Origin of the sequence: Rhizobium sp. Leaf384, from assembly GCF_001424065.1 — a bacterium.
Classification (GTDB): Bacteria; Pseudomonadota; Alphaproteobacteria; order Rhizobiales; family Rhizobiaceae; genus Ferranicluibacter.
On record NZ_LMQE01000001.1, the window covers coordinates 877,228 to 1,791,272 of the forward strand.

Below are 914,045 nucleotides of genomic sequence, written 5' to 3' on the forward strand. Positions count from 1 at the left end.
GCGGTTTTTGCGCCGTTGCCAGCGCGCGCAGGAAGCCCAGGACCTCCGCGCCCAGGGTGTTGCTCATGGCCATCTGCGCGAAATCGGCCATGTCGTTGCCGGCGGAGAAACAGCCGGGCGTCCCGAGGAACACGATCACGCGCACCTCGTCCTCCGCCTCGGCCGCCGCCAGCGCATCGGTCATCGCCAGATACATGGCGCGCGTGATCGCGTTCTTCTTTTCCGGACGATGAAGACGGATGACGCGGACGGCGGTATCCGGTCGCTCAATGAGGATGGTCTCGTCGGTCATGGCGGGATCTCAGTTCAGCGCGATGCGCGCAGCCGCGAGGCTGTCGGCGCCGTGAAGAATGGCATCGGCCAGAAAGGCGGTTTCACCGAGCAGGTTTTCGGCAAAGAACCGCGCCAGCGCGACACGCTGCGCCTGGCGACCGTCCTCGGCGTCGCTGGCCGCGCCCTTGGCGAGAAGCAGGCCGGAGAGAACCAGCCCGAACAGGCGCTGATAGGCCGTGGCGCCGGCGAGCGCCGCTGCCGGGCGCCCGGCCGCCAGTTCGGACAAGAGCCATGTCGTCGCCTCGGACAGGGTGCCGACGGCCGCGCCGAGACGCGACGCCGTCGTGCCCCAGGGGCCGTCGACGTCCGTTGGCAGGGCGTCTATCGTGGCCTGGAGTTCGGCAATGAGACCGCGCACATGGGCACCGTCGCCGAGCGGCAGCTTGCGTGTGACGAGATCGATGGCCTGGATGCCGTTGGTGCCTTCGTAGATCGGGGCGATGCGCGCATCGCGCAGCAGGCGCGCGGCTCCGGTCTCCTCGACGAAGCCCATGCCGCCATGGACCTGGATCCCGAGCGAGGCAACCTCGACGCCCACATCGGTCGGAAAGGATTTGGCGATCGGGGTCAGAAGCGCCGCGCGATCCTGCCAGTGGCGTTTTCCGGCTTGGTCGTGCCCACCCTGGCTGACACCGCTCGTACTGGCACCGGTCTCACTGGCACGGGTCTCACTGGCACCAGTCTCACTCGCACGGGTCTCATCCGCATGGGCACCGGCCTGATGGGCGCGGTCGACCGCTTCGGCGCAGAGATAGGTGATCGCCCGTGCCCCCTGGGTCAGCGCCTTCATCGTCAACAGCGTGCGGGCGATATCGGGATGGTCGATGATCGGGCTTGCCGTGGCCGAACCCGGAGCCTTGCCCTGCCGACGTTCACGCGCGTAGGCGAGCGCGGCCTGCGTGGCGGCTTCGGCCATGGCGACGCCCTGGGCGCCCACCGCGAGCCGGGCATTGTTCATCATGGTGAACATGCAGGCGAGCCCGCGGTTTTCCTCGCCGATCAGATAGCCGATGGCCCCGGCTTCCGCGCCGAAACGGCCGTCGCCATAGATCATCGTGCAGGTCGGCGAGGCGTGAATGCCGAGCTTCTCCTCGATCGAGTGGCAGAAGAGGTCGTTGCGCGCACCGAGGCTGCCATCTTCGTTCAGGAGGAATTTCGGAACGAGGAACAGCGAGATGCCGCGCGTTCCCTCGGGCGCATCGGCAAGGCGGGCGAGGACGAGATGAACGATGTTGTCGGTGAAGTCGTGCTCGCCCCAGGTGATGTAGATCTTCTGCCCGAAAATCCGGTAGGTGCCATCGTCGCGGCGTTCGGCGCGCGTGCGCAGCGTGGCCAGATCCGAGCCGGCATGGGGTTCGGTGAGGTTCATCGTGCCGGTCCATTCGCCGGAGACCATCTTCGGCAGGAAGCGGGCCTTCAGGCTGTCCGATCCGTGGGTGGCCAGCGCCTCGGCCGCGCCGGCCGTGAGCATCGGCGCGAGCGCGAACGCCATCGAGCCGCCGTTCCAGATTTCCATGGCGGCGATCTGCAGACGGTGTGGCAGGCCCTGCCCGCCGATCTCCACCGGTGCAGCAAGCCCGTTCCAGCCGGCGGCGGCCCAGGCGCGGTAGATCTCCGGCCAGCCGGTCGGCGAGCGGACCTCGCCGTTTGAAAGCCGCGAGCCTTCCTTGTCGCCGCGTGCCGCAGCCGGCGCGATCGTCGCATCGCAGAAGCGCCCTGCCTCCGTTATCACGGCATCGGCGATGTCGGCATCGACGGATGCATCGCCCTCGAGACCGGCGATGTGCTTGAGGGTGAACAGAATGTCGTCCACGGGCGATGTGTACATGAAAGCCTCCTGCCGTTGCCGGCGCCTGCTCGTCGTCTCCCGCGCCGGTCGTCAAATTATTGATTTTTACGTAAACGTCAACTGTTGACATGCCCCGACGCGTGCCGGGAGGTCGGCGGCGTGCACGACCTCCCGCACCGATCTCCGGACGTCCTTGCCCTGCAGCCGCCCCGCCCCGATGGTCCCGTGCAACAAAACTGTCACAGAAGCGCGATACAGCACGGTCCCGGCTGCCGGATACTCTGTCATGAACCTCGTATCGCCTGAAATTCCCGGCCTCGTCTGGGCCTATCGCTTCCGCCCGGGACAAAGCCGGGGCGAGCGCATTTCCGCCGATGCGCCCCTTGCGGCGTTGACGGACGGCGACGGCTGGCTCTGGCTGCACCTTGCCCTCAGCGACGCGCGCACGCCGGCGCTTATCGCGAAGATCTGCGACCTGCCGCCGGATGCCGTGGCCACCCTGTCGAGCCATGACACGCAGGCCGCGATCACCACCGACGAAGCGATGGTGCATGGCACGCTGGTGGATTTTGAGCGCACCTTCGACCAGATGACGAAGACGATCGGCTGGCTGCACTTCGCCGTAACGGACAGGGTGATCGTCACCACGCGGCTGCACCCGCTGCGCAGCATCGACCGCGTCAAGGCGGCCATCGAGAAGAACCCACGCTGCCTGCGCCCGATCGACCTGTTCGAGATGATGGTCATCGAATTCCAGCGGACGCTGATCGGCCTCGTTCTCGAGTTGACCGAGGAACTGAACGTTATCGAGGACGAGGTCTATGGCGAGGCGGGGCACAACGACCAGCCGCGACTGGCCCCTCTGCGCCGCACCGCCGTGCGGCTGCACCGCCATCTGCGAACGTTGCTCGCGCTCCTGCGCCGGGCGGCGGCCTCCGACGACGACGAGGTTCCCACAGGCTTCATCGACGTTGCCGAACGCCTGACCGATAGGCTGGAGACGGTGGATCGCGATGTCTTCGCGCTTCAGGAACGCGCCCGGCTGCTGCACGAGGAGATCGACAGCAAGCTCTCGTCGGAGACCAATCGCCACCTCTACATTCTCTCGCTGATGACGGCCTTCCTGCTGCCGCCGACGCTCGTGACCGGCTTTTTCGGCATGAACACCAGCGATCTGCCGCTGGCCGGCGGGGTTCACGGCACGCTGTTTGCCGGCGTCTTCATCATCATGTCCATGGCGTTCGCCTGGACGATCCTCAAGCGGATCGGCATTCTCTGAGCGATGACCCTTGCGACATGAAAAAGGCACCGGTCAACCGGTGCCTTTCCCTGCTCGGATCGAGATCCGGCAAATTAATCGAACGACCAGATCAATAGGGCGAATTGCACTGGCGGCGCGGACCACTGTTGGGCTGATAGGTGTTGTCGTAGGCGCGATACGACCGGTAGCGGTTCTGGCACCAGGCAACATGGCTGCCGCCGACGCGGGCGGGGCGATCGTTTGCTACGGCACCGCCGATGATGGCGCCTGTCGCGAAGGCTGCCAGCGGGAACCAGACGCCGTTGTACTCGCGGTAGCCACGGCGACGTTCGCGGTAGCCGCGATGGCCGTTGTAATAATAGGCGTTGTTCCGGCGGTGGAAGCCACGGCGGCGCCAGTCGTCGCGATCACGGTTGCGATACTGCACCGGCTCTGCGGCATTGGCCGTCTGTACGGGCTTCTGGACCGGGATCGGCACCATGGCCTGAACGGGCACGAACGAGGTGATGAAAAGCGCTGCGGAAAGGCCGGCGGCCGACAGGAGCTTGGCGTTGAAGAGACCCATTGTTTCCTCCTTGATGGTTTTATCGAACGACCGGGCGGGCCACGGTATCCGCTGGCCAGTTAACGGGCGATGCCGCTCTTGGTTCCGCGCCAGCGCCACGGAAGCACCACGCAAGCGCCACGGAAACACTGGGGAAGCACTGGGGAAGCACTCGGGAAGCACTCGGGAAGCACTGGGGAAGCACCGGGGAAGCGGCAGGGCGTTGGGCGCGGTTAACGGCCCGTTAACCATGTAGGCGCAGCATTGCGTCCATGCCGATCACCGCCAAACCCCTTGCCGGCGCGCTTCAGCCGTCCCATGCCGGGCCCGTCGTCACCTTCATGGCCGGCCTCGCGCTCGCGTTCGGCAGCCTCTTTCTTCCGCAATCGGCGCTTGCGGTCGATCTGGAGCCGTGGAAGACGCCGGAGCCGGCGCTCGTCATCGACGCCTACGAACTCAACATCATCGACTGGCAGGACATGCTGAAGGACAAGCGGATCGCCGGTTTCGTGTCCAAGGCGTCCGACGGCTTGCCGGAAAGTTTTTCCTGCACAGGCGATCACAAGGGCGACAGCGTCGCGCACTGCAAGACGATGTGGCGGAAATATGCGGTGAGCCGCGAACTCTACCAGACCCGTCGCATGGTGGCGCGGGCGAGCGGCCTTCTCTGGGGCGCCTATCATCTGGCCCGACCGGGCAATCCGATCGAGCAGGCCAACCATTTTCTCGACTATGCCGAACCCGCCGCCGACGAGCTGATGGTGCTCGACATCGAGGGCATCGATCCGGAAAACTTCATGTCGCTCGAGGACGGAGAGATCTTCGCACGGCACATCAAGACCCGCACCGGGCGCTATCCGATGCTCTACACCAACCATACGACGGCGCGCCACATCGCCGACAATCGCGCGCAGTACCCGATCCTTTCGCGTCTGCCGCTCTGGTATGCCCGCTACAAGCCCGGCATCCGCGATGTGTTTCCCATGGGCAACTGGGACAACTACGCGCTCTGGCAGTTCTCCTCCGGCGCCAACTGCAACAAGCGCCGCTGTCCCTATCGCGTGGAAGGAACCCTGCCGGACATCGACGTCAATGTCGCGCCGATGAATGCGGAACGGCTGAAGGCGGAATGGGCCAAGGGCGACCTGTTGCCGGAGAAGCCCCTGCCGGCGCAGCCGGATCCCGCCATTCCCGTCCTCGATCCGCCTGTCGTGACGCTGGTTGCCGCCAACGGCGCACGTCCCGTCTGCATCGGCACGCAGGCCGCCCTCGGCGTGGACACGATGACGACCTCCGCGATCGCGGCGCGCGGCGCGCGCATCGCTTCGCGATAGCGCTTCCGAGCGTGGCCGGTTCTGGCTGGCTTGTCCTCGCCAACACCGTCAGCGGTCTATTGCCCGGCCGGTTGCCCGACCGGTTCAATGAATCGGCTGCCCGCAGGCCCGGATCGGCGGTTCACGCCTCGATCTGCACGTCCGTCAGCGGGCGGGAGCAGCAGGCGAGGATGTAGCCCTCCTCGACTTCCTCGTCGAGAATGCCGCCATTGTGGTTCATCTCGACCTCGCCGGAAATCTTCATGACGCGGCAGGTGCCGCAGAGCCCGCCCTCGCAGGCGGCGCCGATGCGCACGCCGGCGGCACGGGCGGTCTGGAGCACGGTCTGGCCGGGCACGCATTTGGCTTCCTTGCCGGCCATGGTGAAGGTCACCGTGGGCGCGACGATCGGCTGGTCGCCGCCGATCTCGCCGGTCCCCTCGCCTGCCCCGGCGCGGACCGCAAGCTCGTCGACATTCGGCGCCGCGGCGGGCTGAAAGCTTTCCTCGTGATAGCGCGCCATGTCGAAGCCTGCGGCCTGCAACATGTCGCGCACGCCGCGCATGAACGGCTCGGGCCCGCAGCAGAACACCGTGCGCGTCAGGAAGTCGGGCGCGAGCAGCGCCACCTTGGCGGCATCGATGCGACCGCGCAGGCCATGCCAGCCATGGCGGGGCTCGTGGCCTTCCACGACGAAGCCGAGCGACAGGTTCGGCATGCCGGCGGCCATGGTCTCCAGCTCGCGCCGGAAGAGAAGATCATCGGGGCGGCGGGCGCAGGAGACGAAGGCCACGTCGGTCTGCGGCGCGCAATCGGAAAACCAGCGCGTCATCGACATCATCGGCGTGATGCCGGAGCCGGCCGACACGAACAGGTATTTCTCGCCGGGATAGCGCACGAAGGAGAAATCGCCGAGCGGACCGAACGCCCGCAGCGTCATGCCGGGACGCAGATTGTCGAACATCCAGCGCGTGCCGATGGATGACGCCTGGGCCTTGACCGTGACGGCCACGGAGAACGGGCGCGACGGCGTCGAGGACAGCGTGTAGGTCCGCATCACCGGATCATCCGGCGTGACCGGAATTTCGAGCGTGACGAACTGGCCCGGCAGATAACGGAACCAGCCGTCGCGATCCGACTTGAACACGAAGGTCATGACGTCGGGGGCCTCGAGCGTCACCGACATGCACTGCAGCAGGTGCTGCCGGTCGTTCCAGGGCTGGAGTTCGTCGAAATGACGGAACGGCGAGACGATCCCCGTTCCCTGAACCATGCCGTCGCTCATGTCAGGCCACGCGCACGAGCGGCGCGTGAACGCCGGTCAGGCGGTTCTGCATGAACTGCGTGTACCACTCGACGAACTGCATGACGCCGCCTTCGTGCTCGGGCGAATAGGGACCGGGCTCATAGGCCGGCGAGCGGATGCCGAAGGCGTTTTCCTCGACGATGCGCCGGTCCTGGTCGTTCGTCTCGGTCCAGACATGCGTCAGTTCGTCGAGCGTGTAATCGACGCCCTCGACCGCATCCTTGTGCACCAGCCACTTGGTGGTGACCTGGGTCAGTTCGGGGCCGAGCGGCAGCACGCGGAAGGTGATGGCATGGTCGGCCAGCACGTGGTTCCAGGTGCTCGGGTAATGGAACAGGAGCAGCGTCCCGATATGGCTCTGGGTGACCGTGTCGGACAGGCGGCGCTTGACGGCGCGGGCACCGGACATGGTGTAGCTTTCGGCATCCTGGATCAACGGCATGCGGGCGACGCGGAACTGGCCGGTCGGATCGATGCGGAATTCGCTCGGCAGGCCGGCGGCCTCACAGCGGCTCCAGTGCTCGGAGATCACCGGATCGTCCTTGGCGCCCTGCACGCCGGTCGCCGACGGGGCTTCGGGATAGGTCCGGCAGAGCTCCGGGTGGTTGCTGGCGCAGTGATAGCACTCGCGGTTGTTTTCCCAGACGAGCTTCCAGTTGCCCTTCTCCACGATGGTGCTCTCGAAGGCGACCTTCGTGTCCTTCAGATTGTGCGGCGTGAGGTATGCGGCGACCATGTCGCGCACGGGCTGAAAGTCCATCGGCTCGGCCGCCAGGCTGATGAAGATGTAACCGCCGATGCTTTCGCAGGCGACCGGCTTCAGCCCATGGGCGGACTTGTCGAAATCCTCGCCCATCTGGCGGGCGAACATCAGCTTGCCGTCCAGCTCGTAGGTCCACTGGTGATAGGGACAGACGAGCTTGGCCGAAGCGCCCTTGGCCTGGGTGCAGACGCGCGAGCCGCGGTGGCGGCAGGCATTGTGGAGCGCATGGATCGCGCCCTGCCGGTCGCGGGTGACGACCACGGGATAATCGCCGACCTGCACCGTGAAATAATTGCCGGCCTTGGGGATCTCGCAGTCATGGCCGATGAACAGCCAGTCCTTGTACCAGATCTCTTCCAGATCCAGCCGGTAGAGATCGGGATCCGTGTAGAACGCCTGCTCGAGGCTGTGGGTCTCGCGCCGGTTCCGGAGCGTGCGGAGCACTTCGCTGCGAAAATCCATCTTCCCGTTCCTTTAAACGACGGACCCCGCTGCGGGGCCGTATTCAGAGCCGGTCCGGAGACAAGGCGATCGCGCCTGCATTCCCGGATCCCCGCCACACCAGACATTCCACATCACACGCAGTCACATCGGCGCAAGACAGGTGTCCGGGCTCAGGAGCCTTGGCCATGCCGACCGCGGAAGGTGCGCCCTCCGCAGGATCTGCCGGCCTGTGCTCCACCACCGTTGCGGGCGCAGCGCCGGGTTTCGACCGGCTTCCCAATTTGTCCGGATCCTTGTGAACCAGCGCCTTGAGCCTCTCTATCTAACGCCGCGTCGCGCGATTTCAGAGGCCAAGAAGCGACACGCGATTTGAGAATGACGACACGCCTTGCCGGCGCCATTTTTCGGCATCTTCAAGCCGATCCTCTAACAACTCGCCAATCCTTTAACACCTCCGGGACGATGCGAAGGCACCCTTCCGAGGGCGCCTTGTCCGAAGGGCGAAGGCCTGCAGCCGCAAGCCTGTTTGCGACATCGCCAAGAAACGGCGCTTGGCCCTCAGCCGCCGGGCGCTTGGCCCTCGGCCGCCGGGCGCTTCGCGCTTCTCACCGGCCGATCACGCAAGCCTCGCGCCATGGCGGAACCGTAGAAGCGGTGAAAAGGAAGATCACCGATGCTGGACCAGACCATGGCCAACCTGCGCTACTTCGATGATGCGATAAAGCCGCCCCCGGAAAACCGCGGCGGCATCTATACCGACTATCTCCGCACCGGACGCATCAACCGCGGGACGACGGACGCGCGCACGGCCAAGCGCTACCTGACACACCAGCATGTGGCGGAACGCACCGGACGCAGGCTGGAGGCCGCCGGCACGCTGGCCTATGACCGCATCAACGGCTTCCATGCGTCCATCCGCTTTCCCAAGATGATCTTTCACCGCACGCTCGATGGCAGCCCGCATCTCGGCTACTGCCACGTGACGGCGGCGCGCTCCAAGTTCGCGGAGTACGACGAGGTCCGATGGTCCTTCTACATGGCCAACTTCTTCTGCGAGATCGGCAAGGACGACCATTTCTTCGATGACGTGCGCCGTGGCTATTCGCGCATGTACTTCGCCGTCGCAACCGATCTCGATCGCGAGCAGGGCAAGCTCGTGATCAACCGGACCGTCCGCGATGGCGGCCTTCTCTTTCGCACCCAGGACCCGAAGACGGCCCTGAAGAACGTGCTGATGCTGGGAGCCCGCAACGACGCCCTGCGGGCGATCATCCGCGCACTCTGAACCCTTTTTCGCCGGCCGGTCGCGCAAAAACTGCTGCACAGTCCCGCGCGACATGGTTTAAGACTGCCGTCTGATCGGACGGAAGCGCGAAGCGGCATGGCAGACATCATCGAGACGACACGGGACCGGGAACGGGCGCTGGAACGCGCGATCGCGGTGCTTTGCGCCGGCCGGCCGATCGCCCTGCCGACCGAGACCGTCTACGGGCTTGCAGCCGACGCCACCCGGGGCGATGCGATCGCCTCGATCTACGAGGTCAAAGGCCGCCCGCGCTTCAACCCCCTGATTTCCCACGTCTGCGACATGGAGATGGCCGAGCGTCATGGCGCGTTCGATCCCGTCTCGCTGCGCCTTGCGGAGGCCTTCTGGCCGGGGCCCTTGACGCTGGTCGTTGCGCGGGCGCCCGGCAGTGCGGTGCATGCGCTGGCAACGGCCGGGCTCGACACGCTGGGCCTGCGCATGCCGGCGGGCTTTGCGCGCGAGGTCATCGCAGCCTTCGGACAGCCGCTGGCCGCACCGAGCGCCAATACGTCCGGGCGTATCAGCCCGACGACGGCCGCGCATGTGGCCGACGATCTCGGCGCGGCCATCGACCTCATCCTCGACGCCGGACCGGCGGGCATCGGGCTCGAATCGACCATCGTCAAGGTGGAGGCCGGCCGGTTGCGCCTGCTGCGGCCGGGCGGGCTGGAGGCCGGAGAGATCGAGGCTGTGGCCGGGCAGCCGCTGCTGCGCCCGGACGCGGCCGGTGCCGCCGTCGAAGCCCCGGGCATGCTCGCCTCGCATTATGCCCCCGGCGCGGCCGTGCGGCTGGATGCGACCGACGTGCGTCCGGGCGAAGCCCTGATCCGTTTCGGCGGTACGGCGCTTCCCGGTGAAGACAAGGCCGCCATCGTGCTCGACCTCAGCCCGTCGGGCAACCTCAGGGAGGCAGCGGCCCGTCTCTTTTCCTATATGAAGCAGGCAGACGCCACCGGCGCCCGGACCATCGCCTTTTCCCCCATGCCCACAGAGGGCCTGGGCGAGGCCATTCGCGACCGGCTGGAACGGGCGGCCGCACCCCGCTGAGACGCAACCCCATTTTGAAAGTGCCGCCATGCCGAACGCCGTTCCATCGCCCGACCTCATCCAGCGCTTCGTCGCTCTCGCCGGCGGCCATGCCGAGGTGGGGGCCGATGTCGAGGACCGCTATCTCGTCGAGACGCGCGGGCTCTATCGCGGGACAACGCCGGCCGTGCTGAAGCCCGGCAGCGTTGCGGAGGTTTCGGCGATCCTGAAGCTCGCCAGCGAAACCGGCGTCGCGATCGTGCCGCAGGCCGGCAATACCGGCCATGTCGCAGGGCAGATCCCGCGCACGGGCGCCGCCGACATGCTCCTGTCGCTCGAACGGATGAACCGCATCCGCGACGTCGATCCCGTCGGCAACGTCATCGTGGCGGATGCGGGCTGCATTCTGGCCGATATCCAGGCGGCGGCCGACGGGGTGGGCCGGCTGTTCCCGCTGTCGCTCGGCTCGGAAGGCTCCTGCCGGATCGGCGGCAACCTTTCAACCAATGCCGGGGGAACGGCCGTTTTGGCCTATGGCAACATGCGCCAGCTCTGCCTCGGGCTGGAGGTGGTGCTGCCGACCGGCGAGATCTGGGACGGGCTGCGGCGGCTGAAGAAGGACAATACCGGCTACGACCTGCGCGACCTCTTCATCGGGGCCGAGGGCACGCTCGGCGTCATCACCGGAGCGGTGCTGCGGCTGTTTCCCAAACCGCTCGGGCACGAGGTGGCCCTGGTCGGGCTGCGCACCGTCGAGGATGCCCTTGCGCTGTTCGAGCGGGCGTCCACGCTCTGCGGGCAGACGCTGACCGGGTTCGAGCTGATGCCGCGCATCGGCATCACGTTTTCGATGCGCAACATTCCCGGCGTGACGGATCCGATGGCGACGGTTCATCCCTGGTACGTGCTGATCGACATCTCGAGTTCCGACAGCGCGGAGAGCGCGCAGCGGACGATGGAAACGCTCCTCTCGGCGGCGATCGAGGACGGCTTAGCGGACGACGCCGTCGTCGCCTCCAGCGAGGCGCAGCGCAAGGCGCTCTGGTACATGCGCGAAAGCCTGTCGCTCGCCCAGCGGCCCGAAGGCGGCTCGATCAAGCACGACGTGTCGGTGCCCATCGCCAGCATTCCCGCCTTCATGGCAGAGGCCGACGCCGCGGTGATGGCGGCCGTGCCCGGCGCGCGGATCTGTTCCTTCGGCCATATGGGCGACGGCAATATCCACTACAACATCTCGCAGCCCGTGGGCGCGGACAAGCAGGCCTTTCTCGATCGCTGGCGGGAGATGAACGCCATCGTGCACGGCATCGTGCTTTCGCATTCCGGTTCGATTTCCGCCGAGCATGGCATCGGCCAGCTGAAACGCGACGAACTGGCGGAGGTGCGGCACGGCATCGAGATCGAGCTGATGCAGCGGATCAAGCATGCCTTCGACCCCGCCGGCATCATGAATCCCGGCAAGGTGCTGCAGATCAGGCCCTGAAGCGGTGGGGCCTGAAGCGAAAGCCCCTCAACAACCGGTCCTGAACAACGGGATCTGGGGCAAGACTTCCGCCGTCAGGCCGCTGGTCAGCCGCCCCTGCGCAACTGCGCGATGGCAAGGAGCGAGTCGCCGCTGATGCCGCCGCTGCCGGCCGACGAATTGAAGATCGCAAGCGCCGGGGACGTGTTCGTGTCGTTCTGCAGGTCATAGAGCGCGGTAAACCGCTTCATGAGCTTTTCGAGCTTCTCCGGATCGTGGAGGTCCTTCACATCGAGGACGCGCTTGATGTAGTCGGCCTGGACGTCGACGTCGGCGCTGCTCATCTCTTCCGGGATGCTGAAGGTCGTGCGCACCACCTGCATCAGCGGCGTATCCGCCAGGATGTCGTAGACGGAGCCGATGCCCGACGCCATGCGGCGGAAATAGAGCGCAAGGCGGACGCCTTCGTTGTCCTCGCCCGTCTGCTGCTCCAGCGTCTGGTTGAGGTAGAGGTCCTGCGTTTCCAGAAGGCCGCGGCGGGTCTGGATCTGGTTGTCCTGCGGACGCACCGTCTTGCCGGTCTTGTCGAAATTGAAGGAGGCGACCAGCTCGCGGTAGCGCGGGTCGGCCTCGGTGTTGATCAGGCTCTTCGGATCGGCAAGATCCGACGTGAAGACCTTCTTCAGATAGTCCTTCGGCACGGTCTTCGGATCGATGCCGGTGGCGACCAAGATGAAATCCGTCATGCGTTTGTTGCCCAGGAGATCGTCGAGCGTGCCGACCTTCTCCATTTCGGACGCATAGTATTTCGCCTCGGCCGTCGCGTCCGTCTTGTCCTTCGCCGTGCCGAACTGGCTCTTGGCCACCACATAGGCCTTGGAGATCTGCAGGATTTCGGACTGCGACTGGGCCAGCTTCGGCGCGCCGATCTTGCCGTCGGTCTTGAAGTTGAAGGCATTGGTCAGCTTGACGTAGCGGTCGTCCTTCAGCGTGTTCACGTAGCTCTTCGGATCGTTCACGTCGCTGGTGAGGATCAGGCGCAGCTCGCGCACGGTTTTGCCCTCGTTTTCGACGCCGAAGGCCGAGAGCGCAAGCTGCAGGGCCTGCGGATTGGCAAGCAGGGTGTCGACCTTGTCGACCTTGCCGATCACGGCCTTGTAGGACGAGATCAGTTTTTCGTCGGCCGCATCCGCCACGTCGTTGTAACGGTTCATGTAGTTGGCCGAGGCCGCCTCCTTCTGCGCGTCGGTCTGCGGCTTTTCGCCAGCGTTCAGCGTTCCGTCCGGCTTGAAGTTGAAACCCGCCGCCAGTTGCTTGTAGGCGGCATTGTATTCGGCACCGGTCGTATTGGCATAGCTCGTGGGATCGTCGAGATCGCTCGTGATGATGGCCTTCAGCACCGTGGAGGCGGTCGCGCGCGGAATGCCGTAGGCGGTGATGATGAAGGCGCGCATGCGGCTGTCGGCCAGAAGGTCGGTCGCGGTGGCGAAATCGTTGACGTGCGCCTCGAAGTAATCCTTGTTGATCACGGCCCCGGTTCCGGTCAGCCGCGGCGCGGAGGCGAAATAGAGCTCGCGCATCGATGCCTTGTCGCTGTCGCCCACCAGCGGCCCCGAGGCCGGCGCCGTCCCATCGGGATTGAACTTGAAGGCCGTTGCCATCGCTTTGAGATTGGTGGCGAGCGCGCCCGCATATTCCAGCTGTGCATACTCGTTGGAGAGCAGCGAAACATTGGTGGCGGTCTGGGACATCGGCGGAAGCTGCGCATCGAGCGCGTTGAAGATGGCCTCCTGCTCGGCGATCTTCGCCTGAATGGCCGTCTGGTCCGCGCCCGGCTGGGAGAGGCTGTTCGTCAGGGTCGCGATCTGCGCGGCGGCGTTGGAACGCGCATCGTATTTCGCGATCGTGTCCTGGATCTCGGCCCCCCGGCCCGACAGGCTGGCGCTTGCGGTCTCTTGCAGCGTGTTGATGTAGCTTGCGGGATCGTTGACGTCGCTTGTCAGCGCCTGACGCACGCTTGCAAAGTCGTAACTGTCCGGATTGAGGCCGAACAGCGGGAAGGCATAGTCGCGCAGGCGGTCGTTCTGGAGGAACTGGTCGACCGTCTTGACGTTGCCGTCCATCGTCATTGCATTGAAATAGTTCACCTCGACATTCATCGCGCTGTCGGCGTTGGCGATGTTGGCGTTGTAGAGGCCGATCACCGCGTCTTCCTGCGCGCTGGTCTGCGCCACGGTGGCGGACTTGTCGAAGCTGAAGGCCATCGCGAAATTGCGGTAGCGATCGTCGGTCAGCTGGTTGGCGTAGCTCTTGTCGTCATTGAGGTCGCTTTCCAGCACCTTCTTCATGAAGGCCTTGGCATAGGTCATGTCCTCGAGGCCATGCGCCTTCATGGCGTATGCGTACAGCCGGTAGTCGCTGAGGAAGGCGTCGACCGTCGTGACCTTGCCGATATTGTCCTTGTAGTACTGGGTGTCGCGCTCGACGACCTTCTGCTGGGAGACGCGGTTGATGCTCTCCTTCATGTCGCGAACAATGAGATTGTAGTCGAGATAGGTCGATGACATCTGCCGCCCTGTCGCTTGCCCAACCCGCAGGCTTCGCGCGCGCGGAAAGCGCGCGGCGGCAGGCTGCGGCCATGTCGCTCCACCATGCCGGCGGCTGCTTGCGCGAGGCTTTTATTGTCGAAAATGCACGGACAGACGTTGACGTCTTTTAAACCGTAAAGGCTCGACTTTTGCTAACCATCGGGGAATGCAAAGTTTTTTAACCGCGAATTTTAAGCGCTCTCAAACAGCCGGCGCCTATGTTGGCATCATAGAAGACGAAAACGTCTCGATGAGAAAAGACCGGAAACCGGCTCTCACAGGTGAAACAAGGGCGAAAAGACCATGCTGAAAACCGTTTCTCAACCCGCTTGGGTCGACACTGCACTGCGGCTCGATCCGAAGCGTTTCCCGCAACATGCAAGCTATGCACTGCCGGGCACACGGAGCAATGTGACGATCAGCCTCGACGAACGCGGCGCCGTCATGCGCAAGGTTCTCCCGTCGAGCGGCCTGCCGCTTTCCATCGCGCTGCCGGCGCGGGCCTTCAAGGGCGTCGCCGCCCGCGCCATCGACCATGGCGACGGCGAAGTGACGGTGACGCTGGAACTGCATCATGACGATCCGGAACTCTGCGTCCCGCTGCTCGTCGCCCACGATCTCTCCGACATCGCGGCCGACTGGCGCGCCTGGTCGGAAGCCTATCGCATTCCCATGCTGATGGTGGAAGCCGACGGGGTCGCCCGGCCGCTCGACAATCATCTCGGCGAGGTGAAGACCCATGCGATCGTCCCGCGCCGCCGCCATTCGCTCCATGCCAAGCGCCGTCCGCGTTTCCTGATGCGCCGCACGACCGGCAGCCTCGGCGTGGTCATGAAGATCGACGGATCCGAAATCATCGCGCGGCGCTGATCGCCCGGCTCCATACCGTTCTCTCCTCCAGTGCAAAAAGTCGGCCGTTCCCTGCGGCCGGCTTTTTGTTTGTGGAGAGCCCCGAGGCCCTTGTCGGAACAATCCGGGCCGCGACCTGTTGCCCGAGATCGATTGCTCGAGACCCATTGCTCGGGAACGCCAACGAGGACAGGCCCATGACACGCGACACGACATCATCCGAGACCGCAGCGACGACGCCGAAGACCGAGGCGGAGCGCGAAAACCTCCTGAAGGAAGCCGACCAGAATCGCGTCGACAGCGACGACGGCGAAGACCAGGTCATTCCGGATCCGGCCAACGACTGGCCGGCGGCTTGATCCGGCTTAAGGAGAGAGAATCCATCGCAGCAGGAAGGCCGAGGCCAGACCTGCGAAGATGATCAGCCCGACCGCGCCGTTGAAGCGGAACAGGATCATGCATTGCCCGGCATCGTGGATGTCGAGCACGAGGATCTGGTAGAACAGCAGGACGGCGGCGGCGGCGAGCGCGAGATAGGCGAGCGCGCCGGCGCCGGCGAGTGCGAAGGACAGCACCAAAAGGACGAGGGTCAGGCCGTAAAGCGCCACGAGCCAAGGCTTCGGACGTTCGCCGAAGCGCCGCGCCGTCGAGCGGACGCCCACGAGTTCGTCATCCTCCCGATCCTGATAGGCATAGATCGTATCGTAGCCGACCGTCCAGGCGATGGCGGCGAGATAGAGAAGGACGGGGGCCGCCGACAGACGGCCGAACTCCGCCGCCCACCCCATGACCGCACCCCAGGAAAAGGCCATGCCGAGGAAGAATTGCGGCCAATCGGTAAAGCGCTTGGCAAAGGGGTAGATGGCGACGAAGCCGAGCGAGAGAAGGCCGAGAACGATCGTAAACAGATTGAACTGCAGCAGGACGACAAGCCCCACCAGCCCCTGCAGCGCCATGAAGAGCTTTGCATCGCGGCGCGACACCCGGCCGGAGGGCAGCGGGCGCGACCGGGTGCGGGCGACGGCCCTGTCGATCGTCTCGTCGACAATGTCGTTATAGGTGCAGCCGGCACCGCGCATGGCGACCGCACCGACGAAAAACAGCGCGAGATGGATGCAGAGGCGACCGACGGACGCCGTTCCCTCGAGGGCGGCCGTGTTGGCGGCGAGCGCCGCCGACCAGAAGCATGGCCACATCAGGAGCTGCCAGCCGATCGGCCTGTCCCACCGCGCAAGCTGCGCATAGGGCCAGAGCGCGCGCGGCAGGACGCGATAGACCCAGTTGGTCGACGGCGCATCGAAGACGCGCCCGCTGTCGGAAGGCAGTGTGTTCATGCGCTCCTGTTTGCCGTCTCCCCCCGGTCCGGTCAAGGCGCATCGACCTTACGCCGGGCCGGCACGCGATCGGTCAGGCGACATGGAGTTTAGGATCGGGACCGTCGGTTCAGAACGGCTTGACGATCACGAGAAGCACGATGACCAGCATGATCACGAGCACGATTGCGCCGGAATAGCGGGCATAGGCCGGCGGGCGGCGGTTGGGATCGGCGGCGGTGCGGCGCAAAGCCCCGGACAGCATGCCGTGCAGCGCGGAGAGAACGACGACCAGCAGCAGCTTTGCGTGGAGCCAGGGCGCCGTGAACCAGTCGCCCTGCCAGGCCGCGAGGATCCCGAGCAGCCAGGTCAGGCCCATCGCCGGCGAGGTCACGCGCCCATCCCAGCGCTTGACCGACGCGATGACCGCGGTCTCGCGGTCGGTGCGCGGACATTGCGCCCGTGCCAGCCAGAGATGGATCGCCGAGAGAAGAACCATGCCGCCCATCCAGGCGACCATGCTGGCCACATGGAAGGATTTGATCAATAGATAGGTCAAGGCGATGTCTCCTCGCTGGCGCCGTCGAAACCCGGATCGGTTCGACGGTCATGATTGATGCATTCGCAACGTTCCGGCAAGTGTCGGGCCGTCGCCATTGCCACGGGTCTACAGGAAACGTGGCGTCTGGCGAACAGGCTTTCGCCGGAGCCGCGCCAAAGCCGGGCCAAAGCCGCGCCAAGGGCGGCACGCGGCGGGCTGCGACTGCCCGTGACCGACGGCCGACGCCCTCCGCAAGCATCTGACCTTGCTTGGACTTCCCTGTCTGACGGGGAAAACGGCGTAAAGTTTCAGCAAGTTTTTTCGTTTATCCTTCTTGACGACCATGGAAGGGAAGCCGGATGCGAGAGGGACTTGCTGCGACAGCGCTTCTGCTGTGTCTCTTCGGCGGCACGGCGCCGGCACGCGCGGAGACCCTGAACCTCCTGATCTGGGAAGCCTATATCGATCCGGCCATCCTTTCCGACTGGACGGCCGCGACGGGCATCGCGGTGCGGCAGATCTACTTCGATAGCGGCGACGCCCGCGACGAGATCCTTGCCGACCCCAACAGCAATATCGACCTCAGCGTCGTCGGCGAGAACGGCAGCGCCCTCTTCGGCAAGCGCGGCATTCTCGCGCCGATCGACGTGGACGGCGTGCCGTCGCTGAAGGATTACGCGACGCAGTGGACCTCGCGCTGCGGCGGTTACGGGGCGCCCTACCTCTGGGGAACCATGGGGATCGTCTATCGCTCCGACAAGATCGGCGTGGCTCCGTCCTCCTGGAAGGACCTCATGCAGCCGGCGCCGGCGCTGAAGAAGCATATCGCGATGTATGACGACCACAACGAGGCCTTCGTCGCGCCGCTCGTCCTTCTCGGGAAGTCGATCAACGCCAACGACCCGGAAACGCTGAAGGAAGCCTTCGAGCTGATGAAGGGCCAGGCGCCGTCGGTGCTGACCTACGACTATGTCATCACCTCCATCGACAATCCCGACTACGGGCACGACATCTACATGGCGCTCGCCTATAGCGGCGACCAGAAGGTTCTGAACGAGAAAACGGGGACGCCCGGCATCTGGCGCTATGTCGTGCCGCACGAGGGAACGCTCTCGTGGCTCGATTGCCTGGCGGTCACGGCCGCATCGCCGCGCAAGGCGGAGGCGATGAAGCTGCTCGACTTCATCCTTTCCGCAAAAAGCGCGGCCAGGAACGCGCAGACCCTCGGCATGCCCGCATCCAGCACCGCAGCGCTCGCGCTCCTTCCGGACGCGGTCAAGAACGACCCGGCGATCTACACCCCGGACGACATCCTCAAGAGGAGCCAGTACCAGACGGAGCTTTCGGTTTCCTCGATCCAGACCCGACGCCGGATCATCAGCGCCATGGCGAACTTCCAGTGACCCTCGGCAAGCGCGCGGTCTATCTGATCTTTCCGATCGTTCTTGCCGGGTATCTGCTGGCGGCGAGCCTTGTCTACGTGGTCGAGAGCAAGGCGCTCCTGTCGCTGGAGAAGGCCCGCATCTCCCAGCAGCTCGACCATGCCGAGGCCCTGTTCCGCACGGACGCCAACCAGAGCCGCAGCTTCCTCTACTCGCTGCTCGAGGGAAATGCCGTCCGCCTGTTCGTGTCCGAGCCGGACGACAGTTACCGCAACAATGCCTTGTCCCTGCGCATCCAGGCGTCGATCCGCTCGCTGTCGGACGATCCGCGCGCCTATGTCTCCTTCTCGATCCTGCAGCCGGACCTCTCGATCGGCTACTATTTCGAAAACAGCGACGACCCCTTCGCCGAGGTCAGCCCGGCCCAGATGACGCTGGCGCAGACGCTGTCCCGCAGCGAGGTCCTGCGCAACTGGACGTTCCTCGACGGACGCTCGGGGGGAAGCGCGCACGACCGCCGGCCGCTCCTCGTCTATTCCGAATATATCGATCCCACGACGTTCAGCCGGGCGCTGCCGAGCAATCGCAGCCGGGCGCTTCTCGTGCAGGTCGCCATCCAGCCGGACCAGTTTCTGGCCATGCTGCAGTCACTGGAAACGGAATACGGCACCGAGCCGCTGTTCACGCGCGACGCACCGACGCCGGCGCAGGGCGGCGAACTCGCGGCTTCCGTCGAACTGATCCCGCAACTGCACCTGACGCTGCGCGTTCCCGACGCCTATGTCTCGACGGCGCTGTGGCAGCTGAAACTGGTGCTGGGACTGGGCACCGTCGGCATGAGCCTGCTCTCCATCGGCCTGATGATCGCGCTCATCCGCCGCTTCATCACCGATCCCATCGCGGCCCTCGACCAGCAGGTCACCGCCGTGATGGACGAGAGGTCCGAGCAGATCGTCGATGTCGGCGGAGACGGCGAGATCGGCCGGCTGACCGGCAACATCAAGAAGCTGCACGACCAGTCGTCGAGCGCGCTTCGTCGCGTCCAGGAGGCCTCCTGGACCGATGCGCTGACGGGCATGCTGAACCGCAACCGCTTCAACGTGCTGGCCGGGCGCATCGTGCAGCGGGCGGTCGAGGGCCATGCCAGCGCCGCGCTCCTCTTCATCGACATCGACCACTTCAAGTTCGTCAACGACAAGCACGGACACGACGTCGGCGACGAACTGCTGCGCGTCTTTGCCGATCGCGTGCGCGATACCATCGCCCCGATCATGACGCGGCGGGGGCTGCCGAGCGCCGTGCTCGCACGCCTGTCGGGCGACGAATTCGCCGTGCTCCTCCAGGCGGAACCGGGCACCGGCGCGATCCGCGAGGCGTGCGACGCGATCCTTGCGCTGTTCACGCACGGGTTCGAGGTTCGGGACAAGGTGCATCCCGTCACCGCCAGCATCGGCGTCGCCATCTGCCCCTGCGACGCCACGAGCGTTGCCGCGCTGGTCTCCAATGCCGATGCGGCCATGTACCAGGCGAAGACAAGCGGCAAGAACCGGTCGTCGCGTTTTTCCCGCGCGCTGCAGGACAAGCGCGACCGCGTGCGGCAGATTCAAGAAGAGCTGCGTCTGCTCGACCCGGACGAGCAGTTCCACCTCGTCTACATGCCGATCGTGGATGCGGGAGGTCGCGTCACCGGCTGCGAGGCCCTTCTGCGCTGGACGTCGCCGACGCTCGGCCGCGTCACGCCCGACGAATTCGTACCGATCGCGGAAAGCTCCGGGCAGTTCACCAAGATCGACTGGTGGGTGGTGTCCCGCGCGATGGGTGACTATGGCACGATCCGCGACATGTTCGGGCCGCAGGCCGTGCTGGCCATCAACATCTCCTCGGCGGAACTGCATTCGCGCAGCATCGGCGATCATTTCAGCCGCGAGGCGGCCCGTCACGACATCCCGCCGGACCGGATCGAGATCGAGCTGACCGAAACCTTCGCTGTCAAGCTCGGGGACCAGCTGCATCGCAATCTCGAGGCGCTGCGCAGCCGCGGCTTCCGGATTTCGATCGACGACTTCGGCGCGGGCTATACCTCCGTGCAGCAGATCATCGAATACACCGCCGACACGATCAAGCTCGACCGGGCGATCGTCGAAACCATGGCGACGCCCGACCTCTCCCCGGCCCTGACGGCGCTGATCGCGCTCTGCCATGCGCGCGGCATGTCGGTCATCGGCGAAGGGATCGACAGTGCCGAGAAGGTCGACTTCCTCACCCGCGCCGGCTGCGACTTCTTTCAGGGCTACCTCATCTCCAAGCCGCTCGCTCTGGACGAGCTCGGCATCTGGGCGCTGCAGCGGGTGAGCGAGACGGCGACGATGCGGCCGAGCGAGCGCCCGGCCAGCGCCGTCGCGCGCGCCCGCGGGACGCTGCGGCTCCTCTAGACGGCGCGGGCTTGCGGGTTTCGTCCGGTCTCGGACACGGGATCCCGGGCGTTTTTCCTTGACCCCGGGGGAGTGCCGCCTTAACCGCAACAGCAAGGTTTGCTGGCCGGTCGACGCCCGGTCGTTCCCTCGGCTTGCCCGGTTGCTTGAAGGACGAGACACGATGAAGGTATTGCTGATCGGTTCGGGCGGGCGTGAACATGCCCTGGCTTGGAAGCTTGCCCAGTCGCCCCGCCTCACCCAGCTTTTCGCGGCACCGGGCAATCCCGGCATCGCGGACGTGGCCACGCTGATCGAGATCGACGTCGAGAACCATGAGGCGGTCCTCTCCTTCTGCCTGAGCGCCGGCATCGAGTTCGTCGTGGTCGGCCCCGAGGCACCGCTGGTGGCCGGCCTGGCCGACATGCTGCGGGCGGAGAACATCCTCGTGTTCGGCCCCTCCCAGGCGGCGGCCCAGCTCGAGGGCTCCAAGGGCTTCACCAAGGACATCTGCGCCCGCTACAACATCCCGACCGGTGCCTATCGCCGATTCGGCGACGCCGGTCCCGCGATCGACTATGTCCACGAGCAGGGTGCCCCGATCGTCATCAAGGCGGACGGGCTTGCGGCCGGCAAGGGCGTCACGGTCGCCATGACGGTCGAGGAGGCCGTCGCCGCGATCGAAGCCTGCTTCTCCGGCTCGTTCGGCGCGGCCGGTGCCGAGGTCGTGGTCGAGGCCTTCCTCGATGGCGAGGAGGCGAGCTTCTTCTGCCTCTGCGACGGAAAGAACGCGCTGCCGCTCGGCTCCGCGCAGGACCACAAACGCGTCGGCGACGGCGATACGGGCCCGAACACCGGCGGCATGGGTGCCTATTCCCCGGCTCCGGTGATGACCGACGAGATGGTGGCGCGCACGATGCGCGAGATCATCGAGCCGACGCTCTCCGGCATGGCCGACAGCGGACACCCGTTCGAAGGCGTGCTCTTTGCCGGGCTGATGATCACGGACAAGGGTCCGGAACTCATCGAGTACAATGTGCGCTTCGGCGACCCGGAATGTCAGGTCCTGATGATGCGCTTGAAGAGCGATCTTCTGCCGCTGCTGCTCGCAGCCGCAAGCGGCGGGCTGGCCGGGCTTGAGGCCGAATGGCGCGACGAGACGGCGCTGACCGTGGTGATGGCGTCGAAGGGCTATCCCGGCTCGTATGACAAGGGCACGCCCATCGCCGCGCTGCCGCCGGAGGCCCCGTCCATGAAGGTGTTCCATGCGGGCACCGCGCTGAAGGACGGTGCGCTGGTGGCGACCGGCGGCCGCGTGCTCAACGTGACCGCCGTCGGGGAGACCGTGGAGGCGGCACGGGATCTCGCCTATGCGGCGGTCGACACGGTATCCTGGGACAATGGCTTCTGCCGGCGCGACATCGGCTGGCGCGCGGTCAACCGGACCGCCTGAGCGCGCGTTTGTCTTGACGACACATCGCGCGCTTTCGCGCCGTTCATTCAAACTTTACCAATTCTCCTGACGGGACCGTAACCGCGGGATCGTATTCTGCTCCCAGATATGTGGGAGACACTGATGCGCGGATTTCTGCCGGCGGGCTTCGCCGTTGCCTCGGCCATCTCGGCCATTGCGGGCCTCGCCCCTCTTGCGGCCCGGGCGTCCTCGCTCGACTATGTGCACACGCCGCCGGACGCAGCGCCGAGCGTCACGATCATGCACTGCACGGATTGCCCGGCCCTGAAGCCCGACCCCCGCGCGGTGACCTATGTCGTGCCCGAACTCGTGCCCGGCACGGACCGGAGCGAGATCAAGGAAATCAACGGCGAAATGAAGATTGTCCGGGAGGAAGCCTGGCTTGGCGGCTCGCCCGTGACCTTCATCAGCAAGGCATCCGACGAGGATGTGCGCCTTGCGCGCGGCGAGCCGGCGCACCCGGCCGGCCCTGCAACGGTGATCGGCGAGGCTGGCCGCCCGGCGCCGCCCGAGGGGGGCACGACGGTGACGGTTGACAAGGCGATGACCACGGCCTCGCTCGGCGGGACAACGGCGGCCTCGATCGCCGCGGTCTCTGTCGCGCCTTCGGACCCCGCGTCCGCGTCCTCCTCCTCTCAGGCCCCGTCTCTGGCCCTCTCTCCAGCTACGTCTCTGGCCGCGTCCACGGCGTCTGCGACCCCGTCGCCGACCGCGGCCGACACGGCCTCGTCGTCTTCACACGATTTTGATGGGCAAAGCCTTCAGCTTCGGCTAAACTGATTGCGACTTCCAGTCCCTGCCCTCGCCGGCCTCCAGGCCTCACGGGCAAGCGCCTTCAACAAAGGCGGAAAATTGCGTCCCTGAGAGAAGCAGGGGCGCAATTTTTTTGACGTGCGCTTGTTGCCCGGGACCGCGCTTCGCCGGGTCTCGCCCCCTCGCAGAAACCCTCCGGCCATCAGCCGTTATCGATCTCGGCCGCCAGGGCGTCGATTTCGTGATCGGCAAAGACCCGTATGCCGTTGCGGCGCAGAAGTGCTGCGGCAACCCCCTCGCCGTCCTGCTGCCGTCCGGAAAACGCGCCGTCATAGATCCTGCGCGATCCGCAGGATGGGCTGCCGTCAATCAGCAGCGCATGGGTGCAGCCGGTCGCACGTGCAAGCGCCAAGGCATTTTCGGCCGCCTGCCGGAAGCCGTCGGTGATATCGCCGCCGGTCGCCTCGAACACGCGGGCCCGACCGGCAAGCACGTCCGCGCCGCTTGCGCCCCCCGCGATTTCCGCAGGGGCACGCGGCACGGGCATGCCGGCCGACATTTCCGGACAGATCGTCACCAGGCGGCCCTCGGCCTGCCAGCGCTCGAGTGCGGGGTGCCGCAAGGGTTTTGCCCGGCCGTCATAGCGCACGGCATGGCCCATGAGGCAGGCGCTGACGAGGATCCTCGCGTCCGCGCCCACCGTCCCGCTCATCCTGCGATGCGCGAGAAATCCGCGACCGTGCCCGTGGCGGCGCGGATCCGGCCGAGCAGCGCGAGACGGTTGGCGCGAATGGCCGGATCGTCATCATTGACGAGGACGTCGGCGAAGAACCGGTCGATCGGCGCCCGCAGGGTCGAGAGCGCCTCCATGGCAGCGCGGAAATCCTCTCCTGCAACCGCCTCGGCGGCGGCAGACGTTGCCGTGCTGACGGCGGCGTAAAGCTCGCCTTCCGCCGGCAGGGCGAACAGGGCAGGATTGACCGTGTCGGTGACGACGGTGCCCTTCTTTTCCTCGGCCGCCAGAAGCTGTGTTGCGCGCTTGGTCCCGGCGAGCAGGTTCAGCCCCTCCTCCGACGTCACGAACGCCGTCAGCGCCTCGACCCGGCGGGCAACCGCCAGAAGATCGTCGTTGCCGGCGGCATGCCCCTCATCCGCCCCTTCGGGCCACCTTCTCCCCGCCTGCGGGGAGAAGGACGCGGCACCCTCGGCGCTCTCCTCTCCTTCTCCCCGCAAGTGGGGAGAAGGTGCCCGGAGGGCGGATGAGGGGCCGGCCGCAAGGACGGCATCGATCAGGTCGTGCCGCGCGCCGAGATCACGAAGATAGACCTTCAGGCGATCATGGAAGAACGAGAGGAGGTCGGCCGTGTGTTCGGTCTCGAAGGCCCGGGCGTCGCCCGCCTTGATATCGGCAACGACGCGCGGTCCGTGCGTCCTGAAGAGGGAGACGAGCCCGGCGCGGATCTTGCGCTCCAGAAGCATTCGCACCACACCCAGTGCCGCACGGCGCAGCGCAAACGGATCCTTGGAGCCGGTGGGCTTTTCGTCGATCGCCCAGAAGCCCACCAGCGTATCCAGCTTGTCGGCGAGCGCCACGGTCAGCGAGACCGGGTCCGTCGGCACGACATCCGTCGGGCCCTGGGGCTTGCGGTGTTCGGCGATCGCGGTCGCCACGGTTTCGGTCTCACCCTGCAACAGCGCATATTTGCGGCCCATGATGCCCTGGAGCTCGGGGAACTCGCCAACGGCTTCGGTGCGCAGGTCGGCTTTCGAAAGCACCACGGCGCGATCGACCAGCTTCGGGTCGGCACCGGTGACGGTGCAGAGATCGGCCGCGAGCGCGCGGATGCGGCGGACGCGGGCACCCTCGGTGCCGAGCTTGGCATGGAAGGTGACGTTCAGCGCATCGAGCTTGGCCATCCGCTGGTCGAGCGGTTTGGCGAGATCGAGATCGAAGGCTTCGGCCGAACGGCGCAGGGTTTCGAGGTCCGGCAGGTCGCTCTGGTCGCGGGTCCAGAAGTGGCGGGCGTCCGACAGGCGGGCGCGCACGACCTTGCCGTTGCCGTGCACGATCTCCTTGCCGCCGTCCTTCGCCTCGATGTTGGAGACGAGGATGAAGTGATGGGACAGGGTGTCCTCGCCGGGACGACGGGTGACGAAGCACTTCTGGTTGGTCTTGATGGTCAGCCGGATGATCTCGGAGGGGATCGAGAGATCGCCTTCATCGAAGGTGCCCATGAGCACGACCGGCCATTCGACCAGGCCCGAGACTTCTTCGAGAAGAGCCGGATCCTCGACCAGTTCCAGGCCGCTCGCAAAGGCGAGATTGCCGGCATCCGCCGCGATGATCTCCTTGCGCCGCTCGGCATCGAGGACGACCTTGGCCCTTTCGAGCTTCTCGACGTAATCGGAGAAGCGACGAACGGTGATCGCGTCCGGCGCGTGGAAGCGGTGGCCATAGGTGACATTGCCGGCGACCAGGCCGTCGACCTCGAAGGCGATGACCTGCGTTTCCTCGTTCTCGGGCCCGAAGGTGCAGACGATCGACTGCAACGGGCGCACCCAGCGCAGGGCGCCGGGACGGGCCGAGGCGACGCCCGAACGCATGGAGCGCGGCCAGGGGAAGTTGCGGATGATGCCGGGCATCACGTCGGCGACGATCGCCTCGGCGGCCCGGCCGGGCTTCACCAGATGCGCGACGTAGAAATCGCCCTTCTTCGGATCGGAATGGACGTGCGCCTGCGAGATCGAGGTCAGGCCCGCCGCACGCAGGAATCCGTCGATCGCCTTTTCGTTCGCATCGGTGCGCGGCCCCTTCTTCTCCTCGCGCACATCGGCCGAGCGGGCGGTGACGCCGCGAATGTCGAGCGTCAGGCGGCGCGGCGTCCAGTATTCGCGGGCGCCCTCATAGGTCAGGCCCGCCTCGACCATGGCATCCGTCAGGAGCTTCTTCAGGTCGCCCGCAGCCTTGCGCTGCATGCCGGCGGGAATTTCCTCGGAGCGGAGTTCAAGCAGAAGATCGGGCATGGCACTCAGACTTTTCGGTGAAGCGAACGGATGCCCGTCGCCTTAGCAATCCCGTCGGCAAAAGTCACCATGATAGGTGCGCTTCGGCGGGCTTGTTTGCGGCTACCAGCCGCCGCCGCCGCCCCCACCGCCGCCACCGCCGGAAAAGCCGCCGCCGGAGGAAAAGCCGGAACTGGAGCTCTTGGGCGGCGGCGGCAGGGAGGACTGCATCGCCCCGGCCATGGAGCCGGCAAAGCCGCCCATGCGGTCCCCGAAGCCGCCATACCCGCCCGGGCCGGAATACCAGGCCGGCGCATAGGCGGCGGCACCGGCCGCCGCGGTCGCCAGCCAGGCGTCGAAGGTCTTCGACCAGGGTTTTTCCACACCCAGCGCCACCGCATAGGGCAGCAGGGTTTCATAATGTTTCGGCGACATGGTCGGGGCGCCCGCCATGTTCATGCGCTCCTGCTCGGCCAGCGTCAGATATTGCCGGAGACCCGCAATATGGGCCGACAGGCGCGCACCGACCGGCGTCGGCGCACCCATGAGGAACAGGAAGACGAGATTGACCAGCACGATGCCGCCGATGCCGGCCAGCAGCGGGAGCTGGTGCGTTTCTACGGCATCGAACGCGATGGAGGCGACGAGGCCGCCGAACACCGTGACACCGACGAAACCGAAGAACGACAGCATGACGATGCCGGCGATGCGCCCCGCGAGGCTCGACCTTCGCCGGACGGACCGGCCGATGACGGCAATGAAGATGGCGGTGAACACCGCGATGACCACGGGCACGATGACGATGGCCGCCCCCGCATCGTCAAGCGTGCCGAACCCGAGGATGGCGAGGATGAAAACGATGGACAGGGCGATGCCTGCGATGATCGCACCGATATTCGCCTTGTAGTATTTGCCGCGATGCTCGGTTTCCATCGCCTTGCGGAAGCTGTCGCCGGCCTTCTGGACCGCAGGGCCGTTTTGCCGGTCGATCACCAGCCGCCCGCCGGCGCCGTCGACGGCACGCAGAAGGGCGGCCTCCCCCGTCGGCAGCTTTTCGGTGGCGGGCGCCTTGCCGGTGGCGGAGATGACGAGCGCCTTTTCCAGATCCTCCAGCACGACGCGGCCGGTGACGGCGAGGTTGAGGGCTGCCGCCGCGATCGCGGTCCATCCTCCGTCGGCAAAACCGCGATTGTCGATGTAGTTCACGAGAGCGGGCGAGGCGTTTTCGGGCGGATCCCAGCGCGGCACGACAACGCCCCCATCCGGATCCCGTCCCGCGCGTCGCCAGATCCAGCCGTAATAGGCGGCGACGATTGCAAGACCGACGCCGGCCAGGATCGCGGCCATGTTTTCCTGCCACCAGGCGGCACGCAGCTGCGCCTCGCTCGGCGGCGCGATCACGCCTTTCTTCAGGCGCATGACGATGGTCAGGCCCTCGTTGGGGCCGAGCGGCTGCGTCGTGCGAAACGTTGCGCCATTGCCGGCCGGGGCCCCGCGTGCGTTCTTCTCCTTGGAGCCGTAAGCGCCGGTAAAGACGTTCAGCGCCTGCGGCCGCGCGCCGCCGGGCAGAAGCACCGTGGCGCTCGCCTCGTCGATCGGGAAGGCCCAGCCGGTTCCCGTGACATTCCAGTACAGCTCGTCATGATCCTCGAAATACCGGATCTGGCGGTCGGTGGTGTAGGTCAGCGCGAAGGTGTGGACGCCCTGCGGCAGGATCACATCCTTGTCACCGGTGTAGATCCGGATGCCGTTGTCGATGGTTTCGGTGCGCGACGGCTCGGCCTGACCATCGCGCTCGACCGAGACGAGATGGAAGCCGACGCGGTGGGTGCGGCCGTCCTCGCCCGTGAAGGTGAGCGGAAAATCCCGGTAGATGCCGCGCTTGATCAGGGCGCCTTCCGCAATCGCCCGGATCGTTTCCGTCACCGTCAGGGTGCCGTCGCGGGCAACCTCGATCTGCGCGTCGTAGGAAAGGATGCGCTCGTCGGCCGCTGCCATCCCGGCGGTCGCACCGGCAAGGAGAAGCAGCGCCATGCCGAGACCCGCAAGCAGGCGCACCAGGCGCAGGGTCGTGTCCCGCGCCACTCTTGCCGGAAAGCCCTTGCGGACGCTGTCTCCCCCACGCCGCATCGGATCAGGCCGACCGCAGGGTCATGTCGACGCCGAGAGAGGCGAGCGCATCCCAGTAGTCCGGGTAGGTCTTGCCGACGCAATCGGGATCGAGGATGGCGATGCCGCCGATTTTCAGGCCCGCCAGCGCAAAGCTCATGGCGATACGGTGATCGGCGAAGGTGTCGATGTCGGCCGGCAGGGTCTGCCCTGCCAGGCCCGGATCGGACGCCACAAGCAGATCGTCGCCCTCTTCGGTCGCGAGCCCCGCACGGATGGCGGACAGGCCGAGCGACAGGGCGCGCACGCGGTCGCACTCCTTGACGCGCAGGTTGGCGATGCCGGTGAAGCGAACCGGCGTCGCGTTGAAGGCGGCGAGCACGGCCAGCGTCGGCACCGCATCCTGCATCTGCGATCCGTCGATGACGGCCGGGAGATGCGGAAACTGCGCGATGACGTCATGGGCGCGCGCGTCCGGCTGCGAGAAATCCGCCGTGGGCACGCCGAGATCGATGCGACCGCCGGTGAGCTTTTCCATCGCCCAGAGATAGGTGGCGGCCGAGGCGTCGGGCTCGATGCGGAAATCGGTCGCGGTATAGCCGGTCGGCCAGACGCGCCAGACGGAGGACGAGGCCTGCTCGACGCGCGCACCGAAGGCCCGCATGGCGGCGAGCGTCAGGTCGATGTAGCCGCGCGCGCCGATCTCATCGCCGGCGAGGACGATTTCGAGCGGTTCCGCCATAGCCGGATCTGCCCCCGACGGCAGGTTTCCGGCCGCGGCCATCAGCAGTGCGGAGACGTACTGGCTGGAAAGACCGGCGTCGATCTCGACGCGGCGGCCGGGGATGCGCCCGGTTCCCGCCACGGTGACCGGCGGGCAGCCCGTTTCGGCCGAAATCTCGACGCCGAGGGACCGGAGCGCCTCGACCAGCGGCGCGATCGGACGTTTGCGCATGTGCTGGTCGCCATCGACGACGACGGTGCCGTCGACCAGGGCGGCGGCGGCGGTGAGGAAGCGGGTGGCCGTGCCGGCATTGCCGAGGAAGAGCGGTGCGGCGGGGGCCACGAGGCGGCCGGTGCCGGTGACGACGAAGGTGGTCGGGTCGGGCTCGCGGACCTCGACGCCCATGGCGCGCAGGGCCTCGGCCATGTAGCGGGTGTCGTCGCTGCGCAGGGCGCCCGTCAGCCGGCTCGTGCCCCGGGCAAGGCCCGCCAGGAGCAGCGCGCGGTTGGTGATCGACTTCGATCCGGGCGGGCTGACGGCGCCGGTCAGCGGATGGCCCGGCGGGGTGATGATCAGGGCTTTCTGCATCGCGGTCTTCTGGGCGGACGGGTTGGGGGCGTGGGTCATGGGAGCGTGGGTCATGCGGGCGGTCTCTTGTGATCTGTCAGCGCTCCGTGCCCCTCAAGGCACCGTGCGGCATCGGTGAAACTCCGGAGGCGGCGGGCCTAGAACTTGATCGTCGGCACCGCGCGGTCGGCCTCGTTGGTGATCTCGAAATAGGGCGCCTTGGAAAAGCCGAGCGGGCCCGCCACGAGATTGGACGGAAAGCTTTCGACCTTCACGTTGAGGTCGCGCGCGGCGCCGTTGTAGTAGCGGCGCGACATCTGGATCTCGTCTTCGGTGCCTTCGATCGACGCCTGCAGCTCGGAGAAATTCTGGTTGGCCTTGAGATCGGGATAGGCTTCGGCAAGGGCAAACAGCTTGCCGAGCGCCTGCCCAAGCAGGCCTTCCGCCTGTGCCCGTCCCGCGACGTCGCCGGCCGGCACGGCCTGGGCGCGATTGCGCAGGTTGACGATCTCTTCCAGCGTACCGCGCTCGTGCGCTGCATAACCCTTGACCGTTTCCAGCAGATTGGGGATCAGGTCGGCGCGGCGCTTCAGCTGCACATCGATGCCGGACCAGGCCTCTTCCTTCACGTTCCGCGCCTTGACGAGGCCGTTATAGACCAGGACGAGATAGCCCGCGACGACGGCCAGAATGACGAGACCTGCAATCATTAACTCTCTCCCCAGATGCCCCTGCGGGCTGCCCGCATCTCCATAGCGTGCTTTTACACCGCTGCCCACTGTCTTGCAGAGACGAGGCGGGCCGCAACGGCGTCCTTTCACCGGAAATGAGTCACGATTTGTCGGGATTGGCGTCAGCCTCGATCCGGCTTACGCTGCCAAGATCGCAGTCACGATGACGACGCACCCATGGCGCGCGCCATTGCCTGATTTCCGATGAGGGACATGCCGGATCACGCTCCCGAGAGCTGCCGCCTGTTCCGGATTACGTCCGACGTCGCAGCGGTGTTCGCGCTGCCGGGTGTCATGGATGCGCCACAGGTGCATCGGCACTGTCCAGTCGGCAATGACGGCCTGACAAACCTCATGGGAAGCTGCGGCTTCCCGCAGATAGGAGACCGTGAACATGACGCTTCTTGCCGTAATCGCCCTGTCCGCCGTGATGCTGACCGGCATCAGCCACCTCGTCGCCCTGCGCGGCGAGCGCCATCGCTTCACCCCGCCCATGCTCGACAGCGCGCCGCTCAACATTCACCGTCCGATCCCGCGTCCCTGGCACGGCTGAGCCGCCGGGCCGCCAGCAGAGGTCAGGTCGCGCGAAGACCAGCGCGGCCGTCATGCGTCTGCCGTCATGCGTCTGCCGTCATGCGTCTGCCGTCGGGCGTCTGCCGTCGGGCCTCTCGGATCAGGTTTCGATCTCAGGCCGCTGCCGCCGGAAGGTTGACGCCGCCGGCGTCCGTCATCAGGAAGGCTTCGCCGCAGGCCTTGGCCAGGGTGCGCACCCGCAGAATGTAGCTCTGGCGCTCCGTGACGGAGATGACGCCGCGGGCATCGAGCAGGTTGAAGACGTGGCTTGCCTTGATGCACTGGTCGTAGGCCGGGAACACGCATTTGTGCAGCGCGCGATGGGCCGTGTCGCCCGGCGCGCCGGCCTTCAACAAGGCGAGGCATTCCCCCTCGGCGTCGATGAAGTGCTGGTGCAGCATCGCCGTGTTGGCATATTCGAAATTGTGCCGCGAATATTCCTGCTCCGCCTGCAGGAAGACGTCGCCATAGCTGATCTTTTCCGCACCCTCGCGGCCGTTGAAGTTGAGGTCGTAGACATTGTCGACGCCCTGGACATACATGGCAAGCCGCTCGAGACCATAGGTCAGTTCGCCGGAGACCGGCGAGCACTCGATGCCGCAGACCTGCTGGAAATAGGTGAACTGCGACACCTCCATGCCGTCGCACCAGCACTCCCAGCCGAGACCCCAGGCGCCGAGCGTCGGGCTTTCCCAATCGTCCTCGACGAAGCGGATATCGTGCAGCAGCGGATCGAGACCGATGGCGGCGAGCGAACCGAGATAGAGTTCCTGCAGGTTCGACGGGTTCGGCTTCAGGATGACCTGGTACTGGTAGTAATGCTGCAGCCGGTTCGGATTCTCCCCGTAGCGACCGTCGGTCGGGCGACGCGAAGGCTGCACATAGGCGGCCCGCCAGGGCCGGGGCCCCAGCGCCCGCAAGGTGGTCGCGGGATGGAACGTGCCGGCGCCGACTTCCATGTCGTAAGGCTGCAGCACCGCGCAGCCCTTGTCGGCCCAATAGGCGTGCAGCGTGAGGATCAGCGCCTGAAACGAACGCTTCGGGTTCATATGGTCGGGCAAGGCGGTGAAATCGGTCAAGGCAGACATGGAAGATCAATCGCTGGTGACGGAAAGATGAGACCGGACGAGTGCCACGGGCGGCGGCAGGGGTCAATGTTTAAGCGCTTCGGGGCGCAGATTTGCGATGGCGACGCCGATGACCAGCAAGGCGACCGTCACCTGGCCGGGCTACACTCTGCACGGCTTTCCGTTGATGCGGACGATCCGCCGGTCAGCTTCGCTGCCATCCGCAGCGCCGGATCGGACGCGATGTCGAGGGTGAGACTCCGGCTGTCGTCGACGGCCCCGGAGATGGCCTTTCCGAAACGCCAACAGACAAGAGACGCGACCGGGCGGCAGCGCGCCCTCAGTCCTTCTTCACCCGATATTCCCCCGTAGCGGGATCCTGCACCAGCGTGCCCTGCGATCCCGTCTGCTGCTGCTTGCGGACGCGTTCGCGCTGGCGGGCAAGGCGTTCGGCGTCGAGAACGAACTTGCGGTAACCGAACCAGGCAATGGCGGCGACGATCAGGAGAAGAAGGAGTTGCGGCATCTTGGGTTCCAGAGGGGGACGGGTACGGCCTTGTTGCGAGAGAGCCTGTGAGAGGGGACGCCGCGCCAGCGCTCAACCGTTGCCGGTTGCCGTCGCGCGGCCTGATCCTGATGCATGTCGCCCGAAAATGTGCAGCGGTTTCGGGAAACGACCCGCATCAAGACAAGAACCTAAAGTGCGGTGCGTGAATCCTTTTTCGCGCACCGCGCTTTAGAGGCCGAACCGGCCCCATAATGCCTTTTCCTCGGCGGCTTCGGCAAGACCCGCGACGGCAGAAAGCGCAAGCCCGCTCGCGATGGCGACACCCGGCTGCCGTCGGCCGAACAGGCCGCGCGAGGCGCTCATAAGCCGGAGCTGCGTCTTCTCGCCGTAGCGGCGCTTGAGTTCGCCGCGCATGTCGCCGAGGCCATCGACCAGACCGAGCGCGCGGGCGCGTTCGCCGGTCCAGAACAGGCCTGAGAAGATCTCGCTGTCCTCGCTGAGCAGATGCCCGCGCCGCGCCTTCACCATGCCGGTGAACACGCCGTGGATCTCCTGCTGCAGGCTCTTGAGGTAGGCGACATCCTTCTCCTTTTCCGGCTGGAAGGGATCGAGCATGACCTTGTTTTCGCCGGCCGTGTAGACACGCCGTTCGATGCCGACCTTGTCGAGCAGTTCGGTAAAGCCGAACCCACCGGACACGACGCCGATGGAACCGACGATGGAGGTAGGATCGGCGATGATCTCGTCGCCTGCGAGCGCGATCATGTAGCCGCCAGATGCCGCGACATCCTCCACGAAGACGAGGACGCGCTTGTTCTTCTCCGCGGCGAGATCGCGGATGCGCTGGTAGATCAGCCGGGACTGCACCGGCGAGCCACCCGGCGAATTGATCGCGATGGCCACGGCCGGGGCTTCCTTGTCGGCAAAGGCGCGCTCGAGAAGCGGCGCGACGGCGGCAATGTTGAGCATCGGCCGGAAGGCGCTGCCGCCCGCCATGATCGCCCCGTGCAGGCGAACGACCGGGATGGTCACACCCTGCTTGCGAAAGCGCTTCGGCAGCAACCGTTTGATGAAACCGGCCAAATCTGTCTCCTCTTTATAGACGATGCCGGATGGATGTAGGGATTGGCCCGGCAGGCGCAATGGCCTGCAGGCGGGATCACGGGAAATTCAGCGGCGGGCGTAGAAGGCACGGCCATTGTTGAGATCGTCGACCTCGGGCAGGAAGGCATGCGAGCCCGCGCCGTGCATGACCAGCGGCGCCCGCAGGGAAAGGCGCGCGCGGGACTGCTTGATGCCGGTGACGAGGATGCGCACGGCATTTTCGCCGGCACGCGGCAGCAGCGGCGTGATCTCCAGTCCGCCCAGCCGCCGGCCGCAGGCCGAGACGATCTCGCCGATCGATTCCGGCCGCGCGATCAGCGACACCTGCCCGCCGGGCCGCAGGATCGCGCCCGCGGTGCGGATCCAGGCGTCGAACAGCCCCTCGTTCATCGCATGCGCCGCCGCCTTCAGCGCATCCGGCGTCCGGCGGTCGGCCCCATTGTTGAAGGGCGGGTTCATGACGACATGGTCGAAGAGGTCGCTCGGCAGCCCGGCCTCGACACGCGCCCTCCCCGTCAGCGCGACGTCGGCCTCCAGCACGTCGAGCCGGCCTGCGAAGGCGGCATTTTCGGAAAGGGCAAGGCTGCGGCGGGCAAAGGCCGCCATCTCGGCCGCCCGCTCCACGAGGAGCACCTGCGCCGAGGGCACGCGCACGGCCACCGCCATGCCGGCCGCGCCGGCCCCGGCACCGAGATCGGCCACCTTGATCGGCGCCGGGCCCGGATCGGGCACGAGGGCGGCGAGCAGCATCGCGTCCATGCCGGCGCGATGGCCGCGTCCCAGCGGCTGGACGAGGTGGAAGCGTCCCCGGTGGAAGCTGTCCACCGTCTCGCCGGCTGCAGCAGCGGGGTGGGGATCCGACGTCCTGTCAAGCGTCATGCGCGGCTCCGGACGTCACGCGTCCCTCAACTCTGCGGCCAGACCGGCGTCCGACAGAATGCGCCGCGCCTCGTCGGCGCGCTCGCCCTGAACCATCAGCCGGCGCGGCAAAAGGCCGAGCGAACCGTCGAGAATGCTCATGCCCTGGTCGGCGATGAAGCAGATGATGCCCGCGTCGCGCATCAGGCTTTCGGCAAAGGAGAGGACGACGGCGTCGTTGGTACGGATCAATTCTTTCATCTGGCTCGCTTTTTTGCCTTTCGTCGGGGCCCTGGGGCAAATCGCCACTTGCCGCGAATGCCACCCCTTTCTATTCTCAGAAGAATAGCTTGAACAGGAGTGCTTCGCCTTGGGCGTCGTGATACCGCTGGAAGACGGCAAGAACAAACAGGCCTCGGTGCAGCCGCTGGTCGATCTGACCAAGGCCGACATGGAGCGCGTCAACCAGCTGATCCTGGCCAAGGCGGGCTCGGACGTCGAGATGATTCCCGAGGTTGCCAACCACCTGATCTCGTCGGGCGGCAAGCGGCTTCGCCCCATGCTGACGCTGGCCTCCGCCGCCATGTTCGACTTCAAGGGCGATGCGCATGTCAAGCTCGCGACCAGTGTCGAGTTCATGCACACGGCAACGCTGCTCCACGACGACGTGGTGGACGAGAGCGATCTGCGGCGCGGCAAATCCACCGCGCGGATGATCTGGGGCAACCAGGCCAGCGTGCTGGTCGGCGACTTCCTGCTCGGCCAGGCCTTCCGGATGATGGTCGAGGTCGGCTCGCTGGATGCGCTCGACGTTCTCTCGACGGCCGCCTCGGTGATCGCCGAGGGCGAAGTGCTGCAGCTCTCCGTCGCCAAGAACATGGAAACGACGGAGGACGACTACCTCGCCGTCATCCGCGCGAAGACGGCGGCCCTGTTCGCCGCGGCCGCGGAAGTCGGCCCGATCGTCGCAAAGACCGATCGTTCCGCCCGCAACGCGCTGAAATCCTACGGCATGAACCTCGGCCTCGCCTTCCAGCTGGTCGACGATGTTCTCGACTACGGCGGCAAGTCCGTCGATCTCGGCAAGAATGTCGGCGACGACTTTCGCGAGGGCAAGATCACCCTGCCGGTCATTCTTTCCTATCGCCGCGGAACGGCCGAGGAGCGTGCGTTCTGGAAGGATGCGATCGAGGGCGGCAATGCAAGCGATGCGAACCTCGAGCATGCCATGGGGCTCATCACGCGCTATGGCGGGCTGACGGACACCATCGCCCGGGCGAAGCACTACGGCATGATCGCGCGCGATGCGCTTGCGCCCCTGCCCGCCTCGCCCTGGAAGAATGCGCTGCTCGAGGTCATCGACTTCTGCATCGACCGGGTGAACTGACGCCGGTTGTCGGCTTCGGGCAGGATCCCGGCGATTTTCTGGCGGCCTGCGCCAAAAAAGCCATTCTGTCTTGCCAAGCCTGCCGCAACCATGGGTGACCCTCCCGAAGGGGAGCGGACCCCGTCCGGTCGCAACGGCACGCATCGGGATGCAATTCCGGTTCCGCGCAGTATGCGGTATCACTACAGAACTGATTCCGGTTAGGCGCTTGCGCGGCGCATCCGAAACGAAAGGCTTGTCATGCGGCAAAAACATATTCTTCGGATGCTTACCGGCGTCGCGTTTCTGACGCTTGCCGGCGTCGTTTCTGGCCCTGTTCTGGCGGAAGAGGCCAAGGCGCCGGCGACGGAGACCGCGGCCAAGCCGTTCGATGTGAATTCCGTCAACAGCTTCTCGGGTTCGTTCCTTGCGGCCCGCACCGCCGACGTGGACCACGACCTGGACACCGCGACCAAGCTTTACCGGACGGCGCTGGAATTCGAGCCGGACAATGTCGAGGTCAAGCAGCGCCTGATGATCACGTCGCTGATGAACGGCAATTTCGCCGACGGCGTGAAGATCGCGAACGAGCTGAAGAGCGATGCCTCGGTCGAGCGGATCACCACCGTCGTGCGCGGTGTCGATGCGATCGGCAAGAAGGAATTCCGCAACGCCGAGAAGATCCTGAAATATTCCGGGCCGAACGATCTCGACCGGATGATGAACGGCCTCCTCCTGGCCTGGGCGAAGGCCGGCCAGGGCAAGCCCAAGGACGCCATCGCCATGATCGAGGAGATGAAGGGACCGGATTGGTTCGCCATCTTCAAGAACTACCAGCAGGGCGCGATCGCGCTTGCCGCCGGCGACAAGCGGACCGCCCGCACCAAGTTCAACGAGGCCGTGGCCGACCGCAACGGCGGCGGCGCGGCTCCGGACACGTTCATCCGCTCCGTCATCGCGCTGGCACGGCTGGAGGCGACCGACGGCAACAAGCAGAAGGCGCTCGACACGATCTCGCTCGGGCAGAACTTCATCAACAATTACGCGCCGCTCGACGCGCTGCGCAAAAGCATCGAGGACGGCAAGCCGCAGGAACAGCAGGTCCGCAATGCCAGCCAGGGTGCCGCTGCCGTGCTGTTCTCCGTCGGTGCCGCGCTCAATCGCGAGGGGGCGGAAGACATCGTCTCGCTCTACCTGCAGACGGCGCGCGCGCTCGATCCCGACAGTGCCGACATCCTCGTGATGCTCGGCGGCATCGCCGAAACGCTGAAGAAGCCGGAACGCGCGATCGCGCTCTATCAGCAGATACCGCAGGGCTCGCCCATGCGCCGCCTGTCGGAGATGCAGCTGGGGCTGGCGCTGGCCGAAGTCGGCAAGGTGGACGATGCGAAGAAGCATCTGCGCGAACTGATCGACCTCGATCCGACGGACGTGCGCAGCTATGTGGCCTATGGCAGCGTGCTGTCGGACGCCAAGGACTACAAGGAGATGGCGGTCACCTACGACAAGGCGATCGAGATCGTCGGCGCCGTGCCCAAGCGCAGCGACTGGTCGCTCTTCTTCCAGCGCGGCATCGCCTATGAGCGGCTGAAGGAATGGGAAAAGGCCGAGCCGAGCTTCAAGAAGGCGCTGGAGCTGAACCCGGACCAGCCGCAGGTGCTGAACTATCTCGGCTATTCCTGGGTGGACAAGAACATGAACCTTGAAGAGGGGTTGAACATGATCCGCCGCGCCGTCGACCTGAAGCCGGATGACGGCTACATCGTCGATTCGCTCGGCTGGGCCTATTTCCGCCTTGGCCAGTTCGACGAGGCCGTGGCCGAACTCGAGCGCGCGGCCGAACTGATGGCCGGCGATCCGACGATCAACGACCATCTGGGCGATGCCTACTGGCGCGTCGGCCGCAAGCTCGAAGCCGTGTTCCAGTGGAACCAGACGCTGGAGCTGAAGCCGGAGGCGGAGGAGATCCCGAAGATCAAGGCGAAGATCGAAAAGGGTCTGCCACCGCTGGATACCAAGGTCCCTGCGGCCGCCGAAGCCGAGGGCAAGCCGAAGCCGCCGGAAGCGGTCGTGCCCGGCAAGAAGTCCTGACGCCGGGCCGTGCCTGACATGCCTGTCCTGCCGGCCGCGCTCGACGCGCCGGCAAGGGCCACCTCCCCGGCCGCCGTCGCCCCGGACCATAAGGGCGCCGGCATGCCGCTGATGCTGGTGGCGCCGGCAAAGATCAATCTCGCCCTGCATGTCGTCGGCCAGCGCGCCGACGGCCATCACCTGCTCGAAAGTCTCGTGACCTTTGCCGACGCCGGCGACCGCCTGTCGCTGGCGCCGGCAGACGAGGACAGCTTCACCGTTTCCGGCCCCTTTGCCGGGGATGTGCCGACCGGCGCCGAGGGTGGAGACGGCAATCTGGTGCTGAAGGCGCGCAACCGCCTGCGCACGCAGCTGACCCTGCGCGGGCTGGCCTGCGGGCCGGTCGCCCTTCACCTCGAAAAGAACCTGCCCGTCGCCTCGGGCATCGGCGGCGGCTCCGCAGATGCGGCCGCAGCGCTGATCGGCCTTCGGCGTTTCTGGGGGCACGCGTCGGCAACCGATGAGGATCCGGACCTTGCCACTCTCGGTCTGTCGCTCGGGGCGGATCTTCCGATGTGCCTGACCGGACGGCCGCTCGTCGCCCGCGGGATCGGCGAGGCGATCTCTCTCGTATCCGGCCTGCCCGACTTTCCGGCCCTGCTGGTCAATCCGGGCGTTGCGGTCTCCACGCCGGCGGTGTTCCGCGCCCTGACCGAGAAGACGCATCCGCCGCTGACACTGCCCGATGGGCTTGTCGGGCCGCAGGCGTGGATGGCGGCGATCGCGGCGCTGCGCAACGACCTCGAACCGCCGGCCCTCAGTCTCGCGCCGGCGATCGGCCTTGCCCGGGCAGCTCTTTGCGACGCCGGCGCTGCGCTCTGCCGCATGTCCGGCTCCGGCGCCACCTGTTTCGGGCTGTTTTCCGATGTGCAAGCACGCGATCGTGCCGCGACGCGCATCCGCGAGGCCTATCCGGCCTGGTATCTCCTGCCCTGCACCACGCTGGGCTCCCGCCCGGCAGCCGAGAGGACGACGACCCTATGACGATCGACACCACCCGCAGCTTCGTGCCCGTTTCCATTGCGGTTCTCACCGTATCCGATACGCGGACGCCGGAGACCGACACATCCGGCGATACGCTCGTCGCGCGCCTGACGGAGGCCGGCCACGCGCTCGCTGCCCGCGCCATCGTTCCCGACGAGCGCGAGGCGATCGCCCGCCAGGTGACCGCCTGGAGCCTCGACCCCGGCATCGATGTCGTCATTACCACCGGCGGAACCGGCTTTACCGGGCGCGACGTGACGCCCGAGGCACTGGAACCGCTGTTCGAGAAGACGATGGACGGCTTTTCCGCCATCTTTCACCAGATCTCCTACGGCAAAATCGGGACGTCGACCATCCAGTCGCGCGCAACCGGCGGCGTCTTGAACGCGACCTTCGTCTTCGTGCTGCCGGGCTCCCCCGGCGCGTGCCGGGACGCCTGGGACGGGATCCTCAGCCAGCAACTCGACCTGCGCCATCGCCCCTGCAATTTCGTGGAGATCATGCCGCGGCTGGACGAACATCTGAAGCGGTAGGCGCGCCTCGAGCGCGTTGCGTTCTTGTTGTGATGCATGTCGTTTCCCCAAACCGCTGCACGCTTTCGGGCGACAGGCCCTAGCGGCTGGCGGCCCAGGCCGGCATGAGCTCGCTCGACAGGCGGTGCACACCCCGGCGGGTGACGAAATCGGCGATGGTCATGCCGGATCTCACCATGCCGGCTGCCTGCGGGCGGCTGACGAGAAAGCCCTGCTCGAGCGCCGGGCGGCGCGATGCGAGCCGCGCGAGAAGCGGCCGGCGATGCCGCCGGGACGCTGAAAAGCGGGCGGGACCGCGGCCGATCGCCATATGTTCGGCGACCTCCTCCACCCAGCGGCCGAGCGGGCGGGCACCGGGCTCGAGCAACAGCAGCCAGGTGCCGCGGGCCGAGCGAACCACATCGGTCATCGCCCACTCGGTCAAAAACCGCGCACCGGCGGCATCGGCAACGCGTTGCGACGCATCGCGCGACCCGTGATCGAGGATGATGACATCGCTGATCAGACCTTCCACGGCACCCGACACCAGCGCGGCCAGGGACTGGGCCAACCGCGTCTCGCTATCGTGCGTTTCCATCAGGATCGTGAGCATCGCCGTTCCTACCGCATTGCAACCGCGAATGCCATGAAGGCCGGGGGTGGAACCCACGTTTCCCTGTATTCATCATGAATCCGCACTCGCCTGACCGCCAAGGCATGGCGCATGGCTCCGTAAGCCCGGGATTTGTTCTTGCATTGTTCTCATTTTGCCGGTAGCAGTGGAGGCAGAGAGAACGACATGGTGATTTGGCAAGCGCTCGATCGCCCATGTTCCCCGGAGTGTCCCATGAACGATCTGTCCCATGTAAGGCAGGGCGCTTTTGCGCCCGGCAATCGGGCCGATGTGGCCGACGCACTGATGGTGGAGAGCGGCCTCCGCATCGACGTGGACCGTCGCCGCGGACGGGGTGCAAGCGTGAATGCATCCGGCCGGTTCGAACCGGTGACGCGCAGCGTGGAGGATGACGGCTGGAGCTCGCTCGAGGATCTGCCACCGTTCAAGACCGAAGTGCAGGTGGAAAAGCCGCGTACGATCATCTCGCGAAACGACTCGCCGGATATCCCCTTCGACCGCTCGGTCAATCCCTATCGTGGCTGCGAGCATGGCTGCATCTACTGCTTTGCCAGGCCGACCCATGCCTATATGGGCCTGTCCGCCGGCATCGATTTCGAAGCACGCCTGTTTGCCAAGCCGGATGCGGCCAAGCTCCTGGAGCGCGAGCTGGCCAAGCCCGGCTACAAGGTGAAGCCGATCGCCATCGGCACGAACACCGATCCCTATCAGCCGATCGAGAAGAAGTGGCGGATCATGCGCCAGATCCTCGAGGTGCTGAAGGCTGCGGATCATCCTGTCATGATCGTCACGAAATCGGCCATGGTCCTGCGCGACATCGACATTCTCGCCCCGATGGCCGAGAAGGGCCTTGCCCGCGTCGGCCTGTCGGTGACGACGCTCGACCGCAAGCTCGCCCGGCTCCTGGAGCCCCGCGCCTCGACGCCGGAGAAGCGGCTGGAGGCAATCCGCCGCCTGTCGGAGGCCGGCATTCCGACCAGCGTGCTGATGGCGCCCGTCATTCCCGCGCTCAACGATCACGAGATCGAGCGGGTGCTGGACAGCGCCAAGGCGGCCGGCGCAACGGAGGCGAGCTATGTTCTCCTGCGGCTGCCGCTGGAGGTAAGCCCGCTCTTTCGCGATTGGCTGCTGCAGCATTACCCCGATCGCTACCGGCATGTCATGTCGCTCGTCCGCTCCATGCGCGACGGCAAGGATTACGACGCGGATTTCACCAAGCGGATGAAGGGGGCAGGCCCCTATGCCTGGCAGATCGGCCGCCGATTCGACCTTGCGGCCAAGCGGCTGGAACTGAACACCAACCGGCGGGCGCTGAACTGCGACATCTTCGTGCCGCCGCTCGGAACCGGCGTGCAGCTCTCGCTGCTTTGACGCCGGCCCTCTCCTCGTCCGGCATGCTCCGGATCGCGAATGGGGCCGCATGTCCCTCGTAACATGCGGTCACCCGAGGCCGGCAGCGTCCGCACCGCTGCCGGCCTCCTGCCCCCAGGCGCCGCCGCATCTCCTGGGGGCCTTGCGGGGAATCGGCCTCTCGTGCAACGCTGCCGCCATGGCACCCCGCACCGCGACCGATTCCCCGCTTCTCATCGACATCCGCCTGAGCCCGGATTTCCGCATGGAAAAAGCGGCACGACGGGAGGGTCTCTGGCCGGTCGCCGGCACGGACGAGGCCGGACGGGGCCCGCTGGCCGGCCCTGTCGTCGCGGCGGCCGTCATTCTCGACCCGAAGCGCATTCCCGAAGGGCTCAACGACAGCAAGCAACTGACCGCGCAGCGACGCGAGGCCCTGTTTGCCGAGATCCTTTCCACCTCCACCGTCTCGATCGCATCCTCGGGCGCAGGCCGGATCGACGGGACGGACATTCGCAAAGCCAGCCTCGACGCCATGCGCCGCGCCGTCGGCGGGCTTCACCGACGACCGGCTTTGGTTCTTGTCGATGGGCGCGACGTGCCGCCGGGGCTCGCCTGCGAAGGTCGCGCCGTCATCAAGGGCGACGCCCGCTCGCTCTCCATCGCCGCGGCCTCGATCGTTGCGAAAGTCGCCCGCGACCGCATGATGACCCGGGCCGACGGCGTCTTTCCCGGTTACGGCTTTGCCATGCATGCCGGCTATGCCACCGCGCATCACCGCAGCGCGATCACGCTGCATGGCCCCTGCCGGCTGCACCGCATGACCTTCCGACCGCTGCGACCCGACGACGTAACTGTAGAGATCTCGAGCGCCGACCTGCTGTAGCGGCCCCCGCAGCGTGCCGCGGCCGTCAGACCGGAAGCGCCGGCGTGGCAAACCGTCCCGGTCCCCGGGAACCCCGCCACCAGACTTGGCCCTGCGCCTCCCACACTCCCCTCGAGCTTTCCCGACCTCGCGTCCCGCCCCGCCCCTTCGCCTTCGGCAGGACCGCGAGGCACTGCAGCGCCGGATGGCCGCAAACGCGCTTCAAGGTCGTATTTTGATGCATCTCGTTTCCCGAAACCGCTGCACATTTTCGGGCGACATGCATTAGGCTCGAACGCGCGGTACATTCGCCGCGAGAAGATCGACCCCAAGGAGATCGACATGGATGCCGTCACGCTTCTTGCCTTCGCCCTGACCTTCTTCGTCTTTGCCGCCAGTCCCGGACCGGACAACATGACGATCGTGCTGCGCACTCTCTCGCACGGTCCCGCCTCCGGCCTGGCCTATGGTGCGGGGACCGTTGCGGGTATCCTCGTTTTCCTGACCCTCGCCGCCTTCGGGCTTTCGGTGCTGGCGACCGAAATGGGCGCCGTCATGACCGTGCTCCGGTTCGCCGGGGCCGCCTATCTCATCTGGATGGGTCTCCGGCTCTGGACCGCGCCGCCGGAGCTTCCGCAGATGCAGGCCGTCTCCGAACGCGGCAGCCTTGCCGCCGTCTTCTGCACGGGCGTCGCGCTCAACCTCGGAAACCCGAAGATGCCGCTGTTCTACCTCGCGCTGCTGCCGAACGTGGTGGGGACGACGTTCACGGCAACGACGCTGCTCGAGCTCGCGGCAGTCATCCTCGCGGTCGAAGCGGTCGTCATCGGCGGCCACGTGCTTCTCGCCACGCGGGCGCGCCGTCTGTTGCGCACGCCGACGATCCTCCGCCGGGTCAACCGCGCCGCCGGCGGGCTGATGATCGGCATGGGCCTTGGGATCGTCGCCGCGCGGTGAGGATGAGAACTGGGCGTTGCGGATGGGAGTTGGCCGCCGAGAGCCGGCGCGTTAGTGCGCGGCCCCTTGTCCGAAGACCGCTAAAGCGCGTTGCGTAAAAAGAGATTCACGCAACGCGCTTTACGCTCTTGTTTTAACGCATGTCGTTTCCCGAAACCGCTGCACGCTTTCGGGCGACATGCATGAGCGTCTCCTGCCCGTGGTGCGAAAGCCCACCCGTGGTGCGCGAGAACACGCCGCATCGCTTCCGTCCTATGCGGATCGGCCAAGCGGCCCGCGCCCCCACTGTGTGGAGAGGGTACAGATGTCCAACGACGGAGATGCGGCTGCCTCGACCGACCGGATCCAAAAGAAAAAAGGCCGGCACATGGCCAGCCTTTCGTTCAGGTCGCGGGATGTCTGAAACCGTGTGGCTCGGACCGTCGGGCTTCGACGCCGGTCCGGCGTCGGAGACGCTTAGTTCAGCCGTGCCTTGACGTCGCCGATCGCGTTGGCGAAGAGGGCCTGCTGGGTCGGGGCATCGGCTTTCGCCACGATGACGCGCTCGGCGGCGGCGATCGCGATATCGACGGCCGTGGCGCGCACGGCGTTGATGGCGTCCGTCTCGGCCTGGCGGATCTTCTGCTCGGACAGAGCGGTGCGGCGGGTGACGAACTCTTCCGTCTTCACCTTGGCATCGGCCGTCAGGGCTTCGGCTTCGCGCGTTGCGGCGGCAACGATGTTGGCGGCCTCCGCTTCGGCTTCCTTGCGCTTCTTCTGGTATTCCACCAGCAGAGCCTGGGCTTCCTCACGGAGGCGCTTGGCTTCGTCGAGTTCGTTGCGAATGCGGACCGCACGTTCGTCGAGCTGCTTGCCCATCTTGCCGGGTACCTTCAGGTACACGATGAGAGCGAGGAAGAGCACGAGGCCGACGGTGGCCCAGAATGTGGCCAGAGAGGTCAAATCCATCTGTCGTCTCCCTTATTCTGCCGCAGCCTTGACGGCGGATGCGATTTCGTTGCGCGGGACGTCGCGCCCGAGCAGCTGCTCGACGACGGCAGCGGCGGTCTCTTCGGCGATCGCACCGACATCGGCAAGCGCGCTCGCCTTGATGTCCGCGATGCGGCTTTCGGCAGCAGCGATCTTGTCGTTGAGGGCGACTTCGACGGCCGCGCGGTCGGCGGCGGCCTTGACCTTTGCGGCCTCGCGGGCGCTGGCGGCAATGGCGTTGCCCTTGGCGCGGGCGGCGGCCAGTTCCTGCTCGTAGGACGCGATGGCGGCATCGGCTTCGGCCTTGGAGCGCGAGGCGGCGTCGAGATCGCGGGCGATGGCATCATGGCGTGTCGCGAGGATAGTGGCGATCCGCGGCATGATCACCTTCTGCATCAGCAGATAGAACAGGCCGAACGTGATCGCCAGCCACACGAGCTGCGATGCGAATGTGGATTGGTCGAAAGGCGGGAACACGCCGGAGCCGTGGCCGCCTTCTGATGCGACACCGGTTTCGGTGTGCACCTCGCCAGGCGCGGCGTGGGGTGTCTCGCCCTCGGGAGGTGTGGTTGACTGGGCATAGGCCGCGGTCACGAACATGCTCATCTCCAGGGGCAACTCAAAAGGCCACGCGCATGTCCCCCTCGATATCGACGGAGACTGGCGGCACTGTAAAAGGATGACGGGCCGCGAGCGTTCGCGGCACCGTCAAGATGTGTTGGGCCGCAACATGTCGCGACCCGCCGTGCTCGACTGTCTTAGACGGCGAACAGGAGGAGCAGGGCTACGAGCAGCGAGAAGATGCCCAGAGCTTCCGTAACGGCGAAGCCGAATACGAGGCGGCCGAACTGGCTGTCGGCTGCCGACGGGTTGCGAAGTGCGCCCGAGAGGTAGCTGCCGAAGATGTTGCCGAGGCCGAGAGCCGTGCCGGCCATGCCGAGGCATGCCAGACCCGCGCCGATGTACTTTGCTGCTTCCGCTTCCATGTTGATCTCCTTGAGAAGGGTTGTTGCGGCTTTTCTTGGCAGGCGCGGCGATGGGCTGCCGGCCTGCGTGACTTATTCCTCAGTGACCGCCCGGATGGACCGCGTCGTTCAGGTACATGCAGGTGAGTACCGCGAAGACATAGGCCTGAAGGAAGGCGACGAGGAATTCGAGACCCGTGAGCGCCACGGTCATGATGAGAGGCAGGATGGCGCCGCCGATGCCGAGTGCACCCATGGTGCCGAGCGATGCGACGAAGCCTGCAAAGACCTTCAGCGTGATGTGGCCGGCCAGCATGTTGGCGAAGAGACGGACCGAAAGGCTGATGGGGCGCGACAGGAACGAGATGATTTCGATGGCGACGACGAGCGGCAGCAGGATGCCGGGCACGCCGGAGGGCACGAAGACCTTCAGGAAGCCGAAGCCGTGCTTGTAGAAGCCGTAGACCAGGACCGTGCCGATGACGAACAGCGCCAGGGCGAAGGTGACGATGATCTGGCTGGTGATGGTGAAGAAGTAGGGCACCATGCCGAGGAGGTTCGCCGTCAGGATGAACATGAACAGCGAGAAGACCATCGGGAAGAAGTGCATGCCGTGGCTGCCGGCGCCTTCGCGCAGCATCGAGGCGATGAATTCGTAGGAGAGTTCCGACACCGACTGCATGCGGCCCGGGACGACCGAGCGCGAGGTCGTGGTGAGGTAGAGGAAGCCGATGGCGAGGACCAGGGTCGCGACCATGAACAGGGAGGCGTTGGTGAAAGAGAGATTCAAGCCGCCGATGTGAATCGGGACGATCTCGTTGATCATAAACTGGTGGGTCGGATCTACCTTATCGCCTGCCACTGTCGTTCTCTTTCGCTCTCAGCCGCGCGAAGCGGTTGTTTCCCGTTGCCGCGCCTTATCGGGCGCCGCCATCCTTGTTGTCGTCGCCCTGCCGCTCGCCGACACGATCGGCCGGATGGGGCGAAGCCACCATGCCTGCAGACCGCATGACGTTCAGCACGCCAGCGCAAAAGCCGAGGAGGAGAAGGACGATCATCCCCCAGGGCCCTGTACCCGCAAAAGTATCCAGAAGATAGCCCAGAAGCGCCCCGACAATGACGGCCGCCACGAATTCGCTCGAAAGCTTGATCGCGACCTGGTAGCCCTTGCGGTTGCCCGCCGCCCGCGCCTCGTCCGCCGCGTCGCGGCTGTCGTTGCCGCGCCGTTCCGACAGCTCGGCATCAAGGCGCCTGCGCCGTTCCTCCAGACCTTCGTTCCCGTTCGTCATGTGGCCCCTCCCCCGCATCTCCGTCTCCGTGATAAACCACGGAAGCGGCCACACAAAGGCCCGAATTGAAGCCACTCTCGGCCCGTTTGAAGTCGGCCGCACCATAGTTTTGGCGTCGCGCATAGTCAAGGCGAAGCCATGCCTTGGTAAGCGACAATATTCGACTGACAAATCAACGTGTTGCGATCGGAAAGTTGCGGCCCGGCGGAATCTGTCCCCAGCTGTTGCGGGCAAAGCGCCCCCGGCCTGCGCCGATGCATGTGCGAGCGCCGTCACGGAAACGCCCGCAGGGCCGGTGGCCGCCTGCGGGCGTTTCCACGCGATTCTCGTCTGCGGGCGCGATCAGCTCCAGCCGCCGCCATAGGTGCGGTAGAAGATGTGTTTCCCGATCTGCGTGAGGCGTTTCATGGTCGGACCCCAGTCCGGGCGGACATAGGTCGCGTGGTAATGCGTGGCGGAGCCGACTTCGGGCAGCCAGATCTTGCCGGCAGTCACGGCGAGCGCGATTTCCTTGGCCGTCTGCCAATGCGCCAGCGACCAGACGATGTCGGGGATGCGGTCGCAGGCAAACGAGAACTGGCAGCGATTATAGAGGTTCTTGTTCTGGTAGACGACGCCGCAGATCGTGCCGGGATAGGTCGGATTGCGCACGCGGTTGAGGATGACCTGCGCGACGGCCGCCTGCCCCTTCACCGATTCTCCGCGGGATTCAAAGTAGATGCCCGCCGTCAGGCACTTCTGCTCCGGCTCGCTGAAGGCGTCGGCCGGCAGCGGATTGGCAGCCCAGGCGTGATCCTCGGGCGAGATGTCCGGGATGAAGCGACCGCCGGCGGCATCGTCCTTCAGGATCGAATCGAACGGCGATTCGCGGGCATAGTCCGGGGCGGCAGGGGCGTAGGCGGTCGCCAGGATATCGGCATGCTGGTTCGTGACGAGGCTCGCGATCATCGGCGACATCGTGTCGTCGCGCTTCGGCGGCGCTTTCTTGTAGAACGCGGTGGCGATCTCGATTTCCTGGCCGCGAATCTTCGGGCGGGCAAAGACCATGCGGTCCTGCGTATCGAACAGCGGCGTCGTCAGCGCGCTGGTGCGCTGGAGGATGGAGCCGGCAGAAAAGTCCTTGGGCGGCGTAACCGGGACGACGGTGACGATCCGGCCCTTCTTGTCCCGGCGGTTGACGCGGTCCTCGTCGGTGCGCGGATCCGACTGCTTGTCGGCGGAGGCGAGCGAGACCTTGCCGCCGTCCGGCAGCGTCATGCCGGCGCCGTCGCCGAGCGCGGCCGTGGTGATCGGATCGTTGAACACCATCTCGGCTTCGTGCAGGGAGCCGGCCGGAGACGCGGTCATGTGCATCCGCCACCGCTCGCCGCCCCGGTTAATGCCGGAGAGGAAGGTGGCAAGATCGGCATGGGCGGACACGCTGGGAAAGGCGACGAAAAGGCCGAGCGCGATGAGGAGCGGCGCGGACCAGCGCCGTGCCGGCCTCGACGACGCCTGTTCCGGAGACGCCGACAGCGGAAACTGGTCCTGGGACCGAACTCTCTGACGCATATTCTGACGCACAGGCAACTCCACGCCCACTCGGGTAAGGCACACGCGCAAGAGCCCTCGCCCGGCCGAGGCTATCGGCCGGAACGCGTTTTCCGCGAACATCCATCGAAATTGCAGGTCCGGCTTGGTCATCCGAAGCGCCGCCAGGGGCCTGCTCTGCGGATGACAATGAAGCATTAACCTTAATGGCGGGTAAACGACGCACCCGGGGCCAAAGTGACGGACATGCCTCATTTGGGGGATGCCGACTTTGTAATGATCGGCTAAGGTTAGGGTATTGCGACATCCAACAACCGCCGCGTGCCCTGACGTAAAGAGGGAGCCGGCATTGTTCTTTCGAAACAACGGCCGCTTCGCGGCACCCATTTTTATAGAGCCGTTATGAACAATCGATTTTCAACGCGCCTCCGCGTCGTCACGCCTGCCGTCCGTCTGCTGCCCCAAGCACCGCGTGCGAAGGGTTAGGTCCGATGACGCGACATCCAGCGGCCCCGCAGCCGCCCCGTTTGCAGCCACCTCATTTGCAGCCACCCCGTTCAGGCGTTTTCGCCCGCTTCGGAGACCGGCCAAGAGCCATGCGGCGATCGGCCATCTGCGCCGCCTGCCTCTGGATTGCGACGGCGGGATGCGCCGTTGTGGAAACGGGACGAGTGCGGGATCTGGCCCTTCGATCCCTGCTGTGGCTCGCTATCGCCGCAACGGCCCTCTGGATCGTGCACATCCTCGCCTTCGCCGTCCGGAGCATGCGGACGGCCGACACGGTCGATGGAAGTGCCGGTCAGGCGGCGCCGGTCCTCTTTGCGGAACTCGTCCTCAGCGGCATCGTCATTTCGCTCTTCCCCAACCTGTCTCCGACCCAGGCCGATGACGGCGCCGATGACGGCGACTGTCCCGATCACGGCGCCTGATCCGAGGCGTCGGCGTGCGATCACTGGCCTCGGACAGCAAGCCGCAGGTCAGATGATGACGTGCGATCCCAGTTCCACCACGCGGTTCGTGGGCAGGCGGAAATAATCGGACGGATCGATCGCGGCATTGGCCATGGCGATGAACAGCCGATCCTGCCATTCGGGCATGCCGGACTGCGCGTCGGGCACCAGCTTGCGCCGGCCGAGATAGAAGGAGGTCGACATGATGTCGAACTTCAATCCGGTCTTGCGGAACAGGCCGAGCGTCTGCGACACATTCTGCGTTTCCATGAAGCCGAAGCGCATTTCGAGCAGGCTGAACCGGTCCGACAGTTTCGTCGCGCTGACGCGGTGCTGCTTGGAGACCACCGGGGTGTTCGTCGTGCGGATGGTCAGGATGAAGTTCTGCGCATGCAGGACGTGATTGTGCTTGATGTTGTGCAGCAGGGCGGCCGGTGCGGAATCCGGATCGCTGGTCAGGAAGATCGCGGTGCCCGGAACCTCGACGGGCGCATGCTCGCTCTTGCGCTCGATGGACTTGATGAAGGCGGCGAGCGGAATGTTGGTGTGGCGCGTCTTGTCCTGCAGGATCTTGGTGCCGCGGCGCCAGGTCCACATGACGAGCACGAAGCTGGCGGCGATCATGACGGGCACGTAGCCGCCGTCGTGGATCTTGAGGAGGTTGGCCCCCAGGAAGATTGATTCGAGCAGCAGCAGCGGCGTCAGCAGGATGATGGCGAGCGCCAGCGGCCAGCGCCAGCGCATGCGCACGAACTGGAACGCGAGCAACGTATCCACCACCATGGCGCCGGTAACCGAAATTCCGTAGGCCGTGGCGAGCGATTCGGACGAGCCGAAGATGAAGACGAGCGCCATGACGCCGAACATCAGGATGATGTTGACGTTGGGCACGTAGATCTGCCCGGTGTTGGTTTCCGACGTGTGGAGGATGGCCATGCGCGGCAGAAAGCCGAGATTGATGGCCTGCCGGGTCAGCGAGAAGGCACCCGTGATGACCGCCTGGGCGGCGATGATGGTGGCCGCGGTGGCCAGGATCACGATGGGCAGCAGCGCCCATTCCGGGAACATCAGGTAGAAGGGATCCGACATCGCCTCCGGGTGCTTCAGCACCATGGCGCCCTGCCCCAGATAGTTCAGCGCCAGAGCCGGGAAGACCAGGCAGATCCAGGCGCCCTGAATCGGTCGTCGGCCGAAGTGGCCGAGATCGGCGTAGAGCGCCTCGGCGCCGGTCACCGTGAGGAACACGGCGCCGAGCACGACGATGCCGACGAAGCCCGCGTGAATGAGAAAGCGCACCGCGTGATAGGGATTGAACGCGGCGAGGATGCCGTAATCATCGTGGATATGGCTGAAGCCGATGACGGCCAGCACGACGAACCAGACGAGCATGATCGGCCCGAAGAACTTGGAGACCGCCTCCGTGCCGCGCGACTGGACCGCAAACAGCGCGAGGAGGATGACGACCGAGATCGGCACGACATAGTCGCTGAAGGAGGGCGCGACGAGCTTCAGCCCCTCGACGGCCGAGAGCACGGACAGTGCCGGCGCGATGATCGCGTCGCCCATGAACAGGGCGGCCCCCGCGATGCCCATGAAGAAGAGATAGGCCGAATGTCCGCGCGTGAACTTCATCAACAGCGCCAGCAGCGAGAGCGTCCCGCCCTCGCCGTTGTTGTCGGCGCGCAGGAGGAAGATGACATATTTCAGCGTGACGATGATGGTCAGCGTCCAGAGCATCAGCGATACGAGGCCGATGATCTCCCCGCGCGTCACGCCATCCGCCGCCACCGGACGCAGCGCCTCGCGGAAGGCATAGAGCGGGCTCGTGCCGATATCGCCGTAGACGACGCCGATCGAACCGATGGCGAGCCCGATATAGCCGTGCTTTCCGCCATGCGCATCGTGATCGGCGTGGCCCTGCGCCGCCCCGTGGGCCCCGTGGGCCTCGCCATGCGCCTGCTGCTGGGCATGCTGCTGGGCATGCTGTTGCGCCTGCTCATGGGCCAGGCTGGCATCCGCCGCCGTTCCCAAGCTCTCGGGAGCCTTGATATCCTTGTGCGCCATGCGAGATGATCCGGCTCTTCAGAGCCAGCCTTTCCAGCGGAAGATATAGAACGGGACGATGGCCGAGACTACCATGGCGAGAAGCGCCATCGGATAGCCATAGGTCCAGTGAAGTTCGGGCATGACATCGAAGTTCATGCCGTAGAGCGAGGCAACGAGCGTCGGCGGCAGGAAGACCACCGACGCGATGGAGAAGATCTTGATGATCGCGTTCTGCTCGACGCTGATGAGGCCGAGCGAAGCATCGAGAAGAAAGGTGATGTTGCCGAAGATGAAGGAGGCGTGCTCCGACAGCGATTGCACGTCGCGGGTTACGGTCCGGCAGAGTTCCTTGGCTTCGCGCGTCTCCTGCAGGGCCGGCACCGTATAGAGGAAGGTGAGCACGCGCGCCAGAGAGGCAAGGCTGTCGCGGGTCTTTGCCACGAGGCGGTGATGCGCGGCGACGTCGAGCAGGCGCGCCTCGAGATAATGCGGCGGCCGGCGCTTGTTCTGGGTGCGGTCTCCGAAGACCTGCTGCGACAGCTTGTCGAGGCTGGCGACGGCCTGTTCCAGGATTTCGGCGGTGCGATCGGAGATCGTCTCGAACAGCCGGGCGAGCATCAGGGCGCCATTGGGGCAGCCGCCGACGATCCGCGGCAGCCCGCTGCGAAAGAGATCGAACGCCTTGGGCTTGTCGTAGCGCACGGTGATGAGCTTGCCGCGCGCGAGCACGAAGGCGACGTCGGTGATGTCGGGATGACCGCTGTCGGCACGACAGACGAGCGACGCCGTCATGAACACGGCATCGCTGGTCGTGTACATGCGGCTGGAGGGTTCGATATCTTTCAGGTCTTCACGGGTGGGAATCTCGATCTCGAGATAGCGCTCGATCATGTGATCCTCCGCGCGGTCCGGACACAGCATGTCGATCCAGACGATATCGTCGGGAATGCTCGTCGGTGCCGACGCAGCATCGATGATCATCGCCTCGCCGCGGGCGTCATAGACAGTGATCATGGCGTAAACCTCGTACCGCGGCTGTGACGGCGAGGGTCACGCGGGCGTGCGGAAATATCTCTGGGCGTGAACGGCGAAAGGCAGTGCTGGACGTTGGACCCTGACGAACGGACTTTTCGAGACGTGGACGGCAAACCGGACCTGAGACCACCGGCGAAACGGAAACGACAGGCACGAGACCCCCGGCGTTGCGGCCAGCAGGCGCGTCCCGAAGGCGGTCCGTCCGCTCGGGGGTCGCGACCGACCGGCGTGCGGAGAGGCATATGACGCATGGTCCTTCGAAAATCAACCGCCATCCGGTCCCGCGCCACCCTTTCGCCACAGGACTTAACGGCGGCGGGGACAGCCATGTCAATCGGCGATGTCGATTGCGCACCGCAATCAGCGATCTCGACCGGCGCTCTCGACCAGCGATTTCAAGCGGTGATGGACCGCGTGCCTTCGATGCCCGGCGGATACCCGGGGGACGCCCCGGGCCGTCCGGCGCCGCCCTATTCGAATACGATCGACGGCATCTCGCGCGACGTGTCGGCCTTGGCCGCCGAGACCTGGTCCCAGACCCGGGTGGCGATCTCGCGGTAGACGGCGGCGACGGGCCCGTCCGGCTCCAGCGCCACCAGCGGCGTGCCGGCATCCGACGTCTCCCGGATGGCAATGGTCAGCGGCACTTCGCCGAGGAAGGGAACGCCGATCCGCTCCGCTTCCGAGCGGGCGCCGCCATGGCCGAAGATGTCGTAGCGGGCGCCGGTATCCGGTGCGATGAAATAGCTCATGTTCTCGACGATCCCGAGCACCGGCACCTCGACCTTGCGGAACATGGCCAGTCCCTTCCGCGCATCGATCAGGGCGAGATCCTGCGGCGTGGAGACGATGACGGCGCCGGCCAACGGCACCTGCTGCGCCATCGTCAGCTGGGCATCGCCGGTGCCTGGCGGCATGTCGACCACGAGGACGTCGAGCTCGCCCCAGGCGACTTCCCGCAGCATCTGCAGCAAAGCCGACTGGATCATCGGGCCGCGCCAGATCATCGCGACCTCCTCGTCGACAAGAAAGCCCATCGACATGACCTTGAGGCCGTAATTCTCCATCGGCTTGATCATCTTGCCGCCGATCTGCTCCGGCCGGCCGGAGATCTTCAAAAGACGCGGCATGGAGGGGCCGTAGATATCGGCGTCGAGAATGCCGACCCGCAGACCGTTGGCGTGCAGGGCCAGGGCCAGATTGGCCGACGTGGTGGACTTGCCGACGCCCCCCTTGCCCGATGCGACCGCGATAATGGCGCCGACGCCGGGAATGCCGGCCTTGACGGGGCCCCGCGGCGCGGCGGGAGACGGCGCGCCGCCGCCCTGCGAATGGGAACGGGCGGGGGCATGGGAATGCGCATGGGCGGGCCCTGCTGCTGGACGCGGGCCCGGGGCAGCGGCCGGACGCGGGCTTGCCGTCCCGGCCTTGCGGTCGGCGGTGAGCGCGACCATGGCACCCTTGACGCCGGGGATGTCCTTGACGACGCGTTCGGCCGCAGCGCGCAACGGGTCGAGCTCGCGGGCGCGCTCTGCCGGCACCGTGATGGAGAAATAGACCTTACCATCCGAGATGAAGACGTCGGAGACGAGGCCGAGATCGACGATATTGCCTTCAAGCTCCGGGCCGCGCACGGCTCTCAGGGCTTCGAGGACAATCTCCTTGCTTATCCCGGCATGATCAGCGGCCATTCTCATTTTCCTTGCGCGACGAGACGCGAGACGCGCATCTCCTTGCGGTTAGATAATCGAGCCGGGCCGCTTCGCCAATGACCAATGGCAAAAGACAGGAACCAAAGGCAGGGGCCAAAGGCAGGGATGGGCAGAAAATTGCACCGCAGAGCGCGATGGGCCGAACGACATGACAAAGGCCGCCTTCCGCGTCCGTGTCCGTTCATCCGGGATCACGTCAGCAAAAGACGGCCTTGTTCGCGACCTTCTGGGGCGCAGTTCTTTTTGTAGGGTCCCCTCTGGACCTAACAGAATCGATGCAGGAAGCGTGCCAGTCTGAAACGAACGGGATTTTGGGAGGTTGGCGTCGGCGTGACCTTACATTTGCTCGTTTTGAGAGCAAATCTTCATGCGCCTGCATCTTATTCAGACGCCGGCGCCGTCAACTGATCAGACCGAGGCGCATGGCCTTGACCACCGCCTGGATCCGGTTCACCGCGTCGAGCTTCTTGGCGACATGGTTGAGGTAGTGATTGACCGTGTGTTCGGAAAGGCCGAGAATCTCGGCAATCTCGGAACTGGTCTTGCCGGCCGCCGTCCAGTTCAGACACTGGATCTCGCGCTCAGAGAGGTCGACCTTCTTCTGGTGTCCGTCCATCCCGCCGGAATTGACGAGACGATTGTAGACGCAGAGGCAGATCATGTGCAGATCCGTCATATCCTCGACGGCAAGATCGGCGCTGGGGCTGAGCAGGACGAACACGGCCCGCCCGCCCGCGGCATCGTGCACCGGAAAGAAGAAGGCACCGCGGATTCCGAGATCCCGGGCAAGCGGCGCGTGATCTTCCGTCAGCACCTTGTTCGGGTCCGAGGCGTTTTCCTGCACGACCATGCGGAAGGGTGTCGTGGTGGTTCGCAGAAGGATGAAGGCGGCATCGTCCCGCGGAGAGGCGCCCTCCTCGTACAGCTGCGTGATGTCTTCGGGGACGTTGGAGAGGACGACGATCTGCGAATATCGTGTCTGATCGGCCGTCGGCAGGGTGAAGAGGCTGAAATAGGGAAAGCCGCGGTCGCGCGTGATGCGCGCCATGAAGGCAATGATGTCCTCGCGGCTGCTCAGCCGGGCGATCTCGGCAATGTCGCTTGCCGCATCGCTCGGCGCCGAACCGAAGGATACGATCGGGCTGGTGATGATCCCCGCCGCGTCAGACATCAGACATCCCTGCCCCCGATCCACGCATGACGCGCGCGCGCATCGTGGGCTTTTCCGCCGCGCACGTCATTCCATCACCCCGCACGTCCGCTGCCTTCACGCGATCAACCCGGCCCGGAGAGCCTTGGCGATGGTCTGAACACGGTTGACGCTGTCCAGCTTGCGGGTGGCCCGATCGAGATAGTGATTGACCGTGTATTCGGACAGGCTCAGCAGGCGCGCCATCTCCACGGTGGTCTTTCCGCCCGCCGCGAGGCGCAGGCATTCGATTTCGCGCCGCGACAGGGAGCCGGGGGCGCGCCGCGAGGCCGACCAGATCTCGCTGAGGCGATTGAAGGCATGCCCGGCCACGAAGGTGACGGCGTTCAGCTCCTGCCGGCTGAGTTCCGGCCGGTCGCCCCCGAAGGCCACGGCGCTGCGGCGACCGTCGGCATCATGGACCGGGATGAACACCATGCGCCCGAAACCCGAGCGCGCGAAGAGGCCCTTGGCGCCGGCCCGGGCCGCCATCCGGGCGAAGGCCAGCGGCGAGGTGTTGTCGATGGTGAAGGGAACGGTGCTGATCCGCAGCTGCTCGAAAACCGGGCTGGTCTTCAGCAGCGCCATATCGTCATACTGCTTGACGATCTCCATCGACCAGTTGGTCATCAGAAGGACCTTGCGCAGCGACGGGACCGAACGGGACGGCAGCGACACCACCGCGAAACCCTGAAAGCCGTAATGCGCGCAAATGCTGTCGAACACGCTGCGAACGTCGTTCTCATCATTCAGATCGCCGATGGTCCAGCTCATGCCGGAGACGACGATTTGGGGCGCGACTGACCTCCTACCCATGAAACTTCCTCCGAATCCCCTTGATGGCGCCCGCAGCCAACTCCGTGGCCGACCCCCGAGTTCCATCATCTGAAACGATACCGGTGCCTGTTTTTTCACTCCCGGCGGTCTTCCACATTATATGAAGTCTGTGTGACGTCTACCATCACTTTCTAATTGGTCTGATTTAAACATGATGTTTGTCCTCTAAAAATTCCCTCAGTCCTTGCCTGCCGCGACAGGGGCCAGACCGATCGCCGCGTCGTGGGCCACGGCCGCCGCAACCTCCCGGACAAGCCCGGACCAGGCCTCCAACTGCCCGATGGTGACACGATAGGCCGGTCCTGTGACAGAGATGCCACCGACGACCCCGCCGCCCGCGCCGTCGCCCGTGGCAACGGGCGCCGCGACGCAGCGGATCTCGACCTCGTGTTCTTCCGCGTCGATCGCGTAGCCCTTCTTGCGGATTTCGTCCAGATCCGCAACCAGCGAGCAGCGAGACCGATGGGTGTTCACCGTAAAGGGGTGAAAGGCAATGCCGGCAAGACTGGCGTCGAGCCGCGCCGGCGACAATGCCGACAAGGCGGCCTTGCCCAGTCCCGTACAATAGGCCGGCGAGACGCGCCCGATCTGGCTCTCCATCCGCACGGTCTGGCGGCTCTCTACCTTGTCCAGATAGACGATCTCCGTCTTGCGCAGCACGCCGAGATGGACCGTTTCACCGGTTTCGGCGTGAAGCCGATCGAGATGCGGCCGGGCAATGCGCCTGAGATCGTTGCGCGACCAGGCACGATGGGCGAATGCCAGCAGGCGCAGGCCCGGCTCATAGGCCAGATCGGCACGCTGGACGAGCAAGCCCTCCTCCACCAGATGCGAGAGGTGGCGGTGCAGCGTGCCGCGCGGCTGACGCAAGAGCGCATGAATGTCGGTAAAGCGGAGCGGCGCGTCGGCCGTCGCGACCACCTCGAGCACGGCGAGAGCCTTGCCAAGGGTTCCCGTGTCGCACACGGCCCCGGCGACGCGCCCGGCGTTGCAATCCGCCGCCGCACCATCGCCCAGCGGCTGGTTTTCGCCAAGCGCGTCGATGTCGCCGAGCGCCTGGATGTCGCCGCGCACTGCCATTCGCACTCCCGTCTCTCCGGCACGGGCCAGACCCTGCACCTGGTATCGATGCCTGGGTGCGTTGCCGCTTTCCGCCTTGACACCCCAGCGCGATGTGACCGATATTCCACATAGTAAACGCTTGTTCCGAATATTGGAACAGCTATTTGGAATGACTGCCTGGAGGGAGGGCGTCGTCAGCATGCCCGGGCCTTCTGCAACCTTCTCGGATCTGGTCGATCGCGGCATTCTCATCACCGGTGGCGCCTCAGGTATCGGTGCGGCCCTTGTCGAAGCTTTCACGCGACAGGGCGCGAGGGTCGCATATATCGACAATGACGCATATATGGGCGCGGACGTTTCGCGGCGGCTCGCCGGGATCGGCCCGCATGCACCGCTCTTCATCGCGGCGGACCTTCGGGACGTCGCCGCCCTTCCGGCGCTGGTCGGTCGCGCGGCGGAGGCGCTCGGTGGGCTGAAGGTGCTGGTCAACAATGCGGCCCGCGACGACCGCCAAGATTTCGGCACGGTCACCGAGGCCGACTGGGACGGCAATCTCGCCATCAACCTCAAGCCGTTCTTCTTCATGAGCCAGGCGGCCGCCCCCTATCTCGCGGCCGGCGACGGCGGAGCGATCGTCAACTTTTCCTCGATTGCCTATCTTCTCAACATGGGCGAGGTTCCGGCCTATGCGACCGCCAAGGCCGGAATCATCGGCCTGACCAAGTCGCTCGCCGGCGCGCTCGGCCCCTCGGGCGTGCGGGTCAACGCGCTGCTGCCGGGCATGGTGGTGACCGAGCGGCAGAAGGCGCTGTGGCTGACGGACGAGACCATCGAGGCGATGCGCCGGCGACAGTGCATTCCCCAAACGCTTTTTGCCGACGACCTCGTCGGCCCCTGCCTGTTCCTGGCGTCCGACTGTTCGGCGCGAATGACGGCCCAGGCAATGATCATCGACGGAGGTGTCTTGTGACGACGACGACAAGCGATGCGGGCGTGGCCCGCTCCGCGGCAGGGGCCCGCTACGCGGCCGTGGATTGGGGAACCTCGAGTTTCCGGATCTGGCTGATCGGCGATACCGGCGAGATCCTGTCGGAACGCCGCAGCGCCGAGGGCATGACGACGGCGGCACAGACGGGCTTCTCCACGGTTCTGGAAGCGCATCTGGACGCGATGGGCGCCGACGCCACCTTGCCGGTCGTGATCTGCGGCATGGCCGGGGCGCGGCAGGGCTGGGTCGAGGCGGGCTATCTCGACACGCCGGCCGCCCTGTCGGAGATCGTTCGCCATGCCGTCGCGGTTCCCGATGCGGCGCGCGACATCCGCATCCTGCCGGGCCTTGCCCAGCGCGATGCCGCGATGCCCGACGTGATGCGCGGCGAGGAGACACAACTGCTCGGCAGCGTCGGCGCTCTGCCTGGAACGCGGCTCGTCTGCATGCCGGGCACGCACAGCAAGTGGGTGCGGGTGGCCGACGGCAAGGTCGAGCGGTTTTCGACCTTCATGAGCGGCGAACTGTTCGACGTCGTGTCGCGGCATTCGATCCTCAGCCATGCCGTCGCCGACGCGCAGGCTTTCGACGGCGCGCATCCGGCCTTCGGTGCGGCCGTCGCCGAGGCCATGGCCCATCCGGGCATGGCGACGAACCTCCTGTTCACCGTCCGCTCCGGCCAGTTGCTGCACGGACATGGCCCGACCGATGCCAAAGCCCGCCTCTCGGGCCTGATGATCGGCCTCGAAATCGCCGGTGCGACCACATTGACGGACGATGCCAAGGCGCCGATCAGCCTTGTCGCGTCCGGTCCCCTGGCCGGGCTCTACGCGCAGGCACTGGCGGCTGCCGGCCTGACGAGCGCGCGCATCGACGCCGACGAGGCCGTTCGCGGCGGACTGGCGGCGGCGGCACGTGCGCTCTGGCCCGCATAAGCGCCTTCATGTCACACGCCTCACGCCGTCCCCGGCCCCTCTCGCCGGCCATTTGCGCCAGCGCCTCCAGAAAGACGACACCATGACACGCGTTCCTTTTCCCACCATGAAATATCCGCTGATCGCCATCCTGCGCGGGCTGAAGCCCGAGGAAACCGAAGCGGCGATTGCGGCACTCGTCGAGGCCGAGTTCACGGCGATCGAAATTCCGCTGAACTCGCCGGATCCGTTCCGCTCGATCGAAATCGCCGTGAAGACGGCGCCTGCCCATTGCCTCATCGGGGCCGGCACCGTGCTGACGAAAGATCAGGTCGAGCGTCTGGAACAGGCGGGCGGGCGGCTGTTCGTCAGCCCGAACGTCGATGTGGACGTGATTGCGCATGCGGCGTCCAAGGGCATGGTGACCATGCCCGGCGTCTTCACGCCGACGGAAGCGCTGGCGGCGGCCGGGGCCGGTGCGACGGGACTGAAGTTCTTCCCGGCCAGCGTGCTCGGCGCGTCCGGCATTTCGGCCATTCGGGCCGTTCTGCCGACCGATCTGGAGATCGCGGCCGTCGGCGGCGTGTCGGAAAAGAATTTCGAGGAATATGCCAAGATCGGCATCAAGAGCTTCGGGCTGGGCTCCAGCATCTACAAGGTTGGCATGAGCGCCGCCGAAATCGGGGCCCGGGCCCGCATCACCACCAAGGCCTATGACGCCGTCTATGAAACAACGGGCTATGAAACAACGGGCCATGAAACAACGGGCTATGGAGCATCCGCATGACCGCCCCTGCAAAGATCGTCAGCGACAACCCCTCGGAACTCGGCGAAGGCCCGGTCTTCGACCCCTCCACCGGCACCGTCTGGTGGTTCAACATCGTCGGGCGCGAGCTTCATGGGCTTCACCTCGACAGCCAGGCCAAGAGCGTCCAGCCGCTGAATTTTCTCGCCAGCGTCATGGCGCTGGTGGACGGCGAGCGCCAGCTGATCGCCAGCGATCAGGGCCTCTTTTTGCGCGACGCCGAGACGGGTGCCTTCGAGAAGTATGGCGACCTCGAGGACAAGCCCGGCAACCGCACCAATGACGGCCGGGTGCACGCCTCGGGCGCGCTCTGGATCAGCACGATGGGCCGGAGCGCCGAGCAGAAGGCCGGCGCGATCTATCACGTCGCCAAGGGCAAGGTGACGCGCATCGTCGGCGACATCACGATCCCGAACGGGATCTGCTTCTCGCCGGACGGCCGCACCGGCTATTACTCGGACACGGGCCTCAACCGTTTCATGCGGGTGGCGCTCGATCCGGCGACGGGCCTGCCCACCGGCGAGCCCGTGCTGATGGTCGAGGAGCCCGAGGCCGAAGGCGGGTTCGACGGCGCGGTGTGCGATGCAGAAGGCCTGATCTGGGTCGCCCGCTGGGGTGCCTCCGCCATCGACGTCTATTCGCCCGACGGCAAGCGGGTGGCGCGGCACGCCGTGCCGGTGACGCAGCCGAGCTGCCCGGCCTTTGTCGGCCGCAGCGCCGATCGCCTGCTCTTCACCTCGGCGTGGCAGGGACTGGATGCTGCAGCCCGCTCGGCGGATGCGGATGCCGGCAAGACCTTCCTGCTCGACGTAGTGGTCAAGGGCCGCTTCGAACCGGTCTACGTGCTCTGATCGACGAAGGACGATCGCGCCCGGCGGGCGCCCTGCCGGGCATCGCGTGCAATCGTCGATTTACAGTCGGGACGACAAAAAGTAGGACAATTGGTCAGCGGCCGAAGCGCCGAGCCGAAGGGAGGCTTCCATGAGCGACGAGAAGAAACGGGAACTGAGAAGCCGCCACTGGTATGGCGGCACCGACAAGGACGGGTTCATCCACAGGTCGTGGATGAAGAACCAGGGCTTTCCGGACCATGCCTTCGACGGTCGTCCGATCATCGGCATCTGCAACACCTGGTCGGAACTGACGCCCTGCAACAGCCACCTGCGGATCCTGGCCGAGGGCGTGAAGCGCGGCGTCTGGGAGGCCGGCGGCTTCCCGGTCGAATTCCCGGTTTCCTCGCTCGGCGAGACCCAGATGCGGCCGACGGCCATGCTGTTCCGCAACCTTCTGGCCATGGACGTCGAGGAGGCGATCCGCGCCTACGGCATCGACGGCGTCGTGTTGCTCGGCGGCTGCGACAAGACCACGCCGGGCCAGCTGATGGGCGCGGCGTCTGTCGACCTGCCGACCATCGTCGTGTCCTCGGGCCCCATGCTGAACGGCAAGTGGCGCGGCAAGGATATCGGCTCCGGCACCGATGTGTGGAAATTCTCCGAAGACGTCCGCGCCGGCAAGATGAGCCTTGCGGAGTTCATGGCGGCGGAAAGCGGCATGTCACGCTCACCCGGCGTCTGCATGACGATGGGCACGGCCACCACCATGGCCTCGGTCGTGGAGGCCATGGGCCTGTCGCTGCCATTGAACGCCGCCCTGCCCGCCGTCGATGCGCGGCGCATGGCGCTCAGCCACATGACGGGCAAGCGGATCGTCGACATGGTGCATGAAGACCTGCGCCTGTCGAAGATCCTGACCAAGAAGAACTTCGAGAACGGCATCGTCGCGAACGCGGCCGTCGGTGGCTCGACCAATGCGGTCGTGCACCTCCTCGCCATTGCCGGACGCGCCGGCGTCGACCTGACGCTCGACGATTTCGACCGCGTCGGCGCGCAGGTCCCCTGCATTGTCAACTGCATGCCGTCGGGCAAGTACCTGATTGAGGACCTTGCCTATGCCGGCGGCCTGCCCGCCGTCATGAACCGCATCCAGGACATGCTGCACGCGGATGCGCCGACCGTCTACGGCTGTCCGATCTCGGACTATTACAAGGATGCCGAAGTCTTCAACGACGACGTCATCCGGCCGCTCGACAATCCGCTCCGCCAGGCCGGCGGCATCCGCATCCTGCGCGGCAACCTGTCGCCCAACGGGGCGGTGATCAAGCCCTCGGCCGCCAGCGAGCACCTGCTCGTGCACGAGGGTCCGGCCCACGTGTTCGAGACGATCGAGGACATGAAGGCGCAGATCGACGATCCCGATCTCGACGTTACGGAAGACACCATCCTCGTGCTGAAGGGCTGCGGTCCGAAGGGCTATCCCGGCATGGCAGAGGTCGGCAACATGCCGATCCCGCGGCGTCTGGTGGAAAAGGGCGTGCGCGACATGGTGCGCATCTCCGACGCGCGCATGTCCGGCACGGCGTTCGGCACCGTGGTGCTGCATGTCAGCCCCGAGGCCAATGCCGGCGGGCCGCTCGCCATCGTGAAGACGGGTGACCGGATCCGCCTCGACACGCTGAAGGGCGAGCTGAACCTGATGATCCCCGAGGCGGAATTTGCCGCGCGCATGGCCGCCTGGGTGGCGCCGGAGCCGCGGTGGACGCGCGGTTACTACAAGCTCTATCAGGACACGGTGCTGCAGGCGGACAAGGGCGCGGACCTCGACTTTCTGGTCGGCGGAAGCGGCAGCGAGGTCTTCCGCGAAAGCCACTGACGACTCGCTAAAGGGTCCGCACGCGGTCTTCAGACCGTCTGACACGACGTCCCGGCCTGCCGAAAGTTCCGCTTTCGGCAGGCCATTTTTTTTCGGAACCACTTTCCGGGACGGGCCGTTCTCTCAGCATCACCGGTGCGGCGTGATTGAACCCCGCGCCACGATCCGAGAAGAAACTGAATAGGAAGGTTACATCATGACCAACAAGCTCGTTACTTCCGTCGCCGCCGGCGCCCTCTTTGCCGGCATCGTTGCTTTCGCCCCGTTCGCCTCCGCCCAGGATGCCGCACAGCCGGCACCGGCCGCGCCGATGGCAACCGATCAGGCACCGGCCGCCAAGACCGCACCGATGGGCACGCAGGCCTCGTCGGGCGACTACATCACCGAGCAGGGCGCGGACCAGATTGCCGCCAGCACCTATCTCGGCCAGTCGGTCTACAATTCCTCGGATGAAAGCATCGGCGAAATCAACGATGTGATCTTCTCCAAGGACGGCTCCGTCGAAGCAGCCGTCATCGGCGTCGGTGGCTTCCTCGGCATCGGCGAAAAGAACGTTGCCGTGCCGCTCGACAAGGTCACGGTCGCCGAAGTCCCGAATTCCGACGACATCAAGCTGACCACGACGGAAACCGCCGACACGCTGAAGTCTGCGCCGGAGTTCAAGACGAAGGCCGCTCAGGTTGCCGAGCAGAACGCCGCAACGCCGGTTGACGGTTCGACCACCTCGTCGACCACCCCGGCCGGCAACAGCATGGCGCCCGCCGGCAACAACACGATGGCTCCGGCCGGTGGTGCTGCTCCGGCTGGCCAGCCGGCCACGACGAACAACTGATCCGCGCAGAACGGACGAGAAGCGGCGGTGCGAAAGCACCGCCGTTTTCGTTTGTAAGGTGGTTATCGTTCGTGATCTCGAGCTTCCGGCCACGACAGCATGTCCGGCCTTAGACCGCCGCGCTCAGATCGCGACCGGCCGCTTGGTTTCCGTATCGCGATAGCGCTCGCGCAAATAGCGCAGCGTGGCCGTGGCATCCGCCGGTTTTCCGTAGAAATAGCCTTGCCCCATGCCGCAGCCGAGTGCCTTGAGCTTCAACGCCTCGGCGAAATCCTCGATGCCTTCCGCCACGACCTCGAGCCCCAGGCCGTCGCACATCGTGACGATCGCCTTGATGATGTGCTCGGAAGCGCGATCGCTGACAATGCGGCAGACGAAGGACCGGTCGATCTTGACCTTGTCGAAGGTGAAATCCCGCAGGCGCCCGAGGCTGGATTGGCCCGTTCCGAAATCGTCCAGCGAGATGCGCACGCCTGCATCGCGCAGCTCCTTCACGATCTTCTGCGCCATATCGGCGTCGCTCATCATCGCCGTCTCGGTGATCTCGAGCTCCAGGCGACGCGGATCGAGGCCGACGCGATGGATGATGGCGAGCACGGTGCTGCTGGTCGCCAGGTCCATCAGCTGGGCGGACGACAGGTTGAACGAGAGGAACAGCTCCTTCGGCCAGAGCAATGCGGCCTCCGCCGCCTTGCGCAGCAGGGTCTCCGACAGGGCGTCGATGAATCCGCGTTCTTCGGCGAGCGGCACGAAGACGGCCGGCGAGACATAGCCAAGATCCCGGTCGCACCAGCGGGCCAAGGCTTCGAAGCCGACCACCATGTCGGTATCAAGGCTGACGATCGGCTGGAAATGCACGTCGATCTCGTCGGCAATGATGGCGTTGCGCAACGCCTGCTCCAGCTGCGTGGCGCGACGCATTTCCTGGGCGATTTCCAGGGAATAGACCGTGATCTGTCCGCGTCCGCGCCGTTTCGAGCGGTAAAGGGCGGTGTCGGCGCTTTTCAGTAGGTCGTCATAGGCCTCGCCGGCAAAGGGATAGACCGCGAAGCCGAACGAGGCGGAGAGACGCACGGTGCGCTCGGCCAGATCGAACGGGGCCTGCAGCACCTCCTTCAGCATATAACCGATACGCTCGGCGCCCTTGCGCTCGAAGATCAGCGGCAGAACGAAGGCGAATTCGTCATTGCCCATGCGGATGACCGTCGAGCCGTCGGGCATGCAGGCTTCCAGGCGGCGAGCGACCTGGCAGAGGATCTCGTTGCCCGCATCGTGCCCAAAGAGATCGTTGAGCGGCTTGAAGCCGTCGAGATTGGCAAGGCCGATGGTGAACGGCGCCGGGTCGGCGGCGCGTTCCGTCGCGATCGCCCGCACCGTTTCGCGCAGGCGGTTCGCATTGCCGAGCCCCGTCAGCGGGTCGATGAAGGCGAGCGCATGCAGATCGACCGGGTGTCGCGGATCGGCGGAATCATGGGGGACGACAGGGCTGTACTCCGCAGGCACATCGCCGGCGCGCGGAGACATGGCGGCATAAGGCCCCGGCCGGTTCTGCGGCGAAACCCGTGGCTGCCCCTTGCGGCGCGAAGCATTGTCGTCCTGATCCATCGCGGAGGTCCTGAACATTCCAGTCGGTACGCTGACCGCATGGACCATGGTGGCAGACCGTTAAAAAATTGCAACAGCCGGTATCCCTAATTCTCGTGAGACTTGCAGAGACGCAAATAAATCCGGAGATTAGGGACCTACGGATGCAGTATATCCGCGACTATCGTGTAAGGCGTATCAGCGATGCTGCCGATAGTCGGCACCGTCGGTCAGGTAGCGATTGCGCACGCGCTCGATCATGTCCGGACTGATCGGCTTGACGATGTGATCGTCCATGCCTGCGGCGCGCGCCTGCTCGAGATCGATGTCGAGAGCCTGCGTCGTGACCGCAACGATCGGCGTCCGGACAGACAGGCGCGCTTCGTGCGCCCGGATTGCGCGGGCAGCGTCGAAGCCGTTCATGACCGGCATCGACACGTCCATGAAGACGAGATGCGGGCGATACTGCTGCCAGAACCGCACCGCCTCTTCCCCATTCGCCGCTATCCGATAGGACAGGCCGAGACCGTCGAGGATCTGGGAGAAGACGATCTGGTTGATGTCGTTGTCCTCGGCGACGAGAACGTCGATGTCGGAGGTCGAGCGGCCGGCATCGGGCAGCACGATCTCCCAATCGGCCGGCGACTGCAGCAGCGCGGCCGGCGCCGCTGCCGCAAGCGTGGGGGCCGACTGCGCCGGGCCTGCCGCGAGCGCCTGCGAAACAGCCTCGACCAGGGTCGCGTCCGCCCAGGCCGGATCGAGAACGAGCGTCGAGGGGGAAGCGCCGCCAGATGTCGGGCCAGATGCCAGCATGGCCTCGATCTCCTGGAAGTCCGGGTGGAGGAGCACGAGGTCCAGCTCGAGCTTTGCCGCACGGATCGCGTCGAGGAAGGCCATGACCTCCGCCGTCGAGCGAAGGGCGCAGACCTCGTGGCCGCGGTCGGAGAGAAGCACGACGAGACGGGCCTCGCGGAAGATGTCGGGCGTGACCACGAGAATGCGGCCGGACACACCGGCAGTTTCGGCTTTCGCGGGCTCGGCCGGACGCACGCGATCGACCGGGGTCGCCTGCGCCGTCTGCGCAAGGACGTGCAGGTCCAGTGCGCGATAGGGATCATGGCAGTTCTGTGCCGGCTCGAACGCGCCATAATACTTCACGGCCAGGCTCCGCGACATCTCCGGGGAAACCTCGCCGTCTCCGAAACCGACGACCACATCGGTCACGTCGTTCATGCAGGTGACGAGAATGCCGCGCTGCGCATTGCCGACACGATACTTGCGCGTGACAACCCAGCAGTCCTCGCCGTTCGCCCGGACGATCTGTTCCGGCAGGCTGAACTCGCTGCCGGTTTCAAACACCATGCGATCGGATTTCTCGAATTTCTCGGCAAGATCCGGCTCGATGAAATCCCAGGCGGAGCGGCCGAGAATCTGGTCGGCCGTCATGCCGTGCAGGTCGCAGAAAGCCTTGTTGACGCCGATGTATTTCAGGCTGCGGTCTTTCACGCAGATCGGGTTGGGAAGGCCGTCGAGAATGCCTTCCGTCATCTCCGCCCGCTCCAGATCGAGCGCGAGCTGTTCTTCCTTCTTCTTGACCTCGGACACTTCGGTCAGCGAGACGACACAGAGGCCATTGGCAAGCCTACGCTTGCGCACGCTGATCCAGCGTTGCCGTGCAATGCGTTCGACCGCATCGTAGCGTTCGCGCCAGTGGAGAGAGACGCGCTCCGAAATCCATTCGTCGCGATTGATGCGGCGGTTGTTGCCGTCCGTCGTCGTCCCCGAGCGGACGCTAAGATCGAAGACCGCGCCCAGGAAATCGCGCAGCCGGGTGCCGCGCGCGAGAAACCTGTCCTCGATGGGATAGAACTGCTGAATGGGCCTGCTGGCAAAGATCAGTTCATCGTTGCGATCACAGACGAAAACCGCCAGACCGAGCGCATCCGTGACCGCTTCCAGCATGGCGTGCTGGACAGGTGCGCCAGATGACGCGACATCATTCATTCACGGCCTCACAGTCCTTGACGAGCATTTCGGGAACATGCCGACGTCACGGCCCTGACCGGGCGTGGCGTTTGTTCCGGATGCGCGCGGTCAGCATCGCGATCGCACCGGCGCAGCGATGGCCGACAAGCGGGCATGGCTGCGACATCTTTCGTCCAGGCATCAGGGCCGTGTTTGCCGGCAGCGCCGGTGCGGCAAGTCCCTTTGGCGTCGGCAACCGGCGTCGGATCGACGGCGCGTCTGCCTTGGTCCGGCACAGGATGCCACAGCCGGCTTAATGCACCCTTAACCCTGCGGAAAGGCGGGCCATGCCGCAAGGACGGCAAGCCCCGCTCGCCCGTGCGGCGTCGCTGTCCGCCGCATCCGCCGCATCTGCCGACAAAAGCCGACCTGGCTTGGCCCTTTCGAAGGGCAGTCCGGCGCCGGCGATCGAACGCGCGGGGGATATCCTGGCGATATCGGTGCAAGTCGGGCTCCCGGTCCTTGGCGGGACGGCTGGAATAACGGAGAATGCACCATGCCCATTGCTCTTCTTTCTGAAACGCTCATCAACCAGATCGCGGCCGGCGAGGTCATCGAGCGTCCTGCGAGCGCCGCCAAGGAACTGATCGAGAATGCGCTCGACGCCGGTGCGACCCGGATCGAGATCGCGACGGCCGGCGGCGGCAAGACGCTGCTGCGCGTCGTCGACAACGGCTGCGGCATGGGGCCGGACGATCTTACACTGGCCGTGCGCCGCCACTGCACCTCCAAGCTCGCCGGCGGCCTGTTCGACATCCGGACGCTCGGGTTTCGCGGCGAGGCGCTGCCCTCGATCGGCTCCGTCGCGCGGCTGACGATCGCAAGCCGCCCGAGCGGCAGCGACCATGGCGCCGAAATCGCCGTCCACGGCGGCGCGGTGCAGGCCGTGCGGCCGACGCCCGCCAATCACGGCACGGTGGTTGAGGTGCGCGACCTGTTCTTCGCCACCCCTGCCCGGCTGAAATTCATGAAGACCGAGCGGGCCGAAGCAGCCGCGATTTCCGAGGTGGTGCGGCGCATGGCGATCGCCTTTCCGGGCGTCCGCTTCCTGCTGTCGGGCCCGGACCGCACGACGCTCGAATTCGCCTCGACCGGCGACGACCGGCTGGAACGCATCGCCCAGGTGCTCGGCCGGGACTTCCGGGACAACGCCATCGAAATCGATGCCGAGCGCGACGGGGTGCGGCTGACCGGATTTGCCGGCGTTCCCACGTTCAACCGCGGCAATTCCCTGCAGCAATACGTGTTCGTCAACGGGCGGCCGGTCCAGGACAAGCTGATCTTCTCGGCTCTGCGCGGCGCTTATGCCGAAACCATTCCGCAGGGCCGTTTTCCCGTTGCCGTCCTGTCGATCTCCATCGACCCGGCGCTGGTGGACGTCAACGTGCATCCTGCGAAATCCGACGTGCGCTTCCGGGATCCCGGTCTCGTGCGCGGCCTGATCGTCGGGGCCATCCGGCAGGCCCTGGCGTCGGAAGGCGACCGCGCCTCGACTCTCGGGGCGCGCGGCTTCATGAACGCGTTCCGTCCGGAGCCCGGCCGCACGGGCCCGGCCTTCGGCTTCGGACCGCGATCTTCCGGGCACAGCGTCTCTGGCCAAGGTGGATCTGGGGGCCAAGCCGGATCGGGTGGATCGGGCGGGGGGTATGGATGGGGCGGCACCGCTGCACAGGCTCCCGCCGCACCCTGGGCCGCGGAGCGCTCACCCTATAGGCCTCTGGAGACAAGCGGGCGCGGCTTCGGAGAGGCGGCCCAGGCCGCGTTCACCGCATTCGCGCCGTCCGCACGGGTGGTCTCGGAGCCGGTGGACCTGGCGACGGGCGGCGCGGAGACCGCATCGGCGCACCATCCGCTCGGTGCGGCCCGAGCGCAACTCCACGAAAACTACATCGTTGCGCAGACGGGCGACGGGCTTGTCATCGTCGACCAGCATGCCGCGCATGAACGGCTCGTCTACGAGAACCTGCGCAAGGGTCTTTCGACAAAGGCGCTTCCGGCGCAGGCGCTGCTGATCCCCGATATCGTCGATCTCGCGGAAGACGACTGCGACCGGCTGATGACGCATGCGGAGGAACTGTCGCGGCTGGGGCTGACCATCGAGCGCTTCGGTCCGGGTGCCGTCGCCGTACGGGAGACGCCGGCCATGCTGGGCGAGATCGATGCGGCGGGCCTCATCCGGCAGCTGGCCGACGAGCTGGCGGAATGGGACACGGCCAACGGCCTTGCCGGCCGGCTGGAAGCGCTCGCGGCCACCATGGCCTGCCACGGCTCCGTGCGCTCCGGCCGCCGCCTCCGCCCCGAGGAGATGAACGCGCTCCTGCGCCAGATGGAGGCGACGCCCGGCTCCGGCCAGTGCAATCACGGGCGTCCGACCTATATCGAGATCAAGCTTTCCGATATCGAGCGCCTGTTCGGACGCAGCGGCTGACGGCACCGGCAGCCCGCTGGCGCATGACCGCTGGAAAAAGACGCAGCGAAGGTTTAGAGCGGCGCGACACGGGTGGCGGCACGGGGACGGGTCCGATCGGCTTGGCGCTATAGGGACCGAACGACTCGGGGCCAAATGACCCGGGGACCGAACGACCCAAGACCGAACGACCTACGGACCGAACAAGAGGGACACGACGATGAACCGGTATGAAGGCAGCGGCAACAGGCTTGCAAAGATCCGATATCTGGATGGCGATTTCAACGTCATCCTGCCGGGATCCTTCGTCATCTGTGCCGTGACCGGGCGCGAGATCCCGGTCGAGGAACTGCGCTACTGGAGCGTGGCGCGACAGGAGCCCTATATCGACGCGCAGGCGGCCTTCGATGCGGACAAGCGCGCGGGGATCCTGCCCGGACAGACGTCCGGCGTCGACAGCTTCGTCCTGCCGGATGGCGGTGCGGACGCCGTCTGACCGGGCGGGACGGCATTTACCAGACAGAATCAACGTACTTGGTCAGGCTCCGCTGCGGCGGAGCAGCCGACGCCGGGCGGCCGCCAGGGCGGCGTCGATCATCTTGTCGGGAGCTGCGGGATCGTCGAAGACGATGTCGACGTCGATGACGCGGACCTCGCGCGCGAGGTCGCCGACCCGGCTTCCCGGGTGGCCGGTGCCGTGGGATGTGTCCAGACGAACCCGATCCTTGGCCGTCGTCACCAGAAGCAGGCCGGAAGCGTCGGCATCGTCGAGAAGGCTGGCGATCTCGTCTTCGTCGAGGTGATGATGGTCCGGGAAATCCCGGCTAACGACGATCTCCGCCCCGGTCGCGCGGACCGTGCGGTAGAATTTCTCGGGATCGGCGATGCCGGCGAAGGCGAGCACGCGCCGGCCGCGCAGCGATCCGTCGTCCTCGTGCACGATGTCGGCCACGAACACGCCCTTGCCGGCCCGCGCGGCGGTTCGGACCACCGGGTCGGCGGCGCCATCCCGGCCGATCTTCAGGAGGGCGGAGGCATGACGCAGCTGCTGGGCCAGCGGCGCGCGCACGGGACCGGCCGGCACGAGATGGCCGTTGCCGATGCCGCGACGGCTGTCGATGACGAGGAGGGCGTAATCGAACACGAGGCGCGCGCTCTGAAAGCCGTCATCCATGATGATGAGATCGACCCCTTCCGCCACCAGCCGCTGCGCACCCTCGACACGCTTGCGGGAGATCACGGTGGCTGCGGCGCGGGCCAGCAGGAGCGGCTCGTCTCCCACCTCCAGCGCCCGGTGACGCTGGGGATCGACCAGCGTCGTCACGTCGAGCGAGCCGCCATAGCCACGGCTGAGAAAGCCGGGTTTGAGACCGCGGCCGCACGCGGCCCGTGCGATCGCGATGGCGGTCGGCGTCTTGCCGGCCCCGCCCACGGTAAAGTTTCCGACGCAAAGGACCGGCACGGGTGCGGCCCAGCGGCGCGCGCGGTCCATGCGGCGGCCCGCGATGCGGCCGTAGATCCAGCCGAGCGGGCTCAGCGCCCGGGCGGCCCAGCCGGACTTTTCCCACCAGAAGGGCGGCGCCTCGGAGACCATCAGGACGCCACATCCGGCAGGGCCACATCCTGGCCCGCCTCTGCCGAGCCGAGCCGGTCGAGAAGGGCGGCCAGTTCGGTGATATCGGCCAGGCAATGATCGCTGGCGGAGGCCAGCGACTGGCGCGAGCCGGTGCCCGTGAGCACCGCGACCGTCAGGCCAACGCCTGCGTTGCGTCCCATGTGCATGTCGTGATTGTTGTCGCCGACGACGACGACCTCATCGGGGATCAGGCCGGTTGCGGCGCAGAAGCCGTGCACCATGCCGGGTTCCGGCTTGACGCCGTAACCGCTGTCATAGCCCGCGACGTAATCGAGACAGTCGTCGAAGCCGAAACGCTCGGCCGTGCGGCGGATGGAAGCTTCGTTGTCGCTCGAGGCGACGCCGAGCTTGTATCCACGCGCGCGCAGCGCCGAAAACAGCGCGGACAGATCGGTCACCGGCACGGCAAAGGCTGCGGACCGGGAAAACAGATCGTCGAGAGCGACCGTCAGCGCCGCGGGCGTCCAGGGTGCGCCCGCGCCGACCATGCCCTCGGCGATCTCGGCCGTATTTCCGGCGGCCAGCAGGCTGTCGGGGGTCACCACGCCGGTGTCCGGATCCATGCCGGCGGCGCGCAGCAGCGCCGCCCCCAGATCCGCATCGTCGCGCGCGGCGATGCGGGCGATCTCGTAATTGACCGGAACCCAGCTCCGCGCATAGTCGAGCAGCGTCCCATCCTTGTCGAAGAGGATGCCGGCGATCTGTATCGGATGCGGTGCCTTGACCATCTCAGCGGTCTCTCCGGTGATTTCGAACGGGCCAGGGGGGGCCTGCGGATGTTCGGTCATGCTGCGATCCGGACGCGCGAGACCGGCATGGTTCAGGCGTCGTCGCGCGGCAACAGACGGGCTTTCACCGTCAGCGGATTGATGTAGGGCTCCAGCCCGCGGATGGTTGCCGACAGGGCTCCGCGCATGTCGTGCACGGCCTCCTGGCCGGCCTCGATCATCTTGCGGCGGACCTCGTCATTGGTCAGGAGATAGTGCACGCCCTTGGCCAGCATCTCGGGATCGCGCACGATCTTGGCGCTGCCGTTCTTGGCCAGTGCCTGATAGGTCTCGCGGAAATTCTGGACATTACCACCCGAAAGGATGGCGCAGCCGAGCATGGCCGGCTCGATCGGGTTCTGCCCGCCCTCGCCGAAGAGCGACCGGCCGACGAAGGCGACATCGGTGAGGCGGAGATAAAGGCCCATTTCGCCGACGGTATCGCCGAGCAGGATATCGGTCTCCGGCGTCACCGGATCATTGCGGGTGCGGCGCGCGACCGTGAGCCCCTTGCCGACCAGCATCGCCTCGATTGCATCGCAGCGCTCGGGATGCCGGGGCACGATGATCGTCAGGAGCGCGTTGCGTTCCTTGAGCGCCAGATGCACCGAGCCGGCCGCCGCCTCCTCCCCTTCGAAGGTGGAGATCGCCGCCCAGGTCTTCCGGTCCTCGATCTGATGGCGATACTGGCGCAGCACCCCGCCGTCGACCGGCGGCGCATCGGTATCGACCTTGAGATTGCCGGAGACCATGACCGGCAGAGCACCGAGCGTGCTGAATCGCTCCGCATCGGCCTCGGACTGGGCGATCACGAGCGCGAGATTTTCGAAGATGGCGTCAGCGAGGTTCGGTCGCTTCTTCCAGCGCGCGAAGCTGCGGTCGGACAGGCGGCCATTGACGAGGATCTGCGGAATGTGACGCTTGCCGAGCTCCATGATGGTCATCGGCCAGATCTCGCTCTCGGCGATGATGGCGAGGTCCGGCTCCCAGTAGTCGAGGAAGCGGGAGACGGCCGGCTTGAAATCGAGCGGCACATACTGGTGGATGGCGATATCGCCCAGCCGCTCGGCGACGACGCGGGCCGACGTGGTGGTGCCGCTCGTCAGCACGACGGCGATGCCGCGGCGATGGATTTCCTTGATGAGCGGCACGACGGAAACAGTCTCGCCGACGCTTGCCGCATGAAACCAGACGAGCGGTCCCTGGGGACGGGCGGCACTGGGAAAGCCGTAGCGTTCCTGCCGGCGTGCACGGTCTTCCTTGCCGCGCGCGGCGCGGAGGGCAAGATACGACCAGACAAGCGGATAGACCGCCGTTCCGACCCAGCGATACCCCGACAGTGCCATGCGCGCGAAGAGGCGCGTCATCGGGCGCAGCCCCGGAAACCGTGATCGTCTGCGGACAGCATGAGATGAAGATCGGCGGGCGGCGCGTCAGCCAGGTCCGCAGCGCCGGCGCCACGCCGGCCGGCCGGGGCCGGACGGGCGGAACGCGACGGCCCGGACATGCGCATGCCGCATCCGCCTCCAAGCATCAGAGCTGGCCTGGGTCGAGCAGGCGGTGCAGGTGCACGATGAAATAGCGCATATGCGCATTGTCGACCGTTGCCTGGGCCTTGCCGCGCCACGCCAGCAGCGCGCTCTCGTAGTTCGGGAAGATGCCGACCACGTCGAGCTTGTCGAGATCGCGAAATTCGACGCCTGTGAGCGTCTTCAGTTCGCCACCGAAGACCATGTGCAGCAGCTGCTTGTTTTCCGTCATTTTTGCCTCTTTTCGTCTGACGTCTTTGTCTTGTCGCGCGCCTATCGCCTGGTGATGTGCGGCATCCCGCCGCAAAGGTCAATGCCCGTGCAGGCCGGCCGCCGCGTCCAGAAGCGCCGGCAGAGCCGGCCGTGCGGCGGCGCATAGAACCTCGTGGCGCACGCTTGGCCGGTTGTAGATGAGGGGCCGGCCGTCCAACCCCGCAAGCACGCCGCCGGCCTGCTGCAGGATCAGATCCGCCGCGGCGAGATCCCAGTCATGCGCATTGCGCTTGACCACGGTTCCGTCGATCCGGCCGTCGGCGATCATCGCGATGCGGTAGGCAAGCGAGGGAACGTGGGAGACGCGCCCGACATCATGGCCATAGCCGGCCTTGAGCTTCGGCAGCAGGTCCTCGGCGATGGCGAACCGCGGGGGCTGGCCGGCGACCGGCTGGGCGACGCGGATGGTCACGCCGTTGCGCCGGGCCTCGACGCCCTCCTTGGCCTGATAGAGCTCGATGAGGGCCGGCGCATAGAGGACGCCCGCGACCGGACGGCCCTTGTGGACCACGGCGACGCTGACGCACCAGACGTCCTTGCCGGCGATGAACCCCCGCGTCCCGTCGATCGGATCGACCACGAACACGGTGTCGCAGCCGAGCCGCGCCTCGTCATCATCCGTCTCCTCCGACAGCCAGCCATAATTGGGCCGGCCCGACAGCAGACGTTCCTTCAGGATGTCGTTGGCCGCATAGTCCGCCTCGCTGACAGGCGAGCGGTCCTCATGCTTGTAGCGGACGTCCGGGTTCTTGCGGAAATAGGTCAGGGCCTTCTCGCCGGCGGCCATCGCTGCCGTTGTGATCAGCTCCAGGTCCCTGGTCCACTGATCCGGCGGATGATGGTCGGCGTTCATGGTGGTCCTTTCCGAATGGTCGTACCGCGCGGCATCCTGCGCTCCGGACCGCATCCGCGGTCTGACAGGCGAAGTGCGGCCAAAACATGGTGGCGGCTAGGCAATCCCCGCGTTTTCCGGGACGCGCCGGCCGTCATCGACAATGTGGGGCCAAAACCGGACAGGAGGAGACCGGACCGGCGCGTGGCGTTACTTCCCCGCCAGCGTCATGCCCTCGATGGCGATCGTCGGCGCAGCGACGGAATAGCTGCGGTCGATGTCGTTCGCCAATGTCAGGGCCATGAACATCTGCTTGAGGTTCGAGGCGATCGTCACCTCGGACACGGGAAACGCGATCTCGCCGTTCTCGATCCAGTAGCCCGAGGCGCCGCGGGAATATTCCCCCGTCAACATGTTGACGCCGTGGCCGATGAGTTCGGTGACGTAGAAGCCGGTGCCGACGCTGCGGATGAGATCCTCGCGCGAGATGTCGCCCGGTTCCAGCGCGAAATTGGTCGATGACGGATTGACCGCCGTGCCGCTGCGCGCACCGCGACCATTGGTCTGGAGGCCGAGCTCGCGGGCCGTGGCGGTGGAGAGGAACCAGTTTTTCAGAACCCCGTCCTCGATCATCGTCATCTTCTGCCCCGTCACGCCCTCGCCGTCGAAGGGGCGCGAGCCGGAGCCGCGCGGGATCAGCGGATCGTCGGTCAGGTTGATGCCGGCCTTCAGGATGCGCTCGCCCATCTTGTCGCGCAGGAAAGTGGTCTTGCGGGCGACGGCTGCGCCGTTGATGGCACCGGCGATGTGGCCGGCAAAACCGCGCGACACCCGCGGATCGAAGACGACCGTGACGTTCTTCTGCGTCTCGACCTGACGCGGATTGACACGGGCGGCAGCCCGCTCGCCGGCATGCCGGCCGATGTCGGCCGCGCCGCGCAGATCGGCAAGGAACAGGGCGCTGTCAAAGTCGTAGTCGCGCTCCATCCGCGTGCCCTCGCCTGCGATGGCGCTGACGGACAGGCTGAAGCGGGTGCCCATATAGGCGCCGGAGAAGCCGCCGGAGGTGACGAGCACGAGGCCGCCCATGCCGGTCGAACCGCCGGCACCACTGGTCTTGGTGACGCCCGGCACGGCCAGGGCCGCAGCTTCTGCCGCGAGCGCGCGTTCGGTCAGCTCCTCCGTGGAGATCTCGCTCGGGTCGAACAGGTCGAGATCCGGGACGTCGCGGGCGATGTGCGCCTCGTCGGCAAGCGTGGCATAGGGATCTTCGGGCGAGGCCTTGGCCATGGCGACGGCCCGTTCGGCCAGCACCTTGAGGTCGAAGCCCGGATTGGCGGAGACGCTGGCGACCCGGCGGCCGACGAAGACGCGCAACGAAAAGTCGTCGCTTTCGGAACTGTCGGTGGCCTCCACCTTGCCCAGGCGCACCGACACGGAGCGCGAACGCCCCCGCAGCACGACGGCGTCGGCCTGATCGGCTCCCGCCTTTCTCGCAAGGTCCACGAGCTCGGCGGCCCGCTTTTCGAGTGCGGCGGAATCAATCGTCTGGGGCATGAACTGGCCTTTCCTTCGCGTCCCATTTATTGTGCACTGGCCCGGGCATCAAGGGCGCGGCGCGATTCTCCCCGTGAAGCGCGCCTTATTTCCGTCTTGCCGGCCGGGAAGAACGCCATCCTGCAGATAGCCTTCGATCGAAGGTGGGCCTGATCCGTTGCGCCCGCGCGGAAAACGGCCAAGGTTGAGGATACCGTCCACATGTCGACAACACCCGTCCTGACCTCCCAGGCGCTTCTGCTGCTCGGTGGCGCCGTGGTGGCCGCTCCCCTTTTCAAGAAGCTCGGACTGGGGACCGTGCTCGGCTATCTCGCCGCCGGCGTTATCATCGGCCCGGTGTTTCACCAGATCAGCGACGGGGAAGCCATTCTCGGCTTTGCCGAACTCGGCGTCGTCTTCCTCCTGTTCGTGATCGGGCTGGAGCTGAAGATGTCGCGGCTGTGGGCCATGCGCCGGGATATCTTCGGGCTCGGTTCGGCGCAGGTGCTGGTGACCGGCGGACTGCTCTCCCTGACCATCTTTGCATTCGGCCTGCTCGACGCCGGCGGCAGTCTCATCGCCGGCTTCGGTCTCGCGCTTTCCTCGACCGCCTTCGCGCTGCAGATCCTCGACGAGAAGGGCGACACGAATACGCGCTACGGCCAGCGGGCCTTCTCGATACTCCTCTTGCAGGATCTCGCGATCGTGCCCCTGCTGGCCCTGATCCCGCTGCTGGCGCTACAGGCGCCGGAGGACACCACGCCGCCGATCGAGGATTTTTCGGTCGCGCTCGGCGCGATCCTCGTGATGGTGCTGGCCGGGCGTTACCTGATCAACCCGCTGTTCCGCATTCTCGCCCGCACCGGCGCGCGCGAGATCATGATCGCCGCAGCGCTGCTGATCGTCCTCGGCGCGGCGACGCTGATGCAGATGGCGCAGCTTTCCATGGCGATGGGCGCCTTTCTCGCTGGCGTGCTCCTTGCGGAATCGAGCTACCGGCATGAGCTGGAAGCCGATATCGAGCCGTTTCGCGGCCTGCTTCTGGCCCTGTTTTTCATGGCGGTCGGCCTGTCGCTGCAGATCGACGTGATCTTTTCCAACTGGCACGTGGTGCTGATCGCGGTGCCCCTGCTGGTGATTATCAAGGCCGTCAGTCTGTACGCCGTCAGCCGGCTGTTCGGCTCCCCCCACAACGAGGCGGTGCGCATCGCGCTTCTCCTGCCGCAGGGCGGCGAGTTCGGCTTCGTGCTTTTCAGCGCCGCCGCCGCGGCCGGCGTGTTTCCGGCCGCAACCGGTTCTCTCCTCGTGGTCATCGTCACGCTGTCCATGGCGCTGACGCCCGCCGCCTCCGCCCTGTCGCGCTTTCTGGTGCGGGACGACGAGGAAGAAGCAGAAGACGAGATGGAGGAGGATTTCGAGGGCGCCGGCGCCGACGTGCTGATGATCGGCTTTTCCCGCTTCGGGCAGATCGCCGCGCAGATCCTGCTGGCCGGCGGACGCGACGTCACGATCATCGACCATTCCGCCGCCCGCGTGGAGCAGGCGTCGACCTTCGGCTTCCGGATCTACTTCGGTGACGGCACGCGCCTCGACGTGTTGCGGGCCGCCGGCATCGAGCGAGCAAAGATCGTGGCGATCTGCACGCACCGGAAGGAGATCACGGACCGGATCGTCGATCTCGTCCAGTCGGAATTTCCCAATGCCCGCATCTTCGCGCGCTCCTACGACCGGCAGCATACGCTGCAGTTGCGCGCGCGCGGCGTTGATTACGAACTGCGGGAAACGCTGGAATCCGGCCTGCTGTTCGGCCAGCGCACGCTGGAAAACCTGGGCGTGCCGGATGCGCAAGCGATCGCGATCACCACGGACATTCGCCGGCGCGACGAGGCGCGGCTCGAGGTGCAGGCCGTCGAGGGGCCGTCGGCCGGCCGGGACATGCTGCATTTCCGCCCGGTCAAGCCCGAGCCGCTGATGAAGCCGAAGCGCGAACCGTCCGCGCCGCTCGGGCCGGACGAGGAAATCGCCGCGGACGAACGGGCGCACGTGGCGAAATAGCCGCGACCGACCGGACGCATGACCGGCTCATGCCGAGAGAAGTCGGTCGAGCTGTCTCTTGACCTCATCCTTGACGCCGGCGCTCATGGCCAACACCTCCTGCGCGCGCAGAAAATCCATGACGCGGATGCGACCGACCGTCGGCCGCACGAGAAGATCGGGCGGGCGAGCGGTCATCTTCATCGCGATGATCGTCTGCATCATCAGCTGGCTGGCGCCGAACATGGCATCCATCCGCGACGGCAGTGTCGTGCCGTCGCCCTCGGGCCCGCCGACGACATCGACGGCGAGGACGATGTCGGCCAGACCGTGGAGATGGTCGAAGGGGACCGGATTGACGAAGCCGCCGTCGATCATGACCCGTCCGCCGAGGCGAACCGGCTGGAACATGCCGGGAAGAGCGGCAGACGCCGCGATGGCGGTGCGCAGGTCGCCCGTTTCCAGCACCCTCTCCCCCTGTGCGTAGTAATCCGTGGCAATCACCTTGAGCGGAATGGACAGCGCCTCGAAGCTCTCTGGAATGGCCTCCGGCAGGAAGGCGGACAGCACGCGTTCGAGATTGAACGGGCCGAAGCGCAGGCTGCCGCCGATCGCCTGCAGGGTCGAGGGCCGCAGGCGCCAGAGGCGGTTGGCGATCTCCGTGCGCCGGCCGACCGTGGACAGCGCAAACTCACGGATCTCATGTCCGCGCATGCCCGCCGCCATGCCGGCGCCCATAATCGCGCCGATGGAGGTGCCGGCAATGACGCACGGGCGGATTCCGAGTTCGTCCAGCGCCTCGATGACAGGGATATGGGCCAGGCCCCGTGCACCACCGCCGCCGAGCGCGAGAGCGACCGTAGGACAGCGCGATCCGGGCGAAACGGGTGGCGTCGCCGACATGGCCGGGTCAGCCGCGCGTGCGGTAGCGGTAGAAATGCATGCGGGTATCGCCGAACTGCCGGATATCGAGCGGCTCGAAATCGGGGCCGGGCATCGGCGTCACGTCGGCGCGCTCCTCGAGGATGACGAGGGCATCGGGCAGGATCCAGCCGCCAGCCGCGGCCGCGGCCATTGCCCGCTCGCCGAGCCCCTTGCCATAGGGCGGATCGGCAAAGACCAGCTGGAACGGTTCGACGGTGCCCACCGTGCCGAGGTCGGTCGCGTCGCGTCGATAGATCTTGGCGCGACCCGTCAGGCCGAGCGTCTCGATATTGGTGCGCAGCAAGCCCCTGCCCTCCGCGCTGTTTTCGACGAACAGCGCCTGCCGGCAGCCGCGCGACAGGGCTTCGAGCCCGACCGCGCCCGTCCCGGCAAAGAGATCGAGGATCCGGGTCTCCGCGAGCTTTTCCGGATAGGCATGGCTGAGAATGTTGAACAGGCTTTCCCGCGTCCGGTCGGATGTCGGCCGGATCTCCGCCGTTGCCGGGCTCGCCAGAGCCCGGCCGCGAAACGCGCCACCCACGATGCGCACCGGCGACTACTTCCCGCCGCGCGGCTTGTTGCCGCCAGTCTTGCCACCAAAGGACGGCTTGCCACCAAAGGACGGCTTGCCACCGAAGGAGGGCTTGCCGAAGGATTTTCCGGCTGGACGATCGCCGAAGCTCTTCTTGTCGCCAAAGCTCTTCTTGGCGCCGAAGGAGCGCTCGCCATCGGGGCGGTCGTCCCGCGGCTTGCGGTCGCCGAAGCTCTTGCCGTCACGCGGGGCGCGATCACCGCGATCGCCGCCGTCGCGCGACTTGAAGCCGCCGCGTTCCTCGCGGACCGGAGGCTCGCTGGCCTTGATCCAGTCGCGATCGTCCTTGTCGCGCTCGACGATGACGCGCGGACCCGTGTCGGGCCGGGCAAAACCGGACCCGGCGCCCTTGCGGTCGGGGTCGAAGCGATGCTTGCCGGCGATCGCCTGACCATCCTTGGTCCGGCCGTAGCGCTTGACCTTGGGCGCGCCTTCCGGACGCTCGCGACGCACCGGCTTTTCGGCCTGAGCAGCCTCGGAGCCGGCCTTCTTTTCGGCGATGGGACGGGCGCCGGGCGCCATCCAGACATTGGCCTTGCGGGGACGGCCGACCTGCTCGCGCTTCGGACGATCGTCACCCCGCGCCGCAGGCGCGCTGTCGCGACCGCCACGCTTGTTGTTGTCGGCCGGGCGCGTGTCGAGGCGTCCGCGCAGGCGCTCATTGCGGTCTGCAGCCTTTTCGCGGAAGGCCGGCTTCTCGTAGCCGCCCTGCCCCCGGTCGCCGGACCGGTCGTGATCCCGATCGCCGCTCCGGTCGGTCGCAACCAGCGGCCCCTCGTCGTCGGCATCCGGATTGTTGAACAGCGGCGCGTCGAAATTGGCCTTGGCATCCTCGATGAGGCGCGGGCCGAGCTGGTCGCGCAGCGTGCGGCCCCGAATCTCCTGGGCCGCGCCCTCCGGCAGTTCGCCGAGCTGGAACGGGCCGTAGGAGATGCGGATCAGGCGGTTGACGTCGAGGCCGAGCGCGCCGAGCACGTTCTTGATCTCGCGGTTCTTGCCTTCGCGCAGACCCATGGTGATCCAGACATTGGCGCCCTGAACCTTGTCGAGCGTCGCATCGATCGCCCCGTAGAGCACGCCGTCGACGGCAATGCCGTCCTTCAACTTGTCGAGATCAGCCTGTTCGATCTTGCCATGGGCGCGGACACGGTAGCGCCGCAGCCAGCCGGTGGCCGGCAATTCCAGCACGCGGGCGAGACCGCCGTCATTGGTCAGCAGAAGCAGACCCTCGGTGTTGATATCCAGACGGCCGATGGAGAGCACGCGGGGCAGCTCTTCCGGCAAGCGGTCGAACACCGTCGGCCGACCTTCCGGATCCGAATTCGTGGTCACCAGGCCGGTCGGCTTGTGGTAGAGCCAGAGGCGCGTGCGCTCGATGCCACGGATCGGCTGGCCGTCGACCTCGATCTTGTCGGACAGCGTGACGTTGACAACCGGCGTTTCCAGCTTGGTTCCGTTGACGCTGACCCGGCCTTCCATGATCATCCGCTCGATATCGCGGCGCGAGGCGATGCCGGCGCGCGCGAGGATCTTGGAGATGCGCTGCGGAGCCTCGTCGGACACGGCGGTCGCGGCGACAGCGCGTGCGCGGGCCGGACGATCATCACCGGCCCGATCGGCCGTGCGGTCACCGCGCGGCTTGTCGAACTTAGGTTTGTCGAATTTCGGCTTGTCGAATTTCGGCTTTTCCCCGCGGGCCTTATCGAAGCTGGGCCTGTCGGCACGCGGTTTGTCGGCACGCGGTTTGTCGGTTCGTGGCTGTTCACCCCATGGCTTATCGGAAAGGGGCTTGTCGAAACGGGGCCTTTCGGAGCGGGCCTCGGCGCCGCGGAAACCCTCGGACGACGGGCGGTCTGCGGTGCGGGTCTCGTCCGTCGCCGCGGCATCGCGCTTGGCGAAGGCAGGCTTGCCGCGCTGGGGACCGCCGGTCTTGCCGAAAGCAGGCTTGCCAAACGCGGGCTTACCACCCTTGTCGAAAGGCTTCTTATCGCCGGCCTTCTGGTCGAACGGCTTCTTGCCGAATTTCGGCTTGCCGTCGGCTGCCGCTCCGCGCGGCGCCCGGTCGGTCGTCTTGCCGCCGCTTGCGGGCTTGCCGCGCGGCCGCTGGGGCTTGTCATTGGATGTCATTTGTGTTGCCTGCCTTTTCAGGCTCTCCTATCAGGTCGGAGCCGATGGGTTAAGAGAAATAATGACGCGAATGGCCGCATCACCGGGCTTCATGGATCTGGCGCTGGCAGAGGCGCGGGCGGCAGAGGCCCGCGGCGAGGTGCCGATCGGCGCGGTGGTCGTGCTGGACGGCACCGTGATCGGGGCGGGCGGCAACCGGACGCGGGAGCGCCGCGACGTGACCGCCCATGCGGAGATCGAGGCGATCCGCGCGGCCTGCCGGTCCGTCGAGGCGGAACGTCTGACCGGTGCGGACCTCTATGTGACGCTCGAACCCTGTGCCATGTGCGCCGCCGCGATCTCCTTCGCCCGCATTCGCCGGCTCTATTACGGCGCGCCGGACCCGAAGGGCGGCGGCGTGGAGCATGGCGGGCGCTTCTATGCGCAACCGACCTGCCATCATGCGCCCGACGTCTATTCGGGCCTGGGCGAGACGGAGGCGGCGGCCCTGCTGCGCGCCTTCTTCACGGCGCGGCGGTAGGCTTCAGCCGGCGGCGAATGCCTGCAGGGCATCGCCCGCCAGACGGTAACGGGTCCAGCCGTCCATCGGCTCGGCCCCGATGGCGCGATAGGCGCGGATGGCCGGTTCGTTCCAGTCGAGCACGCTCCATTCGAAGCGGCCGCAGTTCTTTTCAACGGCAATGCGTGCCAGGTGCCGCAACAGGCTGCGGCCGGCGCCGGTGCCGCGGGCCTCCGGCGTGACGTAGAGATCTTCGAGGTAGAGCCCGTTGCGGGCCTGCCAGGTGGAGTAGCTCAAGAACCAGACGGCAAAACCGATGGGGGCACCGTCCCGCTCGCAGATGACGGCGCGGGAAACGCTGTCCGGGCCGAACAGCGCCTGCGCGGTGCTGTCCACCGTCGCTTCCACCTCATGTTCCAGTTTTTCGTAGGCCGCCAGTTCGCGCACGAAGCGTAGGATGATGGCGGCGTCCTCGACGGTCGCCTCGCGGATCGTGACGCTCATGACCGACTCAGAAAATCTGCCACCATTTCTTGCCGCTGCCCTGCACCTGGGCTTCCTTCTTGCGACGACGCTCCTTGACACTTTCCTCCTCGCCAAGGTCGGTCAGCGACGCCTCGGGTGCGCGACGATAATCGAGCGGGGGATCGCTGAGGAAACGACGCTTGTCGGAATAGGCGCCCATCTGCACCTTGCGGGCCTCGCGATAGGCGTCCTGCTGTTCCTGCGCGGTGAGCTTGCGGCCATTGGCGGACGCCTTGGCGAGCGGCGAGACGTAACCCGGCCGATCGGAATTCTCGTCGGCCTCCTCGCGCAGGCGCTGGCGTGTTTCCTCGGGGCTTTCCACCCAGGCCGGATTGTCCTTGTTGGCCAGGGACGCCTGGGGCTGGACGAGCGCGGTCCGCTCGCCGGACGGCGGCAGGACGAGGCCGGGGCGCGGCTGATACTTGACGCTGGCGGCCTTGTCGCTGCCCATGCTGACCGCGCTGCCGAGGTCATCCATCAGGTGCTCGCCAGCCGTTTTGTCCGTCCCGTAGGTCGGGCCGCCGATGCAACCGGTGAGCACAAGGCTTGCGGCCATGATCGAGAGCACGCCGGCGCTCGCACCATACTGTCGCGACATTGTCATTCAAACCCTTCCAGCGCGTGCGGCCTGCCCCGCGGCTCCTGCGCGCTTCCGGACCCCCCGGAGGCGCTTTGGCCGATCTGCCCGCCAATTCCTGCCCCATGACGGATGAATCCGCCCATTTTCAGGCAGGGTTCTACCGGATGAACCGCTTGAGCGCAATTCACCCGGTCGTCATGACGTCACGGCCCTCAGACCGAAACACCCAGCTCCCGCAGGGCCGCCGCATCCCGCGCCGTGACGTCGGGGTAATCCGGGTCGGAACCGACGTCGGTCGTCACCTTCCACGAGCGGGCACACTTGCGGCCCTCGGCCAGGCGCGGCTCGACGGCGATCCGGTTTTCGCCTTCCAGACGGAAGGCCTGCTCCGGCGCCTTGCCAACGACGATCTCGATCGCCGAGGTGATGCAGATCTCGGCGAAATCCTCGTCGCTCAGCGCTTCCGCCGTTGCGGCATCGGCGATGTAGACGACGGGGGCGGCCTCGAGCGAGGCGCCGATGCGCTTTTCCCGGCGCTCGACCTCGAGCGCGCCGGTGACGACGCGGCGGATGTCGCGGATCAGGCGCCACTTTTCGGCAATGGCTTCATCGCGCCATTCGGCCGGCAGCTCCGGGAACTGCTCCAGGTGGATCGAGACGGCATCGGGCTTCAGCGACAGCCAGGCCTCTTCGGTCGTAAACGGCAGCATGGGGGCAAGCCAGGTGACGAGGCACTCGAAGATTCGGCGGATCACGCAGAGGCTGGCGCGGCGGCGCAGGCTCGACGGCGCGTCGCAATAGAGCGCGTCCTTGCGGATGTCGAAATAGAAGGCCGACAGCTCGACGTTGGAAAAGTCGATCAACGCGCGTGTCACCCGCTTGAAGTCGAACGCGTCGTAGCCGCTGCGCACGACGTCGTCGAGTTCCGCCAGCCGGTGCAGCATCAGCCGTTCCAGCGACGGCATGTCGGCGAGCGCGACGTCTTCGCCCGTGTCGTGCGCCAGCGTGCCGAGCATCCAGCGGATGGTGTTGCGCAGCTTGCGATAGGCATCGATGTTGGTCTGGATGATCGCCTTGCCGACGCGCAGGTCGTCGGCATAATCCGACGTCATGACCCAGAGGCGCAGGATATCGGCGCCTGCATCCTTCATCACTTCCTGGGGCGCGGTGACGTTGCCCTTCGACTTCGACATCTTCTCCCCCTTCTCATCCATGATGAAGCCGTGGGTGACGACCGTGTCGTACGGCGCGCGGCCGCGCGTCGCAGCGCTTTCGAGCAGCGAGGAGTGGAACCAGCCGCGGTGCTGGTCGGAGCCTTCGAGATACACGTCGGCCGGCCATTTGAGATCCGGGCGATCCTCCAGCGTGAAGACGTGGGTGGAGCCACTGTCGAACCAGACGTCGAGGATATCCGTGACCTGTGTCCATTGGGCCGGGTCATGATCATTGCCGAGGAAGCGTTCCTTGGCGCCCGGCGCAAACCAGGCATCCGCGCCTTCGGCCTCGAAGGCTTCGAGGATGCGGGCATCGACGGCATCGTCGGAAAGCACCGTGCCGTCCTCGCGGGCGAAGACGCAGATGGGCACGCCCCAGGCGCGCTGGCGGGAGAGCACCCAGTCCGGACGGCCCTCGATCATCGCGCGGAGGCGATTCTGGCCGCCTGCCGGCACGAAGCGCGTATCGTCGATCGCGCTCAAAGCGCGGTTGCGCAGCGTCGTGCCGTCGGCCAGGTCCTTGTCCATGTAGACGAACCATTGCGGCGTGTTGCGGAAGATGACCGGCTTCTTGGAGCGCCAGGAATGCGGATAGGAATGCTTGAGCCGGCCGCGGGCAAAGAGCGTGCCGGTGGCGATCAGCGCCTTGATGACCCGCTCGTTGGCATCGCCCTTCTTGCCGTTGTCGTCCATGACGCGCGCGGCGCCGCCTTCGGCCTCGGGGCCGAAGCCCGGCGCATCCTTGGTGTAATAGCCGGCATCGTCCACGGGGAACGGGATGGCCGTGTCGATCCCGCGCGCCTGCAGGTCGCGGGCATTGTCCATCCACACGTCGAAGTCCTCGCGCCCGTGGCTCGGGGCGGTATGGACAAAGCCGGTGCCCGCCTCGTCGGTGACGTGGTCGCCGGCGATGAGGGGGACGTCGAAGGTATAGCCGAGCGATGCCAGCGGATGGGCGCAGGTGATGGCGGCAAGTTCGTCGGCACCAACGTCGCCCAGACGCGTTGCCTGGAGCTTGGCCTTGGCAAACGACTCAGGCGCCAGCTTGTCGGCGAAGATCAGCTTTTCGCCCGGACGGGGTCCGAAGTCGTTGACAGCTTCGGTGACCTCGTAGAGCCCATAGGCGACACGGTTCGAGAAGGCGATGGCGCGGTTGCCGGGGATCGTCCAGGGCGTCGTGGTCCAGATGACGACGAAGGCGTCCTGCACCGTCCCGGAACCCGTCCGCACCGGGAACTTCACCCAGATCATGTCGCTGTCGACGTCGTGATATTCCACCTCGGCCTCGGCGAGCGCCGTGCGCTCCACCACCGACCACATGATCGGCTTGGAGCCGCGATAGAGCTGGCCGGACCTGGCGATCTTCAGGAGCTCGCCGGCGATGCGGGCTTCGGCGTGAAAATTCATCGTGAGGTAGGGATTGTCGAAATCGCCGGTGATGCCGAGACGCTTGAACTCGTCCGCCTGAACCTTGATCCACTTTTCGGCATAGGCGCGGCATTCGCGGCGAAACTCGATCATGGCGGCAGGTTCGGAGAGATCGGGCTTGCCCTTGCCCTTGGCGCGATAGTTCTCCTCCTCGATCTTCCACTCGATCGGCAGGCCGTGGCAATCCCATCCGGGCACATAGTTGCTGTCGAAGCCGCGCATCTGGAACGAGCGGGTGATGACGTCCTTCAGGATCTTGTTCAGCGCATGGCCGATATGGATGTTGCCGTTGGCATAGGGCGGACCGTCATGCAGCACGAACTTCTCGCGGCCGGCAGCAGAGGCGCGCAGCTGCTTGTAGAGGTCCATCTGCTGCCAGCGGGCGACCATCTCCGGCTCCTTCTGCGGCAGGCCGGCGCGCATGGGAAATTCGGTTTCGGGCAGATAGAGGGTCTTAGAGTAGTCGAACGCTTCGTTCGTCTTGGAGGGCTGAACGGTGTCGGTCATATCGGCAATCATTCTCTGGCGCTGTCGAAGCGCGATGTCGGGGCAGGAAACAGACGCGCGGAGCTTTTCAGCCCGTCGGCGGCGCAAATGCTGGAACCCGGACCTTCCGGCCGCTTAGCGCGCGCGAAAGGCCGGGCCGGTAATTCGCAGGGAAGGCGCTGGCCGCAGATGTGTCATGATGGCGGTTGTCTAAGGGTTTTCGCGGCGGAATGGAAGGGGGCGCACGCACGCGGCGTTCGCCTGATGAGGCGCCCCTGTCAGGGATGCCGGAAGAAACGGCGCCGCGGTCCTGATGCTTGGAACGGTGACGTCGCGCGATGTCCTTCTCACAGCCGCCAAGGCTGGATCAGAAACACAGCCCCAGATCGATCGGCCCGAGCGGCGTGACGCCGGCGAGAAGGGCGCGGGCTTCGGCGTCGTCCTTCTTCATCTGGACGATCAGCGGGTCGAGGCCGTCGAACTTCAATTCGTCGCGCAGATGGCCGAAGAAGGAGACCGAGGCGATTTCGCCGTAGAGATCGCCCGAAAAGTCGAACAGGAAGGTCTCGAGCAGGGCTTCGCCGTCGCTGGTGACCGTCGGCCGCCGGCCAAAGCTTGCGACCGCATCGTGCAGCGAACCGTCGGCGCGGCGGAAGCGGACGGCATAGATGCCGTTCTTCAGGCAGACGCCGGGATCAAGACGCATGTTGGCCGTGGGATAGCCGAGCGTGCGGCCGAGGCGCTTGCCGCCGATGACCTCCGCCTCGACCGTGTAGTGGTAGCCGAGCAGGCCTGCTGCCTGCGCGACGTTACCATCGACGAGAAGGCTGCGCACGCGGCTCGACGAGATGACGTCGGCGTTCTCGTCGCGAAAGGCGTCGACCAGCGTGACGCCGAAGCCGTTGTCGGCGCCGGCCTTCATCAGGAAGGCGGGACCGCCTTCGCGCCCCCTGCCGAAATGAAAGTCGAACCCGGTGACGACATGCCCGGCCTTCAGCCAGTCCATCAGCACGTCGCGGATGAAATCATGGGCCGACATCTGCGAAAACCCGCGATCGAACGGATATTCGATGACGGCGGCAAAGCCCATGCCCTCGAGGATGCGCGCCTTGAGCGGCGCCGGCGTCAGGCGGAAGACAGGCTCGTCGGGCCGGAACACGGCGCGGGGATGAGGCTCGAAGGTGAGAACAAGCGCGGGGACACCCAGGGCCTCGGCCTCGGCCAGCGCGCGATTGAGCACCGACTGGTGTCCGCGATGCACGCCATCGAAGTTGCCGATGGCGATGACGCCGGCATGGAGATGGGCCGGGAGGGGAGTCCTGGTCTCGTTGCGGTGAAAGACTGTCATGTCAGGCGAGCCGCGGCATCCACCACTTCGGCGTCGCGCCCTCCTTCTTCAGAAACGCGGCCAGCTTGGCCTCGTCGGTCTTCTCGCCGGTCATGTATTCAGCCCCGTGGATGCCGGCGCCGATGTAGAGCACATCGATCCCGCTGTCCTGCGCGCCGCGAACATCGGTCGGCATGCCATCGCCGATGGCGACCACGCGGGCGCCGTCCAGCGCACCGCGCACGCTACGCGCTTCGGTGAGCGCCGCGCGATAGATCGGCTTGTGCGGCTTGCCGGCGATGCGCGCCTCGCCGCCCAGTTCCTCATAGAGCTTGGCGATGGCGCCGGCGCAGGGCACCAGCCGATCGCCGCGCTCGACCACGAGATCCGGATTGGCGCAGATGAAGGGCAGGTTGCGCTTGACGAGCGTCGAGAGCGTCGCCCGGTAATCGTCCGGCGTCTCGGTTTCATCGTCGAAAAATCCGGCACAGACGATGATCTCGGCATCCTCGGACGAGACGATATCGACGCCGAGACCGGCCAGCAGCGGAAAGTCGCGGTCGGAGCCGATGAAGTAGACCTTCTTCGGGCCTGCCGCGATCAGCGCACGCGTGACGTCGCCGGAGGTGACGATCCTGTCATAGGCGGTGTCGGGTACGCCGAGGCCGCGGATCTGGACGATGACGCCGGGATGCGGGCGCGGCGAATTGGTGACGAGCACCACGGTCAGGCCGCGATTACGCGCGTCCGTCAGGGCTTCGCAGGCCGAGCGAAAGGCCGCGACGCCATTGTGGAGCACGCCCCAGACGTCGCAAAGCACCACGTCATAACGGTTTGCGATGTCGCGAAAGCTGTTGATGCGAACGGCCATGCAGGCTTCCCATTGAGACTTCTGTCGGCTGACATCGCAAGGACGTCGCCAAAAGACAAGCCTAAACGCGGCATTCGCCCTGCTTATCCGCCGCATTCCTGCGGAATTGCGCCGTTCGGGGGCTTCACAACAGCGAGAGAAGAAGGCCGCCGGCGGCGCAGACCGTCAGCGTGCCGACCACGCCGAGGCGGATCACGAACAGGAGGCCGCCTGCCAGAAGCGCGAGAAGCGCGGCCCAGGGGTTGAAAAAGGCAAGGTCGGGCACCGCCACGACCAGCGGACCGACGCGGATCTGCTGCACGCGCTCGAACAGCACGTGCAGGGAGAACCAGACGGCGAGATTGAGGATGACGCCGACGACGGCTGCCGAGATCGCTGCCATCGCGGCAACCGCCATCCGGTTTCCGCGCAGCCGCTCGACGGAGGGCGCTCCGAGAAAGATCAGGGCGAAGCAGGGCACGAAGGTGACCCAGGTGGCCACCAGCCCGCCGATGAGACCGGAGAGGACGGGATCGAGCCCGGCCGGCGGCATGCGGAACGCGGCCATGTAGGCGACGAAGGTCAAGACCAGCACCAGCGGCCCCGGCGTGGTCTCCGCGAGCGCCAGGCCGTCCAGCATTTCGCCCGGGCGCAGCCAGTGATGCGTTTCCACCGCCTGCTGGGCGACATAGGACAGCACCGCATAGGCCCCGCCGAAGGTGACCACGGCCATCTTGGAGAAGAAGACATGAAGGGCGGAGAAAACCGTTCCGCCGCCCCAGAGAAGGACGACGAGGCCGAGCGGCGCCACCCAGAGACAGGCCCAGACGGCGACAAGCACGAGCGTCTGCGACCATGTCCGCGCGGGCCCCGCGGTGTCCGGCGCGGGCGGGACGACACTCCGGCGGTCGGCGCGCAGCAGCCCGAACAGGCCGGCGGCCAGGATGACCAGCGGGAACGGAACGGAGAAGAAGAACAGGGACGCGAAGGCGACGGCGGCGATCGTTCGCGCCGTGGTCGTCGTCAGCGCCCGTCGCGCAAGGCGCAGCAGCGCCTCCACCACGATGGCGAGAACCGCAGCCTTCAAGCCAAAGAAGGCGGCCGACAGCGTGCCTGTCTGGTGATAGAGCGCATAGAGCGTCGACAGGCCGAGCAAGATGCAGAGGCCCGGCAGCACGAAGAGGATGCCGGCCACCAGCCCGCCGCGCGTGCCGTGCAGCAGCCAGCCGATATAGACGGCGAGCTGCTGTGCCTCCGGCCCCGGCAGCAGCATGCAGTAGTTCAGCGCATGCAGGAACCGATCCTCCGCCACCCAGCGCCGGGTCTCCACGACCTCGCGGTGCATCAGCGCGATCTGGCCTGCGGGGCCGCCGAAGCTCAAGAACCCGATGCGTGCCCAGACCTGCGCTGCCTCCGCAAACGTCGGCCGGGCGGCCATGCGCCCATCATGAGGATCATCGTCCGCCAGGCTCCCTTGGGCGGCTGTCGCATTCGTGCCGTGTTGCTCGTTCATACTCTTCCCGTGGCCACGCCGGCCGGCCGATCGTTCCGCGTGTCGTTTGCGCCGTGCGAAGGGCCGGCGCCGCTTGCGGATCCCGCTCCTTACGACGCCCGCGTGACAGGGCGGCGACAGAAAAACCCACGCCGATCTTGACTCCCGTCCGCAGCGCTCTTATCTCAGCAGTGCTAGCACTCGACCTACAGGAGTGCTAACAGATCGATGGATCCCAAGAGATCCCAGCGTCATTTGATCGAGGGAAAAGACAATGACAAGCACTACATTCCGCCCCCTGCACGATCGCGTCGTCGTCCGTCGCGTTGAGTCCGAAGCCAAGACCAAGGGCGGCATCATCATTCCCGACACCGCCAAGGAAAAGCCGCAGGAAGGCGAAATCGTCGCCGTCGGCTCCGGCGCGCGTGACGACAGCGGCAAGGTCGTCCCCCTGGACGTCAAGGCCGGCGACCGCATCCTGTTCGGCAAGTGGTCGGGCACCGAAGTCAAGCTCAACGGCGAAGACCTGCTGATCATGAAGGAATCCGACATCATGGGCGTTATCGCCTGATTTCGGCTCTGCCTCCGGCAGTTTCTTCGTACAATCCGACGAATTTAAAATTTGGGCTTATGCCCGGGAGTTTTCAAAATGGCAGCTAAAGAAGTAAAATTCGGCCGCACCGCGCGCGAAAAGATGCTGCGCGGCGTCGATGTCCTCGCTGATGCCGTCAAGGTCACGCTGGGCCCCAAGGGCCGCAACGTCGTCATCGACAAGTCCTTCGGCGCACCGCGCATCACCAAGGACGGCGTTTCCGTCGCCAAGGAAATCGAACTGGAAGACAAGTTCGAGAACATGGGCGCACAGATGGTCCGGGAAGTTGCTTCCAAGACCAACGACATCGCCGGTGACGGCACCACGACGGCAACCGTTCTGGCCCAGGCGATCGTTCGCGAAGGCAACAAGGCCGTTGCCGCCGGCATGAACCCGATGGACCTGAAGCGCGGTATCGACCTCGCTGTCACGGCCGTCGTCAAGGACCTGCAGGCCAAGGCAAAGCCGATCTCCACATCGGAAGAAGTCGCCCAGGTCGGCACGATCTCGGCAAACGGCGACAAGCAGGTCGGCGCTGATATCGCTGAAGCCATGCAGAAGGTCGGCAACGAGGGTGTCATCACCGTCGAAGAAGCCAAGACCGCCGAAACCGAACTCGAAGTCGTCGAAGGCATGCAGTTCGACCGCGGCTACCTCAGCCCCTACTTCGTGACCAACCCGGAAAAGATGGTCGCAGACCTCGACGACGCTTACATTCTCCTTCACGAGAAGAAGCTGTCGAACCTGCAGGCAATGCTTCCGGTTCTCGAAGCCGTCGTTCAGACCGGCAAGCCGCTCCTCATCATCGCTGAAGACGTCGAAGGCGAAGCTCTTGCAACGCTCGTCGTCAACAAGCTGCGTGGCGGCCTCAAGATCGCTGCCGTCAAGGCTCCGGGCTTCGGCGACCGCCGCAAGGCCATGCTGGAAGACATCGCCATCCTGACGGGCGGCACGGTGATCTCCGAAGACCTCGGCATCAAGCTCGAAAACGTCACGCTCGAAATGCTCGGCCGTTCCAAGAAGATCTCGATCTCCAAGGAAAACACGACCATCGTCGACGGCGCCGGCGCCAAGAACGAGATCGAAGGCCGCGTGGCCCAGATCAAGGCGCAGATCGAAGAAACCTCTTCGGACTACGACCGCGAAAAGCTGCAGGAACGCCTGGCCAAGCTCGCTGGTGGCGTTGCCGTCATCCGCGTCGGCGGCTCGACGGAAATCGAAGTCAAGGAACGCAAGGACCGCATCGATGACGCGCTGAACGCAACGCGTGCAGCCGTTCAGGAAGGCATCGTCCCCGGCGGCGGCGTCGCCCTGCTGCGTTGCTCGGCCGTTCTCAACGTCACGGGCGAAAACCCGGACCAGCAGGCCGGCGTTGCCATCGTTCGTCGCGCCCTTCAGTCGCTCGTTCGCCAGATCGCCGACAATGCCGGTGACGAAGCTTCGATCGTGGTCGGCAAGATCCTCGAAAAGAACGACGACAACTACGGCTACAACGCCCAGACGTCGGAATATGGCGACATGATCGCCATGGGCATCGTCGACCCGGTCAAGGTCGTGCGCACCGCGCTGCAGAACGCAGCTTCGGTCGCCTCGCTCCTGATCACCACCGAAGCCATGATCGCCGAGCTGCCGAAGAAGGACGCTCCGATGGGCGGCGGCATGCCCGACATGGGCGGCATGGGCGGCATGATGTAATCAATCCGATCCGGATTGACGGAAAGGGGGCGGTCCGCAAGGGCCGCCCTTTTTCGTGGGTTGGGGATTGACCGCGGTGCTCTCACCATGCGGTGTCGGGTGCGCCATGTCACAATGCGGCGGCTTGCCGACCACCTGGGTTGAGCTGTCATGCGTGCACGACAGCGACGTGAGGACCGCCATAAGGTCGATGTGGAACGTCACGATCGGGGCAACCCCGACCCGCGCGAGCGTCAACCTCATGAAAGAAAAAGGCACGGCTCCGGATCATACCGTCGTGTCTGATCTATCCTACCCGACGCTCGACCGGGTCCGGCTTCTTCTCGATGACGACGGGGACCGTGTTTCCGAAACGGCCTGCAGCGCCTGCTGAACGGGATCGCAACTCGGCATTGACTGACGCAGGCCGACATTGCTCAGGGCCAGCGACATGCAGAATTCCGAGCACCCTTCACCGAACAACGGAACCTCCTCCGTGCGTGAACGTTTAGCGAACATAGACACCACAGGAGCCTTCCATGTCCGACAAAGCGAGTGCCAACGACACGTCTTCCAACACTGAAAAGAACCCGGACGATTGGGTCAGCGGCGATGAGCCGATGACGGGGGCGCAGCGGTCCTATCTTCAGACGCTTTCCGAACAGGCGCATGCGCCGGACCAGTTTGCCGAGGATATCACCAAGGCGGAGGCGTCCAAGCGGATCGACGCGCTTCGGGGCAAGCTTGATCTCGGCGAATAGCCCGGATCACGAGGCGAGAAGCGCCTTCAGGTCGGTGGCGGGATCTTCGATGGCGGACTTGTCCGGCGTCGTTCCCGTCTCGATCAGTTTCTTCCCCACGACATAGGCCTTGGCATCGTTGATCGCGTCGACCGCGACCAGCCTGCCCTGGCGAAAATACCAGACGGAGGCACTGCCTTCCCTCTGGCCGGCGCGGGTGACCGTTTCATCGTGCCCTAGGCCGAAACCGGCGATCTGCAGCTTGACGTCGTATTGATCCGACCAGAACCATGGCTTCGGATGATAGGGCGTCGGCATGCCGGCGATCGTCGCGGCGACGGCTTCGGCCTGGTCGACCGCGTTCTGCACCGATTCCAGACGGATCAGCATGTCGGCGAACGGCAGCACGGCGCAATCCCCCATCGCGAAGACAGAGGGGTCGCTGGAGCGGCCGTGGAGATCGACGATGATCCCGTTTGCCGTCTCGATGCCGGCCTCGTGGGCGAGGCGGTCGTTGGCGGTCACGCCGATGCCGACAATGACGAGATCGGCCGGGATCGTCGTTCCGTCCGAGAGGTGTGCGCCCGTCACGTGTCCGCTTTGGTCCGTGAGATGGGTCAGGCCGGTGCCCTCCCTGAGGTCGACGCCGCGCGACACGTGCAGGGACCGCAGGATGTCCGAGGTGGCTGCGGCCGCCACGCGCTGGACGATACGGTCGGCCATTTCGATCAGCGTGACCTCGAGCCCGAGCGTGCGCGCAACGGCTGCCGCTTCGAGCCCGATATAGCCGCCGCCGATGATCAGGGCGCGCCGTCCGGGCCGCATCGCCTCGGCCAGCCTGTCGGCATCCTCGAAATCGCGCAGGGTGAAGACGCCGTCGAGCCTGCCGCCGACACTGTCGGCCAGATGGCGGGGCGCAGCCCCGGTCGCAAGCGCCAGCGTGTGATAGCCGAGCCGCGTGCCGTCCGACAGAAGCACGCTTCGTGCCGCACGATCGATGGCCGTCGCGCGGGTGCCCAGCCGGAGGTCGATCGCATGGTCGGCGTACCAGGCCTCCGGCCGGTACTGCAGGCGGTCGAGCGTCATTTCGCGCAGGAGGTATTTCTTGGACAGCGGCGGGCGCTGGTAGGGCAGGCTTTTCTCGTCCGAGATCAGCGTGATCGGCCTGTCGTCCTTCAGGGCGCGCAGCTTGGCGATGAGCGCAAAGGCCGCCTGCCCGCCGCCGATCACGACGAGCCTGTCGGCCGGCCCGTTCCCCATGTCACCCAGCTCTTGCGCCATGCCGTCTTCCCTTCGCATCGGTCCGCCCGATGACTTAAAGCGCATTGCGTGAAAAAGGATTCACGCAACGCGCTTTAAGGTCTTGTTTTGATGCATGTCGTTTCCCGAAACCGCTGCGCACTTTCGGGCGAGATGCATTATCCCGTCCCGAGCGGAACCGTCAATGCGTCGCGGTGGGGGGCGATCAGTTCCGCTTGGGAATGTCCATGCCCGTTTTCACAGCCGGGCGTTCCAGCGCGCGGTCGACCCAGGCGAGCACGTTCGGGAAGCTCGCATAATCAAGCACCTGATCGCCGCCATAGAACTTGCGGGCACCGTCGATCCAGGGGAACGTCGCGATGTCGGCGATGGTGTAGTCGTCGCCCATCAGCCACTGGCGACCTTCAAGGCGCGTCTCGAGCACCGACAGCAGCCGCTTGGATTCGTCGCGATACCGCTCCATCGGATAGGAATTGTTGGCTACCTTGTCGGCGGCGAACTTATAGAAATGGCCGAACTGGCCGAACATCGGGCCGACGCCGCCCATCTGGAACATCACCCAGGCCAGCGTCTCGTAGCGCCCGGCGGCCGACGCCGGCAGCAGCTTGCCGGTCTTTTCGGCGAGATAGACGAGGATGGCGCCCGACTCGAACAGGCCGATCGGCTTCCCGTCCGGACCGTTCGGATCGATGATGGCGGGGATACGGCCGTTCGGATTGAGCGACAGGAATTCCGACGACTTCTGATCGTTGGTGCCGAAGGAAATGAGGTGCGGCTCGTAATCGAGCCCGAGCTCTTCGAGTGCGATCGAGATCTTCACGCCATTCGGCGTCGGCAGCGAATAGAGCTGGAGCGCATCCGGACGGGTGGCGGGCCAGCGGGTGGTAATGGGGAAGGAAGAGAGATCGGCCATGGGAGACGGGTTCCTTGGAAAGGGTTGCGGTTTCACATAGGTGCGATGGGGCGGGATGTCAGCGGGCGGCGCTGCGATTTTCCGCCGGAGCCGGGCGCAGGACATCCTCTGACCACGATCGCGCCCGGCATTATCCCCGCAGAGCCTCCTGGACCCGGCCCACGATCTCCCGCACCCTGGCATCGCCATCGTGTTCCGGCTTGCGGGCGCGGACGAGGCAGGCCTCGGAGCGCAGGATGATGCCGTCGGAGAGGATCTTGAGATGGTTGGCGTTCAGGGTGGAGCCGGTGGAGGTGATATCGACGATGATATCGGCGGAGCCGGACGCCGGTGCGCCTTCGGTGGCACCGAGGCTCTCGACGATGCGGTAGAGCTGGATGCCATGGCTGCCGGAAAAATGCTGCTGGGTCAGCCGCCAGTATTTGGTGGCGATGGCGAGACGGCGGCCGTGGCGGGCGCGGAAATCGGCCGCGACATCGCCGAGATCGGCCATGGTGTCGACATCGAGCCAGATATCCGGCACGGCGACGACGACATCGGCATGGCCGAAGCCGAGGCGGGCGCAGAATTCGACCCGCTCGTCGGCATTGGCAAGTCCCTCGCGCACGAGGTCTTCTCCCGTGACGCCGAAATCGACGGCACCGGCGCCGATCTCGCGGGAAATTTCGGACGCGGAGAGAAAGGCGATCTCGACATCGTCCATGGCGTCGACCCGTCCGCGATAGGAGCGGTCGTTGCCGACGGTGGAGATCTTCAGGCCCGCGCGCTCGAAGATGGCGGAAGCCTCGTCCTTCATGCGGCCCTTGGAGGGGAGCGCGATGGTGATGGTCATGCCGGCTCTCCCGTTGTGCGCAAGCGCTGCGTCTCGATGCGGTCGAGCCACAGCGAGAAGCCGACGGCCGGGATGTGGCTTTCGGCCCCCAGCAACGTCATCAGCCGGTCGAAGCGACCGCCGCCGGCGAGCACGTCGCCGCGCGTGGCCGTGATCTCGAAGACCATGCCGGTGTAATAGTCGAGCGGCCGGCCGAAGGCGGCGCGATAGGTCATGGCCGAGAGGTCGGCGCCGGCATTGGAGAGCGCGGCAAGACGCGCGTCGAAAGCGGCCATTGCCGGGCCGAGCTTCAGGTCGGCGGCATCGGCAAAGCCCGCAAGTGCTGCCGAGGCTTCCGCGAGCGGCAGGCGCAATGTCAGGAATTCGCGCAGGAGCAGCAGCGCCGATCCGTCGAGACGGGTTGCGGCCAGCGCGCGCTTTTCCTTGAGGCGCCGGGCGATTTCGGCCGGCGAGCGGCTGGCATTGGTGGAATAGCCGGTCTGTTCCATCCGCTGTTCCAGCCAGGCGATCAGATCATCGTCCCGGTCGGCCGCCAGCAGGGCTTCGATCTCGGGATCGAGGCCGGCCACGGGCTGCGGGCGCGCCAGCCGTTCGAGCAGGGCTTCGAGATGGCCGGCGTCGCCAAAGGCGTGGATCAGCCGCTTCTGCCAGCCGACAGGCAGGCCGAGGGCCGCGACCACTGCCTCGAACACCGCCTGATCGCCAAGCGTCAGGCGAAGATGTCGGCCGGGACCATCGCCCGGCAGGACGAGGCGCACCATGTCCATCGCGTCGACGATGGCGCGCGCATCGGCGCCGGCGACATCCCGCTCGCCGAGATCCTCGATGCCGGCCTGATAGAACTCCTCGGCCCCGCCGCGGCGCTGGCGGAAGACTTCGCCGAGATAGGCGTAGCGCCTTGGCGTGCCGGTCGCCGTCGCGATGTGGCGCAGGCAGACGGGAATGGTGAATTCCGGCCGCAGGCAGAGGCTCGTTCCGGTCTCGCTCGTGGTGAGAAAGATGCGCCGGCGCAGGTCTTCGCCCGCCATGTCGAGAAACGGATCGGCCGGCTGGATGACCGGGGTATGCACCCGTACGGCGCCGCGGGCCGTAAAGGCTGCGAGAAGATCCGGGGCGAAATCGGGCATGTCGGAGAGGGTCATGGATGTGCGGTTCCCGGAGGCGTGCGGGCGGGGTTGAACGATGGCAAGCTCGGCGGCGTCACGGGGAGAGGCTGCGCAGTCGAGGCGAACGGGAACACGCGGGTCAGCCTGCCGCCCGGTCGCGGTCCTGCTTCTGGGCCTCCAGCATCTCGCGAACCTTGTCGACAAGCTCGGCTTCCGGCACCGAGACCTGCGCGACGCGGGCCTCGCGCCAGGTGGCGTTGTCCTCGATCTCGCCGGACAGGCGCTTGCCCTCGATCAGATCCTTGATCTGGACGACGCCCTGTTCGCGCTCGTCGCCGCCCTGGATGATGGCAAGCGGCGCGCCGCGGCGGTCGGCATACTTCAGCTGGTCGCCGAAGTTCTTCTTGTTGCCCTGGTACATTTCGGCCCGGATGCCGGCGTGGCGCAGCGCCTGGGTGAAGCGCTGGTAACGGCCGAGGCTGTCGATGTCGCGATCCATCACGCAGACGACAACCGGGGCGAGAACCTCCTCCTGACCGAGCTTGCCGAGGTTCTTCAGCGCCGTCATCAGGCGGGAGACACCGATGGAGAAGCCGGTGGCCGGCACGGGCTGGCCCATGAAGCGGGAGACGAGCCCATCATAGCGACCGCCGCCGCCGACCGAGCCGAAGACGACGCTCTCGCCCTTTTCGTTGGTGACGGGGAAGGTCAGTTCCGCTTCGAAGACGGGGCCGGTGTAGTATTCGAGGCCGCGGATGACGGAAGGATCGATCTTGATGCGATCGTCGCCATACCCGGCGGCACGCACCAGCGTCTCGATCTGGTCCAGCTCGCTCATGCCCTGGGCGTAGAGGTCGCTTGTCGGCTGGTAGCCGTCCTGCGCGAGGTAGGCGAGCACGCTGGCGATCTGATCGGGGCCGAGACCGGCACCCTTGGTGAAGTCGCCGCTTTCATCCTTGCGGCCTTCGCCGAGCAGGAGCTTCACGCCCTCGAGTCCAAACTTGTCCAGCTTGTCGATGGCGCGCAGCACCGTCAGACGGCGGCCGGCATTGTCGTCGCCGGCCAGGCCGATCCCGTCGAGAACGCCATCGAAGACCTTGCGGTTGTTCACCCTGACGACGAACTGGCCGGCAAGACCCAGTGCCTCCATCGTATCCGCCATCATCATGCACATCTCGGCATCCGCCTGGACGCCGGCAGCGCCCACCGTGTCGGCGTCGAACTGCATGAACTGGCGGAAACGGCCGGGGCCCGGCTTTTCGTTGCGAAAGACCCAGCCGGCACGGAAGGTGCGGTAGGGAAGCTGGATCTCGTTGAAATTCTCGGCGACATGGCGGGCGAGCGGCGCGGTCAGGTCGTAGCGCAGCGACATCCATTGCTCGTCGTCGTCTTTGAGCGAGAACACACCTTCGTTGGGGCGGTCGCTGTCGGGCAGGAACTTGCCGAGCGCATCGGTGTATTCGAACAGCGGCGTTTCCACGGGATCGAAGCCGTAGCGCTCGTAGACCTCGCGGATTTTGACGACCATGCCATCGACGGCGCGGATGTCGGCGGCAGAGCGATCGACGAAGCCGCGCGGCAGGCGGGCCTTGAGCTTCTGAGGCTTCTTCTTCTTGTCGTTCATGGCGTTTCGACCGTCTCGCTTGCGGTTGGAAAGTCCGTTCAAGGGTTTGGCGCCTTCCCTAGCCGATCATGGCCATGGCAGCAAGGCGGCGCGGCACCGCCGGGCCGGAGCCGGGGGCAAGACGAACAGGGTCTTCCCTTGGTGCAGATCCTGCTTATGTTGGGAGAATGCGCGCGCTCCTGCTAGCCCTGTCCCTGCTTTGCGCCATCCTGTCGGGATGGACGTCGGCCGTTGCGCAGGCGCAGGGGCTCGCGCATGGCGTGCACGGGCATGTCCAAGGCACGACCCTCATCGCGCAGGGCGCCGGTGTCGCCGCCCCTGCCGTCTCTTTGGGTGACGACGACCGGCATTCGGGACCGTGCGATTGCGCACACGGCTGTCACACCTCCGGCAAGGGTGCCCATCCCATGCTCTGCTCGGCCTGCTTTGCGCTGGAGATCGAGGCCGACCATGGCAAGCGCCCGGCCCTTCCCGCGCAGGGCATCCGGCCGGCCCTGGACCGTCCGCTGATCGCCTTTTTCCAGACGCCGACGCCGCCGCCGCCCCGATCGCTTCTTTCGACCTGACAGGCATTCCCCTCATCTCGAAAGGACGGACAGATCATGTCTCGAAACCTCATCCTCGGCGCCGCGACGGCCGCGCTTCTTTCTCTCTCTGCCGCATCCGCCTTCGCACAGGATCCGGCAAAGCCCGGAGATCCCCACGCCATGGACCATGGCAGCATGTCGGGCGACATGGCAGCGCCGAAGGGCGAGATGGCAGCGCCGAAGGGCGGCATGGCAGCGCCAAAGGGCGATCAGGGCCCATCGAGCCAGGCCTTTGCCAAGGCGAACGCCCGCATGCACGCGGGCATGGCCATCACCTATACCGGCAAGGCCGACGTGGACTTCGCCAAGGGCATGATCGCGCATCATCAGGGCGCGATCGACATGGCAAAGGTGGAGCTGGAATTCGGCACCGATCCCGAGCTTCGCGCGCTGGCGCAGGAGGTGATCGCGGCTCAGGAAGCCGAAATCGCCAGAATGAAAGCCTGGCTTGCCAAGAACGGCGGCTAGAGCCTGAAGGACAATGGCGCGGGGCGCAGGCGAAAGCCGGTCCCCGCGCCACACGGCGGACCATCCGGGTCGCCGACAGGGAGGAGAATGGGATGACGCGTTTCAAGACGATTGCCGGGGTGCTCTGTCTCCTGGTGGGGCTGATCTGGATCCTTCAGGGCGCCAATCTGATGGGCGGAAGTTTCATGACGGGACAGACGCAGTGGCTGGTCATCGGCCTCGTCGTCGCCGTCATCGGCATCGCGCTGCTGGCGAGCGGGCGCCGGGGCGGGGGTCGGGGCCGGCGGCTCTAAAGCGCGTTTCCCGAAACTGCGGCACAGGTTCGGGCGACATGCAGGAGCGTCCGTCAGGGTCGAACCAGGCGCGCGCGCAAATCCTCGACCGGCTGGCGGCAGATGCAGCCCTCGATATGGTCGTTGACGAGGCCCATGGCCTGCATGAAGGCGTAGACCGTGGTCGGGCCGACGAAGGTCCAGCCACGCTTCTTCAGGTCCTTGGACATCCGCACCGACACCGGCGTCGTCGGATTGGCGGCGATTTCGGCGAAGGTGACGCTTTCCGGTCGCTCGTGCAGGGCCGGCTCATAGCGCCAGAAGTAGTGGGCCAGCGTGCCGAATTCCGCGCGAAGCGCCTGTGCGCGGCGCGCATTGTTGATCGTCGAGACGATCTTGCCGCGATGGCGCACGATGCCGGCGTCTGTGACGCAGCGCTCGATGTCCGCATCGTCGAACGCCGCCACCGCGTCGATGTCGAAGCCGGCAAAGGCGGCGCGAAAGGCTTCACGCTTGCGCAGGATCGTCAGCCAGGACAGTCCCGACTGAAAGCCTTCGAGGCAGATCTTTTCAAACAGACGCCGATCGTCCGTCACCGGACGGCCCCACTCCTCGTCATGATAGCGCAGGTAGTCCGGCAGGTTGCCGTGCCAGAAGCAGCGCGTCAGCCCGTCGGGACCGGTGATCAACCCTTTCGGTGCCGCCTCGGTTTCGCTCATCCCATCACCTCCCTGAAGGCCGCAGCCCGCGCCTTCATGCTTCGTCAACCATTTCTCGAAAGCACGCAATAACCCTACCGAAGACTTTCCGCGTGCGACCACCCGTTCCGCAATGTCTGTTTACGCTTCCTACCGCGCTCGGGTGTCAGGCTCTTGCGATAGGCCGGACGCACCACCGGCCGCGCCCTCGCCGACAGCCAGATCGAGAACGAGCCCGTCATGAAGACATTGTTGATCCTTTCCACCCTCCTGTCCTTCGTCGTCAGCGATGTCGGCGCCGGCATCGCGCAGGCTGCCGAGCGCTATGGCAACCGTCCGCCGGTCATCGTCAGCCCCGATCTCACGGCCCCCTGGCTGATGCAGCTGGGCGCGGGACCCAGGACGGGCGGTGGAGCAAGCGTCGGGGCAGGACGGATCGAAGAGCGCCGCATCCTGCGCCCGCGCGTGGCCGGCGATCCGCCGCGCGTCATCTACCGCGAACGTTCGGGGATCTTCGCCCCGCGCCAGCAGGTCATCTACCAGCGTCCGGCCCTGCAGCGGGCCGCGCCGCTCGTCCGCTCCGCCGGCATGGTGGCGCCGCAGCGGCCCGTTCGTCCGATCGATCCGCAATTCCTGCCGCAGACCGTCGCCTACGAGACGCGCGAACGGCCCGGGACGATCGTCATCGATACCACCAGCCGCTTTCTCTATCTCGTTACCGGAAACGGCGAAGCCCGGCGCTATGGCGTGGGTGTCGGCAAGCCCGGCTTCGAGTGGGCCGGGGCGCACAAGGTGACGCGCAAGGCGGAATGGCCGACCTGGCACCCGCCATCCGAAATGATCGCCCGCGAAGCCGCCAAGGGCCACTATCTGCCCACCAGCATGGAGGGCGGTCCGGCGAACCCGCTCGGCGCCCGCGCCATGTATCTCGGGTCCACGCTCTACCGCATTCACGGCACCAACGCGCCCTGGACCATCGGCTATGCCGTGTCGTCCGGCTGCATCCGCATGCGCAACGAGGATGTGACCGATCTCTACGAACGGGTCAGCGTGGGCACACGGGTCATCGTCCAGTAAGCGCGAGCCATCTGGATCGCCGCGACACCGGTCGATGCGAGGCCGCGGCGTAAGCGGGTTTTGACGCTGTATCGTGCCTTTTCAGCAACAATCGCCCTCGACGTGTTATCGGGGACGATCACATTCCGTCGATGTCGCACCGGATGATCTTGCGGGATACGTGCGATCGAATAGCGTTTCCCCGATGCGTTGCGCTTCTGCCGGACCTTTACGGGGGCCGGCGGCGCGACCGGCGGGCTTGAGAGGGAGATTACCATGACGACGAAACTGGGACGCGCGGCAGGTGCCGCGCTAGCGGCAGCGCTGCTGATCGGCGGCGCGAGCACGGCATCGGCAACGATGATGGAACGGCCGGCCGCCACCATCGGTCAGAGCGACGTAACGACGGTCGCCGCATCGCAGCGCAAGCCGGCGCGCGAATTCTGGCGCACGAAGGTGCGGCTGCGGACCGACGAGGCGCCCGGCACCATCATCGTCGATACCAATCACAAATATCTCTACTACGTCGAGGGCAACAACAAGGCGACGCGCTACGGCATCGGCGTCGGGCGCGAAGGCTTCGGCTGGTCGGGCGTGGTGAAGGTCCAGCGCAAGGCCGAATGGCCGGGATGGACGCCGCCGGCGGAAATGATCGCCCGCGAGCGCAAGAACGGCCACATCCTGCCGGCCTATATGGAGGGCGGCGTCAACAATCCGCTCGGCGCCCGCGCGCTTTATCTCTACAAGGGCAAAAGCGACAGCGGCTTCCGCATCCACGGCACGAACCAGCCCTGGACGATCGGGCAGAACATGTCGTCCGGTTGCATCCGCATGATGAACCAGGACGTCGAGCATCTCTACGACCGCGCCTCGATCGGCGCCAAGGTGATCGTGGTCGGCCCCGGCAACAAGCAGGGCGAAGTGTCCTACGATGATCGGGGCGTCGACCTGCTGCGCACCATTTTCGGCGGCTGATCGCGAAGGCCTATCATCGGGACCGGCCGGCAGGACGCTGGTCGGTCCCTTTTTTGTCTCTGTTTCCGTGTTCGGTTATGCGGCATTCTTACCCGCCGAGGCACATGGCTGGGGCTGGAAACACGGAGGGGAAACGCGTGGCGGACGAGCCGGTCGAAATGTTCTCCGCCATTCCCCCGAACCGCGCGGCCGACGAGATCGTGCAGCGCATCGAGACGCTGATCCTCGACGGCGTCCTGCGCGACGGCGACCGGCTGCCGGGCGAGCGCGATCTTGCCGCCCGCTTCGACGTGTCGCGGCCGATCCTTCGGGAAGCCCTTAAGGAACTCGAGACGCGCGGCCTGCTCGTCAGCCGGCACGGCGGCGGCACCTTCGTTGCCGACATCATCGGCGAGATCTTTTCGCAGCCCATGCGCGCCCTGATCGTGCGGCACGAAAAGGCGGCACGCGACTATCTCGATTACCGTCGCGAGATCGAAGGCCTGACGGCCGAGCGGGCCGCACGCCATGCGACGGAGGCCGATCGCAAGAGCCTGACGCGGATCGTGGCGCGCATGCGGGCGGCACACGATGCCGATGACCGCGACAGCGGCCTCACCGCCGATATCGACTTCCACATGGCCGTCGGCGAAAGCGCGCACAACATCATCCTCCTGCACACGCTCAGGTCGTGCTACCGTCTTCTGGAACAGGATATCTTTTTTAGCCGGACAACGGTTTTCCAGGCACCGGGAGCCGCCGAGAGGCTGCTTGCGCAGCACGAGGCCATCCATGCGGCGATCCTGGCGGCAGACCCTCCGGAGGCCCGCCGTGCTGCCGAGCGCCACATCGATTTCGTGATGGAAGCCAGCCGGGATGCCCATCGCGCCGAAGATCGGGCGCGGATTTCGCGGCTGCGGCTGCTCGAAAGGTCTCAGGATTGAAATGCGCCATTTGATGTCGCATATGTGATAGCGGATGGCGGTGCGCGACCACGCCTGCGCAAGATTGCAGGCATAGTAAGAATCAACGATCGATGTCGTTTGCGATAGACTGTGACAACGTCCACGTTCATTCTGTTTTTCTGACGGCCCGGTCAAAGCGCGAGTCGTCGATGTATTCCCGACGTCCCGATCGCCGCGCTCCGTCCGTGTGGACCGCTCGCAGCAAGCCTGATGAGCCGTTCGCGGCAAGCATATCCGGCCGTTCGCGGCCAGCGCAATTCCTGACGAGCCTGGCCGTGACGAGATGGCCTGACGAGACTGCCCATTGAAAGGCCCTGAAATCATTGACCATCCTCGATAGCATCGTTTCCGAAGTCCGCCTGATGTTCCGCCGGCCCGAACGCATGCAGTTTGCTGCCCTGTGCTACCGGTTCCGAAAGAAGGGCGACGTACCGGAAATGCTGCTGATCACGAGCCGCGACACGGGTCGCTGGGTCATTCCGAAGGGCTGGCCGATGGAAGGCAAGGCGTCGCACGAGGTGGCGGCGCGCGAGGCCTGGGAAGAAGCCGGCGTCAAAGGCGAAGCTTCGGCGGACACCATCGGCAGCTTCACCTATGAAAAGGGCATGAACAAGGGTCTGAAGATTCCGTGCCGTGTCCACGTCTTTCCGGTCGTGGTGTCCGAGATGGCGAAGCGCTTTCCCGAAAAAGGGTCCCGCACTCTGGAATGGGTGACCTTCACGGAGGCCGCCGGCCGCGTCGCGGAACCGGGCCTGCGCAGGCTCATCCTCGATTTCCAGACACAGCTTCTGGCGACCGCGCAGCCGCCCGTCGAAGCGGCCCGCAGCGCGGCTCGTTAGCTTTCCGGCGTCAGCTTTTCCCGTGCGCTTCGCTCGCGGCTCATGCATGTCGCCCGAAAGTGTGCAGCGTCGCTTGGTTTCCCCCATCATCACGAGGATGCCCGGTTCCCGGCGTAGCGCTCGGCACGACAGGGTTTGCCGCAGTCCCGCGTCGGCCTGCCGATCGTCGGCAAGCCTCGCGTGAGCCTTGTAAGGTAAGCTTTTTTTAACAATATCGACGCTGTCGATGCAGGCGCGCCCCGGGCGGTCGCACTCGGCCGCAAGCGCTCCTGCCCCGGCGGGCATATGGCGCGATTGCGACCGGAATGTTTCGGGCTTCAGGCCCGAGGCTTCGGGGAGCGCGGCAGCGGCAGGCGACGCGCGACGAGGAATGATCATGGGGAAGACGGCACCGTCGCTTGAAAAATCGACACTCGACAAGGATCTCGACAAGCTGACGCTGAACGAAGAGGCGTCGCATTTCGTCCTCAAGAGTTCCGCGGGCCTCGGGCTCGGCTTTCTCTTCCTCGTCTTCGTCATGATCGTCGCGGCCAGTGCAGTGTCCGAGGCGCCCGGCGCGATCGTCGTCGTCGCGGCCGCCGCCATCGCCGGCTACATGGCGATGAACATCGGCGCAAACGACGTGACGAACAATGTCGGTGCGGCCGTCGGCGCGCGGGCCATGACGATGACCGGTGCTCTGGCGATCGCTGCGGTCTTCGAAATCGCCGGGGCTCTCTTCGCCGGCGGGCGGGTGGTTTCGACCATCGAGGGCGGGCTCGTCGACGCCGCGGCCTTCACCGACAGCCCGACGCTGGTCTGGGTCATGATGTCGGCGCTGATTTCCGCCGCGGCCTGGATCAACATCGCGACATGGTGCAGCGCACCGATTTCCACCACCCATGCGATCGTCGGCAGCATTCTCGGCGCCGGGGTGGCGGCCGTCGGGTTTTCCTCGGTGCAATGGCTCTCGCTCGGCGGCATCACGCTCAGCTGGATGCTGTCGCCCTTCATCGGCGGTGGTGTGGCGGCCGGCCTACTGCTCTTCATCAAGACGTTCATCATCTACCGGGAAGACAAGATCGCCGGGGCCGTGTTCTGGATCCCGATCCTGCTGGCCGCCATGGGGGGCATCTTCACCCTCTATTTTGCGCTGATCGGCCTCGAGCGGGTCTACGAGATCCCGCCTCTTGAAGGGGTGGGTGCCGGGCTCGTCGTCGGTCTCGTCGTCTATGTCGCGACGCGGCGCTCGGTCGCGCGGCAGGCGGTGGGGCTGGAAAACCGCAACCAGTCCCTTCGGCCGCTCTTCCATCTGCCGCTCGTGGTATCGGCGGCCCTCCTCTCCTTCGCGCATGGGTCCAACGACGTTTCGAACGCGGTCGGTCCGCTCTCGGCCATCGTTGCCAATGTCGGCACGGCCGTGCCGGGCGAAACGGCCGCGGTTGCCTTCTGGGTCCTGCTGATCGGCGCGCTCGGCATTTCGGCCGGACTGCTGCTCTACGGACCGAAACTGATCCGCGTGGTCGGGGAGGAAATCACCAAGCTCAATCCGGTGCGCGCGTTCTGCGTGGCGCTGGCCACCGCCATGACCGTCATCCTCGCCTCGACCTTCGGGCTGCCGGTCAGCACCACGCACATCGCCGTCGGCGCCGTGTTCGGCATCGGCTTCTTCCGCGAGTGGTACACCCGCAATTCCAAGCTGCGGCTGGACTATGTCCGACGCAAGACGGGGCAGTCGGATTTCCAGTTGCGCACCGAGCACGGCGCAGACGAGACGCGGCGGCGGCAGCTCGTGCGGCGTTCGCATTTCATGACGATCGTCGGCGCCTGGATCATCACCGTTCCCGCCTCCGCTTTGCTCTCGGCGCTCCTCTACATTCTCTTCTCGGCCATTTTTCTGTAGAAGCGTGTCATGAGAGCCAATTTTCGCATGCAGCGTCTGTTCGTAGAGCCGGATCTCGCCTCCGGCATCGCGGTGGAAACGACGAAGGACCAGTTCAATTACCTCGCCAACGTCCTGCGCATGGAGGAAGGCCGCGACCTCCTCGTCTTCAACGGGCGCGACGGGGAATGGCGGGCGGAGATCGCCATGCCGACCCGCAAGCGCGTGGCGCTGATCCCCAGGGAGCAGACCCGGCCGCAGTCTCCCCTGCCCGACCTCCACTACCTCTTTGCCCCGCTGAAGGTGGGCAGGCTCGATTATCTCGTCCAGAAAGCGGTGGAGATGGGCGCAGGGCTGCTGCAGCCGGTGATGACGCAGCACGTGCAGGGGCGCATCACCAGCCTTGAGCGGCTGCAGGCGAATGCCGTCGAAGCCGCCGAGCAATGCGGCGTGCTGGCGATTCCCGAGGTTCGGGAGCCGACGCGGCTGGACGCGCTCCTCGACACCTGGCCGACCGACCGGCGCATTCTCTTCTGCGACGAGGGCGATGCCGGCGACAATCCGCTGCCTGTCCTGCGCGGACTGTCGGACGCCCGCTATGCGCTGCTCGTCGGTCCCGAGGGCGGTTTTTCGGATGCGGAGCGGAGCCGGCTGCGCGGGCTCGACTTCGTGACGGCCATCCCGCTCGGGCCGCGCATCCTGCGGGCCGACACGGCCGCCGTCGCCGCCATGGCGATCATCCAGGCGACGCTCGGCGACTGGCGCTGAAAGGCCACAGCGCCGATGAAATTTTGGAACATAGGTTGAAATATTTTTGCTTGCACCGCATCTCAAAGCGGTTCAATCAGCCTGACATTAGCTGATCTCATGCCCTGCTGGACGGCCGGGTTTCTCCGTTTTCGAGACGATGCCCATGGCCCGCGATACCACCGACCAGACACCGGTGACCTCCGTTTCCGAGTTGACCGAATATCTGGCGGGCGGCAACAAGCCGAAAGAGGCCTTCCGCATCGGCACCGAGCACGAAAAGTTCGTGTTCTACACGGCCGACAACAGTCCCGTTCCCTATGCGGGCGACGCCGGAATCCTGAAACTCCTGGAAGGCATGCAGCAGAAGACCGGCTGGGATCCGATCATCGATGCCGGCCATCTGATCGGTCTCGTCGAACCGCAGGGTCGCGGCGCGATTTCCCTGGAGCCGGGCGGACAGTTCGAGCTGTCGGGTGCGCCGGTCGAGACGCTGCACGAGACCTGCAAGGAATCCAACACGCATCTGGCCGTGCTGCGCGAGATTGCCGAGCCGCTCGGCATCCGTTTCCTCGGCATCGGCGGCAGCCCGAAATGGACGCTTGCCGAAACCCCGCGCATGCCGAAGTCGCGTTACGACATCATGACCCGCTACATGCCGAAGGTCGGCACCCAGGGTCTCGACATGATGTACCGGACCTGCACGATCCAGGTGAACCTCGACTTCTCCTCGGAAGCCGACATGGCCGCGAAGATGCAGGTTTCGCTGAAGCTGCAGCCGCTGGCGACCGCGCTCTTTGCAAGCTCGCCCTTTACGGAGGGCAAGCCGAACGGGCTGCAGTCCTGGCGCGGCGAGATCTGGCGGGATACCGACAACCAGCGCGCCGGCGTGCTGCCCGCGGCTCTCAGCGGGACCTTCCGCTTCGAGGACTATGTCGCGTGGGCGCTGGATGCACCGATGTATTTCGTCGTGCGCGACGGGCGCTACCACGACTGCACGCACATGACCTTCCGCCAGTTCATGGGCGGCGCCCTGAAGGGCGAACTGGCCTACTGGGAGCCCAACATGGGCGACTGGACCAACCATCTCTCGACCCTGTTTCCCGATGTGCGGCTGAAGCGCTTTCTCGAAATGCGCGGCGCGGACGGCGGTCCGTGGCGGCGGATCTGTGCCCTTCCGGCCTTCTGGGTCGGCCTGCTCTATGACGACGCCGCCTTGGCGGGCGCTGCCGAACTGGTGAAGGACTGGACCTACGAGGACGTCATCGCGCTGCGCGACACGGTCCCGGCGCAGGGACTGGGCGCCACGGTGCGGGGCCGCAGGCTGAGCGACGTCGCCCGCGACGTTCTGGCGATCTCGCGCGCCGGGCTGAAGGCGCGCAACCGGCTGAACGGCGACGGCGTGGACGAAGCGCATTTCCTCAGCCCACTCGACGAGGTCGTGGCGCGCGGCACCACGCTGGCCGAGGACATGCTGGCGCTCTACAACGGTCGCTGGAACGGCTCCGTCGAGCCGGTCTTCAAGGATTATGCCTACTGAGCGCCTCTGCGCGCGCAGGTTCGGGATCGCCGGGAAGGCGGTTCAAAAAGCGATATGCCAACGTCTTTTTCCCGTTATAGTGCAGCCTGACGTGCTGTCTGCAACAAGGATGAGACGATGATCCCCCTATTCGACATGATGATGCAGGCACAGAACGGCCGCGCCATGGATGTGATGGCGCAGCAGTTCGGGCTCGCGCAGGAGCAGATGGCCAAGGCGACCGCCGCCCTCATGCCGGCGTTTTCGGCCGGTCTGAAGACCAATGCGGCCAACCCCTATGATTTCGGCACCTTCCTCGCAGCAATGAGCAGCGGCGGTTACGCCAAGTATTTCGAAGACATGACCAAGGCCTTCACCCCGCAGGGGCTGGCCGACGGACAGGCGGCGCTCGGACAGATCTTCGGATCGCGCGATATGTCGGGTGCGGTGGCGGCCCAGGCCGCGCAGCTGACGGGGATCGGGCAGGACATCTACCGGCAGATGCTGCCGGTGGTGGCCAGCGCCATCATGGGCGGCCTGTTCAAGCAGGCGACAGGCCAGATGAACGCGTCCCCGTCGTTGGCGCAAAATCCGTTCGGCCCGGCGATGCAGAGCTGGCTGGAGGCCGTCGGCCTTGCCCGCAAGAAGGAGCCGCCGACCATGCCGAACCCTTTCGACAATCCGTTCACGCAGACCATGCAGGCCTTCTTCACGCCGCCGAAATCGCCGGAAAAGCCGCCATCGGCCCCGGACATGTTTGCTGGCAACCCTTTCATGAAGGCCTTCCAGGACATGATGACCATGGGCTCGCCGCAGACCAAGCCGGCGGACGCCCCGCCCGCGCCGAAGGCTCCCTTCGTCGACATGTTCAACACCATGTTCGACAGCGGCATCGAGGCGCAGAAGGAATATCAGAAGGCGATCGACGGGCTTTTTGCGCAGTTTCAGTCCAAGGCCTGAGACGTTGCGCCGGCACGACGCGTCCGAACGCATAAAAAAGCCCGGCGCCGAACGGATCGGAGCGCCGGGCAAGCGGCAGGGTCGTTGGCTGTAACCCTGCGGGGAACGCGGATGATGCGAGCGGTCGCACCATCCGGGCGTCGCATGCCCGGGGAAGAGCATGGAGCGCCAAAGGGGTCGGACGGTCTGCGGTTTTCGTCGTCAGTCCGTCTTCGGCATCAGAGGCCGCGGGCATCCCGATAGTAGCGACCGGTACGCTCGCGCGCGGCCCGTGTCAGATGCCGGCTCGGATCCTCGAAGAAGGCCGACGTGGCGGCGGTGCGGAGATCGTGCCGGGTGAGACCGATATCGGCCAACCGATAGTCGTCGAGATCCTGGAGATGGCCGATGGCACGGCGATTCTTGAAGAGGCGCCAGACCGACACGAGACCCCGCTTGAGCGCGGACAGGCGCAGAGCGGCCGGCTCGCCGGCAAGGGTGATATCGAAAGCGGTCTCTTGCGTGCGCATGGGCTCAGCTCCTGAAAGGCACGGGTCGGCTATCCGGCGTCCGAGAGTGGACGCGGATGGGGTGGAGGTTTCCGAAGCATTGGCGCAGCGGGTCTTGGGAGGACGTTGTTTACGAGGGTACAGTCGCAAATCGATATTGATCAGTCCAACGAATGTTTCTAATGGTATTGATCAAACAATCTTATAGGCGCACCCATGGCCTCCCCTCTCGACCTCGACCAGCTTCAGACGTTCGTTGCCATTGCCGATACGGGCAGCTTTACCCGGGCGGCCGAACGGGTGTTCAAGACGCAGTCGGCCGTCTCCATGCAGATGCGGCGGCTGGAGGAGCGGATCGGCAAGGCGCTGTTTGCCAAGGACGGCCGGGGAAACCGGCTGACGACCGAAGGCGAGAAGCTGTTGAACTATGCGCGGCGCATGATTCGGCTGAACAACGAGGCCGTTGCCGCCTTCGACGACAACCGGCTGGAAGGAACGTTGCGCATCGGCACGCCCGACGACTATGCCGACCGCTACATGCCGGAGATCATCGTCCGCTTTGCCAAGACCCATCCGAACGTCGAGCTGTTCATCGTGTGCGAGCCCTCGGTGGACCTGGCGGAGAAGATGGCCCGCGGCGAGCTGGACATCGCGCTCGTCACGCATAATCCGCGGACGCGCGCGTCGGATGTCGTCCGGACGGAACCGCTCTGCTGGGTCAGTTCGGTCAACCACCCCCTGCCGGAGAACGCCCCGGTGCCGCTCGCGGTCGGCAAGCGCGATTGCCAGTGGCGGCAGGCGGCCTGCTCCGCGCTGGATGCGACGGGCAAGGAATACAACATCCTTTTCACGAGCTGGTCCTCGACCGTCGTCGCAGCCGCCGTGCTCGCGGGCATGGCGGTTTCCGTCCTGCCGGAATCCGCCCTGCGCAGCGGCATGAAGGTGCTGACCCAGGCGGACGGCTTTCCCGCCCTCGCCCCGGTCCAGATCGGCATCATGAAGCGGCCGGGCCTGTCCCCGTCGCTTTCCACGGCGATCAGCAATCACATCACCGCCTGCCTCGACAACATCACGCCCCAGGTGGCCGGCGACGACCTGGACGGTGACCTGAAGGGTCTCTCGCGCCTTCCGCGGCAGCGACAGGGCCACCTGCTGTCCGGCTGGTAGCAGTCACGAAAAAACCGGAAGCGTTTCCGCTCCCGGTTTCCTTATCCCAAAACCTTGACGCCGATTATTCGGCGGCGGCGGGCTGGTCGGCGCTGATCGTGTCGGCCTGGTAGCCGTGCGCCTTGTTGAGCGCGGCGCGCACGCCGGCTTCGTAGTCCGGGTGGACCTGCTTGAAGTGACCAAGCTGGCGCTCGACGATGTAGCCGGGAACGCCGCCCATCGCGGCTGCGATGTTGGAGTAGAGGCGCGCCTTCTGGTCGGCATCGAACAGGTTGAACAGGGCCGTCACCTGGACATAGTCGTTGTTGCCGTCGCGGTGGTTGAAGCGGGCCATGTCGCCATCGATCCGCAGCGGCGGCTCGAGGGCTGCAGGCTGCTCGACCGGGCCGTTGAACGAGTTGGGCTCGTAATAGGCATCCGGATTGCCCGTGCGAATGCCGCCGAACGTGTTCATCTGGCCATCGCGATGATAGTGATGGACCGGGTTCTTCGGCTGGTTGACCGGGATGTGCTCATAATGCGTGCCGAGACGATGACGATGGGCATCGGCATAGGAGAACACGCGGGCCTGCAGCATCTTGTCCGGCGAGAAGCCGATGCCGGGAACGATGTTGGACGGCGAGAACGCGGCGTTCTCGACTTCCGCAAAGTAGTTTTCCGGGTTGCGGTTCAGCTCCATCGTGCCGATCTCGATCGGCGGATATTCGCTGTGCGGCCAGACCTTCGTCAGGTCGAACGGATTGTACGAGGTCTTCTCGGCATCCAGTTCCGGCATGATCTGCACCTGGACGGTCCAGCGCGGATAGTTGCCTTCCTCGATCGAGCCGAACAGCGCCTCCTGGTAGGATTCGCGCGTCTTGCCGATGACCTGCTCGGATTCCTCGTTCGTGTAGAACTTGTGGCCGTGCTGGGTCTTGAAGTGGAACTTCACCCAGTAACGCTCGCCGGCATCGTTCCAGAACGAGAAGGTGTGCGAGCCGTAGCCGTTCATGTGCAACGGCGACGTCGGACAGCCGCGGTCGGACATCAGGATGGTGACCTGGTGCAGGCTTTCCGGCGAGAGCGACCAGAAGTCCCACATGGCCGTCGCCGAACGCAGGTTCGTCTTCGGATGGCGCTTCTGGGTGTGGATGAAGTCCGGGAACTTGTACGGGTCGCGGACGAAGAACACCGGCGTGTTGTTGCCGACCAGATCCCAGTTGCCTTCGGAGGTGTAGAACTTCAGCGCGAAGCCGCGCACGTCGCGCTCGGCATCGGCTGCACCCTGCTCACCGGCAACGGTGGAGAAGCGGGCGAGCATCGGCGTTTCCGCACCCGGCTGCAGAACGGCGGCCTTGGTGTACTTGGAGATGTCGCCGGTGATCTTCAGCGTGCCATAGGCACCCCAGCCCTTGGCGTGCACGGCGCGTTCCGGAATGCGCTCGCGGTTCTGATGGGCCAGCTTCTCGATCAGCTGGTAGTCCTGCAGCATGATGCCGCCCTTGGGGCCGGCCGTCAGCGAATTCTGGTTGTCCGGCACGGGTGCGCCGGCCGTTGTCGTCATTGTCGGGCGATCAGTCATTTCGTCCTCCTGTCTGGACATGTCGGGTCCGGTCGTGCCGATCCCGCTCGTTCATCGCCAAGCGCCGCAAAGCGCTCCGGCACGATCGGCGCGCAGGCCTCTCATCGAGAGCCTGCCCACCCCGTTTCGCTTGAAAAACCCTCGGCAGACCGCTCGGGATGCTCGGAGGCAATCCCGCGGTGTCTGTTGCCCGTCCGGCTTCAAGCTGTATCCTCGTCCTCCATCATGCCGAAAATGCGACATGTCCGAAAACCAAGGCTGCCCCCTTTCTCGCACTCTCCATCGATAATTTCCAATTGTATTTCTTGTGATGTTCGATAGGAAATTCCGATCATGCTCACCATTCGACAGATGCGCTACTTCGATGCCCTCGCCACCACGCGCCATTTCGGCCGGGCGGCGGAGCTGGTCAATGTCAGCCAACCCGCCCTCTCCGCGCAGATCGCCGAAATGGAAAAGGATCTCGGTGCTGCCCTGTTCGAGCGCAACCGGGCCGGGGCGCTCCTCACGCGGCAGGGCGAGGCGTTGCTGCCGGAGGTGCGCACGATCCTGCAGTCGGTCGATGCGCTTTACGACCGGGCCCGTCAGGTCACCGGCATTCTCGAGGGCCGGCTGCGGCTCGGGGTGATACCGACCGTCGCGCCCTACCTGGTTCCCGTGCTCATTCCCATGCTGCGTGCGCGGTTTCCCAAGCTCGAGATCGAGCTCCGCGAGCTTCTCACCTCGGGCTGCGTCGAGGATGTGAAGGCGGGTCGGCTCGACTGCGCGATCGTCGCGCTGCCGCAGGGCGAGGAGACGCTGGACGTTCTCCCGCTGTTTAAGGACCGTTTTCTCATCGCGATGGCCGAGGACGAGAGCACGCTTCTGATGTCGCCGATGACGGAAGCGCAGGTGGATGTCGACCGGCTGCTGCTGCTCGAGGAAGGTCACTGCCTGCGCGATCAGGCGCTTGCCGTCTGCGGCGCCTCGGCCGGACGGCGCGTGGCCAATTACGGCGCGACCTCCATGGCGACGCTGTTGCAGATGGTGAGCCACGGCATGGGCATCACGCTCATCCCGGAAATTGCGGTCAAGGAAGAGCGCGGGCGCAGCCGCATGCGCATCGTGCCCTTTGCCGAGCCGCAGCCCTCGCGGCAGATCGGACTCGTCTGGCGGGCACGGTCGCGCCGGACGGCCGATCACCAGGCGCTCGCCGAGGTCGTCATCGACGCCTCGGCAAAGCTGCTCGGCGAGACCGCAGGGGTCGCTACCGCATCGCCCAACCGTGGCTGACCATCAGCGACTGGCCGGTCAGGGCATTGGTCTCGAAGCCGGCCAGGAAGAGTGCGACATTCGCCACGTCCTCGATGGTGGTGAATTCCGTGTCCACGGTGCCGCCCAGCATGACGCGCTTGACCACCTCGTCTTCCGAAATGCCCAGCGCCTTCGCCTGTTCGGGGATCTGCTTCTCCACGAGCGGCGTCTTTACGAAGCCGGGGCAGATGACGTTGGACCGCACGCCATGCGGACCGCCTTCCTTGGCCGCCACGCGGGCGAGACCAAGAAGACCGTGCTTGGCCGTGACGTAGGCAGATTTAAGCGGCGAGGCTTCATGGGAATGCACCGAGCCCATGTAGATCAGCGCGCCGCCACCCTGGCGCTTCATGTGCGGCATGCAGGCCTTGGTGGTCAGGAACGCGCCGTCGAGGTGGATCGACAGCATCTTCTTCCAGTCCGCGAAGGGGAAATCCTCGATCCTGTGGACGATCTGGACACCGGCATTGGAAACGAGGACATCGACGCGACCCCATTTTTCGACCACGGCGGCCACGCCGTCATTGACCGCCTCTTCGGAGGTGACGTCCATCGCAAGGCCGATGGCCTGGCCGGGCCCTTTGGCGAGGTCCGCAGCGGCCCCTTCCGACGCTTCGAGCGAGAGATCGGCGATCGCGACGCGCGCGCCCTCGGCGGCATAGCGCACGGCAATGGCGCGGCCGATGCCGCTTGCAGCCCCGGTGACGATGCAGACCTTGTCTTTCAGTTTCATGAAGCGCTCCCTTGATGTCCGGTCGTGGCGGCGACCATCGCGACGATAGCGGCTTCGCGCACGCGGTAAAGTCGGCGGACGGCGGAATCTCGCCTTGCGGTCAGAGAATATGGACTGCGAGCAGCAGCCAGAGCAGCGCATTGAGAAGGAAACCGGCAACGAACAGCCTGTGGCGCAGCATCAGCCGGTTGGAGGTCAGATGCACGAACGCATGACCATAGCGGGAGAGAACGAACAGCCAGGCGGCGGACACGGTCAGGAAGGACACGCCGTTGGTCACGGCGAGCAGCGTGCAGACGACGTAGAAGAGGACCGGAAGCTCGAACTGGTTGGTCAGGTTGCGGGCAACCGTCGCGCTCGCGTCCGGCTCGACCGAGGGCACGAGAAAATCCTGCGCCCGGGCCTTCCCCTGCCGGACAGCGCCGAAGCGCCGTTGTCCCATCACGCCGTAGACGATGTAGACGAGCAGGACCTGTGCGATCACGGGCCAGAGGATGGCGGTTTGCGTCATGGGTCCTCGCTCGAGAAACAAGAGCCGCACGGGTGGCGTGCGGCTCCTGTTCGATGTCCGTTACGATCCGCGCTCATGCGCCGGGGTAGTTGGGGCTTTCGCGGGTGATCGTCACGTCGTGGGCATGGCTTTCGCGAAGGCCGGCACCCGAGATGCGCACGAAGGTGGCCCGGTCCTGAAAATCCTTCAGCGTCTTGCCGCCGACATAACCCATGGAGGCCTTCAGACCGCCGGCCAGCTGGTGGAGCACGCCCGAGACCGGGCCCTTGTAGGGCACCTGGCCCTCGATGCCCTCCGGCACGAGCTTCAGCGTGTCGCGCACCTCGGCCTGGAAATAGCGGTCTGCCGAGCCCCGGGCCATGGCGCCGACCGATCCCATACCGCGATAGGCCTTGAAGGAACGGCCCTGGTGCAGGAACACCTCGCCCGGGCTTTCGTCGGTACCGGCCAGGAGCGAGCCGATCATGACGGCGGACGCACCGGCCGCAATCGCCTTGGCAAGGTCGCCCGAGAACTTGATGCCGCCATCGGCGATGACGGGGATATCCGCGGCACGCGCCGCCTCGACGGCCGACATGATGGCGGCCAGCTGCGGCACGCCGACGCCGGCAACGATGCGCGTCGTGCAGATGGAGCCCGGACCGATGCCGACCTTGACGGCGTCGGCGCCCGCGTCGATCAGCGCCCGCGTGCCGTCGGACGTCGCGACGTTGCCGGCCATGATGCGGACCGAGTTCGACATGGTCTTGACGCGGGTGACGGCGTCGAGCACCCGCTGGGAATGACCATGCGCCGTGTCGATGACGATCAGGTCGATGCCGGCGTCGATCAGGCGTTCGGCGCGCTCGATGCCGTCGTCGCCGACCGAAATGGCGGCCGCGGCGCGCAGGCGACCCTGCGCATCCTTGGAGGCATTGGGGTTGAGCTGCGACTTCTCGATGTCCTTGACCGTGATCAGGCCGACGCAGCGGCCGTCGGCATCCACCACCAGCAGCTTCTCGATGCGGTGCGTGTGCAGCAGGCGCTTGGCCTCCTGCTGGTCGACGTTTTCCTTCACCGTGATGAGGTTCTCGCGCGTCATCAGCTCATAGATGCGCTGGCTGGGGTCGGAGGCAAAGCGGACGTCGCGGTTGGTGACAATGCCGACAAGGCGGCCGGGCGTCTTGCCGTTGCCGGCATTCTCGACCACCGGGATACCCGAGATGCCGTAGGTCTTCATGAGGCCGAGCGCGTCGGCGAGCGTTGCCTCCGGGCCGATCGTCACGGGATTGACGACCATGCCGCTCTCGAACTTCTTGACCTGGCGGACCTGCTCGGCCTGCTCGACCGGAGAGAGATTGCGATGGATGACGCCGATGCCGCCGGCCTGGGCCATGGCGATGGCAAGACGGCCTTCCGTGACCGTATCCATGGCCGAAGACAGGATCGGCAGGTTGAGTTCGATATCCTGGGCGATACGGGTGGCGATGTTCGTCTGGCCCGGCATGACCTCGGAGTGACCAGGCTGCAGGAGGACGTCGTCGAAGGTCAGAGCCTCCAGACCGGTAGCCGTTTCGATGATGCGCGCCATGGGCCAATTCCTTTAAAAATGTGCAAGACGCCCGGACGGACGGGGTTCCGGCGGGAGCGTCGCCTGCCGGGCATTCTGGGAGGGAATGACGGCAAGTGTTTCATGGAAGTTGGCGAGGGCACGTAACACGGATGTGACGGGATGGGAACAGAAAAAGCCGGCCGGCCGCAGCCGTCCCCTGCAAGTAAGTCCCCTCCAAGCGTAGCCCCCTGCAAGTGCGCCCTGCGGCAAGCGCCGGCCCCCTTGCGCGTGTGGACGAAGTCTCGCGGGCGCGCATTTTCAGTTTTTATTAGGCGTGCCTTTTTGACGGGCATTAAGCGCTGTCCGGTAGAACCATCCCCAACGCGGTGCCCGGAAAGGCAACCGGCGGAACACACAGACAGGAAGAGACGAGGAACCGAAACCATGACGCCCCTGCGCAAGATCGCCCAAGCCGAGGAAACGCGCTTCGTCCGCGGAGAGGAACTGACATTCCGTGCGGAAGCGCGGCGAAATGCCCTGATTGGCCTGTGGGCCGCGGCCATGCTCGACAGTCCGGATCGCGAAACCTATGCGCGCGACATCATGGCGGTCGGCGTCGAACATCCGAACGGCGTTATGGACCGGCTGAATGCCGATTTCGACGCCGCCGGGGTCATCTTCCTGGAAGACGACATTCGCGAGCGCATGGCGGCAATGCTGCGCTCGCTCAAGGACGAAATGTCCGCAGGCTGACGGTTGCGGCGTCATCCGACACCGGCAAGGCTGCCAACCTGCCCTTCCTGCCCTTCCTGCCCTTTCTGCCCTCAGAGGTAGAGCTGGTAGGACGCCGGGACAAAGCGGTAGCCTGCCTCCTGCTTCTCGACATAGCCGACAGCCGGAAAGGGCATGTGGTAGCCGATGAAGGGCAGCCGCTCGGCGGCGACCATGTCGAACACCTTGCGGCGCGATGCTGCGGCCTTTTCCTTGTCCATGTCGAACTTCACCTGCCAGTCGGGCTGCTGCAGCGACAGGACATAGTGGTTGGCGGTATCGGCCGTGAGCATCAGATCCTTGCCCTGCGAGGACACGCGGAACACCATATGCCCGGGTGAATGGCCAAAGGCCGCCATGGCGGTGATACCGGAAACGACATCGGCACCGTCCCCGATCAGCGTTGCCTTCTCGACCAGCGGCACGACATTCGTCAGCACGGCCTTGTGTCCACCCTCGGCGGGCGTTCCCACGCGGGCCGGATCCTTCCAGAAGGCAAGCTCCGTCTCGCCCATGACGTAGCGGGCATTGGGAAAGGCCGGCTTGCCGCCTTCCATCAGACCATTGATGTGATCGCCGTGCATGTGCGTGAGAACCACGAGCGTGATGCTCTCCGGCGGATAGCCCGCGGCCCGCAGCCCCTCAAGCAGATAGCCGGTTCCGGCCGGACGGCCCGCCTCGCCGTTGCCCGTATCGAACAGCACCACCTCCGACCCCGTGTCGACGACGACGGGCGAGAAGCCGTTGGCAAACCGGTCGGTCGGCAGGAAGTTCTTTTGCAAAAGCGCCGCCACGGCTTCCGGGGGCTGGTCGGTCCCGAAGGTCTCGTTCGGCTTGTCGGCAACGCGCAGGCCATCGCTGACAATGGTCACGATGAAATCGCCAAGCTTGACGGTCGCGCTCTTGCCGCCGGTCGAGGCCGTGGGCGTTTCCTTGCCCGCCGACCCTGCGGCACCTTGCGCAAAGGCGGCGCGCTTCAGGATGAAGGGTGCTGCGAGCGCGCCAAGAGCGGTGGCTGCAAAAAGGGTGCGTCTGCCGAGAGAAAATCCGTGCATCAATCGTTTCCTTTGTGTTTGAACCCAATAGCGAGGCGAACCCAAGGCCGAGCGAAGCCGATGGCGAGGTGAACCCAAGGCCGAGGCGAAGCCGTGCTGCGCAAACCCATGGCTGGCGCCCATCGGCCTGAGGCTGTCGAGACGGCATGCCGTTCCCGTGACGCGGATCGGACACGGGGTGCGCCACCCTCCCCGTCACGACGCGCAAGGTCCGCGAGAGGCTCTGAGGTAGAGCGAGGCGGACAGCTTGACAGCGCGGCCGCCCATTCTTCACAGGAAATTGACCATGGCGTGAGACGGGACACGGGACTTTCGGCGCAGCGTGTCTATGTCCCTTCCAGAAATCCTCCCCGACCGCATGCCCTGCGCACGGGCATCCACATCTCAACCAAGGTAATCATCCCGGATCCTGCCGGGAGCCGAAAGGCCGTCGCAAAGGTTTGCCTTCGCATGAACCGCATCGTTCCCCTGATCCTTGCCGTCGCGCTCTTCATGGAGCAGATGGATTCCACCGTCATCGCGACCTCCCTGCCGGCGATCGCCCGCGACCTCGGCGTCGGCCCGATCACGCTCAAGCTGGCGCTGACCTCCTATATGGTGTCGCTCGCCATCTTCATTCCGTTGAGCGGCTGGATGGCCGACCGGTTCGGCGCGAAACGCATCTTCCGCTCGGCAATCCTCGTCTTCATCGCCGGCTCCGTGCTTTGCGCCATTTCCGGAGATCTGGTCTCCTTCGTCGGCGCCCGCTTCCTTCAGGGAATGGGCGGCGCCATGATGACGCCCGTCGCGCGGCTGGTGCTGGTGCGCAGCACCCAGCGCAGCGAGCTCGTGAGCGCCATGGCGCTGCTGAGCATTCCCGCGCTCGTCGGACCCCTGGCAGGCCCTCCGCTCGGCGGTTTCATCACCACCTACTTCTCCTGGCACTGGATCTTCATCATCAACGTGCCCGTCGGAATTCTCGGCTATATCCTCTCCGGCGTCTATCTGCCGGAGGTCATCAGCGACCGGCCGCCACCGATCGACATCACCGGCTTCTTTCTCAGCGCCATTGCCGCCTCCGGCACCATGTTCGGCCTGTCCGTCATGAGCCTGCCTGCCCTGCCGCCGATCATCGGTGCGGTTGCAGCCGTTGTCGGGATCCTTTGCGGCATCCTCTATGTCCGCCATGCCCGGCACCATCCGGCGCCGCTGCTCGATCTCAACCTGTTCAAGGACAGCGCCTTCCGCGCCGCTGCCGTCGGCGGCACGCTGTTCCGCATCTCGATCGGCGCCATTCCCTTTCTCATGCCGCTGATGCTGCAGGTCGGATTCGGGCTTTCGCCCTTCCAGTCAGGCATGATCACCTTTGTCGGCGCCATCGGCGCGCTCACGACGAAATTCTTCGCCAAGCGGGTGCTGATCCGCGCCGGCTTCCGCACGACGCTCATCATCGCAGCGCTGATCGCGACGGTTCTCACCTTCGTCAACGGGCTCTTCACACCGGCAACGCCCTATCTCGTGATGTGCCTCGTGCTGCTTGTGGCCGGGCTTGCCCGCTCGTTCTTCTTCACCAGCATCAACGCCCTGTCGTTTGCCGACATTCCCGACGCGATGGCCAGCAAGGCGACGGCGATGAGCGCCGTGCTGCAGCAGATGAGCCTGGCGATGGGCGTGGCGGTGGCCGGCGCCATTCTGGAGGTGGAAAACCGCTGGACCGGCACGCAGCTGGAACTTGCCGACTTCCAGCTCGCCTTCATGCTGATCTCCGCGATCACCCTCGTCTCCGTCATCCCCTTCCTCGGCATGGCGAAGAATGCCGGTGCCGCCGTCTCGGGACACGGCGCCGCGTCCCGCGAGAAAGGTGAGGCGCAACTGGAGCAGCTGGCCGGAAAGTGATGTGACGGAGTGCTCGCGCAGGAAACGGACACGAGCGCCTTTGCAGGGACAGACACCCGTCGTCTTCGGCATTCCGGGCGTGACACAGATATCCCGCAGCTTGAGTCCTCGGGGAGAGCCCCGCCCTGACCCGAAAGACGTCGGCGCGTCCGATTTCGGGCCAAGCCCGGGAGCACGGCGTTTGGCGGGCGGACCTTTCGGGACATTCAGCCTCGATTGTGTCCGTCCCCTTGTTTACTTCGGGAAACACCGAGCCTCCGACCCCGATATCGACATGGGGCGTCAACAGGCGCCGCCGCAACGGATCATGCGCGTTCGCAGACGGCTGCAATCTTGTTGCCATCGGGGTCGCGCAAGAAGGCTGCGTAGAACGCGGCATGAAACGGCCGAAGGCCGGGTGCGCCTTCGCAAGTCCCTCCAAACCGAAGGCCCTCCGCGTGAAACGCGTCTACGGCGGCGCGGTTGGCAGCCTCCAGTGCGATCGTCACGCCGTTTCCGACGGTCGCAGGCCGCCCGTCATGGGGTGCGACGACCCAGACGCGGCAGCGGCTGTCATCGGGATGTCCATAGCCGATCTCCGAGCCGCTCTCCTGCCGGCGTACGAGGCCAAGCGGCGCCAGTGCGGCATCGTAGAACGTGCCTGCGCGCGCCGGGTCGTTCGTGCCGACAGTGACGTACAGCAGCACGGCTCAGTCCTCGTCGTGCTCGCCCACATCCTCGCGCGCGTCGCGGAAATCCTCGCCTTCCGCCCGCAGGTCGGGATGGTCGGAAATGCCCTCGCGACGGCCCTTGAAGTCCTTGGCCAGCAGGAACATCTCGACCGATTCGGCCCGCGACGAGGCCGGCTTGATGTGGAGAACCTGACGGAAATTCTGCTTCAGCAGATTGAGAAGCTCGCGCTCCGTTCCGCCCTGGAACGTCTTGGCGAGGAAATGGCCGCCGGGTCCGAGAACGTCGATCGCGAAATGGGCCGCGACCTCGCAGAGATGCATGGTGCGGATATGGTCCGTCTGGCGGTGGCCCGTGGTGGGGGCCGCCATGTCGGACAGCACGAGATCCGGCGTGCCGCCGAGCGCATCCATCAGGGCGTCGGGAGCCGAGGGGTCGAGGAAGTCGAGCTTGAGGATGACGACACCGGGCAGCGGATCGACATCGAGAAAATCGATCGCCACGACCCGCGGGTCGGTGTCCGTCGAGCTCGTGACCTTGGCGGCGATCTGCGACCAGCTGCCGGGGGCGGCGCCCAGATCGATGATGCGCCGAGCGCCGGAGAGGATCTTGTGCTTCTCGTCGATCTCCAGAAGCTTGAAGGCCGCACGGGCGCGATAGCCTTCCAGCTGGGCGCGCTGCACATAGGGATCGTTGATATGGCGCTCGATCCAGCGTCGCGAGGACGCCTTCAGCTTGCCCTTCTTCACCTTCTGTCCGAGCTTGCGACCGGTCCGATTTCCACCGATGGGAGGCTTTGTCATACGTTTCGGCCCTCCTCGGAGCCGGTTTGCGGGCCGGTTCGCGACGGGCGGCGGCCGCGGCCGCGACGCCAGACGCCGTCATCGGCCATCATATCGGTCAAAAGTCCTTCGCGCAGCCCACGATCGGCAACCCGCATGCGGGTCGACGGCCAGCGTCGGCGGATCGCCTCCAGGATGGCGCAGCCGGCAAGAACGAGATCCGCCCGATCCGGCCCGATGCAGGGATTGGCCGCCCGCGCGGCAAAATCCCAGGACAGCAGCCGCGCCTGCATCGCAGACACCTCGTCATCGGACAGCCAGAGGCCATCCACCCGGCGGCGATCGTAGCGTGGCAGGTCCAGATGCACGCCGGCGAGCGTCGTGACGGTACCCGAGGTGCCGATGAGATGGAAATCCTCCGCCGCGTGAACCGCCTCGACATCGGGGCAATCGAAGCGATCAAGCATGCCGGAGACTTCGCGGATCATGCCCTCGAAGCTTTCCGGCGTGACGTCGCGGCCGCCATGGCGCTCCGACAGGGTGACGACGCCGACCGGCAGCGAGGTCCAGTGGGTAATGTGGTTGGCAAGCCGGCTCGACCGGGTGTCGCCGATGCGCAGCACGGCAATTTCCGACGAACCGCCGCCGATGTCGAACAGCACGACGGAGCGCGCCTCGCGCCCGACCAGCGACGCGCAGCCGGACACCGCAAGCCGCGCCTCGGTTTCCCGGTCGATGATCTCAAGTTCAAGGCCGGTTTCCGCGGACACGCGCTCCATGAAGACCACGCCGTTTTCGGCGGCGCGGGCGGCTTCGGTCGCGATCAGCCGGCTGCGCCGGATGTTGCGATGCCCGAGTTTCGCAGCGCAGATCTTCAGCGCCTCGACCGAACGGTTCATCGCATCCTCGGACAGGCGGCCGGTGGCCGCAAGGCCCTCGCCAAGCCGGACGATGCGCGAAAAGCCATCCACGACCCGGAACTGCCCTGGCCGCGTCGGCTGCGCGATCAGAAGCCGGCAGTTGTTGGTGCCGAGATCGAGCGCCGCATAGAGCGGCATCGGCGCCATATCGTCGCCCTCGAAGGCATCCACGCGTCGGCCGGCGCCCGAGCTGCCCGGGCCGCCAGTGCCACTGGCCAGGCTGCGCGCGCCGTAACCCGCCTGCGCACCGGCTTCACGCCCCTGCGGCAGATCCGCGGACGACCCCGCAGGGCCGGGCTTTCCAGACGCATGCCCCCTCAATGCATCCGTGCGGGCGCTGCCCTGCTCGAAACGCTGGTGTCCGGAATGGCCGCTTTGCGGCGAGGCCGCCCGCCCAGGGGTGCCCCCCAGGCTGTCGGCCGAAACGCCCGATGGCGCCCCCGCGGATGAGGAAGAAGCAGCGCCGCCATGCCCGCCGGCGCCACGCCCCGGCCGCTGGGCCGGTGTACGTCCACCGTTCGTCGGCCGCGCATCCGCCGGCCTGGCCGCGGCCGCACCCGGTACCCCTGCTGTCCTTGCTGGCCCTCCCCCGGCTGCGCCTGGGCTCGCTGTCGCTGCGCCCGGCAACTTCGCGACCGGCGTTGCTTGCATGCCCGATCCTGCGCGATCGCGCCCGGACCGCAGCACATCCGTGCCCTGGAGCGGACGTGCCTGCGCCGTGCGGCGATGACGGTGCCTGTGATGTCGGTGACCCTTGCCGGCACGGTCGCCCTGCGCTTCCGGCCCACGCCCCTGCTGGTCGGCGGCCTGGCTCTGGCCCATCTTCCGCCCGGCGCTATCGCCATCCCGTCCTGAGGCTTCCGACCGGCCATCGCCGCGATCTTGGCGCTGGTCGGGGCGCTGGTCGTGGCGCTGGTCAGGGCGATCATCAGGGCGGCCCGTGCCGCTCCCGGCCATCGCACCGGCAGTCTCGCTGCCCGTCCGGCCGGAGGACCCGCGTGCAGCCGCCGTGCCCGGCGCGCCGTTGCAGGCGCCGGGCTCCGAGCCCTCCTCGCGAGACGCGCCGCCTTTATCAAAACCCGCGTCGTTGAAAACCGGACCGGTCGGGCCACGGCTCTGCGAACCCGCAGATCCCCTCGTGGATCCCTCGCCGTTGCGGCTCCTCGTGTCCCGCGCGGTCGTATCCCGTCCTGTGCTATCCCGCCTCGGGGCGTCGCGACCCGCGTCGCTCGGGGAGAGGGACGCCGCGATGTCGCCATCCGGCGCAATGCCGGACCCAGTGCCGGAACCAGTGCCAGCCACGCGGGTCGGCTGTCCGCGGCCCGGTTGATGATCAAGAGATCCCGACGGCAGACGGCCGCCCGTTGCGACGGCCGGGCCCTGACGCGTACCCGCGCCGGCGGACTTCGTCCGACGCCGCCGCTTGCGTTTGCGCACGGGTTCGCCGTCCGGAAGTCCCGGACCGGAGGGACCGCCTCCGGAGACGGAGGGGTTTTGGGAGCTGGCATATGCGGCGCCGTTGCGCGCCGCCTTACGACGCCTGCGCTTGGCTTTGCCGGACCCGGGGCTCGCATGTCCCGGGTTTCCTGCCGCTGCCGACGCCCCGCTCTCGACCGGCGTATCGCCGTGCTCGGGGTCTTTCACTGATCTTACCACCGCGTCGCGCGAAGCCTTGTCGGTCGCTCAAGACGCTCTCTCGATTTTCGTTGTCCCGACTCTACCAGTGCGCCCGCCTTTCGCCAACTGCTTTTTCCCGAGCGCCGCCCCGCCTTCCCGAACCCGCCCTCCGGGACAGCCCCGCACCGGCCGTTTCAACAGGGAAAATCCGGCCCCGCAAAGTTTTTCAAAAACCCCCTTTGCATCCCCCCGTCTTTTGTCTATAAGCCCGGCACACCGACGGGCACAGCCCGCGCGTTGGGGAATAGGTTAACGGTAGACCCACGGACTCTGACTCCGTTAGTCCTGGTTCGAATCCAGGTTCCCCAGCCAGCTCTCTCGATTTTCCCTGAATTCCTTGTCTTTTGGGCCTTTTTGGATCCCGTTCTGGCATTAACTGCGACCTGATGCCCAGAACTGATGCCCAAAGGTGGTGTCCATTGCTTCGCGCGAGGGCAACACTGAGGGCCGTTCAAAGGGCTTGAGCCTCATGACGGTTCGTCACCACGTCGAGAACCTCATCCGCCGGGGAAATGTCTTTTATTGGCGGCCGCGGGTCCCGCGCAGTTTTCATCTCTGCCCAGCAGGCACCCGGCTTTCACTCTCTCTTCAGGCCTCCGATCATAGAAAGGCACAGATGATGGCGAGGCGGCTCAACACCCTTCTGGCAGACTTGAAGTTAGGAACAATGGCAGGGACGACGACGAAGGATCAGTTGGCAAGATTGTGTGCGGCCGAACGAGACCAGATGATGGATCACCTCGACGGTATCGCCTTTGCGGCCCGTCGTCGCGGAAGACCCCACGACATCACAGACGTAGAGATGGACCTGGAGAACGGTTGGGCATACCGGCTGCTTGAGAACTTCGGGCCCCATACCCTGCTTACTCTGGACGATGGCTGCCCAGGGCGAGCCCTGCTGGACAGGAACGGGATACCCGACGCACATATCGCCAACATCAAGGCAGACTACGCTTCGGCCAGATCTCAGTTTCTTCATAGGGGACACGAGAATCGCCTTCATACCGTCATGAAGGAGTTCGAGATCCCGGACAGCCCGCTCAACCGAGAGCGGACAGCTATGAATATTTTCCGTGGTCGAGCAGATGCATTGATGGCCACGGACGAGCGCTACCCGTTAGCCGACAAAAACCTCAGCGAACTCACGGGCGGATCACCGCCTCGAGAAACTGCAGACCAGTCATCGGAGCAACCCCATCAAACGCTGGCCTCTGCGTCGTCTGCAGACTCAGAGACAGTGCCTTTTCGACTGGCTCCTGCTGCCCCCGGCTTCACACCTCTCTCTGCGGCACCTGAGGAGGAGCTCAGGAGCGTAGATTTTAGAGAGGTCGAGAGTTCTACGCTTGTCGACCTGCCCATCTCAGATTTCTCCCAAGAGTGCGAGAACCTGATCAAGAACAAGAAGGACGAGTGGGAGCCGGCGACAGCAAATGACGCGCGCGCTCTTGTGCGCATATTCACCGGCGTCCTTCAGGAACACAACCTCGCGCATTCTGGGCAGATCACGCAATATCACATCGGCCGGTTGCGGCAGCACTTCAACGACATACCGACACGATGGGGGCAAAGCTCGCAGCTCCGAGCTCTGTCAACTGCCGATCTGCGTAAGCAAGGTCTACAGATGAGAGCGGACGCTGAAGCATCGGGAGCAAAATCCGCGGTAGGCTTGAGTGCCCAGACCATCCGGAAGCACTTTGCCAATCTTCAGACATTCCTCCAGCACCTTCGCGGTAACGGGTTCAATATTCTCGACTGGACGTTCGAAGGCGTTCGACCAAAGAAGCCAAAGCCCGGTTCAATCCGACACCAGCAGTACAAGCCTAAACCAGCGGATATCAAACCGATTTTCTCTGCCCCCATATTCACAGGATGCGCTGGCTGGGAGCAGCGGGGAAAATCTGGCGACGTTGTATATCACGACAGCCTTTTCTATATGCCGCTGCTCTTCGTTTACCTTGGTGCGCGCCGTAAGGAGCTCGCCGGCCTGGGCGTGAATGATGTGTATGAGACAGAAGACGGCTGGGTCGTCGATGTCCGGGCTAATGAGCTTCGTCGTATCAAGACCATCCAATCACACAGGCTGCTCCCGCTGCCGGATGAACTCATCCGATTGAATTTTCTCCAATACAGGACCGAGATCAAGAAGCTTGGATACGACGCGCTCTTCCCAGATCTATTCTCACATTTGACGGAGAATGATCCAGGCGATCGCTTTTACGATCAATTCATACCGGTGATGCAGCAGTCACTCGGTGAGGCTCTTTGGCAGCGCTCGCTTCACGCACTCCGGCACGGCCTTTCCAACACTTTGAAACAGAGGGGCGTTCCTCCCGCGATCATCGATGACCTTTCCGGACGACTGAGTGACGGTGAAACCAACAATCGATACACGGATGTCGCCGGTCTTTCGTTGATGCGCGATGCCTTAGCAAAGTTTCCGATCATTACGGACGATATCCAGCCTCGAGACATCAAACTGCTGCCTTGGGTTAAAGAGAAGCAACCGCCGCCGTGGGCACGACCTGGTCGTAAATAAGCGGCAAGCCGGCCGGAAATCATTTCCTCGGCAATCCTCAACACGCCCATCCGTACATCGTGCGCCGCAGCTCGTCCCATAGCTGCTCAATACCGTTGACGTCCTCATACTTCTGCTCCGTCGGCGGAAGCTCTCGGCGGGTTGCGCTACAGGCTGGTCAATCCGGTCGGAGGTAGCGTGTCGCCGAGCCGGTCAGCGATCTCTTGAAAAAACCGATTCAGAATCAAACGGCGTTTTAAGAAGTAACCGGGGGAAGACAGTCGTGTTACTTGAACGCCGTTTGCACTAGTCAGAGCGATTTGCGGGAGAAACAGGTGAGCTGAAGCGGCCTAGCAATCACTTATCCTGATTGACCTCTGGCGGATAGAGAAGATGCGGCTTCCTTCGAAAGCCCCAGGCATTGCCTCCGTACTTATCAACGAGGGCATCGAAGACGGCGTAGGACGCGGCCTCGTCGAACCCCTGTTCGACCAGTCTCTTGACGATGATCTCTCCGGTGCGGTCGAGTTCATGCTCGCGACCCTTCACGGTTGCACCGCGGATGAACCAGTGCAGAAGAACGCGCGCCACATCATCACGGCCCGGTCGCTTCTCTGCTTTCTGCTTCGCCCTCAGGGTGCGCTGTCGCTCCTTCTGCTCACGGTTACGCACCGCTTCCGATTTCCGGGTCATATGTCCTCCTGCGTTGTTGGCTCCTACCAATGGTGAGAGGACCCGCCCACCGGCGCAAGGCGTTTCAGCGTGAATCGGAATTCCGGAACTTAGAATCGATTCAGCTTAGTTTTGAATCGAATGAACGCAATTTGAGTCAACGTGCCTGCACGTCATCGAGAGTTATGCGGCTCTGAGCCGTTGCAAACGGCGTTTGCAGAATCGTTTGCGCAAAAGCTTGAATCGGAAATCCGCAGTTCAGAATCGGATGATCGCAATGTGTTTCAAGTTGCAGGCACATCAGCCTGAGTTTGCCAAAAGTCGACTCGCTTCAAGTCAGGTCGCCGCGAGAGCTGGCCTGCCCCAAAATCCAGCCTTCCCATGTTTCCACGGCATCGTCGGTCGGGGCGCCTTCAGGCCTTGCTGCAGTGACGACATCGATCATGCCCAAGAGTCCGACTGTCGCGTCGAATCTATCTTCGCCGGTCTTATCCGAACCGAATCCATCTTCGATGGATTCGAGGATGGCTGAGGCATCCACATGCGCTCGCCGCGTAATCCAGCGTTCGAGGTGGTTGCCGACAGCGCGACGGCCGAACTGCTGCCGCTTGCTCCACACCGGTCGGCGCGGGATGCCAAGCTGGCCGTAGACATCGCCTGGGTAGGTCTCAGCTAGGACCACGGGATGCACGGCGGTCAATTCCAGCAAGCTGCCATCGAACGGCCAGAGGCCAACGTTGTCCGGGCGCGGCAGGATGACTTCGCGCCAGCCGGCTAGAGCTGCCTTGCCGACCTGATTTCCGCCGAGTGTCCAGAACAGTGAACACGCCGCCTGGCGATCAGCCGTCGAACGCTCGCAGCGCCGCAACAGATCCGCGGTCTCGTTGACCCCAAGTCCTTCCAGCAAATGTGCGCGTTTCGTTCCGCCTGGACGCATCGGATAGAAAGGACGATGGACCGAAATCTCGCCGCGGTGTTCTGCGACCTTGTACCAATCGGACCAAGCTCCCTTGCCGAAGCCTGCCAACGCATCCCGGAAGGACTTGAACCCAGTTTTCTGCCCGTAGGAATGCGGCAAGCCGATTGGAAAGTCGAAGCCAACCAACAGTGAGCCTGTGATGACAGCACGACGTTGCAGGCGATCAATCAGTAACGCAGTGTCGCCGACAGGCTCGGGCACGCCGATGACCCAGCCGCGCTGCGGCGCCGCGATCGCGACCGCCATCCAACGTTTAGACCTGTCGATGCTCCAGTCACAGTGCGCGATCACTGATACGGTCATACCTCTGCGCCCCCAATGCTCCAAGACATCTGTATCAGAGCAATGAGCTTTTGAAGCTGTTGTCCTGATGCACCACTAGTCATAGCACCTCCGCAGGATCGCCATGACTGCCGGACCATCCAGCGCCTGGGCACCGAACAGGGCTCGCACCAGAGCGTCCATTGGTGGCCGATTGAGCTTGATCACCTCCATTGCCAGCTCCAGTCCTGTCTCGATACGCGCGTGAACGCGGTCGGCAAGATCTCGATCGGAGGTCAGCGCCTGTGCAGGCGAGGTGTGCGACAGATACAGCAGCGGATGAACGCCGCCAAAGCCAAGCTTTGCTTCCATCGCCAGTCCAAGATCGGTCGCCTTGGCGAGATCGGAGTGGTCAGCACCTGCCGATCCCGTGGAGGCTGACGTCAGCAAAAGCAACTCGGCCGCCCGACCAGCCATCAGCATAGCCATCATGTCTTCATGCCAAGCAAGCGTGCCCGCGCTGCCGCCGCTGAAGTTCAGCATGTTGTAGCCGCCGTCCTGCGCGTCGACCGTCAGTCCGGTCACGTCGCCAAGTCCCAGCGCGTGATGGACGACGGCATGTCCCGCTTCATGGATGGCGTAGCGCCATCTGGTATCGTACGGCAGGGTCGGTCGGTAATCGCGAAGGCCGGCCTCGAGATCCTCGTAGCGCAACGCTCGCTTCTCCCGACGCGCCGTCAGCCGGGCCTGCCGGACGATCCGCTCGATATCCGCACCGGTCATGCCCATTGCGCGGGTTGCAAGCTGCCGTAACAGCGGCGCAGTCTCCGGGGCCAAGGCATCCGTCGGTTGAAGGCCGGAAGCGTTCGACGTTGTCGTCATGATCGAGGAGATGGGTGTCATGCTGGGGCTCCCTCCTGGTCGGTATCAACGGGCGCACCGAACGTCTCTTCCTCAAGGGCATTTCCGACTACCTTGTCGATCCATTGCCGCTTCGATGGCTCGGCAGTCTGCAGCACGGCATCGATGTCCTTGCCGAGATGATGGGCGATGATTCCGGCAAGGGCCGAGATGTCCGGTTTCGGGATTTCGATATGCGTCTCCAGCCGTCCGGAGCGCTTGATGGCTTCGTCGATCTGCTCGGGCCGGTTGGTCGCACCGATCACAATGACACCGTCGCATCTGACCGCGCCATCCAGCAGCTCGAGCATCTTGTTCACGACAGCATTCCAATAGTCGGCATACTCCCGGTTGGGATCGACCCGTTTCCCGATGCCATCGATCTCGTCGATGAACAGAATGGATGGTGCGTAATCGCGTGCTTCTGCAAACGTCCGGCTCATACGGTCGATGACATCGTTGAGATGACCGCCTTGCAGCCAGGTCGAGACAGATGTGACGACTAGGGGGACTTGCAGCGTGTTGCAGAGGGCTTGTGCGAAGCTGGTCTTGCCGGTTCCGGGCGAGCCAGACAACAGCAGCTTGGTGCTCATCTCATCCCAGCCGAGGTCGCCCGTGCGGTAGTCGCCAAGATCGCTTTTGAGATCGAGCGCCCAGGATCGTGCCGCGCCGTAGCCCGACAGGGTCTCGACGGTCACCGGTGGCTTGATCCCGTCTGCGCGGTCGCCCGGCGAGGGTTGTGGCTGGATAATCTCAGTGCCTGACGGTTTGCCCTTCCTGGACGAGGGAGACCGCGACGCCTTGTTCCCTTCCGCCAATGCCCCCTGCCCTGTCGCGGGCTCGGTTGGGAACCTGTCTCGATTGTCCTGGGTATCCTCACCGCGTTCGCCTTGAACCTTGCACGCAGCAAGCTGCCGGAGGGCAACCAGGGCCTCATCCAAGGGTCGGCCCGGCCGCAGCGCAAGGACGAGATCGTCAAGCGTCAACACACTCGCATCGAACGCCCTGAGATGGGGGGCATCGTGGACCATGCCGCCGATATCGCCATAGACCGCTTCGAAGAGATCGACCACGAACGCCCGATCGACCGCGCCGGCATCGAGATGCAGGTCGGCCGCCGCCGAGATCTGATCAGGGATGTCGGCAAGCTGATGCGCGATGGCAAGGATCGGATCCTCTTTGCCAAGGACAGACGCGAGCCCGCGCCTCATGGCCCGGCTTTCGCGGCCTGTTTCTTTTCCCTGGAAGAACACGAAGCGGCGGCGAGGGATGATGTCCGTAAAGCCATCCATGTCGCGCTCATAGAAACTGTCGCCGGATGCCCCGGCATAAGGGCCTGACGGGACAAGGCCGGTCATCTCGATCAGCCGCAAGAAAGCGTCCTGTGCCCGGTCCACCTGTGATCTCAGGACGATGATCGGGGCGGGTCGCCGGATGATCTCGACCACGCGTCGCAGCGTCATGCGGGATGAGGTGATGGCGCGGGCGATGAGCAAGGCGGTAGCAAGATGTGCGACATGAACGGGAGGTGCTGCCAGGCCGACCAGCGTCGTGGCGTAGGCACGTCGGTCCGGAGTGGGTGCGGGGAGATCGAGGGCTGTGTCTGTTCGCAGGCTGACCGCCGTAGAACGCGTGCCGGACAGTCTGGCGGTCGGCTGGGCGACGACGGCGGCCGCTCCATCGGCCTCCGGCTTGACCGTCTCCAGTAACAGCGAGCCGAAGGTCCGGGTCAGCCAGGCAAGATCCGCGGACCGGTTGAATGTCAGCGAGCCGGTGTCAAAGGCCGGGGTGTAGCGCCGCACGAGATGGCCTTGCACGTCGATGCTCGACACGGCGAGCAAGCCATTCGCCAAGCCATGACGGCGGGTGTCGCGGCTTGCGAGATGACGCAGGCGACGGACAAACAAACGGGATAATCTGTTCATCGGGTACCCTCCCCGGTCGCGGCAATAATTGCCGTTTTGGGAAACCGCGAGCGCGCGCGGCCGCGGCTATAAGAGTGTCGAGACGCGGCGTTCGAGCGCGTCGCAAGCCAGTCGGAGACAAGGCGGCAGGTGACATCACCCTGGGCTGCAAGCTCCATCAACGGCAAGGCGATTGCTGCAGGCACCGCTGCTCGTCGCCGGGCGTAGGCAAGAGACAGGCCAATCAGCACGGCAGGATCAAGATGGCGCTCACAGACGGATGAAGTCTGTATTTCCGCCTCGGCGGCATCGCAGCGGATTGTGGACCGTCGGGATGAAGGCAGGGATGTGTCTGAAGATGACATGGGACAAAGCTCCGCACGCAGCGTCCGCAACACGGACGGCGGGATTAAAAGGGGATGAAGGAGGCGAGAGGCTGGCGGCGCGAAGACAAGCTCTCACGCCGCACTACCGATCATCGGTCGATCAGCTATCGAGCAATCGGCGGGCAAAGCCAACGCGGATGCGCTGCGGCTGGCGGATCAGCGGGAGATCGACCGCAGGTTCGTCCTGCTCGTCGGCTTCGAAGGGGAAGGCATCCTCATCGTCATCCATGCCGTCAGCGCCGAGAGCGTTGAGGTTGATCATCGGCCGATGGATGCTGGTGGGCCTGGCTTCAGCGGTGGCAGCCGGTGTGACCCCGACCAAACCCAGCGCCTTCCTGGCCTCGGCTTCGAGAAGCTGCTGCACCCGGATGCCAAACCGTCTGCGTAGCTCAGCCATGCAGGCCGCCGCACCATCGATCTCCAAGAGGTCGTCGATCTCCGACAGAGCCCAAATGCCGGTCTCGTGACTGCTTGGGCGGCTTGCACCATCGACAATGGCCACGCCAACCGTATCGACCATCACACGCTTCTGGTTCTTGTAGAGCCAATCGGGAAGGATCATGGCCGTCGCCATCATCTTGGCCTTCAACTCCTCCAGCCGGCTTGTGTCGCCGTAGGACGCGAGCGAACGCTTGAGATCCAAGATAGAAGCTGAGTGCCGGACGCGGTTTACGATAATCAGGTCCGGGGTGTAGCTCCCTTTGGCCGGTGCCTCGCTGTCGAACTTGATGCCATCGAGATCATGCCAGGCGTTTCCGGCAATCGCCTCGATCGCCGTCTTGACCAACGGCAGCTTGATCGACTGCGTCAGCACGATCAGATCCGGGTTTGCCTTCGACAGCCGTTCGACCGCCTGCTCGAGCAGCTTACCTTCCCGGAAGCTGATGGCGCGGACCAGCGATGCGACGTGGACGTAGTGTCCGAGGATCTCGTCGTCGGCAGGCTCGCCCTCGGCGATCGCGGCAATCGCCTTGTCGATCAGCATCTCGAGATCGGTCTCAACCTCGGCGAAGCGGACGCGGCACGGGAAGCGCCGCTGAGCGGGTGGCTCGCTGGTCGAGACTGCGGGGCGGTTCCCCAAGTGGCGGCGGATGGCAAGGGGAGCTTCCCCGGTGGAGACAGAGGCAGTAAGGGTGTTCATAGCCCGATTCCTTTTCATCGAAGGCATGAGGGTTAGGCCCTTGTCGGTGGTGCAAACACTGGCTTGGGCCGTTCGAAGTTCCCGTCTGGAACGCCTTCAGAGATGACAGGACCATACCCGGATCTCAAGCATCGCAGTGAGCCCGATGAGAACGGATCCAGAACACGGTTAACGGCGAGCTCACGAGGTTGATAGGCGCTTACGGGTAAGCGTTTCCGGGAGCCAACGATGTCAGCTCCCGATACTCGCTTCAAAGCGAATGGGCCGGCAAGAGGTCTGAGGCCGTTAGTTGGGGGAAATCGCGCGTCTCAATATCCGACCCGAGATCCTCCTTTGAGAAGAATGCTCCCAAAGTCTCGTCGTCGTCAGCGTTCGCCGATACGAGCGACGGCCGAGCCTCAGTCCTAACATCAGCTACCGCAGGACTGCGAGCAACCGCCCGGTGTGCGGAATTGAATGCACTGTTTAGCGCGAGCTCGGTCTGCCGGCGCTTGGATTCTGGGACCTGGGTATCGATCTTGCCACGTTCAGGCGCCACAGTGAGGCCGCTGACATCGGACGGATTGATAGCGGCTGGATCCATCCAGACCGGCATCTTGGTTTTCGCGGTTGCCCAGTCGAGAGCCGGAAGAACGTCCACCTCTAGCCAAGAACGAACGTTTGTCGCTTCTGGCCAGCTATCGATGCCGCCTAAGTCTTGGAGAACACTGAATACCCGAGCCCAGTGACTGCCATTTGCAAAGGTGGTGTCCCACACGACGCTGGGATCGAACCCGCCTGGCTGGACGAACAACGCCAAGCTCTTGAGTTCCGCCTTCGCAAGACGGGTAACGACCACAACCTCGTCGGCAAGCTTTGACTTGACCACGCGTTTGCCAGAAAGCGCTGCGGTGATCTTGGCTTGAATCTCTGCAACGTGCATGAGGAACAGCCGAAGCCCTTCCCGCACTTTCGCGACAATCAATGCTTTGAGGCCATCTATACCGCCGACATCCGCAGGGTCGATTGTCGGCGTCGGCTTGTCGTCGGTTTCCATGGCCAAGATGGCCTGCACGTCCTTGACTTTGATCGACCCGTTCTTTCTGCACAGATCGATGGCAGCCTCGATCTGATCATCCGTTGCCGCTGTCAGTCGAACGAGCACAGTGGAGTTGACGCCAAGATCGACCAGTCGAGGCCGGTACGGCGCGAGGACACGATGAATCGCGCGGAAATTTCGCGCATGACGCTCTGTCATCCCGCATCGCTTCCCAACCCACTTTCCAAATGAACCTTCTGGAAGAAGCTCACTGGCATACTCAAGATGCTCGCCAAGTTGAAAGGCCTGCTCTGTCGATTTCCGACCGAGCTGGTAGATATGGAATGCGCTATCTTCAAGTCTCCTTTTATCACCCTCGATGATATCGTATGCATCGTAGTCAAATCTGGTAGTCGTGATGGTGGCGTTCATATGATTATCCTTCAAACGCGTTTCAGATCGCCACAACGCTTTTGCACTGTGAATCCACTTATTATCGTAATAAAACATATGCTTGTCAAATTTCCCCAGTATGCACACCAAAGAAAAGCTTCTGAAGACACTTGTAACTAGTCTACATTACTGCCGAAATTAACCATATTTCTAACTTATAAAAATTATTTTGCTGTGAGAGATACTTCAGGTATCTAGGGCCACCTTTTGCCCCAAGTGAAACGTTGATGAAGGTGGTTTGCAGAGCGCCAGGGGCCGTGCCGTCTAAAAGGGTGAGGCTCAGGCGTAACAGGCGTTACCGCCCCTGCGATGCTGAGGATTGCTATTTCGCCACATCTTCGCGCCTGGTAGACCGCTTCAGGGCAGGAGACGGCGCGATGACGAAAGCGGTACTGACGACGAAAATCGATCCGACCTATGACGACCTGCCTGAGCAGCGCTATCATTTCCCAAGGACGTATCTCTCCGTCAGGTCGAGGCCGCTCTGTCGGACTGGATTGTCTATTACGAACCACGGCGTCCGAGCGGCGACCTGATGCGCACAGGAGGCAAACAGGCTTACTTCGCAACGGCACGCATAGCTTCCATCATCCCAGATCCGTCTAAAGCGGACCACTTCTACGCCCTCATCGAGGATTTTCTTCCGTTCGATCATGACGTGCCGTTCAAGGACGGCAGTCACTACTATGAAAGCGGGCTTCAAAAGGCCGATGGCTCGACGAACAAAGGTGCTTTCGGTCGCGCGGTGCGCACCATGTCCGAAACCGAATACGATCTGATCCTGGCTGCAGGCTTTGCCCATGTCCTCGGCGCCAAAGACCGGACTCGGCCGGTTCCTGATCCTGCCGAGCAGGCGAATGACGGGTTTCGCGAGCAGAACCAAGTCGCCTATGAGCCCGAATTCACGCAACGCCGGCTCATATCCCAAGTCGTGCAGAGGCCGTTCAGGGACCGTGCATTCTCCGCCGCGATCAAGACCGCGTACCGCGACACCTGCGCCGTCACTGGCCTCAAACTCATCAACGGCGGCGGTCGCTCCGAAGTCGAGGCTGCGCACATCCGTCCTGTTGCCGACAACGGCCCTGATAGTGTCCGCAACGGCATTGCTTTGTCCGCGACGGTGCACTGGATGTTCGATAGAGGGCTGATTTCAGTCGACGACGACTACAGCATTCTCATAGCCGACGGATCTGTCCCGGATACGGCGCGAAGGCTGATCAATCCTGATCTACGCTTGATCTTGCCAGATCGGTTTGAAGACCGGCCGCATTCACAGTTTCTGCGGCATCATCGTGACACCGTCTTCAAGGGATGATGGCGGAATTTATTTCCGCACTTCTCACCTTCATCGGAACCGCCAGTTTTCTGCCATTGATCAGAAGGACCTTCGAGAGAGCGCCTGACGTGGTCACGCGGCTGCTCAGGCACGTTCGGCATCGTGTACATGACCGTTGAACACCAAAAGATGATCCTCGCGAAGCTCCAGCTCTCCATCCCAGCGGTAGGCGCAGGGGGTGCTGGGGTAATCGAGGCAGGCCGCGTTGGGGGCGTCCAGCGTCGGCGTTCCGTGCATCTTGTAGTGGCCGAAGAAGACCGGCTTGACCGAACGGTCATAAAAGCGGATGGCGGTGCTTTCGGGCACGGGCAGGTCCGGGAGGTGCTGATCGGGCGGAATGGAGAGGGCTGCCCTCTTCCAGCTTCGCTCGCCCGCTTTCCACCACCGCAGCCGTGCCGATGTTCGGCGATGACCCTTGAGGTCGTGGAAGAATGCGCCTTCCGGCAGCTCTGCCTCAGGGCCCTTGAGGATCGACAGAACAGCGTCGGCAAAGGTCGTGGGCGCGTCCTCGAAGGCCAGCTCCTGCAGATCCTGTCTGCGCAGGCGCCCGTCCGGCAGGCGATCCGTGATGGTCGCGATACGAGCGTCGTCCCAATAGGCATGGACCAGCCGCAAGCCGGGCAGGTCGAGGAAGAGCGGCAGCGTCAAAAACCAGTCGAGAACGTCCTGCGTCTCACGGCTTCCGAGGGGAAACTCGGCCAGAAAGGTCGCGTGCTGAGCGGTGTTCTTCGCCGTATGCGCCCTCATGAACCCGCTTTGATCCGGGCCGGCGCAGCGGCCGGGCGTGTGGTAGAGCAAGGCATTGAGTTCATGATTGCCCATGATGGCGATGGCGGACCCGTCCCGCTCCATGCGCCTCACGGTGTCGATCACGGCCGCATTCGCCGTCCCGCCGTCGATGAAGTCACCGAGGAAGGCCGCCACGCGCCCTTCGGGGTGCCGCCAGCTTCCCGACCGGTCGGCATAGCCGAGCTGCGCCAGCGTCCGGCGGAGCCGGTCGATGTCCCCGTGGATATCTGGGATGATGTCGAGCCACGGCGTTGGTTCTGTCATTCTTGCCACATGACTCACAAAGAGAGGAGCATCCTAGTGCGTTTACTCGCCGTCGCGAAGCAGATCAACGATTTTGCCGGAGGGACCCTGCGCACGAACGAAGATAGACAGCCCCATGCCCGGTGCGTCCTCATCGTCGAGCCCGTAATTGTTTTCGGCGGGTGTGTTTATCAGCCCTCGGCAGGTTTCTTTTAGATAGGCAGCAACCTGTTTTGCAATCTGGCGGGGCCGGGCGTCCGGGTCATCGGTGATCGCCGTGAACCACCTGTTAAAGAACATGACGTCGAGGGCTGTGCCATCAATGAAGTCCGAAGGGTTCTGATAACCGGCCACCCAGCGAAGCTGCGGATCGCGATCGAGAAGATATGTTGCGAGCTCCTTCGTACCGAATTCGCAAGCACCCAGATAAATCCCGGTCAATGATCGTTTCGTGCTGCCCTCCAACAACATCTTGCTCAGCTTTCGCCGGTCAATGAAGGTCTCCTCGCCATGAAGTTTCAGACCGTCACGATTGCCATGACAGGCAAGATAGATGGTCGAAATATCTGTGTCCCATGCCATGCGCATGATCGCGTTCGTGAGAGCCGGCGTCGTTGCGACCATCTCGTAGACATATTCGTGAGTATTGCCGAAATGCAGATCGCATAGCATATCGAACATCGGCCTGACCGACGCGTTCTTGCGCATCAAGTGATCGTCACCATTCCACTTGCTTCAATGACGGCGATGCCGGTCTTGGTCGTTTCAATCATAGTTAAGTCCTCCCTCTTCGACTGGCTTCGTCATGCCCGCAAGGAGATGGTGTCACGCACGGGGGCGATCCTTGGAACGACGATGGGGCTCTGCCGGCTACCTCTCTGGTTGCTCGAAGCTTTGGAGGTGGCGGAGAAATCAGTTCGCGGCAGGAGCATTGAACAGGACTGGGAGGTTCTGGCGCGGTTTCGAAACGCAATCCAGCCTGGCATTCAGTCGTCAGGAAACGATAGTAGCGCAAAGCTCGAGCTCTCGAACTTCCTCCGTGATTTGAACGTGCAGTTGGCAGATGCTTTCTCGCTCTCTCCCGTGGGTGACGAGGCCAGCGCGGACTTCGAGATCGTCCCCTTTTCGCGCCAGATGATCGAGCAACAGACTGTTACCGACGGGACTGGAGACATTGGCGAAGGCGCAGGTCTTCTGTCTGGGGCGTCGTTGAAGGCTTTTCAGAGCCGCGTCAACGAGAAAGGCGCCATCCCCGCCTACAGGACGGGGGAGCGCAGCTATCTGGTCGTTAATCGCTCTGCGGCGCCGGCACCAGACGTGATGCAGAGAATGAAATCCGCACCAGATGAAGCCCGGCGCGCCTTCATTCAGAATCCAAGACTCCTGATCTCCCAAGCCATAGAAGAAGACCTGCGAAAGCGAGGTCAGCTTGAGGGGCTATCTCCTGCGCAGGAACAGGAACTGATCGATTCCCGTGCCGAGCCTGTGCTGATCGAAACTCGTGAGTATTCCGAACGCGTCACCGGCAAAACCGTCTACGTCAGGCCCAACCTTGACCTCATCGAGTCCAGCGGAACGACTTGGTTACCGGAAATCTTCGGCGAGGCGACCGCGCGCGTGATCCGCGGCTTGCCCGCCGAACAGCTTGCAGTGCTCGAGCGGGACATTCCCTCGGCCATCGAAACGGATCGGCCCGAAGTCCAGTTCGCCGGCGAGACGATCGCCGCGACACCCGCAACGGAACATGCCGTGCGGCGGCAGAGAGAACAACTAGAAGCTGAGACGCTCAGTGCCCCAACCGAGGAGCCAGTCGACACCGATAGTGCGGACGGGACCAATGAGGGACCTGTTATCCTGGAGACCGAAGACAATTATGAAAGCCTGAAGTGGACGCAGGCCATCAAACCCCGGACGGCGGTCTTGCCGCCCACTGTGCCGGCTGTCATCCGGACGCCATTGAAGGCGCATCAGGTCGAAGGCCTCAACTGGCAGATCGAAGCCTGGCAGACGGGGCTACCCGGAATTCTGAATGCTGACGAGCAGGGACTGGGCAAGACTCTCCAGACCATCGCATTTCTTTGCTGGCTTCGGGCCAATGCAGCCGCATCGAGACAACCTTCCGGCCCGGTTCTCGTTGTGGCGCCGACATCCCTGCTCGAGAATTGGGAGATGGAGGTTGAAAATCACATTGGGACGGGCGGCCTCGGCCACCTCGTGCGCCTCTATGGCAGTGCGACAGGCGCCTTGAAGAAAACCGGCGCGCGGGGAATGGATACAGATTCCGGCGAATCTCTTCTCGAACTCGGCTTTCTGGAAGATGCGATCCGCCAGGGCCGCGGACATGACTTCTGGGTGCTGACGACCTATACGACGCTCACGAACTACCAGCATTCACTGGGCGCCATCCCCTTCAGCGCGGTGGTGTTCGACGAAATTCAGGCCTTGAAGAACCCAGTCAGCCTGCGCGCGAAAGCCGGTGTCGCCGTGAACGCGGATTTCCACATCGGCCTGACCGGCACCCCGATCGAAAATACGACTATCGACCTCTGGGCCATCTTCGAGCAACTGTTTCCAGGACCACTCGGCACACTTCGCGATTTCCGGGCGCGATTCAAAAGCCCTGACGAAGGAAACACGAGCGAACTGAGCAAGCTCGTGTTCAGTGGAAAGAACGGTCATCCACCCATGGCGCGGCGCCGTCTCAAGGAAGACGTCGCTCGTGATCTGCCGATGAAGCGGAGGATTCTGCGGCCGCGACTTATGCCCGAACATCAATCGCGGACTTACGAAGATGCCCGTTTGAAACTCGCGACAGGCAGCCGAGGCGGCGCCCTAAAGATGCTACACCATATCCGTACGGTTTCGGTCCATCCCGCTATTACGGCCTCTGAGGAGGCCGAAGCCTTCATTGAGATGTCTGCCCGCCTTTCTTCCTGCTTCGCCGTGCTCGAAGCGATCCGGGGGAGAGGTGAGCGCGCGCTTGTCTTTATCGAACACGTCCAGATGCAGCACCGCTTCATTAGCCTGGTGAAACATGTCTTCGGACTGGAGCGGGTCGATCTGATTAACGGCTCCACTCCGATCCACAGGCGTCAGGAAATCGTCAACCGCTTTCAGCGACACCTAGGCGATGATCGGGGGTTTGATCTGCTCGTCCTCGGGCCGAAAGCAGCGGGGACCGGTCTGACTCTGACCGCTGCGACGCATGTCATTCATCTATCGCGCTGGTGGAACCCTGCCGTTGAGGAACAGTGCAATGATCGTGTGCATCGGATCGGCCAAACGAAACCAGTAACAGTGCATATGCCGATGGCCATTCACCCGGCCTTCCAAGAGCATTCCTTCGATTGCCTTTTGAACAGCCTGATGACGAAAAAGCGGAATCTGGCGAAAAGCGTTCTATGGCCCATGGGCGACACGGACGATGACGCCGATCAACTACAGGCCATGCTGAAAGACGATACACGCCGCTTAACCGTCAATCCGCTGGAAAATGCAATGGCCGCGATGTTCAAGCGAGAAGGGGCCGCTCTCCCGGAACTCTCAAGGGATGGCGGATACGAAATTGTATAGTATTCGATTTCTGAAGACCACTGTGTCCAAGCCAAACCTTATCCTGCAGATCGAAAAACTGGCCGTTGCGGCACCGCAACTGGGACGGGAAGCGGAATTCATTGCCGCGTGCCCATGCTGTCGACTGATGCCCAAAGCCAGGGCACAAAGATGACATCCAAAGGTCGCTCGCGATGGGAAAATAGATGAGATTTCAGTGCCTTTCCGTTAACACCCTGAAATCTTGCGAGAATCTCGGCCCCCTAGGCGAACTATCTTAGACCAGTTTGCGCTTCAAGTTAGAGACTAACTCCCTCACCAAAGAGCGGTGCTTTCGAAGAAACTTAGGCTGCATCATTGAGAATATGCGGGCTAAATGGCCACATTCAAAAGACGACGGAGAGGGTGCGGCGCTAGGGGCCCGCAGGAAATGACAGCAATGAGGCCGCCAGCAGACCGGCAGCTATCGGTACGGCGCAAGTCAGAACAGCCGTTAGACCTACCATTCTCTGAGCTCAGTGTATCCAAGATTTCGCGTTGTCCGCTCGAGGGCCAGCATCCCAACGCTCTATCAGCGTCGCCATAGGAATGGAGTGCAAATGGTGCTCGGAACTCGACATCAGCAACAGCCGATTGATGGTATTGTCTTGAAAGCCTCCCAGGCGAAACGCGGTCGTAAGGCGCGCCGCGACGGCGGGGGCCTTGGTGCTGGCGATTAAGGATTTCATCGAATCCCGCTGCCGCCGGAAGCGTGCGGCGAGTTGCGCCTCGAAGTTCGGTTTCAGGTTGTCAGCGGTACGGGAAGCCGTGTAGGCGAAGGCGGCACTAAAGAGCGACTCCATCTCACGAAACGACCGGTCGTCTAATACTCGGAATATTGCCTGGTGGCCTACCGGAAATTCGACTGGGCTCGATGCGATCTCGCGCTGCAACTGGATCAGGGCAGGCTTGGTTCCAAGATGCCGCCTGGCGAGCGCTGCCTGAAGTTCTCTCCAGCGGAAGATACTATCGGTCAGTATCTGCGCGCCGGTCGCCTGCGCCAGGTACATCGCGATCTCGAAGTTGGGGGCCATCTTCATCACTTCGAACTGGCCACCGTCCATGAGAGAGTCGCTCTGCAGGATGGCCAGCATATCGTCCACCTTCATCTGTTCAATGTGCTCAACGAGGGCATCTATCCCGATCGACTCGTTATCGCCGGGCGTCTCCAGAATTCGCTTGACAAGAGTTTCCTTCGGCATGTTGAGCATTATACGGCGCATGTCTTCTTGCATCACCGCCTCAAGCCTCGCGTCGTCGGACAGGCCGAATTCAAGAGTCCGGGAGCGAGTACTAGCCATGGCCATCATCTGGTCACGGAGGTGAAAATCGAAGTCGCACGGATCCGGGATCAGAGTTACCAGCCCGGCCTCAACGAGCGGCATGAGCTGCATGAAAGTCATCAGGGTCTTGAGGGCTTCGCCACGGTATTGGCGGGGTTGCTCCGTCGGCCGCTTATCCTTCCGTAGGGTTCGTGAGATCATGAATGGGTTCTGGATGATGACCTCACCAAAGTATAGTGGCGCCCCCAGCGCGAACTCCATGATCAATTTGGGATGGAGCGATCCTGTATAGACCGAACGCATTTTGCCATCCGGCTTGGGCATGAGGGATAGCAGGTCGGTCTCGAGAGGCCACAGGGCCTCGTACAGGCCATACATCTGCGCGATCTTGTCATCGGTCATCTCGCGACGGACCGTGTCCCAGTCCTTGCGTTCCAGGTCGAAGAGCCGGGTCAGGGCGCCCATGAACATCACGTTGCGCTCGCGGGTACTCTTCTGCGTCCACGACATGCGCAGATGTACCGGCTTGTCCCGGCAGCAATTTCCGAACGGCTGCCCGGATCCACACGGACAGTAATCGCGTGGCCGGGGCTGAGCCTTGGGCTCGACTTTCAGCAGCCATCCCCTGGGTTTTTCGGTTCGGCCGAACTCATCCTGATAGTGGAAATCGCCGTTTTCGAAACTGGCAAACATCTCGCCACCGAACCGGTAGAGCTCATCCGCCGGTGGCAGGAACGTTGCACGAAGGTCGGCCCAGGACTTAGACACCACTTTTTCGGGATAGAGGTCCTCCCGGCGCGACCCGGCGACATAGCGGTCTGCACGGGCCTTGATCACGAAGTTCACCTCGGCGACCTGATCGTCGGTGAGGTACCGCGTCTTGATGAACTCGATCGTCGATACCATAGTAGACTGATAGGTCCGCGCAAACGTCCTCTTCGCGTCGGGCCGCACCGCGGGGTCCTTTGCGTATTCAAGGTTGGTAAGGATCAGAAGGTGATCCGGCCCCAGCGGGAAGAGTGTCTGCGAGCCCTTCAGAGCTGTCGATGGATCTCGAGGGTATCGGCTGCGCGCGTCGGACGGAGGTATGGCATGGTTGTAGACCGTGACCGGATGGTCGCTGAGGATGAACTTGACACCGACCCGCTCTGCAGAGACGATTTCCCGAACCCCGGTCGTCCAAGCCGTAACGTTGAGCATGCGGATACTCTGCATCTCCGACATCAATTGGTTCTGGGCAACGCTCGGCAACATCTCGCCGAGCCGACCAATCTCTGGATACTGCTGGCGTAGCCATGCGAGACCCTTTGGCGTCCGCAATTTCTGGATGTCCAGAAATTCAAAAAGGTCTTCGAAATGTTCATGCCAGGCGCGCTGGTCATCACCGCAGAATGCACGGATCGCGTCGGCGCCCCGCCGGTCGATGTCACCGAAAAGCTTTCTCTCGATCTCGTCATCGACCTCGACTCCAAAGAATGTCGAGTAGAGGTCCTGCTCGACAAACGCCCGTGACGTGGGTGAATTGAACAGGCAGCGCCCGCTCGACACCGTTCCGTCCCGGTCCATGTAGCTAGGTGGCTTCAGGTCAAGCAGGCAGTGCGTCTTCCTGCCCGCAGTAAAGAACCTTTCCTGATGCCATTGGGGAATATAATGGTTCTTCCTTGTAACCGACATAAGTGCTCGCTGCGTATGTGCGGGATATCCAACTACCTTACTCTGTCGATCGGCCGACCGACAATGTTCGCTATCAACATTGGAGAGGAGCTTGCCGAACGACCGAAATGAGGGCGCAAAATTGCCGTGAGCCTTTTGGCCGCCTCGCCGCAAACATAAGGCCTGAAAGCGGAAATTATTGCCGTTAGACCGTCCAGTTGAGTGATGCCCAAAGCCAGGGCACAAAGGTGGCATCCGCGGTCGCTCGCGATTGGAAACCAGAGGGAACTTCAGGGCTCTTACACTAAGTCATTAAAATTATGTGAGAATCCAAAGCGCCCAGGCAAGTCATTTTGGACCGATTTTTCGATCTAAATTGGGGACCATCACCCCTTGGGAAAAGTGGCGTCTTCTCAATACGTTGGGCGATCGCGGCCGCACTTCCTTGGGCCATCCGTCGCGTTCGAAGGCGGATAGGAAATTGGCTGGGGACCCGCGATCAATGACCGCAACGGGGCGGCAGCCGACCGTAGGCTGCTAGGACACACAACACGGAAAGCTGACTTCTAAGTTCAAACCGCTGACGTCTGAAATAGGCCCAAAGCTGCCCTCGTAAACATGCGAAAACAAGCTAGGCAGGCGGGAGGGTGCTTATCAGCTCGTGCACTAATCGTTGCTGGCGAGGCCCCCCTAAGCTCAATCGCTTCTCGGGTGCATAGTTCTTCAGAGCATCAATCAGCGTGCGAATTCGGCGAGGCAGGTGCCGCCGTAACAAATAGTGACCGTCAGAGAGGACCACGAACGGATCTCGCCATCCGTCACAAGTAGCGGTAGAACTCTTTGGGGAGTTTTGGGAGGCGACGTGGACGACGCGCATAAACAAGCGATCATCATTCGGGGCGCGATTACTGCCGTGCTGGTCTTCGCGGGATTTGCATTTCCGCTAGTCTGGATCGCCGCCGCGTTTTTCGCCTACACCACTTTCCAGGCTTTCCCGGATCCCGAGCCTGAAACGCCCGAAAGCATGTACCGAACCCGGCAGTCGACAGTGACCGCCGATGATCCCGAATGGCGCGAATATTTCTTGGCGGCCTGTGAATCGCCTGCAGAGACAGCTTTCCTCGAAGCGATGATCAAGGGCTACGACCTGAAACCCGAGAAAGGCATTCTTGTCGGCGCGGGGATCGAGCTAGACATACAGACCGAATACAAGCCTTACCGGCTCGATTTCCTCGTGAACAAATGGCTTGTCGTCGAGGTCGATGGCGCAGAGTGGCATTCTTCTCCAGAGGCCATTGAGCGTGATGGAATCAGGGACGAGTTCTTCAGAGCCAAGGGCTTTGCCGTCCTGCGCATTCCGGCCAAGGTCGTCTTTCAGAGACCAACCGACGCCGTGAGCAGAGTAAGGGCGGCCATCGCCAATGGCAGGCCAGCACAGAAGGTGGCCGTGAAGGAAGCGCCGATATCGGTCGCCAAGACCTTTACCAACTCGATGAGCGCGTTCGGAAAGTTCATGGACGATGTCGATGCTCACGTTACCAGGGAAAAAGCCATTCAGGAGGCCTTGGGGCCATCAAGACAGACCTTCGATACCGAGAAGAAGGTGATCGACTCAGGATTGGAAATTGCCAAGAAGGCGGTAGCGCTTGAAGACCAGCTATCTGCGAATCCAAATCTTCGTAAGCATTTCGAAGAGTATCATGCCGAATTCGAAGCGCTCTTGAAAAGCAGGCGTTCTAAATATGACCGCGGTCAGAGCGCAACAATCATAATCCCACCGATATCGTGGCCGAAGGCGCATCCGGATCCTGACTTGAACGCGACGATCATGGATATGCACTTCAAGCTGCACTGCGACCGAACGCGCTACTTCAACGAGGTTCGACAGCAAATCTCGAAAGATCCACGCTTATCTCCTCACGTCCGAAGCCACCTGGAAAACCTTGGCTGCCATTCCTCGTGGAAGGAGATATCAACGAAAAAGGACGTGTTCTCGCTTGAAGCGTTTCTGAAAGAAATTGAAGCCGAGGGTGGGGGCGGCGCACAAAAGAATCCGCCGCCGAGCTGATGAGCCGGGCGGCAGTCCTGAGAGGCTGATGCGGAGGGGGCCGACAGCGGACTGTAAGCGTTACCTTCAGAGGAGGAAGTAGTCGCTTGTCAGAGCAACTGCGTCGTCTAGATGGATGGCAAAGTCCGCTCTCTTGTCTCCATTGGTATCAGCGTAGATATAGGTATCCGAAGATTTCAGCTCGAAGCGAAGCTCGCCTGCCTTGCCGGTGAAAGCACCACTGCCAACGAAGCTGAAAACCTGATCACCAAACGTTTTCGATGAAGCATCGACCGCCGACAGATCTATAAGATCACCCTCCTTGATGGAGAAGTCGAAGATCGTATCGCAACCGCCGACGCTAGTCAGTGTGTCACCCGGTGCTTTGAAGATAAATCTATCCGCACCTAGGCCGCCATAAAGATCGTCCGCTCCTTTGCCGCCGTAGAGTTTGTCGGCGCCATTTCCGCCGGACAGATAGTCGTTGCCGTCTCCGCCATTTAAGATGTCGCTTCCATCCAGGCCTAGGATCTTGTCAGCGCCTAGCTTGCCGGTAATGGTTTCCGATTTGTTGGTGCCGGTGATGGTTTCCATCTGGTCGAGTATATCGATAGCAAACGTCTTAGTGGTGACATTGCCGCCATCATCTTTAATTTCGATCTTGATTGTGTCCGTCTGAACAGACTCATAGTCCGCAGCCTTTGCGACGACCACCTTGTTGCCGGACATTTTGAACAGACCATCGGCTGTATCCAAAAGCTTGTAGTTCAGTGCCTTGCCTTCGGGGTCGATTGCCGAAAGCACACCGACAACTGTACCGACTTTCGCGTTCTCGGCGACCTCGCTGCCATCCAAAGCAATTGACAAAGGCGCCTCGTTCACGTCCGTCACGTCGATCGTGAACGTCTTGGTTGTCGTGTTGGTCCCGTCGGAAACYGCGATGGTGACCGTATCGGATTTCAGCACCTCGTAGTCCAGAGCCTTCGTCGTGACCAGCTTGTTGCCGGAGAGCTTGAAGATGCCACCAGCCGTATCCGTCAAGCTGTACGTCAGAGCCTTGCCTTCCGGATCGGTCGCCGAGAACGTGCCGACGGTGGTGTTCGCCGGCGCATTTTCAGAAATTGTGGCGTTCGAAAGGGCTATAGATACAGGCGCCTCGTTCACGTCCGTCACGTCGATCGTGAACGTCTTGGTTGTCGTGTTGGTCCCGTCGGAAACTGCGATGGTGACCGTATCGGATTTCAGCACCTCGTAGTCCAGAGCCTTCGTCGTGACCAGCTTGTTGCCGGAGAGCTTGAAGATGCCACCAGCCGTATCCGTCAAGCTGTACGTCAGAGCCTTGCCTTCCGGATCGGTCGCCGAGAACGTGCCGACGGTGGTGTTCGCCGGCGCATTTTCAGAAATTGATCGGATTTCAGCACCTCGTAGTCCAGAGCCTTCGTCGTGACCAGCTTGTTGCCGGAGAGCTTGAAGATGCCACCAGCCGTATCCGTCAAGCTGTACGTCAGAGCCTTGCCTTCCGGATCGGTAGCCGAGAACGTGCCGACGGTGGTGTTCGCCGGCGCATTTTCGGCAATTTTATTGTTCGACAGTGCTACTAAAACGGGCGCCAAATCCTGTACGACGTCATCAATCGCGACCGTCCCGTCTGCGAAGCGAAGAAGCTCGACACCGGAAACGATATCTATGCCCTCATTGACGTTCCCGGACCGTTGATCGACCACCTGATACGCACCGTTGTTCATCAGCGAAACAACGTAGGAAGCTTTGTCTCCTGCATAGACAGCTATATCGGTGCCAGCACCACCGATGAACTTGTCGTTGCCAGCGCCGCCCGTCAGTTCGTCCGCGCCATTCTCCGCATTCATTTCGTCGTTGCCCGCACCACCAATCAGCTTGTTCGCCGCGCCGTTGCCGGTGATTATGTTGTTCAAAGCGTTGCCGGTTCCGTTGACCGCAGAGGAGCCGCCAAGGATAAGATTTTCGACATTTTCGCCCAAGCTATAGGTCAGATTCGTTCTGACCGTGTCAGTTCCCTGATCCTCATATTCCGTAACAATGTCTCCGGCGACATCGACACGATAGGTGTCATCGCCGTCACCACCATACATTCGGTCGGCCTGCGACCCGCCGTCGAGCACGTCATTGCCGCTGTCGCCATAAAGCTGGTCGGCACCATCATTGCCGTTAAGGGTGTCGTCGTTGTTGCCGCCATAGAGGGTGTCGTTGTCGGCACCACCATTGAGCGTATCCTTGCCTTCGCTMCCGTGGAGTCGATCGTCGCCGGCCTCACCATTGAGGGTGTTGATGGAATCGACGTCGTCCGTGTCCCAGTAGGAAGCATAGAGCTCGTCTGCGTCGTTANNGTCGCCGGCCTCGCCATCCAGCGTGTCGTTGCCCGTGCCGCCATAAAGGCTGTCATTGCCATCGCCGCCTGACAGGGTGTCGTTGCCGTCAAGGCCGTAGATGGTATCGTCTTCGGAAGTGACCGGTCCGGAAAGTTCGGCATTGGTGTCGTCACCGGTGGTGCCGGTCAGGACCTTGAAGGTGCCGTCGACGAAGTCGGAGGCCTGCAAGTCGGTGAGGCCGTCGAGATAGACAACGGAGTCGGCACCTGACAGCTCAAAGTCATCATTGCTGTCGATGATCAGCGCAATGCCGGTTGCGGTGCGGGTCCACCAAACCTGGCGGAAGCCATGGCCAATGTCCTCGCTGCCGGTAAGCTCCGAGCCGGTCGCAAAGGAGAAACCTTGTGGCAGTTCGCCGCGGAAGACCAGCGGCTGGGAGCTGTAACCAAGTGAGATCTTGTCGCCTTCGCTGGAACTGAAGTCGGTAATGGTGTCCGGAACTGCAAAAGATGTGTCTTGATCATATACATGGAAGCGGTCGGCCCCACTACCGCCCGTCATCGTATCCTGGCCTATGCCGCCTTGGATGATATCGTCGCCAGCGCCACCATTCAGCACGTCATTGCCGCTGTCGCCATAAAGCTGGTCGGCACCATCATTGCCGTTAAGGGTGTCGTCGTTGTTGCCGCCATAGAGGGTGTCGTTGTCGGCACCACCATTGAGCGTATCCTTGCCTTCGCTACCGTGGAGTCGATCGTCGCCGGCCTCACCATTGAGGGTGTTATAGGTGTCATCGCCGTCACCACCATACATTCGGTCGGCCAGCGCCACCATTCAGCACGTCATTGCCGCTGTCGCCATAAAGCTGGTCGGCACCATCATTGCCGTTAAGGGTGTCGTCGTTGTTGCCGCCATAGAGGGTGTCGTTGTCGGCACCACCATTGAGCGTATCCTTGCCTTCGCTCCCGTGGAGTCGATCGTCGCCGGCCTCACCATTGAGGGTGTTGATGGAATCGACGTCGTCCGTGTCCCAGTAGGAAGCATAGAGCTCGTCTGCGTCGTTACCGCCGTTGAGGGTGTCATTGCCGCGTTCGCCGACGATGAAGTCCTGGCCATCGCCGCCGTTGAGGACGTCGTTGCCGTCGCCGCCAACTATCATGTCGTCGCCGGCCTCGCCATCCAGCGTGTCGTTGCCCGTGCCGCCATAAAGGCTGTCATTGCCATCGCCGCCTGACAGGGTGTCGTTGCCGTCAAGGCCGTAGATTATCAGTTCGACCTCAACCATGCCGTCGCCGCCAACTATCATGTCGTCGCCGGCCTCGCCATCCAGCGTGTCGTTGCCCGTGCCGCCATAAAGGCTGTCATTGCCATCGCCGCCTGACAGGGTGTCGTTGCCGTCAAGGCCGTAAGCGATATCATCGCGACCGTCAAACTGAGGCGAGTCGTCCCCGACCGTTCCACGCCAGGCGACAAAATTATCGACGAAATCTTCTCTACTGAGGGCAGATATGTTCTCCAACACGACGAACATGTCACCTTCGCTGAATTGACCATCGTCATTGGCGTCGAGCCACACCTGCACATCCGAGCCAAGTTGACGCCAGATGACGTCGATCATTCCATCTCCGACCCAATCTGGGTTCATTTGGACGCCACTATCGCCAGTGTTCGACCATTCGAAATCCCATTTACCCGCAAATACAAGCGGCAACCCGCCCCAGAAGGAAGGAAGGTCAATCAGATCGCCTCCAGCGGAACCGGCGCCCTGAAAATCGGTAATGTGGTCAAAGAGACTTTCCTCCGCCGCAGAGCTTTCCCCGCGAGGGAACCCGAAGCCGATGACAAAACGGTCGTCGCCAGCGCCTCCGGTGAGAATGTCGCCTCCAAGGCCGCCAGTCAGGAGATCATTGCCGTCACCGCCGTTGAGGATATCGGCACCATCGCCGCCCGACAGTGCATCCGCGTTATCACCGCCCGTTAAGATGTCCTGGCCGGAGCCTCCGATTAGACTGAGCGAGCCTCCCGTCACGTTACTGCCATCAATCTCAAGCGAATCTTGTTCTGACAGGGCTGATCCATCTACCGTGAGCAACCCTCCCAAAGCGCTCGTGACGGATTCATTTGCGAGCAAAAGAGAGACCGAACTATCGCGTTCAACGACTATCTTTTCGATACCGACAATGGTTGAAGAGGCAAGATTAAGCTGCTCGCCGTATACGCCATCGACGATGAGTTCATCCACACCGTTGCCGCCAACGATCATGTCGCCCGAGGAAAGGGCATTTCCCACGTAAATGACATCATCGCCATCACCTGCTGAAGCTGCAAGTTCTGCGTGCTGCCGCAGATCAAGATAGTCGCTGCCGGTGCCGCCTGATAAGGGTGAACCATCACCTTCAAATAGCGCAAGGCTTCCGTCGCTGAAGGAAAAATTGGCTGAGTTGAAATCGACAACGGTTGCTCCCAGCAATGTCAAGGACCCCCAACCGCTGCTGATTAAGACATTTCCATCTTCTTCATGAAAACGAAAATCACTTGCCGACCCCCCCAAGTCGAATTCGATGACGTCTCCTTGAGTAAAAATAACCGCGCCATTCATATAGTCAGTAAATTTATGGACTGTCATTTTGAGCTCCACAGAGAGAATTATGCTTGGGTATCCATTGATGTGTAATTCTTATAATATTGATAGAATTACTCTCGGACCATACCGCCAAAATCTCGTTCCGGATCGACCGAATACGTCGAGATGAAGCAGATATATTCGCTTTCACTAAAATTGAAACACTTAACTATTCGAGGAATCTGTTTCTTCACTTATTATGCGTGAAGTTTACAATCTTCCCCAGATGCCATTAGTGAGCGTCCCATCTCACTTTCAGAATACGCAGCTTCCACTTAGCCGTTCGTGGCAAGTTATTATCACGAAGTCTGCAGCGATCTCAACGATGCCCTGATGAAAAAAATGAAAAATACATGACCAATAAAAAGCGGAAGTTCCGGCTGCTTAAATTTGGCTATTAGAGAGGTCATTCTGATCACACTGCGCTGACACGACTTGCTGAATTGGCTGTTTTACAGCAAACAGTGCCGACCATGCCTGTGTCGATTTTGCTACTGTTTAGCACAGTTGAGCGAGACGCATGGGTGCTACCGGAGCTTAGTCGGCCGGGTGTGAACGTGATGGATAGGCATCAAGAACAGGTGCCGTCACCTCTCTAGTCAGTATTGCCAGATAACGCGTTGTCGCCGTGACCCTCACATCTAGCATCTGCTCCATAGTGCGTCCTCCCATTCACTCATAATATTGCACCATAGAAGTCTAGGATCAGACATAAAGGTCCAGTCTGAATGGCTAGACTGGGCGCGAGAAGCGGCCGGACGCCTATGGCCGCCTCGTCGTAAACGTGAGGTTTAACAGCGGAAATAATTTCCGTCAGCCCACCCCGTTGACTGATGCCCAAAGCCAGGACACAAAGGCGGTATCCAAGGTCGCTCGCGGTCGGAGAAACACATCGAATTCAGGGTCTCAGCTAAGCCCCTGAGAACTCAGTGAGAATCCAGGTCTCCCAGGCGAGCTATTTCAGACCTGCAAATCAGCGATTGTCTCCCTCACCAAAAAGCGACGTCTTCTCAGGAACTTGGGCGACCCCGGCCGCAATCTTTGAGGCCGCCCACCTGCTAAAATGACGCTAGAGAGATTGGCTGGGGACCCGCAGCAAGGCGAGTTTTGGGCCGACAAGTGACAGTAGATTTGACTTCGACCGACATGGCAGTAAACGACAATCTGGCGCAAACCCCACTTCAGATTTGGCCGCAAAACTGCTGCACGTTTCGCCGAAGCGATCGTCATAATATGAGATCGGGAACGGTAATTACTTTCACACACGCTGTTGATTGACGAGGTCCACTGTCATGGCATTTGGCTGCCTGGCCTCAGCAAGAAGCGCAGCGCCGCGAAGCTCGCTTAGTTGGCCGGGCTGCCGATCATCCGCAGGTGTCGGATCTCGACCGGTCGGGCCAGCAGTCTGTCGATCTCAGACAGAAGCGGCTGGAGATGCGGCGTCTTCATATGCTGGTCCAGATCGTCCTGGCTTCTCCAGTTCTCGTAAAAGACGAAAACACAGTCATCGCCCGCATCGACATGGAAATCGTAGTTGATGCAGCCGGCTTCCGCCCGTGTCGGGGCAACCTGCTGGGTGAGAATGGCCTCCAGTTCGGCGCGGCATTCGGGTCGAGCCGTGACGGTGCCAATGATGGTGACGGTCATGATGCGGTCCTTTTCTGGCTAAGGGCGACGGCAAGGATGATGATCCCGCCACGGGCGATGAGCTGCTGGCTGAATTCGAGGCCCATCAGGATGAGGCCATTGTTGATCAGGCCGATCATCAGCGCGCCGACGATGGTGCCGACCACGGTGCCCTTGCCGCCGAAGAGGCTGGTGCCGCCGAGGACGGCTGCCGCGATGACCGAGAGCTCATCCCCTTCGCCAAGCTGGAAGCGGCCCGACTGCAGACGTCCCGCATAAAGCATGCCGGCCAGCGCGGCGGCAGAAGAGGACATGACCAGAACCTTGAACTTGATGTTGCGCGTGTCGATGCCGGAATAGCGCGCTGCCGTCTCACCACCGCCTGTCGCCAGCACCCGGCGGCCGAAGCCGGTGCGGCGCAGCACGATATGGCCGATCACGCCAAGCACCACCATCCAGATCAGCAGCACGGGCACGCGGCCGAGATTGCCGCCGCCGAAGAGCCAGGAATAGCCGGGCGACAGGATCGGAACGGCGGCGGTTGCCGAAATCCACATGGCAACGCCCTTGGCGATTCCCATCATCGCCAGCGTGGTGAGGAAGGAGGGGATGCCGATCCGCGTGGTCAGCCAGCCATTGAAGGCACCCACCGCGATACCCGTGGCAATCCCGGCCAGCACGCCTGCAAAAGGGCCACCGACGGCAATGGCCATGGCAACCGTGACGGTCGTGAGACCAGCCACCGCGCCGACCGAGAGGTCGATCTCGCCGGCTGACAGCACGAAGGTGATGGCGATGGCCATGACCGCGATCATCGCCGTCTGTCGGACGATGTTCAGCAGATTGTTGGGTGTGAGGAAGCCCTTGTCGTTCAACGCCACCGCAAAGACGACGAAGATGACGATGAAGCCGATATAGATGATGTTCTGGCGCCAGTCGGCCGCGAAACGCTTAAGCATTGATTGTCTCCTGGGCTGCGAGCGCCCGCTGTATCTCGGTCTGGAGTTTTTGCTCCGCTGCCTGCAGGCGATGCGCCAGGTCGTCTTCCGGCACTGTGGGGTCATCGAGGGCTTCGCGCGGCACATCCGCGTGCACCCGGCCATCCGCCATCACCAGTATGCGGTCGCAGGCGGTGAGCAATTCCGACAGTTCGGACGAAATCATGATGATCGCCTTGCCGGATGCGGCAAGCTCCCGCACGAGGCGGATGATTTCTGACTTCGAGCCGATATCGATCCCGGCGGTCGGTTCATCGAGGATAAGAATGTCGGGGTTGGTGGCGAGCCACTTGCCGATGACTACCTTCTGCTGGTTGCCGCCCGACAGGGTGGAAACGGCATGGTCGCGGCTGGCGGTCTTGATCGAGAGGCGGCTGATCTGCGTGTCGGTCAGATCGGCTGCGGCCTTCTGGTCAACGAAGCCCGCCTTTGACAGGCGACCGATGACGGACAGCACCATGTTGGAGGCCACCGAATGGGCCGGGATGATGCCCTGCGTGGCGCGGGCTTCTGGCACCAGCGCCACGCCACAGGCGATGGCATCACCGGGGTTGCGAATGGTGACCGCCCTGCCCTTCATGCGCATCGACCCCTTGGCTGCGGGATCAATCCCGGCAATCAACCGGGCCAGCGAGGAGCGGCCGGAACCGAGCAAGCCGGCGAGGCCCAGCACTTCGCCGGCATGCAGCGAGAAGGACACGTTTTCGGGCTTGTGGACACCACTGAGGTTCGACACGTCGAGGAGCACCTCGCCCCGCACCGTCGAGCCGCGGACGACATCCGACAGGCCTTTCGAGCGTTTGCCGACGATGTGCTCGATCATCGTGTCGATCGGCAGGTCGCTGAGCGGTGCGGTGATGACGTGCCGGCCATCGCGCAGGATGGTGGCGCGGTCCGCGATGCGGGCGATTTCATCCATGCGGTGGCTGACATAGATAATTGCCACGCCCCTGGATTTGAGCTTGCGGAGAAAGACGAAGAGCCGCTCGACATCCGACACCGCGAGTGCGGTGGAGGGTTCGTCGAGGACCAGCACCTTCGCATCCTGCGAGATGGCTTTGGCGATTTCCGTCAACTGCTTCTGGCCCGCGCCGAGATCGCCGACGATGGCGCGGGGATCGACGGAGACTTCGAGCCGGGCGAACAGTTCGGCGGCGCGGCGTTCGGCGTCGGCGTCGTCAATCAGTCCCACACCCGTACGGCCCTCGCGGGTCAGGAAGACGTTCTGCGCCACGGTCAGCGTCGGGATCAGGCTCATTTCCTGATAATTCATGGCAATGCCGGCGCTGCGCGATTCTTCCGGCGTATGGGCCGTCAGCGCCTGCCCGCCGACCTCGATCGTTCCCTGGTCCGGCTTGTGAACGCCGTTCAGGATCTTGAGGATTGTGGATTTGCCAGCGCCGTTTCCGCCCAGAAGCGCGTGAACTTCACCCGGCATTATTTCCAGATCGACCCCTTCAAGGGCGCGGACGCCCCCGAAGGATTTCGAAATGCCGGTCATCCGGACGGCTGCGACGCTGGCACTCATCCCACTCTCTCCCATATGCCGCTCTCACCCGAGCGAATGAAGGCGTCCGCCACCAGTTCGGTCAACAGGCCGTCATCGAAATTCGGGCTAGCCTGCTTGCCCTTCGCGATCGCCTGGAAGAAGTCATAGCACTCGACGATCTTGGTTTCCGAATAACCGATGCCGAGGCCGGGGATTGGCCAGAGACCGCCGCCATAGGGATGGGCCGGTCCGGTATAGACCGTGCGGAAGCCACGGGCGTCTGCCGGGTCATCGGCAAACATCACCTGAAGTTCGTCGCGGCGCTCGTAGTTGAAGTGGATCGAGCCCTTGGTGCCATGGATCTCGAGCGTGATGAAATTGTTGCGGCCATAGGCATTGCGGGTGGCCTCCAGGCTGCCGATCGCTCCATTGGCGAATTTCAGCATCGAGACGACTTCGTCATCCACATCCACATCGCCCCGCTCCGCGTCAGCCGCCTTTTCCGCCGCACCCAGCTTGTCGACGCCGCCCTGCTGCAGCGGGCGGGTCTTGTTGTAGGTGGTGGTGAGGGCGATGACTTCGGCAATGGGGCCGACGAGGTAATGCGCGAGATCGACCACATGGGTGCCGATGTCGCCAACGGCGCCGGAACCGGCGATCTTCTTCTGGAAGCGCCAGGAGAGCGGCGAGTCCGGATCGGCGGACCAATCCTGCAGATAGGTGCCGCGGAAATTGAGGATACGGCCGATGCGGCCTTCCTCGATGTATTTCTTGGCCAGCGCAACCGCCGGCGTGCGGCGGTAATTGAAGGCCACCATGTTAATGACGCCGGCCTTGTCGACGGCTTCAGCCATGGCGCGGGCTTCCTCGACGGTGCGGGCCAGCGGCTTTTCGCAGATGATATGCTTGCCGGCCCGTGCCGCCTCGATGGCGATTTCGGCATGGACATTGTTCGGGGTGCAGATATCGACCACATCGATATCCGGCCGGTTGACGGTGGCGCGCCAGTCGGAGGAGGCTTCTTCAAAGCCGAACCGCTGGCGGGCTTCGTCGGCCATGCCATCGGTCACATCCACCACGACCTTGCGGTGGGGAATGGCCGGGGCCGGCCAGAAGAACATGGGCATGGCAGCATAGGCCATGGCATGCGCCTTGCCCATGAAGCCGCCACCAATCATGGCGACGTTCATCACTTTCGTCATTGCGGTTTCTCCTGATTGTCGCAGCCATATGCTGCTTCTTGTTGCCGGCGGGATCCGTGATCACCTTCAACCGGCCTGCGGGGACGCGGCGCGATGAGCCGCGACGCGTCCCGGCTGCTGTCAGTTGCCGAGGCTGGACTTGACGTTGTCGGTCGCTTCGGTCGAATAGACCGTCTTCCAGGAGTCCAGCAGGTTTTCACGCGTCACCGGCAAAGCCGGCAGGGCGACGAAGGCAGGAGCCTCTTTGCCGAGAAGCGCATAACCGGCGAGCTTGGCTTCGACAACACCCGCATCATAGGGACGCTGGGCGCCAAGGCCCTTGACGAAACCGTTTTGCGCCATCGAGATCGCCACGTTTTCTCCGAGGTCGATCGTGGTGATGATGAGGTCGTCCCGTCCGGCATTGCGCGCGGCGGCGATGACGCCTTCCGCGGGCACATCCCAGACCGCCCAGATGCCCTTGACGTTCGGGTTGGACGTCAGAATGGCACCGGCGGCCTTTTCGGCATCACCGGAGAAATCCGGGCCGCCGATGCCCTGCTCGGCAACGATCTTGATGTCTGGATAGTCCGACGTGATGGTCTTCTTGAAGGCGTCATAGCGCTGCTTGGTCACGAAAAAGTCGGCAGCGTGGAAGACGAGGCCGATTTCGCCCTTGCCACCCAGTGCCTTGGCCATCAGATGCGCCGAGGCAACGCCATTTCCATAATTGTCGGCGGAGACGACCGAGACATAGTCCTTGCCTGCCTTGAAGCCAGCCGGAACATTGTCCATGAACACCAGCTTGGTGCCGGCATCGGCGGCGGCCTTGTAGGCTGCTGCGGTTGCAGTCGGGTCGGTCGGAATGGACACGATGATGCTCGGCTTCTGCGCCATGATGGTCTCGAGGTCGGCCACCTGCTTTTCCGGCTTGAAGCCGGCATCGGTGACCGCGATGACCTTGATGCCCATGGCCGCAAACTGCGTCTGCAGACCGTTGATCTGGGCACGCGACCAGTCGTTGCCGCCATAATGCATGACTATGGCGGCCGTGGCACTCATGCCCTTGACCTTGGCGAGTTCCTCATCGCTCAGCTTGACGCCGGAGGCCGGCGACGGGTCTTCGCCCGACGGACCCTTCGACAGAACCGAATCCTGCAGCTTGGCGAGCGCAGCATCGGGATCGGCGGCCCATGTAGGGGCGGCGATGGACAGGGCTGCCGCGATGGCCGCGGAGCACAACAGAATGCGTCTGGTAATCATGATTTCCTCCCGTGGATGGGGCCCTGCCCCGGTGGCCTTCAATCCTTCTCGGGACTGGCCGATTTCAGATAGGTCATGCTGGCACGAGCGCCCTCCAGCGGGTCGGGCCAGGCATCAAGTTCCGCGCAGATCCAGCCGGCAAAGCCGATATCGCGCAATGCGGCGATGATGCCGTCCGTCGGCACGTCACCACGATCGAGGGGCGTGAAGGCGAAGGGTTCGCGCTGCAGGCCCTTGAGATGGACATAAGAAATGCGCGAAGCGTGATCCCGGATAAGCGTTGCGGGATCGCCGCCGGCTGCGGCGAGATGCGCCGTGTCCGGGCAGAAATCGATACCCGTGAGGCTGAAGATCTTGGCAACCTCCTCCGGTCCTTCCACGATCGTGGAGAGATGGGGATGGTAATGGGCGCGCAGGCCGCGTGCGCTGGCAATCTCCCCCACCCGATCCAGCGCTGCGGCAAGCTTGTGAAAATCTGCCTCCCGCGTTCCATCGAAACGCTTTGCGCCGCCACCGACGACCAGATGCGGAGCGCCGAGTTCGGCGGCCCGATCCGCCGCACGGGTCACCCGTGCCAGCTCCTCGGGCAGGATGTCGTCGAAGATGAAGTTTCCACCGGCATAGGCCGCGACCAGGCTCAGGCCATGGTCGGAAAGCAGGGCACGCATGTCGCCCGCAGAGAAGTCGAGCAGGTTGCCGTCGAACAGCTCCACGCCCTCATAGCCCGCCGCTGCGATATCGGCGAAGGCGCGGCGCATGTCGCCGAAGGTTCGGTAGGAAAGCTGCGTGATCGAGGTGACGCCGACGGCGCTTCCACCCAACTCCCCCCAGCAATTGGCATGATAGGCCAGTTTGCAGCCATCCATGGTCCTCTCCTCCTCAAGATATTTCCACCAGATGCCGACTTTAATGCGTCCGTATAAAACGTATGTCAACATTTAAAATGCATTTACTACCTAACTTATGTTGATTTAATGCAAAAGTTTGTAGTTGCGCGTCTCAAGATGAGGATTTATCAAGGTTTATCCGCTTTGTTCGGGCGAAAGGAACAGACATGCCTGCCACGGCGAATATGGATGCCGATCTACAGCCCCGCCGAAAGGGCCGTCCGCGCACGGCGGAGACGGCTGCGCCCAGCCTGGTGGAAATTCTCAACCTGGTGCGCACGGAAAAGGCCACGACCCGGCAGGAGCTGGAGCGCGAGAGCGAACTCGGCCGCGCCGTGGTGGCGGATCGTCTTGGCACGCTGACCGAGCTCGGGCTGGTCGATGAAAGCGAACTGGGGACGGCCACAGGCGGACGGGCGCCGCGGCTGGTGCAGTTTTCTGCCCATCGCGGCAGCCTTCTCGTCGCGACCCTCGATCAGACGGCGCTTGGCGTCGGCCTTGCCGATCTCGGTGGCAAGCTGAAGATGGAGCATCACGAGGCGGCGGATCTGACCCAGCCTGTCTCTGCACTGCTCGACCGGCTCATCACGCTGTTTCGCTGGATTGTCGAGATGCAGCCGGATGCCGGCGAGCTCTGGGGCATCTCCATTTCGGTGCCGGGCGTGGTGACCGACAGTGGCGAGAGCTTTTTTCAAAACGCCACGCCGCCGGTCCTGCCCGGCTGGGAAAGCTTCCCCCTGGTCGAGAAACTGGTCGAGTCCTTCGACGTTCCTGTCTGGCTGCGCTCCAGTGTCGAAACCATGACCATGGGTGAATTTCATTCCGGCGCCGGCGTCGGCCATCGCGCCATGCTGTTTGTCAAGGTGGGCAAGCGGATCGGCGCGGGTCTCGTCAGCGACGGCCACCTGTTTCGCGGGGCACAGGGGGCGGTTGGCCTGATCGGCTCCGTACCCGTTAGTGCCGGCGAGCGGCACGGCACGCTGGAAACCATGGCGGGCTCCGAGGCGATCATCCGCGAAGGCCGCCAGCAGGCGGAAAGGGGATTGAGCCCGATCCTCGCCGAGCATCTGCGGCGCGGCGGAGAGATCACCGCCGTCGAGGTGGCGCAGGCAGCCCATATGGGCGATGCCGGCGCGATCGACATCCTCTCCCAAAGCGGTCGCATGATCGGCCAGGTGGTGGCAACACTCGCCAACATGCTGAACCCGGAACTGATCGTGCTGTCCGGATCGATCGCCCAGAGCAACGACATTCTTCTCGCGGCGGCCCGCGAGGCCATCTATGGCGCCTCTCATCCGCTCGTCAGCCGCGACCTGCAGATCATCCGCTCGCAGATGGGAAGTTCGTCCGGACTTGTCGGCGCGGCCATCGTGGCGACGGAAAGCCTGTTTTCTCCTGCGGTCCTGCGCGACTGGATCATGGCCGGGCGGCCGCAGGCGCATCCACAATTCGAGGCCCTTCGCGGCCGCCTGGAGACGCAGACCGCTGCCGTTGCAGCGGTCATGCCGCCTCCGAAAGCTTGAGGTGCGTCGATGGTGATTGAAGGACTGGGTCCCCATGGGGAACGGGCATCGGCCCCGGAACGGGTGCTGCTGCTGCCGGAGGACAAGGCACGCGCGCGGGCTGCGGGCCTGCGCGTGGCGATCGTGCTGCATACGCTGGCGAGCGACTGGGCCAAGCAGCAACTGGCCGGCATCGTCGGAACGCTGGGCGATTGCGGTGTGGCGGTCATCGATGTCGTCGATTGCGGTTTCACGCCGGAGGTACAGATCGAGGCGCTGGACCGGCTGATCCGCGAGGCACCGGACGCCATCATTTCGCTGCCCGTCGCCAATGCGAAAGTTGCTGCCGCCCATGCCCGCGTTTCCGCCGCCGGGATCAAGCTGGTGCTGCTCGACAATGTGCCGACCGGCTTGCTGCCCGGCAAGGATTACGTCGCGCTGATCTCCGCCGACAATTTTGGCCTCGGCAAGATGGCGGCCGAGGGTCTGGCGCCGCATCTCGGCGAAGATGGGGAAGTCGGCGTGCTCGGCTACGACTCCGATTTCTTCGCAACCAACGAGCGCGAGATCGCCTTCGTCAAATGGATGCGGATCAACCGGCCGCGCCACCGCCTGCATGTCGCCCGTTTTCCTTCCCTTGCGGAGGCAGGCGCCACGGCTGCGGCAATGGCGAAAAAGCAACCAGACCTCAAGGGCCTCTTCGTGGTCTGGGATACGCCTGCGATCGCGGCAGCCGCCGCCCTCGCCTCTGCCGGACTGTCCGTCCCGATCGGCACCGTCGATCTCGGCAAGGAAGCCGCCATTAGCCTGTCCGGCGGTGGCCCAATCGTGACGATCGCGGCACAGCAGCCATTCCGGCAGGGGCAGACCGCCGCCTCGACGACCGTCACCGCCCTCCTCAATCGTCTGACCCCTGCCTGGGTTGCCCTGCCCGGCGTCTCGGTCACGGCTTCCAATGTGGTGGAATCTTTCCAGACAATCTGGCGATCTCCTGCACCCCGAGAAGTCTTGAGGCAGCAGAACCTTCTCCGCTGAGCTTGGCCTGTCTGAAGATTTAGCGGTGAGACAATCCCTTTTGTCGGTCCAAAATTTGGACTGATAAGACCATAACCCGGATTGGTCTCATGCGATCGGGCGCAGCGCCTCCACTCGTACAACTTCATTGTACTGCGCGATATCCCGCATTTTCGCGCGCAAAAATTAGCTCATTAACCCGGAAATAATTGCCCCTCGCCCGCCCTGTTGACTGATGTCCAAAGCCAGGGCACAAAGGCGGCATCCAAGGTCGTTTGCGGCCGGAGAGACACAGAGAATTCAGGGCCTCAGCTAAGCCTTTGAGAAGTCAGTGAGAATCCAGGTTCCCCAGCCAATTGATTTCCTTATATTTTCCGCCGAACACGTCTGGAACGATTTCGGGCATTTGGGCGCTTATTTGGCCGAGGTGATCGACGAGGTCATCCCCTATGGCTGCATCATGGCGGACGACTGGCAGAAGGATGCGCCCTGGCGGAAAACGAAGAGCCGGGCGTAAGCGCACGATCCGCGGCGGGACGACAACCCATCGCGGTTCAAAGCTGTCTTTGGTCACCCTTGGGTTGTTGCGCTTGCCGGACGATCATGCAAGATATTGTCCATTAGCAAAAACATGCATGCGCATGGGAGGTTAGGGGTGAGCTTGAGTCTGTCGAAGATTGAAGCGCTGGCTCCCGACCAAGGCTCGCTTGACGCCGCGCGCAAGCTTCTCAAGCCAGCGCTCTGGCCAACTTTGGCGGAGGACGGCGCGGGACTCATTTGGGGCGAGTGCCACGGATCGGGCGCGACACCCTACCGGATTTCAGTGACCGAGCTCGATGCGGGCTACAAATGCACATGCCCCAGCCGTAAATTTCCCTGCAAGCACTCGCTGGCGCTAATGTGGATGCGCGCAGAGCAGAAAGCGCCATTTGCGACCAGCGCTCCGCCAGATTGGGTGAGCGACTGGCTCTCACGTCGGCGCGGACCGAATGCGGCGGCACCAGCCGCCGCGGACAAACCCAAGGCCGCCATCGCTTCAACAACCGAGGTCGAAGACAATGCTGACCCGAAGGCTGAAGCGCGCGCGTCGGCTGCACGCGCGCGCAATCGGGTTGAGCGTGAGGCGTCAATCGCCAACGGCCTTGATGAGCTCGACATCTGGATATCAGACCAGATCGATGCCGGCCTTGCGGCGTTCCCGTCGAAAGCCTCTGGCGTATGCCGCCTGATGGCGCAGCGTCTGGTCGACGCCAAGGCATCAGGGCTGGCGCTGAGGGTCGACACCCTTCCAGCCCGGCTGTTTGCTTTGCCGGAAGCCGCCCGGCCGGAAGCAGCGGTGAAGGAACTTGGCATGCTGCACCTGATTGCAGACGCCTATCGGCGACAGGACGATTTGCCCGATCTTCTTCAAAGCGATGTGCGCCAGATGGTGGGCTGGAACATTACGCGCGAGAGCCTGCTCGCCGACGCCGAGGCCCTGCGTGTCAATGATACCTGGCGCGTCTGGGCGAGCCGTAGCGAGGTGCAACCCGACAAGCTCAGGCGCAGCGAGACATGGCTTAAGGGAAGGGAGCAGATTGCTGTCCTGATTGAATTCACCCCGGTTGCGACAGGCGGAGCCTCCGGGTTTTCCCCTGGCGACAGCTTTGAGGCGGAGCTCGTCTTCTATCCTTCTCCGGTGCCTATGCGTGCAGTGATCGCGCGGCAATTCACTGGCTCGAAACAGTCCATCGCGCCGCTTTCTCTGCCAGATCATGATCTCGCCGACGCTGTGAACCAGTATGATGACGCGATGGCGGAAAAGCCGTGGCTCGAGGATTATGCGTTAATGTTCCTGGGCGCCGAGCTCCGGCGTTCGGGCGAGGCGCTCTGGCTACGCCAAGGCGAGATCGCGCTGCCACTCGATCAATCCCAGACGGCGGAGGCATGGCCGCTATTGCAATTCAAGGCCTTCGATGGCGCTGGCCTTTGGGATGGCGCGAGCTTTCGGCTTTGTTGGGCAGAGACGCCGCTTGGCAGGTGGACGGCATGACGGCGCAGAACCTCAGGGCCCTTATCTTGCCGAGACTTCTGTCCGGCGCGCGCGACGGGCTTGCGCTGGACAAGATCAAAGCGAGCTCTCCGCTTCAGGCGCTCAGCCTTGCCGGGCAAGCGCTTCGTTTTGACCGCCCCGCGCACCCTGCCCAGTTTCTGGTCGAAGCGCCAGTCGAAGACGAACGGCGCATCGTGCCCGATCCAGCGCGCAAGTTGATGGTTCGCCTTCTTGCCGGCAAGTCTCCGGTCTCCACGATGATGGCTGTGGAAATCGCCCGCACGTTGGATCTGCGTGCGCTTCGGCTTCATCCATTTGACCTGCCGAAACTGGAAAGCTTTGTGAAAGCGCATGCGGAAGCGCTCGGCGCCGAGGCCATGGCGTTTTCCCAGCGTGAGGCGCCGACCGAGCAGAAGCAGAGCTACTTTGCCTCCGACATGCTCACCGATGAAACGTGGATGGTTGCAACGCCTGCGCTGAAGGCGCGCTTCATCGCATCACGCCGGGAGATTGATCCTGCAGGGGCTTTGGCGCTGCTCAAAATCAGCTGGGGTTCGGAGAATGCGGACAATCGCTTCCGGTTGCTCAACGCTCTGCGCGCCAAGCTCTCGCCGGCCGACGCGGAATTCCTGGAGAGCCTCGCCCAGGACCGCGCGCCGCGCGTCCGTGAATTGGGGCGGCAGTTTCTCGCGCGGCTTCCTGGATTTGTAGGCGACAATCCAGCCCTGAACGCCGCACTGGAACGAATAAAGAGGGCGAAAATCGGCCTTATCTTCAGAAAGACGGTGCTGACTCTGCAAACTCCAGCCACTGTTCAACAGAACGCCATCTCTGTCTGGGTGCGGCAAACATTTGCCGATATCGGTTTCTCCGCGCTGGCAGGCAGTCTGAAGATGTCTCCCGAGGAGATCATCGAAGCGGCGCAGAAAGACGCGCCATTGCTGTTGGCATGTCTGATCATGGCCACCGATGAGAAACGGCTGGACCTGGTCGGCAAGATTGTTTCGCGTCTCGACACGGCCTGGTCCGATGTCGTCCAGGGCGGCTTTGGCGCTCTTGCGGGATATACACCGGAAGAGCGGAGCCGATGGGCGGATCTGGTCGTGCAGCCGAAACATTGGAATGAAACAGCCACGCTCTGGACGCTGACATCCTTGATCGATCTGCTCGACGGTCCAGCGTCCGAACAGTTGATGCGCGATTTCCTGGCAAGCCGGGCGTGGCTGGCTTTTCGCCAGGATCCGACACGCCTTTCTACCGAGCTGATCGAGTGCCTCGCCGTGCTCTGCCCGCCATCGATGCGCCCGGCGTTGCGGTCGGCGTTTGCATCTCTCGACGCCAACCTAACCCATTCCGCCGCGCTTTTTGTTGATCTCATGGATATTCTGGAGGCCCATAATGCCTGAAGCACAACTCCGTCGCCCAGCCGAGCAGATCTATGCCGCCGAGCTTGCCGCGCTCGCCAAGGGCGATGATCACGCTCGACCGGCAAACTGGAAGCTGTCGCCGCAGGCTGTCGCGACCTATGTTCTCGGCGGCAAGGCCGCAGATGGCACGCCAATCTCTGCAAAATATGTCGGCAATCGCCGCTTGATCGAAACGGCCGTGGCGACGCTTGCAACCGATCGGGCTCTCTTGCTGCTGGGTCTGCCGGGCACTGCGAAATCCTGGGTGTCCGAACATCTGGCGGCCGGCGTTTCCGGCTCGTCGCAGCGCCTCATCCAATGCACCGCCGGCACGGACGAAAACCAGATCCGCTACGGCTGGAACTATGCTCTCCTGCTCGCAAAAGGCCCTTCGCGCGAGGCTTTGGTCAAGACGCCGCTCGTCCGCGCCATGGAAGAGGGCACAATTCTGAGGCTCGAAGAGCTGACCCGCATGGGTTCGGATGTGCAGGATACGTTGATCACCGTTCTTTCGGAAAAGACGCTGCCGGTGCCGGAACTCGATACGGCCATTGATGCTGAACGCGGCTTTAACATCATCGCCACCGCCAACAATCGCGACAAGGGCGTCAACGAATTGTCGTCGGCGCTCAAGCGTCGCTTTAATGTCGTGGTGCTGCCGTCGCCAGCGACGCTTGAGGAAGAGACGCAGATCGTCATCAAGCGGGTTGGCGAGATCGGCGGCAATCTCAGCCTGCCGCCGATCCAACCGGCGGACAAGGAGTTGGCGCGCGTGGTCACGCTGTTTCGCGAAATCCGCGATGGCAAGACGCTGAATGGCAAGACCAAGCTCAAGAGTTCCACCGGCACGCTGTCGACTGCCGAAGCCATCTCGGTCGGCGTATCAGCCTGGGCCGAAGCGGCGCATTTCGGCGATGGCCGGATCGATGCGCGGGCCTTGGCCACAAATATTGTCGGCGCTGTCGTCAAAGATCCCGCGCAGGACGGCGTGGCGCTGTCGGAATATCTCGAAACCGTGGTGCGCACCCGCGATGGCTGGAGCGATCTTTATGGCGCGATCCGTGAGGTAATCTAGCCAATGAAGCGCAAGGCGCATCTTTTCGGCATTCGCCATCACGGACCGGGATCGGCGGCGCTGCTGAAGGGCGCGCTCGATGCGCTGGATCCGGCTTGCGTGCTGATCGAGGGGTCGCCAGAGGGCGACGCGCTGATTGATTTTGCCGCGCTGCCGGGCATGAAGCCGCCGCTCGCCATGCTGTTTTACGCGGCCGACGAGGCGTCGAACGCCATATTTGCGCCTTTCGCTGAATTTTCGCCCGAATGGGTCGCCATGCGCTGGGCTCTTGCGCGGGGCAGGCCGGTGCGCTTCATCGACTGGCCGGCCGCGGTCTCGCTTGCAACACGCAAAGAGGAACGCGATGCAGAGCTTGCTCCCCCTGAGATGGAACAGGGAGGACCGGAGAATGACGAAGAAAAGCCAGAGGGTGGAGCCCATCAGCTCAACGCCTTGACGCTTGATCCGCTTGATATGCTTGCGGAAGCGGCCGGCTATAGCGATGGCGAAGCATTCTGGAACGGTTTGATCGAGCAGCACGGTGGCAGCCAGTCGCCACTGGATGTCTTTGCAGCGATCGAAGTCGCCATGACCGAGGCGCGCAGACACCCATATGCGCAAGAAGGCGTCGAGGCGGCTGAACAGTTGCGCCAAACGCGGCGCGAAGCCTTTATGCGCGGCCATATGCGCGATGCGCTCAGGGAGCACGCCGGCGACGTGGCGGCTGTGGTTGGGGCATGGCATGTCGGCGGCCTGCGGGCCGAGACGACGGTCGCCGAGGATCGAGCGATCATCAAAGATCTGCCGAAAATCAAGGTCGAAGCGACGTGGGCGCCATGGAGCGATGGACGGCTAAGCTATGCCTCGGGCTATGGCGCGGGCGTGATTTCGCCGGGCTGGTATCGCCACCTGTGGAACCTCTACTCCAACCCGGAACACCGCAGCCCCGAGGCTTTTGCAGCGCTGTGGCAGGCGCAGACCGCTGCGCTGCTCCGCGCCGAAGGTCATGCCGCCTCGACTGCGTCAGCCATCGAGGCAGCGCGTCTTGCGCTGGGGCTCGCCTCGATCCGTGGGCTCTCCATGCCAGGACTTAGCGAGATGCGCGATGCGTCGCTTTCGGCGCTTTGCCATGGTGACGATGGTCAGCTGTCGTTGATTGAACGCAAGCTCTACATCGGCAGCCGCATCGGCGAAATCGATGACGTCGTTCCGCAGATGCCGCTCGCCAGGGATTTCGAGCTTTGGCGCCGCAAGACACGCCTCAAGACCGAAGAGGCGCCCTCCGAGGCGACGCTTGATCTGCGAAGTGATGCCGGCCTCTTGAAATCCATCTTCCTGCACCGGCTCAACCTGATTGACATCGGCTGGGGCCGCCTCATCGACGCCGAGGCGGGGCGTGGGACGTTTAGGGAAATCTGGCGGCTCGCCTGGACGCCGGACATGACAGTGGGACTTGCCGAAGCGCTGGTTTGGGGTGTGACGATTGAGCAGGCCGCAGCCGTCGCGACGGTGGAGCGCGCCCGTAAAGCGGAGGGCATCGCCCGTCTTTCGGACCTTGTGCGGGGCGCGCTGGTCGCCGATCTGCCGGAAGCGGCAGGCGTGTGCATCAGTCTCCTCCAAGCCGCCGCCGTGCAGACCAGCGACATCACCGAGCTGATGAACGCTGTGGCTCCCTTGACGCGCATTGTGCGCTACGGCACGGCGCGCAAACTGCCCCAAGAAGAAATGCGCGCGCTGATCGTTGCTCTGAGCGCCGAAATCAATGCGGGAGTCCGGATTGGCTCTCACCAACTCGACGAGCAGGCCACGGCGGCGCGGACAACGGCGATGCGCGCCTATGACGAGGCGCTGGGACTGTTTGGCGATGCCGCTCTTCTTGAAGACTGGCGCCGGCAATTGGCGATCATGGTCGATGACGCGCAAGTCGTCGCTGCCGTGGCGGGCGTCAGCCTGCGACGCCTACATGACCTTGCGCTGTGGGATGAAGCATCGGTGACCGCGGCTTTCTCACGCCATATCTTGGGTGAAACGGCAGCCCGAGCAGGCGCGTTCGTCGAGGCCTTCCTGACCGGCTCGGTGGAAGTGCTGATCCAGGATCAAACGCTGTTGTTTCTTATCGACGAATGGCTTTGCGGGCTTGATGAAACGGACTTCGTTGAAAGTCTGCCATTGCTCCGCCGCGCCTTGTCGAATTTTGATATGGTGGGCCGCAAACGCGTGTTCGAGCGCATTGCCGGCGGCAGGCGTGAGCAGCTGACCAGCGTCATCGCAGCGGCCGACAATCCAGCCTTTGAGCGCGCCTTGCCGTTGCTCCGCCAGATTCTGGGGATGAATCCATGAGCGATCACGAACGTTTGCGTCGCTGGAAACTCGCTCTCGGCGATGATGACATGAGCGATCTCGATGATCGCGACCAACGGCTGAACCGGGCGCTATCCGCGCTCTATCAGGCCGGTGGCCAAAAGGGGGGTGGCGGCTTGGGTGCTTCAGCGCCCAAGGTCTCGCGCTGGCTGGGCGATATCCGTGAATTCTTTCCGACGCCAGTCGTGCAGGTCATCCAGAAGGACGCCTTCGAGCGGCTGAACCTCAAGGCGCTGATGCTGGAGCCCGAATTCCTCTCGACGCTCGAAGCCGACGTCCATCTGGTCGCCGACCTGATATCGCTGCGCGGCGCAATCCCCGCCAAGACCATGGATACTGCGCGCATGGTGGTGAATACGGTGGTCGAGAACCTGATGAAGCGCCTGCAGTCAAAGACCATCGAGACGATCAGCGGCGCGCTCAATCGCTCTCGGCGAACGCGACGCCCGAGGCATGCGGATATCGATTGGCCGCGCACCATCAGCGCCAATCTACGCCACTACCAGAAGGATCTGGGCACGATTGTGCCGGAGACGCTCATTGGTTTTGCCCGCAAGACCCGCACCCGCGCCGACCTAGACCATGTCATCCTATGCGTCGATCAATCAGGCTCGATGGCGTCTTCGGTGGTCTATGCCTCGATCTTTGCCGCAGTCATGGCCTCACTGCCGGTGCTTTCAACGCAACTTGTCTGTTTCGACACGGCGATTGTCGACATGAGCGAGGATCTCGCCGATCCGGTCAAGGTGCTGTTTGGCATCCAGCTTGGCGGCGGCACCGATATCAATGCTGCGCTCGCCTATTGCGAAACCAAGATCGAACATCCCGGCAAGACGCATCTCGTGCTGATCAGCGATCTCTATGAGGGCGGCGACGCCGCCGCAATGCTGGCGCGCGTGGCCGCCTTTAAACAATCTGGCGTGAATGTGATTGTTCTCCTGGCGCTCTCAGATGATGGCCGGCCGAGCTATGATGCGCGCCATGCCGGCGCAATCGCCGCGATGAATTGCCCGGTCTTCGCCTGCACGCCCGACCAGTTCCCCGACCTTATGGCGACGGCGCTGACCAAGCAGGACATTTCGCAATGGGCAAGCGCAAACGGCATTGAGCTCATTCGCGCAACAGCAATGTAGCCTGTGCTGCGCCTGCGTCGGATGCGGCGCACGCTGCGATCTTCCTTTGGCGACGGGTGCGAGGGATTTCAGATTCGGTGGTGGCTGCATCCTGCTCCAAACGCGCGACGTCGTCGCAAGCGGTCTTCGGAAAGACGAATGCGGTTCCTGTCAGACACGGCGCCCGTGGCGTCTGTCGAGCCAGCGCATGGCAGGTGTCACCGTCAGGCCGTGGATCAAAATCGAGAAGAGAACGACAAGGCAGAGGATGGCCCAGAGCCTGTTTCCGTCCGAAAAGTCCCCGTGATTGATGGCATAGCTTACGTAGTAGACGGATCCGACACCTCGGATGCCGAAGAAGGCGATCGAGACCTTCTCGCCCCACGTCGCAGCGCTGCCATGCATGCCGAGGAGCCCGGCAAGCGGACGAATGGCCAGCAGGATCACGGCAGCCGCAAGGACATCCCGCCAGCCAATACCCGCCAGCAGTCCTCCGGCAATTGCGCCGCCGAAGGCCAGAAGCAGGACCATCATGGTGATCCGTTCGATTTGCTCCGTGATGTCGTGCATGTCTCGCTGGAAGTCATGGTTGCGGTGCGCGGCACGCAGCGTCAGCGCCGTGACGAAGACGGCAAAGAAGCCATAGCAGTGAAGCATCTCGGATACGCCGTAGGAGACGAAGGTCGCGGCGATGGCGACCAAGCCGTCGCCAGTCTTGGCGAGCGTATCTCCTGGCATCCGGAATGTCAGCCACCCAAAGAGGCGGCCGACCAGCCAGCCGCACACCACGCCGGCGGCTGTTTCCCACAAGACGTTATAGGTGATCCACTCGGCGAGCCACGGCTCGCCTGTGCGGGCCGATAGGCTCAACGCGATCGCGAGATGCACGAACGGGAACGCCAAGCCGTCGTTCAAGCCGGCCTCAGACGTCAGGGCGAAGCGGACGGTGTCCTCGCCGCCGTCCAGCGGACCACCCACCTGGATGTCCGCGGCGAGAACAGGATCGGTCGGCGCAAGGCTGGCTGCGAGAAGGAGCGCGGAAACGACGCTCAGGCCCAGGACGCTGACACCCACGACCATGATCGCGGCGATGCTGAGCGGCATGGTGATGAGGAGCAGCCGCCAGGTCAGTCGCCATTCCTTGAACGAGAAGACGCGATCGATCTTGAGGCCCGCCCCCATCAATGCCACGATGACCACGAATTCCGAAAGCCGCTCGGTGATATAGGGGTGTGCCTGCGGTGATAGGTCTATGGCGACGTAGCCGGTGGCGGAGATCAACCCACCGATGATGAGACAAACGATTGGCAGCGAGATGGGGCGGCGGCTGAGGGCAAGCGGGAGCCATACGACGAGAGCGATCAGGATGCCCGCTGCGGTCAGGGCGACAATGTAGGCGTCCGGTTCCCATCCCTGGCTCACGTCGCGAAACCACCCAAGGGCTGGTTCATCCTGCTTCTCCTTCAGAACGCTTTTCAACAGAGGTAGGTCAGTATTCTGAGAATTCTCGTGTCCGCCCGGTTTATCGAGCGGACAGGGTGCTTCGATTTGCGCGACGTCCCTTGCCGGGCAGCAGGTCACGAGGTTGGACGCGTACCACAGGGCAGCAGCCGACGAAGACGACACCCCCGCGCCCTTGAGCGTGATGGGCGTGATCGAGGTCAGGCGCAGGGGAGCCTATCACTCCCATGGTCTTGGCTGTGTGGGAAAGGTCGGTACAGGACGACGCTTCGTTGTCCCAGCCAATTGGTACTGTCAGATGGCTTGTCTGTTGCGCCGGCCGAAGACGCCGAGGAACAAGGCGCCGAGGGCTCCTGCCGTGAATGACCCTATGAGGATGCCGATCTTCAGGTGATCCTGGACTGTCGGATCGTTAAAGGCCAGCAAACCGATGAACAGGGACATCGTAAACCCGATCCCGCAGAGAAGAGCCACACCGGTCATCTGACCCCAGCTTGCCTGAGCCGGTAGATCTGCGATGTTCAGCTTGACGAGAGCCGCGGCCGTTCCAAGCACGCCGATCAGCTTACCGAGCACGAGGCCTGCCGCCACACCCATTGTCAGCGGTTCTGCAAAAACAGCCATGGTGACTCCGGTGAAGGATACGCCTGCATTCGCGAAGCCGAAGATCGGAACGATGACGAACGCGACCGGCTTGTGCAGCGCATGCTCGAGCTTGTGCAGCGGTGACTCCGAATGGTGGGCTTCCGGCGTTCCGGGTGTGCGTTTCAGCGGAATGGTCAGAGCGAGCACGACACCTGCCAGTGTTGCATGCACGCCGGAGGCAAACACCAGCACCCACAGGACGGCACCGAGAGCCAGATACGGAACGAGCGATTTTACCCCTGTCCGATTGAGAAACACCAGCAGACCAACCACGACCGCAGAAGCCGCAAGGGCCAGAAGATTGAGACCTGCCGTGTAAAACAAGGCGATGACGATAACGGCCCCGAGGTCATCGATGATGGCAAGGGCCGCAAGGAAAATCTTCAGGGATGTCGGGACGCGCCGTCCGAAGAGCGAGATCACACCGAGCGCAAAGGCAATGTCTGTGGCTGTCGGGATAGCCCATCCGCGCAGGGTCGAAGGATCATCCCAGTTGAAATAGACATAGATCAGTGCTGGGACGATCATCCCGCCCGCAGCCGCGGCTCCCGGAAGGATGCGCCGGCTCCATGTCGATAGCTGGCCATCAAGCATCTCGCGCTTGATCTCGAGACCCACGAGCAGGAAAAAGATCGCCATCAGCGCGTCGTTGATCCAGTGCTGAAGGCTCAAAGGTCCTACGTATGCATGCAGAAGATGAAAATACGTCTCGGCCAAAGGTGAGTTTGCGGTTGCGATGGCGAGGACGGCAACCGCCATGAGAATGATGCCGCCGGCAGCCTCGTTATGGAGGAAGTGGCGGAGAGTGGATTGAATGCGGCCTGTCAGCAATAGAGACATGGGTTCGCGCTCCCTGTGTGAGAGGTTGATCGAAGTCTCCGTCGATTTCGGGATTTCCCGCGGCGCACGCAGCACACGCCAAGGTCAATTTAGACTGTTAACGTCTCGAATTCCATTGAAAAAAGATGTGTTCATGATCACACCGAACACGTCCGCGTTATCGGTACATCAGGAATGCAACAAGGCTCAGCAGCAGTTGCGCAACAGCCAAAGTAACAATTACCAACATCGCGATCGCCTGCTAGGTGGCTTTGGGTCGAAGCGAATGGGAGCGCTCCCGTCTCGATTGGACCGCGCACCATTCAGCCTGAGCTCTCGAAGCGGTTGCGTCTTTTCAAGCAAGTCCTCTTGCTCCTTCCTGATCATCGCCTCCGCCACCAATTTTGTTGCATTGACGTCACCTACAGCCAGCGGACCCTTTATGTCGCCTTTTCTTTATTGTTGCTGCGTCGCTGCCGCCCTTAAACGGTTGCGTATTCTAAGCAGCCAAAGCGAGTGTCAACCCGTGTCAGACCCCAGTGTGCCGGCAGATGCCGGTGCGAACTGACATCTGCACTTGTTGTACCTTGGAGCTCGTTCTGTAGCGCTGACGCGAAAAATTCATCCGCGCTTCACTTACGGTCTTGCACACCCCTTGGCATAAGTATCATGAAGCCTGAAGGTGCTTGGAAACCTCACGCAGACAGGCTGTAGATCAACGTGACCGATGACGAACTCAAAGCAACGGAGCGGTACAGCCGCCAGATCCTGGACAGTGCGATCGACTATGCCATCCTCGCCATGGACCTCGAGGGAAAGATAACGCACTGGAATGAAGGCGCGCGCCGCATGTTCGGGTGGAGTGATGCTGAGGTCACGGGCCATCGCTGGGACCTGATCCTCACCCACCAAGACCAAGCGGCAGGTGCGGCGCGTGAAGCGATGCGTGCGGCTCTTGTTTCCGGTACAGCTCACCATGAGCGCTGGCACAGACGCAAGTCAGGCGAATTGTTTTGGGCGAACGGCGAGATCAGTAGGATCGTCGATGAGGGTGGAGCCACCGTAGGCTTCGTGAAGGTCCTGCGGGACCGGACCAAGGAACATCACACCGCCCAGGCGCTTCGCGACGCGGAAGCGCGGCTGCGCCGTGCCCAGGAGGCCGGCGGCGTTGGTGTGTTCTCGCTTGACCTGATCACCAACGTGCTCAGCCCGACCCCCGAATTTTGCAAGATCTACGGCCTTCCGGAGGTAGGGGATGTGTCGATCGAACAGATCGAAGCCCTTGTCGTGCCCGACGACAGGAACACAGCGTCCAATCGGGAAAGCAGAAAGTTAGGCGCATCGCCACTCGACGTAGAGTACCGGATCAGACGCGCCGATACGGGGCAGAAACGATACATCGCGCGCAAGGGCGAATTCGAGACCGATCCGAATGGTATTCCGATCCGTTTCGTCGGCGTCGTACAGGATGTCACGGACCGTCGCCGCGCGCAGAAGGAACTGCGCGACAGCCACGCGCGGTTTCAGGCGCTGACACAAGCACTCCCGAACCATGTCTGGACAGCGGGCTCCGATGGGCAGCTCGACTGGTTCAACGATCGTGTCTACGCGTTCTCGGGCCTGAAGCAGGACGACCTCATGGGAAGCGGGTGGACGCAGATGGTCCATCCAGACGACTTGCCGACCGCCGCGGCAAAGTGGCTGAAGGCTGTCGCTGCCGGCACAACGTACGAGGCGGAGTTTCGTCTGATAGCAGCCGACGGAACACCCCGCTGGCACATTGCCAGGGCAGTACCGACCAAGGACGAGGATGGTGCCGTTGTCCGATGGATTGGCACAAATACCGACATTGAAGAGCAGCGCGAAACGCAGGCAAAATTGGAGGCTCTCAACAAGACCCTGGAAGAACGGGTTGCGGAGCGCACCGCCGATCGGGACCGGATGTGGCGGTTGTCTACCGACATCATGCTCGTCGCGGACTTCGAGGCAACGATCACAGCCGTCAATCCCGCTTGGCGGACCGTCTTTCGATGGGATGAAGAGGAACTTGTCGGTCGGTCCTTCATGGACCTCATCCATCCGGACGATCTTGCAGCCACTCTGGCAGAGGTCGGAAAACTCAGCGACGGTGTGACCACCTTTTCCTTCGAGAACAGATATCGCACGAAGAGCGGAACGTACCGGACCATCTCCTGGACGGCGGTACCTGACGACGCCTTCATCCATGCCGTCGGGCGTGATGTGACGCAGGAACGTGAAGCTTCCCTGGCCCTTCGCAAGACGGAACTTGCCCTTCAGCAGGCGCAGAAGATGGAAGCCATCGGTAACCTGACAGGCGGGGTTGCTCATGACTTTAACAACCTGCTGCAAGTGGTTGCAGGCAATCTCCAGCTCCTGGCGCGGGACATCGCCGGAAACGAGAAGGCGGAGAAGAGGGTCACGAATGCGCTCGCCGGAGTGGAGCGCGGCGCAAAGCTCGCTGCACAGCTTCTCGCCTTCGGTCGACGACAGGCACTGGACCCGAAAGTCGTCAATGCAGGGCGCCTCGTGCGCAACATGGACGAGATGCTCCGCCGAACGATCGGAGAAGGCATCGAGGTCGAGACGGTCGTGGCCGCAGGTTTGTGGAATACGCTCATCGACCCGATGCAGACGGAGAACGCGCTTCTGAACCTCGCTATCAATGCCCGCGACGCCATGGATGGCTTCGGCAAGCTGACGATCGAAGTTGGCAACGCTGTTCTGGACGACGTTTACGCACGCAGGAATACCGATGTCGTGGCAGGAGACTATGTTGTGCTGTCTGTCACGGACACGGGTGCCGGCATGACGCCCGACATCATCGAGAAGGTGTTCGAGCCCTTCTTTACGACCAAACCCGAAGGCAAGGGCACGGGCCTGGGGCTCTCCATGGTCTATGGGTTTGTCAAGCAGACGGGAGGCCACGTCAGGATCTACAGCGAGATCGGACTGGGCACGACGATCCGGATCTACCTTCCGCGCTCGCAGGACGATGAAGAAGTGACGTCCATCCAAAACGACGGCCCGGCTGAGGGCGGCTACGAGACGATTTTGGTGGCGGAAGATGACGAAGGCGTGCGCGCTACGGTCGTGGAGACACTCCAGGGACTAGGCTACCGCGTCTTGACGGCTCCCGACGCCGGCGCGGCAATGTCGATTATCGAAAGTGGTGTCCCGATCGATCTGTTGTTCACGGATGTCGTCATGCCAGGCCAGCTCAAGAGCACGGATCTTGCACGGAGAGCCAAGGAGCGTCTGCCGAATATCGGCGTGCTCTTTACCTCAGGCTACACGGAGAATTCGATTGTGCACGGGGGTCGGCTGGACGCTGGTGTTCAGCTCCTGTCAAAGCCGTATGCTCGCGAGGCACTCGCACGCAAGGTCAGGCAAGTGCTCGACCGCAACAAGAACAGCATAGCAGACCAGGACGTGCCGCCCTCTCCTGCCCCCTCAAGGGGGAATGGTGCGGCCGGACACGATACCAGTGATGAGAGCGCGAAACTCTCAATACTTGTGGTCGAAGATGAGGCCCTCATCAGGGCTGCGACTGCAGATATGATAGAGGACCTCGGTCACGAAGCCTTGGAAGCGGGTTCAGGAGAGAAGGCGATCCTGATGCTTGAGAGACAGGGTGTGGATGTCATCCTCACGGACCTGGGGCTGCCTGGCATGACGGGTGAGGAACTCTGCAGAACTGTTCGGGAAAGGTGGCCAGCCCTCGCCATTGTGTTCGCCACCGGTCAAGACTCCGCACCCGATCTTGCCGATCACAGTCGAACAGCCATGCTCAACAAACCCTTCGGCATTGAAGACCTCAATGCTGCGATCAGGAAAGCAATCCGCGATGCCTGAAGCTGCGGCTATGCCAAACAGCCGATAATAGCCACGCCAACTCCCCGCTCCACAGTGCGCTCGATATCGTGATCTCGGCGCTTGGCACCGGTCCGGATCATCCGTGTTTCGGAGGTCACAGGCTCAAGAATTCGATGTCGATGCAGGTGAATCAAGAGGTCTAACTTGGGAACCGCCAATGCCATCGAGGCTGGAAAAGGCGGTTTCAAGCTCTGATCGTCCAAACGGTTTTAAGAGAACGGCGCAAGGCAGTGCATGACCTTGGTCGAGCTTCTCGCTGTAACCCGTCATGAGGACCATCCGGAGAGACGGGAACTCCCTGCGCGCCTGCTCTGCGAGCTCGATGCCGGATATGCCGGGCATCATGACGTCGCTGAGAAGCGCATCGATCCCTGCCGTCGACCGGAGTATACGAAGCGCCTCCTCTGCGCCGCCCGCGGTTACCGTCGTCAGCCCCGCCTCCTCCGCCAGAGCCCTTGCGGCCTGGAGCGTGTCTGGATTGTCATCGACCACGAGGACCCGCTTTGGGAGCGACGCCTTCGAAATGGGTTGCACGTCCCGTGAAATGACATCGGCACGAGGCAGGGAAAGGAGAACACGAGCACCCTTTCCCGACGAAGCCTCGATCCGGACGCCGCCGCCGCTCCTCTCGGCAAAACCGTAGACCTGCGTGAGGCCGAGACCAACCGCGGATCCGGACTTGGTGGTGAAGAAGGGTTCGAAAGCACGCTTCGCAGCCTCTCTGTCGAAGCCAGACCCCGTATCAGCCACCTCGATCTCCATATGCTCGACGATGCCACCATTCCCCGCCCGACGAGGCCTACCAGCGCCTCGCACGGTTAGCGTCAAGGTCCCACCGTCGGGCATGGCGTCGCTGGCGTTGCTGCAGAGGTTAACAAGGGCGGTCTGCAAGTCCTTTGCGTCGACCATGACAGAACAGCTCTCCGCCGGCAGGTGCAGGACCAGGACGACATTGCTCCGGACAGTCTGCTCGATCAGCAATCTCGACGCTTGTACGAAGTCGACCAGGTCGATTCTTTCGGTAGTCCCCTTGGACTTCGTCGAATAGGATCTCAGGCGCTGAGTCAGCTCCGCGCCCTTGACGATCCCGTCCTTCATCAAGCTCAACAGCCGCGACCTTCTTTCGAGGTCGTCTTGTCTCCGTTCGATTCCGCTGATTCCAGCCTGGAAGACCATCAGGAGATTGTTGAAGTCGTGAGCGACCTGTCCGGTTAGACGTCCCAAGGCATCCATTCGCTGCCATCGCGACATCGCTTCCTCGCGCTGTCTTTGAATGCGATGCTCCCGTGCGAACAGGAAGTACGCCACCAGCGCAAGGGCTGCGGTAAGAAGCAGGGTGGCGCCCATTTCTAGCCACGCCATCGTCCGGATCCTGGCATAGGCCGACATCGGTGCGGCGACATGCACCGTCCATCCGACTTGCTTCAAAGCGCCGTGCGCTGCCCGTATGGCCTCTCCGGTCGCGAGCTTACCGCCGCTGATGGAGGCCGGACCATCGGAGCTGACGGTTGCGAACCCGGCGCTGGGATGACCCGTCAAACGCGCGGGACCCGTGGAGGTCACGATGTTCCCGCTCTGATCGACGAGCCATGCATGCCAACTCGGCGGAAGGTCATCGAGATACAGGGCTTCCGCTAGTCCTTTGGGACGTATGACCGCCGTCAGAACGTAGATGGAAGCCCCGCCCCGAAGCACCGGTACGCGGACCGCAAAACCGCCTCGCCCTTCCCGACCGTTCACCATTCCGCCGATCGAAGGACGGGAGGTTGCGACCACCTGCTGGAATGTCTCGGGATCAACGATCCGATTGTCCTGCGCCGCCGGGCGTGGCGGCTCGGACAGCAGAATCTGTCCGTCGGTTGAGATTACCCTGACCAGCGCCCAATTGGGTATTCTGGCTTGAAGCCTGCGCGCGACCTCGGCGAACGACGCAATGCTCGCGGGCGAATCGAGCCTTGGCGATTCCGCCAGCACCGCGAGAAGCTGCACCTGCGTGGCAAGTTCCCGGTCAAGCGCCGCCGCGAGCGCGTGCGCGCGATCCTCCAAAGATCGGTCGATACCCTGTCTCTGTTCTGACAGGTAGAGCTGCCCGAATGCGCCTGCTGTCAGAACGAGCGGAGCAATCGCCACAAGCACAAGGATCCAGGCTATCCTGACCCGATTAAACATTGCGCCCCCCTGGATACCCTGCACATCGTACGCTTGCGCTGTAGATTTGAAAGAGGCCGGCCGCAAGTGACGGATGGACTCCGCAGCCGCGAATGTGATCAAAGCTCGCCCTCACACAGCGTGGTACCCTTCAACAAGATCGACAGTATTCTTGTGGGAAAAGAATTGCGCGCCGGAGCTGCTCGAGCCCTTCGCCAGCGTTGGCATCCGAATAACCCGCGCGGGCGGTGAAGAGCGACGGCAAGGAATAGCGGGTTTCTGCAAAAGCGCTTTGGAGGCACTCAGGAGACTTTTAATGCGCTGCCGGTCAGCTGGGATTACCCTCGTTACGGTGAACGTGGGGACTTGCGACGAGTACCGACACCACCTTAGACGTCGCCTGCCCTAGTGCGGTTACCCGCATAGTCCTATGTAAAATGCGACCTGGTTAACCGGATACGGGCTAGGCAATTTTTCGACAAGTTTCTCCAGGAGGAGGCATGGCATTGTGGGTGGAAGCAGCTCTGTGGGGGCTGCTTGGAGGTTCGGCCCTTGTTCTAGGCGCTGCCATTGCATTCCTTGCCAACCTGCCACAGCGCGCAATCGCGTCGGTGATGGCGCTTGGGTCGGGTGTCCTGATTTCCGCTGTCGCCTTCGAACTCATGGACGAGGCCTTTGCGCGCGGAGGCTTCGATTCCACCGCCCTCGGTTTCGTGGTTGGTGCAGCCATCTACACAGGCGCCAACATCTTCATTTCACGACGCGGCGCGCGGCACCGCAAAAGGTCGGGATCGAACGAGCACCAGAAACAGCAGGATGCTTCGGAGGGATCCGGCGCTGCCATCGCCGTTGGGGCTCTGCTTGACGGCATTCCAGAGTCAATCGTCATCGGCGTCAGCCTTCTGGGTGGAACGGGAGTGAGCCTGGTGACGGTGTTCGCGATATTCCTGTCGAACGTTCCTGAAGGACTGGCCAGCGCTGCCGGCATGCGCAAGGCAGGGCGCTCGCCGGTCTACATCTTCAGCGTCTGGGGAGGGATAGCCGCTGCCTCAGGCCTCGCTGCACTCTTTGGCAACGTTGCCCTGGCGGGAGCTGACCCTGACCTGATCGCCGCGACGACGGCACTCGCTGCAGGAGCGATTCTGGCCATGCTGGCGGACACCATGATCCCGGAAGCTTTTGAGGAGACCCATGAATATGCAGGCCTCATTACGGTCTTCGGGTTCCTGCTTGCCTTCGTCCTTTCAAAGGTGGGTGGCTAGCATGGATGGCCTGCCCGCGGGCCGTCCGCATAACAAAGGCAGGCTCCTATCGTGCTGGTGGGCTGAGCTATGAGGTTGTCTCCGACACGTTCGGATGGCGGCAAGAAGTCGTAGCTGAGAATGTTGCGTGATGTCCGCTGTGCGGTATAGCTCGAATGCCGTGGGAAATTCGGCGTAGGGTAAAGACGCCGATGAGACTTCTCGCAATATCCGGCAGTGGACGACGAGCCTCGACCAATACAGCGATGCTGCGCGCATTGTCTTTTGCCGCGCAACCCGACCACCAAGTGATCGTCTATGACGGGATCGGCGATCTGCCAATCTTTTCGCCGGACCTCGAAGCCAAGCCATTACCGCAAGCCGTCCAGGACTTGGCAGATCTTATCGAACGAAGCGACGGACTGATCATAGCGAGCCCGGAATATGTCAGAGGGATCCCCGGCGGTCTGAAGAATGCGATCGACTGGTTTGTGTCGCGCAAGGAGATCGTGGACAAACCGATCGTCCTTATGCATGCCTCGCACAGAGGTGACGACATGCTGGCACAGTTGAGGATAATCCTTTCAACGGTCAGCTCGCGTTTCAGCGAAGCCGTGTTCCTGCGATACGGGCTTATGAAGATGTCTCCGGAGGAGATCGCGGTCTTCTTCGAAACGGGCAATCCTCGTGCCGAACTTGCTCGGTTCATCTGCCGTCTTGCCGCGCATTGCAGCCACTGCGAACCCGAAGCAGATTTTCCCTAATCGCTTAGGCATATCCGCAAAGACGTCGGAAGCGGTCATTCCATCACAAACGCCGAACCAGCCTCCTAATGCCTTTGCTCCGAAATCGTATCCATGCGCCAGAAGCTGACGCATGCCTTCCGAAAGGAGACGCTCGCGCGTCGCAGAATGACCGTCCATAGCTAGACCGATCGTCTACATGATTGAATATGCACGGGTCTCACTTCGGAGCGCGTCGGATATGAACGTAGCAGGCGATCGTCTCGTCGGCATCTACCTCGTGATTGCTTCCGCGGTATTGTGGAGCACGGCCGGCCTTTTCGTCCGCATGGCCGACATGGACGTCTGGTCCCTGGTCGCCTGGCGCTCGGCTTTTTCGGTCATCACGCTTGGTGCCTTCATGCTTGTTCGAACGACAACCGTCAGACCTCGTCCGGCCAAGACCTTTGGGCTGCCCGGCGTCGTGGCATGCTTGGTTTCCGCCGTCACGGCGATCAGCTATATCGTGTCGCTGCAATGGACGACGGTTGCCAATGTGATGACGGTCTATGCCGCTCTGCCCTTCGTCGCGACAGGCATCGCCTTCGTATGGTTGCGAGACCAGGTTACGTGCCGATTTGTCATCGCAGGGTGCGCGGCTTTTATCGGCGTAGCGATTTCGGTCGGTGCTGCGGTGTCTGCAACGGATATCCTCGGAGTCCTTGCAGCTCTGGTCATGACTGTGGGTTGCGCCACCCAGATCGTCATCACCAAGCGGTTTCCCAGCATGGATTCGACAATGATGACGGTCTATGCGGCGCTCGTCTGCTTATGTGTCTCTCTTCCCCTGATGCAAGTCTCGCTTCCGTCTCCAACCCAGCTTTTCGCATGCGCCTTTTATGGCGTCTTGACGACAGGCGTCGGCTATATCCTCCTGCTTTTAGGGTCTCGCCGGATTGGCTCCGGGGAAGCCGGGCTCCTCTCCATGCTCGATGTCGTGCTTGGCCCGCTTTGGGTCCTGCTGTTCTACAACGAGCATATCTCGCTTCCCGTCCTGGCAGGCGGTACCATCGTTTTGGCTGCCGTAATCTGGTACTTGATCGGAGATCCCAAGACGATGGGTGCAGCCGTTTCAACGTCCGCTTAGGGCGAGTAGCGGAAATGACTTCCTCTGTGCGCCTTGTTTCTGGTCATTGGAGCAGTGGTGGCGCCTCCCTGAAAGCAGTCATTCCGTCGGCGGTACCACGTCGCCTCTGTGCCGCCACAGCGGCCATGTCGCCCTGAGTAGAGATCCGACATCAGGGAAGAATGCTGGTCCCATAAGGCTGATAGCGCAGCAGTGGCGTCAACGGCTTTTGCATCGCGGGATACTCCTGGAATCACAAAATCACTAATGATGATGATGATGATGATCATACCGCCAACCGGATCGCGATGATTGACAACATCCATGTATCCGGTAATCTAGATACATGGAATCAGAAAGCGCTATTGCGGCACTTGCCGCCCTTGCCCAATCCACCCGCCTGGACACGTTTCGACTACTGGTCCGCCACGAACCGGATGGCGTGCCCGCCGGTGAGCTCGCTCGCCTTATCGGCGTGCCGCAGAACACCATGTCGGCTCACCTCGCGATCCTTTCGCGCGCCGGGCTGATCAAAGGCGAGCGCTTCAGCCGCTCGATCATCTACCGTGCCGAGATTGACGCCCTTCGTGACCTGACCCTCTACTTGGTCAAGGACTGCTGCGGTGGCAGCGCTGAACTGTGCGCGCCGCTGATCACCGCACTCACCCCCTGCTGCCCCGCGCCGGCCACAGAGAACCGGCAATGACGATCTTTGAACGCTATCTCACGCTTTGGGTCGCCCTCTGCATTCTCGTCGGCATCGGCCTTGGGCACATGATGCCCAGCGTGTTCCAGACCATCGGCGCGGCCGAAGTCGCCAAGGTCAACCTGCCGGTGGCGGTGCTGATCTGGCTGATGATCATACCCATGCTGCTGAAGATCGATTTTGCCGCTTTGGCGCAGGTCGGCCGGCACTGGCGCGGCATCGGCGTGACCCTGTTCATCAACTGGGCGGTGAAGCCGTTCTCGATGGCGCTGCTCGGCTGGCTGTTCATTGGCTGGCTGTTTCGGCCGTATCTGCCGGAAACCCAGATCGACAGCTATATCGCCGGCCTGATCATCCTTGCGGCGGCACCCTGCACGGCCATGGTGTTCGTCTGGTCGAACCTGACCAGGGGCGAACCGCACTTCACGCTGAGCCAGGTGGCGCTGAACGACGCGATCATGGTGGTGGCGTTCGCGCCGATCGTCGCCTTGCTGCTGGGACTTTCCGCCATCACCGTGCCATGGGATACGCTGATCCTCTCGGTGGTGCTCTACATCGTCCTGCCCGTGATCGTGGCCCAAGCCCTTCGCCGCAGCACGGATATCGAACGCATGGCGGGACGCCTTCAACCGGTCTCGCTGGTCGCTCTCCTCACCACCCTCGTGCTGCTGTTCGGCTTCCAGGGCGAGCAGCTCATCGCACAGCCGACCGTCATCGCGCTCCTCGCCGTGCCGATCCTCATTCAGGTCTATTTCAACTCGGGTCTCGCCTATCTCCTGAACCGCGTCAGCGGTGAGGAGCACTGCGTGGCCGGTCCTTCAGCCCTCATCGGCGCCTCGAACTTCTTCGAACTGGCCGTGGCCGCCGCCATCAGCCTGTTCGGCTTCACCTCCGGCGCGGCGCTCGCCACCGTCGTCGGCGTGCTGGTCGAGGTGCCGGTGATGCTGTCGGTGGTCTGGATCGTCAACCGCAGCAAGGGCTGGTACGAGCGCGGCGCCGCCGTCCGGACCAAAGCCGCCACATTCAGAAAGGCCTGAGACCATGGACGTCACAATCTATCATAACCCCGCCTGCGGCACGTCGCGCAACACGCTGGAGCTGATCCGCGATGCGGGCATCGAACCGACTGTCATCGAGTATGTGAAACATCCACCGTCGAAAGCGACGCTCGTCACCATGATTGCGGAAGCGGGCCTCACTGTGCGTGAAGCCATCCGCGACAAGGGCACGCCCTATGCCGAGCTTGGCCTCGACAATCCGGACCTTTCCGACAACCAGCTCCTCGACGCCATGCTGCAGGATCCCATCCTGATCAACCGCCCGTTCGTGGTCTCCCCGCTCGGCACGCGCCTGTCGCGGCCGTCCGAGGTCGTGCTCGACATCCTGCCGGAGACGCACAAGGGTGCGTTCAGGAAGGAAGACGGCGAGCAGGTCCTCGATGCGGAGGGCAAGCGCATTGGCTGATCTGCCTGCCCTCGACCGCGACCATCTGCGCCAGCCGGACCTCGACGCGCTTCGCCCCGCGTTCTCGACCCACAAGCCGCGCATCCTGATCCTCTACGGCTCGCTCCGCACGGTGTCTTATAGTCGCCTACTGGCGTTCGAGGCGGGCAGGCTGCTGGAGGCGTTGGGCTGCGAGGTGCGGATCTTCGATCCCACAGACCTGCCTTTGCCCGATGCCGCACCGGTGACCCATCCCAAGGTGCAGGAGCTACGCGACCTGACCCAGTGGTCGGAAGGCCATGTCTGGGTCTCGCCGGAGCGCCATGGGGCGATGACCGGCATCATGAAGGCCCAAATTGACTGGATCCCGCTGGCGGTCGGCTCGATCCGGCCGACGCAGGGCAAGACCCTTGCGGTGATGCAGGTGTCTGGCGGTTCCCAATCGTTCAACACGGTCAACCACCTGCGCATCCTCGGCCGCTGGATGCGGATGATCACCATCCCCAACCAGTCCTCGGTCGCCAAGGCCTTCCAGGAGTTCGACGCAGACGGCCGTATGAAACCCTCGGCCTATTACGACCGTGTCGTCGACGTCTGCGAGGAGCTGGTCAAGTTCACGCTGCTCACACGGGACGCGTCCGGCTACCTGACCGATCGCTACAGCGAGCGGAAGGAGGACGCTGAGAAGCTGGAGCAGCGTGTGAGCCTCACGTCCATATGAGCGCAAGGCTGCCGATCGCGGCCATCCTGGCGCTCGGTCTTACCCAGATCATCGGCTACGGCACCCTCTATTACAGCTTCAGCATCCTCGCGCCGGACATGGGTAAAAGCCTCGGCTGGTCGCAGGAATGGATCTTCGGCGCACTTTCGGTCGCGCTTCTGATTGGCGGATTCACCGCGCCCTGGCTCGGTAGCCTGATCGACCGCGTCGGCGCAGGTGTGGTCATGACCATTGGCTCTGCCGTGGCCGCCACAGCCCTCGTCGCCTGCGCCTATGCGCCTGGCAGAACCACCTATGTCGCCGCCCTGATCGGCATCGAGGTTGCCGCCAATCTCGTACAGTACGGGGCCGCCTTTGCGCTCTTGGTTCAGCTTCAGCCGACGGTGGCCCAGCGCAGTATCACCTACCTGACCCTGATCGCGGGCTTCGCCTCGACGTTGTTCTGGCCGCTCACGTCGAGCCTTCACACGCATCTCTCCTGGCAGAACGTCTATCTGGTCTTTGCAGGCCTCAACCTGCTGGTCTGCCTGCCGCTGCATGCGTGGCTGGCAACGAGGGTGACCCACAGCCGCAAGCAGGCCGCATCATCCTCGACCCAGCCGGTGCTCGGCACACAGCCGCCGGAACGCCGGCGCTCGGGGTTCCGTCTCATGACCACGGCCTTCGCCCTGCAATATCTCGCAGGCTCGGCGGTGCTGGTGCACATGGTGCCGCTGCTGGTCGGACTGGGGCTTGGCACCAGCGCTGCCATTGTCGGCTCTCTCTTCGGTCCGTCGCAGGTGGTGAGCCGCCTGATCAACATGGTGTTCGGCAAACGTCTGAACGCGCTGCATCTGGCTCTGATCTCCGCCGCGCTGATCCCAGGGAGTGGGACAATCCTGATCCTGAGTGCTCCCTCAATCCCCGGCGCCATGGTCTTCGCCGTGATCTTCGGCATGGGCAATGGCCTGCTGAGCATCGTGTCGGGCACTCTGCCCCTAACGCTGTTTGGCAGTGAAGGCTACGGCAAGCTTCAGGGCAGGATGATGGCAGCCCGCTTGGTCGCTTCGGCACTCGCGCCCTTCGCACTTGCCCTCACGATGGAGTGGTTCGGCATCCGTGTTTCGATGGGCGGGATCATTGTATTGGCGCTACTGGCCGTCGCCGCCTTTACAACTCTGTTCCGCTTCCAACGGCAAGGCTGATCGAACCGAAGCGAAATCCGGATTGCGGACAGTTCCAGACGCGTTCGCTGTGTACGCTGCCTGTGGACTGACAGCGGATAGGGCCGCTTTGCGCCTTCATGGCGGTCATTCGCGCCCGTTTTTCACCTGCCTGAAAGCGGACACGCTCGGGAAGGGGAGACGCAATGTGTCAAACTGGCGTAGAGGACCGAAAGCAAGAGAACGGCATCAGGTGATGGGAGACTAAAAGGTGGCAGGTTCCGTTATGGACGGTCAAAACAGCAAACGGAAACGGACAACCACCGAACCTTGGACGATGGATGAACTTCAAGATGATTTTGAGAAGAGCATTCGGCAGGCCTTTGAAGAAGGGAAAAGCTTAACCGAGAGGCAGATTGAACGCATAGCATTGGGAACGGTGAAGTCGGCGGGTAGGCTCTTCTACCGATCGCTTATCGACAGCGCGCCTCCGATGCTGGCGGAACGACGCAAGCAGCAAGAAGGCTTTGAAACACGCAACCTGCGTCGCTGGCGAAAGGCGTTTGACCTTCTGGAGACAATATGGGTCTGCTGTGAGGAAATAGGCAGCGCGTTCAACGGCTATCATCGCCCTCAGGCCGTTCAAGAGCAGGACCATGTTTTCGAAGCGATGACGTATCTTCATGCAAAAGCCCTTCTCGTGACTTCCGAAATAATCTGTCTATTGAGGGGCGGCTTTGCCGATGGCGCGCTTACGCGCTGGCGCACTCTTTATGAGAACAACGTCATTGCAACCCTGATCCGACAGGAAGGGCAGGAACTCGCATTAAGGTACGTGGCCCATTCGCGCGTACAAGCATGGCTGCGGGCGGGAGCCAAGACATATAATCTGCCGAACGAGGACGCCGAACTCCAGAAGCAAGCCGAATTTGCTATCTCGACTTTTGGGGAGGAGATGAAACTTCGACACGGCTGGGCCTCAAAGTTAGTCGGCAAGAAAAAGCCGACATTCAAGGACATTGCCGCAAAGTGCGGCCAAGAGGCCGAGGGCGGCGTCTATGAATATGCGTCTCAGCACATCCACTTTAACCATCGAATGTTCGATGAACTACTGGCGACATCCGAGGCTGAGCAAAATGTGTTGCTCGTGGGGTCGAGCAATTCAGGAATGGTCGGGCCTCTCACAGTGACCGCGATTAGTATGGTCGAAGCCACCTCTCTCCTGTTGCTGCACAAACCGAACCTCGACCGGCTCGCGCTGCTGGACTCGGTGTGGCGCATGGCCAAACGCATGAACAAGCTGGCAGGCGGCCTTGAGAAGCGCACCTTCGAAGCTGCAAAGAAGCGCAAGAAAGCCGTCAGCTAAGCGCCAGCAGAAGAGACCGTCCGCTCGGACCAAACCTCCAATCGCATGTGCGCTTGAGCGTCTTGTGACGGAAGAGGTGCCAGTTCCCTCCCGGCCCCTTATAAGTCATTCGATGAAGCGCGGCGCTCTAGCGCCCATAATGCGGCAAGTGAAGGCCATGCCGTCCGCGACAATGCCTGCAAGTGATCGCTACGCCGCCCGGATATTGGACAGCTGCATTTGCTGTACCCGAGGAAGCCCTGTCGACAGGCTGGTTGCACAAAGTCGAAGAGCGGAAATTATTGCCGTGCGCTCTACCGGTTGACGGATGCCCAGAGCCAGGGCACGAAGGCTGCATCCAAGGTCGCTCGCGGTCGGAGAAACACAACGGATTGAGGGTCTCCGCTAAGTCCCTGAGACGTCATTGAGAATCCAGGTTTCCCAGCCATCTCTCTTCCTTCATCGAGAGCCATCCATCAGGCCGAAATCGCCAGCTGGAACAGATTTCCGATACAGCCAGCTTGATCAGACAGCGTATGGGCTTCTCCGCTTCACCCGGCGGTCGGGTCTTCTTCCCGTGATGCAAGACGTCCGCTCACGAGCGATGACCGGATTGGGTTTGGGAGCGAACGCCCGATATCGAGGCATGTCAGGCTAGAGCCGAGATTCTGATATCATGCGCCATTCTGCGCGTTCGCCCCTTGCGTCATCGCGACGCAAGGCCCTGACATTCTGCGCAATGATATTGGGCGTGGCGGTTCCACAGAAGCGCGCCATGGAGAGCGAATGAAGCGGAAGCGACGTCTCGCTTCCGCCTCCATGATACTCTGATACCGACACTCTGATACCGACACTCTGATGCCTGCCGGAAGCGTCGCTCATCCCCCGGCCTTTCATCTCCGATTACTTCTCGACGACGGCTCCAAGGCTGCTGGCCGGGCCCTTCAACGCCGTACATGCCGAGGACCAGGCATTCGGGTCGTCGCCAAGCGCAGTTCTCAGCCAAGCCAGCGTCATGCGCTTCGTTGCCTCGAGCGCATCCGGCACCTCGATCTCCGTCTCCTTGGCGTCGAGCCCGGCAATGCCGCCAAGGCCGTGGCCGACGCCTTGAAGCGTCAGAAGGGCATGCGTCCCGACCGCATCATGGTAGGCATCGGCGTGCCACTCCGGGCCACGGGGCGTGAAACGGGGGTTGTCATCTGCCCCGCAGACGACCAGGGTCGGCGTCGTCAGGTGTGAGAAGTCGAGGTCGAAGAAGGGGAAGCGCACGGCGTTTTCTTCCGTCAGATCCTTTCCACCTCTTCCGGGCGCGGTGAGAAGGACCCCGGCTTTGACGCGCGGATCGCCAAACATTTCTTCGTGAAGTCGTGCACCCAGGAGCAGGCTTACGGTATGGCCACCGAGGGAATGTCCTGCTGCCGCGATGCGGTCATGATCAAGCCGCCCCGAGACAGCCGACGCTTGCTCTTCGATCTCCGACAGCCGGTCGATGACGGTCCGTATCTCAGCAACGCGCTCGCGCCAGAAGAACGGCGCGCCTTCGGCGTCTGCAGACAGGCCGCCGACGCGGGAGCTTGCGTGGGTGGGCTGAAGGACGGCGAAGCCGCGCTCCGCCCAGAACTGTGCCAGGTGCGCGTAGCCGTCCTTTGACGGCACGTAGAATGACGGCCCGAACCCGTGCGACAGGATGACGATGGGGAGGCGGTCGCCCTCTGCGGGTGCCGTCAAGCGCAGTTCCAGAGGCGGCCGTCCCTCCATGTCGAGGCGGATCGGCGAATAGGCGATTGTCAGGGCTCCGTCGGGCGCCGGGATACGGCGCGAGACATCGATAAGATTGTTCGTGGTCATTTGTAGGGCTCCTTGTGCACCGCCAAGATGGACGAAGGCTGAAGGACGATCTATATCTCTATGTCCGCATCTGTTTCGCGAAAGTCCAGATATGTCCGATCCACTCGCCGAGATCGTCGCCCTGCTCAAGCCTGTGCCGTCGATCGCCAAGCTGGTTACGGCCGGTGGGGCGTGGTGGGTCGAGCGTCGCGACCTCGGTCATCCGTTCTATTGTGCGATGGTGGAAGGGCGCTGCTTGCTGACGATCGCCGGGAGACCGCCGATCGTCCTCGAGCCTGGTGATTTCGTGCTTGTGCCGCAAATCCACGCATTCACCATGAGCAGCCTCAGACCGCCGCCGCCGGGCACAACACCGCAACGGCTGGAGACCAGCCCTGGCGTCTTTCGCCTTGGCAATCCAGACGCGCCGGCCGACGTCACGGCGATGGTGGGTCATTGTTCCTTTCTGGCGAACGACAAGCAGTTGCTGAGCGCGCTGCTGCCGGACATCGTCCACGCCCAAGGCGAACAGCGGCTTACGGATCTCGTCAGGATGATTCACGCCGAGATGGTCGGAGGACTTGCAGCGCGGGAGATGATCCTGAGCCGGTTGCTCGAAGTTCTCTTCATCGACGCTCTGCGGCGTGCAGAAGGCGCAAAGACATCTCCCGGCCTGTTGCGCGGACTTTCCGACCTTCGCCTGGCGCCTGCGCTCCGACGCATTCATCAGGACCCGAGCGGCGGTGTATCCGTCGAAGACCTGGCCAAGACCTCCGCCATGTCTCGGTCGGCCTTCTTCGATCGCTTCCGACGGCAGGTCGGCGTCGCTCCGATGGAATATGTGACGGGCTGGCGCATGGCGCTTGCAAAGGACCTGCTGGTGCGGCGCGAGGCGCCGCTGGTCGAGATCGCAACACGGATCGGCTATGCCTCCGCCAGCGCGTTCAGCGTTGCATTCACCCGGCATGTCGGCGTCACGCCGGGCCATTTCTCCCGGATACCCTGACCCCGACCGCCTTGTCTTGCCGCCGGTCTTGCTGCCCGTTCTGCGCGGGTTCCGTCCTGTCATGTCCGCTTCGAAGGCGCACGAGCTGCACGAGGACGGTTGTGAAGGCGGGTCCGTGTTCACGTTTTACCGCGTGCGTTTTGCTGTACCCGACCGATGCCGGTGCGGGTACAGCGTTTCGCTGGCTCCTCAGACCTGCCGCAAGCCTCCGTCCACGCAGAGTTCAGCCCCGGCGATGTAGCTCGCGTCATCGCTCAACAGGAACAGTGCGGCGGCGGCGACCTCTGACGGCCGTGCCATACGACCCATGGGAATGGGAGCAACAATGGCTGCACGCGTCTCTTCAGCGACAGCAGCCATCATGTCCGTATCCGTGGGGCCCGGTGCAACGACATTGACCCGAATGCCTCTGGATGCAAGTTCGGTCGTCCAAGTCCGCGCGTAGGATCGCACGGCCGCTTTGGTTGCGCAGTAGGTGCCGTAAGCCGCGTAACCTGCACTCCCGGCGATGGAGCCGATGAGGACGACCGAGCCGCCGTCCGTCATTGCGGGAAGAGCTGCCTGGAGGCCGAACACCATCCCCCGCACGTTGACGTCGAAGTGGCGGTCGAAGTGCTCCGGTGTTATCTCCGCGATCTGCGAAGGCTCGGAAAGCCCTGCATTCAAAACAAGCGCGTCGATCCGGTCGTATGCCTGGCGCACTTTTTCGACGACGACGACCATATCTTCCGGAGAGCTTGCATCAGCAGCAAGACCGACCGCGCCATTGCCAATGTCTCTGGCCGCCTTTTCAGCGTCTTCGCCTTTCCGACTGGTGATGACGACTTGTGCGCCTTCTGCCGACAGCCGCTCGGCAATGGCCAGCCCGATCCCCTTCGCGCCGCCGACAACCAATGCAATCTTGTTCTTCATGCGATCCATCGTAAATCCCTTTCACCGAATGGTCCGGATATGATATACGCTGGATATCTGATATCAATTACGCACCTGGAATAGCCTAGATATGGATGAGTATACCGACCTGAAAGCCCTCTCTCACCGCGCGCTTTGCGACATGTCCCTCGTGCGCCCGGTGCTCGATAAGATCGCTGACAAATGGACGATCCTGATCCTGACGGTCATCTGTCCACAACCCGCGCGCTTCAACGAAATCAAGCGGCGTCTCGACGGGATCACGCACAAGGCTTTGGCCGACGCCTTGAAACGGCTCGAGCGGAACGGCCTCGTGACGAGAACAGTCCTCCCGACGCAGCCGATTGGCGTCGAATATGCGATCACGCCCCTCGGTCATTCGCTGCGGCAGCCGTTCGAGGCATTGTGCGCGTGGGCAGCAGCCAACGGCGAGAAGGTCGAGGCCGCTACCCTACGCTATGACGAGACGCGCGATCGTCGTTGACGACGTTGGTGTTTCCGCATCGAGCGCGAAGCCGCCGCGGCGGCGATCCGGGGCTATTCAACGGATCCACGTGCGTCTTTGAAAAAGGGGTTCCGTCCGGTGCACGCCTGCAGCCATGCATGGGGGATGACCAGGCGGGGTCGGGGGCGGAATGCCAAAGCCCGCCTTTCGCGGTCCGCATGCGACACAAGCAGTCATTTGTGCGACAGGGTGAAGCTGATATCCTGAATGTCATGACACTATAGCGCAATCGCGCGGGGGGACTATCGCGTGATCTACGCTTGGATTGATGGCGTGAAGCGGCAACCGATCGCCAAGGGCGAGAGCACCGTTTGCAAGGATTGCGGCGGGCTCCTGACCTCCGTCGTGCCCGCGCAGAACGTCAAGCATTGGCGGCACAAGGCGGGCGATTGCGACAGTTGGGCCGAAGGCGAAGGCCCTGGCATCTGGGCTGGAAAGAGCAGTTCGACATGGAATGCCGCGAAATTGGTCTTTATGATGCCGCCGCCGGTGAGTGGCACCGCGCCGATGTGCTGTGCGGTGCTGGCACGCCGATCGCGACCGTGCTGGAGCTGCAACACTCCAGCATCAGCGAGCAGGAGTGCATGGAGCGTGAGACCTTCTACCGCCAGAAGCATCGCATGTTCTGGCTTGTCCACCTGCACGACGAGCACAGCTTCACTGGCACTAGCTTCCGCCTGTCGCTGGGCCTGGGCGCGCGCACGGCTGCCGTGGACGGCCATACGTTCGAAATCGTGCACTTCGCGTCGCGCAGCAGCCAGTTCATCGAAAAATGGAAGCGATCGAGCGCGCACGTCTTTTTCGAATGTCAGGGCCACATCTTCTACCTCGCCAACGAGAGCGTGGCAGCGCGGGCCAATGGCGGTCTTCCGCTGAAAAAAGGCTATTTTGCCTATTCTCGGTTATCGCGGCAAGACTTCATCCGTGCCGTGCACGGGGGGCTGGCACCATGACAGACCCTAACGCGGCCTGATGGTGGAAACGGGCAATGGCCTCGGTTCTCCGCGCACCAAGAGGCTTAAGGCATGTCGCCCGAACGTGTGCAGCGGTTTCGGGAAACGACATGCATCAAACAAGACCTACGCAAGGCGCCCTGCGGCGTAGTCGCGGGCGAGCGCGATAAAGGCCTGAAAGGCGGCGGAAGAGTTACGTCGATTGGAATAATAGAGGCACAGCGGTGCAAGCGGCGGCGTCCAGTCTTCGAGAATGCGCACGAGCCGTCCCGCGGCGATATCCTCACGGACATCGGTCTCCATGAAATAGCCGATCCCCACGCCATTCGCCACAGCGATCCGCGCCAGGGAGGCTTCGTCCAGCGTGATCGGCCCCTCGACGTCAAGCTGCAGTTCTTCGCCCCCCTTCTCGAAGCGCCATCGCAACACACCACCATTGGGAAGTCGCCCGCGAACGCAGGGGTACGCGCGCAGGTCGTGCGGCACCTGGGGAATCGTTCTGTTCTCGAAAAAGGCCGGGGATGCGGCAACCGCCATGCGTCGCATCTGACCGAGCGGTATCGCGATCGCGTCGCTTGGCACCAGATCCGCGCTGCGCACCCCGAGATCAAAACCGGCAGCCACGACGTCGACAAGCCGCCCTTCGGTGACGATGTCGATATGAACCTTCGGATAGAGCTTCAGATAGCTCAGCACCAGGGGCGCCATGATCTCACGCGCGGCTGTTGCGAAGGCATTGATGCGCAAAATGCCAGACGGCGTCTCCTGCTGGGAGCGCGCCGTATTCATGGCTTTCTGGATGCCCTCAAGTGCTGGTTTGATCTGCGCGACGAAGATGTGCCCCGCATGGGTGAGAGAGACGCTCCGCGTCGTGCGATTGAACAGTCGCACATCAAGCTCGCGCTCGAGCTTGCCCACCGCGCTGCTGATGGCTGTCGTCGACATGCCGAGATCGAGCGCCGCCGCTCGAAACGAGCCGCACCGAACGATGGCGAGAACAGCCTCAAGTTCGATCAGCGCGTGGCGTGCCATTGTCCCGATCTCCGGAATACGTCGTGCTGATTTATCTTGCTTATCGGGAGAAAAGTCCATCGCTAAGGTGCCGTCATCACCACTGAGGAGATGAACATGACAATGCGCCTACCCAAACCCATCGCGGATTATGTCGACGCAAACGCCCGGCTCGATATCGATGGAATGATGCAGACTTTCCTGGATGACGCCCTGCTTATCGACAACGGCAGGCGTTACGCGGGGCTGGCCGAGATCCGCAAGCGCCTGAAGGAAGAAGCGATCGCGGTCGGGGCGATCTTCACGCCCGACGCTGTTCGGGAAGACGACGGCGATGTGGTGCTTGAAGGCCCAGTTCATGGCGACTTCCCGGGCAGCCCGATCCGCTTCACCTATCGCGTCACGCTGGCAAACGACGCCATCAAGACTCTGGAGATGACGGCATGAGCTTCCGGGTCGATCCAAACGAATTCATGGGCAGGCGCGTGCTCGTCAGCGGCGGCACCAAGGGTCTCGGCCGCGCCACGGTCGAGCGCTTTCTCGCCGGGGGAGCCCGTGTCGTCACCGCCGCCCGCACGATCCGGGATCCGATCGAGGGCGTCGACTATGTGCAGGCCGACCTGACCACTGCGGAGGGTGGTGAGGCGGTCGCCAGGGCGGCTCTCGAGCGGCTGGGCGGCATCGACATCCTTGCCCATGTCATCGGCGGCTCGGCTGCGCCGGCGGGTGGCTTTGCCGCGCTGACGGATGATCACTGGCTCGCTGAGCTGAACCTCAACCTGCTGGCGACCGTCCGGCTCGATCGCCTTTTGCTCCCGCAAATGATCGAGCGGGGCAAGGGCACAGTGGTGCACATCACCTCCATTCAATCCGTCCTGCCGCTGCCCGAATCCACGACAGGCTACGCCGCCGCGAAGGCCGCGCTGAGAACCTACAGCAAGTCCATTTCGAAAGAACTTGGTCCGAGGGGCGTGCGCGTCAACTCCGTCTCGCCTGGCTGGATCATGACCGATTCTGCTGGAGACTTTCTCGACATGCTTCGGTCTGCCAATGGCGGCACGATCGAGGACGCGCGGCAGTCTGTGCTCGATGCCCTGGGCGGCATCTCGATCGGGCGCGGAGCCGAGCCCGAAGAGGTGGCCGACCTGATCGCCTACCTCGCATCCGACCGTGCTGCCGCGATCCACGGGGCCGAGTTCGTCATCGATGGTGGAACCATCCGCACAGTTTGAAGGGTCTCAACCCCGCCTTCTCCTGAGGGAGTCGGCATACGGCAGAGGGCAATCAAACAGTGCCGTCGCACAGCGCCAGGCGTGGCGTCTCCCTTGGCGCTGCCGTCGTCAGGAAACGTCGCGATCCGTTGTGTCGGAAGGCTGGGTGCGTGTGAAGGCGACAGACGCCTGCCTGACCAGCACGACACCTCATGCTTTTCGGTTGACCTGCCGCGAAGAGCCGACTGTTTCCGAGGATCTTCGGCAGTGACGAACCCACCGGACGACCTGAAGCTCGAAGCAAAACCCTGCCACAAGCTTTGACATCCACCGTAAAAGCCCCAACCGACGAGGCCAGTCAGTCCTTGCCTATTGGCAGCAATTGGGCTTTCTCATGCATGTCGCCCGAACGTGTGCAGCGGTTCCGGGAAACGACATGCCTCCAAACACGACCTTGAAGCGCGTTGCGTCATTCTTTTCAAGCAACGCGCTTTAGGAAATACCGCTGTATAAGCGAAGCGGCCAAGCACGTCCGCTGGTTGTCACAGGAGACCCCGTTGCCAGGTCTTGAAGATGGACGGTGGCTCAATGAGCCAAAAAAATCAAATGCGTCGCATGCCGAACTTTCCGTAACGACGGACGTCAACACAGACTTTTGGCGAGAAACGCACTACGGCTTTGTGCGCGACAACGGCCACTTCTACGCGTTCCGGACCGAATGCGATTTTACCGCTCAGGTGCGGGTCCGGGCACATTTTGAGCATCTTTACGACCAAGCCGGCCTTATGGTCCGGCTCGACGAAAGACGCTGGGTCAAGACGGGGATCGAGTTCTCGGACGGATACGGCTTGCTCGGCAGTGTGCTGACGGATAACGCCTCGGACTGGGCAACCGGGCGATATCACGGCGACCCGTCCGATTTTTGGATCAGGGTGACCGTCCATGGCGGCGTTCTCCGCATACAAGCTTCTGACGACGGGGAGACATGGCCTCTGGTCCGTCTCTGCCCTTTCCCAAAAGCCGACCATTATTTCGTTGGCCCGATGTGCTGCACGCCCGAACGTGCAGGCTTGGAGGTACGATTCAGTGCCTGGCAGATCGGCAGGGCCGTGGGCAAGGACCTCCACGACCTGACGTAGCCGCCAGAGCGCTGTGCAGAAAACCGCCGCTTCTGTTTCTGGCGCACCGCCCCTACGCCTGATCGTCCGCAAAGGCGGCCGCGAGGCCTTCGGGGTCGTCGGTGGTGATCTGGTCGACCCGCAGGGCGAGGAGGCGTCGGACCGCGTCGAGGGTGGCAGGGGTGACCGATTGGATGGTCCAGGCATCGACGCGGCGTCCGTCCGCATGGACGATGCCGATCATGTCGACCCCTTGCGCCTCGGCCGCAAGCACGAGCGCGTGGTCCAGATAGATCATGCCGGCATCCGGCGCCTGCCGGAGGGCACGCCGGATGAACGCCATGTGGTCCTCCGCCGATGTGAGATCGTCGAGGATGCCGGGATAGGTCGGGTCATAGCCGATTTTGAGGCCGGGCGTCGCTGCGGCCAGCGCTGCCATCGCCGCGCTGTCGCCGCCCGACAGGATCATTGCGGCCGCAAAGGGCGACACCGCGCGGGCGAAGTTTGCGATGACCGCAGGCGGAAGGCTGGACCGGTCTTCCTTCAGGTCCAGCTGCAGCACGGCGCCCGGATGCACCGACGCGGTCTGGAGGACGTCGCAGAGATCATCGAGAAGCATCACGCGATCGCGGGTTGGCGCGCCGTCGTTTCCGCGCAGGAAAAGCCGCCGCAGGTCCTGCGCGGAAGCGCCGGAGACGCGGCCGGTTCCCGTCGTTGTCGGGTGGAGGTCGGGATCATGGAGAATGGCAAAGCCGTGGTCTGCATGGAGCACAAGGTCCACCTCGACACTCGCGCCCAGCTGCATCCCTTCCAGAATGCGCCGCGGGGAGAATGCGGGATCGGAGGCCTTCCGGCGCGCGCGATGCCATTTGAGCAGGGTCCGATGACCCTGCTGCTCAATGCTGATCGGCGGGTTCGGCATCGATGGCCCCATACAGCTTGACGGTGTCGCGGAAGGCGGCAAAGGCACGGGGCTTGAGCCCGACGCCCTGGCCGGGATGAAAGGGCCCGGGCCTGCGGACCAGGGATTTGATCCTCGTGCCGTCGGACAAAGAGAGATCCACGAGCCCGTGCGTGCCGAAGTCCGTCACGCGATTGACGGTGGCCTGGCGCACGCCGTCCGCTGGAACGAGATCGAGCGCCTCCGGCCGCACCGCGAGCGTCACCGGTCCATCCGCGACGGGAAGATCGACGGCGAAGTCGGCATGCCGGAACCGGCCCGTCTCCACCTTGCCCTCGATGAAGTTCATGGTGCCGATGAAACCGGCGACGAAGGGCGTCAGGGGATTGCGGTAGACGACCTCCGGCCGATCGGTCTGCTCCGTCCGTCCGTTGCGCATCACGACGATCCGATCCGCCATCGACAGCGCCTCATCCTGCCCATGGGTGACGAAGAGCGTCGTGATCTTCAGGCGAAGCTGGATATCGCGCACCTCCTCCCTCAGCCGCTCGCGCAGGTGCTGGTCGAGGCTGGCAAAGGGTTCGTCGAGCAGCAGGATCTTCGGCTCGAGGATCAGCGAGCGTGCGAGCGCGACGCGCTGTTGCTGCCCGCCCGACAGCTCGTGCGTCATGCGCCGATCATACCCCTTCAACCCCACCAGATCGAGCACGGCTTCGACCCTGTCGCGGATCTCGCCTTTCGGCCGCCGGCGCAGTTTCAAACCGAAGGCGAGGTTGTTGAAGACGTTCATGTGCGACCAGAGGGCATGACTCTGGAACACCATGCCCGTCGGTCGCTGCTCGGGCGGCAGCCGTGTCACGTCCTGGCCGTCGATCGCGATCGAGCCCACGGTCGGCTGTTCGAAGCCGCCCACCATGCGCAGCAGCGTCGATTTGCCCGAGCCGGAAGGCCCGAGCAGGCAGACGAGTTCGCCATCGGCGATCTCGAGAGAGACCGCGTCGACCGCCGCCGTATCGCCTGCAAAGATCTTGGAAACGGCGTGAATGCTCAGTGTCGCCATGCTGGTTGTCCCGTGATGGTGCGCGTCATCCCCCGAACCCCTTGGCGAACGCGTTGCCGCCGATCACCTTCCGGGCAAACATCAGGGCGATGAAGGAGGGCACCCAGAGCATGACGGACAGCACCGCACCGAACTGGATGACCATCTGGTTGTTGATGAAGCTGATCATCAGCACCGGCATGGTGCGAATACCCGGCGCACCGATCAGCCAGGCGCCTTCGGTTTCGTAGAACGTGCCGACGAAGGTCAAGAGAAGGGCGGCGGCGATGGTGGACGCGGCCTGGGGAAGCGTGATCGAGCGGAACACGCGAAACGGACCGGCACCCACGTCGCGCGCGGCCTCCTCCATCCGGCGGTCGACGGTCTGGAACGCCGCGACCGGAATCCAGATCATGAACATCAGCGTGTTGACCAGCTGGATCAGGGCAACGCCCCAGAAGGTTCCGATCAGGTCGAGCTGGAGGAAGATGGCGGCGATGGCCATCAGGAGCCCGAACCGTGGAAAAGCGTGCCCCGCCAGAAACGAGAAGAACAGGATGTCCCGGCCTGGAAACCGCATCCGTGCGAAGGCGTAAGCGGCCGGTAGGCAGATGATGGCGGAGGCGAGCGTGACGACCGTCGCGAGCGTCAGGCTCAGCCGCAGAGCGTGCCAGACATCCGGTCGTCCGAGCGTCTGCGCCCAGAAGCGCAAGCCGAACTGTTGCGGAAAGACATGGGGATAGCGCCAGATCTCGGTAAAGGCCCAGACCCCGACCACGAGCAGCGGGAGGACGATGACGATCGAGAGCGCGAGGGCGAGCAGGATGCCCGGGACGTCCAAAGGCTGCGGGCGTGTTGTCCGGTGCGTCATGCTTATTTCCCCTGGTTGCGGGCGACGGAGCGCACGTAGAACAGGCCGAACACGATGCAGAAGCCGAAGGTGACGACGGCCTGCGTGACGGCGCCGACAGGGTCGTTCAGATCACGGAAGGTGCGCTGCATGTACGGGCCCATCATCTCCGGCGAGGCTGGCCCCAGCAGATAGGGAAGCGTGAAGGCCGAGAAGATCCCGAGCACGGCGAATGAAAGCGCGACCAGAATGGAGGTCGTGATCTGCGGCAGAATGATGTGCCACAGCCGTTGACGCCGGTTTGCGCCGACATCGCGCGCCGCTTCAATCGCGCTGTTGCCGACCGCGCCGAGACCCGACAGAAGGATCAGGACCGTCAGCGGTATGTTGTCCCAGACCAGACCGATCACCGGCCCCCAGGGCGTCAGGTAGGGCGTGCGCAGCTTGGGCAGCCCGGCGGCATTCAGGAGAAGATCGATGAGACCGTTCGGGCCGAGGACCCGGATCAGCGCGTAAGCGAGGATCACCGACGGCACGAACATCGGCAGGATCGCAAGCGCCTGGACGTAGGATGCGAGCCGCCCCCTGGCGAAGCGCAGATACAGCGCGATCGGCAGCGAAACGACGAGCAGAAGCGCCGCACAGACGCTTGTTGTCCAGAGCGTCAGGCTCAGATTGTTCAGACTGTAGGCGTCCGAAAAGAAGAAGACGTAGCTCGACAGGTCGAAATGCCCTGCCCCGTCCGGCGACGCTCGCCAGACGGTGCGCTGGACGGCGCTGATGATCGGCCAGATCACCAGCCATCCGACGAGGGAGACCGGCAGGGCAACGAGCAGGAGGCCGACGAGCCCCCTGGCCGACGCCTTGCCGAGCATGCCGGACGATGGGACGCGTGTTCTCACGACTTCCGGTCGATAGCCGGAGCGACATTGCGGTACCAGCCGTCGTTGACCGCCGCTTCCCAAGCCCCCGACGGAAAGGTCGGAATGCTGTTCGGGATGATGTCCGCGAACTTCTCGCGCAGGTTGGCGGAGACGTAATCCCAGCTGACGCCGGGGAAGCCGCCGAGTTCGTTGAGCACGGCATCCTGCATCGCTTCGGTCAGGACGAAATCGGCCAGCTTCAACGCAGCCTCGCGGTTGCGTCCGTTGCCGAGCACCACGCAGCGCGAAAAGCCCCCGCAAAGTGCCAGATCCTGCAGCTGCACGATGCCGGTCGTGTCCGGCAGGACGCCCTGCGCGATCGCCTGAAGAACCTGGTCGGACCAGACCGGTGTCATGACGACCACGCCCTGGCTGAGCAGCTGGATCGATTGGGTGTTGCCGGAGGAGTAGGCGCCGTTGTCGTACAGCGACGGAGCAAGGTCGTTCAGCAGCTCCCAGGCCTTGCCAAGCGCCTCGTTGCCAAAGGCTTCGGTATAATTGCCGACCGTAAACAGCTTGGGGTCGAGGCCGTTCGCCTGATGGATCGCGCGACGGACAAAATTCCCGCCCGATCCGCCCTTGTCGGGGCGGTTGTAGACGAACTGGCCCGGGTGCGCCTTGATCCAGGCAACAAGCGCGTCCCAGGTCTTCGGCACGTCCGCGGCTGAGAGCCGGGTGGTGTCGTACGCCAGAAGCACCTGCGAACCGCGATAGGGAAGCGAGAAATCACTGTCGATCGCAAGCGGATTGAGCTTCGAATAGTTCGACAAGCCGGCCTGCTTCATGTTGACATAGAGGCCCGCCTCGATGCCGCCCTGGGGGAGCTGCGGATCGGCCTGCTCGAAAAAGTCGGCCTGCGGATCGGTGTTCGTCTGCATGGCCGCGACGGCCCGCTCGCCGATCGCCTGGATACCGGCATTGTTGCTGGCGTTCACGAGGTTGAGCTTCAGATCGGGATGGGCGGCCTCGAAGGCCGGCTTGACGGAGTTGGTCCAGAAGTCGAGCACGTTGGCATCCGAACCGGTGTACCAATCGATCTGCCCCGGCGCTGCAAAGGACAGCTTCGGCAGAAGCATCAGGCCGGCAGCGGTACCAGCCGTCGAAATCAGGAATGCGCGGCGCTTCATCGTCTTATCCCTCAGGGGCCCCACCATTGAAGGCGGCCTATTGAAACCGAGATGCGCGGAAGGTCTCCCGGGTCAGGGGTCCACCATGCATCTCCCGGACGTCTCTTGCCCGGTCGCGCTGACGAGACGGCACCCCGTCTTCGGCTTTGCGACGAGACGACCACCGGATGGCACCGCGGTGCGATCGGGGATCCTCAAGACGGGTTCGAGGTATACATATTAGACGACGCTTTTATGACAAATCGAGGGGCGTGTGCGGGTCGGTGCCCGGAGCGACGCCGTTGCTCCGGGCCGGTGGATGGCAGCGATCGCGTCAGACCTGCGCCTGCCCGCCATCGACGAACAGTTCCGTCCCGTTGACGAAGCTTGCCGCGTCGGATGCGAGAAACAGGACGGCATTGGCGATCTCGTCCGGCTCGCCGACCCGTCCGAGCGGAATCTGCGACCCCAGGGCATGCAGAAGCGCCTGCTGCTTTTCGGCGTCCGCGCCGGCAAGACCGACAAGGCCTGGCGTGCGCGTCGCACCGGGGCTGACGACGTTGACGCGGATGCGACGCTCCTTCAGGTCGAGGATCCAGCTACGGGCAAAGTTCCGGATGGCGGCCTTGCTGGCACGGTTTCCCAAGGTTCAGCTGCAGCTCGTCGTTACGGACCGCGCCATCGACCTCATCGAGGAGCGCATAGACCTTGCCCTGCGCGTTCGCCACGCCTTGACGAGCGATGCATCGCTGACGATGCGGTCGCTGGGGCACTCACGCTGGATCCTCGTCGCCAGCCCTGCCTGCGCCGCGCGTCTTGGCCCTGACCTGAAAGACCTCACGGCCCATCCGACGCTGGGGACGAGCGATGATCCGGGTGACGCGACCTGGACGCTCGAACGCGACGACGGGGCCATCGAGGTGCTTCGTCACCAGCCGCGCATGACCTGCGCCGATTACGGCGCTGTGTGCGATGCTGCAGCAGACGGCCTGGGCATCGCCTTTCTGCCGGACCACGCCTGTGCGGCCCACATAGCGGCCGGCAAGCTGGTGCGCGTCTACAGCGAATGGCGGAGCCAGAGCGGCATCGTCCATCTCGTCTTCACGACCCGCCGCGGCCTGCCGCCGGCCGTGCGCGCCCTTGTCGATGTCATGGCGAAGGAGATCCCCGCGCTTTGACCGTGTAAGCGACGCACCGACGTGAGGCTTGCGAGCGCAGGCCGAAGCTCCTTAGGCTGGCCGACGGGGGCGCAGGATGAACCCTGCGTCCGTCCGGGGAGACATCGTCGACGCGTCCTGCCGCCGACCCGTCAGATGGCGCTTTCGTCGTCCCGTGTCCAGATGGATTGCCCGTTGGCGAAGGCCTTTGTGATCCGGCGTTCGTCCCGCCAGAGCCGGCCGGTGTCTTCGATGACCGGCGTTCGGTTGGGGGAAAAGATATAGGTCCTGTAGGGTGCGACACGGGTCTGCAGCACCATGTTCGTGTTGGAATAGAACTGCTTTTCGGGGTCATAGGCCGGATCGAGGAGACCGGCAGCAAGGCGGGCGAAGTCGCCGCGAAGCACGGAGGGCGAGGTCGAAAAAAGCGGCCGTCTGCGGAAACTGGGCAGCTTCACGCCCCAGAGCTTGAAACTGCGCTTCTCGTAGAGATGGCCTTTTCGCCGGATGTCCCAGTTCTGATTGATCGTATGCAGCGAAACCTGCTGGACGGATTGATCCGCAAAAGGCGCGAGGATGCTCTGGTCAAGCGGCGTCAGCGTGCGCCAGTCGTCTTCCAGATGGAAGACATGGTCGGCCGAGGTGCTTGACCACAGCCGCTTCACGGCCGAACAGAAGTTCGCCTTTTCGGGCTGAAACACGATGGCGCCGGGAAACAGCCGGTCGACGATCGACACGCAGGCACGGGCATCGTCCGCGTCGCCGAAAATGGGATCGATATTGACGAAGCATGCGGAAATGTCGAGGAACCGAAAGCACCTGTCCTGAAAATCGCGCAAGGTCGCTTCCAGCAGGTCCGGCCTGCGGCCGGCGACAACGCAGATATCGATCGCCATAAACGGGCCTTCCCCTCACTCGACACGCAGAATTTCCAAGGCAATACCGCAAACGCCCGTCGTATTGAAGAACATTCTAATTGTCTTGAGCACCGTCGTTCGGGAGACGGCGGACGGCCGTCCTCCGGAACATTGGCGTGCGGCAGACGTTGTTTCGCGAATTGAAGGAGAAGCGATATGGACAGCACCAAGACATCCGCCGCAGGGTCCGACACGGACCGGAACCTCGATATCCGCGACGAGGACGTGACGCCGATCGAAAGCGAGGCCGATCTCAAGGGTAAGGATGGCGATGATGTCGAGCCTGACGACATGATGTCAGCGGCCGCACGCCGGGAGGCCGTCCGACTGAGGGGTGACGTCTTCATGGTGCGCTCGGATCTCGAAGACGCCGATCAGCGCGAAGCCACACCGGGCATGCGCGAACAGGACTGAGTGTTCGCCGTAGGCGTCTGAAGCTCGGGACGACCCAGCGGACGGGCAAGGCGCAAGTGCCTCGCGCAGAGCGGATCTGATACAATGCGGGTGGTGAGCCGACGGCTCGTCGCCCGCTTTTTTGCGTCGGCTGACAGGTCGCGGGCGCAGGTCCGCCCCGGAACTTAAGCCGAAACGGTGCGTTTGCCCTTCATGTGCCGGTATCCGGCGAAACAAGAAGGAGGAAGCAGACCATGAACCAGCGTTTTGATCCGAATGAGAATCGTCCCGCCAACCCCACGGCTTGGCCCGCAGACGATGCGGCGCGCGCCGACGAGGCCGCCCGTACCAATCCGGCGACGATGCGACCGGCCTCCGGTATCGATCCGGTCACGGCAGCGCCGCTCGGGGATCCCCTGGCACAGCGTCCGCTCGATCCGACGGCCCCCGTCGCCCGGACCCGTCGCAGCAACTGGCCTGTGCTGATCATCCTGCTTGCAGGTCTGGTTCTGGCGCTTCTGGTCTGGCTGCCGGCCGAAATGTCCAACGACGCGTCCGATACGGCGACGCAGCCGGCACCGGCCAGCGAAACCGCAACGCCGCCGGCCGCGCAGGCGCCGGCTGCAACGGCCCCGTCCACGACCACGCCGCCGGCCGCAACGGCGCCCGCTGACACAGCTCCGGCTGCTCCGGCAACGCCCCCTGCTGCAACCGGTACGGCTCCGGCCACGGGCGCTGCTCCGGCAACGGCTCAGTAAGCCAAGTTGGACCTGCCACGTTGTCACGGCAATCGATGGAGAGAAGCGGGCCCGGACGGGCCCGTTTTTCGTTGGGCCCGCGATGGCGGACATCGCGCTCCGGTCGTCCGCTTCGGGTCCGCTCCGCAGCCATACGCTCCGCTTGCAGGCCGCTCATGGACATAATCGCCCGCCTGGTCGAACCAAAGCGCGCCTCAGCGGTTTATCCCCAGTGAAACGACAGATCGAGGATCAGACCATGATCGAGAAGACCACGCGCCGCGAAGAAGACTATCGGGATTATGAAGACCGCGACCTGAAGGACGGCTGGCCTTACGCCGACGAGGTCTCGGGTTCGCCCACCGACGTCGCCAATCGCTCTTATGGCGAGACGGATGAAAGCTTCGACGAGTCCGGCAATCCGGGTTTCGAAGCGTCCGACGAGACGGTTCGGGTCGGCCATGGTGGCCCCGACATCCTCCGGGACGATCCGCAGGCCGTTAACGATGACGACAGCATGGAAGAGACGCTGTCCAATGCGCTCGAAGAGCACGACATCGATACGTCGTCCGTCGAGATCAAGGTCTTGCGCGGCGTCGCCGAGCTTTCTGGCGAGGTGGAAACGGACGCGGATCGCCGCTCGATCGAGGCGCTTGCCTATCGCGTCCCCGGCATTTCCAAGGTACGCAACGGCCTGACGACAATGGCCGTCGATGCGGCGCTGCCGAGCGGCCTCAACGACTGATCCTTTCGGGGCTGGATCGCTCTGGTATGGCCGAGGCGGCAATGTTTCGTCCGCCGGATCCGTTTCCAAAACGATAGTCTTTGCTTACGATAGCTGCGCGGCCCCTCGGGCCGCGCTGTTCCTGTGTCGAGTGTCGGGAGTGATCATGGGAAAATCGGAGGAGGCAAGCGGTCCGCTTGACCCTGTGGACGACCCGCCTGCAGGCCAGCCATCGTTTCGAACGACGGACTTTGTGAAGGGACTTGCACGCGGCATTGCAGGCGCTTTGCTGTTTGCCCTTCCCATGCAGATGACGATGGAGATGTGGGCACTGGGCTTTGCGATGGATCGTTTTCGCCTCGCCCTGCTTCTCGTCATCGCGGTGCCCCTGCTCGTCGGTATCGCCCACCGCATCGGATTCGAGAAGACGGTCTCCTGGCGCGAGGATATTCGCGACGCAATGATCGCCTATGCGATCGGCATCATTGCGAGCGCCATGATCCTTGCCTTGTTCAAGCTTCTTACCCCAGACACGTCGGAACAGGATTTTCTCGGGAAGATCGCCCTGCAGGCCGTGCCCGCAGGGATCGGCGCCCTTCTCGGACGAAGCCAGCTCGGCGCCGATCCGGATGATGCCGAGGATGATCCGGACAGCGGATATGGGGCCGAACTCTTCATGATGGCCGTCGGCGCGCTGTTCCTCAACCTCAACATGGCGCCGACCGAGGAAATGATCCTGATCTCCTACAAGATGACGCCCTGGCACGCGCTGGCCACCATCGGCCTGTCGATCCTCGTCATGCATGCTTTCGTCTACGCCGTCTCGTTCAAGGGCGGGCACGAGCTGGATGATACGCCCGGCTGGCATGCGCTGATCCGGTTTACCCTGCCGGGCTATGTGATCGCCCTCCTGGTCAGCCTTTACTGTCTCTGGAGTTTCGGCAGGCTGGACGGGTCCGGCTCCATGGCGACGCTGATGGCAACCATCGTGCTCGGCTTCCCCGGCGCGATCGGCGCGGCCGCCGCGCGCCTGATCTTGTGAGGTTCTGATGGCTTCGTCCCGCCGAAAAGTCGTCCGCCGCCATCCGCACTGGATCGAGTGGACCACAGGCCTTCTCTCGACCGCGCTTGTCGCCACGATGACCGGCATGATCGTCTATCATGGCCTGACGGCAAAGGACGCCGCACCCGAACTGGTTGTCACGGTGACGGCCCAGCGACCGACGGCGCAGGGCTTCGAGGTCTCGTTCACGGTGTTCAACACCGGCAAGAAAACCGCGGCCGGCGTGCCCGTGACCGGGCGTCTGCTGGATGGGGAGCAACGGTCGATCGAAACCCGGGAGGTGACGATCGATTACGTTCCTGCCCAGTCCCATGTGGAAGGCGCCCTGCTCTTTGCGGCCGATCCGGGTGCGTCCCGGCTGGATATCCGCGCGTCCGGCTACAACGATCCGTAACCGCGCTGTTTGCCGCGGCTTCAAGCCCTCATTGCATCCGGTCCGTCATCGCTTCCCGTGTCGCCGCGATATGGTCGGACACGGCCTGCTGTGCCGTGGCAGGGTCGGCAAAGACCTTGCCGTCGAGGGGCCAGACATGAAACTTGACGGCCATGAAGCGCAGGCCGCGTGCGTGCGGCATCAGCGTGCCGACGGCTTCGCCGGCAATCTCAACGATGTGTTTCTGCATGTCTGTCTCCTGCCGCCGTGCCCCGGTAGCCCATTCCGCCACAGGCACGACGCGGTGTCGTCTGCGGCCACCGGGGAAACGGCAGGATCCGCCCATCGTTCCCGGTCCGCCATCAAACAAACTTGTCCGCAGCGGAGCCAAGTTTGATCGGCGGACACGGATATCAGGGCATCAGGCCACGAAGCGCTCCGGACGATACGGCGCGAGATCCACGATCGTCGTGCGCTCGCCCGTCATTTTCTCCGCGAGCGCGCGGCCGGTCACCGGACCGAGCGTCATGCCGTGATGCGCGTGGCCGAAGGCGAACCACAGGCCCTCATGACGGGGCGCCTTGCCGATGATCGGCATCATGTCGGGCGTGCAGGGGCGCGCGCCCATCCAGGGCTCCTCGTCGCGGCGTTCGGCCAGCGGGAAGAACTCGCGGGCGACACGCTCGGCACGGGCGAGCTGGACCGGTGTCTTCGGCGCATCGCGGGTGGCAAATTCCGCACCCGTCGTGAGACGGATCCCCCGCAGCATGGGCGCGAGGAAATAGCCCTTCTCCGCGTCGAGCACCCAGTTGTTCAGGCGCTCGCCCTCCTGCGTGCCGTAATGCATGTGGTAGCCGCGCTTGACGGCGAGCGGAAACCGGTAGCCGAGCTTGCGGGTCACCGTGTCCGCCCAAGGACCCAACGCCACCACCACTTCGGCCGCTTCGATCGGCCCATCGGGAGAGGCGATCCGCCAGCCCGGACCTTCCAGAACATGCTCGAGCGTCGCGGCATCACCGGCGACGAGGCGTCCGCCCAGCGACTGGAAATAGGCGAGATAGGCCTTGTTCAGGCTATGGGGGTCGCGGATCGACCATGGATCCGTCCAGCGCAGCCCTCCGGCGAGATCGATGCGAATGGAGGGTTCCAGCGCCTTGACGTCACTGGGCGACAGCTTCTGATGGTTGACGCCGAAGCCGGCCGACAGGCGCTCGGCCTCCTTGTAGGCAGCATCCCGGGCGCCGTCGGTGCGAAACACCTTCATCCAGCCGTCCCGCTGGATCAGGTTGTCGGCACCCGACGCCTTGATCAGATCGGCATGCTCGGTGATCGAGTTCTCGATCAGCGGGGCATAGAGCCTTGCAATATGCTGATGCTGGGTAAAGCCCGAATTCCACCAGTAGCGCAGGAGAAACGGCACGAGACCGGGCAGCGCTTTCAGGTGATAATGCGCATCGATCGTGTTGTTCAGCGCATAGCGGAACAGCGCACCGAAATCGTGGGGAAAGCCATAGGGAACGACGCCTTCACGCTGGATGAGCCCGGCATTGCCGAAGGACGTCTCTTCCCCTGCCCCGCGACGATCGACGAGCAGCACCGATTTTCCGCGGCGGGCCAGATGAATGGCCGTGGAAAGACCGACAATCCCTCCGCCCAGAACCGCAACATCCGTCTTCATTCCCATCAACTCCCTGTTCCCGGAACTCCCTGTTCCCGGCGCGCTCTGCGTCTCTCGCCTATGTCAGCATTTTCCCTGCGTTCCGCAACAGGGGCCGGCGCAAATCACCGTGCCACCGCGCGTGTGTCCCGACAAAAAAGGGAGCGGCGAACCGCTCCCCTGTCATGTCTTCCCGTGCCGTCGTCCGCTTGCGTCTCAGGTGTGGCGACGCATGAAGCTCGCGACGATCGAGATGACGAGGAAGGCCAGAAACAGGAAGAAAAGGATCTGGGCGATACCTGCCGATGCTCCGGCAATGCCGCCAAAGCCGAGGACACCCGCAATGATGGCCACGACGAGAAAAACAAGTGCATAGTACAGCATGTCACGCTCCTCCGTTAAAACATGTGGGTGAATGCATTCCTGCTGCCGGTTGTTCCCGTTTCCCGGTCGAGATTTGCTTGAACCCCATCTCTTGCTTCGGAAAGACGAGCGGCTTTCGGGTCCCGTCTGCCGGACAACGTTTAAGTGTTTGTTTACCATAACGGCAACACTGGTTCATTTTGACACGAGATCGCCGCCAATCTTGGGGAACTTCAATGTGCAAGAGGCGTTGAGTTCACAATCGATTGAGGCGAGACACCATCATGACCGTATCGAACGCACATATCTGGAAGTCCGTTGCGGCTTCGGCGCGGCCGGCATCGCGGTCGAATGAGAAGAACCTTCACATCGGACAGACGTTGAAGGATCTCTACTTCAGCGGCAATATGCCGGCGACGGATGGACGATTCGAGCAGCTGCTGCAGCAACTCGACTCCTCCGAAAGCGGCCGCGAGCATCACTGAGACACCGCAACGTTTCCATAAATTCGATGAAAAGGCGGTCCCGTGGGCCGCCTTTTTTTGTTGTCTGCACCAGGCGGATTGCAGAGCCCGAAGGGCCGGACGCTGCATGCCTGGGCGTCATGACACCGCGAAGCCCTGCAGCGCGTTGGGTGAAAAAGGATTCACGCAACGCGCTTAAAGGTCTTGTCTTGAGGCATGTCGTTTCCCGAAACCGCTGCTCGCGTTCGGGCGACATGCATTACGGCTTCGGTGTCGACAGAACGATGCTGGCAGGATCCGCCTTGTAGGCAGCGGCATCATAGGCCGGCTGCGTTTCGAGCTGCTCCTTGGTGAAGGGCGAATAGATCGTCATCGCGCCCTTCGCATCCGCCATGACCTGAATGTTGGCCGCACTCATGGCAACGGGCTTCTGGGCAATGCCGAGGAATCCGCCGACATCGATGATGTAGGCTTCCAGCTTGCCATCCTTGCCAAGGATCACATCGCCGACTTCGCCGATCTTGGTGTCGTCGGCGACCTTGACGGGTGTGCCGATCAGCTTGTCGGCCGACAGCATGGCTGCATCGACAGGCTTCAGCTCCTCGGCCGGCTCGGCCGTGGTCGCGGCATCGGGCGCGAGATCCGGATCAGTCATCTGCGGCGTCGTGCCCGTCTGCGGCACGGAGGGGTCGGCGCCAGCGGCGTCCAAAGGCACCTCGGTGTTTTCAGGCGTCGCCAGCGGCGGCGTTGCACTGTCCCCCGGGGCCGCCGGGGCTGCCGGGGCTCCGGACGTTGCGGCCGTGTCCTTGGTCACGGCACCATCCATCACGGCCTTGCGCTGAAAAGCCGGTGCCTTTTCCAGATCCTGCTTCGTCATGGAGACCACGAGGATCTTCGATCCGTCCCGCTCCGACCAGGAAGCACGGTCGAAATTGACGGCGACATCCTTTTCGCCGATGCCGAGGAAGCCGCCGACACCGATCACCAGCGCTTCCGTCGCGCCGGCCGCGTTGATCACGACGTCCTTGACCTCGCCGATCGCCTCGCCCTCTTCGTCGACGCCGGTATAGACCGTCTTGCCGATCACGTTGGAGGCCAGCATGTCATCGCCGGAAGCTGCGGCCGGTGCGGTTGCGCCCGAAGCGGCCGGGGCAGCCGGTGCTGCGGGGGTCTGCTGCGCCAGAGCCGTTCCGGCGAGCGTTGCGGCAAGAACAGTGCTTGCCAGAAGGGTCTTCAGCATCGGATTGCTCCTTAGATAAGCGATTGTTTGAATGAGGGGCGATTGCGACAACGGGCGTCATTTGCGAAACGCGGCGATGAACGTGATGGAGGTATCGTCGGACTGCGCTCATCGGTGAAGGGAATCATGTGAGAGGCGGGACAGCGTCTCGAGCGCATTCCGGCGGCCGTCATGGCCGACTTTGTGGTGGGTATCAGACCTTCAGGGTCTCGCCGACGCTGGACACGTCGACGATCTCGCACCGGCCAACCCCATTCCACTATCCTCATATTCACACAGCCCCTTCAACGCGGTCGGCGCTGAAAAGGTTCCTGTGCCGGATCGGGATGTGCTGTTGTCATGAGGGACTCTTGTGCCTGCCGGTGATGAAGATGACGCGTGTTCGAACGTCGTCTTCAATGCTGGCGCACGATCCTGTAAAAATCCCGTGATCGCCTTTGGGAACAATATGTGCAAAGCTGCGTTTCAGCTCCGCATTCCGAATGAACCCGAAAAGGAACCGCCATGCTGGGCACAATTCTCGTGATCGTCCTTATTCTCCTGCTGATCGGCGCTCTGCCGACGTGGGGCCACAGCCGGAGCTGGGGTTATGGGCCGTCGGGCGGATTGGGCCTCGTGGTCGTTATCCTTCTTGTCTTGGTCCTCATGGGACGCATCTGAAAACCAAGGCTTTCCCTGAGGGCCATCACCAACATCTTGAACCGGAGGATATCACCATGAAAAAAGCTCTTCTCGCCGTCGCCCTGATCATGCCGCTCGCAGCCTGCACGCAGACCGAACGCGGTGCCGGCATCGGCGCAGCCTCGGGCGCCATCATCGGCGGCGTTGCAACCGGCAACGTTCGCGGCGCAGCTGTCGGCGCAGCCGTCGGCGGTGTTGCTGGCGCCCTGATCGGCCGTGCGAACGAGCCGGGCCGCTGCATCTACCGCGACCGTTACGGCCGCCGCTACACGGCAGCTTGCTGATCGGCCTATCTGGTCACATCAGAAACGGAAAAACGGGCCTCGGCCCGTTTTTTTGTGTCTCGACGTCTTGTGGATTTCAGCGCCGGCATCGGCCACCTGATCAGGCTTTGCGGGCCTTTTCGATGCTGTCCAGCTGTTCGAGGAGATCGAGAAAGACGTCCGGCAAAGGCTCCTCCTCGACCGAACTGTAGAAGGCGCGCAGTTTGGAAACGATCTGGCTGTTCTGGTCGACGGGCTTGGTCCGCTTCGGTGCCAGGCGGTGCTTGGGGTCTGTCATATCCGTCATGTCTTCAGACCGCCTCGTCCATTATTACAAAGCGACCCGTGCCGGTCGCCAGCGTCAGCATCCCCAAGGAAATCACAACGACCTCGTGCTTTGCAATTCTTACCAATCAAACTTTCCACGCGGCAGGAAACATGGTCAAACGTCCCCTGTTCCGACTCGTCGAACGGGCGCAGTCCGTCCGTTTTCGGCGCCAATATATCGAAGGACGTCATTCATGTCACTTTCCATGCGGATCGCCGCTCACCTTCCCTATGTGCGCCGCTTCTCCCGTGCCATCACAGGGTCGCAGACGTCAGGCGATGCCTATGTCGCAGCGGTTCTCGAAGCCCTGATCGCCAATATCGATCTCTTCCCGAAGGCCTCCAGCGATCGGGTCAGCGTCTTCAAGCTCTATTGTTCCCAGTTCGACTCGATCACCATCACGATCGATGAGACTGCGGTCAATTCGCCCTATGCCTGGGAAAAGAAGGCTGCCGCCAATCTCGCGCGAATTTCGCCGGACGCGCGCAAGGCCTTCCTCCTCGTGTCCGTCGAAGGTTTCTCGCAGGAAGAGACCGCCGAAATCCTGGATGTCACGCCGGAGGCCGTTGCCGGGCTGATCCAGCAGGCCTCGCAGGACATTGCCCGTCAGGTCGTGACCGATATCCTGATCATCGAGGATGAACCCCTGATCGCGATGGATATCGAAGACATGGTGCGCAGCCTTGGCCACGGCGTCGCAGGCATTGCGCGCACGCACAGCGAGGCGGTCGATCTCTTCAAGCGGACATCGCCCAAGATGGTGCTGGCCGACATCCAGCTTGCGGATGGCAGCTCCGGGATCGATGCGGTCAACGAGATCCTGAAGACGGCCACGGTGCCGGTGATCTTCATCACGGCGTTTCCCGAGCGCTTGCTGACCGGCGAAAAGCCGGAGCCGGCCTTCCTCGTGACGAAGCCGTTCAATCCCGACATGGTCAAGGCGCTGATCAGCCAGGCACTGTTCTTCAACGAGAATGCGCACGCCGGCGAGGCATGAGATATTGGCCGGCCGGTCGATCGGCTAACCCGGCAGCTGGCGTTCCGGCGGCCGGGTGCGGACCTCGTTGAAAATGGTGAGCCCGATCAGCGCCAACGGCATGGCGAGCATCGCGCCTACCGCACCCCACATCCATGTCCAGAAGATGATGGCAATGAAGATCAGGAACGGATTGATCTCCAGGCGATGACCGAGGATGGCCGGGGTCACCAGGTTTTCCATGACCAGATGCAGCAGGAAGAAACAGATGGCTGGCAACACGGCCATGATCATGCTGTCATGCGTCATCAAGCCGGCGCAGGTCAGCGCGATGGTCATCGCGGTCACCCCGAGATAGGGAATGAAGCTGGAGACGAAGGCGAAAAGGCCCCAGAGAATGGCGCCTGACAGACCCCCGGCGAAAGCGATCACGGCCGTGACCGTGCCGAGCGAGATGTAGATCAGACTGGCCGTCGAGAAATAGAAGCCGACCGCATTCTCCGTGGCATTCATGACGCGGATGGCCGTCAGCCGGCGCTCATGCGTGGCGAAGGCGAGAATGATGGTCTTGCGCAGATGTGTGCGTCCGAGGAGGAACAGGCCGAGCGCTGCAAGGAAGATCAGGGTCTGCACGAAGGCGGGGGTCAGCCCCGTCGCAACGATGCCGAGCATGGCCCCGGCATTCGCCATGACCATATCGGAAACGGCCTTCTCATCGGCTCCGTTGATCGCTCTCCTGACCCATTCGAAGCGTTCGAAGAACGGCAGGAAGCGCTGGATCGAGTCCTCGATCAGCGCTGGCGCTTTCGCGGTCAGCATCGACACCGGCTCGATCAGCGCATTGACGAGGAAGAACACCAGAACGACGAAGATGACGCCGAAGACCAGACCGCCCAGCACCGGCGGCAGGCCGAAGCGCGAGAGACGATCCGCTGCGACGCCGAGGACCATGCCGACCACGATCGCCAGGGTGACCGGCATCAGAATGGATTCAAGCGCATAGATCACGCCCGACATCAGGATGACGAAGGTGCCGACGATGCTCCAGGCAACGACGAGATCAAGGCCGGTTTTCGGATCGACCAAAGCCGTCGCTTCCGAGAGCGGCGGATTTTCGATCTGCGCTTTCTTCTTCGCCTTGAACAAGGCTCGCTCCGGTATGACAGCGTTCACGTCCGACCTCCACTCGCAATGAGCGCGGGCCAGAAGCTGCCGCGATATCCTGCAGGATGTCCCGTTTGCCCGTCCGGTCCGCAAGCCTGCGGCTGTATGACATGACGATCGGGACGCCATACAATGTTCATACGCGTCGAAAGTTCCCGCTATCTGCCCCGCGCCAGGATCTTTCTACCAAAAATGGCAGGTTCCGACAGGCAGGGCACCGAAGCGTTTCCGGATCAGTACTTTTCCGGCGGGAAGATGCGCAGCGTGAGCGAGAAGAGGCCGAGCCCCAGGAGAACGACGAGCAGCGTGTTGGCCACATCGTCGGATGTCGCGGAAACAACGCCGACGGCGAGCGCGGCGCAGACGAGCAGGATCAGGCCGAGCCTCGGCAGCCAGTAAAGCATGGTGACGTCCTTCGATGTTCGGAAATGTGAATTCTGGCCTAACAACGGCAGCATTTGACGAATTGTTCCGAAGCTTTCGCAAAGCTTGCCGGTTGCGGGTGCTGCATGTCGGTCGGCGGGTGATCCGGGGCGTTTCTCACTCCGTACGTTTCCGCAAACGCAACAGAGAGCACGCGACCATGTCCAGACTTGCCTCCACCAGTCTCCTGCTGGCCTTCGGCAGCCTCTTCTTCGCCTCCGTTACCCCTGCTGCTTTTGCGGCCAGCATGACCGAGCCGGAAATCCGCGAGAAGATCGTCGGTCGGACGATCTTTCTTGCAGCACCGATGGGCGGAGAGTTTCCGCTGAACTACCGGACATCGGGGGTGGTCGACGGGGATGGCAAGGCGCTCGGCATCGGCAAGCTCATCCAGCCGAGCGATACGGGCAAGTGGTGGATCGCCGACAACAAGCTCTGCCAGCAGTTCAGCACCTGGTACAAGGGCGCAAAGATGTGTTTTGACCTGACGCTTGTTGGCGACGACAAGGTGAAGTGGGTGCGTGACGACGGCGAGACCGGCGTGGCGCGGATCGGCAACTGACGTCGGCCGAGGCGGCGGCGGAGATGCCCACGTTTTCGGAGCAAAGACCGGGCGAGCGCTCGCTGCCCGGTCCTCGGCTTACCGGTCGTTGACGAACCGGTTGCGGCTTGCTCAGAGCGCCGCGATGACGATGACTTCCACCAGATAGTCCGGCGTCGCCAGCTTGGCCTCGCCCGTGGCGCGCGCCGGCGTGTTGCCCTGCGGCGCCCACTTGTCCCAGACGGCGTTCATCTTCGGAAAATCGGCCATGTCGGCGAGCCAGACCGTGGCGCTGAGGATGCGGGACTTGTCGGTGCCGGCAAGCTCCAGCAGGCGATCGACCGAGGCCAGAGCCTGGCTCGTCTGCGTGGCAACGTCGTCGCCGGCATTGCCGACCTGGCCGGCGAGATAGACGGTGCCGTTGTGTACGACGGCCTGGCTCATGCGCGGGCCGGTTTCGAAGCGTTTGATATCCATCGTGACGTTCCTCTTGCTCGAATAGATGGCGCCGAAGCGCAGACCCGGCGGGCTTACAGGAGAACGCTGCCGAGGAAAACCGCCGTGCGGAACTTCACGGCGTCGCGAAGGTCGAAACCTGGCAGCTTTAGCCGCAAGCCTCAGGCCGCTTCCGGCAGCGGCGGGAACTCCAGCCGCACGCGCGTCCCCTCCCCGGGCTGCGACTCCACCATCAGCGCGGCATCATGCAGTTCGGCGATGCGCTCGACGATCCTCAGGCCCACGCCCAGCGCATCCGAACTCTTGATCCGGCCACCTTCAAGGACATGGCTGGGGGTCCGCCCGAAGCCCGGGCCGTCGTCAGCCACCTCGAGAAGACCGGTTTCGGCCGTGCGGACAGAGATCCGCGTCCCCTTGGGCGTGTGCTTCACGGCATTTTCGACAAGGTTGCTGATCGTGTTTTCCACCAGCGATGGCACGGCACGGATCTCGCCACCGCCGTCCTCGACGAATTCGAGCGTCCGGCCGCTGTTGAACACGAAGGGCGCGAGCTGGGCAACGACATCGCTGGCGAGACCGGCGAGCGAGACTGGCTTGAACGAGGCTGCGTCCACCACGTCGAGCTTGGCGAGCGAGGTCAGCTGCTCCAGCATGTGGGTCAGCGCCTCGAGGTCCTTCTCGGCCTTGCGCGCGCGCGGATCGTCGATCCGCTCCAGCTCCATCCGGACGACGGCGACCGGCGTGCGGATCTCATGGGCGATCGACGTCGAGAAGATTTTCTGGGCCTGGATGAGATCCGCCACGCGGACCAGCAACCGATTGACCGCATTGGCGAAATTGGCGATCTCGCGCGGCATGCCCTCGGTCGAGAGCGGGCTGAAGGCGGCACGGGGATCGATCCGGTCTGCGGCCCTGCCGGCCGCCACCACCGGCTTGAGCGCGCGCCGGACCGACAGAATGGTCGCGCCGGCGACAAGGCCGAACATCAGCGGCATGGGAATGATCAGATGGTCGCGCAATTCGTGCAGGAGCACGCCGGTCACGAACCCGTGGGGGTCGCGCAGGACCGCGAGTTCGACGAAGACCTCCTGCGTGCCGAACCGGAACGAGCGCCCACCCGCCACGCTGAGCGGCTTTCCGGGCGCGATCTCGCGCTGCCAGAAGGTGGGCGGGTTGATTTCGATGGGCAGGAAGTGGCGCTGGCAAAGCGCCTCGCAGTTGGAAAACAACACTTCACCCGTGGAGGTGCGGACCCGCACGAAAATATCGCCGTCGCGCTCGTCGTCGCGCATCGTGTAGCGCTCGGCAAGCGACGGCGGCATGTGGAAGGAGATCCGGTCCTTTGCCACGACGATGCCTTCGGCCAGCGTCTCGGCCTCCTGTCCGATCAGGAACCCGCCGAGATCCGCATCGTTGGACCAGTATTCGGCCAGCACGATGCCGAACTCCAGCATCATGGCGAGCACCGTGAAGGTGACGATGCGCAGCGAGACGATGCCGATCAGCGAGCGATCCCGGACGGTCTTCATGGCGCGGCCTGCAGCATGTAGCCGACGCCCCGCACGGTGACGAGATCCGCACCGGTCTCGAGCGGCAGCAGTTTCTTGCGCAGGCGCGAGACGGCGAGCTCCAGCGCATTGGCCGTCATCTCCTCGCCGAATTCCGACAGAGCGAGTTCGAGCTTGCGCTTCTGCACCACCCGGCCGGCATCGCGCATCAGAAGTTCGGCCAGCGCACGCTCACGCGGCGGCAGTGCCACGATGATCCCGCCGCAGGAGAGTTCCGCCGTGGCCGGATCGTAGCGCAGGTGCCCGCATTCGAGCACCGGCTGCAGCGAGGTCGGGCTGCGCCGCAGCATGGCCCGGCAGCGTGCCAGGAACTCGCGGTGATGGAACGGCTTGACGAGATAGTCGTCCGCCCCGGCATCCAGTCCCTCGATCCGCTCCTCGATCGACCCGCGTGCGGTGATGACGAGGACCGGGAGATCCTTGTAGGTCCTGCGGATCAGGCGCAGCAGCTCGAGACCATTGCCGTCGGGAAGGCCGAGGTCGAGCAGCACGAGGTCATGCTCCCGCCAGGTCAGGGTCACCGTGGCGTCGGCGACCGTCGTCACGACGTCGAGACGCCATCCGGCCTCCCGGACGGTTTCGCCCAGGAGCTCGGCGAGCCGGGGACTGTCTTCAACCAGCAGCAACCGCATGCATCTCGTCTCTTATGTTGGATTGCGGATCGGACACACCGAAACTAGCAGCTTTCGTGCGTCGCGACAGCGCCTCGTCCCGATCTTTCGGGCGTCTTTGGACGCTACTCGGGCGTGCTGCCCATCGACGCCGCGACGACGTCGCCGGTCATCGGGTCCATGACGACATCGGCCTGCAGGCGACGAGACGTCAGCGCCTCGATCTCGTAGCAGGAACCGGCTATCGCGACATGACGGATCTCGGGATATCCCGCGGCCATGGCCTTTCGCGAAATGGCCTCCGGGCTCATCCAGTGCGCCCGCGGCTCCTGCGTGCACTCCGCCGTGCGATCGCCGGCCAGGGCCATGCCGGCCGGCAATGCAACGTGCAGGATGGGAACGACGAGACAGAGCAGGCGGCGCATCAGCAATCTCCAGGGCCGGACCCTGCGGATATGCCGGTCCTTAGCCGTCATATGGCTGTCTGACACCGATCGAACCCTCGGAAATATGCGCCTTCGGACTTACGGCCTGCCCGAATCCTAGGCGGCCGGAGCCGACGGCAGTGCGTCGTCGAGAGGGTGGTAGCAGGCAAAGCGATGATCCGCCGGACCGTCAAGCGCCGGCATCGCCTCGCGGCAGAGATCCGTCGCACGCCAGCAGCGCGGATTGAAGGGACAGCCGCTCGGCGGCTTCAGCGGCGACGGCAGCTCGCCCTGCAGCTGGATGCGCTGACGCGCGCCGTCCGGATTGGCGACCGGCGTCGCCGACAGAAGCGCGGCGGTATAGGGATGCTGCGGATTGGTGAACACGCTTTCCGCGGTGCCGGTCTCCACCGGTCGGCCGAGATACATGACCATGATGTCGTCGGCGATGTGCCGCACGACCGACAAACCATGCGAAATGAACAGATAGGCCAGGCCCATCTCCTTCTGCAGGTCCATCAGCAGATTGAGCACCTGCGCCTGGATCGACAGGTCGAGCGCCGACACCGGCTCGTCCAGCACCAGCACCTTCGGGCGGAGCATGAGCGCGCGGGCGATCGCGATGCGCTGACGCTGGCCGCCGGAGAACATGTGCGGGTAGCGGTCGTAGTGCTCCGGCCGCAAGCCCACCTTCCGCATCATTTCCTCCACCTTGCCGCGCCGCGTGGCGGCATCGTCGGTGGTGTTGATCTTGAGCGGCTCCTCCAGGAGAGACCCGACCTTCTGGCGCGGATTGAGCGAGCCATAGGGGTTCTGGAAGACGATTTGGACAAGGCTGCGCAGCGAGGCGTCGCCGACGCGCGCCGGCTTGCCGTCGATCAGCAATTCGCCGCCGCTTGGATCCTCGATCATCGTGACGAGACGCGCAAGCGTAGACTTGCCACAGCCGCTCTCACCGACCACCGCCAGCGTCCGGCCGGAATGGAGTTCGAAGGACACGCCGTTCAGCGCGCGGACGGTGGCCGCCGGCTTGAACAGGCCGCGCGAGACGGAATAGAAGCGCTGGAGGTCGTGGCCTTCGAGCACCGGCCGGGATGCGGCTACCGTGCCGCCGCTCTGGCGATCGCGGGTCGTGGTTTCGCTGAGTCCGGTCTCGCTCATCGCGCGCCCTCTCCTGCAAGCTCGACGGTCATCGTCGGGTGGTTCTGGGGGATGCCGTCGATCAGCGGATAGTTGCACAGCGCGCGGCCGAGATCTGGCCCCTGGCGCACGACGGAGCGCGAACAGAGATCGGTGGCGAAGGCACAGCGCGGCGAGAACAGACAGCCCTCGGGCCGATCGTGCTGCCCCGGCACGACGCCGAGGATCGACGGAAGACGTTCGCCGATCCGCGCGCGCTCCGGCAGCGATGCGAGAAGTGCCGCGGTGTAGGGATGATGCGGGTCGCGGAACAGCGCTTTCACCGGCTGTTCCTCGACTTTCTGGCCCGCATACTGCACCTGCACGCGCTCGGCGGTTTCGGCCACAACACCCATGTCATGGGTGATCAGCACCAGCGCCATGCCGTTTTCCTTCTGCAGGCGCACCAGCAGGTCGAGGATCTGGGCCTGGATGGTCACGTCGAGCGCCGTCGTCGGCTCGTCGGCGATCAGGAGCTTCGGATTGCAGGACAGCGCCATGGCGATCATGACGCGCTGGCTCATGCCACCCGACATCTGGTGCGGGAAGTTGGACAGGCGATCTTCCGGCGAGGGAATCCCGACCAGCTTCAGGAGCTCGATCGAGCGGGCCCGCCGCGCGGCGCGGTCGAGGCCCATGTGGATGCGCAGGCTTTCGCCCAGCTGGAAGCCGACCGTGAAGCACGGGTTGAGGCTCGACATCGGCTCCTGGAAGATCATCGCCATGTCCTTGCCGATGATCTTGCGTCGGTTGCGGGGCGAGAGCTTCAGGAGGTCCTCGCCATTGAAGGCCATGCGGTCGGCGGTGATCTTCGCCGTCCAGGGCAGAAGCCCCATGACGGCGAGCATGGACACCGACTTGCCCGAGCCGCTTTCCCCGACGATCGACAGGATTTCGCCGGTATCACAGGTGAGCGAGACGCCATCCACCGCGCGGAAGGTGCCGGTGGAGGTCGCGAACTCGACGGTGAGGTTCTGGATATCGAGAAGCGGCATCAGGACCTCTTCAGTTTGGGGTCAAGCGCATCGCGCAGGCCGTCGCCCATCAGGTTGATGGCGAGAACGGTGATGAGAATGGCAAGGCCGGGAAAGGTCACGACCCACCAGGCGCGCTGGATGAATTCGCGCGCTTCGGCAAGCATCGTGCCCCATTCCGGTGTCGGTGGCTGGGCGCCCATGCCAAGGAAGCCGAGGGCGGCGGCATCGAGGATCGCCGCGGAGAAGGCGAGCGTCGCCTGCACGATCAGCGGCGCCAGACAGTTCGGCAGGATGGTGACGAACATGATGCGCAGCGTGCCGGCACCCGCGACCTGGCTGCCGATGACGTAATCCTTGTTGCGCTCCGTCATGACGGAGGCGCGTGTCAGACGGACGAAATGCGGCAGGTTGACAAGCGCGATCGCGATCATCGCGTTGACGAGGCCGGGCCCCAGCACGGCGACGAGGACGAGGGCCAGCAGCAGCGACGGAAACGCCAGGATAATGTCCATCAACCGCATGATGATCGTGTCGACCTTGCCGCGGAAGAAGCCGGCGAGAAGGCCGATGAGCACGCCCGCAACGACGGACAGCGTCACGACGATGAGGCCGACGAACAGCGAAAAGCGCGCCCCGTACATGAGGCGGGTCAGGATATCGCGGCCGACCGGATCGGTTCCGAGAAGATATTCGGCGCGACCGCCATCGGCAAAGGCCGGCGGCAGCAGCAGCACGTCGCGATTCTGGATGATCGGGTCATGCGAGGTGAGCAGCGGCGCAAAGATCGCCATCAGCAGGATGGCGACGAAGATGACGAGCCCGAGCACCGCACCGCGATTGCTGGAAAAATAGAACCAGAACTCGGAAAAGCCCGAGGGTGGCGCGGACGGCGCGGCGGCGGCCGCCGCCGGCGAGACCGATTTGGTTTCGACAGATGACATGGGTCGCCTCTCCTATCGCCGAATACGGGGGTTCGCCCAACCATAGAGCAGGTCGACGATCAGATTGACGAACATGATCACCAGCGTGATCATCATGAGGCCGCCCTGCACGACGGCGTAGTCGCGCTTGAACACGCTGTCGACCATCCACTTGCCGATCCCCGGCCAGGAGAAGATGCTCTCGGTCAGGATCGCGCCGCCCAGGAGCACGCCGATCTGGAGACCGATTGTCGTGATGACGGGGATCATGGCGTTGCGCAGCGCGTGAACGCCGATGATGCGGAAGGGCGACATGCCTTTGGACCGGGCCGTGCGCACATAGTCTTCGCTCAGCACCTCGAGCATGGCGGACCGCGTCTGACGCGCGATGACCGCGAGCGGAATGGTCGCCAGCACGATGGTCGGCAGGATCATATGGCTGACGGCCGAGGCGAAAGCGCCCTTCTGGCCGGACAAGAGACTGTCGATCAGCATGAAGCCGGTCACGGGCGGGAAGAAATAGAGGAACGAGATGCGGCCCGAGACGGGCGTCCAGCCGAGCGTTCCCGAAAAGAAGATGATGAGCAGCAGGCCCCACCAGAAGATCGGCATGGAATAGCCGACGAGGGCCGTTCCCATGATGGTCTGGTCGAGCCAGGTGCCGCGTTTCACCGCCGCCACCACGCCGGCCGGGATCCCGAGACAGACCGCCAGAATGATGGCGCAGATCGCGAGCTCCATGGTCGCGGGGAACAGCGTCATGAAGTCGTCGATGACAGGCCGCTTGGAGATGATCGAGCGCCCGAAATCCCCCTGCAACAGACCGACCAGATAGTCGAAATACTGCACGTACATCGGCCGGTCGAGACCGAGCTCGGCCATGATCTGCGCATGCCGCTCGGGCGCCATGACGCGCTCGCCGGACAGCAGCATGACGGGATCGCCGGGCAGCAGGCGGATGAAGGAAAAAGCGATGATGGATACCCCGACGAAGGTCGGGATGAGGACGGCGAGCCGCCCGAAAATGAAGCGCAGCATGAGCGTTCCGTAAGATTGCAAAACCGGCGGCCCGAAACATTCGGACCGCCGGAGACACCGCAAGAGCGGCAGACGTGGCGATATTACTCGGCGATATCAACGCCGTCGAAGCGATGGATGCCAAGCGGATCCTGGACGTAGCCCGACACCTTCTTGCTCATCGGCATGAAGACGAGGGAATGGTCGATCGTGTTCCAAGGCGCCTCTTTCTTGAAGACGAGCTGGGCCTGCTGGTAGAGCTTGGTGCGCTCTGCCTGATCCGGCGTCAGCTTGGCCTTCTTGACGAGCTCGTCGAACTCCTTGTTGCACCACTGCGCGCGGTTGTTGCCACCGACCGCGGTGCAGCCGAGCAGCGTGTCGAGGAAGTTGTCCGGGTCGCCGTTGTCGCCGGTCCAGCCGAGGATGACGGCACCATCGCGGGCCTTGTCGGAAGACAGCTTGAGATATTCGGCCCATTCGTAGGAGACGATCTCGACCTCGACGCCGATCTTGGCAAGGTCGGCCTGCATGAGCTCGGCCGCACGGCGGGCGTTCAGCATGTAGGGACGCGAGACGGGCATGGCCCAGATCTTCATCTTGAGATTGGAGACGCCAGCGGCCTCGAGCATCTTCTTGGCGGCTTCCGGATCGTACTTGTCGTCCTCGACAGCGTCGTTATAGGACCACATCGTCGGCGGGATCGGGTTCTTGGCAACGGTCGCCGCGCCCTGGAAGACGGCATCGACGATCGCCTGCTTGTTGACGGCCATGTTCAGCGCCTTGCGCACTTCCGGCTTGTCGAACGGCGCAACGAGCGTGTTGTAGGCAAGGTAGGAGACGTTGAGGCCTTCTTCCTTGAGGACCGTCAGGTTCTCATCCTTCTGCAGCTCGGCAACATCGGCCGCGTTCGGATACGGCATGATGTGGCATTCGCCGGCCTTCAGCTTCTGCGCGCGCACGGCAGCGTCGGTCGTGATGGCGAAGACGAGGTCGTCGATCTTCTGCTTGCCGCCCCAATAATCCGGGTTGGCCTTGTAGCGGATGGCAGCGTCGGCCTGGTAGGCGACGAAGGTGTAGGGACCAGTGCCGAGCGGCTGCTGGTTCATCATTTCCATCTTGCCGTCAGCCTGCAGCTTGTCGGCATATTCCTTGGAGTAGATGGAGGCGAAATCCATGCCGAGATTGGCAAGGAACGGCGCTTCGGACTTGTTGAGAACAAATTTGACGGTGAGGTTGTCGACCTTCTCGATCGACTTGATCAGCTCGGGAAAGCCCATGCCGCTGAAGTATTCGTAGCTGGCGCCGGCAACATACTTGTTCCAGGGATTGTCGGCCTTGTACTGGCGCTCGAACGAGAAGATGACGTCGTCGGCATTCAGGTCGCGGGTCGGGGTGAAGAAGTCCGTGGTCTGAAACTTGACGCCCGGACGCAGCTTGAACGTATATTCGGTACCGTCGGCTGACATATCCCAGCTCGCGGCAAGGCCCGGTTCGATCTCCGTGCTGCCTTTCTTAAACTCGACGAGGCGGTTGTAGACCGTGCGCGAGGAGGCGTCGAAGGTGGTGCCGGCCGTATAGAGCGCGGAGTCGAAACCTTCGGGCGAGCCTTCGGAGCAATAAACCAGCGTCTTCGACCAGGCACTGCCGGCCATCAGCGTGACGACCGCCGTCGCCGCGAGAAGAGTAGAGAGCTTTTTCATCACCGTTTTTCCCAGTTTTCTTGTGTTCTCTTGAAGCGTTCTTATCTGCAAATGATCCGGATCGCAGCCGCAACCGGTCAGACCGGAAGGGAACGACATTTGCTTCGGCATTGCAATAACCCGCTCCGTTCTTTTGTCCAGTTGGAAAATTTATCCAATATATAAGACATTCAAGCGATATCATTCCGAACGGACCAGCCTTGACCGCCAGGCTTTCCCTCGGCGCTCGACGCGAAATTGCACGCGAACAGTAACCCCCGCATCGGTACGTGCTTTTTAACACTGATCGCGTTCATCGGTCAGCCACGGCACACGCAGATGAAGGCCGCGCGCTATTTTAGTCGCGAATTACCTTTTTTAGGGGAGTTGCCAAGCAGGAAATGCTCGCTAAACTCGTAGTCTGGAGTGAGAGGGGCAACATCGACGTGGGCGCGTTGCTGGACACTTATAGACGCTACGATTTCCAGAAGGATCTCGAAAAAGCGCTGAACCGCGTCGATTTCTTTCGTGTTTTCCACATGCTGGCGCTCGGAGCGGGGTTCGATCACTTCGGCGTGTTGCAGCTTGGGCAGGAGGCGGAGCCCGCCGTTCTGACGACGCGCCTGGTCCTTCACGATCTGCCGCCCGGCCTGACCGAGGAATATGACCGGCGATACCGGTTTTCGGATTGTCTTCTCCTGAAAAGCCTTCACGCATCCACCGTTCCGTCCGTCTGGTCGGCCGCATGCGAGGAGGTCTCGCCCTCCAAGGCAGGCACGGATTTCCTGGCGCAGATCGGCTTTGATCTGGTGGCCTGCGTGCCGGTTCACAGCCTTGTCGGCACCCGCTATGCCGTGCTCTATTTCGGGGACAATGACGACATCGACCGCTCGAGCCATGTCGAGCTCTGCTACAACTCGGTGACGGCGTTCGACTACTTCTACCGGTTCGTTCTTGCAACGCGGGCGGGCATGGGCCTGACGGCGCGCGAGACGGAGATTCTCCGGTGGATCTCGCACGGGAAGACGGCGAGCGAAATCGCGCTGATTGTCTCGGTGTCGGAGCACACCATCAATTCGCACACGGCGACGATCCTGAAAAAGCTCGATGTCGTCAATCGAACGCAAATGGTCGCCAAGGCTATCAGGGAACAAATCATCCAATGAATCTCTTTGAAGACCCGATCGCCTGACCCTCCAGGTCCGACAATATTACAGGCATTTTAGAGAAACCGGAATATTCGAACCGATGACGACAGTGCATATCCTTCTGATCGATGACGAACCTGCCGAGCATGTCATTCTGCGGCGCCTGATGACGAAGGTCCAATCCTTTGCAACGCAGCTGCATTACGCCGACACGATCGAAGCCGCGATCGACTTCATCGCCTCGGGCGCTCCGATCTCCATGGTGCTGGTGGACAATCGCTTGCCGCCGCATGGCGACTTTCGCGAGACGGTTCCGCTCCTTCGCCAGAAGGGTTTTATCGGGCCCGTCGGCGTGATCTCGGGCTCGCTCGACGATGCCTATTTCCAGTCTTTCCAGGAATACGGCGTCGATTTTCGCCTCGACAAGGCCGAACTGGATCCGACCGCCATTGAGTTCCTGCTGAAGGAATATCTGGTAAAATCCTAAAGCGCGTTGCGTGAAAAAGGATTCACGCAACGCGCTTTAAGGTCTGTTGAGATGCATGTCGTTTCCCGAAACCGCTGCACAGGTTCGGGCGACATGCATGAAAACCGAAACGACGCGCCCGTCGGGACGCGTCGTTTGTCGTTCTTGGGATGGTTATGGCATGGTTGCCGTGACCGGCGTCAGGCTGCCGTTTGCGGCTGGGCTGACGGGGCCACGTAGGGCAGCGGATCGAGGCCGAGGAGAAAGTTGATCTGCGGGCGGGACTTGACCAGATCGTCGATCGAATATTGCGAGAGCACGTCGAAAAAGGCGTTGAGCGCCTTGCGCAGCGCGGAGTTAAGCCCGCAGCTGTCGACCAGGGGACAATCCACCTCGCCCGCATCGAAGCATTCGGCCATCGAGAAGCTGTCTTCCGTTACCTTGACGACATCGAACAGCGTGATCTGCGAAGCGGGCTTCGGCAGGCGCACGCCGCCATTGCGGCCGCGCACGGTTTCGACGAGACCCGCCTTGTTGAGCGGCTGCAGGATCTTGAAGAGAAACAGCTCGGAGACGCCGTAAGCCCGTGCGATTTCGGGAATGCGGCTCAGATGGCCTTCGTTTGCGGCACAGTACATCAGCATGCGAACGGCATAGTTGGTCTGCTTGGTCAGGCGCATTCTTCACTCCGATGCTCGGACGCAGGCGAATCCTCGATCGCCAATCCCTGTCGCCGCTACATATAGAACGGTCGCCAGTTTGGAACAATTCCAAAACGACGTAATGTCGAGAAAGATGCTCATGAAAAAAGGGCCCCTTTCGGAGCCCTTTTCGCGCCTGTCGGCGGCCTGCGTCATTTCATCGTCGGCATCACGAATTCGGCGCCGTCCTTGATGCCCGAAGGCCAGCGGCTGGTGATGGTCTTGGTACGGGTCCAGAACTTGATCGAGTCCGTACCGTGCTGGTTGAGATCGCCGAAGGACGATGACTTCCAGCCCCCGAAGGAGTGGTAGGCAAGCGGAACGGGGATCGGAACGTTGACCCCGACCATGCCGATGTTGATGCGCGAGGCGAAATCGCGGGCAGCGTCACCGTCGCGGGTGTAGATCGCGACGCCATTGCCGTATTCGTGCTTCATCGGGAGGTCGAGCGCTTCCTCATAGGTCTTGGCCCGGACGACGGAGAGCACGGGACCGAAGATCTCCGTCTTGTAGATGTCCATGTCCGGCGTGACGTTGTCGAACAGGCAGCCGCCGACGAAGTAGCCGTCCTCATAGCCCTGCAGCTTGAAGCCGCGGCCGTCCACCACGAGATCGGCACCGGCCTCCACGCCCTTGTCGATCAGGCCGAGAATGCGGTCGCGCGCTTCCTTGGTAACGACGGGGCCGAGATCGGCCTTCTCGTCGGTATAGGGCCCGATGCGCAGGCTTTCGACCATGGGCGTCAGCTTCTCGATCAGCCGGTTGGCGGTTTCCTCGCCAACGGGAACGGCCACCGAGATCGCCATGCAGCGCTCGCCGGCCGAGCCGTAGCCGGCCCCCATGAGGGCATTCGCCGCCTGGTCGAGATCGGCATCCGGCATGATGATCATGTGGTTCTTCGCGCCGCCGAAGCACTGGGCGCGCTTGCCGTTCATCGCCGCGGTGCCATAGACATAGCGGGCGATCGGCGTGGAGCCGACGAACGAGACGGCGGAAATGTCGGGATGCGTGAGGATGGCATCGACCGCACCCTTGTCGCCGTTGACGACATTGAGGATACCGGCCGGCAGGCCCGCTTCGATCATCAGTTCGGCCAGGCGGATCGGCACGGACGGATCGCGCTCGGACGGCTTCAGAATGAAGGCATTGCCGCAGGCGATCGCCGGCGCAAACATCCACATCGGGATCATGCCGGGGAAGTTGAACGGCGTGATGCCCGCACCGATGCCGACCGGCTGGCGGATCGAATACATGTCGATGTTCGGACCGGCGCCTTCGGTGAACTCGCTCTTCGACAGATGCGGAATGCCGATGACGAACTCGCAGACCTCGAGACCGCGGACGATATCGCCCTTGGCATCTTCGATGGTCTTGCCGTGCTCGCGCGAGAGTGTTTCGGCCAGCTCGTCCATGTTGTCATTGAGAAGCTGGACGAACTTCATGAAGACGCGGGCGCGGCGCTGCGGGTTGGTGGCCGCCCATTTCGGCTGCGCCGCCTTGGCGTTGTCGACCGCAGCGGCCAGTTCGGTGTCGCTGGCGAGCGCCACCGTGCCCTGCACTTCGCCCGTTGCCGGATTGAAGATGTTGCTCGTGCGACCGCTGGTGCCGGCGACCTTCTTGCCGCCGATGAAATGACCGATCTCGTACATGCTGTCTCCTCCAGATTTTTTCATTGCTGCCAGGAGCACGATCGCACTACAGTCTGTACAAATCAACATGCGAAAATCAGCATCGGTTGTGCAAAAATCGACACAGCAGAGGGGCCTTGATGAACTGGGACGATGTGCGGATGTTTCTCGCGGTGGCCCGCACAGGCCAGATCCTCGCTGCCTCCAAGCGCGTCGGTGTCAACCATGCCACGCTCAGCCGGCGTGTGACGGCGCTGGAGGAGGCCCTGAAAACGAGGCTCCTCGTGCGGCGCACCAACGGCTGCGAGCTGACGGCCGAAGGCGAGGTGTTCCTGCATGCCGCCGAGCGCATGGAGACGGAAATGCTGGCGGCCCAGGCGCATGTCGGCCGGGTCGATACGGCGGTTGCCGGAACCGTGCGGATCGGGGCGCCGGACGGCTTCGGCGTATCCTTTCTGGCGCCGAGGCTCGGGCGGCTCACGGCGCGTTTTCCCGCGCTGCGCATCCAGCTCGTACCGGTGCCGCGGTCTTTTTCGCTGTCGCAACGGGAGGCGGACATCGCCATCACGCTCGAGCGACCCGAGCAGGGCCGCCTCGTCTCCTCCAAGCTCACGGACTACACGCTCGGCATCTACGCGTCCGAGACCTACCTGCGCGAGCACGGCGCGCCGGAGACCATCGAGGCGCTGAAGCGGCATCCGCGGATCGGCTATGTCGAGGATCTTCTCTGGACGGCGTCACTCGATTTTACCGGCGAGATCATGCGCAACTGGGATGCGGGCTTCGAGATCTCCAGCGCGACGGGTCAGACGGAGGCGGTGCGGTCGGGCGCAGGCATCGGCATCCTGCACAATTACATCGCACGCCAGCATGACGAGCTCCGGCGCATTCTGCCCGAAGCGACGATCCGGCGCGCCTACTGGACGACCTATCACGAGAGTGCGCGGGATCTCCTGCGGGTGCGGACCGTGGTCGACTTCCTTCAGGAGCTCGTGGCCGCGGAGACCGCGATCTTCGTCTGAGGCGTTATCGTGAGAACCGGGGAAGCCAGCGGTCGATCATGGCAATTCCGACGTCAGCGCCGGAATTGCCAGACCCGTTGGGCACGTCATGCGCGTCATCCACCATTGTTTTCGAGCTGCGCATCATGCGCCTCGGTTCTGCATCGAACAGGACAATCCTAGCGGGTAAAACGTGAACGAGACTTTAACAGTGCCTTCATCCGGCACGCCGGGCGACCGGAAAGGTTAATACAGGGTGAAGATGCCCCTACGATATCCAAGGTGTCCACGGACACGTGCGGCCGCCAGACGGGCGCCAGGAAACCGGGCAAGATCCACGTCGTTTCAGCCGCCTCGGACGTCTTGGCGCGAGGCCGCCCACAGTCAGGCAAGGCCAGGACGCGCCCCCCCTTCTCCGGATCAACCGGCTGAGCCGGACAATGCCATCCATGCCGCCTTCGTCGTCGGAGACGTCTGAGCCGGGCGGCGTCGTCAGCGGCCTCAAAGCGTCGGGTTTTCGAGCTCCGCGCGCGTACCCCTTGCCGCGATGAAACGGTTCATGGCTTCGAAGGAGAAGGCGCCGATCGGAAGACGCGTCCCGCCGTCAAGCGCGAGATCGGCGAGGATCTCGCCGACGACGCTCGTGAACTTGAAGCCGTGGCCGGAACAGGGGGATGCGATGACGATGCGTGGGTCGGACGGCAGAAGATCGATCAGGAAATCCTCGCTCGGCAGCATGGTGTAGCGGCAGGTCGTCGCGCGCACCCGCAGGCCGGCTGCCGTCGGCAGGCGGCGGCGAACAAAGGCATCGAGCAGATCCGTGTCGCGCGCGTTGACCGGCGGATTGGGCGCATGCGGGTCGATTTCTTCCATGAAATGCGCGTGGCGCCCGACCTTGACGCCATCGACGCCGATGGCCGGGAAGCCGAAATAGGAGCCGTCCTCGCCCTCGTCGCGAATGAAGGCCGGCATGCGCTGCGGCGTGGTGAGGAAGCCGTCCGCCGGCTGATACCAGGCGACGACCTGCTTGATCGGCATGGCTTTGCCGGCGAGATCCGGCACGAGGTCGGTGATCCAGGATCCTGTGGCGACGATCACCCTGCCGACGCTGTAGCGGCCGGTGGCGGTTTCGACCGTAATGTCTTCGGCTTGGGGCCGGATGGCGGTGACCTTCTCGCCGAAATGCAAGACGGCGCCATCGGCCACGGCGAGCTTGACGTGGCCCATGACGGCCGCTTCCGGCCGGAGGTAGCCGCCCTGCGGATCCAGCACCGCGATCTCGTCGTCATCGATCGCAAAGGCGGGATGGCGCGCGCGCAACGCCGCAGCATCCAGCGTTTCCGAAGCCAGGCCGTACATGTCGCTGCTCTTGAGGGTGCCGCTGACGATCTTGCTGTCGGGCAGACCGATCTGCAGCACCCCGGTGATGGTCAGGATCTCGTCGCGCAGCCGGCCTTCGAGCGCCCGCCAGTTGGCATAGGCGCGCTGCAGCAGCGGCACATAGGAGGGATCCTCGAAATAGCCGAGGCGGATCAGGCGGCTGTCGCCATGCGACGAACCGAGCCCGTGGGCGGGATGGTAGGCATCGAAGCCGATGACCGAGACGCCACGAGCGGCCAGATGCGCGGCCGCCGCGCTGCCCATGGCACCGAGACCGACAATGGCGACATCGAAACGGGCCGTCGGGGCGGCAGTCGTCGGGCCAGTCATAGAGCCATTCATGGCGGGCAGTCCTTCCGGTCGTCGGCCTGCCTGTCCCGGCGTGCCTGCGGTGAGGGATAAACCATATCGCGGCGCATGGCGCGAGAAGGAACTTTGCGCCCTGCGCCGGACTGTCGCGGGGATGGGCCCTTACGCTGCGGGATCGGCGGCCTCGGGTATAGGCGGCAGGGTCGCCTGCGAAAAGGTGGCAAAGTCGAAGGCCGGAAGCGGGCCGGCCGTCATCAGGGTGAAATCGAACGAAGATCTTCGGTCCGGGCCGAGCACATATTGCCGGTGGACGCGCAGGAAGTCGTGCTTGATGCGCGCATAGCGCTCCGCGCTCAGGATGTGTTTCAGCCGGATCGTCACGATCTGCGCCTGCCGGGCTTTTGGATGACCGGAGCAGGCGACCACCGGAGCCTTGTAGAAATGGATCGAGTCCGTCAGGCACTGGACGTCCAGCCAGTCGATCCCGGCGGTTTGTGCGAGCAGGCCAACGCGGACGCGCAAACGGTCGGCGGAGCGAAGGAGCGCGCATTGCAGAATGGCGCCGCCCAGCGTGACGAAGGTCAGGCGATGCCCCTGCATCAAGGCCGGCTCGCGCTCCAGGAGAGCGCCGATCACATGGGCAGCAACCGTGGAACCCATGCTGTGGGATGTGACCAGCACCTCATCGCAGCCCGCGTTGCGCGCCTCCACCAGCACGGCCCGGGCGGACGCAATCGCCCTCTCCAGCCAGAGGTTGATATCGGCACGATCAAGGGCCGCCATGGCGACGGCCAGCTCCCAATCGGCAAAGAGGTGGAGCGTGTGAAACCGTTCGGTCCGCGGCATGAGACCGTATCGGAACACCGCGACGGCGGCCGGCAGGCTCCAGACGAGATTCCACCCCGGCAGGCCGGCGACAAGCGGCGTGAGCGCAAGACCGAGACACGCAAGGAACGCCAGCGCAACCAGCAGGAAGGGAAAGACGAAGAAGAGGCCGAAGCGCCAGGCGTGACGGAAATAGCCGACCAGCCCGCCCTGCCAGACCACCCGCGCTGCACTGGCATACCCTGCAAGAAGACGCCGGTGAAAGGGCTTGTCGGTGAGCAGCGCGACCAGTGCCTGATGATCGAAGACGAAGATGCGGCTCTTCGTGTCGGCAGCATCATCTGCACCCGCATGTGCGGCCGACACGTCGAAGAAGGGGATAGGCGCGCCGTCCACGAGGGGACCGACCTGGAAAGGCAGGTTCCAGACGCGTGCGCTCTGCGCTGCAGCCCGGGCATACCGCGCCTGATGCGCCTGCGCATTCAGCGGCTCGAAACCCGGAAAATGCAGAACGATCCGCTTGCGGACGATGGGCACGTCGCCCTGGATCATGACCCTGTTCTCATCTTTCTTCCGCAGACCGGCCCGCACCCGGGCGACACCCGGGCGACACCTGGGCGGGAGCGCTCGGGAGCGCGGCGGTATGCCTGTGTCACCCTACTCTGGCAAGCGGACTTGCCCTTTTTAAGGTGAGATGCATATCCGTATACGGACGCTCCATGCCTCAGCGTGGAGGGTTTGGCAACAATGCCGTGTCCCGTGCCGGACGATGTTCGGCTGCCGTTCATCTCGGACGGCGCACACAGGATGACGACATCTCTTTGCCGGGCGGCGCCGCGGGGTCGTTTCGTTTCGTGCCTGTATTCCTACAGATTGCCATCTTGAAAGGTTGATCCCCATGCGTCCCCTGCTCTGTGCCCTGCTCCTCTCGTCCACCGCGCTTCTCGCCGGCTGCGTCGATGACGGCTATCGCGAAAACAGCGTTCGCTACGATAGCGGTCCGCGCTATTCGTCGAGCGGCGTCTATATCCGCCAGTCGCGCTACGACACCGATCGCGTTCCGGTCTACATCGAGCGCGACCGCCGTCCCGACTATGATCGCTACGACCGATATGACCGCTCGCGCGACGACCGCCGCGACCGGGACAGCAGTGACCGCCGGATCCGCCGGGAAGCGGCAGACCGCGACAGGGGCGACAATGACAACCGCTTTGACCGCGACGACGACCGCCGCACGCCCCGCCGTCCCGTCGACATCTGCGAATATCCCTGCATTCGCTGACCTGCCCGCCGATCTCGCGCGCGGTGACGAAACCGGAGCGGCGTTCTGCGCCGCTTCCACACGACTTTGAAGGACCCGCAGGGCATTGATCTGATGGCTCCGGAGGGCCGTCCGTATGCCTGCCTGCAAGGCCGCCCCGTCTGATCGGCCCCTGCCGGACGTGGTACTGGAATATTCAATCTTTCTTTAGCTTGTCGCAGTAAGTTTGCGCGAACCGGTAGCAGGCATGATGCCTGCACGTCCGACGGTATCCCATGATGCACAGGTTTTGCTGCTGCTCTTCCAGCCGGGCAGATGCTTTCGTGCGCCATCATCCATGCCCCTACGCCCAGACCTGTCCGCAACGCGAGTCGAGAGAGCCCATGTCCCTTTTTGAGAATGCCAAGGTCGGCACCAAACTGATGATCACGTCCGGCGTGAGCATCCTGCTCGTGATCGGCATGATCTCGAACCAGACGATCAGCGATGCGAAGACAGCCGAGGCCAACGCGCTGCTCGAGCGGGAGCAGATCGTTCTCGACGGCGTCGTCAATGCCAAGCTTGCGCTCAGCAACATGCGGTTTGCCTCGCGCGGGCTGCGTCTCGTCAACAGCGAGGCCGAAACGCAGAAGGCCATGGCCGATGTGAAGACCTATTTCGACAACGGCATCGCCGGGCTGCAGAAGCCGGTCGAGGTCGCACCGGAGCGCGACACGCTGAAGCAGATCGCCGCACGGCTGACCGACTACGCGACGATCTCGCAGAAACGCACCCAGGACATTCTGGCGGCCTTCCAGAAGGCCGGTGGCCGGAAACTGACGCCCGAGGAGATGTCGGCCGCGGTCGCCACCACCGCGACCGACAACACCAAGGTCGCGGAAACCGCCAACCAGCTCATCAACGACGCCGTAAAGAGTGCGACCGAGATCACGGCGGAGGCCAAGGCCACCCTCACGACGATGATTGCGCAGGCCCGGACCATCTCGCTTGCCATCAACGCGGCGATCATCCTCATCCTCGTCGCCTCCGCCATCGTTCTGGTGCGCAGTGTCGGCCACCCGATCCGCCGCATGACGCAGGCCATGCGCCAGCTGGCCGCCGGGCAGACCGACATCGATCTCGGCCATGCCACACGCAAGGATGAGATCGGCGAGATGGCGGGCGCCGTCGAGGTGTTCCGCCAGTCCGCCATCAGCAACAAGCGGCTGGAGCAGGAGGCGGAGGCCGCTCGTGCCCACGCCGAAGCCGAGCGCGAGCGCCTGACGGCCGAAGCCGAGGCATCGGCGCGCGAGCGCATGCAGCAGGCCACGTCCGGCCTGGCCACCGGCCTGCGCCGCCTTGCAGCCGGCGATCTCGGCTTTCAGCTGGACCAGGCGTTCGCACCGGATTTCGAGGCGCTCCGCCATGACCTCAACGGCGCCATCGCCCAGTTGTCGGCGACCTTGCTGGCTGTTGCCGAAGCGACCACGCAGATCGACACCGGGACGCGCGAGATCAGCCAGAGCACGGACGATCTGTCCCGCCGGACGGAACAGCAGGCCGCCTCGCTGGAGGAAACGGCCGCCGCCCTCGATGAAATCACCGTCAACGTGACGAACTCTTCGAAACGTGCCGAAGAGGCCCGCTCGGTCGCCGTCCAGGCCAACGCCAGCGCCGGACAATCCGGGAAGGTCGTCGCGGACGCGGTCGACGCCATGCAGAAGATCGAGCAGTCGTCGAGCCAGGTCGCCAACATCATCGGCGTGATCGACGAGATTGCCTTCCAGACCAACCTTCTCGCCCTCAATGCCGGCGTCGAAGCCGCGCGTGCCGGAGAAGCCGGCAAGGGATTTGCCGTCGTGGCGCAGGAAGTCCGCGAGCTCGCGCAACGGTCTGCGAAGGCGGCCAAGGAGATCAAGGATCTGATCCGCATCTCCTCGGTCGAAGTGCAGGGCGGCGTCAAGCTGGTCAGCGAAACCGGCGAGGCGCTGAAGACCATCGAAGGCTATATCGTCACGATCAACCAGCACATGGACGCGATCGCGACGTCGGCCCGGGAACAGTCCGTCGGCCTTTCCGAGGTCAACACGGCCGTCAACCAGATGGACCAGGTGACGCAGCAGAACGCAGCCATGGTGGAAGAAAGCAATGCCGCGAGCGCCACGCTTGCAGGTGAAGCCGAACGCCTGCGCGACCTGATCAGCCGCTTTCAGTTCGGCGACATCAAGCGCGCCGCCGGACGGACGACGACACCCGTCGCCGCCGGCGCCGGCGCCGGCCACCGACCTGCGGCCTCCCCCGCCCGCAAGATGAACGCCCAGATTGCCCGCGCCTACTCCGGCAATGCGGGCGCCCGCATCGCGGCCTCCGGCAACACGGCTGTCCAGACGTGGGAAGACTTCTGATCCAGCGGACCATCCCGGGGAACGGCATGCGCCATCCGCGAGAACCCGCGGGTGGCGTTTCTGTTCAACGACGGGCTCGAGCGGTCCCTGCCCTGCCGATGCGCAACGTTGCCGGCGGTCGCGGGGAGCTAGGTCGGCGCGTCGCGATCGACGTGGATCCTTCGCGGCCGAACCCCGCCCGCAGCCCGAGCCAAAGCCGTTGCAAATGACCAGCCGATATGTTTATGTACTCATCAGTCAGTTTTTATAACTCATCGATCAGTCAAAAAGACCAAGAAGAAATCGGGCGTTGAACTGGGAAGGGAGGTTCACTTTGGATCATTCGACGAATCCGCTCCGTGTCACGCCAGTCGGCTCGGAGTCAGATCAACGCCGTGTTCGCGGGCAGATTGAAAGATTATCGCCAATGGCAAATGAAAACGGGCGACCAAAGGTTGTCGAGCGCGACGAGATCGTGCGGGCTTTGAACGTGGGGAAATCGTTCGGCACGCACAAGGTTCTGGACGGGATCAATCTGACTGTCCGCTCCGGCGAGGTGCTCGCCATCATCGGGCCGAGCGGCTCGGGAAAGAGCACTCTCCTCCGGTGCCTGAACCAGCTGGAGCCCCAGACGGAAGGCTCGATCACGCTTGCAGGCATCACCATCGATGCCCGGAAAGCCGCAACCAAAAAGCAGCTGACAGACTTGCGGCGCTCTGCGGGCATGGTCTTCCAATCCTTCAATCTCTTTCCCCACCTCAGCGTTCTCCAGAACATCAGCCTTCCGCAACAGCGCGTTCTCGGTCGGCCGAAGGCAGAGGCGGATATCCGCTCGAGAGCCCTCCTGGAGCGTGTCGGTCTCGCCTCCAAGGCCGACCATTATCCCGTTCGCTGCTCCGGCGGTCAGCAACAGCGTATCGCCATCGCGCGCGCCCTTGCCCTCGATCCGAAGATCATGCTGTTCGACGAGCCGACATCGGCTCTCGATCCGGAGCTGGGTCTCGAGGTCCTTGCAGTCATGAAGGAACTGGCAGACGGCGGCATGACCATGGTCGTCGTCACGCACGAGATGCACTTTGCGGAAACCGTCTCCAACCGCGTGATGATCATGGCCGACGGCCGTGTTCTCGAAGAGGGCCCCAGCCAGTCGATCATGCGTGATCCGCAGACGGAGCGGGCGCAGCGGTTTCTTCAGGCGGTCAAGAACCGATGAGCGCAGAGTCTCTCCTCGTCATCCTCAGTGGCATTCCCTGGACGCTGGCGATCACGGCCGGCGCCTTCACGATGGGCGCGATCCTCGGCATACCGCTGTGCGCGATGCGCGTTTCGCGCTCCTGGCTGCTGCGGTCCATGGCCATCGTGATCGTCCTAATCCTCCGGTCGGTTCCGCCCATCGTCTGGCTGTTTCTCCTGTACTTCGGCATCGGATCAGGATTTTTCCAGGTCGGACCCATGCAGGCCTCGATCGTCGCCCTGGGACTGATCACCGGCGCGAACCTATCGGAAATCTACCGCGGCGCCCTGAAGAGCATTCACCCCGGGCAGTGGGAAGCCTCTCACGCACTGAACATGCCGCGCTGGTCGGTCTTCATCGACATCATGGTCCCCCAACTGGTGCGCGTGATCCTGCCGTCGGCCACGAGCTATATCATCGGCCTGCTCAAGGATTCCGCCATTGCATCGACCGTCGGCGTCACCGAGATCGCGTTCCAGGCGAACTTCATCTCCCGGCGACACTTCCAGGGGCTGGAGGTCTTTGCGGTCGCCGGTCTCTTCTACATCTTGATCAGCCTCCCCGTTGCCGCTGTGGCACGGTACAGCGACGGCGTCCTGAGAGCGAAGGTGGCCCGATGAGCGATCTCTTCACCTTCTGGCTCGAAAACCTCCCCACCATGATCGACGGCCTGATCGTCAGCCTGGAGGTCACCGGCGTTGCCCTTGCCGTCGGCATTCCCCTGGGATTGCTGCTGGCTCTCGGCGTTCAGTCCAGGACCCTGGCCGTGCGCTGGGCGACGATGGCCGTCGTGGAAATCGGCCGGGGTGCCCCTGCCCTCATCATGCTGCAGTTCTTCTACTTCGGCCTGCCGCAGGCGGGCGTCAGCCTCACCTCGTTCTCGGCAGCGGCCTTCGCGCTCGCCTGGACGACCAGCGCCTATACCAGCGAGATCATTCGCGCCGGCCTCGAGGCGGTCCCCTATGGCCAGAAGGAAGCCGCCGCCGCGGTCGGCTTCACCCATACCGACGCCCTCCGCTACATCATCGTGCCCCAGGGCCTGAGGGTTGCGGCACCGGCGCTCCTCGGCTTTTCGATCCTCATGCTCCAGGCGACCTCGCTCTGCTTTGCGATCGCGCTGCCGGAGCTGCTCTCCCAGGCCTATATGATCGGGACGAACACCTTCCAGTATCTGCCGATCCTTATCCTGGCGGGGATTCTCTACGCATTGATCTGTATCCCGGCGACGATTGCGGTCTCCCTGCTGGAGCGCAGCCTCAGCCGGCATACGGCCTGAGATGCGCGCCCCGCCACGGTAGACGCGCAGCGGGGCAGATCCGCGTGCACACCCGCACTCGACCGCAATGCACGATTGAGCAGGCGCCGATCCGGACAAATGAATTGACTGAGCGGTCAGAATTTTTATAAGTCTGGGTGGTAGTGCCTGAGCGATGAAGCGTCGTTCATGGCGGCCGGAACCTCCTGCGTGCAACGACCGGAGGCTCTCATGCTTGAAGACGAGGGTTTGATGAAGTTGAAGGTCAGGGAAGAGCTGAAGCTCAAGAAACAGGCCTATGTTCAGGAAGAGATCCTGACGGCGGCCGCCGCCTTGTTTGCGGAGACCGGCGTGCGTGCCGTGACCATCGACGATATCGCTTCCAGTCTCGGCTACACCAAGAGCGTGGTCTACTACTACTTCAAGAACAAGAACCAGGTTCTCTGGGAAATCTTCGAGCGCATCCACGAGGCCTGGTCGCAGGACATGACCTCGATCATGGAGAAGGACCTTCCGCCTGCCGAGCTTCTCGGCGCCATGATCCGTCAGCATGCGCTGAACGTGATGGGCCGCAAAGCCTGGACAGCGATCTATTTTCGCGACCAGGCGGAGCTCACCAGTGATCAGCAGAAGATCATCGTGAAGCGGAAGCGCGAATACGACCAGCTGTTCAAGACCGTCTACACGAAGGGTGTCGAGGCCGGCATCTTCCGCGACATCCCGACGCCCGTCATCGTCAGCGGAATCATCGGCATGGCCAATTTCACCCATGCATGGTTCAAGGACGGCCGCGGCCTCGCGCCCGAGGAGATCGCAAACCACTATGTCGAGATCATCCTGAACGGATGCCGGACCGCCTGATCACTGGGCATCCGCGGACGTCGTGGATGTGGACGGGGGCGGTTCTTCGCGCCGATCCGACACAACCGTTTTTTCAAAACGCCGCCGGCCGAACCGGCGGCGTTTCATGTTCTGGCCCATCAAGCAGCGGCAGCGGCCCTGGCGTGGAACATGACCTTCCATTCGCCTTCCTGGCAGACGACGCCTTGCTGGTTGCGGACCTCGACCCAGAAATTGACGATGCCGCGAGCCGGATTCTTGGTCGGGCGGATGCTGGCGACCTTCTGGGCCACATGGATCGTATCGCCGATCTTGACCGGAGCCTTGAGATCCCAGGTCATGCCCAGGAAAGCGATGGCCGTCCCTTCCTTGATGCCGAGCCGGAACTCGAGGCCGGTCGCGATTGCAAAGACGGCGGGTCCATGGAGGATTCGCGTGCCGAACGGCGTCGTCTTTGCAAATTCCTCGTCGGTGTGAACCGGATTGTAGTCGCCGGTCATGCCGGCAAACATCACGATATCGGCTTCGGTGATGGTCCGGCGGGGGCTCGTCCAGTTCTGATCGACCACGAAATCGTCGAAGTACAATGCGTTCGGGCCTATGGTTAGCTGGGTCATCTTCGCTCCTTGCATTTGAATACCAGTTCGTCTTTTTTTCAAGCGGCGCCCTTGTCATCGGCGCCGCAGGTCAGGGCTGAAATTGTCGGTCGTATCGTTCGATCCACGGCGCCGCCTCTTCGAGCTGCGCCGAGACTTTCAGCAGGCCGGCCTCCTGTCCGAAGCGGCCGACGAGCTGCACACCGACGGGCAGACCGTCCTCGGTCCAGTAGACGGGCACATTCGCGGCCGGCTGGCCGGAGGCGTTGATGATGGCAAGAAAGGTCGTGTACGCACTGACAGCATTCCGGAAGGTGCGGAAATCCGTCTCCATGGAGTGCGTGCCGAGCGGTGCCGGCAGTTGCGTCAAGGTCGGCGTCAGCACGACGTCGTAATCCGCCATGTAGACTTCCATCTGGCGCGCGATGGTGTGAAAACGTGTGATCGCAAGCGCATAGGTTTCGGCAGAAAGCGTCTTGCCGATGGCGTAGGCATCGAGAAGGGCCGGCTCAAGGCACGTGCGCAGATCGAGATCGGGTCTCGTCCGGAGCATGCCGTTGACCGTCATGGTGACGCTGGCGGCAAGGACATCCTGATGCGCGCGCAGGAAACTGCCGTACTTGATCGGCGGCGGGGCGGCGTCCACCACCTCGTGCCCCAGTGACGCCAGCAGGTTTGCGGTGAACGCGACGGCAGCAATGCAGTCGGCAGCGACCGCGATCCCCTCGAAAGCGGACCGCCACATCGCGATTTTCAGCGGACGGTCGAAGGGCTGCCGGAGGTGCTCGCGGTAGCTGCCCGGAATAGCGGGCGCGGCATAGGGTGCGCCGAGTTCCATCCCGACGACACCATCGAGTGCAGCAGCCGTGTCGCGAACGGTGCGCGTCAGCACCCCGTCTGCCGCCAGGCCGCCCCAGGCTTCGCCCCTGGAAGGCCCGAGCGGGACGAGGCCCCGCGAGGGCTTCAGGCCATAGAGACCGCAGCAGGCTGCGGGGATGCGGATCGATCCGCCGCCGTCGCTGCCATGGGCGATCGGGACGACACCCGTGCTGACGGCCACGCCGGCGCCGCCGCTGGAGCCGCCTGCGGACCGTGTCTCGTCCCAGGGGTTCCGGGTCGGGCCGCCATTCTGGATGGCCTCCGTCGTCGGCGCCATGCAGAACTCGGGTACGGTGGTTCGTCCAAAGGATATGAACCCGTCGTCGATGAAGCGTTTCGTCAACGTCGCATCGATCGGGGACCGCATTGCGCCGAAGAGGCGTGACCCGACGCTGGACGGCAGGGTCTTCGACGCAAGCCCGGAATCCTTCAGCAGGAAAGGCAGCGCCCCGAACTGGCCGCGTGGCACGGCCTGTCGCGCCACATCGATGGCCTGTTCACGGTCGACGTAGCACAGCGCATTGAGCGCGGTGGCACGGCCGTCGCCAATCTTGATCGCGCGCTCCATGAGCTCCACGGGCGCCACGTCGCGCTTGTGGATCAGGTCTGCGAGCGCGATCCCGTCACGTCGTTGATATTCCGTCGCCTGCATCATGTGGTCCCTGTTCTCACGCTTGGGTCAACGGGTGGCCGTCAGCGGTTCGATCCGTTCCTTCAGCGCCTTCTTGTCCGTCTTTCCGGTCTTTCCCTGGGGAAGTTGCGTTTCGAAGAGAATGGTCCGGGGAACTTTGAAGTCCGAGATCAGCCCCTCGACATGGGCGATGAGCTCCTCTTGCGTGACCTGCGATCCGTGGCGGCGGACGACCACGGCGACAGGCACTTCACCGAAAATGCGGTCGGCAACGCCGATCACGGCCGCATCCTGGACGCCCGCATGCGAGATCAGCGCCATCTCGACCTCCGCCGGCGAAATGTTCGCGCCGCCGCGGATGATGATCTCCTTGATCCGTCCGGTGATGAAGTAGAAGCCATTCTCGTCGTACCGGACCAGGTCGCCGGTCCTGAAAAGACCGTCGCGCATCGCCTCCTCGGTCATTTCGGGATTCTTGAGGTAGCGATCGAGCGTTGCGGCCCCGCGGACGAACAGTTCACCGTCCTCGTTCGGACCGCATTCCGTCCCGTCGGCCCGAAGAATCCTGACGGTCGTTCCCGGCGCTGCCCGGCCAATCGACCCCTCGGGAAGCGGGCGCGGGTCGTCGAAATAGCGACCGAAGACCGGCGTGCATTCGGTCATGGCGTAATAGTTCTCGAGCGCCTTGCCGAACTGGGCCATGAAGCGTCGCTCCACCTCTGCCGTCAGGGGAGCTCCGGCACAGATGAGCTTGCGCATCCCGGATAGATCGAATGCCAGCGACCGCTGCTCGCAATACTCCATCATCATCGAAAACATGGTCGGCACGCCATGAAAGACCGTCGCGCCGTTTTCGACCAGACCCGCAAGGACGTCGCGCGGATGGAAGCGCCGGAGGACGACGATCGTGCCACCGGCCTGGAGGGTCACCGCCGCAGCGGTGGAAAGACCATAGAGATAGCCCAGGGGCAGGGCCACGAGGGTGACATCGTCGCGCGTGATCCCGAACAGTCGCGCCAGGGCGGCGGGGCCCTTCATCTGCGCGGCATGGTCGAGAATGATGGCCTTGGGCGCGCCTGTCGTCCCGGACGTGTAGATGATCAGGAAGTCATCGGTCGGCGTGACGGCTGCGGTGTCGATCAGCCGTACCGGCAGCGTTGTTTCCAGCACGCTCATCGGCACGAGCCGGCTCTCGGACACGGCCGCCTTGGCCGTTTCCGCCACGGCGTCGTCGTAGAACAGAACCTTCGCCTCGCTGTGGTCCATCGTATAGGCGACTTCGGCGGCCGTGAGGTTGGGATTGACGGGCACGAAAACGGCGCCGAGCTTGGCCGCGGCGTAGTAGCAGTAGAGTTGCTCCGGACGGTTTTGGCCGAACGCCGCAAAGGCGTCGCCCTTGCCGATCCCCCGGGCCCTGAGATGTCGCGCGGTGTTCTCGATCCGCGCGACAAGATCGGCGTAGGAGACCGTCTCCCCTTCGAATTTCAGCGCGGCCTTCTCCAGATTGCGCTGCGCCACAGCCTCGAAGGCGGCGTAGACGGAAGCAAATCCGGGCTCGAGATCGAACGTCACGTCGGAAGTCTTTTCGACAGTCATGGTCATCTCTGGATCTCGGCGGAAGGGTCGATCGACGCTGCGCGCCATGTCAGGGCAGCCTCGGCAACGGTTGAAAACGTGGTCCCCGGGGTCGCCTTCATATGATCGATCAGCCGGGACAGCATCGCGATGCGGGGGCCGCGTCCGATGACCTGGGGGTGCAGCGTGAGGGTGAACACGCCGTCTTCGATGGTCGTTGCGAAATCATATTCGTCTTTCCAGAGTTCGAAGACCTCTGCAGGCGTCCGCATGCCCTGGTACATCGGCTTGTTCAAAAACATGAAGTGCGGGAAATCGTCGAGCTCCCAGGCGACCGGGATCTCGACCACCCGGGATTTCGGTCCCGCCGTGTAGATCTCCTCGGAGACCTCGAAGCCACGGCGCGCCCAGTAGGGCGTATAGTCATTGGCCATCAGGCTGCTGTCATAGAGAAAGCCTCTTTCTTCCAGGAGCGCAATGGAGTCTGCCGAGAGATCCCAGGCGGGTGAGCGATAGCCAACCGGCTGAAAATCGCTCCCGAGGGCCGTCCGCAGCTTTTCCATCGCGCGGTCGAGAAGGCTGGCTTCCGCGTCCCGGCTGAGGCCGATCGGCGTTTCGTGGCAGTAGCCGTGCACCCCGATCTCGTGTCCCGCCTCGAGAATGCTCAAGGCTTGCCTGTTGAACGACACCGCCGTGTGTGCCGGGACGAAGAAGGTCGCCTTGACCTTCTTCTCCTCGAGAAGCCGCAGAACGCGCGGCAAACCCACGGCCGCACCGTATTCGCCTCGCGACAGGGGATTGGCCGTCGTCTGCTTCAGCGAACTGATCCAGAGCGAAACGGCGTCGAAATCGAAGGTCAGACACACCGTGGTCATGGCACCAATCCCAGATAGGCGCGCTCTTCCGCCCCGCTCATGCGGCGCGAAATGACGATCCGGTTGACGTCGTTGGTGCCCTCCCCGATCGTGTAGAGCAGGGCTTCGCGATACAGACGCTCGACCGCATAGTCCTGGATGTATCCGGCACCGCCATGGACCCGGACCGCATCATGGGCGACCTCGAGGGCGGCGTCGCTCGCGTGGAGCTTTGCCATGGCGCTGATCATGTCGCAGCGTCCCCCGCCTTCCTTCAACCAAGCCGCTTCCATGGTCAGAAGACGCGCGGTGACCAGCTTCGTCGCCATGTCCGCCAATTTGAGCTGGATCGCCTGGTGCTTGTCGATGGTGACCCCGAAGGTCACGCGCTCGGACGCGTAGCGGACCGCTTCGGAGAGGGCGTCGGCCGCCAGACCCACCGCGCTGATCCCGATGGCAATCCGCCCGATCTCGAGGGACTCGAAAAGGTGGTGAAATCCCTTCCCCTCCACCAAGCCGACGAGGTTTTCCTTGGGGACAGGCACATTGTCCATTTCGATCTGGACGGTGTCGACGAGGCCCATTCCCATCTTGTGGAAGGTGGTCGTGACCTGCACGCCGGGGAACGTCTTTTCGACAAGGAGAAGGCTGAAACGGGTCTTGGCTTCGGATGCGTCCCTGGGATGCTTGACCAGCGTCAGGAGAAGCGTCGCGCGGTCGCCATTGGTGACGTATGTCTTGCTCGCGGTCAGACGGTAGTGATCGCCGTCGTCGGTCGCCGTCGCGCGGATCGCCTGCAGGTCGGAACCGCAGCCGGGCTCCGTCAGGCAAAGCGACGCATGATGCTTTCCGGTTGCGAGCCCCGGGAGATATCGCCGCTTCTGATCGTCCGTGCCATAGGTCTTGATGGCATGCGCCACCGTGGAATGGCTGTTCAGATAGGCCGCGAGCGTCGTCCAGCCGCGAGACACGACCTCCATCACTGCCGCGAAGACCGGCACGCGAAGCCCGAGGCCGCCGAACGCTTCGGGGACGGCGAGCCCGAACAGGCCGAGTTCCTTCATCTCGTCGACGACTGCTTGCGGATAGAGGCTGTCGCGCTCGCAGGCCATGACGTTCGGGCGAACGCGCTCCTCGATGAAGCGTTCGACGGTCGATACGATCTCGACCTCTTCTGCGGTAAACATCGGATAGTTCAAAGAGACACCTCGCTCGCCGCACGCCGGACACGTCTTTGGCAGAGAAGAATGGGCCAGCCATCCCTGGCCGCTGTGACAATCGGTCCTGATCCAACGCCGCGCCGCGCCCACGACATCGGAAGAGACATTAGACGTATAGGTATATAAATTTGACTGTTTGGTATGTTATGGGCATCCGAAGAGAAAATCAACGGCTAATCCGCAACGATCGCCGCTTCGACCCGAAAGGCGTCGACGGGGCGCGCGCGAACCATCGCCGCCGAGCGCCGGTCATCTGGACCGCATCCGCGTTGTTGCCGGTGACGCGGCCGCCGGGAAGGACTTGCCGAGGTCTCGCAGGATTTCGCGGGCTGCATTGTGGCCGGGAATGCCGTTTACGCCCCCGCCCGGGTGGCACGCCGCCCCGCACATGTACATTGCCTCGATCGGGGTGCGGTAGTCGGCATAATGCTGGATCGGACGCCGGAAGAAGACTTGGTCGAGGCTCATCTCGCCATGGTGGACATGCCCGTCGACCATGGCGAACATCTCCTCGATGTCCTTGGGCGTCAGGATCTGGGCATGGATGACCTCCTGGTCGAAACCCGGCGCATATCGGCAGATCTGTTTCAGGACGATGTCGAGCAACGCGTGTCGCGACGCCTCGTCCCAGTCGCGGTCCTTCAACCGGTAGGGAGCGTGGCCGCCCATGATCTGGACGACATGCTTGCCTTCCGGGGCCACGGTCTTGTCGAACGCGCTCGGCGTCGTGATCCACAGATAGGGATGCGGAGAGATCTCGCCGTTCTGGGCGGCGTGAAATGCTTCTTCCAACTCATCGGAATTTTCGGCGAGCGTGACCGAGCCGGGATTGGGCTCGTTCAGCCGCCGCTCGTCGTAGGCCGTCCATCGCGGAAGCGCATGGCAGGCGAGGTTGATCTTGAAGGCGATCGATCGCGTCCGGTGACGCTCGACCTGTCCTTTCACGTCCTCGGACAGCAGGTCGCGGCCGATGAGATCGAAATAGGTCGACTTGGCGCCGGCGTTGGATACCACAGTCCTTGCTGCGATGTGCTCGCCGTCGACCAGCTCGATGCCCACGGCTCGGCCATTTTGAATATCGACTTTCCTGACCGGCCGGCCGGTGATGACATGGACGCCCTCGGTCTTCGCCACGCGGAGAAGCGCCTCCGAAATCGCGCCCATACCGCCTCTGACGAGGCCTCCGCCACCGACCGGGGTGGTGTTGTCGCGAAGATAGGGACGCGCGAGGACATAGGCCGATCCAGCCGTCTTGGGGCTGATGAGCCCTGCCGAGCCCGAGGCATAGCTGCCGAACGCGGTGAGGATTTCGTCGCTCTCGAACCAGCGTTTCAGGAAATCGTGGGCGCTCAGTGTCAGGAGATCCCACACGTCATAGACCCGGGATCCGATGTCGCGCATGCGCCAGGCCAGCCCCATCGTCTTGACGATATCCTTGATCCTGCCCGTCGTGGGATCGATCGGCGTCTCCCAGAGAAGCCGGCGGAGATAGGGAACGATCGCCATCATGTGGGCTGAAAATCTCGGATAGTTTTCCGCATCTTTCACCGAGAATTTGGCAACTTCGGCTGCCATGCGCGCGTCATCGGGCCAGAAGACGAGGCTCTTGCCGCTTTCGAACGGCTGGAAGCTCGGTGGCACGGCAATGACCTCGACGCCGTTCTCGACGAGATCGAGATCCATCATGATCTTCGGCTGAAGCATGCTCATCCAGTAGGACGCGACGGACACCGTGAACCCCGGCCAAACCTCGCGCGAGATAGCGGCGCCACCGACAAACGGTTGCCGTTCGACGACACAAACGCTCAAGCCCGCCTTGGCGAGATAGCAGGCGCATACGAGGCCGTTATGTCCGCCACCAACGATTACGACATCATAGGTCTTCATGATCGGGCCTGCCTTCAGGGAACGACAGCGATGACTTCAGCTTCGAGAACGAGACGCGGATCGTAGAGCGCCGCCTGCACCATGACGCTCGAGGGTGGACACGCGGCATTCCAGTAGTTGGCGCGAACCTTCCGGATGGCTGCCAGCGTTTCCGGCTCGAAGTTGGCAACGAAGCAGGTCATGCGCGCCACATGGCTGTAGTCGAGGTCGGCCGCTGCCAATGTGGCCTTGAGGTTTTCGAAGACGGCGACAACCTGCGCCTCAACGGAACTGACGATCGGCTCGCCGCTGGCGTCGGTCCCCACATGTCCGGTCGAGACGAAGACGCCGCTGCCCTTCATGACGACGCCCTGCGAGAGTCCCGGCCATCCCTGCCCCGGTGCGTTGACTGCTTTCAACATCCTGCTGCTCCCTTAAAGGCGCGCGTTCACCACTGGGATCCCTGTCCCAGTCGCGGATTGCGGCCATTGCGTCGGCCAACGGTACGCCGCACAAAACCGATGTCCAGCAAAAAAGACCGAATATCCAGATAAAAATACTTATGGGTATTCTTTTTCGTTTGGCTGCGGGTGTCGGATACGAGGGCAGGTCGGCGCACGCGCGCAGACAATCACGGCGCAAGGCTGATTTGACCCATTGGTATTTTAGTTTGACTATACCGTATGTTTTGATATTGTCGCGTCCGCTGGTGCGTTCGGCCCGTCCTGTCGCTGCCTGGAAACAAAGGTGAGACCATGAAAATCCTCGTCCCCGTCAAGCGAGTCGTTGACTACAACGTCAAGATCCGCGTCAAGCCGGATGGTTCCGGCGTAGACCTTGCCAACGTCAAGATGGCGATGAATCCCTTCGACGAGATCTCCGTCGAGGAGGCGCTCCGCATCCGGGAACGCGGAGAGGCCGAGGAGGTCGTCGTCTCGATCGGCCCCGCAAAGGCCGAGGAGACGCTTCGCACGGCCCTGGCCATGGGCGCCGACCGGGCGATTCTGGTTGAAACCGACGACACCGTGGAGCCGCTTGCCGTCGCCAAGATCCTGTGTGCCATCGCGACCGAAGAGCAGTCCGGGCTGGTGATCGTCGGCAAGCAGGCCATCGACGACGATTCAAACCAGACCGGCCAGATGCTTGCGGCCCTGTCGGGATGGCCGCAAGCCACATTCGCGTCGAGCATCGTCATCGCGGGAAGCAAGGCCGTGGTGACGCGGGAGGTCGACGGCGGCCTTCAGACGGTTTCGGTCGAGCTGCCCGCGGTCGTGACGACCGATCTCCGGCTGAACGAACCGCGTTACGCCTCGCTTCCCAACATCATGAAGGCAAAGAAGAAGCCGCTCGTGAAGCGCGCCGTCTCGGAGTTTCCCATCGATATCGCCCCGCGCCTCAAGGTGCTGAAGACCGAGGAGCCGGTCGGCCGAAAGGCGGGCGTCAAGGTCGGGACGGTCGGCGAGCTGATCGAGAAGCTGAAATCCGACGCCGTTCTCTGAACGGTCGCGACAAGGAGCAAATCACATGTCCATCCTTCTTCTGGCCGAGCACAACAACCAGACCCTCTCCGAACAGACCGCACGTGCCCTAACGGCCGCCCTCCAGATCGGCACCGTCGTCCATGTGCTCGTCGCCGGAAAGGGTGCGACGGCGGTCGCCGAGCAGGCGTCACGACTTCAGGGCGTGACCAAGGTGCTGATCGCCGAGGACGACGCGCTGGAGCATGCGCTCGCCGAGCCGCTGTCCGACCTCGTGCGATCCCTGGCATCCGGCTACCAGACGATCATGGCGGCAGCGACATCGATCGGCAAGAATGTGATGCCCCGGGTGGCCGCTCTCCTCGATGTCGTGCAGGTGTCCGAGATCACGGACGTCGTGACGCCCAATACCTTCAAACGCCCGATCTACGCCGGCAACGCGATCCAGACCGTCCAGACCACGGATGCGCAGCAGGTCGTGACGGTCCGCACGGCATCCTTCTCCCCGGCCTCCCAAGGCCCGACTGCTGTCGCCGTCGAAAAGACGGCGGCAGCCTTTTCTTCCGCCAAGTCCGCCTTCGTCTCCCATGCAATATCCGCGTCCGAGCGACCCGAACTGACATCGGCGAAGATCGTCGTTGCCGGCGGCCGCGCTCTCGGATCCGCGGAGAAGTTCAAAGAGGTCATCCTTCCACTGGCCGACAAACTCGGTGCGGCGGTCGGCGCGTCGCGTGCTGCCGTCGATGCCGGGTATGCACCCAACGACTGGCAGGTTGGCCAGACCGGCAAGGTCGTCGCCCCGGACCTCTACATCGCCTGCGGCATTTCCGGTGCGATCCAGCATCTGGCGGGCATGAAGGACTCGAAAATCATCGTTGCCATCAACAAAGACGAAGAGGCTCCGATCTTTCAGGTTGCGGACTACGGGCTGGTTGGCGACCTGTTCGAGCTGCTGCCGGAATTTTCAGCGAAACTCTAACCGCGCGATGGCAGGCCTTCAGCCGAGGGCCTGCCTTGGGAAACGTGGCGATTCAACCGTGCGAAGGCATGGCGCTGGGGGTAACGGCCCGCCGACGCGGTCCGAGAGTAACGTCTGTCGCGCCGGCGATCCATGTTTCCCAGCCAGCGTCCACGCCTGGGTGGCGCAGCAGAGCGCGGACGCGGTCGTCATGGACCAAAGATGCAGGCCGCGCCTTACAACAGGCGACATGGCCCGGCAGGCGAGATGGCCTGCTGTCCTTTTCAGGGATCGCTGTTGTTCTTACCCGGCGGCCAGCAGTCGCTCGGCGCTTGCCCGGATCTCGTCGGGAAGCGTCAGACTCTTGCGAGCAGCAAGATCGAAATAGACGGATTTGATCTCGTTCGACGCGCAGAGGTCGCCCGCCATGTCGTAGAGCGCGTGATAGCTGGTCAGGGACGCGCCGCCGATCGCGGAGATGCTGCTCTCAACGCAGAAGAGGTCGCCGACAGCCAGCTCCTTGGAGAAGCCGACATTGTGCCGGACGTCGGCCCACCCCTCGTTCCTGTCCTTCTGCCAGGCGGTCCGATAGCCGAGCGCATGAACAAGGTGCCACATGGCCTGATCGAATGCGGCAACGTAGTACTGGACGTTCATGTGCCCCATGGCGTCGGTGTGGGCCGGATAGACCACACCCGAATATGTCCTCATGACAGGTCCTCCGTATCCGCGTTCCCGCCATCGCCGGCCCTTGCCGGCTCGGCCTTGCCCCGAAAGCCCGTGCCTGCCGGGAGGCTAGGTGTTGTATTGCCCGGCCTGCCAGTTCCGGCGCGTCCGCCATTCGGGCGAAATGCTCTTGAAGCGGTCGAGAGACAGCTGGTCGATGGGCATGCGCGTCTCGCCCTTGAGGAGCAATTCGGCAACGGCGATCCCGACGGCGGGCGCCATGCCGAAGCCGTGGCCCGAACAGGCGGCCGTCACCAAGCCATCCGGATTGTCGAACGCATGGATCGTCGTCATCTGGTCCGGTGCCATATCGACGATGCCGGCCCAGCTCCGCAGGAACTGCGCGCCCTTGAGAACGGGCATCGTTTCGATTGCACGACGCAGGATGTTGCGAACGATCTGCGTGTTCGGCTTCGCGGCCTCCTTGCCGATATCCAGGTCGATCCATTCATAAGGACCCCCATTCATATGCAGGTTTCCCCGCTTCGTCTGGCGGATCGACAAGCCGTTCCCGATGAAGGCCTGATCGAACAGCGGCGGCATCGGCGTCGTCACCAGCGCCTCGAGCCGGACCGGCGCCAAGGGAAACCGGATGCCGAGCGGATCGAGCAACAGGGTGTTGTGCGCAGCAGCGCAGAGCGCAACCTTCCCGCAATGCAGTTCACCCTGGGCGGTGCGTACGCCTTTTGCCTTCCCGCCCTCGACCAGCAGCTCCAGGACGGGGGTGTGTTCGCGGATCTCGCCCCCCAGATCGCTGAAGGCCCAGGCGAAAGCCTGGGACGTCCGCTGCGGATTGGCGTGCCCGGAGCGTTGCGTCCAGATCCCGCCGAGACACGTCTCGCTGAGACACGGGATCATCTGGCGCAGAGCATCGCCATCCAGAAACTCGAAGGGGACATCGGTTTTCCGAAAACTGCCATAGAGCTGCTTCAGCTCCTCCAGCTCCCGTTCGTGAAAGGCAGCCCAGATCCGGCCCTTCTGCGTCCATTCGGTCGGATATCCCAGCTCATCGCTGAGCCCGTCCCAGAGCTTTTCCGCTTCCTGAGCAAGCGGGCTTTCGGCCGGCGTCTCGCCCCGCAGGCTGAGATAGCCGGTCGCTCTCGATGACGCTTCGTAGGCCGTTGCCCCGGCATCAAGGACGAGCACCCTCGCTCCGCCCTTTTGCGCGTTATACGCTACGGAAAGGCCAAGAATGCCGGCGCCCACAACAATTACGTCGAAATTATCCATTGCTTCATCCAGTCGGCCGGTGGTCAGTCCTGGCGGGTCTCATAGGGCCACATCTGCCAGTTCAGGCGGATCTCATCGCTCTCGTCATCATCTGCGATAACACCAAGATCGATCGGCCTCAGCGGAAACCGGTAACTTGCCGGGCGGATGGCCTGGAGATCGACGCCGAAGCGGATCGACAGGGTGACCGCTGCCTCGTCGCGGCACCGCTTGCCCTGGCAGTGCCCCATCGAGACGCGCGTCATGCGCTTCAGGAAATCCTGATTGATCCGCGGCGCCTTCAGGTTTTCGCCCTGGGTGACGGGCGTCTGCTCGTGCCGCAGCCTGCTTTCCAAGTAGGTCGGGGGCGTCATTCCGCAGAACGCCCCGCGGCTCACGGTCTCGCACTGGCAGAGGACGACATCGTCCTGCCCTGTCTGGTGGAGCGCTGCGACCCAGGCCTTGATGTAATCGAGGGCATTTCGGCGAAGGGTGGCGCGGGACGGGACATCCGCGACGTGGTCCTGTCCGCCGATCAACGCGAGCAGCCCCTCCGCCCTGCCCTCGTCTTCCACCCAGAACACATTCTCCAGGCTGGTCGTCCCGAGCGCATCGACCTCGGGCACCCATGAGGCAACGGCAGGCTCGTACCGCATCCTGCAGCCCATGGCGGCAGGCAGTTCGATATTCGGCAAGGTGGCAATCGCGACCGCGATCGTATCGCAGGCGACGGCAAACGTGGCGCCGTTCTCGAGCGAGATGCATGTCGCACCAGCAACGGCCGTCTTGCCTCGCGCCTCCTGGATGACATGGGCGAGATGGACGGGGATGCCCTCCCCGGCGAGCCACGCGGCCGCCTCCGGTCCCGCCTCCACCTCGTCTCCGACCTCGAGGACCGCGACGATCTCGACGCCGCGTGCGCGCGCGGACCGGATGAAGCGCATGGCGAGGTCGGAGGTTCCAAGCACGACGGTCCGGCGCCCCTCATAGACCTGATAGAGATCCAGCAAGGCGATGCCGGCTTTCCCTCCGAACACGCCCGGCAGGTCCCAGCCCTTGAACGACGGCACGAAGTCGCGAACGCCGGTGGCGATGATCAGGGTATCATGCTCGAGCATCTCGTTGCCTTCGCGGGTCACCAGCCCCACCTTGGGCCGCCCCACGTTCACGCAGTTCGGGCCGTCCCGGAAGGCACCCCAGAGAACGGTCGACACGCGGAGATCGACACCGCTTTCGAGACATTCCATCAACGTCGGACTTCCTTCAAGAACAGCCTGCGCGATGGAGTTCTCATTCAAGAGGGCCGAGGGGAGCGCGGCACCGTAGAACCACGGCGCGTCGAAGCTCATGTCCTTCATGGCCTGGGGATGTTCGTCGACGAGCGTCACATCGTGCCCCGCGGCCTGGGCAGCCAGTGCGAGCGTGCATCCAGCGGAACTGGCCCCCACGACGACGATCTTTCCCAACATCAGCGTTTCCCTTCCCGACCGGCCTTATCCTAGCATGGGAGGCGCTCAAGCACGCCCGAATGCGAGGCTTCCTGCGGCCTGCACCCGCCCATCCGACGAACAGTCTCTCGGACGTCGAGAGATCCGCGTATCAAGCCATCAGACGTTAGCGCATGTGTGCCGGCAAAAAAATACCCATCCATCAAAAAACATACTCGCTGGACAAATATTTTAATCCTTGATACTCAAAAAGCCGCCGCAGCACGCATCGCTGCGTGCTTTTCGATGAGCGAGGGATTGCGTGATGACGGCCGATATCCAGAAGTCGTGGAAGACGAGCGTGAGCGATGTCGAGGAATCGGATGTCTTCATCCGGGGCTATAGCCTCGGCGACATCATCGGCACCCTCTCGTTTCCCGCCGCCTCATATCTTCTGATCCGGGGCCAGTTGCCGACCCCCGGCCAGACAAGAATGATGGACGCGATCCTGTGCTCCGTCCTCGACTATTCCCTCAAGAAGCCCGGCACCGTGGCGGCACGCTACTGTGTGTCCGGCAACCCTTCGATGGTCGCCGGCCTTGCGACCGCGATCCTGTCCGCCGGTGAGTATACGCTTGCTCCCGACAGCGCAGGCTCCTTCATTCGCGCGACCTACGATGCCCACCGCAAGCCTGGCGCGTCGCTCGACGCCTGCGCCGATGTGGCCGTGGACGAAATTCGCGAGAAGAAACTCCGGGTCGGTGGCTTCGGTCATCCGAACTTCAAATTCACCGATCCGCGCGCGCAGAAGCTCAAGGCGATCGCCGTCGAAGCCGGCGTCTGGGGTGACGTGTGCGAATGGTACGAGGCCGTGCACCGCGCCTTCATCAAGCGGGTGAACAAGCCTGAGATGGCCATCAACGAGGTCGGCATCATGGCCGCCATCCTGACCGAGATGGGTTTCACGCCCGACGAGATGACCGGCCTTGCTTTGCTGTCGACGTTCCCCGGCGTGGTTGCGCATGTTTCCGAAGAGCTCCAGTCGAAGACGCGTATCCGCACGGTCCCGGATGACATCGTCGATTACGCGCGCGATCGCAAAGACCTGACAAACGATCTGGCCGCTGCCGGCTGGGCCTAAAGCGCGGTTTCGTGAAAAGGATTCACGCAACGCGCACTAAGATCTTGTTTTGATGCATGTCGTTTCCTGAAACCGCTGCACACTTCGGGCAACCTGCATAAGGGCCGGACGGGCCGGACATGCGCCTCTCCGGGGCGACAGGTCCGGCTTTGTCGCATGCCTGCCGACGTGCCATCGCGACGGCCTGATGGCAGATCGTGCAGGCCGCCTTGCCGCAAGCCGGCTTTCCGATCCTTTGTCACAAACGTCTTTATCATCTCATGGCGTCCCGAGTGCAATGCCGGCCATCGCAGCCTGCAGGGCGCCGCGGGGGCCCGTGCCGTTTCCGATACCGTCGCTGAGCACAGGCGCGACATGTTGGGAAGACAGGCATGCAAAAGCCGCCTTGGGTGACCAAGGCGGCTCTTTTCGTGGCCAGTGTGGAAGCGTTACTTCACCATCCGCGGCTCGCCGACGTCGGCGACCTTCTTGTCGAAGCCGGCCGCTTCCAGCGCCTTGACGATGGAGCCATCCGCGTGTTGCGCCTTGATGCTCTTGTCGAGCGCAGCCCCGAGGGATTCGTTGTCCTTGGTGTAGATGACACCAGCCTGTGCGGGCTGGACGGAGGCCTGCACGCGCTCGTCCGGCTTCGAGAGAACGATCTTGATGCCCTTATAGGCATCGGCCGTCTTCTGGAGATAGACGCCGGAATTGTATCCGTCGGCAGCCACGTCGATCCGGCCTGCTTCGAGGTCCTGCGCCAGGGCGACGGGTGTCGGATACAGCTTCAGGCTGGGGCCGAGGAGTTTCTGGAGCTCGCTGACCCACAGGTAGCCCTGGACGGTCCCGACGTTCTTGCCGATGAAGGAGTCCACACTGTCGTAGCCTTCCTTCGAGAAGATGCCCATGGGATCGAGATAGGTCGGGGCCGACATCGAGACGGCCTTGGCACGCTTTTCCGTACGGTTCCAGCTTCCGATCGCCACATCCGCCTTGCCGCTGACCACAGCCTGGATCGTCGCCGCCGGATCGAGCGTCAGGGACACAACCTCAAGGCAGTTTTCCTGCGCAGCGCGCTTCACGATGTCGAAGTCGATGCCGGATGCACCCGTACCGGATGTCACGGAGAAGGGAGGATAGTCGTAGGCGGCAACGGTGAGCTTGCCCTTCTCCACGGTCTTCACGGCGTTGCTGCAGTCTGCTGCGAACGCCGAAGCCGTGTGGGCAAAGGCGAGGATGGCCGTCATGGCCAGAAGACGCTTCATTTCAAGTTCCTCTCTGAGATTATTGTTGAACCACCTTATCAGTATACAAAGATACCGTACGGTCATTTTATAGTCTTGTCTCGTCTTTTTGGCAAGAGTTAGTACGAGCACTCGCTAATATTTTCAAGATTTGAAATATCATAAAGTAGAAACGGCTCCCGCACCCCGAAAATACGAGGCACAAGAGCCGCTTGATACCATAACGCAGCACTTTTTAAAACGCTCGCGGAGATTTGACCTTGGTCGCGATTACTCGCTCTCGATGATGGTCGTCATCCTGTCCATCGATTCCGCATATTCGGTGAGCATATCGTACATCACCTGCTTGACCGTCTTGGGCTCGTTGACCTGGCCCACGACCTGGCCCGCCGAGTAGGTCATCCAGTCTTTGCGATGCGAGCGCTCCGCCCGCCGGAAAGGTTCACCGGACAGGATCGACTGGAGCGGCACCTTCAAGGGCTTGGGGGCGTCGGACGCCGCCCATGCCTCAGTGTACTTGCTGCGAATGGCGCGGCAGGGCTTGCCCGTATATCCATAGGTGATGATCGCGTCGGTCGACTTGGCCGCATAGAGGACGTCCCGCATGTCCTGGTTCAGTTCGCTTTCCACCGTTCCGAGCCAGATGGTCCCACACCAGACGCCCTCGGCGCCGAGCGCGAATGCCGCCGCCATCTGCCGTCCGTTGCCGATCCCGCCTGCGGCAAGAACCGGAATGGGCGCGACGAGATCGACGATCTCGGGCCACAGGACCATCGACGCGACGTTTCCCGTGTGCCCCCCGCCTTCGGTCCCCTGGGCGATGATCAGGTCGACACCGGCTTCCACCTGTTTTTCCGCTTGGCGGGCGGAGCCGACCAGTGCGCCGAACTTGATTCCGGCTGCGTGCGCCCGATCCAGGATCGCCGGCGGCGCGACGCCGAGCGCGCTGACGACAAGCTTGATCGGATGGCGCATCGCGACCTCGAAGAGGGCATCGCTCTCCTCCTGGGTGAAGCTGAGGTTGCTGGCATAATCCTCGTACCAGCCCTCGACATCCTCGTCCGACAAAGGCGGCACGCCATCCTTCGTCATCAGCGCGTTGATGTAGTCGACCTGCTCCGCCGGCAGGATCTTGCGGGGTGACTTGCCGCCCGAAACATCCGACGCGGTGGAGGTGAAGATCATGTCGACGCCGTAGGGCTTGCCGTCGATGTGATCGTCGATCCACTTCAGTTCCTGTTCCAGATGCTCCGGCGTCATCCAGGCCGCCCCCAGAACGCCCATGCCGCCCGCCTTCGACGTTGCGACCACCACATCCCGGCAGTGGCTGAAGGCGAAGACGGGGGTTTCGATTCCGAACATTTCGGTGGCGACGGTTTTCAAGGCGACCCTCCAGCAGCGCGTGCTGACTTTTGCGACATAAATTCTGACTATTGAGTATGTAAGTCCTTTCCCGGAGCGACGTCAAGTTGGCGACATCCGATTTTTCCAGCCCGGGCGCGCTTGACAGGACGGCTGCGAAGATCGAAGACTTATGCGTCTAAAAATTATTCTCACGGGTCAGATATGAGGTCAGCGATGGTCAATCGGATAAATTTCATCAACCCGTTCGGAAATGCGAACTACGACGCGATCATCCTCAAGACGCTCGGCCACTACGCGGCTTCGGATACGAACCTGGATGTCACGCATCTCGAGAACTGCCCTTCCGACATCGACTTCTTCTATTCCAAGCACATGATCGAGCAGTCGCTGTTCGAGGCCGTTCTGGCATCCGAAGAACAGGGCTACGATGCGGTGATCGTCGGGTGCCTTTACGATCCCGGGGTTCGCGTTGCCCGCGAACTCGTCGATATCCCGGTCATCGGCCCGCTGGAAGCATCGTTCCAGATGGCGGCAAACTTCGGCCATTCCACCATGGTGCTCACCGATCATCGCAAGGCGGTGCCGTATATCTACGATCAGGCCCGCCTGAACGGCCAGGGCGACACGGTGCGCGGCGTCGACGCCATCGACTGGTTCGTGAAGGACATGATCAACGACCGGGCATCGGTCGCCGCCGATGTGGTGCGCCTCTCCGGGGAGGCATCCCGGCGTTTCGGCTCGGAAACCGTGATCATGGGCTGCACGATCATCGCCGCGATCTACCAGGAATACCTGATGGAGGGCGGCACGCCGTCCGAGGTGCCGATCATCAATCCGAACCTCATGGCTCTCAAGATGGCCGAGGGTCTTGCCGACCTCAAGCGCAAGGGCGGCTACTTTCTCGCCCGCCAGGGTTTCTACATGAAGCCGACGGGGCACTTCAAAGACGAGTTCGACAATGCGCGCCGGACGTGGAATGCGTCGAAGCCGCGCTTTGCCCGATAATCAGGCCTGCTACCAGGCAACCAACTCTCGACAGATGGACAGGGTATTACCATGGAATTGAGCTTGAAGGGCAGAACCGCCGTCATCACCGGCGGAGAAACCGGGATCGGTGCCGCCATCACGCGGGCGCTCGCGGAAGCCGGTGCGGCGGTCGTCGTCGGCGGCATCCTCGAAGAGGTCGGCACGACCTTCGCCAGGGGCCTCGCGCAGGCGGGCCTGACCGTCACCTTCCAGAAGACGGACGTGCGCAAGGAAGCCGATGTCAACGCGCTGGTCGACGGCGCGCTCCGTCAATTCGGCGCGATCGACGTCATGGTCAACAATGCCGGCGTGTTCGATGGATTTGCCGACTGCCTGGAAACGACCGAGGCGCTGTGGGACCAGATCATCGACATCAACCTGAAGGGCACCTTTTTCGGCTGCCGGGCGGCGCTGAAGCACATGGTGACGCGGGGCTCCGGCAGGATCATCAACACGTCGTCCGTCGGAGGCCTGCGGGGTGCGGCCGACGGCTTGTCCTACACGGCGTCGAAATTCGGCGTCGTCGGTCTCACGCGCCAGCTTGCTGTTACCCATACCCAATACGGCATCACGGTCAACGCGATCTGCCCCGGCGTCATCCAGACCGATATCCGCGGAAATTCCGCCGCCATCCTCGGTTCGGACGGACCGGACATGCAGAAGGGCGTCGGCAGCGATCCCGACGCCTACAAGCGGCTGGTCCCCGCAAAACGCAAAGGCACGCCGGAGGAGGTCGCATCCGTCGCGCTCTTCCTGGCCACCGATGCCGGCAGCTACATTTCCGGGCAGGCGATCGCGATCGATGGCGGCTGGACGGCCACCTGAGGCGCGGGCAAGCCTGCCGCGCCCTGAGGCGCATCACCCCGGCCGATCGCGGCACATGCCCGACCGCCGGGGTATCGACGCGCTGACCGGCATGCGCCGGTCGGCCCCTCCCCGGGAGTCGCCAAGAGACGCCGACCCGGATCGTCTCCCGCATGACCACGCAAGGGTTTGCCGGCACGACGGAAGGCTTCGCAAGGGAGAGACGTTCGCTTAGAAGCTCTCCTGCAACGCGCCCTTGGCCGCCTGCCAGGCGCGCCGCGTCTGCCGTGTCACCGTCTCGAAATGCGCGTCTTTCGGCTGCCCGTAATAGCCGAGGCGCGACACTCGATACCCGCCCTTCTGATGCAGGTTGGCGAGCGTCTCGGCCATGCTGAGCGCCATCAGATTGGGGTTCAGGATGGGAAACGGTGCGGGCTCGCCGCCGTCCATGAGGTATTTCTGGTACGATGCGGCGATGATCGTGCAATTCAGGATCACCGCTTCCGCCCCGGTGCGGGCAATGGATTTCGCCGTCTGCTCGACGACGTCGCAGGCAACGGAAGCGGTATCGAGCACCATGTCCTTGACGTACCAGTCGATGACATCGAGGCCGAGAATGCGGTCCGACGCCCCGTAGAGCTTCACATTGTCCTTCATCTGCGCGCCGGCCTTGACGTGGTCCGCGACGATCACGGCCGTGCGACCGTAGAAGGACAGCATGTTGAGGCTCGCCTCGAACGGTCCGATGACCGGAATATCGACCAGTTCGCGCGAGACCATCACCCCGGGGTCATAACAGCAACCGCTGATCACCGCATCGAAACCGTCTTCCTCCGCCTTTTTGACGGCTTCGAACAAAGCCGCCTCCACGATGTGCTTGGGATAGAAATAGTCCATGTCGGCCGGGCATCCTTCGAGATGCGTCACCTCGAGAACGGTATCCGGCATCGCATAATGCGCGAGCGTCTCCTGGATCAGTTCGTCATAGGCGGTCGTCCCGAAAGGATTGATGAAATTGATCCGACGCGACATCACATTCCTCCAAGGCCAAAATATAGACTAATGCGTATGTTAAATCGTACGAACGGTCAATGTCCTGCCGTCCCGGTCGAGAGGCCGGGAAGTCGGAAATCGCCGACGCCCTGCCCGGTCGTCATGACCGGCAGCAACAGGAGGCATGTGGAAGGAGATCGGCAGACAAGCTCACTGGAAGCAATCCGGGGATGGCCCAGCCGCGCGTATGCGGCATCGGAAGCAACGTCGATTGCCCCGGAGCGTCGATACCAGTGACTGGAGTGGGCCTCTCGACGATCTGCGAGAAAGAAATGGTACGGTTGGGGGGTCTCGAACCTCCGACCTCAGGTGCCACAAACCTGCGCTCTAACCAACTGAGCTACAACCGCACGAACAAGCATGTCGCTTGGTCGCGTCATTACGGCGATGGGTTCGGTTTGGCAAGTCCGAACTTCGATTATTCGCCAAAAACCGGGCGGTTTCCCGCCCGGCACGTGTTTTCCACGGTGCTTTCGGCAGCCGGATCAGGCGCGGGGAAGACCGGACATGGCCTTTTCGGCGGCATCCTTGGTCGGCTTGACCAGGTTTTCGGCAACCTTGCGGGTCGTTTCCTGCATGGCGCGCGCCTGTTCCATGGCAAGCTCGGCCTGCTTGCGGATGAAGGCCGTCTGAAGCTCGAACACTTCCGACAACGACTTGCAGGCAACCAGCGCCTCCATGTGGGAAAGCGAGGTCTCGGCATTGGTGCGCAGGGCGTCGATGGCCTTCAGGCTGAGTTCGATCGTTCCGGACTGTGCGCTCTCGACCGTCGCCTCGATGGTCTTGCCGGCTTCGTCTGCGGCCGTCTTCATCTTGGCATAGGCTTCGCGGGACTGCGTCGCGCCCTTTTCCGCGAAATCGCGGAAGGTTTCCGTGACCTTGCTGGGGTCGAAGTTTGCGACGGAGAAGATGTCCTGGGTCATCGGTGTGTCCTGGTTGGATGGGTATTTCGCTGTGTATCGACGGCGAATACGGGCTTTCCAGGTCTCTTAGCATACACTATGTTGCGGTGCAACATAATTTTGCACTGCAACATGCGTCATTTCGGTACATTAACCTTGCATTAGGAAAGAGGCCGGTTTTCACTGCGAATATGCCGTCCAAACTGGACCCTTTGGGGGGTCACGGGTATTAATAGTCTATTAACGCATCCGGAGACCCGAGACCTCCGCCAGAGCCGGATAGAAGAATGCCCGTCACATCCTACCCCTTCATCGACATTGCCGTTCATGAACGTGTGCGGGCGCATTTTTCGCGTGGCGATGCGGCCATCCTGTTTGCGCCGGACCTTTCACGGGTGCTGTGGTCCAACGGCGAAGGGGCTGCGCTCTTCGGGCTGGCGTCGATCTACGATTTCCTCGACAGCGGTCTGGACGGCGGATCGAGCGCGGCCGGCGTTGCCTTCCGGCAATTGCAGGCGACCGCGCGCCAGCTTCGCGAGCCGGGGGAAACCCGCCGCTTCCTGATGCGCATGTCCGCCGGTTTCAAGAGCGTGACCGTGAATGCCGAGCTGACGCTGATCGACGTGCGGGCGGGCGAGCGAGCGATCCTCTTTACTGCGCCGAAGGCTGCCGCCGCGCGCGGAGGCCGCGCCGCGTCGCTGGCGGAAACGGCCGCGCGGATGATTTCCGGTTTCGACGATCCCGATACGCATATGGCGGTGCTGGATGGCGAAGGTGGCGTGCTGGCGTCCTCGCCCCAGTTCCAGGCGCTGGAGATGACGCCGCAGACGCTTCTGTCGCTGGTCGAGGCCGTCGGGCGCGATAGCGACTGGCTGCTGAAGCGTCCCGTGCGCACGGGCAAGGGCACGCTGCCGGCCGCCATCGGCAAGGTCTCGGCCGATCCGGCGCTGCACCTGCTCTTTGCGGTGGAGACGATCCTCGGTCATCTCGACGCAACGACCGACGTCGTCGCACCGGCTGCCGTGATCGACCCCGTTTCGAGCGCGCCCGACCTTTTCTCCACATCCGGCCAAGGTTCCGACGTCGCGTCGGACAGGACGGATGCATTGGAGAGGGCGGAGACGCCGGCCGAGACCGAAAACAGGGCCGAGGCCGTGCCCGCCGATCGGGTTGAGGTCATCGCATCGACAGCCGACGCAAACCCGGACAGCAGGACGGACGATCCGGCAGATGCGCGCGGGCCGGATCAGGACGAGAACGCGGTCGTCGCTGCCGAAAACGTGACGTCCGACCTTGCTGGCATGGAGATGGCCGACGAACATCTTCCGGCAGAACGTCCGGCAGACGATACGCCGATCGCCGATGCCACAGAGGTCACGGGCACCGATCCGGGCCACACCGGCATTGATGTCGATGCCGACGAGCCCGCCGGGAATACGCTTGCAAAGACATCGGATACGGACGAGAGCGACGCGGACAGGCTCGACGGGGACGGGATCGACGTCGGCGCGAGCGACGTCGGCGAGAGCGACGCGGGCAGTGGAGACGATGCGGCAGGCGACCTGCCCGACGCGCGGACGGCCACCCCGGACGATGCGAGCGAACAGGGCGACGTTGTGGGAGAGGCGCCGGCGGGCTTTGCCTTCGACCCGGCCATGCGCTCCATCCGGTTTGTCTGGAAGATCGGAGCCGATGGGCGCTTCAGCGAGATTTCGCGCGAGTTCGCGCTGGCCGTCGGTCCGCAGGCTGCGGATGTGCTGGGACAAAGCTTTGCGGACCTCGCGGCGCGCTTTGCGCTCGACCCCGACAGGACCATCGTCGACCTGCTGAACCGGCGCGACACCTGGTCGGGCAAGACGGTCCTCTGGCCGGTCGAGGGTGAAGCGCTGTGCGTTCCGGTCGATCTTGCGGCTCTCCCTACCTATTCGCGCAACCGGGAGTTCGACGGCTTTCGCGGCTTCGGCATCGTGCGCGTCTCCGACGCGGTCGCAGACCCCTCGGCGCGCGGACGCAACCTTGCCGGACTTCCGGCCTTTGTTCCCGGGGTGCCGCCAGCGGCGGACGCACCGATCACGACGACGCTGGACGATGGCGCCGGACACGCATTGTCCGGTCCGAACGAAATGGGCGACGTTGTCGCCCGCGACGACGACATGGCCGCGCTTGCCGACGACGCGGCGGAGGGCGATGGGCCGCGCGAGACGCTGGAGGATGACGGGTCTTTCTTCGTGACGGCGGACGAGGCGGCAAGCGACGCGACGTCCTGGGGCGATCGCGAAGCCGATGTCGACATCGACGATCCCGAACGCGCCGAGGACGGATTGCCGCATGACCCCTTCATGGGCGAACGTCCGGCTCTCAAGCTGGTGGAAACGCCTTCGCGCCGGCATTCCGACAAGATCATCCAGATCGACAATGCGCGTCCGGCGAACACAGAAACCCTGACGCGGAGCGAACAGGCAGCCTTCCGCGAGATCGCCCGACAGTTGACGACGACCTTCGGTAAGCGGACGGAGCCGCCCGTCCCTCCGGGCGCGGAAGCGGACGCGGCGGCCGGTACTGCCCAGGGAGCTGACGATCGCGCGCCCGAGTCCCCTGTCGAGTTTACCGGCGAGATGCCGGTCGGGGAGATTTCGGCCGAGGAGATGCCGGCCGAAGAGATGTCGACCGGGGAGATGCTGGATGAGACGCGCGTTGCGGCCGCGGACCTGGACCCGCCCGCGAACGCGCAGCCGAGGATCGGCGACGACAGAATGTCGGACGCGGATGTCGACGCCGTGCTGTCCGACGAGGCCGGACGGTCCCGGGAAGACACGCCGAGTGCGCGAAACGACGAGACGACGCCCCGCCTCGAGGCCGAAGCGATCGCCCCCGAAGCCGGAGCGGTCGATGACATCGATACCGCAGCGGGTGCGGACGCGATGGGGGATGACAAGGATGTTGCGCTGAGCCAGGCGGCGATCGACCGCATGGAGAGCGCGGTGCTGATCCACAGCGGCGACGATCTCTATCACGCGAATGCTGCCTTCCTGGAACTGACCGGCTACCAGACGCTGCAGGATCTGCGCGTGGAAGGCGGCATCGACGCGTTGTTCGTCGGCGAAGATGAAGGCATTTTCGACGTGCCCCCGGGCGCCATGATGATGATCCGCAACGATGGGCGGCTCGTTCCGGTGACGGCACGGCTGCAGGCCATGCGCTTCGACGACAAGGGCGTGGCGCTGATGATGTCGTTGGCGCTGGCGGAGCCAGCGAAGGCAGAGATGTCGACACCGGATACCTCCACGCCGGAAGAGACGACGGCAGCACGGGACGTTGCGGACGAAACGCCGCGTCAGGAGGAGCCGCCTCAAGAGTTGTCGACTGGGGACCTGCCGCCTCAGGAGTTGTCGACAGCGGCCGAGGGCGGCCCCATCTCCTCCACGGACGTAGATTTAGGTTCGTCTTCACTTACCAATGAAGCGGCGATCGCGGAGGCGGAGGCGCGCGTCGAAGCGCTCCGGATCGAGACCGAGGAGCTTCGCGCGATCCTGGAAACCGCCACGGACGGCGTGGTCGTGATGGGTGCGGATGGCGACATCCGATCGCTGAACCGCTCGGCCAACGCGCTTTTCAACTACAATGATGCCGACGTTATTGGTAAGCCGTTTGCTACATTGTTTGCCCATGAGAGCCAGCGCGCGGTGATGGATTATCTCGCCGGGCTCGCCGGCCATGGCGTCGCCAGCGTGCTCAACGACGGGCGCGAAGTCATCGGTCGGGAGGCCTCCGGCGGGTTCATTCCGCTGTTCATGACCATGGGCCGCCTTTCCTCCTCCAACGGCTATTGCGCCGTCATTCGTGATATCACGCAATGGAAACGCACGGAGGAAGAGCTGCGCAGCGCCAAGCGCGCGGCGGAGACGGCCAATGCGCACAAGACCGACTTTCTGGCGCGCGTGAGCCACGAAATCCGCACGCCGCTGAACGCGATCATCGGCTTTTCCGACATGATGGCGAGCGAGCATTTCGGTCCGATCGGCAGTGCCCGCTATATCGAATATGCGAGCGACATCGGCCGCTCCGGCCGCCATGTGCTGGATATCGTCAATGATCTCCTCGATATCTCGAAGATCGAAGCCGGCGAGATGGAGCTGGAGTTTGCCGCTGTCGAGATCAACGAGGCGGTTTCCGAAGCGGTGTCGCTGGTCCAGCCCCAGGCGAACGCGCAGCGCGTGATCATCCGCACCTCGCTGTCCACGTCGGTGCCGAGTGTCGTTGCCGATAACCGGTCGATCAAGCAGATTGCGCTCAACATCCTGGCCAACGCCATCCGGTTCACGCCGGCCGGCGGCCAGATCGTGGTGTCGACCGCCTATGAGGCGAACGGCAGCGTGATGCTGCGCGTTCGCGACACCGGCATCGGCATGACACGGACCGAACTCGAGCAGGCCATGAAACCATTTCGTCAGGTAACGACCGGTGCGCGAAAGCGCGGCGAAGGAACCGGGCTGGGCCTGCCGCTGACCAAGGCAATGGCGGAAGCCAACCGCGCGCTGTTTTCGATCAACTCGGCGCCGAACGAGGGAACGCTGGTGGAAATCACGTTCCCGTCGCAGCGGGTGCTGGCCAACTGAGCGACAGCGCCTTCGAGGCCGCCTTTTTCAAAAAGGAGGCAGCCACGAAGGGCTGCCTCAAGTTGAATGCTTTCGAACACGTGCAGACGACATCATGTCGGAGATCCGGCTCTGCCGGCGCGTGGCGCGTCATGACCACGCGAGACCCCGACAATGGGCATGGGAGCATAACCAAACCTTAACGCGGGCTCCCTGCAATCTTGTGATTGAAAGATGTGTTCGCCGATCTAAAGCCCGTGTCAGACCTTGAGGTCATCAAGCTCTAAATAGAGATCCAGAGCCTCCGGATTGGCGAGCGCCTCCTTGTTCTTCACCGGACGACCATGCACGACGTCGCGCACGGCCAGTTCGACGATCTTGCCGGATTTGGTGCGCGGGATGTCCGCGACGGCAATGATCTTTGCCGGGACATGGCGGGGCGAAGCGCCGGTGCGGATGCGGGTGCGGATCGTTTTGGCGAGATCGTCGTCCAGGACGACACCGGCAGCAAGGCGCACGAACAGCACGACGCGCACGTCGTCGTCCCAATCCTGCCCGATGCAAAGGGCTTCCGCGACCTCCTCCATCTGCTCGACCTGATTGTAGATCTCCGCCGTGCCGATCCGGACACCGCCCGGATTGAGCGTCGCATCCGAGCGCCCATGGATGATGATGCCGCCATGCGGCGTCCATTCGGCGAAATCGCCATGACACCAGACATTGGCGAAGCGATCGAAATAGGCCGCATGATACCGTGCGCCGTCCGGATCGTTCCAGAACATGATCGGCATGCTGGGGAACGCCCGGGTGCAGACAAGTTCGCCTTTCTCGCCCTTGACCGGACGTCCCGCATCGTCCCAGACGTCCATGGCAAGCGCGAGCCCCGGCCCCTGGATTTCACCGCGCCAGACAGGCTTCAGGGGATTTCCCAGCACGAAGCAGGAAACGATATCCGTGCCGCCGGAGATGGACGCCAGCAATATGTCGGGCTTGATGCTCTCATAGACGAAGGAGAAGCCTTCCGGCGACAGAGGCGACCCGGTGGAGGTCATCATCCGAAGAGCCGAAAGATCGTGTGTCTCGCGCGGGATCAGGCCCGACTTCCGCACGGCATCGATGAACTTCGCCGATGTGCCGAACACGGTGAAGCGCTCGGCTTCGGCGAAATCGAAGAGGGCCGCGCCATCGGGATAGAAGGGCGATCCGTCGTAGAGGCAGAGCGTCACGCCGGCGGCAAGTCCCGTTGCCAGCCAGTTCCACATCATCCAGCCACAGGTGGTGAAATAGAACAGCCGGTCGCCGCTCTTCAGGCCGCAATGCAGAACATGCTCCTTGAGGTGCTGGACCAGCGTGCCGCCTGCCGAATGGACGATGCATTTCGGCACGCCCGTGGTTCCCGAAGAGAACAGAATATAGAGGGGATGGGAGAACGGTAGCCGGCGAAACGACAGCGTTCGCGACTCGAAAGGTCCGATGAAATCCGGCAGGGTTCGTCCGTCCGCCAGCGTGGAAACCAGCGCCGCGGCATCGCCCGCATAGGGAACGACCAGCACGGGCACGCCGAGCCGGTCAGAGACCGCCTTCACCTTCCCGGCCACATCCTGGCGCTTGCCGTTGTACCAGTAGCCATCGCAGGCGATGAAGAGCTTTGGAGAAATCTGGCCGAACCGATCGAGCACGCCCTGTTCTCCGAAATCGGGGGAGCAGGACGACCAGATGGCGCCGAGCGAGGCCATCGCCAGCATCAGGGCCACGGTTTCCGGAAGGTTCGGCATCATGGCCGCGACGCGATCGCCCTCGCCGATGCCGAGCGCCGCCAGCGCCTGTTGCAGGCGGGATACGAGATCGGCGAGCGCATCCCAGGAGAGACGCGACGAGACCTGGTCTTCCCCCCGAAAGACGATGGCGTCGTCGCTGCCGGTTTTCCGCAGCAGGTTCTCGGCAAAGTTCAGGCGGGCATCGGGAAAGAAGCGGGCTTGCGTCATATGCCCGTCATCGACCAGCGCGCGCGATCCCTTCTCTCCGGCGATGGCGCAGAAATCCCAGAGATCGCTCCAGAAGCTGGCCCGATCGGCAACCGACCAGGCCTGAAAGGCATCCACATCGGCAAAGTGAATGCGATGGCGCTGACTGCACAGCGCCATGAACGCCGTGAGCGGCTGCGCATCGATGGCGGCTTGCGACGGTATCCAGAGCGGCTTGTCGGTTGGCATCATGTCCCCTCATGCGCGGCTGTCGAGCTATAGCACGTCGCGTCATAGCGCGTCACGATGCCCGCTGAACAGAGCGTCTCGACGACCCCCTGTCCGCCTGCGCGTCGGTTCGACCGTTGTCGCCCCCTCGCCGTCCATGACGAAAGCCCGGCAGAGATCTAGCCGGGCTCTCGATCCTCGCCAGCTGGCATGTTCGGCCGTGGTCAGCTGCGACCCTGCGTCACGATGACCGGGATCATCAGGTCGCCCCAATTGCCTTCCCCGGCATGGTGTCGGGCGGAGCGGACGAGCTCGACGGAAACGCCGGCCTCGACGGCCTTCATGATGGTATGGTTCAACCGGTGCAGGTCATTGGCGACCATGCGGATCGCGGCCTGCTGGTCGGCGGTCATGCTGGAGGCCTGTTCGTCTGCGCGTTCCTTGACGCGGGTCTGGATCGTCATGTGGTTTCCTTTCCTGAGGGCTTGCGAGCCTCATTCTGCGTGGTGTGAGAGGAAGGCCCGATTGCCCGAGCCGTGCAGCCCAGGCGAAGGCATGTCAAAATCCGTCATGATCTCCTCCCCTGTTACGGGTCACAAGAGAGGACCGTGTCCTGCCGTCGCGGCCCCTGTCTGGAAATCTAGGGGAACACGGTTTCTTTCACCAATGGTTTCAGGGGTTTGTCAGAGCGAAAGAGGTCACGCTGTCTTGTCTTTTACATAGCCGTTCGGTAATATTGTAAAACTCGTCAAAAATGCGCAGAGCCCAGTGGAGTCGATATCGTCATGGCCGAGACCAAGATTTTCGCCGGGCCGCGGGTGCGACGCATCCGCAATGGGTTGTCGCTCACGCAGACTGCGATGGCGGAGGCGCTGGGGATCTCTCCGTCCTACCTGAACCTGATCGAGCGAAACCAGCGGCCGCTGACGGTGCAACTGCTGTTGAAACTGGCGGCCGTCTACCAGATCGACCTTGCCGAGCTGCGAGGGCCGGCGTCCGACAGCCTTGGCGAGCTTCGGGCCGTGTTTGCCGATCCGCTTCTCGCGGGCGAACTGCCCGGCGATCAGGAACTGATCGAGATCGCGGAAGCTGCCCCCAATGCAGCTATCGGGCTGATCAAGCTGTATCGGGCCTATCAGGAACAGGGCTCCCGGCTGAGGGACCTGACACGTCTGCTCTCCGGCCAGGATCAGGCGGCAGCCCTGAGCGGGGCCCGCCTGCCGATAGACGAGGTGCGCGAGATCTTCGAGAACCGGCCCTACCATTTTGCCGGGCTCGACGCCGCAGCGGAGGCATTCCATCAGCGGCTGGCGCCCGGAGAGGATCTGCAGGCAGCGCTCAAGGACTGGCTGCGCCGCGACCACGGCCTTGCCGTGCGCATCCTGCCGATCCATGTCATGCCGGACCTGAGACGGCGGTTCGACCGTCATTCGTTGCGCCTGTTCCTGTCGGAACGGCTTTCGGCCGAGGACCAGCTCTGCGAGGTCGCCATGGAAACCGCGCATTTCGCCATGCCGGAGGCGCTGGCCGAGGCGCTGGACGCACTTCCGCTCGCCTCCGGCGAGGCGCGCCGCATCGCCCGCTTCGAGCTTGCGCGCTATGCGGCCCTGGCGCTGATGATGCCGTACACGGCCTTTCTCGAGACATGCCGTCGGGCCCGGTTCGATATCGACCTCGTGCGGGTGCGGATGCGGGTGAGCGTCGAGCAGGCAGCAACGCGGATGGTGACCTTGCAGCGGAGCGGCGCTCTCGGACCTCGTTTCTTCCTCATGGAAATCGACCATGCCGGCAACCGGCTCCGCATGCGCGGCGCGACCGGCTTCCCGCATCGCGCCTTCGGCGGCGGATGCGTGAAACTCAACGTGCATGCGACCTTCGCCCAGCCCGGACAGATCCTGGTCGAGCGGGCCGAGATGCCGGGCGGCGCTTGTTTCCTTCTGGTCTCCCGCACCTCGGACGGACCGCGTTCGGGCTACACCGAACGGGTGCGGCGCACGGCGTTCCTGCTGGGCTGCGAGGCCGGGCAGGCCGCCGAGACGACCTACGCATCCGTCGACGGTGCCCCGCTGGCAGCCGGCCCCGCCTGTCGCCTCTGCGAACGCCAGGGCTGTCTTGCGCGCGCCGAACCTCCGGTCACGCGCCCGCTCGGGCTGGACGAGATGGTCGGGGGACTGAGCGTGTTCGACTTCCGGTAACGGCAGCGCGAACGCCTTTGTTTCCCGCCGGTCCGCGCGCGCCTTGGGCCCCAAGTCTTCGCAGGTGCGAAAGGCCTTGAGCTTCGGGGGAAAGCTGCTTAACCTTTCCTTGCGCGTTCGCGTTCGCGAACATTGCTCTGCAGGTATTGCTGCACGAGATCCTGCGAAACGGACGCTGCGAACAATAAAGGGGAATAGCATGTCGTTGAAGATCGTCAGCCTGTTTACCAGCCTTGTCCTGGCCGGGTCCGCGGGCTTTGCGAGCGCGCAGGAGCGCGTCGTCAATGTGTACAACTGGTCCGACTATATCGATGCCAGCATTCTCGAGGACTTTACCAAGGAAACCGGCATCAAGGTCGTCTACGACGTGTTTGATTCCAACGAGATCGTGGAGACGAAGCTGCTCGCCGGCGGCACCGGCTACGATGTCGTCGTGCCCACGGCCGACTTCCTGCAGCGCCAGATCAAGGCCGGCGTGTTCCAGAAGCTCGACAAGTCGAAGCTGCCGAACATCGCCAACATGTGGGACATGGTGATGCAGCGCACCGCCAAGTACGATCCCGGCAACGAATATGCCGTGGACTACATGTGGGGCACCAACGGCATCGGCTACAATGTCGCCAAGACCAAGGAGATCCTCGGCTCCGACGCGCGTCCCGGCCTCGAGGTCCTGTTCGATCCGGCGATTGCCGCGAAGTTCAAGGATTGCGGCATCTATGTGCTCGACGCGCCGAAGGACGTTCTGCCGGCCGCCCTCACCTATCTCGGGCTCAATCCGGACAGCCATGATCCGGCAGACCTCGACAAGGCGGGGGAACTGATGCTGAAGGCTCGTCCCTTCATCCGCAAATTCCACTCCTCGGAATACATCAATGCGCTTGCCAACGGCGATATCTGCGTTGCCTTCGGCTATTCCGGCGACCTGCTGCAGGCCCGCTCGCGCGCCGCGGAAGCCAAGGCCGGCGTCGAGGTCAATTATTCCATCCCGTCTCAGGGCGCGCAGATGTGGTTCGACATGATGGCAATCCCCGCCGATGCGCCGCATGTGGAGGAAGCCCATGCCTTCATCAACTACATGATGAAGCCGGAGGTCATCGCCAAGGCATCGGACTACGTGTTCTACGCCAACGGCAACAAGGCCTCGCAGCAGTTCGTGTCCAAGGAGGTCCTGGAGGATCCCGCGGTCTATCCGGACGAGGCGACCATGGCGAAGCTTTACACCATCTCTCCCTGGGATCCGAAAACCCAGCGCGTGGCGACACGGCTCTGGACCCGGGTCCTGACCGGCCAGTAAGCCCAAACGTCAATGCCCGGTTCTCCTCCAGTGCCGGGCATTTTCCATCCTGCGGCGTCCTCTCTTCAGCTCACGCGGCCTCGGCCCATCGGGAACCCTTCATGAAGTCTCTTGGCAGCATTCGCCGCTCCTTTTCCCCATGGACGGATCCCACGTCCAAACCCTTCATCTCCTTTCGCAACGTCACCAAGCGGTTCGGCGATTTCGTTGCCGTCGACGACCTCTCGCTCGACATCTACACGCGCGAATTCCATGCTCTGCTCGGCGCATCCGGCTGCGGAAAATCGACGCTGCTGCGCATGCTTGCCGGCTTCGAGCAGCCGACCTCCGGCGAGATCATCCTGGACGGCCAGAATCTTGCGGGCATTCCGCCCTATCGGCGTCCGGTCAACATGATGTTCCAGTCCTATGCCCTGTTTCCGCACATGACGGTGGAGGCAAACATTGCCTTCGGGCTGAAGCAGGACGGCATGCCGAAGCCGGCGATCGCCGAGCGCGTGACGCAGATGCTGAAGCTCGTGAAGATGGAGCAGTTCGCCAAGCGCAAGCCGCACCAGCTGTCCGGCGGCCAGCGCCAGCGCGTCGCCCTTGCGCGGTCGCTTGCCAAGCAGCCCAAGGTGCTCCTGCTCGACGAACCGCTCGGCGCGCTCGACAAGAAGCTGCGCGAGGAAACCCAGTTCGAGCTCATGGACCTGCAGCAGGACCTCGGCCTGACCTTCGTCGTGGTGACGCATGACCAGGAAGAGGCGATGACCATGGCCGACCGCATCGCCGTCATGGCGCATGGCAAGGTCATCCAGGTGGCGACGCCGGCCGAGATCTACGAAGCGCCGAATTCGCGCTTCGTCGCGGACTTCATCGGCGACGTGAATATTTTCGACGGCACCGTCTCGCGGGCGCAGGCCTCCGAGATCCGCATCGAGGCGGATGCGGGCTTCGCCATCGAGGCGGCCAGCAGCGAACATCCGAGCGAGGGCGCGAAAGCAGGCTTCGCCATCCGGCCCGAAAAGATCCGCGTCGGGCGGCAGGCACCCGCCGGCGGCCCCGTCAATGCAGCCGAAGGCGAGCTGTGGGATATCGCCTATCTCGGCGACATGACGGTCTACCACGTCAAGCTGAACGGTGGGAAAGTCGTCAAGGCATCGTCGCTCAACGCGGTTCGCGCCGTCGAGGACCCGCTTGGCTACGACCAGAAGGTCTGGATCTCGTTCGACCGGGATGCCGGCGTCGTGCTGAAGGATTGAGCCCGATGACCCGGCTGCTTCCCGCTCTTGCCAACCGCCTCGTGATCATCATCCCCTATGCGTGGCTGCTGGTCTTCTTCCTCGTGCCCTTCTTCATCGTTCTGCGCATCTCGCTGTCGGAAGCCGCCGTCGCCATGCCGCCCTATCTGCCGGTTTTTGCCTGGGCGGACGGGCTTTCCGGCTTCATCGACAACATCCGGCAGTTCTCCTTCGACAACTATGTCTGGCTGACGGAAGACGCGCTCTACATGAACGCCTATCTCTCCAGCCTGACGATTGCGCTCATCTCGACCGCCCTGACACTGCTCATCGCCTATCCCATCGCCTACGGCATGGCGAAGGCGCCGGCCACCTTGCGGCCGACCCTGCTGATGCTGGTGATCCTGCCGTTCTGGACGAGCTTTCTCATCCGCGTCTATGCCTGGATCGCCATCCTGAAACCGGAAGGCCTGTTGAACCAGCTTCTCCTCTCCACGGGGATCATCAGTCAGCCGCTCATCATCCTCAATACCAACACGGCGATCTACATCGGCATCGTCTATTCCTACCTGCCGTTCATGGTGCTGCCGCTTTACTCGGCCCTCGAGAAGATGGATCACAGCCTGACGGAGGCGGCACAGGATCTCGGTTGCACCCCGATCTCGGCCTTCTGGCGCATCACCTTTCCGCTGTCGCTGCCGGGCGTCGTCGCCGGCTGCCTGCTGGTCTTCATTCCCGCGGTCGGAGAGTTCGTCATTCCCGATCTCCTCGGCGGTTCGGAAACCCTGATGATCGGCAAGACGCTCTGGAACGAGTTCAATGCCAATCGCGACTGGCCCGTCTCCTCGGCCGTCGCCGCCATCCTGCTGATGATCCTGGTGGTGCCGATCATGTTCTTCCAGAACGCGCAGTCGCGTCTCGACCGCGAGGGACGATAGGCATGAACCGCTGGTCCCGCTTCAACATCGCCTCGATCGTCATCGGGTTCGCCTTTCTCTACCTGCCGATCGTGCTTCTGGTCGTCTTCTCCTTCAACGCCTCCAAGCTCGTGACCGTCTGGGCCGGGTTCTCGACGCAGTGGTACGGGCAGCTCTTCCGCAACCAGGCTCTGATGGATGCCGCCTGGGTGACGGTGCGCGTCGGCCTGCTCTCCGCCACGACGGCGACCGTCCTCGGCACCCTGGCCGCGCTCGCCATGACGCGCTATCAGCGCTTCCACGGCCGCGTGCTGTTTTCGGGCATGATCTACGCGCCGCTCGTCATGCCAGAGGTCATCACCGGCCTGTCGATGCTGCTGCTGTTCGTCGCCATTGGCTTCGATCGCGGCTTCTGGACGCTGACGATCGCGCATATCACCTTCACCATGTGCTTCGTCGCCGTCGTCATCCAGTCGCGGCTGGCAAGCTTCGACCGGTCGATCGAGGAAGCCGCGCTGGACCTCGGTGCCACGCCGACCGCCACCTTCTTCCAGGTAACGCTGCCGGTCATCGCACCCGCCGTCTTCTCCGGCTGGGTGCTCGCCTTCACCCTCTCGCTCGATGACCTGGTGATCTCCAGCTTCACCTCGGGCCCGGGGGCGACGACGCTGCCGATGAAGATCTACAGCCAGGTCCGCCTCGGCGTCACGCCCGAGATCAACGCCGCCTGCACCATCCTGATCGGCATCGTCGCCACCGGCGTCTTGATCGCCTCCATCGTCTCCCGCCGCCAGCAGATTCAGCGGGAACGCGACGAACGCGCGGCGTTCGCCGGGGGTTGAGGGCGCCTGGGTTTCCGGTGCGCGCGGCTTCTGCACCTCCTGTCGAAAGAGCGAATGGTGGACTCTGTCCCCTGCTCAAACGAAAACGCCGGGACAAAGCCCGGCGTTCTTGATCTCGGCGTCGTCCGTCGGACGTCTCAGGCCGCCCGGCCCATCTGGTAGCCGGCGGCCGGTTCGAGACGGAACTGTTCGACCAGTTGCATCAGCGTGTCGGCCTGTTCTGCGAGGTTGCGGCTGGCCGTGGTGGCTTCGTCGACCATGGTCGCATTCTGCTGGGTCATCTGGTCCATCTGGTTGACGGAGCCGTTGACCTCGTGGAGCGCGGAGGCTTGGTCGCGGCTGGCGGTGGCGATCATGTCGACATGCTGGCTGACGGTGACGATCTGCTGGCTGATGGAGGCGAGCACGGCACCGGTTTCCCGGACGGCCTGCGACCCTGCTGTCACCTCGAGCGTGGACTTGTTGATCAGGCCCTTGATCTCCCGGGCAGCTCCGGCCGACCGCTGGGCGAGTTCGCGCACCTCCTGCGCCACGACCGCAAAGCCCTTGCCCGCCTCGCCGGCCCGTGCCGCCTCGATGCCGGCATTCAGCGCCAGCAGGTTGGTTTGGAAGGCGATCTCGTCGATGACCTCGATGATCTGCTCGATCTGGCGCGAGGCGTCCTCGATGCGCCCCATGGCGGCAATCGCATTGCTGACCACGATGCCCGAGCCGTCGGCGCTCTTCTTCGTGTGCGACACGGCGACGTTGGCTTCATGCGCGCGCTCGGCGGAGGAGCGAACGGTGACCGTGATCTGGTCGACGGCGGCGGCCGTTTCCTCAAGCGAGGCCGCCTGCGCCTCGGTGCGGCGCGACAGGCTGTCGGCGGAGGAATGCATGTCGTTGCCGCTGCGCTGGATGTGGACGGCATTGTTGCGGATCTGCAGGAGCGTATCCTGCAGGCGGATGAGCGAGCCGTTGAAATCGACCCGCAGCTGTTCGAGGCGGCCGTTGAAGGGTGTTTCGATCTGCTGCGACAGGTCGCCCTGGGCGAGACGGCCGAGACCGGCGGCAAGCTGGCTCACTGCGAAGTCGATCTGGCTGTCCATGGCGCGCTTTTCGGCATCGTTGCGGCTGCGCTCGGCATCGGCCTGCAGCCGCTGCTCCTCGCTTTCCGCCTCGATGCGCACCTTCGACAAGGCGTTTTCCTTGAAGATGCCGAGCGCACGCGCCATGTCACCGATCTCGTCCTGCCGGGCATCGCCATCGATGCGCGTATCAAGCGCACCTTCGGCGAGACGTCGCATGGCGGCGGTGATCTGGCCGATCGGCCCTTTCAGCGTCAGCACCAGGGCGACGCCGGCGAGAAGGGCGATGACGACGCCGCCGGCCGTCGCAAAAACCGAGACCTGGTTGGCCTTTTCGCGTTCGATGCCCGCATTGGTCTTCTGCACTTCGGCAAAGCCGACGAGCTGCTGCCAGATCCGGTCGATATCGGCGGCCGCCTCGGCGAACTCCTTGTGCCGGGCGGCACTGACACCGATCAGCGACATGCTGTCGGACTTGATCTTGCCGGCGACCGGCTGAACCTTTGCGGCGAGACCGGCGAAGAACTCCATTTCCGGCGCGGTATAGGCAATGTTGAGGACTTCCTGGTTGAGGACGTTCACCTCGCGGGCCAGCCTCGCCTGGTCCGTCTGCTGGGATGTTTCGAGGAAGCTGCTGGCCGCCAGCCGGATGCCCGACACGGCGTTCATGATGGCGCGGGCGTTTTCGAGGATCTTGTTGGCCTTGATCAGCGGAGCATCGAGCTTGCCGAAGGTCGCCGTTGCATTGCGCATCGTGGCAGTGGCGGCTGTCTGGAACTGGATGCTCGCCTGACGGAAGCGGGCGACCAGCCGGCCGATGGCCTTGGCGTTATCGTCGCTGACGTCGCCATTGTTGGCCAGCGCGCGGATGTCGCCGATGGTGACCTTGAACGTGTCTGCGACGGCCTTCTGGTTGGCCGGCAGCGCCGTGCCGATCTGGGCGAGCACCCCTTCGAGCGCGGCCTGGCTGTCGCGCACCACCTTGATCTTGGCCTCGGGCGTCGGTGCACGGGCGAAATCGGAGCTTAGGCCCGTGAGGAGATCGCTGGATGCGGTAAGGCGCTCAGCCTCGCGCAGAAGCGATTTGGCCTTGGTCTCGTCGTCGCGGACGCGTTGCTCGACGGCGGTCGCCTCTTCCACCAGCTTGCCTTGTGTCGAGAGGAGAAGGCGGATGCTTTTGGTAATGGAGGAGCGGAGCTCGACTTCGCCCTCATGCAGCTTCCAGAGTTCGCCCACCCGTTCGCGGATCTTCGCCGTTCCGGCGATCGCACTGTCGAGCTCGCTGGCACCCTCGCTGTTTTCCATCTGGGCGCGGGTCGCGTTGAGGACCTGTTCCTGACCCGCAATCTTCTGGACGACGTCCTCGCGGGTCTTTTCGCTCGCATCGGTCAAAAACGCGTTCATGCCGGCATAGACGTCGCGGAAGCCGGACAGCGACTGGAGCACGCTGTTGGAGATTTCCATGCGCCCCTGCAGAAGGCCGGAAGCGTAGAGGCCCGTGAGCCCCACGGCACAGATGCTGACGACAAAAGGCAGGATGAAGAAGAGAACCTTCGTCTGGATTTTGAAGCGGGCAAGGATCTTGTCGATGAGCATGGGCGCGTCCTGGCTTTCAGGCCTGCTTACGCCTCCCCCCGAGCCGTCATCGGCTTCATCGGTGCGTTTCGTGTCAGGCCGTCATCATGGTCTGAAAGAATGCGGGGATGCCGCCAGCCGCTTCGCAATCATTGCAGGACGCCGCGCCCCTCCGGTGACGTCGCCCAAGCATGCTCCTCAATCCGGCCAGCTTGGACCAGATGCGTTAATTTCATGTAAGCGTGGGTTGACGTTGTCACGTCGCTGCAATGCCTGTGTGGCAAAACGTGCAAAGGGATCTTCTCGCGGCGATGGCTTCTAATCACCGCAAGCCAAAGAAAAAGCCCCTGAGGGGCCATGATCTTGCACAATCGCATCAGGATGCCTGTAGCTTGAAGATTGTGTCGCGGAGATTTTGTCGCAAAATTGCCGGCCTTACCGAAAGGCGGGCATCGCGTCATCGCCTATGAATATGCGACTTCGTGTCTCCCTGGGAGACGGGTCGACACATGGCGGGCCTTCACAGGCAAGACTGGCTTACCCACACGAAACCGGGCTGCAAAGGCGATGCAGCCCCGGAGAAAATCGCCGTGCAGACGGGCTCAGAACGAGCCGAGCGTCGAGAGACCGAGAATGGCGGCAGCGGTCAGGATGGCTGCGGCCGTGTAGGTCAGCGCGAGGATCTTGTGTGTACGGCTGTCATCGGCCTTGGCGATGGCGATGGCACGGGCATTGCGTCGGCTATGCTGGTTCATGATATCATGTCCTTCCGTCCGAAGAGAATAGACCCGGTTGAGACGATCCACCAGACACTTTCTGCCGCACCCGTTAAAAATGCGAAAACTGTGCCGCTGCGGGACAATCCGTTCCCATGCGTCAGGTAGGGTTGCGACGTTTCGTTAACAAGGTCGGACCTTCTCTCACGATTTCGGCATTCCGCTTGGCTCCTGCCTTCAGCGGCGTCAGGCACTTTAAAAAACAGTAGGCCAATCAACGCGATAGGATCGTCTCGGCCGACTCGGACGCCGCTTCGTCACCTCCGATGCATTGAAGGCGGCATCCCGCCGCACCATGCCCGACCGAAGACTTCGCGATTGCGTTCTGGCGATCACCGGAACGTGATCGCACGATTGTCGTCTCGATCAGCGTCAGGCCACCTGGCCACAACAAAATCCGGACGCCCAGGCCCATTGAAAATTGTATCCGCCGAGCCAGCCGGTGACGTCGACACATTCGCCGATGAAAAAGAGGCCCGGGACAGCTTTCGCCATCATGGTGCGGGAGTCGAGATGCCGCGTGTCCACCCCGCCAAGCGTTACCTCTGCCGTCCGGAAGCCTTCCGACCCCGCCGGCTTCATGGACCAGCCGGACACGTGCTCTATCAGCCGGTCGATTGCCCTGTCGGAGAGATCCGCCAACGGCCGGTCGAGCAGTCCCGCCTCGGCGGCGAGATGCTGGGCAAGCCGCTTCGGCAGATGTTCTCCGAGCACCGTCTGTACGGCCTGCCGGCCTTGCGTGCGGCGCGCTGCCTTCAAGAGTCCCCCGACATCGGTTTCCGGCTCGAAAGCCAAGCGGATCTCGTCGCCCTCCCGCCAATAGGACGAGATCTGCAGGATCGCCGGGCCGCTGAGACCGCGATGGGTGAAGAGCATGGCCTCGCGAAATGTCGTCTTCCCGCAGGCGGCGCGCACGTCGACGGAGAGGCCCGCCAATGCGCCAAGGTTTTCCTTCGCCGCATCCGACACCGTCAGCGGAACGAGACCCGGGCGTGTTTCGACCAGAGCCAGGCCGAACTGCTCGGCGAGGCGATAGGCAAACCCGGTTGCGCCCATCTTCGGGATCGACTTGCCACCTGTGGCGATGACGAGCGACTGGGCCTCGACCGTACCGTCCGCCAGCAAGACGCGAAAGCCGGTCGCGGACGTCTCGACGGCGGCGATCTCCGTTTCCAACCGGAGCACGACACCGGCAGCCTTCATTTCCTCCAGCAGCATACGGACGATGTCACGAGCCGTGTCGTCGCAAAACAACTGACCGAGCGTCTTTTCATGCCAGGCGATCCCGTACCGCTCGACCAAAGCGACGAAATCGCGCGGCGTGTAGCGGGCGAGTGCCGATTTGGCAAAGTGCGGGTTCTGCGAGAGGAAGTTGGCGGGCGTCGTGTGAAGATTGGTGAAGTTGCAGCGGCCGCCGCCCGAGATGCGGATCTTCTCACCCGGCGCCTTGGCATGATCCAGGACAAGCACGCTGCGGCCGCGGCGACCGGCTTGCGCCGCGCACATCATTCCCGCAGCGCCGGCGCCGATGATCACCACGTCGAAGCTCTTTGCCACCGCGCGTCTCCCTTGGTCAGTGACGCCCGGATAACGTCAATGGCATCTGACCGCCAGCATTTTCGCGCCGGTCAAGCTGGCCAATCTTCAAACACTGGCTATGATAGAAATATCCGAAAGAACCCCGGTGATTTATGCCTGCGAAGAAAACCATCGCCAACCAGACGACGAAATCGACCAAGAGCAACAAAATCCCATCCGCCCTCCAGGCGCCACGTGGCGTGAAGACCTGGAAGGAGGCCGCCGACTGGCTGAAAGTTCGCGGTATCGAAGACGTGGAGTGCATCACCCCCGATATCGCCGGGGTCCCCCGCGGCAAGATGATGCCGTCCTCCAAGTTCACCTCCAACACCTCGCTCGCTCTGCCCTCCGCCATCTATCGGCACACGATTTCGGGTGAATATCCCGAGGAGACCGGCGATTTCCGCTATGACAGCCGCGACAGCGACATCAAGCTCGTCCCCGACCTTTCCACGCTTTCGATCGTGCCGTGGGAGACGGACCCGACGGCGCAGGTGATCTGCGACATCGCCGGCTCCAAAGGGGAAAACGTGCCCTACACGCCCCGCAACGTGCTGAAGCACGTGCTGGAACTTTATCGGCTGAAAGGCTGGAAGCCGGTCGTCGCGCCCGAGATCGAATTCTACCTGGTCGCCAAGAACGACGACCCCGACTATCCGCTGCATCCGCCGAAAGGTCGCTCCGGCCGCTCCATCCAGGGTGGGCAGGCCTATTCCATCGCCGGCGTCAACGAGTTCGACGAGCTGATCGACGACATCTACCACTTCTCCGAAAAGCAGGGCCTGGAGATCGACACCCTGATCCACGAAGAGGGACCGGCGCAGCTCGAGATCAACCTGCGGCACGGCGATCCGATCGAGCTGGCCGACCAGGTGTTCCTGTTCAAGCGCACGATCCGCGAAGCCGCGCTGAAGCACGGCATCTATGCGACCTTCATGGCCAAGCCCATGCAGAGCCAGGCAGGCTCCGCCATGCATATCCACCAGTCGATCGTCGAGGTGAACACCGGCCGCAATCTGTTCTCGAACGCGGATGGCTCGGCGTCCAAGGAGTTCTTCCACTTCATCGGGGGCATGCAGACCTACATTCCAAAGGCGCTGTCGATGATGGCGCCCTACGTCAACTCCTATCGCCGCCTGACGCCCGACATGTCGGCACCGGTCAACAACGCCTGGGGCTACGACAACCGGACGACGGCCTTTCGTGTGCCGGATTCCGAACCGGCCGCCCGGCGGGTGGAAAACCGGCTGCCGAGTTCGGACGCCAACCCCTATCTCGCGCTCGCAGCGTCGCTCGGCTGCGGTTATCTCGGCCTGATCCAGGGCCTGGAGCCAACGGCACCGGCCGACGACAGTGTCAACACCAAGGCGATCGAACTGCCGCGCGGCCTGCTGGAAGCCGTGGCGGCGCTCGAGGCGGAACCCGCCTTCCATGACGTGTTCTCGGCAGAGTTCATTGCCATCTATGCGGGCGTGAAGCGTGGCGAGTTCGAGACGTTCATGCAGGTGATCAGCCCCTGGGAGCGGGAATATCTGCTTCTCAACGTGTGAGGTGCATCATGACCTCGCCGGAAACATGGCAGAGCCCGATCTCGCCCGGGATCTCGTACTACGAGGACGCCGTGCGCGAGCGACCCGTCTACCCGACGCTTGATGGCGACATGACCGCCGATGTCGTCGTCATCGGCGGCGGCTTCACCGGTCTGCAGGCGGCCTACAATCTTGCCGCGGGCGGCGTGCGGGTCGTGCTGATCGACGCCTGCCGCTTCGGCGACGGAGCATCCGGGCGCAATGGCGGGCAACTGGGCACGGGCCAGCGCGCCGAGGTGGACGAACTCGAGAAGCAATATGGCCGGGAGCGGGCCAAGGCCCTGTTCGACATGGCCGAGCAGGCCAAGCGCGGCCTTCTCGATTTTGCCGCCCGCCACGACATCGACATGGAGTATCAGCCGGGCCATCTTTCGGTGACGCACAAGGCTTCCTACGCCGGGGACTACCGCGCTTATGTGGAGAGCACGGCGCGCGACTACGCCTATCCGCACCTGCAGATGATGGACGCCGAGGAGACGGCACGTCGTGTGGGCTCCCGGCATTATGTCCTCGGCATCCGGGACGGCGGCACGGGCCATATCCAGCCGATGAAGCTCCTGGTCGGCCTTGCCCGCGTTGCCCAAGCGGCCGGCGCGCAGCTTTTCGAGAACACGCCGGCGACCGCTATCCGGCTTGCGCAGGGCAAGGTGCTCGTGGAAACGGCGCGCGGTACGCTTCGCGCCGATCGGGCTCTGATTGCCTGCAACGCGCATATCGGCAGCCTCGAGCCCGTGACGGCATCACATGTGATGCCCATCCGATCCTTCATCGGCGCGACGGTGCCGCTCGGAGAGACGTCGCCTGTTCTGCCCGGTGGCGAGTCCGTGGCCGACAGCCGCTTCGTCGTGCGCTATTTCCGCCGGTCGCGGGACGGACGGCTGCTGTTTGGCGGCCGCGAGGCCTACACGGCCGACAATCCGCGCGACATGTCCAAGCATATCCGGCGGCAGATCGCCGAAATCTATCCGGATCTTGCCGAGGTCGAAATGACGCATGCCTGGGGCGGGTCCGTCGGCATCACCATGCCACGCCAGCCCTTCGTGCGCGAGGTCATGCCGGGCGTCACCACCATCGGCGGCTTTTCCGGGCACGGCGTCATGCTGTCCAACCACTGCGGAAAGCTCTACGCAGACCTCATCCTCGGCCGTGGCTCGGAATTGGACCTGTTGAAGGACCTGCGCATTCCGGCCTTCCCCGGCGGACGCCGGTTCCGATCGCCGCTTTTGTTCCTGGCGCTCACTTGGTATGCTCTCCGCGACAGGCTTTGACCCCCTCCCCGGCGCATTTTTTGCACCATACTACTAGCGTCTTTAAATCGATTAGATTATAGAACGCCCGACCCGAGAGAGATCGATATCCCATGAGCAGCCAGATCATTCCCGTCGAACCCTTTGACTACGTCGTCTTCGGCGGCACAGGCGATCTTGCCGAGCGAAAGCTCCTTCCGGCCCTATATCATCGCCAGCTCGACGGCCAGCTGACCGATCCGACCCGCATCATCGGCGCCTCGCGCACCGCGATGACGCACGAGGAGTATCGCCAGTTCGGACGCGACGCGCTGAAAGAGCACCTCAAGGCCGGCGAATTTGACGAGGCGCAGGTCAAGGCCTTCACCGACCGGCTTTTCTACATTTCCGTGGACGCCAAGAGCGATCAGGGCTGGGACAAGCTGAAGTCGCTGCTTGACGAGGCAAAGGACCGCGTGCGGGCCTTCTATCTCGCCGTCGCCCCCGGAATTTTCGGTGCCATTTCCGAGAAGATCCGCGATCACAAGCTGATCACCAAGACCACCCGTATCGTGGTCGAAAAGCCGATCGGCCGCGACCTTGCGTCCGCGCTCGAACTGAACGACACGATCGGCAAGGTCTTCCGGGAAGAGCAGATCTTCCGCATCGATCATTACCTCGGCAAGGAGACCGTGCAGAACCTGATGGCGCTGCGCTTCGCCAACACGCTGTACGAACCGCTGTGGAATTCGTCCTACATCGACCATATCCAGATCACCGTGGCGGAAGCCGTCGGGCTGGAGAGCCGCGCCGGCTATTACGACACGGCGGGCGCGCTGCGCGACATGGTGCAGAACCATATCCTGCAGCTGCTCTGCCTTGTTGCGATGGAGGTTCCGCCCTCGATGAACGCCGAGGCCGTGCGCGACGAGAAGCTTAAGGTTCTGCGCGCGCTGAAGCCGATCACCGCCGCCAATGTCGAAAAAATGACGGTGCGCGGTCAGTACAAGGCCGGCGCCTCCGCCGGTGGGCCCGTCAAGGGCTATCTCGAGGAACTGGAAGGCGGCGTCTCCAATACCGAGACCTTTGTCGGCATCAAGGCCGAGATCAACAATTGGCGCTGGGCGGGCGTACCCTTCTACATCCGCACCGGCAAGCGCATGGCGACCCGCATGTCGGAGATCGTCATTTCCTTCAAGCCGATCCCGCATTCGATCTTCGACGAGGCAGCCGGGCGTGTGGAAGCCAACCAGCTCATCATCCGCCTGCAGCCCGACGAAGGCGTCAAGCAGTCGCTGATGATCAAGGATCCCGGCCCGGGCGGCATGCGCCTGCGCAACGTGTCGCTGGACATGACCTTCGCCGAGTCGTTCAAGGCGCGCAGCGCCGATGCCTATGAGCGCCTTCTGCTCGACGTGATCCGCAACAACCAGACCTTGTTCATGCGCCGCGACGAAGTGGAAGCGGCATGGCGCTGGGTCGATCCGATCCTGAAGGCCTGGGACGAAGTGGGCCAGAAGCCGCAGTCCTATACCGCGGGCACCTGGGGCCCGAGCCAGGCCATCGCGCTCATCGAGCGGGACGGCCGCACCTGGCACGAAGTGGTCTGAGCCATGACCGTCCAGCTCCACACGTTCGAGACCCCGGCCATTCTTGCCGAACGCCTGGCGACAGCCGTTGCAGACGCCCTGGCCGCCGGCATCGCGGCTGCCGGTTCCGCCTCCATCGCGGTTTCCGGCGGCTCGACGCCCAAGGCGTTCTTCAAGGTGCTGTCCGGCGCCTCGCTCGACTGGAGCAAGGTCACGGTGACGCTGGTGGACGAACGGTTCGTGGCGCCCGATAGCGAACGGTCCAACGAGAAGCTGGTGCGCGACAATCTGCTGGTCGGGAATGCCGCGGCGGCAGGGTTCGAGCCGCTCTACTACCCGACGGCCACTGCCGAGGAGGCCGCAGCGACCGCCACCAAGGAGACGGCGCGGATCGGACGGCCCTTCGATGTCGTGGTGCTGGGCATGGGCGGGGACGGACACACCGCCTCGTTCTTCCCCGGCGGATCACGCCTTGCCGAAGCGCTCGACCCGCAGACACCGCGCGGCGTGATGACCATGCAAGCCGCCGGCGCCGGCGAGCCGCGTCTGACCTATACATTCACGAGCCTGCACGATGCGCGGCTTCTGGTGCTCCACATCGAGGGCGACGCCAAGAAGGCCGCGCTGGAAGCGGCGCAAGGCGACGGCCCCGAGACCGAAATGCCCATCCGCGCCATGCTGCGCCGGGCCGCCGCGCCGGTCGAGATCTACTGGGCTCCGTAAGAGGTGCACCGTTTCGGTCACCGGCCTGTGGCATGACACTTGACACAACCGGCGTTCACCCGCGCCGATACCGATGATCCACATCTGAGACAGGGGCCCGGAGGGCCCCGGAAGGATAGGCCATGACCGTCGATCCCCGTATCGCAGCCATCACCGCCCGCATCGTCGAGCGCTCCAAGCCCTCGCGCGAGCCGTATCTGGACCGCGTGCGCAATGCCGCTGCCAAGGGCGTCCACCGCTCCGTGCTCGGCTGCGGCAACCTTGCCCATGGCTTCGCGGTCTGTTCCCCCTCCGAGAAGGTGGCGCTGTCGGGCGACACGGTGCCCAATCTCGGCATCATCACCTCCTATAACGACATGCTTTCGGCGCATCAGCCGTTCGAAACCTATCCGGCGATGATCCGGGCAGCCGCGGCGGAAGCCGGCGGGATCGCCCAGGTCGCCGGCGGCGTCCCCGCCATGTGCGATGGCGTGACACAGGGCCAGCCGGGCATGGAGCTGTCGCTGTTTTCCCGCGACCTTATCGCCATGGCGGCCGGTATCGGCCTGTCGCACAACATGTTCGACAGCACGGTCTATCTCGGTGTCTGCGACAAGATCGTGCCCGGCCTGATGATCGCCGCCATGACATTCGGTCATCTGCCGGCCGTGTTCATTCCCGCCGGACCCATGACCACGGGCCTGCCGAACGACGAAAAGGCGCGCGTGCGCCAGCTCTATGCCGAAGGCAAGATCGGTCGGGACGAACTGCTGGAAGCCGAGTCCAAATCCTATCATGGACCCGGGACCTGCACCTTCTACGGCACGGCCAACTCCAACCAGATGGTCATGGAGATCATGGGCTTCCACATGCCCGGTGCGTCCTTCGTCAATCCCGGCACGCCGCTGCGGGATGCCTTGACGCGCGAGGCGACCAAGCGGGCGCTCGCGATCACCGCGCTCGGCAATGCCTTCACCCCGGCCGGCGAAATGATCGACGAGCGGTCCATCGTCAATGGCGTCATCGGCCTGCATGCGACCGGCGGCTCGACCAACCACACGATGCATCTCGTCGCCATGGCCCGCGCAGCCGGCATCCAGCTGACATGGCAGGATATCTCGGAGCTCTCCGACATCATTCCGCTGCTCGCCCGGGTCTATCCGAACGGGCTTGCCGACGTGAACCATTTCCATGCCGCCGGCGGCATCGGCTACCTCATCGGCCAGCTGCTGAAGGCCGGCATGCTGCACGAGGATGTCCGCACCGTCTTCGGTCACGGCCTTGAGGCCTATGCGATCGACGTCAAGCTCGGCGAGAACGGCACCGTCGCGCGCGAGCGCGCCCCCGAGGTCAGCCACGACCCGAAGGTGCTCGCCACCATCGACAAGCCGTTCCAGGCGACGGGCGGACTGAAGATGCTGACCGGCAATCTCGGCAAGGCCGTCATCAAGATCTCGGCGGTCAAGCCGGAGCGCCACATCATCGAAGCGCCGGCGAAGATCTTCCACGATCAGGCAAGCCTCAACGACGCCTTCAAGGACGGCAAGCTGGAGGGCAATTTCGTCGCGGTCGTCCGCTTCCAGGGCCCGAAGGCGAACGGCATGCCGGAACTGCACAAGCTGACGACGGTGCTCGGCATCCTGCAGGACCGCGGCCAGATGGTCGCACTCATTACCGACGGCCGCATGTCCGGCGCCTCCGGCAAGGTACCGTCCGCGATCCACATGACGCCGGAAGCCAAAGACGGCGGCCCGATCTCCAAGATCCGCGAAGGCGACATCATCCGGCTCGATGCAACGACCGGCGAGGTCAACGTGCTCGTCTCGGACGCGGAACTGGCGGCGCGCGCGCCCGCCGAGGCCGATCTCGACGGCAATGCGTTCGGTATGGGCCGGGAGCTCTTTGCCCCGTTCCGCGCCTTGACGGGCGCGGCCGAACACGGCGCGAGCGTGTTTTTCCACTAATCCTGTCGCCCGAGAGCGTGCAGCGCTTTCGGGAAACGACATGCCTTAAAACAAGACCTTAAAGCGCGGTGCGTGAATCCTTTTCACGCACCGCGCTTTAGACGGCGGAAACGCATGGTCCGGAAAAAGAGCGCGCCGACCTCTTCGGCGCGCTCTTTTCGTTTCAGACGAGAAACGCGAGAAGGTCCTTGTTCAGCCGTTCCGGTGCGGTTGCAAACAGGCCATGGGGCTCGCCGTCGTACTCGATCAGACGCGCGCCTTTGATGCCCTTCGCGGCAGCACGCCCCGACGGGTCGATCGGCACGGTCTTGTCGGCCGTTCCATGAATGACGAGCGTCGGGATGGTGAACGCCGCAAGGTCCGGACGGAAATCGGTCGTGCCGAAGGCTGTCACGCAGTCGATCGTCGCCTTGGGGCTCGCCATGACGCCGAGCACGAACGACCAGTCGAGCACGCCCTGGCTGACCGGACGGCTGACGAGGCCGACGCCGTAGAATGTCTTGGCAAAGCTCTGCAGGAAGGCGAAGCGATCCTCGCGGATCTGTGTCTTCATATCCTCGAACACGCTGCCATCGACACCGTCCGGATTGCTGTCATCCTTCAGCAGATACGGGGCGACCGATGCGACAAGCACGGCCTTGGCGATGCGCGATGCCCCGTGACGCGACAGATAGCGCGCAATCTCGCCGCCTCCCATGGAGAAACCGACCAGGGAGACGTCTTGCAGATCGAGCCCGTCAATCACGCTCGCCAGATCGTCGGCAAAGATATCGTAGGTGTAACCGGTCGCCGGATGTCCAGACTGGCCGAAGCCGCGACGGTCATAGGTGATGACGCGGTAACCTGCCTCGAGCAGCGCCACGGTCTGATACTCGAACATGTCGCCTGTCAGCGGCCAGCCGTGAATGAGGACGACGGGACGGCCCTGCCCCATATCCTTGACATGTAGTTTCGTGCCGTCCTTTGCGTCGATATACGCCATGCGGAACTCCTTTTCTGTCTCGCCTCTTCCAATTCCGGGAGACAAGGTTTGGTTCCGGCAGGCGCGCATCACATCCGGGGCGACGGCACTACCGCCGATACGTCTTCCCCTCCCCGTCGAACAGATGCAGCTTGGCGCGATCGGCGGTGAAGCGGACGCGGTCGCCGCGCTTGATCGGCTGGATGCCGGCAAGCTTGGCGATGATGGGCTCGTCGGGGACGAGGCCTTCGATGTAGAGGAGCGTGACTTCGCCAAGCGCTTCGACGATGGAAACGGTGCCCTCGAAGAGGAAGCTGTCGCCGGTGGTGATCTGGAGATCCTCCGGTCGCACGCCGAAGCTTGCCGACCGGCCGGATTCGGTATCGGGCGTCGCGATGTCGAGAATGTCGCGCTTGCCGCCGACGAGCTCGACCGTGGTCTGGACGCCGGTGGCGACGATCTTGGCGGGGATGATGTTCATGGCGGGCGAGCCGATGAACTGCGCGACGAACAGGTTGGCGGGGCGCTCGTAGAGTTCGAGCGGCGGGCCGACCTGCTCGATATGGCCGCCCGAGAGAACGACGATACGGTCGGCGAGCGTCATGGCCTCCACCTGGTCGTGGGTGACGTAGATCATGGTCGTATCGGCCATCTGCTCGTTCAGACGGGCGATTTCGATACGGGTTGCGACCCGCAGCGCCGCGTCGAGGTTCGACAGCGGTTCGTCGAACAGGAACACCTTGGGATCGCGGCAGATGGCGCGACCGATGGCGACGCGCTGGCGCTGACCACCCGAAAGCGCCTTGGGCAGACGGTCCAGATACTGGGTGAGCTGCAGGATTTCGGCTGCGGCGCGCACGCGGCGGTCGATCTCCTCCTTGCTTTCCTTGGCGATGCGCATCCCAAAGGCCATGTTGTCGTACACCGTCATATGCGGGTAGAGCGCATAGGACTGGAACACCATGGCGATGCCGCGCTTGGACGGCGGGGTGTCGTTGACCTTTTCGCCCTCGATGAACATCTCGCCGCCGGTGATCTCTTCGAGACCGGCGATCATGCGCAGGAGCGTCGACTTTCCGCAGCCGGACGGGCCGACGAAGACGATGAATTCACCCTTCTCGATCGTGAGGTCGATGCCATGGATGACATCCACCGCACCGTAGGATTTGCGGATCTTGCGTAGTTCCAGTCCGGACATGGGTCCCTCCCCGTTCACTCGGTTGATGATCGTCAGACGATCCGCGCGAAAAATCCGCTCCAGGCGGGCAATGTAATGCTGTTGTCACCCAGTTCCGAGCCGAAACCGTGACCGGAGAGCACCTCGAGGCGCTCTGCCGGCCGCTCGACCGAAGCCGTTTCACCGCTCATGTTGAAAAGGCAGAGCAGCGTCTCGTTGCCATGGCTCCGCTCGAAGCCGAGCACGGGCGCCGCATGGGCCTTGAAGGCAATCTCGCCCTTGGACAGCGCCTTGTGCTGCCGGCGAAAGGCGAGAAACCGGCGATAATGGTGAAGGACGGAGCGCATGTCCTGCTCCTGGACCGAAACGGCCCGGGCGAGATGCGCTTCAGCCACCGGCAGCCACGGCCTCCCGTCGCCGAAGCCGCCGTTCGGCGCATCCGCTTCCCAGACCATCGGCGTGCGGCAGCCGTCGCGACCCTTGAAGTCGGGCCAGAACTGAATACCGTAAGGGTCCTGCAGATCCTCGAAGGCGAGGTCCGCCTCGGTCAAAGCCAGTTCTTCCCCCTGGTAGATGCAGACCGAGCCGCGCAGCGACATCAAGAGGCTGGCCAGAAACTTCGCATGCCCGTCATGGTCGGTGATGCCCTGTCCCCAGCGGGAGACGTGACGCACGACATCGTGGTTGGAGAACGCCCAGCAGGCCCAACCTTCCGGCGCCGCCCGCTCGAAGGCATGCTGAACCTCGGCGACGCGGGCCGGGGTGAGCGGATCGGGCGCCAGGAACTCGAAGGCATAGCACATATGCATCTTGTCGCCGCCCGACGTGTACTGCCCGGCGATTTCGAGACCGATCTGGCTGTCGCCCACTTCGCCGACCGCGGCAATGGCGGGATATTCGTCCATAACGGCGCGAAACCGCTGGAGGAAGGCGATATTTTCGGGCCGGTTCTTGTCGTAGAGATGCTCCTGGTAATTGTAGGGGTTCACGGCCGGCGCCGTATTGGCATTGCGACGCTCGGGCGCCAGGGCCGGGTTGTCGCGCAGTTGCAAGTCGTGGAAATAGAAGTTGATCGTGTCGAGGCGAAAGCCATCGACGCCGCGTTCCAGCCAGAAACGCTCGACCGAGATCAGCGCCTCCTGCACCTCGGCATTGTGCAGGTTCAGGTCCGGCTGCGAGGTCAGGAAGTTGTGCATGTAATACTGCAGGCGCGTCGGATCCCACTGCCAGGCGGAACCGCCGAAGATCGACATCCAGTTGTTGGGCGGCGTGCCATCGGGCTTGGAGTCCGACCAGACATACCAGTCCGCCTTTGGGTTGAAACGGCTGGAGCGGCTTTCGGCAAACCAGGAATGCTGGTCGGACGTGTGGGAGAGCACGAGGTCGATCATGACCCGGATTCCCAGACGATGGGCTTCCGCGATCAGCGCGTCGAAATCCGAGAGGAGACCGAAGATCGGATCGACATCCTTGTAGTTGGAAACGTCGTAGCCGAAGTCCTTCATCGGCGAGGTGAAGAAGGGCGAGATCCAGATCGCATCGACATTCAGCGCGGCGATGTAGGGCAGCCGGCGCGTGATCCCCTTGAGGTCGCCGATCCCGTCGTCGTTCGAGTCCTGATAGGACCGCGGATAGATCTGGTAGATCACGGCGCCACGCCACCAGTCGCGATCCGCGGCTGGCAGGGTGGAGATCGTCTCGGTCTGGGTCTTGCGGAGAGGCAGGCTCATGGGAGGGCGGAAGTCCTTGGACGGTGGGTTCGGGAGACGGCGGGTTCGGCCGTCCTTCGGGCGATCAGCCGCCTTTGACCGATCCGGCCAGCAGGCCGCGCACGAGATAGCGCTGCAAACTGAAGAAGACGATCAGCGGGATGATGATGGTGATGAAGGCCGATGCCGTCAGGATTTCCCAGTTTCCGCCGCGCGACCCGAGCAGGTTGACGAGGCGACCGGTCAGCACGAGCTCGTTGTTGCCGGTGCCCAGAAAGACCATGGCGACGAGAAGGTCGTTCCAGGTCCAGAGGAACTGGAAGATGGCGAAGGAGGCAAGCGCCGGGAAGGACAGCGGCAGGATGATCTTGACGAAGATGTCGAAATCACTCGCGCCGTCGACCCGGGCCGACTCCATGATCTCGCGCGGCAGGCCGGCCATGTAGTTGCGCAGGAGATAGATGGCAAGCGGCAGGCCGAACCCCATATGCGCCAGCCAGATGCCGACATAGGTCTTGGCCGGCACGCCGAGAAAGGCGCCGACCCCGTTGTAGAGCTTCAGGAGCGGGATGAGCGACATCTGCAGCGGCACGACCAGGAGGCCGACGACGACAGCGATGAGCAGGGTGCGTCCGGGAAACGGCATCCAGGCGAGCGCATAGGCGGCAAAGGCCGCGACGAGGATCGGGATGATGGTCGAGGGAATGGAGACGGTGAGCGAATTGATGAAGGACGCGCCGATGCCTTCGGCATTGAGCACCTCGCGGTAATTGTCGAAGGTGAAGCGCGAGGGAACGGCCGCCTGCACGAAGATGCGCTGGCCGCGCGAGCCTTCCATGGCGACATCGGACACGATCTCGAACGTCCCGTCCTCCTGGACGGTCAATCGTTCGCCATCGTTGAGCGTCGCCGTCTGACCGGGCTCGAACGCCGCAGGCTCTTGGGTGCGGAAGCCGAAGGCGGAAACCTTGGCGCCGGCATTGTCGAGCACGTTGCCGGAAATCACGAACTTGCCGTCGCGCTGCTGCTGCGTTTCAGGGCCCGGCGCACGCACCGTCAGGTTCTGGCTGGAGGTGGACAGGGCCGTCCACCAGCCGGAGACGGCAAGCTGGTCCTTGTCGCGCAGCGACGAGATCAGAAGGCCTGCCGTCGGGATGGTCCAGAGAATGACCAGCAGCAGCACGGACAGGTGCACGAACAGGACGAGCGGGGAGCGTTTCGACGCGATCATCTCAGTGTCCCTTCATCTCTCGGGCGGCATTGCGGATGTTCCAGATCATGATCGGCACGACGAGGAGCATGATGACGACGGCGATCGCCGCGCCGCGGCCGAAATCGCCGCCACCCCGGAACATCCAGTCGAACATGAGATTGGCCAGCACCTGCGTCTGCCACTGCCCGTTGGTCATGGCGAGAACGATGTCGAACACCTTGAGGACCAGGATCGTGATGGTGGTCCAGACCACAGCGATGGTGCCCCAGATCTGCGGGATCATGATCTTGAAGAAGATCTGGAAGCCGTTGGCGCCGTCGATCACGGCGGCCTCCACGGTTTCCTCGGGAATGCCCCGCAGCGCTGCCGACAGGATGACCATGGCAAAGCCTGTCTGGATCCAGACGAGAATTGCCATCAGGAAGAAGTTGTTCCAGAGCGGGATGGTGACCCATGCCTGCGGCTCGAAGCCGAACGCGGTGACGATCGCGTTGAGAAGGCCGATCTGCTCGGATCCCGCAGCCCTGTAATCGTAGATGAACTTCCAGATCACGGATGCGCCGACGAAGGAAATGGCCATCGGCATGAAAATCAGCGTCTTTGCAATGTTGCCCCACCAGATGCGATCGGTGAGTGCGGCGATGATCAGGCCGAAAAAGGTGGCGAGCGCCGGGACGACCAGCAGCCAGAGGAAGTTGTTGAAGATCGATTGACGGAATTCGCCGTCATGGATCATCCAGACGTAATTGGCACCTCCGACGAAATTCTGCCCGGCCCGGTCGTGGAAGGAGAGCCAGACGGATTCGATCACCGGATAGATCAGGTAGATCGTCATGGCGAAGAGCGCGGGAAACAGGAAAAGCCAGGGGCGGATCGCATTGCTGATGCGCAGGTTCCGCGATGCCTGTGCGCCCGATCGTCCCTTCGAGGGAAAGATCAGGTCGAGGATGAGGTTCGTTCCGTAGAAGTAGGCAGCGCAGGCGAGAACGCCGGCTACCATCGTGACGACGGCCATCAACAATTGCTGCATGTTCCCCCCTTACCAGCGCTTTGCATCGGACACGATGTGCCGCGGTTCCGCTGGAACGCTCCGTTCTGCTCAAGTTCGGCCTCGAACCGTCTGGATCCGAGATCGCCGCATGCCCGCGCTGCGATCGCAGCCTTTCGGCCGGCATCGCCTTGCGGTCATGGACACCCGCAGCGCATCCCATCCGCAGACACGATCGCCGATCGCGCGGCGGTCATGCCTGAAGGCACGGTGCCGGCAGCGGCAGGGCGCGGGGGTGTTCCGGTAGACGGTTTCGGGACGACCGCGTGGCGGCCGCCCCGAAACGGTGCTTACTTGATGCTATCCCAAGACTTCTGGATGTCGGCCGCCACGTCGGCTGCCGGCTTGCCGCCGACATAGTCGATCATGCCGGTCCAGAAGGCGCCTGCACCGATCTTGCCGGGCATCAGGTCGGAGCCGTCAAAGCGGAAGGTGGTCGCATTGAGGAGAATGTCCCCCTGCTTCTTCATCGGCGGATTGGCATAAGTGTCCAGATTGACGCCCTTGTAGGGGGTCAGGAAGCTCGACTGGGCCATCCAGACTTCATGGGCGATCGGCGTCTTAAGGAAGTCGAGGAACGCGCGCGATGCCGGGGTGTCCTTGGTGATCATGGCGAGCGTGCCGGCACCGAGAACCGGGTTGCCGAGATCCGGCTTGCTGGCGTAGGGCGGCATGTAGAAGAAGTCCGCATCCTCGCCGACCTTCGTGCCTTCCGGGAAGAAGGACGGGATGAAAGAGGCCTGGTGATGCAGGTAGCACTTGGGCGGCGAGGCAAAGAGACCCTTCGGGCTGTCGCGGAAGTCCGTCGACGAAACCGCCTGCGTCCCGCCATCGACATATTTCGGATTTTTGGCGAAGAAGCCGAACTCGTCGATCGCGCCAACGACGGCCGGATCGGTGAACGGAATGGCGTTGGTGACCCACTTGTCATAGGTGTCGGCCGGCTGCGTGCGCAGCATCATGTCTTCCACCCAGTCGGTGGCCGGCCAGCCGGTTGCGCCGCCCGAACCGAGGCCGATGCACCAGGGCGTGCCGCCGTCGGCGACGATCTTGTCCGTCAGCGCCTTCAGCTCTTCCATGGTCTTGGGCACTTCATAACCCGCATCCTCGAAGTTCTCGGGCACGTACCAGACCAGCGACTTGACGTCGATCTTGTAGGGGAATGCGTAGAGCGCCTTCTTGCCGTCCTTGCCGGCATAGGTGGACAGATCCACCCAGGACTGGCCGGCCGCATAGTTGTCGAGCAGCCACTTGTCCGTGCCCTCGCTGAGCGGCGTCAGATAGCCCTTGGAGGCGAGATCGGCGATGAGGCCCGGCTGGGGCAGGATCGCCACGTCCGGCGGCGAACCGGCCTGCGTGTCGATGACGATCTGCTGCTCGTAGTTCTCGGAGGACGAATATTTCACGTCGGCCCCGGTGACCTCGCGGAAATAGTCGAGCACGCTTTCGAATAGGACCTGGTCTTCGCCACGCCACGGACCGAAGATGGTCAGCGACTGCCCCTTGAGATCATGTCCGGACTTGAAGTCCTCGTAGCTTTTCCAGTTGAACTTGGCGTCGTCGCCCGGCTTGAACTTCAGGTCTGCGGCCGAGGCCGTTCCTGCGATCAGAGCAAGCGCAGCTGCGCCCAGGATCAATGTTGTCTTCACGTGATTCCTCCCGAAAATCCGCGGCACCTTGCTGGTATCTTTCATCGACACCTGCTTTCAAAGCGCTTTGAGAAGCGTAAGAAACCATTGGTCTAGGCTGCAAGTCAAGGGATTTTGCGCCGCCGTCCATCGTAAGTTGTTCATTCGCGGTGCAGCAAAGGTTTGCAATGCCGCATCCGCAAACTCTTTTGCACCGACAAGTCTTTGATGATACTGAGCGATCACACCGCTTTGAGACGGTATCAAAGCGCTTTGGTGGGAGTTGGAGGATGGTCGTCAATCTCAGGCAGCTTGCGGAGATGCTCGGCCTGTCGCAGACGACGGTCAGCCGGGCGCTGAACGGCTATCCCGAGGTCAATGCGGAAACGCGCGAGCGCGTGTTGAAGGCCGTTCATGACACCGGATATCGGCCAAACCGGGCTGCGCAGAGGCTTGCGACCGGGCGTGCGGCCTCGATCGGGCTCGTGATGACGGTCGCGCCCGATATCGACGCCGACGTTCACTTCAGCGCCTTCCTGACCGGTCTCGGCGAGGCCTCGGTTCGCCACGATTTTCACTTCGTGATCAATCCGAGCGCCCCGGAAGACGAAGAGACGACCTTTCGCCGACTGGCGGCCAGCGGCAATGTCGACGCCCTGTTCATCGCCTCTGTCCGCCGGGACGATCCGAGGATCGACATGCTGCGGTCGCTGCCCATCCCCTACCTTGTGCATGGTCGGGCCATCGGCCAGGGCGACGATTATCCCTTTCTCGACATCGATAACGAAGGTGCGTTCTACGAGGCGACGCAGCTGCTGATCGCGCTCGGGCATCGTCGCATCGCGCTGATCAACGGGCAGGAGCATCTGACCTTCGCCATGCGCCGGAAGGCCGGCATGCTCGCCGCTCTCACGGAAGCCGGCCTGGAAACCGACGACGTCCTGATCGCCCATGATTTCATGACGGATGAATATGGGTTTCGGGCAACGACCGCGTTCCTGGCCGATGCACGCCCGCCGACGGCCATTCTCTGCTCGAGCACGGTGATGGCGCTGGGCGTCGTCAGGGCGCTGACCCGCGCCGGGCTGAAGGTCGGCGACGACGTCTCGCTGATCGCGCATGACGACGTGCTGCCGCTTCTCAAGCCGGAACATTTCAACGTTCCGCTGACCACGACGCAATCGTCGCTCCGGGCAGCCGGCGCGCGCATTGCCGAGCGTCTGATCACCCATGTGCTCAATCCGGCGGACGCGCTGGAGCGCGAAGTCTGGCAGGCGGAGCTGATCCTGCGCGATTCGACCAAGCCTGCGCCACGCCGCTAAGATCTCTCGTCGGGTCGGGTCGGGTCGGGTTGGCTCGAACTTCGGATCTCCGGCGCGTTCTTATCGAGGCGTCAGAACGTCGGCGCGACAACGCCTGCCGCGCGGTGGGCGGCGATGACGGTATTGGCCATCAGCATGGCGATGGTCATCGGGCCAACGCCGCCCGGGACCGGCGTGATGGTCGCGGCGACATCCTTGCATTCGGCGAAGGCGACGTCGCCGACGAGACGGGTCTTGCCCTCCCCGCGCTCGGGTGCCGCAATGCGATTGATGCCGACGTCGATGACAGTCGCGCCCGGCTTGACCCAATCAGCCTTGACCATTTCCGGACGCCCGACCGCAGCAACGAGGATATCGGCATTGCGGCAGACGGACGGCAGATCCTTCGTGCGGGAGTGCGCGACGGTCACGGTTGCGTTGGCAGCCAGCAGCAGTGCCGCCATGGGCTTGCCGAACAGGTTCGAGCGGCCGATGACGACCGCGTTCAGGCCCGAGAGATCGTCTCCGTGGGTCTGCCGCACGAACACCATGGCCCCTGCCGGCGTGCAGGACACGAGACCGCCCTTCACGTCGCCCGTTGCAAGCTTGCCGGCATTGACGACGTTCAATCCATCCACGTCCTTTTCCGGCCTGATCGACTGGATGATGGCGTCGGCGTCGAAGTGCCCCGGAAGCGGCAGCTGCACGAGAATGCCGTGGATCGACGGATCGGCATTGAGGCGATCGACGATGGCCGCGAGATCATCCTGGCGCGTCTCTTCCGGCAGCGTGTGCTGAACCGAGACGAAGCCGCACTCCTTGGCCATGCGGCTCTTGGAGGAGACATAGGTGTGGCTTGCCGGATCGTTGCCGACGATGACGACGGCAAGGCCTGTCTTGATGCCACGGCTTTCTTCCAACGCGCGCGCCGCGGCCTTGACCCGGTCGAGAACGGAGGCGGCTACGGTCTTTCCATCGATAACGGTGCTCATCAGTCCCTCGCGCATATGGTTCGTGCTGAGGGATATACAGCGCGGAAACGCCGGTTGATCGCCTCAATGCGTCCTAAGCCGTTCTTCGCGAGGATTTCAAGGCCGTGCTCGGGCCTCCTGGGAAGATCGCGCTCCGGTGCACCGCTTTTTTAGCGAAGGCGCGCGCGTTTCCCGGAGCGGGCGCGAAGACGCGCCCTACAGCGATGTGAGCCGACGCACCGGCTCGGAGCGCACCGGCTCGGACCGCACGATCTGCGGCCCGGCAAATTTCCGCCAGAGGATGAACCGCAGGAAGACAGGGATGCCGATGACGTAACGCTTCCACAGCCGCTGCGGCTCGATCGTCATGCGATAGAGCCATTCCAGCCGCATGCGGCGGATGGATTCAGGCGCGCGCGGCACTTCGCCGGCGACGAAGTCGAACAGGGCCCCTACACCCAGCACGAGACGGGCATGCCCCGGGCCGACGTGGCGGTCGATCCACTTTTCCTGGCGCGGGGTGCCCATGGCGATCAGCAGGATGTCCGGCTTTGCCTCGCGCACCTTCGCCATCACGGCATCCGACTCCGACGCGTCGAAATAGCCGTCCGAAACCGGAAGAAAGGTGTGCCAGGGCGTGTGTCTCGCGAAATTCTCGGCTGCCCGTTGCAGCACGTCGGATCGCGCACCGACCATGGCGACGCGTCGCGGCGTCCGCATGTAGGTCAGCATCGCCGGGACGAAATCAGTGCCGTTCAGATTGGCGGGAAAGGGCTTGCCGTGAAAGATCTTGGAGGCGATGTCGATGCCGTGCCCGTCGGGGAACACGACGTGGCGGTCGAGGATCGCGCGGTAGTCCGGATCCGTCATCATGTAGTTCGCATTATTGGCATTCAGAAAAGAGATGATCGTCTGTCCGATCGGCAGCGACGCGACTTCGTCCACGAAGGTGAAGGCTTCCTCCCATCCGAAATCGCAGACAGCAAGGTCGAGAATATCGCGTTGGGACGGCTGAAGCGAAACAGGCGGAAAATATTTCATGCGGCAATCCTCCATCAGGAGCATCACGCACGCACGGCATCGTCCCTCATTCGCCTGTTACGGCCTCCATACGCCGCCGCTTTGTGCGACGTTAACGGAGCGAACGCGAACATTTCCCGGTGCCTGTGCGGTCACGATCCTCGGATCAATGACGGGCACCATAGCAACGCGGTCTGAAATCGCGTTTAAACCATTCTATCAAAAGCGTTTTTGCGGATTAAGATTTTGCTTACGAAATTTCTAGATGAATCTCGCTTTCCACAACCTGAAAATGCAGCACGGTGACGCTCGTGAAAGAACAATTAACCCTTTCGTCACTCTCTCGGTCAGGAACTCTGTTGAGAATAGCAGAGCCCCCTTGAATTTTACGTCCTCAGTGGCCGGCCGCTATCTTTTCGGCGGCGCCCGGGATCACGTCGTGCGCGGTATCGCCGTTGCGATCGACGATCGCCACGGGCTCCGGCTGCTTGCGGCTCTCGGGGTTGGCTACGCGCGCCACGTCCGCCTTGGAAAGATATTCGAGCTGCTCGACCAGGACCTCGAAGACGACCTCGTTCTTCATCTGCTCGTTCAGGCCCGTCTTCACGGCGGACTTGAAGTTCGCGAGATCGAAGGAGTTCTTGTCCTCGACATTGATCAGCTGCTTGCCGACCAGGATATCGAACAGCGCGTTGGTGACGGTCTCCTTGAAGGGCACCTGCAAGGTCTTCACCTTCGTCTTGTCGACAGCAAAGGAAAGCTTTGTCAGGAAGTAGCCCTGAACGCCGCCGTTGCGCAGCACGGGAACCGTGATCATCTCGCCCGGGAGATATTCCTGGACGGCCAGTCGCGCCTGCTCCTCACTGGATTCCACCGGTGCGGAAGCGTGGCGCATCGAGAGATAGACCGATCCGAGTGTAATGCCCGCGACCCAGACGCCGGTGAGGAGAAGCTTGAGCATTACATCGCGCCGTAACGGAACTGTTCCTCGGAGTAGATGCCGTCGGCATCCGCATCCTGCGCCGCAGCCTTCAGAAGCTCGACCACGGAACGGCACGCATCGAGATGGGCCTCGACCTTCTCGGAATTGGCCGCAAGCTTGTTGCGGATATGCTTTGCCTGCGACACATAGGACGGTGTCGCGTCGGCCGGCGTTTCCTTGCGGCTGAGCATCGTCAGCTCATAGAGGCACCGGCTCTTGCGCAGGTTGGAAGCCTTGAGGTCGAAGGTCGGATCGACGCCGATACGGGCGTTCTCATTGTCGAGGATCATCTCGAGCCGACCCAGAATGCTGCGGATCCGCACGTCGCCCGAAGCTTGAATTTCCATAAAACGTCTCCCGTCTTGGCACGGCGTCCGGTTGAACGTCGCCGCTCACCGTGCCGCCTGCATTCCTGATTGTCCGCGCGTCTCGACGCCCGGGGCCAGCCCCTTGCCGTCGCGTGCGGACCACAAACCTCTCCCGGTGCCGGTGCATGTCATGATGCCCGCCCCCGGTTTGCGACACCCGCCCCTATCGGGCCAGGCGTCCCGTCAGTCCTTGCCATCCGTCGTCGACAGAGCTTCGCTTGCCCGGAAGCCATCCAGCGCCTTGCGTTGGTATTCCTGCACCATGCTCTGGGCCATGTTGGCGCTGTTGCCGTCGAGTTGCGCGCTGACGCGGTTGGTCATGCTCGTGCCGCCCGCGCCATCGGCCACCATGCTGGCGGCGATACCGACCCCGTTGCCCTTTGCCATGACGTTGCCGATCTGCTCGGCCATCATGCTCTTCCAAATGTCGCCGGCCGTCCCCTTGCCGTAGACGTCCTCGCTGTTGCTCGGCATCATCGACTTGACGAAATTCTGGAGCACCATTGCTTCGAATTTCCGGTAGGTTTCCGGCACTTTCTTCGGTTCGGCGCGATTGTCGATGTTGCCAAGGCCCGAACCGGTCGGGCTTTGGTTGAGAATCGCAACCGTGTTGGCAAAGCCGTTGCCGGTTTCCGCAAGGCTCGATGCGCGGAACGCGGCCCGGCTGGACTGCAAACGCGCCTGTGCTTCCTTGACCTGCGTCGGATCCGCCGCGCGCAGGACATCCATCACCAGATCGGTCGGAGGAGAAATGGCCATCCGGTTGCTTCCTTCGTCACGCCGCCCGCCCCTCTGGAAGGTGCGAAAACCGGCCATGAAAATCCGTATCGGGGATTGAACGGGCGGTGAAAGCCGCGTCCAGCCGACCGGGACACTATGAGGGGTCAAGCTTACCGGAAGCTGGCGCGCCCAGCATGACGTGCTGGTCGATCAGATCGTAGATCGCATCGTCTGCCGCGGCCCGCTCTTCGAGGGCGCGGGCGTCCTTCATGTGCTCGGCGAGCCTGTCGCCTTTTGCCCGCTCCTTCAGCACGCGCGCCTCGTGCACCTGCTGGATGCCCTCGAGCATCTGGTCCTTCTGCGCCAGCCGGCCGAGCTGCGAGGCGTAGTGGCCCGAGAACATGGCATGAAGCGGCTTGGCCGAGCCCATGGCCTCCGCCACGACATCGATCGTGGTCGCCAGCTCCCGACGTTGTCGCGCGGTTTCGGAAAGTTCGTTCTCCGCCATCTGCTCGAGATGACGCTGGACGGCAACGAGACGCCTCAGCTTGTCGGAACGGTTCTCGGCCATGGCTATATCCCCTGCATGACGACGGCAAACCCATCGGCAAACAGTCGCAGCATGGCGGCAATGCCGAGATAGAGGAGGAACATGCCGCCCATGATGAGATAGGGCGCCGAAATGAAGTAAAGCGGCATTTGCGGCGCCAGCTTGTTGACCATGCCCAGCGCGACGTTGAAGAGCAGGCCGTAGATGATGAACGGGCTCGACAGGCGCAGCATGATCATGAAGGTCATTTCCAGCGCATTCGTCATCGTGATCAGGATGCCCTGCGGATCGAATCCGACACCGAGCGGCATGGCCTTGTAGCTGTCGAAGATGGACTCGAAGATCACATGGTGGAAATCCAGCATGAAGAGCACCATGAGCCCGCCGAACGAGATCAGGTTCGTCACCTGGTTTTCCGCGGTATCTTCGAGAACGTCGCTCGCGGGCGGTGCCGTGAAGCCGATCATCATCGTGAGCACGGAGCCGACGAACTGGAGGCCCAGCGCGTAATAGCGGGCGATCAGGCCGATCACGCTGCCGATGACGACTTCGGTGGTGATGATGTAGATATAGGTATGCCCCTTGCCGGAGATCTGCGGGTAGATGTCGTCCCACATGATCGGCAGGATCGCCATGGAGATCGCGACGGCTGTAAACAGGCGGATCTGCACGGAGACCCGTGCCGAGGAAAAACCCGGCATGACCATGATGCAGGCGCCGATCCGGCAAAACGCCGCAAACAGCGCGAGCACCGTGCCCTCCGGGTCCGTTATCATGAAATGGAGCCGATGATCTTGATCTCGAGCCCCTTTGCAAGCTCGACATGGCTGAGGACCGGCAGCGTGGCAAACAGGCGTTCGATGATCATGCGCACATAAGAGCGGGATTCGGGCGAAGATACCAGCACGAACGGCATGCCGCGGTCGAGATGCTCGCGGATGACGCGCGTCGCCTCTTCGCTGAACTCTTCGAGATGGCGCGGATCGATATCGAACTCGACGATATCGCCCTTCGCATCGCGCTTGAGCGCCTGATGGAACACCATGTCCCACTTGTTGCCGAGACGCAGGACGCGCAGCGTGCCGTTGTCGGACAGATCGCCGCAGAGCTGCTGCGACATGCGGACGCGGACATGTTCGACGATGTGCTCGGTTTTGCGCACATGCGGGGCGAGCTCGGCCACCGCTTCCAGGATCAGGTGCAGGTTGCGGATGGAGACCCGCTCGGCCAGCAGCAGCTTCAGCACGGCCTGCAGGCCCGAATAGGACATGTGCGAGGTGCAGATCTCGTCGGCGAGCTTGCGGTATTCCGGGTCGAGACGCTCGATGAGGATCTTGACGTCCTTGTAGGAGAGCAGTTGCGGCAAATTGTTGCGAATGACTTCCGACAGATGCGTCAGAACGACGGAAACATTGTCGATCGGGTGGAAGCCCTCGCGTTTCAGGTCTTCGGTAAAGGTTTCCAGGATCGACACGGCAGGCATGCCGAAGGCGGGTTCCCGGATGTCGTCGCCCGGAACGGTCGGGCGACGGCCGCCGCCGGTGACCACGATGACCTCCCCGACGCGCACCGTGTTCGACGCGATCGTCGTTCCGTGCACGCGGATATGATAGGCCTTGTCGGGCACGGCGATATCGTCGGACACCTTGATCTCGGGGACGATGAGCCCGTACTGGCTGGCGAACTTGCGGCGCATCTTGCCGACGCGGAAGGCGAGCTCCTGGTGGGCGCCAAGCAGGCGCGTGGAGACCTGCTTGCCGAGCAGCAGCTCGATTTCCGCGGTCTTGAGAACAGACTTGACGCTGTCCTTCTCGCTGTCCTTCACCTGCGCTGCCGTCTGCAGATCCTGCTCGCGCTTCAGCTGGCTGGCGGCTGCGGCCCGGCGCGGGATGATGTAGGCCATGGCGGCCATGCCGACGGCAAGCGTGGCGAAGGGAATGAAGGGCAGACCCGGAATGATGGCCAGCATGGCCAGCAGGCCGGCCGCGACCATCAGCGCGCGGGGGTAGTTGCTGAGCTGGCCGACGACTGCCTGGTCGGTCGAGCCGGATGTGCCGCCGCGCGAGACGAGAAGGCCTGCCGCCAGAGAGACGATCAGGGCCGGAATCTGCGACACGAGACCGTCGCCGACGGAGAGCTTGACGAACACGTCGGCTGCTTCGCCGATCGACATGCCGTGGCGGAAATAGCCAATGATGATGCCGCCGAACACATTGATGCCGGTGATGAGGAGGCCGGCGACCGCATCGCCGCGCACGAACTTCGACGCACCGTCCATGGAGCCGAAGAACGAGCTTTCCTCCTCCAGCTCGCGCCGGCGATGCTGCGCCTCCTTCTCGTTGATCAGGCCGGCGGACAGATCGGCATCGATCGACATCTGCTTGCCCGGAATGGCATCGAGGGTGAAGCGGGCGCCGACTTCCGCGATACGCGTGGCGCCCTTGGTGATGACGATGAAGTTCACCGTGATCAGGATCAGGAAGACGATCAGACCGATGACGAAATCGCCGGACATCACCAGGCTCGCAAAGCCCGCGATGACGCTGCCCGCAGCATCGTGCCCCTGGTGCCCGTGCGACAGGATCACGCGGGTCGTCGCGATGTTGAGCGCGAGGCGGATCATGGTGGAGATCAGCAGGATGACCGGAAAGGACGAGAAATCGAGCGGCCGCTGGATCCAGAGCGACACCATCAGGATGAGAATGGAGAAGGCGATGGAGAAGGCCAGGCCCATGTCGATCAGGAAGGGCGGGATCGGCAGGAAAAGGATCGACAGGATCGAAACGATACCAAGCGCGAAGCCGATATCGCGCCCTTTCGGGGCGATCTTGGGAATGACAATTGCAGGAGGTTGTGCCATCGGAATGTCCGTCTCGTCATGAGAGGCGGGCGACATTCATACCTGTCGCCCCATATGACGACCGTTCTAGGCGCTCAAGCTTGCGTGGGGATGGCTCGCGATCGGACCGCGCCGCTGCGCGACGGCAGCGTGCAGGCCCTGAAACCGATCAGAATCCGGTCTGAATGCGCGAAAAGACGATATCGGTGAAGATCGAGACCTGCGAGCCGATGAACGGCGCGGCGATCGCGACGGTCACGAGAACCGCGAGGATCTTCGGAACGAAGGTCAGCGTCATTTCCTGCACCTGCGTCAGTGCCTGGATCAGGGCGACAACGAGGCCGACGATCATCGCGGCGAGGACGGGCGGGCCAGACGCCACGATCACCGTCCACATCGCCGTCTGAACCATGTCGAGAGCGTCGGCCTCATTCATTGCAACATCACTTCGCGACGGAGAATCGGGCGATGTCCGCCCGACACGGCTGCTTGCCGAGACGTTTACTTTACCGAAACGCCGGGACCGATGGCAAGCTTGCTTCCGTTTTCGAGGAGCGCCACGATTCCGTCGGAATAGAGCGTGACCTCCTTGACGACGCCGGTCGTCTTGCCGTCCGCGCTCGTCACCGTCTTGCCGATGACGGCATTGGCTTCCGAGAGCGAGGTGCGCTGCAGCAGGCTTTCCAGATTGGTGTTGGTCTGGATGGTCTGCTCGACCTGCGAGAAGGTCGCCAGCTGGGCGATCTGCTGCGTGCTGTCCATCGGCTGCGTCGGATCCTGATTCTTCATCTGGGCGACGAGCAGCTTCAGAAAGCTGTCATAGTTGAGATTGGCCTTGCTGGACGCACTGGCTGCATCCTTGGCCGTCGTATTCGGAGTGCTGGTCGGGCTCGGGGCGGCTGTCGCGCCAATCAGACTGCCTAACGCCATGGTGCGATCTCCTTGCGGATATGTTCGATCATGGCGGGTGCCATCTCCTGTGCGTTGAGGATCTTGTCCTCGATCGGATAGAGGCCACGGATCGCCTTCAGGGCGTCGAAGGCGCGTCCCTGCATGACGAGAGCGTCGATGCGCTTCAGCTCCGACAGGATCTCGTCGTTCTTGAAGCAGTTGAGCAGCATGACGATCGACTTGCGGAACATGATCGTCGACTGCTCGGCACCTTCCGGATTGATCAGGATCATCTGGGCGATGAAATAGAGCTGACGCAGCGGGGTGGTCGCATCCTCCGGCTGGAGGACGTGGTTTTCGAGCAGGAAGGTGACATCGTTCAGAAACTCGACGGCAACCTTGCGATCGACCCGCAGAACGGCGCCATTCACAAAGATCCGTTCGCCCGACTTCAGCGAGATGCGCAGTGTGCTTTTCATTTCAGTCCATCCCTGATGATGGTTGTGATGTCGATGATGCCCTGGAAGTTCGAGGATTCGCGTTTGCGGATCTTCTCGGTCTCGCTCAAAATCCAGATGGCGATGGAGATGAGGTTGGCGCGCAGCGACTCGTCCAGCTGGTTGTCGGGTGCGCGCAGGTCCTCGATGAAACGGATCCAGAGACGCCGCGTGTAGTAGACCGCCTCGATCGCCTCTCGCGAGTATCCCTTCTGCCGGGCAGCAGATGCGAGCAGCGCTATCGAACGGTCGAGGACCTGTCGCTCACGATCCTTGGAGTCGACAACGCCGTCCTCCATGATCTCGGCATACGAAAACTGATACATTCAGACATCCCTCATGTTTGTCTAAGCCTCTTCGCATCAGAGGAAATTGATCAAGCTCAGCTGCTGCATCCGCGACGTGAGTGTGTAGGACGTCTCGATCTGCGTCATCAGGGCCTTCATCCGCGTGGTGGCCTCATAGGGGTCGACCCCTTCGAGATCGCTGACGTGCGTGGTGAGCAGCTTCGTCTGCGAGTCCAGCAGCGTGTTGGCCTTGGTGACGCGCCCCTCGGAGGTGCCCAGATCGCTGCCCATGCTGATCATGCCGGAGATGGCCTGCTGGGTGTAGTTCTGTGCCTTCTGATTGGCGACCAGGCGCGCCTCGCTCGTCAGGTCCGCCGCGATGAGCTCGGACGCCAGGACGGAGGCGAGCACCATCTTGCGCACGCCGGCCTCGTTGGCATTGGTGTTCGACGACACGACCTCGGAGCCGGAAATGCGGCTCTGGACGTTGTTGTCCGATGCCTTCGACCAGTCCGTCCGCCACTGATCGGGAACGGCCTTTTCGCCGGCACTGGTGTCGCCGACATAGAGAGGCACGATCTTGCGATCGATGAAGTCCTGCATCTGCGCCCCCGTCAGATCCTTGAGGGTCGCAACCGGATTGTTGGCCGGATTGCCGTTGTTTTCCAGCTTGTAGCTCTCGAACGCGTCCTTGAAGGTCTGCTGGGCTGCCGCGTTCTCGGCATAGGGGGTCAGCGGACGGGCGTCGGAATTGATACCCGACAGGAGGTACTCGCCGTTCGACTGGGAGTTCGCCGCAACGAAGAATGCATTGAATGTCGAGACGACCGCCGTCTTCGTGTTGCCGAGGCGGGACATGTCTTCCACGCCCATGGCGCCGACCAGGGTCGTGTTCATTTCCTCGCCGGCCTTACGCATGGATTCGACGGCCAACTGGGACGTCGACAGGCGCTGGGTCACGAGAGCATTGGTGTCCTTGATATTGGTCAGACGCTGCAGCTCATCCTTGAGGCTGACCAGACGCGAAGCACTGGAACCGAGCGATGCGCCGGGATCGGCGTGGATGCCGGTCGTTGCCTCCTGCTGAAGCTTCACGACGTCCTGCTGGCCGCGCTGGACGCTGAGCCGCATGGCGTTTTGAACCGCCAGGTTGGAAATGAATGACGTCTTCATCTTATCTCACCATGTCCAGCAGGGATTTGAGCATTTCGTCCACGGTGGTCATCAGCTTTGCCGACGCCTTGTAGGACTGCTCGAGGTCGAGCATGAGCGACAGCTCCTCGTCGAGACTGACACCGGTCTCGTTGCTGAGTGTCTGCGAGGTCTGGGCCAGCATGGCGCTCTTGGTCTCGTCGGCCGAGGTTGCCGCCTTGCGCAGCTGCTCGATCCAGCCGATCGAGCTCGAGGAATACGACATGAGCGTTGCGGTGCTGCCGATATCGGCGGTTACGTCGAAGGCCTGCGGCTTTCCCATTTCCTCGATAAGGCCGTTGAGGCGACCGGTATAGGCCGCGACATTCGCCGTATTGTAGGTGTAGTTCGTCGAGGTCGACGTGTTGTTGAACCCGCCATCGCGCAACAGCATCGGATTGTTTTCGATCGCCGTGTTGAGCTTGATGCGTGCGGCGAGCCCGGTCGAGATCTTTTCCGATGCCGGCATGTCGGTGCTGTCGCCGTCGAGGAAGAGTCCCGGCAATCCGGGTTCGCGGTTCTCCACGGGGATTGTCTGGTCGGTTTCGCGGAAGGCGACGATCAGTCCGCGCGCGATTTCGTCGAGCTGATTCTGCATCATCGGCGCGACATCGTCGCGAAGCTGGAACAGAGCCGCCAGACTGCCCTGCGCCGTCGTGTTTCCGCCCTTGCCGGGCTTCAGCTTTTCACTGTCGACCTCGACGTGAAACGGCGGAGACGCGCTGCCGTCCTTGCCGACAAGTTCCACCTTCCGTGCTGATGTTTCAAACAGCACGCTCCCGTCGCTCGTGTAGATGACGGTATCCATGCTGGCGCGGGTGGTGGTCGAGATCCCGACGATGTCGGCGATCGACTTCAGGAGCGAGTCCCGCTTGTCGAGCGCGTCGCCCGCATCCTTGCCGTTCGCGATCAGAGAGACGACGGCATTGTTGGTCTTTTCGAAAGCCGCCAGGTAGTCGTTGAGCTGGCCGACCTGCTCGCTGATTTCCTTGTCCGTTGTCGCCTTGACCTCTTCGATGACCCTCGATGCGGAGTTCAGGGAGTTTGCAACGTCCCGTGCTTCCGAAACGGCGGATCTGGCAATGGTGATGCTGCTCGGAGACGCGGCAAGCGTCTGAAGGCTGCTGCGGAAGGAGGTCATGTAGGTCGCCGGCGCGGTCGGATAATCCGCGCCGCCGAAGGCAGACTGAATCTGCTGCAGGCCGTAGAGCAGTCTCGACTGACCCGAATTGTCCGAGATGCTGGCGATGTTCTGCTTGAACAGCGCCTCGTTCTGGGCTCGCTGCACCTTGAGGAAGGGCTGGCCGTCGGTGTCTACACCCATCATGGCGAGACGACGCGCGTAGTCGGCATTGCCGACATTCGCGATGTTCTGCGATACGACGGCCGTCTGCTTGCCCGTATTGCTGAAGATCGTCTGAGCCGTGGTGATGGCGGAAGCGAGAGACATGACGGAGTCCGTCCTTTTCTAGATCAGCGCTTGAGGTTGACCAGGACGTCCAGAAGGTCTGCACCTGTCTGGAACACCTTGGAATTGGCGGTGTAGCTGCGCTGGGATTCGATCATCGACGTCAGTTCGTCGGCGATATCGACGTTGGAGCTTTCGAGAGCGTTGGTCTGGATCCCGCCGAACTGGCCCGTTCCCGCATAGCCGAGCGACACTTCGCCGGACGCGGAACCCGCCAGATAGACGTTGCCGGCCTGCGGCTCGAGATTGTTGATGCTCTGGACCGATGCGAGCGCGAGGCGGTAGCGCGGATCCAGATCGTTGTTGGCGTATCGGACGTAGACGATGCCTTCGTCGTCGATCTCGAAGCCGGCGACGGCGCTCGGCGCATTGCCGTTCTTCGTCCCGGGCACCGGCGTGAAGGTGGCCCCGAGCTGCGTCGTGTTGGACATGTCGATCTCGATCGATTCCAGCGTGGCGCCCGCAACGGGCAGCGACGTCGTCGTCAGCGTCAGCGGCGTCGAGGTCAGCGTGCCCTTGTCATCGAACGTCATGGCCGCCGTTCCGATCTGCGTGCCGCTGGCGCGGTCCGTCACATCGGCGCGCCACGTGTTGGTGGCCGTCTTGGTATAGGCGATGTCGAGGAGCCGCGTGTTGCCCTGCGTGTCGAAGACCTGGATGGAGGTTTTTGCTGCGGGAGCATTGTCGACCGTCCGCATGTCGAGGTTGGCGCCGAAAGCGACCTTCGTCGTCCCCGTCGCCACGAGGCCGCCTGCCTGGAGATTGATGTTCGTCAGTCCGCCGAAACCGTTCGCAACGGCGGTCGGCGCTTTGCCGTTCTCGTAGGCATAGCCCTGAAGGCTGTAGCCGGCCGCATTGACCAGATTGCCCTTGTCGTCCTTGGTGAAGGCGCCGGCGCGGGTCATGAAGGACTTACCAGCAGCATCGGAAACGACGAAGAAACCTTCGCCCTTAATGCGCATGTCGGAGCCGGAGGTCGTGGAGGTCGTTGCGCCCTCATCGTCGATGCTGCGGCGGATCTTCGTCTCGACGCCGCCCGAATTGTAGCTGCCACCCGTGGTCGGCAGGATCAGCGAGGAGAATTCCGTCGAGCTGCGCTTGTAGCCGGTGGTGCTGGCATTCGCGATGTTCTCCGCGACGGTGCTCAAGCGGTTGGCCTGGGCGTTCATGCCGGATCCGCCGGTCCGCATCATTCCGTAGAGACTCATGTCCGATCCTCGTTTCGTTCGTCCTGCAGACACTAGGAAGCAAGCCTTGCGTGAACCTGTTCAGGCTGTCCGCCCGGGCGGTCGAGCGACAGATTGCGTCTACTTTCTTTTAATGAAACCAAGAGCTTGAAACGGAAAGGGAGCCATGGCGTCTCCCGATTGCGAACCCTCGTCGTTCGCTTTCGAAAGACCCCATGGCTCCCATTGGAAACCGGGGCAGACGGTGGAGGCTCAGCTCCAGTCGATGCAGTAACCCAGGAAGCGCTTGCTATCGATTGGATCGAAGCCGAGCTTCTTGCGCAGCTTCTTGCGCAGCTTGCTGATGTGGCTTTCCACGACGTTCTCTTCGACGTCCTCGTCGAAGATGCCATAGATCGCGTTGAAGATCTGCGACTTGGAGACGCGACGGCCGCGGTTTGCGACCAGATATTCCAGGATGCGACGCTCGCGGCGCGGCAGGGCGAAGGTGTCGCCTTCGATTTCGGGATCGCGGCCGTCGGAGAAGACGCGGATCGCACCGATATCGGTGTAGTTCGAGAGGGACTTCAGGCGGCGGCGGATCGCAGCAGCACGGGCCAGAATTTCACGCGGATGGACCGGCTTGCGCACGACATCGTCGACACCGCAGTCGAAGAAGGCAAGCGTGGCTTCCAGCGACGGGGTGTCGCTGATGGCGATGACCGGTGCCGTGGAACGATCGCGGATGGCTCGGGGAAGGGTCATCGCCCGTTCACCCTGACCGATCAGGAAGGCTTCGACAGCGTCAATATCACTGTCGGCGGCGGTGGAAACCCAGTCGCCGAATTCCTTGGGATCAAACCCGGTGGAGGGTACGCCTTCCCGTCCGAAGAGAGAAGTATACCCGTCTTTTACAAGTTCACGTTCATCAACCACTACGATCATTCGTCCGCTCCGAATCAGTATGGTGTTTTCCAATACGTCATTGGTACGAATCGTGGCGCCTCGTCACAATTAGAGGGTTTTGGTGGGTAGAAATGGTACTAGCTGCGGGGTCTTGAGCCGATTTGATCAATATGTAGTGGTTCATTTCGATACAGCATCTATAAATCCTGTGGAAAGGTTAACGCGTGTTAATGAAGCCCATTGCACGCGCCGCAATTCCGTCAAAAAATTTTCGCCCAGCCACTGCAAGAAGTGAGGGATTTAAAATCGCATAGGTTGTCATGGTCGGCGTCTTATTGACAAAAGGACGCAGCGTTCGGAGTCCAGTTTCCGTAGCCTGTCGCAACCAGATTGGCGATCACCCGACAGACATATTGCTTCTGTGCCGGATCATTGTTGGGCCCGGCATGGTACCGGGCGACGGCCATGGTCCAGGTCTCGTGTCGCGCATGCAGGTTTGCCAGGAAGCGGGCTGCATATTCGACGTTTGCACGCGGGTCGAGCATGGCCTCGGGCGACGCGAAATTCTCCCCGTGGAACCGATAATTGATCTGCATGCAGCCGAGGTCGATCAGCCTTGCTCCCTCCGCCCTTGCGGCTTCGAACCGCTGCAGGACCTCGGCCGCGCTCGACGCAAAGACCGCCTTGCCGTCGATGTTCATGGCATAGGGCTGCAGCGATCCCTTGCGGCCCGTCTCGGTCAGCCCCACCGAGTAGAGAATGCCCTCGGGGATGCCGTATCTGGCCGCTGCGGCGATGATCTGTCTCTCGCACAAGCCCGAACCCGACCCGACACTGGATCCAGGGGCGGCGTCCGCCGAGATCGGAGCGCTAGAAGTAAAGCTCGTCAGAAGAGCCAGGCTGAGCCGTCGCAGACGCTTCGCGAAGGGTATCCTGTCTCGTCCGCCCGTCATCCGCATTCCGCTGTCCTGCGCCATTTCGGCCTTCTCCGCCATTGCCGGCCGCAAGGCCGCTCTGGGTGTCCCGTCCGTTGTGCGACGGCTGCTGCTGATTGCCTTGCGGCTGGGAGGAGCCGTCATTTCCGCCTGCGCTGTCGGAGCCCGTGAAGATCACGTTGACCTGATCGACCTGGAAGCCCTGCGCGCGGAGCGCCTTGATCATCGCGTCCTGATCGTCGCTCAGCTGGCGGTAGGCCTCGCCGGTCCGGACACGGAGATCGATCTGCAGCTCGTCGTCGCGAAGCCGCAGCGTCGCGGTGACGAGGCCAAGGTCGATCGGATGCATCTGGATCTTGAGGGTGTTCACGACCTTGCCGGTCCCGCCCTGGGCTCCCGAAAGGCCTGTATTGGCTTGCAGCGACTGCGTCGCGTCACCATTGCCGGTGATGGCCGCGGCCACGGCCTGGGCATTCGCCGTCATGGGCAGCGCATTGCCGAGCGTCGGGGCGATGCCGAGATAGCGCCGGGCGTCCAGCACGGTCACGGTCTCAGCCTTGGAAGCGGCCTGCTCGCCCGCCGCTGCGGGCAATGTCCGCTCCGCGTCCGGTCGAAGCGTCATCGGCACGACCTTGCCATCTGCACGCGCGAAGCGGAACACCTGGTCGGTGCCTTCGGTCGACGTCGGCATGCCCGATGGCGGCGCGTCCGTGGCCGGCATCGGCAGATTGGTCCGGGTGCCCGCAAGCTTCGCGCTCCGCGTCCCGGTCTCGGCGGCCACGGGTTCGTCTCGAGCAGGTGCATCCTGGGCGGTGGCTGCCTTTACCGGACCGAGAATGGCCATCAGGCTGCGAAGATCGGCATCCGGCGACGGTGCCGCAGCCGCGGCAATCGCGGCCGGGTCCGTTGCGTCGGGTTGCGTCTCTTTCAGGGGGCGCTCCTCTGCGCCCTGCACCTTTGCCTCGTGAAGCATCCGCGCATCGACGGCCGCGGGCGCATCGACATCCTCTTCCGACGATGTGGCCGTCAACGCGGCCCCGGTCGACGGCATTCCGCCGGACTTTGCCTCCGCGGCTCGGACCGCCGACAGCGCCGCGGCCGGCAGCTGGAACCTCGACGGGCGGAGGGTCTCATCGACCGCGATCGACGGCATGGCATGGGAAGCTGCTGACCCGTCTCGCGTGGTCGCGTGCGTCGCCTGCAAGCTATCCACGCTTGCGGCGGGATCCGCCGCTGGTGATCCCTCGGGGACGCCTTCAAGAACGATCTGGCCGCTTGCGCGCGCTGCAAGCTCCGCCGCGGTCTTGCCACCGCTCAAGGGCTCGACGCCTGCCTTCGCACCGCCGTCGGCCTTGATCGCCTTCAGGGCCAGCGTGGCGGACAGCGTGGCCGTTGCCGAGAGCCTCGCCGGCGACCCGGGCGCGGTTCCGAGAGCGGTGTGGGCACTTTTCTCATCGGCCGCTGCGGTCGACGCTCCTGCGCGCGGCTCTTTCCGGATCCCGGTGTTTTCGGCCGATGTCACGGGCTCGGATCTCTCCAGCGGATCGGCGGCCTGAGTGCTAGGCGCGTCCGTTGCTGCCTCGGCCTCCCGCCCATGCTTCAGATCGGCAAATGTCTTGCGAAAAGCGGCGCCACCTTCGGCATCGTCGTGCCGGTTCTTGACGGTGGAAACGCTGGCACGGGCCGTCCTGGCTGCCGGCAGCGCTTCATCAAGCGAATTCATCCTACTTATCCTCCCGAAGCAGAGCGTCGATCTCGCCCAGCTTGTTCTTTCCGCTCGTCAGAAATGTCGCCAGCGCCGGGTCGGCAGCCGCGGCTTCCGAGGCTGCGGCCGTCTCAGCCGCCGGCTTTTCCGCCATCTGCGATGGGGCTGGTGCCGCAGGCGCTGCGAAAGGGCTGTCCTTGCTGCCGGATCCCGAAAGGGCTTCGGGAGACAATGTCTGTAAGGGTTGTGTATCAGTGTGAGCTTGTGCTGAACTGGCGACCGGCGTTTCCACGGGCGCAACAGGCGCACGCAGGACCTCCCGCGCGACCGCCTGCGCGGCTTCCCTCAGGCTGCGGTCGCGCGCCGAGAGTTCGACATCGGGAATGGACTCGATGTCCTTGACGGCCTCGAGAATGCCGGTCGTCGGGACATCCACGAGGTTCGAGTAGAAGCTCGCGAGGGCGTTGGGCTCGGCATCCCCCGGTGCTGACAGTGCGGCGGCCCGCTCGGACGCGAGTTTCGTCAAGGGCTTCAGCCCTGCAATCGCGGCGTTGCGCGCGAGACGCAGGAAGACCTCGCGCTGGCGGGGCTTGTCCATGAAGGACAGGATCTCCTCGATCCTGTCGCGTGTCGCATCGCCGTAGCTCGCCACCGCAAGCTCCACGAACGTATCGGCGAACTGCCCCGCATAGGGCGATGTCATGAACCGACGCGTATAGGCGAGCGAATAGCGCAATGCCTCGTCGACCTTGCCCGCATGCGTGGTGATCGTCAGCGACCGCCGGAGCGCGGCCTCCTCGATATTCGTGCCCGGCGCGACCAGACGGGCCCAGTCGTATGCCTTCACGGCCTTGCGCGGATCCTGCTGGGCGACCGCATTGCCATAGACCAGGAAGAGGTAGGGGCCGATCGGCGCGTTCTTGTATTCCTCGATCGTCTTCGACAGCGTTTCCACGATCAGACCGCCCTTGCCGTTCAGATAGTGGCCAAGAGAGTCCGTGATGCGGTTGTCGAAATTGCCGTCGATGTCGCGGCTGGCGAGATAGGCGAGCGTCTTCGGATTGCCGCCGCTCATCGCATAGATCAAGGCCGCATCGACATTGCGCGGATCGGCAAAGACACTGCGATCGGCGGCCATCAGCCGCTTGTCGATGGCCCCCAGCATGAACTGCTGCATGTCGGCAGACGACAGATCGCCATGGACGATGCTGTCCTGCACGTGCTGGAGCGAGCGGATCATCTTGTAGGGCGGAAGATTTTCATCCTTCTCCCCGGCTGCCTGGGCGTGCGACAGCAGCGCCAGCCAGGCGACCGATGCGCACGCGCCGATGGCGAGGGAACGGAGGGCCTTGATCATGGCTCGGCCTGGTTTGTCTGGATGAGAATCTCGATGCGCCGGTTGGCAGCGGCATTCGGATCGTTGGGAACCTGCAGGCGGCGATCGGCAAAGCCGCTGATCTGGCTGACGCGGTCTTCGGCAAGGCCGCCATGGATCAGCATGTAATAGGCGCTCTGCGCCCGATCGGACGAAAGGCGCCAATTGTCATAGCCGCCGGACTTGTACTGCCGCCCGTCGGTATGACCGCGGATGGCGATCGCGCCGGGGCGGGCCGAGAGCAGCTTGCCGATCTTTTCCATGGCGAGAACGGTCTCGCGCTGTGGAACGGCGGAGCCGAGGCCGAACATCGGGGTATCGCTCTGCTCGCTGATCGAGACGAGCAGGCCACCCTCCGTCGGCGTTACCAGAAGACCTTCGGCAAGCTTGCCGGCTGCGCCCCCGATTTCCTTCTCGATCGCCTGTTTGAGTTCGGTCGCCGCCTTGGTTTCGGCCACAGAGGGCGCGGGGTTCGGCGTCGCCGGGTCGTTTGCGGCGACCTTGGCATCGCCCTTGGCCTCGCTCTTGCCGTCTCCGACATTCTCTGCCGCGCCGTTGCCGGACTTGTCGCCGGTCGTCGACCCCGCCTTGCTCACCTTTTCCAGCTCGACCTGCTTGGCCCAGAAATCCGGATCGAACGGGTCACGATAGGCTTCGCCGCCGGAGGCGCCGGTGGACGGCCCCGAGGTGGAGGCCCCGCCATCGCCCTTGGAGCTGATATTGGCTTCGCGTCCGACCTCGTTGGCGATTTCGGAGAGGACGGAATAGGGATTCTCGAAGAAGTCGGCGTCGGAATACTTCGTTTCCTCGCCGGAGGTCGCAGACTCGTCCTCTCCGGATTTCGCCGACCCGCCGCTTTTCGGCTGGCTGCCATCGACCTGGGACCGCGCCTGCGTTTCTTCGCCCTTGGCGTCCTTGGCCGGCTGCTTGACGCCCTTTTCCGACGGTTCCTGCTGCGTCAGCTGGACCGGGTTGAAATAGGAGGCAATGGCGGCCTTCGTCTTCGGGTTGGATGCGTTGATGAGCCACATGACCAGAAAGAAGGCCATCATGGCGGTCATGAAGTCGGCATAGGCAATCTTCCAGGCGCCGCCGTGATGACCGCCATGCGCGGCCGCGTGCCGCTTGATGATGATGATTTCGTTCTTGCCGTGATGGCTGTTGCTCTCGCTCATGCTATCACTTTCCGCACGGTGTCAGCCCAGGCCGACAGCCGGGTCATCAGGATCGAATCGCCGAATTCGGCGGAGAGGTCGATGTCGTCGGTCTCGACATGCCGGAAGGTCACCTCCGTGCCCGAGAGGCGCGTCTCGAGCGCCTCGAACATCCGGGCCGGCCCGCGCACCGTGATCTTCACGGCTTCGCCATCGATGGAATGGCGGATGGCGGCGGCGAGCGATTCCACGGCCTTGTCGGCCAATGTTTCCTGCAGGATCGGCGCAAGAACCTGGGCGGTCTGCTCGCAGATCATGCCGGCAAGCAGAGAGCCGATTTCGCTGAAGCGTTGATGGATCATGGCGGCGGCCTGGTTTTCCAGCCGCTCGCGGATGGCTTCGCACTCGGCCTCATGCTCGGCGCGCAGGGCGGCGATCTCGGCCTGATGGCGGGCGCGCATCTCCATTTCGGCATGCTCGCGGCCGCGTCCATAGGCGCTCTGCCGTTCCGCCTCGATATCGATGACCGGCTCCGGGGGTGCCTTGACCAGAGGGCGCGTGTCCCGCGAGATCGGCTCTTCGATCTCCGGAAAATAGGTCTTGGGCACGCGCGTCAGGTCCACCTTCGGCGTGCTGAAATCCTTGAGATATCGGGAAAGCGGGGCCGTCATCGTTGCGTCTCCGGCATCGCGCGTCTCGCATCGAGGACCAGCGGTTTGCGGGCGGGGGACAACAGGCTTTCGGGGCCGAAACAACGGGTCATGGGCACGTCCGACCGTCTCCTTCTGGGCCCGTGCCATTCTGGCGGAGCCCGGACATCTCGTTGAGCAGACAGGCGGAACGATATCCGGAAGGCTGCAAGCGGCAGTGCAAGGACAGAATGCACCGGCGACCCGTCCCGCGATCTGCGGGATCTTCTGTCCGAGGGAGCGCCCAAGAAAAAGGCGCGCGCCGGAGACGGGGCTGCGAGAAGAGACTAGCGGGTCAAACTTGTGCGAGGGTTGAAGGGTGTTGGACCGCGTTCGGGCAATAACGCGGTCCAACCGATCCACCGAAGCCGATGACCGCGGCTCCGGCGAATGACGGCCCCGCCCCTGCCGATGGCAGGTACGAGGCTTGTCTCGACTTACTGCTGGAAGAGACGCAGGATGTTTTCGGAATTGGTGTTGGCGATGGAGAGCGACTGAACGCCGAGCTGCTGCTGCGTCTGCAGCGCCTTGAGGCGGGTCGATTCCTCGTTCATGTCGGCATCCACAAGGCGGCCGACGCCCTTGTCGATCACGTCGATCAGATTGGCGACGAAGCCTTCCTGGAGATCGATGCGCTTGGTGATGGCGCCGAGCGTGGAGGCCGCATCCGTCAGGCTGGACAGGATTGTGTTCACGGCGGACAGCATGCCGGCGATCTGCTGCGGCGTCGTCGCCTGCGAGAGCTCGATCACTGCGCCGGATGCATTCGTGCCGCCCTGTGCATTGATCAGATGGTAATCGACCGGAGTGGTGCCGCCTGCCCCATCGGGCTGAGCAACCGTGATGTCCTTGGTCAGCTGGCCACGCGCCGGGTTCTGAAGGTCGATCATGATCGAGGTCGACGTATCATAATCCAGCGTCGTCACGGAAACGGACCCGTCCGACGAGCGGTTGAAGGATCCGACGATCGACTTGACGCCGACAGCGGGCGCGCCTGAGTTGTAGAGCCAGTTCTCGCCGGAGAAGGAGGCCGACTGTGCCGCGGCGGCGAGCTGGTTCTTCAGCTCGGTCAGTTCCTTGTTGATCTTGGACTTGTCGACGCCCGGCTCGCTGGCGGCAACCAGCTTGGACTGGATCTCCGTGATGACCTGGATCGAGGAGTCCATGGCGGAATAGGACGTGTCGACCTTGGCGGCGCCCAGCCCGAGCGCGTCCTGGACCGTGGAAAGTGCCATGTTGTCGGACCGCATGGTCGTGGCGATCGACCAGTAAGCGGCGTTGTCGGACGCCGTTTCCACGCGGTAGCCCGAGGAGACGCGCGCCTGCGTTTCTTCCATGGCGGTATTGATCGTGCGAAGCGTCTGCAGCGCAGCCATCGCTGCGCCGTTGGTCATGATGCTGGTCATTGGGGTTCACCCTTTTTTGGAAGATCGAAAGCATGCGGCCGTTGGCCACCGACGACGAAGGAGCGTCATGCACCTGCCCGATTTACCCGATCGGCAGCGCTTCGTCTTAAGGATGATTTAATCGTGTTATGGTTAACAAAGATTTAAAAGCCGCACTTGCCCGTCAATCTTTATGAACAAATATAAATCAGTCTTATCAATGATTTAATTGGCAATGCCGAACAAAAAAAGACCGCCTCTTGCGAGACGGCCTTTTCCGTGGCGGCAGCGTGTGTCCTGCCGCTTGTTCCAGACGCTCTTAACGGAAGAGCGACAGGATGTTTTCGGAGTTGGAGTTGGCGATCGAGAGCGACTGGACGCCCAGCTGCTGCTGCGTCTGCAGAGCCTTGAGGCGGGTCGATTCCTCGTTCATGTCGGCATCCACCAGGCGGCCGATGCCCTTTTCGAAGGACGAGCTGAGATCCTTGACAAAGTCAGCCTGCATGTCGATGCGCTTGTTGAGGGCACCGAGGTCGGCACCGGCGTCGGTCATGGTCTGCAGAACGCCATCGACGCCCGAAATAGCGGCGGAAAGCAGTGCGGGCGTCATGGCGGAGATATCCAGGGTCAGAACGCTCATGTTGGTCAGGCCAGCCAGATCCGTGGTCAGCTTTCCAGCGGTACCGCCTGTTGCGGGATTGCCGCTTACGTCAACTTCGATCAGCATGCTCTTCGTCGTATCGAAATCCAGCGTCGTCAGGCTGACGGCGTTCGAGGAATCGCGGTTGAAGCCGCCGACGATGTTCTTCGGGGCACCAACCGTACCCTGAACCCAGTTTTCGCCCGAGAAAGAAGCCGACTTGGCAATCGAGACCAACTGGTTCTGGAGTTCGTCGATTTCCTTCTGAACCTTGCCCTTGTCGACACCCGGCTCGCTGGCGGCAACCAGCTTTGCCTTGATTTCGTCAACGACCTTGATCGAGGAGTCCATAGCGGTGTAGGCGACGTCGGTCTTGGCAGCGCCGAGGCCGAGGGCGTCCTGGACCGTGCCGAGCGCCTTGTTGTCCGACTTCATGGTCGTTGCGATCGACCAGTAGGCGGCATTATCTGCGGCGACGCCGACCTTGAGGCCCGAGGACACGCGGCCCTGGGTGGTTTCCATGTCGGCACCGATCTGGCGCAACGTGGAGAGTGCCGCCATTGCGGAAGAATTCGTCAGAATGCTCGTCATCGTAATCTGCCCCTCTTGAACAGGAAAAATGGAAGGGACATTCCGGCCCTTACCGGGAGACAGCGGCCAGCTTCATGCCTGCTAACGTGTTAATTCTCTTGGTTAACCCGCTGTCTCGATAACCATAGAAAACACCATCAGAGTTAAAGAACAGCTAAGGCCGTCAAACATTTTGGAACGAACGAAAAAAGGCCGCGTCTCTTGCGAGACGCGGCCTTTCGTAGGTGTCGTTCGTGCGGGCCGGAGCCCTTCGCGTCTTAACGGAAGAGCGACAGGATGTTCTGCGAGTCCGAGTTGGCGATCGAGAGCGACTGGATGCCGAGCTGCTGCTGCGTCTGCAGAGCCTTGAGGCGGGTCGACTCTTCGTTCATGTCGGCGTCGACGAGACGGCCGATGCCCTTGGTGAAGGAAGCGCTGAGGTCGCTGACGAAATCGGTCTGGAGGCCGATACGCTTGTTGAGGGCACCGAGGTCGGCACCGGCGTCCGTCATTCCCTGAAGGACCGTGTCGACGCCGGAGATGGCGGTGGCGAGATCGGTATTGCTCATCGTCGAGATGTCAAGGTTCAGAACCGTCTTGCCGGTCATGTTCGTGCCGGTGAGGTCGGTCGTGAGCTTTCCGCCGGTTACAACTGCACCCGTGTTGTCGACGGCGATCAGAAGGCTCTTGTTCGTATCGAAATCGAGTGTCGTCAGGCTGACGGCATTGCTGGAGTCACGGTTGAAACCGCCAACCACGTTCTTGACCGCACCGCCCGCTGCGCCCTGAACCCAGTTTTCACCGGAGAACGAAGCAGATTTTGCGATCGACTTCAGCTGGTTCTGGAGTTCCGAAATGTCCTTCTGAACCTTGGCCTTGTCCACGCCCGGCTCGCTGGCGGCAACCAGCTTGGACTTGATTTCATCGACAACCTTGATGGAGGCGTCCATCGCCGTGTAGGCGACGTCTGTCTTTGCGGCGCCGAGGCCGAGGGCGTCCTGGACCGTTGCCAGTGCCTTGTTGTCCGACTTCATGGTCGTGGAGATCGACCAGTATGCAGCGTTGTCGGAAGCCGAGCCGACCTTGAGGCCGGAGGAGATGCGCGACTGGGTCGTCTCCATGTCGTTGCTGATCGTGCGCAGCGTGGAGAGTGCCGCCATTGCGGAAACGTTGGTGTTGATGCTTGACATTTAGACTGTCCCTCTAAGGTACACAAAACAAAAAACTTAGGGACATACCGGACTAACTTACCGGTGATAACGGTTCGGCATCATGCCACTCGGTACCTGTAAATTCCTCAGGAGAACCAAACCCGTCATGTAGGCTGAATATCGCATTCAAAGCTTGCGATTTGCTTAAATCGACCTTGAGCGCAAACCGCAGCCAACCACGGCAGACTCCCGTCTCTGCGCAGAATATACGTTTAAAAACAATGACCTAGAAAATCAATTAAAACTAAATATACCGTGCCGAACAGTACTTGGTTAACCACGCCGCGAACGTCAGTTGAACGAGCGCACCAAACTGCCGACGAGGAGGTTCCAGCCGTCGATCAGCACGAAGAAAAGAATCTTGAACGGCAGGGAAATCGAGGTCGGCGGCAGCATCATCATGCCCATCGCCATCGTGATGGTCGCTACGATCAGGTCGATGACGAGGAAGGGCAGCATGATCAGGAAGCCGATCTCGAAGCCGCGCCGGATCTCGGAAATCATGAAGGCCGGGATGACGGCTCGCAGATCGACGCGACCATCCACGACGACGGTCTGGTTCTTCTCCTGGGCGATCTCGACGAAGAGCTGGAGATCCCGGTCACGCGTATTGGCCAGCATGAACTCCCGGAAGGGTTCGCTGATGCGCGTGAGGGCCTCGGTCTCCGTGATCTGGTTCTGGATCAGCGGATCCACGCCCTCTCGCCACGCCCGGTCGAAGGTGGGCGCCATGACGTAGAAGGTCATGAACAGGGCCAGGCTCACCATGATCATGTTGGACGGCGTGGTCGCCAGGCCCATGCCGGTGCGCAGGATCGCGAAGGCGATGACGAAGCGCGGAAAGCTCGTGACCATGATCAGAATGCCGGGCGCGACCGACAGGATCGTCAGGAGCCCAAAGGTGCGGATGATCCACGAGGCGGCCGAGCCGTCGATCGGCTGGTTGAAGATCTGGGAGGGAAACCCCTGCGCCCCTGCGATCCCCGTCATGGCGACCATGGCGGCTATGAATGCGACCAGACGAATCATTGGACCACGAATGTTCTGAAGATCACATTCGTTACGCGCCCTTCGGAGCGAAGGTCAACCCGTTCCTGGATATCGTCCCTGAGATACTGGAAGCCGCGAGGCCCTTCGATCTGCTGCAGCGAGACGGTGCGCAGGTATGCGGCGACATCATCATGGATCTGCTCGGCCATCGCGACGTCGGGTTTCCCCTGGAAGAGAAGCGCCAGCTCCAGCCGGATCCAGTTTTCCGTAGGATAGGACAGGTTGGTGGTGATCGGATCGAGCTGCAGGACGCCGTTGGCTTCCGTAGAGGCCTTGGGCAAACCGTCCTTGTCGTCCTTCTTGGCATCGCCATGCTCGCCGCCCGCCGGCGCTGCCTCGTGGGCGGCCTCCGCGGCTTCGCGTGCCTTGATGGTCGCCTTGGCCTCTTCCAGCACGCGTGCCTCGTCCGAGCTCAACGGCTCCGGCGCCAGCATGCCGCCGAGAAACCAGCCCCCGCCGGCGCCGACCACCGAGACGATGGCGATCGCCGCGATGGTCATCACCATGCCTTTTTTCTTTTTCGGCTGTGCGCCGTCTTCGATGCCGTCCATCTCGCCTCGCTCCTGCCTTCGGAAGTCCGTTCTGTTCGATGCTGCCGGTTGCCGGCTGCAGCGGCGTCAGAGCGGCGATATGATATCCATGACCTGCTGACCCCAGGGCGGCTGCTGCACTTCGGTCAGGCGCCCACGGCCGCCATAGGAGATGCGGGCCTCTGCGATCTTGTCGTAGGAGATCATGTTCTTCGCATCGACGTCCTGCGGCCGGACGATACCGGCGACATTCAGGATGCGGAGCTCGTGGTTGACGCGCACCTCCTGCGAACCGCTGATCAGCAGGTTTCCGTTCTCCAGGACCCCTGTGACCACGGCAGCGACGAGAAGGACGAGCTTTTCGGAGCGCTCCGTGGTTCCCTCCCCCTTCGTCGACGTGTTCGAGCCATAATCGAGGTTGCCCTTCCAGGCGAAGTCGCTCGTCTGCGAGTTGCCGCTCGCGCCGATATTGTAGCCGCTGTCGTTCGTGCGCTTGCGATCGGTCTTGTTGTCAAAGCTTGCCTTGTCGTCGATCCGGATGTCGACGGTAATGATGTCGCCGATCTTCATGGCGCGGGCGTCCTTGAAGAGCGCCGACTGCTGGTCGCTCCACAGAGAATATCCGCTGGCCACCTGATGCGGCTCCTTGGGATACATCGCGAGCTGCGGCGTCTGCGTGTATTGCAGACCGCTGCCGATCGGGCTCATCGCGGGCGCGCGGCCGACATCGTGCAGGGACGACTGGCAACCGGTCAGAAGACTTGCGGCCAGGGCGGCCGAAAGGCGGATTTTCATGACGGTTCCTTCGATGTGTTCGGATCGGCGGCGCTGGAAATGATGTTGGTCATGACGGCCGCTTTCTCGTCGCTCATCTCGCTGAGGATGAGGCTGGACTGACGGGGCGGCAGCTTCATGATAACGGCGGCGGCGATTTCCGGGCGCACCAGCGACAGCTTGCTCGCCGCGGCGTCCGGCTTCATCGTCTTGTAGATGTCGACGAGGTTGAGCTCGGCCTGCTTCAGGAACTCGTCGCGCCGCTTGCGCCAGTCCTCGTATTCCGCACGCCGCTTTTCGAGAAGGGCGATGCGTTCGTCGACGCCGGCCTGCAGCTGCTCGATCTGCTGCTTCTGCAGAAGATAGCGCTGGTCGCGCGCGGCATCGGCGATGTTCGTGCAGAACTGCTGGATCTCGCCACCCTGGGGGGTGCCGGCACCGGCGGGCGATGCGACCTCCTGGGCAAAGGCGCCCGGAATCGTCAGGACGAGGCATGCTGCGGCTGACACCAGCAGCTGGCGCAGGCGTGTGGAAGGCATGTGTGTCGCGGTCATTGCAGAACGAGCTCCGCCTGGAGGGCACCGGCCGATTTGATGCCCTGGAGAATGGAAATGATGCCGTCCGGCTTTACGCCGATCGAATTGAGGCCCGAGACGAGGGTCCGCAGATTGGACCCGTTGAGGATGGCGACCTTGCCGCCGGCTTCCTTCGCGTCGATCCGCGTGTTCGGCTCCACGGCCGTCTGGCCCCGCGAGAAGGGTTCGGGCTGGACGACCGTCGGTGATTCAGTGACCTGCACCGTCAACGTGCCGAAGCTGACCGCGACCGGCGAGATCTGAACGTCCTGCCCGATGACGATCGTGCCGGTGCGCTCGTTGACGACGACGCGCGCCGGCACGTCGGTTTCGATGACGAGGTTTTCGATATCCGCCATCAGGCGCGCGAGATCGGCCATCTTCGGCTTGTCGATGATGACGGACTGGCTGTCGCGCGCTTCCGCGATCTGACCGCCGAACTGCTCGCGCCCATAGCGGTTGATCGCCGCGGCCATGCCGACCGCGGTGGAGAAGTCGGGATTGCGAAGCTGCAGGACGAGATTGATCGCATCCTTGAACTTTGCCGGCAATTCACGCTCGATGATCGCGCCGTTCGGCACGCGGCCGGCCGTGGTGATGCCCTGCTGCAAGGTGGCTGCGTCGCCCTCGGCGCTGAAGCCGGTGACGACGACAGAGCCCTGGGCCACGGCATAGATCTGCCCGTCGGCACCCGAGAGCGACGTCATGACCAGCGTGCCGCCGCGCAGCGACGTGCTGTCGCCGAGGGAGCCGACGGTCACGTCGATGCGGCTGCCGGGGCTCGCGAACGGGGGAAGGTTGGCGGTGACGAGCACCGCCGCGATGTTCTTCGAGCGCGACTCGCCTCCCTGGGTGGAGATGCCGAGGTTTTGCAGCATGGCGCGCAGCGACTGCTCGGTAAAGGGTGAGGATCGCAGGCTGTCGCCTGTGCCCTGCAGGCCGACAACGAGACCGTAGCCGATCAGCTGGTTGTCGCGACCCGACTGCAGCGAGGCCACGTCCTTGATGCGGGCGGCCGCGGAAGCGGTATCGACGCCGAGGGTCAGGTTGAGCGGCAGGCTGAGAGCAACCGCCGCAACCACTGCAATCAGGCGCCGTGCGAAGGAAACGGTCATTTTGCCACCACGTGAACTGTTCCGTCTGCCATGACGGTGCCCGACACGATCATGCCGGAATCGGTGTTGCGAATGCGGATGAGGTCGCCGACAGCGGCGTTGTCGAGCGGAGAGCCGCCGGCCGAGATCGTCAGCGACCCGTTCGAATAGACGATCCGCACGGCTTTGCCGCGTTCCACGGCATAGGGTTCGCGCAGTCCGGCGACGAAGATGACGCGACCGGCGAGAAGCGTGCGGTTGGTGATCTTGCCCACGACCTGATCGAGCCCGGAGGCGTAGTCGCCGGCAAGGTCCGGATTGGTCACGGCAACCACCTGCAGGTGCGCCTCGTCGATGGTCTGGCCAGGGTAGATGGTTTCCGTGGGAATGACGGCGGTTTTCGACGCGGGCTGCGCGCCGTCCTGGGCACCGGTCAGGCTGCCGGCCTGGCCGTTGGCGCCGGTGGTCGTCATCGTCGAAAGGGCGGCAGCGCACAGCATCGTGGCCAGCAGGCGGCGAAGCGCGGGCGGCACGAAGCGCGCCGCCGACCTCACCGTCTTCAACCTGTCCTTCGGGCGAAACATCATGTCTGCCGCTCCTTCCGTGTCTTCCGGGCTCTGGCCGCTTATCTCAGGTTCTTGCTGACAGTGGAGGCCATCTCGTCGGCGGCCTGGATGATCTTGGAGTTCATCTCGTAGGCGCGCTGCGCCGAGATCAGGTCGGTGATTTCCTTGACCGGATCGACGTTCGACGCCTCGAGATACTTCTGCTTGATCTGCGCATAGCCCGGATCCGCGGGAGATCCGACGACAGGCGCGCCCGATGCCGGCGTTTCCTTGAACAGGTTGTCGCCCTGCGGTGCGAGGCCAGCCTCGTTGATGAAGTTGGCAATCGTCAGCTGCCCGATCGCCTGAGGAATGGAGCTGCCATTGATGCGCGCCATGACCTGGCCGGAGGTGCTGACCGTGACTTCCGACGCACCCTGCGGAATGGTGATGCCAGGCACGACCGTGTAGCCGTCGATGGTGACGAGCTGGCCCGTATCGTTGGTGTTGAAGGCGCCCGCCCGGGTATAGGCCGTCTGGCCGTCCGGCGTTTCCACCTGGAACCATCCCCGGCCGATCAGCGCCATATCGAGGTCGTTGCCCGTGGAGACGAGGCTGCCCTGGATGTGCAGGTTGCGCACGGCGGAGGTCTGGACGCCGAGGCCGACATTGGCGCCCTCCGGAACGACCGCCTGGTTTGCCCGGTTGGGCACGCCGGCCGCACGCTCCGTCTGATAGAGAAGGTCGGAAAACTCGGCGCGGGCCCGCTTGTAACCCGTCGTGTTGATGTTCGCGATGTTGTTCGCGATCACTTCGAGGTTCAACTGCTGGGCATTCATGCCGGTAGCGGCAATGGAGAGAGCCTTCATGGTACTGGTCCTTTAGATCCGCGCGTCAGATCGGAGTACGGGCAATTTCGAGATAGGCCGTGACGATCTTGTCGCGGATGGCGATCGCGGTCTGGAGCGACTGTTCGGCGCTCATGACGGCATCGATGACTTCGCGGGTGTTGGCCTTGCCGCTGATGCCCTGGATGGAGGCGGTTTCGGCGGAGCGGAGCGAATTGGTCATCTCCGAGGCCATGCCGCTGAAGACGTCCGAGAAGCTCTGTCCGGCCGGCGCTGCGCCGCCCAGAGCCTGAGAAGCGATGGAGGCCGCGGAGCCCGTCGCGCTGGTCGTGCTTTCGGTCGCGGTGGAGAGTGCTGCACCGATGGTCTTGATTGCGTCGATCATTATTGCGATGCCCTCAGGAGGTCGATTGTCTGGGAAATGAGATCGCGGGCCTGCTTGGTTGTCTGCAGGTTCGCCTCGTAGGAACGGTTGGCTTCGCGCATGTCGGCCATTTCGATCAGCACGTTGACATTGGGCAGCTTGACCATGCCCTTGGCATCGGCGGCCGGATTGCCCGGGTCGAACTCGACGCTGAAATCGGACTGGTCGACGCCCAGCTTCTGGACTTCGACGCTCGAGGCACCGCTGACGCGATCCACTTCGGCGGCAAAGCTCACCGTCTTGCGGCGATAGGGGTCGGCGCCGGCCGTATCGCCGGTCGAGCGAGCGTTGGCGATGTTTTCGGACACGATGCGCAGGCGCGTGGACTCGGCTTCGAGACCGGAGGCTGCGACTTTGAGTGCGGAGACGAGAGGATCCATGACCATTATTTCCTGACGACCATCAGCATCATGCGATGGAAGGACTTCACCAGACCGGTGTTGAGCTCGTAGTCCCGCTTCACCTCGCCGGACTTCATGAGCTCCTTCTCGATCTCGACGCTGTTACCGGACTGCTGGACCTCGCCATCGGCGATCAGCGACGTCTCGGTGACCTGATCGCTCAGGGGACCGCTGTTGAAATGCGCGGGATTGGTGGCCGCCAGCTGGAAACCGGTTTCCTTCATGACGCTATCGAACGGCTTGATATCCTTCGATGCGTAGTGCGGCGTATTGGCGTTGGCGATGTTGCCTGCGACGACATTCTGGCGGACGGCGAGCCACTGTGCTTGCCTCGATGCCAGTTCGAACAGCTGAATAGGTTGCATCATGCGACTCCATGCTTGTTGATGGAGACACTAGGCGCGTAATCTTGCGTGGGACTGGCGCGGTTTCAGGGGCTTTCGGCACGTGGAACGCGCGAAAACGGCCTTCGACCAAACTGGGGCAGGCCGTCATGGCGGGGGTCGGGGGGGAGACCTCGGGGCTAGGCTCGGGGCCTGCTTCCGGGGTGTGCGCACCGGCGTCGTGAGAACGCGAAGGGTGCCACAGCCATCGCTGGAGATGGCAGGCCCGCGCAAGCATCATGCATGCGGAAAGAAAGGAATGGCGGACCGTGTCAGTCCGCCTTGAAGACGTCTCCTCGGGACGTGATCATCACCCAGGTGCCGTCGCGCTCTTCGAGCGTGGCGAGGCGGCTGTTGTCCGGGAGGGGAGAACCGACCCGGACGACATACATGCCGCTGACATCCTCGATCAGGGCACGACCGCCGGCCACGTGGACGAGCTTGAAGGTGCTCGACCCGGGAAAGGGTTGATCGAGCATCGGCTCGTCGGGCTCGCCCGATCTCGATGGCTGGGCAGGAACCGTCGCCGTGACCAGCTGGTCGACGGCCGCCTGGGTTTCAGCCGCCAGCGACCGTGCCGGCTCGGACGGCGCGGCCTCCGGGGCCGAGGCCATGCCGGGCGTTCCGATCTTCTGCGGCAGGTCGCGCGTTGCACCGTTCCAGAGGGCAGGAAGCGCGAACTTCTCCTGATGCAGGAAGGCATACCACGGGAAGAACATGGCCAACCCCGCAAGGGCGATGCCCGTGCCGGCCAGCGCCTTGTCGATGACGGGCATGCGATCGCGCTGCTTTTTCTGCTTGACGATTTCGTCTGCGTCCATGTCGTTCATAGCGGCCCCTCCCCGTCCTTACCGCCGCGCCTGCTGCGCACCCGCTCCGGCCTTCAGCGCATTGGCGAGGTCGGTAAAGGCGTCGAACGCAGGGCGTTCCCCCGGTGTCTGCTTCAAGATGTCGTAGATGACCGGCACCTGCTTGATGGCCATGTCGAGATCCGGATCGGAGCCCGGACGGTAACCGCCGATCAGGCGGAGGTCGCGGGTTTCCTCGAACCGATGGATCAGCGACTTCAGGCGCGAGACCAGCATTTCCTGATCCGGCGTCCAGGCCTTTCGCGCAAGGCGCGACACGGAGGACAGCGGATTGATCGGCGGATAACGCCCTTCTTCGGCAAGGCTGCGGTCCATGACGATGTGGCCGTCGAGAATGCCACGCGTCGAGTCCGCGATGGGATCGTTATGGTTGTCGCCATCGACCAGGATCGAGATGATTGCCGTGATCGTGCCGGTTCCCTCGGGGCCCGGGCCCGCGCGTTCCAACAGGCGCGGCAGTTCCGTGAAGACCGACGCCGGATAGCCGCGTGCGATCGGCGGCTCGCCGGACGCCGTGGCAACTTCGCGGATGGCATGGGCAAATCGCGTCACGCTGTCGATGATCAGCAGGACGTTGTCGCCCTGATCGCGGAAATGCTCGGCAATCGTGATGGCCGTCAGCGGCGCCATCTTGCGCAGCATGGGGCTCTCGTCGCTGGTGGCCACAACGGCGACCGACTTCTTCAGATTGTCGCCGAGCGTGTCCTCGATGAATTCACGCACTTCGCGACCGCGTTCGCCCACGAGCGCGATCACCACCCGGTCGAAGGCATCCGCGCGCGCCAGCATCGACAGGAGCGTCGACTTGCCCACGCCGGAACCGGCGAAGACGCCCAGACGCTGGCCAAGGCAGAGCGGCGAGAAGATATCGACGGCGCGGACGCCGGTGCGGAAACCGCGTTCGACGCGCTGTCGCGTCATAGAGGGCGGGGCGGAGGTGGAAATCGCGCGGCGGACATCGCCCTGCATCATCGGGCCGCGTCCGTCGATCGGCTCTCCAAGCGAATTGATGGTGCGACCGCACCAGCTGGCGGTGGGAGCGACGCGGAAGGCGCCCTTGCGGATAACCGTGTCATGGATGCCGATCGGCTCGCCCGGCTCGATCGGGCAGACGACGACGGTGTCCGGCTCCACCTTGACGACCTCGCCGAGATGGACGCCGGTCGCGCTCTTGTGGGCGACGAACTCGCCGAGACGAACATGCCGGGACAGACCGCTGACCGTGTAGTGTCCGGGCGAGATGGTCTGGACGTGACCGCCGGGCGCGACGGCATGTTCGGGCCGGGAATAGCGATCGACGAGACCGGCCAGCGCCGACAGCGCCGTCGAGGCCTGCCGGACGTCCAGCGGCTGATCGTTGATGACCGTCACTTGCTGCCACCGAGCGTCTTGATCGCCTCATCCAAAGAGGTCTCGCTGTCGCGCAGCAACGAAGCGATGCTCTCGAAAGCGCGCGAGACGGTGATCAGCTGCGACATTTCCTGAACGGGATTGACGTTGGATTCCTCGACATAGCCCTGCATCACACCGACGTCCATGCGGTCGACGATCGGATCCGGCGCCGCATTCGGAAGAATGGCGGAATTGTCGTAACGGTTGAAACCTCTGGCAAAATTGGCTTCATAGAGACCGAGCGCGGCCACCTGCGTCCCGTTCTGGCGAATGGCGCCGTCCTTGCCGATGACCAGCTCTCCGGCATTGGCGTTCAGCTGAATGGGTGCCCCGCCCGCATCCAGCACCGGATAGCCCCGCAAAGTGACGAGGTCTCCGGTTTCCGTCAGCGAAAAGCGGCCATCCCGCGTCAGGGCCGGACCGGCGGGCGTCTCGATGGACAACCAGGCATCGCCCTTGACGGCGACATCAAGCGAATTGCCCGTATGCGACAGACCACCCGTCTTGGTGTTCAGGAACTCCGCACCCTCGCCGACGAAGGCCACCTTGTTCGGCTTGGTATCGCCGAGCACCGTGTTGAACTTCACTTCCGTTGCGCGGAAGCCGACGGTCGTAGAGTTGGCGACGTTGTCGGCCAGCGTGTTCATGCGCTTTTCGAGCGCGATCTGCGAGGAAACGCCGACGTACAGACCGGTCTGCATGCTCATCGACCTCCGAGCTTCAGGGTGTTGATGGACAGGAGCAGGTCGGACGATATCCCGAAGCCGCTCTGCTTGCCGAAGAGCGCGAGGGGGTCGTAGGAGCTCGTGGCATTGTCCAGCTCCCAGAGCGCCGTGAAGCGCTCCATCAGCTTGGACATCTTCTGCGGATCCTTGAGATCCTTGAGGTCGATCGCCTTGGATACGGCGTCGGCCTGCTTGTCGATGTCGGCCGCAGCGAAAGCCTCGGGGACCTGCATGATCGTGCGGACGACCTGCGCCAGGGCTTCGTCGGCCAGAAGGCCGTAGGCATTGGTGACGCCGGGCGCCATGCGTTCGAAATAGAGGGCCAGGCGAACGCCAGCATTGTCCTCGCCTGCGTCCTGTTCCAGCGTCTGGCGCGCGTATTTGTCCGTCACGCCCTTGCGGGCCTTGTCGGAGGCGGTGGCGGCAGGGCCGTCCGCGGCGAAGTTCAGCGACTTGACGAGATCGATGTAGCGGCTGTCGGACAGCTTGTTGGCGAAGGCATCGTCGCTGGCGACGCCTTCGGTCAGAACCTTGCGCATGAAGGCCTTGGCGTAGCCCATGTCCTCGAGGCCGTGGGCCTTCATGGCATAGTCGTAGAGACGGGTGTCGGCGAAGAGATCGTCGATGGTCTTCACATTGCCGATGTGGGCCAGATAATACTCGGTTTCCCGCGCCACGTCGGGCTTTTCCGTGACGCGCTTCAGCGACGTCGTAAGGTCGGCGCTGATCTGCCGGTAGCTGGTGAAGGTGGTGGTCAAGGCGTGTCCTCGATGGCGAAGCCCCGAGGCTGAGGGCCGGGCTCCTGTTCGCTACACAAGCTGAACCTTACGCCTTGCGCGAACCTGTTGGGGCGACTTGCACCGGCCGGCACCGCTTTCGCCGGGGTTGCAGCCAGCCTCACGCAAGCAACGAACCCTAGGGATGGAGACCACAAATCCATCACTGCGGCAGGTAGAGACATGAACATCATCATCGGGCTCGTCATGACAATGGGCTGTATTCTCGGCGGCTTCATTGCGATGGGCGGGCACATGGCCGTCCTGAACCAGCCCTTCGAGCTCGTCATCATCGGCGGCGCGGGTATCGGCGGCTTCATCATGGGCAATTCCATGAAGACCGTGAAGGATGCCGGAAAGGCGCTTGTCGAGGCTTTCAAGCACAAGGTGCCCAAGCAGCGGGAATATCTCGATACGCTCGGCGTTCTCTACAGCCTGATGCGGGACCTGCGCACCAAGTCGCGCAACGAGATCGAGAGCCATATCGACAATCCCGACGAGTCCGCGATCTTCCAGCAGGCCCCGACCGTTCTGAAGAACAAGGACCTGACGGCCTTCATCTGCGACTATGTCCGCCTCATCATCATCGGCAATGCCCGCAGCCATGAGATCGAAGCGCTGATGGACGAGGAAATCAACACGATCACCCACGACAAGATGCACTCGTACAACTCGCTGGCAACGATGGGCGACGCCTTCCCCGCCATCGGGATCGTCGCCGCCGTTCTCGGGGTTATCAAGGCCATGGGCGCGATTACCGAAAGCCCGGAAGTTCTCGGCGGCAAGATCGCGGCCGCGCTCGTCGGCACCATGCTCGGCATCTTCCTGTCCTACTGCATCGTCAGCCCGCTGATCGCCAACGTGAAGCATGTGCGCGAGAAACAGAACCGCCTCTACATCATCGTCAAGCAGACGCTGCTCGCCTACATGAACGGCTCCGTGCCGCAGGTGGCGCTCGAATACGGCCGCAAGACGATCTCGTCCTACGAGCGGCCGTCGATCGACGCCGTGGAGCAGGAAATGATGAACCCGGGCGGCGGCGGCGAAAGCAAGGCGGCCTGATCCATGACCAGCGACAACATCTACTCCTTCGATCGCAGATTGCTGGCGCGCATGACGGGCGCGCTCGGCGACGACAAGACGATCGGCAAGATCTGCGCCGATCTCGGCCAGGTGTTCAGCGAGTTCCTGCCGGACCTGCTGCAAAGCGAAACGGGCCTCGACCTGACGATCGGCTATGCCGGCTTCGACACGGGCCTGAAGAGCGACCTGATCCGAAAGCTTGGCGACGGCGTCGCCCTGTCGGATTGTCTCCTGCGCAACTGGTGCAGCGATTTCACGATCAGCTGCGACAGCCCGGCGATCATCGCCATGATGGAAATGCTGCTCGGATCCCCGGCCGAATCGATCGAGGAGCCGCAGCCGCGCAATCTCTCGGGCATCGAGCTGGACGTCGCGGCCATCGTGTTCGAAAAGGTGGCGGGCGTCCTGAAATCTGCGGTCAACGCGACCGGCGGCTTCGAGCCGAACGTCGGCAAGGCCTACAATGCCGAAGCGCGCCCCGCAGCCGACAAGGAGGCGGAGGATGTCTACGCGGCCTGCGTCAACATCTCGCTGGGCGTCGGACCCGTGCTGTCCACCTTCTCGATCCTCGTGCCGCAGCAGACGCTCCTGAAGACGACGATCGTGTTTCCCAAGGGCATCGGCCAGCCGCGGCGCCAGAAGTCGGCCTGGGCGGAACAGGTCGAGCAGCAGGTCCGCCGCTCGATGGTCGAACTGCAGGCCCATATCCGGCTCGAAGACCTGACGCTTGCCGCGATCACCCAGCTGAAGCCCGGCGACGTCATTCCCTTCCACGACCCCAAGGACGTGCGGGTCGACGTGAAGGCGAATGGCCGGGACCTCTATGTCTGCGAATTCGGGCGCTCCGGCGCACGCTATACCGTGCGGGTCAAGGACACCTACGGGTCCGAAGACGAGCTGCTTCAGCATCTCACGCGCTAATCCGCCGCTCCCCCTGCCCGCGACAGGCTTGGGGCAAGTTTCAACTGGAATACTCTCGACATGGCACCCAGAAAAGCACCCATTACAGAAGACATGAGCGCGGGAGCGGGCGATGCAGAGCTCGACCAGGCGATCGATGACCTGCGCGGCGTTCTGAAAACGGATGCCGAGGGCGGACTTCCGGAAACCGGCTTCGACATGGACTTCGGCGCGGCCCCGGCGGCCGAGCCCGACTTCATGAGCGACTTCGGCGCCGTCTCCGAAGACGAGAATCCTTTTGCCGGCACCTTCTCCGAACCTGCGGCCTTTGCCGATACGGGTTTTGGTGGCGGCGATGCTTTCGAGGACAGCTTTGCGACGCCGTCGGCCACCGCCGGTGCGACCATGCATGGCAATCTCGACCTGATCATGGATATTCCGATCGATGTTCAGATCGTGCTCGGCTCGAGCCGCATGCAGGTCTCCGGCCTCATGGGTCTGACGGAAGGCGCGACAATCGCGCTCGACCGCAAGATCGGCGAGCCGGTGGAAATCATGGTCAACGGCCGGGTGATCGGCCGCGGCGAGATTACGGTCCTAGAAGAAGACGACACCCGGTTCGGCGTCCGCCTGATCGAGGTGAACAGCGCCAAGAAGGCCTGAGGGCCTTGGGAAACTGGTGAAAGGCGGCCATGACGGCCGGCTTTCAGATCCTGAAAGTGCAGCGGCTATCTTCGGACCATCACGGCCCGAGAGGACCATGCCGGCAGAGTAAGACTGTTTCGACGTCGTGGCCGAGCGCGACGCCGTCTAGGAAGGATCCATGATGGATTACGATGATTTCGAAGCATCGGCGCTCACGCGCCCCCTGACCCAGATGGACAAGGCCGCCGCCGTGCTCCTCAGCATGGGCAAGCCGATTGCCGGGAAGCTGTTGAAGTTCTTCACGCAGAGCGAGCTCCAGGGCATCATCGCCTCTGCGCAGACGCTGCGATCCATCCCGCCGCACGAGCTGGAAATTCTCGTCAACGAGTTCGAAGACCTGTTTACCGAAGGTGCAGGCCTGATGGACAATGCCAAGGCCATCGAGGCCATCCTCGAAGAGGGCCTCACGCCCGACGAGGTCGACGGCCTGCTCGGTCGGCGCACGGCGTTCCAGTCCTACGAGACCAGCATCTGGGACAGGCTGCAGGATGCCGATCCCACCTTCGTCTCGCAGCACCTGTCGCGCGAACACCCCCAGACCATCGCCTACATCCTGTCCATGATGCCATCGACCTTTGGCGCCAAGGTTCTTCTGCAGCTGCCGGAAAGCGGCCGCGCCGACATCATCAACCGCACCGTCAACATGAAGAACGTGGCGCCGAAGGCTGCCGCGATCATCGAGACGCGGGTGGTGGAACTCCTGCGCGAGATGGATGCGGATCGCAATTCCGCCGGTTCGGTCAAGGTTGCCGAAGTCATGAACGAGATGGAAAAGAACGACGTCGATACGCTGCTCGCCTCGCTCGAATCCATCAGCACCGAATCGGTCAAGAAAGTCCGGCCGAAAATCTTCCTGTTCGACGACATCCTGCTCATGCCGCAGAGAAGCCGCGTCGCGCTCTTCAACGACATATCCGGCGACATCATCACGATGGCGCTGCGGGGGTCGAGCATGGAACTGCGCGAATGCGTTCTCGCTTCGATCGGCGCCCGCCAGCGCCGCATGATCGAGTCGGATCTGGGATCCGGCGACGCCGGCATCAATCCCCGCGACATCGCGGTCGCCCGCCGCTCCGTGACGCAGGAAGCCATCCGGCTGTCGGCCAGCGGCCAGATCGAGCTGAAGCCGAAGGAATCGGTCGCCGCCTGAGACATTCGCCTTTCGGCGACACATCGTCAGCCCGTCCGCACCCCAGGAGTGCGGGCGGGCTTTTCGCGTCGATCAGGACTGACCCTCCAGACGCCGGGGTGTGGGTTGCGTCCCGGTGGAGGCTTGCCAGATGCGGCCCGTCGGCCCACAACAGCCCAGCAGCGCCCCTCGGCACGGGATGATCCGGCCCATGAAGCGCGACGTCGTGAAGGGCCGTTTCCATGTCGGACGATCAGGATAAAGACAGCAAAACCGAATCGCCGTCCGAGAAAAAGATCAGCGACGCCTTGGAAAAGGGAAACGTGCCCTTCTCTCGCGAGGTCACGATGTTCGCCTCCACGCTTGCCATCTATATCTACGTGGTCTTCTTCCTGCCGGACGGATTCCGCAGTCTGGCGGAAGCGCTCAAGGACGTGTTCGAGCAGCCGGACGCCTGGCGGCTGGCGACGTCCAGCGATGCGTCGGCCCTCATCTCCAAGCTCCTGTGGGCCTCGGGCGCCCTCGTCGTCCCGATCTTCGTGTTGATGATCGCGTTCGGCGTGGGTTCGTCGATCCTTCAGAACCTCCCGAGTCCCGTGCTCGACCGGATTGCGCCGAAGCTCAACCGCATTTCGCCGATGGCCGGCGTGTCGCGGATCTACAGCGTCCCGGGCCTTGTCGAGTTCGCCAAGTCGTTCTTCAAGATCGCCGTCATCTCCGGCATCGTGGCGCTGACGCTGTCGCGGGATTTCTACGCGACGCTCGACGCCATGTTCTCCGACCCGTTCACGATCTTCGAGATCATGGGGCGCGACTTCAACAAGATCATGAATGTCGTCCTGTTCTCCACGGCCATCATCGCGATCGCCGACTTCTTCTGGACGCGGCACCATTGGTACTCGGAGCTGCGCATGACGAAGCAGGAGGTGAAGGAGGAAATGAAGCAGACGCAGGGCGACCCCATCGTCAAGGCGCGTCTGCGCTCCATCGCCCGCGACCGTGCGCGGCGCCGGATGATTTCCTCCGTTCCGCGCGCGACCCTGGTCATTGCGAACCCGACCCACTTTGCCGTGGCGCTGCGCTATGTGCGGGAAGAGGGCGACGCCCCTGTTGTGGTGGCCAAGGGGCAGGACCTCGTCGCGCTGCGCATTCGCGCCCTTGCGGAGGAAAACAACATTCCGGTGTTCGAGGATCCGCCGCTCGCACGCTCAATGTTTGCGCAAGTCTCGGTGGATAGTGTCATTCCACCGGTGTTTTACAAGGCGGTCGCCGAACTCATCCACCGGGTCTACGCAACGAAATCGAACCCGACACGGATGAACTGATTGCGATGAAAAAATGCGAATATTCCGAACAGCGCGAAAAGATCGTTGCGGATGCCATCCGTCCAGTGGCAACCGAACTCCGTCTCATCGATGCTGCCGACTTCATTGCGCTTCTGCGCTATGAGTCGCATGGCAGCCTGTCCGACCTGGTGGCGTCGGCGGCCGAGCTCTATTTCGTTCCAGGGACGGTCAATTTCGGCATCGGCGGCAACTACATGCTCGACTGGAATCGCAATCCCGAGATCGTGCTCGATCTCGAGCTGAAGCCGGACGGCGTCACCGTCTACGCGCAGCTGGCACTCCGGGACGACTCCGCCGCCATCGAAATCAACCATATCGCGTTCAACAAGCCGTCGGTCGATCCGGACGAGAACACGGCCTTTCTCGCCCGCAGCCTGAACGCGGCCAAATTCATGAAAACCTACCCGACGGCGCTCGCCAGCTGACGAAACACGTCAGCTGATATAGCCAAGGCGGATCGCCTTGGCGATCGCCTGGATGCGGTTGACCGAGTCGAGCTTGGCGGTGGCCGCTCCCAGGTAGGCGTTCACGGTATGCACCGAGAGGCCCATCTTCTCGGCAATCTCTTCGCTGATGTAACCATCGCCCGCCATCTGCAGGCAACCGATCTCGCGCTCGCTGAGCGCTTCGGCCGGCTGCAGGCGGCGCTCGTCGGCCGCGAAGAGATCCGTCATCAGGTGACAGCTCCGGCCATGCAGATCGAGGATGATCTCGCTCGTCAGATCGAGCGACGGCGCCATGAAGGCGACATAGCCGTTTCCCTGCGCACCGAGGCGGACCGGAAATGCAATCCCGGCATAGGAGAGCGTTCGCGGCTTCATCCGGAGGACGAAGCGATCGAAATCGATGGTCTCTGCGGTCTGGCGGTTGTCCGCACCGTTCCAGAGGAGCGGCAGAAGCGAGGTGTCGAGATGCTGCTTCATCTCGTCGCCATAGGTCGAGACGACGTCCTGCGTCATCTCCTCCGCTGCGGTTCCCCAGTTGTCCAGGACACAGGTCAGCTTGCGGGAGGCAGGAAGACCGTTTCCGTTCATCCGGAAGACGGCGAAGTTGCGCGCCTCGATGTCCTTCTGCATCACCTGCAGGCGGGCAACGAGCGTGGCCGTGCGCGAGGCCCGTGTCTGGCGGCCATTGCGGCTTTCGTCGCCGCTTCGCCCTCCCGGAATATAGATGACCATCCGCGTTCCTATACCAGGTTGTTTCGAACCGCGCAGGCAATCGCTTCCGAGCGCGTCTTGGTCGCCGTCTTACGCATGACACTGGTGATGTAGTTGTTGATGGTATTGCGCGAGATGCCGAGAATGAGGGCGATCTCCTCGCTGGTCTTGCCTTCCGCGATCCAGGAAAGGCACTCGAGCTCGCGCTCGGTCAGGTCGAAGCCGCGCTCGGAGCGCAGCGAGACGTCCTGCGCCAGGCTGGCGAAATAGCCCGTCAGCAGGCCGATGTCGCGCAGGCCCTCGCGCGACAGGATGAGGTCCTGCGGGAACAGCAGCATCAAAGACAGCCGCAGCCGGCCGATGGAAAAGGTGATCGCGCAATACTCGCGGCTGATACCGCGGCTGAGAACGACCTCCTCGGGAAGATGCATGAAGACCGGATGCAGCAGCGAGAGGCACTTCTCCTGCTCGTTGGTCTTTGCGTGGAGGCCCTGCATGACCTGGCCCAGCCGTCTGACCACGTCGAAGGGCCAGTCCGAAACCATGACGAAATCGAGGCCGCTGTCCTGCGACAGGTCGTAGCGCGCCAGGAGATAGTGGCTGGCGCCCACATAGTCCGTCAGTGCTGCCAACGCCTTGTTGAGCTGGCCCCGCGCAGCGTAATCGCCGAGCTTCTCCAGCAGCTGGCGCTTTGCAGCGGGATGACTGGCCGTACCCGTGTGCACCGGCTGGCCCGCATGCGCCGACTGGCCCGCGTGCGCCGATTGGGCTGCGTGCACCGCCTGGCCCGGAGCGGGCATCGCTGTGCGCATCGAGGCGACCGGTAGAGGTCGACCCGCAATCTCCGTATGAAGAGCTTCCATGACATTTTCCCCGTGACGGATCCGTCATGCGACCTGTGCACGCGCACTGCCGAAGGCAGCAAACGCGGCCGGGGATCCGCTTTCCCCGACGAGCACACATCACCATGCGAATCACTATCAAAACTATACAGGCCCGAACTCAAAAAACTACTGCTGGCTTATCGGGATTTACTTTTTGTTAATAACCTGAAGTGATTCGCAAGCAGTGCATTACAGATTCGTCATCGACCGTGAACAAACAGGAACGCTTTTATCAGGTGCTTGGAAAAGCAGGGATTTTTCTAACGCACATGCAGCGCTCGGCCCCGAGAATCGCGACAAATCGCGTTTTTTTGCCGCGCAAGTCGGCGAAAACCGCTGTTCATTCGAGTCATGTGTCGAATCGGATTTGTATTTGCGAAGTCCATGTTGCGCAATTGCATCAAAAACCTTTTGAGCACAATAGAGCGGAGCGGGAAGCAGATTGACGAATAAGAGAAGAACTATACCAGTTTTATAAAGATATTTTCTTAAGATGACACAATCATTTTTCGGGCACCCGGAGTCGAGCCGCTTCTGCAAGCAAGCAAAGCGACCTTTCCACATAAAAAAGTGACCAAATGGTTAAATAGAGGAATCGCCCGCGCGCCGCGTCGACTCCGCGGATACGGAGCGGACTGTTGCAATTGACACAAAGACTCCGATCGGCGCGATCCATGACCTGTCCGAGCCTCCGGAATTGCCCTGCGGCGGCCGTCATTTCTTGAACACCACGCCGCGAGGCCTGAACAAAAAAATCCGCCCGGAAGGCGGATTTTTTTTGCATCGGGGTCTTTCAGGGTCAGGCGGCTTTTTCTGCGACCCATTTGCGCAGAATCTTGGCCGCGCGTTCCTCGTTGATCTCGACCATGCGGGCCAGGCGCCGCTCGGGACCTTCCTTGACGCGGCGGTTGAAATCGCCGCCGTCTTCGCCGAGGCTTAGCAGATCGTCCGTGCTGTCGAAGCCGAAATCGGACCCGAAGCCTTCCATGAGGGCTCCGCCTGCGGCGCCTGCCGGTGCCGGCGAGAAGTCCGGGAGTTCGAGGCCAACAGCCTCGGTTTCCGTCAGAGTGCCCGGGCCGCCGAAGCCCATGGAGCGGGCCAGCGGACGGAGGCCCATCCAGACCACGAGGATGGCGACCGTGATGAAGGCAAGAGCGTTGATGATGCCGCCGAGATTGCGCGTCAACGTTTCCAGAATGCCGGGGCCTTCGACCGGCGTGTCGAGCAGTTCGTTGTTGACGAAATCCATGGCGGTGAGCGTCACCACGTCTCCCCGGGCGGCGTCGATGCCGACGGCGGAGGCGACGATCTTCTGCATCTCGGCCAGGTAGGTATCGATCTTGGCCTGGTCGGCACCCTCGCCGATCATGGCAGCGACGCGGCCGCGATTGACGACGACGGCGACGGAGAGCTTTTCAACCTTGTAGCTGTTCTTGGTGGTCGCGATGGTCTTCGAGTTGATCTCGTAGTTGGTCTGCTCTTCCTTCTTTTCGGCCTGGTCGTTCGACTGCGGACCTGCGCCACCGCTCTTGGGGGCGGCCTGCGGCACGTTCTGCTGAACCGTGGTGGCGTTGTCGGCCTGTTGCTGACTGGACTTCTGCTGTTCCTTCGTGATCCGCGTCGAGCGTTCGACGCGCGATTCCGGATCATAGGTGGTTTCCTGGACCTGCTGCGTGTCGGTATTGAGCTGCGCGGTCACGCTGGAGCGGAAGTTGTCGACGCCGAGGAAGGGCGAAAGGGCCTTGTCGATGTTCTTTTCGATCTCGCCCTGAACGGACTGGACGATGGAGAGCGACTGGCTCATCGCCCCGTTCTGGGGATCGTCGCCCGAGGCCAGAAGCTGGCCGGCGCTGTCGAGAATGGTCACGTCGTCGATGGAGAGGCCGGGAACCGACGAGCCGACGAGATGGCGGATCGAGGCTGCCGCACTGCGACCGATGGTCGAATTGGCCCGGATCATGACGGACGCGGTCGGCTTCTGCTCCGTCTTGCGGAAGCTTCCGCGGTCGGCCATGACGATATGGACGCGGGCGGAGGTGATGCCGGAGATCTGCTGGATGGTGCGGGCAATTTCGCCTTCGAGAGCGCGGACGCGGGTGACTTCCTGCATGAAGGAGGTCAGGCCGAGCGAGCCAACATTGTCGAAGAGTTCATAGCCGGCGTTTGCGCTGTTGGGCAGGCCGCGCTCGGCCAGGAACAGGCGTGCCTTGCCCGTGTTGCCGACCGGCACCTGGACACTCTTGCCGTCGGTGCCGACCTCGAAGGCGATGCCGCCTTCGGCCAAGGCCATCGTGACCTGATTGAGGTCGCCCGACTCCAGATTGACATAGAGCGTCTCGTAGGCGGGCTTGTTGACATAGAACCCGGCTGCCAGAACGAGCCCGATGGTGACCAGAGCCGCCGCCGCCATGGCGATGAGCTTGCCCTGCCCCAGGCTCGTCAAATTTTTCGTGACCGACGAAAGTTGATCTAACAGATTCATTCTGTTTCGCACCCAGTAGCGCACTTCACCATGCGAGATTGCATGGACGAAGCTTCATTGCGCAGTCCCAACATCAGGGTCCGATCGGGGCCGCATCCGGCGAAAACCTTCGCACGTGCAGGCACAGATCCATCTGACCCGTTTGGAGAATAGGACGCGAAGCTTGCGCGAACTTGTCGCTTGCCTGTCGGGTCCGGCCTCGCACCCTGTCGCAAAACGCAGAAAGCGCACCCGCGGCCGAACCGGAGGTGCGCTTTTCAAGGTTGTTTCTGGCAGGGTCCGGATCGGGCTAGAACGCCTCGAAGTCGCCGGCGGCCTCCGTCAGAGGCTGCGAATGACCGTGGCGCAGGCCGTTGGCAAGCGACTTCTGCATGTCGGCCAGCTTCACGAGGTTCAGCGCCGTGGAGATGTCGACCAGCCAGGATTCCGGCAGCGCCGCCGTGATCGTGTCGATGAACTCGGCAAGCCCACGCGTCTTCTGGACGGCCAGATCGATGCCCTGCAGAACCTGGATGCGATGCCCAGCATTGGCCTGCGGGTCGCCGGCCATCTCGCCCAGCATCGGCTCGATCCGCTCGATGAGGTAGGCGACGTCGTGGAGTTCCGAAACGACACGCATCATGACGTCGGGAAGGGCCTCGTCCATATCCCCGGGGATCTCTTTTCGCTCGCTCTGCATATGATGTCCCCTGACCGCGTGCCGGACGGCGCGGTTGCTGATTAAAAGAATTCGATCGAATTGTCTGCGGGCTTGGGAGCCGGGACTGGGCGCTGCTCCTGGGCGACCGTCTTCTGCGTCTCGACGCCGGTCAGGGCGTATTGACGTGCCCGGCCGGTCACCGGCCAGTATTCCAGCTTGCGCCCGTGCTCGCCGCCGGTGCTCTCGCCGACGATGGGAATGCCTTCGTCCTGGAGAAACCGGCGGGCGAACAGGGCGTTCTGCTCACCGACATTGGAAAAGCGCGCAATGGTCTTGGCGCCGCCGAAGATCTTGGCCTCAAGCCGGTCGCGCCGCGCGCCTTTCTTGAGAAGTCCGTTGATCAGCAATTCCATGAGATGAACGCCATATCGCGTGGCGTCTCCTCCCGATGACATCGCCTCGGCGGAACCGGGCAGCAGGAAATGGTTGATGCCGCCCACGCCTGCCACGGGATCGCGCATGCAGGCAGCAACGCAGGAGCCGAGAATGGTCGAGAGAACCACATCCGGATCCGTTACGACCTTATACTCGCCCTGGATGACATGCACACGCTTAACCGCAGCGTCTAGGGTCATTTGAGCGCTCCGAACACGGCTTCGATCGCCGCCCGCATCTTCTCGATGGTGAAGGGCTTTGCCAGGACGTTGTTGGCGCCGAGCGCTGCCGCCTTGGTGACCAGTGCCCGGTCGCCCTGGGCCGTCAACATGATGAAGGCGGCCTTCTTGGTTGCAGGGTTGGTGCGAACAGCCTGCAGCAAGCCGAGACCGTCCATCTTCGGCATGTTGAAGTCGGAGATGACGAGGTGGTGCGGCTGCTGCGCCATGATCTTGGCCCCCTGCTCGCCATCGGCGGCAACGGTGATCTGCTTGAAGCCCAGCTGTTGCAGAGCTTCGCCCAGCAGAAGCCGGCTGGTTACCTGATCGTCGACGATCAGCACTTTGATTTTTTCGGCGATAGACATTATTCAGTTCCTTCCCTTCGGGTCGCGGCGCATTTCAGAACTTCTTCCCCGATGGAGTTGAGGGGCAGTTGCATTTCGACGGCGCCTATTTCGTAGGCCACCCTCGGCATTCCATAGACCACGCAGGTCTTTTCATTCTGGCCGAACGTCCGGGCCCCGGCCTTGCGCATCTTGAGAAGGCCGGAGGCGCCATCGCGCCCCATGCCCGTCAGGATGATGCCAATGCCGTTGCGGCCGGCGAGTTCCGCCACGGAATCAAACAGAACGTCCACGGACGGGCGGTGTCCGTTGACGGGTTCCCGATCGATCAGTCGGCACGTGGGTGCGGACGGATTGACGATCTGGAGGTGGCGATCTCCCCCGGGGGCGAGATAGATCTTGCCGATCTCGAGCTTTGCGCCGTCGAAGGCCTCTTCGACCGTCGGGGCGCAAAGCCGGTTGAGCCGTTCCGAAAAACTCTTCGTGAAGGTGACCGGCATGTGTTGCGTGATCACCGTCGGCGGACAATTCTTCGGAAACTTCTGCAAGACGTTGATCAGGGCCTCCACCCCCCCGGTGGAGGATCCGATGGCGATGATCCGGCGGGCGGCCCGATAGTCGACCGCCGTGGCATTGGTGTTGGCAGCGCTCGGCGCCGCAACCTTGTTGCCGGAGAGGATGAACTTGCGTTGCGAGCGAGCGGCGGCCTTCACCTTTTCGGCAAGGTCGCTGAAGGGGTGCGGATCGCCCGGGAGAGGTTTGCCGACGCAGTCGAAGGCTCCGATCTCGAGCGCAGCCACGGACGCTTCCGCGCCACGATGCGTGAGCGTCGACACCATGATGACCGGCATCGGACGCAGCCGCATGATCTTCTCGAGAAAATCGAGACCGTTCATGTTGGGCATTTCGATGTCGAGCGTGATGACGTCGGGATCGAGGTCCTTGATCGCCTGGCGTGCCTGCAGCGCATCGGCTGCCTGTCCGACCACGCTGACGGCGGGATCGGCATTCAGGATGGCCGTGATGAGACCACGCATCGTGGCACTGTCATCGACGACGAGGACGCGAGCGGGCGCGGTCATCAGCGGCCTCCCCCGTGCTTGCCGGTATAGCGATAGGCGGTGATGCCGATGTTGTCGAACACGGCCTTTGCATCGCCGGAAACGCGCTCGGAATGACCGATGTAGAGGTGCCCGCCGCCGTCCAGCATGGTGGCGAACCGCGACCAGATCTTCATCTGGGTCGGCTCATCGAAGTAGATGACGACGTTGCGGCAGAAGATCACGTCGAAGGGCCCCTTGAACGGCCACTGTGCCATCAGGTTCAGTTCGTTGAAGGTGATCAGCCGTTTGACCTTGTCGTCGATCTGCCACTTCTCGCGACCATTGACCGCGGTCTGCTGAAAGTGCTGCTTGCGCATCTGCGGGGTAACCGTTTCCAGCGCATTGACGTCATAGGCACCGGCGCGGGCAATCGCGAGGATCTTCGGGTCGATATCGGTGGCGAGAATGCGGATGTCGAAATCCGCCGCATTGGGCAGGACCGACAGGATGGTCAGCGCGATCGAATAGGGTTCCTGCCCGTCGGAGCAGGCAGCCGACCAGATGCGGACGCGGCCGCCGGCCTTGGCACGCGCGATCAGGCCCGGCAGCACGGCATCGCGCAAGTGCTCGAAATGGTGGTTCTCGCGGAAGAAGCGCGTGAAATTGGTGGTGAGATGCGACAGCATGTCCCGGCGCTCGGCGGCACCGGCCGGGGACGACACGAGATTGCAGTACTCGCGGAAGCCCCCGAGGCCAAGATTGCGGATGTGTTTCGACAGGCGCGAATAGACGAGCGAGGCCTTGGACTCGTTCAGGTAGATGCCGGCATCGGCGTAGATCATCGCTGCGATCTCGGAAAGATCGCGGCGCGTCAGCGGGTATTCGCCGCTGGCCAAGCACTCGTCGGGCGACGCTTTCGTGTCGAATGCGGCCATTCTGCTCATGCGGCTTCGCTTTCGGTATGAGGAAAGACGGCGTCCAGTTCGATCAGGCAGATCATGCGCTTCTCGATGGCAAGGACACCGCGGGCAAAGGTTCGCTCGAAGTCGGAACTGACATCGGGCGTCGGTTGTATGTTGTCGTTCGTCACGCTCAGAATGTCGGACACCGCCTCGACCAGCAGTCCGACGATCGTCTGTCCGGACTGTGCGACGATGATGACATGCCGAACGGTTGGTTCGGCCGGCTTCATTCCGAGGCGCGCTGCCAGATCGATGATCGGCAGCACGGCGCCCCGCAGGTTGATGACGCCGAGCATGTAGCGCGGCGTATGCGGCATGGGCGTTGCAGGCGTCCAGCCGCGGATCTCGCGCACCGACATGATGTCAACGCAGAACTCCTGGTCACCGATCCTGAAGGCGATCAGTTCGCGGGCACTGCCGGTCATGGTGGCTACGAGCGTCGTCATGGCTTATCCCACAGCGGCCAGAGCGGATTCGAGCTTCAAGGGCTGACCACGGGAGGCCGCGACGACGGCGTCGACATCCAGGATGAGCGCGACGCGCCCGTCACCGAGAATGGTCGCCGCGGCGATGCCCGGCACGTGGGTGTAGTTGGCCTCGAGGCTCTTGATGACCACCTGTCGCTGCCCCTGGATCGCATCGACCATGAGAGCGCGCTGACCGCCGCCTTCCGACTCGACGAGCAGGGCCACACCTTCGACGGGATTGGCCTGGGTTGCCCGGAAATTCAGGATCCGGCCGACATCGACCAGCGGGCAGAAGGAGTTGCGGATCGAGATCAGGCGCTGCGTCGCGCCGAAGGAATGGATGGAGGCGGCATCCGGCTGCAGCGTCTCGACAATCGCGGTCAGCGGCACCACCAGCGTCTGGCTCGCCACCGTGACCACCATGCCGTCCAGGACGGCGAGCGTCAGCGGCAGGCTCATCGTGAAGACGGATCCCTGGCCAGGCTTGGACGAGATGTTGATGCGGCCGCCGAGCGCCTGGATGGACCGCTTGACCACGTCCATGCCCACGCCGCGGCCGGAAAGGTCGGAGACCTTCTCGGCCGTTGAGAAACCGGCATGGAAGATCAGGTTGTCGATTTCCTCGTCCGACAGGTTGGCATCGGCCGCGATCAGATCGTTGTCGATGGCCTTCTGGCGAACGCGTTCGCGGTTGATGCCCGCGCCGTCGTCGGCAAGCTCGATGATGATGCGTCCCGAGCGATGCTTGGCGGTCAGACGGACCGTTCCCTCGGGGTTCTTGCCGAGAGCGACGCGCTTCTCGGGCATTTCCAGGCCGTGATCGACCGCGTTGCGGATCATGTGCGTCAGCGGCTCGGCGAGCTTGTCGATGACGGTCTTGTCGACTTCGGTGTTTTCGCCCTCGGTGATGAGGCGGACCGACTTGCCGGTGATGTCGGCGATTTCCCGGACCGTGCGGGCCATGCGCTGGAAGACCGGCTTCACCGGCTGCGCGCGGATGGCCATGACCGAGTCCTGGATCTCGCGGGTGAGCTGCTGCAGCTCCTCGAGGCCCATGTTGATCGACGACGTGCCGTTGGTGTCGTTTTCGATGACGCTCTGCGACAGCATCGCCTGGTTGATGACAAGCTCGCCGACGAGGTTGATCAGGCGGTCGACGCGGTCGAGATCGACACGGATCGTCTGGCCCGCTGCGGCGGCCTGCTGGGCGCTGGCGGCATTTGCGGCGCTGGCCGGCGCCTGCTTTGCTTCTGCGGCCTTCGCGGCGGCGCTGGCGAGATTGAGAACGTTGCTGGCCGTTTCCAGAGCGTTGGCCGCGGCCTCGCGTTCGCCGGCGGCAATCTGCTCCTCCTCCTCGACCACGCCGAGGGGATGTTCCTGCTCGTCGTCCAGGATGGAAAGATCGAAGGGGACGGCCTGCATCGGCGCTTCGCCATCGACCGCAACAGACTGTTCGCCTTCGGCAAGCTCGGCAACCTCAAGTTCGCAGTCCCATTCGGCGAATTCGAACACGCTGCGGATCGCGTCTTCGCCCTTGTCGGTGCGCAGCGAGATCTTCCAGAAGAAATAGGCATCTTCCGGGTTCATCGCCTCCAGCGGCGGCAGGCTGTCCATGTCGCACAGGATGCTCATCTCGCCGAGGCGCGAGAGGTCGCGCAGGAGCAGCGTCGCCTCGTTGCCCTTGCGGTAGAGGTCGGCATTCGGCTTGAAGGAGATTTCGAAGGTCGGCATCGGTGCCGGCTCGGCCTCGGCCTCGTCGCCGAAATCATCGAACGAAAAGGCAACGGGAACAAAGCCCTGGTCGTTGGGCGCCGCAGCCACGGGTGCCGGTGCGGCCGGCTTGGCGGGCGCAGCCTTGGCAGGTGCGGGCTTGGCTGCCGGCGCCTCGGAAGCGCCCGGGAGCGGCGTTCCATGCGCCAGTGCTTCGAGCTCGCGGATCAGCTGCTTGGACCGCGCTTCGTCGACGCTGCCGCCGTCGCGGGCACAGTTGGTCAGGTCGGCCAGGACGTCGGCCGACTTGAGCATGACCTTCAGGACCTCCTGCGTGGGCTCCAGCTTGTTGGAACGGACGCAGTCCAGCGTCGTCTCGAACACGTGGGCGAACGAGACCAGATCATCCAGGCCAAAGGCGCCGGCACCGCCCTTGATGGAGTGAACGGCCCGGAAGACCGCATTGACCGTTTCCGGATCGCGATCTCCGTCATTCAAACGGAGGAGACCGGATTCCAGTTCTGCGAGCTGTTCTTCACATTCCTGGAAGAAGATCTCTTTGATTTCGTTCATATCCATAGCTGGAATCCTGGCGAGGGTGTTCTTTTAAGCGGTTACGCGCTCGATGGCGTCGATCAGCTTGGTCGGATCGAACGGCTTGACGATCCAGCCTGTCGCTCCGGCCTGGCGGGCGCGGTTCTTCTTTTCCGCATCGCTTTCCGTGGTGAGGACCAGGATCGGAATGGCGCGGTACTTCTCGTTGCGACGAACGCCTTCGATGAATCCGAAGCCGTCGAGGCGGGGCATGTTGATGTCGGTGACGATGACATCGGGGTTGCAGTCTTCGAGAACTTCGAGCCCTTCGATGCCGTCTTCGGCCTGAATAGTTTCGAAACCGGCATTGTTAAGCGTCACGAGGAGCATATTCCGGATGGTCCGGCTATCGTCCACGGTGAGAACCTTCTTCTTCATTTTCAGATCTCCTTCGCCATCAGGTGGTCGACATTGACCCCGATGAGCTGCGTCGTTTTCGTGAAAGCATCCGACACCTTGGAAATGGTGAAGGCGTGTTTGTCCTGTTCCCAGCTCTTGGCGCCGGCCATCAGGACCTGCACGCAGAGGGCGCCGACCCGCTCGACGGCCGAGGCATCGATGACGATGTTGCTGCCACGCATCTCCGTCAGCTTGCTGTGAAGGGCGCTTGCCTCGTTGAGGTCGAGGACCGGCGCGAGATTGAGCGTCTTCGATGCGGCTTTCTTTGGGGCCATCACGGCGCCTTTCCTTGTGTCACCTGGAGGAGATTGACCTGTCGAACGAAACCGTCCCGGCTGCGCGAACCGGCAAAAGCGGTGTCACGCAGGCGGCACGGGCATGGACGCAGAGCGGGGAGCATCGTCATGATCGCCCCCATGCCGACACGCGCCCGAAGGCCATGTCGTCCTCGTCATCGAGAAAGGCTTCCGCCCTCGGCATCCGCGCGGCTACGGCCTGCGGCGGTTGCGGGGCGGCGACCATCGTGTTGGATGCCGCACGTGAACCCGTGCCTGCTGGGCGCAGCGTGAAGCGGCGAATGGTTTCACCGAGCTCGATCGTCACGAGCCGTGCCGTCTGACCGACGCCGTTGGTGTGCTCGGCATCGCTGGTGAGGTCTGCAAGCGCCCGACCGGCCCGGCCGATCTCAAGACGCAGATCCTCGAGGCTCGAGAGATCCTCGCCCGACTGCCGGGCGATGCCGGTGACGGCCGACTGGATGCCGTGAACCTGCTCGACGATGCTGCCGATCGCAGCCTGCGTGCGGCCGACCCGTTCGACGCCGGCGTCGACCTGGGCTTTCGTGCCGGAAACCAGCTGCTTGATTTCGCGCGCGGCATCGCCGGAGCGCTGGGCAAGCGCCCGCACTTCCTGGGCGACGACCGCGAAACCGCGACCGCTTTCGCCTGCACGCGCGGCCTCGATACCGGCATTCAAGGCGAGAAGATTGGTCTGGAAGGCGATTTCATCGATGACGCCGATGATCTGGCCGATCTTCTCGGCCGAGGTTTCGATGTCGGCCATCGCGGCGATCGCAAGGCCTGCGATCTCGCCGCTGCGTTCGACGGAGTGACCGGTTGCAGCAACGGCCTTTTCGGCAGCCGCGCTTTCGCGGGCACTTTCGCGAACACGGGCAACGAGCGCCTCGAGGCGCTCGGCAACCGCATCGAGGGCGACCGCCTCGGATTGGGCCGCCGATCCCAGGCGTTCGGTTCCCTCGGCAAGTGCTGCGCCCGCCGTGGCGGAGGCGGAGATGCCGGTGTCCAGATTGCGCAGGTTCGCCTCGATGGTGTCGAGCGCCGCATCGAGCGACCGGGCGAGCGGAACGGCAGCCTCGGGGACGTCGGCCGGCGTGCGCATGGTAACGTCACCCAGAGACAGGGCGTCGGCAATACCGGTGAAGGCTGCCAGAATTTCGGCTTCGGATGTCGCGCGCGTCTCTGCGAGCTGGCGCTGGTGGGCCTGCCGTTGCTCGTTGAAGCGCAGCGTGACGCCGATTTCCGTGTCGACGAACACGGTCCGCACCAGAGCGGAGACGAGGTCCGTCAGTTCCTGCTGCTTGCCCTTGCCGGTCGACAGCACGGACTTCGGCCAGAATTCCGCGATGGCCGCGAGGATAAGCCGTTCGAGAATGACGCCATGGCCGGCAATCTGCCAGCGGGGATCGAGCCCCATGCGGCTTTCCGCATCGGCCAGAACCTTCACGCGCTCGGCATAGAGGCTGTCGAACCGCGCATCCGTCACCACGCTCCAATGCGAGGTGTGGAGGTCGTGCAGCCGATCGATCTGGCGGTCGCTGGCAAAATGGCGAGACGCTTCGGGAAAGGTCTGAAGACGCTGAAAGAGATCGCGCAAGGCGAGATCGACCTGGGGCTGAAGGGCCTGCCGATGACGGCGGAGAACCTCCGTTTCGCCGGAATCCAGCCCGGCAAACCGCAGGCGCTCGACCAGGCTTCCCGCCTGCGCCCTCCGATTCTGGTCTGCCACCGCTTCCTGTCCCACGCTTGTCCCCGGTCCCAGTCTGTCTCCCGTCAGGATCGATGACCATCACCGCCTGCCGAACGAAAGGAGAGTGTGCGCCTGCGGCGCACGATGATGCCTATTGTCCGAAAACGGGACGAAACCCGTTTACGTCCCATACCGGGTTCAAACCGGCTCGTCGGATCGGCATCATGCCCGGGAGGGGACGCGGGTCCCCACTTCGACGTGTAGGGACCATGTTTATGGTTAATTCGTTGCTTGAAGGTTAACGGCCGACCCCTATTCCACAGAATGCTGAATGATCCCTTGGCAAAGGCCGCAAACGCCTGTGGTTACAGGTTTTCACCCCCCATTCCTCGCAATTGTGGCCTTGTCCGCGCGCGCATAGAAAGAGGTCGCTTCCGGCACGACGTCCGGCCACGAGCGACAGCGTCATGAACGGCGCGATCGGGTCGCTCCGGCAGCGTTTTGTGTCATGTGGAAGGATCCAGCGGCATCATGACGGTGACGCGAAAAGGAAACGGGCAATGATTGTTCTCGGATTGAGCGCCACCCTCATCGCATGCCTGACGCTCGCTGCCATCTCCGCGCTTCTCAACATCGAGGATGGCCGCGTCACGCTGCCCGCCCGGGTTCTCTGACCCATTCCGGGACGATCCGTTCACGCATATTTCCTGCCGGTGAAGATCTAACCCCGGACCCATGCTGCCCTATCTCCTGGTTCATCCATTCGGAAAGGAACCATCCATGGGTATCGAAAGCATCCTCATCTTCCTGCTGATCGGGGCCGTGGCCGGCTGGCTCGCCGGCCTCATCGTGTCCGGCTTCGGCTTCGGCCTCGTCGGCAACATCATCGTCGGCATTCTCGGCGCCTTCATCGCGGGCTGGCTGTTCCCCCGTCTCGGCTTCGGGATCGGCGGCGGCATTCTCGCTGCCATCATCCATGCGACCCTCGGCGCGATCATCCTGCTCGTGCTCATTCGCGTGATCAAGCGGGCCTGAGGACACGATATCGATGACCAGCACGACAGATCCCAAGATCGAATCCGCCCTCGCATCCTTCATCTCCGACCATCCGGAGATCGACAGCCGGGATGCCGCGATTGCCGCCATCCTCGAGAACTGGTTCACGAGCCACGGCTACCTTCCTCATGGCCAGCAAGGCATCCGGCCCGAGGATCTTGACGCATCCAACGACGATTGAACACGCGTTGAACAGGGTTTGGCGACGGGCTCGCAGGGGCGCGTCGCTGCCGTCTGCGTTCGGTCGGGAACGACCGGCATGCGGCGGTGCGAAAACAGGGAAACGGCCAGCCTCATGAGTCTCTCCTCCGTGACCGCCTTTCTTGCCGAGACGGCACCCGACCTCGACGTGATCGTCCTTACGGAAAGCACGGCGACCGTGGCATTGGCGGCCGCCGCGCACGGCGTCGTTCCGGCGCAGATCGCCAAGACCCTGGCGCTCCGGTTGGGAGACGAGGTGATCCTGATCGTCACCGGCGGCGAGGCGCGTCTCGACAACAAGAAATTCAAGGCACGGTTCGGCACCAAGGCCCGCATGCTCGACCTCGCCGACGTCGAAAGCGAAACGGGTCATCCGGTCGGTGGCGTCTGTCCGTTTGGCCTGCCCCGGCCTCTTGCGATCTATTGCGATCTCTCGCTGCGTGCCTTCGATATCGTGGTGCCGGCAGCCGGTGCGATCAACGCCGCGGTGCGGATTTCGCCCGAGCGCATGGCAGAGATCACCGGCGCGACATGGATCGACGTGGCGGCAGCGCCATAAATCGGTGCCATCTGTCTGTCGGTCATGTCCGTTCAGAAAATTCGTTTTCATTCAATGGGATAGAGGACACTCAGGGCGTACGTTCACACGCACATGAGCCATCGCCGGTGCTCGCGCCTTTTTTCAGCCATGGAATGGACAAGAAAATGGCCTTGAAGCGGGGCTCCGACCGATAGCGAGAGAATCAACGCATGAACAGAATAGCCTTGTCGGCTCTGCTGGCGGCATGCGCCGCCACCTCGACGGCCGCCATGGATCAACGGCTTGTTTCCCAATTCCAGAAGCTCGACCCGGCCACTCGGCTGGAGCAGCGCTGCGATACCGAAGCCATGGAGCGCATCAACAAGGACAAGAACACCTATCGTCCTGACAAGGTGATTGCCTATGCCTTCGGCGATCCCGTGACGGCCACGAACACGATCACGGCGCCAGGAGCGGTCTTTCGGAGTGAGGGCGAGTGGTACCGGCTGAAATTCCGCTGCACGACCGGCCCGGATCATATCAACGTGAAATCGTTCAAATACGAGATCGGCAGCCTGATCCCGCACGATGCCTGGGAACGGCACTATCTTTATCCCTGACGGCGGGCATGCCTGACCTCAGGCGCTCCTGACCTCAAGTGCTCCCGACCTCAGGCGCTCCTGAATCCGAGCGGCAGACCTAGTTTGCCGCCCAGAGCATGAGGGTCATCGAAACCGTCAGCAATCCGACAGTGGTCAGAAGTGTGCGCATCATATGCGTCGCCATGTCCTCCACGGCTGCCTCTGGTGCCAGCACCAGGCGGCCGCATTTCCCTTGGTCGATCAGCCATTCTCGCGAAACCACCTCCTCCAGGGTCGATCCGCCGTCCGGGGCTTGGCCCCTTGCGTTCTCCAGCATATCACCCATCCCTTAACAGAACTCGCACATGCAAGACGCTTCCATGATTTAGGTTACTCTAATTCATGGCTTGGCGCTATTGTTCGGGAAGAAATTTTCAGGCCACGGGAATAAGCACAGCTTGACGTGCGTATATGGGGCATGGACGACAGGAAAAGCCCCTTCGATGTCATCGGCCAGCTCGGCGCTCTCCGGCGCTACGCCCGCTCGCTCGTGCGCAATCCGCACGATGCGGAGGATCTGGTGCAGGACGCGCTGATGCGTGCCTATGAGCGTCGACCGACATTCCGCCAGGGTGCCAACCTGCGGACATGGCTGATGTCCGTTCTTCACAACACGCATGTCGACAGCCTGCGCCGCAAACGCTCGCAGACGCGGCGCGCAGAGGAAGCCGCCTTGCTGTCGGAAGGACTGCATCAAGGCGGGGCGGAAGATGTCGTTCGTCTCGCACAGCTGCGCGAGGCCTTCTTCAGCCTTCCCGAAGAGCAGCGCGCAGCCCTGCATCTCGTTGCCCTCGACGAGATGTCCTACCAGGACGCCGCCCGCGTCCTCGACATACCCGTGGGGACGCTGATGTCGCGCCTTTCCCGCGCGCGGGCCCGCCTGCGCGCGTTCGAGGAAGGCCGCGCGCCGACGCACCTCAAGATCGTTGGAGGTACCGACAATGACCATGGCTGATCCGATCCTCGACGGCGACCTGGATGCCTATGTCGACAACCAGCTGACGCCGAAGCGGCGGTTGCAGGTCGAAGCGCATCTGGCCCGAAACCCGGAGGCCGCGGCCCGCGTGATGGGCGATCTGGCATTGCGGGGCGAACTGCGCCTGTCACTGCAGGCGACGGTCGATCCCGGCGGTACGCGCCAGACACGCGACGCGGCCCGGCGCCTCGAAAGCGGCCTGCGCTTTCGAGGTGTCAGCCAGCAGCTGCGGCGGGTGGCCGCCATCGGCCTGCTCGTCGGTGCCGGCTGGGTTGCCAGTACGAGCTTCGGCCCCTTCCAGGTAACGGAAGTCGTGGCATCCGAGCCACCGCCGGCGCATGTCGAGGAGGCTGTGCGGGCCCACCGCACGGCGGAGATCCGCGAGACCATGGCGTCGCAGCCGGAGGTTCACACCTACGACCGCGAGGACATCCGCGCCGCGACCGCCATCGTCATGCCGGCCCTGCCGGACAGCTGGACGGTCGTCGACGTGCAGGTGTTCCCCTCGCGCTTCGGCCCGAGCGTGGAGCTCGCCATCCGCACGCCGGACAAGGTGCAGATGTCCCTCTTTGCCGTTCGCCCGGGGGCCTTCTCGGTTCGACCGGTCAAGACCTACGCGATCGACGGCATCGAGGCGGCGGACTGGCAGATCGGCGACGTCGCCTATGCACTCGTCTCGCCGAAAGGCGATGCCAAGCTGACGCAGACGGCGGAACGCCTCTTCGAATCCCTTTACTGATCTTCGGTCGCCACGCGGCCGGAGGTAATCACATCCCGCATTCCAAAGGAGAACCCCAATGAGCTTCAGCAATCCCGGCCCCCGCTACGGCGCCACGGTCCAAGGCGGCGCCTTCCTTGATCAGGCCCTGCGCCAGCACATGCTCCGGGTCTACAACTACATGGGCCTCGGCCTCGTGGTCACCGGCCTCGTCGCCTTCATCGTCGGCACGACGCCGGCACTCTACGTTCCCATCTTCCAGTCGCCGCTGAAATGGGTCGTGATGCTCGCCCCGCTCGGCTTCGTGCTCTTCATGTCGTTTCGACTGCAGACCCTGTCGGGCGCCGCCGCACAGGCAATGTTCTGGGCCTTCTGCGCCGTGATGGGGCTCTCGCTCGCGTCCGTGTTCCTCGTGTTCACCGAGACGAGCATCGCCCGCACCTTCTTCATCGCTGCGACGATGTTCGGCGCGACCAGCCTCTATGGCTACGTGACGAAGGCCGACCTGTCGAAGATGGGCTCGTTCCTGATGATGGGCCTGATCGGCGTGGTCATCGCCTCGGTCGTCAACATCTTTCTCGGTTCGTCGGCCCTGCAGTTCGCCATCTCGGTCATCGGCATCGTCGTGTTCGTCGGCCTGACGGCTTACGACACGCAGAACATCAAGGAACAGTTCGCCGAGAACATGGATCAGGAATCGCAGCAGAAGCTTGCCGTCTTCGGCGCCCTGTCGCTGTACCTCAACTTCGTCAACATCTTCCAGCTCCTGCTGAACTTCACCGGCGAGCGCGAATAGCGCCATCGCCCGCGCCCCAAGCCTTCCGGCCCGACGGCCGGGAGGACCCGACAACAGTCCTTGCAACCATTGCGTTGCGCACGAGATGACGGAGACACATCACCATGGACAGCAATGACCGCCAGGCAATCGACGGGCTCTTTTCCCGTATTGCCGAGGTCGAGCGTCAATCCGGACCGCTCGACCAGGAGGCCAATGCCTTCATCGGCCAGAAAATCGCCGCCCAGCCGACGGCCCCCTATCTGATGGCACAGACCATCGTGGTCCAGGACCAGGCCCTGGCGGCCGCCGAGCAGCGGATCCAGGAGCTGGAGCACCAGTTTTCGGGCCAGGCGTCGGGCCAGTCTTCGGGCCGCTCGTCCGGCGGACTGCTCTCCAGCCTGTTCGGCGGCGGAAGCCGGGCGGCCCCGGCCCGCGGAGCGGCGCCAGCCAACACCTACGGCCAGCTGTCGCAAGGCGGGTACGGCCAGGTGAACCCCATGGGCCAACCACCCGCAAGCCACCCAGGCGGCCCGGCAACCAGCCCCTGGGGCAACCAGGGTGCGGTTCAGCAGGGCCAGCGGGCCGGCGGCGGCTTCCTGCAGGGCGCCGCGCAGACCGCCATGGGCGTCGCCGGCGGCATGCTCATCGGGAGCGCCATCGGCAGCATGTTCTCCGGAGGCGAGGCAAACGCGGCCGAAACCCCGGCCGGAGCCCCGGCGGACGATGCCGGAGCCGACATGGGCGCCGACGACATGGGAGGGGACGACATGGGCGACATGGATTTTTGATCCCCCAAACGATGTGACGAAACCAGGAGCCGGCCAAACGCCGGCTCTTTTTCGTGCGACCGCGGCTCATTGGGTGGGCCATCCGCCGGAGATGCGGGACAGCAACAGTACCTGCGTCCACTTTGTGGATCACGTTCGGACGGCCGAAGAAAATTGGATGAGGAAAGAAGATGAATGGTGCTGCTAGAGAGATTTGAACTCTCGGCCTCTCCCTTACCAAGGGAGTGCTCTACCCCTGAGCTATAGCAGCACTGAAGACAGCGGCGGCGCGTTGGCGACCGTGTCGGAGCGAGGGCCTATTGCCATAGGTTTTCGGGGAGCGCAAGGCGCGTGTCGCGGTTTTCTTGCGTTTGGGGCATTTGCAGGCGGCGAGCGACACGCCTCGGCTTTCGCGAAACGCGCCGATTCTGTAGGAAGGCGACCGGACGATCCGGCAGGCGCGCCGCGACGCGCGCGCGTCGGGGCCAGCCTTAGGCGTGAGGAAGGGGAGCAGCGACATGAGCGAGGCGGAACGACAGGCCCAGGCCCGGCGGGAGCGGGCGGCGCGGACGTTGCGGGAGAACCTTCAGCGTCGCAAGCAGCAGGGGCGAGCACGCCGTGCGGGCGATGCCGATGACGGCGTGGGCTTGCCGGCCGCCGAATCGCCTCCCGGCGAAGAGACGACGCCTCGGAGCGACCGCGCGGGCGATGGTGACCCTGCGGTGCCCGCTTCGTCCGATCCTGCCGCAAATCCGGACGAATCCTCCACATAATGCGCGGCGTCGGCATCCTCCTGCGCCGATATCGCCTGCGGACCCCCCTCCGCCTTCGCGTCCCCCCGGGGTCGCTTCTCATTTGCGCCGGCTTGCTTTATGGAAGCCGCTTTCCTGCCGACGAACGGCATATCTATCATGCAGGGGCGCTTCAGCCCTGACGAGGACCGATCATGGATCGCATCAGAATTACCGGCGGCAACGAGCTTCACGGGATCATCCCGATTTCCGGCGCCAAGAACGCCGCCCTGCCGCTGATGATCGCATCACTCCTCACCGACGACACGCTGACGCTGGAGAACGTGCCGCATCTTGCCGACGTCGAGCAGCTCATCCGCATCCTCGGCAATCACGGCGCCGACATTTCGGTCAATGGCCGGCGCGAGCGGCAGGGCGAAAGCTATGCGCGCACGATCCATTTCACCTGCCGTAACATCGTGGACACCACGGCGCCCTACGAACTCGTTTCAAAGATGCGCGCGAGCTTCTGGGTCATCGGGCCGCTTCTGGCGCGTGAGGGCAAGGCCCGCGTGTCGCTGCCCGGCGGCTGCGCCATCGGCACCCGGCCGGTCGACTTGTTCATCGAAGGCCTCGCCGCCCTTGGCGCGAACATCGAAATCGACAGCGGCTACATCAATGCGACGGCCCCCACGGGTGGCCTGATCGGCGCGCGCTACGTGTTCCCGAAGGTTTCCGTCGGCGCCACGCACGTCATGATGATGGCGGCAACGCTTGCCAATGGCACGACGACGATCGGCAATGCCGCGCGCGAGCCCGAGGTGGTCGATCTTGCAAACTGCCTGAACGCCATGGGCGCAAAGATCACCGGCGCCGGCACCTCCACCATCACCATCGAGGGCGTCACATCGCTCTCCGGCGCGCGCCACCGGGTGCTGCCCGACCGCATCGAAACCGGGACCTATGCGATGGCCGTGGCAATGACCGGCGGCGACGTCGTGCTGGAAGGCACCGATGCAAGCCTGCTCGACACGGCGCTCGAAGCGATCCGCCGCGCGGGCGCCGAGATCACGCCGACCGAAACCGGCATCCGGGTCTACCGCAACGGCGGCGGCATCAAGCCGGTGGATGTGGTGACGGACCCCTTCCCGGGCTTCCCGACCGACCTGCAGGCGCAGTTCATGGGCCTGATGACGCGTTCCAGCGGCGTTTCGCACATCACCGAGACGATCTTCGAGAACCGGTTCATGCATGTGCAGGAGCTCGCGCGGCTCGGCGCACGGATCACGCTGTCCGGACAGACGGCGAAGATCGAGGGCGTGCCGCGCCTGAAGGGCGCCCCGGTCATGGCAACCGACCTGCGCGCTTCCGTGTCGCTCGTCATTGCGGGCCTGGTGGCCGAAGGCGACACGATGGTGTCGCGCGTCTATCATCTGGATCGCGGCTTCGAGCGACTGGAAGAGAAGCTCACGCGCTGCGGCGCGATCGTCGAGCGCGTGACCGACTGATGCCGTGCGGGTCGCGGCCCGTTGCGCAAGCCGCGGCCGCGACCTATCTCTGCTGTGGATGACGGAACCCGGCGGTCCGGAAGCCGGATTGCAGCCGGATTGCAGACGACACCGCAGAAGCCCGTTCGCCCAAGGTGCGCTCGCACAGGCGGATCCCGGGCAGGATCTCACTCGCAGGATCGTGCAGTACAGGCAGGATCTGACAGGCAGGACCTTATGGACGCATTGAAGCTCATGGCGCTTGACGCCCAGGACCTCGAGATCCTTTCCGCGCATGTGCAGGATGCGGTCTTCAAGGTCGAGGGCATATCCTACACGCCCCGGACCGGCAGCTTCGCCCTGGTGGTGAACCGCTTCGTCTGGGAAAAGACGGTGGGGGGCGAGCCGGCGCTTTCCAAGAAGAAGACCAACGAGCGCCGCCGTGCCGTGATCGGGTTCCACCGGGTCACCTCCGTGCGCTCCATCGGCGTTGCGAGGACGGACCCGGATGCCGTGCTGTCGCTGCTCGCGCTGCGCTTCCAGCCCCAGGGCGAAGGCCCGGACGGCGTGCTGGAACTGGTTCTCGCCGGCGATGCGACGATCGCGCTGAATGTGGAATGTATCGAGGTACAGCTTGCGGACACGGGCGGGGCATGGGAAACCGCTTTCAGGCCGCACCATCCGGAAAGCTGAGACGGTGCCGGCCGGCGCTTGACGCGGGCCGAGCCGATCCCGGCTGCAGACCCGTCTTGCGTCTGCAGCTTGCCTCCCGGACCGCGCGCCCCGACGTTTCGTCTTGGGTCGCCCGCGGCCCGACATGATGTCCGCCGACAGGAAGGATAAAGACCCAGTGGCCATTCGCCTCGATCACCGCGCTTCCGATTTCGAGGCCGCTTTTGCGGCTTTTCTCACCACCAAGCGGGAGGTCTCCGAGGATGTCGACCTTGCCGTGCGCCGGATCATCGCAGACGTGCGCGCCCGGGGCGATACGGCTCTGTCCGAGTATACGCTGACATGGGACAAGCTCGACCATGCCACGACGGCCATGGCCGTTTCTGCCGAGGAAGTGGATGCCGCCATCGAGGCCGTGCCGTCCGAGGTGCTGGGCGCGCTGAAGGTCGCCGCCGTGCGGATCGAGGCGCACCATGCCCGGCAGCTGCCGAAGGACGATATCTATACCGATGCCATGGGCGTCGGTCTCGGCTCGCGATGGACGCCGATCGATGCGGTCGGCCTCTATGTTCCCGGCGGAACGGCAAGCTATCCGAGCTCGGTGCTGATGAATGCCCTGCCGGCGAAGGTCGCCGGCGTTCCGCGCGTGGTCATGGTCGTGCCGGCGCTGGCGGGCAACATCAATCCCGCCGTGCTCGCCGCGGCCCGGATGGCCGGCGTGTCCGAGATCTACCGGATCGGCGGCGCACAAGCCATCGCCGCCCTTGCCTATGGCACGGCGACGATCGCACCGGTCGCCAAGATCATGGGTCCGGGCAATGCCTATGTCGCCGCCGCAAAGCGGCAGGTTTTCGGCACGGTCGGCATCGACATGATCGCCGGGCCTTCCGAAGTCCTGGTGATTGCCGACAAGGACAATGATCCGAGCTGGATCGCAGCCGATCTGCTGGCGCAGGCGGAGCACGATTCCGGCGCGCAATCGATCCTCATCACCGACGATGCCGATCTTGCCGATGCGGTCGAGCGCGCCGTGGAGCGGCAGCTCGCCACCCTGCCACGCGCGGAGACGGCACGCAGCAGCTGGCGCGATTTCGGCGCGATCATCCTTGTCGAGGACCTTGCCCACGCGCCGGATCTCGCCAACCGGATCGCCGCCGAGCATCTGGAACTCGCTTTGGCCGATGCGGACGCAATGATCCCGCAGATCCGCAATGCGGGCGCGATCTTCATCGGACGCTACACGCCCGAGGTCATCGGCGACTATGTCGGCGGCTCCAACCATGTCCTGCCAACGGCGCGTTCGGCGCGGTTCTCCTCCGGCCTCGGCGTGCTCGACTACATGAAGCGCACTTCGATTCTCAGGCTTGGCGCAGACCAGCTGCGCGACCTCGGCCCGGCGGCAATCGCGCTTGCGCGCGCCGAGGGTCTGGAGGCCCACGCCCGCTCGGTGGCGATCCGCCTGAACCTCGGAGAGGCGGGATGAGCGAGGGGCCCGCTTTTCGCCTCTGCGACGTCGTGCTGGACGAGACGATCGGCCGCTCGACGCCCGATGTGGAGCATGAGCGGGCCGTGGCCATCTTCGACCTGATCGAGGAAAACAGCTTCGAGCCGATTGGCCATGAGGGCGGGCCCTATTGCCTGAAACTGTCGCTGATGGACAGCAAGCTCGTGCTCCACGTGAGCACGCAGGCCGGCTCCGACGTGATCACCCATATTCTGTCGCTGACGCCGTTCCGCCGCATCGTGCGGGACTATTTCATGATCTGCGAAAGCTATTACGCCGCCATCCGCAGTGCGACGCCCAGCCAGATCGAGGCGATCGACATGGGGCGGCGCGGCATCCACAACGAGGGATCGCAGACGCTGATGGATCGCCTTTCGGGCAAGATCAGGCTCGACTTCGACACGGCGCGCCGGCTCTTTACCCTCGTCTGCGTGCTCTACTGGCGGGGATAGGCGATGGCGCCGGGGCTTGAACCGCGAGACGACGGCGCCGGTCCTCCCCGATCGGTGCTGTTCATGTGCGGCATGAATGCCATCCGCTCGCCCATGGCCGAGGTGCTGGCGAAGGCGCTTCTGCCGGCCGGCACCTATATCGCATCGGCCGGCGTCAAGACCGGAGAGCGTGACCCGTTCGTCGATGTCGTGCTGGACGAGCTGGGCCTGACCGCCGGTCGCCATGAACCGCACACGCTGGATCAGCTCGAGGATGACTATTTCGACATGATCGTAACCCTGGCGCCGGAAGCGCATCACCGCGCCCTCGAGCTGACCCGCTCGATGGCGGTCGATGTGGAATACTGGCCAACGGCGGACCCCACAGCCGCCATCGGCACGCGCGACCAGATCGTCGGGGCCTATCGCGACGTCCGCGACCATCTGGAGAGCCTCATCCGGCATCGTTTGCTTGGACAATCGCCGCGCAAGATGCCATAGAGCGGGTCACGCGCAGCCGCGCATGCGGGAACAGGCGTTCTCCGGCGGCGGCACGGACCCTCGTCGACGCCATCGTGCCCGGCCTGCAGCGTCGAAAGACGCCGTGTAGCCGTTGCCGAATCCCTGGCTGATGACGGAAAGATCGAAAACCGGAACGCCGCTGTTCACAAACGGACGGTGATTGTGTAGTTTCCGGCAAATTTTTTAAAGAGGCCCAGTGCCTTCATGAAACTCGGAAAGACAAATCGTCAATGGCGAAAGAAGAAGTCCTCGAATTCCCGGGCGTCGTAACCGAACTGCTCCCCAATGCGACGTTTCGCGTCAAGCTGGAGAACGAACACGAAATCATCGCCCACACGGCCGGCCGCATGCGCAAGAACCGCATCCGCGTTCTTGCCGGCGACAAGGTGCTCGTGGAAATGACCCCCTACGACCTGACCAAGGGCCGCATCACCTACCGCTTCAAGTAAGGCACGCGCCAAGCCGGATCCGGCCGTGGCGTCGCCATGTTCTGTCGGGACAGAGATCCGGTCCGATCGTGGACGATCCCGACAGGTGCTGCCAGCCCCTGCCCGGCAGACCGGCGCTACAGGGCCGAATGCGTGGCTCGGGTGAGGACGGTCATTGCCGACCCGGCTGGTCCGGATCCGGCATCGACGCCGCCCGGCACCCTGCTGCAGGGCCTTGTCCACAAGACCGGTTCCGGCCGGGAGATCCTTGCGCAGAGATCCGGGAACGACAGACGATGGCAAACGATCAGACGCTTATTCTGGCATCCGGCTCGCCCCGCCGCGTCGAGCTGCTGGCACAGGTCGGCATCGAGCCTAGGCGGTTGATGCCGATGGATCTCGACGAGACGCCAAGGCGGACGGAGCATCCGCGCTCGCTGGCCTGGCGGCTTTCGTCCGAGAAGGCGCGGGCGGCGGCGGCAGCGCTGAAGGGCATGGACGAGGCGCGCGGCGCCTATCTCCTGGCCGCCGACACCGTCGTCAGCGTCGGCCGACGCATTCTACAGAAACCCGAAAGCCTTGGAGAGGCCACGGCGGCCCTGACGCTTCTCTCCGGCCGTAGCCATCGCGTCTATACCGGCATCTGCCTGATCACGCCGGACGGCTCCGTTCGGCAGAAGGTCGTCGATACCAAGGTGCGGTTCCGCCGCCTGACCTCGCACGATATCGAAAGCTACCTTGCCTCCGGCCAGTGGCGCGGCAAGGCAGGCGGCTACGCCATCCAGGGGATTGCCGGGAGCTTTGTCGTCAAGCTCGTCGGCTCCTATTCCAATGTCGTCGGCCTGCCCCTGACGGAAACCGTCGCCCTCCTCTCCGGCGAGGGCTTCAACGTGCATGATGCCTGGCTTGAAGGATGACAGCATGAGCAGCGACACCCCGAAAACGCCAGGCGGCCGCAAGACCCAGGACGAAGCGGCAACCGACGGCGGCGCCCAGCCCAAGCCGGCCTCCAATGTCGCGCCGCTGCGCAAGACCGTGCCCTGCCCGGAATGCGGCCGCCCGTCCCACCGCGAGCACTATCCCTTCTGCTCCAACCGCTGCCGCGACCTTGATCTCAGCCGCTGGCTGACCGGCGCCTACGCCATCCCCGTTTCGCAGGACGAGGACAATCCCGACGACACGCTGCAGAGCGGCGTCCGCAACGACGAATAGCCGACCGCTTAAGGAAAAGGCCAACGCCGGGATGCCGGGATGGCAGCAATGCCGCCGTGCCCAGTGGCTCGCTCTAAAGCGTCTTGTTTGGGTGCATGTCGTTTCCCGAACCCGCTGCACACGTTCGGGCGACCTGCATGAGCCCGGCTGGGAGCGCAGGCACCGTGCCGGCCGCCGATCCAGCGTCCTGCTGCCGCTTTGGGCGCTTCGGCCGCCGTGATAAGCGCAGCTCTATCAACAGGTTGTTCCGCAAACGAATTTTCTGTCAGAAAAACGCCATCTGCGGCTGGACACCTCCGAACAAGATGTTATAACCCCGCTCGCTTCCCGGGGAAAACCAAAGCCCCACGGTCTCAAAGGCCTTCGAAGCCGGTATGCCCGGATAGCTCAGTTGGTAGAGCAGCGGATTGAAAATCCGCGTGTCGGTGGTTCAAATCCGCCTCCGGGCACCATATCGCTATTGCGATATTGTTTTCATTCAGAAAATCTATCCTGAACGACCAGAGGCGACAAAATAGGCTTAAAAGCTGGACACTTTTGTTCCGCTTTTGGTCAGTCAATGTCGCTTGCAGCCGTCCTTCCCATGAGGCTCACAGCGCTTTTGGCAAGAACCTTCTGACGCGCGGCCTTGGTGTACCGCGTCACCTCCTTAGATGTCGTATGGCCAGTAATCGACATGATCTGATGCTCTGTCGCTCCTCTATCGGCGAGCTGCGAAGCCGACGCCTTGCGAATACCATGGGCGCTACAATGCTCCGGTAAATTGGCCTCCCGGCAGCGCTTACGGAACCAGTTGCCGAATCCGTTCGAGGTGAACGGCTTTTCGAACTCCGTCACCAAGAACGTCAGATCGCCACATGGTGACGCATTGATGATCGCCTGAAGCTCAGGGTGAATCGGTATCTCCAACGTGATTGGCTTTCTATTGCGGCCCTTAAATTGCGTGAACTTTATCCAACCGTTGGCAATGTGTTGGCGACCAAAGAGAATTATGTCGCTTCGACGCTGGCCGGTATAAAGCATCAGCGCCAGCGCAAGACGGGCCTTGGTGCCGACAGGGTGGCGCTTTTCAAACTGAGCGATTTCCGCCTGTGTCCATGAGTGGAACCCTTCTGAGCTTGTCTTGAAGTATTGAACGTCGCGAGCCGGGTTCGTCAGAGCGAGTTCGACGTCCTTGAGCGTCGCCCAATTGAAGACGGCGCGGAGTGCCTTCAAGCGCCCATTGGCGGCTTCAGGCACTTCTGCTTTTCGGTCCCGCAACACTCGCACTGCCTTTGCGCCAAACGCAGAGAGCGGCATGTCTTGGAACAGCTTTTCCGACTCTGGCCTGATAGGTTCTTTGAGCATCCCTTCTATAAGCAGCTTCCGAACGTACTGAGTACGGCTGTCCAGCAGCTTGAACTCGGCGGATTGGAAATACTGCTCACACAGCCAGCGTAGCGTCCCGCGCGATGAAAGCTTGGGAGAAATCCGCTCCTCTTTCATCACGCCGTTCAAGGCGTCGTAATAGGCTGCGTTAAATTCATCGCTACCCGGTACTCCAGGCAAGCGTATTTTCCGTTGGCCTTTCCTCCGGAAATAGAATCGAAGCACGCCGTCGGTGCGGTCCTCGATTATGTACTTTTTGGAAAACTTTCTGGGCATTAGAGTGACACGCTCCAACTGTCGTTATCTTCGTTGACATCGCTGCCGGGCAATCGGCCAAACGCGGCCTCCAGCTTACGACGGTCCCAGATTCTACGTGCTCCAACGGTCTTCGGTCTAGGCATTCTGCCATCTTTGACCATCTCATCAAAAAGCGACGGAGATACCCCGATAAATGCCGCTGCTTGCGCTCGGTTTAACCCGAGCACTATTGGTAGCGGTACTGCGGTATGGCGATTGTGTGGGGATGCAATAGGGTCGGTCACGGCGAGTTCCAGCATTGGTTGCTCGCAGCATCTAGGAGCGGCCATGAACAAGATGAAGCGTGGGAATCGGTTTTAACCGGGCAAAGGCAACTTGGTAGCGTTCAGAGCTGCGATATAGTCAATACCAGGCGCGCTACCTGCTCATCGGAGTAGGTAGCGGCATCGTGAAAGCCATTTTTCTCTAAGTAGGTGCGAGTGATTCTGCCGGGTGCGACATCAGTTCCGCTTTTTGAATAGAGCCAAGCAACCACGTCCGAAATCAAATATCGTGGTCTCGTTTCGCTAGAGCCTTCCGCAATGGAGGGACCAACACCGCGCCAGCGCCATACTGTCAGCGTAGCGGGGTCAATTTTTAAAAGTAACGCCAGTTGTTTGGTTGAGACAACGTCCCAAGGCGCGTGACTTGCCAGCAGGTCGGCAGGGGTGGCGTGGAGCTGTCGCAATGACGATTTCAAAATTCGATCTCCTCTTGAGATCAGGAGATCGGAAGATCAGAGAAAATGAAAAGTTTATAAAAACAGATGTCATTATAATCTTTTCAGATTCGGGTGATCTCCCGATCTGCCGATCTAGGCGTTACGCAGCAAGTGATGTGTTGGCAGCGCCGCTCAAGTGAGCCCGCGCTGCTTCGTTAGTCTGCGTCAACCAGAGCTGATGATTGCGGATGATCCACAGCCTCTTCTTGCTCTTGTCTGTCATCTGGACGGCGTTTCCATTGGAGAATGCCGCCGCCCCTGCAGCCTTGAGCGCTGACACCACCCTCTGCGGCGTCACTATTCCATGAGATGCAAAACGCCCCCGAATGAACGACGGTGCGGCGAACTTGCCTGCAATATCATCTGCGGACACAAGGTCCTTCTCGAATGGCGAAGAACCGTCTTCGATCCATTCGATAAAAGACTGTGCAAGAGATGACTTGCTCTCCAGTGCGATCCGCCCCTTGGCAGCGGTGATCGGTGGAGCCGAATTAGCGCTGAACGCGCCAAGATCCCTAGTCATCAGCATATTCTTGAAAGCCTCGATTTCCGAACTAAAGGCTTCGTCGTAAAGCTTGTCATAATATTCGCGACTCTGCTTTTCGACCGGCCCATGTACGATGAACCACCGACGGTCGTCAGGCTCAATGTTGATTGGCCGCAGGTGGTTTGAGGATGTGATGATCAGGCGTGGCGTCATCGCTTCGTAAGCCCTCACATACTTCTCATCGACCTGAATTGTCTCTTCGGAAATCAGCTCCTTTGTGGCGTTGTATGCCTCGACCTTGTCCTGCAGCATCATCTCGCCCAACAACAAAACCTGCACATCCGTGAGCTTCGCACGAAAATTTCCTGCCAAAGACGCTGCATCGCTCTTTCGCACATTTTCCGTGCCGTACAAGGAAGTGCAAAGTCTCTCGATGAAAGACTTTCCCGTCCCCTGTCCGCCGATCAAAAGGAAAGCATGCTTGATCTTCTGCCCCGGGCGCTGAACCAGATGAGCTAAACAATTCAGCGCATGCTCCAGTTCAGCAGGCTCCGGAAAAAGATAAGCCAGATGCGCGTCAAAGACGTCGTGCTTCCCAAGTGAAGCGGAACAACCCGTGTCGCGCCAGCTGTTGCAAACGCTGGACTGCCCGTCAGGATAAATCAAACGTGGTTCGCCGGGGGTGTAGACTGTTCTATCCACCTTCCGAGTGCGCTTTGATGCCACGAGTGCAGCGTGCGGCCCTTCCTTTAAAAGGTGGCGATACGTGTCATTGAATGCTGCGGGCTTTATAACCTTGCAGTCACGAAGCCGCCGCCAACCCTCTGCGCTGGTGTCATACGCGTATTCCCGCTGAAGAGCTGCCACCTCCCGCGTCTCGTATGCTAGACTGATAGGACTCTTAATCAGACCGTGAAATGGGCATCGCAAACAACCATCGAACCCTGAACCCTCGACCGTGCCGCAAAGAGTAGGCCCTGTACTTGAGGTAAGCGCAATATTGAACTTAGCGTCTGTGTCTCCGGCATTGTAGCGATGAATGTCGGGCTTCGATAGCTGATGAAAAACCTCCCTGCCATCATCACAGTGAGCGAGCAGGTTACCCGCCAAGAACCACTGCGGCTCGGTCACCGAGGACGGCGAATTCAAAAAATCGTCAGCCCACGCACATCCTGCCAGAAATCCGGCAGCCTTAGGCTTTGGGCCGTTAAAACTCGCATGCGGCATCGTCTCAGAAGATCGCGAAAATTCACTATCGGCAGCAAGGACGGCAAGTAACTTCTCTGGCAGGAATGCCATCTCATGCGTTCCGGCAGCCATTCCCTCGCGGAAATAGTAGGCCCTACCGTTTGGGTGCAGTGAACCGGGACCAACGAGGTGGCCATTAGGACCCTTAAAATCAATGCCGGGATACTTTGCAAGGTGGGCCTTTAAGCGACCAACGTTCTTTGAAGGAAGCCGGTAGTAGCGATGAAAGCCACCGCTGCCGGTCACAACCTCAATTGTCGATGGCAATATGCCAAAATCGGTTTCAAGCTGAGCAAACGAAACTTCGCCACCGTTTCTTGGATCGATGTCCAACACGATCACATCCAAACCCGGCACGATGCCTAAGTTGTAGTTGTCAACCCGAAACCATGTTTCGGCATCGGCTGGGTCAGTGCTAGCGGTCTTGAAGCTATAGGCGCGGGCTGGAAACTTCTCTCGTTCAACGAGCGGAAGAAAAGAGCAACCTTCCTTGGCAAGGGCCAAGGCATTTTCGAACTTATCCATCTGGATATCCTTCATTGAGGGAAGTTCGAACTTCGACAGCGCTCGATAAGAGACGCCGTCTATGACATTTTTGTTCTCGGTTCTCGGTTCTCGGTTCTCGGTTCTTTGTTCTTTGTTCTTTGTTCTTTGTTCTTGATACTTTAAGTCAACGAAGTTCGGTATGGGTTTGTTAGGAGGGTTAGAAATTAGGGCAGAAGAAGCGCTTCCACCGAAACCCAGTATTGTTTTCGCTCACATCGATCAACCAGTCGCGAAGGTTTACACCCTGCCTAAACGGATAATCGCGAGCATACGCGTCGCCCTCCAGCACGATTTCTACAATGTCGGCAATCTGTTCGTCGGTTGCTTCCTTCCTCAGCCAGCGCCACCACGGTCCTTCCATACCCTTGCTGATGAACCAAGCGCCGCCAATAGTCCGGTTTGGTCCCGGATTGGGGAAGTAATTTTTATCAAGCATCTTGCTGAAGGCATCTGCCTTAAGACCGACGCGAGGAGCAAATGTACTTGCCGAAACAATTCCACTCCTGCCGAATAGATAACCATCTAGTGAAATTCTGATCATGTGTTTTCCTTTTGCGTTATGGATTTTTTATTTACTACATCGGAAATTAAACTGCGTGTTGTTCAAATATTTCATCTAAATGGTGATTTTTGCACCATAACTCACCAGGCAGGCAGATGCCTCTGTTGTAATGTCAATAAACTCAAAACCTCTGCCAGACGTTTTCAAAGCGATGCGGGGGCGCTATCTAATTGATTTCACTTAGAAAAGGTGTACTCCCCCTCCTTCTCCTCAATGAATGAACTGGCTAATCTCATTTCAAGTGCGTGTAATCGGTGCGCATAACGTTTCCATACGGACGTATGATTCTGATAAAGCGGCGATAAGATGAAGTCTGTAGTTGCATATCTCAGGGTATCAACCCAAGGGCAGGGCCGGTCCGGTTTGGGACTTCTTGCCCAAAGAGAGGCGATTGAACTTTTCGCACAAGCAAACGATCTGGAAGTCGTTCACTGGTGCGAGGAGATCGAGACCGGTAAGGGCATTGATGCCTTAGATCGACGGCCGCTTCTTTCCGAAGCGCTTCAAAATGCACGAAGGCTGAAATGCGCTGTCATAGTTTCAAAGTTGGATCGGTTATCTCGTGATGTCGCTTTCATTGCGGGCTTGATGGTCCAACGGGTGCCATTCATCGTGGCTGAGCTGGGCTTGGATGCTGACCCCTTCACTTTACACTTATATGCCGCGTTGGCTGAGAAGGAGCGGGCACTAATTTCGGCCAGAACGAAGGCTGCTTTGGCTAGGAAGAAAGCTGCTGGTGCTTCTCTTGGCAACCTTACCAATCTCGCTGAAGCGAGTGCCCTCGGAGCAAGCGCCCGAAGAATGAAGGCTCTAGCAGCGTCGAAAAAGATGTTCCCAATCATTCAAGACCTTCAGTCCAAGGGCACGAAGTCGTTAGCTGCCATTGCTGACGCGCTGAACAGCTTTGGCTTCAAAACATCTAACGGATGCGAGTGGTCGCCTATGGCCGTATCGCGGATTATCAAGCGCTGCAGTTAATTCGGGCCTTGGGTTTTTTGACATCGTAGAACGATGGATGCCGCCTCTTGCCCATAAGCGGGAGGCGGCGCATCATACCCTGTTATCTATGCTAGCAATCTCCACTGTACACATAGTTGGGATAAGGGATCGCTAGGGCAGCAAGCATGGCCAGCAAGATCTGAGATTGTTCCTTCAATATAGGTCCCTTCTTCGACGAAGCTCGTTGCTTCGGTTGCCAAAATCGGAGATTGCGTTAACTGTGGGCTCCCATTCCTAAGGCTGGACAGCTATACATTTCGAATCATCCAAAAGAGGCCTGCCTGAGTGGATAGCCTGCGGAGTGACAATCTTAACATGCACACACTTGAAAGAGGCCTTGAAGACACGCTCGTCGCCAAGCTGAAGAACCTAAAATACGAACATCGTCCGGATATCCGAGACCGCGATACGCTAGAGCAGAACTTTCGTGAGAAATTCGAAAGCCTGAACCGCGTCACTCTTACCGACGCTGAATTTCAGAGGCTCATCGACGAGATCGTCACTCCTGACGTTTTTACCGCGGCCCGAACACTTCGCGAGCGCAACAGCTTCACACGTGATGACGGCACGCCGCTCAACTATACGCTCGTAAACATCAAGGACTGGTGCAAGAACTCCTTCGAGGTGGTCAACCAGCTCCGTATCAACACGGACAACAGCCATCATCGCTACGACGTCATTCTCCTGATCAACGGCGTGCCGGTCGTTCAGATCGAACTGAAGACCCTCGGCATAAGCCCGCGTCGTGCCATGGAGCAGATCGTCGAATACAAGAACGACCCCGGAAACGGCTATACAAAGACGATCTTGTGCTTTCTTCAGCTTTTCATCGTCAGCAACCGCGATCGAACATTCTATTTCGCGAACAACAATGCGCGCCACTTCGCCTTCAATGCCGAGGAGCGTTTTCTGCCGGTCTACGAGTTCGCCGATGTAGACAACAAGAAGATTGTCCATCTCGACAGCTTCGCCGAGACCTTTCTCGTCAAGTGCACGCTCGGCCAGACCATCAGCCGTTATATGGTTCTGATCACAAGTGAGCAGAAGCTCCTGATGATGCGGCCGTATCAGGTCTACGCGGTGAAGGCGATTGTCGACTTGATCGCGCAAGACTGCGGCAATGGCTACATCTGGCACACCACCGGCAGCGGCAAGACGCTCACCTCCTTCAAGGCGTCAACGCTGCTGAAGGACAATCCGGACATTGAGAAGTGCCTGTTCGTCGTGGACCGAAAGGACCTCGATCGGCAGACGCGCGAGGAGTTCAACAAGTTCCAGGAAGGTTGCGTCGAGGAAAACACCAACACCGCATCCCTTGTCCGCCGCCTGGTCTCAGACGACTATGCCGACAAGGTCATCGTCTGCACGATCCAGAAGCTGGGGCTCGCACTGGACGAAAACAGCAAGCGCAACAAGCAGCAGAAGAAGGACGGCAAGAAGTCCTTCAAGGAACAGCTAGAACCCCTGCGCGAAAAGCGCATCGCCTTTATTTTTGACGAATGCCATCGGTCACAGTTCGGCGAGAACCACAAGGCCATCAAGGAGTTCTTCCCGCGCGCCCAGCTCTTCGGCTTCACCGGAACACCCATTTTCGACCAGAACGCGGCTAATCAGAAGATTGAAGACACACAGGCCAGCATGAAGACGACGGAAGACCTCTTCCAGCAGCGTCTTCACACCTACACGATCACGCATGCCATCGAAGACGGAAACGTCCTTCGCTTCCATGTCGACTACTTCAAGCCGCAGGGCAAATCCCTGCCGAAGCCGGGCGAGCCGCTGGCCAAGCGGGCGATCATCGAGGCAATCCTGACCAAGCACGATGCCGCGACCGGTCAGCGCCGGTTCAACGCTTTGCTCGCCACATCGTCGATCAATGATGCCATCGAATATCACGCGCTGTTCAAGACCATGCAGGCCGAGAAGCTAGCCGTCGATCCCAACTTCCGGCCGCTGAACATCGCTTGCGTCTTCTCCCCGCCCGCCGAGGGCGATCCTGATGTGAAGCAGATCCAGGAAGACCTGCCGCAGGAGAAGGAGGACAACGCAGTCGAGCCGGAAAAAAAGAAAGAAGCCCTGAAGGCCATCCTCGCCGACTACAACGCCCACTACGGCACCAATCACAAGATTGGCGAGTTCGATCTCTACTATCAGGATGTGCAGAAGCGCATCAAAGACCAGCAATGGCCGGAGGCGGATCTCAAGAAGGCTTACCCCAACCAGCCGCACCACAAGATCGACATCACGATCGTGGTTGACATGCTGCTGACCGGCTTTGATTCCAAGTTCCTGAACACCCTCTACGTCGATAAGAACCTGAAGCATCACGGTCTAATCCAGGCATTCTCGCGCACGAACCGCGTGCTGAACGCCACCAAGCCTTATGGCAACATCCTCGACTTCCGCCAGCAACAGGGCGCAGTCGATGCCGCTATTGCGCTGTTCTCGGGCGAGGCCGCTGCCGAAAAGGCTCGCGAGATTTGGCTGGTCGATAAGGCCCCTGTGGTCATCCAGAAACTGGAAACGGCAGTCCGGAAGCTCGACACCTTCATGAAGTCGCAGGGCCTCGATTGCGCTCCTGAGGCGGTGCCCAACCTTAAGGGCGACGCTGCCCGCGCCGCCTTCATCGAGCATTTCAAGGAGGTGCAGCGCCTCAAGACCCAGCTTGACCAATACACCGACCTGACGGGCGAGAACCGCACCGCCATCGAACAGGTCCTGCCGCGCGACAACCTGCTTGGCTTTCGCGGCGCCTATCTGGAAACAGCCCAGCGCCTGCGGGCACAGCAGGGTAAAAGCGCGGACAAGCCGAGCCAAGATGTCGATCAGCTGGATTTCGAGTTCGTTCTCTTCGCGTCGGCTGTCATCGACTATGACTACATCATGGGTCTGATCGCCCGCTATTCGGAAAGCGCGCCCGGCAAGCAGAAGATGAGTCGCGCAGAGCTGATCGGCCTGATTCAGTCCGATGCCAAATTCATGAATGAGAGTGAGGATATCGCCGCCTATATCAACACCCTGAAGGCTGGTGAGGGCTTAAGCGAAAAGGCCATCCGGGAGGGCTACAGCCGCTTCAAGTCGGAGAAGAACGCAGCCGAACTGGCGGGCATCGCTGGCGAGCACGGGCTGGCGACCGAGGCGCTGCAAGGCTTTGTCGATACCATCCTGCAACGCATGATCTTTGACGGAGAGGCACTGACCGACCTGATGGAACCCCTCGGCCTGAACTGGAAGGCGCGGCGGGTGAAGGAACTGGACCTGATGGCCGACCTGATGCCGCTGCTGTTGAAGCGCGCGGGTGGCCGCGAAATCTCTGGGCTGAGCGCTTATGAGCAGTAAGGGGAAATCGTCTGCCGCACCGATCCCTGAACGACGCTTTCCGGGGTTCTCTGGCCCTTGGGCTTATGAGCCGCTTTCGAGTGTTCTGACGGAGCACAAAGTTAAGAATGGCAGTGGCTACGAAGTTTTCTCGGTCTCGATGGAGAGCGGAATCGTCAACCAGATCGAACATCTGGGACGCAGTTTCGCTGCCGCCGACACATCCCATTACAATGTCGGGCATCGCTTTGATGTAGTCTACACGAAAAGCCCGCTAAAGGCGTTTCCCTTTGGTATCGTCAAACAGTGCAAGTTTGAAGGGAAAGTGGCCCTTTCACCTCTCTATGGCGTATTCACGCCGAAGAACCCGCATGTGGGCTTGATAATCGAAGCCTTTTTCGAGGCACCTGAGCGCTCGCAGGCGTTCCTTTCGCCGCTCTGCCAGAAGGGTGCAAAGAACACGCTTCAGATCACCAACGCAACCTTTCTGTCTGGGCGCTTGGCGCTTCCGAAAGAGGAAGCCGAACAACAAAAGATCGCCGACTGTCTGGACTCGGCGGACGCGCTGATTGCCGTACAGGGGCGGGAGGTAAAGGCGCTGAGGGCCCACAAGAAGGGCCTGATGCAGCAGCTTTTCCCCCAGGAAGGCGAAACCCAACCCCGCCTCCGCTTCCCCGAGTTCGAGGGAACGGGTGAGTGGGAAGAGAAGACGGTTGGCGACTTTGGTAAGGTCATTACAGGAAGCACGCCCAGCACGGCTGATCCTAGCCTTTACGGAGGCGGCATCCCGTTCGTGTCGCCCGCTGACATCTCTGAGCTAAGATATGTAGACGAAACCAGAACCACGCTGACCGCGGCTGGCTTCGAGAAAACTCGCCCAATCAGGGCGGGCAGCGTCCTCTTCGTGTGCATCGGTTCCACGATTGGAAAAATCGCCCAGAACGTTCGCGACTGCGCGACGAACCAGCAAATCAATGCGGTCATCCCTAACGCAAAGCACTCGGGTGGGTTCGTCTATTTTGCCTTGTCGAATGCTTCTGATCGCATCGCGTTGCTCGCCGGTAAGCAGGCCGTCCCGATCATCAATAAATCGCTGTTCTCCTCGGTGCGACTACTAGCTCCGGGCCTTCCCGAACAACAACGCATCGCGGACTGCCTCACCGCCCTCGACGACCTAATCGCCGCCGAGGCTCGAAAGCTCGACACGCTGAAGGCCCACAAGAAGGGGCTGATGCAGCAGCTTTTCCCCTTGGTCGGAGAGGCTAACGCATGAACGGCATCCGAACCTATCAGAGCTTGGGCAAGCTTGTGACCCGGTTGCGGGACGATCTGAACGCCGCCGACCTGTTGTTGCTTTACGCCTACAACCGAACCGGCAAGACGCGCCTGTCGATGCAGTTCAAGGACGCTGGCAAGCGCAAGCATAAGACCAAGAACCCGACCGGCACGCCCGACACGCTTTATTTCAATGCCTTCACCGAGGATCTGTTCGTTTGGGAAAATGACCTTGACGGCGACAGCGTGCGCCGCCTGCAACTGAACGAAAAGTCATCCTTCTTCAACGCGATGACGGAACTCGCGTTGGAAGAGACGATCGATCTCTACCTCTCCCGATACGCCGACTTCGATTTCGACTTTACCTATAAAGATGTTCAGCAAGGCGAAGAGACCATCTCCAAGCCGGATTTCGTGAGCTTCCGAAAAGGCGATCAGACCAACATCAAAGTGTCACGGGGTGAACAGAACATCTTTGTCTGGTGCATCTTCATGGCCATCTGCGAACGGATGCTGGATGGCCATGAATCCTATCAGGGGAAGAAGTACCTCTACATCGACGATCCGATCTCGTCGCTGGATGATAACAACGCAATTTCAGTGGCCTGCGATTTGGCCAAGCTTCTCCGCCGAGCAGCCACGCGGAAGGATGCTGCCGGTGGGGCCGCCCCGATCAAAGTGATCTTTTCTTCGCACCACGCGCTGTTCTTCAACGTGATGTGCAACGAAGTCGGCAGGCGGATCGACGGCGAGCCGAAGATCACCCACAAGCGCTATTTCCTGCACCGCCCGGGCGGCGACGGCGCCTACACGCTTCAGGCAACCGACGACACGCCGTTCTTCCATCACGTCGCCGCTTTGGCTGAATTGCAGCGCGCCGCCGATCCCACCGAGGGAAAGCTATACACCTTCCATTTCAACGCCCTGCGCAGCATCATGGAGAAGACGGCGTCTTTCTTTGGGCATCCGGGCATGGACTTCTGCCTCAAGGCGCTCGACAACGAGGAAGATCGGGCGCTGTTCAACCGTGCCCTGAATCTGCTCAGCCACGGCGCGTATGCGATCCACGAACCCACTGAAATGGGCGAGGACAACAAGGAACTGTTCCGCCGCATCCTGCGCGAGTTCGTCACGCGGTTTGACTTCGCCCTGCCGGGATTTGTTCCAGCCAAGCCCCCAGCCCCGGCGCCCGCTCCAGAGGAAGCACCCGCACAATGAACGACCAAACCCAAAAGCAACTGGGCAAAACGCTCTGGAACATCGCCGACACGTTGCGTGGGGCGATGAACGCGGACGATTTCCGCGATTACATGCTGTCTTTCCTCTTCCTGCGCTACCTCTCTGACAATTACGAGATCGCCGCGAAGAAGGAACTCGGGCGCGACTACCCCGATCCCAACGCGATCGGCAATGGCGGGCGCTCGCCCCTCTCTGTTTGGTACGCGGAGAACCCCGATGATGTTGCGGCTTTTGAAAAGCAGATGCGCCTCAAGGCGCACTACGTCATCAAGCCGGAACACCTCTGGAACAGCATCGCTCATATGGCGCGCACCCAGAACGACGAACTACTGAACACCCTGCAGGCGGGCTTCAAATACATTGAAAACGAGTCGTTTCAGAGCACGTTCGGCGGCCTGTTCTCGGAGATCAATCTCGGCTCTGACAAGCTCGGCAGGTCCTACGCTGATCGCAACGCCAAACTCTGCGCCATCATCACCGAGATCGCCAAAGGGCTCGCCAAGTTCTCGTCCGATGTGGATGCGCTGGGCGACGCCTACGAATATCTGATCGGCCAATTCGCCGCCGGTTCGGGCAAGAAGGCAGGGGAGTTCTATACCCCACAACAGGTGTCAGACATCCTTTCCGCGATCGTGACGCTCGACAGCCAGGAGCCTGCAACCGGCAAGAAGGAACGGCTCGCCAGCGTGTTCGACTTCGCGTGTGGCTCCGGGTCGCTGCTGCTGAACGTGCGAAAGCGTATGGGCCCGCACGGCATCGGCAGAATCTACGGGCAGGAAAAGAACATCACCACTTACAATCTCGCGCGCATGAACATGCTGCTGCACGGTGTGAAAGACACTGAATTCGAGATTTACCACGGCGATACACTGACCAACGACTGGGACATCCTGCGCGAGTTGAATCCTGCAAAGAAGCCTGCCTTCGATGCGATCGTCGCCAACCCGCCCTTCAGCTTGCGATGGGAACCGACGGACGCGATGGGCGACGATGTGCGGTTCAAGAACTACGGGCTGGCGCCTAAATCTGCCGCGGACTTCGCCTTCCTGCTGCACGGGTTCCACTATCTGAAGGATGAGGGCGTTATGGCCATCATCCTTCCCCACGGCGTGCTGTTCAGAGGTGGCGCGGAAGAGCGCATCCGAACCAAGCTTCTGAAGGATGGCCACATCGACACGGTGATCGGCCTGCCTGCGAACCTGTTCTATTCGACGGGCATCCCAGTCTGCATCCTTGTGTTGAAGAAGTGCAAAAAGCCGGACGACGTGCTCTTCATCAACGCGGCAGAGCATTTCTTGAAGGACAAACGCCAAAACAAGCTGGGAGACGGCAAGAATGGAACGCCGGATCATATCGGCAAGATTGTCTCCACTTACCAATTTCGCACGGAAGAGGACCGCTATTCCAAGCGCATCAGCATGGAGCGCATTGCTGAGGAAGGCTACAACCTGAACATCTCTCGCTACATCAGCACGGCTATGGGCGAGGAGGAAGTCGATCTGTCGGGCACGCAGAGAGAACTGGTCAATATCGAGAGTGAGGTCCGTTCGGCGACAGCGAAACATAACGCTTTTCTAAAGGAGTTAGGACTATCTACTTTGCCAATAACTGATAAGTGATCGTGGCATTTTGCTAGACTGAGTGGTCGTATTACTCAGAGCATAAAAATAGAGTTGTACATGAGCGAATTATACTCTCATCAATGGTCATTGAGCCATTGATCTACCAGTCTTTGCATGTGGTTGCGCACCGTGAAAATAAGATAGCCTAAACCGGTTTCTCCCGTCGCACAACGCGATCCGTTTACTGCCTCAACTGAGCCCGATACCGTCTAGGATCTGCTGTCTCGTGCGGCAGAATTCATACCACAACTGAAATACCTTTTTATTCCATAAGAACAGACCTTTGCAGACCCTCTATTGGGCTGGACACTTTAATCAAAAGCATAATGACCGTATGGTATCGGAAATGGTCCAGCTCCCACTTAAGCGGCTGGAAATTAAAGGAATATATATGCCGCCTCCGGGCACCATTAGCCCTCTCAAAATGCTTGGTTTTTAAGGTGCTCTTTGATCCCGCTTGTGCTGGACATACGTGAGCGCCTGTCGCGCGCAGCCTGCAGAATTGCTCTTTTCCTTCAAGACCCATCATGCCTGCCGCGGTTTCAGGTTAGCGCAGCTTTGACGCAGGCGTGCCAGTAGCTTTACTGATTGTGGAGAACTCACCCCGCGACGGGCCCTGGTCATGCGCCGCTCTTTCATCGGTTCCTCCGCTCCCACCACGACAGAGCTTTCGATATGGACGGAGACGCTGGATGGAATGATCGCGGCTGCGAGGCGCTTCCTAGACCGATGCCGCAATGGTGAACACCTCGCCGGGGTCGCGTCGACCCTTCCTTCGTCAGGATAAGGCGTCGCGAAAGAGCCGGGGCGGTGGGCGGTCGAACGTCTGCCGGCCGTTCTTCCACCCGGCGATGGCCGTTGCCGGACCGGCGATCGCGCTCGCGCCGGAGGGTGCGGAGAGCAGGACCAGTGTTGCGGGATCTCCGACCTTCGGCACTGCGGCGTTGACGCCCAACAGCCGTTCTGCATTGCGCGTGATCATGTCGAAGACATCGGCAAGGGCCTGATCCGTTCCGAGCTGTGCGATGTTGGCATAAAGATTTGCCATGCGGAGCAGCGACATGTCGCCGAAGGGCGTGAAGGGATTGAGGACGTTGTTGGTGGAAAGCGTCGTCAGCACCCCATGGCTCGCCAGCCGGTGCGCCGGCGCGACGCCGCGGGGAACGAGATGGGTGGCGTTCCGACCGGTGAGAAAGAGATCGGTCGCCGGCAGGACGGTGACGGCGATGCCGGCGTCCGCGATCTCCCGCGCGGTCATGGCAAAGCGATCGGGCGGGAGTGCGGACAGCTTGGTGACGTGGCCGATGGAGACGCGCCCCTGATGACCGCGCCGCACCGTCTCCGTGATGACCGTCGGGAGATCGCCTTGCTGCGGATCAAGGTCAAAATCCAGGTGGAAATCGACCGGGACGCCATGGCGGTCCGCAAGATCAAAGATGGCGGCGATGTGCGCCTGCGGATCCGGATCGGTATAGGGGCAACCGCCGACGAGATCCGCGCCGGACTGCAAGGCTGTCTCCAGCATCTCCAGCGTGCCCGGGTCGTTCGTCAGCCCCTCCTGCACGAAGGCACAGATCTCGATGTCGATCAGGGCCCGGTAATCGATGCGCAGTTGGCGGATCGCCTCGAACGAGCGAAAGCCGGCGCGTCCGTCGATCTCGACAAAGGTGCGGATGCGGTTCGTGCCGTTGACGATCGCCTGACACACAACATGGGCAGCCCGTTCGTAGACATCGGCCTCGGTGAAGGCGGCCTTGGCGCGGGCGGTTTCCGCAACCGCCTCGGCCAGCGTGCCGGTGCAGAGGTTACACCGGCCGATGATCCCGGCCTTGTCCAGATGGAGATGGGTCTCGACGAGGCCGCGACAGAGAAGATTGCTCATGGCATCACGCTCCGGCGCATCGCACACAAAGGCGCGTGTCGCGCTCGCGGCGATACCGGTAATGACGCCGCCTGTAAAAGCGATGTCGTCGAGGCCTTCCCTTCCCTGCAGGCGGGCATTGCGGATCACGAAATCGATGGTCATGGTTGCCTTGCGATCGCTTCAGCCTTCAAATGCCCGGCAGGCCGCACCCGGATCGAGTCCGTTCCGGGCCCTGCAGCAAGGGTCGGCGAAGTTGAAACGGGTTCTTGCGGGAACGCAAGACCGGAGATAGCGATGAGGCGATGAGCAGAGGTCCATCCACGGAAACGTCCGGCACGACCCGGCCAAGCCTTGCACGCGGGCGCGGCGGCATGGTCACGAGCCCGCATGCGCTGGCGAGCGAAGCAGGCGCACGCGTGCTGCGCGAAGGCGGCAATGCGCTCGAGGCCTGCATTGCCACGGGTGCTGCCATCGCCGTGCTCTATCCGCATTTCTGCGGCCTCGGGGGAGATGCCGTCTGGATCGTCGCCGACCCGGACGGGGGGCGGCGTTGCTTCCTCGGAATTGGCCAGTCGGCGCGTCAGTTACCGGCACGAGCTGGGGACGAAGCCACCATTCCCGTCCGCGGACCGGGCTCGGCTCTGACCACCGCCTGCGTGGTCGACAGCTGGGGGCATGCGCTCGCCTATTCGGAAAAGAACTGGGGCGGCACGCGCACCTTCCCGAGCCTGCTCGCGGATGCCATCGGCTTTGCAGGCGATGGCTTTCCGGTGACGGCATCGCAGGCCTTCTGGCTCGACTTCCGCCATGCCGAGGCCCGAACCTGGCCGGGATTTGCCCCGGTGTTCATGCCGGGCGGCGCGGCTCCTGCGATCGGAGCGACCTTTCGCCAGCCGCAGCTTGCCCGGACGCTCGAACGGCTGGCGGCGGAGGGGCCACGTGCCTTCTACGCCGGGCCGCTCGCCGAAGCGATCGCCGACGGTCTGCGCGCAGCGGGTTCTCCGCTGACGGCGGCGGACCTGGCCGCAACGCGGACGCGCGAAGAGACGCCGGCAAGCCTTTTCTATCGGGACATGGAGCTGCTGGCGCCGCCACCGCCGACACAGGGCGTGACCACGCTTGCGATCATGGGGATTCTCTCCCATTTCGATCTCGCTGCGCTCGAGGCCGGACATGCCGATCACCTCCATCTCTGCGTGGAGGCCGTGAAGCAGGCCTTTCTCGACCGCAACGGCATTGCCGATCCCGATGGCGGCACCCAGCGGATCGATGCGCTGCTCGATCCGGACCATCTGAGGACGCGGGCCCAGGCCATCGATCTCGCGAGAGCCAAGGCCTGGCCGCATGTGTTTCAGACCGGCGATACCGTGTTCTTCGGCGCGAGCGATGCGGCGGGACGCAGCGTCAGCGTGCTCCAGAGCACCTATTTCGACTGGGGAAGCGGCGTGGTTGTCGGCGATACCGGCATTCTCTGGCAGAACCGCGGCGCTGCCTTCTCGCTCGATCCCGGCCATCCCAACACGCTGGCGCCCGGCAAGCGGCCGTTCTACACGCTCAATCCCGGCCTTGGCCTGCGCCATGGCCGCCCCGAGCTGATCTACGGAACACAAGGGGCTGACGGGCAGCCTCAGACGCTCGCGATGCTGCTGACCCGGATGATCGATTTTGGCGAGGATCCCGCCCAGGCGCTGGCCGGACCGCGCTTTCTGCTCGGCAAGACGTTTTCCGACAGCCGCGACAGCCTGAAGCTGGAGGCGGACGTCGGCGAACCTGTCCTGACAGCGCTGGCCGACCGTGGCCATCTCCTGTCGCCCCTACCCGCGCGGAGCCCGATTGCCGGACAGGCGGGGATCATTCGTGTCAACGCCGACGGGACCTTCGAAGGCGCGCATGATCCGCGCGGGGACGGCCTCGCCATCGCGGTCACGCCCGAACCGGATATGTCGCCGGCTCGCTAGCCGCGCGCAGCATGGGTGATCCCTCGTCCTGTGGAACCGTGGCCGATCCTGCGGTCGCGCCTGGAAACACGGGCCCGACAGCGATCAGCACGGGATTGTCGGTGCCGATGTCGGCAATGCCGATAGGCAGAGTCGAAAGCGTGCCATGCCAGTGGCGCTCGTTCGCACGGCTGATGCTGGAGGCGATGACCACCGGCATGTCGGCGCTCATGCCCTCGGCCATCAGGCGCGCGGCAATGGCGGGGGCTGTCCGTCCACCCATGTAGAACACGGTCGTGGTGCGCGGGTCGGCGCAGGCGCGCCAGTCGATATCCGTCGGCAGACAGCCGTTGCGCGAGTGGCCGGTGATGAAGCGGACGGCGTGGGTGTGATCGCGGTGGGTGAGCGACACGCCGAGCCGCGCAGCCAGCCCGCTGGCCGCCGTGATGCCGGGCACGACATCCACCGGAATGCCATGCGACTTGAGACAGGCGATCTCCTCCCCGGCACGGCCGAAGACCATGGGGTCGCCGCTCTTCAGGCGGACGACGGTCTTGCCGGCCTTGGCGAAGGTGATCATCATGGCGTTGATGTCCTCCTGCTTGCAGCTCGTCCGCCCGCCTCGTTTGCCGACCAGCATGCGCTTGGCCTCCCGGCGGGCGAGCTCGAGCACATCGGCGGAGACAAGGTCGTCGAACAGGATGACATCAGCGGCCTGAAGCGCGCGCACGGCCTTCAGGGTCAAGAGCTCCGCATCGCCCGGACCGGCGCCGACCAGCGTGACCTTGCCGATCACAGGCGCATCGCTCGTGGCTCTGCGGCCGGCGGCAAGGCGGTCGGCTTCGGCGATCAGGTTCGCGGCGCTTTCGGGGGCTGGCAGGCTGGTGAAGGCCCGATCGACGAAAGACTCCCAGAAGGCGCGACGCTCCGGCCCCGGCGTGAGCCGCGCGGCGACCGCATCGCGCAGCGACTGGGCGAGCACCGACCAGGCTTTGATGCTCTGCGGCAGAAGCGTCTCGATGCGCCGGCGGATGGCCTGCGCCAGGATCGGCGCGGCGCCATCGGTGGAGATCGCGACGACGACCGGCGAACGATTGACGATCGAGCCGAACTGGAACTGGCAGAAGGTCGGCTTGTCGATGACGTTGACCGGTACGCCAGCCGCAACCGCAGCGTCGTGGAATGCGCGCGCCTCGTCCTGCGCGTCGCAATCGGCAATGGCGAGCGCGGCACCGGACAGGACATCCGCCGACCATTGTCGTGCGTGGTGGACGAAAGCGCCGCGTGCCCTGCCCGCCGCGCGCTCCTGCGCATGACGCCCGAGCATGTCGGCGAAGACGTCGCAGAGCATGTCGTCGGGTGCAAAGACATGGACCTCGGCGCCACAGGCCGCAAGAAGCTCTGCCTTCCAGCACGCCCCTTCCGTGCCGCCGGCAAGGACGACGCGCTTGCCTTCGAGCCCCCAGAAGACCGGCAGCTTCGCGAGAGCCTCGACACGGGCCGTCGCGTTCAATGGCGATCCGTCGCGGGAGGCGGTGGTCTCACTCCGCAGCAGCGATACGTGTTCCATGAAGGATCTCCCTGATCTCTGCGCGGCAGGAGCCGCAGTCGGTGCCGGCGTTCAGCGCCTTGCCGATGGCCTCGACCGTGCGGCAACCGCCGGCCGCTGCGGTGACGATCTGGTTGATGCCGACATTGAAACAGGAACAGACCGTCGCGCCGGGATCGACCGCCTCGGCACCCGGACGGCCCGCGACGACGGCAAAACGACGCCGGAGATCGGAATGCGAGGCGTTCAGCTGGGAGATGGCCCAGTTGCGAGCGACCGCGACCGGGCGCGGGCTGAGAAAGACGGCACCGAGGAGGCGTTCGCCATCGAAGAAGGCCATCCGGATCTGGCCGGTGACGGCGTCGCGGTAGCCGAGGGGTTCAAGGCCCGGGGGAATGCCGAGCGTGTCGACACTCCACCCGGTCCAGTCGCGATCCTGCGCCCCGCCCTCCTCCTCAAGAGACAGGGGTGCAGCCGCAAACTCCAGGCGCCAGCCGCCGGCCGCGCGTGCCAGCGCGTGATAGACGAGCGGACGGGAGGAGGATCCAGACAGTCTCGGCTTTTCGAGCGAGATGGCAAAGCCGTAAAGCCCGACATCAAGCTTTGCAGCGCGGACCGGCACATGCTTGGAGGCGGGCTGGCCGGAGACCGGATCCACCAGCCCCGGCACCAGGGCATCGATGCGTCCGGCGGAGGAAAACTGGTCGTTCCAATGCATGGGCGCAAAGAGGTGACCGGGCTTCTGGCGCGCGGTCACCAAGGCCCGCAGCACGGCCCTTCCCTGCGCGCTCGCCAGCACCACAAGATCGGCCGGCGTCAGCCCGAGCGCCTGGGCGTCGTCCGGATGGATCTCCACGAAGGGCTCGGCCAGATGCGCGGTCAGTCGCGCCGTCCTGCCGGTCCGCGTCATCGTGTGCCACTGGTCGCGGATGCGCCCGGTATTGAGCGTGAAGGGATAGGCTGGCGTCGTGCGGTGATCGCGGGCGGGAACGATGGGCACGAAGCGCGCCCGGCCGTCCGCATGATAAAAGCGCCCCTCCGCGAAGAACCGGCTGTCGCCGACAGCCGGCGCAAAGCCCGCCGGTTGCGGCCACTGGAAGGGCGCGAGCGCTTCATAGGCGTCGGCCGAGATATCGGCATGCGCACCGATGTCGAAATCGCGCGTGCCGTCGTTTTCAAAGGCGGACAGCCCAGCATGCTCGGCAAAGACGGCGGCAGCATCCGGAAAGTCAAAGGCTGCGCCAAAGCCCATGCGTGCAGCGACCTGCGCCATCTGCCACCAGTCGGCTTTCGCCTCCCCCGGCGCGGCAAGAAAGGCGCGCTGCCGCGAGATGCGACGCTCCGAATTCGTCACCGTGCCCTGCTTTTCGCCCCAGCCGAGCGAGGGCAGCAGGACATGGGCGTGGGCCGTTGTATCAGTCTCTGCTTCCACATCCGAGACGACGACGAAAGGACAAGCCGCCAAAGCGGCCCGGACCAGATCGGCTTCGGGCATGGAGACGACAGGATTGGTGGCCATGATCCAGATCGCCTTCACACGACCATCGGCGACAGCCCGGAAGAGATCCACAGCCTTCAATCCGGGCTTGTTGGCCATGACGGGCGATTGCCAGAAGCGCTGAACGGTCTCGCGATCCCTGGCGCTCTCGATTGCCATGTGCGCCGCGAGCATGTTGGCAAGCCCGCCCACTTCGCGTCCCCCCATGGCATTGGGCTGGCCGGTCAGCGAGAAGGGGCCCATGCCGGGCCTGCCGATGCGGCCGGTGGCGAGGTGGCAGTTGATGATGGCGTTGACCTTGTCGCTGCCGGAGGACGACTGGTTGACCCCCTGGCTGTAGCAGGTGACGGTCTTCTCGGCCTTGGCGAAGAGCGCGTAGAAGGTCGCGACATCCGCGCTTTCGAGCCCAGTTTCCGCTGCGATGCCGGCAAGCGTCAGATGCGCGACGCGCCCAAGGGCGTCCCAGAAACCCTCGGTATGCTGTGCAATGTAGTCTCGATCCAGCGCGTCTTCCGCAGCGAGATGGGCCAGCAGGCCGGCAAAGAGCATGGTGTCGCCGTCGGGCAGGATGGAGAGATGCAGGTCGGCGATATCACATGTCGCCGTACGGCGGGGGTCGATGACGACGATCTTCATATGCGGGCGTGCGGCCTTGGCAGCGACGAGGCGCTGAAAGAGGACCGGGTGACACCAGGCCAGGTTCGACCCCGTGAGAACGACGAGATCGGCGCATTCGAGATCGGCATAGGTGCCCGGCACCGTATCCGACCCGAAGGCGCGCAGATGGCCGGCAACGGAGGACGACATGCAGAGGCGGGAATTGGTGTCAATGTTCGCCGACCCGATGAAACCCTTCATCAGCTTGTTGGCGACGTAGTAGTCCTCGGTGAGAAGCTGCCCCGAGACATAGAAAGCCACGGAATCCGGCCCATAGCGCCGGATCGTGTCGGAGAAGGTCGTGGCGACGCGGTCGAGGGCCGCGTCCCAGGTCGCAGGCGCGCCGGCTATGCGGGGCGTCAGAAGACGCCCGTCGAGACCGATGGTTTCGGCAAGCGCCGAACCCTTGGAGCAGAGCCGACCGAAATTGGCCGGGTGGTCGGGATCGCCACGCACGGAAACGACGGCATCCTCCGCGACGCGGGCGATGACGCCGCAGCCGACGCCACAGTAGGGACAGGTCGTCTTGATCTCGACGGGCATCGGCATCTTCCCAGGGTTGACGTGAGGATTGGTCCCCATCGGAGCGTCGCTATTCTGCCGCGACGAGCAGGCCGAGCGTATCGACCGCGATGGACAGCCGGCCATCACGGTTGCGGATCGGGATGGTTCGGACCTCGCCCTCGTCGGCGCCTTGTGCCTGTCCGGTCTCGAGCGAAATCACCATGTTGTGCAGGGGGCAGGTGACCGACGTTCCGTGGACGATGCCCTGGGACAGGGGACCGGCCTTGTGCGGGCAGCGGTCCTCGATCGCAAACACCTGATCGTCCGCCGTGCGGAAAACCGCGATCCGGCCCAGCGGCGTGCGGACGCACCGGGCGCCGCGCAGAGGAATGTCGTGGAGAACGCCGATGTCGACCCAGTCCCGGTCGAAGCCGCCTTGAACGCATTCCGCATCGCGCCTGCCCATGATCTTCGTGTCCATCATCCTCACTCCGCCGCTTCCGCCATGCCGACGACGGCCATGGGCTTGAACTCGTGCTTGTCCTTGCCGGAGACGCGCTCCGACCAAGGATCGACCTGTGCGAATTTCTGGGAAAAGACGAAGCGGTCGAAATAGCCCCTGCGCTTTTCGGAATCGCCCATGATCTGGCGGCGGATCTCATCGAGTCCGACCCGCTTTGCCCATTTGTAGATCCGCTCGAGGTAGCGTCCCTGCTCGCGGTACATCTGCGCCAGCGCCACGATGTGCTCGAGCGCCTCGTCTTCCGTGGGCACAAGCCCCAGCACTTCGGTCCCCTTGATGTCGAGGCCGGCAGCGCCTGCAAAGTGGATCTCGTACCCGCTGTCGACGCAGATCACGCCGATATCCTTGCAGGTCGCCTCCGCGCAGTTGCGCGGACAGCCGGAAACCGCAAGCTTCAGCTTGGCCGGGGTCCAGGACCCCCACATGAACTTCTCGAGCCTGATTCCGAGCCCGGTGGAATCCTGCGTACCGAACCGGCACCAGTCCGTGCCGACGCAGGTCTTCACGGTGCGCAGGCCCTTGGCATAGGCCTGACCCGAGACGAAACCGGCCTTGCCGAGATCCGCCCAAACCGCCGGCAGATCCTCCTTGTGGATGCCCAGAAGGTCGATGCGCTGGCCGCCGGTCACCTTCACCATGGGGATCTCGAACTTGTCGACCACATCCGCGATGGCCCGCAGTTCCCCCGCATTGGTGACGCCGCCCCACATGCGCGGAACGACGGAATAGGTGCCGTCCTTCTGGATGTTGGCATGAACGCGCTCATTGATGAAGCGCGACTGGTAGTCGTCGGCATACTCGTCCGGCCAGTCGCAGACGAGGTAGTAATTGAGCGCCGGCCGGCACTTGGCGCAGCCGCAGGAGGTCTTCCATTCTAGCTCCTGCATGACGGCGGGAATGGTCTTCAGGCCCTTGGCGACGATCAGGCGGCGCACGTCGTCATGCCCGAGCTCGGTGCAGGTGCACATGGGCTGGACCGCAGAGGGATTGTAGCTGTCGCCCATCGTCAGCGCCATCAGCTGTTCGACGAGGCCTGTGCAGGAGCCGCAGGAGGCGGACGCCTTGGTGTGGGCGCGCACATCGTCCAGCGATGTCAGGCCCTTTGCCGTGATCGTCCCGACGATCTTGCTCTTGCAGACGCCGTTGCAGCCGCAGATTTCCGCATCATCCGGCAAGGCTGCAACGGCCGCCGTAGGGTCCAGCGGGCTGCCCCCCTGATAGGCTTGGCCGAAAATGAGGGTGTCACGCATCTCGGAGATGTCCGTCCCCCGTTTGATCATGTCGAAGAACCAGGCACCGTCGGCCGTCTCGCCGTAGAGGACCGCGCCGACGATGCGATTGTTCTTGAGCACGAGGCGCTTGTAGACGCCCGCGGTGGCATCGCGCAGCACGATTTCCTCGCGATCGTCTCCCTCGGCGAAGTCGCCGGCCGAGAAGAGATTGATGCCCGTGACTTTCAGCTTGGTGTTGACGACGGAGCCGCGATATTCCGAAGCGCCGCCCACCAGGCGATCCGCGAGCGTCTTTGCACTTTCATAGAGCGGCGCGACGAGGCCGTAGCAGACCCCGCGGTGTTCGGCGCATTCGCCGAGGGCGAAGATCGCGCCGTCCGACGTCATCATGCCGTCATCCACGACGATGCCACGGTTGGTGACGACACCCGCATCCTTGGCGAGCTGGGCTGCCGGACGGATGCCGACGGCCATCACGACGATCGTGCCGTCGATGATCCGGCCATCTTCGAGCTCAATACCCTCGACCTTGTCCTCACCGACGATGCGCTTGGTATTGGCCTTGGTGATGATCTCGATGCCGCGATCGTTCAGGGCTTTCTCGAGCAGATAGGCGGCCGGCGGATCGAGCTGGCGCTCCATGATCGTCGGCATGATGTGGATGACGGTAACATCCATGCCCTGACGCTTCAGGCCATAGGCGGCCTCGAGCCCGAGCAGGCCCGCGCCGATGACGATGGCCCGGCCACCGCGCCTGGTGGCCTCCAGCATCTTCTCGACGTCATCGAGGTCGCGGTAGGCCAGCACGCCGGGCAGGTCATGACCGGGCACGGGAATGATGAAGGGCAAAGAGCCCGTGGCGATGACGAGCTTGTCATAGCTTTCCGTCACGCCGTTTGCGGACGTCACGGTCTTGGCCGTACGGTCGATGCCGGTCACCTTCGCGCCCTTGTGGAGGGTGACGCCGTGGCGGGCATACCAATCATCCCCATGGATGACGATGTCCTCGTAGAGCTTTTCGCCCGAGAGAACCGGCGAGAGCATGATGCGGTCGTAGTTGACGCGCGGCTCGCCGTTGAAGATCACGACGTCGTAAAGGCCGGGGGCCCGCTCGAAGAGTTCTTCCAACATCCGGCCGGGCGCCATGCCATTGCCGATGATGACGAGTTTCTGTTTCATCTCATCCTCTCCTATGCGGCTTCCACGAGACGGTGGCGCTCGTAGAGGAATTTCAGGACGGCTTCCCGGCACTTCAGGTAGGTGCGGTCGGTGGCCAGCTCGATGCGATTGCGTGGGCGGCCGATCGGAACGTCGAGAATTTCGCCGATGCGGGCCGCCGGGCCGTTGGTCATCATGACGATGCGGTCCGACAGCAGCACGGCCTCGTCCACATCGTGGGTGATCATCAACACGGTGTTGCCGAGCTTGGCGTGAATCTGCATGACCTGATCCTGCAGATGGGCGCGGGTGAGCGCATCGAGCGCGCCGAAGGGCTCGTCGAGCAGCAAAACCTTCGGCTCCATGGCAAGCGCGCGGGCGATGCCGACACGTTGCTTCATGCCGCCGGAGACTTCGGATGGCTTCTTGTCCCGGGCATGCGTCATCTGCACGAGATCGAGGTTGCGCATGACCCAGTCGTGACGTTCCGCCTTCGTCTTCTTGCGGGCAAAGACCTTGTCGACGGCCAGCGACACGTTTTCGTAGACGCTGAGCCAGGGAAGCAGAGAGTGATTCTGGAACACCACCGCGCGTTCCGGGCCGGGCTCGGAGACCTCCTTGTCCTCCAGCAGCACAGCACCGCTGCTGACCTTGGTCAGGCCGGCGACGAGGTTGAGCAGAGTGGACTTGCCGCAGCCGGAATGGCCGATGATCGAGATGAACTCGCCCTTGTCGACGCCGAGCGAAATCTGCTTGAGCACCTCCGAGATCTGGCCGTTGCGCTCGAAGGACTTGTCGACCATTTCGATGGAGAGATAGGCTTTTGCCATGGGAACGTCCTCCTTCAGGCCGTTGCAGTGCCGCGGGTGACCGCGCGGCCGATGAATGCGATGAGACGATCGAGGAAGAAGCCGACAACGCCGACGTAGATGAGGGCGACGATGATGTCGCTGATGAGCGAGGAATTCCACGCATCCCAGATGAAGAAGCCGATGCCGACACCGCCGATGAGCATTTCCGCGGCGACGATGGCGAGCCAGGAAAGGCCGATGCCGATGCGCAGGCCGGTGAAGATGTAGGGGGCTGCGGCCGGCAGCATGATCTTGCCGAAATATTCGAACTGGTTGAGGCGCAACACCTTGGCGACGTTCTGGTAGTCCTGCGGAATATTGCGGATGCCGACGGCGGTGTTGATGATGATCGGCCAGACGGCCGTGATGAAGATCACGAAGATGGCCGAAGGATTGCCGTCACGGAACGCGGCAAGCGAGAGGGGTAGCCAGGCGAGCGGCGGCACGGTGCGCAGGATTTGGAAGATCGGGTCGAGACCCTTCATGGCCCACTGGCTCTGGCCGACAAGCACGCCCATGGCGATGCCGACGACGGCCGCGATGGCATAGCCGACGGCGACGCGCTGGAGGCTTGCCAGAATGTGCCAGGCCATCCCCTGATCGGTGCCCTGGCCGACATAGAAGGGGTGTACGATCAGGTCCCAGCTCTCGGCCATGACGCGTGTGGGCGACGGCAGGCTCGATGTCGGAGAGGAACAAAGCAGTTCCCACGCGGCGAGCAGGACGATCAGCGTGACGAGCGGCGGCACGAGATCGCCCGAGATCGCCGACAGGCGCCGCCAGAGCGACGATGGCGCCCGTCGCTTGACCGGCGCCGAAAAAGCGACGACCTGTGCGCTTCGCTTCGCCTTCGAAGGGGACGTATTGAGATTGGTGACGGACATGCCGGTCTCCTGAAAAATGAGGGTGTGCCGCCGGCGCGCAGGGCGCCGACCCGGGGGCCAGGTCAGGCGAACCGCTTGATTGAAAGGCTCTGCAGGTAGGCTTCCGGACTTGCCGGATCGAAGATCTTTCCGTCGAAGAAGGTTTCGACACCGCGCGACGTGGAGGCCGGCACATCGGTGATGCCGAGATCCCGAGCGGCGGCGCGCCAGATATCCTCGCGGTTGACCTTGGAGATCAGGGCCTTGATGTCCGTATCCGCGGCATATTTTCCCCAGCGCATGTCTTCGGTGAGGAACCAGGCATCGTGGCTCTGGTAGGGGTAGGAGGCATGATCCGCCCAGAACTTCATGAGGTGCGGGCTTTGGTCGACCACCTTGCCGTTGCCGTAGTCGTATGCGCCCTTGAGGCGTCCGACGATGTCCTTGGCCGGCACGTTGAACCAGGCGCGCTTGCCGATGATATCGGCCAGCTCTTCCTTGTTGCCCATCTCGTCGCACCATTGCTGGGCTTCCATGATCGCCATGGTCAGCGCCTTTGCAGCATTGGGATGCGCCTCCACCCAATCGCTGCGCATGGCAAAGGACTTCTCGGGATGCTTGTCCCAGATCTCGGCCGTATTGACGGCGGTGTAGCCGATGCCCTGGTTGACCAGCTGCGCATTCCACGGCTCGCCCACGCAGAAACAGTCCATGGTGCCGACCTTCATGTTGGCAACCATCTGCGGCGGAGGAACGACAATGGTTTCGACATCCGTATCAGGATCGATGCCGCCGGCGGCGAGCCAGTAACGGATCCAGAGATCGTGCGTGCCACCGGGAAACGTCATGGCAACCTTGGCAGCCGCGCCGTCTGCTTTCTTCCTAGCGAAGACCTCCCTCAGCACACCGGAATCAAGGCCGACCTTCAAGTCCGCATAGGCCGCGCCGACCGAGATCGCCTGCGCGTCGAGATTGAGACGGGCAAGGATCGACATCGGCAGAGGCTGATTGTTCTGGGTCACCTTGCCAGTCGAAATCAGGTAGGGCATGGGCGTCAGGATATGCCCGCCATCGATGCCGTTGCCGGCCGAGCCGAGAACCAGATTGTCGCGTGTCGTGCCCCAGGACGCCTGCTTGACGACGTTCACCTCGGTCATGCCATGCTTGTCGAAAAATCCCTTCTCCTTGGCGACGATCAGCGGAGAACTGTCCGTCAGCGCAATGAAGCCGAGGGTTGCCTTGGTGGTCTCCGGGCCCGTGCCTTGCGCAAAGGCGCCGCCGGGAAAGGCGGACCTGACGGCCGCCACAAGGGCTGCGGTCGTGGTGGTTTTAAGGATCGAACGGCGGGTGAAGGACGGGGTGAAACTGCGGGTCATCGGAAAAATCCTCTGGTGAAACGAACGGAGGCCGAGAAATCGGGGCACAAAAAAACGCCGCTTGGAGAATGCATCCCGAGAAGCTTGAAGCTCTGGAGCAAAAACCTTGCGACGTCGATGTCATGGGGTGAGCGCATCTTGCGCTCTTTCGCTTCAATCGCCGTTGACTGAGCTAATGAGGAAAAGCAAAAGGCGTGCCAGTTTGCCCTGTCCATGCGAAGCGATTGGAAGAACAAGACAATCCACTCGCTGCATCAAATGTAGACAAAAGCCTTCCTGCCTACGTTTTCACCATATGCTTGGAGCGCACCGCGGATGGTGCATTGCGAAACGGCAATCTGAATCACACGTCGTCGTGCAGACGGTCAGATTTCGGCAGGCAGCGAACGGGAAAGCCGGCGACATAGTCCTGAAGTCGATGCGGGTCGAAGGTGACGTTGTCCATGAAACGATCGCCCTCGATCGTGCCTTCCACACGCAGGTCCGCATCCTCGGGACCGGTACCCAGCGCTGCGCGGTAGAGATCGGGCCGATAGGCCGACATGGCCTTCTCCGCGGACACCTGCGACCAATCGGCCTGTCCCCAGCGCAGCATCTGGCTGTAGGTCCAGAGCACGTGCCCCGGCCGCGGATAGTTTGCAAAACCGCGGTGGAAGGTGAAGTAGTCGGGGATGACGCGACGCTCGCCCGTGTCATCGAGGCTAAACTCTCCGGCCAGGACCCGGCGGATGATATCGACCGGGGCGGCGAGGTAGTTCGGCTGCGCAAGGAGCGCCGCCAGCTTGTCGTGATTTTCGCTCCGGTCGCACCAGCGCGCGGCCGCATCCAACGCGACCAGCAGGCGAGAGACGGTTTCCGGATGGCCTTCCGCCCAGTCCGGCCGCATGCCGATGACCTTTTCCGGGGCGGAGGGCCAGATGTCTTGCTTGGCGGCGACGATGCGGCCGACGCCGCGTTCCGACGCGATCATGTTCCAGGGGGCGCCGACGCAGAAGCCGTCGATGGCGCCCGCCGCCAGGGCATCCGATGTCAGCGGCGGGGGAACCACCACCAGCTTGACGTCCCGGTCCGGATCAATCCCGCCAGCGGCCAGCCAATAGCGGAACTCGTAATTGTGTGACGAGAATGGATAGGTCATGCCGAAGGTCGGCGGCGCCTCGCCTGCCTCGCGCATCCTGCCCAGAACGTGCCGGAGCATCCGGCTGCTCGTCAAAGCATCGCCACCGTCGGGCGCGCCCGCATCCCGCATGCGGGCAAACAGGCGGGTGGACAAGGTAATGGCGTTGCCCCCGCGCCCAAGCGAAAACGGGGTGATCGTCGGCGATGGGTTCGAGCCGAGTCCCAGCATGGAAGCGACGGGCATCGGCGACAGCATGTGGGCAATGTCGAACTGCCGGAACGCCAGCCGGTCGCGAACATTGGCCCAGGAAACGTCGCGAACAAGCTCGAGCGTCAGGCCCTCGTGGGCTGCGAAACCGAACTCGGCGGCGGCGATCAGCACGGAGGCATCGACGAGGGGAATGAATCCTGCCCGGAGCACACGTGCACCGTCGCGCTTTGCGCCCAGCGCCGGCGCGGCAAGCGCCGCACCGGGCGCCACAAGCGTTGAGGTCATGGGCATCTCCTCCGATGGGCGACAGAGCGGTGCAGGGACGTGATCATGTGAGCAGCCCCGCCGCCGTCACGACACTCTGCGCGATTTCGGCGATCTTCTTTTTCTCGTTCATGGCCGTCTGACGCAGCAGGGCAAACGCCTCTTCCTCGGAGAGACCGCGCATCTTCATCACGATGCCCTTGGCCCGTTCGACCACCTTGCGATCTTCTAAAGCCGATTTGGCGTCCGCCAGCTCCCGCTGCAACCGGGAAAAGGCATTGAACCGGCTGACAGCCATGTCGAGGATGGGTTTTACCCGCTCCTTGCGCAGGCCATCGACGATATAGGCGGAGACGCCGGCATCGACCGCCGCCTCGATCGAGGCCGTATCCGACCGATCGACGAACATGGCGATGGGGCGGCTGACCGTCCGGGTCAGCTGGAAGAGGTGCTCCATCATGTCCCGGTTCGGGTTTTCGAGATCGATGATGATGACATCGGGCTTCAGCGTCTCGATGATCCGCGCGACACCGTTCACCTCGTGGATCACGGTCACCTTGAGATGTCCGGCCTCGCGCAGGCCTTCCTCGATGATCGAGGAGCGGATGGCATTTTCGTCGATGACGAGGATCGTGAGATCGGCATGGCGCATGCACCTATTCTTGTGCAGCGCAACAGAATGTGCAAGCTGCGAACCGGCAACATTTCTGGCCATAGCGGATGCCGGTGTTCGTGCTTGCTCCCGACCCGGCAAAGATTGTAACGGTGTTTCGAAATTGCCCCTGAGGTATCCGCGAAACGGAGTTCGCTCTATATAGCCGCGGAAGATCGGCGTTGCAGGACCCCGGTGGCGCAGAACGCCGACCGCAACGTTGTCCGCAGCGCTCGAATTGTCCGCACACGCAAGCCGTGTCTCGCGTGCTGCGAGACGTGAACGAAAGTCAGACATTCCATGACCGCATCCGCCGACCCGGCCCCGCAGGACACCGCAGGTACGAAGAAATTTCTTGTGCTGCTCATGGGATCCATCGGCGTCGTCTATGGCGATATCGGGACCAGTCCACTCTATGCCTTTCGCGAAGCGCTCCGCCCGTTTTCGCATGACGGCATCAGCCAGAATGAGGTCATCGGCCTGATCTCGCTGATGGTGTGGACGCTGACGATCATCGTGACCTTCAAATACGTCCTCTTTCTGCTGCGTGCCGACAATGACGGCGAAGGTGGAACGCTGTCGCTTCTCGCGCTCTTGATGAAGAGGACCGGGCGATACATGCCCGTCCTGTTCTTTGCAGGCATCATCGGCGCCGCCTTGTTCATCGGAGATGCCATGATCACGCCGGCGCTTTCCGTCATGTCGGCCGTCGAAGGCCTGAAGCTCGTGACGCCGGCGCTCGGCGGCTATGTCCTGCCGATTTCGGCCGCGATCATGGTCGGCCTCTTCGCCGTGCAGTCCCGCGGCACGGCTGCCGTCTCCAATTTCTTCGGCCCGATCACGGTTCTGTGGTTTCTCGCGATGGCCTGGGGCGGCCTCCTGCATATCGGCGACGACTACACGATCCTCGAGGCCCTCAACCCGATCAATGCCGTCTGGTTCATCACGCATGCCGGGTTCGTCGGCCTCATCGTTCTCGGCGCCGTTTTCCTGACCGTGACGGGAGCGGAGGCCCTTTATGCCGATCTTGGCCATTTCGGACGCAAACCGATCCAGGTCGCCTGGTTCGTCCTCGTCTTTCCGTCGCTGGCATTGAACTATCTCGGTCAGGGAGCCTTCGTCCTGGCGCATCCGGAAGCGGCGGAGAACCCCTTCTATCTGATGTATCCGGATTGGGCGTTGCTGCCGGTCGTGCTTCTTGCGACGGCTGCCACCATCATTGCCAGTCAGGCCGTCATCACCGGCGCCTTCTCGCTTGCGCGCCAGGCTGTCCATCTCGGCTTCCTGCCGCGCCTGCAGATCACCTTCACGTCGGAAACCAATACCGGACAGATCTACGTCCCGGCCGTCAACACGCTCCTCTTCGTCGGCGTTCTCGTGCTGATCTTCACCTTTGGCGACTCCGAGTCCCTTGCGACCGCCTACGGCATCTCGGTGACGGGCGCCATGGTCGTGACGACGCTGATGGCCTTCCAGTTCCTGCGCTCTGTCTGGAAATGGAGCGCCGTGGCCTCCGGGGCCATCCTGCTGCCGCTGCTTCTGCTGGAGACCGTTTTCCTCGCTGCCAATCTCCTGAAGATCCATGACGGAGGATGGGTGCCGGTGCTGCTGGCGGCCACCATCATGGTGATCATGTGGACATGGCGGAAGGGCTCGATGATCCTGCGCGAAAAGACCGCGCGCAACGACATCCCGCTCGAAACCTTCATCCGGTCCATCGAGAAGAAATCGGATCACGCTCCCGTCGCCGTGCCCGGCACCGCCGTGTTTCTCACCAGCGTTCCCGACAAGACGCCAGCCGTCCTGCTGCACAACATCAAGCACAACCACGTCCTGCACGAACAGAACGTCATCCTGACCGTACGAACGTCCGATACCCCTTACGTGCCACCGTCCTCGCGCATCGAGCTCGTGCGGATCTCCGAGCGCTTCCTGCGGATCCAGATCACATTCGGTTTCATGGACGACCAGAACGTGTCCAAGGCGCTGGCTCTCTGCAAGAAGGCCGGATTCAAGTTCGAGATCATGCAGACGTCGTTTTACGTCGGACGACGAAATTTGATCAGCGACCCCAATTCGGGACTGCCCCGTTGGCAGGACCGTCTTTATATCGCCCTTGCCGGCATCGGCATCGACCCTTCGGACTACTTCCGTCTGCCCGCCAACCGCGTCGTGGAACTGGGCGAGCAAGTGACGATCTGAGCGAGCACAGGCCATCGGTGCCCGGTGTTTGCACGGTCCTTGCCCTGTTCATTCCTTCAATCGCTTTATGGAAGGGCGTTTCGCGGGAAGACGGTACGCCGCGCAGTATACGAGCATTTCTATCGCAGGGTTTACTGTGATATGGAGCGGTATGCCTTGAGTTGCGTCAACGGATGCAAAATGTTTCTTATTTCTTTTTTAGATGTTCCTAATGCGCAGCCTGTTTTACTGGTTCGCGTTTGGTGCCTAGACTGTCCGTCACGAAGTTCTGATTGATTTTTTGAACTTCAAATGCAATCAGCAAGTCACATTGCAGACATTTCAGAGCGTGCGACAAAAGATGACAGCAGAGATTATTGGGCGCGCCTGCGTCGCTCCGGGAGCTCAATCGCCTCAAGCGCTGTTCCGGCTTCTGCGGCAGGGCAAGAGTGCGGTAACACGGATTCCGTCGGATCGGTGGGATCTCGCGCGCTTCTGGCACCCGGAAATGGGCAACCCCGGCAAGACCTATTCGTTTGCCGCCGGCGTTATCGACGACATCTACGACTTTGACCCCGCCGCGTTCGGCATGTCGCAGCGCGAAGCCATGTACATGGATCCGCAGCAGCGCGTTCTCCTGCAGCTGGCATGGCGGGCGATCGAGGACGCCAATATTCCCTTGAGCGCGCTGCAGGGTGAAAATGTCGGCGTCTATGTCGGCGCATCGAGTCTGGACCATGCGAACCTGACGGTCGAAGATCCGGCCGCTGCCGGCCCTTACTTCATGACGGGAAACACGCTTTCCGTCATTTCAAACCGGATCTCTCACATCTTCGGGTTGAGCGGCCCGTCGATGACCATCGATACGGCCTGTTCGTCCTCCATCGTGGCCCTGGACCAGGCCATGCGGGCGCTGAACGCCGGCGAGATCGAGACCGCAATCGTCGGCGGCATCAATATTCTCGCGCATCCTCTTCCTTTTGTCGGCTTTGCGCAGGCCCGCATGCTGTCGCCGGAAGGCCTCTGCCGGGCCTACGACAATGACGGCGCCGGCTATGTCCGCGCCGAAGGCGGCGTCGTGTTCGTTCTGCGTCGCACCGATCGCGCCCGCCAGGAGAAGGATCGCAGCTACGCGCGGATCGTCGCGACAGGCACGAACTCCGCAGGACGCACGAACGGCATCTCGCTCCCCTCGCGCGAGTCCCAGGCAGCCTTGCTGCGATCGATCTACGACGGCAATAATATCGACGCCAACCAGGTCGCTTTCGTCGAGGGGCATGGAACCGGCACCAAGGTCGGAGACCCTGCGGAAGTCTGGTCGATCGGCACGGTTATCGGCACCAATCGTCGCGCGCCCGTGCCGATCGGCTCTATCAAATCGAACATCGGTCACACCGAGCCTGCCTCCGGCCTCTTCGGCATGCTGAAGGCCGTAATGGCGCTCGAGAACAACTATCTCCCGGCTTCGCTGCATTTCGATACGCCGAACGAGAACATCGATTTCGAAGGATTGAACGTTCGCGTCACGGCCAACCCGATCGAGCTGCTGCGGGGCAAGCGCGCACGCCTTGCCGGCATCAACTCCTTCGGCTTTGGCGGCGCCAACGCCCATGTCGTGATCTCGGACCCCGAGCCCGTCACGGAGGACCGCCAGCGCAATACGGCTGCGGGGCACATGTTCGTCGCAAGCGCCCATACGGCCACCGCTCTCGAGGAGCTTCTGCGCGCCTACAAGTCGTCGTTCGCCAAGGCGTCCCGTGAGGAAGCGCGTGCCATCATTGCCGCATCCGGCGCCAACCGCATGCCCATGCGTCACCGGTTTGCCGCGCGCAGCGAGAACCCCGAAGACATCATTCGCGCAATTTCGAGCCATATCGAAAAGCCGGCTTCCGATCTCGGGGAGACTGGCGAAGCCGCAACGCGGGACGCGAAGGTCGCCTTCGTGTTTTCCGGTAACGGCTCGCAATGGGCCGGCATGGGGGCAGACGCCTATCGCGAGAACCTGCACTTCCGCCAGTGCTTCACGTCGATCAGCGCGCTGTTCCGGTTCCACGCGGATCTCGATCTTGCTGCCTTGCTGACCGATCCGGACCTTGCAGAAAAGCTCGCCGATACGAAAATCGCCCAGCCGATGCTGTTTGCGGTACAGGCAGCCCTGTCGGACTCGCTCGTCGCCATGGGCATTACCCCGACGGCCGTCTTCGGACATTCCGTCGGCGAGATCGCCGCCGCTTACGCGGCCGGCGCCTTGTCGCTGGTCGATGCGGTCGCCATCGTCGCCAAGCGGTCCCTCCACCAGGATCTGTTGGCCGGCAAGGGCATCATGGCGGCGGTCATGCTGGGCGACGAAGCCGCCCAAGCCTTCGCAACCAAGCACGGGATTGCCAATGTCTGCGTGGCGGCCATCAATGCGCGCAATTCGGTCACCATTTCGGGACCTGCGCCCGAGGTAACGGCCTTCCGGGACGCCGCCCGAAAGGCGAAGATCCCCGTCCAGATTCTCGACATCAACTATCCGTTCCATCACCCGATCATCGATCAGGCGAAGACAGCCTTCATGGGCGACATCCCGGACCTGTCGCCACGCACCACCGAAATCGCGTATCTCTCCACGGTTACCGGCGAGCAACTCGACGGGTCGCAGCTGGATGTCGACTACTGGTGGAAGAACGTGCGCGAGCCGGTTCGCTTCCAGGCCGCCACCGAAGCTGCGATCGCACTGGGCTGCACCCTCTTCATCGAGGTCTCGCCGCGGCCGATCCTGTCGTCCTACCTCAAGGAAACGATCAAGGCGGCCACCGCACCGGGTGTCGTCGTCCCGACGCTTCTCAAAGACCCGTCGGCCAAGGGCATCGATCCGGTCTCGCGCTCCATGGCGCGTGCGATCGCGCATGGGGCAGCCTTCAATTCGGCACGGCTTTTCGGCAAGCGCAACGCTTCTGTCCGGCTGCCGATCCTGCCGTTCGAGCCGACCGAACTTCGTCCGGCCGTCACAAGCGACAGCGCCGATCTGTTCGGGCGCGGCTCGCGCGTGCCTTACACGCTCGCCGGCTGGCGGGCCGATCTCAACGGCAGCAGCTGGAAGAACCATATCGACGGCCATCTTTTCCCAGACCTCGCCGAGCACATCGTCGACGGGAAGCCCATCCTGCCGGGCAGCGGCTTCATCGAGATTGCGATCTCGGCCGCGCAGCAGTTCTATGGCACCCGTGAGGTCGAGATCACCAATCTCGAAATCGTCCGGCCGCTGGAGCTTGGCGATACCAGGATCATGGAACTGTCGACGATCCTCTCCCCGGAGACCGGCGACATCGAGATCCGCTCGCGCGAGCGCCTGACGGAAGACGACTGGGCCGTGCATGCCGTGGCCCGCTGCCGCAAGCCGATCGCGCGCAACGACCATGTCCGGCCGGACCTCAAGGGTTTCGAACAGACCGAAACCGTTTATGCGGCGAAAGCCTATGAAACGGCTCGGCAGTTCGGCCTCGACTATGGGCCGCGGTTCCAGCTGATGTCGAAAGCCGTCGCTTTCGGCGAGAGGTTCATCGACGTCACGTTGAAGTCGCCTGCCGAGGCGGGGCATCCCTTCGTTTCCTACAGCCTGAACCCTATTTCCGTGGATGCGACCTTCCACGGCATGGTGGCCCTCTTCGGGCGCTTCACCGGCGAGGTCGGCGGCGCACCCTACATTCCCGTCCGCTTCGGCTCTGTCCGCCTGGCCGCGTCCGGCCAGGTGATCACGCGCGCAATCGCAGAGGTTGAGCGCGTCAGTGCCAATTCGATCAAGGCGAAGTTCCGGTTCTACGGTGAAGACGGCAAGCTGGTCGCCGCATTCGACGATTGCCGCTTCCGGCGCACCTATCTGCGCCAGCACAAGACGCTGGACATGTTGTCCTACCATTACGAATCCATTCCCTCGGACGCGCTTGCGGCGCTCCTGCCCGCGCCGTCGACGGCTCTCCCGACAGGTCTTCTGCCCGACGATCGCGGCGAGGGGATCGACAACACGACGCTGCTCTTCAACGCGGCGATCTATCGGGCCTGCCACGAAATCGCGCTCAAGCTCGCTCGCGGCGGCAATCAAGTCGACATGCGACTGGTGCCCGGCGATATCGGCTTCCGCTGCTTCCTCAGCAACTGCCTTGTCGTTCTCGAGGATGCGGGTCTTGCCGAGCACACGGACAACCGCTGGACCGTGGCGGCGGATTTCGCGCTGCCCCCGGTCAGCGAGATTCTCAAGGAGATCTACGCCGAGAATGCCGCGCGCGCCGTCGAGGCCGTGCTGATCAACAATGCCTACACCGAGGCTCTCGATCGCCTATCGGTGCTCTATGCCGAGGAATTGTCCGGCAAGGTCGGTGACGAGACCCCTGCCCGGACCCCCGGGCTCGTCAGCGAAGCAACGCTCGACCATCAGGCGGTGCACTCTCTGGCCACCCGGCAGAGAACCGATATGGTCTACGAAGCGCTGGAAAACGCCCTTTCGTCGGCTGGAGATGGCCTGCGCATCATCGAACTTGGCACCGTCTCGGCGAGCTTCACCCGCCGCCTGGCCGCCCTTGCGGTGCGCCATGGTGCAACCCTTGCCGTTCTCGAGCCGCGCGACAATGCGCAACGCAATCTCGAAATCGCTTTCGAGACCGATGCGCGCGTGTCCGTCCTCAAGAAGGAGGCGTTCAAGTCGGTCAAGTCGATCGATATCGTCGTCAGCGCGTCGGACATGCTGTTTGCACTCGTCGACGAGGACGCGGCAGTTCGCGGGATTCTTGGCCAGGCTTTGCGCCCGGGCGGTGCCTTCATCGCCGCGACGACGGCGCCGACCGTCTTCAGCGATTTTGCCTACGGCCTGACGGACGGCTGGTTCGCCCGTAGCCAGTCGCCGGAATTCCCCGTCGGTCGGTTCGCAACCGCATTGCAGTGGGAGAAGTGTCTTGCCGATCTGAGGCTTGCCGACATCGTGGTGGAAGACCGCGAAGGCGCGTTCGGCGCTCTGGTTGCTCTGGAGGCGAGAGCAGGCCGGTCGACGTCCGACGCTCTCCTTCAAGACGGTGCAGTGCTCGTGTCGCATCACCCGATCCTGGTCCTTCAGGCAGGCGCTTCGATCGGTGTTCTGCCGTCATCCATCGGTGAAAGCCCTGTCCTTTCCGTCACGGTGACGGGCGAGACGACCGACAAGGCGCTGCTTCTCGACGCTTTCGCCGCCTTCCATAACCGCCCTGTTCGCGCCGTCTTCCTGTCGCCGGCATCGTCCGACGACAGGCTCGGCGATTCCGAGATGCTTCAGACCCTCGTCTTGGCGCTCAGCGCCTTCGGCGAAGCCGTGCGGGAGCATCATGCGGATCGCGAGCCCTCGGGCGACGAACGGCCGCAGCTCGTCCTGGTTGCTCCAGGTGGTTCGCCGGTCTCTGCAACCTCTGCGCTCAACAGCGGCGTGTGGACCTTCTGCCGCGTTCTGGAAAATGAATACGACCTGATCGATCTTCATGCGATCGATGTGCCCGCTTCGACCTCTTCCGACGTCGAAGCGGCACTCGCACTCGTGGCATCGCTGATCGAAGGCGGATCGGACAATCGCGAGTGGGCCGTCATCAACGGACTTGCCCAGGAAATTCGCGCCGTGCCCGGTCCGGTCGAGGGGACGCTCCGCCAGACGCAGTCCTTCGAGGCGGCAACCATCCGCCAGCGCGTGGCGTCGCAGGTTGGCAGCATCGCCTGGGAAGCAACCCGCCTGCCGAAGCCCGGCCCGACCGATGTCGTCGTCGAAGTCGCAGCCACCGGCCTCAACTTCCGCGACGTGATGTGGGCCATGGGCCTGCTCCCCGAAGAAGCGCTAGAGGACGGCTTTGCCGGCGCCACGATCGGCATGGAGCTGTCCGGCCACGTGGTTGCGCTTGGCAGCGAGATTACGGATCTCGAGATCGGCGACCCCGTGATGGCGATGGCCTCGGCCGCCTTCTCCACACATGCCGTCGTTGCCCGCGCCGGTATCGCCCGTCTGCCGAAAACGGTGAACCCGGTCGCAGCCGCGACGGTCCCCGTTGCGTTTCTGACGGCCTATTACGCGATGATCGAGCTTGGCCGCATCCAGGCTGGGGAAACCATCCTCATCCACGGCGCCGCCGGCGGCGTCGGGCTTGCCGCCCTGCAGGTGGCCAAACATGCTGGCGCCAAGGTGATCGCCACCGCGGGAACCCGCGAGAAGCGTCACTTCCTCACCATGCTGGGTGCCGACCACGTCTTCGACTCGCGGACGCTCTCCTTCGTCGAGGACATTCGTGCCGTCACCAAGGGCGAAGGCGTCGATCTCGTGCTCAATTCGCTCTTTGCCGAAGCGATGGAACAGAGCCTGTCGCTGGTGAAGCCTTTTGGCCGCTTCCTCGAACTGGGCAAGCGGGACTACTTTGCCGACAGCAAGATCGGGCTTCGTCCGTTCCGCCGGAACATCAGCTATTTCGGCATCGATGCCGATCAGCTGCTCGTCAACCAGCCGGACCTCACCAAGCGGATATTCACGGAGGTCGGGCAACTGTTCGAAGAGGGCAAATTTGTCCCGCTTCCCTACCGCGCCTTTGCCCATGACGAGATCGGCAATGCGTTTCGACTGATGCAGAATGCCGGACATATCGGCAAGATCGTCGTGCTGCCACCCGTTTCGAGCCGCGACTCGGTTTCGGCGGCACCCGCCGCGCGGATGACGGTTTCCGGCGACGGTGTACATCTCGTGGTCGGCGGCATCGGCGGCTTCGGTCTGGCCGCTGCCAACTGGCTGGTCGAAAAGGGTGCCCGCAAGCTGGCGCTCGTGACCCGGCGCGGCGTTGCCGGTGCCGACACCCTGAGCGCGATCAAGCGCTGGGAGGCGAAGGGCGTCGTCACCAGTCTGCACGCCTGCGACGTGACGGATGCCGACGCGACGGCTGCCTTGCTCGCGTCGCTGCGAGCCGAAGCGCCGCTCAAGGGCGTCGTGCATGCCGCAATGGTGCTTGACGACGCGCTGCTTTCCAATCTCGACCGCGATCGCAACCGCCCCGTCATCGACACGAAGACGAAGGGCGCCGCCGTGCTGGACAGCCTGACCCGGGGCGACGATCTCGACCTCTTCCTGCTGTTCTCATCGGCCACGACGCTTGTCGGCAACCCCGGCCAAGGCAACTATGTCGCCGCCAACGGCTATCTCGAAGGGCTTGCGCGGGCACGACGGGCAGCCGGCCTGACAGCGCTCGCCATCGGCTTCGGTGCCATTGCCGATACCGGCTATCTCGCCGAGAACACCGAGGTGAACGACATCCTGTCGAAACGCATCGGCAAAACGGCGCTGAAGGCACAGGCTGCCCTTGACCACGTCGAGGCCTATGTGGCGGCCGATCCGGGCACGGTGAATGCAGCAACCGCGATGATCGCCGAATTCGACTGGTCGACCGCACGCAATCTCCCGGTCGTTCGGCAGCCGCTTTTCGAGGTCGTGATGCGCACCGCCGACCAGCATACCGGCAGCAGCGACGGCAGCATGCTCGACCTCGTTGCGATGATCGAGGGCAAATCGCCGCAGGAGGGCGAAGACCTGCTTTATGAGCTTGTCGCCAGCGAAATCGCCGCAATTCTGCGGGTTTCCAAGGATACGATTTCGCGAAGCAAGGTCTTGAAGGAAATTGGGCTGGACAGTCTGATGGCGGTCGAACTCGGCATCAGCTTCCAGCAGAACACGGGCTTCGACATGCCGCTCTCCGGTGTCGCCGACAATACGACGGTCGGCGACGTTGCACACAAGCTGTACGAAAAGGTCAGCAAGCGTGATCTGGGAAGCAGCGAGGACGAGCCTCCGACGGAAGACAAGATCCTGGCCGAACTGACCCAGCGCCATAAGGCAACGTCTTCGGAAAAGGTTGCAAGCCAATGAGTGACGACCGGCAGCCCGCCGCGACAAAAATGAACAGCAGCATCCGGGAAAACCTTCTCGACCGGATGCGCAACACGCACCAGTCGTCTGAGCGCAACCGGATGGCACGGTCGGAGCGCGATGCGCCGACCCCGGTTCGCCGGACGCAGATGCGCTTCGAGGACCTGCCGGAATACAAGCAGGTGCAGACCCAGGAGGCCGCAAGCGCACAGCTCGGCATCGACAACCCGTTCTACCGCGCGCATGCGACGGCGGCCGGCGCGACGACCATCATCAACGGTCGCGAGCTCATCAATTTCGCGTCCTACGACTATCTCGGCCTCAACCGGCATCCGCATGTCCTCGAAAAGGCAGCGGACGCCATCGGAACCTACGGCATCTCGGCGTCGGCAAGCCGTCTCGTGGCCGGCGAACGTCCGGTTCACGGGGAACTGGAAGAGCGGATCGCCCACTTCTATGGCGTGGAGGCCGCGGTCTGCTTCGTCAGCGGCTACCTCACCAACGTTGCGGCGATCAGCTGCCTGCTCGGCCCGAAGGATCTCGTCGTCCACGACGAGTTCATCCACAACAGTGCCCTTGCCGGCATCAAGCTTTCGGGCGCCACGCGTCGCCTGTTCAAGCACAATGATGCGAACGATCTCGAAACGGTGCTGCGGACCGTGTCCGGCGACTATCGCCGCATTCTCGTGATCGTCGAGGGCATCTATTCGATGGATGGCGACGTGGCGAACCTGCCGGCCATCCTCAAGCTGAAGGCGGAGTACGGTTTCTGGCTTATGGTCGACGAGGCGCACTCTCTCGGCATTCTCGGACGCCGGGGACGCGGCACGTTCGAACATTACGGCGTCGATCCGAAAGAGGTCGACGTCTGGATGGGCACCTTGTCGAAGACGACGGCGAGCTGTGGCGGCTATATCGCCGGCAATGCGGCTCTGGCATCCGTTCTCAAAGCGACCGCCGGCGGGTTCGTCTACAGCGTCGGCCTTGCTCCCGCGCTGACGGCCGCCGCATTGGGCAGCCTCGACATCCTGGAAGCGGAACCGGAGCGTGCTGCCGCCCTTCGACGCAACGGGACACTGTTCCTGAAGCTGGCGCAGGAAGCCGGTCTCGACACCGGGCTTAGTGCGGGCTTTTCCGTCGTGCCGGTTCTCGTCGGCGACAGTCTGCGCGCCGTGCAACTGTCCAACGATCTTCTGGCTGCCGGCGTCAATGCTCTGCCGATCATCCATCCGGCCGTGCCGGAAGGCCTGGCACGACTGCGCTTCTTCATCACCAGCGACCATACGGAAGAACAGATCCGCAAGACGGTGGCGCTGACGGCCACCAAGCTCAAGGATCTCACCGACCGCAATTTCGGACTGGCCTCCATTGATCTCCAGCAAATGATGAAAATGCTGGCAGCGCGGTGAAGCCGGCGCACCGACAGCCGATCTCGCGCGCAGCAACAGGGTTGAGCGTCGCATGACCCATGTTGTCATCACCGGCGGATCGAGCGGTATCGGCCTTGCGGTTGCCCGGATTTATGTCAGTCGCGGCTATCGGGTCTCGCTGATCGCGCGGGGGGCTGCGGCTCTCGACGCGGCGGCGGCCTCCCTGGGCGCTGAAGGCGGAGGACAGGTTCGGTTCGCCGCCGCTGACGTCGCGGATGCGGATGCCCTCGCGGCGGCGATCCATGGATGCGAAACGGCATACGGTCCCTGTGACATCCTGGTGTGCTCGGCCGGTATCGTCGAACCCGCCTCCTTCGAGCACCAGACGGCAGCGGACGTGGACCGCCAGATCGCGGTCAACCTCATGGGCTCCATTCATTCGGTGCGGGCTGTCTACGCGCAGATGCTGGCGCGCGGCCAAGGACGCATCATGCTGGTCTCGTCGGGTGCCGGCCTGATGGGCATTCCCGGCTACTCCGCCTATTGCGCATCAAAATTCGCGCTTCGCGGCTTTGCCGAAGCCTTGCGCTCCGAAGCCAAGCCAAGGGGCATCATCGTCTCCATCAGCTTCCCGCCGGACACCGAGACACCGCAACTCGAACGCGAACGTGCGGCGCGGCCGACGGAGGCAGAGGTGATCATGGGACAGGTCAAGCCGTGGAAGGCCGAGGACGTTGCTCGGCAGATGGTCCGCGCGCTCGATCGGGGGCGTTTCGAGGTCTATTTCGGACCCACGCTGCATGCGCTCGGCAGGATCGCGCCGCTTGTACGGCCGCTCATCGACCGGTACTTCGACCACCGTATTCGCAGCCTGCGAAGGTAACGCAGACGTGACGATGCTTGTAACGACTCGTGAATGTCACTAGAACTCGCTCGCGACGTGACGGCGCTCACGCCGCGGAATTAAAGGGTTTCGTTTGCCGTCGACATCACTCCAGCTTCACGACTATCCCCTTTCGTTGATCCTCGTCTGCTTCACGCTTTCGTTCTGCGTCGCGTGGTTCACCGACAGGTTCGCACTGCCTGCGCGTGAGCGTCGTCGGAACATGCCCAAGGGCCGGACCCTGTGGCACAGCCTGCGCGACGGTCTGGCCCGACTGCCTGTCGTCGCGATCATCTATGCGTTCTTCTTCGCGATTTCCTGGCGCCCGCTCTATGGTGCCGCCGGTTGCATGAGCTTCTTCATCATCTTCACGGCCATCTCGCGTGCCAAATTCCAGTTTATCCGCGAACCCTTGGTGTTTTCCGACATCGCGCTCGTTCTGGATGTCTTCAAGTACAAGTCGATCTTCTATGCCAACTCGCTGAACATCGTCTTCTGGATCGTCGCATTCGGCTACGTCTTTGGTGTTTCCGGCCTTTACATGTATTTCGAGCCGCATGTTCTCCCGGATCATGCCGAGACGTTCTACATCGTGCTGATGGTTGCCGCCGCAGCCCTGCCCTGGATCTCGCTCTTCTGGGGCCCGGTCAACGCCCCGACCGCAGACCTTGTGCAGCGGCTTGTCGGAAAACCCAACGCGAAGATCAGCACCGTGCGTTTCGGCACGTTCTCATCGGTCGTCTTTCACTTCATCATCTGGCTCGGTGTACGGCGGGAAAAGATCGTCAGCGAGCTTTCAGACGCCTTCTTTGCCGCGGTCAACGATCTCATCGGACACAATGCCGAGAACAAGGCACCGCTGGTGGTTGTATGGCAGTCCGAATCCTTCCTCGACATGCGGCACTACGGGGTCGACGCCGTCCGCCTGCCCAACATCGACCGCTTACAAAAGCTCTCCGCACAGTGGGGACGCATCGCAACTGTGTTTGAAGGCGGTTACACGTTGCGGACCGAGTTTGCTGTCCTGAGCGGGCTGCAGCCGGACGATATCCATGTCGACGCAAGCTACCCCTATCTTCGCGCGCGACACTATACCGACGTCGTTTGGCCGACGAAGCTTAAAAAGGCAGGCTGGCGCACGCACTTCATCCACCCTTATGATCGCACGTTCTTTCTGCGCCACAAGGCGATGCCGCTGCTCGGCTTCGAGGAGATGACGATGCTGGATGCGTTCGATCACGATCCCGTTCGAGACGGGCCCTACGTCTCCGATGCCACGTTGACGCGGAAGGTGATCGAGGCGGTCGACCGGCAGAAGGACGACAAGGGCAGTTTCATTTTTGTGGCCTCGATGGCCAATCACGGCCCATGGGAACCGGGCCGCGTTCCCAATCACACGGATCCGGTGAGCATCTATCTCGAGATCCTGCAACAGTCGGACAAGGCGCTCGGCCAGCTGATCGATCACCTGAACAAGCTCGACAGGCCTGTCTGGCTCGTCTTCTATGGAGACCACGCGCCTTTGTTGAAGTCCTTCGCCGATCCCTTCCCGGATCCGCGCACGGACTATTTCATCACGCCGCTAGGCGCGGCCCGGACGCTGCAACAAGCACCCGTATTTCCTCGAAACGAAGAGCCCTGGAATCTGTTGAAGGCCATGCTGAAGCATGCAAACCTTCACAAGAACGACTTGAAATAGACGGGAATGACACGCACCGGCGCGCCCGCACCCGAACCGTCGCAACGGGTGTTCCTGTTTCTCGAAGGCCCCTCCTCACCCCTGTTCATGAAAATTGCGGACCGGTTGGAGGCGATGGGGCATGCCTGCCTGCGGGTGAACCTCAATATCGGCGACCAGATCTTCTGGCGGCGGCGGGGCGGCCATGCGTTCCGCGGCCGGCCTGAGAACTGGCCCCGCTGGATCGAGGACTTTCTCGCGCGCCATCGCGTCACAGATCTCGTGCTTCTCGGCGAAGAGCGCCCCTATCACCAGTTTGCGACGGCGGCTGCAAAGCGGCTCTCGATCGAGATCTATGTCGTCGAGATGGGATACCTGCGTCCGGACTGGCTAACGCTCGAGCGCGACGGCATGTCGACCAACTCGCATTTTCCGGAAGATCCCCACCATATCCTCAAGGTTGGCGGCGGCCTGCCGGAGCCGGACTGGAAACGCCGATATTCGCAGACCTTTCTGGCAGAGGCAGCTTACGATCTGCTCTACAATCTGCCCAATGCGTTTCTGTGGTTCCTCTATCCGCACTATCGTCGCCACGCGCTCTACCATCCGCTGGTGGAATATGGCGGCTGGGTACGGAAGCTTCTGCGAGAAACGCGTCGGGGCCGGGAGGCTGCCGCCACGATCGCTCTCCTGGAACAGGGCCAAGGCCCGCTGTTCATCTTTCCGCTGCAGCTGCAGACTGACTTCCAGCTTCGGGCTCACTCGCCCTACCATGACCAGCAACAGGCGATCCGGGAGGTGCTGACATCGTTCTCCCGCGCGGCAAGCCCCGATGCGCGGCTTGTCGTCAAGGTCCATCCGCTCGACAATGGTCTCGTTCCCTGGGCCAAGTCCATTGTCCAGGAAGCCAAACGGCTCGGCATCGGTTCGCGCGTCGTCTTTCTGGATGGCGGCAATCTCAACGCCCTCATCCGCCTTGCCGCAGGGATCGTCACGATCAATTCGACGGTCGGGCTCCATGCCCTGCAGCAGCGCAAACCGGTCAAGGTACTGGGTGTCGCCATGTTCGATGTGGAAAGGCTGACGGATCACCAGTCGCTGGATACGTTCTGGCAGGCCCCGCGCCCGCCGGACCCTGACGTCTGCGACGCCTTCTTCCGGCTGGTGGCGGCTGCCATCCAGGTTCGCGGCAATTTCTACTCGAAGGCCGGAACGGACGCAGGCGCGGAGGCGATTGCGACGCGTCTTGATGCTCGCACCGTCAACGAACCCGACGCCTTCATCGATCCGCCGCCGCGCAAACGCCCGACGAAGCGCGCGCGCGTTTGAACTGCGGACGTCCCGAGCCTATAGCTTAGCGACGCCGGCGCAGCAGGTCATGGATATGCAGGATGCCGACGGGCATTTCGGTTTTGTGGACAAGGAAGAGAACCGTCACCTTGCTCGATGGCATGACCTGCATCAGCAAGGGCCAGAGAAGGTGCATTGAGAGAAGCGGATGCGGCGCGTTCGTCAGCTGACGCGTTTGACAACCGTGTCATCCGGAAGCGCCTCGCGGTGCTTCTCGGGATTGGCGATGAAGTCTTCCAGCGTCATGGAATCCAGAATGTCGGCCATGGCGTCACGCACGACGGTCATCGATCGGCGCACCTCACAGGTCTCCGGATCGTTGCAATCGTCACAGACTTCGTACGCGGTTCGGCTGGCGCAGCGGATCGGTGCGAGGGGTCCGTCGAGTGTTCGCACGACCTGGCCGATGCGGATCTGGGATGCAGGCCGCGACAAGGAGTAGCCGCCGCCCGGGCCCTTCTTCGACTTGAGGAAGCCGGCATTGCGCAGTTCCAGCAGGATGGCGTCGAGAAACTTCTTCGGAATATTGTTGCGGGTCGCAATCTCGGTGATGAAGGCGGTCTCGCCCGGATCCAGGTGCGCCAAATCGACCAGCGCCTTCAGTCCGTACTTCCCTTTTTTCGTCAACATTCCGCTTGCTCGTCCTGAGAGGCAGCACGCCTGACGATTCAGACATGCTGCCGCAGCAGCCTAGCACGTTTGGCACCTTTCAGACATAGGTGAACAACCTCGCAGCAAGGTTTTTACCGGAACGGCCGCAAACGGCGCGTTGCGGGAATCCTTCTCACGCAAAGCACTTTAGGCGGCGAGGCCCTGCATGCGTCCACGAGACGCCGGCGTGCCATGAAGATGCGCCAGCACGGCGTGTCGGGCCGCGTCGGCACTGGCAAAGCGCTGTGCGTCGAGTTCCCATACATGATACTTCACGGCAACGAACTTTAGCGTGCCGGCATCGGGCACGACGACGCCGACGGCTTCGCCGTTGATCTCGATGACCTGCTTGTGCGCATTCGCGTTGGTGTTTTCGGTTTCCATGAGGAACGCTCCTTCCACGCCGAGGGCGGGAGTGTCTGTCAGTTTCGTGATTTGGAGGATTTAAGCCGAGGTCACATTCGCGAAAGCGAACACATCCAACGGTCTGCCACTGCTTCACGACACAGGGAACGCGAGGCACAGAGGAAGGCGGTACGGTTAAACTGCAACATGCCTTCTCCTCTGGCTGAAATCGCTCCGAGAGGAGCGGGTTGAAAACCTATCGCCGACAGTCTGTCCGCGGATAGTTTAAAGCTAGCGCAGTCTACCCCTGAAGTCAAATACCAAATCCATCTCGAAAGAAATTCATTCCAATAATTCTCGCCATTCTGCCTCAGACGGCTACTTCATTCCAATTTCTGCCATTTTTCAGAAAAGCATTCTGATTTCATCAAACGGCGCAGCAACCAATATATGGCCTGTGCTTCGCATGAAAAAAGGGCGGCCCGTAAGGCCGCCCTATGAAATTTTCATGACATTCGAGAAGGGACCGACGGCCCTTTTCCTCAACCCTTGACCGGTTCTCCAGGGACGCCAACGCTCCGCGTCGTCTCGCGATCCTTCCACCAGCGGCTGAGGAACAGCAGGATGGGACCGCCGATATAGATCGACGACGTCGTCGCGACGATCACGCCGAAGATCATCGGCCAGGCGAAGCTCTTGACAGCATCGCCGCCCCAGATCGCCATGGGCACCAGAGAGATGGCGGTGGCCATGGAGGTGAAGATGCATCGTGCCAGAACCTGGTTGATCGACATATCGATCAACTCGGAGAAGGGCATCGACTTGTACTTGCGCATGTTTTCGCGCATGCGGTCGTAGACCACCACCTTGTCGTTGACGGAATAGCCGATCATCGTCAGCACGGCGGCAATGGCCGTGAGGTTGAAGTCGATCCCCGTCAGCGCAAAGAAGCCGATGGTCTTGGTGATGTCGAGCAGCAGAACCGCGATGGCACCGACAGCAAAGTGCCATTCGAACCGCCACCAGATGTAGATCAGGATCGCGATCATGGCGAGCGACACGGCGAGGAAGCCGGATCGCGCGAGTTCGGCACTGATCGTCGGGCCCACCACTTCGGTCCGCTCAAACGAGGCATCCGGGATCGTGCTGGCCACGGCTCCCTTGATGGCATTCAGTGCGACCGTCTGCTCCTGCTCCCCGCCCGGCTGGCGCTGGACACGGATGAGAACCGACGTGCCCTGGCCGAACTCCTGCAGTGCAACTTCGCCGAGGTTCAGCCCTTCCAGGTTTTCCCGCAGCTTCGGCAGATCGAGCTTGGTCTTCGACGTCGTCTCGACCTGGATGCCGCCGACGAAGTCGATGCCGTAGTTGAGGCCCGGCGTGAAGAACAGGATGATCGAGCTGATCGACAGGAAGGCCGACGTCCCGATGGCGATGTAGCGGCCGCGCATGAAGGAGAAGGCAGGAAGGTGCCGGACCTTGCCGAACAGCGAGGGAATGTCGAGCTTCTTCATTTTCCGGCGCACGACCATTTCCCGCATCATCAGGCGGACGACGGTGATGGAGGTGAACATGGAAATGACGATGCCGAGCATCATGGTGACGGCGAAGCCACGAACGGGGCCCGAACCGAAGGCAAACAGCAACACGGTGCCCGAAAGCGTCGTGACGTTGCTGTCGATGATGGTGGCGTAGGCCTTGCTGAAGCCGATATCGAGCGCCTTCATGGCGCCGGCGCCCGCGGCGGTTTCTTCCCGGATGCGGGCGTTGATGAGGATGTTGGCATCGACCGCCATGCCGATACCGAGGATGATGCCGGCGATGCCGGGCAGCGTCAGCGTGGAGCCGAGCATGCCGAGCACGCCGATCGTCAGGATCGTGTGCAGCAGGAGGCCGATATTGGCAATCATGCCCCAGGAGCCGTACAGCACGACCATGAGCGTGACGACGAGGATGAAGCCGGCAACGCCGGTGTAGATGCCCATGCGGATGGAGTCGGAGCCGAGGTTGGGGCCGACCGAGCGTTCCTCGATGATGGTCAGTGGGGCCGGCAGCGCGCCGGAGCGCAGCAGCGCCGAGAGCACGGTGGCTTCCTGCGCGGTGAAGTTGCCGGAGATCTGGCCTTGCCCGCCGAGGATCGGCTCGCGGATGACCGGCGCGGTCAGAACCTTGCCGTCGAGCACGATGGCGAAGGGCTTGCCGACATTGTCGCGCGTGATTTCGGCAAACTGGCGAGCGCCCTGTGCGTCGAAGGAGAAGGAGACGATCGGCTCGTTGGTCTGCTGGTTGAAGCCGGCCTTGGCGTCGGCAAGCCGCTCGCCGGAAATGGCGACCCGGGTCTCGACGGCATATTTCGCCGGATCGTTGGCGCCGACCAGGATATCGACACCGCGAGGCGCGACGCCGTTCGGATCGACGGTCTGATCAACCATGTGGAAGCTCATCTGGGCGGTCGAGCCGAGAAGCTGGCGCAGACGGGTGGGGTCCTGGAGACCGGGCAGCTGAACGAGGATGCGGTCCGAGCCGACGCGCTGGATCAGCGGTTCGGCAACGCCCACCTGGTCGACGCGCCGGCGGATGATCTCGAGGCTCTGATCGACGGCAGCGGTCATGCGCTCGTCAAGGCCCGCCTGGGTCAGGCGAACGGTGATCGCTGCTTCGGCGCTGGTGACGTCGATGTCGGAGGCGGCCGTACCAAAGCCGAGCGGGCTGGCCGGGGCGGCAAGCGCATTGATCTTCGGGAGAACGCGGTCCCGCGCTGCGGCGTCGGCGATCGTGACAACGATCGCGTCGCCGGCGATGCGCGCCGACGAAACGGGCACGCGCTCACCGCGCAGCACGCCGCGAATATCATCAAGCAGCGTGTTCAGGCGCGCCTGGCGAAGCCCGGCGGCATCCACTTCGAGCACGAGGTGGGAGCCGCCCTTGAGGTCGAGGCCGAGGGTCACCGGCTTGACCGGGAGATAGGCGGCGTAACGCTGTTGCGTTTCCACCGGCAGCACGTTTGGGAGCGCCGCGAGGATCCCGAAGAGGGTGATCGCGACATAGGCCAGGATGGCCCATTTCGAAGTTCGCATGAGGGTTTCCAATATCGTCCGCCCTGAACCTCGTGAGGTCCGGCGGGTCGTGAAGGCCAAGAGATTATGACGCGAAGGCAGCCGGCGCGTCAGCGGCGAAATGTCTGTCGCATTGGCGGTGCCCGGGCTTCCGCCGCCTCGGACACGCCGCCGTCAAGGCAATGGCTGCGACCGCCGGCCGCTTTGGCGGCGACGACACAGGGCGCATCGGGTGTATCGAACACGGCAAGGGAAAAAGGGTCAGGGCCGCCGGGTACGGGTTTGGCATCGACCCGCTCGGCCGTGAACCGCACGTCTGCGGGCTGGGATGCGCGCAGCGCTTGTCGCGAAAGAGCCGTATCGGCAGCGCGACCTTCCCGATTTTCCCGGCCGGAAACGTCACCTTGCCGCAGGATTCCGCCCGTGCCCGACGCGACGATCTGCGCAGAGGCAACCAGGGGCATTGCGAGCACGGCGGCAAACAGCCAAAGCAGCGCCAGAAGCCTCGACGAGGCCTCCCACACTGCCCGGTCCCATTGAGGGCGCCGTTTCGTTTTGCCGATCCCGTCGTTCACGGGGATGTCCTTCCCTGCGGGTCGTGTCCCGACGATCCGTTCATGCCGGCCTTACAATCATTCCCGGCAGGCAAAGTCAAATCACGCTCCGACGATCGCCGGCCCCTGCCGGGCAGCGGATCATGCGACGTCAGCTGCGATGCAGCGCGGAGACCAGGCCGGTCGGTCCGCCTTCGCACGCCACGCAGAGCGTATCGCCGTCGAAGCTCTGGACGGTGCAGCCCGCCGCTTCGAGAACACCCCGCGTCTCCGGATATCCCGAAAGCATCACGATCTGCCCGGGCTTCAGTGCGAGAACCTGCAGGCTGGTGCCTTTGCTGGCACGAAACTCCTCAGCCGGCGCCTCGAGGAGACTGATGCCCCATTCCTGCAGGATCTGGTAGAGCGCCACGGGCAAGAGCGGTGCGAACACCAGGGCCAGATCCCGCCGCACGGGGCTGACGATGGAGGACAGATGAAAACAGGCGTCGTCACCGTTCCAGAGCGGCAGGTCGTAGCTGAGAACATCGACCCCTTGGGCCGCGAGAATCGTCGCCAGCTGGGCGATCCCCTCGTCATTGGTTCGCAGCCCGCGGCCGATGAGCAAGGTCTCCGCATCCAGCCAGATGGCATCGCCCCCCTCGACGGTCCCGAAACCGTCGATCTGGCCGAGAAGCGGGATGCCGGCCTTTTTGCAGGCGGCTTCGTGCAGCGCGACCTCCTTGCGTCGCATCGCCTTGCCGGGCCGCAAAAGGACCGCGCCGTGCGGCGTCATCAACACAGGATCCTGGGTGAACATGCCATCCGCAAGGCCGTCGCCCTTGTCCTCGATCCAGACGATCTCGGTGCCGGCCTGTTCCACGAGGGTCGCGAACTGGGCATATTGCCCGATCGCCGTCTCGGCGTCGAAGCCCGCACCATAATGCCAGGCCGCAGTGTCGGCGGCCACCAGGCTTTTTCCGGGACGGCGCATCAGCGCGCGCCTGAGGGGAGACGACATGTCCCGAACGCCGAATTCCGCCATGGTGTCTCCTTGCCGAACAAAGCGCCAGGCGGCGCGGCGGGGATCATAGGCAGGATCGGGACGACGGCAAGCCCTCGAAAAAAAGCCGCAGGACGGGACGATCCTGCGGCTGAAGATATTGGGACAGTCTAGCATGCGACGCCGGCTTACGGCGTCGACGGCTCACCATAGGGACGGCCCGTGTGCGGCCGCTTAAGCGGATCGGGAGAATTTTACGGATTGCCGCTTTGCCGCACGAGGTTTCGTCGCGTCGCGCCATCGCTGCAGCCTGGCTCAAGATTGCGGACGTATTGTCCTGCCATGCCGGCGGGCATCGGGCATCCAGCATGTCCGCACCATGCGGAGACCCGACCCCGCCCGCCGGTATCCCCCCATCACGATCAGCCACACGGGCGCGTTTCCGGATCATTTTCTCGGGGCGACGGTTCAAGTGTCGGACGACATGCGCTACTGCATTGCCGGGCAACGGGAGACACGACCGCATTCGGCGCGGCGGGCGCTTGCCGGACGACGGGAAGGATGGCGGCTGGAAGGATGGCGGCAATGAAAACGGCAGCGGAATGCCAATCGATGGCAGATATCCGGACAGAGATCGACCGGCTGGACGAAACGCTGATGCGGCTTCTGGCAGAGCGCTGGAGTTACATCGGCAGGGCCGCGGAGATCAAGACGACAGCGGGCCTTCCGGCGGATATTCCGAGCCGTGTCGACGAAGTCCGCGCCAATGTCCGGCGTCATGCGACCGAACTCGGCCTCGATCCTCACTTCTACGACGCCATCTGGTCGCAGTTGATCCGTCACAGCATCGTCCGCGAAGAAGAGATCCTCGGGCCGCAGAACCCGGGCCGAAGCGCCTGAGGCAACGAGCCTCCTACCAGACCTTCCAGGGTGGCGTCCCCTCTTTCCAGAGACCTTCGAGGCGAGCAACATCCTGGCGCGTCTCGACCGGTTGCCAAAAACCTTCGTGCAGATAGGCCCGCAGCTGGCCCGCCTGCGCCAAGGCGTCCAGCCCTGCCCTGCGATGATCCGGGAGACAGAGCGCGCCGAATGTGTCCAGACAGGACGGTGACAGCACGAGGAACCCGCCATTGACGAATCCCGCTTCCGGCCGGGCCGACAGCGCGCGCACCTCGGTACCGTCCAGATGCAAGGCGCCGTGCTGTGCTGGCGGATAGACCGCCGAAACCGTTGCTTGCCGACCATGGGAGCGGTGGAAGGCGAGGCTTGCTCCGATATCGATGCTGGAAAGACTATCGCCATAGCAAAGACAGAAGGCGTCCTCGCCCTCGAGATGGGCCGCGACCTTCGACAGGCTCCGGTCGCTTGCGATGGCCGGGCCCATATCCACCACCGTTACGCGCCAGTCTTCGACGGCGGCATGATGGATCTCGGCGCTCTTTTGCGTGAGATCGAAGGTCACATCGGCGGCGTGAACCGCGTAGCCGGCAAAGAAGTTCTTGATATCGGCGGCATTCTCGGCGCAGCAAAGGATGAAATCGCTGATGCCGTGCGCAGCGTAGATCTTCATGATATGCCAGATCAGCGGACGTCCGCCGATCTCGACCAGGGGCTTCGAGAGATTGCCTGGAACGGGAAAGCGGAGGTCCGGGCCGTCAGCCCGGATCACGACCTTCACCGGACGTCTCCGGCCGTGAACGTCACGCGTGCCGGAGGACGGCCACGCTCTCTCGATGCACGCATCTCCTTCCGACCTCCGTCAATGCCCGCCAATGCCCGCCAAGGGATCAGCGGCTCGTCATGGGTCAAGAAGACGTAGGGCGCGACGTCTCGCCGTCAATTTTACAGAGCGGCGATGTAGCTTGCCAGTCGATCCGCAGCGGTGCGGATGTGGAGCGGATCGCGCAAGAAGCAGGCCCGCATGAAGCCGGCGCCACCCTGGCCGAACGCCGTGCCGGGGGCAAGGCCGACCAGGGTCCGATCGACGATGTCGAGCGCCGCCGCGCGCACGTCGGTGATGCCGTCGATCTTGAGAAAGGCGTAGATGGCGCCGTCCGGACGAAGCGTCTCGACCCGGTTCGTCGCGATCAGGGCATCGCAGAGGATATCGCGCGACATGGTCGCCTTGACGACGTTCTGGCGGACGAAGTCGTCGCCATGATCGAGCGCGACGCGGGCCCCGGCCTGAATGAAGGGAGCCACGCCCGATGTCGAATACTGGATGAGATTCTCGAGCGCCTGGCCGATCTCGGCCGGGGCCACGATCCACCCTGCCCGCCAGCCGGTCATCGACCAGTTCTTGGAAAAGGAGTTGACGAAGATGATCCTGTCTTCATCCTCCATGACATCGAGGAAAGACGGCGCGCGCGCCTCGGCATAGAAATATTGCGCATAGATTTCGTCCGCGATGATCCACAGGCCATGACGGCGCGCGAGATCGAGAAGCGCGACGAGATCGGACGGCGTTGCCGTCCAGCCGGTCGGATTCGATGGCGTATTGACGAAGAGCGCCCGGGTGCGCGGGGTGATCGCCGCCTCGATCCGGTCGAGATCCAGCTGCCACTTGCCGTCGGCGAACGAGAGAGGCACGCCGACGGCCTGCGCCCCCGAAAGCTCGGCGGATGCGGCGAAGTTGGGCCAGGCCGGCGTCAGGTACAGGAGCTCGTCACCTGGGGAGGCCACCGCCTCCACAGCCAGCTTGATCGACTGCATGCCGGAGCCCGTGACGAAGACATTGTCCATGCCGAGGGTCTTGTTGAAGTGCCGGTCGTAGTAGCGCACGATCGCCTGGCGAAGCTCGGGGATGCCACGCTGCCAGGTGTAGAAGGTTTCGCCCGCCGTCAGGGAGTCCCGCGCCGCCTGCGAGATGAAATCCGGCGTCGGAAGGTCCCCCTCGCCGACCCAAAGCGGAATGAGCCCTTCGCGGCCACGCGCATAGTTCACGACCTCCACGATGCCGCTCTGCGGCGCCGCATGTGCGCGGGCGCTCAGGCTCGGCGAGATGCTGGCCGGAACGTTGGTATCCGAGGAGGAAGGCGACGAGAATGACGACATGGCTGGTAAGGGTCCGGTTGACGACCGAGACGTCCTAGACCCTTTCGACCGGACGATCACGCGATAATCGCTGGCCGTCCGATCGATTTTCGTGATGTTTCACCTAAGGTGCGTCGCGTGAAACAGGATTCACGCAGCGCACTTTAAGGTCTTGTTTGGATGCATGTCGTTTTCCGAAACCGCTGCACACGTTCGGCGACATGCATTAGACGCGCGGTGCGCGCAGCAGATCGCGGATTTCGGTCAGAAGCTGGACATCGGCCGGCGGCGGAGCCTGCTCTTCCTTGCCCTCGCGCTTGTCGCGCTCGACGGACGCGCGCAGCTTGTTGACGCCCTTGATCATCATGAAGATGATCCAGGCAAGGATGATGAAGTTGATGAACACGGTAATGAAATTGCCATAGGCGAAGATAGCCCCCTGCTCGCGTGCCTGGGCGAGCGTCGTGGCCGTCACGTTGCCGCTGAGCACGAGGAAGTAGTTGGAAAAGTCGAAGCCACCGCCCGTGAGCGCGCCGACGACCGGCATGACGAGGTCGTTCACGACGGAATCGACGATCTTGCTGAAAGCCGCACCGATGATAACGCCGACGGCCAGATCCATCACATTGCCGCGGGCGATAAATTGCTTGAACTCGTTCAACATCCCAACTCTCCTTTGACGTGCACCGGACGTGCCGGCCCCCGGAGCAAACGTATCGTCTTTCGAAAGAAAGGAAAGCTGCAACGGCTCGCATTTGTGACCGGCTGCTTTCGCCGTCCTGCGCTTTTCATCCAGCGGCTTCGACCTAAGACGTAAGCCAAAGCAATTCTCTTCGCCGCGCCTTTCCCCTATGTTCGGGGCCCATGCTCGCTGCCTGTGATCGGGACCGGGCTCGGGATCGGCGCGCCGTCGAGGAGGAATGCATGCTATCCGGCACGGTCGTCTTTGCGGCCGCCTTCACCTATCTGCTGTTTCTGTTCGCTGTCGCCACCTATGGCGACCGCAGGGCGCGCAAGGCTGCAACGAGCGGCGTGGCGGCACGCGGTCGCCCCGTCGTCTATGCGTTCAGCCTGGCGATCTACTGCACGAGCTGGACCTATTTCGGCGGCATCGGCCTTGCTGCCGAACGGGGGCTGGAATTCACCGGCATCTACATCGGCCCGATCCTCATGTTCACGGTGGGATTGCCGATCATTCGCCGCATCACGGCACTGGCAAAGTCGCAGAAGCTGACATCGGTGGCCGATTTCATCGCGGCACGGCATGGCAAGAACCCGACCGTGGCGGGCATCGTGGCGCTGATCTCGCTGGTCGGCGCCATTCCCTACATCGCCTTGCAGCTCAAAGCCGTGTCGAGTTCGATGGCCGTCCTGGTTGATACCCGACCCTACGGGCTCGACAGCGGAGCGGCGTTCATCGACCTCCCCCTGCTGGTCACCCTGTTCCTGGCCTGCTTTGCCATCGTCTTCGGCACCCGGCACACGGATGCGACGGAGCATCAGGATGGGCTGATCCTGGCGATCGCGATGGAATCGGTTGTCAAGCTCGTGGCGCTCGTTACCGTCGGCCTTTACGTCATCTTCTTCCTGTTCGACGGCCCGGCCGACATGCTCGCCCGCGCCCGGGAGAACAGTTCGGTGATGCAGGCCCTGACCTATCAGACGCCGGTGGCCCGCTGGATCGTGCTGACCGTTCTCTCGGCCATCGCCATCATCCTGTTGCCGCGCCAGTTTCATGTGACGGTGGTCGAAAACCGCACGGCCGGTGAGCTTCGGACGGCGGGCATTCTGTTCCCGCTCTATCTCGTCGGCATCAATCTTTTCGTGCTGCCCGTTGCCATCGCCGGCATGCTGACCTTTCAGGGAAACGGTGTCGCGGATCTCTACCTGCTGACGCTGCCGCTGTCGCACGACCTGCCCATCCTGACCCTCATTGCGTTCATCGGCGGGTTCTCTGCCGCGACGGCCATGGTCATCGTCGCCTCCGTCGCCCTGTCGATCATGCTGTCGAACGACATCGTCATGCCGATCTTTCTGCGGCGAAACCTGACCGGACGAGGCCGATCCAAGGATGTGGGCGCCACGCTTCTGAATGTCCGGCGGATGGCGATCTTCGCGGTGCTTCTGCTTGGCTACGGCTATTATCGCGCCGCCGACATCACGGCGGGGCTTGCCTCCCTCGGGCTCCTGTCCTTTGCGGCGATCGCCCAGATGGCGCCGGCCATGTTCGGCGGGCTTGTCTGGCGGCAGGCGAATGCACGCGGCGCCATTGCCGGCATGACCATCGGTTTCTTCATCTGGGCCTACCTGCTGTTTCTGCCGAGCCTTGGCGGTCCCGACAATTCGCAGGTAGCAGCGACGATTCTCGGCTTCCTGTTTCCTTTTGCCGACATGTTCACCCTCGAGACCGCCGACCCCCTGGTGAATGCGACGGCGCTCAGCCTCCTGTTCAACAGCACGGCCTATATCCTTTTCTCGCTGTCGCGCGCGCCGAAACCCCTGGAGCGCCTGCAAGCCGGGTTCTTCATTCACAGGACATCGCGCACCGAGCGCGCATTCCGGGGCCGCAAGACCAAGATCACCGTGCTCGACCTGAAAAACACCATCGCCCGCTATCTCGGCGAGGAACGGATGCAGCGATCCTTCGAAACCCATGCGCGCAAGAGCGGGCGCCGGCTGGAAGACGGACAGCCGGCCGACATGGCGCTCATTCATTTCTCCGAACAGATCCTCGGCAGCGCCATCGGCTCGTCCTCGGCCCGGCTCGTCCTGTCCCTGGTTCTTCAACGGCTCGACGACACGTCGCCGGATACCGCCATCCTCCTCGACCAGGCCAGCGAAGCGCTGCAATACAATCAGGACATGCTGCAGACAGCCCTGTCGCAGATGGATCAGGGCATCGCCGTCTTCGACAGTTCCAACCATCTGATCATCTGGAACCGCCGGTTCCGGCAGTTGCTCGATCTGCCCGAGGCCTCGGGCCAGGTCGGCTTTCCGCTCTCGGAGATCGTTGCGATCCTGACGCGGCGCGGGGACCGGGTGCGCGACGGCGAACCGGCTCTGCTGACAAGCTTTCTGGCTCTCGACAAGCCGTTCCAACTGGTGCTCTCCGGCGGCGAGCGGATCATCGAGGTGCGCAGCAATGCCATGCCGGACAAGGGCCTGGTCACGACCTACACCGACATCACGCAGCGCGTCGCCGCCGACATGGCGCTGCTGCAGGCAAACGAAACGCTGGAGGCGCGCGTTGCCGAGCGGACGGCGGAACTGACGCGGGTCAACCGCGAGGTGGCGGAAGCCCGCGCGGCGGCCGAAGAGGCGAACAACGGAAAGACGCGTTTCTTTGCGGCAGCCGGCCACGACATCCTGCAGCCGCTGAATGCCGCCCGACTCTACTCGTCTTCGTTGGTCGAGCGTCTGGGCGCGTCGGAAAATCGACTGCTGGTCCAGAACATCGACTCGTCCCTGGAGTCCGTCGAAGCCATTCTCGGTGCCGTGCTCGATATTTCGCGGCTGGACACCGGCGCCATGAAGGCGCGCCTGCAAACCGTACCCCTTGATGATTTCCTCCGACGCATCGAGACCGACTTCGCGCCGGTCGCCAAGGCAAGCGGCCTGAAACTGACCGTGATGCCCACGTCGCTCAGCGTGCGCACCGATCCGAACCTGCTGCGCCGCCTGGTGCAGAACCTCGTGTCGAACGCGGTGAAATATACGCCGCGCGGACGTGTGCTCGTGGGCGTGCGACGCCGGGGAAGCGACGCCGTGATCGAGGTGATCGATTCCGGCATCGGCATTCCCGCCTCGAAATTCCGGACGGTCTTCAAGGAGTTTGCGCGGCTGGAGGAAGGGGCGCGAACGGCCTCGGGGCTCGGACTGGGACTTTCGATCGTGGACCGGATCTCCCGCGTGCTGCACCATGCCGTCGATCTTCATTCCGTGCCGGGAAAGGGCACCCGGTTCCGGGTGACGCTGCCCATCGAGGCGAGCGCCCGGCCGAAAGCGGCATCTGGCGGGACAAGCGCAAACGTCGGGCACGCCACGCCGATGAACGGGCTCGCCGTTCTCTGCATCGACAACGAGCCGCGGATCCTCGAAGGCATGCGCAGCCTTCTGGAAAGCTGGGGATGCCGTGTCATGACGGCGGCCTCCGCGGAAGTCTGGCTGCCCGGCGCGCGCCATGACATGCCGGATACGATCATCGCCGATTACCATCTCGATCACGCAACGGGGATCGATGCCATCCGCGATGTTCGTGCAGCCTGCGGCCGCGAAGTCCCGGCCCTTCTGATCACGGCGGATCGGTCGATCGAGGTTCGCGCAGCGGCCGAGCGCGACGGAATTGCGCTTCAGAACAAGCCGGTGCGGCCAGCCGCGCTGCGGGCCTGGCTGACGCGCTCGGCGGCCATGCCGAAAGCGGCGGCCGAATGACCCCCGCAGCGACAAACCGGATCATGACACGACGCGTTCGCCGCACCGCGTAAAGCTTACGCCGCGACGGCGGTGACCTTGCCGAGCTGGATCACCGCCTGGGTGCGGCTGTCGACATTGAGCTTCAGGAGAATGGCCGAGACGTGCGCCTTGATCGTCGCCTCGGAGACACCGAGCTCGTAGGCGATCTGCTTGTTGAGGAGACCTTCGGCCAGCATGGCCAGCACGCGGGATTGCTGCGGCGTCAGCGTGTTCAGTCGCTGGATCAGATCGGCGACATCGGGCTCGTGGCTCATGCCACGCTGGAAACCATCGGGTGTGTAGAGATTGCCGGCGATGACCGTATCGATCGCGCGGCGAATGTCGTCGATCCCGGCCGATTTTGACAGGAAGCCGCAGGCGCCGAGATCGATCGCCCGCGTGATGGTGGCCGGCTCGTCATGGGCGGAGACGATGAGGATCGGCAGCGAGGGAAATTCGGTCCGCAGGACCATCAGGCCGGAAAAGCCGCTCACGCCCGGCATGGTGAGATCAAGCATCAGAAGATCGGCATCGGGGTGACCTGCCGCCGCGTCGCGCACGGCACCGAAATCGCCGGCTTCCACGATATCGGGTGCGCCCGGCATGGCGGCGAGCGCCTGCCGCATCGCCCCACGAAAAAGCGGATGATCGTCCGCAACGATGATGGTCATGCCCTGTGCCATGATGCTCCCTCCCCGAGCGACCGGCGACCGGGTCCTCCAACCCGTCGACCGGCGTCATGCCTTGCCTTTCCGGCCGTTGCCCGGATCACGTCTTCCGGAGATCGCCCTCCAAGTCGGCCGCGGGCGGGGTTTTCTCCTCCCCCTGCCACTCGCGACCGAAATCCTTGGCAATGCCCATGAAACTGCGCAACATTCTATCCATAATGCCCATGGTCTGGTCAATCTCTTCCTGCGTCGGCAATCGCGGCGACAAGGCCCGCGGCGGTTCGCTTGCGGCTTTTTCCAGGGCGTCTACACGTTTTTCGAGGAGTTCGAGTTCCAGGTCATAGGCCGTTCGCTCATCGGCGGCCATCCGGCACACGAGATCGCCCGCCTTTTCCTGGCAGAGGGTGACTTCGCCCGTCTGCGTGTCGAGCCGTGCGATGCCTGTATCGGTCTTCTGCATGCTGTAGCGACCCGGCATCGGTTCCTCGGAAAAGACCGGGGCAGCGCCGATCAGAAGCATCACAGTCGCACAGGACAGGCGTTTCGGTGCGAGGCAACGGCGGGTCATGGGTTTGGTCATGGCGGCAGATCCTCCTGGGCTTTGGCGTTCGGGCGTGTCACGTGGCACGCATGGTTGACGAGTGGTGGACTTTTACGCCGCTTTACGGCAAGTCCACGGCATGGGGGCGACCCGCCTTGCGGGGCCTGTCTCGTTGCGACGCTTCTCGCCTTATGCGACGGCGTGCGATCGGAGATCGACCCGAGGACGGAGCCCGAAGCGTTGCCCTGCCGGTTGCAGATCATGTCTGCCTGGCGCGCATCGAACGACGAGGAGCAAGCAGCATGTCCGGCATCATCTACAAAATCGTGCCAACGTCACTCTGGCGAAACGCACAGGCCGCCGGATCGTTCGACGGCGCGCCGGTCGACCTCGCGGACGGCTTCATCCATTTCTCGACCGCGGACCAGGTCGCGGAAACCGCACGTCGTCACTTTGCCGGGCAGGACGACCTGTTGCTGGTCGCCATCGACGGCGAGAGGCTCGGTGAAGCCCTCATCTACGAGCCCTCGCGCGGCGGAGCGCTGTTTCCGCATCTCTACGGACCGCTTCCCATGACGGCCGTCCTGTCGGAGCAGCCTCTCCCGCTGGCGCCGGACGGCACGCACATCATTCCGGAGCTCGATGCATGAAGGCTCATCTGGAAACCCTGGCGCGGCGCGCCCTGTTTCTCACCGATCCGGAAACGGCACACGGACTGTCGATCAAGGCCCTGCGTTCTGGCCTCGTGCCATCGCATGCGGCATCGGCGGATCCGCGCTTGCGCCAGTCGGTGGCGGGCATCAGCTTTCCCAACCCTCTCGGCATGGCCGCCGGTTACGACAAGAACGCGGAAGTCCCCGAGGCACTTCTGCGCCTCGGCTTCGGCTTTACCGAGATCGGCACTGTGACCCCCCGCCCCCAGACGGGCAACGACCGGCCGCGCATCTTCCGGCTGGTTCGCGATGAGGCCGTGATCAACCGGCTGGGATTCAACAATGACGGGCATGCCGCAGCGCTCGATCGGCTGAAGGCTTGTCGGAGCGATCCGCTGATCGGCGTGAATATCGGCGCCAACAAGGACAGCACCGACCGGGTGAACGACTATGTTCTGGGCATCCGATGCTTTGCGCCGGTGGCGCGATATTTCACGGCCAATATCTCCTCGCCGAACACGCCCGGCTTGCGCGACCTCCAGGCCCGCAGCAGCCTGTCTGCCCTTCTGGCAGCCGTGCTGGAGGCGCGGGATATCGAAGCACGCAAAGTGAAACGCCGGCTGCCGGTATTCTTGAAGATCGCGCCCGATCTCAGCGACGAGGGCCTCGACGATATCGCCGCGGAAGCCTTGGCCCATCCGCTCGACGGGCTGATCGTCTCCAACACGACGCTTGCGCGCAGCGGGCTGACCGATCCGACACTCGCGGCGGAGGCCGGCGGTCTTTCCGGAAAGCCGCTGTTCGACCTCTCCACGGTGGTGCTGGCAAAAATGCGCCAGCGCGTCGGTCCCGACATGCCGATCATCGGTGTCGGCGGCATCCGTTCGGCCGAGACGGCGGCAGAGAAGATCCGGGCGGGCGCCGATCTGGTTCAGCTGTATTCGGGCATGATCTTCGAGGGGCCGGCGCTACCAGGCCGTATCGTCACTGGCCTTTCGCGCCTCTGCGATCGCGAGGGGCTGGCCTCGATCCGCGACATCCGAAATTCGCGCACGGCCTACTGGGCGGCAAAGGTCTGAGCCGATCGCCGCGGTATGCGCGACAGGAGCAGCAGGCCGCGGCAGAGCAGGAACAGGTTGAGCGACGCCCACAGACCGTGATTGCCGAAGAACGGCACGAAGGCGCAGAGTGCCGCGATATAGATCGCAAAGGCCGCCAGCATCATGTTGCGCATGTCGCGTGACCAGGTCGCGCCGATGAAGACACCGTCCATGAGAAAGGCGAGCGCGCCCGTTGTCGCGGTCAGCGCCGCCCACGGCGTGTAGGCGTAGGCAATGCTGCGCACATCCGGCGCCGTGGTCAGGAGATTGACGATATCGTCTCCGAAGAGAAAGAAGCCGAGCGTCGTCAGCGCCGCCAGCGCGAAGGACCAGACCGCCGTCATCTTCAGCGCGCGCTCGAAGGCCGGACGATACTGTGCCCCGATGGCGCGACCGGTCAACTGTTCGGCGGCGTTGGCAAGACCGTCAAGATAGTAGCCGGCCACGAGAAAGATCGTCATCAGCACGGCATTGGCCGCCAGGGTTACCGGCCCGAAGGTCGTGCCGACCCGCGTCATCACCAGGAACACGGCGAGAAGCACGAAGGACCGGATCATGATGTCGCGATTCAGCGCGAAGAGACGCGCCAGCCCGGTCCGCTCGGCGATTTCTCGCCATGTCGGCCGCGCCGTCGGGTCGAAACGGGAAACGACGACCACGGAGCCGATCAGTGCGCCGACCATTTCGCCGGTCAGCGTGGCAATGGCGACGCCGGCCACACCCCAGCCGGCGTAGAGCCCGAGCGTGATCGACAGGACGATGTTGACGCCATTGATCAGCGTCTGCAGCAGGAGGCCGAGCGTTGCCTGCCCGCGCCCGAGGACGTAACCGAGAATGGTATAGTTGGCCAGCGATGCGGGGGCGGCAAGGATGCGCCAGAGGAAGTAGGTGCGCGTGACCTCCGCCACTGCATCGCCGGGATCGAGCAAAGCCAGCCCCGCCGAGAGGAGAAGCGGCGACAGGACGATGGTTGCCAAACCCGCCGTGAGCGCGATGGTCATCGAGCGCCAGAAGACGGTCTGCTCCGCGCGCCGGTCGCCGCGCCCAAATGCCTGCGCCACCAGTCCCGTCGTGGCGGAGCGCAGGAAGTTGAAGGTGACGAAGATGAGATCGAAGACGACGGCCCCGACGGCAAGGCCCGCCAGCAGCGTCGCATCGCCCAAGCGCCCGACGACGGCGGTATCGACGAGGCCGAGAAGCGGCGTCGTGAGAAAGCCGAGCGTCATGGGCACGGCGATGGAAAGGATGAGCCGATGGGTGACCTCGAAGGCCCCCGCGCTGTCGGATGTCAGCCGGCTTTCGTCATTTCTCGCTTGTCCTGACGTCATGTCCATCCACCTTCGATGTCATGCCGTTGGACGACCTCCCCAGGCTTTTACGTGCCGGAGGAGAGCACCATGGCCCAATAGGGCCGGTTGCCGGAAGCGGGATTGCGCATGACGGCAACGCCAAGACCTGAATAGCCCGGACCGAGCATGTTTTCGAGATGTTTTGGCGAGTTCAGCCAGGCGAGATAGGCTTTTTGCGCATCCGCCTGGCCGACTGCGATGTTTTCGGCTGCCGGCAGGCTGACCGACTGGCTTCGCATGCGCGTGCCGAAATTGTCGGTGATCCCGATCAGATGGGCCATCTTGCCGGCTTTCGCCATACGATCGGCCTGAGACAGCGCAGCGTTTGCGGCAGCCGGATCGCGCGCGAGAGGGCTCAGTCCGCGCTCCTTGCGCAAACCGTTGATGAGGCCAAGCGTCGCTTCCGTCTGATCGCTTCCGTCACCGGGTGGGGAAAGCACGGATGTGGTGCTGCAGCCGGATATCCCGCCGAGCGCAAGGAGAGCTGCAGCCGTCAAAAAGGTGCGGCGATTCTGCGAAGGAGAAAACGGCATCGCTAGCGACGGAAACTGAGCAGACGGAGCACGATAAAGATCGGAATCACCACCGCCGCGCCGATCAGCAGATACTCGCCGACATCGCCCAGCGCGTCGAAACCCGTGTACCAGAGGTCGAGCACGAAATCGCGGATGCTGCGGAAGATGCCATAGGGCGTCCAGCCGAACACGGTCATGACGAAGCCGACGATCAGCGAGAGGACCAGCAGCTTCACGATGACCCGGCCGGGCGTATCGCCGAGAAACCTGTTCAAACCATCCGCCATGCCTGTTCGTCTCCTCGGGCTGTTGCGCGCGGTCATCCGGTGCCGGGCCTTCAACGGCCCGTCCGCATGTAGCGGTCGCGGCCTCCTGTCGCAAGGATTGTAGGCGGAATCGCGGCGTAGCCTGACCTCGACACGAATTCCCTTTTCAGGCTCCCGGCGACAGCCTATGCATCGCGCGCCCTTCGGCACTGGAGCCCGACCATGAACCCGCATCAACTGTCCTCCGGCGACCTTCTCGCCGACCGGCGCGCCGAATATGCCCAGATGCTCGGTGCGAGCGGCGATCATGCGGAAGCAGCCGATCTCATGCGCCAGGCACTGGAGCGGGTGCCCGACTGGGCCGCCGGCTGGTACCGGCTTGCGGAATACGAGGAAAAGGCCGGGGACGCCAAGGCGGCCGCGGCTTCGCTTGCCCGCGTGCTCGACCTCAACCCCGAAGACATGTTCGGCGCCCGCCTCAAGCGCGCCGTGCTGGGCGTCGACGCTGTCCCCGGGCAGGCCTCCAGTGCCTATGTGACGCGGCTTTTCGACGACTATGCTGATCGGTTCGATGCCGCGCTCGTCGAACGTCTGGGATATACGGTTCCCGGACGGCTGGCGGCCATGATCGAGCGCTGCACGGACGGCGCGATGCTGGAACGGGCGATCGATCTCGGCTGCGGTACGGGCCTCTTGGGTGCGGAAATCCGACATCGCGTGAGAGCACTGGAGGGCTACGACCTTTCGTCGAACATGCTGGGCAAGGCTGCGGAAAAGCATCTCTATGACCATCTGGGGGAGGCCGACCTCTCCAGACCGCTCGCGGCCTCCGGCCTGATCGCTCCCGACCGGCCGGAAGGCCGCGCCGATCTCGCAGTGGCAGCCGACGTGCTGATGTATCTCGGCGATCTCCTGGCCGTCTTTGCCATCGCGCCGGCCTTGCTGAAGGACGGAGGTCTGTTTGCGTTTTCCGTCGAGGACGCAGAGGCGCCGCCCACCAGCGGCTCCGGCGCGGATTTCGTCCTGCGTCCGTCGCTGCGCTATGCCCATGCCGAACGCTATGTCCGCAGCCTCTGCAACGCGGCCGGATTGGAGGTGATGGACGTCGCGCGGGCCACCATTCGCAAAGATGGCGTAGAGGATATCGCAGGCATCCTGTTTCTTTCACGCAAGCGCCCCTGAACGACGCTTTGTTGCGAATTTAAAATAGGTCAGCAATCCTTACGTATTCGCCTTGCAAACCTGCAGGAAACGCCGATGATACCGGCACTTCCAAGGGCACCTGGCCTATGGCCAGCCTTGGTGAAGCACGAGCATTCCTGACACCGGGTCAGGCTTTTATGCCTGTCGATATCGCCCTCAACGCCTTTTCGGAGCGAACGCCATGTCCTTGATTTCAGCCCTCGGGTTCTGGAATACGAATGCCGCGCGCCATACGCCGATCGAGGATGTGCAGGGGGTCTTTACCGGGAGTCTCGTGTCGGCGCTGGGCCTTTATATCCTGGCCAGTGCTGGGCTTCTGACCGGCAGCACGGCGGGCGTCGCCTTTCTGCTGCACTACGCGTTCGACGTGAACTTTGGCCTTGCCTTCTTCCTGCTCAACCTGCCGTTCTTTTATCTCTCGCTGAAGCGGCTGGGATGGGCCTTCACCATCAAGACCTTCATTGCCATCGGCCTGACATCGGTCATTGCCGACATGCAGTCGCGCGTCTTCGTGATTTCGAGCATCCATCCGGCCTGGGCTGCCCTTCTCGGCGGCCTCCTGCTCGGTTACGGGCTGCTGGCGCTTTATCGGCACCGCGCCAGCCTCGGCGGCGTCGGTATTCTGGGTATCTATCTCCAGGAGCGTTTCGGCATCCGCGCCGGGCTTGTCCAGCTCGCCATCGATCTCTGCGTGCTCACCGCTGCCTTCTTCGTCACGATCCCGTCTGTGGTATTCTACTCGGTGCTCGGTGCCGTCGCGCTCAATCTGTTTCTCACGATCAATCACCGTGCGGACCGCTATATCGCCTTGTAAGAGCAGTCTCTCACGTCGAGGAACATCGTCTGCATCACCTCGACGTATGGAAACCCTCCAGCCAAGCCTCGCGCTGTGCGCGGCTGGACACGGCGTAGGGGCAGGACCTCGCCGACAATCCTGCAAATGCCGCGTTACGCCCTTCGCATCGCAAGCGGGCCATATCGTCCTGCGTGAGCACGGGCTCGACCTCCGCTGGCTCCTCGGCCGTCGGCAGGCCGTGCTTCAGCTTCGCCTCGATGTGGCGCAGGACCGCCAGAGCGGGCAGCGCGCGCTTTTCGTCGATCCGCGGGAGGCTCGGATCGCCTCGCGATCCTGAGACACTGAAGGTCATCGGCTCTCTCCTTTCCGTCTATTTCGCGAATAGCCCTCTTTTATCATACATCCGTAAAATACCCCTATCAATTCTAGGGGTTTGCTTCAGGGTCCTGGCCGGACGCCGGTCTGAGGCGCCGCCTCGTCCATCGCCTTGCGAACGGTCTCGTGCAGGCCGGCTGCCTTTCCCGTGTCGTCCGCGTTGTCGTGATGCGCCACGTTGCCGCCGTCCTTGCGCTCCAGCTCGCGATCGATCATGGCGCGGTCCCCTTCAGCGGGTTCCTGAAGGATCTTGTTGTCGTCCGGGGTCGTGTCCTTGCGTTCCATCGTGCCGTCCTTTCGACGTTCGGCCTGCCTCTGCGGCTATTTGCTGTGGAGGACAAACGAGTGTTGAATTCGATGGTTCCTTGAACGGTTTCGGACCTTTCCGTTTCCCCGGCAAAGCGCCGAGCCTTTCCGAAACACGGACCGCGACATCGCGCTTTGATCAGAAAGACGATCGCGAAGGTGCGAGATGACGACGATGCCAGCGCCAAAGGATGGAGCCGAGGAAGGCGCCGGGCATGAAGCCCGAGGATGCCAGCGTCTGGAAAGAAGGGCCTCCGCGTTCTACATTCGAACGCGTGAAACAGATCCCGTCCGTTAAGCCCGCATCGCCGGCCTTTGCCCTGCCCGAACCCTTCCTGCGCTGGTTCTCGCGCAAGGGCTGGCAGCCGCGCCCGCATCAGCTCGATCTTCTGGCGCGGATCCGCGGCGGCGAGAGCATGCTGCTCATTGCGCCGACCGGGGCCGGCAAGACGCTGGCCGGATTTCTCCCCTCGCTGGTGTCGCTCACCGAGCGCGGCCGGATCCCGCCCGGCTCCGGCTTTCACGGCATCCACACGCTGTACATCTCTCCGCTGAAGGCGCTGGCCGTCGATATCGAGCGCAACCTGATGACGCCGGTGGGTGAGATGGGGCTGCCGATCCGGGTGGAGAACCGCACCGGCGATACGCCCCAATCCAAGCGCCAGCGCCAGAAACTCGATCCGCCCGACATCCTCCTGACGACGCCCGAACAGTTGGCCCTGCTGATCGCCAATGGCGAAGCCGAACGGTTCTTCAAGAATCTCGACTATGTCATCTTCGACGAGCTGCACTCGCTGGTCACCTCCAAGCGCGGACATCTCCTGGCGCTCGGTCTCGCGCGGCTGAGACGGCTTGCGCCGGGTCTGAAAACGATCGGCCTGTCGGCAACGGTGGCCGATCCCATGGACCTGCAGCGCTGGCTCGTGGCGCAGTCCCCAGACCAGAACGCGGCGGCAGGGGTCATCACCGTCGCAGGCGGGGCGAAACCCGATATCTCCATTCTCGCAAGCGAGGTCCGCGTACCCTGGTCCGGCCATACGGCGAGCTATGCGATGCCGGAGGTCTACGAGGCCATCAAGCGGCACCGCACCGCCCTTCTCTTCGTCAACACCCGCAACCAGGCGGAGCGGCTGTTCCAGGCCCTCTGGACCATCAACGACGACAACCTGCCGATTGCCCTTCACCACGGATCTCTCGATGTCGGCCAGAGACGCAAGGTCGAGGCAGCCATGGCGGAAAACCGTCTGCGCGCCGTCGTCGCCACCTCGACGCTCGACCTGGGCATCGACTGGGGCGATGTCGACCTCGTCATCCATGTCGGTGCACCGAAGGGGGCAAGCCGCCTCGCCCAGCGCATCGGCCGCTCCAACCACCGCATGGACGAGCCGAGCCAGGCGATCCTCGTTCCCGCGAACCGTTTCGAGGTGATGGAGTGCCAGGCGGCGCTCGATGCCAACTATCTCGGCGCGCAGGACACGCCGCCGGTCGGGCGGGGCGCTCTTGACGTTCTCGCCCAGCATGTTCTGGGCATGGCCTGCGCCGCGCCCTTCGACCCACTGGCGCTTTACGACGAGATTACCAGCGCCTCTCCCTATGCCGAACTCAGCTGGGAGACCTTCGAGCGCATCATCGATTTCGTGGCAACCGGTGGCTATGCGCTACGGACCTACGAACGCTATGCCCGCATCCGCAAGACGGCGGACGGGCTGTGGCGGGTCTCGAACGGCAAGGTGGCGCAGCAATACCGGCTGAACATCGGTACCATCATCGAATCGCCGATGCTGAACGTGCGGCTCGTCGGCAAGATGGCGAGCAAGGCGCGCATGGGACGCGGCGGCCTTTCGCTCGGAAAGGTCGAGGAGTTCTTCCTGGAGATGCTGTCGCCGGGCGACACCTTCCTGTTCGGCGGCAAGGTCATCCGGTTCGAGGGCATCCATGAAAACGAGTGCCTCGTGACGCAAGGCTACAAGCTCGACCCGAAGATCCCGTCCTATGCAGGCGGCAAGTTCCCGCTTTCGACCTATCTCGCCGCACAGGTGCGCCGGATGCTGGCGGATCCCGAGGCTCATGCCGATCTTCCGCAGCAGGTGCGCGACTGGCTGGCCATCCAGCGCGACCTGTCGATGCTGCCGCGCGAGGACGAACTGCTGATCGAGACCTTTCCCTATGGCAACCGCTACTTCATGGTCGCCTATGCCTTCGAGGGCCGGCTTGCCCACCAGACGCTCGGCATGCTGCTGACACGCCGGCTGGACCGGGCCGGACTGAACCCGATGGGCTTCGTTGCGACGGATTATTCCCTGGCCATATGGGGCATGGAGGATATGACACAGGCCTTCGAGGCTGGTCATCCGTCCCTTCCGGATCTTTTCGACGAGGATATGCTGGGCGACGACCTGGAGGCCTGGCTGGACGAGAGCTACCTGCTGAAGCGCACGTTTCGCAACTGCGCCATCATCGCAGGGCTGATCGAACCTCGGCATCCCGGCAAGGAAAAGACCGGGCGTCAGGTGACAGTGTCCAGCGACCTGATCTACGACGTGTTGCGCAGCCACGAGCCGGATCACATTCTCTTGGAAGCGACCCGCAACGATGCGGCAACAGGGCTTTTGGATATCGGACGGCTTGGAGATATGCTGGTGCGAATCAAGAGCCACATCGTTCACCGTCCGCTTGAGAAAGTTTCGCCGCTCGCCGTCCCGATCATGCTGGAAATCGGTCGGGAGTCCGTGCCGGGCCAGGCACCGGATGCGCTGCTGGCAGAAGCCGCCGACGAGCTGATCTTTGAGGCGATGGGCGAACACGCCGATATCCCGGGGCTCTCGCAAGGTCTCGGCATGTCGGCACCTTCGCAGGCTCTTTCGACAGACTCTGACAAGCCGGTACGTTGACCGGTGGGAACGACGCGCTGATGCACCGCCTCTACCATGCCAGCCGAACCACGGCTGACGCCTATCCTGCCCTGTCCGAACGGATCGCCATCAACGGCGTTGCCGCCGTCTGCGATCCGCTCGGGGGCCTCCACCTGCCCGACGACGACGTGCTTGTCGTGTCCGACCTGCACCTCGAGAAAGGCTCGGCGTTCGCCCGGCGCGGCATGATGCTGCCGCCCTATGACACGCTGTCGACGCTGAAGATCCTGCAGGCGATCATCGCCCGCCACAATCCGAAGATCGTGATCAGCCTCGGCGACAATTTTCATGATCGCGTCGGCTCGGCGCTGATGCCGGACATGTTTCGTCAGATGATCGTCGATATGGCGCGCGGCCGGGAATGGATCTGGATCAACGGCAACCACGATCCGGACGGCGCCGCCACCCTGCCCGGCACCTCGCTCGACGAGGTGCGCCTGGCCGGACTCACGTTCCGCCACGAACCGAGCCCCGATGCCGTACCGGGGGAGATCGCCGGCCACCTGCACCCGGCCGCCATCGTCCGCCGACGCGAGAAATCGGTGCGCCGCGCCTGTTTCGCAACCGACGGCAGCCGCCTCGTCATGCCGGCCTTCGGCGTCACGACCGGCGGCATGGATCTTTCCCACCCCAATATCTGCCGCCTGTTCGACGCTGCGAGGCTGACCGCCCACATGCTCGGCCGCGACCGGATCTATTCGGTGCGGTTTGCCAACCTGCGGGGGTGATCCCTCAGCTTGCCACGGAACGGCACTGCAGGCGCCCTACCCTCAAAACGCGTTGAACGTCAGCGTCGTCAGTGATCGCATGATCCCGGGGACGGTGGCGATGTGGTCGTTGATAAACTTGCCGATGTCCTGGCCTTCCTCGATGTAGACCTTGATGATGAGGTCGTAATCGCCGGAGGTGGAGTACATTTCCGACACGATTTCCTTGCGGTAGATCACGTCGGCGACCTCGTAGGTCTTGCCGGGGGCGCATTGCAGCTGAACGAAGATCGGCTTCATGAGGGCTGTCCTTGAGATGTTTCGCACGACATAGGACAGAATCGTGCGCTATGGAACCGTACCTTGCCCCTGAAGCAGCCCGCCCGTACCCAAGGGCCGCCGTCGTCTCTCAGTCGCGTCGGAAGGCGACGCTGGCGGCCCAGCCGGTGATGACGGCCAGCAGAACGGCAAAGAGGCCATAGAAGAAGGGGTGCTTGTGCGCCGCTTCCGTGATCGTCGCCTCGAGCCCGGTCTTGATGACCCGGAGCGGCAGGGCCTTTGCGGCCACGAACACGCCGTCGCGAAAGAGGTAGGCGCGCACCACGTGAACGCCGTTGGGCACGTCGGCAGGCAGGCGCACGGACGCCTTGAACAGGCTAGCCGAGATAAACTGCACGCCGCCGGGATCGCGCTGATAGACGCCGCTCGTTTCGCGCAGCCGGCGAAAGGCGTTGCGAAACTCCGTGACGCTGCTGCCGTCGCCGATATAGCCGATGGGACTGAGCGTCATGTGGGACACGCCGATCCCCATATTGTTCATCTCGTTGGCCGGCGCGATGGCGTCGATGTCCCGCGTGCTCGACAGGGAGTAGGATTCCGGTACGAGTTCGAAGGTCATCGACTGCGTGTTGACCCAAATGCCGAACACACGCCGCTTCTTGCGGACGGTCGCGCTTTCCTTGGGGCCCTCCAGCGCGACGACGATGTTGTATTTTCCCTGCGCCAGAAGATCGGGCGCGAAACCGTCGATCGCGCCGAAAATCGTCAGATCCGCGCCCCGAAAGTCGGAGGTAATGGCGATCTCGTCGGTGGAGATGCCGATATCGAGCTTCTCCGTGAACTCTTCGGCCCCGGTTTGCGCAGCCGCGGGGAGTGCCAGCATGAGAATGGCGACGAGGCCTGCAAGGAAGGACCGCATCAGAAGCCCGACCCCGACGCGATGACGGAATAGACGTCTGCAGGCGGCAGAACGAGTTCGACCGCAAGGCGGATACCGACGGCGAGAACCAGCAGGGCCAGAAGCGCCCGCAGCTGCTCACCACGCAGCTTCTGGCCGACACGCACGCCATATTGCGCGCCGATGACCCCGGCGATCATCAGGACGAAGGCGAGGACGATATCGACCGTATAGTTGGCCGTCGCCTGGACGATGACGGTGTAGGCGGAGACGAAGATAATCTGAAACAGCGACGTGCCCACGACGACATTGGTGGGGATGCGCAGGAGATAGATCATGGCGGGCACCATGATGAAGCCGCCGCCGACGCCCATGACGGAGGTGAGAATGCCGATGCAGAAGCCGAGGCCGGCCACCGGGATGACGCTGAGATAGATCTTCGATTTCTTGAACCGGACCTTGAGGGGAAGCCGGTGGATCCAGCCATGGTGGCCGGGACGACGCAGCGGCATGGCCTCGTTGCGCTTGGCGCGCCGCATCGCGTTGATGCTTTCCGCCAGCATCAGCGAGCCGACGGAGCCGAGCAGCAAGACGTAGGCGAGCGAGATTACGAGATCGAGCTGGCCGATGCGGCGCAAGGCGGCGAAGATCCAGATGCCGACCGTCGCACCTGCCAGACCTCCGAGCAGAAGGACGGTCCCGAGCTTGATGTCGATCGTGCCGCGGCGGAAATGGGTGATGGCGCCGGAGATGGAGGAAGCCACGACCTGGTTTGCGCCGGTGGCGACGGCCACGACCGGCGGAATATTGTAGAAGATCAGCAATGGCGTGATCAGGAATCCGCCACCAACGCCGAACATGCCGGAGAGAAAACCGACGGCAGCCCCCATGCCGAGGATGATCAGCACGTTCACCGACAATTCGGCAATGGGCAGGTAGATCGTCACGGCCGGACCTCAAGCATCAAACAGAGCGGAACGGGCGGCGCGACCCTTCGGAGGTCGCGCCGTTGCCGCAGTATGCAGCGAGCTGCTGGATAATCTCTAAACGACGGCCGTATTTCGGACCTTCTTCGAGACGAGACGCGCCTTGCCGCAAGTTCGATGTCCCGCGCGTCGCCGATCTCTCGGAGACACGACGGGTCGGTCGATGCGTCAGCCGTTTCGCTTCAGCAGTTCCTTGACAAGCGCGTCGGTGATGCGACCGTTGGGCTCCTGGCCGATCGAGGTCTGGAAGGCCTTGATGGCATTGACCGTCTTCGTGCCGAGCGCACCGTCGGGCGTACCGGCATCGAAGCCGTTATTGTTCAGGATCGCCTGAATGTTGCGGACGGCCTTCTTCATGTCGACGGAGGACGTCTTCGTGCCCTTGCCGACCCAGGTATCGGGAACGGTCGTGTCGTTGCCCTTGGGATCGAGGGCTGCAGGCTTCCAGGCTGCGACCTTGGCCTTGGCCGCCGTCAACTGATCGGGGGACAGCTCCTTCTCGACCTGGTCGCGCTTCTGCGCCGCGTCGGTATCGCCGTCGGCAGCCGCGACCGCAAACCATTTGTAGGATTCCACGAGGTCCTTGGCGACGCCGTTGCCGCGCGCATAGAGAATGGCGAGGTTGAACTGGCTGTCGCGGACGCCCAGATCGGCCGCCTTTGCAAACCACATGCTGGCAAGGGTGAAGTCCGGGGTCGTGCCATTGCCGCTGGCCAGCATGACCGCCAGATTGTGCATGGCATTCGCATTGCCGCTTTCGGCTGCTTTCTGATAGAGCGTGCGGGCCTTGGCAGCGTCGCGGGGAACGCCGGTGCCCTTTTCGTACAGGCTCCCGAGACGATACTGGGCAGGCACCACGCCGGCATCCGCAGCGCGCTGATACCATTCCGCAGCCTTGGCAAAGTCGGCCTTGACGCCACGACCTTCGGTATAGACCGCGCCGATTTCGAAATAGGCCTTGGGATCGCCGGCGCGGGCAGCATCGGCAAGCGCGACGGGCACGATTTCCGTGGGCACATCGACACTGGCGGGCGCTGCGGCCGTGGAGACGGCCGGTTCCGCGGACGTGGACGCTTCGGGAGCGACGGTCTTGGCAGCAGGCGCTACGGGCTGGGCCTCGGCTTGCCCGGCCATGGAAGCACTGCCTTCTGTCGCCTGGCCCTGCGGCTGCAACGAACTCAGCGGCGCGACGCCTTCCTCCTGCGTTCCGGGGGACGCCTCGGTGACAGGCCCGCCGTCGGCTGCAGGCGCAGCGAGCGCCGGGGCCGTCCCGGAGGCGCTTTCCGGTGCCTGTTGGCCAGACGCCTGATCGGCCGGGACCGCATCCCGGTCGACGGGCGATTCGATCGCCGTGACCGGGGCTGCCGTCTGCTCGGTCTTCATCAGCGTGCTGACGAGCGGATAGGACAGAATGGCGAGGAGCACGGCTCCGACGGCCATGAGGATCGGACGTCGATGGCGGGCAAGAGCGCTCGGCGCGGCACCGGGGCGGGCTGCCGTGCGATTGCCGGTATCGACTTCTTGGGCTGCCTGCTGGGCTGCGCGCCGGGCCGCCGCAATGAAATCCGACTTGTCGCCCTCGCTCGCAACAGATGGGCGCGCGGCCTGGCCCGCGCGGACGCGTTCCAGGATCTTCTTGACGTCCGGCGTGCCGGAGCCCGGCTCCAGGAGCTGGTTGGCGGCTTCGGGGTTGATGGTTTCGAGCGCATCGATCGGCGGCGTCGGCTCGACGAAGCGGCGCTCGACGGCGGGAGCTGCCTGCTTGGCGCGCTTGCCGGCAAAGCGGCTTGTGAGGCCGGAGAGAAGACCGGTGCGCACAACGGCTGCCTCGACCGGGACGAGGCCCTGGGGCTCGCGCATGTCCGCAGCTGCAAGATGCGCCGGATCGGTGACGGCATCCTCGGCAGCGGGACGATCGCGATGATCAAATGTATCGCGCTCCATCGGCATCCGCGACGCAATGTCGGCAGGCATCGCGACGGTGGCGTGCATCGTCCGTGTCAGATCGCCATAGCTGTCGTCGACCTCGCCGCGCTCCAGGAAGGCGGGCGTTTCGGCGCGCGGCATCGTCGCGGCCGTGTCGCGACGGCCGAATGTCGGGGCTGCCTCGTCCCGGACGATCGGCGCAGACGCACGCTCCTCGATACGCTCCAGCTTGTCGGCAATGTGGACAAGCGTTTCGTGCAGCGCCTCGAAGGTGCGGGCGGTGCGCTCGTCGCTCGACCGGCTCAGATCCTCCAGCGTCTTCAGATCGTCCGCGAGAGCCGAGATGGCGGCAATATCGCCCAGGGCCGGAGATGCCGACTGCGTCATGCCATTGCGCGTATAGGCTTCCATCACCGCTTCGGCCGCCTGCCGGGCAGCTTCGATGATGTATTCGTCGCTCGAGGCGAGGTAATCTTCCAGCGCGTTCATGCGGCCTTCGACCTCGGCCGGAACCGCAGGTGTCGTTTCGCGCGGCTGGCTGATGAGGAAGGAGAGATTGGCGATCTGATCCTGGAGGCTGCGCAGGACCTCGCCATCGTCGTAGGGCGCGGCATGCGTCTCGTCGAGACGCTGGGCAATGCCTGACAGCTGGCCTTCGAGCCGCAGGAAGCGATCGTCCGGCAAGGCTGGGGAGCTGTCGAGATTGTCGATGCGGCGCGCGAGGTCGTCGAAGCGGCGGGCCAGGGTATGGCTGACATCGCCCGTGTCGAGCGCGTCGATTTTCGCGGAGATGTCGGCGAGGTGTCCGGTGAGGTCCGGCTGGACGGCGGCGCGCTCGGCGCGTTCCATCATGGCGGAGAGATGATCGAGCCGCTCTTCGAGACGCGCGGCCGCCTCCGCGTTGACGAGGTCTTCCACGCGCGCGGACAAGGCTTCGATGCGCGCTGCAAGACCGTTGTCGGCAGGATAGGCAAGATCGTCGATCTGGCGCGACAGGTCGACGAGACGGCTTTCGACCCGGGTCACGCCGGGGCTGTCGGAGGTTGAGGCCGTGCGGCCGCTCGCGACGATGGCGCGGCTGATCTCGTCGAGACGCGCATCGAGATCGGCGAACTGTTCCTGGAAGCGGCGATCGTCCGGCTGCATGTGCCGGCCGATGAGGTCGATCGCCTGGGCGACCGCCACAAGCTTGTCTTCCAGGGCGTAGAGCGCTGGGCCGTTGTTCATGGTGCCGAGCTGCGACTTGATCTCGTCCAGGCGATAGGCGAGCGCCACGAGTTCGTCATCGCGGGCGGCATCGAACACGTTCAGCCGATCCTCGACGCCAGTCCAGCGGCTCTCCATCCGGCGCACGCTTTCCTCGCGGGCAAGACCGTCGATCATCGCGCGCATCTCTTCCAGATCGGCGCGCAGGGCATTGCTCTCGGAGGTCGTGGGCTGGCGGCCGAGGTCAGCGAGCGACAGCGAAAGGCGCTGCAGGTCCTGGCGAATATCCTGCGCAAGCGCATCGCCCTGCGTCGCGGCTGCGGCGATGCCATGCATCTCGTTGCGCAGCGACGACATTTCGCGCGCGAGACCCTGCTCGATGTCGCGCTTCAGATCCTGACGGAGGCCAACCAGCGCCGTGGCGATATCGCGGACGGCCGTCTCCGGCACGGCAGCGGCGACCGGCTGCAAGACGGGGCGCGACGCTGTACGGGCGGGCTCGCGATGGCTGCGCATGGACAGATCGTCGTCCAGCGCAGGGCGCGGCGGCTGCCGATCGTCATAAGCGGGCGCGACAAAGCGGTCGGAGCCGCGTGCAAGGGCCGGGCTCGAAGCGGAGACCCGCGCGGGGGCCGGCTCGGAAGGGGCCGGCACCGGAGCGGACGGCGCGCGCGTCTGGATGCGATGGCGCTCGGTTGCTTTTTCCAGACGCGTGGCGCTCAGGGCGCGCTGACGCTGGAGGATTTCGGAAATGGCATCGGCGCGGGAGACAGGCCGCTCGGCTGCAGCGCCAACACCATTGCGGGCCGCTTCCGGCGGGCGCGTCTCGCGCTTGGCAGGCGCGATCAGGCCTTCGATGCGGGCCTCCAGACCTTCGATCGTGCGGTTCAGGGCTTCCAGTGAGGAACGCTCGCCATGGCGACCGTCTTGACGGTCATCGGCCGGGGTGCCCATCCGGGGAGGAGTTGATCGCGATCCGTTCATATGTGCTTTCGCCTTTTGCCTGGCATTCCCCGGACGCGGCCGAAGGGTCAGGCCCCTTGAGCCGGTGGACACGCTGCGGACGACTCGGAACGGAACAAGCAGCATTGACCTCTCGCGCCACTTTCACGGAACGTGGTAAACAAGCCGTTAACCTCTCACCCGATTTCGGGGCTTGGACACGAAAAGGTTAGTTTTTGCCGACAGTCTCAGTCTGCCCGCGACCGTAATTTTCGGGCAAAACGCACCGGTCGCCAATTTGACGTTTACGCGCACGTCAGTTTTTAATAGAGTGCCCTCATGAATGGCCTTAATGAGGATAGGCCGCAGGAGGAAGACAGTCGATGCCCATCTACAAGGCCCCGGTCGAGGATACGCTTTTCATTCTCAATGACGTGCTCGGCATCGAGCGCTACAACAATATCCCCGGCTTCTCGGACGTCACGCCGGACATGCTCGACGTCATCGTCGGCGAAGCCGCCAAGCTGGCCGAGGAAGTGTTGTTTCCCCTGAACCTTTCAGGCGATCAGGAGGGGTGTGTCCGCCATCCGGACGGCTCGGTCACCACCCCGAAAGGGTTCAAGGAAGCCTATGACCTCTACCGCCAGAGCGGCTGGCTGGGCCTTGCCGCACCGGAAGCGTTTGGGGGCCAGGGCCTGCCCTACACGCTCCACACGGCGATCGGCGAATACATGTCGTCCGCCAACATGTCGCTCACCATGTATCCGGGCCTGACGCAGGGGGCCATCGCCGCCATCATCGAGCATGGCACGGACGAGCAGCGGGCCACCTATCTGCCGAAGATGATCGCCGGCGACTGGACGGGAACGATGAACCTGACGGAGCCGCACTGCGGCACCGATCTGGGGCTTTTGCGAACCAAAGCCGTGCCGCAGGCCGATGGCAGCTACAAGATCTCCGGCCAGAAGATCTTCATCTCCGCCGGCGAACACGATATGGCCGACAACATCGTCCATCTTGTCCTTGCCCGCATCGAAGGCGCCCCCGAGGGGACGAAGGGCATCTCGCTCTTCATCGTGCCGAAGTTCATCGTTCAGGCCGACGGCACGCCGGGCGCGCGCAACGGCGCGACGTGCGGCGCCATCGAGCACAAGATGGGCATCCACGGCAATTCGACCTGCGTCATGAACTATGACGACGCGACGGGCTACCTGATCGGTGCCGCCAATCGCGGCTTGAACGCCATGTTCGTCATGATGAACGAGGCCCGTCTCGGCGTCGGCCTGCAGGGTCTCTCGGTCTCGGAGACGGCGTATCAGAACGCTGTCGCCTATGCGCGCGAGCGTTTGCAGGGCCGCTCGCTCTCCGGCATCAAGGCGCCGGACAAGAAGGCCGATCCGCTGATCGTCCATCCGGACATCCGCCGCGTGCTGATGACAATCCGCGCCTTCAACGAAGCCAGCCGGGCCTTCACGCTCTGGACTGCGCTAAAGTCGGACATTGCGCATCGCTCCGAAGACGAAGCGGAGCGCCAGACGGCCGATGACCTGCTGGGCCTCCTGACACCGATCCTCAAGGGCGTCCTGACCGACCGCGGCTTTGACCATGCCGTCATGGCACAGCAGGTCTATGGCGGGCACGGCTATATCGAAGAGCACGGCATGAGCCAGTATGTGCGCGATGCACGCATTGCCATGATCTACGAAGGCGCCAACGGCATCCAGGCGCTCGACCTCGTCGGCCGGAAGCTTGGCCTTAACGGTGGCCGCGCCATCATGACGCTGTTCAAGGAGATCGGCGATTTCTGCGACGAAAACCGCAATGACGAGCGAATGAACCCCTATACCAAGGCGCTCAAGAAGAGCCTGAACGACCTGCAGTCGGCGTCCATGTGGTTCATGTCCAACGCGATGGCAAAGCCCGACAATGCGGGAGCCGGCTCGACAGACTACATGCACCTCAGCGGGCTGGTCATCCTCGGCTACATGTGGGCGAAGATGGCGAAGACCGCGCAGGACCTTCTGGCGTCAGGTGCCGGCGACCGCAAGACGTACCTGCAAAACAAGTTGGTGACGGCGACGTTCTACATGGAGCGGATCCTGCCCGAGACGGCCCTGCGCCGCTCGCGCATCGAAGCGGGATCGGATACGCTTATGGCGCTCGACGCCGCCGCATTCTGACACGCGACCGCCACCTCACGTTTCATCGCCTCCAAGGATATATCGACGGCTTCGTGCCGATTGGGAGAACGGGATCATGACTGACGTATTCATTTACGACCATGTGCGCACGCCACGCGGTCGCGGCAAGAAGGACGGCGCTCTGCATGAAGTCCCGACGCCCCGCCTTGCTGCCCGCATGCTCGAGGCGCTGCGGGACCGCAACGGTCTCGATACGAGCACCGTCGACGACATCATCATGGGCTGCGTCGATCCGGTCTACGAAGCCGGCGCCGTCATTCCCAAGGCGGCGGCGTTCGAAGCAGGCTACTCGACCCGGGCCCCCGGGCTGCAGATCTCGCGCTTCTGCGCGTCCGGCCTCGATGCCATCAATCTAGCCGCCGGCAAGATCTCCCAGGGTGCGGACGACATCGTCATCGCCGGCGGGGTCGAGAGCATGTCCCGCGTCGGCATGGGCATGTCGGGCGGCGCCTGGTACATGGACCCCTCCGTGAGTTTTCCAGGCTATTTCATGCCGCAGGGCGTCTCTGCCGATCTGATCGCCACGAAGTACGGCTTCTCGCGTGACGATGTCGATGCCTATGCCGTGGAGAGCCAGCGCCGCGCGGGCGTCGCCTGGGAAAACGGCTACTTCGACCGCTCCGTCGTTCCGGTGAAGGACCAGAACGGCATCGTCATTCTCGCCAAGGACGAGCATATGCGTCCGACGACGACGATGCAGACCCTCGCCGGGCTCAATCCCTCATTCCAGATGCCGGGCGAGATGGGCGGCTTCGAGGCCGTCGGCATTCAGGCGCATCCGGAAATCGAGAAGATCAACTACGTCCACCACGCGGGCAACTCCTCGGGCATCGTGGATGGCGCCGGCCTCGTGCTCGTCGGTTCCAAGGCCGGCGGCGAGAGCATCGGAGCCAGGCCTCGCGCCCGCATCAAGGCCTTTGCAAACATCGGCTCGGACCCGGCGCTGATGCTGACCGGCCCGGTGGACGTGACCGAAAAGCTGCTGAAGCGCGCAGGCATGACCATCGGCGATATCGACCTGTTCGAGCTGAACGAGGCCTTTGCCGCCGTCGTGCTGCGGTATTGCCAAGCCTTCGACATCTCCCATGACATCATCAACGTCAATGGTGGCGCCATCGCCCTTGGCCATCCGCTCGGGGCGACCGGTGCGATGATCCTCGGCACGGTGCTCGACGAACTCGAGCGCCGAGACCTCAACACGGCCCTCGTCACGCTCTGCATCGGAGCGGGCATGGGCACGGCCACGATCATCGAACGCGTTTGAGGGGGAGACAATCATGACATACACCAATTTCACCATCGAGACGGATGGCGACGGGATTGCACTCGTCACCTGGAACATGCCCGACAAGTCGATGAACGTCTTCACGGCCGACGTCCTGCGGGAACTGTCTGCCATCAACGACGCGGTCGTGAAGGACGAGGCCATCAAGGGGGTCGTCTTCACGTCGGGCAAGTCGACCTTCTCGGGCGGCGCCGACCTCTCGATGATCAAGGGCATGTTCACCTTCCAAGCCGAGGAAAAGAAGAAGAACCCCGACACCGCGGCCGAGAAGCTGTTCGAACTCTGCGGCGAGATGACAGGCCTGTTCCGCAGGATCGAAACCTCGGGCAAGCCATGGGTTTCCGCCATCAACGGCACCTGCATGGGCGGCGCCTTCGAGCTGTCGCTCGCCTGCCACGGTCGCGCTGCATCCAATTCCAAGGCGGTCAAGATCGCCCTGCCCGAGGTCAAGGTTGGGATCTTTCCCGGTGCCGGCGGTACGCAGCGCGTGCCGCGTCTGACCAATGCGCAGGATGCGCTGCAGATGATGACGACCGGCCAGACCCTCACCCCCCAGCGTGCCAGGGCTCTCGGCCTCGTGCACGAGCTCGCGGCGCCCGAGGCCCTGATCGATGCTGCCAAGGCGATGATCAAGAACGGCCTGAAGCCTGTCCAGCCTTGGGACGAGAAGGGCTTCAAGGCGCCGGGCGGCTCCATGTGGAGCGCGGCGGGCGCCCAGCTCTGGCCGGCAGCTTCCGGCATTTTGCGCCGCGAGACCTACGGCAATTACCCGGGTGCGCTCGCCATCGTGAAGTGTGTCTATGAAGGGCTCCAGGTACCGTTCGATACGGCCCTCAAGATCGAGCAGCGCTACTTCACGCAGATCCTGCAGACCACCGAGGCCTTCTCGATGATCCGCTCGCTGTTCATCTCCATGCAGGAACTCGGCAAGGGCGCACGCCGCCCGGCCGGTGTTCCAAAATCGGAATTTCGGCATGTGGGGGTCGTCGGCGCCGGCTTCATGGGCGCCTCCATCGCCTATGTCACGGCCGCTGCCGGAATTCCCGTCACGCTCATCGACCGCGACCTCGAAGCGGCCACCAAGGGCCGGACGCATTCCGAAAACCTCGTGAAGGACAGTGTGGCCAAGGGCCGGATGACGCAGGAAAAGGGCGAGCAGCTTCTGGCCCTGATCACCCCGTCGGCCGACTATGCGGACCTGAAGACTGCGGACTTCGTGATCGAGGCGGTGTTCGAGGACCGCACGGTCAAGAAGGACGTGATCGCGGCCGTTGAAGCCGTGCTCTCGCCCGATGCGATCTTTGCCTCCAACACCTCGACGCTGCCGATCACTGGCCTTGCCGAGACATCGAAACGGCCGGCCCAGTTCATCGGCGTCCACTTCTTCTCGCCCGTCGAGAAGATGATGCTGACCGAGGTCATTCTCGGAAAGGAAACCGGCGACGCCGCATTGGCCCGGGCGCTCGATTATGTCGCCGCGATCAAGAAGACACCGATCGTCGTCAACGACACCCGCGGCTTCTACGTCAACCGCTGCGTCTTCCGCTATATCCACGAAGCCTATGACATGCTGATCGAAGGCGTGCCGGCTGCCATGATCGAGAACGTTGCCAAGATGGCCGGCATGCCGGTCGGCCCGCTCTCGCTCAACGACGAAGTCGCCATCGACCTGTCGCAGAAGATCCTGAAGGCGACCGTTGCCGATCTTGGGGCACAGGCGGTCGATCCGGCCCACCTCGCTCTCGTCAACAAACTCGTCGACGACCTCGGCCGGCGTGGACGCAAGAACGGCAAGGGCTTCTATGATTATCCGGAAAAGCCGGCCAAGAAGCACATCTGGGCGGGATTGAAGGATCTCTATCCGCAGACGCCGGCCGACGAGATCGACGTACAGACGATCAAGGACCGCTTCCTCGTCACCATCGCGCTCGAGGCCGCCCGCACCGTCGAAGAAGGCATTGTCACCGATCCGCGCGAAGCCGATGTCGGCTCCATTCTCGGCTTCGGTTTTGCGCCCTACACCGGAGGCACGCTGTCCTACATCGACGGCATGGGCGCCAAGGCCTTTGTCGCCCTGTGCGAGAGGCTGGCCGCACGCTATGGCGACCACTTCGCGCCGACGCAACTGCTGGTAGACATGGCCGCCAAAGGCGAGACCTTCTACGGCCGGTTCGACCCTTACGCGAAGGTGGCGGCCGCAGCCTGACCGGGCCGAGATGGCCGCTTTAGTACTCCCGACGCTAGCGAACCCCGGCTCACGCCGGGGTTTGATCGTTTCGCCCCCTGACTGCGCTGTCGATCCCGCACCATCGTCTCACGACACGAAAAAAGCCGGCGCATGTTCTGCGCCGGCTTCGTCATTCCAATGGTCCGTTTCAGGCTGCCTGGATGGCCGAGACCTGCCACTGCGTATTGGGGCGGCGGAAGAAGGTCCAAAGCTCCGTCGCCTCGGTCGGGCGATCCGGGTCGCCGTCGACGACCTTGCCGGTATTCCGGTCGCGGGTGACGTCGATGCTCTCATAGCGCATGGCAACTGTTGCGAATTCGCCGGCTTCCTCTCTCCAGGATTCCGCCAGATCTCCCTGGAGGAGACGAACGTCGCGAACCTCGTTGCGCCGGCCCTGCGTGGCATTCTCGCTCAATTCCTCGGCAAGCCAGGACATGGCTTCCGGTGTCGTGAGCCGGCGCAGGGCACCATAGTCCTCGGCGCCATAGGCCGTCTGCACGTCCTTCAGCATGGCTTCGAAGCGCTCCAGATCGGCCTGGCCGATGCCGAGTTCATCCGAGACGGCAGCGGACCGGGCCGGCTGCGCCTGCGGTGCCGCACCGCCGCCGATGCGCGGAATGGCGAAACCGGGGCCGCGCGAGGACTGCGCATTGCCGCGCTGCGGATCGTTCGCGGCGTCACGGGCATAACCGTTGTAGGAACCGGTGTTCGCATTGCCGGCGGCCGCGCCGGCACGTCCGGTTGCCGGCTGCTGCTGGCGATTGCGCAAGAAGCGCATCAGCAGCATCGCGGCACCGGCGATCAGGGCGAGCTGCAGCAGCATGCCGAGGAAGCCGGCCGCGCCGCCGAAACCGTTGCCCATCATCATTCCGAGCAGGCCGCCAAGGGCAAGGCCACCGAGCAGCGAACCGCCGAAGCCGCCGAAGAAGCCGCCGGGGCGACGTGCAGGCGCAGTCTGCGCCGCGCCCGGCTGGTTCTGCGCCGCGTTGGGGCGAGTCGCCTGGGGCGTCATGGTGCGATCGATCGGCGCCGGCGCATTGGGAGCCGTGCGGGTGACGGGCGGCGCCGAGAAGGTGCGCGTGCCGCGGCTCCCGAAACCGCCACCTGCACGGCGCGCTTCGGCAAAATCTGTCGCCGTGATGACAAGCGTCATCGCAACCGCCGACAAAACCGCAAACTTCTTCAATCCTGACATGCCGCATCCCCGTTATCGTTCAACCGGATCGAAAGACCCTTAGGGCGAATATATGGGCACGAGCACGCCGTCTTGAAAGGGTTTTGCCGCGTGATCACGAAAACGGCATCCGCCGTGAGGGCGCCGGCTCGTCATGTCGTAGAGATCATATCCGCCCCTGCGGCCCTCGAGCATCAGTTCGTCAGATCGTAGGGGACACGGTAACCGTTTTCGTCCAGCCAGGCGATCAGGGCTTTCGGCTCGTCCGTCTGTATGATCGTTGCTCCATGGTCGATCCAGAAGCCCCAACTTTCGAGCGGCCTACCGTCGATTACAGCCCGCTCGTCTCCGCGACCGCCTGCCTGCATGCCCGGGGCACGATTGATGATCGTGTAGGTGTTGACCCACTGGTGCCAGTTTCCCTTGATGGCCGCAGCGCGTGCCTTGGCGGAAAACAGGACGCCGCCATCGCGGGTTTCCGGGGCATCGTCGGCATGCCAATGGACCAGTTCCGCAGCCGGTGCGCCAAAGCTTGCCGTTGCCTTCGCCATGAAGTCCGCATTGCGTACGGCGTCGTCTGCCAGGATCGGCAGGAACGTCACATCGGACCCGACGGACGCCATCACAGCCTTCGCCTCAGCGATCCGCCTGTCGTTCCAGAGATTTTCCTTGACGAGAATCTGTTCCGCCATTCCGAGGCGACGGGCCAGTCGTGCAACCTGTGGCAGGATGTCCGGCGTCAGCTTGTTGTCGATGTTGACGAGGATGCGGCCGCGGGTCTCGAGCAGGACCTCTTCCAGCGTCGGAACGGTCTCGTCCGTCACGCGACCGTCGGACTCGACCACGAGCCTGCAGGTTCTGAGCGTCGCCAGAGAGGTCTTGCGGGTTTCGCCGCGGCAGGTCGTCGTGCGATCGAGATCGTCATCATGCATCAGGATCAGCGTGCCGTCGGAGGATCTGCGGACATCGAGCTCGATCATCTCGGCTCCGAGCGCAATCGCGTTCCGGACCGCATCGAGTGAGTTCTCGGCGCGGATCATGCGACCGTTTTCCTTCCATCCGGTCCGGTGGGCAACCACCATGACGTGGTTGCGCCAGGCATTGGCATTCCTCAGGCGCTCGAGAATGCGGTCGGTTCGCGTGTTGTCCACCGCTTGGGCTGGCAAGGTCGCGACGATGGCGACGCAGCAGGCGGCGGCGGAAATCAGGATACCGGTCCAGCGCATCGTGCGAGCCCCTTGGACGGTTGCAGGTCCGCTGGGCTTAGAAGTCCGTCGTGACAGTGCCGTGAAGCTGCGATGACGGAAGCATGAAGTCTGGCGGAGCCAGAGGGAGAGCCGCCGATGTCGAACCTAGCGGGACGCCTCGTTTGCGCGCATCGGCATGCTGTCAATGAGCCCGAACAGCTGCTCCGGAGCCACCGGCTTGGCGGCGCGCAGCTTGATGCCGCCGTCCTTGCCGACAAGGATCGCGGCAAACGGGCCGTTATCCGTCACGCCGGCGTCTTTGCGCAGTTCTGCGGCCGTGGCGGTCTCTGCCCTGCCGAAGACAGGCATCACGGTGTCGCCGACCACCTCGAGCACCACCATGTCACGGTCGGCAAGCGCCGCTCTACCCTGAAGAAGAAGCCGTCTCTGCTCGACGGCCTCAGCGTTCCCAAGCTTTGCGAAGACGAGGAGGACGCGGCTTTTCCAGCCAAAGGTGTCGATGCCGGAAGCAAAAGCGGGGAAAGAACTGCTGACGACAAGAAGGGCAAGGGCAGCAGCCCTGAGGATGCGCGACATCGGAGATCTCCCGTTTGCGTGAAAACGCCACGGTGCGGTACGGCGTTCCCTCACATCCCCGTCATCGGCGTCTGGGATCAGGCCAGGAAGGTCTCGTAGAGCAGCTTGACGTTGAGCACGACGATGATGGTGGCGACGATCCAGGCGAGCGCGCCGACCCAGCGGGAGACGACGAACGTGCCCATTTTCTCGCGGTTGGTGACGAAGCTGACCAGCGGGATGACCGCGAACGGCAGTTGCATGGACAGCACGACCTGGCTCAGCACCAGAAGCTCGGCCGTGCCGCGCTCGCCGTAGAGATAGGTAATGACGACGACAGGCACGATGGCGATGCCCCGGGTGATGAGACGGCGGGCCCAGTTCGGGATCGTCAGCCGCAGAAACCCTTCCATGACGATCTGCCCGGCCAGGGTTGCCGTGACCGTGGAATTGAGTCCGGACGCGAGCAGCGCGACGGCAAAGAGTGTCGAGGCGATGCCAAGACCCAGCAGCGGCGAGAGAAGTTCGTAGGCCTGTTCGATTTCCGCGACGTCGGTACGGCCGTTGGCATGGAAGACGGAGGCTGCAACGATGAGGATGGCAGCATTGATGAACAGCGCGAGCATGAGTGCAATCGTGCTGTCGAGGGTCGCCCACTTGATCGCCTCGCGCTTGCCCGGCTCGGTACGTTCGAACTTGCGCGTCTGGACGATCGACGAGTGAAGGTAGAGATTGTGCGGCATGACCGTTGCGCCGATAATCCCGATGGCGATGTAGAGCATCGCAGGATTGGTGACGACCTCCGTCGACGGCAGGAAGCCCTGCAGCACAGCGGCGACCGGCGGGGCGGCGGCGGCGATCTGCACGAGGAAGCAGAGGGCGATGATGCCGAGGAGTGCCATGACGAAGGACTCCAGGAAGCGGAAACCCTTCTGCATCAGGTAGAGAAGCAGAAAGGCATCGAGCGCCGTGATCAGCGCGCCGGCGATCAGGGGAATCCCGAACAGCAGTTTCAGCGCGATCGCCGTGCCGATGACCTCGGCAAGATCGCAGGCGATGATGGCAAGCTCGCAGGCGATCCAGAGCACGAAGCCGACAGGCCTCGGGTAGGCATCCCGACAGGCTTGCGCCAGATCGCGACCCGTGGCGATGCCGAGGCGGGCGGCCAGCGCCTGCAGGAGGATAGCCATGAGATTGGACAGAAGGATGACCGTGAGCAGGGTGTAGCCGAACTGGGCACCCCCTGCGATGTCCGTTGCCCAGTTTCCCGGGTCCATGTAGCCGACCGAGACCATGTAGCCGGGACCGACAAAGGCGAGGAAGCGGCGAAACCATGTGCCACCCACAGGCACCGCGACCGTGGAGTGAACGTCGGCAAGGCTCTGCCGCCCCTCTTCTTCCGAATGATTGAAACGCCAGCTGGAGCGGGTTTCACGCTGGTTCAGAAGAACGTCAGGGGTAGCCATCAGGCAGTCTCCGGATGCGGATCGGCGTCGATGGACAAAAACTAGGGCAGGCCCGAACATTATGCAATGGGCTATATTTCATCGATTTGGCTTTTTTCCGCAGTGCAGCGTGGTGATGGCCTTGGTCTGGTCCTGGTCCGGGCCATGGGCGGCACATTCTGGTGGTGGAGGAGTGGAGAAAGCCATTCGGAAAATGCCCGCTTGCATGATAGACACGCGAAAACCGGATGCATGAACGTTGACGCGAACTCGAAGGATCAGGAATACGTGGCGCGCAGATCCATTCCCCGCGCGGATCCCCTTCCGGACGCGGACACGCACTCGGAGGGCTTCCGCCAGACGCGCCAGGCGTTGCGCGGCGCCCTTGTCGAGGATTATGTCGAGCTGATTGCCGATCTGATCGACGACGGCAACGAGGCGCGGCAGGTGGATATTGCCGCCCGCCTGGGCGTGGCGCAGCCGACCGTTGCCAAGATGCTGGCGCGGCTTGCAGCCGATGGTCTCGTCTCGCGAAAGCCCTATCGCGGCGTTTTCCTGACCGAAGCGGGACAGAAGATGGCGGCCGAAAGCCGGGAGCGGCACCAGACCGTGGAACAGTTCCTGCGCTGTCTCGGCGTTAGTCCGGAGACGGCGCGGGTGGATGCCGAAGGTATCGAGCATCATGTCAGCGACGAAACGCTGGCGGCATTCCGTCGTCTGATCGCCGACCGGTCTTCGCATGCGAAAGATCGCGACGCGCCTTAGAGCCCCAGGCAGGACAGCATGACGAAGGTGGCGAACAGCACGAAATGCGTCATGCCCTCGATGGCATTGGTCTCGCCGTCGTTGAGGTTGATCGCCGCGACGATCAGCGTGATGGTGATCATGACCGTCTGCACCGGGGTCATCGCCATGATGAACGGCTGGCCGGTATAAAGCGCGATGGCCTCCATCACGGGGACGGTGAGAATGACGGTGGAAAGCGAAGCGCCGAGCGCGATGTTGACAACCGACTGCATGTGATTGGCAAGGGCCGAGCGCATGGCGGTCATGATCTCGGGTGCGGCCGAAATGGCGGCGACGACGATGGCGGCCAGGATCGGCGGGGCGCCGGTTCCCGCCAGGCCGGTATTGAGCAGCGCCGACATGATCTCGGCCAGCACGCCGATGACGACGATGCCGAAGACGAGAATGCCGATCGAGAGCGTCGTGCTCTCTGGCTCTTCGACGCGCCCGACTGCTTTTTCGCGACGGGTCTTCGGATAGCTGTAGCTGAAGAAGTAACTGTGCGCCCCGACCTGCATGCGCAGGAAGAGACCATAGAGCATGATCATCGCAACGATGGTGAAGGCGGAATAGAAGTGCCACTTCGCTTGCGGAATGAACTCCGGCACGATCATAGAGATGCTCATGGCCGTCAGGATCATGACGCAATAGGTGCGGCTGGAATCGTCGTTGTAGGGCTGTTCGCCGTGCTTCAGCCCGCCCAGAAGCGCCGCGATGCCGAGAATACCGTTGATGTCGAGCATGACGGCGGAATAGATCGTATCGCGCACCAGCGTCGGCGAGCTTTCGGATGAACTCATCATGATCGCGAGAATGACCACCTCGACCAGCACGGCCGAGAGCGTCAGGATCATCGTACCGTAGGGATCACCGACCTTGGTTGCCAGCAGTTCCGCGTGGTGTGCCACCCGCATCGAGGCCAGGATGATGGCGCCGATCAGGAACACGGCACCGGCAAGCGACGCCACCTGCCCCATGCCGATGAGGCTGTGTTCGGACGCAAGTCCCGCGATGCCGGCCACGATGGCAACGAGGATAAGCCGCTCGGAGCGGATAAGGGTGAAGAGCACGGCGCCTCGCTCGTCTGGACATGGCATACGACCTGAACGGCCTTGATGGTCGGAAAATGCAAGTATAGGTCCTGCGACCTGCATTTCAACAAAACCACCTGAAGCGATCGAATAAGGATTATTTTCCTCGCATTCTTTACTTGTTGCTGTTTTTTGGCTAGTGTCTGGCCGGATAGAGGATGTATTCCACTTCTCCGGATCTTGCATCCGGACCTTTCACCACGACATCAGGTCACCGGGACATCAGGTCGATGCTGTCACATGAGCGTATCTGGCATGCGATAGACGCCTTGGCGGAGCGGCACCAGATGTCGCCCTCGGGACTTGCTCGCCGTGCCGGGCTTGATCCGACATCGTTCAACAAATCGAAGCGCCAGTCCGCCGACGGACGCGAGCGCTGGCCATCGACCGAATCCATCGCCAAGGTTCTGGATGCGACGGGATCGACGATCAGTCAGTTCATGGAGTTCCTGCGCCCAGAGGGTGACAAGCGATCCAGCAGCGTGGAGACGCTGGCGCCGTCGAGTGCCATTCCGCTTCTCGGCTTTGCCCAGGCGGGAGCCGGCGGTTTTTTCGACGATGGCGGTTTTCCTGCAGGTCAGGGCTGGGACGTGGTCGATTTTCCTGCATCGGGTACAAAAGCGGGCGTCTACGCGTTGGAAATTCAGGGCGACAGCATGCAGCCGCTCTACAGGGACGGCGATGTCCTGATCGTCGAGCCGGGCGCACAGGTTCGCCGCGGCGATCGCGTCGTCGTCAAGACAACCGAGGGCGAGGTCATGGCAAAGGTGCTGATGCGCCAGAGCGCACGCAGCATCGACCTCCACTCCCTCAACCCCGAACATCCGAACCGCAGCTTCGACCTTTCCGAGGTGGAGTGGATCGCCCGGATCATCTGGGCAAGCCAGTAGGACCGTTTTCCTTATGTACGCTCCACTGCTCCGCATCGGTGGCCCGGCGCTCTGCGTCGTCCTGACCATCGGCCTGCTTCTGGCAGGAAAATCCGTCATCTCGGGCACGGAGAGCGCGGCCGTGCCCGAGATGACGCTGGAAACCCCTGACCTCAGCGACGTGCCGACCATCGGCGAAGAGCCTGCGACGGACGGGGACATTCCCGCCGATCCGGGCATGGAGGCGATGCCGTTGACCCCGGATGCGCCGCTGCCCGACAACGGACCGGCACAGAATACGATCCCGGAGCCGCCTGCCGTCGATACGGCGCCGCTCGCGCCGTCGAGCGCAGCGCCGACGGAGCCGCCGAAGCTTGAGGAAACCATTCTTCGGCACCCCGTCGCGCTGACGGCAGGTCTCGTGCAGTTTGACGGGCGGACGATCCAGCTTGCGGGTCTCAAACCGCAATCGGTGGACCGGATCTGCACGGCAACGGGCGGCGACTGGCCATGCGGCACCGTTGCGCGGACCGCGTTCCGCAACTTCATCCGCGCCCGCGCCTTTACCTGCGAGACACCGGCTGATGCTGGCGATGGCGTGATGCAGGCCCGCTGCAGGATCGGCTCCGACGACCCCGCCCTCTGGCTTGCCCGCAATGGATGGGCGGAGGTGGATGGCGACGACCCTGACCTGACCGCGGCTGTGGAGGCGGCGAAGGCGACGGCGAAGGGATTTTATCGCGCCGGTTTTGCGCCTTCCCCGCCCTCGTCTCGTTCTGCGCCCTGACCCGTTAAAGCGCGTTGCGTGAAACAGGTTTCACGCAACGCGCTTTAGGGTCATGTTTTGATGCATATCGTTTCCCGAAACCGCTGCACATTTTCGGGCGACATGCATGAGGTCCGATCTTCGCTCCGCGTGATCTCGGTCTATTGCAACCGTGCCTGCGAGACCATACGTCCGGGATCTCGTGAACCCGGAGAACGCATGTCCCAAGCTTTGACCCACCAGGAAGCCCTGATCCACGTCATGGTGATGATGTCAGCCGTGGACCGTGCCATGAGCGACGAGGAAATGGAGCGGATCGGCAAGCTCTCCCGCATTCTGCCCGTCTTCGATGATTTCGACCCGGAAAGCCTCCTGCCGGTCGCCCGAAGCAGCGCGACCTTGCTGTCGGCACCAGAGGGGCTGGATATCCTGCTCGAATTGGTGCGCGAGGCACTGCCGCCGCGCCTGTATGAGACTGCCTACGCCCTGGCTGTCGATATTGCCGCTGTCGATCGCAATGTCAGGACGGAGGAGCTCCGGCTTCTTGCCCTGCTGCGCGACCGGCTTGGTCTCGACAAGCTCGTCTGTGCTGCGATCGAGCGCGGTGCTCAGGCCCGCATGCGCCGCTGAGCCGGCGCCAGCACATCAGTAGATCCCGGTCGGGAAATATCGCAGGTAGATTTCGTTGAGGCGTCCGTTGCGGGTGAGTTCGAGAAGGGCATGATCCAGAGCCTGCGTCAGAGCCGGATCGCCCTTCCTGTTCATGATTGCTAGCCCTTCCCCGAGAAAGTGTTCGGAGACATAGGCGCCGTCGACCAGCGTGCAGCATGCCGCTGCGTCGGGTGAAGCGGCCCAGAAGGACAGCTGCATGCCGTCGGAGAAAACCGCATTCACGCTGCCCGTCTTCAACGCCTGAAGCATCGTTGCGCGATCCGGAAAGACCTGGGCCGCGGCCGTCGGGAAAAACGCCTTCAGCATGGCTTCATGCGTCGTTCCCGCCACGACACCGACCGGCTTTGCAAGCACGGCTGAGCGCTCGATCGTCTCGCCCCGGCCGTTCTCGTTTCCGGGTGACACCCGTGCGGCGAAGCGAGCGGGCAGACGCAGGAACGGCCGCGTGAAAGCAAAACGCTGGCGGAGCGCATCGGTCATCGCCACACCCGCAATGACGGCCTCGCCCTGCCCTTCCTCCAATGCCGGCTGCAGCTCCTGGAACGTCACGGCCTGGATCTGGCACTTTGCCTCGATGTCCAGAACCCGACAGATCTCGCGAGCCAGATCGATGTGAAATCCCGACAGCTTTTGTGACTGGTCGATGAAGTTGAAGGGCGGGAAGTCAACGGTGGTCAGGAAGCGCAGTCGTGCGAGCCCCCCAAGGTCGGGCTTTGCGATCCGCTCGCGCATGTCGAAGGCGAGCGGAAGCTCGCGGACAGGCTCGACCGCCTGCGCGGCAACAGCACCTATCCAAGTCAACGCAAAGATGCTTAAGATAGTTCTAATGATCGGTTGGATCGGAGAAATCCGTATCGGTCTCATCAGATGTCGAGTTCCGGTCTGCAGGGCCGACGCTGTTTGCGACGAGGTGTTGATGCGTCATCTAGACTATCCACCAGCAACGGACATGGCTACTCGGAGCGCGCCAAACGTTTCGGAAAAGTTGCCCCTGCCAACCTTTTCCGTCGACCTGTTGCGGGAAGGACGCCTGCTTCTCAAGCTCGGCATCGGCAAGCCGACGATTGCCCGGATGATGCTTCGGGCGGACGAGAACGGAACGACGGTCGAAGAGGAATTGCTGGCGTCCCGCGACATCGTGCTCGATCTCTACTTCGAAGGATTGGCCAATCTCCTCGGACTTCCGTTCCATGCTGAGATCGACGCGGATCAGGTCCATGATGCCGAGATGCTGGATATCCAGCTGATCTCCCCGCAGCTTCTGCGTCTCTATCATTCCAGCCGTCCGCCGGTCACCGTCATCGTTCCCACGCTTGCCCGCCTCGCCGACATCGCGTTGACGCTCGAACGGCGGCCTGCGCTGCGTCAAATCCTGGTGGTTTCGACACCTGCAGCGGTGCGAAAGGCGGCCTGGGCTGCAGGCGGTCAACGCCGCGTGGGCGCCGCCGTTGCCGGTCTCTTCGAGGCCGCGCCGATGCACAGTGCCCGTATCGTGTTCTGGGGCCAGCAAGGGTTTTGTACCGGCTTGGGCCTCGCCATGCTGGTCGTCTCCGCCTGGCTTGCACCCGTGGCCTGGATGCTCGTGCTGCATCTTCTCCTGACCGGCCTCTATTGCAGCCAGTTGTTTCTGCGCGCTCGCGCTCTTCTGTGGATCGGAAGACCGCTCGAAAGGCCCCGAAGCGTATCTCCGGTGCCGTTGCGGCTGGCCGCAGACCCCTCCGGACCCTTGCCGATCTATTCGATCTTCGTCGCGCTCTACCGGGAAACGGAAGTCGTGGGGCAGCTGGTCCGCGCTCTTGATCGTCTCGACTGGCCTCGATCGCGCCTCGACATCAAACTTGTCTGCGAGGAAGATGACGGCGAGACGCTGGCGGCGCTCGAGGCGCTGTCGCTCTCCTGCGAATATGAGATCGTGCGCGTCCCTCCCGCCGCACCGCGCACCAAACCGAAAGCGTTGAGCTACGCGCTCCCCGGTGCACGCGGCACCTTTCTCACGGTCTACGACGCCGAAGACAGGCCCGATCCGGGCCAGTTGCGCGAGGCCCATGCCGCCTTTCGCGCCGCCGACCCGCGCGTTGCATGCCTTCAGTCGCCCCTGGTCGTGACCAATGTCGAGGCTGGATGGTTGAGCACGATGTTCGGGCTCGAATATTCGGGCCTCTTTCGTGGCCTCTTGCCCTTCCTCGCATCGCGCGGCCTGCCTCTTCCGCTCGGCGGCACCTCCAACCATTTTCGCATCGAAGCCCTCAAAGACGTCGGGGGCTGGGATCCCTTCAACACGACGGAAGATGCGGATGTCGGCATGCGGCTGTTTCGTCTCGGCTACCTCTCGCAGATGATTGCGCGTCCGACCTTCGAGGACGCGCCGACGGATATCGCCGTGTGGTTTGCTCAAAGAACCCGCTGGTACAAGGGCTGGATGCAGACCTGGCTCGTCCTGATGCGCAATCCGTCTCTTCTGGTGCGGCAGATGGGATGGACGGCCTTTGCGACCCTGCAGATCCTGGTCGCCGGCATGATCCTGTCGGCCCTCGGTCATCCCCTGGTCATCGCCTTCCTCGTTTACCTCGGCTGGAGCCTTACAGCAGGTGGGCTGTCCGAAGGGGATACGTTGCTCACCTCCGGCCTGCTGCTCCTCGATATCCTCAACCTTATCGGCAGCTACGCGATCATGATCCAGCTTGGCCGCAAGCCGATGCAGGCTGCCGAGCGGCGCGCCGTCGGCGGCAAGTGGAAGGCTGTTCCCATCTACTGGCTGTTGATCTCGGGGGCTGCCTGGGCGGCCGTCATCGAGCTCTATCGCAAGCCCTTTGCCTGGAACAAGACGCCGCACATTCCGTCAGCCAGTTGAGCGATGCACCGGCTTCCGTACGAGCCACCATCATTCGTCACGCCGATTGACGGGAATATCACACATGAATATGTTACCTCACGCCGTGGCCGGGAGCTTCGGCTGGAGGATGGGAGGACTGACCGGTGGATTATCTGCTCGGCATCGACAATGGGCTGACGGTGACCAAGGCCGTGGTCTTCCGACCGGACGGAACGCCCGTGTCCGTGGCGCGCCGGCGCGTGGCACAATCCCTTCCGCACCCGCGCTGGGTGGAACGCGATATGGACGCGCTTTGGACGGCGACGGCCGAGGCCATTCGAGACGCGATCACGACGGCCGGCTGCCGCCCGTCCGACATCAAGGCGGTGGCCGCGACCGCCCATGGCGATGGCGTCTACGTGCTCAGCCGTGACGGACGGCCGCTTGGACCGGGCATTCTGTCGCTCGACAGCCGGGCGGGCAGCCTGTCCGACGCCTGGAACGCGACCGAGATTGCCGGAAAGGCGCTTGCCCTGACAGGGCAGTCTCCCCATGCCTCTGCGCCTTCGGCCATTCTCGCCTGGATGCGCGACCATCAGCCGGATCGGTTTGCCCGCATCGGTCACGTGCTCGCCTGCAAGGATTGGCTTCGGTTCTGCCTGACAGGCACGATCGGCACCGACCGGACAGAGGCCAGCATCGCCTTTGCGAACGTCGCAACGCAGAGCTTCGACCGCGACGCCCTGGCGATTTTCGGGCTGGATTCCCTGTGGGATGCGCTTCCAGAGATGGCCCCGTCTGCCGCCATCGTCGGCGGCATCACCGCGGCGGCTTCCGCAGGGACAGGCCTCCTGGAGGGAACGCCGGTTGCTGCCGGCCTGCACGACGTGACAGCATCGGCGCTCGGCATCGGCGGCCATGACACCGGATTTCTGTCGATCGTGGCGGGGACCTATTCGATCAACGAGGTGGTGACCGACAGGCCGGTGACCGACCCACGCTGGTACTGCCGAAGCGGGATCGAGCCTGGGCAGTGGAACAACATGGCGGTGTCTCCGGCATCGACCGCAAACTACGACTGGTTCCTCGATCAGTTCTGCCGCGCCGAGCAGGCGGAAGCTCTTTCGAGCGGTCGCGACATCCATCATCTTTTGAAGCCGGAACTCGACGCCGCTTTCGGCCGCCCGTCCGACATTCTCTTTCATCCCTACCTGTTCGGCTCTCCCTATGGCAGTTCGGCCAGTGCCGGCTTCTTCGGCGTTCACGGCTGGCACGGCCGCGGCGACATGTTGAAGGCGGTCCTCGAAGGCATCGTCTTCAATCACAAGGCGCATGTGGACGACCTGCGAACGGTGATGCCGGTGACCGAGGCACGGATTTCCGGCGGCGGCGCCCGAAATCCCGCTCTGTCGCAGATGTTTGCCGACGCGCTGGATCTCCCGGTGCATGTAACCTCCGCGGACGAGGCTGCCGCTTGGGGTGCTGCCTTGACGGCCGGGGCTGCGATCGGCCTCTACGAAAGCCCGCAGGCGGGCGCCCGGGCAACGACGACGATCCTGCGCAGCCATAACCCGGACCCCGAGCGGAAAGCCGCGCTTGCCGCGCGCTATGCGCTCTACCGCGACATGGCTGAAGCGATGCAACCACACTGGCACGCGATCGAACGACTGGCGGAGGGGTCTCGAGGGGCGATCACGTCATGAAGGGGGATGCGCGCCGGGATGAGATTGCCGACTATATCATGCAGGCCGGACAGGCGCGCATCGACGATCTCGTCAATCATTTCGGCGTATCCCGCATGACGATCCATCGCCATGTCGATCGCCTTGCGCATCAGGGCGTGCTGCGCAAACTGCACGGCACCGTGACGGTCCAGCCGTCCGGTCTCTACGAAAGCGCCTTTCGCTATCGGGAGACCGTCGGCAAGGCGGAAAAGGCGGCACTGGCGCGCGCCGCACTTGCCCATGTCGAACCGGGGCAGGCCGTCATGCTCGACGACAGCACCACGGGCGCAGCCCTGGCCGACCTCCTGGCGGGCGTCAGACCGCTGACGGTCATTACCAACGGGCTCGTTTCGACCAACAGATTGATCGACATCGACGAGATCGAGGTGCTCTGCCTTGGCGGCACCTATCATCGGACGTTCAACGCCTTCATCGGGCTGACGACCGAGCGCGCCGTCGCGGCTTTGCGGGCAAACGTCTTCTTCTGTTCGGCCTCCGCCGTGGAAGGCGGCATCGCCTTCATTCAGGATGCGCAGGTGACCAAAGTCAAGCAGGCGATGATGGCCGCATCCTCGCGCCGTATCCTGCTGCTCGACGCCTCCAAATTCGGCAAGGTGGCCCTGAACGTCTTTGCCGACCTCTCGGCCTTCGACGCCGTCCTCGCCACAGACCGGCTGGCCGACGACGTCCGTGCAGATCTTCTCGCGCGCGGCATTCCCCTCAGCATCACCAGAACAGGCAGGACATCATGAGCGAAACCGTCAACGACATGCGGTGGCCCGGCGACATGGCGGAGCGCCTGGACGCCATCGCCAAAACCGGCACCGTCGACGTCGTCATCATCGGCGCGGGCGTCAACGGCGCTGGCCTGTTTCGCGATCTCTGCGCCCAGGGGCTGACCTGCCTCATCCTCGACAAGTCGGACTACGGCTCGGGTACGAGCGCCGCTCCCTCCCGCCTCATTCATGGCGGTTTGAAATACCTGGAAACCGGCGAACTTCGGCTGGTGGCGCAATCGACCTATGAGCGCAACCTCCTGCTGCGCAACGCCCCGCATTACGTAAAGCCTCTGGCCACCGTCATTCCCATCTTCTCCTGGACGAAAGGTATCCTTTCGGCCGTGCGCACGCTTTTCGGCGCCAAGGGAACGCCCCGCAGCCGCGGCGCGCTCCTGATCAAGACGGGCCTCTGGATGTACGATGCCTATGGCGCCCGCGAACGGGTGATGCCGCGTCATACGATGGCCGGCAAATCCGCATCCCTCCGCAGCCTGCCGGCGCTGACCCCGCGCATCGTCGCGACAGGAACCTACTACGACGCGACCGTAACGCATCCCGAACGGCTGGTCGCCGAACTCGTGTGGGACGGCCTGGCCGCAAGTCCGGCGTCTGCAGCGGTCAATCATGCCCGCCTCGAAGGCCGAGCAGGCGATACGCTGGTCATTTCCAGCCTGCTCAACGGAGCACAGATGCGCGTCAAGCCCCGCCTCGTGGTCAATGCGGGGGGCCCGTGGATCGACACGGTCAACGCGGCACTCGGCGAGACCTCGCGCATGATCGGCGGCACCAAGGGCTCGCATATCCTGCTGCGCCACGATGCACTGCTCAGGGAACTCGATGGGCGGATGATCTACTTCGAGGCGGACGATGGCCGCATCTGCCTCGTCTTCGACTATCTGGGTCGCGCGATGGTCGGCTCGACCGATATCAAGGCCGACCAGCCCGACAGCGTGCGCTGCGAAGACGACGAGATCGATTACCTTCTGGAAAGCCTGAGCAAGCTCCTGCCCAAGATGACGTTCGATCGCAGCCAGATCGTCTATACCTACAGCGGTATTCGTCCTTTGCCGGCTAACAACGCCAGCAACCCCGGCCTGATCAGTCGAGATCACGTGACGCCGGTTCTGGAACCTCAGGGAGATCGTCCCTTTCCCGTCCTGTCGCTGGTCGGGGGCAAGTGGACGACGTTCCGTGGTTATGCGGAAGAGGTCGCGGACACGGTCCTTAAGCGTCTCGGTCGCGCGCGCACGGTCTCGACCGAAGCGATGCCGATTGGCGGAGGGCGGGACTTTCCCGGAGACGATGCCGGCCGCCGCCGGCTTGTGGCTGACCTCGTCACGATTTCCGGTCTTGCGGAGGCACCTGTCGAAAAACTTCTCGCCCGTTACGGTACGAAGGCGCGCGCCGTGGCTCGTCACCTCGCCACCACGGGTGCTGTTCCCCTTCCCGACGCGCCGGACCATTTCGAGGGCGAAATCGACTATGTCGTTCGCTACGAGCAGGTCGGGCGGCTTGCAGATATCGTGCTCCGTCGCACGGCCCTTGCCGTAACGGGAACGCTGACGCTGCGTCTTCTCGCTCGGATCGCAGACATTGCCGGACAGGCGCTCGGCTGGTCCGAGGAGAGGATCGAGCAGGAGATCGCGCGCGTACGCGACGAACTTTCCCGCCTGCATGGCGTCACCCTGGCTTAATACTTGTCGCCCGAACGTGTGCAGCGGTTTCGGGAAACGACATGCATCAAAACAAGACCCTCAAGCGCGTTGCGGAATCCTTTTTCACGCGACGCGCTTGAGCGGCGGGATGAGTCTCGGACGTCGATCGCCGAACATAAGACAATAAAAAAGGCCGGGGCGAAATCGCACCGACCTTCCTCATTCGCTTTTATCAAGTTGCCAGTACATCCGTGGTCAAATCGACGAAAGCTTTTATCGACCCCGAGAACTTCTCTTTTTCAGAAAAGCTCGACCGTTTGCCGATGAGAGGAATATAGGAGCCGAATGTGACAGCTTCAAGTCGATGCGAGGCTGTTTTTTCTTCGACGCTTCATTCCGCTCCGACATCGCTTCCCCGAACGCCTCAGATATGGTGTCGGCGGTTGTAGATGCCCGTTACCCGGACGGCGACCTGCTGGTGCTTGGGATGCAGAGCGATGTATTCATACTGCAGGCCGGTGCTTTCCACGAATTCGCGAAAAGCCTTGAACTCGTGCATCTCCCAGCCCGGATAGTTGAAGTACTCATCGAAGAGGATGATGGTTCCGGGAACGAGACGTTCGCGCAACTGTGTCAGGACCGTCTGGGTCGAGCTGTAGAGATCGCAGTCGACGTGCAGGAACGATACCGGACCGGGATGTGAATCCAGAAAGCTGGGCAGCGTCCGATCGAACCAGCCGACGACCAGTTCGACATTGTCCGCCACCGCCGGAAGATCGTCCCGGGCAAACGCGCTTTTGTCGTATCCGTCGCGCCAGCTTTCCGGCAATCCCTCGAAACTGTCGAATCCGTAGATCGTGTCGGACGGGCGGGCTGCGGCGGTCCGGTTGATCGAGCGTCCGGAGAAGACGCCGAACTCGAGCGAGAGACCTTGGACGGTCGCACAGGAGACCGCATAGTCGAGAACGTCGCCGGAGGTCTCGAAACGCTTGGCGCCCAGCATGTGCGAATAGAGATATTGCGAGGACGAAACAGCGGCAGATAGTTTTGCAACCTTGTCCAGATCAAAGGCGTCGCCCCGCGGATTTGCAAGAGCATGATCGTAGACCAGAAGAAGGAACTGCATGAATTCCGGATTTTCCAATGTCGCCTTGTCCATCGAGTTCCTGGCCTTTCGTGGCACGTGTGTAGAACGCTCTCCGTGGTCAGATAAACGGAGGAGCTTGCCCAAGGCGTTCGCCATTTATAGTCGGCAGATACGCGCCGTTCATCGGCTCTGTGAATTCGACCGCGTTTTTACGCGACATCCGCTGTATTGTGGCACGCTTGCGTGTCACAACAGCGGCTCAGACCTTGGATCGGTGCAAGCCTGTTGTGTCGAAATGATCGTCAGGCTCGGCAAAGGGGGAAGCATTGGACGCGTTGCTGCCGACCTCGGTCAGACGGAGGACAGCCAGAAAAGCAACGCGGATATCGTGGGTTGGCTGGAGCGGGTGAAGGGAATCGAACCCTCGTATTCAGCTTGGGAAGCTGCTGCTCTACCATTGAGCTACACCCGCCAATGCGCCAGACATCCAACAGATGAAGCCGCGTGTCAATCCTTGGCCGCGGTTTCCGAAGACGGAAAGGCGCGTCTCAACCGCGAAAATGCTTGGAGAGCTTCAGACCCTGCGCTTGATAGTTCGATCCGACGCCGAGGCCGTAGAGCCCTCTCGGTCGCTCCATCATGTGCTCGTAGACAAGGCGGCCGACGATCTGGCCGTGTTCGAGGATGAAGGGGACCTCATGGCTGCGCACTTCCAGCACGGCCCGGCTGCCGGTGCCGCCGGACGGGGCATGGCCGAAGCCGGGGTCGAAGAAGCCGGCATAGTGCACGCGGAATTCGCCGACCAGGGGATCGAACGGGGTCATCTCAGCGGCAAACAGAGGCGGCACGTGGACGGCCTCGCGGGAGACGAGGATATAGAACTCGTCGGGATCGAGAATGAGCTCGTCGGCACCGCGGCTGTATAGCGGCTCCCAGAAATCATAAATCCCATGCGCACCTTTGCGGTCGACATCCACCACGGCCGTGTGGTGCTTGCCGCGGTAGCCGATCAGACCTTCGGGGCCCGTGCCCTTGAGGTCAATCGACAGTGCGATGCCGGCCCCCGATACGTTCGGCGTATCGCTGGCGACCAGCGTTTCCGTTCGGTGAAGATCAAGCACTTCGCTTTCGGTCAGGAGCGCGTGTCCGACCCGGAAGCGGATCTGCGAGAGACGCGAGCCCCGGCGAACGATGACCGGAAACGTGCGTGGGCTGATTTCGAGATAAAGCGGGCCGCGATACCCGGCCGGGATCTTGTCGAACTCTTGCGCCCGGTCGGTGATGACGCGGGTGAAGATGTCGAGCCGTCCGGTTGAACTCTTCGGATTGGCCGAGGCCGACATGGTGGCCGGCAGGTCGAGGCTTTCCATCAGCGGCACGATATAGACGCAACCGGTCTCGAGCACGGCACCCTCGGTCAGGTCGATGACGTGCAGCTTGAGCCGATCGAGCTTGTCGGCGACGAGATGCCCGGGACCGGGCATGAAGCTCGCACGCACCCGGAAGGCACGACCGCCCAGACGCAGGTCGAGACTCGCCGGCTGGATCTGGTCGTCGTCCAGCGCCCCTTCGCTGAGAAGGCGGCCTTGATCGAACAGCGAAGCGATTGCGCTATCCGCCAGAATGCCTGTGTCGCGCGCCATGCCTTCATCCTTTTTCCGGGGCCGACAAAACCAAAAACGGCTGATTGACGCAAGCGGGGCGAAGACGTATGGGAACTTATCCCGTGGTGATTTGGCCGGTCGGCTTGCAGCCACGTTAAACAAATGGCTAAAAAGACCGGGCTCGAACCGGTCTGCTTTACGCGACCGGTTTTTTTGTTTCTGGAAGGAGACAAGCGATGAGCACGGCAAACAAGACCTGGCGCCCCGCGACCCAGCTCGTTCACGGCGGCACGACCCGCTCCAATCACGGTGAGACGTCCGAGGCGATCTTCCTGACACAGGGCTTCGTCTACGAGACATCGGAAGCTGCGGAAGCACGCTTCAAGGGTGAAACGGACGGCTTTATCTACGCGCGCTATGGCAGCCCCACCAACGACATGTTCGAAAAGCGCATGTGCCTCCTCGAAGGCGCCGAGGATGCGCGCGCAACGGCCTCGGGCATGGCCGCCGTGGCTGCCGCCATCCTCTGCCAGTTGAAGGCGGGGGATCATATCGTCGCCGCACGCGCGCTCTTCGGTTCGTGCCGCTGGGTCGTGGAAACCTTGGCGCCCTCCTATGGCATCGAATGCACGCTGGTCGACGGCCGCTTCATCGAGAACTGGGAAAAGGCCATCCGCCCGAATACCAAGGTCTTCTTCCTGGAAAGCCCGACCAATCCGACACTCGAGGTGGTCGACATTGCCGCCGTGGCGAAGCTTGCCGATGCGGCGGGTGCCAAGCTGGTGGTGGACAACGTCTTTGCGACGCCGCTCCTGCAGAAGCCGCTCGAACTCGGCGCCCATGTCGTCGTATATTCCGCCACCAAGCATATCGACGGCCAGGGGCGTTGCCTTGGCGGTGTCATCCTCTCGTCGAAAGACTGGATCGACGAGCATCTGCACGATTATTTCCGCCACACCGGCCCTGCCTTGTCCCCGTTCAACGCCTGGACGCTGTTGAAAGGCATCGAGACCCTGCCGTTGCGGGTGCGCCAGCAGAGCGAAAACGCAGCGAAGGTTGCCGACTTCCTCGCCGAACAGAACCAGATTGCGCGCGTCATCTACCCCGGCCGCAAGGACCATCCGCAGGCGGATATCATCGCCAAGCAGATGAAGGGCGGATCGACGCTCGTCTGTTTCGACATGAAGGGTGGCAAGAAGGCGGCGTTCGCGCTGCAGAACGCGCTGGAAATCGTCAAGATCTCCAACAATCTCGGCGACAGCAAGAGCCTGATCACGCATCCGGCAACGACGACGCACAAGAACCTCAACGAGGAGGCCCGTGCGGAACTCGGCATTTCCGACGGGACCGTGCGCCTGTCGGCCGGCATCGAGGACAGTGCGGATCTCATCGAGGATTTCGCCCGGGCGCTGAAGACCGTCGCCGCCTGAGGCGCGTCCTGATCCTGCTACCCGGCCCTGCTCCATCCTCGGAGCGTCACGTCGCGCTAACCCCGCGCGGCGTGACAGCGTGACGGCGTGCCATGCCGCAACACACTTCCTGCGGGCGTTATTCTTCGGGAAACCATCTTCCCCTAGAATATGCACACTGACTGGAAGGGTTGCATCATGTATCGCGCGCTGACACGGGACATCGAGGTCACCGTAGAGCCTTATTATCTGGAAGATCAGTCCGATCCCGAAGATGGGCGCTATGTGTGGGGCTACCGCATTCTGATTTCGAACCGTTCCACGAAAACCGTGCGTCTGATGACGCGGTATTGGCATATCACGGACGAAAGCGGTCAGGTCGACGAGGTCAACGGCCCCGGAGTGATCGGCGAGCAACCCATCCTCAATCCGGGCGATACGTTCGAGTACTCCTCCGGCTGCCCGCTCGACACGCCTTCCGGCGTGATGTTCGGACACTACTCGATGGAGACACCTGACGGCGAAACCTTCACGGTCGACATTCCCGCCTTTTCGCTGGACCTGCCGGGCCTCAGCCGGACGTTGAACTGACCACAACAGCAGATGTGCCCCCGGCCGCAATTGCCGGGAGCCCCTTCAGTTTCCAAACGATGTGCGCGCTCTTACTGCGGGCGGACTTCGGTGGCTTCGAACGTGTAGGTGGTCGAGCAGAACTCGCAGGTCACCGAGATGACCCCATCCTCCACCGTGCTGTCGATCTCCTCCTGGCTGAAGCTGGCAAGGACGTCGCGCAGCTTTTCACGCGAGCAGGCGCATTGGTCATAGACCGCCTGCGGGGGATAGACCCGCACGCCGCGCTCGTGAAACAGGCGATAGAGCAGCCGTTCCGTCCCGACGGTCGGATCGGTCAATTCGTCGGCGTCGATCGTCTCGACCATGACACGCGCCTCGTCCCAGAGGTCGTCGACACCACCCTCGAACGTCTCGGCTCCATCCCCGCCATGCAGGTCCGGCTGGCGCATCCGGTCGGGCGCCTCCGGCAGAAACTGCGCGACCATGCCTCCGGCCCGCCAGCGGTGGCGCGGCTTGCCGTTCTCGTCGCGATCCAACAGCTCGGCGACGCCAAGGCGCACCTTGGTCGGGATCTGCTCCGACTGGCGGAAATAGACGCCGGCGATCTCCTCCAGCGAAGCGCCGTCCAGCGGAACGATGCCCTGGTAGCGCTGGGTGTATTCGCCCTGATCGATGGTGAAGGCAAGGATGCCCTGGCCGAGCAGATCCTGTGGATCGGTTTCGCCCTTGTCGATCGCGCTGGCCAGCGCCTCTTCGTCGTAGCGGGCATAAGCGCGCACGCGATCCGGCGTCGAGAAGTCGGCGACCACGAGATCGACCGGGCCATCGCTTTTCGTCTGGATGATGAGCTTGCCATCGAACTTCAGCGAAGTGCCGAGGAGGACGGTGAGCACCACCGTTTCCGCCACGAGGCGTGCGACCGGCAACGGATAATTGTGCCGTTCGAGGATCGCATCCAGCATGGGGCCAAGCTGAACGGCGCGACCGCGCACGTCGAGGCCTTCCACCTGAAAAGGCACGACGCGGTCATCGCCTGCGTAACCGAATTCGCCGAGATCTGGTCCTTTGTCCACCATGTCCATGCTCCTGATGCATGACCCGCCGCGGCGAGCCCGAACGCAGATGACGGCGCCCCGGACAGGTCCGGGTTTTGCACGCCACAACGCCATTCTATTGGATCGATATGAAATGCCAGCAAAAATCGTGACATTCCGCTTTGCACCTAGATCGGTGGCCGAATGCCGTTTTTCAAGGTTTTGACGATGCGCGTCGCAGGCAGGCGCTCAGAGCGCGCCCAGGCACCAGGCAAGGATCGACTTCTGCGCATGAAGGCGGTTTTCCGCCTCGTCGAACACCACGGACTGACGCCCGTCAATGACCTCGTCGGTCACTTCCTCGCCCCGATGCGCCGGCAGGCAGTGCATGAAGAGCGCGTTCTCGTCCGCCTTCGACATCAGCGCAGCATTGACCTGATAGGGCTGGAAGACGTTGTGTCCCCGGGCGCGATGCTCCTGGTTCATCGACACCCAGGTGTCCGTGACGACGCAATCGGCACCGGCGACCGTCTTTTCCGCGTCATGCGACAGGATCACGTTGCCGCCATTGTTGCGCGCCCAGTTGAGAATCTTGTCGTCGGGTTCGGAGCCGAGCGGCACCGCCATCTTCATCGTGTAGCCGAAACGCGCCGATCCCTCGATGAAGGAATGCAGCACGTTGTTGCCGTCTCCCGTCCAGGCAATGGTCTTGCCCTTCACCGGGCCGCTATGCTCTTCGAAGGTCATGATGTCGGCCATGATCTGGCAGGGATGCGTCGTGTCTGTCAGGGCATTGATGACCGGCACGGTCGCATGTTCGGCAAGCTCGAGCAGGCGGCTGTGATCCGTCGTTCGGATCATGATGGCATCGACGTAACGAGAGAGAACCTTGGCCGTATCGCCGATCGTCTCGGCGCGACCGAGCTGCATTTCCGTGCCCGAAAGGAACAGCGTCTCGCCGCCGAGCTGGCGCATGCCGACATCGAACGACACACGGGTTCGGGTGGAAGGCTTTTCGAAGATCATGGCGAGCATCTTGCCGGCCAGCGGCTTTTCCGCAGTCCCGGCCTTGGTCGCTGCCTTTCGCACCCGGGCATCATCGATGATGGAGCGCAGGTTCTCTGCCGACATGGCGGAGAGATCGAGGAAGTGGCGAGGTTCGGCCATGAAAATGCGGTGTCCTGTCCTTGTGCCCGGGGGCGGCTCCAAGGCGTTCTTGGAGCCTATGCCTTCTGCGCGGGCCGGCTGTCGGTAATCCTGATGTCGAAGGCGTCCGGATCACGCACGCGCGCGCTGTTTGACCGCCGTCAACGTTTCGCTGGCGCGTTCGATGCGGGCGAGACCCTCGCGGGCTTCGTCCGCGCTGGTGATCAGCGGCGGCAGCAGGCGGATGACGTTTTCCCCTGCGGGAACGGCCAGCATCTTCTCCGCCCGGATCGCCTTCAGCAGGTCGGCGGAGGGAACCGCCGCCTTGATGCCGAGCATGAGGCCTTCGCCGCGGATTTCCTCGATCACATCGGGGAAACGATCGGCAAGCGAGGCCAGCCCCTGACGGAAGACGAGTGCGACATCCCGCACATGCTCGAGAAACCCATCGCCGAGAACGACGTCCAGCACGGCATTGCCGATCGCCATGGCCAGCGGATTGCCGCCGTAGGTCGAACCATGCGTGCCCGCGACCATCCCCGAGGCGGCCTCTTCCGTGGCAAGGCAGGCGCCGAGCGGGAAGCCGCCGCCGATGCCCTTTGCGGCCGCGAGGATATCCGGAGATATGCCGGACCATTCATAGGCAAAGAGCTTGCCGGTTCGTCCGACGCCACACTGGACCTCATCGAAGATCAGCATCAGGCCGTGCTCGTCGCACAATGCGCGCAGCGCCTGCAGGAAGGCCTTGGGTGCCGGGCGTATCCCGCCCTCGCCCTGGATCGGCTCGATCAGGATCGCCGCGGTCTCCTCGGTGATCGCATCCTTGACGGCATCAAGGTCGGCAAACGGGACCTGGACGAAGCCCGGTGCCTTGGGGCCGAAGCCTTCGAGATATTTCGCCTGGCCGCCGGCCGCGATCGTCGCGAGCGTGCGCCCGTGAAAGGCGCCCTCGAAGGTAATGACGTGGAAACGCTCCGGCCGGCCCTTGGAAAACTGGTAGCGGCGCGCGGTCTTGATGGCGCATTCCAGCGCTTCCGCACCGGAATTGGTGAAGAAGACCTTGTCCGCAAACGTGTTGTCGGTCAGACGCTTGGCGAGCTTTTCCTGCCCGGGAATCTCGTACAGATTGGAGAGATGCCAAACCTTTTCGGCCTGGTCCTTCAGCGCTGCGACGAGATGCGGATGCGCGTGGCCAAGGGAATTGACGGCGACACCCGCGGCGAAGTCGAGATAGCGCGACCCATCTTCCGCCACCAGCCAGACGCCCTCGCCGCGCTCGAAGCGCAGCGGCGCACGCATGTAGGTCTCGTAAAGCGGGGTTGCCTCGGCCATCGTGCCTGTCTCCTCGTCCTGTCCGCACACTCTGCGGGGAAGGTTCGATCCGTTGTGCAGCGGCCGACAGCGCCGACCCGAAATGAAAAATACCGCCCTGACGGCGGCGAGCGCACTATCGGTATTTCGGGTGCCGCTGTCAACAAAACTCCCGGAAAGACAGGCGTCGGACGCATTTTTCGAGCACGATGCTTTCCGGCAAAAAGGTCTTGCAAATATATCACGCGGCGACAGCAAGTTGGGGAAAACCCAAAAATCGATTCGGCGCGATTCCCGGGACTCTTGTCACGGAGTCACCCCGTCTCTACGTTACCAAGGAATTGCTAGACGCATGCGGCGGACCTAGTCACCAGAAGAGTCAAGGCGTTGCAGCTTCGGAGCCATCCGGAGCGCGGTGAGGGATTCATCCTTTGCTACGGCCTGGAACGGAGACGACAATGAACTGGACTGACGAGCGGGTAGAGAGACTGAAGAAGCTCTGGGCCGAAGGGCTGAGCGCGAGCCAGATCGCGGCGCAGCTTGGTGGCGTCAGTCGCAACGCCGTCATCGGCAAGGTTCATCGCCTGTCGCTTCCGGGCCGCGCAAAGGCAGGCGGCGCCTCGCCGAGTGCAACCCGTCCCAAGCGCCCCGTCGTCGTTGCCCGTCCGGCAGCACCGGAAGCCGTGGTTGCGAGCACAGCCCCCCGTTCCGCCCCGCAGCGTTCGATGGCCCGCCCGGTCAGCGTGAACGTCATCGAAGATTCCGAAAGCGCATTCGCGCCGGAAACCGCACTGGCGGTAACGAACAGCGCAGGCAGCGCGACGGGCAGCAATGTCGTCGTGCCCATGTCCCGCAAGCTTGTGCTGACGCAGCTGACCGATCGCACCTGCAAGTGGCCGATCGGCGACCCGATGAAGGACGAATTCCACTTCTGCGGAAACGACTCCCCGGATAGCTCGCCCTACTGCACGTTCCACGCCAAGCTTGCCTACCAGCCCTCGGCCGAGCGCCGTCGCGCCCGATAAGAGAACGCCCTGCAGGCAGAACGCCCTACAGGCAGAACGCAAGAACGCCTTCCTCGCTTTGCGAGGAAGGCGTTTTCGTTTCAGGCCTCGGCGGCAGCGCGTGGGGCGGGTAAGCAGCTTTGCTTCGTGGCAGGCTCAGCTTTCCAGCGAGTAGCCCGCTCCGCGTACGGTGCGGATCACGTCCTGCATGTTGGAGAAGTTGAGCGCCTTGCGCAGGCGACCGACATGGACGTCGACGGTGCGCTCGTCGACGTAGATATCGTGCCCCCAAACGCCATCGAGAAGCTGCGAGCGCGAGAAGACGCGGCCGGGCGAAGACATGAAGAACTCGAGCAGACGAAATTCGGTCGGGCCGAGACGGACTTCCCGGGTCTTACGATGGACGCGGTGCGTCTCGCGGTCGAGCTCGATGTCGCCGCATTTCAAGAGCGACGACAGCACTTCCGGACGCGCGCGGCGGAGCATGGCTTTCACGCGGGCGATCAGTTCCGGCGTCGAGAACGGCTTGACGACATAATCATCGGCGCCGGTGGCAAGACCACGGACCCGCTCGCTTTCCTCGCCCCGTGCCGTCAGCATGATGATGGGAAGACGCTCCGTCTCGCTGCGCTGGCGAAGGCGCCGGCAGAGCTCGATGCCGGACACGCCGGGGAGCATCCAGTCGAGGATGAGCAGATCCGGCAGCCGTTCCTGCAAGCGAACCTCTGCCTCGTCGCCCCGATTGATGGTATCGACATCGAAACCTTCGGCCTCAAGATTGTACCGCAGCAGGACGCTCAGGGCTTCTTCATCTTCGACAACGGCTATTCTCGGCTGCATTTCTGGACTCCGTAGTGTCCTCGTCGCGTGACGAGGCCTTCGCCAGAACCCGAAGGCGGCGATCATCGTTGACAGTTCAGGCATTTCGGCAAGAGACCACCCTTCGGCCGCCATCCCCAACCTCGAGACAGCGACCGGTCTCAAGACCGAGGACGACGCCGCAGGATGGATTTCTCCCGCGCCGTTCGCTCAGGTGGAGAGTGCGCCGACAGTGTTCGACGAGTCGTCCTTCGGACGTTCGCCGAGCGGCTGCGCGCCGGTCGTCATGTAGTAGATCGTCTCAGCGATATTGGTCGCGTGGTCGCCGATGCGCTCGATGTTCTTGGCGCAGAACAGGAGATGCGTGCACGGGGTAATGTTGCGCGGATCCTCCATCATGTAGGTCAGGAGTTCGCGGAACAGCGAGGTGTAGATCGCGTCGATCTCGCCGTCTCGCTCCCGGATGGCCTTTGCCTTTTCCGCCGAGCGGGAGGCGTAGACATCCAGGACTTCCTTCAGCTGCATCAGCGTCAGTTCGGCCAGATGCTCGATCCCCCGCGCCAACTGGCGCGGCAGACTGGCACTGGACACCGCGATGACGCGCTTGGCGGTGTTCTTGCCAAGATCGCCGACACGCTCGAGGTCGGCCGCAATGCGGATCGACCCCATGATCTCGCGCAGGTCGGCCGCCATCGGCTGCCGCTTGGCGATCGTGATGATGGCCTTCTCACCGATCTGGCGCTCGGCGTCATCGAGCACGACGTCATCGGAAATCACCTTCTGGGCGAGACCCAGATCGGCGTTGACCAGAGCCCGCACGGATTCGGCCACCATCTGCTCGGCAAGGCCGCCCATCTCGGAGATACGGCGGCTGAGATATTTGAGGTCTTCGTCATAGACGGATACGATATGGGTTGCCATGGATCCTGTCCTTGGAGTTCGGTCACGGGCACTTGTCTATCGGTCGCACGACCGGTCAGCCGAAGCGTCCCATGATATAATCCTGCGTGCGCTGGTCGTCGGGGTTGGTGAACATCTTGTCGGTATCGTTCTCCTCGACGAGATTGCCGAGATGGAACATGGCGGTGCGCTGCGAGACGCGGGCTGCCTGCTGCATGGAATGCGTGACGATCACGATCGTGTAGTTGGCGCGCAGTTCGTGGATGAGCTCCTCGACCTTGGCGGTGGCAATCGGGTCGAGCGCCGAGCAGGGTTCGTCCATCAGAATGACCTCAGGACTGACGGCAACGGCGCGTGCAATGCAGAGACGCTGCTGCTGACCGCCGGAGAGACCGGTGCCGGATTCGTGCAGGCGATCCTTCACCTCGTTCCAGAGGCCGGCCTTCTGCAGGCTCTGCTCGACAATGGCGTCGAGTTCGGCCTTGCTGCGGGCAAGACCGTGGATCTTCGGGCCGTAGGTCACGTTTTCATAGATCGACTTCGGAAACGGATTGGGTTTCTGGAAGACCATGCCGACGCGGGCGCGCAGTTCGACCACGTCGATCGAGGGATCGTAGATGTCGCCGTCATCGAGCGTGATCTTGCCGGTGACCCGGCAATGATCGATCGTATCGTTCATGCGGTTCAGCGTCCGCAGAAAGGTCGACTTGCCGCAGCCCGACGGGCCGATCAGCGCCGTGACCGTATTCTCGCGGATGTTGAGGTTCACGTCGAACAGCGCGCGCTTCTCGCCGTAATAGACCGACACATCCTTGCCGATCATCTTGTGAGGGACAGCATTCATCTTCTGATCGACCGCCTTTTCGAGAGTCGCTTCTGACATCATGTTCATTGTTTTCTACCTCACTACCAGCGTCGTTCAAAGCGGCGCCGCAACAGGATCGCGCCAAGGTTCATGATCACCAGGAAGACCAGGAGCACGATGATCGCACCGGAGGTCCTCTCCACGAATGCACGTTCGGCTTCATTGGCCCACATGTAGATCTGGACCGGAAGGGCCGTCGAAGGTTCGAGCGGCGAGCCCGGGAAATCGACCACGAAGGCCACCATGCCGATGAGAAGCAGGGGAGCCGTCTCTCCGAGCGCATGCGCCAGGCCGATGATGGTGCCCGTAAGGATGCCCGGCATGGCGAGAGGCAGGACGTGGTGGAAGATGGTCTGCATCTTGGAGGCGCCCAGGCCGAGTGCTGCGGCCCGGATGGACGGCGGCACCGCCTTCAGGGCTGCACGCGTGGCGATGATGATGGTGGGCAACGTCATCAGGGTGAGGACCAGACCGCCGACGAGCGCCGCCGAACGCGGCATGCCGGCGAAATTGATGAAGATCGACAGGCCGAGCAGACCATAGACGATCGAGGGAACGGCCGCGAGATTGTTGATGTTGACCTCGATGAGGTCGGTCAGCTTGTTCTTCGGAGCGAACTCTTCGAGATAGATCGACGCGGAGACCCCGATCGGCAGCGCGAGCACGAGAACGATCAGCATCATGTAGAGCGAGCCGAGGGCCGCAACGCCGATCCCCGCGGCTTCCGGCCGCGACGAGGCGCCCGAGGTGAAGAGGCCCGTGTTGAAGGACTTCGTCATTGCGCCGTCCTGCGCAAGCGTCTGCATCCAGGCGAGCTGCTTGTCCTTCACCTTGCGGTTGGCCTCGTTGACCGTCACGTCGATCTGGCCCTTGTTGGCCGAGTCGATATTGCCTTCGGCAAGCAGTGCCACCGGAACGGTCTGGCCAATGATGGCGGGATTGGCGACGACGACATCGCGAAGCTGCGTTCGCGCGCTGGCCGAGACCATGTCGGTCGCCAGCTTCACGTCGGCGCGGTTGGCCGGATCGATGCCCAGCTTCTGCACGAGAGCATCGCGCACCAGCAGCGGATAGTTCGCCGTCATCAGCTTGGCAGGATTGCTTGCCCGTTCGTTCTTCGGATCGATGACCTTTTCGCTGAAGGTGATCGGCAGGACGATCTCGGTCTGCAGGAAGGCGGTGTAGCCCTTGGATACGACGGTCCAGAGGAGGAGGCCGAGGAAGAAGATGCCGATGGCGATCGCCGCGATGCCATAGGCGCGAAAGCGACGTTCTGCGGCGTAGCGGCGCTTGATGCCGATATCGCGACGGCTGACGACGGGACGCGGCGATGCACCGGCGAGCGATGAGGTCATGTCGGTCATTCGTACTGTTCCCGGTATTTGCGCACGATGTAGAGCGCGTAAATGTTGAGGCAGAGCGTGATGGCGAACAGCGTGATGCCGAGCGCAAAGGCGACGAGGGTCTGCGGCGAGGTAAACTCCAGGTCGCCCGTCAGCTGGTTGACGATCTTGACCGTGACGGTGGTCATCGGCTCGAAGGGATTGATCTGCATGCGCGCGGCCACACCCGCGGCGAGCACCACGATCATGGTCTCGCCGACGGCGCGGGATGCCGTCAGCAGCAGAGCCCCGACGATGCCGGGCAGTGCCGCAGGCAGCACGACGCGCTTGATGGTTTCCGAGCGCGTGGCCCCCAACCCGAGAGACCCGTCACGCAGCGAGCGCGGTACCTGCGTAATGATGTCATCCGACAGCGAGGACACGAAGGGGATCAGCATGATGCCCATTACGATGCCGGCTGTCAGCACGCTCTGCGCCTGGATGAAGCTTGTATAATTGCCGGTGACGAGACCGTTCAGCTGGCCCGAGATGTCGCGCAGGAACGGACCGACCGTGACGAGGGCGAAGAAGCCGTAGACGATGGTCGGAATACCGGCCAGGATCTCCAGGAGCGGCTTGGCGACCGAGCGCACGGTGTTGTTGGCATATTCCGCCATGTAGATCGCCGCGAAGAGGCCGATCGGCACGGCAAACAGCATGGCCACAAGAGCGATGTAGAGCGTACCGGCTAGCAGCGGCAGGAGACCGAACTGGCCCGACTGACCGGCTTGGCCGGCCGCGGCGAAACGTGGGTCCCACACCGTTCCGAAAAAGAATTCCATCGGCGACACAGACGCGAAGAAGCGCAAGGCTTCCGACAGCATGGAGCCGATGATGCCGATCGTCGTGAGGATGGCGATGGAGGACGCAAGGATCAACCCGCCGAGAATGACCTGCTCGACGCGATTTCGGGCCCGGAAGCGTTGGGAGATACCGCGGAGTGCCAGCACCGCGCCACCGATGGCGAGCAGCAGAACGACCCCGGCCATGGCAAGGTGGCTGGTCGCCGTCATGCCGTTGAAGCGGGTGGCCGACTCGATCATCCAGGGTTCGCCGGCACTGGCCAGCGGAATGCCCTTGGCGGCCATGGCGTCGCGAAGATTGATGGCGCCGCTGTCGAGCGCACTGCGCTCGGCATCCGAGAGAAGCGCCAGACCGCGGGCGACCGACTTCACCTGCCCCAGTGCCAGCTCGGCAGGCGCGCTGCCCTGGTTGAGGACGTCGGTGGGGAGATGGAAGAGGACGCTGCGATCGATCATCGGCGGAGCTGCGACCAGCCAGACCGCGAGAACCACAAGGGCAGGAAGAAGCGCCCAGATGGCGGCGTAGCTTCCGTGATATCCCGGCAGGGAATGCAGCGAGGACAGCTTGCCGCCGGCCGTGGCGATGGCCCGCGATCGACCCATCACGAAGGCCGATGCGCCGACGAGGAGGACAAGGAGAAAGAGAAGGGAGGCGCTCATGATCTGGGTCCCCCGGTCGTTTCACGACATCGCATGCTGCAAGATCGGACGCCGGCCATTCGAACGTTGAGGTTCCGGCACGGCGCCCCTGCGCCGTGCCGGATGATCCGGGGAGACTGCGTCTCCGGATCGACGTTTCTTACAGCATCGTGCCGTCGGCAAAGGCCTTGCGGTCGGCTTCGCGCTCGGCGTCCGGCGCCGAAACGAGGCCGTAGGCCGCCAGCGGGCTTTCCGGGCCGACCATCTGGTCGTCCAGGAAGAATTCCACGAATTCCTTCAGGCCGGGAATGACGCCGAGGTGTGCCTTCTTGACGTAGAAGAACAGCGGGCGCGAGACCGGATATTCGCCGGAAGCGATCGTTTCCGTGGAGGGCACCACGCCGTTGACGGTGGCGACCTTCAGCTTGTCGGCGTTGTTTTCGTAGAATGCCAGGCCGAAGACGCCGATGCCGTTCTTGTTGGCAGCGATACGCGCGAGGGTTTCCGTGTAGTCGCCGTCAATGTCGACAGCCTTTCCGTCTTTGCGAACGGCGACGCAGGTGCGCGCCTGCTCCTTGGCGTCAGAAACGGCAGCCTTGATGACGTCTTCAGCACCGGAAGCCTTGCAGCCGGCATGAAGGATCTTTTCTTCGAAGACTTCGCGCGTGCCGTGCTTCTCGCCCGGGATGTAGGCCGCAATGTCGGCGTCCGGCAGGTTCTTGTTGACCTCAGACCACTTCGTGTAGGGGTTGGCGACGATCTTGCCGTCGACGACCACCTGAGCTGCGAGGCCGAGGTAGAGATCCTTCGGCTCGAGCTTCAGGTCGGCATTGCCGCTGTCGGTGGCAAACACGATGCCGTCATAGCCGATCTTGACTTCCTGCACTTCGGTCACGCCGGCAGCCTTGCACTCGGCCAGCTCGCTGTCCTTGATCTTGCGCGAGGCATTGGCGATGTCGATTGTATCGGGGCCGACGCCCTTGCAGAATTCCTTGAGGCCGGCGCCCGTGCCGCCGGATTCAACGACCGGCGTCTTGAAGTCCGGGAACGTCTCGCCGAAGGTTTCGGCAACGATCTTGGCATAGGGAAGAACAGTGGACGAACCAGCAATCTGGATCTGGTCGCGAGCGGCAGCGGCGCCAGCAAAGGCGACAGAGGCCACCAGGGCTGCAGCAGTGAGTTTCAGGGCGTTCATGGGATTCTCCCGGATGGGCTTGTGTGGGTGCGCTAGGGTGTCAGCGCTCGCTTTCGCCGTTTCATTCTCATCGGCTGACATTCATTAGCGGCCGATGCCACAAGCTTTTATGTCAAGTTGACGAAAGATTTATGACAGCCCAAGTTTCTGATTTTTCATGTCTTTTCTCATGTCGTTTTCCGTCTCTGTGAAGCCGGTCAAAAACGGACGGTGAAAACGGTGCCTTCCCCCAGCACGGAGCGAACGAGCAGGCGGGCGCGATGCCGGGTGAGGATGTGCTTGACGATCGCCAGCCCCAGTCCGGTTCCCTTTTTCGAGCGGCTGGCTTCGACATTCACACGGTAGAAACGCTCGGTAATGCGCGGCACGTGCTCTGCGGGAATGCCTGGTCCGCGATCTCGCACGGAAACCTCGACCGGATCCCCGCCTCCGCCGGACAGGCTCACCTCGACGGTCTTGCCCTCCTGACCATATTTGCAGGCATTCTCCACGAGGTTTTCGAACACCTCGATCAGCTCGTCCCGGTCGCCTTGGACGATGACCGGGACGGACGGAAGATCCAGCGCGATAGCGACCCCCAGATCCTGGGCCAGCGGACCGAGCGTGTCGCAGACATGACCGAGCAACGGCCCGAGGGCGATGTCCTGCTCGGGCGCGATATGGGATTTCAACTCGAGGCGCGACAGCGACAGCAGGTCGTCCACGAGGCGGCTCATCCGTGTCGCCTGCTCGAGCATGATGCCGAGAAACCGCTCCTGTGCCTTCACATCGTTGCGCGCCGGGCCCTGCAGGGTCTCGATGAAGCCGCGCAGGGAGGCAAGCGGTGTGCGCAATTCATGGCTCGCATTGGCAACGAAGTCCGAGCGCATGCGATCGATCCGGCGTGCCTGCGAGATGTCGCGATAGGAGACGATATAGACGGTGTCGATAGCTGCCGGATCGACACGGGGCCTGGGGGCGCCGAGCGCCGCCGGCGCAACACGGACGATGTACACGGCCTCAGAAGGCAGACGCTCGGAATGCTCGATCTGGTTGACCCGCCCCGTGGCGATCGTTTCGCGGACCATGTCGAGAATGCCCGGCGACCGCACGCGGCCGGACAGATCCGAATGGGGAGGGATGACGCCGAAGGCTTTTTCGGCGGCCTGGTTCTGGAACAGCACGCGCTCGTCCGCGCCGATGATGAGCACCGGCATGTCCAGGGCGTCGAAGCCGCTTTCAAGCGCGGAGAGTTCCGTCTCGCCGGTCGATGGCAGCGGTTCGACATGGGGCGGCAGGCTCGGCGTCGCGGGCTGCCGCAGAAGGGCCGTGACAAGCGTGAGCCAGCATGCGCCGGCCAGCACCGGGTGGCCGCTGGTCGCAATCAACGCGACGCAGCCGGCAAACGTCAGGCCGACCAACCACTTCTCCGCCCAGATCCGCGAGGCGATCGTCTGCCAGAATGTCGTTTCCTGCACCGGTTCCCCGCATCTTGCTGCCTGCCCGCGCCGGCGTAAAAATTCCCGGCGCGATGCAGGTCGGTCCCGCCGTCCGGTAAAGCTCACGGTCAATGCTCGTGGTCAATGCTCTTGATCAATGCCCATCATCGAAGCTCTTGGCCCACATGGTCATCTCCAACATGTAACCCGGCTTCATGACATGATTTTCACGGTGCGCTTGAAATCGCAATGGACTTATGGCCTGCTCGCGCGCGGCGGCACGGCCTCTCTGGCTTGCCCGCCGACATCCACGGGAGTGAACAGCATGGACGATATCAAGCCGGTCGAAATCGATATCGACGGAACGACGCATCTGTTTGACGTCGACACGCCCGACCTGCCGGACTGGATCACGAAGGCTGCCATGGCCTCCGGCGGCTACCCCTACGAAAAAAAGCTGAACAAGGACACCTACAAGGCCGATCTGGAGCGGTTGCAGATCGAGCTCGTGAAGGTGCAGGCCTGGCAGCAGGCAAGCGGCAAGCGCGTGATCGTGGTGTTTGAAGGGCGCGACGCGGCCGGCAAGGGTGGCGCGATCCACGAGACGCGCGCCTACATGAATCCGCGCACGGCCCGGATCGTGGCGTTGACCAAACCGACCGAGACGGAGAGCGGTCAATGGTATTTTCAGCGCTACGTCTCGCATTTTCCGACGGTGGGCGAATTCGTGATGTTCGACCGCTCCTGGTACAATCGGGCCGGCGTCGAACCGATCATGGGTTTCTGTACGCCGGCGCAATACGAGCATTTCCTGAAGCAGGTGCCGCCGTTCGAAAAGCTGATCGTCGACGAGGGCATCGTTCTTTTCAAGATCTGGCTGGAAATCGGACAGGAAATGCAGCTCATGCAGTTCCACCAGCGGCGTCATGATCCGCTGAAGGTGTGGAAGCTTTCGCCGATGGACATCGAAGCCCTATCGCGCTGGAACGACTACACCGAAAAGCGCGACCGCATGCTGAAGGAAACACACAAGGGCAAGGCGCCCTGGACCGTAATCCTGGGAAACGACCGCCGTCGCGCCCGCCTCAACCTTATCCGTCATCTTCTGACGAACCTCGACTACACGGGCAAGGATGAGAAGGCGATCGGCGAGATCGACGACAAGATTCTCATGTCCGGACAACATTTCCGGAAATCCTGACCGAAGGACGGCTCGAACACAGGGCCGGTCCTCGTCGTTCCGGATGGCGCGGCCCTCCTACGGGCAACGCCACCACGCTCATTGCCCCGGCAAAAGCCGGATGGCGTAAAGATCGAGACCGCCGCCATTGGCGGTCACGTCGCTGTTGATGAGAAGGCGACCCGGACCGTTCGGCGACAGCGTGCGGTCGAAGGTGATCTTGAACAGCATGTCGCTTTTCTCGTCATTGACCGTAAAGCGATGTCGCCCGCAGTCGCCGAGAGATGCGAAGTCGCATTCCACCGAAAACTGGGTCGGCTTGCCGTCGGCCGATTGAACGCTGAGAGCCAGCGTCGAGGTCTGGCCCGCCATGCGCTGAAGCGCCGACGCCGGAACCTCGATCGCGACGTTTCCGCTGCCATCGCTCGCGCCGGACGTGATACGAAGCCGCGCGCCGCCCTCGTCGCGCACGACGTCCGTCCGGACGCGGGCGCCCGGCGTCACGCCGCTGGGGTCGGTCGGCAGGTAGAGATCAACCCAGTCCGCCGTAAAGCCTGCCTGGGCACCAAGCGTCCGCAGGCCGGCACCTCCGTCGAAGTCCTCGGCGGCAACGGTCGGCGGGGGGGCCGGCTGGCCTTCGGGACGTTCGAGCAGCCCCGTGCTGAGAACCCACCAGGTCGCGCTTCCGACGGCCGCCACGAGAACGGCAACCACCATCAGGATGGAGGCAATCCGTCCGCCGCGGCCGCGACGCCGACGCGGCACCAGGGGCTCCGCGCCGGGAAGACCGAGATCGTTGACGGTATCGCGCGCATGCGCGCCCGGCCGAAAGGGATCGCGATCCGGCGAGACCATCATCGGCGCCAAGGATGCGTCTTCACGGCTGTCGCGCCGCTCCTCGGGTTCCACCACAGCGCTCTCGCTGCGTCGGCTCTTCGCAATCGAAGGCGGGCGGAGCTCTGCGGCTGGACCATCCGGAACCACGTCGTCGAAGCCCGGTTCCTCCCGGCGATGCTCGCGCGAACCGACAGGCGGTTCTGCTCGCACCGGCTCCCGCAGGACAGGTGCCATGCCACTGTTCGGAACCTGCATCGGGTCGGGAGCCTGCACGACGGCGGCATCGCGGAGCGTCGCCCTCTCCTGCTGCTCGATCGCGTGAATGGCGACCTCCAGACGATGCCTCTGCTGGGCGATGACCGTCTCGTCCTGGACGTTCTGCTTGCGCAGACCGGCCTCCAGCGCATTGCGCGCCGACTGGTAGATCCGGGCGCGCGTTTCCGCATTCGCCCGGTCGGAGCGCTCCAGCGCCTGCTTGATGGCTGTTTCCAGTCCGCTCACCCTGATCCCTTGCCTGGCGCTTCGCTTCGCGCACCCATCCGGATGCAGGTGTCGCGACGAAGGAAAGCATATTTACTTTTCGGTAACGATTGCCGTCCCGTTGCGCAAGTCCGCCGAACGCACATAAGGCAAGCGCGATGCGGCCTGCCGACGATATGCGCCGTCGTGCCGCCCGGAGCCGTCTGTCCATGCGGGCGCCGGCATTCATCGCGGCGCAGGCGACGGGCCGCTTGAAGAGATATGTATCGTGACGGCGCCCCGCATGCCCTCGCTCGCCCTATGCACGCGTGGGGCGTTCGGGACGCCATGAGCGAACGCACGACATGGGCATCGCGCCCCTTGCCAGACCCGCGCTCTCCCCGCTATCTTCCGTTTACGCGAACGTCAATCGAGAGAGACCGTCATGGCCCTGCCGCCCATCCTTTCCAACCTCCGCATTCCCGTCGTTGCAGCGCCCTTGTTCATCATTTCCCATCCCGCCCTCACGCTTGCCCAGTGCAAGGCGGGCGTGGTCGGCTCCTTTCCGGCACTCAATGCCAGACCGGAAGCACAGCTGGACGAATGGCTGGCGATGATCACGGAAGAGCTGGCGGCCCACGACGCGCGGAACCCGGGCAAACCGTCGGCACCCTTTGCCGTCAACCAGATCGTCCATCGCTCCAACAAGAGGCTGGAGCATGACCTGATGCTCTGCGCAAAATACAAGGTGCCGATCGTCATCTCCTCACTTGGTGCCGTGCCCGAGGTAAACGCGGCGGTGCACGGTTATGGCGGCATCGTGCTGCACGACGTGATCCACGACCGCCATGCGCGTTCCGCGATCAACAAAGGGGCGGACGGACTGATCGCCGTCGCTGCGGGAGCCGGTGGCCACACCGGCGCCCTGTCGCCTTTTGCCCTCGTTCAGGAGATCCGCAGCTGGTTTTCCGGTCCGCTCCTGCTGTCCGGCGCCATAGCCAATGGCGGCGCGGTGCTGGCTGCGCAGGCCATGGGTGCGGACCTTGCCTATATCGGATCGGCCTTCATCGCCACCGAGGAAGCCCGGGCCAGCGACAGCTACAAGCAGATGATCGTCGACAGCAAGGCCAAGGACATCGTGGAAACGCCCCATTTTACCGGCGTCAACGGCAACTATCTGCGACCCTCCATCGCTGCAGCCGGCCTCGATGCCGACCACCTACCGGCGGCCGAAGCCGCAACGATGGATCTCGATGCTGCCGTCGGCAGTGGTGCAAAAGCCTGGCGCGACATCTGGGGTTCGGGCCAGGGGATCGGCGCTGTCACCGCGATCACCCCGGTCGAAACGCTTGTCGAACGCCTGGAGACGGAATACGCGGCCGCCCGCGCACGGCTTTCGCTGTGAGGCGCCGGGTTTCCCGTGGTCTTCCTCTTTGCCGCGTTACAGCCCCCGCGCTCGTCACGAGTTTTTCCATTCCGGGCGAAGAGACCGCTTGAATTCCCCGAACTTTGCAGGTATCAGCCCCTCACATCACAGGCTGACCATGCGGTTCGCCGGTGAGCCGCTTTAGCTCAGGTGGTAGAGCACATCATTCGTAATGATGGGGTCGCAGGTTCGAGTCCTGCAAGCGGCACCATTCTTTCCCTCGATCTTCATTTGCCTGCTGTCATCGAACGCCCGTTCGAAGCGTGTCGTCGCGCGTAGGAGAGCGGCAGCACGTCGCCGGCAGCCTTTTCGCTCGTGTCGACAAGGGCTTCAGTCGGTCCACTCGTTGCTGAATGTCAGGCGCGCGACCGTTATGGTACGGCCGGTGGCGTCGCGGACGGTCAGGGCGATGGTGCCGTTGCAGGTTTCAGGCATTTCGTCGCGGGCGATGTCCCCGAGGATCCGGCCGACTTCCATGGCAACCGATTCCCGGCTCGCCAGCTCCTGACCCTCTTCGTCCAGGACCGGACCATTGCCATTGTGAAGATCAAAGAAGTAGCGGCTCATTTTCGGTCTCGACGTCTCGGCTCGGGCGCACTTGCCCTGCTAAGTTGCGGATGGGGCTTTTGTTCCGAAATCGAAGGCCTGCCATCGCGAAGCACGCGCAGCTGACGGCATCCTGCTTTTTGCGCTTGCCGTTTTTCAGATGCCACTGTTTAAAATGCATCGGTGATGCGCCCGCCGGCAGGGTCCTCCGCAGCGGTTGCGTCTCCGGGTCCGTTGCGGATTGTTCATACGTTTATTCTTGAAGGCCTTTATCGTGATCGACATTCTCATTCGGAACCTCTCCAACCACGACATTGTATCGGAGGATGAGCAGAGTCTTCTGAGATCGCTGGCTGCGCGCGAGCGCGCGTACGAGGTGGATGAGGATCTCGTGTCGGAGAACTCGCGACCGACCTACAGCACGCAGCTGGTCGAGGGCTTCGCGGCACGCTACAAGCTCACCCCCGATGGCACGCGGCAAATCACCGCCCTGCATGTGCCCGGGGACTTCGTCGATCTGCATGCCTTCCTTCTGAAGACGATGGACCACGGGATCATCGCGCTTTCCCCCTGCCGCGTGATGCAGATCGACCATACCGACCTTCAGACGGTGACGGAGAAGGCGCCGCACCTGACGCGTCTGCTCTGGCTGAAGACGATCATCGACGGCGCGATCCATCGCGAGTGGATTGTCGCCATGGGCCGCCGCTCCAAGCGGGCGCACCTCGCCCACCTGCTTTGCGAACTGCATATGCGACTGGAGGCCATGGGCCTTACTCAGGGTCTGAGCTTTTACTTCCCGCTCTCGCAGGGGGAGATGGCGGACGTGCTTGGGCTCTCGCTCGTTCACATGAACCGCACGATCCAGAACCTGCGCAAGGACGGGCTGATCAGTTGGATCAACCATACGGTGACGATCCTCGACTGGGATGAATTGCGGAACATCGCGGATTTCGATCCGACTTATCTCAGCCTGACCGTGGAGCCGCGTTGAGCGGTCCGGGCAACGTCATGTCGGCCAGTACATCTCCGAACGGTAGTCCTCGGGAATGGTCTCAAGGCTGCACAGAGCCATCGCAATGGCCATGATCTGCAAATGCTTGATGTGGATATCGCGCGGCATATCGATGCCGGTGGCGAGCGCCCGCGCGCGATGCCGGTCGTAGCCGAGAGCCGCTATCCGCCGGCGTGCTTCGGCATGCACGTCACCCATGCCGATCGGCGCTTCGACGCGGTCTCCCGCGTCATCCCTGACAAGTCTCAGCCCCATCTCTCGCCCCAGACAATTGACCTGCCGTCATGATGACGGAAACGGGCCGATTCTCAATTCGCAGAAATAGGGAGCAAAACCTTGGAGACGATCGCAAACATCGCGATGCGGGCTGGGCAAGGAGGACGCAAGGACAAGGCAGGGGCCGTCAGGCCTCCTCGTTGTCCGGCACATTGCGCCGCAGTTCGTCCAGCCACAGCCGCGCATTGCCGTCGGACGGGGCGCGCCAGTCGCCGCGCGGCGACAGGGAGCCGCCGGATGTGACCTTCGGGCCATTCGGGGAGGCCGAGCGCTTGAACTGGCTGGTCGTGAAGAACCGGAACAGGAAGGCTTCCAGCCATTTGCGGATCGTCGCGAGATCATAGGCGCCTCGGCTCTCCTCGGGGAAGCCGGACGGCCACTTGCCTGCTTTCGCGTCATGCCAGGCGTGCCAGGCGAGGAAGGCGACCTTCGACGGTTTCAGCCCGAAGCGGGTGATGTAATAGAGCGCAAAATCATGCAGCGCATAGGGGCCGATCTTGTCCTCGGTGCTCTGGATCGCACCGGTCTCGTCGGCGGGCACGAGCTCGGGTGAAATGACCGTATCGAGAACGTCGGCCAGCGTTGCGTTCGTTTCAGGATCGAACAGCTGCTTGGCGATGACCCAGCGGATCAGGTGCTGGATAAGCGTCTTCGGCACGGACGCATTGACATTGTAGTGGCTCATATGGTCGCCCACGCCGTATGTGGACCAGCCGAGCGCGATTTCCGAAAGATCGCCCGTTCCCAGCACCAGCGCATCATAGCGGTTGGCCGCGCGGAACAGGAAGTCCGTTCGCAGGCCGGCCTGCACGTTCTCGAAGGTGATGTCGTAGACCGGCTTACCCTCGGCATAGGGATGCTTCAGATCCTTCAGCAATTGCTCTGCCAGGGGTTTGATGTCGATCTCATCGGCGGTGATGCCGAGCGATCGCATCAGCTTCCAGGCGTTTGTCTTGGTGACGTCGCCCGTGGCGAAACCCGGCATGGTGAATCCGAGAATGCCGGAACGCGGCAAGCCCAGCTGATCGAACGCGCGGGCAGCCACGACGAGGGCATGGGTGCTGTCGAGCCCCCCGGAGACGCCGATGCAGATCTTCCGGATGCCGGTCGCCTGGAGGCGCTTCATCAGGCCCTGGACCTGGATGTTGTAGGTCTCGTAGCAATCCTGGTCGAGCCGCGCGGCATCCGCGGGCACGAAGGGATAGCGTGAGATGCCGCGTTCGAGCCCGATATCGCCCCGGTTGGGCTCGAACAGGAAATCGATCGTGCGGAAGGTGCGATCGGCCCGATGCTGGTGGTTGGCGGCGTCGTTGAAGGTGCCGGTCCGCAGGCGCTCGAGCAGCAGACGATCGACGTCGATATCGGCAACGCACATTTGCGGGCCGTCGGGGAACCGCTCGGTCTCTGCCAGGAAGTGGCCGAGTTCGTAGATGCAGGCCTGACCGTCCCAAGCAAGGTCCGTGGTGGATTCCCCCGGGCCGGCAGCCGCATAGACATAGGCGGCAAAGCAACGATTGGACTGCGAGCCCGCCAGCTGGCGCCGGGTCTCGGCTTTGCCGACCGTGATGTTGCTCGCCGAGAGATTGGTGAGGATGAGCGCGCCGGCGAGCGCACCGAAGTCGCTCGGCGATGCTGCGACCCAGACATCCTCGCAGATCTCGATATGGAAGACGAAACCGCGGATGTCGGTTGCCGAGAACAGGAGGTCCACACCGAAGGGTGCCACCTGCCCGGCCACGGAAATGCTCTCGCCGCGGATGTCGCGCCCGGCCGCGCACCAGCGCTTCTCGTAGAACTCGCGATAGTTCGGCAGATAGCTTTTCGGCACGACCCCGAGGATACGACCGCGATGGATCGCCAGCGCGCAGTTGTAGAGCCGGCCATTCTGAGGAAGGGGGGCGCCAACGAGAAGAACCGGGGACAGCGTGCGGCTTTCCTCGATAAGACGAGCCAGCGCCATGTCCACCGCCTCGTGCAGCGCGGCTTGGCCAAGGAGATCGTCGAGCGTGTAGCTGGATATGCACAGCTCGGGAAACACCATCAGTCCCACGGACCGGGCATCGCCTTCGCGGGCAAGCGCGATGACCTGGTCGACATTGAAGGCGGGATCGGCGACCTCGCACCGCGGCGTGCAGGCGGCAACGCGCACAAAACCCTGATCATAGGCTGAAAAGAAATTCACCGGCACGCATCCCGTGTTGATCACTGTCGCCATGATACTTAAGGCAGTCAGCTCGTCCGGGAAAGGCTCTGTTCTTTGCTTTACCGGTCTGTCAGGCCTGCTTGATCAAGGTGGCTGTCTGCGCCTGGGCTGGCGTCTGCGCCGGCACTGCCACGTCATGCAGCCATTCGCGCCAGATCGCGACGATCAGCGCCATGAGCACCGGACCGACGAACAGGCCGAGGAAACCCATGGTCTTCACCCCGCCGACGAGGCCGAAGAAGGTGGGCAGGAACGGCAGCTTGATCGGGCCGCCGACCAGGCGGGGACGAAGCGTCTTGTCGACGATGAAGAGTTCGATGGTGCCCCAGGCAAAAAGAGCAAGCCCTGTCAGCGGCGCACCGCTGGCCAGCAGATAGACCGACACGAGCGTGAAGCAGAGAGGCGCGCCGCCCGGAATGAGCGCCATGAAGCCGGTGATGATGCCAAGGGTTACCGGCGACGGAACGCCGGCGATCCAGTAGGCGACGCCGAGAACAATCCCCTCCCCGATGGCGATAAGGCCCATGCCGGTCACGGTGGAGGAAATGGTCAACGGCACGATCCGCGATACGCGCTCCCACCGCATGGGCAGGATCCGCTCCCCGAGCCGGTCCAGTTGCGCCACGAACTTTTCGCCGTCACGGTAGACGAAGAACAGGGTGATGAGCATGAAGAGCAAGGTCAGCAGTGAGCGCGCGGCCCCCGCCCCGACGACGAGCGCCCCCCGGTAGATGCTGCCGATGTTGGAGCCGCTGACCAGCTGCACGAGTTCGCCGAGCGCGCCGGGATGCCCGACATGCTTTGCCCACTGCTCGCCGAGCCAGGCGCCGCCCAACGGCAGCTGCAGGACCCAGGCGGGCACATCGGCACCGACGGAGTTGGCTTCCACGGCCCAGCCGACCCAGCCGCGGAACTCGTCGACGGCATAGATCGCGGCGAATGTCACGGGCGTGACGATAAAGGCGATGACGAGGATGATCGCAATCGTCGCCCCGATGGTGCGGTTGCCCTTTACGGCAATCAGCAAGCGTCGGTAGAGCGGCCAGCTGGCAAAGCCGATGACGACCGCTGCGAGAACCGGGACAAGGAAGCCATGAAAGAAATAGGCACCGGCCAGGAGAATGAAGACGAGAAGCCATCGCGCCGCGGATGCGGGGCCCACCAGCGCCGAGCGATCATAGGCTGGACGCCCAAAGAGCCGCGGCTCTGCCGACTGGTTTTCCAATTCGCGATGGCGCACCCACTACCTCCGTCAGGCTCCCGCCTGCAATTGTCCGATCGACCTTCTATAACAGCCGAAGGGCGCGCGCGGGATGACAATTGCAAAATCGGCGCCAAAATGTGGCGGCGCCATTGGTCCTGTTCGACAGACAGCTTAACGGGCGGCTTGGCGGACGAGCTTCAGGCAGCACGCGACGTGCGTTCGACGGCCACCGAGACCGCGAAGATGCCGATGCCGAACACGGCCATGACAGCGCCGACCAAGCCGGTCGAGGTCCAGCCGTATCCGGCGGCGATGGCCACGCCGCCGAGCCAGGCGCCGAGCGCGTTGGCGAGATTGAAGGCAGAGTGCATGAGCGCTGCCGCCAGGGTTTGCGCCTCGCCAGCAACATCCATCAGACGGGTCTGCATGGCCGGCACCATGAGAAAGGCGAAGCCGATCGAGAGAATGTTGACCGTCGCCATGGCGGGAGAGTTCATGGTGGCGGCGAACAGCAGAAGGGCTGCCAGATTGAAAACGAGGCCGAGACCGATCGCCTTCATCAGAGACCAGTCCGCCAGTCGCGCGCCGATGATGTTTCCAAGGATCATGCCGGCGCCGAAGACGCACAGCATCAGGGGCACGCGGGACAGCGAAACACCTGCAACCTCCGTCAGGGCCGGCGTGATGTAGCTGAACGTGGCAAACATGCCGCCGCAGCCGATGGCGCAGATGCCGAGCGTCAGCCAGACCTGCAGCTTTTTCAACGCCCCAAGCTCGCGCAGCGGTGAGGCTGCGGCGTCGGCCCGATCCTTGGGCACGAAAAGCATGGTCAGCACGATGGTCAGAAGGCTGATGCCGCCGACGATGGCAAAGGCGGCGCGCCACCCCAGCGCCTGGCCGAACCAGGCGGTCAGGGGCGTGCCCACGAGCGTTGCCAGCGTGAGGCCCATCATGACCCGTCCGATGGCGCGCCCGCGTTGGTGCGGCGCGACCATGCCCGCCGCCACGAGCGCGGCCACGCCGAAATAGGCACCATGGGGCAGGCCGGCAAGGAAGCGGGCCGTGACCAGCAGGTTGAATGACGGCGCCAGCGCGCTGGCGATATTGCCTGCCGCAAACAGGGCCATGAGGGTCAGAAGCACGACGTGCCGGGCATAGCGGGCCGCGATCACCGCAATCAGAGGCGCGCCGACGACGACGCCGAGGGCATAGGCGCTGACGACGACGCCGGCATGCGGCACCGAGACATGCAGATCCTGCGCGACCTGGGGCAGCAAGCCCATGATGGCAAACTCTCCGGTGCCGATTCCGAAACCGCCCACGGCCAAGGCGACCTCCGCCATGGAGATCCCTCCGAAGCGGACCGTGCGGGGGGATGAAAGCGCGGTGTCGGACATGGGGGTGACCTTGCGTTGAGACCGGGTCGGCCTCCGGGAAAAATCTCAGTCGGCACTCGCGTGGAATGAGGCTGAGTCGTGGAACGAGGCGTAGACCGTATCGAGAGCATCCGCAAAGCATTGGTACGCAGCCATGCACACATCGAAAGCCTCCCATGCCTGAGCAACATACCTTGTTGACGCTTACGTGTAGGTCATATATTTTTGACGTCGCTTGAAGCGCGTGCAGAAGAGCATAGAGTTCAAGCAGGCCACTCGGGAGAGGTGCGCCATCTGGGGGATCGCCGGCGGCTCACAACCGGCTCGAGGAGGATCAAAATGCCCGATACGGCCAGCCGGACGCCATTGATGTCGCCGCACAGGCCTTGGCTTGCGTCTTACCCGTCGGGCATGCCGGCCGAGATCGGCGCCAGCCCCTACGCGTCTCTCAGCCATCTGTTCGAGGTTTTGTGCGAAAAAAATGCGGGGCGCCCGGCCTATACGTGCATGGGCACGACGCTCACGTTCGGCGCGTTTGCAAAGACCGTCGATGCGTTTGCCGCCCATCTGCAATCGACCGGGCTGAAGCCGGGCGATCGCGTGGCCGTCATGATGCCGAACGTCCTGCAAAACCCGGTGACGATCTTTGCGATCCTGAGGGCCGGATTCGTGGTCGTCAACGTCAACCCGCTCTACACGCCACGCGAGCTCGAATATCAGTTGAAGGATAGCGGCGCGAAAGCGATCGTCGTCCTGGAAAATTTCGCCCACACGGTGGAACAGGTGGCCTCGAAAACGGCTCTGCAGCATGTCGTCGTCGCCTCGATGGGCGATCTGCTCGGCGTGAAGGGCTTGCTCGTCAACATCATCGTCCGACGGGTGAAGAAGCTGGTGCCCGCCTGGTCGCTGCCCGGCCATGTCAGGTTCAACACTGCGCTTGCCATGGGCAAACGGCTCTTGCTGGCGAAGCGCGAGATCAAGGCCGAGGATGTCGCATTCCTGCAATATACAGGCGGCACCACCGGCGTCTCCAAGGGTGCAGTGCTAACGCATGCCAACCTGCTGGCAAATACGGCGCAGATGCGCCTCTGGGTCGAAACGGCCTTCATCAACAAGCCGAGGCCGGAGACCCTCGTGTTTCTCTGCGCCCTGCCTCTCTATCACATCTTTGCCCTCACCGTGAACGGGCTGATGGGCCTCGTGCTCGGCGGACACAACGTGCTCATTCCAAACCCGCGCGATATACCCTCCCTGGTCAAGGAGTTCGGGAGCCACAAGGTCACGATCTTCCCCGGCCTCAACACCCTGTTCAACGCCCTTCTGAACAACGAAGCCTTTCGGGCGCTCGACTTTTCCTCGCTCGTCCTGACGTTTGGCGGCGGCATGTCCGTGCAGCGTCCGGTGGCGGAGCGCTGGGAGAAAGTGACGGGCTGCCCCATCAAGGAGGGCTATGGCCTGTCCGAGACGTCGCCTGTCGCAAGCGCCAACCGTCTCGACCTGCCGGACTTTACCGGAACCATTGGCCTGCCTCTGCCCTCGACCGACATCGAGATCCGCAACGAGGCGGATGTGTCCGTGCCGATCGGCGAGATCGGCGAGATCTGCATTCGCGGGCCGCAGGTCATGGCCGGCTATTGGAACAAGCCTGAGGAAACCGCGCAGGCAATTTCTGCAGATGGCTTCTTCCGCACCGGCGATATCGGCCGGATGAGCCCGGAAGGGCTGATCAAGATCGTGGACCGCAAGAAGGACATGATCCTGGTCTCCGGCTTCAATGTTTTTCCGAACGAGGTCGAGGAAGTGGCCATGTCGCATCCTGGCGTTTTGGAATGCGCGGCCATCGGTATTCCGGATGCGCATTCGGGAGAAGCGGTGAAGCTGTTTGTCGTTCGTCGTGATCCAGCACTGACGGAGGCCGAGCTTCGCGCGCACTGCACCGACGGGCTGACGAACTACAAGCGACCGCGCTTCATCGAGTTCCGCGACGAATTGCCGAAGTCGAATGTCGGGAAGATCCTGCGGAAAGACCTGCGCACCTGAAGAGGCCGGCAGCCCGCCCAGCTGCACGCCGCCTATGCGGAGATGGCCGGCTGCCCGTGAAATTCGGGCGCCAAGGCTTGATTTGCTGTGACCAAACGCACTAGCTATCGCGGCTGATAAAAACCCATTGAAAGCATGTCCGGGCAAGCGCCAAGGCTTTTACCGGAACTGCCCGAGGAGCCGATGATGAAAGCGCTGGTCGAAGAGCTGAAGAGCACCGCCACCGAAACAGACGCCACCGATATTCGTGCAGCCTTCGCTGCGGATCCGCAGCGCTTCCAGCGCTTTTCGGTCACGCTCGATGATATTCTGTTCGATTACTCCAAATGCGCCGTCAACGACCGTGTTCTGGACGGGTTGGAGGCGATTGCAAAGGCTGCCCGGGTTACCGAAAAGCGCGACGAGATGTTCGCCGGCAAACCGATCAACTTCACTGAGGGCCGTGCTGTCCTTCATACGGCTTTGCGCAACCGCTCCAACACGCCCGTCATGGTCGACGGCCGGGACGTGATGCCGGACGTCAATGCCGTGCTCGATGCCATGGGCACCTTTTCCGACAAGATCCGCAACGGCACTCTGACCGGTGCGACCGGGAAGAAGATCACCGACATCGTCAACATCGGCATTGGCGGCTCCGATCTCGGGCCTGTCATGGCGACGCTTGCGCTTGCGCCGGAGCATGACGGTCCGCGCACCCATTTCGTCTCCAACATCGACGGCGCCCACATCGCCGATACGCTGAAGCTGCTGGACCCGGAAACATCCCTGTTCATCGTCGCGTCGAAGACGTTCACGACGATCGAGACGATGACCAATGCGCAGACGGCGCGCGCCTTCATCGCAAAGGCGCTCGGCGAAGACGCCGTTGGCCATCATTTCTGCGCGGTCTCCACGGCACTCGACAAGGTCGCGGCCTTCGGCATCGCCAGCGATCGCATCTTCGGGTTCTGGGATTGGGTCGGCGGACGCTACTCCATCTGGTCGGCGATCGGCCTGCCGCTGATGATCGCGATCGGCAAGGAGAAGTTCGGCGAATTCCTGGCCGGCGCCCATGCAATCGACGAGCATTTCAAATCCGCCCCGCTGCGACAGAACCTGCCGATGCTGCTTGGCCTGATCGGCTATTATCATCGCAACGTGCTCGGCTACCCCTCCCGCGCCATCCTGCCCTACGATCAGCGCCTGTCGCGCTTCCCTGCCTACCTGCAGCAGCTCGACATGGAGTCGAACGGCAAGGGCGTGACGCTTGACGGCACCCCGGTCGAGGGGAATTCCGGCCCTGTCGTCTGGGGCGAGCCAGGCACCAACGGGCAGCATGCGTTCTACCAGCTGATCCATCAGGGCACGACGGTGATCCCGGCCGAGTTCATGATCGCGGCCAACGCGCATGAGCCGACCCTGCGCCACCAGCACGACTTGCTGATTGCCAACTGCCTGGCCCAGTCGGAAGCCCTCATGAAGGGCCGGACGCTGGAGGAGGCGAAGGCCCAGCTGACCGACAAGGGCATGGACGATGCCAAGGCCGACCACATTGCGCCGCATCGCGTGTTCACCGGCAACCGCCCTTCGCTGACGATCGTTTACGACAAGCTGACGCCCTATGCGCTCGGTCGCCTGATCGCGCTCTATGAACATCGCGTCTTCGTCGAAGGTGCGCTTTTCAACATCAACTCCTTCGACCAGTGGGGCGTGGAGCTTGGCAAGGAACTGGCAACAGGTCTGCTGCCGGTCGTCGAAGGCAAGGAAAGTGCTGAAGGCCACGACAGCTCGACCGCCGGCCTGGTGAAGGCACTGCTCGCCGCCAAGGCATAAGGCTTGCCCCCGCGAAAGGGAGCTTTCCTACAGGAACGATCTTCCCCCACGGGGGAAGATCGCGTCGCCCACTGCCGCAGGGCGAGGCCCGGCGTCAGGATGGCAGGGTTGAAGGAGCGATTCGCCGATCTGGCACAGAACCCGCCGGCCCGAGGCGAGGACAAGTGCATAGTCCTGCCGGAGGGGAAAACTGTTGCCCCGCAGCGACACCGGCCGTGTTTCGGCTGACTTACCTTGAGTTCGGGCGATCGTGATCGGATCACGCCTTGTGCCTGTGCCGCCTGAGACTAGAGATCAGGGCTCACCGGGGCACTTTTCATGACATCGACCTACCTTGCCGATCCCTTCTCGCGCCGCACCTTTTTGCTTGGCGCGATCTCCACCGCCGCGACCTTGGCGGGATGCACGACCTCGACGGGCGTCCGCAACGCGCCGGTTCCGCCCGTGATCAGCCGTCCAATCCTGCCGCCGACAGACGCAGAGCTTGCCGTCATGTACGGCCCGGTCGAAGATGACGGCATCCTCATTCCCGCCATCCCCTATCAGGACATCGATCCGCGCTTCTATCGCCAACGTGTCGCCAACACGACGGGCGAGCCGGACAACACGGTCGTCGTGGATACGCCCGGCCGGTTTCTCTACATCACCGAGCCCGGTGGCACGGCCATGCGCTACGGCGTCGGCATCGGCCGCGAAGGATTTGCCTGGCAGGGCGAAGGCACCATCCACTGGCGCCAGCATTGGCCGCGCTGGAAGCCGCCGAACGAAATGGTCGCGCGCCAGCCGGAGCTTGCCCGTTTTTCGATCGAGAACGGCGGCATGGAACCCGGTCTGAAAAACCCACTTGGCGCCCGCGCGCTTTATATCTTTCAGAACGGCCAGGACACGCTGTACCGCCTGCATGGCAGCCCGGAATGGCGGTCGATCGGCAAGGCGGTCTCGTCCGGCTGCGTGCGCCTGATCAACCAGGACATCATCGATCTTTACGATCGCGTGCCCTACCACGCGCGTATCGTCGTGCATCAATAGAGCTTATGTCGGCGCGCCCGCCTGTGGACGCGCCGACGGCCGTACGCCGCTTAAAGGCCGATCTCGTATGCCCAGGGCGGATTGGCGCCTGCGCGCGAGACCGTGACGGAAGCCGCCTTTGCCCCCAGCGTGAGAGCAGCCTTGATGGCATCGTCGCTCAACGTCGCGATGGCGTCCTTTGTCAGAAGGTTGTTCATCTTCAGCGACGCCAGAATGCCGGCGTCGAAGGTATCGCCGGCACCGACCGTATCGACCACCGTGACCTTCTCGCCGGGAACGGAGACTTTTCCCCGCAGCGTGTAGGCGTCGGCGCCCTCGGCTCCCTTGGTGATGACGACGAGCTTCGGCCCGCGCGCAAGCCATTGGCCGACCAGTGTTTCGTGATCGCCCTCTTCACCGAACCAGTCGAGATCCTCGTCGGAAAACTTGACGATATCCGACATGGCGGCCATGCGCAGCATGCGCGCCTTGTGGGCCTCGGCATCACGGATGAAGCCCGGGCGGATGTTCGGATCGAAGGAGATGACGCGTTTCCGGTGCTCGCGCGTCATCAGCGCTTCATAGGTCGAGCCGCAGGGCTCGGGAATGAGGCTGATGGCGCCGAAATGCAGAGCCTCGCAGAAATCGCCGAGTGCCGGCAGGTCGGCCTCCGTGATCATGCGGCCTGCACTGTTCTCATCGAAAAAGGCGTAGGTCGCGGAGCCGTTGACCAGCTTGACGACGGCCAGCGTCGTATGCAGATCGGATGTGGCCGACGGCGCAAAATCCACACTGCTGCTCTTCAGGGTTTCGCGGAGAATATCGCCGAACATGTCGGTCGAAAGGCCGGTGAAGAAGCCGGTGGGGATGCCTAGGCGCCCGAGCGCGATCGCCGTGTTAAAAATGGCGCCGCCTGCATAGGGCGCGAAGGCAGGCTCGCCGAGCGTGGATTCGCGCGGGAGCATATCGATCAGGGCTTCACCGCAGCAGATGATCATGGGTCTTCCTCTTGGGACGTTGAGCGTTTCGAGACGTTTGCCGGCCAGACGGCCACTTTCGGACCTTAGCCCGCCAAGTCGGAGATGCCTCCGTGACGGCCCGACCATTCCAGCGGTTCATCGAGAAATGCCTCGACGCTGGCCAGCGTTTCCATATCGAAAAGCTTGTCCTCGCGGGCGATGGCCAGCACGTTGCGCCAGGTGGCGATGTTGTGGAGGGTAATGCCTTTCTTCTTCATGTTGGCACGACCCTCGGGGAAGATATCGTAATAGAACAGCGCCATGCCGTGATCGACCACACCACCGGCCGCACGGATCGCATCGATGAAGGTGAACATCGAAACGCCGGCCGTTGTCAGATCCTCGATCACGAGAACCCGGGCGCCCTCCGGCATGTGCCCCTCGATCTGGTTGGTGCGTCCATGCCCCTTCGGTGCCTTGCGCACATAGATCATCGGCAGGCTGAGGCGCTCGGCCAGCATGGCGGCGAAGGGAATGCCGGCCGTTTCCCCGCCGGCGATGACGTCGAACCGCTCGAAGCCCGCCTCGCGCATGACGGTGACGGCCGCGAAATCCATGACCGCGGAGCGGATGCGCGGATAGGAGATCAGCTTGCGGCAGTCGATGTAGACCGGGCTCGCCATGCCGGAGGCAAGCTTGTAGGGCTGGTCAGCCCGAAAGTGTACCGCCTTGATCTCCCACAGCATTTTCGCCAGCAGTTCGGCCATGACGGCCTTATCGGGGAAGGAAGTGGGGATCATCATGCGGTTCCTCTTGGTGGATGGCTCAGAACAAGGTGTCGTGTGCGTCAGCCTTGGAGGTGATCCACGGCCCAATGCAGCGGGAACATCGGGTCGAACACGGTAACCGGACCCGCCCCCGTCTCGATCTTTGCGGGATAAGCGACCGGCGCGTCGTGGCGCGTCAGCGTGATCATCTCGTCGTTGACAGGCAATCCGTACCAGGCCGGACCGTTGCGGGACGCGAAAGCTTCAAGCTTGTCGAGTGCGTCGTCCTGCTCGAACACATGAGCAAGGCAGCTCATCGTGTTGACCGACGTATAGACACCCGCGCAGCCGCAGGCGCATTCCTTCAGCGGATCGACATGCGGGGCGCTGTCGGTGCCGAGAAAGAACCGGGCATCGCCCGACGTCGCGGCCTTGCGCAGAGCCAGCCGGTGAACTTCGCGCTTGGCGACGGGCAGGCAGTAATAATGCGGGCGAATGCCCCCGACGAGGAGCGCATTCCGGTTGATGATCAAATGATGGGTGGTGATCGAGCCGGCGAGATTCCGGTCTGCGTTGCGGATATACGCGACGCCGTCCTGCGTCGTCACGTGCTCCATCGTCACCTTCAACTCGGGCAGGCGGCGGCGCAACGGGTCGAGAACCGTTTCGATGAAGACAGCCTCACGGTCGAAGATATCCACCTCGGGCGTCGTCACCTCCCCGTGGACGCAGAGCGGGAGGCCGATCTCGGCCATCGTCTCCAGCACCGGCATGACCTTTTCAAGATCGCGAACGCCGCCATGCGAGTTCGTCGTGGCGCCGGCGGGATAGAGCTTGACCGCATGGATCAGTCCGTCTCTCTTTCCCTTGGCGACATCCGCAGCGTCCGTATGCTCCGTGAGATAAAGCGTCATCAGAGGCTCGAAGCGATCGCCGGCGGGCAGTGCCGAAAGGATGCGGGCACGATAGGCGGCGGCATCCGCGGTGGTCACCACAGGCGGCACCAGATTGGGCATGATGATGGCACGGGCAAAGTGGCGGCTGGTGTCGGGAAGCACACCCTCCAGCATGGCGCCGTCGCGCAGATGCAGGTGCCAATCATCGGGCCGGCGGATGGTGAGGGTTGTCGTCCGGTGGTCGCTCATCGCCTGCCTCTCCTCGTGCCGATCGCCCCAACGCTCTGAAGGGAGCCGGGACACTCTGCATCGCTTCCGTGATCGTGCCGTTCCCGACTTGCTTTGGGACAGCGGTTCCCGTTTGCCTCATCGGGCCACAGATGACAATGGTCAGATTGCACCGCGCGTTGCGGGCCGGATGGTCTATGCGCTCACGGCTGCTCGAAGACGTCCAGCATGATATCGGCCCGCCGTGAACCGTTGCAGATGCGCTCGCCGTTGGGCAGATCATTGCCGTAAAGCTTCCACCGGATGGCCTCTTCGTCGAGCCCGTAGTGGATCCAGCGCTGACGCAGGCGTTCCTCGAGGACGGCATAGGTCGGGCCAACGAAGATCGAGAGGTCGAAGAGCGGCGCAAGCCGGGTCCACGGTGCCTCGTCGAGCAAGAGATAATTGCCCTCCGCAAGAATGAAACGTGTGTCCGACGAGATCGGGCGGGCCGATGCAATGGCGATTTCGCGCGTGCGGTCAAAGACCGGAACGAGGACTTCCTCGTCGCTGCGGCGCACCGCCGTGACGATGTCGAGAAAGCCACGCACGTCGAAGGTTTCGGGCGCTCCCTTGCGCGCCAGCAGGCCGCGCGCCTCTAGGATGCCGTTGTCCATATGAAAGCCGTCCATGGGGAGGACGGCCGACGTCTCCCCACGACCGGCCAGCTCCGCGTGGAGCGCATCGGCAAGCGTCGATTTGCCGGCCCCCGGAGGACCGGCAATGGCCACGATGAAGCGGGCGGCACCCGCCGCCCGCTCAAGAACAAGATCGGCGATCTCGCCGACGGACCGCGTCATGCCGCCAGAGCCTCGCGCGGGGGCTCCTTGGCGCCAGTCATGAAGGCCACGGCATCCGACATCGCATAATCCTTCGGATTGATGACACAGAGACGCTTGCCGAGGCGGTGGATGTGGATGCGATCGGCGACCTCGAAGACATGCGGCATGTTGTGCGAGATAAGCACGATCGGCATGCCGCGCGAACGGACGTCGAGGATGAGCTCCAGCACCCGCCGACTTTCCTTGACGCCCAAGGCCGCGGTCGGCTCGTCGAGAATGACGAGCTTGGAACCGAAGGCGGCGGCGCGAGCGACGGCCACACCCTGGCGCTGGCCGCCGGACAGAGTTTCCACCGCCTGGTTGATGTTCTGGATGGTCATCAGGCCGAGCTCGGACAGCTTGTCACGCGCGAATTTCTCCATCGCACTCTTGTCGAGCATGCGAAAAACCGACCCGAGGACACCCGGTTTGCGGATCTCGCGGCCAAGGAACATGTTGTCGGCGATCGACAGTGCCGGGGAGACGGCGAGGTTCTGGTACACCGTCTCAATGCCGGCCTTCTGCGCCTCGATCGGCGACTTGAAGCTGATCAGCTGGCCATCGAGACGGATTTCCCCCTCGTCGGGCCGGATCGCGCCGGAAATGGCCTTGATCAGGGACGACTTGCCGGCACCGTTATCGCCGATGACGGCGAGGATTTCGCCTTTGTGCAGATCAAAGTCCGCATGATCGAGAGCCGTGACCCGACCATAGCGCTTGACGAGGCCGCGGCCGGTAAGGATGGGAGCTTCGGAATAGGAGGGCGCGTTCATCAGCCGGCTACCTTTCTGATCCACTGGTCGATTGCTACGGCGGCGATGATGAGAACGCCGATCATGAGATAGGTCCACTGCGGATCCGTGCCGACGAGACGCAGGCCGAGCTGGAAGACGCCGACGATGAGCGCCCCGAAGAGCATGCCCATGATGGAGCCACGTCCGCCGAACAGCGAGATGCCGCCGATCACCACGGCCGTGATGGATTCGATGTTGGCGAACTGGCCGGCCGTCGGGGAGACAGAGCCGATACGCCCGATGAGGGCCCAGCCGCCGAGCGCGCAGATGATGCCGGAAATGGTGTAGACCGACAAAAGCATGCGCTTGACGTTGACCCCGGCGAGTTCGGCAGCCACCGGATCGTCACCGACCGCATAGAGATGACGGCCCCATGCGGTCTTGTTCAGCACATACCAGAGCAGCATGACGAGCAGGATCATGGCGAAGACGCCATACGTAAACACGGCGCCGCCGAGGCGGACGGGTTCGGCGAAGAACTTCAGCAGCGGCGCGGTCGCTTCGATGTCCTGGCTGCGGATGGTCTCGTTGGCCGAATAGAGGAAGTTGGAGGCAAGGATGATCTGCCACATGCCGAGCGTGACGATGAAGGGCGGCAGCTTCATGCGGGCGACGAGCCACCCGTTGATCGCGCCGCAGGCGGCGCCGACGGCAAAGCCGCAGAGGATGGCGAGTTCCGCCGGAAGACCGTAGCGGAACACGAACTGCCCCATGACGACGGACGACAACACCATGATGGCGCCGACCGAGAGGTCGATGCCCGCCGTCATGATGATCAGCGTCTGGGCGGCGCCGATGATGCCGGTGATGGCAACCTGCTGCAGGATGAGCGTCAGGGAGAAGGCGGAGAAGAACTTGGATCCGAGGATCGAGCCGAAGACGATCAGGGACAGCACGAGCACGATCAAGGGCACGGCGGATGGCCGCGAATGCAGGAAATGCTGGAAGTGCTGGACGGGCGTCTTGCGATCGGTGTCGAAAGACGCAACCGTCTTGGAACTGCCGGACAGGACGGACTCGAAGTCCTGCGAGGGCCGCGCAGCGGCTGTTGGCTCGCTCATCAATTTATCCTCCGCTTGGCGGCCTTTGCGAATGACCTCGGACAGGAGATCAAAGCAGGCCGGGCGCTTCGTCGGGATGACGGGTCAAGATTGTCTTGGTGTGAAACAAGGCGGCGTTTGGCAAAAGGGCGGCCGAAGCCGCCCCTCGCATGTCGCATCGATGTCGGGGCTTAGCCCCAGCACTTGTCCTTGCCAGCCTTGACGTCGATCGACTCGACGCCTGCAGCAGGCTTGCCGGTGACGAGCGAAACGCCCGTGTCGAAGAAGGCCTTGCCGGGGGTCGGCTTCGGCTTTTCGCCGGAGTCGGCGAACTTCTTGATGGCCTCGACGCCAAGGGCCGCCATTTGCAGCGGATACTGCTGGGAGGTCGCGCCGATTACGCCGTCCTCGACGTTCTTGATACCCGGGCAGCCGCCGTCGACGGAGACGATCAGCACGTCCTTCTCGCGGCCGACGGCCTTGAGCGCTTCGTAGGCACCGGCTGCAGCCGGCTCGTTGATCGTGTGGACAACGTTGATGGTAGGATCCTTCTGGAGAAGGTTTTCCATGGCCGTGCGGCCGCCCTCTTCGTTGCCGTTGGTGATGTCGTGGCCGACGATGCGGGCATCGTCCTCGTCACCGATCTTGTTCGGGTCCTTCGGATCGATGCCGAAGCCCATCATGAAGCCCTGGTCGCGCATGACGTCGACGGAAGGCTGCGACGGGGTCAGGTCGAGGAAGGCGACCTTGGCGTCCTTGGCAGCATCGCCGAGCGTTGCGGCAGCCCACTGGCCGATCAGCTTGCCGGCGAGCAGGTTGTCGGTCGCGAACGTGGCATCAGCGCTGTCGGCCGGCTCGAGCGGCGTGTCGAGCGCGATGACAAGAAGACCGGCGTCGCGCGCCTGCTTCACGGTCGGAACGATGCCCTTGGTGTCCGAAGCGGCGATCAGAATACCCTTGGCGCCATCTGCAATGCAGGTTTCAATGGCGGCAACCTGGCTTTCGCTGTCACCGTCGATCTTGCCGGCGTAGGCCTTGAGCGTCACACCCAGTTCTTTCGCCTTGGCTTCAGCGCCTTCCTTCATCTTGACGAAGAAGGGGTTCGTATCCGTCTTGGTGATGAGGCAGGCGGTAACGTCGGCAGCCTGTGCCGAACCTGCAAAAACGACGCCGAGCGCCAGCGCGCCGATGCCGGCGGTGATAAGGTTCTTCATGGATATCCTCCCAAGGATCAAATGGTGGACCGGGTTCCCGGCCCGTCAGGCTTCGCGATCGTTACGTCCTCCGCAATGAAACCGCGCTTCCGTTAGCGAGCAAACACCAAAGCTTTTTGCGTGTCAATAACTAAATCAAATTGATTTATTAAAATCTTGTGGCATTCTCTGCTCGTCGATTGTGCACACGCATGCCTCGCATGCACAGAAAGCGCAGGGACACTTCCAGCATCGCGCTGGAATGGGAGGATGGGGAATGACCGCCGTGACCGATCAGGAGACTCTGCCTGTGATGCCCGATGTCGTGGATCCGGCTGGCGGGGCCAATCAAACGCGGGTGCGCGCGCACAATGAACGACTGGTCATGTCGCTCGTGCGTCGGCATGACGGCCTTTCCAAAGCCGACATCGCGCGTCGGTCCGGTCTTTCGGCACAGACGGTCTCGGTCATCATGCGGGCACTGGAGAAGGATGGCCTGCTGATCCGCGGCGAACCGACACGCGGGCGCGTCGGGCAACCCTCCGTCCCCATGCATATCAACCCGTCCGCCGTGTTCTCCTTCGGCGTCAAGATCGGCCGGCGCAGCGCGGATCTCATTCTCATGGACTTCGTCGGCTCAATCCGCCTGAACCTGCACCGGGCCTATCCCTATCCGATGCCGGACGACATCCTCGCGTTCATCACGGAGGGCGTTGCGCAGCTGGAGCACATGCTTGGTGCCGACGAACGCTCGCGCATCGCCGGCATCGGCATCGGCACGCCGTTTGAACTCTGGAACTGGGCGCCCGAAGTGGGCGCTCCGAGCGAGGCCATGGAGAGTTGGCGCCATTTCGACCTGCAGGCTGCAGTGTCGGAGCGCACGTCCTACCCGGTCTATCTTCAGAACGACGCCACAAGTGCCTGCGGCGCCGAGCTGGTGTTCGGCGTCGGCGCCAATTATCCGGATTTCATCTATTTCTACATCGGCTCGTTCATCGGAGGCGGGATCGTTCTGAACTCAGCTCTGTTTTCCGGCCGGACGGGAACCGCGGGCGCGCTTGGACCTTTGCAGGTGCCGGGGCCGGACGGGCGCACGCAGCCGCTCCTCAAGGTGGCCTCGATCTTCGTGCTTGAAAACATGTTGCGGGAGCGCGGCATCGATGCGCGACCACTGTGGTATTCCGCCGAAGAATGGATCGACTTCGGGGACGCACTCGAGGCGTGGATCGTGCAGACGGCAGAAGCCCTTGCGCGTGCGATCATCTCGGCGGCCTCGATCATCGACTTCGCCGCAGCCGTGATCGACGGCGGATTTCCCGGCTGGGTTCGGGCGCGCATCGTCGCGGCCACGCGCGTGGCCGTCAACGACCTCGACCTTCAGGGTGTGATCGTGCCGGACATCATCGAAGGTGCCGTCGGCGCGGAGGCGCGCGCCATTGGCGGGGCGAGCCTGCCGCTCTTCTCGCGCTACTTCCTGGACACCAATATCCTCTTCAAGGAACCTGCCTGATGCTGAAAGGTCTTTCACCCCTTCTGAGCCCCGACCTGCTCGCCACTCTGCGCGCCATGGGTCATGGCGACGAGATCGCCATCGTGGATGGCAACTACCCGGCACTCGAACATGCTCGCCGTCTGGTCCGCCTCGACGGCCATGGCGTGGTGCCGGTGGTCGATGCCATTCTCAGCGTCATGCCAATCGACGATTTCGTGGACGCGGCGATCTTTCGCGCGACGGTGAAGCAGGATCGCGAGAGCCTCGACCCGGTCCATGAAGAATTGATCGCCTGCTGTGCCCGCCATGAGCCCGGCAGAGCCGTGGTGCCTTTGCTAGGGGCGGACTTCTACCCGCGCGTGAAGGCGGCGCATACCGTGGTGCAGACCAGCGAGCCTCGCCTCTACGGCAACGTGATCCTGCGCAAGGGCGTCATCTACCCCGCCGGCTGACCCACAGCTGACGATACGAAAAAGCCCGCCGGATCGTCGATCCGGCGGGCTTTTAACGGTTCAGATTGGGGGCGATCAGGCGCGACGCGCGTCAACCGAGAGTGCGCCGGGGCCGAAGGCTGCGAGCACGAGGAAGCCGCCAGCCATGGCGAAATTCTTCTGGAAGTTGATCATCTGGTTCATGTCGGCAAAGTTGAAGTGCGCGATGAACGCTGTGGCGATGCAGAATGCAGCAAGGACGTAAGCTGTCGGGCGGGTGAAGAAGCCGACGAGAATGAAGATGCCGCCGACGAGCTCGACGATCGACACGATAACGGCCGTGACCATCGGTACAGGCAGGCCCGATCCGGCGAAGTAGCCGGCTGTACCTTCCAGATTGGTGATCTTGCCGAAGCCGGCCAGGATGAAGATGATGGAGAGGAGAATACGTCCGACGAGGACGATGGCGCTGGTGGACATGGAAGTGGGCTCCGTTGAGGCGACGATGGCCAAGCTTTAACAGCAATAACAGACGAACATAGCCTGCAGCTCAACGACACATCGTCAACAAGCAGCGAACGATAGCCGCTTATCGTCAACCGCCGGCGACACTTACTCCTGACGGTCGACGCGATGCGTGACACAGCGAGGTGGCTGTGGCGGCTAGCGGATCTCGCCAGCCTGCGGGCCCCAGGTGTCGGTGAGAGCGAAGCCTTCGGCCAATGGATCGAAGGGGTCGAGCGCGACCTGGTGGAGGCCGAATGTCCAGCCACGTCCGGAGATGGTCGGGATGATGGCCGGGCGGCCGGCAACCTCGGTCACGCTGTCGAGACCGACCTCGAACTCCGAACCGATGATGGAGCGGGACTTGAACACATCGCCCGGCTTGGCGAGACCGCGGGCATGAAGCGTTGCGAGATTGGCGGAACTGCCGGTTCCGCAGGGAGAGCGATCGACGCGTCCGGGCCACATCGTCGTGCAGGTGCGCACCGTGCCGTCGGCTTCCGTGCTGCGGAACATCACATAGGCGACGCCGGAAATCTCGGGGATTTCGGGATGGACCGTCGGGATGGTGCGATTGACGATGTCCTTGATGATCATTCCGGCCTCCACGATCTCGCGGGCATTGGCCTTTTCGATCGTCGTGCCGATCTGGTGGACGTCCACCAGCGCATAAAAGATGCCGCCATAACAGAGATCGACCTTGATCGTGCCCCATTGCGGGGTTTCCACCTCGACATCCAGCGCCTGGACAAAGGACGGGGTCATCGTCAGCTTGACGCGCTCGCACCGACCGTCACGGCAGGTTGCCGTCGCCTTGACGAGGCCGGCGGCGGTGTCGAGCATGACCACCGTCTCCGGTTCCTTCATCTCAACAATACCGGATTCGAGCAGCGCCGTGGTGACGCAGATGGAATTGGAGCCGGACATCGCATGTGCCTGGTCGGCCTGGAGGATGATGAAGCCGGCATCGGCTTCCGGACGTTTGGCCGGCACCAGCAAGTTGACCGATCCGATGGATGCAGCGCGCGGCTCGAGGCAGAGAAACCGTCGCAGGCTGTCATCCACCGTATTGATGTGGTGGAGCTGCTCGGCGATCGTGTTGCCCGGGATCTTCGGCACGCCGCCGATGGCAACCTTGCCGATCTCGCCCTCGCAATGAACATCCAGCAACTGGATCGTGCGCTTCCATCTCATGGTGCCATGCCCTTTCATGCCGCGCCGGAGCTACGTGGCGACAAAATGTGTACAACGCTGTTTACCTGCGTTGCGACCGTTTGCCTAGGACTTCCTTTATCCGGGGGGAACCGTCTCATGGCTATGTGCGCATGGCGCCAAGGGGGTTTGCATGGTAGATAAGGCGTCATGATGCCTGCCGTTCCGACCGATGATTTCGATTGCCAGAGCTGTGGAGCCTGTTGCGCCTACTCTGCCGATTGGCCGCGCTTCTCGATGGAGACCGAGGAGGAGCTTGCCCGGATTCCGGACGACCTGATCTCCGCCGATCTCGGCGGCATGCGCTGCGAGAACGATCGCTGCGCGGCCTTGTCCGGCGTGCTCGGACAGCGGGTCGGCTGCGGCATCTATGCTGCAAGGCCGATTGTCTGCCGCACGTGCATGCCGGGCGACGACGAGTGTCTGACAGCCCGACAGGCTTTGTCGGCGCATGTTCTGCTTTAGGCGTTTGCACCTTCTGATCTGAACTGCAGGCGATCCCTCGGCGCATCCGGCAAGGTGCCGCATCTATCCCGCTCAAAGGTATCTTCGGGCGTGGATCATGAGGCGCTAGAGCGTTTTTTCCGGATGGTGATGCGGCGCGTCCGGCCGTATTCTCGCCGTCAGTTTAATCGCCTCCTTACGCTCCTGTTTTCGCATCTGAAAAGGCCTCCCGATGAGCCAGACGTCGCTGAAGTCCCCCCTCGACACGATGCCGCTTCCTTTAGAGGCCTTTGCGCCCCCGCTCTCGCCACCCACGCCCCTGCGGGCCGCCGTCACGCGCGCCTATCGCCAGCCGGAGGCTGCCTGCGTTGCGGCTCTCCTCGAGCAGGCGACCTTGGGGGACGACGTCCGCACGAAGGCTGCAACGACGGCGCGCGGGCTGATCACCGCGCTGCGCGCCAAGCACAAAGGCTCCGGCGTCGAGGGGTTGGTGCACGAGTACTCCCTGTCGAGCCAGGAAGGCGTGGCGCTGATGTGCCTTGCGGAAGCTCTTTTGCGCATTCCCGATACGGCCACACGCGACGCGCTGATCCGCGACAAGATTGCTACGGGCGACTGGCGCTCCCATGTCGGCGGCGGACGCTCGCTGTTCGTCAACGCGGCCACCTGGGGTCTCGTCGTGACCGGCAAGCTCACCTCCACCGTCAATGATCGCGGTCTCTCGGCGGCCCTGACGCGCCTCATCGCCCGTGCCGGCGAGCCCGTCATCCGGCGTGGCGTCGACATGGCCATGCGGATGATGGGCGAGCAGTTCGTTACCGGCGAAACGATCGAGGAAGCCCTGAAGCGGGCGCGGCCGCTGGAGGCCCGCGGATTCCGCTACTCCTACGACATGCTCGGTGAAGCCGCGACGACGGCGGCCGATGCCAAGCGCTATTATGCCGACTACGAAAACGCCATTCATGCGATCGGCAAGGCCGCCGCCGGCAGGGGTATCTACGAGGGGCCCGGCATTTCCATCAAGCTCTCGGCTCTGCATCCCCGTTACGTCCGGGCGCAGGCTGCCCGCGTGATGCGCGAGTTGCTGCCGCGCGTGAAAGCGCTGGCGCTGATCGCCAAGCACTATGATATCGGCCTCAATATCGACGCCGAGGAAGCCGACCGGCTGGAACTGTCGCTTGATCTTCTGGAGGCCCTCCGGCTCGATCCGGATCTTTCGGGCTGGCATGGCGTCGGCTTCGTCGTTCAGGCCTATGGCAAACGTTGCCCGATGGTTCTGGACGTGATCATCGACCTCGCGCGGCGGTCCGGCCATCGGATGATGGTTCGCCTCGTCAAGGGTGCCTATTGGGATGCCGAGATCAAGCGGGCCCAGGTGGACGGGCTCGAGGACTTCCCGGTGTTTACCCGCAAGATCCACACGGACCTTTCCTACATCGCCTGCGCGCGCAAGCTGCTCGCGGCCAAGGATGTGATCTTCCCCCAGTTCGCCACGCACAATGCCCAGAGCCTCGCCACCATCCATGCCATGGCCGGCCCGGAGTTCACGGTTGGGGACTACGAGTTCCAGTGCCTGCACGGCATGGGCGAGCCGCTTTATGACGAGGTTGTCGGCGCACACAAGCTCGATCGGCCCTGCCGCATCTATGCGCCAGTGGGAACCCATGAAACCCTGCTCGCCTACCTCGTCCGGCGTCTCCTCGAAAACGGCGCCAACTCGTCCTTCGTCAACCGCATTGCCGATCCTGCCGTGTCGATCGACGACTTGATCGCCGATCCGGTGGAGGTCGTGCGCAGCATGGCGGCTCCCGGCGCGCCCCATGACAGGATCCGCCTGCCGGCGGCACTTTATCCCGGCCGCAGCAATTCCGCAGGTCTTGATCTGTCTTCCGAAACGACGCTGGCCATGCTGGCCCAAACGTTTTCGGCCGGTGGCCGCGCCGACTGGACCGCGGCACCGCTTCTTGCCGGCAGCGCGTCTTCTGGGACGGCACGCCCTGTCGAGAACCCCGGGGACCGTCGCGATCGCGTCGGCAGCGTGATCGAGGCGTCGGAGGCCGACGCGATCCAGGCCGTGGCGCGGGCAAGCGAAGCGGCAGCCCGATGGGCGGCAACGGCTCCGTCAGAGCGCGCCGCGTGCCTGTCGCGTGCGGCAGACCACATGCAGGCGCGCATGCCGGAACTTCTCGGCCTCATCATCCGCGAAGCCGGCAAGTCCGCGTCGAACGCGATTGCCGAAGTCCGGGAGGCGATCGACTTCCTGCGCTACTATGCGGAGCAGGCCGGGCGGACGCTCGGTCCGGCGCATGGTGCGCTCGGCCCGATCGTTTGCATCAGTCCCTGGAACTTCCCGCTCGCCATCTTCACCGGACAGATTGCCGCCGCACTCGTCGCCGGCAATCCAGTGCTTGCAAAGCCCGCCGAAGAAACACCGCTGATCGCCGCCGAAGGTGTTCGGCTGCTGCATGAGGCCGGCATTCCCATGGATGTGCTGCAGTTCCTGCCCGGCGACGGCCGCGTGGGCGCGGCGCTGGTCGGAGCCGACGGCGTGGCCGGCGTCATGTTCACGGGGTCGACGGAGGTCGCACGGCTCATCCAGGCCCAGCTCGCAGCCCGCGTTTCTGCAGCGGGCAAGCCGATCCCGCTGATCGCTGAGACGGGCGGTCAGAACGCCATGATCGTCGACAGTTCGGCGCTTGCCGAACAGGTGGTGGCCGACGTGATCGCCTCGGCCTTTGACAGTGCCGGCCAGCGCTGCTCCGCGCTGCGCGTGCTCTGCCTGCAGACGGATGTGGCCGACCGCGTGCTCGCCATGCTGAAGGGCGCCCTGCACGAGTTGGAGATCGGGCGCACGGACACGCTGTCCGCCGACGTCGGGCCGGTGATCTCGGCCGAGGCCAAGGAAACGATCGACAGGCACATCGACGCCATGCGCACGAAGGGCGCGCGTGTCGAGCAGATTGCCATGCCGGATGCCACCGCCCACGGTACCTTTGTGGCGCCGACGATCATCGAGATCACGCGTCTATCGGATCTCACCCGCGAGGTGTTCGGACCGGTGCTTCACGTCCTGCGCTATGAGCGGGACGACCTGGACCGGCTGATCGACGACATCAACGCCACGGGATATGGCCTGACCTTCGGCCTGCACACGCGCCTCGACGAGACCATTGCGCATGTGACAAGCCGGGTCAAAGCAGGGAACCTCTACGTCAACCGCAACATCATCGGCGCGGTGGTCGGAGTCCAGCCCTTTGGCGGGCGCGGTCTCTCTGGCACGGGGCCGAAGGCCGGTGGGCCGCTCTATCTCGGGCGCCTCGTCCGCGTGGCTCCGGTTCCGCCGCAGGTGAGCTCGGTTCATACCGATCCGGCTTTGCTCGATTTCGCCAAATGGCTCGACGGCCAAGGGCGGAAGGCCGAGGCTTTTGCGGCCCGCGAGACCGGCAGCCAATCGCCACTCGGCCTGATCAGCGAGATGCCCGGTCCGGTCGGCGAGCGCAATCTCTACGCGCTGCACCCGCGCGGCACGATCCTCTTGGTACCGGAGACAGCGGAAGGCCTGATCCGCCAGATCTCGGCCGTGCTGGCGACCGGCAATCGGGGCGTCATCGACGCGGGGTCCGGCCTCGAAGACACATTGGCCGCCCTGCCGCCAAGCGTCGCGGCGCGTCTCACCTTTGCCCGCGACTGGGTTTCCGCCGGCCCCTTCTCCGGCGCGCTGGTCGAGGGCGATGCGGGACGGGTGAAAGCCGTGAACCAGACGATCTCCGAACTGCCAGGCCCGCTCCTGCTGGTTCAGGCGGCAACGCGGGAAGAACTCGATGCCAATCCCGATGCCTATTGCCTGAACTGGTTGCTGGAGGAGGTCTCCACCAGCGTGAACACGGCTGCGGCCGGCGGCAATGCCAGCCTGATGTCGATCGGCTGAGACGCCTCTCTCATCCCGGGCGGACGATGCCAAGCGTCGTCCTGCCCGGATGCGCCTGCAGGTCTTCTTGCCATGAGGTGGATTACAACGCCGTCACGTTTGGCGTAGGAAGCGGCATGCTCACCCTTGCAGGACCACACAGCCTATCCCAGGAGATCCGAAAAAGCCGGTTTCTGGCGCATGCTGCGCCTGTGACCGACGAAGCGGAGGCGCGAGCCTTCATCGCGGCCCAGTCGGACGCGTCGGCCACGCACAATTGCTGGGCGTGGCGGATCGGGCAGAGCTACCGCTTCAACGACGACGGAGAACCGGGCGGCACAGCAGGCAAACCCATCCTCCAGGCGATCGACGGACAGGGCCTCGATCACGTTGTCGTTCTCGTCATCCGCTGGTTCGGCGGGATCCTGCTCGGCAGCGGCGGCTTGATGCGCGCCTATGGCGGCACGGCCGCCATGGCTCTGAACTCGGCCCCACGCGTCGAGCATGTCGCCATGGCGCGTGGTACCCTGCGGGTCACCTTCTCGGAATTGCCGCTGGTCAAGGTGCGCCTGGCGAGCCTCGGCGCCGTCGTCGTCGACGAGGCCTTTATCGCGACGGGCGCGGATCTGACCGTCGATGTGCCCGAGAGCGTGCGCGACCCGGCGAGGCGGCTGACACGCGATGTGACGAGCGGCCGCGCGTGTCTCGCATTCGAAGACGACCCGCCGATCTAGCCGTTCTGCCGATCGGACGTTCGCGGAGCGAACAAACCAGCCGCTATTTGGTTAGTCTTACCTGACATTCAGGAGACGACCATGAAAGATCCGTTTCACCTTGCCCGCTTCATCGACGCGCAATCGCGCCTCTATCACCAAGCGTTGGACGAACTTGCAGCCGGGGACAAGCGAACCCACTGGATGTGGTTCGTCTTTCCGCAAATCGAAGGGTTGGGATCTTCGCCGACCGCGCGACACTTCGCCATTTCGGGTCTCGCGGAAGCCCAGGCGTATCTCGCGCACCCGGTTCTCGGAAGCCGCCTGCTGGAGTGCACGACGACGGTCAACGCGCTCGAAGACGCGTTGACGGCGCGGGCCATCTTCTCCAGCCCGGACGATCTGAAGTTCCGCTCCTCGATGACGCTCTTCGCCCAGGCCGCCACGTCATCAACACGCAGCCCCGCCCCATTCCAGATCGCCCTCAAGCGCTATTTCGGCGGCAAGCCGGATGTGCGCACGCTGGACCTGCTGAAGCCCGCCCCTGCCCGGTCCGCCGCCCTTCATGCTGCAACCGGCGGCGGTCGATAAACAGTCAGCGGGAACACCGCTTCGATCCCGACACACTCAAGGAGAAGAACATGGAAAACCACATCTGGCTTTTCGCCACAGCCGGCGGCGCAGCCATCCTCGGCCTTGCTCTTGCCTACGGACTTTCCACGCAACGCAGACTGTCGCGAACAGAGAAAGAGCAGCAGGACAACAAGGTGGAGGATCTCTACGGGAAGCGCTGACGACAGCTCTCGCGGTCTCGTTCTCACTTTCCGCGGGCAGAGACATCAAGGAAGAGAATGGCGCACCCGGAACGATTCGAACGTCCGACCCTCAGATTCGTAGTCTGATGCTCTATCCAGCTGAGCTACGGGTGCGTGCAACAGCGTCTGCTGTGTGCGTGGCGATCCTCTAAAGCCTGGGGAAAATGAATGCAAGCCAAATTCGGGACATTTGCCGAATTTTGTGACAGCGATTTTTTACGCCCTTGAATTCATTTGTGTTTCGGATGACGCCGATATGCGTGGACGCAAGACGTCAGGTTCGGGTCTGCGAGCGGAACGCATCGAGCGGCACCGGCCGGTCCGGAAGTTCGATGCGGAACAGTGTTCCGGGCGTCGCCTTCTCGACCAGTGCAATTGTGCCGCCATGGGCAAGCACGAGTTCCCGTGCGATCGCAAGGCCAAGCCCGGTGCCGCCCGAGCGGGCCGAGCCGCGAAAGGCCGCAAAGAGGTTCTCACGTGCCTTCCGCGGCATGCCGGGACCGGTATCGTCCACCGTGATGCTGACAACGCTGCCGGTGCGCATGGCCGAAACCGTCACGGTGCGCGTCGGATTGCCGGGATCGTTCTCGTTCATCAAAGCCTGCACGGCGTTGCGGCAGATGTTGTGCACGACGCGAAACAGCTGCTCGCCGTCCGCATCGACTTCCAGATCGTCAGGAACCGCGATGGTGAAGCCGATGCCGGACTTCGGGTCGATCGCCAGGACGTCGCCGACATCCTCCACCAGCGGGCGCAGAGCGAGAAAGCGGCGGCGGGGTTCCGGCTCGGTCGTGCGGCCATATTCCAAGACCTCGCTGGTGTAGCCAACGGCGCGGTCGATCGTGCGCAGCAGAGTCGGCGCGAACCGCTTCACGACGGGATCGTCCACGTCCGCCAGCCGGTCGGACAAAAGCTGTGCGGAAGACAGGATGTTGCGCATGTCATGATTGATCTTGGACACGGCAAGACCGAGATCGGCGAGGTTCTTCTGTTGCTTGAGCGTCTTCTGCAGCTGCGTCTGCATGGCAGCGAGATGTCGGCCGGCCATGGCGAGTTCATCCTGACCCGGCAGGGGCTCCATCACGCGGCGGGGATCGGCGGGGTCCTCGGCAAAGTCCCGCATGCTCGCGGTCATGCGGCGAATGGGCGCGATCATGACCCGGTTGATGACGAGAAAGATCAAGGTCGCAGTAAAGAGCGAGATGCCGATGGAGACGAGGAAGACGGATCGGGCATAGACGAGCATCGCCTTGCGCAGGCTGCGTTCATCCATGACGAGCTCGATCAGCGTGTCGCTTTCACCGATCGGTCCATAAAAGCGGATGGTCCGGTCGCCGCCGAACAGCAATGTCTCGAATGCATCGCGAATGGCGCCGGCGGCCCCGGTGTTGGCGACGTCGAACTTCGCGTCCACCTCGGGCGGCATTTCGGTGGCGGCGATCAGGCGCGATTCCTCGGCGCGACGCAGGGCGATCGCCTTGGTCCCCGTCGCCATCAGCGTATCCTCGCGCACCGGCCCGGAGAGCTGCATGTTCTGCAGTCCGTCGACCACGACCGCAGCGGCCGCGGCCGTGTTCAGCCGGTCCTGCATCCAGCGCAGCCGCATGTTGGCGACCGAGGGGACGAAGATCAGGATTTCGGCGATCATGACGAAGAGGATCGTCAGCAGCAGGAGCTTGCCGGAAAGGCCGCGCAGGAAACTCGAGCGCAGCTGCGGCTCGTCCAGAGCCGTTTCCTTCATGGCGTCGATCGACATTCAGCGTTCCCATGGCGTCCGACGCGCGGACACAAACGGCCGATCGACGACGCATGCACGCGATTATAGGTCACCCAAGCCGAATCTCCAACCCGAAGCCTCCAAGGTTTGCCGGCGACAACGTACCAGCCGGCGCTTTCCGGCGGAAGCCGTGGCACCGCCGCTCGGGCAGCGGTGCGTCCGGACCTCCTCTGTCCGGTCAGAATTCCTCCCAATTATCCTGCGAGGCGGCTGGCGCCGGTGCTGCGTGACTGGCCGAGCCTGCGGAGAAAGCGCGCGCGACGGATCCCATCATCTTGCGGGCCGGCGAGGCGACCGGACGCGCAGTTGCGGTGGCGGCCTTCGGCGCCGGCGTGCGGGTTGCAACGGCCTTTACAGGTGTCGGCCGGGACGGCGTGGCCGAACCGCCAGGTCGCGCCTGCGCGGCTGCGTAAGCGGCAACAGGTTGCGTCTGGTCGAGCCGGAAGTGCTCGATCATCTGCGCGAGGGTTTCGGCTTCGGTGGAAAGCCGGTGCGTGGCGGCATTCGCCTCCTGCACCATCGCGGCATTCTGTTGTGTCACCTTGTCCATCTGGTTGACAGCCGAGGAGACCTCGCCAAGGCTGGTGGCCTGCTCCCGCGCGGCCGTGGCAATGGAGTGGATATGATCGGTGATCGCCAGAACCCGGTTCTCGATCTCGCCGAGGACCTTCCCCGTTTCCTGGACCAGCTGGACGCCGGTCGATACTTCTGCGCCGGACTTTGCGATGAGTCCCTTGATGTCCTTGGCAGCGCTCGCGGCCCGCTGGGCGAGTTCGCGCACTTCCTGGGCAACGACGGCAAAGCCTTTGCCGGCCTCCCCTGCCCGCGCGGCCTCGACCCCTGCATTGAGCGCCAGAAGGTTGGTCTGGAACGCGATTTCATCGATGACGTTGGTGATCTTGCCGATTTCGCTGGAGGCCTGCTCGATCCGGCCCATGGCGTCGACCGCGCTGCGCACGACGGTGCCGGACTGGGCGGCGGCTTCCTTGGCCTGCGTCACGATGACGGTGGCTTCGTGCGCGCGCTCCGTGGACGTCTGTACCGCCACCGTGATCTGGCCGAGGGAAGCCGAGGTTTGCTCCAGCGAGGCAGCCTGCTGTTCCGTGCGCTTGGCCAGATCGTCGGTGGCCGAGCGGAGTTCGCCCGAATTGCCCGTGATCTCGAGCGTCGTCGAGCGGACTTCGCCGAGCGTTTTCTGAAGAACGGAGAGCGCCTCGTTCACGTTGCGCTGAAGTTCGGCAAAGGCACCCTGGAAGTCGCCCGTCATGGGCTGGGTCAGGTCGCCCTGCGCCAAACGCGCAATGACACGACCGGTCTCGCCGATGCCGCGATCGACACCTGCGACGAGTTCATTGACGTTGCCGGCAAAGCGGTCGAGGCTTGTTTCGCCGTAGGTCCGCGTGATGCGGCGAGAGAAGTCGCCGGCAGCGGCGGCCTCGACGACATGCGACATGCTGACCTGCAGGTCGGCCGTCTTTTCGCGCAGAACACTGTCTTCCGTGCTGGCGCGACGGGCCGAAAGGCCGTTGCTGCGGAAGACCTCGACGGCACGCGCCATCTCTCCGATCTCGTCCGAACGCTTGGACTGGGGGAGATCGATCTCGAGGTCGCCGCCGGCAAGCGCCGTCATCGATCGGGTCAGTTCGGAAATGGGGCGGCTGAGTTCGCGACGGGCGATGGCGGCGGCGGCCAGCAGACCTGCGGCGAGACCGAGGAACGCCGTGCCGACGATCATGATGGTCATCTGCCTGCCGATACCGTCGATCTCCGCCTGGATGGCCGCGAGATCGGCTTTATCCTTAGCGACGACCGCATCGATCTCGGCCTGGAAAGCCTTCCGGTTGGCGCGATTCTTGTCGTTGTTGCCCTGCTCGTTGGCCGCCTGGACGGAGACCTCGCGGGCAAGGCGTGCGGTCTCGGTCCGGAACGTGCGGAATTCGGCGGCGCGCGTCACGACCCCATCGAAAGCCGGGAGATCGGCAGCCAGGACCAGCGGGCGCCATTCGGCCGTCAAGGCGTCAATCTTGTCGAGCGTTTTCAAAACGCCTTCCGCGAAAGGCGCAGCTTTTTCCGCCGAGGGCGCCGCATAGATGCCACGCGCATCCATGACGACGGCGGTTACGAGACGATTGAGCTTCTCGCCATTATAAGCGCGCTCGGAGGCCGCCTTGAAGGCTTCGAGCTGGCTATCGTAGCGATGCACGACGGCCAGGGCCATTCCGGCGACGACGAGCGTAACCGCGCTCATGACAATGACGATCAACGAAATCTTACCGCTTATGCGCATGGCACGCGTTCCTCCGACGGCTTTACCCACAGGAGATCACCCCGCCCCTGCATTCTTCGGGGAAATTATCGGTAAGTAGTTAATAACGTAGTACCGGGATCGGCCAAATCCGGGGTAGCGTCTCTTCCGAAATCGGCCGGCGAAGGGATGGCGCAGCGGACACAAGCGACCCCCTTCTGCGTGAAAACGCGGTTATCCGGGGCCGGCAATTGACTTTGACGCTTTTATTCTTATAAGCCGCCGCACGTCCGGGAACGAAATGGCGGGTGAGCTCCGTGCTCGCCGGCTCTGCCGTGCCTTGACAGAAACGCTGCTTGCTTAAGGAAGCAAACCCAAGAAGGGCCGCACACCGCGGTATTAAAATAAATGACAAAGCGTACCTACCAACCCTCAAAGCTTGTTCGCAAGCGTCGCCACGGCTTCCGTGCACGCATTGCCACCAAGGGCGGCCGCAAGGTCATCGTTGCCCGTCGCGCGCGCGGCCGCAAGCGTCTTTCGGCCTAATGGCATACGGCGTCCGCGCCGTCGCCACAGCCGGCACGCCTGCCTTGGCGGAGGCCGCCGGTGACAAGAGATCCCAGACGCATGACGTCAGGTAATCCCAAATCGACTGTCGGGCGGCTGAAAAGCCGGCCGCAGTTTCTTGCCGTGCGCGCCGGCGAGAAGCGGAAGGGTTCCACCTTTCTGCTCGAGGTGCTCGACAGACAGGCGGCTGACGAGCCCGCCCGCGTCGGTTTCACGGTGACGAAGAAGCATGGCAATGCGGTGGAACGGAACCGCATGCGCCGCCGCCTGCGCGAGGCCGTCAGGCTCCAAGCCGCGTTTGCAATGAAACCCGGCCACGATTATGTGATTGTCGCCCGCCGCGAGGTGCTTGGCGTCCCTTTCGACCGACTGGCTAAGATGCTCGCTACGCGAATCGAAGCCCCTCTCGAAGGCAGGCAGAAACAGGCACGGCCGCCGGCCGGCTCCAGGAAAGAATGATGGACAAGAACCGCAACTATTTCATCGCGATCGGCCTGTCGGTGCTGATCCTCATCGCCTGGCAGTTCCTCTACATCAATCCGAAGATGGAGCGCGAACGCGTCGCTCAGGAAGCCGCGCAAGCCCAGGAGACCCAGCAGCAGGCGCAGCAGACCCCTGCCGCAACCACGGACGGCTCGATCCCCGGCGCCACAGCGGGCGCCGTTCCGGGTGCAGCGACCGCCGTTCCCGGCGCAGTGCCCCAGGGCGCCTCGCGTGACGAAGCCATCGCACGGTCTGCCCGCGTCGTCATCGACACGAAGGCGCTTTCCGGCTCGATCAACCTCACCGGCGCGCGCCTCGACGACCTGAAACTGCGGGAGTATCACGAGACGGTCGACGACCGCAGCCCGATCATTACCCTCTTCAGCCCCGCGGAGACGCCGGACGGCTACTTCACCGAAATCGGCTATGTCGGCGATGCCTCCACCGGCGCCGTTCCCGGACCGTCCACCGTTTGGACAGCCTCCGAAGGCGCAAGGCTGACCACGGAAACGCCGGTCACGCTGACCTATACAAACGAGAAGGGCGTGGTCTTCACGCGCGTCATCTCCGTTGACGACCACTTCATGTTCAAGATCGACGACACGATCCAGAACCCGACCGGCGCGCCGATCGCGTTGTCCACCTATGGCCGCGTCACCCGCTTCAACAAGCCGGCGACACCCAGCGTGTACGTTCTGCATGAAGGCTTCATCGGCGTCATCGGGGAGCACGGCCTCGAAGAGGTGAGCTACAAGAAGGTCGAGGACAACGCGCCGGCACAGCCCGGCAAGACGACCGGCGGCTGGCTCGGCATCACCGACAAGTACTGGGCCGCGACCATCATCCCGCCGCAGGCGACGCCCTACGAGACGCGCTTTGCGCATTTCACCGATGGTCGCCCGCGTTATCAGGCCGACTACAAGCAGGATGCCATCACCGTGGCGCCCGGCCAGACGACGACGCTGAACAACCTCGTCTTCGCCGGTGCCAAGCAGGTGCCGCTGGTCGATGGCTATGAGGCGAGCTACAATATTCCGAAGTTCGATCTCCTGATCGACTGGGGCTGGTTCTATTTCATCACCAAGCCGATGTTCAAGCTGATGGACTTCTTCTTCCGCTTCTTCGGCAATTTCGGCGTCGCCATCCTTCTCACCACCATCGTCGTCAAGGCCCTCTTCTTCCCGCTGGCCAGCAAGCAATACGCGTCCATGGCGAACATGAAGAAGATCCAGCCGAAGATGGAGGAAATGAAGAAGAAGTTCGGCGATGACCGGATGGGCATGCAGCAGGCCATGATGGCGCTCTACAAGGAAGAAAAGATCAACCCGATTGCCGGGTGCTGGCCGATCCTCCTGCAGATCCCCGTGTTCTTCGCGCTCTACAAGGTCATCTACGTCACGATCGAAATGCGGCATGCGCCGTTCTTCGGCTGGATCCAGGATCTGTCCGCGCCGGACCCGACGTCGCTGTTCAACCTGTTCGGCCTTCTGCCCTATAGCGTCCCGCACGCACTGATGATCGGCGTCTGGCCCTTGATCATGGGTGTCACGATGTTCCTGCAGATGCGCATGAATCCGACGCCGCCCGATCCGACCCAGGCAATGCTCTTCACCTGGATGCCGGTTGTCTTCACCTTCATGCTGTCAAGCTTCCCTGCGGGTCTCGTGATCTACTGGGCGTGGAACAACACGCTGTCGGTGATCCAGCAGGCCTTCATCATGAAGCGGCACGGCGTCAAGATCGAGCTGATCGACAACATCAAGGGCGTGTTCTCGCGAAAACCCAAACCCGCGAAATAGCAACCGACCATCCCGCCCCGGGCCGCAAGCCCGGGGTTTTCTTTTCCGCCGATAGCATTCACTCTTCAGGCGACCTGACTGCAGGTGAAACGCTCCATTTCAAAGTCCAGAGCGACCTTCGCGCTTTCGATCGAACGCGCAGCGCTCTAAGGGATCCGCCGATGACCGACACCGCCCTGAACGACGAAAAGCCGATGTTCGGCAATCCCTGGATCTTCATTCGCGGCGTTCCCTCCATGGAGTTTCTGCCGCCGGAAGGACCGACGGAAATCGCCTTTGCCGGACGCTCGAACGTCGGCAAGTCCTCGCTGATCAATGCCCTCGTTGGACAGAAGGGGCTGGCACGGACCTCCAACACCCCGGGACGGACACAGGAGCTCAACTACTTCGTGCCGGACGGGTATTCGGGCGCCGAGGGCGACCTGCCGCCGATGGCTCTCATCGACATGCCAGGTTACGGCTATGCGCAGGCGCCCAAGGCGCATGTAGACGCCTGGACGAAACTGGTTTTCGACTATCTGCGCGGCCGGGCCACGTTGAAGCGGGTCTATGTCCTGATCGACAGCCGTCACGGCATCAAGAAGAACGACGACGACGTGCTGTCGCTTCTCGACAAGGCCGCCGTGTCCTATCAGGTTGTCTTGACGAAGACAGACAAGATCAAGGCGGGTGCGGTGCCGCATCTGATGGCCGACACGCTGGAAAAAATCCGCAAGCGCCCGGCCGCGTTCCCGGAAATCGTCGCGACATCGTCGGAAAAAGGCGAAGGCCTCGACGAATTGCGCGCGGCCATCCTGACCGCAATCAGGAACTGATATTCTCTAGACATGTCCTAGGCGCGGCCGTTCGCCGCGCCTGGAAGGCCAACAACAGGGACTGTCAGGCCGGCGCCGTGCCCGGCACGAACGTCATCGACAGGCCGTTGATGCAGTGTCGCTTGCCAGTCGGCTTCGGGCCATCATCGAAGATGTGGCCGAGATGCCCACCGCAGCGACTGCAGTGACATTCCGTCCGCACCATCATGAATGACGTATCGGTGCGCGTTCCCACGGCATTCGGCAACGCCTCCCAGAAGCTTGGCCAGCCCGTGCCGCTATCGAATTTCGTTTCCGAGGAATAGACCGGCAAGGCGCAACCGGCACACTGAAACGTGCCCTTGCGCTTCTCTTCGTTGAGCGCGCTCGTGAACGGACGTTCGGTGTCTTCATGCCGCAGAATGCGGTATTGCTCGTCCCCGAGCATTGCCTTCCATTCGGCATCCGTTTTCGTAACCGCAAACGTCTCGGCGGCGGCAGACGGGGCGACGTGGTTTTTCAAGGCAAAAGCGGCGAGACCGGCTGTCCCGGTCAAGAGAAAGAAGCGACGGCTGAGCATGAAACCTCCTTGCAGGCCATAGAGTGCCTACGGGAGGTGTTCTACGCCTGTCGGCACCATTCAGAAAGCAGCAGACCGATCAAACCCGCGTGAGGATCGATCGCGAAGTTTAAGCGCAGGCGCAAACACGAAAACTCAACGACCGACAATGCCGCTGGCGAGCACCTTGCCCGTCGGCGCGCCGGTTGGGGAACCGCCGGCCGGCTCGAGGCTGACCATGACCGGGGCACCATCCCGCAGACGGGTCCGTGCTGCCTTGGGCACGACGATCTCGCCGTGGCTGTTCCTGTTGACCACCCCGAGAGAGACGGGTTCGCTGCCTTCGGGCGTCAGCCAAATCTGGATGGACTTCGCGTCGGCGACGCCTGCCGTGCTCGCACCCGCAGCCACCGGCGCCAGCCGTAGGCGACCGCTGTCATTGTCGTACCGGGCGGTCAGCGCCAGATCGGAGCCTGCGACGAGGGGGAGGCTCGTGGCCACGCCGCGTGTCGGCGATGCCGCAAAAAGACCGGTCTGCGAGACACCCGTTGCCACGAGCCCAACGACCGCAATGCAGGCAACGCCGCGCCAGAAGGCAGCGGAATTCCAGATGGCCGCGTTGAAGACCGGGACGCGCTCTCGTTGCGGGCGGGGACGCGCGGCCAGCGGCTCGGCAAAGGGAGACACGCGGCGCGGAGCGCGACGGGTCGGCCGCGGCGTCTGGTCGACCGTCAGCATGTTGCTGCGCCAATGATCCACCATGGCTGCAAAATTGCGATCGAGCGTCATGCGCGCCTCGACCTTCTGGCGATCCTCCGGGGAAAGAACGCCCAGCACGTATTCGCCGGCAATCACCTGATCGAGGCGGGAATCGCCACTCTTCGCATTTTCTGTCGTCATGATGTCAATGTGCTCGCCTAGAACCGCGGCCATGCCAAGCGGATGATCGTCGGGATCATACGCATGGTTCGACGCATTTTCCATGGCTTTTACGCCACAGGCTCATGTTCGCCCCCGTGACGACGCGACGCGTTGCACTTTCCGGCTGTCATCATGCCGTTATCTTGCCTCCCGATCATTCCCCCGCGAAAAGACTTGCGCTAAACAGCATCCGCATCGATCCCGAAGGTTTCCGACATGTCCCCATCTGAAAGCGAAATCCAGGCCCGTCTTCTTGCCCAGGCCCTGCCCTACATGCAGCGTTATGAGAACAAGACGATCGTCGTGAAATATGGCGGACATGCCATGGGCGACCCGGAACTCGGGAAGGCTTTCGCCGCCGACATCGCCCTTCTCAAGCAGTCCGGCGTCAACCCCATCGTCGTTCACGGTGGCGGCCCGCAGATCGGCGCCATGCTCAGCAAGATGGGCATCGAATCCAAATTCGAGGGCGGCCTGCGCGTCACCGATGCCAAGACCGTCGAGATCGTCGAGATGGTGCTTGCCGGATCGATCAACAAGGAGATCGTCGCGCTCATCAACCAGACGGGCGAATGGGCGATCGGCCTCTGCGGTAAGGACGGCAACATGGTCTTTGCGGAAAAGGCCAAGAAGACGATCATCGATCCCGACAGCAACATCGAGCGGGTTCTCGATCTCGGCTTCGTCGGCGAGGTGGTCGAGGTCGACCGCACGTTGCTCGACCTCCTGGCGCGTTCCGAGATGATCCCCGTCATTGCCCCGGTTGCGCCCGGCCGCGACGGCGCGACCTACAATATCAATGCCGATACCTTTGCCGGCGCCATTGCCGGCGCGCTCAACGCGACGCGTCTCCTGTTCCTGACCGACGTTCCCGGCGTGCTCGACAAGAACAAGGATCTGATCAAGGAACTCTCCGTGTCCGAGGCCCTGGCCCTGATCGCCGATGGCACGATTTCCGGTGGTATGATCCCCAAGGTCGAGACGTGCATCGAGGCCATCAAGGCCGGCGTCCAAGGCGTCGTCATCCTCAACGGCAAGACGGCCCATTCGGTACTGCTCGAGATCTTCACGGAGCATGGCGCGGGAACACTGATCGTTCCGTAAGGCTGAGCGTTTTCACGGTAGGCAGGCCCGTCCATGCATGGCATAAGGCGGGCATGCGCTCCATTGACAGACTGCCGACCATCGACGATTTCGCCCACGTCACCGAGTGGGTGTTCGACATGGACAACACGCTCTATCCGCACCGCGTCAATCTGTTTTCGCAGATCGACAGCAATATGACGGCTTTCGTCGCGGATCTGCTCCAGATGGAGCCGGCCGAAGCCAAGATCCTGCAGAAGCAGTATTATCGCGATCACGGCACGACACTGAAGGGCTTGATGGTCCACCACGGCATCGACCCGAACGACTTCCTGCAGAAGGCCCACGCGATTGACTATAATGTCATTCCGTCCGATCCGGCTCTGGGCGAGGCAATCAAGGCTCTGCCGGGGCGCAAGTTCATCTTCACCAACGGGACGGTGGTGCATGCCGAAATGGCTGCCCGGGCGCTCGGCATCCTCGATCACTTCGACGACATCTTTGACATCGTCGCGGCCGACTACGTTCCGAAGCCCGCCGGCGCAACCTACGACAAGTTCATGAGCCTCAACCGCGTCGATACCCGACATGCCGCCATGTTCGAGGATCTGCCGCGCAATCTTGCGGTGCCGAAGGCCTTGGGCATGACGACCGTTCTTCTGGTCCCGCAGAACTTCGAATACGCGTTTGCGGAAGCCTGGGAACAGAGCGAGGACGGAAACACGGATATCGACTTCGTGACGGAAGACCTTGCAGGCTTCCTGAAGCAGCTCGTGCCTTCGGCCTAGCCGTCCGGTTTCATTACCGAAGTTTAACTGGCACCCGGCAACGTATTCTCTATCCTTGTCTTCAGGGACGACACGCTGCGGTCAGCCGCCCCCATAAAACGGCACCGCTCCCCGACACAGCACGTGGCCATATCCCGCCTGTCGGGCTGCTGGCGCGTGCGAGAAGACAAGGACGACTCATGACCAAGAAAACCCTTATCCTCGGCCTCTCCGCCATGGCCATCGCCGCATCTGCCCTTGCGACACCATCGTTTGCCGCCAAGCATGATGGCCCGACGCGCGAACAGCGTGCCGAATGGATGATCAAGAGACTGGACACCGACAAGGATGGCAAGGTTTCTCGTGCCGAGGCCGATGCCGCCGCATCGCGCGTCTTTGCCGCCTTCGATGCAGACAAGAACGGGCAGGTCACGCCGGACGAGGTGAAGGCCAAGCGCGACGCCATCAAGGCGGCCCGCGCCGAGATGCGCAAGGCGGACAAGGGTCCGGAACGTCAGGAACTGCGCGCCAAGCTGCAGGAGATGCGACCGGCCATGCTGCCGGCGATGAGCCAGCGGATATTCAAGCGCGCCGACACCGACAAGAACGGCTCACTGTCGCTTGCCGAGGTGACGGTCGCTGCGGACAAGCGCTTCAAGATGCGGGACACGAACGCGGATGGCTTTATCGACGCAGCCGACTTGACCCGCAAGATCTGATCCGGTTCGGCACGGACCTAAAAAATCCGCATCCGAGAAATGGAAATGCCCCGGCGACGGGGCATTTTTCATTCGTGGCTCGCCTGCTCGATCAGGTTTACAGCGTGACTTCGCCTTCGTCTTCGCCATCCCAATAATGGGCCCGTTCGGCAACGACCTTGATCAGCACCAGACCCTTGGTATCGATGCCGTCGGCAAACCACTTGTCGATATCCGCAGACCAGTGCTCCTTGAACGCTTCCTTGTCCCGGATCAGATCGGCTTTGCCTTCGACGGCGACCAGAAACGCCTTGGCGCCCTGAAAGGCCAGAGCGACTTTGGGATCGGCCTTGATATCGTCGACCGTGCGCGTGTCTTCCAGCGTGAAATAGAACGACGTGCCGTCGTACTCGACTTCACGATTGTTGCTCATCGGACGACCGGCGATTGCACCGCCGTCCGTATGGGTCGAGAGCATGCAGATATCGATGTCGCGCATCTTTTCGGCGAGATCGGACAGGGCCTTGTTCGTCATGGATGGATCTCCTCTTGGTGACAGAGGAGAACGCGGGCCCGTCCAACTTGTTGCTTCGCGCATCGTCCGATCGTGTGCGCGCAGACGCGTTATCGTTCGCCGGAGGCGAGCGGCAGGGATGCAGGATCGACGCTGCCATAGAAGCGGGCAATGATGTCCCAAGCCTCGTCGGCGGTATCGACGAACTGGATGAGATCGACGTCGCCAGGCGCAATCGTGCCGAATGCGGCAAGCGCATCGAAATCGACGATCGAGCGCCAGAATTTCTCCCCGAACAGGATGAGGGGGACCAGCGCCATGCGACCGGTCTGCATCAGCGTCATCGTTTCGAACAATTCATCGAGCGTTCCAAAGCCGCCCGGAAAGACCGTCACGGCCTTGGCACGCACAAGGAAGTGCATCTTGCGGATTGCAAAATAGTGGAAATTGAAGCTGAGCTCCGGCGTGACGTAGGGGTTCGGCGCCTGTTCGTGCGGCAGGACGATGTTGAGCCCGATCGACGGCGCGCCGACATCGGCCGCCCCGCGATTGCCGGCCTCCATCACACCGGGGCCCCCACCGGTGACGACGACGAATTCCTTGAAATCCGATTGGGCCGAATGCTCCGAGCAGAGCCGTGCGAACTTGCGGGCCTCGTCGTAATAGACCGAAGCTGCCGTCAAGTTTGCGCGCTGGGTCTCGTTCTTGGCTGCCCATGCATCCTTGCCGGGCTCGGGGATACGCGCACCACCGAACATGACCACCGTGGACGTGATGCCGCGCTCCGCGAGCATCATCTCCGTTTTCAGCAGTTCGAGCTGCAGGCGGATCGGCCGCAATTCCTCGCGGCACAGAAAGTCTTCGTCGGCATAGGCCAGACGGTAGGACGGCGAGAGGGACTGCGGCGTCTTTTCGACGCTTGCCGCGCGGGCGCGCGCCTGGGCGCTGTCTGCAAGGGGGTCCCAGACCCCATCCTTGCGCCGCAAATTCCGCTTCTTCATCCGTGTCATCAGGATCTCGTCTCCCACGCCTGCCGCGGCAGCGACCGGCGAATCTCATCATGTCCGATCGAGACATAGACCGTGCCTCCCGGCGCACCGCAACCGAAAAACGCTTCAAATCTCGGGCATCATGCTCTACAGCGTTGGATACAGCCCGGCTTTTAGGATTTGCGATGACCTCCCACGATCTTGCCTCTCTCGCCTCCACGATCGAGACCGCCTTCGACAACCGCGATACGGTGACGACCGGCACGAAAGGCGAGATTCGCGATGCCGTGGAATCGGCCCTGAACCTTCTCGACAGCGGCAAGGTGCGTGTTGCGGAACGCGGAGCAGATGGCAACTGGACGGTCAACCAGTGGCTGAAGAAGGCGGTTCTTCTGTCCTTCCGTCTTAACCCGATGGAGATCGTCAAGGGAGGCCCGGGCGGGTCGACCTGGTGGGACAAGGTTCCCTCCAAGTTCGACGGCTGGAGTGCAAACGAATTCGAGAATGCCGGTTTCCGCGCCGTACCCAACTGCGTCGTGCGCCGCTCGGCCTACATCGCGCCGAACGCCATCCTGATGCCGTCCTTCGTCAACCTCGGCGCCTATGTCGGCGAAGGCACGATGGTCGATACCTGGGCCACCGTCGGATCCTGCGCGCAGATCGGCGCCCACGTGCACCTGTCGGGAGGCGTCGGCATTGGCGGCGTTCTCGAGCCCATGCAGGCGGGTCCGACCATCATCGAAGACAATTGCTTCATCGGCGCCCGCTCGGAAGTCGTGGAGGGTTGCATTATCCGGGAAGGCTCCGTCCTCGGCATGGGCGTCTTCATCGGCAAGTCGACCCGGATCGTCGATCGCGCCACAGGCGAGATCACCTATGGTGAAGTCCCGCCCTACTCCGTCGTCGTTGCCGGGGCACTGGCCTCCGACAAGCTGATGGGCAACGGCCAGCCGGCCCCGGCCCTCTATTGCGCCGTGATCGTCAAGCGCGTCGACGAGAAGACCCGTTCGAAGACCGGAATCAACGAGCTGCTGCGCGACTGATCGTCGCCCAGCACGGCAGCAACTTTGCCTAACTCAGCGGAATCCGGCAGGTGAAGCAGGTTTCCGCCGCGCTCGACGTCACCTCGATCGTGCCGTTATGGGCCTTGACGATTTCCGAGGCGATATAGAGCCCGAGCCCCAGACCCTCGCGGCCGTGCTCGACCGTGGCACGCACAAATGGCTTGAACAGGTCCCGCTGTACCGCATGCGGGATCGGCTTGCCGGAATTCGTGACGGAGACGACGAACTCGCGCCCGACTTGCGCGGTCCTGACCCGGATCGGACGATCGGCAGTTCCATGCGTCAGAGCATTGGCGACGAGGTTGGACACGAGCTGACCCATCCGGCCTTCATCGCAACGCACGAGGCAATCGCTGAAATCCGTTTCAATCGGCCGGCCCGGATTGGCGATGCTGAGCTCGGCAACGACATGCTCCAGAACCGGGCGTAGCGGTACGCGCTCGGCCTGCTCCACGGCAAGCCCGCCACCCAGGCGTCCGCGTGCAAAATCCAGAACATTGTCGATGAGGCCTGACATGCGCACGACGCTGGCACGCATGAGATCGACCACCGTCTTGGATTTGTCGCTGAGCTCCGTTCGGGCAAGCATGCGCGTGCCCGCATCGATCGAGGCCAGGGGATTGCGCAAATCATGGCCGAGAACGGCAATGAACTGCTCGCGCAGCTCGTTGGCCTGGCGGTCCTGCTCCATCTTGCGGCGGGCATCGACGTGGAAGGCGATCAGTTCGGCGAACAGCCGGAACATGTCGACGATCTCAGGCGTGTTCAGCTTGTTCGGCGCCGGATCGATTGCGCAGAGTGTCCCGAAGAAGGAGCCATCCGAGAGAAGGATCGGCGCCGAAATATAGCTTTGAAAGCCATATTGCGCCGGCGTGTGGTGATGGGCGAAGTCCGGATCCTCGGCAACGTGCTCGATGATGACCACCTTGCGGTGATCGCGAATCTCGTTGCAGATGGTCGTCTCGATGGCCAGTTCCTTGCCAGGAGAAAGACCGAAGTCGATCTTGTCGAGAACATCGCAGGCAATCCACCGGTCTTCCGTGACACGGGCGACAGCGGCAAAGCCCATCCCCGTTACGCGACAGACGACATCGAGAACTTTCGGGACGGCATCGATCTTGGAGACCAGTTCGACGGATTCGGCGGCCAGATCGGGCAACGGTACACTCTCGGAACAAAGGGTTTGACGGATCGCGAAAGTAGCCTTTCGCAATCCCGCAAGCAATGGGCGCGACGGGGCGCAGAACGCCTGCGAGGCCCCGTCGCTGTCGTGATATCTAACGCTTGAAGGGATCAGGACGCCGGTTCGTGGCCTGCCGCTCCAGCATCCAGCCCGGATACTCCGGTGCCAGCGCACTGACCGCATCGAGCTTTTCGAGATCACCCGCGTCAAGCCGGACGTCGGTGGCCTTCAGGTTCTGTTCCAGCTGCTCGATCCTCTTGGCACCGATGATGACGGTGCTGACAAAGGGCTTGGCCAGGATATAGGCAAGCGCAACCTCGGCAACGCTGATCCCATGCTTCTCGCCAACGTCGCGCATGGCGGCGACGCAGGCCCAGGCGCGGTCCTTGTCCACGGGCGGAAAGTCGAAGGTCGCGCGGCGGCCGTCGCCGTTACCAGGCGCACCCGGGCCATATTTTCCCGAAAGCAGCCCGCCGGCGAGCGGCGACCAGACCATCAGGCCCATCTTCTCCTCCAGGAGCAAGGGAGCGAGTTCGCGTTCCAGGTCGCGACCTGCGATCGAGTAATAGGCCTGCAGGCTGTCGAAGCGTGCATAGCCCTTGCGCTCGGAGATGCCAAGCGCCTTGGCGATCCGCCACGCCTGCCAGTTCGACACCCCGATGTACCGGACAAGCCCGCGAGAAACGAGATCGTCGAATGCGCGCAGGGTTTCGTCGATGGGCGTGACGGGATCGGTGGCATGAATCTGGTAAAGGTCGATATGGTCGGTCTGCAGACGCTCAAGGCTCGCCTCCACCGAGTCCATGATATGGCCCCGTGACGCACCGCGATCATTGGGCTTGCCGCTCATCACGCCATAGACCTTGGTGGCGATGATGACATCCTTGCGCGCAACCGCATTGTTCTTCAGCGCCTGACCCAGCAGCCGCTCCGACTGGCCAAAGGAATAGACGTCGGCCGTATCGATGAAATTGATGCCGGCGGCCAGCGAGCGCTCGACGATGCGATCGGCGGCATCCTGGTCGACGTCCGCGATCGGACCCCAGCGCGGATCGTCCGCCGAGCCGAAGGTCATCGTTCCCAGGCAAAGCTCGGAAACGAAGAGGCCGGTATTGCCAAGCTGATTGTAGCGCATGGTCTGCTCCATCCTATCTGTCGAATCGCGTCCGTCGTTGAACCGTGCGATTCGGCCCATAAGCTAGCGCAAAGCCGTCAGAGGTCCAGCAATGCCGGACAGCCGCTCACGCCGCCTGGGTTTCTGTCGGCTCGACCTCGATCGTAACGTGCGACAGCTCGGCAAGATGTGCGAGCTTGGCGCGATAGAAGGATGATGGCATCGGCCTTGTTGCCTTCAGGGCGACGATCGCGCCGTGATGGCCGGGTCCGAGCTGCCAGACGTGCAGATCCGTAATTCTCACGTCGCCACCCTCGATGGCACTCCGGATATCGTCGGGGAGACGCTCTCCCGCAGGTACGTAGTCGAGCAGCACAGACCCGCTGTCGCGCAGGAGACCAAAGGACCAGCGGGCGATGACGAGCGCGCCGATGATGCCGATGGCGGGATCGAGCCAGAGCCAACCATAGAGGCTGCCGAGAACGAGCGCAGCGATCGCCAGAACCGACGTCAGGGCATCGGCAAGCACGTGCAGATAAGCGCCGCGGAGATTGTTGTCCGTATGGCGCCGGGCATCATGATGCTGCTGCGCATGATCGTGCGGGTGTCCGCCATGCGGATGTTCATGTTCATGATCGTGCTCATGTCCATGGTCGTGTCCGTGCCCATGGTCGTGCCCGTGCCGATGGTCGTGTCCGTGCCCGTGATGGTGCCCGCCGAGCAGCCAGGCGCACAGCAGATTGACGAGAAGGCCGAGGACAGCCACCGCAATGGCCTGACGGAAATCGATATCAACCGGGGACCACAGCCGCAGCATGCTTTCCCAGGCAATGAACATGGCAACCAGCGCGAGAACGATGGCGCTGGCAAAGCCGGCGAGGTCTCCGAACTTACCGGTGCCGAAGGTGAAGCGCGGGTTCCGCGCGTTCCGGCGGGCGTAGACATAGGCAAGAGCCGTGATGAGCATGGCAGCGGCGTGGGTCGACATATGCCAGCCATCGGCCACCAGCGCCATGGAGCCGAAGGCGGTCCCGGCGACGATCTCGGCGACCATCATCCCGGCCGTCAGTCCGATGACGATCCAGGTCCGGCGTTCGTTGCGTTCGTGGTCCTGCCCGAGAAAGACGTGGTGATGGGGATTCGACAGACGGCTTTCGGTCATTTCAGGTAGATCCTCATCACGTCGATCAGCTCTGCCGCGGCGCGGGCGCGCTCCGGATCGTCATCCTGGTCCGGATCGCTCACATGGTTGCGGATATGATCCTCGATCAGCTCGGCCGTCAGTCCGCTCATGGCGCCGCGAACGGAAGCCACCTGGTTGAGCACGACACCACAGGGCTCTTCCGCTTCCAGCGCACGTTCGATTGCCTCCAGCTGCCCCTTCAGGCGCCGGACGCGGGCGATCAGTTTGGTCTTGCTCTTCGACAGGTGCGACATAGCATAGGGGGTTACCCTATATTCACCCGAATTGCAATCCGCGTCCCTGTCGCGAACCGCCGTGACAGCGGTGGAGCGATCGGCTACATCTTTCCGGAATCAACAGGCTGTCTTCATGTCCCTTGCCGATCCGACCTCCCTCGACCCTTCCGCCCTTCCCCCATCTCACGATCCCGTTGCCAATCTTGCGGCGCTGATCCGCTGCCCTTCGGTCACCCCGGCCGAGGGCGGGGCGCTCGGCGTACTCGAGGAGATGCTGGCACCCCTCGGCTTTGCCGTCGACCGCGTGCTCGCCCAGGAAGCGGGAACACCCGATATAGAAAATCTCTACGCACGCCTCGGGGGCGCAGACGCGTCATCCGAGGGACGGCACCTGCTCTTTGCCGGCCATACGGATGTCGTTCCGATCGGTGACGAAGCGGCCTGGACGCACGCTCCCTTCGCCGCGGTTATCGACGACGGCATGCTGTATGGTCGCGGCGCGGTGGACATGAAAGGCGGCATTGCCTGCTTCATCGCCGCCGTCGCCCGTTTTGTCGGCCAGCATGGGACACCGAACGGCGCGATTTCGCTGCTGATCACGGGCGACGAGGAAGGCCCGGCCATCAACGGCACGACAAAGCTGCTCGATTGGGCGACGGCCCGTGGTGAACGCTGGGATGCTTGCATCGTGGGCGAACCGACCAATCCCGACCAGCTTGGGGACATGATCAAGATCGGCCGGCGCGGATCCCTGTCGGGCACGGTCACCGTGCATGGCGTTCAGGGTCATGCCGCCTACCCCCATCTCGCAGACAGCCCTGTGCGGGGTGCGCTGCAGCTTGCGGCAGCTCTCATGGACCCCCCTTTCGACGCGGGCACCGAGAACTTCCAGCCATCGAATCTCGAGGTCACAAGCCTCGACGTCGGCAATCCCGCCGTCAACGTGATCCCGGCACGCGCGACATTCCGCTTCAACATCCGCTTCAACGACACGTGGGACGCTGACAGCCTGAAGGGCGAGATCATCACGCGGCTCGATCGGGCGGCCGCGCATGGCCCGTTGCGTCCGGGCCGCGATCCCGTCCGCTACGATCTCACGTGGAGCGAGCGGCCCAGCCACGTTTTCCTCACGCGCAGCAACCAGCTCATTTCGTCGCTTTCGTCGGCCGTCGAGGCGGTCACGGGCCGGCAGCCGGCGCTTTCGACGACGGGCGGCACATCGGATGCGCGCTTCATCAAGGATCATTGCCCGGTGGTGGAATTCGGCCTGGTCGGCCAGACTATGCACATGGTGGACGAGCGGGTTTCGGTTGCGGATCTGGAGACCCTGACCCGCATCTATCTTGCCTTTCTCGAGCGCTGGTTCAACGATGCCGCAGCTTGAGGACATCGGCATCTATCTCAAGGGCGTCTGGATGCTGGTGCTCGGCAAGCCTGAGGGCTTCGACTGGCTGGATCTCAGCGCCGCCGGCGTCTGGCGTTCCTTTGCAGCCATCCTGTGGTGCCTGCCAGCGATGGCTGTCAGCTGGTCGGCGTGGCGGATGTTCTACCTGATCAATATGCCCGAGGGGACGACCGCAGGTCTCGCCTTCATCGCCAAGCTCTTCATCGTCGATGTCGCAACGTGGATCCTGCCGATCCTGCTGATCGTGGTTCTTGCCCGACCGCTTGGCTACGGACAGGCCTTGGGCGCCATCATCGTCGTCACCAACTGGCTGTCGATCCCGACTTTCTACGGCATGGCCGTCCCCGCCGCCATACGGCTGGTCATCCCCGACAGCGACGGGTTGACGGGCATGCTTTCCCTCATGGCGCTCGTCGCGATCATTATCGCGATCTTCAGGGTGCTCAAGGTGATCACGGGCGGCGACCAGACGTTGCTCGCCGCCACGCTGTCGGCGCTCTTCATTCTACCCTCGCTGATGATCGGCGAGGCGATGCAGCGCAGCTTCGGTCTCCTGCCGATTTAAGCCGCCGCCACGCGACCGGTCAGTAGTCCACCTGCATGAAGTAGAGCCCGTCCGGCGGGGCAACGGGCCCGCAGGCCTTGCGATCGCGCGCGTCGAGCGCCGCACGCACCCCCTCGACCGGCCACTTGCCCTCGCCCACCATCTTCAGGGTGCCCGCCAGCGAGCGGATCTGGTTGTGCAGGAAGCTCTGAGCCGTCGCGCGGATCTCGATCACGACGCCGTCCTGCGTCACGTCGAGACGGTCGAGCGTGCGCACGGGGCTGTTGGCCTGGCAGTGGACGGAGCGGAAGGTGGTGAAATCGTGCCGGCCGACAAGGGTCTGGGCGGCTGCATGCATGAGGCCGGCATCAAGCGGCTTCACCACCCACCAGGCACGCTTCGCCTCGAGTGCCAAAGGCGAATGTCGGCAGATGATGCGGTAGAGATAATGGCGGCGAAGGGCCGAGAAGCGCGCGTCGAACGTGTCCGGCACGGCTTGCGCATCGAGGATCGCGACCCGCTCGCCATGCTGGCCGAGATGGGCGTTCAGGGCATTACGCAGCGTTTCCGGCGGCCAGTCGCGGGAAAGGTCGACATGGGCCACCTGCCCCCGGGCGTGGACCCCTGAATCCGTTCTGCCCGCCCCGCGGACCGCAACGGTCTCGCGCGTCAGCCGCAGGACCGCGCCTTCGATGGCACCCTGAACGGAGCGCCCGTTGTCCTGACGTTGCCAGCCGACGTAGGACGACCCGTCATATTCAACAAGCAGTCGAAAGCGAGGCATTCAGAGAAGCCTCGTGCCGGCGGGGATCGGCGTGCCGCGCCGGAATTCGTCGGCGGGCAAGACCTTGCCGCCGGCCTTCTGCAACCGCGTCAGACGGATCGAGCCGTCCCCGCAGGCGATCGTCAGGTCGTCGAAAACGGCCGTCCCCGTCTCGCCGCGCGCCGTCTCCACCGTGGACGCGAGAACCTTGACGCGTTCGCGCTTGCCGGCGACGTCGAGCTCGAACCACGCGCCCGGAAAGGGCGACAGGCCGCGAATGTGGTCATGAACCTCCTGCGCCGGCTTGGTGAAATCGATGTGTGTTTCGCCCTTGGCGATCTTTGCCGCGTAGAGAACGCCCTCGTCGCGCTGCGGGGTCAGCGGCAGTTCGTCCGCTTCCAGCTTCTCCATCGCGTCGCGCATCAGCGCTGCGCCGCGCACCATGAGTGTGTTGTGCAGGTCGCCTGCCGTCATATCCGGGCCGATGGTGACGAGACTGGTAAGGGCGACGGGGCCGGTATCCAGGCCCTTCTCCATCTTCATCACCATCATGCCGGTTTCACGGTCGCCCGCCATGATCGCGCGCTGGATGGGTGCCGCACCGCGCCAGCGCGGCAGGAGAGAGGCGTGGCCATTGTAGCAGCCGAGCCGCGTGCCCGACAGGATGGCTTCCGGCAGAAGTAGGCCATAAGCAACCACCACGGCGACATCGGCATCGAGTGCGCGAAATGCCTGCCGATCTTCCTCGGCCTTGAAGTTGAGTGGCGTGCGGACCTCGATGCCGAGCAGTTCTGCGGCCTGATGCACGGGAGACTTCTGCAGGTCGAGCCCGCGCCGTCCACCGGGACGCGGCGGTTGCGTGTAGACGGCGGCAATCTTGTGCCCGGCCTGCGCGAGCGCGGCGAGCGTCGGCACGGAAAAGTCCGGCGTTCCCATAAAGATGATGCGCAGCGACATGATGGCCTCCCTCGAGAGCGCGGTCGGGCCCGCGGCTGACGGCGGCCCGCGTCGATCAGATGGTTTTCGAACCGCGGGTCTTGGCGGCCTTGGTAAACTTGCGCACCACCATCTCGCGTTTCAGCTTGGAGATATGATCGATGAACAACACACCGTTCAAGTGGTCGATCTCATGCTGCAGACAAGTGGCGAGAAGGCCATCGGCCGCGATTTCCTGCGGATGACCGTCGCGATCGAGATATCGCAGCGTAATGCCGGCCGGACGCTCGACCTCGGCGTAATAGTCGGGAATCGACAGGCAACCTTCCTCGTAGACCGACCGCTCGTCCGACGATGTCAGGATCTCCGGGTTGATGAAGACCTGGGGTGCCTTCTCTTCGCCCTCCTTGGCGATGTCGATCACCAGCATGCGGCGGGGAAGGCCGACCTGGATCGCCGCAAGCCCGATGCCGGGGGCGTCGTACATGGTTTCCAGCATGTCGTCGGCCATGCGTCGAACATCGTCGTCGATCCGCTCGATGGGCGCGGATACCTGGCGGAGCAGGGGATCGGGAAGGATGATAAGAGGCTTGATCGTCATCGCGTCGTGATAGCCGATCTTTTCGGGGTATGGAATTCGTCGCAGCGCGATTTACCGGCATTTTCGCGCAGAAACCACCACCGACGGCGGAGATGTTCATGATTTGATCTGGTCTTTGCCGTGAATTTTGCTAGGGTCCGGCCATGACCTCCTCCTATCTGCTGGATACGCTGCTGGCCGTCTTGTCTGCAACAGGCCTCTCTCCGACCATCATCGCCTGGCTCTTCGTCGGCCTGGCGGCCGTCGTCTGTCTTGCGATCGTCGCCGGTCTTCGCCGGCGCGCTGCCCGGACGTCGGAGACGGCGCAGGCGCAGATGGCGGCGCTCATTCAGGCGCAAACCGAAATGCAGGGGCGAATCGCCGCCATCGCCGACATCTTCGGCACGCGGCAGTACGAACTGAACCAGTCGATCAATCAGCGTATCGACGGCATGACGCAACGGATCGGCGCCTCGATCACCGAGCAGACACGCCAGACGCACGAGAACCTGCGCACGCTTCAGGAACGGCTGGCCGTGATCGACACGGCGCAGACGAACATTCAGTCGCTGGCCAAGGACATGGCCGGACTGCAGCAGATCCTCGCCAACAAGCAGACCCGCGGCGCCTTCGGACAGGGGCGCATGGAAACGATCATTGCCGATGGGTTGCCGCAGGGAGCCTACGCGTTTCAGGCGACGCTATCCAACGCGTCCCGACCCGACTGCATCATCCATATGCCGAACGGCCAGCCCGGCCTGGCAATCGACGCGAAGTTTCCTTTGGAGGCCTGGAACGCCATGCGGGCCGCACAGTCGCCCGACCTCAAGCGGCAGGCGTCGCTGCTTTTCCGCCGTGACCTTGAGGTGCATATCAAGGACATCGCCGGGAAATACCTGATCCCGGGCGAGACGCAGGAGACGGCCTTCCTGTTCGTCCCGTCCGAGTCGATCTTTGCCGACATCCACGAGCATTTCGAGAGCATCGTCCAGAAAGCGCATCGATCGCGCGTCGTCATCGTTTCGCCGTCTCTGCTTCTGCTGTCCATCCAGGTCATCCAAGCGATACTGCGCGACCACCGCATGCGTGAACAGGCCCATCTGATCCAGGCGGAGGTGGTGCGGCTGATGGAGGATCTGGGGCGTCTCGACGAGCGGGTCCGCAAGCTGCACGGCCATTTCACCACCACACAGAAGGATGTCGACGATATCCTGATCTCCTCCGACAAGCTGAAGCGCCGGGGCGCGAAGATCGAAGCCCTGGAACTTCAGGAGAATCGGAGCGCAGCGTCCGAGCAGGCCGAAGGTGGCGCTTCGCCATCGACGCCAGCCCCCGGCAGCCGCGCCGGGTCGCTGAAGCTCAGAGTGGTTGACGAAGACTGAGGCCGTCGGGCAGTGTCCGGCTTACACACGCCGCCGGATGCGGCGTATTCGGGAGGCACTGCATGATCACCGTCTTCGGCTCCATCAACATGGACCTTATCGCCACCACGGCACGCTTGCCGAAACCGGGTGAAACGGTGACGGGCAACAGCTTCACGACAGCCGCCGGCGGCAAGGGGGCAAACCAGGCACTGGCCGCAACACGCGCCGGCGCCAGCGTTCGCATGGCCGGCGCCGTCGGTTGGGACTCCTTTGCCGAATCCGCGCTCGGCCTGATGAAGGAGGCAGGCACCGATCTGTCGCTGGTAAAGACCGCGAGCGAACCGACGGGCACCGCCCACATTCTGGTCGGCGGGGACGGCGAGAACGTGATTGTCGTCGTCTCCAGCGCGAACGAGACGGTCAACGAGGCGGATGCGCTGGCCGCCATCGAGACGATGACGCCGCAGGACACCCTTGTCTTGCAACTGGAAGTCCCGGCAGCGGCGGTCGAAGGCGCACTTCTTGCCGCCCGCGAGCGCGGCGTGCGCTCGATCATCAACATTGCGCCTCTGACCGAGCATGCCGCGGCGCTCGGACGCATGGCCGACATCGTGGTGGCCAACGAAACCGAATTCGAACGTCTCGCCGGACGGGACCGGCTTTCGCCGGAGGAACGCCAGTCTGCCATCCAGGCGCTGAGCGCCGAAACGGGTCAGACGGTCATCGTGACCCTTGGCGCGGACGGCGTGATCGCCATGCATGAAGGCGAGATGTACACGGCTGCAGGCCTCGTGATCGAGCCGATCGACACGGTGGGCGCAGGCGATACGTTCTGCGGCTATCTGGCCGCCGGACTGGATGCCGGGCTGTCGTTCGAGAAGGCCTTGCGACGTGCGGCTGTTGCGGGCTCCCTTGCCTGTCTGAAGCCGGGCGCTCAGCCGGCCATCCCGTTGGCAAGCATGGTCGACGCTGCGCTCTGAGGTCCGTGACAGAATTGCGGGTTTCCACGGGTGCGGGCCCGCCGCCGGCACCGGAACCAATTCTTGTCGGTCGGAGTTTAGCCGATGATCGACAAGGAGAACCCGAAATGTCTTTGAATTCCTCGAATGAAGATGTCCGCGCGCTGCGCGACGAAGTCGCACGTCTGACGAAGATCGTCTCGTCGCAGAGCGCGCGTGCCTATAGCGACACGCTCGACAAGGCCTCCGAAGCCTATGAGGCCGCCGCTCCCTACGCGAAGAAGGCCGTTTCCCAAGTGAAGGCCGAAGGTCGCGCTGTGGCGGACGTCGCGCGCGAACACCCGACTGGCATTGCGAGCGTCGTGGTGCTTGCCACGGCGATCGGCGTTGCTGTCGGCTATATCCTGGGGTCGTCCAGCGAGCCCGAGCCCCGGTCCTGGTGGCGCTGACACCGTCCGGTCGGGATCATCAGAGAACAGACCACAAAGCCGCGCGTCCCGAAAAGGCGCGCGGCTTTGGCGTTGGGGCACGCCGGTCAGAGACGGGCGAGGCGTTCCGTCAGGAGATCGAAGAAGCCGTCCGCATCGACATCCTTCATGACCTTGGCGGTGTGGGGGCGGCCCGTGACCTGCCACCAGTCGACCACCGTCATTCCGGCCGTCAGGGCGGATTCCGTCTCGATCTCCACGTTGCACTCTCTGCCGGAGAAAAGCTCCGGGTGGAGAAGGTAGGCAATCACCGTCGGGTCATGCAGCGGACCACCGTCGCTGCCGTATTTCTCGATATCGAAACGCTCGAAGAAATCGAGCATTTCCGCCATTGCGACCGCAGCGGGACGCCCGATGGCGCGGATCCGGTCGACGCGCGCTTTCAAGGTTAGAACCTTGTGCGTCACATCGAGCGGCATCATGACGATCGGCATGCCCGACTTGAAGACCACTCCCGCAGCCTCGGGATCGACATAGATGTTGAACTCGGCGGCCGGCGTGATGTTGCCGCCCTCGAAGAAGCCGCCGCCCATCATCACAAGCTCTTTCACCTTCCCCGCGATATCCGGCGCCTTCTGCAGCGCGAGCGCAATGTTCGTGAGGGCTCCCAGCGTGCAAAGCGTGACAGTGCCCGCCGGCTCGGCACGCAGGGTCTCGACGATGAAGTCGACAGCGTGCATGTCCTGAAGTGGCATGGTCGGCTCGGCAAGCACTGTTCCGTCGAGCCCGGTGGAGCCGTGCACGTGCTCGGCCGTGACAAGCGCGCGCACGAGCGGTCTTTCGGCACCGGCGTAGACCTTCACGTCGGGCCGGCCCGACAATTCGCAGATGATCCGCGCATTGCGGGACGTCAGGCTCAGCGGCACGTTGCCAGCAACGGTGGTGATCCCCACGACATCGAGTTCGTCGGGGCTTGCGAGCGCCAGCATGATCGCGGCGGCGTCGTCCTGTCCGGGATCCGTATCGATGATGATCTTGGCGGGTGCGGCCACGGCGAACTCCTATCCTTCTGTCTTTTGCCGTCCTGCATAGAACGATTCCCTCCGCCCCGTAAGCGCTGTGCGCATGCTTTCCCGTTGGCCACGGGAGATGCGTGTTTTGCAGGAGGAAAGGCGCAGGCCGCTTGCGCGCGATCCGTAGGCACCCCATATGTCGAGCGCGAACGCCGACCTCGGGTTCGCGTATCGGTCGCTTGAGGTTTGCAAGGACGAGATATGAGCCGCCTGACGCCTTTTACGAGTCCGCTGATGCTGGGCTTCGACGCCATGGAAAAGACGCTCGAACGCGTCGCCAGGGGCAATGACGGCTATCCTCCCTACAACATCGAACGCGTGCGCAGTTCCGGACCGGATGAACCCGAGCGCCTCCGGATCACGCTTGCCGTCGCCGGTTTTGCGGAAGACGACCTGGATGTAACGATCGAGGAAAGCCAGCTGGTGATCCGTGGCCGCCAGACAGAAACGCAGGAGCGTGACTATCTCCATCGCGGCATCGCCGCGCGCCAGTTTCAGCGCATGTTCGTGCTTGCCGAGGGCATGGAGGTCATGAAGGCGGAATTGCGCCACGGATTGCTTTCCGTCGATCTCATTCGTCCAGAACCTGTCCGCATGGTAAAGAAAATTAACATTTTGGTCCCAGAGTGAGCGCACCGGCAAGGGTGACTTGGCCGGCTGCAAGGCTGGCGACCCTGGTTGCGAATTTCGCCAATCCTCGCGTGAAAACATAATCTTATGTCGCGTGGTCCTTCCCAAGGGAAGGCTCGTGCGACAACGAGGAGAGAGTTCATGGGATTGAAACACATCAGCAGCCATTTGTCGAAAACCGACCTGGCACATCTCGGTGCAGGTGAAGTCGGTTACATCCGGAAAATGCGCTCTGATGAGGTCTCGCGCTGCTTTCCAGAAGCTCCCAGCATGGAACCCGGTCTCGATCTCTGGGCGCTGTTCGGCGCCGACGGCACGCCCATTCTTCTCACCGATAACCGGTCCAGCACGTTTTTCAAGGCGGCGGAAGACGACCTGAAGACGGTAACACTGCACTAATCGAAGGCCGGTGGGTCGACAGCGAGCAGATCGCGCATTGCCCCTGACCCATCCGGCCCACGACGCCGCTGCACCGACCACAGGCCAATGCGGCGTCCTGACATCCTCCACCGGAAAAGTCTTTGCCGTCGTGCTGCCCTTGGGATAACCGGGGGTTCATGAAACCGCGGGATCTTGCTGCCTATCTCTTTCTCGCCTTTGCCTGGGGCCTCTCGTTCCTCGTGCTTCTGCATGTGGTCCATGCGTTCGGCTGGGTCGGCGCTGTCACGTTGCGAAGCTTCGTCGCGGGCGGCACCCTTCTTCTGTTTGCCGCTCTTCGTCGCCGGATGCTTTGCTTCGGCCCACGGCGATGGCCCTTCATCATCGTTGGCGCCACCACGGTTGCCGGACAGCTGATCGGGCTTTCCTACGCGACGCCGCGCATCGGAACGGCGATGGCTGCCATTCTGGTGGCCGCGATCCCTCTTTTTTCCATGGTCATCGCGCATCTCTGGAAGCTGGAGCCGATGCGGACGCAAGGGCTGCTCGGTCTCGTCAGCGGCACGTTCGGCATCGTGCTTCTGGTCGGCTTTCCCGCCGTGCCGATCACGCCCGATTTTCTGCTCGGATGTACCGCCTCGCTGTTCAGCGCCTTCTGCGCCGCCTTCGGCAGCAATTATGCGAGCCGCCACCTGCAAGGCATCGGATCGCTCGAGGTGACGATTGGCGCGTTCCTCTCCGGCGGACTGATGACCCTGCCTCTGCTGCTCGCGGTGCCCGTACCGGCCCTGCTCTCGTGGACGGATCTTGGTGCCCTCGTCGTGCTGGGCAGCGGGATGAGCGCCCTGACCTATGTCACCTACTTCCGACTGGTCGCCTCGATCGGCGCGACGCGCGCCATCAGTGTCGAATTTGCCGTCACCGTGGTCGCCGTCCTCGTTGGCGCACTAGCCCTCAACGAGCCCATCGCGCCCATGCAGATGCTCGGCGCTGTCATCATCGTTGCCGGCTGCGCCCTTGTATTGGGCCTTTTACCCTTCGGCCGAAAACCGAACCTGAAGCCTGTCGCCTGAGCTATCCCTGACCGGTCTCGCTCAAGCCCCGGTCCGGACAAAGGTGAGGTAGGCGGAGCTGCGCCCCTCGCGACGCGCCTTTGCCTCGTACCGCGTGCTTGGCCATGTCTCGTAAGGCGTCAGCCAGTCGCTGGCATTGCGGGCGGGCCAGTCGAAGGCAGCGTGGTCGCGGCAATGGAGCAGCGTCCAGTTGACGTAGCTGTCGATGTCGGATGCAAAGCAGAAGAGTCCGCCCGGCTTGAGCACGCGGGCAAAGCGGTCGAGATTGACCGAGGACACGAACCGGCGTTTCCAGTGCTTCCGCTTTGGCCAGGGATCGGGATAGAGCAGATCGATCTGGTCGATGCTTTCCGCCGGCAGCCAGTCGAGAACCTGCGTTGCATCGTCGTCATACAGCCGGATGTTGCGCGCACCGACCTCATCAATCCGTCCGACGAGTTTCGCCATGGAATTGACGAAGGGCTCCACGCCGATGAAGCCGGTCATGGGTTGCTCGACGGCGCGATGAATCAGATGCTCCCCGCCACCAAACCCGATCTCCACCCGTATCCGCTTCACCTCGTCCGGGAAGAGGCTCCGGAGATCGTTCGGCGCTGCGGCGCCGAGATCTAGACGCAAGGTCGGCAGGTCATTCTCGAGATGCGCCGCCTGGCTCGCCCGCAGCGGCTTTCCCTTGCGACGGCCAAAAAAGGCCTCTGTGGCCCGGGTCGGGGACCCGGCGGGGCGCTTGTCTGTCATGCGCTGACGTCTCCAAAACAAAACGGATGCCGGTGAGGCATCCGTTCTCTTGTCACAAAATCCGGCGGACCGAAACGCCTCAGGCGGCTTTCAGCGCATCCTTCAGCGGCTTCACGAGATCGAGCCGCTCCCAGGAAAAGGACCCGTCGCGACCCGCCTTGCGACCGAAATGGCCGTAGGACGACGTTTTGGCGTAGATCGGCTTGTTCAGGTCGAGATGCCGACGGATGCCGGACGGCGACAGGTCGATCGTCTTGCGGATTGCCGCCTCAACCTCGTCCTCGCTGATCTTGCCGGTGCCGTGCAGATCGACATAGATCGAGAGCGGCTGCGCAACGCCGATGGCGTAGGAGAGCTGGATCGTGCAACGGTCCGAAAGACCGGCCGCGACCACGTTCTTGGCGAGATAGCGGGCGACGTAAGCCGCCGAGCGATCGACCTTGGTCGTGTCCTTGCCGGAAAAGGCGCCGCCGCCGTGCGGCGCAGCACCGCCATAGGTGTCGACGATGATCTTGCGGCCCGTCAAGCCTGCGTCGCCGTCCGGTCCGCCGATGACGAACTTGCCGGTCGGGTTGATGTACCAGTTGCAGTCCGAAGCGATCTCAATGTCGTGCAGTGCTTCGCGGATGAAGGGCTCGACGACGTCGCGTACCTTGGCCGAGTCCCAGGTCTCGTCGAGATGCTGGGTCGACAACACGATGGAGGCGACCTCCTTCGGCTGACCGTCGACGTACCGCACCGTGATCTGGCTCTTGGCATCCGGGCCGAGCTTGCCGGCATCGCCTTCGCCCTTTTTGCGGGCAGCCGCCAGCAGGTGCAGGATGCGATGGGAATAATAGATCGGAGCCGGCATCAGGTCTGCGGTTTCGCGGCAGGCGTAGCCGAACATGATGCCCTGGTCGCCGGCACCTTCGTCGCCCTGCTTGTCGGCGGCGCTGTCGACGCCTTGCGCGATATCGGCCGACTGCGAATGGAGCAGCACGTCGATCTTGGCGGTCTTCCAGTGAAAGCCTTCCTGCTCATAGCCGATTTCGCGGATGGCCTTGCGGGCGGCCGTCTTGAACTTGGCCGGATTGATGACGTCCTTGCCGTTCTTGTCCTTTTTCATGAGGCTTGGCGGCAGGCGAACCTCGCCGGCGATCACGACCCGATTGGTGGTCGCAAGCGTTTCGCAGGCGATGCGCACGCCCCAGGGATCGACACCCGTCTTTGCAGCCTCGCGGTAGACCAGATCGACGATCTCGTCCGAGATCCGGTCGCATACCTTGTCGGGATGCCCTTCGGCCACGGATTCGGATGTAAACAGATAGTTAGCACGCATGCGGGACGTCCCCTCAGTGAAAACAGGCTTCGACGGTGTAGTAAGTATGCCTGTAAAAAACAAGCGCACAAGGACATAAATATATCTTTATATCAACAAATGCAGCTGAAGTTTCGATGTCGGGCCAGTAGCGGGAAAGAAACCGGAGTTGAAGACCCCGTTCGCGACATAAAAAAAGCGGCTCGTAAGCCGCTCCTTTCAGTAAAGATGTGTGCGATCTACTCGACCTCGGCATCCGCTGCGAGCGCCTTGACGAGATCGACAATTTTGCGGCGAACCTTGGGGTCGCCGATCTTGACGAAAGCCCGGTTCAACTGAAGACCTTCCGACGACGAGAGAAAATCGACCACATAATTCGAGCTGGACGCCTCTGCCATCCCGGAGGCGCCGCTGCCAGCCCCGGCATCGCCCGGCGCGTCTTCGAAAAAGAAGGAAACCGGGACATTGAGAATAGCGGAGATGTTCTGAAGGCGACTTGCACCGACGCGGTTCGTACCCTTTTCGTATTTCTGGATCTGCTGGAAGGTAATGCCAAGGGCCTCCCCCAGCTTTTCCTGACTCATTCCGAGCATTGTCCGGCGGAGCCTGATCCGACTTCCGACATGGATGTCGATCGGATTGGGCTTCTTCTTATTCTCAATCATTGTGGGTTCCTATTCTTCGAAGTGACTCCGCCCGTACTTCGGCCGTTGCAAAGTGCACACCATATGCCATGCCACACAGTCCGGCTCGCACCCTTCGCGCATAGGTGACATCGACGGCAGCGTCACTATGCAGCCTCACGCGTTTTGGGTCAATTCTGCCGAAAAACTAAACCAAAACGCGAAAGTATTGCCGACACTATCATAAACAGCACCAAGGCGAGGGCGTGCCTCCGCTGTTGCTCGGGCGCCGCAACCAAAACGGTACGAGCGGGCAGAATTGTGTCGAAAAAGCCACGTTGCCCAAGAGAAAGGCCTGAGACCACATTTCCACGCGCATCCATCACCGCGGAGATACCCGAATTGGCGGCACGGATCATCGGAAGACCGTTCTCGACCGCACGCAGGCGGGCCTGCTGGAAGTGCTGATAGGGTCCGGGCGTGTCGCCGAACCAGGCATCGTTGGTGATGTTCAGCAAGGCTGCCGTGGAGAGCGCATCACTTCCGATCTCGTCCGGAAAGATCGCCTCGTAGCAGATGAGCGGATAAAGCGTCCTTCCGCCCGGCAGGGTGAGAATGGTGCGGGAGGCCGCCGACGAGAAGCCGCCGGGCATGGCGGCGGCAATGGCATTCAGGCCCAGGCGCGACAGCAGATCCTCGAACGGAAGATATTCGCCAAACGGAACGAGATGGACCTTGTCGGCCGCGCCGATGATCTGGCCGCGGTCGTCGATGACATAGATGGAATTGTAGTAGCGCGGCGGCAGGCCGGCCCCGGCATCTTCGGTGCGCACGGCACCGGTAATGAGGATCTGACCATCCTGCAGGACATCGGCGATCCGCGTCAGGGCATCAGGATTGTCGGTGAGGATGAATGGCACAGCCGTTTCCGGCCAGACGATGATGTCCGGTCTCTTGCCGCCCTCGGCCGGTGCTGCCGTGAGCGCCAGATGGGCCTCGAAGACGGACGCCCGTTCGCGATCGTCCAGCTTGTGGGCCTGATCGATGGCCGGTTGGACGATGCGGACGCTGGCCTGTGGTTCGGGTGCAGGGAGCGCGGGTTGCGCAAGGCGATAGGCGCCGTAGCCGACATGGGCAGCGACAAGACCGGCCGCGAGCGTCAGCCCAAGGCCCATGCCCTTGCGGGTGCCGACCAGCGCCGGCGCGGCATAGACAAAGACGGCAAGCAGGTTCATGCCGAGCATGCCGACCAGCGAGACGGACTGCATGAGCAGCGGAACCGGCATGGCCGCCATTCCGATCGCGTTCCAGGGGAAGCCGGTGAACAGGATGCCGCGCAGCCATTCGGCACCGGCAAACGCCACGGAGAGAGCGGCAATACGGGCTGCACCGTCGGACCAGATCAGGCGGGCAACGAAGGCAGCGAGGCCATAATAGATCGCCAGCACGGCCGGCAGGCCCACCACGGCAAGCGGCAACGCCCAGGCAAAGGTATCGGCTTCCACCAGAAGCGCGTTGCCAAGCCACCAGAGGCTGCCGAGGAGGTAGCCGAAGCCGAACCACCACCCGAGCGCAAAGGCGGGAAGCGCCCGTCGCAGCGGCCCGTGCTCGGGATCACCGGACGACCCGTCGAGCAGCCAGACCAGAACGGGAAAGGTGAGAAACGGAACGGCAAAGATGTTGAAGGGCGGCAGGGCAAGGACGGTGAGCAGCCCCGCCAGAAACCCGAGCGAGGCCCGCCGCAGCCCCGACGAGAGCATGATCCTGCCCGCCAAACGTTCCATGCGCATTGCCTCCGCTCGCCGACATCCGGATGCCCGGCGCTGCCGCCCGCCGATCAGAGTCCGGCGCTCATCGGTGTCCCGGTCCTTTTCATCGGGCCCTTCATGACGCATCAGGCATGCCCAGAGCATGCGGCCGCGCGCGACAGTGTGCCGATTGTGCGTGTGGGAGCCCGAAAGTGGGCGATGAAGCTCGCCTTCCGGACCCTCCTGTCGCCTTTCCGGCGAGACCGTCAATCGCCTGGAGGACGGGATGGCGTTGCCGATGAGGTGGTTTCTGCGCGGGACGGCTCGATGCTCGTGTCGTCCTCACCCTTGACCGCCGTGCGGCGGCGGGCGGGCGGGCGCTTGCGCACGATCCGGACCTTCTTCACACGACGGGGATCAGCGTCCAGAACCTGGAATTCAAATCCCGGCAGCGCCTGGACGACTTCCCCCCGGGCAGGGATCCGACCGAGGGAGGCAAAAACAAGTCCGCCCAGGGTATCCACCTCTTCCAGCTGTTCGCGAACATCGAAATCGGGACCGATCGCAGCTGCGATGACTTCGAGTTCCACGCGGGCGTCGGCCACGAAGATATCGTCCGACGTCCGGGAGAACATGACTTCGCTGTCGTCATGCTCGTCTTCGATGTCGCCGACGACCATTTCGACGATATCTTCGAGGGACGCGAGCCCATCGGTGCCGCCATATTCGTCGATGACGAGCGCCATCTGAATGCGCGCGGCCTGCATGCGCTGCATCAGGTCGGAGGCATGCATGGACGGCGGCACGAAGAGAACCTGACGAACGATGCCGGCCTCCTCCACCGTCTTGTCGAGATCGATGCGGGCAAGATCGATTCCAGCACGCGGCTGGCGCTGGACCTTTTGCGGACGCTCGGCGGCAATCGCCGCCACCGCGGGCGACGCAGCCACGCGCGGCGGACCACGGCGGCGCGCACGTGCCTGTTTCGTCACGTATGAGAGAAGGTCCCGGATATGCACCATGCCCCGCGGATCATCGAGGCTTTCGCTGTAGACCGGCATGCGCGAGCGCCCGGACTCCTCGAAGATGATCATCAGTTCGCCGACAGTGATGTTCTGATCGACGGCCTCGATATCCGCACGCGGCACCATCACATCCTCGACGCGCACTTCGCGGAAGCGCAGGATGTTGTTGAGCATGGCGCGCTCGGCGGGCGAGAAGACCTCGTCCGTCCCTGGATCTGCCATAAGAGCATCGGCAAGATCCTCCCGAATCGTCGCACCGTTCGGGCTACGGAACAGGCGAGCCGCGCGGGCCCAGAAGGAGGTATGGTGCCGGTGACCTTCCGGCTTGTGCGCCTCAGGCTTCAGGGATTCCGGTTTTGCGGCATCGGCGGCTTCGGCCTCATAGGCCTGCACCGCGCTACTACTGCCCGGTTCGTCCTGATTGGAGGCGCCCGCGTCGTCTTTGCCAGCCACGGCAGGCTGTGATCTGAAGTCGCTCATCGTTCCAAACTGTCAAACGGGATCGCTGTCCCCATAGGGATCAGATATCCCAAGACCCGAGAGAATGCGAGTCTCCAGCTGTTCCATTCGCTCCGCCTCTGCTGTTTCCAAGTGGTCGTAGCCGAAAAGATGCAGGAAACCATGCACCAGGAGATGCGTCAGATGGTCGTCGAAAGGCTTTCCGAGATCCGCTGATTCGCGCACGAGCGTTTCCCAGGCGAGCACAATATCGCCCAGCATCGGCCCCGGCATACTGCCCGGCGTCACGGGAAAGGCGGGGAAGGACAAGACGTTTGTCGGCTTGTCCTGACCACGCCACTCGGCGTTGATACTGCGGATGTCGGCATCGCTGGTGAAGACGAGAGACAGTTCCGGCATCATCTCGGGAAAGGGCTGACCTTCCTCGCGCGCCAGGAAGGCTGCGGCATGTTCCAGAATTCGGGCGCTGGAGGCCTCGAGCACCGCCTCGTCCGGCCAGCCGCCTTCCTCGACGCTGACTTGAAACTGCAGCAGGGATGGACGTGGCATGGTTTAGAGGCTTTCGTCCGGCACGGCCGTCTGCGCCTCATAGGCCCGGACGATGCGGGCGACCATGGGGTGACGCACGACGTCCACGTCCTTGAAACGCACGACCGATACGCCCTCGACATCCTTCAGGATCTGCAACGCTTCGACCAGACCCGACTTGGTCCCGCGCGGAAGGTCGACCTGGCTCGGGTCACCGGTCACAATCATGCGGCCGTTTTCGCCGAGACGCGTCAGAAACATCTTCATCTGCATGGTCGTCGTGTTCTGGGCTTCGTCGAGGATGACCGCGGCATTGCCGAGCGTCCGGCCACGCATGAACGCAAGCGGCGCGATTTCGATGACGCCGGCCGTGATTGCCCGTTCGACCTTGTCGCCCGGCATCATGTCGTAGAGCGCGTCATAAAGCGGGCGCAGATAGGGATCGACCTTCTCCTTCATATCGCCGGGCAGGAAGCCGAGGCGTTCTCCCGCCTCGACAGCCGGACGCGATAGGATGATGCGATCGACCGCACCGCGCTCCAGCAGTTGAGCGGCGTAGGCGACGGCAAGATAGGTCTTGCCGGTGCCTGCCGGACCGACGCCGAAGACGAGCTCGGAACGCTCCAGCGCGCGGATATAGGCATCCTGCGTCGGCGTACGGGCGGCAATCGTCTTCTTGCGGGTCGAAATCTGCGCGAGGTTCAACTTGGCCTTCTTCTCCATGGTGGGAAGCTGCAACTGATCATCGGCGGCAACCGCCATGCGGATGGCACCTTCAACGTCGGACGCCTCGACCGTGCTGCCTTTCTGCAGGCGACCGTAGAGATAATCCAGCGCCCGGCGCGCCTGGTTGGTCGCCGTTACATCGCCTGAAATTGCCACGGAATTGCCGCGTGGGCGCGCCTCGACATGCAGGCGCTGCTCGATCAGCTTGAGATTCTGGTCGTATTGTCCGAACAGTTCGCTTGCGAAGCGATTGTTCTCGAATGTGAGCACGAAGTGATTGGCGTCTGTCGCAGGCGTTGTCTGTGATGGGCGCGGCGGGGTTGAAACCAATTCGTGTCCGTTCAAGCGGCAGGGCTCCCGAGATGTCGTCAGGCCCTGATTGTATCAGTCGTCGACCACGTCGGCAAACAAACTGTTGGGACCCGCGGCGGTGATTCGTACCTTGATAATGTCACCGATTTCGACGCCCTTTGCATCAACATTCACCGATTGCAGCCAGGGCGAACGACCGATGAGCTGCCCGGGCATGCGCCCAGGCTTTTCGAGAAGCAGGTCGATCGTGCGCCCGATGCAGCTTTCGTTGAAGGCCCGTTGCTGCTCGATCAACAAAGCCTGCAACGTTTCCAAGCGTTTGGCCTTGATATCCTCCGGCACTTGGTCCTTCAGATCGGCGCCGGGCGTGCCGGGACGCGTGGAATATTTGAACGAAAATGCCTGTGCATAACCGACGGCTCGCACGAGGCGCAGCGTGTCGTCGAAATCCGCGTCAGTCTCTCCGGGAAACCCAACGATGAAATCACCCGACAGAGCCAGGTCGGGCCGTGCACGGCGGATGCGCTCGACCAGCGCGACATATTCGGCTGCGGTGTGACGGCGGTTCATCGCCTTGAGGATACGGTCCGAGCCCGACTGAACGGGCAGGTGCAGATAGGGCATCAGCGTCGGCAGCGAACGGTGCGCCTCGATCAGGCTGTCGTCCATGTCGCGGGGATGGCTCGTCGTGTAGCGGAGCCGGGCAAGACCCTTGATCTCCGAGAGTCGCTGCAGCAGGGCGCCCAGCCCTCCATTGCCGGCCGTGACCGCGCCATGCCAGGCGTTGACGTTCTGACCCAGCAGCGTGATCTCGCGAACGCCGGCGGAGACGAGCTTTTCGGCTTCCGCGACGATCTGCGCCATGGGCCGCGAGACTTCGGAGCCGCGGGTGTAGGGAACGACGCAGAAGGTGCAGAACTTGTCGCATCCTTCCTGCACGGTCAGGAAGGCCGTGACGCCGCGAGCACGTGTCTTTGCCTTGTCCGGTGCCGGGAGGTGCTCAAACTTGTCCTCGATCGCGTAATCGGTCTCCAGCACCCGCTCGCCGCGGCTGACGCGCTTCAGTGCATCCGGCAGACGGTGATAGGTCTGCGGTCCGATCACGAGGTCGACCGCCGGTGCCCGGCGCAGGATCTCGTCGCCTTCGGCCTGCGCGACGCAGCCGGCCACGCCGATCATCATCTCGCGCCCCTCGCCCGCCTTGCGCTTCTTGAGGTCACGCAGCCGGCCAAGCGCGGAATAGACCTTTTCGGCCGCCTTCTCCCGGATGTGGCAGGTGTTCAAAAGGACGAGATCCGCATCCTCGGCATTGTCCGTCGCGACGTAGCCGTCCTTTGCCAGGGCGTCCGTCATCCGGTCGGAATCATAGACGTTCATCTGGCAGCCATAGGTCTTGACGAAGACTTTCTTCACAGGCGCCGTGGCGGGATGAGAAAGGGGGGTAAGGAGCGTTTGGTCGGTCATGTCCGGTCCATAGCGTAATTCGGGATGGAAATGAAGCGATGTGGGCCTCTACAGGCCGGAGAGACGCCAGCCCCGCCTACCGCCCGCGAAGACGCGCGAGGAGCATGGACTTCATCTGCTTCTCGACCTCCCGGCTGACCTGCTTGCGATGGCTGTCGGCGCGATAGTCGATGGTTTCACCAAAGACCAGATCGACATCCATGGCTCCTTCGCGAAGCACACCCATGAGATGGGGCACGAGCGCGATATCGCCGGGCCACGCGGCGATCGGCCGGTGATAGCGCCCCATCGGCATGCCGTGGACCCGCGTGTAGGCGATCGCCACGGGCTGGACATGGACGATCCCGCCGGGCACCGAAGGGACGGCAGCCGCCGCCGCACCGAAGAGCGAGCTCTTGATTTCCAGAAGCCGATTGCCGTCGGAGGTCGTGCCCTCCGGAAAGAGCACGACGATCTCGCCGGCCGCCAGCCGCGCGCCGATCTCGTTGACCTGGTTTCCGGTCGTGCGCTTCTGCTCGCGTGCAACGAAGATGGTTGCCTGGAGGCGGGCAAGAAGGCCGAAGACCGGCCAGGCCTTCACCTCGGCCTTGGCGATGAAGACGACGTCCGCGACCGAACCGAGAACCAGGATGTCCTTCCAGCTGACATGATTGGACACCAGCATAAGCGGGCGGCGCGCTTCGGGAGTGCTATGGACATGAACGCGCAGTCCGATCATCCGGCAGGCGATGCGATGCCAGAGACGCGGAAGCGTCCGTCGTGCGGGCCGATCGCGCCAAAGCAGAAGCAACTGGACCGGTGCGAGCAACAGTGTTGCCACGACCAGAATCGAAACGCAGACGAAGACTCGGATCCAGACGATCATCGTGTGCTCAGAGATCGAGACGAAGAATATCGGCACCGCCGGGGGACGCGTCCTGGGCGGACGCCTTGTAATAGGCTTTCCGCTCACCGACCTTGCGGAAGCCCAGGCGGCGATAAAGCGCCCATGCGGGGACATTCGCCTGATCGACCTCAAGGAACATCGCTTCCGCCCCATCCTGCCGGGCGCGCCGGAGCGCTGCCTGCATGAGCCGCCAGCCCAGCCCCGACCGCCCGAAGCGCGGATCGACGCCGATGGTGAGAATCTCCGCCTCGCCGCCCGCAGAGCGCGTGAGCACGAAGCCGCCCATGACGGACCCGACACTTGCATTGTTCTGGCGGGCGACGAAGCCGAAGACGCTTTCCTGCGACAAGAGGCTGTAGAACTCGCTGGCGCTCCAGGCGGGCTTGAAAAGGCCACCATGGATCCGGGCAACATCGGTGAGATGATCGCCCGTCATTTCAAAGACGTCGAACTCGGGACGGCGGAGGAAGTAATCGATCAGCGCCATTTCAAGCACGCGCCACGGCAAAGCCCGCCTGCGAGCGGACGTCGGGGCCCCGGAGATAAAGCGGCTTTGGAAGCGCCACGGATGGATCGTGCGCCGCACCAAGTCGCGCGACAACGACGATATCGGCCGTTTCGGGATGCGTCTCCCCCGGTCGGATGTCGCGATCCTCGCGCAGAAGCGCTGCGCCCGAGCCGCTGATGGTCCCGGCAAACTGTCCGAACGTCGTGCGGGCGGTGGCAATGTCCAACGCTTCGGCTTCCGTCAGCGGTTGTCCCGCAGCATCGAAGGACTGGACATAAACCTCCTCGCGCTTCGCATCGGTGACGATGAGCACGGATTGCCCCGGATTGTCGGCCAGCACGGAAAACGCCTGTGCCTGAAGGACGGAAACGCCGACCACTGGAATGCCGAGGGCCAGGCCAAGGCCCCGCGCTGCGGCAACGCCGACACGGATGCCGGTGAACGAGCCCGGACCGATGGTCACGGCAACGCGATCGATCGCGTTCATTTCGAGGCCCGAACGCTCCAGTGCCTCATCGATGAAACCCATCAAACGCTCGGCATGACCGCGACCGATGTCGGCTCCGGCATTGCCGAGCGGCGCACCACGCGCGGAATCATAGAGCGCGACATTGCAGGCCGTGCCGGCGGTATCGATGGCAAGAACGATCATGCGAAAGATGGCCCCATCTCAGGATGCACGCCCCGGGGTACACCCCCTGAGCGCTTATTCTCGTCGGGACGCGCCGCCCCTGGCGCTGCCCGACGAGCCGTCTGCAGGCGTCCGGTCAGACGGCTTCGACGGCCTGAACCTCGGGCACGAAATGGTGCAGCAGGTTCTGAACGCCATGCTTCAGGGTTGCCGTCGAGGACGGGCAACCCGAACAGGCGCCCTTCATGTTGAGAAAGACCGTGCCGTCGCGAAATCCCTTGAACGTGATGTCGCCACCGTCCTGCGCCACGGCTGGCCGCACACGGGTTTCCAGCAGTTCCTTGATGGTCGCGACGATGGTTTCGTCGCCCTTCTCAAAGAACTCGCCCTCCTGATCGGCCTCTTCGGCACGCCCCTGCCCCGCCATGATCGGCTGGCCGGACATGAAATGCTCCATGATGGAGCCAAGGATGGCAGGCTTCAGGTGCTGCCACTCGGCGTCCGCCTTGGTGACCGTAATGAAGTCGTAGCCGAAATAGACGCCGGTGACGCCGGGAATATCGAAGATCCGGGCGGCCAGCGACGAGCTCGCGCGCGCCTCGGTCTCGTCGCGGAATTCGGCTGTGCCGTTTTCCAAAACCACTTTGCCCGGCAGGAATTTGAGCGTTGCGGGGTTCGGGGTCGATTCGGTCTGAATGAACATGAGAGTGCTCCTGTCGGGTCAAGGCCGACGGTCAAAGAAATGCCTGACAAGCATAGGCGTCCGGCGCCTTGCCATCAAGCCTGTGCTGCCCGATGCGTCTCCGGTGCCTGTCTTGTCATGAAATGGGGATCGGGGCGCTTGCCTACCAGAGGTGTCCCCGCGAGGAACAGCCAAGCGACCGAAAGATCTTCCCGGGCGCAACGCGTCCGTCAGCTCAGCGCGTCGATCTCCTCGTCCGTCAGCATGTCGGGAATGACGGTGACGGGAATGGGAAAGACGGCCGTCTTGCCGGCAATGGAGGCGACCAGGGGGCCCGGCCCATCCTTGTAGGAGCCGGCGGCGAGGACGAGGATGGCAATATCCCGGTCTTCCTCGATCAATCCGTAGATCTGCTCGGTGGGCATCCCTTCCCGGATGATCATCTCCGGTTCGATACCGATCTTTTCGCGCACGTCATGGGCGACCTTTGCAAGCGTGGCTTCGGCTTCCGCCCGGGCTTCGGCCCGCATGATTCCCTCGACGCCGAGCCATTGCTGAAAATCGCCATCGGGAATGACATAGAGCAGAACCAGCGCACCGGAAGAATGCTTTGCGCGCTTGCCGGCATAGTGAACGGCGCGGCCGCATTCCGGCGTGCCGTCGATCACCGCCAGAAACTTTCGGCGGTGACCTTCCATACGAGAGAGACGTGTCGAGACCATTCGGGAACTCTGACATTCGCGCCGGTCCTTCGCAAGACCGTTTTCATCCTGTCCCCGCTGGGGACCGGGCATGGCCTATTGCAGGAAGCCGATGATGTCGCGCACCTCGCGCATCGTCGTCTCCGCCCGCGCCCGCGCCCTCTCGCCACCGTCGCGCAAGATGGCGTCGATGTGGCTGGTGTCGGCCAGGAGCCGCGACATTTCCCCGGTGATCGGTGCGAGCACGCTGACGGCGAGATCGACGAGCGCCGGCTTGAAGACGGAGAATTGCTGGCCACCGAACTCGGTAAGGACGTCGGCCTTGGTGCGATCGGCGAGCGCGGCGTAGATTCCGACGAGATTGTCGGCCTCCGGGCGTCCGGCGAGACCTTCGACATCAGAGGGCAAGCCGTCCGGATCGGTCTTCGCCTTGCGGATCTTCCTCGAAATCGTCTCGGCATCGTCCACAAGATTGATGCGCGAGAGGTCCGACGGGTCGGATTTCGACATCTTCTTGGTGCCGTCGCGCAGGCTCATGACACGGGGCGCCGGCCCGTCGATCATGGGCTCGACCATCGGGAAATAGGCATGCACCGGCTCTTCGCCCACCGTGATGTCGATGCCTTTGCCGCCGTTGCGGATGTGAGCCTGATAATCCAGGTTGAACTTCATGGCGATGTCGCGCGTCAGCTCCAGATGCTGCTTCTGGTCGTCGCCAACCGGCACGTGCGTCGCACGGTAAACAAGAATGTCGGCAGCCATCAGGCTCGGATAGGCGAGCAGGCCGAGCGAGGCGTTCTCGCGGTCCTTGCCGGCCTTGTCCTTGAACTGCGTCATGCGGTTCATCCAGCCGATGCGCGCAACGCAGTTGAAGATCCAGGCCAGCTCCGCATGTTGCGGGACGGCCGACTGGTTGAAGACGATATGCGCCTTCGGGTCGATGCCGGACGCGATAAAGGCTGCGGCAATCGACCGGATCTGTCCCGGCAGGTCTTCGTGCACGAGCTGCGCCGTCAGCGAGTGGAGATCCACCACGCAGTAGATGCAATCGTTGTTTTCCTGCAGCGCCACGAATTTGCGGATCGCACCGAGATAATTGCCAAGGTGGAGATTGCCTGTCGGCTGGACACCGGAGAAGACGAGCGGCGGAAAGTTTGACATGGAAACCTCGATCAGGCGGGAAATCATGCGGACTGCCGCGGGAACGGCCGGCGGATTTCCGGGCTTATGCACGGGCGATGCCCGACAATCAAGGTGGTTCTCGTCGGCAGGCATTCCCGCCGACACAAGCGCACAGGCCGGCCCCGTCAGCCAGCCGGCTGCAGCAAATCCCAGAGATTGCCGAAAGGGTCGCGGAAGACGGCAACCGTTCCATAGGGCTCCCGTCGCGGCTCCTCCTTGAACGCGACGCCACGGGCACGCATGGCGGCGTGATCTCGGGCAAAGTCATCGGTGTGGAGGAAGAACGCGACACGTCCGCCGGTCTGGTTGCCAATGGCGGCCGCCTGCGCTGTGCCGTCCGCTTTGGCGATCAGCAGCGCGGTTTCCCGCGCACCCGGCGGCCGCAGGACCACCCAGCGCTTGCCGTGCCCCATGTCGACATCCTCCAGAAGCTCGAAACCGATGTCGTCGCGATAAAAAGCGATCGCAGCATCATAGTCGGGCACCACGAGCGTTATGCGGGCTATGGTCTGGGGCATCGAGGCCAGTGCTGTCAGATCTGCGGCGGAGGCAGAACGCTGGTCTCGGCCTCCTCCTTGGCGGTTTCCGGGCGCGGCTTTCGCTTCAGGTTGCGGCGGAGCATCGATGCGTCCGCACCGCCGATCGCAAAGGCCATCACGAAATAGACCAACATGGCCATGGCGATCAGAAGCATCAGCGCCGTCAGCTGGGTGACCAGATGTGCTTGCGGCGTAAGCCAATCGGCAAGATAAGCCGAGGCGAAGTGGAGCGCGATCGCCATGACGGCCGTTGCCGCGAGAAGGCGCAGGACGCGGGAAAAAAGGGCTGGCTCCCAGACCCAATGACCGCGGCGCACGAGCGTGACGAAGAGCAGCACCGTCGTCAGCCAGCCGGAGGCAGCTTCGGCCGTGGCAATGCCCCGTTCCCCATACAGCGGAAAGAGAGAGACCGCGAGCAGGCAGTTGAACGCGACCGAAATGCCGGTGAACCGCATCGGCGTCTTGGTGTCCTCCCGGGCAAAAAAGCCGGGATTGAGCGCCTTGATCATGACGAAGGCGGGAAGACCGAGGCCGTAGATCGCCAGCGTCGAGGCGACGGTGGCCGTGGTGGTCGGCGAGAAGGCGCCGCGCTCGTAAAGCACCCGGACGATCTCGTCGGAGATAACCCAGATCGCGCCGGCGGCCGGCAACGTGAGAAACAGGACGAACTCGAGAGAACGGTTCTGCAGGTTCGCCGCCTCCTTGAGCGCCCCGCCGCGGAGTGCGCGCGACAGCTCGGGCAGGAGCACAACCCCAACGGCGATCCCGACGACGCCGAGCGGCAACTGATAGACCCGATCGGCGTATTGCAGCACGGCAATGGCGCCGTCCTTTGTGGAGGCAATCATCTGCCCGATCAGCTGATTGATCTGGGTGATGCCGCCGGTGACCGCGGCGGGAAAGGCAAGCACGAGGAGGCGTTTGACATTCGGCGTATAGCGCGGACGGCGAAGGCCGAACCGCATGCCGGCATGGCGCACGCCCGCATAGAGCACGGCCATCTGCAGGATGCCGGCGATCAGCACGCCCCAGGAGAGATACCAGGCCGTCATCAGCGGATCGGCACCGGTCCACAGACCGTAGGCGAGCGCCGTGATCAGGGTCAGGTTGAGAAAGACGGGCGCGATAGCGGCCGCGAAATAATGGTGCAGCGAGTTCAGCATGCCCGACAGCATCGCCGTCAGCGACATGCACATCAGATAGGGAAACATGACGACGGCGAGCTTCACCGTGATGTCGAACTTCTCGGTATCGCCGACAAAGCCGGGCGCAATGATCGTCGAGACGATCAACGGCATGGCCAGTTCCATCGCGATGGTGATGACGAGCAGAACCGTGAAGAGGACGCCGAGGACTTCCTCGGAGAAACGCTTCGCACCATCGATGCCGTTCGCCTCGATTTCCTTGGCAAAGAGCGGCACGAATGCGGCGTTGAAGGCCCCTTCCGCAAACAGACGGCGGAAGAGATTGGGGAAACGAAAGGCGGCATAGAAAGCATCCGCCATCGGGCCCGTCCCGAGCGCTGCAGCCATCAGCGTTTCGCGGCCGAAGCCGAGCAGCCGGCTGCCGAGCGTGGCTCCGCCGACGGTTGCAAACTTGCGTGCGAGACTCATCCTTCGGCCTTCATCTTGCGGGGGCCAGCGGACCGCGAGGCCAAGGGCGCGGTGACAGCACCCTCGGGTACACGTCCTTCGGGTTTTTCGCCGTCCTGCATCTGGCCGTCCGGCGTCAGGGCCGAGGGGGCGGGCCCCTGGGCGATGATGCCGGTCGGCATGCGGTCGCGCACCTCGTCCGCCTGTTCGGCCATCACGGCCTTGAGGCGAGCGGTGATGTGGCCATGCCGCGTTTCGTTGGTGATCTTGGCGCCCACGAGGTCGGTGACGTAGAAGGTGTCGATGACCTTCTCGCCGAACGTGGTGATATGGGCGGAACGGATGTCGAGCGAGAGATCTGCAAGCACCGCCGTGATCTCGGACAGGAGGCCTGTCCGGTCGAGGCACTCGACCTCGATGACCGTGAACTTGTTCGACAGCGAATTGCTGATGGTGACGGCTGGCGGCACGGTGAAGGTCTTGTTGCGTTTGCGCCCTTTGGTGCGGCTGGCGATCACGCCCGGCAGATCCTTCTTGCCGGACAGCACGTCCTCGATCATCCGGCCGATGCTCGCGGCACGGCGCATTTCATCGTCATCGACCGTGAATTCGCGGTTGATGAGAATCGTATCGAGCGCGCGTCCGTCCGAAGTCGTGAAGATCTGGGCATCGACGATGTTGGCCCCGGCAGCAGCGCAGGCACCCGCAATGATGGCAAGCAGGCGCGGGTGGTCCGGCGCGAGAACCGTGATCTCGGTGATGGCATGGAACTGATGCGTGCGCACCATGGTCGCCAACGTCCGCTCGGCCTTGTCCGTCTCGCGGATGAACCGGGCATGGCGCACCTGGTCATCGAGCGACACCGAGAGAAGGTAGGGCTGATAGTGGAGCCGCGAATAGGTCTTGCGGTCTTTCTGGTTGAACTCGGCAAGCGCGTCGAAGAGCTGCGAGGCGGCATGGGCGGCCCGTTCCTTGCGCGGCACGTCCGAGAACCCGCCCGACAGCAGAAGCTCCGTTTCATAATACAGTGTCCGCAGAAGCTGACCCTTCCAGCCGTTCCAAACGCCCGGCCCCACGGCACGGATATCGCAGACCGTCAGGATCATCAGCATTTTCAGCCGATCGAGCGACTGCACGCGCTCGGCAAAGTCGAGGATCGTCTTGCGGTCGTTGAGATCGCGCGTCTGCGCCACCATCGACATCGTCAGATGTTCCTCGATGAGCCAGGCAACCGTTTCCGTCTGCTTGTGCGTCAGCCGAAGGCGGGGTCCGAGACGGCGTGCGAGCCTTGCGCCGGCTTGGGAGTGATCTTCCGGGCGACCCTTGGCGACATCGTGCAGGAGAACGGCGACATAGAGCGCGGTGCGCTCCTCCACCTGCGGCATGAGTTTGCCGGCCAGGGGATGGATGTCCTGGTCGAGCCCGCGATCGATCCGCGACAGCATGTCCACGGCCCGCAGAAGATGCTCGTCGACCGTATAATGGTGATACATGTTGAACTGCATCAGCGAGACGATACGGCCGAACTCGGGAATGAAGCGTCCGAGAACGCCGGCTTCGTTCATGCGGCGCAACACGAGTTCCGGGTCACGGCGGGACGTGAGGATGGAAATGAAGAGCCGGTTCGCCTCCTCGTTTTCGCGCAAGGCCGGCGTGATGAGGCCGAGCGACCGCGTCAGCTGCTTTAGCGCGGCCGGATGGAATTCCAGACCGTTGACATCGGCAATGTGGAAGAAGCGGATGAGGTTGACCGGGTCACGCCGGAAGATGTCCGGGCTCGCCAGCGCAATGCGGCCACCATCGTCGACGAATTCGAGCGAACCGGGGATCTTGCGCACGCGCCTGCGGAACCGGTTGATGACCGCGGAGAAGCCAGGCAACTCCTTGGCCTGCTGGTCTTCCAGCGCCGCGCAGAAGATGCGCGTGAGATCGCCGACATTCTTGGCGACCAGGAAGTAGTGCTTCATGAAGCGCTCGACGGATGTCATGCCGGGATGATCCTGATAGCCCAGGCTTTCGGCGATCTCCCGCTGGATGTCGAACGACAGACGTTCCTCGGCCTTCCCCGTCAGGAAGTGCATGTGGCAACGCACGGCCCAGAGGAAATCGTCGGATTTGCGAAACAAGTGGTATTCGGACCGCGAGAGCACGCCGAGCTTGACGAGATCGGCCGATTCCCGAACGCGGTAATAGTATTTTGCGATCCAGAACAGCGTGTGCAGATCGCGCAGGCCGCCCTTGCCTTCCTTGACGTTCGGTTCGACGAGGTATCGCGTATCGCCCGCCTTGCGGTGGCGTTCGTTACGTTCGGCGAGCTTGGCGGCGATGAACTGGGGGCCGGTGTTGCACACGATCTCGTCGTCGAACCGGGCTTCCAGATCGTCCACCAGTCCGACGCAGCCGCAGATCAGGCGCGCTTCGAGAATGGCGGTGCGGATCGTCATGTCCTCTTCCGAAAGACGGATGCACTCCTCGACCGTGCGGGTGGCGTGGCCGACCTTGAAGCCCATGTCCCACAGGAGATAGAGCATGTACTCGATCGCCGGCTCGCAGAAAGGCAGCTTCTTGGCCGGCAGCAGGAACAGGAGATCGATGTCGGAACCGGGCGCCAGCGTGCCGCGGCCATAGCCGCCGACGGCCGCCACGGCGATCTGCAGAGAGGGGGGCACGCTTGCGGCATTGAAGATGTGGTTCAGCACGAAATCGTGCAGGATCGCGATCAATCGGTCCTGAAGCCAGGAAATGCGTGCCGCACAGGCAAGCCCGCCGCCGTCCTTTTTCAGAAGTTCGTAGGCTTTGGCCCGTCCACGGGCGTTGGCGTCCTTGAGGGTGGCCAGCAGAGCCTGACGCATGGGATCGCGCTGCTCGGCATGTGCCGACGCGATGAAATCCACCTTGGCCTTGAGGGCTGTGATGTCCAGGATGTCGCTGAAGTCGATGTCCTGTCTCCTTGGCGCCGGCCGGATATAGTCCGGGCGCGCGATAGCTGCGTGCCGCTCCTTTGGCATCACACTCCGAACCTTCCGCCGTCCCGGCGTCCATGGGCCACCGGTCGCGGCTCGATCGTCGTTTGCGCCCGACCTCGATTTCCACGAGGCCTCAAGCGACTATAAGGCAAAACGATTGCCAAGACGTTTCCAGCTCGGCAGACCCCTTGCTTCCCATCGGGCAATGCTTCCAATCGGGCAATTGCGCCCTTTCGAAGGCGTTCCTAGGCTGCCTGCCTGACCCTGGGCTGGATATGCTCGCGACATGGCGGACACGTCAAGCCAGGCCGCACCGGATCGCGTACAGCGCCGACATTCGTCCAGGGCGTCACGAGAGCTGCTTCTTCAAGGCATAGAGCGCATCCATCGCCTCGCGCGGCGTCATGTCGTCGGGGTTGAGCCGCTTTAACGCGTCCTCGACTGCAGATGGCTTGGCGCGGGCACCCTCTTCCCGGCGGATCGCCACCTGAAAGAGAGGTAGGTCGTCGATCAGCTGACTTGCGGGGTTCTTCCTGTCGGCGTCCTCGAGCTTTGCCAACACGTCCTTTGCCCGCGCGACGACAGCCGCCGGCAACCCGGCCAGGCGGGCGACCTGGATCCCGTAGGAGCGATCGGCGGAGCCTGGCCCCACCTCGTGCAGGAAGATCACGTCGCCGTCCCATTCCTTGACGCGCATGGTGACGTTGGAGAGACGCTTCAGCTTTTCCGAGAGAACGGTCAGCTCGTGGAAGTGCGTGGCAAACAGGCCCCGGCACCGATTGGCCTCGTGCAGGTGCTCGACGGCCGCCCAGGCGATCGACAGGCCGTCGAAGGTGGCGGTACCCCGGCCGATCTCGTCGAGGATGACGAGCGAGCGATCTGTTGCCTGATTGAGGATGGCGGCCGTCTCGACCATTTCCACCATGAAGGTGGACCGTCCCCGCGCCAGATCGTCGGAAGCACCGACACGGGAAAACAGGCGATCGACGACGCCGATATGGGCGCTTGCGGCGGGCACATAGGAGCCCATCTGCGCCATGATGGCGATCAAGGCGTTCTGGCGCAGAAATGTCGACTTGCCGCCCATGTTGGGACCGGTCAGCAGCCAAAGCGCACCGTCGCCTTCCGACGACAGGGGCGAGAGATCGCAGGTGTTGGCGACGAAGGCGGCCGATGCCTGCCGGCGAAGCGCCTGCTCGACCACCGGATGCCGGCCGCCGTCGATCGCAAACATCTTCGATGTGTCGACCGTGGGACGTCGGTAATCCTGTTCCTCTGCCAGCACCGCAAGGCCGGCGGACACGTCGAGAACGGCCAGCGCCAGCGCGGCCGCCTTGATATCCTCGGCCGCGGCGATGACGGCTTCGACCATGCTGTCGAACGCGACAAGCTCGATGCCGAGCGCACGATCGGCTGCGTTGGCGATCTTGGTCTCGAGATCGGCAAGCTCGGTGGTGGTGAAGCGCATTGCGTTCGCCATGGTCTGGCGATGGATGAAACGGGCCTTGGCGCCCTCACCCTCCGTCATCGGTCCTGCGTTGCCGGCGGTCACCTCGATGAAGTAGCCGAGCACGTTGTTATACTTGATCTTCAACGAGCGGATGCCCGTTTCCTCGGCATAGCTCAATTGAAGCGCGGCGATCACCCGGCGGGACTGATCGCGCAAAGCACGCATCTCGTCGAGCTCGGGGTGGCAGCCATCGCGCAGGAAGCCGCCATCCCGCTTGAGAAGCGGCAGGTCATCGGCGAGCATGCCGGCGAGTTTCTCGGAAAGCTCGGACGGCAGCCGCGCAAGCGCGCCACGTGCGGCCTCCAGTTCAGCGGGAAGCTCGGACCGGCCGATCAGCCGAGCGATCTCCGACCCGGTACGAATACCGATGAGCACGGCCCCGAGATCCCGCGGCCCACCGCGCCCAAGGGAAAGCCGCGAGAGCGCGCGCGGCATGTCTGGCACATGCTTCAGCGCTGCACGCATATCCGCGCAAAGCGACGGCTGAGCGAGGATCGTCGCGATCGAATCGAGACGCGCGCGAATGCGGTCCGGATCGGTCAGCGGCGACATCAGCCGTTCGGCGAGAAGCCGCCCGCCGCCGCCGGTCACCGTTCGATCCAGAGCCCGCAGAAGCGAGCCATCCCGACTGCCCGAGAGTGTCTTCACCAGCTCCAGGTTTGCCCGCGTGGCAGGATCGATGAAGAGGGTCGAGGCGGCACTTTCGCGCTCGGGAATGTCGAGCGGCGGACGCTCGGCAAGCTGGGTCTTCTCGACATAGCCGACGGCGGCCGAGGCGGCAGCCAGTTCGGCGCGCGAGAACTGGCCGAAACCATCGAGGGTCTTGACGCCGTAATAGCGCGCCAGACGATTTTCGGCGGTTGCGCTGTCGAACAGAATGGCCGGCTGAGGAACCGCGACGCGACCGATGACGTCGAGCACGGGTCGCATCTCGGGGTCGTAAAACAACGTATCGGCAAGGATCAGCTCGCGCGGCTCGACGCGCAGGATATCGGCGAGAAGCCGTGTTTCCGTCGTCTCGGAAAGCCGGAAGATGCCTGTGGAAATATCGATCCAGGCGAGCGCGAAGACCGACTCGGCGCTGCCGCGCAGGCGGGCCATGGCCATCAGATAGTTGCTCTCCGACGCGACGAGCAGCTTTTCCTCGGTGATGGTTCCCGGCGTGACAAGACGCACGACGTCCCGCTTGACGACCGACTTCGAGCCTCGTTTGCGTGCCTCGGCCGGATCTTCCGTCTGCTCGCAGACGGCAACCCGAAAACCAAGACCGATCAGTTTCTGGAGATAGTCGTCGGCTGCGTGAATCGGCACGCCGCACATGGGAATGTCCTGCCCGAGATGCTGGCCGCGCTTCGTCAGGACAATCCCGAGCGCGCGGGAGGCTTCCAGCGCATCGTCGAAGAACAGTTCGTAGAAATCGCCCATGCGATAGAACAGGAGCGATCCGGGGTTATTGGCCTTGATCTCGATATACTGTTCCATCATCGGCGTCGCCTGCACGCGCACGTCCGGAGCCATGGAGGGTGGCGCAACCGTTGCTTCGGTCGTTGATGGGAAATGTGTCGTCAAAGTCTACCAGGTCTCGCTAAAAAAGCCGTTCACCGGCCAAAAAGACAGTGTCACCCTAGCGAACGGCGTCTATAGAAGACAACAAGAAAGCGCGGCTGGAGGTTGCCGCCCACAGAAGCTTGAGGGATCCGAGGGAGCATCGACATGGCAAACGAACGCAAGGCCCGTGCAGGCGGGACAGCCGTCACCGATCAGGAAGCGCTGGATTTTCACGCGCAGGGGCGCCCCGGCAAGCTCGAAATCACGCCGACGAAGCCGATGGCAACGCAGCGCGACCTGTCGCTGGCCTATTCGCCCGGGGTCGCCGTCCCCGTGAAGGCGATTGCGGCCGATCCGGCTACTGCGTACGACTACACGACCCGCGGCAACATGGTTGCTGTCATCTCCAACGGCACCGCCATTCTGGGCCTCGGCAATCTCGGCGCGCTTGCCTCCAAGCCCGTGATGGAAGGCAAATCGGTCCTTTTCAAGCGCTTTGCCGATGTCGACAGCATCGACCTCGAGGTCGACACGGAAGATGCCGATACCTTCATCAACTGCGTGCGCTACCTTGGGCCCTCATTCGGCGGCATCAACCTTGAGGACATCAAGGCCCCGGAATGTTTCATCATCGAGCAGAAGTTGCGCGAGATCATGGACATCCCGGTCTTCCACGACGACCAACACGGCACCGCGATCATCGCGACGGCCGGCCTGATCAATGCGCTCGAACTGACCGGCCGCGACCTGAAGACAACCCGGCTCGTCTGCAACGGCGCGGGAGCCGCGGCCATCGCCTGCGTCGAACTGGTCAAGTCGCTTGGTTTTGCGCCCGAAAACATCATCATGTGCGACACCAAGGGCGTGATCTATCAGGGTCGCACCGAGGGCATGAACCAGTGGAAGTCGGCGCATGCGGTCAAGACCGACAGGAGGACGCTGGAAGAGGCCATGGACGGCGCAGACGTCGTCCTCGGACTGTCGCAGAAGGGCGCCTTCTCGGAAAGCATGATCCGCTCCATGGCCCCGCGTCCCATCATCTTTGCGATGGCCAATCCCGATCCGGAAATCACGCCGGAAGACGTCGCCGCCATCCGTGACGACGCCATCATGGCGACCGGGCGTTCCGACTATCCGAACCAGGTCAACAATGTCCTCTGTTTCCCCTACATGTTCCGCGGTGCGCTGGACGTACGGGCAACCACGATCAACGAGGACATGAAGATCGCCGCTGCCCGGGCACTCGCGAGCCTTGCCAAGGAAGATGTGCCCGACGACGTCGCGGCGGCATATCAGGGCAACCGTCCTCGGTTCGGCGCGCAATATATCATACCCGTCCCGTTCGACCCGCGCCTGATCTCGTCTATTCCGGTCGCCGTCGCGAAAGCGGCGATGGAGAGCGGCGTCGCCCGCAAGCCGATTGCCGATCTCGCTGCCTACGGCCACCAGCTCTCGATGCGTCGCGATCCGATCGCCTCGACATTGGCCCGGATCTACGAGCGGGTGCGGCTTGCGCCGAAGCGCATCGTCTTCACCGAGGGCGAGGAACTGCCGATGATGCGTTCGGCCCTCGCCTATGCCAATCAGAAGCTCGGTACCGCGCTGCTGCTCGGCCGCGAGGACCGCATGCGCGAGACCGCAGCACGAGAAGGCATCGACCTCGATCGGCCGGGCATCAAGCTCGTCAATGCCCGGATTTCCGATCGCACCGGGGCCTATACGGATTATCTCTATGCCCGGCTGCAGCGCGAGGGATACCTGTTCCGCGATGCCCAGCGGCTGATCAACAATGATCGTAACCACTTCGCCGCCTGCATGGTCGCCCTGGGCGATGCCGACGGCATGGTCACGGGGATCACCCGCAACTACTCGACAGCCCTCGACGACGTCAGACGCTGCATCGACGCCAAGCCGGGACATCGGGTCATCGGCGTTTCCATCGCGCTCTGCCGGGGCCGCACGGTTCTGGTCGCGGACACGGCGGTGCATGACATGCCGTCGTCCGAAGAGCTGGCCGATATTGCCGTGGAAGCTGCAGGTCTCGCCCGACGCCTCGGTTACATCCCGCGCGTGGCGATGCTGGCCTATTCCACCTTCGGGCATCCCCACGGCGAGCGGTCGGATCGGGTCCGCGAGGCCGTGAAGATCCTTGACCGGCGGCGCGTCGATTTCGAGTATGACGGGGAAATGGCGGCCGATGTGGCACTGAACATGAAGGCCATGGAGCAGTATCCGTTTTGCCGTCTCTCAGGCCCTGCAACGGTCCTCGTGATGCCGGCGTTTCATTCCGCCTCCATTTCGACCAAGATGCTGCAGGAACTGGGCGGCGCCACGATCATCGGCCCGCTGCTGGTCGGCCTCGACAAACCGGTACAGATCGTCTCGTTGACGGCCAAGGATTCCGAGATCGTCAACATGGCGGCGCTGGCCGCCTACAATGCGGGGTGAAGGCGGGCCCCCGATACAGCGTACAATGCCTTCCCTTGCGGGAAGGCATCAGATCCGTGGATGCTTCCATCCCGCCGGGCGGTGAGATCGCAGACCTCGGGATTTCCCAGGTCTCTCTCTTCAAGCCTCAATCATCTGCAAAGATAGGTGGATCAACGCCCTCAGAGTGCGAAGCGGGTCGCGTCGGCGCCGTAGTAGTTGAGATACCGGCCGGCAATATTGGTGATCGGCAGGACGACGAGGATGTCCGTGGTGCGGAACGCTTCGTCGACAACGGCACCGTCACCGACCATGGCGCCGATGCGCAGATATCCCTTGATCAACGGCGGCATGGCCGAAAGCGCGGCGCGGGCCTGGATCGCCTCGACCGGCATGAGGTCCATGACGCGGTAAAGCTCCGGGCGCGCCGCCACCTGCCAGTCGCCGCTGGCTGGCACCGTGTGGTGCAGGAAGGACAACGCCAGTGCGTGATGTTCGGGAACGGTGCCGGGAAACGAGGCGCAGCCGAACATCGCATCGATGCCGTGCTTCAGCGCATAGGCCCAATTGCCCTGCCACAGAAGCTCCACGGTCCGTTTGGTACGATAGGACGGCAGGACGCAGGAGCGGCCGAGTTCCATGAACCGCTTGCCGGGGTGACGGGCGATCATGGGATCAACCAGGAATTCGGATGCCGAATAGAAGCCTTGCGCGGCCGCCGCGACGTCCTGACGCAAAAGGCGGTAGGTTCCGACGATCTGGGCTTCCGATTGCCCTGGAAGCGACGTGTCGAGCACGAGGAGATGATCGCAGACGGCATCCCAGCCATCGACGTCGCGGCCGATCCGGGCGGCATCCGCCGGGATGCGGGCGCCCATTTCCTCCACGAACACCTTGTAGCGCAGGGCCTGTGCGGCATCGATTTCCGAAGGGGTACGGGCGATCCGTGTTTCGAGCGGCCCGATGCGACCCAGAACGTCGCTGGCCGGTGCCGTCTCGCGTGACGGGCGGGCCCGCACAAGGGTCGGGCTCGCCACGGGCACGGACATGGTGCGCAGTGCCGAGATGGATTCCAGAATTTCGATCGTCATCGCAGATTACCCCTAATCGCGAGCACGCGCCTGCACGTAAACCGCGAACGCCGGGGAAAGAGGACGGGTATTTTCCCGCCATTTCCCGAATCACGCCCCGGCGGCGGTGTCAGTCCGCTTCCTGCAGGCGTTTAAGCATGTCACTGCAACAAGACCGTGACAAGGCTTGAGCAGCACTCATTAGCCGGCAATCAATCGAGCGACCAGCTCCACCAGCTGCCGGGGATCGGCGGGCTTTGCGAGAATGGCGTCCGCACCTGCCTGAAGCAAGGCGCTGTGGGTTTCAGGTCGACGGTCGGACGTCTGCACGATGACGGGAAGCCGCGAGCGGCCCTCTGTCGCCTGCTCGCGCAGACGCAGATGCCGCAGCATCGTCAGCGCGTCGCCAGATGGCATGTTGAGGTCCGTGATCAGGATCTTGAGTGCGGGTCCGTCTATGGTCGCCGCGGGCGATGTCCGTATAAGCATCTCGTCAAGGGCGGCAAAATCCACGACATGGCGTACGGCGTGTCCGGCGCGCTCCAGCGTGCGTTTCAGGATCGCGGCGTTGATCGGATCGTCCTCGCCCAGCAGGACGGTCGGCTCGACATGGGGGACAAAGGTGGATGCGACGTCGACGGCATCCCGAAGGATCGGACGATTGTCATTGATGGCGTCCCGAACCTCCATGCCCTTCAGCTGGCCTTTGAGCACCGCCACCAGCGAGCGCTCCCGCAGCGGGCGAATGAGCCAGGCATGGAACCCGTCGGTCTGGTGCAAAGGTTGCTGGATGCGCTCTTCCGGATTGGCCAGATAGGTCCGCCGCAGCGGGACGGCGTCGAGATCGGGCCTCTCGCTGCAGATCTTGCGGAAAAGGGCGGCACAGCGATGATCAACGATGAGGTCGGTCAACCGCTCGCCATTCTCTGCATCCGTTGCCGCCTGCAGGAGGCGCTCGGCCTCGGCCGCTGTCGAGGCGACGCGGCAGCGACCGCCAAGCGTTTCGACGGTTGCGGCCAGGGCATCGGATGCTGGGCCCTTTGGCGCGATCAGCAGGACACGGGACGTGGAAAGCGTGCGGCTGCGGGCCGAAGCGAGCGGAAGGCGCGAGGTCTGCAGGGGAAAGCGGATTTCAAAGAGGCTGCCCGACCCCAAGCGGCTGGAGACGGAGATATCGCCTCCGAACGCCTGCGCGATCCGTCGTGATATGGCAAGGCCCAGACCGGTGCCGCCCGCCTGTGCGGCCGTCGTGCCAGCCTGTTCGAAGGCGTCGAAGATGCGGGACTGATCGCCGGCCGTCATGCCGGGCCCGGTGTCCGTGACACGCAGCACGAGCGTACCCTGCTGCTCGGCGCAGCTGACGAGCACGCCCCCGGTCGTCGTAAACTTGACGGCGTTGCCCACGACGTTGAACAGGATCTGCTTCAGGCGCGGTCCATCGATCGACAGCATATCAGGCACGTCTGCCGCGATCGTGGACGCAATTTCGATTCCCTTGGCGTGCGCGCGATGCGACAGCATCTCCACCACGCTTTCGATCAGCGGACGCAGATCCTGCCGCGTCGGGCGCAGAACGAACCGCCCGGCCTCCATGGAGGCGCAATCCAGCAGATCGTCGACGAGCTGTACGAGGTCATGGCCGGACTGGCGCATGCCGGCAAGATAGTTTGCCTGCTGCGGCGTGAGCCGCGTCTGGTCGAGAAGGTCGCTCATGCCGAGAATACCGGAAAGCGGCGTGCGGATCTCATGGCTGACGGTGGCCAGAAGGTGGGATTTTGCCTGGCTTTCGGCTTCGACCCGTCGCAGCGCCGCTTCGTTGTTGCGCGCCGCGCTGACATTGTCGGTGATATCGCGGCCGACGCTGATGATGCGCAGGGTGCCCGACCCGGGGTCGCGGGTCAGCACATCGTGCCAGTCGTAACAGCGCGACCCTTCCGCCGTCCGGAACTCGACCGTGTAGCGACCCGAGGTGCCGATCGGGCGCAGATCAAGCCCGAAGGCCGCGCACTCCCGACCTTCGGGCGCCGGCGAACCGGTCAGCGCGCGGAAGGTTTCGTTCGCCTCGAGAATGCGGCCTTTCGCATCGCGCAGAATGGCCATGTCACCGAGCGCATCATGGAGCGAAAACCTTGCCGTGCTTGCTTCGCGCGCCTCCCACGCACGGTCGCCCGCCCCTTCCGCTAGCGCGCTGCCTTCGCGACGCCCATCGCGCCACAGAAGGGCAATCCCCGCAAGACCCGCCAAAGCCAGGCACAGAGGAAGCAGGAGGAGATCCGTCTGCAGGCCGACAGCAAGAAGTGCGGCCGAGGCAACGATACCGACACCGGCGATCGCAGGGCGAATGGCGCTGAGACGCGTGCTGCCGGAAGGCAGGTCTGCGACGGTGAGCGGGGAGATGTCGAGCTCGGGGAAAGCTGCACGTGGGCGGACCGGGTCGTGCACAGCCTCCTGCTCCTCCGCAGGGGCTCGCGACAGGTGCTCGATGATCGTGCGCTGCAGTCTGAAAGGCTCGCTCATCCGCCTTGCCTATCATGCAGCAGTTGGCAATGCTTTCAGCCGGTCGCTTGCATTTTATCGGTCGCGCTTTTTCGCCTGCAGAATTTCGTCCAGCACGATCGCGCCGGCGCCGACGGAGATGAAGGCATCCGCGAGATTGAAGACGGCGAAGGACCAGGTCTCCGTATAGAACAGGATATAGTCGATCACATAACCGTACAGAAACCGGTCGACGAGATTGCCGAGCGCGCCGGCAATGATCATGGCATAGCCGAGATGGGCAAAGAAGCGGTCCTTCGGCGTCTTGCGCCACAGCCAGAGCACGAAGGCGACCACGACAAGGCGCATGCCCACGATGAACCAGCCTTCCATGCCGGACAGCATGGAGAAGGCGACGCCGTAATTGTACACCCGATAGAGCGCCAGCATGGGGATGACATGAACGGCCTCCTCCATCGGCAGGTAGGCCTCCACCGCCTGCTTGACCGCCTGATCGAGCAGAAGCGCGACGATGATGAAGATCGCAATCGGCCAGGGGCGCGAAAACAGGGTCGGACGGATACCGGGTGCGGTCCTGGAAGTTGGCGTCTGGGTTTCGGTCATCCGCGGTCGTCCAGTGTCAGCAGATGGCGCCGGGCCTCGAACAGCATGACGCCGGTGGCAATCGCAAGATTGAGCGAGTCCGCGCGCCCTGCCTGGGGTATGCGGGCGAGCCTGTCGGCCTTTGCCGCAAGTTCATCCGGCAGTCCGGCCTGCTCGTTGCCCATCAGGACGACGACCGGGCGCGGGCGGTAGTCGATGGTGCGATAGTCGACCGCACCGGCCAGATGGGTGCCGACGACCATGACCCCCGCCGACCTCTGCCATGCCAGGAACTCCGACACCGTCGCGCGGAACACGGGCACCGCGAAGACGGAGCCCATGGTCGCCCGCACCGTTTCGAGCGAGAAGGGGTCCGTGGTCTCGCCGATCAGGATCACGCCGGAAACGCCGGCCGCATCCGCCGTGCGGATGATGGTGCCGAGATTGCCGGGATCGCGCACCCGGTCGAGCGCCACATAGGTCTCGCTGGCTTGCGGCCTGATGTCTTTCAGAGTGCCATAGCGCTGTTCGAAGACGCCGACGACCATTTGGGGATTGTCCCGCCGTGTCACGGTGGCGATGACCTTTTCGCTGACCTCCAGCACGAGGCCACCCCGCGCCACGGTGCGGGCGGCGATGTCGTCCACGGGCTTCTTGCCCTTCGCGGCCTTGGCGTAGACCAGCGTGCGGATCGTCCAGCCAAGGTCGACCGCATCGATGACAAGCTTCAGGCCTTCCGCGATAAACGTGCCGCTCTCGTCGCGCGCCTTCTTCTGGGTAAGCGCACGGATGTCCTTGATGATCGGGTTGGCGAGGCTTGTGACCTCCTTCACCTGTCCGACCCGGCCCTCTCCACGTCCAACCTGTCCACGCGGGTTGCCGTCACTGTATTCGATGCTCATTTCGGGACCCACCGGCTGAAGAGAGACGTGGACAGCGCGCGGCCGACGCCGGATTCGTCATCCTGTTTCACGCTTGCGGTTTCGCGCAGGATCAGTTCGCCGGATTCGACAACGCCGCCGCGACCACGCATGACTTCGCGCATCAGTTCGTGGATCGAATAGAAGCTCGCCCGGATGGAATAGGCCGTCAGCACGAAGCCGCGCGCGTCGTCGGACAAAAGCTCGCGGCAAATGTCGAGCATGCCGGCGAGATGATCGAAGAGGTGCCAGACTTCGCCGTTCGGACCACGTCCGAACTTGGGCGGATCGGTCAGGATGATGTCGTAACGGCTGCCGCGGCGCTCCTCGCGCTGGATGAACTTCATCGCGTCGTCGCAGATCCAGCGGATCGGCAAAGCCTCGGCCCGCCCCAATGCCTGGTTCTCGCGACCCCAGCCGATCGCCTTCTTCGACGCATCGACATGCGTCACCTCCGCGCCGGCCTTCGCCGCAATCAGCGATGCGACACCGGTATAGCCGAAGAGATTGAGCACTTTCAGGGGCCGGCCGGCCGATTCCACCTGGGCCTTCATCCACCGCCAGTGCGCCAATTGCTCGGGGAAGACGCCGACATGGCGGAAAGACGTGAAGCGGCCATAAAACTCGGCGTCGAGCAGCCGCATCGGCCAGGTCTCGCCCAGCATCTCGCGCGGAAAGCGCCAGCGGCCCATGCCATCCTCGTCGGTATCGCCGGTGAAGACCGCATCCGCCCGCTCCCAGAGCGCGGCCTGCGACTTCGGCCACAGCGCTTGCGCTTCGGGACGCACGATCGTGTAGGGGCCGTACTGCTCGAGCTTGAGAGCCTCGCCGCTGTCGATCAGGCGATAATCAGCCTCCGCTGCGGTTTCCAGAATGACGGGCACGCGCTGTCCGGGCTTTTCGCCAGAGCGCGGACGCATGGTCACGGACGGCGCCGATGTCGGCTCGATGGAGGACGGCCCGGACAGGGACGGTTGCGGCCGGCTCGACGAGCGCTGCCCGTGCGGCTCCTGTCTCGACAGTTTGGGGCCGGCTTTTAGATCCTGCGCACCAAGGCCTGCGTCCGGGCGCGCCGGGACCATCGGCGGTCCCTTGCGAGACGGACCGGATTTCGGGGGAGCCTTGCCGGGCGCTCGTCTCTGCTTGTCCTTCAAGGGGCGTCATTTCCCGTTCTTCAGCGTGTGGCGTGCAAATAGCATCGCTGTTGCTCTTGGCAAAGCGGTTTCCACCCGTAGATTTCCGTCGTAGCTGCGGCCAGGTGGACATCTCTCCGAGAATGGCGGCAGCGAGGCTTGAGATCGAGGAGAGTTTTCATGGACATGACCGGTGAAGAGCGGATCGCCGCGCCGCGCGATGCCGTCTGGGCGGCCCTGAACGATCCCGAGGTTCTCAAAGGCTGCATACCCGGCTGCACGCTCCTCGAATGGACATCTCCAACGACGCTGGATGCCGTGGTGACGGTCAAGTTCGGCTTCATCACCATGGCGTTCTCGGGCGTGATCGCGCTCACAAACATGAATCCGCCCGAGAGCTACACGATCTCGGGCGAGGGAAAGGGCGGCCTTGCCGGATACGCAAAGGGCGGCGCGGATGTGCGGCTCGTGGACGATGGCGACGAGACCATTCTGCATTACGCCATCGTCGCCGACGTGTCCGGCAAGATTGCGTCCCTCGGGTCGAAGCTCGTGCAATCCGGCGCAAACCGGATCGCAAGCCGCTTCTTTTCCGATTTTACGGCAGCGGCCAACGCCAAGGCGGCACGGAGCTGAGGTTATTTCTGCTGGGCCGCCAGCATCGTCTGGCTCGACCCTGGGAATGCCGGGCGATCGGCGGCGGGGCTCGAGGCCTGGGCCGAGACGATCGCCTCCTGCTGCAGGCGACGCTTTTCAGCCTCGGTGTGCCACTTCAGCGCTTCCTTTGCCTCGACGCGCGACCGCTTGCGATACTTGCCCTGGCTGAACCAGACGGCGCAGGCACCGATCACGAGGCCGAGGATCACGGCCAGAAACAGGAAGACGAAGAACGGACCCGAGATGGCCAAAACCGTGTCGGCAGGATCGAACGGGTTGAACCCGAGCGTCACCTGCTGGCGGTTCGCGACGCAGAGCACGACCAGAACGATCCCGAGCGGCACGAGAACGACGATGTTCAGAATTTTACGCAACATGTGAGCCGGTCTCCGCGTCTGTCAGGGCCTGACGACAAGATGGGCGCCAAGCGCGCCGGGTCAAGATCATGCGATCATAAGCGCATCCGGCAATCGCGCGATCAGTCTTCGTCTTCCTCGTCGACATCCGCGTCGGAACCGGGGTTCAGCCGCTCGCGCAGCTCCTTGCCGGTCTTGAAGAACGGCACCCATTTTTCCTCGACGAAGACGCTGTCGCCCGTGCGCGGGTTGCGGCCGGAGCGGGAGGGTCTATTCTTGACAGAGAAGGCGCCAAATCCGCGCAACTCGACACGGTTGCCGCCTGCCAGAGCGTCCGTAATCTCATCGAGAACGGCGTTGACGATGTTCTCGACATCGCGGTGATAGAGGTGCGGGTTTCGAGCCGCCACGATCTGCACCAGTTCCGACTTGATCACCCTCTGCCCCCTCTTGACGACGTTCTTCGCGATACGCCCGTCATCCGCGGGCAGACGATCGAGATCCTTTCGCGGACCGGACACGCTCGGGCGCGGGTTGCCCCGCGCGCCGCGTCTCTCAATCGCGGCCAACCTGCCAAACGGAAACGAGACCGTCAAGAAACAACTTGTCCTGAGCCAGATTTCCCGAAAACGGAAAACCGTCAAATCCCAACGATTTGGCAAAGATTGCGGCCATCGAACCCAGCCCGAACGGAAGGCCGCTCTCCGGCTTTTCCCAATCGACGATCGGCAGGGTGTCGGCAACGTCCCGGCTTTTGAGATAGTCGCGGATGGCGTCGTCGCCGCCGAGCTCGTCGATCAGCTTCAGGTCGACCGCCTGGCGTCCGGTAAAGATGCGCCCGTCGCCAAGGCTGAGGGCTTGCTCGCGCGGCATTTCCCGGCGTTCGGCAACGAGGTCCACGAACCAGGCATAGCTGTCGTTGATCATTGCCTGGATCACGGCCTTTGCCGCATCGCTCGGTGGATGGAACGGCGATGGCTCGGCCTTCAGCGGGGCGGACTTGATCTCCTCGAGCGACACCCCGATCTTGTCGAGCAATGTCTTCACCTGCGGATACTGGAAAATCACGCCGATGGAGCCCGTGATGGACGTATCGCCGGCAATGATCCGATCGCCCGCCAGCGCGACCATGTATCCTGCAGACGCCGCCAAGGTGCGAACGTCGGACACGACAGGTTTTTTCTCTGCAACCTTGCGGATCGCATCATAGAGCGTCTCGCCGCCGAAGGTGGAGCCGCCGGGCGAGTTGATGCTGACGATCAAGGCTTTCACATGGTCGGCCTTGGCGATGCGGTCGAGCCGCTCGATCAGCTCGCGATCGTCCAGGATGACGCCGGAGACGGTGATGCGCGCGACCTGGCTCGCGCCGAGCACGCCGGAGCGCGACTGCGCAATGCCGACATAAAGGCCGATGCCGACCAGCACGATGAGGCCGATCGCCACGAGGCGCCAGAAGCCGAGCTTGCGACGAAGCTGTCGCCGGTCGACGAATGCAAGAGGATCCATTCCACATTTCCCTGTTCAGCGCGCAGCAGCAAAAGCTCGCACCGGATGTTCCGGCGATGATTCCTACTGCATAACGAGGCGAACCGGTATCTTCGCGCGCGGAAAAAATCCCGGGCGTAGAGAGGCACGCGTGACGTTTGCAACCCGTCTTGCGAACGCTTGCCGTCCGCAACGACAAAGAATTCTCCGCCTCCATTGTGTGGAGACATAAAAATCTCCATATTCACGCCTCTTGACACCATAGGCTGGCAACGTCTGGACCCCGACGTCGTCCGACCCCTGGATTAACGGAACCGCTCATGGCGAACGATGTGCATTTTCCCGGCGCCCTGCCGCATACGGGGCCGACGGTCAACGACGCCTATGAACGGGCGGCCCGGCATTCGCGCCGTGTCAAGCGGCTGAAGATCGTCCTGCCGATCGTTGCCGTCATTATCGCCGTCATCTTCGCTGCCGTATCCATCATCCGCACCATGCTGCCGGAAGAGCTGCACATCGAGAACGCGACGATCGAGAACGGCAAGATCGTCATGCAGAATCCCGCGATTTCCGGGCGGAACAAGCAGGATATCAGCTATTCGATGAAGGCTGAGCGGGCGCTGCAGGATATCGCCAATCCCGACCTGATCACGCTGGAGAAAATCCATGCAGAGATGCCGGTCAACGACAAGACGATCGCCACCGTGGACGCGACGAGCGGGCTCTATGATCGCGGCGGCAATACGCTCGACATGAACGCTCCCTTTACGATCTCCATGAACAATGGGGTCATCGCCGATTTCCAGGCCGCCTATCTGGATATCAATGCGGGCGAGATGTTGAGCAAGACGCCAATCGCCATCCGGATGTCGGGTGGGTCGATTGTTGCGCAACAAATGAGAATGACGGATAAAGGGCGGGTAATCTCCTTTGAAGGCATGGTGAAGGTTGTCGTCGAGCCGAGCACCATACGCAAGAACGCAAATTAGGACCCGGTGCACCCCATGTCGACCCTCCATGCCTCTCTTCCCCGCCGCAGCCTCTCGCTTTTCGGCCTCCTCGCCTCCTCGATGGCCTGCCTGTGTCTGACCTTCCTGCCGGCCGTCGCCCAGCAGAAGAGCAAAATGAGCGGCATGAAGCTCTCCAACGATCAGCCGATCCAGATCGAGAGCGACAAGCTGGAGATCAAGGATCCCGAAAGCAAGGCGATCTTCACCGGCAACGTGAAGGTGGTCCAGGGTGCGACGACGCTGCAGGCCGGCAGCATGGTCGTTTACTACAAGTCTGGTGGCGGCTCGATTTCCGGCGGCAATGCCGAAATCGACCGGATCGAAGTCAACAACAAGGTTTTCCTGCAGTCGGGGACGCAGCAGGCGACGGCCGATAGCGGCCAATTCAACATGGCCGCGCAAACGCTCGTGCTGAAGGGCAAGCAGGTGGTGCTGTCGGAAGGCAAGAACGTGTTCAGCGGATGTCAGCTCAACGTCCAGATGGAGACGGGAGAAGCACAGCTGGAATCCTGCGGTGGCCGCGTCCAGATCCAGCTCGATCCGAAATCCCAGAAGACCAACTGACGCAGCCCCAGACCGTGAACATTCCCTTCAAGCGCAAGCGCGGCGCCGAGCCGGCCGGTTCGTCCTTTACCAAGGACCTCGGCACAGCCGTATTCGATGACAGAACCCCCGAGGAAAAGGCTCGGTATGACGGCACGCTGATCGCCCGCGGCCTGACCAAAAGCTATCGCGACCGCAGGGTGGTGAACGGCGTCTCGCTGGTGGTCCGCCGCGGTGAGGCAGTCGGCTTGCTTGGACCGAACGGTGCCGGCAAGACCACGTGCTTCTACATGATCACAGGTCTCGTCCCGGTCGATGAGGGAACGATCGAGATCAACGGCAACGACGTCACGTCCATGCCGATGTATCGACGTGCGCGGCTGGGCGTCGGCTACCTGCCGCAGGAAGCCTCGATCTTCCGCGGGCTTTCGGTCGAAGACAATATCCGTGCCGTGCTGGAGCTGCATCAGCCGAAGCGTGCAGCACAGGACGCCAAGCTGAATGCACTGCTCGAGGAGTTTTCCATCACGCATCTGCGCAAGGCGGCAGCGATCTCGCTCTCGGGCGGCGAGCGGCGACGGCTGGAAATCGCGCGCGCGCTGGCCACCGACCCGACCTTCATGCTGCTCGATGAACCCTTCGCAGGCGTCGATCCCATTTCGGTCGCTGACATCCAGGCACTCGTGCGCCATCTTACATCGCGCGGCATCGGCGTCCTGATCACCGACCACAATGTCCGCGAGACACTGGGACTGATCGATCGCGCCTATATCATCCATGCCGGTGAGGTGCTGACTCACGGTCGCGCCAACGACATTGTGACCAATCCCGATGTGCGCAGGCTCTATCTAGGCGACAACTTCAGCCTCTAGGCGGGGAAAGCATGGACGACGACGTCCATGCTTTCAGAGGCCCCTGAGGGGTCTCTGCCGGGCCTTGACGCCGTCTCGCGATTGCGCGACGTTCGACAGCGAGGTCGCGGGGCAGACGCTAAGCTTGCGTCCGCCTATCCGTGCCGCAGCCGGCCTGAAAGCGGGACCGCATATCTCTTGCCGCCCGTTGAAGCCCATCACGGGCGTCGCGCGGTAAACGTATCAATTTTATTACAGCCGCTTGACCAAACCTCCGTTATAAGCAATTTTCGGGCCAGTTGACGAAGCTGGGCGAGATTTCGCGTAAAGGCGGTGATCGCGTCCGACACCCGGAGCGTTGCGCGTCATCGTCCTGACCCCGACGTTGCTCTATTGCTTCGAGCTGATGCAAGGTCGCGATGCCGTTTCCGGTCTTGCGATGTCTGACGTAGGGAGTTTTGCGTTTATGGCACTTTCGGCCAGCCTCTATCTGCGCCAGTCCCAGAGCCTGGCCATGACGCCGCAGTTGATGCAGTCGATCCAGCTGTTGCAGATGACGCATTTCGAACTGACCCAGTTCATCGAGCAGGAGGTCGAGAAGAACCCCCTGCTCGAATTCGTATCCGACGCCACGCAATCAAGCGACATCACGCAGGACGACGCGTCGCCGGACCATCGCGACGCCGACGCGTTCTCCGGCATCACAGACGTCTACGACGGCACGACGCGTGACGATGCGCTGCGCATGAGCGAAACGCTCGACGCGACCTTCGAGAACGTTTTTCAGGACGACACGGCGCCGCAGCGGGCCGACGCCCCAGAGCTGCTCAGCCAGTGGAAATCCATGTCCGGCGGAGGCAACGGGGAAACGAGCGACGGTTATGACCTCGAGGACTTCGTCGCCAACCGGTTGACCCTGCGCGACGTCTTGACCGAGCAGTTGATCCTCAGCGTCCGCGATGCCCGCGACCGGATGATCGCTCAGGCACTGATCGACCAGATCGACGACACGGGCTATCTCCACGCAGACACGACCGAGATTGCCGAGCGGCTCGGCTGCACGGCGCTGGACGTGGAGACCGTGCTGGCCACGCTGCAGCGGTTCGATCCGCCCGGCGTCTTCGCCCGCAGCCTCAGCGAGTGCCTGGCGATCCAGCTCCGCCAGAAGAACCGGCTGGATCCGGCCATGTCGGCCCTGATCGGCAATCTCGAGCTTCTGGCACGCCGGGACTTTGCCACGCTGAAGAAACTCTGCGGCGTGGACGAGGAAGACTTGATCGACATGCTCGGCGAGATCCGCAAGCTCGATCCGAAACCGGGCACGAGCTTCGAGATGACGCCCTGCGAGGCGATCGTGCCGGACATCGTCGTGCGTGAGGCCTCCGACGGGACCTGGGCGGTGGAATTGAACCCCGAGACGCTGCCGCGCGTTCTCGTCAACCAGGTCTACTACACGACAGTATCGCGCCATGCGCCCAAGAACAGCGGCGACCATGCCTTCCTGTCGGAGTGCCTGCAGACGGCCAACTGGCTGACGCGAAGCCTCGACCAGCGCGCCAAGACCATCATGAAGGTGGCCACCGAGATCGTCCGCCAGCAGGATGCCTTCCTCATCAATGGCGTCGATCACCTGCGGCCGCTCAACCTCAAGACCATTGCCGACGCCATCAAGATGCATGAGTCGACGGTCAGCCGCGTGACCTCGAACAAGTACATGATGACACCCCGCGGGCTGTTCGAGCTCAAATACTTCTTCACCGTGTCGATCGGCTCGGCAGAAGGCGGCGACAGTCATTCGGCGGAGTCGGTACGCCACCGCATCCGCAACATGATCGTCCTCGAGAGCCCGGACGCCGTGCTGTCGGACGATGATATCGTCGAGATCCTGAAAAAGGGCGGCGTCGATCTCGCACGCCGGACGGTCGCAAAATATCGTGAAGCGATGAACATCCCTTCCTCGGTGCAACGGCGACGTGAAAAGCGCGCCATGGCAAAGGTTTCTGCCTGAAAGTCGACAAGATCCGCGTGCACCGCAGCATCGAAACACGCTCAGGCTGTTCGGCCTTCATTGACATTTGTTAACGGCACGCTTATAGGGCGCGCCGACAGTTACGATTGATCGGCTTCTTTCTCCCCTCTCCCGGACATCGTCGATCACGCGCAAAGTGAAAACGGCTGCGTGAAAAGCTTGGAGGTGGAAGGCGCTTGGAATAAACTGGATGCGCAAATCATGAAAGAGAGGAAACTCCATGAGTGTGCGTGTATCCGGTAAACATATGGAAATCGGCGAGAGCTTTCGTCTTCGGATCGAGGACCAGATCGCTCAGGCGGTCACCAAGTATTTTGACGGAGGGTATTCGAGCCAAGTCACGGTGGTGAAGTCGGGACCGCGTTTCAGCGCGGACTGCATGATCCATCTCGACACGGGCGCCACGTTGCATGCGAACGGCGAGGCTTCCGAGCCGCAGGCCGCATTTGACGCGGCATCGGAACGGATCGCAAAGCGCATTCGGCGTTACAAACGCAGGCTGAAGGACCACCATAACGGCACGGGTCATGCAGGCCTGGAAGTTGCCTACAAGGTCATGGACTCCGTGCCGGACGAAGAGGACGAGCTGCCGGAGGACTACGCACCGACGATCGTTGCCGAAAGCTCCAAGCAGGTGCGGACCATGTCGGTTGCCAATGCCGTCATGGCCTTGGACATGACGGACAATCCGGTCCTGATGTTTCGCAATCCCGGCAGCGATGAACTCAATATCGTCTATCGCCGCACGGACGGAAATATCGGCTGGATCGATACAGCCGCCATGAAAAACTGACGAGGATGGACCAGCGCTGTTTTCGGATCGTCGCGATGCGGCGAACCGGGCGCATATGAAGCAGAGACGGCCCTGACGGAACACATCGTTTCCCAGCGGCTTGGCAAGAGAGACAAGGCGGCGCGCGAAAAGCGGCCGCCTTGTTGATAGACGGTGATCGGCAGGCATGGGGATGAGGCCTGCCGAGCATCGAGAAAAATGGGTCGCAAGGTGGCACGTCGTGCCGTTCGACGCGCCCCTGTCAACAAGGTACAAAAAAATGGCTTTGGCAGGTCTGCTGCAGCAAGATGCGATCTTTCCAACCCTTCGGGTGCAGTCCAAGAAGCAACTGCTTCAGGAACTGGCCGTCAAGGCTTCCAAGCTGACCGGTCTGCCAGAGCGCGAGATCTTTGACGTCATCCTGCAGCGGGAGCGGCTGGGTTCGACCGGCGTCGGCAATGGCATCGCCATTCCGCACGGCAAGCTGCCCGGCGTGACCGCCATCGTCGGCATCTTCGCACGGCTGGAAACACCGGTGGATTTCGAGGCGCTCGACGACCAGCCGGTCGATCTCGTTTTCCTGCTGCTCGCACCGGAGGGTGCCGGTGCCGACCACCTGAAGGCGCTCTCGCGGATCGCACGCGTGCTGCGCGATCCCGATATGGTCGCCCGCCTGCGCGGCACCGAGTCGGCTTCGGCGATCTACACCTTCCTCAGCGACGACCAGACTTCCAACGCGGCCTGATCCTGAACGTCGTTTGACGGAACTTTTGCCGCCGGTCTGGAAGTTGATATCGACAGAACCCCTTTGCCGGTGAATACTCCTGTTCGATCAACAGGGGGCAGAACGGAATGGGCGCGACAGCTTCGGGACGATTGGTGGGCAAGATCGCACTGATCAGTGGTGGCGCCGGCGGCTGCGGGCTGGCGGCATCCGAGCTGTTCGCCCAGGAAGGCGCAAAGGTTGGCATCGTCGATCTGCCATCGAGCCGCGGCGAAGAGGTTGCTGCCGGCATTCGTGCTGCCGGCGGGGACGCCGTCTTTGCGCCCGCAGACGTGTCCGTCTCAAAAGATGTGACCGCAGCCGTCAAAGCGGTCGAGTCGGCCTTTGGCCCCATTACCGTTCTCTTCAATCATGCAGGAATTCTTGCCGTCGGTCCGTTTCTGGAAACGGAAGAGGACGAATGGGACCGGCTGATGGCCGTCAACGTCCGCTCGATGTTTCTCATGACGAAAGCGGTGCTGCCGGGCATGATTGCGGCAGGCGGAGGCAGCATCGTCTCGACCTCCTCGATCTCGGCCGTAGCCGCAACGCCGATGGAGGTGCTCTACGACACGACCAAAAGCGCCTGTCACATGTTCGCCCGCGCGATCGCCGTGGAGTTCCGCGATCGCAATATTCGTTCCAACGCCGTCTGCCCGGGCTTCATTGCGACCGACCACGGCAAGCGTGAACTGGTCGGCCTTGCCAAATACGGGATCGACGTCTCGGACACGGCCATCGCTGCGCAACAGGGGCGCCTCTGCGAGCCGATCGAAGTGGCGCGCGCGGCTCTGTTTCTGGCCAGCGACGAGGCAAGCTTCATCAACGGCACCCACCTGTTCGTCGACAATGGATTCACCGCCGTGTGAAAGGGGAACGCCATGGATAGCATCACCTCGCGACGAGCCGGTGGGCTCTGGCGCAACTGGGTGGGAAACCAGTCCTGTATCGTGCGTGCCCGAGGCGCGCCCGGAAGCGAGGCGGAACTTTCGGACATGGTGCGCACCGCCGCCGCCGAAGGCATGGCGGTGCGTTGCGCGGGCTCCGGCCATTCCTTTACCCCGGTCGCCCTGACCAGCGGCCTCCATCTCACATTGTCGGGCATGCAGGGCGTGACGGGCATCGACCGGGAGCGCAAGCGGGTTTCCGTCTCGGCGGGCACGACGATCAACGCGCTTGGCAAGGTGCTCAAGGCGAACGGGCTTTCGCTGATCAATCAGGGCGACATCGATAGCCAGGCCCTGGCCGGCGCTCTGACCACCGGCACGCACGGTACCGGCGCAACCCTTGGCAACATGGCCTCGCAGATTGTCGGCATGCGGATCGTCCAGCCGGACGGCAGCATTCTTGTTGCGGACGAAAGCAATCCGGACCTCTTGAACGCCGCGCGGGTTTCGATCGGCATGCTCGGCGTCATCTCGGAAATCACGCTCCAGGCCATGGACAGCTATAGCCTGCATGAGACGCTGTGGCGGTGCAGCTTCGAGGAATGCATGGAGCAACACGACGAGCTCGCAGCCAAGCATCGGCATTTCGGCTTCTTCTGGTGCCCCGTTCCGGAAAGCCGACACTGCTACTGCCTGCCGGACACGGCCTTCGTCTCGACGACCAACCGTCTTTCCGACGTGTGCGAGATGAAGATCATCGACATCACGGACGCCGATCCGGTGGAAGCAGGATTCGAGAAGATCGCGTACTCCTCGGAGATCTACCCGATCGAGTATGTCCCGAATTTTCACGAGCTGGAATATGCAGTACCCCTAAGGTACGGCAAGGAAGCATGCCGGGCAGTGCGTGAGCTAATGCTCACGAAGCATCCGACCTGCATCTACCCGATCGAATACCGTTTCACGGCTGGCGATCCCGGTTGGATCAGCCCGTTCTTCGAGCAGGATTCGATCACGCTCTCGGTGTCCGGACAGCCGGGCACCGACTACTGGTCCTATCTCTCGGACGTTGACGCGATTCTGCGGCAGTTCGGCTCCCGGCCGCACTGGGGCAAGCTGCATTTCCTGACCAGCGACGACGTGACGTCGCTTTATCCCCGCGCCGGGGATTTCCGTGCCCTGCGAGAAAGGCTCGACCCCAGTGGGGTCTTTCTCAACGACCATCTTCGACAGCTCTTTGCATAGGCTGCACCCGGGCAAAGGGCCGCCACTCTGAGCATCTCAAAGGACAAGGCCGGGAAGAGAGCCCTCTTCCCGGCCTTGTCGTCATCCAATCGCGCGAATTTCGCCTTATGCCGAAGGTCAGCCGGCCGAGGACTCGCCGTCCGCTGCGGGGGTCTTCGGTCCGCCCTTGGCGACGCCGACCATGGCCGGGCGTAGCACGCGCTCGCCGATCGTAAAGCCTGCCTGGACGACCTGGACCACCGTATTGTGCGGCACGTCGGCATTAGGAATTTCGAACATGGCCTGATGGAAGTTCGGATCGAACTTCTGGCCTTCCGGTTCAAGCTTGCGGACGCCATGCCGCTCCAGCGCCGAGAGCATGGAGCGCTCGGTCAGCTCGACGCCTTCGATCAGCGTGCTGAGACCCGCATCGGCACCGGCCCTGACGTCGGCGGGGATGGCATCCAGAGCGCGGCGGAGATTGTCGGATACGGCCAGCATGTCGCGCGCAAACCCTGCGACAGAATAGGACTTGGCATCCTTGACCTCGCGCTCGGTGCGCCGACGGAGATTGTCCATGTCGGCCGCCAGCCGAAGGTAGCGATCACGAAAATCCGCTGCCTCCGCGCGTGCCGACTCCAGCTCGCCGGCGTCGGCCTGCGTCGCCTCATCGGCATCCTCAAACATGGCTTGCATATCTGCCTCGGCCGGCGTGACGATTTCTTCAGCCGGATTGCTGGCTTCGGCACCGTGTTTGTTCGTTTCGTCGGTCATGACGTCTCCGCATTCAGGATCGTTTCGGGAATTTGATGCCGATATCGAGGTTCGAGCGCCAAAAATCAAGGGTCGTCGCGCCCGAGCGCCCGCTCACGAGCATCGTCTGGGCTGGCTATCGTGAAAGTCGCGACATGAGTTGGGCCGTGTAATCCACCATCGGAACGATCCGCGCGTAATTCAGCCGGGTCGGACCAATGACACCGACGGCGCCGATGATGCGATCGTCTCCATCCTTGTACGGCGCGACGATCAGGGATGAACCCGACAGCGAGAACAGTTTGTTTTCCGAGCCAATGAAGATCCGCACACCCGGTCCGGTTTCCGCCAGACTGAGCAGCTCGATCATGCTGTCCTTCTTCTCCAGATCATCAAACAGCATGCGGAGCCGATCAATATCCTCGGCGCCGGCCAAGCCTTCGAGAAGATTGGCGCGCCCGCGAACGATCAGCTGCGTCGGGTTCTTGTCGTCGGCATCGCCGCCGGACCAGCTGGCGAGACCCCGCTCGACCAGATCCTGCGAGAGAACGTCGAGTTCCGTGCGAACGGTTTCCTTGACCTTCTGCAACTGTCCGCGAACCTCTGCGAGGGTCTGGCCTGCCAGATGCGCATTCAGGAAGTTGGCCGCCTCCGTCAGCTGCGAACTCGTGACGCCTGCCGGAAGCTCGATGATCCGGTTTTCCACCTGATCATGCTCTCCCACCAGCACCGCCAAGGCCTTGGTCGGCGCGAGGCGCATGAATTCGACGTGCTTGAGAACCGGATCGTTCTTGGCCGTGATGACGAGCCCTGCGCCGCGCGACATTCCGGAAAGAACCTGGCTTGCCTCGTTGAACAGCTGCTCGACCGGCTGGTCGCGGTCACTGCGTCGCACCTGCCGATCGATGGAGGCGCGGTCTTCGGCCGAGAGGTTGCCGACCTGCATGAAGGCATCCACGAAAAAGCGCAGCCCGATCTGAGTCGGGAGGCGGCCGGCGCTGACATGAGGGGAATAGATGAGGCCCAAATCTTCCAGATCGCTCATGACGTTGCGAACCGAAGCAGGGGACAGCGACATGGGAAGAAGCCGCGACAGGCTGCGCGACCCCAGCGGCTCGCCGCTGTCCAGATAGCTCTCGACGATCCGGCGGAAGACCTCGCCGGAGCGCTCGTCGAGGGCCGAGAGCCTGTCCCGCATTGCCGATGTCAGCGCCGCCTTGTCGGCGGATCGTTCGTTCTGTGCCATGTCAGAAATATAGTAAGAGCCCGAGCGATCGACAAAGGGAAAATTGCCATACAGGGCCTCTCGCGCGTCCCGACGGGCCTATTTTGCTCCTCGTCTTTCCTTTGAGCGGCGATATAGGCTAGAAGGCACGCACGTTTCAGACCAAGGGAGTCCAAGATGCGGCCGTCCGGCAGAAAAACAGATCAGATGCGCAAGGTCACCTTCGAGCGCAACGTCTCCAAGCATGCCGAAGGCTCCTGCCTGGTCAAGTTCGGCGATACGCATGTGCTTTGCACCGCGAGCCTTGAGGAGAAGACCCCACCCTGGCTGCGCAACAGCGGCAAGGGCTGGGTGACGGCCGAATACGGCATGCTGCCGCGGGCGACCGGCGATCGCATGAAGCGCGAAGCTGCAACCGGCAAGCAGAGCGGCCGCACGCAGGAGATCCAGCGGCTTATCGGCCGCTCCCTGCGCTCCGTCGTCGACCTGCAGGCCCTCGGCGAACGCCAGATCTCGCTCGACTGCGACGTCATCCAGGCCGACGGCGGCACCCGCACCGCGTCGATCACCGGCGCGTGGATCGCGCTGCACGACTGCCTGAAGTGGATGGAAGCGCGCAATATGACGAAAGTCGAGCGTGTGCTGAAGGATCACGTGGCCGCGATCTCCTGCGGGATTTTTGCCGATCAGGCGGTGATCGATCTCGACTACCTCGAGGACAGTGCCGCGGAGACGGATGCCAATTTCGTCATGACGGGATCCGGCGGTATCGTGGAAATTCAGGGTACGGCCGAAGGCAAGCCTTTCTCCGAAGCGGAATTTGCAAGCCTGATGGGCTTGGCAAAGAACGGCATCTCGGAGCTGGTGACCTTGCAGAAGCAGATCATCGCCTAAGCGGAGATAAAGATGGTCACGACGACGGCGGAACTCGAAGGCATACTGGAAACAGCGCTCTACGCGTCGGATCTGGATGCAGCGGACCGTTTCTATGGCGATGTGCTCGGACTGGAGCGCATTACCCGCGTCGATGGTCGCCACCTGTTCTTTCGCTGCGGACCGGGCGTCCTCCTGATCTTCAATCCGATGGAAACCCTGAAACCTGCCGACGGTGCGGCTCTGCCCGTTCCGGCCCATGGGACGACGGGTCCGGGCCACGTCTGCTTTCGCGTCTCGAGCGGCAGGCTCGCATCCCTGCGAGACAGGCTTGCAGCCGATGGCGTGATGATCGAGAGTGAGATCACCTGGCCGAACGGCGCGCAATCCTTCTATTTTCGCGATCCGGCCGGCAACAGCCTGGAATGCGCCGAACCTGGGCTTTGGTCCATCGACTGAACCGCTCGCCCCGATCCCCGCTCGGATCATCCGCTCGCGCTTGCGAGAAGGTGATCCGTCCTACCGACCCCGTCTCCGTGGCGTCAGCGCCCTCCGGTTTACCTTCGAGACCTATCATGACACGCACGCTTGACGACAAGACCCTTATCGTCGCCAGTCACAATGCCGGCAAGATCCGCGAAATCCGCGACCTGATCGGGCCGCTCGGCTTTTCCGCCAAATCCGCAGCCGACCTCAACTTCATCGAGCCGGACGAAACCGGCACGACGTTCGAGGAAAACGCGACCATCAAGGCGCTGGCGTCTGCGCGCGCTTCCGGCCTGCCGGCTTTGTCCGACGATTCCGGGCTGGTTGTGGACGCCTTGAACGGCGATCCCGGCGTCTACACCGCGAACTGGGCGGAGACGGCCGATGGGACGCGCGATTTCGCCATGGCCATGCACAAGGTCGAAGCAGCATTGCAGGACGCAGGGGCAACGACGTCTGCGGCACGGTCCGCCCGCTTTGTGTCCGTTCTCTGCCTTGCCTGGCCCGACGGCCATGTGGAGCTCTTCCGGGGCGAAGTGGAAGGCACCGTCGTTTGGCCGCCGCGTGGCAGCCAAGGCTTCGGCTACGATCCGATCTTCCAGCCCGAGGGCCACGATCGAACCTTTGGCGAAATGAGCGCGGACGAGAAGCATGGCTGGAAGCCCGGCGACGACCATGCTCTGTCCCATCGTGCCCGCGCCTTCAAGGTGTTTGCCGAGACCTGCCTCGGCGCCTGACGGATATGGCTGACTTCTCCTTCATCGGCGACAAGACGGACCCCGGCTTCGGCGTCTACGTGCATTGGCCATTCTGCGCGGCCAAGTGCCCCTATTGCGACTTCAACAGCCACGTGCGCCATCAGGGCGTTGACCAGGCCCGCTATGTCTCGGCCTTTCTGAAGGAGATGGAGGAAGCGCGCCGTTTGTCGGGCCCGCGCACCGTGACCAGCATCTTCCTCGGCGGCGGCACGCCCTCGCTGATGGACCCGACAACGGTCGATGCGATCCTGAACGGCATTTCGCGCTTCTGGCACGTTCCCGATGGGATCGAGATCACGCTGGAAGCCAACCCGTCGAGCGTGGAGGCGACGCGTTTCCGCGGCTATCGCGCCGCTGGCGTCAACCGCGTGTCTCTTGGCGTACAGGCTCTGAACGATCGTGACCTGAAGTTTCTGGGCCGGCTTCACAACGTCGAGGACGCCCTGAAGGCGATCCGGCTCGCGCGCGACATCTTCCCGCGCATGTCCTTCGACCTGATCTATGCGCGGCCAAACCAGCTCGTGGAAGATTGGGAGGCGGAGCTCAAACAGGCTGTGTCCTACGCCGTCGATCACCTGTCGCTCTACCAGCTGACCATCGAAGAAGGAACGCCGTTCTATGGCCTGCACAAGGCCGGAAAGCTGATCGTTCCCGACGGCGATCAATCGGCGCTTCTCTACGAAGCGACACAGGACATCACTGCCTCGATCGGCATGCCGGCCTACGAGGTGTCCAATCACGCCGTACCGGGGGCGGAGAGCCGCCACAACCTGACCTACTGGCGTTATGGTGACTATGCCGGCATCGGCCCCGGAGCCCACGGACGCCTGACGATCGGCCGTGAAAAGCTCGCGACAGCGACCGAACGCAAACCTGAGGCCTGGCTCGACCTTGTGGAGGCGAATGGTCACGGAATGATCGACCAGGAGGTGCTCGGCTACGACGAACAGTCCGACGAGCTGCTGCTGATGGGGCTGCGCCTGAAGGAGGGGATCGACCTCGTGCGTTGGGAGGCTCTGTCCGGCCGTGCGCCTGATCCGGAGAAGGAACGTTTCCTGATCGAGCACGGATTCATCGAGCGGATCGGCAACTCACGGCTGCGCTGCACGCCCTCCGGCATGCTGATCCTCGACGCCGTCGTTGCCGACCTTGCCTGCTGAGCAGACAACGCCATGTCGGCGAAGCCCGCTCGCCGTCGAAACGACCGGCCCGAAGGCCGATCACAGGACGGTCAGGCCCACTCGCCGCTGCGCATGACGGGCACCTTCGTCCCGTCCTCGCGAAGACCGTCGATGTCGATCTTGTCGGATCCGATCATCCAGTCGATGTGAATGAAGCTGGCATTACCGCCCTGAGCGGCGATCTGATCCTGGCTCAGCGACGCGCCGTCGATGAAGCACTTCGAATAGCACTGGCCGAGCGCGATATGACAGGACGCATTCTCGTCGAAAAGCGTGTTGTAGAACAGGACGCCGCTGGCCGAGATCGGCGAGGAATGTGGGACGAGCGCCACTTCGCCCAACCGCCGAGCGCCCTCGTCCGTTTCGAGGATCTTGTTCAACACCGCTTCTCCCTTCGAGGCTTTGGCCTCGATGATCCGTCCACCCTCGAAACGAACCTGAATATTGTCGATCAGCGTGCCCTGATGCGACAGCGGCTTCGTGCTGGACACATGGCCTTCGACACGCAGCGCATGCGGCGTGGTGAAGACCTCTTCCGTCGGGATATTGGGGTTGCAGGTAATGCCGTTCTTGGCGGTTGACGCACCGCCGTGCCATTCATGTCCGTCTGCAAGACCCACCGTGAGGTCGGTCCCCGGACCCGTGAAATGGAGGGCGGAGAAGCGCTCCCCGTTCAGCCAGGTCGAGCGCTCGCGCAGATTGGCGTTGTGGGCCTTCCAGGCTGCAACGGGGTCCTCCACATCGACGCGAGACGCCGCGAAGATCGCATTGGCCAGTTTCTCGACGGCCAAATCCTCGGCGTCTTCCGGAAACATCTGTCGGGCCCAGGACGGATTGGGGTAGGACACGATGTTCCAGTTGATATCGAAGTTCGAGATCTTCTCGAGCGCGGGCTTGTAGGCCATCGACATGGCCTTGTTTGCCCGCGCGACCTTGGCCGGGTCCTGAGACGCAAGCAGCATCGGATTATCGCCGGAGATCGCCAGGCGCGCCGCGTTGCCCGCATAGGCCTTCGCCATGCCCTCGTAGAGCCAGTTGCTGGCGCGATCGAAGCTCTCGTCCGGCGCATGCTCGTAACGCGCCAGCGTGCTTTCCTCGTCCGAATAGAACGTTGTCACGAGGCCGGCACCCGCGAGATAAGCATGCTTGGTGATGAGCCGCACCAAGGGCAGAGCTGCGATCGGCGATGTGATGACCAGATCCTGTCCCCGCGCGAGCCCGAGCCCGACCTTGACCGCGACTTCGGCGAGCTTCTCAAGTTTCCGGGCGTCGATCGGCGACGTGTGGCGTGCAGTTGCGGACATGTCGAACATCTTTCTTCGAGAAAACGAAGTTCAACGTTAGGACAGGACGCAGCGGATTTGAAGGAAAAACGACGGGCGCGGGTGATGGCACGACGGCCGCAAGGCATGGTCGGGACCATGCCTCACGCTTTGACAGATCCCCCTCGATTTGAGAGGCAGCTTTGGTGACCGGCAGTCGGAAAGCGGCGAGATACACAGGCCTGTTGCCGGTCCAGGGCCGACAGTCACCACGATGTGCCGCTGTCCGTTACCGGAACGTGTTGACCGCTCTTCCAACCGTTGCCGCCTGGGCGACCGGTGCCGTTGTCGAACTGACCAGAGTTGCGAACTTCCGCACCTCGGCAAGAGACGAATTGGCGATGAAGATCAGGTCGCGGTTCTTCAAGCTGAAGCTCTTCAGCAAGAAGAAGCCGTTCGGGTCCTTCAGATCGATCTGATAGATGACGTTGGTCGTCGGCCCGGCGGAGGCGAACTTGCCCGGCACCAGACGCTGAACAAGCGCGGTCGGTTCCGTGCGGTAGATGAAGACACCCCGGGCATTGGCGCGTTCATCGTTGAGGCCGCCGACCTTTGCCAGCGCCTGATTGAGGAACAGCTGCGACTCGTCGAACTGGATGGACGCATTGCTTGTCGCCGCGCCAAACACCGTGAAGCTGCGCGGCTGCCGAATGAGCGCGATCACATCGTCAGACTGCACATAGATGTTTTCCGACGGATCCGAGATCAACCCCTCCATCGGAATGGTTTCCGTGCGCTGGCCGCGCGTGATCTGAACGGAGAGCTGGTGTGACTCGATGCGAGGGCCGCCGGCCATGGCAATGACGTCGAGCAGTTTTTCGCCTCGCGGAGACAGGGCGATGCGGCCGCTGCTGGCCACCTCCCCCGTCACCGTTACCGTGTTGGAGACGTTTTTAACGACGCTCACGAGAACCTGCGGCTGAATGGCGATGCGCGCAAGCGCATTTTCGATGGCGGCCTTGACCTGTTGCGGCGTACGGTTGGCCGCCTGCACGGTGCCGGCATAGGGCACGGAGATCGTACCGGATTCCGACACCGGCTGTTCCGGTATCTGCGTTCCACCCTTGACGGAGCCGCCGGAGAAAAGACCGTCAGGCGATGCTTCCCATATGGAGACGACGACTGTGTCGCCGACACCGATGATGGACGAGCTGCGCTTGCGCGCATTGCCGAGCTTGGCCGCGAGTTGCGTTTCCATGCCGCTGGAAAGAAGCGAGATGATGCCGGGGGTGACGGGGATCAGCGTGTAGGGAGAATAGCTGTCCTTGGCCTCTTCGAGGATGTTGGCGGAGCTTGGGCCCGAACTTGGCATTACCGTACAGGATGTTGTGGTCAGACAAACAACGGCCAGCGACAAACTGGTGAACTTGGTCAAGAACGGCATGGGCACCCTCAAGCGCGGATCCTTCACGAGAAGACGATCCACTCCCCCGAAATAGCGGTGTTGGTTTGGTTATCTCAACACCAGCTCACAAACAATCACTTCAAGGCCGCACCAAACAAAAACACGCGGACCACTGCAAAAAGGGCACAGTGCCTGCGACCGGCGCCTGTCCGACACGCACTTGGACAGGGCGGAACATGTTCTTTGATATCAAGGCCTTGCAAAACGGAAATTCCTTGGAAGGCGTTTCCTCGATAGACTCTGCTTCCTTCTGTTCGATCGACAAGGCCGATGGCATCGGCGTTGACGGGGCATGGCATAGACAGCGCGACTTGCGTTCGCAACTGCTGGCAGGCGGGCAATCAGACGTCGCTCGATCGGCTCTCGCCCGGCGAACGGTAACCCATCACTTTGCCGAGGCTGAATGGTGATGAGCGCCCACCCTGTTGTAAGTTTCAGCTATGACCAAACCGTGAAGATGGGAAGGGGTGCGCTCACGAACGTCCCAAATTTGGACAGTTCACGCTTTCGGTCTCATAAACACTCTGCTGTTCCCCGGACGAGCGCGTTGGGATACTGTTCCGGCGAGTGCCGCCGGGCAATCCGTGTCCGGGGGAAGCGACCGTCAAACCAAATGTCGCAGGAGAGGCCAGAGCTGCTGTGAGCGCAATCTTACCCACGCCTCCTACGCCTGAGCGGCGGATACATTGCCGGATTCCTGACATGACGACCAAGCTCTTGATCACTCCGGCATGACGCGCTTCGACTTAGCGGGCGCCGGAGAGATGCGCGACAAAGGCCCCCGACAGCTGACTTACGCATTTCATATGCATGCCTGGAAGCGTGATGTCCTGCGTCGCTATTTTCCGACGAGACGCTTTGTCTTCGTTCCATTCCATCTCAGCGAAACGCGGCTGCGGCGGGACTGGCTGGACAGGATCGATCTTGCGGCAGCGCCTGAATTCTTCGTCTGGAGCCTCAACCTGCCGCCATCGGCATCGTCCTTCGCGCGCCGGCATGCGATCCCGGTTTGCATCATCGAGGATGGCTTCATTCGCTCCGCCGTGCCGCATGCTGGCCGCACCCCGCCCCTGTCGCTGATCATGGACAGCCAGACGGCCTATTTCGACAGCCGTACGCCTTCCGATCTCGAACATATCCTGCAGCATCACGACTTCGACGCCGACCGCGTCTTGATGCAGCGGGCGCTCCAGGGCATGGAGACGCTTCTCTCGAAAGGCATCAGCAAATACAATGCGCCGGCCGATCCGGTTGTCCCGTCATACGGACCGAAGAAAAAGCGCCGGGTGCTTGCTCTTGGCCAAGTGGACGGCGACGCGTCGATCCGCTACGGCTGCCCTATCCCTGTGACAAACCAAGATATGGTCCGGCAGGCCGTTGCGGAGAACCCCGACGCGGAGGTCATCTACAAGCCGCATCCCGATGTGCTCAGCGGTGTGCGGCATTCGTCCGCAAACCTTGCAGAATTGGCGCAGATCTGCACGGTTCTGACGGGAAGGCTCCCGATGTCGCGCGCTTTCGAGACGATCGACCATGTCTACACCATCACCTCTCTCGCCGGATTCGAAGCGCTGATGCGGCGGCTGCCCGTCACCGTGCTCGGTGCACCGTTTTATGCGGGGTGGGGCCTGACGGATGATCGGCAGACCTTGGCACGGCGGACGCGCCGCCTGACCGTCGAGCAGGTGTTCGCTGCGGCCTATCTGCTTTATCCCCGCTATTTCGACCCGGATACCGGAGCGACCACGACGTTCGAGGCTGTCGTCCAGGATCTGCGTCGTGCTGTCGTCCCTGCCTTTTCCAACCGAGAGCCGCCGGCATGGCAGCCCCTCGGCCCTTACGGCGTGTTGGGCTGGCGACATGTTCTCACACCGATCGTCGCCGCCGTCGTCAGGCGGATCGCAACGGCCGAAGATGCGGACTACTATCGGCACCACCCGATCGACTTTTTCCGCGAGCGACCGCAATCCGCCTTCCGCGCCGTCGGACGCCTGCTCTACCCGTTCGATGCCAAGCCGGACCAAGAGCCGCTGTAGCCTTTGCGAAGGCCGTAGTGACGCACGCGCGCATCCGAATCGTTATCGGCTACGCGTCCGTCTCCGGCATGGGCATGAGTGTGAAGAGTTCCTGGGCCAGTTTGACGCCGCGCAGTGCGTAGCGGCCGATGGAGACGACCTCCCGGTCGCCGGGCGGCGGGGCGGCGGCCACAAACGGCGAGGACATCACCACCGTGCGGTCGACAAACCGGCAAAGCGACGCGATCCGGCTGACCTCGTTGACGGCCGGACCGATTACCGTGAAGTCGAGGCGGTCTGCGCTGCCGATGTTGCCGTAGAACACATCCCCGATATGCAGCCCGAGATAGACTTCGGTCGTCGGACGGCCTTCCATCGCGCGGCGCGCGTTGAGATCAGCGAGCTTGCCGCGCAGGCGTCGCTCGGCATCAAGCGCCCGGCTGCAAGCATCCTCCCGTTCTTCCGCCTTGAAGATCGCGAGCGTCCCGTCTCCGATCAGCTTCAGCACGTTCCCGCCAGCCTCGTGGATGGAGGTGATCACGGCGTCCGCGTAATCATTGAGGAAGGGGATGATTTCGTCCGGGGCGAGACTCTCGGTGATGCGGGTGTAGTTCTGCAGATCGGAAAACCAGAGCACGGCCGAGATGCGTTCGGCCTTTCCCCGCGTGATGCGGCCTTCCAGAACGTGGCTTGCTGCATCTTCGCCGAGATAGACCTCGGCGATCGTGCGGGTAACGCGATTGAGGGATCCGGCCTTGATGGCCAAAGCGAGCACGGGCACGAGGGACCGCAGGGCATCGACGCCCTGATCGGTGAAGCCACTCTCGTCGGCCGTGGTCCAATGCGAATAGAAGCAGTCCATATCGCCGATATGGCTGTCCGGTGAGAAGCGGTGGATCATGGCGATGTAGTCACGGTGACCTGCCGCCAACAGCGTGTCGAGCGCGTAAAAGTCGGTCGGATCGCCAAAACCGATACGGCGGCGCAACTCGTTGCCGTTGGTTTCGCGCAGGTGGTAGAACGGCGACCTCTTCCAGTTTTCTTCCGAGACGCCCTCGTTGGTCGGGCCGTATTCGAACATGCCCTTGCCCGGCTCGCGACTGTCCCACTGGAATGCGCGACCTTCATAGACCGGATGGAGCGTGTCGATGAGCGCCAGCCCTCTGTCGAGCGGCAGTCCGGCACTGCGCAGATGCTCGCAGAAACCGCGCATGATCTCCATCTCGTCGGACCCTTTGAGCCCTTGTGTCGTCAACCATGCGGAGATGCGTGCGATGTCGCCTGCGTCCATGTCCGCCCCTTCCTGTCGTCGTGATGCTGCGGTTCCCTGTCCCCTTGCGATCAAAACGGAACGGCAAGAAGTGGATCGAGGGCGCCGGGTTCTACTGCATATTCGGCCAAACCGGAATCATTTTCAGGTCGGTTCAGGAAAGGTCCGGTATTCCAAGGGAAACGCGAGCTAGGTTTCTTTTGCTGTGTAGAGCGCGCGGGACCGTTCGAGATGGCGCAGCATGGCCTGCTCCGTGGCATCGGCGTCTCGCGCAACGATACAGTCGATGATGGATCTATGTTCTGCGAGCGTGACCGTCTCCTTGCCGGTCCAGATCAGCATGTGCGTGTGATAGCCTCGCAGCCAGGCCAACATGGCTTCGCTGACGGCCACATAGATCGGGTTTCCGGAAATGCGCGCGATACGGCTGTGAAACTCCATGTCGGCAGCGATGAAGGCCGAGGCATCCTCGAGCGCCGCTTCCTGGCGATCGAGGATGGCGTTGAGATCCGCGATGTCGGGATCCGTTGCCCTGGATGCCGCCTCTCGCGCCATGCCCCGTTCGAAAAAGATGCGGGCACTCTTCAGGTGCTCCAGCGTGTCCGAGGATTTCGCCAGCATCATCTGGGCCGTCGTGTCCACCTGACGCAGGATCGAGCGCGCCGTCAGCTCCAGCACGCGGGCACGCTCGCCATGGGAAATAACGACAAGGCCCATGTTCGCCAATGCCTGCATCGCTTCGCGAATGGCTGGCCGGCCGACGCCGAACCGCTCCATCAGCTCCCGCTCAGAGGGCATTTCATCGCCGGGGTTAAGTTCTCCGGAGGTGATCATCGCCTGCAGGCGCGAAAAAACCTCGTCAGACAGTTTTCGGCGCGTGATCGTCTCGGTTGGCTGGTTCATGAGATCCCGGTTGGTTGGTCGATGCCTTTATCTTCGCATGCGCGTGCCGCTTGGAAAAGAGAGACGCGTTCATCGAACGCATTCTCTTGATCCGACGTTCGTTCGTTCGTTGGCGGCTACCGGCGTGACCTCGACGGCTCGTCGCTTTCTCCGAACACCCATCTTGCTTCATTGATATACTCATTATACCAGTTGAACAATCGTGACCCTTTGCACCGAGGGGTCCAGTCGGCAGGAGAAGCGCATGATCACCGTTACCTATCGCATCGAGACGACCGGAAGCGTCGAGGCGATGGCTGCGAAGATTGCGAGCGACCAGTCCACCGGGACGTTCGTGCCGGTACCGGGGGAAACGGAAGCGCTGAAGGCCCGGGTCGCAGCCCGCGTCATGGCTATCCGCCCGCTGGAGCCTGCAACGGTGCCGAGCTGGCCGGAGACGCCCGACGGTCATGGAGACATTCACCGAGCCGATGTGGATATTGCATTTCCGCTCGATGCGGTCGGAACCGATCTTTCCGCGCTGATGACGATTGCCATCGGCGGGATCTTTTCCATCAAAGGCATGACCGGGCTTCGCGTGGTGGATCTCAAGTTGCCACCGGAATATGGCAAAGCCTATCCCGGCCCTCAGTTTGGCATGCCCGGCAGCCGACGCCTCACGGGGGTCGAGGGACGACCGATCATCGGCACGATCGTCAAGCCCGCGCTCGGTCTCCGGCCGATGGAAACGGCAGAACTGGTCGGGGAGCTGATCGGCTCGGGCGTCGATTTCATCAAGGACGACGAAAAGCTGATGAGCCCTGCCTATTCGCCGCTGAAGGAGCGTGTGGCCGCCATCATGCCGCTGATCCTCGATCACGAGCAGAAGACCGGCAAGAAGGTGATGTATGCCTTTGGCATCTCGCACACCGACCCGGACGAGATGATGCGAAATCACGATCTGGTGCTGGAAGCCGGCGGCAATTGCGCGGTCGTCAACATCAACTCGATCGGCATGGGGGCCATGGCTTTTCTGCGCAAGCGCTCCGGTCTCGTCCTGCATGCCCATCGCAACGGCTGGGATGTCCTGACCCGGCATCCGGGCATCGGTTTCGATTTCAAGGTCTGGCAGCAGTTCTGGCGACTGCTCGGGGTGGACCAGTTTCAAATCAACGGGATCGGCGTCAAATACTGGGAGCCCGACGAAAGCTTTGTCGAGTCCTTCAAGGCCGTGTCCACGCCACTCTTCTCGCCGGCGGACTGCCCGCTGCCGGTGGCCGGATCGGGCCAATGGGGAGGGCAGGCTCCCGAAACCTATCGGCGGACCGGACGCACGACCGATCTTCTCTATCTCTGCGGCGGCGGCATCGTCAGCCACCCCGGCGGTCCGGCCGCCGGCGTTCGTGCCGTGCGGCAGGCGTGGGAGGCGGCCGTTGCCGACATCCCGCTGGAGACCTATGCCCTGGATCATCCCGAGCTTGCCGCGTCGCTGAAAACGTTCGGCGGAAAGGATGCCTGACATGGCCGACCCGCTGTTTCTCAGCTATTACGGCGACGATTTTACCGGCTCGACCGACGTCATGGAAGCCTTGGCGTCGCGGGGCGTGGAAACCGTGCTCTTCCTGCGCGTTCCCGATGACGCGCTGCTGCAGCGCTTTGCCCATTGCCGTGCCATCGGCCTTGCCGGAACCAGCCGCAGCGAGACGCCCGACTGGATGGATGCACAGCTGAGGTCGGTCTTTGAATGGCTGAAGGCAAGACAGGCGATGGTCTGCCACTACAAGGTCTGCTCGACCTTCGACTCCGCCCCTGCCGTCGGCAATATCGGGCGGGCGATCGAAATCGGGCTCGATGTGTTCCGGCAGGATGTTGCGCCTCTTGTCGTCGGCGCGCCGCAGCTGAGACGCTACACGGCCTTCGGCCATTTATTTGCCGGCTATCAAAACGATGTGTTCCGGATCGACCGCCATCCGGTGATGAGCCGGCATCCGGTAACGCCGATGAACGAGGCCGACCTGACGCTGCATCTTCGTCGCCAGACGGACCTTCCGGTCGCCCTGGCCGATCTCACCTCGCTCACCGATACCGGCGTGGATGCGCGCCTCGCAGCGATGACCGGCAAGGGTATCCTGATGCTGGATGTGGATGGGCCGGACACACAGAAGGCGGCAGGTGTTCAGTTGCTTCGCCTTGCAGAGCGTGGATCGCGGTTCATGGCAGGGTCGTCAGGCATTGAATATGCCCTTCTTCAGGCATGGCAGACGGAAGGGCGTGTCGAGGGCAAGCGGGATTTTCCGTCTCCCGGTTCGGCAGATCGGATCGCCGTCGTTTCCGGCAGCGTCTCTCCTACCACAGAGCGGCAGATCCGGCAGGCAACCGGGTTCGACGGGTTCGACGGCGTGCCGCTCGACCCGCTGGAGCTTCTCGGCGAGAATGGCGAGACGGCGATGCGCCGTGCGATCGAGGCTGCAGAGGCAGGTCTTGCTGCCGGCCGCAGCGTCATCCTGCATACCGCACTTGGACCAGGCGCAGACCGTGGCAGCGAGATCGACCGGGTGGCAGGCAGCCGGCATCGGCTGGGCCAGATGCTGGGCCGCATTCTTCTGCACCTGATCGAAACGCAGACCCTGAGCCGTGCCGTGATCGCGGGCGGTGACACATCGAGCCATGCGCTCGGTGCTCTCAAGGTCGACGCACTGACCACGTTGCTGCCGCTGCCGGAAACACCGGGATCGCCGCTCTGCACCGCGCACGGCCTGCATGCACCGACCAATGGTCTGCAGATCGCCTTGAAAGGCGGACAGGTGGGTCGCGATGGTTATTTCGCGCAAATCCGAGACGGACATGCGATCGCAGCTGGTTGACTCATTATACCAGTCATCGTTAGATGCGGTGACCAAACAGGATGATCGCCTATGCCATCGAACGGTTGCGTTCGGCATTTTTACCCGCAGATGCTGTCGCTTGGAAAAGGTCTCTTCGCCCCGGGAGATCATAGAGAATCCGGCGGATAACCTCAGCCACGCGACTGACCGATGCCATTTTTTCAAGGATACTGACGATGCCGAATTTCAAGGGAGCGCTGATCGGTTGCGGCTTCTTCGCGGTCAACCAGATGCATGCCTGGCGGGATGTGGAGGGCGCAGAGATCGTTGCCATCTGCGACCGCGATCCGGACCGTTTGCGGATCGTCGGCGACCAGTTCGACATCGCGCGCCGTTATAGCGATGCCGCCGCGATGATGGCCGACGGGGGGTTCGACTTCGTCGATATTGCGACAACGGTCAACAGCCATCGCGCGCTGGTTGAGATGGCGGCCTCCTACCGGCTCCCGGTCATCTGCCAAAAGCCGTTTGCCCCCACGCTTAAGGATGCAAAGGCGATGGTCGACGCGTGTACCACTGCGGGCGTTCCGCTGATGATCCACGAGAACTTCCGTTGGCAGACGCCGATCCAGGCCGTGCGCAAGGTGCTCGATCGCTCAGCGATCGGCACGCCCTTCTGGGGCCGATTTTCCTTCCGTTCCGGCTACGACGTGTTTTCGGGCCAGCCTTATCTTGCCGAAGGGAAACGCTTCATCATCGAAGACCTCGGAATCCACACGCTCGATATCGCCCGTTACATCCTCGGCGACGTCACCGCGCTGACCGCCCGCACCAAGCGCGTCAATCCTGCGATCAAGGGCGAGGACGTGGCAACGATCCTGCTGGACCACGCATGCGGCGCGACCTCGGTCGTCGACGTCAGTTATGCCACCAAGGCGTCCGTCGAGCCTTTCCCCGAAACCTTGATCGAGCTGGACGGGACGGAGGGCAGCCTCCGGTTGATGCAGGGATACCGGCTGGAGATCACCACCGCGTCGGGCACCGAAACGCACGACGTCTCGCCGACTCTTCTTCCCTGGGCCTCACGCCCCTGGCACAATATCCAGGAGAGCGTCCTTGCGATCCAGCAGCATTGGACAAGGGCTCTGGCGGGTGAGACCGCGATTTCCACGTCCGGCGCCGACAATCTGAAGACCTTCGCGCTGGTCGAGGCGGCCTATGAAAGCGCCGCAACGCTTCAGCCCGTCGCCATCGGTCCGCTGGTCGCATGACGCAGGACGCGCTCGCCTTTCGCCTGACCGGCACCTTCCGGACCGAAACGGACCCTCTGGTTCTGATCGCGGGCGGCCTTTCCGCAGAGTTCTCCGGTGGCGCTTTGCGTAACATCCGCTACGAGGGCGTGGAGGTGCTTCGCGCCATCTCCTTCCTGGTGCGCGATCGGGACTGGGGCACGTACGATCCCGAAATCGCGGATCTGGTGGTCGATCAGCATGCAAACGGCTTCACCGTTTCTTATGGCGCGACATGCTTAGGCCCGGACGGGACGCATCTCGACATCAAGGCCCGGATCGACGGGGAAAGCGACGGGCGCCTGCGTTTTTCCGGGACGGCGCGATCTGAGACGGGCTTTGAAACCAATCGCTGCGGCTTCTGCGTGCTTCACCCGATCGTCGGCGTCGCGGGATCGGCGGTTCACATCGAGCATGTCGATGGGACCCTGGAGGACACCGTCCTGCCGGACCTTATCGAACCCTGGCAGCCCTTCAAGGACATGCGGGCCATCACGCACTTGGCCCGGCCCGGCGTCAAAGTCGAATGCCGAATGGAAGGCGATACCTTCGAGATGGAGGATCAGCGCAACTGGTCGGACGCGTCCTACAAGACCTATGTCCGCCCGCTTGCCCTACCCTGGCCCTATCATATTGCAGCGGGTGCCGAGGTTGAACAGGCGATCACGCTGCAGGTCATGCATGACGCGCCGTCTTTGCCGGTCGCGCCCTTGGCGGCACAAACAGCGACACCGATCAAGCTGTCCCTGACTGAAGGATCCGCACAGAAGCTGCCGCCCATCGGCCTCATCATCACCCCCGAGGAGGCCGTGTCGAGCCAGGCCTTGCTGGAGGCGGGGACCAGTCCCGGGGCACAGGCATTGCTGTTCCCCTTCGATCCGCTCGCCGGGCACGATGCCGCTGTGTTCGGGGATTTTGCAGCGCTTGCCGCCGCCCATCGCGGATCGACCAACCTGGAGATCGCACTTCCCTGCCGGTCGGCTCTGGACGAGGAACTGGGCGCCATTGCCGCAGCGATGCACATGGCGGGATTTGCCCCGGATGCCATCATGGTCTCTCCCGCTGTCGATCGGCAATCCACGCCGCCCGGCAGCCGCTGGCCGAAGTGCCCGCCGCTTGAAGATGTCTATGCTGCGGCCAGAACCGTCTTCCCGTCCGCGATGCTCGGTGGCGGCATGCTCAGCTACTTCACCGAGCTCAACCGCAAACGCGTGCCTGCTGACAACCTCGACTTCATCAGCCATTGCACCAACCCGATCGTGCATGCTGCGGACGATCACAGTGTCATGCAGACGCTGGAGGCGCTGCCGTTCATCACGCGATCGGTGCGCGCGATCTATGGCGACCGGCGCTATCGCATCGGACCCTCAACCATTCCCATGCGGCAGAATCCTTATGGCAGCCGGACGATGGACAATCCTGGCGGTAGCCGGATTCCGATGGCGAACCGAGATCCACGCCAGACCGGTCTTTTCGCCGCAGCCTATGCAGTCGGCTATGCTATTTCAGTGGCACCTGCGGGGCTCGATCAGTTGACACTCTCCGCGCTGACGGGCCCCTTCGGCCTGATGGCAGGTGCTGGCGAACCGGTTGCGGAAGGCGGGCGGCGACCGTTGTTCCATGTCGTTTCCATGCTGGCGGACCTCGCCGGCGCAATGACGACCGTTCTCGACTCCAGCCGACCGGATCATGTTCTGGGGATGCGGGCGGAGCGGGAGGGCGGCTTGACCATCCTGCTTGGAAACCTGACGCCTCTGCCACAGACGCTCGATCTGTCCGTGCTCGACATTCCGGCGCACGCCTCCGTCTTCAGGCTCGATGCCGAAACGATGTTATCATCAGCCACCGGTGCCTTGCGGGCCGACGTGCTCGAGAACGGCAACGTCATGATCGGCGGTTACGGCGTGCTGCGCATCGACGCCTGAGCTGCAACGCCGGGCCGGCATTTTTCGGAAGCGGCGCGTCGACGATTGGGCTATCGTTTCGGCTTGCGACCACGGTCGCCTTCCCGGAGGAGCCCCGCACATGACCCTCATCCGCACCTCTTTCGTGCACCTGACCCTCGTTTCCTGCCTTGCTGCACCTCCTGTGCAGGCGGCGTCGCCGCAGCCGGTTGCCGGCGAGAAGGGCATGGTGGTCACTGCCCAGCATCTGGCGTCGGACGTCGGCGTCGACATTCTCCGCCAAGGTGGCAATGCGGTGGATGCCGCGGTCGCGGTGGGCTATGCCCTGGCGGTCGTCTATCCCACGGCCGGAAACATCGGTGGCGGCGGCTTCATGACGGTTCGCCTTGCCGACGGTCGCACAAGTTTTCTCGATTTTCGCGAGCGGGCGCCGCTGGCTGCGACGAAGACGATGTATCTTGACGAAAAAGGCGAAATCGCCAAAGGACGAAGCACGGACGGCTATCTTGCCGTCGGCGTACCCGGATCGGTTGCCGGATTCGAGGCTGCACGAACCCGCTTTGGAAGCTTGTCGCGCGCGGCGCTCATGGCACCGGCCATCAAACTTGCAAAGCAAGGCTTTACGCTGGATGGCGGGGACGTCGCTTCACTCGGCAACAGCCTCAAGAAGCTCGGCCGCGATCCGGCCGCCGCCGCGATCTTCCTGAAGCCGGATGGCACCGTGCCCGATATTGGCGGGACGCTGATGCAGCCGGATCTGGCGCGAAGCCTGACCGCGATCTCCACAGAAGGCCCAGACGCCTTCTACAAGGGCTCCATCGCAGACCAGATCGTCAAAGCCAGCAAGGACAAGGGCGGCATCCTGACGAAGGAGGATTTCGAGCGCTACGCGGTGCGCGAACTGAAACCGGTCACCTGCACCTATCGCGGCTACGAGATCATTTCCTCTCCGCCGCCCAGTTCGGGCGGCGTCATCCTCTGCGAGATCCTGAACATCCTCGAGGGATATCCCCTCGGCGAACTCGGCGCTGGCTCGGCGGCAACCGCGCATGTCATGATCGAGGCGATGCGATACGCCTATGTCGACCGCAATTCGGCCCTCGGCGATCCGGACTTCGTCAAGAACCCGGTCGAAAAACTGGTCGATAAAGCCTATGCGCAGGAAATCCGGGGAAAGATTGACCTCCGAAAGGCCGGCGTTTCCGCCGATCTGACCCCGAAGGGGCTTGGGGAAAGCCACGAGACGACGCATTACTCGATCATGGACGAGAAGGGCAATGCGGTCTCCGTGACCTACACGCTCAACGGCTCCTTCGGCGCCGGCGTTGTCGCGCCAGGCACGGGGATTCTCCTCAACAACGAGATGGACGACTTCACGTCCAAGCCGGGCGCGCCGAACCTTTACGGCCTCGTTCAGGGAGAAGCAAACGCGATTGCACCGGGCAAAACGCCGCTCTCTTCCATGAGCCCCACCATCGTGACCAAGGACGGCAAGCCGTTCATGGTCATCGGCAGCCCCGGCGGCGCGCGCATAATCACCATCACGCTCGAGGCGATCCTGAACGTCATCGACCATGGCATGACACTGCAGGAAGCGATCGACGCGCCGCGTCTGCACCATCAATGGATGCCGGATTCGGTGGCCATCGAACCCTTTGCCCTCTCCGCCGATACGCTGAAGATCCTGCGGGACATGGGGCACGACATCGGACCGGACAAGAACTGGCCTGTCTGGGGACAGGCAGCCGGAATCCTCGTCGGCGGAAAGACGGCAGCGGAGTCGGCCGGGACCAACGGCGGTGCCCGCTACTACGGCGCGATGGACAGCCGCGCCGCCTCAGGCGCGGCGCGGGGATATTGAAGGCTTACGCAAACAGCGTGCGCATCGCCTCGATCTCGTTCTCGCGGATATCATGGCCGCCATTGTGCCAGGAAAGCTCCGTCGTCGCACCCTGCGCTCTGAAGTACTCAGCGAGCGCAAGGGTCAACGACGTCGGGCAGATCGGATCGCGCTCGCCTGCCGTGACGAGAACGCGACGCCCGGCAAGGCCCGGAGCCGGCTTTGGCTGAAACGGAATCAGCGGGTGCAGGAGCGCAGCCCGATCGAACAGGTCCGGAAACTCGATCAGAACATTGGCGAGGATGTTGGCACCATTGGAGAAGCCCAGACCGAAGACCTCGGAGGCTCCGGTCGCCTGCGCCTTCTCGCGGACGAAGTTCGCCAGCTTCTGCGTCCCGCGGGCGAGGTCCGTCATGTCGTAGACGCCTTCGCCGGTGCGTCGGAAGAAGCGGGACGCGCCGTGTTCTGAGACATCACCACGCGGTGACAGGATGGTGGCGTCGGGCCGCAGTTGGGTTGCGAAGGCGAAAAACTGGGTCTCGTCACCGCCCGTACCGTGCAGTGTCACGAGAAGCGGTGCACCTTGCACGCCCTCTTTCATCAGGTGCTTGTAGGTCGTATCTGTCATGGCCATGCTCCCCGGAGCACCGTCGCATGTCCTGCGACGGCTCCGGCTTCTGTCGGTTTCTTTCTCGGTGACGGTGGCAACCTCAGTCGAGCTTTTCCAGCTGCTGCTCGAGGATGGGCCGAAGGTGCTTGTGCTGCTGCGGCAGCTTCAGCGCTTCACCCAGATGCGCCCGTTCCTCGTCACGCTCGAAACCGGGTTCGTTCGTCGCGATCTCGAACAGCACGCCGCCCGGCGTGCGGAAGTAGATCGCCCAGAAATAATCGCGGTCGATGACCGGAGTGACCTGGTATCCCGTCTCCATCAGCGCCTTGCGCACCTCGAGCTGGGCTGCACGGTTGTCGACGGCGAAGGCGACATGGTGAACGGAACCGGCACCCTGACGGCTTCCGGGCGCATCCGGCAGCGTCTCGATGTCGATGACACCTGCTGCCGTTGCACCGGGCACGAGAAGGCGTGTCACGCCGTCGCGTTTCTCCAGCGTGTCGTAACCCATGAAGCCGAGGAGCTCCGAGGTCGCACCCGCATCCCTCAGCCGCATCGCTACCGAGTGAAAGCCGCGAATGGCATGATCCTCATCGATGCCGCCTGCGGTCCATGGCGTGCGCGGATCATCGGCCACTTCCACCAGCGCGAAGCCGTCGCCATCCGGACCTGTGAACGAGAGCCGCTTCTCGCCGAAGGTTTCGCTCGGCGTGACATTGGCGACCCCTTTCCGGCTCAGGCGATCAGCCCAGAACGGAAGTGCCCCCCTTGGTACCGCGAATACGGTCGTGCCGACCTCACCGGTCCCGGGACGGCCACGGGCGATATGGGGAAACGGAAAGTAGGTCATGACGGTGCCGGGTGTGCCGATTTCATCGCCGTAATAGAGATGATACACGTCGGGCGCATCGAAATTGACGGTCTTCTTGATGCGGCGAAGGCCGAGGACATCCGTGAAGAACGCATTGTTGACACGAGCATTCGCGGCCATCGACGTGACGTGATGGAGGCCCCTGATGTGGTTGATCATGATCTCATCCTTTCCTGCCCGACCGTGGTGCCATGATGTGGCTGTCGAGCGTTTGATGAGGCCAAGATGGTGCAGGAGCGCAAAGCGCGATAGAGGACCGATGCAGGACGGATTGTTCTCAATTAAGAGAACAATCCGTCCGCGCTGTTCACAGACTGGTACTGGTAGGGCTCGGTACTAGGCTTTTGTCACCGAGCCCCTTCCGATGCTAGGCGCGATCGAGGGCAAACAGAACCGAATGTGGTTCCATCCCCTGCGTGCTGTGCTCACCGTAAAGCGTCTCGCCGGTGGCCGGCGGTAGGTCGGCGGCGACGTCACTGAGATTGGCGCGCAATTGCAGACGACGGTCGCCAAGCTGCCAGTCGATCGCCAGCAATCGACCTTCCGCTGTCAGCACTGTTCCGGCCGACAGCGTGTTGGGCGCAGCGACCAGCAATGGGACAATCGCACGCTTGCGGATGGCAATCAGGTCGCGATAGAGCGCGCGCCAGGCCTGCCCTTCCTCCGTTTCGGCCTTTGACCAGTCGAGACGGGTGTTCTCCATCGTTTCCAACGCATTGGGATCGGCCACGTCCTCGACGGATTTCCCCTCCGGCAAGCCACCGAAATTGTCCATGTCGGTGCGGCGGCCTTCCCGCACCGCCTTGCCGAGGTCGCCGTGATAATCGGTAAAGAAGAGGAACGGACGTGTTTCGCCATATTCCTCGCCCATGAACAGCATGGGAATGTGCGGCGCGAGCATGGTGACGACCGTCAGTGCTTTCAGCATCTCTTTCGACGTCAGCGTGATCAGCCGATCGCCGAAGGCGCGGTTGCCGATCTGATCGTGGTTCTGCAGGAACCCGACGAACGCTTCCATCGGCACCGGCTCGCTCATCTCGACCGCTTCCTGGCCGGGATAGATGTAGCCTTCCGTCAAAGCACGGGCGAGGTTTTCGACCGGCTTGTCGACGAATTTGCCGTAGTAGCCGTTCTTTTCGCCCGTGGCCACGACATGTGCCGCATGGTGATAGTCATCGTTCCAGTCGGCGTCGTAGAGGAGAGTCTCGTTGTCGTCGTTTCTGCGCAGTTCGATATGGTTTGCCGGATCTTCGGTGACCAGGTGAATATGGCGCGCTCCGAACTCCGACCGCGCCCGGCGCGCGATCTCGATGAGAACATGTGTTTCCGCGTCATCGAAGATCATGTCGATTGCGTCAAAACGCAGCCCGTCGATCCGGAATTCCCGCAGCCAATAGAGCGCATTCTCAACGAAGAAATCGCGAACCTGACGCTTGTTGTAGGCAATGGCCGCTCCCCACGGTGTCTTCTTGCCTTCCCGGAAGAAATCCGGCGCATAGGCGCTCAGGTAGTTTCCGTCGGGACCGAAGTGATTGTAGACGACATCCATGTAGACCATCAGACCAAGGCCGTGCGCGGCGTCGATGAAGGCCTTGAGATCGTCCGGTGCGCCGTAGGCATTGTGCGGCGCATAGGGATAAACGCCGTCGTAACCCCAGCCTCGCGTCCCGCCGAACTGCGAGACCGGCATGATTTCGATCGCGGTGATTCCGGTTTCGGCAATGGCCGCAAGCTTGTCGATCGCGGCGCGGAACGTGCCTTCAGACGTAAACGTGCCGACATGGAATTCATAGAGGATGGTCTCCGCCCAAGGCATGCCGGTCCAGCCGGTGTTCTGCCATTCATAGGCATCGGGATCGACCAGCACAGCCGGGCCGTGCACGTCCTCTGCCAACGCGCGTGCTGCCGGGTCCGGCACGACCTTTCCGTCCGGGAGAACGAAGGCATAGGTAGCACCCGGCTTTGCCTCGGGAACAACGCTCTCGAACCATCCCTCGCCCGCCTTGCGCATCTCGTGGTCCGTGCCGTCGAGCCGCAGCGTCAACCTGTCTTCGCCCGGAGCCCAGAGACGGAACCGGGCGCCGCCCTCGGCAAGAAGCTCCGGCCCCCAGGCTGTCGTCTGCCGGTTTGCGGAAGGTTCAACGCTCTTGCTTGTCATCAGGGTGTTCATCCTGTCCTCGTATCAATTAGGTTCGGCGTGCGGTTCTGGCATAGCTGGAGCGCCGGCGCCGGCGCCCGGCACGGCCTTGATCCGCCCCTCAACATCCGGGTTGGGGCAAATGTTCCGGGCCATCGTGTGCGAATGCCGCGGTGCACGGCAACGCCTCCCGGGAGACCCGGTGATCTCCTCACGCGCGCACGCACAGACCACGCAGAGACAATCTTTCCTGCCATCGAACTTGTTGATCGGTGGAAAGTTAGGAGGGCGAATGTGCAGACCAGACGGACGCCCGGGAGCGTGCGGCAAGACGGGAGATCACGCTCTCATCACGCCAGGACAAAGAATCTCGACACCGGCGGGAACAAAATGATGCGACGCACAATTTCTGATCGGATCAATACAGGGGATGCCTTCATGGACGCCAAAGTCAATCAGTACGCAGTCGAGCCGGGGTACTGGCATACGCTCGGCGCGACGCCCGACAAGGATGGCGTCAATTTCGCGATCTTTTCCGCCCATGCCGAACGGGTTGAGCTCTGCCTGTTCGACGACAGCGGCGCGATCGAAGTTGCCCGGATCGAGCTTCCGGAATACACCAACGAGATCTGGCATGGTTACATCCCCGGCCTCAAGCCGGGCGCGCTTTACGGCTATCGCGTGCATGGTCCCTATGATCCGGAACGTGGCCATCGCTTCAATCCGAACAAGCTTCTGGTCGATCCTTATGCCCGCGAGCTGGTCGGCGACGTTCAGTGGTCCCAGGCACATTTTGCCTATGACATGGACGCGGAAGACGACAAGGACCTGACCTTCAACACGCTCGACAGCGCTCCCGTGACGCCGAAGGGTCGGGTCATCGATCCCAAGACCTATGACTGGAAGGGCGACCGTGGGCCGCTGATCCCCTGGTCGAAGACCATCTTCTACGAGACGCATGTCAAGGGCTTCACCAAGCTGCACCCTGCCATTCCGGAGAACATGCGCGGCACGTTCGACGGCATGGGCCACAAGGCGGCCGTCGATTACCTCAAGAGCCTCGGCATCACATCGGTTGAACTGCTGCCGACCCACTTTTTCCCCGACGACAGCATGCTGGTCGACAAGGGCCTCCACAATTACTGGGGCTACAACACGCTCGGCTTCTTCGCACCGGCCACGCGCTATTACGGTCCGCGGGCGCTGGATGGCTTCCGCGACATGGTACGGGCGCTGCACGATGGCGGCCTCGAGGTCATCCTGGACGTGGTCTACAACCATACGGCCGAAGGCAACGAACTTGGGCCGACCCTTTCGTTCAAGGGTATCGACAACTTCTCCTACTACCGCACCCTGCCGGATAACCACCGCTACTACATCAACGACACAGGTACCGGGAATACGGTCAACACCTCGCACCCCCGCGTGCTGCAGATGGTGACGGATTCGCTGCGCTACTGGGTCGAAGACATGCATGTCGACGGCTTCCGCTTCGACCTCGGCACCATTCTGGGACGCGAGCCGGAGGGTTTCGACCAGCGCGGCGGCTTCTTCGACGCCGTTACGCAGGATCCCGTCCTGTCCAAGGTCAAGCTCGTCGGCGAACCCTGGGACATCGGACCAGGCGGTTATCAGGTCGGCGGTTTCCCGCCCGGCTGGGCCGAATGGAACGACAAGTATCGCGACACGGTCCGCGACTACTGGATGGACACGGACGGGACTGCGCCGGACTTCGCGGCCCGCTTCTTTGGATCCGGCGATATCTACGATCTTCGCGGTCGTCGCCCGTGGTCCAGCGTCAACTTCGTCGCTGCCCATGATGGTTTCACCATCAACGATCTCGTCTCCTACAACGAGAAGCATAACGAGGCAAATGGCGAGGACAACAACGACGGTCATGGCGACAATCGCAGCTTCAACTACGGCGCTGAAGGTCCGACCGACGACGAGACCATCAACGCGACGCGGGAACGCCAGAAGCGAAACTTCCTTGCGACGCTGCTCTTGTCCCACGGCACGCCGATGATCCTCGGCGGCGACGAGTTCGGTCGCAGCCAGATGGGCAACAACAACGGCTACTGCCAGGACAGCGATATCAGCTGGATCCACTGGGAAGACCTGCCGCCCAGCGCAGACGTCTTGCGCGATTTTGTCCGCCGGCTCACGACGCTGCGGGCGGACCAGCCGCTCTTGCACCGTGAGAACTGGCGTGACGGCATGGTGATCACCTGGCTCAACGCCGGAGGTGGCGAGCAGACCGACGAGCAGTGGCAGGACGGCGGCGGCACAACGATCGGGGCCATGCTCTCCCGAGAGGATCTTGCCGACAAGGATGGCATCTGGTCGCGTATCCTGATGATCTTCAACCCGCATGACGGCGTGGTTCCGTTTGTCCTGCCCGAATGCCCCGACGGCGAGTGGGTTCTCGAATTGACGACGGATGATCCCGCGATCGCGGCGCAGCCTGTCGACGTCGCCGAACCGTTCGACATGCAGGCGCGCAGCCTGGCGGTCTTCCGCCCGGCCTGACCGGGCCGGTGCCGGCCCGCACCCGCGGATCGGCGGGACACAACAAAAAAGCCGGGCTGACGCACTGTCAGTCCGGCTTTTTCTTGAAACGCTTGGGAAGTTTGGGAACGCTCGGGAAGATCGGAACCGATCAGCCTGTCGCCTTGGCCGCGTGTGCGATGACCCTGCCATAGAGTTCCGCATACTGCTCGGCACTCCGCTCCCAGGAGAAGTTGGCCTTCATGCCCTGGTTCTGGAGCCGGGCCCACTTCTTCGGTTCCCGATAGGCATGAAACGCCCGATGGATGGCAAGACGCAGATTGTCGCTGGTCGCGGGGTGGAACTGGAAGCCGGTGGCCACCCGCGCAGACATGGCCGCATCATTGGCATCGATGATCGTCTCCGACAGACCGCCCGTTCGCGATACCACTGGCACGGCACCGTAGCGCAGCGCATAGAGCTGCGTCAGCCCGCAAGGCTCAAAGCGGGACGGCTGGATAATGATATCGGTGCCACCATGAACGAGATGCGCGGTTTCCTCGTCATAGCCGATGCGAACGCCAATCCTGCCGGGATGGCGGCCTGCGGCCAGCAGAAGCTGCGTCTCGATGTCCTTGGAGCCCTTGCCGAGCACGATCAACTTGCCGCCCAGTGCCGCGATCTCTTCTGCGACCTCTGCCAGCATATCGCCACCCTTTTGCCAGGTGAGCCGGGTAACGGCCGCAAAAACAGGTCCCGGTGTCGGATCGAGGCGAAACGTCTCGAGCAGGCGCGCGCGGTTGACGCTCCGATTGCGGATCTGGCGCACATCGTAGCGGGCCGGAAGATAGGGGTCGGTCACCGGATCCCAAATCTCGCTGTCGATGCCGTTGACGATCCCGGTAAAGGTATCCAGTCGCGACAGCAGGGCGCCCTCCATACCCATTCCGAGCTCTGGAGACACGATTTCGCGCGCATAGGTCGGGCTGACGGTGGTGATGGCACTTGCGGTACGGATCCCCCCCTTCAGATAGCTCATGTCGCCGTAATATTCGAGGCAGTCGATCGACAGTGCTTCGGGCGGAAGGCCGATATCCTTCAGGTGCTCAGCCGCGTACTGCCCCTGAAAAGCGAGGTTATGGATGGTCAGAACCGAGGGAATCGTGTTCGCATTGGTCGAATAGCGCATGTAGACCGAGGTCAGCGCCGTCTGCCAATCATGTGTATGCACAAGATCAGGCATCCACTCCGGAAGAAGCCCGCCGGCGACCGCAGAAGCCACGTAGGAAAGCACAGCGAAGCGCTTCCAGTTGTCGGGATGGTCCATGCCATCCTCGCCGACATACGGACCACCCGGCCGGTCATAAAGCGCAGGCGCGTTCAGCACCAGGAGATCGAGACCCTGGCATTCGGCTTCCAGCAGCCACGCGGGATGTCCGAAGAGATCAGGAAAGAAATGCAAGGGGCGCGCATTGCTGATCTCAGCAAGGACGGAGCTGTAGCCGGGGATCAGGCTGCGGGTTTTATATCCCCGGGCGGCAAGCACTTTCGGGAGAGCCCCTGTCACGTCGGCAAGGCCGCCGGTCTTGATCAGGGGGAAGATTTCCGACGTTACAGACAGTACGTTCACGAAGGCCACGGTCCTCTTCGCAATCCGATGGGATTGCCGGCTGAAATGGAGGTCGGGAGAAAAACGAAACACCTCATGCTCCAATGATGGAGGAAAGCGGTCCCCGTGTCCGCACAAATATTGCGGATCAGGCCAGAAACTTGTGCGGTGCGATAGGTGCGACACCTGCCTCGCAAAAGAGCGAGGGCAGGTATCGACGTCGGTATGTCAGGCACCGGACAGGTCCGGCCCTGCGCGGTCTCAGACCGACTTTCGCTTGCGCTTGGCGCCGGGATTTCCTGCAGCGCCGCCTTCCAAAACGGATAGTGGCGGCTTGCCCTTCTCGGCCTTCGCAGGCTGATCCACAGGCGCGGCATTCTCCTCGGGGCCTTCCGGCGCACCCAGGACGGACGTGTTCTCGGTCGTCGCGAGCTCCTGATACGCCTTGTTCCAATGCTCGTCGTGACGACCTTCCGGCCGGCCTTCGGATTCCCACAAGGCATAGGCCCGCTTCTTGATCAGGTCTTCGTCTTTCTCGGTCATGGCCTTCTCCCTTTACTAACCGGACTACCGCCACTCCCAAATCGAGGAGGGTCGATTTGGTTCCAGGCAGGTTGGATATTTTGCCTGTCCCGGCGCTTCCCGAAAGGAGGAGCGACGAGACGTTGCAGGATCAGAGGCTACCGGCGTTCCCTACCGCCGAAGCCGCTGGATGGCGGTCGAAACCGCCCTATCTAGTGCTTATGGATCGTCTCGGCGCAGGCCCGTCTGCCAACGCGACGCTCCCGATCAGTCACTGCCGCCTCAGGCGGCCTCCCGGAGTGTGTCATGAGAAAACGGATTGTTCTAGCCATTGCAGCGGCATCGACCTTCATCGGACTGTCGCCGGCCGCCGCACAAACGCCGAAGATCGAAGATGTCTGCGTTCAGGTCGCCAAGCACCTGCTGCTTGCCGATACGCTCCAGACCGGCGTTGTCCAGTCCTTTCCGGAGCTGAAGCCGCCAGGCGCGCGCCTGACCTACTCGACGCGCGAAGGCGTGGAAAAGAAGGATATGGTCGACTCCATCGAATGCGAATTTCAAAACACAGCTGCGCCCTTCAACCTGCAGCGTTTCTGCGTCTCCAGCACATGCTACGGCCCGGATGAGCGCAACGAGGCGAACAAGCGCCGTTTCGAAGAGGTTCGTGCGCTCCTGCAGCGCGACGGGATGTGATCTTGAAACATCCGCGTATAAACCCGAAAGCCATCGCGTCGCCGCGATGGCTTTCGTCTGATGGAAGGCAGGGGTGCTTTGTCTAAGCCTCAGCGCACGCCGACGCCAAAGGCATGCAGCGTGTTCCGACAGGCGCGCTGAAAGCACTGGGCGGGGCCTTCAAGGCCCGAGGCCTGGCGGCTGACACGCGCGCCTTCCAGCAGTAGGAGCAACGTGTCCGCCAGAGTTTCCGGCTCCTCAGTGCCGGTTCGCCGGCAGAGATCCGTCAGCTTGCCGCGCTGTAGTATCTTGAAATTCTCGATGACCGCATGGGCGGGATGATCCGCCTCTTTCAACTCGACCGCCGCATTGGCGATATCGCAGCCGGACGGCTCGCGTTGAAGACATTCGGAAAGTGCGGCTACCCAGGCGCCGAGCTGGGCCTTTGCATCATCGGGAAAGCGCGTTTCGATATCCGCCCACATCGCACCGCTTTTTTCGGAGGTGACCCGCAGGGTCTCACAGATGAGATCATCCTTGGAGCCGAAGTGCCGATAGAGTGTCATTTTGTTGGTCGAGGCCGCCTCGGCGATGGCATCGACACCGATGCCGCGAATGCCGTGCTGGCGGAACAGCTCGCAGGCTGTCGACACGATCCGGTCCCGCGGAGCCACCTTTGCACCGGATAAACCGGAGGACGCCGCGGATTCCGGTTCCGGTTTCACAGTAGAGCCACGTTTGGCGTTTTTATTCACAACAGCGATTGACATGGGTGTGACCGTTCGGTAACAAATGACGTGTTACTTACCGGTAACATACCAAAGCATTTCGGTCAAGGACAGGCCTAACCCAGCCTGCCCCTGACTGTGGACGAGACGAAGGAGACGGCCATGAACATGGCGAATGACGATCTGACCCTGAGCGAGGTGCTGACCGATCCGATGATCCGCGCCGTAATGCGGGCCGATGGCGTGACCTCCTCGCAGTTCAAGACGCTGCTCTATTCGGCAGCGAACGCACTGGAGCACGCCAAGCCCGAACCCGGCGGCGCCCGGACCCATGCCGCGAAGCTTCTTGCCGCCCCCAAGCGACGCCTGCTCGCGATGGTGCACCCGCTGGCCGTTCGCACGGGCTCTGCCTGCGCTGCCTGCTATTGAGCACCGCGTTCATCTTGTCGGCGAGGCTCTGACCGGGCCCGCCTGCGAGCACCACGCCCTGTTCCCGGGCGAAACGAAACCCGACCGGAAGGGCCTCCTCCGGTCGGGTTTTTTTGCGTTAAGTTCCTGCGGATCACGTTACACGCGAACAGCAAGTTCCTCGAAGTCCTGCGTGCCGAAGAATTTCAGATAGCGCTCCACCTCGGCTGGATCGCCGGTCGCCTTGCGCGGGTTGTCGGATAGCTTGACCGCCGGTCGGCCATTGGCATCGATGACCTTGCAGACGATGGAAATCGGGTTCAGCCCGCTGACCTCCGTCGGCGCGCAATCGGCGAAATCATTGGTCAGGTTGGTGCCCCAGCCAAAGCTCATGCGCACCCTGCCCTCGAAATGCCGGTAGGTCTTGATGATCATGTCGACATCAAGCCCGTCGGAGAAGATCAGCAGCTTCTCTCTCGGGTCGCGGCCATGGGCCCGCCACCAGTCGAGAATGCGCTCGCCGCCTTCGATGGGCGGGGCACTGTCGGGGCGGAAACCCGTCCAGTCGGCGACCCAGTCGGGGGCGTTCTTGAGAAAGGCCGCTGTCCCGAAGGCATCGGGCAGGACGATCAGCAGGTTGCCGCCGTAAAGACGATTCCAGTCCTGCAAAACCTTGTAGGGTGCATCCGCAAGCTCGGCATCGCTGTTGGCAAGAGCTGCCGCCACCATCGGCAATTCGTGGGCGTTGGTTCCGAGCGCCTCGAGATCCGTATCCATGGCAAGGAGCACATTGCTGGTGCCGGAGAAGGACTCCCCGATTCCTTCTTTTAGCGCCTCAACGCACCAGCGCTGCCACAGGAAGGAATGGCGACGCCGGGTGCCGAAATCCGAAATGCGCAGGTCCGGCACCGCCCGCAGCTGCTCCACCTTCGACCACATCTTCGCTTTTGCACGTGCATACAGCACATCGAGCGCAAAGGGCCCCATATCCTTCATCGCCGTGCGCGAACGCAGTTCGTTGACGATGGCGAGAGCAGGAATCTCCCACATGCTGGTATGCGTCCACTTTCCGGGGAAGGTCAGCTCGTACTGACCGTGCCGGCGCGAGAGTTCGTAATCCGGAAGCTGGAAATCGGCGAGCCAAGCGAGGAAATCCGGCGAGAAGATCTGCTTGCGGCCATAAAAGGTGTTACCCGCCAGCCAGATCATTTCCTTCTTGGTAAAGCGCACCGTACGCACGTAATCCAGCTGCTCGCGCAATTCCTGCTCATCGATCTCCTCCGTCAGGAGCACCGTCTTGGTACGGTTGATCAGGGAGAAGGTCGCATCGACATCCGGGTAGAGCCGCCAGATCATCTGCAACATCAGGAGCTTGTAGAAATCCGTGTCCAGGAGACTGCGTACGACCGGATCGAGCTTCCAGGCATTGTCGTAGACGCGTCGCGCAATATCCGTCTTCGTCATGCCATATCCTCGTATCCGCGTGAACGGCGGGGCCGTGCGGACATTCCTCCTGCGCTGCTCCATCGTTGGCGCAGCATGCATCCTCTTCATGCCATGCCGGGCTATGGCCTGCAACATTGCGAATGTGCGAACATCACATTTCGTAACACTTCAGGTTCACATAATCTCATTGATTATGTTGTCTTTCGACCGAATTATGTTTACATAGGGGAGGACAAAGGGATGTGGCTTTGAAACCGGACGATCGGCGACAGGAGATCATGGATATCCTGATGGAAGCGGGCTCCGCGTCTGTCGAGGATCTGGCCCTGCGCTTTTCCGTGAGCAAGATGACCGTCCATCGCGATCTCGACGATCTCGAGCAGGCCGGGCTCCTTCGCAAGGTTCACGGCGGTGCATCGATCCAATCCAGCGCCCATTTCGAAAGCGATTTCCGATACCGCGAGAAGATGGCCGCAGAGGAAAAGCGGCAACTCGCATCCCATGCCGCGACGCTCGTGGAGCCGGGGCAGATCATCATCATCGACGACGGTTCGACGGCCGGTGGTCTTGCCGAGCATCTCGCCACGATACGGCCGCTGACGGTGATCACCAACAATCTCTCCGTGATCGTCATGCTGACCGCCGTATCCGGTATCGAGGTCATCTCGCTCGGTGGTCAGTACAGCCGCAAATTCAACGGGTTCTTCGGGATCGTGACGGAGGAGACATTGTCGTCGCTCCGCGCGGATATTGCGTTTCTCTCTTCCTCCGCCATTCAGGGAGCGGCCGCGTATCATCAGGATCAGGAAGTGGTGAAGACCAAACGGCAAATGATGCGGTCGGCAAGCCGTAGCTATCTCATGGTAGACCACGCGAAATTCGGCAAGCCCGCCCTCCATTTCCTGACCGGGCTGGACGGCTTCAGCGCGGTCATCACCAGTAACCGCATCGACGGTGGCCATGAGGCCGCGTTGGGGGATGCGGGGATCCCCATTATCAAGGTCTGACGACCGGAGCTACGACGAGGAGTATGCAGTGACGACGAACGGCATCTGGGTTGGAACAAGCTGGAAGATGAACAAGACGCTGAGCGAGGCCATGGCCTTTGCCGACGGTCTGGCGGCCAGCGACGGCGCACGCGACCCGCGCATTCAGCGCTTCGTCATTCCCCCGTTTACGGCTGTTCGGGAGACGAAGCAGCGGCTCTCCAACACCAGCGTCAAAGTCGGCGCGCAGAACATGCATTGGGACGATGACGGCGCCTGGACCGGCGAGATCTCGGCACCGATGCTGACAGATTGCGGGCTGGACCTTGTGGAACTCGGGCACAGCGAGCGGCGCGAGCATTTCGGCGAGACCGACCGGACGGTCGGCATGAAGACGGCCGCCGCCGTTCGCCACGGGCTGACACCGCTGATCTGCATCGGGGAAACGCTGTCCGAGCGCGAGGCCGGCGAAGCCGACGCCGTTCTGAAGCGGCAGGTCGAAGGCGCGCTTTCCGGACTTGCGGGCACAGATCGACAAAAGCCGGTTCTTCTGGCCTACGAACCTGTCTGGGCCATCGGCGTCAACGGCATTCCTGCATCGGCAGACTACGCCGACGAGCGCCACGCCCGGATCGCCGAGGTCGCCGAAACCTGTCTCGGCGTCAGGGTTCCGGTTCTCTATGGTGGCAGCGTCAACCCGCAAAACTGTGTCGAACTGATCGCCAAGCCGCATATCGACGGCCTGTTCATCGGCCGCTCCGCCTGGAACGTCGCGGGCTATCTCGACATCCTCACGCGCGTTTCATCCGCGCTCTGATCTTCCCTCCGATAACAAAAGCCTGAAAGGAAACAGTCATGAAAATTGCCATTGGAGCCGACAGCGCCGGCAAACCGCTTCTCGACGTCATCGCCAAGCATCTCGCGACACGCACGGATCTCGAGGTGACGGATCTCAGCCAGCAAGGCTTTTATGCCGACCTGTCGGAGAAGCTCGCCCAGACCATCGTCGCCGGCGAGAACGAGCGCGGCATCCTCTTCTGCGGCACCGGAATCGGCGTCAGCATCTCGGCCAACAAGGTGCCCGGCATCCGCGCCGCGCTGACGCATGATACCTATTCGGCGGAACGCGCCGCGAAGTCAAACAACGCCCAGATCATCACGATGGGCGCCCGCGTCATCGGCCCGGAACTTGCCAAGGCGATCGTCGATACCTGGCTCGCTTCAGAGTTCGATCCGAATGGCTCGTCGGCCGACAACGTCAAGGCGATCGATCGCCTCGACACGACGAAGTAGCGCACGCGACGCCGTCTTTCGCAGGCCGCCCGGATTCGTGCGCGCGATCCCGCATAACAAACGCCCGGCAGTGATGCCGGGCGTTTGTCGTCGGTCACGGGGGGCGACTGCATGTCGCCCGAAAGTGTGCAGCGGTTTCGGGAAACGACATGCATCAAAACAACACCTTCAAGCGCGCTGCGTGAACCCTTCTCACACAACGCGCTTTAGGCGCGGACGTGCAAGAGACGCAAGGCGTTGATGGTGACGAGCACGGTCGCGCCGGTATCGGCGAGAATCGCGGGCCAGAGACCGGTGATCCCGACAACGGTCGTGACGAGGAAGATGGCCTTGAGGCCGAGCGCGACCGCAATGTTCTGGCGGATGTTTGCCATGCAGCGCTTCGACAAAGCGATCAATGCTGCGACATCGGCCATGCGGCCGTGGAGGATCGCCGCATCCGCGGTCTCCAGAGCCACATCCGTTCCCCCGCCGATGGCGATGCCGACATCGGCTGCCGCGAGCGCCGGTGCATCGTTGATACCATCCCCCACCTTGGCGACGATGGCGCCTTGCGCCTTGAGTTCGCGGACGATCGTCTGCTTGTCCTCGGGCAAAAGTTCTGCGCGAACGTCGATCTCGAGATCGCGCCCGACAGCCTCTGCAACGCGGCGATTGTCGCCGGTCAGCATCAGCGTGCGGATGCCACCGGCCTTGAGTGCAGCAAGCGCTTGCCGCGCATCCTTGCGCGGCTCGTCGCGCATGGCGATGGCGCCGGCGATCTGCCCGTCGACGACCAGCACCGACACCGTCCTGCCGTCGTCGTTAAGCCTCTGGACAGCACGTGCCTGTTCTTCCGTCAGCGGCGCGATATCGCCAGCCGCCCGGGGGGAGCCCAGGAAAAGGTCCTGCTGGCCGACGTTTCCAGCAACCCCTTTGCCGCCCTTCGCCGACACCTTTTCGGCGGCGGGATAGGGGACGCCATCCCTCTCCGCGCGGGCGAGAATGGCAAGCGCGAGCGGATGGCTCGAACCCGCGTCAAGTGCAGCCGAGAGCCGCAGGACATCGCTCGCCGCGACGGTGAAGGACAGGATGTCCGTGACCTCGGGGCGTCCCTGGGTCAGCGTTCCCGTCTTGTCGAACGCCACGGTATCGATCGTGCCGAGCCTTTCGAGAACGGCTCCGCCCTTGACCAGCAGCCCCCGACGGGCGCCGGCGGACAAGGACGCGGCAATGGCGGCCGGCGTGGAAATCACCAGCGCGCAGGGGCAGCCGATCAGGAGGATGGCGAGACCCTTGTAGACCCATTCCGACCAGGAACCATCGGCCAGGAGCGGCGGCAGAATGGCAACGAGTGCGGCGACAAGCACCACGCCGGGTGTGTAATAGCGCGAGAACCTGTCGATGAAGCGCTCGGTCGGCGCCTTTGCCTCCTGTGCTTCCTCCACGAGGCGAACCACCCGGGCAATCGTGTTGTCGGCGGCCGCTGCCGTGACCGTGACGCGCAACACGCCCTCGCCGTTGACGGTGCCGGCAAAGACCGGATCGCCGCCAGCCTTGCGAACAGGCACGCTCTCGCCTGTCACAGGCGCTTCGTCGATCGCGCTTTCCCCCGAAAGAATCTCCCCGTCCGCAGGGACGCGGTCACCAGGCCGGATACGGATGACGTTGCCGGGCGCGAGCGTCTCGGCCGCCACCTCACGCGTCGTGCCGTTGTCATCGAGAAAGGCCGTCTTCGGCACGAGGTCGGTCAAAGCCTGGATGCTGCGCCTTGCCCGGCTGGCGGCCACACCCTCCAGCAGTTCCCCGACGAGAAACAGGAAGACGACAGCCGCAGCCTCCTCGCCCGCATCGATCACGACCGCGCCGATCGCTGCGATCGTCATCAGCATCTCGATCGAGAACGGCGTTCCTGCCAGCGCCGCCATGACGGCACGCCGGCCGATCGGCACGAGTCCGACCAGCAGAGCGATGAGGAACGCCGGCGCCGCCAGCGTGGGAAGGACATGCCCGACCGCATAGGCCAGCACCAGGGCAGCGCCGCAGAGCAGCGTCAGCCGCCCTTTCGCCGATGCCCACCAAGGCCCGGACATCGGTCCATGATCGTGACCATGCAAGTCGGCGGGTCGGGCGTCGGCCGTCATCGTCGAAGGCGCTTCGCGCGCGTGATCGCCGGGAGATCCGTGTTGATGGTCGCCCTGATGGCGGCCAGCGCGGTCGGCGCTGTCGTGATCATGCTCGGCATGAGCGTGAGGCGCATGTCCGCCGCAACAGGTTGCCGCCTGCACCGTCGATTTTGGCTCCGCGCGCCTCGCCGGCGCGGTCTTGTAGCCCAGGCCGGAGACTTTGCGCGCGACAGCGGACAGATCAGCGGTCTCGTCATGGTGAACGATCATGCCTTGGGTCGTGACCGAGACGGCGACATCGGAAACGCCCGGCATTCGCCGCACGGCCGTGTCGATCTTGGATGCGCAAGAGGCACAGTCCATTCCTTCAACGTCGAATCGCGTCTTCCGCATCTCGCCCATGATCATCTCCGTCACTTGATGCGAGATGGTGTAAAGGCTCTAGCGACTAGAGCTACAAGGGAAAAGATTCGAAAGATCGAGATCGCCGCATCCACGCCGTGCATTCGCGCGTAGGACTGTGCCATGACGGAGATCGGGACACTGACGGACAATCCGGGCACGCAGGACGACAAGGCTTTCCTCCCAGCGCATCGGCGGCTGATCCTCACCGCCGAGATGGAGGAAGCGGCGCAGGTGCGGTTCGACCGGCTCCGGCGCCTGCATTTTCCGGCAGAGCGGAATTGGCTATCTGCCCATCTGACGCTCTTCCACGCCCTCCCCGGCGAAGAGAGAGTGACCATCGAACAGCATCTTACAGAACTGACCGCTGGGGTGGGCCCCATCACCACGTCGGTCGAAGGCGTTCGCTTCCTGGGAAATGGCGTCGCCTTTGCTCTGTCGAGCGGGGCGCTGCAGGACCTCCGCGCGGCGTTCGCGCACCGGTGGCGCGACTGGCTGACGCGACAGGATCAGCAGGGATTCAGACCGCATGTCACGGTGCAGAACAAGGTCTCTCCCGAGAGGGCACGCGCGCTTCAGGCACGGCTGTCAGAAGATTTTGCTCCTTGGGATTTCGCGGTGACCGGGCTCCGTCTCTGGCATTATGACGGCGGCCCCTGGGAGCCGGCCGCGCAGGTGTCCTTTTCCTGAGACGTTCAGGTGCGGATGCGGTGGCCTTCTTCCGGGTCCGCATCGGCGCCCGCTTCAAGACGTTCGCTGTAACGGCGCATCATCTCGAGCTGGACCTCGGTCTGGAAATCCATGACCTGATGATGGATGTCGTCCTCGTCGCAGCCGAGCGTAAGCAGATCGTCGGCCAGGCGGCGGCAGGCCGTGCGCCAGTAGGTGACTGCAGCCTCGCCGTGAACGGCCTCCAGTTCGGCCGCGCAACGGCGGATCAGGTTTGTCCGTCCGGACAGCGGAAATGCAATGATCCCGCCCTGCATGTCCCGGGCGTCGTGTCCTGTCGTCATGGTCAAACCGATTCTCCTTCTGTCACCCTGATGTAAGGAGATTTTGGTTAACGCTTCGTATCCGGCCCCTTGGCGACGTCCCCTTATGTGACAAGCGTCACGGCCGTGGCATTGAGCACCGACAGGGCGTCGGCCGGCGCGAGACGGACCTGCAACCCCCGCTGGCCGCCATTGATATAGACCAGAGGTTCTGCAAGGGCTGCCGCCTCGATGTAGGTCGGCACCGTCTTCTTCTGCCCGAACGGGCTGATGCCGCCGACATGGTAGCCGGTGAGCCGCTCGGCCGCGGCCGGCTTCATCATCGCGGCGGACTTGCCCGAAGCGGCAGCGGCAAGCTTCTTCATGCTGACCTCGCGGTCGGACGGCACGACGACGCAGACCGGCTTGCCATCGACCTCCGCCATCAGCGTTTTCAGAACCCGGTGCGGCGGCTCGCCCATGGCGTCTGCAGCGGCCATCCCGATGCGATCGACGGACGGGTCGTAGTCGTAACTATGGGTGGTAAAGGCGATTGCCGCGTTTGTCAGCGTCTGTGTCGCACGTGTCGTTTTCGACATGGCTCAATTCCCGAAGACGGTCTCATACACTTCCGGCCGGAAGCCTGCGGTCAGCGCGCCGTCGAAATCAAGGATCGGGCGTTTGATCATGGACGGATTGGCCAGCATCAAGGCAATGGCCTTCTCTTCATCGAGATCCTGCCGTTCCACGTCCGGGAGCTTGCGAAACGTCGTTCCCGCTCGATTCAGGACCGTTTCCCAGCCAAGCGCCGCGCACCAGCCGGACAGAGAGGCTCGATCGATGCCTTCGGCCTTGTAGTCGTGAAAGCGGTAGGCAATGGTTTGGCTGTCCAGCCAGCTCCGAGCCTTCTTCATCGTGTCGCAGTTACGAATGCCGTAGAGGGTCACGGGCACGATCAGTCCTCCAGCGCGCCCGCCTTGCGGCCCGCTCGCGTCATGTCTGCACAACCGATCTTCATGAGATCGTCGCGACGGCGGGCAAAGCGCGCGGAGGATCGCGTAACGACGAGCCCGGCCTGTGGCGCGCGCACCTCCACATCATCCTCCGGAAAGCCCGGGCGCGGAACGAGAACGGCCAGGAGGTCTCCGGCATCGACACGATCTCCGACGTCGCGATGAAACAGAATGGTACCGGGAACGGGCGCCTTGATCATTTCGATCGTGTCGAGAGCAAAGGCCGGTCCGGAATAGGCCGCAAGTGCCGGCGCGTTGCCGTCCACGATGCCCCGTGCCTGCAGAAACGCCCAGAGCCCATCTGCGTCGCGCCGTGCCACGTCCGGGCCGACGTCGCGACGCCCACGCAACTCCATCGTCACCGAGAGGCAACCCGGGAGCGAGACGCCCTTTCCACCCTTTTCCTGTTTCCACGCATAGGAAACAGCCTCTTCAAACGCCGAGCTTTCCCCGTCGGACAGGAAAACGGCGTCCATTTCCAAGGCCGATGCAAGGTCGGAAGCTTCGGGCCAGAACGCGCTATCGATATAGGCATAGGGCAGCGACTCGTCGTCACAGTGAAGATCGAGCACGAGATCCGCCCCAAGCGCGCGGAAAAGCAGCTCCCGCTTCAAACGCTCCGGTGCGGTGAACCGGTCCAGATCAAGCAACAGGGCGTGACGCTCGGACGCGGCGATCAAGGGAAAATCCCGATTGAAGTTCCCGCGTGACCCCAGATCGAAGCGTCCCTGCATCTCACCGAAATGGGACTGTGCTGCGCCGAGAGGGTTTGCCTGCGGCACGACGGTGATGTCGCCCCGGATCGCCCCTGCCGCTTCCGCCTCGCGAAGTCGCGCGCAAAGCAGGTGAAGCGTCGCGACACCCGGCAACTCGTTGGCATGCAGAGCTGCCTGAAGATAGACCTTCGGCGTGGAGCTGGCCTGCGAACCGGAGAACTCCAGAACAGGAATGCGCCAGCTCACTTCCGGCGTATCCCCTGGGATATTGATCGCGTCCTGCTTCACCCAAATCTCCATCTCGTTCTGCATCTATAGCCGAACCGCTGCCTCGTTCAAGAACGAAGAGTGAACAGGCGCGTTTAACGAGCGGCGATATGAAGGACAAAGCGAAAGGACCGGTGCGTCACGGCGTGTAGCGTGCCAGTCCTTCGCGGGACGCTATTCCCACTCGATCGTTCCCGGCGGCTTCGACGTGATATCGTAGACCACGCGGTTGATGCCGCGGACCTCGTTGATGATGCGGGTCGCCGTGCGGCCGAGAAAGGTCATGTCGTAGGGGTAGAAGTCGGCCGTCATTCCGTCGACCGAGGTGACGGCGCGCAGGGCGCAGACGAAATCGTAGGTGCGGTAGTCGCCCATGACGCCGACGGTCTGGACCGGAAGCAGCACGGCGAAGGCCTGCCAGATCACATCGTAGAGACCCGCCTTGCGAATTTCATCGAGGTAGACGGCATCGGCTTTGCGCAGGATGTCGAGCTTTTCGCGCGTCACGCCGCCGGGGCAACGGATGGCCAGACCGGGGCCTGGGAACGGGTGGCGGCCCACGAAGCGCTCGGGAAGACCGAGCTCGCGGCCGAGCGCACGCACCTCGTCCTTGAAGAGTTCGCGCAACGGCTCGACCAGCTTCATGTTCATGCGGGCCGGCAGCCCACCCACATTGTGATGGCTCTTGATCGTGACGGAGGGACCGCCCGAGAAAGACACGCTTTCGATGACGTCGGGGTAGAGCGTTCCCTGCGCGAGGAAGGCCGGCGCGCCCTTGCCATCTTCGGCAATGCGCTTGGCCTCCGTCTCGAAAACATCGATGAAGAGGCGACCAATGGTCTTGCGCTTGACCTCGGGATCGACCTCTCCGGCAAGTTCGGTCAGGAACAGGTCCGATGCATCGACATGGACAAGCGGGATATTGTAGTGATCCCGAAACATCTTGATCACTTCATCCGCCTCGTTGAGGCGCATCATGCCGTGATCGACGAAGACGCAGGTCAGCTGGTCGCCGATCGCTTCATGGATGAGAACGGCAGCGACCGAGCTGTCGACGCCGCCGGAGAGCCCGCAGATCACCCGGCCATCCCCGACATCTTCGCGTATCTTGCGGATCATTTCGGCCCGGTAGGCGGCCATGGTCCAATCGGACTTCAGGCCGACGATCTTGTGCACGAAGTTGGAAAGCAGCTTGGCGCCATCCGGCGTGTGCACCACTTCGGGATGGAACATGGTGGTGTAGTAGCGGCGGCTCTCATCGGCGGCGATCGCAAACGGCGCATTCTCGGAGGTGGCGATGACCTCGAAGCCATGCGGCAGCTGCGTCACGCGGTCGCCGTGGCTCATCCAGACAGGATACCGTTCGCCGACCTGCCAGAGCCCCTCGAACAGCGGGCTTGCCGCCTTGATCTCGACATCTGCGCGACCGAATTCGGCGGCATGACCACCTTCTACGGTGCCGCCCAGCTGCACGCACATCGTCTGCTGGCCGTAGCAGATGCCAAGCAAGGGAATCCCGCTGTCAAACACCGCCTGCGGAGCGCGCGGGCTGCCTTCCGCCGTGACGGACGCCGGGCCGCCGGAGAAGATGACGCCTTTCGGCGCCATGCGGGCGAATGCATCCTCGGCATTGTTGAAGGGATGGATCTCGCAATAGACGCCGGCTTCGCGAATCCGGCGCGCGATGAGTTGCGTCACCTGGCTGCCGAAATCGATGATGAGGATGCTGTCGGGATGGGCTATCTCGGTCATGCCTGGCCTTTTCACGCGCGGGATCATTCCGAGCCTTTAAATAAACGGGCCGGCAAGTGCAATGTCTAACCCGCGCTCTCCTGCCTCAAAGGCCAAGCGCGCCCTCTGCCGTCGCGGCTTCCAGCCGATCGAGAACACCGGCAAGCTTCTCGTCGATGACGTGCAGATAGGCGGTCCAGTCGGAGACGTGGCGGAGTTCCGCCTTGCCGTCGGAAATGCCGCGCAGCGCCAGCAAGGGCACGCCGAAGACCTGGCAGGCACGCAGCACGGCGAAGGTTTCCATGTCAACCATGTCGGCGGCAATATCGGAATAGGCGGATCCGGACACGATATTGCCACCTGTGGAGAGGCTTGCTTCCGGCACGCCCGGAATGCGCAGCGGCAAGGGAACGGTGACGGGAAGGTCGAGGAAGGGCGTTGCTCCTTTCTCGAATCCGAGCGGCGAAGCATCCATGTCGCGATAGGCAACCGAGGTCGCCTGGTAGACCCCTGCCTGCTCGAGCGAGGCGGAGCCGGCCGAGCCCAAGGATACGACCAACGCCGGCAATCGGTTTGCGCCCGAAAGCTGAGCGAGGGCGCGGGTGACCATGACCGCCGCCTCCACCGGCCCGACGCCGGTCATCAGCGGCGTCATCCGCGTCTTCAGATGCGGGCCGTACTCCGCCTCGACCGCCATGACGTAGAGGATCGACTGTTCGCCAACCTGCTTCAGCAGGTCTACGGGCATCGTGCCCGGTGTCGGATGGGTCATCTCGTTCACTCTGCAAATCCTTCACGGTCGCGCACGACCATTTTGGTGGCTGTCATCGAGGCGATCAGCTTGGGCGGCGCATCCTGCGACATCGCATAGGCGCGGCCGTCGGAGACGATGATGGTGGTGCCCGGCTTCGTGACTTCGCCGCGGAACAGGAAGCGTTCGCCCCGTCCGGGCGACAGCAGATTGACCTTGAACTCGATGGTGAGCAGCCCGGCGTCCGGTTCCAGCACGGAATAGCCGGCATAGGTGCTCGCGGTTTCCAGCGCAGACGAGATAATCCCGGCATGGAGGATGCCGTGCTGCTGCGTCATCATCTCGTCGAAGGGCAGTTCGATCTCCACCATGCCTTGTTCGACGCGCGTCAGTTCGGCACCGATCGTCCGCATGAAGGCCTGGCGGTCGAAGCTCCGACGGACACGGGCGCGAAAATCGTGGCCGGTCGTTTCATCCATGTCCAACACTCCACTGATGCGGCATCGGCGCCTCCGGACACCTGCTGCTTCTGGCCTTGCGGCCGGGACGGCTGAAGACTGGCATGCTGCTCCCTCCACCCGCAAGGGTTTCCCTTTAGCATCCTCAGTTGAGGAGCAGAATGGACCCATTCAGGAGCGTCGCGAACGAGACCCAGACGGCATACGGCACGAAGAGCCATGCGGACAACCGATCCTGCCGCCAGGAGACGGCGATGAAGGCATAGACCGATATCAGCAAGGCGAGGATGACGATCAGCGCCAGGGCGATCTCGTGAAACCCGAAGAACAGCGGCGACCAAGCGAAGTTGAACAGCATCTGCGCAGCCCAAAAACCCATGGCACGCGTATGGCGATGATGCAGGAAGGTGCGGGCACCGACGGCACCGATCATCACGTAGAGCGTTGTCCAGACGGGCGCGAAAATCCAGTTCGGCGGATTGAACGGCGGCTTTTGCAGCGATTGGTACCACTCGCCGGGGATATTGTTGATCCCGATCAAGATGCCGCAAGCAACGACGACGCCGATGAAGAGTGCGTAGATCAGCGGAGGGCGCATGAGGGTCCAATCATGATCGTGTTCCGTCGACGTCCCGAAAATCGCAGGTCGAACCGTTGCGAGGGGAAGCTTACGACAGCCGGTCATCCGGCAGAGAAAATTTAGGGCAGCGCCACGTCTTTGACAGGCTCTGTCAAGCGGTGGGTCTCGTTCGCAGTGTCTTGCTCCCTCATAGCGGGCGCGTGCGAACGATGTGCTGGTCCCAGGCGATCGGCGCGATCCTTTCCGCGAAGCGCCCGTCATAGGACGAGACCGCGAAACCCTGGCGGTTCGCAGGCGCAATGCCGGCCGCGTCGGCAAGCTTGTCCAGTCGAACGAAAGCGCCGGTCTTTGCATCCACCGTGACGACCGCGCCCCCTTTCGGCGATGCGAGGCCCACCAGCCCCTCGCGACGATGGACGGCAATCGCGCCGACATAATTGGCCAGCGCCGCGGTCGCCTCCTCCGGCAGATCAAGGAAGCGGATGTCCTCGCCGGGAGCGAACACGCCGGCAACCGGAGGGCGTGCATTGCGGGGCCCCTCGTACTGGCAGGCAAACCAGATGCGGCCTTTGTCGTCGATATCGACGTGCCGCGTCGAGAGTTGTCGCAAGTGTTCCGGCATGACGTGCCGCTCGACCAGCCGCCCGGTCGCCGTCTCGATAAGAACGAGCGAGGGGTCCATGTGATCGAGGTTGAGCTTGGTGCGTCCGAAGTCCGGATGCGTCTCGATGCCGCCATTGGCGACGGCCAAGTGACGGCCGTCCGACGAGAGCGTCATATCATGCGGGCCGATGCCGAAGGTCGGGAACTCGCCCACGCGACGGAAGCCGTCCGTGCCGTCGTAGATGCCGACCATGCCGCGATTTCCTGCAAAGTCGTTCTCGGTGGCATAGAGCAGCCGGCCGTCTGCGGAAAAACACCCATGACCGAAGAAATGTCGCCCTTCGCTGGCGGTAATGACGACCGGTTCGTTGCGCCCGGCCGTATCGAGAACCATCGCGAAGGTTCCCGGGCGGCGAGCGAAGGCGACGGTATGGCCGGTGATCGCGGAATGGGCTAGACCATGGGCCCGATCCGGCAGGGCATGACGATCGATGACCTCGCCCTCCTCCGAGACGGTGGCGATCCCGTAGGAGCCGTCCTCGGCCCTGAAGGCGGAGGCAAACACGGCGTCCGTTCGAGACAGGATGGCAGCGGCAGCAGGCGAAAGCGAGACCGCCCATGCGGCGCCTGCCATCGAAAGAAACGCCCGTCTGTCGAGGAGCACCTGGCCGCGGGGCACATCGGAACGCGTCATCGCCGTCCTCCGTCAATCGCCGTCGGCGAAGGAGAAGCCGGCGCCAAGTCCGATCGCGGCGCCGAAATCCAAATTCAAACGCTGCAACAGATCATTGGCGTTGCGCAGGACGAGAAGCAGTTTCTCGCGTTCCGCCGGATCTGTCAGCGACGTGTCGATCGGCCGATCGACGGCGTCGGCTGAGGCGATCAGGTCGTTCAAGACGATATCAATCGAAGCGGCGATCGACTGCTTGTCCGCGGGAAGGAGCGCACGCATGCCGGAGGAATCGAAGAGTGCCTTGAGACCTCGCGCATTGCCGGCGACCGACGCCATCGTCTGACCGGACCGCCAGTAGACGGCGAGCTTTGGATGGCCGGGAGACGGCGCAGGCGTGATCGCGCCGGCAAAAACGGGACGAAGACGCTGATCGCGCAGGCTTTCGACGCCGTGAACGAGGATGCCGAGGAGCTCCGTGGCCGCCTCTCCCTCCGTCCGATAGAGCGGATTGTCGGGCCCCGGCGCCTTCCATGCGGCCTGAACACCCCGCGGATTTTCCCATGCGGCACTCAGTTCGGCGGCAACGCTCGTCAGGTTCTCGGCAATGGCCCGCGCGTAGCGGCATCGGAATCCGTCAGGCGCATCGAGCAATTCATCGGCATCGGTGCCAAACAGGACATATTCCAGGGCGCCCAGCCCTTGGACGGCAACGCTCTTGCCGCGCAGCGAGGTCGCGATCGTCGCCGTTTCGTCGCCTTCGGCCAGAATCCGCTGAACCTGCTTCAGGCCCGTACTTTTGCGGTCGGGGAAGAACAGGACACGCTCGAACCGGTTGTCGTCGAGAACCGGGCCAACGCGGACGATCTCAATGCGCGACCACGCGGCGGTAACATCGGCAAATGCGCGTTTGGCGTGGGCGAGCGATCTGGGCGACGGCCGGTGGCAGAGCGGACGAAGATGATCGGCAAGCGCGCCCGTCCGCTCGACAAGATCGCGGTAGCCGGGTCGGATGAACCCATCGACGGCCCGGGTCATCACCGTCGGCACAGCCTCTACCACAAGTCCGCTGGACGGTACGGCGGCGAGCTCGTCGTCGACCTCCTGCGCAGCGGCCGGCGTTGCCGAGGCGAGCGCGACGGTGAGAAGGAAGGTTGTCCATAGACGCATCACAGCGACTCCAGAAATGCGAGCAACGCCCGACGATCCGCGACGTCGAGGGAAACAAAACGATCGCGCGCGGCTTGCGCTTCGCCGCCATGCCAGAGAATGGCCTCGGTCAGCGTCCGCGCTCGCCCGTCGTGCAGGAAGCCGGCTTCCCTATCGACGGTGCGCGCAAGACCGATACCCCAAAGCGGCGGCGTCCGCCATTCCCCGGGCAGAGCGTCCTCTTGTCCGACAGCGTCGTCCGCTTTTTCATCGGACAATCCCTCGCCCATATCGTGCAGGAGCAGGTCGGAGTAGGGCCAGATCAGCTGGAAGGCGACCGACGGCGTTGCCGGGTCGCGGCGGGTGACGAATTTCGGAACGTGGCAGGTGGCACATCCTGCTTCCGAAAAGATCCGCTTGCCCGTGAGCACGGCGGGCGCAGCGACGTCCCGTCGCGCCGGGACGGCGAGGTGCCGGGCATAGAAGGCAACGAGGTCGAGCACAGGATCGGGTGCCTCGCTCGACCCCAGCCGCGGCTGCACACCATCCTTGAGGGAAAGGCATTGCGGTTGAAGGGCCGTGCAATCGCCATGACTCCGCATGACATCCGGGGTGGAGATCCCGATATCGGTCGCAAAGGCCTCGGCCGCCTGGGCCCGGACGGTGGGAGCCTGCGCCTTCCAGCCGAAACGGCCGAGAACGGGGGTATCGGCGGCGCCCTCCGCAATCCAGGACGGACGGCCGCTGATGCCATCGCCATCACGATCCTGCGGGTCCGCATGCGTGAGGATATCGCCGACGTCGATCGCCTCCAGCAAGCCGAGGCCGGTCATCGGCGGCGCAAGACGCGGCGAAAGGCGCGTGGCGCGCGCCAGAGGGCCGTAGGCCAGACCTTCGATCGCATAGACCGGCCGGCGCAGGCTGACCTGTTCCCCACCGGCCAACATGACCGGAACCTCCTGATAACGCGGCACGAGGCGACCTTCGGCAGCAAGACCGGGGACGGCGTTGTCCTGGAGCTGACGACCGTAGACCGGATCGCCTTGGGGGCCGGATCGAGCCTGACCGGGAAACGAGAACTTCACCACCAGCGAGGGACTTCCCGCCTCGCCGGACGGTGGCTGCCCGCGGCCGTCCCGCACATGACAGGTTTCGCAGGAGCGGGCATTGTAGAGAGGCCCAAGTCCGTCCGAGGCCTGTGTCGAGGAGGGCGAGGACACCCAGAGCTTTTCAAAAAGAGCGCTGCCGAGGCGAAAACGTTGCTCCGCCTCGGAATCCAGATTGGCCGCAGGATGGGTGAGAACGGCCCGATCCGGCCTTGCCGTCGAAGTTCCCGCGCCGCCGGCCATTGCCTCGAAAGGCTCCGGACGGGAGACGTCCCGCGTCGGCTTGACGACCCGGGCAACGCGACGCCGGTCCTGTTCAGACAGGTCGCTGCGTTCGGCGTTTCCCCCGGACCACGGAGGCGCAACCGCCGAAACAGCGGGCACGGCCTGTGCGGAGAAGGACGCGCCCGACCCCGCTCCGACCCATGCGCCAACTGCAGCCACGACGAGACCCGCCGCGAGGCTCGCGGCGGCTGCAGTCGTGATGGAACGGGGGACGGTCCGAGCGGTCATCGCGGATCAGGCGTCGGCGCGGCCGGAAACGGCTCTCACTGGAAAACGGCGTTCGGATTATCGAGGCTGTCGGACCCTTCAAGTTCGATCTTGCCGAGATCCAGCGCGGTCAGCACGCGCTCGACGGTCTTCGACTGGGCGATGAGACCATCGATCGCCTTCTGGACGACCGCATTGCCTTCGGTGTTGCCTTCCGCGATCATCTGGTCGTAGGCCTCGACGGTCTGGCCGCGCTTTGCCATCGCCTGCATCGCCGCCACGGTCGTGGCGAGCTTTTCCTTCATCTCCGCATCGACAGCCGGGTCCTTGGCAGCAACGAGCTCCGACAAAGAAGGCCCGGACATCTTGGTGCCGTCCGTGCGGGTGTAGGTCCCGAGATAGGCCTGCTCGATGCCGATCGCGTCGTGGAGATGCGAGTTGTAGGTGTTGTCCGAGAAGCAGTCATGCTCTTCTTCCGGATCATGCAGAAGAAGGCCGAGTTTCATGCGCTCGCCGGCAAGTTCGCCATAGGAGAGCGATCCCATGCCGGTCAGGATAGCGGTGAGGCCAGCCTTCGGATCGGCTTCGACAGCCTTTGTGGCGGCTCCATCCGGCGTCCAGTTGGCCGCCATCTCCTTCAGATCCGAGACGAGAAGATCGGTTGCAGCCTTCAGGTAGGCGGCACGACGATCGCAGTTGCCATTGGTGCAAGCCTTCGTATCGTAATCGGTGTAGGGCCGATTGCCGGCGCCCGGACCGGTGCCGTTCAAGTCCTGCCCCCAAAGCAGAAACTCGATCGCGTGATAGCCCGTGGCGACGTTCGCCTCAATGCCATCCGCTTCCTGCAGCGTTCCCGACAGAAATTCCGGGGTGATCTTCGATGCGTCGATTTCCTTGCCGTCGATCGAGATCGTCTTGTTGGCAATGACATTGGCGGTGAAGAGCGCGTTCTCGTCGCTCTCGCTGCCGTAGCTCGGATCGACATAATCGATCAGCCCCTCATCGAGCGGCCAGGCGTTGACCTTGCCCTCCCATTCATCGACGATCGGGTTGCCGAAACGGAAGACCTCGGTTTCCTGATAGGGGTTGCGGGCAGCGAGCCAAGCCTCTCTGGCGGCCTTCAGGGTCGTGTCGCTCGGCGTTGCGATCAGGGCGTCGACAGCCTTGTCGAGCGCCTGCGCCGTTGTCAGTGCATCCTCGAACTTGGCATGTGCCACGTCGGAATAATGCTTGAGCACGGCTGCGGCATCCGTTGCCGCATGGGCCGGTTGAAGCGAAAGCGCGGATGTGGCCGCAGCCAGCGCCAAGGCGGCGGAGCGAAGGAATGATACGGTCATGACCTCTCCTCGGCGGGCCTGCCCAGGAAGCCGGACAGGAAAACCGCACGTGTGAAACGGATTGGGGACGGCCATGCCTTTCCGGCATGCTGCAGCCCTTGTCCGATCCTCATGAACGAAAACTAAACTTGTGTCAAAGGATATAGTTTAACCGCTTTGACCCTCTTATCCCTGCCGCCGCAGCATGGCAAAGAAGAAGCCGTCGGTTGCGGTCGATGCCGGGGACAGGGTCAGCGTGCGGCCATCGCGCGTGACCGGGCGACGCGCCGACGTGCCGAACAGGGTCTCCCAGCTCTTGATCGCCGGCACCGCGGTAAAGCCCGCATTCTCCGCAAGAAATCGATCGATCTGCTGATCATTCTCTTCCGGAAGTACAGAGCAGGTCACATAGACAAGACGACCGCCGGGTCGGATGTAGCGTGCGGCCTCCGCCAGCGCTTCGCGCTGCTGGCCCTGGCGTTCTTCGATGTTGCGCTCGTTCAGCCGCCATTTCGTGTCGGGCCGGCGGCGCCAAGTTCCGGTTCCTGTGCAGGGGGCATCAACCAGCACCGCATCGCAGCGATCGGCCAGACTGGTGAGTGCCTGCTGCCGGTCGTGAACCTGCACGTTTCGGGTGCCTGCCCGTTTCAATCGCTCGATGATGGGTGCCAGCCGCTTGCGGTCGGTGTCGAAGGCGTGAATCTGACCTTTGTTGTCCATGGTGGCCGAAAGAGCGAGCGTCTTTCCACCGCCGCCGGCACAGTAATCGAGGATCTGCTCGCCGCCGGTCGCACCGACGAGGTCCGCAACGATCTGCGAGCCTTCATCCTGAACTTCGAACCAGCCCTTCTGGAAGGAAAGCTCGGCCGTGACATTGGGGAGTCGGGACGGCCCCTCGCCCGGCGCAACGCGCAGGCCTTGGCGCGCGGTCTCTGTCGGACGCACGCCGGCGTCTTCCAGCGCCTTCTGCACTTTCGCACGATCGGCCTTCAGCGTGTTGACACGCAGATCGAGTGCCGGGCGTTCGGCGAGTGCCGCCGCTTCGTCCAGCCAGCGATCACCGAAGGCCGCCTGAAAGGACGGAACGACCCACTCCGGAACATCTCCCTGGATATGCGCGGGGGCCTCCTTGATGTCGCGCGTGCGAAACGCGGCCAGCGCCGCGTCGGGAAGCGGGGGCGGTGCGAAACGATCACCCTCGAGGCTTGCCGCCAGCGTCTCCGGCGTTTCGCCCCACTGACGCAGCATGACGGCATAACCGAGTGCGGTCGCCCGGTCGTCGTCCATCAGCCAGGCGTGAGACAGTTTCTGACGAAGCGCATCGTAGACGATGTTGCCAATAGCAGCGCGGTCGCCGGAGCCCGCGAAACGATGGGAGAGACCCCAGTCCTTCAGCGCGTCCGCAACAGGACGCTTTCGCGCCTCGATGTCGGAGAGAACATCGATTGCACCGGCAAGTCGTCCACCCAGTCGCATCGCTCATTCTCCATCGTTCGGCGGTACAAATCCAACATCCATTGTGGCGCGTGTACCGGCGATGAAAGCGAAGAGCAAGCCGGAAGGCCCTGCGACCCTTGCCCGTTTCCCTGCGGGCGCATGCCGCGCAGGCGGTTTCCGGACAGAGCCGGAATTTGTTTCCGGAACCTTTTTACGACCGTCGGGATTTATCCGACGACGCGGTAACAGATGCTGGCGTGGCCGGAACTGACCATACCGACTTGCGAGGCTGCGGCCTTGGAGAGATCGAGCACGCGGCCTCGGATGAAGGGGCCTCGGTCATTGATGCGGACAACGACGCTCTTGCCGTTTCGCTTGTTCGTCACTTCGACCCGTGTGCCGAACTTCAGGCTGCGGTGGGCTGCGGTGAGGTATTTGGCATTCATCCGCTCACCGGAAGCGGTCCGCGATGAGAGTGCATACCACGATGCGCCGCCACATCCTGCGCCTGCGGCCTGTGATGGTGTGATGGATGTGAAAGTTGCCCCCAAAGCAACGCATGCCGCCAGTGCGACATTCGCAAGTTTCAGTGTCGTCAACCAGGTACCCCTTTGTCGTATCGTCTTGCTTTTCAGCGAACGAGACGGCTTGTCCGGGGCAAAAATGGCAAAAAAGAGCTTCAACCGTTAAGCAACAGTTAGGGTTTACTGATCCTGTCCTCTGTTGAATTTTCTTAAATTTTTGAATCACGCGCCATCACTGGAAAAAAATGCGTTGAATCAAGACAATTCAGTAAATGTGGCATTTTGTGGAATAGTTTTTCCACAGGCTGAATAAAATGAGATTAAATTTTTGAAAAGCCCATAATTTCGTCATCCGCAGGTCACCGGTGCTGCGCAAATTCCCGACAGGGTTGTGTCCTCGGCGACCGGCTGCGCATTTTCAGATCTGCGCTTTCCAGCAATTCTCGTTCCACATCTGTTGCAGAGACTGCCGATAGTCGGGATGAAGAAAGGTATATCCGGAAGCGCGGAGTTTCGCGTTCGAAACGCGCTTGTTTTCTGCGTAGAAGGTTCGCGCCATCGGGGAGAGGTCGGCCGTTTCGAAGGCCATCTCCGGCGGAGGCGTTACGCCCATCAGACGAGCGGCTTCCAGCACGACGTCTTGCGGCGGCGCGGGTTCATCATCCGTCACGTTGAAGACGCCCCCCATACCGTTCTCACCGAGAAAGGCGACTGCACCAGCGATGTCCTCGACACGGATGCGGTTGAAGACCTGCCCAGGCTTTACGAGACGCCGTGCCGTCCCGTTGGCGAGATTGCAGAAGCCGTTGCGGCCAGGCCCGTAAATGCCCGACAGACGCAGAACGGCCACGGGAATGCCGACCGACCGGCCGTAACCCAGCCACGCCTCTTCCGCCTCCACACGCTCCAGAGAGCGGGTCGATACCGGATCGAGCGGCGTGTCCTCGGTCACCCAGGCGCCCTTGTGATCGCCGTAGACGCCGACGGTGGAAAGATAGGCCACCCAGCTCAGATTCGGCATGAGGCGAGAGAGGCTTGGTGTACCGGGCCGCATCAGCGGATCGCCGGCCTTGCCGGGTGCGATCGATTGTACGAGATGCGTCGCCCGCCCCATCACGGAGAGAAGTTCGGCAGAAAGGGTTTCGCCGTCGTAGATCAGCGCGTCCAGTCCCATGTCTGAGAGCGCCTGCTGCCGCTCGGGAGACCGGGTCGTGCCGGCGACCGAGGTCGCCGACGGCAGAAGCCGGCGCGCGATAGCGGCCCCGGAAAAACCAGCACCCAGAATGAGAACGTCCATCATGCGGCTCCTGCGCGTTTCCATTCGTCCAAGACCTCGCCATCATTTTCCGGTGGCCGCTCTCGGGCAAGCGCCTGAAAAGCATCCGGCTGCATCAGACGGGACAGCGCCCAGACGGCCATTCCCCGCACCGCAGGCGCAGCATCGCTCAAGCGTGCGCGGGTTGGCGCGATCAGTTCGGGATCGCGCGAATTGCCCGCGGCGATCAGACAATTGCGCACGAAGCGGTCGCGCCCGATGCGCTTGACCGGGGAACCGGAAAAAAGCGTGCGAAAGCCGGCATCATCGAGTGCAAGCAGCAGAGCCAGCGACGGCGCGGCGAGGTCGGCGCGCGCCCTCAGCTTCATCTCGCGCGCGACGGCCGCAAACTTGTTCCAGGGGCAGGCCGAAAGGCAGTCGTCGCATCCGTAGATGCGATTGCCGATGGCCGGGCGCAGTGCAGGGTCGATCGACCCCTTGTGCTCGATCGTCAGGTAGGAGATGCAGCGGCGCGCATCGATCTTGTAGGGCGCCGGAAAGGCATCCGTCGGACAGGCGTCGAGGCAGGCCCGACAGGAGCCGCAATGGTCCCGCTCGGCCGCATCGAACGCGAGATCCTCCGTCGTGAACAGGCTGCCGAGAAACAGCCAGGAGCCGAACGTCCGACTGACGAGATTGGTGTGTTTTCCCTGCCAGCCGAGACCCGCCTGCTCGGCGAGCGGCTTTTCCATCACCGGCGCCGTGTCCACGAAGACTTTGACATCGGCGCCCGCGCGCGCCGCGAAGCGTGTCGCGACCTCTTTCAGTCGCCCCTTGATGACGTCGTGATAATCGCGGTTCTGCGCATAGACCGAGATTGCACCACGATCCCTCAATTCCTGGACGGTGCGAGGATCATGGTCCGGGCCATAATTCATGCCGAACATGACGACCGAGCGGACCTCGCTCCAGAGCGTTCGGGGATCAGCACGGCGATCGGCGGTTTCTGCCATCCAGTCCATGGTGCCGTGATAGCCCTTGTGCAGGAAGTCTGTCAGACGGGCCGGCGCATCCGGTATGGCGTCGGGCGTCGTGATGCGACAGATATCGAAGCCCTGCGCCTGTGCCTCGGCCTTCAGAAAGGCTGTCAGTCCCGCGCGGCGACGTGCGAGAGCGCCGTCAGCGCGGCTTTGCGGATCAGAAGTCGAGGTCCGCATAATGCGATACCGGAGTAAGGCCGCGCACGCGCTCGGCAAGCAGCGGGCGGAAAGACGGACGCGACTTCAGCCGCTGATACCAATCCTTGGCGGCGGGAGCCTCCGTCCAGTCAATCTCGCCCATGTAGTCGAGCACGGAAAGCGCCGCCGCTGCGGCAAGGTCCGCATAGGACAGGCGATCGCCTGCCAGATAGGTGCGCGACCCGGCCAGCCAGGACAGATATTTCATGTGCTGGCGGATATTGGCGCGCGACAGGCGCAGCATCTTGGAGTCGGGGGCGCCGCCGCCCTGCTCCGCCGTCATCTGCAGCTTGAAGATCCGCTCGCGGACCAGGGGGCGGGTCACGTCCGCTTCCATCTTGAGAAGGAACCATTCGGTGAGGCGGCGGATCTCCGCGCGCTGGAATGGATCTTCCGCCAGAAGCCGGCGTTCGCGCTTCAGCACGCCATTGGTCTCATCGAGGTATTCGGAGATGACCGCGGCACCGCAAAGAGCGCGCATGCTGTCATCGACATAGACCGGCAAGGTTCCGGCCGGATTGAGCGCCAGAAAATCGCGTCGCTTTTCCCAAGGCTGCTCTTCCGTCAGATCCGTCTGGTAGCCGTATTCCGACAGGATGAGCCGGACAAAACGGGACGCTGTGGACATGGAGTGATGATAGAGAGTGGGCATCGATGGATCTGTCTCGGAACAGGATTTCAAGGTCGGATCGGGAGGCGCGGTTTCGTCTGGCCATGGCAGAGGGAAGACAGCTATAAGGCAGCGCTCGTCGCAGCTATAGAAGCAAGCCTTCCCGAACTCAAGCGAATCGGCCCTCCCCCGGTTCCTGAACCCTTAAACTCCTTTGCTTAAAGGAACTTTACCTGATGCCCGAACATTCGATCCTCAGTGCACTCATTCTGGGCCTCATCGAGGGCCTGACCGAGTTCATCCCCGTCTCCTCGACCGCCCATATCCTGCTGGCGGGGCATTTCCTCGGATTTGAATCGAAGGGAAAGACCTTCGAGATCATCATCCAGCTCGGCGCCATTCTTGCGATCCTGACCGTCTATTTCCATCGCCTCTGGTCGATCCTGATCGCTCTGCCGAACGATCCCCGGGCCCGACGCTTTGTTCTCCTCATCGTGCTCGCCTTCCTGCCGGCGGCGGTCATCGGCTTTCTCGCTCACGACTTCATCAAGAACGTTCTTTTCGAAACGCCCAAGCTCATTTGCATCATGCTGATCGTCGGCGGCATCATTCTGTATGCAATCGACCGCATGCCGATGAAGCCGCGCTACCATGACATGATGGACTACACGCCGTCGCTGGCGCTGAAGATCGGCCTGTTTCAGTGCCTCGCGATGATTCCGGGAACCTCGCGCTCCGGCGCCACCATCGCAGGCTCGCTTCTGATGGGGACGGACAAGCGCTCAGCTGCGGAATTCTCGTTCTTTCTCGCCATTCCGACCATGCTGGGGGCGACCGTTCTCGATCTCTACAAGAACCGCGACGTGCTGGATTTCAACGATGCCTCGCTGATCGCGGTCGGCTTCATTGCCGCCTTCGTCTCGGCACTCCTCGTGGTGCGTTCGCTTCTCGCGTTTGTTTCCAGCCGCGGATTTGCGCCATTCGCCATCTGGCGCATTATCGTCGGCATTGCCGGCCTCATCGGCCTCACCGTGTTCGGCTGAACCGCATAAAAAAAACCGCATGCGGCCGATGAACGGTCCGCATGCGGTTTCCTGGCCCCCGCCATACCCTCAGAATTCACATCTTAGCCGGCGGCCCTCGCTGCGGCCACAACATCAGCGACCGGAAGCAAAACCGATCGACGACGTCGTGCAAGGATCGACGCCATAAGCCGGCGCACAGTTATCGTGGCTGCCTGCCACGGTCTTCGGCGCGGCGAACGAGCCGGCAACGATGACCAATGCCGCGCACGCAAAGAAGATGGCGATCGACTTACCCATTTACTCTCTAGCCTTTCGAGATGTCCGAATGGCGTGCCCTGACCCTGACAAAGGCACGCGGCTGCTGTCTATGCCCCAGCACCGGCACAAGCAATAACGCAACATGTTGAATCGCCGGTAAAGGCCATCGGGAAAAGTGCAGTGCGGCAGAACTGCAACGCCGACCTTTCCGGACAAAGAAAAGCCGCCGGCTCATCACCGGCGGCTTATCAAGCCCGATGTTCCAGGCGGCCTTAGGCGGCCTTGCCGGAGCGGGTATACTGTCCCTGCGGGCGATAGCGGACGAGGTAGCTCGGAATGATCGCCTCGACCAACGTCGGCTCGATGCCGAAAGCCTTGAAGGTTCGCCCCTCGGCTTCGGCCGCCTGCGACACGACATTGTCGCTCTTCAGCAGCGTCACCTGGTCTGTGGTAAGCGGCGGGGTGATGAGCGGAATCAGGGAGGCAACGCTGCCGATCAGCGAGGCGGCACCGAAAGGCACCGTGACGAGTGCACGCTTACGGTCGATGGCCTTCAGCATGATCTCCAGACACTGGCGGAAGGTCAGGACTTCGGGACCGCCGAGCTCGTAAATCCTGCCCTTTTCGACTGCTCCTTCGACAGCCTTGGCGACGGCTTCCGCTAGATCCGCGACATAGACCGGCTGAAATGCAGTCTTGCCGCCGCCAACGAGCGGGAGCGCCGGCGAGAAACGCGACATTTGTGCAAACTTGTTGAAGAAACCGTCTTCCGGACCAAAGACGATCGAAGGGCGCAGGATGACCGCATCCGGCTTGATCTCCATCACGGCTTTTTCGGCCTTCGCCTTGGACTGGGCGTAGATGGATGCGCTGGCCGCATCGGCGCCGATCGCGGAGATATGGGTGAGCGAGGCGCCGACGCTGCGGGCAGCCTCAGCCACGGCGCGCGCACCGAAATCCTGCACCGCATCGAACGTGTTTCGCCCAGCCTCGAACAGGATGCCGACGCAGTTGACGACATGATCGCTGCCTTGCACGGCGGCATCGACCGACTGGCGATATCGCAGGTTGGCCTGCACGAACGAGATCTGGCCGACATTGCCGAGCGGCTGCAGGAAGCCTGCCAGATCCGGGCGGCGTACGGCGACGCGAATGCGAAAACCGCGCCGAGCAAGCGCGCGCACCACGTGCCTCCCGACGAAGCCCGATCCGCCGAAGACGGTGACGAGCGGGGGAAGATTGGACAGGGTCATGGAACGGCGCTCCGGTGGTGTTCAGGCATAGGGTGTTTCAAGCATGCTCAGTCATGCGATATAGCTTAACCCGCCTCGTACGGAAAGATATCATGCAGCGCAACATGTCGCAGAGGGACGGCGCCGCTTAGACGCCTTCGACCACCAGCATGTCAGCATCCGCGACCTCCTGGCGGATGGCCGCAGCGATCTGGTATTCCGGCGAATTGTAGCAGGCCGTGGCGGCCTCCATCGAGGGGAACTCGATGATCACGTTGCGCGCCCGGATGTTGCCCTCAAGCTTTTCCACCGGCCCGCCCCGCGCGAGGAAGACAGCGCCATATTTTTCGAAGGCCGGCTTGGCCGCCGCGACGTAATCCTTGTAACGCTCGACATCGCGAACATCGACGCGCGCGATCCAGTATCCCTTGGCCATATCGGTCTCCTCTGAAATGTGTAGCGCTGACGCCGTCAGTCGTTGCTGGGCCAGCTGGCGCGGCGCATGTCGTCAAGAATGGCATGCGTCGCAGCACGGGGATCCGCCGCCTGAACGATCGGGCGGCCGACGACGAGATGGCTTGCGCCGGACGAGATCGCATCGAAGGGGGTCATGACCCGTTTCTGGTCGCCCTTGTCAGCGCCCGCCGGCCGGATGCCGGGCGTGACCACGGCGAGATCCGGACCCACGACCTCGCGCACGATCGCAGCCTCTTCGGCCGAACAAACGATGCCGCCCATTCCGGCATCCCGCGCCTGGGCTGCGCGGCGCAGCACGAGCGCGCGCGGATCGTCGGCATAGCCGGCGGCCTTCAGGTCGTCCGCATCCATCGAGGTGAGCACGGTCACGCCCAGCAGGCAGAGGCCGGAGCCTTTCGCCGCCTCAACGGCGGCGGCCATGGCTTTTGGATAGGCGTGCAGCGTGAGCATGGTCATTCCCATGCGCGCAATGTTCTCGACGCCCTTGGCGACCGTATTGTCGATATCGAGAAGCTTCATGTCGAGAAAGATCTTCTTGCCCGAGGCGGCGAGGTCTCGCGCAAATTCGAGACCGCCGGCAAAGATCAGCTGATAGCCGATCTTGTAGAAGCGGCCTTCGTCGCCAACGGCATCGACAATGCCCTGCGCCTCGGCGACCGTGGGGACATCAAGACCGATGATCAACCTGTCGCGCGCTGCCTCAGCCATCCGTCCACCCCTGCCAATCCTCAATGCGGGTCCACTTGCACACCGGGCGATGGCGAGCAAGGGAAAAAGCCGTCTCACAGACATCCTCGGACCGGTCGCGCACCGCGCGGAGCGGAAACGCAAAGAGGTGCCCACCACCCGGCCCTTGGTCGTGAGCCCGCGAAATGGGAAGGCCGGAGAGGTGACAATAGAGCAGCGTGCCGACGCCGCCATGGCCGATGAAGGCGATGGGAACGGTTGGGTCGTGCGTATCGAGCACAGTCGTGACGGCCTGGACGATGCGGGCCTGCGCGTCGTCCGCCGTTTCCCAGCCGCGAAAGCTCACGGAAGGCTTCGCGAAGAAGCTGTCGGCCGCCGCCTCGAACGCCGCCGAGGGCAGGAATCCGGTTGCCGAGCGGTCGTTCTCGCCGGCGTTTTCCAAAACCTCGACAATAGCTCCCGATACATCCGCCAGAATGCCGGCCGTCTCCAGCGCTTTCGTTTCGTCCGATGAGACGATCCGACCGAGACGCCGTGCCCAACCGGCCTGCGCTGCGACCCCGGCCCGCGCGCGACCCCGCTCCGAAAGGCCCCAGCGCGGGATCGGCACGTCGGGATCGATCGAAACCTCGGGATGGCTGATATAAAGGCCGAACATAACGGTGCCCCGTGCGCCCAGAAGACGCGATCAATGGGTCTTGCGATAGATCCAGAGCCGCGCCGGCGGGATATTGCGCATGATGAAGTCGAGCTGTTCGGTGCGGAACCGGTCCGGCAAGTTGGCGACAGGCGAACGCGGACCGTAGGAAATCTGCACCACGGGGCGACCGACGGGTACCCGGGTCAGCAGATCCTCGATCAACGCGACGCGGCGCGGCATCGGCATGTTCAAAAGCGGGACGGCCGAGATAACGCAATCGAACTGATCTGCGGCACGGCGGCCGAGCGTGGTGCCGAGATCGAAGGCATCGCCGTTGATGAACTCGACGGCGGGAAAGCGCGCCAGGAGCTGGGTGTAGAAGTCGCTCGAATATTCCACCGACACGAGCTGGTCGGGCGCCACGCCACGATCAAGGATGGCTTTGGTAATGACGCCGGTGCCCGGTCCAAGCTCGAGGACCGGCAGGCCCGAATCGGTATCGATGACGCTGGCCATCCGCCGCGCGGCGATCGAGGAAGTCGGCGTGATGGCACCCACGGCCTTCATGTTGCTGCGCCAGCCCTTGAAGAACCGGATTTCCTCATCGAATTTCTTGCCGAAACGCTCTTTCAAACGCAAATTCATACCCGTCTCCACTCCGACTCGCTGCTTGAGCGTTCGCTGTCATACCCCATTCAAATATCCAACGCGACAAAAACCGTCCTCTTTGCGTCATTTTGCTGGGCGGCGTTGCGGAGGAAATCCAAGGGGTTTTCTCTGTAAGGAGCGGTCGACATTGGGCGAAAGACGGCCGGTGCTCGGCCCGGACAATGCCCTGACATGCAAAAGCGCCCGGAGGAGAATCCTCTCGGGCGCTCAAGACAGGCATGCATCCAAAAACAGGCGGTTACGGCGTTATACGCGGTGCCGCCTTACACGCGCATCGGCATCAGCACGTACAGCGCGTCTTCACCAGCGAGATCGCGGACCAATGTCGGCGAGCCGGCATCGGCGAGCATGAAGACGGCTTCGGTCCCTGAGAGCTGGGCCGTGATGTCGAGGAGATACTTGGCGTTGAAGCCGATTTCGAGAGGGTCATTGTCGTAACCGACCGGCAGTTCTTCGGTCGCGCTCCCGCTGTCGGGATTGTTGACCGTCAGCGTCAGTTGTCCGTCGGCAAGCGCCAGCTTCACGGCACGACCTCGCTCGGAGGAAATGGTGGAAACGCGGTCCACGGCCTGCGCGAAGGACTGGCAATCGATCCGCAGTTCCTTCTCGTTATTGGCCGGAATGACGCGCTGGTAATCCGGGAACGTCCCGTCGATCAGCTTCGATGTCATGACGATGGAGCCGATGCTCATGCGGATCTTGGCATCGGAAAGCTCCAGCGTCACCGTCGCGTCCGGCTGATCCACCAGCTTCTGCAGTTCGCCCACGGTCTTGCGGGGAATGATGATGCCCGGCATGCCTTCGGAGCCCGAAGGCGCCTCCAGATCGGCCCGCGCAAGACGGTGCCCGTCCGTTGCCACGGCGCGCAGCTTCAGGTCTCCCTTGCTTTCGATCGTGTGGATATAGATGCCGTTCAGATAGTAGCGTGTCTCTTCCGTCGAGATCGCGAACTGCGTGCGATCGATCAGCATCTTGAGATCGGTCGCCTTCATGGTGAACTTGTGCGTGAAGGTGCCGGCGTTCAGGTCCGGAAAATCCGACTGCGGCAGGCATTGAAGCGAAAACTTCGATCGGCCGGAGGCGACCGTCATCGCTGTACCCTCGGCATTGGTCGAAAGCCGGACCTCCGAACCGTCCGACAGCTTGCGGACGATGTCGTAGAGCAGGTGGGCTGGAACAGTGGTGGCACCCGGCTGCTCGACTTGCGCCGGTGTCGCCTCGGTGATTTCGAGATCGAGGTCGGTCGCCTTCATGTCGAGGCTCTCGCCGTCGGCCCGCAGCAGAACGTTCGACAGGATCGGAATGGTGTTCCGGCGCTCGACGACGCGGTGGACGTGGTTCAGCGATTTGAGGAGATTGGACCGCTCGATCGTAATGCGCATGAGATGCTGTCGCTTTCCATCAGGACCGGGAGAGACCTCCCGGCTTGAACTCTTGAACGCCTCGGCCACCGGGCCGCGGGCGGCCGAAGGGCGGCGTGGATGTGGACGCGCAAAATGGCACTACACCGGGACGAAGTGCAAGGGCCAAGCCGCGCTCGCATTACACTGCCCACCATTATCCTTCGACGCTCCGGCTTGCGGCCCGACACCGGCTCCCCCATAAAGACCGCATGAAGGACAAGACAAGAGAACGCGGTGCGGCATCGGATGCCGACATACGGTCGCGCAGCTATCGCGTCCACGATACGATCGTGGATGCCCGACCGATCGAGCCGGCGCTCTATCTGGTGGCGACGCCGATCGGCAATCTCGGCGACATCACCCTGCGGGCATTGGAAACCCTGGCCGGCGCCGATGTGCTAGCCTGCGAAGACACACGCGTCACACGCGTTCTCCTGGACCGCTACGGAATCGCCAACCGTCCCTACGCCTATCACGAGCACAATGCCAACGAGGCCGGCCCGCGGCTGATCGCGGCGCTCGATGCCGGCCGGTCGGTCGCGCTGGTGTCGGATGCGGGCACGCCTCTTGTGTCCGATCCGGGTTATCGGCTTGCCCAGACGGCGATCGAAGCGGGGCACAGGGTGGTGCCCCTACCCGGGCCTTCGGCCCCCCTGGCTGCGCTGGTCGGCTCCGGACTTTCGAACGAGGCCTTCCTCTTCGCAGGCTTTCTGCCCTCCAAGGACAAGGCGCGGCGCGACCGGCTGGGCGACCTTTCCCGCGTGCCGGCAACGCTGATCTTCTTCGAGTCGCCTCACCGGATCGGCGCCACGCTGATCGGCGCTGCGGAGACGCTCGGCCGGGCACGCGCGGCGGTGGTCTGTCGCGAACTGACCAAGACCTACGAGGAGTTCCGGCGCGGGACGCTCGGTGAACTTTCCGACCATTACGGCGGCGACGTCGTCGTGAAGGGCGAAATCGTGCTGGTCATCGGCCCGCCTCCGGAGGAAGCGGCACCGGAAGCGCAGGATGTCGATGCTCTCCTGACAGAGCTTTCCGCCGAGATGTCGGCCGGCAAGGCGGCGACCGAAGCTGCAAAACGCACGGGACTGAACCGGCGCACGCTCTATGACCGGCTTCTGGTGCTCAAGGATCAGCCGTGACGCAAAGGGCCGACCGGCGACGCTTGCAGGCGCTGCGCAAAGGGGCCCTTGCGGAATATCTCGCAGCCCTAGCCCTCATGCTGCGCGGCTATCGGATTGTCGCCTTTCGCTACCGCACGAAGCTCGGGGAAATCGACATCATCGCCCGGCGTGGCGATCTCATCGCCTGCGTCGAGGTGAAGGCGCGCCGAAGCGCGGATGCGGCGATCGCCGCGGTGAGTGCCCTGTCGGAGGCGAGAATCCGCAACGCGAGCGAACTCTGGCTGCAACGGCAGCCAGATGCGGATCGCCTGTCGATCCGCTATGACATCATGGCCGTCACGCCATGGCGTTGGCCGGTCCACTTCCCCGACGCGTTCTAGTCGGGGAGACGGTTCTGTTCGGTGCGCGTTCTCGTGTGATGTTCGCCAGATGCGGTCGTGACGGATAGGGGTGCGACGGAGAGCGCGTCAGCCTGCTTGGTCGAAGAACCTGAAAGACGTCTGCCGGACGCGATGTTGCTCGAGCACCTGGAACTCTCAGTGGTGCCGGACGGTTACATTGTTCTCGACGAGATGAACACCGATCACCGATGCGGCTGCCTGTTCGACGCAACCGACCTCGGCTTCGTTCGACACATAGCCGGACAGGATGATGGTGCGTCCGATGGCGATGACATCAAGGTGGGTCGTATCGACGAGGGCCACATACTGGATGTACCGTGAGACCTTGCTTGCGAGGTCGTCATCCCGCAGATGGGGTTCATCGTCGCGTCGGCAATATGTCTGCTTGTCAATCGGCATGCCTGTGCGCCCCTGTTGCCCGCGTTCCGCATTCAGGGCCGGCCGTTTTTGGCCGTTTCGCGGATCAGCGTTATCGCTGCAATGCAACGCGAGGTCTCACAGGAATGTTCCACGCCATCCCGCTTCGCCGTGAGGCGTACCGTCTCGCCATGAACGGTCGATCAGAAGAGGCGGCGCCCGTCTTCGACATGGATGAACGCTTCGACGGCCGCCGCGATGAAGTCCTCGCGTGCATAATCCGCGGGCTGCTCGCCGTTCAGAACGTAGCGGCACATTCGCAGGGCGGCTCCGTAGGCGGCGCCTTCATGTGTCGGCCATTTGTCGAGTAGGACTTCGGCCGCTTCCCGCGTGTTGCGGATAATCCGGTAGTCTCCGATGCCGCCGAGTTCGAGGACGACCGGTTGCTGCCACCATTTTTCATTGATCACTGTGTAATTACTTACCGTCATGCCGAATCCTTCCGCTGCCGATAACCGTCGGCCTTTATGGCAGTCGAAACTTACGCAGGCATTGCGTCGCAAACGGAAAGGTTGCGAAGGGCGCACGAAGCAGTTTATGCGATAGGGGCACGGAGAGCTTCATGTCCGACGTCCTCATCAATGTCCTTCCTCTCTTCGTCCTCATTTTCGCAGGCTGGCTGATCGTGCGAACGGGCTATCTGAAGCCCGCGGTCGGCGATGCCCTCGGCGACTTCGTGTTCAAGGTTTCCGTGCCCGTTCTCCTGTTTCGCACCATAGCGACCGCGGACTTCACGGACGGCTCGCCCTGGCCACTCTGGGTCGCCTATTTCTCGGGGGTCGCCGTCGTCTGGACGCTTGGCCATCTCGTCGCCACCCTCGGCTTCAAGCGCGACCGCCGCATCGGCGTGCTCGCGGGCGTCTCTTCGGCCTTCGCCAACACGATTTTCATCGGCCTGCCGCTCGTCTCGCGCAATGTGGGGGACGCCGGTGTCGTGGCCCTGTCGATCCTGATCTCGGTGCATCTTCCCGTGATGATGATCGCCGGCACGATCCTGATGGAACGGGCAGAACGGAAGACCAATGGCGGCGCGGCCCAAAGTCCGCTGGCGCTGGCTCGCGGCATCCTGCGGAATCTGGTGCGCAACCCGCTTGTGATCGGGCTCGCCTGCGGCGCCGTGATGCATGCGCTAAAGCTCCCGCTGTCGGGACCGCTCAAGATCGCCATCGACCAGACCGCGGCTGTCGCAGGCCCCGCCGCGCTGATCTCGATCGGAATGGCGCTTGATAAATATGGACTGTCAGGCAATCTCGGCCTTGCCGCCTTCACCAGCGCGCTCAAACTCGTGGTGTTGCCCGCCTGTGTTTTCAGCGCAAGCCATCTGCTCGGCCTCGAACGCTCCTGGACGGCCGCGCTGGTGCTGACGTCGGCAGTCCCCACAGGTGTCAACGCCTGGCTGATCGCGAACCATTTCAATGTGGGTCATGGCTTGGCATCCTCGACCATTACCCTGACCACGGCCCTCGGCGTGGTCACCGTTTCCGCATGGGCCTACGTTCTGCTCTGACGCTCGCCCTTTGACGCTCGGCAGCCCGACATCCTCATACCGGCTCTCGTGGTCGCACTTCCGGACAGCGACAGACCCTGTTGTCAGAACGCAAAAGCCCGGCGCGAGCCGGGCTTAGACAATTGTCGATCAATAACACTCTGCGACTTAGTTCGCAGGGGCCGGTGTTGCAGGGGCCGGTGTCGCAGGGGCCGGGGCTGCGGGTGTCGCAGGGGCCGGGGCAGAAGGGGCAGCCGGGGCAGCAGCGCCGGCCGGGGCCGGGGCAGCGGGGGCCGGGGCAGCCGGAGCCCCAGCATCAGCCGGCGCGGCTGCAGGTGCAGCGGAGGCAGAGGCATCGGGAAGGGCAACAGGCGCATCGGACTGACCGCGAAGCCAGGCGATGAGGTTGGCACGCTCTTCCGGCTTCTTCACGCCCGCAAATCCCATGGCCGTGCCAGGCACGTGCTTCTTCGGCGCCTCGATGAAATAGCTCAGATGATCGTATGTCCACGTCTTGTTGGCTTCGGCAAAGGTCTTCATGCCGGCCGAATAGGCAAAGCCTTCATGCGAGGCGATCGGTCGCTCCACCACGCCCCAGAGGTTGGGTCCGACCTTGTTCGGCCCACCCTTTTCGATGGTGTGACAGGCGCCACACTTCTTGAAGATGGCTTCGCCGGCACCGGCATCGGCGCTGGCAAGCAGCGGCTTGATGTCGACTTCCGTCTCGGCAGCAGCCCCCGCTCCGGCCTCGCCTGCCGTCTCCTCGGCAATGATGGCAAAGCCCGGCTTCTCCGGAGCTTCGGAATGAAAAATGCCTTCAGAGGCGATCGATACGGACATCAGCACGAAGACCGTTCCGAGAAAGGCTCCCACGGCCATATTTACATGCGAGTTCATCAACACACCTCCCCTTGCGTCCGGCTCCAGGCATACGCACGCGCCGCCGGTTTCAACAATCTGCCACGGCACCTTGAAATCGTGCGGAAGCTATGTCTTTTGACCAAGCGTTGCAACAGCGATATCCGTGCCGGACGAACCACTTCTGGCACTTTTTGATGGTGTTTTGAAGGGCTCGGCATGAAAAGCGACAATTTGGCAAAAACACTCGTCCTCATCCCGGCGCGGATGGCCTCCACACGGCTTCCTGGCAAGCCTCTGGCCGACATCTGCGGGCTGCCGATGATCGTCCAGGTCGCGCTTCGTGCGCGGGATGCGGACGCCGGACGCATCGTCGTGGCTGTCGATCACCAGGACACGTTCGATGCCGTGACGGCGGCCGGCTTCGAAGCCGTGATGACGCGCATCGACCATCAATCCGGCTCTGACCGGATCTACGAGGCGCTGACCCTCTGCGACCCCGAGGGCCGGATCGAGACCGTCATCAACGTACAGGGCGATCTGCCGACGATCGAGCCGGAAACCATCCGCGCAGCCCTGCGGCCGCTGGAAGATCCCGCCGTGGACATCGCGACGCTGGCGGTGGAAATCGTGCACGAAGCGGAGAAGAGCAATCCGAACGTCGTGAAGGTCGTCGGCGCACCCTTGTCTGCCAGCCGCATGCGGGCGCTTTACTTCACGCGGGCAACCGCACCCCATGGTGCAGGACCGCTCTACCATCATATCGGCCTCTACGCGTATCGCCGGTCTGCTCTGGAACGTTTCGTGGCCCTGCCGCCGTCGACGCTGGAAAAGCGCGAATCGCTCGAACAGCTCCGCGCGCTCGAGGCAGGCATGCGCATCGACGTGGAAATCGTGAGCTCCATTCCGCTCGGCGTCGATACGCCTGCCGATCTCGAGGCGGCACGGCGGATGCTTTCGACGCGTCCCGGAGCCACGTCATGATGCCTGTCACCAACCGGATCTCGTTCCAGGGCGACTACGGCGCAAATTCGGACATGGCATCGCGCGACATGTTCCCGGCGATGGACCCGCTGCCCTGCCAGACGTTTGAGGATGCCTTTCTGGCCGTCGAGAACGGCGAGGCGGACCTCGCCATGATCCCGATCGAAAACACGATCGCGGGACGCGTCGCCGACATCCATCATCTGTTGCCGGAGTCGCGCCTGCACATCATCGGCGAGTATTTCATGCCGATCCGGTTCCAGCTGATGGTCCTGCCCGGTGTTTCCCGCAGCGAGATCCGCACCGTGCACAGCCACATTCATGCGCTCGGCCAGTGCCGCAAGATCGTGCGCGCCAACGGCTGGAAGCCCGTCGTCGCCGGCGACACCGCCGGCGCCGCCAAGCTTGTGTCGGAAACGGGGGACCGCTCGATGGCGGCCCTCGCGCCCCGGCTGGCGGCCGATCTCTACAAGCTCGATATCGTCGCCGAGAACGTCGAGGACACGGAAAACAACGTGACGCGCTTCGTGGTGCTCTCACGCGACGAAAAGCCGATCCGGCGCGATGCCGCAAGCGACCATCTCGTCACCACATTCGTCTTCAACGTCCGCAACATTCCGGCCGCGCTCTACAAGGCGCTGGGGGGCTTCGCCACGAACGGCATCAACATGACGAAGCTGGAGAGCTATCAGATCGGCGGAAAGTTCATCGCGACGCAATTCTATGCGGATATCGACGGGCATCCCGACGATGCGAACGTCAAGCGGGCGCTGGAAGAACTTCGGTTCTTTTCGGAGAAGGTCCGGATCCTCGGCTCCTATCCGGCGCACCCCATGCGACGCGTGTTATAAAAGTCGCGCCCTGCCGAAATCCCTTCCGCGCGGACAAACATGTCCAAGGTGCGGGGTAGTGTTCATGACGCAAAGATGATTGCGTACGGCGGAGAGGTGACTGATTTGCGGCATTGCCGCCCGCGCCTTTCGTTTGACAGCCGCGGAAAAGGCGGCATCCAAGGGACGCCTACCATGATCATCAGAACTCTTCTTCTTGCCTCGACGGCTGCGTTGTCCATGACTGCGGGCGCACGGGCCGCCGATGCGATCGTTGCCGCCGAGCCGGAAGCCATGGAATATGTTCGTGTCTGCGATGCCTTCGGCGAAGGCTTCTTCTACATTCCCGGCACGGAGACATGCCTGAAGATTGGCGGCTATGTCCGCAACGACAACAATCTGGGGGAAAGTGCCTATAGCGGCGAAGATCTCGACTGGTCGCCCTTTACCCGGGGAACGCTGACCTTGGATGCCCGCAGCGATACGGAATTCGGCGAGCTCCGCTCCTTCATCGAAATGCGATCGGAAGCGAGCGATGGCGAATCGACCACCTACATCAATTCGGCCTACATCATGCTCGGCGGCTTCATGGCCGGCTTCAACGATTCACGCTACGACCTTTTCCTGAATTCGGCCGGCAACATCATCAATGACGACGTCATCGACTATACCGGCGACCGGACGAACCAGGTGAGCTACCAGTGGGGCGGCGACAAGGGCTTTTCGGCCTTCATCGGCGTGGAAGAGGGTGGCGGCTCCTACGATACCGGCTTTGCCGGCAGGCCGGTCGAAGACTATCAGGCGGCACACCCGCTGGCAGGCGCACGCATTCAGGAAGACTGGGGCGGCCTGTTCATCATCGGCGGCTACGATCCGGATGCCGAGGCCTTCGGCGGCAAGGTTCGCGGCGATATCGTCTTCAACGACGTGTTCAAGATCTTCATCATGGCCGGCTACCAGTCCGACTGGAACAATGACAAAGGTCCGGGGGACACCCGCAGGCGCAACTACTATGGCCCGTGGAACGGAGACTGGGCCGCATGGGGCGGGTTCACCGCCACGGTCAACGAGAAGACCTCCGTCAACGGTCAGGTGGCCTATGAAGAGGATGGCACGCTCGCGACCGCCCTCAACATGGAGTACATGATCGTCGACAATTTCAAGGTGCAGCCGGAGTTCAACTACACCAAATTCGACGGCGAACGCGGTCATGGCGATGCAGTCGGCGGCACGATCCGCTTCCAGCGCGACTTCTGATCCGGCGTCCCTTCGACGATTGCGCTTTGAAGAACCGGCCTCGTGCCGGTTCTTTCGTTTTCCGGTTCGGCGTTTCGTCAGGCCGGCCAATCCAGCCAATCGCGCATCAGCTGGTGGGCGATCGCCCCTTTCGGCGGCGTCGACTGGACGTCGACGTCATGGCCCGTATTGCGGGCAAGCATGGCACGGGTCTCCTCGCGGGTGAACCAGCGGCAGTCTTCAAGCTCGAGATCGTCGATCCGGATCTCGCTCGACTTGGCCTCGGCATAGCAGCCGATCATGAGGCTGTGCGGCATCGGCCAGGGCTGGGAAGCGTGATAGCGCACGCGGCCGATTCGAATGCCGGACTCTTCCATCGTCTCGCGCCGCACGGCATTCTCGATCGTCTCGCCGGGCTCCAGAAAGCCAGCAAGACAGGAATACATGCCCTCGGGAAAGTGCGGGCTGCGGCCGAGCAGGCAGAGGTCGCGCTGCAGGTCGATCGTCAGCATGATGACGACGGGATCCGTGCGCGGGAACGCCGGATGGCCGCAGGCCGTGCACACCCGCCGATATCCGCCGCCCCGGGCCTCCATCGGGCTGCCGCATTTGCCGCAGAAGCGGTTGGAGGCATTCCAGGCCATCAGGCTCGCGGCCTGGGCAAACTGCCCGAGCAATTCGTCCGGCAGCATCGCCTGCCGATAGAGGCTGCGGCCATCTGCCAGCTTGAAGGGCTCCTCCAACGTCGCCTCCGTCCGGTTGACGGGAACCGCGATCCGCGGCTCTCCGGAGGGGAGCGTTCCCAGAAGGATGGCAGCCTCGAGATCAGGCTCGAGCGCCGCGATCTCGTACGGCGCAAACAGCGGGTCGATGATGTTTTCGTCGTGCTTGACGACCAGCTTGCCCTCCGCAAAGGCGAAGAGATGCGCGCCCTCGGTCTTCAGCGCCACCTCCACGCAATCGTCGGCTCGGTGTTCGCTGTCGCGGACGAGATGATTGCCGGCAAAAGCGACCAGAGAACTCGGTTCGGGATGCGGTCCCTTGAAATCAAAAATCGCGTGGCTCATGTCAGGGATTCCATCAGGCTCTTCAGGAAGTGGTCTCGCTTTGCCGCGTCCCAAGGTTCGGCCACGCCGAAGCCCCAGATGGGGCCCGGCCAGTTCGCATCGTCCTCGGTGCGGGCAACGACATGGACATGGAGCTGTCGAACGATATTGCCCAGTGCGCCGATGTTGATCTTGGTCGCACCGGTTACCTGCTTCAAAGCAGTCCCAATCCGGTTGGTTTCGCGCGAAAGCGTTGCCTGCTCGTCGGGCGACAGCTCGAACGTTTCGCTGACAGCGTTGCGCTCCGGGATGAGAATCAGCCAGGGCCAGCGCGCATCGCGGCTGAGCCGCAGCTGGCAAAGATCGAGGCGGGACACGAGATCGCTGTCACGCGCGAGGCGCGGGTCGAGTTCGAACGGGGTCACGGGTTCCTCCTGCTTGTGCTGTCGGTCTTTCCCGGCCGCCGTGCCCGTTTGTCTGAACGACGGGTCAGCGCTTCGGGAAAGGCCTCTCTTTGGACAGGCTTCTCTTCTGACAGGGATGCCAGATTCTTCCAAGGGCCGACTTGCATTCCGTTTGGATATTGCCGATATGGAGATCGGGAGGTTGGTGGTGGACGAGCCACTCGCCAACCGGGTCAGGTCCGGAAGGAAGCAGCCCCAACGAGCCCGGCACGGGTCATCGTGCCAGCCTCCCACCCTCAGGGTCTTCGTGGAAGTCCCTGAACCACCAGACCATGGCCGCCCGTTCGCAAGCTCGCTGCCGCGTCTAAAGCTTGCCGACCGTCCGGACAGACGGAACGAGCGGCGGGGCGCATGACCGACATCACCACGACATCTCCTGACGCAGCCACCGCCCCGGTCGAGAAGCCGGCGGCTTACAGGGTTCTTGCGCGGAAATATCGCCCGAAGGACTTCTCCGACCTGATGGTCGGACAAGAGCCAATGGTCCGGACGCTGACCAATGCGTTCGAGACGGGGCGCATCGCGCAGGCCTACATGCTGACGGGTGTCCGCGGCGTCGGCAAGACGACCACGGCCCGCATCCTCGCGCGCGCATTGAACTACAAGACCGACGACATTGACAAGCCGACGATCGATCTTCGCACGCCGGGTGAACACTGCCAGGCGATCATGGAAGGGCGCCATGTCGACGTGATCGAGATGGACGCCGCGTCCCATACCGGCATCGACGATATCCGCGAGATCATCGAGCAGGTGCGCTATCGGCCGGTTTCCGCGCGCTATAAGGTCTACATCATCGACGAGGTGCACATGCTCTCGACGCAGGCCTTCAACGGACTGCTGAAAACGCTCGAAGAGCCGCCTGAGCATGTGAAATTTATCTTCGCGACGACCGAAATCCGCAAGGTTCCGATCACCGTCCTATCCCGGTGCCAGAGGTTCGACCTGCGGCGTATCGCAGCGACCGATCTGGTCGGCCTTTTCTCCACCATTCTCGGCAAGGAAGGCGTCACCGCAGAAGCCGAGGCGCTGGCCATGATCGCGCGCGCCGCAGAAGGCTCGGCCCGTGACGGCCTTTCGCTGCTCGACCAGGCGATCGCCCATGGCGGCGGGATCGTTGCCGCGGATGCCGTGCGGAGCATGCTCGGCCTTGCCGATCGCGCCCGTATCGTCGACCTCTTCGGCCATGTGGTGCGCGGCGACGTGAAAGCGGCACTCGAGGAGTTCGCCCTTCAGTACGAGGCCGGCGCCAGCCCGTCTGTCGTCCTGACCGATCTTGCCGATTTTACGCATCTCGTGACCAAGCTGAAGTTTTCCGCGGAGGCCGCCAACGACCAGTCGCTCAGCGAGGTTGAGCGGGTTCGCGGTGCGGAATTTTCTGCCGCCGTCGCCGTCTCCACTTTGTCGCGGATCTGGCAGATGCTGCTGAAAGGCATACCGGAGACGGAAAACGCCGCCCGGCCTGCCGGTGCCGCCGAAATGGTGCTGATCCGGCTGACGCATGCCGCCCACCTTCCCTCGCCGGAAGATGCGGCCCGCCGGCTGTTGGAAATGTCGGGCAGCGATGCCGCGCGGCCGGCCCCCCGGGGGGCAGGATCGGGCGCGGGTGGTACGCCCGGGAACGCCCATGCGAGCGGCAATGGTACGATGGCATCCGCCGTTGCCCAGCAGGGTTACGGACAGGGTCAGGGCAGTGTCACGGCGCGCGCCGGCGAACCGGTCACGCCATCGCGATTGACGGCCAACGGCGCGGCCATGCTGCGTGCGGTGCCCGAGGCCGAGCTTCCCGCGGCACAGGAGCGTGGTCAGGTCGACCTGAAGCCCGAGCCGGCGCCGGCGGCTCCCGTCGTTCCCCTGCGCTCGGTCGCCGATATCGTCGACCTCTGCCAGAAGAACCGTGACATCCTCTTGAAGACGCTGGTGCGCAATTTCGTGCGTCTCGTGCGGATCGAACCGGGCCGGCTGGAAATGAACGTTCCCGATGACGCGCCGAAAACGCTGGTGACCGACTTGCAGCGGCGGCTGGAGGAGTGGACCGGCATCCGTTGGATGGTGACGGTGAGCCGCGAGCCTGGTCTGCCGACCATGGTGGAAACCGAAGCGGCTGCGAAGGAAGAACGCTTCAACGATGCGCGTCAGGATCCGGACGTCGCAGCCATCCTCGCTCGCTTCCCCGGCGCCAAGATGGTCGATGTCCGCATCAAGGTATCGGAGGTCGAACGGGACGAGACGCCGGAGATTGTTGCGGTGGCCGAGTCCGAAGAGGGCGACATCCTTCCCGGTGACGACATAGAACACTGATCCAACCGGATATGAGAAGAGGAGACGACGGACGATGCGCGATATCATGGGCATGATGGGCAAGGTCAAGGAAATGCAGGCCAAGATGGAGAAGCTTCAGGAGGAAATCGCCCTTCTCGAAGTGGACGGCACCTCCGGAGGGGGCCTCGTCACCGTCCGGCTCGATGGAAAGGGCGCCTTGAAGAGCATCAAGATCGATCCGTCTCTCTTTAAGGAAGACGACGTCGAGATCCTCGAGGACCTGATTGTCGCCGCGCACAAGGACGGCAAGGACAAGGCGGAGGCGATCACGGCGGAAAAGACGCGCGAACTGACCGCCGGCCTGCCGATTCCGCCCGGAATGAAGCTGCCTTTCTGAGGGCCGTTGGGTTAGAGGTCTGGCAGGAATGCAGGCCCGACCATGCGGACCTTGCGCGGAAACCTTGGGATATCCGTTCGCGTACCACGCAGGCCGACGTCGGAGAACAGTCCTTTGTCCGGGCTTCCTTCCAGCGTCGCGAGAACGGTCGGCCCCCGATCTGGCGCTGCTTCGGAGCCGTTCTGGGGCGCTGTCGCAGGCATGCTTGCGGCGGACATGGGTCGAAAGTCGGCAGAAAAGATGCGGCTCGCATCGCAGGTTTTCGCCTGTTCGGCCTTTCGGTAAAGACCTGCCACGTCGAGATCCCGATAGCGTCTCCCGGTCGAGAGCGAGACCATGTCCATCGGCTCGCCATTCCCTCTCGGCTGCTGGAAAACATCCATGTTCGCCGTGGCGCAGATGGCCCTGCATTGTGCCGCAAGCCCTTCGATCGAGGCGCGACGAGGGCTGAATCCGGAATTGGGCGTCGGGAAGTAATAGCCGTCCGAAAGACGAACGCAGAACGTGGCCACGCGTGTCGCCGCGGAGAGCGCCGGGCGGGCAGTGGACGCCTCGGCCTTGGCAAGCTGCCGGATGACGCGTTTCGGCGAGATCGCCGCGTGGGTCGCGCGACCATCGGCCTTGCAGGCGGATGGCAAGGCCGAAAGCGCCGCTCGGGCCTGTGCGATACGGCCAGCCACCTCCCGGCAGACAAAGCCGCCGATTTCGAGATCGCACCCATGCTTGTGCGCCATCGTCCTGTTCGTGGCAATCTGACGCTGGAGGCGGGCCGCCTCGACGCCAGAGGACGCGCAGGTTCGGGCAAGGCTGTGGCTCGCGGGAACCGCGACGAGGAGAACAAGCGCCAGATATCCTGCCTGCCGTTTGATCCTGCTCACCCACGTCATTGCCCGCTCCCCGTCAGCTGCCTTGGTCGCGAAGGACATAACGGAGCCCGATGGCGGCGCGAAGCGGTTCCTTAAGGAATGGTTAAGGCCGGAGCGCTTCAAGCTGCGCACGAACCCGCTCGCTGATCGGGGCCGCCCGGTAACGCGCGCGCTCTGCGTCCGAAAGCGTCTTGACCGCGGTGGCAAGCATCTCCGGCATCGTGATCCGAGGCCCCTGGAACGCATGAAAGACGACGCGTTCCCCGGCGCACATCATGCCCGGACGCAGTACGCGGCAGTAGAAGCCCGGCCGGCCAACCCTCCGGAACCTCCGCGCAAATCCCGGATCGTTGAACCGAAGTGCGAGCGTGGAACAGGGGATTCGGGTGGAGGTGACCTCCAGCGTGACGCTGTCCGTCTCGAAGCGATCGCCGACCGCGATTGCTCGGCTGTCGACGTCCGAGACAACGAGATTTTCGCCAAACAGGCCGGGCGGGACGGCATGGCCCAGTTCCTCTGCCCAGGCGTCCAGATCCAGCGAGCCGAGGCCGTAGACGGCCTGATCCGGACCGCCATGATGTTTCCGATTGCACACCGCATCGCCCGCCAGCCCGGCGGCATCCACGATAACGGTACCGCCCTGGGGATGCTTGACGATCCCCGTCTTTGCGATCTTGCCGCCGATGACGGTGGCATGGCCGACGCAGACGGCGTCTATCTTCATGGCTTACCCTTTTCGTGCGTGGTTGCCGATCATACCTGCGCGGTGCAAAGCATTTTCACTCCACTCGCATATGGGATAGAACGCGCCTCATGGCAAAGCGAGTCACCGGCCCCGAAATCGAAAAACTCATCCAGCTTCTGGCGAAGGTACCGGGGCTCGGCCCCCGCTCGGCCCGTCGCGCGGCTCTCCATCTCGTCAAGAAGAAGGACCAGCTGCTCGGGCCGCTCGCCGATGCGATGAGCGAGGCGCATCGGAAGGTCCGCATCTGCTCCTGCTGCGGCAATGTGGATACGAGCGACCCCTGCAGCGTCTGCACGGATGCACGGCGCGACCATAGCTGCATCATCGTGGTCGAAGACGTGGCCGATCTCTGGGCACTGGAGCGCACAGGGGCGATGAACACGGCCTATCATGTGCTCGGCGGCACGCTGTCGCCGCTCGATGGCGTCGGCCCCGACGACCTGAACATCCGTGGACTGGTCGATCGCGTCGTCAAGGGCGAGGTGCGCGAGCTGATCATCGCCGTGAACGCAACCGTCGAGGGCCAAACGACAGCGCATTACATCACCGACCAGCTCGACGGGCTGGACGTCCGCATCACCCGGCTTGCCCACGGCGTCCCCGTCGGAGGCGAGCTTGACTATCTCGACGACGGCACACTGACCGCGGCTCTGCGGGCGAGGACGGCAATCTGACATGACATTCCCCAGACTTCCTGGCCTTCGCCATTTCCATCGCCTCGGCCTCGCGGCTCTCGTCTGCGCGTGCACAGTCATTCCGGCGCTGGCCGCTTCGAAGACCGAGACCGAAGCGCAGTTCCGGCGCTGGCTGCAGACCGATCTCTGGCCGCAAGCTCAGAAGGGCGGCATTACTAGGAACGAATTCGACACGGCGTTTGCCGATGTGAAGCTCGACTGGGACCTTCCGGACCTGGTGCCGCCGGGCGCAAAACCGCCAGGCGACCAGAAACAGAGCCAGGCGGAGTTCGCCTCTCCCGGCGCCTATTTCTCGGAAAATCGCCTGCAGGGCCTCGCCGTCACCGGTCGGAGCCTCGCCTCGACGCACGCCGCGACGCTGCGGCGGATCGAGAAGACCTATGGCGTGCCCGGCCCGATCGTGCTGGCGATCTGGGGCCGCGAGTCGGGCTTCGGGCGGGCGAAGATCCCCCATCCGGTGCTCGATGTGCTTGCGACCAAGGCCTTCATGTCCACGCGCAGTGAACTCTTCACCCGCGAGCTCGTCTCGGCCCTGCATATCCTGGCCAGCGGCGACGTCGCGGAGGCCGACATGCGCGGATCCTGGGCGGGTGCCATGGGCCAGCCGCAGTTCCTTCCCTCGAGCTTCCTTTCCTATGCCGTCGATTTCGATGGCGACGGGCGGCGTGACATCTGGAATTCCGTGCCGGACGTCCTTGGCTCCATCGCGCATTACCTGTCCGAAAAAGGCTGGCAGCGCGGTCGTGACTGGGGCTTCGAGGTGTCGATCCCGCGGACCGTTTCCTGCGCGCAGGAGGGGCCGGATCTTGCAAAGCCGTTCGGGCAATGGGCCGCATCCGGGATCGCCCGTGTTTCCGGCAAGGCCTTTCCACGCAGTGACGCGAAGGAGAGCGGCATGATGCTGGTGCCGGCCGGTCGCCATGGCCCGGAATTCCTGGTGACGCCGAATTTCTACGTCATCAAGGAATACAACAATTCCGATCTCTATGCGCTCTTCATCGGCAATCTCGCCGACCGGATCGGCGCCAATGGCGGTGCGTTCGAGGGCAGCTGGGGCGACGTCGGAAAGATGCTGCGCTCCGATGTTCTGACCATGCAGAAACGGCTCGAAGCCCAGGGTTACGACATCGGAAAGGCCGATGGACTGGCCGGCTACAAGACAAGGCGCTCGCTCGGCCAGTGGCAGGAGAAAAACGGGCTTGCAGCGACATGCTTCCCGGACGCCGGTCTCAAGGCCAAGCTGCGATAGACCATCGCCTTAGTGACCGATGTCAACCGGCCGTTTGAACTGTTCGTATTCGTGCGGCAGGATCGTCTGCCGCTCGATCATGCGATGCACATAAGGAGCCGTTTCGCCACGATGGAGCGCGCGGAGCCGCTCGTAGATTGCCGCATCGTCCTTGGTGCGCCGCTGATTGTGGCGGACATACTCGACCCAGGTCGGCACATGATAGGTCTCGGTCCAGATCTCCGGTCGCTCCAGATCGCGCATCAGTGTCCACTGGCCGGCACCGTCGCGGATCCGGACACGGCGACGTTCGGTCATGATCGACAAGAACGCCTCGACATCCGCAGGATCGATCTCGTAGTCGATCATCACGACGATCGGCCCGCTTCTTGGTTTCAGATCGAGCTTGAGCATCGGTTCGGTGAAACTGCCCAGGGGATCGAGATTGAGCGCCTTGAACTCCGGCAAGGCAAACCGCAGGCCGACGGCTGCACCGACCAGCATGACGGCCGCCGAGCCGACAAGCGCCGTTGCGGGACCGTAGTTTTCCGCGGCCAGGCCCCAGACCCAGCTGCCGAGCGCCATGCCGCCGAACGTGGTCGTCTGGTAGAGCGAAAGAGCCCGTGCCACCACCCAGCGCGGCGTGGACAGCTGCACGGTCGTGTTGAACAGCGACAGGGCCAACACCCAGCCGGCACCCGATAGAAGCATGGCAAGGCTTGTGAGGACTTCCGACCGGCTGACCGCGGCGATGACGGCGGACAGCCCGAAGCCGACGAAGGCAATGCGCACGACGGCTTCGCCGGCCAGACGCTCGCGCAGCCGGGCGCTCAGCAGCGCACCGCCGATCGCACCGATGCCGAAGGCGCCGAGAAGGACGCCATAGGTGAGCGGTCCACCGGCCACGAGATCGCGCGCGACGAGCGGCAGAAGGGCCAGGATCGCGCTCGCCGACAGGCCAAAGAGGAAGCCGCGCAGCATGACCTTCAGGATGTTCGGCGACATCGCGACATATCGCAGGCCTGCCCCGACGGCCCGTGCCAGGGGCTCGCGCGGCAGGGCGTTGAGCGCCGGCGTCCGTTTCCAGCGCAACAGCGCATAGATCAGCGCGAAATAGGTGAGCGTGTTCACCGCGAATGCCGCCGCTGCGCCGGCTGCTGCCACGATCACGCCCCCGATGGCCGGGCCGACGCTGCGCGTCATGTTGAAGCCCATGCTGTTCAGCGACACGGCTCCCGGCAGATCCTCGCGCGGGACAATGTCGCCAACGGAGGCCTGCCAGGCCGGGTTGTTCAGCGCCGTCCCGCAGCCGATCAAAAAGGTGAACGTCAGCAACAGCCAGGGCGTGATCAGACCGAACCAGGCGAACGCCGTCAGCAGCGCCGATACGACCAGCATGAAGAGCTGCGCGACCAACATGATCCGCCGCCGGTCGAAACTGTCCGCCAGCGCGCCCGAGATCAGCGAGAACAGCATGATCGGCAGCGTGACCGACGCCTGCACCAGTGCAACCATGTTCACCGACGTCGAGATGGACGTCATCATCCAGGCGGCGCCGACGGACTGGATCAAGCCGCCAAAGTTCGAGGCAAGGCTGGCGATCCAGATGATGCGGAAGGTCTCGTGGCGGAATGGCGCCAAAGGCGATGATCGATCCGGCACGGCCGTCTCCTCGTTTATGCGCAGCCACCTTGACGAGACCGCCGATATGCCATGGCGGCACGACCGTGATGCGGGCGGCGGCCTTTTCAGGATGTCTGATGTCCTCTTGACGCAATGTAGCCCGGACACCTGCTGCGGCAACCCGCGGCAGCGCGCCGATTTCGCCCAAGGGACGCTCGCGGGTCGCTCGGGGACCGCGCAAGGGTCACATCCCGCGCGGCGCTTGCAATTGCGGCGGATGCAGCGTATACGACGCTCAAATTCTTGATCGGTTGATGAAGAGTGGGCCCGTCAGGACCCGCTCTTTTTTATTACCATCATGACAGACCTTGCATGACGGGAGACAGTGCTTGTCCGACATCGACACGGCAGAAATGCAGCAGGAACCGCGCCTGATCACCGAGACCGGGATCGATCGTCGCGTGGCCGACATTATCGAACCCGTGCTGATCCCGATGGGCTACCAGCTGGTACGCGTCAGGCTTTCGGCCCAGAATGGTGCAACGCTGCAGATCATGGCGGAACGGACCGACGGCACGATGACGGTCGAGGATTGCGAAACCGTCTCCACCGCGATCTCGCCGGTGCTAGACGTGGACGATCCGATCGGCAAGGCGTATCATCTGGAAGTGTCTTCGCCGGGCATCGACCGGCCGATGGTGCGCAAGGGCGATTTCGTCCGCTGGACCGGCCATCTCGTGAAATGCGAGACTTCGGTTCTGGTCGAAAGCCGCAAGCGCTTCCGCGGTGTCATTCGGAGCGCGGACGCGGACGGCTTCACGATCGAGCGCGACCAGCCGGGTCCGGACGAGGCGCCGATGGTCACGGTGCCGTTCTCCGCGCTGGCAGAAGCCAAGCTGATCCTGACGGACGACCTGATCCGCGATGCACTGACCGCCGACAAGAAGGCCAAGGCTGCACGCGAAGCGGCCAACGAGAATTTCGAAGACATCGACGGCGACGACGAGACCCCTTCGCAGCAATGACAAGCGCCCGGCCGGCGCTTCAGCTTCGAAGCCCGGCCCGAGAGGCACCACCCGGACTATTCGACCTACGGAGACATACCCCATGGCAGTCAGTGCTAACCGGCTCGAACTTCTGCAGATCGCGGATGCCGTCGCGCGCGAAAAGGTGATCGACCGCGAAATCGTGCTGGCCGCCATGGCCGATGCGATCCAGAAGGCGGCACGCTCCCGCTACGGTTCGGAAAGCAACATCCGCGCCGACATCAACTCCAAGACCGGCGAAATCCGCCTTCAGCGTCTCCTGGAAGTTGTCGAGGTTGCCGAAGACTACGGCACGCAGATTCCCCTGGAACTGGCGCGCGACCGCAACCCGGATGCAAAGCTCGGCGACTTCATTGCCGACCCGCTGCCGCCGATGGATTTCGGCCGCATCGCTGCCCAGTCCGCCAAGCAGGTCATCGTCCAGAAGGTCCGCGAAGCCGAGCGTGACCGCCAGTTCGACGAATACAAGGACCGCATCGGCGAGATCGTCAACGGCACGGTCAAGCGCGTCGAATACGGCAATGTCATCGTGGACCTCGGCCGCGGCGAAGGCATCATCCGCCGCGACGAGATGATCCCGCGCGAGAACATGCGCTATGGCGACCGGGTCCGCTCTTATGTCTACGACGTTCGTCGCGAACAGCGCGGTCCGCAGATCTTCCTGTCGCGCACGCATCCGCAGTTCATGGTCAAGCTCTTCACCATGGAAGTGCCCGAAATCTACGACGGCATCATCCAGATCCGCTCGGTCGCCCGTGACCCCGGTTCGCGCGCCAAGATCGCCGTCATTTCCAACGACTCGTCGATCGATCCGGTCGGCGCCTGCGTCGGCATGCGCGGAAGCCGCGTTCAGGCTGTCGTCGGCGAGCTCCAGGGCGAAAAGATCGATATCATTCCGTGGAGCCAGGATCCCGCATCCTTCATCGTCAACGCCCTGCAGCCGGCCGAAGTGGCCAAGGTCGTGCTTGACGAAGATGCCGAGCGCATCGAGGTCGTCGTGCCCGACGAGCAGCTGTCGCTCGCGATCGGTCGTCGTGGCCAGAACGTCCGTCTCGCGTCGCAGCTGACCGGCTGGGACATCGACATCATGACCGAAGCCGAAGAGTCCGAGCGTCGCCAGAAGGAATTCAACGAGCGCACGAACCTCTTCATGGAAGCGCTCGACGTGGACGAGATGGTCGGCCAGGTTCTGGCGTCCGAGGGCTTTGCCCAGGTCGAGGAGCTCGCCTTCGTAGAACTCGACGAGATTGCCTCCATCGAAGGCTTCGACGAGGAGACCGCGAGCGAGATCCAGACACGTGCCCGCGAATATCTCGACAGGCTGGAAGCCGAGATGGATGAAAAGCGCAAGGAACTCGGCGTTGCCGACGAACTGCGCTCCATCAACGGCATGACCGGTCAGATGCTCGTGGCCCTGGGTCAGGACGGCATCAAGACGATGGAAGATTTCGCAGGCTGCGCCGCCGACGACCTCGTGGGCTGGTCGGAGCGCAAGGATGGCGAGACCAAGCGTTTCGAGGGCCTGTTCTCGAAGCTCGAAGTTTCGCGCACCGAAGCGGAAACCATGATCCTCGAAGCACGCCTTGCTGCGGGCTGGATTACGGAGGAAGACCTTGCACGCGAGACCGAGGCACTCCAAATAACGGAAGGTAGCGAGGAGGACGAGGCGGAAGCCGCGTCCTGATCCTCATGAATGCCGCACCCGATCAGCCCGAATGGGCAACGGACGATCCCAGCGTCCCCGAAGACGCGGATGACGACTTGCCGCTCAACGGCCGCATGTGCATCGTCACCCGCAAGAGCGGTCCGGCCGATGACGGCCTGATCCGCTTCGTTGCGGGGCCGGACGGCCGGGTGGTCGCGGATCTGAAACGCCAGTTGCCGGGACGCGGCTGCTGGGTCACGGCCGAACGGGCGGTTCTCGAGACGGCGATCAAGCGCAAGCTTTTTGCCCGGGCGCTCAAAACGGCAGAGGCCAAGCCCGGTCCCGAACTCCTGGACGAGGTCGACAGGCTGCTGGTTCAGCAACTTGTCGGCATGATGAACATGGCGCGCAAGGCCGCGCAGTTCATCACGGGGGCTTCGAAGGTCGAGCAGGCCGTCCGCGGGATGGCGGCCATCGCCACCTTCCACGCCTCCACGGCCGCACCCGACGGTGTGCGGAAGATTGACCAGGCGCGCAAGGCCATCAGCTTTGCTGCCGATGACGGTGAGCAGATACCCACGTTCCGCTTCTTCACCGGAGAGGAATTGGATACGTTGCTCGGAAGTAATTCTTTTATCCATGCCGCAGCGCTTGCAGGGCAGGCGGGTGAGGGTGTAGTGAAGCGCGCAAACATGCTGGAACGATACCGGGGCGAAATGTCCCCCCGTGCCTTCGGCGACGCTTCCCAGCCGACATCATGACGCGGGACACCGGCTACGGCCGTGACGACCGCAATACAGTAAGACGACAATCGAACGACGGGGTCTGGTGATACGCATCCGGCTTCGATCTGAGGAACGGAACGGAATGACCGATAACAACGACGACAAGACCCTGAGCGGAGCCGGCAAGAAGACTCTGACGCTGCGCCCCTCCGGCGTGAGCCAGGGCACAGTCCGCCAGGACATGGGCCGCGGCCGCACGAAGGCTGTCGTGGTCGAAACCCGCAAGCGCCGCCCCACACGGCCCGAAGACGAGAAGCCGGTCGCACCGATCGCCTCGGCTCCGGTCCGCGCGCCGCAGCCACGCCCGCCGGAAACCCGGCCGATGCAGCAGACGTCGGTTCGCCCGCAGCCCCAGGCTCCGCGGCCCGATCCTGCGCGTCCGCGCACGGGTGTCGTCCTGAACCAGCTGTCAGCCGGTGAAATCGATGCACGCCGTCGTGCGCTTGCCGAAGCGCAGATCCGCGATGCCGAGGAAGCCAAGGCACGCGCAGCGGCCGAGGAACAGCGCAAGATCGAAGAAGCTGCCCGCCTGAAGCGCGAAGCCGAAGAGGCCGCACGCCGCGAGGCGGAAGAAGCTGCCCGTCCTGCGGCAGAACGCGAAGCCGAGAAGGTGGCCCTGGCCGCTGCTGCCGAAGCCGAAAAGGCTGCGGCCGCTGCAGCTGCCGCTGCTCCGGTTGTCGAGCGCCCTGCCCCCATCATCACGACGGATGCCAATGGCGTCCGCACCCGCCGCACCAACGAAGCCGAGGAAACGCGCTCTGCCCGTCCCGGCGCGGTACCGGTCCGCGGCAAGCCCGTTCGTCCCGAGCCGGCGAAGGCTCCCGCCCGTCCGAAAACCGAGGAAGAACGTCGCAAGGGCAAGTTGACCCTGACGGCCGCGCTCGACGACGACGGCAATGCCCGTGGCCGCTCGCTCGCCGCCATGCGTCGCCGGCAGGAGAAATTCCGCCGGAGCCAGATGCAGGAAACGCGCGAAAAGGTCATGCGCGAGGTTATTCTGCCGGAAACCATCACCATTCAGGAACTCTCGCAGCGCATGTCCGAGCGCGCCGTTGACGTCATCAAGTACCTGATGAAAGACGGCCAGATGATGAAGCCCGGCGACGTCATCGACGCGGATCTGGCGGAAATCATCGCCGCCGAATTCGGCCACACGGTCAAGCGCGTATCGGAATCCGACGTTGAAGAAGGCATCTTCAACCAGGCCGACGATGCTGGTGAAATGGTTTCGCGCCCTCCGGTCGTGACGATCATGGGCCATGTCGACCATGGTAAGACCTCCCTACTCGACGCCATTCGCCAGACGAGCGTCGTCTCCGGCGAGGCCGGCGGCATCACGCAGCACATCGGTGCCTACCAGGTCGAACAAAACGGCCAGAAGATCACCTTCATCGACACGCCCGGTCACGCGGCCTTCACAGCCATGCGTGCCCGCGGTGCGCAGGCAACCGACATTGCGATCCTCGTGGTCGCGGCCGACGACAGCGTCATGCCGCAGACGATCGAATCGATCAGCCATGCAAAGGCGGCCGACGTTCCGATCATCGTGGCGATCAACAAGATCGACAAGCACGAAGCCAACCCGGACAAGGTTCGTCAGCAGCTGCTGCAGCATGAAGTGTTCGTGGAGTCGCTCGGCGGTGAAGTTCTCGACGTCGAAGTCTCGGCCAAGAACAAGGTCAATCTCGACAAGCTGCTCGAGGCGATCCTGCTGCAGGCCGAAATTCTCGACCTCAAGGCCGACCCGAGCCGGACGGCCGAAGGTATCGTCATCGAAGCCCAGCTCGACCGCGGTCGCGGCTCGGTGGCGACCGTGCTTGTCCAGAAGGGCACGCTGAAGCCCGGCCAGATCATCGTGGCCGGCGACCAGTGGGGCCGTGTCCGTGCCTTGGTCACCGACAAGGGCGACCACGTCAAGGAAGCGGGCCCTGCGACCCCGGTCGAGGTTCTCGGCCTGTCGGGCACCCCGGCTGCCGGCGATCGTTTCGCGGTCGTTGAAAACGAAAGCCGTGCGCGCGAGATCTCCGAATATCGCCAGCGTCTGACGCGCGACAAGGCGGTTGCCCGCCAGTCCGGCCAGCGCGGTTCGCTCGAGCAGATGATGAGCAAGCTTCAGAACACCGGGTTCAAGGAGTTCCCGCTGGTCATCAAGGGCGACGTGCAGGGTTCGGTCGAAGCCATCATCGGCGCGCTCGATCGTCTCGGAACCGACGAAGTGCGGGCTCGGATCGTGCATTCGGGCGCCGGTGCGATCACCGAGTCCGATATCGCGCTTGCGGAGTCCTCGGATGCCGCGATCATCGGCTTCAACGTTCGCGCCAATACCCAGGCCCGTCAGGCGTCCGAGCGTTCGGGCATCGAGATCCGTTACTACAACATCATCTACGACCTGGTGGATGACGTGAAGGCGGCGATGTCGGGCCTGCTTTCGCCGGAACGTCGCGAGACCTTCCTCGGCAACGCCGAAATTCTGGAGGTGTTCAACATCACCAAGACCGGCAAGGTCGCGGGTTGCCGCGTGGTCGAAGGCAAAGTCGAGCGTGGTGCGGGCGTCCGCCTTGTGCGCGACAACGTCGTCATCCACGAGGGCAAGCTCAAGACCCTCAAGCGCTTCAAGGACGAAGTCTCCGAAGTGCCCGTCGGTCAGGAATGCGGCATGGCCTTCGAAAACTACGAAGACATCCGTGCTGGCGACACGATCGAGTGCTTCCGCGTGGAGCACATTACCCGGACGCTGTAAGGCAAACCGGATTTCCGATTTGAAAATGGCGGCTGCGGCCGCCATTTTCATGTCCGGTCGCCAGAGGGCGAGACGCTGCAAGCCAAGCGGGGGTGAGATCACCCTCCATGCCGCCAGCACATCGCGGAAGGAGCAGAAACGTGAACCACGGAAAACCCCGCATCAGCATTGTCTATTGCACGCAATGCAACTGGCTTCTGCGCTCCGGCTGGATGGCACAGGAGCTGCTGCAGACCTTTTCCGATGCGCTTGGCGAAGTGGCGCTCCTTCCCGGAACAGGCGGCATCTTCGAGATCCGGGTCGATGAGACCCTGATCTGGGAGCGCAAGCGGGACGGCGGGTTTCCAGGCCCCAAGGAGCTGAAGCAACGGGTGCGGGACATCATCGCGCCGGAGCGTGACCTCGGCCATACAGATCGGCCCGCCTCTTGAGCTTCGCAGCGCTTGCCGGCGTCTTCGGTGCTGCGTTCCTGTCCGCCACGCTTCTTTTCGGGCTTTCGGAAGCGGCTGTCATCGCGGCGCTGCAGAATCCCGAGCTGCCGCGCGGCATCGTCTTGCTCGTCGCCACCGCCGGCAACGTCTGCGGTGCCGTCGCCACATTCGTGCTGGGCCGCTTTTTCCTGCGTTTCGAGGCGCGGCGGTGGTTTCCCGTCTCGCCGGAGAACCGGGCGCGGGCAGAGGCCATTTTCCGGAGATACGGGCAGCCGGTTCTGCTTCTCTCCTGGCTCCCCCTTATCGGCGATCCGCTAACGCTTGCGGCCGGGATTCTGCGCATGCCGTGGCTTGCCTTCCTTGTCTATGTCACGATCGGCAAGGCAATCCGTTACGGCCTGCTGGTCTGGGTTTTCGGTTGAGGCAACTTCAGTAACCGATTTCTTATTTTGCCGCCTCCGTAACCGTCGCGCGGCTTTGATGCATCGTGGGTTTTAGGGTACTTCTGCCGCGAACGCCGGTGCCACAGGGCATCATCTGAAGACGCAGGAGCCCCACGTCCCATGAGCCTGAAATTCGGAACCAGCGGGCTGCGTGGCCTCGCCATTGATCTAGAGGGTCCGGCAGCCGCGCTCTACGCTACGGCATTCGCGCACATGCTCCTATCGACCGGACAGGCAAATCCCGGCGATACGGTCCTCATCGCCCGTGACTTCCGTGCTTCCAGCCCGGCGATCTCCGCCATCGCCGCGGGCGCACTGCTGCGCGCCGGCCTTTCCGTGCTTGACTGCGGCACCGTACCGACGCCGGCGCTTGCGCTATATGCCCTCACCACGCGCTCGGCCGCCTTGATGGTCACCGGCTCCCACATCCCAGCCGACCGCAACGGCATCAAGTTCTATCGTCCTGATGGAGAGATCGCGAAGGATGACGAACTGGCGATCACCGAGGCCGCGGACAGGCTTCGTGCAAGCGCCGGGACGGTCGACGCCACGCCGGCGGAGGCCCCCGATATCGAAGCCACCGTGCGCGATCTCTTCGTCGCGCGAAACATGGCGCTTCTGCCGGACCGCGCGCTCGCCGGCCTCAAGGTCGGCGTCTACCAGCATTCCACGGTCGCCCGCGATCTCTTCGTCGATGTGCTCACGCGCTACGGTGCCGATGTGGTGCCGCTTAGGCGATCCGACAGCTTCATTCCGGTGGACACGGAGGCGGTCTCCCCCGAGACGGTTGTGGCCCTGCGCTGCTGGGCGAGCGAGCACGGCCTGGATGCGATCGTCTCGGCGGATGGTGACGGGGACCGGCCGCTTTTGAGCAACGAGCGCGGTGAGCCGATCAGAGGCGATCTGCTCGGCCTGATCGCGGCCGAGTTCCTTGGCGCGACCATCGCGGTTACACCGGTCACCTCGAACTCCGGGCTGGAACGACGGGGCACGGTGGAGGTTCTACGGACCCGCGTCGGCTCCCCTTTCGTCATTGCGGGCATGCAGGATGCGGTAATGTCCGGGCATGCCTGCGTGGTCGGCTTCGAGGCGAACGGCGGGACATTGACGGCAAGCGATGTGACGGTGAACGGCACACGGTTGGCCGCGCTTCCGACGCGCGATTGCTTCCTCCCGGTCTTAGCAGCGCTTTTCCAAGCCGCAGAGCGTCGTGTGGCGCTTTCGGCGGTTGTTGCAGGGTATGACCTGCCCATTGCCCTCAGCGACCGCCTGGAGCGGTTTCCGGTCGAGACGAGCGAGGCCCTGATGACGCATCTGCGCCATGGTCCGGCAGAGCTTGCCGCTTTTCTGGCGCCCGTGGGCACACCGGCCCTCGTTAGCGATATCGACGGTCTGCGGATTACGCTCCAGGACGGTGCGATCCTTCACCTCCGCCCGTCCGGAAACGCACCAGAAATGCGCTGCTATGTGGAAGCCGCCACCGAGACGAAGGCAAAGGCGCTCCTGGCCGACGGTCTTGCGCTTATCCGCGCCTTCGCCCATCAACGGGCCGAAACCTGCAGCAGCGCAACGAGCGCGGCAGAATGAAAATTGAACATTAACAATACTTTGCAGCGACTGTCGCGAAAACTTCAAAAACGCTGTTGACACCGGACGCCCGGCCTTTTACATCCCCGCTCGTCGCCCAGATGGCGGAATTGGTAGACGCGCCAGCTTCAGGTGCTGGTACCCGAAAGGGTGTGGAGGTTCGAGTCCTCTTCTGGGCACCAAATTCCCGAAAATGACCCACAAAGCCCTGCTTCTGCAGGGCTTTTGGCGTTTGAAGCCTTGTCGAGCACGCGCTCCGTGGCCGGCACCGAAAGACGCTTCTCGTGACAGTCTGCTGCGTCGTAGCCTGAACAATCGTCACAAAACTCTTACTTTTCATCCGGCAGAAGTCACGCTTCTCATTCAGCCTGTTTTCGCATTTCCTTGAACATGTTCCGATGATTCGCGGCACGCGTGTTTTGCGCGCCGAGGGAGGGGACATGAAAGCTTCATGATCAAGCGAAGGGGTGTCGCAATGGGGAAATACGATAGCGTGGAAAACTGGGCCGTGCTGCGGGCACAGCAGATCCTGATGCGGGAAGGCATGGACCTTGCCGTCTCGGTGCGCGATGCCAATACGGGGGCGGTTCGCGCGAAGGGAAAGCTTCTGGCCATGGCGATCGCCGCATCTCTGATGGAGGCGTCCGCTTCCTCGCTGCGGAATGACGCCACCCCCTCGATGTAGGGATTGCTGCACCTTCGCGATGGCCTTACAGATCGCGCCGTGACTGGTGGGCTGTTCCCGCAGAAAAGAAGGAGAACGTCATGTCGTTCATTTCGGATATGGCGCTCGAGCAAACGCAGATCGATGTCGTCTATCGGGCCCTCGATCTCTGGTGTCGGGAGATCGGCACGCCGATCGACAGTGCGGACGGTCGCGATGTCGCGACCGTTCTCCTCGGACTTTACAAGACAGGCCATACCAGCGAAACGGAGTTGTTGGCGGCGATGCGCAGGATCAACGTCGACGAACGCTGACCCTGTCATCTCCGGATGCAAAACCGATGCGAGCGGTTCTAGTTGTTGGTGACGGGTTTCGAGCGCATGCGGGAGACGGTTTCCCGCTCGGCGCGCTTGCAGCGCACGGGTGGCAATCCGCGATCCATCAGATCCATGTCTTCCAGCACCATGTCGCCCATTTTCTTGAAGGCGCTGTCGAGCGCCCCGGCCCGGTGCGCCGAGCGTAGAAAGCCAGGCAGGCCGCGAACCTTGTGGTCGAGCGGCAAGGGTTCCTCCGGAAAGACGTCGCTGGCCGCAACGATGTGACCTTGCTCGACGGCGGCCATCAGATCTTCGAAATCCACGACATTGGCGCGGCTCAGCAGAATGAAGGCCGCGCCCTTCTTCATCTTGGAAAATGCGCGCGCGTCGAGGAAGCCTTCGTTCTCGCTGGTCACGGCCGCAACGACAAAGATGAAGTCGCTTTCGGACAATACGGTGTCGAGATCCGCCGGGATGACGCCGTTGTCCTTGAGGATGGACGCCGGCAGCCAGGGATCGAACACCCGCGTCACCGTCCGGAAACCGGTGAGGACACGGTTGAGCGCCTTGCCGAGGTCGCCAAAGCCGATGATACCCACCTGGGAGCCGCTCAGGAGCCTTGCCGTCCGGTTGCCGTCCCCGCCCCAAAGTTCGCGACCCTGCCGGAAGTCCAGATCGGCATCCACCAGACCACGCGCGATTCCGAGCGCCATGGCGAGGCCCAGTTCCGCAACAGGCTCTGCAAAAACCTGCCCTGTGGTGACGACATGAATGCCCCGTTCGAAGAGCACCTCATAGGGCATGTTGTTGATCAGGTTGCTTTCGACATTCAGAATGGAACGCAGCCTGGGCATGCGTGCGAGCGTAGCGGCATCGAGCGGTGGCTGGCCAAGGACATAGCGCGCAGCGCCAAGGATATCGCCATCCAGACTGGCGACGGTTTCGGCCTCGACTTCGATGACCCGATATCGGTCGTGGAGTACGCCAAGGGCGTCCGTTGTGAAGATGAGATCGAGCGTTCGCGGCTCGGGTGCGCTGATCACCAGCGGCTTTTCGTTTCCGGACATTCGCGTTCCTCCCGCATTGTCGGCGCTCGCATCGTTCGAGAGCGCGTGTCGTCCGAGATCGCACCCGGACAGGTTCACCAGCTCTGCGGCTGATGCCCTTTCCGTAGCAGACGATGGGCCCATGCGAAATTGCGGGTTGCGGGAATGAGACGGGTTAATAATTCAGGCCGCGAAGCTGCCGATACGTCGAAGGCGGCAGGCGGGGCGAGACGAACTCCGGGCCGCCGTTGCGACTGCAGACATTGACCGTGTCATAGCGCGGCCCGCGTGTGGGCAAGATGTTGCCCAGCGCACGATCGATCAGCACCTGTTCGCAGCGCAGGTTGCTGGTCATGCCGATCGGATCCTCCGGTTTGACACCCGGCAGATTGTCGAACGTCAAGCCGGGTTGGCGCGGTTCGGCAGCATGTGTGACCGACGCGATGCCGAGAAAGAGCATGATGCCGACGCCTGCGAGCAGGGCATGTGTGCAGATCCCGTGTCCCATGGCTTGCGCCCCTTTTCGTTCGTTTGTCGTCCGGTCCCCGGTGCCGACCTGCTGTTCTCGCGGCGAGCCAACGCTATCGCATCGCAAGCCGTTCCGCGCTATACCGCCGGCTTGGGCCGGTCAAATGCGGGCGACACGACCATTCTCCGTCCGTGGCCTTGACGAGGCCGACGGCCTGCCCGGCCAGACCGTATCATGATGTGGGGACGTGCATGCCGAATACAATCCGGTTTCACGAAGGCGATATCGCCGCTCAGGACGCCGCGCGCTACAATGGCGCAATCGCCGTGGATACGGAAACGCTTGGTCTCGTGCCGCGCCGCGATCGTCTGTGTCTCGTGCAACTGTCACCCGGAGACGGGACGGCCGATATCGTGCGGATCGCCCCAGGGCAGACGACGGCGCCCCATCTCGTTCACATGCTCGCAGACCCCGCCCGGCAGAAGATCTTTCACTATGGACGCTTCGATATTGCCGTGCTCTTCCACACCTTCGGCGTCACCACCACGCCTGTGTTCTGCACCAAGATCGCCTCGCGTCTGTCGCGCACCTACACCGACCGCCATGGCCTGAAGGACAACCTGAAAGAAATGCTGGAGGTCGACATCTCCAAGCAGCAGCAGTCGTCCGACTGGGGAGCGCCGGTTCTGACCCCGGCCCAACTGGACTATGCGGCCTCCGACGTTCTCTACCTGCATGCTCTGCGCGACAAGCTGAACCAGCGCCTGATCCGGGATGGCCGGATCGACCACGCGGAAGCCTGTTTTGCGTTTCTGCCCACGCGCGCAAAGCTCGACCTGCTCGGATGGGACGAAACGGACATTTTCTCACACAGCTGAAGCCGCGCTTTCAGATCTGCGCCGGCTTGCGCACGACGCCGAGGCGGGCCACGACCTCCTTTGGGATCCGGTAACGCTCGATGGCGTCCCGATTGGAGCGAAGACCACACATCTCGCGCTGGATGAAGAACGACCAGACAACATCGGCTGCGGCATCCAGCAGGGCCTCACGCCGCTCCGGCGTGGTCTCGGGATCGTCGAGCGCCTGCAGCGCGCCGATTGCCTTTTCCACTTTCAACCCGTGTCGTCCCAGCGCGTCCGCGCGCTCGGCCATCAGTTCATACCCGAGGATATCCAGCCCCGTAGACCGCGCGGCGCCCGGATTTCTGAACGATTGCGGCGGCCTGACCGACATTGCGGACCCTCCCTCTGCTCTGGGGCGTCCGTGAGCCGGATCGCCCGTCCTGCCGCCCTCGTCTCGGCAGAGGACGCGCAGGGTCTGATTTGGGGCGCCCTCCTCCCGCCGGCAAGAGGATCGCCGCGGTCCAGCGCCCTCGACCTCGACCTCAACCTTATCGGGCCTGCGCGCGAACCTCCTCGAACGACCAGTCCTTAAGAAGGCGGCCATCCTGCCATACGGGCTTTAGCTGATTTTCGCGGCCGCCGAGCGCGTCGAGCCGCACGGCCTCTAACCCGGCCAATCCTGAGATGACGGCCTGACGCCCGGCCTTGGAGGCCTTGACGTTCATGGTGGCTGGGCGCTTCCAGACGTCGTGCCAGCGCCCGGCCGTATCCTGGCGGGCATTGGCTTTCATGGCGAAGGCATAGGTATCGCGGTTCACCTTCTGGAGAATACCGCCGCCCATGGCAAAGGTCATATTCTCGGCGGAATAGCCGAAGGCTTCCAGCCGGCTCAAGATCTGGTTCATATCGGCCAGCGTGATTCCGTCGCCCTGAATAACCCGGACGCATCGATCGAGCACCTTGAAACCCTTGCGGTTCTGCGTCGCGCCAAACCGATAGTCGAGTTGCTGGACCACTTGGACCGGCGTCTCGATCGGATCGCCACTGTCGGGGCGGATATAGACCGTCGCCCCGCTGGCCTTGACGGTGTCGCGCAGTTGCTTGCCCCAGATGAAGGATACCGCCGTATTGATGTCGTAGCTGTCGGAAACGACAGCAAAGGCGCCGGAGGGCGCAAAGCGGGCGACCATGTTCTCGTAGGCATCCGCCTCGTGGTCGCCGCCCCAGGCCGTCATGGTCGAATGCTCGGAGGCCGGCATGGAGCGACCGGCCATGGCCGCACCGTAGCAGCGGCGCGCGGTGAGCACGCCCGACAGCGTATCCGTCCCCGTGAAATGGACGAGATGCGCGGCGCCACCGATGCCGGCCTGCTCGAAAGCGCCGACGCCGCGCGCGCCATAGTCGAGGAGGCGCGATGGCAGAAGGAGGTCGGGCTCGTCGGCCGTCCGTTCGAGCGCATCGCGAAGCGCCAGCTTGACCTTGCGGACGTTGCTGGCCACCGAGGACGGATACCAGACAGCGCGCAGCAGTGCCGTTTCGATATGCGACGTCAGCCACCAGCAGGCGGGATCGGTGTTGACGACCTGAACCAGCGGCACGCCGCGGCGCGTCAGCGTGCCCTCCGGCAAAGCCTCGATCCGCAGCGGGAGATAGCCCCCATGCACGTTGACGATATGCGTCCAGCCGGCCCGATCGAACGGCAGGCCATGGGCCTTCGCGATCTCTTCGGCCTCTGCCACGTCGATCGCCGTCACGGGGCGGCTCAAGACGTCCTTGAGGAAAATCTGCAAGCCGAAGAAGACCACGTCGATGAGATCGCTCCCGCCACGGGTCTCGATGTAGGAGGAGATGGCGGCCGTCTCCGGCGGATATTGCAGGAAATGGCTGAGCTTGTAGCTATCGGTATTGAGGATGAGATTGTCCCAGTTCATGTCATGCAGCCTTCCGTCCATCGCGTGATATGCATCGGCATCTCGCTAAGGATATCGTAACCATATTGCGCTAATCTGGAGACATTCATGCCTCGCCGGCTCTTTTGCCGGTTATGCTGCCTCCAGATGTTTTCTGGCGGGCATGCGCATGACGCGCCCCTCGACATCATGACGCCGGTTCTCCCGGCGCTCCTGAACCCGCCGGCCGGCAGGGCGTTTGTTCCCTGCGTTCGTTTCGCATCAATCGCACCCGGTCGAGACCGGACATTGACGGAGACTGCCATGCAGACATCGACCGCCATCTCCCGAAGTGCCCCCGCAGCCTTGACCGACGGCGGCACGGCAAAAGACCGGCAGGCGCTCCCTGCAGCGGCAACGAAGCGGTTCGACACCATCCTTCATGTCATCGAGATCGTCCTGCGCGACATGCCGAATGCGGATCCGGCGACGCGTGTCGCGCTGGCCCGCCTGACGGACGCGCTGGCCCGGATCGTCGATCTTCCTCCACAGCCACAGGAAACCCTGCGCGATTTTACCCGCCGCCTCGCTGCCCATATGGACGTTTTGCCGCCCGCCGCGCGGGCGCTGATCGAAAAGCAACTGAACCAGCAGCCGCTTCTCGCCGCTCTGAAGATGCTGGTGGAAACGTTGCGGCCGGCGCTGACAATCGATCTCCGGATCGACATGCCGCTGACACGCGATGGCCTTTGGCATCCCGACGCCGTCTCCGCCCTCTTCCCGGACGAAGACGACAGACCCGCGTTCCATCAGCCGACCATCCAGGTTCCGCTGCCGACCCGCATGGCCTTCTCCCAGGCACCCGGCGTTGCGCCCGGCGCACCGCACCTGCAGCAGGCGCTTGGAAAGGCCTTCTCGCCGGAAACGACGGGGCCTTCGTCCGGGCGGCCGGAACAGGCACCCGATCCACGTCCTGTAATGGAGCCGTCCGGCCGGACCGGCAGTCCCTTGCAGACCGCAAACGAACCCGTGCCGCCGCTGCGAAAGGCGGTGGCATTCCTCGCGTCCGACGCACAGGCGCTGGCGCAGGCTGCCGCCATTGCGAGGATCAGTCCCGTCACGGGGTTCGTGACATGGCCCATGACATGACCCATGACATGACCAGCGACATGCCACGCGAAATGCGCCGGGACATCCCGACCGCTTTACCTTCCAAGCCGCTTCCGCAAGGGCAGGATGGCATCGGTCCAGCGGAGAGCAGCATTGGGGACAATGCCCGTGGCGGGCTTCCGGCGATGCAGCCTCCTACAGATAGGGACGGCACGATCGTTGGCGCGACCCATCGGGGCAGTGCCCAGTTCGCGTCTGACGGGATGGGGCCTGCCGGGCTTGGCCGCGGTACTCCGGTTCCCGAAACGCCCGTCGATGGAGCAGGGATCGCGGCGTCCTTCTCAGCCGTAGACGATCCTGAAGAGCGGCTAGCGCAGCAACAGTCCATCGGCAACCAATCTCACATGCCGGATCATCCGGCATCCCTGCGCACGTCAACGGCGCTCGGACCGGCGTCCTCGGGGCCCGTCGTTCTCGAACGTTATGGTTCTACGCAGACTGCCCCTGCCTCATCGTCCGCTGATCATATGGACAGCAAGCTTCCGTCGGCAGCGCCCCGCATCACCGAGACGATCACCTTTCAGGCTCGGCCGCTCGTGCCCGCGCAGGTTGACGCTCCGCACGGTCACCGCCCCGAAAACTCGCAGGAACGCGGCCCTGCCCAGCGCAACGGCGACGCTGCCGATGCCCTTGCCCGCCGGATCGACGCGATCCCACCACAGGTGGAAATCGCCCTGATGACGCCGGGAATGCGCGAGGTTGCGAATGCCATCGGACAACTCGATGAATGGGAAACGCTGTTCTACCTGCTGTCCGGAAGCCTCGGCGAGACGCCTGAAGCCCTTCTGCCACAGGAAACGCTCCGTGCCGCAGACCATCCGGCAGTCGCGACGGCGGCGCGCCCGCAGAATAATCACAGCACCGAGTCGGACCTGTTGACGGTCATGGACGAGGACCGCGCATCACGCGGGCTCGCGCCGCAGGCGACGCACGGCGAAGACATCGCGCCCCTCCCCGGTCCGCCTCGCGGCCTTGACGCCATACTCGCCCGGGAGGCGGTCGGTTACGCCTTTGTCCCCTACTTGACCGCTGCCGATGCCGGCAAGACCGAGGATGAGGAGCCGCGCGCCCAACGGCGGGATGACGAAGCCGGCTTCGCCCAGAGCGAGGATGGCGATACCAGCGGAAACGACCGTGAAGCAACGTCGGATAAAGACGAAGCGGCCCTTGCCGAGACAGCTCCACCCGACGAGCAGGCGGAGGCCGGCCGAACGGACGAGATGGCGGACGGTGCGCGCCATGACGCTTACGATCTGTATCAGCGCCTCTCGGACCTTGCCTGAACGGGCACAGCCCGCGAGCGGGGCATGGCCCGGATCGACACAAGGAAAAGGCCCGCGGCGAGGGATCGCCGCGGGCCTTTTTCGTTCAAACGCGGTTCAACAGGACTGTTGAACGGACAACGATTACTCGTTGCCGCCGCGGTTCTTGAGGGCGGCGCCCAGGATGTCGCCGAGCGATGCGCCCGAATCGGACGAACCGAACTGTGCGACGGCTTCCTTCTCTTCGGCGATTTCCAGCGCCTTGATCGAAAGCATGACCTTGCGGTCCTTCTTGGAGAAGTTCGTGACGCGGGCGTCTACGGTCTGGCCGACCGAGAAACGCTCGGGACGCTGCTCGTCACGGTCGCGCGACAGGTCGGCACGACGGATGAACGAGGTGATGTCCTCGTGGTTGACGAGACGAACCTCGAGGCCACCGTCGTTGACGGCCGTAACTTCGCACGAGACGACGGCGTTCTTGCGCAGTTCGCCGGACGTGGCGGCTTCGCCGACCGAGTCCTTGCCGAGCTGCTTGATGCCGAGCGAGATGCGCTCCTTGTCGACGTCCACATCGAGAACGACGGCCTTGACCATGTCGCCCTTGTTGTATTCCTCGATGACCTGCTCGCCCGGACGGTTCCAGTCGAGATCCGACAGGTGCACCATGCCGTCGACGTCGCCGTCGAGGCCGATGAACAGGCCGAATTCGGTCTTGTTCTTGACTTCGCCTTCAACTTCCGTGCCAGCCGGATGGCTGTGCGCGAAGGCCTGCCACGGGTTCTCGAGCGTCTGCTTGAGGCCGAGCGAGATGCGGCGCTTGGTCGGATCGACTTCGAGAACAACAACGTCGACTTCCTGCGTCGTGGACAGGATCTTGCCGGGATGTACGTTCTTCTTGGTCCAGGACATCTCCGAGATATGGATCAGGCCTTCGATGCCCGGCTCCAGTTCGACGAATGCACCGTAGTCGGTGATGTTGGTGACGGTACCGGAGATCTTCTTGCCGACCGGGTACTTCGCACCGATGCCATCCCACGGATCGCTCTCGAGCTGCTTCATGCCGAGCGAGATGCGGTGCGTTTCCTGGTTGATGCGGATGATCTGAACCTTGACCTGCTGGCCGATGTTCAGGATCTCGGACGGATGGTTGACGCGGCGCCATGCCATGTCCGTCACGTGCAGCAGACCATCGATGCCGCCGAGATCAACGAACGCACCGTAATCGGTGATGTTCTTGACGACGCCGTCAACGACCTGGCCTTCTTCGAGGTTCTGGACGATTTCAGAACGCTGCTCGGCACGGGACTCCTCGAGAACCGTCCGGCGCGAAACCACGATGTTGCCGCGACGCTTGTCCATCTTGAGGATTTCGAAGGGCTGCGGGTTGTGCATCAGCGGGGTAACGTCGCGAATCGGGCGGATATCGACCTGCGAGCGCGGCAGGAAGGCAACGGCACCATCCAGATCGACGGTGAAGCCGCCCTTGACCTGGTTGAAGATGACGCCTTCGACGCGTTCGCCGGCTTCGAACTTCACTTCCAGGCGCATCCAGCTTTCTTCGCGGCGAGCCTTCTCGCGCGACAGAACGGCTTCGCCCAGAGCGTTTTCGATGCGCTCGACATAGACTTCGACTTCATCGCCGACCTTCAGCGTGCCGTCCTTGGCCTTTGCGCCGAATTCCTTCAGGGCAACGCGGCCTTCGACCTTGAGGCCGACGTCAACGATCGCGACGTCCTTCTCGATGGCCGTGATCACACCCTTTGTGACGTAGCCTTCGGCCAGATCCTGCTGGGCAAAGGATTCCTGCAGCAACGCTGCAAAATCGTCGCGGGTGGGTTGTGCTTGAGACATGAATACTCCTGGTCGTGCCATCTGGCACGGGCGCCGGGGGTTTGCGTTGATCATGTCCGATGACCGCCCGCTCCCGATCGGCCCCATAGGGCATCGTATCGGGAACAATTCCGGCGCGGGGACGGTCGGTTCGGACTGCTAGATTGCTAACGCGGCGTCGATCACTGACTTCGCCGCTGAAAACGCCGCCTCTATACCCATTTCCGAGGTATCGATCAAGTGCGCGTCTGCAGCGGGGCGCAAGGGGCTGTCGGCACGGCCCATGTCCCGCTCGTCCCGCTTGATGATATCGGCAAGGACCGAAAGATAATCGGCAGAAACGCCGTGCGCCGTCATCTCGTCGAAGCGGCGCCGCGCCCGCACCTCCGGCGAAGCGGTGACGAAGAGCTTGACCTGGGCTTGCGGACAAACGACCGTGCCGATATCGCGCCCGTCGAGCACAGTGCCCGGGGTCTGGCTGGAAAATGCCTTCTGCGCCTCGACCAGCGCACGGCGGACCGCCGGCATCACCGCGATCTTCGACGCGGCTTCGCCGATCTGGTGCGAGGCGAGGACCGAGCGGTCGAGCCCGGCAAGATCGACCTTGGAGGCCATCGCCTCGGCGACGCCCTCGTCATCGAGCGGCATGGCTGCATCGAGCAGCGCCTTCGCAGTGGCGCGATAGGTCAGTCCCGTATCAAGGTGGTGAAAGCCGTAGGTTTCGGCAATGCGACGCGACAACGTTCCCTTGCCCGCCGCAGCCGGGCCGTCGATGGCGATAATGAATGTCATGCTTCACCCGAATCAAGAAACTTCGCCCGGATGGATCTCCAGCAGAGACCGGGGAAAAGCAGGAAACCGGGAGAAGGCGTGATGACCGCCGCAGCGATGCCGCCTCCCGATGGACGAACCGTCTCCATCCCCTACCGAACGCACTTTTGCAAGATGGAGCCGTGCCACGATTTATCCAGCCGACCCTCCCCCCCCCCGCATGATTGGGAAAGGGAGAACGCCAAAGCGGCTCGCGCGACGAAAGCCTCTCCATCCCGACGGGGCACCCCTGGTTGCCGCGCTTGCGACCGTGGCGTCACCACTGTCCGGCATCACAAGGCACTCCCTCGCTCTGCAAGGAAACGTCGCCGGGCGCGTTTTCGCTTTGACAGTAACCGCCCATACGATTAAGGGGACCGGCTAATTCATCTTAGGTTTACGGCCGGCATTCCGGCTGATGCCGGTTCGTCCGGCCGTTCGAGAGGCATCGACAGTGGCAAAAGCGGAACTCGGAACCAAGCGAATCGACCCGGAAACGGGCCGTAAGTTCTATGACCTGAACAAGGACCCGATCGTGTCTCCGTACACGGGCAAGTCCTATCCGCTCTCCTTCTTCGAGGAGACCTCGGTTGCCAAGGTCATGGAAAAGGCTGCGGAAGAAGAGGACGTCGCAGAAGTCGATACCGAGAACCCGGAAGTCGAGCTCGTCTCCCTCGAAGAGGCCGACGAGGGCGCAAACGGCGACGACATCCCGGATCTGGGCGATGACGAAGTCGAGATCGACAATGACGATGACGACACCTTCCTCGAGGAAGACGAAGACGACGATAATGACGGCCTGTCCGATCTGATCGGCGTCAATGACGACGACGACGAAGTCTGATCGGCCTCCGCATTCCCTCTCTTCAAGGCCTGCCTTTTTCGCAAAAGGCAGGCCTTTTCTTTGGCGTGATCCCGTTCTTTCAGTGCGCCACCAAGGCGGTTTCCCCGCAAATTCAACAAAATGTCGATAGCATCGATTTTATGACTTGCCATCGTCGGGAAGCGGACGTAATAAGCCGCACCTGCCGGGACGAAACGCCCGGCGGCACCCGGAACCGGCCTTGCCGGACCCTTAATGGGGCTATAGCTCAGCTGGGAGAGCGCTTGCATGGCATGCAAGAGGTCAGCGGTTCGATCCCGCTTAGCTCCACCAAATCTCTCTGGAAGTCGAATTCTCTTGCAGCCTCTGCTGTCGATACGTCTGCAGGATGACTTGGCGCGTCTGCACGGGCCTTTTTCACGCACCGCGCTTTGGGGCGCGATCCGGAGGGCGGCCCGAAAGTGCGCTGCTCGTGGGAACGTCCATGCCGGCATATCCGGCTACAGCGACAGCTCGATCCAAACGGGCGCGTGGTCGCTGGTCTTTTCCCATGCGCGGACATGCCGATCGACGCCGCAGGCGGTGAGGCGCGGCGCGAGGTCGGGACTGAGGAGGCAATGGTCGATCCGCAGCCCTGCATTTCGCGCAAAGGCATTGCGGAGGTATTTCCAGAAGGTGAAGATCTGCTCGTCGGGATGCAGCGTGCGGATGGCGTCGGTCCAGCCGGTCGTGACCAGATTGCGGTAGGCCTTGCGTACTTCGGGACGAAAGAGCGCGTCGTCCGCCCAGCGCGCGGGGTTGTAGACATCCAGATCGGTCGGCATGACGTTGAAGTCGCCCACCAAGGCGGACGGCATACCGAATTCCAGCAATGTCTCGCCATAGGCCGTCAGAGCCTTGAACCAGTCGAGCTTTCGCGCAAATTTGGGTCCGGGATAGGGGTTGCCATTGGGTGCATACAGCGCGCCGACGATGATCCCGCCGGCGATCGCCTCGATGTACCGGCTCTCACCGTCATCCTGTCGCGTTGCATCGTCGTAACCGGGAATGCCCCGCCGGATAAGCGTCGGCTGGGCGTCACGCTCAAGGATCGCCACCCCGTTCCAGGCCTTCTGCCCGTGCCATACGGCCCCGTAGCCTGCCTTCTCCAAGGCCTGCTTCGGAAACTTGGCCTGTGGTGCCTTCAGTTCCTGAAGGCTGACGACGTCCGGCCGGGTTTCCTTCAGCCAGCGAAGAAGAATATCCAGCCGACCGTTGATCCCGTTCACGTTATAGGTGGCGATCCGCATGGAGGGCTCAGTGGCCCTTCCGGTCGCCCTTGTCGCCTTCGCCGGGTTTTGCATCCGTCTTGGCATCGTGACGGGCATCGGCTGAAAGGGAGCGACTGACATCGACGCTCTCCTTGAACCGGCCGTCTTCGTCGCGCCGGACGTAACGCTTGTCTGTTCCCGTATCGATCAATTCCCGCTTCGACATGGTCGTCTCCTTTTGGCTGATGACAGGAGATAACTTCGGAAGCCGGAAAAAGATGCGCTCCCCTCCCGCGGGATGAACAACATCGGGTCTTGCCGATCTCCTGGTCCGCCACGCGTCATAGCGTTGTCGCCAAGCCACGAGGCTCCGAGCACGGATCCGCCAGAGGCGACGATCAGGATTGTCATTGGGAATAGCCTCCTCCAGAAACTGAAAAGCCTGCCGCGGGAGGAGGTGCGGCAGGCTTTCCAAAAGAACCGAACAGCGGCTGGGAGGAGGAGTGCCGCTATTCCTACAGGGTCCGGGAAGGAGGATCGGAGCCCTGAAACACGAAGAGCGCGGGAGGAGGTGCGCTGTTCGATAGGGACCATCTTACGCGATTTCGAAAAAACCAAAAGACCGTTCATTGCAGTGCAGCTATGCAAGGCAAGCATATCGGTCAAAAGAAACGTCCGTCATTGACCAAATCTTAACCATTCGGAGGTTTTTGGCGTCACTTGCTATCAGCGGCCGACAGCATTTTCGGGCATGTTTACCCCCTCAAACTCTGTACGTTTCTGACATTCCGCGTCGAAGTCATTGTCAACCCTCGAACATAACGATCTTCTTTTTCAGTGCAGGGAGTAGCATAATCGTGCGGAAAACGTTATCGATTGCTAACAAGAAGGGCTGTAGGGCTTCCACCATCCGTCGGGTTGGAAATTCGTTGCTCTTTCTGAAGATTCATACATTCTCGCGCGACGAGAATTCAGCCGGTATTCCGCAGGAGCGACCATGAACGCGAAAGCCCCCCATGCGATCGATGTGTACGTCGGAGGTCGTGTTCGTGCGCGCCGGCTTATTCTTGGAATGAGCCAGACGGCGCTGGGCGATCGCCTCGGCATTACCTTCCAGCAGATCCAGAAATACGAAAAAGGCGTGAACCGGATGGGCGCGAGCCGGCTTCAGGCGGCCGCCGACATCTTGAGTGTCCCGATCAGCTACTTTTTCCAGGACAATCCGAGTGATCAGGCACGTCCCGAAGCGGCCGATTTCGATGCTGTGAACGCCTTTCTCTCGACACGCGAAGGCCTGTCGCTGAACAAGGCCTTCTCGTCCATCAAGAGCCCTGATATCCGCAAGACGGTCGTTGCCCTGGTCACCTCGCTGGCCCAGGGCGAAGAAGCATCTGTGCGGCAGCCGGCGGATGCGTCCGCTACGCAGGCTTCCGCCAACGTTTCCTGATGTGCCCGCTGCGGCTGCAGACCTTCGGCAATCTGGCCCTGAAAGCCCGAAGCGGTGAAGACCTCGCCTTCCCGCAGAAGGCCCTGCTGATCGTCTGCGTGTTGCGCCTGGGCGAGCGTCCGGCGCTGCGGCGGGATGAGGCGTCCGCCATGCTCTGGCCCGAAGCCGATCGCGAGGTGCAGCACATCAATCTGCGCAAGATGGTGTCCCGCGTCCGGAAAGCCCAACTCGCCTATCACAGTGTCATCCTCGATATCGACGAGACGTCCATCGCGCTGGGCGACGACGGGCAGCGGCTGGTGGTGGACGCCGCCTGCTTTCGCCGGGACGATACGTCACTGGAAACCATGCTGGCCTTGCTGCGGGAGCGCTTTCTCTCCGGCACGCTCCCGGACGGCTTTCTGAGGCGCTGGGGCGACCTGCAGGTCGACATGCAGTATCACCGCTTCCGCGAGCGGCTGTTTGCCGTCTCGCGGGACGTCGCGGCCAAGCCGGACACCGTGGTGCTGCGAGAGGCGGCCTTCCTGCTTCTGGAACGCAATGTCCACGATGAACCGGTGCGGGCACTGCTCGAAGACAATGCACCATCGGCGCAGCAGGACGACCTTCTGGGCGACCCGACAAAAGCCTCCCTGTTTCCAGGGCAACGGACGACCGCGCCGAAGAGCCTTCCGTTGGATACGCCGGTCGTCTATGCGCAGGTCATGCCTCACGCTTCGCGGGCGCTCAGCGTCACGGCATCGCTGCCCAGGCTCGCCCTCCTGCCGCCGGCCCTGCGCCTCGGGGCCTCGCGCACCCTCACCGGGACCGTTGCGGCCCTGATCGACGATATCGCCATCAGTCTCTGCACCTTGCGAAATATCTCGATCGTCGCGCCGCACACGGCCAAGCGGATTCAGGAGAGCAACGACAAGATTGCCATGCTGGAAACGCATGCCATCTCCTATCTGGTCGACACCACGCTCTGCGCGGAAGGCCTGCTGGTCCAGATCATCTTCGTTCCTCTCGACCGGGTCATCTGGGCGGAGCGCTTTGCGCTCGACACGCCCTTTTCCTCGCACAGGCGGGTGATCGCCAAGATCATTGCGGACAGCATCGCGACCGAGCTTCAGCGCAACCATGATCCGCTGGTCGAATACGAACATCATCCGGATGCCTACCGTGCCTATCTCGCCGGCGCGCGCCAGACGAAGGACATTTCGCTCCCGTCCATTCGCGGGGCACGACGCGGCTTTCGCGAAGCGCTTCAGTACAGGCAGGATTTTGCGCCGAGCTTCATCGGGCTCGCACGCACCTACTCGCTGGAATGGGTGTTGACCGCACGTGGCGACAAGAACCTGCTCCACAAGGCGGAAGCGCACGCGCGGCTCGCCATCCAGCAAGACCCTGCAGGGGCAGCAGGCTACAAGGAACTTGGCGTCGCCAAGCTCTATCTCGGCGACCTCGACGAAAGCCTCGACGCTCTGGCACGGGCGGAAGCCCTGAGCCCCCATTACGCCGACGCGATCTACAGCTATGCCGACTCGCTCGTCCATGCCTCGCGCCCGGACGAGGGGCTCCGCAAGATCCAGCGGGCGATCGAGCTCAATCCCCTGAGCCCGGACGATTATTTCTGGAGCGCCGCCGGCGCGAGTTATTTCGTCGGCAAGTATCAGGAGGCCATCGACTATATCAGCCGGATGACCAATCAATCCTCGGCCGATCGGCTGAGAGCCGCTGCATTCGCCATGCTCGGCGATCTGGCGTCCGCGCGCCGCTACCGCCGCAAGGACCGCGAAACCAATCCGCATTTCGACCTCGATCGCTGGCTGGCGGTTCTACCCATCCGCGAAACATGGCAGAAAGAGCTTTACCGTGAAGGCCTTTCCCGGGCAGGATATTAGCGGCAGATTCGCTTGAGGAACCTGTCCTTTCTACTTTGGCAACCACAACCTTACATGGCAGGTGGTTGTCCTTGTCGTTCTTGTCTCAAAGGAAGATCTCATGTCCAAAACTGTCGTTTTCGGCGTCCCCGGGGATAGCCAGCTCTACGTCGCTGATATCGAGGCGGGCACGGTCAAGCCCCTGGAGGACACTGACGGCCGCGCTGGCGAACTGCGCGCCGACCGCGCGCCTTTTATTCGCGGCGTCGATTTCGCCGTAGCCCTCGCTCCGGCCGACAAGGCGTTCTCCGGTCTGTTCGACTGACACCGTTGCAGCCGTCAAGCTTCGACCGGATCTGCACCGCGGCCGAGACCTTCGACCGCGTTGCACCTTTCCTTGCAGACTTCGGCATCACGCGCATTGCGCGTCACACCGGGCTCGATCGGGTTGGCATTCCCGTCTGGTGCGCCTTCACCCCCAATGCCAAGTCCATCGTCGTGGCGCAGGGCAAGGGCATCACCGATGCGGATGCACGAACATCGGCCGTCATGGAGGCTTTGGAACGGGCGGTGGCATGCAGCCCTGCCGTCGGGAAGATCACGGACAACGTGGCCGGATTGAAGCGGCGCGGACGAACGTTTCATACACTGCCGTCACTGGTCGCCGCAGGCCATGACCTGCTGGCTCCAGACGACGATACCGACTGGGTAGAGGGACAGGATCTTCTCACCGGGCAATCCATCCTCGTGCCCCGGCAGGCCGTGGTCCTCGACCGGACCCTTAGGAATGCCCGCTATTGGCAATCGTCCGATGGCCTTGCCTCCGGCAACACCTTTGACGAAGCGATCGCCCATGGCCTGATGGAGCGCGTAGAGCGGGACGCCCATGCCCTCTGGCAGTTGCGCGCTCCCGCGGCGCGTCTTGCGACTTGCGTCTCACCTTCCGGTTTCGATTGCCCCGTCATCCACGCGCTGGCGAGCCGGATCGACGCTGCAGGGCTGCGGCTGCGTCTGTTCGATGCCACGAGCAATCTCGGCATCCCCTGTTTTTCGGCCTATCTCGGCCCTCAGGAGAAACATCTCTCGGGACCGCTTCGCCATGTGGACGTCACGTTCGGCGCGGGTGCCCACCCGACCGCGCGCCAGGCTGCCGTCAGGGCGATCACCGAAAGCGCTCAGTCGCGCCTGACCTACATCAGCGGTGCGCGCGACGACGTCTTTCCCGAAGATTACGACAGGCCGCTTGCAGATAGCACGCGGCAGGCGATGCGGGCGGAACCCGGCGCATCGACCCCGCCGCTTCTCGCGGTGCCGGTCGAGCGCGTGGTCGAGACCCTCTGCGCACGGGGTGCAGGACCCTTGATCGCGGTGCGGCTATCCCGACATGAGCTTCCCTTCGCCGTCGTGAAGGTCCTTGCCCCAGCGCTCGAAAATCCCGAGGGAAAGCGGCGGCAGCGACATGGGACGCGCGCCCTTCGCCAGGCGCTTGCATCATGAGCCCTCTGGAAGAGCGCAACAACCGAAAGGTTCTGTTCGTCGGGCCGACCCTGCCAGATGCGGCACGGATCGCGCCAGACCTCGCAATCTGCCCGCCAGCGATCCAAGGCGACGTCTACCGCGCCGTTCGCGCGGGCGCTACCGCTATCGGCCTGGTGGATGGTGGGTTCGAATACACCGCACCTGTCTGGCACAAGGAGATCCTCTACGCCCTCTCTGTCGGCGTTTCCGTCTTCGGTGCGGCGAGCATGGGTGCACTGCGCGCTGTCGAGTGCCACGCCTTTGGAATGGTCGGGATTGGTGCCATTGCGCAGGCTTATGCCGATGGCGTGCTGGTGGACGACGCCGATGTCGCACAGCTGCATGCCCCCGCGGAGCTCGGCTGGCAAAGCCTCAGCGAACCCCTCGTCAATATCGCCGCGACGCTTGCGCAACCCGGTCTGCGGACCAGCCTCACGGAGGATCTGTGCGACCGGATCGGGGCGGCGGCCCAGCGCCTGCATTTCAAGGACCGGACGTGGCGCACCATATTGAGAAGCGTTGATCTGCCGGACGATAACCGTCGGCGGGCGGTCGAAGCGACCCTGAAAGCGTCTGTACGCAATGTGAAACGGGACGACGCCTTGCTTCTGGTTCGCGCCTTGCAGGCATGCTCGAACGAACGATCCCGGGAAAAGCCTGACTGGGACTTTCAGGAAACGACACTTTGGCAAACGCTTACGCACAGATGAGAATGCGAAATTTCTAATGTTTATAAGGTGCTTTGCGGAACGTGCAACGCGTCACGCGCCTCATGTCACGCCTGTGTCACGCGCGATTTTCCAGCCGTGTCGCTACACTTGCTCGCAGGATAACGAAATGGCTTGAAACATGACACTCATCAACCCGCTTGCAGGACCGCTAGACGTCACTCTTACCGAGCGCGACCCTCAGGAGGTCCGGGCGCTTGCCCGCCTGATCGTCTTTGCGCGCCAAAATGCGATTGATCTCAATCTGGAAAACGCGGTTCACTGCCTGGATCTCGCTTTGCGCTCGGTGCTGCAGGAAAACGATAGCACCTTCGACGGACTTGTCTTCCCGGAGGCCAGCCTGCACCGGCAGCGCTCGCACTGAACGGCCTTTGCGCCTGCCGGGTGTTTGCGCCAACGACGACGGTCAGCGGCCTGTCCGGCGGCGCAGGCGCCTTTCGAGTGCCGACAGGCCATCATAGATTAGAACGGCCAGCGCTCCAACAATCAGACCGCCTTGCAGGATGAAGGCAAGGTTGTTCGACTGGAGCCCCGCTATGATCACCTCCCCGAGCGTCCTTGCCGCGACCGTCGAGCCGATGGTCGCGGTCGCAAGGCTTACCGTGACCGACAACCTTATGCCTGCGAGAATGACCGGTGCGGCGAGCGGCAGCTCCACACGGAAAAGTCGCTGCCTGTCCGTCATCCCGGCGCCGCGGGCAGCGTCCATCACGGCCGGCGGCAGCGTCGTCAGGGCCGTCAAGGTGTTCTCGAAGATCGGCAGCAGGCCGTAGAGGAACAGCGCCACCAGCGTCGGCTTTTCTCCGAACCCCAGGGCCGGCACCGAAAGCGCAAGAACGGCAACTGGCGGAAACGTCTGGCCGACATTCACAAGGCTGCGCGACAGAGGCAGAAACTCTGCTCCGAACGGTCGCGTCACGAGCACAGCGAGCGTGACCGCGACCAGAATGGCAGCCGTCGTGGCAATAGCGACGAGGCGCAGATGCAGCAGCGTCAGCGTGAACAGGCTTCCCTGATTGTAGATCGCAGGGGCGTTTTCCTGAACCAAGGGCTTCAGGATCGGCTCGAACAGCATCGGAGCGATCAGGAAGGTAAGAAGCACGATCAGCAAAAGCGTCCGCAAGGCAAGCGGCAGCCATGCCGTCGCCGGGGCTTTGGTCGTCGCTGGCTCAGTTGTCGTGGAAAGCGCCGTCATCGGCGTCTCGCGGCACGCTGGACCAGCGCATCCAGCGTGATACGGCCCATCGGTCTGCCATCCGCGTCCGACACGGGCGCGGCGTTCCGCCCGCTCCAGAGAAGTTCGGCCAGGGCATCCCGCTGGGTGGTCGTGGCGGCGATCGACGCGCCGGCCGCCTCGCCAGCCTCGACGGCTGCGCCCGCCGTTCCGATCGACAACATGCGGAACGGACGCTCGGCAGCGCCGATCAACGTTTCGACAAAACCCGTTGCAGGACGCTCGACCAGCTCGGAGGGCGGCCCGTACTGGACGAGCTTACCCTTGTCCATGACGGCGATGCGATCTGCGAGATGAAAGGCTTCCTCCATGTCGTGCGTCACGAGAATGATCGTCGTGCCCAGCAGACGCTGGATCGCCAGGAGATCCTCCTGCGCCTTGGCGCGGATGATCGGGTCGAGCGCGCCGAAAGGCTCGTCCATGAGAAGCACGTTCGGCTCCGCCGCCAGCGCCCGTGCGACGCCCACACGCTGCTGCTGGCCGCCGGAAAGCTCGTGCGGTAGACGGTTGGCGAACGTTTCCGGATCGAGCTGGAACAGCGCCAGAAGTTCGGCCACCTTGGCGTCGATGCGCGAGGCATCCCAACCCAGCAAGACCGGCACCGTCGCGATGTTCTCGGCCACCGTGCGATGCGGGAACAGGCCGTGTCCCTGAATGGCGTAGCCGATGCGCCGACGAAGTTCGAAGCCTGGAACGGAGCGGTTGTCCTCGCCATCCAGGCGGATCGTTCCGGAGGTTGGCTCGACGAGCCGATTGATCATGCGCAGGAGTGTCGTCTTTCCGGAGCCCGACGTTCCGACGATGACCGTAACGGTTCGCGGCTGGATGGTCATCGTGACATTGTCGACCACGGTGGTGTCGTCGTAGCGCTTGGTGATGCCGTCGATCTCGATCATGCTGTCCTGCCTGCGCGGTTGAGCGGCGCGTTCATTTCGATGAGGGCGTCGAGGACGATGGCAGCAGCGAAGGCCAGCAGCACGGTCGGCACGGCGCCGAGCAGCACGAGATCCATCGCGGTCTGGCCGATGCCCTGAAAGACGAAGACGCCGAAGCCGCCGCCACCGATCAGCGCCGCGATGGTTGCGAGCCCGATATTCTGCACGAGGACGATACGGATCCCGGTGAGGATCACGGGCAGTGCCAGCGGAAATTCGACGCGCAGAAGGCGCTGTGCGCCCGTCATTCCGAGGCCGCGCGCCGCCTCGTTCGCCTCGCGGGGAACACCTGCAAGACCGACCACCGTGTTCGCGACGACCGGCAGCAGCGAATATAGGAACAGCGCGACGAAGGCCGGTGCCGCGCCGATGCCGCGCACACCGATCGCATAGGCGCCGGGCACATGTATCGAGATCCAGCCGAGGGGCGCGATAAGGATGCCGAAAAGCGCGATCGACGGAATTGTCTGGATCAGATTGAGGATGTTCAACACGGCGGCCCGCAGCGGCCGCACCCTGTGACAGAGGATTCCGAGCGGCAGGCCGACGACGACGCTGGCAATCAGCGAGCCAAGCGCCAGCGTCACGTGCTTGCCCGCCTCGGTCCAGAACACATCCGCCCGTCCGGCGTATTCCTTGAGGAGCGAGAGGGCATCCCATCGGCCCGAGGCGAAAATGACGGCAAGGGCGCCCAGCGCCACGCCGAGCAGCAGCAGCCGGACGCCGGGCTTCGGCTTCATGCGCGTGATTGCGTCTGCGGCCTGAAGCAAGAAGGCGGAAAGCAGCGTCCAAAAGCCGGACGCCGGGGAAATCCGCGCATAGCTGTTACCTTCCGGGGTGAGAAAGCGACCCGCAGTGCCCATCAGCAGCATCAGCACGAGGACGCCGATGGCGGCGACGATCAGGCGTATGGCCGGCGGGGTGCGCAGGACAGCCAGCACGGCAGCGATGGCCAAGGCAACCAGAAGCGCTGCTCCCCAGGAAGGCGGAAGCGACTCCATGACCGAGCGTGGGGTGCCAGGGACGATGCGGTTGGCGCGAAACGTTGCGAACGGCGCCCAGAACATGCCGAGGCCAAGGAGGAGGGCGATCATGACGCCGAGCTTGTCGAAGCGGATGCGCATGCCTCTCCCGGTGTTTGGCAAGACAACCCCGCGCCAGATAACGCTCCGGCGACGGGGATATGGTCATGTTGACTGCAGAGATCGTCGGGTTCAGGCGTTTGAATATCCTGGACGCCGGGATGTCCGCCGTCTCATCACGAAATGCGCCTGGACCGACACCGGGAGGCCGAATGCCTCCCGTGGCCAGACGAACAAACCTACTTCAGAAAGCCGTTCTTCTTCAGAAAGTCTTCGGCCACAGCCTTAGCCGGCTCACCGCCGACCTGCACGCGACCGTTCAGATCCTGCAGGGTCACGAGGTCGAGCTTTTCGAAGACGGGCTTCAGGAGCGTTTCAATCTGCGGATTTTCCTTCAGCACCGCCTCGCGGATGATCGGCGCGGGCTGATAGACAGGCTGGACGCCCTTGTCGTCTTCCAGAACCACGAGACCGGACGGCGCGATGCCGCCGTCCGTGCCGTAGACCATGGCGGCATTGGCACCGTTCGTCTGATTGGCCGCCGCAGCGATAGTGGCAGCGGTGTCGCCGCCCGACAGCGTGATCAACTGGTCCGGCTTCAGCGTGAAGCCATAGGTCGTCTGGAAAGCCGGCAGGGCCGCCGCCGAATTCACGAACTCCGATGAGGCCGCAAGCTTGATCGTGCCGCCGTCTGCGACATACTTGCCGAACTCAGAGAAGGTCTTGACCTTGGACTGGTCGGCAAGATCCTTGCGAATGGCCACAGCCCAGGTGTTGTTGGCCGGCGACGGCGTCAGCCAGACGATCTTGTTCGTGTCGTAATCGACCTTCTTGGCTTCCTCATAGGCCTTGGCGGCATCCTTCCACGCAGGATCGTCAGCTTTCTCGAAGAAGAATGCCGCGTTGCCCGTATATTCGGGATAAATGTCGATCTCGCCCGCCGTAATGGCCTTCCGCACGACCGGCGTTGCACCGAGCTGCACCCGGTCCGTCGTCTTGATGCCATTGGCGTTCAGGACCGAGAGGATGATGTTGCCGAGCACGCCGCCTTCGGTATCGATCTTGGAGGATACGACCACCTGGGCCTCAGCCGCGGCAGAGAAGGACAGGACCGCGGCGGCTGCCGCGATGACGGTTGACTTGAGACGCATGTGAATTCTCCCCTGATAACACAAAAGCTTCCTGCGTCCTTCATGACGCACGCGGTCAGCTTCACCCCACCACACCTGCTGCACGATATTACTCTCGAGCCGGTTGGAGTCGAGGATCTCTTCAGCATCGTCCGTAAGGAGACGCCGATATCGCTGCATAGGCTGGCATATGTAGCGATCTCGGCGGAAGAACAGGGTGGGCGTGATCAAAATGAGAAGGTGACGATCGAACGCAACTCAGGAATGTATTCCCGGAGCCTCCTGCCCTGTTCGCTCGACATATTCGGTATATCCGCCACCATATTGGTGGATCCCGTCGGGCGTGAGCTCCAGCACGCGATTGGAGAGAGCTGCGAGGAAGTGGCGATCGTGAGAGACGAAGAGCATCGTCCCCTCATAGGCCGACAAGGCCTTGATCAGCATTTCCTTCGTGTCGAGGTCGAGATGGTTGGTGGGTTCGTCGAGCACCAGGAAGTTCGGCGGGTCAAACAGCATCGCCGCCATGACGAGGCGCGCCTTTTCGCCGCCCGAGAGAACCCGGCAGCGCTTATCGACGTCGTCGCCGGAAAAGCCGAAGCAGCCTGATAAAGCCCGGAGCGGCGCCTGGCCCGCTTTCGGAAAGCGCTCTTCCAGCCATTGGAGCACCGTGCTCTCCCCGTCGAGCAGGTCCATTGCGTGCTGGGCGAAATAGCCGACCTTGACGCTGGCGCCGATGGTGACGCTGCCCTTGTCCGGCGCCGCAGTTCCGGTCACGAGCTTCAGCAGGGTGGATTTGCCGGCACCGTTGATACCCATGATGCACCAGCGTTCGCGCCGACGGACCATGAAGTCGAGCCCGTCATAGATCGTCCGCGAGCCATAGGCCTTGTGGACCTGTTTGATGTTCACGACGTCTTCACCGGATCGCGGGGCCGGCAGGAAGTCGAACGCAACGGTCTGCCGGCGTTTGGGCGGCTCGACCCGGTCGATCTTCTCGAGTTTCTTGACGCGGCTCTGCACTTGGGAAGCATGCGAGGCGCGCGCTTTGAAGCGTTCGATGAACTTGATTTCCTTGGCAAGCATCGCCTGCTGTCGTTCGAACTGTGCCTGCTGGTGCTTCTCGCTCAGCGCCCGCTGCTGTTCGTAGAAGCCATAGTCGCCGGAATAGCTGTTGAGCGAGCCACCGTCGATCTCGATGATCTTGGTGACGATGCGGTTCATGAATTCGCGGTCGTGCGACGTCATCAGAAGCGCGCCGTCGTAGGTTTTCAGGAAGTTTTCAAGCCAGATTAGGCTTTCGAGGTCCAGATGGTTGCTGGGCTCGTCGAGCAGCATGACATCGGGCCGCATCAGGAGAATTCGGGCGAGCGCAACGCGCATTTTCCAGCCGCCGGACAGCTTGCCGACATCGCCGTCCATCATCTCCTGGCTGAAAGACAGGCCATCGAGCACCTCGCGGGCCCGGCCTTCCAGCGCGTAACCGTCGAGTTCCTCGTAACGCGCCTGCACCTCGCCATAGCGTTCGATGATCGCGTCCATCTCGTCCATGCGGTCGGGATCGGACATCGCGGCTTCGAGGTCACGCAGCTCGGCCGCAACGACGCTTACGGGTCCTGCGCCTTCCATGACCTCGGCCACGGCGCTGCGGCCCGCCATCTCGCCCACATCCTGGTTGAAATAGCCGATCGTCACGTTCTTCTCGGTCGCGACCTGCCCCTCGTCGGGCAGTTCCGAGCCGGTGATCATGCGAAAGAGCGTGGTCTTGCCAGCGCCGTTCGGGCCGACGAGGCCGATCTTCTCACCTTTGTTCAGCGCGGCCGAAGCCTCGATGAACAGAAGACGGTGGCTGTTCTGCTTGGAGATGTTTTCAATGCGGATCATGATCGGTCGGGCCCGGCTGCGTTGCGGGTCGCCTTATGGCACGGGATGGCCCTGTTGTCCCGGCTTTTTGCTGCAGCGCACGCTCCGGTCCTGGCGTGACCTACAGGAAGGACATGCCGATCAGCGTGGCGATGGAAAGAAGCAGCGCGGGGATCATCACCACGGTTCCAAGCTTCAGGAAGGTCCAAGCGCCGACGTCGATACCTTCACGACGCAGGGCGGTCAGCCAGAGAATGGTGGCAAGAGAGCCAGTGACGGACAGATTGGGGCCGAGATCGACACCGATGAGGATCGCAGCGGCCACGAGGCTTGGGGCTCCGGCCGTCTGTACCGCGCTGCCGGCAAAAAGCCCGGCCGGCAGGTTGTTGACGAGGTTGGCCACAAAGCCGACGCCGACGCCGGCGACACCCGCTGTCCAGGCCGGCGATGTCGCAGCGTGGCGGGCAAGGAGGTCGCCGAGCATGCCGACAAGCCCGGTTCCCGCCAGCGCCTCCACGATAACGAACAGGCCCGCGACCAGCGGCAGGACACTCCAGGAGATGCCCTTGAGAACGTCGATGGGGGGCTCGCGATTGACGATGACGATCAGCAGCGTCGTGGCGATGCCGGCGACGAAGGTCGGCAGGCCGAGATCGAGATCGAGGGCGGAGACGACGACAAGACCGATGGCGGTCAGGGCAAGCCCGATGCCGGCAACGCGGGCGGCAGGCGACAACGTCGGTGTCGGCACATCGGCAGCAACGGTTTCAGAGGCCATGGCCCGACGCTGGGTAAAGGCGAGCGCAAGATAGGTGGCGACGATCGCCACGATCGAGGGAAGCGTGAAGGTGCGCAGCCATTCGCCGAGCGGCGGCATCTCGCCGCCCCCGAAGATGACGAGATTGGCGGGATTGGAGATCGGCAGGACGAAACTTGCGGCATTCGCGATGAAGGCGCAGATCAGGAGGTAAGGCAGCGGATTGGCGACTTTGGCCGCCCGGGTGGCCGCATAGACGGCCGGCGTCAGGACCACGGCCGTTGCGTCGTTGGACAGGAAGACGGTGACGAGCACCCCGACCGCGTAGATCAGGAAGAACAGGCGCTTCGGGGATCCCTTGGCGTGGCGTGTCGCAATGGCGGCGAGCCAGTCGAACAGACCTTCCTTGCGCGCGAGCTCCGACAAAAGCATCATGCCGATCAGGAAGAGATAGACGTCGTAGCCCCTTGCGATGCCACTCCAGACTGCCGACAGCGGCATGAGGCCGAGCGCGGCGAGGAGAGCCGCGCCGAGAACGGCCCAGACGGCTTCGGGAAGGTGGAAAGGCCGCGTGATGACGCCGGCGACGGCAAGGGCGGAGATGCCCCAGGTGAGCATGACGGGGGAAAGAAACGTCGGCATGAAGTTCCGGCTCTTGGAATGTCTGAATGGCGATGGGAAAGCGGGTGGACGGAGGCCGCCTTCTACCCCGTCTCGGCCCTTACGCGAAAGGCGCTGATCGGCTGAGCGATATTCTTGACGCGCTGGAAGCCCAGATCGTCGAATGTCAGGGGACGCTGCTTTCGGACATGGTCGCGCACAGTACGGGAAATGCAGATGGCACCGGGTTCGGCCAGTGTTTCCAGCCGGGCCGCGACGTTGACCGTGTCGCCGAAGATGTCGCCGTCCTGCACCACGACATCGCCGACATTGATGCCGATCCGAAACATCAGCCGATCGTTCTCGTCGAGACCGGCATTGGCCTCAGCCATCGCCTGCTGGATCTCGATCGCGCAGTCGATCGCCGAGAGGGCGCTGGCAAAGGCAGCAAGGACACTGTCGCCGGCGGTGGTGACGATCGTGCCGCTGTGATGCTCGATGATCGGATCGATCCGGTCCCGCACGATCTTCAGGCTTGCAAGCGTGCGGGTTTCGTCGCCCTCCATCAAGCGGGAATAGCCGACGACATCGGCCGCCATGATCGCGAGCAGCCGGCGGTCGAGCCGGGAGAGCAATTCATCCCGGGTCAGTTCGGCGGAGCGCGCGCGCCGTGCGGTGGCGCGGACAGCCACCAGCGCGAAGACGGCTGTCAGGAGCGACAGTGCGAAGACCACCATTTCCATGCGGGCACCGGCTTGGCGTGCTTCCGCCACGCGCTGCATGCGCTGGTTGCTTTCTTCGGCCCGCATGGTCTTCAGGGCATTGCGCACGCCATCCATGAGCATCTTGCCCTGACCGGTCTTGATGATGCCGAGCGCACCGGCTGCATCGCCTTCACGCTGGCGATCGATACTCTGGTGCAGCTCCGACAGTTTCTGGACGATCAGCGATCGGAGCACGGCGACATTGGCATCTTGGCGCGTATTGTCGGAAAGGCCTGTCGCAAGGTCTTCCATCACCCGATCAATCTCCGCGATCGAGGCCTCGTACGGCTCGAGATAGGCGCGATCCTGCGTAAGAAGATAGCCGCGTTGTCCGATCTCGGCATCCTGCAACAGCGACTGCAGGGTCGAGATGCGCCGCTCGTTGCCGATTGTATGGGCGATGGCCTCCTGCGCCTGCCGCTCGCGCTGAGACAGGAGCACCGAGGCTCCGATCGAGGCGAAGGCCACGAAGAGCACTGCAAGGATGATCATCCCGGCACTCTGCCGTACCTCGTTGCGGGCCTGCAGCAGGAACTTGTTTACCGTCGGTCTGGCCATGGTCCCTCGCATTGCGACGTCGCAGGCATGCCATTTGCCCCGCATTCGACCATACATGTGCTCGGCAAGGCGAATGGAAAGCGTCTCGCCATGCTTTTATGATGAAAAGCTTTTCCAAGACGTCCTCACGTGGAAAGCCATGGCTGTCACCCGGCGTCGAGCAAGGCCTGCGCGGTGCGTTCGTCGGTGATAAGGCCGGAAAGACGGCGGCTTGTGAGGACCGCCCGGATCGCCTCGACCTTTCCCGGCCCACCGGCAATGGCCACAATGCGGTCTGCCTGCGCGGAGTGGAAGGAAACCGAAAGCGTGCGGGCGGTCAGCATGGTTTCGAGCAGGCGGCCGCGGGCGTCGAAGAAGTGGCCGAGCAGTTCGCCGACGGCGCCATTGCCGGAGATCTCGCGGATCTCGCGGGGCTCGATCATGCCGGATGCGACCAGCTGGGCTGCAGGTTCCACCGTGCCGATGCCGACGAACTTGAGATCGGCACCTTCGGCCAGCGCGAACACTTCGCCGACCCCGCGCTGGGCGAGAAGAACCTCGCGGTCCTCCGCCGTATTGGCAAAGAAAGGAACCGGCATGACATAGGCGGTTGCCCCGGTCTTCTCGGCAATCTGGTGCATGACGTCGTGCGGATTGATGGCATAGTTGCGGGTGACGCCGCCCAAGAGCGACACGAAGGACACGTTGCTCGCACCCAGGCGCGGCATGTGCCGGACGGCCGCCGCCAGGGTGCGGCCATGGCCGAGGCCGATCATCCTGTGTTCGCCGCGCTCGATTTCCCGCCGCAGGTAGGATGCGCCGGCATAGGCGAGCGCGCGAAGCGGAAGCCCTTCCTCGCGCATGTCGGGCGCAACCTCGCAATAATCGAGGCCATAGCGCTCGGCGAGGCGGACCTCCAGGTCAACACATTCGACGATATCGCCGTCGATGGTCACCTTGACCATGCCGTCCGCCACGGCCCGCGCGATCATCCGATGGGTCTTGACGGAGGGCAAGCCGAGCATCTTGGCAACCGCCGCCTGGGTCATGCCGCCGACATAGTGCAGCCAGGCAGCGCGTGTGGCGAGCGATTCCTCAGGGTCGATGGGGCGTCGGTGTCCTGCCATGCGTCCTGCCGTCTTTCCTGCCATGCTGTCACGGATCCGCTCATGGATACACGCCATGCCGCGTCCTGCCATCCTTTTTCGCGTCTCAGACGGGCCACCGCGTCTCAGATGTTCAGGTCGGACGCGCCCGTGTCGATGTGCGGCGCCCAGAAGGCGACGCTCTCGGCGATCTGCTCGATGACCTGGCGGTCGTTCGGATCGCGTTCCTTGAAGGACAGCTCAAGGCAGATCTCGTTGTTTTCGGCGCCGCCCTCGGCCAGTGCCTTGAGAAGCGGCTCGGGGTGAACGCGACCGCGCGCGTTGAACTCGGCGGTGAACGGACGGTGGCCGCCCTTGTCCATCAGGCTCTGCTTGATGTGGATGATCGGCGACATTCTCGGCACCGCCCGGGCCCAGGCATACGGGTCGACATCATCGGGATTGGGCGAGGTCACGTCGCCATGGTCGATATCGGCCATCATCCACATGGGGATGGCCATGGCGGTGGCCGACAGCCGGTCCTGAAGGCGGATGCACTCGCCGATCGTTTCGCCGAACTCACGCCCGACGCTCATCGGCTCCCAGAAGATGTAGTCGAGACCGGCGGCTTTGCCGTGCTCGGCGACTTCGGCCCAGCAGTCGATGGCGATCGTGACAAGCTCCTCGCGGCGGGCCGGGTCGTCGAAATCCTTGTAGGTGAAAATGGCAAACTGGGTTCCGACGGAGACGCCGCCAAGATCGGCGGTGATATCCGCAAAGGTCTTGAACCAGTCGACGTAATAGCGCCGCACGTCGCGGTCCGGATGACCAAAATGATTGAGGCGACCGTAGGGGCCCGTCATGCCGGAGGTAACGCGCACGCCGGTGCGAGACAGGGCACGCTGCATGTCCCGCGTCAGGCGGCGGATGACGGGTGCGGGCCAACTCGGATTGATGAACTCGTGGGTCAGCTGGAGATCGCGGATCTTCAGGTCGTGGGCCACGGCGTCGATTAGGTCGTCCGGTTCTGCAAAACGGTTGACGAGCGGATTGGTGTTCAAGGACAGGGTCAGGCTCATGATCTTACCTCAGGCCGCCAGGGCAACATGCGCTTCGAACCAGTCCGCAAAGGCCGCCCGTTCGGCCTCCGTCAGGTGCAGGTTCTGCTTGGTGCGCCGGACGAGCACGTCCTCGGCCGTCTCCGCCCACTCGTTGGCCACGAGATAACGAACTTCGGTCTCGTAGAGCTGCCCGCCGAAATGACGGCCGAGACCCTCCAGCGATGTCACGCCCTTGACGATGCGGTTGACGCGGGCGCCGTAGAGGCGACCGTAATGGTTGACCAGCGCACGCGGCATCCAGGGATAGTCGCTGCGCATCCGCTCGGCGAACTGCACGTAGTCGGCGTTCGGAATCTCACCGCCGGGAAGCGTCGCGCCGCGCGTCCAGTCGCCCTTCATGTTGGGAAAGAAGCCCGCGATCTTCTGGATGGCATGCTCGGACAGCTTGCGGAACGTGGTGATCTTGCCGCCGTAGATGTTCAGCATCGGGGCGCCACCGGTTTCGTCGAGCTCGAAGACGTAGTCACGCGTGACGGCAGAGGGATTGCCCTTGCCGTCGTCGAAGAGCGGGCGAACGCCGGAGAAGCTGTGCAGCACGTCGCTGCGACGCAGTTTCTCCTTGAAGTAGCGGTTCACGGCGGCGAGCAGGTAATCGATCTCTTTCTCATCGGCCCGGACCTCTTCGGGGCGTCCCTCATAGGGAATGTCGGTGGTGCCGATCAGCGCCTTGTCGCCCTCGTAGGGGTTGATGAAGATGACGCGCTTGTCGTGGTTCTGCACGAGATAGGCCTGCTGCCCCTCCCAGAATTTCGGCACCACGATGTGGCTGCCCTTGACCAGACGCACGTTGCGGCTGCTGTTGGAACCGGCGACCCGGCCGACGATGTCGTTGACCCAGGGGCCACCGGCATTGACGAGGACTTTTGCGCGGAACGTCGCAATTTCGCCGGTGCGCTCGTTGCGCGTATCCACGCGCCAGCCGCCATCCTCGCGACGCGCGCTGATGCAGGCGGTGCGCGTCAGCACGGTGGCGCCGCGTTCGGCAGCGTCGAGCGCGTTCAGCACCACGAGCCGAGCGTCGTCCACCCAGCAATCGGAGTACTCGAATCCCCGCGTATACTTGTCAAGGATCGGTGCGCCTTCAGGATCCCTGTGCAGGTCGAGGGAGCGGGTTCCCGGCAGGCGCTTGCGGCCGCCGAGATGGTCATAGAGGAAGAGACCGAGCCGGACGAGCCAGGCGGGACGATCGTCCGGGCTGTGCGGCAAAACGAAGCGCATCGGCCAGATGATGTGGCTTGCCGAGTTGAGAAGCACCTCGCGCTCGATCAGGGCCTCGCGCACGAGACGGAATTCGTAATATTCAAGGTAGCGCAGACCGCCGTGGACGAGTTTCCCCGAGCGCGACGACGTGCCTTCCGCCAGATCGCCTTTTTCGCACAGGATGACGGACAGGCCGCGGCCGGCGGCGTCCCGCGCAATGCCGGCACCGTTGATGCCGCCGCCGATCACGAAGAGATCGACCGTCTTTGCTTCTGTCATGTCAGGCTCCTCAAAGCGGGGACGCAGGAAGGTGGGGTTGGGACGCAGATGCAGGACCTGCGTCGTCGTGTGCCGTCAGATCGGCTGAATCCGGAGCGGCCATCGCCGCGTCGCCTTCAGATACGGCATGCGCGTGCTCCTGTCCCAGTGTCTCCCAGACGGGCGTGAGTGACTGGCGGGCCGCGACATAGGCCGGGTAAAGGCGATCATAATGGCGGGCGAGCTCCGGATCCGGCGCTTCCGTCTTCCCCAAGAGGGGGCTCACCCATTCGTCGATGCAGGCGTCCATCGTCGGATAGACGCCGAGCGCGACGGCGGCCATCATTGCGGCACCGGCAGCGCCCGCTTCCTCGCGATCGGAAATTCGCACAGGCGCATCGATCGAGGCCGCGAGAACGCCGCGCAGGGCACGTGAGCGGGCCGCGCCACCGGTCAGCCGCAGTTCCCGAGGCATCGCACCCATTGCGGCATAACAATCGCGCGTTGCCATGCCGAGGCCTTCGACAACGGCGCGCAACAGGTCCGGAAAACCATGACGGGTGGAAAGGCCGATGAAGCCGGCACGGGCATTCGCATTGACGAAGGGTCCGCGCTCGCCGGCCTCGGAAATATAGGGATGATAAAGCAGCGCCCCGGGCCGGGTGGTTTCCAGCCAGTGCTCGATCCGCCCGACGAGATCGGAGAACGCCACTTCCCGGCCTGCATCCGCCATTAGATCCGCTGCAAGCCGCAGAATCCAGTCGATGTTGAGCGTCGCGCCCATGTTCGTCTGAACCTGGGTGACGATGCCCGGAACGGGAAGCGCGATGACATAACCGGTGCCGTCAGCATTCAACTGCACCTCCTCCACCGGTTTGGCCCGCATATGGACACCGGTGGAGCCAACCGTCGAACAGGCGGCGTTTGTCGAGCGCGTGCGAACCCCGGCCCCGAGCGCCGTCATGACCATATCGACATAACCGAGCGACACGGGCGTTCCCGCGCGCAGGCCGGTTGCCTGGGCAGCCTCGACCGAAAGCGGATGCTGGATCTGCGTGCCGTCGACGATCTCCGGCAACAGGCTTTTGCGATGCGAGAGGCCAAGGCTGTCGATCGCGACATCGTCGTAGCGCCGCGTGCGAAAATTGCCAAAGGTAAAGCTCGCCTCCGACGGGTCTGTAGCACGTACGCCGGTGAGGTTCAGGTAGAGCCAGTCCTTGCAGTGGAGAGCGACCTCGGCACTATCCAGAAGCACCGGAAAGTGTCGATCCATATGCGCCATCTGAGCACCCTGCTGACAGGTGTTGAGACCGGTGCCGGTCGCCTCGAAGCGCGCCCGATCCTCGCCGCGGTTGGCTATACGGCGCACGCTCGGCGCCGCGCGGGCATCCAGCCAAAGCCAGGCATCGCCCACGGGGCGGTTGCCGGCTCCCACCAACCAGGTTCCATCGCCTTGCGCGGTCACGGCCAGCGCCACCGTTCGCCCTGCAAGCCCATCCAGCTTTTCGCCGAGGCCTTTCAGCGCCGATACGCAGTCCGCCCAGGTGCGCTCCAGCGACTGGGTCGCCGAGCCGCCGTTGCCGGTTGCATAGAGATTGCGCACGGAGGCGCAGGCAAGCTGACGTCCGGCAGGGTCAAAGGCGACCGCCTTGATGACAGACGTTCCCGCATCGATCCCGATAATGACATCGTCACCGTTATGCATTCCGTCCGCTCCTGCGCAGCCACAAGGTCCGGCGACGCGCTTTCGCACATGGCATCATCGGTGATCCTCCCCTTCCCGCAGCGCCCTTGTCGGAAGGGCTAGAGCATCATCATCCTCCAAGACAACAATGCGCCGCCAGAGTTATATCACAAACATAACACTGACTGCGAAATATATTTCTCGTGTCGCATTTTTTTTCATATTCAGCTTACGGTGTCAAGGTCTACGCTTCCCCACCGCAAGTACGCACGATCGTTTTCGTGAGAGCTGCCGACGTGTCTCACGAACACACAGCCCGCTACCGCTTCCAGACCGGGAGGACATCAGATTCGTTCATGAATTACTATTTAAAATCAATAACATTTGCGCTTTCCTGCGGTCTTTGGCGACAAACGATGTGCCTTAACGCCAGGCAGAACACGCTGGGTACACCCCTGTTCCAGAGCTGGCATGTGCTCACGACGTGACGCCTTCTGCTGCATGAAGCGCCGACTCCGGCATGGGACGTCGATCTGTCGATGCCGTTGACAGTCGAAAAATTTTCTATCATTGTCCGATCCGTAGATAACACAGATCTACCATCGATCTGAGAAGGCGTGACACTGGCGGGAGGAGATCGCCGGTTCGGCTGCACCAAGGAGGAGACGTCATGATCAGCACTGCGATCCCGATCTGCGGCCGACCCCTCCGGTTTTGGCTTGCCCTGCGTGGCAGCCATTGCGCGCGCGGCACCCTTCTCCCGAGATGACATTCGACACGTGGCCGCGGACATCTGCGGCGTTCAACAGAACTTTGCGCCTCTTTCGAGAGGTGACTTCAGATATGAGGCTCTCGTCATGAGCACCCTTGCCGAACCGAAATCGCTGACGTCCCCTCGCCTGACCCGTGGCCGTGCCATCGCAACCGCGTTGGCCGTGATTCTGGTCGGCGCCATGGCCTACAATACGCGCGTGGTGCGGATCGGCTCCGAGCATGATGTTCGCGCCGACGTATTCTCGCCAGAGGCGTTCGGAGCGGAGAATTTTCCGAAGGTTCGCGACAGCGTGGTCAGCCGCGCGGTCGATGCTGCTGAGCTCGGCCGTGCGATTGCCGCCGACAAGGCTGCGGCCGGCACGAAATATGGCGTCGCCACGAGCACCGGTCCCGTTATCCCGGTCAAATTGACCGGCGTGGTTGGCGAACGGAAGTCGAGCACCAACACGATCGCCGTCCCAGGGCTGCCCGAAGGCACCGTGGTGCGGGTGCAGACCGGCCCTGCCATCAACGGCACGGACCTCAGAGACGCGACGGGCGACATCGAATTCGGCCAGTTCACCAACCAGATCGAATACCAGAACGCAGGCTCGGCGCTGAACAACGCCATGAAGAAGGAGGCGCTCGGCAACATTGATCCAGCAGCGCTCGAAGGCAAGACCGTGGACATCACGGGCGTGTTCAAGCTGATCAACCCCAAGAACTGGCTGATCACCCCCGTCGCGGTGACCGTGAAATGAGCGTCACAGCCGACCACCAGGCCCGCAAGCCCGCCTTGGCGCATGGCGCCGTCGTGATGGAGGCGCGCAACATCGCAAAGTCGTATGGCAGCATCCATGCGCTGAAAGGCGTGAACTTCGAGATCCGCCGCGGTCAGGTCACAACGCTTTTCGGCGAGAACGGAGCTGGCAAGTCGACCCTGATGAAAATTCTGTCCGGGGTGGTCCAGCCGACCTCCGGCGAGATCATCCTCGACGGCGAACCGGTGACCTTCTCGTCCTCCTCGCATGCGCGCGACAGTGGTGTATCGATCATTCACCAGGAATTGTCGCTCGCGCTGAACATGAATGTTCGCGACAATATCTTCATGGGCCGCGAGATCATGGGGTCGACCGGCGTTGATTACGCCGAGGAAGAACGGCAGACCCGGCTCCTGATGGAGGAGCTGGAAGAGCACATCGACCCACTGACACCGGTCGAGGAACTGCGTCTCGGCCAACAGCAGATCGTGGAAATCGCGCGGGCGCTGTCGGTCAATTCCCGCATCCTCATCATGGACGAGCCGACATCGGCGCTCAGCGCGTCCGAGGTCGAGGTTCTTTTCAAGGTGATCCGCGACCTCTCGGCGCGCGGCGTCTCGATCGTCTATATCTCGCATCACCTCGAAGAGGCTCTTCAGATCACCCATCACGCCGTGGTGCTGCGCGACGGCACGATGACCGCCTATGCGGCGCGGGCCGATATCGATCTCGAATGGATCGTGCGCAACATGGTCGGCGAGAATTTCGATCTTGGCGCTCCGCCGTCGGGCTATGCGTTCGGTCCGGTCGCCCTGTCGATCGAGACGCTTTCGGTCCCGGACGCCTCGGGCGCCGGCTATTCCGTGGTCGACAACCTTTCGCTCGATGTGCGCGCAGGCGAGGTCGTCTGCATCTATGGGCTGATGGGTGCCGGCCGCACCGAGCTTCTCGAGTGCGTGGCCGGACGCCTGCAGCCGTCCGCGGGGCGCGTCATGCTGCGCGGGCAAGACGTCTCGAAGCTCTCCATCGCCGAGCGCATCGACAATGGGCTCGTTCTCGTGCCGGAAGACCGGCAGCGGGACGGTCTGGTGCAGACGATGACGGTCGGCAGCAACCTGTCGCTCGCCAGCATCGGCGCCTTCACGAAGGGTCTTTTCACGTCCCGCCGCAGCGAAGCCGGCCTCGTCACCGATGCGATCCGCAAGGTCCACATCAAGACGGCTGGCGGCGCGGCGCCGATCGGTTCGCTGTCAGGCGGCAATCAGCAGAAGGTCGTCATCGGCAAGATGCTCGCGACAAACCCGGAGGTCATGCTGCTCGACGAACCGAGCCGCGGCATCGACATCGGCGCGAAGTCGGAAGTCTTCAAGCTGCTCGCCGAGCGTGCCCGCCAGGGCCTCGCGGTGATCTATTCAACGTCGGAAGTGGGCGAATGCCTGAGCATCGCGCACCGCATCATCGTCATGCGCCGCGGCAAGATTTCCGCCGAATTCGGCTCCGACGTCACCAAGGAACTCATCATGGCGGCGTCCGGCGAAAAAGCCGGCGGCCATGGATCGGATGGGCACGAGCCCGAAACGAGGACGCACTGATCATGTCGGCAACCCCTTCCACCGCGACCGCTGCGCCGCCCCAGAAGAAGACGATGAATATCGGCCATCTCCTGCTTGAAGGCCGCGCCTTCTTCGCGCTGATCGCGATCATCATCGTGTTCTCGCTCCTTTCGCCCTACTACTTCTCCGTCGCCAACTTCCTGATCATGTCGTCGCATGTCGCGATTTTCGGGATCCTTGCGATCGGCATGCTGCTCGTCATCCTGAATGGCGGCATCGACCTCTCGGTCGGCTCCACGCTCGGGCTCTCCGGTGTTGTGGCGGGCTATCTCATGCAGGGCGTCACGCTCAATCAATTCGGCGTCGTGCTCTATCCGCCGGTCTGGGTCGTGGTCATCCTCACCTGCGCGCTCGGCGCGTTCGTCGGCGCCATCAACGGGGTACTGATCGCCTATCTCCGGGTTCCCGCCTTCGTGGCCACCCTCGGCGTGCTGTATGTCGCCCGCGGCGTCGCGCTGTTGATGACCAACGGTCTTACCTTCAACAATCTCGGCGGACGGCCGGAACTCGGCAATACCGGTTTCGACTGGCTGGGCTTCAACCGACTGTTCGGTGTCCCGATCGGAGTTCTGGTCCTTGCCCTCCTCGCCATCCTCTGCTTCGTCATGCTCAGCCGGTCGGCTTTCGGTCGCTGGCTCTACGCATCCGGTGGCAACGAGCGTGCAGCGGAGCTTTCGGGCGTGCCGGTCAAGCGGGTCAAGATCATCGTCTACGTGCTGTCGGGCGTCTGCGCGGCCATTGCCGGCCTCGTCCTGTCGTCGCAGCTCACCTCGGCCGGCCCCACGGCCGGAACCACCTACGAGCTGACGGCGATCGCCGCCGTCGTCATCGGTGGCGCGGCCCTGACCGGCGGACGCGGCACGATCGGCGGCACCATGCTCGGCGCCTTCGTCATCGGCTTCCTTTCGGACGGCCTCGTCATCATCGGCGTGTCCTCCTACTGGCAGACCGTCTTCACCGGCGCGGTCATCGTGCTCGCCGTCCTGCTCAACAGCATCCAGTACGGCCGCCGCCCGAAGTAAGAGGCGACCGACACACGACCTTCTCCGCATCACCGACCTTCGCCTTTCGAGGAGAGGCAGAGGCCGGCAACGGACAAGCACCGCCGGGTGACCGGCACAACCGAACCGCATTTCAAACCGGGAGTGAGACCATGATGAAGACCGCAACCCGCCTCTTGATGGCAGCCGCAGCTGCCGCAACGATGTTCGCCAGCACCGCCTATGCCGAAGGCCTGATGACAGTGATCGTCAACGATCCGTCCAACCCCTACTGGCTGACCGAAGGCAATGTGGCAAAGGCCGCCGCTGAAAAGCTCGGCTATACCGCCACCGTCGGCGCACACAAGGGTGACACCAACACCGAAAGCAACCTGATCGACACCGCGATCACCAACAAGTCGGTCGCGATCATTCTGGATCCGGCCAATGCCGACGGCTCCGTCGGTGCTGTGAAGAAGGCCGTTGCCGCTGGCATCCCGGTCATTCTCGTCAATGCCGAGATCAACCAGGAAGGTCTCGCCAAGGCGCAGCTCGTATCCAACAACGCTCAGGGTGCCGCCCTCGGTGCCACGCAGTGGGTGGAAGCCGTCGGCGACAAGGGCAAATATGTCGAGCTCTTCGGCGCCCCCTCCGACAACAATGCTGCAACCCGCTCCAATGGTTACGAAACTGTCCTGACGCAGTATCCGGACCTCGAGAAGGTCGCTTCTGAGGTGGCTGACTGGGATCGCACTAAGGGCCATGACAAGATGCAGTCCATGCTGCAGGCCAACCCCGACATCAACGGCGTGATCTCGGGCAATGACGAAATGGCGCTTGGCGCCATCGCAGCGCTCAAGGAAGCCGGCAAGATCGCCAACGTCAAGGTCGGCGGCTTCGACGGTTCGCCGGATGCGGTCGCCGCCATCAAGGCCGGTGAACTGCAGTACACCGTTCTCCAGCCGGTCGCCGTCTTCTCGGAAGAAGCCGTGAAGCAGGCCGACAGCTTCATTAAGACAGGCGCGACGGGCGCCAAGTCCGAGAAGCAGCTGTTCGATTGCCTGCTCATCACCAAGGACAACGTCGACAAGTACTCCGCACCGTTCGTCCTCGACAAGTAAGCCTCTCTGCAAGGAGGGCGCCGTCCGCGGCGCCCTCCTTTCGCGTTTATCCTCTCGCTGCTTCGCCCACTCGCCCCCAGCTTGCGAACGGGCTTTCCGTTGAAAGTTTCCCGCGCTAGGACGCACACAGCAACGGCGCCGCCGCGCGCTTGGCAACCACGACCAGAGGGGGCAATGGCATGACGAGCAAGACAATCGCCGGTCCGTTCATGTCCGAGCTTCCAAGCGACAGTCGCCATGCCCGCCAGATCGTGCGTCGCCAGCTGATCGCCGAGGCGGTCATGGCCGAGGGGTCGATGAGGATCGAGGATCTGACCGACCGTTTCGGCATCAGCCTGATGACGGCGCACCGGGATGTCGATGAACTCGTCAGCCGCGGCCTGTTCCGCAAGACACGTGGCATCGTGACCGCCGCCCCGACGAGCTTGATCGAATCCAGTGACGTCTACCGCTCGAGCCGCCAGGCCCGCGAGAAGGCTGCGATCGCCCAGGCCGCGATGACCTTCATCGAGCCGGGCCAGGCGATCTTCTTCGATGACAGCACGACCGTGCTGCAGATGGCTCATCACCTGCCCGAAAAAGTGCCGCTGACGGTCATCACGAACTCCCTCAATCTCATGAACGAGCTGAAGGCCGTGCCGGACGTCACGTTGCTTGGGCTCGGCGGGCAGTTCTACAACTGGTGCAACGCCTTCATGGGGCGCATGACCATTCGCGAAATCGAAAAACTGCGTGCCGATACCGTGTTCATGTCGATGTCGGCCATTCTCGACGATGTCGCCTTTCACCAATCGCCGGAAATGGTGGAAACCAAGCGGGCTATGTTCGACAGCGCCGCCATGCGGATCCTTCTGGCGGACCACACGAAATTCGAGCGTCGGGCACTTTACTCCTTCGCCGCGCTCACCGAGTTCGATCTCGTGATCGTCGACGACAACATCGCGCCCGAACATCTGGAGCGCATGCGCTCCAAGGGCATCAACCTGATGATCGCGCCCGTGGATCGGCCAAAGGCCGCGCGATAGCGGTTTCGCCCAGAGCATTCACAACCGACGGAACGCGTTTCGGCGTTCGATCCTGCGGCGCCCCTTTTTTACAGAAAAGGTCTAGCGAGCGCTTTCCGGGTTGGAAAAGACGAGTTCCATGCGATCTGCGAGGAAGCGGGTGCGGATCGCCTGCACAGGCCGACCTTCCAGGTCCACGTCGACAGCATTGGCAACGAGCACGATGGCATCGGCGGCGCAGGACAGCGCATCGGCATCCGTCGCAGCGATCCGTTCGGCCGTCAGACGCGTCTCGCGCCGGCGATAATCCGAAAGACCGCAACGCTGAAGGGCCTGGGTGATCGAGCCTTCCTGTGCATAGGCGGCGATGATGCCGGGGAAGCGCGCGGCGGAGAAATGGGAGGTGGAGCGCGACAGAGGCACGCCATCCACCACGGCCATATGATCCAGCCGGTGGAGCGGAGCGCCGGGGGCGAGCCCGAGCAGCCGTGCCATGACCATATCCGCCACCACTTTCTGCGACCCGACGAGACGCCCCGAGGGTTCCAACGACTGCCGCATCATGTTCTCGGAGAACCGCGCCCGCGTGCCGATCGGATAGGAGATCCGCGGCTCGACGGGATTGACGAAGGTTCCGCGGCCACGTTCGGCCCGCACGACCCCCTCCGCCGCCAAAGCCGCGATGGCGCGACGCACTGTATGGCGATTGACGCCGTAGTCCGCTGCCAGGTCCGTCTCCGGGGGCAGACGCGCGGTCACCGCGCCCGACGTGATCGAAGCGCGGATTCCGTCCGCCACGCGCCGCCAGCGTGAAACGCCATCATCCTGCCTATCCATGGCATTTCCTTCCCGCACAGCCACGCCGCTTGTCACAGCGGCGTCATGGTTTTCGGGTTATAAGTCGCTTTGAGATTGGTTGTCTATACAAATAGACAAATAGGATTGAGAATGAGTAGAGCTGATAAAAAGCCGGGCCGCAAACGCTCCCTCGACGCCATGGCATCCATGCCGGCCCAGCTGCTTTCCGAGCGCTACGGCACGATCGCAGCGGCCGCACCACGGGCAATCCCTGTGCGCGGTCCGGAAATCGGTGCGGTGATGGTCCGCGGGCGGATCGGCGGCGGCGGGGCACCCTTCAATCTCGGCGAAGCGAGTGTAACGCGGGCAACCGTCAAGCTCGACAGCGGCGAGGTCGGCCACGCCATCCTTCTCGGCCGGGACCTGGAGAAGGCGCGCATGGTCGCCCATCTCGATGCGCTCGGGCAGCGTACGGAATGGCAGCCCGTGATCGAAGCGGATGTCGTAGCGCCGGCGCTTTTGCTCGAGACCGCTGCCCGCCAGCGGCGCGCGGAAGAAACGGAAGCAACGCGCGTCGACTTTTTCACGCTGGTTCGGGGAGAAGATCGATGAGCCTTGCCTTTGTCGATGGCGGTTTCGCCGAACCCGTGTTCGGGTCACAGCACGCCTTTCGGGCGCTGATGGATGCCTTTGCGCGCCCGGGCAGCATCGCCGACCTCTCCGGCCTTGCGGTTCCCCCCGTTCCCATGTCGCCGGCTGCGGGCGCGTTTCTGCTCGCGCTCGCTGATCAGGACACGCCGGTGTTCTTTGAGACGCACATGCCGGATGCTCAAGCCTGGGTTGGCTTTCACACCGGCGCGACTGTTACCCGCGACGCTCCATCTGCCCGCTTCGCTCACCTTTCCGATGCCGGTGACGCCGCTGCCTGGAACCGTTTTGCGCGCGGCACCGCCGAGTATCCGGATCGCTCGGCATCGCTGCTGCTGCCGGTCGCTGGCCTGCGTGGCGGCCAAAGCCTCATTCTCAAGGGGCCGGGCATCGAGACGACGCGTGAGATTGCGCCGCAGGGTCTGCCGAGGGGCTTTGCCGATGTCATGGCCGCCAACCGTGCCGGCTTTCCGCTCGGTTTCGATCTCGTCCTCGTCGCGGGCGGCGAGGCGCTGGCCCTGCCCCGCACCACACGCATCGAAGAGGTCTGAGCCATGTATGTTGCCGTCAAGGGCGGGGAAGCCGCTATCGAAAAGGCGCACCGGCTGCTGGCCGACCGACGCCGCGGGGATCGCTCCGTTCCCGCGCTCTCTCTGGAACAGGTCGCCGGCCAGCTTTCGCTCGCCGTGGATCGCGTCATGGCCGAGGGGTCGCTGTATGATCCGGACCTGGCCGCCATGGCCGTCCGCCAATCGCGCGGCGACCTGATCGAGGCGATCTTCCTCATCCGTGCCTACCGCACCACGCTGCCCCGCTTTGGTGCGACGCGTCCGGTGGAAACGGCGGCCATGCGGATCGAACGACGCGTTTCGGCCACCTACAAGGACATTCCGGGCGGACAGCTGCTCGGACCGACCTTCGACTACACCCATCGCCTGATCGACCCGGACATGGCCGGCGACCATCCCGTCGCACCCGGTGCGCTTCGCGAAATGGCCGGCGATGCTGCCTATCCCCGGGTAACGGATATCCTGAACGACGAAGGCCTGATCGAGCCGGATGTCGCGTCGGATGTCGAACCCGGCGATCTGACCCGCGATCCGACCGGCTTTCCCGCCGGTCGCGACCTGAGACTTCAGGCGCTGGCACGCGGCGACGAAGGGTTTCTTCTGTCGCTCGGCTATTCGACACAGCGCGGCTACGGGCGCACGCATCCCTTTGTCGGGGAAGTGCGCATCGGCCTCGTCGATCTGGAGATCGACCTGCCCGAGCTCGGCTTTGCCGTCAACATCGGGGCGATCCGCGTGACGGAATGCCAGATGGTGTCGCAGTTCAAGGGCGGCGGCGAGAACGGCCCGCGCTTCACGCGCGGCTATGGTCTGGTGTTTGGCCAGTCGGAACGCAAGGCCATGGCAATGAGTCTTGTTGACCGGGCGCTGCGCGCAGACGAGTTCGACGAGAACCGCGTGGCGCCGGCACAGGACGAGGAATTCGTTCTTTCGCACTGCGACAATGTCGAAGCGACCGGCTTTGTCGAGCATCTGAAGCTACCGCATTACGTGGATTTCCAAGCCGAACTCGACCTGCTGCGCATGCTGCGGCGGGAACATGCCGCGAAGACGACCGCAGAGACGGACCGACAGGAGGCCGCGGAATGACCCTGCCCACCTACAACTTCGCCTATCTGGACGAGCAGACCAAGCGCATGATCCGCCGCGCGATCCTGAAAGGCATCGCCATCCCCGGCTATCAGGTGCCGTTCGCCTCCCGTGAAATGCCGATGCCCTATGGCTGGGGCACGGGCGGCGTGCAGGTGACGGCCGCCATTCTCGGGCCGGACGACGTTCTCAAGGTGATCGACCAGGGCGCCGACGACACGACCAATGCCGTCTCGATCCGCGCTTTCTTCGCCAAGACCGCGAATGTGGCGACGACGACGAAGACGGCGGACGCCACGATCATCCAGACCCGGCACCGCATCCCGGAAGAGCGGCTCCAGGCGCACCAGACCCTCGTTTTCCAGGTTCCCATCCCCGAACCGCTGCGCTTTCTAGAACCGCGGGAAACGGAAACGCGGGTGATGCACGGACTAGAGGAATACGGCCTCGTTCATGTGAAACTCTATGAAGATATCGCGCAGCACGGTCACATCGCCACGACCTATGCCTATCCGGTGAAGGTCGAGGACCGCTATGTTATGGACCCCTCCCCCATCCCGAAATTCGACAATCCAAAGCTCGGTCGTTCGCCGGCGCTGCAGCTCTTCGGCGCGGGACGCGAAAAGCGCATCTATGCGCTGCCGCCTTTCACCGAGGTAGCGAGCCTCGATTTCGAGGATCATCCGTTCACCGTTCAAAGGTTCAGCCGTCCCTGCGCGCTCTGCAACGCGACCGGCGTCTACATGGACGAGGTGGTCACCGACGACCGAGGCGGACGCATGTTCGTCTGCTCGGACACCGATCACTGCGAGACCCGGCAGGCGGACGGCCACAGAGGCCCCGGCTTGCCCCAGCTCGGACCTCATGCTGCATCAGACCGGGAGAGCGCGCGATGACCGATCCCATTCTCTCTGTCCGCGGCCTTGAAAAGCGCTATGGATCCTTCGTCGGCTGCACGGACATCGCCTTCGATGTCTGGCCCGGCGAAGTCGTGGCCATCGTGGGCGAGTCCGGCTCCGGCAAGACGACGCTGCTCAACTGCATTTCCGGCAGGCTCGAACGCTCGGCCGGTGAAATCCGCTACAGGCTGCGCGATGGTCGCTTTCCCGACCTTGCGGAACTTTCCGAAGCCGAGCGCCGGTTCCTGATGCGCACCGACTGGGGCTTCGTCCACCAGAACCCGGCCGACGGGCTGCGGATGCGGGTGTCGGCCGGCGCCAATGTCGGCGAGCGGCTGATGGCCGTCGGTGCACGTCACTACGGCGATATCCGCCGTACGGCCGGCGACTGGCTTTCGCGCGTCGAGATCCCCACAGTGCGGATCGACGACCAGCCGATCGCCTTTTCCGGCGGCATGCGACAGCGCCTGCAGATTGCCCGCAACCTCGTCACGCATCCCCGTTTGATCTTCATGGACGAGCCGACCGGGGGCCTCGACGTGTCCGTGCAGGCGCGCGTGCTCGACCTTCTGCGCGGCCTCGTCACCGACCTGTCGCTTGCCGTCGTCATCGTCACCCATGATCTCGCGGTCGCGCGTCTCCTGTCGCAACGCATGATCGTGATGAAGGGCGGGCACATCGTCGAGGCCGGGCTGACGGACCGGGTGCTGGACGATCCGCGCCATGCCTACACCCAGCTTCTCGTCGCTTCGATCCCTGAGTCCTGAACCCCAACACCTCTGAGCCGGAGTCTGCCCGTGTCCCTATCCTCCGCCGTGTCGCCCCCCTCCGGGTCTCGCCAACCTTCCATGCCTCGCCAACCTTCCATGCCGGAGGGTGCGCTGCTCAGCGTGCGCGACGTCGCAAAGTCTTTTGTCATGCATCTGCGGGACGGCGTCGTGCTGCCCGTGGTCGCGAATGTCCGCTTCGATCTCTTCCCCGGCGAATGCGTCGTTCTCGGTGGCCCTTCGGGCGTTGGCAAGTCGTCCATCCTGCGGATGGTCTATGGCAACTACGCCATCGATGCCGGTTCCGTCCTTATGCGAGATCCTTCGACCGGCGAGATCCGCGATCTCGGAGCCGGCGACCCACGCCTTGTGCTCGCCATCCGGCATGACGGCATCGGCTATGTCAGCCAGTTCCTGCGCGCCGTGCCGCGCGTCTCCGCCGTGGAGATCGTGGCCGAGCCGCTTGTCGCCCGCGGTGTCGATCGGGCAGACGCGCTTTTGCGCGCCCGCGACCTGCTGACCCGCCTGAACCTGCCGGAAACGCTGCACGGACTTCCCCCTGCCACGTTCTCCGGCGGCGAGAAGCAGCGCGTCAATATCGCCCGCGGCTTCATCACCGATCATCCCGTGCTTCTTCTCGACGAGCCGACGGCCTCGCTCGATGCGGAGAACCGCGACGTGGTCACCGCAATGATCCGCGAGAAGCTTGCCCGGGGCACCGCGGTTCTGGGCATTTTCCACGACCAGCCGGTGCGCGACGCCGTGGCAACCCGCACGATCGACGTCGCCGCATTCTCCGCTCGGAAGGCCGTGTGATGCCCAAGCTCCGCGAACATGTCCCTGCAATCCACGACACCGCGACGGTCACCGACTGTCGTCTCGGCCGCTATGTCGAGATTGCCGAAAGGTCGCGCCTCGGCGAGGTCGATCTCGGCGATTACTCCTACGTGATGGAGGACTGCGCGCTATGGTGCGCAACCGTCGGAAAGTTCGTCAACATCGCCTCTACCGTGCGGCTGAACGCGACCAACCATCCGATGGAGCGCGCCACGCTCCACCATTTCACCTATAGGGCCGGCGACTATTTCGACGGTGCCGCAGACGAGGCGGACTTCTTTGCCGCGCGGCGGGCAAGGCGGGTCACCATAGGGCACGATGTCTGGATCGGCCATGGCGCGACGGTCCTGCCGGGCGTGACGGTCGGAAACGGTGCCGTCATCGGCGCAGGCGCCGTGGTTTCCCGCGATGTGGCCCCCTACACGGTGGTCGGCGGCGTGCCGGCCCGACTGATCCGCGACCGCTTTTCCCGCGCGACGGCCGAAGCCATGGACCGGCTGGCCTGGTGGGACTGGCCGCATGACAGACTGTTCGCCGCCCTTGAAGATTTCCGCATGTTGACCGGCGAAGCGTTCCTTGCGCGCTACGCTTCCGACATCGGACACTGACGCAAAAGTTTCATGTAACCGTCACGCAACCATCACCGCTTGCCGCTCACAGTCCCTGGACGTGCAGCCGGCCTGAGGTCGGCTTTCAAGCTGCTGTCCGGGATCAAACCATGACCGAGATTACACCCCTTGCGCTTTCCGTGACCAATCTCTCCAAGCGCTATGGCGAGACCCGGGCGTTGAACAGCGTCAGCCTTATGCTGGAGCAAGGCGAGATGGTGGCGCTGATCGGCGCCTCCGGGTCCGGCAAGAGCACTCTCATCCGTCATATTGCCGGCCTTGAGATCGGCGACGGAGATGGCGGCCGTGTCGAGATCCTCGGCGCGGTGTCGCAGGCCGGCGGGCGCATGAATCGCGAAGCGGCGCGCGGCCGCGTGGCGGTGATCTTCCAGCAGTTCAATCTCGTCGGACGCCTTTCGGTGCTTACCAACGTGTTGATCGGCCATCTTGGCCGCGTCCCGCGCTGGAGGGGCACGCTCGGCCTCTTCAACGCCGGGGAGAAGACGAAAGCGCATACGGCCCTGACCCGCGTCGGGATCCCCCAGGTTGCGGCGCAACGCGCCTCGACCCTCTCCGGCGGCCAGCAGCAGCGTGCGGCGATCGCCCGCACCCTTGTCCAGGAAGCACGCATTCTGATTGCCGACGAGCCGATCTCGGCGCTCGATCCCTCGGCAGCACGCCGAGTGATGGACTTGCTGGCCGACATCTGCCGCGAAGACGGCATCACCGTGCTCGTTTCGCTTCATCAGGTTGAGTATGCGCGACGCTATTGTCGCCGCACGATCGCCATGCGCGACGGCGCCATCGTCTATGACGGCCCGTCCACGGCCCTTTCCAATGATTTCCTGGCCGAGCTTTACGGCGCGGCATCGGAGGAGCTCGTTCTTCCGGAAGCAGCCCCCGGCAACCCGCCGGACCCCGCGGCGCCGCTCGGCGCCGAGCCTCATAAACGTCAGACAGTGCTCGCCACCGTCTGATCACCCGATCACCACCCGACCCCCTGTTAACGGACCAACCGGAGACCACCATGAACGCGATCATCAAGAGCATTGCGGCGCTTTCGCTCGCCGCGACACTGAGCCAGCAGGCGTTTGCAGCCGAGACCATCAACTTCGGCATCATTTCCACCGAATCCCAACAGAACCTGAAGGCAAACTGGGAGCCGCTGCTGGCCGACCTCAAGACCAAGACCGGTCTCGACGTGAAGCCCTTCTTCGCCTCGGACTACGCCGGCATCATCGAAGGCATGCGCTTCAACAAGGTGCAGGTTGCCTGGTACGGCAACAAGTCGGCCATGGAAGCCGTCGATCGCGCCGAGGGCGAGGTGTTCGTGCAGAGTGTCGCCAAGAATGGCGACCCAGGCTACTGGTCGGTCATCATCGTCCCCAAGGATAGCCCGATCCAGACGGTCGACGAGCTTCTGACCTGCGACAAAACCAAGAGCTTCGGTCTGGGTGACCCGAATTCAACCTCCGGCTATCTCGTGCCCATGACCTTTGTCTTCGGCGCCCGCGGCATCGACCCGAAGAATTGCTTCAAGACAGTCACCAACGCCAACCACGAGACGAATGCCATGGCGGTTGCCATGAAGCAGGTCGATGCAGCGGCCAACAATACCGAGAACATGGCGCTGATCGAGCAGAACAAGCCGGATGCTTTCTCCAACATTCGCGAAATCTGGCGCTCGCCGCTGATCCCGTCCGACCCGATCGTCTGGCGCAAGGATCTGCCGGAAGAAACCAAGACCAAGCTGCGCGATTTCTTTCTGGCCTATGGCACTGCCAACTCCAAGGGCGACATCGCCCATGAAAAGGAGGTTCTTGCCGGCCTGAAGTGGGCACCATTCAAGGCCTCGACCGACAAGCAGCTCCTGCCGATCCGGGTCATGGAACTCTCGAAGTCCATCGCCAAGATCGACGCCGACACGTCGCTGTCGGCTGATGCCAAGGCCGAAAAGATCAAGCCTCTGACGGAGCAGAAGGCCAAGTTCGAAGCCGAACTCGGCACCGCCTCCAACGGCTGAGCATAAGAACCGGAGCGGGCAACACCGCCCGCTCCGGTTCGCCCACTCGCCATCCGCCCTGCGAACTTCTGCCTGCGATCCACAAGGACGACGCCCATGACCGACGTCATCGCCACCACAGGTCTCACCGACGCCCGCCTGGCGATAGGGCAGACCAGCGCGAAGGCTGCGCGCGGCAGCAAACGCGGCTGGCTTGTCGCGCTCGTCTTCGCCGGTGCGCTGGCAGCCAGCTGGGGACCGGCCGAGATGGGGCGCTGGACCTATCTCTTTTCGGACGCTGGCAACATGGCGTCGTATGCCAAGGATTTTCTCAAGCCCGACTTCAAGGAGTGGCTCTCCTATCTCAACGAGATGCTTGTCACGATCCAGATTGCGCTCTGGGGCACCTTCCTTGCCGTTCTCCTCTCCGTTCCCTTCGGCATTCTCTCGGCGCACAACATGGCGCCGACGTGGGTCGTTCATCCGGTCCGCAGGCTGATGGATCTGTTTCGAGCCATCCACGAGATCGTGTTCGCCGTGCTCTTCGTCGTCGCGGTTGGTCTTGGGCCGTTCGCAGGCGTGATGGCGCTGTTCGTGCATACGACGGGCATTCTGGCCAAGCTGTTTTCCGAGGCGGTGGAGGCGATCGATCCGCGGCCGGTGGAGGCGATCCGGACCACCGGCGCGTCCCGCCTCCAGCAGGTCGTCTTCGGTGTCATCCCGCAGGTCCTGCCGCTCTGGATCTCCTTCTCGCTCTATCGGCTGGAATCCAACATCCGCTCTGCCACCGTACTTGGCCTGATCGGCGCGGGAGGCATCGGACAGATCCTGTTCGAAAGCATTCGCGGCTTCTACTATCCGCAGGCATCCGCCATTCTCATCATCGTGGTCGCCACCGTGACGCTGATGGATATTCTGTCCCAGCAATTGCGCAAGGTCGTTATCTGACGGCGACCGCACGAGACCGCGCGCCGACGTCTCTCCACGCCACACTTCTCTCCCACCCGAAAACTGCAGCCAGGCTGCGGAACGGCAGACCATGACCCACGAACAGATCTTCACCCGCTGCGCCATCATCCTTCCGACCGAGATCGTTGAGGGCACCGTCGTCGTGCGCAACGGCGTGATCGCGGATATCTCCACCACGGCAACGGCGCACCAGACGGCAAACGGGATCGACCTCGAGGGCGACTACCTGATGCCCGGATGCGTCGAACTGCACACGGATCACCTGGAAACCCATCTCCAGCCGCGGCCGAAGGTGCGCTGGAACCTTGCCGCCGCCTTGCAGGCGCATGACGGGCAGATTGCCACGGCGGGCATCACCACGGTGTTCGACGCACTGCGCGTCGGGCTCGATGGCGATACGGAGCTCGGTGCCGGGGATATGGCGGAAATGGCGGAAATGATCTCATTCGCCACGGCCGCGAACCGCCTGCGCGCCGAGCACTTCATTCACCTGCGCTGCGAAGTTTCCATGCCGGATGTGGTCGAGCAGTTCGATGCCATGAAGCGCAATGATCGGGTGCGGCTGGCGTCGTTGATGGATCATGCGCCGGGGCAGCGCCAGTTCGTGAGTCTGGAGGCCTATCGAATCTACTATCAGGGGAAGAAAAAGATCTCCGACGCGGATTTCGAGGCGTTCAGCGCGCGACGGATCGCCCAGTCCCTGGAGAATGCGGACCGCAACCGCCTGGCGCTCGCAGCACGCTGCCACGCAGCCGGCATCCCGATCGCCTCGCATGATGATGCAACGGCGGCGCATGTGCGCGAGAGTGTTGATCTCGGAATCGCTCTTGCCGAGTTCCCGACAACGATCGAGGCCGCAACGTTGTCCAAGTCCGCCCGCCTACAGGTTCTGATGGGGGCCCCGAACGTCGTGCGTGGCGGGTCTCATTCCGGAAATGTGTCGGCGCTCGACCTTCTGGAGCGCGATGCGCTCGATATCCTGTCGTCGGACTACGTGCCGTTCAGCCTGCTCCAGGCAGCCTTCCTGCTGGCCGAGCGCGGACAGACGAACCTGCCGCATGCTGTCAGGATGATCACGGCCAATCCGGCAAAGGCGGCCGGTCTGGCCGATCGCGGCCGGATCGAGACGGGCTTGCGCGCCGATCTCCTACGGGTGCGGTCGGAGCCCGGTTCGCCGCCGCTTGTCGCTGGCGTCTGGCGCGCCGGCGCGCGCGTCGCCTGAGGATATGCGCCGGCCGCGCATATCCGCGGCAGGCACATCCGATCGAGGTCACAGGGCCGGCTGTCGGACACAGGCCCAGCTGTCAGACTTAGGCCGTTGGCTGCTTGGTCTTGCGCAGGTAGGGCAGGACAGTATCAAAACTGCCGAAACGGGCGATCGCATCCTCGTTGGAAACGGCCGCAGTGATGATGACATCGTCGCCCTGCTTCCAGTTCGCGGGCGTGGCCACCTGATGCTTTGCCGTCAGCTGAATCGAGTCGATCGCGCGCAGGATCTCGTCGAAGTTGCGACCGGTCGTCATGGGATAGGTCAGGATCAGCTTTATCTTCTTGTCCGGCCCGATCACGAAGACCGAGCGAACCGTGGCATTGTCGGCAGGCGTGCGGCCCTCCGAACTTTCACCGGCACCGGCCGGCAGCATGTCGTAGAGCTTTGCGACGGCCAAATCCTTGTCGCCGATCAGGGGGTAGTCGACCTCGTAGCCGGTCGCCGTGCGGATATCGTTCTTCCAGCGCTCATGGCTTTCGACCGGGTCGACCGAGATGCCGATGACCTTTACGCCACGCTTGGCGAATTCGTCCTGGAGGCCGGCCATGGCGCCGAGTTCGGTCGTGCAGACCGGGGTGAAATTCTTCGGATGCGAGAACAGGACGCCCCATCCATTGCCGATCCAATCGTGGAACGAGATCGTTCCCTGGCTGGTTTCTGCGGTAAAATCGGGGGCGATATCGTTGATGCGCAGGCTCATGGATCGGTCCTCTTTTCGGGTTGCCGGAAAGTGGCATCATCGCGCCCGTCGTTCAAGGTTGCGTCGGCATCGCGCCCACGCGCAGGCCGTCAAATTTTCTCCCTGCGTTGATCGAAAAACAAATGACATGTCTTGACGCCGTAAAGCGCCGTCTCTGGAGCCTCTCACGAGTGCAAGCTCGGCGGCATCTGCCTGGCCTTTTCGACCATTGCCTATCGGTCACGGAACATTGACGAGAGCGAGGATGAGCGCGTGAACCGCGCCGCCCTCCGTGAACTCCGCACGGTCGAACGCACGGTCGAGATCACGCCGTTCATCGGAAAGCGCACCGAGGCGACGGGTCATTTCCGTCTTGATCTTCGTGCAGCCGGGATCTTCGGACTGGCGAAGCCCGATGGTTGCGGTCTCGATCTTTGCAACGAGATCGCGAACATATCGACCATGCACAGCTTCGTGCCGGCGAACGCCGTCGATGAACGTCTTCCAGCTGGCCCGCACGGGCGGAGGAAGGCTGGCGGTCGGTTTCGGCAGCGTGGTCGTGATGATGAGGCGCGGAACAGCCGAGACGAGAACGCAGTCATTGCCCTCCGTCTGATAATTCCGGCGCCAGGTCAGCTTGAACCGTGTATGCGCGATGACCCGACTAGCGCCGAGCAGAGGTCCGCGTTCGCCGATTGAAGCATAGAGTTCAGCGCCGGTTTTGCCGGTGATCCCGTAGGTTTCGACCGTCTCCGTCGCCTTTACCTCAGCGTCGGCCGGCAGGGGAAAGGCGGCTGTCGAAGCCGCCGTTGCGGCCACCATCCAGGCCCCTGCTATCGTCCCGTGCATCGTGTTCTTCCGCGTCACCCGTCATCCCGCCTCTGATTTCCCTGCGAGCCTATCGCATCGCCGGCTGGAGCGGAATGAATTTGCGGCCGCGATGGTCGGACAGGCCATCAGACCCGCACGATGCTCGCATAGATCAGGATGCTCAGATACATGAGAAACGCCGCAAGAGCGAAGGCCGCTATGAACATGATGATGCCCTTGCCCGCTTTCGACTTGTGTTCGACCTGCTTTGGCGAGTCGGCGGAAGGTGCCAGATAGGGTTCTCGATTTCGATCGCCCGTCACTGCACATTTCCCCCTTCAAGCGTCGTATCAGGGCGGTCCTTACGGCCGACGGGCGCTACGCGGGCATGGCGTCGACGGCTCCGCAGGGCCCAGGCGCCAATCACTCCACAGATGGCAACAAGCACGACGACCATGATCAGCAAGGATGTATAGTTCTCAGGCATATCGACCTCACGCTCGGCGCAGCCAGCGCGCGCTTTGCGCGGCAGGCGGGCCCTTGATGAGCCTGTCGCGGCCGGACCGGCGACAGGGGGGAGCCGGCGCGGTCGCGACAGGCATGCCGGCACGGAGCCGGATGAAAAGATGGCAGGATGGATCCCCGCGCATCGGCTGTCGGTCATCGAACCAGTCGAAACGCTAAAGGTTCCGCGGCCGGCAGACCTGCACCCGGCTTCCCATCCACCCGCGGCGGTGAGGCGCAGAGGCTCAGCGCCTTGCGGCAGGCAACACGTCCTCCCTGTCATTCTCGTCGATCAGGCGTGCGCCGCGCTGGCGGGTTAGATAGCGCCAGATCCACTGGAGCGTGACCAGCATCCGCTTTTCGAAATTGACCAGAAGGTAGACATGGACAATCGCCCAGAGGATCCAGGCGAGATAGCCTTTCAGCGTCCAGCGACCAAAATCAAAGATCGCGGCATTTCGGCCGATCACGGCCGTGTTGCCGCGATTGTTGAAGTAAAAGGGCTTCGCGTTTTCAATGGTGTCGATCTTGGCAAGAAGCTTTCCAAGATAGTGACCCTGCTGCTTTGCCACCTGGGCCAAAGCCGGCAGAGGCGCGCCGTTGTCGCCGGATTGGACCGAGGTGTCCCCGAGCGAGAAGATATCCTCGTACCCTTCGACACGCAGTTTGGAGTCGACGGGGATGCGGCCGTTCGCCTTGCCCTCCAGGCCGAGCCAGCGGGAAGCCGGCGACGCCTTGACGCCCGCGCCCCAGACGATGTTGCCCGCCGGCACCATCTCCCCTGCGATCACGGCACCCTCCATGGTTATATCGGACACCTGCGCACCCAATCGGACGTCAACACCGATCTTCTCGAGATAACCCAAGGCATAGGTCTGGAGATGCTCGGGAAACGCCGACAGGATGCGCGGCCCCGCTTCCACCAGGATGACGCGGAGGTCCGACAACGGAATGGTGCGGAAGTCGCGCGACGCCATGGAGCGCCCGAGCTCGGAGATAGCGCCCGCCATCTCGACGCCGGTCGGTCCACCGCCGACGACGATGCTGGTGAGCAGAGCGCGACGTTCCGCCGGATCTTTCGTCTGCTCGGCCTTTTCGAAGGCCAGAAGCAGGCGGTGACGGATGCGGCGAGCTTCGTGAAGGGTCTTGAGACCCGGTGCAAACCGCTGCCACTCGTCATGTCCGAAATAATTGTATTCCGAGCCGGTAGCGATCACGAGCTGGTCGTAGGCGACCGCATTGCCATCCTTGAGCATCACCCGCTTCGTCTGCGTATCGATGCCGTGGGCTTCGGCGAGCATGATGTGGATATTGCGATAGCGTCCGAGCGTTCTGCGGATCGGCTCCGCAATATCGGCCGGGGACAAGGCCGCGGTGGCAACCTGGTAGAGCAGCGGCTGAAACAGATTGTGGTTGCGCCGATCGATCACGACCACATCGACCTCGGCATGTCCGAGCGCTCCGGCACACGCCAGGCCACCGAAGCCGGCGCCGATGATAACGACGCGGCGGCGCGGCAACGCCCGGGCAAGGTCCGCCTCTTCCAGCACGTTCATTATCGAGCGCTCCCATGACGCAGGTTGCAAAAGGCGTCCATGGGCATCCTCTCACATGAAGCCTGAATTGGGCAGACGAATAGGACGGCATTCATCGAGACCTTGGAACGCTCGATCCATGGTCCCGACATCTCGTTGTGCAAAGTGCACCGTTTCGCTGCGAAGACCGCCCATGCCCGTCACGGGTTCCGCTCTCCGATCTCCGCGTGACATGGACTGGAAAAAGAATGGATAAGGCCGGAACCAACGCAGGTTCAGTTACTTCTCCAAGCAGATCGCAGGCCGTGTCAAGCGGACACGATGGAGATGAAGAACATAGGGATTTTTCCGCTTTCTTCCTATGGCCAACGAAATGGCAGCCGAGCTTCCCACCCATCCGGCCAGCGATCACCCGTTAAGCCTGACAGCGATCCGGCTGTCGTTTGCAGCCCTGAAGGCTTGCCTTGCCTCTCGGGCCGATAGACCCGAAAGCAATGATGAACCGCTGCGGCGGCTTCAGCCGGCCGTGTCGTTCTGCTGGGCCTCGCGTTGGAGTCGGAGCTGTTTTAACCGCTCGGTCTTCTCACGTGCGGCATTGAGTTGCGTGTCGATAATGGCTTGTGCCACGACTTTGGTTTCGTCGATGTTCCCGAGCGCCGGCCCCGCTTTCGGACGACGCTTTTTCTTCTCTTCGGTCATAGAGGCTCTCTGTCTTTGACAAGACAAGCGTTCTCCACTCCAGGGCCGATAGTGTCATTCAACTATTTTAATGCGGTGGCAGACGGTACGGAAATGGACGCTCCGATATTCGTCAGATGAATGGCGCCCGTTTCAGGTCGAACCTGTGCATGCGCAGCACATGGAAGGTTGATCTACATAAGGAACAAATTTCAGACCGGTGCGTTAACGAGCGAACCCGTACTCAAAGGAATCACCAATGCTCAAGTGGGCGCTGATCTTCTTCCTCGTTTCCCTCGTCACCGGCTTTCTTGGCTTCTCCGGCGTCTCAGCTGCGACCGCGACAATCGCGCGCGTCCTGTTCGCCATCGCCGTCGTCATCTTCCTGATCTTCGTCGTTCTTGCCTTCATGGCAGGCAGCGCGGTTCTCTAAATCGGTTTTCGCAGAGGGGCCGATGGAAACATCCATCCGTCGGCCACGATCTGTTTGCAAAACATTTTCAGAAAAGAGATCATCATGGACGTCGTCCGTATTCTCATCGCCATCCTCCTCCCGCCTGTCGGCGTGTTTCTGCAGGTGGGTATCGGCCTTCACTTCTGGCTGAACATCCTTCTCACGATCTTTGGCTATATCCCGGGAATCATTCACGCTATCTGGGTCATCCTGAAAAAGTAGGATCCCAGATCCATCCTCAATTCGACGTGTCGAAAAAGCTGAGCCGTGGCGGAACCAAACCTGCCATGGCCAGTTATCGACGCGTCAATTGAAAGGGATGGATCGTGAGCGAGCATATCGACGTTGCCAAAGTGGAGAATAGTGCGTTGCGGCGTGTACGCAGCGTGGACGATTTCTGCTGTCGATATCGTCTTGGCCCGGAAGAAAAAATCCGGCTGACCCGGCTCTTCGGCCAGTTCGCGACCGAGCAGGAATTGCTGTCCAATGCGACACGGGCCCCGGTTTTTCGCTGATCCAAACCGCGCTTGACGTTCGACGTCAGCCGCCCATTGCCTGTCTCGTTTCCGAACCAGAAACCCATTCCAGAAGACCGGTCGCCGCAAGTCGACCGGTCGCCATGCATGCTGTCAGAAGGTAACCGCCCGTCGGAGCTTCCCAGTCGGTCATTTCGCCCGCTACAAAAATGCCGGGCGCAGCGCGAAGCATCCCTGTCGGCCCGATCGCGTCGAGCGGAATGCCTCCGGCAGATGAAATGGCTTCTTCAATCGGCCGTGGTCGCAAGACAGGAACACGCAACGTTTTCAGCATGGAAGCAAGATCCTTTGCCGGCAAATGATCGGCGTTGGGCACGACCTCGCGGACCAATGCCAGCTTCACGCCATCGATACGAGCCGCTTTCCTAAGCCGGTTGCTGAAGCTCGCCTTTCGCGGTGCCTTGTCCAAGGCGGAGGCTAATGCATCGAGGGACCGCCCGGGCACAAGATCGAGAACAAAATCGGCCTGCCCGTTGGCGGCCAGCCTGTCGCGCAGCGCCGCCGCATGGCCGTAGACGAGGCTGCCCTCGATCCCATGCCGCGTGATGACGAACTCCCCCTGGCTGCGTCCCGCGTCCGACATCGCCGCGACAGACTTCACCGGGGCTCCGGCATGGCGCTCGACGAAGTCTGCACCCCAGGCAACATCGAAGCCGCAATTGGCCGGACGAAACGGGACGGCGGTCACGCCACGGGCTTGGAGGATCGGCACCCATCGCGCGTCGGAACCAAGCCGCGGCCAGCTTGCCCCGCCCAGCGCCAGCAGCGTCGCATCGCTGTCGATGGCTTGCGTCCCCTCCGGCGTTTCGAAGAGAAGGGCATCGCCTTCACCGAAGCCGATCCAATGCCAGCGCGTGCGGATGGTAACGCCGCGCATCTCCAGACGCTGGCGCCAGGCCCGCAACAGCGGCGACGCCTTCATCGCCGTGGGAAACACACGCCCGGAAGATCCGACGAAGGTTTCGATGCCGAGACCTTGCGCCCAATGCCGCATATCCTGCGGGGTAAAGGCATCGAGAGCCGGCCGAAGGTGCGCGCTGGCGGCGCCATAGCGACCGGCGAAGTCCTCGAATGGTTCGGCATGGGTCAGATTAAGGCCAGACTTGCCAGCAAGGAGGAACTTGCGGCCGATCGTCGGCATGGCGTCGTAGACCGTGACACCATGCTGTGTTTCCGAGAGGAGTTCGGCGGCCGCCAGTCCGGCCGGTCCGCCTCCAATGATCGCGATCGTCTTTGCCATATTGCTCGTTTTCGTCATGCGTTCGTTCATGCGGCAAAGGGCATGGCGGGGCAAGATGTCAGGCGATCCCGAACGGCAGATCAGCACGACACGCGCCGCATCTCTGCACAAGCGCGATCCCTGTTCACGTCATCGCGCCGGTTGCTTCCGGGCAAGGCCCACGTCTATGGTCGCCCATCGATCCCAGAACCCCGCGTGCCCCACCCATGTTTCTCATCTCCAAGATTTTCTGGCTGCTGGCCCAGCCCCTGTCGCTTGCCTTTGCGCTCGTGCTGTCCGGGTGCATCTCCACCGCTGCCGGGTTTCAGAGGTTGGGCCTCGTGCTTTCGGGACTTTCGACCGTCATTCTCTGCGTCACCCTGTTCACGACGACAGGCAGCGTGCTGTTGCAGAGATTGGAAGACCGATTTCCCCGCCCGCCCGCTCTTCCCGCAGATATCTCCTGCCTGATCGTCCTCGGCGGCGCGTTCGAGAACGAGGTGATGGCCACGCGCGGCGGCTTCGAATTCAATCAGGCGGCCGACCGCTTCGTGGAGGCTCTGCGGATTGCCCGGCTAGTGCCGGGTGCGCGCATTCTCGTGTCGGGCGGCGATGGTTCCTTGAGCGGAAGCTTTGAAGGCGACGCCGATGCCGCAGCACGTTTCTTTCCGGCGTTTGGCATTCCCCTCGATCGCCTGATCCGGGAAGACGGTTCGCGCACCACCTTCGAGAATGCAGCGAACACCAAGACACTGCTGGCTCAGAAGGGCTTGTCGAACTGCCTCCTGATCACATCAGCCTTCCACATGCCGCGCGCCGTTGGCCTGTTCCGCAATCTCGACATTGCCGTCATACCCTGGGCGACGGACTACCGCACGACGGGCAAGGCAAGCTTCGGTCTCGACCTCACGCAGCCGGCGCTCAATGCTCAGCTGACGACGACGGCCGTGCGCGAGTGGATCGGCCTGCTGGCCTACGCCTTGACGGGTCGCACTTCCACCCTCTTCCCGTCCGTGGAACGCCCATGACCATTCTCGATCTGCTCGACTATTCCGGCGTCGCCGTTTTCGCTGCAACCGGCGCCTTGTCCGCGTCTCGAAAACAGCTGGACATCATCGGCTATGTCTTCCTTGCCTCCATCACCGGCATCGGCGGGGGCACGCTTCGCGATGTCATCCTGGGGGCGACGCCCGTTTTCTGGATCAAGAACCCGCTCTATCTCATCATCTGCGCGACCGTCGGCGTTGCGCTCTTCCTGTTCTCGCACCGGCTCGATTCGCGGTATCGCGCGCTCGTCTGGCTCGATGCGATCGGGCTGTCGGCCTATTGCGTCATGGGGGCAGCCAAAGGGCTTTCGGCAACGGGGTCCCCCGTCGTGGCACTCGTCACCGGCATGTTGACGGCAACGTTCGGCGGAATCCTGCGCGATCTGCTTGCGGGAGAACCCTCTGTGCTCCTGCGTCCGGAAATCTACGTCACGGCCGCGCTGACCGGCTCCGCCATGTTTACGCTCGCAACCCTTGTCGGCCTGCCCTTGCTCGTCGCATCCGCGCTCGGCATCGTCTCTGCCTTCGTGGTGCGCGGCGGAGCGCTGAAATTCGGCTGGACGCTGCCCACGGGCAAGGCAGGCCCAGGCCGAAACCCGGACGACGTGCTCTGAGAAGACGCGTTACAGACGCAGACGGAAAGGGTTCAGCGTTGCTTCGGCTTGAGCCGGATCACAACATCGACATGGGAAATCTCCATGCCCTCCGGCGGTTCCGGAAGATTGCCGATCGTGATGTTGTTGACCGGAATATCGAGCACCTGGTTCGCGCCCTCCACGAAAAAGTGGTGGTGATCGGAGACGTTGGTGTCGAAATATGTACGCGCACCCTCGACGGAGAGAACGCGGATCATGCCCGCTTCGGTAAACTGGTGCAGCGTGTTGTAGACGGTCGCAAGTGACACGGGTACGCCAACGGTTACGGCCTCCTCGTGCAGTTCCTCAACCGTGAGGTGCCGGTCGCCCTTGGCAAACAGGAGGTCGGCAAGCGCCACGCGCTGACGCGTCGGCCTGAGGCCAAAGCGGCGCAAGCGGTCGTCGGGCCTCATTCCTGTTTCCATCGTCATGCAGACTGGTCCGGTCAGCTCTTGTTAAGTTGAGTATTCGTGTCGATATAACTTTGGTTGGCCATGCTTTCAATACACATTAAGCTGCCATCGGGGTCCACGGGCAGAAAAGGGCCCGAAAAAGGCGCGAGATGGCAATTGCTACTGGTTGTTTCCGGTATCATGCGCTATGCGACTGCGGATATGGGCCAAAGCCGGAACCTCCGGCGTGGCATCGGACGAAGACTGCATTGGTCCGAGCCTGCGGGCTTGGCAAGAGCAAGACCCGGTCCCGACCGGGCAGACAAGACACCTTGGCGGAGACACCAGACGTTCATGACGACCAGACAATCCAGCTACGGCTACGACGACATCCTGCGTTGCGCGCGGGGCGAACTGTTCGGCCCCGGCAATGCGCAACTGCCGCTTCCGCCGATGCTGATGGTCCATCGGATCACGGACATCTCCGAAACCGGCGGCGTTTTCGACAAGGGCTATATCCGGGCTGCGTATGACGTGAAGCCGGATGACTGGTACTTTCCCTGTCACTTTCCCGGCAACCCGATCATGCCCGGTTGCCTCGGCCTCGACGGCATGTGGCAGCTGACGGGCTTCTTCCTCGGCTGGCTTGGCGAGCCCGGTCGCGGCATGGCGCTGTCGACCGGAGAGGTCAAGTTCAAGGGCATGGTTCTCCCCGACACCAAGCTTCTGGAATACGGCATCGACTTCAAGCGCGTGATGCGCGGACGCCTGGTGCTCGGCATCGCGGACGGCTGGCTGAAGGCCGACGGAGAAACCATCTACCAGGCAACGGACCTTCGCGTCGGCCTGTCGAAGGAAAAGGCGGCCTGATCCCTCGGGGTGGCAGGCGCTTTCTCCAATTCACTTCAAGAAAAGGTCATCGAGATGAGACGGGTTGTTGTCACGGGTCTTGGTATCGTTTCCTCCATCGGGAACGACGCCGAAGCGGTTACGGCATCGTTGCGCGATGCGCGCTCCGGTATCAGCTTTTCCAACGATTTCGCTGAACACGGATTTCGTTGCCAGGTCTGGGGTTCCCCCGATCTGGACACGACGGATCTGGTCGATCGCCGCGCGGCGCGTTTTCTGTCGCAAGGGGGCGCCTGGAACCACGTCGCGATGAAGCAGGCGATTGCCGATTCGGGTCTCGAAGACAGCGATATCTCGGGCAACGAGCGCACCGGCATCATCATGGGCTCCGGCGGGCCATCCACCCGGACGCTGATCGAGGCAGCCGACATCACCCGCAAGAACAACAGCCCGAAGCGCATCGGTCCGTTCGCCGTGCCGAAGGCCATGTCTTCGACCGCTTCGGCAACGCTTGCCACCTGGTTCAAGATTCACGGCGTCAACTATTCGATCTCCTCGGCCTGCTCCACATCCGCGCACTGCATCGGGAACGCGGCGGAAATGATCCAGTGGGGCAAGCAGGACATCATGTTCGCGGGCGGCCACGAGGATCTCGACTGGACGATGTCGAACCTGTTCGATGCCATGGGCGCCATGTCGTCGAAATACAACGACACGCCGTCGACGGCATCCCGCGCCTATGACGTTTCCCGCGACGGCTTCGTCATCGCCGGCGGTGCGGGCGTTCTGGTGCTCGAAGAGCTGGAACATGCCAAGGCCCGCGGCGCCAAGATCTATGCCGAGCTGACCGGCTATGGTGCAACGTCCGACGGCTACGACATGGTGGCTCCGTCCGGAGAAGGCGCGATCCGCTGCATGCGTCAGGCACTGGCAACAGTGAAGACCGACATCGACTATATCAATACGCACGGCACCTCGACGCCGGTCGGCGACAGCAAGGAGATCGGCGCGATCCGCGAAGTCTTCGGGTCGAAGATCCCGGCCGTGCAGTCGACCAAGTCGCTGACGGGCCACTCCCTGGGTGCGGCCGGCGTTCAGGAATCGATCTATGCGCTGCTCATGATGCAGGAACGCTTTATCGGCGAAAGCGCGCATATCACCGAACTCGACCCGGAGTTCGACGGGGTGCCGATCGTGCGCAAGCGGATCGACGATGCCAAGATCGATACGGTCCTGTCGAACTCGTTCGGCTTCGGCGGCACCAATGCGACCCTCGTCTTCCAGCGTTACAACGGGTAAGCCGCCATGACCGGTCTGATGTCAGGGAAGCGCGGCCTCATCATGGGTGTCGCCAACAGCCATTCAATCGCCTGGGGCATTTCCCAGGCATTGTCGCGCGCAGGGGCAGAACTGGCCTTCACCTATCAGGGCGAAGCCCTCGGCAAGCGCGTCAAGCCGCTGGCGGCACAGCTGAATTCGGATCTGCTGCTTCCTTGCGACGTTGAGGACCTCGCCTCCGTCGACACGGTGATCGAGACCCTGAGGGAGCGCTGGGGCCGTCTCGACTTCATCGTCCATGCCATCGGCTTCTCCGACAAGAACGAGCTGAAAGGTCTTTACGCCGATACGAGCCGTGAGAACTTCAGCCGGACCATGGTCATTTCCTGTTTCTCCTTCACCGAAATCGCGCGCCGCGCGGCCGAGTTGATGACGGAGGGTGGTGCGATGCTGACCTTGACCTACGGCGGCTCCGTGCGGGTCATGCCGAATTACAACGTGATGGGCGTTGCCAAGGCTGCGCTCGAAGCATCCGTCCGCTACCTCGCGGCCGACTATGGTCCCCGCGGCATCCGCGTCAACGCCATTTCCGCCGGGCCGATCCGTACCCTTGCCGGCGCCGGCATCTCGGACGCGCGCGCCATGCTCTCCTGGAACCAGAAGAACGCGCCGCTCCGCCGCACCGTGACCATCGACGACGTCGGCAATTCGGCTCTCTACCTTCTCTCAGAGCTCGCATCCGGCGTGACCGGCGAGATCCACTATGTGGATTCCGGCTACAACATCACGTCGATGCCGGTGCTGGAAACATTGCGGAATGCGGACGGAGAATAGTCGGCCCTGCCCCTTTCCGTCTCCACATGCAAAAGGCGCCGCGAGATCATCGCGGCGCCTTTTGCATGGAAACAACGGGGAGACCGAAACGCTACTTGCGGCCCCAGAGGATCTTGAAGCGGGCGTTGCGGCAGGTTTCGCCCCATTCCTTGAAGGTTGCGTTCATTGTCGGCTCATAGGGGAGGCCGCGGTTGGCAACCAGCATGAGGCGTCCACCCGCCTTGAGTGATTTGGCTGCCATGGCGATCATGGCGGCGCCGAGCGCGGGGTCGGCGGCCTGGGTCTCGTGGAAGGGCGGGTTCATCACGATGAGGTCGTAGTGATCGCGCGGGGCTTCCTGCGTCAGATCCTGCCAATGGAAGCGCGTCGGCACCTTCGGTGCGTTGGCCTTCAGGTTGCCACGGGCAGCCTCCAGCGCGTGATAGTCGGCCTCGAACAGATCGATGCCCTTGATGCCAGGCGCGCGTTCGGCGAGCATGACCGAGAGATAGCCCCAGCCGGCGCCGAAATCGGCAGCGTGGCCGGAAAAATCGGCCGGCAGGCGCGAGGCCAACAGCTCCGAGCCACCATCGATCCGGTCATGCGAGAACATCCCCGGGGCCGCATCGAAGCGCCCTTCGACGCGAACAGCAGTCGAAGCGAAGCGCTCGATCTCGGCCGTGGCATCTTCGGGGCGCGCGAACCAGAAGACAACGCCGTGGTATTTCGGCATGCTGTCGCCGCCCCACTCCAGCGCGTTGAAGCGCTTGCGCAGCGACTGGATGCCGTCTTCCTTGGTGCCGGCCACGACGATGAGCCCGCCGATGCGGGTGCGCTTCAGCGCCTCGGCAATGCGATTCTCATTCTCGCCGCGATGCTTTCCGCAAAGGATCAGCGTCGCGGCGTAGTCATCGCCTTCCACGAAGGGCGTGACGTTCGCACCGGCAGAGACCAGTGCGCGATAGAGCGGGCGGTTCGGCTGTACGCAGACCAGCTCGGCGTCGAAGCCTTCCGGCAGCCGGTAGCCCGCCTCGGCTGCCAGGAAGAGCACGCGCTCGCCTGCGCCCGGCGCCGACAGCACGCCGCTGTCGAAAGGATGGAACAGGGTCTTGACCTTGTCGCTCGTCATTGCGTGTTGCCTCTTCAGCAGCCTCTTGCGGCTGCGCGTCGTGCCGATCCCCATGTCGGATCGGCGGTGTTCGGTTCGGTACCGCGTCGCGTGCGGCTATCGTGATCATGCAAGAAGGGCGCGGAGCGATCAACGCCCCGCGCCCTTGCTGTCTTGGTTCGGCGGCGCGCCTTATTCGGCGGCTTCGCCACCTTTTTCGCTGATTTCCTTGCCGGTTGCCTGGTCGACGACCTTCATGGACAGGCGCACCTTGCCGCGCTCGTCGAAGCCCATCAGCTTGACCCAGACCTTGTCGCCTTCCTTGACGACGTCGGAGGTCTTGGCAACGCGCTCGGAAGCAAGCTGCGAGATATGGACGAGGCCGTCACGCGGGCCGAAGAAGTTGACGAAGGCGCCGAAATCGGCGGTCTTCACAACGGTCCCTTCATAGACCTGGCCGACTTCCGGTTCCGCAACAATCGAATGGATCCACTTGCGGGCCGCTTCGATTTCCTTGCCGGACGACGATGCGATCTTGATCGTGCCGTCATCCTCGATGTTGACCTTGGCGCCGGTCTTCTCGACGATCTCGCGGATGACCTTGCCGCCCGAGCCGATGACTTCCCGGATCTTGTCGACCGGGATCTGCATGACTTCGATGCGGGGTGCAAATTCGCCGAGCTGGCTCCGGCCTTCGGTGATGGCATTGGCCATCTCGTTCAGGATGTGCTTGCGACCGCCCTGCGCCTGGCTGAGCGCGACCTTCATGATCTCTTCGGTGATACCGGCGATCTTGATGTCCATCTGCAGCGACGTGATGCCGGCTTCCGTGCCTGCAACCTTGAAGTCCATGTCACCGAGTTGGTCTTCGTCGCCCAGGATATCGGAAAGAACCGCAAAACGGTCGCCTTCGAGGATGAGGCCCATGGCGATGCCGGCAACCGGCTTGGCCAGAGGAACGCCGGCATCCATCAGCGCGAGCGACGTGCCGCAGACGGTAGCCATCGAGGACGAGCCGTTGGACTCGGTGATCTCGGAGACGACACGCAGCGTGTAGGGGAACTGGTCCGGGCTGGGGAGCATCGGACGGATAGCGCGCCATGCAAGCTTGCCGTGGCCGATTTCGCGGCGGCCCGGGGAGCCCATGCGGCCGGTTTCGCCGACGGAATAGGGCGGGAAGTTGTAATGGAGCAGGAAGCGCTCCTTGTACATGCCCGTGAGGCTGTCGACGTACTGCTCGTCTTCGCCGGTGCCGAGCGTGGCAACGACGATCGCCTGCGTTTCGCCGCGGGTAAAGAGGGCCGAACCGTGCGTGCGCGGCAGGATGCCGACTTCGGAGACGATCGGGCGGACGGTCTCAAGATCACGGCCATCGATGCGGCTCTTGGTGTCGAGAATGTTCCAACGGACGATCTTGGCCTGAAGGTGCTTGAAGACAGCACCGATGACTTCGCTCGTGTAGCGGGCCTCTTCGCCTTCCGGGAAGAAGTGCGCCTTGACCTTAGCCTTGACGGCATCGACCGCCTTGTAACGGTCGGCCTTCTGCGTGATCTTGTAGGCATCGCGCAGTTCGGCTTCAAAATGCTGGAGCATCTCGCCTTCGAGTGCGGAATGATCTTCCGGTTCGAATTCGCGCGGCTCCTTGGCAGCAACTTCCGCAAGCTTGATGATCGCGTCGATCACCGGCTGGAAGCCCTTGTGGCCGAACATCACGGCGCCGAGCATGATCTCTTCGTTGAGTTCCTTGGCCTCGGACTCGACCATCAGGACAGCGTCCTGCGTGCCGGCGACGACGAGATCGAGAACCGACTCGTCCATCTCGTCGAGATGCGGATTGAGGACGTACTCGCCGTTGATGTAGCCGACGCGCGCGCCGCCGACCGGACCCATGAAGGGAACGCCGGAGAGCGTCAGCGCGGCCGAAGCCGCCACCATCGACAGGACGTCCGGATCGTTTTCAAGGTCATGCTGGACCACGGTCACGACGACCTGCGTGTCGTTCTTGTAGCCTTCCGGGAAGAGCGGGCGGATCGGACGGTCGATCAGGCGGGAAACGAGCGTTTCCTTTTCCGACGGACGGCCTTCGCGCTTGAAGTAGCCGCCCGGGATCTTGCCGGCGGCGTAGGTCTTTTCCTGGTAGTTGACGGTCAGCGGAAAGAAGTCCTGGCCCGGCTTCGGCGACTTGGCCGAAACGACGGTGGCGAGAACGACGGTTTCGCCGTAGGTGGCGAGGACGGCACCATCTGCCTGGCGGGCAATCTTGCCCGTTTCAAGCTTCAGCGGGCGGCCTGCCCATTCGATTTCAACGCTATGGGTATCGAACATATCTTGTCCTAACATTTGTGCGGCAAGGCCGCGCCGCAGGCCTTTGTGAATATGGCGCGGGCGGCCCTGCATGGTCGACGTATCACGGGCAAGACAACGGGAGGCTTCCGGGTTCACGAAGCAAGGTTCGGCTTCGAAGCATCCTGCAATCCTGCCCCATGACAGGTCATCTGTTGCTCTGCAGTCCGGCACGTCCGGGCTGCTCTTGGACTTTCAAGCGGGGTACGGAAGACCGCACCCGGAAAAGAGGCCGGCGGGCGAGCGCCTTGAAGCACCGCCCGCCGGGAATGATCTTAACGGCGGATGCCGAGGGAAGTGATCAGCTTGGTGTAGCGGGCCTCTTCCTTCTTCTTGAGGTAATCAAGAAGCGAACGACGGCTCGAAACCATGGCGAGAAGGCCACGACGCGAGTGGTTGTCCTTCTTGTGGCCCTTGAAGTGTTCGGTCAGGTTGTTGATCCGCTCGGTCAGGATGGCCACCTGGACTTCCGGAGAACCGGTGTCGCCTTCGGCGGTTGCGTACTGCTTGATCAGATCTGCCTTGCGTTCTGCAGTGATCGACATCGTGTGATCCTTTCGATTTTAAGGATTGCGGGTCGCCGGCAGCCGGGATGTCGTCTAGCTGCGGCCTTGAAGGCAGAAGGAGACAGGCACGTTAAAGCCCGTCCTTATGCTGGCGGTGCCTATAAAGCATTCGTGAGGGAAAGGAAAGACCCGCCGTCCCGGCCCTGTCCTCTGGCCATTCTCGGGCCTACCTCCGGCGGGCTCGCGGCCCCTTCTCCGCCAATGCTGCCTCAACCCGCCGCCGTGCCCTTTCCGCCTTCCGGAGGCGGATTGTTCAGCCGGGCGCTGTCGATCTCTACCTGCCATTCGATACCGTCCTCGTGCATCAAGCGCTGCAGACGCGCATCGAGCGACATGCCGAGCATGCGCTCGAGCACGAGCGTTCCGAACCCTTTGCGGCCGGGCGTGCGCATCTCCGGAGCGATATCGGCGCGGCTTTCGCGCCAGACGAGGCGAAACGTATCGCCGTCGAGTCTCCACGAAAGGTCGACGCGACCATGCGCATTCGCAAGGGCGCCGTATTTGGTGGCATTGGTCGCCAGTTCGTGCAGCGCCATCCCGAGCATCTGCGATACCTGCGTGTCCAGCCGCACCGGTGGACCGGAGAAGGAGAAGCGATCGCACCCTTCAGGAATGAAGGGTTGGAGCTGGTTGTGCGCCAGCTCGTCCATATCGATGCCTTGAGCCGCGTTCGCGATCATCAGGTCGGTGGAGCGGGCGAGGCCGGCAACGCGCCGCCTAAACGTTTCCACGAAGTCCTGCCGGCTTTCGAGCGAGGTTGCGGACTGGGTCAGCATGGACTGGATGACGCTCAACTGGTTCTTGGAGCGGTGGGCGACCTCGCGCATCAGGAACCGGATCTCGGCCTCGGCGCGCACCCGCTCTTCGGCAGCGTCCGAGAGAGCGGCCGAGACGACGGCCACCTCCTCCACCATATGATGCCGCAAGGCAACCGGCTTGCCTTGCCCGAGCCGGCGGGCATCTGCCGCAAGCAGCCGAACCCCGCGACTCATCATTCTGGCGATGGCGAGCGAGATGGCCAGGGCGATCAGCGCGAAAACCAGTGCTCCGCCCGAGAGCCAGACATAGGAGCGCCGCGCCGTGGCATCGACATCGGCGGCCTTCGCCCAGGCGACGATCTTCCAGCCGCTGAGGATGGAGAACTCCGTCACGGTGCGATAGCGGATCCCCTGTTCTTCGGCTTCGCCCACGCCGACGCGCAGGGAGGGAACGATGGAGAGAAAGAAAGGCTTGCCCGGCTCCACCTTGGGGTCGGAGGCCGCGACGACATCGCCTTTACCGTCGATGATGGCGGCATTCCAGCCGGGCGACAGGACGTCGCGCCCGATCGGTCGCTCGAGAGACACGGCATCGCGCGTCAGCGTCATCAGATAGTCGTCTTCCCGCCGGGCCGCGAAGATCGGCAGATAGACGTTGAAGACCCATGTCTTGGCCGTCCGCCCGAAAAACACCGGCGACACCAGGGGAACACCGCTTCGGAACGCCCGATCGACAGAGAGAGGATCGGACGCGCGGCCGAGCGGCTTGCCGAAGGGAACGCGCGTGTTGACGCGTTGCTGGTAGCTCCGGTCTATGATGAGGAGGTGCATGCCCGTACCGGAAAGCGACGAAGCCGCACGCCGATAGAAGGCGGAGAGATCGTCGTTCTCAAGCGATCGGGAGGAGGCAAGCACGCGCAGCGTCGTCAGCATGTTGTCCACCTCGCGCTCGACGGCGCGGGTGACCGAACCGGTCGAAGCCTTGAGGAGCGCGTCGACCACGCGTTCCTGGTCGTCCATGCTGCGCTTCAGGATCATCAGGGAGAAGACGAACGAGGGAATGATCGCCATCAGCAGAAGGGCTGCGAGATAGACCGCAAGAGGTCGGCGCAGACGGATATGCAGGCTGGAAAGCCCGCTGGTCACGCGTTGGCGCAAGCCTCTGTTCAGCCCACCACCCAAGAACGTTGCCCCCGCAGTGTCGCGCATCCCTGTGGACGCGCCGGAGACACTGCCCTTCGACCCTGTTCCGGAACTTGACCTCCCGGAACCGGCTCGCTCCCTCGCACGGAACGTCGGGCATCCGGCCCAAGAGCCAGACGCCCGAATCACCTTACTAGACCACCCTCGGCCCTGTTTGAAAAGGCACGAGATTTCGCCTGTAGGTAAGCCGCCGATCCGCGCGGGTCATGGGGGCACAGGTCAGTGGAGCGTGTCAGTCGGCATTGAAGACACGCTTCGGGCGGAATTCGCCTTCGCCAATCTCCCCGATCGCAACCAGCCGGCCCCGAACGGTGGCATAGGCCTCGTCCTCGGCCAGCGGTGCGTCGCGACCGCGCAGGATGATCGGATTGCCCATGCGGATGCGATGAGCCTGGTCTTCGGAGATCGCGATATGCGGCAGGTTCGACAGCGCCTCTCCCGTATCGATCAGGAAGGCATCGAGCGCGGCCAGGCGGTCCTCGTCGCTCTCGATGGATTCGAGCGCCGTCAATTCTGACAGCGGCACCATCGTCTCTTCGGCGAACGGCGCGACGAATGAACGACGCAGCGAGGCGATGTGGCCGAAGCAGCCGAGGTCACGCCCGAAATCGCGCGCGAGCGAGCGAACATAGGTTCCCTTGCCGCATTCGATCTCGAAATGCGCCAGATTGGGCGTGCAGCCAAGCAGAGACAGACGGAAGATTTCCACCTCACGCGCGGGGATGTCGAGCACCTCGCCTTCCCGTGCCAGATCATAGGCGCGCTCGCCGGCGATCTTGATGGCCGAGAACTGCGGGGGAACCTGCGAAATCACGCCGGTATAGTTGGCCAGAATACCGCGCACGGCCTCCTCGCTCGGGCGGCTGTCGGACGTCTTCACCACGTCGCCCTCGAGGTCGTCCGTCGTGCGTTCCTCGCCCCATGCGACGGTGAATTCGTACACCTTGCGTCCATCCATGACGTAGGGCACGGTCTTGGTGGCGTCGCCGAGCGCGATCGGCAGCATGCCGGAGGCCAGCGGGTCCAGCGTTCCGGCATGGCCGGCCTTCTGCGCCTTGAACAGCCACTTTACCTTCGAAACGGCTTCCGTCGATCCGAAGTCCAGCGGCTTGTCGAGAATCAGCCAGCCGGAGACCGGCCGCCCTTTTGGTTTGCGCGGTTTACCCATCGTCTTATCGTTCCACTGTTCGTGTCGGTTTCATCGAGATGCTCGGATCTCGCATCATAAGGCATCCGTCTCCACTCTGCCGCGAGAGGGAAACGGCCAAAGCGTCCTATCGCCTGTCCGCCTCGTCCTCGCCGAGATCTTCCGCCGTCGCATCGCTCGGGCCGAGATCGCGCGCGACATCGGGCGAACGCAGCAGTTCGTCGATCTTCCTGTAGTTGTCGAAGCTCGTATCGTCCTTGAAACGCACTTCCGGCATGTACTTCATCTGGCGCAGGTGCGGCGACAGCCGACCCCGAAGGAATTTCGCGTGCCGGTTCAGCGCCTCGATGATGCCGTCGTGATCGGCAACGCCGAGCGGCGTCACATAGGCGGTGGCCACCTTCAGGTCTGTCGACATGCGCACTTCCGAGATGGAGATGACGGTGGTCTCGATCAGAGGATCGCGCACCTCTCCCCGCTGCAGAACCTGGACCAGGGCTGCGCGGACTTGTTCGCCGACCCGCAGCATGCGCTGGGTGCGGCCCGAAGAGGTGGATTTGGCCATGATGTATCCAATATCGAGCGCCGATGTCGGCGCGATTGAGGCGGTGCAATGCCTCTTTCGAGGCTGAAGGTCAAGACTTGCCGCGCGAAAGTGCCGGAAATGCGGGCCTTGACGCGCCTCTTGATCGGGAAAGCCGCCCATGATCTCTTCCTGAAAGACCCAGCCAGCGGAGCCGCCATGCACGTCCTTGTCATCGAAAACATGCCCCATTCCGATCTCGGCCTGGTCGGCGTGGCGCTGAGGGAGGCCGGTGCACGCCTCGATATCCGCAAGGCCTATGCGGGCGATCCCTTGCCTGCCAATTGTGACCCGTTCGATGCGATGGTGGTGCTCGGTGGAGAGCAAAGCGCGCTCGACGACGACCTCTACCCCTACCTTCCGGCCCTCGCCCTTCTGATGCGCCGCTTCACCGAAACGGACCGGGCGGTTCTCGGCATCTGCCTTGGCAGCCAGCTTCTGGCGCGGGCCCACGGTGCCGACAACCATCTCGGCACGGCGCGGGAGTTCGGGTGGCAGCCGGTCGTGCTGACGGCAGAGGGGCTCGCAGATCCGGTCCTTTCAGCGGCCGGTGCATGCTTTACAGCCTTCCAGTGGCATTCCGACACGTTCACGCTGCCGCCTGCAGCAGACGGTCTGGCGTGGAACGAAGCGGTTCCCCTGCAGGCCTTCCGCATTGGCCGGGCGAGCTACGGGATGCAGTTTCACGTCGAGGCGGGAACGGCTGTGATCGATACCTGGAAGACGATCTACAAGGACCAGATCGACCGGATCGACCCGGACTGGCTCTCCCGCTCCGCGGATCTCCAGGCACGGTTCGGGGCGGCGTCCGACAAAGCCGGCCTGGCGATCGCCCGCGCCTGGGTCGATACGATTGCCGTCGCGCCATCCGGGCAGGCGGAAGGGATGCATGGCGTGCGAAATGTTTCTGAAAGCTGACGAAACGCCTGCCGACCATTGCGGCCTGGTGCCCTTCCTCTTATTCTCTTCATCATGAAGACGTGGAGGACGCGCCGGATTCCGGCACGGGAGGCAATGATGACGAACCCCGCCGGACGGATCGCGACCCTATCGGTTCGCACGCGGATCGATGCGCGCGTCAGGACGCTGCTGAGCGTCGGCCTGCCGGTTGCGGGCCTGTGCGCAGGCATCGCTTTTGCCAGCTTCTCCGGCGCGGCAGGTCCGGCCGCGGCTGCGGATTGCGAAGCGACACCGAATGCCGGGATCGACTGGAGCGGCTGCAGCAAGGCCAACCTCATGCTGCCATCCAGCACGCTGACCGACGCGGTTCTTGCCGGGGCAAATCTGTCGGCCACCGATCTCGGTGGATCGGATCTGGGCGGTGCAAACCTCGAAAAGGCAACGCTGATCCGGGCTTCGCTGAGCGGCGCCTCGGCAGAGAAGGCGAATTTTGCGCGGATCGAAGCCTATCGGTCCAATCTGTCGGGAATTAAGGCGGCCGGGGCGTCGTTTGCAGGCGCAGAGTTGCAACGGACCAACCTGACGGAGGCGAACCTGACCGGAGCCGATTTCAGCAAGGCCGAACTGTCGCGTGTCAATTTCGCGAAATCAAACATTACCGGTACCCGGTTCTCGCTTGCCAATCTTGCCCGGGCCAAGCTGACAGGTGCGACCTTCAAGGGTCCAATCGCCTTCGACGAGGCGTTTCTCTACCTGACGCGCATCGAAGGGCTGGATCTCTCCGCGGCAACCGGCCTGAAGCAGGAGCAGGTTGCCTTGGCCTGCGGCGATGCGAAGACCAAACTTCCCCCCGGACTGACGCCCCCGACAAACTGGCCCTGCAAGCACGATTGATCCGACCGAAAAAGGACTGCAAATGACGCGCAACCTGCCGCATCTTCCCCTGACGGGCGCTTGTCGCTGCGGGAAGGTCCGTCTGCGCATCACGGCAGAGCCGATCGTGACGATGGCATGCCATTGCACGGGATGCCAGAAGATGACCGCCGGGCCCTATTCGCTCAGCGTCGCCATTCCTGCTCATGGCTTTTCCGTTCCCGAGGGCGAACCTGTCATCGGCGGTCTTCATGGCGATATGCTGCACCATTTCGCCTGTCCGCACTGCCTGAGCTGGATGTTCACGCGGATCGAGAGTCTGCCGGACATGGTCAATGTTCGGGCGACCATGCTGGACGACCTCAGCTGGTATCGTCCCTTCATCGAGACCTATACCTGCGAGAAGCTGGCCTTTGCCGGAACGGGCGCCGCCCACAGCTTCGAGCGCTTCCCGCCGATGGATGCTTTCCCTGGGCTCATCGCCGCCTACCAAGCGAGGGAAACAACGGCATGATCATCCGAATTTTTCAAACAGGAGGTCGAGCGCGACCTTAATCGCGTCCGACACTGTTTTGATTTGGCGGCAAACGCTCCCGTTTCCTAAGCGGACACCCGCTGCAATCTCTGTGACCGCCACCGTATAGGCTGCCATCAACTCGAGATATCGGGCGGGCTGCGCGTCCGCACACCGCCTCCGGGCGAGAGAACGAGACCCTACGCCCGGAAGAAGTAAGACGCGTCGAACGCGGTCACGCTGTTACGGTTTCATCCACAACCGGCGCGCCAGGCGCGTTCTTCTTGATGGATTCGATGCAGGTCTTGGCACTGGCCTTCGCGGCATAGGCCTCCGACTGGACCAGAGGCTCGCCGTTTGCCGCCCTGAAGCGGACAAAGTGTTGTCCGCCCTTGTTCTCGACGATCTCGAACCGATAACCGGATCCGGTTTCGTCCTTGGTCAGATCGATGGTGGATGCGCCCGGCGCATTCGTCTTGATAGAGTCGATGCAATTCCTGGCGCTGACTTTCGAAGCATAGTTCTCCGACCAGACCATCACTTCAGCATTATAGAGAAACTGGGCCCGAAACTGACCACCGGCGGCTTTCAGGATCTTGAACGTGTGCATGTCATGTCCCTCCCTTCGGCCAAAAGCGGGCGCTTTTGTCCGTCAGCAAAAACCTACAACAAAAGCGGCAGGACGGGAATGCACTGTAACAAATGACATAGCGTCGCCCACCAGCACATCGATGCCAGAACATGAATACCTGACATCGATGAAGATGGCGCGGGACTCGCTTATTCGTCGCTCATCTTCAACGCGGCGATGAAGGCTTCCTGTGGGATATCGACCTTGCCGAACTGCCGCATGCGCTTCTTGCCGGCCTTCTGCTTGTCGAGCAGCTTGCGCTTGCGGCTGGCGTCGCCGCCATAGCACTTCGCCGTCACGTCCTTGCGCATGGCCGAGATCGTCTCGCGGGCGATGACGTTGCCGCCGATGGCCGCCTGGATCGGGATCTTGAACATGTGTCGCGGGATCAGGTCCTTCAGCTTCTCGCACATGTCGCGCCCGCGCTTCTCCGCAGCCGAGCGGTGGACCAGCATCGACAGGGCATCGACCGGCTCACCATTGACCATGATCGACATTTTCACGAGGTTGCCCTCGCGGTAGCCGTCGAGATGATAGTCGAAGGAGGCGTAACCCTTGGAAATGGACTTCAGGCGGTCGTAGAAGTCGAACACGACTTCGTTCAGCGGCAGCTCGTAGGTAAGCATGGCGCGCTTGCCGACATAGGTCAGTTCGGTCTGAACGCCGCGGCGATCCTGGCAGAGCTTCAGAATGCCGCCGAGATAATCGTCCGGCGTAAGAATCGTCGCCTTGATCCAGGGTTCCTGGATTTCCGCGATCCGCACCGGGTCCGGCATGTCGGCGGGGTTGTGGAGCTCGCGCTCCGAACCGTCTGTCATGGTCAGCCTATAGACCACCGACGGCGCCGTCGCGATCAGGTCGAGGTCGAACTCCCGCTCGAGGCGTTCCTGAATGATCTCGAGATGCAACAGGCCGAGGAAGCCGCAGCGGAAGCCGAAGCCGAGCGCTGCCGAACTTTCCATTTCGAACGAGAAGGATGCATCGTTGAGACGCAGCTTGCCCATAGCAGAGCGCAGATCCTCGAAATCGGCAGCGTCGACGGGGAAGAGGCCGCAGAACACGACCGGCTGCGCCGGCTTGAAGCCCGGGAGCGCCTCGGCAGTCGGCTTCTTGTCCTCGGTAATGGTGTCACCGACGCGGGTATCGGCCACTTCCTTGATGGAGCCGGTGAAGAAGCCGATCTCACCCGGTCCGAGACTGTCGACCGCCAGCATCTTCGGCGTGAGCACACCAACGCGTTCCACCTGGTACTTGGCGTCCGTGCCCATCATGCGGATCGTCTGCCCCTTGGAGAGCACGCCGTCGATGACGCGGACGAGAACCATGACGCCGAGATAGGTGTCGTACCAACTGTCGACCAGCAGCGCCTTCAGGGGTGCCTTTTCGCCGCCCGGGCTCTTGGGTGCCGGCAATTGGTGCACGATGGCCTCAAGCACGTCGGGAATACCGAGGCCCGTCTTCGCCGAAATCAGGACGGCCTGGCTCGCATCGATGCCGATAACCTCTTCGATCTGCTCGCGGATGCGGTCGGGCTCGGCGGCCGGCAGGTCGATCTTGTTGAGAACCGTGACGATCTCGTGGTTGTTGTCGATCGCCTGGTAGACGTTCGCGAGCGTCTGCGCCTCGACACCCTGGCTTGCATCGACCACGAGCAACGAACCCTCGCAGGCCGACAGCGAGCGGGAGACTTCATAGGCGAAGTCGACATGGCCGGGGGTGTCGATGAGGTTCAGGATGTAGGTTTCGCCATTGTTGGCCTTGTAGTGCAGACGCACTGTCTGGGCCTTGATGGTGATGCCGCGCTCACGCTCGATGTCCATCGAGTCCAGCACCTGCTCGGACATGTCGCGCTCGGCAAGGCCACCCGTCGACTGTATCAGCCGGTCGGCAAGCGTCGACTTGCCGTGGTCGATATGGGCGACGATGGAGAAATTGCGGATATGATCCAGCGGCGTCTTGGAGGATGGTGTGCTCATGCGCCCGCATATAGCAGCGCTCCCGACGGGCGCAAAGCGGGAAATGCAGGCGTTTCAGCATTCGGATACCATAAATCCGTCGGCTTGCGCCGTCTTGACTCCATCATGAAAGCCAATAATTCTCTTATGATGGAAAATACAATGGGACCCTCGGATCTGGCGATTGCAGGCCGACTGCGCGCACTGCGTCGCGCTCACGCGACCACGCTCGACACCCTTGCCGAGCGGTCGGGCGTCAGCCGCGCCATGATATCGCGCATCGAGCGCGGTGAAGCCAATCCGACCGCCCAACTTCTGGCAAACCTCTGCCACGCGCTGGGCACGACCCTCTCGCGCTTTTTCTCAGAAGACGTCCCCGAGCCGACCCCTCTGCGCAGGGCGCAGGAGCAGCACGTCTGGCGCGATCCGCAGACGGGTTATGTCCGGCGGGCGGTCTCGCCGGACGCCATGGGTTCACCGGTCGATCTCGTCGACGTCACCTTTCCGCCCGGCGGCCGAGTGGTGTTCGAGCCCCAGGCGTTCGACAGCGGCACGACCCAGTATCTCTGGATGCTCGACGGGCGCATGATGATGACGGCCGGCGACGCAACCTACGACCTCCAAACCGGCGACTGCCTGTTCATGCGGTTGAGCGAGATGATCGTCTTCTGGAACCCTCACGAACAGTCGGCCCGCTATGCCGTCATCCTTCATCGCGGCCAGCCGCGTCCCAGCAAGGCACGCCCATGACCATGCCCATGACCATACCCATCGCCACTTCCCAGTCTGCAGAACCAGCCGGCATCCGACAGCCGATCCGCCGCCTGAGCGGCGAGGAAGCCCGCGCCGCCATTCCCGCTTTGTCCGCGATCCTGGTCGACTGCGTTGCCGATGGAGCGTCGGTCGGCTTCCTCTCGCCGTTCGGCGATGCGGACGCAGCCATCTATTGGAGCGGCGTCGCTGAGGCCGTGGCGGTCGGGCAGGTCGTGCTGCTCGTTGCGGAGCACGACGGCGAGATTGTCGGCACAGTCCAGCTCGGAGTCGCCCTGCCACCCAACCAGCCGCATCGGGCGGACCTGAAGAAGCTTCTTGTCCATCGGCGCGGGCGCGGCCGAGGTCTCGCGCGCTCCCTGATGGCAGCGGCAGAGGAGCACGCGCTGGCGCTCGGACGGCATCTGCTCGTGCTGGACACCGCGACGGGCAGTCCGGCAGAGGCGATCTATGCGCGGCTCGGCTGGAGGCAAGCCGGCGTCATTCCGGACTACGCCTGTTTTCCCGATGGCAGCTTCTGCGGGTCGACCTTCTTTTACAAATCCCTGCTCTCGTCGGACACGCCTGTCGTTCCGGCGGCGACCCGGTCTCCATCATAAGGCCGCAATCCATGCTATGAGAAACAGGGAGCAATTTTGGGGACACTTGATTCGATGATGAAGAAAATCGCCATCATGGCCGTCTCGGCCATCTATCTTTCCGGCTGCACGACGACCGACCCGTATACGGGCGAACAGAAGATGTCGAACACGGCTGGCGGCGCGCTGATCGGCGCGGGGCTGGGGGCTGCAACCGGACTTCTCGTCGGCGGCAGCGCACGCGGTCGGCGCGACTCCGCGCTCGTCGGCGCCGGGATCGGCGCGCTCGGCGGCGGCCTCATCGGCAACTACATGGATAGCCAGGAAAGCGAGCTGCGCGCCCAGCTTCAGGGCACCGGCGTTTCCGTCACCCGCCAGGGCGATCGAATCATCCTCAACATGCCGTCGAACATCACGTTTGCGACCGATCAGGATCAGGTCATGCCGGGCTTCTATGCCACGTTGAATTCGGTCGCGATCGTGCTGCGCAAGTTCAACAAGACGCTGGTCGACGTCGATGGCCACACGGACTCCACCGGCAGCGCCGGCTACAACCAGGGCCTTTCGGAACGCCGCGCCGCGTCGGTCGCCAACTATCTCGCGTCGCAGGGCGTGGACCAGCGCCGCATGTCGGCGATGGGCTACGGGGCCGAGCGCCCGGTCGCGTCCAATTCGAGCGAAGCCGGTCGCGCCCAGAACCGGCGCGTGGAAATCTCGATCGCACCGATCAAGGAACAATAAGCGGCTTTGTCTGTCACATCCTGAAAACAAAAGGAGCCGGCGCCGGGAGGTGCCGGCTCTTTTCTGTCAGCGAGGCGGGTAATCGTGAAGGCCGCCGCGAAAGTCCTCGACCCTGTGGCCAGCGTCAGTCCGCACGATGCTCGGGGATGCGATAACCGCCTTGCCGTGGCCGCCGGGAATGTCGAGCACGTAGACCGGCTGGCACAACCCCGAGATCGAGCCGCGAAGGGCTGCGACCAACGCCTGCCCCTCCTCCACCGACAGGCGGAAGTGCGCGGTTCCCGGCGCGAGATCCGGATGGTGCAGGTAATAGGGCTTGATGCGTGTCTCCACGAAAGCCCGCATCAGGGCCGACAGCGTTTCGACATCGTCATTGATACCCTTCAACAGCACCGTCTGGCTGACCATGACGATGCCGGCATCCACAAGCCGGGCGCAGGCATCACGCGCCTGCTGCGTGAGTTCGCGGGGATGGTTGGCATGCAGCGCGACATACACCGTCTTGCCGCTTCCCTTGAGCGCAGCAATTAGCGCGGCATCGATCCGTGCGGGATCGACCGCTGGAACGCGGCTGTGAAGCCGGACGATCTTCACATGATCGATTTCCGCCAGCCGTCCCAGGATATCGGCGAGCCTGCGCGGTGACAGCACCAGCGGATCGCCGCCTGTCAGAATGACCTCCCAGATTTCCCGGTGCTCGGCGATATAGGCGATCGCGGCGTCCAGTGCGTCCGCGGCAAGCGTTCCCAGCCCCTCGGGGCCGACCATCTCGCGGCGAAAGCAGAAGCGGCAATAGACCGGACACACATGCACAGCCTTCAACAGCACGCGATCGGGATAGCGATGGACGATGCCTTCGACAGGACTGTGCGCGGCATCGCCGATCGGGTCCGCGCGCTCTTCCGGCCGGTGGTCGAGTTCGGCGATGTCGGGAACGAACTGCAACGCGATCGGGTCGCGCGGATCGGCGGGATCAATCAGCGCGGCCATTTCGGGCGTGATGCCCACGGCATAGCGACGCGCAACGGCGTCGAGATCGCCGGCATGGGGCCCCACGAGCCCGGCGCCGCGCAGCTGCGCCACGGTCTTCAGCGGCAAGCTCTTGAAAGGAACATTCACCGGTCTGCTCCCGTCTCCACGACCGGCGCCCAGAGCACCTGGTCGATCCGCGCGGCGTCAGTTGCCAGCATGACCAGACGGTCGAACCCCAGCGCGCTGCCACTTGCCTCGGGCATGACCGCAAGCGCTGCAAGAAAATCCTCGTCGATCGGATAGCGCTCGCCATAGAGGCGGCTCTTTTCCTTCATTTCCTGCTCGAACCGCCGTCTCTGTTCGCCGGCATCGGTCAGTTCGCCAAAGGCATTGGCAAGTTCGACGCCGCAGGCGTAAAGCTCGAACCGCTCCGCAACGCGCGGATCGTCCGCCGACGGGCGGGCAAGAGCCGCCTCGGTGATCGGATATTCCATCAGGATGGTGGCGCGACCGATGCCCAGATGCGGCTCGATCTTCTCGACGAGAACCCGGCTGAAGAGATCTGACCAGCTGTCGTCCTCTGCAATCCGGATCCCGGCACCGATAACGGCGGCAGCCAGGGCATCCCGATCAGGCTCGCCTTGCGGCCCGATGGTTGCGAGGAGGTCGATGCCGGCAGAGCGGTCGAAGGCTTCGGCCAGCGTCAGACGCTCGGGCTCGAGCGCCGGGTCGCAGAAACGGCCGCGATGGCCGAGCATTCGCGTTCCTGCCGCCTCTGCCGCGCGCATCAGCATTTCATGGCCGTCCGTCATCAGCGCCTTATAGGTCTCGCCGGTCCGGTACCATTCGAGCATGGTGAACTCGGGATGGTGCAGCGGGCCCCGTTCCCGGTTGCGGTACACAGGCGCGAAGCACGCGATCCGCCGTTCGCCGGCAGCCAGCAATTTCTTGCAGGCAAACTCGGGCGAGGTGTGGAGGTAGAGCGGCGTGCGCGTCCCGGCCGGATCGATCGCGGCGGTCTCGAAAGCATGAAGATGCGCCTCGTTTCCGGGCGAGACTTGAAGGGCCGCCGTCTCCACTTCGATGAAGTCCTCGCGCGCAAGATAGTCGCGCAGCGCCGCCTTGATCCGGTTGCGGGCAAGCAGAAACGGCCGGCGGTCAGCGTGAACATGAGGCGTCCACCAGGGAGAGGCTGCGACTGGTGTCATCGAGGGGTCCGTCTGCGGTTCATGATGGGCATCGTCGAGGTGCGCACTGCCCTTCCTCTTCCGGCATTCCTTCGCCCTGCGCGCGGCCTGCACTGGCTATTTGCCCGGATATGCGCTAGGTGCGGCCCAAATCCGGTTTACCCGCATCGCAGATGGGCAGACGCCCACGCTCTACGATGCATCTTTATCAGTTACAAGGAAGACTTATGGTCAAGGTGATCGCCTCCTCCGTTCGCAAGGGCAATGTGCTCGACGTCGACGGCAAGCTTTATGTCGTTCTCACGGCCGCCAACTTCCACCCCGGCAAGGGTACGCCGGTCACGCAGGTGGACATGCGCCGGATCTCCGACGGCGTGAAGGTTTCCGAGCGCTACCGCACGACCGAACAGGTCGAGCGCGCCTATGTCGAGGACAGCGATCACACCTTCCTCTACGAAGATGGCGAAGGCTTCCATTTCATGAACCCGGCCACCTACGACCAGGTGGTGATGACCGCGGAAGACATCGGCGACCAGAAGGTCTTCCTGCAGGACGGCATGACCGTCACGCTGTCGATCCACGAAGGCCTGGCCATCGCGATCCAGCTGCCGCGTCATGTGACGCTGGAGATCGTGGAGACCGAGCCGGTCACCAAGGGCCAGACGGCTTCGTCGTCCTATAAGCCGGCAATCCTGTCGAACGGCGTGCGCACGCTCGTTCCCCCGCATATCGTCGCAAACACCCGCGTTGTCATCGCGACCGAAGACAATTCCTATGTCGAGCGCGCCAAGGACTGACAGCGTGCAGGCTTGAGACGTGAATCAGGCCTGATCCATGAGATGGATTAGGTCAGAACATGAGAAAGGGCGCCGTAATGAGCGGCGCCCTTTCTGTTTCAACCATCCGGTCGATCAGTGCTTCAGTTCCGGATAGGCTTGCGCCACATCCGAAGCGTCACTTCGCGTGTCGTCGTAGCCTTCGAGCGTGACCGACATAGCGTCCCCAACATCCAGCTCGCCGTCGCGGCGAACGGGAATGCGGTCGCCATTGGCACGGACGAGAGTAGCTTCGCCCTTGAAGCCCTGGTTCAGCAGCCAATCACGTGGCGCACTGAGCTTGATGCGCACCTGACGCGATTCATCCTCTTCCCGGGCGACAATCAGTTCGTAGGTCACGGGCGCGGTCTGCCCGTTGATCTCGAGCCTGCCCTGACCATTGCCTTCAGCAGCGAATGTCAGCATGTTCATCTCCCGGCTTCGGTGGTCGCGGTCTTCTGCGTTTCGGTTCGATGACGCTTCTTAGCGACGTACCATGCGACCAATGGCAATCAGGATGCAGGCACCGATGAAGCCCGTGATCAGATAGGCGATCCAGCCAGCGCCAAGCGACACGCCGATTGCGGCCAGGATGGCGTTGAGCACGACGGCGCCGATGATGCCGAGGATGATGTTCATGAACACGCCCATATTGGACTTCATGAACTGTTCTGCGAGCCAGCCGGCAAAACCGCCGATGATGATTGCTGCGAGCCAGCCTACGCCGTTAACGTCCATTTTCATTCTCCGTGGGTTCAATAATATCGAATTGCCGAGAATGAACGTAGCGCGTGTGGTTTTGTTCCCCTACGGCGGAAGATCGCCCAGGCAAGGTCATGGTCGATCATCGGTCCGACCCTTCCGCGATCGTCCTGCGACGTCGATCCGGCCTCCGACGGCTGCCGGAGGAGGCCTGCACTTTGGCCGTCTCCCTACGGACGCACAGGACCACGAGAACATCGAGCACCCCGACCGCATTCGTGCTTGATCTTCGCGTACAAGCGTCTAGTTTAGAATTATTCTAATTCAGGACCGACCATGCTGACGACCTTCTTCTCCCGCTCCCGCCGCGCCTTTGACAGCCTGAGTGAACAGGAAATCCTGGCGCTTGCGATTTCGTCCGAGGAGGACGACGCCCGGATCTATCTCGCCTATGCCGATCATCTGCGGACCGCCTACCCGGCTTCCGCCAAGGTGTTCGAGGACATGGCCACCATCGAACAGACACATCGCAACATGCTGATCGACATGCATCGCCGCCGCTTCGGCGAGCGGATCCCTCTCCTTCGCCGGGAGCATGTCAGCGGCTTCATTCGCCAGAAGCCCGACTGGTTGCAGCGCAATCTGACACTCGATCAGATGCGGCAGGAAGCCGAGACGATGGAGCGGCAGACGCAGAATTTCTACTACGCCGCAGCCAAGCGCACCAGTGACGCGGACACGCGCAAGCTGCTGGGCGACCTCGCTCTGGCCGAAGAAGGCCACGAGGATATCGCCCGCATGCTCGGCGCGCGCCACACCCCCGACGACGTCAAGGCTTCGGAAGACGAAACGGCGCGGCGGCAATTCGTGCTGACCTACGTGCAGCCGGGCCTTGCTGGTCTCATGGATGGATCGGTCTCCACATTGGCGCCGATCTTCGCCGCGGCCTTTGCGACGCAGGACACGTGGCAGACCTTCCTTGTCGGTCTTTCGGCCTCTGTCGGCGCAGGCATCTCGATGGGCTTTACCGAAGCCGCGCATGACGACGGCAAGATCTCCGGGCGCGGCTCGCCGCTGAAGCGCGGCCTTGCCTGCGGCATCATGACCGCCGTTGGCGGCCTCGGACATGCTCTGCCCTATCTGATCCCCGATTTCTGGACTGCGACCACACTGGCCGTCGCCGTGGTCTTCATCGAACTCTGGGCCATCGCCTTCATCCAGAACCGTTTTATGGAAACGTCGTTCCTGCGCGCAGCCTTCCAGGTGGTGCTGGGCGGCGGGCTGGTTCTGGGTGCCGGCATTCTGATCGGAAACAGCTGACCGTCTGTCGAAGCGGCGAGGCGCCCTTAGGCGCCTCGTGACATGCGACGATCAGATCCGATCGTCATCGCCCGACAGAACCGACGACGATTTCGGCGCCGTTTTCGATCGTGACCCAGCGGCCGGTGTTGAACGATGCCTGGCGCTTGAGGAAACGATAGGGCGTCTTGGTCCACAGCTTCACGGTGTCGTCGAGATTGTCGAGGATGAAGTCACCCTGCGCGGTGCGTACGGTCAGGACAGCGTGGCCTTCGCCGTCGGGCTTGCGAACGACCGTGATCAGGACGTCTGCCGGAGAGAAGCCCTTTTCCATGAGACGCTTGCGCTTGAGGAGAACATAGTCCTCGCAGTCGCCGGCGGTTTCCGGATAGGCCCAGACCTCGTCCTGGCCGTAGAGCTCGAGATCCGTCATCGGCGTGATCTCGTGATTGGTGTCGGCATTGACGGCGCGGATCACGGACCAGCCATAGGCCGTCACCCGCGGTGCGGGCGTCGAGCGGGTGCGGATGTCGCACTCGTCAGCGTGCGTCTTGCAGAATTCATAATGACCGATGGGCTGGGAGGTGATCGCGCCTGTCTGCATGGACAATGCGGTCGCAGAGAGCGCCGGTACGGCCGCGCCTGCCGAAACGAGAAGGCTCGCCAGCGCGACGACCATTCCCTTGAGCCCCGTCATCTGTGCCATGCACATCCCCTATGGCGCAGGGAGGCTTTCGCCGCAAAGCATGCGACGTCCGTGTCCCCGCTGAATTCTGACAACAACGCCGGCTTCGCGTCTTCTAGGCTGCGCGCACCGCTCTAATCGTTAACAGAAAGTTAACAGGCTCCTTCCCCTTGCGTCAATCTGAAGATTCGAGGATCGATTCATATGGTTAAAATGGGAGACAAATTCGCACCACCCGATGCAAGCCATTGAAATATCACATTTAATTGGATGGGACTTGTCTCACCGCGGGAGGTTAACGCGCCCTGAAGCTTTTTCCGGACAGCAGAACGCCTCCGTCACGCTGCAGCGCAGCATTCCAACCGTCATCATTCCGTAAAGGAAACGACGCCTGCGTGTCATGGCCGGCTGCTAGCAGCGGCGTGGATTTATCCGAGGCAGCGACCCGGATAGGCCTTCACGTCCCTGCAAGAGGCACAAGCGATGAAACCCTCCGTTTTCCCCTTCGTCCTGACCGGCCTTCTGGCGGCCACGACGCTCACCGCCACCACCTTGTCGGCCACCTCGGCTCACGCGGAAAAGACCAGGTTCGAGTTCTGGTACGGCCTGACGGGCGATCTCAGCGATCGTGTTCAGGAGGCCTGCTCGAAATTCAACCAGTCGCAGGGTGACTTCGAGGTCGTCTGCACGTCGCAGAACGCTTATGACGCAACGCTGCAGAACACGATTGCCGCCTATCGCGCCAAGAAGCAGCCGGCCATCACCCAGATCTACGATGCCGGCACGCTGGATCTGATGCTGTCCAAGGCCTTCGTTCCGGCCAAGACGCTCATGGCCGACAATGGCTACAAGATCGACTGGGACAACTATTTCAGCGGCATCGCCAATTACTACGCAACGGCATCGGGCGAGCTGAACTCCTTCCCCTTCAACTCCTCCACAGCCATGTTCTATTACAATGTCGACGCCTTCCAGAAGGCCGGCATCGACTTCAAGCCGGATACATGGGAGCAGGTCGAAGAGGCCGCACGCAAGCTGAAGGCTGCCGGCTATGATTGCCCGATGGGCATGAACTTCGACACCTGGGCGACCATGGAGCAGTTTTCGGCCATCCATAATCAGCCGATCGCCACACAGGCCAATGGCTACAAGGGTCTCGACGCCGAAGTCGTCTTCAACAAGACGCGGTTCGTCGATCAGGTCAAATTCCTGAAGAGACTGGCCGACGAAAAGCTGGTGGTGATCAAGACCAAGCAGCTCGGCATGGACGTGGTTCCCGCCTTCACCTCGCAGACCTGCCAGATGATCCAGACCTCGATCGCCGATCACGGCACGATCGGCAGGACGCTCCCGCAGGGCGTGAAGTGGGAGGTTGCCATGCTGCCCGTCTGGAACGGCACCGAGCGGCAGAATTCTCTGGTTGGCGGCGCGTCACTCTGGGTCATGGCTGGGCTTCCGCAGGCGCAGTACAAGGGCGCGGCGGCCTTTCTCGCCTATCTCGGCACGCCGGAGATGGCGCAATGGTGGTCCACCGTCACCGGCTATATCCCCGTCACCAAGACAGGTTTCGACGCGATGAAGGCCAACGGCTTCTATGACAAGGCGCCCTACAAGGGACGTGAACTGGCGATTGCCAGCCTGACCTACACGCCGACCTCGGAGAACACCCGCGGTATCCGCCTCGGCGGTTTCACGCAGATCCGCAAGGAAGTCGGCACCGCGCTGGAAGCGATCTTCATGCAGAATGCCGACGTGCAGACCGCTCTCGACCAGGCCGCCGAGCGCAGCAATGCGGTCCTGCGCCGCTTCGAAAAGACCTATTCCGGACAGACGTTGAACTAACCCGCTGCCATCGTCGAGCCTGCCGCTCCGTTGCGGCAGGCTTCTCAGCCTCATGCCAACTGCCGGAACTCCTCTCATGGACAAACGCGCCGTCTTTCGAAGCTGGTGGCTGCCGACCGCCTTTGCCCTGCCGCAGCTTGCCCTCATCGTGCTGTTCTTCTACTGGCCAGCCGTTGCGGTAGTCCGCTGGGCCTTCACGCTGGAGCCCCCGTTCGGCGGCTCTGCCGAGTTTGTCGGCCTCGCCAATTTCCGTGAGGTCTTTGCCGACCCGCTCTATTGGAATTCGGTTCTTGTCAGTCTTACCTTCGCCCTCGCCGGCACGCTCAGCACGATCTTCATCGGCCTTGTGCTGGCGCTGGCGGTCGATCGGCAGTTGCCCGGCTCGGGGGCCGTCCGCTTTCTCTATATCCTTCCCTATGCGATTGCGGGTCCGGCTGCGGGCTTGGCCTTCCGCTTCATCCTGTCGCCGGAGCGCGGGTTGATGGCCTCTGTCAATTCCGTCTTTCCCGACTTTTGGAATCCGGCGAGATATGGCAGCCATGCGCTGATCCTCGTCATTGTCGTCTTTGCCTGGAAATGGGCCGGCTACACCTTCATCTTCCTGCTGGCCGGGCTGCAATCGGTGCCGACGTCACTCACAGAAGCCGCCGCCATGGATGGTTCGGGGCCGATCCGCCGGGCGATCGACATCCAGATCCCGCTGCTTGCGCCAACCCTTTTCTTCCTTTCCGTCGTCATGATGACCGAGGGTTTCGTGGGGGCAGACACCTACGGCATTGTCGCCCGCACCACGGATGGCGGTCCCAATCATGGTACCGACGTCATGGTCTATCGCATCGTCGAGGAAGCCTTTCGCGGCCTCAACTATTCCGGCGCTTCTGCGCAGAGCATCGTTCTCATCGGCCTCATCATGATCTTCACCTTCATCCAGTTCCGCTTCATCGAGCGGCGCGTACACTACAAGTGAGGCGGCCGTGATCCAGCGCACACCCTATGCCGACGCCTTCACCTACGGTCTCATGGCCCTCGGCTTCCTCCTCTTGATCGGCCCCTTCGCCGTGATCGTGGCCGCAGCCAGCCAGACGATGCAGCAGGTCAATGCCGTGCCCTTCAACTTCCTGCCGCAGAACCAGTTGATCGCCAACATGACGGCCGCCTGGACGCGGGCGGACCTCGGCACAGCCATGCTGAACAGCTTCGTCATGGCGAGCCTCGTTACCATCGGCAAGGTTGCGCTGTCGGCGCTCACCGCCTTCTCGATCGTTTTTTTCCGCACGCCGCTCAAGCACGTCTTCTTCTGGATCGTCTTCATCACGCTGATGCTTCCGCTCGAGGTCCGCGTCGTCCCGACCTATGCGGTGGCCGCGGATCTGTTCGAGCCGATCCGCCTGGCGATCGCCTGGGCGACCGGCATCACCGTGTCGGTCGAGTGGAACCTGCTCAATTCCTACGCCGGGCTGACGCTGCCACTGGTGGCGACGGCTACCGGGACTTTTCTCTATCGCCAGTTCTTCCTCACGCTTCCGGACGAACTGGCCGAAGCCGCGCGCATGGACGGATCAGGTCCCGCCCGCTTCTTCATCGACATGCTGCTCCCGCTCTCGCGCACAAACATGCTCGCCCTCACCACCATCATGTTCGTCTATGGCTGGAACCAGTATCTCTGGCCGCTGCTGATGATCACCGATCCCGCCTACAAGACGACCATGATGTCGCTGAGTTCGCTGGTGCCGCACGAAAATGCCCTGCCGGACTGGAACGTCACCTTGGCCGGCGCCCTCATCATCATGCTGCCGCCGCTTCTCGTCGTCGCCGTCCTCCAGCGCTGGTTCGTCCGCGGTCTCGTCTCCAGCGAGAAATGATCCTTTATCCGGCAAACGGCCACTTCAAAGCGGCACCCACAGAAAGGCTTCACCCATGGCTGACATCACCATTCGGGCCGTCCGCAAATCCTACGGCAAGACCGCGACGCTTCACGGCATCGACCTTGCCTTCGCCTCGGGCGAATTTGTCGTTATCCTCGGCCCTTCCGGCTGCGGCAAGTCCACGCTGCTGCGCATGATTGCCGGCCTCGAGGACATCACAGGCGGCGAAATCGAGATCAACGGCCGCGTCGTCAACAAGCTCGAGCCGCGCGAGCGGGGCTGCGCCATGGTGTTTCAGAACTATGCGCTCTACCCCCACATGACGGTGGCCGACAACATCGGCTATGCCCTCAAAGTGGCCGGCGTGCCCAAAGCCGAGCGCCGGCCACGCATTGCGGAAACGGCGCGAATCGTGGGTCTTGGTGACTATCTCGCACGCAAGCCGGCCGCCCTTTCGGGCGGGCAGCGTCAGCGCGTCGCCATGGCGCGCGCCATCATCCGCGAGCCCGGCGTCTTCCTGTTCGACGAACCGCTGTCGAACCTCGACGCGACGCTGCGCGTCACGATGCGCGCCGAGATCCGCAAGCTGCATCAGCGGCTGTCGGCCACCTCCGTCTTCGTGACCCATGATCAGGTGGAGGCGATGACACTGGCCGACAAGCTCGTCGTCATGAACAAGGGCCATGTGGAGCAGGTCGGCCAGCCGCTCGACATCTATCATCGTCCGGCGAGCACCTTCGTCGCCTCGTTCATCGGCGCGCCGCCCATGAATCTCATCGACTGCAGCATCGATGCCGCTGACGCCGTTGCCCGTCACGAGCACCTGGCGATCCCGGTGCCCCCGGCCATTGCGGCCGCGCTTGGCGGTCGCCAGGTGACGCTCGGCATCCGCCCGGAAGAATGCCGCGTGCTGCCGGCCGGACAGGGTCAACCGGCCCGCGTCGACTTCGTCGAGGAGCTCGGCTCGGGACGGATCGTGCACGTCGCCTTCGGCAGCCGGATCTTTGCGGCCGCCATCCCGCCTGATATTCGTCTGGCGCCCGGCGACCTGATCGGCCTTGCCCTGCCGCCGGCGCAACTGCACGTCTTTCACCGCGAGACCGGCAAGCGGCTCGACGTGACGCATTCGGCAGGGCGCCTTGGGCTCGGCCCGGAGAATGACCGCGTGAACGAGCAGGAGACCGGGCTGAGAGCCACGGAAGCTGTTTGAACGACAGATCATCGACATCCTCAGCGGGCGTGCCCGCGAGCAAACCTCTTCAGGACACAGAGAAAGGCTCCGCCATGAAGGACATCATTTCCGCCGTCGGCTTCTGCAACCGGACCGGCAAGGGGGACCTGTCGGTTCTCGACGCCTCGCTGCGCGAGATCGCCGAAACCGGCGCCAACGCCTGCGAGATCGGCATCTACGGTGAAGAGATCATCGCCGGCGGCCGGATCATCGAGGACCGGACCCGCAGGGTTGCCGAGATCGTGCGACCGTATGATTTCCACAAACTCTCGCTGCACGGGCAAATCGTTTCCAATTTCATGGATCGCGAGCATCTGCACCTGCAGAAGAAAGTCGTCCGGGCGATGCTGGAGCTTTGCGACCGGCTCGGAGCCGGCATCCTCGTGCACCATTCGGGCGCAGCCCTTCTTGGGCCCGACGAGACCGGGGCGAATCTTGATCGGATGGAACGCGATGCGCTGGCCGAAATGGGCGAGGTCGCTCGCGGCTATGGTGTCCGCATCGTGCTTGAGAACATCTTCACAACGGAAAGCGGCCAATATCGCCAGACGCCGCGCCAGGTGGCCGAAACGGTGCGGGCAATCGGCTCCGACAATGTCGTGGCACTGATCGACTTCTCGCACGCCTATATCGAATCGACCTTCAAGGGGCTCGATTTCCGCGAGGAGCTCCGTGCCATGGCGCCGGTCGCCGGCCATCTGCACGTGCATGACAGTTTCGGCCTGCCCTATACGAAGAAGACCTTCTACCACACGGCGGAGGCGACCGCGCTCGGCATCGGCGATCTGCACCTGCCGATTGGCTGGGGCGACATTGCCTGGGACGAGATCTTCTCCGAGCTGACCTTCCTGCCCGACACGACGCTGATCATGGAGATCGATTCCGGCCGGTTCATGGACCAGCAACCGGCCTGCCTGTCGCATGCCCGCAAGCTTGCCACGCTGGTCAACGAACGTGCCGCTGCCGGAACGCGCGAGGCTTTGCGCGCCTAAAGCGCGTTGCGTGAAAAAGGATTCACGCAACGCGCTTTACGGTCTTGTCGGGATGCATGTCGCTTCCCGAAACCACTGCACAGTTTCGGGCGACATGCATTCGTCCGGCGGGCCGTCGCCGGACCGGTCACGCCGTCGCCATCACCCCATCAATGGCAGCGAGGATGCGCTCGATGTCCTCCGGTCGGGAAAGGCGATGATCGCCGTCACCGATGAGCGTCATCACGACGTCATCGGCCGGCAGGTGCTCCATCAGCTTCAGGGCATGGGAGAAGGGCACATCGGGGTCCGCCATGCCCTGGAGGATATGGATGGGGCATCCCGTCTCGATCATGCCGGACAGCACGACGTTGTCCCGTCCGTCTGCGATCAGGCCGGCAGTATAGATATTGGCGTCGGGCCCATATGGCGTCGGCTCCTCGAAATAGCCGCGCTCTGCGAGCGAGGCCCGCTCTGCCTCCGTCAGGTTCGGCTCGATCAAATCGACGGTGAAATCCGGCGCCGGGGCAATAAGCACGAGACCGGCGATGCGCGTCTCCTCCCCCCGCGCGCGCAGCACCTGAACGGCCCGAAGCGCAATCCAGGCGCCCATCGACGAGCCGATGAGGATCATCGGTCCGTGGACGGCGTGGTCGATCACGGCGAGGCTTTCTTCGAGCCAGCGCGAGATGGTGCCGTCGCGGAAGGCGCCGCCCGAGGCGCCATGGCCGGAGTAATCGAGCCGAAGGCAGGCGCAGCCGGTTTCACGGGCATGGCGCTCGATCTCCACCGCCTTGGTGCCGCTCATGTCCGAGCGGTAGCCGCCGAGCCAGACGAGCGTAGGCTTCGTCGCGTCGGTGCCGCCCTGCAGGATGTAGGCGATGCGCCGGGCGGTGCCGTCGTTTCCGACATCGAGGGTCTGAGGCTGGACAAGCTGGGGGGTAAGCGACATATCCGTTCCTTCCGGGGCGACGCATCAACAGAAAGCGGCCGAATTTCTTCTAAAACAGATTTTGCGGGCGCATGACAGGTGGTGATTTTCTTTCCGACCTGTGGTAAAGACGTCGCCTCAAACGATCCAGGCAATCCCGCGGCCAGCGCCGCTTTCGGATCCTGCCTCGTCCACCATCAAGACGTCGTCAACAACTCGAGGAGAGTACGACCATTCGCAGACCTTTCAAAACTGATGCCCCGGTCAAGGACGGCCCCCGTTCCAACAAGGAGATCCGCGTTCCCCGGATCCAGCTGATTGATGCCGAGGGCGGCAACCAGGGCATCGTGCCGACCGACCAGGCACTTCGCATGGCAGAGGAAGCCGGCCTCGATCTCGTGGAGATCTCGCCGAACGCCGAACCGCCGGTGTGCAAGATCCTCGATCTCGGCAAGATGAAGTACGCGACCCAGAAGAAGGCCGCCGAAGCGCGCAAGAAGCAGAAGATCATCGAGATCAAGGAGATCAAGATGCGTCCGAACATCGACACTCACGATTATGAGGTGAAGATGCGCGCGATGAACCGCTTCTTCGAAGAAGGCGACAAGGTCAAGGTGACGCTGAAGTTCCGCGGCCGTGAAATGGCGCACCAGGAACTCGGCATGAAGCTTCTGCTTCAGGTCAAGGAAGACACCACGACCATTGCCAAGGTGGAAGCCGAGCCCAAGCTCGAAGGCCGCCAGATGATGATGGTGCTCGCACCGAGATAATGCCGTCGGGCTGCAGGCAGGCTGCCGCAAGGCCGCATGTCGTCATGGCCTCGACCATTTTTCAAAAGCCGTTCGCGACCTCGTCCCGGACGGCTTTTTGCTGGCTCGAGGTTAAACGCGACCCCGGCCTACGGGCTATCGGCGGCGCTGCCTGAAGGCGCCGACGGGTATACCCAGGCATAGCGGATATGGTAGAGATCCCCCGGCCGGCCGTAATAATAGGGTCTCGCGATGTCCTGCGCGGCGATCGGCCCGGCAGGCGCGTTTCCGGTGGCGGCGCGGACATAGGCGTCATGCCAGGCCCGCAATGCAGGATCGAGCGGCGCATCCGCTTTCCCGTCGTCGCGCCAGACCATCAGCAGCGGATGCTCGGCATCGAAGGTGATCGGCGGCTCAAACGTCTCCGAACCCGGGATCGTTACCGGGATATCGGGTGCGTTCAGTCTCAGATTGCCCGCCATCTGCTCCTCGACCGTCGCGATCAGGGTCGGGCGATGCCGACCCGTCGACAGGATCGCCTCGATCGCAGGCTGGTAGGGCACATTGATCTTCTTGTAATCGCCCGTCAGCCGCGCAGCGGGCACACGCAGGAAAAGCACCAGCGGCACCACGAGCATGATGAACATCGCGATGCGGCCAAAGTGTTTTGGCGCCGGCCCGAGCGGCTGGTCCAGAAGATCGATCTTCAGCGCGAGATAGACCGGCAGCAGGAAGAAGAACGGCGTCAGCCACCGCGCCTTGATGTGTGACGCGCCCCCGACCACGATCAGCAGGACAAGCGCAAGGACGAGCACCGCGAAGATATGGCCGATCAGCCGCGACCAGGAGCTCTGCAAACGCCAGGCGGCGCGCCATTGCCGGCCGAACACCGCCGCAAACAGAAGGATGGTGGCGACCGAAAACGCGGCCAGCGCCTGTACCAGGGACAGGAGGCCTTCGCCGATCTGAACCAGACGGCCGGTATCCTCATCCTGCATCAACTTGTCGAGCGTGCGGCCCGTGGCCGTCTGGAGATGATCGAGGAACCACAGTCCGTGCGGCGCGGCGATCGCAAGGGCGACGACCGCCGTCAGGACAAGGCGGACATCGAAAAGGCGGCGCCGGAAAACCGGATCCAGAAGAACGGCGACGAGGGCTGCGACCGGCAAGAGGACGAAATTGTATTTCGCGATGACGCCGATGCCGATGGCGAGACCGGTCAGCGCATAATGGGGAGCGGTCGGCCGCTGCAAGGTCGTGACCAGCGCATAGACGAAAAGACAGGCCGCAAAGAGGACGGCCACGGTATGGGTCAGGTCCCGCTGCGCCTCGAAGACGATCTGCGGAATGGTCAGCATGCCGAACACGGCGATGACGACAAGAACGGGATTGCGGATGATCCGGGCGGCCATCATGCTGACCAGCGCAAAACACGCAAACAGCATCGCGTTCTTGAGAATCGACAGCGCCAGAAGCGTATTGCCAAACAGCTGGACGACGCCGTATTGCAGCCAGTTGTAGAATGGCGGCTGGCTGTCATAGCCGAGCGCCAGACCCTGTGCCAGAAACAGCTGCTGCCCTTCGTCAAGTTCCAGCGAATGCGGCAGCGCCAGCCGCAGCAGCAGGTTGACGGCAAAATAGAGCGCAAACAGGCCGTAAAGCCATCCGCGGTTCCGCGACAGGGACTCCACCATGTCAACGGTCCCGTTCGTAGACCTTGCGGACGATATAGCTCGCCTCGCTTCCAGAGGTCCGAACGAGCATTTCCGCCAGGACGCCGGTGGTGATCATCTGAACGGCGGCGATGAACAGCATGAAGGCGGTGGTGAACATCGGCCGTGTTCCGATATCCTGCCCGAGAACGAACTTGGCCCAGGCGAGATAGACGAACATCAGAGCACTGAGGCCGCCGAAGAGAAGGCCGATCGAGCCGAAAAACTGTGCCGGACGTTGGCGAAAGCGCATGAAGAACATGACGGACAGGAGATCGAGCACCACCTTGAAGGTTCGCGATATCCCGTATTTCGAGGTGCCGAACTGGCGCGGATGATGGTCGATCACCATCTCGCCGATCCGCGAGGTCGGGACCACGTTGGCGACCCAGGCCGGGATGAAGCGATGCATGCCGCCGATGATCAGGACATGTTTGAGAATTTCGGTCCGGTAGAGTTTCAGACCGCAGCCATAGTCGTGAATATGGACGCCGGTAATTCTCCGGATCAGCCGGTTGGCAATCCAGGAAGGAATGAGCCGCAACATCAGGCCGTCCTGCCGTGTCTTGCGCCAGCCGCACAGAAGGTCAAGTTCGCGGGCCTCCAGCGTCTCGATCATCTTTGGAATGTCGTAAGGGTCGTTCTGCAGGTCACCGTCGAGCGTGGCGAGAAGACGGCCACGCGCTGCATCCATGCCGGCCTGAATGCCGGCCGCCTGGCCGAAATTGCGCTGGAACGCAATGATCCGCAAATCCAGGCCGGGCCGGTCCAGCTGCTTGCGGCAGTTGAGCAGCGTTGCATCGGTGGAACCGTCATCGACAATGATCAATTCCCACGGCTTGTCGAAATCTTTCAGGGCATCGCAGATCCGGTCGAACAAGGGCGCGATATTGTCCTCCTCGTTGCAGACCGGAATGAGAACCGAAAGCTCGACCTCCGCCTCGCGGCGGACGTCAGCCCCTGGCATGATCTCGGTTTCTGAAGAGGCTTCCTGCACGTGATGCTCCGGACATATCTGTTCTTACCCGCGCATCTGTTATAGCAGGCACTTACCGAGAGCAATCCGCTGTCAGTCTCAGCTTACGGGCGAGAGCGGCGCAAGGTCCAGGAACCAAGGTTCAAGAGCATGCAGGCCTTCCAGAAGCGCCATCGCGCACCGCTGATCACCCTCGGCGTCATCGGTCTTTATGCCGGCTTCCTCCAATGGTTCCTCGGATGGGGCGACATCCTCTCCCGCTGGCAGGCGGTGGGACCGGGCACAGGGATGATGGCGCTGGCGCTGCTTGTGGCCACCTATTTCATTCGCACCCATCGTATCCAGGACTACTTCCGCCACGAGACGAAAGGACGGTTCGTTGCCCTCTTCAGGGTGACGCAGATCCACAATCTTCTCAACATCATGATGCCGCTGCGCACCGGCGAGACCAGTTTTCCGCTGCTGATGCGCTCGGAGTTCGGTGTGCCGCTGGCCCGGGGCGCCGCATCGCTGCTCGTGTTGCGCCTGCTTGATCTTCATGCGCTTCTCGCCTCAGGCGGCATCGGCCTCGTGGCGACCGCGAGGCAACCCGCGATCGCAGGCGCGCTGTGGGCGCTGTTTCTTGTCCTGCCGCTCCTCCTGTTTTTTCTGCGTGCACGCCTCGTCGCCCTTGCAACGCGTAGGCTTCCCGCACGGTTGACCGGGCTCATCAACGACATCGACGCCGGCATCCCGGCAGACCTCGGCGGGTTCGGCAGAGCCTGGTTTCTCACGGTCTTCAACTGGGGCGTCAAGATCGCGGTGCTTGCCTGGGTGCTGGCCCTGATGGGCGTCGCCCCGCTTGCGGCGAGTGTCGGGGGAGCACTGGGCGGCGAGATCTCCTCGATTCTTCCGGTCCATGCGCCTGCGGGCGTGGGAACCTACCCCGCCGGCATCGCGGCCGGTGCCGCGGCACTCGGTGCATCGCGGGCGCCGGGCGCGCTGGAGACCCTGACTGCCGCCAGCGTCAACACGCATCTGCTGGTGGTCGTTTCCGCCCTCGTCGGCACCGCGATCTCGCTGATCCTGCCGCTTCTCTCCCGCAGGCACGCTGTGCATTGACCTGCGCATGGCTTCTGCGTCGGGCATCGCGCGGAGAATCCCGTACCGGGCCTGTTGCTCTTTTTCCTGCCTGCGGTTATAAGCCGCCGTCCGAACGGTCCGGCAGGGCATGCCGTGGCCGTTCTTTTACGCTCGAGGAGACCTCGTCAGTCACCTCACATAATCAGAATGGAGTAGCAAAATGCCCAAGATGAAGACGAAGTCCTCTGCCAAGAAGCGGTTCAAGATCACCGCGACCGGCAAGGTCGTAGCAGCTGCCGCCGGCAAGCGCCACGGCATGATCAAGCGGTCCAACAAGTTCATTCGCGACGCCCGCGGCACGATGGTGCTGGCCGAGCCCGATGGCAAGAAGGTCATCAAGAACTACCTGCCCAACGGTCTCTGAGACGTCTGGCACTTTTGGATTTTAAGGAGATCATACCATGGCACGTGTAAAGCGCGGCGTAGCCGCTCATGCAAAGCATAAGAAGGTTCTGAAGGCAGCGAAGGGCTTCTACGGCCGTCGCAAGAACACGATCCGTGCAGCCAAGGCTGCCGTCGATCGTTCCAAGCAGTTCGCCTACCGCGACCGCAAGGTCAACAAGCGCAACTTCCGTGCGCTCTGGATCCAGCGTATCAACGCCGCTGTCCGCGAGCATGGCCTGACCTATGGCCGCTTCATCGACGGCCTGAACAAGGCCGGCATCGAAGTCGACCGCAAGGTTCTGTCGGACATGGCCATCCATGAAGCCGCAGCTTTCGGCGCGCTGGTCGAAGCCTCCAAGTCGGCTCTGGCCTACCTGAAGGACGCCGGCACGAAGAACGAGTTTGAAAGCGCGGTCAAGTAAGCCAGCGCTTCCCTGACGACTGAAGACTTTGGGAAACCCGCGCTGGCAGGCTAGCGCGGGTTTTTCCGTTTTTGAACACGCCCCACCGACAAGGCAGAAGACGAATGAGCGACCTCGACACTTTGCAAAGCACTCTTCTCGGCGAGATCGCCTCTGCCGACAGCGAGGCCGCGATCGAGGCGGTGCGTCTTTCCGCACTCGGCAAGAAGGGCTCGATTTCCGAACTGCTGAAGACGCTGGGCACGATGACGCCGGAAGAGCGACAGACTCGGGGCGCGGCGATCAATGCGCTGAAGACCGTCGTCGGCGAGGCGATCACAACCCGCAAGGCGGATCTGAAGGACGCGGCGATCGCCGAGCGCCTGGCCCGCGAGACCGTCGACGTGACCCTGCCGGTGCGCGCCTCGCCGGCCGAGCGCGGCCGGATCCACCCGATCAGCCAGATCACCGATGAGATTACCGCGATCTTCGCCGACATGGGTTTCTCGATCGCCGAAGGTCCGGATATCGAGACGGACTACTACAATTTCACGGCACTGAATTTCCCCGAAGGCCACCCGGCGCGTGAGATGCACGACACGTTCTTCTTCCCGCCGGACGAGAGCGGCGCACGCAAGGTGCTGCGCACGCACACCTCGCCCGTGCAGGTGCGCACGATGGAGGCGCAGAAGCCGCCGATCCGCATCATCATCCCCGGCAAGACCTACCGGCAGGATTCCGACGCCACGCATTCGCCGATGTTCCACCAGGTCGAAGGCCTTGTGGTCGACACCAAGGCGAATGTCGCCAACCTGCGCTGGGTGCTTGAGGAATTCTGCAAGGCCTTCTTCGAGGTCGACACGGTCACGATGCGCTTCCGCCCCTCTTTCTTCCCCTTCACCGAGCCGAGCTTCGAGGTCGATATCCAGTGCGACCGCTCCTCGGGTCCGATCGTCAAGTTTGGCGAGGGCACCGACTGGATGGAGATCCTGGGCTGCGGCATGGTGCACCCCAACGTGCTGCGCGCCGGCGGTCTCGATCCCGACGTTTACCAGGGCTTTGCCTGGGGCATGGGTCTCGACCGCATCGCCATGCTGAAATACGGCATGCCGGACCTGCGCAATTTCTTCGATGCCGACGTCCGCTGGATGTCCCATTACGGCTTCCGCCCGCTCGACATGCCGACGCTGTTCGGGGGGTTGAGCGGGTGATAGGCTGAAAAAACGTCACGCGCGAAAGGAGGACGGGATGAATGTTCCTGCAGAGTTCCTGGCCCACCGATCCATCGCAGCCTCTCCTTTGGGCATGTCCCGGTCACGCCTTGAACATGAACGCGGATGACATGTCTCACGAAGGCGATGAAGACTGAGATGGACCACGGACGAATGCGCTGACGCGATCACCGTTGAAGATCATGCCGTCTTGAAAACGCTCGGCCCTTTGATGTTCTGCCTGAAGGAAGAACGGCATCGGGCCGGCGATCCGGCCCGGACAAAGCGCTTTTTCCTCTCGTTGAGGCCGAGGCACTTCTTAGCGATGCAGAACGCGTCATCGATCTGCTCGACCAGTTGCAACCCGCAGACTGCCGATTGCTGGCAACGTGTCTGCTCTTCAAAGAGCGAAATCATGAAATTCACACTCTCCTGGTTGAAGGACCATCTCGAAACGGATGCCGCGCTCGACGAGATCTGCACGCGGCTGACAGCGATCGGGCTTGAGGTCGAGCATATCGACGACAAGGCGGCGTTCCGGCCGTTCGTCATTGCGAAGGTGCTGTCGGCGGAAAAGCATCCCCAGGCCGACAAGCTGAAGGTGCTGATGGTCGACACAGGCGCCGGGCAGCCGGTCCAGGTCGTTTGCGGTGCGCCCAATGCGCGCGCCGGCCTCATCGGGGCTTTCGCGGCGCCGGGCGCCTATGTTCCCGGAATCGACGTGACGCTGTCCGTCGGCACCATTCGTGGCGTCGAAAGCCGCGGCATGATGTGCTCGGAGCGCGAGCTGCAGATCTCCGACAGCCATGACGGCATCATCGACCTGCCGGCCGACGCGCCCGTGGGCACGAGCTTTGCCGCCTATGCCGGGCTCGACGATCCGATCATCGAGATCAACCTCACGCCAAACCGACCGGACTGCACCAGCATCCATGGTATCGCGCGCGATCTCGCGGCATCCGGCTTGGGCACGCTGAAGGCGCGGCCGGCGCCGACATTCCGGGCGGAGGGCCAGACCCCTGTCGAGGTCAAGCTCGACCTCGGTGCCGACGTCAATCTTTGCCCGGGCTTTTCACTGCGCCTCGTGCGGGGCGTCAAGAACGGACCGAGCCCTGCCTGGATGCAGAAGCGGCTGATCGCCATCGGTCTACGCCCCATCAACGCGCTCGTCGACATCACCAACTACATGACCTTCGACATGGGCCGGCCGATGCATGTCTTCGACGCAGCCAAGGTCAAGGGCCATCTCACGGTGCGCCGTGCCCTGGACGGCGAGACCGTCCTGGCGCTCGACCAGCGCACGTACAAGCTGACGCCCAGCCATGTCGTCATTGCCGACGAAACCAGGGTGGAGTCCATCGGCGGCGTGATGGGCGGCGAACATTCGGGCTGCGACGAGACCACCACGGACGTCCTGATCGAGTCCGCCCTCTGGGATCCGATGAACATCGCCCGTACGGGCAGAAGCCTCGGAATCATCACCGATGCGCGCTACCGCTTCGAGCGGGGCGTCGATCCGGCCTACATGCTTCCCGGCCTCGACCGTACCACCGAACTGGTTCTGGAACTCTGCGGCGGTACGCCGGCCGAGGCCCATGTCGTGCAGGGTCCGAACACCGATCCGAAAACCGTTGATTTCCCCGTGTCCGAGGTCAAGCGCCTGACGGGGCTTGATGTCGGCGCGGAGGAAAGCGTCGCGATCCTGCGCGGGCTCGGCTTTGGCGTCGAGAACGGGGCAGACGCCGGGCGGTTCCGGGTCACAGTGCCCTCGTGGCGTCCTGATGTCGACGGCAAGGCGGATCTGGTCGAGGAGGTCATGCGCATCCACGGCGTCGATCACATCCGTCCGGTGCCGCTCGCGCGGGACGTCTCGGTCAACACGCGCATCCTCACGCCGCTGCAGATCCGCACGCGGCTGGCCAAGCGGGCGCTCGCTGCCCGCGGCATGCTGGAGGCCGTGACCTGGTCTTTCATCCCCAAGGCCCACGCAAGCCTTTTTGGCGGCGGCCAGCCGGCGCTGGCACTCTCCAATCCGATCGCGGCCGACATGTCGGACATGCGGCCGTCGCTGCTGCCGGGTCTCCTGACGGCGGCGCAGCGCAATGCCGACAAGGGCTACGGCGACGTTGCGATCTTCGAGGTGTCCGGCACCTATGAAAATGATCGGCCGGAGGGTCAGCGACGCGTGGCCGGCGGCATCCGTCGCGGTACGGCGGGCCTTGCAGGTTCAGGCCGCGCCTGGTCGAATGCCAGAAGCGGCGGCGGCAAGCCGGTGGATGTCTACGACGCCAAGGCCGATGCCTTGGCGGTGCTTGAAGCCTGCGGCGTCCCCATGGCCAATGTGCAGATCGAGGCGGGCGCCCCCGCCTGGTTCCATCCGGGTCGGTCCGGCACCATCAAGTACGGCCCGAAAATCACGCTCGGCGTCTTCGGCGAGTTTCACCCGAAAACGCTGGAGGCTCTCGACGTCTCCGGCACGCTGGCCGGCTTCGAGGTGTTCGTCGATGCCTTGCCAGAGCCGAAGAAGAAGGCCACCCGCACCAAGCCGGCGCTCGAGCTTTCGCCATTCCAGGCGGTGAAGCGCGACTTCGCCTTCGTCGTCGATCGTTCGGTTGAAGCGGCGGCCATCGTCAAGGCAGCCTCGGGTGCCGACCGCAAGCTGGTCGCGGGCGTGACCGTCTTCGACGTGTTCGAGGGCGCGTCCCTCGGCGAGAACAGGAAATCGGTCGCCGTCGAGGTCGTCATCCAGCCGGCAGAACGCACCCTGACGGACGAGGACTTCGAGGCGCTAACCGCAAAGATCGTCGCGAACGTCATGAAGACCACCGGCGGCGTACTGCGCGGGTAAAGCAAGCGCCCGCCGGGCCGTCTCGCGATGTTTCCTCAAGCCCCCGGCAAGCCTTGCTTTCCGGGGGCTTTCTTATGCGCTCTCAGGTGCGTGCGGGAACGCTCGCCCGGACTTCCGCCTGCGCGCCGACGAAGGCCCTCAACGAGCGCTGGATATCGCCCAGATCGCCGTCTGTGATCAGAACAAGCAGGCTTGCCCTGTCGCATGGCCAGTCTGCGAGGTGAAAGGGCGGATGGATCAGGTGCCGGACGCCGTGCACCACGACAGGAGACCCGACCCCCTCGATATCGAGGATGCCTTTCAGCCGGAGGATGCGCGTCCCATGTCGGTGCACCATCAGCGACAGCCAGAGCGAAAAGCGGGCCCAGGCGATGGGGCGGTCGATCGTCAGGGACATCGCGCGGATATCACCATGACGGTTGCGGTCAGGGGTCGCGTGGACGTGATCGCCATGACGGGCGGCCGCCACCCAGCGACGCGCCTCTGCAGGGCGGGATGCGAGATCGTGGATATCCTGCGTCAACAGCGCGGCCACCTCTGAGGATCTCGCTTGACCCTTGTCGCGGCTGTCGCGTCCGGTCGTCACGATGGTCGTCGTTATGATGGCTGCGGGGTTGATCGCTTCCACCGCGAGGCGGAGCGCCTCCAGATCTTGACCGGAAGCGAGGTCCGCCTTGGTGAGAACGATGCGATCGGCAAGTGCCACCTGCCGCCCGGCTTCCTCGAAGGCCTCCAGGTTGTGCAGGCCGTTCGGTACATCAATGGCCGTGACGACATTGCCGATGGCGAAATGATATTTCAGCATCAGATCGGCGGCGAGCGTCGCGATGATGGGCGCCGGATCGGCAAGGCCCGTCGTCTCAATGACCAGCCGGCGAAAGGCCGGGATATCGCCACGCGCACGACGTTCGAACAGGGCGAGCACCGCGTCCTTCAGGTCGCCGCGAACGGTGCAGCAGACGCATCCGCTCTTGAGGAGCACGATATCACCGTCAACAGACTCAACCAGCAGGTGATCGAGACCGATATCGCCAAATTCATTGATGATGACGGCCGTATCCGCAAGGTCCGGACCGGACAGCAACCGATTGAGAAGCGTCGTCTTGCCGGCGCCGAGAAATCCCGTCAGCACGCTGGCGGTGATCAGGTCCCGCGTCATGTCTGGTCGTCTTCCAGCCGTGACATCAGGCCTGCGTCTAGCGGATCGACGCACGCACCCAGGCTATCGGCCGCCGTCCAGAGGGTGCCAAGGTGATCGACCACGACGCTGCGGCCCGTTGGGCCGCGCAGCACGAACCGGTCGGCCCAGACCGACAGTTTAAGACCGCGCAGGGCCAGCACGCGGTTTGCCGCCGCCGCCTGTCGCATGCGCTCGACGGCCGGAACGGCATCCGTCATGCGCGCGGCGTCGCCGCCCTGGCTCCAGTGATCGGCATTGGCAAAGGCACCGCAGAGGCCGCACATGTCAGGGTTTTGGCCGCTCCGGACCCGAACGGGGGAACCGGGTGGCAAAATCCTGCGCGATCTCTTCCATCGTGACGAATTTCACGCCCTCATACCCTTTCAGCGTTTCGAACAGACGTTCGTGCATCTTCAGCACATGCGGCCGGCCGGAGACGTCGGGGTGAATGGTTATCGGGAAGACGGCATAATCGTAGTTCTCATAGACCCATTCGAACTGGTCGAGCCATTGCTGTTCCAGATCGCGCGGACTGACGAAGCCGTGGCTGTTGGGCGCGGCCTTGATGAACATCATCGGGGGAAGATCGTCGAGGTTCCAGGAGGCCGGGATTTCGATCAGGTCCGTCTCCGGCCCCGCCACATAGGGCTTCATCCAAGTCGAGGGATGCTGCGCATAATCGATCTTCGTCCACGCGTCGCCCACGGTCACGTAATAGGGGAAGTGGTCGTTGTGCATCAGGGAATGATCGTAGAGGATCCCCTTCTCCTTGAGCAGGGCATTGGTCTTGGAGCCGAATTCCCACCAGGGCGCGACATAGCCGCGTGGTGGCCTACCGGAAAGCTGCGTGATCAGCTCGACGCATTTGTCGAAAATGGCCTCTTCCTGCTCAGGCGTCATGGCGATCGGGTTCTCGTGGCTATAGCCATGCATGCCGATCTCGTGGCCCGCATCGGCCACCGCCTTCATCTCATCCCAGAAAGTCTCGATGGAATGGCCGGGAATGAACCAGGTGGTCCTGATGCCCCATTTCTGAAACATCTTCAAAAGGCGGACGCTGCCGACCTTGCCGGCAAAGACGCCGCGAGAGATATCGCAGGGGCTGTCCTCGCCGCCATAGGAACCGAGCCATCCGGCAACGGCATCCACATCGATGCCGTAGGATACGAAGATCTCTTTCGCCATGGCCATTCCTTTCATCCGACGGCACCGAAGCCTCAGCTTAGAGAGGCCTGCCGGCAGGTCAACGGCTCTTTCCTATTCGCTGGCCTCGTTGAGCCGACGGCAGTCCTCCTCCGAGAGCTCGATCTCGGCGGCATTCGTCAGGCTCTGGAGCTGTTCGAGACTGGTGGCACTGGCGATGGGCGCGGTGACGCCGCGGCGCGCCATGATCCAGGCAAGCGCGATTTCAGCCTGCGTCGCCGCCTTCTCCGCCGCGATCTCGTCCAGTGCGCCGAGGATGCGCATGCCGCGCCCATCGAGATACTTGGCAACGCCCTTGCCCCGCACCTTGCCCTCGAGGTCCTTGTGCGAGCGGTACTTGCCCGAAAGGAAGCCGGAAGCGAGGCTGTAATAGGTGATGACGCCAATCTCCTCGGCAATGCAGAGATTGCGCAGCGCGCCATCGAAGCTCGATCGGTCGTAGAGATTGTATTCCGGCTGGAGAACGTCGTAGCGCGGCAGGCCGTTTTCCCGGGCAACGTCGAGCGACTGGCGCAACTGGCCCGCATCGAGGTTGGACGCCCCGATGGCGCGGACCTTGCCCTGCTTCACGAGGGCCTGGTAGGCGCCAAGCGTTTCCTCATATGGCGTGTCCGCATCCGGCCAGTGCGAGAGGTAGAGATCGATATGATCGGTGTTGAGGCGCAGCAGCGAATCGTCGACGGCCTTGGAGATCCACTTTTCCGAAAGTCCCTTGCGGCCCTCGCCCATGTCGGAGCCGACCTTCGTGATGATCACGACCTCGTCGCGCGGGCGCTTTGTCTGACGGAGCCATTTGCCGATGATCATCTCGGATTCACCGCCCTTGTTGCCCGGCGCCCAGGCAGAATAGACGTCGGCGGTGTCGATGGCGTTGAAACCGGCATCGAAGAAGGCGTCCAGCAGACGGAAGGACGTTGTCTCGTCCGCTGTCCAGCCAAATACATTGCCTCCGAAGACCAGCGGCGCGATGGCGATCTCGGTCCGGCCCAGCTGTCTTTTTTCCATGAAAATTCTCCGGTTCGATCTCGATGAAGAGGTTCGGGGCATCCGCCCAGCCTTCGACATAGGGGCCCGCAAGGCCGCCTGACAGGGCCGACCCCCCCAAAAGGTCTAGGGGTCGCAGGTCGATCTGATGGGTAAGGCCGGCCAAAAACATGGGGAAGCGATGCGATCCGGAAGCCGCGACACAGACAGTCTGTCCGTGCCGTGGCATAGTCCGGCGCACAATCCAGGGAGAAGCACAGCATGTTGAGGTTCGGAATTCTGTCGACCGCCAAGATCGGTCGCGATGCGGTCGTCCCCGCCATCCAGGACGCAGAAAACTGCGTGGTCACCGCCATTGCCAGCCGCGACGGCGCTCGGGCCCGCGAAATGGCCGACAGGTTTTCCGTGCCGCACGCCTTTGCCAGCTACGAGGAGATGCTCGCGTCCGACGTGATCGACGCCGTCTACATCCCCCTGCCGACGGCCCAGCACGTCGAGTGGTCCATCCGGGCGGCGGAAGCTGGAAAGCATGTGCTCTGCGAGAAGCCGATCGCTCTCAAGGCGCAGGAGATCGACCGGCTGATCGAGGCGCGCGACCGGACGGGCGTCCTGATTTCGGAAGCCTACATGATCACCTACAGCCCCGTTTGGCACAAGGTGCGGTCGCTGCTGGCCGAGGGTGCCGTCGGCCGGCTGCGGCACGTGCAGGGCGCCTTCACCTATTTCAACCGCGATCCTGCGAACATGCGCAACATTCCCGCACTCGGCGGCGGCGGGCTTCCTGATATTGGCGTGTACCCGACCATGGCGACCCGTTTCTCAACGGGCCTCGAGCCTCAGCGCGTCCAGGCCAACACGGAGCGGGATGCGACGTTCGGCACCGATATCTATTCGAGCGTCAGGGCGGATTTTGGCGCCTTCGAGCTGTCCTTCTACATCTCGACCCAGCTGGCCGCCCGCCAGGTCATGGTTTTCCACGGCGAAGAGGGCGTGATCGAGGTGACCTCCCCGTTCAACGCCGAACGCTACGGCCGTCAGGAAGTGGCCCTGACCAACCAGAACCATAGCCAGTCGCAGCTTTTCCGCTTCCAGGACACGCGCCAATACAAGCTCCAGGCCGAAGCCTTTTCGCGCGCTGCCATGGGGAGCAAAGATGCCGTGGTGACGCTCGAGAACTCGCGCGCCAACCAGGCCTTCATCGACGCGATCTACCGCGCCAGCGACAAGGACGGCTGGGAAGCCGTCTGATGCTCAGACTAGGCCGACGAGGGCGGATGCCGTCGTGCCGGTGGCCAGGATGCGATCGGCCCGCACCGGCAGGAGCGTGCCCTGGGAGATGCCGGCAAGCGTAACGACGGCGCCCGACTGCATCCGCAACGCGACCGCGCCGCGGATCCCCACGAAAATCGCCCGGGTCGTTTCCGGGAGATCGGCGTCGTCGGCAGGCGTGATGTCGAAAGCATGGGTGGCGGGGCTCGAGAGCGAGTCTGCGGTGTGAGCAAAACGGTCGGTCATGGTGGTGCGGTCCTTTTTCGGCTGGTTGTCGTTCGCCGACAGGATGCGGCACCCCGGCCGAGCGTGGAAAACCGGTGGCAAGATTGTTCGCCGGACCGCCGCATCTGGTTTTCACGGCCCGGGCGCGTCACAATGACCACATGAGCTTTACCTCCGATGCCGATTCGCCTTCCAATCTGTGGGAATATTCCGTTTCCGAGCTGTCCGGCTCGATCAAGCGGACAATGGAACAGGCGTTCGACCAAGTTCGCGTCCGCGGCGAGATCTGCGGCTATCGCGGTCCGCATTCCTCGGGCCATGCCTATTTCGGGCTGAAGGACGAACGCGCCCGGATCGATGCCGTGGTCTGGAAAGGCACCATGGGCAAGCTGCGCTTCAAGCCCGAAGAGGGCATGGAGGTGATCGCGGTCGGCAAGGTCACCACCTTCCCGGGCTCCTCCAAATACCAGATCATGATCGAGACGCTGGAGCCGGCGGGCGCCGGCGCCCTGATGGCACTTCTGGAAGAGCGCCGGCGCAGGCTTGCCGCCGAGGGTCTGTTCGAGGAAAGCCGCAAGCAGCTCCTGCCCTTCATGCCACGCGTCATCGGCGTCGTGACGTCGCCAACCGGAGCCGTCATCCGCGACATTCTCCACCGCATTGCCGATCGCTTTCCGGTGCATGTCGTCGTCTGGCCGGTCAAGGTGCAGGGTGAGGGTTCCGGCGACGAGGTGGCAGCCGCCATTCGCGGCTTCAACGCGCTTTCGCCCGGCGGGCCGATCGCGAGGCCCGATGTGCTGATCGTCGCGCGCGGCGGCGGCAGTCTCGAAGACCTCTGGGGCTTCAACGACGAGGCAGTCGTGCGGGCCGCCGCAGCCTCCGACATTCCCCTGATCTCGGCCGTCGGGCACGAGACAGACTGGACGCTCATCGACCATGCGAGCGACCGCCGCGCGCCGACACCGACGGGGGCTGCGGAGATGGCAGTGCCCGTGCGCGCCGACCTCGAGGCGACGCTGTCGTCACTGACCGCCCGCCTGCGCAGCGCGGCCGGACGGCATATGGACAATCGCCGCCAGTCACTGCGGGCCCTGGCACGCGTGTTGCCCTCGCTCGATCAGGTGCTCGCGTTACCGCGCCGCCGTTTCGACGAGGCGGCGTCCGGGCTCGTGCGCGGGCTGGTCAGCAACACGGCCGACAAGCGCCGCAGTTTCGAGCGCGTCGGGGCACATCTTCGTCCCGATATACTGACTGCCCGGATCAACGATCGGCGCCAGCGGCTCCTCGAACGGATGGTGCGGGCCGAACGCAATGTCGAGCGGCTCATCGCGCGGGCCGGCTCGCGCGTAACGTCGGCGGATGTGGCCTTGCGGGGCCTTCCCGCCCGGCTGCTGTCGCAGGTCCATCGCTCGGGCGATCGGCTGAAGGGCCTTTCGGGACGGGCCGATGCCGCCATCATTGCCGATCTGCGCCGGGCCCGCAGCACCGTCTCGGCACAGGATCGCGTGCTGCAATCGCTCTCCTATCAGAACGTGCTTGCCCGCGGCTATGCGATCGTGCGGGATGCGGACGGCGCTCCGGTCAAGGCCGCAGCCACCCTGTCGGCAGGCCAGTCCGTGGCCTTGCAATTTGCCGATGGCACCGTCGGCGCGATCACCACCGAGGGACCAGCACCCAGGCCGCGCAAGCGCGGCAGCGCAGAGCCGTCCGAGCCGGCAAAGCAGGGCAGTCTGTTCTAGGAAATGTCCGGGCGGTAAGGCACTCTCGGTCGTGATCGCGATCAGAGACGCAGCGTGTCCTGCCTCCGATCGTGCCTCGCATGCATCGGAGACCCGACAGGCGAGAACGCTTCCGTAACGATTTTCCGGGACAAGTTGGGATCCGTTTCCAGAACACCCGGAGGGATCATGCCGGTCGAACTGTCCGCAACGCAGGCGCTGACGCTCTGGCACACGGTGTCGCTCGATCAGGTTCGTGTCGAGACCGGCGACTTGACACTGCGGCAGATGGCCATTCTGCTCCATATCTACCTCGTGCCGCCGCCGCATACGGTCCGCGGTCTCGCCGCCACCTTGGGCGTTACCAAGCCGGTGATCACGCGAGCGCTGGACACGATGGGCGAACGTGGGCTGGTGGAGCGGGTTCGCGACGAGCGCGACCGGCGCAATGTCGTGATCAAACGCACCGTGACCGGCGCGCTCTATCTTGAAAAACTTGGCGATCTGATCATTGATCGCGGCCGTAGACTGTCCCTCTGATATGTCGTTTGAAACGCCGTTTCGGGATCGTCATCCCGATCCTTCTCAATCCCCTTCCCTGCGTGTGAACATGATGACCTCTTCCTTCGATCGCCGTCTCCATGCCTTTCGCCCGGATCTTGCAGAGGAAGCGCTGCGCGGCCATGTCGACGCCCTTGCCTTCACCGCGGGCTCGACCGCCGTCTGCTGCGTGCCGGTCATGCCGTTGCGGGCCGAGCCGGATCTCGGCTGTGGCACCGATACGGAACTTCTGATCGGCGAAACGGTGCGCGTGCTCGATACCGCGAACGGCTGGGCATGGGTCAAGGCGGATGCGGACAGTTATGTCGGCTATGTCCCGGATTTCGCCGTGGTCAGTATCCAGAAGAGCCCGACGCACATCATCACAGCGCCGCGCACCTTCGTCTATTCCGGCGCGGATCTCCGCTTTCCCACCGTCCAGGCCCTGTCGATGGGCAGCCGGATCACGGCGATCGACGAGCGCAGCACGCGCGGCACGCGCTATTTTCTTCTGGAGAACGGACAGGCCATCGTTGCGGGTCACTGCGCGCCGGTCGGCGAGGCGCTGCAGGGCGATTACGTCTCGATCGCCGCCCGGTTCGTCGAGACACCCTATCTGTGGGGTGGACGCTCCGGTTTCGGCATCGACTGCTCGGGACTCGTGCAATTGTCGCTGATGATGACCGGGGTCAGCGCGCCGCGCGACACCGACATGCAAGCGGCCTCGTTGGGGCGCGAGATCACCCGCGACACGCTGCGGCGCGGCGACCTTGTCTTCTGGAAGGGCCATGTTGCGATCATGGAAGACGAAACGACCTTGATCCATGCCAACGGCAACACGATGAGCGTGGCACGCGAAGGGCTCGACGAGGCGATCGAACGGATCGGCTGGCTCTACGAGCAGCCGACAGCCTTTCGCCGGCCGGTCGAGAGGCCCTAAAGCGCGGTGGGTGAAAAAGGATTCACACAACGCGCTTCAAGGTCTTGTTCTGATGCATGTCGTTTCCCGAAACCGCTGCACACTTTCGGGCGACATGCATTCAGCCGAGGTATCAATAGCCGGCTGTTCGATCGACCAGATGCTCGAAGGGCAGTCCTGCCTCGTGACGCTTTATCTGCGCCTCCACGTGGCGGAAGAGGGCATTGACGTCTGACGCCGCTGCCGCATGCGGCGTGACGATCGTGTTCGGAAGCGTCCATAGCGGACTATCGGCCTCCAGCGGCTCGGTCGAGAAGACATCCAGCGAGGCACCGTGCAGGACGCCCGAGCGGAGTGACGCGACGATATCGGCTTCCGCCTGGCTACCGCCGCGTCCGGCATTGATGAACACCGGCGCACCGAGCGGCCCCCCGCGGCGGAGCTTTGCGAAAAGCGCCGCATCATAGAGGCCGCGCGTCTCGGCCGTCAGCGGCAGAAGTCCGACGAGCATGTCCGTGCGGGCGAGAAAGGCGTCGAGGCCGTTTTCGTCATAGGTCTCGACCCCGTCGATCGTCTTTTGCCGCCGCGACCAGCCGACGACGGTGAAGCCCATGATCTTCAGTTTGCGCACGGCGTCCTGCCCGAGAACGCCGAGACCCATGACGCCGACGGTGATCTCGCGCGCCTCCGGCTGTGGAAGCTCCGCCCATTCACCCCGCTGAGCCTGCGCCGCATAGCGAGCGTGCTGGCGGAGATGCAGCAGGCACTGCAGCACCACCCATTCGCTCATGCGGGTGGTGAGCGTCGGGTCGACGAAGCGGACCAGAGGCACATCCGGCAATCCGGGCAGGGTCAGCACGTGATCGACCCCTGCGCCGCCGGAGAAGACCGCCTGCAGGTTGGGTGCGCGCGCAAAGAGATCGGGTTGCGACTTCCAGACGACGGCATAGCGCGCCTGCGCAAGATCGCGCCCCGCCTGGTCGGGATCGGCGCGGTTGATGACGTCGCGGCCGGGAAAGGCACGGGAAAGCGCTGCCTTCACGTCATCCGGGTTGAATTTCAGGTCGACGACGACAGGAGCGGCACTGGCAGTCATGTTGATTTTCCCGGATCTGCTTTGGGTTTCGCGCGTCCGAGCCTACTGGCGCACCGCAGGAACGGGCACGGCTTCCAGATCGAAGGCGGCGGCCATAAGGGCCTTGGTATAGTCTTCGCGGGGCGCCGTGAAGATGGTCTCCGCCGGCCCCTTCTCCACCACCTTGCCGAGCCGCATGACGATCATGTCATTGGCCAGCGCCCGCACCACCTTCAGATCATGGCTGATAAAGAGGTAGGCGAGACCGTGGCGCGCCTGCAGGTCGCGCAGGAGGTCGACCACCTGGGCCTGGACGCTCATATCGAGTGCCGAGGTCGGCTCGTCGAGCATGACGAACTGCGGCTTGAGCACCATGGCGCGGGCAATCGCGATGCGCTGGCGCTGGCCGCCCGAAAACTCATGCGGGTATCGCCAGCGCGTTGCAGCGTCGAGGCCCACCTCCTCCAGGGCGGCGGCCACGCGCGCGTCGCGTTCCCGCGCCGACAGGGACGGCTCGTGCACCTTCAGCCCCTCGCCGATGATGTCGGAAACCGCCATGCGGGGCGAGAGTGAGCCGAAGGGATCCTGGAAGACGATCTGCATGCGCCGTCGCAGCGGCCGCATCTGGCTGAAGGAATAGCTCTCGATGTTCTGCCCCTCAAAACCGATACGCCCCTGCGACCCGATCAGCCGGGTGAGGGCAAGGCCGAGGGTCGTCTTGCCTGAACCGGATTCTCCGACCACGCCCAGCGTCTGCCCGGCGCGCAGCGTTAGGTCGATGCCATCGACGGCCTTCACATGATCCACCGTCTTGCGCAGGAAGCCTGCCTTGATCGGAAACCACACCTTCATGTCCGTGGCCTCGATGACGATGGGCTTCGTCTCGTCGGTCGTCGGCGGGGTGCCGCGCGGTTCGGAGGCGAGGAGATGACGGGTATAGGCGTGCTGCGGATTGCCGAAGATCTCGGCGGTCGGCCCCGTCTCCACGATCCGGCCCTTCGTCATGACGCAGACGCGATCGGCAATCTTGCGCACGATGCCGAGATCATGGGTGATGAACAGCATGGACATGCCATGCGCGTCCTTCAGTTGCTTGAGAAGCTCGAGGATCTGCGCCTGCACGGTGACGTCGAGCGCCGTTGTCGGCTCGTCGGCAATCAGCAATTCGGGCCGGTTGGCAAGCGCCATGGCGATCATCACGCGCTGGCGCTGACCGCCGGAGAGCTCGTGCGGATAGGCCTTCAGGCGCTTCTCCGGCTCGCGGATGCCGACCTGGCTTAAGAGCTCCAGCACGCGCGGCCTGGCCTGCGCCGGCTTGATGCCCTGGTGGAGGTCGAGGATCTCGGCGATCTGCCGTTCGATCGAATGGAGCGGGTTGAGCGACGTCATCGGCTCCTGGAAGATCATGGTGATGTCGTTGCCGCGCACGGCACGCAGTTCGGCATCATCGATCGTCAGGAGATCGCGGCCATTGAACAGGATCTGCCCGCTCGGATGGCTAGCGGCGGGATAGGGCAAAAGCTTCAGGATGGAATTGGCGGATACCGACTTGCCGGACCCGGACTCGCCCACAAGCGCCACCACCTCGCCTTTTGCAATGTCGAACGACACACGATCGACCGCCAGGGAGGTCTTGCCGCCCTGATGGAAGGCCACGGAGAGATCGCGCACGGAAAGCAGCGGTTCGGTCATGGGGACAGCGATTCCAGACGTGTGGTGAGCGTGGGGATGTCGGCGCGCAAAAGCCTGACGGCTTCATTCATGCCCGCGGGTGATACAGCATCGGCCATGTCGCCCTGACAGCAAATAGCGTCGTCGGCAGATTGCATGCGGGGCGGGCATGCCGGATCATCGACGTCATATCGCCTTTGGAACGGGCCGGACGCGAGGATACGCCCTTTCATGTGCGCGTGCGAGACACGCATCAACCAAACGTCTTTCGCGGATCGAACGCATCACGCGCGGCTTCGCCGATAAAGATCAGCAGCGACAGCATGATCGACATCACCAGAAAGGCGGTAAGGCCGAGCCAAGGGGCCTGCAGGTTGGACTTGCCCTGTGCGATCAGCTCGCCGAGCGAGGGCGAGCCGGGCGGCATGCCGAAACCGAGAAAGTCGAGCGAGGTCAGCGTGGTGATGGAGCCTGAAAGGATAAAGGGCAGGAAGGTGAGCGTGGCCACCATCGCGTTCGGCAGAAGATGCCGCCACATGATGGTGGCATTGCCGACGCCAAGCGCCCGGGCGGCGCGGACATACTCGAAATTGCGCGCCCGCAGGAATTCGGCCCGCACCACGCCCACGAAACCGACCCAGGAGAACAGCAGCATGATGCCGAGGAGAACGAAGAAGCCGGGCGGAAGGATCGCCGCGATGATCAGCAGGATGTAGAGCACCGGCATGGACGACCAGATCTCGATGAAGCGCTGCATCAGGAGGTCCGTCCAACCGCCGAAATAGCCCTGAATGGCGCCGGCGGTCACGCCGACGATGGCCGAGGCGATGGTCAGCGCCAGGCCGAAGAGCACCGAAATGCGGAACCCGTAGATCGTGCGCGCGGCGACATCTCGCGCCTGATCGTCGGTGCCGAGCCAGTTGAAATTGCCGAGCGTGCAGCCGCGATCCGCCTCGCCCTGCGGGTAGCCCGAACAACGCTCTGTTGCGCTCATCGTCCAGAACGGCGCCGTGGGCGCGGAATGCGGGATATTGGAATTGGCGCTGCGATAAGAATACCGGATCGGCGGCCAGACCATCCAGCCATTCGCCTCGATCTCCTCCCGAATGAAGTCGGAGGCATAGTCGGTTTCGGCCAGAAATCCGCCGAACGTCTCTTCCGGATAGTTGACGAGCACCGGAACGAGCAGTTCGCCTTTGTAGGAGACGAGGATCGGCCGGTCGTTGGCGATGAATTCGGCGCAGAGACTGATGCCGAACAGGGCAAGGAAGATCCAGAGCGACCAGAAGCCACGCCGGTTGGCCTTGAAGTTCTCCCAGCGCCGACGGGCGACGGGGGAAAGCCGACCCGTCTGCGGCGCGGCCATCCCGGACGGGGTTCCAGTGAGCGCCGTCATCAGACGTCCCTCCGCTCGAAGTCGATACGCGGATCGACCCAGGTGTAGATAAGGTCCGATAGCAGACTGACGACGAGGCCCATCAGCGAGAAGATGAAGAGTGTGCCGAACACGATCGGGTAATCCCGCTTGACGACGGCGTCGTAGCCGAGACGGCCAAGGCCATCGAGCGAGAAGATGTATTCGGTCAAGAGCGAGCCGGTGAAGAAGGCCGAGATGAAGGCTGCGGGAAAGCCGGCGATGATGATTAGCATGGCATTGCGAAAGACGTGGCGATAGAGCACCTGCCGCTCCGCCAAGCCCTTTGCCCGGGCGGTGACGACATATTGCTTGCGGATTTCGTCGATGAAGGAGTTCTTCGTCAGCAGTGTCGTCGTGGCAAAGGCCGAGAGCAGCAGTGTGACAAGCGGCAGCGTCATGTGCCAGAGATAATCCAGGATCTTCTGCCACCATGTCAGTTGGCTAAAATTGTCCGAGACCAGGCCCCGCAGCGGAAACCAGTCGAAGAAGGACCCGCCTGCAAAAAGCACGATGAGCAGGATGCCGAACAGGAAGCCCGGCACGGCATAGCCGACGATGACGATGGCAGAGGTCCAGACATCGAAGCGCGAGCCGTCCGAGACCGCCTTCCGGATACCGAGCGGAATCGAGATCGCATAGGAGAGAATGAGGATCCACAGGCCGAGCGAGATCGACACCGGCATCTTGTCGAGGATGAGGTCGATGACGGACGTGTTGCGGAAGAAGCTCTCGCCGAAATCGAAGCGGGCATAGTTCCACATCATCGTGAGGAAGCGCTCGAGCGGTGGTTTGTCGAAGCCGAACTGCTTCTCGAGCTTGGCAATGAAATCCGGATCGAGCCCCTGAGCGCCGCGATAGCTGTTGCCGCTCTGGTCACCGCCGGACGCGCCAGCAAGATCGCCGCCGCCGCCCGACAACCGGTCGCCGCCCTGGTTCGGCCCGGTCAGGTCGGCAATGACCTGCTCGACTGGACCACCGGGTGCAAACTGAACGACAGCGAAGGAGATGGCCATGATACCGATGATCGTCGGGATCATTAGGAGCAGACGCCGCAGAATATAGCCGCCCATTAGACCCGTACCCCTGCCGTTGTCCCGAGCCTTGTTCCCGCCTCTGCTATTGTCACCGACACGACGCGGTCGCGAAGAATGCCGTTACGGCGCCTCGTTTCGTGCGACCCGATGTTCCGATGTACGATCAATGCGCTGACGTTCCCGTTCCTGATTCGCGGTTTGGCCTTATGAAAAGCAGGCCAGCCTGCCACGCAAGGCTTTCATGGAGCTTTCGCGGAAGCCGACCACCAGATCGCAGGAAAGCCGACCGAATACTCCGGCAGATTTTGCGGATGCATCAGATCTTTGGAATAGGCGATTCGCATATCGCGCGACGCATAGGTCGGAACGATGATGTGATGGGCCAGGAGAACCCGATCAAGCGCCTTCGTCGCGGCAACCAGTTCGTCGCGATCCTTCGCAAAGATGACCTTGCGGATGAGGGCATCGACTCCCGGATCGGCAAGGCCCGAGAAGTTCTGCGACCCTTCGCGCGTTGCCGCGGCGGTTCCCCAGTATTCCGTCTGCTCGTTTCCCGGGTTGAGCGACTGTCCCCAGCCCAGATAGATGGAATCGAAATCCTTCGACCGCCAGCGATTGGTGTACTGAGAACTATCAACCGTTCGAACACGTGCTTCGATTCCGATCTTCCGCAGGTTCTGGCTGAAAGGCAAAGCGACGCGTTCGATGGTCGTGCCGTCGAGCAAGATCTCGAAGGTCAGCGGCTTGCCTGTCTTCGTCTCGATCATCTGGTTGTTCTTGAGTTCGTAACCGGCCTCCTTGAGAAGTCCGATCGCCTTGCGCAGGTTATCGCGCAGCTTGGCAGGCTCTCCGCCAACCGGATTGGTATAGGGCTTGGTGAACACGGTTGGGGGCACCTTGTCCTTGAGCTCCGTCAGGATCTCCAGCTCACGCCCTTGGGGAAGCCCCGAGGATGCCAGCTCGGTCGGAAAGAAGAAGCTGTTGATGCGGTCGTATTCGTTGAAGAAAATCGTCCTCTTCAGCTCCTCGAAATCGAACGCGTAGTTCAGAGCCTCGCGGACTCTGACATCCTTGAACGGTTCGCGTCGAAGGTTGAGGATGAAGCCGACCATGACGCCGCTGTCGCGACTGTCGTTCTCCAGCCGCTCAAGCTTGATTCTGCCGTCCTTGATGGCGGGAAAGTCGTAGGAGGTTGCCCAGCGCCGCGCGGAGTTTTCCCACCTGTAGTCTGCGTTGCCCGACCGGAACGCTTCGAACGCGACGTCAAGATCCGCGAAGTAGGTGAAACGGATGCTTGCAAAGTTGTTCTGCCCGACGTTGACGTTCAGGTTCTTTCCCCAATAGTCGTTGCGAAGCTCGTACGAGACGGTCGATCCGGCTTTCATGGAGGTCATCTTGTAGGGGCCGGAACCCATGGGTATCTCAAGGGTCGTGCGGGAGATGTCCCGCGGCTTCCCGGCAGCATCCTTTCCCTCCCACCAATGCTTGGGCACGACGGCCAGGCTGCCCGCCACCTTCGGCAATTCGCGGTTGCCGGTCTCGTCGAACCAGAACGTCACCTCCCGCTCGCCTGTTTTTTCCGCCTTGGTGATATGGCCGTAATAGGAGGCGGCTTTGGGATCGAGCTCTTTCGCCTTATCGAAACTGAAAATCACGTCGTCCGGCGTTACCGGCGCGCCATCGGCCCATTTCGCTTCCGGTCGAAGACGGAACTTGGCCCAGGCAAAATCGTCTGGATAGGCGACAGCCTCGGCCAGAAGGCCATAATCCGTCAGGATCTCGTCCATGGAGGGCTTCATGAGCGTTTCGAACACCAGTCCGACAGACATGCCGGAGGCGCTGGAAACCGGTCCCATCACGCCGGCAGCCAGCTCGCCTTTGGCGAGGATCGAGTTGAAGGTGTCGAACGTGCCCATCGTGGCCAGCCTGACATTCCCTCCCTTCGGCGCATCCGCATTCACATAGTCGAATTTCGTGAATCCCTGCGGATACTTCAGTTCACCCACGGTCGACATGCCATGGCGCCACTGCACATTCTCGGCCTGCGCGGGGCGTGCGGCGACGGCTGTGACAAGGATGGCGGCGGCGATGAGGGCGCGTGTTCCAAAACGCTGTGCCGGGGTTGTCCTGCTCGTCGTCTGCCGCATGCAATTGGTCTCCATGATCACGGTGTTCGCACACAATAGGCAAATTGCGGCCGATTGACAGGCAATGCCCCGGGAGCACCGGAAATCCGTCTTCACATCGGCTTGACCGCAAGTCTGACACAAAGACCGTGTGAGAGAGATGGCTCTCGACGACCCGCCCGATCCCGACAGCACCGGACAGACCCGCATGATATCGCCTCTCTCAAGATTTTCAGCCGGCGCAAGATTTTTCAATGGCGCGCGATTTTCTGGCCATTGGGCGACACGGGCCCTCGTCGCGGCGGCGCTCATCCTGCCGCTCGGACTCGAGCCGGCGCTTTCAGCCGAGCCGCAGACGGCCAAGCAGCTCTTCGGCGCCATGACGCTCCCGAGCAGGACGGCGCCCGCTTCCTTCGGCTCCTATGCCAAGGGATGCCTGTCGGGTGCCGTCGCGCTGCCGGCCGACGGACCCACCTGGCAGGCCATGCGCCTGTCGCGCAACCGGCGTTGGGGCAATCCGCACATGATCGCCTTCCTGGAGCGTTTCTCGCGTGATGCGGCAGAGATCGGTTGGGGCTCGGGCATCCTGCTCGGCGATATCTCCCAGCCGCGTGGCGGGCCGATGCTGACGGGCCATGCCTCCCACCAGATCGGACTCGATGCCGACATCTGGTTCCAGCCAAAGCCCGCACGGCCGATGAGCGTGGCGGAACGCGAAAGCAGGCCTTTCGTGTCCATGCTCGATAAGACCAAGTTTCTCACCGTCAATCCAGACCGCTGGACGCCGACGCATGCCCGGCTGATCATGCTGGCCGCAAGCGAGCCGGAGGTCGACCGGGTGTTCGTCAACCCGGCGATCAAGAAGAAGCTGTGCGACACCTGGACCGGCGACCGGACGTCGATGGGCAAGATCCGGCCGATTTACGGCCATGACGAGCATTTCCACATCCGCATCAAATGCCCGGCCGATTCGCCCGGCTGCAAGCCTCAGGCAGCCGTTGCGCCCGGCGATGGCTGCGACAAGTCGCTTGCCTGGTGGTTCACGAAGGAACCTTGGGCAAAGCCGAAGCCGAACCCGAATACCAAGCCTGTCAAACCGCGCTTCGTGATGCTGTCCGACCTGCCGCAGGCCTGCACGGGCGTGCTTGCCGCACCCGCTTCGTCGGAAGCCGCCTCGACCTTCGGCGGCAAGGTTCCGGTCTCAGCGCCGATCACGCGGTCCATGGCCGACCCGTCGTCGAGTACCCTGCCGTCGTCAGCCAATGTTCCGCCGGCCTCCGTCGGCGACCCCGCTGTTCCTCTTCCCACCCGCCGACCGGGCGCAACACAGTAGCGTGCCGGCGTCGCACTTTCCCCTTGAACCGGTTCGGGTTCCGGGAAATATGGGCGACGAGGATGAGGCGGAGGACGGAATGACCGGTCGCAAATGCATGGCGCTGATTGCGCATGACCTGAAGAAGCAGGACATGGCGGAGTTCGCCAAAGCCCACGAGAACGTGCTGTCGGAATGGCGGATCGTCGCAACCGGCACCACGGGCGGCCGCGTGCAGGACGCATGCCCCGGCCTCGACGTGACGCGCCTGAAAAGTGGACCTCTCGGTGGTGACCAGCAGATCGGCGCGCTGATCGCCACGGGTGATGTCGATCTGCTGATCTTCTTCATCGATCCGCTGACGGCTCTGCCGCACGATGTCGACGTGAAGGCCCTGACGCGGCTCGCGACCGTCTACGACATTCCCATGGCGCTGAACCGTGCGACCGCCGAGCGCCTGGTGGATTTCCGGCCGCTCTGAGAAGTTGTCGCGTCCGGCTCAGCCTGACGTTTCGACTTTTGGACTGGAGCGGTTCTGCAAAACATGCGAAGCGCTTCCGCCCTTGCCCCGCCAGTCCGGCAGGCTGGTGCCTGTCGACCCTCAGCCCCATCGTTTTCCTTAGGAGGTTTCATGCCCGCGTCTGCAGAAACGGTTCCCGGCCTCGCCTTTCCCATCCTGGTCGGGGACATCGGCGGGACGAATGCCCGTTTCGCGCTCCTGACGGACGCGACGGCTGCCCCGGTCGTCTTTCCCGTGGTGCCGACAGGCGGCTATCCCAGCATCCAGGCAGCGCTGGAGATCGGCGTGCTGCCCCGCGCTCCGCTTCGCCCGCGCTCGGCCATCATCGCGGTGGCCGCGCCCGTCAAGGGCAACCAGATCCCGCTGACCAATGCCGGCTGGGTGATCACGCCGGCGGACATGATCGCCACGCTCGGCCTTTCCGACGTCATCGTCATCAATGATTTCGAGGCGCAGGCTCTCGCCGTTGCGGCGATCGCAAAGACGGATTGCGCGCAGATCGGTACGGGCGTGCCGATGGAGAGCGCCTCCTGCGCCGTCCTTGGTCCGGGCACAGGCCTCGGCGTTGCCGGCCTCCTACATACGCACGGCACCTATTTCCCCATTCCCGGCGAGGGCGGCCACGTGGACATCGGCCCGCGCACGCGCCGCGATACCGCACTCTGGCCGCATCTCGAAACCATCGAGGGCCGCATCTCTGCCGAACAACTTCTGTGCGGCCGCGGCATCGTCAATATCTACCAGGCCATCTGCCAGACGGACGGCTTGACGCCGGAGCACACCGATCCGGCCGACATCACGGCGGCGGGGCTCGCCGGCACCGAACCGGCCTGTGTCGAAACGCTGTCGCTCTTTGCCGGATATCTCGGTCGGGTGGCAGGCGACATGGCGCTGATCTTCATGGCGCGCGGCGGCGTCTATCTGGCTGGCGGCATCTCGCAGAAGATCCTGCCTGCGCTGCAGCAGCCCGAATTCCGCGCGGCCTTCGAGGACAAGGCGCCGCATTCGGCCCTGATGCGCTCGATCCCCACCTATGTCGTCACCCACCCCTTTGCCGCACTGGCAGGCCTTGCGGCCTTCGCGCAGACTCCGGCCCGGTTCGGCGTGGCAACCACAGGGCGTCACTGGAGGGCCTGAACCGGACCGGCTGGCCCGGGGCCATACCCTCGAAACGGGGGGGGGAGACTCGCCAAATGGCTCTCAAGGCACTATAGAGCGCGGCCAAGCATCCGATCGAAGGACCGCTCGGTCAGGGAAAGAGCTTTTGAAAGATCAGAAGAAGAAGCACACGCCAGTGGACGCCGACACGATCACCAGCGTGCTCAAGCGGGTCGCGCGGGAGAACGGGCGGGCACATCTCAAAGGCTATCTGTTTGCGATCGCTTGCCTTGCGCTCGTAGCGGGGTCGACGGCGTTCACGGCCTGGATCATGGAAGCCGTCGTCAACGAGGCGTTTGCCAACAAGCGGGCCGACATGGTCCTCATCATCTGCGCCGCCATCTTCGTTGCTTTCGTCGTGCGCGGCTTTGCCACCTATGGCCAGGCAGTCGCCTTGTCGAAGATCGGCAACAACATCGTGGCGAGCTACCAGCGCCGGCTCTACGCCCATCTGATGGCTCTGAGCGTCGGTTACTTCACCGATTCCCGCTCCGCCCGGATCTCCGCCAAGATCAGCCAGAACGTATCGGGCATCCGCGACGTCCTCAACATGACGGTCACCTCGATCGCACGCGACCTGCTGACGCTGATCGCGCTGATCGGCGTGATGATCGGCAAGGACTGGGTGCTGACGATCATTGTTTTCCTGATCGCTCCGCCTTTGCTGATCGGCCTTCGCTACGTGTCGCGGCGGCTGCGCAACGCGACGCGCGAATCGGTCGAGATCAACAGCCATGTGCTGGGTGCCATGCAGGAGACGATCCAGGGGATCACGATCGTCAAGGCCTTCACCATGGAGGAGCAGTTGAAAAGCAAAGTCGAGGCGATCATCGCGCGCGCGGAGAACCGCGCCAACCGGATCGCTCGCCTGTCCGAGCGCACTGCCCCGATGACGGAGACTTTTGCGGGCTTTGCCATTGCCAGCGTCCTCGGCTACGCCGCCTTCCGCTCGATCTACGACAACGTCCCGCCTGGCGCCTTCTTCTCCTTCGTCACCGCGCTTCTCATGGCCTACGATCCGGCACGGCGCCTCGCGCGCCTGCAGGTGTCGATGGAGCGCGCCGCCGTCAACGCACGGATGATCTACGAGGTGCTCGACACCGTGCCGCACCAGCGCGACAAGGCCGACGCCCGGGCCTTGGAGGTCTCCTCCGCGACGATCACCTTCAACAATGTCCATTTTTCCTACGGCACCGGCGACGAGATCCTGCGGGGCGTCAGCTTCGTGGCCGAAGGCGGCAAGACGACGGCTCTGGTCGGCCCGTCCGGCGCTGGCAAATCCACTGTGATCAGCCTCATTCCGCGCTTCTACGATCCGTCGGAAGGCGAAATCCTGATCGACGGTCAGGACATCGCCCATATCACCAAGCTGTCGCTGCGGAACGGGCTCGCCTATGTCTCGCAGCAGCCATACCTCTTTGAAGGCTCGATCGGCGACAATATCCGCTATGGCCGACCCGAGGCGACAGACGAAGAGGTGTTCGAGGCTGCCCGTCTCGCCTATGCGCATGATTTCATTCTTGCCCAGCCGCAAGGCTACGACACGCCTGTCGGCGAAAACGGCGTGACGCTTTCGGGCGGACAGCGTCAGCGGCTTTCGATCGCCCGCGCGCTGGTCCGGCGCGCGCCGATCCTGCTTCTCGACGAAGCCACCTCCTCGCTCGATACCGAATCCGAATCCGCGGTGCAGAAGGCGCTCGACCATGCCATGAACGGGCGAACCGTCGTCGTGATCGCGCACCGCCTCTCCACGATCGTCAATGCCGACAAGATCATCGTCATGCGCGACGGGCGGGTGGTCGAGGAAGGCACGCATATGGAGCTTGCGGATCGTAAGGACGGGCTTTACGCTCGCCTCCACAACCTTCAGGGCAGCCAGACGACCGAGATTCTCGATGACCTCGTCGACAGCACGGACCGGACCAGATGAGCCCCATTGCATGAGCCTTGCAGCATGAGCACGTCGGATATGAACCTCGTCGTCGTGGGCGCGGCGGGCCGCATGGGCCAGACGCTGATCCGGACGATCCAGGCCATGCCGGGTGTCAGCCTGTCGGCCGCCGTTGCACGCTCCGGCTCGCCGTTCGTCGGACGCGACGCCGGCGAGATCGCGGGGCTCGGCCCCATCGGCATTCCCGTGACGGACGATCCGCTCCAGGCCTTCGTCGAGGCCGACGGCGTTCTCGATTTCACGACGCCGGCCACCAGCGTCGCGTTTTCCGGCCTGGCCGCGCAAGCGCGCATCGTCCATGTGATCGGCACCACCGGATGCTCGGCCGACGACGAGGCGCGGTTCGAAGCGGCGGCGCGGCATGCACGGGTGGTCAAGTCGGGCAATATGAGCCTCGGCCTCAATCTCCTCGGCGTTCTCGTGCAACAGGCGGCCCGCGCCCTTCCCGCTTCCGGATGGGACCTGGAAATCCTGGAAATGCACCACAAGCACAAGGTCGACGCTCCTTCGGGCACGGCGCTTCTGCTCGGGGAGGCTGCGGCCCGCGGCCGCGGGATCGACCTCGAAGACCAATCCGTGCGCGTGCGCGACGGCCACACGGGGCCACGGCCCGAGGGCACGATCGGCTTTGCAACGCTGCGCGGCGGTTCCGTCATCGGCGAACATTCCGTCATTCTCGCCGGCGAAGGCGAGACCGTGACGCTGTCGCATTCGGCCACCGACCGTTCGATCTTTGCGCGCGGGGCCGTTACCGCAGCGCTCTGGGCGCGGACGCGCAAACCCGGCTACTACACCATGCTGGACGTGCTGGGGCTCGCCGGCTGAGGCATTTCCAGCACGTCCCCGACGTCAACACCGAAACGAGGAATGAACGATCATGAGCGGAACGCTTGTCCTGGTGCGTCATGGCCAGAGCGAATGGAACCTGAAGAACCTCTTCACCGGCTGGAAGGACCCCGACCTGACCCCGCTCGGGATCGAGGAGGCCGAGACTGGCGGCAAGGCGCTTGCCGCCACCGGGCTGAAATACGACATCGCCTTCACCTCCGACCTGACCCGGGCGCAGAAGACCCTGAAGATCATTCTCGATGCCGTCGGCCAGCCCGAGCTCGAGACGATCCGCAACCAGGCGCTCAACGAGCGCGACTATGGCGACCTGTCGGGTCTCAACAAGGACGATGCGCGCGCCAAGTGGGGCGAGGAGCAGGTGCATATCTGGCGCCGGTCCTACGACGTCCCTCCTCCGGGTGGCGAGAGCCTGCGTGACACCGGTGCCCGTGTCTGGCCGTATTACCTCACCGAGATCCTGCCGCGCGTGCTGAAGGGCCAGACGGTGCTGGTCGCCGCGCATGGCAATTCGCTGCGCGCGCTGGTCATGGTGCTCGATCGGCTGACCAAGGAGGAGATCCTCAAGCTCAACCTGGCGACCGGCGTGCCGATGGTCTACACGCTCAATCCGGATTCGACCGTCGCCTCGAAAGAGGTTCTCGGCGATATGTCGGGCGCACACTGACCTGCACGCACGCATGACGGGCGGGGATGGATCAGACCTTCCCCGCTTCCCAGCCGAGCATGGCGCGCTTGCGTGTCAGGCCCCAGTGATATCCGGTCAGCGCGCCACTCTTGCCGACCGCACGGTGGCAGGGAACGACGAACGAGATGGGGTTGCGGCCAATGGCGGCACCCACGGCGCGGGACGCCCTGGGTTGACCGATCCGGCCGGCGATCGCCGAATAGGTTTCCGCGCGTCCCATGGGAATGTCGAGGAGGGCCTGCCATACCCGGACCTGGAAATCCGAACCGATCAGCACGATCCGAAGCGGCTGCTCGGCGTCCCAGTGCCCAGGCTCGAAGATCCGCGCGGCGTAGGGTGTGGTGGCGGCAACGTCCTCCACATAGGTGGCGTTCGGCCAGCGGCCGGCCATATCCTGAAAACTTTCCCGTTCGCTGCCCGTATCATTGAAGGCAAGGCCGGCAAGACCGCGATCCGTGACCATGATGAGCGCCGTGCCGAACGGTGATGGGTGGAAGCCGTACCGGATCGTCAGGCCCCCACCCCTGAGCTTCCATTCACCGGGCGACATGGCCTCGTGGGTGACGAACAGGTCGTGCAGCCGTCCCGGACCGGACAGGCCGAGTTCAAGGCTTGCCTCGAGGAGAGGCAGGCCCTCCGTTCCGAGCAGACGCTTGGCGTGGTCGAGCGTCACCGCCTGGAGAAATGCCTTGGGCGACAAGCCCGCCCAGCGCGTGAATATGCGCTGGAGATGCGTCGGCGACTGCCCGAGCCGCGCGGCGAGCTCCTCAAGGCCCGGCTGTTCCCGATAATCGCCCGTCAGCAGTTCGACCACACGGCAGACCGTATCGTAATCGCTCCCCTCGGGGGTGATCTCGCTTGTCAGGCGCGGCATGATCGTCATCGTCGTCTTCTCCTCGTCCTCGCGGCCGGCACATATGCGATGCCGCCGGCCGTAGAACAGCATGCGCGCTCGCCCGCCGCCACCCGATTTGCGACGATCAGCCCCGCCGCTTCACCGTGGCCAGCGCGCCGGAAAAGGCGGTGGCGAAGGTCTCGCGGTCGTCGCGATTGAGGAAGGACCCGATGTCGGTACCGCGCCGGCGATCGTGGACATGCATGGAAACGATGCCGATCTCGTCGTGGCGGGCGACATCGAAGCGCGTCCAGAACGGATTGAACCGGTGCTCCGTCATGTGGCCGGCGGCCGTAAACTTGCGCACGGCGACATCGGTGCGCGAAACGCTGACCTCTTCACGCATGCGCGCCGAACGATTGTTTAGCCAGAAGGCGCCGAACAGAAGCACGAAGTCGAGCCCGAAGAACAGAACGACCGGCCAGGCGCCGATGACAAGGAACACGAAGACATGAACGAGGCTCATCAGCGCGGCCAGCAGGAAGACCACACGCAGACCTTTCCGGCCGAGCGAGCGATGCGGCGTCAGCTCCGCGGCGAAAACAGGCGTTTCGGCAGAGCGTATGTCGGCGTTGCCATCGTTCATGGCCCACCATTATAGAGGAGACATGAAAGACCCGAAACCGAAATCCGTGGACCCTGCAGCGCTCGAGCCCGCGGCAAAGCCGCGCAACCCCAAGGCTGCGGCGACCCCGCGCCCTCTCAAGGCGCCGGCGAAGGCCTCGAAGGCGCGCGTGCGCACGCCGAAAAGCGCCTACACGCGCGAGGAAGTCGAGGAGATCTTCCGCCGTTTTTCCGTGCAGCGGCCCGAGCCGAAGGGCGAGTTGATCTACCTCAACCCCTTCACGCTGGTCGTCGCCGTGGCGCTGTCGGCCCAGGCTACCGATGTCGGGGTCAACAGGGCGACGAAGGGCCTGTTTGCCGTCGCCGATACGCCGGAAAAGATGCTGGCGCTCGGCGAGGATGCGGTGCGCGAACATATCCGCACGATCGGCCTCTACCGCAACAAGGCCAAAAACGTCATCGCGCTCAGCCGCAAGCTGGTCGAGGATTTCGGCGGCGAGGTGCCGCGCGACCGGGACGCCCTGGTGACCTTGCCCGGCGTCGGACGCAAGACCGCCAATGTGGTCCTGTCGATGGCCTTCGGCCAAGCGACGATCGCTGTGGACACGCATATCTTCCGCATCGCCAACCGGATCGGGCTTGCTCCGGGCAAGACGCCGGATCAGGTGGAAGACCATCTCGTGCGGATCATCCCCGATCATTATCTCTTCCACGCCCATCACTGGCTGATCCTGCACGGACGCTACACCTGCAAGGCGCGCCGTCCCGAATGCGAGCACTGCGTGATCGCCGACCTGTGCAAGGCAGCGGAAAAGTCCAACACCATCCCCGCGCCGCTGGTTCCCCTTCCGCCGCAGGTGTTCTGAACGCGACCGCAGGCGCGCAAGGCGCCGCGTCAGCGGCGTTCGGTCAGGCTGTAGAGAAGAGCCGCAGCCGGGAGGGAGAAGCCGAGAAGCGAAGCGCCCCACCAGCCCCAATGGGCGTAGAGCCAGGCCCCGGCCGCCGAACCCATTGCGCCGCATAGAAAGAACGTCGCCATATAGAGGCCATTCAGACGGCTGCGATGCTCGTCGCCGAGCACGTAGATCGCCCGCTGCCCGAGCACCAACGTCGTCGACACCGCAAAGTCGAGACCAATGGCGGCAAGCGTCAGGACGGCAAGCGAGACCGTCGAGCTTTCCGGCGCGAGATGGGTGACGAGAAAGGCGCAGGCGCCGCCGATCAGCGCGATGCGGGTGGCGGCAAAGCTGAGGTTCCTGTCCGCCAGGCGCCCGGCGATGGGGGCGGCCAGCGCGCCGGATGCTCCCGCGAGTGCGAACAGGGCGATACCCGCCTGAGACAGACCAAAGGTCGGGCTTGCGAGCAGGAGCGGCGTCACGGTCCAGAAAACGCTGAAAGCCGCGAACATGCACCCCTGATAGGCCGCGCGCCGCCGCAGCACCGGCTGCGTGGCAACGAGCCGCGGCAGCGAGCCGATCAATGCCGTATAGGCAAGGCGGGAGGTCGGCATGCGGCGCGGGAGCACGCGCGCCAGAAACAGCGCAAGACCGCTCATGCAGAGGGCGGAGAGAACGAAGACCATATGCCACGGCAGGAAGGCAGCGATGAAGCTCGAGGCCGGACGGGCCAGCATGATCCCGACCATCAGTCCGCTCATGACATTCCCGACCGCGCGCCCCCGTTCGGCCGGAGACACCATCTGCGCCGCATAGGGAACGATGATCTGGACCGCCACACAGCAGAGCCCGATGGCGAAGGCCGTCGCCAGGAACGCCGCAGCCTGCGTCACCAGGCCGGCCGACAGGACCGCGAGAATGGAAAGGCCCAGCATCACCAGAATGAGCTTCCGGTTCTCGAAGAGATCCCCGAGAGGCACGATCAGCAGAAGACCGAGGCCATAACCGAGCTGCGTCAGCGTGACGATCAATCCGGCCGCATCCGGCGAGAGCCCGAGTGAGGCGCCGATGGGACCGACGAGCGGCTGAGCAAAGTAGAGGTTTGCGACGATGAGGCCGCACGCTGCGGCCAGAACAAGGCTCAGCCGCCTCGAAAGTCCGCTCGTACCAGGATCTTCCATCCCAGCCGGCTTCGACGTGGTGGCCGACATCAACCCACTCCCTTCCCCATCCATATGCTCCGTCGCAAAGGCATGGAGACGTCTTGCAGAGGTTCGTCCCCCCAAGCGCCCTCTCCCCCGGCGGATCGAACACCCTCCCCGGGCGATACGCCGCCGATATGCCATGCTGTCCTGCCGATCGCAACGCGGCAATTGCACGCGGAAGAAAGCCGTCTTTTCCAGCCTTGCGACGCCTTCGGCCGAAAGACCTTCCAAAGCGCGAGAATTCGATTAAGACCAAACGCCGGACACAGATTTTTCCAGGCGGGGTTCATGACCACTTTCGACGTCCTGACGATCGGCAACGCCATCGTTGACATTATCGCACGCTGCGAAGAGCGGTTTCTCACCGACAATGGCATCATCAAGAGTGCGATGAACCTGATCGACGCCGAGCGCGCCGAGCTGCTTTACGCGCGCATGGGGCCCGCGCTCGAAGCCTCGGGCGGCAGTGCCGGCAACACGGCGGCCGGTATTGCGAGCCTCGGTGGCAGGGCCGCCTATTTCGGCAAGATCGCCAACGATCAGCTGGGCGACATCTTTACCCACGACATCCAGGCGCAGGGCGTGCATTTCCTTACCCGGCCGCTCGACAGCTTTCCGCCGACGGCGCGGTCGATGATCTTCGTGACCGAGGACGGCGAGCGCTCGATGAACACCTATCTCGGGGCCTGCGTGGAGCTCGGCCCGGAGGACGTGGAACCCGATGTCGTGGCCAACGCTGCCGTCACCTATTTCGAGGGCTATCTCTGGGATCCCCCGCGCGCCAAGGAGGCCATCCGCGACGCGGCGCGCATCGCGCATGCCAATGGACGCGAGGTCTCCATGACCCTGTCCGACAGCTTCTGCGTCAACCGTTACCGCGCCGAATTCCTGGAGTTGATGACGAGCGGCACGGTGGATATCGTTTTCGCCAATCGGGCCGAAGCGCTGGCGCTGTACGAAACGGAGGATTTCTCCGATGCTCTGACCCGGCTCTCGCGCGATTGCCGGCTCGCGGCCGTCACGATGAGCGAGGAAGGCTCCATCATCGTACGGGGCGACGAGCGCATCAAGGTCGAAGCGACCAAGGTCGCGCGGGTCGTCGATACGACGGGGGCGGGCGATCTCTATGCGGCGGGCTTCCTTTTCGGTTACACCGCCGGCAAGCCGCTCGACACCTGCGGGAAGCTCGGGAGCCTTGCCGCCGGCATCGTGATCGAGCAGGTCGGTCCCCGCCCGATGGTTTCGCTAAAGGACGCCGCGGCCAAAGCGGGCCTTCTCTGATCCCGATTATTTGAAGGCTTCACCGGGATAGGCGCCCCAGATTTCGGTCTGGACGATCCAGCCCTCCGCCCCTTGCGCTTCGGCCTTGCACCACTCGCCGGTGCATTCGCCGATGTGCAGCATCACGCCCGGCTCGACACGGGCGACGACGGTCGCGCCCGATTGCGGCTCGCGGCGCATGTTGACGAGCACGCCCTGCCCCTTACCGCGCATCCACGGGGCTGCCAGGGCGGTCCGGGCACCCGAAAGGAGTGCCTGGTTGACCCAGCCTTCCGTTCCGTCCGCATCGCGTACGCGGCGCCAGTTGTCGTACTCCTGGATGATTTCGACCGGCACGCCAGGTTTGAGGTAGCGCCAGGAAACCGCGTAGTCGACACTGGGGCCGACGCGCAGGTTGACGCTCTTCGACTTCAGGCTGACGAAACGTGGCAGCGGCAGGCCGCTTGCACCCTTGGCCGCCTGCGCCCATGCGGGCGCGGCAACGCCGGAGATGGCGAGGGGTAGGAGGGTCGAGGCTGCAAGAACGGCAGCCATGAGGCCGCGCCTGGCGACCCGCTGCCCGATCAAGCCGAGATGGAACTGGCGCATGGCAATATCCGTTTTGTGAAACCGGGTCGAACATCAACATCATCGGGCCTTCACGGGCTTCGATGTCTCCGGTCGTCCCGGCGGCATCGAGAGGCTGGCTGTGTTGGTCTTCCGGTGCGTCTCTGCTAGATAACGCTCTGACGATACGATCCATCATCTTGGTTAAGAAGCCGTCAACGCGGCGCACCGTCTGGCATGGGTCCGGGGAGAGATTTGACGATGACGCAGAGACAGAAGCCGAAGGTCTTTATCACCCGCAAGCTGCCGGACATCGTCGAGACCCGCATGCGCGAACTTTTCGATGCAACCCTCAACATCGACGACACCCCGCGCAGCCACGACGAGCTCGCCTTGGCTGTCGCACAGGCCGACGTGCTGGTGCCCACCGTCACCGACCGGATCGACGCAGCGCTGATCGAAAAGGCCGGACCGAAGCTCAAGCTGATCGCGAGCTTTTCCAACGGCGTTGACAACATCGACGTCGATGCCGCTGCGCGCCGCGGCATCACGGTAACGAACACGCCGGCGGTTCTGACGGAAGACACGGCCGACATGACGCTTGCCCTCATTCTGGCTGTTCCGCGGCGGCTGACGGAGGGCGCCGCCATCCTTGCCGACCGGCGCCACGACTGGGCCGGCTGGTCGCCCAACTGGATGCTCGGACGGCGGATTTCCGGCAAGCGGATCGGTATCGTCGGCATGGGTCGGATCGGCACCGCCGTCGCCCGCCGGGCCAAAGCCTTCGGCCTCTCGATCCACTACCACAACCGGCATCGCGTCAGCGCGGAGACCGAGGCGTCGCTGGAAGCGACATATTGGGACGGCCTCGACCAGATGCTGGCCCGTGTCGACTTCGTGTCGGTCAACTGCCCCTCGACGCCGGCGACCTATCACCTTCTCTCCGCACGGCGGCTACAGCTGATGCAGCCGACGAGCTATCTCGTCAACACAGCACGTGGCGGCATCGTGGACGAGACAGCGCTCATCAAATGCCTGCGGGAGGGCCGCATCGCTGGAGCCGGTCTCGACGTCTACGAGAACGAACCGGCCGTCAATCCGAAGCTCGTCAAGCTGGCTTCCGAAGGCAAAGTAGTTCTTCTGCCGCATATGGGATCGGCAACCATCGAAAGTCGGGTCGACATGGGCGAGAAGGTCATCATCAACATCCGCGCCTTCTTCGATGGGCACCGTCCGCCCGACCGCGTTCTGCCCGGCCGCAACTGAGAGCGACTGTCAGACGCGTTTCTGCATCTCGATGAACGTTGTGCGATCGAACCCCGGATGGCGGCCTTCCCGTGTCACCACAAATCCCATGGCCGAGAAGGCGCGATGATTGCCCGTGAGTTCGATGCGGGTTTCCAGGCGCAGACGGGAAAATCCTCGATGGGTCGCGATCGCGGCCGCGGTCTCTACCAGGGACCGCCCGAGCCCATTTCCTTGCAGGTCGGGACGCACAGCCAGCTTGCCGACATAGAGCGTTTCCGGCGGTTCCGGTCGACAGAAGACGCATCCGACCAAGCTGCCGTCATCGGCATAGGCGAGGTGGACGATTTCCCGCCCGGCTTTCTCGCGCAGTGTCTCCGGCGTCAGATCGAGCGCGGAGGATGGCGGATCGATGCGCGAAGCCATGCCGGCAAATGCCGTGAGGATCAGATCGTGCAGGTCAGCCCAATCCTTGAAGTCCGGGGCACACTCAACGATCCGCATGCCGGCGCCGGTAGCGGATCGTGTCGAAACGGGCGGCCAGCGCGTCATAGAGCAGCAGGCGGCCGACAAGAGGGTCTCCGGCACCCGTGAGGAGCTTCACCACCTCCATGGCCTGCAGCGTGCCGATAACGCCGGTCAGAGCACCGACAATGCCGGCTTCGGCGCAGGACGGCACGGTGCCCGGCGGCGGCGGTTCGGGAAAGAGATCGCGATAGCGCGGCGCCTCGCGGCCGGCCGCGTCGAGGGTCCAGGGCATGAGAACGGTCAGAGACCCGTCGAACCGGCCGACGGCGCCGGTCACGAGCGGGACCTTTAGCGTTTCTGCCGCCTTTGCCACGAGGTAGCGGGTGTCGAAATTGTCGGACCCATCAACCACGACGTCATAGCCGGCAAGGGTCTCGGACGCCGTGTCCGGGGTCAGCCGGAACGGCAGCGGACGAACGGTCACATGCGGGTTCAGCCGCGCGACCGTATCGCGGGCGCTGTCCGTTTTGCTCATGCCGACCGTCGACGTCTGGTGAATGACCTGACGCTGGAGATTGGAGAGCGACACCCGGTCGTCATCGACAATGCCGAGCGTACCGACGCCGGCCGCCGCAAGATAGAGGATGACCGGTGCCCCGAGGCCACCGGCGCCGACCACCAGCACGCGGGCCGCTTTCAGCGCCTGCTGGCCCTGTCCGCCGATTTCCGGCAGGAGGATGTGACGCGAATAGCGTTCGATCTCCTGAGATGACAGGCTTGGCGCCGTGGATGATGTCGGTTCATCGCTCATGCAGCGACCCTCACTCGAAAACCTGGCTGTTGGCAACCGTCAGGAACTGGGCGCGATCGCCGAGTGCCGAAAACATGGTGCGGTCGGTGCCGGTCATGAAAGCCTGCCCCCCGAGATCATCGACGATGTCGAACAGGGCCGCCCGGCGGCCGGCATCCAGATGGGCTGCGATTTCGTCGAGCAGCAGCACCGGGGCATGCCCGGTAAGGTCCGCCACGAGACGGGCATGGGCCAGAACCAGACCGACGAGCAGAGCCTTCTGCTCGCCCGTCGAGCAGCGCTCGGCTTCGATGTTCTTGGCCCGATGGCGGATGAGAAGGTCGCTGCGGTGCGGGCCTTCCAGCGTACGGCCCGCGGCCCCGTCACGCCAGCGGCCGGTGCGCAATCGCTCCAGATAGTCTTCTTCCAGATCGAAGGCCGGGCGGTCCCATGCGCCGTCGAGAAAGCCGGAGAGGGCGAGATCCGCCTTCGGAAAGGAGCCGTCGTCCGGACTGCGATCGATGAGGGCGGCGAGAAGGCCGAGCATCTCGTTGCGCGCAAGCGCCATGGCGATACCGAGCTCGGCCAGCTGGCGCTCCAACCCGGTCAGCCAGACGGGGTCGGCGCCGGGTTCCGACAACAATTTGTTGCGGCTGCGCATCGCCCGCTCGAAGTCGGCTGCCCGTCGGCCATGATCCGGGTCAAGCGACAGGACCAGCCGATCAAGGAAGCGACGGCGGTCGCCGGAGGGTCCGGTGAAAAGCCCATCCATGGCGGGGGTTAGCCAGAGGACACGCAGATGATCGAGAAGTTCGTCGATCGCCTTGGCGTTGGTGCCGTTAAGGCGCAGACGGCGCGCCTGGCCGTCCTCCGTTCCGAAGGTTCCGGTGCCGATCTCGACATCGCCCTGCATGCCCTCGACTTCGGCGAAGACCGAGAAGCCGGCGCCGGCGCCCACGCGCGGGACATCGGCATAGGCGGCGCGCCGCAGTCCCCGCCCCGGCGACAGGAACGACACGGCTTCCATCAGATTGGTCTTGCCCGCACCGTTCTCGCCGGTGAGCACGACATGGCGCGCGTCGAGATTCAGCGATAAGGCCGCATAATTGCGGAAATCGCCGAGCTTCAGACGGGACAGGGAGACTTTTTGCGGCATGTCGTCCGGCTCTAGGCTTTCCGGGGATGCCTGACAAGCGTCCTGAACCGCAGGCGGGGCGCTTTCAATCCTCGCCGCCCGTCCCGACGCCATCGAGCTCGGGATAATGCCGGAAGACGCCGTTCTCATTGAAGGGAATGCGACGATCCGAGGCGAGATAGGCGGCGATGCGCGGCAGGCGCGCAATCTCGTGGCGAAGAGCATTGAGATGCGGCCACCGATCGCCATAGGCCGTCATGGCTTGCGGAAAGGCGTAATGCAGACCTTCGAGCAGATGATGGAGCGACAGATCGCCATAGGTCAGCGCCGGTCCGACGACGTGCTTCGGCCCGTCCGGGTTGGCCGTGAGAACACGTTCGAAATAGTCGAGATACTTGGGGATGCGCGCCTTGCGGAAATCCGCGGCGCGCCGCGCGGCCTCCGGCTTCTGGTCCTCGTAGTAGAGGCTGGTCGCCACGGGGTGATGGGTGTCGTGCGCCTCGGCGACCATATCGGCGATCGTCATCTGCAGGCCGTTGAGGCGATGCCGATCGCCTTCGGCTTCCGGAGCCAGGCCGAGGCGAGGGCCGAGATAGAAGAGGATATTCGCCGTCTGGGAGACGATCAGGTTGCCGTCCTTCAGGAAAGGCGGCGCGAACGGCGCGGCCGCGCTGTCGGCTTCCATGATGTCCAGCATCGTGTCCGTCCCGTCTCGGCTCCGGGCAATGTCCACATAGTCTGCGCCCGCTTGTTCCAGCGCCAGTCGCACGAACTCCCCGCGGCCAGGAAGGCCGTCCCAGTAGTAAAGCGCATAGGTCACGGCGGCATCCTCTCGTCCTGTCTCATCCCGTTCAGACCGAGAAGATGGGGCAGCGGGTGGCAAGGGCAATAAGGGTGTTGAGAGCAATGAGCGTCGCGGAAACGAAAAGGCCGGAGCCCATGGCATCCGGCCTTTTCGGTCAGGATCGAGCATGCCGACGGCGCGCGGTCAGCCCTCGAAGAACTCCTTCATCCGGGCAAAGAAACCGGCAGATTCGGGATTGTTGTCCTTCGACGAGATCTCTGCGAACTCCTCGAGCAGTTCGCGCTGGCGCTTGGTCAGCTTCTGCGGCGTCTCGATGCCGATCTGGATGTAGAGGTCGCCGACCTGCGTCGAGCGCAGCACCGGCATGCCCTTCCCCTTGAGACGGAACTGCTTGCCCGCCTGCGTGCCCTCGGGAACGGTGACGCGCGACTTGGTGCCGTCGAGCGTCTGCACGTCGAACTTGCCGCCAAGCGCCGCCGTCGTCATCGATATCGGCACGCTGCAGTAAAGGTCTGCGCCGTCACGCTGGTAGAACTCGTGCGGTTTGACCGACAGGAAGATGTAGAGGTCGCCCGAAGGACCGCCGCGAAGGCCAGCCTCGCCCTCGCCCGACAGGCGGATACGGGTGCCGTCCTCGATCCCGGCAGGGATGTTGACCGACAGCGAGCGCTCTTCCGTCACGCGACCCTGGCCATGACATTTGGTGCAGGGGTCGGGAATGATGGTGCCACGGCCCTGGCAGGTCGGGCAGGTGCGCTCGATGGAAAAGAAACCCTGGGCGGCGCGCACGCGGCCGGAGCCTTGGCAGGTGCCGCAGGTCGTCGGTTTCGTGCCGGGCTTTGCACCCGAGCCGGAACAGACGTCGCAGGTGATGGAGGTGGGAACCCGGATCTGCGCGGTCTTGCCGGCATAGGCTTCCTCGAGCGTGATCTCCATGTTGTAGCGGAGATCGGCGCCGCGCTCGCGGCCACCCGACGAGCGTTGGCGCTGGCGTCCGCCGCCCATCATCTCCCCGAAGATGTCCTCGAAGATATCAGAGAAGCCGGCCGCACCGCCGCCCATGCCGCCGCCGCCGCCCATTCCGCCCTGCTCGAACGCAGCGTGACCGTAGCGGTCATAGGCCGCGCGCTTCTGGGGATCCTTCAGCGTCTCATAGGCCTGATTGATGTCCTTGAACGTCTTTTCCGCTTCCGCATCGCCCGGATTCTTGTCCGGGTGGTATTTCATCGCCAGCTTGCGGAAGGCGCTTTTCAACTCCTTCTCGTCGGCTGTCTTTGCAACACCGAGTGTTTCGTAAAGATCACGTTTCATGTGGTCGCGCGTATCCCGTTGAACCGCGGCGACAGGACCGGACGTCGGTCGTCGCCAGATTTCATTGAGCCAAAGTTCGGTCAGCCAAGTTTGATCAGCCAGAGGTCGTTCGGCCAGGTGCCGTATCGCCGAATGCCGTTGATAAGGATTTAGGAAATCCCGGCGGCCGATACCATAGCGAATCTATGCCAACGCCGGCTTTTTCGACGAAATGAAGGCAGAATCAGCGCCTGCGTATTCTTTCGACACTTATGAAAAAGGCCCGGAACATGTGCTCCGGGCCCTGTTTCGTGCGTCATCGCATAGCGCGAGGCCCTGATGTCTTAGGCCGACTTCTTGCGACCGTCTTCGTCGCTGACGTCTTCGTAGTCGGCATCGACGATGTTGTCGCGAGCGGCATCCGCTGCGGCATCGGCATTGGCCGCTTCGGTCTGCTGCGACTCATACATGGCTTGGCCCAACTTCATGGATGCTTCCAGCAGCGTCTGGGTCTTCGCCTTGATGTCCTCGGCGTCCGGCTCGGAAGCTTCGACCGACGTCTTCAGCGCGGCAATCGCGTCGGAGATGGCGGCGCGGTCGGCTTCGGTGACCTTGTCGCCATATTCCTTCAGCGACTTTTCGGACGAATGGATCAGGCTTTCGGCCTGGTTCTTCGCCTCGACGCCATCACGGCGCTTCCGGTCGTTCTCGGCATTGGCCTCGGCATCCTTGACCATCTTCTCGATGTCGGCGTCGGACAGACCGCCCGATGCCTGGATGCGGATCTGGTGCTCCTTGCCGGTGCCCTTGTCCTTCGCCGAAACGTTGACGATGCCGTTGGCGTCGATATCGAAGGTGACTTCGATCTGCGGAACGCCACGCGGTGCCGGCGGAATGCCGACGAGGTCGAACTGGCCGAGCAGCTTGTTGTCGGCTGCCATTTCGCGCTCGCCCTGGCTGACGCGGATGGTCACGGCCGACTGGCTGTCTTCGGCGGTCGAGAAGGTCTGGCTCTTCTTCGTCGGGATCGTCGTATTGCGTTCGATCAGACGGGTGAAGACGCCGCCGAGCGTTTCGATGCCGAGCGAAAGCGGGGTCACGTCAAGCAGCAGCACGTCCTTGACGTCGCCCTGGAGAACGCCGGCCTGGATGGCCGCGCCAAGCGCGACGACTTCGTCCGGGTTGACACCCTTGTGCGGCTCCTTGCCGAACAGCTGCTTCACGACTTCCTGCACCTTCGGCATGCGGCTCATGCCGCCGACGAGCACGACTTCGTCGATTTCGGAGGCCGAAACGCCGGCATCTTTCAGCGCTGCCTTGCAGGGCGCGATCGTACGCTGGACGAGATCGTCGACGAGCGCTTCGAACTTTGCGCGCGTCAGCTTCAGCGTCAGGTGCTTCGGGCCGGATGCGTCCGCCGTGATGAAGGGCAGGTTGATTTCCGTCTGCTGCGACGAGGACAGTTCGATCTTGGCCTTTTCGGCAGCTTCCTTGAGGCGCTGCAGAGCCAGCTTGTCGTTCTTCAGGTCGATGCCCTGGTCCTTCTTGAATTCGCCAGCGAGATATTCGACGAGACGCATGTCGAAGTCTTCACCGCCGAGGAAGGTGTCGCCATTGGTCGACTTCACCTCGAAGACACCGTCGCCGATTTCCAGGACCGAGACGTCGAAGGTGCCGCCGCCGAGATCGTAGACAGCGATCGTCTTGCCCTCGGTCTTATCGAGACCATAGGCGAGCGCCGCAGCCGTCGGCTCGTTGATGATGCGCAGCACGTCGAGACCGGCGATGCGGCCGGCATCCTTGGTGGCCTGGCGCTGAGCGTCGTTGAAGTAGGCGGGAACGGTGATGACAGCCTGCGTGACCTTTTCGCCGAGGTAGGATTCGGCGGTTTCCTTCATCTTCTGAAGGATCATGGCCGAGACCTGCGACGGAGACTGGTTCTTGCCGCCGGCTTCCACCCATGCGTCGCCATTGTCGCCCTTGACGATCTTGAACGGCACGAGGGCCTTGTCCTTCGTCACGGTCGGATCTTCATAGCGGCGGCCGATCAGGCGCTTCACGGCGAAGAGGGTGTTTTCCGGGTTGGTCACGGCCTGGCGCTTGGCCGGCTGGCCAACGAGGCGCTCGCCATCATCCGAGAAGGCGACCATGGACGGCGTCGTGCGCGCGCCTTCCGCGTTTTCGATGACCTTCGCGTCCTTGCCGTCCATGACGGCGACGCAGGAGTTGGTCGTTCCCAGATCGATACCGATTACTTTTGCCATGTCGTTCTCTCCTTGCAGCGGACTGTCGGAACCCGGTCAGGCATTCGTGCGACAGTCCCTAGGGATGCTCTTGTCGTGGTGAGCCGCGGCCCGAAAGCCTTGGACGTGCGGCGTATATAAGGACGGGTTTTTTGCTGTGCAAGGCGTTGCAAGCCCTGAAGGCGGTGAAAAGAAATGCGGAGCCGAAAGAGTTTAGGCCGGATTTCGACCCGCACGTCCCGCCCGCGCCGTCAACCCCCGGTCAGGATGTCGAACAGGGTGGTGCGGCGCGTCGGTGGCGTGGCGCCTGTGGTCTGGCCGACATCGGCCGGCGGCACCAATCCCCCCTCAGCGGCATCCGCCGCGGCATTCTGGGATCCGCCCGGCGATGGCGGCATTTCGGCATCCGCTACGGGAGCATCCGGATAGACGTCCACCGGCTTGTGTCCGAAGGCACCGGAGATGACGTCGCCGATGGTGCGCTGGATCCCGGGATCGTCGAAGGACGGCTGGATGCCTTTCGTTCCGAAGATGGGTGAGGGCGTCAGCCCTGCATGCGCCTCCGCCATATAGGTTGCCCAGGCCTTGGCCGGCAGGCCACCGCCCGTCACCTTTTTCATGGAGGTGCCGTCATCGTTGCCGAACCAGACGCCCGTCGTCAGATTGTTGGTGAAGCCCACGAACAGGGCATCGCGGAAGGACTGCGTGGTGCCGGACTTGCCGGCGACCTGCCAGCCCTTGAGCCTGGCGTTCTTGCCCGTGCCGTGCTCCACCACGCCCACCATCATCTGGTTCATTTCCGAAACGATCTCGGGGTCGAGCACACGTGGCGGATTGTCATAGGTATTCTGGTAGAGAACCTTGCCATCCGTCGTCAGCACCCGCTTGACGATATGCGGCGTCGCCTTGAAGCCGCCGTTCATGAAAGGCGCATAGGCGGAGGTAAGCTCGAGCAGACTGACCTCTGACGTGCCGAGCGCGATCGAGGCGTTGGCCTGCAATTCCGATTCGATACCCAGCCGATGAGCGAGCTTTGCCACCTGGGGCGGTCCCACTTCCATGACCAGCTGCGCTGCGATGGTGTTCAGCGAGTTGGCGAGGGCATCGGCCAGCGACACCTCCCCGCGATACTTCTGGTCGTAATTCTCCGGCGTCCACTTGCCGATCCGCACGGGCGCATCGTTGCGGATGGACATGGGCGTGCGGCCGATCTCCATGGCCGCGGCATAGACGAAGGGCTTGAAAGCCGAGCCGGGCTGGCGCTTGGCCTTGACCGCTCGGTCGAACTGGCTGTCGGCATAGTCGCGCCCGCCGACCAGAGCGCGGATGGCGCCGGTCGCATCCACCGAAACGAGCGCCGCCTGCGAGGCACGCGACTTCGTTCCGCTTTCCTTGAGGATCGCCGACAGCGTCTTCTCGGCTTTCTTTTCAAGATCGAGATCGAGCGTGGTTTCCACGACCAGATCCTGCTTGACCGTGCCGACAAGGCCCGGAAGCTGGTCCATGACCAGATCGGCGGCATAATATTGTGCACCGGACCAAAAGCTCTTCGCCTTGGTCGGCGGCTGCGACATCGCGGTCTTTACCTCGTCGTCGGTGATCAACCCCTCTTCCCGCATGGCGCCCAGCACCACCTGGGCACGCTCTTCGGCAGCCTTCGGATCACGCGCCGGCGACAGGCGCGAGGGCGCTTTGAGGAGGCCCGCAAGCAAGGCAGCTTCGCCAAGATTGACGTCGCGGGCGGACTTGTTGAAGTAGCGCTGCGACGCGGCCTCAACACCATAGGCATTGGAACCGAAGAAGACGCGGTTCAGATACATCGCAAGGATCTGGTCCTTGGAGTATTTCTGTTCCAGCCATAAGGCGAGCAGCACTTCCTGCACCTTGCGCTCCAGCGTGCGCTCCGGCGAGAGAAACAGGTTCTTGGCCAGCTGCTGCGTCAGCGTCGAGCCGCCCTGCACCATGCGCCCGGTGGTGACATTGGTGAAGACGGCGCGGGCGAGACCCAGGGGATCGACGCCAAAATGCGAATAGAACCGCCGGTCCTCGATGGCCATGACAGCCTGGGGAATGAAAGGCGACATGTCCTCGAGCGCGACGGCCTCGCCTCCGGTCGCGCCGCGATTGGCAAGCGTGTCGCCGTCGACCGCAAGGATCTTCACATTCGGCGGCCGTTCCGGGATGCTCCAGCTCGTCGCGTTCGGCATGCGCGAGCCGTAATAAAGCACGAGACCGCCGATGCCCATGGCGCCCCAGATGCCGGCGACGATGCACCAGTAGACGAGCGACCGGACGACGCCAAAGAGACCACCCCCGCTGCTTCGGCGCCCGCCACGCCCCTTGAGCGATCGGCGCGGCGCCTTGCCGCTCTTCGCCTTGGAACGTGTCGACGCCGACGTCTTGGTGGAAGGCCGTCCGCTCACGCGGTCGCTCGCATCGACGCGAAGACCGTCGTCGTCTCCGCTCGAAAAGGACGGGTCGATGCGGGGACGTGAACGAGATTTGCCTGCCATACCGGGATGTGACCGCTCCGTGTGTGCGCCGAGGAAAGAACGACCGGCGAGCCGCCCGAGCCGTCGCAGGGTGCGGTGAACTGTAAATGCGGCGATTTAAGGGGGCGTTAACGACCTTGCCCCCTTGAGGAAAGCCGTCCGGCCACGAGTGTTCGATGGGCAAACAGTGCCCGCTCGGGGTTGTCGGATAGGCCGAAACAGGCGGTCATCACTCTCAAGACGCGCTGTCCACGATACCATGCGCGAAACGGCGCGACCCGCACACGGACCGCGAACTAAAGCGGCCGAGGCGGGTTGGGCCTGTCAGATCCAACAGAGGGCAGTCCGTGTCGGACTGAACGTTCCGTGACGATACGGTCGGCCAGACGTTTCCAGATCCTTGTGGTCGGCGCGCCGCAAGCAGCCGACATCCTGCCCATCCGGATCGCCTGGCACCTCGCCGGAGCCGATCTTCTCGGCCCTGTCGATGTCGGCGGAGCCCGTATGGATGATTGTCTTCGGTTGGACGGCGTGCTCATCGTTCTCGATGCGGAGGCCGGCCCGACGCAACGCCTTGCCGACAGGCTGGACGACGCCCACGTACCGTTCCTGTTCCTCCTGCCGGATGGACTTCGCGATCCTGCAACGCCAGGCTTCTGCCTGTCGGCCGATCAGGACGAAATCCTGGAGATCATCGACCGGCTTTCCCGCCAGAATGACGGCATGGCGCGTCACTGAGAGGCATCACGATCCGCCCAGCGTCACGACCCTTTCCTCTTATCCGAGCTCGCGATCGAAGGCGCAGCGATCGAGCACGAGGCCGCGCATGATGCGCAAGACCCGAAGACGATAGTCGGCATCGGTCTGCGCATCCGATCCAGGATCCATCAACCCTACTGTCCTCGAGACGAGGTCTCGGACGTCGTCCGGAGAGCGGTAGAATCGTCGCGCCATCCGCTCGACCCAGAGGGTCGCGGCGTCCGGTTCGGGAACGAAGGCGTCTGCGGCCTGCGTTTCCAGGCGTGTGCTCGTCATATCAGGTGCCTTCCGAGAACGTTGTCTCAGGAATTACACCTGCAGGGGGAAGTTCCCCGTCCGTGCGGAGCGTACGAAAGCGCACAGGCAGGCTCGGACTGTCGGAAACGCCGATCTCTGGTGCGTGCCGGAATGAGCAAGACGCCGGCTTTTGCGGAAAGCGACCGTACCCTAGCGCCGTGACGAGACGGTGCGGCCGATCAGACGGTCATATTCCTTCTCCGGCTCGCCGTACGAGGCGCCGGCGATATCCTCGAGACGTTTGCGATCGAGAATCCGGATATTGCCGCGGGTCGCCTTGATGGCTTTCATGCCTTCGATGACATGCAGCTCATTGGTCACGCCGGAGCGCCGCACGCCCAGCATGATCGACAGGAATTCATGGGTCAGTGGAAGATCGTCGCCATGAATACGGTCATGGCACATCAACAGCCAGCGCGCGAGTCGCTCATGCATGTTGTAGCGCGCATTGGCGAGCGCGGAATGGGCGACCTGGATCTCGCAGCAGTGAATGTAATTCATCAGCAGCGTGTTGGTGTCGCTGTCCTGAAGGATATCGAGCATGGCCTCCGAGGGAACGCGGATCCCGGAACCGGGCGCCTGCATGAAAGCCCGATTCGGCGTGCTCTTCACCTTGAGTAGGATATGAGCGCCGGCGAGGCCCTCGGACCCGACATGACCGACCTCGATATCCTCGGCGTCCGCGCTTGTGGCCACCAGCGAGCAAAGGCCACTCTCGAGGAAGGTCACATAAGCTGTGGGAACATGAGGCTCCACGAGAAGGTGCCGCGCGGGAAGATCCACGCGCTCCATCAGCGGCTGAAGCCTTGAAAAAATGTCCGGCGTCATCGTTCGAAGCAGATTGTTGCGGACGCTTTCTCGTTCCAGTGGCGCCATGGTCATTCCTCGCCGGGGAAGAGCCCGGACTCATACCATTGCTCCACACGCTGGTATTTTGAAGCTTATGCGGCAGACTGAACGACTTCGCCACCACGTCACGGACATCTGTACGCTTCTGACATTACGCCGAAGCCGCAGGCATCGCCACGTTACATAACACCACAAAATACATCAGAAAGTATATTCTTAGATATTCATGTAATCCAAGATCGCGTTCATTGCCAGTGCCAAGAAATATTTATGTCCGTCGACGAGAATATTTTCATATGAAAAAAAGACATATCTGAATATCGAAATATAACTCTTTTAAACAGAAGCGACGGGGAACGCCGGGCGTGGCGTATCGCGAGAGCATCGCCTCTCAAGGCGCAGGCAGACCGTTGCAGGCGTCGCGCCGCCTCTCAACGAGCACAGCGGGTGTCCGAGACGCCTCCGGCGATGCGGCGCTTACAACCTGCGCTTCGAAAAATTGAAGTGCATATGCAGCGTAACGAATATTTGCGGCAACGCGCGATATGGCCGGGAACGGGCTGCTCCTGCTGCGTGCAAATTGGAACGAAACGCGGAATCACGCGTTTGTTACATGTCAAACAAAGGAACCCGTCATGAACAATATCATCTACATCGTCGGACTGGTCGTCGTCGTTCTCGCCGTCCTGTCATTTTTCGGGCTGCGTTGAGCTGATTCGACCGATCGCCTAGCCATAAAGCCCCGCCCGTCGGGGCTTTATGACGTTTGGCGGCTGCGTCGAAGCTCGCGAGTCGCACGCTCATGGCATTCGCGTTCCGCCTTCTCCTCCTTCCGGCGTGCCGCCTGCGCGCAAGGATTTTTCGTCGGACCGGTTTCGGTCTTCGGGCTTTTGCCATAGGGTTTTGCCAGAGAGCCGCCGGTCGCGGCACCGACCATGGTAGACACGCGTGACATCAACGATCCTTCCCGTCAGCATCTCGCCCGGCCTGCACCCGTGAAAACGCAGGAAGATCTCGCGATCGCCGTTCGCCGCATGCAACAGCAATATGAAAAAGGCCGCATTGACCGCGATATTCTCCGCGGCTGGGTGCTGGGGCTATCCTCCTACCCGCCACCGCATGGCGCAGCCGTCGATGCGTTGAAGGCCTGGTTCGGGCTGCGGACCGTCGAGATCACGCCGGATGTTCGGGAACGCGATATCACATTGCTTGCGGCCGTCGCGGATCTGCCGGTCGCCACACGCCGCAGCGGCCCATGACGGTGAGATTTTCGCGTGGCAGATGTAGAGCACCGAGTCCGAGCGACATCACCGAACGCACCACCGACAGCACCGGCAGACGCAGACGGGTAGCTCGCGATGGGGCGTCCGGATGACCACACGATGAAGAGGAGCAAGAACCCATGTCGAACGACAATGAACCGGAAATGGAATATTCGGAGCTTTCCGGCGAATTTACCGAAGACGGCGTGACCGTCCTGGTCGACATTTCGCGTCCGGCCGGCACGAATCTCGACTGGCGGATGCTGGTGCTCACCCAGGAGGAAGACGTGACGGAGTGGGAAGACCCATTCCCGACCGATCGCGAAGCCTTTGACGAGTTCCTGGCAACCGTGGCGCGGGAAGGTATCCGCTCGTTCTTCGGGGACGAAGAACCGCCGACCCTTCAATAGACCAAAGCCCGCTGTTCCTCTCGGTGTTAAGCGCCAACACCAAGGCACAACGATGCACGTGTCTCACGCCGCACTGGTCATGCGGTCTCCCGTCACGCGATAAGAAATGGCCTCCGCAAGATGGATGCGCCCGACCCTCGCAGCGCCGTCGAGATCGGCAAGCGTACGGGCCACTTTCAAGACGCGATGATAGGCACGGGCGGAAAAGGCCATTCGTTCGGCCGCATCCCGCAGAAGCTGCAGCCCGGCCGCGTCGGGTTCGGCCATCCGCTCGATCATCGCCGTCGTGCAGCGCGCATTGGATGTGATACGGGGCATGCCGTAATCGATGAAACGCTCGATCTGGATCGCTCTGGCACGGGCGACGCGCGCCGCAACGACGGCGCTGGTTTCGGCCGGTGCCGGACGGAGCAGGTCGGCCGCCGACACGGCAGGCACGGAAATGCGAATGTCGATCCTGTCCATCAGCGGACCGGAAATGCGCGCCTGGTAGTCGCTGGCGCAGCGCGGACCGCGGGCGCAGCTGTGCCCCGGCTCGCCGGCCATGCCGCAGCGGCACGGATTCATCGCCGCCACCAGCTGGATGGCGGCGGGATAGCTGATCCGATGATTGGCCCGGGCGATGATGCATTCGGCCGTTTCGAGCGGCTGGCGCAGGGCATCCAGCGCCTGCGGCGTAAACTCCGGAAATTCGTCCAGAAACAGCACGCCGTGATGGGCAAGCGAGGCCTCGCCCGGCCGTGCGCGCAGGCCGCCGCCGACGAGCGCTGCCATGGTGGCGGAATGGTGCGGCGTGCGGAAGGGACGACGATCCGAAAGCTTGCCGCCCGGCAGTTGTCCGGCGATCGAATGGATCATTGAGACCTCCAGGAGCTCCCCGGGTGACAACGGCGGCAGGATCGATGGAAGACGCGCCGCCAGCATCGACTTGCCCGAACCGGGTGGGCCGACCATCAACAGGTTGTGGTTGCCGGCCGCAGCCACCTCGAGGGCGCGCTTGGCGCTTTCCTGACCCTTGATATCGGCGAGATCCGGCATGTTCGCGGGTATCGCGCGGATGGCGGGCTCCGGGCGGGTCAGCACCTGCGTGCCACGGAAGTGATTGGCAAGCGCGATGAGGCTACGGGGCGCGAGAATGTCGATCTCGGCCCCGGCCCAGGCCGCCTCCGCGCCGCTGTCGGCCGGGCAGATCAGCCCCTTGCCGATCGCATTCGCCCCGATCGCTGCGGGCAGCGCGCCGGCGACCGCCGCGATCGTGCCGTCAAGGTTGAGCTCGCCGATGACGACGTAGTCCGTCAACGCGTCGGGCGGAATTGCGCCCAGTGCCGCCATGAGCCCGAGCGCGATCGGCAGGTCGAAATGGCTGCCTTCCTTCGGCAGGTCGGCCGGCGCCAGATTGATGGTCACGCGTTTTGGCGGCAGGGAAAGGCCCGAGGCATGCAGGGCGGCGTGCACGCGCTCCCGGCTTTCGGCCACCGCCTTGTCCGGCAGTCCGACGATCTGCACGCCGACTTTGCCGGGCGCGACCATCACCTGCACGTCGACGGGAACGCCCTCAATCCCTTGGAACGCCACCGTGCTGACCCGTGCCACCATGCCTCGTTCCTCCAATCGATATGTTTATGAGATATGTCTCACATTACACGTCGATTGGAATAAAACAAGAACATCTGCCGAACAGCCACAACTCGACGCGTCCGGGAGGTTGAAACCCTTACAACCCGGGCCCGTAAACACGGGTTCGCCCGTTCACTGACCACCCAGCAGGACGCCGGGAACGGCGTGCTCAGGCGCGTTTGCGTTCGATCGCATCCCAGAAAAGGCCTGCAATGTCGGCACCGCCGAACGTCCTGACCTCGCGGATGCCGGTCGGCGACGTGACGTTGATCTCCGTCATGACATCGCCGATGACGTCGATGCCGACGAGCAGGAAGCCGCGGTCGCGCAATGCCGGGCCGATGCGGGCGCAGATTTCCTTCTCGCTTGCCGTCAGCTCGGTCGGCTCGGGCTTACCTCCAGCATGCATATTGGAGCGCGCATCGTGCTCTGCCGGGACACGGTTGATTGCGCCGACGGGCTCGCCATCGACGAGAAGAATGCGCTTGTCACCCTTGCGCACAGCCGGGAGATATTCCTGGGCAATGAAGGGCTCGCGGAACATCTGCCCGAACATTTCGAGCAGCGACGACATGTTGCGGTCGTCGCGGGCGGCGTGGAAGACGCCGGCGCCGCCATTGCCGTAAAGCGGCTTCAGGATGATATCGCCCATTTCCTCGCGGAACTTGGCGATCTCGGCCGGATCGCGGGTGATCAGTGTCTTCGGCATCAGGTCCGGGAATTCGGTGACGAAGATCTTTTCCGGCGAGTTTCGCACCCAGGCGGGATCGTTCACCACCAATGTCTTCGGATGGATGCGCTCGAGGAGATGCGTCGAGGTGATGTAGGCCATATCGAACGGCGGATCCTGGCGCAGCAGCACCACGTCCATGGTGGACAGGTCCAGCCGTTCCGGTTCGCCAAGGGTGAAATGGTCGCCCTTCACGTCACGCAGGGTCATCGGTTGCGCCGTGGCGTAGACCTGCCCATCACGCAAGGACAGCCGATCCGGCGTATAATGAAACAGCCGGTAGCCGCGGTTCTGGGCCTCCAGGCTCATCGCAAAGGTCGAGTCGCCCGCGATATTGATGGTGGAGACGTGGTCCATCTGAACCGCGACGTTTCGGAGTGCCGTCCTGGTGGCTGCCATAGTCTTCCCCTGTCACCGATCCGCCGCAAGTCCGGCGGGCCTCATGACGTAGGATGCCGGCGGGCCAAAGGCAACCGGCAGGAGCCCTCGAAAGTCGCGGTCCTCTCCGTGCGACCAGGCGCGCCGGCAGAATACGCTCAGCTTTCTGGCCGCTCCGATCAGGCCGCAAGCGCAGGCTTCGGCGCCTCCCCGCGCAGCAGGTCGCGCAGGCGATAGGCCAGCACCACAGGCTCGGGGAACGGCTTGCGGCAGAAAGCGATCTTGCGCACATAGGTGTCGATGCGCCAGTTTGCCCAGGTGCCGCCGTTGAAGAATCCGATATCGCCTGCGCGCAGGGTCTGTTCGGTGCCGTCCTCGGCCGTCACATGCACCTCGCCTTCGAGAATGACGACCGTCTCGTCCCAGCCGAAATACCAATTGAACTCGCCGGCCGTGCAGTCCCACATGGCGGTGACGGCAGCGTCGTCATGGCTGCGGGAGTGCTCGGCAAGCCGTGCGACGGGTGTACCGGAAACAATCCAGGCCGGATCGATGGGGGCGGGCAGCATCGGCAGGTCGATGGCCGGGGAGGCGATCATGGGCCGCCTGCCACGGGCGACCGGGCGCACGGCGCCAGACTTCGGAAAGAGCGGCGTCGCTCGCATCGCAACCGTCATGAACTCTGCAAAAAGCATTTTCAGCGCCATATCGCCCCCCTGGCAAACCGTGATGGGCCGAGACTAGCGAGAAGGCGCAAAAACAGCGTTGCAGAGATTGCTTGCATTTAAGCGATTGCCGCATTTGCATCCGGCTCACCGAGCGGTCGCAGATTCGCCGCATGTCGCAGGTCTCTTCGCTTTCCGGAAGGCGGATGGTCGTTCCCTGCAAACAATCCGCCGCCTTGCGCTTTACAGCAAACGTGTGTGCATCATGTAGAGGGCAGCGCTGGCAGTCGACCCGTTACAGGCACCCACATCCGGCACCTGCGCGCACCGCCATCACCACGCCACCGCATTACGAGGACCGACCATGCTTCATCAGACCCGCTCTTGCGCTATCCTCCTCGTCGCAGGGAGCCTCGTCGCCGGCGCCCTTGCCGCGCCGGCTGTCGCTCTCGCGCAGGATGCGCCCTATGTCGACGACCGCTCGGATGGCGCCAAGCTTGTCCAGTCGCTCTACAATGCGATCGAACGGAAAGAATATGCGCGCGCCTATGCCTATTTCGGCGACAAGCCGCCGGCGGGAGATTATGCGAGCTTCGTTGAGGGCTATAAAAAGACGGTCGATGTCGAGGTGAAGACCGGCGTAGTCACGCAGGAAGGGGCTGCGGGCAGCCTGTATGCGCCGGTGCCCGTCGCCGTGCGCTCCGTCGACAAGGACGGCAGGGAGCGCATCTTTGCCGGATGCTACGTGACGCGCATCGTCAATGCCGCCATTCAGGAACCGCCTTTCACGCCCTTGCACATCGAGAGCGCGGAACTCGAAGAGGTAAAAACGCCGTTTGCCGAGGCCGTGCCCAAGGTCTGCCACGCACCGTCGTGACAGCTCGGATCCCCTCCGATCAGGGCTCTACGCGGCGCCGCTCCAGAAACTGGCGGCGCTCGAACAGGACGACCACCACGAGCGCCATCACAAACGGAATGACCAGGTAGAACAGCCGGAAGATGACAAGGGCGGCCAGAACCGATGCCGGATCGACCTCCGGCAGCGCCGCGATGAAGATCAGCTCGAACACGCCGATGCCGCCGGGTGCATGGCTGAGCAGCGCTGCAGAGAACGATGCGAGAAAGACGCCGAGAACCACCATATAGCCGGGATTGCCCATCGCCGGCAGGGCGAAATAGATGATCGCCGCCGCGCCGATCAGCTCGACCGGGGCGATCAGCAGCTGGCGAACGGCGAGCGTCGGCCGCGGATATTCAAGCCGGAACCATTTCGTGTTGATGGGGCGGAAGCCGATCAGACTCCCCAGGATATAGAGCGAGATCAGCGCAAGAATGAACAACGCCGTCGAAATCGAAGCTTCGATCGGGATGACGTCGGAAAAGCGATCGACGATCTCCGGCTCGATCAGAAGCACGATGGCCGACAGGGTCAGCGTGCCCAGCACGAAGGTCAGCGAACAGAAGGCGACGAGAATGCCGGTTTCGCTGACGCTCAGCCCCTTGGATCCGTAGGCCCGGTATCGCACGACGGCGCCCGAGAACACCGATGCACCGATGGTGTGCGACAGGGCATAGGCGGTAAACGAGCAGATGGTGATGAAGATCAGCGACAGGCGCCGCCCGAGATGCTCGAGCGCCAGATGGTCGTAGGCGGCGAGCGCCGCGTAGGCGACCAGCGTGGCGCCCGCCGACAGAAGCCAGCTGCGCAGCGGCACCGCCTCGAAGCGGGTCAGCACGTCCGCAAGCGAAAGCCCCCGCAGCTCGTGATAGAGGCCGTAAAGCGAGAACAGGATCGCTGCGAGCCCGACAGCCGGCCAGATCAAAGCACGGATCGTCTTCATGCAGGTCTTTTTCGGTCCGGCGGAAGCAGTCTCGATGTCATATGGGTCATGAGACCATCGCCACCCGGCCGGGTCAAGGGCGTCCCGGCCGGCAGCTCCTCACAATCTTGAGAGATTTCAATGTCTCAGCATGCGTGTTCAGCGTGCTGCGGCCAGCGCGTCGAGAATGCGGACCCAGGAGCGAATGCCCTTGTGGAAGGACTGCAGGTCGTATTTCTCGTTGGGCGAATGGATGCGGTCGTCCGACAGGCCAAAACCGACCAGGAGCGATTCCATGCCCAGCATCTTCTGGAAATCGCCGACGATCGGAATGGAGCCTCCCATGCCGATGATCACGGCCGCCTTCGGCCACTCGTCCGACAGGGCTGCTTTCGCCGTGTTGAGAAGGGGCGAATCATAGGGCAGCTGGATAGCGGGCGAGCCGCCGTGTTCGTGAAATTCGACCGAGCAGTCCGCCGGGATGCGGGTCCGGACAAAATCGCGGAACGCCGTGCGAATGGCGGCCGGATCCTGCTGGCCGACGAGGCGGAAGGAAATCTTGGCCGATGCCTTGGAGGCGATCACGGTCTTGAAGCCTTCGCCGGTATAGCCGCCGGTGATGCCGTTGACCTCGGCCGTCGGACGCGCCCAGGTGAGTTCGAGGACCGAGCGGCCCTGTTCGCCGGCGGGAATGGCGAGACCGATTTCGCCCAGCATCTTCTCCGCCGTCTGACCGAGCGTTTCCCATGCGGCCTTGATCTGCGTCGGGGTTTCCTCGACACCATCATAGAAGCCGTCAAGCGTCACGCGGCCGGCTTCGTCGTGCAGCCCGGCAAGGATACGCGACAGGATGTGGATCGGGTTGGCAGCCGCTCCGCCGAACTGGCCGGAATGCAGGTCGCGATCGGCCGCCGTTACCACGACTTCCTCGCCGACGAGCCCACGCAGGCCGGCCGAAATTGCTGGTGTCTCACGATCCCACATGCCGGTATCGCAGACCAGCGCATAGTCGGCCGTCAACTCCTCGGCATGGGCGGTGAGGAACGGCTTCAAGGACGGCGAGCCGGATTCCTCCTCGCCTTCGAACAGGATCGTGATCCGGCACGGCAGGCTGCCCTGCGTTTCCTTGTAGGCCCGGCAGGCCTCGACGAAGGTCATCAGCTGGCCCTTGTCGTCGGAGGTGCCGCGACCGGTGATGACCTTGCGGCCGGGCGACAGCTCGCGCACGGCGGGCGTGAACGGATCGGTGTCCCAGAGCGACAGCGGATCGACCGGCTGCACGTCGTAATGGCCGTAGAACAGAACATGCGGCGCGTCGGCGGTGGCGCCGTCCTGGTGCGCAACGACCATGGGATGGCCGGGCGTATCGCGCACGGAGGCTGTGAAACCAAGGCTCTGAAGGTCGGCGACCAGCCATTCCGCCGCCTTGCGGCAAGCGTCCTTGTAGGCCGGATCGGTGGAAATGGAGGGGATGCGCACAAGGTCGAAGAGCCGCTCCAGGCTGGCGTCGAGATTGGTGTCCGCCTTGGCAAGAACGCCGGTGATATCGGTCATTGGCACTGCTCCTTGATGTCGGCGCGACCCTACTCAAAAATTCCCGAATGGGAAGACCCGCGCCTCATTTCGGGCTTTTGCCAGGCGTGTCCCGGCCGTCCTCCGTCTCCGGCGCGTGCGCGCATGCCTCGTGGGCATCCCGCAGAGGTTGGGGGGCATTGGCGATGGCCATGCGCATGTATTCGAGCATCAGAGCGCGCTCGAAGCGCCGGAAGCCGACGAAGAGTGCATCGTCCGCCGCCTTTGCAGCCGCCATCGCGTCGCCTTCGAGCGCCCGCCCCCGGTCGGTCAGAAAGATCTGCTGCGCCCGCCGGTCGTCCGGATGCGGACGCCGCACGATCAGCCCATCGCGCTCCATGCGCGCGAGCGTGTTGGCAAGCGTCGCCTGCTCGGCATCCAGCCGGTCGAGCAGCTGGCGCTGGGTCAGACCATCCGCGGTCCACAATTCTGCAAGAACCGGAAACTGCCCCGGCGCAAAGCCGAGCGTTCGGCCCCTCTCCTGCAGCTGGCGGGAGAAGCGTCTGGCCAGCAGGCCGGCGAGATAGGTGGCGGACTCCATGCGGTCGTAGGCCATGATCATCGGTACGCCTGCAAAGGGACGGTGACAAGATCGCAGCGACGGGCGGCAGTGGCCCGCCGCGGTCAACTGAAGATACCATCACAAGCCAAATAGAAAAACCGCCATGGCGGAGGCGGGCCATGACGGTTTTTGATGATGGACAAAGGCCCGGAGAGGGGGGTTAGGCCTTTGTCCTTGCATCTGGGTTCGGCGGGGGACAGGCCTTGACCAGATGACGGCGCTTGACGCTGCCGTTGACCTGGATTTGTGGGTCCGAATGTGGCTTTTCAAGGGAAGCCCCGGGCGAAGCCTGATTACAAATTGGTAAGGTTTGAACCTGCGTCATTGCGGTTGGGATGCGAGCGACGGCTCTGCCAGAAGAGGACCATGTTGACGGCCGCCATTCCGAGCGTCATCAACACCACGAACCTTGCCATCTGCCACAACGCTTCGTCGTTCCCCGGCGTTGCGATCAAGACGACGAAGACGGCCTGGAGACCAGAGGCCAGAAGCTGGAACTCGAGATGCGTCAGCAGGCTCCGGCTTTCGTCCTTCGCCTCCGGAAAGAATGTTCTCACCCCCCGCATGGCCAGCAGGAACATCGGTACCAGAACCATCTTCCGGGCGATATCGACAGGTCGGTCGTTCATCGAGATGGCGAGGAGTCCGACAAGAATCATCAGTAGGAAAGGAACCGCATAGGCTCGAGCGATCGCTGTCCTGCTCATCCGTCCCTCGTTTCCATTTTCGTCCGGCACCATCATCAAGCACCCTGGAAAGATTGTCGACCTTGCCCGCGTAGAATGGACCTTTCGCGCCCGCCGCGCTATCCCTTCTCTCCATGAAAAAAGGCGATCATCTCTTCCTCGTGGACGGCTCCGGCTTCATCTTCCGGGCCTTCCACGCCATTCCCCCGCTCAACCGCAAATCGGACGGCCTGCCGGTCAATGCGGTGTCGGGCTTCTGCAACATGCTGTGGAAGCTTCTGACCGATGCCCGCGACACCTCGGTCGGCGTCACGCCGACGCATTTTGCCGTCATTTTCGACTATTCTTCCAAGACGTTCCGCAACGATCTCTATGACAAGTACAAGGCCAACCGCACGGCGCCGCCGGAAGACCTGATCCCGCAATTCGGACTGATCCGCCACGCGACCCGCGCTTTCAACCTGCCCTGCATCGAGATGGAAGGCTACGAGGCCGACGATCTGATCGCAACTTATGCCCGCATGGCGGAAGAAGCCGGCGGCGACGTGACGATCGTCTCCTCCGATAAGGATCTGATGCAGCTGCTGACGCCCTGCGTATCCATGTATGACAGCATGAAGGACAAGCAGATCGGCATTCCCGAGGTCATCGAGAAATGGGGGGTGCCTCCCGAGAAGATGATCGACCTGCAGGCGCTGACGGGCGATTCGACCGACAATGTACCGGGCATTCCGGGCATTGGGCCGAAGACGGCGGCGCAATTGCTGGAAGCCTTTGGCGATCTCGATACGCTGCTTGCCCGCGCCGGCGAGATCAAGCAGGTCAAGCGCCGTGAAACCATCATCGCCAATGCCGATCTCGCCCGCCTGTCGCGCGACCTCGTGACCCTGAAGACCGATGTCCCCGTCGACATGCCGCTCGACGCGCTCGACCTGCATCCGCAGGATGGGCCAAAGCTGGTCGCCTTCCTCAAGGCCATGGAGTTCACCTCACTCACCCGCCGCGTGGCAGCGGCAACCAATACCGATGCAGAAGCGGTGACGGCTGCGCAGGTTCCCGTCGAAGGCGGTGCGAAGGCGCACGGCCCGGATCTCGATCCGGGCGAGGCCGCGGTCCCACCTTCCGCCCAGGGCGCCCAGAACGCCCACGAGACCGCGGAAGACGCCGCGAAAATCCTCAGCCAGGCGCTCATCCTTCCCGTTGAGAGCGGCACAACGCCACAGGGGCTGGCGCAGGCCCGCGCCGACGCCTTTGCCACCGCCCCCATCGATCGGTCGACCTATGTGACGATCCGCGATGCCGCAACGCTCGAAAGCTGGATCGCGGCCGCCCGCGAGGCAGGACTCGTCGGCTTCGACACGGAAACGAATTCGCTCGATGCCATGCGCGCCGATCTCGTCGGTTTCTCGCTTGCCATCGCCGACAACAGCCGCGACCCCTCGGGCACCGCCATCCGCGCAGCCTATGTGCCGCTCCTCCACAAGAGCGGCGTCGGCGATCTCCTCGGCGGTGGGCTGGTGGAAAACCAGATCCCGAGCGGACAGGCGATCGATCTCCTGAAATCGCTGCTCGAGGATCCCGCCGTTCTCGTGGTCGCGCAGAACCTGAAATACGACTATCTCGTCATGAAGCGGCACGGCGTCGAAATCGCCCGCTTCGACGATACCATGCTGATGTCCTACATCTCGGATGCCGGTGCGAACGCCCACGGCATGGATGCCCTGTCGGAACGCTGGCTCGGACACCAGCCGATCCCCTTCAAGGACGTGGCCGGCAGCGGCAAGTCGATGGTGACGTTCGACTATGTCGACATCGACCGAGCGACCGCCTATGCCGCCGAGGACGCGGACGTGACGCTGCGCCTCTGGCACGTTCTCAAGCCCCGGCTTGCGGCAAAAAAGCTCATGCGCGTCTATGAAAGGCTGGAGCGGCCGCTGGTGCCGGTGCTCGCGCGCATGGAGGAGCGCGGGATCTCCATCGACCGGCAGATCCTGTCGCGGCTGTCTGGCGAACTTGCCCAGGGCGCGGCACGGCTGGAGGCCGAAATCCACGAGCTGGCCGGAGAAAGCTTCAATATCGGCTCGCCCAAGCAGCTCGGCGACATTCTCTTTGGCAAGATGGGCCTGCCCGGCGCATCGAAAACGAAGACGGGACAGTGGTCGACGTCGGCACAGGTGCTGGAAGATCTTGCCCTTTCAGGCCATGACCTGCCGCGGCGCATCGTCGATTGGCGGCAGCTGACCAAGCTCAAATCCACCTATACGGACGCCCTGCCCGGCTTCGTGCATCCGGACACGAAGCGCGTCCACACCTCCTACGCGCTGGCCGCCACCACCACAGGCCGGCTGTCCTCGTCGGAACCCAACCTCCAGAACATCCCGATCCGCACGGCCGAAGGTCGAAAGATCCGCACGGCTTTCATCTCGACGCCGGGCCACAAGCTGATTTCGGCCGACTACAGCCAGATCGAGCTCAGGGTGCTTGCGCATGTCGCCGATATCCCGCAGCTCCGACAGGCTTTTGCCGAAGGGATCGACATCCATGCCATGACGGCGTCCGAAATGTTCGGCGTGCCGGTGGAGGGCATGCCGAGCGAGATTCGTCGGCGGGCGAAAGCCATCAATTTCGGTATCATCTACGGCATTTCCGCCTTCGGCCTCGCCAATCAGCTTTCCATCGAGCGCTCCGAGGCCGGCGACTACATCAAGCGCTATTTCGAGCGCTTCCCCGGCATCCGCGACTATATGGATGCGACCAAGGCGTTCGCGCGCGAGAATGGCTATGTCGAGACCATCTTCGGCCGACGAGCACACTATCCTGACATCCGCTCGTCCAACCCGTCGGTGCGCGCCTTCAACGAACGCGCGGCCATCAACGCTCCGATCCAGGGCTCGGCCGCCGACGTTATCCGCCGGGCGATGGTGCAGATGGAGCCGGCGCTGGAGGCCGCAAAGCTTGCCGACCGCTGCCGCATGCTGCTGCAGGTCCATGACGAACTGATCTTCGAGGTGGAGGAGGCCGAGATCGACAAGGCCATTCCGCTGATCGTGTCGACCATGGAAAATGCTGCCATGCCGGCGCTCGACATGCGCGTGCCGCTGAAGGTGGACGCCCGCGCCGCGCGCAACTGGGACGAAGCACACTGAGGACGACAGATCTCGCGGGACGGCTGTGCGGGACGGCGCAGGAAAATCCTGACGGTCGGTCGTGCGTTTCGGTCGCCCCGCCTTCTTGCGGTCGCGGGGCATCTGTCGTCGGCGGAAGCTGGCGACACCCCTGGTTACGTCGCCGGCGCGTCTCCGCGTCGAAAACAGCCGAAGAGCCGGGACAGGCCCTGGCGGCCGTCTTCGGCGAGGTCGAAGCGACGGCCGAACAGGAGCCATTCGCTGCAGAGGCCCTTGATCATCCAGCGGAGCGCCCGTGCAGCGCTCGACGGCGTCCAGGCGCTGCTGAGCGTGCCGCGGGCTGCGGCCCGGGAAAAGGCGTCCTCCAGAAACCGCGTGTGTTCGTCGTCGATCTCTTGCTGGCGGCCGAGGACGGGGGCAAGATCACTCGTATAGTCGCAGCGCAGGAGAATGGTGAGGATGCGCTGGCGTTGCTCGTCCTCAGCCATCACATCCAGCCAGTCGCCGGCGACCGCCTCGATATGGGCAAGAATGTCGATGCCGGCATTCTCGATCTCGCCCCGGAGCAGTTCCTCGTCGGGCAAGGGCACGGCCTTGTAGAGTTCGAGGAAAATATCGGCCTTGTTCTGGAAATGCCAGTAGATCGCGCCGCGGGTAACCCCGGCGGCCGAGGCGACATGCTCCAGCGTCGCGTTGGAAACGCCCTTCTCATAGAACACGTGCTCCGCCGCCGTCAGGATGCGGTTGCGCGTTTCCTCCGCCTTCGCCTTCGTCCGCCGCATGGTCTGTCTCACGCCTCCCGCAGGGCTTCGACGCTGGCTCCGCCCGGCTGACGACGGGCGGACACCGCGATCACTCGGCCGGGGTGTGGCCGGGAGCCGCCGCCGGCGTGGTGCGATCGGTCTTTCTCTTGCCGCGCTGGAAGATCTTCATCACGAAGACGAAGAACACCGGCACGAAGAAGATCGCGAGGATGGTCGCCGAGATCATGCCGCCGAGAACACCGGTGCCGATCGCGTTCTGGCTGGCCGCCGATGCACCACTGGCGATCGCGAGAGGCACGACGCCGAGGGTGAAGGCGAGCGAGGTCATGAGGATCGGCCGGAAGCGCAGATGCGCCGCCTCGATCGTCGCGTCCATCAGCGACTTGCCCGCCTCCATCTGCTCCTTGGCGAACTCGATGATCAGGATCGCGTTCTTGGCCGAGAGGCCCATGATCGTGATCAGGCCCACCTTGAAATAGACGTCGTTGGACATGTCGCGCAGCGCGATGGCGATGACGGCGCCGATGATCCCGAGCGGCACCACGAGCATGACCGAGATCGGAATCGACCAGCTTTCGTAGAGCGCGGCGAGGCAGAGGAAGATCAGGAGGCAGGACAGGCCGATCAGAAGCGGAGCCTGCGATCCCGACTGGATTTCCTCACGCGACTGGCCGGACCACTCATAGGCAAAGCCCGACGGCAATTCGCCCATCAACCGCTCCATCTCCGCGATCGCCTCGCCGGAGGAATGGCCGGGCGTCGCCTGGCCCGAGATCCGGATGGACGGATAGCCGTTGTAGCCGACGGTCTGCGCCGGCCCCATCTGCCATTCGATCGAGGAGAAGGCCGACAGGGGCACCATACCGCCATTGGTGTTGCGGACGTTGAGCGTCAGCAGGTCGGACGGCTTGGTGCGTTTGGCCACGTCGGCCTGCACGGTCACGCGTTGCAGGCGGCCCGAATTCGGGAAGTCGTTGACATAGGTAGAGCCGAGATTGGTCGAGATCGTCGCGTTGATGTCGGCAAAGGCGACACCGAACGTGTTGGCCTTCTCGCGGTCCACGATCAGGTTCAGCTGGGCAACGTCCGGCAGGCCATCGACGCGGACGCCGGCCAGGATCGGGCTCTGCGCGGCAAGACCGAGCAGCTGGTCGCGCGCGGCGGCGAGGGCCGTGTCGCCCTGGCCTGCACGGTCCTGGAGCCGGAATTCGAAGCCGTTGCTGGTGCCGAGCCCCTGGATGGGCGGCGGTGACAGCGCAAAGGCGATCGCGTCGCGGATCTGGCTGAAAGCGATCGAGGCGCGCATGGCAATCGAAGCCGCGGCATCGTCCGGTCCACGCTCCGCCCAGTCCTTCAGGGTGATAAAGGCGAGAGCGGCATTCTGGCCGGAGCCCGAGAAGGAGAAACCGTTGACGGCGATGATGCGATCGACGGCGCCTTCCTTCCCGAAGAAGCTTTCGACCTGCTGGATGACCTCGGTCGTCCGATTGGCCGTGGCTTCCGATGGCAGCTGCATGGAGACGATAATGTAGCCCTGGTCTTCGTTCGGCAGGAAGGCCGAGGGAAGCCGCATGAACAGGTAGCCCATAGCGGCGACGATCACGAGATAGACGAGGATGAAGCGGCCCGTGCGCTGGATCAGCCAGCCGACCCAGGTGCTGTAACGGTGCGAGGTACGATCGAAGCCCCGGTTGAACAGGCCGAAAAAGCCGCGCTTCTTCTGGTGCTGGCCCTTCGGGATTTGCTTCAGGAAGCTGCCGGCCAGAGCCGGGGTCAGCGAGAGCGCCAGAAACGCGGAGAACAGGATCGAGGTCACCATGGTCAGCGAGAACTGCTGGTAGATGACGCCGACCGAGCCCGGGAAGAAGGCCATAGGAATGAACACGGCGGAGAGAACCAGCGTGATGCCGATGACGGCACCGGTAATCTGGCCCATCGCCTTGCGGGTGGCCTCCTTCGGCGTCAGCCCCTCCTCCGTCATGATGCGCTCGACGTTTTCCACGACGATGATGGCGTCGTCGACGAGAATGCCGATCGCCAGCACCATGGCGAACATGGTGAGCACGTTGATGGAGAAGCCGGCGACATACATCACGGCGCAGGTGCCGAGCAGGGCGACCGGCACGACGATCGTGGGGATGAGCGTGTAGCGGAAGTTCTGCAGGAACAGGAACATCACGAGGAAGACGAGCGCCATCGCCTCCAGCAGCGTATGGATCACCTTCTCGATCGAGACCTCGACGAAGGGCGCGGTGTTGTAGGGAATGGAATATTCGACGCCCGTCGGGAAATAGCCTTTCAGCTCTTCCATCCGCTCCTCGATCAGCGTCGCGGTGTTGAGCGCGTTGCCGGTCGGGGTCAGCTGCACCGCAATGGCGGCCGATGGCTTGCCGTTGAGGCGGGTCGAGGTGTCATAGCTCTGGCCACCAACCTCGATACGCGCAACGTCGCGCAGGCGTACCGCGGACCCGTCGGGATTGGCACGCAGCACGATCGCGCCGAACTCTTCCGGCGTGGACAGCTGGCCCTTGACGAGAACCGGGGCGGAGACCTGCTGGGTGATCGGGTTGGGCTGGGCGCCGATGGAGCCGGCTGCGATCTGGGCGTTCTGCGCCTGGATGGCGCTTGTCACGTCGCCGGCCGTGAGGTTGAGGCCGACCATCTTGTCCGGGTCGATCCAGACGCGCATGGACCGCTCGGAGGAGAACAGCTGCGCCTGGCCGACGCCCTCGATGCGCTGGATTTCGTTCAGGACGTTGCGGCTGAGATAGTCCCCGAGGCCGATCGCGTCCATCGACCCGTCGGTGGAGGTGAGCGAGATGATGAGGAGGAAGCCCGAGCCGGCTTCATCGACCTGAATGCCCTGCTGCGTCACGGCATCCGGCAGCCGCGGCTCGACGCGACGGACACGGTTCTGCACGTCCACGGCCGCGTCGCCCGGATCGGTTCCGGGCGCGAAGGTAACATTGATGGATACAGCGCCGGCGGCGTTCGACGTGGACTCGAAATACTGGAGCCCTTCGATGCCGTTCAGCTCGTTTTCGATCAGCTGCGTCACGCCCTGATACGTCTCAGTGGAAGAGGCGCCGGGATAGGTGGCGGAGATGCTGATCTGCGGCGGCGCCACGCTCGGATACTGCGCGATGGGCAGAAAGGGGATCGCGATGATCCCTGCAATCATGATGAAGAGGGCGACGACCCAGGCGAAGATGGGCCGGTCGATGAAGAAACTGGGCATGGACCGTCCTTAATTCGCTTGTGCGGGCTGTGCGCCGCCGTTGCCGGCACCCTTGCCAGTGTCTTTGCCGGTGTTCTTGCCACCGTCTGCGCCTGCATCGTCGCCGTTCTGCGCCGCAGCCGGTGCGGCACCACCTTCGGGAACTGCGGGCTTGTCAGCGGAGGCCGCCGGGGTGCCCGACTGTTCTCCGCCGGCCGGGTTGGTGCCGGATTGGTTGGTGCCGGCCGGCGCGCCTTCCGGCGCGGTGGGAGCAGCCGCGGCGCCAGCATCGGGCTTCGGTGGTGCCGGGTTCCAGTCGACGACCTTGACGGGTGCGCCTGGGCCAACCTTCTGGAAGCCCTCGACGATGATCTTCTCGTCGGCCTTCAGGCCGTTGGAAATGACCCAGCGGTCGCCGACGACCCGGCTCGTCGTGACGGGACGGATCTCGACCTTGCTCTCGGGATTGACGACGTAGACGAGCGCCTTGCCGGCAGTGTCGCGCTGGATGGCCTGCTGCGGCACGGCGATCGCATGGCGCTCGATGCCCTGCTGGATGAGCCCGCGCACATACATGCCCGGCAGGAGATCGCCGTTCGGGTTGGCGAACTCGCCGCGAAGGGTGATCTGGCCGGTGGTTTCGTCGACGGCCGCTTCCGAAAACAGCAGTCGGCCCTTTTCCGGATAGGGCGTTCCGTCGTCCAGCACCAGCTGAGCGGCCGCCTCGTTGGCATTGGTCATCAGCTGGCCGTCCTGCAGCGCCTTGCGCAGACGGATGACGTCGGTCGCGGTCTGGGTAAAGTCCGCATAGACAGGGTCGAGCTGTTGGATCGTCGCCAGATTCTCCGTGCCGTTCTGCGTGACGAGCGCACCCTCGGTGATCAACGCGCGACCGATGCGGCCGGTGATCGGGGCGGTCACATTGGTGTATTGCAGGTTGAGGCGGGCCGATGCAACGCCAGCCTCGGCGATCGCCACATCGGCATCGGCCTGCGCGAGCAAAGCGACCGCGTCATCGAAGTTCTGCTGCGTCGCGACGTTCGACTTGCGCAACTGCTCCTGGCGTCCGGCGGTGTTGCGCGCCTGCGTCTGGGCGGCGCGTGCGCGGGCAAGCGTCGCCTCGGCGCTGTCCACCTGCACCTGGAAGGGCTTCGGGTCGATGCGGTAGAGCACGTCGCCCTGCTGGACCGTGGTGCCTTGCTCGAACACACGCTCGACCACGATGCCGGAGACCCGCGGACGGACTTCCGCCGTGCGGGTAGCGGCGATCCGGCCGGGCAGCTCGTTGGTGATCGGCAGCTCCTCCGTCTTGGTGGTGATGACCGCGACTTCGGAGGGCGGCCGCTGCGGCTGTCCTTCCGCTTTGGTCTCCTCCTGCTGGCAGGCACTCAGGAAAGCCGCGCCGATGAGAAGGGCGGCGAGCGTCAGGCGATTGGTCCGCATAGGAAGGTCCCACGAAAAGAGCCGGCGCGCGGACGATGTCTTCAAAAGAGATCGTAGCGTCGGCCGGAAGACATGAAGTCGGACGGCAACCCTGACCAGGTTCACGGCGGGTCACGCGTTATACAAACACGACTGTATGTATGCGTACCGAGAGCGTCAAGATGATGCGGCGCACAATTCCGTGAAACCTTGCAGAGCGCGGGCTTTCCCCACCCACCTGAGGAAAGCGCGGGGGGACACCTCGCTAAAGACCGGTCGACCCGAAACCGCCATCCCTGCGCGCCGTCAGCGAAAGCGCAGTCGCCTCCCGGACGCGGGCCTGCGTCACCGGCGCGACCACCATCTGCGCGATGCGCATGTCGCGCACCACGGTGAAGGGCTCGCTCCCGTGATTGATCAGCAGCACCTTCACCTCCCCGCGATAGTCGCTGTCGATCGTTCCCGGCGTGTTCAGGCAGGTAACACCATTCTTGAAGGCGAGGCCCGAGCGCGGCCGAACCTGCCCCTCAAACCCATCCGGGATCTCGAAGACGAAGCCGGTCGGCACCAGCGCGCGCTCCCCCGGACCGATCACCAGCGCTTTGTCCACGCTCACGGCAGCGCGCAGGTCCATGCCGGCCGCCCCCGGGCTCTCATAGGCCGGCAGCGCCAGTCCCGCGCCATGGGGAAGACGGATCAGGGCAAGAACGGGCGTCGAGAGGTCGGGCATGGGCAACTCCTTTACGAAGCCTGATACGGGAGCAGAGCAAGGGATCGACGGCGTCAATTGCATATCGGCCGCCATATCGCTAGATAAGCCTTCCAAAACAGGACACTTCCCATGGCTGAAACGCTCGCCGATGCGGTCTCCCGCCGCCGAACCTTTGCGATCATCGCGCACCCCGACGCGGGCAAGACGACGCTGACCGAAAAGCTCCTGCTGTTCGGCGGCGCGATTCAGCTGGCCGGCGAGGTCAAGGCCAAGAAGGACCGGATCCAGACCCGGTCCGACTGGATGAAGATCGAGCGCGAGCGCGGCATCTCGGTCGTGACCTCGGTAATGACGTTCGAATATGACGGTAACGTCTTCAATATCCTCGACACGCCCGGCCACGAGGATTTTGCCGACGACACCTATCGCACCCTGACGGCGGTGGATGCCGCCGTGATGGTGATCGATGCCGCCAAGGGCATCGAGCCGCGGACGCTGAAGCTGTTCGAGGTCTGCCGCATGCGCGACATCCCGATCATCACCTTCATCAACAAGATGGACCGGGAAAGCCGGGATCCCTTCGAGATCCTCGACGAGGTCGAAGAAAAGCTCGCGCTTGATACGGCGCCGATCACGTGGCCGATCGGCCGGTCGAAGACCTTCTGCGGCTCCTATTATCTGGCGGAAAACACGGTGCGCGGCGCAGACACGCAGGTCGAGGCGCTGAAGGTCAACGGTCCGCAGGCGGTGGCCGACCGGTTGCCTGAAAACGAACGCGCCGCCTTCATCGAGGAAACGGAGCTTGCCATCGAGGCCTGTCGTCCGTTCGACCGGCAGGCCTTCCTCGAAGGCCACATGACACCGGTCTTCTTCGGCTCCGCGTTGCGCAATTACGGCGTGCGCGACCTTATCAATGCGCTGGGCGCCATGGCGCCGCCGCCGCGCGATCAGGTGGCGGATATCCGCACGGTGCATGCCAACGAGGACAAGATGACGGCCTTTGTCTTCAAGATCCAGGCCAACATGGACCCGAACCATCGCGACCGCATCGCCTTTGCGCGCATCTGTTCCGGCAAGCTGGAACGCGGCATGAAGGCGCGGCTTGCCCGCACCGGCAAGCAGCTCGGCCTCACCGCACCGCAGTTCTTTTTCGCTTCGCAGCGCCAGCTGGCCGATACGGCCTATGCCGGCGACGTGGTCGGCATTCCCAACCACGGGACGCTGCGCATCGGCGATACGCTGACGGAAGGCGAACCGCTGGTGTTCCAGGGCGTTCCGAACTTCTCGCCGGAAATCCTGCGCCGCGTGCGGCTGGAGGATGCCATGAAGGCCAAGAAGCTCAAGGAAGCGCTACAGCAGATGGCTGAAGAAGGTGTCGTGCAACTGTTTTCTCCCGAAGATGGCTCCCCGGCCATCGTCGGTGTCGTCGGCGCGCTGCAGCTCGATGTGTTGAAGGAGCGTCTCCAGGGCGAGTACGGCCTGCCCGTCTCGTTCGACATGGCCCGCTTCTCGATCTGCCGGTGGGTGTCCTCCGATGTCCCTGGCGAACTCGACCGCTTCATCACCGCACGGCGCGGCGATATCGCCCGCGACCTCGATGGAGACCCGGTCTTCCTCGCTCAGGACGGTTTTTCGCTGAATTACGAAGCGGAGCGCTGGAAGGCGATCAAGATGGTTGCGATCAAGGAATATCACGTCGCCAAGGCGGCGTGATATCTCGGTCGGATGTGTTCTTGGACGCTGATCAGGCGACGAGATCCTTGAGGAAATCGTCGCACCAGCGCACCACGTCGTGCTCGTTCAGATAATCCATCATCCGGCCCCACCGCTCCTGCCGCTCGGGAAGCGGCATGGACAGCCCCCGCGCGATGGCATTGGCTGTGCCCTCGATGTCATAGGGATTGACGAGCAGCGCCCCGTCCAGCTCGCGGGCCGCACCGGCGAAACGCGAGAGCACAAGCACGCCGGGGTTTTCGGGATCCTGCGCCGCCACATATTCCTTGGCAACGAGGTTCATGCCGTCGCGCAGCGGCGTGACCAGACCAACCTTCGCCATTCGGTAGAGCCCGGCGAGAATCGGCCGTGAAATCGAGCGGTTGATGTAGCGGATCGGCACCCAGTCGACCGTTCCGAGCGCGCCGTTGACGCGTCCGGCCTGTTCGGCCACCGTGCGCTGCATGGCCTCATATTCCGGCACTTCGGAACGGGATTTCGGTGTGACCTGCAGATAGGTTACCTTGCCCTGCTGCCCCGGGCTCGCCTCGATGAAGCGCTCGAAGGCATCGATGCGCTGGGTGATGCCCTTGGAATAATCGAGCCGGTCGACGCCGATGATCAGGTCGCGCCCTTCGATGCTGGCGGCCGCCTTCTTCACCATGACATGAGACGCACTCTTGCGGGCGAAGGTTGCGAAAGCCTTCGTCTCGATGCCGATGCCATAGGTGCCGCCCTTGAAGATCCGGCCATGCGCACTGTAGCGGCCGGGGCTGATCTCGTTGCCGATGCCCTCGCGGCGCAGGCCGCCGGCGAAGTTCTCGAGATCGTGGTCGGTCTGAAAGCCGATCAGGTCGTAATGCGAGAGGCCACGCATGATCTCCTCATGCACCGGCATGGCGAAGAGCACGTCGGCTGGCGGCCACGGGATATGGAGGAAGAAGCCGATGCGGTTCTGAATGCCCATCTGGCGCAGTTCGGCCGCCAGCGGGATCAGGTGATAGTCGTGAATCCAGATGACATCATCCGGCTCCAGCAGCGGCGCCAGCCGATGGGCGAAGAAGCGGTTGACGCGAAAGTATCCGGCCATCTCCTTGCGGCCGTATTCAGCGAGATCCAGCCGATAGTGGCAGATCGGCCAGAGCACGCGGTTGGCGAATCCGAAATAATATTCGTCGACGTCCTTGTCGGTGAGATCGGTAAGCGCATAGGTGATCTTGCCGCGATCCTTGAGGTCGAGGGGAGCCGGCTCCTTCGTGCCGCTGGATTTGCCCGACCAGCCCATCCAGATGCCGCCATGCTCTTCGAGTGCGGCCTGCAGCGCGACGGCAAGACCGCCGGCAGGCGCATCTCCCGATTTTTCCGGTACCGGCACGCGGTTGGACACGACGATGAGACGGCTCAAGATGTCTTCCTTTCAGAATTCTGCTCCGCCAGGGACGCACAGGCGAGCACAGGGCAGGGCAACGTCCGCCCCAAGCCGAAGCCTGTCGCGCAGATGGCGTCGCTCACGGTTTGCTGCCGTGGGCAAGCATCGTCAGGGCGTCCCGAACCGCCTGCGCCGAGCCGATGGTCGCTTGGGCCTGCGTTTCGAAACCCGGCTCGCCGACGCGCAGCGACATGCCGCCGGCGGCGTTGGCCACCTTGAACATGGCCTCGTCGGTAACGTCATCGCCGATCGCCAACGGCTTACGGCCTGAAAAGGGCGATTGCGACAGGAACGTCATGACGGCCGCGCCCTTGCTGGCCGTCGCGGGGCGAAGCTCCACCACCATCTTGCCGAACTGGAGGCCCCAGTCTCCGCCAATGGCGAGCGAAGCGCGTCGCATGACGTGTTCGACATCGGCGCAGCGTTCCGGCGCCAGCCGGTAATGCAGGGCAACGGCGGCACCCTTGTCCTCGAACAGCACGCCCTCCCAGTCCTTGACGGTGCGGGCAAGCTCGTTCTTCAGGGTAACGAAGGCCGGCGTGATCTCCGGCCGGGTAATCGCGCCCGTCTGGTCGCGCAGCTCGGCGCCATGCAGACCGGCAATGGGAAACGTCGCTGGATCGAACAGGACGTCGGCATAATGCAGCGCCCGCCCCGTCACGAGCGCAAGCGCGCCGCCCAGCCGGTTGGAAACGGCCATCAGCGTGGAGGGCAGGTCCGGGGGAACGCGGATCGCGTCCGGCGTTTCCGCCAGATCGACAAGCGTCCCGTCGATATCGAGGAAAAGGGCCCAGTCGTCAGGCTCTGCCGCAAGGCGCCCGAAGGCGTCGGCGACCGCAGGAGACAGCAGCGCCTGCTGCAGGGTCGAGGCGCCCGGATCCTGTCGGAAAAGAGGGTGGCTGTCGTTTGGCATGAGGGTCTAGTTAGGTCGCCACCGCGCGGTGACAACCCTTTGACACCGTGCGGCAACTCGCGCTTCTGATCAGGCCGCCGTCTTTTCGACCAGCATGAGGCGTCCATCCGCGGCGATTTCAACCGAAAGTCCCTCATATCCGGGAAGTTTGAGATGCGTGGTCTCCATGGGATGCTCATGCGTCGTGGTGATCACCGCAACATCCGAGCCGGCGGCTTCGCCGGCCGTCACACCGGCCGGGACATCTTCGAACACGAGGCAATCGGTAGGGTCGAACCCGACGCGCTCGGCGCCCAGTCGGTAGCAATCCGGTGCCGGCTTTCCCTGCGTCACGTCTTCCGCAGTCACAAGAAACTTCGGCGCCGTGATTCCGGCCTTGGCGAGACGCGCTCTGGCAAGCGGCAGTGGCGAGGAGGTGACGATCGCCCAGCGATCCGCGGGCAGCAACTTCAGGAATTCGAGCGCGCCGGGGATCGGCTTCACGCCCTCGACGTCGTCGATCTCCGCCTGCGTGATATAGGCGGCTTCCTTGGCCGGATCGACGCCGGGCAAGTTCAGCTGCGTGATCGTGTCGATGCCACGCTTGCCATGCATGAAAGGCAGGAAGGTCTTGAGATCCAACCCGTGCGCCACGGCCCATTTCCCCCAGACGCGCTCCGCCGCTGCAATCGAATTGAGAAGCGTGCCGTCCATGTCGAAGAGGAAAGCGGAAAAGGGCTTGCCGAGGGTCGGATGCGACGAGAAAGGGGAAGACGCGGCGGACGAGGACACGGGAGAAGCGGAAACGGGAGAAGACAAGAGGAGCATTCCTTTAAGTTTTCGCGCCTTTCGGCGTAGGGACTTCGGCGCAGGGGCCGTTCGGTAGCGGTAACGCGGTGGATCATACCCGGCAGGGCGGGCCGCTTGGGAAAGTCTCCCGGACTTACTCCATAATCCCTGCTTTCGAAATCGATTTCCGGCGGCCGACGTCAGGGCTTCAATCGCCGGCCGTTCCGGGCAAGGCCGAGACGGCGTCCAGCCAAGGCGCTGCGGAGGCGCACCAGATCTGGCGGGTCGGAGCGAGATCGCGCCGCTGGCGGATGGTGCCCCAGCGGATGGCGATCTCCTGCGCCGCCTCGCCTTCGCCGGTCGTGAAGATCGGGGAGCCGCAGTCGGAACAGAACATCTGCAGTCTGCGGTTCCCGTTGTCCGCTGTCTTCACATAGGTTTTCGGTGACCCTTTCGTCAGCCGGAAATGGTCGCTGGGGAGCGAGACGCTGACCCGATAGGCCGTGCCCGTCAATTGCTGGCAGTCGGTGCAGTGGCAGACCGAAACGGCATCGGGATCGACCTCCGCTTCAAAGCTGATCTGTCCGCAGTGGCACGCACCATCGATCTTCATATCGATCCTCCTTTTGCTTGCGCGAAACGTCGTTGCTTGGAACTGAACCTGTTCCGGCGCAAAATGATCCGCTCCAGCGAGGACGCCGCCTCATATGCCTTTTCAAGCCGGGAGATAATTGCCGTTCTCCCTCTTGCAATGTCAGGGCCTATATCCGCGCCCCGAACCGGCTATGCCATCATCGCTCCGCTCCGTCTCGGATCGATGACAAGGCGTTTCCGCAAGGCGGGATCCGCTCCTTGAGGCGCGGAATGGAGGCAAGCCCAACCGCTTCGGGTCTGCAGAAACGGCCTCCCTCCGAGAGCCTGCAGTCCCTCGCTGAAACGGCTGGAAGGCGCACCGGAAGGTGTCATATCAAAATCGATCCTTGGCGGCAGCTTTCCGTACCCCGTCCGATAACCGATCCGTCAACCTCCGGCGTTTTACGCGCGGAGCCTCTGTCACACGCCGGTGAAAAGCCATTCGTGCTCCTTGGCGTTGTTGAACTTCCACGCCCGCGCCGGCCCTGCCATGACGTTGAGATAATAGAGGTCGTATCCATGGATCGCCGCGACAGGGTGATAGCCTTTCGGCACCAGCACGACATCGCCGTTCTCGACTGCCATGGTCTCGTCTAGCGACCGGTCGTCCGTATAGACGCGCTGCATGGCAAAGCCCTGCGCCGGATTGAGGCGGTGGTAATAGGTTTCTTCCAGGAAGCTTTCGGCCGGCAGGTTGTCCTCGTCGTGCTTGTGCGGCGGATAGGACGAGGTGTGGCCGCCGGGCGTGATGACTTCGACCACCAGCAGTGACTGCGCTGCCTCGTCGTTTTCCGGCATGATGTTGGTGACGTAGCGGGTGTTTGTGCCCTTGCCGCGCGTCATCTGCGGGTGCCGGTCGGGCCGGATGACCTGTGCCTTGAAGCCTTCGCCGCCCGGTGCCGAACAGACGCCGAGCTCGAGATCTGTCGTTGCCGTCACCGTATAGGCGGCGCCCTTCGGCGCATACACCGAAAAGGGTGCACCCTCGAACGGCGTCATCCGTTCGCCGAGTTCGCCAAAATCCTCATCGTCCACCGTCACGCGTGCCTTGCCGGCGACGAGGACGAGGCAGACCTCGCGCTCGTCTGTTCGGCCCGAGACGGCCTCCCCGGCCGCGAGCTTGTGCAGTTGGAAACCGACATAGGTCCAGCCTGCGCTTTCCGGCGTGACGTCTTGGACGAGGCCGCTTTCGGCCCTCGGCTTGACGAGAAGGTTCGGCATGTCGGCTTCCTTTCGGAGAGAGGTTCAGGACCGGTCGAGACCGGCCTCCCGTGCGTAGGCCTTGAGGGATCGGAAGCCCAGCGACTGGTATTCGAACGGAATGCGGATGGCGCTGTCCTGTTCCGCCTCGATGACCAGCCAACCGTCATAGCCATGTTCGGCAGCAATCTTGAGAACGGGCAGGAAATCGACGCCGCCCTCATCATCGCCCGGCACGGTAAAAACGCCGCGGCGCACGCCTTCGAGGAAGGAGAGCCCGTTATCCTCGACCTCCTTGCGCACCGCACGACGCACGTTCTTGGCGTGGATATGGCGGACACGGTGCATGTATTTCCGGGCAAGCTCGGCTGGGTCCGAGCCGCCGAACCAGGCATGGCCGGTGTCGAGCAGTAGCTTGGTCGCCGGTCCGGTTGTCTCCATCAGCCGGTCGATCTCGGGCCCGGTCTGGACGATCGTGCCCATGTGATGGTGATAAACCAGATCGATGCCCTGATCGGCGCAATACTGGGCAATCGCCTCGAGATCGGCGCCGAATGTTTCCCACTGGTCGTCGGGCAGCACCGGCTTGTCGGCCACCAGCGAGGTCGCGTCATCGCCGTGAATGGCATTGGACGTCTCGCAGACGATGCAGACCTTGCAGCCGTTTGCCTTGAGAAGATCTAGATGCGGCTGGATCGCCCGCTTCTCGACCTCAACATCATGGGTCAGAAGGTTGGTCGAGTGCCAGCCGGAAACCAAGACGAGGCCGTATTCGGCGAGTTTCGCCTTCAGCGCCTGCGGCTCGGTCGGCATCTTGTGACCCTTCTCGATACCGTCGAAGCCGATCTTCTGGCAATCGGACAGGCAGTCTTCGAGCGAGAGATGGGCGCCGATCGTCTGATCGTCGTCGTTGCTCCAGGCGATCGGGTTGGTTCCGTAGCGGATCATGATGTGTCTCTGTGGTGCTTCTTCGTGATGACGGGAATTAAGGGGATCAGCCGACGCGCTGGGCGGCGAGTGCCCGCTCATAGGCCCGGCGTGCCTGCCCGACGGCATCGCGCTCCGAAACCTCGGGCACGGCCACATCCCACCAGTGGCCACCGGCGTCGGTGGTGATCAGCGGGTCTGTGTCGATGACGATGACGGTTGTCCGGGTTTCGCCCGCGGTTTCGGCCAGCGCTGCTTCCAGTTCGGCGAGCGAGGCGACCTTGCGCGTCACCGCCCCCATGGCGGCGGCATGGCCGGCGAAATCGATCGCCGGCAGCGCGACATGATGCGTGTCCCGCAGGAGATTGTTGAAGTTCGCACCGCCGGTCGCCATCTGCAGCCGGTTGATGCAGCCATAGCCGGCATTGTCGAGAAGCACGACCGTGAGCTTCGCGCCAAGCATGATGGACGAGGCGATCTCGGCATTCAGCATCATGTAGCTGCCGTCGCCGACCATCACGATGACGTCGCTTTCGGGCTTGGCAAGCTTGACGCCCAGGCCGCCCGCTATCTCATAGCCCATGGTCGAGAAGCCATATTCCATGTGGTAGCTGCCGGGCTTTTCGGCGCGCCACAGCTTGTGCAGTTCGCCCGGAAGGCCACCCGCGGCGCAGACCAGCGTCGTGTCGCCCTTTCGGGCCCGCATCACTGCGCCGATCACCTGGGCGTCGGATGGAAGCGTCGCATTGGTGGCGGCGAGCGCCGTGTCGGCTGCTGCCTGCCATTCGGTCTTCAGGCTGCCGGCCTTGTCTCCCCAGCCGCTGTCGGCATGGTAGGCCCTCAGCTCTGCCGACAGTTCGGAAAGGCCGATCGCAGCGTCGCAGACGAGCGGCAGGGACTCATGCTTGGCAGCATCGAAGGACTGCACGTTGAGACCGACGATCTTCAGCCCGTCATTCTTGAACAGCGCCCAGGAGCCGGTGGTGAAATCCTGCAGGCGGGTGCCGACCGCCAGCACGAGGTCGGCTTCTTCGGCCAGCGCATTGGCCGCCGAGGTGCCGGTCACGCCGACGGAGCCCATGTTCATCGGATGGCTGTCCGGCAGCGACGACTTGCCGGCCTGTGTCTCCACCACGGGGATACCGTGCTTTTCCGCAAAGGTCGCGAGCGCCGCACTCGCCTCGCTGTAGAGCACGCCACCGCCGGCAATGATGATCGGCTTCTTCGCCGCCGCGATCGCCGTGGAGGCGGTCAGTCGTTCCTGCGTGTCGGGCCGGAGCCGGCGCGGCAGCCAGACCTTCTCGGCAAAGAAGCTCTCGGGGTAATCATAGGCCTCGGCCTGAACGTCCTGGCAGAGCGCCAGCGTTACCGGGCCGCACTCGGAGGGGTCGGTCAGCACCTGCATGGCGCGGCGCAGCGCCGGAATGATCTGTTCGGGACGGGTGATCCGGTCGAAATAGCGCGAGACCGGGCGGAAACAGTCATTGACGGTCATGCTGCCGTCGCCGAAATCCTCGATCTGCTGGAGCACCGGGTCGGGCCGGCGATTGGCAAAAACGTCGCCGGGCAGAAGCAAAACGGGCAACCGGTTGACATGGGCAAGGGCTGCCGACGTCACCATGTTGAGCGCGCCAGGGCCGATCGAGGTGGTGCAAGCCATGAAGCGGCGGCGGAAGCTCGCCTTGGCAAAGGCAACGGCGGCATTGGCCATGCCCTGCTCGTTCTGCGCGCGGTAGGTCGGCAGCACGTCCTTGATGCCGTGCAGCGCTTCGCCCATGCCGGCTACGTTGCCATGACCGAAGATCGCGAAGACGCCGCCGAAAATCGGCACGGTCTCGCCGTCGATCACCGTCATCTGCCGCGTCAGGAAGCGCGCGAGCGCCTGCGCCATGGTCAGCCGCACGGTGCCCGGCGATCTCGTCGCCTTGTGAGCGCCGTCGTCCGATGCGATGGGGGCTTGCTGGTTCATGATCTCAAGGTCTCCTCACGCCGCAGGCTGTCCGCCCGCCTGTCCCTGCCGCCCGTTCCGGCGGTCGTTGTCATCAGCATCGTGGCCTGTTCAGGCCGCTTTCTCGTCGGCGAGGCCGACCCACAGGTCGACCAGCTGGCGGAACCGGTGCGCCATGTCGTCGATCGCCGCGGCATCGTCGATCTCGCCGGCGAGCCACCGGCGCGCCGCCTCCACGAAGATCGTCCGCCCTACGGCAAAGCCGCGAACCTGCCGCGCGGTGCGGGCGGCGGCAAAGCCCTCTTTCAGTGCATCGTAAGACGCTTCGAGACCGAGCAGAACCACGCCGCGGCAGAGCGGATCGCGCGTCTCGATGACATCGTCGATGCCGCTCCAGGCGCTGCGGCTTGCCTGCGGCTCCAGCTTCCACCAGTCGGGTTTCAGTCCGGCATCGTAGAGCTCATTGAGCGCCCGCGGGATGGTCGTGTCATCCAGCGGGCCATGCTTGCCGGCGATGATCTCGATCAGGATATCGCGGCCGACCTTGCGCGCTGCCTCGAAGGCGCTGCGCAGCTTGGCGATCTGCGTCGCCTTGAGATCGGCAGGGTCGTCCGGGTGGTAGAAGCTCAAAACCTTGATGCAGTGATCGACCGGCCAGTCGATGAGGCGGCTGCCGAGATCCTGGCTGAACTCGAACTGCAGCGGACGCGAGCCCGGCAGCTCGATCGGCTTTGCCACCCAGAAGTCTTTCAATGCACCGGCGGCATAGAGCGCATCCCGGCCGTATTTGTCGTCGATCAGCATGCCGAAACCCGGCCGGCCGTCGGCGATTTTCGCCGCTGCCTTGACCGCGAGAACCTTGAAGGCGGGAATACGGGCGAGCTTGGCGGCGTCGCCGGCGGCCATGTCTTCGAGCTGGCTGCGGTGATCGATGGCCAGCGCCATGAGGCTCGGGATCTCCCGGCGGCGGGTGGTCGCCCAGTGCACGTGGTTGATCGCCGCATCCTTGCGCAGCGCGCGCTCCGGGCTTCCGTTCTCGAGGAAGAACTGCAATTCGGTCCAGGTGGGAATTTCGGGCGCACAAAGGAGGCGCGAGACGGCAAAGGCGCCGCAGGCATTGGCCCAGGTGGCCGATGTCGCGTGGGGTTCTCCGGCAAGCCAGCCACGCAGGAAGCCGGACATGAAGGCATCGCCTGCGCCGAGCACATTGTAGACCTCGATCGGAAAACCCCGGCCGATGATGCCGTCTTCCAGATCGTCCGAAATCGCGCCATCATAGACGATGCAGCCCATGGGCCCGCGCTTGAGGACGATGGTCGCTGCGGACTGCGCGCGAATGGTCTTCAGGGCAGCGAGAAGGTCGCTTTCGCCGGAGGCGATCAGCACCTCTTCCTCCGTGCCGACAATCAGGTCGCAATCGGCCAGAACCGTCTTGAGATGCGCGGAAACATGGGCGGACGCGATATAGCGGTTGTCGCCCGCGTCATGCCCGGCCAGGCCCCAGAGGTTCGGACGGTAGTCGATGTCGAAAGCGATCTTGACGCCGTTCGCCTTGGCGATGCGGATCGCCTTGCGTTGCGCGGCATCGGTGTTTTCACGCGAGAAATGCGTGCCGGACACGAGGATTGCGCGAGACGAGCGGATGAAAGCCTCGTCGATATCGTCCTCGCAGAGCGCGTTGTCGGCGCAGTTGTCGCGATAAAAGAGCAGCGGAAAGGAGTGGTCGTTCTCGACGGCGAGAATGGCGAGCGCGGTCAGACGCTCGGGGTCGGTGACGATACCCTTGGTTTCCACACCCTCGCGGGTCAGTTGCTCCACGATGAAGCGGCCCATCTGCTCGCGACCGACGCGGGTCAGAAGCGCCGATTTCAGGCCGAGCCGCGCGGTGCCGACCGCAATGTTGGTCGGGCAACCACCGACCGACTTGGCGAAGCTTGCGACGTCCTCCAGCCGCGTTCCGATCTGCTGACCGTAAAGATCGACCGAGGCGCGACCAATGGTGATGATATCGAGCGGCCGCGCCGCATCCCTCTGGCTGATCCCGGTCAACGTTGCTGCCCTCCCGACGTGCGGCTTGTCGTCTTTTCCTGTCCGAATAGCCGCACATGAAACATAGGTTCCGTCTATCCGTCAATATGGAATTTTCATTCCATATCTGGAACGGGCCATCCACGCTGGCGCTTCTCCGCCACCGCAACGGTCAGCGCCATGGCGAAAGCCATACTGGCCGAGAGCGAGCGAAACCCGGCGTGGTCGGCCTCCACGATCTCGAACCAGATCTTTGAGGATTCGACGAGGGGCGAAAAGGCGCTGTCGGTGAGAGAGACGACCGGAACCTTGCGGCCTGCCAAAAGCCGGGCCTGGTGAATGCTTTCGGACGTATAGGGCGAAAAACTGACCGCGAAGGCGGCGTCGCGGCGTCCGGCCAGGGCGAGGATGTCGTCATCGACACCGGCGGCCGTGCCCACCATCTGGTAGCGAATCTTCAGCTTGCCAAAGGCATAGGCCATATAGCCGGAGATCGGATAGGACCGCCGCTTGGCGATGAGGAAGATGGTGTCGGCCTTCGCCAGGAGATCGACCGCCTGCTCGAAGGCGGCGGGATCGACGGAGCCGGCGATGTTGTCGAGCGACCGATGGGCCGCGGCGACGAAGCCGTTGAAGATCGCGCCGCTTTCGCCCCGGCTGTGGCCGTTGTCGCCAAGCGCCCGCAAGCGCTCCTCGTAGCCCGGATTGCGCTCCCGGAGGCGGGCGCGAAAGATCTGCTGCAGGCTCGAAAACCCTTCGAAGCCGAAATGCTGGGCAAAGCGGACGAGCGTCGAAGGCTGCACGTCGGCGGCGGCGGCGATGCTGGCAGCCGTTCCGAAAGCGATCTCGTCCGGCTGATCGAGCGCATAGGCGGCGACCTGACGCAAGCGCTTGGGCAATTGCGTCTTGCGTTCCAGAATGACGGCCTTCAGCGCATCGAAATCCTGCGGCACGCCGGCGCTCGGCAGCGCAGCCTCGGCATCCGGTTTCTCCTGGAGCCCCTCTATCGCGGCATCCGGCGTCATGCTGTCATTCCCGTATTCCTGGGCCCGGTCTCATCGCGTGCAGCGTACCGCCTCGACGGCGAGAATGATAGAACGTTCGTTCCAGAAGCGGCTGTCACCCAAAGGGCACAGGAGATCGTTAACGCATTTTTACCATCTTTCGCCTGAAGATACCGCAGACATATGGTTAACGCCGTCCCGCCAAGCGATTCGCGTTTCCCGGACAGCCACGGAGTTTCAGCACATGTGCCGATGGGCAGCCTATCGCGGAGAGCCGCTCTATCTGGAGGATCTCGTATCCTCGCCGGCGCACTCCCTGATCGAGCAGTCCCATTGTGCAACGCGGGCGAAGACCTCCACGAACGGCGACGGGTTCGGCATTGCCTGGTACGGCGACCATCCTGAGCCCGGCCGATACCGCGACATCCTGCCGGCCTGGTCCGACTGCAACCTGAAGAGCATCGCCCGCCAGATCCGCTCGCCGCTGTTTCTTGCTCATGTCCGGGCGGCGACCGGCGGCGGCACCCGCCGCGACAACTGCCATCCGTTCGTCAATGGTCGCTGGTCGTTCATGCACAACGGGCAGATCGGCGGCTTCGAGCATCTGCGCCGGCCGATGGAGGCGATGTTGGACGATGCGCTCTACACGGCGCGCACCGGCACCACCGACAGCGAACTCCTGTTTCTGATGGCCCTGCAGTTCGGTTTGGAGCGGGATCCGTTGGGCGCCATGGCCGAAACACTGTCTTTCGTCGAACGGCTGGCAACGCATATGAAGCACGAGGTTCTCGTGCGGTTCACCGCCGCCTTTTCCGATGGCGTCGATCTCTACGCCGTGCGCTATGCGTCTGATCGGTTCGCCCCGACGCTCTATGCCGCGCCGATGGGTCCGCAAGGCGGCTATTGCCTCGTGTCCGAACCGCTTAACGACGACGATGATGCGTGGGTGGAAATCCCAGACGGCACGGCCGTCGTGATCGGTGAGAACGGGTTCGATATGCGCATCTTCCAGCTCGATCAGGAGATCGAAGCGAAGCGGGCCCTACGCCAGCCGTGAGGCGATGAGGGCCGCCAGCCTGTCGGCCACGGCCTCCTTGTCGAGTTCGGGCCAGGTTTCCTCGCCGTCGCGGCCGATGATGGTGACACGGTTGCGTGTCCCCCCCATGACGCCCCCGGCGACGCCGCTGCCGGCGGAGACGTCGTTGGCGACGATGATATCCGCCCCCTTGCGCGCCAGCTTGAGACGCCCGTTCGCGACCGGATCGTCGGTTTCCGCAGCAAAGCCGACGACGATGCGCGGCCGCTCCGCATGGTGCCCGACCGTTTTGAGAATGTCCGGATTTTCCGTCAGCTGCAGCGGCGGCGGCGCTTCGCCGGGCGCTTTCTTGATCTTGCCTCCGGAAACGTCTGCGACCCGCCAGTCGGCAACGGCGGCAACCATGACCGCGACATCGGCCGGCAAGGCGGCCAGCACCGCATCCTGCATCTCGACCGCCGTCTGGACAGGGACGACGGTGACGCCGGCAGGGTCGGCGATCGTGACCGGACCCGAGACGAGCGTGACGTTGGCTCCAAGGCGGGCGAGCGCCGCCGCAATGGCGTGGCCTTGCCGCCCCGAAGAGCGGTTGGCGATGTAGCGCACCGGATCGATCGGTTCGTGGGTCGGTCCCGAGGTAACGATGGCATGGCGTCCGGAAAGCGGGAGGGTGGTCGGCGCCGCGAGTGGCTGCGAGCCTTCGAGGCAGGCCTCCACGGCGGCCACGATCTGCAGCGGTTCGGCCATGCGGCCCTCGCCCCGCTCGCCGCTTTCCGCCATCTCGCCGAGACCGGGGCCGACAAAGGCGATCCCGTCGCCGGCCAAGGTATCGCGATTGCGCCGAGTCGCCGGATGCGACCACATCTTGGGGTTCATGGCGGGCGCCAAGAGGACCGGCCGATCGGTCGCCAGCAGAATGGTGGAGGCAAGATCGTCGGTCATCCCCTGCGCCATCTTCGCCATGATGTTGGCGGTCGCCGGCGCAACGAGCACCAGATCGCACTCCCGCGCTAGCCTGATGTGCCCGACATCCTGCTCATCCTCGCGCGAGAAAAGCTCGGTGAAAACCTTGTCGGCCGACAGAGCGCCGACGGCGAGCGGCGTCACGAAAGCCTGCGCACCGGCCGTCATGACGGGACGGACGCTCGCGCCCCGCTCGCGGAGGCGGCGGATCAGATCGAGGCTCTTATAGGCGGCGATGCCACCGGAGATGATGAGAAGAATGCGCTTGCCCGAGAGGCTGACGGCCGGGGACGTGGATGAAGGCATGAAACCACCGAGACGGCATGATCGATGCGCGACCCTACTGCATGATGCCCGAAATCGAAATCGATTTCGGGCCACTGATCTCTGCTGATCGCGCGTACCGGAGCCCTGATCTCAGGGGTCGAGCAGCGTGCTCATCGTTCGCACCAGCGCGTCGCGCTCATAGGGCTTGCGCACAACCGGCACGCCGGCAAAGCCGCTCGGAATAGGCGAGATGTTGCCGTAGCCGGTAGCAAACAGGAAGGGGATATCCCGGCGCGTCAGTTCCGTCGCCACTTCGATCGAGGTGCCTGTGCCCAGATTGACGTCGAGGATCGCCACATCCGGCTTGAACGTCGCGAGCTTGGCCAGGGCCTCGTCCGCGGACGCTGCGGTCAGGACCGTCTGGATTCCCTGATCGGCCAGCATGCCCTCGACATCCATGGCGATCAGCATCTGGTCTTCCACCAGGAGCACGCGGATGTCGGGATCGAGATCGGCCCCTGCGGTTGTTGTGTCCGCTCCGGCCGCGAGGCTTAAGGTCTCGTCACGCTCCGACAGGGTGACGTGCTTGGCCGGCAGCACGAAATCCGCCTCGACACCAACCGGCGCGAAGACGACGGTGCTGCGTCCGTCAAGGTCATAGGGGACGCTGCGGTCGATCAGTGCGCTGCCAAAGCCGGTGCGCGTGGGCGGCAGCACGGCCGGGCCACCGCTTTCGCGCCAGGCTATTTCGCAATCGCCGGCCTGCGTCAGGCGCCAGCTGACCGACAGGGCACCGCCGGGTCGCGACAAGGCGCCGTATTTGGCGGCATTGGTCGAGAGTTCGTGCAGAACCAGCGCCATGACCGAGAAGGCTCGTGCATTGAGCAGGACCGGCGGACCGGACAGGTTCAGGACATTGGCCGTGTTGCGATAGGGGCCGAGTTCGGCATCGAGCAGATCCGACAGCAAGCCGCCGCCATCGCCCCGCACGACCTGATCATGGGCAAACGACAGCGCCTGGATGCGCCCCTTGAGAGAGCTCACATATTCGCTCAGGCTGCGTCCGTCGCCGACCGGCTGGCTGACGAGAGACTTGATCAGCGCCAGGATGTTCTTGACCCGGTGGTTGAGTTCCTCGTTCAGCATGCGCTGGCGCACATCGGCGCGGCTGCGCTCCTCGGCCATCAGCTCGCTATGCCGAAGGCCGATTTCGACGAGCGCTGCACGGGTGACCTCGGCGATCTCGCGGTCGGCCTCGGTCCAGGGCTGGGCCTGGAGCTGCACCGTTTCCTTCCAGATCGCAAAGCTCTTGCGTGGCGTCAGGCGCTCGCCGAAAGGGCCGCTTTCATACGACTTGTTGGGATCGCCGCCCCAGTTCAGCGTCTGGACGAACTCCTTGCGGAAGAAGAAGAGATAGTCGCGATGCAACTGGGTCAGCGGCACAGCCAGCACGCCTGCTGCCTGTTCGCGGAAGGCTTCCGCTTCCGGAAGGCGCTGCGCCATGGCATGCGTCGCCCAGACCTGTCCCGCGACCACAGACCCCATGAGCCTGAGGATCGATGGCACGGCACTTGCAGGCGGCGTCGATCCGAAGGAGGTCCAAGTCCCGTTCATCCAGAGCCCGATGCCGTCGCAGGCCATCAGCGAGGTGAAGTGCGGGAGATGATCGCGCAGGAGTTCGCCCATGTCGGCGTGGTGCGACGCCATGCGCAGGAAGCGATCGAGAGAGGACCGGGCACGGTTGGCGGTGTCGAGCTTTTGCCGCTGTTTCAGCGCATGCAGATGCAGCGAAAAGAACTCGCCGAACATTTCCGCGGCCACCCGCTGCGCCATGGGCAGGATCCGCGGCTGGTAGTGATGGCACGCGATGAGGCCCCAGAGCTTGCCATCGACGATGATCGAGATCGACATGGACGCGGCAACGCCCATGTTGCGCAGATATTCGCAGTGGATCGGCGAAACACTGCGCAGATGGGCGAGCGACATGTCGAGCGGCTCCCCCGAGACGTCGATATCGGGCATCAGGGGGATGCGGGTGCCGCTGGCATCGCCGATAATGCGGATGGTGTTCTGAAGGTAAAGCGCGCGCGCCTGCTGCGGAATGTCGCTTGCCGGAAAATATTGCCCGAGAAAACTCTCGAGATCGCCGCGCTTGGCTTCCGCCATGACCTTGCCGGCACCGTCCTGCTCGAAGGCATAGATCATCACGCGGTCGTAGCCGAGCATGCCGCGGATGAGGCGTGCCGACTGTTTCAGAAGCTGGTCGACGTCGTTGATATCGGTGATGCGGCCGATCAGCGTGCGCGCCAGCTGCAGCGGCTGCCCCTCGGTGGCCGGCTCGAACTCGATGATGACGATCGCCTTGTTGAGATGAATGGCAACGTCGTAGCTGACATTCGCGATCTCAAGGCCCGACAGCAGCGCCGGGCGGCTGCCGTCGCGCAGCGCCGCCACGGCATTGCGCAGCGTGTGCGTCGCCTCATATCCGATGAGGGCTTCCAGCGGTTGGCCATTGATCTCGCCATCCAGTCCCAGAAACTCCGGGGCGTTGGCGGAATGGCGCAGCACCATGCCGGCGCGAGCATCGCAGGCAAGCAGGCAACCATGCGGCTGGATGCTGCCCGGAATATGGATCGGCTCGCGATCGCAGTTTGTGAGATCGATGGTCTCGCCCGGCTTCATCATGCGGCTTGTCGCGGATGCGGTCTTGACGTTCGCAGGGTCATTCAGCGGCATGGGAAGCCCTTCGGAACGCTGTTTCCGCGACCATGAATGTGGCTCTGGACGCGCTTGCGACACGATCGATCTCGATAGCGTCGATGGATTCGAGGAGATGCAGGAAGCGCGGCCACCGGTCGCTCTTTTCTGCCTGGGCCGCCAGATGCCGGGCGCCGAAATCGGCCCGTAATCCCAGCGCCTGGGCGCGGCGATAGAGAAGCCGGGCTCCGAGTGCCGAACCTTCGAGAACATAGAGCATGCCGAGCATGTCCTCCCGCGCGGCACCCATCGGCGGCACGGGTACGGTCGCATCGGCAGAGATTTCGAGGTCGGAAAGATCGGTGCGGATCAGCGCGCCGAAGGTCTGCTGCGACCAGAGATCGAGATCGTCAGGCCATGCGCGCCCGGCCAGCATCGTTTCCACGGGAATGCGGAAAGCGCTCATTCCTCGCAGATAGGTCTTGTAGGACGACAGGCTGTCGAAAGCGCCGATCATGTCGTCGAGCGCCGCATGGGCGTCGGCAGTACTTTCGCGGAGAAAGGCTCGGCGCGACCGATCAGGCATAAAGGTGTTCCGGAGATCAACAAAAAGAGGTCAGACAGGGAGAAGGTTTCAGGATGCGGTTCAGTTCCATCGCGCGCCAAACTTTTTTAGAAATTCTCGCCTCAGGGCGCCGACAGGGCAACAGCCGGCTGAAGGCGCGACGCGTTATGCGCCGGGAGGTAGCCAAAAACAAGACCGGTAACGAAGGCGCTGGCAAAGGCCAGCAGAACCGGCCCGGCGGAGAAGGTGACGGGCACGCCAAATGACTGGGCGATCAGACCGATCGACAGGCCTAGACCAACGCCGATAATGCCGCCGAGTGCCGAGACCACGAGCGCCTCGACGATGAACTGCGTAAGGATGTCGCGGCCTCGCGCGCCGGTCGCCATGCGAATGCCGATCTCCCGCGTCCGTTCGGTGACGCTGACTAGCATGATGTTCATGACCCCGATGCCGCCGACCAGAAGCGAGATCGCGGCGATGGAGCCGAGAAAGACCTTGAGGATGTTGGAGGTCTCGGTGAAGGCCTCACGGATGGCGGCGAGATTGGCGATCTGGGTATCCTGACGCTGGTGGCGCTCGTCGAGCAAAGCCTGGATCTGGTCCTGCGTGATGTTGATGGCGCTGTCATCCTTCACCTGCACGGTGATGGAACGGACGTTGCGCGCGCCGAAGAGACGGAGATTGCCCGTCGACAGCGGCACGAGGACCGTATCGTCCTGATCGTTTCCACCGGCGGTCGCCCCCTTTGGCGCCATGACGCCGATGACCTGGAAGGGAATGTTCTTAATGAGGATATATTGGCCGAGCGGGTCGGCGCCATCCGGAAACAGCGTATCGGCAACAGTCTTGCCCAGAACGGCGACGGTCGCATAGCTGCGCATGTCGGCCGGTGCGATGAAGGCGCCCTCGGCCAGCGACCAGGTCTTCGCCTCGGGAAACTGCGGCACCGTGCCGTTGACCGTTGTCTGGGTATCCAGATTGCCGGCGCGCACGGTCAGCGAACTCGACATCTCCGGCACGGCAAAGGAGATGTTGGGCAATTCCAGGATTGCATCCGCATCGGCGGGCACGAGCGAAACAACGCTCCCGCCCTCGCCGCCCCGGAAATTGGCCATGTTCGGCCGGATGACGAGAAGATCCGACCCCATGGCGGCGATGCGGCTCAGCACCTGGTTCTGCGCGCCGGTGCCGATCGCGAGCATGGCGACGACGGAGCTCACGCCGATGACGATACCGAGAAGCGTCAGCACCGTGCGGAAGAAGTTGGCCCGCAGCGCCCGGAACGACATGCGCACGGCTTCCGCCACATCCGAAAACAGGGCGGCCTTGCCGGCCTGCGTCGCAAAGACGCGTGGTGCCGGACGAACTGGCCGGCTGATACGGCGCGGCAGCCGATCGGCCACGATGAGCCCGTCGCGGATCTCGATGACGCGATCGGCCGATTCCGCAAGATCCGGCGCGTGGGTGATGATGATGACGGTGTGACCGTCTTCGTTCATGCGCCGCAGAGTCGCCATGACATCCTTGCCGCTCTGGCTGTCGAGGGCGCCGGTCGGCTCGTCCGCCAGGATGATCTGGCCGCCATTCATGAGGGCGCGGGCAATCGAGACGCGCTGCTGCTGGCCACCCGAAAGCTGGTTCGGCAGGTGATCCATGCGATCGCCAAGCCGGAGCGCCTCGAGCAGCTCGCGGGAGCGCGCTTCCCGGCGCTTTGCCGACACGCCGGCATAGATGGCGGGAATCTCAACATTCTCGCGGGCGGTGGAGGTGGCGACCAGGTTGTAGCTCTGGAACACAAAGCCGAACATCTGGCGGCGGCGCTCGGCCAGCTGGTCGGCATCGAAACCCGCAACGTCCTCGCCATCCAGATGGTAGGCACCGCCGGTCGGCTGGTCGAGACAGCCGAGAATGTTCATCAGGGTCGACTTGCCCGACCCGGACTGGCCGACGATCGCGACGAACTCGCCCGGCTGGATGTCGAGCGAGACGCCGCGCAAGGCGTCCACCGGTACGTCGCCGGTCATGAAGGTCTTGCGGATGTTCTTGAGCGAAATCAGAGGCGTCATGCGTCGGCGCCTCAGAACATCGGCGGCGGTCCGCCGCGTGTCCGGGTTGCCGCGCGCTGGGCATTGGTGGCACCGCCCTCCGTGCCGGAGCCGACGACGACCTTTTCGCCTTCCGACAGGCCGCTCACGATCTCGACCCGGACACGATTGCGGATGCCGGGCTGAACGGTACGCACCTCCTGCCGGCCATCGCCGGTGACGACCGCGACCTCGGCACGCTTGCCGCCGTCCCGCATGCGGAGCGCTGCCGCGGGAATGGTCAGAACATCGGTTGCGCGCGACTGGACGAAGAAGACCTGCGCCGTCATGTTCATCATCAAGCGGCGGTCAGGATTGGGCACGTCGAAAAGCGCATAATAGAGCACGACGTTGTTTTCGGTCGACGGCGTCGGCCTGATCTGCCGCAACGTGCCGGCATAGTGCTTGCCGGGCTGGCCGAGCAGCGTGAAATAGGCTTCCATGCCGATCGAGAGCTTGCCGATATCGGCTTCGGAGACCTCGGCCTCGACGGTCATCGTGTCGAGATCCGCCACCGTCACGATGGTGGGGGCCGACTGGTTGGCGTTCAGCGTCTGACCTTCCTTGGCGACGACATCGACGATGGTGCCGGCGAGCGGCGCGTAGATCTTGGTGTAGCCGAGACTGATCCGGGCGTCCTTCAGTGTCGCCTGCTGCTTGCGGATCTGCGCATCCAGCGCGGCCACGTTGGCTTCGGCGGTGGCAAGTGCCGCCACCGCTTCGTCGAGCGCTGACTGTGCCGCACTGTTTCCGGCGACAAGGCTACGCTGTCGGGTAAGATTGGCGCCGGCGAGCACGACCTGTGCCTTCTTGTCGATCATCTGCGCATCGAGATTGGCAAGCTCGGCCTCCGCGATCTCGATCTGTGTCTGGATGGAGGCGCTGTCGATTTCCGCGATCAACTGGCCCTGCGTGACCATATCGCCGACATCGACCTTGAGGCTCTTCAACTGACCCGATACCTGGGCGCCGACATCCACGTCGCGGATGGGGCTGAGAAGCCCGGAGGCCGTGACGCTGTTTTCGATATCGCTGCGGGTGACCTCTTCGCTGACCACGGCTTGGGTGGTGCCTGCCGCACCATAGGTCTTCCATCCGTACCAGCTGCCAAAGCCAAGGACCGCAACGAGGCTCGCAAGCAGCATCGCACGCCCCCTGCGGCGCCGCGGCTTTGCCTTTTGCAAAGGTGCCGCCTGAGGCGGATGGTCGAGCGGGGATCGAAGCTCAGGCTGAGACTCAGACGCGTGCTCAGGCTGCAGCCCAGTCTGAGGTCCAGTCTGAGGTCCAGTCTGGGACTCAGGCTGGGGCTCGACGATCTTGGGATAGGCATCCGCCATTCAGGCCGGTCCTTCGAAAGGGTTTCTTCAACCCCCAATTACGTCCGGACTGCGGTAAATTGAAGTCGCACCAGATTACATCTCTGTCATGTGCGCGGTTTCTACGTGCGGACGTCTCGCCGCACGAGGGCAAACACGGAGGCGGAGCGTTCGTCAGAGCACCTTGATGACGATGATGGCGAGCAGAAGTGCAATTACCCAGAGAGCGACGCGGCCAGAGCGTGTGTGGCGGGCTTCGGCGCGACCGATGGCCTCGGCCGTCTCTGCGTCAAATTTCAGCCCGTGTTCGGCCATTTCGGTCAGATCACGCGAGAAGCGTTCCGTCTTTGCGACGATTTCCGGGGCAGCCTCCGCCAGCCTCAGCGCTGCGTGCAGACCGTCCTTGAGGTCGGTAACCACCCGCTTGGGCCCGAGATTGTCGCGAATCCAGGCGCCGACCACAGGTTCGGAGGCCTTCCACATGTTGAAGCGCGGATTGAGGGAGCGGGAAACGCCCTCGACCACCACCATCGTCTTTTGCAGCATGACCAGCTCAGGACGCGTTTCCATGTCGAAAAGCTCGGTGACCTCGAACAGCAGGGTAAGCAGCTTGGCCATGGAAATCGTCTCGGCCGGCTGGCCGTGGATCGGCTCGCCGATGGCGCGAATGGCCTGGGCAAAGCTTGCGACGTCGTGATGGGAGGGTACGTAGCCGGCTTCGAAATGCACATCGGCCACACGGCGATAATCGCGGGTGATGAAGCCGAACAGGATTTCGGCAAGAAACCGCCGTTCCTTCTTGCCAAGGCGCCCAACGATGCCGAAATCGACGGCAACGATCATGCCCTTCCGGTCGACCAGCAGGTTGCCCTGGTGCATGTCGGCATGGAAGAAGCCATCCCGCAGGGTGTGCCGCAGGAAGGACTGGATCAGCGTTTCCGCCAGCCGGTTGAGGTCGTGACCGGCAGCACGCAGCGCCTCCACATCGGCCATGCGGGTGCCGTCGATCCATTCCATGGTGACGACATCGCGACCCGTGCGTTCCCAATCGACGCGCGGGACACGGAAACCTTCGTCATTCTCCGTGTTCTCGGCAATTTCCGATAGAGCTGCGGCTTCGAGCCGGAGATCCATCTCGACCTTGGTCGTCTGCTCCAGCGTCTTCGTCACCTCCACCGGGCGCAAACGCCGCGTGTGCGGCAGAAATCGCTCCTGCAGGCGGGCAACAAGATACATGGCCTCGAGATCGTGGGCGAAGCGCTGGCGGATGCCCGGCCGGATCACCTTGATCGCGACCTTCTCCTCCCGCCCGTCCCGCATCACCCAGCCCGGATGGACCTGGGCGATGGAGGCGGCCGCAATGGGATCGTCGATGCGGCTATAGAGCTCCGCAACCGGACGGCCGAGCGAACCTTCCACGGCGGCATAGGCTTCGGTAACCGGGAAGGTCGCCATCCGATCCTGCAGGAAGGCGAGATCGGCGGCAAATTCGGCACCGACCACGTCCGGACGGGTGGCGAGGAACTGACCGATCTTCACATAGGAAGGGCCGAGTCGGCCGATCGCCCGCGAGAGGCGGTCGCTTCGCTCCTCGAACTGGGCACGGCGTCGCTCGAGAAGGCCCGCAACCTTCTGGGCAAAGCGGGCAAAGGGCGGCAGGTTCTCCGGCGGTATCGCCGTGACGACGCCTTCGCGGACGAGAACCCAGCCGATCCTGGCGATGCGGAGATAGGTGGCAGGCGTGCTCATCGGTACCGAAGGCTCCCCTGGAGACACGGCGGGAACAGGAGGCTGATCATGCGCTCAGATCTTCCATCCGGAATGCAGTGCCGCGATGCCGCCGGTGTAATTGGTGTAGGTGACGCGCGAAAAGCCGGCCTTCTCGATCATGCGGGCGAAATCCTTCTGGTCCGGGAACTTCCGGATGGACTCGACGAGATACTGGTAGGGCTCGGCCTCGCCGGTGATCATCTTGCCAAAGCGCGGAATGGCGTTGAACGACCAGGCATCATAGACCTTGTCGAGAAGCGGCATCTCGACATCGGAAAATTCGAGCACCAGCAGACGTCCGCCGCGCTTCAGCACGCGATAGGCCTCCGACAGTGCGACATCGATGCGCGGCACGTTGCGAATGCCGAAGGCGATCGTGTAGGCGTCGAAGCGACCGCCTTCGAATGGCAGGCTTTCCGCATTGGCCTCGACGAATTCGAGATTATCGGTCAGACCTTTCTTGCGGGCGCGCTCGGCACCGACGCCGAGCATCGAACCATTGATGTCGAGTACCGTCGCCTGCGCCTGCCGGGCGGAGGCCTCGACGATGCGAAATGCAATGTCGCCCGTGCCGCCGGCAACGTCGAGGACCCTGTAGTCGGCGCTGCGGCGCGGGTGGAGCGCGGCGACCATCGCATCCTTCCAGGCCCGATGAAGGCCCATCGACATCACGTCGTTCATGATGTCGTAGCGCTTGGCGACCTTATGGAAGACGTCGTTGACAAGACCTTGCTTCTCGCCCTCGTTGACGCGGCGAAAACCATAAGACGTTTCCATGCCGCCTTCGGCGGAAACCCGTTCGTCCGTCATACTCTACACCTTTCCATTCCAGACCGTTCGTTTCCGGCCTGATCGCCCGTATCGGGATCGGAACCCCATTCATCCTGTGCCCGCAGACGTGAGCCGTCATACGGCTGATCCCGCCATCCTGCCCGTCCAGTGACAGGTTCATCCGACCCACAGTCTCGGACAGTCAACGGCACATAGGACGTTTACGTCCATCCGACCAGATCGGGAATACGGACCATTCGACGCGTCGGACCATAGCGATTTCGCACCGGCAACGCTATCTCCAGGGAAAGGAAGCGCCGCGACGCGGCTGTCGGCCCGAAATGCGCTGCAAGAAGGACTGGCTATGCCCGAACTGCCCGAGGTCGAAACGGTCCGCCGGGGCCTTGCGCCCGTTATGGAGGGCGCACTGATCACCCGTGCCGAGGTGCGGCGCCCCGACCTGCGGTTTCCCTTTCCGCCGGACTTCGCCCGCCGCCTCGAAAATCGCCGGATTCTCGCTCTGTCACGCCGGGCGAAATATCTGCTGATCGAGCTCGACAACGACGATGTCGTCATTGCGCATCTGGGAATGTCCGGCTCGTTCCGGGTGATCGAGGCGGCCTCTGCCGATGCCGACACGCCGGGCGACTTTCATCATCCCCGCGGCAAGGACGAGCGGCACGATCATGTCGTTTTCCATCTTCTCTCGGACCGCGGAACCGTGCAGGTCATCTACAACGATCCGCGCCGGTTCGGCTTCATGGACATCGGGCCGCGCGAAACATTGGCGGCGCACGCCTTCTTTCGGCAGCTCGGGGAGGAGCCGACCGGCAACCGGCTCGATGCCGCCTATCTCGCCAGCCGGTTTGCCGGCAAGGCGCAGCCGCTGAAGTCGACCCTGCTCGACCAGAGGATCATCGCCGGACTGGGCAACATCTACGTCTGCGAGGCACTGTGGCGGGCGCGGCTCTCGCCGGTCAAGCCGTCGGGAAAGCTGGTCGATGCGCGCGGGCGCCCGCGGACACCGCTGATCGTGCTGACGGAAGCAATTCGCGCCGTCATCGCCGACGCGATCGCGGCCGGAGGCTCGTCGCTCCGCGATCATATCCAGGCGGACGGATCGCTTGGCTATTTCCAGCATAGCTTCGCCGTCTACGACCGGGAGGGCAAACCCTGCGCGCGGCCTGGCTGTGGTGGCATCATCGCCCGGATCCCCCAGGCGGGGCGCTCGACATTTTACTGCGCTTCGTGCCAGGTGTAGGCCCGGAATGGCGGCAACCCTGCCTACGCGCTGTAGATGGCGCCTGAAATAGCGCGTTGACGAAATGGGCGTTTGCGTCTATACGGCGCCCACAGTTTGGGAAGCCACGTTGCAGGTTTCTCGCTATTGCCTCCGAAGAGCTTGGATGACAGGTCGCAGTGACCCGACACGGCGAGGCGGAGGTGCTTGTCAGAATCTGAAGAGAGAAACCCATGGCCAATACAACTTCGGCGAAAAAAGCGACCCGCAAGATCGCTCGTCGCACCGAGATCAACAAGTCGCGCCGTTCGCGCGTTCGCAACTTCCTCCGCAAGGTCGAAGAAGCCATCGCATCCGGCGATCAGGCCGTTGCACAGGAAGCCCTGCGCGTTGCACAGCCCGAGCTGATGCGCGCTGCCAGCAAGGGCGTCGTGCATGCCAACACGGCATCGCGCAAGGTTTCGCGCCTGGCCAGCCGCGTCAACGCATTGTCGGCATAAGCCTTATCATTTCCGCCTTATAAGAGAGTGGCCCGGTCATCGACCGGGCCCTTTCGATTCGTACGCCGGCTTTTCCGGTCGATCATTGCCCATGACGAGATCATGTCATGGATGTGACCAAATAATCTCCATATTAACAACGGCTTGCTGAAGTTTATGACACGTTGCCCTTCCACGAGGAGGGGCCGTCGAAGTGAATCCGAGTCAAGCGATTTTTTATTTTTCTTGCTTTTCCGGGCACCTTTGAAACGCCCAAAAACAAAGCCTTTGATTCGACTGCGATTCTCAAATGGCGGCCTGGGGCAGTTGCAAAACGCCGGTTGAGAGTCAACGGCCAAGGCCCTGCCGGCCGTAAAAATGGCGATTGATCTTGGGTCATGATCCTGCCTAAATGCTTTCAGCAAGAGATGTGGGACAGCGAGTTTTCGATGTCGGCAACGGGCCCTGAAAAGGGCTGCGCAGCCTCCATATTTCCTGGACCGAGGTGGACATCACAATTTTCCATCAACTGAAGGAACGTCTCACCTTGATGGCTTTCGTCGTCAAGGAGCGAGAAACCGCGTCTTAAGGTTGAAGGCTCTATTGAACGTCGCCGGCAATGAAAGGCCGTCGATCGACTGCGAGAGCCGTTGTGGGAGAGCAAGCCCGGCAGATGCGCCGGAGGAAAGATCTGCTGCAAGATGTCTTGAACCGTTTCGGTTCGAGCATGATTGCAACAGGAAAGAGAAGAGCAAGGCCTGGGTGGCACGAACGTCACTCCGGCAGGCTCGATCGGTCCCACGGCAAGCGGGGACCCGGATGACAGAGGCCGATTTCGGCCACGGTCTGAGGGGTTTGCCGAGGGATCGGAAACGCGCGGGCACACGAGGGACCCGTCCGTTTGAACAGCCATGGTAATGCCGCCGCAAGGCGGCACATCCGACACGAGACTGCCGGCCATCAAAGCCGGTATCGGGACAGACATTGGAAGGCGGCACATGCTTTTAAATTCGGTGACCTCGGGGCGCACATTCGCTGCTGGCGAACATGCTCGGCCGATCAAGAGCGCGCAGAACGAACAGACGACGGGAGAGCAGGCCATCATGACCCAGAGCGCACTTTTCGACCGGGTCAGCGCTCTCCTCAAGGCGCAGGTCGGCCCTGACGTCTTTGCGAGCTGGTTTGGCCGGCTCAAGCTGCACTCGATGTCGAAGAGCGTCGTGCGTCTTTCCGTGCCCACCACGTTCCTGAAGTCCTGGATCAACAACCGGTATCTCGACCAGATCACGACCCTGTTCCAGCAGGAAGATTCCGAGATCCTGAAGGTCGAGATCGTGGTGCGCAGCGCGATGCGTGGCGCCCGTGCTCCGAATGAAGCCGACATGGTCGCCGGCGAGACCGTTCCTGCTGCGCCAACCGCCACGTCGGCGCGCAAGACCGGTGTCCAGAGCATCGGACAGCAGGCGACAGCTGCCCTGCCGGCTGCGGCGAAGCTCCCCGTCGCCACGCCGCTCTTTGGCTCCCCGCTCGACCCGCGCTACAGCTTTGCAAGCTTCGTCGAAGGCTCATCCAACCGCGTCGCACTGGCTGCCGCCAAGACGATCGCGGAAGCGGGCGCCGGAGCAGTGCGGTTCAATCCGCTCTTCATTCACTCCTCCGTCGGCCTCGGCAAGACGCACCTCCTCCAGGCGATCGCCATTGCCGCAATCCAGAGCCCGCGCGCCTCGCGCGTCGTCTATCTCACGGCCGAGTATTTCATGTGGCGCTTCGCCACCGCCATCCGCGACAATGATGCGCTGTCGCTGAAGGAAACCTTGCGCAACATCGACCTGCTCGTCATCGACGACATGCAGTTCCTGCAGGGAAAGTCGATCCAGCACGAGTTCTGCCATCTCCTGAACATGTTGCTCGACAGCGCCAAGCAGGTCGTCGTGGCGGCTGACCGGGCGCCGTGGGAGCTGGAATCGCTCGACCCGCGCGTCCGTTCGCGCCTTCAGGGTGGCGTCGCCATCGAGATGGACGGTCCCGACTACGAGATGCGGCTGGAGATCCTGAAGCGTCGGCTGGATGTGGCGCGCGAGGAGGATCCCTCCCTCGACATTCCCGCCGATATCTTGAGCCACGTCGCCCGCAGCATCACCGCCAGCGGCCGCGAACTGGAGGGCGCCTTCAACCAGCTCCTGTTCCGCATGTCGTTCGAACCCCAGCTCTCGATCGAGCGCGTCGACGAGCTTCTCGGACATCTCGTCAATGCCGGCGAGCCGCGCCGCGTGCGGATCGAGGATATCCAGCGCGTTGTCGCCAAGCATTACAACGTCTCCCGCCAGGAGCTCGTGTCCAATCGTCGCACGCGCGTCATCGTCAAGCCGCGCCAGATCGCCATGTATCTGGCAAAGACCCTGACGCCTCGCTCGTTTCCCGAAATCGGCCGCCGGTTCGGTGGACGCGATCATACGACGGTGCTGCATGCCGTGCGCAAGATCGAGGACCTGATCTCCGGCGACACGAAGCTCAGCCATGAGATCGAACTCCTGAAGCGCCTGATCAACGAATAGACGGCCCGTTCTGGAAGCATTCAAGGCGTCGAAGCAATTCGGCGCCTTTCTCGTTGTGTTCAAGGCTTACGAGAGATCGCGTGCGATCAGGGCATAAAGAGCCCGGATGCCTTGTGCCTCGCCGCCGACAAGCGCGTGCGGACGCTCGCTCGGGTTCCAGCCATAGACATCGAGATGGACCCAGCCGCGCGTTTGGGCCACGAAGCGCTTGAGAAACAGGGCCGCGGTGATTGCCCCGGCCATGCCGCCCGACGGCGCATTTGTGAGGTCGGCGATGCGGGACGTCACGTCCTTCTCGTACCCCTTGTAAAGCGGCAGCCGCCACAGGGGGTCGTGAGTGGCAAGGCTTGCCTGCGACAGATCAGTAGCGAGTGTCTCGTCGTCGGTAAAGAAGGGCGGCAGGTCGGGGCCGAGCGCGACCCGGGCAGCCCCCGTCAGCGTAGCCATGTCGATGAGAAGGTCGGTCTCGCTCTCGCCGGCGTAAGCGAGCGCATCCGCCAGGACGAGCCGACCCTCGGCGTCGGTATTGTCGATCTGCACCGTCAGGCCCTTGCGCGACCGATAGATATCGCTCGGGCGGAAAGCATTGCCGGCTATGGAATTCTCGACCGCGGGGACCAGGACGCGCAACGAGACGTCGAGCCCGGCATCCATGATCATCAGCGCCAGGCCCATGACGTTTGCAGCCCCGCCCATGTCCTTCTTCATCAGAAGCATGGAAGCAGCAGGCTTGATGTCCAGCCCGCCGGTATCAAAGCAGACCCCTTTTCCCACGAGCGTGATCTTTTTTGATCCGGAGCCCCAGCGCAGGTCCAGAAGGCGCGGCGCCTGGTGGGCGGCGCGGCCGACCGCGTGGATCAGGGGGAAGTTCTGCACCAGCAGATCATCGCCAAGGATGGTTGTGACGGTCGCGCCGTAATCCCTGCCGAGCGCCTGGAACGCTTCTTCCAGGGCGTCCGGTCCGAGATCGTTGGTCGGCGTATTGATGAGATCGCGGACCAGCGAGATGCCGGCCACCGTGCGGTCCAAGGCCGGCCGATCGACGCTCTCCGGCAGCTGGAGCCGTGGCCGCTCGGCCTTCCCCGCCTTGTAGCGGTCAAAGCTATAGGCGCCGAGCGCAAAGCCGAGGGCAGCCTGTTCGGCCGACAGGCTATCGGAGACAATCCGCCAATCTCCGGGTGGCAATGTGCGGGCGAGCTTGCCCGTAGCGAAGGGCGCATCGAACGGTGTGCTGCCGAGACCGAAGAGGGCACCGCCGAGGCCATCCCCCCCGCCCTGCCCGTCCGGATGTGCCGGAATGAGGAGCAGCGCCCCGCTTTCGGCTTTGAAGCCTGCCTGACGCGCCCAGTTGCGGACGAACGGATCGAGCGCGGCACTCTCGAGGTCGTCCGGCGTCAGCGCATAAACCGGAAGGGCTGCGTTCGGAGCGGCGCCCTCACCGGACGTGAAAGGCGACGGTCGATGTTCGAGACAAAAGGGAGGCATGGGTTCTCCTGAAATCCATTGACGGCAGCCGCGCCCGGCCTCGTCCGACCCGCCGGACGGACTGGGACTGCGCGCAAGACCGAAGCGGAAATTAACACTCTATTAGGGTTAACAGATTATTGATGAGGATACGATTGCGCCGTGAAAGTTGATGCGTGCCGGTGCTTTCCCCATTTTTCCGGGAGCTTTGCCATGGCGGCATCACTTGACCAGCCTCGTTCGCGGCACGCCTGCCGCGCGACCGTCCACCTGTCCCTCTCCGCCGTCCTGATTGCAGGCCTGCTATCGGGCTGCGCGGCTCCGCGCAAGGAATTGACCACGGGGTCGATATCCAACAGAGCCTCGAATGGCCTGGCGTCGGTCAACAGCGCTTCCATGAATGCAGGGCAACTCGATGCCGCGGCTCAAAGCCTCGGCAAGGCCTATGAGAAGAACCCGAAGGACCGGACGACCGGTCTCAACTATGCCAACGTGCTGCGCCAGACTGGCCGCAACGACCAGGCGCTCGCCGTCATGCAGCAGGTGGCGATCCAGTATCCGGCCGATCGCGAGGTGCTGGCCGCCTATGGCAAGTCGCAGGCCGCAGCCGGCCAGCTTGAACAGGCGCTGCTCACCGTCGGCCGCGCGCAGACGCCCGACCGTCCGGACTGGAAGCTGAAATCGGCCGAAGGGGCGATCCTCGACCAGCTCGGACGCTCGCCGGAAGCGCGGCAGCGTTACCGTGAGGCCCTGGACATCCAGCCGAACGAACCGTCCGTGCTTTCCAATCTCGGCATGTCCTATCTCTTGTCGAAAGACCTGAAGACGGCGGAAACCTATCTGCGCAAGGCGGCGGAACAGCCGGGTGCCGACAGCGGCGTTCGCCAGAACCTGGCACTGGCCATCGGCCTGCAAGGCCGCTTCCCGGAAGCGGAAGCCATCGCCCGCCAGGAACTGTCCTCCCAGCAGGCCGAGGCGAACGTCGCCTATCTCCGGTCGATTCTGTCGCAGCAGAACGCATGGCAGAAGCTTGCCAAAGACGGAAAGCCGGCAAAGGCGACTGAAACCGGAACGAACTGATCTTTCGTTTTCTTAGCAAACGGCGCCTGCATCCTTTATCGGATGCGGTGCCTTTCGTTCGGGCTCACATACGATCGGCGACCTGAATGCCGGCCGGGCCGAGGATAACGGCAATCAGAACCGGCAGGAAGAACAGGATCATCGGCACCGTCAGCTTCGGCGGCAAGGCTGCGGCCTTCTTTTCGGCCTGGTTCATGCGCTGGTCGCGGCTTTCCTGGGCGAGAACGCGGAGCGCCTGCGCGATCGGCGTGCCATAGCGGTCCGCCTGGATCAGGGCCTGCGTCACCGCCTTCACGTCATCGATGCCGGTTCGAAGACCAAGGTTTTCGAGCGCAACCCGGCGATCGGGCAGGAAGGAGAGTTCGGCCGTGGTCAGCACCATCTCTTCGGCAAGCGCCGGCGACTGCCCGGCAATCTCGTCTGCCACGCGGCGCATGCCGAGTTCCATGGAAATACCGGACTCCACGCAGATCAGCAGCAGATCGAGCGCATCCGGCCAGGCGCGGCGAATGGAGGACTGCCGCTTGCCGACCGCATTGCCGATGAAGATGTTGGGCAGGTAGAAGCCGATATAGGCGGCGACGATAACGCCGAGGAGACGCATGGCCTGCGGCCTATCAGCAAAGGCGCCGAGACCGAAGACATAGACCGCCGCAACGCCGAGAAGAACGAAGGGCAGGACGAAGCGGGCGAACAGGAAGATGTTGAGCGCGTTCTGCGACCTGTAGCCAGCCATTTTCAGCCGGTTGACGGTCTTGTCGTCCACCAGCGCCTTGCGAAGATTCAGACGTTCGACGACCTGCAGGACCGACGTGTTGTTCTTGGCTCGAAGGGAGGCGCGTCCGGTGGTGATCTCGTTGTTCAGCCGCGCACGCTCGCGGGCACGGATCTGCTCCCGCTCCGAGGCGACGGATTTCATCCGCTTCTGGAGATTGTCGCCTTCGAGGAAGGGCGCGGCGAGCGTGTAGATCGTCGCCATGACGGCGATGGAGACAAGGACCGCGACGATGGTCGCCGGCGTGAGGAGGCCCAACATGACGCGAATTCCCTACATATCGAAGTTGATCATCTGCCGCATGACGAAGATGCCGATGCCCATCCAGATGGCGGAAATGCCCATGATCAGATGCCCGCGCGGGTCGGTGAACAGCACCATGATGTAGGCGGGCGAACTGAGGTAAACGAGCGTCGCGACAATGAAGGGGAGCGCGCCGATGATCCAGGCAGAAGCCTTGGCTTCCATCGAAAGCGCCTGGACCTTCGCCTTCATCTTGCGGCGTTCGCGCAGCACTCTGGCAAGGTTGGTCAGCGCCTCCGACAGATTGCCCCCTGCCTGCGATTGAATGGTGATGACCACCGAAAAGAAATTGACCTCCTGCAGCGGCACCGTCTGGATCATGCGCGCGCAGGCTTCAGGAACGGTCATGCCGACACCCTGCGCATCGATGACACGGCGGAACTCCGTCTTGACCGGCTCCTGTCCATCGTTGGAGATCAGGCGGATGGCGTCGCTGAGCGGCAGGCCGGACTTGATCGACCGCACCATGACCTCGAGCGAATTCGGAAACTCCTCGATGAACTTGTTGCAGCGCCGCTTCACGAGATAGCCGAGGATCCAGCGCGGCAGGCCCAGCGACGCAAAGATTGCGACACCGGCGGCTATCAGCAAGGACCCGCCGACGACAAGCGCGGTCAGGAATGCGGCAAAGCCGAAGATGCCGCTGAAAACGTAAAACTTTGTCAGCGAGATGGGCAGCCCCGCCTGGGTCAGCCGCACCTTGATCGGCGGCTTGGCGCGCGCTGATTTTTCCTTCTGCTTCTTCTGGAGATCCTTCAGCGAGTCCTGCACCGACTTTCGACGCTTGGACAGCTCGTTCATGCGATCGCGGGCGGCCTTGATGTTGACCCGGTCCGTTTCCGCCGCCTTGATCTTGCGAAAGCGGACGTCCGCCTTCTTTTCATCCTGAATGCGCGAGAACAGGAACCCGTAGGCAAGGCCTGCGGTGGATACGGCCACGAGAGCGGCAATAGCAATGATCAGCGGGTCCAGACCGAACATCGCGCTACTCCTTGTTCAAAGTGTCGAGCGTGGCGGCGAGCCGCTTGTCCTCGTTGAAGTAGCGGGCACGATCCCAGAAATGCGGACGGCCGATGCCCGAACCCTTGTGGCGGCCGACGATCTTGCCGACGGCGTCCTCGCCCTCGATCTCGTAGCGCATGAGGTCCTGCGTGATGATGACGTCGCCTTCCATCCCGACCACTTCGGTGATGTGGGTGATCCGACGTGAACCATCGCGCAGGCGCGCCGCCTGGATGATGACGTCAATCGAGCCGGCAATGATCTCGCGCACGGTCCGGGCGGGCAAGGTATAGCCCCCCATGGCGATCATCGATTCCATGCGGGCGAGGCATTCGCGCGGCGTGTTCGCGTGGATCGTCCCCATGGAGCCGTCATGGCCGGTGTTCATGGCCTGGAGCAGGTCGAACACCTCGGCTCCGCGGACTTCGCCAACGATGATGCGTTCAGGCCGCATGCGGAGACAGTTCTTGATAAGGTCCCGCATGGTGATTTCGCCCTCGCCCTCGATATTGGGCGGTCGCGTTTCCAGGCGCACCACATGCGGCTGCTGCAGCTGAAGTTCGGCGGTATCTTCGCAGGTGATGACGCGCTCGTCCGCATCGATATAGCCGGTGAGGCAATTGAGGAGCGTCGTCTTGCCGGAGCCCGTTCCGCCGGAAATGACGACGTTGCATCGCACACGTCCGATGATCTGCAGAAGAACGGCACCCTCCGGCGTGATCGCGCCGAATCGGACGAGCTGGTCGAGCTTCAGTTTGTCCTTCTTGAACTTTCGAATGGTGAGCGCTGCGCCGTCGATGGCGAGCGGCGGGGCGATGACGTTGACACGCGAGCCGTCCGGAAGGCGAGCGTCGCAGATCGGCGAGCTTTCATCAACGCGGCGGCCGACCTGGGAGACGATGCGCTGGCAGATCGACAGCAGTTGGGCATTGTCGCGGAAACGGACGTCGCTCTCGATGGTCTTGCCGTTGACTTCAATGAAGGTCTGCCCGGCACCGTTGACCATGATGTCGGCGATATCGTCGCGGGCGAGCAGCGGCTCGAGTGGCCCGTAGCCGAGAACGTCGTTGCAGATGTCCTCGAGCAGTTCCTCCTGCTCGGAAATCGACATCGCGAAATTCTTGATCGTGATGATGTCGTTGACGATGTCACGAATCTCTTCGCGCGCGCTCTCCCCGTCCAGCTTGGCCAGCTGCGACAGGTCGATCGTGTCGATCAGCGCAGAGAAGACCTGCGCCTTGGTGTCATAGTAGTCGTCCGTGCGCGGTGTACGCTTGCGGGGTGCCGGCGGCGGCGGCTGGCGAACGAGGGCGGCCGCCTCACGGGCGCTCTCCTGCAAAACCGGGGCTGCCGGTCGCTCGATGACGGCAGCGGCTGCCGACGCCATGGCCGGCGGCGGGGTCTGTGTCCGGCCGGCGCTGTCGTTTCCGCGTTTACCAAACATGGCTGTCCACCTGGTTCCGTCTCATCGTCGCTGTCCCCCGGCTCAGTTGCGCCCGAGAAGGCCGAGCACCATGCCGAGGCCTGCCTTTCGCGGTTTCTTGGCCGTGACCCGACCCGTCAGCAGATGCGCCAGCTGCGAGAAGATCTCCGCTGTCGGTGCCTTCTTGTCGGTTTCCGCGATCATGCGTCCGCTGTTGGCCGCCGAACCGAAAAGCACGGCGTCGAACGGAATGATCGCCGCCGTCTCGACTTCGAGGGATTCGCAGAAATCGGCGACGGGAATTTCCGGCCGCTTCGGCATGCCGACCTGGTTGAGCACCAGATGGGGCGCCTTGTCGTTCGGACGCAGCTTGCGAATGGAATCGAACAGGTTCTTCGCGTTGCGCAGATTAGCGAGATCGGGAACGGCCGTGATGACGAGTTCGTCGGCCTCGCCAACGACGTTGCGCGTCCAGGCGTTCCAGGTATGGGGCACGTCGAGGACCGACACCGGCGCGTTTCGCTGCAGAATTTCGGCCAGAGCCTGGAAGGCGTTTCCGTCGAAATCATAGGCGCGATCGAGCATAGACGGCGCGGCGAGCAGCGAGAGATGCTCCGAGCATTTCGTGAGGAGCCGGTCGAGGAAGACCTCGTCGAGGCGTTCTGGCGAAAAGACGGCCTCGGCCACCCCCTGCGGCGGATCCTGATCGAAATTGATATTGGCGGTGCCGTAGGGCAGGTCGAGATCGGCAAGGACGGTCTCGGTTGCGAAGAGGTGGGATATGCCCCAGGCGCAGTTGTGCGCGAGCGTCGAGGAGCCGACGCCGCCCTTTGCCCCGATGAAGGCGATGCTGCGGCCCAGAGGCTCCGCTTCGGGATCGACGAAGATCGAGGAGATCGCGCCCATTAGATCCGCCATGGCGACGGGCGCCACCAGATATTCGGAGATGCCGTTGCGGATCAGCTCCCGGTAGAGGCCGATATCATTGAAGCGGCCGATCAGGATGACCTTGGTGCTGGGATCGCAGACCTGTGCGAGGGGCGCGAGTTCCTGCATCAGAGCGCCGGGCTCAGAAGCGGTTTCCAGAATGATCAGGTTCGGCGTCGGCATGGTGGCGAACATGTTGGCCGCAGCCGCCATGTTGCCGCTGTTGATGCGGAAGCCGACCTTGGCCATGCGCCGGTCCTGCCCGCACCGCTCGAGGCTGCGCTGCACGGCCTCTGTTTCGCAGAAGGCATGGATCGAAATGCGGGGCAGCGGACGAAGATGCTCGATGTCCTGCGGCAGAACGACGTCGGCCGGTGCCGCCGCGCTGCCGCTCAGGCTTTCGATCGTATAATCAATGGCGCTCATGTGGTGCCCCGCGACGCGTTCGGTGCGTCAGTTGGTCGTGATGGAGATCGTGGTATTCGGCGTCGTTGTCAGACCCCGATAATCGTTAATGACCTGACCGCGCCGGGCCGCATCGATGGGCGATTGCGCCTGGGGTCCGAGAAGGTCCGTCGGATTGGCGATCTGGGCGGCAAGGTTCGCCTGGCTGGCACAGCCGAAATTGCTCCAGTTGCGGTTCTGCGTCGTATCCTTGACGAGATCCTCGGGCCAGGCGCCGCACGGTTCGGTGGAGGCGGTGATCGCCGTGAAGCTCAGGCGCACAGGTGCTGCGTCCCCGCTGGCTGCCGCGTTGTAGCGGGTCTCGAGAAGCCGGTTTGCCGGAACGCCCATCTGGACGAGGAGCGCGCGGATGTCGCGGCGCACGGCCTCGACCGCCGCGCCGTTTGCGGATCCGCTCGGCAGCATGATCTGGACGACGCCGTTGGCCGAGCCACGGTATGTCTGGGCAAAGCCCTTGATGACCTCGCGCGTGCCAACCGGCAGACGACGATCGCTAGAGGCGATGGGAATGTCGATCGACCGCTCGCTTTCGCCGACGACGATCGGATGGCGCGTGCGATAGTCATCGGGGATGGCGCCCGTCGACAGATCGTCACGTTTGGCGCAGGCCGCAAGACTGGCTGCAATGCTGAGGCTGAGAAGAGCGATGCGGGCAATGCGGACGGGGAACGGCATGGCCGGGCGCCTTTCGAAACTGGGGAGTGCAATGGATGATGTCATGTCCGTCCCCGCCTATTTGTAAATGAAGCCGACATTGCCGTGATACTGGCCGACCGGTTGAGCGCCTCGGTTGCCGTAGAGACGATTGACTTCGCCGAGGAAGAAGCCGGGAAGATCGGCAGACGGACTGAAATTGTCGTCGGGCCGGGAGATCTGGTTGCGGGCGACGGGACGCACGAGATAGGGCGTGGCAATGATGACCAGTTCCGTCTCGTTGCGCTGGAAATCGCGCGAGCGGAACAGCGTGCCAAAGATCGGGATCTTGGCAAATCCGGGGACGCCGGAGATCGCCTGGCGAATATTGTCCTGCACGAGACCGCCGATGACGATGGAGCCGCCGGAGGGGAGCTCGACGCTGGTCGATGCCTCGCGCTTGCGGATCGACATGTAGTTCTGGCCCGCGATGTTTCTATAGGCGCCACTGGCGACGCTGCCCTCGAAAGTCGGCTCCGACACGTTGGTCTCGATGTCGAGCGCGATCCGTCCCGGACCGAGGACCACCGGCTTGAAGTTCAGCTCGACGCCGTATTCAACCGTTTCGACCTTGCGTTCCAGGACAGGCTTCTCCTTCCCGGTCACCTTGTCTTCCTCTGTGGTGACTTCTTGACCGGCCGGGATGCGGTAGTCGCCCCCGACAAAGAACTTGGCGCTCTTGCCGGAGATGGCCGTCAGGCTCGGCTCCGCCAGCGTCCGCATGACGCCAGCCTGCTCCATCGCATTGATGTAACTGGCGAGCCCAACAGCACCGCCGGCAATGCTGCCTGTGATAATGGACGAGCTGGCATTGAGGGCGTTACCGAGGTTGGCTGGATTCTGGAACGAGATCTCGGCGTTGTTGCCACGCACAGCACCGGAGAAGCCGAGCTGCTTGAGAATCTGGCGCGAGACTTCGGCAACCGTGACCTTCAACATGACCTGGTCTTCGCCATCGATCGTCAGGAGGTTGACGATCTTCGACTTCTGGCGGTCTTCCGCATAGATGTCGGCATCGCCGTTGGTGCCCTGCGCGGTAATATTGCGGGTCGTGGCCTCGCCGCCCTGGAGGAAGGCCTGTGCCAGTTCCACGACGCGCGTCGAATCGAGCGGGGTTCGGACCGAGCCCGTCAGCACGATATTGTCCGACACGATTTCGACGTTGATGTCGGAGTCCGGCAGGTAGCGACGCAGATTGGATTGGAGCGTCGAAACGTCGCGTTCGATTTCCAGATCGAGACTGACGATTTCCTCGCCATTGGCACCGAAGATGAAGATGTTGGTCTGCCCGACCGATTTACCGAAAAGATAAATGCGGCGGGACGTGCGCGTTACCGCATCGGCAAGGGACGGGTCGGCAACAAGGATGTCATGCGCATCGGCCGGCAGGTCGATGACGATGGCCTTGTTGAGGCCGAGCTTGATGGTCTTCTTGGCGCCGGGCCCGCTGTCGACGATGCGCAGGAGCGCACTGTCTGCTGCCTGCGCGATACCTGCGGTGCCGGGCATCATCGGCGCAGCCGTGAGGGCCAGCGCCATGGCAAGCGCGCCGGCAAGCGGTGCGCGCAACGTCGTCCCGAACGTCATGGGGGTCTTTCCTCGGCTGGCCATTATTGCATTGCTCCCGTCTTGGTCTCGCCGTCTGAGGAGACGATGGAGCCGGATTTGATCAGCTGGACGGCCGGACGGCTGCCGCCGGAGAGCAGGTAATCGGCAGCGATCGTGTCCGGCTCCTGCGCGTCGGCAACCGAGCGCAGAGCAAGAGAGAGGCGATCGGCCATCTGCTGGGCGACCGCGAGGACCTTCGACTGGTCGGGCGTCAGCTCGAGGGTTGCGGTCGTGCCGATGACGGTCTTGGAGCCGTCATCCTTTTCCTCGATCTGCTGGTCGACGGCGAGGATGCGAACGTTGCTGAGCACGGTTTCCGTGTTGAACGCCTTGCCCTCGCCCTTGCGCACCATAATCACATCGACGCGGTCGTTCGGCAGGATGAAGCCGCCGGCGCCGGTGGCCACCGTGATCTCGGTGGCGACAGCTCGCTTTCCGGCTGGCAGGATGGAAGAGAGAATGCGACCGGAGGCATCGGCAATTTTCTCGGCGCGAACCGGCTCGCCATTGAGAAGCGGCAGGCGCACGACGGAGCCTTGCAACTGGGTCACCGCATCCGGGCGGGCCTCGTCTGTGATGAAGCCATCGACGATGCCGGCCTTGGGCCAAGCCATCCATCGGATCGCGTCCGCACTGAGACGCGAACCGACCGGCAGGCTCTTGGCCATGACGAGGACGTTGACGGTCGGCTCCCGCTCGATGACCGGCTGCGCCGCCTCGATCACGGTCGGCCCGGTGATGCTCATCGCCAGCAGGCCGGCAAGGCCTGCCGAGACGACCGCAACAGCCAAAATGAAAACGCGTGCCGGCTTCATCTGATCACCGAACCCTTCCCCTGAACTCTCGGAAAAGGCTACGGCGTAAAGGTGTAATTAAGGTTAACGAAAACCGACCGACTATACTTAATGAAGTCTTAAGATCGGGCGCGCGCCGATCGTCGAAGTCACCGCATATGCACCAGAGCAAGCTGCATCAGGGGCGATTCCGGAAAGGTCAGCAAGGCGCCGCAGCCAATGGCGACACCATAGGGGACTTTGGAACCGTGGAAGAGCTGTTCCGGGATCGGAATTCGGTACGCCAGAATGACGTTCTCTTCCTTGCGCAGAAGAAGAACCGCCAGCACCAGCACGCCGCCCAGGAAGGAAACGGCCACAAGAAAGGTCAGAAGGCTCATGTTCCAGCCGAACCAGACGGCGCTTGCTGTCAGCAGCTTCGCGTCGCCACCGCCCATGACGTTCGTGGCAAAGAGGGCAAAGCAGACGGCAAAGACGGCAAGGCCCGCAGCGAGGTGCAGGCCGATCTGGGTCATTTCCAGGCCGGCCAGGGGCGCAATGACGACGAAGCTGCCGAGCAGGATGGCCGAGACACGGTTGGGAATGGTCATGGAGAGAAAATCGGAGCAGGCCGCAAAGGCCAGGCACAAAGGAAAAATGACGAAAATCGCAGCCTGGACCATAAATCATCTCCGGAAACAGGGCGATCCTAGAGGAGGCGCCTTAAGGAAATGCGAATCAACGACCGTCACGAAGCTTCATAACGAAAAAAGTGGCCGCTCTTGGAGCAGCCACTTGTTTCCTCCATCGCCCTTGGACAATGGCAAGGTATGCTGAACTGTCTCAGACCGGCTTTGCGAGCTTGTCCTTGAGGTTCGTGAAGGTCGTGTTGATCTGGTTGCCCAGTGCGCTGGCACCGAGGATCATCGCAACAGCGATCAGCGATGCGATCAGGCCGTATTCGATGGCGGTCGCGCCGGACTCGTCCTTCATGAAACGTGCGAAAATTGCGGTCATGTCATTTCTCCTACATCACTTGTTTCGTGTTCAGCACTCCCTCCGACATGTCTCTGCCGGCCGGTTACAAACAACTTACACAACGCATATTTCGAGTGGCTTAAAGAAAAGCGTTACCGGAACGTAAATCCTTCGGGCATCTGTCGCGCCTCGCGATCCGCAGCGCTGCGTGTGTTTAAGTCTTCATTCACCAAAAGCGGGGATAGTGGTGCATCGGCATCACCGGATCCTGCATCACCATGGCTTTCATTCCGCCCCTCGACCGTCTCCGTTCCGCCTCTGCCCGCCGGCTGGCCGGCCTCGGCGTTGCGATCTGCCTTGCGGGCCTTGTCAGTGCCGGGCCGGCGATGGCGCAGGATGCAGCGCTGATGAACGTCTACCTCAATCACGCACGCGTCCTGAAGCTCGATCGCAGCGTCAGCCGTGTCATTATCGGCAGTGCCGAAATTGCCGATGCGACCGTGGCCGACGCGCAGACCATCGTGCTGACCGGCAAGTCCATTGGCACGACCAACATCGTCATTCTCGACGAGAACGACAACCCGATCGTCGATCAGCGCATCCTCGTCTCGACGGATGAGGGCAACACCTTGCGCGTATATCGCTCCACGGCCCGCGCCATTCTCACCTGCACGCCGAGCTGCGAAGAGCATTCGAAGAAGTAACGGCTTTCGCCGTTTGCCTGCCTTCACCACAATGCCTCTTCACCACAATGCGTCGTCACCACGTTACGAAGTGGAAACGCTTTCCAAGTAAGCTGGCGTTCACGCAAAACATGGCGGGGACAATGACGCTTACCAGACGGGATGACGAACAGGATAGCGGAACGGCACCGGTGCGCGGGAAGCTTGCCCGTCGCTTTGCGCGCGACCGCAAGGGCGCGGCGGCTATCGAGTTCGCCATTCTCGTCATTCCCTTTCTCATGGTCATTTTTGCCTCGATCGAGACCTTCATCGCTTTTACCGGCGAGCAGATTCTCGCCAATGCGACCCAGACCATGGCCCGCAAGATCCGAACCGGCCTCCTGCCGGCAAACATGAGCCAGACCCAGTTTCGCAGTGCCTTCTGCAGCGAACTGACGGCCATGCTGAGCTGCTCGGCAACCGAGGCAGGAGCACCGTCCAAGCTGCTGATCGACGTTCGCAGCTATGCGAGCTTTGCCGATATTCCGACCGCCATTCCGCGCAAGGGCACAGATCTCGACACGTCCGGCTTCAACTTTGCCCCCGGCGGCCCCGGATCGATCAACCTGATCCGCGCCTATTACCGCTGGACCGTCGTGACCGATCTCGTGCGGCCCTACATCACCAATCTGCGCGCTGCCGGCAGCTCGATGCCGAACGACTACCTGATGGCAACCACCGCCGCCTTCATGAACGAGAAATACTGACATGCCGGGCGCAAACCTCAGCCACGACCGCAGCACCGTCCCCAACCCCTTCTCCCGGATCCAACGCCTTGCCCGGGATCGGCGGGGAACGAGCGGCATCGAGTTTGCGCTCATCGCGCCGATCCTCCTGATGATCTATCTCGGAGCGTTCGAACTGTCCGTCGGCTTCAACATGTCACAGAAGGTCTCCCAAGCGACCGGCACCGTCGCCGATATCCTCAGCCAGAAGACGGAGGTGACACCGACGGAACTCGACGGCATGAAGAATGTCGCGCTGAGCATCATGGCGCCATTTTCCGTGAGCAACTACGCCTTGAAAGTGTCCGGTATCCGCGTGACGGCCCCGGGCGTCGGTGTGGTTGCCTGGTCGCGCGACGAAAAAGGGGGAACCCCCTATGCCGTAAACACGATTGTCGCCGTTCCCGCGGATCTGAATGTTCTCAACACCTTCGTCGTCCGCTCGGAGTTTTCGGTTCCCTACGAACTGGTTCTCATGTCGCCGCCCGGCACGCAGGAGAATTCCGTCCGCATCATGAACCTGTCGGAAAGCTACTATTATCGCCAGCGCGTCGGCCTCGGGATCACCTGCTCGCTCTGCAAATAGCCCGTTCCGCGCCGTTGCCGTACTGCCCAACCGCCACATCCCCTCCCTGCCCTATCCGTCCCACGGCAGTCGGTTTGCAAAAGCGTAAGGCGAAGCGTATCTCTTGCCGCCATTGTCGGTGCAGCTCAGGCGCCGATCTCATGACGCCGCCTTGCGCGGCAGATCGTTCAGGAGACTGCGGGGCGTGCGGGCATTTCTCTTCGTTCTGGATTCCCTCGGTATCGGCGGCGCGCCGGATGCCGCTGCTTTTGGTGACGAGGGTGCCGACACGCTCGGACACATTGCCGAATTCTGTGCAGCCGGGGCTGCCGACCGGCACGGTCTGCGCAGCGGACCTCTCATGCTTCCCAACCTGGCCGCACGCGGGCTTTACCATGCTGCCCGCTTGTCGAGTGGCGGCATGCCGGCCGGCGTCGCGCTGCCCGAGACCGTCACGGGACTCCACGGCGCGGCTGAAGAGGTCTCGCGCGGGAAGGACACGCCGTCGGGCCACTGGGAAATCGCAGGCACGCCGGTGCAGTTCGACTGGGGCTATTTTCCCAATGAGGGCGATGCCTTTCCGGAGACGTTGGTCGCGCGAATCTGCGAAGAGGGCAACGTCCCCGGCGTTCTCGGCAATTGCCATGCCTCGGGAACCGATATCATCGCGCGGCTGGGCGAAGAGCATCTGCGGACGGGAAAGCCGATCTGCTACACCTCATCGGATTCCGTCTTCCAGATCGCTGCACACGAGGAAACCTTCGGTCTGGAGCGTCTGTTGGCCTTCTGCGAGACGGTTCGCCGCCTGTTGGACGAGGTCAATATCGGACGGGTGATCGCGCGGCCTTTCATCGGACGGAGCGCGCAAGACTTCACACGCACCGGCAATCGGCGCGATTATTCCGTGTTGCCACCGGAGCCGACGCTGCTCGACCGGTTGACTGATGCGGGCCGTACCGTTCATGCCGTCGGCAAGATTGCCGATATCTTTGCGCATCAGGGCATCGGCCGCACGATCAAGGCGAACGGCAATGATGCGCTGTTCGACGCCAGTCTGAAGGCGATCGTCGAAGCTGAAGATGGCGATCTCGTCTTCACCAATTTTGTCGATTTCGACATGCTCTACGGCCATCGCCGGGATGTCGCGGGCTATGCGGCGGCGCTCGAAGCCTTCGACCGCAGGCTGCCCGAACTCGATGCCGTGCTCGAGCCCGGCGACATCGTCATCCTGACCGGCGACCACGGCTGCGATCCGACCTGGCGCGGCACCGACCATACGCGAGAGCGTGTACCCGTCCTCGTCTTCGGCCCCGGTCTCGGCAGCCGGTCCATCGGAATCATTCCAGGCTTTGCCGGCATCGGCGAGACGGTGGCCAAGCATCTCGGCATCGCCCCCGGCCCCCATGGAAGGAGTTTCCTGTGACGCTGCACCTGAAGAAAGCGGAGTTGCACTGCCACATCGAAGGCGCGGCACCACCCGCGCTCGCACGTGCGCAGGCGCAAAAATACGGTGTCGACGTCTCCGGTCTGATCGAGGACGAAGCCTATGTCTGGAGTGATTTCAGCGCATTCATCGTCTGCTACGATCGCGTCGCCTCGCTGTTCCGCACGGAGGAAGACTATGCCGCGCTCGCGGAAACCTATCTGACGGAGCTGAGCGCAGCCGGCACGATCTACAGCGAGATCATCGTGTCGCCTGACCACGGAAACACGATCGGCATCGGCGCCGACGCTTATCTCCGGGGCCTGGCGACAGGGATCAAGGCCGCCAAGGCAAAGACCGGCATCGAGGGCCGGATGATTATCACGCTCATCCGGCATCTCGGCCCCGAACGAGCCGAACAGACCTCACGCTTCGCCGCTCGGCGCGATCACCCTCTGGTGACAGGCCTAAATCTGGCAGGCGAGGAGCGCATGTACCGGGTCGCCGATTTTGCCCGCGCCTACGACATCGCCCGCGATGCGGGGCTCGGCCTCACCATCCATGCTGGCGAGATGGCAGGGGCTGAGAGCGTACGCGATGCGCTCGACGTCGTCAGGCCTTCGCGCATCAGCCATGGCGTGCGCGCCATCGAGGATGGCGATCTCGTCCGCCGGGTGGCTGCAGAGGGCGTCGTCCTGGAAACCTGTCCCGGCTCCAACATCGCGCTCAATGTCTTTCCCGGCTTTCACGCGCATCCGTTGCAGGCGCTGCGCGATGCCGGGTGCCGCGTCACGCTCAATTCGGACGACCCGCCGTTTTTCCAGACGTCGCTTGCCTAGGAGTACGATATCGCCTCGGAGGTCATGGGGTTCCGCGACGACGAGATCGATGCGATGACCCGCACCGCGATCGAGGCCGCCTTCGTCGACGAGGACACCCGCGCGACGTTGCTGTCCAAGCTCCAAGCCTAGGCGCGGCGCCCGATCGGTTGGGGACGGCGTGGCGGCGGACTTGCAGCGGCAGGTCTTTCCATGGAAAAAGGACGGATGACCATCCGTCGCGGCAAGAGGCTTCCAGCATGACCAGCGTTACCGTCATCGACCATCCGCTCGTCCAGCACAAGCTGACGATCATGCGCAAGAAGGAAACCTCGACCGCAGGGTTCCGCCGGCTTCTGCGCGAGATTTCCACGCTGCTTTGCTACGAGGTGACGCGCGACCTGGAGCTGACGATGGAAACCATCGATACGCCGCTGCAGCAGATCCAGGCGCCCGTGCTCGAAGGCAAGAAGTTGGTGTTCGCCTCCATTCTGCGGGCTGGCAACGGTCTTCTCGAAGGCATGCTGGAGTTGGTTCCCTCCGCGCGCGTCTCGCATGTCGGCGTCTACCGCGATCATGAAACGCTCGAAGCGGTGGAATACTACTTCAAGGCGCCCGAGAACATGGCGGAACGGCTGGTGATCGTCGTCGATCCGATGCTGGCAACCGGAAACTCCTCGATTGCCGCGATCGACAAGCTGAAGGAGCGCGGCGCCGTCAACCTGCGGTTCCTCTGCCTTCTCGCCGCTCCCGAAGGGATCGCCAATTTCCACGCCGTACATCCGGATGTCCCGATCTTCACCGCCTCGATCGACAGCCACCTCAACGAGAAGGGCTATATCATGCCGGGTCTCGGCGACGCCGGGGACAGGATGTACGGCACGAAGTAAGGTTCGTTAACTCTTCCAGACGAGAGACCGGGCAGACGGCGCCGTCCTTGCACCTTGTTAAAGACCCTGTGCGGTACGCTCAGCCATCGTCCTTTCGTTCAGGAGTTGCGGGCATGCTGAGCCGCGTGCTGATGATCGCCGGTCTTGCCGGCCTTTGCGCCTATACCTTGCCGCATCTTGCAGACCGCTCGCTTGACCGGGCGTCAAAGCCAGACGCTTCGGTGCAGCGGATACCTGCCGCCGCAGATCCGGCGCTGCCGGCTGCGGTCGGCACGCGCGAAGTGGTCCTTTCGGCGACACAAGGCGGGCATTTCAGTGCCGCGCTCGAACTAAATGGCCGCAGCGTTCGCGGCCTGATCGATACGGGCGCAACCGTGGTCGCCCTGAACGAGAGCACCGCACGGCGTATCGGTCTTTCGCTCTCGACGCTCGACTATTCCGTCCCGGTTTCCACCGCGAATGGCCTGGCGAAGGCGGCTTCGGTGACGCTCAAGCGCGTGAAGATCGGAAGCATCGCCGTGGACAACGTGCAGGCGATGGTGCTGCCGGATACAGCCCTTTCGGAAACGCTGGTCGGAATGAGCTTTCTCAATCGCCTCTCGTCCTTCGCCGTCGAAGACGGTTCCTTGCGTCTGAGACGCTGAGGTCGGCTTTCGGTCTGAGGTCGGCTTTCGGTCTGTGGTCGGCTTTCAGGCGGTGAGGCGCGAAAGAATGATGGGACGCCGTTCGAATGCGCCGTCTGTCACCGTGTAGGCTGCCTTCAAGGCGGCCGCAGCTTCGTCGGCCGCAGCATCACTTGCGGCATGGACGACGGCCAGCGGCTCSCCCGCTGCGACGCGGTGGCCGAGCGGGACGATGTCGGAAAAGCCGACGCTGTGGTCGATCGCCTGGTCGGCCCGGGTCCGCCCTCCGCCGAGCGCAATCAGAGCCATCCCGATCGCGCGCGCGTCGCAGGTCTGCAGAACGCCCGCGTGGTCGGACACGACAGGACGCGAAATGGGCGCCGTCGTCAGATAGGTGTCTGGACGCTCGACGAAATCGGCCGGCCCGCCGTGTCCTGCCACCATCCGGCCGAAGACCTCGAGCGCCCCTCCACTTTCGAGCGCCCGCCGCGCTGCATCCTGGCTCTCGACAGGGCCCGAGGTGACGCCGGCCACCAGCAACATCTCGGACGCAAGCGCCATTACCACCTGCTCCAGACGCGTGCCCTGCTTTTCCCCGCGCAGGAAGGCGAGGCAATTGCGGATTTCAAGCGCATTGCCGACGGCATCGGCCAGGGGCTCGCTCATGTCCGTGATGAGCGCGGTCGTGCGCAGCCCTGCGCCATTGGCCACATCGACCAGCGACCGCGCGAGGATTTCGGCTTCGCCCTGTGACTCCATGAATGCGCCGCTGCCCACCTTCACGTCGAGCACAAGCGACCCGAGGCCGGCCGCAAGCTTTTTCGACAGGATGGAGGCGGTGATCAGCGGCACGGAATCCACGGTGGCGGTCACGTCGCGAATGGCATAGAGCCGGCGATCGGCCGGCGCGAGATCCGCCGTCTGGCCGATGATGGCGCAGCCGACGCTGTCCATCACGCGACGCAGCGTTTCCACGGAGGGGGCGATGTCGTAGCCGGGAATGGATTCGAGCTTGTCGAGGGTTCCACCCGTATGCCCGAGGCCACGGCCGGAAATCATGGGGACGACGAGACCGCACGCTGCAAGGATGGGCGCAAGCATGAGGGAGACATTGTCGCCGACGCCGCCGGTCGAATGCTTGTCCGCCACGGGGCGTCCGAGCACGCTGTAGTCCAGCACCGTGCCGCTGTCGCGCATGGCAACCGTCAGCGCCACCGTTTCTGCACGCGTCATGCCGGAGAACCACGTCGCCATGGCAAAGGCCGCCACCTGGGCATCCGCAATGGATCCATCGGCCATTCCGGCGACGAAGGCCGCGATGTCGTCGGGTTCGAGAACGACGCGATCACGCTTTCGGCGGATGATCTCCTGCGGGATCATCGCCTCAATACGCCGCTGGGGCTGCAAGCGACTCGCGTCCATCGATAACGGAAAGGATATCGCCGAGAAGACCCGACGCACCGAAGCGGAATGTCGAGGGCATCAGCCAGTCCGGACCATGAATGGTGGCGGCAAGCGTCAGATAGAGCCGAGCGTCCGCCACGGTTTTCACGCCGCCCGCCGGCTTGAAGCCGACGCGCCGACCACTCTCGCGGATCGCCGTCAGCATAATGTCGGCCGCTTCCAGCGTTGCATTGACGGCCACCTTGCCGGTGGAGGTCTTGATGAAATCCGCACCCTCCTGGATGGCAAGAAGGGAGGCGTTGCGGATCAGCCCCCGCTCCTTCAGTTCGCCCGTTTCCAGAATGGTCTTGAGAAGGACTGCATCGCCGCAGGCCGTGCGCACGGCGCGGATCATGTCGCGCACCGCCTGCTCGTCGCCTGCCATCAGAGCGCGGTAGGGAATGACAAGGTCGATCTCGTCGGCGCCGTCGGCGATCGCGCGCGCGGTTTCGGCGACCACCTCATCGACCGACAACGCGCCCGAGGGAAAATTGACGACGGTCGCAATGCGCACGGGGTTTGCGCTTCCGAGAATGTCGCGCGCCTGGCGCACGAAACGCGGCCAGATGCAGATCGCGGCGACCGAGCCATGTGGCGTGCGCGCCTTGGCGCACAGAGCCTCGATCGCCTCCGACGTGCAATCATCGTTGAGGTCGGTGAGATCGAGCAGGGACAGCGCGAGAGAGGCGAGCTGACGGTTGCTGGCTTCCAGAGTCATGGGTGCCTCCTTGGGCGCGTTCGGTCCTGATGCGGTAAAGGTTTTGCCGGGGTTTGGCAAAGCCATTCACACGCCTTGACGGCCATCCGCGGCCGTGGACGCAGAGGTTCAGCCGATCGTGTCCGTGGCAAAGGAATGCGGCAGCAGGTCCGAGAGAACGACCGTCTTCTTCACCCCGGTCTCGTCGCAGAGATAAATCGGCGTGCCGGCTTCGGCAAATTCCGACAGGCGCTGGCGGCAGCCACCACACGGCGGGCAAAGCGGCAACTTCTCGGCGATGACGGCGACCTCCAGGATCTTCCGCGCGCCGCCCATGATCATGTGGCTGATCGCAGTGGTTTCGGCACACCAGCCTTCGGGAAAGGAGAGGTTCTCGATATTGGCGCCAGCATAGATCGTGCCGTCCTCGGCGCGAATGGCCGCCCCAACGGGAAACTTGGAATAAGGCGCATGCGCCAGCGCCATGGCCTTGCGTGCAGCCTCGAAGAGATCATTCGCCATGAGATCAGCGCTCCTTGACATAGGGTACCCCGCCGGCTTTGGGCGGCACGGCCTTGCCGATGAAACCGGCGAGAAGGATGACGGTGAGAATATAGGGCAGCGCCTGCATGAGCTGCACCGGGATCTGCCCGATCAACGGAAGCGGATTGCCCTGCAGGCGAATGGCCAGCGCATCGAGGAAACCGAAGAGCAGGCAGGCGAGCATGACGTTGAGCGGCTTCCATTTTGCAAAGATCAGCGCGGCAAGCGCGATGTAGCCCTTGCCCGCCGTCATGCCCTTGACGAAGCCGGCCGTCATGGCGAGCGACAGATAGGCCCCGCCGAGACCCGCAAGAATGCCGCAGCAGATGACAGCGCGGTATCGCATCCAGACGACCGAAATGCCGGCCGTATCCACGGCACCCGGATTTTCGCCGACGGCGCGCAGCCGCAGGCCGAATCGGGTCCGATAGAGGATCCACCAGGTGATCGGGACCATGGCGAAGGCGAGATAGGTCAGGAAGAAATGGCCGGAGATCAGGTCCGCATAGATCGGACCGATGACGGGAACGGGGCGGATCTCGTCGGCGAAGGGAAACGTGATGGTGGCGAAACGCGCATCGCCCGCCAGCGCCGGGGTACGGCCCCCCTGGCGGAACCATGCTTCGCCGAGAATGATGGTGGAGCCGAAGACGATGAAGTTGATGGCAACGCCCGAGACGATCTGGCTGCCGCGCTGGGTAATCGATGCATAGCCATGCACCAGCGACAGAAGCACGGAAATAAGGATCGCAGCCAGCAGACCGGCCCAGACCGAGCCTGTGACCGCGGCGACGGCGCCGGCGGCGAAGGCCGCGCCCAGCATCTTGCCCTCGAGCCCGATGTCGAACACGCCCGCCCGTTCGGTAAAAAGACCGCCCAAGGCTGCGAAGATGAGGGGCACGGAGACGCGGATGGTCGATTCCAGCACCGTCACCAGCATGTGAAAGACATCCATGGATCAGGCTCCCTTGGTGGCGGCAGCCGACCGGCGGCTGGCGACAGAGGCGAAGATCTGCCCGATCGCCGGGCGGAACATGTTTTCGAGCGCACCGGCGAAGAGAATGACGAGGCCCTGGATGATGACGATCATGTCGCGCGAGATCGTCGGCATCTCGAAGGCGATCTCTGCGCCGCCCTGATAGAGCATGCCGAAGAGGATGGCGGCGGGAATGATGCCGGCCGGGTGCGAGCGCCCCATGAGGGCGACGGCGATGCCGACGAAGCCCGCGCCCTGCACGAAATCGAGCTGCATGCGGAACTGCTCGCCCATGATCGGGTTCAGCGCCATCATGCCGCACAAGGCGCCCGAAATCATCATGGCGATAACGGTGATGCGGGCATCCTTGATGCCGGCATAGCGCGCGGCAGAGGGGCTGTGACCCATGACGCGCATCTCGTAGCCAAGCCGCGTGCGCCAGATGAGGAGCCAGCAGCCGAAGGCGGCCAGAAGCGCCAGCAGGAAGGACACGTTGAACGGGGCATTGCCGATGTCGAGGCCGAAGAGGCCAAGCAGCCAGTCAAGTTTCGGCAACTGCCCGCCCGCCTCGAAGGTGCGCGTCTGCGGGGCCATGGAGCCAAGCGGCTTGAGAACACGGGTCAAGAGGTAGACCATCAGGCTCGAAGCGATGAAATTGAACATGATGGTGGTAATGACGATGTGGCTGCCGCGCTTGGCCTGCAGCCAGCCGGGCAGGAAGGCCCACATGGCACCGAAGGCTGCGGACCCCAGGATCGCCAAGGGGAAGACGACGTACCAGGGCATGATGCGATCGAGCCAGAGGCAGACAAGCGCTACGCCGATGCCGCCCACATAAGCCTGACCTTCGCCGCCGATGTTGAAGAGGCCGGCATGGGAGGCGACGGCGACCGCAAGGCCGGTGAAGATGAAGGTCGTCGCATAATAGAGCGTGAAACCGATGTATTCGCCGCGACCGAAAGCGCCGTTGATCAGATGATAGGCGGCCTCCAGCGGATTTTCACCCACCAGGAGCACGACGAGGCCGGCAACGAGGAACGCGACGACGAGATTGATGAGCGGAATGAGCCCGTATTCGGCCCAGCCGGGCAATTTGGCGTAAGGGTTGCTCACTGCGCGGCCTCCATGCGGTTTTCGACGCCGGCCATCAACAGGCCGAGATCGCCCTCGCTGGCATCCGAGGTGCGCTCGCCGACAACGCGGCCGGCGAACATTACGAGGATACGGTCCGACAGAGCGCGGATTTCGTCCAGCTCCACCGAAACCAGAAGCACCGCCTTCCCCTGGTCGCGCATCTCGATGATCCGCTTGTGGATGAACTCGATGGCGCCAACATCGACGCCGCGCGTCGGCTGGCCGATAATCAGCACATCGGGATTGCGCTCCATCTCGCGGGCCAGCACGATTTTCTGCTGGTTGCCGCCGGAGAAGTTGGCCGTCTTTAGGCGCGGGTTTGGAGGGCGGATGTCGTATTGGGCGATCTTCTCTTCGGCATCTGCACGCATGGCGGCGATGTCGAGCAGCGCACCCTTCTTGTAGGCGGGATCGCGGTGATAGCCGAGGATGGCATTTTCGCTTTCCTCGAATTTCAGCACCAGTCCGACGTGATGGCGGTCTTCCGGTACGTGGGCAAGACCGCGAGTGCGCAGCTCGGCCGGGTCCGCAAGACCGGTGATGTCGACCGCGGAGCCGTTGAGCTCGACCGTTCCGCCGGTTGCGCGGCGGATGCCGGCGATGGCTTCGAGAAGTTCGGACTGGCCATTGCCCGCAACGCCTGCGATGCCGACGATCTCGCCGGCCCGGAGATCGAAGGACACATCGTCGACCATGGTGACGCCACGACCGTCGCGAACCGTCAGGTTGCGCACCGAAAGCTTGACGTCGCCCGGACGGGCCTCGCCCTTTTCGACCCGCAGCAGCACGCGCCGCCCGACCATCAGCTCGGCAAGCTCCTCGACCGAGGTCTGGTCCGTCTGGCGCGTGGCGACCATTTCGCCGCGGCGCATGACGGACACCGCATCGGTAACGGCCATGATCTCGCGCAGCTTGTGGGTGATCAGAATGATCGTCTTGCCCTGATTCTTCAGCTGCTCGAGGATGCGGAACAGGTGGTCGGCCTCCGGAGGCGTCAGAACCCCGGTGGGCTCGTCGAGAATGAGGATGTCGGCCTTGCGGTAAAGCGCCTTCAGGATTTCCACGCGCTGCTGCAGGCCAACGGGCAGTTCCTCGATCACGGCGTCGGGATTGACCTCCAGCGCATATTCCTTTTCCAGCCGCTTCAGTTCGATGCGGGCCTTGGAAATGGAGGCGTTGAGGACCTGGCTGTCCTCGGCACCGAGCATGACGTTTTCGAGCACGGTGAAATTTTCGACCAGCATGAAGTGCTGGTGCACCATGCCGATCCCGCTCGCGATCGCCGCGTTCGGATCCTTGATCGTCAACACCTTGCCATCGACGAGGATCTCGCCGTGATCGGCCTGGTAGAAGCCGTAGAGAATCGACATCAACGTCGACTTGCCGGCGCCGTTTTCGCCGATGATCCCGTGGATCGTTCCCTTCCTGACCACCAGGTCGATATGTTTGTTGGCGTGGACAGGGCCGAAGCTCTTGTCGATGCCCCGAAGCTCAATCGCGATATCGCTCATGGCAGCCGCATCCCCGTTCCCGATACCCGTTGTCGGCAGGCCATGCCGCCGGGTGCTTGCTTGATCTGTCCGGCGACGCGCTTCAAGAAGAGCACGGAGCCTTGGGGTAACATCGCCAGCGGCAACTGCCACAGGCCTTTCGAAAGAGGTGCGCGAAAACACATCCTTATTTCGTCTTAACATTTTTCCGCACGGCGTCCCGCGCCGCAACCTGCCATACCAAAACCGCTGCGCACTTTCAGGCGGCATGCTCTATAACGACGAGACACGACCCGCTGCAAGAGGAAGAGGATGACCATGACGAGCACAGAGACGCGGATGACGACCCTCGAGGAAACGATCGCTCATCAGGCTCGCACGATCGAGGACTTGTCGCAGCAGCTTGCCGATCAATGGAAGATCGTGGACCAGGTTCGCACGAAACTCGACCGCCTGACCGAACGGTTCCTGACGCTGGAAGAGACCTCGCTAGAGGCTCCTGCCATCACCCGGCCACCGCATTACTGAGCCAGGATGGAGCGCGAAGGCGCTGCCGGCCACGAGGCCGCCAGCGCTCTCAAGTCCCGCAAGCCCTCAATAAGCGCAGGATTCATCCGTCATATAGTCGTGGACCTCGACCGTCCCGGCGATGATATCGGCCTTCGCCTTTTCGACAGCTGCCTGCATCTCCGGCGTGATCAGCGCCTTGTTGTTATCGTCGACGGCATAACCGACGCCGTCTTCCTTCAAGCCGAGATTGGAGATACCGGTCTTGAACGTATCGTTCTTGGCGCTCATGAAGCTGTCGTAGACGGCAACGTCGACACGCTTCAGCATGGAGGTCAGAACCTTGCCGGGCTGCATGCCGTTCTGGTTCGAATCGACGCCGATACCGAGCTTGCCCGCGTCTGCGGCTGCCTGGAGCACGCCGACACCGGTACCGCCGGCAGCGTGGTAGACAACATCCGAGCCCTGGTCGAACTGCGACTTAGCAATTTCGCCGCCCTTGACCGGATCGTTCCAGGCTTCCGGCGTGGTGCCGGTGTAGGCTTCGAGAACCTTGACGTCAGAGCCCGTGGACTTGGCACCGCCGATATAGCCGCAGGCGAACTTGTGGATCAGCGGAATATCCATGCCGCCGATGAAGGACACGGTCTTCGACTTCGACGCCAGTCCTGCGAGAACGCCAACGAGATAGGAGCCTTCCTGCTCCTTGAAGACGACCGACTTGACGTTCGGCTTGTCGACAACCATGTCGATGATGGCGAATTTGGTGTCCGGATATTCGGCGGATACCTTTTCGAGAGCGGCGGCCCAGGAAAAGCCAGCCATGACAATCGGATTGTTGCCGTCACCGGCGAAGCGGCGAAGTGCCTGCTCGCGCTGCGCATCGTTGGCGATTTCGAACTCGCGATAGGCAATGCCGGTTTCGGCCTTGAACTTCTCGGCGCCGTTGAAGGCGGATTCGTTGAAGGACTTATCGAACTTGCCGCCGAGGTCGTAGATGACCGCAGGCTTGATGTCAGCGGCCAGCGCCGTGGCCGACATCATCGAAAAGGCAAAGAGACCGAGGAGGGTTTTCTTCATTGTGCAGCCCTGTTTGTTACCATGTGTTTTCTGGGTCCTCCCGCACGCTTCTCTTGTGTCGGAAGCATGTCTGCGGAACCGGCCGCGCGGATGAGCGGGCTTGGTTGAGATGTATCCTTGCATGGGCCTTTGGAAAATACACCCGAAATTTTTCAACTGGTAAAAAATAGACCGACGCTCGTCGACCCGGTTTGAGGCTGGATCGTGGACCGTGGGGACGCCCGTGAGAGGCCGCTGCGCCGTTGCCCAGCGACCTCCGAATTCGATCAAATTGCAGTCCTGAAGGGGTTTTCGAGCCTCACCGTTGCGGTGCGTTGCAAGGATCTCACCGTCGTGTTTCCTGCAACACAGCCTTCGATTGGAAGGCAGGAGGTGCCAGCCTGAGATCACGGGCCTAAGAGCATGGGCCTGAGATCACGGGCCTCAAGTTCGGCGGCCTCGCGTTCGGCTCCCCCTGCATTCCGGTCGCGACTACAAGGCGGGCACCGGGCAGGTCACGCCGGTTCCCCGCAGACCGCAATAGCCGTTCGGGTTCTTGGCGAGATACTGCTGGTGTTCGGGCTCTGCAAAGTAGAAGGTATCGGCCATCGCGATTTCGGTGGTGATCGCCTCCCGGTGGCCAGCCTTCTTCAGCTGCGCCTGGTACGCATCGCGTGCGGTCTTTGCCTCGGCAAGCTGCGCCTCGTCTCGAACATAGATAGCGGACCGGTAGGTCGTGCCGACATCGTTGCCCTGACGCATGCCCTGTGTCGGGTCATGCTCTTCAAAGAAGACCTTCAGGATCTCGCCGAAAGAGACCACCTTGGGGTCGTAGACGACCAGAACGACTTCCGTATGCCCCGTCAGCCCGGTCGTCGTCTCTTGATAGGTCGGGTTTTTGGTAAAGCCGCCGGAATAGCCCACGGCGGTCACATAGACGCCCGGGAGCTGCCACATCAGGCGCTCGGCGCCCCAGAAGCAGCCCATACCGAGAAAGACGGTTTTCATTCCTTCAGGATAAGGACCTTTCAAAGGCTGCCCGTTCACGGCGTGGTGCGTCGCGGTGGGCAAGGGCGTTTCGCGCCCCGGAAGCGCGTTGTGAGGCTCGGGCATGGTGGTCTTCTTGCTGAAAAGTTCGGTCAGAAACATGGTGCTCGTCTCCATTCAGAGGGATCGTTCAATCATTCAAGAATCACGTCATGGGCAGAAACGGGGTTCCTGCCCAGCATAGGCGTCGTCCGGGCGTTCCGGCAGACGACTCATGTTCGTTTCGGCGCCGGTGTCCGTCGCCGTCCTGCTCGCCTTGCGCTGCGCTGCATGTCCGTCCACGCCGGATCGCAGGGTCTGCATGAGGACGGTGGCAAACCGTCTCAGGCCAGTCGGCGCTTGCGCGCCCGGCGATAGCCGCCCATCCACAACACCAACGACAGCCCCAGGAAGACCGCGAAGGCCGGCTGTTGCAGGCACCAACGCAGGACGGGCTGAAACACGGCAAGGCTGCCGTCCGGTCGCTCCAGAGCCTCCACCACCTCCAGCCAGTAGGGGCTGATCGAGGCGACCGCGATCCCGAGCGGCGTCATGACCACCGCGGTTTCCGCAACGGAGCGGATGGCATCCACCGTTCCCGCAACGATCGCGGCGATCAGTGCGAGACAACTGGCGAGCCTGAAGAGAATTGCCATGACCTTTACCGCCTGCCTGCTTGCCGTCCAGATCCTGATACGCGCCAGATCCTAAATGCAAAGCCGCTCAGGTTCCCGCACCAACTGCATACCGGGATCCGTCCTGCCCGACGAAGCCTGAACGCGCTCCGGCGCGGCATTTCCGCCGTTCGGCGACGCATCCTTGCATAAAGATAGGTTGCCGCCGCCGGAGCGCAATGGCAATCCGACCCCGGGCACCGCTCCGCGCATGGAGATGTGGTCGACGGAGACCGTGCAGCCTGTCGGAAAAATCTGTCAGATTTCGGTTGATCGCCGTGAGATCCTCGGTATATATCGCGCCGTTCGCAGGATTTCCCGGTATGGGTTTTGGCGAACCGTTGCACACGGTCGCGATCGCTCGCCATCCGCGCAACACGCTCATCGCACAAACCGGCGGTGACGATGTCAAGGACAGGTGGCCGAGTGGTTTAAGGCGCACGCCTGGAACGCGTGTGTACGTGAAAGCGTACCGAGGGTTCGAATCCCTCCCTGTCCGCCATCCTTCTGCTTCTCTTCCGCTGAAATCCCGATCGCTGTCGATCTTAATGGCGGCATGCCATGTATCGGCAGTCTGCAGTATGGCGATTTGCCAAATCGTGTTATCGGACCGCTTTTTGAAGCAAGGGACAGAGCGTGTGAGCGAACAGACCGTAGCCGAGGTAACCGAGAAGATTTATGCATCGCTCCAGGCGGGGAATGCAGAGATCGACGAGCATATTGCAAGCCTCAAGGCGGCGCTTGCCCGGGAAGGCGCAACGGAGGCGGTGTTCGATCCTGCCAAGCTCGCACAGAACAACCGCTCGGGCCGCAAGACGATGCAGGCCTATTTCCGGCAACGCGGCGTCCGGGTGAGCTTCTCTGGCTGAGGACGACCGGAGAGGCGACGAGGACGCAAGGATGCGTTTTGCCTCTCCAGCGCCGGCCAGCATGACGGAAAGGCATGGCCGGCAAGGATGACCGGCGAGCAGGACCGGCAAGGCGCGCCTCAGGCGCTCTTGCGCCCGCCCGGGCGCGCCGGTTCCGCTTGGCGCGGCCCCTGCGGCTTGAACTCCACCAGGATCGATTTCAGCTCGATCTCGCGCACGCGGCGGGCCGCCTCGTCAGGCGACACCCAGGCAAGCACGCGTTCGCCACGCTCCTTGAAATCATCGCTGACGCTTTTGACCTCGATTTGGAAGAGGTCGACGATGCAGGGCGCCACATCGCCATCGTCGAGCCATTTCAAATAGGTGTAGCGGCCAACCGGTTTCTTGCGTGTACGACCGCGAACACCCGCTTCCTGCCAAGCCTCGATCGCGGCTGCGCGATAGGGCTTCTTCTTTTTCATCGGCCAGCCCTTGGGAATGACCCAGCGCCGGCTCTCCCGGGTCGTGATCACGAGAATCTCGATCTCGTCGCCACGCCCGATATAGCGGAAACACACGGCACCATATTGCTGACGAAAGGCGCCTTGGAACAGCTTCGCCGGCATGGTCGCCAGTTGCTGCAACAGATGACCGGCCTGGTTCGTCTGCTTCTTCGTAACCTTTTTCAAAAGTTTCATGCCGTCAAATCGACGCTCTGCGTTGCTAGAAGGTGCCGATACCATTTATGACAGTTTTGTGACACTGACATAATGGTGCAGGCCGACTGACATGATGAGCATATTCCGAAAGCTGATGCCCCGCGAAGACAAGTTCTTCGATCTGTTCGCCGAACATTCGCGCCTGGTGGTAGAGGCGGCCGGCGCTCTCGGCGACCTGCTCAATGGAATCGAGCTCGAACAGAACTGCGCGCGGATCGTGGCCCTCGAGGACCGCGCGGATGCCATCACGCGCGACGTGCTTCTGGCCGTGCGCCGCAGCTTTATCACCCCGTTCGATCGCAGCGACATCCAGGATCTGATCCAGTCGATGGATGATGCCATCGACATGATGCACAAAACGGTGAAAACCATCCGGCTGTTCGAACAGACGGAATTCGACCCCGTGATGCGGGAAATGGGCGGCGAGATCATCAAGGCCGCAAACCTCATTGCCCAGGCCATCCCCCTGCTCGACAAGGTCGGCGCCAACGCACAGCGACTGAGCGTGATCGCCGAGGATGTCACGCGGGTCGAAGGCCGATCCGACGAGCTGCATGAACTCGGTCTCAAGGATCTGTTCCGCCGTCATGGAACGGCCGGCAATGCGATGGCCTATATGATCGGCGCCGAGATTTATGGCGAGCTGGAGAAGGTGGTCGACCGGTTCGAGGACGTTGCCGACGAGATCAGCGGCATCGTGATCGAGAACGTCTGATGGACGCTTCGCTGGCTTTTCCGCTGCTGGTCGGCCTGATCGCGATCGCCCTGTTCTTCGATTTCCTGAACGGGCTTCACGATGCCGCCAACTCCATTGCGACCATCGTTTCGACGCGCGTGCTGCGCCCGCAATATGCCGTTCTCTGGGCCGCGTTCTTCAATTTCATCGCCTTCCTGTTCTTCGGCCTGCATGTCGCGGAAACGCTCGGCACCGGCATTATCGATCCCGCGATCGTCTCGCCGCTCGTCATCTTCGCCGCGCTGATGGGCGCCATTGTGTGGAACATCATCACCTGGATCTTCGGTATTCCTTCGAGCTCCTCGCATGCGCTGGTCGGCGGGCTGGTCGGTGCGGGCCTGAGCAAGGTCGGCTTCTCGTCGATCGTGTGGAGCGGACTCGGCAAGACGGTGGGCGCCATCTTCCTGTCACCGGCCATCGGCTTCTTCCTGGCGCTGGTGCTGGTTCTCGCCGTGTCCTGGACCTTCGTGCGCCACACGCCCTTCGCCGTGGACCGCACCTTTCGCGTCATGCAGTTCATCTCGGCCTCGCTTTATTCGCTCGGTCACGGCGGTAACGATGCGCAGAAGACGATGGGCATCATCGCCGTGCTGCTGTTCAGTCAGGGCTATCTCGGATCGAACTTCTACGTGCCGTTCTGGGTCGTCATCACCTGCCAGTCGGCCATGGCGCTCGGCACCCTGCTCGGCGGCTGGCGCATCGTTCACACCATGGGCTCGAAGATCACGCGGCTGAACCCGATGCAGGGTTTCTGCGCGGAAACGGGCGGCGCACTGACGCTGTTCGGCGCGACCTGGCTCGGCATTCCCGTCTCGACCACCCACACCATCACGGGCGCGATCATCGGCGTGGGCGCCGCCCGCCGCGTTTCGGCCGTTCGCTGGGGGCTTGCAGGCAACATCGTCATCGCCTGGATCGTCACCATGCCAGCGGCAGCCCTGATTGCGGCGGCATTCTACGGACTGGGTCTGCTCTTCTCATAGAACCGGGAACGGTCGGTCGTGAGATCGACATCCGCAAGAAGCCGCACGGCGCTGGTCAAACCCTCATCCGGTCGCCCGGGGCCCATCCACATCGATGCCGATCTGGTCGCGACCCCGCATCTTTGCGGCATAGAGCGCCAGATCGGCACGCCGGTAAAGATCGGCCGGGTCGTCGCCTGCCCGTGCACTGGCAAGTCCGGCCGAGAACGTATAGCGAAAGCTCGCCTGCTCACGCACCGGGCGGGATTGGCGCACCTCGCCCAACATGCGGGAGAGAATTGCCTCGGCGTCCCACGTCGTCGTATTCGGCAGAACCAGGACGAACTCCTCGCCTCCGACGCGGCCGAGAACGTCCGTCTTGCGCACGAGACGCTGGATCGTCTCGGCAAAATGCTTCAGTACGGCGTCGCCGATGCTGTGACCAAACCGGTCGTTGATATATTTGAAATTGTCGATGTCGAGAACGGCGATGCACCCCACCGACGCTATATTCCCTGTCGGAGCCGCGGACGGGGCCGGTGTCGTCTTCACGAGAGCCTCGAGCTTCGACATTACGAAACGGCGGCTGGCAATGCCGGTGAGGTCATCGGTTTGGGACACCTTGATTGCCATGTCGCGCGCCTGACGCAGTTCGCGCTCGTCCGGCCGCAACGACGTGATGTCGGATGCAACACACAGCATCCAGCCGTCGGCATGCATGGTCTCCGTCATCCATAGCCAGCGACCGTCGTGAAGATCGGTCTCGAAGGCGCGAAAGCCGGTTTTCCCGCGGCGTCCGAGAACGGAGCGAAGCCAGGCCTCGAAATCATCTGCCGCAATGACGGTGCCGCGACGGCCGGCGAAGTTCCGCCGCATGAGATCGGACCATAACGGACGCTCGTCATCGGCTATATGCCAGGCGGCGCAAAAGGCAGCGTTTGCAAAGCGCAGCCGATCATCCTGATCATAGACAGCAACCATGACATCGGTGCTGTCCATGAGTTGCGCCAGATGCAGCATGGCTTCATTTTCGACCAAGGCTTGCGCTCCTCACCGAGGGGTGAACATCCTGATTACAGCGCGCATATGAACAAAGGATCAAGCACGATCTGGAAATCCGGGCGAAGATCAGGCACCGAAACAAGGGGGGTGTTGGGCAGGCCACGGGCATGGAAATGCCGTGTTCACGCTTCGGTCAACCGTGCGCTTTGCTGGAACTTTCGACCACATCCCCGGTTGCGGGGGCATCGGCGAGAGGCCGTTGCAGAACCGGGAGCCCGCGTGCGCATGCCAAGATATTACTTTCAGATCGTGGAGCGGAATGCCGTGCTGGACGATCTTGATGGTGCAGAGGTTGCCTCGCTGGACGATGCGCGGCGAGAAGCAGAGCGCGCGATCCGGGAGATCGCTGCAGAGCACCTGAAGATCGAACGCAAACTCGAGTTGACATCGATCCAGATCCGCGACGAGGCCGGGGACATCGTCGCATCGGTTACCTATGACGAGGCGATGGACGATATTTTGCCATGAGCAAGGGAACCGGAGCGGGGCAAAAAGATTGTTCCCGCCGAAACGCGCGCCTCCCGCAACCTCCGTACGGTCGCTGACCAATCGCTGCGTGCGTTTGCAGATCGGCACGCACTCTTGGTAATGCCACTCTCAATGCGCTGACTTTGCTTGTTTTTCGGAGACGTTAACATCTACATGAAGAATGGCCTTCTTGCTTCCCTGTCTTCGCCCGATCTCGATATCATGCTCGAGCAACTCGAGCAGGTCGATCTGGCGCATGGTCAGGTCCTCTACGAGCCTTTCGAAAAGATCTCCCACGCCTACTTCTTTCTCGGCGGTCTGTCCTCCGAGGTAATCCGGGATTCCAGCGGCCAACGGGTGGAAATCGGCTGCATTGGCCGGGAGGGGCTATCGGGCCTGCCACTTCTGCTCGGCATCGCCGAGGCGCCGCACCAGGCTTTCATGCAGATCGGAGGGCCAGCCCTGCGTGTCAGTGCAGAAGGGCTGGGCCGCGTGCTCAAGGAGCATCCTTCCATCCGCAGCGCGCTGATGAAATTCGTACATACCTTCATGATGCAAGTCGCCTCAACGGCGCTTGCCGATGCGCGCTACACCATCAACGAACGGCTGGCGCGCTGGATCCTGATGGCCCATGATCGCGCCGGCGACGATGATCTGTCCCTCACCCATGATTTTCTCGCACTGATGCTCGGCGTGCGTCGCCCGAGCGTGACGACGGCGCTGCATATCCTGGAAGGCGACAATCTGATTCGATCCAGCCGCGGCACCGTCACCGTGCGCGACCGCCAGGGCCTGGAACGGCTCGCCGGAGGCTCCTACGGCTTTGCAGAGGCCGAGTACAAGCGCGTCATCGGTTGATGACGCGCGAGGTTCTGGATCAATGCGCGGTCCGCATCTGGGCGAACGCCGGCTGCCCGAGCGTCATCGATCCCGGCGCAGGCTGGGCAAGTGCCTCGAAGCTCGGGCGCGCGAAGAAATAGCCCTGCATCAACCGCACGCCGAGTTCTTCCAGCACGCGCGCCTCGCCTTCCGTCTCGATGCCCTCGCAGAGGGGCGTAACGCCGAGATCGTGCAGCATGGCCACGGTGTGGCGGACGATGGTCTGGCGCGCCTTGTCGGTGTCGATATTGCGGATAAGGTCCATATCGAGCTTGGCAATATCCGGCTGAAACTTGGCCAGCAGCGCCAGGCCGGCGTGCCCTGCGCCGAAATCGTCGATCGCCGTGCGAAAGCCCATCTGGCGATAGGTGTTCAGGATGTTGAGAAGATGCGCCGTGTCCAGGATCTCGCCTTCCGTGAATTCGAAGATGATGTTCTTCGGTGAGAACTTGGTTCGGGCGGCGGCGGCCAGCGTCAGTCGAATGCAGGCGCGCGGCTCGTAGACGGCATTGGGCAGGAAGTTGATCGACAGGCCGACGTCGCTTTGCGCGCCGAAGAGGCGTGAAGCAAGTTCGATGGCCTTGACCCGGCACTGCTGGTCGAAGGCATAACGGTTCTCGGTATCGACGGCCGAAAGGACGGTGCCGGCGCCCTCGCCCGCGATACCGCGGACCAGCGCTTCATGCGCGAAAGTGGTCTTGGTCGCGACATCGACGATCGGCTGAAACGCCATGGAAAATGGTATGTGGAATTCGGCGCCGTCGCGACATCCCTGGCAGGTTGATGACATTGATCTTTCCCAACTTTGACGACCAGATAAGACGCGATGGATGTGAACGTCGTCTTAAAGCGCACAACCCAAACGCGGGGATCCGGTCGTCCGTACGCTTCCAGACCGAGGGTGTCGGCCTGTGATCGGGGGATTCGGAAGGGAACTCTCGCCTCTCCTGCGGGTTGAGGATCCGGAAGCGATAAAGGAAAATGCAATGGGAGAACGTCGGGCCCCGGCCTTTCGAAGAATGACGACCTTCGTCATCACGCTGCTGCTTGCCGGCGCGGTGCTCGCCGGCGTTTATCTGTTCGTGTCGAGCCCCGGCGAAGTCCGGGACCAGCCGCCTGCCGGCGCTGGCCAACAGGCGCCCTGACCGGTCGTCCGATCAGACGATGCCGCCGCCGCCGGCCCGCGCCGCCGGCCGTTCGGCGCCGATCCTCTGGCGGTATCCACTCGCGCGGTAGGCGGCAATCGGATTGATCGCCCCGCCGTCGCGGCGTCGCGCTTCTGCAAGGATCGCTTCCACATCCGTACGGAAGGCGCGCTTCAGCGTGTCGGATGCCATCAGGGCATCGTTTTCATCCTGATATCCATCCAGTGCCGCGCGATCGACGAGGAGGGCCTGCGCATAGGCGCGACGGATCTCGTTGGCGCTGGACATCAGGCTCTCGATCGGATCGGTGACATTGTGCGACTGGTCGATCATGTGGGACGGGTTGAAGTCCCGGATCCCGTGATGTTCTGCATCAACGAGTTCGTTGAAGACCAGGAAGAGGCGATAGGGATCGACCGAGCCCGCATCGAGGTCATCGTCGCCGTATTTCGAATCGTTGAAGTGGAAGCCGCCGAGCTTCCCGAACTGGGTGAGCCGGGCGACGATCATTTCAATGTTGACGTTCGGGGCATGGTGGCCGAGATCGACCAGGCACTGGGCTTTCGGGCCGAGTGTCGAGGCGATGAGATAGCTCGTGCCCCAATCCTGGACGACCGTGGAATAGAACGCCGGCTCGTACATCTTGTGCTCGGAGAACAGGCGCCAGTCCTCCGGCAGAGCCGCGTAGATATCACCCATCGAAGCGAGATATCGCTCAAAGCTGCGGGTGAAGTGGCTCTGGCCCGGAAAATTCGAGCCGTCGCCGACCCAAACCGTCAGCGCCTTCGAGCCGATGGCACGGCCGATCTCGATGCATTCGAGATTGTGCTCGACCGCCTGCGTGCGGGTTCCCGCATCGGCATGGCTGAGCGAGCCGAACTTGTAGGACAGCGCCTGCCCTTCCGCATCCGAGAACGTGTTGGAGTTCATGGCATCGAAATGCAGCCCGTAGGCTTTCGCAGCCGCCTGCAATTCGGCCGGGTCGGCTTTGTCCCAGGGAATATGCAGGGACACGCCGGGCGTCGCGCGCGTCAGCTGATGGATGACGGCGCAATCGGCCAGCTTGTCGAAGATGCCGCGGGGCTCGCCGATCCCCGGGAAGCGGGCGAATCGCGTGCCTCCGGTTCCCACCCCCCAGGAAGGGACGGCGACGTGGAAGCGCGACACCTTCTCCGTCACGCTTTCGATGTCGATGCCCCGACGCGACAAATGTTCGCCGAGCGCCTGATAATCGGCAGCCTGCGCCGCGGCATGGCGTTCGTTATGCGCAGCGACCAGGTCGAGCGCGATACGGTGATCCGTCATGATGGTCTCCTCCCTCACGTATCCTGACAACCCTAGCGCGGAAAGCTCTGCGCGTTGCCGCCATCGACATTGATGATGTTGCCGGTCGATTTGGCCGACAGGTCGGAGGCAAGGAAGTAGATGGCTTCGGCCACATCGTCCGGCAGGATATTGACCTTGAGCATGGATCGCTTGCGGTAATGTTCCTCGAGATCACTGACCTCGATCTTGGAGGAGGCCGCGCGTTGCTCGCGCCATTCGCCATCCCAGATCTTGGATCCGCGCAGGACCGCATCGGGATTGACCGTGTTCACGCGGATGCCGCCTTCGGCGCCTTCGAGCGCAAGGCATCGCGCGAGATGGATTTCGGCAGCCTTCGCCGTGCAATAGGCCGACGCGTTGGGCGACGAAGCGAGACCGTTCTTGGAGGCGACGAAGACAACGTTGCCGCCCAGCTTCTGGCGACGGAACAGGCGGAAGGCCTCGCGCGAGACGAGGAAGTAGCCGGTCGCCAGAATGTCGATATTGCGGTTCCACATGGCGAGATCGGTCTCCTCGACGGGCGCGGAGGACGCAATGCCGGCATTGGAGACAAGGATATCGAGGCCGCCGAATTCGACGAGACCCTTTGCGAAGGCTTCCGCCACCTGGGTCTCGTCGGTCACGTCGAGCTTGACGCTCCGCACCGCATCGGCGCCATAGCGTTTGGCGAAGTCCGCCTGGGCACCATCGAGCGCCGCCTGGTCGATATCGGCCAGCACCACGCAGGCCCCTTCCGCGATCAGGCGGGTGGCCGTGGCGCGACCGATGCCGCCAGCACCGCCGGTGACGAAGGCGACGCGGCCAGCCAGGCTCTTCGGCTTGGGCATCCGCTGGAGCTTGGCCTCCTCGAGCAGCCAGTATTCGATATCGAAGGCTTCCTGTTCCGGCAGCCCTTGATATTCCGACACGGTGGACGCGCCGCGCATGACATTGATCGCATTGACATAGAATTCGGCAGCAATGCGGGCTGTCGCCTTGTCGCGAGCAAAGGAAAGCATTCCAACACCCGGGATGAGGAAGATCACCGGGTTCGGATCGCGCATGTTCGGCGAATTTTCGTGCCGGCAGGTCTCGTAGTAACGGGCATAATCGGCCCGGTACGCGTCAAGCGCTGCATCGAGCCCATCCACCACCGCATCGATGCCCTGTTCGGCATCGGGATGGAAATCCAGGATCAAGGGGCGGATCTTGGTGCGCAGGAAATGATCGGGGCAGGAGGTGCCAAGGGCGCCGAGACGCCGAAGATCGGCGGAATTGACGAACTCCAGCACGGCAGGCTGATCGTCGAAATGACCGAGCTTCCGTTCCTCCCGGCCGATGCGGCCGCGGATTTCGGGCATCAGCCGCGCGGCGATGGCGCGGCGTCGACCTTCGTCGAGGCTTGACGCGACCGCGCCGCCAAAGATGGTCTTGCCCTCCGTCTTCGTTGCGAACCAGTCGATCGCCCGGTTGATGATGTCGAGCGTCAGCTCGTAGCAAGCCTTGGCATCGTCGGCCCAGGTGAAGAGCCCATGGCTTTCGAGCACCACGCCCTTGGCATGGGGGTTGGCGGCCACGAAGGCGGCAAGATCAAGTCCGAGCTGGAAGCCCGGACGGCGCCAGGGCAGCCAGCCGATCTCGTCGCCGAAAACCTCCTTCGTCAGCTCGCGCGAATTCCTGGAGGCCGCGATCGCGATGATCGCGTCGGGATGCATGTGGTCGACATGGGTGAAGGGCACGAACCCGTGCAGCGGCGTGTCGATGGACGCGGCGCGCGGGTTGAGCGCGAAGGTGCAATGCGGAAGAAAGCCGACCATGCGGTCTTCGTCCGCCACACCGGCATAGAGGCCTTTCAGTGCTTCCAGTTTGTCGAGATAGAGCGTTGCGAATCCGTCGAGCTTGATCGTACCGACGTCGCCGCCGGAGCCTTTCACCCAGAGAACGCGGACAGGCTCGCCCGTCAGCGGATCGGCTTCGATCACTTTGGCCGACGTGTTGCCACCGCCGTAATTGGTGATTCGTTTGTCGGCGCCTAGCAGATTCGAGCGATAAAGAAGCTTGCCTGGCTCGTCGAGACCCTCGGCAACGGCATCATCCCAGCGGCTTTGAAGACGGTGGCTCTGTTCCGACATGTCATCCTCCCATGTTATCGCGGCTCCCATGCGGTGAACGCAGGTCGACCTCGTGTTGACGACGGTATCGCGCAGTCACGCCGGTCGTGTCAATCATCTTCAATCATAAATGTTCATTGTGCATCGCAATATTTAATTTCTTGATCGTTATTGATTGACACGCTGTGCGGAATTCGCATAACTCGTTTTCGAGGAGATCGTCATGCACGAACGCGAACGCCATCGCATCATCATGAGCGCCGTCCAGGAAAAACCTGTGGTGACGGTGCAGGATATCGCGGAACTGACGGATGCGTCGGAGGCGACGATCCGTCGTGACATCGCATCCTTGCATGTCCAGGGAAAGCTGCGTCGGGTCCGTGGCGGTGCCGAAGCCGTGCATCCTCCGCAGATCGGGCATCTCGCAGCCCGCCCCTTTAAAGTATCAGAATCGATCAACTCCGATAAAAAGCGCGCAATTGCCCGCATGGCCGTCGATCTCTGTGAGGAGGGTGATGCCGTCATCATCAATGGAGGCACGACGACCTTCCAGATGGTGCATTTCATGGCGGCGCGGCGCCTGCAGGTGATGACCAACTCGTTCGCGATCGCCGAACATCTCGTCAAACACTCGAAATGCACCGTAACGGTGCCCGGCGGCACGATCTATCGCGACCAGAGCCTGATCCTGTCGCCGTTCGAAAACGACGCTATCCGGAATTTCTCGGCGCGCCGCATGTTCGTCGGCGCGCAAGGCGCCAGCGCACTTGGCATCATGGAGTCTGATGCCCTTGTCATCCAGAGCGAGCAGCGCCTGATGCGGCAGGCAGACGAGCTCGTTGTCATGATCGATTCAGGCAAGTTCGCGCGGCGATCGAGCCTCATTCTTTGCCCGCTCGAAAACGTTTCCACCATCATTACCGACAGCGCCGTGTCTGAGGAGGCCGTGCGCATGGTGGAGGCCGCGGGTGTCAAGCTCGTCACGGTTCCCGTGGCGGCGTCGGATACGAAGGATCACACCGCATCGGTCGCATGAGCGGCCGGGCACTTTTCGTCAACTGGGAGGAGACAGCATGAAACTCGCACAAAAGCTTGCCATCGGGGTGGTGTTCGCCATGGCCGCCTTCGGCTCTGCCGCACAGGCCGCCGAGGTCAAGATCGGCCTCGTCGTCAAATCGCTCGGCAACGGCTTCTTCGAGGCCGCCAACAAGGGCGCGCAGGAAGCCGCCAAGGAACTCGGCGATGTCGAGATCATCTATACCGGGCCAACCAGCACGACGGCCGAAGGCCAGATCGAGGTGATCAACGCGCTGATCGCCCAAGGCGTCAACGCCATCGCCATCTCCGCAAACGACCCCGATGCCGTCGTCCCGGCGCTGAAAAAGGCGGCACAGCGCGGCATCAAGGTCATTTCGTGGGATTCCGGGGTTGCTCCCGAGGGCCGCATCCTGCAGCTGAACCCGTCTTCCAACGCGCTGATCGGCAAGATGTGCCTGCAGCTCGCCAAGGATCACCTCGATGGCGGCAAGGGTGACTTCGCCGTCCTGTCGGCCACGACGACGTCCACGAACCAGAATATCTGGATCGAGGAAATGAAGAAGCAGCTGAAGGACTTCCCTGGGCTCAACCTGGTCACCACCGTCTACGGCGACGACCTTTCGGACAAGAGCTATCGTGAAGCGCAAGGCTTGATGACCTCCAATCCGAACGTCAGGGTCATCGTCGCCCCGACCACGGTCGGCGTGCTTGCGGCATCGCAGGCCGTCAAGGATGCAGGCAAGATCGGCCAGGTCTACGTAACCGGTCTCGGCCTTCCCTCCGAAATGGCAGGCGCCATCAAGTCCGGCGCGACGAAGGAATTCGCGATCTGGAACCCCATCGACCTCGGCTATTCCGCGGCCCAGATCGCCTATCGCCTCGTCAAGGGCGAGACGGACGGCGCGCCGGGCTCGGAGATCGAAGCGGGCCGCATGGGCAAGATCAAGGTCGGCGAGAACGGCGAGGCCGCCATGGCCGATCCCTTCGTCTACAATGCCGGCAACATCGACCAGTTCTCGAAAGTGTTCTGAGCAAAGCCGTCTGGCCCGCTCAGGTGCCGGAATGACGCGACCAGGCAATCCGGCGGCGCCCAAGGGCGCCGTCGGTCCTCTCTTTCCGACCGGACATGGACATGATGGCCCTACAACACCCCGTCGCCGAGGAACGCGCCCCCCCGCCTGCCGTTCTGGAAATGCGCGGCATTTCGCAGATCTTCCCGGGCGTCAAGGCGCTCGACGGCGTTGATATCGCGCTTTATCCGGGAACGGTAACCGCCCTGATCGGCGAAAACGGCGCCGGCAAATCGACGCTCGTGAAAATCCTGACCGGCATCTACCGCCCGACCGAGGGCGAGATCCGCATCGATGGCTCGCCCGTGACCTTCGCCGACGCGCAGGCCGCCATCGACGCCGGCGTAACCGCCATTCACCAGGAAACCGTGCTCTTCGACGAGCTGACGGTGGCCGAAAACATCTTTCTCGGACACGCCCCGCGCACGCGGATCGGGACCATCGACTGGACGACCATGAACCGACGGGCACGCGATCTTCTGCGCTCGCTCGAAAGCACGATCGAGCCGACGATCCGGCTGAAGGACCTGTCGATCGCGCAGCGCCATCTGGTCGCGATCTCGCGCGCGCTGTCGATCGAGGCGCGCATCGTCATCATGGACGAGCCGACGGCCGCTCTGTCCCGCAAGGAGATCGACGATCTCTTCCGGATCGTGCGCGACCTGAAGCGCCAGGGCAAGGCCATCCTCTTCATCAGCCATAAGTTCGACGAGGTCTACGAGATCGCCGAGAACTACGTGGTTTTTCGCGACGGCAAGGCCGTGGGACAGGGTGTTCTCGCATCGACCGCACAGGACGACATCGTCCGTCTGATGGTCGGCCGCACGGTGGCCGACGCATTTCCGAAGCTTGCGGTCGCCCCCGGCGCACCGGTGCTTGAGGTCTCCGGCTACTGCCATCCGACCGAATTCCGCGATATCTCCTTCACGCTGCATCGTGGTGAGATACTGGGCGTCTACGGGCTTATCGGTGCCGGGCGCTCCGAGCTCTGCCAGGCGCTGTTCGGCATTACCGCTCCGACCAGCGGCACCGTGCAGATCGAAGGGCGCCCGGTCACGATTCGCTCGCCCCGCGATGCGATCCGTGCCGGCATCGTCTACGTGCCCGAGGAGCGCGGCCGTCACGGATTGGCGCTGCCCATGCCGATCTTCCAGAACATGACACTCCCATCGCTCGGTCGCACATCCCGCGTGGGCTTCCTGCGGCTGGCCGACGAGTTTTCTCTTGCGCGCAAATATGCCGAGCGGCTGGACCTGCGCGCCGCAGCACTCTCCGTGCCCGTCGGCACGCTGTCGGGCGGCAACCAGCAAAAGGTGGTCATCGGCAAGTGGCTCGCGACGCAGCCCAAGGTGATCATTCTCGATGAACCGACCAAAGGCATCGACATTGGCTCGAAGGCAGCCGTTCACGCCTTTATCAGCGAGCTTGCCGCCGAAGGTCTGTCGATCGTGATGATCTCGTCGGAACTGCCGGAGATCCTCGGAATGTCGGACCGGGTCATGGTGATGAAGGAAGGCCTGCTGGCCGGTATTCATCCGCGTGCGGGGCTGACGCCGGAAACATTGGTGCGCGCGGCCACCGGCAATACGGTGAGGATGACGGCATGACCTTCCTGAAGAAACGCGAAACCCTGCTCTTTCTCATCATCGCCCTCATGGTGATCGCCTTTTCCACGCGCGCGCCCGGTTTCGGCGCGCCACGCAATCTCGGCGTCATTTTCAACGACACGGCAATCCTGATCATTCTGGCACTCGCGCAGATGACGGTGATCCTGACGAAGTCGATCGATCTTTCGGTTGCCGCCAATCTCGCCTTCAGCGGAATGGCCGTGGCGATGCTGAACGCTGCTGTGCCCGGCCTGCCGCTCGTCCTTCTGATCCTGCTTGCCATCGGCATCGGGGCGGCGCTCGGCGCGATCAACGGCTTTCTCGTCTGGCGGCTCGAAATGCCGCCGATCGTCGTCACGCTGGGCACGCTGACCATCTACCGCGGCATGGCCTTCGTTCTCTCGGGTGGTGCCTGGGTCAACGCGCACCAGATGACGCCGGAGTTTCTGAATGTCCCGCGTCTTGCCATCGCCGGGCTCCCGGTGCTCTCCTGGGTCGCGGTGCTCGTCGTCGTGCTGGTCTATCTGATGGCCCGCTACACGCCCTTCGGCCGCTCAGCCTATGCGGCGGGCGGCAACCCCGTGGCCGCGGTCTATGCCGGGATCGATGTCGGCTACACCCGGTTCCTTGCCTTTACGCTTTCGGGGGCGCTGGCCGGCCTCAGCGGCTATCTCTGGGTCTCGCGCTATGCGGTCGCCTATGTCGATATCGCCATTGGCTTCGAACTCGACAGCGTCGCAGCCTGCGTCATCGGCGGCATCTCGATCGCGGGCGGTGTCGGTACCGTCATCGGCACCGTGCTCGGCGCCCTGTTTCTCGGCGTCATCAAGAACGCCCTCCCGGTCATCGGCATCTCGCCCTTCACGCAGATGGCGATCTCAGGCTCCGTGATCATTCTTGCCGTCGTGTTCAATGCCCGGCACGAGCGTCGTCGTGGACGGATCATTCTGCGGAACCGGGCGGCGGAAGACGGCAGCTCCAATACGATCACCAAGGAGGTCCTGGCATGAGCGCGATCCCGTCGACAACGCCCCAGCCCGAGCCGTCGCAGCCGGCCCGACGGGCCATCCCCGATCGGCTCGGGACGCCGCTTCGCCGGCTGCTGGCCAGCTGGGAAGTGCTGCTTCTCGGAGTGGCCGTTGCCATCTTCGCGTTCAACTCGTTGGCGTCACCCTATTTCCTCGACGCCTGGAACCTCTCGGACGCGACCTTCAACTTTACCGAAAAGGCGATGATCGCCTTTGCCATGGCGCTGCTCGTGATCGCCGGCGAGATCGATCTCTCGGTCGCCGCCATCATCGCGCTTGCCTCCACTGCCATGGGCGCAGCGGCGCAAGCGGGTGTCGGCGCGGCGGGGCTGGTGGCCATCGGTATCGGCGTCGGCTTGGCGTGCGGCGTCATCAACGGTGCGCTCGTGTCGGGCATGAAGCTGCCCTCCATCGTCGTGACGATCGGTACGATGAGCCTTTTCCGGGGCCTCTCCTATATCGTCCTCGGCGACAAGGCCTATGGCGGCTATCCCGCCGATTTCGCCTTCTTCGGGCAGGGTTACGTCGTCTGGGTGTTCTCGTTCGAGTTTGTGCTGTTCCTTGTGCTGGCAGGCCTCTTCGCCGTGCTTCTGCACGCGACCAACTTCGGGCGGCAGGTCCAGGTGATCGGCAACAACGAATTCGCTGCCCGCTTTTCCGGCATCCCGGTGGAGCGGATCAAGTTCATCCTCTTTCTGCTCACCGGATTGATGAGTGGCATTGCCGCTGTCTGCCTTACCTCGCGCCTCGGCTCGACCCGGCCCTCGATCGCGCAAGGCTGGGAGCTGGAGGTCGTCACCATGGTGGTGCTCGGCGGCGTCTCCATTCTTGGCGGCTCCGGCACGATCGGCGGCGTCGTCATTGCGGCCTTCGTCATGGGTCTTGTCACATTCGGGCTAGGGCTTCTCAACGTGCCCGGGATCGTTATGTCGATCTTCATCGGCCTGCTTCTCATTATCACCATCGCGCTGCCGATCCTGGCGCGCCGCATCAAGGCGAGATCCTGATGATCCCCGACAGCACCTGGGAACGCCACGCCTTCGTCATGAAGCTCCATGCGGGCCAGGAGGCGGAATACCGCCGCCGCCACGACGCGATCTGGCCCGAACTCAGCGCTCTTCTCGCGCAGGCCGGGGTTCGGGACTACTCGATCTTTCTCGACCCGGAAACCCTGACGCTCTTCGGCGTGCTCGCGCGGCCGCGTGACCATCAGATGGCTGCGCTGCCCGAACACCCCGTGATGAAACGCTGGTGGGCGCACATGGCCGACATCATGGAAACCCATCCCGACAATGCACCCGTGACCCGCGATCTGCTGCCCGTCTTCCACATGCCGGGGCAGCCATGAACCACCTGACCGATCGGGCACCGGGCCGGGTCGCCGTCTTCGACGTCGGCAAGACCAATGCAAAGCTCGTCGTCTACGACACCGCCAGCGGTCGCGAACTCGTGTCCCACCGGATGGCAAACCGCGTGATCGGCGAAGGACCTTATCCGCATTATGATACGGACGCGCTTTGGGATTTTCTCGTCGCATCGCTGAAGGCCGTCGCGCAGACGCCGGGCTTCGACGCGATCTCGGTCACGACCCACGGCGCAGCTGCGGCGCTTCTGGACGCGCATGGCGCGCTGGCGCTGCCCGTGCTCGACTATGAGCATGATTATCCCCCGGATGTTAAGGCCGCCTACGACCGCATCCGGCCGGCCTTTGCAGAGACGTTTTCGCCAAGACTGGCGATGGGGCTCAACCTCGGTGCCCAGCTGCATTATCAGAAGACCACGTTTCCCGCAGACTTCGCTCGCGTCCGCACCATCGTCACCTATGCGCAATACTGGTCCGGCCGACTGAGCGGCCACTTCGCAACCGAGGTGACGTCCCTCGGGTGCCACACCGATCTCTGGAACCCGGCTCTCGGCGGGTTCTCGACCTTGGTGGAAACCCTCGACCTTGCAGGCCTCATGGCACCCGCACAGTCTGCCTTCGACGTGCTGGGGCCGCTGTTGCCGCAGCTTGCCCTGGCCATTGGCGCGGGTACGAAACGGGACATCCCTGTCCATTGCGGCATTCACGACAGCAACGCCTCGCTGCTGCCGCATCTCATCGTGCGCAAAGCCCCATTCTCCGTCGTTTCCACGGGGACCTGGGTCGTCGCCTTCGGCGTCGGCGGCGATCTCGGGCGGCTCGATCCCGCGCGGGACACGCTTGCCAATGTCGACGCCTTCGGCCGCGCGGTGCCCTCCGCGCGGTTCATGGGCGGGCGGGAATACGAGATGCTGATGGCCGGAAAGGAAACGGTGCAGGCCGGCCCCGAAGACCCATCGTTGCTGCGAACGGTGATCGCGCGCGGCATGATGCTCCTGCCTTCGGTTGTGACAGGCTGCGGCCCCTTCCCGTCGATGACGGCAGCCTGGATCGCGGCGGAAGGGGCATCGGATGACGAGCGCCACGCAGCCGTCTGCGTCTATCTCGCGCTGATGACGCAGGAAAGCCTGCAGCTCCTGGGCGCTGGCGGATCGATCCTCGTTGAGGGACCGTTCGCGCAGAACAGCCGTTACCTTGCTGCTCTTTCCGCCTTTTCCGGCCGACGGGTGCTTGCGCTCGAGGGATCGACGGGAACGAGCCTGGGTGCTGCCCTGCTTGCAGGACAGACCCCACGTCCGTCCGCCGCCGCGCCTGCGCCTGCTTCAGATCCTGACGAAACGGAACAGCCTGCGCGCGACAGCCTGCTCGGCACGCGGGATGAGATCGACACCTATCAGAGGCTCTGGCGCGAGCGGATCGCAGCGCGTTGAGATCGACACGATGCTTGCGCAGGCGTCGACGGACAGGTGCGCATCCGTTGCCGCCGCAAAGCGGCGTTCAGGCCGTTCGCAACGCGATATAGGCGGCCGTCGCACCCAGCATGCTCGCCGCCCCCCGATTGAGGATCATCAGCGCCTTCGGTCGGCGCAGGAACTGGCGCGCCCGCGAGGCGAGCACGATGTAGGGGATCAGCACCGACAGCAGAATCACGAAGGTGGTCAGCACAAGAAGGATGTAGTCGCGCGGACCGATGGCGGCGAGATCGATCAGTGTCGGCACCAGCGCGACGTAGAAGAGCATTGTTTTCGGATTGCCGAGCGTAACCAGAAGCCCTGAGAGGAACGCAAGGCCCGGGGACGTGCGGACCCGGTTCTCCTGCAGATCCTGCGCCATCAAACCCGACGTCCAGAGCTTCCAGGCGATAAAGCCGAGATAAAGGGCGCCGATGACCTTGATGACGAGGAAGGCGGTGGTGAAGGTCTGCGCAACATAGGCAAGACCGAGCACGACACCCGTAAGGTAGACGAGGTCTCCCAGCACGAGACCGAGGCCCATGAAAAACGTATCGCGAAAGCCGGAGCCGAGCGCGCGCGCAACGATCGCCGTCATGCCGGGCCCGGGGATGGCAGCGGCAATGAAAAGGGCGGCGGCATAGGCAAGAAGGCTGGCGAGGGTCACGAACGGCACCTTTCGCTGATCGAAATGAGAGATCGCTGCTGTGTTTGGAGCCGTTCGACGCTAGCTCGTTTCGCCGTGTTCGCCAAGAGCCAGCGCACGGCGCAAGCTCTGTCCCACCCGGTCAAGCCGCGCCTGTGCTGCCCCACGGTCCGCCACGCCCGACGCCAGAAGAACGGCGATCTTGACGGAGCCGCCGGCGGCTTCCAGACGGCGCTCGGCTTCGACGAGATCGACACCGGCGATCTCCGCCACCATACGGGCGGCGCGCTGACGCAACTTCGCGTTGTCGGGCCGCAGATTGACCATGTGACCGTCATGGACATGGCCGAGCCCGATACCGACGAGCGTGGAGATCATGTTGAGCGCGATCTTCTGCGCCGTTCCCGCGCCCATGCGCGTCGACCCGGAAACCACTTCGGGTGGCGTTGCCAGGAGCACGGCGACATCGGCGCTCTCGAAAAGGGGTGCACCGGCGTTGTTGGCGATGGCAACGACGCTGGCGCCGCGCGCGTGCGCCGCTTCCGCGCAACCGAGCGCGTAGGGCGTCGTGCCGCTGGCGGAAACGATCACGATGCAATCTCCCGGGCCGACCCCCGCCTGCTCGGTATCGTACGCGCCAAGGGCCCGATCATCCTCGTAGCCGCCTGCGAGATCGGCGAGGCTGGCCGCACCGCCCGCCAGGAGGACGACGACGGATTGCTGCGCAAGACCATAGGTGCCGGGCAGTTCGAGCGCATCGACCATGGCCATCAGGCCGGAACTGCCGGCCCCGGCATAGACGAGGCGGCCCCCGCTTCGCAGCGCCTCTGTCGCAAGAGAGGCGGCCCGTGCCAGCGGCTCGAAAGCGGCATCGACCGCCCGCGCGGCGGCCTGCTGCCCCTCTGCCAGGAGCTTCAGGATCGCGAAAGAATCCCGTGTATCGAGATCCCGCGCTTGCCCGTGCCTCTCTTCCGTCCTGTCCGCCATATGAACCTCTCGCCTTACAGTCCAAATGAATACCAATACGCGCGAGATAATCAAGGATCTGGCTGACGGTGAAGATTCTAGAGCCCGCATCTCACGTCTATCTAGCTGCTTTCATATCGGAAACTTCATCCTCCGAATTTTATTGAATTTCGCCTTGGTAAATGGTCCTTTTTTGGTATTATCAAGCCGGAGGTCATCCATGGGTCTTTATCGTGTTGGAATCGATGGTGGGGGTACGCGGTGCCGGGCAGCAGTGGCCGATGCGGACGGCCGTCTTCTCGGCCGTGGCATCAGCGGTGCTGCCAATATTCTCACCGATCCCGAAACCGCACTTGTCCATATCCGACAGGCAACAGAAGCGGCTTTCAAAGAGGCCGGACTTCCGCTGTCCGACATTTCCTCGGCTTATGCCGTTCTCGGTCTTGCCGGCAACAATGTCGCTGACGCCGTTTCCTTTATCGCCGCGCGTCTCCCCTTTGCCAAGGCGGACATCGTATCCGACGTCGTGATCGCGCTGCAAGGCGCACTCGGCGATCGCGACGGCGCCGTGGCGAGCCTCGGGACAGGCACCGTCTATTGCATGCGACAGGCCGGCACGATCTCCATGCTGGGCGGCCACGGCTTCAAGGTGGGCGATCTCGGCAGCGGGGCACGGCTGGGGCAAGGCCTTCTTCAGGAGGTGCTGCTTGCCCATGACGGCATCCAGCCCTCCTCGCCTCTGACCGAGGCGGTACTTGCGGAATTCGGCCATTCGCCCGAGGCTATCATCGCCTTTGCCCACGGCGCGCGCCCGGCCGATTACGGTCGCTATGCGCCGAGCATCTTTTCAGCCGCCGCGGCACACGATCCTGTCGCGATCGATCTCATCCGCGCCGCTGCGTACCGGATCGACCAGACGCTTGACGCCATCATTGCGCGCGGTGTCACAACCCTTTGCCTCGTTGGTGGCCTCGCGCCCCTTTACAGGCCCTGGCTGGCCGAGCGGGGCGACAACGTCTTCGCCGAACCGCTTGCCGACGCGCTGACCGGGGCTGTGGCTTTGGCGGTTCAAGGCGTTTTCACGGCAACATGTTCCAACCAGGCGGAGGCGGTGCAATGAGCGATCATCTGGCGCATCTCCTGCCGCTCGAGGGCCTCCAGGGCGCGGGTGCCGGCCCCTTGTATCTGAAGCTGCGCCAGTCTCTCGAAGACGCGATCCAGACGGGTCGGCTCAACCACGGCGATGCGCTGCCGCCGGAGCGCGACCTTGCCGAATATGCCCGCATCAGTCGCGTCACAGTGCGAAAAGCGGTGGATGATCTCGTGCGCGACGGACTTCTCGTGCGGCGTCATGGCTCGGGAACCTTCGTCGTCAAGCCGCTGGCCCGCGTCCAGCAATCCCTGTCCCGCCTGACCTCCTTTACCGAGGATATGGCGCGCCGCGGCCTGACCACGCGCGCTCAGTGGATCGAGCGAGGACTTTTTGCAGCCTCGCCGGACGAGATGATGACGCTCGGCCTGCCGGCCGACGCGCTTGTCGCACGGCTCGGGCGGCTGCGGATCGCCGACGACATGCCACTGGCTATCGAGCGGGCCAGCATCTCGGCGGAATTCCTGCCCGATCCGACGCAGGTCACGACCTCTCTCTATGCCGAGCTCGACAAGTCGCGCGCACGGCCGGTGCGCGCGGTGCAGCGAATCTCGGCCTGTGGGCTGAAGGATCCGGACGCCGCGATGCTGGGCGTCGCCAGCGGGTCGGCGAGCCTGTCGATCGAGCGTATCTCCTATCTTGCATCCGGCCGCGTGGTGGAGTTCACCCGCTCGCTCTATCGCGGCGATGCCTATGATTTCGTGGCTGAACTCAGCCTTTCCGACGCGTAAGCGGCGACACGCAAATGGCTCTCGAACAGAAGGGCCTTGAAGGACATGCCACATGACGACCGACCAGACCCATATGCGCCGTGAGATCAACGAGATCCCGGAAGCAGCCGCCCGTCTCCTCGACCGGTCCCGCGGTGCTCTCGATGCCGCAGGCGCCGCGCTTGCAGCACATGATCCGGCTTTCCTCGTGACCATCGCCCGAGGCTCGTCCGACCATGCCGCCTTGTTCCTGAAATATGCCATCGAGCTGACAACGGGACGCCCCGTCGCCTCTCTCGGCCCATCGCTCGCTTCGATCTACGGCGCGAAAATGGCGCTTTCAGGCGCCGGTTCGATCGCCATCTCCCAGTCCGGCAAGAGCCCCGACATCGTCGCCATGGCCGAGGCTGCGACCAGGGCCGGCGCCGTGACCATTGCGCTGACCAACACACTGCCGTCGCCGATCGCCGAAGCGAGCACCCATCCCGTGCACATCATGGCCGGCCCCGAGATCGCGGTTGCCGCAACGAAATCCTATGTGAACTCGATCATCGCCGGTCTCGCCGTGCTAGCGGCCTGGACGAAGGATGCAGCGCTCGAACATGCTGTGCGTGATCTGCCCACGCATCTCGCACGCGCGGTGACGCTCGACTGGAGCGCCCTCTTCGACGGGATCGGCACGTCGGATTCACTCTATGTGCTTGGTCGCGGGCCAGCGCTCGCCATCGCCAGCGAAGCCGCCTTGAAGTTCAAGGAAACGTCCGGCCTGCATGCCGAAGCCTATTCCGCCGCGGAGGTGCTGCACGGGCCGGTCGCGCTCGTAGAGAAGCGCTTTCCGGTTCTCGGTCTGGCCGCACGCGACGCGGCCGAAACCTCCGTCAGCGACATTCTCGACGATCTCGCCGCCAAGGGCGCACGGGCCTTTCTGACCGCCGATGCCCATGGCCGTGCCGCGCCGCTGCCCTTCGTTGCCACGGGGCATCCGCTGACCGACGCGCTCTGCCTTATTCTTCCCTTCTACGGCTTCGTGGAAGCATGGTCGCGCGCCAAGGGCTTCAACCCCGATCAGCCGGCAGCGCTGAAGAAAGTGACGGAAACGCGATGAACGCACAGCGCGACGACACGGCCTTCGCCGTTACCGGGGCCCGGATCTTCGACGGGCAGGACTGGCATGCCGGACAGGCTCTCCTTGTCGGTGACGGCGTCATCACCGGCATCGTCGCACCGGAGACGCTGCCGGAGGGACTGAAAACGGTTTCCGCCAAGGGCCATCTTCTGGTGCCCGGCTTCATCGACCTCCAGGTCAACGGCGGCGGCGGGGCTCTGCTCAACGACGCACCCAGCCTCGAAGTGATCCGCACGATGTGCGCCGCGCATGCACGTTTCGGCACGACCGCTCTTCTGCCGACGCTGATCACCGATACGCCGGACGTGCGCAGCCATGCGATATCGGCGGCACGGGAGGCACGGGCCGAGCGCGTCCCAGGCTTCATCGGCCTTCATCTCGAAGGCCCGCATTTGTCTGTCGCACGCAAGGGCGTTCACGACGCCGCCCTGATCCGGCCGATGGAAGCCGATGATCTTCACGTCGTTCTGGCCTGCGCCTCGCTGTTCGATGCCGTCATGGTCACGGTGGCGCCCGAGAATGTGACGCTCGAACAGGTTGCCGCCATGAGCAAGGCGGGCATTACCGTCAGCCTCGGCCATACAGCGGCCGACTACGAGACGGTAGCGACCTATGCGCTGGCCGGGGCCCGCACGGTCACCCATCTCTTCAACGCGATGAGCCCGCTCGGGCATCGCGAGCCCGGTTGCGTCGGTGCAGCGCTCGATCTCGGGACGCTCCATGCCGGGATCATCGCCGATGGGTTTCACGTCGATCCGGTCTCCATGGGCATCGCGCTGCGGGCTAAGGTCGGGCCAGGTCGTATCTTCCTCGTCACCGACGCAATGTCGACCATCGGCTCCGACCAGACCGGATTTCAGCTGAACGGGCGGCAGATCTTTCGCCGAGAGGGACGGCTGACGCTCGCCGACGGGACACTGGCAGGGGCCGACATCGACATGCTGTCTTCCGTGCGTTTCGTGCACCGAACGCTCGACGTGCCGCTCGGCGAGGCGATCCGGATGGCATCCGCCTATCCGGCAGACGCCATCGGCCTGTCCGCCACCAAGGGCCGGCTGCTGCCCGGGCTCGATGCGGACTTCGTTCTCCTGACGGAGGATCTCGACATGGTCGCGACCTATATCGATGGTCATGCGGTGTTTTCGGCCTGACAGCCGTCAGCTACCGACGGGGTGTCAGAGCGCGGCTTTCAGCGCCCGGACAACGGGGGCACTGGTTCGGCGCACGGTTTCCGGGGCGAAGCCGAGCTCGACCAGGCCGCGATCGGCGGTCGGCACGGGAGCGGAACAGGAGGCGTGAACCTCCAGGACGCCGGTGGCCAGCAGCGGCCCGATATTCGTCAACGAGACACCGGAGCCCGGCATGATCGACAGGCGCCCGCGCGCTTGGCCGACGAGATCGGCGATCGCCGCGATCCCCTTCGCCGCCGTCGTCTCGCCGCCCGAGGTAAGGATCCGCTCAAAGCCGAGATCGACGGCCGTCTCCAGGGCTGCTGCCCGATCGGGGACGAGGTCGAAGGCCCGGTGGAGCGTTCGTCCCATGCCATCGGCATGCTGCGCAAGACGGGCAAGGCTGGCAGAGTCGAGGCTGCGGTCGCCAAGGCTTGCGCCGAGAACGACGCCCGCCAGACCCGCCTGCCGCGCGGCGTCGATTTCCGCCTCCATCAGGGCGATTTCGGTTTCATCGAAGACGAAGTCGCCGGCGCGGGGACGGATCATCGCATAGACCGGCACGGCCATGCGAGCCGCCAGTTGCATGAGGCCGACCGACGGCGTCAGACCGCCCAGCGACAAAGCGGAGCAGAGCTCGACCCGGTCGGCACCGCCCTCGACAGCGGCCAGAAGGCCCGCTGCATCATCGACGCAGACCTCAAGCAGGATGGAGCTCATCGAGGTCCTCCATCAAGAGCGAGAAGGGCGGCACCGATCAGGCCGGGTTCGATCCGGCATTCTCCCGGCACGACCAGAGGACGATCGAACCTGCGCAGAATGCGGCTGCGGACGGTCCGGTCGATCGCCTCGACAAGCGGCGTGACGCCCGACAGCCCGCCGCCGACCGGCACGATGGTCGCACCGGTGATGTTGATCGCAAGCGCGAGGGGAGACGAGACAAGATCGACCAGAACCTCGATGGTCCGTGCGGCGTCCGGATCCCCGGCCTGCCAGCGCGCGGTGATGTCCTGGCTCGGCAGCGTCTCCTGGTGCAGCACCTTGTGAAGGCGCTCCATGCCACGGGCAGCGCCGATCGTATCGACGCAGCCGCTCTGGCCGCAGCCGCAGGCAAAGGCGGGAATGGCAACAGGCGGGCTCCCGGCCGTGGCGGCAACGGCCGGGCCATGGCCCCATTCGCCGGCAAAGCCGCCCTGGCCGTTGATCAGACGCCCGTCCGCGACGAGACCGCCGCCAACGCCGGTGCCGAGGATGATGCCAAAGACGACGCGATGCCCACGCCCGGCCCCGAGGCCGGCTTCGGCGAGCGCAAAGCAATCCGCATCATTGGCGATCAGCACCGGCATCCGGAGGCGGTCCCCGAGGTCACGCGCTAGCGGCCGCTGGTCCAGGCAAGGAATATTGGCGACCGTGATTGCCTGAGTGTCCGGATCGACCACGCCTGCAATCGACAAGGCGATCCGCGAGGGCCGGAAGCCGGCTTCCGTGAAGGCATCCTCCAGCACGCGCACGAAGGCATCGAAATCCTGCAGGGGCGTCGGCCGACGGGCCAAGGGGCGAATGTCCTGCGGCGCTGTAGCAACCGCACCCTTGATGGCCGAACCGCCAATATCGAAACAGACAATCATATGTCACCCCGGATGATGGGTTCGGCCGCGAGGGCCGCGGACAGGAGCCTGCGGTCCTCGCCCTGCGGCCCCGAAAGGAGGAATCCGACCGGCATCCCGGCGTCCCCCGTCCCACACGGGATGGAGATACCGCAGCCGTCGAGGAAATTGCCGACCAGCGTGTTGCGCAGCGTGCGGAAGTTTGTGTCCACGAACAGCGCGTCATCCGTCAGGAGCGGCGCGATGGGCGGGGCGACATGGGGCAGGGTCGGATGGGCAAGCAACGCGCGTGGGCCGAGCATGGCGGAAAACGCGGCAATCATGTCGCGGCGGGCGGCGGTGAGGGCGAGATAGTCGACCATGCCGGTCTTCTCGCCCATGCGCGTGCGCACCACGACCCTTGGGTCCATCCGCGCCGCATCCGGGCCGGCAAGCCGCTCGCGATGAAGCGCAAAAGCCTCGGCTGTCACAAGGGCGCCATGGCGGGCAGACAGTTCGAAGACCTCGGCAAAAAGCGGCACTGCCCGATGCTCGATGGAAACTCCGGCATCCGCCAGACGCGCGAGCGCCGCCTCGAAGGCTTCGACCACGGCGGGCTCTGCACCGTCGAACATAACCGTCCGGGGCACCACGAGCGTCAGCCCTTCTACCTCTCCGCGGTCGATCTCCGGATGGACGAGACCGCGCATGGCGGCGTCCACCCAGACGGCGTCCTGCACCGTCCGGCAGAGAGGGCCGAGCGAGTCGAGGCTCGCGGCCAGCGGGAACACGCCCTTCATGGCATACCGGTCGCGTGTCGCCTTATAGCCGACGATCCCGTTGAGGGCTGCGGGAATGCGGATCGAACCGCCGGTGTCGGTCCCGATCGCAACCGGCACGAGGCCTGAGGCCACGGCGACAGCCGAGCCGGAGGAGGAGCCGCCGGGAATACGCGGCACATCCGTCGAGGCCGCATTGGCCGGCGTGCCGTAATGTGGATTGATTCCGAGCCCGGAAAACGCGAACTCGCTCAGATTGGTCCGCCCGACGCTTACCATGCCGGCGGCGGCAAGCGCCGCGACGACGGCCGCATCCTTAGGTGCCGGTCCATGATCGAGGACGATCGAGCCTGCCCGTGTGACGGCACCTTCGGTATCGAACAGATCTTTCCAGGCGACCGGCACGCCATCGAGAAGACCAAGCGAGCGGCCGGCCCGGAGCCGCAGACGGGCCGCCCCGGCTTCCTTCAGCGCACGCTGGCCGAGAACCTCGGTGAAAATTGCCGGATCGGCCGAAGCGATCCGATCGAGGACCGCTTCCGTCAACGCGATCGGATCGAGAGCGCCGCTCTGGAGAAGAACCGCAAGGCTGGCGACAGAGAGATCCGTCCTGATATCGTTCATGGCTCGCTCCGACGACATGGCTGACCTCTCCTACTGCATTCTCGCGAAAACCAAAATCGGCCGGTGCGATTTCTGCACCACGGGTCGTCCGGCAGACGGTCTTAACCGCGAGCGCCTTGCGGCCACCGGCAAGGCACTCTACATCATCTGTTGCGCTGCAGCATGCGCGTGTACCTGGAGCCGCCGGATGATCTTTCACGCTGCCCGCCTGTCGTTGGCCAATCTTTTTGCGCCGGAGACGCGCGCTGCGTTCTGGAAAACGCTGGGCCTCACCATCCTTGCTCTCGTGCTGCTCTGGCTGGGCCTTCGCGAGAGCTTCGTCTATTTCGTCGCTCCGCTCGTTACAGAGATGCTCCCGGGCACGCCGGAATGGGCCGGTTGGCTCACGTTCATTCTCATCATCCTCGCCAGCATCGGGCTGGCGCTCGGGCTTGCCTTGCTGCTCGCCCCCGTGACGGCGCTGATCGCCGGACTGTTCCTCGATGACGTTGCCGACGTCATCGAAACCCGGGATTATCCGAATGAGCCTGCCGGCCGGTCCCTGCCGATGGGAGAAGCCATTCGCGGGACGCTGAAATTTCTCGGTGTCGTGATCGTCGGCAACGTGATTGCACTGTTCCTGCTGCTGGTACCCGGCATCAACCTCGTCGCTTTCTTCCTCGTCAACGGCTACCTGCTCGGGCGGGAGTTCTTCGAGTTCGCCGCCATGCGGTTTCGGCCGCCCGAGGAAGCCCGGGCTTTTCGCGCCAAACATCGCACGACGATCTTCATGGCGGGCCTTCTGTTGGCTGCCTTCCTCGCGGTTCCGGTTCTCAACCTTCTCACCCCGCTCTTTGCAGCCGGGTTGATGGTGCATTTGCACAAGGCGCTTTCCGCTCGCGATCCCGAATTCGGCTATCCCCGCATTCGCCCCTCGGTACGTCCGCCGCTGCCAAGCGCACCGCGCTGAGCAGAGCCCATAGAAGGCCTGAAGGCCGAGCACGGCGAAACCATGCTCGACAGAGCGAATCATCGCCAGAGCCGGTCGATGTCTTTCGTCCCTGACGGAATGGTCGGAGGATTGTAAGATGTCCTGCTCATCAGGATGGAAAGCGGCAATTTATAAGAACCAGTCGCTGCTATAACAACCTTGAAGAGCAAACCCTCACTATTCACTGTCCGCCGTCTTTTTTTGTTTTTTTACAATACGAAAATAGAATAAAACCAGAGGTTCTATTTTCGGCTTAGTAATGTCTTAAAAATGTTTGGCTATAAGAACGTGTGGTCCCGGCACGTGCGGGCAGAAAGACAGCATTTGCTTGCTTGCCGGTGCATTGTCGAGGAGAGGCATGTGCAGGGAGGCGGTGAGGAACAGCGGCATGGTGAAACGTATCGAGAGGCACGAGGCTCGGATCGGCATGTTCATCGAGTCGCTCGAGGGATCCTGGCAGGATAACCCGATCGGCCAACGCCGCTTCCTTTTGACCACCGATAGCGAGGTCGACCTTATCAGGAACAGCCGGATCACCGGTATCTACATCAACCTTGCCAAGGGCGTTGACGTTGATGGCGCCAGTCGTACCCCCGGCAGCGGACTGTCGCGAAGCACTGCGCCGCGGAAGCGATCCCTCGAGGAGGAACGCAAAGCAACCGCCAAGGTCGTCCAGGCCTCGGTCAAGCGTCTCGAAGGCACGTTCGATCGGAGCCGCAGCGGCGAGCCGATCAGCATTGAGAGCGTCTCCAGGATCGTCGGTGACATTTCCAACCAGATTGGCGACAGCCCTGCCATCCTGCTCGACATCACCCGGCTGAAGTCCAAGGACAAGGTCACATTTGTCCATTCCGTCGCCGTCTCGGCGCTCCTCGTCCATTTTGCGCGGCACCTGCAGTTCGAGGAACCGCTCGTAAGGGTGCTTGGCTTTGCGGGTCTCGTGCACGATATCGGCAAGCTGGCGATCCCGACCGCGATCCTGAACAAGAACAGCGCCCTTACGGCGGAGGAGCGCGACGTCATCATGCAGCACCCGGCCGTCGGCCACGATATTCTCAAGCGGCAAGGCAACCTGCCCGGCGTCGTGCTCGATATCTGTCGCCACCATCATGAGCGCATGAACGGCAAGGGGTATCCGGATGGCGTGCCCGCCGCCGACCTTTCGGTCTACGTCCGGATGAGCACGATCTGCGACGTCTACGAAGCCGTGACCTCGGTCCGGCCCTACAAGAAGCCGTGGTCGTCCGCTATGGCGCTGTCCTGGATGCTGCAGCATGGCGATCATTTCGATCTTCAACTGCTCTGGAAGTTCATCCTCAGCCTGGACACGGAACTGACCCGAGGCCTGTCCTGAAAACCCGACCGGTAACGGTGAAGAAAAGTCTCTCTTTCCCGGCCGGACCGCTCTAAGGTATCGCTGTCACAATCAGACGGATACCAGCAAGCCGATGAAGAATACGCGTCTCTTTTCCAACATGGGTGGCCTGCCGGGCCAAAGCGAACTCCTCTCCAGCAAGGCGGTGTTCACCACTGCCTATGCGGTCATCCCCGGTAGCGTCATGCGCGACATCGTCACCAGCGTTCTGCCACACTGGACGGGAACACGGGCTTGGATCATCTCGCGTCCCCTGACCGGCTTTTCCGAAACCTTCTCGCAATACATCATGGAGGTGGCGCCCGGCGGCGGCAGCGAAAGGCCGGAGCCCGATACGCGCGCTTCCGCCGCCATCTTCGTGGTGGATGGAGAGATGGTCATGACCTTCGAGGGCGAGGAAAAGGCGCTGCGGACAGGCTCCTTTGCCTATCTTCCTGCCGGTCGTGCCTGGACGCTGAAGAACACGGGTGATGTGCCCGCAAAATTCCACTGGGTGCGCAAGGCGTTCGAGGTGGTCGATGGGCTCGAAGCGCCACCTGCCGTCTTTACCCATGAGAACGATTGCGCGATCAGCGCCATGCCAGATACCGACGGCCGATGGGCGACGACACGCTTTCTCGACCCGGAAGACGTCCGCTACGACATGCACCTCAACATCGTCACCTTCGAGCCGGGCGCCGTCATTCCCTTCCTCGAGACACACGTGATGGAACATGGGCTCTACGTCCTCGAAGGCCGGGCGGTGTATCGGTTGAACGAGGATTGGGTCGAGGTGGAGGCCGGTGACTACATGTGGCTGCGTGCCTTCTGCCCGCAGGCCTGCTATGCCGGCGGTCCCGGACGTTTCCGCTATCTGCTCTACAAGGACGTCAACCGGCACACCAAGCTCTGGTAGCCTGACGCAGACCGATCTCTCCGCTTCAGGACCAGCCGTCACGTCAACGGCAGATGCCTAAAGCGCGATGCGTGAAAAGGGTCCACAACGCGCTTTCAGGTCTTGTTGTGATGCATGTCGTTTCCCGAAACCGCTGCACACTTTCAGGCGACATGCATTAGCCGAGCGGAAAATGACACGCGACCTGACGCTCGGTGGAGAGGGCCGCGAGCACCGGGCGGACCTGCCGGCAGATATCCTGAGCCTGCGGGCAACGTGTCGAGAACTTGCAGCCGGTCGGCGGATCGAGAGGACTTGGGATTTCGCCCGAGAGCAGGATGCGTTCGCGACTGCCGCGATTGTGCGGTTGAGGAATGGCCGAGAGCAAAGCCTGCGTGTACGGGTGGCTCGGACGCGCGTAGAGCGCATCGGTCTCGCCCGTCTCGACAATGGAGCCGAGATACATGACCGCAACGCGGCTCGAGACCTGGCGGACGACGGCGAGGTCATGGGCAATGAAGACGTAGGTAAGATCGAGCCTTTCACGAAGGTCGCTGAACAGATTGACGATCTGGGCCTGTACCGAGACATCGAGCGCCGAGACCGGTTCATCGGCGACGATCAGCTTCGGCTCCACCGCCAGCGCCCGGGCAATGCCGATACGCTGGCGCTGGCCGCCGGAAAATTCGTGGGGATATCGATCGAGATATTCTCGGCGCAGGCCAACGAGGTCCATGAGTTCCAAGAGACGTTGTTCGATGCCGGCGCCTTCTCGGATTCTGTGAACCTTCAGCACTTCGGCCAGCACGTCGCGCACACGGCGACGAGGATTGAGCGATGCCGAGGGATCCTGGAAGATCATCTGGACGTTGCGGCGCATCGGCTTCAGCGCGCGTGCATCCGCCCTTGTGATGTCGACACCTTCAAAAGTCAGCGTGCCCCCATCAATGTCGTAGAGGCGCGTGAGGCAGCGGCCGAGCGTGGATTTTCCGCTGCCGGATTCGCCGACGAGACCCAGCGTCTCTGCCGGAAAAACATCGAGACTGATCGCATCGACAGCGTGGAGCGTCCGGCCCGAGCCGGGCCTGAGGGTTCGCCCGACGGTGAAGGTCTTGACGAGCGACCGTGCCGACATCAGCGGAGTGTCCGATGCAGAGGCGGCTTCCGAAGCTGCGGACGCGGGTTTCGAAAGGTCGGGCGGCATCATGCAAGTTCCTCGGCAGACAGGACGGTGCGGCGGAGTGCTGCACGCTCCGGCTCCTCCAGGACGCACAAAGCGGCCTGCGTGCCGATCTTGCGCAATGGCGGGCGCTCCAGACAGGCGGCCCGGGCAAAAGCGCAGCGCGGCGCAAAACCGCACCCCTCCCCGATCCTGTCGGGCGTCGGCGGCATGCCCGGAATGGACTTCAGCCGGGCGAGACGCGGACCGGCCAGAGGCGGGATCGAGCCCATCAGGCCCCAGCTATAGGGGTGGAGCGGGCTTTCGAACATCGCTTCGGTCTCGCCCCGCTCGACGATGCGTCCTGCATACATCACGGCAACGCGGTCGGCCACTTCGGAGACGACGCCCATGTCGTGCGTGATCAGAATGATGGCGGAGCCGAAATCCTTGCGCAGACGCAGCAGCAGATCGAGAACCTGCGCCTGCACGGTCACGTCGAGCGCCGTGGTGGGCTCGTCCGCTACCAGAAGCGCGGGATTACAGGAAAGCGCCATGGCAATGACGGCGCGCTGGCGCATGCCGCCGGAGAGCTGATGGGGATACCGGTCCACGGCTTCCTGCGGGTTGGACAGGCCCACCTCGCCCAGAAGCTCGACAGCGCGTTTTCTAGCCGCCCTGGCAGAGATCCTCTCGTGAGCACGGATCTGCTCTGCGATCTGCCAGCCGATCGTATAAACCGGCGTCAGCGCCGTCATGGGATCCTGCGAGATGAGACCGATTTCCCGGCCGCGGATGCTGCGCAGTTCGCCGGGGCTCAGATCGAGAATGCCGCGTCCACGGAAGGACACCATACCGTTGACCCGCGTGGTCTTGCGGTCGTGGAGCCCGAGCAGCGACAGCAACGTTACCGACTTGCCGGAGCCGGACTCGCCGACGATCGACAGGATTTCGCCTTCCCGCACGGAGAAAGAGACATCGCGCACCGCCGTGACCGGCCCGCGGTCGGTGGCGAAGGCGACCGTAAGGCCGTTGACGTCAAGGAGGATGGGTTTTTCCACAAAGGTCATGGCTTCAGCTTTCCCGCACACGCGGATCGATGAGGACGTAGACGACATCGACGAGCGCATTGGCCAGAACCACGAAGAACGAGGCATACATGACGGTACCAAGGACCATGGGCAGATCGAGGTTGAGCAGCGCCTGGTAGGTCAGCCGCCCGACGCCGTTCAAGCCGAACACGACTTCGGTCAGCAAGGCCGAGCCGCCAACAAGCACGCCGAAATCCAGGCCGAACATGGTGACGAAGGGGATCAGTGAGGTGCGTAGCGCGTGACGGACCATCACGCGCGCAGGGCTCAGCCCCTTGGCACGCGCGGTGCGGATGAAGTCCTCCTGATAGGCCTCTACCAGATTGGCGCGCAGGACCCGTCCATAGATGCCGATGTAGAGAGCGGCAAGCGTGAACCAGGGGATGAGCAGTGTCTTGAACCAGCCCCAGGGATCGGTGAGCAGCGGCTTGTAGCCGAGAGAGGGAACCCAGGAAAACAGGATCGTATCGTGAAACCGGCTCTGGGTAACGAGATTCATGACCTCTCCCAGCCAGTAGACCGGCATGGACACGCCGATGAGCGCAAGCACCATCAGACCGCGGTCGAGCAGCGTGTCGCGCGCGAGGGCTGCCACCACGCCCACGAGAATGCCGCCGACCACCCAGAGCACCGCAGCGCCGGCCACCAGCGAGAGCGTGACCGGAGCGGCTTGCGCAACGGCCGGCACGATGCGCAGCCCGCGATTGACGAAGGATGTGAGGTCCTGCGTGACGAACAGCCGGTTCATCATGATGACATACTGGACGGGCAGCGGCCGATCGAAGCCGAAATCCTTCCGGATCGCCTCTACCGTTTCCGGCGAGGCATTGCGCCCGGCGAGGCGCGCAGCCGGATCCGAACCCGGCGTGGCAAAGAAGATCAGGAAAACGAGGGCGGAGATGCCGATCATGACGAAAAGCATCTGGCCGAGGCGCTGGAGAACGGCAAAGAACATGGGCGTCCCTCTCAGGCCAGTTTCGTGCGCGGGTCGAGCGCATCGCGGATGCTGTCGCCGAGCACGTTCAGCGACAGAACGGTCAATGCGATGGCGATGCCCGGGGCCAGCGCGACCGCGGGGCGGGTGTAGAGCAGCGTTTGCCCGTCCTGAATGATCGTGCCCCAGCTCGCATCCGGCGCCTGCACGCCGATCGACAGGAAGGAAAGCGAGGACTCCGTGATGATGTTGAGCGCCATCATCAGTGGCACGAAGACGATGAGCATCGTGGACACGTTGGGCAGGATGTCGTTCACGAGAATGCGCCAGGCGGGAATACCGAGACCGGTGGCCGCCAGCACGAACTCGCTCCGCTTCAACGCCATCACCCGACCGCGGACGGGGCGCGCGACATAGGGAACATAGATGATGCCGATGATGACGATGGGCAGCAACAGGCTGTCTCCCGTGATCTCAAGCGGCCCGATGACGATGCCGTGCGACAGGAGCACGATGGAGAGCGATATCGCGAGAAGATAGACCGGGAAAGCCCAGAGGATGTCGAGGATGCGCGAGAGGATCTGGTCGGTGATGCCGCCGAAGAAGCCCGCGGTGATGCCGATGATCGCAGCCAGCACGAGACAGATGGCGGTCGCGGACGTGGCGATCAGAAGCGAGTTTCGCCCGCCGTAAAGAAGCCGGGCGGCGACGTCGCGCCCTTGGGTATCCGCTCCGAGGAAGTACTGCGTCCCGTAGGTCGGGCCGATCGGGGTAACGCCGAGACCGAGCCCCTCCGTGGACGCCTGCATCACCTTGACCCGCTTGCCATCGATCGTGATGCGGGCGGAGAGGTTTGAGCGGAACGGGTCGCTCGCGGCAACATATTCGGCATAAAGCGGTGCCGACAGACTGGAAAGGACCACAAGAATGAGCACGACGGCCGCGATGATCGTCGGCTTGTCGCGCCGCATGAGCAGCCAGGCCCGGCGCCAGGGCCCTGCCCCCGATCCCCGGACGGCGTCTTCCTCGAGATCAAGGGTCGGCACATCGGGAACGTAAGCTTCTGTGGAAGCGATGTCGGACGAGATGCTCATGACATGTCCTGCAGGCGTCTGGCGGCCGGGAACCGCGCGATCTTGGCGGGAATTTCCGGTGGCATGGGAAGAATACGCCCATGCCACCGGCATTGGCTGGTTCAGTGGCAGGAATTACTTCACCCAGGAGTGAGAAATGATCCAGCGGTTCTGCTTGTTGAAGACGTAGTTCCCAAGGCGGGCGGAGGTGAAGTTCACGCTCTTCGGCGTAAAGAGCGGGGCAATGGGCGCCTGTTCCATGAACCCTTTGTCCACGTCGGCCCAGATGGCGTTTGCGGCGTCCTGATCGGTGAGCGCCTTGGTCATGGCCTGCTTCATCCTGGCGTCCAGCTCCTTGTTGCAGTAGCCGGCAATGTTGATAGAGGCATCAGACCCCTTGTTGAACGAACTGCAGGACAGCAGCACATTCAGGAAGTTGGAGGCAGCCGGATAGTCCTGGTACCACTGGCTGACGCTGATCTGGACGTTGTTGTTGGTGTTCTGGATATAGGTGAACTGGATGTTCGGCGAGATCGCCTTCATCGAGGCGTCGTAGCCGAGTTCGGTCAGGACGCTGGCGATATAGGTGCCAATGCCCCGCGCGACGGCATTGTCCTCGGCGATCACCGTGACCTTCTGGCCTTTGGTTCCACTCTCGTCCACCAGCGCCTGCGCCTTCTCCATGTCCGGTTCGGACCAGGTTTCGCCCGGCGACTTCGTATAGAGGCAGCTGTCGACGTGGCCCGGGAAATCCGGCGGCAGGATCTGGCAGACCGGCTGGCCGAGAACGTCGCCGCCGAAAAGGCCGACCAGCGCATCGCGGTCCAGCGCATAGTTGACCGCCTGGCGAACCTTCACATTGTCGAAAGGCGCAAGGTTGGTGTTCATCGGCGCGTACCAGAACGCAGCCAGAGGATCGATATGGACCTGGCTGGCATATTTCGCACCGATTTCGGGCAGGCGATCGGAAGGCGGCGTGTCGAACATCCAGTCGATCTGGCCATTGATAATGGCGTTGATCGCCGCTTCCTCGGTCAGGCCGAACTTGTAGACGACCTCGTCGGCATAGCCGTCCGGCTGGGCATCGACGCTCCATTCCTTGAAAGAGGGGTTACGTTTCAGCACCATTTCCGAATTTGGGTCGTAGCTGGCGATCATATAGGCCCCAGTGCCCGGGATCGGCGTCGTGCCGGCATCGGTAAGAGGCGTATCGGCCGGCACGATCGAGGCGTGCGGGACAGCAAGCTTCGAAAAGATTTCGGCGTCCGGCGCGACAAGATTGATGGTCACCGTACCGGCCGCGTCGTCGCCGGTCACGCCGCCTTCAAGCGTGCAGGACGCGGCGTCGGCGATGCATTTGTCGGCGCCGACAATGCCGTTGTAGAAGCTGCCCGTCGTCGGTCCCTTGATCTTGAAGATGCGCTGGAACGAGGCCACGACGTCTGAGGGAGTGACCTCCTTGCCGTTCGAGAACTTGATGCCCTTGCGGATCTTGAAGACATAGGTCTTGCCGTCGTTCGTCGGCTTCGGCACCTCCTCGGCGAGTGCGGGCACGATCTCGAACCCCTCGGCGCCGCCTGCCTGTTTGAACTTGACGAGACCATCATAGGTCATCTGGAAAATCTGCCAGAACTGGGCCGTGTAGTTGATCATCGGATCAACGGTGCCGGCAGCCGAGACGGCGGCAAGCGTAATGGTTCCGCCGCGATGCGCGCTCATAAGGGCCGCACGATCCTGCGCCACGGCGACGCCGCCAAGCGCCGTTTGGGCGAGGAGGCACGTCGCGAGCATCGCGCCTGCCTGTCGGGTAAGCTGTTTCAGATGCATGGTCATGATCGTCGTTCCCTTGTTTGATGCGGTGGCGTTTCCTGCAGTCGGTTGCTGTGTCGATCTCAAGGTGCCTTTTCCTCAAGAAAGACCTTCACGACGGCCATCGTCTCCTGCCGTTCCTCGACATGCGGCATGTGGCTGGACCGTTCGAAAATCGTCCAGCGCACGTCGGGGATCTCATCGGCATAGGGTTGAACGCAGGCTTCCGTCGCTTCGTCGAACCGGCCGGAAATGAGGAGCGTCGGCACCGCAATGGTGGACAGCCGCCCGACGATCGACCAGTCTTTCATCGTGCCGATGACATGAAACTCGTTAGGACCGTTCATCGTGTGGTAGACGGTCGGATCCGCTGCAATCGCATCGAACGTGCGCTGGACCTCCGGCGGCATGGGCACGACGCGGCAGACATGTCGCTGGTTGAAGACGTCGGTCGCCGCCATGTAATCCGCGCTGTCCGTCGTTTCCGCCTGCTCGTGCTTCAGCAGCGTTGCCTGCACGGCCTCGGGCAACTCCCGGCGCAGCCGGTTGGCCTCCGAAATCCAGGTATGCATGGACGCCGGCGAATTGGCGATGATGAGCGCCTTCAGGCCCTCCGGCTGATCGACGGCAAATTCCGCGCCGAGCATGCCGCCCCATGACTGTCCGAGCAGGCAGTAGGCCTGGCGGATCCCGAGGTGATCAATCAGGTTGTGAAGCTCGGCCTTGAAGAAGGGCACGGTCCAGAAATCTGCGCCTTTTTCCGGAAGATGGGTCGACTGCCCGTTTCCGATCTGGTCGTAATGGATGACAGCGCGGCCCGTCCCGGCAATGTCCTTGAAACTGTCGACATAATCATGCGTGCAGCCCGGGCCGCCATGTGCAACGATCAGAGGCGGCTTTGGCGACGACAGGTCGCCGGTCACCCGATACCAGGTCTGATAGTCGCCATAGGGCGCGAAACCCTCGATGATGTCCATTTTATCCCTCTCCTCGTTCTTTTCAGGCACCGCTGCGGGTGCGCTTGTCGTTGCGGCAAATGGCTTCCGCCGCGTCTTCGATGGTCATGCCCCAATTCATGGCAACCGAGCGCAGGTGCTTCCACGCCGCAGCCTCGTTGCCGCCTTCGTTCTGGAGCAGGTGCAGAATGGCGCGGACGACAATGGGCCGCTGACGCAGCCGATCCTCCAGCACGCGGATGTCATCGGCCTGGGCACGAACCTGCTGATAGGCATGTGCCGCGATGAGCAACGCGCTATAGGCGCCGGTCGACCCGATCGGCTTGAGCAGATGCGCGTTGGAGCCCTGGTCCAGCGCCCATTCGATCCGTCCGGGCGCTTCCGAGCCGATCAGCGCGATGATGGGCATGGGGGCAAGACCCCGCGGCCAGGGAAACTGTCCGTCATGTCCCATGTCGGCATCGAAGAAAACGACGTCGGCTGTTGCCTGCGCCTCATCGAGATGCGGCCAGCAGACCGTCACCCGGATCTGCAGGAGTTCGAGCTGGCGTCGAAGTGCGTCCACGAGAGGATGCTCCCGATGCAGGATCACGGCATGCCATTCTGCAAGGGGCGGCCGAATGCGACGCGTCATTTGACCACCTTCAGGGTGGCGGGAACGACCGGTGGATCGGACCTCTGTCCGGCATGCACGAGAAAAGGATCGGCAACGACGGCTTCCTCGGCGCTTTGAAGCAGTGTGAAGCCGCCCGTCTCATCGGACAGACCCAAATGCGGCCGCAGCGCTGCATGATGCGTTTTCCGGTCGATCCGAATAGGCCCGGCCGGCGTGTCGAAGCTTCGGGCGGTTATGATCTTGCAGATCGCGTCCGGCGCGTCGGTGCCCGCGTCTGAAATGGCGCGTGTCAGGATCGACATCGCCGTATAGGCCGACAGGAAGGGCGTGGTGATGCGTCGTTCGGAACCGTGTCGCTCCGTCATGCGCGCCTTGAATGCCCTATTTTCCGGCGTTTCCAGTCGATCGAAATAGATCGAGGTGGAAAGATGTCCGTGGCGGGCAAAGGTGGGGAGGCCTTCGAGATCGATTTCCGACATGTTGCAGGCGACGATCGGCGGCGCGCCCGTCGTGTTTTTTCGGTATTCGCCATAGGCGGAAATGAAAGCGCTCGCGGACTGGCCGACCAGGTTGCTCAGGATGAAATCCGGCTTCTTCTGGCTTATCTCGGCGATAAGGTGATCAACCTCGGTCGAGCCGAGCGGAACGTAGCGGTCCGAGACAATTTGCCCGCCGAATGATTCCGTGCGTTCACGGGCAATGCGGCTGATTTCCCAGCCCCAAATATAGTTGGATCCGACGATAAAGGCCCGCCGCCCGTAGCGCGGCAGGACATGGTCGAACAAGGGCAACAGATGCTGGTTCGGGCAGGCACCAAGATAGACGGCGCTGTCGCTCGCCTCGTAGCCTTCATAGGGAAAGGCATACCAGAGAAGCGCGCCATGCCGTTCGACAACGGGAAGAACCTCCTTGCGGCTCCAGGACGTTATCGTGCCGATGATATGGCGACACTGGCGCGTCCGGATCGCAGCGTCTGCGAGAACGGCGTAGTCTTCGGCACGACCGCCCGGATCATCGATCATGGCGACGATCGAAAAGCGGGAGGCGTTGTCCATGTTGACCTCTGCAATGGCCGCCATCGCTCCGTCCACCGCGTCCCGGCCGAGAGCCGCATAGGGCCCTGTGGTCGAATACAAGATGGAAACAGGAATGGCGGTGCGGCTCATCGCTGCTGCACCCCCAACCGGTCATTGCGCCTGCTCGTCTGGTTCAAGATCAATCACCCCTTACCGGCGTCCCAGCATGATGACGGGTCAAAGAGGCGTCCGGAAACAAAAAAGCCCCGAGTCGCGGAAAGCGATTTTCGGGGCTCTGTTGCCGTCGGCGTCTTCCGCCAGGATTAAAGCGAAGCTACGCTCAGGACCGAATACAGTCAATCTGAAAATCTGCTTGTTTTTTGGTCATTCACCTTGCTGTTTCCCGAAAAGACTGGTTCTCCAGCACGCCGGCCGGTATAAGACATGCGGGCGTGTGCTGCGTGCGCCCTCGGCTTCCCGAAAACCTACGGAGATGATGTCCAACCTTTTTCGAGGTGCCAAACCCATGAGCAAACATTCCGCCTCCCTCGTCTCCAAAGGCCGTATCCAGTCCACCGTCCGCGCGTTTCTCGACAATGAAACGTCGAGTGGCCTTCTGCTGATGGGCATCGCGCTGCTTGCCATTCTCACGGCGAACTCCCCCCTGGCAGAGGCCTATTTTGGCGCCCTGCACATCACGATCGGGCCCTTGAGCCTTCAGCACTGGATCAACGACCTGTTGATGGCCGCCTTTTTCCTGCTGGTCGGACTTGAGATCAAACGCGAGCTTCTCGATGGGCAGCTCTCGACCTGGAGCCGACGCATTCTTCCCGGTGCCGCCGCTGCGGGCGGCATGGCGATCCCTGCATTGATCTACATCGCCTTCAACTATCGTGATCCCGTGGCCGTGCATGGCTGGGCTGTTCCGTCCGCGACGGATATCGCCTTTGCGCTCGGAGTCCTCTCGCTGCTGGGCCCGCGCGTGCCGGCATCGCTGAAAATCTTCCTGGCCGCACTCGCGATCATCGATGACCTCGGCGCCGTTGTGATCATCGCTCTGTTCTACACGTCGGGCATGAACGTGATGGCACTCGGCGGGGCCGCCTTGGTGATCGGTGCGCTGATTGCCCTCAACCGAACCGGCGTGCAGCGCCTTCTGCCCTATCTCGCCTTGGGCGCGGTGCTCTGGATACTCGTCTTCGCATCAGGCGTCCATGCGACACTCGCGGGGGTCATCCTTGCGCTTACGATCCCGATCCGCCGTACGCCCGGCACGCCGGAAGCCACTCCGGACACCTCGCCCCTGCACCGGCTGGAGCATGCTCTCCACAAGCCTGTTGCCTTCATCATCGTGCCGATCTTCGGTTTTGCGAATGCCGGCGTGTCGTTCGCGCACATCACCCTTTCCACGCTCGCTGAACCGGTCACACTCGGCGTCGCGATGGGGCTGGTGCTTGGAAAGTGCATCGGCGTGTTCGGAACCGTCTTCATCCTGGTGAAGATGAATCTTGCGGATCTTCCGGCGAAGGCGAGCTGGGGCCAGACCCTCGGCGTTTCGCTGGTCTGCGGCATCGGCTTTACCATGAGCCTCTTCATCGGCCTCCTGGCCTTTTCCGATCCCGACATGCAGGACCGCGTCAAGGTGGGCATTCTCATCGGCTCGCTGATCGCGGGCCTGCTCGGCTACACGATCCTGCGCATCACCAACCGGCGCGCGCCGGTGGTAGGCGTCCAAGGGGCCTGAGACGAGGGGACTGGAACGTCGGAGCCTTGCCGCAAGCCTTCCGATGGGCGTGCGGCAGGCAAGATCGGAAGGATCTCCTAGAAGACACAGATGGTTGCCGCGCCCATCCGACGCGCAGACGTTCGGCGCGGCGACCAGCACCTTGATTTTGCCGCGATTTAACCGCTATATCGCTTCTTGAGCTGCGTGACATATGCCACGATGTCAAAAGAACTGGCCCGCCCATTGATATGAATGCAGCTAACCAAGGTCGTGCGCCGATCCCTATCTGCGTGCTGGACCATCCCGCAGCTTCCAAGGATGACCGGCTTTTGACGATGCAGGCTCTCGATATGGCATTTCGTCAAGACTCCAGATGCCGAGGCGATCATGATACAGCTTGAACGGGCAACCAAATTTGCCAAGGCCAAGGGCGTTACGAAAACGATCCTGAACGATGTCAGCTTCACGATTCCGCGCGGCAGAAGCCTTGCGCTGCTGGGCCGCAATGGGGCGGGCAAATCGACACTGCTGCAGATCATCGCCGGCACCCTGCATCTCGATAAGGGCAGCGTCAGGCGGGATGCAAAGGTGTCGTGGCCCCTCGGTTTCTCGGGGAGCTTCCAGGGAAGCCTGAGCGGTGAGCAGAATGTCCGGTTCGTCGCGCGGATCTACGGTGTCGATACCGAGAGCCTTGTCGAATATGTCCGGGACTTCGCCGAGCTTGGCGCATTTTTCAGGGCGCCCGTGCAGACGTATTCATCCGGGATGAAAGCGCGTCTGGCCTTCGGGATCAGCATGGGCGTAAAGTTCGATTACTATCTCGTCGATGAGGTCACGGCCGTCGGCGATACCAACTTCAAGCGAAAATCGCATCAGGTTTTTAAAGAGCGTTTAAAGGGTTCGGATGTGATTATGGTCTCTCACAGCACATCGACCCTGAAAGATTACTGCCATTCTGGCGTGGTTCTTGAAGGCGGCGCGCTTACCTATTATGAAGATTTGGCTGACGCAGTCCGCGTTCACGAGGAAAACATGGCGAGGTCCTACCGGTGATTACTGCAAAGGCAGGCGATGCTTCCGCGAACGCTGCAGCCAGCTCTTCGGGACAGGGCAAGCCGCGGCACTTGATGTTGCTGAAGGGCCTGCTCGAGATGAAGCCCCCGGTGGTCGAGCGGCCGCCGATCGAGATCGAGCCGGAGCCCTCGCAGGACAGCACGGCGCTGGACCGGCCCCGTGCGCGGCTTAAACTCCGTCATATCGTGATCGCCGCCACGTTCTTCTGCGCCGTGCTCGTTCCTACGATCATCGCCGGCGCCTATATGATGTTCGTCGCTGCCGACCAGTATCACAGCACGACCTCATTCTCGGTTCGTAGCCTTGCATCGTCGCAGCCTTCCGACTTGATGGGCATTTTCACCCAAGCTTCTGGCGGAAGCACCGTCAGCGACTCCTATATGTTGCTGGACTATGTCCTTGGTCCAGAAATGGTTCAAGCTGCCGACCAGACATTTGATCTGGAGAAAGTGTTTGCACCGCGCGGGCTCGATTATTTCTATGGTCTTGGCGGTGACCGAACGATTGAGGAGAAAATCGAATACTGGAAGCGGATGGTCTCCATCAATTTCGATCAGTCCTCCGGCGTTCTAAACCTTAATGTCAAAGCGTTCGATCCGGCGTCTTCTCAGAAGTTGTCACGGTTTATCGTCGACCAAAGCGAAAAGCTCGTCAACAGCGTGTCCGACGCCGCGAAATCTGAGGTGTTGCGCGACGCTGAAAATGCGGTTGCAAAGATGGAGACCCGCCTTGGAAATGCGCAAATCGAAGTGAGAAAATTCCGAAGTGTCATGCAGGAAGCTGACCCAACGGAAGGTGCGAAGCTCGCTGCACAGATCGTCGCGACGCTGGAACAGCAACTTTCAGTGGCTAAGACGGAGCTGAGTGTGGCGCGTTCGCAGATGTCTGAGGAGTCACCGCGCGTGAAGGTGCTGAATTCTCAGATCGCAAGCCTAGAGCAACAACTCTCGCGGGAGCGTGATCGCTTTGGCGATGGGCAGTCTGGAAAGAAGGGACGTTTCAATACGGACGACGCGACGGATGTTGCGGGCCGGTTGGATCACTACGAGAAGCTTGAAACTGAACGCGGATTTTCCGAGAAGGCATATACGTCCGCCCTTGCCGGTCTCGAGAAGGCCAAAATTGAGGCCTCATCGCGAGATCGCTATATGGCTGTTGTGATCAAGCCAACGTTACCGCAGCTCGCTCTCTATCCCAGTCGGCTCCTCAATACGCTGCTGGTCTTCGCGATTGGTATCATGTTGTGGGGCGTAGGCGTGATGGTCTTCTACAACATTCGAGACCGAAACTAGCGCGTGTCCGTCTGTCAGACGGAAGTCCGACGACAGAAATCGTTCGCGCGCTCATGGACTTGAACGCGCGACGGTTCGCCAGCAGCGTTCCGCAGGGCCTCACCAATACGCCGACATTCGGCTCAAATGGAGCTTCGGCTGGCAGAGGCCTTCTCAATGAGAGCAAGGTAGGAACAACAGGCGCGGGACGGAGCGCTCGGGATTGGGCACCTCCGATAAAGTAGCCTGCGTTCTGTGACGCAACTTCCGAGAAGTGCCCGTAGGGCGATGTCGCCGGAGCTAGAATGATCACGAGAACCTGCCGGACTCAGATCTGAGGCATCGTCTCTTTCATCGGATCATTGGGAACAGTCCGCGCGACCGTGGTCTAGCGTTCGAGTAACACGGCCGAGAGCTTGGTCGTGCTGGCTGCTTGGAACGGGCGAGCGGAGGCATACCAACAGTCTCGACAAAGGGCGTGCCATATGTCGAACGGATGAGATTCATCATTTCTGACCGCACGCTTCCGTATGACGCGTTCCAAAGATCAAAAGTCGTCATAGCTGCGACGGAGCTCACATCAGAGATGGACGAGCCGCGCTCTGTTACGTCCTCAGGGAGAGAGATACCGACGAAATTCAACCCTCTTGCGAGATCATCGACGCGGAAGACTGATGCGGCAGGCCGCCCAACTCGATGTGCCGGATTATTTGCGCGATACACCTTGCCAGACATCACCGCGAAGACAACGACTGACCCGCGACGTGCACTTTGTTTATGAGGCTGACGACGGCGAACACTCGTAGGATGGAGGTTGAGCCAAGCAGCAGGCTGGTTCATGCAGTAGCTGTCCCAAACGACTCCACATGTCACGAGCAGGTCGGTCGAAAACGTCGTGGGGACCGCCGTGCCTGGAACCTGGCCGAAGTCACAGATTGCAGCGGAGGTTGACGACATGGCGATGATGCGTCTTCTGGCGCGGGAGGGGGTTGGGCTGGCGGTTTTGCCGCCGATCGTGGTGAAGGGCGAGCTGGAGATGGGANCCTGGAGCGGGCTTTCGAACCGCTCCTTGTTGGACGCCGAGATTGCAGCGGAGGTTGACGACATGGCGATGATGCGTCTTCTGGCGCGGGAGGGGGTTGGGCTGGCGGTTTTGCCGCCGATCGTGGTGAAGGGCGAGCTGGAGATGGGAAGCCTTGTGGCCTTTGACGCCCTGCCGGGCATGATCGAATCCTTTTACGCCGTGACGGTCAAGCGGCGCTTTCCCAATCCTCTGATCACGCCCTTGCTGGACGCGGCGCGTCTGCCTGGGGGCGGGAGCAACGAGACGCCGTAGACACCTGAGGCATCGGGGAGGACACGGCGTGCGGCTCCTCCCCCGGAGATCAGTCTGTCGGCCGCAGCATCCTCTGTCTCTCGTTCTGTGGCTGCCATCAGCACGACGCGACGTGGTCTGACCATTTTCCTGGCATTGGAACGCAAAAACCCCCGGACCTTGCGGACCGGGGGTTTTTGGATTGTCTGTCTGGTTGCGGGGGCAGGATTTGAACCTGCGGCCTTCAGGNCTGGCATTGGAACGCAAAAACCCCCGGACCTTGCGGACCGGGGGTTTTTGGATTGTCTGTCTGGTTGCGGGGGCAGGATTTGAACCTGCGGCCTTCAGGTTATGAGCCTGACGAGCTACCGGGCTGCTCCACCCCGCGAGAGAAGGGGACTGATGGTGAGGGAAGGGKGTGTTTGCGCTTAGCAGACCTGGCAGCGACCGACTCTCCCGCGTCTTAAGACGAAGTACCATAGGCGCTGGGGCGTTTCACGGCCGTGTTCGGAATGGGAACGGGTGCGGCCACCCCGCCAGAACCACCAGGTCGGCTAAGGGCAAACAACGAGAAGCTGGATTTGAACACGTCTTTGGGTTTTCCGAGGTCTTGAGGCCGAAGGCTTGGAGGCCTTGGGGCTCAAGGGTCGGCCGCGTGGCCGTAAAGGCGCAACGCGGTGTCTCATGTCGATCGGCCGGAGGCTTTCGCCTTGGCCGCTCGATGAGCATGGGCAATGGGAACGATCAAGTTCGATCGAACGATTAGTACCGGTAAGCTTCATGCATTGCTGCACGTCCACACCCGGCCTATCAACGTGGTCGTCTTCCACGGTTCTCAAGGGAATACTCGTTTTCAGGGGGGTTTCCCGCTTAGATGCCTTCAGCGGTTATCCCGTCCATATATAGCTACCCTGCTATGCCCTTGGCAGGACAACAGGTCCACCAGAGATATGTCCATCCCGGTCCTCTCGTACTAGGGACAGATCCTGTCAATATTCCAACACCCACGGCAGATAGGGACCGAACTGTCTCACGACGTTCTGAACCCAGCTCACGTACCGCTTTAATTGGCGAACAGCCAAACCCTTGGGACCTGCTCCAGCCCCAGGATGCGATGAGCCGACATCGAGGTGCCAAACAACCCCGTCGATATGGACTCTTGGGGGTCATCAGCCTGTTATCCCCGGCGTACCTTTTATCCGTTGAGCGATGGCCCTTCCACGCGGGACCACCGGATCACTATGACCGACTTTCGTCTCTGCTCGACTTGTCAGTCTCGCAGTCAGGCGGGCTTATGCCATTGCACTCGACGAACGATTTCCGACCGTTCTGAGCCCACCATCGCGCGCCTCCGTTACTCTTTCGGAGGCGACCGCCCCAGTCAAACTACCCACCATACACTGTCCCGGATCCGGATAACGGACCGCGGTTAGACATCCATGACGATAAGGGTGGTATTTCAAGGATGGCTCCACGAGAACTGGCGTCCCCGCTTCAAAGCCTACCACCTATCCTACACATGCCGACACGAATGCCAGTGTAAAGCTATAGTAAAGGTGCACGGGGTCTTTCCGTCTGACCGCAGGAACCCCGCATCTTCACGGGGAATTCAATTTCACTGAGTCTATGCTGGAGACAGCGGGGAAGTCGTTACGCCATTCGTGCAGGTCGGAACTTACCCGACAAGGAATTTCGCTACCTTAGGACCGTTATAGTTACGGCCGCCGTTTACTGGGGCTTCAGTTCAAAGCTTGCACCTCTCCCTTTAACCTTCCAGCACCGGGCAGGCGTCAGGCCCTATACGTCGTCTTAAAGACTTCGCAGAGCCCTGTGTTTTTGATAAACAGTCGCTACCCCCTGGTCTGTGCCACCCCATCCTACTTGCGTAGAAAAGGGTCACGCTTCTTCCGAAGTTACGCGTGCAATTTGCCGAGTTCCTTCAGCATAGTTCTCTCAAGCGCCTTGGTATGCTCTACCTGACCACCTGTGTCGGTTTCGGGTACGGTCTATACGGTGGGGCTATTTCCTGGAACCGCTTCCCCGCCCTGACAATCCAATAAGTCAGAACAAGTTACGCAATCCGTCACTTCCCACCAGGCCCACGAATATTAACGTGGTTCCCATCGACTACGCGTTTCCGCCTCGCCTTAGGGGCCGGCTAACCCTGCTCAGATTAACTTTAAGCAGGAACCCTTGGTCTTTCGGCGAGAGGGTCTCTCACCCTCTTTATCGTTACTCATGTCAACATTCGCACTTCCGATACCTCCAGGAGCCCTCACGGGTCTCCCTTCACAGGCTTACGGAACGCTCCGCTACCCCTAGATATTCGTTAGAATGTCTAAGCCTCAGCTTCGGTGCATGGCTTTAGCCCCGTTACATTTTCGGCGCAAAGACCCTTATTTAGACCAGTGAGCTGTTACGCTTTCTTTAAATGATGGCTGCTTCTAAGCCAACATCCTGGTTGTTTTGGGATCCTCACATCCTTTCCCACTTAGCCATGACTTGGGGACCTTAGCTGGAGGTCAGGGTTGTTGCCCTCTTCACGACGGACGTTAGCACCCGCCGTGTGTCTGCCGATTAGTACTCTCAGGTATTCGGAGTTTGATTAGGATCAGTAAGACGGTGAGTCCCCATAGCCCATTCAGTGCTCTACCCCCTGAGGTATTCGATCGACGCACTACCTAAATAGTTTTCGCGGAGAACCAGCTATCTCCGAGTTTGATTGGCCTTTCACCCCTAGCCACAAGTCATCCCAATCTATTGCAACAGATGCGGGTTCGGTCCTCCAGTTGGTGTTACCCAACCTTCAACCTGCTCATGGCTAGATCACTCGGTTTCGGGTCTAATGCAACATACTATGATCGCCCTATTCAGACTCGCTTTCGCTGCGCCTACACCTATCGGCTTAAGCTTGCATGTCACACTAAGTCGTTGACCCATTATACAAAAGGTACGCCGTCACCAATAATGGCTCCGACTGTTTGTAGGCAACCGGTTTCAGGTTCTCTTTCACTCCCCTTGTCGGGGTGCTTTTCACCTTTCCCTCACGGTACTTGTTCGCTATCGGTCATGCACGAGTACTTAGGCTTGGAGAGTGGTCTCCCCATGTTCAGACAGGATTTCACGTGTCCCGCCTTACTCTAGGACGATAAATGCATCACCGCATACGGGGCTGTCACCCACTCTGGCCGACCTTTCCAAGTCGTTCTGCTTTATCACTCATCGCCACTGGCCTGGTCCGCGTTCGCTCGCCACTACTTGCGGAGTCTCGGTTGATGTCCTTTCCTGCAGGTACTTAGATGTTTCAGTTCCCTGCGTTCGCCTCTTACACCCTATGGATTCAGGTGTAGATACCTTATGATAATGCTTGGAAACCTGAAGCGCCTTGCGACACAACAGATTTCCCAAGCATTTAAGGTGGGTTTCCCCATTCGGACATCTAAGGATCAAAGCTTATTCGCAGCTCCCCTTAGCTTATCGCAGCGTATCACGTCCTTCTTCGCCTGTGCATGCCAAGGCATCCACCAATTGCCCTTAATTCACTTGATCGTTCTCATTGCCAATGCTCATCCCTAGTTGGGTTTTGCAAACCTGTCCTCCTCGCTTGCGCTTGAAGGGGTGCAAAACCTGGCCATCCCGGCACCTTTGCAGGTGCGGCGAACGACATTCCCTCGCTAACGATATGCGCGGGAACAACGGCCTGATTACCTTTTACAATCAGACCACTTCAGAATGCCATCGACGTGTTCGATCTGATCCTCTTTGCA

Annotated in this window: 822 protein-coding genes, 11 tRNA genes, 2 rRNA genes, 1 other RNA gene, 8 pseudogenes and 2 riboswitches (1 of these 846 running past the window's edge); of the genes and pseudogenes, 362 read left to right on the forward strand and 482 right to left on the reverse strand. The window is 63.1% G+C overall.

What is annotated here, in order from left to right; genetic code table 11:
* Both ASG25_RS04065 and ASG25_RS04070 read right to left on the reverse strand, forming a co-directional pair.
* Positions 1-292 carry the start of a crotonase/enoyl-CoA hydratase family protein gene (locus ASG25_RS04065; protein ID WP_062469545.1) on the reverse strand. The gene continues 461 nt to the left of window position 1, outside the view, so 292 of the gene's 753 nt are visible here — the first part of the coding sequence; its start codon is at positions 290-292; the stop codon falls past the left edge of the window.
* Positions 293-301: 9 nt separating this feature from the next.
* A complete protein-coding gene (locus ASG25_RS04070) occupies positions 302-2,161 on the reverse strand; it encodes an acyl-CoA dehydrogenase (RefSeq protein ID WP_062469549.1) in 1,860 nt (619 codons plus the stop codon).
* A 247-nt stretch (positions 2,162-2,408) separates the two neighbouring features.
* On the opposite strand from ASG25_RS04070, the gene ASG25_RS04080 reads away from it, so the two are divergent.
* Positions 2,409-3,401: a transporter gene (locus ASG25_RS04080; RefSeq protein WP_062469556.1), complete on the forward strand. Its 993-nt coding sequence runs from the start codon at positions 2,409-2,411 to the stop codon at positions 3,399-3,401.
* Between the two features lie 91 nt (positions 3,402-3,492).
* Here the strand turns inward: ASG25_RS04080 and ASG25_RS04085 are convergent, their stop codons facing one another.
* On the reverse strand, positions 3,493-3,948 hold the full coding sequence (locus ASG25_RS04085) for a BA14K family protein (RefSeq protein WP_062469557.1): 456 nt from the start codon (positions 3,946-3,948) through the stop codon (positions 3,493-3,495).
* A 320-nt stretch (positions 3,949-4,268) separates the two neighbouring features.
* On the opposite strand from ASG25_RS04085, the gene ASG25_RS04090 reads away from it, so the two are divergent.
* Positions 4,269-5,261 (forward strand): GH25 family lysozyme, encoded by a 993-nt coding sequence (locus ASG25_RS04090; protein ID WP_062472117.1) that lies wholly within the window; start codon positions 4,269-4,271, stop codon positions 5,259-5,261.
* A gap of 121 nt (positions 5,262-5,382) precedes the next feature.
* Here ASG25_RS04090 and ASG25_RS04095 read toward each other — a convergent pair whose 3' ends face one another.
* Positions 5,383-6,525 carry a hybrid-cluster NAD(P)-dependent oxidoreductase gene (locus tag ASG25_RS04095; RefSeq protein WP_244479306.1) on the reverse strand — a complete coding sequence of 381 codons (1,143 nt, stop codon included), beginning with the start codon at positions 6,523-6,525 and terminating at the stop codon, positions 5,383-5,385.
* A gap of 1 nt (position 6,526) precedes the next feature.
* Entirely contained in the window at positions 6,527-7,771 is a 1,245-nt protein-coding gene (locus ASG25_RS04100) for an aromatic ring-hydroxylating dioxygenase subunit alpha (RefSeq protein ID WP_062469560.1), read from the reverse strand.
* A gap of 119 nt (positions 7,772-7,890) precedes the next feature.
* A riboswitch (cobalamin riboswitch) is annotated at positions 7,891-8,079 on the reverse strand.
* Between the two features lie 362 nt (positions 8,080-8,441).
* Between ASG25_RS04100 and ASG25_RS04105 the strand changes: the two genes are divergently transcribed.
* The 3 genes from ASG25_RS04105 (at position 8,442) to ASG25_RS04115 (ending at position 11,568) form a co-directional block, all read left to right on the forward strand.
* The gene (locus ASG25_RS04105) at positions 8,442-9,038 is read left to right on the forward strand and encodes a DUF6656 family protein (protein WP_062472124.1); all 597 of its coding nucleotides are present in this window, start codon (positions 8,442-8,444) and stop codon (positions 9,036-9,038) included.
* A 96-nt stretch (positions 9,039-9,134) separates the two neighbouring features.
* On the forward strand, positions 9,135-10,106 hold the full coding sequence (locus ASG25_RS04110) for an L-threonylcarbamoyladenylate synthase (protein ID WP_062469562.1): 972 nt from the start codon (positions 9,135-9,137) through the stop codon (positions 10,104-10,106).
* 28 nt (positions 10,107-10,134) lie between these two features.
* Positions 10,135-11,568: an FAD-binding oxidoreductase gene (locus tag ASG25_RS04115; protein WP_062469565.1), complete on the forward strand. Its 1,434-nt coding sequence runs from the start codon at positions 10,135-10,137 to the stop codon at positions 11,566-11,568.
* An 86-nt stretch (positions 11,569-11,654) separates the two neighbouring features.
* On the opposite strand, the gene ASG25_RS04120 is transcribed toward ASG25_RS04115, so the two are convergent.
* On the reverse strand, positions 11,655-14,114 hold the full coding sequence (locus tag ASG25_RS04120; protein WP_062469568.1) for a DUF1217 domain-containing protein: 2,460 nt from the start codon (positions 14,112-14,114) through the stop codon (positions 11,655-11,657).
* Positions 14,115-14,438: 324 nt separating this feature from the next.
* On the opposite strand from ASG25_RS04120, the gene ASG25_RS04125 reads away from it, so the two are divergent.
* Both ASG25_RS04125 and ASG25_RS22575 read left to right on the forward strand, forming a co-directional pair.
* Positions 14,439-15,005 carry a DUF6101 family protein gene (locus tag ASG25_RS04125; protein WP_062469572.1) on the forward strand — a complete coding sequence of 189 codons (567 nt, stop codon included), beginning with the start codon at positions 14,439-14,441 and terminating at the stop codon, positions 15,003-15,005.
* A gap of 176 nt (positions 15,006-15,181) precedes the next feature.
* Positions 15,182-15,343: a hypothetical protein gene (locus tag ASG25_RS22575; protein ID WP_156379832.1), complete on the forward strand. Its 162-nt coding sequence runs from the start codon at positions 15,182-15,184 to the stop codon at positions 15,341-15,343.
* Between the two features lie 6 nt (positions 15,344-15,349).
* Here ASG25_RS22575 and ubiA read toward each other — a convergent pair whose 3' ends face one another.
* Positions 15,350-16,318 (reverse strand): 4-hydroxybenzoate octaprenyltransferase, encoded by a 969-nt coding sequence (gene ubiA / locus ASG25_RS04130; protein ID WP_062469575.1) that lies wholly within the window; start codon positions 16,316-16,318, stop codon positions 15,350-15,352.
* Between the two features lie 109 nt (positions 16,319-16,427).
* Positions 16,428-16,856: a CopD family protein gene (locus tag ASG25_RS04135; protein WP_062469579.1), complete on the reverse strand. Its 429-nt coding sequence runs from the start codon at positions 16,854-16,856 to the stop codon at positions 16,428-16,430.
* A gap of 341 nt (positions 16,857-17,197) precedes the next feature.
* Between ASG25_RS04135 and ASG25_RS04140 the strand changes: the two genes are divergently transcribed.
* From ASG25_RS04140 to ASG25_RS04155, 4 genes are all read left to right on the forward strand, one after another.
* The gene (locus ASG25_RS04140; RefSeq protein WP_062469582.1) at positions 17,198-18,241 is read left to right on the forward strand and encodes a spermidine/putrescine ABC transporter substrate-binding protein; all 1,044 of its coding nucleotides are present in this window, start codon (positions 17,198-17,200) and stop codon (positions 18,239-18,241) included.
* Positions 18,238-20,652, forward strand: a complete 2,415-nt coding sequence (locus ASG25_RS04145; RefSeq protein WP_062469585.1) for a bifunctional diguanylate cyclase/phosphodiesterase — start codon at positions 18,238-18,240, stop codon at positions 20,650-20,652. The genes ASG25_RS04140 and ASG25_RS04145 overlap by 4 nt, the downstream gene beginning before the upstream one ends.
* A 163-nt stretch (positions 20,653-20,815) precedes the next feature.
* Positions 20,816-22,084, forward strand: a complete 1,269-nt coding sequence (gene purD, locus ASG25_RS04150) for a phosphoribosylamine--glycine ligase (RefSeq protein ID WP_062469588.1) — start codon at positions 20,816-20,818, stop codon at positions 22,082-22,084.
* A 123-nt stretch (positions 22,085-22,207) separates the two neighbouring features.
* Positions 22,208-22,885, forward strand: coding sequence for a plant virulence effector HPE1-like domain-containing protein (locus ASG25_RS04155; RefSeq protein WP_062469591.1), 678 nt, complete (start codon positions 22,208-22,210; stop codon positions 22,883-22,885).
* Between the two features lie 175 nt (positions 22,886-23,060).
* On the opposite strand, the gene ASG25_RS04160 is transcribed toward ASG25_RS04155, so the two are convergent.
* The 6 genes from ASG25_RS04160 to ASG25_RS04185 form a co-directional block, all read right to left on the reverse strand.
* Positions 23,061-23,570 carry a DUF523 domain-containing protein gene (locus tag ASG25_RS04160; protein WP_062469594.1) on the reverse strand — a complete coding sequence of 170 codons (510 nt, stop codon included), beginning with the start codon at positions 23,568-23,570 and terminating at the stop codon, positions 23,061-23,063.
* A complete protein-coding gene (gene glyS / locus ASG25_RS04165; protein WP_062469597.1) occupies positions 23,567-25,882 on the reverse strand; it encodes a glycine--tRNA ligase subunit beta in 2,316 nt (771 codons plus the stop codon). The genes ASG25_RS04160 and glyS overlap by 4 nt, the downstream gene beginning before the upstream one ends.
* 102 nt (positions 25,883-25,984) lie before the next feature.
* Positions 25,985-27,895, reverse strand: a complete 1,911-nt coding sequence (locus ASG25_RS04170; RefSeq protein WP_156379845.1) for a DUF2207 domain-containing protein — start codon at positions 27,893-27,895, stop codon at positions 25,985-25,987.
* Between the two features lie 100 nt (positions 27,896-27,995).
* Complete coding sequence (aroA, locus tag ASG25_RS04175) at positions 27,996-29,282, reverse strand: 3-phosphoshikimate 1-carboxyvinyltransferase (protein ID WP_062472133.1); 1,287 nt, start codon at positions 29,280-29,282, stop codon at positions 27,996-27,998.
* Positions 29,283-29,419: 137 nt separating this feature from the next.
* Positions 29,420-29,971, reverse strand: coding sequence for a LemA family protein (locus ASG25_RS04180; protein WP_062469600.1), 552 nt, complete (start codon positions 29,969-29,971; stop codon positions 29,420-29,422).
* A 159-nt stretch (positions 29,972-30,130) separates the two neighbouring features.
* Positions 30,131-30,388, reverse strand: coding sequence for a hypothetical protein (locus ASG25_RS04185; RefSeq protein ID WP_062469602.1), 258 nt, complete (start codon positions 30,386-30,388; stop codon positions 30,131-30,133).
* Here ASG25_RS04185 and ASG25_RS22580 point away from each other — a divergent pair.
* The gene (locus ASG25_RS22580) at positions 30,387-30,545 is read left to right on the forward strand and encodes a hypothetical protein (RefSeq protein ID WP_156379831.1); all 159 of its coding nucleotides are present in this window, start codon (positions 30,387-30,389) and stop codon (positions 30,543-30,545) included. The genes ASG25_RS04185 and ASG25_RS22580 overlap by 2 nt on opposite strands.
* Before the next feature lie 133 nt (positions 30,546-30,678).
* Here ASG25_RS22580 and ASG25_RS04190 read toward each other — a convergent pair whose 3' ends face one another.
* From ASG25_RS04190 to ASG25_RS04210, 5 genes are all read right to left on the reverse strand, one after another.
* A complete protein-coding gene (locus ASG25_RS04190; RefSeq protein ID WP_062469606.1) occupies positions 30,679-31,653 on the reverse strand; it encodes a glycine--tRNA ligase subunit alpha in 975 nt (324 codons plus the stop codon).
* Between the two features lie 319 nt (positions 31,654-31,972).
* Positions 31,973-32,158: a hypothetical protein gene (locus tag ASG25_RS04195; RefSeq protein WP_062469609.1), complete on the reverse strand. Its 186-nt coding sequence runs from the start codon at positions 32,156-32,158 to the stop codon at positions 31,973-31,975.
* 210 nt (positions 32,159-32,368) lie between these two features.
* Positions 32,369-33,223 (reverse strand): S49 family peptidase, encoded by an 855-nt coding sequence (locus ASG25_RS04200; RefSeq protein ID WP_062469612.1) that lies wholly within the window; start codon positions 33,221-33,223, stop codon positions 32,369-32,371.
* Positions 33,224-33,310: 87 nt separating this feature from the next.
* Entirely contained in the window at positions 33,311-34,123 is an 813-nt protein-coding gene (locus ASG25_RS04205; protein WP_062469616.1) for a methyltransferase, read from the reverse strand.
* Positions 34,124-34,138: 15 nt separating this feature from the next.
* Complete coding sequence (locus ASG25_RS04210) at positions 34,139-34,363, reverse strand: DUF2007 domain-containing protein (protein WP_062469619.1); 225 nt, start codon at positions 34,361-34,363, stop codon at positions 34,139-34,141.
* Positions 34,364-34,472: 109 nt separating this feature from the next.
* Between ASG25_RS04210 and ASG25_RS04215 the strand changes: the two genes are divergently transcribed.
* The 4 genes from ASG25_RS04215 to moaB all read left to right on the forward strand — a co-directional run bounded on the left by ASG25_RS04215 (position 34,473) and on the right by moaB (position 39,115).
* Complete coding sequence (locus ASG25_RS04215; protein WP_062469621.1) at positions 34,473-35,489, forward strand: polyprenyl synthetase family protein; 1,017 nt, start codon at positions 34,473-34,475, stop codon at positions 35,487-35,489.
* Positions 35,490-35,729: 240 nt separating this feature from the next.
* Entirely contained in the window at positions 35,730-37,559 is a 1,830-nt protein-coding gene (locus tag ASG25_RS04220) for a tetratricopeptide repeat protein (protein ID WP_062469624.1), read from the forward strand.
* Between the two features lie 102 nt (positions 37,560-37,661).
* Positions 37,662-38,582: a 4-(cytidine 5'-diphospho)-2-C-methyl-D-erythritol kinase gene (locus tag ASG25_RS04225; protein WP_062472136.1), complete on the forward strand. Its 921-nt coding sequence runs from the start codon at positions 37,662-37,664 to the stop codon at positions 38,580-38,582.
* A complete protein-coding gene (gene moaB, locus ASG25_RS04230; RefSeq protein WP_062469627.1) occupies positions 38,579-39,115 on the forward strand; it encodes a molybdenum cofactor biosynthesis protein B in 537 nt (178 codons plus the stop codon). Before ASG25_RS04225 ends, moaB begins: the two co-directional genes overlap by 4 nt.
* 79 nt (positions 39,116-39,194) lie before the next feature.
* Here the strand turns inward: moaB and ASG25_RS04235 are convergent, their stop codons facing one another.
* Positions 39,195-39,707 carry a hypothetical protein gene (locus ASG25_RS04235; protein WP_062469630.1) on the reverse strand — a complete coding sequence of 171 codons (513 nt, stop codon included), beginning with the start codon at positions 39,705-39,707 and terminating at the stop codon, positions 39,195-39,197.
* A 234-nt stretch (positions 39,708-39,941) separates the two neighbouring features.
* On the opposite strand from ASG25_RS04235, the gene ASG25_RS04240 reads away from it, so the two are divergent.
* The 3 genes from ASG25_RS04240 to ASG25_RS04250 all read left to right on the forward strand — a co-directional run bounded on the left by ASG25_RS04240 (position 39,942) and on the right by ASG25_RS04250 (position 42,900).
* On the forward strand, positions 39,942-41,099 hold the full coding sequence (locus ASG25_RS04240) for a PA0069 family radical SAM protein (protein ID WP_062469633.1): 1,158 nt from the start codon (positions 39,942-39,944) through the stop codon (positions 41,097-41,099).
* A gap of 178 nt (positions 41,100-41,277) precedes the next feature.
* Complete coding sequence (locus ASG25_RS04245) at positions 41,278-41,964, forward strand: ribonuclease HII (protein WP_062469637.1); 687 nt, start codon at positions 41,278-41,280, stop codon at positions 41,962-41,964.
* A gap of 321 nt (positions 41,965-42,285) precedes the next feature.
* Positions 42,286-42,900: a LysE family translocator gene (locus tag ASG25_RS04250; protein WP_062469641.1), complete on the forward strand. Its 615-nt coding sequence runs from the start codon at positions 42,286-42,288 to the stop codon at positions 42,898-42,900.
* A gap of 456 nt (positions 42,901-43,356) precedes the next feature.
* Here the strand turns inward: ASG25_RS04250 and ASG25_RS04255 are convergent, their stop codons facing one another.
* The 6 genes from ASG25_RS04255 to ASG25_RS04280 all read right to left on the reverse strand — a co-directional run bounded on the left by ASG25_RS04255 (position 43,357) and on the right by ASG25_RS04280 (position 47,674).
* Positions 43,357-43,842 (reverse strand): F0F1 ATP synthase subunit B, encoded by a 486-nt coding sequence (locus ASG25_RS04255; RefSeq protein ID WP_200934684.1) that lies wholly within the window; start codon positions 43,840-43,842, stop codon positions 43,357-43,359.
* Positions 43,843-43,860: 18 nt separating this feature from the next.
* Complete coding sequence (locus ASG25_RS04260; RefSeq protein WP_062469648.1) at positions 43,861-44,469, reverse strand: F0F1 ATP synthase subunit B; 609 nt, start codon at positions 44,467-44,469, stop codon at positions 43,861-43,863.
* A 158-nt stretch (positions 44,470-44,627) separates the two neighbouring features.
* Positions 44,628-44,855: a F0F1 ATP synthase subunit C gene (locus ASG25_RS04265; protein ID WP_056332699.1), complete on the reverse strand. Its 228-nt coding sequence runs from the start codon at positions 44,853-44,855 to the stop codon at positions 44,628-44,630.
* Positions 44,856-44,934: 79 nt separating this feature from the next.
* A complete protein-coding gene (locus ASG25_RS04270; protein WP_062469651.1) occupies positions 44,935-45,660 on the reverse strand; it encodes a F0F1 ATP synthase subunit A in 726 nt (241 codons plus the stop codon).
* 91 nt (positions 45,661-45,751) lie between these two features.
* The gene (locus ASG25_RS04275) at positions 45,752-46,123 is read right to left on the reverse strand and encodes an AtpZ/AtpI family protein (protein ID WP_062469654.1); all 372 of its coding nucleotides are present in this window, start codon (positions 46,121-46,123) and stop codon (positions 45,752-45,754) included.
* 342 nt (positions 46,124-46,465) lie between these two features.
* Positions 46,466-47,674, reverse strand: a complete 1,209-nt coding sequence (locus ASG25_RS04280) for a cell wall hydrolase (protein ID WP_062469657.1) — start codon at positions 47,672-47,674, stop codon at positions 46,466-46,468.
* Positions 47,675-48,324: 650 nt separating this feature from the next.
* Between ASG25_RS04280 and ASG25_RS04285 the strand changes: the two genes are divergently transcribed.
* A complete protein-coding gene (locus ASG25_RS04285; RefSeq protein ID WP_210168454.1) occupies positions 48,325-48,582 on the forward strand; it encodes a hypothetical protein in 258 nt (85 codons plus the stop codon).
* A 48-nt stretch (positions 48,583-48,630) separates the two neighbouring features.
* On the opposite strand, the gene ASG25_RS04290 is transcribed toward ASG25_RS04285, so the two are convergent.
* From ASG25_RS04290 to ASG25_RS04315, 6 genes are all read right to left on the reverse strand, one after another.
* Entirely contained in the window at positions 48,631-50,667 is a 2,037-nt protein-coding gene (locus tag ASG25_RS04290) for a potassium transporter Kup (RefSeq protein WP_244479307.1), read from the reverse strand.
* Positions 50,668-50,685: 18 nt separating this feature from the next.
* Complete coding sequence (locus ASG25_RS04295) at positions 50,686-51,663, reverse strand: magnesium transporter CorA family protein (RefSeq protein WP_062469663.1); 978 nt, start codon at positions 51,661-51,663, stop codon at positions 50,686-50,688.
* A 491-nt stretch (positions 51,664-52,154) separates the two neighbouring features.
* Positions 52,155-53,375: an Mrp/NBP35 family ATP-binding protein gene (locus tag ASG25_RS04300; RefSeq protein ID WP_082479905.1), complete on the reverse strand. Its 1,221-nt coding sequence runs from the start codon at positions 53,373-53,375 to the stop codon at positions 52,155-52,157.
* Positions 53,376-53,796: 421 nt separating this feature from the next.
* On the reverse strand, positions 53,797-54,567 hold the full coding sequence (locus ASG25_RS04305) for a LuxR family transcriptional regulator (protein WP_062469669.1): 771 nt from the start codon (positions 54,565-54,567) through the stop codon (positions 53,797-53,799).
* Positions 54,568-54,663: 96 nt separating this feature from the next.
* The gene (locus ASG25_RS04310; RefSeq protein WP_062469672.1) at positions 54,664-55,401 is read right to left on the reverse strand and encodes an autoinducer binding domain-containing protein; all 738 of its coding nucleotides are present in this window, start codon (positions 55,399-55,401) and stop codon (positions 54,664-54,666) included.
* A 198-nt stretch (positions 55,402-55,599) separates the two neighbouring features.
* Complete coding sequence (locus tag ASG25_RS04315; protein WP_082479906.1) at positions 55,600-56,502, reverse strand: IclR family transcriptional regulator; 903 nt, start codon at positions 56,500-56,502, stop codon at positions 55,600-55,602.
* Between the two features lie 181 nt (positions 56,503-56,683).
* Here ASG25_RS04315 and ASG25_RS04320 point away from each other — a divergent pair, with 181 nt between their 5' ends.
* From ASG25_RS04320 to ASG25_RS04345, 6 genes are all read left to right on the forward strand, one after another.
* Positions 56,684-57,454, forward strand: coding sequence for an SDR family oxidoreductase (locus tag ASG25_RS04320; protein ID WP_062472144.1), 771 nt, complete (start codon positions 56,684-56,686; stop codon positions 57,452-57,454).
* Complete coding sequence (locus ASG25_RS04325; RefSeq protein WP_244479308.1) at positions 57,451-58,407, forward strand: 2-dehydro-3-deoxygalactonokinase; 957 nt, start codon at positions 57,451-57,453, stop codon at positions 58,405-58,407. The genes ASG25_RS04320 and ASG25_RS04325 overlap by 4 nt, the downstream gene beginning before the upstream one ends.
* A gap of 82 nt (positions 58,408-58,489) precedes the next feature.
* Complete coding sequence (locus tag ASG25_RS04330) at positions 58,490-59,173, forward strand: 2-dehydro-3-deoxy-6-phosphogalactonate aldolase (RefSeq protein ID WP_062469675.1); 684 nt, start codon at positions 58,490-58,492, stop codon at positions 59,171-59,173.
* The gene (locus ASG25_RS04335; protein WP_062469678.1) at positions 59,170-60,042 is read left to right on the forward strand and encodes an SMP-30/gluconolactonase/LRE family protein; all 873 of its coding nucleotides are present in this window, start codon (positions 59,170-59,172) and stop codon (positions 60,040-60,042) included. Before ASG25_RS04330 ends, ASG25_RS04335 begins: the two co-directional genes overlap by 4 nt.
* A gap of 130 nt (positions 60,043-60,172) precedes the next feature.
* A complete protein-coding gene (locus ASG25_RS04340; protein WP_062469681.1) occupies positions 60,173-61,900 on the forward strand; it encodes an IlvD/Edd family dehydratase in 1,728 nt (575 codons plus the stop codon).
* Between the two features lie 196 nt (positions 61,901-62,096).
* The gene (locus ASG25_RS04345; protein WP_062469684.1) at positions 62,097-62,732 is read left to right on the forward strand and encodes a PRC-barrel domain-containing protein; all 636 of its coding nucleotides are present in this window, start codon (positions 62,097-62,099) and stop codon (positions 62,730-62,732) included.
* Between the two features lie 123 nt (positions 62,733-62,855).
* On the opposite strand, the gene ASG25_RS04350 is transcribed toward ASG25_RS04345, so the two are convergent.
* A complete protein-coding gene (locus ASG25_RS04350; RefSeq protein WP_244479309.1) occupies positions 62,856-64,337 on the reverse strand; it encodes an EAL domain-containing protein in 1,482 nt (493 codons plus the stop codon).
* Between the two features lie 177 nt (positions 64,338-64,514).
* Positions 64,515-66,320 (reverse strand): response regulator, encoded by a 1,806-nt coding sequence (locus ASG25_RS04355; RefSeq protein ID WP_062469689.1) that lies wholly within the window; start codon positions 66,318-66,320, stop codon positions 64,515-64,517.
* Positions 66,321-66,837: 517 nt separating this feature from the next.
* On the opposite strand from ASG25_RS04355, the gene mutL reads away from it, so the two are divergent.
* Positions 66,838-68,769 (forward strand): DNA mismatch repair endonuclease MutL, encoded by a 1,932-nt coding sequence (gene mutL, locus ASG25_RS04365; protein WP_062469694.1) that lies wholly within the window; start codon positions 66,838-66,840, stop codon positions 68,767-68,769.
* Positions 68,770-68,968: 199 nt separating this feature from the next.
* Positions 68,969-69,244, forward strand: coding sequence for a DUF2093 domain-containing protein (locus ASG25_RS04370; RefSeq protein ID WP_062469707.1), 276 nt, complete (start codon positions 68,969-68,971; stop codon positions 69,242-69,244).
* A gap of 42 nt (positions 69,245-69,286) precedes the next feature.
* Here ASG25_RS04370 and lpxK read toward each other — a convergent pair whose 3' ends face one another.
* The 6 genes from lpxK to ASG25_RS04400 all read right to left on the reverse strand — a co-directional run bounded on the left by lpxK (position 69,287) and on the right by ASG25_RS04400 (position 75,342).
* A complete protein-coding gene (gene lpxK / locus ASG25_RS04375; RefSeq protein ID WP_062469713.1) occupies positions 69,287-70,342 on the reverse strand; it encodes a tetraacyldisaccharide 4'-kinase in 1,056 nt (351 codons plus the stop codon).
* Positions 70,342-71,112, reverse strand: coding sequence for an HAD family hydrolase (locus ASG25_RS04380; protein ID WP_062472161.1), 771 nt, complete (start codon positions 71,110-71,112; stop codon positions 70,342-70,344). The genes lpxK and ASG25_RS04380 overlap by 1 nt, the downstream gene beginning before the upstream one ends.
* 92 nt (positions 71,113-71,204) lie before the next feature.
* Positions 71,205-72,518, reverse strand: a complete 1,314-nt coding sequence (gene waaA, locus ASG25_RS04385) for a lipid IV(A) 3-deoxy-D-manno-octulosonic acid transferase (protein WP_062469717.1) — start codon at positions 72,516-72,518, stop codon at positions 71,205-71,207.
* Positions 72,519-72,684: 166 nt separating this feature from the next.
* Positions 72,685-72,912, reverse strand: a complete 228-nt coding sequence (locus ASG25_RS04390) for a DUF4170 domain-containing protein (RefSeq protein WP_062469721.1) — start codon at positions 72,910-72,912, stop codon at positions 72,685-72,687.
* 78 nt (positions 72,913-72,990) lie between these two features.
* Positions 72,991-73,806 carry a 3'(2'),5'-bisphosphate nucleotidase CysQ gene (locus tag ASG25_RS04395; protein WP_062469724.1) on the reverse strand — a complete coding sequence of 272 codons (816 nt, stop codon included), beginning with the start codon at positions 73,804-73,806 and terminating at the stop codon, positions 72,991-72,993.
* 189 nt (positions 73,807-73,995) lie between these two features.
* The gene (locus ASG25_RS04400; RefSeq protein ID WP_062469727.1) at positions 73,996-75,342 is read right to left on the reverse strand and encodes a TldD/PmbA family protein; all 1,347 of its coding nucleotides are present in this window, start codon (positions 75,340-75,342) and stop codon (positions 73,996-73,998) included.
* A 201-nt stretch (positions 75,343-75,543) separates the two neighbouring features.
* Between ASG25_RS04400 and ASG25_RS04405 the strand changes: the two genes are divergently transcribed.
* A complete protein-coding gene (locus ASG25_RS04405; RefSeq protein ID WP_062469729.1) occupies positions 75,544-77,376 on the forward strand; it encodes a monovalent cation:proton antiporter-2 (CPA2) family protein in 1,833 nt (610 codons plus the stop codon).
* Positions 77,377-77,403: 27 nt separating this feature from the next.
* On the opposite strand, the gene ASG25_RS04410 is transcribed toward ASG25_RS04405, so the two are convergent.
* Genes ASG25_RS04410 through ASG25_RS04420 form a run of 3 tightly spaced genes read right to left on the reverse strand, consistent with a single transcriptional unit; the run spans position 77,404 to position 80,998 of the window.
* Positions 77,404-78,258, reverse strand: a complete 855-nt coding sequence (locus tag ASG25_RS04410) for a patatin-like phospholipase family protein (RefSeq protein ID WP_062469732.1) — start codon at positions 78,256-78,258, stop codon at positions 77,404-77,406.
* A gap of 7 nt (positions 78,259-78,265) precedes the next feature.
* Positions 78,266-78,829 (reverse strand): 16S rRNA (guanine(966)-N(2))-methyltransferase RsmD, encoded by a 564-nt coding sequence (gene rsmD, locus ASG25_RS04415; protein ID WP_062469734.1) that lies wholly within the window; start codon positions 78,827-78,829, stop codon positions 78,266-78,268.
* A gap of 6 nt (positions 78,830-78,835) precedes the next feature.
* On the reverse strand, positions 78,836-80,998 hold the full coding sequence (locus tag ASG25_RS04420; protein ID WP_244479310.1) for a pseudouridine synthase: 2,163 nt from the start codon (positions 80,996-80,998) through the stop codon (positions 78,836-78,838).
* Between the two features lie 70 nt (positions 80,999-81,068).
* Here ASG25_RS04420 and ASG25_RS04425 point away from each other — a divergent pair, with 70 nt between their 5' ends.
* Positions 81,069-81,518, forward strand: a complete 450-nt coding sequence (locus ASG25_RS04425) for a nucleoside deaminase (RefSeq protein WP_062469737.1) — start codon at positions 81,069-81,071, stop codon at positions 81,516-81,518.
* 3 nt (positions 81,519-81,521) lie between these two features.
* Here ASG25_RS04425 and ASG25_RS04430 read toward each other — a convergent pair whose 3' ends face one another.
* From ASG25_RS04430 to chrA, 6 genes are all read right to left on the reverse strand, one after another.
* Positions 81,522-82,001 (reverse strand): GNAT family N-acetyltransferase, encoded by a 480-nt coding sequence (locus ASG25_RS04430; protein ID WP_062469740.1) that lies wholly within the window; start codon positions 81,999-82,001, stop codon positions 81,522-81,524.
* 7 nt (positions 82,002-82,008) lie between these two features.
* Positions 82,009-82,626, reverse strand: coding sequence for a hypothetical protein (locus ASG25_RS04435; protein WP_062469743.1), 618 nt, complete (start codon positions 82,624-82,626; stop codon positions 82,009-82,011).
* A 188-nt stretch (positions 82,627-82,814) separates the two neighbouring features.
* Positions 82,815-85,751 (reverse strand): isoleucine--tRNA ligase, encoded by a 2,937-nt coding sequence (ileS, locus tag ASG25_RS04440; protein ID WP_062472164.1) that lies wholly within the window; start codon positions 85,749-85,751, stop codon positions 82,815-82,817.
* 346 nt (positions 85,752-86,097) lie between these two features.
* On the reverse strand, positions 86,098-87,078 hold the full coding sequence (locus ASG25_RS04445; RefSeq protein ID WP_062469746.1) for a bifunctional riboflavin kinase/FAD synthetase: 981 nt from the start codon (positions 87,076-87,078) through the stop codon (positions 86,098-86,100).
* A 1-nt stretch (position 87,079) separates the two neighbouring features.
* Positions 87,080-87,928, reverse strand: coding sequence for a TIGR01459 family HAD-type hydrolase (locus ASG25_RS04450; RefSeq protein ID WP_062469749.1), 849 nt, complete (start codon positions 87,926-87,928; stop codon positions 87,080-87,082).
* Between the two features lie 124 nt (positions 87,929-88,052).
* Complete coding sequence (gene chrA, locus ASG25_RS04455; RefSeq protein ID WP_082479907.1) at positions 88,053-89,420, reverse strand: chromate efflux transporter; 1,368 nt, start codon at positions 89,418-89,420, stop codon at positions 88,053-88,055.
* 253 nt (positions 89,421-89,673) lie between these two features.
* Here chrA and groES point away from each other — a divergent pair, with 253 nt between their 5' ends.
* The 3 genes from groES (at position 89,674) to ASG25_RS04475 (ending at position 92,426) form a co-directional block, all read left to right on the forward strand.
* Positions 89,674-89,970: a co-chaperone GroES gene (gene groES / locus ASG25_RS04460; protein ID WP_062469756.1), complete on the forward strand. Its 297-nt coding sequence runs from the start codon at positions 89,674-89,676 to the stop codon at positions 89,968-89,970.
* Positions 89,971-90,048: 78 nt separating this feature from the next.
* Positions 90,049-91,686 (forward strand): chaperonin GroEL, encoded by a 1,638-nt coding sequence (gene groL, locus ASG25_RS04465; RefSeq protein ID WP_062469759.1) that lies wholly within the window; start codon positions 90,049-90,051, stop codon positions 91,684-91,686.
* 518 nt (positions 91,687-92,204) lie between these two features.
* Complete coding sequence (locus ASG25_RS04475; protein ID WP_062469765.1) at positions 92,205-92,426, forward strand: DUF3072 domain-containing protein; 222 nt, start codon at positions 92,205-92,207, stop codon at positions 92,424-92,426.
* A 6-nt stretch (positions 92,427-92,432) separates the two neighbouring features.
* Here ASG25_RS04475 and ASG25_RS04480 read toward each other — a convergent pair whose 3' ends face one another.
* The 5 genes from ASG25_RS04480 to hisS all read right to left on the reverse strand — a co-directional run bounded on the left by ASG25_RS04480 (position 92,433) and on the right by hisS (position 98,140).
* Positions 92,433-93,686 (reverse strand): FAD-dependent oxidoreductase, encoded by a 1,254-nt coding sequence (locus ASG25_RS04480; protein WP_244479311.1) that lies wholly within the window; start codon positions 93,684-93,686, stop codon positions 92,433-92,435.
* A 184-nt stretch (positions 93,687-93,870) separates the two neighbouring features.
* Entirely contained in the window at positions 93,871-94,578 is a 708-nt protein-coding gene (locus ASG25_RS04485) for a glutathione binding-like protein (protein WP_062469768.1), read from the reverse strand.
* Positions 94,579-94,708: 130 nt separating this feature from the next.
* On the reverse strand, positions 94,709-95,410 hold the full coding sequence (hisG, locus tag ASG25_RS04490; RefSeq protein WP_062469770.1) for an ATP phosphoribosyltransferase: 702 nt from the start codon (positions 95,408-95,410) through the stop codon (positions 94,709-94,711).
* Positions 95,407-96,552 carry an ATP phosphoribosyltransferase regulatory subunit gene (locus tag ASG25_RS04495; RefSeq protein WP_062469773.1) on the reverse strand — a complete coding sequence of 382 codons (1,146 nt, stop codon included), beginning with the start codon at positions 96,550-96,552 and terminating at the stop codon, positions 95,407-95,409. Before ASG25_RS04495 ends, hisG begins: the two co-directional genes overlap by 4 nt.
* 103 nt (positions 96,553-96,655) lie before the next feature.
* Positions 96,656-98,140, reverse strand: a complete 1,485-nt coding sequence (gene hisS / locus ASG25_RS04500; protein WP_062469776.1) for a histidine--tRNA ligase — start codon at positions 98,138-98,140, stop codon at positions 96,656-96,658.
* A 167-nt stretch (positions 98,141-98,307) separates the two neighbouring features.
* Between hisS and ASG25_RS04505 the strand changes: the two genes are divergently transcribed.
* From ASG25_RS04505 to ASG25_RS04515, 3 genes are all read left to right on the forward strand, one after another.
* Positions 98,308-98,706: a hypothetical protein gene (locus tag ASG25_RS04505; protein WP_062469779.1), complete on the forward strand. Its 399-nt coding sequence runs from the start codon at positions 98,308-98,310 to the stop codon at positions 98,704-98,706.
* A gap of 168 nt (positions 98,707-98,874) precedes the next feature.
* A complete protein-coding gene (locus ASG25_RS04510; protein ID WP_244479340.1) occupies positions 98,875-99,195 on the forward strand; it encodes a DUF305 domain-containing protein in 321 nt (106 codons plus the stop codon).
* Positions 99,196-99,287: 92 nt separating this feature from the next.
* A complete protein-coding gene (locus tag ASG25_RS04515) occupies positions 99,288-99,488 on the forward strand; it encodes a hypothetical protein (RefSeq protein ID WP_062469785.1) in 201 nt (66 codons plus the stop codon).
* A gap of 53 nt (positions 99,489-99,541) precedes the next feature.
* Here the strand turns inward: ASG25_RS04515 and ASG25_RS04520 are convergent, their stop codons facing one another.
* Entirely contained in the window at positions 99,542-100,186 is a 645-nt protein-coding gene (locus ASG25_RS04520) for a DNA-3-methyladenine glycosylase I (RefSeq protein ID WP_062469788.1), read from the reverse strand.
* Positions 100,187-100,405: 219 nt separating this feature from the next.
* On the opposite strand from ASG25_RS04520, the gene ASG25_RS04525 reads away from it, so the two are divergent.
* The 8 genes from ASG25_RS04525 to ASG25_RS04560 all read left to right on the forward strand — a co-directional run bounded on the left by ASG25_RS04525 (position 100,406) and on the right by ASG25_RS04560 (position 109,066).
* Positions 100,406-101,242: a L,D-transpeptidase gene (locus ASG25_RS04525; RefSeq protein ID WP_062469791.1), complete on the forward strand. Its 837-nt coding sequence runs from the start codon at positions 100,406-100,408 to the stop codon at positions 101,240-101,242.
* A 255-nt stretch (positions 101,243-101,497) separates the two neighbouring features.
* Positions 101,498-102,196 (forward strand): L,D-transpeptidase, encoded by a 699-nt coding sequence (locus ASG25_RS04530; protein ID WP_062469794.1) that lies wholly within the window; start codon positions 101,498-101,500, stop codon positions 102,194-102,196.
* A 137-nt stretch (positions 102,197-102,333) separates the two neighbouring features.
* A complete protein-coding gene (locus tag ASG25_RS04535; protein ID WP_244475139.1) occupies positions 102,334-103,119 on the forward strand; it encodes a FadR/GntR family transcriptional regulator in 786 nt (261 codons plus the stop codon).
* Between the two features lie 383 nt (positions 103,120-103,502).
* The gene (locus ASG25_RS04540; RefSeq protein ID WP_062472169.1) at positions 103,503-103,979 is read left to right on the forward strand and encodes an NUDIX hydrolase; all 477 of its coding nucleotides are present in this window, start codon (positions 103,503-103,505) and stop codon (positions 103,977-103,979) included.
* Positions 103,980-104,355: 376 nt separating this feature from the next.
* Positions 104,356-105,861, forward strand: coding sequence for an inorganic phosphate transporter (locus ASG25_RS04545; RefSeq protein ID WP_062472172.1), 1,506 nt, complete (start codon positions 104,356-104,358; stop codon positions 105,859-105,861).
* 9 nt (positions 105,862-105,870) lie between these two features.
* Positions 105,871-106,608 (forward strand): 16S rRNA (uracil(1498)-N(3))-methyltransferase, encoded by a 738-nt coding sequence (locus tag ASG25_RS04550; RefSeq protein ID WP_062469800.1) that lies wholly within the window; start codon positions 105,871-105,873, stop codon positions 106,606-106,608.
* 145 nt (positions 106,609-106,753) lie between these two features.
* Positions 106,754-108,127, forward strand: a complete 1,374-nt coding sequence (locus ASG25_RS04555) for a glutamate--cysteine ligase (protein ID WP_062469803.1) — start codon at positions 106,754-106,756, stop codon at positions 108,125-108,127.
* 117 nt (positions 108,128-108,244) lie between these two features.
* Positions 108,245-109,066, forward strand: a complete 822-nt coding sequence (locus tag ASG25_RS04560) for a DUF937 domain-containing protein (RefSeq protein ID WP_062469806.1) — start codon at positions 108,245-108,247, stop codon at positions 109,064-109,066.
* Between the two features lie 218 nt (positions 109,067-109,284).
* On the opposite strand, the gene ASG25_RS04565 is transcribed toward ASG25_RS04560, so the two are convergent.
* Positions 109,285-109,575: a DUF1127 domain-containing protein gene (locus ASG25_RS04565; RefSeq protein WP_062469810.1), complete on the reverse strand. Its 291-nt coding sequence runs from the start codon at positions 109,573-109,575 to the stop codon at positions 109,285-109,287.
* Positions 109,576-109,770: 195 nt separating this feature from the next.
* Here ASG25_RS04565 and ASG25_RS04570 point away from each other — a divergent pair, with 195 nt between their 5' ends.
* On the forward strand, positions 109,771-110,721 hold the full coding sequence (locus ASG25_RS04570) for a LysR substrate-binding domain-containing protein (RefSeq protein WP_062469814.1): 951 nt from the start codon (positions 109,771-109,773) through the stop codon (positions 110,719-110,721).
* A 64-nt stretch (positions 110,722-110,785) separates the two neighbouring features.
* Here the strand turns inward: ASG25_RS04570 and katA are convergent, their stop codons facing one another.
* On the reverse strand, positions 110,786-112,282 hold the full coding sequence (gene katA, locus ASG25_RS04575) for a catalase KatA (RefSeq protein WP_062469817.1): 1,497 nt from the start codon (positions 112,280-112,282) through the stop codon (positions 110,786-110,788).
* Between the two features lie 333 nt (positions 112,283-112,615).
* On the opposite strand from katA, the gene ASG25_RS04580 reads away from it, so the two are divergent.
* Entirely contained in the window at positions 112,616-113,554 is a 939-nt protein-coding gene (locus tag ASG25_RS04580) for a hydrogen peroxide-inducible genes activator (RefSeq protein ID WP_062469820.1), read from the forward strand.
* Here the strand turns inward: ASG25_RS04580 and ASG25_RS04585 are convergent.
* The 3 genes from ASG25_RS04585 to guaB all read right to left on the reverse strand — a co-directional run bounded on the left by ASG25_RS04585 (position 113,529) and on the right by guaB (position 116,389).
* Positions 113,529-114,308 (reverse strand): 3-hydroxybutyrate dehydrogenase, encoded by a 780-nt coding sequence (locus ASG25_RS04585; RefSeq protein WP_062469823.1) that lies wholly within the window; start codon positions 114,306-114,308, stop codon positions 113,529-113,531. The two genes, ASG25_RS04580 and ASG25_RS04585, sit on opposite strands and share 26 nt — an antisense overlap.
* Before the next feature lie 100 nt (positions 114,309-114,408).
* A complete protein-coding gene (locus ASG25_RS04590; RefSeq protein WP_062469826.1) occupies positions 114,409-114,819 on the reverse strand; it encodes an MAPEG family protein in 411 nt (136 codons plus the stop codon).
* Positions 114,820-114,892: 73 nt separating this feature from the next.
* Complete coding sequence (gene guaB / locus ASG25_RS04595) at positions 114,893-116,389, reverse strand: IMP dehydrogenase (protein WP_062469829.1); 1,497 nt, start codon at positions 116,387-116,389, stop codon at positions 114,893-114,895.
* 405 nt (positions 116,390-116,794) lie between these two features.
* Here guaB and ASG25_RS22990 point away from each other — a divergent pair, with 405 nt between their 5' ends.
* Positions 116,795-117,103: an ATPase inhibitor subunit zeta gene (locus tag ASG25_RS22990; RefSeq protein ID WP_062469832.1), complete on the forward strand. Its 309-nt coding sequence runs from the start codon at positions 116,795-116,797 to the stop codon at positions 117,101-117,103.
* Positions 117,104-117,174: 71 nt separating this feature from the next.
* Here the strand turns inward: ASG25_RS22990 and ASG25_RS04605 are convergent, their stop codons facing one another.
* The gene (locus ASG25_RS04605; RefSeq protein WP_062469835.1) at positions 117,175-118,176 is read right to left on the reverse strand and encodes an MBL fold metallo-hydrolase; all 1,002 of its coding nucleotides are present in this window, start codon (positions 118,174-118,176) and stop codon (positions 117,175-117,177) included.
* A gap of 450 nt (positions 118,177-118,626) precedes the next feature.
* Between ASG25_RS04605 and ASG25_RS04610 the strand changes: the two genes are divergently transcribed.
* A complete protein-coding gene (locus ASG25_RS04610; protein WP_062469838.1) occupies positions 118,627-120,051 on the forward strand; it encodes a DHA2 family efflux MFS transporter permease subunit in 1,425 nt (474 codons plus the stop codon).
* Between the two features lie 305 nt (positions 120,052-120,356).
* Here the strand turns inward: ASG25_RS04610 and ASG25_RS04615 are convergent, their stop codons facing one another.
* Genes ASG25_RS04615 through ASG25_RS04625 form a run of 3 tightly spaced genes read right to left on the reverse strand, consistent with a single transcriptional unit; the run spans position 120,357 to position 123,073 of the window.
* A complete protein-coding gene (locus tag ASG25_RS04615; RefSeq protein ID WP_062469841.1) occupies positions 120,357-120,737 on the reverse strand; it encodes a VOC family protein in 381 nt (126 codons plus the stop codon).
* Positions 120,738-120,740: 3 nt separating this feature from the next.
* Positions 120,741-121,523, reverse strand: a complete 783-nt coding sequence (locus ASG25_RS04620) for an RlmE family RNA methyltransferase (RefSeq protein ID WP_062469844.1) — start codon at positions 121,521-121,523, stop codon at positions 120,741-120,743.
* Positions 121,520-123,073: a Ppx/GppA phosphatase family protein gene (locus ASG25_RS04625; RefSeq protein WP_062472175.1), complete on the reverse strand. Its 1,554-nt coding sequence runs from the start codon at positions 123,071-123,073 to the stop codon at positions 121,520-121,522. The genes ASG25_RS04620 and ASG25_RS04625 overlap by 4 nt, the downstream gene beginning before the upstream one ends.
* Before the next feature lie 1,264 nt (positions 123,074-124,337).
* On the opposite strand from ASG25_RS04625, the gene ASG25_RS04630 reads away from it, so the two are divergent.
* Positions 124,338-124,411: transfer RNA gene (locus tag ASG25_RS04630), tRNA-Gln, on the forward strand.
* A gap of 157 nt (positions 124,412-124,568) precedes the next feature.
* Entirely contained in the window at positions 124,569-126,635 is a 2,067-nt protein-coding gene (locus ASG25_RS04635; RefSeq protein WP_062469847.1) for a DUF6538 domain-containing protein, read from the forward strand.
* Positions 126,636-126,971: 336 nt separating this feature from the next.
* Here ASG25_RS04635 and ASG25_RS04640 read toward each other — a convergent pair whose 3' ends face one another.
* From ASG25_RS04640 to ASG25_RS04665, 6 genes are all read right to left on the reverse strand, one after another.
* Positions 126,972-127,307, reverse strand: coding sequence for a hypothetical protein (locus ASG25_RS04640; protein ID WP_062469849.1), 336 nt, complete (start codon positions 127,305-127,307; stop codon positions 126,972-126,974).
* A gap of 310 nt (positions 127,308-127,617) precedes the next feature.
* On the reverse strand, positions 127,618-128,568 hold the full coding sequence (locus ASG25_RS04645; RefSeq protein WP_062469851.1) for a hypothetical protein: 951 nt from the start codon (positions 128,566-128,568) through the stop codon (positions 127,618-127,620).
* Positions 128,569-128,643: 75 nt separating this feature from the next.
* Positions 128,644-129,429 carry an ATP-dependent Zn protease gene (locus tag ASG25_RS04650; protein WP_244479312.1) on the reverse strand — a complete coding sequence of 262 codons (786 nt, stop codon included), beginning with the start codon at positions 129,427-129,429 and terminating at the stop codon, positions 128,644-128,646.
* Positions 129,426-131,351, reverse strand: coding sequence for an ATP-binding protein (locus ASG25_RS04655; protein ID WP_082479910.1), 1,926 nt, complete (start codon positions 131,349-131,351; stop codon positions 129,426-129,428). The genes ASG25_RS04650 and ASG25_RS04655 overlap by 4 nt, the downstream gene beginning before the upstream one ends.
* A 465-nt stretch (positions 131,352-131,816) precedes the next feature.
* Positions 131,817-132,857, reverse strand: coding sequence for a hypothetical protein (locus ASG25_RS04660; protein ID WP_062469856.1), 1,041 nt, complete (start codon positions 132,855-132,857; stop codon positions 131,817-131,819).
* A gap of 250 nt (positions 132,858-133,107) precedes the next feature.
* On the reverse strand, positions 133,108-134,307 hold the full coding sequence (locus ASG25_RS04665; protein WP_062469858.1) for a hypothetical protein: 1,200 nt from the start codon (positions 134,305-134,307) through the stop codon (positions 133,108-133,110).
* A 556-nt stretch (positions 134,308-134,863) separates the two neighbouring features.
* On the opposite strand from ASG25_RS04665, the gene ASG25_RS04670 reads away from it, so the two are divergent.
* Complete coding sequence (locus ASG25_RS04670) at positions 134,864-135,643, forward strand: HNH endonuclease (protein WP_244479313.1); 780 nt, start codon at positions 134,864-134,866, stop codon at positions 135,641-135,643.
* Positions 135,644-135,748: 105 nt separating this feature from the next.
* Here the strand turns inward: ASG25_RS04670 and ASG25_RS04675 are convergent, their stop codons facing one another.
* A complete protein-coding gene (locus ASG25_RS04675) occupies positions 135,749-136,717 on the reverse strand; it encodes a metallophosphoesterase (protein WP_062469861.1) in 969 nt (322 codons plus the stop codon).
* Positions 136,718-136,759: 42 nt separating this feature from the next.
* A complete protein-coding gene (locus ASG25_RS04680; protein WP_062469864.1) occupies positions 136,760-137,404 on the reverse strand; it encodes a hypothetical protein in 645 nt (214 codons plus the stop codon).
* A gap of 3 nt (positions 137,405-137,407) precedes the next feature.
* Here ASG25_RS04680 and ASG25_RS04685 point away from each other — a divergent pair, with 3 nt between their 5' ends.
* Entirely contained in the window at positions 137,408-140,269 is a 2,862-nt protein-coding gene (locus ASG25_RS04685; protein WP_156379826.1) for a DEAD/DEAH box helicase, read from the forward strand.
* A gap of 494 nt (positions 140,270-140,763) precedes the next feature.
* Here the strand turns inward: ASG25_RS04685 and ASG25_RS04690 are convergent, their stop codons facing one another.
* A complete protein-coding gene (locus ASG25_RS04690) occupies positions 140,764-143,478 on the reverse strand; it encodes a DUF4238 domain-containing protein (RefSeq protein WP_348271262.1) in 2,715 nt (904 codons plus the stop codon).
* 607 nt (positions 143,479-144,085) lie between these two features.
* Here ASG25_RS04690 and ASG25_RS04695 point away from each other — a divergent pair.
* A complete protein-coding gene (locus tag ASG25_RS04695) occupies positions 144,086-145,291 on the forward strand; it encodes a DUF559 domain-containing protein (RefSeq protein WP_062469874.1) in 1,206 nt (401 codons plus the stop codon).
* Positions 145,292-145,357: 66 nt separating this feature from the next.
* Here ASG25_RS04695 and ASG25_RS04700 read toward each other — a convergent pair whose 3' ends face one another.
* The 8 genes from ASG25_RS04700 to ASG25_RS04740 all read right to left on the reverse strand — a co-directional run bounded on the left by ASG25_RS04700 (position 145,358) and on the right by ASG25_RS04740 (position 157,664).
* Positions 145,358-146,683 (reverse strand): cadherin domain-containing protein, encoded by a 1,326-nt coding sequence (locus ASG25_RS04700; RefSeq protein ID WP_348271263.1) that lies wholly within the window; start codon positions 146,681-146,683, stop codon positions 145,358-145,360.
* 1,734 nt (positions 146,684-148,417) lie between these two features.
* Entirely contained in the window at positions 148,418-150,244 is a 1,827-nt protein-coding gene (locus tag ASG25_RS22585; RefSeq protein WP_156466860.1) for a calcium-binding protein, read from the reverse strand.
* Between the two features lie 1,341 nt (positions 150,245-151,585).
* Positions 151,586-151,888: a putative quinol monooxygenase gene (locus ASG25_RS04715; protein WP_062469883.1), complete on the reverse strand. Its 303-nt coding sequence runs from the start codon at positions 151,886-151,888 to the stop codon at positions 151,586-151,588.
* Positions 151,885-152,826, reverse strand: a complete 942-nt coding sequence (locus tag ASG25_RS04720; RefSeq protein ID WP_062469886.1) for an ABC transporter permease — start codon at positions 152,824-152,826, stop codon at positions 151,885-151,887. The genes ASG25_RS04715 and ASG25_RS04720 overlap by 4 nt, the downstream gene beginning before the upstream one ends.
* A complete protein-coding gene (locus ASG25_RS04725) occupies positions 152,819-154,393 on the reverse strand; it encodes a sugar ABC transporter ATP-binding protein (RefSeq protein ID WP_062469888.1) in 1,575 nt (524 codons plus the stop codon). Before ASG25_RS04725 ends, ASG25_RS04720 begins: the two co-directional genes overlap by 8 nt.
* Positions 154,390-155,556: a Gfo/Idh/MocA family oxidoreductase gene (locus ASG25_RS04730; RefSeq protein ID WP_062469892.1), complete on the reverse strand. Its 1,167-nt coding sequence runs from the start codon at positions 155,554-155,556 to the stop codon at positions 154,390-154,392. The genes ASG25_RS04725 and ASG25_RS04730 overlap by 4 nt, the downstream gene beginning before the upstream one ends.
* A gap of 120 nt (positions 155,557-155,676) precedes the next feature.
* Positions 155,677-156,798: a substrate-binding domain-containing protein gene (locus ASG25_RS04735; RefSeq protein WP_062469895.1), complete on the reverse strand. Its 1,122-nt coding sequence runs from the start codon at positions 156,796-156,798 to the stop codon at positions 155,677-155,679.
* Positions 156,799-156,836: 38 nt separating this feature from the next.
* Positions 156,837-157,664: a sugar phosphate isomerase/epimerase family protein gene (locus ASG25_RS04740; RefSeq protein ID WP_062469898.1), complete on the reverse strand. Its 828-nt coding sequence runs from the start codon at positions 157,662-157,664 to the stop codon at positions 156,837-156,839.
* Between the two features lie 188 nt (positions 157,665-157,852).
* Between ASG25_RS04740 and ASG25_RS04745 the strand changes: the two genes are divergently transcribed.
* The 7 genes from ASG25_RS04745 (at position 157,853) to ASG25_RS04780 (ending at position 168,187) form a co-directional block, all read left to right on the forward strand.
* The gene (locus ASG25_RS04745; protein WP_062469901.1) at positions 157,853-159,208 is read left to right on the forward strand and encodes an ROK family protein; all 1,356 of its coding nucleotides are present in this window, start codon (positions 157,853-157,855) and stop codon (positions 159,206-159,208) included.
* Positions 159,209-159,217: 9 nt separating this feature from the next.
* Complete coding sequence (locus tag ASG25_RS04750) at positions 159,218-160,222, forward strand: substrate-binding domain-containing protein (protein WP_062469904.1); 1,005 nt, start codon at positions 159,218-159,220, stop codon at positions 160,220-160,222.
* A gap of 634 nt (positions 160,223-160,856) precedes the next feature.
* A complete protein-coding gene (locus ASG25_RS04760; protein ID WP_062472180.1) occupies positions 160,857-162,233 on the forward strand; it encodes an SWIM zinc finger family protein in 1,377 nt (458 codons plus the stop codon).
* On the forward strand, positions 162,230-163,639 hold the full coding sequence (locus ASG25_RS04765) for a DUF5691 domain-containing protein (protein WP_156379591.1): 1,410 nt from the start codon (positions 162,230-162,232) through the stop codon (positions 163,637-163,639). Before ASG25_RS04760 ends, ASG25_RS04765 begins: the two co-directional genes overlap by 4 nt.
* A complete protein-coding gene (locus ASG25_RS04770) occupies positions 163,632-164,714 on the forward strand; it encodes an AAA family ATPase (protein WP_062469913.1) in 1,083 nt (360 codons plus the stop codon). Before ASG25_RS04765 ends, ASG25_RS04770 begins: the two co-directional genes overlap by 8 nt.
* A 3-nt stretch (positions 164,715-164,717) precedes the next feature.
* Entirely contained in the window at positions 164,718-167,033 is a 2,316-nt protein-coding gene (locus ASG25_RS04775; RefSeq protein WP_062469918.1) for a DUF5682 family protein, read from the forward strand.
* Positions 167,030-168,187 (forward strand): VWA domain-containing protein, encoded by a 1,158-nt coding sequence (locus tag ASG25_RS04780; RefSeq protein ID WP_062469921.1) that lies wholly within the window; start codon positions 167,030-167,032, stop codon positions 168,185-168,187. The genes ASG25_RS04775 and ASG25_RS04780 overlap by 4 nt, the downstream gene beginning before the upstream one ends.
* Before the next feature lie 150 nt (positions 168,188-168,337).
* Here ASG25_RS04780 and ASG25_RS04785 read toward each other — a convergent pair whose 3' ends face one another.
* Positions 168,338-169,588 carry a cation:proton antiporter gene (locus tag ASG25_RS04785; RefSeq protein ID WP_062472183.1) on the reverse strand — a complete coding sequence of 417 codons (1,251 nt, stop codon included), beginning with the start codon at positions 169,586-169,588 and terminating at the stop codon, positions 168,338-168,340.
* A gap of 333 nt (positions 169,589-169,921) precedes the next feature.
* Positions 169,922-171,112, reverse strand: a complete 1,191-nt coding sequence (gene nhaA, locus ASG25_RS04790) for a Na+/H+ antiporter NhaA (RefSeq protein WP_062469924.1) — start codon at positions 171,110-171,112, stop codon at positions 169,922-169,924.
* Between the two features lie 699 nt (positions 171,113-171,811).
* On the opposite strand from nhaA (ASG25_RS04790), the gene ASG25_RS04795 reads away from it, so the two are divergent.
* A complete protein-coding gene (locus ASG25_RS04795; RefSeq protein WP_244479314.1) occupies positions 171,812-174,964 on the forward strand; it encodes a PAS domain S-box protein in 3,153 nt (1,050 codons plus the stop codon).
* Between the two features lie 123 nt (positions 174,965-175,087).
* On the opposite strand, the gene ASG25_RS04800 is transcribed toward ASG25_RS04795, so the two are convergent.
* On the reverse strand, positions 175,088-177,154 hold the full coding sequence (locus ASG25_RS04800; RefSeq protein WP_156466861.1) for an ATP-binding protein: 2,067 nt from the start codon (positions 177,152-177,154) through the stop codon (positions 175,088-175,090).
* Positions 177,155-177,633: 479 nt separating this feature from the next.
* Here ASG25_RS04800 and ASG25_RS04805 point away from each other — a divergent pair, with 479 nt between their 5' ends.
* From ASG25_RS04805 to ASG25_RS04845, 9 genes are all read left to right on the forward strand, one after another.
* Positions 177,634-178,395 carry a ZIP family zinc transporter gene (locus ASG25_RS04805; protein WP_062469929.1) on the forward strand — a complete coding sequence of 254 codons (762 nt, stop codon included), beginning with the start codon at positions 177,634-177,636 and terminating at the stop codon, positions 178,393-178,395.
* A 191-nt stretch (positions 178,396-178,586) separates the two neighbouring features.
* Positions 178,587-179,138 carry an NADPH-dependent FMN reductase gene (locus tag ASG25_RS04810; protein ID WP_062469932.1) on the forward strand — a complete coding sequence of 184 codons (552 nt, stop codon included), beginning with the start codon at positions 178,587-178,589 and terminating at the stop codon, positions 179,136-179,138.
* Between the two features lie 220 nt (positions 179,139-179,358).
* The gene (locus tag ASG25_RS04815; protein WP_062469935.1) at positions 179,359-180,243 is read left to right on the forward strand and encodes a DMT family transporter; all 885 of its coding nucleotides are present in this window, start codon (positions 179,359-179,361) and stop codon (positions 180,241-180,243) included.
* A 325-nt stretch (positions 180,244-180,568) separates the two neighbouring features.
* Positions 180,569-180,928, forward strand: coding sequence for a metalloregulator ArsR/SmtB family transcription factor (locus tag ASG25_RS04820; protein WP_062469938.1), 360 nt, complete (start codon positions 180,569-180,571; stop codon positions 180,926-180,928).
* On the forward strand, positions 180,925-181,965 hold the full coding sequence (gene arsB, locus ASG25_RS04825; RefSeq protein WP_062469942.1) for an ACR3 family arsenite efflux transporter: 1,041 nt from the start codon (positions 180,925-180,927) through the stop codon (positions 181,963-181,965). The genes ASG25_RS04820 and arsB overlap by 4 nt, the downstream gene beginning before the upstream one ends.
* Positions 181,966-181,969: 4 nt before the next feature.
* Positions 181,970-182,392, forward strand: a complete 423-nt coding sequence (gene arsC, locus ASG25_RS04830) for an arsenate reductase (glutaredoxin) (protein ID WP_062469946.1) — start codon at positions 181,970-181,972, stop codon at positions 182,390-182,392.
* Positions 182,367-183,092, forward strand: a complete 726-nt coding sequence (arsH, locus tag ASG25_RS04835) for an arsenical resistance protein ArsH (protein WP_062469949.1) — start codon at positions 182,367-182,369, stop codon at positions 183,090-183,092. Before arsC ends, arsH begins: the two co-directional genes overlap by 26 nt.
* The gene (arsK, locus tag ASG25_RS04840; RefSeq protein ID WP_062469953.1) at positions 183,089-184,276 is read left to right on the forward strand and encodes an arsenite efflux MFS transporter ArsK; all 1,188 of its coding nucleotides are present in this window, start codon (positions 183,089-183,091) and stop codon (positions 184,274-184,276) included. The genes arsH and arsK overlap by 4 nt, the downstream gene beginning before the upstream one ends.
* A gap of 229 nt (positions 184,277-184,505) precedes the next feature.
* Positions 184,506-185,600, forward strand: coding sequence for a DUF5677 domain-containing protein (locus tag ASG25_RS04845; protein WP_156379593.1), 1,095 nt, complete (start codon positions 184,506-184,508; stop codon positions 185,598-185,600).
* Between the two features lie 882 nt (positions 185,601-186,482).
* Here ASG25_RS04845 and ASG25_RS04850 read toward each other — a convergent pair.
* The gene (locus ASG25_RS04850; RefSeq protein ID WP_062469966.1) at positions 186,483-187,427 is read right to left on the reverse strand and encodes a dienelactone hydrolase; all 945 of its coding nucleotides are present in this window, start codon (positions 187,425-187,427) and stop codon (positions 186,483-186,485) included.
* Between the two features lie 91 nt (positions 187,428-187,518).
* Here ASG25_RS04850 and ASG25_RS04855 point away from each other — a divergent pair, with 91 nt between their 5' ends.
* Positions 187,519-188,412 (forward strand): AraC family transcriptional regulator, encoded by an 894-nt coding sequence (locus ASG25_RS04855; RefSeq protein ID WP_062469969.1) that lies wholly within the window; start codon positions 187,519-187,521, stop codon positions 188,410-188,412.
* 189 nt (positions 188,413-188,601) lie between these two features.
* Here ASG25_RS04855 and ASG25_RS04860 read toward each other — a convergent pair whose 3' ends face one another.
* Entirely contained in the window at positions 188,602-189,333 is a 732-nt protein-coding gene (locus ASG25_RS04860; RefSeq protein WP_062469973.1) for an SDR family oxidoreductase, read from the reverse strand.
* A gap of 82 nt (positions 189,334-189,415) precedes the next feature.
* Between ASG25_RS04860 and ASG25_RS04865 the strand changes: the two genes are divergently transcribed.
* Both ASG25_RS04865 and ASG25_RS04870 read left to right on the forward strand, forming a co-directional pair.
* Positions 189,416-189,808, forward strand: coding sequence for a helix-turn-helix domain-containing protein (locus ASG25_RS04865; protein WP_062469976.1), 393 nt, complete (start codon positions 189,416-189,418; stop codon positions 189,806-189,808).
* Between the two features lie 470 nt (positions 189,809-190,278).
* A complete protein-coding gene (locus ASG25_RS04870) occupies positions 190,279-190,782 on the forward strand; it encodes a hypothetical protein (RefSeq protein WP_244479315.1) in 504 nt (167 codons plus the stop codon).
* Positions 190,783-190,908: 126 nt separating this feature from the next.
* Here ASG25_RS04870 and ASG25_RS04875 read toward each other — a convergent pair whose 3' ends face one another.
* Complete coding sequence (locus ASG25_RS04875) at positions 190,909-191,814, reverse strand: LysR family transcriptional regulator (RefSeq protein WP_062469979.1); 906 nt, start codon at positions 191,812-191,814, stop codon at positions 190,909-190,911.
* Between the two features lie 96 nt (positions 191,815-191,910).
* On the opposite strand from ASG25_RS04875, the gene ASG25_RS04880 reads away from it, so the two are divergent.
* From ASG25_RS04880 to ASG25_RS04890, 3 genes are all read left to right on the forward strand, one after another.
* Positions 191,911-192,240, forward strand: a complete 330-nt coding sequence (locus ASG25_RS04880; RefSeq protein WP_062469983.1) for a nuclear transport factor 2 family protein — start codon at positions 191,911-191,913, stop codon at positions 192,238-192,240.
* On the forward strand, positions 192,237-193,025 hold the full coding sequence (locus ASG25_RS04885) for an SDR family oxidoreductase (RefSeq protein ID WP_062469986.1): 789 nt from the start codon (positions 192,237-192,239) through the stop codon (positions 193,023-193,025). Before ASG25_RS04880 ends, ASG25_RS04885 begins: the two co-directional genes overlap by 4 nt.
* Before the next feature lie 536 nt (positions 193,026-193,561).
* The gene (locus tag ASG25_RS04890) at positions 193,562-194,143 is read left to right on the forward strand and encodes a DUF1349 domain-containing protein (protein WP_156379594.1); all 582 of its coding nucleotides are present in this window, start codon (positions 193,562-193,564) and stop codon (positions 194,141-194,143) included.
* Between the two features lie 52 nt (positions 194,144-194,195).
* Here ASG25_RS04890 and ASG25_RS04895 read toward each other — a convergent pair whose 3' ends face one another.
* From ASG25_RS04895 to ASG25_RS04920, 6 genes and pseudogenes are all read right to left on the reverse strand, one after another.
* The gene (locus ASG25_RS04895; protein ID WP_062469989.1) at positions 194,196-195,044 is read right to left on the reverse strand and encodes a glycerophosphodiester phosphodiesterase family protein; all 849 of its coding nucleotides are present in this window, start codon (positions 195,042-195,044) and stop codon (positions 194,196-194,198) included.
* Complete coding sequence (locus ASG25_RS04900; RefSeq protein WP_062469992.1) at positions 195,019-196,083, reverse strand: ABC transporter ATP-binding protein; 1,065 nt, start codon at positions 196,081-196,083, stop codon at positions 195,019-195,021. The genes ASG25_RS04895 and ASG25_RS04900 overlap by 26 nt, the downstream gene beginning before the upstream one ends.
* Before the next feature lie 25 nt (positions 196,084-196,108).
* On the reverse strand, positions 196,109-196,933 hold the full coding sequence (locus ASG25_RS04905) for an ABC transporter permease subunit (RefSeq protein WP_062469997.1): 825 nt from the start codon (positions 196,931-196,933) through the stop codon (positions 196,109-196,111).
* Positions 196,934-196,935: 2 nt separating this feature from the next.
* A complete protein-coding gene (locus ASG25_RS04910) occupies positions 196,936-197,787 on the reverse strand; it encodes an ABC transporter permease subunit (protein ID WP_062470000.1) in 852 nt (283 codons plus the stop codon).
* Positions 197,788-197,810: 23 nt separating this feature from the next.
* Positions 197,811-198,962 carry an extracellular solute-binding protein gene (locus ASG25_RS04915; protein ID WP_062470004.1) on the reverse strand — a complete coding sequence of 384 codons (1,152 nt, stop codon included), beginning with the start codon at positions 198,960-198,962 and terminating at the stop codon, positions 197,811-197,813.
* Positions 198,963-199,275: 313 nt separating this feature from the next.
* Positions 199,276-199,575, reverse strand: a pseudogene (locus ASG25_RS04920) (SDR family oxidoreductase); the annotation flags it as partial.
* A 1-nt stretch (position 199,576) separates the two neighbouring features.
* On the opposite strand from ASG25_RS04920, the pseudogene ASG25_RS04925 reads away from it, so the two are divergent.
* Positions 199,577-200,119 (forward strand): annotated as a pseudogene (locus ASG25_RS04925) (LysR substrate-binding domain-containing protein); the annotation flags it as partial.
* A gap of 131 nt (positions 200,120-200,250) precedes the next feature.
* On the opposite strand, the gene ASG25_RS04930 reads toward ASG25_RS04925, so the two are convergent.
* Positions 200,251-200,994 carry a hypothetical protein gene (locus tag ASG25_RS04930; RefSeq protein WP_062470006.1) on the reverse strand — a complete coding sequence of 248 codons (744 nt, stop codon included), beginning with the start codon at positions 200,992-200,994 and terminating at the stop codon, positions 200,251-200,253.
* 177 nt (positions 200,995-201,171) lie between these two features.
* Here ASG25_RS04930 and ASG25_RS04935 point away from each other — a divergent pair, with 177 nt between their 5' ends.
* The 5 genes from ASG25_RS04935 (at position 201,172) to ASG25_RS04955 (ending at position 204,326) form a co-directional block, all read left to right on the forward strand.
* Positions 201,172-201,429 (forward strand): hypothetical protein, encoded by a 258-nt coding sequence (locus tag ASG25_RS04935; protein ID WP_062470009.1) that lies wholly within the window; start codon positions 201,172-201,174, stop codon positions 201,427-201,429.
* Positions 201,430-201,662: 233 nt separating this feature from the next.
* On the forward strand, positions 201,663-202,166 hold the full coding sequence (locus ASG25_RS04940; protein WP_062470014.1) for a hypothetical protein: 504 nt from the start codon (positions 201,663-201,665) through the stop codon (positions 202,164-202,166).
* A 238-nt stretch (positions 202,167-202,404) separates the two neighbouring features.
* The gene (locus tag ASG25_RS04945) at positions 202,405-202,890 is read left to right on the forward strand and encodes a BON domain-containing protein (protein WP_156379595.1); all 486 of its coding nucleotides are present in this window, start codon (positions 202,405-202,407) and stop codon (positions 202,888-202,890) included.
* A gap of 145 nt (positions 202,891-203,035) precedes the next feature.
* Complete coding sequence (locus ASG25_RS04950) at positions 203,036-203,911, forward strand: TIGR02587 family membrane protein (RefSeq protein WP_082475518.1); 876 nt, start codon at positions 203,036-203,038, stop codon at positions 203,909-203,911.
* A 7-nt stretch (positions 203,912-203,918) separates the two neighbouring features.
* A complete protein-coding gene (locus ASG25_RS04955) occupies positions 203,919-204,326 on the forward strand; it encodes a TIGR02588 family protein (RefSeq protein WP_062470025.1) in 408 nt (135 codons plus the stop codon).
* Between the two features lie 28 nt (positions 204,327-204,354).
* Here the strand turns inward: ASG25_RS04955 and ASG25_RS04960 are convergent, their stop codons facing one another.
* From ASG25_RS04960 to ASG25_RS22125, 3 genes are all read right to left on the reverse strand, one after another.
* Positions 204,355-204,555, reverse strand: a complete 201-nt coding sequence (locus tag ASG25_RS04960) for a hypothetical protein (RefSeq protein ID WP_062470027.1) — start codon at positions 204,553-204,555, stop codon at positions 204,355-204,357.
* A gap of 171 nt (positions 204,556-204,726) precedes the next feature.
* Positions 204,727-205,983 carry an FAD-binding oxidoreductase gene (locus ASG25_RS04965; RefSeq protein WP_062472188.1) on the reverse strand — a complete coding sequence of 419 codons (1,257 nt, stop codon included), beginning with the start codon at positions 205,981-205,983 and terminating at the stop codon, positions 204,727-204,729.
* A 195-nt stretch (positions 205,984-206,178) separates the two neighbouring features.
* A complete protein-coding gene (locus ASG25_RS22125; protein WP_082475519.1) occupies positions 206,179-206,346 on the reverse strand; it encodes a DUF1328 domain-containing protein in 168 nt (55 codons plus the stop codon).
* 263 nt (positions 206,347-206,609) lie between these two features.
* On the opposite strand from ASG25_RS22125, the gene ASG25_RS04970 reads away from it, so the two are divergent.
* The gene (locus ASG25_RS04970) at positions 206,610-206,810 is read left to right on the forward strand and encodes a hypothetical protein (protein ID WP_062470030.1); all 201 of its coding nucleotides are present in this window, start codon (positions 206,610-206,612) and stop codon (positions 206,808-206,810) included.
* A gap of 238 nt (positions 206,811-207,048) precedes the next feature.
* Here the strand turns inward: ASG25_RS04970 and ASG25_RS04975 are convergent, their stop codons facing one another.
* Positions 207,049-208,029, reverse strand: coding sequence for a PRC-barrel domain-containing protein (locus tag ASG25_RS04975; RefSeq protein WP_062470033.1), 981 nt, complete (start codon positions 208,027-208,029; stop codon positions 207,049-207,051).
* A gap of 504 nt (positions 208,030-208,533) precedes the next feature.
* On the opposite strand from ASG25_RS04975, the gene ASG25_RS22130 reads away from it, so the two are divergent.
* Complete coding sequence (locus ASG25_RS22130; RefSeq protein ID WP_082475520.1) at positions 208,534-208,689, forward strand: DUF3309 family protein; 156 nt, start codon at positions 208,534-208,536, stop codon at positions 208,687-208,689.
* Between the two features lie 56 nt (positions 208,690-208,745).
* Positions 208,746-208,994 carry a glycine zipper domain-containing protein gene (locus ASG25_RS04980; RefSeq protein ID WP_062470036.1) on the forward strand — a complete coding sequence of 83 codons (249 nt, stop codon included), beginning with the start codon at positions 208,746-208,748 and terminating at the stop codon, positions 208,992-208,994.
* Positions 208,995-209,094: 100 nt separating this feature from the next.
* Here ASG25_RS04980 and ASG25_RS04985 read toward each other — a convergent pair whose 3' ends face one another.
* A complete protein-coding gene (locus ASG25_RS04985; RefSeq protein ID WP_062470039.1) occupies positions 209,095-209,280 on the reverse strand; it encodes a NepR family anti-sigma factor in 186 nt (61 codons plus the stop codon).
* A 214-nt stretch (positions 209,281-209,494) separates the two neighbouring features.
* Between ASG25_RS04985 and ASG25_RS04990 the strand changes: the two genes are divergently transcribed.
* The gene (locus ASG25_RS04990) at positions 209,495-210,298 is read left to right on the forward strand and encodes a response regulator (protein ID WP_062470042.1); all 804 of its coding nucleotides are present in this window, start codon (positions 209,495-209,497) and stop codon (positions 210,296-210,298) included.
* Positions 210,299-210,322: 24 nt separating this feature from the next.
* Here the strand turns inward: ASG25_RS04990 and ASG25_RS04995 are convergent, their stop codons facing one another.
* Together ASG25_RS04995 and ASG25_RS23100 are read right to left on the reverse strand one after the other, a co-directional pair.
* Positions 210,323-211,450, reverse strand: coding sequence for an AI-2E family transporter (locus ASG25_RS04995; protein ID WP_244475151.1), 1,128 nt, complete (start codon positions 211,448-211,450; stop codon positions 210,323-210,325).
* A 224-nt stretch (positions 211,451-211,674) separates the two neighbouring features.
* Complete coding sequence (locus ASG25_RS23100) at positions 211,675-211,845, reverse strand: hypothetical protein (protein WP_092932282.1); 171 nt, start codon at positions 211,843-211,845, stop codon at positions 211,675-211,677.
* Positions 211,846-212,024: 179 nt separating this feature from the next.
* Here ASG25_RS23100 and ASG25_RS05000 point away from each other — a divergent pair, with 179 nt between their 5' ends.
* Entirely contained in the window at positions 212,025-212,426 is a 402-nt protein-coding gene (locus ASG25_RS05000) for a hypothetical protein (protein ID WP_062470045.1), read from the forward strand.
* Between the two features lie 111 nt (positions 212,427-212,537).
* Here ASG25_RS05000 and ASG25_RS05005 read toward each other — a convergent pair whose 3' ends face one another.
* The 9 genes from ASG25_RS05005 to ASG25_RS05045 form a co-directional block, all read right to left on the reverse strand.
* Positions 212,538-212,882, reverse strand: a complete 345-nt coding sequence (locus tag ASG25_RS05005) for a RidA family protein (protein WP_062470048.1) — start codon at positions 212,880-212,882, stop codon at positions 212,538-212,540.
* Positions 212,883-213,022: 140 nt separating this feature from the next.
* A complete protein-coding gene (locus ASG25_RS05010) occupies positions 213,023-214,390 on the reverse strand; it encodes a HAMP domain-containing sensor histidine kinase (protein WP_062470051.1) in 1,368 nt (455 codons plus the stop codon).
* A complete protein-coding gene (locus ASG25_RS05015; RefSeq protein WP_062470054.1) occupies positions 214,387-215,061 on the reverse strand; it encodes a response regulator transcription factor in 675 nt (224 codons plus the stop codon). Before ASG25_RS05015 ends, ASG25_RS05010 begins: the two co-directional genes overlap by 4 nt.
* A 104-nt stretch (positions 215,062-215,165) precedes the next feature.
* Entirely contained in the window at positions 215,166-215,465 is a 300-nt protein-coding gene (locus tag ASG25_RS05020; RefSeq protein ID WP_062470057.1) for a PepSY domain-containing protein, read from the reverse strand.
* Positions 215,466-215,582: 117 nt separating this feature from the next.
* Entirely contained in the window at positions 215,583-216,626 is a 1,044-nt protein-coding gene (locus tag ASG25_RS05025; protein ID WP_082479917.1) for a peptide ABC transporter ATP-binding protein, read from the reverse strand.
* Positions 216,623-217,639 (reverse strand): ABC transporter ATP-binding protein, encoded by a 1,017-nt coding sequence (locus ASG25_RS05030; protein ID WP_062470060.1) that lies wholly within the window; start codon positions 217,637-217,639, stop codon positions 216,623-216,625. Before ASG25_RS05030 ends, ASG25_RS05025 begins: the two co-directional genes overlap by 4 nt.
* Complete coding sequence (locus tag ASG25_RS05035) at positions 217,639-218,562, reverse strand: ABC transporter permease subunit (protein ID WP_062470063.1); 924 nt, start codon at positions 218,560-218,562, stop codon at positions 217,639-217,641. Before ASG25_RS05035 ends, ASG25_RS05030 begins: the two co-directional genes overlap by 1 nt.
* Positions 218,563-218,574: 12 nt before the next feature.
* Positions 218,575-219,579, reverse strand: coding sequence for an ABC transporter permease subunit (locus ASG25_RS05040; protein WP_062470068.1), 1,005 nt, complete (start codon positions 219,577-219,579; stop codon positions 218,575-218,577).
* 83 nt (positions 219,580-219,662) lie between these two features.
* A complete protein-coding gene (locus tag ASG25_RS05045) occupies positions 219,663-221,258 on the reverse strand; it encodes an ABC transporter substrate-binding protein (RefSeq protein ID WP_062470071.1) in 1,596 nt (531 codons plus the stop codon).
* Between the two features lie 380 nt (positions 221,259-221,638).
* Here ASG25_RS05045 and ASG25_RS05050 point away from each other — a divergent pair, with 380 nt between their 5' ends.
* Positions 221,639-222,403, forward strand: a complete 765-nt coding sequence (locus tag ASG25_RS05050; protein ID WP_082475524.1) for a helix-turn-helix transcriptional regulator — start codon at positions 221,639-221,641, stop codon at positions 222,401-222,403.
* An 82-nt stretch (positions 222,404-222,485) separates the two neighbouring features.
* Entirely contained in the window at positions 222,486-222,872 is a 387-nt protein-coding gene (locus ASG25_RS05055; protein ID WP_062470077.1) for a response regulator, read from the forward strand.
* A gap of 179 nt (positions 222,873-223,051) precedes the next feature.
* Here the strand turns inward: ASG25_RS05055 and rirA are convergent, their stop codons facing one another.
* Positions 223,052-223,531, reverse strand: a complete 480-nt coding sequence (gene rirA, locus ASG25_RS05060; RefSeq protein ID WP_062470080.1) for an iron-responsive transcriptional regulator RirA — start codon at positions 223,529-223,531, stop codon at positions 223,052-223,054.
* Between the two features lie 173 nt (positions 223,532-223,704).
* The gene (locus ASG25_RS05065; protein WP_062470084.1) at positions 223,705-225,201 is read right to left on the reverse strand and encodes a CoA-acylating methylmalonate-semialdehyde dehydrogenase; all 1,497 of its coding nucleotides are present in this window, start codon (positions 225,199-225,201) and stop codon (positions 223,705-223,707) included.
* Positions 225,202-225,320: 119 nt separating this feature from the next.
* On the opposite strand from ASG25_RS05065, the gene ASG25_RS05070 reads away from it, so the two are divergent.
* The gene (locus ASG25_RS05070) at positions 225,321-226,202 is read left to right on the forward strand and encodes a LysR family transcriptional regulator (RefSeq protein ID WP_062470087.1); all 882 of its coding nucleotides are present in this window, start codon (positions 225,321-225,323) and stop codon (positions 226,200-226,202) included.
* Positions 226,203-226,682: 480 nt separating this feature from the next.
* Here the strand turns inward: ASG25_RS05070 and solA are convergent, their stop codons facing one another.
* Both solA and ASG25_RS05080 read right to left on the reverse strand, forming a co-directional pair.
* On the reverse strand, positions 226,683-227,903 hold the full coding sequence (gene solA, locus ASG25_RS05075) for an N-methyl-L-tryptophan oxidase (protein WP_244479317.1): 1,221 nt from the start codon (positions 227,901-227,903) through the stop codon (positions 226,683-226,685).
* Between the two features lie 129 nt (positions 227,904-228,032).
* The gene (locus ASG25_RS05080; RefSeq protein ID WP_062472197.1) at positions 228,033-229,232 is read right to left on the reverse strand and encodes a hypothetical protein; all 1,200 of its coding nucleotides are present in this window, start codon (positions 229,230-229,232) and stop codon (positions 228,033-228,035) included.
* A gap of 361 nt (positions 229,233-229,593) precedes the next feature.
* Here ASG25_RS05080 and ASG25_RS05085 point away from each other — a divergent pair, with 361 nt between their 5' ends.
* The 6 genes from ASG25_RS05085 to ASG25_RS05110 all read left to right on the forward strand — a co-directional run bounded on the left by ASG25_RS05085 (position 229,594) and on the right by ASG25_RS05110 (position 235,669).
* Positions 229,594-229,977, forward strand: coding sequence for a hypothetical protein (locus ASG25_RS05085; RefSeq protein WP_062470095.1), 384 nt, complete (start codon positions 229,594-229,596; stop codon positions 229,975-229,977).
* Positions 229,978-230,339: 362 nt separating this feature from the next.
* Positions 230,340-232,340 (forward strand): methyl-accepting chemotaxis protein, encoded by a 2,001-nt coding sequence (locus tag ASG25_RS05090; protein WP_062470098.1) that lies wholly within the window; start codon positions 230,340-230,342, stop codon positions 232,338-232,340.
* Positions 232,341-232,746: 406 nt separating this feature from the next.
* On the forward strand, positions 232,747-233,532 hold the full coding sequence (locus tag ASG25_RS05095) for an amino acid ABC transporter ATP-binding protein (protein WP_082475525.1): 786 nt from the start codon (positions 232,747-232,749) through the stop codon (positions 233,530-233,532).
* On the forward strand, positions 233,529-234,173 hold the full coding sequence (locus ASG25_RS05100) for an amino acid ABC transporter permease (RefSeq protein ID WP_062470101.1): 645 nt from the start codon (positions 233,529-233,531) through the stop codon (positions 234,171-234,173). Before ASG25_RS05095 ends, ASG25_RS05100 begins: the two co-directional genes overlap by 4 nt.
* A complete protein-coding gene (locus ASG25_RS05105; RefSeq protein ID WP_062470104.1) occupies positions 234,170-234,829 on the forward strand; it encodes an amino acid ABC transporter permease in 660 nt (219 codons plus the stop codon). The genes ASG25_RS05100 and ASG25_RS05105 overlap by 4 nt, the downstream gene beginning before the upstream one ends.
* A gap of 210 nt (positions 234,830-235,039) precedes the next feature.
* The gene (locus tag ASG25_RS05110) at positions 235,040-235,669 is read left to right on the forward strand and encodes a TetR/AcrR family transcriptional regulator (protein ID WP_200942750.1); all 630 of its coding nucleotides are present in this window, start codon (positions 235,040-235,042) and stop codon (positions 235,667-235,669) included.
* Between the two features lie 119 nt (positions 235,670-235,788).
* Here the strand turns inward: ASG25_RS05110 and ASG25_RS05115 are convergent, their stop codons facing one another.
* From ASG25_RS05115 to ASG25_RS05145, 7 genes are all read right to left on the reverse strand, one after another.
* Positions 235,789-236,265, reverse strand: a complete 477-nt coding sequence (locus tag ASG25_RS05115) for a MaoC/PaaZ C-terminal domain-containing protein (protein WP_244475153.1) — start codon at positions 236,263-236,265, stop codon at positions 235,789-235,791.
* A 70-nt stretch (positions 236,266-236,335) separates the two neighbouring features.
* Positions 236,336-237,778, reverse strand: a complete 1,443-nt coding sequence (locus ASG25_RS05120) for an amidase (RefSeq protein ID WP_244479318.1) — start codon at positions 237,776-237,778, stop codon at positions 236,336-236,338.
* Between the two features lie 24 nt (positions 237,779-237,802).
* On the reverse strand, positions 237,803-239,350 hold the full coding sequence (locus ASG25_RS05125) for a class I adenylate-forming enzyme family protein (RefSeq protein ID WP_062472209.1): 1,548 nt from the start codon (positions 239,348-239,350) through the stop codon (positions 237,803-237,805).
* Positions 239,351-239,352: 2 nt separating this feature from the next.
* Entirely contained in the window at positions 239,353-240,204 is an 852-nt protein-coding gene (locus tag ASG25_RS05130; RefSeq protein ID WP_062470114.1) for a polysaccharide deacetylase, read from the reverse strand.
* Positions 240,201-241,370, reverse strand: coding sequence for an acyl-CoA dehydrogenase family protein (locus tag ASG25_RS05135; RefSeq protein ID WP_062470116.1), 1,170 nt, complete (start codon positions 241,368-241,370; stop codon positions 240,201-240,203). Before ASG25_RS05135 ends, ASG25_RS05130 begins: the two co-directional genes overlap by 4 nt.
* Positions 241,371-241,652: 282 nt before the next feature.
* Positions 241,653-243,290, reverse strand: coding sequence for an NAD(P)/FAD-dependent oxidoreductase (locus ASG25_RS05140; protein ID WP_062470119.1), 1,638 nt, complete (start codon positions 243,288-243,290; stop codon positions 241,653-241,655).
* Between the two features lie 14 nt (positions 243,291-243,304).
* The gene (locus tag ASG25_RS05145) at positions 243,305-243,691 is read right to left on the reverse strand and encodes a RidA family protein (protein ID WP_062470122.1); all 387 of its coding nucleotides are present in this window, start codon (positions 243,689-243,691) and stop codon (positions 243,305-243,307) included.
* A gap of 333 nt (positions 243,692-244,024) precedes the next feature.
* Between ASG25_RS05145 and ASG25_RS05150 the strand changes: the two genes are divergently transcribed.
* Positions 244,025-244,768, forward strand: a complete 744-nt coding sequence (locus ASG25_RS05150; RefSeq protein WP_062470129.1) for an electron transfer flavoprotein subunit beta/FixA family protein — start codon at positions 244,025-244,027, stop codon at positions 244,766-244,768.
* Positions 244,769-244,793: 25 nt separating this feature from the next.
* Positions 244,794-245,726 (forward strand): FAD-binding protein, encoded by a 933-nt coding sequence (locus tag ASG25_RS05155; protein WP_062470131.1) that lies wholly within the window; start codon positions 244,794-244,796, stop codon positions 245,724-245,726.
* Positions 245,727-246,008: 282 nt separating this feature from the next.
* Here ASG25_RS05155 and ASG25_RS05160 read toward each other — a convergent pair whose 3' ends face one another.
* The 3 genes from ASG25_RS05160 to ASG25_RS05170 all read right to left on the reverse strand — a co-directional run bounded on the left by ASG25_RS05160 (position 246,009) and on the right by ASG25_RS05170 (position 249,109).
* The gene (locus ASG25_RS05160; protein WP_082475526.1) at positions 246,009-246,416 is read right to left on the reverse strand and encodes an acyl-CoA thioesterase; all 408 of its coding nucleotides are present in this window, start codon (positions 246,414-246,416) and stop codon (positions 246,009-246,011) included.
* A gap of 84 nt (positions 246,417-246,500) precedes the next feature.
* Positions 246,501-247,661 carry an FAD-dependent oxidoreductase gene (locus tag ASG25_RS05165; RefSeq protein WP_062470134.1) on the reverse strand — a complete coding sequence of 387 codons (1,161 nt, stop codon included), beginning with the start codon at positions 247,659-247,661 and terminating at the stop codon, positions 246,501-246,503.
* Between the two features lie 23 nt (positions 247,662-247,684).
* Positions 247,685-249,109 (reverse strand): FAD-dependent oxidoreductase, encoded by a 1,425-nt coding sequence (locus ASG25_RS05170; RefSeq protein ID WP_062470136.1) that lies wholly within the window; start codon positions 249,107-249,109, stop codon positions 247,685-247,687.
* A gap of 283 nt (positions 249,110-249,392) precedes the next feature.
* Between ASG25_RS05170 and ASG25_RS05175 the strand changes: the two genes are divergently transcribed.
* Complete coding sequence (locus ASG25_RS05175; RefSeq protein WP_062470138.1) at positions 249,393-250,208, forward strand: citryl-CoA lyase; 816 nt, start codon at positions 249,393-249,395, stop codon at positions 250,206-250,208.
* Positions 250,209-250,636: 428 nt separating this feature from the next.
* Here ASG25_RS05175 and ASG25_RS05180 read toward each other — a convergent pair whose 3' ends face one another.
* On the reverse strand, positions 250,637-251,452 hold the full coding sequence (locus ASG25_RS05180) for a transporter substrate-binding domain-containing protein (protein ID WP_162242165.1): 816 nt from the start codon (positions 251,450-251,452) through the stop codon (positions 250,637-250,639).
* Positions 251,453-251,701: 249 nt separating this feature from the next.
* Complete coding sequence (locus tag ASG25_RS05185; RefSeq protein ID WP_200942754.1) at positions 251,702-252,814, reverse strand: nitronate monooxygenase; 1,113 nt, start codon at positions 252,812-252,814, stop codon at positions 251,702-251,704.
* A gap of 195 nt (positions 252,815-253,009) precedes the next feature.
* Between ASG25_RS05185 and ASG25_RS05190 the strand changes: the two genes are divergently transcribed.
* Together ASG25_RS05190 and ASG25_RS05195 are read left to right on the forward strand one after the other, a co-directional pair.
* Positions 253,010-253,801 (forward strand): aspartate/glutamate racemase family protein, encoded by a 792-nt coding sequence (locus ASG25_RS05190; protein WP_062470141.1) that lies wholly within the window; start codon positions 253,010-253,012, stop codon positions 253,799-253,801.
* A gap of 51 nt (positions 253,802-253,852) precedes the next feature.
* A complete protein-coding gene (locus ASG25_RS05195) occupies positions 253,853-254,647 on the forward strand; it encodes an SDR family NAD(P)-dependent oxidoreductase (protein ID WP_062470145.1) in 795 nt (264 codons plus the stop codon).
* Positions 254,648-254,857: 210 nt separating this feature from the next.
* Here ASG25_RS05195 and ASG25_RS05200 read toward each other — a convergent pair whose 3' ends face one another.
* The 3 genes from ASG25_RS05200 to ASG25_RS05210 form a co-directional block, all read right to left on the reverse strand.
* Positions 254,858-255,658, reverse strand: a complete 801-nt coding sequence (locus tag ASG25_RS05200) for an aspartate/glutamate racemase family protein (RefSeq protein WP_062470148.1) — start codon at positions 255,656-255,658, stop codon at positions 254,858-254,860.
* Positions 255,659-255,952: 294 nt separating this feature from the next.
* A tRNA-His gene (locus ASG25_RS05205) sits at positions 255,953-256,029 on the reverse strand.
* A gap of 135 nt (positions 256,030-256,164) precedes the next feature.
* Positions 256,165-256,602 carry a phasin gene (locus ASG25_RS05210; protein WP_062470151.1) on the reverse strand — a complete coding sequence of 146 codons (438 nt, stop codon included), beginning with the start codon at positions 256,600-256,602 and terminating at the stop codon, positions 256,165-256,167.
* Between the two features lie 266 nt (positions 256,603-256,868).
* Here ASG25_RS05210 and ASG25_RS23385 point away from each other — a divergent pair, with 266 nt between their 5' ends.
* On the forward strand, positions 256,869-261,197 hold the full coding sequence (locus tag ASG25_RS23385; protein ID WP_062470154.1) for a PAS domain-containing sensor histidine kinase: 4,329 nt from the start codon (positions 256,869-256,871) through the stop codon (positions 261,195-261,197).
* 239 nt (positions 261,198-261,436) lie between these two features.
* Here the strand turns inward: ASG25_RS23385 and ASG25_RS05220 are convergent, their stop codons facing one another.
* Both ASG25_RS05220 and ASG25_RS05225 read right to left on the reverse strand, forming a co-directional pair.
* Complete coding sequence (locus tag ASG25_RS05220) at positions 261,437-263,389, reverse strand: acetoacetate--CoA ligase (RefSeq protein ID WP_062472222.1); 1,953 nt, start codon at positions 263,387-263,389, stop codon at positions 261,437-261,439.
* Positions 263,390-263,592: 203 nt separating this feature from the next.
* A complete protein-coding gene (locus ASG25_RS05225; RefSeq protein ID WP_062470158.1) occupies positions 263,593-263,832 on the reverse strand; it encodes a hypothetical protein in 240 nt (79 codons plus the stop codon).
* 321 nt (positions 263,833-264,153) lie between these two features.
* Between ASG25_RS05225 and ASG25_RS05230 the strand changes: the two genes are divergently transcribed.
* The 5 genes from ASG25_RS05230 to ASG25_RS05250 all read left to right on the forward strand — a co-directional run bounded on the left by ASG25_RS05230 (position 264,154) and on the right by ASG25_RS05250 (position 269,839).
* Positions 264,154-265,563 (forward strand): XRE family transcriptional regulator, encoded by a 1,410-nt coding sequence (locus ASG25_RS05230; RefSeq protein ID WP_062470161.1) that lies wholly within the window; start codon positions 264,154-264,156, stop codon positions 265,561-265,563.
* Between the two features lie 199 nt (positions 265,564-265,762).
* On the forward strand, positions 265,763-266,857 hold the full coding sequence (locus tag ASG25_RS05235; RefSeq protein WP_062470164.1) for a polyamine ABC transporter substrate-binding protein: 1,095 nt from the start codon (positions 265,763-265,765) through the stop codon (positions 266,855-266,857).
* Positions 266,858-266,958: 101 nt separating this feature from the next.
* On the forward strand, positions 266,959-268,101 hold the full coding sequence (locus ASG25_RS05240) for an ABC transporter ATP-binding protein (protein WP_062470167.1): 1,143 nt from the start codon (positions 266,959-266,961) through the stop codon (positions 268,099-268,101).
* A 5-nt stretch (positions 268,102-268,106) separates the two neighbouring features.
* Entirely contained in the window at positions 268,107-269,018 is a 912-nt protein-coding gene (locus tag ASG25_RS05245; protein ID WP_062470170.1) for an ABC transporter permease subunit, read from the forward strand.
* A gap of 2 nt (positions 269,019-269,020) precedes the next feature.
* Positions 269,021-269,839: an ABC transporter permease subunit gene (locus ASG25_RS05250; protein WP_062470173.1), complete on the forward strand. Its 819-nt coding sequence runs from the start codon at positions 269,021-269,023 to the stop codon at positions 269,837-269,839.
* A gap of 137 nt (positions 269,840-269,976) precedes the next feature.
* Here the strand turns inward: ASG25_RS05250 and ASG25_RS05255 are convergent, their stop codons facing one another.
* The 3 genes from ASG25_RS05255 to ASG25_RS05265 form a co-directional block, all read right to left on the reverse strand.
* Complete coding sequence (locus ASG25_RS05255) at positions 269,977-272,502, reverse strand: HAMP domain-containing methyl-accepting chemotaxis protein (RefSeq protein ID WP_062470176.1); 2,526 nt, start codon at positions 272,500-272,502, stop codon at positions 269,977-269,979.
* A 581-nt stretch (positions 272,503-273,083) separates the two neighbouring features.
* Complete coding sequence (locus ASG25_RS05260; RefSeq protein WP_156379598.1) at positions 273,084-273,236, reverse strand: hypothetical protein; 153 nt, start codon at positions 273,234-273,236, stop codon at positions 273,084-273,086.
* Positions 273,237-273,629: 393 nt separating this feature from the next.
* Positions 273,630-274,814 carry an NAD(P)/FAD-dependent oxidoreductase gene (locus ASG25_RS05265; RefSeq protein WP_062470182.1) on the reverse strand — a complete coding sequence of 395 codons (1,185 nt, stop codon included), beginning with the start codon at positions 274,812-274,814 and terminating at the stop codon, positions 273,630-273,632.
* A 134-nt stretch (positions 274,815-274,948) separates the two neighbouring features.
* On the opposite strand from ASG25_RS05265, the gene ASG25_RS05270 reads away from it, so the two are divergent.
* The 5 genes from ASG25_RS05270 (at position 274,949) to edd (ending at position 281,905) form a co-directional block, all read left to right on the forward strand.
* Positions 274,949-276,385, forward strand: a complete 1,437-nt coding sequence (locus ASG25_RS05270) for a glutamine synthetase family protein (RefSeq protein ID WP_062470185.1) — start codon at positions 274,949-274,951, stop codon at positions 276,383-276,385.
* An 8-nt stretch (positions 276,386-276,393) separates the two neighbouring features.
* Entirely contained in the window at positions 276,394-277,692 is a 1,299-nt protein-coding gene (locus ASG25_RS05275; RefSeq protein ID WP_062470188.1) for an FAD-binding oxidoreductase, read from the forward strand.
* 92 nt (positions 277,693-277,784) lie between these two features.
* Positions 277,785-279,260: a glucose-6-phosphate dehydrogenase gene (gene zwf, locus ASG25_RS05280; RefSeq protein ID WP_062470191.1), complete on the forward strand. Its 1,476-nt coding sequence runs from the start codon at positions 277,785-277,787 to the stop codon at positions 279,258-279,260.
* A 3-nt stretch (positions 279,261-279,263) separates the two neighbouring features.
* Complete coding sequence (gene pgl, locus ASG25_RS05285) at positions 279,264-279,962, forward strand: 6-phosphogluconolactonase (protein ID WP_062470194.1); 699 nt, start codon at positions 279,264-279,266, stop codon at positions 279,960-279,962.
* 122 nt (positions 279,963-280,084) lie between these two features.
* Entirely contained in the window at positions 280,085-281,905 is a 1,821-nt protein-coding gene (gene edd, locus ASG25_RS05290; RefSeq protein ID WP_062470197.1) for a phosphogluconate dehydratase, read from the forward strand.
* Between the two features lie 163 nt (positions 281,906-282,068).
* Here the strand turns inward: edd and ASG25_RS05295 are convergent, their stop codons facing one another.
* From ASG25_RS05295 to ASG25_RS05320, 6 genes are all read right to left on the reverse strand, one after another.
* A complete protein-coding gene (locus tag ASG25_RS05295) occupies positions 282,069-282,887 on the reverse strand; it encodes an alpha/beta hydrolase (RefSeq protein ID WP_062470200.1) in 819 nt (272 codons plus the stop codon).
* Positions 282,888-282,975: 88 nt separating this feature from the next.
* Entirely contained in the window at positions 282,976-284,064 is a 1,089-nt protein-coding gene (gene ugpC / locus ASG25_RS05300; protein ID WP_062470203.1) for a sn-glycerol-3-phosphate ABC transporter ATP-binding protein UgpC, read from the reverse strand.
* A 32-nt stretch (positions 284,065-284,096) separates the two neighbouring features.
* Entirely contained in the window at positions 284,097-285,773 is a 1,677-nt protein-coding gene (locus tag ASG25_RS05305) for an alpha-glucosidase (protein WP_062470206.1), read from the reverse strand.
* Between the two features lie 64 nt (positions 285,774-285,837).
* Positions 285,838-286,983 (reverse strand): carbohydrate ABC transporter permease, encoded by a 1,146-nt coding sequence (locus tag ASG25_RS05310; protein WP_062470209.1) that lies wholly within the window; start codon positions 286,981-286,983, stop codon positions 285,838-285,840.
* Position 286,984: 1 nt separating this feature from the next.
* On the reverse strand, positions 286,985-287,995 hold the full coding sequence (locus tag ASG25_RS05315; protein WP_062470212.1) for a sugar ABC transporter permease: 1,011 nt from the start codon (positions 287,993-287,995) through the stop codon (positions 286,985-286,987).
* Between the two features lie 308 nt (positions 287,996-288,303).
* Positions 288,304-289,662, reverse strand: a complete 1,359-nt coding sequence (locus ASG25_RS05320; RefSeq protein ID WP_062472227.1) for an ABC transporter substrate-binding protein — start codon at positions 289,660-289,662, stop codon at positions 288,304-288,306.
* A 269-nt stretch (positions 289,663-289,931) separates the two neighbouring features.
* On the opposite strand from ASG25_RS05320, the gene ASG25_RS05325 reads away from it, so the two are divergent.
* Positions 289,932-290,963, forward strand: coding sequence for a substrate-binding domain-containing protein (locus ASG25_RS05325; RefSeq protein WP_062470215.1), 1,032 nt, complete (start codon positions 289,932-289,934; stop codon positions 290,961-290,963).
* A gap of 71 nt (positions 290,964-291,034) precedes the next feature.
* Here ASG25_RS05325 and folD read toward each other — a convergent pair whose 3' ends face one another.
* From folD to ASG25_RS05515, 38 genes are all read right to left on the reverse strand, one after another.
* A complete protein-coding gene (gene folD / locus ASG25_RS05330; protein ID WP_062472233.1) occupies positions 291,035-291,934 on the reverse strand; it encodes a bifunctional methylenetetrahydrofolate dehydrogenase/methenyltetrahydrofolate cyclohydrolase FolD in 900 nt (299 codons plus the stop codon).
* Positions 291,935-292,129: 195 nt separating this feature from the next.
* Entirely contained in the window at positions 292,130-292,954 is an 825-nt protein-coding gene (locus ASG25_RS05335) for a WecB/TagA/CpsF family glycosyltransferase (protein WP_062472236.1), read from the reverse strand.
* A gap of 373 nt (positions 292,955-293,327) precedes the next feature.
* Positions 293,328-293,894 (reverse strand): hypothetical protein, encoded by a 567-nt coding sequence (locus ASG25_RS05340; protein ID WP_062470218.1) that lies wholly within the window; start codon positions 293,892-293,894, stop codon positions 293,328-293,330.
* Positions 293,894-294,262 (reverse strand): hypothetical protein, encoded by a 369-nt coding sequence (locus tag ASG25_RS05345; protein WP_062470222.1) that lies wholly within the window; start codon positions 294,260-294,262, stop codon positions 293,894-293,896. The genes ASG25_RS05340 and ASG25_RS05345 overlap by 1 nt, the downstream gene beginning before the upstream one ends.
* Positions 294,263-294,466: 204 nt before the next feature.
* Positions 294,467-295,042, reverse strand: a complete 576-nt coding sequence (locus ASG25_RS05350; protein ID WP_062470225.1) for a rod-binding protein — start codon at positions 295,040-295,042, stop codon at positions 294,467-294,469.
* Positions 295,043-295,157: 115 nt separating this feature from the next.
* Positions 295,158-295,574, reverse strand: a complete 417-nt coding sequence (locus ASG25_RS05355) for a hypothetical protein (protein ID WP_062470229.1) — start codon at positions 295,572-295,574, stop codon at positions 295,158-295,160.
* A 2-nt stretch (positions 295,575-295,576) separates the two neighbouring features.
* Positions 295,577-296,329: a flagellar biosynthetic protein FliR gene (gene fliR / locus ASG25_RS05360; RefSeq protein ID WP_062470233.1), complete on the reverse strand. Its 753-nt coding sequence runs from the start codon at positions 296,327-296,329 to the stop codon at positions 295,577-295,579.
* Complete coding sequence (gene flhA, locus ASG25_RS05365) at positions 296,326-298,413, reverse strand: flagellar biosynthesis protein FlhA (RefSeq protein WP_062472239.1); 2,088 nt, start codon at positions 298,411-298,413, stop codon at positions 296,326-296,328. The genes fliR and flhA overlap by 4 nt, the downstream gene beginning before the upstream one ends.
* 148 nt (positions 298,414-298,561) lie before the next feature.
* On the reverse strand, positions 298,562-298,828 hold the full coding sequence (gene fliQ, locus ASG25_RS05370) for a flagellar biosynthesis protein FliQ (protein ID WP_062470235.1): 267 nt from the start codon (positions 298,826-298,828) through the stop codon (positions 298,562-298,564).
* A 65-nt stretch (positions 298,829-298,893) separates the two neighbouring features.
* Positions 298,894-299,322 carry a flagellar hook assembly protein FlgD gene (gene flgD, locus ASG25_RS05375; protein WP_062470238.1) on the reverse strand — a complete coding sequence of 143 codons (429 nt, stop codon included), beginning with the start codon at positions 299,320-299,322 and terminating at the stop codon, positions 298,894-298,896.
* Positions 299,313-299,762 carry a flagellar biosynthesis repressor FlbT gene (flbT, locus tag ASG25_RS05380; protein WP_062470241.1) on the reverse strand — a complete coding sequence of 150 codons (450 nt, stop codon included), beginning with the start codon at positions 299,760-299,762 and terminating at the stop codon, positions 299,313-299,315. The genes flgD and flbT overlap by 10 nt, the downstream gene beginning before the upstream one ends.
* Positions 299,759-300,106, reverse strand: coding sequence for a flagellar biosynthesis regulator FlaF (gene flaF / locus ASG25_RS05385; protein WP_062470246.1), 348 nt, complete (start codon positions 300,104-300,106; stop codon positions 299,759-299,761). Before flaF ends, flbT begins: the two co-directional genes overlap by 4 nt.
* A gap of 36 nt (positions 300,107-300,142) precedes the next feature.
* Positions 300,143-301,240, reverse strand: coding sequence for a flagellar hook-associated family protein (locus ASG25_RS05390; protein WP_062470249.1), 1,098 nt, complete (start codon positions 301,238-301,240; stop codon positions 300,143-300,145).
* 1 nt (position 301,241) lies between these two features.
* Entirely contained in the window at positions 301,242-302,708 is a 1,467-nt protein-coding gene (gene flgK, locus ASG25_RS05395; RefSeq protein ID WP_062470252.1) for a flagellar hook-associated protein FlgK, read from the reverse strand.
* A 23-nt stretch (positions 302,709-302,731) separates the two neighbouring features.
* Positions 302,732-303,934, reverse strand: coding sequence for a flagellar hook protein FlgE (locus ASG25_RS05400; protein WP_062470255.1), 1,203 nt, complete (start codon positions 303,932-303,934; stop codon positions 302,732-302,734).
* A gap of 231 nt (positions 303,935-304,165) precedes the next feature.
* Complete coding sequence (locus ASG25_RS05405) at positions 304,166-304,837, reverse strand: winged helix-turn-helix domain-containing protein (RefSeq protein WP_062470258.1); 672 nt, start codon at positions 304,835-304,837, stop codon at positions 304,166-304,168.
* Between the two features lie 293 nt (positions 304,838-305,130).
* A complete protein-coding gene (locus ASG25_RS05410) occupies positions 305,131-305,751 on the reverse strand; it encodes a transglycosylase SLT domain-containing protein (protein WP_082475588.1) in 621 nt (206 codons plus the stop codon).
* The gene (locus ASG25_RS05415) at positions 305,669-307,456 is read right to left on the reverse strand and encodes a flagellar hook-length control protein FliK (protein WP_062470262.1); all 1,788 of its coding nucleotides are present in this window, start codon (positions 307,454-307,456) and stop codon (positions 305,669-305,671) included. The genes ASG25_RS05410 and ASG25_RS05415 overlap by 83 nt, the downstream gene beginning before the upstream one ends.
* 1 nt (position 307,457) lies before the next feature.
* Positions 307,458-308,795, reverse strand: coding sequence for a chemotaxis protein MotC (gene motC, locus ASG25_RS05420; RefSeq protein WP_062470265.1), 1,338 nt, complete (start codon positions 308,793-308,795; stop codon positions 307,458-307,460).
* Complete coding sequence (locus tag ASG25_RS05425) at positions 308,792-309,988, reverse strand: flagellar motor protein MotB (protein ID WP_062470269.1); 1,197 nt, start codon at positions 309,986-309,988, stop codon at positions 308,792-308,794. Before ASG25_RS05425 ends, motC begins: the two co-directional genes overlap by 4 nt.
* On the reverse strand, positions 309,985-310,638 hold the full coding sequence (locus ASG25_RS05430) for a hypothetical protein (RefSeq protein ID WP_062470272.1): 654 nt from the start codon (positions 310,636-310,638) through the stop codon (positions 309,985-309,987). Before ASG25_RS05430 ends, ASG25_RS05425 begins: the two co-directional genes overlap by 4 nt.
* Positions 310,639-311,093: 455 nt before the next feature.
* Positions 311,094-312,062: a flagellin gene (locus ASG25_RS05435; RefSeq protein ID WP_062470275.1), complete on the reverse strand. Its 969-nt coding sequence runs from the start codon at positions 312,060-312,062 to the stop codon at positions 311,094-311,096.
* 298 nt (positions 312,063-312,360) lie between these two features.
* On the reverse strand, positions 312,361-313,272 hold the full coding sequence (locus tag ASG25_RS05440) for a flagellin (protein ID WP_062470278.1): 912 nt from the start codon (positions 313,270-313,272) through the stop codon (positions 312,361-312,363).
* A 257-nt stretch (positions 313,273-313,529) separates the two neighbouring features.
* Positions 313,530-314,441, reverse strand: a complete 912-nt coding sequence (locus ASG25_RS05445) for a flagellin (protein ID WP_062470283.1) — start codon at positions 314,439-314,441, stop codon at positions 313,530-313,532.
* A gap of 312 nt (positions 314,442-314,753) precedes the next feature.
* Positions 314,754-315,491 carry a flagellar type III secretion system pore protein FliP gene (fliP, locus tag ASG25_RS05450; RefSeq protein ID WP_062470289.1) on the reverse strand — a complete coding sequence of 246 codons (738 nt, stop codon included), beginning with the start codon at positions 315,489-315,491 and terminating at the stop codon, positions 314,754-314,756.
* Complete coding sequence (locus ASG25_RS05455) at positions 315,488-316,063, reverse strand: flagellar basal body-associated FliL family protein (protein ID WP_062470292.1); 576 nt, start codon at positions 316,061-316,063, stop codon at positions 315,488-315,490. The genes fliP and ASG25_RS05455 overlap by 4 nt, the downstream gene beginning before the upstream one ends.
* Positions 316,064-316,129: 66 nt before the next feature.
* The gene (gene flgH / locus ASG25_RS05460; protein WP_062470296.1) at positions 316,130-316,837 is read right to left on the reverse strand and encodes a flagellar basal body L-ring protein FlgH; all 708 of its coding nucleotides are present in this window, start codon (positions 316,835-316,837) and stop codon (positions 316,130-316,132) included.
* Entirely contained in the window at positions 316,834-317,355 is a 522-nt protein-coding gene (locus tag ASG25_RS05465) for a MotE family protein (RefSeq protein ID WP_244479319.1), read from the reverse strand. The genes flgH and ASG25_RS05465 overlap by 4 nt, the downstream gene beginning before the upstream one ends.
* An 11-nt stretch (positions 317,356-317,366) precedes the next feature.
* Positions 317,367-318,506, reverse strand: coding sequence for a flagellar basal body P-ring protein FlgI (locus ASG25_RS05470; protein WP_062470304.1), 1,140 nt, complete (start codon positions 318,504-318,506; stop codon positions 317,367-317,369).
* Entirely contained in the window at positions 318,503-318,958 is a 456-nt protein-coding gene (gene flgA / locus ASG25_RS05475) for a flagellar basal body P-ring formation chaperone FlgA (protein ID WP_244475183.1), read from the reverse strand. The genes ASG25_RS05470 and flgA overlap by 4 nt, the downstream gene beginning before the upstream one ends.
* A 152-nt stretch (positions 318,959-319,110) precedes the next feature.
* Complete coding sequence (flgG, locus tag ASG25_RS05480; protein WP_062470309.1) at positions 319,111-319,899, reverse strand: flagellar basal-body rod protein FlgG; 789 nt, start codon at positions 319,897-319,899, stop codon at positions 319,111-319,113.
* Between the two features lie 25 nt (positions 319,900-319,924).
* Complete coding sequence (locus tag ASG25_RS05485; protein WP_062470312.1) at positions 319,925-320,263, reverse strand: flagellar hook-basal body complex protein FliE; 339 nt, start codon at positions 320,261-320,263, stop codon at positions 319,925-319,927.
* The gene (gene flgC / locus ASG25_RS05490) at positions 320,263-320,682 is read right to left on the reverse strand and encodes a flagellar basal body rod protein FlgC (protein WP_062472245.1); all 420 of its coding nucleotides are present in this window, start codon (positions 320,680-320,682) and stop codon (positions 320,263-320,265) included. Before flgC ends, ASG25_RS05485 begins: the two co-directional genes overlap by 1 nt.
* Positions 320,683-320,687: 5 nt before the next feature.
* Positions 320,688-321,068 carry a flagellar basal body rod protein FlgB gene (gene flgB, locus ASG25_RS05495; RefSeq protein ID WP_062472248.1) on the reverse strand — a complete coding sequence of 127 codons (381 nt, stop codon included), beginning with the start codon at positions 321,066-321,068 and terminating at the stop codon, positions 320,688-320,690.
* A gap of 290 nt (positions 321,069-321,358) precedes the next feature.
* On the reverse strand, positions 321,359-321,916 hold the full coding sequence (locus ASG25_RS05500; protein ID WP_062470314.1) for a hypothetical protein: 558 nt from the start codon (positions 321,914-321,916) through the stop codon (positions 321,359-321,361).
* Between the two features lie 18 nt (positions 321,917-321,934).
* Positions 321,935-323,317: a flagellar protein export ATPase FliI gene (gene fliI, locus ASG25_RS05505; protein ID WP_062472251.1), complete on the reverse strand. Its 1,383-nt coding sequence runs from the start codon at positions 323,315-323,317 to the stop codon at positions 321,935-321,937.
* Between the two features lie 5 nt (positions 323,318-323,322).
* Complete coding sequence (gene flgF / locus ASG25_RS05510) at positions 323,323-324,048, reverse strand: flagellar basal-body rod protein FlgF (protein ID WP_062470317.1); 726 nt, start codon at positions 324,046-324,048, stop codon at positions 323,323-323,325.
* A gap of 2 nt (positions 324,049-324,050) precedes the next feature.
* On the reverse strand, positions 324,051-324,830 hold the full coding sequence (locus ASG25_RS05515; protein ID WP_062470319.1) for a DUF1217 domain-containing protein: 780 nt from the start codon (positions 324,828-324,830) through the stop codon (positions 324,051-324,053).
* A 201-nt stretch (positions 324,831-325,031) separates the two neighbouring features.
* Between ASG25_RS05515 and motA the strand changes: the two genes are divergently transcribed.
* The 6 genes from motA to ASG25_RS05545 all read left to right on the forward strand — a co-directional run bounded on the left by motA (position 325,032) and on the right by ASG25_RS05545 (position 330,436).
* Positions 325,032-325,910 (forward strand): flagellar motor stator protein MotA, encoded by an 879-nt coding sequence (motA, locus tag ASG25_RS05520; protein WP_062470323.1) that lies wholly within the window; start codon positions 325,032-325,034, stop codon positions 325,908-325,910.
* Between the two features lie 3 nt (positions 325,911-325,913).
* Positions 325,914-326,852 (forward strand): FliM/FliN family flagellar motor switch protein, encoded by a 939-nt coding sequence (locus tag ASG25_RS05525; RefSeq protein WP_062470326.1) that lies wholly within the window; start codon positions 325,914-325,916, stop codon positions 326,850-326,852.
* Positions 326,853-326,912: 60 nt separating this feature from the next.
* Complete coding sequence (gene fliN, locus ASG25_RS05530) at positions 326,913-327,494, forward strand: flagellar motor switch protein FliN (protein WP_062470329.1); 582 nt, start codon at positions 326,913-326,915, stop codon at positions 327,492-327,494.
* Positions 327,495-327,654: 160 nt separating this feature from the next.
* Positions 327,655-328,686 (forward strand): flagellar motor switch protein FliG, encoded by a 1,032-nt coding sequence (fliG, locus tag ASG25_RS05535; RefSeq protein WP_062470332.1) that lies wholly within the window; start codon positions 327,655-327,657, stop codon positions 328,684-328,686.
* Positions 328,687-328,907: 221 nt separating this feature from the next.
* A complete protein-coding gene (flhB, locus tag ASG25_RS05540; RefSeq protein WP_062470335.1) occupies positions 328,908-329,990 on the forward strand; it encodes a flagellar biosynthesis protein FlhB in 1,083 nt (360 codons plus the stop codon).
* Between the two features lie 5 nt (positions 329,991-329,995).
* Positions 329,996-330,436: a hypothetical protein gene (locus ASG25_RS05545; protein ID WP_062470338.1), complete on the forward strand. Its 441-nt coding sequence runs from the start codon at positions 329,996-329,998 to the stop codon at positions 330,434-330,436.
* A 9-nt stretch (positions 330,437-330,445) separates the two neighbouring features.
* On the opposite strand, the gene ASG25_RS05550 is transcribed toward ASG25_RS05545, so the two are convergent.
* The 13 genes from ASG25_RS05550 to ASG25_RS05610 form a co-directional block, all read right to left on the reverse strand.
* Complete coding sequence (locus ASG25_RS05550) at positions 330,446-331,189, reverse strand: helix-turn-helix transcriptional regulator (RefSeq protein WP_062470340.1); 744 nt, start codon at positions 331,187-331,189, stop codon at positions 330,446-330,448.
* 8 nt (positions 331,190-331,197) lie between these two features.
* On the reverse strand, positions 331,198-332,031 hold the full coding sequence (locus ASG25_RS05555; protein ID WP_244475156.1) for a helix-turn-helix transcriptional regulator: 834 nt from the start codon (positions 332,029-332,031) through the stop codon (positions 331,198-331,200).
* Positions 332,032-332,851: 820 nt separating this feature from the next.
* Positions 332,852-334,534 carry a flagellar basal-body MS-ring/collar protein FliF gene (gene fliF / locus ASG25_RS05560; protein ID WP_062470344.1) on the reverse strand — a complete coding sequence of 561 codons (1,683 nt, stop codon included), beginning with the start codon at positions 334,532-334,534 and terminating at the stop codon, positions 332,852-332,854.
* Between the two features lie 289 nt (positions 334,535-334,823).
* Positions 334,824-335,213: a hypothetical protein gene (locus ASG25_RS05565; RefSeq protein ID WP_062470347.1), complete on the reverse strand. Its 390-nt coding sequence runs from the start codon at positions 335,211-335,213 to the stop codon at positions 334,824-334,826.
* Positions 335,214-335,254: 41 nt separating this feature from the next.
* A complete protein-coding gene (gene cheD / locus ASG25_RS05570) occupies positions 335,255-335,809 on the reverse strand; it encodes a chemoreceptor glutamine deamidase CheD (protein ID WP_062470351.1) in 555 nt (184 codons plus the stop codon).
* Complete coding sequence (locus ASG25_RS05575) at positions 335,806-336,195, reverse strand: response regulator (protein WP_062470356.1); 390 nt, start codon at positions 336,193-336,195, stop codon at positions 335,806-335,808. Before ASG25_RS05575 ends, cheD begins: the two co-directional genes overlap by 4 nt.
* Positions 336,195-337,256, reverse strand: a complete 1,062-nt coding sequence (locus ASG25_RS05580; protein ID WP_062470359.1) for a chemotaxis response regulator protein-glutamate methylesterase — start codon at positions 337,254-337,256, stop codon at positions 336,195-336,197. Before ASG25_RS05580 ends, ASG25_RS05575 begins: the two co-directional genes overlap by 1 nt.
* Positions 337,256-338,161: a protein-glutamate O-methyltransferase CheR gene (gene cheR, locus ASG25_RS05585; RefSeq protein WP_062470365.1), complete on the reverse strand. Its 906-nt coding sequence runs from the start codon at positions 338,159-338,161 to the stop codon at positions 337,256-337,258. The genes ASG25_RS05580 and cheR overlap by 1 nt, the downstream gene beginning before the upstream one ends.
* Positions 338,158-338,625, reverse strand: coding sequence for a chemotaxis protein CheW (locus ASG25_RS05590; protein ID WP_062470371.1), 468 nt, complete (start codon positions 338,623-338,625; stop codon positions 338,158-338,160). Before ASG25_RS05590 ends, cheR begins: the two co-directional genes overlap by 4 nt.
* 3 nt (positions 338,626-338,628) lie before the next feature.
* Entirely contained in the window at positions 338,629-340,935 is a 2,307-nt protein-coding gene (locus tag ASG25_RS05595; RefSeq protein WP_062470375.1) for a chemotaxis protein CheA, read from the reverse strand.
* Between the two features lie 27 nt (positions 340,936-340,962).
* Positions 340,963-341,328 carry a chemotaxis response regulator CheY1 gene (gene cheY1, locus ASG25_RS05600; protein ID WP_062470377.1) on the reverse strand — a complete coding sequence of 122 codons (366 nt, stop codon included), beginning with the start codon at positions 341,326-341,328 and terminating at the stop codon, positions 340,963-340,965.
* A gap of 2 nt (positions 341,329-341,330) precedes the next feature.
* Positions 341,331-341,624 carry an STAS domain-containing protein gene (locus tag ASG25_RS05605; RefSeq protein ID WP_062470379.1) on the reverse strand — a complete coding sequence of 98 codons (294 nt, stop codon included), beginning with the start codon at positions 341,622-341,624 and terminating at the stop codon, positions 341,331-341,333.
* A gap of 127 nt (positions 341,625-341,751) precedes the next feature.
* Positions 341,752-343,389 (reverse strand): globin-coupled sensor protein, encoded by a 1,638-nt coding sequence (locus tag ASG25_RS05610; RefSeq protein ID WP_082479919.1) that lies wholly within the window; start codon positions 343,387-343,389, stop codon positions 341,752-341,754.
* A 726-nt stretch (positions 343,390-344,115) separates the two neighbouring features.
* Between ASG25_RS05610 and ASG25_RS05615 the strand changes: the two genes are divergently transcribed.
* The 4 genes from ASG25_RS05615 (at position 344,116) to ASG25_RS05630 (ending at position 345,732) form a co-directional block, all read left to right on the forward strand.
* Complete coding sequence (locus tag ASG25_RS05615) at positions 344,116-344,370, forward strand: GlsB/YeaQ/YmgE family stress response membrane protein (protein ID WP_062472260.1); 255 nt, start codon at positions 344,116-344,118, stop codon at positions 344,368-344,370.
* Between the two features lie 13 nt (positions 344,371-344,383).
* The gene (locus tag ASG25_RS05620) at positions 344,384-344,572 is read left to right on the forward strand and encodes a hypothetical protein (protein WP_062470381.1); all 189 of its coding nucleotides are present in this window, start codon (positions 344,384-344,386) and stop codon (positions 344,570-344,572) included.
* Positions 344,573-344,686: 114 nt separating this feature from the next.
* Positions 344,687-345,151 carry a YbaK/EbsC family protein gene (locus ASG25_RS05625; RefSeq protein WP_062472264.1) on the forward strand — a complete coding sequence of 155 codons (465 nt, stop codon included), beginning with the start codon at positions 344,687-344,689 and terminating at the stop codon, positions 345,149-345,151.
* 191 nt (positions 345,152-345,342) lie between these two features.
* A complete protein-coding gene (locus ASG25_RS05630) occupies positions 345,343-345,732 on the forward strand; it encodes a DUF930 domain-containing protein (RefSeq protein ID WP_062470383.1) in 390 nt (129 codons plus the stop codon).
* A 79-nt stretch (positions 345,733-345,811) separates the two neighbouring features.
* Here ASG25_RS05630 and ASG25_RS05635 read toward each other — a convergent pair whose 3' ends face one another.
* Positions 345,812-346,030: a hypothetical protein gene (locus ASG25_RS05635; protein ID WP_156379599.1), complete on the reverse strand. Its 219-nt coding sequence runs from the start codon at positions 346,028-346,030 to the stop codon at positions 345,812-345,814.
* A gap of 141 nt (positions 346,031-346,171) precedes the next feature.
* Here ASG25_RS05635 and ASG25_RS05640 point away from each other — a divergent pair, with 141 nt between their 5' ends.
* The 4 genes from ASG25_RS05640 to ASG25_RS05655 all read left to right on the forward strand — a co-directional run bounded on the left by ASG25_RS05640 (position 346,172) and on the right by ASG25_RS05655 (position 349,013).
* Entirely contained in the window at positions 346,172-346,708 is a 537-nt protein-coding gene (locus tag ASG25_RS05640; protein WP_062470389.1) for a sigma-70 family RNA polymerase sigma factor, read from the forward strand.
* Positions 346,695-347,468 (forward strand): zf-HC2 domain-containing protein, encoded by a 774-nt coding sequence (locus ASG25_RS05645; protein WP_062470392.1) that lies wholly within the window; start codon positions 346,695-346,697, stop codon positions 347,466-347,468. Before ASG25_RS05640 ends, ASG25_RS05645 begins: the two co-directional genes overlap by 14 nt.
* A 58-nt stretch (positions 347,469-347,526) precedes the next feature.
* Complete coding sequence (locus ASG25_RS05650; RefSeq protein ID WP_062470395.1) at positions 347,527-348,243, forward strand: Bax inhibitor-1/YccA family protein; 717 nt, start codon at positions 347,527-347,529, stop codon at positions 348,241-348,243.
* A gap of 104 nt (positions 348,244-348,347) precedes the next feature.
* Positions 348,348-349,013 (forward strand): DUF2076 domain-containing protein, encoded by a 666-nt coding sequence (locus tag ASG25_RS05655; protein ID WP_062470399.1) that lies wholly within the window; start codon positions 348,348-348,350, stop codon positions 349,011-349,013.
* Positions 349,014-349,188: 175 nt separating this feature from the next.
* Here ASG25_RS05655 and ASG25_RS05660 read toward each other — a convergent pair.
* A tRNA-Thr gene (locus ASG25_RS05660) sits at positions 349,189-349,263 on the reverse strand.
* A gap of 247 nt (positions 349,264-349,510) precedes the next feature.
* Between ASG25_RS05660 and ASG25_RS23390 the strand changes: the two genes are divergently transcribed.
* The 10 genes from ASG25_RS23390 to ASG25_RS05710 all read left to right on the forward strand — a co-directional run bounded on the left by ASG25_RS23390 (position 349,511) and on the right by ASG25_RS05710 (position 356,431).
* Entirely contained in the window at positions 349,511-349,765 is a 255-nt protein-coding gene (locus tag ASG25_RS23390) for a hypothetical protein (protein WP_062470402.1), read from the forward strand.
* A gap of 173 nt (positions 349,766-349,938) precedes the next feature.
* On the forward strand, positions 349,939-351,231 hold the full coding sequence (gene murA / locus ASG25_RS05670) for a UDP-N-acetylglucosamine 1-carboxyvinyltransferase (protein ID WP_062470405.1): 1,293 nt from the start codon (positions 349,939-349,941) through the stop codon (positions 351,229-351,231).
* Positions 351,232-351,447: 216 nt separating this feature from the next.
* Positions 351,448-351,903, forward strand: coding sequence for a DUF2948 family protein (locus ASG25_RS05675; protein WP_062470408.1), 456 nt, complete (start codon positions 351,448-351,450; stop codon positions 351,901-351,903).
* A 157-nt stretch (positions 351,904-352,060) separates the two neighbouring features.
* Positions 352,061-353,365 (forward strand): histidinol dehydrogenase, encoded by a 1,305-nt coding sequence (gene hisD / locus ASG25_RS05680; protein ID WP_062470411.1) that lies wholly within the window; start codon positions 352,061-352,063, stop codon positions 353,363-353,365.
* A complete protein-coding gene (locus ASG25_RS05685; protein WP_062470414.1) occupies positions 353,362-353,838 on the forward strand; it encodes a UPF0262 family protein in 477 nt (158 codons plus the stop codon). Before hisD ends, ASG25_RS05685 begins: the two co-directional genes overlap by 4 nt.
* A gap of 3 nt (positions 353,839-353,841) precedes the next feature.
* Entirely contained in the window at positions 353,842-354,318 is a 477-nt protein-coding gene (locus ASG25_RS05690) for a low molecular weight phosphatase family protein (RefSeq protein WP_062470415.1), read from the forward strand.
* 251 nt (positions 354,319-354,569) lie between these two features.
* Positions 354,570-354,788 (forward strand): translation initiation factor IF-1, encoded by a 219-nt coding sequence (gene infA, locus ASG25_RS05695; RefSeq protein WP_004435948.1) that lies wholly within the window; start codon positions 354,570-354,572, stop codon positions 354,786-354,788.
* Between the two features lie 275 nt (positions 354,789-355,063).
* A complete protein-coding gene (locus tag ASG25_RS05700) occupies positions 355,064-355,684 on the forward strand; it encodes a Maf-like protein (RefSeq protein ID WP_062470418.1) in 621 nt (206 codons plus the stop codon).
* A 4-nt stretch (positions 355,685-355,688) separates the two neighbouring features.
* On the forward strand, positions 355,689-355,979 hold the full coding sequence (gene yacG / locus ASG25_RS22140) for a DNA gyrase inhibitor YacG (protein WP_082479921.1): 291 nt from the start codon (positions 355,689-355,691) through the stop codon (positions 355,977-355,979).
* Positions 355,980-356,355: 376 nt separating this feature from the next.
* Positions 356,356-356,431: transfer RNA gene (locus ASG25_RS05710), tRNA-Phe, on the forward strand.
* Positions 356,432-356,531: 100 nt separating this feature from the next.
* On the opposite strand, the gene ASG25_RS05715 is transcribed toward ASG25_RS05710, so the two are convergent.
* From ASG25_RS05715 to ASG25_RS05725, 4 genes are all read right to left on the reverse strand, one after another.
* Positions 356,532-357,623: a site-specific integrase gene (locus ASG25_RS05715; protein ID WP_062470421.1), complete on the reverse strand. Its 1,092-nt coding sequence runs from the start codon at positions 357,621-357,623 to the stop codon at positions 356,532-356,534.
* 367 nt (positions 357,624-357,990) lie between these two features.
* On the reverse strand, positions 357,991-358,344 hold the full coding sequence (locus ASG25_RS22605; RefSeq protein WP_156466863.1) for a hypothetical protein: 354 nt from the start codon (positions 358,342-358,344) through the stop codon (positions 357,991-357,993).
* Positions 358,345-358,465: 121 nt separating this feature from the next.
* The gene (locus tag ASG25_RS05720) at positions 358,466-360,625 is read right to left on the reverse strand and encodes a bifunctional DNA primase/polymerase (RefSeq protein WP_162242166.1); all 2,160 of its coding nucleotides are present in this window, start codon (positions 360,623-360,625) and stop codon (positions 358,466-358,468) included.
* 178 nt (positions 360,626-360,803) lie between these two features.
* The gene (locus ASG25_RS05725) at positions 360,804-361,187 is read right to left on the reverse strand and encodes a hypothetical protein (RefSeq protein WP_062470427.1); all 384 of its coding nucleotides are present in this window, start codon (positions 361,185-361,187) and stop codon (positions 360,804-360,806) included.
* A gap of 327 nt (positions 361,188-361,514) precedes the next feature.
* Here ASG25_RS05725 and ASG25_RS05730 point away from each other — a divergent pair, with 327 nt between their 5' ends.
* From ASG25_RS05730 to ASG25_RS05750, 5 genes are all read left to right on the forward strand, one after another.
* Entirely contained in the window at positions 361,515-362,186 is a 672-nt protein-coding gene (locus ASG25_RS05730; protein ID WP_062470430.1) for a recombinase family protein, read from the forward strand.
* Positions 362,187-362,522: 336 nt separating this feature from the next.
* Positions 362,523-365,546 (forward strand): type I restriction endonuclease subunit R, encoded by a 3,024-nt coding sequence (locus tag ASG25_RS05735; RefSeq protein WP_062470433.1) that lies wholly within the window; start codon positions 362,523-362,525, stop codon positions 365,544-365,546.
* Entirely contained in the window at positions 365,536-366,798 is a 1,263-nt protein-coding gene (locus tag ASG25_RS05740; RefSeq protein WP_082479923.1) for a restriction endonuclease subunit S, read from the forward strand. The genes ASG25_RS05735 and ASG25_RS05740 overlap by 11 nt, the downstream gene beginning before the upstream one ends.
* Complete coding sequence (locus tag ASG25_RS05745) at positions 366,795-368,018, forward strand: AAA family ATPase (protein WP_062470439.1); 1,224 nt, start codon at positions 366,795-366,797, stop codon at positions 368,016-368,018. Before ASG25_RS05740 ends, ASG25_RS05745 begins: the two co-directional genes overlap by 4 nt.
* On the forward strand, positions 368,015-369,658 hold the full coding sequence (locus ASG25_RS05750) for a type I restriction-modification system subunit M (protein ID WP_062470442.1): 1,644 nt from the start codon (positions 368,015-368,017) through the stop codon (positions 369,656-369,658). Before ASG25_RS05745 ends, ASG25_RS05750 begins: the two co-directional genes overlap by 4 nt.
* Before the next feature lie 781 nt (positions 369,659-370,439).
* Here ASG25_RS05750 and ASG25_RS05755 read toward each other — a convergent pair.
* Positions 370,440-371,687, reverse strand: coding sequence for an amidohydrolase family protein (locus ASG25_RS05755; protein WP_062470445.1), 1,248 nt, complete (start codon positions 371,685-371,687; stop codon positions 370,440-370,442).
* A 209-nt stretch (positions 371,688-371,896) separates the two neighbouring features.
* Here ASG25_RS05755 and ASG25_RS05760 point away from each other — a divergent pair, with 209 nt between their 5' ends.
* Positions 371,897-373,483 (forward strand): gamma-glutamyltransferase family protein, encoded by a 1,587-nt coding sequence (locus ASG25_RS05760; protein ID WP_062472268.1) that lies wholly within the window; start codon positions 371,897-371,899, stop codon positions 373,481-373,483.
* Here the strand turns inward: ASG25_RS05760 and cysG are convergent.
* From cysG to ASG25_RS05805, 9 genes are all read right to left on the reverse strand, one after another.
* Complete coding sequence (gene cysG, locus ASG25_RS05765; RefSeq protein ID WP_082479925.1) at positions 373,449-375,032, reverse strand: siroheme synthase CysG; 1,584 nt, start codon at positions 375,030-375,032, stop codon at positions 373,449-373,451. The two genes, ASG25_RS05760 and cysG, sit on opposite strands and share 35 nt — an antisense overlap.
* Positions 375,004-377,709 carry a nitrate reductase gene (locus tag ASG25_RS05770; RefSeq protein WP_062470450.1) on the reverse strand — a complete coding sequence of 902 codons (2,706 nt, stop codon included), beginning with the start codon at positions 377,707-377,709 and terminating at the stop codon, positions 375,004-375,006. The genes cysG and ASG25_RS05770 overlap by 29 nt, the downstream gene beginning before the upstream one ends.
* A gap of 49 nt (positions 377,710-377,758) precedes the next feature.
* On the reverse strand, positions 377,759-378,136 hold the full coding sequence (nirD, locus tag ASG25_RS05775; protein ID WP_062472271.1) for a nitrite reductase small subunit NirD: 378 nt from the start codon (positions 378,134-378,136) through the stop codon (positions 377,759-377,761).
* Between the two features lie 20 nt (positions 378,137-378,156).
* A complete protein-coding gene (nirB, locus tag ASG25_RS05780; RefSeq protein ID WP_062470453.1) occupies positions 378,157-380,604 on the reverse strand; it encodes a nitrite reductase large subunit NirB in 2,448 nt (815 codons plus the stop codon).
* 11 nt (positions 380,605-380,615) lie between these two features.
* Positions 380,616-381,413, reverse strand: a complete 798-nt coding sequence (locus ASG25_RS05785; RefSeq protein WP_062470456.1) for an ABC transporter ATP-binding protein — start codon at positions 381,411-381,413, stop codon at positions 380,616-380,618.
* Between the two features lie 14 nt (positions 381,414-381,427).
* Positions 381,428-382,318 carry a nitrate ABC transporter permease gene (gene ntrB / locus ASG25_RS05790; protein WP_062470460.1) on the reverse strand — a complete coding sequence of 297 codons (891 nt, stop codon included), beginning with the start codon at positions 382,316-382,318 and terminating at the stop codon, positions 381,428-381,430.
* Between the two features lie 62 nt (positions 382,319-382,380).
* Positions 382,381-383,673 carry a CmpA/NrtA family ABC transporter substrate-binding protein gene (locus ASG25_RS05795; RefSeq protein ID WP_062470463.1) on the reverse strand — a complete coding sequence of 431 codons (1,293 nt, stop codon included), beginning with the start codon at positions 383,671-383,673 and terminating at the stop codon, positions 382,381-382,383.
* Positions 383,674-384,016: 343 nt separating this feature from the next.
* Complete coding sequence (locus ASG25_RS05800) at positions 384,017-385,288, reverse strand: CmpA/NrtA family ABC transporter substrate-binding protein (RefSeq protein ID WP_156379600.1); 1,272 nt, start codon at positions 385,286-385,288, stop codon at positions 384,017-384,019.
* Between the two features lie 43 nt (positions 385,289-385,331).
* Positions 385,332-385,919, reverse strand: coding sequence for an ANTAR domain-containing response regulator (locus tag ASG25_RS05805; RefSeq protein ID WP_062472274.1), 588 nt, complete (start codon positions 385,917-385,919; stop codon positions 385,332-385,334).
* Between the two features lie 300 nt (positions 385,920-386,219).
* Here ASG25_RS05805 and ASG25_RS05810 point away from each other — a divergent pair, with 300 nt between their 5' ends.
* From ASG25_RS05810 to ASG25_RS05835, 6 genes are all read left to right on the forward strand, one after another.
* Complete coding sequence (locus ASG25_RS05810; protein WP_062470469.1) at positions 386,220-388,121, forward strand: potassium transporter Kup; 1,902 nt, start codon at positions 386,220-386,222, stop codon at positions 388,119-388,121.
* Between the two features lie 340 nt (positions 388,122-388,461).
* Positions 388,462-395,994, forward strand: a complete 7,533-nt coding sequence (locus ASG25_RS05815; protein WP_062470472.1) for a type I polyketide synthase — start codon at positions 388,462-388,464, stop codon at positions 395,992-395,994.
* The gene (locus tag ASG25_RS05820) at positions 395,991-397,403 is read left to right on the forward strand and encodes an aminotransferase class I/II-fold pyridoxal phosphate-dependent enzyme (protein WP_062470476.1); all 1,413 of its coding nucleotides are present in this window, start codon (positions 395,991-395,993) and stop codon (positions 397,401-397,403) included. The genes ASG25_RS05815 and ASG25_RS05820 overlap by 4 nt, the downstream gene beginning before the upstream one ends.
* Positions 397,404-397,455: 52 nt before the next feature.
* On the forward strand, positions 397,456-398,247 hold the full coding sequence (locus tag ASG25_RS05825; RefSeq protein WP_062470479.1) for an SDR family oxidoreductase: 792 nt from the start codon (positions 397,456-397,458) through the stop codon (positions 398,245-398,247).
* 94 nt (positions 398,248-398,341) lie between these two features.
* Positions 398,342-399,946 carry an LTA synthase family protein gene (locus ASG25_RS05830; RefSeq protein ID WP_062470483.1) on the forward strand — a complete coding sequence of 535 codons (1,605 nt, stop codon included), beginning with the start codon at positions 398,342-398,344 and terminating at the stop codon, positions 399,944-399,946.
* Between the two features lie 6 nt (positions 399,947-399,952).
* Positions 399,953-401,254: a capsular biosynthesis protein gene (locus ASG25_RS05835; protein WP_062470486.1), complete on the forward strand. Its 1,302-nt coding sequence runs from the start codon at positions 399,953-399,955 to the stop codon at positions 401,252-401,254.
* A 183-nt stretch (positions 401,255-401,437) separates the two neighbouring features.
* On the opposite strand, the gene ASG25_RS05840 is transcribed toward ASG25_RS05835, so the two are convergent.
* From ASG25_RS05840 to ASG25_RS05860, 5 genes are all read right to left on the reverse strand, one after another.
* Complete coding sequence (locus ASG25_RS05840) at positions 401,438-401,905, reverse strand: Rrf2 family transcriptional regulator (protein WP_062470489.1); 468 nt, start codon at positions 401,903-401,905, stop codon at positions 401,438-401,440.
* Positions 401,906-402,073: 168 nt separating this feature from the next.
* Positions 402,074-402,310: a hypothetical protein gene (locus ASG25_RS05845; protein ID WP_062470493.1), complete on the reverse strand. Its 237-nt coding sequence runs from the start codon at positions 402,308-402,310 to the stop codon at positions 402,074-402,076.
* Positions 402,311-402,813: 503 nt separating this feature from the next.
* Positions 402,814-405,348, reverse strand: coding sequence for a protein translocase subunit SecD (secD, locus tag ASG25_RS05850; protein ID WP_062470496.1), 2,535 nt, complete (start codon positions 405,346-405,348; stop codon positions 402,814-402,816).
* An 89-nt stretch (positions 405,349-405,437) separates the two neighbouring features.
* Entirely contained in the window at positions 405,438-405,902 is a 465-nt protein-coding gene (locus tag ASG25_RS05855; RefSeq protein WP_156379601.1) for a hypothetical protein, read from the reverse strand.
* A 130-nt stretch (positions 405,903-406,032) separates the two neighbouring features.
* On the reverse strand, positions 406,033-406,905 hold the full coding sequence (locus tag ASG25_RS05860) for an arginine deiminase family protein (RefSeq protein ID WP_062470502.1): 873 nt from the start codon (positions 406,903-406,905) through the stop codon (positions 406,033-406,035).
* A gap of 543 nt (positions 406,906-407,448) precedes the next feature.
* Between ASG25_RS05860 and ASG25_RS05865 the strand changes: the two genes are divergently transcribed.
* Positions 407,449-407,763: a chorismate mutase family protein gene (locus tag ASG25_RS05865; protein ID WP_062470505.1), complete on the forward strand. Its 315-nt coding sequence runs from the start codon at positions 407,449-407,451 to the stop codon at positions 407,761-407,763.
* Between the two features lie 13 nt (positions 407,764-407,776).
* Here ASG25_RS05865 and ASG25_RS05870 read toward each other — a convergent pair whose 3' ends face one another.
* From ASG25_RS05870 to mscL, 3 genes are all read right to left on the reverse strand, one after another.
* Complete coding sequence (locus ASG25_RS05870; RefSeq protein ID WP_062470510.1) at positions 407,777-408,541, reverse strand: hypothetical protein; 765 nt, start codon at positions 408,539-408,541, stop codon at positions 407,777-407,779.
* A 164-nt stretch (positions 408,542-408,705) separates the two neighbouring features.
* Entirely contained in the window at positions 408,706-409,917 is a 1,212-nt protein-coding gene (locus ASG25_RS05875) for a pyridoxal phosphate-dependent aminotransferase (protein ID WP_062470513.1), read from the reverse strand.
* 205 nt (positions 409,918-410,122) lie between these two features.
* Entirely contained in the window at positions 410,123-410,560 is a 438-nt protein-coding gene (mscL, locus tag ASG25_RS05880) for a large conductance mechanosensitive channel protein MscL (protein ID WP_062470518.1), read from the reverse strand.
* Positions 410,561-410,820: 260 nt separating this feature from the next.
* Here mscL and ASG25_RS05885 point away from each other — a divergent pair, with 260 nt between their 5' ends.
* Positions 410,821-414,327, forward strand: a complete 3,507-nt coding sequence (locus tag ASG25_RS05885; RefSeq protein WP_062470522.1) for a PAS domain-containing hybrid sensor histidine kinase/response regulator — start codon at positions 410,821-410,823, stop codon at positions 414,325-414,327.
* 56 nt (positions 414,328-414,383) lie between these two features.
* Here the strand turns inward: ASG25_RS05885 and ASG25_RS05890 are convergent, their stop codons facing one another.
* Both ASG25_RS05890 and ASG25_RS05895 read right to left on the reverse strand, forming a co-directional pair.
* Positions 414,384-415,031, reverse strand: a complete 648-nt coding sequence (locus tag ASG25_RS05890; protein ID WP_082475533.1) for a response regulator transcription factor — start codon at positions 415,029-415,031, stop codon at positions 414,384-414,386.
* 85 nt (positions 415,032-415,116) lie between these two features.
* The gene (locus ASG25_RS05895) at positions 415,117-415,536 is read right to left on the reverse strand and encodes a hypothetical protein (RefSeq protein ID WP_062470525.1); all 420 of its coding nucleotides are present in this window, start codon (positions 415,534-415,536) and stop codon (positions 415,117-415,119) included.
* Between the two features lie 323 nt (positions 415,537-415,859).
* Between ASG25_RS05895 and ASG25_RS05900 the strand changes: the two genes are divergently transcribed.
* Both ASG25_RS05900 and ASG25_RS05905 read left to right on the forward strand, forming a co-directional pair.
* Positions 415,860-416,207 carry a DUF952 domain-containing protein gene (locus tag ASG25_RS05900; protein ID WP_062470528.1) on the forward strand — a complete coding sequence of 116 codons (348 nt, stop codon included), beginning with the start codon at positions 415,860-415,862 and terminating at the stop codon, positions 416,205-416,207.
* Entirely contained in the window at positions 416,204-417,289 is a 1,086-nt protein-coding gene (locus ASG25_RS05905; protein ID WP_062470531.1) for a quinone-dependent dihydroorotate dehydrogenase, read from the forward strand. Before ASG25_RS05900 ends, ASG25_RS05905 begins: the two co-directional genes overlap by 4 nt.
* Here ASG25_RS05905 and ASG25_RS05910 read toward each other — a convergent pair.
* The 3 genes from ASG25_RS05910 to ASG25_RS05920 are packed head-to-tail and all read right to left on the reverse strand — an operon-like array spanning position 417,268 to position 419,461.
* Positions 417,268-418,638: an MATE family efflux transporter gene (locus ASG25_RS05910; RefSeq protein ID WP_062472280.1), complete on the reverse strand. Its 1,371-nt coding sequence runs from the start codon at positions 418,636-418,638 to the stop codon at positions 417,268-417,270. The two genes, ASG25_RS05905 and ASG25_RS05910, sit on opposite strands and share 22 nt — an antisense overlap.
* 47 nt (positions 418,639-418,685) lie before the next feature.
* Positions 418,686-419,192, reverse strand: a complete 507-nt coding sequence (locus ASG25_RS05915; protein WP_062470534.1) for a CAP domain-containing protein — start codon at positions 419,190-419,192, stop codon at positions 418,686-418,688.
* A 2-nt stretch (positions 419,193-419,194) separates the two neighbouring features.
* Positions 419,195-419,461 carry a DUF6460 domain-containing protein gene (locus ASG25_RS05920; protein WP_062470537.1) on the reverse strand — a complete coding sequence of 89 codons (267 nt, stop codon included), beginning with the start codon at positions 419,459-419,461 and terminating at the stop codon, positions 419,195-419,197.
* Positions 419,462-419,662: 201 nt separating this feature from the next.
* Between ASG25_RS05920 and ASG25_RS05925 the strand changes: the two genes are divergently transcribed.
* Positions 419,663-420,622: a methyltransferase domain-containing protein gene (locus ASG25_RS05925; RefSeq protein ID WP_062470540.1), complete on the forward strand. Its 960-nt coding sequence runs from the start codon at positions 419,663-419,665 to the stop codon at positions 420,620-420,622.
* Positions 420,623-420,824: 202 nt separating this feature from the next.
* A complete protein-coding gene (locus tag ASG25_RS05930; protein WP_062470543.1) occupies positions 420,825-421,457 on the forward strand; it encodes a YitT family protein in 633 nt (210 codons plus the stop codon).
* Between the two features lie 34 nt (positions 421,458-421,491).
* Here the strand turns inward: ASG25_RS05930 and ASG25_RS05935 are convergent, their stop codons facing one another.
* Both ASG25_RS05935 and ASG25_RS05940 read right to left on the reverse strand, forming a co-directional pair.
* Positions 421,492-421,791 (reverse strand): Rmf/CrpP family protein, encoded by a 300-nt coding sequence (locus tag ASG25_RS05935; protein WP_062470545.1) that lies wholly within the window; start codon positions 421,789-421,791, stop codon positions 421,492-421,494.
* Between the two features lie 86 nt (positions 421,792-421,877).
* The gene (locus tag ASG25_RS05940; RefSeq protein ID WP_062470548.1) at positions 421,878-422,099 is read right to left on the reverse strand and encodes a hypothetical protein; all 222 of its coding nucleotides are present in this window, start codon (positions 422,097-422,099) and stop codon (positions 421,878-421,880) included.
* A 236-nt stretch (positions 422,100-422,335) separates the two neighbouring features.
* On the opposite strand from ASG25_RS05940, the pseudogene ASG25_RS05945 reads away from it, so the two are divergent.
* Positions 422,336-424,924 (forward strand): annotated as a pseudogene (locus ASG25_RS05945) (ligase-associated DNA damage response DEXH box helicase); the annotation flags it as partial.
* Positions 424,925-425,031: 107 nt separating this feature from the next.
* Positions 425,032-425,760: a ligase-associated DNA damage response endonuclease PdeM gene (gene pdeM, locus ASG25_RS05950; RefSeq protein WP_062470552.1), complete on the forward strand. Its 729-nt coding sequence runs from the start codon at positions 425,032-425,034 to the stop codon at positions 425,758-425,760.
* A gap of 42 nt (positions 425,761-425,802) precedes the next feature.
* On the opposite strand, the gene ASG25_RS05955 is transcribed toward pdeM, so the two are convergent.
* The 4 genes from ASG25_RS05955 to ASG25_RS05970 form a co-directional block, all read right to left on the reverse strand.
* Complete coding sequence (locus ASG25_RS05955; RefSeq protein WP_062470555.1) at positions 425,803-426,039, reverse strand: Lrp/AsnC ligand binding domain-containing protein; 237 nt, start codon at positions 426,037-426,039, stop codon at positions 425,803-425,805.
* A 109-nt stretch (positions 426,040-426,148) separates the two neighbouring features.
* Positions 426,149-426,937 carry a TIGR02186 family protein gene (locus ASG25_RS05960; RefSeq protein WP_062470558.1) on the reverse strand — a complete coding sequence of 263 codons (789 nt, stop codon included), beginning with the start codon at positions 426,935-426,937 and terminating at the stop codon, positions 426,149-426,151.
* A complete protein-coding gene (locus ASG25_RS05965) occupies positions 426,937-427,863 on the reverse strand; it encodes a sulfite exporter TauE/SafE family protein (protein WP_062470561.1) in 927 nt (308 codons plus the stop codon). Before ASG25_RS05965 ends, ASG25_RS05960 begins: the two co-directional genes overlap by 1 nt.
* Before the next feature lie 207 nt (positions 427,864-428,070).
* Positions 428,071-431,988 (reverse strand): peptidoglycan-binding protein, encoded by a 3,918-nt coding sequence (locus ASG25_RS05970; protein ID WP_244479342.1) that lies wholly within the window; start codon positions 431,986-431,988, stop codon positions 428,071-428,073.
* 371 nt (positions 431,989-432,359) lie between these two features.
* Between ASG25_RS05970 and ASG25_RS05975 the strand changes: the two genes are divergently transcribed.
* From ASG25_RS05975 to ASG25_RS05985, 3 genes are all read left to right on the forward strand, one after another.
* Positions 432,360-434,156 carry an acyl-CoA dehydrogenase C-terminal domain-containing protein gene (locus ASG25_RS05975; protein WP_062470567.1) on the forward strand — a complete coding sequence of 599 codons (1,797 nt, stop codon included), beginning with the start codon at positions 432,360-432,362 and terminating at the stop codon, positions 434,154-434,156.
* A gap of 76 nt (positions 434,157-434,232) precedes the next feature.
* The gene (locus ASG25_RS05980; protein WP_062470570.1) at positions 434,233-435,441 is read left to right on the forward strand and encodes an acetyl-CoA C-acetyltransferase; all 1,209 of its coding nucleotides are present in this window, start codon (positions 434,233-434,235) and stop codon (positions 435,439-435,441) included.
* A gap of 13 nt (positions 435,442-435,454) precedes the next feature.
* Positions 435,455-437,668, forward strand: coding sequence for a 3-hydroxyacyl-CoA dehydrogenase NAD-binding domain-containing protein (locus tag ASG25_RS05985; RefSeq protein ID WP_062470573.1), 2,214 nt, complete (start codon positions 435,455-435,457; stop codon positions 437,666-437,668).
* A 169-nt stretch (positions 437,669-437,837) separates the two neighbouring features.
* Here the strand turns inward: ASG25_RS05985 and ASG25_RS05990 are convergent, their stop codons facing one another.
* The 4 genes from ASG25_RS05990 to ASG25_RS06005 form a co-directional block, all read right to left on the reverse strand.
* Entirely contained in the window at positions 437,838-438,884 is a 1,047-nt protein-coding gene (locus tag ASG25_RS05990) for a Tim44 domain-containing protein (RefSeq protein WP_062470576.1), read from the reverse strand.
* A 173-nt stretch (positions 438,885-439,057) separates the two neighbouring features.
* Positions 439,058-440,089 (reverse strand): glycerophosphodiester phosphodiesterase family protein, encoded by a 1,032-nt coding sequence (locus tag ASG25_RS05995; RefSeq protein WP_062470578.1) that lies wholly within the window; start codon positions 440,087-440,089, stop codon positions 439,058-439,060.
* 126 nt (positions 440,090-440,215) lie between these two features.
* Positions 440,216-440,647, reverse strand: coding sequence for a DUF4174 domain-containing protein (locus ASG25_RS06000; protein WP_062470581.1), 432 nt, complete (start codon positions 440,645-440,647; stop codon positions 440,216-440,218).
* A 77-nt stretch (positions 440,648-440,724) separates the two neighbouring features.
* Positions 440,725-442,092 carry an Nramp family divalent metal transporter gene (locus ASG25_RS06005; protein WP_062470584.1) on the reverse strand — a complete coding sequence of 456 codons (1,368 nt, stop codon included), beginning with the start codon at positions 442,090-442,092 and terminating at the stop codon, positions 440,725-440,727.
* A 231-nt stretch (positions 442,093-442,323) separates the two neighbouring features.
* Between ASG25_RS06005 and mntR the strand changes: the two genes are divergently transcribed.
* Positions 442,324-442,836 (forward strand): manganese-binding transcriptional regulator MntR, encoded by a 513-nt coding sequence (gene mntR / locus ASG25_RS06010; RefSeq protein WP_156379602.1) that lies wholly within the window; start codon positions 442,324-442,326, stop codon positions 442,834-442,836.
* Here mntR and ASG25_RS06015 read toward each other — a convergent pair.
* The gene (locus tag ASG25_RS06015) at positions 442,833-443,954 is read right to left on the reverse strand and encodes a calcium:proton antiporter (protein WP_062470587.1); all 1,122 of its coding nucleotides are present in this window, start codon (positions 443,952-443,954) and stop codon (positions 442,833-442,835) included. The genes mntR and ASG25_RS06015 overlap by 4 nt on opposite strands.
* Before the next feature lie 224 nt (positions 443,955-444,178).
* Between ASG25_RS06015 and ASG25_RS06020 the strand changes: the two genes are divergently transcribed.
* The 3 genes from ASG25_RS06020 (at position 444,179) to ASG25_RS06030 (ending at position 446,213) form a co-directional block, all read left to right on the forward strand.
* Complete coding sequence (locus ASG25_RS06020; RefSeq protein WP_062470590.1) at positions 444,179-444,838, forward strand: helix-turn-helix transcriptional regulator; 660 nt, start codon at positions 444,179-444,181, stop codon at positions 444,836-444,838.
* 13 nt (positions 444,839-444,851) lie between these two features.
* Positions 444,852-445,604, forward strand: a complete 753-nt coding sequence (locus ASG25_RS06025; protein ID WP_062470593.1) for a hypothetical protein — start codon at positions 444,852-444,854, stop codon at positions 445,602-445,604.
* 198 nt (positions 445,605-445,802) lie between these two features.
* Positions 445,803-446,213 (forward strand): tellurite resistance TerB family protein, encoded by a 411-nt coding sequence (locus ASG25_RS06030; protein WP_062470596.1) that lies wholly within the window; start codon positions 445,803-445,805, stop codon positions 446,211-446,213.
* Between the two features lie 15 nt (positions 446,214-446,228).
* Here ASG25_RS06030 and ASG25_RS06035 read toward each other — a convergent pair whose 3' ends face one another.
* A complete protein-coding gene (locus ASG25_RS06035) occupies positions 446,229-446,987 on the reverse strand; it encodes a transporter substrate-binding domain-containing protein (RefSeq protein ID WP_244475185.1) in 759 nt (252 codons plus the stop codon).
* A gap of 253 nt (positions 446,988-447,240) precedes the next feature.
* On the opposite strand from ASG25_RS06035, the gene ASG25_RS06040 reads away from it, so the two are divergent.
* The 4 genes from ASG25_RS06040 to ASG25_RS06055 all read left to right on the forward strand — a co-directional run bounded on the left by ASG25_RS06040 (position 447,241) and on the right by ASG25_RS06055 (position 453,264).
* Positions 447,241-449,106 carry a glycosyltransferase family 2 protein gene (locus ASG25_RS06040; protein ID WP_244479322.1) on the forward strand — a complete coding sequence of 622 codons (1,866 nt, stop codon included), beginning with the start codon at positions 447,241-447,243 and terminating at the stop codon, positions 449,104-449,106.
* A gap of 125 nt (positions 449,107-449,231) precedes the next feature.
* Positions 449,232-450,770, forward strand: coding sequence for an FGGY-family carbohydrate kinase (locus ASG25_RS06045; protein ID WP_062470605.1), 1,539 nt, complete (start codon positions 449,232-449,234; stop codon positions 450,768-450,770).
* A complete protein-coding gene (locus tag ASG25_RS06050) occupies positions 450,767-451,543 on the forward strand; it encodes a DeoR/GlpR family DNA-binding transcription regulator (RefSeq protein ID WP_062470608.1) in 777 nt (258 codons plus the stop codon). The genes ASG25_RS06045 and ASG25_RS06050 overlap by 4 nt, the downstream gene beginning before the upstream one ends.
* A gap of 35 nt (positions 451,544-451,578) precedes the next feature.
* Complete coding sequence (locus ASG25_RS06055; RefSeq protein ID WP_062472285.1) at positions 451,579-453,264, forward strand: glycerol-3-phosphate dehydrogenase/oxidase; 1,686 nt, start codon at positions 451,579-451,581, stop codon at positions 453,262-453,264.
* A 385-nt stretch (positions 453,265-453,649) separates the two neighbouring features.
* Here the strand turns inward: ASG25_RS06055 and ASG25_RS06060 are convergent, their stop codons facing one another.
* The 3 genes from ASG25_RS06060 to ASG25_RS06070 all read right to left on the reverse strand — a co-directional run bounded on the left by ASG25_RS06060 (position 453,650) and on the right by ASG25_RS06070 (position 455,955).
* Positions 453,650-454,384, reverse strand: a complete 735-nt coding sequence (locus ASG25_RS06060; protein WP_062470610.1) for a class I SAM-dependent methyltransferase — start codon at positions 454,382-454,384, stop codon at positions 453,650-453,652.
* Between the two features lie 326 nt (positions 454,385-454,710).
* Positions 454,711-454,784: transfer RNA gene (locus ASG25_RS06065), tRNA-Gly, on the reverse strand.
* Positions 454,785-454,860: 76 nt separating this feature from the next.
* Positions 454,861-455,955 carry a 2'-deoxycytidine 5'-triphosphate deaminase gene (locus tag ASG25_RS06070; RefSeq protein WP_062470613.1) on the reverse strand — a complete coding sequence of 365 codons (1,095 nt, stop codon included), beginning with the start codon at positions 455,953-455,955 and terminating at the stop codon, positions 454,861-454,863.
* Between the two features lie 73 nt (positions 455,956-456,028).
* Positions 456,029-456,107: riboswitch (SAM riboswitch) on the forward strand.
* Positions 456,108-456,152: 45 nt separating this feature from the next.
* On the opposite strand from ASG25_RS06070, the gene ASG25_RS06075 reads away from it, so the two are divergent.
* The gene (locus tag ASG25_RS06075; protein WP_062470616.1) at positions 456,153-457,346 is read left to right on the forward strand and encodes an O-succinylhomoserine sulfhydrylase; all 1,194 of its coding nucleotides are present in this window, start codon (positions 456,153-456,155) and stop codon (positions 457,344-457,346) included.
* Between the two features lie 177 nt (positions 457,347-457,523).
* A complete protein-coding gene (gene apaG, locus ASG25_RS06080; RefSeq protein WP_062470619.1) occupies positions 457,524-457,916 on the forward strand; it encodes a Co2+/Mg2+ efflux protein ApaG in 393 nt (130 codons plus the stop codon).
* Between the two features lie 71 nt (positions 457,917-457,987).
* Here the strand turns inward: apaG and ASG25_RS06085 are convergent, their stop codons facing one another.
* From ASG25_RS06085 to ASG25_RS06095, 3 genes are all read right to left on the reverse strand, one after another.
* Positions 457,988-458,974, reverse strand: a complete 987-nt coding sequence (locus ASG25_RS06085; RefSeq protein WP_062470622.1) for an Hsp33 family molecular chaperone — start codon at positions 458,972-458,974, stop codon at positions 457,988-457,990.
* Positions 458,975-459,181: 207 nt separating this feature from the next.
* Positions 459,182-460,099 (reverse strand): ornithine carbamoyltransferase, encoded by a 918-nt coding sequence (gene argF / locus ASG25_RS06090; protein WP_062470626.1) that lies wholly within the window; start codon positions 460,097-460,099, stop codon positions 459,182-459,184.
* A 111-nt stretch (positions 460,100-460,210) separates the two neighbouring features.
* Positions 460,211-461,410 (reverse strand): aspartate aminotransferase family protein, encoded by a 1,200-nt coding sequence (locus tag ASG25_RS06095; protein ID WP_062470630.1) that lies wholly within the window; start codon positions 461,408-461,410, stop codon positions 460,211-460,213.
* A gap of 437 nt (positions 461,411-461,847) precedes the next feature.
* Here ASG25_RS06095 and ASG25_RS06100 point away from each other — a divergent pair, with 437 nt between their 5' ends.
* On the forward strand, positions 461,848-462,414 hold the full coding sequence (locus ASG25_RS06100; RefSeq protein WP_062470633.1) for a GcrA family cell cycle regulator: 567 nt from the start codon (positions 461,848-461,850) through the stop codon (positions 462,412-462,414).
* A 135-nt stretch (positions 462,415-462,549) separates the two neighbouring features.
* On the opposite strand, the gene phoB is transcribed toward ASG25_RS06100, so the two are convergent.
* From phoB to phoR, 7 genes are all read right to left on the reverse strand, one after another.
* Entirely contained in the window at positions 462,550-463,233 is a 684-nt protein-coding gene (gene phoB / locus ASG25_RS06105) for a phosphate regulon transcriptional regulator PhoB (protein ID WP_062470636.1), read from the reverse strand.
* Positions 463,234-463,422: 189 nt separating this feature from the next.
* Entirely contained in the window at positions 463,423-464,133 is a 711-nt protein-coding gene (phoU, locus tag ASG25_RS06110; protein WP_062470639.1) for a phosphate signaling complex protein PhoU, read from the reverse strand.
* 55 nt (positions 464,134-464,188) lie between these two features.
* Positions 464,189-465,004, reverse strand: coding sequence for a phosphate ABC transporter ATP-binding protein PstB (gene pstB / locus ASG25_RS06115; RefSeq protein ID WP_062470642.1), 816 nt, complete (start codon positions 465,002-465,004; stop codon positions 464,189-464,191).
* A 14-nt stretch (positions 465,005-465,018) separates the two neighbouring features.
* Positions 465,019-466,341: a phosphate ABC transporter permease PstA gene (gene pstA / locus ASG25_RS06120; RefSeq protein WP_062470645.1), complete on the reverse strand. Its 1,323-nt coding sequence runs from the start codon at positions 466,339-466,341 to the stop codon at positions 465,019-465,021.
* The gene (gene pstC, locus ASG25_RS06125) at positions 466,338-467,822 is read right to left on the reverse strand and encodes a phosphate ABC transporter permease subunit PstC (RefSeq protein ID WP_062470648.1); all 1,485 of its coding nucleotides are present in this window, start codon (positions 467,820-467,822) and stop codon (positions 466,338-466,340) included. The genes pstA and pstC overlap by 4 nt, the downstream gene beginning before the upstream one ends.
* A 139-nt stretch (positions 467,823-467,961) precedes the next feature.
* Entirely contained in the window at positions 467,962-468,996 is a 1,035-nt protein-coding gene (locus tag ASG25_RS06130; RefSeq protein ID WP_062470651.1) for a substrate-binding domain-containing protein, read from the reverse strand.
* Between the two features lie 197 nt (positions 468,997-469,193).
* The gene (gene phoR / locus ASG25_RS06135; protein WP_062470654.1) at positions 469,194-470,453 is read right to left on the reverse strand and encodes a phosphate regulon sensor histidine kinase PhoR; all 1,260 of its coding nucleotides are present in this window, start codon (positions 470,451-470,453) and stop codon (positions 469,194-469,196) included.
* A 286-nt stretch (positions 470,454-470,739) separates the two neighbouring features.
* Here phoR and ppk2 point away from each other — a divergent pair, with 286 nt between their 5' ends.
* A complete protein-coding gene (gene ppk2, locus ASG25_RS06140) occupies positions 470,740-471,615 on the forward strand; it encodes a polyphosphate kinase 2 (RefSeq protein WP_062470657.1) in 876 nt (291 codons plus the stop codon).
* Positions 471,616-471,693: 78 nt separating this feature from the next.
* On the opposite strand, the gene ASG25_RS06145 is transcribed toward ppk2, so the two are convergent.
* Complete coding sequence (locus ASG25_RS06145) at positions 471,694-472,932, reverse strand: hypothetical protein (RefSeq protein WP_062470660.1); 1,239 nt, start codon at positions 472,930-472,932, stop codon at positions 471,694-471,696.
* A gap of 403 nt (positions 472,933-473,335) precedes the next feature.
* Here ASG25_RS06145 and ASG25_RS06150 point away from each other — a divergent pair, with 403 nt between their 5' ends.
* Entirely contained in the window at positions 473,336-474,295 is a 960-nt protein-coding gene (locus ASG25_RS06150) for a nitronate monooxygenase family protein (protein WP_062470663.1), read from the forward strand.
* A 156-nt stretch (positions 474,296-474,451) separates the two neighbouring features.
* A tRNA-Thr gene (locus ASG25_RS06155) sits at positions 474,452-474,527 on the forward strand.
* Between the two features lie 119 nt (positions 474,528-474,646).
* On the opposite strand, the gene ASG25_RS06160 is transcribed toward ASG25_RS06155, so the two are convergent.
* The gene (locus ASG25_RS06160; RefSeq protein ID WP_062470667.1) at positions 474,647-474,883 is read right to left on the reverse strand and encodes a hypothetical protein; all 237 of its coding nucleotides are present in this window, start codon (positions 474,881-474,883) and stop codon (positions 474,647-474,649) included.
* 253 nt (positions 474,884-475,136) lie between these two features.
* Here ASG25_RS06160 and ASG25_RS06165 point away from each other — a divergent pair, with 253 nt between their 5' ends.
* Positions 475,137-475,856 (forward strand): Crp/Fnr family transcriptional regulator, encoded by a 720-nt coding sequence (locus ASG25_RS06165; RefSeq protein WP_062472287.1) that lies wholly within the window; start codon positions 475,137-475,139, stop codon positions 475,854-475,856.
* A gap of 15 nt (positions 475,857-475,871) precedes the next feature.
* On the opposite strand, the gene ASG25_RS06170 is transcribed toward ASG25_RS06165, so the two are convergent.
* The 4 genes from ASG25_RS06170 to ASG25_RS06185 all read right to left on the reverse strand — a co-directional run bounded on the left by ASG25_RS06170 (position 475,872) and on the right by ASG25_RS06185 (position 480,957).
* Positions 475,872-476,132: a hypothetical protein gene (locus tag ASG25_RS06170; RefSeq protein ID WP_062470670.1), complete on the reverse strand. Its 261-nt coding sequence runs from the start codon at positions 476,130-476,132 to the stop codon at positions 475,872-475,874.
* Positions 476,133-476,280: 148 nt separating this feature from the next.
* Positions 476,281-478,335: an NAD(+) synthase gene (locus tag ASG25_RS06175; protein ID WP_062472289.1), complete on the reverse strand. Its 2,055-nt coding sequence runs from the start codon at positions 478,333-478,335 to the stop codon at positions 476,281-476,283.
* Between the two features lie 91 nt (positions 478,336-478,426).
* A complete protein-coding gene (locus ASG25_RS06180; protein WP_062470673.1) occupies positions 478,427-479,596 on the reverse strand; it encodes an AI-2E family transporter in 1,170 nt (389 codons plus the stop codon).
* A 161-nt stretch (positions 479,597-479,757) separates the two neighbouring features.
* Entirely contained in the window at positions 479,758-480,957 is a 1,200-nt protein-coding gene (locus ASG25_RS06185; protein WP_062470676.1) for an MFS transporter, read from the reverse strand.
* A gap of 318 nt (positions 480,958-481,275) precedes the next feature.
* On the opposite strand from ASG25_RS06185, the gene ASG25_RS06190 reads away from it, so the two are divergent.
* The 3 genes from ASG25_RS06190 to ASG25_RS06200 all read left to right on the forward strand — a co-directional run bounded on the left by ASG25_RS06190 (position 481,276) and on the right by ASG25_RS06200 (position 485,817).
* Positions 481,276-482,976, forward strand: coding sequence for a long-chain-fatty-acid--CoA ligase (locus tag ASG25_RS06190; RefSeq protein ID WP_062470679.1), 1,701 nt, complete (start codon positions 481,276-481,278; stop codon positions 482,974-482,976).
* A 186-nt stretch (positions 482,977-483,162) separates the two neighbouring features.
* A complete protein-coding gene (gene pgi / locus ASG25_RS06195; protein WP_062472291.1) occupies positions 483,163-484,788 on the forward strand; it encodes a glucose-6-phosphate isomerase in 1,626 nt (541 codons plus the stop codon).
* 318 nt (positions 484,789-485,106) lie between these two features.
* Entirely contained in the window at positions 485,107-485,817 is a 711-nt protein-coding gene (locus tag ASG25_RS06200) for a L,D-transpeptidase (RefSeq protein ID WP_062470682.1), read from the forward strand.
* Between the two features lie 50 nt (positions 485,818-485,867).
* Here ASG25_RS06200 and ASG25_RS06205 read toward each other — a convergent pair whose 3' ends face one another.
* The 7 genes from ASG25_RS06205 to ASG25_RS06235 all read right to left on the reverse strand — a co-directional run bounded on the left by ASG25_RS06205 (position 485,868) and on the right by ASG25_RS06235 (position 492,554).
* Positions 485,868-486,794 (reverse strand): carbohydrate kinase, encoded by a 927-nt coding sequence (locus ASG25_RS06205; protein ID WP_062470685.1) that lies wholly within the window; start codon positions 486,792-486,794, stop codon positions 485,868-485,870.
* Positions 486,795-486,859: 65 nt separating this feature from the next.
* Positions 486,860-487,555, reverse strand: coding sequence for an orotate phosphoribosyltransferase (locus tag ASG25_RS06210; RefSeq protein WP_062472294.1), 696 nt, complete (start codon positions 487,553-487,555; stop codon positions 486,860-486,862).
* 47 nt (positions 487,556-487,602) lie between these two features.
* Positions 487,603-488,667, reverse strand: coding sequence for a dihydroorotase (gene pyrC, locus ASG25_RS06215; RefSeq protein ID WP_062470688.1), 1,065 nt, complete (start codon positions 488,665-488,667; stop codon positions 487,603-487,605).
* Between the two features lie 182 nt (positions 488,668-488,849).
* Complete coding sequence (locus ASG25_RS06220) at positions 488,850-489,485, reverse strand: nucleoside triphosphate hydrolase (protein WP_062470691.1); 636 nt, start codon at positions 489,483-489,485, stop codon at positions 488,850-488,852.
* On the reverse strand, positions 489,482-490,279 hold the full coding sequence (locus tag ASG25_RS06225) for an ATP-binding cassette domain-containing protein (protein ID WP_062470694.1): 798 nt from the start codon (positions 490,277-490,279) through the stop codon (positions 489,482-489,484). Before ASG25_RS06225 ends, ASG25_RS06220 begins: the two co-directional genes overlap by 4 nt.
* Entirely contained in the window at positions 490,279-491,361 is a 1,083-nt protein-coding gene (locus ASG25_RS06230) for an ABC transporter permease (protein WP_062470699.1), read from the reverse strand. The genes ASG25_RS06225 and ASG25_RS06230 overlap by 1 nt, the downstream gene beginning before the upstream one ends.
* Before the next feature lie 170 nt (positions 491,362-491,531).
* A complete protein-coding gene (locus tag ASG25_RS06235; RefSeq protein ID WP_062470702.1) occupies positions 491,532-492,554 on the reverse strand; it encodes a sugar ABC transporter substrate-binding protein in 1,023 nt (340 codons plus the stop codon).
* A 256-nt stretch (positions 492,555-492,810) separates the two neighbouring features.
* On the opposite strand from ASG25_RS06235, the gene ASG25_RS06240 reads away from it, so the two are divergent.
* Together ASG25_RS06240 and ASG25_RS06245 are read left to right on the forward strand one after the other, a co-directional pair.
* Entirely contained in the window at positions 492,811-494,043 is a 1,233-nt protein-coding gene (locus tag ASG25_RS06240) for an ROK family transcriptional regulator (protein ID WP_062470705.1), read from the forward strand.
* Positions 494,043-494,477, forward strand: a complete 435-nt coding sequence (locus tag ASG25_RS06245) for an RbsD/FucU domain-containing protein (protein WP_062470708.1) — start codon at positions 494,043-494,045, stop codon at positions 494,475-494,477. The genes ASG25_RS06240 and ASG25_RS06245 overlap by 1 nt, the downstream gene beginning before the upstream one ends.
* Positions 494,478-494,552: 75 nt before the next feature.
* On the opposite strand, the gene ASG25_RS06250 is transcribed toward ASG25_RS06245, so the two are convergent.
* Together ASG25_RS06250 and ASG25_RS06255 are read right to left on the reverse strand one after the other, a co-directional pair.
* Complete coding sequence (locus ASG25_RS06250) at positions 494,553-494,936, reverse strand: DoxX family protein (protein ID WP_062470711.1); 384 nt, start codon at positions 494,934-494,936, stop codon at positions 494,553-494,555.
* 183 nt (positions 494,937-495,119) lie between these two features.
* Complete coding sequence (locus tag ASG25_RS06255; RefSeq protein WP_062470714.1) at positions 495,120-496,154, reverse strand: proline racemase family protein; 1,035 nt, start codon at positions 496,152-496,154, stop codon at positions 495,120-495,122.
* Positions 496,155-496,322: 168 nt separating this feature from the next.
* Here ASG25_RS06255 and ASG25_RS06260 point away from each other — a divergent pair, with 168 nt between their 5' ends.
* The 5 genes from ASG25_RS06260 (at position 496,323) to ASG25_RS23110 (ending at position 502,030) form a co-directional block, all read left to right on the forward strand.
* On the forward strand, positions 496,323-496,637 hold the full coding sequence (locus tag ASG25_RS06260) for a YkgJ family cysteine cluster protein (protein ID WP_062470718.1): 315 nt from the start codon (positions 496,323-496,325) through the stop codon (positions 496,635-496,637).
* 211 nt (positions 496,638-496,848) lie between these two features.
* Entirely contained in the window at positions 496,849-500,544 is a 3,696-nt protein-coding gene (gene putA / locus ASG25_RS06265; RefSeq protein ID WP_062470721.1) for a trifunctional transcriptional regulator/proline dehydrogenase/L-glutamate gamma-semialdehyde dehydrogenase, read from the forward strand.
* A gap of 116 nt (positions 500,545-500,660) precedes the next feature.
* Positions 500,661-501,257 carry a YigZ family protein gene (locus ASG25_RS06270; protein ID WP_062470724.1) on the forward strand — a complete coding sequence of 199 codons (597 nt, stop codon included), beginning with the start codon at positions 500,661-500,663 and terminating at the stop codon, positions 501,255-501,257.
* Between the two features lie 81 nt (positions 501,258-501,338).
* Positions 501,339-501,827 (forward strand): DUF1810 domain-containing protein, encoded by a 489-nt coding sequence (locus ASG25_RS06275; RefSeq protein ID WP_062470725.1) that lies wholly within the window; start codon positions 501,339-501,341, stop codon positions 501,825-501,827.
* A 50-nt stretch (positions 501,828-501,877) separates the two neighbouring features.
* Positions 501,878-502,030, forward strand: coding sequence for a hypothetical protein (locus ASG25_RS23110; protein WP_164490732.1), 153 nt, complete (start codon positions 501,878-501,880; stop codon positions 502,028-502,030).
* A 58-nt stretch (positions 502,031-502,088) separates the two neighbouring features.
* Here the strand turns inward: ASG25_RS23110 and ASG25_RS06280 are convergent.
* The 3 genes from ASG25_RS06280 to ASG25_RS06290 form a co-directional block, all read right to left on the reverse strand.
* Positions 502,089-502,165, reverse strand: a tRNA-Arg gene (locus tag ASG25_RS06280).
* A gap of 160 nt (positions 502,166-502,325) precedes the next feature.
* Positions 502,326-503,792, reverse strand: coding sequence for a HAMP domain-containing sensor histidine kinase (locus ASG25_RS06285; RefSeq protein ID WP_244479343.1), 1,467 nt, complete (start codon positions 503,790-503,792; stop codon positions 502,326-502,328).
* A 214-nt stretch (positions 503,793-504,006) separates the two neighbouring features.
* Positions 504,007-506,115, reverse strand: coding sequence for a methyl-accepting chemotaxis protein (locus ASG25_RS06290; RefSeq protein WP_062470727.1), 2,109 nt, complete (start codon positions 506,113-506,115; stop codon positions 504,007-504,009).
* Between the two features lie 366 nt (positions 506,116-506,481).
* On the opposite strand from ASG25_RS06290, the gene rpmH reads away from it, so the two are divergent.
* The 4 genes from rpmH (at position 506,482) to yihA (ending at position 509,737) form a co-directional block, all read left to right on the forward strand.
* Complete coding sequence (gene rpmH, locus ASG25_RS06295) at positions 506,482-506,619, forward strand: 50S ribosomal protein L34 (RefSeq protein WP_037104763.1); 138 nt, start codon at positions 506,482-506,484, stop codon at positions 506,617-506,619.
* Positions 506,620-506,700: 81 nt separating this feature from the next.
* Positions 506,701-507,099 (forward strand): ribonuclease P protein component, encoded by a 399-nt coding sequence (rnpA, locus tag ASG25_RS06300; protein ID WP_062470732.1) that lies wholly within the window; start codon positions 506,701-506,703, stop codon positions 507,097-507,099.
* Positions 507,096-508,922: a membrane protein insertase YidC gene (gene yidC / locus ASG25_RS06305; protein ID WP_082479934.1), complete on the forward strand. Its 1,827-nt coding sequence runs from the start codon at positions 507,096-507,098 to the stop codon at positions 508,920-508,922. Before rnpA ends, yidC begins: the two co-directional genes overlap by 4 nt.
* A gap of 161 nt (positions 508,923-509,083) precedes the next feature.
* Complete coding sequence (gene yihA, locus ASG25_RS06310) at positions 509,084-509,737, forward strand: ribosome biogenesis GTP-binding protein YihA/YsxC (RefSeq protein ID WP_062470737.1); 654 nt, start codon at positions 509,084-509,086, stop codon at positions 509,735-509,737.
* 64 nt (positions 509,738-509,801) lie between these two features.
* Here yihA and msrB read toward each other — a convergent pair whose 3' ends face one another.
* Both msrB and ASG25_RS06320 read right to left on the reverse strand, forming a co-directional pair.
* Positions 509,802-510,296, reverse strand: a complete 495-nt coding sequence (gene msrB, locus ASG25_RS06315; RefSeq protein ID WP_062470740.1) for a peptide-methionine (R)-S-oxide reductase MsrB — start codon at positions 510,294-510,296, stop codon at positions 509,802-509,804.
* A gap of 135 nt (positions 510,297-510,431) precedes the next feature.
* Positions 510,432-511,175, reverse strand: coding sequence for an anti-sigma factor (locus ASG25_RS06320; RefSeq protein WP_162241359.1), 744 nt, complete (start codon positions 511,173-511,175; stop codon positions 510,432-510,434).
* Positions 511,176-511,412: 237 nt separating this feature from the next.
* Here ASG25_RS06320 and argB point away from each other — a divergent pair, with 237 nt between their 5' ends.
* From argB to ASG25_RS06335, 3 genes are all read left to right on the forward strand, one after another.
* Positions 511,413-512,300 carry an acetylglutamate kinase gene (gene argB / locus ASG25_RS06325; protein WP_062470746.1) on the forward strand — a complete coding sequence of 296 codons (888 nt, stop codon included), beginning with the start codon at positions 511,413-511,415 and terminating at the stop codon, positions 512,298-512,300.
* Between the two features lie 53 nt (positions 512,301-512,353).
* Positions 512,354-513,067 (forward strand): pyrimidine 5'-nucleotidase, encoded by a 714-nt coding sequence (locus ASG25_RS06330; RefSeq protein ID WP_062470749.1) that lies wholly within the window; start codon positions 512,354-512,356, stop codon positions 513,065-513,067.
* A gap of 179 nt (positions 513,068-513,246) precedes the next feature.
* Positions 513,247-513,765: an EF-hand domain-containing protein gene (locus ASG25_RS06335; RefSeq protein ID WP_062470752.1), complete on the forward strand. Its 519-nt coding sequence runs from the start codon at positions 513,247-513,249 to the stop codon at positions 513,763-513,765.
* A 97-nt stretch (positions 513,766-513,862) separates the two neighbouring features.
* Here the strand turns inward: ASG25_RS06335 and ASG25_RS06340 are convergent, their stop codons facing one another.
* Both ASG25_RS06340 and ASG25_RS06345 read right to left on the reverse strand, forming a co-directional pair.
* Complete coding sequence (locus ASG25_RS06340) at positions 513,863-514,279, reverse strand: pyridoxamine 5'-phosphate oxidase family protein (protein ID WP_062470755.1); 417 nt, start codon at positions 514,277-514,279, stop codon at positions 513,863-513,865.
* A gap of 89 nt (positions 514,280-514,368) precedes the next feature.
* Complete coding sequence (locus ASG25_RS06345; RefSeq protein ID WP_062470758.1) at positions 514,369-515,268, reverse strand: LOG family protein; 900 nt, start codon at positions 515,266-515,268, stop codon at positions 514,369-514,371.
* Between the two features lie 164 nt (positions 515,269-515,432).
* Here ASG25_RS06345 and dapD point away from each other — a divergent pair, with 164 nt between their 5' ends.
* The gene (gene dapD, locus ASG25_RS06350; protein WP_062470761.1) at positions 515,433-516,290 is read left to right on the forward strand and encodes a 2,3,4,5-tetrahydropyridine-2,6-dicarboxylate N-succinyltransferase; all 858 of its coding nucleotides are present in this window, start codon (positions 515,433-515,435) and stop codon (positions 516,288-516,290) included.
* Positions 516,291-516,318: 28 nt separating this feature from the next.
* On the opposite strand, the gene ASG25_RS06355 is transcribed toward dapD, so the two are convergent.
* The 4 genes from ASG25_RS06355 to ASG25_RS06370 form a co-directional block, all read right to left on the reverse strand.
* Entirely contained in the window at positions 516,319-517,470 is a 1,152-nt protein-coding gene (locus ASG25_RS06355) for a HAMP domain-containing sensor histidine kinase (RefSeq protein WP_062470765.1), read from the reverse strand.
* A gap of 118 nt (positions 517,471-517,588) precedes the next feature.
* Positions 517,589-518,629: an aldo/keto reductase gene (locus tag ASG25_RS06360; RefSeq protein WP_062472297.1), complete on the reverse strand. Its 1,041-nt coding sequence runs from the start codon at positions 518,627-518,629 to the stop codon at positions 517,589-517,591.
* Between the two features lie 106 nt (positions 518,630-518,735).
* On the reverse strand, positions 518,736-519,770 hold the full coding sequence (gene dmeF / locus ASG25_RS06365) for a CDF family Co(II)/Ni(II) efflux transporter DmeF (RefSeq protein ID WP_062470766.1): 1,035 nt from the start codon (positions 519,768-519,770) through the stop codon (positions 518,736-518,738).
* The gene (locus tag ASG25_RS06370) at positions 519,767-520,045 is read right to left on the reverse strand and encodes a metal/formaldehyde-sensitive transcriptional repressor (protein WP_062470767.1); all 279 of its coding nucleotides are present in this window, start codon (positions 520,043-520,045) and stop codon (positions 519,767-519,769) included. Before ASG25_RS06370 ends, dmeF begins: the two co-directional genes overlap by 4 nt.
* A 115-nt stretch (positions 520,046-520,160) precedes the next feature.
* Between ASG25_RS06370 and dapE the strand changes: the two genes are divergently transcribed.
* Positions 520,161-521,411: a succinyl-diaminopimelate desuccinylase gene (gene dapE, locus ASG25_RS06375; RefSeq protein WP_062470768.1), complete on the forward strand. Its 1,251-nt coding sequence runs from the start codon at positions 520,161-520,163 to the stop codon at positions 521,409-521,411.
* Positions 521,398-521,997: a hypothetical protein gene (locus ASG25_RS06380; RefSeq protein WP_062470769.1), complete on the forward strand. Its 600-nt coding sequence runs from the start codon at positions 521,398-521,400 to the stop codon at positions 521,995-521,997. The genes dapE and ASG25_RS06380 overlap by 14 nt, the downstream gene beginning before the upstream one ends.
* Before the next feature lie 19 nt (positions 521,998-522,016).
* On the opposite strand, the gene truA is transcribed toward ASG25_RS06380, so the two are convergent.
* From truA to def, 3 genes are read right to left on the reverse strand one after another with little or no spacing between them, the layout of a single operon-like run.
* Positions 522,017-522,760, reverse strand: a complete 744-nt coding sequence (gene truA, locus ASG25_RS06385; protein ID WP_062470772.1) for a tRNA pseudouridine(38-40) synthase TruA — start codon at positions 522,758-522,760, stop codon at positions 522,017-522,019.
* Positions 522,761-523,696: a methionyl-tRNA formyltransferase gene (fmt, locus tag ASG25_RS06390; protein ID WP_062470774.1), complete on the reverse strand. Its 936-nt coding sequence runs from the start codon at positions 523,694-523,696 to the stop codon at positions 522,761-522,763.
* A gap of 55 nt (positions 523,697-523,751) precedes the next feature.
* Positions 523,752-524,276 carry a peptide deformylase gene (gene def / locus ASG25_RS06395; RefSeq protein WP_062470776.1) on the reverse strand — a complete coding sequence of 175 codons (525 nt, stop codon included), beginning with the start codon at positions 524,274-524,276 and terminating at the stop codon, positions 523,752-523,754.
* A 143-nt stretch (positions 524,277-524,419) separates the two neighbouring features.
* On the opposite strand from def, the gene ASG25_RS06400 reads away from it, so the two are divergent.
* From ASG25_RS06400 to ASG25_RS06410, 3 genes are all read left to right on the forward strand, one after another.
* Positions 524,420-525,637, forward strand: coding sequence for a DNA recombination protein RmuC (locus ASG25_RS06400; RefSeq protein WP_062470781.1), 1,218 nt, complete (start codon positions 524,420-524,422; stop codon positions 525,635-525,637).
* Between the two features lie 62 nt (positions 525,638-525,699).
* Positions 525,700-526,599: a ribokinase gene (locus ASG25_RS06405; RefSeq protein ID WP_062470784.1), complete on the forward strand. Its 900-nt coding sequence runs from the start codon at positions 525,700-525,702 to the stop codon at positions 526,597-526,599.
* 107 nt (positions 526,600-526,706) lie between these two features.
* Positions 526,707-527,027, forward strand: coding sequence for a hypothetical protein (locus ASG25_RS06410; RefSeq protein WP_062470787.1), 321 nt, complete (start codon positions 526,707-526,709; stop codon positions 527,025-527,027).
* An 86-nt stretch (positions 527,028-527,113) separates the two neighbouring features.
* Here the strand turns inward: ASG25_RS06410 and ASG25_RS06415 are convergent, their stop codons facing one another.
* Entirely contained in the window at positions 527,114-528,058 is a 945-nt protein-coding gene (locus ASG25_RS06415) for a nucleoside hydrolase (RefSeq protein ID WP_062470790.1), read from the reverse strand.
* A gap of 222 nt (positions 528,059-528,280) precedes the next feature.
* Here ASG25_RS06415 and ASG25_RS06420 point away from each other — a divergent pair, with 222 nt between their 5' ends.
* The 3 genes from ASG25_RS06420 (at position 528,281) to ASG25_RS06430 (ending at position 530,160) form a co-directional block, all read left to right on the forward strand.
* A complete protein-coding gene (locus tag ASG25_RS06420) occupies positions 528,281-528,709 on the forward strand; it encodes an Hsp20 family protein (RefSeq protein ID WP_062470793.1) in 429 nt (142 codons plus the stop codon).
* A 141-nt stretch (positions 528,710-528,850) separates the two neighbouring features.
* Complete coding sequence (locus ASG25_RS06425) at positions 528,851-529,108, forward strand: DUF1150 family protein (protein WP_062470796.1); 258 nt, start codon at positions 528,851-528,853, stop codon at positions 529,106-529,108.
* A gap of 158 nt (positions 529,109-529,266) precedes the next feature.
* Complete coding sequence (locus ASG25_RS06430; RefSeq protein WP_062470800.1) at positions 529,267-530,160, forward strand: DMT family transporter; 894 nt, start codon at positions 529,267-529,269, stop codon at positions 530,158-530,160.
* A gap of 21 nt (positions 530,161-530,181) precedes the next feature.
* Here the strand turns inward: ASG25_RS06430 and ASG25_RS06435 are convergent, their stop codons facing one another.
* The 18 genes and pseudogenes from ASG25_RS06435 to mutS form a co-directional block, all read right to left on the reverse strand.
* Positions 530,182-530,898: a tRNA (guanosine(46)-N(7))-methyltransferase TrmB gene (locus ASG25_RS06435; protein WP_062470803.1), complete on the reverse strand. Its 717-nt coding sequence runs from the start codon at positions 530,896-530,898 to the stop codon at positions 530,182-530,184.
* Positions 530,899-530,977: 79 nt separating this feature from the next.
* A complete protein-coding gene (metK, locus tag ASG25_RS06440) occupies positions 530,978-532,219 on the reverse strand; it encodes a methionine adenosyltransferase (RefSeq protein WP_062470806.1) in 1,242 nt (413 codons plus the stop codon).
* Positions 532,220-532,437: 218 nt separating this feature from the next.
* Positions 532,438-532,863 carry a helix-turn-helix transcriptional regulator gene (locus tag ASG25_RS06445; protein WP_062470808.1) on the reverse strand — a complete coding sequence of 142 codons (426 nt, stop codon included), beginning with the start codon at positions 532,861-532,863 and terminating at the stop codon, positions 532,438-532,440.
* Positions 532,864-533,012: 149 nt separating this feature from the next.
* Positions 533,013-534,605 (reverse strand): apolipoprotein N-acyltransferase, encoded by a 1,593-nt coding sequence (lnt, locus tag ASG25_RS06450; RefSeq protein WP_062470811.1) that lies wholly within the window; start codon positions 534,603-534,605, stop codon positions 533,013-533,015.
* A 230-nt stretch (positions 534,606-534,835) separates the two neighbouring features.
* Positions 534,836-536,074 (reverse strand): hemolysin family protein, encoded by a 1,239-nt coding sequence (locus ASG25_RS06455; RefSeq protein ID WP_062470814.1) that lies wholly within the window; start codon positions 536,072-536,074, stop codon positions 534,836-534,838.
* A gap of 12 nt (positions 536,075-536,086) precedes the next feature.
* A complete protein-coding gene (ybeY, locus tag ASG25_RS06460; RefSeq protein ID WP_062470817.1) occupies positions 536,087-536,602 on the reverse strand; it encodes an rRNA maturation RNase YbeY in 516 nt (171 codons plus the stop codon).
* A 3-nt stretch (positions 536,603-536,605) separates the two neighbouring features.
* Positions 536,606-537,652 carry a PhoH family protein gene (locus ASG25_RS06465; RefSeq protein ID WP_062470820.1) on the reverse strand — a complete coding sequence of 349 codons (1,047 nt, stop codon included), beginning with the start codon at positions 537,650-537,652 and terminating at the stop codon, positions 536,606-536,608.
* A gap of 39 nt (positions 537,653-537,691) precedes the next feature.
* On the reverse strand, positions 537,692-539,083 hold the full coding sequence (gene miaB / locus ASG25_RS06470) for a tRNA (N6-isopentenyl adenosine(37)-C2)-methylthiotransferase MiaB (RefSeq protein WP_062470824.1): 1,392 nt from the start codon (positions 539,081-539,083) through the stop codon (positions 537,692-537,694).
* Between the two features lie 76 nt (positions 539,084-539,159).
* On the reverse strand, positions 539,160-539,948 hold the full coding sequence (locus ASG25_RS06475; RefSeq protein WP_062470827.1) for a lysophospholipid acyltransferase family protein: 789 nt from the start codon (positions 539,946-539,948) through the stop codon (positions 539,160-539,162).
* 7 nt (positions 539,949-539,955) lie between these two features.
* Positions 539,956-540,456, reverse strand: a complete 501-nt coding sequence (locus tag ASG25_RS06480; RefSeq protein ID WP_062470830.1) for a GNAT family N-acetyltransferase — start codon at positions 540,454-540,456, stop codon at positions 539,956-539,958.
* A gap of 1 nt (position 540,457) precedes the next feature.
* Positions 540,458-541,129 carry a tRNA (adenosine(37)-N6)-threonylcarbamoyltransferase complex dimerization subunit type 1 TsaB gene (tsaB, locus tag ASG25_RS06485; protein ID WP_062470832.1) on the reverse strand — a complete coding sequence of 224 codons (672 nt, stop codon included), beginning with the start codon at positions 541,127-541,129 and terminating at the stop codon, positions 540,458-540,460.
* Positions 541,130-541,244: 115 nt separating this feature from the next.
* Positions 541,245-541,811 carry a NifU family protein gene (locus tag ASG25_RS06490; protein ID WP_062470835.1) on the reverse strand — a complete coding sequence of 189 codons (567 nt, stop codon included), beginning with the start codon at positions 541,809-541,811 and terminating at the stop codon, positions 541,245-541,247.
* A 209-nt stretch (positions 541,812-542,020) separates the two neighbouring features.
* Positions 542,021-542,512, reverse strand: a complete 492-nt coding sequence (locus ASG25_RS06495) for a universal stress protein (protein WP_062470838.1) — start codon at positions 542,510-542,512, stop codon at positions 542,021-542,023.
* Between the two features lie 75 nt (positions 542,513-542,587).
* Positions 542,588-543,652, reverse strand: a complete 1,065-nt coding sequence (gene trpS / locus ASG25_RS06500) for a tryptophan--tRNA ligase (protein WP_062472300.1) — start codon at positions 543,650-543,652, stop codon at positions 542,588-542,590.
* A gap of 146 nt (positions 543,653-543,798) precedes the next feature.
* On the reverse strand, positions 543,799-544,191 hold the full coding sequence (locus ASG25_RS06505; protein ID WP_062470841.1) for a VOC family protein: 393 nt from the start codon (positions 544,189-544,191) through the stop codon (positions 543,799-543,801).
* Positions 544,192-544,205: 14 nt separating this feature from the next.
* Positions 544,206-545,825: a murein biosynthesis integral membrane protein MurJ gene (gene murJ, locus ASG25_RS06510; protein WP_062470844.1), complete on the reverse strand. Its 1,620-nt coding sequence runs from the start codon at positions 545,823-545,825 to the stop codon at positions 544,206-544,208.
* A gap of 140 nt (positions 545,826-545,965) precedes the next feature.
* Positions 545,966-548,812: pseudogene (locus ASG25_RS06515) on the reverse strand ([protein-PII] uridylyltransferase); the annotation flags it as partial.
* Positions 548,813-549,119: 307 nt separating this feature from the next.
* Positions 549,120-551,774: pseudogene (gene mutS / locus ASG25_RS06520) on the reverse strand (DNA mismatch repair protein MutS); the annotation flags it as partial.
* A 219-nt stretch (positions 551,775-551,993) separates the two neighbouring features.
* On the opposite strand from mutS, the gene ASG25_RS06525 reads away from it, so the two are divergent.
* Complete coding sequence (locus ASG25_RS06525) at positions 551,994-554,276, forward strand: NADP-dependent malic enzyme (protein WP_062470850.1); 2,283 nt, start codon at positions 551,994-551,996, stop codon at positions 554,274-554,276.
* A 161-nt stretch (positions 554,277-554,437) separates the two neighbouring features.
* On the opposite strand, the gene ASG25_RS06530 is transcribed toward ASG25_RS06525, so the two are convergent.
* The 5 genes from ASG25_RS06530 to ASG25_RS06550 all read right to left on the reverse strand — a co-directional run bounded on the left by ASG25_RS06530 (position 554,438) and on the right by ASG25_RS06550 (position 560,405).
* A complete protein-coding gene (locus tag ASG25_RS06530) occupies positions 554,438-555,304 on the reverse strand; it encodes a GNAT family N-acetyltransferase (RefSeq protein ID WP_082480002.1) in 867 nt (288 codons plus the stop codon).
* 222 nt (positions 555,305-555,526) lie between these two features.
* Positions 555,527-557,842, reverse strand: coding sequence for an ATP-binding protein (locus ASG25_RS06535; RefSeq protein ID WP_082479940.1), 2,316 nt, complete (start codon positions 557,840-557,842; stop codon positions 555,527-555,529).
* Between the two features lie 54 nt (positions 557,843-557,896).
* A complete protein-coding gene (gene lspA, locus ASG25_RS06540; protein ID WP_062470856.1) occupies positions 557,897-558,424 on the reverse strand; it encodes a signal peptidase II in 528 nt (175 codons plus the stop codon).
* Positions 558,421-559,305, reverse strand: a complete 885-nt coding sequence (locus ASG25_RS06545) for an RNA methyltransferase (RefSeq protein ID WP_062470859.1) — start codon at positions 559,303-559,305, stop codon at positions 558,421-558,423. Before ASG25_RS06545 ends, lspA begins: the two co-directional genes overlap by 4 nt.
* Entirely contained in the window at positions 559,302-560,405 is a 1,104-nt protein-coding gene (locus ASG25_RS06550) for a class I SAM-dependent rRNA methyltransferase (protein WP_082479941.1), read from the reverse strand. Before ASG25_RS06550 ends, ASG25_RS06545 begins: the two co-directional genes overlap by 4 nt.
* Before the next feature lie 231 nt (positions 560,406-560,636).
* Here ASG25_RS06550 and ASG25_RS06555 point away from each other — a divergent pair, with 231 nt between their 5' ends.
* Positions 560,637-561,092 (forward strand): carbon monoxide dehydrogenase subunit G, encoded by a 456-nt coding sequence (locus tag ASG25_RS06555; RefSeq protein ID WP_062470865.1) that lies wholly within the window; start codon positions 560,637-560,639, stop codon positions 561,090-561,092.
* A 2-nt stretch (positions 561,093-561,094) separates the two neighbouring features.
* On the opposite strand, the gene ASG25_RS06560 is transcribed toward ASG25_RS06555, so the two are convergent.
* The 3 genes from ASG25_RS06560 to sppA all read right to left on the reverse strand — a co-directional run bounded on the left by ASG25_RS06560 (position 561,095) and on the right by sppA (position 562,975).
* Positions 561,095-561,490 (reverse strand): hypothetical protein, encoded by a 396-nt coding sequence (locus tag ASG25_RS06560; protein WP_062470868.1) that lies wholly within the window; start codon positions 561,488-561,490, stop codon positions 561,095-561,097.
* Between the two features lie 101 nt (positions 561,491-561,591).
* A complete protein-coding gene (locus tag ASG25_RS06565) occupies positions 561,592-561,906 on the reverse strand; it encodes an integration host factor subunit beta (RefSeq protein ID WP_062472306.1) in 315 nt (104 codons plus the stop codon).
* Between the two features lie 118 nt (positions 561,907-562,024).
* Positions 562,025-562,975, reverse strand: a complete 951-nt coding sequence (gene sppA / locus ASG25_RS06570) for a signal peptide peptidase SppA (RefSeq protein WP_062470871.1) — start codon at positions 562,973-562,975, stop codon at positions 562,025-562,027.
* Positions 562,976-563,274: 299 nt separating this feature from the next.
* Between sppA and lptC the strand changes: the two genes are divergently transcribed.
* From lptC to ASG25_RS06610, 8 genes are all read left to right on the forward strand, one after another.
* Positions 563,275-563,943: an LPS export ABC transporter periplasmic protein LptC gene (gene lptC, locus ASG25_RS06575; protein WP_062470874.1), complete on the forward strand. Its 669-nt coding sequence runs from the start codon at positions 563,275-563,277 to the stop codon at positions 563,941-563,943.
* A 15-nt stretch (positions 563,944-563,958) separates the two neighbouring features.
* Entirely contained in the window at positions 563,959-564,528 is a 570-nt protein-coding gene (locus ASG25_RS06580) for an LptA/OstA family protein (protein WP_062470877.1), read from the forward strand.
* Positions 564,529-564,542: 14 nt separating this feature from the next.
* Complete coding sequence (gene lptB, locus ASG25_RS06585) at positions 564,543-565,379, forward strand: LPS export ABC transporter ATP-binding protein (protein ID WP_062470880.1); 837 nt, start codon at positions 564,543-564,545, stop codon at positions 565,377-565,379.
* Positions 565,380-565,824: 445 nt separating this feature from the next.
* Positions 565,825-567,366, forward strand: a complete 1,542-nt coding sequence (gene rpoN, locus ASG25_RS06590) for an RNA polymerase factor sigma-54 (protein ID WP_062472308.1) — start codon at positions 565,825-565,827, stop codon at positions 567,364-567,366.
* Positions 567,367-567,607: 241 nt separating this feature from the next.
* On the forward strand, positions 567,608-568,180 hold the full coding sequence (gene raiA, locus ASG25_RS06595; protein ID WP_062470883.1) for a ribosome-associated translation inhibitor RaiA: 573 nt from the start codon (positions 567,608-567,610) through the stop codon (positions 568,178-568,180).
* A 259-nt stretch (positions 568,181-568,439) separates the two neighbouring features.
* Positions 568,440-568,904: a PTS IIA-like nitrogen regulatory protein PtsN gene (ptsN, locus tag ASG25_RS06600; RefSeq protein ID WP_062470886.1), complete on the forward strand. Its 465-nt coding sequence runs from the start codon at positions 568,440-568,442 to the stop codon at positions 568,902-568,904.
* A 107-nt stretch (positions 568,905-569,011) separates the two neighbouring features.
* Positions 569,012-569,791 (forward strand): SDR family oxidoreductase, encoded by a 780-nt coding sequence (locus ASG25_RS06605; protein WP_062470889.1) that lies wholly within the window; start codon positions 569,012-569,014, stop codon positions 569,789-569,791.
* Between the two features lie 12 nt (positions 569,792-569,803).
* Positions 569,804-571,054 carry a D-arabinono-1,4-lactone oxidase gene (locus ASG25_RS06610; RefSeq protein ID WP_062470901.1) on the forward strand — a complete coding sequence of 417 codons (1,251 nt, stop codon included), beginning with the start codon at positions 569,804-569,806 and terminating at the stop codon, positions 571,052-571,054.
* A gap of 117 nt (positions 571,055-571,171) precedes the next feature.
* Here ASG25_RS06610 and grpE read toward each other — a convergent pair whose 3' ends face one another.
* Both grpE and hrcA read right to left on the reverse strand, forming a co-directional pair.
* Positions 571,172-571,807 carry a nucleotide exchange factor GrpE gene (gene grpE / locus ASG25_RS06615; RefSeq protein WP_062470903.1) on the reverse strand — a complete coding sequence of 212 codons (636 nt, stop codon included), beginning with the start codon at positions 571,805-571,807 and terminating at the stop codon, positions 571,172-571,174.
* Positions 571,808-571,922: 115 nt separating this feature from the next.
* Positions 571,923-572,984 carry a heat-inducible transcriptional repressor HrcA gene (hrcA, locus tag ASG25_RS06620; protein ID WP_082475593.1) on the reverse strand — a complete coding sequence of 354 codons (1,062 nt, stop codon included), beginning with the start codon at positions 572,982-572,984 and terminating at the stop codon, positions 571,923-571,925.
* A 204-nt stretch (positions 572,985-573,188) separates the two neighbouring features.
* Between hrcA and rph the strand changes: the two genes are divergently transcribed.
* The 4 genes from rph to hemW all read left to right on the forward strand — a co-directional run bounded on the left by rph (position 573,189) and on the right by hemW (position 576,288).
* Positions 573,189-573,905: a ribonuclease PH gene (gene rph, locus ASG25_RS06625; RefSeq protein WP_062470909.1), complete on the forward strand. Its 717-nt coding sequence runs from the start codon at positions 573,189-573,191 to the stop codon at positions 573,903-573,905.
* A gap of 12 nt (positions 573,906-573,917) precedes the next feature.
* Positions 573,918-574,343, forward strand: coding sequence for a VOC family protein (locus ASG25_RS06630; protein ID WP_062470912.1), 426 nt, complete (start codon positions 573,918-573,920; stop codon positions 574,341-574,343).
* A 116-nt stretch (positions 574,344-574,459) separates the two neighbouring features.
* Positions 574,460-575,107, forward strand: a complete 648-nt coding sequence (rdgB, locus tag ASG25_RS06635) for an RdgB/HAM1 family non-canonical purine NTP pyrophosphatase (RefSeq protein ID WP_062470915.1) — start codon at positions 574,460-574,462, stop codon at positions 575,105-575,107.
* A gap of 5 nt (positions 575,108-575,112) precedes the next feature.
* On the forward strand, positions 575,113-576,288 hold the full coding sequence (hemW, locus tag ASG25_RS06640; protein ID WP_062470918.1) for a radical SAM family heme chaperone HemW: 1,176 nt from the start codon (positions 575,113-575,115) through the stop codon (positions 576,286-576,288).
* A gap of 71 nt (positions 576,289-576,359) precedes the next feature.
* On the opposite strand, the gene ASG25_RS06645 is transcribed toward hemW, so the two are convergent.
* On the reverse strand, positions 576,360-577,613 hold the full coding sequence (locus tag ASG25_RS06645; protein WP_062472311.1) for an aminopeptidase: 1,254 nt from the start codon (positions 577,611-577,613) through the stop codon (positions 576,360-576,362).
* A gap of 247 nt (positions 577,614-577,860) precedes the next feature.
* On the reverse strand, positions 577,861-578,943 hold the full coding sequence (locus ASG25_RS06650; RefSeq protein ID WP_062470922.1) for a polysaccharide biosynthesis/export family protein: 1,083 nt from the start codon (positions 578,941-578,943) through the stop codon (positions 577,861-577,863).
* A gap of 269 nt (positions 578,944-579,212) precedes the next feature.
* Here ASG25_RS06650 and ASG25_RS06655 point away from each other — a divergent pair, with 269 nt between their 5' ends.
* Complete coding sequence (locus ASG25_RS06655) at positions 579,213-579,446, forward strand: hypothetical protein (RefSeq protein WP_062470925.1); 234 nt, start codon at positions 579,213-579,215, stop codon at positions 579,444-579,446.
* A 396-nt stretch (positions 579,447-579,842) separates the two neighbouring features.
* A complete protein-coding gene (locus tag ASG25_RS06660) occupies positions 579,843-581,072 on the forward strand; it encodes a capsular polysaccharide biosynthesis protein (protein ID WP_244479323.1) in 1,230 nt (409 codons plus the stop codon).
* Positions 581,073-581,121: 49 nt separating this feature from the next.
* Here ASG25_RS06660 and ASG25_RS06665 read toward each other — a convergent pair whose 3' ends face one another.
* Together ASG25_RS06665 and ASG25_RS06670 are read right to left on the reverse strand one after the other, a co-directional pair.
* Positions 581,122-582,342: an adenylate/guanylate cyclase domain-containing protein gene (locus ASG25_RS06665; RefSeq protein ID WP_062470931.1), complete on the reverse strand. Its 1,221-nt coding sequence runs from the start codon at positions 582,340-582,342 to the stop codon at positions 581,122-581,124.
* A gap of 168 nt (positions 582,343-582,510) precedes the next feature.
* Entirely contained in the window at positions 582,511-583,224 is a 714-nt protein-coding gene (locus ASG25_RS06670) for a transcriptional regulator NanR (protein WP_062470934.1), read from the reverse strand.
* A 244-nt stretch (positions 583,225-583,468) separates the two neighbouring features.
* Between ASG25_RS06670 and oiaX the strand changes: the two genes are divergently transcribed.
* The 5 genes from oiaX to ggt all read left to right on the forward strand — a co-directional run bounded on the left by oiaX (position 583,469) and on the right by ggt (position 591,082).
* Positions 583,469-584,722 carry a 3-oxo-isoapionate-4-phosphate decarboxylase OiaX gene (oiaX, locus tag ASG25_RS06675; protein WP_062470939.1) on the forward strand — a complete coding sequence of 418 codons (1,254 nt, stop codon included), beginning with the start codon at positions 583,469-583,471 and terminating at the stop codon, positions 584,720-584,722.
* A 1-nt stretch (position 584,723) separates the two neighbouring features.
* Positions 584,724-586,067, forward strand: coding sequence for a four-carbon acid sugar kinase family protein (locus tag ASG25_RS06680; protein ID WP_200942756.1), 1,344 nt, complete (start codon positions 584,724-584,726; stop codon positions 586,065-586,067).
* 197 nt (positions 586,068-586,264) lie between these two features.
* Complete coding sequence (locus tag ASG25_RS06685) at positions 586,265-587,299, forward strand: Gfo/Idh/MocA family oxidoreductase (protein WP_062470945.1); 1,035 nt, start codon at positions 586,265-586,267, stop codon at positions 587,297-587,299.
* The gene (locus ASG25_RS06690; RefSeq protein WP_082479947.1) at positions 587,296-589,242 is read left to right on the forward strand and encodes a hypothetical protein; all 1,947 of its coding nucleotides are present in this window, start codon (positions 587,296-587,298) and stop codon (positions 589,240-589,242) included. The genes ASG25_RS06685 and ASG25_RS06690 overlap by 4 nt, the downstream gene beginning before the upstream one ends.
* A 100-nt stretch (positions 589,243-589,342) precedes the next feature.
* Entirely contained in the window at positions 589,343-591,082 is a 1,740-nt protein-coding gene (gene ggt / locus ASG25_RS06695; protein ID WP_062470949.1) for a gamma-glutamyltransferase, read from the forward strand.
* A 4-nt stretch (positions 591,083-591,086) separates the two neighbouring features.
* On the opposite strand, the gene ASG25_RS06700 is transcribed toward ggt, so the two are convergent.
* The 3 genes from ASG25_RS06700 to treZ all read right to left on the reverse strand — a co-directional run bounded on the left by ASG25_RS06700 (position 591,087) and on the right by treZ (position 594,700).
* Positions 591,087-591,689: an alpha/beta hydrolase gene (locus tag ASG25_RS06700; RefSeq protein WP_062472314.1), complete on the reverse strand. Its 603-nt coding sequence runs from the start codon at positions 591,687-591,689 to the stop codon at positions 591,087-591,089.
* Positions 591,690-591,771: 82 nt separating this feature from the next.
* Positions 591,772-592,701, reverse strand: a complete 930-nt coding sequence (locus ASG25_RS06705) for a VOC family protein (RefSeq protein ID WP_062470953.1) — start codon at positions 592,699-592,701, stop codon at positions 591,772-591,774.
* 208 nt (positions 592,702-592,909) lie between these two features.
* Entirely contained in the window at positions 592,910-594,700 is a 1,791-nt protein-coding gene (treZ, locus tag ASG25_RS06710; protein ID WP_062472317.1) for a malto-oligosyltrehalose trehalohydrolase, read from the reverse strand.
* Positions 594,701-595,117: 417 nt separating this feature from the next.
* On the opposite strand from treZ, the gene glgX reads away from it, so the two are divergent.
* A complete protein-coding gene (gene glgX, locus ASG25_RS06715; protein ID WP_062472320.1) occupies positions 595,118-597,208 on the forward strand; it encodes a glycogen debranching protein GlgX in 2,091 nt (696 codons plus the stop codon).
* A 130-nt stretch (positions 597,209-597,338) separates the two neighbouring features.
* Here the strand turns inward: glgX and glgA are convergent, their stop codons facing one another.
* Together glgA and ASG25_RS06725 are read right to left on the reverse strand one after the other, a co-directional pair.
* Positions 597,339-598,796: a glycogen synthase GlgA gene (glgA, locus tag ASG25_RS06720; RefSeq protein ID WP_062472323.1), complete on the reverse strand. Its 1,458-nt coding sequence runs from the start codon at positions 598,794-598,796 to the stop codon at positions 597,339-597,341.
* A 240-nt stretch (positions 598,797-599,036) separates the two neighbouring features.
* On the reverse strand, positions 599,037-599,318 hold the full coding sequence (locus ASG25_RS06725) for a DUF2934 domain-containing protein (RefSeq protein WP_062470963.1): 282 nt from the start codon (positions 599,316-599,318) through the stop codon (positions 599,037-599,039).
* 285 nt (positions 599,319-599,603) lie between these two features.
* On the opposite strand from ASG25_RS06725, the gene ASG25_RS06730 reads away from it, so the two are divergent.
* Positions 599,604-599,990, forward strand: coding sequence for a hypothetical protein (locus ASG25_RS06730; RefSeq protein ID WP_062470966.1), 387 nt, complete (start codon positions 599,604-599,606; stop codon positions 599,988-599,990).
* An 89-nt stretch (positions 599,991-600,079) separates the two neighbouring features.
* Here the strand turns inward: ASG25_RS06730 and ASG25_RS06735 are convergent, their stop codons facing one another.
* Positions 600,080-600,694 (reverse strand): TetR/AcrR family transcriptional regulator, encoded by a 615-nt coding sequence (locus ASG25_RS06735; protein ID WP_244479324.1) that lies wholly within the window; start codon positions 600,692-600,694, stop codon positions 600,080-600,082.
* A 165-nt stretch (positions 600,695-600,859) separates the two neighbouring features.
* On the opposite strand from ASG25_RS06735, the gene ASG25_RS06740 reads away from it, so the two are divergent.
* A complete protein-coding gene (locus ASG25_RS06740; RefSeq protein WP_062600806.1) occupies positions 600,860-601,126 on the forward strand; it encodes a hypothetical protein in 267 nt (88 codons plus the stop codon).
* A 138-nt stretch (positions 601,127-601,264) separates the two neighbouring features.
* Here the strand turns inward: ASG25_RS06740 and pncB are convergent, their stop codons facing one another.
* Positions 601,265-602,569: a nicotinate phosphoribosyltransferase gene (gene pncB / locus ASG25_RS06745; RefSeq protein ID WP_062470976.1), complete on the reverse strand. Its 1,305-nt coding sequence runs from the start codon at positions 602,567-602,569 to the stop codon at positions 601,265-601,267.
* 230 nt (positions 602,570-602,799) lie between these two features.
* Between pncB and ASG25_RS06750 the strand changes: the two genes are divergently transcribed.
* From ASG25_RS06750 to ASG25_RS06760, 3 genes are read left to right on the forward strand one after another with little or no spacing between them, the layout of a single operon-like run.
* A complete protein-coding gene (locus tag ASG25_RS06750; protein WP_062472327.1) occupies positions 602,800-603,558 on the forward strand; it encodes a DeoR/GlpR family DNA-binding transcription regulator in 759 nt (252 codons plus the stop codon).
* Positions 603,559-603,586: 28 nt separating this feature from the next.
* A complete protein-coding gene (locus ASG25_RS06755; protein WP_062470979.1) occupies positions 603,587-604,354 on the forward strand; it encodes a triose-phosphate isomerase in 768 nt (255 codons plus the stop codon).
* Between the two features lie 38 nt (positions 604,355-604,392).
* Entirely contained in the window at positions 604,393-604,830 is a 438-nt protein-coding gene (locus tag ASG25_RS06760; protein ID WP_062470982.1) for an RpiB/LacA/LacB family sugar-phosphate isomerase, read from the forward strand.
* Between the two features lie 206 nt (positions 604,831-605,036).
* On the opposite strand, the gene ASG25_RS06765 is transcribed toward ASG25_RS06760, so the two are convergent.
* Positions 605,037-607,337, reverse strand: a complete 2,301-nt coding sequence (locus ASG25_RS06765; RefSeq protein ID WP_062470985.1) for a heavy metal translocating P-type ATPase — start codon at positions 607,335-607,337, stop codon at positions 605,037-605,039.
* Between the two features lie 123 nt (positions 607,338-607,460).
* Between ASG25_RS06765 and ASG25_RS06770 the strand changes: the two genes are divergently transcribed.
* The gene (locus ASG25_RS06770; protein WP_082479949.1) at positions 607,461-608,027 is read left to right on the forward strand and encodes a 2'-5' RNA ligase family protein; all 567 of its coding nucleotides are present in this window, start codon (positions 607,461-607,463) and stop codon (positions 608,025-608,027) included.
* 5 nt (positions 608,028-608,032) lie between these two features.
* Here ASG25_RS06770 and ASG25_RS06775 read toward each other — a convergent pair whose 3' ends face one another.
* From ASG25_RS06775 to ASG25_RS06855, 17 genes are all read right to left on the reverse strand, one after another.
* A complete protein-coding gene (locus ASG25_RS06775; RefSeq protein ID WP_062470988.1) occupies positions 608,033-608,350 on the reverse strand; it encodes a DUF6074 family protein in 318 nt (105 codons plus the stop codon).
* An 83-nt stretch (positions 608,351-608,433) separates the two neighbouring features.
* A complete protein-coding gene (ybaK, locus tag ASG25_RS06780; protein WP_062470991.1) occupies positions 608,434-608,907 on the reverse strand; it encodes a Cys-tRNA(Pro) deacylase in 474 nt (157 codons plus the stop codon).
* A 3-nt stretch (positions 608,908-608,910) separates the two neighbouring features.
* Positions 608,911-609,261, reverse strand: a complete 351-nt coding sequence (locus tag ASG25_RS06785; protein ID WP_062470994.1) for an ArsC family reductase — start codon at positions 609,259-609,261, stop codon at positions 608,911-608,913.
* Positions 609,262-609,263: 2 nt separating this feature from the next.
* Positions 609,264-610,325 carry a succinylglutamate desuccinylase/aspartoacylase family protein gene (locus ASG25_RS06790; protein WP_244479325.1) on the reverse strand — a complete coding sequence of 354 codons (1,062 nt, stop codon included), beginning with the start codon at positions 610,323-610,325 and terminating at the stop codon, positions 609,264-609,266.
* Between the two features lie 153 nt (positions 610,326-610,478).
* The gene (gene guaA, locus ASG25_RS06795; protein WP_062470997.1) at positions 610,479-612,056 is read right to left on the reverse strand and encodes a glutamine-hydrolyzing GMP synthase; all 1,578 of its coding nucleotides are present in this window, start codon (positions 612,054-612,056) and stop codon (positions 610,479-610,481) included.
* Between the two features lie 85 nt (positions 612,057-612,141).
* Positions 612,142-612,783, reverse strand: a complete 642-nt coding sequence (locus ASG25_RS06800) for a 5'-methylthioadenosine/S-adenosylhomocysteine nucleosidase (RefSeq protein WP_062472337.1) — start codon at positions 612,781-612,783, stop codon at positions 612,142-612,144.
* Between the two features lie 29 nt (positions 612,784-612,812).
* Positions 612,813-613,265, reverse strand: a complete 453-nt coding sequence (locus ASG25_RS06805) for a PaaI family thioesterase (RefSeq protein WP_062471001.1) — start codon at positions 613,263-613,265, stop codon at positions 612,813-612,815.
* Between the two features lie 124 nt (positions 613,266-613,389).
* The gene (locus ASG25_RS06810; RefSeq protein ID WP_062471003.1) at positions 613,390-613,842 is read right to left on the reverse strand and encodes a TspO/MBR family protein; all 453 of its coding nucleotides are present in this window, start codon (positions 613,840-613,842) and stop codon (positions 613,390-613,392) included.
* Between the two features lie 169 nt (positions 613,843-614,011).
* Entirely contained in the window at positions 614,012-615,121 is a 1,110-nt protein-coding gene (locus tag ASG25_RS06815) for a DUF1513 domain-containing protein (protein ID WP_062471006.1), read from the reverse strand.
* Positions 615,122-615,133: 12 nt separating this feature from the next.
* On the reverse strand, positions 615,134-616,267 hold the full coding sequence (locus tag ASG25_RS06820; protein ID WP_062471009.1) for an imelysin family protein: 1,134 nt from the start codon (positions 616,265-616,267) through the stop codon (positions 615,134-615,136).
* Positions 616,267-617,865: a di-heme oxidoredictase family protein gene (locus ASG25_RS06825; protein WP_082479951.1), complete on the reverse strand. Its 1,599-nt coding sequence runs from the start codon at positions 617,863-617,865 to the stop codon at positions 616,267-616,269. The genes ASG25_RS06820 and ASG25_RS06825 overlap by 1 nt, the downstream gene beginning before the upstream one ends.
* 35 nt (positions 617,866-617,900) lie before the next feature.
* Positions 617,901-619,181 carry an imelysin family protein gene (locus ASG25_RS06830; protein WP_062471012.1) on the reverse strand — a complete coding sequence of 427 codons (1,281 nt, stop codon included), beginning with the start codon at positions 619,179-619,181 and terminating at the stop codon, positions 617,901-617,903.
* A 165-nt stretch (positions 619,182-619,346) separates the two neighbouring features.
* Entirely contained in the window at positions 619,347-620,636 is a 1,290-nt protein-coding gene (locus ASG25_RS06835; protein WP_062471015.1) for an RsmB/NOP family class I SAM-dependent RNA methyltransferase, read from the reverse strand.
* Positions 620,637-620,824: 188 nt separating this feature from the next.
* Positions 620,825-621,148: a septal ring lytic transglycosylase RlpA family protein gene (locus tag ASG25_RS06840; RefSeq protein WP_200934688.1), complete on the reverse strand. Its 324-nt coding sequence runs from the start codon at positions 621,146-621,148 to the stop codon at positions 620,825-620,827.
* Between the two features lie 391 nt (positions 621,149-621,539).
* Positions 621,540-622,418: an SDR family oxidoreductase gene (locus ASG25_RS06845; protein WP_062471018.1), complete on the reverse strand. Its 879-nt coding sequence runs from the start codon at positions 622,416-622,418 to the stop codon at positions 621,540-621,542.
* Entirely contained in the window at positions 622,418-623,593 is a 1,176-nt protein-coding gene (queG, locus tag ASG25_RS06850; RefSeq protein ID WP_062471021.1) for a tRNA epoxyqueuosine(34) reductase QueG, read from the reverse strand. The genes ASG25_RS06845 and queG overlap by 1 nt, the downstream gene beginning before the upstream one ends.
* The gene (locus ASG25_RS06855) at positions 623,574-624,266 is read right to left on the reverse strand and encodes a glutathione S-transferase family protein (RefSeq protein ID WP_062471024.1); all 693 of its coding nucleotides are present in this window, start codon (positions 624,264-624,266) and stop codon (positions 623,574-623,576) included. The genes queG and ASG25_RS06855 overlap by 20 nt, the downstream gene beginning before the upstream one ends.
* A gap of 194 nt (positions 624,267-624,460) precedes the next feature.
* On the opposite strand from ASG25_RS06855, the gene ASG25_RS06860 reads away from it, so the two are divergent.
* Positions 624,461-625,267 carry an undecaprenyl-diphosphate phosphatase gene (locus ASG25_RS06860; protein ID WP_062471026.1) on the forward strand — a complete coding sequence of 269 codons (807 nt, stop codon included), beginning with the start codon at positions 624,461-624,463 and terminating at the stop codon, positions 625,265-625,267.
* A 114-nt stretch (positions 625,268-625,381) separates the two neighbouring features.
* On the opposite strand, the gene ASG25_RS23115 is transcribed toward ASG25_RS06860, so the two are convergent.
* From ASG25_RS23115 to dnaN, 7 genes are all read right to left on the reverse strand, one after another.
* Positions 625,382-625,546, reverse strand: a complete 165-nt coding sequence (locus ASG25_RS23115; RefSeq protein WP_156379615.1) for a hypothetical protein — start codon at positions 625,544-625,546, stop codon at positions 625,382-625,384.
* A 233-nt stretch (positions 625,547-625,779) separates the two neighbouring features.
* The gene (locus ASG25_RS06865) at positions 625,780-626,760 is read right to left on the reverse strand and encodes a complex I NDUFA9 subunit family protein (protein WP_062471029.1); all 981 of its coding nucleotides are present in this window, start codon (positions 626,758-626,760) and stop codon (positions 625,780-625,782) included.
* Between the two features lie 127 nt (positions 626,761-626,887).
* Positions 626,888-627,175: a DUF1330 domain-containing protein gene (locus ASG25_RS06870; RefSeq protein ID WP_062471032.1), complete on the reverse strand. Its 288-nt coding sequence runs from the start codon at positions 627,173-627,175 to the stop codon at positions 626,888-626,890.
* A 35-nt stretch (positions 627,176-627,210) separates the two neighbouring features.
* Positions 627,211-627,924 (reverse strand): orotidine-5'-phosphate decarboxylase, encoded by a 714-nt coding sequence (gene pyrF / locus ASG25_RS06875; RefSeq protein ID WP_062471035.1) that lies wholly within the window; start codon positions 627,922-627,924, stop codon positions 627,211-627,213.
* Positions 627,917-628,561, reverse strand: coding sequence for a histidine phosphatase family protein (locus ASG25_RS06880; RefSeq protein ID WP_062471038.1), 645 nt, complete (start codon positions 628,559-628,561; stop codon positions 627,917-627,919). The genes pyrF and ASG25_RS06880 overlap by 8 nt, the downstream gene beginning before the upstream one ends.
* 30 nt (positions 628,562-628,591) lie before the next feature.
* Complete coding sequence (gene pmtA / locus ASG25_RS06885; RefSeq protein WP_062471041.1) at positions 628,592-629,188, reverse strand: phospholipid N-methyltransferase PmtA; 597 nt, start codon at positions 629,186-629,188, stop codon at positions 628,592-628,594.
* A gap of 287 nt (positions 629,189-629,475) precedes the next feature.
* Complete coding sequence (gene dnaN / locus ASG25_RS06890) at positions 629,476-630,594, reverse strand: DNA polymerase III subunit beta (RefSeq protein WP_062471044.1); 1,119 nt, start codon at positions 630,592-630,594, stop codon at positions 629,476-629,478.
* A 230-nt stretch (positions 630,595-630,824) separates the two neighbouring features.
* Here dnaN and rsmI point away from each other — a divergent pair, with 230 nt between their 5' ends.
* Entirely contained in the window at positions 630,825-631,757 is a 933-nt protein-coding gene (gene rsmI / locus ASG25_RS06895) for a 16S rRNA (cytidine(1402)-2'-O)-methyltransferase (protein ID WP_062471047.1), read from the forward strand.
* Positions 631,754-632,119: a YraN family protein gene (locus tag ASG25_RS06900; protein WP_062471050.1), complete on the forward strand. Its 366-nt coding sequence runs from the start codon at positions 631,754-631,756 to the stop codon at positions 632,117-632,119. The genes rsmI and ASG25_RS06900 overlap by 4 nt, the downstream gene beginning before the upstream one ends.
* Before the next feature lie 156 nt (positions 632,120-632,275).
* Here ASG25_RS06900 and ASG25_RS06905 read toward each other — a convergent pair whose 3' ends face one another.
* Positions 632,276-632,539: a BON domain-containing protein gene (locus ASG25_RS06905; RefSeq protein WP_062471053.1), complete on the reverse strand. Its 264-nt coding sequence runs from the start codon at positions 632,537-632,539 to the stop codon at positions 632,276-632,278.
* Between the two features lie 161 nt (positions 632,540-632,700).
* Positions 632,701-632,988: a DUF982 domain-containing protein gene (locus tag ASG25_RS06910; protein ID WP_082475546.1), complete on the reverse strand. Its 288-nt coding sequence runs from the start codon at positions 632,986-632,988 to the stop codon at positions 632,701-632,703.
* A gap of 131 nt (positions 632,989-633,119) precedes the next feature.
* Here ASG25_RS06910 and ASG25_RS06915 point away from each other — a divergent pair, with 131 nt between their 5' ends.
* Positions 633,120-634,064, forward strand: coding sequence for an AEC family transporter (locus ASG25_RS06915; protein ID WP_062471056.1), 945 nt, complete (start codon positions 633,120-633,122; stop codon positions 634,062-634,064).
* Between the two features lie 147 nt (positions 634,065-634,211).
* On the opposite strand, the gene ASG25_RS06920 is transcribed toward ASG25_RS06915, so the two are convergent.
* Positions 634,212-634,940: a cytochrome c family protein gene (locus tag ASG25_RS06920; protein ID WP_062471059.1), complete on the reverse strand. Its 729-nt coding sequence runs from the start codon at positions 634,938-634,940 to the stop codon at positions 634,212-634,214.
* A 180-nt stretch (positions 634,941-635,120) separates the two neighbouring features.
* On the opposite strand from ASG25_RS06920, the gene ASG25_RS06925 reads away from it, so the two are divergent.
* From ASG25_RS06925 to ASG25_RS06935, 3 genes are all read left to right on the forward strand, one after another.
* Entirely contained in the window at positions 635,121-635,885 is a 765-nt protein-coding gene (locus tag ASG25_RS06925) for a 3-deoxy-manno-octulosonate cytidylyltransferase (protein ID WP_062471062.1), read from the forward strand.
* Complete coding sequence (locus ASG25_RS06930) at positions 635,882-636,736, forward strand: prephenate dehydratase (RefSeq protein ID WP_062471065.1); 855 nt, start codon at positions 635,882-635,884, stop codon at positions 636,734-636,736. Before ASG25_RS06925 ends, ASG25_RS06930 begins: the two co-directional genes overlap by 4 nt.
* A 174-nt stretch (positions 636,737-636,910) precedes the next feature.
* Positions 636,911-637,972, forward strand: coding sequence for a porin (locus tag ASG25_RS06935; protein WP_062471069.1), 1,062 nt, complete (start codon positions 636,911-636,913; stop codon positions 637,970-637,972).
* Positions 637,973-638,049: 77 nt separating this feature from the next.
* Here the strand turns inward: ASG25_RS06935 and nudC are convergent, their stop codons facing one another.
* On the reverse strand, positions 638,050-639,018 hold the full coding sequence (gene nudC, locus ASG25_RS06940) for an NAD(+) diphosphatase (RefSeq protein WP_062471073.1): 969 nt from the start codon (positions 639,016-639,018) through the stop codon (positions 638,050-638,052).
* Entirely contained in the window at positions 639,015-639,422 is a 408-nt protein-coding gene (locus tag ASG25_RS06945) for an HIT family protein (RefSeq protein ID WP_062471076.1), read from the reverse strand. The genes nudC and ASG25_RS06945 overlap by 4 nt, the downstream gene beginning before the upstream one ends.
* A gap of 176 nt (positions 639,423-639,598) precedes the next feature.
* Here ASG25_RS06945 and ffs point away from each other — a divergent pair.
* From ffs to ASG25_RS06960, 3 genes are all read left to right on the forward strand, one after another.
* Positions 639,599-639,695: signal recognition particle sRNA small type (gene ffs / locus ASG25_RS06950), an RNA gene on the forward strand.
* 117 nt (positions 639,696-639,812) lie between these two features.
* Complete coding sequence (locus ASG25_RS06955; protein ID WP_062471079.1) at positions 639,813-641,762, forward strand: DNA polymerase III subunit gamma/tau; 1,950 nt, start codon at positions 639,813-639,815, stop codon at positions 641,760-641,762.
* Positions 641,763-641,796: 34 nt separating this feature from the next.
* The gene (locus ASG25_RS06960; protein WP_062471082.1) at positions 641,797-642,120 is read left to right on the forward strand and encodes a YbaB/EbfC family nucleoid-associated protein; all 324 of its coding nucleotides are present in this window, start codon (positions 641,797-641,799) and stop codon (positions 642,118-642,120) included.
* Between the two features lie 11 nt (positions 642,121-642,131).
* On the opposite strand, the gene ASG25_RS06965 is transcribed toward ASG25_RS06960, so the two are convergent.
* Together ASG25_RS06965 and ASG25_RS06970 are read right to left on the reverse strand one after the other, a co-directional pair.
* Positions 642,132-643,007, reverse strand: coding sequence for a DUF2865 domain-containing protein (locus ASG25_RS06965; RefSeq protein ID WP_210168455.1), 876 nt, complete (start codon positions 643,005-643,007; stop codon positions 642,132-642,134).
* Positions 643,008-643,089: 82 nt separating this feature from the next.
* The gene (locus tag ASG25_RS06970; protein ID WP_062471087.1) at positions 643,090-643,710 is read right to left on the reverse strand and encodes an MOSC domain-containing protein; all 621 of its coding nucleotides are present in this window, start codon (positions 643,708-643,710) and stop codon (positions 643,090-643,092) included.
* An 89-nt stretch (positions 643,711-643,799) separates the two neighbouring features.
* Here ASG25_RS06970 and recR point away from each other — a divergent pair, with 89 nt between their 5' ends.
* Both recR and ASG25_RS06980 read left to right on the forward strand, forming a co-directional pair.
* Complete coding sequence (recR, locus tag ASG25_RS06975; RefSeq protein ID WP_062471090.1) at positions 643,800-644,405, forward strand: recombination mediator RecR; 606 nt, start codon at positions 643,800-643,802, stop codon at positions 644,403-644,405.
* Between the two features lies 1 nt (position 644,406).
* Positions 644,407-645,675, forward strand: coding sequence for a lytic murein transglycosylase (locus ASG25_RS06980; protein WP_062471093.1), 1,269 nt, complete (start codon positions 644,407-644,409; stop codon positions 645,673-645,675).
* Positions 645,676-645,684: 9 nt separating this feature from the next.
* Here ASG25_RS06980 and ASG25_RS06985 read toward each other — a convergent pair whose 3' ends face one another.
* Positions 645,685-647,316: an MFS transporter gene (locus tag ASG25_RS06985; RefSeq protein ID WP_062471096.1), complete on the reverse strand. Its 1,632-nt coding sequence runs from the start codon at positions 647,314-647,316 to the stop codon at positions 645,685-645,687.
* Between the two features lie 350 nt (positions 647,317-647,666).
* Here ASG25_RS06985 and rimP point away from each other — a divergent pair, with 350 nt between their 5' ends.
* From rimP to ASG25_RS07035, 10 genes are all read left to right on the forward strand, one after another.
* Entirely contained in the window at positions 647,667-648,302 is a 636-nt protein-coding gene (gene rimP, locus ASG25_RS06990; RefSeq protein ID WP_062471098.1) for a ribosome maturation factor RimP, read from the forward strand.
* An 82-nt stretch (positions 648,303-648,384) separates the two neighbouring features.
* Positions 648,385-650,007 (forward strand): transcription termination factor NusA, encoded by a 1,623-nt coding sequence (nusA, locus tag ASG25_RS06995; RefSeq protein ID WP_062471101.1) that lies wholly within the window; start codon positions 648,385-648,387, stop codon positions 650,005-650,007.
* A 5-nt stretch (positions 650,008-650,012) separates the two neighbouring features.
* Entirely contained in the window at positions 650,013-650,729 is a 717-nt protein-coding gene (locus tag ASG25_RS07000; RefSeq protein ID WP_062471104.1) for an RNA-binding protein, read from the forward strand.
* Positions 650,730-650,835: 106 nt separating this feature from the next.
* Positions 650,836-653,493 (forward strand): translation initiation factor IF-2, encoded by a 2,658-nt coding sequence (gene infB / locus ASG25_RS07005; protein WP_062471107.1) that lies wholly within the window; start codon positions 650,836-650,838, stop codon positions 653,491-653,493.
* Between the two features lie 140 nt (positions 653,494-653,633).
* Positions 653,634-653,924: a SelT/SelW/SelH family protein gene (locus ASG25_RS07010; protein ID WP_062692810.1), complete on the forward strand. Its 291-nt coding sequence runs from the start codon at positions 653,634-653,636 to the stop codon at positions 653,922-653,924.
* On the forward strand, positions 653,921-654,346 hold the full coding sequence (locus tag ASG25_RS07015; protein ID WP_244479326.1) for a YqaA family protein: 426 nt from the start codon (positions 653,921-653,923) through the stop codon (positions 654,344-654,346). The genes ASG25_RS07010 and ASG25_RS07015 overlap by 4 nt, the downstream gene beginning before the upstream one ends.
* Positions 654,347-654,487: 141 nt before the next feature.
* Positions 654,488-655,954: a phosphomannomutase gene (locus ASG25_RS07020; RefSeq protein ID WP_062471113.1), complete on the forward strand. Its 1,467-nt coding sequence runs from the start codon at positions 654,488-654,490 to the stop codon at positions 655,952-655,954.
* A gap of 95 nt (positions 655,955-656,049) precedes the next feature.
* Positions 656,050-656,136 (forward strand) — tRNA-Leu (locus tag ASG25_RS07025).
* Between the two features lie 269 nt (positions 656,137-656,405).
* Positions 656,406-656,639, forward strand: a complete 234-nt coding sequence (locus tag ASG25_RS07030; protein WP_244475168.1) for a hypothetical protein — start codon at positions 656,406-656,408, stop codon at positions 656,637-656,639.
* Positions 656,640-656,719: 80 nt separating this feature from the next.
* Positions 656,720-656,932, forward strand: coding sequence for a hypothetical protein (locus tag ASG25_RS07035; protein WP_062471119.1), 213 nt, complete (start codon positions 656,720-656,722; stop codon positions 656,930-656,932).
* 38 nt (positions 656,933-656,970) lie between these two features.
* Here ASG25_RS07035 and ASG25_RS07040 read toward each other — a convergent pair whose 3' ends face one another.
* Positions 656,971-658,002: a hydroxyacid dehydrogenase gene (locus ASG25_RS07040; RefSeq protein ID WP_062471122.1), complete on the reverse strand. Its 1,032-nt coding sequence runs from the start codon at positions 658,000-658,002 to the stop codon at positions 656,971-656,973.
* Between the two features lie 154 nt (positions 658,003-658,156).
* Positions 658,157-658,489, reverse strand: a complete 333-nt coding sequence (locus ASG25_RS07045; protein ID WP_062471125.1) for a hypothetical protein — start codon at positions 658,487-658,489, stop codon at positions 658,157-658,159.
* A gap of 212 nt (positions 658,490-658,701) precedes the next feature.
* Here ASG25_RS07045 and ASG25_RS07050 point away from each other — a divergent pair, with 212 nt between their 5' ends.
* Entirely contained in the window at positions 658,702-659,328 is a 627-nt protein-coding gene (locus ASG25_RS07050; protein ID WP_062471128.1) for a ribonuclease D, read from the forward strand.
* 10 nt (positions 659,329-659,338) lie between these two features.
* Here ASG25_RS07050 and ASG25_RS07055 read toward each other — a convergent pair whose 3' ends face one another.
* Together ASG25_RS07055 and ASG25_RS07060 are read right to left on the reverse strand one after the other, a co-directional pair.
* On the reverse strand, positions 659,339-659,683 hold the full coding sequence (locus ASG25_RS07055; RefSeq protein WP_062471131.1) for a DUF6665 family protein: 345 nt from the start codon (positions 659,681-659,683) through the stop codon (positions 659,339-659,341).
* 157 nt (positions 659,684-659,840) lie between these two features.
* Positions 659,841-661,223 carry a nicotinate phosphoribosyltransferase gene (locus ASG25_RS07060; protein WP_062472349.1) on the reverse strand — a complete coding sequence of 461 codons (1,383 nt, stop codon included), beginning with the start codon at positions 661,221-661,223 and terminating at the stop codon, positions 659,841-659,843.
* A gap of 282 nt (positions 661,224-661,505) precedes the next feature.
* On the opposite strand from ASG25_RS07060, the gene ASG25_RS07065 reads away from it, so the two are divergent.
* Entirely contained in the window at positions 661,506-662,330 is an 825-nt protein-coding gene (locus ASG25_RS07065) for a hypothetical protein (RefSeq protein WP_062471134.1), read from the forward strand.
* Positions 662,331-662,818: 488 nt separating this feature from the next.
* Entirely contained in the window at positions 662,819-663,634 is an 816-nt protein-coding gene (locus ASG25_RS07070) for a hypothetical protein (RefSeq protein WP_062471137.1), read from the forward strand.
* Between the two features lie 123 nt (positions 663,635-663,757).
* Here ASG25_RS07070 and rpsA read toward each other — a convergent pair whose 3' ends face one another.
* Both rpsA and cmk read right to left on the reverse strand, forming a co-directional pair.
* Positions 663,758-665,464, reverse strand: a complete 1,707-nt coding sequence (gene rpsA, locus ASG25_RS07075) for a 30S ribosomal protein S1 (protein ID WP_062471141.1) — start codon at positions 665,462-665,464, stop codon at positions 663,758-663,760.
* A gap of 138 nt (positions 665,465-665,602) precedes the next feature.
* Positions 665,603-666,235 carry a (d)CMP kinase gene (gene cmk / locus ASG25_RS07080; protein WP_062471144.1) on the reverse strand — a complete coding sequence of 211 codons (633 nt, stop codon included), beginning with the start codon at positions 666,233-666,235 and terminating at the stop codon, positions 665,603-665,605.
* 472 nt (positions 666,236-666,707) lie between these two features.
* On the opposite strand from cmk, the gene ASG25_RS07085 reads away from it, so the two are divergent.
* Positions 666,708-667,097 carry a TIGR02300 family protein gene (locus ASG25_RS07085; protein ID WP_062471147.1) on the forward strand — a complete coding sequence of 130 codons (390 nt, stop codon included), beginning with the start codon at positions 666,708-666,710 and terminating at the stop codon, positions 667,095-667,097.
* Between the two features lie 236 nt (positions 667,098-667,333).
* Positions 667,334-667,409: transfer RNA gene (locus tag ASG25_RS07090), tRNA-Ala, on the forward strand.
* 167 nt (positions 667,410-667,576) lie between these two features.
* Here the strand turns inward: ASG25_RS07090 and xth are convergent.
* Both xth and ASG25_RS07100 read right to left on the reverse strand, forming a co-directional pair.
* Complete coding sequence (gene xth, locus ASG25_RS07095) at positions 667,577-668,365, reverse strand: exodeoxyribonuclease III (RefSeq protein ID WP_062471151.1); 789 nt, start codon at positions 668,363-668,365, stop codon at positions 667,577-667,579.
* Positions 668,366-668,372: 7 nt separating this feature from the next.
* Entirely contained in the window at positions 668,373-668,552 is a 180-nt protein-coding gene (locus tag ASG25_RS07100; RefSeq protein ID WP_062471154.1) for a hypothetical protein, read from the reverse strand.
* Positions 668,553-669,323: 771 nt separating this feature from the next.
* Here ASG25_RS07100 and ASG25_RS07105 point away from each other — a divergent pair.
* From ASG25_RS07105 to ASG25_RS07130, 6 genes are all read left to right on the forward strand, one after another.
* Positions 669,324-669,773, forward strand: coding sequence for a helix-turn-helix transcriptional regulator (locus ASG25_RS07105; RefSeq protein ID WP_062471157.1), 450 nt, complete (start codon positions 669,324-669,326; stop codon positions 669,771-669,773).
* Complete coding sequence (locus tag ASG25_RS07110) at positions 669,773-671,656, forward strand: hypothetical protein (RefSeq protein WP_062471160.1); 1,884 nt, start codon at positions 669,773-669,775, stop codon at positions 671,654-671,656. Before ASG25_RS07105 ends, ASG25_RS07110 begins: the two co-directional genes overlap by 1 nt.
* 100 nt (positions 671,657-671,756) lie before the next feature.
* Positions 671,757-671,960: a hypothetical protein gene (locus ASG25_RS07115; protein ID WP_062471162.1), complete on the forward strand. Its 204-nt coding sequence runs from the start codon at positions 671,757-671,759 to the stop codon at positions 671,958-671,960.
* Positions 671,961-671,965: 5 nt separating this feature from the next.
* Complete coding sequence (locus ASG25_RS07120) at positions 671,966-673,132, forward strand: YcaO-like family protein (RefSeq protein ID WP_156379616.1); 1,167 nt, start codon at positions 671,966-671,968, stop codon at positions 673,130-673,132.
* Entirely contained in the window at positions 673,129-673,863 is a 735-nt protein-coding gene (locus ASG25_RS07125) for a TfuA-like protein (RefSeq protein WP_062471165.1), read from the forward strand. The genes ASG25_RS07120 and ASG25_RS07125 overlap by 4 nt, the downstream gene beginning before the upstream one ends.
* A 139-nt stretch (positions 673,864-674,002) precedes the next feature.
* Entirely contained in the window at positions 674,003-674,245 is a 243-nt protein-coding gene (locus ASG25_RS07130; protein ID WP_062471169.1) for a hypothetical protein, read from the forward strand.
* Between the two features lie 42 nt (positions 674,246-674,287).
* Here ASG25_RS07130 and ASG25_RS07135 read toward each other — a convergent pair whose 3' ends face one another.
* The 11 genes from ASG25_RS07135 to ASG25_RS07185 form a co-directional block, all read right to left on the reverse strand.
* Positions 674,288-675,076 carry an ABC transporter permease gene (locus tag ASG25_RS07135; RefSeq protein ID WP_062471171.1) on the reverse strand — a complete coding sequence of 263 codons (789 nt, stop codon included), beginning with the start codon at positions 675,074-675,076 and terminating at the stop codon, positions 674,288-674,290.
* Positions 675,073-676,011, reverse strand: a complete 939-nt coding sequence (locus ASG25_RS07140; RefSeq protein ID WP_062471174.1) for an ABC transporter ATP-binding protein — start codon at positions 676,009-676,011, stop codon at positions 675,073-675,075. Before ASG25_RS07140 ends, ASG25_RS07135 begins: the two co-directional genes overlap by 4 nt.
* A complete protein-coding gene (locus ASG25_RS07145; RefSeq protein ID WP_062471177.1) occupies positions 676,008-677,174 on the reverse strand; it encodes an ABC transporter permease in 1,167 nt (388 codons plus the stop codon). The genes ASG25_RS07140 and ASG25_RS07145 overlap by 4 nt, the downstream gene beginning before the upstream one ends.
* Before the next feature lie 197 nt (positions 677,175-677,371).
* The gene (locus ASG25_RS07150; protein ID WP_062471180.1) at positions 677,372-678,283 is read right to left on the reverse strand and encodes an ABC transporter substrate-binding protein; all 912 of its coding nucleotides are present in this window, start codon (positions 678,281-678,283) and stop codon (positions 677,372-677,374) included.
* A gap of 237 nt (positions 678,284-678,520) precedes the next feature.
* Positions 678,521-680,143, reverse strand: a complete 1,623-nt coding sequence (locus tag ASG25_RS07155; protein ID WP_062471183.1) for an ABC-F family ATP-binding cassette domain-containing protein — start codon at positions 680,141-680,143, stop codon at positions 678,521-678,523.
* A 100-nt stretch (positions 680,144-680,243) separates the two neighbouring features.
* The gene (locus ASG25_RS07160) at positions 680,244-681,521 is read right to left on the reverse strand and encodes an arsenic transporter (protein ID WP_062471186.1); all 1,278 of its coding nucleotides are present in this window, start codon (positions 681,519-681,521) and stop codon (positions 680,244-680,246) included.
* Between the two features lie 62 nt (positions 681,522-681,583).
* Positions 681,584-682,801 carry a CHASE3 domain-containing protein gene (locus ASG25_RS07165; RefSeq protein ID WP_062471190.1) on the reverse strand — a complete coding sequence of 406 codons (1,218 nt, stop codon included), beginning with the start codon at positions 682,799-682,801 and terminating at the stop codon, positions 681,584-681,586.
* A 146-nt stretch (positions 682,802-682,947) separates the two neighbouring features.
* On the reverse strand, positions 682,948-683,907 hold the full coding sequence (locus ASG25_RS07170; RefSeq protein WP_062471193.1) for a sugar-binding transcriptional regulator: 960 nt from the start codon (positions 683,905-683,907) through the stop codon (positions 682,948-682,950).
* Between the two features lie 104 nt (positions 683,908-684,011).
* Positions 684,012-684,944: a TIM barrel protein gene (locus ASG25_RS07175; RefSeq protein WP_062471196.1), complete on the reverse strand. Its 933-nt coding sequence runs from the start codon at positions 684,942-684,944 to the stop codon at positions 684,012-684,014.
* Positions 684,945-684,953: 9 nt separating this feature from the next.
* Positions 684,954-686,465 (reverse strand): glycerol-3-phosphate dehydrogenase, encoded by a 1,512-nt coding sequence (locus ASG25_RS07180; RefSeq protein ID WP_062471199.1) that lies wholly within the window; start codon positions 686,463-686,465, stop codon positions 684,954-684,956.
* 10 nt (positions 686,466-686,475) lie between these two features.
* A complete protein-coding gene (locus ASG25_RS07185) occupies positions 686,476-688,149 on the reverse strand; it encodes an FGGY-family carbohydrate kinase (protein ID WP_082479954.1) in 1,674 nt (557 codons plus the stop codon).
* An 836-nt stretch (positions 688,150-688,985) separates the two neighbouring features.
* Between ASG25_RS07185 and ASG25_RS07190 the strand changes: the two genes are divergently transcribed.
* The 5 genes from ASG25_RS07190 to ASG25_RS07210 all read left to right on the forward strand — a co-directional run bounded on the left by ASG25_RS07190 (position 688,986) and on the right by ASG25_RS07210 (position 694,381).
* Positions 688,986-689,642 carry a DUF2291 domain-containing protein gene (locus ASG25_RS07190; RefSeq protein ID WP_062471202.1) on the forward strand — a complete coding sequence of 219 codons (657 nt, stop codon included), beginning with the start codon at positions 688,986-688,988 and terminating at the stop codon, positions 689,640-689,642.
* Positions 689,639-691,234 (forward strand): sugar ABC transporter ATP-binding protein, encoded by a 1,596-nt coding sequence (locus ASG25_RS07195; protein WP_062471204.1) that lies wholly within the window; start codon positions 689,639-689,641, stop codon positions 691,232-691,234. Before ASG25_RS07190 ends, ASG25_RS07195 begins: the two co-directional genes overlap by 4 nt.
* 2 nt (positions 691,235-691,236) lie before the next feature.
* Positions 691,237-692,277 carry an ABC transporter permease gene (locus tag ASG25_RS07200; RefSeq protein WP_062471206.1) on the forward strand — a complete coding sequence of 347 codons (1,041 nt, stop codon included), beginning with the start codon at positions 691,237-691,239 and terminating at the stop codon, positions 692,275-692,277.
* 131 nt (positions 692,278-692,408) lie between these two features.
* Positions 692,409-693,356: a D-ribose ABC transporter substrate-binding protein gene (locus ASG25_RS07205; RefSeq protein WP_062471209.1), complete on the forward strand. Its 948-nt coding sequence runs from the start codon at positions 692,409-692,411 to the stop codon at positions 693,354-693,356.
* Positions 693,357-693,535: 179 nt separating this feature from the next.
* Complete coding sequence (locus tag ASG25_RS07210; protein WP_062471212.1) at positions 693,536-694,381, forward strand: DeoR/GlpR family DNA-binding transcription regulator; 846 nt, start codon at positions 693,536-693,538, stop codon at positions 694,379-694,381.
* Between the two features lie 81 nt (positions 694,382-694,462).
* Here ASG25_RS07210 and phnF read toward each other — a convergent pair whose 3' ends face one another.
* Entirely contained in the window at positions 694,463-695,197 is a 735-nt protein-coding gene (phnF, locus tag ASG25_RS07215) for a phosphonate metabolism transcriptional regulator PhnF (protein WP_062471214.1), read from the reverse strand.
* A gap of 111 nt (positions 695,198-695,308) precedes the next feature.
* Here phnF and phnG point away from each other — a divergent pair, with 111 nt between their 5' ends.
* The 11 genes from phnG to ASG25_RS07270 all read left to right on the forward strand — a co-directional run bounded on the left by phnG (position 695,309) and on the right by ASG25_RS07270 (position 704,768).
* Entirely contained in the window at positions 695,309-695,770 is a 462-nt protein-coding gene (gene phnG / locus ASG25_RS07220) for a phosphonate C-P lyase system protein PhnG (protein WP_062471218.1), read from the forward strand.
* Positions 695,767-696,357: a phosphonate C-P lyase system protein PhnH gene (gene phnH / locus ASG25_RS07225; RefSeq protein ID WP_062471242.1), complete on the forward strand. Its 591-nt coding sequence runs from the start codon at positions 695,767-695,769 to the stop codon at positions 696,355-696,357. Before phnG ends, phnH begins: the two co-directional genes overlap by 4 nt.
* Before the next feature lie 3 nt (positions 696,358-696,360).
* The gene (locus ASG25_RS07230) at positions 696,361-697,464 is read left to right on the forward strand and encodes a carbon-phosphorus lyase complex subunit PhnI (protein WP_062471249.1); all 1,104 of its coding nucleotides are present in this window, start codon (positions 696,361-696,363) and stop codon (positions 697,462-697,464) included.
* On the forward strand, positions 697,461-698,360 hold the full coding sequence (locus ASG25_RS07235; RefSeq protein WP_062471252.1) for an alpha-D-ribose 1-methylphosphonate 5-phosphate C-P-lyase PhnJ: 900 nt from the start codon (positions 697,461-697,463) through the stop codon (positions 698,358-698,360). The genes ASG25_RS07230 and ASG25_RS07235 overlap by 4 nt, the downstream gene beginning before the upstream one ends.
* Positions 698,357-699,130 (forward strand): phosphonate C-P lyase system protein PhnK, encoded by a 774-nt coding sequence (gene phnK, locus ASG25_RS07240; RefSeq protein WP_062471255.1) that lies wholly within the window; start codon positions 698,357-698,359, stop codon positions 699,128-699,130. Before ASG25_RS07235 ends, phnK begins: the two co-directional genes overlap by 4 nt.
* Positions 699,131-699,211: 81 nt before the next feature.
* Positions 699,212-699,946 carry a phosphonate C-P lyase system protein PhnL gene (gene phnL / locus ASG25_RS07245; protein ID WP_244479327.1) on the forward strand — a complete coding sequence of 245 codons (735 nt, stop codon included), beginning with the start codon at positions 699,212-699,214 and terminating at the stop codon, positions 699,944-699,946.
* Positions 699,946-700,575 (forward strand): DapH/DapD/GlmU-related protein, encoded by a 630-nt coding sequence (locus tag ASG25_RS07250; RefSeq protein ID WP_062471261.1) that lies wholly within the window; start codon positions 699,946-699,948, stop codon positions 700,573-700,575. The genes phnL and ASG25_RS07250 overlap by 1 nt, the downstream gene beginning before the upstream one ends.
* 110 nt (positions 700,576-700,685) lie before the next feature.
* Positions 700,686-701,552, forward strand: coding sequence for a phosphonate ABC transporter ATP-binding protein (gene phnC / locus ASG25_RS07255; protein ID WP_062471265.1), 867 nt, complete (start codon positions 700,686-700,688; stop codon positions 701,550-701,552).
* A 50-nt stretch (positions 701,553-701,602) separates the two neighbouring features.
* Positions 701,603-702,598 (forward strand): phosphonate ABC transporter substrate-binding protein, encoded by a 996-nt coding sequence (gene phnD, locus ASG25_RS07260; protein WP_062471268.1) that lies wholly within the window; start codon positions 701,603-701,605, stop codon positions 702,596-702,598.
* Between the two features lie 96 nt (positions 702,599-702,694).
* The gene (gene phnE / locus ASG25_RS07265; protein WP_082479955.1) at positions 702,695-703,525 is read left to right on the forward strand and encodes a phosphonate ABC transporter, permease protein PhnE; all 831 of its coding nucleotides are present in this window, start codon (positions 702,695-702,697) and stop codon (positions 703,523-703,525) included.
* Between the two features lie 91 nt (positions 703,526-703,616).
* The gene (locus tag ASG25_RS07270) at positions 703,617-704,768 is read left to right on the forward strand and encodes an alpha-D-ribose 1-methylphosphonate 5-triphosphate diphosphatase (protein ID WP_062471271.1); all 1,152 of its coding nucleotides are present in this window, start codon (positions 703,617-703,619) and stop codon (positions 704,766-704,768) included.
* A gap of 88 nt (positions 704,769-704,856) precedes the next feature.
* Here the strand turns inward: ASG25_RS07270 and ASG25_RS07275 are convergent, their stop codons facing one another.
* The 5 genes from ASG25_RS07275 to ASG25_RS07290 form a co-directional block, all read right to left on the reverse strand.
* Positions 704,857-705,516, reverse strand: a complete 660-nt coding sequence (locus ASG25_RS07275) for a peroxiredoxin (protein ID WP_062471275.1) — start codon at positions 705,514-705,516, stop codon at positions 704,857-704,859.
* A 219-nt stretch (positions 705,517-705,735) separates the two neighbouring features.
* Positions 705,736-706,344 (reverse strand): DUF922 domain-containing protein, encoded by a 609-nt coding sequence (locus tag ASG25_RS07280; protein WP_082479956.1) that lies wholly within the window; start codon positions 706,342-706,344, stop codon positions 705,736-705,738.
* A 107-nt stretch (positions 706,345-706,451) separates the two neighbouring features.
* Positions 706,452-706,628: a hypothetical protein gene (locus ASG25_RS23120; RefSeq protein WP_164490733.1), complete on the reverse strand. Its 177-nt coding sequence runs from the start codon at positions 706,626-706,628 to the stop codon at positions 706,452-706,454.
* 426 nt (positions 706,629-707,054) lie between these two features.
* A complete protein-coding gene (locus ASG25_RS07285; protein WP_062471281.1) occupies positions 707,055-708,365 on the reverse strand; it encodes an NAD(P)/FAD-dependent oxidoreductase in 1,311 nt (436 codons plus the stop codon).
* 495 nt (positions 708,366-708,860) lie between these two features.
* Positions 708,861-709,043, reverse strand: coding sequence for a hypothetical protein (locus ASG25_RS07290; protein ID WP_062471283.1), 183 nt, complete (start codon positions 709,041-709,043; stop codon positions 708,861-708,863).
* A gap of 238 nt (positions 709,044-709,281) precedes the next feature.
* On the opposite strand from ASG25_RS07290, the gene ASG25_RS22155 reads away from it, so the two are divergent.
* The 3 genes from ASG25_RS22155 (at position 709,282) to ASG25_RS07295 (ending at position 709,991) form a co-directional block, all read left to right on the forward strand.
* The gene (locus ASG25_RS22155; RefSeq protein WP_082475551.1) at positions 709,282-709,455 is read left to right on the forward strand and encodes a DUF1328 domain-containing protein; all 174 of its coding nucleotides are present in this window, start codon (positions 709,282-709,284) and stop codon (positions 709,453-709,455) included.
* An 84-nt stretch (positions 709,456-709,539) separates the two neighbouring features.
* On the forward strand, positions 709,540-709,698 hold the full coding sequence (locus ASG25_RS22160) for a YqaE/Pmp3 family membrane protein (protein ID WP_082475596.1): 159 nt from the start codon (positions 709,540-709,542) through the stop codon (positions 709,696-709,698).
* A gap of 104 nt (positions 709,699-709,802) precedes the next feature.
* Positions 709,803-709,991, forward strand: a complete 189-nt coding sequence (locus ASG25_RS07295) for a hypothetical protein (RefSeq protein ID WP_062471285.1) — start codon at positions 709,803-709,805, stop codon at positions 709,989-709,991.
* Positions 709,992-710,016: 25 nt separating this feature from the next.
* Here the strand turns inward: ASG25_RS07295 and ASG25_RS07300 are convergent, their stop codons facing one another.
* Complete coding sequence (locus ASG25_RS07300) at positions 710,017-711,270, reverse strand: TIGR03862 family flavoprotein (protein ID WP_082480003.1); 1,254 nt, start codon at positions 711,268-711,270, stop codon at positions 710,017-710,019.
* Positions 711,271-711,458: 188 nt separating this feature from the next.
* On the opposite strand from ASG25_RS07300, the gene ASG25_RS07305 reads away from it, so the two are divergent.
* Together ASG25_RS07305 and ASG25_RS07310 are read left to right on the forward strand one after the other, a co-directional pair.
* Positions 711,459-712,259 carry a YdcF family protein gene (locus ASG25_RS07305; RefSeq protein ID WP_062471288.1) on the forward strand — a complete coding sequence of 267 codons (801 nt, stop codon included), beginning with the start codon at positions 711,459-711,461 and terminating at the stop codon, positions 712,257-712,259.
* Positions 712,256-712,891: a trimeric intracellular cation channel family protein gene (locus ASG25_RS07310; RefSeq protein ID WP_062471293.1), complete on the forward strand. Its 636-nt coding sequence runs from the start codon at positions 712,256-712,258 to the stop codon at positions 712,889-712,891. The genes ASG25_RS07305 and ASG25_RS07310 overlap by 4 nt, the downstream gene beginning before the upstream one ends.
* Positions 712,892-712,923: 32 nt before the next feature.
* Here the strand turns inward: ASG25_RS07310 and irrA are convergent, their stop codons facing one another.
* A complete protein-coding gene (gene irrA / locus ASG25_RS07315; RefSeq protein ID WP_062471296.1) occupies positions 712,924-713,343 on the reverse strand; it encodes an iron response transcriptional regulator IrrA in 420 nt (139 codons plus the stop codon).
* Between the two features lie 315 nt (positions 713,344-713,658).
* On the opposite strand from irrA, the gene fabA reads away from it, so the two are divergent.
* The 3 genes from fabA to fabI are packed head-to-tail and all read left to right on the forward strand — an operon-like array spanning position 713,659 to position 716,265.
* The gene (gene fabA, locus ASG25_RS07320; protein WP_062471299.1) at positions 713,659-714,174 is read left to right on the forward strand and encodes a 3-hydroxyacyl-[acyl-carrier-protein] dehydratase FabA; all 516 of its coding nucleotides are present in this window, start codon (positions 713,659-713,661) and stop codon (positions 714,172-714,174) included.
* 54 nt (positions 714,175-714,228) lie between these two features.
* Positions 714,229-715,452 carry a beta-ketoacyl-ACP synthase I gene (gene fabB, locus ASG25_RS07325; RefSeq protein ID WP_062472358.1) on the forward strand — a complete coding sequence of 408 codons (1,224 nt, stop codon included), beginning with the start codon at positions 714,229-714,231 and terminating at the stop codon, positions 715,450-715,452.
* A 6-nt stretch (positions 715,453-715,458) separates the two neighbouring features.
* The gene (gene fabI / locus ASG25_RS07330) at positions 715,459-716,265 is read left to right on the forward strand and encodes an enoyl-ACP reductase FabI (protein ID WP_062471302.1); all 807 of its coding nucleotides are present in this window, start codon (positions 715,459-715,461) and stop codon (positions 716,263-716,265) included.
* A gap of 91 nt (positions 716,266-716,356) precedes the next feature.
* Here fabI and ASG25_RS07335 read toward each other — a convergent pair whose 3' ends face one another.
* The 6 genes from ASG25_RS07335 to rbfA all read right to left on the reverse strand — a co-directional run bounded on the left by ASG25_RS07335 (position 716,357) and on the right by rbfA (position 723,934).
* Complete coding sequence (locus tag ASG25_RS07335) at positions 716,357-717,373, reverse strand: class I SAM-dependent methyltransferase (RefSeq protein ID WP_062472361.1); 1,017 nt, start codon at positions 717,371-717,373, stop codon at positions 716,357-716,359.
* 171 nt (positions 717,374-717,544) lie between these two features.
* Complete coding sequence (pnp, locus tag ASG25_RS07340) at positions 717,545-719,677, reverse strand: polyribonucleotide nucleotidyltransferase (RefSeq protein ID WP_062471305.1); 2,133 nt, start codon at positions 719,675-719,677, stop codon at positions 717,545-717,547.
* Between the two features lie 293 nt (positions 719,678-719,970).
* The gene (rpsO, locus tag ASG25_RS07345) at positions 719,971-720,240 is read right to left on the reverse strand and encodes a 30S ribosomal protein S15 (RefSeq protein WP_062471308.1); all 270 of its coding nucleotides are present in this window, start codon (positions 720,238-720,240) and stop codon (positions 719,971-719,973) included.
* Between the two features lie 230 nt (positions 720,241-720,470).
* The gene (locus tag ASG25_RS07350; RefSeq protein ID WP_244479328.1) at positions 720,471-722,177 is read right to left on the reverse strand and encodes a sensor histidine kinase; all 1,707 of its coding nucleotides are present in this window, start codon (positions 722,175-722,177) and stop codon (positions 720,471-720,473) included.
* Between the two features lie 277 nt (positions 722,178-722,454).
* Positions 722,455-723,390: a tRNA pseudouridine(55) synthase TruB gene (gene truB, locus ASG25_RS07355; RefSeq protein WP_062471311.1), complete on the reverse strand. Its 936-nt coding sequence runs from the start codon at positions 723,388-723,390 to the stop codon at positions 722,455-722,457.
* 106 nt (positions 723,391-723,496) lie between these two features.
* The gene (gene rbfA / locus ASG25_RS07360) at positions 723,497-723,934 is read right to left on the reverse strand and encodes a 30S ribosome-binding factor RbfA (protein WP_062471314.1); all 438 of its coding nucleotides are present in this window, start codon (positions 723,932-723,934) and stop codon (positions 723,497-723,499) included.
* A gap of 177 nt (positions 723,935-724,111) precedes the next feature.
* On the opposite strand from rbfA, the gene ASG25_RS07365 reads away from it, so the two are divergent.
* The 3 genes from ASG25_RS07365 (at position 724,112) to ASG25_RS07375 (ending at position 726,239) form a co-directional block, all read left to right on the forward strand.
* Positions 724,112-724,870 carry a type 1 glutamine amidotransferase gene (locus ASG25_RS07365; RefSeq protein ID WP_062472367.1) on the forward strand — a complete coding sequence of 253 codons (759 nt, stop codon included), beginning with the start codon at positions 724,112-724,114 and terminating at the stop codon, positions 724,868-724,870.
* Positions 724,871-724,966: 96 nt separating this feature from the next.
* A complete protein-coding gene (locus ASG25_RS07370) occupies positions 724,967-725,746 on the forward strand; it encodes a pentapeptide repeat-containing protein (protein ID WP_244479329.1) in 780 nt (259 codons plus the stop codon).
* 22 nt (positions 725,747-725,768) lie between these two features.
* Positions 725,769-726,239, forward strand: coding sequence for a GFA family protein (locus tag ASG25_RS07375; RefSeq protein WP_062471317.1), 471 nt, complete (start codon positions 725,769-725,771; stop codon positions 726,237-726,239).
* Between the two features lie 235 nt (positions 726,240-726,474).
* On the opposite strand, the gene ASG25_RS23400 is transcribed toward ASG25_RS07375, so the two are convergent.
* The 3 genes and pseudogenes from ASG25_RS23400 to lepA form a co-directional block, all read right to left on the reverse strand.
* A complete protein-coding gene (locus ASG25_RS23400) occupies positions 726,475-726,684 on the reverse strand; it encodes a DUF1508 domain-containing protein (protein ID WP_062472372.1) in 210 nt (69 codons plus the stop codon).
* Positions 726,685-726,696: 12 nt separating this feature from the next.
* A pseudogene (locus ASG25_RS23405) lies at positions 726,697-726,849 on the reverse strand (DUF1508 domain-containing protein); the annotation flags it as partial.
* A 170-nt stretch (positions 726,850-727,019) separates the two neighbouring features.
* Complete coding sequence (gene lepA / locus ASG25_RS07385; RefSeq protein WP_062471320.1) at positions 727,020-728,846, reverse strand: translation elongation factor 4; 1,827 nt, start codon at positions 728,844-728,846, stop codon at positions 727,020-727,022.
* Between the two features lie 129 nt (positions 728,847-728,975).
* On the opposite strand from lepA, the gene ASG25_RS07390 reads away from it, so the two are divergent.
* From ASG25_RS07390 to ASG25_RS07400, 3 genes are read left to right on the forward strand one after another with little or no spacing between them, the layout of a single operon-like run.
* Entirely contained in the window at positions 728,976-729,575 is a 600-nt protein-coding gene (locus ASG25_RS07390; protein ID WP_062472375.1) for an XRE family transcriptional regulator, read from the forward strand.
* A gap of 8 nt (positions 729,576-729,583) precedes the next feature.
* Positions 729,584-730,195: a GNAT family N-acetyltransferase gene (locus ASG25_RS07395; RefSeq protein WP_062472380.1), complete on the forward strand. Its 612-nt coding sequence runs from the start codon at positions 729,584-729,586 to the stop codon at positions 730,193-730,195.
* Between the two features lie 54 nt (positions 730,196-730,249).
* Entirely contained in the window at positions 730,250-730,915 is a 666-nt protein-coding gene (locus tag ASG25_RS07400; RefSeq protein ID WP_062471321.1) for an OmpA family protein, read from the forward strand.
* Positions 730,916-730,981: 66 nt separating this feature from the next.
* Here the strand turns inward: ASG25_RS07400 and ASG25_RS07405 are convergent, their stop codons facing one another.
* On the reverse strand, positions 730,982-732,007 hold the full coding sequence (locus tag ASG25_RS07405) for a lysine-2,3-aminomutase-like protein (protein ID WP_244479344.1): 1,026 nt from the start codon (positions 732,005-732,007) through the stop codon (positions 730,982-730,984).
* 23 nt (positions 732,008-732,030) lie between these two features.
* Positions 732,031-733,095 carry an EF-P lysine aminoacylase EpmA gene (gene epmA, locus ASG25_RS07410; protein ID WP_062472383.1) on the reverse strand — a complete coding sequence of 355 codons (1,065 nt, stop codon included), beginning with the start codon at positions 733,093-733,095 and terminating at the stop codon, positions 732,031-732,033.
* Between the two features lie 206 nt (positions 733,096-733,301).
* Here epmA and efp point away from each other — a divergent pair, with 206 nt between their 5' ends.
* On the forward strand, positions 733,302-733,871 hold the full coding sequence (gene efp, locus ASG25_RS07415; protein WP_062471326.1) for an elongation factor P: 570 nt from the start codon (positions 733,302-733,304) through the stop codon (positions 733,869-733,871).
* A gap of 114 nt (positions 733,872-733,985) precedes the next feature.
* Here efp and ASG25_RS07420 read toward each other — a convergent pair whose 3' ends face one another.
* Both ASG25_RS07420 and ASG25_RS07425 read right to left on the reverse strand, forming a co-directional pair.
* Complete coding sequence (locus ASG25_RS07420) at positions 733,986-734,315, reverse strand: hypothetical protein (protein ID WP_156379617.1); 330 nt, start codon at positions 734,313-734,315, stop codon at positions 733,986-733,988.
* Positions 734,316-734,372: 57 nt separating this feature from the next.
* Complete coding sequence (locus ASG25_RS07425; protein ID WP_062471330.1) at positions 734,373-734,627, reverse strand: GlsB/YeaQ/YmgE family stress response membrane protein; 255 nt, start codon at positions 734,625-734,627, stop codon at positions 734,373-734,375.
* 300 nt (positions 734,628-734,927) lie between these two features.
* Between ASG25_RS07425 and mbfA the strand changes: the two genes are divergently transcribed.
* Positions 734,928-735,911 (forward strand): iron exporter MbfA, encoded by a 984-nt coding sequence (mbfA, locus tag ASG25_RS07430; RefSeq protein ID WP_062471331.1) that lies wholly within the window; start codon positions 734,928-734,930, stop codon positions 735,909-735,911.
* A 64-nt stretch (positions 735,912-735,975) separates the two neighbouring features.
* Here mbfA and ASG25_RS07435 read toward each other — a convergent pair whose 3' ends face one another.
* On the reverse strand, positions 735,976-736,596 hold the full coding sequence (locus ASG25_RS07435; protein ID WP_062471332.1) for a transglutaminase-like cysteine peptidase: 621 nt from the start codon (positions 736,594-736,596) through the stop codon (positions 735,976-735,978).
* Between the two features lie 462 nt (positions 736,597-737,058).
* On the opposite strand from ASG25_RS07435, the gene ASG25_RS07440 reads away from it, so the two are divergent.
* The 5 genes from ASG25_RS07440 (at position 737,059) to ASG25_RS07460 (ending at position 742,505) form a co-directional block, all read left to right on the forward strand.
* Complete coding sequence (locus ASG25_RS07440) at positions 737,059-738,417, forward strand: extracellular solute-binding protein (protein ID WP_082479961.1); 1,359 nt, start codon at positions 737,059-737,061, stop codon at positions 738,415-738,417.
* 76 nt (positions 738,418-738,493) lie between these two features.
* Entirely contained in the window at positions 738,494-739,384 is an 891-nt protein-coding gene (locus ASG25_RS07445) for a sugar ABC transporter permease (RefSeq protein ID WP_062471334.1), read from the forward strand.
* Positions 739,385-739,391: 7 nt separating this feature from the next.
* Positions 739,392-740,279, forward strand: coding sequence for an ABC transporter permease subunit (locus ASG25_RS07450; protein ID WP_062471336.1), 888 nt, complete (start codon positions 739,392-739,394; stop codon positions 740,277-740,279).
* A 55-nt stretch (positions 740,280-740,334) separates the two neighbouring features.
* Positions 740,335-741,492, forward strand: a complete 1,158-nt coding sequence (ugpC, locus tag ASG25_RS07455; protein WP_082479962.1) for a sn-glycerol-3-phosphate ABC transporter ATP-binding protein UgpC — start codon at positions 740,335-740,337, stop codon at positions 741,490-741,492.
* A gap of 74 nt (positions 741,493-741,566) precedes the next feature.
* Positions 741,567-742,505, forward strand: coding sequence for a TIM barrel protein (locus ASG25_RS07460; protein WP_062471342.1), 939 nt, complete (start codon positions 741,567-741,569; stop codon positions 742,503-742,505).
* Positions 742,506-742,632: 127 nt separating this feature from the next.
* On the opposite strand, the gene ASG25_RS07465 is transcribed toward ASG25_RS07460, so the two are convergent.
* Positions 742,633-743,436 carry an alpha/beta hydrolase gene (locus ASG25_RS07465; RefSeq protein ID WP_062471347.1) on the reverse strand — a complete coding sequence of 268 codons (804 nt, stop codon included), beginning with the start codon at positions 743,434-743,436 and terminating at the stop codon, positions 742,633-742,635.
* Positions 743,437-743,648: 212 nt separating this feature from the next.
* Between ASG25_RS07465 and infC the strand changes: the two genes are divergently transcribed.
* On the forward strand, positions 743,649-744,185 hold the full coding sequence (gene infC / locus ASG25_RS07470) for a translation initiation factor IF-3 (RefSeq protein WP_082475557.1): 537 nt from the start codon (positions 743,649-743,651) through the stop codon (positions 744,183-744,185).
* Between the two features lie 128 nt (positions 744,186-744,313).
* Here the strand turns inward: infC and ASG25_RS07475 are convergent, their stop codons facing one another.
* Together ASG25_RS07475 and ASG25_RS07480 are read right to left on the reverse strand one after the other, a co-directional pair.
* Positions 744,314-745,858, reverse strand: coding sequence for a glycosyltransferase family 39 protein (locus tag ASG25_RS07475; protein ID WP_062471351.1), 1,545 nt, complete (start codon positions 745,856-745,858; stop codon positions 744,314-744,316).
* A gap of 1 nt (position 745,859) precedes the next feature.
* The gene (locus ASG25_RS07480; protein ID WP_062472389.1) at positions 745,860-746,843 is read right to left on the reverse strand and encodes a glycosyltransferase family 2 protein; all 984 of its coding nucleotides are present in this window, start codon (positions 746,841-746,843) and stop codon (positions 745,860-745,862) included.
* Positions 746,844-747,002: 159 nt separating this feature from the next.
* Here ASG25_RS07480 and ASG25_RS07485 point away from each other — a divergent pair, with 159 nt between their 5' ends.
* The 4 genes from ASG25_RS07485 (at position 747,003) to pheS (ending at position 749,970) form a co-directional block, all read left to right on the forward strand.
* Positions 747,003-747,953 (forward strand): lysylphosphatidylglycerol synthase domain-containing protein, encoded by a 951-nt coding sequence (locus ASG25_RS07485; RefSeq protein WP_062471355.1) that lies wholly within the window; start codon positions 747,003-747,005, stop codon positions 747,951-747,953.
* A gap of 181 nt (positions 747,954-748,134) precedes the next feature.
* A complete protein-coding gene (rpmI, locus tag ASG25_RS07490; protein ID WP_029620731.1) occupies positions 748,135-748,338 on the forward strand; it encodes a 50S ribosomal protein L35 in 204 nt (67 codons plus the stop codon).
* A gap of 37 nt (positions 748,339-748,375) precedes the next feature.
* Positions 748,376-748,780 carry a 50S ribosomal protein L20 gene (gene rplT, locus ASG25_RS07495; protein ID WP_062471358.1) on the forward strand — a complete coding sequence of 135 codons (405 nt, stop codon included), beginning with the start codon at positions 748,376-748,378 and terminating at the stop codon, positions 748,778-748,780.
* Between the two features lie 104 nt (positions 748,781-748,884).
* Positions 748,885-749,970 (forward strand): phenylalanine--tRNA ligase subunit alpha, encoded by a 1,086-nt coding sequence (gene pheS / locus ASG25_RS07500; protein ID WP_062471361.1) that lies wholly within the window; start codon positions 748,885-748,887, stop codon positions 749,968-749,970.
* 201 nt (positions 749,971-750,171) lie between these two features.
* Here pheS and ASG25_RS07505 read toward each other — a convergent pair whose 3' ends face one another.
* A complete protein-coding gene (locus tag ASG25_RS07505) occupies positions 750,172-750,387 on the reverse strand; it encodes a hypothetical protein (RefSeq protein ID WP_062471364.1) in 216 nt (71 codons plus the stop codon).
* On the opposite strand from ASG25_RS07505, the gene pheT reads away from it, so the two are divergent.
* Positions 750,386-752,818 carry a phenylalanine--tRNA ligase subunit beta gene (pheT, locus tag ASG25_RS07510; protein ID WP_062471367.1) on the forward strand — a complete coding sequence of 811 codons (2,433 nt, stop codon included), beginning with the start codon at positions 750,386-750,388 and terminating at the stop codon, positions 752,816-752,818. The two genes, ASG25_RS07505 and pheT, sit on opposite strands and share 2 nt — an antisense overlap.
* An 82-nt stretch (positions 752,819-752,900) precedes the next feature.
* Here the strand turns inward: pheT and ASG25_RS07515 are convergent, their stop codons facing one another.
* From ASG25_RS07515 to ASG25_RS07530, 4 genes are all read right to left on the reverse strand, one after another.
* Positions 752,901-753,977, reverse strand: coding sequence for a GTP-binding protein (locus ASG25_RS07515; RefSeq protein ID WP_062471370.1), 1,077 nt, complete (start codon positions 753,975-753,977; stop codon positions 752,901-752,903).
* Complete coding sequence (locus ASG25_RS07520) at positions 753,974-754,282, reverse strand: hypothetical protein (protein WP_062471373.1); 309 nt, start codon at positions 754,280-754,282, stop codon at positions 753,974-753,976. Before ASG25_RS07520 ends, ASG25_RS07515 begins: the two co-directional genes overlap by 4 nt.
* Before the next feature lies 1 nt (position 754,283).
* Entirely contained in the window at positions 754,284-755,183 is a 900-nt protein-coding gene (locus tag ASG25_RS07525) for a polysaccharide deacetylase (protein ID WP_062472392.1), read from the reverse strand.
* A gap of 72 nt (positions 755,184-755,255) precedes the next feature.
* Positions 755,256-756,206, reverse strand: a complete 951-nt coding sequence (locus ASG25_RS07530; RefSeq protein WP_062471376.1) for an aldo/keto reductase — start codon at positions 756,204-756,206, stop codon at positions 755,256-755,258.
* A 240-nt stretch (positions 756,207-756,446) separates the two neighbouring features.
* Between ASG25_RS07530 and ASG25_RS07535 the strand changes: the two genes are divergently transcribed.
* Complete coding sequence (locus tag ASG25_RS07535; protein WP_062471379.1) at positions 756,447-757,433, forward strand: Gfo/Idh/MocA family oxidoreductase; 987 nt, start codon at positions 756,447-756,449, stop codon at positions 757,431-757,433.
* A gap of 3 nt (positions 757,434-757,436) precedes the next feature.
* On the opposite strand, the gene ASG25_RS07540 is transcribed toward ASG25_RS07535, so the two are convergent.
* The gene (locus tag ASG25_RS07540; protein ID WP_062472394.1) at positions 757,437-757,700 is read right to left on the reverse strand and encodes a hypothetical protein; all 264 of its coding nucleotides are present in this window, start codon (positions 757,698-757,700) and stop codon (positions 757,437-757,439) included.
* A 140-nt stretch (positions 757,701-757,840) separates the two neighbouring features.
* Between ASG25_RS07540 and xseA the strand changes: the two genes are divergently transcribed.
* From xseA to ASG25_RS07555, 3 genes are all read left to right on the forward strand, one after another.
* Positions 757,841-759,418 (forward strand): exodeoxyribonuclease VII large subunit, encoded by a 1,578-nt coding sequence (gene xseA / locus ASG25_RS07545; protein WP_062472396.1) that lies wholly within the window; start codon positions 757,841-757,843, stop codon positions 759,416-759,418.
* 168 nt (positions 759,419-759,586) lie between these two features.
* The gene (locus ASG25_RS07550) at positions 759,587-759,937 is read left to right on the forward strand and encodes a MarR family winged helix-turn-helix transcriptional regulator (RefSeq protein ID WP_062471381.1); all 351 of its coding nucleotides are present in this window, start codon (positions 759,587-759,589) and stop codon (positions 759,935-759,937) included.
* A gap of 73 nt (positions 759,938-760,010) precedes the next feature.
* On the forward strand, positions 760,011-760,877 hold the full coding sequence (locus ASG25_RS07555) for an NlpC/P60 family protein (RefSeq protein ID WP_062472398.1): 867 nt from the start codon (positions 760,011-760,013) through the stop codon (positions 760,875-760,877).
* A gap of 112 nt (positions 760,878-760,989) precedes the next feature.
* On the opposite strand, the gene ASG25_RS07560 is transcribed toward ASG25_RS07555, so the two are convergent.
* The 5 genes from ASG25_RS07560 to ASG25_RS07585 all read right to left on the reverse strand — a co-directional run bounded on the left by ASG25_RS07560 (position 760,990) and on the right by ASG25_RS07585 (position 768,200).
* Positions 760,990-761,952: a glyoxylate/hydroxypyruvate reductase A gene (locus ASG25_RS07560; RefSeq protein ID WP_062471383.1), complete on the reverse strand. Its 963-nt coding sequence runs from the start codon at positions 761,950-761,952 to the stop codon at positions 760,990-760,992.
* A gap of 42 nt (positions 761,953-761,994) precedes the next feature.
* The gene (locus tag ASG25_RS07565; protein WP_062471385.1) at positions 761,995-763,623 is read right to left on the reverse strand and encodes an ABC transporter ATP-binding protein; all 1,629 of its coding nucleotides are present in this window, start codon (positions 763,621-763,623) and stop codon (positions 761,995-761,997) included.
* Between the two features lie 232 nt (positions 763,624-763,855).
* Positions 763,856-764,968, reverse strand: coding sequence for an ABC transporter permease (locus ASG25_RS07575; protein WP_244479345.1), 1,113 nt, complete (start codon positions 764,966-764,968; stop codon positions 763,856-763,858).
* A gap of 29 nt (positions 764,969-764,997) precedes the next feature.
* Positions 764,998-766,089, reverse strand: coding sequence for a microcin C ABC transporter permease YejB (locus ASG25_RS07580; protein WP_062471394.1), 1,092 nt, complete (start codon positions 766,087-766,089; stop codon positions 764,998-765,000).
* Between the two features lie 203 nt (positions 766,090-766,292).
* Positions 766,293-768,200 carry an extracellular solute-binding protein gene (locus tag ASG25_RS07585; protein WP_062471397.1) on the reverse strand — a complete coding sequence of 636 codons (1,908 nt, stop codon included), beginning with the start codon at positions 768,198-768,200 and terminating at the stop codon, positions 766,293-766,295.
* A 139-nt stretch (positions 768,201-768,339) separates the two neighbouring features.
* On the opposite strand from ASG25_RS07585, the gene mepA reads away from it, so the two are divergent.
* From mepA to ASG25_RS07615, 6 genes are all read left to right on the forward strand, one after another.
* Positions 768,340-769,512, forward strand: coding sequence for a penicillin-insensitive murein endopeptidase (mepA, locus tag ASG25_RS07590; protein WP_244479330.1), 1,173 nt, complete (start codon positions 768,340-768,342; stop codon positions 769,510-769,512).
* Positions 769,513-769,591: 79 nt separating this feature from the next.
* A complete protein-coding gene (locus ASG25_RS07595) occupies positions 769,592-769,972 on the forward strand; it encodes a methylglyoxal synthase (protein ID WP_062472400.1) in 381 nt (126 codons plus the stop codon).
* Positions 769,973-770,122: 150 nt separating this feature from the next.
* The gene (locus ASG25_RS07600; RefSeq protein ID WP_062471400.1) at positions 770,123-771,148 is read left to right on the forward strand and encodes a glucokinase; all 1,026 of its coding nucleotides are present in this window, start codon (positions 770,123-770,125) and stop codon (positions 771,146-771,148) included.
* A 127-nt stretch (positions 771,149-771,275) separates the two neighbouring features.
* Positions 771,276-773,099 (forward strand): ABC transporter ATP-binding protein, encoded by a 1,824-nt coding sequence (locus ASG25_RS07605; RefSeq protein WP_062471403.1) that lies wholly within the window; start codon positions 771,276-771,278, stop codon positions 773,097-773,099.
* Positions 773,100-773,123: 24 nt separating this feature from the next.
* Positions 773,124-773,945 (forward strand): 4-hydroxy-tetrahydrodipicolinate reductase, encoded by an 822-nt coding sequence (gene dapB, locus ASG25_RS07610; protein ID WP_062471406.1) that lies wholly within the window; start codon positions 773,124-773,126, stop codon positions 773,943-773,945.
* A 52-nt stretch (positions 773,946-773,997) separates the two neighbouring features.
* Positions 773,998-774,633, forward strand: a complete 636-nt coding sequence (locus tag ASG25_RS07615; RefSeq protein ID WP_062471409.1) for a 2,3-bisphosphoglycerate-dependent phosphoglycerate mutase — start codon at positions 773,998-774,000, stop codon at positions 774,631-774,633.
* A gap of 31 nt (positions 774,634-774,664) precedes the next feature.
* On the opposite strand, the gene ASG25_RS07620 is transcribed toward ASG25_RS07615, so the two are convergent.
* Both ASG25_RS07620 and ASG25_RS07625 read right to left on the reverse strand, forming a co-directional pair.
* Positions 774,665-775,537, reverse strand: coding sequence for a bifunctional helix-turn-helix domain-containing protein/methylated-DNA--[protein]-cysteine S-methyltransferase (locus tag ASG25_RS07620; protein WP_062472403.1), 873 nt, complete (start codon positions 775,535-775,537; stop codon positions 774,665-774,667).
* Positions 775,538-775,634: 97 nt separating this feature from the next.
* Positions 775,635-776,135, reverse strand: coding sequence for a DUF2244 domain-containing protein (locus ASG25_RS07625; protein WP_062471414.1), 501 nt, complete (start codon positions 776,133-776,135; stop codon positions 775,635-775,637).
* A gap of 22 nt (positions 776,136-776,157) precedes the next feature.
* Between ASG25_RS07625 and nth the strand changes: the two genes are divergently transcribed.
* Positions 776,158-776,979 (forward strand): endonuclease III, encoded by an 822-nt coding sequence (nth, locus tag ASG25_RS07630; RefSeq protein WP_062471418.1) that lies wholly within the window; start codon positions 776,158-776,160, stop codon positions 776,977-776,979.
* Positions 776,980-777,008: 29 nt separating this feature from the next.
* Here the strand turns inward: nth and ASG25_RS07635 are convergent, their stop codons facing one another.
* On the reverse strand, positions 777,009-778,220 hold the full coding sequence (locus tag ASG25_RS07635) for an MFS transporter (RefSeq protein WP_082479964.1): 1,212 nt from the start codon (positions 778,218-778,220) through the stop codon (positions 777,009-777,011).
* Between the two features lie 282 nt (positions 778,221-778,502).
* Between ASG25_RS07635 and ASG25_RS07640 the strand changes: the two genes are divergently transcribed.
* Positions 778,503-779,495 carry an adenosine kinase gene (locus ASG25_RS07640; RefSeq protein WP_062471421.1) on the forward strand — a complete coding sequence of 331 codons (993 nt, stop codon included), beginning with the start codon at positions 778,503-778,505 and terminating at the stop codon, positions 779,493-779,495.
* A gap of 6 nt (positions 779,496-779,501) precedes the next feature.
* On the opposite strand, the gene ASG25_RS07645 is transcribed toward ASG25_RS07640, so the two are convergent.
* On the reverse strand, positions 779,502-780,029 hold the full coding sequence (locus ASG25_RS07645) for an SH3 domain-containing protein (protein WP_062472408.1): 528 nt from the start codon (positions 780,027-780,029) through the stop codon (positions 779,502-779,504).
* A 273-nt stretch (positions 780,030-780,302) separates the two neighbouring features.
* On the opposite strand from ASG25_RS07645, the gene ASG25_RS07650 reads away from it, so the two are divergent.
* The gene (locus ASG25_RS07650) at positions 780,303-781,307 is read left to right on the forward strand and encodes a D-glycerate dehydrogenase (protein ID WP_062471426.1); all 1,005 of its coding nucleotides are present in this window, start codon (positions 780,303-780,305) and stop codon (positions 781,305-781,307) included.
* A gap of 9 nt (positions 781,308-781,316) precedes the next feature.
* Here the strand turns inward: ASG25_RS07650 and ASG25_RS07655 are convergent, their stop codons facing one another.
* From ASG25_RS07655 to ASG25_RS07685, 7 genes are all read right to left on the reverse strand, one after another.
* Positions 781,317-781,790: a GNAT family N-acetyltransferase gene (locus ASG25_RS07655; protein WP_062471429.1), complete on the reverse strand. Its 474-nt coding sequence runs from the start codon at positions 781,788-781,790 to the stop codon at positions 781,317-781,319.
* A complete protein-coding gene (locus ASG25_RS07660; protein WP_062471432.1) occupies positions 781,777-782,565 on the reverse strand; it encodes a molybdopterin-synthase adenylyltransferase MoeB in 789 nt (262 codons plus the stop codon). Before ASG25_RS07660 ends, ASG25_RS07655 begins: the two co-directional genes overlap by 14 nt.
* Positions 782,566-782,575: 10 nt before the next feature.
* Positions 782,576-783,700 (reverse strand): DNA replication/repair protein RecF, encoded by a 1,125-nt coding sequence (gene recF / locus ASG25_RS07665; RefSeq protein WP_062471435.1) that lies wholly within the window; start codon positions 783,698-783,700, stop codon positions 782,576-782,578.
* Positions 783,701-783,764: 64 nt separating this feature from the next.
* On the reverse strand, positions 783,765-784,499 hold the full coding sequence (locus ASG25_RS07670) for a glutathione S-transferase (protein WP_062471438.1): 735 nt from the start codon (positions 784,497-784,499) through the stop codon (positions 783,765-783,767).
* Between the two features lie 168 nt (positions 784,500-784,667).
* Positions 784,668-785,795 (reverse strand): molecular chaperone DnaJ, encoded by a 1,128-nt coding sequence (gene dnaJ, locus ASG25_RS07675; protein WP_062471441.1) that lies wholly within the window; start codon positions 785,793-785,795, stop codon positions 784,668-784,670.
* 323 nt (positions 785,796-786,118) lie between these two features.
* Positions 786,119-788,038 (reverse strand): molecular chaperone DnaK, encoded by a 1,920-nt coding sequence (dnaK, locus tag ASG25_RS07680; protein ID WP_062471444.1) that lies wholly within the window; start codon positions 788,036-788,038, stop codon positions 786,119-786,121.
* A gap of 230 nt (positions 788,039-788,268) precedes the next feature.
* Positions 788,269-790,530 (reverse strand): transglycosylase domain-containing protein, encoded by a 2,262-nt coding sequence (locus ASG25_RS07685; protein ID WP_062471447.1) that lies wholly within the window; start codon positions 790,528-790,530, stop codon positions 788,269-788,271.
* Between the two features lie 345 nt (positions 790,531-790,875).
* On the opposite strand from ASG25_RS07685, the gene ASG25_RS07690 reads away from it, so the two are divergent.
* Positions 790,876-791,247 carry a hypothetical protein gene (locus ASG25_RS07690; RefSeq protein WP_156379619.1) on the forward strand — a complete coding sequence of 124 codons (372 nt, stop codon included), beginning with the start codon at positions 790,876-790,878 and terminating at the stop codon, positions 791,245-791,247.
* 39 nt (positions 791,248-791,286) lie between these two features.
* On the opposite strand, the gene ASG25_RS07695 is transcribed toward ASG25_RS07690, so the two are convergent.
* Both ASG25_RS07695 and ASG25_RS07700 read right to left on the reverse strand, forming a co-directional pair.
* A complete protein-coding gene (locus ASG25_RS07695; protein ID WP_062471454.1) occupies positions 791,287-791,544 on the reverse strand; it encodes a hypothetical protein in 258 nt (85 codons plus the stop codon).
* A 171-nt stretch (positions 791,545-791,715) separates the two neighbouring features.
* Positions 791,716-792,441, reverse strand: coding sequence for a Crp/Fnr family transcriptional regulator (locus ASG25_RS07700; RefSeq protein WP_062471457.1), 726 nt, complete (start codon positions 792,439-792,441; stop codon positions 791,716-791,718).
* A gap of 908 nt (positions 792,442-793,349) precedes the next feature.
* Here ASG25_RS07700 and ASG25_RS07710 point away from each other — a divergent pair.
* On the forward strand, positions 793,350-793,673 hold the full coding sequence (locus tag ASG25_RS07710) for a hypothetical protein (RefSeq protein WP_062471464.1): 324 nt from the start codon (positions 793,350-793,352) through the stop codon (positions 793,671-793,673).
* A gap of 143 nt (positions 793,674-793,816) precedes the next feature.
* Positions 793,817-794,086 (forward strand): hypothetical protein, encoded by a 270-nt coding sequence (locus tag ASG25_RS07715; RefSeq protein ID WP_062471467.1) that lies wholly within the window; start codon positions 793,817-793,819, stop codon positions 794,084-794,086.
* 63 nt (positions 794,087-794,149) lie between these two features.
* Here the strand turns inward: ASG25_RS07715 and ASG25_RS07720 are convergent, their stop codons facing one another.
* From ASG25_RS07720 to ASG25_RS07730, 3 genes are all read right to left on the reverse strand, one after another.
* Positions 794,150-795,682, reverse strand: coding sequence for a YifB family Mg chelatase-like AAA ATPase (locus ASG25_RS07720; protein WP_062471470.1), 1,533 nt, complete (start codon positions 795,680-795,682; stop codon positions 794,150-794,152).
* A gap of 190 nt (positions 795,683-795,872) precedes the next feature.
* On the reverse strand, positions 795,873-796,832 hold the full coding sequence (gene gshB / locus ASG25_RS07725; RefSeq protein ID WP_062471473.1) for a glutathione synthase: 960 nt from the start codon (positions 796,830-796,832) through the stop codon (positions 795,873-795,875).
* Positions 796,833-796,990: 158 nt separating this feature from the next.
* On the reverse strand, positions 796,991-797,518 hold the full coding sequence (locus ASG25_RS07730) for a cupin domain-containing protein (RefSeq protein WP_062471476.1): 528 nt from the start codon (positions 797,516-797,518) through the stop codon (positions 796,991-796,993).
* A gap of 322 nt (positions 797,519-797,840) precedes the next feature.
* On the opposite strand from ASG25_RS07730, the gene ASG25_RS07735 reads away from it, so the two are divergent.
* A complete protein-coding gene (locus tag ASG25_RS07735; protein WP_062471478.1) occupies positions 797,841-798,353 on the forward strand; it encodes a hypothetical protein in 513 nt (170 codons plus the stop codon).
* A gap of 19 nt (positions 798,354-798,372) precedes the next feature.
* On the opposite strand, the gene ASG25_RS07740 is transcribed toward ASG25_RS07735, so the two are convergent.
* The 4 genes from ASG25_RS07740 to ASG25_RS07755 all read right to left on the reverse strand — a co-directional run bounded on the left by ASG25_RS07740 (position 798,373) and on the right by ASG25_RS07755 (position 802,137).
* Positions 798,373-799,317, reverse strand: coding sequence for a lysylphosphatidylglycerol synthase domain-containing protein (locus ASG25_RS07740; protein ID WP_062471482.1), 945 nt, complete (start codon positions 799,315-799,317; stop codon positions 798,373-798,375).
* Positions 799,318-799,455: 138 nt separating this feature from the next.
* Positions 799,456-800,850 (reverse strand): dipeptidase, encoded by a 1,395-nt coding sequence (locus ASG25_RS07745; RefSeq protein ID WP_062471484.1) that lies wholly within the window; start codon positions 800,848-800,850, stop codon positions 799,456-799,458.
* 64 nt (positions 800,851-800,914) lie between these two features.
* Entirely contained in the window at positions 800,915-801,424 is a 510-nt protein-coding gene (locus ASG25_RS07750) for a MarR family transcriptional regulator (RefSeq protein WP_082480006.1), read from the reverse strand.
* A 299-nt stretch (positions 801,425-801,723) separates the two neighbouring features.
* Entirely contained in the window at positions 801,724-802,137 is a 414-nt protein-coding gene (locus ASG25_RS07755; protein ID WP_156379621.1) for a hypothetical protein, read from the reverse strand.
* A gap of 113 nt (positions 802,138-802,250) precedes the next feature.
* Here ASG25_RS07755 and polA point away from each other — a divergent pair, with 113 nt between their 5' ends.
* Positions 802,251-805,262, forward strand: coding sequence for a DNA polymerase I (gene polA, locus ASG25_RS07760; RefSeq protein ID WP_062471493.1), 3,012 nt, complete (start codon positions 802,251-802,253; stop codon positions 805,260-805,262).
* A 134-nt stretch (positions 805,263-805,396) separates the two neighbouring features.
* Here polA and ASG25_RS07765 read toward each other — a convergent pair whose 3' ends face one another.
* The 4 genes and pseudogenes from ASG25_RS07765 to dut form a co-directional block, all read right to left on the reverse strand.
* Positions 805,397-806,023, reverse strand: coding sequence for a TetR family transcriptional regulator (locus tag ASG25_RS07765; RefSeq protein ID WP_062471497.1), 627 nt, complete (start codon positions 806,021-806,023; stop codon positions 805,397-805,399).
* A 70-nt stretch (positions 806,024-806,093) separates the two neighbouring features.
* The gene (locus tag ASG25_RS07770) at positions 806,094-809,243 is read right to left on the reverse strand and encodes an efflux RND transporter permease subunit (protein WP_062471500.1); all 3,150 of its coding nucleotides are present in this window, start codon (positions 809,241-809,243) and stop codon (positions 806,094-806,096) included.
* 249 nt (positions 809,244-809,492) lie between these two features.
* A pseudogene (locus ASG25_RS07775) lies at positions 809,493-810,665 on the reverse strand (efflux RND transporter periplasmic adaptor subunit); the annotation flags it as partial.
* Positions 810,666-810,909: 244 nt separating this feature from the next.
* Positions 810,910-811,374: a dUTP diphosphatase gene (gene dut / locus ASG25_RS07780; RefSeq protein WP_062471503.1), complete on the reverse strand. Its 465-nt coding sequence runs from the start codon at positions 811,372-811,374 to the stop codon at positions 810,910-810,912.
* Between the two features lie 111 nt (positions 811,375-811,485).
* On the opposite strand from dut, the gene ASG25_RS07785 reads away from it, so the two are divergent.
* On the forward strand, positions 811,486-813,069 hold the full coding sequence (locus ASG25_RS07785) for a peptide chain release factor 3 (protein ID WP_062471506.1): 1,584 nt from the start codon (positions 811,486-811,488) through the stop codon (positions 813,067-813,069).
* 31 nt (positions 813,070-813,100) lie between these two features.
* On the opposite strand, the gene otsA is transcribed toward ASG25_RS07785, so the two are convergent.
* The 9 genes from otsA to ASG25_RS07830 all read right to left on the reverse strand — a co-directional run bounded on the left by otsA (position 813,101) and on the right by ASG25_RS07830 (position 823,940).
* On the reverse strand, positions 813,101-814,474 hold the full coding sequence (otsA, locus tag ASG25_RS07790) for an alpha,alpha-trehalose-phosphate synthase (UDP-forming) (RefSeq protein ID WP_062471509.1): 1,374 nt from the start codon (positions 814,472-814,474) through the stop codon (positions 813,101-813,103).
* 103 nt (positions 814,475-814,577) lie between these two features.
* Positions 814,578-815,411 carry a trehalose-phosphatase gene (gene otsB, locus ASG25_RS07795; protein ID WP_082475561.1) on the reverse strand — a complete coding sequence of 278 codons (834 nt, stop codon included), beginning with the start codon at positions 815,409-815,411 and terminating at the stop codon, positions 814,578-814,580.
* 69 nt (positions 815,412-815,480) lie between these two features.
* Positions 815,481-816,182 carry an HAD family hydrolase gene (locus tag ASG25_RS07800; RefSeq protein ID WP_062472413.1) on the reverse strand — a complete coding sequence of 234 codons (702 nt, stop codon included), beginning with the start codon at positions 816,180-816,182 and terminating at the stop codon, positions 815,481-815,483.
* 205 nt (positions 816,183-816,387) lie between these two features.
* Positions 816,388-816,792, reverse strand: a complete 405-nt coding sequence (locus ASG25_RS07805; protein ID WP_062471512.1) for a GFA family protein — start codon at positions 816,790-816,792, stop codon at positions 816,388-816,390.
* Positions 816,793-817,232: 440 nt separating this feature from the next.
* Positions 817,233-818,033 carry a 5-deoxy-glucuronate isomerase gene (gene iolB, locus ASG25_RS07810; RefSeq protein WP_062471516.1) on the reverse strand — a complete coding sequence of 267 codons (801 nt, stop codon included), beginning with the start codon at positions 818,031-818,033 and terminating at the stop codon, positions 817,233-817,235.
* 24 nt (positions 818,034-818,057) lie between these two features.
* Positions 818,058-818,960, reverse strand: a complete 903-nt coding sequence (gene iolE, locus ASG25_RS07815; protein ID WP_062471518.1) for a myo-inosose-2 dehydratase — start codon at positions 818,958-818,960, stop codon at positions 818,058-818,060.
* Between the two features lie 46 nt (positions 818,961-819,006).
* A complete protein-coding gene (iolD, locus tag ASG25_RS07820; protein WP_062472416.1) occupies positions 819,007-820,830 on the reverse strand; it encodes a 3D-(3,5/4)-trihydroxycyclohexane-1,2-dione acylhydrolase (decyclizing) in 1,824 nt (607 codons plus the stop codon).
* A 168-nt stretch (positions 820,831-820,998) separates the two neighbouring features.
* A complete protein-coding gene (gene iolC, locus ASG25_RS07825) occupies positions 820,999-822,927 on the reverse strand; it encodes a 5-dehydro-2-deoxygluconokinase (protein ID WP_062472419.1) in 1,929 nt (642 codons plus the stop codon).
* A 104-nt stretch (positions 822,928-823,031) separates the two neighbouring features.
* Positions 823,032-823,940, reverse strand: coding sequence for a MurR/RpiR family transcriptional regulator (locus ASG25_RS07830; protein WP_156379623.1), 909 nt, complete (start codon positions 823,938-823,940; stop codon positions 823,032-823,034).
* A gap of 223 nt (positions 823,941-824,163) precedes the next feature.
* On the opposite strand from ASG25_RS07830, the gene ASG25_RS07835 reads away from it, so the two are divergent.
* A complete protein-coding gene (locus ASG25_RS07835) occupies positions 824,164-824,976 on the forward strand; it encodes a class II glutamine amidotransferase (RefSeq protein WP_062471521.1) in 813 nt (270 codons plus the stop codon).
* On the opposite strand, the gene coaBC is transcribed toward ASG25_RS07835, so the two are convergent.
* The 7 genes from coaBC to ubiE form a co-directional block, all read right to left on the reverse strand.
* The gene (coaBC, locus tag ASG25_RS07840) at positions 824,962-826,224 is read right to left on the reverse strand and encodes a bifunctional phosphopantothenoylcysteine decarboxylase/phosphopantothenate--cysteine ligase CoaBC (RefSeq protein ID WP_062471524.1); all 1,263 of its coding nucleotides are present in this window, start codon (positions 826,222-826,224) and stop codon (positions 824,962-824,964) included. The genes ASG25_RS07835 and coaBC overlap by 15 nt on opposite strands.
* A 111-nt stretch (positions 826,225-826,335) precedes the next feature.
* Positions 826,336-828,867 (reverse strand): HWE histidine kinase domain-containing protein, encoded by a 2,532-nt coding sequence (locus ASG25_RS07845; protein WP_062472425.1) that lies wholly within the window; start codon positions 828,865-828,867, stop codon positions 826,336-826,338.
* Between the two features lie 40 nt (positions 828,868-828,907).
* Positions 828,908-829,468, reverse strand: coding sequence for a biliverdin-producing heme oxygenase (locus tag ASG25_RS07850; RefSeq protein ID WP_062471526.1), 561 nt, complete (start codon positions 829,466-829,468; stop codon positions 828,908-828,910).
* Positions 829,469-829,569: 101 nt separating this feature from the next.
* Positions 829,570-831,516 carry a MacB family efflux pump subunit gene (locus ASG25_RS07855; protein ID WP_062471529.1) on the reverse strand — a complete coding sequence of 649 codons (1,947 nt, stop codon included), beginning with the start codon at positions 831,514-831,516 and terminating at the stop codon, positions 829,570-829,572.
* An 11-nt stretch (positions 831,517-831,527) separates the two neighbouring features.
* Entirely contained in the window at positions 831,528-832,718 is a 1,191-nt protein-coding gene (locus tag ASG25_RS07860) for an efflux RND transporter periplasmic adaptor subunit (RefSeq protein WP_244479332.1), read from the reverse strand.
* A 306-nt stretch (positions 832,719-833,024) separates the two neighbouring features.
* Positions 833,025-834,599, reverse strand: a complete 1,575-nt coding sequence (gene ubiB / locus ASG25_RS07865; protein ID WP_062471532.1) for a 2-polyprenylphenol 6-hydroxylase — start codon at positions 834,597-834,599, stop codon at positions 833,025-833,027.
* 54 nt (positions 834,600-834,653) lie between these two features.
* On the reverse strand, positions 834,654-835,430 hold the full coding sequence (ubiE, locus tag ASG25_RS07870; RefSeq protein WP_062471535.1) for a bifunctional demethylmenaquinone methyltransferase/2-methoxy-6-polyprenyl-1,4-benzoquinol methylase UbiE: 777 nt from the start codon (positions 835,428-835,430) through the stop codon (positions 834,654-834,656).
* Positions 835,431-835,755: 325 nt separating this feature from the next.
* On the opposite strand from ubiE, the gene mutM reads away from it, so the two are divergent.
* From mutM to dnaA, 3 genes are all read left to right on the forward strand, one after another.
* Entirely contained in the window at positions 835,756-836,652 is an 897-nt protein-coding gene (gene mutM / locus ASG25_RS07875) for a bifunctional DNA-formamidopyrimidine glycosylase/DNA-(apurinic or apyrimidinic site) lyase (RefSeq protein ID WP_062471538.1), read from the forward strand.
* 212 nt (positions 836,653-836,864) lie between these two features.
* Complete coding sequence (rpsT, locus tag ASG25_RS07880) at positions 836,865-837,131, forward strand: 30S ribosomal protein S20 (RefSeq protein ID WP_062471541.1); 267 nt, start codon at positions 836,865-836,867, stop codon at positions 837,129-837,131.
* 1,082 nt (positions 837,132-838,213) lie between these two features.
* Positions 838,214-839,665 (forward strand): chromosomal replication initiator protein DnaA, encoded by a 1,452-nt coding sequence (gene dnaA / locus ASG25_RS07885; protein ID WP_062472428.1) that lies wholly within the window; start codon positions 838,214-838,216, stop codon positions 839,663-839,665.
* 66 nt (positions 839,666-839,731) lie between these two features.
* Here dnaA and ASG25_RS07890 read toward each other — a convergent pair whose 3' ends face one another.
* Positions 839,732-841,150: a leucyl aminopeptidase family protein gene (locus tag ASG25_RS07890; protein ID WP_062471544.1), complete on the reverse strand. Its 1,419-nt coding sequence runs from the start codon at positions 841,148-841,150 to the stop codon at positions 839,732-839,734.
* A 192-nt stretch (positions 841,151-841,342) separates the two neighbouring features.
* Between ASG25_RS07890 and ASG25_RS07895 the strand changes: the two genes are divergently transcribed.
* A complete protein-coding gene (locus ASG25_RS07895) occupies positions 841,343-842,209 on the forward strand; it encodes a tetratricopeptide repeat protein (protein WP_062471547.1) in 867 nt (288 codons plus the stop codon).
* A 64-nt stretch (positions 842,210-842,273) separates the two neighbouring features.
* On the opposite strand, the gene ASG25_RS07900 is transcribed toward ASG25_RS07895, so the two are convergent.
* The 9 genes from ASG25_RS07900 to ASG25_RS07940 form a co-directional block, all read right to left on the reverse strand.
* Positions 842,274-843,245: a type II secretion system F family protein gene (locus tag ASG25_RS07900; RefSeq protein ID WP_062471550.1), complete on the reverse strand. Its 972-nt coding sequence runs from the start codon at positions 843,243-843,245 to the stop codon at positions 842,274-842,276.
* Positions 843,246-843,257: 12 nt separating this feature from the next.
* The gene (locus tag ASG25_RS07905; RefSeq protein WP_062471553.1) at positions 843,258-844,268 is read right to left on the reverse strand and encodes a type II secretion system F family protein; all 1,011 of its coding nucleotides are present in this window, start codon (positions 844,266-844,268) and stop codon (positions 843,258-843,260) included.
* 4 nt (positions 844,269-844,272) lie between these two features.
* Positions 844,273-845,733 (reverse strand): CpaF family protein, encoded by a 1,461-nt coding sequence (locus ASG25_RS07910; RefSeq protein ID WP_062471556.1) that lies wholly within the window; start codon positions 845,731-845,733, stop codon positions 844,273-844,275.
* Between the two features lie 42 nt (positions 845,734-845,775).
* On the reverse strand, positions 845,776-847,065 hold the full coding sequence (locus ASG25_RS07915) for a CpaE family protein (RefSeq protein WP_062471559.1): 1,290 nt from the start codon (positions 847,063-847,065) through the stop codon (positions 845,776-845,778).
* Positions 847,066-847,092: 27 nt separating this feature from the next.
* Positions 847,093-847,779 carry a CpaD family pilus assembly protein gene (locus tag ASG25_RS07920; protein WP_062471562.1) on the reverse strand — a complete coding sequence of 229 codons (687 nt, stop codon included), beginning with the start codon at positions 847,777-847,779 and terminating at the stop codon, positions 847,093-847,095.
* 57 nt (positions 847,780-847,836) lie between these two features.
* Positions 847,837-849,336: a type II and III secretion system protein family protein gene (locus ASG25_RS07925; protein WP_244479346.1), complete on the reverse strand. Its 1,500-nt coding sequence runs from the start codon at positions 849,334-849,336 to the stop codon at positions 847,837-847,839.
* Positions 849,337-849,407: 71 nt separating this feature from the next.
* Complete coding sequence (cpaB, locus tag ASG25_RS07930) at positions 849,408-850,220, reverse strand: Flp pilus assembly protein CpaB (RefSeq protein WP_062471568.1); 813 nt, start codon at positions 850,218-850,220, stop codon at positions 849,408-849,410.
* Between the two features lie 128 nt (positions 850,221-850,348).
* Complete coding sequence (locus tag ASG25_RS07935) at positions 850,349-850,861, reverse strand: prepilin peptidase (protein ID WP_062471571.1); 513 nt, start codon at positions 850,859-850,861, stop codon at positions 850,349-850,351.
* Between the two features lie 160 nt (positions 850,862-851,021).
* Positions 851,022-851,195, reverse strand: coding sequence for a Flp family type IVb pilin (locus ASG25_RS07940; protein WP_062471574.1), 174 nt, complete (start codon positions 851,193-851,195; stop codon positions 851,022-851,024).
* A gap of 347 nt (positions 851,196-851,542) precedes the next feature.
* Between ASG25_RS07940 and ASG25_RS07945 the strand changes: the two genes are divergently transcribed.
* The 7 genes and pseudogenes from ASG25_RS07945 (at position 851,543) to ASG25_RS07975 (ending at position 856,943) form a co-directional block, all read left to right on the forward strand.
* Positions 851,543-851,860: a pilus assembly protein N-terminal domain-containing protein gene (locus ASG25_RS07945; protein WP_244475192.1), complete on the forward strand. Its 318-nt coding sequence runs from the start codon at positions 851,543-851,545 to the stop codon at positions 851,858-851,860.
* Positions 851,861-851,982: 122 nt separating this feature from the next.
* Positions 851,983-852,585, forward strand: a complete 603-nt coding sequence (locus tag ASG25_RS07950; protein WP_062472434.1) for a TadE/TadG family type IV pilus assembly protein — start codon at positions 851,983-851,985, stop codon at positions 852,583-852,585.
* Position 852,586: 1 nt separating this feature from the next.
* Positions 852,587-853,189, forward strand: coding sequence for a TadE/TadG family type IV pilus assembly protein (locus ASG25_RS07955; RefSeq protein ID WP_062471577.1), 603 nt, complete (start codon positions 852,587-852,589; stop codon positions 853,187-853,189).
* 184 nt (positions 853,190-853,373) lie between these two features.
* Positions 853,374-854,591, forward strand: a complete 1,218-nt coding sequence (locus tag ASG25_RS07960; protein WP_082479970.1) for a phosphopentomutase — start codon at positions 853,374-853,376, stop codon at positions 854,589-854,591.
* Positions 854,588-855,562: pseudogene (locus tag ASG25_RS07965) on the forward strand (adenosine deaminase). The gene ASG25_RS07960 and the pseudogene ASG25_RS07965 overlap by 4 nt, the downstream one beginning before the upstream one ends.
* Before the next feature lie 107 nt (positions 855,563-855,669).
* The gene (upp, locus tag ASG25_RS07970) at positions 855,670-856,299 is read left to right on the forward strand and encodes a uracil phosphoribosyltransferase (RefSeq protein WP_062471580.1); all 630 of its coding nucleotides are present in this window, start codon (positions 855,670-855,672) and stop codon (positions 856,297-856,299) included.
* A gap of 113 nt (positions 856,300-856,412) precedes the next feature.
* Positions 856,413-856,943: a TIGR02281 family clan AA aspartic protease gene (locus ASG25_RS07975; protein WP_062471583.1), complete on the forward strand. Its 531-nt coding sequence runs from the start codon at positions 856,413-856,415 to the stop codon at positions 856,941-856,943.
* 45 nt (positions 856,944-856,988) lie between these two features.
* Here the strand turns inward: ASG25_RS07975 and deoA are convergent, their stop codons facing one another.
* The 6 genes from deoA to ASG25_RS08005 all read right to left on the reverse strand — a co-directional run bounded on the left by deoA (position 856,989) and on the right by ASG25_RS08005 (position 863,226).
* Positions 856,989-858,302 (reverse strand): thymidine phosphorylase, encoded by a 1,314-nt coding sequence (gene deoA, locus ASG25_RS07980; RefSeq protein WP_062471586.1) that lies wholly within the window; start codon positions 858,300-858,302, stop codon positions 856,989-856,991.
* Positions 858,303-858,306: 4 nt separating this feature from the next.
* Positions 858,307-859,083 carry a deoxyribose-phosphate aldolase gene (deoC, locus tag ASG25_RS07985; protein ID WP_062471589.1) on the reverse strand — a complete coding sequence of 259 codons (777 nt, stop codon included), beginning with the start codon at positions 859,081-859,083 and terminating at the stop codon, positions 858,307-858,309.
* 108 nt (positions 859,084-859,191) lie between these two features.
* Entirely contained in the window at positions 859,192-859,584 is a 393-nt protein-coding gene (locus ASG25_RS07990; protein ID WP_082475567.1) for a cytidine deaminase, read from the reverse strand.
* 4 nt (positions 859,585-859,588) lie between these two features.
* Positions 859,589-860,560 (reverse strand): ABC transporter permease, encoded by a 972-nt coding sequence (locus ASG25_RS07995; protein WP_062471596.1) that lies wholly within the window; start codon positions 860,558-860,560, stop codon positions 859,589-859,591.
* A gap of 3 nt (positions 860,561-860,563) precedes the next feature.
* Positions 860,564-861,694, reverse strand: a complete 1,131-nt coding sequence (locus ASG25_RS08000) for an ABC transporter permease (protein ID WP_062471599.1) — start codon at positions 861,692-861,694, stop codon at positions 860,564-860,566.
* The gene (locus ASG25_RS08005) at positions 861,691-863,226 is read right to left on the reverse strand and encodes an ABC transporter ATP-binding protein (RefSeq protein WP_062471602.1); all 1,536 of its coding nucleotides are present in this window, start codon (positions 863,224-863,226) and stop codon (positions 861,691-861,693) included. The genes ASG25_RS08000 and ASG25_RS08005 overlap by 4 nt, the downstream gene beginning before the upstream one ends.
* 297 nt (positions 863,227-863,523) lie before the next feature.
* On the opposite strand from ASG25_RS08005, the gene ASG25_RS08010 reads away from it, so the two are divergent.
* Positions 863,524-863,733: a SlyX family protein gene (locus ASG25_RS08010; protein ID WP_062472439.1), complete on the forward strand. Its 210-nt coding sequence runs from the start codon at positions 863,524-863,526 to the stop codon at positions 863,731-863,733.
* Positions 863,734-863,799: 66 nt separating this feature from the next.
* On the opposite strand, the gene ASG25_RS08015 is transcribed toward ASG25_RS08010, so the two are convergent.
* The 3 genes from ASG25_RS08015 to ASG25_RS08025 form a co-directional block, all read right to left on the reverse strand.
* Positions 863,800-864,792 (reverse strand): BMP family ABC transporter substrate-binding protein, encoded by a 993-nt coding sequence (locus tag ASG25_RS08015; RefSeq protein ID WP_062471607.1) that lies wholly within the window; start codon positions 864,790-864,792, stop codon positions 863,800-863,802.
* 471 nt (positions 864,793-865,263) lie between these two features.
* On the reverse strand, positions 865,264-865,920 hold the full coding sequence (gene msrA, locus ASG25_RS08020; protein ID WP_062471611.1) for a peptide-methionine (S)-S-oxide reductase MsrA: 657 nt from the start codon (positions 865,918-865,920) through the stop codon (positions 865,264-865,266).
* A gap of 221 nt (positions 865,921-866,141) precedes the next feature.
* Entirely contained in the window at positions 866,142-866,453 is a 312-nt protein-coding gene (locus ASG25_RS08025) for a hypothetical protein (protein WP_062471614.1), read from the reverse strand.
* A gap of 430 nt (positions 866,454-866,883) precedes the next feature.
* Here ASG25_RS08025 and ASG25_RS08030 point away from each other — a divergent pair.
* Together ASG25_RS08030 and ASG25_RS08035 are read left to right on the forward strand one after the other, a co-directional pair.
* A tRNA-Ser gene (locus ASG25_RS08030) sits at positions 866,884-866,973 on the forward strand.
* A gap of 136 nt (positions 866,974-867,109) precedes the next feature.
* Positions 867,110-867,340, forward strand: a complete 231-nt coding sequence (locus ASG25_RS08035) for a hypothetical protein (protein ID WP_062471617.1) — start codon at positions 867,110-867,112, stop codon at positions 867,338-867,340.
* 119 nt (positions 867,341-867,459) lie between these two features.
* Here ASG25_RS08035 and ASG25_RS08040 read toward each other — a convergent pair whose 3' ends face one another.
* On the reverse strand, positions 867,460-868,017 hold the full coding sequence (locus ASG25_RS08040; RefSeq protein WP_062471621.1) for an NUDIX hydrolase: 558 nt from the start codon (positions 868,015-868,017) through the stop codon (positions 867,460-867,462).
* A 91-nt stretch (positions 868,018-868,108) separates the two neighbouring features.
* On the opposite strand from ASG25_RS08040, the gene ASG25_RS08045 reads away from it, so the two are divergent.
* Positions 868,109-868,753 (forward strand): DUF47 domain-containing protein, encoded by a 645-nt coding sequence (locus tag ASG25_RS08045; RefSeq protein WP_062471624.1) that lies wholly within the window; start codon positions 868,109-868,111, stop codon positions 868,751-868,753.
* On the forward strand, positions 868,753-869,757 hold the full coding sequence (locus ASG25_RS08050) for an inorganic phosphate transporter (protein ID WP_062471627.1): 1,005 nt from the start codon (positions 868,753-868,755) through the stop codon (positions 869,755-869,757). Before ASG25_RS08045 ends, ASG25_RS08050 begins: the two co-directional genes overlap by 1 nt.
* Positions 869,758-869,820: 63 nt before the next feature.
* On the opposite strand, the gene ASG25_RS08055 is transcribed toward ASG25_RS08050, so the two are convergent.
* Positions 869,821-870,756, reverse strand: coding sequence for a diguanylate cyclase (locus ASG25_RS08055; protein WP_062472442.1), 936 nt, complete (start codon positions 870,754-870,756; stop codon positions 869,821-869,823).
* Between the two features lie 267 nt (positions 870,757-871,023).
* Between ASG25_RS08055 and ASG25_RS08060 the strand changes: the two genes are divergently transcribed.
* Positions 871,024-871,266 (forward strand): hypothetical protein, encoded by a 243-nt coding sequence (locus ASG25_RS08060; RefSeq protein WP_062471630.1) that lies wholly within the window; start codon positions 871,024-871,026, stop codon positions 871,264-871,266.
* 174 nt (positions 871,267-871,440) lie between these two features.
* Positions 871,441-872,124 (forward strand): Crp/Fnr family transcriptional regulator, encoded by a 684-nt coding sequence (locus ASG25_RS08065; protein WP_062471633.1) that lies wholly within the window; start codon positions 871,441-871,443, stop codon positions 872,122-872,124.
* A gap of 19 nt (positions 872,125-872,143) precedes the next feature.
* Here the strand turns inward: ASG25_RS08065 and ASG25_RS08070 are convergent, their stop codons facing one another.
* Positions 872,144-872,935 carry an EAL domain-containing protein gene (locus tag ASG25_RS08070; RefSeq protein WP_062471635.1) on the reverse strand — a complete coding sequence of 264 codons (792 nt, stop codon included), beginning with the start codon at positions 872,933-872,935 and terminating at the stop codon, positions 872,144-872,146.
* Between the two features lie 196 nt (positions 872,936-873,131).
* On the opposite strand from ASG25_RS08070, the gene ASG25_RS23125 reads away from it, so the two are divergent.
* The gene (locus ASG25_RS23125) at positions 873,132-873,290 is read left to right on the forward strand and encodes a hypothetical protein (protein WP_164490734.1); all 159 of its coding nucleotides are present in this window, start codon (positions 873,132-873,134) and stop codon (positions 873,288-873,290) included.
* A 12-nt stretch (positions 873,291-873,302) separates the two neighbouring features.
* Here ASG25_RS23125 and rhaI read toward each other — a convergent pair whose 3' ends face one another.
* Together rhaI and ASG25_RS08080 are read right to left on the reverse strand one after the other, a co-directional pair.
* Positions 873,303-874,595 carry an L-rhamnose catabolism isomerase gene (rhaI, locus tag ASG25_RS08075; protein ID WP_062471638.1) on the reverse strand — a complete coding sequence of 431 codons (1,293 nt, stop codon included), beginning with the start codon at positions 874,593-874,595 and terminating at the stop codon, positions 873,303-873,305.
* Positions 874,596-874,627: 32 nt separating this feature from the next.
* Positions 874,628-876,727, reverse strand: a complete 2,100-nt coding sequence (locus tag ASG25_RS08080; protein ID WP_062471641.1) for a bifunctional rhamnulose-1-phosphate aldolase/short-chain dehydrogenase — start codon at positions 876,725-876,727, stop codon at positions 874,628-874,630.
* A 202-nt stretch (positions 876,728-876,929) separates the two neighbouring features.
* Between ASG25_RS08080 and ASG25_RS08085 the strand changes: the two genes are divergently transcribed.
* The 7 genes from ASG25_RS08085 to ASG25_RS08115 all read left to right on the forward strand — a co-directional run bounded on the left by ASG25_RS08085 (position 876,930) and on the right by ASG25_RS08115 (position 884,242).
* Positions 876,930-877,742, forward strand: a complete 813-nt coding sequence (locus ASG25_RS08085) for a DeoR/GlpR family DNA-binding transcription regulator (protein WP_062471644.1) — start codon at positions 876,930-876,932, stop codon at positions 877,740-877,742.
* 37 nt (positions 877,743-877,779) lie between these two features.
* On the forward strand, positions 877,780-878,775 hold the full coding sequence (rhaS, locus tag ASG25_RS08090) for a rhamnose ABC transporter substrate-binding protein (protein ID WP_062471647.1): 996 nt from the start codon (positions 877,780-877,782) through the stop codon (positions 878,773-878,775).
* 101 nt (positions 878,776-878,876) lie between these two features.
* A complete protein-coding gene (locus ASG25_RS08095; RefSeq protein ID WP_062471650.1) occupies positions 878,877-880,421 on the forward strand; it encodes a sugar ABC transporter ATP-binding protein in 1,545 nt (514 codons plus the stop codon).
* A complete protein-coding gene (locus tag ASG25_RS08100) occupies positions 880,418-881,431 on the forward strand; it encodes an ABC transporter permease (protein WP_062471653.1) in 1,014 nt (337 codons plus the stop codon). The genes ASG25_RS08095 and ASG25_RS08100 overlap by 4 nt, the downstream gene beginning before the upstream one ends.
* Positions 881,428-882,456 carry an ABC transporter permease gene (locus ASG25_RS08105; protein WP_062471656.1) on the forward strand — a complete coding sequence of 343 codons (1,029 nt, stop codon included), beginning with the start codon at positions 881,428-881,430 and terminating at the stop codon, positions 882,454-882,456. The genes ASG25_RS08100 and ASG25_RS08105 overlap by 4 nt, the downstream gene beginning before the upstream one ends.
* Positions 882,456-882,797 (forward strand): L-rhamnose mutarotase, encoded by a 342-nt coding sequence (gene rhaM, locus ASG25_RS08110; RefSeq protein WP_062471659.1) that lies wholly within the window; start codon positions 882,456-882,458, stop codon positions 882,795-882,797. Before ASG25_RS08105 ends, rhaM begins: the two co-directional genes overlap by 1 nt.
* Positions 882,794-884,242: an FGGY-family carbohydrate kinase gene (locus ASG25_RS08115; RefSeq protein WP_082479972.1), complete on the forward strand. Its 1,449-nt coding sequence runs from the start codon at positions 882,794-882,796 to the stop codon at positions 884,240-884,242. The genes rhaM and ASG25_RS08115 overlap by 4 nt, the downstream gene beginning before the upstream one ends.
* 67 nt (positions 884,243-884,309) lie before the next feature.
* Here ASG25_RS08115 and ASG25_RS22620 read toward each other — a convergent pair whose 3' ends face one another.
* The gene (locus tag ASG25_RS22620) at positions 884,310-884,930 is read right to left on the reverse strand and encodes a LysE family translocator (RefSeq protein WP_062472444.1); all 621 of its coding nucleotides are present in this window, start codon (positions 884,928-884,930) and stop codon (positions 884,310-884,312) included.
* A gap of 60 nt (positions 884,931-884,990) precedes the next feature.
* Positions 884,991-885,896 carry an N-acetylmuramic acid 6-phosphate etherase gene (locus ASG25_RS22625; RefSeq protein ID WP_062471662.1) on the reverse strand — a complete coding sequence of 302 codons (906 nt, stop codon included), beginning with the start codon at positions 885,894-885,896 and terminating at the stop codon, positions 884,991-884,993.
* 199 nt (positions 885,897-886,095) lie between these two features.
* Here ASG25_RS22625 and ASG25_RS08130 point away from each other — a divergent pair, with 199 nt between their 5' ends.
* Genes ASG25_RS08130 through nagA form a run of 4 tightly spaced genes read left to right on the forward strand, consistent with a single transcriptional unit; the run spans position 886,096 to position 890,012 of the window.
* Positions 886,096-886,995: a BadF/BadG/BcrA/BcrD ATPase family protein gene (locus ASG25_RS08130; protein WP_062471665.1), complete on the forward strand. Its 900-nt coding sequence runs from the start codon at positions 886,096-886,098 to the stop codon at positions 886,993-886,995.
* The gene (locus ASG25_RS08135; RefSeq protein WP_062471668.1) at positions 886,992-887,756 is read left to right on the forward strand and encodes a GntR family transcriptional regulator; all 765 of its coding nucleotides are present in this window, start codon (positions 886,992-886,994) and stop codon (positions 887,754-887,756) included. Before ASG25_RS08130 ends, ASG25_RS08135 begins: the two co-directional genes overlap by 4 nt.
* 52 nt (positions 887,757-887,808) lie before the next feature.
* The gene (locus ASG25_RS08140) at positions 887,809-888,840 is read left to right on the forward strand and encodes an SIS domain-containing protein (protein WP_062471673.1); all 1,032 of its coding nucleotides are present in this window, start codon (positions 887,809-887,811) and stop codon (positions 888,838-888,840) included.
* Complete coding sequence (nagA, locus tag ASG25_RS08145) at positions 888,837-890,012, forward strand: N-acetylglucosamine-6-phosphate deacetylase (RefSeq protein ID WP_062471676.1); 1,176 nt, start codon at positions 888,837-888,839, stop codon at positions 890,010-890,012. The genes ASG25_RS08140 and nagA overlap by 4 nt, the downstream gene beginning before the upstream one ends.
* A 24-nt stretch (positions 890,013-890,036) precedes the next feature.
* Here the strand turns inward: nagA and ASG25_RS08150 are convergent, their stop codons facing one another.
* From ASG25_RS08150 to ASG25_RS08160, 3 genes are read right to left on the reverse strand one after another with little or no spacing between them, the layout of a single operon-like run.
* On the reverse strand, positions 890,037-890,750 hold the full coding sequence (locus tag ASG25_RS08150) for a copper homeostasis protein CutC (protein ID WP_062471679.1): 714 nt from the start codon (positions 890,748-890,750) through the stop codon (positions 890,037-890,039).
* Positions 890,747-891,658 carry an ROK family protein gene (locus ASG25_RS08155; RefSeq protein ID WP_062471682.1) on the reverse strand — a complete coding sequence of 304 codons (912 nt, stop codon included), beginning with the start codon at positions 891,656-891,658 and terminating at the stop codon, positions 890,747-890,749. The genes ASG25_RS08150 and ASG25_RS08155 overlap by 4 nt, the downstream gene beginning before the upstream one ends.
* Complete coding sequence (locus ASG25_RS08160) at positions 891,655-893,019, reverse strand: amidase (RefSeq protein ID WP_062471684.1); 1,365 nt, start codon at positions 893,017-893,019, stop codon at positions 891,655-891,657. Before ASG25_RS08160 ends, ASG25_RS08155 begins: the two co-directional genes overlap by 4 nt.
* 187 nt (positions 893,020-893,206) lie before the next feature.
* On the opposite strand from ASG25_RS08160, the gene ASG25_RS08165 reads away from it, so the two are divergent.
* From ASG25_RS08165 to ASG25_RS08175, 3 genes are all read left to right on the forward strand, one after another.
* The gene (locus tag ASG25_RS08165; RefSeq protein ID WP_062472449.1) at positions 893,207-893,968 is read left to right on the forward strand and encodes a sulfate transporter family protein; all 762 of its coding nucleotides are present in this window, start codon (positions 893,207-893,209) and stop codon (positions 893,966-893,968) included.
* Between the two features lie 409 nt (positions 893,969-894,377).
* Positions 894,378-895,343: an HD-GYP domain-containing protein gene (locus ASG25_RS08170; RefSeq protein WP_062471687.1), complete on the forward strand. Its 966-nt coding sequence runs from the start codon at positions 894,378-894,380 to the stop codon at positions 895,341-895,343.
* Positions 895,344-895,437: 94 nt separating this feature from the next.
* Positions 895,438-896,259 (forward strand): bifunctional allantoicase/(S)-ureidoglycine aminohydrolase, encoded by an 822-nt coding sequence (locus ASG25_RS08175; protein ID WP_062471690.1) that lies wholly within the window; start codon positions 895,438-895,440, stop codon positions 896,257-896,259.
* Positions 896,260-896,416: 157 nt separating this feature from the next.
* On the opposite strand, the gene ASG25_RS08180 is transcribed toward ASG25_RS08175, so the two are convergent.
* From ASG25_RS08180 to ASG25_RS08215, 8 genes are all read right to left on the reverse strand, one after another.
* The gene (locus tag ASG25_RS08180; RefSeq protein WP_082475570.1) at positions 896,417-897,445 is read right to left on the reverse strand and encodes an oligopeptide/dipeptide ABC transporter ATP-binding protein; all 1,029 of its coding nucleotides are present in this window, start codon (positions 897,443-897,445) and stop codon (positions 896,417-896,419) included.
* Positions 897,442-898,467 carry an ABC transporter ATP-binding protein gene (locus tag ASG25_RS08185; RefSeq protein WP_062471693.1) on the reverse strand — a complete coding sequence of 342 codons (1,026 nt, stop codon included), beginning with the start codon at positions 898,465-898,467 and terminating at the stop codon, positions 897,442-897,444. The genes ASG25_RS08180 and ASG25_RS08185 overlap by 4 nt, the downstream gene beginning before the upstream one ends.
* Before the next feature lie 4 nt (positions 898,468-898,471).
* Complete coding sequence (locus ASG25_RS08190) at positions 898,472-899,443, reverse strand: ABC transporter permease (protein ID WP_062471697.1); 972 nt, start codon at positions 899,441-899,443, stop codon at positions 898,472-898,474.
* 11 nt (positions 899,444-899,454) lie between these two features.
* Positions 899,455-900,516, reverse strand: coding sequence for an ABC transporter permease (locus tag ASG25_RS08195; protein WP_082479973.1), 1,062 nt, complete (start codon positions 900,514-900,516; stop codon positions 899,455-899,457).
* A 114-nt stretch (positions 900,517-900,630) separates the two neighbouring features.
* On the reverse strand, positions 900,631-902,328 hold the full coding sequence (locus tag ASG25_RS08200; protein ID WP_244479333.1) for an ABC transporter substrate-binding protein: 1,698 nt from the start codon (positions 902,326-902,328) through the stop codon (positions 900,631-900,633).
* 59 nt (positions 902,329-902,387) lie between these two features.
* Positions 902,388-903,281 carry a proline iminopeptidase-family hydrolase gene (locus tag ASG25_RS08205; RefSeq protein ID WP_062471700.1) on the reverse strand — a complete coding sequence of 298 codons (894 nt, stop codon included), beginning with the start codon at positions 903,279-903,281 and terminating at the stop codon, positions 902,388-902,390.
* 22 nt (positions 903,282-903,303) lie between these two features.
* Positions 903,304-903,894, reverse strand: a complete 591-nt coding sequence (locus ASG25_RS08210; RefSeq protein WP_062471704.1) for an ANTAR domain-containing protein — start codon at positions 903,892-903,894, stop codon at positions 903,304-903,306.
* The gene (locus ASG25_RS08215; protein ID WP_062471707.1) at positions 903,891-905,042 is read right to left on the reverse strand and encodes a transporter substrate-binding protein; all 1,152 of its coding nucleotides are present in this window, start codon (positions 905,040-905,042) and stop codon (positions 903,891-903,893) included. The genes ASG25_RS08210 and ASG25_RS08215 overlap by 4 nt, the downstream gene beginning before the upstream one ends.
* A 376-nt stretch (positions 905,043-905,418) precedes the next feature.
* Between ASG25_RS08215 and nhaA (ASG25_RS08220) the strand changes: the two genes are divergently transcribed.
* The 4 genes from nhaA (ASG25_RS08220) (at position 905,419) to ASG25_RS22175 (ending at position 910,299) form a co-directional block, all read left to right on the forward strand.
* Positions 905,419-906,636 carry a Na+/H+ antiporter NhaA gene (gene nhaA, locus ASG25_RS08220; protein ID WP_062472462.1) on the forward strand — a complete coding sequence of 406 codons (1,218 nt, stop codon included), beginning with the start codon at positions 905,419-905,421 and terminating at the stop codon, positions 906,634-906,636.
* Between the two features lie 369 nt (positions 906,637-907,005).
* Positions 907,006-907,671, forward strand: coding sequence for an ABC transporter ATP-binding protein (locus ASG25_RS08225; RefSeq protein ID WP_062471712.1), 666 nt, complete (start codon positions 907,006-907,008; stop codon positions 907,669-907,671).
* Positions 907,668-908,984 carry a hypothetical protein gene (locus ASG25_RS08230; RefSeq protein WP_062471716.1) on the forward strand — a complete coding sequence of 439 codons (1,317 nt, stop codon included), beginning with the start codon at positions 907,668-907,670 and terminating at the stop codon, positions 908,982-908,984. The genes ASG25_RS08225 and ASG25_RS08230 overlap by 4 nt, the downstream gene beginning before the upstream one ends.
* A gap of 1,051 nt (positions 908,985-910,035) precedes the next feature.
* Positions 910,036-910,299 carry a LysR substrate-binding domain-containing protein gene (locus ASG25_RS22175; protein ID WP_348271264.1) on the forward strand — a complete coding sequence of 88 codons (264 nt, stop codon included), beginning with the start codon at positions 910,036-910,038 and terminating at the stop codon, positions 910,297-910,299.
* 290 nt (positions 910,300-910,589) lie between these two features.
* On the opposite strand, the gene ASG25_RS08240 is transcribed toward ASG25_RS22175, so the two are convergent.
* The 3 genes from ASG25_RS08240 to ASG25_RS08250 form a co-directional block, all read right to left on the reverse strand.
* A tRNA-Met gene (locus ASG25_RS08240) sits at positions 910,590-910,666 on the reverse strand.
* 47 nt (positions 910,667-910,713) lie between these two features.
* Positions 910,714-910,828, reverse strand: a 5S ribosomal RNA gene (rrf, locus tag ASG25_RS08245).
* 190 nt (positions 910,829-911,018) lie between these two features.
* Positions 911,019-913,827, reverse strand: a 23S ribosomal RNA gene (locus ASG25_RS08250).
* Positions 913,828-914,045: the final 218 nt, after the last annotated feature.

Bases quoted from the DNA above. Each gene is read 5' to 3' on its own strand.
- ASG25_RS04070 (WP_062469549.1), bottom strand. From the start codon at position 2,161: ATGTACACATCGCCCGTGGACGACATTCTGTTCACCCTCAAGCACATC.
- ASG25_RS04080 (WP_062469556.1), top strand. From the start codon at position 2,409: ATGAACCTCGTATCGCCTGAAATTCCCGGCCTCGTCTGGGCCTATCGC.
- ASG25_RS04085 (WP_062469557.1), bottom strand. From the start codon at position 3,948: ATGGGTCTCTTCAACGCCAAGCTCCTGTCGGCCGCCGGCCTTTCCGCA.
- ASG25_RS04090 (WP_062472117.1), top strand. From the start codon at position 4,269: ATGGCCGGCCTCGCGCTCGCGTTCGGCAGCCTCTTTCTTCCGCAATCG.
- ASG25_RS04095 (WP_244479306.1), bottom strand. From the start codon at position 6,525: ATGAGCGACGGCATGGTTCAGGGAACGGGGATCGTCTCGCCGTTCCGT.
- ASG25_RS04100 (WP_062469560.1), bottom strand. From the start codon at position 7,771: ATGGATTTTCGCAGCGAAGTGCTCCGCACGCTCCGGAACCGGCGCGAG.
- ASG25_RS04105 (WP_062472124.1), top strand. From the start codon at position 8,442: ATGGCCAACCTGCGCTACTTCGATGATGCGATAAAGCCGCCCCCGGAA.
- ASG25_RS04110 (WP_062469562.1), top strand. From the start codon at position 9,135: ATGGCAGACATCATCGAGACGACACGGGACCGGGAACGGGCGCTGGAA.
- ASG25_RS04115 (WP_062469565.1), top strand. From the start codon at position 10,135: ATGCCGAACGCCGTTCCATCGCCCGACCTCATCCAGCGCTTCGTCGCT.
- ASG25_RS04120 (WP_062469568.1), bottom strand. From the start codon at position 14,114: ATGTCATCGACCTATCTCGACTACAATCTCATTGTTCGCGACATGAAG.
- ASG25_RS04125 (WP_062469572.1), top strand. From the start codon at position 14,439: ATGCTGAAAACCGTTTCTCAACCCGCTTGGGTCGACACTGCACTGCGG.
- ASG25_RS22575 (WP_156379832.1), top strand. From the start codon at position 15,182: ATGACACGCGACACGACATCATCCGAGACCGCAGCGACGACGCCGAAG.
- ubiA (WP_062469575.1), bottom strand. From the start codon at position 16,318: ATGAACACACTGCCTTCCGACAGCGGGCGCGTCTTCGATGCGCCGTCG.
- ASG25_RS04140 (WP_062469582.1), top strand. From the start codon at position 17,198: ATGCGAGAGGGACTTGCTGCGACAGCGCTTCTGCTGTGTCTCTTCGGC.
- purD (WP_062469588.1), top strand. From the start codon at position 20,816: ATGAAGGTATTGCTGATCGGTTCGGGCGGGCGTGAACATGCCCTGGCT.
- ASG25_RS04155 (WP_062469591.1), top strand. From the start codon at position 22,208: ATGCGCGGATTTCTGCCGGCGGGCTTCGCCGTTGCCTCGGCCATCTCG.
- ASG25_RS04160 (WP_062469594.1), bottom strand. From the start codon at position 23,570: ATGAGCGGGACGGTGGGCGCGGACGCGAGGATCCTCGTCAGCGCCTGC.
- glyS (WP_062469597.1), bottom strand. From the start codon at position 25,882: ATGCCCGATCTTCTGCTTGAACTCCGCTCCGAGGAAATTCCCGCCGGC.
- ASG25_RS04170 (WP_156379845.1), bottom strand. From the start codon at position 27,895: ATGGCGCTGCTTCTCCTTGCCGGTGCGACCGCCGGGATGGCAGCGGCC.
- aroA (WP_062472133.1), bottom strand. From the start codon at position 29,282: ATGCAGAAAGCCCTGATCATCACCCCGCCGGGCCATCCGCTGACCGGC.
- ASG25_RS04180 (WP_062469600.1), bottom strand. From the start codon at position 29,971: ATGATTGCAGGTCTCGTCATTCTGGCCGTCGTCGCGGGCTATCTCGTC.
- ASG25_RS22580 (WP_156379831.1), top strand. From the start codon at position 30,387: ATGACGCTTCTTGCCGTAATCGCCCTGTCCGCCGTGATGCTGACCGGC.
- ASG25_RS04185 (WP_062469602.1), bottom strand. From the start codon at position 30,388: ATGTTCACGGTCTCCTATCTGCGGGAAGCCGCAGCTTCCCATGAGGTT.
- ASG25_RS04190 (WP_062469606.1), bottom strand. From the start codon at position 31,653: ATGTCTGCCTTGACCGATTTCACCGCCTTGCCCGACCATATGAACCCG.
- ASG25_RS04195 (WP_062469609.1), bottom strand. From the start codon at position 32,158: ATGCCGCAACTCCTTCTTCTCCTGATCGTCGCCGCCATTGCCTGGTTC.
- ASG25_RS04205 (WP_062469616.1), bottom strand. From the start codon at position 34,123: ATGACGCTTGACAGGACGTCGGATCCCCACCCCGCTGCTGCAGCCGGC.
- ASG25_RS04210 (WP_062469619.1), bottom strand. From the start codon at position 34,363: ATGAAAGAATTGATCCGTACCAACGACGCCGTCGTCCTCTCCTTTGCC.
- ASG25_RS04220 (WP_062469624.1), top strand. From the start codon at position 35,730: ATGCGGCAAAAACATATTCTTCGGATGCTTACCGGCGTCGCGTTTCTG.
- ASG25_RS04225 (WP_062472136.1), top strand. From the start codon at position 37,662: ATGCCGCTGATGCTGGTGGCGCCGGCAAAGATCAATCTCGCCCTGCAT.
- moaB (WP_062469627.1), top strand. From the start codon at position 38,579: ATGACGATCGACACCACCCGCAGCTTCGTGCCCGTTTCCATTGCGGTT.
- ASG25_RS04235 (WP_062469630.1), bottom strand. From the start codon at position 39,707: ATGCTCACGATCCTGATGGAAACGCACGATAGCGAGACGCGGTTGGCC.
- ASG25_RS04240 (WP_062469633.1), top strand. From the start codon at position 39,942: ATGAACGATCTGTCCCATGTAAGGCAGGGCGCTTTTGCGCCCGGCAAT.
- ASG25_RS04245 (WP_062469637.1), top strand. From the start codon at position 41,278: ATGGCACCCCGCACCGCGACCGATTCCCCGCTTCTCATCGACATCCGC.
- ASG25_RS04250 (WP_062469641.1), top strand. From the start codon at position 42,286: ATGGATGCCGTCACGCTTCTTGCCTTCGCCCTGACCTTCTTCGTCTTT.
- ASG25_RS04260 (WP_062469648.1), bottom strand. From the start codon at position 44,469: ATGTTCGTGACCGCGGCCTATGCCCAGTCAACCACACCTCCCGAGGGC.
- ASG25_RS04265 (WP_056332699.1), bottom strand. From the start codon at position 44,855: ATGGAAGCGGAAGCAGCAAAGTACATCGGCGCGGGTCTGGCATGCCTC.
- ASG25_RS04270 (WP_062469651.1), bottom strand. From the start codon at position 45,660: ATGATCAACGAGATCGTCCCGATTCACATCGGCGGCTTGAATCTCTCT.
- ASG25_RS04275 (WP_062469654.1), bottom strand. From the start codon at position 46,123: ATGACGAACGGGAACGAAGGTCTGGAGGAACGGCGCAGGCGCCTTGAT.
- ASG25_RS04280 (WP_062469657.1), bottom strand. From the start codon at position 47,674: ATGCGTCAGAGAGTTCGGTCCCAGGACCAGTTTCCGCTGTCGGCGTCT.
- ASG25_RS04290 (WP_244479307.1), bottom strand. From the start codon at position 50,667: ATGGCGCACAAGGATATCAAGGCTCCCGAGAGCTTGGGAACGGCGGCG.
- ASG25_RS04295 (WP_062469663.1), bottom strand. From the start codon at position 51,663: ATGATCACTGTCTATGACGCCCGCGGCGAGGCGATGATCATCGATGCT.
- ASG25_RS04300 (WP_082479905.1), bottom strand. From the start codon at position 53,375: ATGGCCGCTGATCATGCCGGGATAAGCAAGGAGATTGTCCTCGAAGCC.
- ASG25_RS04305 (WP_062469669.1), bottom strand. From the start codon at position 54,567: ATGTCTGACGCGGCGGGGATCATCACCAGCCCGATCGTATCCTTCGGT.
- ASG25_RS04310 (WP_062469672.1), bottom strand. From the start codon at position 55,401: ATGGGTAGGAGGTCAGTCGCGCCCCAAATCGTCGTCTCCGGCATGAGC.
- ASG25_RS04315 (WP_082479906.1), bottom strand. From the start codon at position 56,502: ATGGCAGTGCGCGGCGACATCCAGGCGCTCGGCGACATCGACGCGCTT.
- ASG25_RS04320 (WP_062472144.1), top strand. From the start codon at position 56,684: ATGCCCGGGCCTTCTGCAACCTTCTCGGATCTGGTCGATCGCGGCATT.
- ASG25_RS04330 (WP_062469675.1), top strand. From the start codon at position 58,490: ATGACACGCGTTCCTTTTCCCACCATGAAATATCCGCTGATCGCCATC.
- ASG25_RS04335 (WP_062469678.1), top strand. From the start codon at position 59,170: ATGACCGCCCCTGCAAAGATCGTCAGCGACAACCCCTCGGAACTCGGC.
- ASG25_RS04340 (WP_062469681.1), top strand. From the start codon at position 60,173: ATGAGCGACGAGAAGAAACGGGAACTGAGAAGCCGCCACTGGTATGGC.
- ASG25_RS04345 (WP_062469684.1), top strand. From the start codon at position 62,097: ATGACCAACAAGCTCGTTACTTCCGTCGCCGCCGGCGCCCTCTTTGCC.
- ASG25_RS04350 (WP_244479309.1), bottom strand. From the start codon at position 64,337: ATGGATCAGGACGACAATGCTTCGCGCCGCAAGGGGCAGCCACGGGTT.
- ASG25_RS04355 (WP_062469689.1), bottom strand. From the start codon at position 66,320: ATGAATGATGTCGCGTCATCTGGCGCACCTGTCCAGCACGCCATGCTG.
- mutL (WP_062469694.1), top strand. From the start codon at position 66,838: ATGCCCATTGCTCTTCTTTCTGAAACGCTCATCAACCAGATCGCGGCC.
- ASG25_RS04370 (WP_062469707.1), top strand. From the start codon at position 68,969: ATGAACCGGTATGAAGGCAGCGGCAACAGGCTTGCAAAGATCCGATAT.
- lpxK (WP_062469713.1), bottom strand. From the start codon at position 70,342: ATGGTCTCCGAGGCGCCGCCCTTCTGGTGGGAAAAGTCCGGCTGGGCC.
- ASG25_RS04380 (WP_062472161.1), bottom strand. From the start codon at position 71,112: ATGGTCAAGGCACCGCATCCGATACAGATCGCCGGCATCCTCTTCGAC.
- waaA (WP_062469717.1), bottom strand. From the start codon at position 72,518: ATGACGCGCCTCTTCGCGCGCATGGCACTGTCGGGGTATCGCTGGGTC.
- ASG25_RS04390 (WP_062469721.1), bottom strand. From the start codon at position 72,912: ATGACGGAAAACAAGCAGCTGCTGCACATGGTCTTCGGTGGCGAACTG.
- ASG25_RS04395 (WP_062469724.1), bottom strand. From the start codon at position 73,806: ATGAACGCCGACCATCATCCGCCGGATCAGTGGACCAGGGACCTGGAG.
- ASG25_RS04400 (WP_062469727.1), bottom strand. From the start codon at position 75,342: ATGCCCCAGACGATTGATTCCGCCGCACTCGAAAAGCGGGCCGCCGAG.
- ASG25_RS04405 (WP_062469729.1), top strand. From the start codon at position 75,544: ATGTCGACAACACCCGTCCTGACCTCCCAGGCGCTTCTGCTGCTCGGT.
- ASG25_RS04410 (WP_062469732.1), bottom strand. From the start codon at position 78,258: ATGTCGGCGACGCCACCCGTTTCGCCCGGATCGCGCTGTCCTACGGTC.
- ASG25_RS04420 (WP_244479310.1), bottom strand. From the start codon at position 80,998: ATGACATCCAATGACAAGCCCCAGCGGCCGCGCGGCAAGCCCGCAAGC.
- ASG25_RS04425 (WP_062469737.1), top strand. From the start codon at position 81,069: ATGGCCGCATCACCGGGCTTCATGGATCTGGCGCTGGCAGAGGCGCGG.
- ASG25_RS04430 (WP_062469740.1), bottom strand. From the start codon at position 82,001: ATGAGCGTCACGATCCGCGAGGCGACCGTCGAGGACGCCGCCATCATC.
- ASG25_RS04435 (WP_062469743.1), bottom strand. From the start codon at position 82,626: ATGACAATGTCGCGACAGTATGGTGCGAGCGCCGGCGTGCTCTCGATC.
- ileS (WP_062472164.1), bottom strand. From the start codon at position 85,751: ATGACCGACACCGTTCAGCCCTCCAAGACGAACGAAGCGTTCGACTAC.
- ASG25_RS04445 (WP_062469746.1), bottom strand. From the start codon at position 87,078: ATGACAGTCTTTCACCGCAACGAGACCAGGACTCCCCTCCCGGCCCAT.
- ASG25_RS04450 (WP_062469749.1), bottom strand. From the start codon at position 87,928: ATGGCCGTTCGCATCAACAGCTTTCGCGACATCGCAAACCGTTATGAC.
- chrA (WP_082479907.1), bottom strand. From the start codon at position 89,420: ATGAACGAGCAACACGGCACGAATGCGACAGCCGCCCAAGGGAGCCTG.
- groES (WP_062469756.1), top strand. From the start codon at position 89,674: ATGACAAGCACTACATTCCGCCCCCTGCACGATCGCGTCGTCGTCCGT.
- groL (WP_062469759.1), top strand. From the start codon at position 90,049: ATGGCAGCTAAAGAAGTAAAATTCGGCCGCACCGCGCGCGAAAAGATG.
- ASG25_RS04475 (WP_062469765.1), top strand. From the start codon at position 92,205: ATGTCCGACAAAGCGAGTGCCAACGACACGTCTTCCAACACTGAAAAG.
- ASG25_RS04480 (WP_244479311.1), bottom strand. From the start codon at position 93,686: ATGGCGCAAGAGCTGGGTGACATGGGGAACGGGCCGGCCGACAGGCTC.
- ASG25_RS04485 (WP_062469768.1), bottom strand. From the start codon at position 94,578: ATGGCCGATCTCTCTTCCTTCCCCATTACCACCCGCTGGCCCGCCACC.
- hisG (WP_062469770.1), bottom strand. From the start codon at position 95,410: ATGACCATCACCATCGCGCTCCCCTCCAAGGGCCGCATGAAGGACGAG.
- ASG25_RS04495 (WP_062469773.1), bottom strand. From the start codon at position 96,552: ATGACCCTCTCCGACATGCCCGATTTCGCCCCGGATCTTCTCGCAGCC.
- hisS (WP_062469776.1), bottom strand. From the start codon at position 98,140: ATGAACGACAAGAAGAAGAAGCCTCAGAAGCTCAAGGCCCGCCTGCCG.
- ASG25_RS04505 (WP_062469779.1), top strand. From the start codon at position 98,308: ATGCGCGCGCTCCTGCTAGCCCTGTCCCTGCTTTGCGCCATCCTGTCG.
- ASG25_RS04510 (WP_244479340.1), top strand. From the start codon at position 98,875: ATGGCAGCGCCGAAGGGCGAGATGGCAGCGCCGAAGGGCGGCATGGCA.
- ASG25_RS04515 (WP_062469785.1), top strand. From the start codon at position 99,288: ATGACGCGTTTCAAGACGATTGCCGGGGTGCTCTGTCTCCTGGTGGGG.
- ASG25_RS04520 (WP_062469788.1), bottom strand. From the start codon at position 100,186: ATGAGCGAAACCGAGGCGGCACCGAAAGGGTTGATCACCGGTCCCGAC.
- ASG25_RS04525 (WP_062469791.1), top strand. From the start codon at position 100,406: ATGAAGACATTGTTGATCCTTTCCACCCTCCTGTCCTTCGTCGTCAGC.
- ASG25_RS04530 (WP_062469794.1), top strand. From the start codon at position 101,498: ATGACGACGAAACTGGGACGCGCGGCAGGTGCCGCGCTAGCGGCAGCG.
- ASG25_RS04540 (WP_062472169.1), top strand. From the start codon at position 103,503: ATGTTCCGCCGGCCCGAACGCATGCAGTTTGCTGCCCTGTGCTACCGG.
- ASG25_RS04545 (WP_062472172.1), top strand. From the start codon at position 104,356: ATGGGGAAGACGGCACCGTCGCTTGAAAAATCGACACTCGACAAGGAT.
- ASG25_RS04550 (WP_062469800.1), top strand. From the start codon at position 105,871: ATGAGAGCCAATTTTCGCATGCAGCGTCTGTTCGTAGAGCCGGATCTC.
- ASG25_RS04555 (WP_062469803.1), top strand. From the start codon at position 106,754: ATGGCCCGCGATACCACCGACCAGACACCGGTGACCTCCGTTTCCGAG.
- ASG25_RS04560 (WP_062469806.1), top strand. From the start codon at position 108,245: ATGATCCCCCTATTCGACATGATGATGCAGGCACAGAACGGCCGCGCC.
- ASG25_RS04565 (WP_062469810.1), bottom strand. From the start codon at position 109,575: ATGCGCACGCAAGAGACCGCTTTCGATATCACCCTTGCCGGCGAGCCG.
- ASG25_RS04570 (WP_062469814.1), top strand. From the start codon at position 109,771: ATGGCCTCCCCTCTCGACCTCGACCAGCTTCAGACGTTCGTTGCCATT.
- katA (WP_062469817.1), bottom strand. From the start codon at position 112,282: ATGACTGATCGCCCGACAATGACGACAACGGCCGGCGCACCCGTGCCG.
- ASG25_RS04580 (WP_062469820.1), top strand. From the start codon at position 112,616: ATGCTCACCATTCGACAGATGCGCTACTTCGATGCCCTCGCCACCACG.
- ASG25_RS04585 (WP_062469823.1), bottom strand. From the start codon at position 114,308: ATGAAACTGAAAGACAAGGTCTGCATCGTCACCGGGGCTGCAAGCGGC.
- ASG25_RS04590 (WP_062469826.1), bottom strand. From the start codon at position 114,819: ATGACGCAAACCGCCATCCTCTGGCCCGTGATCGCACAGGTCCTGCTC.
- guaB (WP_062469829.1), bottom strand. From the start codon at position 116,389: ATGGCGCGCATCATCGAAACGGCTACCGGTCTGGAGGCTCTGACCTTC.
- ASG25_RS22990 (WP_062469832.1), top strand. From the start codon at position 116,795: ATGACGCCCCTGCGCAAGATCGCCCAAGCCGAGGAAACGCGCTTCGTC.
- ASG25_RS04605 (WP_062469835.1), bottom strand. From the start codon at position 118,176: ATGCACGGATTTTCTCTCGGCAGACGCACCCTTTTTGCAGCCACCGCT.
- ASG25_RS04610 (WP_062469838.1), top strand. From the start codon at position 118,627: ATGAACCGCATCGTTCCCCTGATCCTTGCCGTCGCGCTCTTCATGGAG.
- ASG25_RS04620 (WP_062469844.1), bottom strand. From the start codon at position 121,523: ATGACAAAGCCTCCCATCGGTGGAAATCGGACCGGTCGCAAGCTCGGA.
- ASG25_RS04625 (WP_062472175.1), bottom strand. From the start codon at position 123,073: ATGCAAGCAACGCCGGTCGCGAAGTTGCCGGGCGCAGCGACAGCGAGC.
- ASG25_RS04635 (WP_062469847.1), top strand. From the start codon at position 124,569: ATGACGGTTCGTCACCACGTCGAGAACCTCATCCGCCGGGGAAATGTC.
- ASG25_RS04640 (WP_062469849.1), bottom strand. From the start codon at position 127,307: ATGACCCGGAAATCGGAAGCGGTGCGTAACCGTGAGCAGAAGGAGCGA.
- ASG25_RS04645 (WP_062469851.1), bottom strand. From the start codon at position 128,568: ATGACCGTATCAGTGATCGCGCACTGTGACTGGAGCATCGACAGGTCT.
- ASG25_RS04650 (WP_244479312.1), bottom strand. From the start codon at position 129,429: ATGACACCCATCTCCTCGATCATGACGACAACGTCGAACGCTTCCGGC.
- ASG25_RS04655 (WP_082479910.1), bottom strand. From the start codon at position 131,351: ATGAACAGATTATCCCGTTTGTTTGTCCGTCGCCTGCGTCATCTCGCA.
- ASG25_RS04660 (WP_062469856.1), bottom strand. From the start codon at position 132,857: ATGAACACCCTTACTGCCTCTGTCTCCACCGGGGAAGCTCCCCTTGCC.
- ASG25_RS04665 (WP_062469858.1), bottom strand. From the start codon at position 134,307: ATGAACGCCACCATCACGACTACCAGATTTGACTACGATGCATACGAT.
- ASG25_RS04670 (WP_244479313.1), top strand. From the start codon at position 134,864: ATGCGCACAGGAGGCAAACAGGCTTACTTCGCAACGGCACGCATAGCT.
- ASG25_RS04675 (WP_062469861.1), bottom strand. From the start codon at position 136,717: ATGACAGAACCAACGCCGTGGCTCGACATCATCCCAGATATCCACGGG.
- ASG25_RS04680 (WP_062469864.1), bottom strand. From the start codon at position 137,404: ATGCGCAAGAACGCGTCGGTCAGGCCGATGTTCGATATGCTATGCGAT.
- ASG25_RS04690 (WP_348271262.1), bottom strand. From the start codon at position 143,478: ATGCCACCTTTGTGCCCTGGCTTTGGGCATCACTCAACTGGACGGTCT.
- ASG25_RS22585 (WP_156466860.1), bottom strand. From the start codon at position 150,244: ATGACAGTCCATAAATTTACTGACTATATGAATGGCGCGGTTATTTTT.
- ASG25_RS04715 (WP_062469883.1), bottom strand. From the start codon at position 151,888: ATGACCGTCACCATCATTGGCACCGTCACGGCTCGACCCGAATGCCGC.
- ASG25_RS04720 (WP_062469886.1), bottom strand. From the start codon at position 152,826: ATGCTTAAGCGTTTCGCGGCCGACTGGCGCCAGAACATCATCTATATC.
- ASG25_RS04725 (WP_062469888.1), bottom strand. From the start codon at position 154,393: ATGAGTGCCAGCGTCGCAGCCGTCCGGATGACCGGCATTTCGAAATCC.
- ASG25_RS04730 (WP_062469892.1), bottom strand. From the start codon at position 155,556: ATGACGAAAGTGATGAACGTCGCCATGATTGGTGGCGGCTTCATGGGC.
- ASG25_RS04735 (WP_062469895.1), bottom strand. From the start codon at position 156,798: ATGATTACCAGACGCATTCTGTTGTGCTCCGCGGCCATCGCGGCAGCC.
- ASG25_RS04740 (WP_062469898.1), bottom strand. From the start codon at position 157,664: ATGGATGGCTGCAAACTGGCCTATCATGCCAATTGCTGGGGGGAGTTG.
- ASG25_RS04745 (WP_062469901.1), top strand. From the start codon at position 157,853: ATGCCTGCCACGGCGAATATGGATGCCGATCTACAGCCCCGCCGAAAG.
- ASG25_RS04750 (WP_062469904.1), top strand. From the start codon at position 159,218: ATGGTGATTGAAGGACTGGGTCCCCATGGGGAACGGGCATCGGCCCCG.
- ASG25_RS04765 (WP_156379591.1), top strand. From the start codon at position 162,230: ATGACGGCGCAGAACCTCAGGGCCCTTATCTTGCCGAGACTTCTGTCC.
- ASG25_RS04770 (WP_062469913.1), top strand. From the start codon at position 163,632: ATGCCTGAAGCACAACTCCGTCGCCCAGCCGAGCAGATCTATGCCGCC.
- ASG25_RS04775 (WP_062469918.1), top strand. From the start codon at position 164,718: ATGAAGCGCAAGGCGCATCTTTTCGGCATTCGCCATCACGGACCGGGA.
- ASG25_RS04780 (WP_062469921.1), top strand. From the start codon at position 167,030: ATGAGCGATCACGAACGTTTGCGTCGCTGGAAACTCGCTCTCGGCGAT.
- nhaA (WP_062469924.1), bottom strand. From the start codon at position 171,112: ATGTCTCTATTGCTGACAGGCCGCATTCAATCCACTCTCCGCCACTTC.
- ASG25_RS04800 (WP_156466861.1), bottom strand. From the start codon at position 177,154: ATGTTTAATCGGGTCAGGATAGCCTGGATCCTTGTGCTTGTGGCGATT.
- ASG25_RS04805 (WP_062469929.1), top strand. From the start codon at position 177,634: ATGGCATTGTGGGTGGAAGCAGCTCTGTGGGGGCTGCTTGGAGGTTCG.
- ASG25_RS04810 (WP_062469932.1), top strand. From the start codon at position 178,587: ATGAGACTTCTCGCAATATCCGGCAGTGGACGACGAGCCTCGACCAAT.
- ASG25_RS04815 (WP_062469935.1), top strand. From the start codon at position 179,359: ATGAACGTAGCAGGCGATCGTCTCGTCGGCATCTACCTCGTGATTGCT.
- ASG25_RS04820 (WP_062469938.1), top strand. From the start codon at position 180,569: ATGGAATCAGAAAGCGCTATTGCGGCACTTGCCGCCCTTGCCCAATCC.
- arsB (WP_062469942.1), top strand. From the start codon at position 180,925: ATGACGATCTTTGAACGCTATCTCACGCTTTGGGTCGCCCTCTGCATT.
- arsC (WP_062469946.1), top strand. From the start codon at position 181,970: ATGGACGTCACAATCTATCATAACCCCGCCTGCGGCACGTCGCGCAAC.
- arsH (WP_062469949.1), top strand. From the start codon at position 182,367: ATGCGGAGGGCAAGCGCATTGGCTGATCTGCCTGCCCTCGACCGCGAC.
- arsK (WP_062469953.1), top strand. From the start codon at position 183,089: ATGAGCGCAAGGCTGCCGATCGCGGCCATCCTGGCGCTCGGTCTTACC.
- ASG25_RS04850 (WP_062469966.1), bottom strand. From the start codon at position 187,427: ATGACCACGAACAATCTTATCGATGTCTCGCGCCGTATCCCGGCGCCC.
- ASG25_RS04855 (WP_062469969.1), top strand. From the start codon at position 187,519: ATGTCCGATCCACTCGCCGAGATCGTCGCCCTGCTCAAGCCTGTGCCG.
- ASG25_RS04860 (WP_062469973.1), bottom strand. From the start codon at position 189,333: ATGGATCGCATGAAGAACAAGATTGCATTGGTTGTCGGCGGCGCGAAG.
- ASG25_RS04865 (WP_062469976.1), top strand. From the start codon at position 189,416: ATGGATGAGTATACCGACCTGAAAGCCCTCTCTCACCGCGCGCTTTGC.
- ASG25_RS04870 (WP_244479315.1), top strand. From the start codon at position 190,279: ATGGAATGCCGCGAAATTGGTCTTTATGATGCCGCCGCCGGTGAGTGG.
- ASG25_RS04875 (WP_062469979.1), bottom strand. From the start codon at position 191,814: ATGGCACGCCACGCGCTGATCGAACTTGAGGCTGTTCTCGCCATCGTT.
- ASG25_RS04880 (WP_062469983.1), top strand. From the start codon at position 191,911: ATGACAATGCGCCTACCCAAACCCATCGCGGATTATGTCGACGCAAAC.
- ASG25_RS04885 (WP_062469986.1), top strand. From the start codon at position 192,237: ATGAGCTTCCGGGTCGATCCAAACGAATTCATGGGCAGGCGCGTGCTC.
- ASG25_RS04895 (WP_062469989.1), bottom strand. From the start codon at position 195,044: ATGCCGAACCCGCCGATCAGCATTGAGCAGCAGGGTCATCGGACCCTG.
- ASG25_RS04900 (WP_062469992.1), bottom strand. From the start codon at position 196,083: ATGGCGACACTGAGCATTCACGCCGTTTCCAAGATCTTTGCAGGCGAT.
- ASG25_RS04905 (WP_062469997.1), bottom strand. From the start codon at position 196,933: ATGACGCACCGGACAACACGCCCGCAGCCTTTGGACGTCCCGGGCATC.
- ASG25_RS04910 (WP_062470000.1), bottom strand. From the start codon at position 197,787: ATGCTCGGCAAGGCGTCGGCCAGGGGGCTCGTCGGCCTCCTGCTCGTT.
- ASG25_RS04915 (WP_062470004.1), bottom strand. From the start codon at position 198,962: ATGAAGCGCCGCGCATTCCTGATTTCGACGGCTGGTACCGCTGCCGGC.
- ASG25_RS04930 (WP_062470006.1), bottom strand. From the start codon at position 200,994: ATGGCGATCGATATCTGCGTTGTCGCCGGCCGCAGGCCGGACCTGCTG.
- ASG25_RS04935 (WP_062470009.1), top strand. From the start codon at position 201,172: ATGGACAGCACCAAGACATCCGCCGCAGGGTCCGACACGGACCGGAAC.
- ASG25_RS04940 (WP_062470014.1), top strand. From the start codon at position 201,663: ATGAACCAGCGTTTTGATCCGAATGAGAATCGTCCCGCCAACCCCACG.
- ASG25_RS04945 (WP_156379595.1), top strand. From the start codon at position 202,405: ATGATCGAGAAGACCACGCGCCGCGAAGAAGACTATCGGGATTATGAA.
- ASG25_RS04950 (WP_082475518.1), top strand. From the start codon at position 203,036: ATGGGAAAATCGGAGGAGGCAAGCGGTCCGCTTGACCCTGTGGACGAC.
- ASG25_RS04955 (WP_062470025.1), top strand. From the start codon at position 203,919: ATGGCTTCGTCCCGCCGAAAAGTCGTCCGCCGCCATCCGCACTGGATC.
- ASG25_RS04960 (WP_062470027.1), bottom strand. From the start codon at position 204,555: ATGCAGAAACACATCGTTGAGATTGCCGGCGAAGCCGTCGGCACGCTG.
- ASG25_RS04965 (WP_062472188.1), bottom strand. From the start codon at position 205,983: ATGAAGACGGATGTTGCGGTTCTGGGCGGAGGGATTGTCGGTCTTTCC.
- ASG25_RS22125 (WP_082475519.1), bottom strand. From the start codon at position 206,346: ATGCTGTACTATGCACTTGTTTTTCTCGTCGTGGCCATCATTGCGGGT.
- ASG25_RS04970 (WP_062470030.1), top strand. From the start codon at position 206,610: ATGACCGTATCGAACGCACATATCTGGAAGTCCGTTGCGGCTTCGGCG.
- ASG25_RS04975 (WP_062470033.1), bottom strand. From the start codon at position 208,029: ATGCTGAAGACCCTTCTGGCAAGCACTGTTCTTGCCGCAACGCTCGCC.
- ASG25_RS22130 (WP_082475520.1), top strand. From the start codon at position 208,534: ATGCTGGGCACAATTCTCGTGATCGTCCTTATTCTCCTGCTGATCGGC.
- ASG25_RS04980 (WP_062470036.1), top strand. From the start codon at position 208,746: ATGAAAAAAGCTCTTCTCGCCGTCGCCCTGATCATGCCGCTCGCAGCC.
- ASG25_RS04985 (WP_062470039.1), bottom strand. From the start codon at position 209,280: ATGACGGATATGACAGACCCCAAGCACCGCCTGGCACCGAAGCGGACC.
- ASG25_RS04990 (WP_062470042.1), top strand. From the start codon at position 209,495: ATGTCACTTTCCATGCGGATCGCCGCTCACCTTCCCTATGTGCGCCGC.
- ASG25_RS23100 (WP_092932282.1), bottom strand. From the start codon at position 211,845: ATGCTTTACTGGCTGCCGAGGCTCGGCCTGATCCTGCTCGTCTGCGCC.
- ASG25_RS05000 (WP_062470045.1), top strand. From the start codon at position 212,025: ATGTCCAGACTTGCCTCCACCAGTCTCCTGCTGGCCTTCGGCAGCCTC.
- ASG25_RS05005 (WP_062470048.1), bottom strand. From the start codon at position 212,882: ATGGATATCAAACGCTTCGAAACCGGCCCGCGCATGAGCCAGGCCGTC.
- ASG25_RS05010 (WP_062470051.1), bottom strand. From the start codon at position 214,390: ATGAAGACCGTCCGGGATCGCTCGCTGATCGGCATCGTCTCGCTGCGC.
- ASG25_RS05015 (WP_062470054.1), bottom strand. From the start codon at position 215,061: ATGCGGTTGCTGCTGGTTGAAGACAGTCCCCGGCTCGCCGAGCTCCTG.
- ASG25_RS05020 (WP_062470057.1), bottom strand. From the start codon at position 215,465: ATGCGCCGCCTGCTCTGTCTCGTCGTTCCCATCCTGCACGTTGCATTG.
- ASG25_RS05025 (WP_082479917.1), bottom strand. From the start codon at position 216,626: ATGAGCGAGACCGGACTCAGCGAAACCACGACCCGCGATCGCCAGAGC.
- ASG25_RS05030 (WP_062470060.1), bottom strand. From the start codon at position 217,639: ATGCCGCTTCTCGATATCCAGAACCTCACCGTCGAGTTCGCGACCTCC.
- ASG25_RS05035 (WP_062470063.1), bottom strand. From the start codon at position 218,562: ATGTCATCTGTCGAAACCAAATCGGTCTCGCCGGCGGCGGCCGCCGCC.
- ASG25_RS05040 (WP_062470068.1), bottom strand. From the start codon at position 219,579: ATGCTGCGCTTCATTTTCGGGCGGCTCGCCGTCCTCATCCCGACCTTC.
- ASG25_RS05045 (WP_062470071.1), bottom strand. From the start codon at position 221,258: ATGAAAAAGCTCTCTACTCTTCTCGCGGCGACGGCGGTCGTCACGCTG.
- ASG25_RS05050 (WP_082475524.1), top strand. From the start codon at position 221,639: ATGCTCGCTAAACTCGTAGTCTGGAGTGAGAGGGGCAACATCGACGTG.
- ASG25_RS05055 (WP_062470077.1), top strand. From the start codon at position 222,486: ATGACGACAGTGCATATCCTTCTGATCGATGACGAACCTGCCGAGCAT.
- rirA (WP_062470080.1), bottom strand. From the start codon at position 223,531: ATGCGCCTGACCAAGCAGACCAACTATGCCGTTCGCATGCTGATGTAC.
- ASG25_RS05065 (WP_062470084.1), bottom strand. From the start codon at position 225,201: ATGTACGAGATCGGTCATTTCATCGGCGGCAAGAAGGTCGCCGGCACC.
- ASG25_RS05070 (WP_062470087.1), top strand. From the start codon at position 225,321: ATGAACTGGGACGATGTGCGGATGTTTCTCGCGGTGGCCCGCACAGGC.
- solA (WP_244479317.1), bottom strand. From the start codon at position 227,903: ATGAATGGCTCTATGACTGGCCCGACGACTGCCGCCCCGACGGCCCGT.
- ASG25_RS05085 (WP_062470095.1), top strand. From the start codon at position 229,594: ATGCGTCCCCTGCTCTGTGCCCTGCTCCTCTCGTCCACCGCGCTTCTC.
- ASG25_RS05090 (WP_062470098.1), top strand. From the start codon at position 230,340: ATGTCCCTTTTTGAGAATGCCAAGGTCGGCACCAAACTGATGATCACG.
- ASG25_RS05095 (WP_082475525.1), top strand. From the start codon at position 232,747: ATGGCAAATGAAAACGGGCGACCAAAGGTTGTCGAGCGCGACGAGATC.
- ASG25_RS05100 (WP_062470101.1), top strand. From the start codon at position 233,529: ATGAGCGCAGAGTCTCTCCTCGTCATCCTCAGTGGCATTCCCTGGACG.
- ASG25_RS05105 (WP_062470104.1), top strand. From the start codon at position 234,170: ATGAGCGATCTCTTCACCTTCTGGCTCGAAAACCTCCCCACCATGATC.
- ASG25_RS05110 (WP_200942750.1), top strand. From the start codon at position 235,040: ATGCTTGAAGACGAGGGTTTGATGAAGTTGAAGGTCAGGGAAGAGCTG.
- ASG25_RS05115 (WP_244475153.1), bottom strand. From the start codon at position 236,265: ATGACCCAGCTAACCATAGGCCCGAACGCATTGTACTTCGACGATTTC.
- ASG25_RS05120 (WP_244479318.1), bottom strand. From the start codon at position 237,778: ATGATGCAGGCGACGGAATATCAACGACGTGACGGGATCGCGCTCGCA.
- ASG25_RS05125 (WP_062472209.1), bottom strand. From the start codon at position 239,350: ATGACTGTCGAAAAGACTTCCGACGTGACGTTCGATCTCGAGCCCGGA.
- ASG25_RS05130 (WP_062470114.1), bottom strand. From the start codon at position 240,204: ATGACCACGGTGTGTCTGACCTTCGATTTCGACGCCGTTTCGCTCTGG.
- ASG25_RS05135 (WP_062470116.1), bottom strand. From the start codon at position 241,370: ATGTTTACCGCAGAAGAGGTCGAGATCGTATCGACCGTCGAACGCTTC.
- ASG25_RS05140 (WP_062470119.1), bottom strand. From the start codon at position 243,290: ATGAAGACCTATGATGTCGTAATCGTTGGTGGCGGACATAACGGCCTC.
- ASG25_RS05145 (WP_062470122.1), bottom strand. From the start codon at position 243,691: ATGTTGAAAGCAGTCAACGCACCGGGGCAGGGATGGCCGGGACTCTCG.
- ASG25_RS05150 (WP_062470129.1), top strand. From the start codon at position 244,025: ATGAAAATCCTCGTCCCCGTCAAGCGAGTCGTTGACTACAACGTCAAG.
- ASG25_RS05155 (WP_062470131.1), top strand. From the start codon at position 244,794: ATGTCCATCCTTCTTCTGGCCGAGCACAACAACCAGACCCTCTCCGAA.
- ASG25_RS05160 (WP_082475526.1), bottom strand. From the start codon at position 246,416: ATGAGGACATATTCGGGTGTGGTCTATCCGGCCCACACCGACGCCATG.
- ASG25_RS05165 (WP_062470134.1), bottom strand. From the start codon at position 247,661: ATGGATAATTTCGACGTAATTGTTGTGGGCGCCGGCATTCTTGGCCTT.
- ASG25_RS05170 (WP_062470136.1), bottom strand. From the start codon at position 249,109: ATGTTGGGAAAGATCGTCGTCGTGGGGGCCAGTTCCGCTGGATGCACG.
- ASG25_RS05175 (WP_062470138.1), top strand. From the start codon at position 249,393: ATGACGGCCGATATCCAGAAGTCGTGGAAGACGAGCGTGAGCGATGTC.
- ASG25_RS05180 (WP_162242165.1), bottom strand. From the start codon at position 251,452: ATGAAGCGTCTTCTGGCCATGACGGCCATCCTCGCCTTTGCCCACACG.
- ASG25_RS05190 (WP_062470141.1), top strand. From the start codon at position 253,010: ATGGTCAATCGGATAAATTTCATCAACCCGTTCGGAAATGCGAACTAC.
- ASG25_RS05195 (WP_062470145.1), top strand. From the start codon at position 253,853: ATGGAATTGAGCTTGAAGGGCAGAACCGCCGTCATCACCGGCGGAGAA.
- ASG25_RS05200 (WP_062470148.1), bottom strand. From the start codon at position 255,658: ATGTCGCGTCGGATCAATTTCATCAATCCTTTCGGGACGACCGCCTAT.
- ASG25_RS05210 (WP_062470151.1), bottom strand. From the start codon at position 256,602: ATGACCCAGGACATCTTCTCCGTCGCAAACTTCGACCCCAGCAAGGTC.
- ASG25_RS23385 (WP_062470154.1), top strand. From the start codon at position 256,869: ATGCCCGTCACATCCTACCCCTTCATCGACATTGCCGTTCATGAACGT.
- ASG25_RS05220 (WP_062472222.1), bottom strand. From the start codon at position 263,389: ATGCCAACCGACAAGCCGCTCTGGATACCGTCGCAAGCCGCCATCGAT.
- ASG25_RS05225 (WP_062470158.1), bottom strand. From the start codon at position 263,832: ATGACGATCCAGACCCGCGTCAAGGAACGCGCAGACGAACAGGCCTCC.
- ASG25_RS05230 (WP_062470161.1), top strand. From the start codon at position 264,154: ATGGCCGAGACCAAGATTTTCGCCGGGCCGCGGGTGCGACGCATCCGC.
- ASG25_RS05235 (WP_062470164.1), top strand. From the start codon at position 265,763: ATGTCGTTGAAGATCGTCAGCCTGTTTACCAGCCTTGTCCTGGCCGGG.
- ASG25_RS05240 (WP_062470167.1), top strand. From the start codon at position 266,959: ATGAAGTCTCTTGGCAGCATTCGCCGCTCCTTTTCCCCATGGACGGAT.
- ASG25_RS05245 (WP_062470170.1), top strand. From the start codon at position 268,107: ATGACCCGGCTGCTTCCCGCTCTTGCCAACCGCCTCGTGATCATCATC.
- ASG25_RS05250 (WP_062470173.1), top strand. From the start codon at position 269,021: ATGAACCGCTGGTCCCGCTTCAACATCGCCTCGATCGTCATCGGGTTC.
- ASG25_RS05255 (WP_062470176.1), bottom strand. From the start codon at position 272,502: ATGCTCATCGACAAGATCCTTGCCCGCTTCAAAATCCAGACGAAGGTT.
- ASG25_RS05260 (WP_156379598.1), bottom strand. From the start codon at position 273,236: ATGAACCAGCATAGCCGACGCAATGCCCGTGCCATCGCCATCGCCAAG.
- ASG25_RS05270 (WP_062470185.1), top strand. From the start codon at position 274,949: ATGCCTGCGAAGAAAACCATCGCCAACCAGACGACGAAATCGACCAAG.
- ASG25_RS05275 (WP_062470188.1), top strand. From the start codon at position 276,394: ATGACCTCGCCGGAAACATGGCAGAGCCCGATCTCGCCCGGGATCTCG.
- zwf (WP_062470191.1), top strand. From the start codon at position 277,785: ATGAGCAGCCAGATCATTCCCGTCGAACCCTTTGACTACGTCGTCTTC.
- pgl (WP_062470194.1), top strand. From the start codon at position 279,264: ATGACCGTCCAGCTCCACACGTTCGAGACCCCGGCCATTCTTGCCGAA.
- edd (WP_062470197.1), top strand. From the start codon at position 280,085: ATGACCGTCGATCCCCGTATCGCAGCCATCACCGCCCGCATCGTCGAG.
- ASG25_RS05295 (WP_062470200.1), bottom strand. From the start codon at position 282,887: ATGGCGTATATCGACGCAAAGGACGGCACGAAACTACATGTCAAGGAT.
- ugpC (WP_062470203.1), bottom strand. From the start codon at position 284,064: ATGTCCGGACTGGAACTACGCAAGATCCGCAAATCCTACGGTGCGGTG.
- ASG25_RS05305 (WP_062470206.1), bottom strand. From the start codon at position 285,773: ATGAGCCTGCCTCTCCGCAAGACCCAGACCGAGACGATCTCCACCCTG.
- ASG25_RS05310 (WP_062470209.1), bottom strand. From the start codon at position 286,983: ATGATCGCGTCGAAACGCTCCCCGCTCGTCCTGTTCGTGCACCTGTCC.
- ASG25_RS05315 (WP_062470212.1), bottom strand. From the start codon at position 287,995: ATGCAGCAATTGTTGATGGCCGTCGTCACGATGGTAGCCGGCGTTCTC.
- ASG25_RS05325 (WP_062470215.1), top strand. From the start codon at position 289,932: ATGGTCGTCAATCTCAGGCAGCTTGCGGAGATGCTCGGCCTGTCGCAG.
- folD (WP_062472233.1), bottom strand. From the start codon at position 291,934: ATGAGCACCGTTATCGATGGAAAGACCGTAGCCGCCTCCGTTCTCGAC.
- ASG25_RS05335 (WP_062472236.1), bottom strand. From the start codon at position 292,954: ATGAAATATTTTCCGCCTGTTTCGCTTCAGCCGTCCCAACGCGATATT.
- ASG25_RS05340 (WP_062470218.1), bottom strand. From the start codon at position 293,894: ATGCTCAAGCTTCTCCTCACCGGCGTCTGGGTCGCGGGCATTACACTC.
- ASG25_RS05345 (WP_062470222.1), bottom strand. From the start codon at position 294,262: ATGGAAATTCAAGCTTCGGGCGACGTGCGGATCCGCAGCATTCTGGGT.
- ASG25_RS05350 (WP_062470225.1), bottom strand. From the start codon at position 295,042: ATGGCCATTTCTCCTCCGACCGATCTGGTGATGGATGTCCTGCGCGCG.
- ASG25_RS05355 (WP_062470229.1), bottom strand. From the start codon at position 295,574: ATGGCCGAGAACCGTTCCGACAAGCTGAGGCGTCTCGTTGCCGTCCAG.
- fliR (WP_062470233.1), bottom strand. From the start codon at position 296,329: ATGATAACGGACCCGGAGGGCACGGTGCTCGCGCTGTTTGCGGCGTTT.
- flhA (WP_062472239.1), bottom strand. From the start codon at position 298,413: ATGGCACAACCTCCTGCAATTGTCATTCCCAAGATCGCCCCGAAAGGG.
- fliQ (WP_062470235.1), bottom strand. From the start codon at position 298,828: ATGAATGAGGCCGACGCTCTCGACATGGTTCAGACGGCGATGTGGACG.
- flgD (WP_062470238.1), bottom strand. From the start codon at position 299,322: ATGGCGTTAGGCAGTCTGATTGGCGCGACAGCCGCCCCGAGCCCGACC.
- flbT (WP_062470241.1), bottom strand. From the start codon at position 299,762: ATGAAAAGCACACTGCGCATCTCGCTGAAGTCGGGCGAACGGATCTTT.
- flaF (WP_062470246.1), bottom strand. From the start codon at position 300,106: ATGTATCAGTTTTCGTATGCCGAGATCATGGAGGACGGCGTTGTCGAC.
- ASG25_RS05390 (WP_062470249.1), bottom strand. From the start codon at position 301,240: ATGAAGACGTCATTCATTTCCAACCTGGCGGTTCAAAACGCCATGCGG.
- flgK (WP_062470252.1), bottom strand. From the start codon at position 302,708: ATGTCTCTCGCTTCCGCCATCACCACGGCTCAGACGATCTTCAGCAAT.
- ASG25_RS05400 (WP_062470255.1), bottom strand. From the start codon at position 303,934: ATGAGTCTCTACGGAATGATGCGGACCGGCGGATCCGGCATGAACGCC.
- ASG25_RS05405 (WP_062470258.1), bottom strand. From the start codon at position 304,837: ATGATCGTAGTGGTTGATGAACGTGAACTTGTAAAAGACGGGTATACT.
- ASG25_RS05410 (WP_082475588.1), bottom strand. From the start codon at position 305,751: ATGACGGGCGGACGAGACAGGATACCCTTCGCGAAGCGTCTGCGACGG.
- ASG25_RS05415 (WP_062470262.1), bottom strand. From the start codon at position 307,456: ATGAATTCGCTTGATGAAGCGCTGCCGGCAGCCAGGACGGCCCGTGCC.
- motC (WP_062470265.1), bottom strand. From the start codon at position 308,795: ATGATCAAGGCCCTCCGTTCCCTCGCCATCGGCGCGTGCGCATCGGTC.
- ASG25_RS05425 (WP_062470269.1), bottom strand. From the start codon at position 309,988: ATGAGCGAGAGCAACAGCCATCACGGCAAGAACGAAATCATCATCATC.
- ASG25_RS05430 (WP_062470272.1), bottom strand. From the start codon at position 310,638: ATGACGGCCCCGCTTTCCCGATATCTCAAGGATTTCAGCACGCCGAAG.
- ASG25_RS05435 (WP_062470275.1), bottom strand. From the start codon at position 312,062: ATGACCAGCATCATGACCAACGGCGCAGCGATGGCTGCGCTGCAGACG.
- ASG25_RS05440 (WP_062470278.1), bottom strand. From the start codon at position 313,272: ATGACGAGCATTCTGACGAATTCTTCCGCAATGGCGGCACTCTCCACG.
- ASG25_RS05445 (WP_062470283.1), bottom strand. From the start codon at position 314,441: ATGTCAAGCATCAACACCAACGTTTCCGCAATGGCGGCACTCTCCACG.
- fliP (WP_062470289.1), bottom strand. From the start codon at position 315,491: ATGATTCGTCTGGTCGCATTCATAGCCGCCATGGTCGCCATGACGGGG.
- ASG25_RS05455 (WP_062470292.1), bottom strand. From the start codon at position 316,063: ATGGACGGCATCGAAGACGGCGCACAGCCGAAAAAGAAAAAAGGCATG.
- flgH (WP_062470296.1), bottom strand. From the start codon at position 316,837: ATGAAAATCCGCCTTTCGGCCGCCCTGGCCGCAAGTCTTCTGACCGGT.
- ASG25_RS05465 (WP_244479319.1), bottom strand. From the start codon at position 317,355: ATGCCTTCCACACGCCTGCGCCAGCTGCTGGTGTCAGCCGCAGCATGC.
- ASG25_RS05470 (WP_062470304.1), bottom strand. From the start codon at position 318,506: ATGACCGTTTCCTTCGCACGGCGCCTGATTGCAGTGGTTGCGGCGGTT.
- flgA (WP_244475183.1), bottom strand. From the start codon at position 318,958: ATGACGACCACCGGCGCCAACGGCCAGGCCGGCAGCCTGACCGGTGCC.
- flgG (WP_062470309.1), bottom strand. From the start codon at position 319,899: ATGAAGGCTCTCTCCATTGCCGCTACCGGCATGAATGCCCAGCAGTTG.
- ASG25_RS05485 (WP_062470312.1), bottom strand. From the start codon at position 320,263: ATGATCGACGCAATCAAGACCATCGGTGCAGCACTCTCCACCGCGACC.
- flgC (WP_062472245.1), bottom strand. From the start codon at position 320,682: ATGGATCCTCTCGTCTCCGCACTCAAAGTCGCAGCCTCCGGTCTCGAA.
- flgB (WP_062472248.1), bottom strand. From the start codon at position 321,068: ATGCAACCTATTCAGCTGTTCGAACTGGCATCGAGGCAAGCACAGTGG.
- ASG25_RS05500 (WP_062470314.1), bottom strand. From the start codon at position 321,916: ATGAACGACATGGACGCAGACGAAATCGTCAAGCAGAAAAAGCAGCGC.
- flgF (WP_062470317.1), bottom strand. From the start codon at position 324,048: ATGCAGACCGGTCTGTACGTCGGCGTTTCCTCGCAGATCGCGCTCGAA.
- motA (WP_062470323.1), top strand. From the start codon at position 325,032: ATGAACATCATCATCGGGCTCGTCATGACAATGGGCTGTATTCTCGGC.
- ASG25_RS05525 (WP_062470326.1), top strand. From the start codon at position 325,914: ATGACCAGCGACAACATCTACTCCTTCGATCGCAGATTGCTGGCGCGC.
- fliN (WP_062470329.1), top strand. From the start codon at position 326,913: ATGGCACCCAGAAAAGCACCCATTACAGAAGACATGAGCGCGGGAGCG.
- fliG (WP_062470332.1), top strand. From the start codon at position 327,655: ATGATGGATTACGATGATTTCGAAGCATCGGCGCTCACGCGCCCCCTG.
- flhB (WP_062470335.1), top strand. From the start codon at position 328,908: ATGTCGGACGATCAGGATAAAGACAGCAAAACCGAATCGCCGTCCGAG.
- ASG25_RS05545 (WP_062470338.1), top strand. From the start codon at position 329,996: ATGAAAAAATGCGAATATTCCGAACAGCGCGAAAAGATCGTTGCGGAT.
- ASG25_RS05550 (WP_062470340.1), bottom strand. From the start codon at position 331,189: ATGGTCATCTATATTCCGGGAGGGCGAAGCGGCGACGAAAGCCGCAAT.
- ASG25_RS05555 (WP_244475156.1), bottom strand. From the start codon at position 332,031: ATGGAAGCTCTTCATACGGAGATTGCGGGTCGACCTCTACCGGTCGCC.
- fliF (WP_062470344.1), bottom strand. From the start codon at position 334,534: ATGAATCTGTTAGATCAACTTTCGTCGGTCACGAAAAATTTGACGAGC.
- ASG25_RS05565 (WP_062470347.1), bottom strand. From the start codon at position 335,213: ATGCAGAGCGAGCGAAAAGAGATCCCCGGGGATATGGACGAGGCCCTT.
- cheD (WP_062470351.1), bottom strand. From the start codon at position 335,809: ATGACCCTAGACGCTGCGGTTAAGCGTGTGCATGTCATCCAGGGCGAG.
- ASG25_RS05575 (WP_062470356.1), bottom strand. From the start codon at position 336,195: ATGTCTATCGCCGAAAAAATCAAAGTGCTGATCGTCGACGATCAGGTA.
- ASG25_RS05580 (WP_062470359.1), bottom strand. From the start codon at position 337,256: ATGACCGCGCCCGCTCGCGTCCTCGTCGTCGATGACAGTGCCACGATG.
- cheR (WP_062470365.1), bottom strand. From the start codon at position 338,161: ATGAGCAGAATGGCCGCATTCGACACGAAAGCGTCGCCCGACGAGTGC.
- ASG25_RS05590 (WP_062470371.1), bottom strand. From the start codon at position 338,625: ATGACGACGCTCGTAGCCACCATGACCGGCAGTGCCCGCGAACTGATC.
- ASG25_RS05595 (WP_062470375.1), bottom strand. From the start codon at position 340,935: ATGGATATGAACGAAATCAAAGAGATCTTCTTCCAGGAATGTGAAGAA.
- cheY1 (WP_062470377.1), bottom strand. From the start codon at position 341,328: ATGAAGAAGAAGGTTCTCACCGTGGACGATAGCCGGACCATCCGGAAT.
- ASG25_RS05605 (WP_062470379.1), bottom strand. From the start codon at position 341,624: ATGGCCCCAAAGAAAGCCGCATCGAAGACGCTCAATCTCGCGCCGGTC.
- ASG25_RS05615 (WP_062472260.1), top strand. From the start codon at position 344,116: ATGGGTATCGAAAGCATCCTCATCTTCCTGCTGATCGGGGCCGTGGCC.
- ASG25_RS05620 (WP_062470381.1), top strand. From the start codon at position 344,384: ATGACCAGCACGACAGATCCCAAGATCGAATCCGCCCTCGCATCCTTC.
- ASG25_RS05625 (WP_062472264.1), top strand. From the start codon at position 344,687: ATGAGTCTCTCCTCCGTGACCGCCTTTCTTGCCGAGACGGCACCCGAC.
- ASG25_RS05630 (WP_062470383.1), top strand. From the start codon at position 345,343: ATGAACAGAATAGCCTTGTCGGCTCTGCTGGCGGCATGCGCCGCCACC.
- ASG25_RS05635 (WP_156379599.1), bottom strand. From the start codon at position 346,030: ATGCTGGAGAACGCAAGGGGCCAAGCCCCGGACGGCGGATCGACCCTG.
- ASG25_RS05640 (WP_062470389.1), top strand. From the start codon at position 346,172: ATGGACGACAGGAAAAGCCCCTTCGATGTCATCGGCCAGCTCGGCGCT.
- ASG25_RS05645 (WP_062470392.1), top strand. From the start codon at position 346,695: ATGACCATGGCTGATCCGATCCTCGACGGCGACCTGGATGCCTATGTC.
- ASG25_RS05650 (WP_062470395.1), top strand. From the start codon at position 347,527: ATGAGCTTCAGCAATCCCGGCCCCCGCTACGGCGCCACGGTCCAAGGC.
- ASG25_RS05655 (WP_062470399.1), top strand. From the start codon at position 348,348: ATGGACAGCAATGACCGCCAGGCAATCGACGGGCTCTTTTCCCGTATT.
- ASG25_RS23390 (WP_062470402.1), top strand. From the start codon at position 349,511: ATGAGCGAGGCGGAACGACAGGCCCAGGCCCGGCGGGAGCGGGCGGCG.
- murA (WP_062470405.1), top strand. From the start codon at position 349,939: ATGGATCGCATCAGAATTACCGGCGGCAACGAGCTTCACGGGATCATC.
- ASG25_RS05675 (WP_062470408.1), top strand. From the start codon at position 351,448: ATGGACGCATTGAAGCTCATGGCGCTTGACGCCCAGGACCTCGAGATC.
- ASG25_RS05685 (WP_062470414.1), top strand. From the start codon at position 353,362: ATGAGCGAGGGGCCCGCTTTTCGCCTCTGCGACGTCGTGCTGGACGAG.
- ASG25_RS05690 (WP_062470415.1), top strand. From the start codon at position 353,842: ATGGCGCCGGGGCTTGAACCGCGAGACGACGGCGCCGGTCCTCCCCGA.
- infA (WP_004435948.1), top strand. From the start codon at position 354,570: ATGGCGAAAGAAGAAGTCCTCGAATTCCCGGGCGTCGTAACCGAACTG.
- ASG25_RS05700 (WP_062470418.1), top strand. From the start codon at position 355,064: ATGGCAAACGATCAGACGCTTATTCTGGCATCCGGCTCGCCCCGCCGC.
- yacG (WP_082479921.1), top strand. From the start codon at position 355,689: ATGAGCAGCGACACCCCGAAAACGCCAGGCGGCCGCAAGACCCAGGAC.
- ASG25_RS05715 (WP_062470421.1), bottom strand. From the start codon at position 357,623: ATGCCCAGAAAGTTTTCCAAAAAGTACATAATCGAGGACCGCACCGAC.
- ASG25_RS05720 (WP_162242166.1), bottom strand. From the start codon at position 360,625: ATGGATAAGTTCGAAAATGCCTTGGCCCTTGCCAAGGAAGGTTGCTCT.
- ASG25_RS05725 (WP_062470427.1), bottom strand. From the start codon at position 361,187: ATGATCAGAATTTCACTAGATGGTTATCTATTCGGCAGGAGTGGAATT.
- ASG25_RS05730 (WP_062470430.1), top strand. From the start codon at position 361,515: ATGAAGTCTGTAGTTGCATATCTCAGGGTATCAACCCAAGGGCAGGGC.
- ASG25_RS05735 (WP_062470433.1), top strand. From the start codon at position 362,523: ATGCACACACTTGAAAGAGGCCTTGAAGACACGCTCGTCGCCAAGCTG.
- ASG25_RS05740 (WP_082479923.1), top strand. From the start codon at position 365,536: ATGAGCAGTAAGGGGAAATCGTCTGCCGCACCGATCCCTGAACGACGC.
- ASG25_RS05745 (WP_062470439.1), top strand. From the start codon at position 366,795: ATGAACGGCATCCGAACCTATCAGAGCTTGGGCAAGCTTGTGACCCGG.
- ASG25_RS05750 (WP_062470442.1), top strand. From the start codon at position 368,015: ATGAACGACCAAACCCAAAAGCAACTGGGCAAAACGCTCTGGAACATC.
- ASG25_RS05755 (WP_062470445.1), bottom strand. From the start codon at position 371,687: ATGACCATCGATTTCGTGATCCGCAATGCCCGCCTGCAGGGAAGGGAA.
- ASG25_RS05760 (WP_062472268.1), top strand. From the start codon at position 371,897: ATGGTCACGAGCCCGCATGCGCTGGCGAGCGAAGCAGGCGCACGCGTG.
- cysG (WP_082479925.1), bottom strand. From the start codon at position 375,032: ATGGAACACGTATCGCTGCTGCGGAGTGAGACCACCGCCTCCCGCGAC.
- ASG25_RS05770 (WP_062470450.1), bottom strand. From the start codon at position 377,709: ATGCCCGTCGAGATCAAGACGACCTGTCCCTACTGTGGCGTCGGCTGC.
- nirD (WP_062472271.1), bottom strand. From the start codon at position 378,136: ATGGGCAGGCGCGATGCGGAATGCGTTCAAGGCGGCTTCGACCGGGAC.
- nirB (WP_062470453.1), bottom strand. From the start codon at position 380,604: ATGAAACAGAAACTCGTCATCATCGGCAATGGCATGGCGCCCGGCCGG.
- ASG25_RS05785 (WP_062470456.1), bottom strand. From the start codon at position 381,413: ATGGCAAAAGCCTATCTCTCCATCGAAATGGTCGACAAGTCCTTCGAG.
- ntrB (WP_062470460.1), bottom strand. From the start codon at position 382,318: ATGTCCGTCACCAATCTCAATACGTCCCCTTCGAAGGCGAAGCGAAGC.
- ASG25_RS05795 (WP_062470463.1), bottom strand. From the start codon at position 383,673: ATGACCCGCAGTTTCACCCCGTCCTTCACCCGCCGTTCGATCCTTAAA.
- ASG25_RS05800 (WP_156379600.1), bottom strand. From the start codon at position 385,288: ATGACCTCAACGCTTGTGGCGCCCGGTGCGGCGCTTGCCGCGCCGGCG.
- ASG25_RS05805 (WP_062472274.1), bottom strand. From the start codon at position 385,919: ATGCGCCATGCCGATCTCACGATCCTCGTCATCGACGAAAATGCCATC.
- ASG25_RS05810 (WP_062470469.1), top strand. From the start codon at position 386,220: ATGACCGCATCCGCCGACCCGGCCCCGCAGGACACCGCAGGTACGAAG.
- ASG25_RS05815 (WP_062470472.1), top strand. From the start codon at position 388,462: ATGACAGCAGAGATTATTGGGCGCGCCTGCGTCGCTCCGGGAGCTCAA.
- ASG25_RS05820 (WP_062470476.1), top strand. From the start codon at position 395,991: ATGAGTGACGACCGGCAGCCCGCCGCGACAAAAATGAACAGCAGCATC.
- ASG25_RS05825 (WP_062470479.1), top strand. From the start codon at position 397,456: ATGACCCATGTTGTCATCACCGGCGGATCGAGCGGTATCGGCCTTGCG.
- ASG25_RS05835 (WP_062470486.1), top strand. From the start codon at position 399,953: ATGACACGCACCGGCGCGCCCGCACCCGAACCGTCGCAACGGGTGTTC.
- ASG25_RS05840 (WP_062470489.1), bottom strand. From the start codon at position 401,905: ATGTTGACGAAAAAAGGGAAGTACGGACTGAAGGCGCTGGTCGATTTG.
- ASG25_RS05845 (WP_062470493.1), bottom strand. From the start codon at position 402,310: ATGGAAACCGAAAACACCAACGCGAATGCGCACAAGCAGGTCATCGAG.
- secD (WP_062470496.1), bottom strand. From the start codon at position 405,348: ATGCGAACTTCGAAATGGGCCATCCTGGCCTATGTCGCGATCACCCTC.
- ASG25_RS05860 (WP_062470502.1), bottom strand. From the start codon at position 406,905: ATGGCGGAATTCGGCGTTCGGGACATGTCGTCTCCCCTCAGGCGCGCG.
- ASG25_RS05865 (WP_062470505.1), top strand. From the start codon at position 407,449: ATGAAAACGGCAGCGGAATGCCAATCGATGGCAGATATCCGGACAGAG.
- ASG25_RS05875 (WP_062470513.1), bottom strand. From the start codon at position 409,917: ATGTCGTCATTCTCGTCGCCTTCCTCCTCGGATACCAACGTTCCGGCC.
- mscL (WP_062470518.1), bottom strand. From the start codon at position 410,560: ATGTTGAACGAGTTCAAGCAATTTATCGCCCGCGGCAATGTGATGGAT.
- ASG25_RS05885 (WP_062470522.1), top strand. From the start codon at position 410,821: ATGCTATCCGGCACGGTCGTCTTTGCGGCCGCCTTCACCTATCTGCTG.
- ASG25_RS05890 (WP_082475533.1), bottom strand. From the start codon at position 415,031: ATGGCACAGGGCATGACCATCATCGTTGCGGACGATCATCCGCTTTTT.
- ASG25_RS05895 (WP_062470525.1), bottom strand. From the start codon at position 415,536: ATGCTTCTGATCGGCGCTGCCCCGGTCTTTTCCGAGGAACCGATGCCG.
- ASG25_RS05900 (WP_062470528.1), top strand. From the start codon at position 415,860: ATGTCCGGCATCATCTACAAAATCGTGCCAACGTCACTCTGGCGAAAC.
- ASG25_RS05905 (WP_062470531.1), top strand. From the start codon at position 416,204: ATGAAGGCTCATCTGGAAACCCTGGCGCGGCGCGCCCTGTTTCTCACC.
- ASG25_RS05910 (WP_062472280.1), bottom strand. From the start codon at position 418,638: ATGACGTCAGGACAAGCGAGAAATGACGAAAGCCGGCTGACATCCGAC.
- ASG25_RS05915 (WP_062470534.1), bottom strand. From the start codon at position 419,192: ATGCCGTTTTCTCCTTCGCAGAATCGCCGCACCTTTTTGACGGCTGCA.
- ASG25_RS05920 (WP_062470537.1), bottom strand. From the start codon at position 419,461: ATGGCGGATGGTTTGAACAGGTTTCTCGGCGATACGCCCGGCCGGGTC.
- ASG25_RS05925 (WP_062470540.1), top strand. From the start codon at position 419,663: ATGAACCCGCATCAACTGTCCTCCGGCGACCTTCTCGCCGACCGGCGC.
- ASG25_RS05930 (WP_062470543.1), top strand. From the start codon at position 420,825: ATGTCCTTGATTTCAGCCCTCGGGTTCTGGAATACGAATGCCGCGCGC.
- ASG25_RS05935 (WP_062470545.1), bottom strand. From the start codon at position 421,791: ATGACCTTCAGTGTCTCAGGATCGCGAGGCGATCCGAGCCTCCCGCGG.
- ASG25_RS05940 (WP_062470548.1), bottom strand. From the start codon at position 422,099: ATGGAACGCAAGGACACGACCCCGGACGACAACAAGATCCTTCAGGAA.
- pdeM (WP_062470552.1), top strand. From the start codon at position 425,032: ATGCACCGCCTCTACCATGCCAGCCGAACCACGGCTGACGCCTATCCT.
- ASG25_RS05955 (WP_062470555.1), bottom strand. From the start codon at position 426,039: ATGAAGCCGATCTTCGTTCAGCTGCAATGCGCCCCCGGCAAGACCTAC.
- ASG25_RS05960 (WP_062470558.1), bottom strand. From the start codon at position 426,937: ATGCGGTCCTTCCTTGCAGGCCTCGTCGCCATTCTCATGCTGGCACTC.
- ASG25_RS05970 (WP_244479342.1), bottom strand. From the start codon at position 431,988: ATGGGCACCCCGGCCGATGACCGTCAAGACGGTCGCCATGGCGAGCGT.
- ASG25_RS05975 (WP_062470567.1), top strand. From the start codon at position 432,360: ATGCCCATCTACAAGGCCCCGGTCGAGGATACGCTTTTCATTCTCAAT.
- ASG25_RS05980 (WP_062470570.1), top strand. From the start codon at position 434,233: ATGACTGACGTATTCATTTACGACCATGTGCGCACGCCACGCGGTCGC.
- ASG25_RS05985 (WP_062470573.1), top strand. From the start codon at position 435,455: ATGACATACACCAATTTCACCATCGAGACGGATGGCGACGGGATTGCA.
- ASG25_RS05990 (WP_062470576.1), bottom strand. From the start codon at position 438,884: ATGTCAGGATTGAAGAAGTTTGCGGTTTTGTCGGCGGTTGCGATGACG.
- ASG25_RS05995 (WP_062470578.1), bottom strand. From the start codon at position 440,089: ATGCGCTGGACCGGTATCCTGATTTCCGCCGCCGCCTGCTGCGTCGCC.
- ASG25_RS06000 (WP_062470581.1), bottom strand. From the start codon at position 440,647: ATGTCGCGCATCCTCAGGGCTGCTGCCCTTGCCCTTCTTGTCGTCAGC.
- ASG25_RS06005 (WP_062470584.1), bottom strand. From the start codon at position 442,092: ATGGCTACCCCTGACGTTCTTCTGAACCAGCGTGAAACCCGCTCCAGC.
- mntR (WP_156379602.1), top strand. From the start codon at position 442,324: ATGAACGTTGACGCGAACTCGAAGGATCAGGAATACGTGGCGCGCAGA.
- ASG25_RS06015 (WP_062470587.1), bottom strand. From the start codon at position 443,954: ATGCCATGTCCAGACGAGCGAGGCGCCGTGCTCTTCACCCTTATCCGC.
- ASG25_RS06020 (WP_062470590.1), top strand. From the start codon at position 444,179: ATGCTGTCACATGAGCGTATCTGGCATGCGATAGACGCCTTGGCGGAG.
- ASG25_RS06025 (WP_062470593.1), top strand. From the start codon at position 444,852: ATGTACGCTCCACTGCTCCGCATCGGTGGCCCGGCGCTCTGCGTCGTC.
- ASG25_RS06030 (WP_062470596.1), top strand. From the start codon at position 445,803: ATGTCCCAAGCTTTGACCCACCAGGAAGCCCTGATCCACGTCATGGTG.
- ASG25_RS06035 (WP_244475185.1), bottom strand. From the start codon at position 446,987: ATGCGCGAGCGGATCGCAAAGCCCGACCTTGGGGGGCTCGCACGACTG.
- ASG25_RS06050 (WP_062470608.1), top strand. From the start codon at position 450,767: ATGAAGGGGGATGCGCGCCGGGATGAGATTGCCGACTATATCATGCAG.
- ASG25_RS06055 (WP_062472285.1), top strand. From the start codon at position 451,579: ATGGCGGAGCGCCTGGACGCCATCGCCAAAACCGGCACCGTCGACGTC.
- ASG25_RS06060 (WP_062470610.1), bottom strand. From the start codon at position 454,384: ATGGACAAGGCGACATTGGAAAATCCGGAATTCATGCAGTTCCTTCTT.
- ASG25_RS06070 (WP_062470613.1), bottom strand. From the start codon at position 455,955: ATGGCGCGCGACACAGGCATTCTGGCGGATAGCGCAATCGCTTCGCTG.
- ASG25_RS06075 (WP_062470616.1), top strand. From the start codon at position 456,153: ATGAGCACGGCAAACAAGACCTGGCGCCCCGCGACCCAGCTCGTTCAC.
- apaG (WP_062470619.1), top strand. From the start codon at position 457,524: ATGTATCGCGCGCTGACACGGGACATCGAGGTCACCGTAGAGCCTTAT.
- ASG25_RS06085 (WP_062470622.1), bottom strand. From the start codon at position 458,974: ATGGTGGACAAAGGACCAGATCTCGGCGAATTCGGTTACGCAGGCGAT.
- argF (WP_062470626.1), bottom strand. From the start codon at position 460,099: ATGGCCGAACCTCGCCACTTCCTCGATCTCTCCGCCATGTCGGCAGAG.
- ASG25_RS06095 (WP_062470630.1), bottom strand. From the start codon at position 461,410: ATGGCCGAGGCAACCCCGCTTTACGAGACCTACATGCGTGCGCCGCTG.
- ASG25_RS06100 (WP_062470633.1), top strand. From the start codon at position 461,848: ATGAACTGGACTGACGAGCGGGTAGAGAGACTGAAGAAGCTCTGGGCC.
- phoB (WP_062470636.1), bottom strand. From the start codon at position 463,233: ATGCAGCCGAGAATAGCCGTTGTCGAAGATGAAGAAGCCCTGAGCGTC.
- phoU (WP_062470639.1), bottom strand. From the start codon at position 464,133: ATGGCAACCCATATCGTATCCGTCTATGACGAAGACCTCAAATATCTC.
- pstB (WP_062470642.1), bottom strand. From the start codon at position 465,004: ATGAACATGATGTCAGAAGCGACTCTCGAAAAGGCGGTCGATCAGAAG.
- pstA (WP_062470645.1), bottom strand. From the start codon at position 466,341: ATGACCGACATGACCTCATCGCTCGCCGGTGCATCGCCGCGTCCCGTC.
- pstC (WP_062470648.1), bottom strand. From the start codon at position 467,822: ATGAGCGCCTCCCTTCTCTTTCTCCTTGTCCTCCTCGTCGGCGCATCG.
- ASG25_RS06130 (WP_062470651.1), bottom strand. From the start codon at position 468,996: ATGAACGCCCTGAAACTCACTGCTGCAGCCCTGGTGGCCTCTGTCGCC.
- ppk2 (WP_062470657.1), top strand. From the start codon at position 470,740: ATGGACGATATCAAGCCGGTCGAAATCGATATCGACGGAACGACGCAT.
- ASG25_RS06150 (WP_062470663.1), top strand. From the start codon at position 473,336: ATGGCCCTGCCGCCCATCCTTTCCAACCTCCGCATTCCCGTCGTTGCA.
- ASG25_RS06160 (WP_062470667.1), bottom strand. From the start codon at position 474,883: ATGAGCCGCTACTTCTTTGATCTTCACAATGGCAATGGTCCGGTCCTG.
- ASG25_RS06170 (WP_062470670.1), bottom strand. From the start codon at position 476,132: ATGGGGCTGAGACTTGTCAGGGATGACGCGGGAGACCGCGTCGAAGCG.
- ASG25_RS06185 (WP_062470676.1), bottom strand. From the start codon at position 480,957: ATGTCCGACACCGCGCTTTCATCCCCCCGCACGGTCCGCTTCGGAGGG.
- ASG25_RS06190 (WP_062470679.1), top strand. From the start codon at position 481,276: ATGCCCGATACGGCCAGCCGGACGCCATTGATGTCGCCGCACAGGCCT.
- pgi (WP_062472291.1), top strand. From the start codon at position 483,163: ATGAAAGCGCTGGTCGAAGAGCTGAAGAGCACCGCCACCGAAACAGAC.
- ASG25_RS06200 (WP_062470682.1), top strand. From the start codon at position 485,107: ATGACATCGACCTACCTTGCCGATCCCTTCTCGCGCCGCACCTTTTTG.
- ASG25_RS06205 (WP_062470685.1), bottom strand. From the start codon at position 486,794: ATGATCATCTGCTGCGGTGAAGCCCTGATCGATATGCTCCCGCGCGAA.
- ASG25_RS06210 (WP_062472294.1), bottom strand. From the start codon at position 487,555: ATGATCCCCACTTCCTTCCCCGATAAGGCCGTCATGGCCGAACTGCTG.
- pyrC (WP_062470688.1), bottom strand. From the start codon at position 488,667: ATGAGCGACCACCGGACGACAACCCTCACCATCCGCCGGCCCGATGAT.
- ASG25_RS06220 (WP_062470691.1), bottom strand. From the start codon at position 489,485: ATGACGCGGTCCGTCGGCGAGATCGCCGATCTTGTTCTTGAGCGGGCG.
- ASG25_RS06225 (WP_062470694.1), bottom strand. From the start codon at position 490,279: ATGAACGCGCCCTCCTATTCCGAAGCTCCCATCCTTACCGGCCGCGGC.
- ASG25_RS06230 (WP_062470699.1), bottom strand. From the start codon at position 491,361: ATGAGCGAGCCAACAGCCGCTGCGCGGCCCTCGCAGGACTTCGAGTCC.
- ASG25_RS06235 (WP_062470702.1), bottom strand. From the start codon at position 492,554: ATGAAGAACCTTATCACCGCCGGCATCGGCGCGCTGGCGCTCGGCGTC.
- ASG25_RS06240 (WP_062470705.1), top strand. From the start codon at position 492,811: ATGACCGCCGTGACCGATCAGGAGACTCTGCCTGTGATGCCCGATGTC.
- ASG25_RS06245 (WP_062470708.1), top strand. From the start codon at position 494,043: ATGCTGAAAGGTCTTTCACCCCTTCTGAGCCCCGACCTGCTCGCCACT.
- ASG25_RS06250 (WP_062470711.1), bottom strand. From the start codon at position 494,936: ATGTCCACCAGCGCCATCGTCCTCGTCGGACGTATTCTCCTCTCCATC.
- ASG25_RS06255 (WP_062470714.1), bottom strand. From the start codon at position 496,154: ATGAGATGGAAGCGCACGATCCAGTTGCTGGATGTTCATTGCGAGGGC.
- ASG25_RS06260 (WP_062470718.1), top strand. From the start codon at position 496,323: ATGATGCCTGCCGTTCCGACCGATGATTTCGATTGCCAGAGCTGTGGA.
- putA (WP_062470721.1), top strand. From the start codon at position 496,849: ATGAGCCAGACGTCGCTGAAGTCCCCCCTCGACACGATGCCGCTTCCT.
- ASG25_RS06270 (WP_062470724.1), top strand. From the start codon at position 500,661: ATGCTCACCCTTGCAGGACCACACAGCCTATCCCAGGAGATCCGAAAA.
- ASG25_RS06275 (WP_062470725.1), top strand. From the start codon at position 501,339: ATGAAAGATCCGTTTCACCTTGCCCGCTTCATCGACGCGCAATCGCGC.
- ASG25_RS23110 (WP_164490732.1), top strand. From the start codon at position 501,878: ATGGAAAACCACATCTGGCTTTTCGCCACAGCCGGCGGCGCAGCCATC.
- ASG25_RS06285 (WP_244479343.1), bottom strand. From the start codon at position 503,792: ATGAAGGAAACGGCTCTGGACGAGCCGCAGCTGCGCTCGAGTTTCCTG.
- ASG25_RS06290 (WP_062470727.1), bottom strand. From the start codon at position 506,115: ATGCGCATAAGCGGTAAGATTTCGTTGATCGTCATTGTCATGAGCGCG.
- rpmH (WP_037104763.1), top strand. From the start codon at position 506,482: ATGACAAAGCGTACCTACCAACCCTCAAAGCTTGTTCGCAAGCGTCGC.
- rnpA (WP_062470732.1), top strand. From the start codon at position 506,701: ATGACGTCAGGTAATCCCAAATCGACTGTCGGGCGGCTGAAAAGCCGG.
- yidC (WP_082479934.1), top strand. From the start codon at position 507,096: ATGATGGACAAGAACCGCAACTATTTCATCGCGATCGGCCTGTCGGTG.
- yihA (WP_062470737.1), top strand. From the start codon at position 509,084: ATGACCGACACCGCCCTGAACGACGAAAAGCCGATGTTCGGCAATCCC.
- msrB (WP_062470740.1), bottom strand. From the start codon at position 510,296: ATGCTCAGCCGTCGCTTCTTTCTCTTGACCGGGACAGCCGGTCTCGCC.
- ASG25_RS06320 (WP_162241359.1), bottom strand. From the start codon at position 511,175: ATGACGACAGAAAATGCGAAGAGTGGCGATTCCCGCCTCGATCAGGTG.
- argB (WP_062470746.1), top strand. From the start codon at position 511,413: ATGTCCCCATCTGAAAGCGAAATCCAGGCCCGTCTTCTTGCCCAGGCC.
- ASG25_RS06330 (WP_062470749.1), top strand. From the start codon at position 512,354: ATGCGCTCCATTGACAGACTGCCGACCATCGACGATTTCGCCCACGTC.
- ASG25_RS06335 (WP_062470752.1), top strand. From the start codon at position 513,247: ATGACCAAGAAAACCCTTATCCTCGGCCTCTCCGCCATGGCCATCGCC.
- ASG25_RS06340 (WP_062470755.1), bottom strand. From the start codon at position 514,279: ATGACGAACAAGGCCCTGTCCGATCTCGCCGAAAAGATGCGCGACATC.
- ASG25_RS06345 (WP_062470758.1), bottom strand. From the start codon at position 515,268: ATGACACGGATGAAGAAGCGGAATTTGCGGCGCAAGGATGGGGTCTGG.
- dapD (WP_062470761.1), top strand. From the start codon at position 515,433: ATGACCTCCCACGATCTTGCCTCTCTCGCCTCCACGATCGAGACCGCC.
- ASG25_RS06360 (WP_062472297.1), bottom strand. From the start codon at position 518,629: ATGCGCTACAATCAGCTTGGCAATACCGGCCTCTTCGTTTCCGAGCTT.
- dmeF (WP_062470766.1), bottom strand. From the start codon at position 519,770: ATGACCGAAAGCCGTCTGTCGAATCCCCATCACCACGTCTTTCTCGGG.
- ASG25_RS06370 (WP_062470767.1), bottom strand. From the start codon at position 520,045: ATGTCGCACCTGTCGAAGAGCAAGACCAAACTGATCGCCCGCGTCCGG.
- dapE (WP_062470768.1), top strand. From the start codon at position 520,161: ATGTCCCTTGCCGATCCGACCTCCCTCGACCCTTCCGCCCTTCCCCCA.
- ASG25_RS06380 (WP_062470769.1), top strand. From the start codon at position 521,398: ATGCCGCAGCTTGAGGACATCGGCATCTATCTCAAGGGCGTCTGGATG.
- truA (WP_062470772.1), bottom strand. From the start codon at position 522,760: ATGCCTCGCTTTCGACTGCTTGTTGAATATGACGGGTCGTCCTACGTC.
- fmt (WP_062470774.1), bottom strand. From the start codon at position 523,696: ATGTCGCTGCGCATCATCTTTATGGGAACGCCGGACTTTTCCGTGCCG.
- def (WP_062470776.1), bottom strand. From the start codon at position 524,276: ATGACGATCAAGCCTCTTATCATCCTTCCCGATCCCCTGCTCCGCCAG.
- ASG25_RS06400 (WP_062470781.1), top strand. From the start codon at position 524,420: ATGACCTCCTCCTATCTGCTGGATACGCTGCTGGCCGTCTTGTCTGCA.
- ASG25_RS06405 (WP_062470784.1), top strand. From the start codon at position 525,700: ATGATCACCGTCTTCGGCTCCATCAACATGGACCTTATCGCCACCACG.
- ASG25_RS06410 (WP_062470787.1), top strand. From the start codon at position 526,707: ATGTCTTTGAATTCCTCGAATGAAGATGTCCGCGCGCTGCGCGACGAA.
- ASG25_RS06420 (WP_062470793.1), top strand. From the start codon at position 528,281: ATGAGCCGCCTGACGCCTTTTACGAGTCCGCTGATGCTGGGCTTCGAC.
- ASG25_RS06425 (WP_062470796.1), top strand. From the start codon at position 528,851: ATGGGATTGAAACACATCAGCAGCCATTTGTCGAAAACCGACCTGGCA.
- ASG25_RS06430 (WP_062470800.1), top strand. From the start codon at position 529,267: ATGAAACCGCGGGATCTTGCTGCCTATCTCTTTCTCGCCTTTGCCTGG.
- ASG25_RS06435 (WP_062470803.1), bottom strand. From the start codon at position 530,898: ATGACAGACAAGCGCCCCGCCGGGTCCCCGACCCGGGCCACAGAGGCC.
- metK (WP_062470806.1), bottom strand. From the start codon at position 532,219: ATGCGTGCTAACTATCTGTTTACATCCGAATCCGTGGCCGAAGGGCAT.
- ASG25_RS06445 (WP_062470808.1), bottom strand. From the start codon at position 532,863: ATGATTGAGAATAAGAAGAAGCCCAATCCGATCGACATCCATGTCGGA.
- lnt (WP_062470811.1), bottom strand. From the start codon at position 534,605: ATGGAACGTTTGGCGGGCAGGATCATGCTCTCGTCGGGGCTGCGGCGG.
- ASG25_RS06455 (WP_062470814.1), bottom strand. From the start codon at position 536,074: ATGAGCGACTTCAGATCACAGCCTGCCGTGGCTGGCAAAGACGACGCG.
- ybeY (WP_062470817.1), bottom strand. From the start codon at position 536,602: ATGCCACGTCCATCCCTGCTGCAGTTTCAAGTCAGCGTCGAGGAAGGC.
- miaB (WP_062470824.1), bottom strand. From the start codon at position 539,083: ATGACCGACCAAACGCTCCTTACCCCCCTTTCTCATCCCGCCACGGCG.
- ASG25_RS06475 (WP_062470827.1), bottom strand. From the start codon at position 539,948: ATGATCGTCTGGATCCGAGTCTTCGTCTGCGTTTCGATTCTGGTCGTG.
- ASG25_RS06480 (WP_062470830.1), bottom strand. From the start codon at position 540,456: ATGGCGCTGATCGATTACTTCCTCCGCCGTCCCGAGTTCGACGTCTTT.
- tsaB (WP_062470832.1), bottom strand. From the start codon at position 541,129: ATGATCGTTCTTGCCATCGATACCGCCGGCACGGCCTGCAATGTCGCG.
- ASG25_RS06490 (WP_062470835.1), bottom strand. From the start codon at position 541,811: ATGTTCATTCAGACCGAATCGACCCCGAACCCCGCAACGCTCAAATTC.
- ASG25_RS06495 (WP_062470838.1), bottom strand. From the start codon at position 542,512: ATGGTCTCGACACGTCTCTCTCGTATGGAAGGTCACCGCCGAAAGTTT.
- trpS (WP_062472300.1), bottom strand. From the start codon at position 543,652: ATGTCAAACTTTCCGCCGCTCGTCTTCTCCGGTGTCCAGCCGACAGGC.
- ASG25_RS06505 (WP_062470841.1), bottom strand. From the start codon at position 544,191: ATGCCCCAGACCATAGCCCGCATAACGCTCGTGGTGCCCGACTATGAT.
- murJ (WP_062470844.1), bottom strand. From the start codon at position 545,825: ATGAGTCTCGCACGCAAGTTTGCAACCGTCGGCGGAGCCACGCTCGGC.
- ASG25_RS06525 (WP_062470850.1), top strand. From the start codon at position 551,994: ATGGCAAACGAACGCAAGGCCCGTGCAGGCGGGACAGCCGTCACCGAT.
- ASG25_RS06530 (WP_082480002.1), bottom strand. From the start codon at position 555,304: ATGTCCGTGCCCGTGGCGAGCCCGACCCTTGTGCGGGCCCGCCCGTCA.
- ASG25_RS06535 (WP_082479940.1), bottom strand. From the start codon at position 557,842: ATGAGCGAGCCTTTCAGACTGCAGCGCACGATCATCGAGCACCTGTCG.
- lspA (WP_062470856.1), bottom strand. From the start codon at position 558,424: ATGACCGAAACCCAGACGCCAACTTCCAGGACCGCACCCGGTATCCGT.
- ASG25_RS06545 (WP_062470859.1), bottom strand. From the start codon at position 559,305: ATGAGCATCGAATACAGTGACGGCAACCCGCGTGGACAGGTTGGACGT.
- ASG25_RS06550 (WP_082479941.1), bottom strand. From the start codon at position 560,405: ATGGTCCCGGCGCGCCCGGACGCAGGCCTTGGTGCGCAGGATCTAAAA.
- ASG25_RS06555 (WP_062470865.1), top strand. From the start codon at position 560,637: ATGGACATGACCGGTGAAGAGCGGATCGCCGCGCCGCGCGATGCCGTC.
- ASG25_RS06560 (WP_062470868.1), bottom strand. From the start codon at position 561,490: ATGTTGCGTAAAATTCTGAACATCGTCGTTCTCGTGCCGCTCGGGATC.
- sppA (WP_062470871.1), bottom strand. From the start codon at position 562,975: ATGGATCCTCTTGCATTCGTCGACCGGCGACAGCTTCGTCGCAAGCTC.
- lptC (WP_062470874.1), top strand. From the start codon at position 563,275: ATGGCGAACGATGTGCATTTTCCCGGCGCCCTGCCGCATACGGGGCCG.
- ASG25_RS06580 (WP_062470877.1), top strand. From the start codon at position 563,959: ATGTCGACCCTCCATGCCTCTCTTCCCCGCCGCAGCCTCTCGCTTTTC.
- rpoN (WP_062472308.1), top strand. From the start codon at position 565,825: ATGGCACTTTCGGCCAGCCTCTATCTGCGCCAGTCCCAGAGCCTGGCC.
- raiA (WP_062470883.1), top strand. From the start codon at position 567,608: ATGAGTGTGCGTGTATCCGGTAAACATATGGAAATCGGCGAGAGCTTT.
- ptsN (WP_062470886.1), top strand. From the start codon at position 568,440: ATGGCTTTGGCAGGTCTGCTGCAGCAAGATGCGATCTTTCCAACCCTT.
- ASG25_RS06605 (WP_062470889.1), top strand. From the start codon at position 569,012: ATGGGCGCGACAGCTTCGGGACGATTGGTGGGCAAGATCGCACTGATC.
- ASG25_RS06610 (WP_062470901.1), top strand. From the start codon at position 569,804: ATGGATAGCATCACCTCGCGACGAGCCGGTGGGCTCTGGCGCAACTGG.
- grpE (WP_062470903.1), bottom strand. From the start codon at position 571,807: ATGACCGACGAAACGAACAAACACGGTGCCGAAGCCAGCAATCCGGCT.
- hrcA (WP_082475593.1), bottom strand. From the start codon at position 572,984: ATGCGGGACAGGCTCTCGGCCCTCGACGAGCGCTCCGGCGAGGTCTTC.
- rph (WP_062470909.1), top strand. From the start codon at position 573,189: ATGCGGCCGTCCGGCAGAAAAACAGATCAGATGCGCAAGGTCACCTTC.
- ASG25_RS06630 (WP_062470912.1), top strand. From the start codon at position 573,918: ATGGTCACGACGACGGCGGAACTCGAAGGCATACTGGAAACAGCGCTC.
- rdgB (WP_062470915.1), top strand. From the start codon at position 574,460: ATGACACGCACGCTTGACGACAAGACCCTTATCGTCGCCAGTCACAAT.
- hemW (WP_062470918.1), top strand. From the start codon at position 575,113: ATGGCTGACTTCTCCTTCATCGGCGACAAGACGGACCCCGGCTTCGGC.
- ASG25_RS06645 (WP_062472311.1), bottom strand. From the start codon at position 577,613: ATGTCCGCAACTGCACGCCACACGTCGCCGATCGACGCCCGGAAACTT.
- ASG25_RS06650 (WP_062470922.1), bottom strand. From the start codon at position 578,943: ATGCCAAGTTCGGGCCCAAGCTCCGCCAACATCCTCGAAGAGGCCAAG.
- ASG25_RS06655 (WP_062470925.1), top strand. From the start codon at position 579,213: ATGTTCTTTGATATCAAGGCCTTGCAAAACGGAAATTCCTTGGAAGGC.
- ASG25_RS06660 (WP_244479323.1), top strand. From the start codon at position 579,843: ATGCATGCCTGGAAGCGTGATGTCCTGCGTCGCTATTTTCCGACGAGA.
- ASG25_RS06665 (WP_062470931.1), bottom strand. From the start codon at position 582,342: ATGGACGCAGGCGACATCGCACGCATCTCCGCATGGTTGACGACACAA.
- ASG25_RS06670 (WP_062470934.1), bottom strand. From the start codon at position 583,224: ATGAACCAGCCAACCGAGACGATCACGCGCCGAAAACTGTCTGACGAG.
- oiaX (WP_062470939.1), top strand. From the start codon at position 583,469: ATGATCACCGTTACCTATCGCATCGAGACGACCGGAAGCGTCGAGGCG.
- ASG25_RS06680 (WP_200942756.1), top strand. From the start codon at position 584,724: ATGGCCGACCCGCTGTTTCTCAGCTATTACGGCGACGATTTTACCGGC.
- ASG25_RS06685 (WP_062470945.1), top strand. From the start codon at position 586,265: ATGCCGAATTTCAAGGGAGCGCTGATCGGTTGCGGCTTCTTCGCGGTC.
- ASG25_RS06690 (WP_082479947.1), top strand. From the start codon at position 587,296: ATGACGCAGGACGCGCTCGCCTTTCGCCTGACCGGCACCTTCCGGACC.
- ggt (WP_062470949.1), top strand. From the start codon at position 589,343: ATGACCCTCATCCGCACCTCTTTCGTGCACCTGACCCTCGTTTCCTGC.
- ASG25_RS06700 (WP_062472314.1), bottom strand. From the start codon at position 591,689: ATGACAGATACGACCTACAAGCACCTGATGAAAGAGGGCGTGCAAGGT.
- ASG25_RS06705 (WP_062470953.1), bottom strand. From the start codon at position 592,701: ATGATCAACCACATCAGGGGCCTCCATCACGTCACGTCGATGGCCGCG.
- treZ (WP_062472317.1), bottom strand. From the start codon at position 594,700: ATGACAAGCAAGAGCGTTGAACCTTCCGCAAACCGGCAGACGACAGCC.
- glgX (WP_062472320.1), top strand. From the start codon at position 595,118: ATGGACGCCAAAGTCAATCAGTACGCAGTCGAGCCGGGGTACTGGCAT.
- ASG25_RS06725 (WP_062470963.1), bottom strand. From the start codon at position 599,318: ATGACCGAGAAAGACGAAGACCTGATCAAGAAGCGGGCCTATGCCTTG.
- ASG25_RS06730 (WP_062470966.1), top strand. From the start codon at position 599,604: ATGAGAAAACGGATTGTTCTAGCCATTGCAGCGGCATCGACCTTCATC.
- ASG25_RS06740 (WP_062600806.1), top strand. From the start codon at position 600,860: ATGAACATGGCGAATGACGATCTGACCCTGAGCGAGGTGCTGACCGAT.
- pncB (WP_062470976.1), bottom strand. From the start codon at position 602,569: ATGACGAAGACGGATATTGCGCGACGCGTCTACGACAATGCCTGGAAG.
- ASG25_RS06760 (WP_062470982.1), top strand. From the start codon at position 604,393: ATGAAAATTGCCATTGGAGCCGACAGCGCCGGCAAACCGCTTCTCGAC.
- ASG25_RS06765 (WP_062470985.1), bottom strand. From the start codon at position 607,337: ATGGGCGAGATGCGGAAGACGCGATTCGACGTTGAAGGAATGGACTGT.
- ASG25_RS06770 (WP_082479949.1), top strand. From the start codon at position 607,461: ATGACGGAGATCGGGACACTGACGGACAATCCGGGCACGCAGGACGAC.
- ASG25_RS06775 (WP_062470988.1), bottom strand. From the start codon at position 608,350: ATGACGACAGGACACGACGCCCGGGACATGCAGGGCGGGATCATTGCA.
- ybaK (WP_062470991.1), bottom strand. From the start codon at position 608,907: ATGTCGAAAACGACACGTGCGACACAGACGCTGACAAACGCGGCAATC.
- guaA (WP_062470997.1), bottom strand. From the start codon at position 612,056: ATGACCGAGATAGCCCATCCCGACAGCATCCTCATCATCGATTTCGGC.
- ASG25_RS06800 (WP_062472337.1), bottom strand. From the start codon at position 612,783: ATGCCCGTAGACCTGCTGAAGCAGGTTGGCGAACAGTCGATCCTCTAC.
- ASG25_RS06805 (WP_062471001.1), bottom strand. From the start codon at position 613,265: ATGGATGAAACGACCGGCCACGATTTTCGCGCCCGTGTCCGTCGGAGC.
- ASG25_RS06810 (WP_062471003.1), bottom strand. From the start codon at position 613,842: ATGCGCCCTCCGCTGATCTACGCACTCTTCATCGGCGTCGTCGTTGCT.
- ASG25_RS06815 (WP_062471006.1), bottom strand. From the start codon at position 615,121: ATGACGCGTTCCGATGTGCCCCGCGGCCAGGTGCTCCTCGACAGACGG.
- ASG25_RS06820 (WP_062471009.1), bottom strand. From the start codon at position 616,267: ATGCGTCTATGGACAACCTTCCTTCTCACCGTCGCGCTCGCCTCGGCA.
- ASG25_RS06825 (WP_082479951.1), bottom strand. From the start codon at position 617,865: ATGACCGCTCGGACCGTCCCCCGTTCCATCACGACTGCAGCCGCCGCG.
- ASG25_RS06830 (WP_062471012.1), bottom strand. From the start codon at position 619,181: ATGACCGTATCATTCCTTCGCTCCGCCGCCTTGGCGCTGGCTGCGGCC.
- ASG25_RS06835 (WP_062471015.1), bottom strand. From the start codon at position 620,636: ATGCGACTGGGTGGACGACTTGCCGGTGCAATCGATGTTCTCTCCGAC.
- ASG25_RS06845 (WP_062471018.1), bottom strand. From the start codon at position 622,418: ATGGACGTTCTCATTCTGGGTGCTGGTTTTTCCGGGGCCGCTATCGCG.
- queG (WP_062471021.1), bottom strand. From the start codon at position 623,593: ATGCGGACCTCGACTTCTGATCCGCAAAGCCGCGCTGACGGCGCTCTC.
- ASG25_RS06855 (WP_062471024.1), bottom strand. From the start codon at position 624,266: ATGCCCACTCTCTATCATCACTCCATGTCCACAGCGTCCCGTTTTGTC.
- ASG25_RS06860 (WP_062471026.1), top strand. From the start codon at position 624,461: ATGCCCGAACATTCGATCCTCAGTGCACTCATTCTGGGCCTCATCGAG.
- ASG25_RS23115 (WP_156379615.1), bottom strand. From the start codon at position 625,546: ATGGGTAAGTCGATCGCCATCTTCTTTGCGTGCGCGGCATTGGTCATC.
- ASG25_RS06865 (WP_062471029.1), bottom strand. From the start codon at position 626,760: ATGACCCTGTCCAATCTTCCCCCGCTCGTCACCGTCTTCGGCGGATCG.
- ASG25_RS06870 (WP_062471032.1), bottom strand. From the start codon at position 627,175: ATGGCCAAGGGATACTGGATCGCGCGCGTCGATGTTCGCGATGTCGAG.
- pyrF (WP_062471035.1), bottom strand. From the start codon at position 627,924: ATGGCTGAGGCAGCGCGCGACAGGTTGATCATCGGTCTTGATGTCCCC.
- ASG25_RS06880 (WP_062471038.1), bottom strand. From the start codon at position 628,561: ATGTTCGGCCTTTATATCAGCCATCCCGAGGTTTCGATCGATCCCGAC.
- pmtA (WP_062471041.1), bottom strand. From the start codon at position 629,188: ATGAATTTGCGTTTGAAAGAGCGTTTCGGCAAGAAATTCGATGAGGAA.
- dnaN (WP_062471044.1), bottom strand. From the start codon at position 630,594: ATGCGCATTACGATCGAGCGGTCCAATCTCCTCAAATCGCTGAACCAC.
- rsmI (WP_062471047.1), top strand. From the start codon at position 630,825: ATGAAGGACAAGACAAGAGAACGCGGTGCGGCATCGGATGCCGACATA.
- ASG25_RS06905 (WP_062471053.1), bottom strand. From the start codon at position 632,539: ATGCCGATTGACAAGCAGACATATTGCCGACGCGACGATGAACCCCAT.
- ASG25_RS06910 (WP_082475546.1), bottom strand. From the start codon at position 632,988: ATGACGGTAAGTAATTACACAGTGATCAATGAAAAATGGTGGCAGCAA.
- ASG25_RS06915 (WP_062471056.1), top strand. From the start codon at position 633,120: ATGTCCGACGTCCTCATCAATGTCCTTCCTCTCTTCGTCCTCATTTTC.
- ASG25_RS06920 (WP_062471059.1), bottom strand. From the start codon at position 634,940: ATGAACTCGCATGTAAATATGGCCGTGGGAGCCTTTCTCGGAACGGTC.
- ASG25_RS06925 (WP_062471062.1), top strand. From the start codon at position 635,121: ATGAAAAGCGACAATTTGGCAAAAACACTCGTCCTCATCCCGGCGCGG.
- ASG25_RS06930 (WP_062471065.1), top strand. From the start codon at position 635,882: ATGATGCCTGTCACCAACCGGATCTCGTTCCAGGGCGACTACGGCGCA.
- ASG25_RS06935 (WP_062471069.1), top strand. From the start codon at position 636,911: ATGATCATCAGAACTCTTCTTCTTGCCTCGACGGCTGCGTTGTCCATG.
- nudC (WP_062471073.1), bottom strand. From the start codon at position 639,018: ATGAGCCACGCGATTTTTGATTTCAAGGGACCGCATCCCGAACCGAGT.
- ASG25_RS06955 (WP_062471079.1), top strand. From the start codon at position 639,813: ATGACCGACATCACCACGACATCTCCTGACGCAGCCACCGCCCCGGTC.
- ASG25_RS06960 (WP_062471082.1), top strand. From the start codon at position 641,797: ATGCGCGATATCATGGGCATGATGGGCAAGGTCAAGGAAATGCAGGCC.
- ASG25_RS06965 (WP_210168455.1), bottom strand. From the start codon at position 643,007: ATGACGTGGGTGAGCAGGATCAAACGGCAGGCAGGATATCTGGCGCTT.
- ASG25_RS06970 (WP_062471087.1), bottom strand. From the start codon at position 643,710: ATGAAGATAGACGCCGTCTGCGTCGGCCATGCCACCGTCATCGGCGGC.
- recR (WP_062471090.1), top strand. From the start codon at position 643,800: ATGGCAAAGCGAGTCACCGGCCCCGAAATCGAAAAACTCATCCAGCTT.
- ASG25_RS06980 (WP_062471093.1), top strand. From the start codon at position 644,407: ATGACATTCCCCAGACTTCCTGGCCTTCGCCATTTCCATCGCCTCGGC.
- nusA (WP_062471101.1), top strand. From the start codon at position 648,385: ATGGCAGTCAGTGCTAACCGGCTCGAACTTCTGCAGATCGCGGATGCC.
- ASG25_RS07000 (WP_062471104.1), top strand. From the start codon at position 650,013: ATGAATGCCGCACCCGATCAGCCCGAATGGGCAACGGACGATCCCAGC.
- infB (WP_062471107.1), top strand. From the start codon at position 650,836: ATGACCGATAACAACGACGACAAGACCCTGAGCGGAGCCGGCAAGAAG.
- ASG25_RS07020 (WP_062471113.1), top strand. From the start codon at position 654,488: ATGAGCCTGAAATTCGGAACCAGCGGGCTGCGTGGCCTCGCCATTGAT.
- ASG25_RS07030 (WP_244475168.1), top strand. From the start codon at position 656,406: ATGATCAAGCGAAGGGGTGTCGCAATGGGGAAATACGATAGCGTGGAA.
- ASG25_RS07035 (WP_062471119.1), top strand. From the start codon at position 656,720: ATGTCGTTCATTTCGGATATGGCGCTCGAGCAAACGCAGATCGATGTC.
- ASG25_RS07040 (WP_062471122.1), bottom strand. From the start codon at position 658,002: ATGTCCGGAAACGAAAAGCCGCTGGTGATCAGCGCACCCGAGCCGCGA.
- ASG25_RS07045 (WP_062471125.1), bottom strand. From the start codon at position 658,489: ATGGGACACGGGATCTGCACACATGCCCTGCTCGCAGGCGTCGGCATC.
- ASG25_RS07050 (WP_062471128.1), top strand. From the start codon at position 658,702: ATGCCGAATACAATCCGGTTTCACGAAGGCGATATCGCCGCTCAGGAC.
- ASG25_RS07055 (WP_062471131.1), bottom strand. From the start codon at position 659,683: ATGTCGGTCAGGCCGCCGCAATCGTTCAGAAATCCGGGCGCCGCGCGG.
- ASG25_RS07060 (WP_062472349.1), bottom strand. From the start codon at position 661,223: ATGAACTGGGACAATCTCATCCTCAATACCGATAGCTACAAGCTCAGC.
- ASG25_RS07065 (WP_062471134.1), top strand. From the start codon at position 661,506: ATGCAGACATCGACCGCCATCTCCCGAAGTGCCCCCGCAGCCTTGACC.
- ASG25_RS07070 (WP_062471137.1), top strand. From the start codon at position 662,819: ATGGACAGCAAGCTTCCGTCGGCAGCGCCCCGCATCACCGAGACGATC.
- rpsA (WP_062471141.1), bottom strand. From the start codon at position 665,464: ATGTCTCAAGCACAACCCACCCGCGACGATTTTGCAGCGTTGCTGCAG.
- cmk (WP_062471144.1), bottom strand. From the start codon at position 666,235: ATGACATTCATTATCGCCATCGACGGCCCGGCTGCGGCGGGCAAGGGA.
- xth (WP_062471151.1), bottom strand. From the start codon at position 668,365: ATGCGGATCGCCACCTATAACGTGAACGGGATCAACGGTCGGCTGGAT.
- ASG25_RS07100 (WP_062471154.1), bottom strand. From the start codon at position 668,552: ATGTCGAAGCGGGAATTGATCGATACGGGAACAGACAAGCGTTACGTC.
- ASG25_RS07105 (WP_062471157.1), top strand. From the start codon at position 669,324: ATGAACGCGAAAGCCCCCCATGCGATCGATGTGTACGTCGGAGGTCGT.
- ASG25_RS07110 (WP_062471160.1), top strand. From the start codon at position 669,773: ATGTGCCCGCTGCGGCTGCAGACCTTCGGCAATCTGGCCCTGAAAGCC.
- ASG25_RS07115 (WP_062471162.1), top strand. From the start codon at position 671,757: ATGTCCAAAACTGTCGTTTTCGGCGTCCCCGGGGATAGCCAGCTCTAC.
- ASG25_RS07125 (WP_062471165.1), top strand. From the start codon at position 673,129: ATGAGCCCTCTGGAAGAGCGCAACAACCGAAAGGTTCTGTTCGTCGGG.
- ASG25_RS07130 (WP_062471169.1), top strand. From the start codon at position 674,003: ATGACACTCATCAACCCGCTTGCAGGACCGCTAGACGTCACTCTTACC.
- ASG25_RS07135 (WP_062471171.1), bottom strand. From the start codon at position 675,076: ATGACGGCGCTTTCCACGACAACTGAGCCAGCGACGACCAAAGCCCCG.
- ASG25_RS07140 (WP_062471174.1), bottom strand. From the start codon at position 676,011: ATGATCGAGATCGACGGCATCACCAAGCGCTACGACGACACCACCGTG.
- ASG25_RS07145 (WP_062471177.1), bottom strand. From the start codon at position 677,174: ATGCGCATCCGCTTCGACAAGCTCGGCGTCATGATCGCCCTCCTCCTT.
- ASG25_RS07150 (WP_062471180.1), bottom strand. From the start codon at position 678,283: ATGCGTCTCAAGTCAACCGTCATCGCGGCAGCCGCCGCGGTCCTGTCC.
- ASG25_RS07155 (WP_062471183.1), bottom strand. From the start codon at position 680,143: ATGATCCGCATTGAAAACATCTCCAAGCAGAACAGCCACCGTCTTCTG.
- ASG25_RS07160 (WP_062471186.1), bottom strand. From the start codon at position 681,521: ATGCCGACGTTTCTTTCCCCCGTCATGCTCACCTGGGGCATCTCCGCC.
- ASG25_RS07165 (WP_062471190.1), bottom strand. From the start codon at position 682,801: ATGGCCAGACCGACGGTAAACAAGTTCCTGCTGCAGGCCCGCAACGAG.
- ASG25_RS07170 (WP_062471193.1), bottom strand. From the start codon at position 683,907: ATGGCAGGACACCGACGCCCCATCGACCCTGAGGAATCGCTCGCCACA.
- ASG25_RS07175 (WP_062471196.1), bottom strand. From the start codon at position 684,944: ATGAGCCTGACCCTGTCCTTGAACACCAATCCGCTCGTCAACCGTTTT.
- ASG25_RS07180 (WP_062471199.1), bottom strand. From the start codon at position 686,465: ATGACAGAAGCAAAGACGGTCGATCTCTTCGTGATCGGCGGCGGCATC.
- ASG25_RS07185 (WP_082479954.1), bottom strand. From the start codon at position 688,149: ATGCATAACGGTGACGATGTCATTATCGGGATCGATGCGGGAACGTCT.
- ASG25_RS07190 (WP_062471202.1), top strand. From the start codon at position 688,986: ATGAGCACCCTTGCCGAACCGAAATCGCTGACGTCCCCTCGCCTGACC.
- ASG25_RS07195 (WP_062471204.1), top strand. From the start codon at position 689,639: ATGAGCGTCACAGCCGACCACCAGGCCCGCAAGCCCGCCTTGGCGCAT.
- ASG25_RS07200 (WP_062471206.1), top strand. From the start codon at position 691,237: ATGTCGGCAACCCCTTCCACCGCGACCGCTGCGCCGCCCCAGAAGAAG.
- ASG25_RS07205 (WP_062471209.1), top strand. From the start codon at position 692,409: ATGATGAAGACCGCAACCCGCCTCTTGATGGCAGCCGCAGCTGCCGCA.
- ASG25_RS07210 (WP_062471212.1), top strand. From the start codon at position 693,536: ATGACGAGCAAGACAATCGCCGGTCCGTTCATGTCCGAGCTTCCAAGC.
- phnF (WP_062471214.1), bottom strand. From the start codon at position 695,197: ATGGATAGGCAGGATGATGGCGTTTCACGCTGGCGGCGCGTGGCGGAC.
- phnG (WP_062471218.1), top strand. From the start codon at position 695,309: ATGAGTAGAGCTGATAAAAAGCCGGGCCGCAAACGCTCCCTCGACGCC.
- phnH (WP_062471242.1), top strand. From the start codon at position 695,767: ATGAGCCTTGCCTTTGTCGATGGCGGTTTCGCCGAACCCGTGTTCGGG.
- ASG25_RS07230 (WP_062471249.1), top strand. From the start codon at position 696,361: ATGTATGTTGCCGTCAAGGGCGGGGAAGCCGCTATCGAAAAGGCGCAC.
- ASG25_RS07235 (WP_062471252.1), top strand. From the start codon at position 697,461: ATGACCCTGCCCACCTACAACTTCGCCTATCTGGACGAGCAGACCAAG.
- phnK (WP_062471255.1), top strand. From the start codon at position 698,357: ATGACCGATCCCATTCTCTCTGTCCGCGGCCTTGAAAAGCGCTATGGA.
- phnL (WP_244479327.1), top strand. From the start codon at position 699,212: ATGCCTCGCCAACCTTCCATGCCGGAGGGTGCGCTGCTCAGCGTGCGC.
- ASG25_RS07250 (WP_062471261.1), top strand. From the start codon at position 699,946: ATGCCCAAGCTCCGCGAACATGTCCCTGCAATCCACGACACCGCGACG.
- phnC (WP_062471265.1), top strand. From the start codon at position 700,686: ATGACCGAGATTACACCCCTTGCGCTTTCCGTGACCAATCTCTCCAAG.
- phnD (WP_062471268.1), top strand. From the start codon at position 701,603: ATGAACGCGATCATCAAGAGCATTGCGGCGCTTTCGCTCGCCGCGACA.
- phnE (WP_082479955.1), top strand. From the start codon at position 702,695: ATGACCGACGTCATCGCCACCACAGGTCTCACCGACGCCCGCCTGGCG.
- ASG25_RS07270 (WP_062471271.1), top strand. From the start codon at position 703,617: ATGACCCACGAACAGATCTTCACCCGCTGCGCCATCATCCTTCCGACC.
- ASG25_RS07275 (WP_062471275.1), bottom strand. From the start codon at position 705,516: ATGAGCCTGCGCATCAACGATATCGCCCCCGATTTTACCGCAGAAACC.
- ASG25_RS07280 (WP_082479956.1), bottom strand. From the start codon at position 706,344: ATGCACGGGACGATAGCAGGGGCCTGGATGGTGGCCGCAACGGCGGCT.
- ASG25_RS07285 (WP_062471281.1), bottom strand. From the start codon at position 708,365: ATGAACGTGCTGGAAGAGGCGGACCTTGCCCGGGCGTTGCCGCGCCGC.
- ASG25_RS07290 (WP_062471283.1), bottom strand. From the start codon at position 709,043: ATGACCGAAGAGAAGAAAAAGCGTCGTCCGAAAGCGGGGCCGGCGCTC.
- ASG25_RS22155 (WP_082475551.1), top strand. From the start codon at position 709,282: ATGCTCAAGTGGGCGCTGATCTTCTTCCTCGTTTCCCTCGTCACCGGC.
- ASG25_RS22160 (WP_082475596.1), top strand. From the start codon at position 709,540: ATGGACGTCGTCCGTATTCTCATCGCCATCCTCCTCCCGCCTGTCGGC.
- ASG25_RS07300 (WP_082480003.1), bottom strand. From the start codon at position 711,270: ATGACGAAAACGAGCAATATGGCAAAGACGATCGCGATCATTGGAGGC.
- ASG25_RS07305 (WP_062471288.1), top strand. From the start codon at position 711,459: ATGTTTCTCATCTCCAAGATTTTCTGGCTGCTGGCCCAGCCCCTGTCG.
- ASG25_RS07310 (WP_062471293.1), top strand. From the start codon at position 712,256: ATGACCATTCTCGATCTGCTCGACTATTCCGGCGTCGCCGTTTTCGCT.
- irrA (WP_062471296.1), bottom strand. From the start codon at position 713,343: ATGACGATGGAAACAGGAATGAGGCCCGACGACCGCTTGCGCCGCTTT.
- fabA (WP_062471299.1), top strand. From the start codon at position 713,659: ATGACGACCAGACAATCCAGCTACGGCTACGACGACATCCTGCGTTGC.
- fabB (WP_062472358.1), top strand. From the start codon at position 714,229: ATGAGACGGGTTGTTGTCACGGGTCTTGGTATCGTTTCCTCCATCGGG.
- fabI (WP_062471302.1), top strand. From the start codon at position 715,459: ATGACCGGTCTGATGTCAGGGAAGCGCGGCCTCATCATGGGTGTCGCC.
- ASG25_RS07335 (WP_062472361.1), bottom strand. From the start codon at position 717,373: ATGACGAGCGACAAGGTCAAGACCCTGTTCCATCCTTTCGACAGCGGC.
- pnp (WP_062471305.1), bottom strand. From the start codon at position 719,677: ATGTTCGATACCCATAGCGTTGAAATCGAATGGGCAGGCCGCCCGCTG.
- rpsO (WP_062471308.1), bottom strand. From the start codon at position 720,240: ATGTCGATCACTGCAGAACGCAAGGCAGATCTGATCAAGCAGTACGCA.
- truB (WP_062471311.1), bottom strand. From the start codon at position 723,390: ATGGGTAAACCGCGCAAACCAAAAGGGCGGCCGGTCTCCGGCTGGCTG.
- rbfA (WP_062471314.1), bottom strand. From the start codon at position 723,934: ATGGCCAAATCCACCTCTTCGGGCCGCACCCAGCGCATGCTGCGGGTC.
- ASG25_RS07365 (WP_062472367.1), top strand. From the start codon at position 724,112: ATGCACGTCCTTGTCATCGAAAACATGCCCCATTCCGATCTCGGCCTG.
- ASG25_RS07370 (WP_244479329.1), top strand. From the start codon at position 724,967: ATGATGACGAACCCCGCCGGACGGATCGCGACCCTATCGGTTCGCACG.
- ASG25_RS07375 (WP_062471317.1), top strand. From the start codon at position 725,769: ATGACGCGCAACCTGCCGCATCTTCCCCTGACGGGCGCTTGTCGCTGC.
- lepA (WP_062471320.1), bottom strand. From the start codon at position 728,846: ATGAGCACACCATCCTCCAAGACGCCGCTGGATCATATCCGCAATTTC.
- ASG25_RS07390 (WP_062472375.1), top strand. From the start codon at position 728,976: ATGGAAAATACAATGGGACCCTCGGATCTGGCGATTGCAGGCCGACTG.
- ASG25_RS07395 (WP_062472380.1), top strand. From the start codon at position 729,584: ATGACCATACCCATCGCCACTTCCCAGTCTGCAGAACCAGCCGGCATC.
- ASG25_RS07400 (WP_062471321.1), top strand. From the start codon at position 730,250: ATGATGAAGAAAATCGCCATCATGGCCGTCTCGGCCATCTATCTTTCC.
- epmA (WP_062472383.1), bottom strand. From the start codon at position 733,095: ATGACACCAGTCGCAGCCTCTCCCTGGTGGACGCCTCATGTTCACGCT.
- efp (WP_062471326.1), top strand. From the start codon at position 733,302: ATGGTCAAGGTGATCGCCTCCTCCGTTCGCAAGGGCAATGTGCTCGAC.
- ASG25_RS07420 (WP_156379617.1), bottom strand. From the start codon at position 734,315: ATGCTGACATTCGCTGCTGAAGGCAATGGTCAGGGCAGGCTCGAGATC.
- ASG25_RS07425 (WP_062471330.1), bottom strand. From the start codon at position 734,627: ATGGACGTTAACGGCGTAGGCTGGCTCGCAGCAATCATCATCGGCGGT.
- mbfA (WP_062471331.1), top strand. From the start codon at position 734,928: ATGCTGACGACCTTCTTCTCCCGCTCCCGCCGCGCCTTTGACAGCCTG.
- ASG25_RS07435 (WP_062471332.1), bottom strand. From the start codon at position 736,596: ATGGCACAGATGACGGGGCTCAAGGGAATGGTCGTCGCGCTGGCGAGC.
- ASG25_RS07440 (WP_082479961.1), top strand. From the start codon at position 737,059: ATGAAACCCTCCGTTTTCCCCTTCGTCCTGACCGGCCTTCTGGCGGCC.
- ASG25_RS07445 (WP_062471334.1), top strand. From the start codon at position 738,494: ATGGACAAACGCGCCGTCTTTCGAAGCTGGTGGCTGCCGACCGCCTTT.
- ugpC (WP_082479962.1), top strand. From the start codon at position 740,335: ATGGCTGACATCACCATTCGGGCCGTCCGCAAATCCTACGGCAAGACC.
- ASG25_RS07460 (WP_062471342.1), top strand. From the start codon at position 741,567: ATGAAGGACATCATTTCCGCCGTCGGCTTCTGCAACCGGACCGGCAAG.
- ASG25_RS07465 (WP_062471347.1), bottom strand. From the start codon at position 743,436: ATGTCGCTTACCCCCCAGCTTGTCCAGCCTCAGACCCTCGATGTCGGA.
- ASG25_RS07475 (WP_062471351.1), bottom strand. From the start codon at position 745,858: ATGGTGGAGTCCCTGTCGCGGAACCGCGGATGGCTTTACGGCCTGTTT.
- ASG25_RS07480 (WP_062472389.1), bottom strand. From the start codon at position 746,843: ATGCCAGGGGCTGACGTCCGCCGCGAGGCGGAGGTCGAGCTTTCGGTT.
- ASG25_RS07485 (WP_062471355.1), top strand. From the start codon at position 747,003: ATGCAGGCCTTCCAGAAGCGCCATCGCGCACCGCTGATCACCCTCGGC.
- rpmI (WP_029620731.1), top strand. From the start codon at position 748,135: ATGCCCAAGATGAAGACGAAGTCCTCTGCCAAGAAGCGGTTCAAGATC.
- rplT (WP_062471358.1), top strand. From the start codon at position 748,376: ATGGCACGTGTAAAGCGCGGCGTAGCCGCTCATGCAAAGCATAAGAAG.
- pheS (WP_062471361.1), top strand. From the start codon at position 748,885: ATGAGCGACCTCGACACTTTGCAAAGCACTCTTCTCGGCGAGATCGCC.
- pheT (WP_062471367.1), top strand. From the start codon at position 750,386: ATGAAATTCACACTCTCCTGGTTGAAGGACCATCTCGAAACGGATGCC.
- ASG25_RS07505 (WP_062471364.1), bottom strand. From the start codon at position 750,387: ATGATTTCGCTCTTTGAAGAGCAGACACGTTGCCAGCAATCGGCAGTC.
- ASG25_RS07515 (WP_062471370.1), bottom strand. From the start codon at position 753,977: ATGACGCGGGACCTGATCACCGCCAGCGTGCTGACGGGATTTCTCGGC.
- ASG25_RS07520 (WP_062471373.1), bottom strand. From the start codon at position 754,282: ATGTGCGGCCTCTGCGGTGCCTTTGCCAATGCCGATCACTGGAGCCAG.
- ASG25_RS07525 (WP_062472392.1), bottom strand. From the start codon at position 755,183: ATGGCGAAAGAGATCTTCGTATCCTACGGCATCGATGTGGATGCCGTT.
- ASG25_RS07530 (WP_062471376.1), bottom strand. From the start codon at position 756,206: ATGGAAAAAAGACAGCTGGGCCGGACCGAGATCGCCATCGCGCCGCTG.
- ASG25_RS07535 (WP_062471379.1), top strand. From the start codon at position 756,447: ATGTTGAGGTTCGGAATTCTGTCGACCGCCAAGATCGGTCGCGATGCG.
- ASG25_RS07540 (WP_062472394.1), bottom strand. From the start codon at position 757,700: ATGACCGACCGTTTTGCTCACACCGCAGACTCGCTCTCGAGCCCCGCC.
- xseA (WP_062472396.1), top strand. From the start codon at position 757,841: ATGAGCTTTACCTCCGATGCCGATTCGCCTTCCAATCTGTGGGAATAT.
- ASG25_RS07550 (WP_062471381.1), top strand. From the start codon at position 759,587: ATGCCGGTCGAACTGTCCGCAACGCAGGCGCTGACGCTCTGGCACACG.
- ASG25_RS07555 (WP_062472398.1), top strand. From the start codon at position 760,011: ATGACCTCTTCCTTCGATCGCCGTCTCCATGCCTTTCGCCCGGATCTT.
- ASG25_RS07560 (WP_062471383.1), bottom strand. From the start codon at position 761,952: ATGACTGCCAGTGCCGCTCCTGTCGTCGTCGACCTGAAATTCAACCCG.
- ASG25_RS07565 (WP_062471385.1), bottom strand. From the start codon at position 763,623: ATGACCGAACCGCTGCTTTCCGTGCGCGATCTCTCCGTGGCCTTCCAT.
- ASG25_RS07575 (WP_244479345.1), bottom strand. From the start codon at position 764,968: ATGGCCGCGCCGCAGACGGGTCGGCTTTCCCCCGTCGCCCGTCGGCGC.
- ASG25_RS07580 (WP_062471394.1), bottom strand. From the start codon at position 766,089: ATGGGCGGCTATATTCTGCGGCGTCTGCTCCTAATGATCCCGACGATC.
- ASG25_RS07585 (WP_062471397.1), bottom strand. From the start codon at position 768,200: ATGCGGCAGACGACGAGCAGGACAACCCCGGCACAGCGTTTTGGAACA.
- mepA (WP_244479330.1), top strand. From the start codon at position 768,340: ATGGCTCTCGACGACCCGCCCGATCCCGACAGCACCGGACAGACCCGC.
- ASG25_RS07595 (WP_062472400.1), top strand. From the start codon at position 769,592: ATGACCGGTCGCAAATGCATGGCGCTGATTGCGCATGACCTGAAGAAG.
- ASG25_RS07600 (WP_062471400.1), top strand. From the start codon at position 770,123: ATGCCCGCGTCTGCAGAAACGGTTCCCGGCCTCGCCTTTCCCATCCTG.
- dapB (WP_062471406.1), top strand. From the start codon at position 773,124: ATGAGCACGTCGGATATGAACCTCGTCGTCGTGGGCGCGGCGGGCCGC.
- ASG25_RS07615 (WP_062471409.1), top strand. From the start codon at position 773,998: ATGAGCGGAACGCTTGTCCTGGTGCGTCATGGCCAGAGCGAATGGAAC.
- ASG25_RS07620 (WP_062472403.1), bottom strand. From the start codon at position 775,537: ATGACGATCATGCCGCGCCTGACAAGCGAGATCACCCCCGAGGGGAGC.
- ASG25_RS07625 (WP_062471414.1), bottom strand. From the start codon at position 776,135: ATGAACGATGGCAACGCCGACATACGCTCTGCCGAAACGCCTGTTTTC.
- nth (WP_062471418.1), top strand. From the start codon at position 776,158: ATGAAAGACCCGAAACCGAAATCCGTGGACCCTGCAGCGCTCGAGCCC.
- ASG25_RS07635 (WP_082479964.1), bottom strand. From the start codon at position 778,220: ATGTCGGCCACCACGTCGAAGCCGGCTGGGATGGAAGATCCTGGTACG.
- ASG25_RS07640 (WP_062471421.1), top strand. From the start codon at position 778,503: ATGACCACTTTCGACGTCCTGACGATCGGCAACGCCATCGTTGACATT.
- ASG25_RS07645 (WP_062472408.1), bottom strand. From the start codon at position 780,029: ATGGCTGCCGTTCTTGCAGCCTCGACCCTCCTACCCCTCGCCATCTCC.
- ASG25_RS07650 (WP_062471426.1), top strand. From the start codon at position 780,303: ATGACGCAGAGACAGAAGCCGAAGGTCTTTATCACCCGCAAGCTGCCG.
- ASG25_RS07655 (WP_062471429.1), bottom strand. From the start codon at position 781,790: ATGCGGATCGTTGAGTGTGCCCCGGACTTCAAGGATTGGGCTGACCTG.
- ASG25_RS07660 (WP_062471432.1), bottom strand. From the start codon at position 782,565: ATGAGCGATGAACCGACATCATCCACGGCGCCAAGCCTGTCATCTCAG.
- recF (WP_062471435.1), bottom strand. From the start codon at position 783,700: ATGCCGCAAAAAGTCTCCCTGTCCCGTCTGAAGCTCGGCGATTTCCGC.
- dnaJ (WP_062471441.1), bottom strand. From the start codon at position 785,795: ATGAAACGTGATCTTTACGAAACACTCGGTGTTGCAAAGACAGCCGAC.
- dnaK (WP_062471444.1), bottom strand. From the start codon at position 788,038: ATGGCAAAAGTAATCGGTATCGATCTGGGAACGACCAACTCCTGCGTC.
- ASG25_RS07685 (WP_062471447.1), bottom strand. From the start codon at position 790,530: ATGGCAGGCAAATCTCGTTCACGTCCCCGCATCGACCCGTCCTTTTCG.
- ASG25_RS07695 (WP_062471454.1), bottom strand. From the start codon at position 791,544: ATGACGAGCACACGCCTGGAAACGCAGGCCGCAGACGCCTTCGTTCCC.
- ASG25_RS07700 (WP_062471457.1), bottom strand. From the start codon at position 792,441: ATGGCGCCACTGGAACGAGAAAGCGTCCGCAACAATCTGCTTCGAACG.
- ASG25_RS07710 (WP_062471464.1), top strand. From the start codon at position 793,350: ATGGTAGACACGCGTGACATCAACGATCCTTCCCGTCAGCATCTCGCC.
- ASG25_RS07715 (WP_062471467.1), top strand. From the start codon at position 793,817: ATGTCGAACGACAATGAACCGGAAATGGAATATTCGGAGCTTTCCGGC.
- ASG25_RS07720 (WP_062471470.1), bottom strand. From the start codon at position 795,682: ATGGTGGCACGGGTCAGCACGGTGGCGTTCCAAGGGATTGAGGGCGTT.
- gshB (WP_062471473.1), bottom strand. From the start codon at position 796,832: ATGGCAGCCACCAGGACGGCACTCCGAAACGTCGCGGTTCAGATGGAC.
- ASG25_RS07730 (WP_062471476.1), bottom strand. From the start codon at position 797,518: ATGGCGCTGAAAATGCTTTTTGCAGAGTTCATGACGGTTGCGATGCGA.
- ASG25_RS07735 (WP_062471478.1), top strand. From the start codon at position 797,841: ATGCTTCATCAGACCCGCTCTTGCGCTATCCTCCTCGTCGCAGGGAGC.
- ASG25_RS07740 (WP_062471482.1), bottom strand. From the start codon at position 799,317: ATGAAGACGATCCGTGCTTTGATCTGGCCGGCTGTCGGGCTCGCAGCG.
- ASG25_RS07745 (WP_062471484.1), bottom strand. From the start codon at position 800,850: ATGACCGATATCACCGGCGTTCTTGCCAAGGCGGACACCAATCTCGAC.
- ASG25_RS07750 (WP_082480006.1), bottom strand. From the start codon at position 801,424: ATGGCCTACGACCGCATGGAGTCCGCCACCTATCTCGCCGGCCTGCTG.
- ASG25_RS07755 (WP_156379621.1), bottom strand. From the start codon at position 802,137: ATGAGCAGGACAGCGATCGCTCGAGCCTATGCGGTTCCTTTCCTACTG.
- polA (WP_062471493.1), top strand. From the start codon at position 802,251: ATGAAAAAAGGCGATCATCTCTTCCTCGTGGACGGCTCCGGCTTCATC.
- ASG25_RS07765 (WP_062471497.1), bottom strand. From the start codon at position 806,023: ATGCGGCGGACGAAGGCGAAGGCGGAGGAAACGCGCAACCGCATCCTG.
- ASG25_RS07770 (WP_062471500.1), bottom strand. From the start codon at position 809,243: ATGCCCAGTTTCTTCATCGACCGGCCCATCTTCGCCTGGGTCGTCGCC.
- dut (WP_062471503.1), bottom strand. From the start codon at position 811,374: ATGCCCGACCTCTCGACGCCCGTTCTTGCCCTGATCCGTCTTCCCCAT.
- ASG25_RS07785 (WP_062471506.1), top strand. From the start codon at position 811,486: ATGGCTGAAACGCTCGCCGATGCGGTCTCCCGCCGCCGAACCTTTGCG.
- otsB (WP_082475561.1), bottom strand. From the start codon at position 815,411: ATGCCAAACGACAGCCACCCTCTTTTCCGACAGGATCCGGGCGCCTCG.
- ASG25_RS07805 (WP_062471512.1), bottom strand. From the start codon at position 816,792: ATGAAGATCGATGGTGCGTGCCACTGCGGACAGATCAGCTTTGAAGCG.
- iolB (WP_062471516.1), bottom strand. From the start codon at position 818,033: ATGCCGAACCTTCTCGTCAAGCCGAGGGCCGAAAGCGGCCTCGTCCAA.
- iolE (WP_062471518.1), bottom strand. From the start codon at position 818,960: ATGATCCGCTACGGAACCAACCCGATCGCCTGGAGCAACGACGACGAT.
- iolD (WP_062472416.1), bottom strand. From the start codon at position 820,830: ATGGCGCAGGCGCTCGCGCGCTTCCTGACGCGGCAGATGACGGTGATC.
- ASG25_RS07830 (WP_156379623.1), bottom strand. From the start codon at position 823,940: ATGACGCCGGATGCCGCGATAGAGGGGCTCCAGGAGAAACCGGATGCC.
- ASG25_RS07835 (WP_062471521.1), top strand. From the start codon at position 824,164: ATGTGCCGATGGGCAGCCTATCGCGGAGAGCCGCTCTATCTGGAGGAT.
- coaBC (WP_062471524.1), bottom strand. From the start codon at position 826,224: ATGCCTTCATCCACGTCCCCGGCCGTCAGCCTCTCGGGCAAGCGCATT.
- ASG25_RS07845 (WP_062472425.1), bottom strand. From the start codon at position 828,867: ATGAAGCCGGGCGAGACCATCGATCTCACAAACTGCGATCGCGAGCCG.
- ASG25_RS07850 (WP_062471526.1), bottom strand. From the start codon at position 829,468: ATGCCTGATCGGTCGCGCCGAGCCTTTCTCCGCGAAAGTACTGCCGAC.
- ASG25_RS07855 (WP_062471529.1), bottom strand. From the start codon at position 831,516: ATGACGCCTCTGATTTCGCTCAAGAACATCCGCAAGACCTTCATGACC.
- ubiB (WP_062471532.1), bottom strand. From the start codon at position 834,599: ATGAGCACGCCTGCCACCTATCTCCGCATCGCCAGGATCGGCTGGGTT.
- ubiE (WP_062471535.1), bottom strand. From the start codon at position 835,430: ATGACGGACGAACGGGTTTCCGCCGAAGGCGGCATGGAAACGTCTTAT.
- mutM (WP_062471538.1), top strand. From the start codon at position 835,756: ATGCCCGAACTGCCCGAGGTCGAAACGGTCCGCCGGGGCCTTGCGCCC.
- rpsT (WP_062471541.1), top strand. From the start codon at position 836,865: ATGGCCAATACAACTTCGGCGAAAAAAGCGACCCGCAAGATCGCTCGT.
- dnaA (WP_062472428.1), top strand. From the start codon at position 838,214: ATGACCCAGAGCGCACTTTTCGACCGGGTCAGCGCTCTCCTCAAGGCG.
- ASG25_RS07890 (WP_062471544.1), bottom strand. From the start codon at position 841,150: ATGCCTCCCTTTTGTCTCGAACATCGACCGTCGCCTTTCACGTCCGGT.
- ASG25_RS07895 (WP_062471547.1), top strand. From the start codon at position 841,343: ATGGCGGCATCACTTGACCAGCCTCGTTCGCGGCACGCCTGCCGCGCG.
- ASG25_RS07900 (WP_062471550.1), bottom strand. From the start codon at position 843,245: ATGTTGGGCCTCCTCACGCCGGCGACCATCGTCGCGGTCCTTGTCTCC.
- ASG25_RS07905 (WP_062471553.1), bottom strand. From the start codon at position 844,268: ATGTTCGGTCTGGACCCGCTGATCATTGCTATTGCCGCTCTCGTGGCC.
- ASG25_RS07910 (WP_062471556.1), bottom strand. From the start codon at position 845,733: ATGTTTGGTAAACGCGGAAACGACAGCGCCGGCCGGACACAGACCCCG.
- ASG25_RS07915 (WP_062471559.1), bottom strand. From the start codon at position 847,065: ATGAGCGCCATTGATTATACGATCGAAAGCCTGAGCGGCAGCGCGGCG.
- ASG25_RS07920 (WP_062471562.1), bottom strand. From the start codon at position 847,779: ATGCCGTTCCCCGTCCGCATTGCCCGCATCGCTCTTCTCAGCCTCAGC.
- ASG25_RS07925 (WP_244479346.1), bottom strand. From the start codon at position 849,336: ATGGCGCTGGCCCTCACGGCTGCGCCGATGATGCCCGGCACCGCAGGT.
- cpaB (WP_062471568.1), bottom strand. From the start codon at position 850,220: ATGAAGCCGGCACGCGTTTTCATTTTGGCTGTTGCGGTCGTCTCGGCA.
- ASG25_RS07935 (WP_062471571.1), bottom strand. From the start codon at position 850,861: ATGGTCCAGGCTGCGATTTTCGTCATTTTTCCTTTGTGCCTGGCCTTT.
- ASG25_RS07940 (WP_062471574.1), bottom strand. From the start codon at position 851,195: ATGACCGCAATTTTCGCACGTTTCATGAAGGACGAGTCCGGCGCGACC.
- ASG25_RS07945 (WP_244475192.1), top strand. From the start codon at position 851,543: ATGGCGCAGGATGCAGCGCTGATGAACGTCTACCTCAATCACGCACGC.
- ASG25_RS07950 (WP_062472434.1), top strand. From the start codon at position 851,983: ATGACGCTTACCAGACGGGATGACGAACAGGATAGCGGAACGGCACCG.
- ASG25_RS07955 (WP_062471577.1), top strand. From the start codon at position 852,587: ATGCCGGGCGCAAACCTCAGCCACGACCGCAGCACCGTCCCCAACCCC.
- upp (WP_062471580.1), top strand. From the start codon at position 855,670: ATGACCAGCGTTACCGTCATCGACCATCCGCTCGTCCAGCACAAGCTG.
- ASG25_RS07975 (WP_062471583.1), top strand. From the start codon at position 856,413: ATGCTGAGCCGCGTGCTGATGATCGCCGGTCTTGCCGGCCTTTGCGCC.
- deoC (WP_062471589.1), bottom strand. From the start codon at position 859,083: ATGACTCTGGAAGCCAGCAACCGTCAGCTCGCCTCTCTCGCGCTGTCC.
- ASG25_RS07990 (WP_082475567.1), bottom strand. From the start codon at position 859,584: ATGGCGAATGATCTCTTCGAGGCTGCACGCAAGGCCATGGCGCTGGCG.
- ASG25_RS07995 (WP_062471596.1), bottom strand. From the start codon at position 860,560: ATGGATGTCTTTCACATGCTGGTGACGGTGCTGGAATCGACCATCCGC.
- ASG25_RS08005 (WP_062471602.1), bottom strand. From the start codon at position 863,226: ATGAGCGATATCGCGATTGAGCTTCGGGGCATCGACAAGAGCTTCGGC.
- ASG25_RS08010 (WP_062472439.1), top strand. From the start codon at position 863,524: ATGACGAGCACAGAGACGCGGATGACGACCCTCGAGGAAACGATCGCT.
- ASG25_RS08015 (WP_062471607.1), bottom strand. From the start codon at position 864,792: ATGAAGAAAACCCTCCTCGGTCTCTTTGCCTTTTCGATGATGTCGGCC.
- msrA (WP_062471611.1), bottom strand. From the start codon at position 865,920: ATGTTTCTGACCGAACTTTTCAGCAAGAAGACCACCATGCCCGAGCCT.
- ASG25_RS08025 (WP_062471614.1), bottom strand. From the start codon at position 866,453: ATGGCAATTCTCTTCAGGCTCGCCAGTTGTCTCGCACTGATCGCCGCG.
- ASG25_RS08040 (WP_062471621.1), bottom strand. From the start codon at position 868,017: ATGAAACTTTTGAAAAAGGTTACGAAGAAGCAGACGAACCAGGCCGGT.
- ASG25_RS08045 (WP_062471624.1), top strand. From the start codon at position 868,109: ATGATGAGCATATTCCGAAAGCTGATGCCCCGCGAAGACAAGTTCTTC.
- ASG25_RS08050 (WP_062471627.1), top strand. From the start codon at position 868,753: ATGGACGCTTCGCTGGCTTTTCCGCTGCTGGTCGGCCTGATCGCGATC.
- ASG25_RS08055 (WP_062472442.1), bottom strand. From the start codon at position 870,756: ATGCTGCATCTGGCGCAACTCATGGACAGCACCGATGTCATGGTTGCT.
- ASG25_RS08060 (WP_062471630.1), top strand. From the start codon at position 871,024: ATGCCAAGATATTACTTTCAGATCGTGGAGCGGAATGCCGTGCTGGAC.
- ASG25_RS08065 (WP_062471633.1), top strand. From the start codon at position 871,441: ATGAAGAATGGCCTTCTTGCTTCCCTGTCTTCGCCCGATCTCGATATC.
- ASG25_RS08070 (WP_062471635.1), bottom strand. From the start codon at position 872,935: ATGTCATCAACCTGCCAGGGATGTCGCGACGGCGCCGAATTCCACATA.
- ASG25_RS23125 (WP_164490734.1), top strand. From the start codon at position 873,132: ATGGGAGAACGTCGGGCCCCGGCCTTTCGAAGAATGACGACCTTCGTC.
- rhaI (WP_062471638.1), bottom strand. From the start codon at position 874,595: ATGACGGATCACCGTATCGCGCTCGACCTGGTCGCTGCGCATAACGAA.
- ASG25_RS08080 (WP_062471641.1), bottom strand. From the start codon at position 876,727: ATGTCGGAACAGAGCCACCGTCTTCAAAGCCGCTGGGATGATGCCGTT.
- ASG25_RS08085 (WP_062471644.1), top strand. From the start codon at position 876,930: ATGCACGAACGCGAACGCCATCGCATCATCATGAGCGCCGTCCAGGAA.
- rhaS (WP_062471647.1), top strand. From the start codon at position 877,780: ATGAAACTCGCACAAAAGCTTGCCATCGGGGTGGTGTTCGCCATGGCC.
- ASG25_RS08095 (WP_062471650.1), top strand. From the start codon at position 878,877: ATGATGGCCCTACAACACCCCGTCGCCGAGGAACGCGCCCCCCCGCCT.
- ASG25_RS08100 (WP_062471653.1), top strand. From the start codon at position 880,418: ATGACCTTCCTGAAGAAACGCGAAACCCTGCTCTTTCTCATCATCGCC.
- ASG25_RS08105 (WP_062471656.1), top strand. From the start codon at position 881,428: ATGAGCGCGATCCCGTCGACAACGCCCCAGCCCGAGCCGTCGCAGCCG.
- rhaM (WP_062471659.1), top strand. From the start codon at position 882,456: ATGATCCCCGACAGCACCTGGGAACGCCACGCCTTCGTCATGAAGCTC.
- ASG25_RS08115 (WP_082479972.1), top strand. From the start codon at position 882,794: ATGAACCACCTGACCGATCGGGCACCGGGCCGGGTCGCCGTCTTCGAC.
- ASG25_RS22625 (WP_062471662.1), bottom strand. From the start codon at position 885,896: ATGGCGGACAGGACGGAAGAGAGGCACGGGCAAGCGCGGGATCTCGAT.
- ASG25_RS08130 (WP_062471665.1), top strand. From the start codon at position 886,096: ATGGGTCTTTATCGTGTTGGAATCGATGGTGGGGGTACGCGGTGCCGG.
- ASG25_RS08135 (WP_062471668.1), top strand. From the start codon at position 886,992: ATGAGCGATCATCTGGCGCATCTCCTGCCGCTCGAGGGCCTCCAGGGC.
- ASG25_RS08140 (WP_062471673.1), top strand. From the start codon at position 887,809: ATGACGACCGACCAGACCCATATGCGCCGTGAGATCAACGAGATCCCG.
- nagA (WP_062471676.1), top strand. From the start codon at position 888,837: ATGAACGCACAGCGCGACGACACGGCCTTCGCCGTTACCGGGGCCCGG.
- ASG25_RS08150 (WP_062471679.1), bottom strand. From the start codon at position 890,750: ATGAGCTCCATCCTGCTTGAGGTCTGCGTCGATGATGCAGCGGGCCTT.
- ASG25_RS08155 (WP_062471682.1), bottom strand. From the start codon at position 891,658: ATGATTGTCTGTTTCGATATTGGCGGTTCGGCCATCAAGGGTGCGGTT.
- ASG25_RS08160 (WP_062471684.1), bottom strand. From the start codon at position 893,019: ATGAACGATATCAGGACGGATCTCTCTGTCGCCAGCCTTGCGGTTCTT.
- ASG25_RS08165 (WP_062472449.1), top strand. From the start codon at position 893,207: ATGATCTTTCACGCTGCCCGCCTGTCGTTGGCCAATCTTTTTGCGCCG.
- ASG25_RS08170 (WP_062471687.1), top strand. From the start codon at position 894,378: ATGGTGAAACGTATCGAGAGGCACGAGGCTCGGATCGGCATGTTCATC.
- ASG25_RS08175 (WP_062471690.1), top strand. From the start codon at position 895,438: ATGAAGAATACGCGTCTCTTTTCCAACATGGGTGGCCTGCCGGGCCAA.
- ASG25_RS08180 (WP_082475570.1), bottom strand. From the start codon at position 897,445: ATGATGCCGCCCGACCTTTCGAAACCCGCGTCCGCAGCTTCGGAAGCC.
- ASG25_RS08185 (WP_062471693.1), bottom strand. From the start codon at position 898,467: ATGACCTTTGTGGAAAAACCCATCCTCCTTGACGTCAACGGCCTTACG.
- ASG25_RS08190 (WP_062471697.1), bottom strand. From the start codon at position 899,443: ATGTTCTTTGCCGTTCTCCAGCGCCTCGGCCAGATGCTTTTCGTCATG.
- ASG25_RS08195 (WP_082479973.1), bottom strand. From the start codon at position 900,516: ATGAGCATCTCGTCCGACATCGCTTCCACAGAAGCTTACGTTCCCGAT.
- ASG25_RS08200 (WP_244479333.1), bottom strand. From the start codon at position 902,328: ATGACCATGCATCTGAAACAGCTTACCCGACAGGCAGGCGCGATGCTC.
- ASG25_RS08205 (WP_062471700.1), bottom strand. From the start codon at position 903,281: ATGGACATCATCGAGGGTTTCGCGCCCTATGGCGACTATCAGACCTGG.
- ASG25_RS08210 (WP_062471704.1), bottom strand. From the start codon at position 903,894: ATGACGCGTCGCATTCGGCCGCCCCTTGCAGAATGGCATGCCGTGATC.
- ASG25_RS08215 (WP_062471707.1), bottom strand. From the start codon at position 905,042: ATGAGCCGCACCGCCATTCCTGTTTCCATCTTGTATTCGACCACAGGG.
- nhaA (WP_062472462.1), top strand. From the start codon at position 905,419: ATGAGCAAACATTCCGCCTCCCTCGTCTCCAAAGGCCGTATCCAGTCC.
- ASG25_RS08225 (WP_062471712.1), top strand. From the start codon at position 907,006: ATGATACAGCTTGAACGGGCAACCAAATTTGCCAAGGCCAAGGGCGTT.